Raw genomic sequence first — 922746 nt, forward strand, 5'->3', positions numbered from 1 at the left:
TTAATGAACTGAATCGTGACGGGGTGAACTTAACATGCAGGCAGGTTGTGCAGGAGCTGGAGAGTTATGGAGCACCAAGTCAACCTATGCTGGGCAGGCTGGTACAGGAGTTGCTTTCCCTGCTGAAAGAGCTGTCAGCGGATAACGGGCTGGATACTTCTACGGCAAAGGAACGATTTCCGCTTTCGCAGGCTGCCCTATCCTCTGTAGAACATGCGCTGGAATTCGTATCGTCATGCTATGTTCAGGAATTGGATCAGCTGATTCGGCAACGGAAATACAAAAATAAGCTGAATTTGGAGGAGGTACGGCGGTATATCGACAGTCACTTTGCTGGGCCGATTACACTGGAGCAGTTGGCGAAAAACTTTTTTGTAAGCAAGGAATATATGAGCAAGGTATTCAAGCAGGAGTATGGTCAGAATGTAACGGACTACATTGTAGAACGGAGAATGGAAAAGGCGCGGGAATGGCTGTCCAATAAACAGATTTCAATTAAAGCCGTTGCAGAGATGGCTGGGTATGAAGATGTGTCTTATTTTTATCGGGTATTTAAAAAGCATTTTGGCATGGCCCCCGGTGAAATGAGAAAGGAAGTTTAAAAAAATCCAATCCAATAAGTTAAGGGTGTCCAATGGCAGAAGTGACCTCCCATCCTATAATGAAAGCGTATACAAAATGAGATTTTCAACTTAGGGGAGGTCATTTTGCATGAAAATGTGGAAAGGTGTATTGAGTACAATGCTGGTTGGCACGTTGTTGGCCGGATGTGGAGCGAATTCTTCAGGCAGTGACAGCAGCAGTTCCAGTGGAGACGGAAAAACTGTAAATCTCAAAATGTTTATTGCTCAGCCCCGCTTAAAGGAGCACTACGATAAATACATTAATGCGTTTGTAGCCAAAGAGAAGAAAGATAAAAATATCGACGTCACCGTTCAACTAGAGATGCCGCCTGCTGACAATGCCGCACAAATTCTGAAGACAAGACTCGCTTCCAACGATGCACCGGATGTATTCGCACTGCATGCGGTGAATGAAATTCCACCGTTTTACAAAGCGGGATACTTGGAGGATTTGTCTGGTCAGCCATTCGTCAGTAAATTGATGGATAGTGTAAAGCCTTCGGTGACGACGAAAGACGGCAAAGTCGTAGCGGTTCCTTTGGAAACGATCTCCTGGGGCTATTTGTACAACAAAAAGATATTTAAGGATTTGGATTTGAAGCCGCCAGGAACGTTGACCGAAATGAAGGCTGTCGTCGAGAAGCTGAAAGCGAACAATGTGAAACCGTTCCTGTTGTCTTACAAGGAATCCTGGATTCCACAGCTGTTTGTGCCGCTCACAGCAGGTGCGATGATGAACACACAGAATAAAGATTTTATCGAACGGATGAATCAGGACAAAGGTTCTTTTTCCGAAATGAAGAGCATGTTCGATATTATTGATCTGGTGAACAGCAATGGTACAGACAAGGCGCTGGAAATTGGCGGGGATGATGGATCGGCGGCATTTGCTTCGGGTAAAGCGGCAATGTGGATTCAGGGACCGTGGTTTGCGGAAACGATTTTAAAATCTGATCCGAAGATGGACTTTGGAGTAGCACCTCTGCCGATTAATGACGATCCTAATGCGACCCTGATCAATCTGTCCACTTCGACTTCGTTGGCTGTATCCTCTACCAGCAAGAATAAGGAGGTTGCGCTCGATTTTGTTAACTATGTGTTGGACGACAAGGATTCCAGCGCGTTCTATGAAGCATTGAAATTTAACCCCATCTCCAAAGTGCATACGTTTAAGAGCTATCCTTGGGTTAATGATGCTACCGAATATGTGAAAGCAGGCAAGTCGTACCAAGATCCATCAATTCCGCAGGCGGTCAAGGATGAGGCAGGCAAATCGCTACAATCTTATTATGCTGGCCAGCTCTCGCAGGATGACGTCATTAAGGCGCTGGGTAAGGCATGGAAATCGTATAACAAAGTGAACAAGTAGCGGTAACCTACAGAATGACATCGGGAGGGAGAGACTCCATGCCTTTTAAAATCTACAAAAAATACGTCATGCTGCTGGCGTTTACTGCTCCGGCACTAATCTTTTACGCCATCTTCCTGCTTATTCCAACGATCAGCGGTATGTACTACAGTTTTACAGACTGGAACGGATTGAATTCCAATTACAACTTTATCGGCTTGGGGAACTTTGTGGAATCCTTGAAGGAAGACCCCGATTTTCTCAATTCCCTTTGGTTTACACTTAAATACGTATTGGTCATGATCGTGCTGCAAAATGTACTTGCGCTAGTACTGGCAGTGTTGATTGAGTCACGCACACGTAGCAAAGGTTTTTTTCGGACGCTATTTTTTATGCCTAATATGATCAGTACCATTATTAGCGCATTTATGTGGACATTCGTTTTTTCCTCCGTGCTACCGCAAATCGCTGAAAAGACGGCCATCGCCTTTTTAGGTCAATCATGGCTGGGCGATCCGAAAGTATCCTTCTTTTCCATCATTATTGTCTCGCTCTGGAATGGTGTGGGATATATGATGATCATCTATCTGGCTGCGCTTCAGGGTGTACCACAAAGTTTGAAGGAGGCTGCTATTATTGACGGGGCGAATGCATTTCAGACATTGAGAAGTGTGACGCTGCCGATGATTACCCACGCGATTACGATCTGTTTCTTCCTGACACTTAACGGTGCTTTCAAGGTGTATGAGGTCGTGTATGGACTGACTGGAGGGGGACCGGGACGCAGTACACAGGTGATTACGATGAACATTTATGAGGAAGCGTTCTCCAACAACTTCCGCTATGGTTATGCGAGCGCTAAATCCGTTATTTTGTTCGCCATTGTGCTAATCTTTACTCTGATCCAACTGCGTGTCATGAAGAAGAGGGAGGTGGAGGCATGAGGCTGAAAAAAGCCAATTCCTTGCTGATCACGCTGATGCTGTGCGTGGGCGCAGTCGTGTCCTTCTTCCCGATCTACATGGCAGTCATTAATTCGTTTAAAACACAGGGCGAGATGTTTGCATCCTTTACGGCGTTGCCGACGAAGCTTCACTTTGAAAATTACAGTCAGGCTTTTCATCAGACCCATTTGCTGAACAGCGCTCTGAATTCCACGATTATTTCTTTTATCGGCATTGGCGGAATCGTGGTCTGTTCGGCACTGGCAGGCTACAAGCTGTCTCGTACAAGTGGAAAACTGAGCAGTGCAATTTTCTTCCTGTTTGTTGCCTCCATGCTGGTGCCGTTTCACTCTATAATGATACCGCTTACACGAACGGCAAAGGATTTGTCTGTTCAAGGCAGTACGTACGGCTTGGCTTTGATCTATATCGGCTTGGGTGTGAACATGGCAATCTTTTTGTATCACGGATTCGTCAAATCCATCCCGCGTGAGCTGGAAGAATCTGCGCAAATGGACGGGTGCAATGAGTTCCAAACGTTCTTTCGCATTATATTTCCTTTGCTGCTGCCGATCACCGTCACGATTGCTATTTTGGATTTCCTGTGGATTTGGAATGACTTTTTGCTTCCACTTTTGATGTTGACGGATGTGAACCATTACACCCTGATTCTCTCGACCAATATGCTGTTTGGAGAGTACAACAAGGATTGGTCGCTTATTCTGGCCGCGCTCGTGCTGACCTCTATCCCGGTGATCCTGATCTATGCCTTTTTTCAGAAATTCATTATGGAAGGCATTGCGGAGGGAGCGGTTAAGGGATAAGCTATGCTTCTCATCGTTAAAAAAAGCCTTCCTTGATTATAGGAAGGCTTTTTATTTTGGAACGACGCAGATCCAACTTTCACTTCGACAAACAGCTTATTATAAAAAATAAAAGCGAAATGATGATCAAAAATAGATAAATACTAGAAACTCGTCTTCCGATAAGAGCTCCAAAATCTTCAGGATTTTTATACCCAATGATTATACCGGGAATGAAAAAAATGCTGGATAGTAGAAGGCTATAGTGAAATCCAGTATTGTCAACACGATTAGACCATGCGGGCAAGCCTAAAAAGGAAAACAATTGATCCCCAAACGTGTAATTGTCGAGTTCGTAAGAAGCAGCTAGGCCAAGAAGTAATAAAAGCAGTGAAAGTGATCCACGGCCTATTTTTTTTCTGTTTTTTCTCACTAATGTAAAGATAATCAGTAAAATTACAATTGCTTGTATGCTGTAGGTCAATATCGTTAAGAACATGAAGTACCTCCTTGAACATCAGAATCGAATGAGCGAATGTCAATCTCGGGAGTGATTATACCATATTTTGTAATAACTTCATATACATTTCAATACGGAGTTCGATAGCGCAGCGGTCCATTTGGATCAAGTGAAGCAACAGTGATCGTAAGATCAAATGGAACGCGGAGCGGCCTTAGCCATACAATATTTCATCTGAATGTAAAAGGAGATGATTATGTTGGCTACCTTCTCGGCCGCGCTTCAAGTAAAAAAGCGGATGGCCAAGCGTGTCTTGAAAATGTCTGGTGTCCACGGCATTGGCGTAGGATACAGGGACCCTGCTCATCCCAAAAGGGGAGCCGCTGTCATTGTGTACACGGATCGTCTAGCGTCGGCCTCTACTGGACTCTTGTCGGCCACTGCCTTAGGAAAGAAATCGAACGTTCCTATCCGAATTGTAAAGACTGGAAAGATCAGAGCTAATGCCACGGACTACAGAGTGCGCATCCGCCCGGTCATCGCCGGCTACAGTGTCGGGACGATTGAAGGTTCCGGTACAACCGGACTCATCGTTTCCCCAACTGGAGAGCCGGCTACACGTTATCTTTTTAGCAATAACCATGTCCTCAATCCCTCCAATACAGACAATCGGGAAGCTACAATTCAACCAGGCGGAGCCGATGGGGGGACGGTTGCCCAGAATCGTATAGGACGACTGTATCGTTACGTGCGCTTAAATCCCACCGGAACGAACCTGATTGATGCAGCGCTTTCGCTTCCGACCCGCAATAACCTGCTCAATCCGCGTTATGCTACAGTGGGAGCCATTCCGGGTCATGTTACCGCTTATCGCGTAGGAGAAAAATTGAAGAAGGTAGGGCGTACAACCGGGCGGGTTAATGGCACGGTAGAGTCCGTCTATACGGACCTGCAAATCAATTATGGGGGAGAGTTGGGCTTACTGACCTTCGAAGATCAGACGGTTATTAGAGGTACGACTCCTGTATCACTACCCGGGGATTCCGGCTCTGTATGGCTCAGACAGTCCGATAATTATGCAGCCGCGGTCAACTATGCAGGCACGGCAGATGGTCGCTTATCCATAGCCTTTCCGGTACAGTGGTTCATGCAGGTATTCAACACACGAGTAGCCCGCCCCAGCGGGGCAGGCAGGGTGCTCAGAGTAGATACAGGATCTTCCCCTCGCTCCTATACTAGACAACTCACCAGTGAGGAGCTTGTTCGCTTAAGACCAAGAACGACACGCATTAGACGGAGCTAATTCCTCTGCTGATGGAAAAGCTGCCGCTGATTGTTTCGGTAAAGTGGTCGCTTTAAGAGGTTTCCATAGGAAGGCTCGCTTCGGAAGCATCATCTCCCCGGATTTCTCCCCTGATTACAGAATTAATATAAGAAATCCGGGGCGGAGGCGATGGGAAGCATCAGCAAAAGTAATTCACGATACCAATCATTTACGACGCAAATGTTTCACGGTATAAATCATTCATAATACCAATTATTCACAATCTAAAACGTTAATGGCATGAAATGAATGCATAGGTGTATTTTAATCTGCCCCCTCAGCATATGCTTGGACTCCCACATCATGGGCTGTAATGGTGCTGCTTGCCGAGGCCAAACCCCTAATTTCCTGAGCGGTCAGAGCCCTGTTGTAAATGATCAGCTCATCTACCGCACCATTCAGATAAGGATCATCAAACTGGGATTTCCCAATGTAGTTCCAATCTGTCAGTCCAAGGCTGGAAGGCTTCAGCGTCATATTCGTGTTGCGGGTCGCCTCTATACCGTCCACATACATAATTCCTGTAGTGCCTGACAGAGTCACGGCAACATGCTTCCAGACCCCTGTCGCCAGTTCCGGGGCGTTCAGCTGCTGTTCCTCTCCGTTCCCCAAGACAGTGATGGCAAAACGCATACCTGTCCCTTCGGCCTTCGGGGTCAAAAACATATACCGATCTGTTCCTGCTCCAAAATCAAACAGACGAGCCCAGCCGTTATGCGTGTTCACTTGTACCCACGCGGCAATGGTAAAGTCATTGAGGCTGCTAACTATTCCACTGGGCAGGCTGGCATAGGCGTCTGTACCGTTAAGGCGCAGAGCATTGCCATTCCGTCCCGCGCCCCACGAGCCGCCATGTACACTGGCCTGCTGCCCATAACCTGACGAATCGGCTGCGGTTGATCCGGCCGTTTCGTTAAATTCATAATGGGCTATAATGTCCCCAGCGGGAGCCGGATTGCCTGTACTGGACTGAATACGGATATCGTAGTTGGCTGCCGTACCGATATTCAGTCTGACAGTAGTCGCAGCATTGTTAACAGCTGTGACTGAGCCGGTTTTTGTGCCGTCTATCAGTACGTCATACGTACCTGCCGCGAGTCCAGTTATCGTCACAGCAGTCGTATGAGCTGTGCCAGGTGTCGTATTTTTCAACATCAAGCGGATATTGTTCTTGGACTTGGATACGATGGCCAAGCTATATTGATCCCGGTTCAGCTCCAGACTCAGCTTCTGGGTGATCAGATGCAGACGTTGGAATACACCGTCTTTTGGAGTAATCGTATAGCTGTTATTGCTTTCAGTAACGTCACAGCCATAGCCGAATAAGCCGAATATCGGATCGACAGCAACATCCGAGCTTAGGATTTTAATGGCTCCAAACAGCCCCAGATCAGCTTCCCCGGACATGCCGCGCCATCCGTTAAACAGAGGGCCGCCGTCCAGACCAAGGGCTCCGTAATTGCCCTTGCCTGCCTGATATGTCCACGATACTGCCCCGATATTGGCAGGATCAGAGCTGATCTGTCCCGAATTAATCGCCCCGATGTTCGCCAGCTTGGCGGCATAGGATAGACGCTGGTCCACTTCGGGATTGGACGAATAACGACGTGTCCAGTCGTCCATCGCATAGCCCGCCAGCGAGGTGGTGTACTGGAAGTTCCACCAATTTTCTCCGGTGATTGTGACCGGATCGGCGTAATAGTACCAGACAGGCATATGACCGCGTGCGGCGCGTGTTTTGGCATTGATTTTGCTCATCATCGTCGTATTGCCGTTCATTTTGGCAAGTGTATATACGGCCTCTTCGCCTGTATTGTCATAGTTGTACTCAGAGCCATAAGGATAGGTGGTGTTTTTGAAATTGTTGTACTTGGTAGCCATTTTGGCAATCAGGTCGTTAGCCTCAGTAGTCAATCCTTCTTCCTGAAGCGCCTTAATTATATCCGGTGTGGTCAGCTCACCCATAAGTCCTGTGTTCCAGTTATAAGCAACAGGGCCTTCATACAACGCTTTAAAAATACGGTAAGCACGTAGCAAATATGTGTTTTTGCTATTGCGATAGCTGATCAGGTTGGGATACAGCTTGGCAAGTTTATACATGCTGAAAAACGTATTATAAATGTGCGGATAGGCATAGCCCCGGTACGTTGGTGTCGTATTAGGCTGCGGCATCAGGAAATCGGGGACCAGATAATCGGTATGATGGCCTTCCATCAGATTCGTCCAGATAGCCACCTCCAGATAATCATCGACTGCCTTGATCTCAGAGGCCACGGGCTTCAGGACATTTTTCTCCGCCAGAAACTGGCCGTGAGTTAATCCCCAATCATCGCCCCAGCCCCAGTAGCCGGCAAAGCTGTTGCGTTTGGCCTTATATTGCATCATCCAATCGTCAAACACCTTGTCCCTCAGATCGCCAGGCACATTCCATTGCGTGCTGTTGACCATGAAAGTGGAGTGACGCTGAAGTGCAGTGTCAACTGGCTCAATGGCATAGAACTGGAGAACGGTTTTTTCGCCGTTACCGTAGTTCACCGTAATATTGTTGTGACCCAATCGTCCTAGTGTAAGTTCATATATTTTGTGGTTTGTAGGGGCATTTTCCAAATAGTTGATGGTCGTTTCGGAGGGATACTGCGCTGTGACAGAGGTAATGGATTTACGGGTATGCAGATCGAATTTAGCCTTGAGATTGGTCGGGACAATCATACCCGGAACCACCGTCACATCCACATGTCCCTCGCTGTATAGCCTGTCCTTTACAGCCTGCTCGTCTGCTACCTTGTAGAATTTAAAGGCATACGTTTTGCTTTCACCAGGGGCCAGCGACAGACTGGTGCTCCCGAGATAACCACGGTTGGTGCTTTTGATGACATTGGAGTGGATATAGAACACATTCAGTCCCTCAGACCAGCCACCTTGCTCCATAGCCCATGTACTGCCTGGATGCTCCTCGACTCTCCAGTGATCCTGATATTCGAGACCAGCACCCGTTGAGGCATCGGGCATCAGCAGGATATACGGTCCGATGCCGCTAGGCCGTCCAGCGGTAATAAAGGAGCTGTGGTGACCTACAAAGGAGTGAGAGAGTACCCTGGTTTCATAGATTTGTTCGTTATTACCGCCGGACCAGTATTCGTTAAAAGGTAGCGGCAGCCCCCAATCTCCAATTTCCAGTGTTTGATTAGAGGTATTCGTTACTTTCATTTGCCAATGTAAATAGTCGTTAACCAACGAATAGGTTTCATGTAAAGTGAAGTTGCGTATTCCCTGATGGTTTGAGGAATTTTGATAGGACACCTGGACACTGTTACCAGAAGAGGTGATCTGGCGCGCATCTGCAGAATTGCTTGTCCACGCCCGAGTCCAGGCCCCGTTACCGAGACGATAGGTGAACATAAGTTCACCCAGCCACTGATGATCTGACGTATTTTGCTTAGGTGCGTTGGAGCCGTTCATGACATAATTCGTATTGAAGGTGTCTCCTGTCAGACGTAAGGAAGAGATATCCCCATAATTCCCGATCGAGATGGAGAATATTTGATTAGATAGCTGTACTGCCATGCTATCAACCTCCTAACAAAGGTTCGTGAGTGTACTTCACATGTTAATATATGTGTCAAAAATACTTTTGCTACCTTATGCGTGAGAATTAATAGAAAATAGATTCATATAGATGTCCTAGAAGTCTATTCATAGTGGAGGTAGAGGTATCATGAAAAATAAAATGGAGTCACCGAAGATTCCTGCGGACTTACCCATATTAAATGAAGAAATACGCTCCATACGATCCAAAGACGAACTTAGTGTGGGGGCAGTAGAGGAAATCATGTTGGACAATATCGAAGCAGTTAAAGTTTCATTAGAGAAGATGACTTTTAAAAATGTAACCATCACAGAATCGTCATTGCCAGAAAGTGAATGGACAGACGTCATTTTTGATAAATGTGATCTGTCTAATGTTAATTTTTCCGGTTCCTTTATCCATCGCGCAGAGTTCAGAAATTGTAAATTGCTTGGAACGGATTTTTCGAGAAGCAGATTCCAAAACGTTCGTTTTCTGGATTGCTTAGGGGATTATTCAATGTTCCGTTTTGCGAATTTCAAGCAAGTTGGTTTTGAGGATTGTTCTTTGATAAGTACAGATTTTTATCATTTAACGCTACAAAAAACCTCTTTTGCCCGTTGCAATCTGGATCAAGCCATCCTGTCGGGGTCCAAGCTCAAGGGGGTAGATCTCAGTGATTGCGAATTTGATGGAATACAAGTGGAGATAGAAGATTTGAATGGCTGCATCATCTCACCGCATCAGGCTTCATCATTTGTGGGCCTTTTGGGGCTAGTGATCAAATAAGGGGTTCCTCACTGATTTTTAATACGGTCTCATGTCTAGCGCATGCTGTTTCCACCAATAACAAAAGAAGATCCGCCTAAGCGGATCTCTGGCATTTATTAATAGCTTATTTTTTTTGAATAACCGGCCGTACAGGCTTCGTTGTCAAGACATTAAGGGCGTCACGCACTTCTGTGGCGAAAACAAGCGGCTTTTCTACTTTTTCAAAGTGGATGTACCAAAGGTTGGGGTTATCGAATAGCCAGTGATTGTGCAGTGCCGTCACTTTGATATCATGTTTACGAAGTCGAGAAATAAACGGATTAATTTCTGCGGTTAAAATCACGGTTTCGCCAAGACATAATCCTTTTCCGTTACGGCCAATACTTTCGAAAGAAAAAGCTTGGGGTATTGCAAGAAAGGATCGGGTCCTTTTCCCCAAAATGATTGGCTTGATGTTGTTTCTGACTGCAGATGCAGTACAAACTCCGTTAATGATTTGAGGTGTTGCTTTTAATATATCGGCAAACCGTTTACAAAGTGGACTAACTGCCATTTCTCTCACTCCAATTCTTTTAAGTTACTAGCATCATATGAAAAAGTAAGGGAATGGAAAGGGCAAGTCTTCTTTATCGTTAGTCTAATTTGCTATATATAAAGTGCGAATGGAGCACCCTTTTAAAGCTTCAGCTTTGCTCCGTGATACTTATGTTTGATACGATCCCAGGCCTGGCACAGACGCGTAACACCTTCGATAATTTGCTGCTCCGTTAAGTGGGCAAAGTTAAAGCAGGCTGAAGGAGGTCCTGGTGTCAGTTGGTAATCTGCGGCATCACGCCATGTGACTCCATAAAATCGTGCCATCTGCATCAAATGATGATACGGGGCAGGTCCATGCTTCCAGATGGCATAGGCGTGTAGACCACAATCGTTCTGATGCCAGTGAAACAGCTCACTCAACGGCTGTATTTCATGCTGGAACACGTCGTAGCGTGATCTGTATATTCGAGTCATCCGCCGCAAATGACGAATGTAGTCTCCGCGCATCATAAAACGTGCCAGTGCACGCTGTTCCAAGCGTGCAGGCGGCAGGGGATCGTATAGTCGTTTGGCAGCAGTAAGCGCTTGGGCCAACTCCACAGGCAGGATGGCAAAACCGAGTCGAAGGCTGCTGAACATACTTTTGGAAAAGGAACCGACATAGATGACACAATCCGCGTGGTCTAATGCTTTTAACGGTTCAATAGGGCGTCCCGCCCAGCGGAATTCACTGTCATAATCATCCTCAATAATCCACGCCCCCTTGGACGCTGCCCATTGCAAAATATGTTGACGGCGTGTTAATGGCAATACAGCACCGGTTGGAAACTGCCGTCCAGGCGTAACAAACAGGAGCTTGGCATCCCAATCCTGTGGAATAATTCCATGCTGATCCAGTTCAGCAGCGTGTATCTGTCCGCCTGAGGCAGTTACTGCACGATAGATGCCGGAATAACAGGGATTTTCCAGTACAATGTTATCTTGTTCATGAATAAGCAGCTGACTTAGTAACGTGATCACTTCCATGGAACCGCTGCATAATACGACTTGTTCGGGGGTGGCCGTAATTCCGCGTGTTCTGCCAACATGATGACAAATTGCTTCACGCAGCCAGTTATCACCGTTCACTAGTGCAGGCATCGAGCCATCCGAGGGCTTTTGCAGATCTTTGCCGGCGGCAGCCAATGCACTTTTCCATGCGATCTGTGAGCTACCCTCCAATATAACTTCTTCTGCTTGAAAAGAAATCAAAGGCTGGTGTGCACCATCTCTATCTGTAGCATACACAGGAGTCGAGTATAAGGCTCGTTCCCTTTCGATCTGCATTATTCGTTGTCCCCATGCTGACAGAGCAGGGGCTTTTTGTTTTGTATTAGGTGAGTTTTGGTTTTGCTGGTCGATTAGAGATTCGTCTGGCAGCATTGCGGTCTGTTCCATAACAAACGTTCCTCTGCCTACTACCGAATTCACATATCCTTCTGCCAACAGCATATCGTATGCTTCTTTAACACTCCCGCGCGAAATTCCATACATCACAGCCAGATCGCGACTGGAAGGCAGGCGCGTACCGCTGGCAAGGGAGCCAGTGAGAATCCCCTCTCGAAGAGCGTGATACAATGCCAAGTATTTAAAATGATATTTTTGAATCGCACGTTGATAAGCAATCGTAATGTCCATACTTTTCTCCTTATATTGGACCAGTCATTTTCGTTTATATTGGGTCTTTTTAATAATCCATTTTCAACATAATCTGAAATGTATTGTTGGTCAATAGATGGAAGGAGAGATCCCTATGAGAAGAAAAGAATTTACAGTGGCAGAACTAGAGGAAATAGAGCAGTTTCTAAGCGAGGTCAGTTTCGGATTTTTAGGCATGAACAGCGAGGATGGTTTTCCGCGTGTGGTTCCCTTGAATTTCGCTTATGGGAATGGCGTTTTTTATATTCATGGCAGCCGTGCTGGAGAAAAGATGGAACGAATGAAAGAGGATAACCGGGTCACTTTTTCAGCTGCCAAAGAGTATGCGCTCATTCCATCTTATTTTACAGATGAACATATGGCATGTCCTGCGACTTCATTTTTTAAAAGTATTACCGTGCGTGGTCATGCGGAGCATGTAGTGGATTTGGAAGAAAAAGCATCAGCATTTTCCATTTTTATGAGTAAGCTGCAAACGGAAGGCGGGTATGACACGATTGATGCCAACGATTCTCGGTATGCCTCACGTTTGAAAGGGGTCGCTCTGATCAAAATTGTACCCGAGGAATGGACCGCCAAGTTTAAATTTGGCCAAAATGTTAAAGATCAGGAGCGCCAGCAAATTATCGACGGCTTGCAACAACGGGGGCTGGATGATGATCTGATAACAATCTCAATGATGCGTAAATATTGTCCTCATCATTGATATATGTATAACGCCAACATAAAAATTTGATTTCGATATACTCACTCCTGCTCGCTCATCCATCTAATTGGTTAATTATACCTCGTAGGGAGATGCCCTTGATTTTCCAAAACCTTCAGTTCTTCTGTATTAGGACTTTTGAAGGACAGGTATATATCATCCTCAAGCCCGTTGTTCTTACTGCAAAGGAATTTTATAATACGATAGATTTGTGGCGTAAGGGGGCAAGACCGTGATGAGAGCGGGAGTCAGAAGTCGGGAAAGTCGACGGTTGTTACTGGAAGCGGGGGCTGAAGAGTTCGCTCAGACGGGGTTTTATCAGACAAAGGTAAGTTCGATCGCGGCGCGTGCAGGATTGACGCAGCCGGATTTTTATATTCATTTTGAAAGCAAGGAACAGATGTATGAGGAGCTTGTGGAGAGCTTTCGTAATTTGGTGAATGAGACAGTACAGAGCATGAAGGTAGACCCGGATCAGAGCGAGACTGAAATTTTGAGACGGGGACAAGTGTTTCTGGAGGCTATTTTTCGCGTGTTGTCTAATAATCCGGCGATCACTCGTGTCGGATTTTACCAGGCAGCAGACTCGGTGCGCATTAAGGCGGAAATGGCAGAGCACATCAAAAAACATCTGATGGCAGCACAACGATGGGGTTCCTGCCGTGAGGAACTGGACCCTGAACTGACAGCAGAATGCGTGATCGGTTTGATAGAACGGCTGACGTTAACGAAATTGCTGCCTGGGCGCGAAAGTCCGTCTGTTCTTGCCATGCAGGCACGAAACCTACTGTATCGTGGTATGCTGGCTTCCGAAGGATACGGAACCGTAGAATCTTAACCCACATTTGGGCGTCAGGCGCGGCATTTGTCCCTATCATGGACGGTAACATAAGCATAAGATGCTCTTGTAAACCATGAAGGGAGGAATCACCATGTCTGGAGTAGGCGCTGGTTATGGAGCTTTTACATCTACAGGAGCGATTCTAGTACTTTTCATTCTGCTCGTTATTATTTCCAAAGCATTCGTTATCTAATTCTCAGCTCAAAAATTTGATTTCGGGCGATTTGTTGTAATCGACAGAGGGAGGAGGAATTCTGAGATGGGTGAAGTAGAAAGAGGTTGTGGTTGTGGCGGTGGCGGTTATGGCATGTTTACTTCCACTGGTGTTATTCTGGTACTCTTCATTTTGCTGGTTATCATCACACGTACTATTTTCATCTAAAGCGATATTCATGGGCTTGAGCGCCGATGTTTCGGGTCTATGACCATGCAATCCCAAATAGGAATCGCCTCTAACAGAGGCGGTTTCTTTTTATTTTAAAGTTTACGTTGACGTTAACGTTATATAGGCGTAGTATTTATATATAATCTTTTTCATAAGGTGGGTGTCATGGTTACGTATAAAATTGATGAGGTCGCGAAACAAAGCGGTTTGACCAAGCGAACTATTCGTTATTATGAGGAAATCGGCTTATTGCCCTCCCCGCAGCGCAGTGAAGGAAATATGCGGCTGTATACGCAGGAGGATGTGGATTTACTAAAAAAAATAGTGAGTGCCAAGGAAGTGCTTGGTTTTTCTTTGCAAGAGCTTCAGCGTTACATGTCCGCAGCGGAAATGCTCAAGGGGCAGCGGGAGGAATATCGCGAGCGAACGGAGCACTTGCAACCAATCGAGCGACGGGCCATGTTGGAGGATATGGAACGTACGCTGAACGAACAGTTGGAATTAATGGAGGGGAAAATCAACAGCATCCGTATGCTCCAGACTGAATTGGAAGAGCTGCGGATCAGGGTTCGTGAACGCAAAATCCTTTTGGATGAGGAACTTGAACACGACCCATCATAACAAGAATATTTACATTCAGATGTGGAGGTAACATCATAATATGAGTTCACAACATGCATTACCTGAAGAGTTAAAAGAACGCTCAGGCTTCCTGTCTCAACCTAAAGCCGTATGGGCGGTCGCCTTTGCTTGTGTTATTTCATTTATGGGTCTGGGATTAGTCGATCCGATTCTTCCGGCCATTGCCGATCAGCTTCATGCTACGAAAAGCCAAGTGTCATTGCTGTTTACCAGCTATAATCTGGTGACAGGCGTTGCGATGCTGATTACGGGCGTCGTATCAAGTCGATTGGGTGTCAAATGGACGCTACTAACCGGGATTTTATTTATTATTGTGTTTGCCGGATTGGGCGGTACGGCCAATACAGTTGGCGGAATTGTAGGCTACCGAGCAGGCTGGGGTTTGGGGAATGCTTTGTTTATCGCAACAGCGTTATCTGCGATTGTTGGTCTGTCCACTTCTGGAACAGCTAAAGCGATTATTTTGTATGAAGCGGCTTTGGGCCTCGGGATTTCAGTCGGCCCGCTGCTAGGTGGTGAGTTAGGTTCCATTTCCTGGCGTGGTCCGTTTTTCGGTGTAGCCGGACTGATGGTAGTGGGATTTTTGTTCATTACGTTTATGTTGCCTTCGATTCCAAAGCCCAAAAAACGTGGCTCCATTGCCGATCCGTTCAAAGCGCTTAGTTATCCAGCTTTACTCACGCTCGGCATTGTGGCGTTGTTATATAACTTTGGATTTTTTACGTTGATGGCGTATTCTCCATATGTAATGCATTTAGACGAGCATGGTTTGGGTTACGTGTTTTTTGGTTGGGGAATTATGCTGGCCTTTACCTCGGTGTTTGTAGCACCAAAGATTCAAGCACGCTTGAGCGTGGTATCTTCCATTAGTATCATGCTGACGCTATTTGCCATTGATTTAGGTGTTATGGCGATTGGGACGGTAGCTGGTTCGCCAACGACTGTCATTGTCGCCGTCATTGTAGCTGGTATTTTTCTGGGGATTAATAATACATTGATTACCACTGCTGTTATGCAGGCTGCTCCAGTGGAGCGCTCGACAGCATCTGCGGCCTACAGCTTTATGCGTTTTTTGGGCGGGGCCATTTCGCCGTGGCTTGCAGGGAAGCTGTCAGAGTGGTACTCAGCAGAAACCCCGTTTTATTTTGGAGCATTGATGGTACTGATTGGTGTAGCTGTGCTGATCGTACGTCGTCGACATATGCAGGATATTCAGGTAGATGCACACTAACATTGAACTTCTGGGGAGGAAAAGAATATGAGCGAATTCAAACAGATTCTGGTCGCGATTGATGGTTCGGAACACGCTATGAAGGCATTGGAGACAGCCAAAACGTTGTCTAAGCAGCTTCAGGGAAACCTGCATCTGACCGTATTGCATGTAAATCCGACTTTATCCATGAATGAGCCCCCGGTTGGGATTGATGTGGATGAGCGGATCGAAGAGGAAGGCCGTCATATTCTGGAGCCTGCAGCCGACTATTTGAAGGACGAGGGCATTTCGTACCGTATGCTGGCGGGTCATGGTGATCCGGCGAGTGTTATTTGCGAGAGTGCAAAGCAGGAAAAGGCGGATATGATCATTATGGGAACACGGGGACAGGGACTTGTTTCAGAGCTGATCCTGGGTAGTGTGAGTCATCATGTGATTCAGCATGCACCTTGTCCGGTACTGACGGTAAAATAGATGTTAAAAGGAACATTGATATAGAGAAAAGGAGGAAAAAAGCATGCAGCAGCATTTATTTATTGGTGGTGAATGGCAAGTAGCTTCATCATATACGACACTGAAATCACCGTATTCTGGGGAAGTCATTGCTGAGGTAGCAGAGGCCACTGCTGAGGATGCCAAGACCGCTATTCAGGCCGCATCTGATGCACGTGCAGTGATGCGGGCCATGCCAGCGCACCAGCGGTCAGCTATTTTGGAGAAGCTGGCTGACCTGCTGGAAGAGCGGCGTGAGGATGCAGCACGTATCATTGCACGCGAAGCGTCCAAGCCATGGAAGGCTGCGCTCGCGGAAGTTGATCGGACCGTGCAAACCTACAAGTTCGCAGCCGAAGAAGCCAAGCGCATTCACGGGGAAACCATTCCGCTGGATGCAGCACCGGGCGGCGAGGGCCGAATGGCCTACACGCTTAAAGAACCTGTCGGGGTAGTAGGAGCTATTACACCATTTAACTTCCCGATGAACCTGGTCGCTCATAAAGTGGGCCCTGCGCTGGCAGCAGGCAATACGGTTGTATTGAAGCCTGCGGAGCAGACACCGCTATCGGCTTACTTGATCGCGGAACTGCTGGAGCAGGCTGGGTTGCCTGCGGGCGCTCTTAACGTGATCAGCGGCGATGGTAAAACCATTGGCGACGTACTTGTCACTGATCCGCGCGTTAGCTATATCACTTTTACCGGTAGTCCGGCGGTCGGTACAGAAATTCGCTCCAAGGCTGGCTTGAAGCGGGTCACGCTGGAGCTGGGTTCCAACGCGGCTGTTATTATTGACCGTGATACGGATGTGGACGCGGTCATCGACCGTTGTGTAAGTGGAGCCTTTGCCAATCAGGGGCAGGTATGTATCTCGGTTCAACGTATTTACGTTGTCGATGAGCTGTATGATACATTTGTATCCCGATTTGTAGAGGCGACTCAACGTTTAAAAATTGGAGATCCGCTAGACCCGGACACGGACGTATCGGCGCTCATCTCAGCCAAGGATGTCGAGCGTGTTCGTGAGTGGCTGGAGGAAGCAGTCCAGGCAGGCGCGAGGATCGCTCTGGGTGGGCATACCGAAGGAGGGATTCTGGAGCCAACCGTATTGCTCGATGTGGACCCGACTTCCAAGGTATCCTGCCGCGAAGTGTTTGCCCCACTTGTGCTGATTCATTCCGTTAGCTCTGTAGATGAGGCTGTGAATCATGTGAATAATTCAATTTATGGCTTACAGGCGGGAATTTACACACGTAATATCACGACCGCGCTGGATGCAGCGGACAAGCTTGAGGTGGGAGGCGTGATGATCAATGACATACCAAGCTTCCGTGTTGACCATATGCCGTATGGCGGTGTGAAGCAAAGTGGCACCGGACGCGAAGGTGTAAAGTACGCTATGGAAGAAATGCTGGAAACCAAGCTGATCGTTATTAAACGGTAAATAGCTATATAGAAGCCTATCTGAAGGACATCGAAAATGCTTTGCGTATGTCTGCTCATTAGATAGGCTTTTTTTCTCATTATTTGCGCGAATGTCAGATGAAAATAAAGTGTTAGACTGAAAAATATTTGGATAAAGCGTATTTAGCTTGAGTTTTAAACCGTTGGAACTGTTCCACCGTCAATATTATATTCACTTCCTGTAATAGAAGCGGCCCGGTCGGATACCAGAAAAGCAACAAGCTCAGCGACTTCTTCTGGTAGTCCTGGACGACCAATTGGAATTCCTCCCAACGAGTCCATTAGTTGCTTTAATGCACTTTCTCGGTCGCCTGTCGTCTCAGCAATCCGATCAATCAAACTTTGTGCTGCCTTCGTTTCGATAAAGCCTGGCGCAACTGTATTAATACGAATGCCTTGAGGCGAAAACTGCTTGGATAATCCTTTGCTGTAAGTAGTTAAAGCTGCTTTGGCCGCGGCATAAGCCAATGTTGCATCATATAGAGGCAAGCGACGTTGAATAGATGAAATATGAATAATAACACCTGAACCCTTTTCCACCATAGCTGGCAGCAGTCCACGGTCTAAACGAACGGCAGCAAACAGATTGGCGTTAAAAGTTTGCTGCCAATGCTCGTCCGTCAAGACAAGAGCTCCCCCGGATGGGGCTGACGAGCCTCCAACATTGTTGACAAGAATATCTACATCGCCTAGGCGCTCAAGAACGCTGGTTACCACTTTATCTACACCTTCAGGCGTACTAATATCGGCTGGAATAAATAGATCCGGATTTTCTAAATTAACTGGAGTAGTTCGAGCCGTAGTAATTACAGTAGCACCTGCAGCCGTAAGTCTCTTAGCAATAGCCTCTCCCATTCCTTGGGTACCGCCTGTGACCAAGGCCCTTTTGCCTTTAAACTCACTTAAAATGCTTTCTAATTGAAAACTCATGTGAATAATTCCTCCTAATTTTGACAATGTGGTTGAGAACTACCTCTAGGTATCTTCACTCCGAGTTCACTTGTTTTGCGAACCTTACACACTATCGACAATGATACCCCGGTACCGCCCTCCGCGCAGTCGATGCTTTAGGGCTTTTTGATAGGCTGGACTAAAGTACCAAGCTTGTGCTTCCTCAAAAGTGGGGAATTCCAAGATGGCCAGCCCTTCAATATCGGGTCCTTCGAGGACCTGGTATGCGCCATACATTGCTAGGGGGGTGACGGAATGTCCCGCCAAACCTGCCGGTGCCAACTGAGAATAGAGTTGGAGTTCAGTTTGATCGGTACTCTGTTCACGTATAAAAACAACATAAGCGGGCATATACGTTTTCCCTTTCTTATTTTTTAATTTCTTTATGGAAGTGTAATAATCAGTTCTTTAATTTTATTGTTGTTTACTAGAAATTGATGTTTAAGTAGGAGTGGGTCGGGAAGATTCGATTTATCAAAGTCTCCGTCTACTTTCGCAATTACGACGATGGTATTATTAATGTCATCCATATCCACGATCTCGAAGCTGACATTGGGATTTGTTCGCTGATGTAAAGTAAGTTTCTACTGCTGGTGGCAGGGATCTATGTGGATTCATTGATTCTTCAACCTCCTATGGTGAGTATGTGGTGAGCGATAACTTCAAACTCATCATAGCAGTAATAATATGACTACATGATGTCATATTATAGAGGATCATTTAAATTTCTTTTCATCGTTTCTAAATGAGACAATATTCTTGTACGTACTTGTTCGGGGCTAACCTCTATAAGGAGGGGACCAAAGGATAGCTGATAACTGTCCAACCAATTGCCTACAGGAAATTGTGCCGTGACGATATAAGAGCCGTCTTCCCTCTGAGTAATTGTTTTCTCGGCAAATTCATCATATACGCGGTAAGCTCCTTGAGCAGAAATGTGAAGAGTTACTTCAATGGTATGAAGCAAGTCGTTCATCTTTGTATCTGTAGATGCCACGACTGTTCTTGGCTCATAACTAATTTCCGTAACTACAATCTCTTTCATTCGGCTAATCTTAAATACACGATAACTTTCGGTATTTAAACAGTAACCCTCCACATACCAGGATTTATCTTTAAACAAGAGCTTGGCAGGTTCGACGCTACGATAACTCTGTTCCCCGGCGACGTTATAATAGCGGAACTTTATAACACGGTTTGTGATTATTGCGTTGCGTATAAGAGTGAATAGCTGTCTCTGGCTGTTTTGGCTTCCCCATGGCGAAAAATCTACTTCGATCCAGTTTCCCATTTCTTTTTTAAAAAGCCTACTCAACTTGCTTAGCACTTCTTCTACCTGTGGGATGGTAGCTGTAGCCACACTCTGAAGGGCCATTAAGATATCATCTTGTTCCTGCTCGGACAGTAAAGAGGTGTTAAAGACATAACCCTCCATCAATGATATTCCGCCACCCTTGCCTCTACTGCTGTAGATGGGAATCCCAGCTGCACTTAAGGCATCTATGTCCCGATAAATCGTTCGTGTGGAAACCTCAAAATGCTCTGCCAATTCGTCAGCAGTCACCTTTTTCTTATGGAGTAACATATAAACGATTTCAAAATGTCTGCTTAATGGCATAAGCTTCACCTCACTCGGTAGCATACACCTTATAACATGACATTATAAAGTCATATTAAGTGATTGCTCTACATCACACCCTAATGGGCATCAACAGGGGGACTTTTATTTTCTTTGGACAGCGATAATAACACTGCCTTGGATCAGATCTTTTTACAATCTTTTATATAAAGTTGAACCAAAAGCACTTGCAAAATAAAAAGGAATAAACTATACTGAGGCCAGTTAGTTAGTGATTGATCAATTACTAATTGATTAACAAGCAACGAGGTAACATTCATGAGCAAGAGACTGCTTCAAGTTTACTAAACGTATCTTTATTGGAACTATAGATTGATAAAGATTCAGTTAGATGAAGAAGTATGAAGTTATGTAATTGATCAATCACTCATTTTATTTGTAAATGGAGGAGAAAAAGATGAAACATCTTATTATTTACGCGCATCCATCTGAGGGAAGCTTTAATCATGCAATTTTGACCACTGCAGTGGAGGGGCTAAAGCAAAAAGGACATGATGTGGTGGTTCGTGATCTGTATGATATCAGCTTTCAACCTGTAGTCAGCAGTAGCGAGATTATTGGAGGAATCGGAGAAGATATTGTGCGGGAACAGCAGTTTTTGCAATGGGCAGAGGTGATCACCTTTATTTATCCGATTTGGTGGACGGGGATGCCAGCCATAATGAAAGGGTATATTGACCGCGTATTCTCTTACGGATTTGCTTACAAATATGTAAACGGGGTGCAGATGGGACTGCTCAAGGGGAAGAAGGTCATCATCCTCAACACACAAGGGAAATCACATGCGGAATATGCCAGCAATGGCATGGATCAAGCACTTCGCTTGACGTCCGACAAAGGCATATTTGAATATTGTGGGCTTGACGTCATGTATCATCTATTCTTCGAGTCCGTACCACAATCCGATGAGGATACGCGCAAGACGTGGCTTCGCCAGATTGCAGACATGGCCAGCAAAGCCTAATAAAAATAGGTTAAGGAGAAGAAGGCTTGTGATATTAAGCCTTCTTCTTTTGGAATGTGACAATAAATATGTTTGATAGTGCAGTAAAACTGAATTGGTAATTTAACAGGGCCTATATAGTGATATCTATGCCTTGAGTATGAATGCTTACCGAAGATTTAGATAGCTTGATGGTCTGAGCAAACAATTGATCGAAGGATTTACGGTCCACAAGCCCTTTGTACGAGACAACGTTATCCATCGCGTCCAGCTCCTTGCTTTTCACCTTGCTGGTGACGGCCTCAAGGATGTGTTGATCCAAGTTGTTTGCTTTTTGGAATTCACTTCTGACTTGGGACAGAGTGGAGCCATAACTTTCGAGCTTCGCCAATACGTTAGCAAATAGGCTTCGGATATCGTCGCTTTCAGTAATATGGTCAAGTCCTAATGTTTGGGGACTCACATCCAAGAGATTGAAACCCGTCTGCTGCGTTGTACTATCTTTAGGCTGGATAACCTCTTGGAATGCTCCATCGGTGGCTTTGTTATACATTTTGGCAGTTCCTTTTAAGAATCCCCCATATAAACCTGTAATTGTATCCGTCATTTCTTGAAGATGTTCCTTGATTTCAGACTTCGCTTGCTCCTTATATTCTAAAGATGCGTTACTTTGGTCAATCTTATCCAATTCATCCAGCCAAGGATCTACCGAGTTTTTCAGGCTTTGATGCAATGCAGTATATATTCCTTGTACGACCCCTAATCCCCGATCAATGAGAGCGCTTTGAGTCAATCCATCATCTAGCGCACTTTTGTTATTCATTTGCTTCAAATCCAGCATTTTCTCTGTACGTTCACTTTTTTCCGCCTGGGCATTCTGCTGCATACGGGAAGCAATCTGCTGGTTGAGCTGTTGAACCGTCGAGTTATTGATTGAATTCCCTTGTTTGCTGATGCGATTGAAAGCTACTGGCAGAGATGCATTGTTTAACCTCATTAAATTCGTACCTCCTATGTATATTGAATATGGATACGCATACTCTATCAATATCGGCAGAGATCGAGAAAAATTAAAGGAAAGTGCACGCGCATTCGTATACCCTCCCTGTTAAACAAGCATTCTAATTAGTGATAGGCTGGTCTGACCTGTATTCCTCATTTTTTCCAAAATAATACGCTTGGCCGCTGCTATAGCTTTTGGTCGAGGGTGGTTTACCGTAGAAAAATGAATAAATAAATGAAATGACCTTCTCTAATTAAAGAAGGTCATTTTTTAATTCAGGAACCATTATTAAATGTAGCACAGCCTTCTGCTTATAGGCGTTCTCGCTTGCAATTCATCCAGTAGTTCTTTATACCTAGTATAGATTTTTCGCATATGCGTTTTGTCGGTTAGCTATGATGCTGCGTATCACGGTTCAAAATTAGCTGTACATGATGAAATCTCTGGTGTATACCTATGTAGGATAGCAAGCTGTAGTTATAGCAATTTTTTGAGCTGGGATATACGGGCTTGGGAAACCTCAAGCATTTTGGCATATTCGTGCTGTGCTGCATTGGGCTGCTTTTGCATTAATTCTTTGAGACTTTCAATCATCTGCTGTGTTGATCGCCGTAGACGTTTGGGCTCTTTATTCGACCGTTGTCCGTTGGCTAAAGCTGATTTGGCTGGTCTCAGGACAGGACTGAAATTTAACCCCTTCTTTAAACTTTCAATACATTCTTTACAAATAAAACTGTCTCTAAAATAAGTCAATTGTTCTGCTGAACCACACATTTTACACGTCACCCCGGTATATTTTCGAAAGGCGAGAATACCAGTTTCCTCATCTGCGAAAATCTCAACAGGATCACCCACATTAAAATCCATAGAAATTCGCATTTCTTTGGGAATGACGATACGGCCTAACGCATCTAGGGGACGTGTCATACCTGTACTTTTCAAATGATAACCTCCTTTTTTATATCCTTATAATACTAAATAATTATGATAAAAAAGAATAGGCTTAGAGAAGCAATCGCATATATTAAGTAAACTGTTGAAAAGTATACAAGTAATTCCCATAATATGTTTGTTTAATGGTGGAAAACGTGTTGAGGAATTATAGGGGATTGCCGATATATATTCAGAATCAATATTCTAGTTGGCAAAGAAATTTTTAGTAATATACGTTAAGGGGCTGTGAATTACATATGAGAATATTTCAGTTTTGGAAGAAAAATAAAAAAACTGTGGTGGCAATCAATTTGGACACTGCTATTCCTGCAGCCATTATAAAGGTTGGCGGATTAGTAGATCAGCCAGAGCAATTCACCGCCGAGGCGAAAAATTCGGCGGCTATGCTGGGAGAAGAGGCATTGCCTCTATTCCCGCGTTATTTTTTCGGGACTGAGCTGCAGAAGCCAGAGAGTTTGGCGGGAAAGTACGAAGGTTTGGGTGACTGGCTGCATATTCAACAGGATGCTATTTTTGAGATTATCTACAATTACAGGGAAAAGGCGATTCCCATGCTGTATGAGGTGGCGTTCGGGGTATACGATTGGACGCAGTATAAGGCGGTGCGGATACTAACTCGGTTAGCCCGTGAAGGCCTTCATACCGACCAGATTGTGGACGATATTATCAGCCATGTCGACGATTTTCGTTATGAGGCACAAATGCCTACATTCTATTTTCTGTCCGGACTGACGGGCAATAAGAAAGTTGCCGCGTTGCTGCAAAGGCATTTCCTTGAGAATCTGGAATACGATCCGATTGATGCCTTTGATATTTTCGAGAATTTGCACCGTTGTTCGCCTGATGTTGCCATGAGACATGCCGATTTTCTCAAAGCCATTGCCCGTGGTGAAGGCCTAGAAGGCCGCTCTCCGTTACTGGACGGAGCGATAGGGACTACCGATGAGAACGGCAAGCAAGAGTACCACTGGCCTGATGATGAACCTGTCGAAGAGCACCACCAATTACGAGCGGCCATATTTTATTACCAGTTGAATTCTCACGATGAAGAGGTCAATCGGCTGTTGGATCAATGGGAAGTGAGCCATCCGGAGGAGAATGTAAGGCGTTATATTGGGAAATTGCGAGGGGAAGGACAGGGAGAGAGCTAACTGTTCAGTTTGTGAATAGGGAAATCCTAATTTTGCACTCTTTTCTATGAAAACTTATACTTATCGTTACAGCTGACTTGAAGCGAAAATACAAGAACGAGGAGGGGATCAACCATGTACTCCATTAAAGAAGTTGAAATCAGGAGCGGATTGCCCGCATCTACCCTTCGTTATTATGAAAAAGAGGGCATTCTACCTGATGTCGGTCGGGATGAAGGTGGGAGAAGGGTATATACCGAGAAACAAATGGATTGGATCAGGTTCCTTATGGCTATGAAAGACACAGGAATGACCATTGAAGAAATTAAGGCATACCTTGAGCTAAATATAAAAGGAGAAGCCACGATCCAAGAGCGAAGAGATTTCCTGGTTGCTCACAAAAAGAAAGTGGAAGAACATATGGCACAAACGCAACACAATTTGGAGAAAATTATTCAAAAGATCGCTTACTACGATCATGTGGTCATGGGAAAAAGCTTCTCTTAGTAGCCAGATCGAATTGAATATATGAAGCCCCCAGCCTATTTGAAATACGCTGTAGGGCTTTTTTTTGCATAGATATCTAAAGATACCTGCTGTAGGTCGCAAGTATGAAAAGTCGTTGGCAATTAGGCGGTTCACAATGTGCTTACAGGGTAAAAGTGTAGTACCAAGGTGGGGAAGTGGGGGTATTGACTCTCACGCCACGTGAGGCTGTAGACTGTGAAAGCAAGGGAGGTGAAGCGGAATGGCTTATACGGTTAAGGAAGTATCTAATCTGTCGGGAATCAGCGTTCGAACTTTGCATTATTATGATGAAATTGGATTGCTGAAACCACATCATATCGGAAATAATGGATATCGCTATTACGAACAGGAACAACTATTGAGGCTTCAGCAAATCATGGTGTACAGGGAACTGGATTTGCCTTTATCCGAAATTGGCAATGTGCTGGAGCAAACCAAGGAACAAAAGGCTGAGGTTTTGCAGGTGCATCGAGCCAATATTGAGGCCAAGGTCTTCCGCTTGCATACTCTCCTTCAGACCATCGACGTAACGGTGGCTCATTTGAAAGGAGAACAAACGATGGAACCAGAGCAAATGTACCAAGGGTTTAACCCGGAAAAACAAGAAATGTATGAACGTGATCTGACGGAACGTTATGGTTCACAGGTCGAAGAGAAGGTTCAGGAGAGTAAGACTGCGACGACGAACTGGAGCAAAGAGGATTATTTGGATTCGCAGGCAGAGGCAGATCAGATTCATCGGGAGTTGGCTGAAGCCATGAATAAGGGATTGAAGCATAACAGTGTAGAAGTACAGGCGCTGATCCGCCGTCATCTTCAATGGGTAAGCCGATTTTATACCCCTACAGCAGAAATTTATAGCGGGCTGGGAGACTTGTATGTAGAACATGAGGATTTCAGTAAAATGTATGAAGGCTATCACCCTGGGCTGGCTGAGTATTTGCGAGACGGAATGAAGGAGCTGGCCAAGCGGGAATTAACCTAGCAATAGCTGATGAAAGGGCTATAAGTAATATGAAAAAAGGGTGAACAACAAACCAATCGACGGCCTGCTGTTCACCCTTTTTTGTGTAAAGCAGCTTACATGCCGCTTGGTGCTGTTCTCATGCCTTGTTGACTGCTGTTTCCGAACTGCTGCATGTTACTACTGCCTGCAAAATGTTGTCCGGTCGTCCCCATATGTTGCGGAAAGTTGTGATTCATGTGGCTTCCTGTACTAAAGGCGGATGGTTGCATACTACGGGAAGCATAGTTATCGCCAAATCCAGGTTGAGTCATTTGGTTGCTCGAGCGGATGGTGTTTTCCAGCTGACTACACAGTTGAATAACTTGTTGGTATTGCTGCATAGCTTTTTGGTGGTCCTGGATTGCGGTTTGGATCATTTGAGCCGCATTACGTTCACGTTGCATCAGGCTTTCAAGGCTGGATGCATTTTGTTGCTCTTGTTGCAGCAACTGTTGATACATAGCGGTTCCTTGCTGTGTTTGTTGTACCAATTGCTGAATAATTTGTTCACATTGATGAATTTGTTGTTGCGGAGCCATGTTATTGAACATTGATCATCAATCTCCTTCGCCGGATAGTTTAGGTTTTAGGACCCTCATATATTGTGGCGAAGGAAGAGCATATATATGCACAATTTTTGGTTACAGGCTGGATACCAGAATAGCCGTAAATTCCTCTAGGAATACACGATCTTCGTGATCAAATCGGCTTTTTAGCGGGCTGTCAATGTCCAGCACCCCAATCAGCTCATCGTTCTTGATTAGAGGGATAACGATTTCGCTATTGGAAGCAGCGTCACAGGCGATATGTCCTGGAAATGCATGTACATCGTCAATGACAAGTGTTCGCCGTTCAGCTGCTGCGGTACCGCAAACGCCGCGCCCCAGTGGAATCCGTATACATGCGGGTAAACCCTGGAAGGGACCTAGTACAAGCTCAGTCCCATCATAAAGATAGAAGCCACTCCAGTTCACATCTGGAAGAAAGTGACCCAGTAACGCTGAAGCGTTCGCTAAATTGGCAATCCTATTGGATTCATCGTGAACAAGTGCCCGGAGTTGTCCGAGAACGGATTCGAATTGTTCCTGACGTGTTCCTTCGTAAGGGATAGTTTGAAACATGTAGAGTCCACGCTCCTAACATTAAATTTTCATATTAACTGTTGTATATATCACCAAAAATAGGTAATTGTGCAAATCGCTTTTACCATTGGTTAATTAATTTAAGATATAACGATTGTACATATTCAGTCAAGTAGAAAATAGCACTACCGTCTTGGAATAATCACCTTACTCTAACAGCAGCACAATTCCCTATCTGTACAAGCAGCGCTGACGGCAAAGCTTTACGTTTTAGCGGGACATATAATATAGAAAGTAATTCAGCGAGGGTTGCCCTCATCTGTTTCCAGCTTCTCCCCTATGGGTAAAAACAATGTAACATGTTGGCTTAGGCCAGAGAGGAGTTACAATTATGCATGCAGATGTTCAGAACTTGTTTATCCGTATACAGATGCTTTCTTATGCACATCAGGACGATTTGACGGTGAGAGATATACAACCTGTACTCGAAGAACGCGGATACCGCGTAGGAGAACGTGAAGTCAAGCAGGAGCTGGAAAACCTGACACAGGAAAACTTTCTGACGCCGCATGATGATATGTTCAGCCTTACCGGCGCAGGGATCGAAGAATTGCAGGAGATTCAGTCAATGCTAGGCGTATTGTACGAAGATGTTGTGAAAAATCCAGCGCAAGTCGCTGCCCGTGCCTCTTCTTAAAAGAATAGGGACACAAAAAAATCATATAAAAATAAAAGGTAGCCCTCTTCATTCCTGATTCCAGGAAGCGGAGGGCTAATTTGATTTTATAGGGTCTGTCCACTTTAATAAGGTTGTGTTTGTTGGAGGTGTATGCTTAAATGTAGCGTATATTTGTTGTATTTTGATGCTGGAAGGATGATGGAACATGTGTGCATATGCAAGTAAGGGGCATATACCACTGCTGGAAAGCCCGCGTCTTCGGCTGCGAAGGATGGAAAGTCGGGATGCGGCTACGATGTTCGCTTGCTGGTCTGACCCGGAGGTTCACCGTTATATGAATCTTTCCGGTATGTCAGGACGTGAGGATGCTGAGGATATGATTGGGCTGTTGAATGAGCTGGCGAAGACGGAGGATGCGCTGCGCTGGGGGATCGAGCTGAAGGACAACGGGAAGCTGATTGGAAGTTGCGGCTTTAATTATTGGCAGACAGAGGGAGCTTATAAAGCCGAGATTGGCTATGAGTTGGCCAAGCCTTATTGGCGACAGGGCTATATGACAGAGGCGCTTCGCTTGGTGCTTTCATTCGGATATGGCACGATCCGATTAAATCGGATTGAAGCGCTGGTGGACCCGCGCAATACAGGCTCGCAAGCCCTGCTGTCCTCGATGGGCTGGACCCAGGAAGGGCTGTTACGGCAGGTACAGCATACATCTACAGGTTTTAAGGATATGCTGATGTACTCATTACTGCATGAAGAATGGCTCAGACTGGAGGTACAACGAAATGCTGTTTCAGTATAACGGCGGTTCGTCGCCGCTGCACAGGCTTGGACCGTTAAGTAAGCTTATATGGGTGGGATGCTTTAGTCTTCTGTCGATGTCATGGGATTCGACGCTACGGGAAGCGGCACTCTTGGCGGTACTGATCGCTGTGGCTGGCTTGGGTGCACGGTTGACCCTGGCACGACAACTTCGCGCTATGTCGTTCCTGATTGGTTTAGGGATTCCATATTTTATACTGTCTATCCTAGCGATTCGAGAAGGACATGAAGTGGCTTCATGGGGACCCATTGTGGTTACAGCTGAGGGACTGGATATCGCGGGGGCATTAACGCTGCGGATTTTTGTATTGTTTTTGGCATCCTATATCTATCTCTCGACGACCGATCCCCGAGATTTTGTGCAGGCTTTGAATCTGCGCTTGCGTGTGCCTTATCGGTTTGCGTTCGGTATTTCAGTGGCGTTGACGTTTCTACCCTTATTGGAAGAAGAAGGGCGAACAATTATGGCTGCACGACGTGTCCGTGGACAGGAGCCACCACGAGGATGGAGCAATCGGTTATCATGGTGGAGCGGGTATGCGGCTGCTGTGTTGGTGAATGCTGTGAGACGGGTTCAGCAGACAGCACTGGCTATGGAGGGCAAAGGTTTTGGCGCATATGCAGAACGGACGTATCTTCGAACACTGAAGAATGGGCGTTTAGGCTACGTATATGCTGTGATTGCTGTATTCGCTACGGCTGTTTTATGGTGGGTATGATAAAGAAGCAGCCCCTTTTTTTTGTTCTTATTGTCAACTTGTTAAATAAAATTAGGTTGACAATGAGACAGCGGATGAATACATTTATACAGTAACAGTTTGTACAAGGGCCAGAGTCTATGACCTTGTATACTAGATTGTAGAGAGGAGTCAAGAAATATATATGAAAGAATCTCGTATTTTTGCCAAGTTTACAACGTTGGATATCGTGTTAATGGCCATGCTGGCTACGTTGAACGGCGTCATGACTGTGTATTTGTCGATGATTAACAAAACGTTAAACAGTCTGGGAGGGCCTATTGCAACTTCCACTATCGTCGGGCTGTACATGATATATGGTTTGCTGGCCTATTATATTATTCGTAAGCCAGGTACGGCGGTAATTGCTTATGCCTTTGGCGCAGTAGTGCAGTCTTTTATGGGCTCTGCCTATGGAATTGCGTCTATCATCGCGGCGGCTGTCTGCTATATGGTTGTGGCGGAACTGGTATTTGCTCTTTTGCGATATCGCCGCTGGAACACAGTTTCACTGATGCTGGCGGGCGGAGCCATGGTTCCGCTGTGGTTTATCGTGGCAGCCAATATGTTTGGCTATATGCATTGGGGATGGAAGGTGCTGACGATTGCACTGGTCGTTCGTATCCTGAGCGGCATTGTCCTGTGTGGTCTGCTGACGAAAGTACTGGGCGATGCCTTAAATGGAACGGGGCTGTTAAAACGCTTTGAACTGGGACGCGCTTCACGTGCATAACCAAGGCTATGCATGGCTATAGCTTGAACAATAGGGATCGAGGGTATTTCGGTTATGAATGAACGTAGTGATCATGCTTTTGAGAATAGAGTGGCTGTTTCCTTAAGGAATTTTGGCTATCGGTATGATGACCAGGTGGAGCCAGCGTTACATGGTCTGACGCTGGACATTGCGGTGGGCGAGCATGTAGCCATTGTTGGAGCTAGCGGAAGTGGAAAGTCTACGCTGTGCCAGCTGCTTCATGGCGGGTTGTCCCGTTCTGGCGAGGGTGAACGGACGGGAGAGCTGACCGTGTACGGGATGGACCCCGACACCGCTGAATTGGCTACGGTCGCCACCACTGTCGGCGTCGTGCTTCAGGACCCGGATGCCCAGCTAGTGCAGGGAATCGTCGAAGACGAAATTGCTTTTGGACCGGAGAATCTGCGCGTGCCTCCGGCAGAAATAGAACAGCGCCTTGCCGCTGCACTGGAGGCCGTCGGCCTGGCATCCGAGCGCGGCTCCTTCGTGCGGCGCCTCTCGGGAGGCCAGCGCCAACGCACCGCCATTGCTGCGGTGCTGGCGCTGGAAGCGCCGCTGGTCGTGTTCGACGACGCAGCTGCGCAGTTGGACCCGCCGGCTGTACGGGACTTCGTCCTGCTATGTCGGCGGCTCCATGCCGCAGGCCGGACGGTGATCACTGCGTCCGGCCGTATAGATGATGGCGCGCGTGCAGCACAGCGCGTCATCGTGCTGAAGGGCGGGACTATGCTGCTGCAAGGCCCGCCCGAAGAGCTGCTGCGCGAGCATGGGGCGCAGCTGGCAGCCTGGGGGCTGCTCCCCTCTTCCGCAGGGAGGGAAGACATGCCGCATGAGCCGGGGGTGAATTCCGGCTCGGCGGCTAACTGCGCTGGGCAGCCGTTGCTGGAGGTGAAGGGATTGCCCTTCACCTACCCCGGCAGCCAGCGCCCGGCGCTCAAGGGTGTGAGTCTTGCCCTTGCGCCTGGCGAACGAGCCGTAATGCTGGGCGAGAACGGCTCTGGCAAAACCACGCTGGGCAAGCTGCTTATGGGTCTACTCCCCGCACCGAAGGGATGCATGTGGTGGGAGGGGCAGGATATGTCGAAACTGCCCATTCACCAACTGGCTGCGGGGATTGGCTATGTGTTCCAGCAACCAGAGCATCAATTTGCAGCTGCAACGGTGTGGGAAGAGTGCTTGTATAGTGTACGGGCCAAGCTTGGTTTACGGCTCGGAGATCCGGTTCCCGCCGCCTATGAGGAACGGGCGCATCGCTTACTGGCCTCCGCCAGGCTGGATCACAGGCTGGAGGCCTCTCCGTACCTGCTAAGTGGAGGCGAAAAAAGGCTTTTGAGCGTTGCGGCACAGTTCATCTTACCCAAAAAGCTTTACATTTTGGATGAGCCAACTGCGGGAACGGATTACGAAGGGGCGAATAGCCTGCTCCGTATGTGCACAGAGCAGGCTGCTGAAGGCGCGGCTTTTCTAATCATTACCCATGATATACAGATAGCTGAGCGCTTTGCCAGCCATGTTCTTCGTATGGAAGAGGGGTATCTCTATAAAACGGAAGATAGCGGGAGTTATCATACGATTACAGTTGACAAAAATTAAGGATATGTAGACAATAATATATATACATCGTACACAACAGGCGGCCTATATAGGCCGCCTGTTTACGATTATGCAGTGCGGGTAATCATCCAAGCTGGGAAGGAAAACCGTACAGATACAACACAGTTTTTACAAGGAAAGGATTTGTGATTTGCTTGGGAAACGATAAACCTATGAAGCGCGGGCTCGTGCTGACAGGTGTTCTATTGGCCACTTTTCTGGCCGCGATTGAAGGAACGGTTATCGGTCCAGCAGGACCGACAATTGTTAGTGAACTGGGCAGTGTGAATTTGCTCAGCTGGATTTTTACGGCATATTTGCTGACGATGGCTGTAACCACGCCTATTTTCGGCAAACTTAGCGATTTGTTTGGCCGAAAACCCATTTTTCTAATTGGGTGCACGTTATTTGTGGTTGGCTCTTTGCTTTGTATGCTGGCTGGTAGTATGGAGCAGCTTATTTTATACCGGGCTATTCAAGGGATTGGAGCAGGCGGTGTCATTCCTGTTACCTTTACCATTATCGGTGATATATACAAAATGGAGGAACGTGGTAAAGTCCAAGGCATGATCAGCTCGGTATGGGGGATTTCTTCCCTTGTCGGGCCTCTCTTGGGCGGTTACGTGGTCACCTATTTTGGCTGGGAATGGATTTTTGGCTTTAACGTTCCCTTTGGATTTCTGGCTATGTTCTTCATCGCCCGTTACCTGCGGGAACAGGTAAGCAAGCGTACCGCACGTATCGACGTGGCGGGAGCAGTTACCTTTACCATCGGGATGACGGCACTCTTGCTCGTATTGGCCCTTGGGGGACAGTATATCGACTGGGCTTCTCCTGAATTGCTGGCCTTGGCTGCGGTGGCGATTTTGTTCCTGGTTTTGTTTTTGGTTATCGAAAAGCGCGCTCAGGAACCGATGGTGCCTCTGAAGCTGTTTCGGATACGGGATATCGCTTTTTCCTGTGCCACTGCACTACTCGTCAGTACCCTGCTAATCGGGCTGACTAGCTATCTTCCACTATGGATTCAGGGCGTACACGGTGGAGATGCCGCTTCATCTGGTCTTGCACTGGCACCAATGTCCGTAGGCTGGCTGTTTGGCTCCATGATCGGTGGACGCATTTTGCTGACGCTGGGCTCGCGTCGAACCTCTTTGATCGGGCTGACCCTGATTGTATTGGGAGCTTTCGTCATGACCTTGATGGACCTAACGGCTCCGATCTGGCTGCTGTTCTTGTCTACATTATTGTATGGACTGGGATTCGGCTTCTCGATGACCGTGTTCACGATTATTGCTCAGTCCTCGGTCGGATTCCAGCTGCGTGGCGCATCTACAGCCTTGAATACGTTCCTGCGCACGTTGGGACAAACAATTGGGGTTGCAGCCTTCGGTTCATGGCTGAATTATCGCATTGCTGCCCAGACAGCGGACGGACAGCTCACTCAGCAAGGGGTTACGCAGGAGGATATCAATGGTCTGCTGGCCCCGCATGCTTCACAGAGTCTAAGTGACAAGGTTGCCGGATTACTCCGGTCTGTACTGGAAAACAGTCTGCATTCCCTGTTCGTGATCATGGTCGTTATTGCAGTGATTAGCTGGTTTGTTGTCCTCGGCTTGCGGAACCGCCCACCGGGTACGGAAGAAGAGGCAGATCAGCGTATAAAGGCACCACAAAGAGAACACGCATAAAAAATAATATACTTCTTTCATTATAAGAGACAGTCCGGTACACCAATAAGGGGCCGGGCTGTTTCTTTATGCTAAGGTCTCTTCTCCTACTGATTTAGCAAAATAGCCACCTCGTATAGGACCGATAAATTCCCCAGTATATAAAAAAGAAAATAAAACCCCCTAGAGATTGCGATATATTCATATCGAATAGGTAACGAAATGGTAAAAAAGTCTTAAAAAATTGTAACTAAAAATTTGTTTCTGTATTGAGCCGTACAGTACTAAGGAACCATTTTTTTGAACCCGCTTCCAAATCGGGCTTTGTATGATTTATTTAAGAACGATTTTGCATGTGAATGAAGCAACCAACCAAGCAAAATGGGATACGAAAAAAAATCAAGTAACAAATTTTTCTGAATGTAATAAGAATGAAAAAACAGGGATTTTCAGAAAATTACTAGGAAAATATGAGGATGAAATTTATAGAGGAATCTGTTTTCTTCCCTCGCATAATAGGGATTTTCAGTCTATATCAATCGTTTGACATACCATATAAAATGGCCCTACCAACCAAAAAGTTGGGTTTCAAATCTAGAAATCATAATCAGATTAAGGGAGATGGAGTACTTGAAGTTTAACAAATGGTTTAGTAAAGCAGCCACTGCAACAGTAGCAACTACCTTACTGTTAGGAGGCGGCGTTCAGGCTTTTGCAAAGGGAAATGACGAGGCAGATTCCAAAGCAGACAGTGCATTTACCCAAATTACGCGTAGTGACATGCTGAATATTTTCAAACAGCAAGGTAAAGAGAAATATGAGGTTCCGTCCTTCGATGCCTCTACAATTAAAAATATTCCTTCTGCTATTGGTCACGATAGCTCAGGCAAGCAGATTGATCTGGATGTCTGGGACAGCTGGCCGTTACAAAATGCCGATGGCACAGTGGCTAATTACAAGGGATATAATATCGTTTTTGGATTGGCAGGCGATCCTAAAAGAGGTGAGGATACATTTATATATCTGTTCTATCAAAAAGCGGGTGATACTTCACTGAGCGGCTGGAAAAATGCTGGTAGAGTATTTAAAGACAATGATAAACTGCTCTCCAACGATCCGATTCTCAAAAATCAGTCAGAAGAATGGTCCGGCTCAGCTACCTTAACCTCTGATGGACAAGTACGTTTATTCTATACCAGCAGACAGCCGTATGACCCGAATAACAAATTATACGGCAAGCAAACCTTGAGCACGGCTCAAATTAATGTCTCTCAGCCTGATGATAAGACACTGAAAGTAGATGGAGTCGAGGATTTGAAATCGATCTATGACGGTGGAGATGGGAAAACCTATCAAAATGTACAGCAAAGCGTCGGAATAGATATGGATAATCATACTCTTCGAGACCCTCACTATGTCGAGGATCAAGGCCACAAATATATTATATTTGAAGCCAACACAGGAACAGAAACAGGCTATCAGGGTGAAGATTCGATTCAAAACCCAGCTTATTATGGCGGCAATAAGAATTTCTTCAAGGAAGAGCAACAAAACCTGCTGCAAAGTCCTAAGAAAAAGGGAGCTGAGCTGGCGAACGGCGCACTGGGCATCGTTGAATTGAATGATGATTATACGTTGAAAAATGTAATGCCTCCTTTGATCGCATCCAATCTGGTAACAGATGAAATTGAACGGGCGAATGTGTTCAAAATGAACGGTTTGTGGTATTTATTTACGAGTACAAGAGGTTCTAAGGTGACTGTAGATGCGATCGGTGACGATGATATTTACATGCTGGGTTATGTTTCTACTTCCTTGACAGGGCCTTATAAACCGTTGAATGGAACCGGTCTCGTTCTTCATCAGGATCTGGATCGTGATGATATTACCTGGACGTATGCCCATTTTGCTATCCCGCAAGGCAAAGGCAATAACGTAGTCGTTTCGAGTTATATGACCAATCGTGGGCTTTTCCCGGATCACAAATCTACTTTTGCACCAAGCTTCCTGCTGAATATTAAAGGTTCGAAAACTTCTGTTGTGAAAAACGGTATTCTGGAACAAGGGCAAATCACGATTGATCCAGCGAATGACAAAAAAGAACACCAAAATGAGTACGGAAAGAAATAAGTAGGTATTTAAGCAGTATGTCCGAAGGCGGCAGTCGGTAGCAACCCGATCTGTCGTCCGTCGGACGATACATAACGATGCAATGAAGTAAGGAGGATCGTCATAATGAGAAAAAAAGCTCCCAAGAACATTTGGATACGATCCGTAGTAGTCATCACAGGCTTAACGATATTCATAGCTATGGGATGGAATATGTACCAACAGGATGCTGTCAAACCCTCTAAACCTGCTGCAACTCCAAAAAATCAAGCAAATCAAAGTAAGCATTCAACACCGACCTACCGGGCAGCCTACCATTTTACCGTTCCGGATAAGTGGAAAAATGATCCGCAGCGGCCGATTTATATGGATGGAAAATATCATTATTATTATTTATATAATCGTGATTACCCTCATAAGAACGGTACAGAATGGCGCCATGCAACATCGACCGATCTGGTTCATTGGAAAGATGAAGGGGTGGCGATTCCCAAATATACAAACCCGAATGGAGATCCTTGGTCCGGTTCGGTCGTGATCGACGATCATGGCACCGCTGGTTTTGGAAAAGGCGCACTTGTAGCCATTGTCACACAGCCCTCCGCAGATGGAGGAAAGCAGGAACAATTTCTGTGGTACAGTAAGGATAAAGGCAAGACGTTTACTTCTTACCGCAACAAGCCTGTGATGTCCAACCCTGGTACGAAGGATTTCAGAGATCCCAAAATCGTCCGGGATACTGGGCGTAATCAATGGGTGATGGTCATGGCAGAGGGAACGAAGATTGGCTTTTATAAGTCTAAAAATTTAAAGGATTGGCAGTTTACGAGTGGCTTTCAAACGGAAAATATCGGGCTTGTGGAATGTCCTGACCTTTACCAGATGCGCGCGGATGATGGGACCTATCAATGGATTCTGGGCGCGAGCGCCAATAGTAAACCAACCGGCGGGCCTAACACGTATGCCTATTGGATAGGAGATTTTAATGGAGAAGCATTTCTCCCTGATCGCAATGATCCTGATTGGCTGGATTATGGCTTTGACTGGTATGGTGCGGTTACGTTCGAGGATGGCAAAGCCAAAGACCAATACAGTCACCGTTATGCGCTGGCCTGGATGAACAATTGGGATTATGCCAATAACACGCCTACCCTGAAAGAAGGCTTTAATGGAATGGATTCGGTTGTTCGCCAAATTCGGTTGAAGCGTACATCTGATGTCGGCTATCGCTTGGTTTCACAGCCTGTACCAGCTTTGGAGCAATTCCCAGTTGCAACGGAATCATTGGGGAAGATCCAAGTAGCGGGGACTCACACGCTTCCGGTAGCAGGTGATGCCTATCAGTTAGAGGCGGATGTATCTTGGTCAACGATCAAAAATACAGGATTGAGGCTTCGAGAGTCTGCGGATGGCAAGCGTCATGTAGATGTGGGTGTTTCGGTGGAGGGTCAATACTCTTATGTAAACAGAGCGAACACCGGGCAGCCGGATCAGAGTGGAAAATATGTAGAGAGTAAGGCGCCTTTTGATACCAACAAGAAAAATGTCCACTTGAAGATTCTCGTCGATAAAACCAGCATCGAAGTCTTTGTAGATGATGGAGAAGTAGCTTATTCCTCCTTAATATTCCCACGCTTAGAGGATCGGGGAATTACTCTTTTTTCAGAGGGCGGTAAGGCTATTTTTAATAATGTAGTGATCAAACATTTTAGTCATTAAAAAAGTCCACCCATGAATATAAGGGTGGACTTTTCTGTGTAAATCTAAATTTTCGTTTAGCACAGCTATAAGATTGTTCGTTTATTCACAAACGATCAGTTGCTAAAATTACTATTCGTTCTATTTGTGATAAGGTGACAGATTATCAGCGCTACGGCCCAATTTTTTGAGCAAGCCGATGAGTTGATCTCTTTCGGTTTCGCTGATTCCGCTAAAGGCACGTTCAATCTGACGTGTATAATCAGGATAAATTTCATCCATGACGCGTTGTCCTTCGTCCGTCAACTCTGCATATATAATACGACGATCTTGGTCGCACGGGTGACGGTGCAAATAACCGCGGCTCTCCAGCTTGTCGATCACATAAGTGACATTTCCGCTTTGTAGAAGCAGCTTGGCACCAATTTGTTGAATTGGCTGTGCTCCCTTGTGATATAAAACTTCCATCACGGCGAAGGCCGTTGGGTTGAAGCCCACCGTTTTGATGCCAGCAACCGCATGTTCGTTTACACTTTTGAATGACTTGGCAAACACGCTATACAAATGCATGGATTGCTGTGTCACCAATGTTCGGTAATCTATCATCTTCATTCCGCCTTTATGTATGGATTTGGGCATCCTTTGACCGCTCGGTTCGGATGACCGGGCAACCATACCCTTACTACTAGCATAAAGGGATTTACGTAGGGAAAACATGCGATTTGTCACAGTAGCTGCTTTTTTAATTATTTAATTTCAAAGCTTTAAGGTAAATTTTTGAAAAATAAAGGTTTCGAATGTAAAAATAGCGTTCCGATTGGTTATATTAACAAATAACATACCTAATGAACCCAAATAACAAAATAAGATAAATTCAGAGGAGATGAAGCACATGGATACGGGTTCTTTCCGTTTTCAATTTCGTGATCCGCAGCAAGCCGCCCAAGCCTGTGAAACATTAAAGGAAATTGGATACTCTGCCAGCACGAACGGTGATACAGGCCTCAGTGTTCACGTTGAGAACCAGGATGTGCTATCTGCATTAGAGATTTGCCAAGCTTATGAAGGAAGTATAATTGAGACAGGAGTTCTCACTTATCGTCCAGGTAAACAAAGTAATATTGGTATGCAAAATCCAGGTTATAGCCCGGAGGATTGGATTATTCCAGCGCACATCATCAATGAAGACTGGAGCGAGGCGTATAAAAACGGCTCTTCCCAAACGTTTACTAACACAACACAGGAACACAACGTCAGCTCTGACCAACAACCGGAGGACGATGTGGACGGTTTTTCAGGAAGCGTACATACCTGAAAATTGTGTCCGCCCTGGCTGCCACTTTGGAACAAAAAGGTTCCTTCAAAACCATGACTAATGGTTTGAAGGAACCTTTTTTCATCATGAGAAACAGCTGAAAAGGACATTGTGAAAACTAAGATTCTTGGATCGTGCATAAGGGCAGCAATCGTAGGAAATACCAAAAGAAGTTCAGAAAGGAGGTTTTGATCTTGCAAAAACTTGGAGTTCACGAAAAGTTGGAATTGCATGAGCTGCTTACGTTTAAAACAACTTGTATTACAAAAACTCAAACCATGCTCCCTTTAGTCTCAGATTCAAATTTAAAAAATATTTTACAGCAGGACATCAGCAGCGGTACACAAGATATTCAACAGCTTAGAAATCTGCTTGTATAATCTAAGGAGGAATAACGTGAATTCTTTTATTGGGAATATGACCGGTACAACCCCCATGACCGATCAGGTGATTGCTTCCGATCTGTTAATCGCAGCTAAAAGTGGGATCAAAAACTACGCCGCGGCCTTAACAGAGTCGACCAGCTCAGAAGTTCGAAATGTCCTTTGTGACCAATTGAGCAAAGCTGTTAACCTTCATGAGCAAATTTTTAATTATATGAAGAATAATGGTTACTACAACGCCTATGATCCGGATCAGCAAATTCAAATGGATATTCAAAATGCAGACAAGGCACTTTCTTTGTCCAAAATGTAAAACGTTTAATTAAAAAGAAGCATCAGCAAACCTTTAATCGAGTTTGCTGGTGCTTCTTTATTACAAATTGAATTGACTTTCACATGAAATATGGAGAAGAAGGCAATCATAAAAAAACAAAAAATAGGTCTCAAATTCAGAATAGGGTGATTTTCGTATGGGCAAGTCTTCAGCGGGCAAACAAAAAGAGCAAAAACTAAAATGGTGGCAGCTGAGCTTGTTAGGAGTTGCAGGCACCATCGGTACAGGGTATTTCCTCGGGTCTAGTTTAGCAATTTCCATTGGTGGTCCAGCCGTGCTGATTGCTTACTTCTTGGCAGCAGTTGGAACGTATGTGGTGTTTGACGCCCTTTCGCGCATGACAGCAGATCATCCAGAACAGGGCTCTTTCCGTTCCTATGCTCAAAAAGCATTTGGCAATTGGGCAGGCTTCGGCAGTGGCTGGGTGTATTGGTTCTCGGAATTGCTTATTAATGGGAGTCAACTAACTGCGCTGTCTATATTTTCACGCTTTTGGTTTCCTCAGGTACCGATGTGGATTTTTGCGGCAGGCTTCGGGCTCTTAGGGCTTGTGATTGTTTTTTTTGGCAATAAGGGTTTTGATCGTGTAGAAAATGTACTCGCGATCATTAAGATAGCGGCTCTTTTGATGTTTTTGGTCCTAGCGGTAGCGCTTCTGGCAGGCTGGATCGGAGGAGGTAAATATAATCCGAAGTTCCCTCTCAGCTCCAAAGACTTTTTTCCAACCGGTGGCATAGGGTTATGGTCATCTTTTATTTTTGCCTTTTATGCATACGGAGGTATTGAAGTGCTCGGAATTATGTCTAACCGACTTCAAAACCCGGAGGAAGCACCGAAAGCAGGAAAGGTCATGTTGATGACGCTGGTTGCAGTGTATGTGCTTTCGATTGGGCTGGCTGTGTCTATGGTACCATTAAGTGCCTTTAATCCGAAGGAAAGTCCTTTTGTACTTGCGCTCAGTAGCGATCAACTGGCCTTTGTGCCTCATTTGTTTAACGGAGTCCTTATTATTGCAGGGTTCTCCACGATGACAGCATCGCTATATGCAGAGACTTCGATGATGATTACCCTTGCCCAGGAAGGAGATGCGCCCACACTGTTCTCACGAAAGTGGAAGGGCAAATATCCTCTTTATGCACTCAGTTTGATCTCTGTTGGATTAATCTCAGCAATCGTATTATCGTTGCTGCTACCGGGAAAAGTGTATGAATATATCACAACAGCTGCGGGCTTAATGCTGTTATATAACTGGTGCTTTATTTTGCTGTCTTCAGGTAAGTTACTGGAATCAAGCACATCAAGCAATATCAAACGCTGGATTGGATTATTGCTGATAGCTATGGCTGTAGTCGGGGCCTTTTTTCATAAGCTTAGCCGCCCTGGGGTTTACATCAGTTTACTGCTGGTCTTGTTAATTGCAATATGTGACCTCATTGTTCAATGGGTGCGTCGAAAGCACGGCAAGGAATCTCGTTAACTTTATCAAGAAGACAAGCGTTAGCGTAAAAAAAGTAATTGAAATGCCTGTACACCAAAATAAAAGCCAAAGCCTACAAGAGATAGACCTGACATCCAAGAGATGGTTTTAAGCAATCCGGGTTTGAGAAATCTACGGAAAACACTTGAAGCAGCTGCCATCGTCACATCCCACGCCAACACGCCCAGTACAATCGCTCCGCTGTAAATCAATAGCTGTTGTACTGGATATGTATTAGCAACATTGGCCAGTATGGAACCGTAAATACCAAGCCAGAAAAGGATGGAGAGAGGATTAAACAACGACATCAGGAAGCCCGCAACAAAGGAGTTAGTCAGGGTATTGCCATTTCCCCTTAATTCGGATTCTGAAATCACACCAGCATTTTTGATGCTTTCAAGACCTGTATACACAAGCACGAAAAAACCAAATAGCCATAAAAAAGCTTTGACAAATGGGGAATTAAGAAGGTGGATCATTCCCAAATAGACAAGCATCATATAGATAATATCTGCTGTGATTGCACCTAGCCCAATAAACCAGGCGTGCCAAAATCCATTTTTAATACCTCGATCTAACTGTGCGGCATTGATGGGTCCAATGGGAGCGGAAAGTGACAGACCCAGAAAAACATACCCGATAAATGTATTAATGGTGTTTTCCTCCTTGATTATTTATTGGACGTTATGTATTTGTCTCATTTAGTTTATTCGGACAAACCCATGTGTAAGACCATATTTTTTGCGCGTATATTATAGGCATAGCTTCCTTATCGCTAACCCAATCAATGAATATAAATTAAATCCCAAAAGGAGCTCTAAACCTCATACAAAAGGGTTAGAGCTTTTTTTAATGAAGGGGCTTGACACTTTTAATGAAAGCGCTTATATTTATCTCGTAAACAATACGTTATATAACGTTATATAAAAAGGAGAGATAAACACATGAATGTACAACAGACGATTCAGACGATTAATGAACAAGCGAATGGGAAGATTTCTGAGGTTTATTTAGTAGCCTGCGGGGGCTCACTAGTTGATATGTATCCTTCAAAATATTTTCTGGATAGTGAAGCAAAGAAACTGGTAGCAGGGATGTATACAGCGAATGAGTTTGTACATGCGTTGCCAAAACGATTGGGGGCACACTCAGTGGTCATCGTTTGTTCCCACGGTGGAAATACTCCAGAATCGGTCGCAGCTGCTAAATCTGCCAAAGAGAAAGGTGCTTATACCATTGGCTTAACCCACAATAGTGAAGCGAGCCTGCTTAATTATTCGGATTATTCCTTCCTTTACGAGTGGGGGGATGAGAGCGATGTTAAAAACAACCCGATGGCCATTATTCTAGAACTTACGGTTGAACTGCTTCAAATCACTGAGGGCTATGCGCATTACCCAGCTTTCCAGAATGGATTGGGAGCAATCAATGGGATTATTAACCGGGCCAAAGTCCAAGTTGAACCGCGCGCTCAAGTATTCGCTGACAGATACCGCAATGAGGAACTCTTTTATATCCTGACCAGCGGAGCATCTTATGGACATGCTTATGGCTTTGCCATCTGCTCGCTGATGGAAATGCAATGGCTTCATGCAGCTTCTATCCATTCCGGTGAATTCTTCCATGGCCCATTTGAAGTAACGGATAAGGAAACTCCATTTATTCTGATGATCAACGAAGGACGTACACGGGCGCTGGATGAGCGGGCACAGACTTTCCTGAATCAGTATGCCGAGAAAGTGGAAGTGATTGATGCAAAGGAGCTTGGCATCGGAACGATTGCAGACGAAGTGGTAGAGTTTTTTAACCCGGTTTTATTTTACAGCATTGTATGTGTGTATCGTGAAGCACTAGCAAATGTACGCAACCACCCATTGGAAACTCGCCGTTATATGGGCAAAGTAGCTTACTAAGCGCACCTACCAACAGGAGGAAACCATCATGAAGGTTCTAGGCATTGGCGATAATGTGGTAGATAAATATGTTCATCTGCGCATGATGTACCCTGGCGGCAATGCGCTTAATTTCAGTGTGTTTGCCAAAAAAGCGGGAGTGGATGCAGCCTTTATAGGCGTGTTTGGGGACGATCACGAAGCACGGCATGTAGAACATACCCTCCGTGAGCTTGACATCGATATTTCACGGTGCAGATATCACAGCGGTGAGAACGGCTGTGCACGTGTAACCCTGGAAGACGGAGACAGAGTATTTCTGGGCAGTAATGAGGGGGGAGTGACACGTCTCCATCCATTGGAACTGAGCGAAGATGACAAGGATTATCTTGGCGGATTCGACCTGATTCATACTGGCTTGTACAGCCATACAGGCCACTTGCTGCCCGAGTTGGAGACACTGGGAATTCCTATTTCCTTTGATTTTTCAGATGATTTTACAGATACACAGGTAGAACAATATATCATGCATGCCGATTTTGCATTCTTCTCTTGCAGCCATATGACGGATGAAGAGACACAGAATTTTATCCGTTCCAATCGAAAAAAAGAGGGGCAAATTCTGATCGCCACTCGTGGCGGTGACCGATCTATCGCCTATGATGGTACGAAGTTCTATTTTCAAATGCCCGATTCCGTTGACGCTGTGGATACCATGGGAGCAGGCGATTCTTATATAACTGCTTTTTTACTGAGCTTTTTGGAAAAAGGCAACATTCAGGCTGCTATGGCAGAAGGCTCAAGGCTTGCCGCCCAGAGCTGCCTGGTAGAAGGTTCCTTCGGATACGGCGTTCATTATTGACGATCCTTTTCGAATATCTTCACTTGTAAGAATATGTAACCTTTGATACTCTAAGTGAGAGTGATATAACGTTATATGACAAGTGAGGGTACATTATGTTAAATTCAGACCAAGCGGAGCCATTATATATTCAATTACAAAAAGCGGTTAAAACCGCTATTCATAATGGAACATTTACGCAGGGAAGTCGTATACCGACCGAAACAGAATTAAGCGAAATGTATAATGTAAGTCGAATTACTGTAAGGAAAGCAATTGCCGAATTAGTTCATGAAGGATATCTGACCAAACGTCAGGGAAAAGGCACCTTTGTCAATATCCCCAAAATTGGACGGAAGATTGAACATGTCATCAGCTTTACGGCGGCATGCAAATCCAACGGGCTTTCTTCACACAGTGAGGTTACAAAACGTGAAATCATAGCAGCAGATGAAGAAATTGCACATCAGTTGCAGCTATCGCCAGGAGAAAAAGTGTTATTTATCCAGCGTAAAAGATATGCGGATGATCGCCCCCTGATGCTGGAAAACAATTTTTATCCTTATGAACGCTTTGCATTTCTAATGCACGAGCAGTTGGAGGGGTCTGTATACGAACTGCTGCGGCAAAAATACAGCATCGACCCTAACCAGCCAGGAGAGACGATATTACAAATTGCCTTGGCGGATGAAAATCAGGCCAAATTGCTGGAGACGGCGATCGGGCAGGCGTTGTTTTACATGCATACCATTATCTATGACCAGCATGGAAGCCCGGTTCATGTAGGAAAACAGTACATCATCGGAGACCGCTACCAATTCTCCATATAATCCGTTACCTGTTATGCAAGGTAGTTCAGGTACGTCTGGCTTCTGCTTCCATCCAATAGGGAGAAGCAGAAGCATTGACATAACGTTATATTACGTCATGTTGTTAGGTGAATCAATCATGAGGTGGTGAAACTATGCAAGGGATGAAAGATACATTAGCAGACAAAGTATTACTCTCCAATGCTATTTTTAATGGATTGGAAAATGAAGCTTCGCCCGGTTTTATTGCAGTGCGAGGAGAACGTATTGCAGCAGTGGGGCATCCGGAAGAGGCACAAGCCTGGATAGGATCGGAAACGGTTGTCTATGATCTGGGCGATGCCTTTATCATGCCGGGAATTCATGACAACCATGTATTTTTCACCGGATATATGTCAATGCATCGGGGCGTGGATCTGACGCATACAGCCTCAAGTGAAGAAGCAGTGCAACTACTGCTTCAAGAGGCAAACCACCTTCCATCAGGAAAAGATGTAACCGCTTACGGTTGGAGCGAGGAAAAATGGGGTGGGCTGCCTGAGCCAAGCTTGTTGGATGGATTGTTTCCCGATCGGGCGGTCATCGCCATCAACCAAAATAAAAGTTACTGCTGGATGAATCGATTGGCTGAGGAGAGATATCAATTTTCGCCAGATCAATGCAGTGCCGAAGCACGCGCTTTACTGCTCCAAGCTATGATGCAGGATCGCAGCCTTGTCCAACAAGAGTTTATGGAATTTTGCCGCCTGCTGGCTGCAAGAGGAGTTACTTCTATAAAAGATATTGGCTTTGACCGGCATAGCGAGCTGCTTCCGATTCTAGAGGAATTGAAAGAAACAGGTGAATTGCCACTCCGGTTTCATTTCTCGCTGGAACCGGTTGTTGAACCGTTTGATATAAGTATTGGTATCAAGTATAAGGCACTTTATCATGGAGACCTTATTCGTTTCCAAGGCTACAAGCTGATGCTTGACGGCGTCGTAGCCGATCATACAGGGGATATGTTGGAGCCTTACGCAGATATGCCTGGAGTCACGAATTTGAGGGCGGTTGATTACGAAAAAATTGAAGCCTCAGTTCTGGAAGCGGACAGCCAGGGGATCAAATGCTGTCTAACTGCAGAAGGCGATGCTGCGATTCGCCAAGCAGTATCCATGATTGAAAAATGCCGCGCGCAGCAAGGCAATCACCTTATCAGACATTCGATCAGTGATCTGGAGTATCCTCATCCAGATGACCTGACCAGAATGGGAGAAAACGAAATTTTTGCCGAGGTCTATGCTCAGATTTTGCTGCTGAATCCCTCTTACGAAGAGGCTTATATGTCTGCTGTGGCAGGCAAAGAGAATGAAAACCGTTTTTATAATTATAAGTCCATGCTGGAAGCTAACGTGCCGATCACTATAGGTACTGATTTGCCTTTATTTATCACCAGTGTCCCCGATTCGCTGTATGCGGCCTCTCACCGATTATTCCCGGATGGCTCGCCTGCTGGAGGCTGGTATCCTGACCAAGGAATGCCGGCATCCGAAGTTTTAAAGGCATGGACGATTAATGGAGCCAAACATTGTTATATGGAAGAGGTTACAGGTACGCTGGAGGCTGGAAAATATGCTGACATCGCCGTTTTTGATCGCGACCTCCTTAATGCATCCGCTGGTGACATCAGGGATGCCCAAGTGATATTGACCATTATGGGAGGGAAGGTTACGTATAACCATTCTTGGAATGAGGGATAAACATGAACATCACGAATAAGAAATGGAAATTATCCTTGCCCCATAGTTATACCTTAATATTCTTGATTATTATTACAGTCGCCGCGTTGACATGGGTTGTACCCAGCGGTCAATTTGAGCGTCATGAAGTGACAGTGAACGGTGTGACCAAAACGGCAATCGTTTCAGGAACCTATCACTCTGTACCCAAAACAGGGGAGAACGGCGATTTAAGACAGGGAATCCCTCAGATCCTTAGCGCTCCTATTGAGGGGATTATCAATGCCGCCGATGTCGTCTCTTTTGTTCTTATCGTAGGCGGCTCCTTCGGTATTATTCTGCAGACAGGCGCCATTGATCGTGCGCTGACAGCTCTTGCCAGGCGGTTGAAGAATAAAGGGATTTTGCTTATTCCCATTGCTATGGTTATCTTCAGTCTCGGAGGTTCTACCTTTGGGATGAGTGAAGAAATTATTCCACTTTATGCGATTTTCATTCCGTTGATGTTTGCCTTGGGTTTCGACTCTATGACAGCGATTCTTATTTTATTTCTGGGAACGCAAATTGGCTATGTTGGTTCGACTGTCAATCCATTTTCAGTGTTGATTGCCCAGGGAATCGCAGGAGTGGAGGGGAATCCTCAGCTCTGGCTGAGATTTATCGAATGGCTTGTATTTACGACGATTTCTATTGCTTTTACGATGTGGTATGCGCACCGGGTGAAGCGAAATCCGGAGAAATCCCTCGTGTTTCAAAGTGATATTATAAACCGCGAGCAATTTATTAAGGAAAGCACAGGCGAGGACGTCGTCTTCACATTCCGGGACAAATTAATTATAGGTGGATTTATTGTAACGCTTGGAGCGATTGTCTGGGGAATTTTGGTCAAAGGCTGGTATATGACTGAGATCGGCGCCCTTTTCTTTGCCCTTGGTATTTTTGTTGGGGTTGTCACCAAAATGAGTCAGAAGGAGATAGCTGAAAATTTTGTAAAAGGATGCGGAGAATTTATCTACGCCGCGGTGATCATAGGCCTCGCCCGCGGAATTCTGATTATCGCAGAACAGGGTATGATTATTGATACCGTATTGAATGCACTTGCAAGCGTCCTGGAAGGTTTGCCAAGTTATTTATTCACGACTATTATGTTGCTTGCGCATAATATCATTACTTTCCTCGTTCCCTCTTCTTCGGGGGAAGCTGCACTAACCATGCCTGTACTTGCACCGCTTGGCGATCTTGTAGGCATTAATCGTGAAGCCGTAGTCACAGCGTACCAATTTGGTAACGGGTTAACCAATCTCATTTCACCGACAGGTGGAGTGCTGCTGGCAGGATTGGCCATTGCCCGGATCAGCTTTGGACAGTGGCTGAAGGTAATCTTCAAACTATTCCCGATTCTATGGCTGATAGCTGCTATTTTTGCCGCGATATCGGCTGCGGTGGGTATGTAATCAATCAAATGAGGGCCCCTGTCTGTTAGAGACAAGGGTTTCTTTTTGTGTTTGTGAAACAAGTCCTCTTATTTAGGAAGGCTACTCATTTCTTTCCCAATATGGTGTATAAGTTTACGCGGAAAATAAATAATATGGATAGCATTTTCCTAAGGAGGAAATAAACTGATGCTTGCTGATAACAGATTACTCATTGCTGCTCTAGGCGGTGTTAATGAAATTGGAAAAAATATGTATTTCATCCAATACGATCAGGATATTGTCGTCATTGATTGTGGCTCCAAGTTTCCCAATGAAAATTTGCCTGGTATTGACCTCATTGTACCGGATGTCACCTATCTGCTGGAGAATCAGGATAAAGTTAGAGCGCTCATTGTAACCCATGGACATGAGGATCACATCGGGGGCATTCCTTATTTACTGAAGCAGATCAACATTCCGGTATTCGGGACAAAGCTCACCATCGAATTAATTAAGATTAAGCTAAAGGAACATAATCTTTTACGTGATGCCGAGCTTCATCTTATAGATGCGGATTCTACCATTGATGTGGGGAAGATTCAGACATCCTTTTTCACTACTGTCCACAGTATCCCAGATTGTCTGGGTGTTTTTTTTCAGACACCGGAAGGAAATGTGGTCCATACCGGGGATTTCAAATTTGATATGTCTCCTGTCAGCGGACCTTTTCCGGATCTTCATCGCATGGCTGAAATCGGAAAGAAAGGGGTTAAGGTGCTTCTCTCCGAAAGTACGAATGCGGAAAGACCAGGATTTACGCCTTCAGAACGCTTGGTTGGCGGGCACATTCTGGATGCATTCGCTCGAGCCAAGCAGCAGGTATTTATCTCCACGTTCGCTTCCAATGTGAATCGTGTCCAGCAGGTCATTGACGCTGCTGTGGAAACAGGCCGCAAACTGGTCTTACTCGGACGCAGCATGGTAAATGTGGTAACGGTGGCTAAAGAGTTGGGCTTCTTGCACATGCCCGAGGATTTGTTGATTGAGGCTGGAGAAACGGAGCGGTATCCTGCAGAAAAAATTGCAGTTTTATGTACAGGAAGTCAGGGTGAACCGATGGCTGCATTGTCCCGTTTAGCTAATTCCCTGCATCCCAAAATCGAAATATTGCCTGGGGATACCGTCATCATTGCTGCGGGAGCGATACCGGGAAATGAGCGAAATCTTTCCCAAGTTATCGATAACCTGTACGTACTGGGCGCTAACGTTATTTATGGATCAGGCAGCGCTACGGGGATGCACGTATCCGGTCATGGCAGCCAAGAAGAGTTAAAGTTAATGATGACCCTGATGAAACCCCAGTATTTAATTCCTATACATGGTGAATTCAGAATGCTGCATCAGCATCGTCAGCTAGCAGAATCAGTCGGTATTCCTATGGAAAACGTATTTATTGTCCAAAACGGAGAGACAATTCAAATCGCAGAGGGAAGGGCATCCCTGGGTCCCAAAGTACCATCCGGCAATAGCCTGGTAGACGGGCTGGTAACTGGTGATGTGGGTAATATTGTACTGCGGGACCGTAAAAAACTTGCCTCAGACGGAATGCTGATTATTGTGATGACTTTGAGCAAAAACGAAAAGCAAATGCTTGCAACGCCAGAAGTCATATCAAGAGGCTTTGTATTTGTTAAGGATTCCGAAGAGCTGATGAATCAGATTCGAGACACGATTATGGCCACAGTGAACGAGTTAACAGAAATCGAAATGAGTCAGTGGGGCTTGATTAAGCAGATGTTAAAGGATAATGTGGGTCAGTTTATTTACAGCCAAACCAAGAGAAGACCTATGATTTTACCTATCATTATTGAGGTTTAGGAATAGCGGTAAACGTTAAAACAAGATGGAGTTTGTTCAATACGCGATTACTCAAAAAAAGACTTAAATCAGCAATACAACTGATTTAAGTCTTTTTAATTCCTATTTTTCTTGAAAATTGCGGTTGTAATGGCGGTTTGTAGCGAAGCGGAGGATTTGAATCTGGAGAAGGGCCAGCGATCGTAAGATCAAAGCCTACGCGTAGTGCCTCCCACTCCTACATCTCGTTTAAAGCCGCTTGCGTCCCTGCTGTATGCCCTGTCGTAAACGCCGCTGTAATATTATAGCCTCCAGTGTAGCCGTGAATATCCAGAATCTCACCGCAGAAAAACAAGCCAGGCATCAGCTTGGACTCCATCGTTTTCGGATTAATTTCCTTCAAATTCACACCACCCCCGGTAACAAATGCTTCCTTCAGGGAGAGCGTCCCATTCACACGAATGGGAAACGCCTTGATTCGATGGGCGAGTTCTTGCCATTGCTGCTTGGGAATATGATCATAGGTCAAATCTTCACGCAGTTCAGCTTGCTGAAGCAACAATGGAATCATGCGTTCCGGTAAATAAGGTTTAAGCACGTTTTTGATCGCCTTTTTAGCATCGACCGATGCCAGTTCCAGTGTCTCACGGTAGACTTCATCAGCATGTTTGTGAGGCTGTAAATCGAGAGTTAACAATACTGTGTTTACCTTATCCTTTTTCATTCCCTTGACGACAAACTGACTGCAACGCAAAGCGGTTGGACCAGACAAACCAAAATGCGTGAAAATCATATCTCCTTCATGAACGACAACCTTCTTTTGTTTCGCATTCCATACGGTCAGGCTGATGTTTCGTAAGGAGAGTCCCTGAAGCTCTTTTGTCTGGATAAACGTCTCGCCTGACGTTAGCGGGACCTCTGTTGGATATAGTTCTGTAATGGTATGCCCAGCTTGCTCTGCCCATGCATAGCCGTCACCTTCCGAGCCTGTGTGCGGGACGGATTTGCCACCGACTGCGACAATGACGTTACGGCTACGCAGCATTTCACCGGAACGCAGCCGCACACCAGCTGTATGACCTTCTTTGTAAATCACCTCTTGAACAGGGCAGCTTGTCCGAATCTCGACTCCTTGAGAGCGTACCTTATTAATCAAAGCATCGACGACCGTTTTGGCTTTGTCCGTTACTGGAAACATACGCCCGTTGTCTTCTTCCTTTAAGGCTATACCTAGTTGTTCAAAGAAGGCGATGATATCCCGATTGCCGAAAGCAGCCAGGGCACTGTGCAGAAAACGGCCATTGCCGGGAATGTGGCGAATAAGTTCATCCAGCTCTTTTGCATTGGTGACATTGCAGCGACCTCCGCCGGAGATCCCCAGCTTTCGTCCAAGTTTATTTCCCTTTTCCACTAAAAGCACCTTGGCGCCCTCGCCACTGGCAGCAGCCGCTGCCATTAAGCCGGCTGAGCCGCCTCCGATCACAATAACGTCGTAAGTCATAGGCCTCTTCCTTTTCGTCGACAAATTTTCAAAAAAATTCAGAATAGCGTAACAGATTTTCCATCATATCGTAATACCGTCTCTTTAGATAGACTTTGAGCACAGTAGCTGCGTATATCTCTTATTTTACAGGAGTATAAAAACCGTAAAAACGATCCTCTAATATATATCCGGTATTTAGCAGAATTTGTCGTTCTACACCGGGATTTTAACACATATATTGTAATATATTGTAGCCTGTGCTTTAATTCAACTAACGGCGTCAAGGAAAGATGATGAGGGGGAGAAGTCCTTGTTAATTGCGTTGAAGGAAAGTGTGCTCCAAGTTCTCCTTGCCGTTATATCGGCGGGTTTTTTCTCTATATTAACGGATTATGGGGACAAGAAAAAGGTTTGGGCAGGCAATCTGCTTCCCGGACCTCATCAAGGAATACTTTATCTGTGTTGCTTGCCAGCTATATTGCTATGTTCGCTCTTTCAATACCAGCCTCCATATGGCCTACCTTCCAATCTCGGTATTATTCCCCTTGCTGTAGGCGTCATGTATGGTACACGTCGCACTTCCTTTGTTCTCGCTGCTTCTGCATTGACGGGTGTTCTAATTATAGCGCAGTCGATAGAAATGTCCCCAATGTATGTGGGCACTGCTTTTATCCTTTTTCCTTTTATGCTACTGCATGTCAAGTTTTTTCAAAGAGGAACATTGTTGGACAAAAAGCTCGTAATTTTCACATATGTTGTGGCTGATATGCTGCTTAAGGCATTATTACCGCTATTGTGGGGCAAACAGAACATTTCAGTATACATTCCTGATCTGCTTACAACGTTTTGGAATGTTGCTGTAGGTGTGTTGGCAAGTTTTACGGTCGTAAGTCTGATGCATAATTCCTTTGAGAAACTGACGTTGCGGCGAGATGTAACTGAGTTTACGAGCAAATATTTAATCGAAGTGGATAAGCTGCGTCAAGTCATGGATTTGATGCCGTTATCTCTTGTTACTTTGGACAGCGAAGAACGAGTTATACATATGAACAAAACGATGCTGGAGCTCTACCGGGACTTCGATCCCTATATTACGCTGCCTGAGGTTGTAGGCCGTCCTTTAAACTCGTTGTACGTTTTTAGCGCTTCGCCTGTAGTCAACGAACGAGTTGCGAAAGCCTTGGAAGGAGAAGCAGGCGCTGATTTTATAAATGTATCTCCCAAAGTATTCTTCTCCAGTTTCCTTCCTATTCGAGATAAACATATCAATCAAACGACAGGTGTCATTATCGCCTTGCAGGACATCACAGAGCTGGAGACGCTGCGCAGTGAGTTGGGCAATTTCGAGAGGCTCAGTCTGGTCGGACAAATGGCAGCGGGCATTACTCATGAAATACGTAATCCGATGGCGGTTGTGCGCGGGTTTTTACAGCTTATGCGCGAGAAGAGTCCTGATTCTCTAAGTCATTATTACCGCATCGTGATGGAGGAGCTGGATCGGGCGAACGGGATTATTAATGATTTTCTTTCCCTGGCCCAGAATCGGATTGTCGAGAAGGAGCAGTGTCATCTGCATGATATCATTCGTGAACTAACACCTCTTTTGTGGGCAGATGCGAACCTGAGGGGACAGACGATTGAGTTAAAACTGGAGGATCATGTAACGATGCTGCATCTGAATCCTAAGGAAATCAAGCAATTGCTGCTTAACTTATCGCGTAATGCGATGGAAGCTATGGGGGAAAAGGGTGTGCTGACCATTTCTACTCATGAAGAAGAGGATTTTGTCGAACTGGAAGTGAGGGATACAGGTCCGGGAATTCCGCCAAAACAGCTTGAAAAGCTGTTCCAGCCTTTTTACACAACCAAAACGAAAGGTACAGGTTTGGGTCTGGCCTTATGTCAAAGTATAGTGGAGCGTCATCACGGTACGATTGCCGTAGATTCGGTGGAGGGAATGGGCACACAGTTTAAAGTCCGTTTGCGCAGAACCATTCCGACTTATCGGGAGCATTCTGAGACTCCTGTCATAAATTCGATACAGAAATAATTGTGCAAAGATGTAACCGGATTTTTTGCAAATTACGTGAAAAAGATTGTATAATGGGCTTTAGATGTCCATGCCTTTACTACGGCAAAGGGTGAAATTAGAAATGTAGTATACATGATTTAGTGAAAAGGAGTGAAAGAATATGTCTATGTCTTTCGATCAATATATGAGAGATTCAGTTCAGCCTATGCGCGATGAACTGACGAATCTTGGGATTCAGGAACTGCGTACTTCTGAAGATGTGGAGGCTAAGCTGCCTGATGCTAAAGGTACAGTGCTGGTGGTTGTGAACTCGGTATGCGGTTGTGCCGCAGGCCAATGCCGCCCGGGTATAGCTGAAGCGCTGAAGCATGATATAACGCCGGATCATCTGTATACGGTTTTTGCGGGACAGGATAAGGAAGCAACGGCGAAGGCTCGCGAATTTTTCGCGCCGTATCCGCCATCTTCCCCTTCGATCGCGTTACTGAAAGACGGCGAACTGGTTCACTTTATCGAGCGTCATCAGATCGAAGATCGTTCGGCAGATCAGATTGCTGCTGATTTGACCAGTGCATTTGACCGTTTTTGCCGGTAAGACTGCTCAAGCTATGCCCCCGCATTTTTCGCCTGCGAAACTTGCCGGGGCTTTTGCGTGTTGGCTTGTGAAGGAAATTCCTAAAAAAGAGGTGCTTATCTGATGAGTTTGCAGGAACAGATTATTGCTGAATTGGGAGTACAGCCTACGATCAACGTAGAGGCGGAGGTCCGCAAGCGTGTGGATTTCCTCAAGTCGTACGTAACAAAAACAGGAAGCAAAGGGCTGTTGATCGCCATCAGTGGCGGGATTGACAGTGCCGTAGCAGCCGCCTTGTGCAAGCAGGCTACAGATGAGTTGACACAGGAGCAAGGGCAAGAATACAAAACACTGGGTGTATTCCAGCCCTATGGTCAACAGGAAGATATCGAGCATAGCTACGCGGTGGCTAAAGCGTTCAACCTGAAATATGCCGGGGAAACGAACATTAAGGAAGCCGTGGATACGATTGCCGTGGAAGTAGAGCACACATTAAAGGATATCGGTCTGGAACGTTCCATTACTCCGCAAGTGAGAGGAAATGTAAAGGCAAGAACACGTATGGTGGTTCAGTACGCACTTGCGAATGAACTGAACCTGCTCGTCGTGGGTACAGATCACGCTTCAGAAGCCATTACAGGCTTTTATACCAAATGGGGTGATGGTGCGGTCGATATTACACCGCTCAGCACTCTCAACAAACGTCAGGTGCGTTTGCTGGCCAGCTATCTTGGAGTTCCGCAGGCTATTTTGGACAAAGCGCCTACAGCAGGATTGTGGGAAGGCCAGACGGATGAAAAGGAACTGGGAATCTCCTACGAAGCAAACAGCGACTACCTGGAGGGCAAAGAAATTGACCCGGCGGCCCGCGAAAAGCTGGAAAGCTATTTTACACGTACAGCACATAAGCGGACAAGCATTCCGGGAGTGTAAGCATTAATCATTTTGGAATTGTAAAATGCTAAGCTAAATAAATGCGGCGATCCGCCCGGCGGATCGCCGTTTGTATTGAGGGGGCTACTGCCTAATTAGTGATCCGGTCAATGAAGCGGCGGGTTTCGGTAATTGCCTGATCCAGTTGAAGACTGCCTCCCTGGAATGGATGAACGGTGTTAAAGGTATGATTGCCGCCTTGAATTTGTACCCACTCGATGTCGGGACGAACGGAGGTGAGCTGGGCAGAGCCTTCCCGTAGACGTTTGGAGTCTTCGGTTCCCTGGATAAGTACAGCTGGGAGCTGGCTATTGGCAAGCCTGTCTACAATGGAAAAACGCTCGCGATTGTGCTCCAGGTCGTCCAGAATGATAGCATCAAGCGGAAGCTGTTGCCCGGTTCTGGCGTTCTGCACATAGCTGCGTCCCTTGGCACGCATTTCTTCTTTTTGTGGTAAAGTAAACAGATCAAGATTGGTTACGCCATTCCATGAAATGACGCCCGCAATCTCGCCGGGATGATCTAGTGCATATACAAAGCAGCTTCCCGCACCTCGGCTATGTCCTAACAGAAACAACGGCAATTCTCTGAATTCATGGCGTGCTCTCAGATCGGACAGCAATAGTTCCAAATCCTCTTGTTCGCGGCTATAAGTGTTGCGTGCGAACTTTTCCAGCTCGGTAAAATTCTCCAGATCCTCACCTATGCCATTATGTGAAAAATTGAAGGTTACTACGTGGTTATCCATACTTAATGCTTCTGCAATAAAGGGGAACATACCCCAATCCTTAAATCCTTTGTAGCCATGAGCGATGATGAGCAGGCTCTTGGCCGTATTTTTAGCGGGAAACCATGAGGCCCGGATCACCGCATCTGTTCCTGCATCAGTACCAGCTTCAACCACAATCGTTTCTGACATCCTATCCTTCCTTTCTACGGGAGTTTTTTAACCGGCATATCCGCGAATTTAAAGCATTCACTGATTGCCTCTCTCATTTTAACATATTTTGGTGACGCTTTTACGCCTTTGCGACTCGCCAGGGTGTGGACGCACTGTTACAATAGATCCAGTAAAGTAAAAAAGGGCGGGGAATACCCAAATGATCTACGGAATTGGACATGATGTGCTGGAAATAAGCCGTATGGCTCATATTTTGGCAGGTAAATATGCAGATGCATTTTTGAATCGGGTGTTGACCCCGGCAGAACGCGAGCTTGCAGTGGAACGCAAGGGAAGGCTAGCGGAGTTCGTAGCAGGGCGCTTTGCTGCCAAGGAAGCCATAACGAAAGCCTTTGGCTGTGGAATTGGACAAATCATCGGGTTCAGCGATATGGAAATTTTACCTGAACCGGGGGGGAAGCCCGTAGTTTATTTGTCTTCGTCTGCGTGGGATCGACTGAGATTACCGAATACGGGTGACTCGAATTACAGCATTCACTTGAGTATTACACATCAGCCTAACATTGCCTCTGCTTTTGTGATTGTCGAATATAAGGAGACGTGATGTGATGACTACAAATACATTGGAACAAAAGCGTTACTTCAGTTTTGAACTGTTGAATTGGTATACACGTAACAAACGCGACTTGCCGTGGCGCCGCCATCGCAATCCTTTTTATATCTGGATTTCGGAAATTATGCTTCAGCAGACACGTGTCGATACGGTCATTCCGTATTTTAATCGCTTTATTGCACGTTTTCCGACGATTGAAGCGCTGGCGGAAGCGCCCGAGGAGGATGTTCTCAAGCTGTGGGAAGGGCTGGGGTATTATTCGCGGGCCCGGAATTTGCAAACGGCGGCGAAACAGGTAGTTGAGCTTCACGGTGGGCAGGTGCCAGATGATACGCAGGCTGTTGCTGCACTGAAAGGAGTAGGTCCGTATACGACGGGGGCGATTATGAGCATTGCCTTTAATCGGCCAGAGCCTGCTGTAGACGGGAATGTGATGCGTGTGCTGTCGCGTTATTTTCTCATTGAAGAGGATATCATGAAGGGCAGCACGCGAGCGCATATGGAAAGTCTGGTCAGGGAGCTGATTCCCGAAGGAAGAGCCTCCGATTTTAATCAGGCGCTGATGGAGCTGGGGGCGCTGGTCTGCACGCCAAAGTCGCCTCATTGTCTGACCTGTCCGGTCATGGAGCATTGCTCGGGCAGGCTGGCAGGCCGCGAGGAGACGCTGCCAGTCAAAACAAAAGCGAAGCCGCCGCGGCTGGAGCCTCGCTCCGTCGCCCTTATCGAGGGTAGCGGTGCCAACGCAGGCCGCCTGCTTGTGCGCCAGCGCCCGGCCAAGGGCCTGTTGGCCCGTATGTGGGAGCTGCCGCACGAGCTTGCCGGGCCGGAGGGCTACAACGGTCCGGTGCCGGATGAGCCAGCCATGGATCACCTGGCAGCTCATTTGTTGGCAGAGGGCGTGCATGCTCGCCCGGTGCGGTTCGTACGTGAGGCAGAGCACACGTTCAGCCACATTCACTGGAACCTGCGTGTGTTCCAGTATGAAGAGGTCGCCGTCCCTGCCGGGGAGGCGGGCGAACAGCCGCTGGCTGCCGAGCAGCGGGCCAGCTACAGCGCCGCGGCGAAGCCAGGTGCGTTGATTGCGCTGGCTGAGCAGGTGGAGCACGCACATAATGCGCTGCCGGCGGGGTACCGCTGGATCAGCGAAGCAGATATGTCCACCTTGGCGTTTCCCAAGGTGTTCCTGGATCTGATCAACGAATATTATGCAAAGCAAAAAGAGAACTGATGTTAATAATATAACTGTCAGCAAAAAATAAAGGATCGTCTAATAGGTCGAGTATCAAATTCCATTTATTTGACTCCCACTCAAAAAAGCAGTGACCCGCAAGTCGAAAGACTAGGCTTCACTGCTTCTATTGTGCTATCGCTTGGCTTGGAGATTCGTCTATTTCTCTGCCCATTTCAAAACCAGTATATATAAGTAAACTAGTACAAATGCAATACCGTAAGAAATGAAAGTCCATAAATAATTCCAGCCAATGCTATAAGTAACCCAGCCCAGCCAAACAGCGCATAGTTCAGCAACTGTTGTCACAGTGGTAAAAATAATAATCGTAAGAAATGGACTCTTCTTCCATTTTTTGATCAAGTACACCATGAGTGAAACTAGTACAGGATATACTCCTATGTTGAAAGGCAAGGTTGAAAAGGATGCATCTTTTGTGATTGTGTTACTCGCCAAAAATCAAAATGTTTGCCAATTGCATTAAACAGAAATCCTACTGTTGAACCAAACGGAACGACAGAACAATTCGGGAATTTAATGAGCAACTAAAAGGGATTAGCTTCACGGAATCGCTCGACGAGAGTACCCTCGCCTCCATAACAACGGACACCATCTGGTGTTCGTTTTTTTGCTTACTGATACTCAAAGAGAGTCCCTCTGGTTCTAGTATCCACTCATCGCCGAACACGATAGACCCCTGTTCTTCCCCATGAATATTTATCACTATTTTACACATATTACATGTATATCATGATTTAAGTTTTTTGAAGGGGGACCGTCATCGTTATGGCAAGATTACTCGAGGCGAAATTAGATCATCTAAAAAAGATCCTGGATCATCTTCCTGATGTCGTCTTCAAAAAAATGGATGTGGGACAAACGGGAATCCGTGAAGGCCGCTCTCAGGTTAATCTGGAACAACTGAAGGAAGAATTGGTACAGCAGGCGGCTTTTACATCAATGCGAAAGAAGGAACAGATCTTGAGGCGTGTGTGATAAAAGTGTTATCAGGATGAAGTTGAGGATACCCATAGCAAACTTATCCCTCACGTCAAAGGGGAGGCTCTCTCATTCACGGTTCGTATCAAAACAGCTGTCAAACTAAACGAAAACTCGGTTATTTCTTCGGAGTTCTTGAAGGAACTGTTCATCCGAACCGCTAAAGAAACGGTGCAAGATGAAATCAAAAAGATCGTGCTCCAATCATTAAGCAAGCTCCAGAAAGAAATGAAAGCAGACGTAGCCGGCTTCGGTTCAAAGGTAAAAGTGAACTATCCCGCCTACTGGGATCGTGTAAAAGACAATTGGCAGGATACATTCAGTGAAATACCGATCGACGTTCGGGTTGAAGTACAGATTGAACGAACAGGTGCTTATACAAAAGGAGAGGGAGCGTAATGCCCAACACACCTTCCATGAAACAGGATGAAATTTCTACTATACAAGCTCTATTAACAGTAACTTCGACCGTGTACGCTGTGGGAATTGTCAGTTTACCACGAACCATCACGGAACAGACGCAAACTCCTGACGTGTGGCAGGGGCTTTTGCTGGCAAGTCTGTTTGGTGTCGGCGTCGTTTTTATCAACGTGAAATTGTGTCGGCGATTTCCAGGGAAGACGTTCTATGAGCTCAATTCTGTGATCGCAGGTAAATTTATCAGCCTTTTCATCAATATTGCGTTCATGGTATATTGCGTAATGATCTGCTCTCTTGTATCCAGAATGATGGCAGAATTCCTCAAAGCCCTTGCATTGGAGAGAACTCCGGTAAGCATGATTCTCTTGCCGTTTCTTCTGCTCATTGGTTATTTGACCTCGGGCGGTCTTCATGCGATGGTTCGCTTGGTCGAGCTTTTCTTTCCCTTAACCTTTATTGTTTATTTATTGCTGATCATTCTCAATATCAATCATTTTGACATTGATCATTTGCGCCCTGTTTTCCATCAAGGGTGGGGGCCGATCCTCAAATCTCTTAAAGTTGTACCTTTTTCGACGCTGGGTTTTGAATCCATGCTCATATTAACTAATTTCATGGTCAATCCACAAAAAGCATGGAAAGCGGGGGGGATCGGCTACTCGATTGCAATGGCTTTGTATGTCATGATGGTAACGATGGTCGTTGGCTGTATGTCGGTAGAAGAAGTTTCCCAATTGCAATGGCCGGTCGTTTCTTTTGCGCAGCAAATTGAATTCCCCGGTGCGTTCCTGGAACGGTTTGAAATATTTTTTATCATTTTGTGGACAATCAAAATTTTCATGACCGCCTCAAATTATTATTTCTATCTTGTAGCCGGGATCAGCCAGCTCACCCAAAAGTGGAACGGATACATTTTTTATCTTCCGTTAATTATCATATTTGCCGTCAGCATCTATCCTCAAAATTTTATTCAAATAGATAACTTTGGTACAGTAACGGGGTATTTTGGAATGATCATATGCGCGGCAGTACCATTGGTGCTTCTTCTCATTTCCATGATCTTCTGCATAAGGGGAAACCTAGATGGGAAACGTTCATAATGTAATTGGTCATTCACCCCTAAAATGATAATAAATAGGGGTAGTGAAAATATGAACATAGATGATGTTCGAGGCTGCATGGAATCTGCTTTTGGTCAACCGTCTGGCGTTTTCAGGCATTTATCGTGCGAATCCTCTTGGAGGCATGCGTGGTGATCCAAAGATCTTACTCTCACGCTGGAATCCGGATGATCTATGTAAGCGTATCAACACGATTCATTCTATGAGTGACCGGTTTACTGTCCAAAACCGGGATGCTTTAGAATTTATAGAGGACCAGTTTTGGTATAAGGGGTAGCGCCAACATTTTGACCGTTTTTATGTTTAGCTTTATCGGACATGCATTTTCGTCGTTCCTGATGACCTTAGCGGACGTAACGAACCGTTTTTCGGCATACTGATGACCGCTAATGATGTATAGTGGACAACGACTTAGAGTAAGAAAAGCCCGTTTTTTATGCTCCCTTAGCGTATATTTTCGTTAAAATATTGGTTGGACCCCATTTAGAGGCATGACTAAGAAACCCTCTGCTCCTACAGAAATTTATGGATTAATATGGTAATATGGTAATTTTACAGACAATAGGGCTCGTTTTTACTAAGTATGGCGTATATGTATGTATAAGCTGATTTACGGAAATTTCCTCCATTTGTGTCTCTAATATTTCGAGTTGAGACTGAAAAGCAAGTAATAAGGTAATCATTCCTTCTAAAACGTAATGTTGAGAGATGCTTCGGTTGACCTTGGCTTTTTGCTTCAGCGCTATGTCTAGCAGCTCTGCTCTATCGTTAATCCACTTCCTAGAGTGAGAGAGCCTGGCATGTTCAAACAAAGATTGAGAGGCATTTTTGACCTTACCCTGAAGGCAAGCTTGTATGAGCTTCATCCCATGCCCGGTGCGGCTTTAAATCGCCGCGGTAGAACATTTCAGCTAAGTGCCAAGCGTCTGCTGCATCTGTTTTAACTTTGCGTAACGTAGTCCCGCGTGCTCGCTTAGATTGCAAGGGATTCACAATGAGATGTTCAATTTCTTCTCGTGTGAGAAATGAAACGAGCCCACGATGATTCCAACCTCATAGCTTCGCTTGTTATACGGGATCGCATGCCCCAACCAGCTCAAACATGGTCGTTGGTGATAGTGGGAGAACAGTTTTCTTGACGGGGTTATTTATTTCCCTAAAACCACCTAGTTCTTCCCGGCTATCGTCATCTTAAAACACCTATTAAAATAGGCCAACCAAATTTTTGGTTGACCTAATAATACGAAATAAAGTCCTAGACTGTCGCTGTTCCATTGAACTAACGTATCCTGTTAGTTCAGTCATATCACTCTTTCCCTATGGTTTCTTCATAAACGCTACTTACATACTGTTGTCAGTAGTGTTTTTGTATATGTTCGGCAGTGGCGGCCGACAATCACACTGTCATCATCGAGTTCCACGTCCACGATGTCGATGCCGAATATTACGAGCGCTTAAAGCCGTTTGTCGATGAGTGGGTAAAGGAACCTACCACAATGCCATGGGGGGAACCGTGTCGTTCTGTTTTGCGATCCCGACGGCAATCTTGTTAACCTCTTCGCCTCTCCACCATTGCTTTTCTTTCCCTAGAATCGTTGCTACAACCTTATCCACGATACGCTTAATTTATTTCATTATATCGTTCGACTGCCTTGCTTAGCTTATAATTGAAATTCTCAGGTGTGCCATCCGTAGTGTTCAGGAACTGGCCGTTCAGATCAGAATCAGATACAGGTTCCTTCTTATTGATGCGTTCAATGATTTTCGAAGCGGCCGCTTTTGCCTCAGTGGCTGAATCAACATAGCTCTCGATACTGAAGCTGTTAATCCCTTCTTTTTGAACTCGTTTCTTGTCTTTTGAGATTGTCATGAGCGTACTCAGATCTGCGGTCATAATGTCGTATTTGGCTTTAAACTTCGTCATATCAAGTTGCAGCACATTGTCGGCGGTGATTCCCTGCTCATCCATTTCAATGGCCGTAGCCTCGGCATCTATCATGAACTTCAAGGCATTATACCTGATCTGCTGGTCTGAATCCTTGAGTTTTTGCAGTTCGGCCAGACGCTGCTCGTTACCCAATTTTTGCAAAGCCGTGAAGTATTGTTTGGCGACAGTCTCGTAAGCGAGATTGGCACTTACAAGCTTGGTATGCAGCTGTTTTCCTTTTGCGAAATCATCATCCACGTAGCCTTTTGTATCGTAGTAGGCTTTCATTTCGTCCAGGACGGACAACAGATCATTGATGACTGGTGTCAGTTTGATCACTACGGGGTCTACGTTCGCAAAAGCAGGTTGGCTTGCGGTATAGCCGTTCGCTTTATCAACAATTTCCCGCTCAGTTTCAGCAACGCCGAGCATGATGAAGCTGAAGTTCTTGTCGATTACAGGCTGTGTATCACCTCCGAACTTCTCGAAATAATGAACCAGAACCTCATTGATTCTGCCTGTCATCAAGTTATTCAGCCTCACATACGCATTGTATTTTTCGATTTCTTTGCTCTCGCCGGACGTAACGCCTGCAGGCGCTTGATCCACGGTGGATGTAATGGCAGAACAAGCGGACAACATTGTACCTAACATGATAATGGCAATAAAAAATGATAGCTTTCTCAAAATAGTGATTCCTCCGACTGAGTAATTTAACGTGCTTTTCTTTTGTAAGGTGTCTGAATAGGAGAGAGAACAACTGCCCTCTTCTGGTCGATTAAATTCCCTCTTCGCCGCATATTAATGTTGATTGTGAAATAATCTAATCAATTTTAAAATTATTTGGTGAATGGGTCTTGAGACTTGAGTAGCATAATTTTATAAATTTCTTTGTCGTCACTTTAAAGAAGATATAACATGAGTAATGATAAGGCCGGCCTAATGATAAATCGTAATCGATCAGCTTGAGACGTGCGGTGGAGATCCAGTTGCCGTTGCGGCTGCTCTGGCTGTCCGGAATTAAAGGAGTTATTATTTTCTCGAACAACCAAGCTATCCTGTCCGTTCGTATTATGAGGTCAGCCAGTTTTTACTGGTTGACCTCTTTGTTCATAAGAGGTTTATTATGGGCAGCCGAGGTAGAACGTCAAAGCGTTTTATTTTTGGTGATTTTTTCGGTATTCGGATGGGGTCAATTTGTTGACCGTTTTGAACATCTTAGAGAATAGGAGTACATCTTTATACCCTACAGACCGAGCAATATCTCCGATTTTCAGGGAAGTATTTTTTAAGAGGGAGCAAGATTTTTCAATCCTCAAATGCAATAAAAATTCCTGTGGTGACTTATTGAGTTGCTGTTTAAATAAACGATGCAAATACGAACGGTCAATTGAAATGTACTTGGCAATGTCACTTACGGTAATGAAGTGTGAATAGTTTTGTTGAATAAAGAGAAGCGCTTCTTTGATATACCGCTGCTGTCTTACCTCATTGTTGACTTCCTGATTAGGGTAAAGTTCAAACATCAGATACAGGAATTCATACAGCTTGGATGTAAGCAACAGGTCTTTGTTGGATTTCAGCGTAGAGGAAACGACGATACTTTCCATACAGCGAGCAAGATTGCCCTCCGCTTCAAACCGGAAAATGGGATTGTCCCTATGGATACAGGTCCGGCTTAGATATTCTTTTGCCTGCACCCCATTAAAACCGATCCAGGCATATTCCCATGGGTCGACTTCATCCGCTTCGTAGTAAATTAAAACCTTCGGCTCAATAAAGAAAGCATCGTTTTTCTCCAAATGATAGATTTTATCGTTGACTTTAAAGATCCCTTTTCCTTTTAAAATAAAATGCACCATATACCCGCTTCGAATGGCTGGACCATAAGAGTGTTTGCTGGTACAGCTTTCTTTGCCACATGTGTATAGATTAAGATCCAAGTTGTTATAGGAATGATTGGAAAAATGCGAACTCATTTGTTTTCACCTCTTAATTCATCTCTGCATATTATCACACCGTTTCATATAGAGTCTACATTATTCCATATAATTATTAAAACTATTCCATTATGATTAGGGTGTAAGAAACAAGGAAACAACATAATTTATACTTTTTGAAAATATTACTATTGGCGCTATAAGGGGGTCACTATGGCTATAATCATCGATAAAGAGAAGCTTTTATTCCATTTACAAGGCAATAATACCAGTTATGTCATGCAGGTTATACGAGATGGTTATTTAGCCCATCTGTATTGGGGAAAGAAAATTCAGAACTATCGGGGAAGCAATAAAATCATCTTTATGGATAGAGGATTTTCACCCAATCCGGATGGGGCGGATCGAGCTTTTTCACTGGATACCATCCCGCAAGAATATCCGTCATTTGGAAATAGTGATTTCAGGATTCCTGCGTATCAGCTTCAATTGGAGAATGGTTCTACAGTGACAGATTTTCGGTATAAAGAACATCGGGTTTACCAAGGCAAAGCAAAATTGAAAGGGCTTCCTTCTACGTATGCGGAGGATGATGGCGAAGTAGAAACACTGGAAATCATCCTTGAAGATCCATTAATTGATGTAAAGATTGTACTATCCTATAGCCTATATCCAAAGCGGGATGTCATTACCCGTTATGTCCGTTTTGATAATGAAGGTCAGCAGCAGCTAAAACTGCTTAGAGCGTTAAGTGCCAGTGTGGATTTTCGAGATGATGAATATGAACTCATTACCTTGTACGGTGCGCATAACAATGAAAAAAATATAGCAAGGAGAAAAATTTTACCCGGAATTCAAATGGTAGACAGCTGCCGTGGCGCTAGCAGCCCTCATCAGGCACCCTTTATGGCACTTGTAAGAGAAGGGACAGATGAAGATCAGGGCGAAGTATACGCCTTTAATCTGGTGTACAGCGGGAACTTTACGGCCCAGACGCAGGTAGATTCCTATCGGAACACTAGAGTCACGATGGGGATTAATCCTTTTGATTTCACATGGCTGCTTGGACCGGAGGAGTCGTTCCAAACGCCAGAAGTGGTTATGGTATACACCGAAAATGGCTTGGGCGGCATGTCGAGAATTTATCATGATCTATACAGGAACAGATTATGTCGTGGACCATTTCGTGACAAGGAACGACCGATCCTGATTAATAACTGGGAAGCCACCTACTTTAACTTTGATGCCGACAAGATTGAGCAGTTGGCGAAGGAAGCTCAAAGTGTAGGAGTGGAGCTGTTTGTATTGGATGATGGGTGGTTTGGGAAACGAGATGATGACAATACTTCATTAGGCGATTGGGTGGTGGACCGTCGCAAACTTCCAGATGGATTGCCGAATCTTGCCAATCGCATTCGAAATCTGGGTATGGAGTTTGGTTTGTGGTTTGAACCTGAGATGGTATCCATAGACAGTGATTTATACAGAAGGCATCCCGATTGGTGTATCCATGTCCCTGATCGTCCGTATACGCTGGGAAGAAATCAGCTTATGTTGGATTTATCAAGGAAGGAAGTGTGTGAGTACATCGTTAAGTCGGTTTCCGATATTTTATCGAACGTTCCAATTACTTATGTAAAATGGGACATGAATCGTCACATGACAGATGTGGGTTCGGCCGCCTTGCCACCTGAGAGACAAAGGGAGACGGCGCATCGTTATATCCTGGGACTCTACAGTATTATGGAAGAGCTTACATCGCAGTTTCCTCATGTCTTATTCGAAAGCTGTTCTAGTGGAGGAGGCCGTTTTGATGCCGGTATGCTCTATTACATGCCTCAGACCTGGACGAGTGACAATACAGATGCCATTTGCCGACTGAAAATTCAATGGGGGACAAGTCTTGTCTATCCTCCGATTACGATGGGCGCACACGTCTCCACCGTACCCAACCATCAAGTGGGCAGAATAACACCATTGGAGACCAGAGGTTATGTCGCTATGGCCGGGAATTTAGGTTATGAGCTGGATTTGACGACATTAACTGTTGAAGAAAAAGAAGTTGTGAAAAAGCAGATAGCTCTATATAAGGAAATGAGATCGCTCATTCAGTTTGGAAACTTTTACAGAATCATTAATCCGTTTGATGAAAATGAAGCCGCATGGAGCTTTGTGTCAGAGGATCAAACGGAAATGGCGGCGAGCTATTTCAAGGTTTTATCCCAACCCGCTGCCGCGATTAAAACGTTAAAATTCAAAGGTCTGAATCCAGACTACATTTACAGAAATATAGAAACTGGTGAGCTGTTTGGCGGTGATGAATTAATGCATGTAGGCATAACGCTGACCAGGGTGAAGCAGGACTTTTTAGGTCTGTTCTGGAGATTTGTTAAAGAAGACATCATCTGATTCAGCTAGAGGAGGTTTTACTAGATGGAAGCAAAAGAAAAGCAGTATAAGCACATTTCTCAAGAAATTTTAAAATATATCGGCGGTGAAGAGAACATTATCGGTGTGGCCCATTGTGCCACAAGATTAAGAATTGTACTTGAGGACAATGAAAAAGCAGAATTAAAAAAGATTGAAGAAGTTGATCTGGTTAAAGGTGTGTTCATAGCGGGGGATCAACTGCAGATCATTTTTGGAGCTGGGTTGGTCAATAATATCTATGCCGTGTTCTCCAAACTGACCGGAACAGAAGATATGTCATTAAGTGATGTCAAATCGAAGTCCGCACAAAAGCAAAATCCTTTTCAAAAAGCCATTAAATCGCTGTCAGATGTCTTCATTGAGATCATGCCTGGAATTCTTGCCGCCGCATTGTTAATGGGGATCACAGGTCTATTAGGCCAGAAGGGGCTATTCGGCCCTAAATCGATTGTGGAGATGTATCCAATTTTCCAAGGGATCAATCGCTTTGTTCAAATCGTTTCCACAGGTATTTTCACCATCCTGCCGCTGCTTGTTGTTTATTCTGCAACCAAGAGATATGGCGGCCGTCCGATTCTGGGGCTTGTGCTGGGTGCGATTATGCTTCATCCAGCCTTGGCGGACGCCTTTGAGGTAGCTAAAGGGAGCCAAAATCCAGAATCGATCAGTCTTTTCGGCCTTCCCGTACAGTTGGTAGGCTTTCAGGGCGGTATTATTATTGCTCTAATGATGGGATATGTGGTAGCCAAGTTGGATCAGTTTTTTAACAAAAAGGTTCCAGACATGATTAAACTATTTTTGGCTCCTTTGCTGACGGTCTTTGTTTCTTCTCTGCTATTGTTTACGATTATCGGCCCTCTTGGGCGGGAGCTAGCCAGTCTGGTGACTGTTTCGTTGCTTTGGATGACGCAAAACCTGGGGATATTTGGCTTTGTGTTTTTTGCAGGTATTCAGCAGATCATCGTTATTACAGGTTTGCACCATGTTATGGGCGCGGTAGAAGCACAGCTGTTAACTGACACAGGCAGAAATTTTATCAATCCATTGGCATCGGTAGCTTTGATGGCTCAAGGGGGCGCCGTATTGGGGTATATTCTTTTGAATCGCAAAGACACCAAGGTTAAAGAACTGGGTTACTCTGCATTCGGGTCTGTACTTTTTGGAATCTCTGAACCCGCGATCTTCGGGGTCACTTTGAAGTATAAGTTCCCTCTGGTTGCTGGATGTCTCGGAGGAATGGTTGCCGGAGCATATGTATATTTAAGCAAGCTGACAGCCATTGGATTCGGAACCACGGCTCTTCCCGGCTTTGCAATTGCAGCGTCAGATAACCACGGTCATATCAATTATCTTGTCGCTCATCTTATTGCCCTGATATGTGGAGCATTATTTACATTGGCTTATGGTGTTATCAAGAGCAAGAGGTCAAAAGCAATACTTTAAGAAATGACCTATATGGATGGATCGCTCTCAATCAGCCCTTTGCCGATTACATTGGCTGAAACCGGGGCCTTGCCGAGCTCACGCGACCATACGGACAACTGTCCGATATGATGAATTTGGTGGGCAATGACATGGCGCATCACCTCGCCCCAGGCATCGATCGCAATTCTGCCGTCCGGGAGGTGATCTTCAAACCTTTTTCGTTCCAGACCTTCATGCCAGGCGAGGACGAACGGCTCCACATCGAGTCGAAACTTCGCGTCCAGCTCGCGGACTTTAGCCAGCGTATTATACTGAGAGAAGTCCTCCTGGAAATCAGGTTTGCCTTGAATGATTTGAACCCAGCTCCATTCTACATCAACGATATGAAAGAGCGTTTTTAGAATGCCGCCAGCCCCGCCAATACGTTCTTTCAGCAGTTCCTCCTGCGGCACCTCTTCACACCAGCGATACCATTGTTCTCGAACCATCCAGTTATAACGAAAAAAAGTCTGCATCCATTACCCTCCTGGGACTGTAATAAAGAATGATTTCCACCAGTTTACCACAGAATGCCAAAAGGGCTGTCTCATTCGTAGAAAATCTACTTTTGAGACAACCCTTCATGATTTAGGATAAGAATGTTGCTACTGGCTTATTTCTTTGCAGTCGCGTAACGTTTGTTAACTTCATCCCAGTTGATTACATTGTAGAAAGCTGCAATGTAATCTGGGCGTTTGTTTTGATATTTCAGGTAGTAAGCATGCTCCCAAACGTCCAGTCCAAGTACCGGAGTCAGACCTTCGAACAGCGGGCTATCTTGGTTTGGAGTGCTAGTGATTGCCAGTTTGCCGTCTTTACCGACAACCAGCCAAGCCCAGCCGCTACCAAAACGAGTTGTAGCTGCTTTAGTGAAGTCTTCTTTAAATTTGTCATAGCCACCCAGTTCGTTGTTGATTGCTTCAGCAATTGCACCTGTTGGCTGTCCACCGCCGTTAGGACCGATAACTTCCCAGAACAAACTGTGGTTGTGGTGTCCACCACCGTTATTGCGAACCGCAGTGCGGATGCTTTCAGGAACGCTGTCCAGATTGGAGATCAGATCCTCCAAGCTTTTGCTTTGCAGTTCAGGAGCGCTCTCCAGAGCTGCATTTAAGTTCGTAACATATGTGTTATGGTGACGATCATGGTGAATTTCCATTGTCAGTGCATCAAAGTGTGGTTCCAGTGCGTCTTTTGCGTAAGGAAGTTCTGGTAATTGAAATGCCATAATAAAATCCCTCCTGGTTATATGGTTGGGTAAGTGTTCCTATGTAATAATACCCTCGATAGTTATATTAAACCGCATCCAGCCTATTTTTTCAACATTTTTGTTTGTAAAATACCAAACTGAGTAATAGGGCCTGGTAGATAGCATGTCCAAAAACCCGATTGGAATACGTAATACATAGGTAAAAAGAGGTAAATTTGACCTTCAAAAATGTAAACGCTTTATATATAGCGCTTACATGAGAAAAAGGGATGTATTCCGTCAAAAAGTATGGTTTAATGGTCAAGGAAGCAGAATTTTCGGCTTTTTTGTCGTCTGCTATAAGCTGTCATGTCTATGACATGACGAACTTGAGGGCATACACCCTTTTCCTGTTCTTCATTTCATATATAGCAGATCGTATGCATTTTTATCATAATGCCTTGTGATTAACACCATGATAAGCGCTTTATGGATTTATGTAAAAATGACGGTGCTGTCTCAATTTTTTTATTATGCTTACGAAAAGGGAGATATTACTTATGCACGTTCGTTCCTTTCAATTAAGTGATGTGAATTCAGTTACGGAACTCATGCAAATTGCCTTGTCAGAGGAGTGCTACAAAGAGACGGTGGGTGCTTTTGCCCGTCAGCTTTCGTGGGATTCCGGTTTGATCGTCGTTGCCGAAGAAGAGGGAGAGATCGTTGGTGCCCTGATTGGCACGATTGATCAGAATCATGGTTGTTACTATCGTATTGCTATTCACCCGGATCATCGTCGGATGGGAATTGGGAAATCGCTTGTGGAGTCCATGGAGCAACGTTTTCAGCAACGTAAGGTTAGCCGTATTTGGGTAGCCGGGGACAAGCATAACAGTGCGGCCATGCCGTTGTACGAAGCTATGGGCTACGGAGCAAGCCAGATTTTACAGGCGTTTCAGAAGCTGAGTATTTTGGCACCTCATTAATCGACAATCGATATACAGAAATGAAGTATAATATTTACATTTAGAGCATATCTGAGTAACCGTTGCAATCGGGTACGGGATATGCTTTTCTATTTATAACAGGGTTGAGGAGGTTAATTATGGATGCTTTGACTCCTTCGTCAGACCTGCTACCTTCACCGGAAACGTCCAAACAGGCAGGTCGCTCTGGTTACATACGCGATTGGTTAGTTACTCTGCTGATTGCAATGGTCGTCTTGTTGCTTCTGAACCTGTTTGTATTTAACTTGTCCACGGTCAGAGGACATTCGATGCAACCGACGCTAACGGAAAGCCAGCATTTGTTCGTTAATAAGCTGGTTTATAATTTTCATGATCCGGGAAGAGGGGACATTGTGATTTTAAAAGATCCTGATTCCAAACTGTCCAGCCCAAGATTTTTAGTGAAAAGAGTCATAGGTATTCCCGGAGATGTCATTCGGATTGAGCATAATCATTTGTATGTAAACGGCGAGCTGCTAAATGAGCCGTACACCAACTCGGACGTGGAGGATGGTGATTACGGTCCTTTTACAGTGGAGCCGGAACACTTTTTTGTCATGGGCGATAATCGCCATATGGCTGCAAGCAAGGATAGCCGGTATTTTGGCAGCGTTAAGTCTGAAGATTTACTGGGACGTGCAGAGTTTATATTTTGGCCGATCTCGGAGTGGAAGTGGCTATGAGCAACGATAGTCTGAAATCAATGCGGAATACGTGCGAACCGATCAGAGTTATAACGGTCAGCGGTTCCCAATCAGGAAAGGAAGAGAACGATGAAAGAAGTGATGGTTTATACCGACGGTGCTTGTTCGGGGAACCCGGGCCCAGGGGGCTGGGGGATCGTTTTGCTGTATGGAGAGCATCGTAAGGAGCTGTCGGGTGCCGAAAAGATGACGACAAACAACCGTATGGAGATCAAGTCGGTGATTGAAGCGCTGAAGCTGCTCAAGGAGCCGTGCCGTGTAAAAGTACACAGTGACTCTGCCTATGTCGTCAATTGCTTCAAACAAGGCTGGATTAAAAATTGGCTCCGTAATGGCTGGCGTAACAGTAAAAATCAGCCGGTGGAGAACAAGGAACTATGGGAAGAACTGTGGGAACTAATGGGTAAGCATGAGGTTGAATATGTGAAGGTGAAAGGCCACAGTGACAACGAACTCAATAATCGTTGTGATTTTCTGGCGACAAGTGCTGTTAAAAATTTACGGTAGCATCTGTTGCTGTTTTCTGTTGAAATTTGAGATATGAGAATGTTGCAACATTCTCATAGCCGTAATGATAAAAGTAGAAGAGAGGTGAGTATCGGATGCAACGCGAATTAACTCGGACGGCTACCGGGACGGCTTCGACTTGGGCTTCGCTCAAGCAGGAAATTATTGAGGCAGCTCCAGGGCTGGGTATCGACTCCATCGGGTTCGCATCCGCCGATCCCTTTCTGTCTCTGAAAGCTATATTGGAAGAGCATCGTGCTAAAGGCTATGAGTCCGGCTTTGAAGAGCCCGATATTGATAAGCGCATCTATCCGGAGCTGTATGGCTCGCAGCCTGCATCCCTGATTGCCATTGCGGTGGCGTATCCTTCCAAAATGAAGGACCCGCCGAAGTCGGACAAGGGCAAGTACCGTGGTATTTTGGCGCGTTCAGCCTGGGGTAAAGATTATCATCTGGTATTGCGTGAAGCGATGGAAAAGCTTGAGGCTTTTATAAGTGAGCGGGTACCTGATGCAGTGTTAAAAAACATGGTGGATACCGGAGAACTGTCGGATCGAGCTGTTGCGGAACGCGCAGGGATTGGCTTTAGCGGCAAAAATACGATGATGATTTCACCGACACTGGGATCATGGATTTATCTGGGGGAGCTGTTGACGAACATTCCTTTCCAGCCAGATGAACCGGTTACGGATGGTTGCGGAGAGTGCACCAAATGTTTGGATGCATGTCCTACCGGCGCGCTTGTAGGTCCGGGACAGCTGAATGCCCAGCGGTGTGTGTCCTTTTTGACTCAAACCAAGGGCTTTTTGGACGAGGAGTTTATGCTGAAAATAGGGAATCGGCTGTATGGATGTGATACGTGCCAAATCGTATGTCCCAAAAATCGAGGCCTTAACTGGGATCATCATCCCGAGCTTACACCCGATCCTGAAATTGTGAAGCCGTTGCTGTTACCGTTACTGGATTTGAGCAATCGTGAATTCAAAGACCGATTTGGTCAAAGTGCGGCGGCCTGGCGGGGGAAGAAGCCGATTCAACGCAATGCAGTCATTGGTCTTGGCAATTTTAAGGATGTTAGCGCGGTGCCCAAATTGACGGAGGTTTTATTGGATGATCCGCGTCCCGAGCTGAGAGGCACGGCGGCGTGGGCTTTGAGTCGAATAGGAGGGGAAAACGCTATGACAGCGATCAAGCAAGCATCAGAGAAGGAACAACATGAGCAAGTACGCGAAATGATCGCACAGGCGCATTCCAAGCTAGAGGAACAAGAGCAGGCAGAACAGCAAACTTCTGCTGAATTAAAGACGGAGGATTCAAAGGGTCCAACTACGATTTATTATGATGAAATGGAGACGCCTGTGGGCACTCTGACGCTGTGTGCTACGGATCGTGGGCTATGTCGAATTGACTATGGCTCTTTTTATGCGAAGGAAGCATTGCTTCAGCAATGGGCCCGGACATGGGTCGGGGAATATGTCTATGTACAGGAGCCGGAAAAGCTGCGCGAAGCTGCAGAACAACTGCGTGAATATTTTGCGGGAGAACGACGGGAATTCAGTATAGCCTATGATTTGAGAGGCACTCCTTTTCAAGAGCAGGTATGGCGCGCACTGCAAAATATTCCGTACGGACAAAGTATGTCCTATCAAGATATTGCAGAATCAATCGGACGAGCCAAGGCGGTACGTGCTGTCGGCGGAGCCAATAACAAAAATCCATTGCCTATCCTGTTTCCATGCCACCGTGTATCGGGTGCAAACGGTAGTTTGGTTGGCTATGCCGGAGGCTTGCCAGTCAAAATGAAGCTGCTGGATTTGGAGAAGGAATAAGGACATATGTTTGCAAAAAGTAATTTGCTAGCTGTCCCATGTTTTGCTATGATAGGTTCGTGTAATTCAAGATGTCTCATATAAATATACAGAGGTGACGACTTCGTGGTGTGGAATATTGTCATTCCGATTATTACCCTGATTGTTGGCTTGGTCGGGGGATTTTTCATCGGTGCTTATTATCTTCGCAAACAGCTTGAAAAGATGCAGAACGACCCTGAAACGCTGCAAAAAATGGCCAAACAGATGGGCTACAACCTGAATGGGAAACAGATGCAAAAAGCCCAGCAGATGATGAAGAACCAACAGTTCTCCAAAAATCAGCCTGGTGCGCGTAAAAATCAGGGCCGTCGGAAATAATGAGCAACGTGAGCACGGATGCCGCATGAGGTTGCTGCATAGAGGAGGATTACTGTGGCTGGCGTAAAAGATTATATTAACCGCAAAGCTGCGGATAACCGGGATAAAATCGAGTACCATGTGGAGCAGATTTTAAAACTGATCGGTGAGGACCCCAAGCGTGAAGGTTTGTTGGAAACACCGGCACGCGTTGCGCGCATGTATGAGGAAATATTTGCGGGTTATGAGGTTGATCCACGAGATGCGCTGGGTGTGACATTTGACGAGAATCACGAGGAGCTTGTAATCGTGAAGGATATTGTCTACTACAGTCAGTGTGAACACCATATGGCTCCTTTCTTCGGAAAAGTGCATATCGGCTATGTACCCAGCGGTAAAATTGTAGGACTAAGCAAGCTAGCCCGTTTGGTGGAGGCGGTGACCCGCCGATTGCAGGTACAGGAGCGTATTACATCGCAGATCGCTGATATTTTAAATGAAGCGGTCTCCGCTCACGGAGTTATGGTGGTCGTGGAAGGCGAACACTTGTGCATGTGTGCTAGAGGTGTCAAAAAGCCTGGCAGCAAAACGGTAACGTCTGCCGTACGCGGTACGTTCCGTGATAATGCAGCACAACGCGCAGAGTTCTTGTCCCTGATCAAGGAATAATTGAACAGAATGCAATGGTTAGTGATAAAAAAAGGGCGGTTTACGCATAGGCGTAGCCGCCTTTTTTTGTTAACATCGGTAATAGTGACAATGGGATAGCTACTGTGAAGAAGATGAAATAAAAAAATAGCAGCATGCTGCCTTGAAAATTACGATTAGCCTATGGATAACAGTTATTTTTAAGATAGGGGATAACGTATGGACCATATACATAGCTCAACAGAAATAACAACAGCATTGCCTGAGTTGCAATGGTTGGAAGCGCCACTGATGACTACTCAGGAAGACGTATTGTTTCCGCTGGCTTGGGAGGAGCTGGCTTGTCGGCAAGTTGGGAAAGGAGCTGCGCCTATTTTGCATTTATGGCGGCATCCGGGGGCGCTTGTGATTGGTCACCGGGACCGCAGGCTTCCCAACGCCCCACAGGCGATGGAGCGGGTGCGCAGCTCAGGAACGTCGGTATGCGTGCGTCCTTCAGGCGGAGCAGCCGTCATGCTGGACAGGGGGGTACTGAACCTGTCCTTGATCCTGCCGAATCCGCAGCGGGCCATCAGCCTGCATGAGGATTTTCGGCTCATGGCAGGGCTGATTGCCGATGCGCTGGCCCCGTGGTCTGTAGAGGCGCAGACCGGAGAAATCATCGGGTCCTTCTGTCCCGGGGACTACGATGTGAGCGTTGGGGGACACAAGTTTTGCGGCATTGCGCAGCGGCGTCAAGCCAAGGCGTATATCATCACAGCATTTGTGATGATTGAGGGCCGCGGAGCAGAGCGTGCACAGGCGGTGCAGCAGTTTTATCGAGAGGCGGCCGGGGGGACGCCTGAAGGCGTGCAGGAGCCGGATTATCCCCGAGTGAATCCGGCAACGATGGGCAGCCTGGCAGAGCTAGCTGGTGTGCCGTCTGTCGAGGCGTACACAGCATCGCTGCGCCGTGTGGTCGAGAGCCGGTCTGCCATTTTGCCTGCCGATGGCTCGCTGGTGCAACCGGAAGGATTGGCAGAACAGATGGCAGCGCTGAGAGAGCGGTACGATTTGCAGGTGTAGTTTGTTTTAGCTTAGAATGGTTGCCATCTTAGCTTGGAGGCTTGAGCATAGCGCGCCTCCACCTCAGGCCAGTTGACGACATGCCACCAATCTTCGATGTATTTATTACGTTCGGCCTGATGCTTTAAGTAATATGCGTGTTCCCACACATCGATCGCCAGCAGCGGAATAGACTCCCATTGAGTCAGGTTCTGGTGCTTTTCGGCCTGCAAAATTTCAAGCCGCCCGGCGCGCGGGCTCCATACCAGGATAGCCCAGCCGCCGCCCTCGACCTTTTCGGCTGCCGAACTAAATTGCTTTTTGAAGGCATCGTAGCTGCCAAAATCCTTTTTAATCTGTTCAGCCAGCGGTCCGCTTGGGTTTCCACCGCCTTGAGGGCTCATGATCGTCCAAAAAAGAGTATGCAGATAATGACCTGCCCCGTTAAATGCCAGTTCACGTTCCCAATGCTTTACGAGGTCAAAATCACCTGTTTTTCGGGCTTCTTCCAGTTTCTTTTCCGCTTTATTCAGATCATTCACATAGCTCAAATGATGCTTGTTATGGTGAATACGCATCGTTTTTTCATCAATGTACGGTTCAAGCGCATTATAAGGGTAAGGAAGCGGAGGGAGCCGATGTCCCCCAATAGGGACCGGGCGACCGACTAAGGATTTTTCCGCTGCTGAAGGTTGCGTCTGACCGGACTGGACGCCTTTAGTAGCCCCAGAACCTTCTCCTCTCATACTGGCATGCCTCCCTCGAAACGCTTGCTCCGGGTAATCCTCACCCTCTGCCGCTACATGATACAACCCAGCGGCTCGTGCGATGGAGCCGGGCTCTTGAAAGGGAGTTGTCGAAATCAGGAAATATTGACTTTCATGTGCTGCGTGTATTACAACTCCGGCGGATTTTGGCTGTTGACGCAATGCATGACTGTGCTCGGTCAGCAAACCTAGCTGCCGTACATATTCTTGTGATTGACGGTTCGCAGTTTGCAGCAAATCGTCCAGTCGACGATTTAATTCTTGAGAGGCAGACTGTGAATTCAAGCCTGATTCGGACAACGGTTTCTCTCCAGTTGCTGATGCGTCTGATCCCCTTGAATGTGCTGATGGTTTATCCAGCTGGTGTGTATGAGCTTGGGGGGCAGACGACGCTTTTTTCTCCTGATGTTGCCATGCCTGTTCTACCGGATCAAGCGCGCTCCGTTGCTCTTCAAGCAACTCTATGGCGGCCCGTTCCGTTTGTTCAAATACGGTTCGCCAATCATCCAGCAGCCGCACATAAGCAGGTTCTAGCCCTTCAGTAGCGGATTTAATCACTTCCACATGCCAACTTTCCTGCTGCTTCCAATGACGAATTTCCTCCAGCACACGTAAGGGCAGGAAAGACCCATAAGTACTCAGCATCGTTTTTACCTCCCGTATCCCACTATGGCTATCCGGCAGATCTAGCAGATCTGTCCTGGATGCATATGTACCCAGTATATTCGCCGTCTCATCGGGAATATGTCTATGAACTTCCTTCATCAGGTTATACCTGTTGTGCAGAACAATAATTAATCGTGGAAAATAAAAAAAGAAGCCTGTCTACGGCACGGGTTAAGTGTCCATAGGCAGACTTCTTCAAGGCGATGAATGCTTATTTCGAAAATAATTCTTTACTTCGTAGTCGTTTGTTTATGGGCAGCAGCCGTGGTTTTCTTGTCCTCCAGCTCCTGCACATTGCTTAAAAACGTCGATACCCGCCGCAAATATTCACGAGGGTGCTCTCTGAAAATAAGCTCATGTATCCCGTTTTTGACAATCCATACACTGGAAAGCGGGTTGGTCTGATTGGCAGCGAGCTTTTCCGCAATGGGGTAAGGGGCCTTTTCATCCTGTGTACCATGCACAAACATGATTGGAAACGGATAGTCCTCTTTTTTAACCTCCTGATATGGAATCTGATGCAAACTGGTGCCGTTCAAGACTGGAAACAGCAACTCCAGTATTTCCAAAGATGGATGTCTCGGCAAATTAATTTGATTGTGAATGTTATGGTAGAGCGTATCCGGTTCCAGTAGGAAGGTGCTGTCCAAAATCATCGCGTCCACATCTTTGGTTTGCAAACCCGCCTGAAGAGCGGTTCCTGCTCCCATAGAGAAGCCCCATACAATAATTTCCGACGAGCCGCGTTGTTTTGCAAGCTGGATGGCCCCAAGAAGCTGTTGGGATTCTGCCTTGCCTCCGGTTGCGACGGCCTTGCTGTTTTGTGACGCAAATCCGTAATCGAACATGACCACATTAAAGTTCAAGCTATGGGCATAATGCGCCAGATCATACATGGGAATCCAGCTTTCTTCGCGGTTAGCTCCATAGCCATGACTAAAAATTATGGTTTTCCGCGATTGATCTGCCGGGATATACCAGCCTTGTACCATGCGGCTACCATCCTTGGCTGGGAAGCTGACTTCCTCATAAGGCATACCTTTGGCCTGCATCGGATTAGAGTATAATGGCGCGACGGTGGGATTCGTAAGCACCCAGGCGATGTAAGCATGCAAGGCAATAAAACAAAACAATAGAAAAAATACGACCGACAGCAGCAGAGCAATCACAACGTGCTTGAACCGCAGCATACGGGGATTAAAGAGTGGGGTGGACGGCTCCTGAACAGCGGTCTGTAGCTGAGCGTTGCGCTGGGATGTCGAAATCATGTAAGAGCCTCCTTATATAGAATTGATCTTCGAATCATAAAATTTAGGTATAATTCCACTTGAAAATAGTAGGGTATGTCCGTATAGATACCTATTATCGTATGATGGGTATTATCCAAAGTCAACGTCTGAACCGGAAAAGTAAAAATGATGCAAAGAATTGTCGATGTTTGTTCTTGTTCTGTAATATGGTTGTCACAAAAACATCGGTTTACAGTAGCCGCGACTATTCTATATAATTTATGTAACCATGTTTCATAGTGTGAAACGAATATGGATACAAGAGGAGCGGTTCACGATGGAAGACCGTAAATTAACCGTCCGCGCTGTAGAGCGTGCACTTGATATACTGCTGTGTTTTACCGCAGAATCTGATCTTGGTCTAACGGAGATTGCCTCCCAAATTGGTCTACATAAAAGCACTGTTCATCGTCTTTTGACTACGCTAGAGGATCGGGGATTTGTCGTTCGGAATGCCGAAACGGAAAAATATCGGCTTGGTTTTCGCATATGGGAGCTGTCGACGCATCTGTCCCAAAGCGATGAGCCGGCGGTGTTGTTACAGCCTGCAATGGAAGGACTGCGTGATCGCTTAGGGGAGACGGTCAGCTTGTACCTGCGGGATGGAAGCATGCGTATTCGCATACAAGCCGTGCAGAGCAATCAGGCGATCCGCAGGGTTGCTCCCGTGGGAGCGCGTATGCCGCTGGCTGTGGGAGCCTCCAGCAAGGTGCTGGCGGCCTTTATGCCGCCACAGGAGCTGGAGGTACTGCTAAGCAGTGAAGAATGGCCTCCCTCAGTAGATACTGAGGTATATAAAGCCCAGCTGCAGGACATTCGCGAGAAGGGGTATGCGACTAGCTATGAAGAACGTGAGCCAGGAGCTGCGGCTGTGGCCGCGCCTATTGTGAACCGAAAGGGGCAGGTCGCGGCGGCTTTATCTGTATCCGGCCCGGTCAGTCGACTTGCGCCTGAGACGCTGCATGATTTTGCTCCGGTTTTGATCGAAGCAGCTAAGGAAATGGGGCTTATGCTCCCGTAACAGTAATCAATACAAAAGGAAATCATACAAGGGTTGCCAAAGCTATAAATTTAAAGTAGTCTGATAGAGATGGCGGATGTCTGTTATAGCCGCCAATTCATGTGAATAGAAAGTATCACAGTTACTGGGGGAGCCTGTAATGCAGGCTGAGATGGAATCGGGCAAGATTCCGGACCCTTTGCACCTGATCTGGATCATACCAGCGTAGGGAAGTAATCGGCCATTGAAATGTATACGCAGCTGCTGTCTGCGGTGACGCATAGGGTTTTATTCCATGTGCGTGCTGTCTGGATAGCTGCCTCGTTTGATTAGCCGGTTCCCTAGGGAACCGGCTTTTTTGCATAGATCAGCGCCACCCTCGGAATGGTTCCGGATCGGTGTGTCATTTCAACGATACGGGAGGAATGGATCATGAAATCGATGGAAACCGAAGGAACAAAAGAAACAGGAATGAAATCAACAGCAGTAGAGAAGACAAGTGCGGAGCAATCCAGTAGGGTTAATTCTTTCCCGGGGAGCCGCAAGGTGTATATTCAAGGTTCTCGGCCGGACATTGCCGTGCCAGAGCGTGAAATCGCGCTGCATCCCACACATACGCCGCAGGGGATAGAGTATCATGAGCCACTGCGTGTGTACGATACCAGCGGTCCGATGACAGATGAAGCCTATCAGGTAGATATTCGTCAGGGCTTGCCACCATTACGGCGAGCTTGGGCACTGGAACGGGGGGATGTGGAGGCTTACGCGGGCCGCGCCGTCAAGCCGGAGGATAATGGACTGAAACCCGGCTCCAAACGGGAAACAGTGGAATTTCCCGGCGTGACTAACCGTCCGCTTCGGGCTTCACAAGGGCGCACTGTGACGCAAATGCATTATGCGCGGCAAGGGATCATTACGCCTGAAATGGAATTTGCGGCGATCCGTGAAGGAGTGGAGCCCGAGTTTGTGCGGCAGGAGTTGGCGGCTGGACGAGCCATTTTACCTTCAAATATCAATCACCCGGAAAGCGAGCCCATGGTCATAGGGCGCCATTTTCACGTGAAGATCAATGCAAACATTGGAAATTCCGCGGTTACGTCCTCCATCGAGGAGGAAGTGGAGAAGATGACCTGGGCGGTACGCTGGGGCTCAGACACCGTCATGGACCTGTCCACAGGTCGTAATATCCACACAACGCGTGAATGGATTATTAGGAATTCACCCGTACCGATTGGGACGGTGCCGCTATATCAGGCACTGGAAAAGGTGAACGGCGAAGCAGAGAAGCTGACGTGGGAGCTGTATCGAGACACACTGATTGAGCAGGCGGAGCAAGGAGTGGACTATTTTACAATTCATGCGGGAGTATTGCTGCGATATATACCGATGACGGCGAATAGAATGACGGGAATTGTATCCCGGGGCGGGTCGATTATGGCAGCTTGGTGCCTTGCGCACCATCAGGAGAACTTTTTGTATACGCATTTTGAAGAAATCTGTGAAATTATGAAAACCTACGATGTGGCCTTTTCTCTCGGGGATGGTCTGCGTCCGGGTAGTATCTATGATGCGAATGATGAAGCACAATTTGCAGAGCTGAAGACGTTGGGCGAGCTAACGCAAATCGCATGGAAGCATGATGTCCAGGTCATGATTGAAGGGCCGGGACATGTCCCTATGCACAAAATCAAGGAGAATGTGGATTTACAAATGGAAATTTGTAAGGAGGCTCCCTTTTATACTTTAGGACCGCTGACGACGGATATCGCACCAGGATATGATCATATTACCTCAGCTATCGGGGCGGCCATGATCGGTTGGTTCGGGACGTCCATGCTGTGCTATGTTACGCCGAAGGAGCACTTGGGTCTGCCGAACAAGGATGATGTCCGCGAGGGAGTTATTACCTACAAAATTGCCGCACATGCTGCCGATCTGGCGAAGGGCCATCCACGTGCACAGCAGCGGGACGATGCTTTGTCCAAGGCGCGTTTTGAATTCCGCTGGCACGATCAGTTCAATCTTTCGCTTGACCCTGAGCGGGCCTTGTCCTACCATGATGAAACACTACCGGCAGAGGGGGCCAAGGAAGCACACTTTTGCTCGATGTGCGGTCCTAAGTTTTGCAGTATGCGTATCACACAGGACATTCGTGCCTATGCGGCAGATAAGAAACTGAATACCGAGGAAGCCGTCGTCGCCGGGATGCGTGAGAAGGCAGAGCAGTATCGGGATGGCGAGCGATAAATCGGTAGCGATACGAAAGTCAATCAACTGGGAAGCCTCAACAAATAGTACAGTTAAGCTCGTCAGAGGTTTATTTCCATGAATGTATGAGTTTAGGTTTAGAAACGCGTGAGATAGCAAAAAGCCGTGGTTCTCTACAGTCGATGTAGAAAACTACGGCTTTTCAGCTTATGTAAAGCGAGATATGCACCGGATTAACGGAGCTTTATTTTTTACCCATTTTTTCATTCAAAATGTCCTGAAAGCTGAGCTTCTTCTCCGAGCTATCTTCTTTCTTCTGCATACTCACCGCGTTGGCACGTTGGTATTGGTGGTGAAAGGGCATCAGGGTGTGGACAGTTAAGTTCATTGTATTCATGTGGGTCATTCCTCCAATTCCATATTGTCAAATTCAGATTGAGTTGCTTAGGACGTCTGTATAGGACTATTTATATGTACTTGATGTCGTAATGCCATGTAGGTTGCTTGGTAAGGTTTCAATCATTATACCCGCATTTATCCAAAGTAAAACGCTTTTGCCATAAAACAGGAAGATGGTCGTATGTGTCCAAAATGTGTATTAGGAGGATGGTCATTTTAGGGGAAAATGTGCCTAGGGCCTAAACAAGGGCTAGAGGCCCGTTTTCTTAGTTTAGTAGTCGGGATTGTGTTTTTTTGTCGAATAACCTTGTATTAGCGGAATTTTGCGGAATTCTAAGCTTGGACTAAGGCAGTCTGGTGGCGAATTAAAGTGTCAAAGTTGTATTGACTTTATGTTGGGTAGTAGATACCATGAACTGGTTGTCAGCGTATTTTGGCAAGAAGAGTCAGCCAATCCATCTGGCAATTCATCCGTTGAAATGTTAGAGAGAGGATTAGAGCATATATGAAAAAAAGTATTGCAGATATCGTATTTATTATTCTGGGTGCGTTTTTTTTCGCGCTGGCTGTTAATCTGTATGTGATCCCGAATGAGTTTGGCGAGGGGGGCGTTACAGGGGTCACGATCATCTTGTACTACCTGTTTCAGTGGTCTCCCTCGATCGTCAATCTGGTGATTAATGGCTTGCTGCTGATTGTTGGATATAAATTTTTGGACAAGAGAACGACTGTGTACACTATAATTGCGGTCGCATTTAACTCATTGTTTTTGCATTTAACGGTCAACTGGCGGATTGATTCGCATGAGCCGACGATTAATGCTGTATTTGCCGGAGTTTTGGTAGGGGTTGGAATTGGCTTAATTGTACGGGTCGGTGGTACAACGGCAGGAACCGTCATTTTAGCCCGGATCGCCAACAAATATCTGGATTGGAATATCAGCTATGCCTTGTTGTTTTTTGATCTGATTGTTGCATTCTCTTCCTATTTTATTATTGGCCCGGAAAAATTGATGCTGACTATCGTTATTTTGTACGTTGGTACGAAGGTGATGGACTTCATGATTGAAGGATTGAATCCGAAAAAAGCGGTCATGATCATTTCGGAGCACCAAGATAAAATTGCCGAGATGGTCATCACGCAAATGGACCGTGGAGTTACCGTCCTGTCAGGACACGGATATTACACCAAAAATCCAAAAGAAGTCCTATATATCGTCATTAGTAAACAAGAGGTGTCCGCGCTTAAAAAGATTGTGAAAGCTATCGATACAGCAGCGTTTATTACCATTCATGACGTACGGGATGTGTTCGGAGAGGGCTTTTTGGATATTTCGAAGTAATTGGCAAGCGAAGGTAAGAGAATAAGAGAACATGGTTGGAAGCCGGTCCTGAGTGGGTCGGCTTTTTTGCCCACGATCATTTGTTGATTATTTCTCTTTTTCTAAGCCATAGGTATAAAAATATAGATTGCTGATATGTGTGTAATATGAATTGAATTAGCTCTATGGGGCAGTACCAGCGTCGCTGTCACCAGTGGTAAAGTGGATGGGGATAAATTACAGTCTAAAATCGGAGAGAGCAGCCATATTTCGGATGCTCGGGCTTCAGCTCATAACCGTGCGGTGGCGCTCCTGGCGTGCGCCTGACTGCTATTATTAGGGGGAAAACCAGCGAAGAACTTATTTGTGAGTCTGGAAGACAAGGCAAAACAAGCGTTTTGTTAACCTATTAAGGTTTTATAACGGCAATTTATAGGGATGCTATTGTGAAAAACAAATAAAGTATTTTCTTAGCCTAAGCACTAAGAAAATACTTTATTCAATGTCTGTTTAAATTATCAGGTTTCAAAAAAACTTTATAGGTTACATCATGAGCTAACGAGCTTTGAATACTAGGGTTAGCGTTATAATTATAGTCGTACTCATTTGTTTCAAAACTATACATAACATCTAGCACACGATAAAGTTTATTATTCCATAAAATCATTTCTCCTTTTCTTGGGACAAAAGGCAAGGCAACAAGGTCAAATTTTTCAGTGTAGTAGCCCTCTTTGTCATTTAATACAATTGCTAATTCGATAACTTTCAATTCCTCACCTCTCAAATGTAGAAATACTCTCTAATTAATAACTACTACTCTTGGAGGCGAAAAGCAAGATACAGGTCTATACAAACCTCTTCTATATGTTTTATATGGTTGTTATGTGGACTTAGCCTCATATCCTTTATAGTTATGCTTTTGCTCCAGCCTGTTCTCAGACGTCAATTTAAGAGCGAAGAAGGCTCTGAAATGTTGAAAAGCCTGCCTGATCTCATTACAGTTCTTATAACTGCTGTATTTTCGACCATAGGCATATGTTTTCTCCTGAATGCTTCGAGCATGTAAAAAATCCCCTCTCAGTTGCAGTTTACACCGCATTTGGGAGGGGATTTTCATGATTCAATCGGTCATTACGCTTGAATCATTTGACGCAATACGGTTTGCAAAATACCACCGTTGTGGTAGTAGTCGATGTCGACGGTGCTGTCCAGACGGGCAGTGACCGGGAATTCGAACTTGGTGCCATCCTCGCGTTTGGCTACAACCGTAAGTTCTTGACCTGGTTTCACGTCATTGTCAATGCCGAGAATATCGAAGGTTTCGCGACCATTGAGACCCAAGCTGGACCAGCCATAGCCTTCCTGGAATTGCAGCGGCAGTACACCCATGCCGACCAGGTTGCTGCGGTGAATCCGCTCGAAGCTTTCAGCAATGACGGCTTTAACACCTAACAACAGTGTACCTTTTGCCGCCCAGTCACGTGAGCTACCTGTGCCGTATTCCTTGCCGGCAATGACGATCAGGTTCTGATCGGCTGCCTGATATTTCATGGACGCATCATAGATGGACATTTCCTCATCTGTTGGCAAGTACTTGGTTACACCGCCCTCGGTGCCTGGAGCTACATTATTGCGGATACGGATGTTGGCGAATGTACCGCGCATCATGACTTCATGGTTACCGCGACGAGAGCCGTAGGAGTTGAAGTCCTTGCGTTCAACACCATGCTCCTTCAAGTACAGTCCTGCCGGGCTGGAAGGGGCGATGTTGCCTGCTGGCGAGATGTGGTCAGTCGTGACCGAATCATTCAGCAGGGCAAGTACACGGGCATTACGGATTTCCTTGATATCCTGCACACCATCTTGAAGTCCTTCAAAGAACGGCGGATTTTGAATATAAGTTGAGTTTTCATCCCACTCATACAATTCGCCTTCAGGAACCGGAATGGAATTCCATTTCTCGTTGGCTGTAAATACATTTTCGTATTTGCGGCGGAACATATCCGGGCTGAGAGACAGGCTGATCGCTTCTTTGATTTCTTCGGAAGAAGGCCAGATATCTTTCAGGTAGACAGGCTGATTGTCCTGATCGTAACCGAGTGGATCGTTCACCAAATCAATATTTACCGTGCCGGCGAGAGCATAAGCGACTACCAGTGGCGGCGAACCAAGATAGTTGGCTTTGACCTGCGCATGCACACGGCCTTCAAAGTTCCGGTTGCCGGAAATGACTGCACCAACGGTCAGATCATGGTCTGTAATGGCCTGGCTCACTTCGTCAGGAAGTGGACCGGAGTTACCGATACAGGTCGCACAGCCGTAGCCTGCCACATGGAAGCCGAGGGCTTCGAGTGGTTCGATCAGCCCGGCTTTTTGCAGGTATTCCGTTACAACAAGGGAACCTGGTGTCAAGCTTGTTTTAACATAGCCTGGCTTTTTGAGCCCGCGTTGTACTGCCTTTTTGGCGAGCAAGCCCGCGCCTAGCATAACGCTTGGGTTGGAGGTGTTCGTGCAGCTTGTAATCGCTGCAATCACGACTGAGCCAGTACCCAGTTCACTGGTGGAGCCGTCCGGATGGGTCAGTGGAACCTTCTGTGCAATCTTTTCATCGCTCAATCCATAGCCGCCTTTGTCTACCGGGGTACGGATAATGCCTTCGAAGGTTTCTTTCATGCGGCTGAGCTCAACACGGTCCTGCGGACGTTTGGGTCCGGCGAGACTCGGTACAACCGAAGCCAGATCCAGCTCAATCGTATCGCTGAACACAGGGTCTGGGGTATCGGCTGTGCGGAACATGCCTTGAGCTTTGTAATATTCCTCTACGAGGCTGACTTGCTCATCGGAACGTCCGGTGCTGCGCAGGTAAGCCAGCGTTTCGGCATCAACCGGGAAAAAGCCGATCGTTGCGCCGTATTCCGGTGCCATGTTGGCCACAGTCGCACGGTCAGCCAAGCTGATGTTGGCCAGACCTGGGCCGTAAAATTCTACGAATTTCCCGACCACGCCTTTTTTACGCAGCATTTGCGTAACTGTTAGCGCCAGGTCCGTAGCGGTAGCACCTTCTGACAGACTGCCTGTCAGTTTGAAGCCGATCACATCGGGAGTGACAAAATACAACGGCTGCCCCAGCATACCGGCCTCTGCCTCAATCCCGCCGACACCCCAGCCCACAACACCCAGCCCGTTAATCATCGTCGTATGGGAGTCCGTTCCCACGAGGGAATCTGGGAAGACCACGGTTTCGCCGTCGATGGTTTTGGTCGCGGCTACGGAGGCGAGATACTCTAGATTAACCTGATGAACGATACCAGTGGACGGCGGCACCGCACGGAAGTTATTGAATGCCGTTTGCGCCCATCGCAGAAAACGATACCGCTCTTCGTTGCGTTCAAACTCTACATTAATATTGTAGTCCAGCGCGTCACTAGTACCGAAAGCATCAACCATAACCGAGTGGTCGATTACGAGATCGACGGGAACGAGCGGGTTGATTTGTTTCGGATCGCCGCCCGCTTTTTTCACCGTATCACGCATGGCCGCCAAATCGACAACCACAGGGACGCCTGTAAAATCCTGAAGCACGATACGTGCAGGAATGAACGGGATTTCCTTGTTGGTGTCACGATCCTCAGCCCAGCCTGTCAGCTGCTGCACATGTTCCTCAGTAATGGCGCGTCCGTCAAACTGGCGAACCGCAGCTTCCAGCAACACTTTAATGGAGAAAGGCAGCTTGGCAACACCGCTTTTTCCTTGTTCCTCCAGTGCCTTAAGACTGTAGTAGCGATAAGGCTTCCCGTTAACTTCCAAGCTACGGGCAATGGAGAATTGATCTTTTCCTGACATAAGTATTACCTCCTTGAAGTGGATGCTTGCGGGAAAATAGGGATGTCTTTTTTCGACGTCTTGCACATTTGGTTTTAATTGGTTGCGTTCTCAATTTCATCTTGAGTGGTTCATCGTAAGTTAAGAGGTTGAGATGAATGTAATTCGTTTCATTAGATGAAACATGATTTCAAAATGATTGCTTTTGGATTAAGTATACCGTTTTCAGACGGTTCCGTAAAGTTTTTTTGACCTAAATTATGCGTGTCAGACTGGAAAATAAAACGTTCCGTTCCCCCGCGTTTTTCGATGTTCATACCAAGCTTTAGAGATTCATACTTATAGATAGAGAGCATATCAGACCAGAGAGGAAAGAAAGGAAGTTATATATCGGCGTGGTTATCCCCGAATAAGGATAGCGAGACGAAAAATGGAGGGATAGGGATGGGGGAGCGGGAATGGAAACAGGCCCTTTTTGCTTACGTGAATCAGTACAATCGCAGTGAGGTAAATGGTGTACCACAGCCGGATGAGTACCTGGAGGTGGGCCAGCGAATGGAGCGGGCAGCACGTGCGGCCAGATTGGAGCAGTGGTACAGCGAACGGGACGCTGTACCCCTACGCAGCGAGACACGAGCCAAGCCGATACGAATAGTGCAGGATACCCCGGATGAGGCAGTGGTCGATGTACAACTGCATGTGCGGCTCTTTTATGAGAAGGGCGGGATGACTCACCGGGAGGATCGGATTGAACGGGAGCGCCTAACGTTTACACGCGAGGGTGAAGCCTGGCAGGTGACGAGGATTGAGCGTGATCCGGCAGAAAGAAAGCCAGCGGGAGGAGAGGTTCCTTTCGAACAAGCGTCGTTTAATCAGGGAGGAAGTCTGCCGCTGCTAAATCGTGGTGTGCTGGGCTTCGGTTCATCAGCACGCCCCAGTCGATATCGCCGTGAAGAAGCAGCAGCCTATGCAGATCAGTGGTGGGATAGTTTTAACCCGGAGTTTGAGGCTTTTGATGTGGATTGCACCAACTATATCTCGCAGTGCCTCTTTGCAGGTGGTGCACCGATCCACTATACTGGTAAAAGAGAATCGGGCTGGTGGTATAAAGGACGGGTCGCCGGACGTGAGCTGTGGAGTTATAGCTGGGCGGTTTCCAACAGTCTGGAACGGTATTTGGGTTCCAGTTCCTGGGGTTTGACCGCAGAGCAGGTGAGTCGACCGGAGCAGCTCATGCTGGGGGACGTCATTTTTTATGATTGGGATGGTGACGGAACTTTCCAGCACAGCACGGTGGTAACGGCCTTTGATGCTGGCGGCATGCCGCTAGTCAATGCACATACGGTAAGCTCCAGACATCGTTATTGGGACTATAAAAATTCGTATGCGTGGACGGACAATACGGTATATCGCTTTTATCACATCGCCGACTATTTTTAAATGAGATGATGGATAACAGGTACAGTGAAGCAAATCAGGCACAATGACGAAAGCAAGAAAGCGGAGGATAGGCATGGCAAATCAAAAATTGACCGTAGGGCTGGTGTACGGTGGTAAATCGGGCGAACATGAGGTATCGCTGCAAACGGCGTATGCGGTAATGAACGCTTTTAACTATGAGAAATACGAGATTATTCCTTTTTATATTACGAAGGCTGGCGATTGGCGTAGAGGGACGCTGTTAAATGCGCCTCTGACTACTGTAGAGCAATTGAAGCTGGAGCATGCTGAGGGCGGCACCAAGGCGGCATTAGATACGTTGTTCGGCAAGCTGTATGGAGAGCAGACACTGGATGTACTGTTTCCGCTGCTGCACGGCACCTTTGGCGAGGACGGAACGATTCAGGGTCTGTTCGAAATGGCGGATATGCCCTATGTCGGGGCAGGAGTGCTGGCTTCGGCAGCAGGTATGGATAAAGGCGTCATGAAGAAGCTGTTTGAGCATGCAGGATTGCCGCAAGTGAAATACTGCTATTTTAATAGTACACAGTGGGCACAAACCGGTCATGACTTGGTTCGTAACATAGAAACTGAATTAGGTTATCCTTGCTTTGTCAAACCAGCTAATCTGGGATCAAGTGTCGGTATTTCCAAAGCGAGTAACCGAGAAGAACTTGAAAAGGCTGTAGATCTGGCTTTGCAATTTGATCTGAAGGTGATCGTGGAAGAGTACGTCGATGCCCGTGAGATTGAGGTCAGCGTACTTGGCAATGATGAGCCGATTGCCTCGGTACCGGGTGAAATTGTGTCGTCGAGTGATTACTACGACTATGCTGCCAAATATACCGATGGCCAATCGGAAATGCTCATTCCGGCACCACTGGACGAGGAAGTGGCAGATCGTATCCGTGAATCCGCATTGCAAGCTTTCCGCGCTCTGGAAGGTTGCGGGATTTCCCGTGCAGATTTCTTCGTCAGACGCTCAGATGGACATATCCTTATTAATGAAGTGAATACGATGCCTGGCTTTACACCGTTCAGCATGTATCCATTGTTGTGGAGAGAAACCGGCGTATCCTATGTAAGTCTACTGGATCGCATGATTGCTCTTGCACTGGAGCGTTATGAGCGCCGGTCGGCACTGCACTATGAGAACTCATAAACGAAAAAAATGAAGGGGAGCTGATCACTCTCCTTTTTGTTCATATATATTGATGTACTTGAGCATTTTACCAAACCCTTAATTATGAAAGGTGGCGGCTAGACATGGGCTTTCAAACTGAATTTAACTCGGTGTGCAAATTCAAGAGCGAACAAGAACTTTATGAACTGCTGGAATATGGACGTGGCAAAATGGTTAAATCCGGACTGCGTGTTTTTCCGACAGGACAGAAGGTCATCGCATACAGCGTGGACAACGTGGCAGTAGCCATCGTTCAGATTGTGGGCTGTATCGCCGAAATCAATTTCCAAGGTGACGAAGTGACCGAGGTAGAAATGACTCTCATTCGTAAGCTGAATGAAGAGGAATCAAGAATTCAGACCGCATTGGCGGATGAAATGTTTTTTGGAGTACAGCAGCAATCCTAGCTGTTTGTTTCTTACAGTTTTGTGCAATACACCGAATCAGCAGGTGCTTTTCCGGGTATGATCAGTAGAAAAGGGGTTTAGGTCACAGAATGAAAGCGGCCTTGCCATCTACTGCGAACTGCTGAAAGGAAGGACATCTATGATCGTAAGGTTCGGATATGTTGCCATGTCAGTCACCGTGCAAAATGCATCCCCTTCTAAAACTATGACCATGGCCAGCTTTAACAAGATCGGAGACCGAGAAGCGGCGATCCGCAAGCTAGAACGGATTGCAGCCGAAAATCTCCATAATACATTGAGGCTGCTGCGTCATAATCGTGCGAGTGATATTCAGGTCTATCGTTTCTCATCCAAGCTGATTCCGCTTGCGACCCATCAGGATCTGCGGGACTGGGACCCGTTTGAGGCGCTTGCCGCTGATTTTGCAGAGGTGGGGGACTATGTCAAGGCGAATAAGATGAGGGTATCGTTTCACCCCGATCATTTTACAGTGCTCAGCACTCCCCGTCCTGAAGTGTTACAGAGCTCCATTAATGATCTGAAGTACCACGTGGCGATGCTGGAGGCCATGGGACTTGGTGCCGAAGCCAAGAACAACATTCATATTGGTGGTGCCTACGGAGATAAGGTGACCTCAGGTCAGCGTTTTGTAGAGCAAGTGAATGCCCTGGATCTTTCATTAAGACAACGGTTAACATTGGAAAATGATGATAAAACGTTCAATGCGGTGGAAACACTGGAAGCTTGCAAAATAACGGGCTTGCCGATGGTTCTCGATATTCATCATCAATGGGTCAATAACGAGGGGGAAAAGCCGTGGGAGCTATGGCCGGAAATATTGGAGACCTGGAAAGGGGAATTGGCTCAAGCCGGATCTTCTACTGATCATCCATTGCCGCCCAAAATTCATGCCTCCAGTCCTAAAAGTGAAAAAGACCCTCGTGGTCATGCAGACGGTGTTCTGGTGGAGCCGTTGCTGACCTTTCTGCGTAATATTGCTGGATATACGGATCGGATTGATGTCATGCTTGAAGCCAAACTTAAGGATGAAGCATTGTTCGGATTAATGAATGAACTGCGTCTTCAGGAAGATAACGGGGTCAAAGTGTTGGATGGGGCTTCCATAGAAATTACGCCTTAAAAAGTAGTATTTTGCGGATAAAGCTTCCATATGGAGAAACTTTATGAAGCTTATTGTGTATACTAGAATGTGTAAACTAGCAAACTTGTACTGAAACAGAGATGGTTAAGAGACTGTCTGCAGGGCAGATTCGTAAACCACGTAACAATGATATAGAAAGTAGAGTGAACACGTTGAACGAACATGAAAACGAAAAGGTTCCCTATATCGTATCAGGAAAAAGCTATACGGCCGTGGCTATTAATGCGGCATCCAAAGCCGGGGAATGGATTAAGAGCAGACTGGGCACTGTTGAACAATTGAATACCAAGCAATCTTCGACCGATCTAGTAACCGAGGTAGATAAAGGTGCAGAACAGATGATTCGCAGACTCATCCTCACCCATTTTCCCGATCATGCCATTTTGGGTGAAGAAGGGGTAGAGCCGGGAGCTGAAGCTTCAGCCCGAGCATTAGAGGCTGCCCGTGAAGAGGAATATTTATGGATCATTGATCCGGTAGACGGCACTACCAATTTCGTGCACAGTCTGCCGTACTACAGTGTGTCTATTGCCTTGGCTCATCGTGGAGAGGTAATTGTCGGTGTAATTTATGATCCGTCCCGCGATGAAATGTTTGTAGCGGAAAAGGGAAAAGGCGCATACGTCCACGGAAATCGTATGCAAGCATCGAAAGAAGAAACGCTGGGAGATAGTCTGGTGTGCATCGGCTTCCCGCCGGATCGTACGTATGCACAACCGTTGAATATGAAAATTACGCAGGTTCTTACACCTCAAGTACGGGGCATTCGGGCGCTCGGCTCGGCAGCCTTGCATTTGGCTTATGTGGCGTCGGGACGTTTGTCCGCTTATTGCGAAATCGGTTTGAATGCCTGGGATGTGGCCGCGGGTGCTTTGTTGGTACAGGAATCAGGAGGCACCATTACGAACACATTAGGCCAACCTTATGACCTGAGTGTACGGCATGTTGTAGCTACGAATACAGCTATTCATTCTCAACTTATTCAAGTGCTGAAAGAAGCGGACGCAACCGGGTTATAATACTACGTAACCATCATCCTGAAGGAGGAAATCGCGATGAGCCAATCCGAAGAATTGGAACGCCAGCTCAGTGAACTGCTGACGGAAGGCGAAATTCGTGAGAATGAGGCCAAAAAACGGGAACGACTCAGCCCCAAATATGAGGTGCGGGTTCAGACTCAAATGGACCCTATTGTCGAAGAGACGCGAAAATACCGGAGTATGGCACGTGAACTTGATGACCGATATGACGAATATATGAGCAAGGCGGACAAATCGAAAGCAAACGATCAACGCTAAGCAAACCCAAATACCTCTTGCCGAATGACCAAGGCATGGGGTATTTTGTATAATATATAGAGTTTTCTCCATTTTGAGCTGGACCGTGCAGGATGAGCGAAGGAGGCGACATGTACTGATTACCTATTTTAAGAGCGCTTACAAAAATGCTGGAATCCATCATAAGATGGTACTGCTGATTACGGTGCTCATGCTGGTTAATTTTGCGGTTGTTGCAGTCATACTTAAATACGTATTTCATATTTATGATAATCAAATGTACAAAAAGACATCCGAGGTACTCAATATTTCTTCAATTGGCATTGAAAATGAACTGAAGGATGTTGAAAAGGTTACTTTTAAGGTAATAACGGACGAGCAGCTTCAGCGTTATTTGCTCCAGTTGGAAAAGGAAACGTCACCTTATGTCAAAATGGTACTGCGCAAAAAAATAACGAATAGGCTTATTGCCTTTGCCGGCTCTGAAACCTATGTCTATTCTATGATGGTAATCGACAAAGAGGGACAGGTGATGAGTGCGGGCAACCGCGAAGGTATCCCCCAAGAGCTTCGATCCACCCTGTCGGAGTTGGCAGACGAATATGACGGCTCCCATGCATGGTATGCGGCAGGCCATTCCTCCTTGCTGGCAGCACGGCAATTCAAATCTTTTACCGATTCCAATTTTACGCTGAACGGGCTTGGAACGCTTGCGATTCGTGTGCGAATTGACCGGATTGTAGCGGATCGTGTGCAGACCTCCGGCCGTGACGGACAGTTAATGATTACAGACGGAAGACGGATGATCTATCCCGAAACACCGCTTTTGAGTGAGAGCGATATTCAGGCAGAGCTTGGGCGGAAGCAGCCTTACGGGATCGCGACCTATACAGGCGGGACCTTTTTTGCTGCTCAAATCAAATCCTCTTATACGGGCTGGACGTATTTACATATGACTCCCTTTGATGATATGTTTCGCAGTATTACGATAATCAAAGAAATTGTAAGCGCTATTTTTGTCATTATGCTCCTTATTGCATTGGCGCTAGGAGCTAGGCTGTCGGGCAGCATTACGCAACCGATCGTTCAGTTGATCCAGAACATGCGTAAAATAGAAAAAGGCGATCTCGACCGTCTGGAAGAGGAAGCGCTTGGAGCGGTCCCCCTTTCCACACAGGATGAGGTAGGCTTACTACATCGGACGTATAAGAAGATGATCCGCCGTATCCGTGAGCTTATTAATGAGAATGTTGCCAAGCAGCTACTGCTGCGGGAAACAGAGCTAAAGGCGCTTCAGGCACAGATAAATCCACATTTTTTATACAATACATTAGAGTCTGTGAACTGGCTCGCCAAGGCCAATAAACAGGATCGGATTTCAGAAATGGTGGAAGCCCTTGCTTTTTTATTACGCAGCGCGGTCAGTTTTGAAGAACAGCTGATTCCGCTTCAAAAAGAGCTGGATATCGTGAGAAGCTACGTAACGATCCAAAAAACACGTTTTGATGAACGTCTCGTTTTCCATCTCGATGTCCCGGAAGAATTGATGGACGCGCAAATTCCGAAGCTAACACTTCAGCCCTTGGTGGAGAATGCAATCCATTATGCGCTGGAGCCGCGTATTGAACCGTGTCGGATCACGATTGTGGTCAGAGAAAGCGAAGGGGCGCTGTTCCTGCGGGTTGAAGATGACGGACCTGGAATGACCCCGGATTTCTTGGAAAAGCTGCGGAGCGGACAGATCACCACCCGTGGGCGGGGGATTGGACTTGCGAATATTCAAGAACGGATTAGCCTGACATTTGGTACACCTTGGGGGATAGAGCTGCATAGCGAGTCAGGAGCAGGAACGTCAATTCATGTCTGTATTCCATATGTGAAAGGGGATCAGGGTCGTGTACAAGGTGCTACTGGTTGATGATGAGCGTATGATTTTGGAAGGCATATCACAGGTGGTCGATTGGGGCAAGGCAGGAACAAGGCTGGTAGGTACGGCGCGTAATGGAATTGAGGCATACGATCAGATCCAGGCGAGTCCGCCTGATTTTGTGATCAGCGATATTTCTATGCCAGGACTGGACGGTATCGGACTCGTTGCCAAAACGACGGAGCATTTTCCAGACGTTCGGTTTATTCTGTTGTCAGGTTACAAAGATTTTGACTATGCCTGTCGGGCTATGCAATACGGGGTGAAGCACTACTTGCTGAAGCCCTGCAACGAGCGGCAAATTCATGACGCTCTGACAGAGTTGGGACAGGAGCGAGAGGAACAGGAAGAACGCAAGCAGTTTGTGAACCGGATGAAGCTTGATTTTCAGCGTATGTTGCCGCATGTGAAGGAGCATTTTTTGAAGGAGTTTATTTCCTATAAAACTTACGGCAGCCGTGATATCGCTTTTTATGAGCGTTTGTTCGGTCTGGAGTTGCAAGATAAGCAGGTTCGAATGCTGCTGCTGCGGGTGGAGGAGTCCCACGAGCCGGAGCATTTGTTTGCTTTGCAAAATATAGCAGGGGATTTAATGGATCATGTCTTGCTCAGTACGACTATGCAAGGGCAGCTGCTAATTGTGCTGGAGAGTGAGGATGACACATCTCGATTTATGAAACAGATTGAAGCGGTACGTACGACATTTCACCGCTTTTATAAGCTGGAGGTGACCGTCGCAGTTAGCGAGTCGGATAGCATGCAGCATTCGCGGGGGATGTACCGGGAGACTTTGCATTGTATGAATCACCGCTTTTACACCGGAGAGGGGAGTCTCATTACGAAGGAGGATTTGGCGGCTGAGGACACCCGGGAGATGGCAGATTTGGAGCTGGACGAGGAGAAGTTCGGTCTGCTGATCAAGGCTGGAAATAGGGAGGAGGTTGCGCAGGAAGTGGATCGGCTGTTCGGCATCCTGTCCCGTATGAAGCTGGAAATCTCCGTAACCCGTTCCTATGTGCTACAGCTCTATGCTGCCATGATCCGTATATGTCCTGAAGAAGAGCGTGCGGCGTTCACGAGCCGAATGGTCGTGCTGGCAGAGCAAAAAACACTGGCATGTCTCAAATCTTTTGTACAGGAAGCTGCCGAACGAATGACCGCAATTTATTATAAAAGCAATGTATACCGCCAATCTTCCACGGTGGATAAAATGATCACAATTATTGAGCAAAATTATAGAAAATCCGATCTTTCACTGAACGGAGTGGCGGGGCAAATGCTCTATATGAATTCCGACTACTTAGGGAAAATTTTCAAAAAAGTGACGGGCGAAAACTTTTCGCACTACGTCAATCGTTACCGGATCGAACGTGCGGCTGAGCATATTCGGGAGACGGGGGACGTAAAGGTGTTTGAGCTGGCCGAATGGTTCGGCTTCGGCGGGAATGCGCAATATTTTAGCCAGGTGTTCAAAAAATGGGCAGGTATGACACCGTCCGAGTACATTAAATCATACGAACGGGGATGAGCTGCTGAGTCCCTCTGTTTTTTGAACCTTTGAAATCGGATTTGTGTATTCCAATGTTTCTCTGCATTTGGGAAAATAACTACAGGAGCAAATGTAAACGCTATCAAAATTGCGTAAGTACATTGTTACTTGTAATAAGGCTCCTTTCTAGAACAGCGAAAAGGGGAGAGATAGGTGGGCAAAAAGGGATGGTTTCTGATCATAGCGATGCTGCTCGTTTTGACGACGGCATGTAGTGGAGCAGACGGTGGAGGCAATTCGGGCACAAGTGCAGACGGGAAAGTAAAGTTGCGGATCGCTTGGTGGGGATCGGATACGCGCCACGAATATACGCAGAAGGTTATCGATTTGTATAAGCAAAAAAATCCGAATGTGACGATTGATGTGGAATATGCCTCTTTTGATGACTACTGGAAGAAGCTCGCCCCGCAGGCGGCAGCAAACCAACTGCCGGATATCGTACAGATGGACATTTCGTATATTAGCCAATATGCGAAGAACGGCCAACTGGAGGATATGGCGCCTTACTTGAATCAGAAAATCCAAGTCGCTGATGTGAACGAAAATGTACTCAAAACCGGGATCATTGCCGGAAAGCAATATGGTATTCCAACAGGTGTCAATGTGCTAGGCTTCCAATATGATCCGGCATTGCTCAAAAAAGCGGGCATAGACAAAATTCCTGACGACTGGACATGGGATCAATACAAAGAGCTGGCTTTGAAGGCAGCCTCTAATAAAGTTTACTTTGACAGCTCAATGGCTGCGGATATTTTCTTCCACTACTATTTGCGGACACATGGAAAGTCTCTCTACAATACGGAAGGAACAGGATTGGGGTATGACGACGATAAGCTGCTTGTTGATTTCTTCGGCGGTTTAGCTGAGCTAATTAAGAAGGGGGCGACACCAACTCCTGAAGTCATGAACCAAACCAAGGGAATTCTTGAGGAATCGGATATCGTTAAAGGAACAGGCATCGGCATTTGGCAGTGGTCCAATCAATATGTAGGCTTACAACAGGTCGTTAATCGGCCAATGGCGCTTGCTCCGATGTTTGGACCGAATATGGAAAAAGGTGTGTATATGCAGCCTACAATGTACTGGGCAGTGGCTTCCCGTTCACAGGTGAAGGATGAGGCCGCCAAGTTTATTGATTTCTGGATGAATGATGTAGAAGCGAATAAATTAATCAAAGGCGAACGCGGCGTACCGATTTCTGCCAAAATCAAAGAAGCTGTAGCGCCGGAGTTGAGCGAGGCAACGAAGCAGGTGTTTGAATTTGTGGCTTCCATGGAGCCTAAGGCTTCTCCAATGAGCCCGCCGCCGCCGGTTGGATCGCCGGAAGTGATTGCTACTCTGACCGATTATATTGAGCAAGTCAATTTCGGACAGATGACGCCTGAAGACGCAGCGGTCAAATTCCGGGCTGATGCGAATACCATCCTTGCGAATAACAAGCAGTAATAATGCAGGGTTGAAGGAACGTTTCGTTAGGTTAACCGTGCGTAGGGCCAAGCATGATTGCGCACGGTTGATCCGACGAACCCATCGTAGAGGCAACCTTTGTAGATATCACAACAAAATTCATATAACAACGATTGATATATATTTAAATTTGCTAATTTTTAAAATGCAACAGAAGGGAGGCTTGATGAGCTTGCGAAATCATCAGAGCTTGAAAGCCAATATGACCGGATATGCGTTTATCAGCCCGTTTATTGTGGGCTTTCTGGCATTTACATTAATTCCAATGTTTATTTCGCTGTATCTATCCTTTACCAGCTACAATCTGTTCACCCCGCCCAAATGGATTGGTCTGGGTAACTTCGAAAAAATGTTCACAGGCGATCCTAAATACTGGAATTCGATCCGAGTCACGTTTACGTATGTATTGGTCGGTGTACCATTGCGACTGATTTTCGCGTTGTTTGTGGCGATGATTTTGAATACCAAGTCACGCATGGTGGGCACCTATCGGACGATGTACTATCTGCCTTCTATTATCGGGGGGAGCGTTGCAGTATCCATCATGTGGCGCAATATTTTCAGTAATGAGGGCATTGTTAACAGCTTGCTTTCGGCCTTGGGGGCAACCCCGGTGAAATGGTTTGGTGATCCGAATGCTTCGCTAATGATGCTAATCACCTTGTCTGTATGGCAATTTGGTTCATCCATGCTTATTTTTCTGGCAGGACTGAAAAACATTCCGCATGAAATGTACGAGGCATCCAGTGTAGATGGCGCTACGCCAGTACGGAAATTTTTCAGTATTACGCTGCCGCTGCTAAGTCCGATCATTTTATTTAACTTGATTATGCAGACGATCAGCGCGTTTATGACCTTCGTTCCGGCCTATGTTATCTCCAAGGGTGAGGGTGGTCCAATGGATGGAACGATGCTGCATTCACTGTATCTGTTCCGGCAGGCGTTTATGTTCAGCAATATGGGATATGCGGCGGCTATGGCTTGGGTCATGCTCATTATGATAGCGATACTGACAGCGATTTTATTTATGACATCCAAATTCTGGGTGTTCTATGAAACGGAAAAGGGGCGCTGATACCAATGGCATGGAAAACGTTCAAATGGCCAATTTATCACATTCTGGTTGCTGCACTGGCGCTCCTGATGCTGTATCCCGTGTTCTGGATGCTGTTCAGCTCATTTAAAGAAAGTCGGACGATATTCGTCACAGCCTCCTCGCTTTTCCCTACAGAATGGATTTGGCAAAACTATGTAACAGGCTGGAAAGGCACGACGGGTTATAACTTCGGCACATATATTCTAAATTCGCTCACGATCGTAGTGATTTCCACGATTGGCGCTGTGCTTTCCTCCTCATTGATCGCATTTGGCTTCGCACGCTTGAAATTCAAAGGGCGTAACTTGTGGTTTGCTCTGATGATGGTGACGCTGATGCTGCCAGGGGATGTAGTGCTGGTACCGCAATATATCATTTTCACCAAGCTTGGATGGATCAATACAATCTTACCGTTGGTAGTACCATCCTTTTTCGGGATGCCGTTCTTCATCTTTCTGATGGTGCAGTTTATACGCACGATTCCAGCAGAGTTGGATGAAGCGGCGACGATTGATGGATGCGGCAAGTTCCGATTGTATTTTCGAATTATTTTACCCTTGCTCAAATCCTCGCTGGCTACGGCGGCCATCTTCTCTTTCTACTGGAAGTGGGAGGATCTATTAGGTCCGGTATTGTATCTGAACTCTCCAGAGAAATATACCGTATCGATTGCACTCAAAATGTTTCTCGATAGCGAGTCAGCCTCTAACTGGGGAGGAATGTTCGCGATGTCTATCTTAAGCCTGCTACCTGTTATCGCTGTATTCTTCGCTTTCCAAAAGCAAATTGTTGAAGGAATGAGCACGAGTGGCCTGAAGGGTTAAGACGGAGGAGTGAGTAAAATGTGGAAATTTGACTTTGGTCCGGGAGAGCCTGCGGATGGCTACAAGGCAGTGTCCCCGGATTGCATATATACAGCTGAACAGGGCTATGGCTTCGAGACTACAGAGCATGTGTACGAGCGACAAAGGCAGAATCCAGCCAAAGATGCACGCACACGGCTGCGAAACAGCTTTTGTATTCCACTGAACGCTTCGTTTATTGCAGATGTGCCAGACGGGCTGTATCTCGTCACTATACTGGTCGGCGATCCACTGGCGGAAACGCTCACGCGATTCCAGGCTGGCGAGGGCAAGCATATGCTGCCCCCGGTACACACGCTGCCGGGCCAGTTCACGGAAGCGATGTTTACGGTGCCTGTCCGAGGCGGCAGACTGCGCCTCACCGTATCTGGCACTGCGCCACGGCTCAATGCTCTGGAAATTGCACCCGCACTGCAGAGTCTTCGGCTATTCCTAGCCGGAGACTCTACGGTTACGGATCAAGGGCTGTCCGGCTATCCTTATACAGGCTGGGGTCAGGCTTTGCCAGCCCTGTTCAAGCATGATGTCTGCGTGGATAATCACGCTGTATCGGGACGAAGCTCCAAAAGCTTCGTGGACGAGGGACGTCTGGACGCTATTTTGGGAGAAATGAAGACAGGAGACTTCCTGTTCATCCAGTTCGGTCATAATGATCAGAAGCCTGATCCGAAGCGGGCCACGGAGCCTTTTACGACCTACAAGGAGCATTTGCGCCTATATACCGACGGAGCGAGAAGCAAGGGCGGAACCCCGTTGCTGATTACGCCTGTACATCGTCGCTATTTTAACGAGGATGGTACGCTGTCCGATACACATGGCGACTATATAACGGCGGTTCGCGAGTTGGCGGAAGAAGCGAACGTGCCGTTCATTGATTTGTCTGCCCGCACGCAGGAGTTATATGAAGAGCTGGGCCCTGAAGAAAGCAAGGAGCTTTTTATGTGGCTGCTGCCTGGGGAATACATGAACTTTTCCGGCGGCCTGGAGGATAATACGCATTTTCATGAGAATGGTGCGATCCGGATTGCAAATATGGTGACGGCGGCTGTGAAGGAACTGGATTTGCAACCGCTGCGCATGTACTTACGTTGACGGATGACCTTTTTTGGAACAGGTGGCAAGGAGGGCAACTAACGTGAAGCTTACCAAAGGAGGAGACGTAGCAATGCCCGCATTGAGTTTTGATGAGGAACAGATTAAACAGGTGATTGGCCGGGTAGTGGAACGCACGTTTCAAATGCACTATAGCTGGGATTGGCCGGGTGGAGTAGCCTTTTATGGAGTATGCGAGGCCTATGAAGCAACAGGCAATGAAAAGTATTTGACCAAGCTGAAAGAATGGGTTGACGAGAATATCGAGGATGGACTTCCGCCTCTGTCGGTAAACGGCGTTTCTGTTGGACATTGTTTGTTGACACTACATCAGGCTACAGGTGAGCAAAAATACCTGGATATCGCCATCGAGATGGCAGAATTTTTGGTCAAAAAGGCTGAGCGGTTTGCCGACGGCATTTTCCAGCATACCGTGAATTCACTACATGATGTATTTCCGCAGCAAGCATGGGTGGATACGATGTTTATGGCCGGTTATTATTTACTGCGGATCGGGCATTTGCTGGGCATCAAGACATATTGGGAGGATGGAATCCGGCAATATCACGGGCATGAAGAATTTTTGCAGGACCCGGATACAAATTTGTATTATCACGGCTGGGATCATGCGAACCAAAGCCGCATGTCGGGAATATACTGGGCGCGCGGCAATTCATGGGCAGCCCTCACGATGGCCAAGGCGCTGAAATGTGTGGAGGTCCAGCATCCATCTTATATGATCATCGACGGCTCGCTGCGTGACCAGCTCAATGCACTAGTGCAGCTGCAATCCCCAGAAGGACTATGGCATACAGTGCTGAATGATGATACCTCTTATCTGGAAACCTCCGGCTCGGCAGGGATTGCGACTGCTTTGCTTATGCAGGGCCGATTGTTTAACAAATATACGCAAAAGGCGATCGACGGTATCCTTTCCCGCATTAAAGAGGATGGCACAGTGACTGGCGTATCCGCTGGAACTGCTGTAATGAACGATATAGATGGCTATCGCAACGTACCCTACAAACGCATTCAGGGATGGGGCCAGGGATTGACGCTTGCTTTTCTGGCTCAACTGCTGCGTACCAAAGAGAACCCATACGGGTAAAAAAGGCTTTAGAGGTGTGAAGGTATTCATAGCTGAAAGGAGGCCATTGGCATGGGAAAACCTGAACAGTCTCAGGAAAAGGCGGCTAACCAGCCGCGAGGAAGTTTATTCTGGGTCATCCCCGATGGATATATTCCACCGGAAAGCCGGGGAGAGCTGCTCAGTCATGAGAGTATATGTGTGCTGAACTGTGGAAACCGTGCGGCAAAGCTGAGCATAGACATTTATTTTGAAGACCGTGAGCCGTTGGAGGGAATGATTGAGGTGGTGGAAGGAAGACGAACCCGCCATATCCGAACAGCCTCGCTGGAAAAGTCCGGCGAACGGATTCCGCCAGGTATTCCTTACGCAATTACGGTCACTAGCGACGTGCCTATCATTGTACAATATAGCAGACTGGACACGACACAGCCGGAGCTGGCGTTAATGAGTGTCATGGCGTATCCGGTCTAGTCCACGAAAACGATGAAGTTAAACAAGAAAACTCCAGGCTGGAATGACCCAGCTTGGAGTTTTCTTTTTTGAAGGCAAATTAACACCTGTCTGCTTTTAGCCCATTATTGTGATTTAGCCGAAGTTGTTTTGATCGGCGTGAAGCTTTTTCTTCCTCCGAAATTGGTGCCCACCACACCGATAATGATCACCACAGCACCAATAATGTGATAGTAGGCAAGCTGCTCCTTCAAAATATAAGCACCCGCTATCATGGAAATAAGGGTGGATAAATTACCGATCACACTCATTTTGGAGGCTTCGATCCACTTCAAGGCAAAGCTGGACAACAGCGAGGTGACGAGGGTAGATAGTATGCCTAGATAAGCCAGTGCCATCCAATAATCAGGCTTTACCAGCGGCGCAGTATAAGCCTTCATGGAACCGTCTATGGCATGATACCCCAAGGCCGCCAAGTTAAAAACGATACATCCCAAAATGGAGGTAACGTAGGTCAGTTCCATCGGACTGTACTTTTGTGTTAATGGACGAGCCAGTACGTTATAGCCTGATAGGCATATAGCAGAGAGCACGAGCAGAAAAATACCGCCAAAGCTATTGGAAGCTAACGGTGCTCCGCTCTTCATCACAAATATAAAAACGACACCAAAGACAGATAGCAGTAAGGATATCTTTTGAAGCACTGTTGTGCGCTCTTTAAGAAAATAGGAGGCTAGCAGAAGCGTAAAGATCGGAACGGTAGCTTGAATAATTCCGCCCTCCGATGAAGAAGTACTCATCAGCCCGAACGCTTGCAAGGGGAAAAACAGTAAAGGTGAAAGCAGTGCCAATGGTAAAATGCGCAGCATATCACGCAACTTGATATTGATTTTGATCCAACCAAGCAGTACTGGAATGGTCAGAGCGATCAATGACAACGCAAAGCGGTGGGCGATCACATCCAGCGGGCTTGCCTCTGTCACCGTCAATTTTACAAATAAAAATGAAAAGCCAAGTATAGCTGCATAGCTGAGAGCTGCCAGATAGGCGCCCCCATTTTTGGAACGACTGTGCATAATAACCTCCGTAATCATGATCTCAACTTGTGGTTCTCTCAATATAACCGGATGGAGTAACCAGACACAATTCATAAAATCTGCAACTGTACGGGTACAGTTATGAAATGAAAAAGAGCCAGAACGCAGTCCCAGAGGTCGGATACCCGTCCCTAAGATTACTTCCAGCTCTCATCCTATTCATATTTTATCGCTTACTGCTCTGCTTATTTACCTTGTGACATCGCACGGAACGAATCGTCCGCCGCTTCCAGCGTGGCATCCACATCTTCGTCCGTATGCGCTGTTGTGAGGAACCAGGCTTCGAACTTGGATGGAGCCAGATGAATACCGCGATCCAGCATGTGACGGAAGAAGGATGCGAACGCTTCGCTATCCGTATCCTGCGCCTGCGCGTAATTCGTGATCGGATGATCACAGAAATGCGTCGAGAACGCTCCACGAATGCGGTTGATCGTCAATGGCACGCCGTAACGATCAGCGGAAGACTGAATACCGTCCGTCAGTCTCACAGCCAGACGTTCCATCTCTTCATACACGCCTTCCCCTTGAAGAACTTCAAGGCAGGCGATGCCTGACGAGATCGAAGCCGGGTTGCCCGCCATTGTACCTGCCTGATAGGCTGGGCCGAGTGGGGCAACCTGCTCCATGATCTGCTTGCTACCGCCGTATGCACCAATCGGCAGACCGCCGCCCATGATTTTGCCCAGTGCGGTCAAATCCGGCTGAATCGCATCATGGTTGTCCAAACCTGCATACGTTTGGGTTGAGCCGTAGTGGAAACGGAAGGCGGTAATGACCTCGTCATAAATGACGAGGGAGCCATTCGCCCGCGCCATCGAGCACAGCCCTTCCAGATAACCCGGCTGCGGCATCACCATGCCGAAATTACCGACAATCGGCTCTACCATGACTGCCGCAACATCGTCGCTCCAGCGCTCCAAAGCTTGGCGCAACGCGTCAAGGTCATTGAATGGCACAGTAATGACCTCGCTCGCAATGTTGGTTGTAATGCCTGCGCTGTCAGGTATGCCCAGTGTAGAAGGGCCGGAGCCTGCGGCTACAAGTACCAGATCCGAGTGACCGTGGTAGCAGCCGGCAAATTTGATGATCTTGTTCCGCCCAGTATAGGCCCGTGCCACACGAATCGTCGTCATGACCGCTTCTGTGCCGGAATTCACAAACCGAACTTTATCCATAGAAGGAATGGCCTCTTTTAGCATCTTGGCCAGTTTGATTTCCAAGGCCGTCGAGGTTCCATACAATACGCCATTCGCCGCCGCTTCGCTGATGGCCTTGGTAATATGGGGGTGAGCATGTCCGGTAATAATAGGGCCGTAGGCCGCCAAATAGTCGATATACTTATTGCCATCCTCGTCCCAGAAATGAGCGCCTTGGGCGCGTTTCATGAATACTGGAGCGCCGCCGCCTACAGCTTTAAAGGAGCGTGAAGGGCTGTTAACGCCCCCGACAATATGCTCCAGGGCTTCTTTATATAGTGCTTCGGAGTTATCCCGTTTCATCATCAAAACTTCCTTTCCGTTCATTAAAATAGGGTATACACACGCCAAAGGGCAGCGTTCACGGCTGCCCCTGCATACATCATTATAGCTCTTTTTGTCCTGTCTTTGTTGCTGATTGTGTGGAAGCATCCTCATTACTGGTTTTACTGCCCCCTGTAAAGGAGGCTTTATCCGTCTTGGAAGACGATGCACTATCTGGCTGTTTCGTTTCGTTCTGATCCTTATTTTGTTCCTGTGTTTGTGTGGGAGGATTATTAAATATATCCTGCACATATGATTTCAGTTCTTCGGGATCGCGGACGGTAAGAACTGCCGCGCCGCCCACATTTTCTTCTCCAAGCAGCTTCATCGGTGGAACCTGTTCGCTGCCTGCAAAGCTGCTTTGGTACCCTACATTCGCCAGCTTCCACATATCGTTAACACTGAGATTCGTATCAATGTAGGGGTTAACCTGCTCTAAAATGCTTGGCAGATTAGCAATGGAAGTTGTGGTCTGCATTTTCTGGGCTACGGCCTCCAAAAACGCCCGTTGCCGTCCGGAACGGGAGAAGTCGGACATGGCATCATGGCGGAACCGCACATATTGAAGCGCCGTGTTGCCGTCCAGATGCTGCATACCCTTTTTCAAATCAATATCGTATTCATGCTTATCCGCATTACTTGTATAATGCATATCCTTTTCCACTTCAAAATCAATGCCGCCTACAGCGTCCACCAGTTTGATAAAGCCTTGGAAATCCGTATACACATAATATTGCACTGGGATGCCCAATAGATCGCCAGCCGTCTTCATGGCTGTATTGGGGCCATGAGTAATGGCAGTATTGATTCGATTTTTTCCGTAGCCGGGAATATCGACGTACGTATCACGCAAAATAGAGAATAGGTGGATTTTTTTCTTCACGGGGTCCAGTGATACGACCATCATGCTATCCGATCGGGGGACTTCCCCTTTCTGGATGCCACGGCCATCGACACCCATCAGCAAAATGTTGACCATATCGGTACCTTCCCACTTGGGCGGTTCTGGTGTACGAACCTGATCGACCTGCTTTACATTTTTGAAGGGGGAGTTAGCACCCTCTTTATGCAGATTATCCAGCTGATTATAAATGGATGTAAAATAGTACACGGCAAAGCCGACAATCGCGACGATTACCACGGCTAGAACCGACCATATCGTCCTTTTGGTTCTGCTTGTCATGGATGCTCTCCCTTTCGCTTTTCAGTTCATTACATTATAATTTCTTTTTGGAGCACAATCAATTTAACTATGGATTTTACAAATCCTGATTGAGAGGTATAGTATGCTAGCAATTGATGTGCAGGATCTGCGCAAAACATTTAAGGTTCAAAAAAACCGCGAGGGCTTAAAAGGTGCCTTCCTTGATTTATTCGCCCGCGAATACAACGAGGTAGCCGCGGTCAAAGATATATCCTTCCGTATTCCGCAAGGGGAAATATGCGGTTATATTGGTGAGAACGGTGCCGGAAAGTCCACCACGATTAAGATGTTGACAGGTATTCTAGTGCCGACATCGGGACATCTCAAGGTGGGAGGATATGTCCCTTATGAGGATCGCGAGAAATTTGTAGGTAACATTGGCGTTGTTTTCGGTCAGCGCAGCCAGCTTTGGTGGGACATCGGTGTGATCGAGTCTTTTCAACTGCTGCGCAAAGTATATCAGGTTCCGGCCACAGACTTCAAACGTAGGCTGGATGAGCTGGTAGAGAGGCTGCAATTGCAGGATCTGCTAAGTCGCCCGGTACGCAAGCTTAGCCTTGGACAACGGATGCGTTGTGAGTTGGTAGCTGCTTTGCTGCACAATCCGTCCATTGTTTTTCTGGACGAGCCGACCATTGGACTTGATATTATGGTGAAGTCCGAAATTCGCGAGTTTTTGAAGGACATGAACCGTGAACACGGGACCACTATTTTGCTGACAACCCATGATTTGCAGGATATTGAAGCGCTGTGCTCGCGCGTCATTATGTTGGATGATGGGAATATCATTTATGATGGTGGACTGGATGATCTCAAGGATCGTTGGGGGACAGGAAGGGAAGTACGGTTTCAATTTGGTACGACGACACAGCTGGAGCAATTGCAGGCATGGACAGCCGATATGCCGCTGACGTGGACCATGGATAACGATTTGGCTGCCAAGGTGTGGATTCCTCTTCATATTAATGTATCGGATGTACTAGCTAACGTAGTTGGTCGCACGGACATTACGGATATCAAAATCATTGAAACCAACACGGATGATATCGTCCGCAGTATCTATCAGTCTGGCTCGGCAGAACGCCAGGGCAATCCGATAGTGGAGGCCAAAGTTCATGCTTAGCGTATATACCGATTTTATTCGTATTCGATTCCTCACCATGCTTGCTTATCGTGTGAACTATTATTCAGGCATACTTATTTATTCCATGAATATTGGCGTGTATTATTTCACATACAAAGCGATATATGGTGATGCGGGTAGTATTGGAGGCTTTACTGCTGCTCAGATGACAACCTATGTAGCCGTATCGTGGATGGCGAGAGCCTTTTATTTTAACAATCTAGATCGCGAAATATCGACGGATATTCGGGATGGAAGCATTGCTATTCAGATGATCCGACCTTATAACTATGTACTTGTTAAGTTTATGCAGGGGCTCGGCGAGGGGATGTTTCGCTTCCTCTTGTTTATGATTCCGGGCATGGCGATTGCGATGCTGTTGTTTCCCGTAAAGCTTCCTAGTGACCCGGTAGCCTGGATTGGTTTTCTGGTCATGCTGTTTTTCAGCTTTCTGATCAATACTCAGATTAATATCATTACAGGATTGACGGCCTTTTTTATTGAAAATAACGAGGGCATGATGCGCATGAAGCGCGTAGTCGTAGACCTGTTCTCGGGGTTGATCTTGCCAATCAGTTTGTTTCCGGGCTGGCTGGCGACAGTTTCCCAATGGATGCCGTTTCAGGCAATTACTTATTTGCCGGGCTCTGTATTTACGGGACGTGTAAAAGGCGTTGGCATATGGAATGTGCTGGGTATCCAAATCATTTGGCTAGTCGTTCTGCTCGTGCCCATGATCATCATTTGGCGGCTGGCGCGCAGACGTCTGTTCGTGCAGGGAGGGTAAGCCGATGATGTACTATTTGGGTCTCATTAGCGAATATTTGAAGAATTACATGAAGTCACGGCTCACCTATCGTGCTGATTTTTGGGTAGAAGTCATTTCGGATCTACTCTTTCAGGCCACGAATCTTATTTTTATTTTAGTTATTTTTATGCATACGGACAGCTTGGGTGGCTGGAGTGAAAGTGAAGTTGTGTTCGTTTATGGATTTTTTATGGTTCCTTACGGGCTTTTTAGTTGTTTCGTTAACCTCTGGAACTTTAGCGAGCGTTATATTGTAAAAGGTGAACTCGATCGGGTAATGACCCGTCCTGCGTATAATCTGTTCCAGATTTTCCTTGAAAATGTGGACCCGCCCGCGCTGGTTGGCTCAGTGATCGGTCTGATTATTATGGGGATCAGCGGCGCACAGATGGATTTGGCTATGGAGTGGTGGTTCGTACCGGCGCTGATCGTTTTGAGTCTAAGTGCCGTGGCGATCTATACGGGCATATACACCATATTGACTTCTCTTTCATTCTTTTCGGATGCGCCCACAGGAATTATTCCGCTTATGTACAATATTCAGGGCTACGGACGTTATCCGGTAACGATCTATAACCGTGCCATTCAGGTTGTGCTGACTTGGATACTCCCTTTTGCTTTTGTCGGTGTATACCCGGCTTCCCTGTTCCTTCAACGAGAGGACATGCGCCATATGGCGCTCTTAACTCCTGTGATGGGAATTGTTTTTCTGACATTGGGCTTACTGGCTTGGAACTGGGGGATTCGGCGTTACCGGGGGGCTGGCTCATAGGGTGGATGATATAAGAACCCCTACAAGATAGGAGATGATAAGATGTCCACGACATTGACCGTTATTGGACAAGCTGCACCAGACTTTGAATTGCCTGGTAGTGAGGGCAAGAGTGTCAAGCTGTCGGATTATCGCGGCAGTAGAGTATTGTTGTATTTTTATCCCAAGGACTTAACCTCTAGCTGCTCGACCCAGGCTTGTGATTTTCGGGATAAACATGCGGAGTTTGAAGGTTTGAACACCGTGATTCTGGGCATAAGCCCCGATCCACTTAAGCAGCATGACAAGTTTATTGCCAAGTACGGTCTACCTTTTCAGTTGTTATCTGATGAAGAGCATCAGGTGGCTGAAACATATGGTGTATGGCAGCAAAAACAGATGTACGGCAAGCAGTACATGGGCATTGTTCGCTCTACGTTCCTTATTGATGAGAATGGCATTTTAGTTCATGAATGGCGCGGTTTAAGAGTAAAAGGGCATATTGATGCAGCACTGGCATACATTCAGGACATGGCATAAGTTATGAAAAAAACCTTTTGGAATCGGGCTATGCTTTTTTAAGCATCGGTTTCAAAAGGTTTTTGTTAGTTTCTCGGCCCGTTTTGTCGATGCTTCCACTTTTGCCGACAGAGGTAAACAACCCACAAAAGAAGCGGGATGAACAAGCCGTTCGTATAATGCCAGGTAGCCATCGGATAAACAAGAGTTCTTACATAATAAAACACATTTGGGGTTATCAAAATGGTCATACCAAACACAATCGCTCCTGCGGGTATGACGAATGGACGACTATTAGAAATTCGGAACAACTGGGGGGTTCCAAAAGTGAAGGCATAGAAGAAAAGAACTCCCTTGAAATAGGCAGCCAGTGCCCAGATTAAAGCAACAAGCGATTCAACGCGTGTAATATAGTTCAGTTCATTAATTTTTGTCGTGAGTACAGAAGAAATGTATGGACTGTAGTGGGTCACAAAGGGCCCAATCACAAGAAGGGAGAGCAGCAGAAACAGGCTAATCACGATTCCTCCTATAAGGGAAGCGAACAATATGTCCTTTTTAAAATGGTCTTTTTTGTTTACATAAGGAAAAACCATGAGCATAATAGACATTCCGGCAAAAGGCATTGCCGCGCCTGGTACCATTCCTTTAGCAACAGGAGCCAGCCCATTTTCCAAAACAGGCCGTATATTAGAAAGCTGAACTTGTGGCAGGAGTGCAAGGATCAGACCAGAGAAAATTAATATATATGCTGGTAATAGCATCTCGCTAACCCGACCGAAAGCTTCAATTCCCATTAGCGCAGTAAGCACCATTAAGAATATTCCCATAGCGAGTAGAACACGCAGAGGGGTGTGTACTAATAACTGTGTAGTCAGAAAATCGCCTACCTCTCTCGCAATAAGAGCGGTGTTCATTAAAAAATAAAACAGATACCAGCAGGAGACAACGGTTCCTAAGATGGGTCCCAAAATTTTGCGAATCGCTTCAATAAGTGTAAGGTTAGGGTAGAGCTCATGAACGCGAATAAGCACGTAAATAATGATTAAGCCCAGCGGGATGGACAGCATGGAGCTGATCCAGGCGTCCTGAAGAGCAATATGTGTAATCATAGTCGGATAGATTAAGAGCATATCCCCGATTAAACTCATAAACATCAGGACAGTCACTTGCCGAACGCTAATACGTGCTTTTTTTGACATGTGGCTGTCTCCTTTCTAAAAACCAAATACCTGTGATACAAAAGCGTTAACAGGGTTGTAGATGATTTCAATCAAAATCAGCGGGCTTGGCGTAACCTCTGATTTGGCAGCAAGAATACTAAGCCATGTGCCTATTCCGAGCATAATGATATACACGAACATATCTTTAAAGCGATGCTTTTGATACAAACCTGGCAAATCCTTGGCAGCAATGGCTAAACCGATACAGATAATAACAGTGGTGATTAGCACGGTGAATGCTCCTTCCGTTAAAGGGTGTGGATCAACTGGGTTCCAGGCTGTGGCGGCCTTTCGATCTTAACTTGTATACGATAAGCAGCAGCGAAGGAAAGACAACAGAATCCGTCAAATCCCAATAAATCCAGGCGTTGACGATCGTATCCAGATAGTAAGTAATATTAGGCGCCGACACGATAATCAGACCAAACAGGATCATGAAGCTAGGACCAAGAAAGGTCCGAACATTATTTAATCGCAGTAGTTGAGTCATTCCTAAGGTAAAGGCATAGAAGTGTAAAATGGTTTTAACAAAAGTAGTGATAATCCAGGCAGTACTCATCATGGATTCAATTCTCTGCAGGAAATTTCCTATGTTGATTTTTTTAGATAACGTATAAGAGGTATACACACTATGTTCGGTTACAAAAGGGCCCAGCACCATGAGAGAAACCAGGAGTAGTACGCTTAACAGAATGCTGGCCGTAAGTCCTGAGAGTAAAACTGATTTTTTTAGACCCGGTTGTTTGCTCACATAGGGAAAAATCATGAGTAAAAAAGCTAGTTCACCGAATGGGTAGGAGAGCGCAAATAGGCTGCCCTCCATAATTTTAGGAATACCTTGCTCCATCATAGGCTTAAGCTGCTGACTGTCACATTGGGGAAGCAAGCATAGGATTAAAAACAAAGCGAAAGCCAAGCATAATGGAAATAAGATTTGAGCCGTACGCGCAATTGGTTCCAATCCCATATACATCCCCCACACCAGCACAAGGATTAAAAGTAAATTGATAACGGGAAGAGGTGTCATCACATAGGTCTGGTTGTTCATAAAATCTCCGACTTCTCTTAAATAAATCGCTGAATTCATCATTAAATGGAACAAATACCATATGGAGATGAGGGCGCCTAGCCACGGACCCAAAATGCGCTGGCAGAGCTGAACAAAGGTGAGATCAGGATACAGCTGATGTACCCGCAGGAATAGCAGTAGTACAGCCAGTCCTGCAGGGATGCTAAGTAATGAGCTGATCCAGGCATCCTGCTTGGATATGCTAGTAATGAGGGAGGGATACACCAATACACAGTCTCCGATAATACTCAAAAATACGAGTACGGCTATATTTGTAATGCTGATACGCCCTTTCTCCTCCACCAAGCTCACTCCTTCATTTCTTTTTGGAACGATTCAAACAAGGAACCAATTTTTTTGATCGTAGTTTTTGCCTTATATTCAATTTGTAAGTCCAAAAATGGATTTTCTTTTTCTTCTTTTAGTCGTTTCCAAAGCTCAGGTTTGGACTGGTGGATCAGCTGACCAAAGCCGAAAATGTCTGACTTAAACTCCCGTCGAACAGTCTCGACGGAATGCTTCAAAATTTCAACGATTTTTTCATTGCTTGCGGCCTCAATTTCTTTAATATCAGCCATACTGCTTAACTTCATATGCTTACAGTTGACCTCTCGTACTGTGCTGTCGTTGGTAACGGATATGGAGATAACAGGTTCTCCATCGCGAATGATCACTTTTTTTTGGGTGTTGCTGCTTAAGGTCAATAAGGCAATGTTACCCCCTCCCTGACAGTCGGCGTGTCCTGTAGTTGATTCCACTGTATTCCGAATGTAATTGAACCCTTTGCTGTCTTGTCCGTTGATCCAGCCCAATAAGCGGTCTTTTTTTAATACACCGATGCCAGAGAATCTTAATATGGTTTCAGGAGATATGCTTTTATTGTCATCTTCACCTTTCTCAACGGACGAATCTACATTACCGACAGCTTCCAATGCGGGCAGAGTGGACTGGATGTCAGGATTAGCCAAGTCACTAATCAGTTGATCCATGGTTACTTTGGTGGCAGGAGCCCAAGTTTTAGTTAACGTATCCAACGAAGCAAACATTTTATTGGCCGGCAACTTTTCCAGTGAGGTGGGGATATTTAACATCGTTGAGGCCTTGTTGTTTTTGGCTATCGCAATATAAAAGTCGCTTCTGGTAAAAGGTTCTCGCATCAAGGCTTCAATCGCATCAGATATTCCTTTTCTCGCATAATCCTCGCCTAAAATCAGCATACGAATATGGGATAAATAGATGGATCGCGGGCTTGTATCCGTCATTTTTTGAATAGCCTCTTGTATCGTGGGAGCAGTGGCCTGATAAGTAACCACCGGAGAGCCTCCACTTGTTGCAGATTTGGAAGCTACTGCCGAAGGAATAACCACCTGAGCTGTCACCTGATACTGGTCACCTTCCATATCCACTCCGATCCCAATAGCGATGCCCAGCTCGTTTAATTCTTTGCGATCCCAGCAACCACCTAATAGTAATACAATCAGTCCCCAGACGAAGAACAAATGTATGGTCTGCTTCATGGCTGATCCCTTCTGGTTTTCGATTTATTGCCAATCCGTCTTCTTTTCGTTTTTTGGCGAATCGTATTTTGGATAGAGATGGATTGAGGCCGTGTCTTCATGCGAGGCCAAGGTAGGCGAAACAGCGTATCTTTTATATCGCTTTCCACATAGGGACCGAACGGGCTCATATAAGATACTCCGAAGGATCGCAGACTGGTCAAATGCAGTAAAAGTACGATTACCCCCATCAATATTCCAAGAAGCCCGAAGGCTGCAGCTAGCATCATTAAGGCAAAGCGGGCAATACGAACCGCAATGGAAAGACCGTTTTCCGGAATAACATAGCTGGAGATCGCTGTAATGGACACAACAATAACCATAGCCGCCGAGACCACTCCTGCATCCACGGCTGCTTGTCCAATGACCAGTGTACCTACGATGGATACGGCCTGTCCGACAGTCTTGGGAATTCGAACTCCTGCTTCACGCAAAATTTCATAAGTTATTTCCATGAGCATCGCCTCGACAAAAGCCGGAAACGGTACGCCTTCCCTTTGTGCAGCGAGACTGACCAATAAGTTTGTAGGTATCATCTCTTGATGAAAGGTAGTTACCGCAATATAAACTGCTGGCGCAAGCATAGCGATAAAAAAGGAAAAGAAACGCAGCAAACGCAACAACGTGCTGATATCAGCACGCTGGTAATAATCCTCCGGTGACTGGAAAAATTGCACAAATAGTGCGGGAATCAACAGAACAAAGGGTGTCCCGTCCACCAAGATAGCAATTCGGCCTTCCAGCAGGCTGGCAGCGACTGAATCCGGACGCTCGCTGTTATAAATGGTGGGGAACAGGGTGAAGGTTTCATCCTGAATTTCCTCCTCGATGTAACCCCCTTCCAGAATTCCGTCAATATCAATTCGGTCCAAACGTTCTCTCAGTTCCTGAATAACTCCTTCGTCAGCGATGCCTTTGACATACATTACAGCCACGTTGGTGTGGGTGACTTGCCCGATCTGTCTTGTTTCCATCCACAGGCGCGGATCGCGGATTCGTCTGCGAATCAGAGCAGTATTAGTACGCAAATTTTCGGTAAAAGCCTCCATTGGACCCCGTACGACACTTTGGGATTGGGGCTCGCTAACACTGCGATCCTCCCAACCGACAGCATCAATCCATATGCCCTTTGCGTATCCGTCCAGCAAAATGATAATACCGCCGGATAGCATCTGGTTGAATAAGGCATCCATTTCATCCACACTACCCGAGTTACCTGCAATCAAAATTTGATCCTTCAAATAGTCGAATGGTTCTGTGCCCTCCGGTACATGATGTTCGTTTACGCGCATTAATGAACGCAGGACGGAATCATGAAGTAATTGAGTGTTGACCAGACCATCGATATAAAACAGAGCCGCTGGCCATTTCTGCATCCATAGTAGCTCTTTAATGATTACATCTCCGCTGTTTCCAAAGGAGCTCTCGATATGATTTACATTATCTTTCAAGTTAGAGGATACATGAGTAAGTGGACAACTTTTATTCGGATTCGGCATACGTAAAATCCTCCGATATTGGAGTTTGTTGGCTTAGTATGCTCTGAAAATATGAATTTATGCTTGACCCCATTGTATTTACAGGGTCGATTGTTGGGTATGCTGACGACGTAGAGCCAAGGTATTATCGGATTGTCTATGTTTGGAGTAAGGGGAGCGCCCGAAATGATGGAGCCGTGAATGGTGGGCTCGGCTGGAAGAGCGGGGGATGTAGTAATACCTTTCGTGATTTCGATATATTATGCAAGGGCCTGTAGTCATAAGGCGGCAGGAGTGTGACTATTCCGTGTCATCCTTGTTGCTGGTTTTTACCGATTTTTTGGATTTGTATAGCGATCCAAACAGGAAGCTTCTCCACCGATATATAAAATACAGCAGGATGATGAACCCAACGACAGCTGCGATTCGTAGTGCGTATAGCTCAACCAAATGGAAAATGGCATCCCATTGCGGACCAAACAGCTTGCCAATGCTTAGAAAGAGGACGACCCAGAATAAAGCACCGCTGTAAGCATACAAGACAAATTTACGAAAAGAAAGAGCTATAATTCCAGCAAAATAGCCTGTAAAATGCCGGACACCTGGAATGAAATATCCAAGGAAAATAAGCCAGTATCCATAACGTTGAAACCACTTTTGTGTTTTCTGAAGCTTGTCCGGCGATAACAAAACCCATTTGCCGTACTTCTGAATAAAGGGGAGTCCAGCCCATTTTCCGATAAAGTAGGTAATGGTCATACCGATGGTTGTGCCCAAAAACGCTAGCAGCACCAACTTGCTGAAATCCAGGGTACCGGCATAGGAAAGATATCCCGCATAAGCCATCGTGGTTTCCCCGGGAAAAGGCAAGGCAATAAATTCCAGCAGCAAGCCGAAAAAAAGGACGCCGTATCCATATTCTTCGAACAATTGCGCGATCCACTTCAGCACATCCATTGTGTACACTCCTACGGACAGATTAAGTAATTTAGAATCAATTTATTTTATCAATCTTTTCATGACCACTCAACTATGGTTGATTTCTTGACGTGTTGTTTTATCGTTGCGTATAATGAAACGAACAATTGAGGGAGGCACGGTAATGAATAAGCCTAATGAAATCGTTGTAGTTCTCGATTTTGGAGGACAATACAACCAGTTAATTGCAAGAAGAATTCGGGATCTCGGCGTATATAGCGAGCTCCTTCCATACAATACGCCTGCGGAGAAGCTGAGAGAGCTGGCGCCGAAAGGGATTGTTTTCTCAGGCGGACCTTCCAGCGTATATACAGACAATGCTCCTCAGGTGGATCGGGCAATTTATGATCTTGGCATCCCTATCTTTGGTATTTGTTATGGCATGCAACTGATGGCTCATCAACTGGACGGTAAGGTAGAACGTGCGGGCAAGCGTGAATATGGCAAAGCAGACGTGCAATTCAATGAGGGCGCTCGGTTGACTAAAGGACTGGATTCCCGTCAAACCGTGTGGATGAGCCATGGCGATCACGTTACAGATCTGCCAACCGGCTTTACACTGGATGCGGGAACAGAGAGTGCGCCGATTGCTGCGATGAGTAATCTGGAACGGAATCTGTATGCAGTACAATTCCATCCAGAGGTACGTCATTCTGTTCAAGGTAATGAGATGATTAGCAACTTCCTGTATGAAGTGTGCGGCTGTGAAGGCAACTGGACCATGGAATCGTTCATTGAAGAGCAAATCCGTGAAATCCGTCAGCAAGTAGGCGACAAGAAAGTACTGTGCGCTTTAAGTGGCGGCGTAGATTCTTCCGTTGTAGCCATGCTTATTCACAGAGCGATCGGAGACCAACTGACATGTATGTTCATTGATCACGGACTGCTGCGCAAGGGTGAAGCCGAAAGTGTAATGGAGACGTTCGTTGGTAAATTTGATATGAAAGTTGTCAAAATTGATGCACGTGAACGTTTCCTGTCCAAACTGGCAGGAGTGGATGATCCGGAACAAAAACGTAAAATCATCGGTAACGAGTTTATTTACGTCTTTGAAGAAGAATCAGCTAAATTCGATGATTTTGACTTCCTGGCACAAGGCACGTTGTACACAGATATTGTAGAGAGCGGAACAGCAACGGCGCAAACCATCAAGTCGCACCATAACGTAGGCGGTTTACCGGAAGACATGAAATTCAAACTGATCGAGCCACTGAATGCTTTGTTCAAGGATGAAGTGCGTAAAGTCGGCGAAGAATGCGGACTTCCGGCCGAAATTGTATGGCGTCAGCCATTCCCAGGTCCGGGTCTTGCCATCCGTGTATTGGGCGAAGTAACAGAGGACAAGCTCAAGATTGTACGTGATTCTGACTTTATTTTGCGCGAGGAGATTGCCAAAGCGGGTCTGGATCGGGAAATTTGGCAATACTTCACCGCTCTGCCGAATATGAAGAGCGTTGGCGTTATGGGCGATGCCCGTACGTATTCCTACACTGTAGGTATTCGCGCAGTAACCTCGATCGACGGCATGACCGCGGACTGGGCACGTATCCCTTGGGACGTATTGGAGAAAATCTCCGTTCGTATCGTCAATGAAGTGGACAACGTCAATCGTATCGTGTACGACGTAACGTCCAAACCACCAGCAACAATCGAGTGGGAATAAGCGTGGAGACTCCCGCATCTTAACCACGAACCCTTTGAGATTCACCAATACAACATCAGGCTCCTCCGCATCGGCGAACTATCGCTATGCGGTTGGAGTCTTTTTTACGGGGGCAAGGTTGAACCTTTGCTCGGGAAAGTTTACTACACGGCAACCTCAATTGGGTTTTAGCTAAAGGCGAATAGTATTGCCTCATGCTACGAAGATATAAATTCATTTGTTGTTACAAAACGGAATATGAAGACTGAAAAAAGGAGATATTATTCAATGGTAATGTCTCCTTTTTTTATATGATTTTATTTGCTTTAAGCTATAGATAGCTTAAAGCAAATATGGAATTAAACGTTTTTTTTTCATGTCATCCTCTAATGGTGTCATGTTTTGATACTAATATATTTTATAATTTATCTAGATTAGAGTGTTACATATCCCATTTCATTAAACGCTATTCTAAGGAGAATAAAGACATGAGAAAATTATTTTTGTCGTCCTCATTTAAGGATGTCGCACCATGCTTAGTCCATTTCGCCGATGAAAACTTGGAAGGAAAAACAGTCACTTTCATCCCCACCGCAAGTATTCCAGAGAAAGTTAAGTTTTATGTGAATACAGGGAAAAAAGCATTAGAGAATTTAGGATTAGTCGTGGATGAAATCGAAATCAGCACAGCAACATTGAATGAAATAGAAAGTAAAATTAGAGAAAATGACTATATTTATATTACCGGAGGCAACACATTTTATTTACTTCAAGAGTTAAGAAGAAGCGGGGCTGACAAAATCATTGCTGAAGAAGTTAATGCAGGGAAGTTGTATATAGGCGAATCGGCAGGTTCGATGATTTTATCATCGAATATCGAGTATGTCCGACTTATGGACAATGTGCAGGAGGCGCCTGCTTTGGATTCTTTTGCTGCGCTCGGAATAATTGAATTCTATCCAGTCCCCCACCATACGAACATCCCGTTTAAAAAAGCGGTGGAGAACATCATTGAGGAATATGGCAGCCAACTAAATTTATATCCAATCAGCAACGCGGAATTTATTTTGGTTGAAGGTGATAGTATAAAAGTCGAGAATGCATGACTTTATTAAATAAAGGAGAATTTCAACTGATTAATATTATAAAAAACCTTCAATTCCACATCTATCTTGATATTGAAGGTTCTTTTTTTATAAATCTACCTTACCATATAATCTTTTTGCCGGTTGCAGCCGATTCCTCAATGCAATCCAGTAGCTGATGCAGCTTTAGTGCATGGTTGAAATCGGGGGCGAGACGGGTGCCCGTCAAAATATCCTCGGCAAATACATGATGGGCCTTGGCTACATTCAGGGTTACTCCTTCTTTGGGAAAGTCTAAGCAGCCATCAGGTTCAGCAGCTATGCGTATGGGTTCAAAAAAGCCATTAGGAATATAACTTTGATGACTTCCCTGATCATATACAAGTTTTTCAAGCGTCAGATTCCCAAATTGAACATGTCCAAGCGAAGGATTCTGGCTCAAACGCAAACTGCCCTTTTTCCCCTGAATCTCTAGCTCAAACTTAGAATTCACCCCGCCCTGAATGTGAACCGATACCGGAGTTCCTTTTTCCAACAGCCCGTGAATCAGAATTTGATCGGCTGTATCCTTGGCAATGATTTCACCCGTTTCCTGAATAATGGCTTCGTTATAACGGGATGATGTGATGGCCGATAGCTCGCGGAATTCACCAACGATGTATTGCAGTGCATCCAAAGAATGTCCCCCGTTAATGGTTAGTAGGTTGGCACCACTGGCTCTATTCAGCAAGTATGCCGTATCCTGATCTGTTCGTCCTCCTTTGCCAGAAGTAGCTACTTGCATATGACAGGATACAATTTCACCAATTGTCCCGTCTTCCACCAGTTTTTTCATCATTTGAACCTCAAAATCCTGCCGTGCCTGCAAGCCGACGGTATGATGAATGCCCGCCAGTTCCGCCGCCTTAGCCATTTCAGCAGCTTCCGCAGTGTTGGCTCCTAGAGGCCACTCACAAAAAATATGCTTCCCCTCTTGAATAGCCGCCATTACGGCCTCGTTATGATGGGGAACTTTTACGCTCACCACGACCATGTCCACTTCCTTGGAAGCTGCGAGCTTTTTCGCATCGTCAAAAGCTAATGACGCCCCCACGCCTTTTGCACTTTTTCGTGCACTCTCCATACGGGAAGTGCCGATGGCTGTAATATCCAAGTTCGGGTGCTTGAGCAAAGCCGGAATATGAGTTTGGCTGGCCCATTTGTTATTCATTGAACCACCTACGATACCTGCGCGAATCTTCTGTTGAACCATGCGCCATCCCTCCTGTTTTTAAAATGTGGGTAGTAAATACCGCTCAAGCCCAATATAATACACTTAACTCATAAAGAATAATGTTTGTTAATGATATAGATATCATTTTATTTAATGGGAGGGAAAGAGGTGGATATTCAAAATATGCAGGCATTCGTTTCAGTGGCGGAACTTAGAAGTCTAACAGAAGCTGCCCAGAAGCTGAATCATCTGCAATCGAATATGACAGCAAAAATAAAGAAGCTGGAGGCCTATTACGGCACAGCGTTATTTTACCGAAAGCCTCGTGGTATGGAACTGACACCCGCAGGCGAAATTCTATATGCTCAGTACAAGCAAATTTTACTGCTATGGCAAGACACGGAGATGAAAATGAGACCCCAGGAGGAAAAATTGCGTGTCGGCACAATGCAGTCCATTGTAGCAGGTGAAACAACAAGGGCGCTAACGAAGGTATATGAGATGTACCCGCAGGCTTCGGTGACATTAAAAACCGGAACTACCACGGAAATGGAGCAATTCATCCTCGACGGCGAGCTTGATATTGCTTTTGTTACAGGATATCCTACCAACCCATATATTCATTATCAAAAAATATGCCGTGAAGAGCTTGTGCTGGTGGGGAAAGGTATACACGAGGGCTCGGATCTCCAACAGGTATTGCAAGGAGCTTCTATTATCATATTGTCGGATAGCTGCCTGTACCTCACGCATTTAGAGAAGATGTATCAGGGCATGCAATTGACCCATGGGGAGGTTGTCGAGGTTGGAATATTTGATACGATGGTAGAATTCGCTCTGATGGGAATGGGGATTACCCTTATGTCCAAAAAGCTGGCGCGACAATTTAAAGTAACGTCTTATTTACCGGTTCCTTCAATTTTTGGCTACATGGATACATATTTAATATCCCGTCCCAATCACGAAATGACAGCAATTGAACATAAATTTATCGAAATCAATAATACGATCTAATAGAGTAGGAAAGACATCGAATGACCTTAACTACAAATTCTGGAATGCTCAATCTATTCGTTTAGCTTGAGCATTTTTTTGTGAATGTAGGATTTGTATATAGACTTGTCTCAGGACTTGTTTATTTTTAGTGAGGGTGTATAATGCTTGATGAATCAATTGATGGGTCAAGTATTAGAAGGAGGATTTGTCATCAAACATTGTTCTGAAAAAAGCCAGCTATTTTATCGAATGCATCTTTTGTGTAAAGAAATGAATAACGCTTTTGAAGCACAGCTAAAAACCAGCTTCACCAAGGTCGAAATTTTGTATCATATTAATCATCGTCAGGAATTAAGTCAGCTGGAGCTTCAACATCTGCTCGTTCTGGATGGTGCAGCAGTGACCCGGCATCTGAAAAGGCTGGAGGAGGAAGGTCTGATTTTACGAAGTAAAAAAGAGCAGGATAAGCGTGTAACCTATATACGTTTAACCGAATTAGGAATTCAAGAGCTGCAAGTTTTGACAGAGCAAAGACAAGCCTTTCAAGAAAAGTTCCTTTATAAGTTTGCAGATGAGGAAATTGTGGCTTTAACAGATGCACTACAGCGTATGTCTAGCAATGTGAAGAATATGTGAAATGTGCGAGGACAAAATGATTTTGGAGGCCACTCGATGAAGATTTTAGAAGAAACGATTTAGCAAAAGATGATCAAGTAAGTAGAGAACGATTAATCAGCTGAAGAAGCTGATACCTATCAAACCAGATGGGCAGTGTGCGGTAAAAAGGCAACAGGCGAAGTTTATACACTTACTGGAGTGGACAAAGCCCGACTGAATGCAGAAGGGAAGATCGTTTATCTGGAAAATATACCGGATACAGCTGATGCTTTTGATAAGTACAAAAATATCTGATTATTCTAAATGATAACCCGCCAGCTGTATAATAGCTCGCGGGTTATCTGTTTTCCGAACAATACATATGTGTTTAATTTGTAACATTCGTTTTTTCTGTTGACAAGCCGTAGGCGAGAGCCTAAAATAACGGATGTAATATAGCGTATATAAAGGCGAATATTACAGCAAGTGAACGACAACAATACGAGTATGCTTTGCGTAGGAGGAATTACGACTCATGGAGCGTTTCTTTAAATTAAAGGAACATGGCACAAACGTCCGCACCGAGATTATTGCGGGGATTACTACTTTTATGACCATGGCTTATATCCTAGTGGTCAACAATACCTTTTTGGGACCAACTGGAGCGGGGATGCCTAGTGAAGCTGTTTTCTTTGCAACAGCAGTAGGTGCAGGTTTAGTTACCATTCTGATGGGCTTGTTTGTAAATGTGCCAATCGGTATGGCGCCAGGGATGGGCTTGAATGCTTACTTTATGACTGTAGTCTTGAGTTCTAATGGGATGATTACTTGGCAAGCGGCACTTGGCGCTGTATTTATATCCGGTATCGTCTTTCTGATTTTAACCGTTACCCGGGTAAGACAGATGCTGCTTGTTGCAGTTCCGGAAAATTTAAAAACTGCTATTACAGTTGGTATTGGCTTGTTTATCACAATTGTTGGTTTCAAGCTTTGTAATCTGGTTATGGTGAGTATTGTTCCAGGGACAGATGTTGGTCAACCGGTTCCGGGTCATGCTTTTAATTTGGTTCTGGGTAGTCTGGTACATCAAAAGGATGCGTTGCTGGCGCTAATCGGGTTACTCATTATCGCAGCGTTGATGGTCGTTCGGGTCAAAGGCGCATTGCTGATTGGAATCGTAGCTACTACATTAATCGGTATTCCGATGGGTGTAACGGATCTGAGTAGCTTGACAACAGGGCACTGGATTCCAAATTTCAGCAATTTGGCAGTAGGTCAGTTAGATCTGAAGGCAGCTTTGCATATTGGTCTGTTTGATATTATTTTCATCTTCACATTTGTAGAGTTGTTTGATACCTTCGGTACGCTGGTAGGTACAGCTACACGTGCAGGCATAATGAAAGATAAGAAAAAAGGCGAGAAAATTATCGGTAAAGCGATGCTGGTAGATGCTGTTGGCGTAAGTACTGGTGCAGTATTGGGTACAAGTACAATTACAGCATTTGTAGAAAGCTCCGCAGGGGTAGAAGAAGGTGGACGTACAGGTCTCACTGCTGTAACGACAGGCGTTCTGTTCTTGTTGGCCCTCTTTATTGCGCCGCTGGCTCTGGTTGTGCCTTCTGCGGCTACTGCTCCGGCTTTGATTATCGTTGGGGTGTTGATGATGAGTCAGGTTCGTAATATTGACTGGGATAACTTCCTGTTGGCATTCCCAGCGTTTCTGACCATCGTTTTGATGCCTTTTACAGGTGGAATTGCGAATGGTATTTCTGCTGGTATTCTGTCTTACGTTGTGCTGGCAGTGTTCAGTAATCTGTTTACCAGCAATAAAGTTAAAATTCACTGGCTTATGTGGGTGCTTGCTATTATTGTAGTAATCCGCTTTGCCTTTATGGGCTCCGAATAATTCAGTAGATATCAAATACAGAACCTCTTTCCTGTTGTTTAAAAGGGAGGAGGTTCTTTTTTTTAGTTTACCACGAGTAAAAACAAAACAAGTAATATATGAAAGAAAACGATTGATAAATAAGTGTTGTGAAATTTTATATAAATAATACTTGCAAACTAAAAATACATATGGTATATTCTAATTCCGGCCAAGAAACACAAGGTTGTGAGCGAATGTTTCAAAAAAGACTTTGAAAAAAAGCTTGCAAGGTTGGTTCGGAAATGATATGATATAAGAGTTGATGAAGCGACGAGCTGATTCGAAAAAGAAGTGTTTGATCTTTGAAAACTGAACAACGAGTGAGTAAACTGATTTTGTTCGCAAAATCAAACAATGAGATATTTTATCTCGTCAGTTTCAACATGAGCTAATCGCTCTTTCTATAACCAACTTCGGTTGGTCTTTAATGGAGAGTTTGATCCTGGCTCAGGACGAACGCTGGCGGCGTGCCTAATACATGCAAGTCGAGCGGGGTTATGTAGAAGCTTGCTTCTACATAACCTAGCGGCGGACGGGTGAGTAACACGTAGGCAACCTGCCCACAAGACAGGGATAACTACCGGAAACGGTAGCTAATACCCGATACATCCTTTTCCTGCATGGGAGAAGGAGGAAAGACGGAGCAATCTGTCACTTGTGGATGGGCCTGCGGCGCATTAGCTTGTTGGTGGGGTAAAGGCCTACCAAGGCGACGATGCGTAGCCGACCTGAGAGGGTGATCGGCCACACTGGGACTGAGACACGGCCCAGACTCCTACGGGAGGCAGCAGTAGGGAATCTTCCGCAATGGGCGAAAGCCTGACGGAGCAACGCCGCGTGAGTGATGAAGGTTTTCGGATCGTAAAGCTCTGTTGCCAGGGAAGAACGTCTTGTAGAGTAACTGCTACAAGAGTGACGGTACCTGAGAAGAAAGCCCCGGCTAACTACGTGCCAGCAGCCGCGGTAATACGTAGGGGGCAAGCGTTGTCCGGAATTATTGGGCGTAAAGCGCGCGCAGGCGGCTCTTTAAGTCTGGTGTTTAATCCCGAGGCTCAACTTCGGGTCGCACTGGAAACTGGAGAGCTTGAGTGCAGAAGAGGAGAGTGGAATTCCACGTGTAGCGGTGAAATGCGTAGAGATGTGGAGGAACACCAGTGGCGAAGGCGACTCTCTGGGCTGTAACTGACGCTGAGGCGCGAAAGCGTGGGGAGCAAACAGGATTAGATACCCTGGTAGTCCACGCCGTAAACGATGAATGCTAGGTGTTAGGGGTTTCGATACCCTTGGTGCCGAAGTTAACACATTAAGCATTCCGCCTGGGGAGTACGGTCGCAAGACTGAAACTCAAAGGAATTGACGGGGACCCGCACAAGCAGTGGAGTATGTGGTTTAATTCGAAGCAACGCGAAGAACCTTACCAGGTCTTGACATCCCTCTGACCGGTCTAGAGATAGACCTTTCCTTCGGGACAGAGGAGACAGGTGGTGCATGGTTGTCGTCAGCTCGTGTCGTGAGATGTTGGGTTAAGTCCCGCAACGAGCGCAACCCTTATGCTTAGTTGCCAGCAGGTCAAGCTGGGCACTCTAAGCAGACTGCCGGTGACAAACCGGAGGAAGGTGGGGATGACGTCAAATCATCATGCCCCTTATGACCTGGGCTACACACGTACTACAATGGCCGGTACAACGGGAAGCGAAGCCGCGAGGTGGAGCCAATCCTAGAAAAGCCGGTCTCAGTTCGGATTGTAGGCTGCAACTCGCCTACATGAAGTCGGAATTGCTAGTAATCGCGGATCAGCATGCCGCGGTGAATACGTTCCCGGGTCTTGTACACACCGCCCGTCACACCACGAGAGTTTACAACACCCGAAGTCGGTGAGGTAACCGCAAGGAGCCAGCCGCCGAAGGTGGGGTAGATGATTGGGGTGAAGTCGTAACAAGGTAGCCGTATCGGAAGGTGCGGCTGGATCACCTCCTTTCTATGGAGAATCGTTTCCTGCAATGGAAACATTCAAATATGAAGCATAAGCTTTAAAAACTACTCACTCGTTGCTCAGTTTTGAGAGTTCAAACTCTCAAATTGCACCTTGAAAACTGGATACCGAAACGAAATTGCGTTTTAGAATATTCCTTTAAGCTGATCTTGTGTAAACAAGAAAACTTAAAGTAGCGAATCGTATTTACATTGTAGATACTAGGTTAAGCTACAAAGAGCACACGGAGGATGCCTAGGCGCCAGGAGCCGACGAAGGACGTGGCGAACAACGATAAAGCCTCGGGGAGCTGTAAGCAAGCTTTGATCCGGGGATGTCCGAATGGGGAAACCCGGCTGTCTTCATCGACAGTCACTACTCACTGAATTCATAGGTGAGTGAGAGGCAGACCAGGGGAACTGAAACATCTAAGTACCCTGAGGAAGAGAAAACAATAGTGATTCCGTCAGTAGCGGCGAGCGAACGCGGATTAGCCCAAACCAAGGAGCTTGCTCCTTGGGGTTGTGGGACGTCTCACATGGAGTTACAAAGGAACCGGTTAGATGAAGAGGTCTGGAAAGGCCCGCCAGAGAAGGTAAAAGCCCTGTAGTTCAAAACCTGTTCCCTCCGAGACGGATCCCGAGTAGTGCGGGGCACGTGAAACCCCGTATGAATCCGGCAGGACCATCTGTCAAGGCTAAATACTCCCTGGCGACCGATAGTGAAGCAGTACCGTGAGGGAAAGGTGAAAAGCACCCCGGAAGGGGAGTGAAATAGATCCTGAAACCGTGTGCTTACAAGAAGTCAGAGCCCAATTTAGGGGTGATGGCGTGCCTTTTGTAGAATGAACCGGCGAGTTACGTTCCCGTGCAAGGTTAAGGTGAAGAGCTGAAGCCGCAGCGAAAGCGAGTCTGAATAGGGCGAATGAGTACGTGGACGTAGACCCGAAACCGGGTGATCTACCCCTGTCCAGGGTGAAGGTGCGGTAACACGCACTGGAGGCCCGAACCCACGCATGTTGAAAAATGCGGGGATGAGGTGGGGGTAGCGGAGAAATTCCAATCGAACCCGGAGATAGCTGGTTCTCCCCGAAATAGCTTTAGGGCTAGCCTCGGAAAAAAGAATCGTGGAGGTAGAGCACTGATTGGGTGCGGGGCCCGCAAGGGTTACCAAGCTCAGTCAAACTCCGAATGCCATAGATTTAGTTCCGGGAGTCAGACAGTGAGTGCTAAGATCCATTGTCGAAAGGGAAACAGCCCAGACCATCAGCTAAGGTCCCCAAGTGTGTGTTAAGTGGGAAAGGATGTGGAGTTGCACAGACAACCAGGATGTTGGCTTAGAAGCAGCCACCATTGAAAGAGTGCGTAATAGCTCACTGGTCGAGTGACTCTGCGCCGAAAATGTAACGGGGCTAAACACACCACCGAAGCTATGGCTTGATGCTTTGCATCAGGGGTAGGGGAGCGTTGAATGCGGGTTGAAGGTGTACCGGAAGGAGCGCTGGACTGCATTCAAGTGAGAATGCCGGTATGAGTAACGAAAAGATCTGTGAGAATCAGATCCGCCGAAAGCCTAAGGGTTCCTGAGGAAGGTTCGTCCGCTCAGGGTAAGTCGGGACCTAAGGCGAGGCCGATAGGCGTAGTCGAAGGACAACAGGTAGAAATTCCTGTACCACCGTAATCCGTTATGAGCAATGGGGTGACGCAGTAGGGTAGTGACGCGGACTGATGGATGTCCGTCTAAGCAGTGAGGCTGATGTGTAGGCAAATCCGCACATCGTGAAGGCTGGGCTGTGATGGGGAGCGAAAATTATAGTAGCGAAGGTCATGATCTCAGACTGCCAAGAAAAGCCTCTAGCCAGGAGAAGGTGCCCGTACCGCAAACCGACACAGGTAGGCGAGAAGAGAATTCTAAGGCGCGCGGAAGAACTCTCGTTAAGGAACTCGGCAAAATGACCCCGTAACTTCGGGAGAAGGGGTGCCTCGGTAGGGTGAATAGCCCGAGGGGGCCGCAGTGAAAAGGCCCAAGCGACTGTTTAGCAAAAACACAGGTCTGTGCGAAGCCGCAAGGCGAAGTATACGGGCTGACGCCTGCCCGGTGCTGGAAGGTTAAGGGGAGTGGTAAGCCTTCGGGCGAAGCTATGAACCGAAGCCCCAGTAAACGGCGGCCGTAACTATAACGGTCCTAAGGTAGCGAAATTCCTTGTCAGGTAAATTCTGACCCGCACGAATGGCGTAACGACTTGGGCGCTGTCTCAACGAGAGATCCGGTGAAATTTTAATACCTGTGAAGATGCAGGTTACCCGCGACAAGACGGAAAGACCCCATGGAGCTTTACTGCAGCTTGATATTGAATTTGGGTACGATCTGTACAGGATAGGTGGGAGCCGTTGAACCTTGAGCGCCAGCTTGAAGGGAGGCATCCTTGGGATACCACCCTGATCGTATCTAGGTTCTAACTTGGTACCGTGATCCGGTACGAGGACAGTGTCAGGTGGGCAGTTTGACTGGGGCGGTCGCCTCCTAAAGAGTAACGGAGGCGCCCCAAGGTTCCCTCAGAATGGTTGGAAATCATTCGAAGAGTGCAAAGGCAGAAGGGAGCTTGACTGCGAGACCTACAAGTCGAGCAGGGACGAAAGTCGGGCTTAGTGATCCGGTGGTACCGCATGGAAGGGCCATCGCTCAACGGATAAAAGCTACCCTGGGGATAACAGGCTTATCTCCCCCAAGAGTCCACATCGACGGGGAGGTTTGGCACCTCGATGTCGGCTCATCGCATCCTGGGGCTGAAGTAGGTCCCAAGGGTTGGGCTGTTCGCCCATTAAAGCGGTACGCGAGCTGGGTTCAGAACGTCGTGAGACAGTTCGGTCCCTATCTGTCGTGGGCGTAGGAAATTTGAGAGGAGCTGTCCTTAGTACGAGAGGACCGGGATGGACGTACCGCTGGTGTACCAGTTGTTCCGCCAGGAGCACCGCTGGGTAGCTATGTACGGAAGGGATAAGCGCTGAAAGCATCTAAGCGTGAAGCCCCCCTCAAGATGAGATTTCCCAATGAGTAAGACCCCTTGAAGACGACGAGGTAGATAGGTTGGGGGTGGAAGTGCAGTAATGCATGGAGCTGACCAATACTAATCGGTCGAGGGCTTATCCTAAAGATAAAGCGCAAGGAAGTTTCGGATCCAGTTTTCAGGGTGTAACCTTGAAGTTAGAATTTGCGAGGCAAATTCATGTTTGGTGGCGATAGCGGAGGGGTTCCACACGTACCCATCCCGAACACGACCGTTAAGCCCTCCAGCGCCGATGGTACTTGGACCGCAGGGTCCTGGGAGAGTAGGACGTTGCCAAGCAACAAGTAAAAAAGATCATGATCTCACTGAGATCATGATCTTTTTTTTGTGTTAAATTTCAGTAGTATTTTTTATTAGAGTAAGTTAGTTATAAGTTCGACTGAATCTGTGGATATTAGCTAGTACATAGATAGACATTTTTTAAAGAAAATTAGTACCAGGTATTAGTATCTGGTGTTATAATATGAATAAGAATTATAAAGGAGAGTGATCAGAATGTTGAATTCAAAAGCAAAGTTAACGGCCCTTGGCACTTATGTACCTGAACGGATTTTAACAAACGCCGACTTGGAGAAACTTGTGGAAACTAGTGACGAGTGGATTGTACAACGAACGGGTATGCGGGAACGACGAATCGCGGCTGAAGATCAGTACGTATCTGATTTATGTATACAAGCTATTAAACGTATGGTTAACCTTTATAACGTAAATGTGGACGATGTTGACATGATCATTGTAGCGACAAGTACACCTGATTACTATTTTCCAAGTACGGCTTCCCGTATTCAGGCTTATTTTAATATTCCAAATACAGGATCAATGGATGTTAGTGCTGCATGCGCAGGCTTTGCCTATGGACTTCATTTGGCGAATGGTCTTATTACGGGTGGTCTACATCGTAAGGTTCTAGTGATTGGAGCAGAGACATTATCCAAAATTACAGATTATACCGACCGGACGACATGTGTTCTTTTTGGAGATGGAGCAGGAGTCGCACTTGTTGAATATGAAGAGGATGAAGGATCATTTTTGACCGCAGATATAGGAACCTTTGGGCAAGGTGGAGCACATCTTTACCGCGCAGGATTATCTAACTATTTGGATGGAGAGAAGCTGCAAGATAATGGCTTTATTGCTCAAAATGGACGTGAGGTTTATAAATGGGCTGTACGCTCTGTTCCAGCTGGCATCGAAAGATTAATGGATAAGGCAAATATGGAGAAAGAAGACCTTGACTGGTTTGTACCTCATAGCGCTAATCTGAGAATGATTGAGTCCATATGTGAAAAAAGTACAGTACCTTTAGAAAAAACGCTGACGAGTGTAGAGTTTTATGGCAATACCTCGGCGGCGTCCATTCCGTTGGCTTTACAGTGTGGATTGGATGATGGGCGTTTAAGATATGGACAACATGTGGTGTTATATGGATTCGGGGGAGGCCTGACCTATGCGGGTCTGCTATTAAAATGGAGTGTGCCTGATTTGTAAGCTGTCTAATGCATAAGCAATAGTAATAGTGTGTAAAGATGATGTTGATAAAGAGACGTTGGTTGGCATTAGATTTATCGTAAGATGGCAGGATGGTATAATTAACATTATGAGAGAAAGGAGCGTAACATGAAGGTATTGGTATTGGCAGAAAAACCATCCGTGGCCAGAGAGATTGCACGTGTGATGGGCAGCCGAGAGAAGCATAAAAGTTATATAGAAGGACCTAAGTATGTAGTGACATGGGCTTTGGGTCATTTGGTCGGATTAGCAGAGCCTGAGGATTACGATTCTAAGTATGCGACTTGGAACTTGGAGGACTTGCCCATTCTTCCGAAGAACTCCAAGTTAAAGGTATTGCGGGAAAGTAATCATCAGTTCAAAGCTGTACAGCAGCTTATGAAACGACAGGACATTGGAGAACTTATCGTGGCAACAGATGCTGCTCGTGAAGGAGAACTGCTGGCACGATGGATTATACAAATGGCAAACTGGAAAAAGCCTTTCCGACGCTTATGGATTTCCTCGCAGACGGATAAGGCAATTAAGGCAGGTTTCGCGAAATTATTGCCTGGCCAGCAGTTTGATCGTTTATATGAATCGGCTCGCTGTAGGGCTGAAGCAGACTGGATGATTGGTCTCAATGTAACCCGCGCGTTAACGGTTCGTTATAACGCTCAGCTTTCGGCTGGAAGGGTACAGACACCAACACTGGGAATGATCATGGAACGTGAGAAGGAGATCACCCAGTTTCGTTCTCAGGAATATGATACTTTGACGGCGGATTTTGGCCATTTTCAAGCAACTTGGCGGGCAGAAAACGGGGATTCGCGCATGTTTGACCGTACTCAAGTAGAGACTTTACGCCGCAGGCTCGAAGGGGCCAAAGGTACAGTGGTGAGTGTGAAAAAGAGTGAAAAGAACGAGCCTCATCCGCTGGCGTATGATTTAACTGAGCTGCAAAGAGATGCTAACCAGCGCTACGGTTTCTCGGCCAAACAGACGTCCAATGTTCTTCAACGTCTGTATGAGCAGCATAAGCTGGTGACTTATCCACGTACAGATAGCCGTTATCTTACATCCGATATGGTGGATTCACTTAAGGAAAGACTCAGTAGCGTAGCAGTGGGTCCGTATGCTTCTTTAGCACGTCCGCTATTGCGTAACAAATTGCCAATCACAAAGCGGGTTGTGGATGACAGTAAAGTCACAGACCACCATGCGATTATACCTACTGAGCAGACATTATTACTTAATCAGTTAAGCCCAGAGGAACGTAAGCTGTATGATCTGATTGCACGCCGTTTTATCAGTTTGTTCTACCCACCTGCACGTTATGATGCTGTAGCTGTATCGGTCATGGTGGGGCAAGAAACATTTCAGGTAAAAGGTACAACCATAAAAGATAGCGGTTGGCGTGCTGTATATGACGAAAGTCATTATGAATTGGACGATGAAGAGATAGATGATCGTGAAAATAATGGACGGGGCGTTATTTTGCCTGAGCTGAAAAAAGGAGATTCCGTCCAATTGCAGCGTTGTATTGTACGAGCTGGACGAACGATGCCGCCGAAGCGTTATACAGAAGCAGCCCTGCTCGCTCAGATGGAAAAGCACGGCCTGGGTACACCAGCTACTCGTGCAGATCTGATCGAGAAACTCGTCAGCTCGGATACGATAGAGCGCCAGGGGAACGTGATGCATCCAACTGGCAAAGGCAAGCAACTGATCGAACTGGCGGCTCCACAGCTACGAACGCCCGAATTGACGGCACGTTGGGAAGCGGAGTTGGAACGGATTGCCCGTGGTCAAGGACAACCTGAGCCATTTTTGAATTCTATCCGTGCTATGGCGAAAGAATTGGTTTCTACTGTGAAAAATAGCAGCGCGGAGTACAAGCCCCATAACGTAACGAATAGCCATTGTCCGGATTGTGGTACAAAGTTGTTGGAGAAAAAAGGGAAGAAAGGCAAGTTCCTTGTATGTCCAAGTGCGGATTGTGGTTACCGTCGTTCAGGGGAAAAACGCTTGTCCAATCGACGTTGTCCACAGTGTCATAAAAAAATGGAAATGAAAGAGGGCAAAGCAGGTCTGTATGTAAGATGCTTACCCTGCGGCATTACGGAGACGCTGGATAAGGACAAGCAACGGGTAAACAAACGGGAACAGCAAAAGCTAGTAAAACAGTTTGAAAAGAAGGATTCTTTTGGCTCCAGTTTGGGGGATTTGTTAAAAGCAGCAATGGAGCAAAAGCAGGGCGAATAAAGATTGGCCAGAACGTGCTATAAGCTACACAATTAGCAGGCGTATGTCGGTATAAAAAAGCTTACTCCTTGGCATGGTAATCCGAGGAGGTGAGTATTTATGCCCAAACATAAGCCGCTTAAAATCAATAATCAGCAAAATAAATCAAGTATACTGGAGGAAGAAATCGCTGCTCATCCAGAGAAGCAAGCTAAATATCCTCCAAGCTTGAATGGGATTCCCAAACAGCAGTCTTGATGCTGCCTGTAAGGGAAAACGAATGGCTGTATAAGACCAGAACGATTGGAAACCAGATAAATTAGTTATCGGTCCCAGACTCTATTTTCTTGCATAAAAGAAGCAGCAGTACGGCGGTCAACCGTAACTGCTGCTTCTTTTTCATAATAAGGAAGTTGTATTTATTTGACTTGGAATGACTGCTCTTAGTATTCATTAAAGAAAGATTGAATTTGGTTCACATCGTGCGTTTGGGTCAAAGCGAGCATGAGCAAAATCCGTGCTTTTTGCGGATTGAGCGAATCAGTGGACACAAAGTTCGAAGCTGCGTCTTTTGTCGACGGGGACACAACTCCACTTCCTACGCGGGTAGAGCGGGCAATAATAACTCCTTTTTTACCTGCAGCCTCTGCGCCTTCTGAGGAGGTCTTGGACAAGGAACCATTACCGGAACCAGCGACCACTATACCCTTGGCACCAGCTGCTACGGCTGCATCATACAAATAACGACCGTTGTTTTGATATTCATATAAAATATCTACTTGTGGTAGCTGGGTGAGATTAGAGATATCGAATACAGAAGAGGTCGTATGCTTATGAGTGGATTTGTTGTAGTAGTATACCTGATCGCCTACAACAGCTCCAAGGTATCCCTGCTCTACAGACTTGAACGTATCGACTGCTGTTGTGTTGGTTTTTGTAATGTATCTTGCTGCACCGATGCGATCGTTCAGCAATACGAGTACACCTTGGCCTTTAGAGGCCGAAGCACCGGCAACTTTTACAGCATTATAAAGGTTGAATGGACCATCGGCACTGATGGCAGTGGCTGGGCGCATAGAGCCAACAACAACTACAGGCTTATCGCTCTTAACGACAAGATTGAGGAAGTATGCCGTTTCTTCCAATGTATCTGTACCATGGGTAATGACAATACCATCTACATCATCTCTGGCAAGCAGTTCGTTGGTGCGTTTGGCAAGTTTTAAGAGGATTTCATTATTAACATCGGGGCTACCTACGTTAACCACTTGCTCACCACTGACATTTGCAATACTTTTCATCTCAGGAACGGCATTGATCAAGGTTTCAACACCTAATGCACCTGCTTTGTAACCAGTTGTATCTGTGTTGACGGAGGATGACCCTGCAATGGTTCCTCCTGTGGCCAGTATTTTAATATTGGGCAAGTGATTAGTTTGTGGATTTTCAGATTTGTCCAAAGTTGTAGTGCTAGAAGTAGATGCCGTTGTGCTGGTTGTAGCTGCGGTCGCAGCGCTAGCAGTAAATCCACCACTCCATAAGGTACTTCCGAGAATAAAGCTGGCCAACAGGGGAATCATTGTCATTTTTTTCATGTTAGTCATATAAAGCTCCTCTCCAATCTGAAACCTCAAAATATTAATGATAGATTAACTGACGAATATTTTGTCGAATAACGTTAATATCACGCATTATAGGGTGATAAATCGCCTTTAGTCAATATATATGTTAGATAATATGACTTTAAAACTTATCTTTATTATATGTAATCGCTTTAATTATACCTGAATGGAAAAGATTTGAAAACAAAAGCAACAAGCAGAAATCTCATAAGGAGTCTGCTTGTTGCTTTTGATAAAAGGTGAACACTGAGTTTACCTACCTTTAATTTCATTGAATGAGAGTGACAAGATGAAGTTGATGTCTTACGGTATTTACATGGTTCTACAGTTGAATACAGTCCCCATGATCAGGGGTTTTTGCTGTGCTGTTTTGTTGGCAAGCTGGCGCTGGGAGTTCCTTTTCCTTGTTTACGGTTACGTTCTGCCTTTTTTGCATTTTCTCGTAGCTTTTCAACGTACTCATGGGTGCTTTCCATCGTAGTTCCTCCTTTAAGATAAAATAGATGCACTCGGGAATTGCCCTCATACACCGTTACTATTTCCGCAAAAACGTTTTCCCAGTCAGAGAAGGCGTTGTTTCTATAAAAGGGGTGAGGTTATAATGAAGGAGAGAGCTCTATATAAGTCCTAATACCTGAAACTGGTACGGTGTGCAAAAGGAGGGGAGACATTGCAGACAGGCTTGTTGGTATGGCTGCTGTTCATCAATGCAGTAGGCTATCTGGTAATGTCGGAAGATAAAAAGAGAGCACGTAAACACCGTGATCGTGTACCTGAACGGACGTTGTTTTTGCTGGCCCTGATCGGGGGCGCATTGGGTGTACTCATTGCGATGTACCGCAAGCGCCATAAAACACGGCATATGACCTTCAGATTAGGTATTCCTGCGTTGCTATTCATTAACGCATTGCTCTATGGGTATTTTTTACGGTAAGGCTGGAAGTTTAGCTTCCCATAGGGAAGTTTAATGATGATTGAGAAGACTATTCTCAGCCATTACATGGTGTAATGAAAGTGAACAACTACAGGAATACATAATTTCAGGCTTTGATTTAACAAACTGAATTCGGAAGAGGTGCGTATTATGCTATTTTCAAAAGTATTGCTTGCTTATGACGGTTCGGATGCATCCAACAAAGCTTTATTGAAGGCGGCTGAATTGGTGAAGGCATCACCCTCCTCGAAGCTTGAGGTCGTAACAGCATTCGATTTCCCGCGGATTTTTATGGGCGAAGGCTTGGCTCCAATTCCAGCTTCGGTGAATAAAGAGTATTATGATTTGGCTGAGCAAACTACGGATGAAGTTAAAAAGCGGCTTGCTGAGCAAGGTGTAGATGCCAAGGTGGAACTGATTCAAGGTTCGCCGGCCGAAGTCATTTTGGATTATGCCAATGAGAATGGCTTCGATGTGATTGTGATCGGCAGTCGCGGTTTGGGTGGTATTCGTGAATTTGTCTTAGGTAGCGTAAGTCACAATGTGGTGCAGCATGCACGTATCCCCGTGCTGGTCGTAAAATAACGAAATAAAAAAAGTAAAAGTCGGATCACTACCTGTACAGGTAGTGCCGGCTTTTTATTTTTGTTGGTAAGATGTATTGCTGGCCGTTATCAGTGTAGGTAGAGAGATAGCTAAATGTAATACAATAGTCCCGAGGTGTGCATATAAAGGGCTTGGTTTTTGTTAAACACGAACATTAAATTGTATCATTATGACAATGTTCGTTTTCAAGTTGACACAGGGTGTAGGGAATTGTTAAACTATGAAGTGTATTGTCGATAAAAAATGAACTTTAGGTACAATTTAATTAGGTACACATGTTGGAGCCGAAACTCACCACGATTACGCTAGGAAAGTATATCGTTGGGTATGGAGTAAGCACAATCCTGACTCGTATAATGCCGGGGATACGGCCCGGAAGTTTCTACCTGGAAACCTTAAATTTCCGGACTACGGGAGACATACGGCTGAAGCCGCATTGGATGCGGTGGAACAGGCTTGCTTTTGGCATGCCTTTAAGAGGCTCTGTCGTTTGTTTTTTCGTAGTCCGGTGTCTTGAAAATAACGTTATTTTCGAGTGCCGGATTTTTGGCGCTTATTGATAAACAGGGAGTGAAGGACATGTCAGTGCAGGTCGCTGTCATTATGGGCAGCACATCAGACTGGGACACCATGCAACATGCATGTGCTGTGCTGGACGAGCTTGAAATCGGATATGAGAAAAAAGTAGTTTCAGCCCATCGTACACCGGATTTAATGTTTCGTTTTGCAGAAGAGGCCGCCGGGCGCGGATTAAAAGTCATTATTGCTGGAGCGGGCGGGGCTGCACATCTGCCGGGAATGGTGGCTGCGAAGACATCCTTGCCAGTAATTGGCGTGCCTGTCCAGTCGAAGGCTCTGAATGGTCTGGACTCCCTGCTCTCCATTGTGCAGATGCCGGGTGGTATTCCAGTCGCCACTGTGGCGATCGGTAAGGCGGGCTCTACCAACGCAGGGCTGCTGGCTGCACAAATATTAGGTGCTTTTGACGAAAAGATAAGTCAGCGGGTTGTGGCAAGACGCGACCGTATCCGTGACGAGGTACTGGAAGGTAGTGACTCACTATGAATGAAGCATGTGAACCCGCAGGCCGAATCCGTCCTCCTGGCACAGTGATTGGGCTTTTGGGAGGCGGACAACTAGGAAGAATGCTTGTACTGGCAGGAACAAACTTAGGCTATCGCTTCGTAACACTGGACCCTGCACCGGATAGTCCGTGTGGACAGGTGTCCGAACAAATCCGTGCTGCCTATGATGATGAACACGCGGCCAGAGAACTGGCTGCACGGTGTGATGTGATCACGTATGAGTTCGAAAATGTGGATGCAGGTGTAGCCGCGCTTTTGGAACAGGAATCCAGTGTGCCACAGGGCAGTAGTCTTTTGTACACGACACAGCATCGTCTGCGTGAAAAACGTTCTATTGAAGCAGCTGGTGTTCCTGTCGCTCCATATCGTGAAATTAGCAGTTCTGCCGATATGGTTCAAGCGGTAGCCGAACTGGGTGTACCGTGTGTGCTCAAAACAGCAGTCGGCGGTTATGATGGCAAGGGCCAAGTGGTCGTTCGCCAATCGGAGGAAGCCACGAATGCCTACGAGCAACTGGCTGGAAGCGGTTCGGAACTGGTGTTGGAACAGTTCATCCGTTTTCGCTGCGAAATCTCGGTGATTGTAGCTCGCAGCACGAACGGTGAAGCCAAAGCCTTTCCACCTGCGGAAAACATTCACGTAAACAACATTTTGCACACGTCGATTGTACCCGCACGCGTACCTGAACCTGTCCAGGAAGAAGCACGCAAATTGGCGCTGGCTGTGGCGGAGTCATTGGATGCGGTGGGGCTGCTCGCTGTGGAGATGTTTGTCACCGAAGATGGACAATTGTACGTTAATGAGTTGGCACCACGTCCCCATAACTCCGGCCACTACACGATGGAGGGATGCGCCACATCGCAATTTGAGCAGCATATACGTGCGATTTGTGGTTTGCCACTAGGCAACACGAAGCTTCTGACTCCGGTCGTGATGGTCAATGTACTAGGTGAGCATTTGGAGAACGTAATTCGGCGGTTCGGACAAACAGATGCTGAAGCTGAAAGATTGAGTGTTGTACCGAAGCTGCATTTGTATGGAAAAAGTGAAGCCAAGCCAGGCCGGAAGATGGGACATATTAATCTGTTGTGCCAGGATACGGAACAAGCGCTGGAATGGATTGATCAAACCAATATTTGGGGGGATAAATAGTCATGATCGAACGCTATAGCAGACCGGAAATGAGAGCGATTTGGACGGAAGAAAATAAATTCAAAGCTTGGCTGGAAGTAGAACTGTGTGCCTGTGAAGCATGGGCTGAGTTAGGTGTTATCCCAAAAGAAGATACCGTGGCTCTGCGCAAAAATGCAAGCTTTGATATTGAACGGATCTATGAAATTGAGCAGGAAACAAGACACGATGTCATTGCTTTTACCCGCACGGTATCCGAAAGTCTTGGCGACGAGCGCAAATGGGTGCATTACGGTCTAACCTCCACAGACGTGGTTGATACAGCACTGGGCTATTTGTTAAAACAGGCGAATGAAATTCTGGAACGAGATATTCTGAATTTTATTGATATTTTGAAGGAAAAAGCATTGGCTTACAAGCACACACCGATGATGGGACGTACACATGGAGTGCACGCTGAGCCGACCACATTCGGACTGAAAATGGGCCTGTGGTACGAGGAAATGAAGCGCAATCTGGAACGTTTCCGCTATGCTGCTGACCAGGTACAATACGGTAAAATGTCCGGTGCAGTCGGAACATATGCCAACATTGACCCAGCTGTGGAAGAATTCGTATGCCGCAAGCTGGGCACCAAGCCTGCTCCGATTTCTACACAAACGCTTCAGCGTGATCGTCATGCTGAATATATGGCCACGTTGGCGTTGATCGCCACATCGTTGGACAAGTTTGCTACAGAAGTCCGTGCATTGCAAAAGAGTGAATTCCGCGAGGTGGAAGAAGCTTTTGCCAAGGGTCAAAAAGGATCTTCCGCAATGCCGCATAAACGCAATCCGATCGGAAGTGAAAACATTTCCGGCCTGGCACGTGTGATTCGCGGGCATATGGTATCGGCGTATGAGAACGTTACGCTGTGGCATGAGCGCGACATTTCGCATTCTTCTGTAGAACGCATCATTCTGCCAGATGCAACAATGCTGTTGAACTACATGCTGAACCGTTTTGGCAATATCGTGAAAAATCTGACGGTCTTCCCTGAAAATATGAAGCGCAATATGGCGCGTACGTATGGTGTACCATTCTCTGGCCGTATTATGACGAAGCTGATCGACAAGGGCTTTAGTCGTGAAAAAGCTTACGATACCGTGCAGCCGCGTGCTATGCAGGCATGGGAAGAACAACGCCAGTTCCGCGAAATCGTCGAGGCGACTCCTGAAATTACTGACGTGCTCAGTCCGGATGAAATCGAGGATGCGTTCAACCCAGCTTGGCATTTGAAAAACGTGGATACGATCTTTAAAAAGCTGGGATTAGGGGAGTAAGAGGGAAGGTTGGCGCTTGGGAGAGGATCAGGAGCGTGATGAGACCGCTGCACGAACGGATCGTTCTTCCGATTGCTGTTGCCCCTGGATTCCTGTGATTGTATAAGACCAGATATGGTCGGAATCCAGGGGCAAAGGCAAACGCTAACGCTTCTCCAGAACGATTCCGTCCGCTCCGCTGCTTCCAGCACCAACCCTCATGTGGGAGCAGAGCTAGGGAAGGTGCGGCACATAAGATGCCGCACCTTCCCAAGAGCGATGGAAAAGCAGTGGAACACGCTTTTCTATCACAAGCAACGTTTCTGGAAGGACTGCCGAATTTGCACAGCAAACAGCCCGTAGTCCTTCCAGAAACGCGCAAGGCTCAAGAAGCGAAGCCTTGAGCCAGCCGTTCGCGCCGACGTAAAAGCGTTGCTGGATGAGGCTTGTGCCAACAAGCTTCATCCAGCGGAGCGCGCTCACCCGACCGTAGCTACAAAATAGACGCCCTCACCCGGCTCACCAGCCAACTCTTGCGGGAGTCCCGAGGGCAGCAGCCCTGGGGGTCCTCCCCGAGGGGAGGATTTAGGAGGGGCAACTTCTATGAAAGAGGTGTAATGAAATGTCATTGTCTACCGCCGAAGGTCTGATTCATGCGCCGCTCTTGTACAAAGGCAAAGTGCGTGAGTTGTATGATCTCGGAGAACATTTTCTGATTGTCGTGACGGACCGGATTTCGGCTTTTGATTATGTGTTGGAGCCGCCCGTACCGGAAAAAGGAAATGTATTGAACAAGCTCAGTGCTTTCTGGTTTGAACAGACGAAAGACCTGCTGGAAAACCATGTCGTGCATACCGATGTAGATAAGCTCGGACATGTTATCGACGAACAGCATAAAGAGCTGCTAAAGGACCGGATCATGGTTACGCTGAAGGCTGAACGCATCGACATCGAGTGTGTGGTGCGCGGATATATTACCGGAGGCGGCTGGCGTCAGTATGAGCAGACCGGCGAGGTAAACGGTATTCCATTGCCCAAGGGGCTACGTAAGAATGAACGCTTTCCCAAGCCTCTATTTACACCGGCTGCAAAAAATGATGTCGGTCACGACGAGGACATTTCCCTTCACCAAATGAAAGAGCTGGTCGGGGCCCAGCTAACCGGTGAGCTTGAGGAAAAAAGCTTGGCATTGTACGAATTTGCGCGTGCTTTCTGCGAAAAGCGAGGAATCATTTTAGCGGATTGCAAGTTTGAGTTTGGTCTTGTTGATGGCAAGGTGATTTTGATTGATGAAATTTTCACCCCGGACTCATCCCGTTTTTGGGCGCAGGAAAAGTATGAGCTGGATGTGGAGATTGACAGCATGGACAAGGAGCCGGTACGAAGCTATTTGGCATCATCCGGTTGGGACAAGAACAGCAAGCCCGATCCGTTGCCTGCTGAGGTCGTAGAAGAAACAACTGCAAGATATACGGATATTTGGCGGCGTCTGACGGCACAGTAAATAGTAATCATAATTCAACCAATAGGATTCACTCATTCGGAGGAGGAACTGAAGGAACATGATGAAAGCAACAGTCTATGTCACGATTAAGCAAAGCGTTTTGGACCCGCAGGGGGTTGCGGTGCAGGGCGCACTGCATTCTATGGGTTTCGGAGAAGTGGATAGCGTCAGAATTGGTAAGTATATGGAACTGAATCTGGATACAACAGACCGCGAGAGTGCAGAGAAACGCGTCATCGAGATGTGTGAAAAGCTGTTGGCCAACACGGTCATTGAAGACTACCGCTACGAACTGGAGGGCTGATTCCATGAAATTTGCAGTTCTGGTTTTTCCGGGCTCCAACTGTGATATTGACTGCTATAAGGCGATAGAGGACACGGTCGGTGAACCTGTCGATTATGTGTGGCATACTGCAACGGATCTGTCACCTTACGATTGTATTCTTGTTCCGGGAGGCTTCTCCTACGGGGATTATCTGCGGTGCGGTGCGATTTCCCGGTTTGCCCCGGTGATGAAGGAAGTAGCCAAAGCGGCTGCTGAAGGCAAATATATTTTGGGGATTTGCAACGGTTTTCAAATTTTGACCGAAGCCGGGCTGTTGCCAGGAGCTTTGCGCCGTAATCTGTCGATGAAATTCCTTTGCCGTGATACGGTGTTGCAGGTTGCGAATAACGATACGCCTTTTACAAGAGATTATGCTGCTGGTGAAGAAATCATTATTCCGATCGCACATGGTGAAGGCAACTATTACTGTGATGATGAGACGCTGGCTCGTTTGCAGGCGAACAATCAGATCGTATTTACGTATAAAGATAATCCCAATGGTTCCATGACGGATATTGCGGGGATTTGTAATGAACAAGGTAACGTACTGGGCATGATGCCCCATCCGGAACGTGCGGTGGATGCATTGCTTGGCACGGATGACGGCAAACGTATGTTTACATCTATTTTGAATGCTTGGAGGGATCGACATGGCGCAGCAAGTGTCCGCTAAGGAACCGACGGCAGAGCAGGTTGCCGAACATAAACTGTATCAGCAGATGGGTGTGTCGGACAGTGAATATGCGCTGATCTGTGATTTCATGGGGCGTCAGCCGAATTATACGGAAATTGGCGTGTTCAGTGTTATGTGGTCAGAGCATTGTGCTTACAAAAACTCCAAGCCGTTGCTGAGACGTTTCCCGACGAGCGGTCCGCGAGTGCTGATGGGACCGGGTGAAGGAGCAGGGATTGTAGATATTGGAGACAACCAAGCGGTTGTATTTAAAATCGAAAGTCATAACCATCCATCCGCTGTAGAACCTTTTCAAGGGGCAGCGACTGGGGTAGGCGGCATCATCCGTGATATTTTCTCCATGGGCGCAAGACCTGTAGCTGTGTTGAACTCTTTGCGTTTTGGCAAGCTGGAGAGCGACCGTGTGAAATATTTGTTCGAGCATGTGGTATCCGGTATTGCGGGCTATGGAAACTGTATCGGTATTCCAACCGTAGGCGGCGAGGTTGTATTTGATGAAAGCTATGAGGGCAATCCGCTCGTCAATGCAATGTGTGTCGGACTGATTGACCATGATAAAATTCAGCGCGGTGTGGCAAAAGGCGTCGGCAACCCGGTGTTTTATGTGGGACCTCCGACAGGTCGTGACGGGATTCATGGAGCTACCTTCGCATCGGTTGAGCTGACAGAGGAATCCGAAGCGAATCGGACTGCGGTTCAAGTAGGCGATCCATTTATGGAGAAGCTGGTTATGGAATCATGTCTGGAACTGATCGACAGCGGTATTGTACTGGGTATTCAGGATATGGGCGCAGCGGGACTTACCTGCTCCAGTGCCGAAATGGCAAGTAAGGCGGGCAACGGTCTTGAGCTGTATCTGGATCAGGTACCGCAACGTGAAGAGGGCATGACACCTTATGAAATGATGCTGTCCGAATCACAGGAGCGTATGCTGTTCGTGGTTGAACCAAAGGATGAAGCACAGGCGCTTGAAATTTTCGAGCGTTGGGGCGTCATTTGTGCCAAGGTCGGCAAGGTGACGGATGACGGGCGTTTGCGTTTGTTCCATCACGGTGAAGTGGTGGGGGATATGCCAGTGACGGCGCTAGTAGACGAGTGTCCGATCTATGACAAGCCTTCCGAAGTTCCTGCTTATTATGAGCAAAATGCTGCTGTTGACACATTGCGTTACCCAGAAGTGACTGATTTGAACGGTGCGCTGAAAAAGGTGCTTTCATCCCCAAGTGTAGCCAGCAAGAAATGGGTATACGAGCAATATGATTACATGGTTCGCACCAGTACGGCCGTTCGTCCGGGCTCGGATGCGGCTGTAGTGACTGTACGCGGCACCCGCAAGGGACTTGCGATGACTACAGATTGTAACGGACGTTATGTATACCTGGATCCAGAGGTAGGCGGACGAATTGCAGTCAGCGAAGCAGCTCGTAACATTGTATGCTCCGGCGGAGAGCCTTTGGCTATTACGGACAACCTCAACTTCGGTAACCCTGAAAAGCCGGATATTTTCTGGCAAATGGAAAAAGCCGTGGACGGTATGGCAGAAGCTTGTCGTGTACTGGATACACCTGTTATCGGGGGTAACGTTAGCTTGTACAACGAAAATGCCAAAGGTGCGATCTATCCGACGCCTGTAGTCGGTATGGTCGGTCTGGTACATGATACAGATCATATTACGACACAAGGCTTCAAAGCTGAAGGCGACGTTATTTTCCTAGTGGGGGAGACGAAGGCTGAGCTAGGAGGCAGTGAGTTCCAGGCTGTCGTGCACGGTGTATCCGAAGGACGTCCGCCTGAGCTAGATTTGAACGTAGAGAAAAAACTGCTGACCGCAGTACTGGGAGCGATACAAGCTGGATTGGTACAATCCGCGCATGATCTCGCAGAGGGCGGATTGGCTATGGCGCTTGCCGAATCCGGAATTAGCGGCGGATTGGGAGCACAGGTCAACGTAGAAACGTCTTTGCGTCCTGACCATGCTTTATTCAGCGAAAGTCAATCCCGCATTTTGTTGTCCGCATCGCCGGATAAAGCGTCTGCGTTGGAAGCGCATCTGCGTGGATTGGAAGTGCCAGTTACCGTATTGGGAAAAGTTGAAGGGTCACAATTGACAGTTGAGGTGAACGGACAACCCGCTTTGAACGAGGCAGTCGCCAGTTTGAAGCAAATCTGGGAGGATGTCATTCCATGTCTGATGAAATAACAGCACGGACGTTGTGGACTGGAGATTATTATAATGAAGGCTCGGGTAAAGAGGGGCTGTTTGATAAATTAAAAGAGGAATGCGGCGTATTCGGGGTATACAGACACTCCGATGCCGCTTCCCTAGCCTATTACGGCTTACACGCGCTTCAGCATCGTGGTGAGGAAAGCGCAGGGATCTGTGTGAGCAGTGGCGACGAGTTCCATTATCATCGTGGAATGGGGCTTGTCAAAGAAGTATTTAATAAAGACTTAATGGCTTCGTTGACAGGCGATATTGCCATAGGACATGTGCGCTACTCAACAAGTGGAGATAGTAAGCTGACGAATGCACAGCCTTTGGTATTCAAGTATCGTGATGGTGATCTGGCAGTAGCGACAAACGGAAATATCGTAAATGCTTTGCAAATTCGGCATGAGCTGGAGCAGGGTGGGTCTATTTTTCAAACGACCAGCGATACCGAAGTAGTAGCTCATTTGATCGCCCGATCGTCCAAGGATTTGGTGGAGGCTGCCAAGGATGCATTGAAGCGTATTGTCGGTGGGTTTGCTTTCCTTATTATGACCAATGACAAGCTGCTTGTGGCTTCTGACCCCAACGGCTTGCGTCCATTGACGATGGGCAGATTGGGAGATGCTTATTTGTTTGCATCCGAATCCTGTGCTCTGGAAACGATTGGTGCAGAACTGTTGCGCGATATCGAGCCAGGTGAGCTGTTGATACTGGATAAAAATGGACTGCACGAAGACCGCTATACGGAAGATAAGCAGCGTAAAGCGCTGTGTGCGATGGAGTATATTTATTTTGCTCGTCCTGACAGTGATTTGAACGGAGCTAATCTTCATGCTGCACGCAAACGGATGGGCAGCCAACTGGCGCTGGAGGCTTTTGTCGATGCTGATTTGGTGACCGGTGTACCGGATTCCAGTATTTCGGCTGCAATTGGTTATGCAGAGCAAACAGGTATTCCTTATGAGCTGGGCATGATTAAAAATAAATATACCGGTCGTACCTTCATTCAACCGAGTCAGGAGCTGCGCGAGCAGGGTGTGAAAATGAAGCTGAGCGCCGTACGCCGTGTGGTTGAAGGTAAACGGGTCATTATGATCGACGACTCTATCGTTCGTGGCACCACGTCTCGTCGAATCGTAAATATGCTGCGGGATGCAGGCGCGTTGGAAGTACATGTACGTATTACCTCGCCGCCTTTCAAAAACCCGTGCTTCTACGGTATCGACACGCCGGACCGTCGGGAACTGATCGCTTCGTCCAAAACCGTAGAGGAAATTCGGCAAGAGATTAACGCTGATTCGCTCTTCTTTATGAGCGCCGAAGGGTTGATTGCCGCAGTGGGCGGACATAACGAACAGGATTACAAGGGCGGTTTGTGCCTGGCTTGTTTCGATAACGATTATCCGACACAGGTAGATTTCAAAGGCGAAGAAAAGTTCGGGTGTAGTTGTTAATATAGGAACAAAAGAGGTACAGAGGTGCATGGAGGCATGGGATGGCGGTTCTGAGGGGACCACTCCGCGTGTGGAAGGTTCTTACGATCGCTGTTGCCGCTGGATTCTTGGAGTGGAATAACCCCTTACAGGGTAGGAATCCAGCGGCAAAGGCGAACGCTTCGCTTCTCCAGAATCCTTTCCCCGCTGCGTTCCTCAGGTGTGCAGCATTTTGCAGCAGTGCCTGTACCTCTTCTGTTCCCACAGGGAAGAGGATAGGTAAGGCCGTTAAAAACTCATGGCATAACTATTTCATGCCATGAGTTTTTAACAGGCAGGGCGCAGCTGCCTGACTCAAGGGTCAAAGAAGTAAGCCGCCCGTTGGCGCTGCTCACTTCTTTGGCCGGGCACGTCCCCGCCTTTGCGAAGCAAACAGTCCGGGACGTGCCCCTGCCGCCGTCACTACCAAAGGCGGCCACGCATCAAAGCGTGTCCTTGTGAATTGCGGGAAGACCCGCAACTCACAAAGGAAAACACGCGACTCACAGCACGAACCATCACCAAGCAGCACCCAATCCTACGCATCTGACCGACTCTTGAGGGGTCCAGGGGGAGCAGCCCCTTGGAATCCTCCCTGCTAGGGAGGACTTAGGAGGGTCAATCATTTGAAGGAGTGTTCATGAATGTCCGAAGCATACAAAAACGCAGGGGTAGATATCGCTGCTGGTAATGAAGCAGTAGAACGGATGAAAAAGCACGTTAAACGTACCTTCCGTCCAGAAGTGCTCACGGACTTGGGCGGATTCGGTGCATTGTTCGGTCTGAATAAAGATAAGTACGAGGAGCCTGTACTTGTGTCCGGTACTGACGGTGTCGGCACGAAGCTGAAGCTTGCCTTCGCAATGGATCGTCATGACACCATCGGCATTGATGCAGTTGCGATGTGCGTAAACGACATTGTTGTAGGGGGCGCGGAGCCACTCTTTTTTCTCGATTATCTCGCCTGTGACAAGGTTATACCTGAGAAAATCGAAGCGATTGTCGCCGGTATTGCCGAGGGCTGTCACCAGTCAGGTTGTGCGTTGGTCGGCGGTGAAACCGCAGAAATGCCGGGGATGTACAGCGAGGGCGAATATGATATTGCCGGATTCACGGTAGGGATTGTAGATAAAAGCAAAATCATTAACGGCAGTTCCATTGCTCCTGGAGATACCGTAATCGGACTAGCTTCCAGTGGCGTTCACAGTAATGGTTTCTCACTGGTTCGCAAACTGTTATTGGAACAGCAAGGTTATGATTTGCATGATGAAATCGAAGGCTTGAATGGCAAACTGGGCGATGTACTGCTGGAGCCTACGAAAATTTATGTGAAATCTGTGTTGGCATTGCTGGATAAGGTAAAAGTAAAAGGCATGGCGCATATCACTGGTGGCGGTTTTATTGAAAATATCCCTAGAGTGTTACCGGATCACGTCAATGTGGATATACAATACGGCACTTGGCCGATTCTGCCGATCTTCCAGCTCATGCAGGAAAAAGGCGAAATCTCCAACAAAGACATGTTCACGACTTTCAATATGGGGATTGGAATGGTGATCGTTGTCGGTGCAGAGCACGCACAGACCGCACTGGAAGTTCTGAAGGAACAGGGTGAAGCTGCGTATGTGATCGGAAAAGTAACGGAAGGCAGCTCTATCGTGACCTTTACAGGAGCCGAGGTGTAATGAACGAGTACCGGATTGCTGTTTTTGCATCAGGCGAAGGGACGAACTTTCAGTCTTTGGTGGATGCGACCGCGCGGGGTGAACTGGGCGGCGCCTCGGTAGAACTGCTCATCTGTGACAAGCCTGCGGCTCCTGCTGTAGCTAGAGCACAGAAAGCTGGAATTGCCTGTCATACTTTTCGTCCTAAAGATTATCCTGCCCGAGAAGACTATGAGCGTGAATTAGTGGCTTTGCTGGAGCAGAAATCGATTGATCTCATCGTGTTAGCAGGCTATATGCGTTTGCTATCTAGTGTCATGGTTGATGCGTACGCTGGGAAAATCATTAATATTCATCCGTCGCTGCTTCCGGCATTTCCAGGGAAAGATGCTATTGGACAGGCATTAGCCTATGGGGTCAAGGTAAGTGGGGTCACCGTCCATTTTGTGGACGGGGGGATGGATACTGGGGCGATTATTGCCCAACGTGTCGTGGAGGTTCACGATCATGATACAGCGGAATCCTTATCCGTAGCCATTCAATCCGTGGAACGTCAGCTATATCCTGAGGTAGTTGGCAGACTGGCCCAAGGCAAAATCCAATTGAATGGCCGCAAGGTGAACTCACTTCTCTAAAGATAACTGTAATTTGTCATATCATTGTCCTAACAAGGATACTGTACAGGCATTTTCCGATATTTCTCGGGAAATAAATTGATAGAAGAGAAATTTGCAAAATTCTGAAAGAGCTAAAGGAGGAGACAGGGTGAGTATTAAAAGAGCGCTCGTCAGCGTATCAGATAAACGGGGAATCGTAGAGTTTTGCCGTGAGTTGTCCAAATTGGGTGTGGAGATCGTTTCGACAGGGGGAACGAGCAGCTTGCTGTCGAAGGAGGGTATTCCTGTCATCGGTATTTCAGAGGTAACGGGATTTCCAGAAATTATGGATGGACGTGTTAAAACACTCCACCCTGCGGTACACAGCGGTTTGCTGGCTGTTCGGGATAATGAAGAGCATCAGCGTCAAATGAAGGAGCTTGGATTGGATTATATCGATCTGGTCGTTGTGAACCTGTATCCTTTTGCGGAAACGATCGCCAAACCCGGTGTAACCTATGAGGACGCGATTGAAAATATCGACATCGGCGGTCCAACGATGCTTCGTTCTGCGGCAAAAAACCATGCTTTTGTCAGTGTAGTGGTTGATGCTGATGACTATAGCACTGTACTGGAGGAAATACGTAAGGATGGCGACACGGAGCTGAATACTCGTAAGCGTTTGGCTGCAAAAGTGTTCCGTCATACGGCGTCATACGACGCTTTGATTTCCGATTATTTGTCGAATGTGACAGGTGATCCGCTGCCTGAGCGTTACACTGTAACCTATGAAAAAATTCAGGATTTGCGTTATGGCGAAAATCCTCATCAACAGGCTGCGTTTTACCGTGAGCCATTGGCGGTCAAGGGTACACTGACAACAGCAAAGCAACTTCACGGTAAAGAGTTGTCTTACAATAATATCAATGATGCTAATGCAGCCCTGCAAATCGTCAAAGAATTCAGCGAGCCTACAGTAGTTGCAGTTAAGCATATGAATCCTTGCGGTGTGGGAATTGGCGGCAGTATTTATGAAGCGTACAGCAAAGCTTACGCAGCAGATCCAACTTCGATTTTTGGCGGCATCGTCGCGGCTAACCGGATTATTGATGGTGATACAGCGAACAAGCTGAGTGAAATCTTTCTGGAAATTATATTGGCACCGGGCTTCACGAAAGAAGCATTGGAGATTTTAACGAAAAAGAAAAATATCCGTTTGCTTGATCTGGGTGAGCTTTCCCCGTCTGAGGCGAAGAGCCGTTTCGTCGTGACTTCCATTGAAGGTGGCATGGTTGTTCAGCAAAATGACGTTCATGCTGTAGACCCGGATGCACTTACGGTTGTAACAGAGCGTGCGCCATCCGAGGAGGAACTGAAACAACTTTTGTTTAGCTGGAAAGTGGTTAAGCATGTGAAATCCAACGCCATTGTATTGGCGGCAGATAATATGACCGTTGGCGTAGGCGCAGGACAAATGAACCGTGTCGGAGCAGCCAAGATTGCAATCGAGCAGGCCGGTGACAAAGCAAAAGGTACCGTACTGGCATCGGATGCATATTTCCCGATGGGCGATACGCTGGAGTTGGCAGCTAAAGCAGGTATCACGGCAGTCATTCAGCCGGGTGGCTCTATCAAAGACGAAGAATCCATCAAGGTTGCTAACGAATATGGCATTGCTATGGTCTTTACGGGCGTACGTCATTTCAAGCACTAAGTTGCGTGAGTTGTGGATGCAGCACACCTGAACGATCATACTGGGAGCGGGAGGAATCACCTGAATGGATATTTTGGTTATCGGAGGGGGCGGTCGCGAACATGCAATTGTGTGGGCGCTGAAGAAAAGCCCCAAGGCCGGACAAATCTATTGTGCGCCAGGTAATGCTGGTATTGGACAATTAGCGGAGTGTGTGCCGATTCCGGTGAGTGAGTTTGACGCGCTGACAGAACTGGCGGAATCCAAAAAAGTCGGACTGGTCGTGGTAGGCCCCGATGATCCGCTGGCAGACGGCATTGTGGATGCCTTTGAAGCCAAAGGCATCCCAGTATTCGGACCGCGTAAAAATGCAGCGGAAATTGAAGGTAGCAAAATCTTTATGAAAGATTTGCTGCATAAATATCAAATTCCGACAGCAACCTATCGCAAATTTTATACCTATGAGGAAGCACATGCCTACTTAAAGGAACAGCCTATTCCGGTGGTCATTAAGGCCGACGGACTGGCAGCAGGCAAAGGCGTGACAGTCGCTTACTCGATGGAGGAAGCGGAAAAGGCGCTGTCCGATATTATGGTGGCAAAGGTATTTGGAGAAGCGGGCGCACAGGTCGTGATCGAGGAGTTCCTCGCTGGACAGGAAATGTCGATTCTTTCCTTTGTTGACGGTGAAACGGTACGGCCGATGGCAGCGGCGCAAGATCACAAGCCGGTTTTTGATGGTGACAAAGGACCGAACACAGGTGGCATGGGAACATATTCCCCGCTGCCTCACATAGCCAATTCCATTATTGAGGAAGCCATTGAGACGATTATTAAGCCGACGGCCAAGGCTATGGTTGCTGAAGGACGCCCGTTCCGTGGTGTTTTATTTGCTGGACTGATGATTTCGCCGGACGGCAAGCCGAAGACCATTGAGTTTAATGCACGTTTTGGTGATCCAGAAACACAAGTCGTATTGCCTCGACTACAATCCGATTTGCTCGATATTTTTCTCGCTGCTGTGAACGGCACGCTGGATCAGGTAGAGATCGAGTGGAAGGATGAAGCTGCGGTGTGTGTGGTACTGGCATCCGGAGGTTATCCTGCAGCTTACGCCAAAGGAGTACCTATCCACGGACTGGACCAGGCAAACGAAGCTATCGTCTTCCATGCCGGAACAGGCATCAACGAACAGGGTGAGTGGGTAACGAACGGCGGACGCGTGTTAGGCGTGGTTGGTTTGGGACGTGACATTGCCGAGGCACGGGACAAAGCTTACGAACAGGCTGCTCATATTACCTTTGAAGGCAAGCAAAACCGTACAGACATTGCGGCAAAAGCATTGCTATAACAGCAATATATAGGAAAAAGAGGACCTCTTCGGAGGTCCTCTTTTTCGTTTGACAAATGTATACTTATCCTATAGGATTAAAAATACAAAACTGACTGACTGATCAATCGGGAGGAGGAAACCCATGCAGCCACGCAAGGCGAAGCAGCCCAAAACCCTTTCGAATGACTCACCTGTTGACCATGGGGGAGAAGAAACAGACCGCAGAACACAGCTTCTTCACATTGCGTTAAAGCGGTTTGCTGAGCAGGGTTATCACCAAACGAAGATTTCAGATATCGTGGTGGAGGCAGGAGTAGCTCAAGGCACATTTTATTGGCATTTTAAAAGTAAAGAGGCCTTGGCGCTGGAGATTATCGCTACAGGTCGTGAACAGCTTTTGTCAGCGATCGGGCAGGGGTATCGCCGTGATGCGGGAACGCTGGCTGATATGGTTAAGGCATCGGAAGCGCTGTTTGTTCGGCTATTTCATTTTGCATTGGAGAACCGTTATCTGATGGGTTTGCTGCTGATCGGCAGCGGTGTCGATGAACCAGTGAGGCAGAGCATCCGTGAAACAAGGACTGCGATGGAGCTTGCATTCCGGCGCAATATGGAGCGAGCGATCGAGCTGAACATGTTGCCTGCCGAATTAGATGTCGAATTGAGGGCAGCATTACTCATGAGCATGATCGAAGGTGTCATTATACGCTGGCTATTCGGTTCAGAGGGAACACATGACCATATCAAACAGGTATCCGCTACAAGATTGGCAGAAGAGGCTGCTAATTTTGAATTTTACGGACTATTAGGCCAAAGCTAGACGGTCAACATCATGAATGAGTAGTGGGCAACAATTAATATAGCCCAATTACACTTACAAACTTAAACATTTACATCTACACAGGAGAGAACGATACATGAAAACACGTAAAAAAGGATTCTTGGTGACCACACTCATGGCTCTGGCATTGTTCAGTCTTGTGCTGAGCGCTTGCGGTACAAAGCCAGAAGCTTCGAATACTAGCAATGGAGCAGGCAGCAGTAACGAGGCAGCCGCCAATCAGCTCGAAGCCATCAAGAAGGCTGGTGTAATGAAGGTAGGCATGATGGGTACTTACCCGCCGTACAATTTCTTGAACGACAACAAGGAGTTGGACGGGTTTGATGTGGATATTGCCAAAGAATTGGCGAAACGGATTGGAGTAAAAGCGGAGTTCACGGCACAAGAATTTTCGGGACTGATTCCAAGTTTGCAAAAGAAAAAATTCGATGCAGTGGTTAGCCAGGTGGCGATTACAGAGGATCGTAAGAAGGCCATTGACTTCACAGATCCCTATATCACCAATAATGTGAATATTATCGTGAACAGTAAAACCAATGACATTACGACGTTGGAAGACTTTAAAGGCAAAACCATTGGTGTCGGCTTGGGAACAAATGATGAGTCTTATCTGCGCAACGAAGTGCTGCCAAAGATAGGCGATTTTGAGATCAAAACATATGATGATGTCATTACTTCATTGAAGGATCTAAACTCTGGTCGTATTGATGCAACCATTAACAATCTGTATGCACTTAAGCCCATTATCGACAAAAATGGATTTCAAATTAAAGCTGTAGGCGAGCCGATTAAATCGGATCAGGCGGCTGTAGCTATTAACCAGAAAACTCCTGAGCTGAAGGAAGCCTTGAACAAGGCTCTGAAGGAAATGAAGGAAGACGGCACTTACAAAACAATTTTCAAAAAATGGTTTGGCGAGGAGCCAAAAGAATAACGTAAGCCTGTTACAGGCGTTTGGCTCCAGTCTTGGCTTTTATGCTGACATGGGGCCACTCGTCTGAAAGAAGGGAATATAACCGATGCTTGAATTAATGTGGGAGAACGTGCCTTTTTTATTGAAGGGTGCTTATTATACGCTGTATATAACGATTGTTTCTATGCTGTTTGGTCTAATCATTGGTTTGATTGTTGCAGTAGCGCGCTTGAAGGGGAATCGACCTGTTCGGTGGCTGGCTCGCATGTATGTATCAATCATCCGGGGAACGCCGGTTTTGGTGCAGATTGCGGTCATTTATTATGGTCTGGATGATTACGGAATATCATTTGGATCGTTAACGGCTGCTTGTCTCGCGCTCAGTATTAATACAGGGGCGTACTTATCGGAGACGTTCCGTGGAGCTATTTTAGCCGTACCGCAGGGACAGACCGAGGCCGCTTATGCTACGGGAATGTCGCCTGGTCAAACGCTGTGGCGTATCATTCTTCCGCAGGCGGTACGCATTGCAATTGCACCGATGGGGAATACGTTCGTGGGTATGCTTAAAGAAACGTCGCTGGTGTCAGTTATCGGGGTCAGTGAATTGATGCGGCAGGCACAGCTTTTACAGGCGCAGTATTTGCTCTACATGCCGTTTCTGCTCGAAATTGCCCTGATGTACTGGATTATGAGTATTGGATTCTCCGCTATACTGGAGCGGGTGGAAAAGCGTCTGGCTCGAGCTTATTAAGGTGGAGATGATAGATGATGATAACAACAAACGGATTAGGTAAACGATTCGGACAGGTAGAGGTTCTGAAAAGCATAGATTTTCAGGTTGCCGCTCGTGAAATCGTCGTATTGCTCGGTCCCAGCGGCTCTGGTAAAAGTACCTTGCTGCGCTGTCTGAACGGTCTGGAAGAGCTGTCTTCCGGCAAGTTTGAGGTGAACGGGATTGAGGTTGATGCTACATCTCCTGTTCGTGCCCGCCAAGCGGCCATTCGTGATATTCGCAAGCAGACGGGGATGGTGTTCCAGCAATTCAATTTGTATCCGCATAAAACAGCAATCGGCAATGTCATTGAAGGACTGCTGACAGTAAAGAAAATGCCGCGCGATAAGGCTATGTCTATCGGACAACAGCTACTGAAGCGGGTGGGATTACTGGATAAGCAGGATGTACACCCATCTCGTCTGTCGGGTGGACAGCAGCAACGGGTAGCTATTGCACGTGCACTGGCGATGGACCCGGCGATTATGCTGTTCGACGAGCCGACATCGGCGCTTGATCCCGAACTGGTGGGTGAAGTGTTAGGGGTTATGCGAGAGTTGGCTCAAGACGGAATGACAATGGTCGTCGTGACTCATGAGATGAAATTTGCCCGCGAGGTGGCGGACAAGGTTGTATTTATGGCAGACGGAATCATTGTGGAGGAGGCTGCGCCACAGGCATTTTTTGATGCTCCCCAGCATGAGAGGACACAAAAATTTTTGCGTCAAATCAGCGAATTTTAAGTTAGATCGAGAATAAATCATAGATTACTAAGATGGAAAGAAGGCAATTGAACATGAAAGTATCTACAACTTGGCACGGCAAACGCGCGTTTACATCGGAAGGACCATCCGGTTATTCCGTAGGGATGGATGCTACGGCGGCTTATGGCGGTGATGGTAAAGGGATGACACCGATGGAACTGCTGCTTGCGGGTCTGGCGGGATGTATCGGTATTGATATTACGATGATTTTGGATCGTTTTTTGTCGGACATTCAGCGAATTGATATTGATGCAGAAGGTACGCGCAAGGAACAAATGCCAACGGGATTTACAGCGATTGATCTGACATTCCACGTGGACGGAGATATTCCAGACTACCGTGTATGGAAAGCGATTCAGATGGGTAAGGAAAAATATTGTGCAGTATCCGACTCCTTAAAAGCGGAAATTCGGATGCACCTCATTTTGAATGGAACAGAAGTACCCTATCCAGCGTAAGTGTTGAGGGGTGAGGAGAGTCAGCCTGTGTTATATACAGGAGGGCTCTCCTTTTTTATGTTATCTGAGATCAGTGTACAGGTGGGGAGGTAATGCAGCTAAACGCTACGTTATCGTGCAGCGTTTAGCTGTAATGGAGAACATGTCCTTTATCCGCTGCTTTTTTGCTTGCGTTCCCGTAGCAAGAGATACAGGAAATAGGGCGCGCCAATCACGGCTGTCACGATGCCAGCGGGAATTTCGAGCGGCGGCTTCAGCCCCCGTCCGAGCGCATCGGCAAGGACGAGAATCAGGGCACCGATCATGGCTGCGCCGGGCAATAGATAACGGTGGCGATTACCAAACAACCGCCGTGCCAGATGTGGTGCCAGCAGTCCTATAAAGCCGATGGAGCCGATGGCAGCGACACAGGAAGCAGCTAAGGCCACGGATACGGCCAGCAGTCCTGTGCGCATACGCTTCACGCTAAGTCCCAAGCCAGCGGAGCTTTCTTCATCCAGACTCATAATATCCAGTTTGCGCTGTAGCGTATAGGCGAGAGGCAGCAATACAATTAACCATGGCAAAAGTCCATATACTTCATCCCAGCCTTTGCCCCACAGACTTCCAGCTAGCCAAGTCAGCGTATCGCTGGCTTCAAGTGGATATTTGACCAGAATATAATCGGTTGCAGCCTGAAAAATAGCACCTACCGCCAGCCCGGTTAAGGCTAGCATGTTAGGACGCATGCCTCCCTTCATCGAAAGCTGTACGAGCAGTAGTGCAGCTAATCCGGCACCGACAAAGGCAGCTACAGGCAGTAGCGCCACGGGGGAGGAGGGGAGCAGCACGATGACGAGAACCGCAGCAAAGCCGGCTCCCTTGGATACACCCACCACATCCGGCGAAGCCAGTGGGTTGCGGATCATGCCTTGCAGCAGCACGCCAGCTACTGCAAGGCCAGCACCGGCCATGATGGCCAGCAGGCCACGAGGCAGTCGGTAATGGTGAACGATGAACCAGGAAGAGGCATTTCGGTCAGTCAGAGCGGCGATCAGCTCAGCGGGTGTAATGTAGGTGCTGCCCACGCCGATAGCTACAAAGGAAACACACAGCATTAACACGAGTAAAATCCACAGCTTTTTCATCGTGAAGCCCTCCCGTTCTTGTGCGCCAGATATAAAAAGAAGGGCGCGCCCACCAGCGCGGTTACGATACCAACGGGCGATTCATAAGGAAAGGCAATAAATCGTCCAAGCACGTCTGCATATGTCAGCAGCAGAGCTCCGCAGATTGCAGACAGGGGGATGACCCGTTTGTAATTATCGCCTGTAAACACCTTGATGATATTCGGCACCATCAGGCCCACAAAGCCAATAGACCCGGCTACTGCTACAGCAGAGCCTGCCAGCATAATAACTGAGGCTGAGGCCAGTAAGCGGACAAGACGTACATTTTGCCCCAGTCCCTGTGCGACCTCTGTACCGAGGCTAAGCACAGATAGCGAGGGGGCCAGTGCCAGTGCAAGGATCATACCGACGGCGAACCAGGGCAGCACCAGACGCGTATCAGCCCAAGTGGACCCGTCGATGGCTCCGGCGAGCCAATACAGTACATCGGATATTTGCTCGTTAAACACGAGCAGTCCCTGAGTGACAGAGGCTAGCAGCAGATGCACTGCCATCCCGGCAAGGGCCAACTTGACTGGCGTCATGCCCGCCGTTCCGGCCAATGCGTATACGAAGGAACCGCCTGCGATCGCTCCGGCAAAAGCAAAATAAATGCTGCCGGACGATCCGATATTCGGCAGTAGCACGACCGACAGGACGACAGCCAGCGAAGCGCCAGAGCTGACTCCAAAAACCTGCGGCGAAGCCAGCGGATTGCGTGTGATAGCCTGCATCAGCGCTCCGGCCACGGCAAGCCCGGCGCCGACGATCAGGCCAATGACGGCACGTGGTAGGCGTATCGTCAAGATAATGAGCTGATCCTTGGACGGATGCTCGGTGAACAGCGCAGTCAGCATGGTGGGGATATCCATCCTGACTGGGCCAATTGCCACGCTCAGCAGCAGTCCAGCCAGCAGCGCGAATAGAAGTGCAAAGACGACCGGCTTATTTAGCCGGTCGCGTAAGGCTTGTCCGATCAACGGGAGCCGTCTCCTTTATTTTGCGCGGGATACAGAAGCGAAATCGCTTGCTCCAGTATTTTCTCGGCAGAGCCGAGTCCACGGTACCGGGTCCACAGTGCCCGGTTTACTTCGTAAACTTCCCCTTTTTTCACGGCCGTAATGTTTTGCCATAACGGATTTTGCTTCCATTCCGCAAGCAGCTTCTCATCGGCTTCCACCAAGAAGATCACATCTGGATCAGCTTGTGCAATCTGCTCCAGTGTCAGCTTGACTGTAGGCTCGCTTGTATTTTGAAGCGCATTGTGGATGCCTGCTTGCTCCAGCAGTTGTCCATCAAAAGATGAAGCGCCGTGAGCCGATAGTGAATCCGAACGGAATACCCCAAGCAATACGCTGCGTGACTCACCAGCTTGGATGCCTTCTTTCAGCTTTGCCATGGTAGCTTTATGTGCTGCGAGAATTTGCTCACCCTTTTCCTTCTCACCCAACGCGTCAGCGATAACGCCGAAGGATGCCAGGTTTTGTTCATAAGAGGAATTGCGGCTCTTAAGAACAATGGTAGGAGCAATCTCACTTAGTTCTTCGTATATGCTCTTATGACGGTTTAGATCAGCAATAATCAAATCGGGTTTCAAGGAGCTGATCGTTTCCAGGTTCGGCTGTTTGCGTGTGCCGACAGGTGTAAAGTCGATTTTTTTACCAAGCAGACCATCGATATCATCCTCATTTTCCTGAGCTATGCCGACAGGCATCACACCCAGTTGGGTAGCGGCATCGACAAAAGAGAATTCCAACGTTACGATTCTTTTAGGTTTGCCTGTAACTTTGGTTTCTCCCATCTCATGTTTGATCGTTCGAGTGTCGCCTGTGGTTTGAGGTGCTGCTGCATTATTATTTTGTGATTGGCCTCCACATCCCGCCATAACGGCTGTCAGTAGTACCAGAATCGCTGCAAGCAGCATGCCTGTGCGTAGTGGTAGTGGCTGTTTTGGTGTTGCCATGTATTGTCCCCCGTTCCAAATATGCTTACCAGAGAAACTGATAATCATTATCAATTAACTAACTGTTGATCATTCTAGCAACCGGGAAGGGGGACGTAAATAATGTGATCATTTAAACCATTTTAGCCTATTAAGCGAATTAAGTTTATTAAAATCACAACCGAGGAGAGAGGAAGGAAGGACCGAACGGCAGAATTGGTGGTTTATGCATTTTCCTGCCGTCTGCGATAGATACGCTCCGGTCTGCCGACGGTTCCGTATACCTGATCATGGTGCGCATCGCCACTTTCAACTAAATATTCCAGATACCTTCTGGCGGTAGATCGGCTCATACCTAGCTCAATTCCCACTGTACCCGTAGTAACCTCACCTTGTCGATTCAGGAGATCAAGCACCTTTTCGCAAGTGACTTTATCAATGCCTTTGGCCCATAGCTCTCCGACTCCGTTACCCGTCATCCGACCCGTGCCCGCGCTTTGTAGCAGACGGTCAATTTCCGATTGCTCCACCGTAGATTGTTCCTCTTGCCATGTTGTGACCTGGCGCCGAAAACGGGCATATTCCTCTAAGGTCGCTCGCAATCTTTCGAATACGAGCGGCTTTACGATAAAATCAAATACGCCTGCGCGAACCGCTTGTACCACAGTTTCAGCTTCTTTGGCGGCAGTCAGCATAATGACATCTGTACCCGGATAGTGTTGCTTGATGAACGATAGCAGGGTTAGACCATTCGTATCGGGAAAATAAACATCCAGCACGGCTAAAGACGGACGCAGAACATCTAGTTGGAGCTTTGCCTCAAATTCGTTCGTTGCTATTGCACATACAGTGAACCCGTCCACCTTTTCAATAAATCGTCGGTTAATCTCCGCAATTCGCGGATCATCTTCAATAATAAGAACCTCAATGTCCGATAAAACCCGCTCATTCATGGACGTAACCTCCTTTTGCATTATTGATCCTCGTGTCCGTCCTATTTAAAGGAATGTATACTTCAAAAATGCTACCACCACCAGGCCGTTCATGTGCTTTTATGGAGCCACTCATTCGTTCGGTGTACTCCTGCACGAGAGCGAGGCCATATCCGTGTCCTGCCTCTGCTTTGGTTGATGCTCCCTTAACGAACAGTTTTTCCTGGATATCCTCTGAAATACCCGATCCATTATCTGCAACTTCGACGATGATGGCTTCAGTCATTTCTTCCAGCCGGAACCAGACCTGTCTGTCAGGTATAGAGCCTATCGCAACTGCTTCCATAGCATTGTCCAGCAGGTTTCCGGCAATGGCAGCAAGAAGCGACCACTCCAACGTAGGAGACGGAGTTGAAAATGCTCCTTTAATATATGAATGGAGTACAATCCCTTTTTCCAACGCCTGTTTTTTCTTGCTGATCAGCAGGCTGGCGATGATTGAATCAGGTGAAAGAGAAGAGGAAACAGAACGATGTACACGATACTCCTCCGATTCCTGAGTAATAAAGTCCACTGCTTCGTCATAACACTCCAACTGAATCAGACCGGATATGAGATATAGCCGATTGGTATATTCATGTGTTTGTGATCGCAGCACATCCGCATAATCCTTGACCTCCGTCAACTGCCGCGTCATGCGAAGCAGCTCTGTTTTGTCGCGCAGACTGGCAACCGTGCCCAGTATTCGTCCAAATCGATCCTTGATCGGCACACGGCTGACGACTACGACTCGTTGTTGGATCTCAATTTCTTCATTGAATACGTTCTGTTCCTGATCGGGCTTCATGCTTGGATTCTTCTCGATAAAATCTGTAGCAAGTACATCTGCTAGTTGATCTGCAGCGTCCGCCAAGTGACGAAGCTCGCATCCATAGAGGCTAGTTTCCGGGGGAAGGCCCAGCAAACGGACGGCTTGTGGATTGGCAAGTGTGACTTGTCCACTGCTATTAACCGCGATAATCCCTTCGCCTATGGATTCGAGAATGGCTTGCTTTTCCTGATACAACCGTCCAATCTCTACTGGCTCCAGCCCATGCAGTTCGCGCCGTACCCGTCGTGCTATAACTAAACTTCCTAATATGCCGATCATCAGCGCGCCTATCATGAACCATAGCCATGTATATGTGTATGTACGAATATTTTGCGCCACATCTGTCATCAGAAAACCTACAGAAACGAGTCCGATAGCTTGGCCTTGTTCATTATAGACTGCGGTTTTGGCTCGCAGTGACGGTCCGAGAGAGCCGGTGGATTCCGTAATAAAGGACTGCCCTTGCAGCACCTTAGTATTCAGCGGGTCCATCATAGGCTGTCCGATGCGTTCCGGGTTAACATGCCATTGACGAATGAGATGACGATCTGCAATTGTAATAAAATCAGCCCCGCTGCTGGCTTGAACGGGCTTCACTGCCTCGTTGATCCGCGCACGTAGTTGCGTTGTATCGGTCTGTTCTAGAGCATCCCTGACCTGTGCATCTACCGCAAGCGTATTGGCTACGGTCAGCGCCCTTTTCCCAATCTCTTCATACAAGGCGGAGGTAATCATATAGCGCAAGGATAATCCCAACAGTCCGGTAACGACTAGCACTAGAAGGGATATGAATACCATTAATTTTGTCTGAAAACGCACATGCCTTCACCGCCACTAAACAAAATATAGGAGCAGTTGATCAGTCGATCAACTCCCCAATACGATTCATTTTACTGTATTTCAGAAACGGCCGCACTTTTAATCTATCGAAAGAATGGTCTATAATAGAAATAGTTACATAATGCGAGGAGGAAAATATTATGATTATTATTCATGCCGATATGAAAGTTTTACCAGAAAAAAGAGAAACATTTCTGCAACAAACCCAAGGGTTGATCAGCGCATCACAAGCTGAAGAGGGCAATGTCCGCTATACGTTAATGCAGGATCTGAATGATCCCAACGCATTTACGATGGTGGAAGTGTGGAAGGATGCTGCTGCTGTAGATTTCCATAACAATTCTGCCCATTTCCAGGCATTTGTTGCTGCAGCGAAAGAACTGTTGGCTGCTCCGCTTGAAGTGAATGCTTTTCAGGATGCGACTAAACTGTAATTATCCTGTTGGATAATATATAACTAAGAATAGGAGGAGATAGACATGGGGAACATTGCGGATACAGCTTTACTAAATAACGGAGTTCAGATGCCTTGGCTTGGTTTTGGTACGTACAAGGCGGAAGGTAATGAGGTTTACGAAGCAGTCAAAACAGCGATTGAGGTCGGTTACCGTCACATTGATACCGCGGCGATCTACGGCAATGAGGAACTGGTCGGACAAGCCATTCGTGACAGTGGAGCGGCTAGAGAAAATCTGTTTGTGACCACTAAACTATGGAATCAAGATCAAGGCTACGATTCAACACTGCGTGCCTTCGAGGAAAGCCGCAAACGGTTGGGCCTGGATATCATTGATCTGTACCTTATCCATTGGCCTGGCAAGGACAAGTACAAGGAAACTTGGAAGGCGTTCGAACGGCTGTATGAAGAAGGAAGCGTACGCGCAATTGGAGTAAGCAACTTCCAAATTCACCATCTCGAAGACCTCCTAAAAGACAGCAATATTGTGCCTGTTATTAATCAGGTAGAGCTTCACCCGCGTCTGACACAGCAAGAGCTGCATCAATACTGCCGGGAGCACCAGATCCAGCTTGAATCATGGAGTCCTCTGATGAAGGGGAAACTGACGGAGCAGGCAGACATTGTTGAGATTGCTGCTAAATACGGCAAAACGACTTCTCAGGTTATTTTGCGTTGGCATCTGGATCGGGGGATTGTGACGATTCCCAAATCGGTTACCGCGCATCGTATCCGCGAAAATGCCGATTTGTTCGATTTTGAACTGACGACTGAGGATATTGACCGAATCAATGGTCTTCATCTGGATGAGCGTGTAGGCACCCATCCCGATAAGCTGTTGTTTTAATTGAATATGTAGATGTATAAAGAACCTCCCATTCTGCTTTTATCGCGGTTTGGGAGGTTCCTTTATTAGGTTCAGGTGTGGCTTTGTCTATTTACTTGTTTAGCTTACGATACAACAAGTAAGAATAGAGTACAGGAGAGATAACGGATATGATCAGTACGGTTAGGAAAATGACTACTCCCGCCATTCCACCGACCCATGCCGCCACCAACGCTGAAGCACCGCCAAGCATCATCATAGGCCCCCCGAAACGGTGCGTTTTACGCCATACCTCGGGATTAGACAGAGTCCACGGCGTGCGGATACCGAACGTATAGTTCGGCTGTACCTGAGTCATATAATTCCCCATCACCATCAGCATCAGGCCTATTAACCCTAAAATTATAGCATTCATTTGCAGTCGTATATTCAGGTTATACAGCAGCATTCCCCATCCAGCTACAGCGAGAACTACAGAAACACCTGCACGCGTAACTTCATAGGCTTTTGAAAATTTCTCATAATTAGCTCTGTTGGGGTCCATGTGGCGTGCCAATCGAATGACCAGCGGGACTAGGCCCAACAACACGAGCATGATAATAGAACCACTTTTGCTCGTATACCCGTCTGCTGTATTGTTAAAGTTAATATGCGAGGCTAGAACATTGGGAAGTCGGTCGTACAGCAGTATAGCGCCTATGGCGGGTGATAAGGCAATCAAAGTTGTCAAAACATCCGTCAAGCTCCAAGGTGTTCGAAATTTCATTCAGATTCCTCCTCATCCTTAATATGATTCCTATTTTTTTTCGCAGGGGTATCGGAGTGGGCGATACTGAACATCCAACCGATCACATCCGCCACAACCGTTGTATGCAGGGTGTAGATAATGTTTTGCCCCTGTCGTTCATCCAGCACCAGCCCAGCCTGCTTCAGGATATTGAGATGGTGGGAGATGCTGGGTTTGCTAATTTGAAAATGTTCAGCTACTTCGCCTGCGCTCATGCTTTTTTCCTTTAAAAGCTGCAAGATTGTACGCCGGGTCGGATCAGCCAAAGCTTTGAAGGCATCATTCAAAATACATTTCCTCCTTTAGATATTTAGATAATATTCTAAATATCTAACACCATAGTAAAATACAGCTATACTACATGTCAATGGAACAAGACATCATTTTAGAAAAAATGAACGAGGTCAATTATGTTTGTATAAAGCAGTGAAATGGGCTATAATCAATTTATACAAAAAATAAGATTCTTAATTTAAAGTTAATTAGAGGAGGGAATAGATATGAAACACGTCTTTCGTAAAGGAAATGATCCGCAAGCCCCGGTTATTTTGCTGTTGCATGGTACCGGCGGGAATGAACAAGATTTGCTACCCTTGGCTGATATGGTAGCACCGGGAGCGTCTGTGCTGGGCGTGAGAGGTAATGTATTGGAAAATGGGATGCCGCGCTTCTTTCGCCGTTTGGCTGAGGGGGTATTCGATATTGAGGATCTCGTATTTCGTACCAAAGAACTAAGCGAATTTGTAGATTCAGCTGCAGAGCAATATGATTTTGACCGTAACAACGTGGTGGCTCTGGGCTATTCCAATGGAGCCAACATAGCGGCCAGTATGCTCTTTCATGATGCAAAAGCGCTACGTGGTGCCATTCTCCATCATGCCATGGTGCCATTGCGAGGGCTGCAACTGCCGGACTTGAACGGTGTCCCTGTATTTCTGTCTTCTGGTGAAAATGACCCGATTGTTCCAGCGGCGGAATCTCAGGAGCTGCAAGCCCTGCTGGAGGGGGCCGGAGCGCAGGTGGAAGCTTACTTGGAACGCAATGGTCATCAATTGACTCGCACTGAAGCCGAAGCAGCAGGCCAATGGTTTGGAAAGCATTTTAATGTATAAAATAACTCGATAACGATCAAGCTACGGTTTAGCGCTCTAGTGAGCGATTCTATGATTAGGAGGCGTTAAACCGATGGCAAAACCGGATAATCGAGCAGATAATGTGGAGCATTTGCAACAAAATATTCAGAATACATTGCAGAATCTTCATGAGGCTGAAGGATACCTAAACGAATTTTCCTCTGAAATCAGCAATGAGGAGCGTAAGCAGATCGAAGAAAAAAATAATCGTCGTAAACAAAGTATTAGATCATTTCGAGAAGAAGTGAAAGACGAAGCAGCACATTCGCAAGAGTAGTTAACATAGCGCGACCCAACTCCGAGTTTCAATTGAAGTTGGGTCGTTTTTTTATGCAGAAATCATCATATTCCCATCCAATTCATTTTCCCCCTATAATGCAATGAGATCTGTTTTACACAAAAACGAATTTTTTTTGAATAATGTTGTTGTAAACTAATTTGTATTGATGTTAAATAATAAAAGAAAGCGCAATCATTTACGAATTAGGATTTCATCATGCGAAGGGGGAAGGATATGCTGCTGCGAAGAAAAAGCATGGCTTTGATGCTTATGGCGGTGGTTTTGATGGCTGGACTGCTGCAAGGTTGTTCTTTCAAGAGCGATGAAAAGGATGGGCCGGGAACAGAACTTGTATTGTGGACTTTCAATGAACTGCATGAGAAGTTTTTTCTGCAAATGGCTGACCAATGGAACCAACAGCACCCTGATGAATTGATTAATTTGAAAGCGAATACATTTCCTTATGACAACCACCACAGCAAGCTCTCGATTGCGTTGCAATCAGGGGTGGGAGCGCCGGATATCGCGGATATTGAGGTGAACAAGATTGGTAATTTCCTCAAAGGAATACCGCAACTGGTCCCGCTCAATCCGGTGATTGACCCTGAGATCAATAACATTGTGCCTTCCAGAGTACAGATTTACGGCAAAGACGGTAAGTATTACGGCATTGACTTCCACGTTGGAGCCGAAGTGATGTATTACAATAAAGAGATTATGGATCAGGCGGGGGTAGACCCGGATTCCATCGTTACCTGGACAGACTATGCTACTGCTGGCAAGCAAGTGCTGGCAAAAACGGGCAAGCCGATGGCAACCTTGGAGACCAATGACCTGTGGAGCTACTGGCCGATGATCTCACAGCAAAATTCAGATTTTTTGGATGATAAGGGCGAGTTGACGCTGGATAACGAAACCAATATTAAAACACTTGAGTTTCTCCAACAGATGATAAAAGACAAGATCGCTATTCCCGCACCGGGCGGTGGGCATCATATGGAGGAATATTACGGGTTTATGAACAAAGGCGGGGCCGCTTCGGTGTGGATGCCGATGTGGTATATGGGACGTTTTACGGATTACATGCCTGACTTGAAAGGAAAAATCATCATTAGACCGATGCCGGCGTGGGAAAAAGGCGGCTATCGCTCAGCAGGTATGGGCGGGACCGGAACGGTAGTCACGAACCAGTCAAAGCACCAGGATTTGGCGATGCGTTTTCTAGCCTTTGCCAAGCTGTCCAAGCAAGGGAATGTGGAGATTTGGAAGCAGCTAGGGTTTGATCCCATCCGCAGTGAAGTGTGGACCATGCCGGAAGCCAAAGCCAAAAATAAATTTACGGAGTATTTCGGAACGAATATTTTTGACACGCTGATCGAAGTCAAAGATGAGATCAATGCGGTGCATATCGGACCGAAAACGCCTGACATCGCCAGTGCTGTACGCAATAAAATACTTTATCGGACACTACAGAGTGGCGAAGATCCAGCCACGGTGCTGCATGAGCTAGCAGATGAACTAAGATAGACCCCAACAGGAAAGGGAGTGAGATTCATGGCAACGCCCGTTCATACGAACGCTAATGTACCGACAGGTCAGCCGCCAAAAACTCAGCGTCCGACCAGAAGTCAATGGAGCCGATTTATTCATTCCAGTCGTACGGCACCGTATGTATTTGTCCTTCCATTTTTACTGTCCTTTGCACTGTTTTTTGCGTATCCGGTCATCTCGACGGTCATTATGAGCTTTCAGGAAGTTCTGCCGGGGATAACAACTTACGTTGGCCTGGAAAATTATAAGGATTTAATGAATCCTACATTTGGAAAAGCGATATTGAACAGCGTCCTGTACACGCTGCTTACACTGGTCGTGCTGATTCCTCTGCCACTGGTACTGGCGGTATTGCTGAATTCGCCTAAAATGCCGGGCAGAGGGCTGTTTCGCTCCGTGATGTTTATACCCGCACTAACCTCAGTGGTGGTAGCAGGAACAATCTTCCGACTCATGTTCGGGGAATTGGACGGCTCGCTGATGAACTCTCTGTTGGGGTTATTCGGTCTTGAGCCTTACAAATGGCTAATGAACGCGAACACCGGCTTTTTAGCGTTGATCGTGCTGGCCTTATGGAGATGGCTAGGCGTAAATATGCTGTACTACATGTCGGGACTCCAGAACATTCCTCCCGAGTTGTATGAAGCTGCACAGATTGATGGAGCCAGTCGTTTCGATTCATTTTGGCGGATTACGATTCCTATGCTGAAACCCGTGACGATCTACGTATTTACGATTAGTATTTATGCCGGGTTATCCATGTTCACCGAGAGCTATATGTTGTGGAACGGAAATAACTCCCCGAATGATATTGGGTTAACGATTGTTGGCTATCTCTATCGCCAAGGTCTGGAACAGAATAGTATGGGCTTTGGAGCGGCAGTGGGTATTGTATTGCTCGTATTCACATTAGTACTGAACCTGATCCAGCTCAAATTTTTTGGCATGTTTCGGAAGGAGGATTAAGCGATGGCTCAGAAACAAAAAGGCCCGTTATCCGCATTTCTCGTTGTCCTGTTCATTCTGTTTGCCGGGTTCGCCCTGTTTCCGCTATTTGCCGTGACGCTTGCCTCATTCAAGCCATCAACGGAGCTGCTGCGCTACGGTTTGAATCTCAAGCTGGAGTGGGCCATCATGTCCTTGAAAAACTATGCGTTCATCTTTCAGGGGACGACGGATTATTTTCAATGGTACTGGAATAGTCTTGTCATTACCGTCTTGTTTACGGTGTTATGTCTGATATTGTCCGCGATGGTCGGGTATGGCCTGGAGATGTATCGTTTTAGACTGAAAAATGTGATTTTTACATTGGTGCTGGTCGTGATGATGATCCCGGTAGAAATTATCATGCTGCCACTTTACAAACTCATGATCGGTATGAAGCTGATCAATACGGTATGGGGTGTAATTTTGCCGTTTGTCGTCGCACCGATTCCGATCTTTTTCTTCCGTCAATATTTGAGCGGAGTACCCAAGGATTTTATGGATGCTGCACGAGTTGACGGTTGTTCAGAGTATGGTATTTTTGTGCGGATTATGATGCCTCTGATGGCACCTGCCTTTGCGGCAATGGCTATTTTACAGGCTATGAACAGTTGGAATAACTTCCTGTGGCCGATGATCGTATTGCGTACTAACGACATGCTGACACTGCCAATCGGTCTGTCCAGTCTGCTGACGCCATATGGCAACAATTATGATGTGTTGATTGCCGGATCAGTCCTGGCTATTCTGCCGATTCTCGTTGTGTTTCTGTTCTTCCAGCGTTACTTTATTGAAGGGATGACTGCAGGCGGGGTAAAAGGGTAATCATTACGGTGCTGAATGAGTCGATTGATTACAAGAAATGTATAGAGTCAGGAAAGGCGGGTCGGGCATTGTCTCGACCTGCTTTTTTTATGGATTCAATGATTTTCATTCTCATTTTCATGGCTATCAACTGCACAAGCTATAGGTAAACGTGGTATGATGTTTGAAAGATTTCAAATACAGAAATATTCAGGCGGAGCGTGGAGAACCTATGGAACCAACAGAAACCCAGAAAACTGAACCGGCCACGGCGTCAACCGTTGGCATGGAGGATATTGTACGGGCGCATCATATGCTGCGTGAGGTGATTGTTCGTACACCTTTACAGAGGGATGCCGTCCTATCGGCCAAATATAACTGTAATGTGTATCTGAAGCGAGAGGATCTCCAAGTTGTGCGGTCCTTTAAAATCCGTGGAGCTTACAACATGATCCGCAGCTTGACTCCTGAGCAGATGGAGAAAGGGATCGTGTGTGCGAGTGCGGGTAATCATGCACAAGGCGTGGCTTTTTCATGTAACGCGCTCGGCATCCACGGTAAAATATTTATGCCGAGCACAACGCCTAATCAGAAGGTGAAGCAGGTACGTCGCTTTGGCGGAGACAGTGTAGAGGTTATTTTGACCGGAGATACATTTGACGATGCTTATGACGAGGCTATGAAGGTGTGTAGCGAGCAGGGAATGACCTTCATCCATCCGTTCGATCAGCCGAAAATTATCGCGGGTAATGGTACGATTGCGATGGAAGTGATGGAGAGTCTGGATACACCTGCGGACTATATGTTCGTGACGATTGGTGGCGGCGGTTTGGCGGCAGGCGTAAGCACATATGTTAAAACTGTGAGTCCGACCACCAAAGTAATCGGCGTAGAGCCCTTGGGCGCAGCATCAATGACGGAAGCGATGCGTTTGAACAAGGTCGTTACACTGGAGCAAATAGACAAGTTTGTTGACGGTGCTGCGGTGAAGCGAGTGGGTCAGTTAACGTATGACATTTGTAAACATACCTTGGATGATATTGTGAAGGTACCGGAGGGCAAGGCATGTACAGCGATTCTGGCGCTGTATAATGAAAATGCGATTGTTGTGGAGCCTGCGGGCTCGCTGCCTGTAGCAGCACTTGATCTGTATCGTGAGCAGATTCAAGGCAAAACAGTAGTCTGTATCGTCAGTGGTGGCAATAACGATATTGATCGTATGCAGGAGATTAAGGAACGCTCCCTGATATACGAAGGGCTAAAACATTATTTCATGGTGAATTTCCCGCAAAGAGCAGGGGCACTGCGTGAGTTTCTTCAGGAAGTGCTTGGACCGGACGATGACATTACTAGGTTTGAGTATACGAAAAAGAATGATAAAGAAAATGGCCCGGCGCTGGTCGGTATTGAATTGTTACACAAGGAAGACTATCTTCCTTTAATTGAACGAATGAATCGCAAGGGGCTTAACTATACGGAATTGAACAAAAATGAGAATTTGTTTAATATGCTTATCTGACAAGGAGCCTACGGGCTCTTTTTTTTTGTATATGCAATGTTATGCGTAGTTTATAAATTTCTTTTTATTTGAAATAAAGCGTTTACAAAACTGAAGTTGATAGGTTAATATATGGGTAACTTCATAAGTATAAACACTAATGTAATAAGCGTATCACCTGATTTTCATCATAAAATATTAATTCGGAGGTGCGAAAGAATGTTGAAAGCATGGAAAAAATCAGTACAGGGTAAATTCGCCCGAACAGCATTTGCTGCCGTAACTTCGGCTGCTTTGTTGCTGTCCGTGGTGCCGTCCACATCGGCCGAGCATTGGGCGTTAACAGGCGATGTGGCAGTACATGATCCGTCCATCACCAAGGAAGGAAATGCATGGTATATTTTCTCCACAGGGCAGGGGATACAGGTTCAAAGATCGGATGACGGACGCAATTTTTACAGATTGCCGCAAATCTTCTTGTCGCCACCATCTTGGTGGAAATCGTATGTACCTAAGCAAAAGACTAATGATGTATGGGCACCGGATGCTCAAAAGTACAATGGACGTGTCTGGGTTTACTATTCCATTTCTACGTTTGGATCGCGCACTTCGGCCATTGGCTTAACTTCAGCAACGAGCATCGGCGCGGGAAGCTGGAGAGATGATGGACTAGTGCTGCGTACGACGGATTCTGACGATTATAATGCTATTGACCCGAATCTGGTTATTGATGCTTCCGGTAACCCATGGCTTTCCTTCGGTTCATGGAATTCGGGCTTGAAAGTGACTCGACTGGATAAGAATACGATGAAGCCTACAGGCCAGATTTATTCTATTGCTAGACGTACGGCTGGTGGTTTGGAAGCACCGCATGTTACATACCGCAACGGCTATTATTATCTGTTTGCTTCCATCGATAACTGCTGCAAAGGCGTAGACAGTAATTACAAAATCATTTATGGTCGCTCCACCAGTATTACCGGGCCGTATGTGGATAAGAGCGGAAAAAGTCTGATGGACGGCGGTGGAACAATACTGGATGCGGGGAATGACCGCTGGAGGGGACCAGGTGGACAATCTGTCTATAACAACAGTGTGATTGCGCGTCATGCCTATGATGCCACTGATGGCGGAAATCCAAAGCTTCTGATTAGTGATTTGAAATGGGATTCGGCAGGTTGGCCTACGTATTAAAGAGAGGGTTAATTGAAACTATACCTGTAACGATCTCACATAGATATATCCAAAAACTGTTCCTCCCACGGGGGAACAGTTTTTGGCTTGCAATGTCATAGAAACATGCTATTATGAATCAAGTTGATAATCATTATCATTGGCGTTTATTGTAATGAAAGTCGTAATGGCTTTCAGGTATGGAGGGAGTGACCTCACCGAATGCAGTCTAAAGACAGCATGGACAAACATACAGCTTCGACAGAGAGGAACGCTCCTAAAGTAGCCTTTATAGCCCGACCGGTGCTCCGAGCGGGCAGGATTCGGCAGGCGTTGTTGTTCACAGCTTCGGCTGTATTATTGGCTTTGGCCATGTTCGCTGCCATTTCCTTAGGAGCCAAGGATCTGACCATAAGCACGGTGTGGTCAGCAGTGTTTCACTATGATCGTTCGCTGACGACCCATCAGATCATTCATGAACTTCGATTGCCGCGTGTGCTCGGTGCAGCTGTCATTGGGGCTGCGCTGGCGGTTGCAGGCTCTCTGATTCAAGGAATCACGCGCAACCCGCTAGGGGATACAGGTGTGCTGGGCATTAACGCAGGAGCGATGTTTGTAGTTGCAGTGAGCTTTGCTTTTTTCCCTGATCTACCTTATGGGACGTTAATTGTTTTGTCGTTCCTGGGGGCACTGATGAGTACCTTACTGGTATTTGGACTAGGAGCTTCCGCGCCGGGAGGATTGACACCCATGAGACTAACGGTGTCTGGAGCTGTGACAGCAGCCTTGTTAGGTTCCATGACTTCGGGAATTGCGATTTATTTTGATCTAAGTCAGGATCTAGCCTACTGGTATGCGGGTGGTGTTGCCGGAATCAAATGGTCGCAGCTCGAGATTCTTGCACCGATTTTGCTTATTGTGATCGCTTGGTCTATGGGGCTCGCACGCTCCATTTCATTGATTTCAATGGGCGATGAGGTAGCGCTGAATCTGGGATTAAATCTCCGGCGTATCCGGCTGCTGGGGCTACTGACTGTGGTGGTCCTAGCTGGACTTTCTGTATCGGCTGCCGGGGCCATCGGCTTTGTAGGTTTGGTCGTGCCACATATTGCTCGCAAGCTGATCGGTGTGGATTATCGCCAGATCGTACCATTGTCTGCATTATTGGGAGCCGTGCTACTAGTGCTGGCTGATTTGGGAGCGAGAATGGCGAATCCGCCAGAGGAGCTAGCTATTGGAATTATGGTGTCTTTTATCGGAGTACCTTTTTTCCTCTTTCTCGCCCGTAAGGAAAGGAGGGAATTATAGTGAGACGCTCTCTAGGGGCAGGGGATACAAGAACGACCAAGGCTTGGCTCGTTTGCTTCGCATTGGCTGGAATCAGTTTTGCTGTCCTTGTTCTGGGTTTGAATACCGGAACGATTCGTATTCCACCGCTACGCGTGCTGGATACACTTTTTGGCGGAGGCAGCGGACGTGACCATATGGTCCTGTTTGAATACCGGCTGCCGCGGATTGTTGTAACGGTCCTGGCTGGAGCGGGACTGGGTGCAGCCGGGGCGGTCATGCAGGGCTTATCGCGAAACGCACTCGCAGATCCGGGAGTGCTGGGCCTTCATGCGGGGGCTGCGTTGGGCCTGGTGATGTATGTCAGCTTTTTTCGCGATCTGGAAGGATCAGCAGCCTTGTTCATCCCCTTATTTACCTTTGCAGGAGGTGTCGTCGCAGCGGTGCTGATAGTTATGCTGTCCTATAGTGGCAGCAGAGGAATCGTGCCTGTGCGGCTAATCCTGTCCGGTATCGGTGTAGCCTCAGGGCTCAGCGCCATAACGCTGTATTGGTCGTTGCGGCTGGATGAGGATACGTACGCATTTACCGCACGTTGGTTGGCTGGCAGCGTATGGGGACGGGACTGGATACATGCAGTGGCTTTACTGCCATGGATTGTCATTGTATTGCCCTACGTTCTATCGCAGACACGTAGCCTAAATAATCTGTCGCTGGGTGATGAGACCGCAGCTGGAATCGGTACAAGTGTAAAACGCCAGCGCTTGATACTGCTGGGCGCAGCAGTGGCTCTATCGAGCGCCAGCGTATCCATGGCCGGAGGCATCGGTTTTATTGGGCTGATTGCGCCTCATCTGGCTCGCCGTTTGGTTGGACCGATGTATCAGCATTTGTTGCCAGTAGCCGCTTTGGTTGGAGTCGTCATTCTGGTCACGGCAGATACGATTGGTCGTTCGGTATTTCAGCCGAATGCGATTCCAGCAGGTGTAGTGGTTGCTGTGGTAGGAGCTCCGTATTTTTTATTCTTGTTGTCCCGAACCAAATGACAATAGGATTAGGTTACATATGAAACCCAAAGCTGCACATGATGCAGCATGCTAAACAACAACGAAATAGAAGCGTTGAGGATCGAACATTAAAAATAGAGCTTCTATAGTATAGGAGAGAATATTCATGAGAAAAAATAGATTTGAGGGTTCAGGGTTTAAACGTTCGTGGATAGCCCTGTTTCTTGTTGCATGCATGATCATGCTGTCTGCTTGTGGGCAAACAGCAGACAAACAAGCTAGTAGTACGAAAGCAGCCGATAGTGCCCAAACCACCATGAGTGCGGATTCGCGTATTGCTTCCATGTCTATTCATTTGACGAACAATCTGCTAGCATTGGGCATTACTCCAGCGGGTTCGGTTATTGGTGGAGATGTGAAGGATTTTTTGCCCCATGTAAAAGATCGTCTTCAAAATACTCGTAAGCTGGGGGTTGTCACAGACCCCGATATGGAAGCGGTACTGGAGCTTCAACCTGATCATATTTTCCTCGACAAAAAATATTCGGGAACCGATGTGGCCAAGTTTGAAAAAATTGCACCGACCGAGGTTTTTGATTTGGATGAAGGTACATGGAAAGATCAATTGAAAAAAATAGCTGCTATGGTTAAACATGAAGCACAGGCAGACACTTTTCTGAAAGATTATGATACACAGAGGGAACGGGTCAAAAAGCTCATTCATTCCAAAATCGGAGACGGGACTGTCATGGCTGTACGTGTCACAGCGAAAGAAGTTCGTGTCATGGGGATGAAGCGTCCAGTAGGACCGCTATTGTATCAGGATTTGGGCTTGAAGCCAGCTAAAGGTGTGGAAAAGATTAATAAGGCCTACCAGGTTGTGTCTCAAGAGGTTTTGCCAGATTACGATGCTGATGCCATCCTGGTAATTATCAGTAAAGGTGCGGATGCCCAAAAGGTATATAAGCAGCTGGAGGGAAATACAGTATGGCAAGGACTCAAAGCTGTGAAGCAAGGTCATGTCTACATGTTGAACGGACAGCCTTGGCTGGACTATTCCGCGATGGGGCACAAAATTGCATTGGATAATGCAGAACAACTATTTTCCAAATAAATGCGAAAGTACATCAAGCCGTATTCCCCATGCATCTTCTTGCAGGTGGGGATACGGCTTTTCTGACGATTCCCAAGCTTCGAGTCAGATGGCTGATTGCAAATAAAAAAGGAGCTGCTACGATTCCGTAATGAGGCGGCTCCAGCACTGTGAGAATTGCGAGGTTATGAACGTTTTTTACGCAGAAAAATCGGTTTGAGTCCAATAAAGCCAATAGCCGCAAGCACTAAATTCATCCAAGGTGAGATTTTGAATACCGGCAGCACACTGCGTAGCGCAAGTCCGGCGACAAGAATGACAACAACCAGTACTACATACATCAAGATGGATTTGAAATTCATTTGGGGCTTCGCGGGAGCATGGTCTGGCTGTTGAGTCTCCTCGCCTTCTTCCGGACGATCCATGAAATTCATCAGTGCTTCAACCAGCAGAATGGCACCTGCGGCGATGATGATGAGGGTGGAAAGGCTAATTTTTTCAAAAGGTTTGATATCCCCGCCTGTAAATGTGATAAACCAACCAATAATCGCCTGTGTCAAGAAAAACATGGACAAGGCAACCCAGGCAATAAGTGTATAATTTTTTGCTTTATTCATTGCTTCCTCCTGCTTTATGATCGTATCCCAAGCTGCTGGAATCGCCATTTTGTAACAAAGACAGTATACGTGAGGAAACGCCGGATGGCAAAAGGCTTTATCCATTATGTATATTACCGCTGCATTCTCCTCAAACTGGATAAAGGGTGAGCACATGGAGCAACCTGAATATAAAACGTTGAGAGGATGTGGCATCATGGAACTGGAGAACCAGGCAGATTATTCGGTCCAAAAACGACTGACAGGTGCTCCGAACGGGAACAGCGGGGAAGCCTTGCTTGCAAACGTGAGTCACCGAAGCGTTCAAGGGACATCTCCAACGTACCGTATATTGGACGATACTGAATTGGCTGAGGACACAGAATTTGCAGGTGAACTGGGTGAACAGAGCTACCGCAGCCTGTGGCATGAGGATCAAAATAACGGCGCCTCTTGTAAACTGGAGTGGGAGGGACGAGTCGAAACCCACCAAATGTTCAGGCACAGCTACGAGTAGCAAGTCGTCTACTCTAATGTAGCGGATGCACTCTAATAAGCGAGTAGTATGGCGTTCTCCGGCATCACATCGGGGAGCGCCATTTGTTTACTTCCATCCCGGTATGAACTGACAGGTTGACAAGGAAGCAGGGCGATGATAGACTGACTTTACTATAAAACTTATTAAACTTATCGGAATTAAAGTGAATGAATATTCTGGATGGATATTCCACGTTACTATATGAGCTTGAATGATGAAATGCTGTAGTGAAGCTTGAAACAGGGGGAATCAGGATGGAACGGCAAATTGGAATTCGTTTTGAACATGAGGAGCTGGCCGCAACAATTCATTATCCAAACCGTACGAATGAGGGAGGACGTCAGAGACGAGTTCCGCTCGTTGTCATTTGTCACGGTTTTGTGGGCAATCGTATCGGAGTCGATCGATTGTTCGTCAAGACTGCGCGTGAATTGGCCGAAGGTGGATATTTTGTACTGCGCTTTGACTTTGCCGGTTGTGGGGAAAGTACGGGTGAATACGGCAAGCAGGGGCTTGAGTCCATGATTAATCAGACACGCACCGTGTTGGATTACGCCGTGAATTGCGCGGACATTGACCCGACCAAGGTGACGCTGATCGGTCACAGTTTGGGGGGCGCGGTTGCTCTGCTCACAGCCGTTCGGGACAAAAGAGTACAAAACCTGGTCCTTTGGTCAGCTGTCGGCTATCCGTTCAACGACATTGTCAAAATTACGGAGCGAAGCGTGTACGACGAGTCTGTTAAAACCGGTCATGCAGACTACTTGGGCTATAAGTTCACACCAGCTTATTTTGAGTCATTAGCTCAATTCCAACCGTTCCAAGAGGCCGTTAAATTTAACGGTGATGTGCTTGTTATTCATGGCACCTCGGATGATATCATTCCTGTGGATTATGCATTTCTGTTTCAAAAGGTATTCTGGATGCGTCCAGAGGGACGCTGTGATAAGGAGATTATTTTCCAGGGAGATCACACTTTCTCGTCAGGTAAAGAGCGGCAACAGCTGATTGACCGCACACTGGAATGGCTGGATGAACAGGAAAATATTCAACGGGATTGGCAGCACTGGATGATCTGATTTCAGGGTGTAACGGATTGTATTGGAAATTGCGCCTCCGCCGGAGTAAAATGAAAGAGTAACACTATACTGGCGTGTGGAGGTTGGCAGCGATGACATTACCCTCAATTTTTGTTGCGCATGGTTCACCGACACTGGCTGTAGAAAATAACGCATATACCAGCTTTCTTGCAAAGCTGGGCGCGAGCCTGCCCCGACCCAAAGGAATCATCATTTTTTCCGCGCATTGGGATAGCCCCGATCAATGTATCGGCGCGGATGATCAGCATGCAGCGTTGCACGATTTCTACGGCTTTCCCGAAGAAATGTACTCACTTGATTACCCTGCACCAGGCGATCCAAAGCTGTATGAGGAGATAGGGCATCTGTTCAGTCAGCATAACCTGTTCCACCAGCCGGTTCGGAACCGGGGACTGGATCATGGAGCATGGGTGGTTTTGCGGCATATATATCCTGATGCGGACATACCGGTCGTACCCTTATCCATTGATTCACGGCGCGATCCTCAGGAGCAATATGAGATTGGACGGATGCTGGCGCCACTGCGTGAACAAGGGATTTTGATCCTCGGTAGTGGAGGCTTGGTCCACAACTTGCGGACACTCAAGCAGACGAGTGAGCCAGCCGATTGGGCCGTTCAATATGATGACTGGATCGCACAGCAGCTTCAAGACTGGAATTTGCGTCATCTGTTCCAATATGACAAGAAGGCTCCATATGCCAAGCAGGCGGTTCCTTCGTATGGAATAGAGCACTTTTCGCCTTTGTTTTACGTGATGGGGGCTGCCGATCATGATCGCTCCGCGCGTAAGCTTTTTCAGTCGTATGTCCTTGGCTCATTGAGCCTCAATTGTTGGGCTTTTGGTCAAGAAAATGATCTGTAAATGTAAGAAAAAGAACTTCCGAAACCACATGGTGTGTGGGGTTGGAAGTTCTTTTGGTGTGTTCTTCTGTGATTAATTAGCAGGCACGTTCTTTTTTAGCCAGGCGGATACCTGCGGAGTTCGCTTATCTCCATTTTGATCCAATAGTGTCATAAATGCCTTCAGCTTTTGAATGTAGGTACTCTTCGAATCCCTGTTGCGTTGAACGACGAGCTGATATCCTTTTTTGGCATTGGGGCGAATCTTCCCGGTGTCATCATCGAATAGTGGTGTATTGTTCGTACCATAAAAAGTATAGAAGAAATAGAGATCATGTAATGATTTCACTGCCTGTGTACGATTGGAATGTGGATATTGGGTTATAAATGACTCTTGCGCCAGCACCCTTCCGGCTAACTGTTGATAACCGATGTGTAATGCCGCATCCTTGGTAGCCGGCTGTCCAGATTCCGTTGCCATGATGTCAATATAGCTGCGGATATCTGCGGTAATGTCATTTCCGAATACTTTATATTTTTCATAGTTGATGACTGGGTAAAACATGCCTTCTGCGGTTTCAAGTTTGTAGCCGGCATCTCTGGATTGAGTGAGTAATTTTTTCAGTTTTGCATCGTTTGTCCGACTGATTACATTAGTGAACGAATCACCGGGTTTATAGACTTGATTAATCTTAGTTTGAACAGAGGTCGGATATAAGGTCTGTGCATATGAATCCAATTGCTGTTTCTGTGCATTTTCCAAATGTAGCACTAGGATGGTAGCTTGAGAGGCAGGAATGGATTGGATATGTTTTTGCAAATAAGTGAATGCCTGAGGTAGCTTACCTGGTTGGCGAAGTAGCTGCTCGAAGGTTTTGGAAATATGTTGTACAACTTCTGCTTGAGATATTGTAGTAGATGTCGCTGCTTTGGCTGATGTCGTAGATCCCAATCCGATCGTCTGTACTGTGAAAGTTACTGCTGCGAGCATGAGATAGGCTTTGGTGATTTTTTTCATGATATAACCCTCCATTAGGTTCTTTGATGTAACTGTAGTGTACAGGGTAAATGTATCGTGAACATTCCATGTTGTATCCAACTTGTAAACGTTCGGGGGAAAGATGAACCCGAAAAAGGAGTCTCCAAGTCAGGATGGACTTGAGGACTCCTTTGTTCATTTAAATAGAGGAGGGTGCAGCATAGCCACACATTAAAGAGAAGCAGCATGGCTGAACAAAAAAACAACCATTTCCAGAGGATAACGGTTGTTTTTTGGGTAGTTAAGCTATTTTTCGATTGGGGTCCGTTTGATAAGTGTCTTTATTTTTACCAAACAGTCCACGCAGGAAGGGCAGTACCCAACGGTCAAAGCCGATTCTTCCGGCATTTGCACCAGCAACGATAAGGAAGATTTCAACCAGCAGGTAGATTGCATTGGTGCTTACTGTTCCCGAGAACAGGAACGAGAAGTTCATAACCATAGCCATCAAAGTAGCCAGTGTAGTCAATGTACCAAGCAGCAGGCCAACCCCGACCAAGAACTCACCCAATGGGATCAGGACGTTGAACAAACCGACATTCGGCAGGGCAAAGGCTTCAAGGAACGATCCCCACCAGCCTTGTACAGCGGGGTGATCTCCGCCTGTTTTAGCAATGGCCCCCGAAATAAATCCACCTGCATCGAATCCGCCAGTCAGCTTCTCAAGTCCGTGGGTCATCCATTCATAACCTAGATAAACCCGTACTACAGTCAGCAGCCACATTGCTACTTTGTTCTCACGTAACCAGTTGTTAAACATTCAAATCACTCCTCTTTCTTAATCTATAATGATGGGTTGTATTTCATTTTGTTTGGGATGATCATCTTTGCTACACCTTTATTGTATTAGGTTCAGTTACAGTTATTTGTGATAAAAATCACAAACTCTAAATATTTTTTAAATTTTAATGTCTTTAGATAAGTATTCTATAGAGAGGTAATGCCTCAATCAAGACAAAAACAGGAAATAAAGCTTATAATGAGAAAAATAACGATGTGGAGGGATGAACTTGTCCGGGCCCATGTTTCAACGAAATCATTGGTTGCGTGTGATGGCCTCAGCTCTGTTATGCATGACAATGATATCTTGTTCTGCTTTGTCCAATACGGGTGAATCTGAATCCGTTCCCCAACCGAACCAGCAAGAAACAGAGAAGAAGGTGCTTGAACCGCCTAAGGAGCCATCTGTTCCGGCATTTACAGCTCCGCTTACCGGGCTTCCGGTGGAGCAGCCTGTTATAGAGCGGCCACTGGCTGTCATGATTAACAATGCCCCGGCTGCGCGTCCACAGGCAGGGCTTAGCGAGGCAGACATGGTATATGAGGTTCTTGCAGAAGGCGGAATTACCCGTTTGGTAGCTTTTTTCCAAAGTCATGGTGGAGATGTGAAGATCGGTCCGGTCCGCAGTATTCGGCCGTATTTGATTGAACTAGGCGAAACCTATGGTGCGTTGCCGATACATGCAGGGGGAAGTACAGATGCCTATGCGATTTTACAGCAGCAGCGGAAGGAGCATCTGGATGAGATTTCAAATGGAGGGGCTTATTTTTGGCGAAGTAAAGATCGTCGTCCACCACATAATTTATACACAGATGTGAGCAGGCTACGTAAAGGAAGCGAAAGCAAAGGATATACCAAGCAGACGGAAGTTCCAGTGTATCCTTATCTCAAAACCGGCGAAACTCCAGTTATGGTGGACGAGAGTGCCGCATCTGTGCACATCCGGTTTTTGCTAAAAAGCTATCGCGTATCTTATACCTATGATCGAGCCGATCAACGATATAAGCGTTTTGTGAACGAAAAGTCACATCTGGATCAAAATAATAACCAACAGCTCTCAGCGGCTAATGTTATTGTGATGAGCACGAGGCATCGAACGCTGGATGATGTAGGCAGACTAAGCGTTGAACTGGACGGTAGCGGAGAGGCCATGGTGTTTCAACAAGGACAGTTAATACGTGCTGAATGGCAGCATACATCTGGCGATGCGATTCGGTTTATGAAAAATGGGGTTGAAATCCCGTTAACACCAGGTACATCCTATATACATGTAGTACCTGCAGATACTTCACTAACGGAACATGTAACGTTTGAAGCGAATTAGAAAACGTAATACACCTATTTAGGAAAAAATTGTCGGATAATGACCCTCTATGTCGGGCATTGTATACGTATATCTAGAAATTTGCTTTTACAAACATTACAAAAACATTGATGAGTGTGATAAGATAGCAAAGGTTGTCTATTGCAGTCGAAACAGGTTGCGGATATTTTCGTAAAGGGGTAATCGTTATGAGATTGAAGAAAAAGGATATATTCTTCGAGACGTTGGAAAATATGGCAGATACGATCGTGCAAGCAGCCGATTATTTTGCCCAACATACTTCAAATTTTCAAGATGTGACTTTGTTTACCAATGAGATGAAGAAGTATGAAAATAAGTGTGATGATTACACACACACGATTATTACTGAGTTGAACAAGACCTTCATTACGCCGCTGGAACGCGACGACATCATGGAACTGACAACGACCATGGATGATGTGCTGGATGGTCTTGAAGCGACAGCCTCTCGTTTTTATATGTACAACATTACAGAGCCGGACGAGTATATTGTGCAGTTCGCTGATATTTTGCGTCAATCAGCTTACGAAATTCAGAAGGCTGTACATTTGCTTTCACAGAAAAAATTGTTGGCTATTCGTGAATACACCATTCGCCTGAATGATTTGGAAAATCAGGGGGATGAATTATTGCGTATTTGCATTAAAAACCTGTTTGCAACTGTAACTGATCCTATTGAACTGATTAAACGTAAAGAATTGTACGAACGCCTTGAAACGACAACGGATTCATGCGAGGATGTTGCAAATATGCTGGAATCCATCATTATGCGTAACTCGTAAGGGAGTCCTTTTACATGGATACAAGTTTACTGGTACTAGGTATTGTTATTTTTCTTGCTCTGGCATTTGATTTTATTAATGGATTTCATGATACGGCGAACGCGATTGCTACTTCGGTCTCGACCCGTGCATTGACGCCGCGACGTGCGATTATTATGGCTGCGGTTATGAACTTTCTCGGAGCTATCTTGTTTACCGGAGTTGCCAAGACCATTGGTGGAAGTGTCGCTGACCCTACCAAGCTTACAAACGGTATTGATATCGTTATTGCGACGCTGATCGCTGCGATTATCTGGAATCTTCTAACCTGGTGGTTTGGTATTCCTTCATCCTCCTCTCATGCATTGATTGGTGCGTTGGCAGGGGCGGTGTATGTAGGTGCGGGACAGGATAAATTAAATTGGAGCGGCTTCATCGGGATTGTTGAGGGGCTTATTTTCTCCCCGTTGATTGCTTTTGTTGTCGGTTACATTGTGATGATGATTTTGAAATACATCTTTGCTTATCGTAGTCCGCATACAGTGAACAAAGGTTTCCGCACCATGCAGGTCATTACGGCAGCTATCCAGTCGTTTACGCATGGTACGAATGATGCTCAGAAGGCGATGGGGATTATCACATTCGCACTCGTCTCCGCAGGTTATCAAGACCATTTGGAAGTACCCATGTGGGTGAAAATTTCAGCTGCAACCGCTATGGCACTGGGTACGTCTATTGGTGGTTGGAAGATCATCAAAACGATGGGAACCAAGATTTTTAAAATTGAGCCAATCAATGGATTCGCAGCCGACGTTTCGGGAGCTTCTGTTATTTTTACAGCTACCATGCTTCATTTACCAGTAAGTACCACTCATGCCATTACTTCGGCGATTCTGGGTGTTGGTTCTGCGAAGCGCTTTAGCGCAGTTCGCTGGTCATTAGCTGGTCGTATTGTAATAACCTGGGTAATAACGATTCCAATTTCTGCGCTGTTGTCAGGTTTAATTTTCAAAATTCTTTTCTAGTTTTCTTCATGAATCCCTGAAAAAAAACATACAATATAGGATACACAATAAGCTTCCGTCCGTTTTTTGCGGCAGGGGCTTATTGGCATTCTGGGGCAAAAATACATCTTGAGAGTTCACACATCCAGATAGTTCCATGAGATGTTTTTTAAAAAATACCTGACATCAAAGTAGTCAATTTTTAATAACTCCTGTAGAATAAACAGAAAACTTTGAACCGTTCAACTGACTGGAGGATCTTATGCAAAAACCAAGAAAACTAATAGCACTCATGATTTGTTTGTTTTCTGTGGTTGCCCTGGCCGGTAATTTCGGTGTAGTGGCTCACGCAGAAAATAAAACAAAGTATGATATCGGCACGGATACAACGTTCGCGCCTTTTGAGTTTGAAGATGTAAATGGGAAATTTGTCGGAATCGACATGGATTTACTGGCAGCTATTGCTAAGGATCAGAATTTTGAGTATACCATTAAGCCACTTGGCTTTAACGCGGCAGTGCAGGCACTTGAAACGAATCAAGTAGATGGTGTCATTGCCGGGATGAGTATTACCGATGAACGCAAGCAAAAATTTGATTTTTCTGAACCCTATTTTGACTCAGGTGTTGTCATGGCGGTCCGTAAGGATAATGATACGATTAAACGCTATGAGGACTTGAAAGGACAGCGTGTCGCTGTCAAAACAGGAACAGAAGGCTACACGTTCGCGGAATCCATTAAGGCGAAATATGGCTTTACTACAGTTCCGTTCGACGATTCTTCTCAGATGTATGATGAAGTTAAAACAGGTAACTCGGTTGCCTGCTTTGATGATTATCCGGTACTGGCATACGGTGTGACTCAGAATAATGGTCTTAAGCTGGTGACTGATAAGGAAAAAGGCGGTTCTTACGGTTTTGCTGTCAACCAAGGCAAAAATGCGGAGCTGCTGGAGAAATTTAATGCAGGGCTTGTGAATCTTCGCAACAGCGGGGAATATGACAAGATCATGTCGAAATACCTTGGTGAATCCGGCAAAGGTGTGGCCCCTGTAGAACGTAGCCGCTGGGAGCTCATTTCCGCTTCGCTGCCTGCTTTGATTAAAGGGATGGGAAATACGCTGTTGTACACCCTGGTATCCTTGCTCGTAGCCTTTGTGCTGGGACTAGTGTTCGGCTTTATGAAAGTTAGCCATAACAAGGTGTTCCGCGGTATTGCAACTGTTTTCGTTGATGTATTCCGTGGTATTCCACTGATCGTACTTGCATTCTTTATTTACTTCGGTATCCCACAGGCACTCGATTTTAAAATGCCGCTTTTTGTCGCGGCGGTGTTGACGTTATCTCTAAACGCTGGTGCTTATGTGACCGAAATTATCCGCGGGGGTATTCAGTCCATTGATCCAGGACAAATGGAAGCAGCTCGTTCGCTTGGTTTGCCATACCGGACAGCCATGCTGAAGATCATTTTGCCACAAGCTGTGAAAATCATGATCCCGTCGTTTATCAATCAGTTGGTTATTACGTTGAAGGATACGTCAATTTTGTCAGTTATCGGTTTGGTTGAATTGACCCAATCGGGCAAAATCATTATTGCGCGGACGTTCCAATCCTTTGATATTTGGCTGGTCGTTGCGGTGATGTATCTTATCGTCATTACAATCCTGACCAAAATTTCCAACCGTCTTGAAGGGAGAGTTCGCCGTGGGTAAAATTATCGTTAAAAACCTGAAAAAAAGCTATGGCAGTAACCAGGTGCTAAAAGGCATTGACATGCAAGTACGGGAAGGCGAAGTTGTATGCGTCATTGGCCCTTCTGGTTCAGGGAAAAGTACGTTTTTGCGTTGTATGAATATGCTGGAGGAAATTACAGCTGGTGAGGTCATCGTCGATGACTACAAATTGGGTGACAAAAACGTGGACATTAACAAGGTCCGTGAAAATATAGGTATGGTGTTTCAGCATTTCAATCTGTTCCCGCATATGACGGTGCTCAAGAACATTATGTTCGCACCGACTGAACTGGGCAAACAGACGAAGGCGCAGGCCCGCGAGACGGCTATGAAGCTGCTGGATCGTGTAGGTTTGGCTGATAAGGCAGATGTGTTGCCAGGACAGCTTTCCGGCGGTCAGAAGCAACGTGTGGCGATTGCACGTGCTCTGGCAATGAACCCAGACATTATGCTGTTCGACGAGCCAACCTCGGCGCTTGATCCTGAAATGGTGGGCGAAGTGCTCGGCGTAATGAAAGATCTGGCTCGCGAAGGCATGACGATGATGATCGTAACGCATGAGATGGGCTTTGCGCGAGAAGTAAGCGACCGTGTCGTATTTATGGACGGTGGCTACATCGTGGAAGAAGGAACACCGCAAGAGGTATTTGGTAATCCAAAAAACGAGCGGACTATAAGTTTCTTAGAAAAAGTACTATAAATGGGGCAGGATTTGCCGGGAGTGCAGGTGAAGACATAGGAGACCGCTCCGCGTTCCATTTGATCTTTCGATCGCTGTTGCCCTTGAATTTTTTGATTATATAAGACCTTATATGGTGAAATTTCAAGGACAAAGGCGAACGCTGGCGCTTCTACAGATTCAAATGGACCGCTACGCTACGACTTGCTGAACCTACTCCTTTCTTCGCAAAAGCCTGCCCCACTTTTAAATGAGTGGGTGCAGGCAGCGGAATTGGCGCAGCGCTTTGCTTGCTGCGCCGAGGGAAATAGCGATACAAGCAACATATGACTATCGGGGTGAACGACTGAATGCACATCATTTATATCGCCGATTAGGGTATGAAGCGACAAGCATAGTTTTTTTGAAAAATATAATGCGTTGATTAGTGTATAAGGATATCTTCGGGAGCGTGCTGGCCCGGAGATATCCTTTTCTTATTTAGTGTATGGGAATGTAGAGCGTGAGATTTGTATAATGTGGAATGGCTTATATACAATATAAATAACATATAAGACGGCAGTATAAGCGAGGGGGACGTACGGTGATACGTACATTGGCTATAAGTCATGATCATCAGGTGACGGTGGGACAACCATTGGAGCAGATTGTCATGGAAGATTACATATGGATCTGGGCTGACTTTAACGAGCCTACAGATCGAGAGTCGGAGCTGCTGACGAGTTATTTTCATTTTCACCCGCTGGCTGTAGAGGATTGTATGCATGTACTGCAACGTCCCAAACTGGATTATTACGAGGATGTACAGTTTCTGGTAGTGCATGCGCTTGATGCGGATACATTAGAGGCGGAAGAGGTAGATATGTTTATTGGCAGCCGTTTTTTGGTTACCTATCACCATCGTGAGCAAGAGGAGCTGGATCAGGCCTGGGAGCGGATTGTTGAGCATGCGAATGAACGCAAAATATGGTCTCGCGGACCGCTGGCTGCGGCTTATACGGTGATGGACAAGCTGGTAGACAACTATTTTCCGAGCCTTTTCATCATTGAGGATGAATTAGCCGAGCTGGAAGGTTTGGGCGCACACGAATCGGTAGAGGAATTAATGAAGCAGGTGTTTGACCTGCGTGGCAGGTTGCTCAAGCTGCGCCGTACGATCGTCCCGATGCGTGATCTGATGTACCGTGTTTTAAATTCGCAGCATGTGCAGGGTCAGGGGGATCATAAGGCTTATTTTACTGACATTTATGATCATTTATTGAAGCTGACAGACATGCTGGAGGCCGACCGCGAGATGACAGCCGACCTGAGAGACAGTTACATATCGCTTAATTCCAATCGCATGAACTCAATTATGAAGACGCTGACTGTAATTACGACTATTTTTATGCCCTTGACGCTGATTGCAGGAATCTATGGTATGAATTTTTCGTATATGCCCGAGCTGGGCTGGAAATATGGATATTTTGGCGTATTGTTCTTTATGTTTTTATTGAGTGTTGCAATGGTGGTGTGGTTTATGCGCCGAGGTTGGTTTAAATAAAATAGCCTACTTTCTTGTGCGTTTGCGCGGACGTCTGCGCGGGGTAGTGGTACTTTTGCGCTGTGTCTTTTTCCGGCGTCGGCGTGGTGGTGTATATTCATCCAGTTCCTCAGTAATTGGTGTTGTCGTTTTTTTGCTTGCGTTTTTGTTGAATGCTGGGAGCGAGCCCATAATCAGTTTTGCCATCGGAGCAAATTGCTGCACGCTAGACATGATCTTTTGTACCTTGCCGACCGTAGCAACAATCCCGTCAATACCGCCCATACGGTCAATAATACCTTTAATATCGTTGAGATTACCAAGACCGCCAAGCAGCCCTCCTTTGGCTGGGGCGGGGTCTGGCGTGACCACGGCGGAATCTGTTATACTCGCTGGTGCCTCATAGGGCACCACGGCGGAGGAATCGACTTGCGGAACCTCGCTGTATGGATCGAGTCCAGGATAAGGAGTTGAACTATACGGATCGGAAATGGAACGCGTTTGCGCCCTCCGATGATAGTAATGTCCAGGCATGAGATCACATTCCTTTGCAGATTGATACTCTACTGTATGTTACAAACGCACAGTGGGTTTAGGCGCGTGTCCCGAAATTAGGTATAAAAGCGGATTTGGGCATTCGCACAGTATGTTTCTGTAGTCATGTAATGTTGTTCTGTAATGCGTGAAACCGTTAATGCTTGAAAAACTGACTATTTGTCGAGTACAATGAGGAGAGATTGTAACCTTTGGGAGATGATAATCTATGCAGCTTAAAAAGCTTAATGATAAAAGTATTGATCAATTGTTTGAAGCTATTTTAACTCTTAAAAATTTGGAAGAGTGTTATGTATTTTTTGATGATCTGTGCACAATTAATGAAATTCAATCCCTCTCCCAACGTCTGGAAGTTGCCCGTATGCTTGGCAAAGGCAGCACGTATAATCAGATTGAAGCTGAGACAGGCGCCAGTACAGCCACCATTTCACGTGTTAAGCGTTGTCTGAACTATGGGAATGACGGGTATAAAATGACTCTGGAACGTCTGGGTCGCTAATGCGGAACCCTGGGATACTGGTCATCAGCCATGGCTCTAGGGAGCCATATTGGGTGGAACAGGTGGATCAGGCAGTTGCAAAGCTTCAATTGCTGGAAGAAATGCCGGTAGAGGTTTCATTTTTGGAAACGGTTAAAGGAAGATTGATTCAAAATGGGATTGACCGTCTGGAAGCCTTGGGGGTAACAGATTTACTGGTTATTCCTTTGTTCGTGTCGTCAGGTAGTACGCATGTAGATGAAATTAGCTATGCGCTGGGAGTCAAAGCTGCGCCAGACAAAGAAACAGATTTGGAGCCGTTTCGATTGAAGGCACGTGTGCATTTTGGCAGTCCATTGGATGACGGCGAAGATGTTGCCCGCATGGTGTGGGACAAGGTTCGCCCGTTGTCGGTCGATCCTGCGCGAGAGGTCATTTTACTCGTAGGACACGGCAGCGCGCACAACGGCTTTCTTCAGCGCTGGGAGCAAGGGATTTCCTCGTTGGCCCGTACGGTGCAAAACGTGAGTGGCATCATTACGGACCACGCTTTGCTAAATCCTGAGGGTGTGCATGACAAGGCGGCGTACTGGAATCAGGAGCGGGGTCATGATGTTATTGTGGCACCGCTGTTTTTGAGTTCGGGATATTTTACAAGTCATATGATTCCTAAACGCTTACAGGGGCTGGATTACCGTTATTCAGGAGACCCTATATTGCCGCATCCTTTGCTCACAAGCTGGATGGACAGACAAATTCGTGAGCTGTTACAGAGCATGAAGACGCAAGCAAGGACCGATAATAATTAACCTGAATTTGGCGATAGTGTTCCGAACCTGAAATTCCCTTATTTGGATAGTGAATGGCTTCTTTTATTGTAAAAGAGGTCTTTTTCCAGTATGATGATATTTTGTACAGACTGAATGTGATGAACTGCGATGTGAATATAAATATCATTAAATATACGGGTGGCGTAACGGAATGAAAAGAGCTAGATTAATCTATAACCCGACCTCTGGGCGTGAGGAAATGAAGCGTCGCCTTGCGGATGTCTTGCAGCGCCTGGATGAAGGTGGTATTGAGGCCTCTTGCCATGCAACTACAGGGGAAGGGGACGCAACGCGTGCCGCAACAGAGGCCGTTGAGCGTGGCTATGATATGATTATTGCCGCTGGTGGCGATGGTACATTGTATGAGGTCATTAACGGGATGGCTGAAAGGGAAAACCGCCCGCCTCTGGGTGTGTTTCCTCTAGGAACGACGAATGATTTTGCCAGAGCACTGGGCATTCCCAGGCATTGGGAGGATTATTGTGACCTCGTTATTCGTCAAAATCCGAAGCCGTTGGATATCGGAAAAGCCAATGACCGCTACTTTATCAACATCGCAGGCGGCGGAACTTTAACCGAGCTTACATATGAAGTTCCAAGCAAGCTCAAAACGATGATTGGCCAATTGGCCTATTATTTTAAAGGTATGGAGAAGATGGTCAGCCTTGCTCCACAGGAGCTGATCATCAAGGCATCGGGTCAGGAAGTGATCCACGACGAATTTATGCTTTTCCTGATCGCAAATACAAATTCGGTCGGCGGGTTTGAAAAGCTTGCTCCTGGGGCGACAATAGATGATGGACTGCTCGATGTCATCGCTGTGCGCAAATGCAATCTGGCGGAAATGATCCGCTTGGTTACACTTGCGCTGCGCGGGGAGCATTTGCAGGACAAGAAAATCGTTTATTTCAGAACAGATTATATGGAAGTGACCTCACCTGGCTATGTCCAGCTTAACCTGGATGGCGAATTAGGAGGCACCTTGCCAGCGACCTTCCGGAATCTGCCGCATCATTTGAATGTGTTTCGGTAAAGAAATGAGCGGTAGTGATTTTATTTCCGGTTGGTTGAGCAGTGTGATATACGGAACGCAGAGTAGATAGTTGTTTTTTGTAGGGAACATATCGGTCCTTGCCGTTCTCCGTGGGGAGTAACGGCATTTTCGGGTTGAGGTTTAAACATCGTCTAGATGACGATTTGAATGATATGGCTGAATGAAGATAAGCATGAAAAGAAGAACAGAAAGAAGTGACAACCATGACAAATAACCGTAGCGGACGTGGAAAAAGCCGCCGGAATACAGCAACAGCAACTCCAGTTCCAGGAAAGCAGCACAACAAGACCATGCAGGCGAAAAAAGACAGAGAACTGGAACAGTCACCAGTTGGAGCTGGGAATAGAATGCTTCGGGCTGGAACCGAAAATAAAAATGGAAATATGGACGATTTTCCTCGGAAAAAAGGGGAGAATGAACGAAAACCTCGTCGTTTTTCCAAAAATGAACGGAGTAACGACGGACGGAGTCAGGAAGCTTCCAATCGTAAACGGTCTAGTGCAGAGCGTAGCGATCTGCCTGTGCAAAAGAACGATGAGGCCGTGATAGACATCATCGGCATGAACCATGATGGCGAGGGCGTAGGGCGTGTCGAGGGTTTTACGCTGTTCGTTCCGGGTGCGTTACCGGGTGAAAAGGTACGGGTCAAGGTGCTAAAAACGAAAAAGCAATATGGCTATGCCAAATTGCTGGATATTGTGCAGGCTAGCCCTGACCGGATTGCAGCTCCGTGTGCCATCTACGATCAATGCGGCGGTTGTCAGCTCCAGCATATGAGCTACGAAGCGCAGCTGGGCTGGAAGCGGCAACATGTGGTGGATGTGCTGGAGCGTATTGGAAAGCTGAGTGTGGCTACGGAGTCCAGTGAGGATACTGCAGAGGTTTTGGCTGCATCTGCGGATGGAAATGCAGATCACATGTCGCGTGTACAAGGTGTAGTGGTGCATCCTACGCTTGGTATGAGTGAGCCGTGGCGGTACCGCAACAAAGCCCAGGTCCCGATTGGTGTCACCGAGGGCGGGCTTGTCGGTGGCTTCTACGCACGCGGTAGCCATCGCATCGTGGATATGAACACATGTCTCATTCAAGACGAGCGCAATGACGAAGTGGTCGCACGTGTCAAAGAGATTGGCCGAATGCTGGGCATCAGTGCATATAATGAAGAAACCGGGCGCGGGCTGTTGCGCCATGTCGTTGTGAAGACCGCTTTTCGCACAGGTGAAATGATGCTGGTCCTCGTCACAAATGGGCGAGATATTCCGCACGCAGATGCGTGGATCGGTAGTATTCGTGAGCATATCCCACACGTGGCAAGCATATGCCAGAACGTGAACACGAAGCGAACGAACGTTATTTTTGGCGACGAGACTCGTGTACTGTGGGGACGTGACGTGATCTACGACTACATTGGAAACGTCCAGTTTGCGATTTCCGCGCGATCCTTTTATCAGGTGAATCCCGTACAAACGGAAGTACTGTATGGCAAAACCGTCGAATATGCCGGTCTCACGGGCAAAGAAACGGTAATTGATGCGTATTGCGGCATCGGCACGATTTCTTTGTTTCTCGCCCAGCATGCGGACCAGGTGTATGGGGTGGAGATCGTCAAAGAAGCCATCGACGATGCACGGAGTAATGCGCTATTGAATAAAATGCGCAATGTGAAATTTGAGGTAGGCGCGTCCGAGGACGTCATTCCTGCGTGGAAAGAGCAAGGCATCACCGCCGACGTTATCGTCGTCGATCCACCCCGCAAGGGCTGCGATCCACGCCTGCTCGACACCATTCTGGAGATGAAGCCAGAGCGCGTGGTGTACGTATCCTGTAACCCAAGCACACTGGCGCGGGATTTAAGGATATTGGAGGATGGCGGGTATAATACGGTGGAAGTACAGCCTGTGGATATGTTTCCGCATACGGTGCATGTGGAGAGTGTTGCGCTGTTGGTCAGAAAAGACTAATAGTTAAGGTGTATTGGCGTTTGAAAAAGGTAAAAATCAAAACAAACTTACTGATAAAAACATCAATAAGATTATCGAAACGTACCGAAATCGTGTAGATGTTGATAAATATGCTCACGTGGCATCACTTGAAGAAATAGAGCAAGATAAACAAGAAATCGCTGAACTTGAAGCCAAAATCAATGAACAGCTGAAAATTTTGGGTATTCATGTGTAGAATTTGATGAAAAGGGTCAAGGATATTATTCCTCGGCTCTTTTTTAAGCCAATCTCTTGGGAACGGCGTAGGCTGGGGAAGTTATGCCGTGCAGTATTTCTATGAACTGCGGCGCAGTACGTTATAGAAGATGGCAAGGAGGGGCGGTGCTCTTCCTTTTTTTGTGATTCTTTTGGGGAGGATGCTCCTCTATTGGGTATGGTATACTCATTTAGATGTCTATGCTTAACATATACTGCCGTTTGAACTACGTTGCTTAAACATATTATATGTGAAGAAGAAGCAAGGACATGAACAGGTTAGCTTTACCATTTTGGGACCAAAGATTTGTCCTGGTATTTATAGAGGAGTTTTTGATATGACGAATAATTTTTGGCGTGATTTGCCACGACCTTTTTTTATACTGGCACCGATGGAAGATGTGACGGATGTTGTGTTTCGCCATGTCGTAAGTGAAGCAGCCAGACCGGATGTGTTTTTTACGGAGTTTGCAAATACAGAGAGTTATTGTCACCCGGAGGGGAACAAAAGTGTACGCGGGCGTTTGACTTTTACAGAGGATGAACAGCCCATGGTGGCCCATATCTGGGGAGATAAGCCGGAATATTTCCGTGAAATGAGCATCGGTATGGCGAACGAAGGCTTCAAAGGCATCGATATTAATATGGGATGTCCTGTAGCGAATGTAGCCGAGAATGGGAAGGGAAGCGGCCTGATCTGCCGTCCCGAAATCGCAGCGGATATTATCCAAGCCGCGAAAGCCGGGGGATTGCCCGTGAGTGTAAAAACAAGGCTCGGTTTCACTGCCGTAGACGAATGGCGCGACTGGTTAACCCATATTTTGAAACAAGACATTGTGAATTTGTCCATTCATCTGCGGACAAGAGAGGAAATGAGCAAAGTAGACGCTCACTGGGAACTGATTCCGGAGATTAAGAAACTTCGTGATGAGGTGGCACCAGATACACTGCTGACCATTAACGGAGATATTCCGGACCGTCAGACCGGCTTGAAGCTCGCTGAGCAATATGGAGTGGATGGCATTATGATTGGGCGTGGTATTTTCCAGAATCCATTTGCGTTTGAGAAGGAGCCGAAGGAACACAGCAGTGAGGAATTGCTTGAACTGCTGCGGCTTCATCTAGATCTCCATGATCATTATTCAGCACAGGAGCCACGTTCGTTCAGCCCTCTCGCCCGCTTCTTCAAAATATATGTCCGTGGATTCCGAGGGGCAAGTGAACTCAGAAGCAGCTTAATGAATGCCAAATCAACAAGTGAAGTGCGTACATTGCTTGATGAGTTTGGAAGCAAGATCATGATGAGGTAGAGGAACGAGGAAATTAAATTGCCAAGTTAGGGACGGGCTGTTAGCAGGCATTGAAAACATAGGAGGATATATGTCCTGGAGTAAATTGAAGCAACAACTGGAGAGCTTCCTCTCTCCTGCGTTAGACGGAAGGGTCGAATACCGATCTACCAGTTACCGTTATTTTCCTGATAAATCTGGAACTTGTTATATAACTGTAGATAAGAAGAACATACTCAATATGAATGATATATCTAGTTCAATCAAATGGTATCAGACGGAGTTGGAAATCAAGAATGGTCCAGAGATCCAAGTTCCTATCAGCAATGAAGACATTGAAGCGATCAGAAAAGATACTAATGGGAATGTTCCGGAGGATCGTCTACAAGTAATAGCAAGAGGTAGAAAAATATCAGAGCATGCAAAGGAGCTTTTGTCAGTACAGGCCTTATTAAGCAAGTCTAATTTTAATGTTGTAGCTAATAAATTTTTAACTACTTCTATAGAGGACAGCTTAGAGAGTAATGATATCTTATTGAATATTCTAGCTTTAGTGGACAGACGAGTAGGAAAAAAGCGAATTTTAAACATGTCTGAGAAGATGAAGTTAAAGCATCCGATTGTGCAGTGTTTTTATGAGTTACGGCGCAGTATGTTATGAAAAAAATAACTTTCAATAATGGGGACACTTCGTGTCAGGGTTGTTCTCACTGAAAACATGAATGAAGACTTGAAAGAAATCGGGGAAAAGTGGAGTGGAAAACAGGGCGAACCGGCTTCCATTATCATGTCTTTTCCCTGTTTTTTATATCGGGCTATACTGCATTGATTCCTACTTGCAGGCTGGGTATCCCATTGCGAAATTGGATACGAGCCTAACGAAGGTGAATGAAACGGTTAAGGGAAATTCGCGGCTTGTGTACGACTCCATGCTGAAGGGGCTGCGTCAGGCTGTAGAACATGAGATCAAAATTGGAATTGGAACGGATGCCGCCATGTCTTACGTCACTCACTATGATATGTGGCGGGAACTAGACCACTATATGAGACAAACGAAATTGAATGCGGGTCAGGTCATCGAACGGGTAACAAAGTCTAATGAGGAAATCCTAGGCATTGATCATCTTACAGGGAGCATTGATATCGGAAAACAGGCAGATTTAATCGTGCTGGAGCACAACCCTTTGGACAATATAAAAGCTTTGTCGAATGTAGCTATGGTTATGGTGAAAGGAAATCTTATACCAACACCATCGGTAACCCGAATTCAGGAAGTGGACGAGCTGCTGAATTCAGTTTGGCAAAATTAAACCCATCCGGTAAACTCCAGTATAGACGCTTTGGCCGATTGTGCTTCGGATTGCGCTCCTTTACGCCATTCTTTAGGCGGCTCTCCCATAAGCTTGGAGAAGCATCGATTGAAGCTGGAAATGGAACGATAACCGACTTGCTCAGAGATGGAAAGAATGGAGTCATCTGTGCTTTTTAACTGCTTGCAGGCTTCTTCGATTCGGGTGCTGTTTAGGAAATCAAGAGGCGACGTTCCCATAATCTCATGAAATTTTCGGCGAAAATGAGTTGTACTTAAATGGCATAGGTCAGCCAAAAAATCAATGTTAACAGGTGTCATATAATTTTTAGTGATGTATTCCAAAGCCGGAGAAATGGCAAAATCGCTTTTCCGGCTATGTACTGTTTCTGCATCTTTCAATGATTCATTCCTGGAGTGAATTCTGAGAAGTTCTATATAAAGGGATAGCAATAAGCCGTAGGCGCTTTCCTGATAGTAAGGATTCTGTTGTTGTAATTCCTCTACGATCGAAGTCGCAAGTGTATACACCTTGGGATGCTGCTCCTTGTTCAATATGCAGTTTATTCCCTTTACGACCCACAAATTGGGCTCAAAGTTGCTGTAAGCGCTTTTAAAAGTATGTTGAAAAAGATCCTCTGGCGAAAAAAAGATATAAGACCAAAGGCTGGCTGTATTTGGCGAACTGTACGTGGTATGAGGAAGATACCTGGGAATGAAAGTTACATCCCCGGCTTTGAAGGGGACAGTTTCTCCTTTGATCTCCATGAAACCGCCATCCGAATAGCAAATACCAATCTCCAAATGGTTATGAAAATGGAGATGCTCACTTTTAATATCTGAAATCTTCCAACGTTCACCGCTTAACAGCAAGACAGGGAAGTTTATAGGCAAGCTGTAATGTCGGTATTCTATAATGGGCTTCTTTTTTCTGGGCATATTCGATACTCCCACACTTGGATTTGAGTTGATTCTAGGTGAACGCTATGTCAAGTTTAGCCAGCAGGTATACATATAAATGATTGGAATTGCGCAGTTTTGTTGCGAATGTGCTTAGATTGAGACTATTTTACTGCGTACAATGGAATAAGTAAAGCGTTTCCAAAATAGTGACGAACAGCTCTCAAGCGCCTTTGGGGGCGTGTGCGCTAATGAGAGGGGAATAATGATGCTTCAATTAACTTATGACAAGGAAGAAATATTAAAAGTTATCGACAAAGTCGTCAGAAAAACCATAGCGATGGATTTAACGTGGGATTGGCCCTGCGGTGTGGCTTATTATGGTGTATCCAGAGCCTATACGAAAACAGGGAATAAAGAGTATCTAAATATGCTTGCCCAGTGGGCAGATGAATACATCGAGCTGGGTCTGCCGCACTGGACGGTAAACACATGTGCCATGGGCCATATGCTGATCACATTGTATGAAGAAACAGGGGACCAGAAATATTGGGATATTGTGATGAGCAAGGTGGATTACATCCAAAACCATGCTCTCAGGTTCGGAGACCATGTTCTGCAGCATACGGTATCCGTTGCTAATGATTTTCCAGAACAGGCATGGGCAGACACGTTGTTTATGGCGGCATTCTTTCTGCTTCGTGTAGGAACCAAATTAAAGGACGAGAAAATGATCCAGGATGCCTTAAATCAATATTACTGGCATATCAAATACCTGCAAGACCCTAGTAGCGGCTTCTGGTACCATGGCTACAATAATGTCAAACAGGATCACATGTCCGGCTTTTTCTGGGGAAGAGCGAATGCTTGGGGAGCATATACCATGTCGCAAGTCAAAATTCATTTGAAAGACTGGTATTTGTATCCGCCCTGTATGGACGTGGAGTGTTCCCTTCGGGATCAACTGGCTGCATTGAAGGGTGTTCAAACAGAGAATGGCTTGTGGCGGACGGTACTGGATGACGAGGAGTCCTATGAAGAAGTATCTGCATCTTGCGGTATTGCGGCGGCCATGATCAATAACGGCAATCCACTGCATACCAAATACGTGCAAAAGGCATTGGAGGGCATCTTGAACCATATTAGCGAAGACGGACGGGTATTGGGTGTATCGGGCGGCACGGCGGTTATGAAAGATCGTGAAGGGTATCGCAATATTCCAAAAGACTGGATTCAGGGCTGGGGACAAGGCTTAGCGTTGGCTTTTCTATCCGATATGTTGAATTAGGAGGGATCGAAGTTGTCTAAACAAACAACGGGGGCCTTTACGCTACCAGGAGAATCTGGTTATGAGGCGCTGACCCTGAAATTAGCTGAACGATGGGGCGCTGATGTCATCCGTGACAGTGACGGCACGCAGTTATCCGATGAGATTATAAACGCTGGGTACGGCATTTATTCTACAATCTGTATCATCAGAGATCATAACGAGTGGGCGTCCCGCAACCTGGATAAGCTGCAACAGTGTTTTTTAATTACGAATCCGAAGGTAGCTGTACAGGATTATGTATCCATCTATCTGATGGAGGATTTTTTTGCAGAACAATTCAAAGTGAATGATTCTAAAGAGGCGCTTAACTACTGGCAGGTTTTTGACAGAACGACCGGGGAAGAAGTTCCAAGAGAACAATGGAATTATGAAAGGGAATCCGGAAATGTGGTCATTACCGGAATTGCTCCTTGGCATAAATACACGGTAAGCTTCATGGTCTACCGGATCTGGGAAGAGATTTCCATGTACAATCACACCACGAATCATTGGGACAAAGAGCATTTAATGCAGATTGATCCCATGTATACAGAAACGCAACAGTATCTGCTGGATTGGATGGAGGATTGGTGTCTTCATCATAAGGAAACCACGGTTGTCCGGTTTACCTCCTTATTTTATAACTTCGCCTGGATTTGGGGCAGCAATGAGCGCAATCGCCATCTGTTCTCTGATTGGGGGTCATACGATTTTACGGTAAGCTCAAGAGCGCTTGATCTATTTGCCAAGAGATATGGGTATTCGATGACTGCCGAGGATTTTGTGAATGGCGGAAAGTATCGCGTCACACATATCCCGGCTGAGCAACGCAAGCTGGACTGGATGACATTTATCAATGATTTTGTAATCGAATTTGGCAAGAAATTAATTGATATTGTGCATCAGCACGATAAGCTGGCCTACGTGTTTTATGATGACAGTTGGGTTGGGATGGAGCCTTATAATGACCGTTTTCAAGAGTTTGGATTTGACGGGTTGATTAAATGTGTGTTCTCAGGTTATGAGGCGAGGCTGTGTTCAGGTGTAAAAGTGAATACGCATGAGATTCGGCTGCATCCATACTTATTTCCGGTTGGCTTAGGCGGGCTTCCTACCTTTATGGAGGGGGGCGACCCCACGCTGGATGCCAAAAAGTATTGGATTAATATCCGGCGCGCCCTGTTGAGGGAGCCTATTGACCGGATTGGACTGGGTGGATATTTGCATCTTGTAGAGCCTTACCCGGATTTTTGTGATTACATCGAAAAGATTGCCAATGAGTTCAGAGAAATCAAAGAACTGCATCATGAAGGCAAACCCTATCATATGAAGACGAAGGTAGCTATTCTGCACAGCTGGGGAAAATTGAGATCGTGGACCTTGTCCGGCCATTTCCACGAAACGTATATGCATGATTTGATTCATATCAATGAGGCTTTATCCGGATTGCCGGTTGAAGTTCAGTTCATTGATTTTGAAGATATCCGTCAGGGTATACTACAGGATTGTGATGTAGTCATCAATGCAGGCTCTGCCGGTACAGCATGGAGTGGTGGACAGCATTGGAATGACAACCAGTGTGTGGACTTACTGACCCAATGGGTTTATGAAGGTGGTACCTTTATTGGCATCAATCAGCCTTCGGCGGTAGAAGGTCACGACAGCTTTTTTAGAATGGCACATGTTCTCGGTTTGGATGAGGATACAGGCTCCAGGGTAGGTCATGGAAGATGGACATATGAGGTTAGGGATGAGCATGGTTTGGTGCCTGAAGGGGCAAGTATAACGCCAAAGAATAGGATTTATCTTACGGATGGGTCAGCTGCAATAGCGGGTGAAACGAATGGAATGATAACACTATCCACTCATGCCTTCGGTAAAGGAAAGGGAATTTACCTTCCTTCATTCGAATTCAGCTGGGAAAACACAAGACTGCTGCTGAATATAATCCGTTTTGCGGACAATGAGTTAAATGAAACGAAGTACATTACGGATAACCTATACACGGAGTGTGCTTATTATCCAGAAAGTAAAATGTTGGTTGTTATTAACAATAGTGATCAACTGCAAAGAACAACGATTGAAACGGACTATGGCAAACAAACCATGGAATTAGAGCCATATGACACCATGATAACCCATATCGGCTTAACAAAATCGGTATAGGAAATAAGAAGTAGCGGTATCAAGCCCTCCTTTTTTTAAGGAAGGGCTTTTTGTTTCAACATCTCCAAAAAATCCAGCCAATTTACCGGGGATTTTGTCCATTCAAAAGCATTTAGTCCTTCATTAACTATAAGTATAACAATGAAGGAGATGATTTTTTTGCGAAAGGCAACTTTAGTGAAAATTAGAAAAGCGGAAGCAAAATTGGGGAAAAAACTGAAAAAAAGAAGCCATGTGGTTATGAATGTTAGAAAAGCCATTCGTGTAACTCAACTTGGAGATGGATTCGCACGTTTCACTTTCGCTCCGGTCACTCTTTCTCCCAATAGCTTTAGAAGCACTACGATTAACGGTAACGACTACAACCTGATTAGCGGCTCATGGACTTTCTCTGGAAATGAACAAGGTTTTCTTCTCAATAATTATTCCGCAGCCGAAGACAGATGGGTATTTACTGCATGGAATCCAAGTGGATTCACAAGAACGGTATCCTATGCTGTTATCGCCAAACGGAAGCCATAATTTCAATGTCATTGTTGGCAGGGAAAAGGAGCTTGAGGCTTCTTTTTCTTGCTAAAATGTAGAGAATCTTTGGAACAAACCTTCGATGATTTTATAATTTTTGATAGTGGTTTAAGAGGTGCTCAACTCTCTCCTTAATAATCTGTTTTAAAGATTCAGGCTTTACTGATCGTACATAATGACCATATCTCATAAAATAATGAGCGATAAACTCCTCCTCTCCAGGATTATAGAATCCTTTAATGACTGTTTTATGACCCTGCTGTATTTTCATAGAGGGATAATGTTCTTTATAAAAAATATCCTTGGCTTGTTCTACAATCTCTACTTCAAAGTCAATGCTCTTCTCAGATTGATACATTTCTAATGAACGACTAAGGAGTTCATCTATCGAAAAGTGAGAATGGATGTCCTCTTCTTCTACAAAGGTGATTCGATCACATCTGAAAACCCTATACTTATTCGTATTTAACTCTATTCCAGTAGCGTACCATTGGCCAAACTTAGCGGAAATCTTGAAAAATTGAACATGGTAACTTTTATTCTGGTTATTTTTTGAATATTGAACCTTACAGTACGTCTCATTAAGAATACTGGTTAGTATTTTGTCCAAATAGAGACTAACATGATTATGTTGATATATTTCAAATTGTAGAACCTTTTTCATTTTATGAATCTGGTTTATTTGTATTTTAGAAAGACAGTGTTCAAACTTTTCATTGAGTTTATTAACACTTAAATGAAATGGTGTAGATTGATAAGCTTCTAACGTCAACATTGCAAAGTACAGAGCATATACTTCATCCATCGTAAAAATAATAGGGGATAACAATCTATTTTTTAAGATACCATATCGTCCATGTCGGCCATGTTCCGAATAAATAGGCATACCTAATTGTTCTAATGAACTAATATCACGTAAGGCTGTACTTTTTGAAATATGGTATTTATCCATGAGATCATTTAAATTAAAGTACTCTCGACTGTTTAAGTACCTAATCATGTCATTTAATCTTTCGGATTTCTTCATACATAAATCTCCTTATAAAAGGTGTCATGTTTTGAACCCTTTACATATGATAATAGGTTCAAGGTGATATATCAAATCTATAAGATATCTACCTACAAGCATGATATAAAAGGAGATTGAACCCATGAGTACAACACTGGAAATAGCTATTTTCTTATCCATGAACGGAAAAGCAAAGGAAGCTATAGCTTTTTACAAAAAACATTTTAACGCCGAGGAACGATTTCTCGTTACTTATCAAGATATGGCCAAACGTGACAGCTCAATACAGCTTACTGCTGAAAATAAAGATTATATTTCTCATTCTGTCTTATCGATCGGAAGAACAAAGGTTATGATAGCAGAAGAACCCATGAATCCCAATGAGGAATATACCGCAGGGAATAACACTTCATTATGTATTCAAAGTGCTGACATAGAAGAAATTGAACATTTTTATCATAGTCTAATAACAGATGATCGAGTGAAAATCATTGTACCTTTATCAAGTAACGTGTTTAGCCAAGCCTATGGTATTATTGAAGACCCATTCGGTATTCAAATACAATTCATGTTTGATCATCGGTTACAATAAAAAAGTAGGCTGAAAGGTACAACAGCATGGTGAAATGTGGATAATAAATGGATAGAAGTAAAAACTAAAATGGAAAAATCCAAGATACCACAGCAGAAAAGGAGACACTATGACGGAGAAAAAAGAAATAGCAGACAAAATAGGATGGAACTTCGACAACAGTTATTCTCGTCTGCCGGAATCCATGTTTACGAAGCTCAATCCAAATCCTGTTCGCTCACCAAAGCTGATCATTTTAAATCATCCGTTGGCAGTCTCACTGGGTTTGAACGAAAATGCGCTGCAAAGAGATGACGCCGTAGCAATGTTGGCCGGCAATCAGGTTCCCGAAGGTGCTACGCCTCTTGCTCAAGCTTACGCAGGACATCAATTCGGGCACTTTAACATGCTAGGAGACGGTCGGGCTCTACTGCTCGGCGAGCAGATCACTCCCTTGGGTAAACGGGTTGATATTCAGCTTAAGGGCTCAGGCAGAACGCCGTACTCTCGTCGTGGTGATGGCCGAGCGGCACTTGGGCCGATGCTCCGCGAATACATCATCAGCGAAGCGATGCATGCGCTAGGTATCGCTACCACCCGCAGCTTGGCGGTGGTAACCACGGGTGAGGCGATCGTCCGGGAAACAGAGCAACCCGGTGCCATTCTGACTCGTGTGGCTGCCAGTCATCTTCGTGTCGGCACCTTTCAATATGTCTCAGCATGGGGCACGTCCCAAGATCTGCGTACTCTGGCTGATTACACATTGGAACGGCACTATCCTGAAGTTGCCAATGACGAAAACCGTTACCTTTCACTGCTTCAGGAAGTGATTAAGCGTCAGGCGAAGCTGATCGCCCAATGGCAGCTAGTGGGTTTTATTCATGGAGTGATGAACACCGACAATATGACCCTTAGCGGAGAAACCATTGATTATGGTCCTTGCGCCTTTATGGATACCTATAATCCTGAGACGGTGTTCAGTTCCATCGACATGCAGGGCCGCTATGCTTATGTCAATCAGCCGCATATCGCTGCGTGGAATCTCGCGAGATTTGCGGAGACCCTCTTGCCGCTACTGCATGACAACAGAGAGCAGGCTGTCCAACTGGCCGAGGATGCAATTTCAGATTTTGCAAACATGTTTCGCCATCATTGGCTTACGGGAATGCGGGCCAAATTGGGGATCTTTAACGAAGAGCCGCAAGATGAATCCCTTATTGAGGATCTTCTTAAAATCATGCAGAAGCATCGCGCGGACTACACCAATACCTTCCGTGCTCTAACTTTAAACAAGCTGGAGGATGCGGATTTGTTCAGCACTGCGGATTTTACCCAGTGGAACAAGGAGTGGCAGGCGAGGCTGGACAGACAACAGGAATCCCAAGCCTCCTCGCATCAGCTGATGCGCAGCAGCAATCCTGCAATCATCCCGCGCAACCATCGGGTAGAAGAAGCACTGGAAGCTGCGGTGGAACGAGAAGATTACCGTGTGATGGAGCAGCTTCTTGAAGTTCTTTCGGACCCTTATGCTTATTCTACTGAACAGGAGGTTTACTCTACATTGCCTGAGGAATCCACTTGTCCTTACCGAACCTTCTGTGGTACCTGATCTGTAGTAGTCATGTTGAACAACTGGCTGATAATCTATTTCATGCGTTGGTGGAGAAGAACGACTTTCTCTCACCAACGCATTTTGCTTTTATTTTGAACCTGTTCATTTACAGATGAGATCCACCACTTGCATCAATCAATTGACCAGTGATCCAACGGCTATCCGATGAGGCAAGAAAGGCAGCTATATCTGCAACATCCTCAGGCTCGCCCCAGCGTTTAAAAGTTGATAGGCCGGCGGCAAATTTCTGCCCGTTGGGATCTTGTAATGTTCCGCTATTCATCTCTGTATTGATAATGCCAGGTTGGATGGCGTTGACTGTAATATGACGGCTCCCAAGTTGATGAGCCAAAACGCGTGTCAGTGTGTCGATTGCCCCCTTTGACATGCTATATGCGAAAACACTAGGGGAGGCCACGCGTGTAACAAACGATGAGAGATTGATAATGCGGCCTCCATTTTTTAGACGCGGCAAAGCTTGCTGGGTAACAAAAAGAGGTGCTTTGACATTCATGTTCATGACTTCGTCAAAAGATTCTTCTGTTGTCTCTTCTAGGGGGACAATTTGACCCATTCCAGCGTTATTGACGAGAATATTAAACCGATTATCGCCTGTACGTTCCCGAAGCGCTTTATCCAATTTCGCATATAAATCATAAACGCCGTTCAGGGCACTGAAGTCAGCACTGATCGTAAATGCAGCCCCTCCAAGTTGCTCAATTTGATGAACCACCTCATCTGCTTCTTTATGCCTTCTTCCGTAATGCACTGCGACAATGGCCCCCTCCCGAGCCAGACGTAATGCAATGCCACGACCGATTCCTCGACTTGCACCAGTTACTAAAGCGATTTGACCTTTTAACTTACTCATGTCTTCATCTCCTTGTTTGGAATTCATGCATAGTTATAGCACAAGGTAATGTTTGAAATGTTGCTCTTTCATTCGGAGTTCATGTTTTGCACTGTAGGGATACAGGTTTTAAATAAGCTTAATATCGTGATATTTATCATTGAAAAAATACGCATGTTTAACGCTCTAATGCATTACATTGAATTGACCAATGTTCAGAAAAATGAATCTCCTTCCTTTCCATTTCATGTCTAAAAATGTCTGCTAATTAGCAGTTGTATTTAGACGTTTTTTGTCATACAATGCATCTAATGCTACGGACTCGGTCTTAGAAACAGTAAGGTTTGGACGGCAAATAGGACGTGGTTGACTTTGTATATTTACGAATCGTGGAACTACTGTGTAGTCGTTCGGTCAACCACGTCAGTCTGAAAATTAATAATGTTTGGGGGCAGTTTTCCGGATCATTAGCATTTGATGACGAACATATACGAAGGGGAGCGTTCTTTTGGAATCGAAACAATTAACAAGAGGGCTGAAGCCACGGCACGTTGAGTTGATTGCGCTTGGAGGCACGATTGGCGTCGGCTTGTTTATGGGATCGGCAAGTACGATAAAATGGGCAGGTCCTTCGGTGCTGTTGGCTTATCTCTTAGCTGGGATTATTATGTTTTTTGTCATGCGGATCATGGGGGAAATGCTGATTCTTGAACCGGTGACGGGCTCATTTGCTACCTTTGCTCATAAATACATCAGCCCTTTGGCCGGTTTCTTGACCGCTTGGAGCTATTGGTTCTTATGGGTTACTGTAGGGATGGCGGAGGTCACTGCGATTGGGGTATATGTGGGCTACTGGTTCCCGGATATCCCGCAATGGTTGCCGGCTTTGGTAGGTGTAATTATTATTGCGCTGGCCAATTTGGCGGCTGTGAAATTTTATGGAGAATTTGAATTCTGGTTTGCGATGATTAAGATTATCGCTATTATCTTCATGTTAGTGGTTGGTACGGGGATTATCTTTTTTGGCCTCGGTAACGGCGGACAGCCGATAGGTCTATCCAATCTAGTCAGCCATGGTGGTTTTTTTGCAGGAGGGCTAAAAGGATTCCTATTTGCACTCTGTATTGTAACGGCGGCTTACCAGGGGATTGAGATGGTGGGCATTACAGCGGGTGAAGCAGAAAATCCTAAAATGACCCTGCGAAAAGCCATTAAAAACATCATCTGGCGTATTCTGATTTTTTACGTAGGGGCAATCTTTGTCATTGTTACGATTTATCCTTGGAACCAAATTGGCGAGATTGGCAGCCCGTTTGTTCTGACTTTTGCCAAGGTAGGAATTGTGGCTGCTGCGGGTATCATTAACTTTGTTGTACTCACAGCTGCGATGTCAGGTTGCAACAGTGGTATTTATAGTGCGGGCAGAATGTTATATACATTGGCTAAGAATGGACAAGCTCCTAAGTTCTTTGGGAAAGTTTCGGCAAGCGGCGTCCCTAGAAATAGTATAATAACGACCATTTCCTTGCTGCTGGTAGGGGTGTTATTTAACTACTTAATGCCTGATTCCAAACTATTTCTGTATATTTACAGCGCCAGCGTTCTCCCAGGTATGGTACCGTGGTTTGCATTAGCCATCAGTCAATTTAAATTCCGGAAAAAGTGGAAAAACGAAATGGAAGGTCATAACTTTAAGTCTCGTTTTTTCCCGATCAGTAATTACATTACGATTATTTTTCTGTTGCTCGTAATTGTTGGAATGTGGTTTAACCCGGACACACGCTTATCGTTGATTGTCGGGGCAACATTCATGGCGATCGTCGTTGTTGGATATTTTATCTTTGGTATAGGAAAGCGGCAGAGAATTGAAGAGTTAGAAAAAAACGAATAGGCTGCTCAAGATGTAGTATTTGCCGAGCGTAATTCAGATTACCTGAGTTGCGCTCGGCTTTTCTTTTTATATGAAGAGGAATAGAGCAATGAAAAGGCTGTAAGTGAGGTGAAAAAGTGTGTGGTTAACCTGTTGGCGCTACAAGTGCAAATATAGATACCAAAAAAGTGAGAAGAGAAACGGAGAAGTTGATTATTGCTATAACCTTACGTTGAGCCTTAAACTCCGTGATTCCAGAAAATAGAAACATAAACCCTAGGAAAAATTGTGAGACTTTGTATAAGTCTCCGTAGGTGTCTGGGTATGTGAGTGATAAAAAGGACGAGATCAAAGCAACTACGGCAAATATTAAAGTGAGAATTCGGTAGATATCCATTTTCTTGAACATAGATAAGTGCCCCCTTCCTTAAATAACGCCAAGTGTATTATCTATTCTAAAGGTCAGACCGTGGGACTTCAAATAAATAGAAAAAAAGGAGTAGGCGGAATGTTGCAAGATAAAACAAGGACCATTCGGATGTGTGTGAAGTTCCTAGGTCATGAGCTTCGTTTTTCGTATTCGGGTTAGAAATTATAAGCGTGCAGGAGTAGTACCGAGGATTGCCGTATTCTAAAAGTCAACAGGAAATTTGCCCATTTTCAGCGTGATAATCACGTCTTTAGTTCAGAAAACAACGTATTACTATAAAACAAACTGAGCTTAATCAGGAGGATGGTCCAGTATTCCCTCATTTTTATTTCTGATAAGATGAATTCCATATTATTGAAGATACCATTGGCCTGCGAGGATACATGTGAAGCTTAGTCTATGGTAGGTATGGATGGCAGAATGATACACCAAGAAATGAGGAAAACATCAGATGAAGGTAAAGAAGTATATTATTTTGATGACTGCTGTCATGAGTTTATCTGCTATGCTGGCAGCATGCGGTGACTCCAAGAAACAAAATGAAGGTGAGGCTACGACTGGAGCGACTACGTCTACAGTTGCCACAGCTACACAGACGCCCAAAGTGGATCGTGATGTTGCGGGACAAGCAAATGTGGAAGCTACTGCGAGCAGTACAGTGGACAAAGCGGCAAAAGCTGAGACCAACACAAAAACGTATGCAGACATGGCTAAAGAAGCAACGAAACCAGACCAGCAAGCAGGCCAAATAGGACTAAATACAACACAAGAGCAGCTCCTTTCCTTTGCGGATCGTTATGGGCTGGTACGGGTGCCAAACCATCCCATTCGGCGGGTTTCCGATCCAACCGGAAAACATATCAACATCGCAAATTACAGCGACTCTGTTGTAAATTTATATACAGAAAAGCCAATTCACCCGAATACGGATGAGTTTATTCATGAGGCTTATACTTATTTTACAGAGGGAGTTGCTCCGGGAGAGACCTACAAGAAATGGGAGGAAACTTCTAATACAGAAAGAGGGCTCATCAAAATGCTCTACCTGTCACGCGAGGGACTTCTTATTTTAGAAGAAGCGATGAAGACGCATGATTACTCTACTCCATCAGTCCAAAATACGCTGGGCTTCTTTAAGGTTGCTTCGAAATTTGAGTCTATGATACCTGTTGCACAGACGCCCACAGACATTAGTTTGTACAATATGTATGATCAACAAGTTAAACCAGAGTGGAAGAAACTGAGTGATATTAAAAACCCTGCGGCGAATGAAAAGGCCTTTGCTGCCGCCTATCAAAAAGCAAGAAACGAGACCAATAATCTCATGGGGTTGTTGAACATTATGGTGTCTACGGAAATGGAAAAACGTCTCAAAGCAGCAACTGATCCGCAGAAGACAGAAAAATAGAAAAGACATAATTTATCCACAATTCCTTCTAATATTTAACTGTTAGTAGAATTATTGAAAAGCTATAATTCTAATGATGATTTGATTGTACTTGAAGAAAAGAGGTTGTGGGTATGATGTTGAAAAAATGGCCAGTAGTATTCATGATAGGTATTATCATGCTGGTATCCGTAGGGTGGAACAGTGGAATATCTTATGCAAAATATTATTACGAATACTCTTGGGATCAGTACAAGGGGACTGAAATCAAGACCTACAGGCTGACACCGGTAGCTGGTAGAGCTGGATTTATGGATCAGGAAAAGGCCTTTGCTGCGATTAGCAAAACCCCGAATGTGTATGGAAAGTTCAGTGGCTATCGAACAGAGAAAACAACTGAATTTGCAACCAAGAGTGTAACGGATGAGGTTTATAAATATGCAGTTGTTGATTTTAATACCGACAAGGAGCCAGAAACTGTAGACTACGTTAATCCAAAAGACGGAATTCCTCATACATGGAACGGAAACGATGAGATTCGAATTTTTATGAGAGGATCTGAGGCAGCTTCGTTGGCTGAGCTGTTTTATGAGGGAACTCCAAGTGAAGAACGCTATCATTTTAATGCTGACGATGTATACTTAGTTACATTCTGGTCCAGCGCAGCAAAACCAGTCACTGGAATGTCTGCTGAAGCACTAGTTGAGGAAGGCCCCTCTACGCTTATAAACCGAGAGTGGGTAGCTCAAATAAAAGACAAAGATCCTGCTGCTTATCCACAAAACGGATCTTTAAAGGGCTACTTTTATATTTATAAGGGCTCTGAGTTGAAAAAGGATTAGAAAGAGAAGACAGAATTTAAAAAGTGCATCTTACACAAATAAATGAGATAACATTTTGTATTCAGACGAATGCGGATACAGGTGTCATCTCTTTTTTTGTTTGTATACATGAATAAAATGATAACCCAAAGGTGATAAATATTTAATTACCAATGAAAACCATTGTTTAGTGATAGGGAATGACGGCTTAAAAAAACATGCTGAATGAGCAGGACAGCAGATTGCTCAAACCACTTTTTTTGCTGGCTTTATTCAATCCTAGGGAGATTATTCCGATAAACCAAGTATATACAGTTTGGTGTTAACAGTAATGAAAAATCGTTTGAAAACAAAAGAGATTTATTTTCAAAGTTGATATGAAGGTACAGGTGAAAGTGGCCCAGTGCCATCTCGTAAAGGAGGTGTAATGATCTCAAATAATGAACTGTGAAAAAAGGTTGAAACAAATTAGGCATTACATGGCTGGTTTACTGGCTGTCTGGTTGTTCTGTATACATAGTGCGCCTGTTTTTGCGAACAGAGCCTTTAACGATATCGAACATTCCTATGCAGCTGATGCGATTGAGGCCATGGCTGCTCAAGGTTATGTTACAGGTTATCAGGATGGGAGCTTTCGACCTTTACATTTTATCTCGCGTCAGGAATGGGCAAGCATTTTTGCTAAAACCTTAAAGCGAACATCGAATAACAGAGGCGTAACTTCTTTTCGGGATGTGTCACCATGGGCCTTACCTTATGTACAGGCCTTGCAGGAAGAGAGCATTACGAAAGGGATTAGCGATCAATTATTTGGTGCCAAGCACAATATGACCCGTCAGGATATGGCCGTTTGGTATGCCCGGTATTTTGGTGTTACTGATGATACCCGATCTGCTGGAATATCCAGTTTTGTGGATCAATCAGATATATCAGACTATGCACAAACGAGTGTATGGCTAATGGAACGGTTGGAGCTGATTGAGGGTGATACGAATCACTATTTCCATCCTAAAGAGTCTGTGAGACGGCAGGATGCCACGCTGGTTGCTTATCGGATATGGCTAGGCGGTGACGGTCTGAGAGAACGTGCCAAACGTTTGTTGGATTCATTAGGAAATGGAGCTGCAACGATGCCTCAGGCGACCAGCCAACAAGAATCGCAGAAGATTGCGGTCGATTTGACACCGGAAATTAGGCAACAACCTGTGAATTCGGAAATTGAGGAGCCTAAAAGGCATCGCCCAAGACCTGATTCACCAGTCTCCCCGGTGACACCAATAGAGCCGAAACCGGAACCGCCGGTGATACCACCGAAACCGAGACCGGACTCGCCAGTCACACCACCGGTGCCTAATCCCAAACCACCAGTAATTCCAGTAGATCCATCGGATCCTTCTTCGGATTTTCTGGTAGATGAAGTCGTAATCAAGGCGGAGGAGCTGGTAAATCAGCCGGAAACGTACCCTTCGTATCAGCTATCCTTTCAGCTCTACCATGAAGGGCGTCCAGTAAGCATTCCTGCTGCCAGCGTCACAAGTGTTACGTACACATTTAGTGATGAGTTAGGCGTGTTTGATATACAAGGGAAAATCGCACATCCTGAAAATATTCCGGCTGCGGACAGCTTCATTCCTGTAGAGATGAAGGTCACTATTGCCAAACCTTATCAGGTCCTTACAGCTCAGACCAAGCTGATCGTGAAAGGGAAGACTCCGCCGGCAGAGCCACCGAACGTAATCAGGTCCGTATACTTGTCTACGTATACTATTTCAGAGGCGGCTGCTTTAGATCCCGCTACTTGGAAAATGTCCTACGTATTTCATAATGCTAAAGGAGAGGTTATAGCTCCTGAAATGCTGCCGTCCGACTTGATACTTCGGGTAGAGGATTCCAGAGGAATATTTGACGAGGATGGAAAGATTGCCAATCTGCATTTGATTCCAGCAGTGAACTCAGCCATTCCATTAAAAATTGTGGTTGAGTCACCATCCCAGGGGATTCACTTCACATCTGATGCGGAATTAAGGGTAGAACCCGGAGAACGCAAGAAGCAATATTTTGCTGTCTCCATCATGCTGCAGGGAAGCGTGACTACCGTAGACCAAATCAAGCAATCTCGTCAATTGCTGATGGATCACTTTGGTCCCAACATCAAAGTGACGTGGGCGATGGAAAACGGATTTGTTTTTGTGGAATCGAACCGACCGCAGCTTAAACAGGTTCTGGATTACGTCGATCAGTATGGAGATGAAGTCGGGATACTGGCCGGGTATCCGAACCAGCAGAAGTTTCCTGTTTGGGAAGTAAAGATGGATGAGTGGCTGTACATGTACCGTTACAATGCATTCAATGAGCTACACCAATCTGGTTCGATGGGATCACCATCCGTGTTTGAAAGCATGGATACAGACCAATATCGGAAGTATCTGCCGAAATCATTGACCAGCTTTACGGTGAATCCTGAACAGACTCAATGGTTAAAAGATCACTATCGAATTACATCCGCGATGGGATGGTCGGCTACACAATATAATGTCAACGGCATGTATGGTGAGGGCTCACCTTTGATGCCTTACTGGTCTAATAAAGACAATCCGATTGTTCCCGCACAAGGAATTGCTGATAATAGCGGTACCGTATTCATGAACTCGGTTACGATTGATCCGATTGGATCACGCTATACCAAAGATTCCTCACGCTGGACTCTTCATCCGGGTGACCCCTATGTGACGGAGATGGATGCGGCACCACAACTGTATATAGTACAGCAATATTTGGATAACCCTTATCAACGTATAAATACGGTAAACTACTTGTCCATTATTTTGGACATTAACGCACTTGCCAACACCCACAAAATGGGTCCAATATGGGAGAACTTTGTGAATCATTTCCCGCTTGATCGCAAGGTCGAGATTGTGGGTGTGGACGGGCTGAAACAGGTTTATGAATCGGTAGCAGGATCCAATAATGATCATACCGAGTTTACGCTCATGTTTAGAGGTTCAGGTATTAAGACGGCTATGGATTCCAATAATTCACCAGCAAATCTGCGCTATTTGTGGACTGAAAATGCCTCACAGCGGATTATTTTATCCAAAGAGGATGGAGATGCGGAATGGTCTATTATTGACTTTACCGATTATACCCAAAAACCGGTTCCGAAGATGGATTACAACCTGGATGGTCACACGGACGTAAGCTATGTCACCGGAAGGAACTTCAAACTATGTCCAACGGCTCCTTTAACAGCAGATGAAATTCAGCGCGTGAAAGCTCGTTTGAAGGACATCTATTTCGTGGAAGAAGTGAACTATCAGTAAGCGTATGAAGTGATAAAACTTGTAGGACCTGAGTTTTATGAAAAGAGGGCGCCCCATAGCCATGGAAATGGCTGTGGAGCGCCCTTTGCTTTAAAGAAGGATATTCCGCGTTTTACACCCACTCTACAATCTGATCTACAGGTCGACGAGTTTTGTCGCGCGGCTCGTTCAGGCGGTAGCCAAAAGCCACCATGCAAGAAATACCGAAATGCTCGGCATCCATAATGCCTTCTTCGGAAAGGATACGTTCAATTTCTTGTTTATTAAAACCCTCGATCGGGCAGGAATCAATGCCGATTTGAGCTGCGGCAGTCATCATATTGCCCAGAGCGATATAGGTTTGTCGGCATGCCCACTCGAACATAGCTCTTTCATTTTCCTCAAGCGCAAAATCTGATTTTAGGAAGGCATCATATACCTTCTCTTTGCCTTGCATCACTTCAGCAGGTAATTGCTGCACGTTTTCCATCATATTCTTGATATAATCGGATGAAGCTACCATATCTTTAGGCAATCTGGAGAGAATAAGTACGAAATGGCTTGCTGTTGGTAGCTGTTTTGTGGCCCCCCAAGAATAGGGCAGCAGTTTCTCACGCATCTCTTTACTTTGGACGACAACAAATTTCCAGGGTTCAAAGCCAAACGAGCTTGGGGATAAACGACCGGTTTCAAGAATAAACTCAAAATCGGAGTCGCTAATTTTCTTATGACTATCAAATTCCTTTGTAGCATGTCTGAACTTGTATGCAGCTAAAATTTGATCTTTAGTGGTTGTTAGGGTTTTCATCGTGATTCCACTCCTTATGGATGTGATTGAAATTGACGCTTATCAAGTGCATGACTAATATTAGAATATATATAATCGTTTTGGAAGTACGCACATTAATGTGCTGTAGTATATAAAATGATACCAAGGAGGAGAAGGGCCAATGCGCAATCGGAAAGGCGGCTTTGGTGAGTGTACCGCTGGGAATGATCAGGCGTGTCCTGTTGAGTACACGTTGGATGTGATTGGGGGCAAGTGGAAAGGGATTATTTTATACCATCTCATGTATGGGACTAAGCGATTTAGTGATTTTCGGCGGATCTGTCCGGGAATTACCCAGCGTATGCTGACACTTCAATTGCGCGAGCTGGAAGAGGATGGTGTCGTTCACCGTGAAGTCTACCAGCAGGTTCCGCCTAAGGTCGAATACTCTCTCACCGAATTTGGAGAAACACTGATCCCGATTATTAACTTGATGAAGGATTGGGGAGAAGAATATAAAACAAAACAGCGATCACCAGCAAGCAGCCTCCAGCAACCTAGCCCCAATGTGTAGGTTTTTGAGACGGCTTCACGAAAAGACCTGGCCAATATTTTGGCAGGTCTTTTTATTTTAGTAGTGAAATAATACAAAGTTCGCTTTTTAGTTGACAGCAAGGATGGCACTTGATATATTTCTTACGATATTGATAATCATTATCATGTTGGGATAAGGCTATTCCATATTACATAGGGGGCTAATAGGTTGAGGAACAAATCGATTTTTATGCTGGCTACTTTGATGCTTGTATTGGCTGTATTTATCAGCGCATGCGGCGGAAATAACACTGGAAATAATCCCGCTTCAACTTCAGGAGATAAGCAAGAGTCGGCTTCTACTGGAGAAACAAGAAGCTTTAAAACGGTTAAAGGGGATATTCAAATTCCCGCTAAGCCGCAGCGTATTGTAACGGATTTTTACGGCGGAGAGTTGCTGTCCGTGGGTGCTAACGTGGTGGGTGTAGAGCCGACTGCGTTTCAAAATCCTTTTTTGACCGATTTGCTAAAGGAAAAAGGAACCAAAGAGGTGGGGGATCCGACCAATTTAGAAAAGACACTGGAACTCAAACCCGATCTGATCGTGGTTATGAAGGATACCAATTATGAGGCTTTGTCTAAAATTGCACCTACCCTGTACATTCCGTACGGTACGACGACTAATATCTATGATACGGTCAAGCTGTTCGGCGATATCACTGGGGAAAAGGAGAAGGCTGAGCAATTTATTGCTGCATTTGATAAAAAGGCTGCTGAAGGCCGTGCTCGTCTGAAGGGTGTTATTGACGAAAAGGCAACTTTCGGTTTGTATGAGCTGACGGACAAGAACGCACTTTGGATCTTTGGCGACAATGCGGGACGAGGCGGACAAGCCGTATACAATGCGCTCAAACTGAACATGCCGAAAAAGACAGCTAATTCCAAGGAACAATCCATACAGCTTTCAATGGAGGTACTGCCGCAGTATGACGCAGATTACATGTTCCTGACTACGTATGATCCAGACAAAAAGGGAACCGCGCTTAAGCAACTGAAATCGTCCGCTGTGTGGGGGAATCTGCCTGCGGTGAAGAATAATAAAGTGTTCTTTAATGATTTTGATACGTACTATCGCTACGATCCGATCGCTATTACCGGACAGATTGATATGGTTGTGGATATGCTGGTTGAAAGAGAGAAAGAGAATAAAGCTAAAAAATAGGTGTGAGATTCACCTGGAATAAGCACTTCACTACACGGACAACAGACCGCGGTGAGGTGCTTTTTTTGTTGATTTGTTGAGCAGATACAAAGGTTGTACCAAGGAATCATGAGATGAAATTTGACAATTATATTGTTAACCGATAAATTATTTTTATTAACCGGTTAATAAAAAACATGGAGGATTTATGAGTCAATCCAAACACGAACGGACATTTGAGGCTATCCAACATTTTATACTGGAAAGAGAAAAAAGTGCACAGAGACGTCAAGCTTTACTAGAGACTCTAACAGAAGAAGTGGTGAGGGAGAAGCGGAGATGGACGATTACCCAGCTTCATATTCTCTCTCTGGTTAGCAACAGTCAGGGAAGTATGAATAACACATCATTGGCTGCTGAACTGAATATATCCAAGCCAGCGGTCACCAAAGCCGTGAATATTCTTATAGAACACCATTTGTTACTGACGTCAAAAAAGTCGGATAATCATAAGGAATTATATTATAACGTAACGGATGAAGGCAGGCAGTTAGCTGCTGTACATGATCGGATGCACCGGCAATTAAAGGAACAATACGAGCAATTATTTGATGCTTTTTCGGAAGATGAATTAGACGTAGTCATCCGATTTCTGCATGCATGGTCCCGACTACTATAAAGATGTGGAGAGAACAGAATGAACAGAGCAGAGGCAAAAGCATTTCTAACTTGTATGTATAATGACATAGTCGTGGGTTTAAAGGTAGAGAAGATTCCTGATTATTTTGTACCTGAATATATTCAAGTTACAGATGGAGTCACCACAAATTTGGAGGAATTTACTCAGCATATTACCACGTTAAAAAGCCTGATCGACAACATCACCATTTCACCATTTAATGATTTTTTGTATGATGATGAGCTGCAAAGTGTCACTTTACGCTATACCGTAGACATTACGAAGAAAAATGGAATGAAGGGACAGGTGGAGTTGATTGCTATTTTTGAATTTAAAGATGGCAAGATCCGACGTTGTAACGAATTGTCATGCCCTCTGACAAGTGACGAGAGCTTTAAGGAAATTGCGAGCATCAACCAAAAGTAAAGATAGTATCTTTTTTTGGGAGCAATAAAATAACCTCCAAACCCAACGATTAAAGATGGGTTTGGAGGTTATTTGTAATCACCAAATAGGCAGAATATTTTGGTTATTACAACTTGCGCACAGTTATAAGCTGATTAATTAGCAATTCGACTGCGCACAGTCAATAAGGTTTGCTCTTTAATTTGTCCGATTTCACGGAGGAGTACGGCTGTTTTGGCTTCGTAGGATTGTTTGACATCCAAGTCCTTGAGCGAGGCAAGGTTAATATCAATGGTAAGCAGGGCCGATTGAGCGGCTGCTTCAAACAAAATCGCGCCGATGCCCAGATCAGAGATCACATTTTTATTGGATATTTCAACAATGTTGTAAGCTTGTGATAGTCCGTCCCGGCATACTTCGAGCAGGCGCATAGGGACCTCAATGGCAGCAATCACCGCTGTTTGTAAGGAATGGGTACGATAGCGCTTTTCTTCGTCTGTTTCTTTGGGCAAACGCAACGCGGTCATGTACTGTTCAAAGGATTGGATGTCTGCGGCCATCAGTTCCTCACAATGTGTAGACAATCTCTCCATGCTGCTAATGACTTGCGCGAATTGTTCACGGAAGTGCGCGTATTTTTCTCCTTTTGAAAGGTTGGCGGTCATGGAGGTCATAGCTGCGCCTAGTGCCGCAGTCAGCGCGGATACACTTCCTCCGCCGGGGGTAGGCGCTGCACTTGCAGCTTCTTTCAGAAAATGTGCGATGGACTGATTCCACGACAGTTTACTCATGAATAAACCACCTCTCTGGAGTAATGTTGCAGACGTATCGCTTTGAGCAAGTTTTTGTACAAAATTGCAGTCGTTAAGGTACCCACACCGCCGGGAACGGGAGAAATAGCATGTACCTTTTCTACAACGTCCGGAGCAGCGTCACCCACGATTTTTCCCTCCAGCGTCTCATTAATCCCTGCATCCACGAGAATTAGACCTGGATGCACCATATCCTGCGTAATCACATCAGGGCATCCAACTGCGACGAAGGCAATGTCTGCATGGTTCAGATGCTCTGCAATATCACGTGTACCTGCATGACAGGCGGTGACGGTGGCATTTTCTCTTTGCAGCATGTGGAAAAGGGGAAGTCCCACCGTCTGCCCAATGCCCACGAGCGTGACATTTTTGCCTGCCAAGGAGTGGCCGTAATGCTTCAACAGTTCAATACAGGCTTGAGGTGTAGCGGGGTACAGCCCTGCGTCACCCGTAACGGTAGCCAGCTTGTTATCAGGTGTAATTCCATCAATATCCTTGTAGGGGGCGATGGATTGTTTAATAACGGAGGCGGAAAGATGTTGAGGAAGCGGGAGTTCCAGCATAATGCCATGTACATGGGATGCATCATTTAGGGTGCCGATCAGGTGCAGAAGCTCGGCTTCGCTTACATGACGATTAAAAGTATGGAGATGAAATGAGATGCCCAGCTTCTCTGCTATTTTTTGCTTGGTCCGTGCATAGTATGCAGATGCCGGATCACCTTCTACCAACAGGGTTGCCAGATGGGGACGGTGTCCTTGCTGTTTCATTTGCTCTACTTGGGAACGGATCGTTGCATACACTTGCTCAGCTGCTTCTTTGGATTTCATGATAATAGCCATAGTCCGAGCCTCCTCTGAATTTATCGCATAATAGAATCAACAGGGTGTCATGGTCTTAAAAAACGAAAAAAAGTATTTGCACAAGGTCGTCAAGACAGACGAATCCTCTGCAAATACTTCTCCCAGGCGAACGGTACGCTTTGTTTGTATGCTCCCTCGTGGTTGATTCCACTGACTTCGCCAGTCACATACAGCGTTATATATCTTACATTTTAACAAAAAAACAGCAGAAAGGAAACCCGCGAACATTTGGCAAACAGGTTTGGTTAGTTGTCTATATGACAAATGTCATATGCCCGAACTGACGTTTATGACTACAGCAGATCCAGCGGTCTCCTTATACTGAGCTTAGACCAACATGTACGCCTGACAGGATCAAGGTATGGGCTGCATTTTAAAGGAGGATCATAATGGGTATGACACAACTCCCGTTAGCTCAATTGAAAAAAAATATGGCTCCCTACGAGAAAATAAACACGAAATCCAGCGTTCTGCAACTTATCAATACCTTGGGACCGCTAATCCTATTGTGGTATGCCGCTTATCTTAGCCTGGCGGTTTCTTACTGGATTACGCTTCCAATTACCATTATTGCGGCAGGGTTTGTGGTACGGACGTTTATTATCTTTCATGATTGTGGTCATCAATCTTTTTTCAAAAGTCGCAAGCTGAACGATATTGTGGGAACGATTACAGGGATTATTACGCTCTGCCCTTATCACCAATGGAAAAATAGTCACGCGATCCACCATGCAACCAGCAGTAATCTGGATAAAAGAGGCACAGGTGATATGTGGGTGCTCACGGTAGAAGAGTACACAGCGGCTTCCACATGGACACGGATGGCCTATCGTATATATCGAAATCCTTGGGTTATGTTCGGGCTAGGTCCGATCTATACTTTTTTGATTTCCTATCGGTTTAATGTCAAGACAGCCAAACGTAAGGAAAAAATAAACACTTATGTGACGAATATATCCATCGTTGCATTGTATGCACTGTTGTGCTGGGCTATTGGCTGGCAGGCATTCCTTCTGGTACAGACGCCTATCTTTTTTGTCTCTGGTATGTTGGGAATCTGGCTGTTCTATGTGCAACACCAGTTTGAGGATTCGTATTTTGAGCATGATGAAGAGTGGAGTTATATTAATGCGGCTGTAGAAGGCAGCTCTTACTACAAGCTCCCTAAAGTATTGCAATGGATTACGGGCAATATTGGTTTTCATCACGTTCATCACCTGAGCCCGAAAGTGCCAAATTACAATTTGGAGAAAGCGCATGAAGCCACACCGTTGCTGCAAAAGGCGACCACGATCACAGTGAGTAGCAGTCTGCAATCTTTGAAATTCCGACTGTGGGATGAAAGTACCAAAACCTTTCTGACCTTTAAACAAGTAAAGCCGCTGCTTAGCAAACGTGTTGGCGCTTCAAAACCCATCCCCACACCTGTTGTAGGCACGGATAGAAAATAGACGTTGTACGGAAATTGGTATGTTAAGATAGGGATATCTAAAGTTAGAAAAGGGTGGCAGGATGCAAAAGTGGTATCAGATTTTCCAAAGAAATACGGGACTTAGCCCTTATGTGTGGGTCGTCTTTTACATCCTGCCCTTTTACTATTTTAGCTCTTCATCTACAAGTCATATTATTCTGGGCACCGCGATTATTTTGGTATTTTTTGCTTGTTATGTACTGGCTTTTGTCTCCCAGGGCTGGCTCATATATTTTTGGACCAGTGTGCAGATTGCTATATCGATTACGATGACGCTGCTATTTAGCTATATGTATTTTTCCATATTTATCGCTTATCTGATCGGTAATATTAAAAGTAAGGCTGCATTTACGACCCTGTATATTATTTTAATGGTTATTACGATTGGATTAATCAATTATGGGTTTGTTTCTCAGAATCCTGTTTTTATTAAGCAGATTCCTTTTATCTTGCTCAATCTGATCGGTGTGATCCTCCTTCCGATTACAAATTTTAATCGCAACAAGAGTGATCGGCTTCAGGTTCAATTAGAGGATGCCAATAAGAAAATATCGGAATTGATCAAGCTGGAGGAACGGCAAAGAATCGCGCGTGACCTGCACGATACCTTGGGTCAGAAGCTGTCACTCATTGGGCTGAAGAGTGATTTGGCGGGCAAGCTACTGGACCAGTACCCGGAACGGGCTCATGTCGAAATTAACGATGTTCGTCTCACGGCAAGAAGTGCGTTAAAAGAAGTACGGGAAATGGTTACTCAAATGCGCGGCATGAGACTAGAGGATGAACTGCTACGTATTCGGCAAATTTTAAAGGCTGCTCACATCGAACTGACCTTGGAGGGCGACCCGAAGCTGGAGCATACGTCATTAATGAATGAAAATGTGCTGAGCATGTGTATGAAGGAAGCCGTAACCAATGTAGTGAAGCACAGTGGAGCTACCGCTTGCTCCATCACCATTGAGCCGTCTCGTAAGGAATTGACCCTGCGGATTCAGGATAATGGAGTTGGTATTATGGGAGAAAATGCAGTCTTTCGGGGACATGGTCTGCAAGGCATGAAGGAAAGGCTCGAATTCGTGAACGGATGTATGGAACTGCGTTCCGATCAGGGAACGACCCTGGTCATTAAGGTGCCCAACATCACTGAAAAGCCGAATGAGGAGGTGGGGCCATGATTCGAATCGTTATCGCAGAAGACCAGCGTATGTTGCTGGGTGCTCTAGCCTCCCTGTTGGACTTGGAAGAAGACATGAAAGTAGTCGGAAAAGCAAGCAACGGGGAAGAAGCTATAGAGCTGGTGAAGCAACATCAGCCAGACATATGCATTATGGACATCGAAATGCCGATAAAAAGCGGATTGGATGCGGCAGAGGAACTCAGAGGCTTGAATTGCAAGGTGCTTATTTTAACAACGTTTGCTCGCCCGGGGTATTTTGAACGAGCGATTAAGGCAGGCACACACGGTTATTTACTCAAGGACAGTCCCAGTGAAGAACTGGCTTCCTCCATTCGCAGTATTATGGCAGGTCGACGTATTTACGCTCCAGAACTGGTTGATGATGCTTATGCCGAGGTCAACCCGCTAACGGAGCGTGAAAAGACCGTGTTGGCGCTTATTGCTGACGGAAAGAACACCAAAGAGATTGCTGGTGAACTGTTTTTAACAACAGGGACGGTGCGAAATTATATTTCAGTCATTCTCGATAAGCTGGGTGTCAGCAACCGAATTGAGGCGATTACACGTTTTAATGAAAAAGGTTGGTTCAAATGAGAGACAGGCAAAAAATATTAAGCAGAACAGGGACGCTATGAAGCCAAGCGTAGCTGCTCTGTTTTTTTGTTTTATCCATAGATTTGCTATGCCTCTAGCATACTTCCTTGTGATACAATAGGATAGTTGTCCATAGGATGGACCTGGAGTACAAGGAGGAGCAGAACCGCATGAAACAAGCCCCATTTATAGCCGTTGAAGGGCCGATTGGAGCAGGTAAGACAACGTTGGCTTCGATGCTTTCAACCGAGCTACAATTGCCGATGATCAAAGAGATTGTCGAGGAAAACCCGTTTCTCGATAAATTCTATCAAAATATAGATGAGTGGAACTTTCAGTTGGAAATGTTCTTTCTCTGCAATCGGTATAAGCAGCTAGAGGATACTGGTCTGCAATACATCGAGAAAGCCCAGCCTGTAATTTCAGATTACCATATCTATAAAAATCTGATTTTTGCTGAACGTACGCTTAAGGGTGTGAAGCTCGAAAAATATCGCCAAATCTATCATTTGCTCACAGATGACATGCCCAAGCCTGACATTATCGTTTATATTAGAGCAGATTTGGATACCTTGCTGGGCAGAATTCGTAAGCGCGGACGCTCCTTTGAACAGGAGATGGACCCTGCCTATCTGGAGCAATTGATTACGGATTATGATAAAGGCATTCAGTTTCTCGCCGAACAGTCACCTGCCCCTCGTATATTGACCGTAAACGGGAATGAAATTGATTTTGTAGAAAACCAGGCACAATTTGAACAAATTGTTTCCGATGTAAAGGAGCTTATATAGTGAATAATTACAACATTCCTGCAAATGCCCTGATTACGGTAGCGGGTACGGTGGGTGTAGGTAAGTCCACGTTAACGGGCGCTTTGGCCAGTCGTCTTGGTTTTAAAACCTCGTTAGAGCAAGTCGATCATAATCCGTATCTGGAGAAGTTTTATCACGATTTTGAAAGATGGAGCTTTCATCTGCAGATCTATTTTCTCGCGGAACGCTTCAAGGAGCAAAAGAACATTTTCTTGTCTGGTGGAGGTTTTGTGCAGGATCGTTCCATTTATGAGGACACAGGCATTTTTGCGAAAATGCATGCCGATCAGGGAACAATGAACCCTACCGATTATGAAACATATACTAGCCTATTTGAGGCGATGGTCATGACCCCGTTCTTTCCACACCCTGATGTGCTGATCTATCTGGAAGGCAGCCTGCCCTCCATACTGAATCGGATCGAAGAACGCGGCCGCGAAATGGAGATTCAGACCGAGCGATCCTACTGGGAGCAAATGCATCGCAGATATTCCGATTGGATCAACGATTTTGATGCCTGTCCTGTACTGCGTCTCAACATTGATGAGTACGATGTACACGACCCTGCTTCCATGGATGCCATTTTGGTAGAAGTGGGCAAGGTGATCTCCAAAAAGTAGAGATATAACCTCAAAAAGCATACAAGGACTGTGGTACAATCAGTATAAATTAAGCTGATAGACCGCAGTCCTTTTTAATATGTGGAAGCATGGGAGATGACAAGCGGTATAGTGGACAAGTCTTGGCTGGAATGCGAGAATAGGAACATATATTAATTGTAATGACTCACGGGAAAGGATGGGATACTGTGATGCGTTTTGGTATCGTTGGAACGAATTGGATAACGGAAAGATTTATTCAAGCTGCGATAGAGACAGACGAATTTTCCCTGACCGCGGTGTACTCACGAACAGAGGAGAAAGGCCAAGCCTTTGCTGCCAAATATAACAGCCAGCCGGAGGTTTTTACAGATCTGGCACAAATGGCTGCAAGTGAACAGGTGGATGCCGTATATATTGCCAGTCCCAATTCTTTACATGCGGAGCAAGCGATCTTATGTATGAACCATGGAAAGCATGTGCTGTGTGAGAAGCCTTTTGCTTCTAATGCAGCAGAGGTGCAGAGCATGATCGAAGCCGCGCGCAACAATGATGTTCTGTTGATGGAGGCCGTTAAATCCACGCTCATGCCCAACTTTAAAATTATAAGGGATCATATGTATAAAATAGGCCGGGTTCGGCGTTATTTTGCAAGCTACTGTCAATACTCCTCACGCTTTGATGCTTTTAAGCAGGGCAAGGTGCTGAATGCCTTTAATCCGGCTTTTTCGAATGGTTCCTTGATGGATCTGGGAGTGTATTGTTTGTATCCAATGGTGGCATTGTTCGGCAAACCGGATGAGATCCGGGCGGTGGGTGTACTGTTATCCTCTGGTGTCGACGGCGAGGGCAGTATCGTGATGAAGTATCCGGATATGGATGCTATCGTCATGCATTCCAAAATTACAGATTCCTATTTGCCTGCCGAAATTCAGGGTGAGTATGGAACGATGGTGATCGACAAAATCAGCCAGCCCTATGAGGTGAAAATTCATTATCGGGACGGCACGATTGAGGATTTGACCAAGGCTCAGACGCGTGAGCCCATGTATTATGAAATTCAGGAATTTATTGATCTGATCAAGAGTGGGGAACGCAACAGTTCCATTAACTCTTTGGAGTGTTCGCTGACAGTCGCTGAAGTGATGGAGGAGGCAAGACAACAATTTGGTCTTCGTTATGAAGCGGATTTGAAAAATACCTCTGCACATTAGTTGGCTAGTGATTTAACAAAACCCTTACTAGCTTTCCAAGACTCCGCGACTGCTTCTTATATGGGGGCAGTCTAGTTTTATGTGTCAAGAGTACCTAGAACATGAATAAGGCCTACCGGTTTCGAAAATTTTGCAAACATGCGGTAGGCCTTTTTTGGTTTATATACCTAACCTCATTTTTACAAAGCACTACATCTCAGCAAATAACGTATTAACAATTGATTGTTATGATCATATTTATAACTTTTACATATTAACTGCACAGAGGAGTGTACACATGTTTAAGAAGTTTCAAAAGTGGTCAGCAACATCTATGTCTGTTGCTCTTGCGCTAGGTTTGATTACGGGCCTGTCAGCCTCACCTGTTCATGCTGAGTCACCAGTGAACACAGATCAAGGTATTAGTAAAGTTACAGCTACATTTTATGGAGACACCAAAGCCTCCAAAGGATTTACCTGGTATACTTCAAAACTTTTCACGAAGAGCACTGTTCAAGTAACCAAGAAAACGGCTTCTGAAGCTGATTTTACGAATGCTCTTACATTTGAAGGCACTTCCTCTCCATCGACCAATTCTCCAGAAGAGCTTGTCCATAAAGCTGTAGCTACAGGTCTTCAAGCGGACACAGCTTATTATTATCGTGTGGGTGATGCAGCGCGCGGGATATGGAGCGAAACAGGTACGTTTCAAACGGCTTCTAAGACCGGTGAATTTACCTTCATTGATTTAGCTGATACACAAGCGAAAAGCGAAGATGAAGCCATATTGTCTTCACAGACGCTCGAAAAAGCACTTCAAACCGTAAATAATGCTCAGTTTGTAGTTCACAACGGAGATATCGTAGATACCGGTACCAAAGAAGAGCAGTGGAACTGGTTGTTGGGACATTCACAAAAAAGTCTTTTGAATACAACCATTGTTCCTTCAGCAGGTAATCACGAGGATGAGAACTACGCTTTTTATGATCACTTTAATATTAATCAACCAGCGGGTTCTGCTACTAAAACAGGAGCGTACTACTCCTTTGATTACAGCAATGCTCACTTTATTGTACTGAACTCCAATGAGGACTCAGAGAAATATGCCAATTTTTCTGAAGATCAAGTTGAATGGTTAAAGAAAGATGCTGCGGCAGCCAAAAAGGCAGGTGCAAAGTGGATCATTGTTAATATTCACAAAGGTCCCTACACTACCTCTAACCATGCAACAGATGCTGACATCATGGATAACAATGGAGTTCGTAACCAAATCGCTCCACTCATGGACAAACTTGATATCGACTTTGTCGTACAGGGGCATGATCATATTTATGCTCGGACGAAACCAATCAACCAAGAGGGTAAAGCAACAACGCCAACCAAATTAAAAGATAGATTAAATGAAAAGACGATTGAATATAGTGTGAATCCGGATGGAAGTATCTATGTCATCCCAGCAACTGCTGGCCCTAAAGTTTACTACAAGAACCCGAGTGAAAAGCTTGGAGATAAGTACTATAACCTCTTTGAATTAGCTGAAGAGAATCATGCGGCAGTATATGGCCCAGATCCGAGTGACAATCGTAGACCTGTACGAGGACAGGTACAGAATTTTGTTGGCATCACTGTAGACGAAAATAAACTTACAGCCGTAACGTACGAAATTGATCAAAACAAAAATGATGCCAAACCTTTTATTGTGGATCAATTCGGAATCATCAAAAAATATCAGTAAAATTGATTAATGGTTTCTAAATGATCATAAAAGGATATCCTACAGTCTGTTTGGCTGCATGGATATCCTTTTTCATTTTCTTAGGGACTTTCTTATAGAGACGATGTTGTGCTTGTAATACTTACGCCCTGTTCGGAAGCGGGTAAACCGTACATAATGCTATTAAGAGATCCAAAGTTTAAAAATAGAATGCTCACTTTTACATATAGAAATTTTCTTGCAAAATATGGAGGGATAAAACGATGGCTTATCAAGAAATCAATGGAGTACGCGTATGGGGAGCACCTGATCCGGGGGCATTATCTCAAGCCCGCACATGTGCCGAAAATGGTAATGTGATTCAGGCGCTACTGATGGCAGATCATCATAAAGGCTACAGTCAGCCCATTGGCGGTGTGATGGTGTATGACGGACAAATTTCACCTTCAGGTGTAGGGTATGATATCGGCTGCGGAAATAAGGCGGTAAGAACCAAGCTGTTTGCCGCAGACATTATGCCGCGTATTTCAACCGTGATGGATGAGATTGCACGTCAGATTTCATTTGGCGTAGGTCGTGTGAATGAGATTCAGGTGGACCATGAGCTGTTTGATGACCCGGATTGGGCGGTATATGCAGCGATTGGGAAGCAAGAGCATGACAAACTGAAGTCCTTGGCGAGAGAACAGCTGGGTACAGTAGGAAGTGGCAATCATTTTGTTGATGTATTTGTAGAGGAAGCGACAGGACAGGTCTGGATTGCCAATCATTTCGGCAGCCGGGGCTTTGGGCATAAAACAGCAAGCGGGTTTCTAAATTTGGCCGCAGGACAGGAGTTTCTCGGAAAGGCGCCGGGAGAACATATGGATCAGCCGCCTGTACTACTGGATATGAACAGTGAGCTGGGGGATATGTACTATCGTGCAAGGCGCCTTGCCGGACGTTATGCTTATGCAGGACGTGACCATGTGATAGAACAAGTGCTTGGTATTATGGGGACCGAAGCGGACTTTACGGTGCATAATCACCATAATTACGCGTGGAAAGAACAGCATGATGGACGCGACACCATTGTGGTCCGCAAAGGCGCAACCCCCTCGGCCCCTGGTCAAGTGGGCTTTATTGGAGGAAGCATGGGGGATATCTCGGTGATTGTGCGTGGGAAAGATTCGGTAGAAAATCGGGATTCCTACTATAGTACAGTCCATGGCGCAGGTCGTATTATGAGTCGTACCCAGGCAGCCGGTAAAATGAATTGGAAAACCCGTACGCGTAGCGGTGGTCAGATTACGGACCTACAGATGAAAGAGGCTGTTCGAAACTACGGTGTCGAGCTGCGCGGAGCAGGTACAGACGAAAGCCCGTTCGTCTACCGCAAACTGCGTGAGGTACTGGACGCTCATTCCGAGACCGTTGAAGTTATGCATGTGCTGAAGCCAATCGGGGTATGCATGGCTGGGGCCAATGAGTTTGACCCATATAAGGATTAATGAAAAGAGAAGGAAGAATGGTGTGTACCCATAAAAAAGACGATGCCCGGCAGAAGTTTCATTCGCCGAGCATCGTCTTTAAAGTACATATATGCATATATAATAGAAGGAACTCATGGCTTGATGTGTTTGTTAGTATCTCTAAGTCTTACAGTTGATCAGCAAAAAGCTGTTCTTTAATATAAGCGACAGGCATTTCTTGCCCTGTCCATAATTCGAAGGCAAGTGCGCCCTGCCACAGCATCATGCCCAGACCGTTAATGGCGGTTGCACCTACGGACTCAGCTTGTTCCATCAGCTTGGATTTAGCTGGGCTGTACACTACATCGGTCACGATCAGGTCGGAACGAAGCATGGACACATCCTCAATGACACTTTTGCCTTCCAGCGGTTTCATACCCACACCTGTACCATTAGCGAAAATATGACTTGTAAGAATCTCTTCACGCAGCTTCTCTTGATCCTCTAGTGCATAGATATTCGCCTTGACTTGGGCATGTTTCATCTCTTCATTAATAATACGAACATTCTCTTCCGCCCGGGCAAAGAACTGGTCATTACGAGCGAAAATTGAAATTTCAGCGAGGCCAGCTCGAGCGGCTTCAATAGCAATCGGTGTTGCAGCACCGCCTGAGCCGACGAGTGTCATTTTCTTACCTTTCAGATCAATGCCGTGCTCCTGCAAGTTACGAACATAACCAGATCCATCTGTACTGTAGCCTTTCAGCTTACCATCCGTATTCACGACAGTGTTGACGGCACCTGTAAATTTAGCGCTGTCGTCCAGCTCGTCAAGGTACTGTAAGATGGCTGTTTTGTTGGGCATGGACACGTTGTAGCCGCGTATGTTTAGAGCGCGCATCCCACGTACTACTTCTTCAAGTTGTTCATTGCCTACTTCAAAGGCCATATATGCGTTGTTTAGCCCCAGTTTCTCAAACGCAAGATTATGCATAGCCGGGGACAAAGAGTGTCCGATCGGTGTAGCTAGCAGTCCGATTAATTGTGTTCTTCCGTCAATACGTCCAGCGTTTTTCATAATAAGCCTCCAAGTTATCTGTGTAGTTTAATGAAACACTTTTTTATATCGATAAGCAACAAACACGGCCAGCAAAATACTGACTACGGCAATCGCAATATCTAGAATGAATACCGAGGTAATTCCCAGACTTTTGGACATGCTCCCGGTAGCCAAAGGCATCAGGATGAACGATAGGCTGGCTGCTATGTTTACGAGAGAAGTCGTAGTTCCTTTGTTCTTGCGGAAAAATTCCGTCATGACCGTAAGGGCAATTTGGAAGATACCCGCAGTAGACAAGCCGATTAAGAATGAACTGATCAAGGTAGCGACAGGATTGTGCCATACAATTAAAGCCAGCAAAGAAAGCAGGGCAATAAGCGGATACACAATCATGACGGTAATAGGCTTAATGAATCTACCAAGTACCACAGCCAACAAAATAACGGAAACTAGTGAACCTATACTATAGTAGCTAAGCAGCTTAATGGCGCTGGCTTTGTCCATGCCAAGAGCATCTTGTCCAAAGGTAGGAAGCCATAACTGAACGATCATGAACAATACAGTTGAAGTAAAACCGATAATAATCAGAGACAAGCCTTCTTGCCAAAACTTAGGCTCGCTGTGGAACGAATCCGTTGATTGACCAGCCTCGGCTGGAGCCTTTTGTTCCTCTGCTTTGTGGTTGGGGAAAGCGGTCATCGATAAGAAAATCCCGTTCAGCAGATAAATTCCTGCTGGAATAAAGAAGGAATATCCATAGAACATATCGTGATTAATAAAAAATGCAATCATGAACGGAATAACAATGGCACCGATCGAGATGGATGCTTTGACCAGGACGGTTGCAGACCCGGCTTTTTTTCCGAACCCTTCAATGAGTGCGGGATAAGTCCCCGCATCCATCATTGAGTTGCAGAGCCCTGCGATAATGGCAAACACGAATGCCAACGTGTAGTTAGGTGCAAGCGGAATACCGATTAGGAAGATTAAATAAGCAAATGATGCAATAACAATGAGTGGTTTCCTTCCGTATTTATCTGACATTTTTCCGGCTACTCCGAGAGCGAGCAGTTTACCAATTCCAATCGCTGACACCAGATAGCCGATGGCTGCTTTATCCGTGTTCAATTGCACGGTCAGAAAGCTCATATTCGACGAGAGAATAACATTAATCATACCCAGAAGAAAATAGTTGATATAAAGCCCTGTTGCCATTCTGATATAAGGATTTTTCATAAGTGTAACTCCCAACTTAAATTTTAGATCAATGGCCTAGATAGGCATCGTCCAGGTCTATTAAAGTACGCCCACAAACAAGTGAAAATATTCACATAATGTCTATGTTTTAATTATATAAGGGGTGTTATTATAAATCCAATGCATATTTTTATCGTTTTTCATAGTTTGAATCTATAATTTAAAATATGAATTAAAGAGGGAGCGTACATTCTTATGAATCTGAAGCACTTACAATATTTTCGTGTACTTGCAGAGATGGAGCATTTTACCCAGGCAGCTGCGCGGCTATGTATCACTCAACCCAGTTTAAGTCATGCGATTTCAGAATTAGAAAAGGATTTGGGCGTTCATCTGTTTGAAAAGCAGGGGAGAAATATTCGACTAAACAAATACGGGCGATTTTTTCTGAAATATGTGGAGCACGCGATGGATGAATTGGAAAAGGGGGAGCATAACTTACGGGAATTAGTGAGTCCAAGCCATGGGAATATAGATTTGGCGTTCATTTACACGTTAGGTTCACACTTCATTCCAGCGATAATCCAAGCTTTTTCAGCTCAAGATGCCCGTAAAGACATTTCCTTTTCGTTTCACCAAGGGAATACGAACGATATTATTCAAGGTCTGAAGCAGGAACACTATGACGTGGCGTTCTGCTCTCACGTGGAAAATGAACCAGAAGTGGAGTTTATTCCGCTGGCTCAGCAGGAACTGGTGGTCATTGTTTCACCTGATCATCCGCTGGCTTCTCTGGACCAAATTGATCTTAAGGATACAGCGGATTACCCGGTGATCTTCTTCAACAAAAAGAGTGGGATTCGGCCCATTATTGAAAATTTGTTCGCCAAGGCAGGCGTTACGCCACAGATTATTTGCGAGATTGAAGAAGATACGGCAATGGCAGGACTGGTGTCTATCAATTACGGGATCGGAGTTATGCCCCGCATTTCATCGTTAGATTATTTTAACGTCAAAACATTGCCTATTGTAAATCCAGAATACGAGCGTTTTATCTACCTAGCCAGCATTAAAAATAGATACTTATCCCCGGCAGTAGTAGAGTTTCGGAACTTTGCCCTAAGTTATGGCAAGGAGTTTTATCTGAAAACGCATCAGCGTGTCTAAGCCGGATTCTCGCAATTTTAAACTTGATAAATTTTAAATTGTGTTCTATACTTCATCATCGACACAAGCAATGTGAAATGATTCACGTTTTGATACTACAAGACTTACTTACAAAAGCAGGTGAATTCATGATGAAACGTTCTTCTATTCCAGTGGCGACAGGTCTTTATGTGAACTATCTTTTGTTCGGCATGTTTAATATTATGCTGGCGTCACACATGTCCTTTTTAACAGAGCATTTGCATACAGATCAGGCAGGCATCAGTCTCTTGGTTTCCGCGATGGGGTTTGGCAGACTGTTTACGCTGTACATATCCGGAGTGCTCTCCGACCGCTATGGTCGCAAACCGTTTATTGTGGCCGCAGGGCTGCTGATGGCCGTATTCTTGGTCGGTATACCGCTGAGTCCCACCTTTGAGATGGCGATGGTACTGGCTGTGCTGGCAGGTGTAGCGAATTCTTTTCTTGATTCAGGTACTTATCCAGCTCTGATCGAGGCTTTTCCCCAATCCTCTGGTTCGGCTACAGTGTTGGTGAGAGGTTTTATATCCATTGGGGCGGCATTTTTACCGCTAATGATTATCTTTTTTATGAATCACGATATTTTTTACGGGTTCTCTTTCTTTATACCAGCACTGATATTTGCATTGAATGCGATCTACTTGTTCAGAATGAAGTTTCCAGACATGCGCGTACAGCCCGCCAAGGGGCAAAGTGGCGGTACTTCTGTATCTAGCGCCAAGCAGACGGGGAATTTAAAGGCAAATGATCCGAGTAAACCGCGGTTTTGGCAGGAAGGTGTGTGTCTTATCTTGCTTGGATTTACAGGACCTACCTTGCTGTATATTGTGCAGTTATGGCTGCCTACTTTTGGGCAACAGTTTATCGGCATGACGGAATCAGAGTCTCTGAGGCTATTAGTTTATTACAATATGGGTTCGCTGGTTTCCGTGTTTGTATTGGTCATTGTATTGAGAAAATGGGTTAAACCTGTTCATATCATCCTTATTTATCCTTGCATTTCCTTGTTGGCTTTTGGAGCGCTTCTTCTTTTCAAATCTGGGGCTGCCGCCATTATCTGTGCGAGTGTCATCGGGTTTTCAATATCGGGTGTACTTCAGCTGACGTTAACCGTAATGAGTGAATTTTTTAGTCAACGAAAAGGACAGATTACCGGGTTTATTTATACCGCAACTTCGCTGTCCTATACGCTCATTCCCGTGTTTACAGGCTTTCTTTTGAAGCATTCTCAGATTTCCAGTGTGTTTATGCTGGCTATTATCGTGAATGTACTTGGAATCGCACTGGCGGTATTTGTTAATTTTCGCTACAGTGCCGTTTTTCCTGCAAAACGAGAATTGTCTCCTCAAATCGTACTGGATACGAAATAACTAGCGACTGAACCTAATCGTCTGCATGCTTATTCATAATGCGTTATACTATGAATTATTGTGAATGTTCGACTTAAAACTGTAATTGGGGAGTGAGATAGATATGGGAAAAATCGTAAAGATAAAAGATGTACGGATCGGTGAAGGAGCGCCTAAAATATGTGTTCCCATGGTGGGAGAAACGTTGGAGCAGTTGAAGGAAGAGGCTGCCCATTTACGAACACTCGACCTGGATATCGTAGAGTGGAGAGTCGATTTTTTCGAGCATGTGGAGGATCTGGAAAAGGTAAAGGCTGCCTTACATGAAATTCGGTCTATTTTAGCCAATATTCCACTCGTATTTACGTTCCGTAGCGCCCGAGAAGGTGGAGAAAAGGAAATCAGTGCTGCAAGTTATGTGGAATTGAATCGCACTGTGGCCGAGACGGGACAAGTAGATATCATTGATGTAGAGCTTTTTAATGAGGAAGCTGATGTGAAGACACTGGTAGAAGCAGCACATAAGCATAACGTGTATGTGATTATTTCTAACCATGATTTCCAAAAGACGCCGCCGAAGGAGGAAATTGTGTCCCGGTTGCGTAAGGCACAGGAATTGGGCGGCGATCTGCCTAAAATAGCGGTGATGCCAACCAATACAGCCGATGTACTGACCTTACTGGACGCCACACGCACTATGGCAGAAGAGTATGCGGATCGACCGATTATCACAATGTCGATGGCGGGAAAAGGTGTCGTGAGCCGTCTGACCGGAGAACTGTTTGGTTCAGCTTTGACTTTTGGTGCTGCCAAGAAAGCTTCCGCGCCGGGACAGATTCCTGTCACTGAACTGAGAGAAATATTGCAGGTGCTGCATAGCCATTCTTAAAAGACCAGGTATTGCTCGCTAGTGAGCAAGTTATCCGCAATGAACACAAAAGGAGGACCTCAAGCGATAAGCATGCTGGGGCCCTCCTTTTTGTAACGCTTAATTCAATCCCCGAGTAGGTTCATACAATTCCCAACCCAGATTCAGCGTTTGAATAATATAGTCTGCGACTTCTTCCGCATCCAACTGATCGGTATCGATCTTGGAGTGATTCACCGCGTAAATGTCCTGTCTGGAACGGAAAAGATTTTCAATTTCCTCCAGCGTCTTGTTTTGCAGATTAGGGCGGGTGTCAATCAGCATCTTGAGCCGATCTTTCCAGGAATCCCAATTTAAATCCAAGAAGAACACAATGGAGGAAGCCAAACAAGCCTGCTTCACCTCTTCCTGTAAAAACGCACCACCGCCAACAGAAATGATTTTGAGGCGTGTATTGCTGCACAACTTCAAAATATGTTCTTTTTCAATCTCGCGGAAACGCTTCTCTCCGTAAGTTTTGAAAATTTCTGTTGTAGGCATGTTGTACTCTTGTTCAATCTCCTGATCAATATCGACAAAATCGCGATACAGTTTGCGCGCTAGATGGGAACCGATCGTTGTTTTGCCTACGCCCATAAAGCCGATGAGCACAATATTTTGTTCTTTTAATGGAATCTCACTATTGTTTTGCACGATAACCACTCTTTTCTCACCAGTAATGTTGAGATGTAACGCTTCAAAGCACTAAATACATTATACGTTCATCAACCGTGTCATTCAATAGTATAGAGCACATCAGCAATGAGGTATACGATAAAAGAGGCAAACGAAACTAGGTATTCAAGTATTATTTAATGCGTAAATTGAAGAATAACAAACTTGTACAAGTATAAAAGAGGCAATTTTGTGTACTTAATTGAAAAAAAGGACATATTTTGCCGAAAAACGTATTGAAATTATTGGAAGCAGGAATATAATAGAATTATGCAAATTGTAAATGTAATCGCTCTATTTACAATTTGTGATTGATTGAATTTATAATAATGAAGCTACTTTGAACCAAAAACCAAGTATACATATGCAAATAGTTAAATATCACTTTACGGACATGTGTCGGTCAATGGGTTCATTGTACGAAGGTGGTGATACGGTCTACGCGCTTGCGCTCTAGTCAACGGAGAATTGGAGATAAGAATAAAAAACAATCTACGAGAGGGATGAATTGAAATGAAAACAAACACAGCTAAAGTATTGAAAAAGGGAATGAGTATTGCTTTATCCGGTATGTTGATCGCATTATTTGTCGGCAATTATTCTGCTCATGCAGCTCCAGAGGTCGTTCATAAGACCATACTTGTAAAAGCCGGAGAAGTATACGATGGTAAAGGCAAGACCGTAGTGGCTGACCCCGATACCTTGGGAGATGGAAGCCAAAAAGAGGCTCAAAAGCCTATCTTCAAGCTTGAAAATAATGCAACGCTGAAAAATGTGATCATCGCCGCGCCTGCTGCGGATGGTGTGCATGTATATGGCAATGGCACCATTTCCAACGTAACGTGGGAGGATGTCGGTGAAGATGCATTGACGCTTAAAGAACCAGGCACAGTGAATATTACAGGCGGTGGAGCATACCATGCATATGATAAAGTGTTCCAAATCAATGCCGAAGGCACAATTAACATTAAAAACTTTAGAGCCGATGATATCGGTAAGCTGGTTCGCCAACTTGGGGGCTCTACTTTTAGAGTGAATATGACTTTGGATAACTCGGATATTTCCAACGTGAAGGATTCGATCCTGAGATCCGACGGTCCTAACAGCAAAGCTAAAATTACGAATACTCGTTATCATAATGTAAAACAATTGTTCAAAGGCTTTAAATCTAGCAACACGAGCGAGTCCGGCAATACTAAATACTAATCGTTAGCGTAGGATAGGAGTACGGATAGGAAAAGGGGCTGTCCAACGGGTCGTATGATCTGATAGGACAAGCCCCTTTTTGGTACGTTGAGTTACCCAAAAGATGATCTGGGCTTCGTTCAGAACAAGGACTATGTTATGATCGTGCTATTACATTTTATACAAAAGAAGTTGGGTGGCTATGAATCTATTTCATCAATATGTGAATGTAGACGGTACTTTGAATGATACGCTGGTGCGCGATCGTGAAATTTTATATACAGGTACGAATGGCCGGCATGTGGAACGTTTTTACGTGTCCTCCTCTGAAAGTTATATATTTAAACCACTAACCAATGACGATCAAAAGGGGCGTGAGAGATGGGTGTACGAGCAAGTGCTTCCCGCATTACCACCCATCTATCCCCAATTGCTAGCTTGGTCTGATGCAGACGCAGATGACGGAGGAGAATGGATGGTATTTGAGGACCTTGGTCCGTTACATTATGTTCACGCAGATGGAACCCTATTGGAAGCTGTAGGACTTGTTGCAAGGTGGCATGCTTTGCCACTGGACTATTTTGCAGGAATGCCATTGCGGGGACCGAAGCCGCTCATTCAGGAGATGGTTTCTGAACTGCACATACGCAAGCCAGATATATTAGAGCTTTGCAGCTCACTCGGTTTTTCCAAGCAACACATGCAGCGTATTTATGTACAACTGGAGCATCTATCTTTTTCACACCAGCTTGTACTGTCCCATGGTGATCTTCATCCGGGGAACTATGCGCTGAGTGGGGAGCAGTTAAAGGTATTGGATTGGGAGCATGCTCATCTAAACACACCGCTGTGGGATGTATATCACCTGATCGACATGTCCCATCCGTTATTCCCCCGACACATGACGTCTGAATTGCGTATTCATATGCTAGACACCTATCTGGAACAGCTGGAGCTGTTAGGGATACAGGTAGATCGAACGGCATTTGTACAGGAATATGGTATGTTTGCTGTGGTATTTTCGCTTTGGATGCTATTGCTAATCACAAGTGATTTGCAAAGGATTGAAACGGAGCTGCATAGAAATAGCAACAAATGGTCAAAAGAGCAATTAGAATCCCAGTTGGATGAAACGTTAGCTTGTATAAACCAATGTACAGCGATGATGGATTGGGAACAGGCCCAACCATGTAAGCAGTGGCTTTAGTGGGCTTAAGGCATAGATTCTATATAGTTAGCCAAAGAAGGTAGGGAAATAAATCCATGAAAAAAGTCGGTTTGGTTATGAGAAAAATACAATTTGCTGAAGCACAGGGTCCTCGTATTTTTGCAGAACGTCTGAAGCAGATCGGTTTGGAACTGGGAGTAGATATCGTATTTGTATCGCCGGAGCGCCACGTAAGTAGCCATGACTGGCTTCCAGGCTATGAGCATGAAAAGAGTGACCTGGTCAATTATGACATCGTACTGGATCAACTGCATGAGCAGCAGATTGAGCACGTTATTTATACGGTATCTGGCTTTACTTATTTGAACATGTTTTTTAAAAACAGCGTGCTCTTTCCGCATAGTTTTCCAGATCCGGCACTGACAGGCTATGAGATGATGAAGCCTTTTTATCAGATTGTGGACAAGGCTATCGTACAGACTGCCTTTCTCAAGCAGGAGATGGCCTCGAAGTTTGGCGTAACCGATGTGACAGTCATCCCGATCGGATTTAATGAGCGGCTGGTGGAAAAGCATTTTGATCCCTCACAAGTGGTGGAGAACCGGGTGATGTGGATTGGTAGAGATGAAGAAAATCGGCGTCCGGATCTGGTGCTGGAGTATGCGCGGCATAATCCTGACAAGGATGTCTATATGGTGTTTGGTGGTGAACGCTACAAGGAGAGCATGAAGAAGTACGACATCCCGGACAATGTAAAACTTCAATTTGCATTGACGCAAGACGAGGTGTTTGCACTGATGAACACAGCGAAGGTGTATTGGAGCTGCTCCAAATTCGATACGTTCGCAATGCCGCTGACCGAAGCGCTCGCGATGGGGAAAATCGTGGTGAAACCCGAGCACCCTTGCTATGGGCACATCAGCTCTACGCATTCTTTTTCAGGAAATGAGAAAAACTGGTTCGAGCTGGTCAATATGGCTGCGGCTTCACCTCGCCGGGTTTCTGCAGACAATCAAGCATACGCCATGGAACAGTTTTCGAGTCAGGTGATGAAGCAGGGATACCGAGACTTTTTTGATGGTTGGTTAAGCTGAACGACGAGGCAGGATGCGTGGATGTAGACCATAAAAAAAGGGACTTTCGCTCTAATGAACGAAAGTCCTTTTTCTTATGACTGTATCTCTGCTATCGCTTCAGTATGAGCCGTCTTGCGATCCATCATGTAGCTGACCAGCATCAGCAGCAGACCGCCGACAGTAATGAGTGATGCAACCCATGGAATGGCGGGTAGCCCCATTTGGTTAATCACGACTCCTCCGATAAAAGCACCGCCTGCGTTGCCCAGATTCAATGCGGAATGGCTGGAGGTAGAGGCTAGCAAAGGAGCCTCATAGGCCAGATTCATGATACGAACCTGAATCCCCGGCATGATGCCGAATGCGGCAATCCCCCAGATAAAGACAGTGATCACGGCCAGTACCTTGTTTTGAAGCGTAAACGTCAGAATGGCCAGAATAATGGCCAGTACAGCATAGTTTGCAACCAAGGACGGAAGCAGCTTCCAATCTGCGAGCTTGCCGCCAACGATGTTGCCAATCGTGACACCTAGGCCGAACAGGACGAGAATCCAGGTAATGCTGTGTTCGGCAAAGCCACTAATATCCGTAAGCATGGGCGTAATGTACGTAAAGACAGTGAACAAGCTACCACAGCCAACTGCACCTGTCAGCAGCATCAGCAGCACTTTTGGATTAAATAAGCTCTTGACTTCTTGCTTGAGACTGGAAGGCTTGTCCTGCTGAATCACCGGAATGTAACGAATAATACCGAAGAGAGAAATCAAGCCGATCACAACAATGGCTCCAAAGGAAGCGCGCCAGCCGAGCTGTTGTCCGATAAAGGTGCCGAAGGGCACGCCAATAATGTTCGCTACCGTCAATCCGGTTAGCACCATCGAGATGGCCCCTGCCCGCTTATCAGGACGGACCAGCCGGGCAGCGATCAGGGAACCGGCACCCAGGAAGGTTCCGTGCGATAACGCAGTAGCCATACGGGCCGCAATCAGCAGTTCGTAGTTAGGAGCAATGACGGAAAAAAGATTGCCTAAAATGAATATAGACATCAGCAGACACAACAGCTTTTTTTGCGGAACCTTATGGGTTAATACAGTAAGCACAGGTGCGCCAATGGCCACACCAAGCGCGTAACTGGTGATTAATTGTCCGGCTTGCGGAATCGTAACATGAAGATCATGGGCTACATTGGGCAGAAGTCCCATAATGACGAATTCGGTCATGCCGATGGCGAAGGCACCAAGGGTTAACCATAGCAAGGAGGGGGGGAAGCGATTAGCTGTCATATTTTCTTGAGTACTCATAAGTTTCTTGTATCCTCCTGAAAAAATAGTAATGCGAGTATATCATTCCAGGCAACATCTGGCGACCCATTTTGCAAGAATTTTACATACTAAGTTGATAAGGTTTGTGTAATTTACAAAAGCGACAGGTTGGAAGGAGCCACTTATGTTATTTTGGTAGTATGATATGAAGATAGGAAATGACGTTGTAAGGAATGATCCGGGGAGGATATAACAATGACACTTAAAGTGGTACATAGTATTACGGACTTAATCGGAGATACGCCTTGTGTGCGGCTGCAACGGCTCACAGGACCGCAGGATGCGGAAGTGTATGTGAAGCTGGAGTATTTTAATCCAAGCGGCAGTGTTAAAGATCGGGCGGCGGGCAATCTGATTGCCGAGGCGGAAAAGGCGGGACATCTCAAGCCGGGAGGCACCATTATTGAGCCAACCAGTGGCAACACGGGGATTGGTCTTGCGATGAATGCGGCAGCTCGAGGTTACCGTGCGATTTTGGTAATGCCTTCGAATATGACGAAGGAACGGATCAATATTTTAAAAGCCTATGGGGCTGAGGTCGTACTGACACCAGCGGAAGAACGGATGCCAGGAGCGATTCGTAAAGCTCTCGAACTGGGGGCAGAAATTGAAGGGAGTTTTATCCCGCATCAGTTTGAAAATGAAGCAAATCCCGATATCCATCGTACAACCACGGCACTTGAAATTTTGGAGCAGACGGAGGGGCGGTTGGATGTGTTCGTCGCTTCTTCGGGAACGGGCGGTACCATTACGGGTACAGGTGAAGTGCTGCGCCAGCATTTGCCGGATCTGCGGATTGTTGTGGTCGAGCCCAAAGGTTCGCCCGTACTGTCTGGGGGAAAACCCGGTCCGCATAAGCTGGTGGGAACGAGTCCGGGCTTTGTTCCCACCGTGCTGAATACGGAAGTGTATGACGAAATCGTACAGGTTTCCGATGAGGATGCGATTGCGATGACACGGGCGATTGCTGCACAGGAGGGAATTCTCGTCGGGCCCTCCAGCGGGGCTACAATATGGACGGCCCTTCAGGAAGCCCGGCGTTTGGGAGCAGGTAAACGGGTGCTTTGCATTGCCCCGGATACCGGAGAGCGTTATCTGAGCATGGGGATATTCGGATAAAAAGATGGGGATCGGGTCAAAGAGATTCGACTCATTTATATGTAAGATCCAGCCTCATTAATCGAAGTTACAAAAGTGAATTGGCGATATGGTAGACATAAACATTGAATACATCTTTGCCATAATTCATAGGTTAATTTCACTCCTGACAAATCAATAAGCCACAATTCATAAGGTTATGGCTAATTAATTGTCGATTATAGCTTATATTCGTGAGAATTTTAAAAGTCTCACGGTTCATGTTCCGTTCTTCGACCTTATTTGTTTCTTCAGGATCCTCTTGAAAAATCCAAGTAATCAGAGAAGGAAACACCAAGCCTATTCTCCATTTCAGCAAGAGCTGCCTCAAACGGGTCAACTTATGAGATGCCGTGTACACGTAGTGCGTCGGTCAATTCCTTTACAGTCATGTCCTGTTTGAAAAAAATCGCAGTTCGTCCACAAGATCCAGCGTATCGTAAACATAGGGCGAGCGCTTTTTGCTAAGCATCTCTTCTTCAGCCGACTTATACGAGACACCTGTATAGGAACATACCGTATTCTTGCAAGCATACGTCATGCTCTAAGCGTCAATCGTTCCGCTCTGTGTCGGTATTTTTTTTGTCATGCCGCATGGGAAGCAAAATGACTGCAATTTAGGAGGTTTGGAATACCTTTTAGGAATAAAGTTTAAAAAACGGGAGAATTAGATATATTCTTTATTCATCGACAGCAAGATATGACATACAGTCACTCACAATAAACATGATTAAGGGGTACCACTGAAATCATGTTTATTAGAATTTAATTCAGAGAGGAAGAGGAAAATGAAAGTAGATCAAATGTTTGACCTTGATTTAAGAAAGAGCTATGAGGCCAGTGAGCTTAGCCCACAAGCTTCAATCATCAAGACAACCATTAAGGTATCCAAAGCAGTATGTAAAACTCTTACCTGTATCTGTACCGGTTCTTGTTCCAATTGTAAATAATTCATAAGCGATTCGTAAGTCAGGGGTAGTGAAATGGGCTACCCCTACTTACATTATGGAGATTGCATGATAAAACCTAATATATACAATTGGCATGTAGCCCGGCTGACCGATCATTTTAGTTGTGGTGCAACTGTTGGTCAGCCGCTTACTATCCTGTTTATTGATACAGGCGTCGATAAATCCCACTCAGAGATCCAAGGTAATCTAGTTGAGGCAGAATGCAAGTCATTTGTACCTTATGAGCCTTGTCTAAGCGATTACGTCGGGCATGGTACAAAAATGGTTAGCTCTGTTACCGGCAAATATATATTGAAGGGGATATGCCCTTTCGCTCGGGTTGTTGTCTACAAAATTACGGACAAAAAAGGAATAAGCAAGCTTGAATGGTTGTATAGAGCGCTGGAAGAGGGTATTGCTAAAGGATATCCAATTATCAACATCAGCTATCGTACAGAATATGAGGTCGACTTATTCGAGTTCAATCGGTTTCAGGCTTTGGTTGACTGCGCTAATGCGCAAGGCATCTGGGTAGTCTGTTCCGCAGGAAACGATGGACGCGATATTACGCAGGAGTACAGAGTGCCTGCGAATTTAAAGGGAGTATACCCAATTGGATCAACTAATAAGAACGGGGATATCTCCGGGTTCAGTAATACGCTCAGCGGCCAATTTTTTGCGCCGAGTGGTGATGAGTATGAAATCAATTACAACAATGATTGGGTAATGGTTGCCAAATCAAGCTTCGACACAGAGGATTATTTATACGAAGTGCTGGGATTTGACAAAGCATACACAGTAGGTATCGGTACGAGTATTGCCAGCGCCTTATTCAGCGGAGTTGTTGCCTCTCTTAGCGGAGAGCTTATCGCGCAGGGGATGAATGCCGGGCGCACAGAAATGGAGTGTCTGCTCCGTCAAGGCGCGAGACCGATTGATGTTCAGCGGAATTATTATGAAGTAAGCCTTGCCGGTTCAATTCGTGCTTTAAGACAGATGAGAGGTTGATTGCATGTTGGAAAACTTTGAAATCTCGGAAAATTACATGTACCGGAAGACGTTGCTTGGCATGGAGTATTATACGCGGATATTTGATCATGAACAACTAGACGATGATGAATATCTTGACAGACTTGTACGGTTCGTTCAGAAGCAGGGGTTGATGGATTCCATTTATGTCTCCAGCCCCTCGACCTACGCTGCACTGCAAAGCCTGGAACAAGGCAGAACATTGAAGTCCAAAAAAAAGCGGAATCTTATCCTTAGTCTAAGCAAGTTCATTTCGCGGGCAATTTGTAGACCAACACCGTTTGGACTGTTCGCGGGAGTAGGCATTTCCCGATTTGGAAACACGGGAGGCGCCGGAGAACATGTCGTCTGGGCAACTCCGGATTATAGCCTAATTTACCGCTTAATAGGGCTTTTCCATGGGGATGCGGATGTCCGCAATGAATTGAGACTGAGTGTAAATAACACCTCTTACATTGACCATCACAGGCTCGTCATCTCTTATCAGACTCTGTTTGCAGCAGATCAGGAGGAACGAAGCACTGAAAATATATCTATTCTCAAAACCCCGGTCATAGATTTCATCATGAAGATCCTTGATAAAGAGCAGCAGACTTTTCTGCAGCTTATGCAAGCTATAAAAGATGCCTTCGGCGTGGATGACACGATCAGCACAGATTTTTTGCAGCAATTGATAGAACAAGGCTTTTTGGTAAGTGAGATGATTCCCAATCCTCGGGATAGCGCTCCTTTGGAGCATCTGATCCGTACACTAAAGATGCTCGCTGCTCCCAAGGCAGCATATTACGCAGATATTTTGGAGAGAGTTGGACATGCCATTCAGGACATCACAGTTGCTGCGGTCAAACGCGAAGGCATTGAGGCTGTCCGAAAACTAGTCCAGCTTATCCTTCCCGATTATCAGGGCGACTTGGTCAAAATAGACGTAAGGCTGAATCAAGCAAATGAAATTCACTTATCGGACAGCGATAGGCAAGCGTTGGCCCAAGTAGCTTCAATATTGAGCATGCTTTCTACGTACAGGAAAGAGGATACACTTTCCGACTATCGTCAGCAATTTACTGAGAAGTACGGAGTATATGAAGAAGTGCCTTTATTGCAGTTGTTCAGTAAGACGTTGGGGCTCGGCAAACCTGAAGAGTACAAGAGCCACTACCAGAACGGAGATAAGTACAGGCATAAGGATGAAGGCAGGTTCCGACAGCTCAAGGCGCTAATTGCGGAGTGGCAGACTGAAGCGCTTGCCAATCATTCGGATATCGTGCTTGACGAGGCCAAAATCCAACAGCTGTCTGAATTGAGTCTGGAGAATGTCCATGTCTCGTTCGATTTGTATTATTCCTGCATGGAGAATGAACAAGGTGAAGTTACGTTTTATTTAAACAACAGAGCCGGATCATTGGAAGCGTGTCAGAGCTTCGGAAGATTTGCCTACATGTTTGACAAAGATAGCCGTGATGAAATCTTCCGTTTTGTCAGGAACCCGAAGGATCAGAAAGCAGGGGAGAGCGCCGCTGAAATCTCATTTTACCCATTCAGCCCCAAAATAACTAATATTATGACGGCAGGCCCAACACCGGATCAATCCATGGATATGGCCACGTTCCCCGAGAATCGGAATTTGGATATTTCCCAATTATTGGTATGTGTGGAGGATTCGGGATACTTTTATCTAAAGCACAGGGAAACAGGCGAACTGGTATTTCCCAAACTCAGTAGCATGTACAATACAGAGCTGGCGCCTTATCTGATCCGGTTTCTGAATGATATTAATCTGCAGTATCAGACCGGATGGTCCCATCTGGAGGAGTATCTCTATGATTCTTCTTTTACACCGAGAGTAACCTATAAAAATATCATCATCTGCCCTAAAAAATGGACATTATATGCGGATAAACGGCTCCAGAGCGAAGAACAGTTTTTGGCCTTTTTGGAGGATTGGATCATAAAGTATAACATTCCGCGATATGTATATTTGGTGGAGCTGGACAATAAGCTATTGCTGGATTTGGATCGCCATCATCATCGAAAGCTTTTGCACAAAGAATATACGCGGAATCCGGAAGGCAAGGCGGCTGTTATTATGGAGACGGAGAAAGAATTGTTCGCTTCCGTTAACCGGTATATGGAGGAGTGCGTATTTTTTTGCAAAAGCCCGATGTTTCAGTACTTGCCGATAGACAGATTGTCTGCACAGGCTACCGATAAAAGCTTAAATAAAGTGCTGAGTTCTTCGGTGAATGCTGTTTATTATCCAGGTTCGGATTGGATATCCCTGCAGGTATATTACAATCAGGAACTGCTAACCGATTTGCTGGGCAGTGCATTTAAGACATTCATGGACAATAGCGCCGAGTACTTCATTGACCAGGTTTTTTTTGTCCAGTATGCAGATAAGGAGCCGCATATCAGGCTAAGGTGCAAAATGTCGGGAAGCGTAGAGCATCAGCGTTTCACGGCCTTGAACTATGTTTTTGATTTCCTGAATACTGTAACCTCGTCCGGATTGGTTAGTTCCTATTCGGTTGTTCCTTACCGGCCTGAAATTTTGCGGTATGGCGGCACAGCCTTCATTGATCAAGCGGAGAGGTTATTTGCTATCGATTCTTATCTAGTTTCAGGCTATTATGCAGGCAAGAGGTCAATTAATGCAACCGATCAGATGTTATTTTGCTGCACCGGACTTTTTGAGGTTGTGAACTGCGCGTATCCGCTGGCAGAAGATCAATTGAAGGCTATGGCTGCGATTATTGATCCAAAGAAATTCAGACAGGAGTACCGGGAACACAAAGAAGCGCTATTCCAAAGGATTCAACAGACCCGTTCCATATCCTTGCCAGCAAGCGATAAAGACGACAGGTTGCGGCAATACGCTGCATATTTCACGGCTATCCGGGAAGCTGACGACAGAACCAATTACTACGATGATATTATGTTCAGCATCATGCACATGTTCTGCAACAGAGTGTTCGGCCTGGACCGGGAAAAAGAAGAGCTTGCCCTACACCTATGCTACTTCAGTTTGGAAGATTATTTACAGGTAAGCAAATATCATGTTGCCTATTGAGGAGGAGCTTATGGCGGTCAAACAAGTCCCGGGAAATTTATCTGAAATAGTCAGGCAAAGCGCAGAAATTTACAAAGATATAGATACTGTAACCCTGCTAATCAAGAAGCACGCCATGCATGATTACCCTGAAATGGAGCTGATATCGCTGGCTTCAGGATACCCCGGGATCAGCCTTCTTCTGGATAAGCTAGATGAAGTTTACCCGGGGGAAGGGTGGGCTGCGCTTGCTTTCAAGTACAATCAGGAGATTGTGCGTTTAATCGGTAATATACCGTTCCATTCATTGTCACTGTATACCGGACTAGCAGGCGTTATTTATCTGTTCAACGAGTGTTCAAGAGGTTCAATAAGATATACAAATGTGCTCTCGCAGACGCTGGATATGTTTCTTAGCAGCTACGGGGAGTTCTATGAGGAGACAAGGGGGAAATTGGAAGACTCTTTGATTGAGGATAGCGACTTGGATTTGATTTCAGGCTGGACGGGGATTGCAGCTACATTAATGGAGGTTAAGGAACGCCAGGACAGATACGTTGGGAAGCTGGATGCAGTGCTCCTTAAGATACTTCAACTGATTACGGATGCTGTAGGCAAGCTGAGACATTTCGAGGAACTTCCCGAACAGACCATTTATTATAATCTTGGCATGGCGCACGGAATTACAGGAGCCATTAATCTGCTGGCCGTTGCACATCTCCGCCGCTACCCGTTAACTGGATTGAGAGAAGTACTGGAAGTTGCCAAGACTTTTCTACACGGAAGTATCAGGGAGTGGAACGGCACCCTTGTCATACCTAATATGTTCACACCGGATGAATCCGCAGAGACTAGTCGGAATCCAGGTTATCACAGAGATGCATGGTGTTACGGCACACCGGGAGCTTCTGTGGCTATGTTCCGGCTGGGATTGGCCCTGGAGGACAAAGCGCTGCAGCAGCAGGCTCTGCAATTGTTCAATACCGTCTACTCCAGACCAGATTCGCTAAGAAAGGTAATTTCACCGACGATCTGTCACGGCTATGCAGGCTTGGTCCTGATTCAGCACCATTTCAGCCGTGCGGCAGCCATGCCGTTTAAGGATGAATTTTTGCATCGTTTGTTATCATATCGAAATACTGGTGAGGGAGTACCTTTTATAGACCTTGAGGGAAGCGTCGATGATCCGTTATCTCTCGATAAAGTTGGGCTGCTCGATGGATGTGCAGGTGTATTGCTGACACTGCTGACCTGTGATAATGAGAACTTGAGTACATGGAAGCAGATGCTGGTATTTAGCTAACAGGAGGAGACGGTAATGTTCATTTTATTAAAAGAAATTATTACAGTCATGGTGGGACTGATTACCGATTTTCTCTCTTTTCAACTGGATGCATATTTTTATATTTGGTTTCTGATCCTGTTTATTTCAAGCTTGGCAGCGACCCTGGTTCAACGAAGCGAAGGGACTATTACCTACAGCACAGCCGAATGTGTCGGAATAAATGTGCTAGTTGTCGTATTATACCTAGTAATCGGTACAATTTTGGCCAGATACTTTGCAAGTTTTGAGGATCAGCAGATTGTTGCTGAAGATAAGATTATGCTGTATAAAATTTCTTTTATGCTTACATCCGCTGTAATTATAGTGGATATTATACTAGATAGGTTGAAGAGAGTGCGGAAATTCTCCTACTCTTTGGAGTTTCTTGCCGGAAGCGCCGTGTGCTTCTTACTGTTCCAGTTAAGCAATCAAACGGACTGGATAGGAACCAAGCTGTCGCTCTCCTATATTGTCATGGTAGCGATAGCCGCAGGTGTCTATACAATGGCAATGAAGTTTTTGCTAGAATACGAAAATCACAAAGAGAAATAGGTGATTAAGCCATAATGGAATTGAATATGGAGAGCACGGCATATAAAAAGATCGGTGAAGAAAAACAAACGGCCCATTCCTTGCTGAAGTTAATCAAAATTGCGAGATGGCCCAAGCTTGCGCTTGCTTGGAGCATCGTATTTACACTGATTTCCGCCGCTTTTTCATTAGTATTGCCGATCATGACAGGCAAGCTTGTCGATAAGATCTCAGCTATGGAGCTGACGATCCAGACCGCAGCTGTGCTTATTTCGCTGTTTCTGGCCGGAGGGATTTTAAACGCTGTGTCTTCTCTGCTCCTCAGATATGTGGGGAGCAAGTTTTTTCAGGAACTGCGACTGAAAATTTGGGAAAAAATTATCCATTTGCCGGTTAATTATTTTGATAACAATGAGAACGGCAAAATCATCAGCAGAATGACGAACGACCTTGCTATTGTAAGTAATTTTCTGGCTATTACTCTGCCTTCTATTCTGGCTGATGTCCTGATGGTCACTGGTTGCATCATCATGTTATTTGTGTTGGATTGGAGATTAATGAGTGTACTCGTTGCTCTGATTCCTATAACGGCGCTACTAATCTATCCCATTGGAAGAAGGATGAATAGGGTAGCGGTTGAGGCACAGGATGCAGCCGCAGACTTTTCCGGTGAGTTATCCAAAATTCTCTATAACATCAGATTCATTAAAGCGACGACGTCGGAAAAGCTTGAAATGAAATATACTCGGGAGATACTTGGACGTATCTTTCGCTTGAACATCAAAGAGGGAATATTGTCAGCTGTCATTGAGCCGATTGTCACAATTATCATCATGCTAGCTTTGGTAGGAATGTTTTGGTATGGAAGCGCCGGCATTGCCGCTGGACATATTACTACAGGTACTCTGGTATCTATGATCTTTTATTTGTTTACAATGGTTTCGCCTCTGACCCAGCTCAGCAGTTTTTTCTCGCAGTATCAGAAGGCCAAGGGAGCAAGTAAGGAAATTTATACCATATATAACCAGCAAGATGAGAAGCAAGAAAAGTTAGGCAGTGTGCCGGACATGAAAAGTCATGATCAGAATTCTGATATCCTGCATTTTGCCAATGTTTCTTTCTCGTACAACCAGGGCCAACCGGTATTATCCAACGTGGAGTTAACCTTCAGAGGCTGTACCACTACAGCGATCGTAGGGCCTTCCGGCTCGGGAAAAACAACAATATTTTCTTTAATAGAGAAATTTTACTCAGAATATAATGGAGAAATCTATTACAATAATGTATATTTGGATAAGATTAGGACGGAAGAATGGCGTCGCAAAATATCCTATGTTATGCAGGATAGTGACTTACTGGTAGGATCAGTGAGAGACAATCTGGTATATGGCCTAAACAGAGACGCGGATGACCATGAGATTTATGCGGCTCTTGATACAGTAGGCTTGAAGGAGGTAATTTATCAATTACCGGATGGTTTGGATACCTTTGTTGGAGAAAGGGGAGTCAAATTATCGGGGGGACAGAAGCAGCGAATCCAGATTGCCAGATGCTTGCTTTCAGACCATGAGATTCTGCTGTTTGATGAAGCTACCGCCAACCTGGATAGCGAGTCAGAGCAGCTCGTCCATGATGTAATCAAGCTTCTCTCCAAGAATAAAATGACCATTGTTATCGCTCATCGTTTGTCAACCATCTACAAAGCGGACCAGATAATCTTTTTGGATAAAGGAGAAGTAACGGGGGTAGGCACGCATCACGAATTAATGAGTTGGCATGATAAATATCGTGATTATGTTCAATTCCAGCTTCCCGCACAATTAAGTTAGGGAGGGGCGGTGGCGTTGTATCATCAATTGTCAACGTGGATCGTTGATAAATACTTTCAAGACGAAGAATTGGAAGCGGAGAAGCGTGCTTATGTGCTTTATTATCTGGAGAACATACTGGCTGGCACAGAAAAAATATTTCTTGTATTGATCAGTGCCTGTTTGCTCGGTGTATTAGCCGAAACGGCTGCGATGCTGCTTTCCTATACAGTGGTCCGGCGAAAGTCCTTTGGCTGGCATGCTCGCAAGTCGCATCATTGCACCTGGGTCAGTCTACTGACCTTTGTGTTTGTTCCCTGGCTCTTAAAGGAAGTAGAATGGAACCGCTTTTTTTTGGCGACGCTCTGTCTGCTTTCTATCATTCTGATTGTCAGATACGCTCCGGCCGATACGGAGTGCAATCCATTGGTAGATCCGAAGTTCAGAAGAGCATGCAGATTACAAGCTATCTTTTTAAGTATAGTGTTTGTTTTCATGGCCATCGCACTAGATTTTTATCCTTGGTTAATATTTGGGCTGTTTCTTGAAGCAGTTGTCATCACACCAGTATTCTATTCCATAATGAGAAGGAGTTATGCCAATTATGAACAATATCAAGAATATTAAAGAATACAGAAACAACCATACTCAGAGACTCAAGGCTAAGCTACTGGAGCATATGAGTAAAAGAGGTGAAGGAGGAGGAATTTGTTTCGGGTTGTTCTATGAACCAGTCAACCCAAAAGTTTGGAAATTGAACAAAAAATGATTACATCCGGCATTTATTTTTTGCAATACACCAGCTATCTTGTAATATATCATATGGTCAGCGGCAATGGTCTAAGCGTTTTCCGTATGAATTATAAGCTGCTGCTGTTTTTAGTCATGTATTATTTTATCGGAATAACAGCTCTGAATAACTTCGGACTGATTGTTTACCTATTTCTATTTGTGCTACTGGCATTATACGGGTGGTTGACCGACAAATATGAATCCTTGTGGGTCATAGGCTTCTACGCCATCCTTACCATCTTCATTACGACACTGCTGGGTTATTTCATAACGGTAATCAGCTATGCGGTTCCTTATGAATATAAAAACAAATGGACGGCGCCCTTCCTAACCGCTTGTTCACCTCCGCTGATCTACTTGGCGCTCCGAAAGCTTGTGTCTTATTTGTTTCCTACTCCGGCGGTCAGGCTTTTGAAGATATATCGGATTAAGCTTATCGTCGGAGCTTCTTTAATCTTAGTCTTGGGGATCATCGGACTAGGACTGATTATCTATTCGGAGTGTGAAAGCAACAATCCGTATCCAAGCAGATTAAAGATTGTGTTGATGCTGATCGGCTTGACCTCCATCTTCCTGATGACGATCAATTGGCTGTATCGCTTCCTGCGTGAACGTGAGCTAGAGAAGAACAAGACGGAACAATACCTGCAGCTGGAGGCTTATATTATGGAGATTGAAAAAATGTACGAAGACATCCGCGGCTTCAGACATGACTATACCAATATCCTGTTAATGCTGGACGAGGGGATCAGAACTGGGGATTTGGCGATGATCAAGCGGATATATGAGAGTTCTATCCAACCTACTGCCTCACAGTTGAACGGATATTCCTATAGTCTGGATAACCTGATTAATCTGGACGTGAGTGAGCTCAAGAGTATTATTACATCCAAGGTGCTGGTGGCAAAGAAGCGTGGAGTTGACGTAAAACTGGAAATTGATAGCGGTATCAGTGAAATGTATATGGATATTATAGACCTTTGCAGAGTAATCTCTTGTTTCCTGGACAATGCAATCGATGCGGCACTAGAGACCTGCAATCCGTCCATAAATATTGTGCTGATCCATGAAGACGATATTCAGACGGTGACGATACGAAACTCTTATAATCATTCTGCACTTGACGGGATTAAGGTGAATGATCTCTACAAACGGAACTTTTCAACGAAAGCGGACAATCGAGGTCTTGGCTTGTACAATATAGCAAAGGTGCTGCGCAGCAACAAGTATGTAACTTTGGATACCAAAAAGGAACCGGATTTTTTCACGCAAACATTAATTATAAAGAGAGCGACATCATGAATATTTTTATTCTGGAAGATCAGTTTATCCAGCAGCGCATAATGGAAAAGATGGTCCGTAAAAGCTGCGAGGAACTTGGCATCTGCTGCAGCAATCTCATTGCCACCAGTAAGCCGGATCTCCTGCTTTTTGAATCTAAAGCTTGTGCGAATAACTTGTATTTCCTTGATATTGAAATCTCTGGTTGTCAGATGAAGGGACTGGAAGTTGCCCAGGAAATCAGAAAATATGATATGTATGGGCATATTGTCTTTGTAACTACCCACGGTCATCTGTCTCCGCTTACCTTCCAATATAAGGTAGCAGCTCTTGATTTCATTATCAAGGATGCTACTCAGGATGAAATGGAAAAAAAGGTCAGAGAAGTTCTTGTTGTTGCCCATCAAAGAAAGCCTGTGTTGGATGTCAATGATTGGTTTATACTCGACAATAAATTTACGAAATTTCAAATTTCCTTCTCCAGCATTTATTACTTTGAAACAACCGGTGTTCCCCACAAAATCCGTCTGGTTTCCGAAAACAGAACTCTTGAGTTTTACGGCGATCTGAAAGATATTGAGGCTAAGGACCCAAGGTTGTTCCGGTGTCATCGGGCATTTATCGTAAACCTGATGAAGGTGGAATCTATAGATAAGAGCAAGAAGGAGATCATTTTTCAAACCAATCAGAATTCCGGAGAAGCAAGGCGCATTATTCCCGTTTCCCGCCAATTGTTGAAGCACCTCTTAGATAAGATGGGAGACCGGAGCCTCCTGAACAGACCTGTTTACGAATAGAATAGATACGGAGGGCATAGTCCTTCGGGAAGAAAAGGGGAGGAATATGGAACAAAGATTATCCGTTCAAGCAGAGGTGAAAGGCATTGATGCCACCAGTTTAAAATTAATTGCAGTATTGGCAATGCTAATTGATCATATTGGAGGGCTATTTTTTGCCGATTTTTTGGGCTTTCAGGTGGTAGGCAGAATTACATTGCCTATCATGGCTTTTTTTGTAGCCGAAGGATATATCCATACCAGAAGCTTCAAAAAATATACAATGCGCCTTGCTCTAACCGGGCTAGCCAGTGTGGTGCCTTACGGATTGGTATTTAAAGATTGGTATACTTCGGGAAACATCATGCTAACGTTGTTGATGGGCCTACTGGCAATATGGTTCTATGACAACACGACCAATCCTGTGCTTAAATACTTGGCGATTTCGGCTCTTTGCGTAGTCTCTTTTTTGGGAGACTGGAGTGTGATTGGAGTGTTCATGGTTCTGGCTTTCTATGTGGCTCGCAAACAACAGAAGATTTACAACGGATGGATTATTGCAATAATTGCGCTTATGTTCATTTTCGGAGTCATCATTATATGGGCTGTTCCCGATTCGCTCAGCATCATGGGCATCAACGCCAGCACAATGAACGAATATCTTTATCCGTTTGCGATCGGCGGGGCCTGTATTTTTGCACTCCCTTTGCTATCCCGATATAACGGAGAGAGGGGAAAAGGCCCACGAACCTTCTTCTATTTGTTTTATCCGCTGCATTTGCTCGCGCTTTATCTGCTGAAGTTGGCTATTGATTATTACATATAAGAAGGGCTGTCTAATAAGTAACTAAAATAAAAAATCAGACGGGAAACGACATGTTTTCCGTCTGATTTTTGCAGTTTGACGAACTATTCGAATGTTGATGAAGCAAGGAATACTTTGAGGGTTCAAGGAGGAGCAGCATGAAAATTATGCCTTTACAGAAACGTGGAATCTCCGATAGTCGGCTGGTACTTGGCTGCATGCCTTTTGGTGGAGAATGGAGCCATGCACCGTATACACAGGAGCATGTCGTTGAAGCGGAGAGAGCTGTAGAAGCTGCACAATCTATCGGGATTACGATGTTTGATCATGCGGATATCTATCGTATGGGAAAAGCGGAAGAAATTTTCGGTCGGATTTTAAAGGGACAGCCCGGATTGCGTGAACAAATCGTAATTCAGTCCAAATGCGGTATTTTTTTGCCGGATGGCACGCTCCCAGGCCGTTTTGATTTCTCATATGATCATATTATGGAGTCCGTAGATGGTATCTTGAAGCGTCTGGGTACTGAGTATTTAGACATCCTGCTGCTGCACCGTCCCGATCCGCTGGTAGAGCCGGAAGAAGTAGCGAAGGCGTTCAGCGAGCTTAGGACATCCGGCAAAGTACGGCATTTTGGCGTTTCCAATATGAATGTAAGCCAAATTTGTTTTCTGGAGCGTAGCCTAACGGAGCCGCTGATTGTTAATCAGCTGGAGATGAGCCTGGCACATCTGCATTTTATAGATCAGACCGTACACGTGAACCAGCAGGCAGGGACGAATGTACATTTTGGCGAAGGATTGCTGGAATATTGCCAAACTGAGGATATTCAGCTCCAGGCTTGGGGACCGCTGGCGCAGGGACGTTTTAGCGGAGGTTCTCTGGAAGGAGAGCCTGAGCATATCCGTAAGACGGCAGAGCTGGTGCAAAAGCTGGCTTCTAAAAAGGGGACGACACGTGAAGCGATCGTCCTGGGCTGGCTGATGAAGCATCCGGCACGGATTCAGCCTGTCATTGGCAGCGCCAATCCTGAACGAATCAAAGCATGTCAGGATGCAGAACGCCAGAGCGAGCTGATGACCCGTGAGGAATGGTATCAATTGTATGTCAGTGCACGCGGACAAGCCTTGCCATAACTCGTTTAACAGGCCCTCCTTTCGTCTCATTAGCAGACGGAGGGAGGGCCTTTACGTGGATTCATCCTATATTTCTTCAGCAGCTATTCCTCTTCGTATCGTGCGAGGGCCTTGGCTGTTGTTTCCTTCATTCGCGAAATTAATCGAGAGCCTTGAACGACCTTGACACGTTTGCCGAGGAAGCGGATTTTGGATAACACATATTCACATTCGTCTGCCTGGAAAGTGAGCGTAATACGATAGGTATCTGCTTCCTGATCATATTCGACCTCCTTTTCAAAACAGGAAAAAGCATATAAAATACGAGACATTTCACCGTTATATACAGGAATAATTTCGATGATGCCCTGTTCTTTGCGTGACTCCAGTATACCGAGTATTCGTTGGGTAAACATCTCGGCTTCTTCAGGTAGGATCTCATCCTCCGTAACGGTTACGATGTTGGACAGTTTAGTGGACATAAATGCGCGGTGGCGACGATTATACCACAGCAGACTCCATTCTTTTTTGACCATGGAAAACTCCAGCTTGTATGGGAATCCGGACATTCGCTCATGCAGGCGTCCGTTGCGCAGTTTGTAGGTCATACAGATGCCTGAACGGGATCGCAGAATGGAACGCAATTCACGCAGGAGTGGATGATAAACCGAAGCAGCAGGAACCCCTGCTTTTTCGCGCAGGCTGCCATCAGCCTCCAGAGGCTCGTCGTCTGCAAGTAATTGCCGAAGCTTATCAAGTGTAGAGGGGGTAAAAGCCTCTGTCGCTGCCGAGTCTGCAAGCATGGATTTAAGCCAGACTCTTTCCTGCGATGTGGTAGCAAAAGCGCCCGATTCATCCAGTCGTGAGACGATCTGATAGTTAAATATTTTCTCGAACAGGCTCATAATAGGCTTGCAGCTCCTTCCATTCCTGTCTGAATTCCTTACGCAGCCGCTGGGGTTCCAATACCTCACAGCTTGATCCGAAGCTGCGAATCCACGGTTTAATCTCAGTGATTCCATTCACTGTGATTTCATAGATAAAGGATTCACTTTCTTCCTCCGTAATTGCACCCCATTGTCCCTGTGACAGTACACGTTCCCGGATAAAGTTGCGCTTTGCACCCTCAGGATTAAAAAAACGTACCCGTACCTTCACGGGACGACCCGTATCAACAAGCCAGCTGTACCGCATTTTTTCTTCCAACACGGCTAACAGGTCGGCATAAAGCTGCTCTGGGACAGGCTTGCCCTCCACCAATTGAGTCATGCCCTCCATTCGAAACTTCATGATTCCTTTGCCGCCTACATGACCAAGCACATACCAACGTCCGTATTGATGATCATAGATGACTTGCAGGGGCAGAATGGTATGTTCACGGCCTTCGGTCTCTTTTTCAAACCGTGGGTTTGTGTTCTGTGACCCGTACATGCTTCGTTTGGACGCCGAAAAATATAAAAAGCTTACGCAGCGACGTTGCCGAATGGCATGCAGAAGCGGATGAATATGGGCTTCGTCCAGAATGCGTGAATAATAATGGTATTTATATAAAAAAGGCTCTGCCATCTCACGATCTCCGAGCTGACGGCGCATAGCTTTTTTAAGATGATCTCGTAACAGATATCCCTGCACAGAGGGGAGCTGGGTGTTGGCCATAATGTCCACAAAATCATATAAGTCCAGTAATTCCTCGTCCGTCAGTTCTGTCACCAGATCATTGCGGACAGCATAGCGATAAGGTCTGCCGCCAGGCTCCTTACGAACCACGCCGACTTCGACCAGATATTTCAGATCAGAACGGATTGTTTTCTCATCTGGCAGTGAACTGTCGGAAGGCAGGCCATTGCAGCAAGCATCCAACAGTTCCATGGTGGTCATTGGCTGTGACTGTAGCGCTGTCAGCAGAAGGGATAAGCGGACGCTTTCCGATTCCTTGAGCGATTTGGCCCGAAACAGAAATAACAGCAATGGATCAGCGGATTCGTAATAATTAAAGCGCAGCATCTCATTAAAATCATGTCCCTGTTCCGCAGGCAACTGCTGTTGTACGGATTGGACGATCTCCTTGAGGCGCCGGATCGTTTTATCAAAGGTATGTACCGAAATGCCAAGTCTGTCTGCAAATTGCTGCCGATTATAAGCGCCGCTTGTTAGTGTGAGCATACGCAGGAATTGAATTTCTTTATCAAAACTCTCTCTCGCCATGATGCATTCCCCGTTTCTGTAGCCGTTCTCCGAAAATAAGTATCCCTTTATTCTAACAGGGAAGGGATGCAGGAAAAAGGTAATTTATTCATCTTTGTAATACTTTCACCATGTTCATGACTTCCAAAATAAAGGATTATAGGGATATAAGGTAGCACGATAAGTAAGAAGCATACATAACAGAAGGGTGATACAACATGTTTGGACGATTCAAAAATGAAGTGTTATATCCATGGGTAGGTAAGCTTTCGATTTATGAAACGATTAAGCAGGGACTGGACCCTCAGGGTAGGCTTACGGATGATCATTTGCCAGATGATGAAGAATACTGGGCAGGTCACAAGATGCGTTGGGTGGCAGGAGGGCTGGATGGAGCGTTTGGGCATCATGGCGCTGGCGGAGATGGAGAGACTGACAAAATTAAGGATCTGGCGCAGTTGTTGTCCAGACAATGCCGGAAGCCAGGGATGAAGACGAGACGTGAGACGTATGTACGCTTGATGGAGGAAAATGCACTCAGCCTGATTGATCCGCTGCTAGATGCGGTGCGGGAGCATCCAGCAATTCAGCCGGATCGATTGTATGAGGAAGCACGTTGGCTGGCTGAACACGGAGCACATCGTAATGTGGTGAAGTTTGGTATTGCATTGCTTGGATTGCTGGAGACGGATCAGCACCACGAGCTTATTTTAACACTAGCCAAGCATGATGAATTCACGCTATATGCGGCTGTAGCTATCCGTAATATTTCGGAGCAGGCCAACGTGCAGTTGTATAGGTTAGCGTCACAGGTACATGGCTGGGGACGTATTCACGTAGTAGAACGGCTGGAGCCGACACGGCAGGAAATACGTGATTGGTTATTACGGGAAGGATTCCGCAACAATGTCATGTATGAGTATCTTGCTTATGAGTGCGCTCATAAAGGCGAACTGCATACAGCCATCGCTGTACCGCACATTGATCAGGAGTTGTTTGACGGGGCGGGTGATATTCTATCAGCTTTGCTGGCAGCAGGCGGACCTGCGGAAAGTATAGATGATTATGAGCATGCCGCTATGGTCATAGGCAACTACCTTCGCCATGCTAAGGCCATGTGTACGACTGTGAAGCATTTTACGATCATCATGGATATTGCAGATTTTCTGGGTGAAGAAGACGATTCATGGGAGGCACGTTATGAGCATGAATGGACGCCGGAATTGCGTAAACGTTACGCGTCGATATGCCAGCAGATGATGGACGATCCACAGTGGGTAAAGCCGGTAGAACAGGAGCTACAGCATGCAGATTCACCGCATCTCCACTACGCCATTCGTGTAGCTCGAATGCTAGCACTAGATGTATGGCCCGTGCTATTTGATCAATTAAGCCAATACCCAGTCAAGCCTAATCTGTACTTTGAACTCATCAGGACAGAGGATGAACAACGGGCTCGTAAGCTGGTGGCTTTTGCAGAAAATCGCTTGCCTCTGGAAGAGATTGCTTCTGGTCCTGCTGATGTGCCAGGCTTTGGACCGGAGTATGAAGCGCATCAGTGTCTGGGTATTTTGCTTCAGCAATTGTCTTCTTACGAAGGAATGGGGCAAGAGCTAGTTGCTGCCGGACTCTGGAGTCCGGTGACCTCCAATCGTCATGCAGCGCTTCATGTACTCAAGGAATGGCCTTCTGAGATGTGGGGTGAGGAAACGACAGAGCGTCTTCGCCGCTTATCGGTAGCTGAAACGGAGGAGTCGATTAGAGAACAGATTCGGGAATTACTTTAATGATAAGGGAGGGAACAACATGACAGATGTGAAGCATGGGCAGGGTTTTATTCAACCGGAAATGCGCGAAACGATTTTGCGTGAGCTGCGGGCGTTGGAGCAGGAGGAACAGGTGCGCATTGTATACGCCTGTGAATCAGGCAGTCGGGCATGGGGGTTTCCTTCACAGGACAGTGACTATGATGTACGATTTATCTATGTAAGACCCATAGAATGGTATTTATCTATTTTTGATAAGCGGGATGTGATTGAACGGCCAATCAGCGATTTGCTGGATATAAACGGCTGGGATTTGAAAAAAGCGCTCAATTTGTTTCGCAAATCCAATCCGCCTTTGCTGGAATGGCTGCAATCTCCGATTCCCTATCTGGAGCAGTATTCAGTGGCTGATCAGATTCGTGCGATCTCGCCGTTAACCTTCTCTCCGAAGTCCTGTATGTACCATTATCTGAATATGGCACGAGGAAATTATCGGGATTATTTGCAAGGTGAACAGGTGAAGATTAAAAAGTATTTTTACGTGCTGCGCCCGCTGCTGGCCTGTGGCTGGATTGAACGATACAACAGCATGCCTCCGATGGAATTCGTAGACTTGCTGGAGGAATTCATTCCGGCTGATACCGAACTTTATCAGGTGATCGAACATTTGCTGGAACGTAAAAAAGCGGGCGAGGAGCTGGATGTGGAGCCACAGCTTTCGGTGGTGAATGATTTTATCGAGCAGCAAATTGCTTACTTTGAACAGAAGGCGCCTTTGCTTCAGCATATGGAGGGCGGACGAGATCAGCAGTTGGATGATATGTTCCGCGCTGCGGTGAATGAAGTATGGAAAACATAAGTTGGGAGGGAGAAGTAGAGTATGCATATCACGCTAAAAGCAACCGGAAATAATGCCGGGATGATTTCGCATTTGCTTGCCAAAAATCCCTATAATACGTATGATCGCACGGAAAAGGGTGCGCGTGTACGCATGGTGTACACCGTGTTTACCGAGGAAGAGGCAGAAATCGTCATTCAGGCTTCGCCAGATTCGATAGATTTGGTCAAAAACAGTCCAGATAGCTATGATATTACACAGTATATTAATGACCGGGAGTTTGTAACCAGTAGCTTGTTCTGTACCTATATTCGCGGCGCGCTTGGCACGGCCCTGAACGGCAAACCCAAGGAAGACTATGCAGCATGGGTGAAGCATCCTTTTGCATTGGAGTTATCGTTTGGGCCTGTTGCGTCGGATTTGCCAGATGCTGTGGTGGAGGGACTATTTGCGCCGCTGGGCTATCAAGTGACCATAGAACGAGGGGAAGCGGATTATTCTTTTCAGCTGAAAAATCGAAGCACCGTCAGATATGTCACGCTAAGTGGTCATCAGACGGTGCAATATGCGCTGCGTCAGTTATTGCTGTTGATTCCAGTGTTGGATAATTATAAGCACTACTATATTAGCGAAGAAGAGTTTGATAAGCTGAGACGTTACGGTGAAGGCTGGTTGTCAGCGCATCCGCTACGCGAGCTCATCATTCGACGCACACTTCATTTTACCAATCTGATTGAGCAATTTGAGCAATCTGATTCTGCTGCTACACGGACTGAAAAACATGCGATCCAAGAACAAAAGCATAATCACGAACAGGATCAGCAGCAAGAACAGTCACTGGAGGAAGGGACGCAACAGCCTACTGTACGGCTCAATGAGCTGCGGTATCAAGCCATTATGGATGTGATTCGCAAGCTGCCCCGAAGACAGAAAATCGTAGATTTTGGTTCAGGGGAAGGGAAGCTTTCGGCTCGGATGGCTCGAATGAAGGGCATTGAAGAGATTTGGGCGGTGGAGCCGTCTGCATATGCACAGGTGAGGGCGGTGGAGCGTTTTGCCAAGCTGGAAAGGCATGCTGATGCAATTCGCCCTACACCTATGATGGGCTCTCTCTTTTATTATGATGAGCAATTGCGGGGAAAAGATGTGATGATCCTGTGTGAGGTCATTGAGCATGTGGATGAGCATCGTCTGAACCGGGTGATGGATACGATTGTGACAGAATATCAGCCGGGTGTGCTGATCGTGACGACTCCCAATCGAGAATATAATGAGGTGTATCGTATGGATCAGCAAGAGCTGCGGCATGGCGATCACCGTTTTGAATGGAGCAGAAGCGAGTTTCGTGAACGATGCGAGCAATGGATTGAGGAAGCTCCCTATTCATTAGCGCTGGAAGGGATCGGAGAAGAGGTCGAAGGCTTTGGACAACCGACCCAAATGGCTGTATTTACGCGCAGAAAGGAGCCGAAGAATTCATGAGCATTTCATCCGAACGATTAATCTACCGCATGCTGGACTGGTTGTGTTGGTAGGGGCCTCGAATAGTGGCAAAACCACTTTACTGGACATGTTGGTGAGCGAAGGGATTCTATTGAAAACGGAAGTGGTATCCTCAGATCATTTTCGCCAGCTGGTCGGAGATACGGAATTTATAGACTGGAGCGGACTTCCAAGGCTGGAATCGGACGTGCTGTTTTATGAGTACCAGCAGATGTCAGCCAAGGCGTTTGAAGCGATGGATACCATTCTGGCTATGCGCTGTCGTCTGAATAAGCTGACGGTTGTGGATGCCACCCATCTGTATGCTGAGGATCGCCAGAAATATGTACAGCTGGCAGCCAAGGCACATGTACCTGTGATGGCTTTGGTGCTGGATGTACCCGAATCTGTGCTACTGGAACGTGATTCAGGCCGGGCGCATCCGCGTGGCCGCCAACGGGTCAAGCAGCAGACGCAGCTGTTAAAGCGGAACCTGCGCGGTATCCGGGAAGAAGGCTTTGACGCTTGCTATGTCCTCAAGGATGTAGAAAAGGTTAACTTTGCCCGTTGTGCTCAGCCGCTGTTTCATGATATGGGTGCAGGCATTGATATCATTGGTGACATTCACGGGTGCTACCGTGAGATGCTGGAAGTGATAGAGCGGCTCGGATATATGGAAGATACGGAAGGACTATACCATCATCCAGAAGGCAGAAGACTGGTGTCTGTCGGAGATGTGATGAGCCGTGGCCCAGAATCGTTATTAGCAGTGCAGTTCTGGAAAAAGCACGTGGACGCTGGACTCGCCTACATGATTGACAGCAATCATGGCTGGAAAATCGGTCGTTACCTTGATGGAAGAAAGGTAACTCTCAATCATGGAGATGAACGATTCGCAGAGGAAATGGTTCAATATGAACAAAAAGCGGGCAAGGTTGCAGCGGAACAACTTAGAGGCGAGCTGAGGGATTTTCTACTACATGCACCCTCTCATCTTATTTTCGGCAGAAACGGGTTGCGGCACGTAGTTGTGACTCATGCGGGGATCAAGGATCATTTTATTGGCAAACAGTCGGCGCGTATTTCTGATTACTGTCGTTATGGAGATACGGAAGGTCAGGATGCAGACGGAAAACCAATCCGCAAAGATTGGTTCGTAGACCATGAATCGGGAGAAATAGTAGTATGGGGGCATGATCCGAGACCGCAGCCTACCCTTGTCAATCAGACGGTGAATATTGATCAAGGTGTGGTATTTGGTGGTATGCTGACCGCTTATCGTTATCCGGAAAAGGAATTTGTCAGCGTTCCGGCTCATGAGAATTATGCGAATGATCCCGATAGCCCACTTGTCCGGTGGCAGAGAAAACGGTTTTCCCCGCCGAATTTACGTAAGCTCATCGCTGGTTACAGTGTGCTGACGGAATCGTATGGCGAAGTGCGCGTTCAAGGAGAATCGGTCAAAACCGCTATAGATACCGTGTCACATGTGACGGTACCGATGGAGGAACTGGTGTACATTCCGCCCACGATGAGTCCTGCCCCCAAGGTTTCCGAAGAGGAAGGTTATCTGGAGCATCCGCGTGAAGCGCTAGCTTATTATCGCAGTCAAGGCGTACAAACGATGGTAGCGGAGAAAAAGCATATGGGTAGCCGGGCGATTTTGCTATTATTCAAAAACGAGCAGGCTGCTGTTGAATATGTAGGCTACCCGACATTGGGCACGATCTACACCCGAAGCGGACGACCCTTCTTTGAGTCAGGCTTTGGGAAGCAGGTGCTGGAGAAACTGAATGCGGATCTAGTGGATGCCGGATATTTTGAACAGCACCAGACGGATTTTGTGTTGCTGGATGCAGAAATTGTACCGTGGAATCTCAAGGCTCGGGAACTGATTGCTGCACAGTATGCGCATGTGGGTGAAGCAGCTCTGCTGGATCGCAGTAAGCTGGTAGACAAGCTGAAGCAGGCGAAGGTTGCAGGCCGAGAGGTTGGAGACTGGCTGGAAGAAATGGAACGGAAATATGGCAATGCCGTAACGTTCCAAGAGGCTTTTCAAAAATATTGCTGGGATGTGGACGGTCTGGATGAAATTCGTATTGCACCGTTTCATACACTGGCCCACAGCGGACAGACGTTTTTTGACCAATCTCATATTTGGCATATGGAGCACAACCGGGAGCTGGCAGGACTGTCCTCTATATTTATGGAGACAGAGTATCGTGTCATCACGGATGAAACAAGCGAGGAAGAGGTCATTCGCTGGTGGAATGAGATGACAGAGGATGGTCATGAGGGCATTGTGATCAAGCCGGAACGCTTTTTGATGAAAAATCGGGACAAGATGATTCAGCCTGCAATCAAGGTGAGAGGCCGGAAGTACTTGCACATCATTTACGGTATGGATTATCTTGCCCCTGAGAATTTAAAACGTCTGAAGCAGCGTCGAACGAACAAAAAGGAGCGTCATGCCCTGATGGAAGGAGCGCTTGGCATGGAGGGCGTGGAACGTTTTGTCCGCAAAGATACGGTGGAGCGTATTCATGAATGCGTCCTTGCCGCGTTATCTCTGGAATCGGAGCCGATTGATCCGAGATTGTAGTTTGCGAAGGAGGGATTGAGATGGATAGGAGTACACCGTTGATTGATATTGGTGTGAACTTAATGCACCGTTCGTTTCATGCAGATCGGGAACAGGTGGTCGAGAGAGCAGCGGCTGTAGGGATTACACCGTTGATTATTACTGGAACCAGTGTTCGCAGTAGTCGAGAGGCTGCTCAGTATGCAGCGCGTTATCCTGGTCAGCTGTATGCTACAGCTGGCGTGCATCCCCATGATGCCAAAAATTGCAGCACAGATACGATTCAACAGCTCCGCCAACTCGCGGTTCAGCCGCAGGTCGTATCCATAGGAGAATGCGGGTTGGACTATAACCGTGATTTTTCTCCGCGTGATGTACAGCGCCGATGGTTTGGAGAGCAGATTCAACTGGCGGGTGAGCTACATATGCCTTTATTTCTGCATGAACGAGATGCGCATGAGGATTTTGTCGCTATGTTACGAGAGCATCAAGAGCTTGTAGATAAAGCGGTGGTGCATTGTTTTACTGGCACTGCTCAGGAATTGCATACGTATGTGGAAATGGGACTGTATATCGGTATCACAGGCTGGATCTGTGATGAGCGGCGCGGCAAGCATCTGCGTGAGTTGGTGAGGGATATTCCGCTCGACCGGTTGATGATTGAAACGGATGCTCCGTTTCTGACCCCGCGTAATCTGCCTGTGAAGCCCAAAGAAGGGCGTAATGAGCCGATGTATCTCGCTCACATCGCCGCTACGATTGCTGAGTGCACAGGCCGCAGCATGATGGAGATCGAAATCGCGACGACGGAAACAGGCAAACGTTTCTTCGGATTATAGGATTGTCAAAGCCATAGATGTGGTATATATTATAGTGAATTAAAAAGCATTGTCGGGAGCTTGAGACAGTCAGGCTGAGAGGGTGGCCCTTGCCGCCGACCGTGAAATCTGATCTGGGTAATGCCAGCGTAGAGAAACCTAGAACACTATACAAGAAACAGGATTACCGCCTATTGGTGGCGACTAGTCGATGGATTCGTTTCATATCATATATCAAGTTAACGAGCTGCGGGTCTGTAAAAAGTTGCAGACGGACAAACGTTTCTTGTTTTGTACCTGACTTTGGCTTGGTTTCAGTGCAGTAGACTACTGTGCTATATGAGATATGTCGACAACTGATAATGTATGGTGATCATTTTATGACTGCGCATAAAGCTTGCCTGGAGATTCAGCTCCGGACAGGCTTTTTTTTATGGCCAGAAGGCCTATTTTAACGAAAAAGGGGAGCGTATCAACAATGAACACGAATGTAAGAGCGTCGAAAGGGCTGAAGCTGACTGATATTTTGGTCACGATTGTAATCTCCGTGGTGTTCGGGCTGGTCTACAAAATATGGGGACCTGCCTATGATTTAATGAAACCATTCGGTCTACACGCTGAGCAACTGATGTATGGCATGTGGTTTATGGCTGGCACGTTCGCTTATCTCATCATTCGCAAGCCGGGAGTTGCGATTTTGGCAGAAGTGGCCGCGGCAACAGTCAGTGCTTTTTTGGGAAGCGAATGGGGCATGTCCACTTTGTACTATGGTCTGCTGCAAGGCTTGGGAGCGGAGCTGTTCTTTGCGGCTTTTCTGTATCGGAACGCAAACCTGTGGGTCGCTTCACTAGCTGCGGCAGGGGCGGCTGTCACTTCTTTGATTTTAGACTTCAGCTATGGGTATATTGATCAGCTATCGACCTGGAACTATGTTTTGTATATTGGATTTCGGATGATTGGCAGTATTGTGATTGCTGGAGTATTCGCTTTCTATCTGGCTAAGGCGCTGGAGGTAACCGGAGTTACGCGAAGTTTGAGACCGGCAACGGAACAAGATTATAAGGGGCTGGATTGATGAGCGCGGCCAACGAAGATGTGGTGGCTTCGATCTCCCGTCTTCGTTTGAAATTTCCCGGTGAGCAAGAGTTGCTTTTCCACAATATGTCCTTATCTGTCCGCAAAGGAGAAAAGCTGCTGTTGCTGGGGCCAAGCGGATGCGGCAAATCAACGCTGCTTCAGGTGCTGAGCGGACTGATTCCACGCACGATAGAAGTGCCTATGAAATACGATGCTGCCGTGATCCCGAGTCTCTCTGGTATTGTATTTCAAGATCCTGACACGCAGTTTTGTATGTCGTATGCAGACGAGGAATTGGCTTTTGTGTTGGAAAATAAACAGGTTCCAAGGGAGCAGATGCCATCCCGTATTCGCGAGCTGCTAATGCAGGTTGGTCTATCGACGGATGATATACACTTGCCCATTGCCAGCATGTCACAGGGAATGAAACAGCGGCTGGCGATTGCATCTGTGCTGGCTATGGAGCCGGAAGTGCTTTTTCTGGATGAGCCGACAGCTTTGTTGGACGAGGAGGGCACGACACAGGTGTGGGATACCATTCGCAACATTTCGGCAGACCAGACGCTGGTGATCGTAGAGCATAAAATCAATGAAATTGTCCAGGATGTGGATCGGATTGTGGTGCTTTCTGATCAAGGAGAAATGATTGCGGACGGAAGGGCGGAAGACGTATTTCATGTGCATCGGCAGGCATTATCCGAGTATGGCGTGTGGTATCCGGGGATATGGGATGAATCGTCTTCGCCGCGTTGGAGAGAGTCTGTGACGCAGCAGAAAGATGGAGGGCATGCGGATAGTCCGTCCACCTCAGCACCTACAACGGATTTGCTGGACCTAGAACATTTTAGCGGACTCCGGGGTTTGAGCTCAGTCATTTATGTGGAGCAAGCACAGGTGAAGCCTGGCGACTGGATTGGCGTGGTCGGTGAAAACGGGGCTGGCAAAAGCTCGCTTCTGCTCTCTATGATGCGTTTACTTCACACGCAGGGTCGTTATTGCGTGTGCGGAGCTGAGGCAGGCAATACGGAGCAACTGGCTGAGCGTATTGGGTTCGCATTTCAAAATCCCGAGCTGCAATTTGTAGCGAACACCGTACGAAGGGAACTGGAATATTCGTTGCCCAAGAGCCTGTTTACAGCTGAACAGTGTAGGGAACGAGTGGATCGAATGCTTATACAGTTCGGACTGGAACGGCTGGATGAACGCCATCCGTATCAGCTTTCGTTGGGCCAAAAAAGGCGGTTGAGTATTGCTACGGCTATGATCCGTGAGCCGGAAGTGCTGCTGCTGGACGAACCGACTTTTGGGCAGGATGCGCGTAATACCTTTGTCATGCTGGATATGTTGGAGCAGCTGAGAGCGGCAGGCACGGCCATTGTGATGGTTACGCATGACCCGGAAATTGTCCGTCGATATTGTACCGATGTATGGCGGATTCAGAAAGGGGAACTACAGTATGAGCCTGTCCTTTCCTCATCATGAAACATGGCTGCATCGTGTAAACCCGGGCCTAAAGCTCGTGATGTTTTCCCTGCTGTTTGTGATCGTTATAGTCATCCATGATCCGAACGTTATGTTTAATGTTGCATGTGCTATGCTGCTGTTGCTTGTCTGGTCAGGCCATCCATGGAAGCGGCTGCTCCTGTACGGATCCCCCTTTATATTGGTGTTTATTTCAACCTCAACAGGCATGATGATGTTTGGCAAAGGAGTGACGACCTGGTGGACATGGGGCCTGATCCATATTACGCAGGAAAGCTTTTTCCGAGGCATGCATCTGGGCTTTCGTGCACTGAGTATGGCCGCGGCAGGGTTGCTGTTTGGTTTAACGACTCGTCCGGTGAGCCTTTTTTATTCACTGATGCAGCAATGGAAGCTCCCTCCCAAGTATGCATACAGCTTTTTGGCAGCTATGCGGTTGATGCCGATGATGCTGGAGGAATTTCAGGCTTTGAGACATGCCCACCGTATTCGAGGTTTACACCAGCATGTGTCCAAATGGAATATGTACGCCACGCTCCGCAGGTACGCAATTCCGCTACTCGCTCAAAGTATCCGGCGTGCACAGCGCATTGCTATTGCCATGGAAGCCAAGGGTTTTGCTAATGAAACCAAGCGCACGTATTATTATGCGATCGGCTATTCGGCTGTAGATTTTATATTTATTTTTTATTTTGTGGTGCTGCTGATGTTGGCTTGGGGACTTGGTACCTGCTTTCCTTATGTAGGGGTATGGGATGTACGTTAATTGTTGCAAAAGGCTTTGCCCGATTTCTGCTCTGTGGTATATTAATGCAATGGGAATTGACGGCTCGTACAGACCCGCCTGGGCTGGCGGGCTTATTACATTTTCCCGCAGTAATGGATCATCAGGAGGCCAAGTTACATGATTACGCTGCATCAGGTAAACAAGCATTATACCACCTCAAGCGGCCCATTTCATGCGGTTCAATCCGTGTCCCTTCAAGTGGAGGAGGGGGAAATTCACGGTATCATAGGTGCCAGCGGTGCCGGCAAATCTACGTTGCTACGGTTGATGAATGTATTGGAAAGACCGGATGAGGGAAACGTGGTTGTGAACGGGGAAGATCTGACTCGCATGCCGGAAAAACGTCTCCGTGAAGCTCGGCGATCCATAGGGATGATTTTTCAGCATTATCATCTTATTCACAATCGGACGGTAAGTGGAAATGTAGCAATGCCGTTGGAACTGGCAGGTGTCGCGAAAAAAGAGAGAGCAGAACGCGTGCGCGAATGCCTGCAATTCGTCGGTTTAGCGGATAAGGCAGAACAGTATCCGGCACAACTGAGCGGAGGCCAAAAGCAACGTGTTGCGATTGCCAGAGCACTGGCGAATCGACCTGCGGTGCTGCTTTGTGATGAGCCGACCTCAGCCCTTGATCCGCAGACGACTGCGGATATTCTAGGCGTGTTACGGGAGATCAACCGTGAACTGGGAGTTACCATTGTAATCGTCACGCATGATATGGACGTGGTACGCAACATTTGTACCCATGTATCAGAAATGCGGGATGGACAGCTGCTTTCAACGCAACGTGTAGCTGACGCTGCGGTAGGTTCAACAGCGAAAGCAGGTGAAGCTGATGAATGAAATGCTAAGCATCATTGCGCAATATCAGTCTGAGATATGGAAAGCCATCGGAGAGACGTTTATCATGGTGGGGATTTCCATCGCAGCAGCTGTACTGTTAGGGCTTCCGGCAGGAACGATTTTATATTTGTGCGGCAAAGGGCAAAAATATGAAAACCGACTGCTCTTCACCATTCTGAACAGTGTGGTCAATGTCATCCGCTCATTCCCGTTTTTGCTGCTCGTCGTGTTTATGATTCCATTTACACGTCTGGTCGTAGGGACGGCGCTGGGCACGATGGCTGCTACGGTTCCCTTGTCAGTGGTGGCCATCGCCTATTATTCGAGGCTGGTGGAGCAGTCATTGCTTGAGGTGCCCAAGGGTGTGATTGAAGCCGCTACGTCTATGGGAGCATCCACCCTCCAGCTTATTTTTAAATTTCTGTACGTGGAAGCCCGTTCCGGGCTAGTACTGGGTTTGACCACGTCCACCATTAGCTTCATCTCCTACTCCACGGTGATGGGCATTGTGGGCGGTGGCGGGGTAGGCGATTTTGCCATTCGCTACGGTTACCAGCGGTTTGAAACAGGCTTGATGGCGTTCACCATCGTCGTTATGATTATTTTCGTACAAACGATCCAGTTCACCGGAAGCACCATATCCCGCCGGATCGACAAGCGGTAAACGGCAGATTGTATGGCAATTCACTTGCAACACCCACTATGGGAAATAAAAATAACTTTACAGTACCTCAAAAGCGGAGAGAAGGATTTGAATCTGGAGAAGCGTTAGCGTTCGCCTTTGAAATGGGATTCAAACCTATAAATTACTTTAGAAATCAGAGAGAATCCCATTTCAACAGCGATCGTAAGATCAAATCATTCGCGAAGCGGCTACGGCTCCTACTGTAACTCATATTTTATCTTCCCAATCACAACTAATTTGGAGGTTCATCATCGAATGAGTCGGAAAAACAACATGAAAACGAACTTGAAATTACTTACACTATTTGCAGTCGTTATGCTGCTGGTTGCCGGATGCGGTGGTCAAAAGCAGGCTACACAAGAAACAACAACTAAAGAAGCAGCTTCCCAAAAAGAAGTAACCTTGAAAGTAGCAACGCTAATCCCACCGATGACAGATGTGCTGGATATCGTGAAGCCACTGCTTAAACAGGACGGAGTCAATCTGGAAATTGTTGTGCTTTCAGACAATATCCAACCGAACAACGCATTGGCAAGCCGTGAAGTGGATGCTAACTTCTTTCAGCATGCACCGTTTATGCAACAATATAATGAAAGCAACAAATCTGATTTGGTAGCAGTAAAACCAATTTATAACGCCATTTATGGCGCGTACTCCAAAAAATACAAGAACGTTAAAGACCTGCCCGAAGGTGCGACGATTGCCATTGCCAATGATCCGGCCAATACGGGACGTTCTTTGGTAATGATGGAGCAAAACGGTTTGATCAAGCTTAAAGAAGGCGTAGGCTATAATGCTACACAGGCTGATATTATTGAGAATAAGAAAAAGTTTGTGTTTAGAGAAGTGGATTTGTTGATGCTGGCGCGGTCGCTGGATGATGTGGACATGGCTGCCATGTATCCCGCATATGCCAAGCCGCTCGGTCTGACACCGAAGAAGGACGCACTGATTACCGAAAAAGATGATACGCACTTTGCCATTAATTTGGTAGCGCGTAAGGATAATGCAGATACTGATGCCATTCAAAAGCTGGCAAAACGAATGACCGGACCGGAAGTACGTAAATTTTTTGAGGACAATTACAAGGATAGCGTTGTTCCAGCATTTTAAATAAATAAGTATTGAAACATTATTTTTGATGATATTTGACCTGTATAATGGAGTGAAGTCTGTAAAGAGCAGATGGTCTCCCTTGTGCAGGTCTTTTTCTTTTCCATCCTTAATATGGATAAATTTCATCGAAAACAGGGTACAAAGTCTTATTTTTTAAGATTTGGGGTGTTACAACGTTGTGAATTTTGGTCATTAAGGGCGATAGAGTAATGATAAGGAACATATTAAAATAATTATACGAACAAACATTCGTCTTTCGTTTTATTAATGATGTTTGTATGAGGGTCGAGAAATTCAGCTGACAACGGGTCAAAAGTGTGAATAAACAAGGAAGGGAAACGATAATGAAGCTGTTTGTAACTGTAAAAAGTTTGGGAAAGCGCAAGCCCGCACTCGCACGACACGAAATAGAGCTGAACCCTACTCCAGAAACATTGCGAGATTTGATTACTGCAACCGTTGCCCTGAATGTTCAGAAACTACGGGAAAAGCAGGAGAGTGTCGCGCTGATTCCGTTCCTCACGGGAGAGGAAATTCAGGCACAAGGCGAGATAGGCAAAGTAGGATTTGGTTCCATATATAATGACGGTGTTCCTGATATTGAGGATGCCGTGAACACGGCGATGCAGGCCTTTGAAGATGGATTATACAGAGTTTTTGTATGTGATGAGGAAGCGATTGAACTGGATGCTCCTTTGTCACTTCATGCAGGGGATGAGATTGTATTTATACGCTTCACAATGTTGGCTGGAGGCCTATGGTAGAGGAGGAGACGAAATATGCATCAGGAGAACAATGAGCAAGAATATTTCGCCACACTGAAAGAGCGCGCAGCGCAACTGGGTGAACAGCAACAGGAGTTGGCTCAGTATGTTGTGGAACTGGGTAAGCTTCATTACATACAAGAGGTCGAGGAGTCATTTATCGAATGTCAGCGAATATTGAAAGAACGGGCGGTAGAAAGCGGAGAACGGCTGTTCAAGCCACTGGCAGAGGTACTGCGTGCTCTAATTGGACAAACAGCTGGCAATGTGTTCGCACATCTAACAGAACATGTGACTGAATATCCATACAGCACCGGATATGAGCGCAGACCGTTTCGCACTTCGGATATTACCGCTCATACTTCCCGAATTTATAAAAAAATGGTGCAGTTGATCCGAATGGACTGTATCGGATTCTCTATAATGGATTATTTAACGAAAAAAGACTATGAACCAGGCAGGGATTACCGAATTCAGGAGACGATTGGTGATTGTATTGCTTACGAGCTAGACAATGGCAATTCACAGGTGCTTGAGGCGCTAAAAGCTATTATTTATGGGGATAATCAGGCGGCGCTACTCACGCGCAATATGATTAAAGGCATGCTGCTGAGCCATCAAGAAGAGAATTATCACATGATTGGCGAGCTGCTGGCAGCGGCCAAGCTTCAGGAGGGATTGCGCCAAAGCATTGTGGAGCAAATGGATGAAGGAACTCCAGAGGCTCTCATTTATCTGTTAAAGGTGATCATCGACCAAGGCTTCATTCGTTACAGTTCGGTGGTGCGGGCGCTTGCAGTCTGGACGGGCATGGGCTTGGAATCCGCCAATCAGCGGGTCGTTCGCCAACTGATCGAGCAGGCATATGAAGCATTGACTCGCAGTGAATTGCGCCAGGAATGGCTGACCAGCTCAAATGCTAATGAACTGTATATGAGTTTGTGGGCTACAGCAGTACATGAGGAACGTGACTTGTATGGACAGGTTCGCCAACTTATGGAGCAGGGAGCAGCTTACCAGAAGATCGTAGCACAATATGTACTGTCTAATACTAAAAACAAGGATCTGCGCCTCGGAATTGCTAGAGAATATCTGGATGAGACGGATCCGGAGCTTCGCTATTGGATACTCACGAACTATACAACTGATTATTTTTATGAATGGGTAGAAGGCGGGACGGTCGCGGATCGAATCGTTAAAGTGGCGCGCACTCCTTTGTTGGAGAGCAAAGAGGAGCGTCGTAAGGATTTTGAACGACTTCATAACCTGTTTGTACATATGAAAAAGGGAGAGTCTACCGAGCCCTCCAAGGTACTGGATTATGTAAATCTGTATCACCGCTCGGATGCAGCTATTCAAAAAATGCTGTATCTCGCTGGTTATGATATGGACGCTTCCTGGATTGGGGAAATTATAGCCTTAAAGGATCAGATTAGCCCTAATCTGCGCGGCGAGATATTGAATCATTTTGTGCAGAATCCTGAGGATGCGGTACAGCGTGACTTTATTTTTTCCAGCTTGTCTGACAAAAGTATGAGTATCCGTGAGTTCGCTGTGGCTAAGGCGCGTAAGCTGACGCTGTCGGAACCAGAAATGCAGCAAATGGAAGCCTTATTAAAGCTCAAGACAGGCTCGTTGCGACAAAGTGTCATCGGTGTGTTGCTTTCACAATCGGAAGAGCCGCTAGCTGGCTCTTTGGAACGCTTGCTTCGTGCTAAGGCGGAACTGCAACGATTGGGTGGCCTGGAAATTTTGACGAAGATATATGCAGATCCTGATCGTGCCGAGCAGTATGAAAGCCTGCGGTCTTTGGCGGATATCATTCAGCAACCCACCGCCAAAGAGGAGCAACTGCTGTCCAAGTTGGGACAGGAGGATGCTTATACAGGGACAAACGGGTTTGGCCTGTACGATCCGAATGTCAAGGAAGCTTGGTTGGAAGAGAAAGTTGATCTGGGTGATTTCCGAATGGCCGATGTTTTTGTTAGCCCATTGGAGAAGCTCAAGCAGTTCTTGAATGGACTGGATGAACTGGTTCATCATCATCGTGATGTGGAATATACTGCGGAGTATTATTCAGGCTACAAAGATACATTGCTTATTGGGACGAACCTTCGCCCTCTACGGATGATTCAGGTCGATGAAGAAGTAGATTCTAGGCTGTCTTTATATCCTCTTTACGAGGAATGGGACCGTTATTTGCAGGAAAGCGGCATAGAAGCGCGTGATCTGCTGGAGCTTGTTTTTTATGATCGATTGGAGCCTATGGACCGAACGTTGGATCGTTACTATCGATATTTCTCATTTAACTTTGGCTATTCAGAACAAAGCAAGCACAAGCTGTTGGAAGGATGGCGTAAAGACTTCGCCGAGCAAATGTATCCTTTAGAGCGGATTAACGAGGTTCAAAAGTGGATGGCAGAGCTGACCTATACCGATCAGGTAAGCACATTAATTAATGCCTATTTTATGGACACAGCCGGAGCCGAGACATTTGACGTAATCGACCTTGCCTTAAATTCACTGATGCAGAGTATGCCTAAGGATAGACCTGCAGAGGATATGGGAATGTTTCATCTATTGTCCAGTCCGTGGGTGGCATTGGAGAAGGGACGAATTCATGATAGTGAGTCCTTTAAGCGCTTTTTCCATACCTTTGTGAACTACGCAGAATGGCCAGGAATGGAAAATCGTTTTTATTCTCCGCTGGATCTGGAGGATTACTTCAAAGCCTATGAAAAAGGGCTGATTGGTGTAGGTGAAGTGTATCGGGAGCTGTTGGCCAGTAGTGATAGCAGAAGCCATATGAGCACCTTAACCAATGCCCGTAATACATGGATTTCCAGCAAACCAGAATTTTTGGAGATACGTCGTACGGTTATTGATCGACTGCTGGAGGTTGAATTGGTTCGAGGCGACTTGCCTACCGAGGCCACACCAAAGGTGATGGGTCTGAGCCGGATTGAAGGCATGGATTATTTTATCCGTATTCTGGAGGGTCTCGACAAGGAAACGTTCGTGCGTGGTTATGTGTACGGCTACGGTGATCGTATTACCAAAAAGGAATCGTTCAGCCACTTACTCAAGGCGTGTTATCCAAGTGATGGCGAGGATGCTGCATTGCTCAAGGAAAAGCTGAAACACACTAAAATTACAGATAAACGCCTGCTGGAGGCGGCAATGTATGCCCGGCAATGGATTGAGATTGTAGCAGGTTATCTCGGATGGGAAGGACTTCGCAGCGCGGCATGGTACTTCCATGCGCATATCAATGAAGGCTTTTCGGCTGAGAAAGAAACGATTGTAGCTCATTACTCACCGATAGCTCCGCAGGATTTTAATGACGGTGCCTTCGATATTCACTGGTTTCATGAGGCCTATGAGACGCTGGGCGAGGAACGATTTGATCTGCTGTACGATTGTGCCAAGTATATTTCGGCTGGAGCCAATCATCGTCGCTCCCAGTTGTTTGCGGATGCAACGCTGGGTAAGCTGAAACGGAGTGAAATGGAAAAATCAGTGGAAGACAAGCGAAATAAAGACCATTTGTTGACCTACAGTCTGATTCCACTTGCAGAGCCGCCTGAATCAGATGTCCGCGAACGTTATGATTTTATCCAGAAGTTTCTGGAACAAAGCAAAAAATTCGGGGCACAGCGTAAGGCTAGTGAGGCACTGGTTTCACGGATTGCGCTCGGGAATTTGGCACGTAACGCAGGTTATGATGACGTAACCCGTCTCGTCTGGGACATGGAAGCTCGCAAGCTGGATGATCTCCGCTCTTATTTTGAGCCTCAGGCCTTGGATGAGGCTACAACGATACAACTCGTTATTGATGATGAAGGAGCAGCAGATATTGAAATTGTCAGCAAAGGGAAGACGCTGAAATCCATTCCGGCTCGTTTCAAGAAGGATGAGTATGTTACGTCGTTGAAAGAGCTTAAAGGAGATCTGGTAGACCAATATCGCAGAGCTCGCAAAGAATTGGAGCGCTCTATGGAGTATGGTACGACCTTTATGGTAAAGGAATTGAGAGGACTGCTAGGCAATCCTGTGCTTGCTCCGCTGGTGCGGACACTGGTTTTCAAGGCTGGCGATCACCTTGGATATTTTAACGGGGATACGTTAGCGTTGACTGCTCCTTCTGCTGAACAGCATACTATTGGAGAAGAAGATAAGCTGATTATCGCACATCCACTTCATTTGTACGAAAGTGGTCGTTGGAGTGAATTCCAGAAGGACCTATTCGACCGTCAGATACGCCAGCCATTTAAACAGGTGTTCCGTGAGCTGTATCTGCTGAATGCTGATGAACGTGCTAACGCGACAGTTTCCCGTCGGTATGCGGGACACCAGGTACAGCCGAATAAAACGGTATCTCTACTAAAAGGTCGCCAATGGACGGTCAGCTATGAGGACGGACTCCAAAAGGTGTTCTATGCCGATAATCTGATTGCGAACCTGTATGCCATGGCCGACTGGTTCTCACCAGCGGACACTGAGGCTCCTACACTGGAGACCGTGCAGTTCTTTGATCGGACAACATATAAGAGCGTGCCTTTGGAGGAGGTCCCCCCTGTTCTGTTCTCTGAAGTTATGCGGGACGTGGATTTGGTTGTCAGTGTTGCTCATGTAGGCGGCGTTGATCCAGAGGCTAGTCTGACGACCGTTGAAATGCGTAAGGTCATTGTACAGGAATCTCTTCGTCTGCTGAAAATTAGCAATGTACGCTTAGATGGGAATTATGCACGTATAGATGGGAATCTTGGCGAGTATGCGGTCCACCTCGGAAGCGGTGGGGTCTACAAGCAAGCGAAGGGAGCACTGCACATTATTCCGGTGCATTCGCAGCATCGTGGGCGCATCTTCTTACCATTTCTGGATGAGGATCCAAGAACAGCCGAGATTCTATCCAAAATAGCGTTGCTGGCTGAGGATCAGAAGATCAAGGATCCGCAAATTCTTGCACAGCTTCAAGCGTAGGATAGAAATTGTAATATAGAGAAAATCATAATGAACTCAACGTTCGCACTTAGACATGGGTTTCAATCGACTAAACAGGTGGAAGCTCAGTTTAGCTGCGGAGGTTGAGTTATTTAATACAAGGTACGAATCAAGCACGAATAAGGAGATATACATAAAAGGTTGTCTCTGTATTTTGGCGGGAAGCTTATGACATCACAATTGACGATAATAGGAGAATACAGCGATGGTAAATAGCATCCTTTTAAAAGAGTACGCAACTGAGTATCAATCGCAAGTTGTCGATTTAATTTTACATATTCAACAAAACGAATATCATATCGCCATCACTAAAGAAGATCAGCCTGATCTGCTTGATATTGGAAACTTCTATCAGCATGGCAACGGAAACTTCTGGGTGGCTCTTCGTGAAGGAATTGTAGTAGGGACGGTTGCCTTGCTAGATATCGGAAACCATAAGACGGCGCTCAGAAAAATGTTTGTCAAACAAAACTATAGAGGCAAAGCCTTTAATGTTTCGAATCAATTACTACAGCATGCCATAGAATGGGCCAAGAAACGGTCTGTTGAAGGAATCTATCTTGGAACAACACCGCAATTCGTTGCAGCTCATCGATTTTATGAGAAGAATGGATTTGTTAGTATTGCTCCTGATGAATTGCCAATGGGCTTTCCAATTATGAAAGTGGATACAAAGTTTTACAAATACACCATTCAATAAATGGCCTAACCAAGACGATCCTGAAGAAATTCCTGCTCAAACTTGACTTCGTGTTCGCCTCGCCGTCTTTCTGCGAAGCCGTAACACAAACTGTTGCCGAACAGGAATTTCTTTTGTTTAGGGCAGGGGTTTGCTAGAATGAAGAAGATCGTGTAAGTCTACGTTAACTATACAACTGGGAGGGATACAAGTATGAGCAAAAAGATAAAATGGGGAATTGTCGGTACGGGATGGATCTCAGATCAGTTTGTTGCTGATTTGCAGCATGTTACGAATGGAGAAGGATACGCCGTTGGATCACGCAATATTGAAAGCGCTACCGAATTTGCAACCAAGCATCACATAGCACAGGCATACGGTAGCTATGAGGAATTAGTGCAAGATTCCGAAGTCGATGCGATTTACATTGGAACCCCTCATCCTTTTCATAAAGAGAACGTTCTAGCGGCTCTTCGAGCGGGCAAAGCCGTCTTGTGTGAGAAACCCTTCACCGTCAACAGCAAAGAGCTGGAGGAACTAATCAGCTATGCGCGTGATCATAAGCTATTCCTGATGGAAGCAATGTGGACACGTTTTTTGCCACCGATTCGCCAAGTGCGGGAGTGGATACATGAGGGACGTATTGGTGAAGTAAAGTTGGTGAAGGCGGAATTCGGTTTTCGTATAGACTGGAACCCAGAGGGAAGATTATTGAATCCCGAGCTGGGCGGAGGGGCATTATTAGATGCAGGAATTTACCCCGTTTCTTTTGCTTCGATGGTGTTTGGCCCTGAGCCAGAGCATGTATGGAGTACTGCTCATATCGGGGAAACGGGCGTTGATGAGACATTTTCGATCATGCTGGATTATGGAAAAGGACGCACGGCTATGCTTAACGGGGCGGTTCGTCTCGGGCTGACGAATGAGGCTTATATCCATGGAACCCAGGGCTATATCCACATTCCATCTTTCCTAAATAGTACATCGGCTACTTTAGTTGTGGACGGTGAAGAGGCACAGAACTTTCAGGATGACCGCTCCTCTACAGGCTATGCTTTTGAGGCAGAAGAAGTCGGGCGCTGCTTGAACGAAGGTTTGCTCGAAAGTTCTACTATTTCTTTGGATGAATCATTAGGAATTATGAAATTGATGGACCAGATTCGTTCACAGTGGGGACTTCGGTATCCATTTGAATAATCACATTGAATCCACATTGCCTCCAGGGACCTTTCAGGTCTCTGTTTTTTTATTATCCTTTCTTTTTTATACATAAGTATTTCCAATTCCCTAAAATAGAGGCTTTGGTCGCACGCTAAAAAAGATCATAGATGCATTTCAAAGCGTGGGACATATGAATCATTTTTTAGGATTATAAATAGTTAAAAAACAGTCATTAAAAAGTTACAAAAGTGTAATCTTATAATCAGTTAACTGAATTGTTAGCGCTCTCTTTATATGAAAAAGAATGAAGGTCCTAGTATTCTTCTTCCAAAAACTTTCAATGAAATTTCCGAAAATGTGCGGTAGGGTGGTAAACGTGTCACTTGAGCCATTGCGGCTTTTGCTGACTTGCTTGCTTACCCCGTGGCTCTGGATTCTTGTTGGAGCTCGCAGGGTCGAGAGCCTTTGCAAGCCTGTGAGCGTTGAATAGGCATTCACCTCATGACCAAACATCAAGGAGGAATTACAAACGTGAAAGTAAAATCAACATGGTTGTTCCGTATGGTGATGATGACAGTCATTGCGGCTGTTGTGATCGGACCTATGCATATTGCAGGAGCGGCAGGAAGCCGGACAGATCGACCTTGGATGAACACATCCCTGTCGGCTGAGAAACGGACAGCATTGCTGTTACAAGAAATGACGCTGGAAGAAAAAATAGATCTGGTGACTGGTAAGGTCAACAATTATTATGGATTTTATAATAATTCGATGGAACGGTTGGGTATTCCGGCGTTAAAGATGGCAGATGGACCTGCGGGTGTTCGGATCGCCAATCCGGATGTGCAGGACAAGCAATCAACTGCGTTGCCGGCCCCTATTGCATTGGCTGCAACGTGGGATACCCAGGCTGCCAAACAGTATGGAGATTTGATTGGAGACGAGGCTTTTAATACGACTCATAATGTGGTGCTTGGACCGGGGATGGATATTGCCCGTATTCCATGGGGATCGAGGAACTTTGAATCTATGGGCGAGGACCCGCTACTGCAATCGCAAATGGCGACCGCTTATGTCAAAGGTGTGCAAAGCCACCCTGTCTTGGCGACTGCGAAACATTACCTTATGAATAATCAGGAGACGGAGCGTTTCACGACAAATGTCAAAGTCAGTGACCGTGCGCTACATGAAATTTACATACGCCCGTTTCAGGAGGCTATTGCCAAGGCAGACTTGGGCGGAGCTATGTGCTCCTTTAACAAGGTCAACGGCGAATCGGCATGTGAGAACAAGACCATCCTGACAGACCTTTTGAAAAAGGAAATGCAATTCAAAGGCTTCGTGATGAGTGATTATGGCGCAAATCTGAGTACAGTCGAATCGGCAAATAGCGGCTTGGACCTGGAAACACCTGGAACACCTTATGGTAAATGGGGAGATCAGCTGCTGGATGCTGTCAAGAATGGCAAGGTAAGTGAACAAACGATTGATGATAAGGCTAAGCGCATTCTGGTGCAAATGTTCAGTAAAGGTTTGTTTGATCACCCGGCTCAAAATAATCAAATTGATGCCCGTGACCATGGTAAAACAGCCCGTCAATTGGCTGAGGAAAGTATGGTACTGCTTCAGAATAAAAACAACGTATTACCGTTATCTCAAGATAAACTCAAATCCATTGCTGTGATTGGTCCAGATGCAGATAGCGGCACAGTGGCAGGCGGAGGCAGTTCGTTGGTAAACCCGACATACACGGTGAGTCCGCTGGAAGGCATCCGTAATCGTGTAGGCAAAGGAGTTACCGTCAAGTATGCACCGGGCACGGACCCTATTTCTGCGGGAGACATTATGCCAGGTCCATCAGCTGTTCCGTCTTCGTTGCTGACCACATCCGATCAGAAAGAGAATGTCAGTGTTGGATATGCGACTTATGGCGATGCTGAGCAGGGACTGCGAGGCGAATACTGGACGAATAACAAGATGGAAGGCAATCCGATTCTTGTGCGCAATGATGATCAAGTCAATATGAATCTTGGCTTTTATAATTATCAGGGCTTCAATGCGAAGTCCCCTAAAGTTCCTAATACCCCAACAACACTAAATGGTTTGATATCTGCACGCTGGACAGGGGCCATTGCAGCTCCCAAGGATGGTGACTATGCATTGTCATTAACCAGTTTGGGGTCAAGCAAGCTGTATCTTGATGACAAGCTATTTGTAGATAATCAAGGTACGAAGCTGGGAACAACGAAGAAAAACATCTCGCTCAAAGCGGGGGAAAAGCATAAGATACGAATTGAATATCGTGCCGATTATCCAACGAATGGTCGCGATTCTGGTGGTATGGTTCGTCTGGGCTGGGAGCCTCCGGCAGATACGACAGACAAGCTGATTGACAATGCTGTAAAGCTGGCTAAAAAATCGGATGTTGCGATTGTGGTCACACGTACGTATGAGAGTGAAGGCTATGTGGAGCGTTCCGATATGGAGCTGCCGAATAATCAGGATCGGCTGATCCGTGCGGTTGCCGCTGCCAACCCGAAAACCATTGTGGTACAAATGAGCGGCAGAGCTGTGCAAATGGACACCTGGCAGGACAAAGTTCCAGCGATCGTACAGGCATGGTTTGCTGGTCAAGAGCAAGGGAATGCCATTGCGCGCGTCTTGTTTGGGGATGTGAATCCTTCTGGCAAGCTGCCAGTAACCTTCCCGGTTAACGAGCAGTCTACACCTGTATCCTCACCGGAGAAATTTCCGGGTGTCAATGGAGTCGGTGACTATTCAGACGGTATTTTTGTAGGCTACCGTGGATATGAGAAATCGGGTATTCAACCTGCATTTTCCTTTGGACACGGTTTATCCTATACAACTTTCGGGTACAGTGATTTGAAGGTAAAACAGCATGCGAGTGGAAAGAAATCCGATCGTACAAGTTCTGTCGAGGTTTCGCTTAAATTAAAAAACACTGGCAAAACAGCCGGAGCTGAGGTTGTGCAGGTATACAGCGGTAAGCTTCCGACCAATGTAGAGACTCCATCACGTCAATTGGCAGGTTGGGCCAAGGTAGAGTTAAAGCGGGGCCAAGAGAAGAAGGTTCGCATTGAGCTCGACCCGAAAGCTCTCTCTTATTGGGATGAAAAATCCAAAGCATGGGTTATGCCATCTGGTGAAGTTCCGATTTATGTAGGCAGCTCCTCTCAGGATACAAGACTGACAGGAAGTGTTACGATTCCGGCAACCTCTACAGAAAAGGCAAAAAAGTAATCCCGTTATATTCCTTTTAAAGTGGTTAAATTTCAAGAGAGCACGGGCACTAGCACCGGCTCTCTTTTTGCTATAGATATGTAACATTCAGTAGGTATGCAAAGGGAAACCCAAGTGAAAGCTGAAATAGAAGGAAATATAGGGGACAGTCTGATTATGGAGAGAGGAGGACATTAGATGAAGAAACTCCCAAAACAGCGACGTTCTGACTTCTTCCTGCTTATAGTTGCAGCTATCATCTTGATTGGTGCTATTCTGATCAGTCTGGCTATGCAGAATGGTGTGAACACGGCAGGCGAAAGGAATGTCAGTATGTGGCTAACCACACCAGACCCGGCGAATCGTCTGACACAGCAAGCCCCAATCCCATGGAGAAAAGACAACAGTAACGAAGTTGCAGCGAATGCGGATACACTGACGGTTGAGATTAGACCAGATATTCGTTACCAGACGATGGAAGGGTTTGGCGCAGCAGTTTCCGGTTCGTCCGCATATCTGATGAATCATGGCATGTCTGCCAATCAGCGTGATCAGTTGCTCAATGACTTGTTTACAGCCGGCGGTATTCAATTAAGCTATATTCGCCATACCATTGGAGCATCAGATTATTCAGTGGATGAACAGGGACAGCCTAGCAGCTATACCTACGATGATGTGGCAACAGGCAAGGACTATGAGCTAAATCATTTCTCCATTGCCAAGGATCGGGATGTGATCGATGTGCTGAAGCAAATTCTGAGAAGAAACCAGGATTTACGGATTATGGGGACTCCATGGACGGCCCCGCCCTGGATGAAATATGGTGAGCAGATATATAACGGTTGGTATTTGGACTATACCGATGCGCGTGTCTATCAGGCGTATGCTGACTATTTTGTTCGTTATATACAGGCCTATGCGAATGAGGGGATTCCCATTCAGGCGATTTCCATTCAAAATGAGCCGGAATTCACCACGTCCAAGTATCCCAGCATGAGTATGGGAGCAGTGGAGCAGGCGAAATTTATTAAGCAATATTTAGGCCCTGCTTTAAGTCGAAACGATTTGTCTACCCATATCATTGCCTTTGACCATAACTGGGATACTGGGAGTGAATATGCCAAGACCGTGCTGGGAGACGAACAGGCTCGAAGCTATACGCACGGAACGGCCTTTCATTGCTACAAAGGAGAGCCGACAGCGATGTCAGACGTGCACAATGCTTTTCCGGATAAGCCTGTTTATATGACAGAATGCAGCGGAGGAGCATGGAGTCCGGGCTTTGGAGATGATTTAAGCTGGGATATGTCCAAGCTGATTATTGGCGCACCCCGAAACTGGTCGCAAAATGTCCTCTTTTGGAATATTGCCCTTGACCCGTCCGGCGGTCCGACCAATGGTGGATGTACCAACTGTAGAGGTGTAGTGACCATCGACCCGTTAAGCGGTGCCGTTACGAAAAATGTAGAATATTATGCGATTGGACATGCCAGCAAATTTGTCCGTCCTGGTGCGGTACGTATTGATTCTACTCATTATAGTGGAAGTATTGAAACGGTCGCTTATCGTAACCCCGACGGTACGCTGGTCCTGATTGCCGCCAATACGGGAGAGAACACAAAAACATTTAAGGTTCGGCAGGGGAATCAAGTTTTCAAATCAACCCTTCCATCTAAGTCAGCAGCTACCTTTCAATGGAAGCCTACAACTTCCTGAGAGGGCCTGTACATCCATGTTTATAAAAATTTTAGAGTGCTTAGCCCTATCTGGCTAAGTGCTCTTTTTTTCTCTACCAAGTTCCAACTATGAATAAATAAAATTTTAAGATTGTTCAGAATCGGTTCAGAAGTGGATGATAAAATCTTTTCACTAACAAAAGAATGAACCATGTACGGGGAGAAACTGGTGAATTAAGAACAAATAAAGAATGGTAGAAAGCGCTAATCGAGACGTTGCTGGCAGGTATAGCATGGGGACCACAGTTTTGTTCATGTGGAAAAGAAAGGGGACACATCAGCAATTGTGACTAAAGCGAATACAGTATCTTTTACCGATCAATCCAAAAATATGTCGTCAGAGGCGTTACAGGCAGTACAGGAGGCTGTGAAGCAAGGGGGGATCACTGATTATCCGGATGGCTCATTTCGCCCAGATGAACCACTGACGCATTGCGGCGGTGGCAGTTCTACAACGAATCCAACACCAACGTCCACACCCACACCTAACCATGTACCTGTCACAGCCACAGTTCCTCCCGATCAATATGGCATTGTAGGTTCTGGAGATACACTAGTGGATTTAAAAAATGTATTTTTTAGTGCTGATCAGGATGAGCTATCGTATCATGTGATCACTTCAGATGTATACGTAGTAGAAGCAGAAGTAGCAAGTCAACAGCTTACGTTAAAGCCCAAATCAGCAGGAAGCACACAGGTGTTTGTGACAGCAGAGGATGGAAAAGGTGGTAGAGCGAGCGTGTTTTTCACCTATACAGTCACTGGCTCTACTTATAGCTCAACTTTGACGTAATTAAGATGTTACAAAGTTGGACATTCACGTTGTATTTAGTGGTACCGCCTGGCAGAGCGACTATATTCCAGGTTTATCAGGAACCACAGGAGGCATTTCTTTTGTTCTTTTCACAATATGTCGATGGTGGAGACGGTCGCATCGTGCTGCAATTGTTTTACAACCGAGAATGTGACCTCTCTCATAAAATAGAAGGATATGAGCTGGAGGTTCACCAATTCATGAAAAATACGAACCGCATGAACGTGTCCAGCATAGCGCTATATCCGGTTAATCCATTAATACCGTATCTGATCATAAACAGCATCTTTTACGATTTTATGGATGTTACAAATGTTTCCTATTTTAATCAAGAGGGTCATTTCTATAACCCAAGCGAATTTAATACGGTCGCATATGTACTAAAATATCATGGAACTGTGGTAGATGTGCTTGGAGAGCCTCATTCGCAGGATCAATTGTTTCCTCAAGGCGGGACATTTGTTCGTAAACAAGGTATAACATGCGGCTCGCCCGTTTTTAATCAGCAGAATGAGTGGATTGCTTACCCGAAAGGTACTTATCAATATGTTGGCAGGCATACACCTTAGTTGTGTATATTGGTCTGAGACCTCTACTCTTTGTAGTGAAAGCCAGTTGGGAGACAAATTCCTCATCTCCGACTGTGTTCCCAGAAACAATTCTTTCATCAAGCTTGCCTTCGAGCATTCCCGGACAAAGGCTCATTTCCTCTGCAGGAGATGTTCCGTCTTACAGCTCTCACGCCACGTATATCATTTAAAATCCCCTCACTAAATCTTTTCTTGTTGTTTCGCGTCACCAATTATAAACACTATAGTTAAGTATAGAGTCAATTTTATCTTCCATCGGTGAATGTACATATAGTTTCCCTTGATCAGTCCTCGGTTAAATACCAGAATACCCCATAGTAGATTGGACAAGGTAACTTCAATTTCGTTACTCTAGAGCGAGCTCTTTGAAGCGTTCCAGGTGCTGCTGCGAAACGCCGCATTCGTTTTTCAAGTATCCTTCAATGTTCACATGCCGGCTCATAATTCCCTGTAGCACGTCCTCCAGATAATCACGCTTCACCTCCAGCATGGGCCTGATTCGCTCTGCAGGCACTCGGTAAAAGCTCATCAGTCGGATCATTTTCTCGGCTTTTTTCATACGTGGCCCGATGCATATATTGGAATGCAAGTAGTCCTCAAGCACGCTTTCGTAGGGAATTCCCAGAAACAGCTGAATAATCGCCACGATGAATCCAGTTCGATCCTTGCCCCCAGTGCAATGAATCAGGACAGGAAACTTCTCTTTTTCGGACAACAGAGTGAAAAGTTTCTGTAACGTAGACTTAGAGCCAGTCCCCATATGATCATACATGTCTTTCATCGTTTGCTCAAAATCGATATCCTTGCCATGTCTAATTAAATACCTTATAAATTCGAGACGGGTAAATTCCTGACTTTTATCCTGCATGGCCAAATTCTTTACTTCGACTCCCTGATTCAGCATGCGGCTCTTGTTCGATTTCTGCTCCGTTTCCGTTCTTAAGTCGCAAATCAGCTTAAGGCCGATTTGATTCATTCGTGCCATGTCGGCTCTCGATAACTTTGACAATTCGTCGGAGCGGAACAGGATTCCCTTTCTTACTCTCTTCCCATCCGTGGTGGCATAGCCTCCGAAATCCCTGAAGTTGGTCAAGCCATCAAAATAGAGTGCAGCGGTATGCTCATGATTGTTTTTTTGCATATTCTTTTCCTTCCGTTCATTTATAAATCCCTGTTTTTTCATGACTAAATCAATGCTGTATATTTCGACCCTGACATTTATCTTATTTTGACTATTTAGTTTTGTAAAGAACTAATAGTTCATAATCCGAATAAATCTGTTTATATCGAGGATTGACACACCTGGCTCTCAAGGATATGATGAGTTGAAAACCTAAAAGTTTTTAATAAAACTAATTGGTCAAATAGGGTCTTGACGGGCTAGACTGAAGCAGGCTTAGTCCTCAACCTTCGTTCATTTCTAGAAAAAGCAGGTATTTGTATATGTCTCATCATGCAGTTATTGACGAATCTTCTAAGGAAGGGTCATTTATATTCCGTCTATATTTTTTGCCAACGCTTGCGATCGTCATAGGGACGTTTATGGTGATTTTGAACAGCACAGCTCTTAACCTGGCCCTCGCGACCTGGGATCAGGAATTTGGCGTTTCGCTCCAGACCACTCAATGGTCGGTAAACGCCTATACACTTTCACTTTCTGCGGTCATTCCGTTGGCAGGATGGCTTTCGGACAAATGCGGTGCTAGGAAGGTGTTTCTTTGTTCTATTGGATTATTCATGTTAGGTTCCATATTATCTTCATTCGCGCAAAATTCTGGACAACTGATTTTTTTTCGGATCATTCAAGGTTTAGGGGGAGACATGGTTTCCCCGATTGGAATGGCCATGCTATATCGCCTTGCTCCACCTGACAAGCGAGGGGCGATCATCAGTTTACTTGGGATTCCAATGCTTCTCGCTCCCGCGCTAAGTATGGTACTATCCGGCCGGTTGGGTGAATTCGTAGACTGGCACTGGACTTTCTGGCTTACTACTCCCAAATAAGATAGAACAAAAGGAGGCAACGCATTGATTAAGATTCTCTTTCATCCTAAAACGCCCGTTTTTGTCACAGTGCTTGCGTGGCTTGCCGCCATGATAGTGGTCTGGTCTGCTCCTCTGGAGATCCCTGTTCATTTCATGAATGGACAAGCCGACAGGTTCGTCAGTCGATGGGGCGGTCTTTTTGGTTTTCCAGCCTTGATGACCGTGTTGCTCATAATCCGAAATTGGCTTGACACTGTTGTGAGGCTTATTTATGTACTGGTCTTACTCCATATTTGTATGCTATGTATCGCTCTAATGTAAGGGAGAACGCTTTTACTGAGTACCATGGAGTGGATCGGACGCCTCATTTTGGCACGACGCCTTCTTTTTTGCTCGCTGGATATTGGCTATACTTGATCAAGGAACTTTGAAAAAATCACATCTGTCCGTAACAAGTGATAAGGAGACATAAGCATGAGTTTAATAAAGGAAAAAATCGTCCAATCTGCTATCCGCCTTTTTATGGAGAAAGGCTATAGAGCAACCTCAATTCAGGATATCGCCGACGATTGCAGTATCGCCAAAGGTTCCTTGTATAAATTTTTTGAGTCCAAGGAAGAGTTGTTCGTCAGTATATTGAAGCAACGCCAGCAGTATATGATGGATGAGGTGGAGCGAATTCGGGAAATGGCATTACCGCGTCGGGAAACGTATCTAGCCGAAATTATGGGTTTATTCCAATTTTTTGGCCGTCACGGCTACTATATTTCCCGAGATTACAATGAATTTCCCTCGGCGAGCAACGACAACATCTCTACCCTCATTCATCAGATTCAGATTCAGATGTTCAGCTATTACCAAAACCTGCTGATGCGCCAATACGGCTCTGCCATATTGGATTGGAAATGGGACGTAACTGCCATGTTTAGCGGCATGATCCGGGAGTATACTTTTCATCTGTTATTTGCCTACAAACCAATCACCGTCGAAAAACTAGCAGGATTTATCGCGGAACGTATGGATGATTTGGTTCAAGGTTTGAGTAAATGTTCACCTCAGCCTCTGCTAACCTATGAGTTCATGAAAGAGTATGAGGAAGTGGATTTAGAGTCACTTGTCCCGACAAGCTCAGCGAGGATTTCCGTTTTGTTTCAAGCGATCTTGTCAATCATTCCTGATCTATATATCCCAAATGCTAGAAAGAAGGAACTTCAGCAAGTGACCGTGTTGCTTGAGGAAGAGTTGGAAAATAAGGCACCTAGAGCGTTTTTGATCCAGGCATTGCTGCGGGATTTAGCCGCTGAAGCAGAACTATCGTTCTATGCCCACCAGTTGCAACAGCGGCTAGGCGAGCTTCTTATTAAAGATTGATTTCGATATGAGTAAAAGGCGGTTTTCTCTCAAGTATGATTTCGTATTATTAGGTCAACCCAAAATTTGGGCGGCCTATTTTAATAGGTATTTTAAGATGATGATAGCCGGGGGAGAACTAGGTGGTTTTAGGGGAATAAATAACCCGTCAAGAAAACTGTCCCACTCCGCCTCTACTTTACGGGAAATGGTTGATTCCGAACTAACAAGATAGGCGTTCATTTTCTGGTGTTCCATCAAAAATCGTAAGACAACAGGTGGGAGTTCCGTTTTCTCGTTAGCAGAACTGGAAGTCCTTCATGCATGGCATAGTTTGGTACAAACATGTTTTCGGAGAAGATTTCTCCCGACAATAAAAATAGATTGTTTCTCCCTTGTTCTTACATAGGAGGATACGTCAGCCGATAGTTCGATACGGCTACCGTCGTTCGTGGAAATCCGGGATAGGCCATCTGCACTAAGTTGATCATGACAGCAAGATCATGATCAACTCAAATTCGTGTAGTGTCTATCGTATTTGAGCTAAACAATTTTTGATGAACTGTACCAAATGGATGCTCAGGCGGTGCGTAGATAACATATATTTTAAGAGGTATATTTCCTTTTCAGTTATATTATTCCATTTACCAACAGGTATCATCATTGCATGGTCACAAAAAATATACCATATTAAACGATCATACCGTTCAGTTTTTAGAAAAACACGACCATGTCCTTGGCGTGTTTTTCTGTTAGTATGTTAGTTGTGTTGAAAGAAAATAAAGTGTTTTCTTTGGATACGTGCCCTATTTGTCGCTTTTGGCCGCCAGCAAAAACGCTTTGAATTTAAGGTCGAAGCCGTAGCACTTGATTCGGGTTATTTAACAACGTCAATTTGCAAAGGACTTTAAAGCTGGAAGACCTTGCGGTGATTGCTCACCGGAGATTTCATCCCAAGCAAGGATTGTTTCCAAAGTGGAAATTCACCTTTGACGCCGAGCGAAATATGTTCGTTTGTCCGGCGAATCACGAACTGAAATACTGAACCACAGACCGAAAGGACTACCGGCAGTATGCTCCCGAATTTTAGATTTAATTGAAGGAGATCGTATATGGTTATTCGAGAAATGAAAAAAGAAGACAATGCAAAAGTAAAAGAAATTATACAAGATTCATTAAAATCACTTGGATTAGCGATTCCTGGAACAGCTTATTTTGACCCTCAACTTAATGACCTACACCAATACTATAATAATTTAAAACATGCGAACTATTGGGTAGTAGAAATGGAGGGAGAAGTTGTTGGTGGAATTGGTATAGCGCCGTTTAACGAACATGATAAAGTTTGCGAATTACAAAAGCTATACTTAAGTCCAAAAGCTCAAGGTTTAGGGCTTTCCAAGAAACTTATGGAAACAGCTTCGTCTTTTGCTTCTAAACATTATGAAAAATGCTATTTAGAAACAATGCATGAATTAAAAACTGCATGTTTATTATATGAAAAGTTTGGATTCACACTTTTACATGAACCTCTACCAGGTTCTGAACACTCTGCTATGGACGCTTGGTATATAAAAGCTTTTCAAAGTTAGGTGTGCCAGTCTAATGTTTTATTTTCCCTGTACAAGTGGACCCTCATGACAAACACTAGCTGGTTTTCTTGTGTACGCTTCTTGCTGCAGAACTTGTTCAAATAAATTTTAAAGGAGAGAAGACGTTCTGATTTTATCAGTACGTCTTCTCTTCGATTCGAATGATTAATCAGTCAATGGAAACAATTGTCCATCCATTATCTTTATCCTTTTCAAAATAGAAGGTATACCATATTATCGGGTGAAAAACCTAATACACATAGTACTCGCAGAAAATATAAGAATAGAAATAAATTTAGCTGTTTTGTTCATGTTTAGATCAACGCATCCTTTCTCTTTCTATAATGAATCCTAAGAACAATAAACCTACTACAAAAGGAGCAATTAAAATGAAAAGTCTAACATTAAAATACGCTATTGCTTTCCTGTCGGGTATAGTGATGGTGGGAAGTGTAAGTGGCTTTTCTATTGTCAATGCTAATCGTACGTTGCATTCTAATCCCTATGTTCAAAGTTCGGTTCATGCTGTAAATCCATCTGTGTATCAGTCCATAACTAAGTTTAAAAAGAACGAGACTCCAGATCAAGTGATGTGGAAGGAAAAAACCATTACGTTATTGGCAAAAAAAGTCGAGCTGGAAAATGTTCCGAGTTCTGAGAAAAGTGTCATTACATCCATAACGATCAAAAAAGGAGAAAAGAGTTACACCCTTAAAACAGATGGATATAATGATAAACTGCGTGATATATCGAGTGCAGTATTATCTCCTTCTAATACATGGTTGGCTATACAGGCACAGCGTAGTGCAGGCGATACGTTATTACTAATCAATCTTACAACCGGAAAATCTACCATTGTAAATGATCTATTAAAGGCTAAAGGCAAAAAAAATGTAGAATCCATTACTGCTTATAATTGGTCACCAAAAGAAGATCAAATTGCCTTTTCGTTCGGTGATACATCAAGCAGCTCCCTAGCCATTTATAATACGAAGAAGGATGGCTTTATATATCTTCCTAGAGAAACGGATTATATTAGCACCGGCCTGATTTTATGGCATAAAGATGGAAAAAGTTTAGACTATATAAGTGAGTATCCATCTGATCAAAAGAAATTATACAGATACTCCATGGACAGCAAAAAGGTGAAATCTGTTAAAAAAATTAGCCAGAGTGAATTTCAAAAATGGTTCAAACTTGATAAATACCAAACAAATTAATACAAATGTAAGGGTGGATTTGAATCGTTGGCACAAAGGAACAAGTTAGAGATGTGCATTCAGCAGAATCTCCGCGAAGAAACAAACGGTTTCTTTTATAAATGCCATCATTAATGATCTCCTTGTACTTAAAGTTTTGAGATGATTATAATGAAAATATAGTTTATATTTAGACTTTTTGAAGTTGTTGAGTCCAAATATGTCCAAACATCTCAATTACAAAGGAGAGAGTTCATTTCATGAGTATACATTTAGAGTTGGATTCCTTGTCGGTTGAAAGGCTAGCGATGGTCCTTTCAGGACGGCCAGGCATGTTCAAGTTGTTTTATGATACAGAAGATTGTGGATGCAACGGCGTACTTGTTATCTTGGTGATCGATGCACCGAATGCAACCGATATAGCAGTTCAGTCCGATTCTTATTCTTTTTGGGTAGATCGGCAGCAGGAGCAGCAGTTCGATAGCAAAATGCGGCTAGAGGCAGATCCTAGTTACCCGTCGTTCAAAATAAGTAGCGATGCTGGTGTGTTGAGTAGCAATGTTAGAATTCAAGATCGGCGTGTAAACTCCAAGGGGTGATATGCGGGCTTGATAGGAATTCATTAAGCATCATAAAGTAATTTTGATTGAATACTAAATTCCCAAAAGACGAACCTTCTTTAGCCCATAGGGCAGAGGTTCGTTTTTACAATAATCTTTATGATAATTTCAGAAGGACGATGAGATGATGAAAAACTTGCTCGTTTCTGGCTATCGTGCCCATGAGCTGAATATTTTCAGTCAAAAGCACGAAGGCATTCCATACATTAAAAAGGCGATTACAAGCAGGCTGATTCCCCTGATCGAAGATGGGCTGGAATGGGTGATTACCCCCGGCCAATACGGGGTGGACTTGTGGGCTTGCGAGGTCGTCATTGCATTAAAACAGCAATACCCCGACCTAAAATGCTCTATTATGATGGCTTATCAAAATATGGAGGAAAAATGGAAGGAGGATAAAAAGGAATACTTTCAGCAGATTTGTGCCGAAGTTGACTATGTGGGAGTAGTTAGCCGCCAGCCGTATCAGGGAATATGGCAACTCAAGGCACGGGATGAACTCCTTTTCCGCAAAACAGACGGTTTATTGCTTGTGTATGACGAGGATGCCGGAGAGGGTAGCCCACGTTTTATGAAGGAACTGGCATTGAAAAAACAACAGGCAGAAGGCTATCAATATATCAGTATTAGCTCAGAGGATATCCAAAGCATAGCTGACGAGGAACGATTATTCATGGACCTCTGATTTTTAAAGTATTAGCCCGGATTTTTGAACAAAAAGGACGAATTCGTCCCTTTACATTTATGTAAGCGCTATCATAAGATTTAAACAACAATAACTTATCAGTCAGATAAAATAAATTTATTGAAAATACAAACCATGAAAGGAGCTAATGATCAGATGAACAAAAGGTTTCGGCATGCTGTATTGCTCTGTCTCGGTGTCATGTTGTGTGGAGTGGTCACTCCGATGGATAGCCCAATCTCAGCTGCCTCTACAAGGCAAATGGAGAAGCTGAACAGGGGAACTGTCGCAGTGAAGGTACCAGAGGGTGTACTGGTGAGCTGGCGTTTATTGGGTACGGAAGCGGATTCGGTTGGCTTCAATCTGTACAGAGGGGCAAGCAAGGTGAACGATGCGCCGATTACATCGAGAACCAACTTCCTGGACAAGGCAGGTACGACATCATCTTCGTATACCGTTCGTGCCGTGGTTAACGGAGCAGAGCAGGCCGCTTCTCCAGCGGTAAAGGCATGGAACAGCAACTATCTGGACGTTCCCATACAGCAGCCTGCGGGAGGTACAACTCCGGATCATGTGAACTACACGTATAATGCCAATGATGCCAGTGTGGGGGATCTTGATGGGGATGGCGAGTATGAGATTGTGCTGAAATGGGACCCTTCCAATTCTAAGGATAATTCGCAATCCGGGTATACGGGAAATGTATTTTTGGACGGATATGAGCTTGATGGAACACGCAAATGGCGAATCGATCTGGGACGGAACATTCGGGCTGGTGCACACTATACGCAATTTCTCATCTATGATTTTGATGGAGATGGTAAAGCAGAGGTTATATGCAAGACAGCAGACGGCACGGTAGATGGTACAGGTGTAAAGATTGGCGAGGCTTCGGCTGATCATCGCAACACGAGTGGATATATTTTGAAAGGCCCCGAGTTTCTAACTGTGTTCTCAGGTGATACAGGCAAGGCTCTTAGTACGATTGACTATGTGCCACCGCGCGGAACGGTGTCCAGTTGGGGAGATAACTATGGTAACCGTGTGGATCGTTTTCTCGCCGGGGTTGCTTATCTGGATGGCGTGAGACCCAGCATAGTGATGGCACGTGGTTACTACACGCGTACTGTTCTAGTCGCATATGATTGGCGGAACGGCAATCTAAGCCGCCGCTGGACCTTTGACAGCAACAGCTCCACCAATGCCGGGACGGCTGGACAGGGGAATCACAGTTTGAGTGTGGCAGATGTGGATGGAGATGATAAGGATGAGATCGTGTATGGCTCACTGGTTGTAGACGATAACGGAGCGAAGCTGGCTAACACGGGAATGGGACATGGAGATGCGCTTCATGTCGGGGATTTGGACCCGGACCGTTCAGGATATGAAGTATTTAAGGTAAACGAGGATAAAAATGCCGCCTACGGAGCAGCCATGTACGATCCGCGCAATGGCAACATTTTATGGGGCGTAAAAACAGGCAAGGATACCGGACGAGGCATGTCGGCAGACATTGATCCGCGTACGAAGGGGAATGAGCAATGGGCACCAGGCATCGGATTACGTTCAGCCCAGGGGCAGCTCATTACCAACACGACGCCGTCTTCTATTAATTTTGGTATCTGGTGGGATGGGGATCTGCTGCGTGAACTGCTGGATCATACCTCCTCAAGCGCTGGTAAAATTGACAAGTGGAACTATACGAACTCGACGACTTCCAACTTGCTTACGGCCACAGGGACGAGTTCCAATAACGGAACCAAAGGAACACCGTCGTTGCAGGCTGATCTGTTCGGTGACTGGCGGGAGGAAGTCATTTGGCGCAAAAGTGATAATTCGGCGCTGCGTATCTACACAACACCTTACGAGTCAGAACACCGATTCTACACGCTTATGCATGATCCGGTGTATCGCCTGAGTGTGGCCTGGCAAAACGTAGCCTATAATCAGCCCCCGCACACCGGATTTTATCTGGGAGAAGGGATGTCCAAGCCCCAGCAGCCGAACATATACACTCCTTGATATGCAGCTCGGTAGTGGGTTGAATACTAGTTAAATGAATATAATCAGAAAGGGCTCCATGCTAATCGGGGCTCTTTTTGTTATGGGTGCAGAGGGGAACGTATGTTTTCCATATAAATGGGAACGCTAGTTCTTACAAAGGTAATACATGTGTATGATAAAGGAGGCGGAATCTGTGAGTTCTTTAACGACTGAAAGCATGTTCGAGCTCGTAACTAATGTCGGATTCCCTGCAGCATTAAGCCTGATTCTGTTAAAATACATTCTCGTCACCCTTAACCGTAGATTGGAGCAGCTGGACCGTTCTGTGAAGCAAATGTCACGATCCTTGGAAGAGATCGAGGCAAAGCAGAAGAAACGGTCAGAACCTACGCTCCCGGCAAATACGGACAAACTTCGTGCAGAATGAACAAAAAAAGGCAAATAGAAACAATTTAGCAACCTAATCGAGCACCGAAATTCTTATAATAGAAACGTGTGCAGTTTATGCAGACATATGATTATGGAGGTGTATTTGAGTATGAAAATAAATACGAAACTATCCGCACTATGTGTTGCGGCCACACTTTTGAGCGCGGCACAGGTCGCCGCTGCTGCACCCGCTGTGACCAGTCCCGCGAATGCGGCGCAACCGAGTGTTGCCGTCCCGTCAGCAACTGTACCGACCCAGGTGCCTGCACCAGCAGCATCAGCGTCTGTTGCGACGCCAGCCCCTGCACAAGCGCCGTCAGTTCCAGCAACAACTGCCCCAGCCGCAGGTTCCGTCCAAGCGGCCACACCGGCAGCTCCGTCTGTACCATCACCGCGCCCATCCGCGTCGGTAGCACCAGCGGCAGCTCCGTCTGTACCATCGACTGCCAAGCCGTCCAAGCCGCAGCAGCCATCTACTTCGGCGCCAGCCGCAGCTACAGCTACTAGCGTGAATCCAACCCAGCTGGACAAGCTGAACCATGAGAGTGCGATTCCGCTTGTGCTGGAGGCGCAGTCTCGTTATCAGTATGCCATCAGCGGTGGCAAATCGTTGGGCCAAGCGTTCCAGTTGAACGGTAAAAGCTACCGCTATTTGTCCGAGGACATCGGTACGAAGACCAAATTGATCAACTATCTAACGCAGGCTTATACGAAACAGGCCAGTGAGCAATTTGTCGGCAAATTTTTCGTTGAAGTCAACGGCAGACTAGCTCAGTTGAACGCAGATGGCGGCAATTTGCTAGAGTTCAGCCGGGCTACGGCGAAAATGGTAACCATGACTCCGGTGAAGCGCAGCTACCTGCTGACCGTGCCTTATCCGGCAGAAACCAAGCAGGCGAACGAGAAAATCACCGTGAATTTTGAAAAGGTCGGTAGCTACTGGAAGGTCAGCTCCGCGCCGCATGTCATTTTCTAAATAAGTTTGTGCAACGTTCTTTATAAATAGGGTATAGTGATGTTAAGGCTTGTTTCGTAAGCCCCAATTCAACGCAGGGGAGTGCTGTGCAATGATGACACCCATCAAGGTAAAAAACGTTAAGGATATTGAGAAGATCAATCAAATCGTATCCAATTATACGTATGACATCTGGATTCATGGCAAAAGCGGCATGGCAGATGCCAAATCCATTTTAGGCATGTATGTGCTCAAGCTGGATGAGCCGCTAACTCTGGTTGTACCTGACAACGTCAATCCCAAAAAGCTGTTCAAGGAGTTGGAGGAATTTATTCATTTTCCTGCTCAAGCAGAATAAACAGCAAAGAAGCATCTGCAGACACTGCATACGCAATTTTTCGAAATTAATGCAAAGAAGCCATGGAACTTAGGTTCCACGGCTTCTTTTTTAGTGTTCCTCCTCGTCCAAAAACGGGAGATTGACCGAATAGTACATAACCCCCATAAGCAGCACGCCACCCACCAGATTCCCAAGCGTAACCGGAACGAGATTATGGATGACGCCAGCGACAGAGACCGTACCCGGATGATCCAGCACTAGCGCAATGGCGAAAGTACACATATTAGCTATACTATGCTCATATCCCGAAATGAAAAAGCAGAATACAAACAGCATCATAGCGAACATCTTTGCACCATTTTCCTTCATAAACATCGGTACAAAAAAGGCGAGGCAGACCAGCCAATTACACAAAATAGCGCGGAAGAATAGCTGCATTGCAGGCGCTTCCATTTTATGCTCAACCACGCTCAGCAGAAAGCTGTTCACGCTGGAGGAGTCAAACAGCCCTGTCAGGTATATAAGGAGTGCGAAAACCCCAGCACCTAACAAGTTACCTCCATAGCTGGCAGTCCATAGCCGCAGCACCTGACCCCAGCGCAGCTTTTTACGGAGTGCAGCATAGGTATAATAGAAGGTGTTGCCAGTAAACAAATCCCCGCCGCCGTACGCGATCAGAATGATGGCTGCCCCGAACGTGAGCGCCGCCATGGGATAAGTGAATGGAGAATGCTCCATGTAAAAAAAGTTGCCCGTCTTGAAGGCGACAATGACGCCGAATCCGATAAACATACTCGCCAGCATGGAACGCGCCAAATACCGGAGCAGGCTTTGCTTGTAAATTTTGTATTTCTTCAGGGCTAGCTGTTCGACATTGCGTAAGCCTTCCGTTTCCATACCAACGACAACCTCCTATTTTCTCATATCTAAGTCATTAAACCGACTTAATTTTTCCTGAAACATGCCCAGTCCGTCAGCAATCCAGTTAGCTTAACAAACCAAGCTTTTGCAGTCCGTATAAAATTCCGTCTTCATCTGCGCGTTTTGTGACCATTTTAGCAGCGGCTTTGGCTTCATCACAACCGTTCCCCATCGCGACACTGTTATGTATAGTTGTTAGCATCTCCACATCGTTTAATCCATCGCCAAAAGCGTATTGATTCTCATCGGCAATGCCCAGTCTGGACGTAATTTCGCGGATTCCCTTTGCTTTAGAGCCAGCGTGAGGGACAACGTCCACTGAACTTGGATGCCAGCGTACAAAGTCAAATGCTTTGAACACCGCTTCATAGTAAGGCTCTTCTTCTGCCGTACACATCAACAGCGTCTGATAAATATCTCTCCCATGGAAATAGAGTGGATCGTACCCAACCGAAATCTTGGCCTTAAGTGTTTGGACCGATTTCTCCACAAGTTCATCGTTAGGAATATTGGCTTTCATGTCCAGATGATCCATATATACGAGAGCGTGATTATGGGTGAGTGCCAGATCGGTCATTGCTTGCAAGGCTTCACGATTCAGCGGATTGGTAGCGACGACTTCCCCGCGAAGCACGACATATTGCCCATTAAAGCTAACGTAGGAATCAATTTCTAGCTGCTCACGGATATCCTTGAACATAAAAGGTGCACGTCCTGTTGCGATGGCTACCTCATGTCCATGCTCTTTCAAAGCAAAGACAGCTTTTTCGGCGGTTAACGGCATTTTCTTGTCATCGTCCAGTAATGTACCGTCGATATCGAAAAAAATAATTTTTTTGTCTGACATGTCCTTACACCTGACTTTCAATAATATATTGTCGAAATAAACTCATATGGATTCATTATATCAAAGGAACTGCTTCTGAATACACAAATACGTATAAATCCTCATGAATGTCCGACCTCTATAGCTTACAATATGAAATAAGGATTACTGTAAACTATAATGTCTATCTCCTATTTTCGAAGATGGGATGTGATCACCATGACAAAAATCCAAGTCACACCGGAGCAGCTGGATAACGTGGCCTCCCAATTTGCCAATGCCCACGGCATACTGTATAACCAGCTAAACGGTCTGGATAGCACAATGAACCACCTTCACAGCCAGTGGGATGGTATGGAGAGAAATCGTTTTTATAATGACTATCGTACAGCTAAATATACGCTTTCTTCTATATTAAATAAGGTTCAATCCATTGAAATTGAGCTAAAAAGCATTGCTTTGAAGTTTAGAAATGCGGATGGTGGGAGCACACGTGGCTTCTGGTCAGCCTTGGCAGCAGCGATGAACGCCAGTGCAGCGCTGGCGGGCAGCGGAGAGGGTGGAAATCATACTGGAGATATCGTGGATTCACCCCAAAATATAGACGAGTGGGAGCAGGCAGACGCGGATAAATATCATCAATATGAGGAACTATTGAAAAACGCAGAGACCATCGGCGACAAGCAGGTCATGCAGAAGATCCACGACCAGATGAATGTCCTGCGGCTGCAATACGAGGACTCGGTTATCCGTACAGATTATAATACAGGAGCGATCTCCAAGATCACATCCGATTCTCTTGTTGCCGTCACTGAACTGACAGGTAAAGATGGAAGCAAAACGGATATATCTATAGATAAAAAAGGAAATATTATAAGTTATGAGCAAAATACGGATAAATACGATTACTGGGTCCAAAAGCATACTCAATCAGCTGGAGAGCACGCTCTAGGTAAAACGGCCCAGACCGTTACCGGTTATGGAATGGGTCTTATTTTGTCGCGCGGGACTGGCGTCAGTGGAGCAGGTTCGGGCGCAGCCTCCGGCTGGGGAGAACACGTTGTCGGCATTGGTGGCGGCATGATCAGTGACAAGGTGCTGTTCTCTGTCCCCGGTGAGGGAGAAACCCGTACCATGATCTACCGAACAAATAAAGAAACTGGGCATGTGGAGAACATGATCATCGTCACCAAAGGTGAAAATGAAATGAAGTATCGCTATTGGGAGGATTATAACTAGAACTTGAGTGGGAAATGATTTTAGTAAAGCGAATAGCAATATCTATCACATCTACAGACTTTTTCAAGACTAAGCGAGCGGCAGTGGAAGACTGCAAAACTCATCAGTTGGTAAAATCTGTAGATTTTTTTCGTGCGCATATTTCTAAAATTATATTCGAGTTATTTAATTGTTACATCGTATTTATGATTTAAGCAGCAACTTTATGGAATAAAGGACATCTGACTCATGTCGTGTCTTTAATTTATTTTTTCAAATGTAGAGTAATCTGAGCTTAAGAGCAAGGTTCAAAAAAAGATTGTATTATCATAATTTGGATAAATGTGAAAATACAATAAGAATGTATTTATATCAATCTTTTAAAAATATTTAACAATTGCATAAATTAATTTTATTTATTTTTATGTAGTGAAAATAATGAAAAAAGCTATTCTTTCAAGAAAACGACTTTATGTAATGACAATCAACAAAATCCTACATTTTACGACCTTTTATTTACAAAAATGTAACATTTGGAGGTTGACTTATTCATTGACTTTGTTGAAATAAATCGTTATTTTAATTCGTAAAAGGAGTAGAACATGGGTTGGAATAACGATTTATAAATTATTAATACAAGCTGATTAAATGCTAGTACACGGTGATTACATATGATTTAATTTATTTTTAAATGATTCCTTTTTTCATTAATTATGTCGGTCATAAATTTCTGCTTTAATACTACAAAGGTTATAACTTGCAACAGAAGTTAAATTTTAAAAGTACACATATTCAGGAAGCTCACTGGAGAAGAGGTTTTCAGATGAATAAAGTATCTTTTATTTTTCCTGGGCAGGGTTCGCAATATGTAGGAATGAGTAAAGAACTATGGGATAATTTTAATGTGGTAAAGCGTTTATTCGAAGAAGCGGATGATACTTTAGGTGTAAAACTCTCAAAACTTTGTTTTGAGGGAGATCCCCAAGAGCTTCTTCAGACCATGAATGCCCAACCAGCCTTACTTACTGCCAGCCTTGCTGCATATTATGCTAGCAGAGAAATACTGGAACTGGAACCTCAACTGTTAGCCGGGCATAGTTTAGGAGAATATTCAGCATTGGTGTGCAGCGGTTTTTTCTCTTTTCAAGATGGACTTCAAATCGTGAGAAAACGAGGAATGCTCATGCAGCAGGCTACAGCTAACGGGGTAGGGACTATGGCTGCTGTTGCGAATGTTTCTGCTTCTATTCTGGAGAGCTTATGTCAAGAGATATCTACGGATCGTGATGTTATATCTATTGCATGTCACAATTCGGACAATCAGTACGTGCTATCGGGACATACAGAACCTATGGCTCGAATAGTGGAGCAAATCAAGCGTCTAGAACATAGTAAGGTTAACTATTTAACAGTAAGCGGGCCTTTTCACAGTACTCTGATGAAGCCTGCAGCAGATAAACTTGCAGTAGAACTAAAGAAATTCCCACTACGTAAGGGAAGATGGCCGGTTGTTTCCAATGTAACAGCCTTACCACATGATGAATTCTCGATTTATGACTTGCTGTACAAGCAAATGATAAGCCCCGTACGCTGGACAGATACGATGGATTTTTTATATCAGAACGGTATTACCGTTGCGTTAGAATTAGGTCCGAGAAAAGTACTTGGACAGCTGATGAAAGAAAGATATCCGACTATCTCCACTTTTTCTGTTAATACCAGTTCTTCTTTAACAGAAGCGGACAAGTGGCTAAGTAAGCAGCAAACTACACGCAAAGTTACACTTGAGCGTCTGGAGGAAGGTTTTGCAGCAGCGCTTATTGCACAAAATCGAAATGGGGATTACAAACAACATATGGAGGGGGTTGTTTACCCTAGTCAGCAGATTCGAAATCGGATCAATCAACTTCAAAGTCATAAAAATGACACCGTTTATAATGCGGTTAATACAGAGGTGTTAGAGCTAATTCGTACTATTCTCACTACCAAGCAAGTGCCCGATCAAGAACAACAGACGATTCTTAATATGTTCTGAATAAGATCCATCAATGATGTTGGAGATTGTAAATTTATTAACTGGAAGCTAATAAATCTTACGATATACGGGGGAATAGCATGTATACAAATAGGTTCAAAACACTGCTTGATGTTATTACAGAACGGGGAAAGTGTGATCATAAATTTATTACTTTTATTGAATCGGATCAAAATGAAACAACACTTACTTATAAAGATTTATATTGGGAAGCTCTAGCATTTCTGGGGAATCTTCAGGATGCAGGAGTTAAGCAGGGACAAGAAATTGTATTTCAAATAGAAAATAATCGCCATTTTGTAAAAGCGTTTTGGGCTTGCATTCTTGGTGGCATGATTCCGGTACCTGTCAGCATCGGTAACAATGATGAGCATAGAATGAAACTTTTTAAAATTTGGGATGTTCTTAACGATCCTTTTTTACTCATCGAGCCCAAAATATTAAAAGACCTTGAGAAATATACATTGAAAAGCAACCAAGATGACCTATTCGAAAACATTCGCCATCGTCATCAATTACTTCTTCAAGACCATGAACAACCCAAGCAATCCTTTGCAAAGATACACACCCCCCAATTGGAGGATATAGCATTTATTCAGTTCTCCTCCGGTTCCACAGGTGATCCTAAGGGAGTCATCCTTACACATCATAATCTCATTCATAACACAAGTGGAATTATAAATAGGACAGTCGTCACAGAGCAAGATTCGTTCTTGCAGTGGATGCCTCTAACCCATGATATGGGTTTAATTTACAATCATATTACCCCATTAGTTGCTGGAGTGAATCAGTACATTATGCCGACTTCGTTATTCATTCGTCAGCCAGTACTTTGGATAAAAAAAGCTAGTGAACATCAAGTAAGCATTATTTCATCGCCAAACTTCGGATATAAGTATTTCATGCAATTTTTCAAACCTGAAAAAGTGAAGAACTGGAACCTGTCCAAGATCCGTGCCATCATCAATGGTGCTGAACCTATCTCTCCTGAATTGTGTGACACCTTTCTTGATAAATTAGCTCCTTTTGGATTAAAAAGAACGAGCATGCGAACATCATATGGTTTAGCAGAAGCATCGGTTGCAGTTGCTATCCCGCCCATCAATACTGAATATATAACCGTTTATGTTGATCGTAAGCACTTAAACATTGGAGAGTCCGTCTTGGAGGTAGACAAGACTTTTCATAATGCTCTGCCATTTGTTGTGGTCGGTCAGTCGTTAGATTATTGTGAAATCAGAATATGCGATGACGAGGATGCAGAAGTCGCGGATCGCGTTATTGGGCACATACAAATCAAAGGTGAAAATGTTACAAAAGGATACTATAACAACGAAGATTCGACATCCAAACTTTTGACGTTAGATGGATGGGTGAGAACTGGCGATCTGGGGTTCTTCCGTGAAGGTCAATTAGTCGTCACAGGGAGAGCAAAGGATATCATATTTGTAAATGGACAGAACGTTTACCCTCATGACATCGAGCGTATCGCTGAGGAAGTAGAAGGAGTCGAACTTAATCGTGTGGCGGCGTGTGGAGTTCGTGTAAATGGGATGGAATCAGAGGAAATTGTGGTATTTGTCGTATCCAAAAAGACGATAGAAAAATTTTCTCCAATTGCATCTCAATTAAAAAAACATTTGTATCGTCATGGAGGATGGGCGGTTCACGATATTATACCTATTAAGCAAATGCCCAAAACGACCAGTGGGAAGTTACAGAGGTATAAGCTTGCGGCTCAGTATGAAGCGGGACATTATCAGGAGACTTCGATAGTTTTAAAAGGGATCATGGAGCAAGAAAACAAAAATCAAAAATTGCCTACACTTTCGTTTGAGATCGAAAAAGTACTTCACGATATTTGCTGCGAGGTATTACTTAGGGAAGAGGTTGATACGAGAGATAGCTATTTTGATTTAGGAGCCAATTCCCTACAACTGGTTCAGATTACAGACAAAATTGAAAATCAGCTGGGGATTAAGCTTGCAGTTACCGATTTGTTTGATCACCCCTCAATAGCTCACTTGGCAGAATTTTTGGCGAGCCCTGCCGATTCTGAACAACAGCATATTCCTACAGATGATACGGATCACAATCATAGCAAGGACGTGGCTATTATTGGGCTTTCTTTGGACTTACCTGGTTCTTCATCTGTGTCACAGTATTGGGATCATATTGTTCAGGGCGATGACTGTATCGGGAACTTAAGCTCTCAACGTAAGCAAGACGCCATCGATTATTTATCAGTTGTGGATCAAAGGAAGGGAGAAGAAGAGTTTATAGAAGGTGGCTTCCTAGAAGAAATTGACAAATTTGATTATGCGTTCTTCAAGCTGAGTCCTGTGGAAGCAAGCTATATGGACCCAAATCAGAGATTATTCCTTCAGACCGCATGGCATGCACTTGAGGATGGGGGCTATGCAGGGGATCGGATTCATGGACAAAAGGTAGGAGTTTACGTCGGATTCTCAAAAGTGGGCTACGATTATGAGCGGATGCTCTCTAAAGGAGAACCGGACAAATTTCACCAGTATATTGTTGGGAATTTACCGTCAGTGCTGGCAAGTCGAATTTCTTACTTTCTTAATTTGAAAGGTCCAGCAGTAACAGTGGATACGGCGTGCTCCTCTTCACTTGTCGCGATTCATATGGCTTGTAAGGCGTTAGCGACGGGGGATTGCAAGATGGCGATCGCTGGAGGAATCCGAACGATGCTATTGCCAGTGAAGCTGGGACTAGATATGGAATCGCCAAATTACAGAGCTCGTACCTTTGATGCAGAGGCGGATGGAACAGGTGTGGGAGAAGGGGTTGCAGCGGTTCTGTTGAAGTCTCTCAATCAAGCATTGCAAGACGGAGATCGTATTTATGCTGTGATTAAAGGAAGTGCGGTGAATCAGGATGGTACAACGGTAGGTATTACTGCACCTAGTCCTTCCGCACAGGCAGAAGTGGTAGAGGCCGCTTGGAATGATGCGGCTATTCACCCGGAAACTCTATCATTTATCGAAGCTCATGGAACGGGAACTAAACTGGGGGACCCTATTGAGATCGCGGGATTGACACAAGCCTTTGAAAAATATACGGATAAAAAACAATTTTGTGCAATCGGTTCTGTCAAACCCAATATTGGTCACTTATTTGAAGCAGCAGGAATATCCAGTCTTATTAAAGCAGTTCTGATGCTGCAAACGAGGAAGAATCCTCCGTTGGTTCATTTTAAGAGGCCTAGTTCCCGTATTAATTTTGAATTGTCGCCGTTTTATTTGACGACAGAAGTAGCGGATTTAAGTTCAAATGATGCCCCACTTCGCTGCGGAGTAAGTTCTTTTGGTTTCAGTGGAACAAATGCTCATGTTGTTATGGAAGAGTTTATAGAAACGCGAACAGATGATGATTCTGTAAACACGCCGGATGGCGTTCATCTTTTTACGGTTTCTGCAAAAAATGAGCGAAGCCTGCATCATTTGGTTGAGGAATATGTGGACTATTTACGCCAAAATCCAGCGGTTTCCTTGGAGCAGATGTGCTATACCACACATATCGGTAGAGCTCATATGGAACATAAATTAGCAGTTATTACTTCCAGTCCAGAGGATTTATTACACAAGTTGAAGCGATGGACTTCCGGGAACAAACAAGAAAATGCACCTGATATGTATATAGGTTCTCATAAACAGAGCGTTGATCATAAACGGGAAAAAGATGATACGGTAGGTCGATTGATTACAGCCATTAGAGCAAGTGCACATACAGATGTTCACGCTCTACGCCAATTGGGTGAACTGTACGTCAAAGGTATGGCTATTCCGTGGCAAGCGCTTTATGCGGATGATATCAAAATAATCCAGTCGCTGCCTTTGTACCCTTTTGAACGAAATCGTTGTTGGTTTACTCCAAAAGTAGTGCAGATAAGTAACGTAGGCAGGGAGGAGAAAAGTATGGAGTCCGCGTATCCAAAAGAACTGCAAGCCACAGATCAGCTAGACTACACAGCGAAGATTTCCAAAGTATTAAAAGATGTAATCAGTAAAGTTTCCGGTTTTACGGTGGAACAACTGGATGAGCAGATGCATTTTCTCGAAATGGGCTTGGATTCAATTATGCTAGTTCAAGTTCAAAAAGAAATTAGAGAACAATTTAATGTGGATGTTCCCATGAACCACTTCTTTGAAAGTGTTACAAACCTGGATCGTCTAACAACGTTTATTTCAGATTTGACATATACCACCCAATCGGTAGCGGCTGCTGATGCTCTAAGTACGGTCGATGATCGGACAGAAGTCAATCCAGAAAATACGGTTGCTGCAAAGTCTTCGTCCGAGTTTGGTGGCCTGGAAAAGTTACTCTCTCAACAAATTGAATTACTGAACAACCAACAGCTTGGACTTACTCAAGTGTTGACCAAACAACTAGAGATGCTTAGTGGCGGTCAAGGGGGAACTATTCAGGCTGCACCGTTAACAACAAACAAAGACACAGCCAGTGTTCAGCCTACAACTCTGCATGCTGTGGCAACTGACGTGCCTATCACTTCTACAATTAAAGTGAATACAACTACTGAATCCAAACCCTTTGTACCCTATCAACCTCTACTGATCGGTGAGGAAAGTGGATACAGTGCGCGGCAAAATGATTTCTTACAGCGTTTTATTAAACGATATACTCAACGAACCCTCGGGTCCAAGAAATACACACAGGAAAGTCGATTGGTTCATGCTAATAATCGTCATGTGTCTGGGTTCCGATCCTATTGGAAAGAAATCGTATATCCTATCATTTCAGAGAGCGCTTCGGGTTCAAGGATATGGGATGTAGATGGGAATGAGTACATTGATCTAACTATGGGCTTCGGGGTTCATTTACTGGGTCATAACCCAGCTTGGCTAACCGATACTTTGCGGAGCAATGTGCACGACCGTACGCCTTCGATCGGCCCTATGTCAAATACAGCAGGTGAGGTTGCTGCCTTGATTAGCGAGCTGACAGGTGTGGAGCGGGTTGCCTTTTATAATTCGGGGTCAGAAGCTGTTATGGTCGCTTTACGTTTGGCTAGAGCGGCTACAGGACGCTCCAAAATAGTGCTGTTTGCTGGTTCTTACCATGGAACGTTCGATGGTGTACTGGCTGTGTCCGATCCGAACTCAAGCGGGGGAGAGGCGTTACCCATGGCACCGGGAATTCCTTCGAGCATGATGGAGGATGTTATTGTACTCCCTTATAATCACCCGGATTCTATAAAAGCTATCAAACATTATGCACATGAACTTGCTGCCGTATTGGTGGAGCCTGTACAGAGTCGCAGACCGGATTTGCAACCAAAGGAGTTCTTGAAGCAAATTCGCGAGATCACAGCAAATTCGGGAACGGCACTTATTTTTGATGAAGTAATTACAGGATTTAGAATTCATCCAGGAGGTGCTCAGGCCTGGTTTGGAATTAAAGCTGATCTAGTTACTTACGGAAAAGTGGCGGGTGGAGGTATGCCTGTTGGCATTGTCGCCGGAAGCCCAGAGTTTATGGACACTGTAGATGGAGGTGTGTGGTCGTTCGGAGACGACTCCTATCCGGAAAATACGAATATTAAAACATTCGTAGGCGGTACTTTCTGCACATATCCGCTGACCATGCACACGGCTCTAGCGACTTTGAAATATTTGAAGTCTGAAGGGCCGAATCTTCAGGAACAACTGAACCGAAGAACCAACGAATGGGTAGCAGAGCTGAATACTTATTTTAAACAAAATAGTGTACCTATCCACATGGTGAACTATGGCTCACTATTCCGGTTTGTTTCGTTTGGCGACATTGAGCTCTTTTTCCATCTGCTGATTGACAAGGGAATTTACATTTGGGAAGGTCGCAATTGCTTTTTATCGACTGCTCATACAGATGGAGACCTTCAACTAATTACACAGGCTGTAAAGGAAAGCGTGGAGGAATTGAGAAAAGGGGGATTCTTACCTGACAATACGCCATCACCGGATGGAAATGGAAACCGAAAAAATAATGTGGTTCCCATCGAATCCTCATCGTTCCCTTTAACAAAGGAGCAGCAGCAAATTTGGTTTGCTACGCAATCCAGAAGTGATTCATCCACTGCATTCAATGAAATAGCAGCCTTGCGGATGCAGGGTCAACTGCAGCTTGATACTGTAAAACGTTCAGTTCAAGCAATTGTGAACCGGCATGATTCGCTACGGACGGTTATTGACCTCGATGGCGAAGAACAGCATGTTCTTGACAACGTGAATGTGGTCATCTCACTGAGTGATTTCTCAGGATCTCCTCTATCAGAGCACGAAGAAAAGGTCAAGCAATGGTTTGAGGAAGAGGGAAAAAGGGCGTTTGATTTGACGTCCAAAGATCCGCTGTTCCGAACTCACATTTTACGTTTACAACCGGAAGAACATATTGTGGTGTTCACATTTCATCATATTGTTGCTGATGGTTGGTCGATGGCAGTGTTTATCCGTGAATGGGAGCAAGCCTACACTTCTTTCTGCAAAGGTGAAAATATAGTCACGTTGCCTGTACCGCCAAAATTCAGAGAATTTCAGGCTTGGCAACAGTTGGAGCTAGAACATGCAGGAGTGAGTGAGGCAGTTTCTTACTGGGCACGGACATTGGATTCCGTCCCTGTCGCCATGGACATTCCGTCTGAGGACGGTGGCATGAAGAAACCATCGTATAGAGGAAGAAGAATAAATATTCGGGCAGACAGTACGCTGGCGAGAAAGTTGAAAAAGCTTAGCATTAAAGCGGGTAACAGCCTGTTTGTTACACTGCTGAGTGCATATAAGGTGTTTCTGCACCGCTTAACTGGAAACACAACGATAGTAGTAGGTATTCCTACCTCTGGACAGTCTAGAATGGAACAAATTAATTTGATCGGTAACTGTGTTAACATGCTGCCGATTGTGAGCCATATTGCCAGTAAAGATTCTTTATTTAAGTATATGGCACAAGTTAAGCAAGTCATGCAGGAGGTCGAACCGCTTCAAAGCTACTCTTTTGCTGATCTGATTGAGCGTATTGAGAACATACGGATACCTGAGATGAATGTCATCTTCAATATGGATCGACCAATGCAGAATTTCCATTTTCATGGACTGGACGTCGAATTGATACAGACGCCGATCCTGTACTCCAAATATGACATGTTTCTCAATGTGATGGAGGTCGAGGGAGAGCTTTGGTTTGATTTTGATATTAAAGCCAGCTTGGCCGCACCGGAAACAATGCAGATTTGGGCAGAGTATTTTTTACACATCCTAAATACGATTGCTGATGGGCAGGAACGGGATTTTGTAGATATCTCCCTCTTAAATCAGGATGAACTGAAATATGGGGTTAAAAACTACAGGGACTATGTGGAACTCGAATCCAGCGGCATCACGGACAACGATTCACCAAGAGCCATCTATTTACTGGATCATTATCTGCAACCTGCGCCTGTGGGGACGATCGGGGAACTGCATGTAGTACAGGAAAACGAATCTCCTTCCGAAAATTCAGTGTATTTACCGACAGGAATCCTGGCTTTGCGAACCGCAAACGGTGAATTGCGACTGTTGGGACCTGTTCAGAAGCGAGCCTATATAAAAGGACATGCCATATATACTGAACAGCTTGAACGATTTATTACCTCTATTCCACAAATTAGCGAGTGCCAAGTGATAGTTCAGAGTACAGAGGACAGAGCAGACACCCATCTGGTTGCATATGTTACGAGTCTTAATGATGGAATAGAGGAAATCCTACGCAAGCAATTGCGAAATCATTTGCAAGACCAATGGGTACCTCAACAGATCATTCAGCTTGAAAACATGCCCTTAAATTCACAGGGATATGTAGATTTGTCGCAACTTTCTACTATGAAACAAGCTGTTAGCAAAGAACCTGTTGAGGCAGTTAGTAGCACGGAGAGAAAAGTAGAGGAAATTTGGGGAACGGTGCTGGGATTGAATCGTATTAGATCTGATGACAATTTCTTTGATCTAGGAGGAGATTCGTTGAAGGCGACTCTCTTGCTTGCCCGAGTTCATCAAGAGTTTGGCAAACGAATCCCCTTGAATGTACTTTTTCATTCACCGACAGTTTCGGCCTTGACCAAGGTGATCGAAGGAGCCAAACAAGGTACAGACGTTTCTATTAAAAAGCTCGAAGAATGTACGCATTATGCAGTATCTGATGCCCAAAGACGTATGTTTGTCTTGCAGGATATGGGGATAGGTACAGCTTACAATATTACGGGCCAGGTGCGTATTGATGGGGATCTAGACATCCCCCGTCTTCAGAAGGCTTGCCTGGATTTGATTCGGCGTCATGAATCATTTCGTACTTCTTTTAATATCGTGGATGGCGAAATTGTACAAGTCATTCATGATGAGCCGGCTTTTGAAATCAAAGTCACAGAAATATTGGAGAAAGATGCAGACGAGATGAGTCGATTGTTTGTCCGTCCGTTTGACTTGCGCCAATGGCCACTCTTCAGAGCAGAATTGTTTCGCTTTGAAGCTAATAAACATATGTTGGTCATGGATATGCATCACAGTATTGCAGATGGGCTTTCGTTATCCATTTTCCTTAATGAACTCGTACAGCTGTATCGGAGTGAAATGTTAGCTCCGATCCAAATTCAATATAAAGATTTTGTTGCATGGCAAAAGGAACAATATACCAGCAACCGTTTGTTTGAACAGGAACATTATTGGAAAAATGTTTTGAACGGAGAATTACCTGTACTGGCAATGCCTACGGACTTCCCTAGACCATTACATCAAAGCTACGAAGGGGCTGTATTGTCGTATAACATCACTTCAGCAATGACAGAGGAATTAAAGAAACTTGCCAAAAATACGGGGACTACGGCCTTTATGATCCTGCTTGCGGCTTACAATATACTGCTCGCAAAGTATACGGGTCAGGAAGATATTATTGTAGGAACAGCGGTGGCAGGACGCCAGCATCCGGACACGGAAACGATGATAGGAATGTTTGTTAACACGTTAGCTTTGCGGAACCGTCCGTCTCCTCAGCGGAGTTTTCATTCGTTTTTGCAAGAGGTCAAGGAAACGACTCTGCGAGCTATGGATTATCAAGACTATCCTTTTGAAGCATTGATTGAGAGACTGGATATCCGCCGTGACCAAGGACGCAATCCTTTGTTTGATACGATGTTTGTCATGCAGAATTTTGAAATGAGTTCTCTTGAAGCCAATGGAGTAAAATTTCATCCAAGTGAATTCAATCCAGGGATTTCCCAGTTCGATTTGGTACTAAGTGCTGACGAATGGCAGGAGGGTCTAGCCTTACGCTTCAATTATTGTACCCAATTGTTCCGATCAGAAACGATTGATCGCCTTGCTAGCCTCTATATACAAATATTACGCTCCATTTTAGAACAACCTTGGAGCGAGATTGGGAAGTTGGAATGGTTACCTGAGGAAGAGAAGTTGCAGCTAATACACGGCTTTAACACTTTTGATCTGCCCTCTTCATCGATAGTGGAGAAACAAGAAACGTTGCACTTGCAATTCGAAGAGCAAGCTCTCAAAAGTCCGGATCATGTAGCTGTAGTTCATCAGGGACATGTGATTACTTATAAAGAGCTGAACGAGAAATCAAATCAGCTGGCGAGGGCATTAATGAAGCGGGGAGTAGGGGCAGAAACTGTAGTCGGCTTAATGGCGGGCCGTTCATTAGATTTGGCCGTTGGTATGTTGGCTATTTTAAAAGCCGGTGGCGCCTATCTTCCAATCGACAGTTCTTATCCAGAAGAACGAATTCACTTTATGCTTGAGGATAGCGGGGCTGCTCTCCTGTTGTTGAATGACTCATCTAATTACAATGCTACTACTTATGAAGGTTTAGTCCTAAATATGGACGATGATGAGTGGTATAAAACAGAAAGCAAGTTGTCTTCAAAGTGGGAATCGGATTCAAGTCATTTGGCATATGTGATCTATACATCGGGCTCAACGGGTACTCCTAAAGGAGTTTGTATTGAGCATCGAGCGATATTAAATACGTTATCTTGGAGAATAAATGAATATGCACTAGAAGCAGCAGACCGTATCCTGCCAATGCTGTCTAGCTCATTTGATGCTTTTGTGGGTGCCTTTTTTACTCCGCTGCTGTCTGGAAGTACGGTAGTGCTGCCTACGAATGAGGAACTGAGTGAATTATCGGCTCTGAAGACCTTAATTTTATCAAATCATATTACACATCTCGTGTGCACTCCTTCTATGTACATGTCTATTATAGAGGGTCTGACTCCAGATGAAGCCAAGTCTCTCAAGGTTGTAACGTTAGGCGGTGAGAAAGCAACGAAACGGTTGATAGAAGCCAGCCAAGCCAAACATCCTGGCATTCAATTGTTCAATGAGTATGGTCCAACAGAAAATAGTGTAGTTACAACGATGTTACGAGATATGAGGCCTGAAGAAGTGGGGTGTATTGGAAAGCCGATTCCTAATACGGGCGTTCTCATTCTGGATCAATACTTGCAGTTGCGGCCAATAGGGCTTTCAGGAGAATTATGCGTTTGGGGTAAAGGAATTGCGCGAGAATATCGTAATCGTCCTGAGCTTACGGCGCAGAAATTTATCCCACACCCTTATTTGGACAATATGAAGCTCTACAGAACAGGAGATTTAGCGAGATGGTTACCTGACGGAACGCTAGAGTATCTTGGCCGCGCAGATCAACAAGTTAAAATCAGGGGCTACCGGATTGAGCCAGGTGAAATTGAAAGCACATTGTTGGCTCATAGAGCGGTAAAAGAGGCAGCAGTAGTGATTAAAGGAACAGATGACAATCCGTATTTATGCGCTTATGCCGTTTTGCGGGAATCGGTTACAGTAGATGTTTTGAAAGACTATCTGTCGTCAAGCCTGCCTCATTATATGGTACCAGCCCATGTATTCTTGTTGGATGCGATGCCGCTGACAGCAAACGGCAAAGTTAGTAAAAGTGCATTACCTGAACCAGGGGAGCATTCTAGCAAAGAATTACAGCACGTTGGGCCCAATAATGAAACGGAGCAGCTATTGATCGAAATGTGGCAGGATCTGCTGGAGATTTCTCCGATTGGTATACACGATCATTTTTTTGAAATAGGTGGGCACTCGATGAAAGCGACCCTGTTGACTGCGAAAATCAACGAGGTCTTTCATATCGAAATTTCAACTCAAGATATATTTGGGGCACCAACAATCGAAGCGCTCTCCAAGAAGATTCTTGCTGCCAAACCCACAGATTACCAACGAATTGAGGCAGTGACTGAGGGAGCTTATTATGAGGTTTCTCCAGCACAATCCAGATTGTTGGCCGTGCTACCGCTAGATGAGACGGGTGTGGCTTACAACATGTCGGCAGCATTGATGATCGAAGGTCATGTAGATCGAAGAAGAGTGGAGCGTACCTTTGAACAATTATTAGCCCGGCATGAAGCATTTCGGACCTCGTTCGGATACGTGGATGATAGAGCGGTGCAATTTGTACAACCAGAGGTAAGCTTTGAACTTGGCTTTGCCCGGGCTGCTGGTGATATTACGCCAAAGGGCATAGATACATTGATCCATAATTTCATCCGTCCTTTTGATGTTGGTAAAGCCCCACTATTTCGGGCAGAGCTTCTTCAAATGAATCGTGATAAATTTATGCTTCTTATTGATATGCACCATTTGATAGCTGACGGTACTTCTATCGACACTATTATTAACGAATGGAACAAGCTGTACAAGGGAGAAGAACTTCCCGCTTTACCGCTTCAATACAAAGATTACTCTGCTTGGCTCAGATCGAATACAGAAATTCATGCAAAGCAAGAACAGTATTGGCTTGATCAATATAAAGGAGAACTTCCCGTACTAGATCTTCCTACAGACTATCAGCGGCCACAATTGCAGAGTTTTGTTGGAGATATGGTGAAAGTCGAACTGTCCGAAAAGCTTATAGAACAGTTGAATCTCACGTGTATTCAAACAGATAGCACACTCTTTATGCTTCTATTTGCTGCCTATAATGTGCTGCTGGGGAAATATGCGGGACAGGAAGATATCGTAATCGGCATTCCAACATCTGGACGAACGCATGCAGATACCAATGGGATCGTAGGGTTATTCGTCAATACCCTGGCTATTCGAAACCATCCGGCTAGTCATAAGAGCTTCAAAACCTTTTTGAACGAAGTAAAAGAAAACACGCTGCAAGCTCTGCAAAATCAATCGTATTCATTTGCCGAACTGGTTGATAAGCTGTCCATCAAGAGAGACCTGAGTCGAAATCCGTTGTTTGACACGATGTTCTCCTTTATGAATACGGATGCACAGCAGTGGCAAGCCGATAACCTTAATTTTGAGCTATATCCGTTCAAAACGGGTATTTCCAAATTCGATCTTGTACTGAATGCCGAACAAAAGGCTGGGAGAGTTCATCTGGAATTTGAGTACAGTACAAAACTGTATAAAAAAGAAACAATTGAGCTTCTCGTCGAGCATTACCTGAATGTATTGGAGGAAGTAGTCCAAAACGCTGATATGGCATTGACTGATATTAATCTTCTAAGCGCAACAGAAGCGGCTGCTATGGAGGAACGGTATAACAGCACTCATACAGCTTATCCACAGCCAAGACCCATACATCATTATATTGAGGAGCAGGCTGATAGAAGACCGGATGCTAAAGCTGTTATCTATCAAGATCAGGTGCTGACCTACAAGGAGTTAAATGATCAGGCGAACGCGATAGCAAGCAATTTGTTGGCTAGAGGAATTGGACTTGGAAGTTATGTGCCTATACTCATGGAACGGAGCTTGGAACTGGTAGTATCCATACTGGCTGTTATGAAAACAGGTGCTGCTTTTTCGCCTCTTGATACAGAGTGGCCTATTGACCGCTTACAGAGCGCCCTGGAGGATTTGGGAAGTTCTACCCTATTGGTCAATCCAAGTACACCTATCAGTTCAGAAATAAAGGCTGAAGAGTATCTAGTTATAGACTGCTCTGTAGTCGAAAAGAGGAGTAACGCTATCAGTAACCCGGCAGTAGATGTAGATATGGAATCACCAATCTATGTAATCTTTACTTCGGGTTCAACTGGCAAACCAAAAGGGGTTATTGCTGCCCATAAAGGAATCACCAATCGTTTTCTATGGATGAACGACTATTTTGGAACATCGGCTGCACAAAGTGTTCTCCAGACGACTCATCATGTATACGACAGCGCGGTATGGCAATTGTTTTGGCCATTAATGAACGGCGGAACGACCGTGTTGCCGGAAACAGGCATGACCGTGGATGCTACGTACATGACGAATATCATTGAACAGGAGCGTATTTCTTTTACAGACTTCGTTCCATCCGTATTTAATGCTATTGTCAACCAGTTGGACCAAAATTCAACTCGAACCAAGCAATTGGATTCTCTTCAACAAGTTATTCTTGGTGGTGAAGAAATTACGCCATCGACGGTTCATACGTTTTTAACCATTTTTCCTCATGTTCAAATCACGAACCTGTATGGTCCAACGGAGGCAAGTATAGGCTGTGTTGCTTATCGAGTGACAGGAGATGAAGACAGAATTCCTATCGGAAAGCCAATTGCCAATACCAAGATTTATATATTGGACCCTGGACTAAAAAGGGTTCCCGTAGGAATCACAGGAGAAATGTATATTGCAGGTACACCACTTGGGATTGGATATTTGAATGATCCGACTAAAACGAAGGCTAGCTTTATAGATAATCCTTATTCAATGCCTGGCTATGAAAAGCTCTATAAAACAGGAGATTTAGCTAAATACTTGCCTGACGGTAACATTGCTTTCCTGGGTAGATCCGATTTTCAGGTCAAAATTCGCGGCTATAGGATTGAGCTTAGTGAAATTGAATATCATCTTTTAGGCATAGCTGATATTCAGGAAACTGTCGTAATGGTCAAAGAGAATAAGGGAAGTTCTTATTTATGCGCGTATGTGGTTTCAGCTAATCGATTAGATACGGATCATATCAAAATGCAGTTGGCTAAGGAGCTTCCTGATTACATGATACCTTCGGTGTATGTTCCGCTTGACGTGATCCCCATTACACCTGGCGGAAAGATTAACCGTAAAGCATTACCTGAACCTGACTGGAGCGGTGCCTTAGAAGTGGAGTATGTGGAACCAACAGGTGAGACTGAAGTATTGCTGGCCCAAATATGGGAGGAAGTGCTTGCCGTAACAGGCGTGAGTGCAACTCACAACTTCTTTGATTTGGGCGGAGACTCTATTAAGGGTCTGCAAATCGTCTCGCGTTTGAACACACATGGCTACAAGCTAAGCATTAAAGAATTATTTTTGTACCCTCAGATTAGACAATTGAGCCCATTCGTTAAGGTAATCCGTCGGAAAATTAGTCAGGAAGCTATTGAGGGGGAGCTGCCTTTAACGCCAATACAGCAGCGATTCTTCCATCTACAGAAGATAAGTCCTCAGCATTTTAATCAGTCCGTCATGCTATTTTCTGAAGACGGTTTTGATGAGCAAGGGATTGTGGCTGCATTTGACTGCATCATTAAACAGCATGATGCCTTAAGAATGACATTCTGTCAGAGAGAAGATCGCGTCGTTCAATACAATGAAGGGCTAAACAATCAACCACTATCCTTGATGATAAAATCACTGCCTGAAAGTCTACCAGCAGAAGCATGGATTGAGCAAGAAGCAACGGCTATTCAAAGTAGCTTCAATCTCACAACCGGCCCTTTAATGAAGCTGGGATTATTCCGGACTGCTGAGGGAGATCACCTGCTCATTGCAGTTCATCACCTGGTAGTTGACGGGGTTTCGTGGAGAATTATTTTACAAGATTTTACGTCCCTTTATCAGCAATATCAGCAGGGGGCAGCACTACTCTTGCCAGACAAAACAGATTCGTACCGCTCTTGGGCACAAGAAATAAGCCAATATGCAACAAGCGAGGAGCTGGCACAAGAACTGGAATACTGGACACAGCTGGAGCAAACTGAGTCTGGAACGTTACCTAAAGATAGTTCCTATGAAACCAATATGTTGCGTGATAGCGAAAATGTAAGTGTCTCACTTGATAATGAGAACACTAGTAAATTATTAAGACAGGTGCACCAGGCCTACAATACTGAAATTAATGACATTTTGCTCACTGCTCTTGGATTAAGTATCAAAGAATGGACTCAGCAGTCTCGTGTGTTGATCTATCTTGAAGGGCATGGGCGAGAAGAAGTGTTTCAGGAAATGAACATTTCCAGAACCGTTGGTTGGTTCACAACAATGTATCCATTTTTACTGGAAGTGGACAATGCGCATGATCTTTCATATCAGATTAAGAACATCAAAGATAGCCTTAGAAGGATACCGAACAAGGGCTTTGGGTATGGGGTATTAAACTATGCTCAAGTGAATGAGTCTGGTGTGACTGCCTTTCAAGTCGCTCCTGAAATTGCCTTTAATTATATGGGGCGTTTTGATACGGAACTAGATACAGATGTATTTACACTTTCTAAATTTTCCTCAGGAGAAGAGGCTAGTCCCTTTACGGAAAGATCCGTAGCGTTAGATGTCAACTGCATTATTAATGAGAATGAACAGTTAATTATTACATGCAACTATAACAAGCAAGAATACCAGCAACAAACCATTGAACGAATATTGTTTTTATTCCAAAAACATTTGACGAATCTAATCGACCATTGCTGCAGCAAACAAGTAACGGAACAAAGTCCAACTGATTTTCTCTATGACAAATTGTCAATCGATGAGTTTCAGAACCTGTCCCAACTTTTAAGTAACAAACTAAACTTGTAGCAAAGTGGTGAGCCGTATGAGAAACGCACTCATTCAAAACATTTATCCATTGACACCCATGCAGGAGGGGCTTCTATATCACTCCATTTTAGACGAGCACTCAGAAGCATATTTTGATCAAACGGTCATTACCTTAAATGAACGGTTGAATGCAGAGACGCTGAATGAAAGCTTCCAAACCCTAATTGACCGTTATGATGTGTTACGGACTGTGTTTGTTTATAAAGAAACAGACCAACCGTTACAAGTCGTGCTAGCTAATAAAGAGGCAACGATTGATTATAGAGACATTACGGAATTAAGTGAAGCAGAACAACGTTTATATGTTGATAATTTTACGATTAATGATCGAAAAATGCGTTTTGATCTGGAAAAGGATATCCTTATTCGGATAAGTGTTCTTGCATTAAGTGATACAAGCTGCAAAATGGTTCTAAGCTTTCATCACATCATTATGGATGGCTGGTGTATTGGTACAATTGCGAAGGATCTGTTCCAAATTTACAGGGCTTATTCCCTCGGGAAGAAGCCAGAATTGGACGCAGTATTTCCATATAGCCGGTATATCAGTTGGTTAGGGCAGCAAAATAAGAAGACAGCTCTTGCTTATTGGGAACAACAATTATCAGGTGTGGAAGAGCAAAGTGGCTTACCTCTTAGCAGCAAGTCAACTGAGGATGGAAGCTACAAGCTGAACAACCATATTTTCACCTTGGACGGGCAGTTAACCCGTGGTTTGGAAATGATAGCACAACAAAATCAGGTAACCTTAAGTTCTGTATTTCATGGGATATGGGGTCTGTTGCTGCAAAGATACAATAACACCAAAGATGTGGTATTTGGTTCCGTTGTTTCCGGCCGTCCAGCTGAGCTGGAAGGGTCGGAGAAAATGGTTGGCTTATTTATTAATACGATTCCTGTACGTATTTGTCATAAAGAAGCACAAACATTTTCCCAGATAATCAAGCAATTTCAGCAGAATATGATGGAATCGGGGAAGTACCATTTTCTATCCTTGGCTGATATTCAGATGCTAACCCCACTGGGCAAGAGCTTAATCCACCATATCATAGCATTCGAGAACTACCCAATTACTGAAGAGCTTGCTGGTGGTGAAGGAGAACAGCTTGTTTCAATTGTGGAAACCGAGGGCTTTGAGCAAACGAATTATGATTTTAATATTGGAGTCATTCCTGGTAAAGAATTGAAAGTTAAGTTTGGCTATAACAGTATTGCTTATCAAGCTTCAGATATTGAAAGAATTGAACTGCACCTAAAACAAATAGCTGAACAGGTAGTTTCTAATCCGCATATGAATGTGGATGATATTGATTTGCTTTCTGGCGAGGAAAAATACAGAATCCTGCGAGATTTTAATGATACAGATGCCTTATATCCTCAAAGTCAAACGATTCAACAGCTATTCGAAGAGCAGGTGGCACTGACGCCGAATCGTTTGGCAGCAGCATTCGCTGATGGGCGGTTAACTTATCTGGAATTGAACGAACGGGCTAATCGATTGGCTCGCGTCTTGAGGATGAAAGGGGTGCAAACTGGCCAGATTGTTGGGATTGCAGCCTATCGCTCACCGGAGATGCTAGTCGGGATCATGGCTATTCTTAAGGCAGGGGGGGCTTACTTGCCAATCAATCCAGAGGATCCTCTGGAACGAATTCAATATATAGCGGGTAACAGCGGAGCTTCCATCCTGCTGGTGCAACAGGAAATCCAAACTACATTGAAGGATATTTCAGCGAATATCAGCGTGCTTGCGATCGGAGCAGACTGGCCAACTGAAAAAACTAATCTTGAACCTTACAGTGGGCCGGAAGATTTAGCTTACGTAATTTATACATCCGGTTCTACAGGTAAGCCTAAAGGAGTTATGATTCGTCACACCTCTATAGTGAATCGACTTCATTGGATGCAAAAAAAGTATCCGATTGGTGTGGACGATATCATTTTACAGAAAACGCCTTACACCTTTGATGTTTCTGTATGGGAACTATTTTGGTGGGCTATAGCCGGAGCTTCAGTCTACTTTCTTCCGCCTGATGGGGAGAAGGATCCCAAGCTACTGGTGGACACGGTGGCAGAACAGAAAATTACAACCCTTCATTTTGTGCCTTCCATGTTGTCTGTTTTTTTGGAGTATGTTGAGCAGCACCAAGCAGAGGGGAAACTCAGCAGTATTAAACGAGTTTTCGCTAGCGGGGAGGCACTAACAGTAAAGCAAGCCAGACGGTTTAATACTTTGCTTCGAAAGCCGAATGGCACAACTCTGCATAATTTATACGGACCAACGGAGGCAACAGTGGATGCAACATGGTTTGATTGCCCGGATGGAGATGATTTGCAGAGTATTCCAATTGGTAAGCCTATTGACAATACCCGGTTGTACATTTTGGATCAGGAGGGGAGATTGCTTCCTGTTGGTATTCCGGGCGAACTTTATATTGCTGGTACAGGAGTAGCCCTAGGCTACATTAATCAACCCGATCTAACGGACGAAAGATTCACGGATAGTCCCTTCGTTTTCGGAGAGCGTATGTATAAGACAGGGGACTTGGCGAAGTGGCTCCCCGACGGCAATGTGGAGTATCTCGGAAGAACAGACCACCAGGTGAAAATCCGTGGATATCGTATTGAGACTGGAGAAATCGAGAAGGTCCTGCTCTCTCATCATGACATCAGAGAAGCCGTTGTTCTATCTAGAAAAGACCAAGAGGACGAAACGTATTTATGCGCTTATATTGTTTCGGACCATGAACTCTTAACACAGGAAATACGATCCTATTTGAAAGCGTCTCTGCCCTTGTATATGGTACCTGCTCATCTGATACAGATGGCTACGATACCTCTTACGCCTAATGGAAAGGTGAACCGAGGAGCGCTTCCTGAGCCCCGTCATGTGATTCGGGAGCAGGGGTTTGTAGCTCCTCGAACAGATACAGAAACTCGTCTAGTACGTTTGTGGGAGGATATTCTGCATGTGAGCCCCATAGGTGTACACAGCCATTTTTTTGAACTGGGTGGACATTCGCTGAAGGCTACAATACTGATTGGGAAAATTATTCGAGAATTCCAGGTCGAGTTGCCTATGCGTGAAATATTTGAGTACCCAACTGTGGAAAGCATGAGCAAACTCATTGAACGTACCATCGGGAGAGGGGCAGGTACATTTACCGAAATTGCTCTACTTTCTGATCAAACCTATTATCCAGTTTCCTCCTCGCAAAGACGTCAGATGATATTGCATCAACTTGAAGGAGCGGAACTGGTTTACAATATGCCTTCTGTCATGCTCGTTCAAGGACATCTGGATCAGGAACGGTTGAAAATGGCTTTCAACACTCTGATTCACAGGCATGAAGCATTGCGCACTTCTTTCTCATGGATCAACGGAGAGCCGGTTCAAAGCGTACATGACGAAGTAGAATTTGAGTTGAAAATTCATAGTCTGACCAGCAAAGAGGATTCAGAGGAACAGCATATAGAAACGGTGCTAAGTGAATTCGTCCAACCGTTTGACCTGAGCCGTGCCCCTTTATTAAGAGGCGAGCTGATCCCGTTGACAGAGAACAAAAATATGCTGCTGGTTGATTTACACCATATTATTTCGGACGGCGTTTCTATGTCTATTATTATGGATGAATTTGTAAAAGCATATGATGGACAGGCGCTTCCGCCTCTATCCGTTCAGTACAAAGATTATGCTAACTGGCATAATGAGCAAATAAATCATGGATTTATTAAAGAGCAGGAATCCTACTGGCTGGATCTCTTTAAACATGATCCGCCTGTACTGGAGCTACCAACGGATTTCCCAAGACCGTCTATTCAAAGCTATGAAGGTAACACGGTATCCCGAATCCTGGGCGATGATATAACAGAGCCGCTTCACAAACTTGCAGCTGAAACTCAAAGTACATTGTTCATGATTTTACTGGCTGTATATAACGTTGTTTTGTCCAAGCATGCACGACAAGATGACATTGTCATCGGTACACCGGTTGCTGGGAGAAGACATCCAGATACAGAAAAGATCGTCGGCATGTTTGTTAATACGTTGGCACTACGTACTAGCCCTTCAGCGGAGAAGAGTCTTTCAGCTTTTCTGGACGAAGTTAAGGAAACGGTTTTATCTGCTTTTGAGCATCAGGAATATCCCTTTGAGCAATTGGTCGAAAAGCTTGCGCTGCGGAGAGATGTGAGCCGAAGCCCGATCTTCGACACCATGTTTGTCATGCAAAATACAAAAGGACAGCCGCTACAATCTAGTGGGTTGGAATTCAAACCGTTTCCGTTCAATCCAGGTGTTTCCCGATTTGATTTAACCTTGAGTGCGGAAGAAACAGGTAGCTACCTTCATTTAAATTTGGAGTATAACAGTGCTTTGTTCCAAAAGGACACTGTCGAACGCTTCTTGGATCATATGGTGGTGGTGCTAAGGTCGTTTGTAGCTAATAGCACACAAACCATAGGTGATACCGATTTGTTAACTGTGGTAGAAAAAGAATTGATTTTGAAGAAATTCAACGGGACGGCTGCGCCTTATCCAAGGGAGAAGACGATTCATCAATTGTTTGAGGAGCAGGTGGAGCGAACACCGGAACATCCGGCAGCCCTATACAAAGATCGGCAATTGACGTACCGGGAGCTGAATGCCCAAGCGAATCGGGTGGCTCACGTCCTACGGAAGAAAGGGATCGGGCCCGACCAAATGGTGGGCATCGCAGTTCATCGATCGCTGGAGATGATCGTCGGCCTGCTGGGGATTTTGAAGGCAGGCGGGGCGTATCTGCCGCTACATCCAGAGGACCCGGAAGAACGGCTGGGATTCATGCTGGAGGATAGCGAGGCATCTATCCTGCTGACCCAGCGGGATCAGTTGGACCGCCTTCGTCCGCACGGAGCCAATCGCGAGCTGATCGCTATCGAAGATCTGCTGATGGAGGGGATGGAGCTTACAGGAGAAGAATGCGAGAAGAACCCGGAATCTGTTAACCGCTCAACCGATTTGGTGTACGTGATCTATACGTCAGGCTCCACCGGCAAGCCGAAGGGTGTCATGATTGAGCACGCATCGCTGATCAACCGTCTGCACTGGATGGAAAAACGAATTCCGTTTGGAGCAGAGGATGTGATCCTGCAAAAAACGCCATACACCTTTGACGTATCGTTGTGGGAGCTGTTCTCATGGGCGATTCAGGGATCGACAGTATGCTTTTTGGAGCCGGGAGGCGAGAAAGACCCGGCAACGATAGCTGAAACGGTGGAAGCCAACGGGGTAACAGCGATCCATTTTGTGCCATCCATGCTGGGAGCATTCCTGGAGTATATCGAGCATAGCGGAGCCGCCGGAAAAATGCGTAGTGTCCGGCGAGTATTTGCCAGCGGGGAAGCGCTGATGACAGAACATGTCCGCCGGTTTAACCGTTTGCTGGGAGCCGAAGGAGCCACGCTACACAACCTGTATGGACCGACAGAGGCAACGGTAGAGGTGGCGTATTACGACTGTCCTGCCGAGAAGGAACCAGAGAGCATTCCGATCGGGAAGCCGATTGATAACGTAAAATTGTATATTTTGGACCATAAAGACCGATTGCAGCCGATAGGTGTACCGGGCGAGCTGCACATTGGAGGGGACTGCGTAGCCCGGGGATATGTGAATCGGAAAGAACTGACGGAGGAGAAGTTCGTAGCGGACCCCTATGCGGCGGGGGGACGGATGTACCGAACGGGAGACTTGGCGAGATGGCTGCCGGATGGAAACATTGAATATATGGGTCGGATCGACCATCAGGTGAAAATTCGGGGCTACCGGATCGAACTGGGTGAGATTGAAGCGGCAATACTGGCCTACGAAGGGGTACGGACGGCAGTAGTGCTTGCTCGTGATGACCGTTCTGGGGGAAGTTATTTATGCGCCTATGTTGAACATGCCCAGGAATTCAATGTACAAGCATTAAAGGCTCGTATTAAAGAAGTCCTTCCCGAGTATATGGTGCCTGCTTATATCGTATCTATGGAAGCTATGCCTTATCTATCGAGCGGCAAGATCGACAGAAAAGCATTGCCTGAGCCTGATCACAGTCTGTCGATTGAGGTAGATTATATTCCTCCATCCAATAAGGTTGAAACGTTGATGGCGGAAATCTGGCAAGAGGTTCTTGGCTATGCTCCTATCGGAACGAATCATAACTTTTTTGAATTGGGCGGGGATTCGATTAAAGCTATTCAAATTTCCACACGTCTAAGCAAGCACGGATATCGCATGGAAATTAAGGACCTTTTCCGTCATCAAACGATAGGTAGCCTGACTCCAGATCTAAGAGCAGTCAGTGTTCAAGCCGAGCAAGGGATTATTGAAGGAGAGGCTGAGCTATCCCCTATCCAACGATGGTTTTTTGAGCAACAGTTCACGGAATCCAACTATTGGAACCAGGCCGTTATGTTGTATAGCCAAAATGGGTGGGAGGAAGAACTGGTCGATCAGGTGTTGTGTAAGCTGACTGAGCATCATGATGCCTTACGAATGACATATACAGCGAATCAGGACAAAATTATTCCCATCATTCATGGTACGAATCGAAAGGCATATGCTCTTACTGCTCTGGATGTAAGCCATGAGTCATCCATTGAAGAAGCAATCCAGACCCTCAGCGAAGCGATTCAGCGGCGCATGAATTTAGAAAACGGTCCGCTTGTGCAAGCGGGGTTGTTTCACACCGCTCAAGGTGATCACTTACTACTCGCGATTCATCATTTGGTGGTAGATGGAGTTTCTTGGAGAATTCTATTGGAAGATTTGGAGCAGGGGTATATGCAGGCACTTAATAATGAAGAAATCCTCTTTCAGGCGAAGACCCATTCATGGAAGGATTGGACCCATCGCCTTGGTGATGATGCAAAGGGTGGGCGTCCAGCTCGTTACAAACGTTATTGGGAGAATGTAATCCGTCATGCCAGTAAACCGCTTCATAAAGACTATCCGGCCGCTGACAGAAGAGGGAAAGACCTGGAAATCTGCAACGTAAGGCTTTCCAAGCAACAAACAGATCGTCTACAGAAGGATGTACACAAGGCTTATAGTACGAATGTAAACGATCTACTGTTGACAGCCTTTGGGCTGGCATTGAGAGACTGGACTGATAATGACGAATTTACCATTTTGTTGGAAGGGCACGGACGGGAACAGATTTTTGATGATATAGATATAACCAGAACGGTCGGCTGGTTTACTACGATGTATCCTATTCATCTGGATATGAAGCATAATACCGATTTAGCTTACCAAATTAAGCTGACCAAGGAAACGTTGCGACGTGTTCCTAATAAGGGCATTGACTTCGGAATTCTGGAATATATGACCCTACACGATTTGAAAAGTACTAATCAGGGAAATTTTGCACCTGAAATCCGTTTTAATTATCACGGCCAGATTGATTCAGGCTCCGTTGCGCCTTTATTTGTCGAATCAAAGTATTCTCCGGGCCGGACGGTAAGTCAGGAGACCGAGACACCATTTGTGCTTGATATTAATGGCAGTATCGAACAGGGGATATTAACCCTCGGGATTGAGTATAGCAGTCGTGAATATGCTGAATCGAGTATTCAAAAATTGGGAAATTTCTTGCAAAGTCGTTTGCTAGAAATTATTGAGCATTGCTCTGAAAAGAAGGAGAAGGAATGGACTCCCGCAGATGTGAGCGATGAGAATCTTTCAATTAACGATTTGGATGAGATTATGGCCTACTATAAAAATAATACATCTTCCTAGGCGGTGGCTTATGAGTAAAGATCTGCAAATTCAAAGTATATTCCGATTAACTCCGATGCAACAAGGAATCTTGTTCCATAGCCTGCTAGATCAAACTTCGTACGCCTATTTTGAACAAGTGAGTCTTACCCTGAACGGCTTACTCGAGGTAGAGCTTCTGGACCGAAGTCTTTCTGTTCTATTTGAGCGCCATGAGATATTGCGCAGCAATGTTTTTCACGTCAATATTGAAGAGCCTAAATTGATCGTATTCCGGCAGAAGCATCCATCCATTCACTTTGAAGACATTTCTTCACTAACGCAATCTGACCAGGTGGCCTATATAGAACAGTTTGTTCAACGTGATAAGGCCAACGGATTTGATATCACCCGGGATGAGTTATTCCGGGTCTCCATATTGCAGTGTGCGTCTGATGTATACAAGCTGATCGTTAGCTTCCATCACATCATTATGGATGGATGGTGCTTAGAAATCGTTCTGAAAGAATGGTTCCAGATCTACACATCATTGAAAAAAAATGAGCCAGTTCAGCTAGGTGAAGCTCCTTCTTATGAAAAATACCTCAAATGGCTGGACAAGCAGGATACAGATACAGCGCTTATGTTTTGGGAGCGATATTTGGATGGTTTTGAACAGCAAAGCATCTTGCCTACGAGTGGTAAAGGGAGCCACGTTGATTACGATCCACAGCAGCAAATCTTTAGCTTTGATTCGCAATTAACAGGTCAGTTGGAATCACTGGCCAAAGAACTCAAGGTTACTTTGAGTACATTGTTTCACTCCATCTGGGGTCTGCTATTGATGAAATACAACAACACCCGCGACGTGGTATTTGGCTCTGTCGTTTCCGGTCGTCCGTCAGATATTCCGGGAGCAGAAAATATGGTGGGCCTATTTATCAATACTATTCCAGTGCGTATATCAAGTGAAGAGGATCATCTTGCTTTTTCGGAATTCGTCCAGCATGTACAACATTCGGTTATGGAGGCGGGAGAGCACCATTATGTGCCTCTTGCTGATATTCAGGCGGGGAGTTTGTTGAAGAGTAATCTGATACACCATATTTTGGCTTTTGAAAACTTCCCGGGTATGGAGGAAGCCTCCGATCACGCGGACGAAAACAGTTTAGCGGTTTCGGAGATGGCTGGCTTTGAACAAACTAATTATTCCTTCAATCTTAACGTTGTCCCCGGTGAGAAACTGCGGATGAAATTCAGCTATAACGGTCTATTATACGAACCAGCATATATAGATCGATTAGGTCGACATGTTGAAGAAATCGCCCGCACTGTGGTTTCATCTGCTGATGTAGTTTTGAACGAAATAGATATTATTCTGCCAGAAGAAAAAGAATTGATTTTGAAGAAATTCAACGGGACGGCTGCGCCTTATCCAAGGGAGAAGACGATTCATCAATTGTTTGAGGAGCAGGTGGAGCGAACACCGGAACATCCGGCAGCCCTATACAAAGATCGGCAATTGACGTACCGGGAGCTGAATGCCCAAGCGAATCGGGTGGCTCACGTCCTGCGGAAGAAAGGGATCGGGCCCGACCAAATGGTGGGCATCGCAGTTCATCGATCGCTGGAGATGATCGTCGGCCTGCTGGGGATTTTGAAGGCAGGCGGGGCGTATTTGCCGCTACATCCAGAGGACCCGGAAGAACGGCTGGGATTCATGCTGGAGGATAGCGAGGCATCTATCCTGCTGACCCAGCGGGATCAGTTGGACCGCCTTCATCCGCACGGAGCCAATCGCGAGCTGATCGCTATAGAAGATCTGCTGATGGAGGGGATGGAGCTTACAGGAGAAGAGTGCGAGAAGAACCCGAAACCCGTTAACCGCTCAACCGATTTGGTGTACGTGATTTATACGTCAGGCTCCACCGGCAAGCCGAAGGGGGTCATGATTGAGCACGCATCGCTGATCAACCGTCTGCACTGGATGGAAAAACGAATTCCGTTTGGAGCGGAGGATGTGATCCTGCAAAAAACGCCATACACCTTTGACGTATCGTTGTGGGAGCTGTTTTCGTGGGCGATTCAGGGAGCGACGGTATGCTTTCTGGAGCCGGGAGGCGAGAAAGACCCGGCAACGATAGCCGAAACGGTGGAGGCCAACGGGGTAACAGCGATCCATTTTGTACCATCCATGCTGGGAGCATTCCTGGAGTACATCGAGCACAGCGGAGCCGCTAGGAAAATGCGCAGTGTCCGGCGTGTATTTGCCAGCGGGGAAGCGCTGATGACAGAACATGTCCGCCGGTTTAACCGTTTGCTGGGAGCCGAAGGAGCCACGCTACACAACCTGTATGGACCGACAGAGGCAACGGTAGAGGTGGCGTATTACGACTGTCCTGCCGAGCAGGAACCAGAGAGCATTCCGATCGGGAAGCCGATTGATAATGTGAAATTGTATATTTTGGACCGTAAAGACCGATTGCAGCCGATAGGTGTACCGGGCGAGCTGCACATTGGAGGGGACTGCGTAGCCCGGGGATATGTGAATCGGAAAGAACTGACGGAGGAGAAATTCGTAGCGGACCCTTATGCAGCAGGGGGACGGATGTACCGGACGGGAGACTTGGCGAGATGGCTGCCGGATGGAAACATTGAATATATGGGTCGGATCGACCATCAGGTGAAAATTCGGGGCTACCGGATCGAACTGGGTGAGATTGAAGCGGCCTTACTCGCGTACGAAGGTGTCAAGGCGGCTACAGTACTTGCCCTTGATGATCGAGATGGGGGCAAATATTTATGCGCATATGTTGAAAGCGGAGAGGGTTTGAACACATCTATTTTAAGGGCACACTTGAAGGCGCTCATACCGGATTACATGGTGCCGAGTCATTTCGTTCGGCTAGATGTTATGCCGCACCTGTCCAGTGGCAAGGTTAACCGTAAAGCGCTACCCGAACCAGATCATGGGATGCGAGCCACCAGCTATGTTGCACCAAGAAACGAAACGGAAAGAAAACTAGCCGAGATTTGGGAGAAGTTGCTGGACATATCCTCCATCGGTATACATGACAACTTTTTTGAACTGGGTGGACATTCACTAACGGCGACTCGACTTATGTCTCGAATCAATAAGTTGCTGCAAGTTGAAATTCCACTCCGTGATATTTTTGCACATCCGACCATCGAAGAAATGAGTGTTTTGATCTGCGGACCAGAGGTTGCAGCTGGGACGATGATGGATATTGCTCCTGCCGAGCTACGCGATTCTTATCCAGTGACATCCGTTCAAAAGAGACAAATGATTTTACATCAGTTTGAAGGAGCAGAAACAGCATACAATATGCCCTTTGCCTTACTGATGGAGGGAGAACTGGACATCCAGCGGCTGGAGCGAGTGTTCAGGGATCTAATAGATAGGCATGAGGCATTGCGGACATCATTTGAGTGGGGCACAGAGGAGCCAGTACAAAAAATTCATAGTGAGGTTCCATTTCAACTAAGTTTCCAACAGGCTGATGATATCGAAATAGAAGCACAGGACAAACAGATTCAAGCGATATTCAAATCGTTCGTAAGACCGTTTAACTTAGGTCAGGCTCCATTATTGCGGGCGAAGCTGGTGCGTATTTCGGACAATAGGCATATTTTGATGGTAGATATGCACCATATTGTTGCAGATGGCGTTTCCATGAGCGTTTTGGCTAATGATTTCACGACATTGTATCACGGGAACTCGCTGCCACCATTGCGTATTCAATATAAAGACTACGCCGTTTGGAACAGTGAGTGGATCAAAGAAGGACACTTGATGAAGCAGGAACAGTACTGGTTAGACTTGTTTTCGGATGAGCTTCCTGTCCTTAATCTACCAACTGATTTCACGAGGCCTCAAGTACAAAGCTTTGAAGGTGACCGGTATTCTTTTCAAGCTGACAAGACACTTCGTGAAAGTCTACAGCAATTTGTTGCAGAAAATCGGACCACTTTATTTATGGTACTGCTATCGGCTTACAACGTGTTGCTGCATAAGTATTCAGGCCAGGAAGATATCGTGGTAGGGTCTCCAATAGCAGGTCGTAATCATACAGATTTAGAAAATATTATGGGGATGTTCGTTAACACACTAGTGCTGCGCAACCGTCCAGCTGCTGACAAAACGCTCAAGCAATTTTTACTGGAGGTGCAAAGAAGCAGCCTGGAAGCTTTCGAACATCAGGATTATCCAATAGAAGATCTTGTAGATAAGCTCGAACTTCACAGGGATTTAAGCCGAAATCCTCTGTTTGATACGATGTTCTCTCTAGAAAATACCGATTCGGTAAGCCTGCAAGCTGACGGGATATCCATATCACCGTATTCTGTTGAAGCTGGCATAGCCAAAGTTGATTTAACGTTAACAGCAGAAGCGGATCAAGAGGGACTCTTTTTTCGAATTGATTATTGTAACAAGCTGTTTCACAAAGAAAGTATTGAGAGAATGTCGAAGCATTATTTGCAGATTTTGCAGACTATTGTGGACTCTGCGGATCTCCGGATTAGCGACGTAAACATGGTAACTGCATCCGAAGAAGAGATCCTGTTAACGAAATTTAATACGGTACCCGCTTCTAACGAGAAAGAGAACCGAAAATTGCTGCATCAGCTCTTTGAAGAGCAGGTAGCGAAGACGCCGGAGCGTGTCGCAGTATCGTTCGAGGAACAACAATGGACTTACAGCGAGTTAAACGATAAAGCGAATCAGCTTGCCAGAGTGCTTAGAGAAAAAGGAGTACAGGCCAATACGCTTGTTGGCATTATGGTAGAGCGATCTTTTGAAATGATAGTCGGAATCCTAGGGATTTTAAAGGCTGGGGGTGCATATGTTCCTCTGGCACCAGATTATCCTGCGGAGCGAATTAGTCTGATGCTATACGATTGCAAGATAACACTATTATTGGCTTCCCATCATGTTCTGACTGAATCAACTTTCATAAAAGAGGCAGGAGCAGATGGATTTGCAGGGGAAATCCTTGATTTGGATCAGCTCGATATGATCGTTAAGGATTCAGATTCTAGTAACTTACCTTATGTGAATGAACCGGATGATTTGGCATATGTGCTATATACCTCTGGCTCAACAGGTAAACCAAAAGGGAATCTGACCATGCATTATAACGTGGGAAGATTGATTAAAAACTCCAATTATATCGATCTTACAGAACAGGATATTCTCTTGCAGTTATCTAACTATGCCTTTGATGGGTCAGTCTTCGATATATTCGGCGCTCTGGTCAATGGTTCTAAGCTGGTTCTCTTACGTAAAGAGAATATGCTGAATCCAGAAAAACTGTCTTTCTTAATTCGAAATGAAAATGTCTCGGTATTTTTTATTACTACCGCCTTGTTTAACACGTTGATAGAAACCAATATTGAATGTTTTACTACAATTCGCAAAGTACTTTTTGGTGGAGAGCGGGTTTCACTTCCGCATGTGAGTAAGTTGTTTGAACATATCGGACCCCATAAAATGCTGCATATGTACGGTCCTACCGAAAGCACGGTCTTTGCTACCTGTTATGGTGTAGATCAGATTCATGAACGGAAAGGTACAATTCCGATTGGAGCCCCGATTACAGGTACTACTGTGTATATTCTGGATAAAAATCTTAAATTGCAGCCTATTGGTATTCCGGGAGAGCTTTGTATAGCAGGCGATGCACTTTCCCGGGGCTATTTGAACCTACCTGATTTTACAAAAGAAAAGTTTATAGACAATCCATTTAATCCAGGCGAGAAAATGTACAAAACAGGTGACATTGCAAAATGGCTTCCAAATGGAAATATTGAATTTGTAGGCCGCCAAGATCATCTGGTGAAAATTAGGGGGTTCCGTATAGAGCTTGGAGAAATTGAAAATCAACTACTATCCCATGAACGCATTAAAGAGGCAATAGTTGTAGCTAAACCGGATCAATCCGGCCAAAATCGTATTTCTGCATATATGGTGACAGACGGGGAATTAAATACTTCAGCTATTCGCCGTTACTTGGCGAAGTATTTACCAGATTACATGTTGCCATCCAGCTTAATACTGCTAGACAGTTTGCCGCTGAACGCTAATGGCAAGGTGGATCAGAAGAAATTGCCAGAGCCTCATATCAACTTAGACTTAAGCACGCTGTATGAACCACCGACAAGCCCTACGGAAGAGAAGTTGATCAAAATTTGGGAAGGCGTACTGGGACAAGAGGGAATTGGAATTAGTCACAGTTTTTTTGACCTTGGAGGAGACTCTATTAAGGCCATTCAAGTTATCGCAAGGTTGAGTCAAGAGGGATTAAAGCTGGATATGAAGGACATATTTCGGCACCCTACTGTTCAGCAAGTAGCACCATATGTCCAACGTCGTTCCAGAATCATTGACCAGAAGGCGGTAACAGGTGAGGTACAGCTAACTCCAATCCAAAAATGGTTCTTCGAAAATGTACAGGATGATCGGAACCATTTTAATCAAGCGGTTATGTTGTTTACTAGTGGTGTATTTGATGAAGAAGCCCTAAAAACTGCTTTGGAGGATATTATTATTCACCATGATGCCCTACGAATGGTGTATGAGATCGGTCAGAGTTCTGTTAGCCAATACCATATGGAAACGCAGTTAAAGCCTCTTCATTTAAATATTTATAATCTACAAGGAAATAACGATGCTGAAAGCAAGATTGAGGAAGAGGCTAGTCGGCTACAGGCTACCATGGACTTAAGAGCAGGCGAGATTATCCGGGTTGGCTTGTTCCAAACAGATCAAGGTCAGCATTTGCTGATTGCTATTCACCATTTAGTTATTGATGGAGTCTCCTGGCGAATCTTATTAGAGGATTTGGAGAGCGCATATACCCAGGCATTACAAGGTGAGACTATCACTTTGCCGGATAAAACGGACTCTTTTCAGTATTGGTCTGACCGGCTTGCAGAGTATTCGAATAGTCGGGCTTTACTAAAGGAGAAGGCATATTGGCAGCAAATTGAAGGTGTTCAATGTGAGTCTCCATTTCCTCAGAAGAGAGCAGTTACTGAAGAGGGTGGAGTGAAAAAAGAAAGAACGAGTATAGCTGTCCGGTTGGACAAGCAAGATACACAGCTACTGCTTGGAACTGCTCATCAGGCCTATAATACCGAAATTAATGACTTATTGTTATCAGCACTTGGATTGGCTATTAAGCAATGGGCGGGTAGTAAAATCTTCGCTATTAATCTTGAAGGACATGGCAGGGAAGAGATTATGGAGGAGATTGATGTTACTCGAACCATAGGCTGGTTTACTTCGATGTTTCCTGTTGTGCTGGATATGAGGGATAGTGAAGATATTTCATCTGTTATTCGGCGAACTAAGGAAATGATTCGGCATATCCCTAATCGAGGGATTGGATACGGAGTTCTGAAGTATTTGACCGATGTGGAGCATATTCAAGATTTAGATTTTAACATACAGCCACAAATCAGTTTTAATTATCTGGGACAATTTATGGATGGTACGCAAGAGGGAAGCTTTGAATCGTCACCGTTATCTCCGGGACGTTCTGTTGGTGAAGGGGCAGAAAGCCATTTTACACTGGACATCAACAGTATTGTTTCCCAAGACCAACTGTTACTTGAATTTGGATATATTCGCGGCGAGCATGAAGACCATGCTATTGAACAATTATCCCTTATGTATATTGAGCATTTAAAAATGTTAATTAATCACTGTACAAGCATTTCACAGAAGGTTCTCACACCATCTGATTACCAAGACCATACTCTCTCTATTCCTGAATTAGATCAGATTCTCACACAGTTTGGTGGGACTGAACAGGTAGAGCATATCTACCCGTTAACACCTATGCAGCAGGGAATGCTGTTCCATTACATGATGGAGCCGGAAACTACAGCTTATGTGGAACAAGTCGCGATTGAAATGGAAGGTGAACTACAGCAGGAGCTTCTGGAACAGAGTTTTCAAGAATTGTTGGCAAAATATGAAGTATTGCGTACGAATTTTGTGTTTACCGGTATACATGAACCTCGGCAAATTGTGCGTAAACATCAACATACAGAGTTTCAGTTTTATGACCTTACCAGGATGAATGAGCAAGAAATTACCGTGTATCTTGAGGATTGCAAAAAACAAGATCTTCTGCATGGATTTGATTTATCCAATGAGGCACTAATACGTATAAATGTATTAAAAACAACTCCTGATAAGTTCCTTATGATGTGGACTTTCCATCATATGATTATGGATGGATGGTGCGTAGGAATTGTCTACCACGATTTTATGAGCATGTATCTAGAATTGAAAGATGGTAGACCGCTTAAGTCTGAAACAGCCCCTGCTTATTCAACTTATATTCGTTGGCTGGAAAAGCAGGACAAAGAGGAGTCCATGCAATATTGGAAACAGGCTTTGGATGGATATACGCAATGTGCAGTTATACCAAAGACGTCGAAATTGCAGGCTAAAGAAAGTGGTTACCAGACGAGTCAGCTGGAATTTTCGTTAGACCAAACACTGACACGACGATTAACAGAGATTGCATCTCATAATCGGATTACGGTCAACACATTGTTCCAATCCATATGGGGGGCATTGCTTCAAAGATATAACAATACCAACGATGTAGTATTTGGAGCAGTCGTTTCAGGGCGACCGCCAGTAATCCCGGACATTGAGAGCATGGTAGGTATTTTCATTAATACGATTCCCGTGCGAATTTATGGCGAGGAGAATGAAAGCTTCATTGAAATGGCCAAGAGAGCTCAACAAAGCTCCATTGAATCGGTTAAGTATGAGTACACATCGTTAGCAGACATTCAATCCATATCTACACTGAAACAAAGCCTGTTAGATCATATTATTGTGTTTGAAAATTACCCTGAGTATGGCGAAGAAGAGGCGCTGCAGAAGCACAATCTGAAAATTCACGTGCGAGATATGGCCTTTTATGAACAGACAAACTATGACTTTAATCTTATTGTTTCCCTAAAAGAAGAACTGAACATTAAGTTTCTGTACAACGCTGATACCTTAAGTAGAGAATTTGTGGAACGTATAAAAAATCATTTAAATGGCGTGGTCCGACAAATCGTGGATAATCCGGAGATGAGTATATCCTCAATTGAAGTAACTTCTTTACCAGAGAAAGAAGTGATTTTGAATGAATTTAACAATACGACGGCGATCTATCCGCGAGAGAAGACAATCCATCAATTGTTTGAGGAGCAGGTGGAGCGAACACCGGAACATCCGGCAGCCCTTTATAAAGGACGGCAACTAACGTATCAGGAGCTAAATGCCCAAGCGAATCGGTTGGCTCATGTGCTGCGGGAAAAAGGAGTAGGACCTGATCGTGTGGTGGGGATCGCGGTTCACCGGTCGTTGGAGATGATTATCGGACTACTAGGAATCTTGAAAGCAGGTGGAGCCTATCTGCCGCTGAATCCAGAGGACCCTGAAGAACGACTGGCGTTCATGCTGGAGGACAGTGGAGCATCCATTTTATTGACCCAGCAAGAGTTAGCGGAGCAGCTTCGTTGTCATGGAACAACCCGGGAACTGATCGCTATCGAAGATTTGCTGGTACAGGAAAAGGAGCAAACAGGAAGAGAAAAGAATCCGAAATCGATCAATCGCTCGACGGATTTGGTGTATGTGATTTACACCTCGGGATCTACGGGTAAGCCCAAAGGAGTCATGATTGAGCACGCCTCGCTGATCAATCGTCTGCACTGGATGCAAAAGCGGATTCCGTTTGGAGCGGAGGATGTGATCCTGCAAAAGACACCGTATACCTTTGATGTATCGTTGTGGGAATTATTCTCGTGGGCCATCCAAGGGGCAACGGTATGCTTTTTGGAGCCAGGAGGAGAGAAGGACCCGGCAACAATAGCTGAAACGGTTGAGGCTAACCGGGTAACGGCATTGCATTTTGTGCCGTCGATGCTGGGAGCGTTTCTGGAATACATGGAACACAGCGGAGCTGCGGGGAAAATGCACAGTGTAAGACGTGTATTTGCCAGCGGAGAAGCGCTGATGACAGAGCATGTTCGTCGGTTTAACCGCCTGATAGGAGGCGGCGGTGCCACGCTGCATAATCTGTATGGCCCAACGGAAGCGACCGTGGAGGTGGCGTATTATGACTGTCCTGCCGAGCATGAACCGGAGAGCATTCCGATCGGGAAGCCGATTGATAACGTAAAATTGTACGTTTTGGACAAGAAGGACCGTTTGCAACCGATAGGGATACCGGGGGAACTGCATATTGGGGGCGACTGTGTAGCACGAGGATATGTCAACCGGGAGGAATTGACGGAAGAGAAATTCGTAGAAGATCCATACGAGCCGGGAGGACGGATGTACCGAACAGGAGATCTGGCCAGATGGTTGCCGGATGGAAATATCGAATATATGGGCAGAATCGATCATCAGGTGAAAATCCGCGGGTATCGGATCGAACTGGGTGAGATTGAGGCGACTTTGCTTGCACATGATGGAGTTCGGGCAGCGGCAGTGCTTGCCCGTGCTGATGACCGAACGGGGACGCCTAGTTTGGGTGCATATCTTGTTGCCGAACCCCATGTGACAACGGCAATGTTGCGACAAAATCTATCTGTCTCAGTTCCAGAGTATATGATTCCAGCTTATTTTGTATTCTTGGATCAGATGCCGCTCACGTCGAGTGGTAAGATTAATCGTCGTATGCTATTAGAAATTGAGCTGGAGTTTGGTACCGGAACAGAATATGTAGAGCCCAGCAGCGAGCTGGAAAAGGAATTAGTCGAGATCTGGATGAGTGTACTCGGTGTTGAACATGTGGGTATCGACGACAATTTCTTTGAACTGGGAGGACATTCTTTAACGGCTATTCAGCTTGCATCTCGGTTACAGGGGATTTTGAGTAGTGAATTACGGTTGAGCAGTATCTATCAATACCCTACGGTTAGAGAGTTGGCACTACATGTGGAAAGAATGGAAGAGAACCATTCTGCACTTGCCCAACAATTTGATCAGATTATAGCGTTGCTGCATCAAAAGCTGAACGTTAAGGGATGGATACAACAAGAGCAATTCAATGGAAAATCTTATATTGTTCTGCATTTAGAAGAGGGAGCCATTTCTTTCGAAAAAGAGATTATGGAACTGTTGGACATGAATTGCGATGAATCGATCCAGCCTCATTACATCACTTGGCATGGAGAAGAAACCCTGAAACTAGAAAATGTCAATCTTGAAGACATTAAGAGCATATGGACAGAAAGAATTGACAATGATTTGGACATTTTCTCCAAAGCTATTCTAAGCCCAGGAGTGATCGAGAAACTGCCAGTTTCTCCAACACAACGCTACCATCTCCAACACAGTGATATTTCTGGCACGATTATTCCGCTAGAAAAACATATGAACATGGAGTATGTGGGAGAAGCGATTCTGCAGATTATTCGAGATCAAGATTTGATGAGAAGTACGCTGTGTGAAGAAAACGGAGAATTGCAATGGCAAGTAAGGGAAGCACCGGATCATCTTCCTGTACCACTGGTGGATATCTCTATGTATGACGAAGATACACAGCAAGTGATTCTGAATAATATCATCTGGCCTTATTTTTACAAAAAGCATGAATTGAGCAATTCACTTTTATATCGGATATTGATTGTGAAAAAGAATCTGAAAGACTACCTGCTTATATTACCTTTTTCGCACTCGATCTTTGACTTTATGAGCAGTGAGATTATTAAGCACCAGTTCAACACTTATTATGAATGTGTTCGAGTTGGAAAGGAAACGCCTGAAGGGAGCAAAAATCGTTACTCTGATTTTACAGCTCATATTATGGAAGGACCTCAGGGTGTTGACGATCTGGAACTAGTAACTACCTATAGTCTAGATAAGTTTGATCGTGCAATGGGTCGTATAACCAATTTTGTCGATCAAAAAGCAGTACTTGAAGGGCATACAACCGTTATGTGGGATTTAAAATCTTCCGAGAGAGCAGTTCCCTTGGACAACACTAGTCATTGGGAGATCGCATTCTTTACGTTTACTGCTTTTTGTAAAATGTATTTCGAGCTTAGTCAGGTACCCATTTGGGTAACGCAGTATGGCCGAAGCTTTGGAGAGAAGCGTTACTATGATGTTATTGGTGAATTTGTGGATCATATCCCGATACTAACAAATTTAGACCAAAACCTGGTATCTCTAGAACAGCAGGTTCGCCAAAGTGTTCAATGGGCAGCTGAACATAATATCAGCTTTGCTAATTTAATGTATAACCCGGATGTACAGAACGATTATCCTTTATCTGGAGGACACTTGCAGCAGGCTTTGGATAGAATGCCAATTGTATTTAATTTCCTTGGTGAGCTGAGAAGTGAGCATCAACTCCTACAAACGGTGGATATGGGTAATGTCAATGTTGAAGGAAGATCACGAATCTTATGCGAAGTTTGGCATGATAGCGAGTCTAATCTGTTTATGGCACTAACTCTACCTTTTTCAGAAGACGAAAGTATAGTACGGAATCATTTACAAAGTGCCTTGGAGCAATTGGAAAGACGCTGGGCAACCGTTCTGTAACTCTTGCCCTAACCGAATAGGGGGATCTCATGAATCAGCCAAAGGAATTCTCGTTTTATGCTCGCCGGAATCTATTTATTTTTTCTGTGACCAGGCTTATATCCGAGCTAGGAAGTTCGATTTTTAAGTTTGCTTTAAGTCTATATATTTTGGACATCACCGGATCGGCCACTGTATTTTCAATGGTGTTAGGCTTGTCCATTCTGCCCGGAGTATTTGTCAATATTTTTGCAGGTGTAGTTATAGACCGGAGTAATAAGAAAAAAGTGCTTGTCATAACCGAAATATTAAGCGGCATAGCGCTACTAATCTTTTTACCCATTTTCTTGTTGGACTCAACCAATGTTATGTTGCTTGCTGTGTTTTCCGTTATATTAAGCTTAATTCAATCATTTACGTTCCTAACGCTGAATGCGTCAATTCCTAACTTAGTGGAAAGAGAAAAAGTTCATAGCGCAAACTCTTCTTATCAAAGCATAGGAGCAATCATAAATGTACTTGGCCCGATCCTGGGTGCAATTACTTATCGAGCTTGGGGCTTGGAAACGATTGTGATGATTAACGGAATAACATTTATTTCGGCTGGATTAATGCAACTATGGTTACAATTCAGAAAATCTGATGAACAAACGGTATCATCAAGTTATTTAGACAGCGTAAAAGACGTGTTTGCGTATATAAACAAGCAAAAAGCCATCATGTATTTACTGGTCATCTTTGTTGGCATCAATTTTATGCTCGCTCCGTTAATCCAGGTTGTACTGCCGTATGTGACTTATCAGGAACTTCAACTTTCAGCTCAGCAACTGTCTGTTATTCAAGGAGCCTGGTTCGTAGGAGTCATTGCAGGAGCCATTGTGGTTTCACGTCGGAAAGTACATCAATTTGTTATTACCAAAATATTTATCCTGTTTCAGCTTCAAGCCATCTTATTCTTGACATGGTGTTTCCCATTGTTGTTTCCCTCAACAGCAGGAAGCCTGATACAGATGACGTTCATCTTCATTATGATTTTGGCAGTCACCGGATTTTTTAATTCGATGAGCAATGTCCCCATGATATCTTATGTGCAACTATATACTCCAGAACATATCAGAGCCGGGGTGTTTGGTGTAATCAGCTCGATCACTATGCTAGCAACTCCGCTCGGAATCGGGTTGTACGGAATACTATTGGATAGAATCCATTGGGTATACCTTCCTCTAGCTTCAGGAATAGTTGCTCTGGTGATGGGTATCATGGCTCATAAGAACAAAGAATTACGTAACTTTTTCAGTCAAAATGCCGAACCAGTCCTTAATAGCGTAGGTGAAAAAGAACGGGTATCAGCATTATAAACTGAATTTCTGCTTATGATGTGATTGAAGGACCTGATGTTAATGGAAAGGCCAACTTAAGTTGGCCTTTTGGTCTTTCAGTTATTTTTTGCTTTGAGTTACTTTCCCCTTCACATCACCGATGCTTACTTTTCCATTGCCGCTCTGAATAATGACAACATCTTTTGCAACTTGATCAATATCCAGAGAGCCGTCACCTAACTCAATATATGCAGTACCCCCTATTTTATCTGCTTGAATATGTCCGTTTACATTCTCAATATTGACATCGGATGAGCTATTTTGAATAGTAATTCCCCCATCTCTGTTGGTTAAATCAATGGCTCCACCGATTTCTTTAAGCGTGATATTACCATTCACATTTTCAATGCTTACATCCGAGGCTAAATTCGTTACTTGAATATCTCCATCTCTATGCGGATGTTTAATTTCTAGTTTCATTTGTTCCGGAATGGTGAGCTTGACATCAACTGTTTGGGGACCTGTGGACATGAATTGGCCTTCGAAAAAAGTATTAAGCGTAGCTACACCATCTTTTCCCTCCAGACTTAATTTTAGCTTATCCATGTTGCTGCCATTAGCAACGACACTGGCTTGTATTTTATCTGTATTGTTTTTTCCGACAACTTCAATTTGACCGTTGCTATTATCTAAAACTAAGCTGGAAATACCGGCAGATGATAGTTCAAGTTCCTTGTTTAAAGATGTTGCAGGTTTGGATGAACAGGCCGCAGTTAACAGTAACATTGAGATCATCACTAAAGTAGTGAACCATTTCATTTCAATCACTCCATTTCAGAATAGTTAGTATAGATTTAGATTACATCCCGTTTTGTAAAAATAGGATATGAAACGAGATGCATAGCGACCAGATGAAGTAGAAGAAGGAACAGTGAGAAGCCCAGGGTCATGCCTTCCACTGGTGTTGTTCCAAAAAAATAAGGATTGAGATCTGTGCTGGAAAACACAAAATATTTTGTCCAAGGCCATCCATTCATGGTGATACTCAAGACGAATCCTGCTATAGCTGCCAGCATAGAGAATACAATAGAAAATGTAACACTGCGAAATGCTGCAGAAATCATAAATGCAAATGTCAACACGATAACCATAAAAGGTATATTAAATAAAAACCCACCTAACAAGGCTTGAATCATATCTGCCTGCTGAATGGTTTGATCCTTGACGAATAAGTAGGGATCGCCGATCCCCTTAAAGCCAAACATTAAACCACCGAAAAATATGGCAGCCAGAAAAGTGAGCAGAACCAAAAATATCCCAAACAAGAGAGTTGCAATATATTTAGAAAAATAAATTTTCGAGCGTGTAGCTGAACGTGTCAGTAAAAATTTGATTGTACCGGCAGAAAACTCAGAGGCTACAATATCGCCAGCCACGATAAGAGCTAAAAGAGAGATACCTACAATTAAATTTCTGGATTGACTCACTGTAAAACTCCAAGCATTGGATTGAGGAGCGATGTTATGGTCCAAATAATACTGATTCATCAAAATTTTTTCTGCTGCCATTTTTTTCTCAATGGGTAGAGCGTCTGACTTTGCTGCATCTCTCGTTAGCTTCGAATTTTCATGCTGTAAAAGTGTTTTCCAGCCTTCATTGTACTCAGTCATACCAGAACTTTTTAAATTGGCCATCTGGATTAATACATACAAAATAAGCAGTATGATGATAAACCAGGTACGTTTACGCTTATAAATCTTCATGTTTTCATTGCGAATTAACTGAATCACTTTTCAATTCCCCCTGTGATTTCAATAAATTTATCCTCTAGTGTCTGTTTCGTGATCTGAACGCTGTATATGTTCACCCCCGTATCCATAAGTTTTTTTGTAATACCCGGAATTTGATCCTTTGTAATGTCAACTTGTAGAGTTTGTTGATCTGCAATAATTTCTTTCCCCGCCAGCATGGACTGGAATACCGGAAGAGCCAATTCGGGTCTGTCTACTTCAAACCGAACAGGAGCAAGCCGATTATCCATCATCTCAGCTACATTATGGATACCAATCAGTTTTCCCTTATTTAAAATCGCCACCTGATCACACATCAGTTCCATTTCAGCCATAAGATGGCTAGAAATAAGAACACCAACGCCTTCTTTTTGAGACAGATTGATTAAATGTTCCCGAAGCTCTCTTATTCCTGCTGGGTCTAAACCATTGGTAGGCTCGTCAAGCACAAGTAAGGAAGGTTTATGGGCCAGTACAACGGCTAATCCCAGTCGCTGCTTCATGCCAAGAGAATAAGTTCCCACTTTCTTATCAATGCTGTCCTCAAGTCCAACGAGCGAGATTACTTCCTGGATACGTTCGGAAGAAACCCCTGGAGACATTCTTGAGAAATGAATCAGATTGTCATAGCCGGATAGATATTTGTACAGATCAGGATTTTCGACGATAACCCCTACATGTCTCATTGCCTTTTCGAAGGAGCGATCGATATCTTGGCCGTGGATAAATACCTGGCCTCCTGATTTTGAACTTAAACCTACGATCATCCGAATAGTGGTCGTCTTGCCCGCTCCATTTGGGCCAACAAGACCCATGATTTCTCCCGCCTTCACATCCAAGGACAATCCTTCAACAATGGTTCTCTTCCCAATCTTTTTACTTAAATTACGAATCTGTAATAGTGACAACAACGATTCCCTCCCCGCCAGCAGTTTGATTGTCTATAAAGTATCAGGAGTGCAGTCATACTCCCTAGTGACAAAATGTCATGACCTTGTTATGATGTGAAAAGATTGAAAAAATTACCTTAATTTAAGAAGAATGGGGTACTTACATGTTTGGATGCAATATGCGCTGGTCTTGGCAGGAATGGATTGTTGCTGTATTCCGAATCTTGTGGTTGATTTGCTTTGTTTTGCTATCGTATCAAGACCGCCCATCTTTCCCTTTCACTGTTGTATTTATCACTGTTCTCGTTTGCTATTCACTACCTTTGTTCATTGATCGAAGCCATTATCTCTGGTATTTGTTGGCTGAAGTATTTCTAGTGGGTGGAATTTCTTCGCTATTTGCTCATCAATATGAGCTTGTCCGGCTATTTTTGCCAGCTGTTTTTACGATTGCGTTTTATAGCCGCGGCCGTTCACATGCGGTAACTTTTCCTCTTGCGTTGGTGATGTTTTGTCTGGGAGGAAGAGGGGCGTTTCATTGGACGATAGAGGACGTATTCCAGAACTTAGTGGATGCTTCATTTGTATACGGTATTGGTTTCGGATTACAAATGGCATTTCGTTCTATAGATCGGATCAAACAAAAACTAGAATTAATAAAAAAGCAGTATCAAACCCTTGAGCAGTATTCAACTCAGGTTGAACAAATGACACTATTGGAAGAAAGATATCGCATGTCACGCGAGCTTCATGACTCGATTGGTCATACATTCACTTCCATTATCTTAAGTATGGAAACATTACGTCCTTATATCTCTTCTGAAGAGGGGATAGAAAGATTGCAATCTGTTCTTCAACTTGGTCGAACAGGGCTCGAAGATATCCGAAAGCAAGTTCATCAGATGGACCCTATGGAGGAAGATCCCTCTTTGGATTTATCCTTGCTCAATATAATTAATGAATTCAAAAAAAATACTGCCATTCGTGTTGTGTTCAGAACGATGGGGGAGCCGCTTCCTGTACTAAAACAGTCAAAACTGACCTTGTACCGCTGTTTACAAGAATTATTGACTAATGCCAGCCGACATGGGCATGCCAGTTCTATTCAGGTGCTTCTTCACTATGACCATAACCAGATCATTTTGCAGGTGCAGGACAATGGGAAGGGAAGTGACGAAATTAAGTTCGGGTTTGGTCTTTCAGGAATGAAAGAGCGGCTTTCGTCCCTTCAAGGCAAGCTATACCTTCATTCCAAAGAAGGCGAAGGAACGATTGTGACCTGTTCTATACCATTACTTCAGGATACAGATGTTAGTAATCCAGAGATCAAGGTATTGTTGGTGGATGATCAATTACTCATTCGGGACAGTTTAGGCCTGTTGCTCAAAAACGAACCTGATTTTCGAATTCAAACGGCAGAAGACGGGAACGTTGCTGTAGATCGATGTGCCAGCGATCCGCCAGACGTTGTATTAATGGATGTACATATGCCCCAGATGGACGGTATTACTGCGACGAAGTTAATTAAAGAAAGCTGGCCTAACATACGTGTAATTATGATCACAACCTTTGATGACATTTCGTATGCTACGAAATCACTTGCTTTGGGTGCTGAAGGTTATGTACTAAAAACAATTGATCCAAGAGAGCTGGCTAATACGATACGGCTAGTGCATCACGGAGGAACGATGATTACCCAAGAAGTAGCAGGTACACTGTTTCAGCAAATGACGGGGACGATGAAGAATCCTTATGGACTGACAGAGCGGGAGTTGGAAATTCTACATTGTTTAACTGAAGGACACCGTTATAAAGCAATTGCAAGCAAGGTTCACTTGTCTGAAGGAACTGTTCGAAACTACATTTCGACCATATACTCAAAAATGCAAGTGCAGAGTCGTGACGAAGCAATTGAAAAAGCTAAAACAGAGTTGCTTACAGACTCTTAATAAAAGCAAGATATGTAGACACCAGCATATGTAACTTGTTTAAACAACGTGAAAGAGATATCCTGCATTAGACAGAGTTTTTCAGCTTCGGAATTAAAAGAGTAGCTATAGTACCACCGAACCTAATAGATTGAAGTGAAAATAGCGTCGTCCTAAATTTGGTCGACGCTATTTTTGTATGCTGTTGATCCGCAAGTATGCGCAACGTTTACCTTAGCAAAACCGTATATGTAGAACAGCAATTGTATTTTGTTGCATATCCATAGAAGTCTACCATTCTACAAACTTGCAATTGCACTATCTAATGGGGGATAATGGAAGGGATACTTTCGACAGAAAATAGGGCTAAAGATAGAGAGGATACCTATAAAAGGTAGATCAGATTTACCGCATTTTTGTATATTATTGTAGAATAAGATCGTAATTCAGGTTATAGTAAAGGAAGAAATTAACTAGTATAGATTATACCCAAATACGTAATTGTGGAGGGAAATATGAGTACATTTAAAAATTGGTTGAATACAACTAAAAAAGGACTTGGAGACCAGGTTAAGAAATTTAAGAATAAAGATTTTATGGAAGCTGTTGTTGCAGGTTGTGCATTAGTAGCATTTGCCGACGGTACTATTAGTCCGGAAGAGAAAACAAAAATGGCCGGATACATAAATATTAGTGAAGAATTGAAAGTGTTTGATATGGGTGAGGTCATCAACCGTTTCAATCACTATGTAGCGAACTTTGAATTTTCACCTGAAATCGGCAAACAGGAAGCATTGAAAGCGATTGGTAAATTGAAAGGCAAGCCTGAAGTAGGTCGACTTGTCGTCGGCGTATGCAGTGCGATTGGTGCAGCTGACGGTGACTTTGATGCCAATGAGCAACGGATTGTTGCTGAGATTTGTGGCGCTCTTGGTTTGAATCCGTCTGAATTTAGTCTGTAAATTTTACGGAAGGGAGGTGTGTTAATCAGTGGCTGTAATTAATCTGGTCAAGGGCCAGAAAATTGATTTAACCAAGGGAAACACAGGACTAACCAAGGTTATAGCCGGATTGGGATGGGACCCAGTGCAGTCCAAAGGATTTTTTGGCTTCAAGAAGCAACCCAATATTGATTGTGATGCTTCTGCCATTTTGCTGGATGCTAACGGGAAACTAACTCAGTCTGACAATGTAGTATGCTTCCATAATAAAAAAAGCCCGTGCGGCTCAGTCGTGCATTCCGGTGATAATCTGACCGGACAAGGTGACGGCGATGATGAACAAATTATGATTGACCTGGCACGGATTCCGGCCAATGTCGATAAAGTGCTTGTTGTTGTGAATATATATGATTGCGTAAACCGGAAACAGGATTTCGGCATGATCGAGAAAGCGTATATCCGCATTCTGGACGGTGCCAACTCCAAGGAACTGGTGACGTTTAATTTATCTGATAATTTTGAGGGAATGACTGCGCTGATCTGCGGGGAGCTCTATCGCCACAATGACGAATGGAAGTTTGCTGCAATCGGTGCAGGCACCCATGCCGTACATATTGATGTGCTGGCTGAGCGTTACATGTAATTTTAGGTTGCTCATACAAAACTAATGAGAAACGGGGTACTTACTCATGGCAATTAACTTATCTAAAGGTCAAAAAATTGATTTGACGAAAACAAACCCAGGTTTGTCCAAAATTATGGTTGGTCTCGGCTGGGACACCAATAAGTACGATGGTGGTAAGGATTTTGACTTGGACGTATCCGTATTTCTGGCGAATGCGGACGGCAAAGTAGAAACGGAAAAGAACTTTGTTTTCTTTAATAATCCACAAAACGAGAACGGTTCTGTCGTTCATACCGGAGATAACCGCACAGGTGAAGGTGACGGAGATGACGAGCAAATTAAAGTTGATCTGAGCAATGTACCTGCTAACGTAGAAAAGATCGCTTTTACGATTACGATCTATGATGCACAAGAACGCAGCCAAAACTTTGGACAAGTGTCCCGTGCTTATGCGCGTATTGTAAATGAGGCAAACAACGAAGAATTGGTTCGCTTTGATCTGGGAGAAGATTTCTCGATCGAAACAGGCGTCGTGGTAGGCGAGCTGTACCGCCATAGCGGTGAGTGGAAGTTTAATGCCATTGGTAGCGGCTACCAGGATGGTCTTGCAGGGTTGACACGTGATTACGGCTTAGCTTAAAAAAATCTACACGAAGAAGGCAGGTATGCAGTATGACGATTAGTCTTTCTAAGGGACAACGGATTGATCTGACCAAAACGAATCCAGGCTTGACTCGTGTGGTCGTAGGTCTTGGCTGGGATACCAATAAATACAGTGGTGGCGCTGAATTTGACTTGGATGCTTCGGCTTTCCTGCTATATGAGGATGGTAAAGCGAAGGCAGCTGACGATTTTGTATTCTACAATAACCCGACAGGTGGTGCGGGTGCTGTTACTCATACAGGCGATAATCGCACAGGTGAGGGCGACGGGGATGACGAGCAAATTATTATTGATTTTGCAAAGATTCCTGCAAACATCCATCGTATCGGTATTACAGTTACGATTTATGACTATGAGGCCCGTGCGCAAAACTTTGGACAAGTGTCCAATGCTTTTGTACGGGTGGTAGATGCGGCAACGGATCGTGAAGTGTTGCGCTACGATTTGGGAGAAGATTTCTCCACCGAAACAGCTGTGGTATTCTGTGAATTTTACCGTCACAATGCGGACTGGAAATTCCAGGCTATCGGTAGTGGCTTTGCTGGTGGATTGGGTGCGCTTGCTAAAAACTATGGCTTGGACGCTCAATAATATCCACTTGGGGTGGTGTCCAAAGGGCGCTACCCCTTTCTTTTTAAGCCATTGAAGAACGTACGCTGAACACGACAAACGGACAGAAAGGTGACACAATCATGGCTGTTATCGTAGTAAAAGGACAGAAGGTGGATTTGACCAAAACGAATCCGGGCCTGAGCCATGTCAACATAGGGATCGGTTGGGAGTCCTCAGCGGCTCTGGAACTCGATACTTCTGCATTTTTGTTAGGCCCTGGAGGGAAGGTATCGGGCGATGAGGATCTGATCTTCTACAATAATCCGACCACACCCTTTATCACCTATTCAGATGGACAACAGTTTGGTGACAAGAAACAGTTTTCGCTGGAGCTAACCAGAATACCTTCCCATATCGAGAAGATTGCGTTTACGCTGACCATTTATGATGCGGATCAGAAACGGCAAAATTTTGGACAGGTTCAAGGCGGATTTATACGTTTTGTTCATCCGGTTAATGGAGAGGTTTTACGATTTAATTTGGATAGTGGCTTTACAGTCGAGACGGCCATTGTGATAGGCGAGCTGTACCGCCATAACGGTGAATGGAAGTTTAACGCGATAGGCGCAGGCTTTTCCGGTGGATTGGATGCGTTGTGTGAAAATTTCGGCATTGAAGTGGAAAATAATCAGGCTCCTCCGGCGCCAGGGCCTACACCACCTCCAGCGCCTCGGCCAGCACCAACACCGCCACCTGCACCTCCTGTTCCAAAGCCAGAGCCATCTGCAACTCCGGTGAATCTGAATCTGCGGAAAATTGAGCTGAAGAAAAAGGGCGACACCATTAACCTGAAAAAAGGCTCAGGCGGATTAGGTGAAATCCTAATCAATCTGAACTGGAATCAGGTACAGCAGAGTAAGGGCTTTTTCAGTCGTGGCTCCAAGGGTGTCGATCTGGACCTGGGCTGCTTGTATGAGATGAAGAACGGGGATAAAGGTGTCGTTCAGGCGCTTGGGGAAGTTTTCGGTTCTCTGAATCGCTTCCCGTACATTGCTCTGGATGGTGACGACCGTACAGGCTCTGTGAAAACAGGGGAAAATCTCCGTATTAATGGGGCTAAAATTTCTGAAATTAAGCGAATTTTGGTGTTTACCTTCATTTATGAAGGAGTCACGAACTGGTCACAAGCAGACGGGGTAGTCACGCTGTACCAGAAGGACGGGCCAGACATTATCGTTCATATGAATGAACATGACAATCGCAAAGGGATGTGTGCGATTGCAATGATCCAAAATGTGAACGATGAAACGTTTAGTATTGAGAGACTCGTACAGTTTTATGGCGGTCATCGTGAAATGGATCAGGCATATAACTGGGGCATGCGCTGGACGCAGGGGAGTAAATAAATTGAATTATCGGAGGCACTCTTTTCATGTTGAATGATTTATTTAAAAATATCAGCGAGAACTACGGCCATTTCTTTTCATGGAGTGATGTGGTAGGTACGCTTACTGACCCGGTGAGTTGGGGGATTATTGGAACTCTCATTTTGCTGGAAGGTCTTTTATCGGCGGATAACGCCTTGGTTCTCGCAGTTATGGTTAAGCATTTACCGAAGGAGCAGCAAAAGAGAGCCTTATTTTACGGGATTTTAGGTGCGTATATATTCAGATTCCTGGCCATCGGCTTGGGTACATTCCTGATTAAGTTCACGCTGATTAAGGTACTGGGTGCGGCTTATCTGCTCTACATCGCTTATAAGGGCTTATTCAAGTCCGAGGGTGATGGAGAAGTGAAGAACAAACCTACTTCTTTCTGGAAAACCGTATTAATGGTCGAACTGATGGATATTGCCTTCAGTATTGACAGCGTTATTGCCGCTTTTGGTGTGAGCGAGAAAGTATGGGTTCTGTTCCTGGGTGGTATACTCGGCGTTCTGATGATGCGTGGTGTTGCACAGGTGTTCCTCAAGCTCATTGATAAATTTCCGGAACTGGAACAGACAGCCTTTATTATGATCGCCATTATCGGGGGTAAAATGCTGGCTGCTGCTTTTGGCTTTCACATGTCGCAAGTATTATTCTTCGGCATTTTGATTGCCGTCTTTGTAGGCACAATGATTCTTAGCTCGGCGAAAAGAAAGAAAAAGGCCGACAAAGAGGCTTAATGTACAAAGTATAGCGAAATCCCTCCTGAAACTAAGGGGGGATTTCTTTTATACCCGAGGCACAGGGCTTCAATCAGGCAAGAAAGAGCAAGAGGAGGGGAAGGGCCCTGAAATATTTTAATGATTTAACCTCTGAGGAAGTAGAAGCGATCTTTTGTACTCCACCGATGGAGTTTCATAACCGTTCACCCAAAAGTATATTGGCTTATGCCATAGGAGCGGCTTTGTACATGCCGGCGACTCGCTTGGAAGTAGCGGAAGAGATCAAGAATGGAAAGCATGAAGGACTAACAACGGTCATTCTGGATTTGGAGGATGCTATAGGGGATCAGCAGGTCGGACAGGCTGAAGAATCGCTGGCACAGCAACTGTTTCAACTATTGTCCTATGTACGGACAGGGATGATGAGTGAACAGCAATTACCTTTGCTGTTTGTACGTGTGCGATCTGTGGAACAGCTGGAACGACTGCTGAACAGTTTGGGAGAAGCCCTGGAGCTGCTTACGGGCTTTGTCCTCCCCAAGTTCTCCTCTGATAATGGACGGGCGTATTTTGCACTCATTGCTGAGTATAACCGGACTATGCATACAGGGGCAGGAGACGCAAGCCGCACGCCTGTGTTGTATGGATTGCCGATTCTTGAAAGCTCTAAAATTATTTATCGGGAAACCCGTTGGAAAGAGCTGCTGGCGATTAAAGAAATTTTGGACGAGGTTCAGGAATATGTGCTGAATGTACGAATTGGGGCTACTGATTTCTCCAGTCTGTATGGGCTGAGACGCAGCCCGGATATTACGATTTATGAGATTGCCGTCATTCGGGACTGCATCGCAGATATTATTAACTTGTTCGGACGCGTGGACTCGGACTATGTCATTTCCGGTCCTGTATGGGAATATTTCTCTCACCGGGAACGTATCTTTAAACCTCAATTAAGAGTGTCGCCTTTTGAAGACGCATTTGGGAAGCCGGGGCGCTACTTGCGAATGGACTTCATCTCAGATGCAGTGGATGGGCTGATTCGCGAAGTTATGATGGATAAAGAGAATGGGATTATTGGCAAAACGATTATTCATCCGTCCCACATTAAACCGGTACAGGCCATGTATGCGGTGACCCATGAAGAGTATATGGATGCACTTGAGATTGTTGAACGTAACGACGGTAGTCTGGGTGTATTCAAGAGCACCTATGCCAACAAAATGAATGAAATTAAGCCTCATTTGAATTGGGCTTATCGTATTATAAATAGATCTAAAGTATACGGGGTGTTACATGAACAACAACATTTTGTCAGTCTCTTACCCAACCACGAAAACACATCTGCTGCCAATTCTGGAGCAGTTCAGCGTTAAAATTACGGAAACTCATAATCCATTCTGTCTTCCTGTGGACAAGCTGTTTGCGATGGCGGCACGGGTCAACAAAAAGCGTTCGTTTTTGTTTGTCAGCAAGGTGCTGGGCAAGCATATTCCGGTAAATCCATACACCTCTCTGTTAAGTGGGGCAGCACTGGCAATCCTGCTATATAAAGAGCTTGTCCCACAGTCAGGACAACAGATGGATAAACTGATTAGAGAGGCCGTTAGAGGACTTCTTGATTCGAATTATGCGAAAGAGGCCTATGAAAAGCTGATGGATGAACGTTTGTCTTTTGCTTTTCCAGAGCCAATCAAGTTTGTAGGTTTTGCCGAGACGGCTACAGCACTTGGGCACAGCATGTATCGGTTGTTTGATGACGGTGCTACATATATTCATACGACACGCGAGGATATTCCGGGCCTTCGGCCTATTATTCGGTTTGAAGAAGAGCATTCGCACGCTGTTGATCATCGTTGTTATGCACTGAATGAGGATGCTTTTGCTGGAGATGGACCCATTGTGCTGGTAGATGATGAGATTACGACAGGAAAAACAACGCTTAATATTATACGGGATATTCAGGAGCATTTTCCGCGCAAACAATATGTGATAGCTTCGTTATTGGACTGGCGGACAGACAGCGATGAGCAGGCTTTTGCCGATCTGGAAGCAGAGCTAGGTATTAGGATTACGCCTCTAAGTTTACTCAAAGGAAAGATAGAAATACAGGGAGCACCGATACTGGACCACACAGAATATGCCGGACAGACTGGAAACGCTGAGCATGCAGCCACTAGCACCGTAGAGATTAACAAAGATTTTTCAGTAGTTGACCACTGTTTTGAAAAGGATGCTTCCGCTTTTGAGCGAGTATCACATAGCTCCCTATCAACCGACGGGTATGCCAATACAACTCCTTATCTTAAATATACAGGTCGTTTTGGTCTACAATCCGCTGATAACTCAGCGCTGGATGCAGAAATCACGCGTACAGCTGAACGACTGAACCAACTTCGTTCAGGGCAACGCACACTGATAATGGGTACGGGTGAATTCATGTACATTCCTATGCGCATTGCTGCGGAGTTAGGCCCGGATGTTTATTATCAATCGACGACACGCAGCCCGGTGTATCCCCACCGGGAAGAAGAGTATGGCGTCGCTTGTGGTGTGACCTATCCCTCGCCTGAGGACAGTACGGTACGCAATTTTATTTATAATGTAGAGCCCGGTCAGTATGACGAAATATTCGTTTTGCTGGAAAGAGAGTCGGATCCAGAGCGAATGAAGCCCATGCTGGATGCATTAAGCGGTCTGGGCTGTGATAAAGTGCATGTCGTTTATTTTAACAGTTTAACTAAGCAGGAGAGTAAAGGAGCGCGGATATGAAGCAAGCACTCATGGAGCAAATACAGCAGAAGAACATTCATCCGCCCGTACCGCTAGGCAGTTATCCTGCCTCGGATGTCACTTTTTTATTGAAGGATTTGAGCCGGGTTGCGTTGGAAAAAGGGACAGAGGATCGGGAAGAGGCGATACAGTCTGGAGTCCATTATTCAGAAATGCTGCCTGTGGAATACCAGCCCACAGCAGAGTATATTGGATTGTTTCACGAAACGCTTGCCCAATCTGCCCAAAAGGTTGCATTAGCGGCAGCTTCTGTGGCTGAGATGATTGTGAGAAAAAGAGGTCTGAACACGGCGATTGTTTCTCTTGCCAGAGCGGGAACGCCCATTGGCATCCTGATCAAGCGTTATATTGACTGGAAGTATGGCGTATCCTTGCCGCATTACAGTATTTCTATTATTCGTGGCAAAGGTATTGACCGGAATGCTATTTTGTACATTCTACAGCAGCATGGACTGGGGATTGAACTTCAGTTTGTCGATGGCTGGACGGGGAAAGGCGCCATTCGTCAGGTGTTGATCGAGGCCTGCCGTGAAATGAATGCAGATTACGGGCTGCGCCTAAATGATGATCTGGCGGTGCTAGCCGATCCGGGCAGCTGTTCGGAGACCTTTGGTACACGAGAAGATTATTTGATCCCGAGCGCTTGTCTGAATTCAACGGTATCAGGACTGATGAGCCGGACGGTACTTCGGGACGATCTGATAGGTGCGGACGATTTTCATGGGGCTAAATTTTATGAATCCTGGCGTTCAGTGGATCAATCCAATACGTTTGTGGATACAGTATCCGGTTACTTTCAATCCGTGGCTGAAACGGCGGTTGCACATGCGGAACAGATGACATTGAATCCGCCTGTCGTGACGTGGCAGGGCTTACGGGATATTGAGGCGATTCAGCAAGCATTTGGTATTCGGGATATCAATCTGGTCAAGCCGGGAGTAGGAGAGACGACTCGCGTATTGCTCCGCAGGGTGCCGTGGAAAATTCTGATTGACCGTGAAGATAATCCGAATCTTCAGCATATTATGCTGCTGGCCAAGGATCGTGGAGTGCCTGTAGAGGTATTTAAAGGATTGACCTATTCCTGTTGCGGGATCATCAAGCCGCTTAAAGGGGGACAAGAATGATCTACGCAAGTGATCTGGATCAGACACTGATTTATTCCAAACGTTCGCTTGGCGTGCCACTGGAGTCCTCTGGTCTGCTGCCTGCGGAACAGATCGAAGGGGCGACGTCGGCCTTTATTTCTGCACAAGCTTTGCAATGGCTCAAGACACTACCGGCAGATGTCATGTTTATGCCTGTGACGACTCGGACCATGGAACAGTATAGACGAATCACCGTGTTTCAGACGGAGCTGGTTCCCGCATATGCCGTGACGAGTAACGGCGGAAACATCATCGTCGGAGGCGAGGTGGACCGAGAGTGGAATCGGCGTATTCACGAACAAGTACGCCGCGATGGTGCTCATGCGGAAGAAGCACGTCAGGTGTTCGGACAGGTGCTGCATGAGGACTGGGTCGTAAGCGAACGTTTTTGCGATGAACTATTTTATGCTTTCGTGATTGAAAGGGACCGTATGCCGCTGGAACAGGTGCTGGAGAAGGCGCGGATGATGCATGAAATGGGCTGGGAGGTATCCATTCAAGGCCGTAAAGTATATCTGGTGCCTGCGGCCGTGAATAAACAGACAGCTGTGGAGCATATCCGTAACCTTACCAATGGGGGAGCTGTGGTTGCATCCGGTGACTCTTTACTGGACCGTTGTCTGCTGGATTATGCCGACTATGCGATTGCCCCGCGTCATGGTGAATTGTATCGGGAACAGCTGCGGGATAAGCTAGAGGTCAACTACCGATTTACGGAAGTGTCGGGGGTTTATGCAGCAGATGAAATTATGGAATATGTCTATGAAGTGCACGGGAGCATATCAGCGGCTCGTACTTCATGATTAAAATAGTAGGGGACGTGGCGCTGTGAAGAAGGTCAAAGTGTATTTTAACCGCTGGTTTTCGGTGGTGTATCATTATATGAACGCTATTCGTAGCAATGAGGACGGTATTCCGTTCGAGATCTATGCCACACATTCGGACCCGCAGCACATGGCACTACAGGCCAGTGATGTAGCTGAAGTAGAGCCGCGCACGAGCGGTGTCGAGTATGCACAGTTTTGTGCTGATTTTTGCAGGCGACATGAAATTGATGTCTTTATTCCACGGTGGAATATGCTCGATATTAGCAAGCATATTTATTTGTTCGACGATATTGGTACAGAAGTAATGGTGTGCCGGGATACCGAACTGCTGGAGCAATTGATGGAGAAGGACCTATTTTATGAATCCATTCGTCAAAAAGATATTGTTACCATTCCCGATTATGCCATTGCCAGTAATGCCGAGCAGTTTAGACAGGCGTATGAGTCATTAATAGCGCTTGGGCACAAGGTATGCTTCAAGCCATGTAATGCAGAAGGCGGAATGGGCTTTCGTATCATCGATAATGAACGCAATCCACTGGAGGAACTGTTCGGTCATGCGCTGAATCATATTTCGTTCGAGGAGGCCTATCGCGTATTGTCTTCCACAGAGACGTTTCCCAATTTGATGGTGATGGAACTGCTGGAGGGATACGAATACAGTATCGACTGCTTAGCTGACCGAAACGGAAAATTGTTAGCAGCAGTTCCGCGTAGGAAGGCAGGAGGGCGATTACGGCTACTGGAGCAGCATTCTGAACTGTTGAAGGTGGCAGAGAAGGTCGCTGAGGCGTATCACATTCCGTACAATTATAACATTCAAGTGAAATATAACGGCGAGCGGGCTAAGCTGTTAGAGATCAATCCACGGATGTCGGGAGGTCTTCATGTATCATGCTTGTCAGGCATTAATTTTCCTTACCTGGCGGTGAAATCGGCTTTGGGTCATGAAATCGGTTCACTGCACCCGCAATACGACATTCTAGCCAGTCATATCGAGCAGCCGATCACGATACGCCAATCCTTACATTGACATAGGCAAATATTGTTTTCTACAATATGGTAAGGGTTTACGTCAGGAGGTACAAGCTATGACTTCTAAAATGTGGGGTGCCACGATTGCTGTGGTCAGCTACCTGATTGCGCTTTTACTAAGTTCTTGGTTGCCGTTGTTTGTGTGTTTGGCGATTCCGATCATTGGTCTGGGAGGATACAGCCTTATCATGGCTGTTCGCCATCCTCGACCTAATCTGACTGGTTCCGTGATTCCGGTGGTGCAGGAGCAGGTCGGTGAGACACAGCAGCATGAAAAGGAAGATGCCGTTCGACCGGAGTCTATAACAGGACAAGTACGTCAACCAGATCAGGTGAGCAGTGAATTTGCTCAGGTGATGGAGTATTTGGAGGTACTGGAGGATATGGTGATCTCCGAGGGACAGAAAGATGCGCTAGATAACGAGATTGTCGAGAAGGCGCTGGCTCTATTTGCACGTTTGCAGCGGGTCATCCCGCTTTTGCATGAATTGAACAACAGTGAAGTGAATCACACGGTTCGGAGATTGATTTTGAAGGACTTGAACGGACTGATTAACCCGTTTCTTCGGCTTAGTGGCGATGCGAAACGGACCAACCGGAGGACGCTACTAAACGGATTGCGAGATGTGGATAGCAAAATATCTGTGATTGTATCCACGGTGGAGCATAAGGATCTGATGGAATTACAGAGCAAAGCAGAGCTTATTCACCAGCGATACAGCAGTTCCGAACTGTAGGTTACTTTAAAGAATAAAAATCAGCAGCATAGCTGCTCTGAACAATAACTATTAGCTCTCAGCAACAGTTGTTTTCAGAATAGGAGGTTAGCATGATGGCGACCCCATGGGCTGAATTGAGAAAAGAAGATGAACAAAAGGTGACTGAGGAGGCTTCGCAGCTGATTCAAAAGGTATCGCAAAGCGATGTTATGAGTCTGGATACCTTAATGGATGACATTGGTAAGCTGGGGGTTAAAACGCAGGAACGGGCGGGACAAACCCTTAAAATGTTGGATCGTCCGGTAAACGACCTCATGTCCGGTGATCGGGCTGAGGTCTCGAATATGATCTTAAAACTCCGAGATGAATGCGAAACGCTTCAGCAGAGTAAAGATGTAGGTTTTTTTGGCAAGCTCCTGCGTAAAAGCCCGTTGAAAAACTACATTTATAAGTATCAGTCGGTGAAGACCAACATCGAAAAAATCATTACTGCCTTGAGAGATGGCAAGGATAATTTGGAAGAAAACATCGTCAGCATGAGACAGTTGAAGAAGGCTTCCATTGAAGAAATCTACAATTTGCAGACGAAGATTGCCTTTGGTAATCGCTTGAAAGAGCTGTTCGAAGCCGAGATTGCCAAGCCGGAAAATGAAAATCGCAAGCCTCACCTGGAACGGGGATTGCGCAAAGTAGTTACTCGTACACAGTCGATGACTGAAATGATCCTGTTATACAATCAGGCCATTGCAGCAACGGATATTATTAATGATAACAATGATAAACTGATTGATTCTGTCAATAATGCGATTGATAAAACATCGAATCTAATCACCGTATCGGCTATGATCGCGATGGCACTGGCCGATCAAGATAAAATTATTTCAGCCGTTGATGCGACTAACCGTACGATTGAGGATCAATTCAAGGAAAATGCAAAGCTTCTCAAAACGACGACCGAAAGAACGACAGATCTGCTTAGCAAGCCATCGATGTCATTGGAAGCTGTGAATCAGGCGATTGGCGATTTGGTATCTGCTTTGGATCTGTCTGAAAAATCAAACCGTCGGATTATTGAAAGCTGCCATGATTATACAAGTAAAATGACAGCAATCAATGCCAACCTTAGCCAACGTTTGGGCATCGAAGGGAAAGAACAATCCAAACCACTGAAGGATAACCATTCTTCTGAGGGTCTAAGTTCGTTTTTGAACTAGCTATTATACAATAATATATAATCTATGAAAAAAGACGCCAGGGCGAGTCCCAAGGGCGTCTTTCTTTGGTTTGGCAGTGGACAATAAAGGACATGATGAACATATATAGCATTCTCGTGCATAAACTCTTAAAAAGTGAAATGACAAAGGAGAGAATGAGCGTATGATGTCCTTTATTTTAGGGTGTGTGATTGTCTTTTTAATCGTGGCTGCCAGTAGCGAAAAAGCAGACTCTATTGTGGAGTTAAATGAAACTGTGAAATAAAATTTTTTTATTGAAAATCATGCATTTTCTGATAGGATAGAGTTAAATATTGGAATCCCAAAGGAGAATGCATGCTGGAATTTTCATTTGAAATCATCGATGAATCGAAAATCAACATTGTATATCGGTATGGGAGCAGTAGCTTCAATTTTAATTTATTTTTTAATTACGGTGTGTGGACGCTGCATCCCTTTGATGGGATTCTGTTGCAGAACAAGGAAATGTGCCGTCTGATCGTTACAGATCTGTTTAAGAACAAAGATTTTCATGTCATGCTGGCACGCGAAAATATTTTATTGTCAACCCTGCGTACCTCTATTGACCTCAATCCCGAAACTCGGGGAGAGCGATATCAGGAACAGGAATTTGATGAGCTGTCTGAATTTGCTGAGACACACAGCTTTGAAGATGTGCTGCAAATCGAGCAGGATTCTGTCCGCGAACGTATCGATTTTTTCCAAAACATCATCCAAAGGATGTATATGGAAGGATTCGGACCGGAAGACAATGATTTTAACAAAGTGCAAGCTATCCTCCGCATTTATAAGGCTGCACATGACCAACTCGGAGAATTGAGCGACTTTCCCCTAAGTGGCGACGAGCGACGACGCAGATGGTAGATTAAATGGACTAGTGAAAACATCATAGAGGAGCGTGGGGAACATGAGCGGTATTTCTTTACTTAAAAAGAATGCGCAATTGGTACTGACTAAAAAGAATCTAACGAATGTGACCGCGAGAGTTGGATTAGTGCTCGATATTTCAGGATCTATGAGAAGTTTGTACAAAAATGGTACCGTTCAAAAAGTGTTGGAGCGAATTGTTGCGGTAGCAAGTTCTTTGGATGATGATGGTGTACTGGATGTATGGGTGTATGATCACCGTTTTTCACGGTTGCCATCCGTTACCGAAAATGACGTTGACAACTATGTTGAAAAACATATTTTGTCCAATGATTATTTGCCCAAGTTTGGTCGAAATGATGAGCCTCCAGTGATGCGTGATGTCATCGCCAAGTACACCAAGGAAGAACCCTCTTCAGATCCGGCTTTTGTTATTTTTATTAATGATGGCGGTGTGAAGCGTGGAAAAGGGGACAATATTGACAACGCAGTCATTGATTCATCAGGAGAGCCAATTTTCTGGCAATTTATCGGTGTGGGTGAATCCGATTTTGGCGTATTAAAGAAGCTCGACAACATAGAAGGTCGTGTGGTAGATAACGCCAATTTCTTTCAAATACAAGATATCGAATCTATGGAAGACAATCAACTGTACGAACTATTACTTAACGAGTTCCCGTCATGGCTGCAAGAAGCGAAGGAAAAGCATATTTATTAAGGCTAATAAGTCTTGTACTATGAGAAACTTTTCAAAGTTTAATATAAAAAATGAAAAAAGAGAGAGCTCTGCTAGCAAACGCTTTGCGGAACTCTCTCTTTTCATTTTACCAATCACTAAAACATGTAGAAGCTCTATTGGCGGTTGCTAGCGGAGCGGGCAGAATTGTTCTGGAGAAGCGAAGCGTTCGGAAGAACAATCTGCACGCGCAGCGTCCACCAACCGCAAGAAAGCTTCTCATTTCCTTAACTCATCCCCATTAATACTATCGAGCAAAGTAAAAGTCCCGTCCCGCACCCCGAAGTATATACCTTGAGGTGGCGGAACATGGATGTTTTCCAGGCAGACAGAGATTCATCGGAACGCAAACGTTCATTTTCCTCCTGTAATGCCTTGGATTGACGAATGAACAACTGCCCCATGTCGGCAAATCCCCGCAGAAAGAGGGTGAGAAAGCCACTTTGCAGAACATGGAAGATCGCACCAATCACCAAGCCCAGCAATCCTAACAGAAATAGCAGATTTGCGGTAGCCAGGTTTTCACGACCATACATGAGATGGGGTGCGGCGTATAAAAATCCTAAGGTACCGACAATCAGGGCAGTGATCCCGAAACGTAAAATCATTATTTTTCGACCCGTTTTGCAAAACGTAGATCTGGGTTCGAACGAGCATCAAATACGATGCCTTGAATTTTAGGGCTGATTAATGCGGTATCCGCAGAGAACTGGATCGGAATAATCGGCAGATCTTCCATCAATACGTCTTCTGCCTGATGAAGCTGTTCAAAGCGTTTTGCCGGATCAAGCTCAAAGGTTGAAGATTCGATCAGCTTGTCATACTCCGAGTTGCTCCAGTTGGTAAAGTTGTTCGAATTTTTGGAAGTATAGTGTCCCAATACGCCAAGCGGATCAAGGAAGTTTCCTTCCCAGCCCATACGGGCGATCTGGAAGTTCTTTTGTTTAAAGGTATCAATGTATGTTTTCCATTCCTGATTCTCCAGCGTCACTTCAACGCCCAGGTTCGTTTTTAGCATTTCTTGAATGGCTTCAGCTACTTTTTTATGCTTGTCCGACGTGTTGTACTTGAAGGTGATCGGTGGCAGCTTGGTCAAACCTTCTTCTTTCAGTCCTTCAGCCAGCAATTGTTTTGCTTTTGCTGCATCAAACTCATAGTATTTTTTCGGCGCTTCATCACGGAAGTCTTTGCCAGACGGTGTTGTCGTTCCGTATGGAACATAGCCGTATGCAGGAGTTTCGCCACCTTTGGTTACGTTGGTAGCCAGTGCTTCACGGTCAATGGCGTAGGCAATGGCCTGTCTGATTTTTTTATTGTCAAACGGCTTTTGTTTTACGTTAAAAGAATACGTGTACACACTGAAGGATGGGTGCGACAGGAATTCCTTGTTGCTCTTTTCCTGATCCAGTGTATCCACGGGAAGGCTCAAGATCAGATCCAGATCGCCTGTTTTGTACATTTGATAATAGGTTGTGGAGTCTTGAACCATTTTAAAGTTAATCGTTGCCATTGTAATGGCATCTTTGTTCCAGTATTGATCGTTTTTCGTCAGCGTAATTTGCTCGTTATGTTTCCATTCCTTGGCTACATACGCGCCGTTGCCGACAATCGTGTTAGCTTCTGCTGCCCATTTGTCGCTTTTCTCCACAATTGCTTGGTTCACGGGTAAATAGGCGTGACCGACAGCAATCGTTGGGAAGAAGCTCAGCGGTGATTTTAGCTCAACGACAAGCGTTTTATCATCTTTAGCTGTAACACCTACATCTTCAATTTTACCTTTGCCTGTGTTGTACGCTTCGGCACCTTTGATGTAGTAGAGGGCAGAAGGATCGTAGGCAGCCGTTTTCGGATTCAGGACCCGTTTCCAGGAGTATTCAAAATCCTTAGCTGTCAGCGGGTCACCATTCGACCATTTTGCGCCGTCACGAATGGTAAAGGTGTATGTTTTGCCGTCAGGAGACACGTCTACTTTGCTGGCAGCACCTTCTACGATTTTACCGGCTTTGTCGTATGTATACAGCCCTTCATACAGGTTATCAATGACAAAATAGGACGTTGTATCTGATGCGAAGGCAGGGTCCAGTGTATAAGGCTCGCCACCTGCCAGATTGGCTGTAATTTCTTGCGGGACATCTGCTTGAGACGCAGCGGACGAGTCGTTGCTTGCTGCCTTGTCTGCAGTGCCAGAGCATCCTGCCAAAGCCGTTACGGCTAAAAGTAAGATGATCGTCATCCAATGCATTTTTTTCATCGTGGTTTTCCTCCATTATTATGGTTAGTTAAACGATCAGCCGGGATTTATTCAACCTCCTTTCCGGCAGGTATGCCGCGTGTGCGCACTTCCATAAAGGAACTGCCGTTTTTTCTGCGGTTAGGCGAGAAGCTGCGGATCATGGTGACACCCCTCCTTGTCCAATTTGGATATCTGTGTTGTTAATGCTGTGAACGCGGGTCAAGTGCATCCTGAAGCCCGTCTCCAAGTGTGTTGAACGCCAGCATGGTGAGCGATATCATCAGACCGGGGAAGAATAAGCGCCACCATTGACCGCTTAAAATAACGCCTAGCGAGTCGTTGGCCATTGTTCCCCAGCTTGCTGAAGGTGACTGAATCCCCAGACCGAGAAAACTCAGAAACGATTCGGCAAAGATAGCCGACGGGATAGTGAACGTCAGGTTCACGATTATGATGGCCGCTGCATTCGGCAGCAGATGCCTGAAAATAATGCGTGAATGAGATGTCCCCAAGCTGCGGGCGGCCAGCACATATTCCTGCTGCTTGAGCTGTAGGATTTGCCCACGTACCACCCGAGCCATGCCGACCCATCCGGTAATAGATAGAGCAATAATCATCGTGAGCAGGCCGGGCTTCATAATGACGAGCAACAGAATGATGACCAGCAGATAAGGAATGCTGTACAAAATTTCAATAATACGCATCAGGACATTGTCGATTCGGTCGCCCGTTTTACCATGTCCCGCACAATAACCAGCTACACAGCCGACGAGAATGCCAAGCAACAAATCAATGGCAGCAGCAGCAAAACCAATCATAAGTGAAATTCTAGCTCCGGCCCATGTCCGTGCCCATACGTCCCTCCCCAGATCATCCGTGCCAAACCAATGCTCTTTCGAAGGAGAGAGGTTCGTTTTCAAAAGGGATTGATCACTGGGTGCATAAGGAACCATGGAAGGTCCGACAATCGCTAGCACAATAATAATGATAAGTAGAGAAAACCCCAACAGAGCAAGCTTGTTGTTAAAAAGTCTGCGAAGCCGATCCCGCCATGGTGACTCTTGGGGTCTGGTCAACGTGGGGGTGGGTATCTGGCTGCGGTCTACAAGACTAAACAGACTGTCCTTTTCGACAGTAGGTGCTGCTTTCATGTTAATCTCCTTTGCTGACTAATTTGATTCGCGGATCGACAAGGCGATAGGATATATCAATTAGAAATAAGGTAACGACCAGAATGGCACTGTAGAAAATGGTCGTACCCATAATGACTGGATAATCCCGGTTAAAGATACTGTCTACGAAATATTTACCGATGCCGGGAATGGCGAATATTTTTTCGACGACAAAGGTACCTGTAATCACAGAAGCGAATAGCGGTCCGATAAAGGACAGCACCGGAATTAATGCATTGCGTAGTCCGTGACGAATGACTATTGCCCAAGAGGACAACCCTTTCGCTTTGGCGGTGCGTATGTATTCCTCATGCATGACTTCCAGCATACTTGTCCGCATAAAACGGGCGATAACAGCAAGAGGTGAAACAGCGAGAGCTAGCGATGGAAGCACCGTGTGCTGCCAGGTTCCCCATGAGGCGACCGGAAGCAGATGCCATTTGACGGCAACATACTTGATTAACAATGGCGCTAATATGAAGCTGGGGACGGAAATACCCACAATGGCGATAAACATTGAAATATAATCCAGTGGTCGATTATGGTGTAAAGCAGCCAATGTTCCGAGTGAAATACCGGCTATAATCGCAACCACGATGGATTGAATACCCAGCAGTGCAGAAGGTGGAAAGCCTCTGGCGATAAGCATATTTACGTCGGTTGTTTTCGATTGAATAGACGGACCCATATCCAGCACGAGCAGATTTTTGAGATACAATACATACTGCACAGCGAGCGGCTTGTCCAGATTGTACCTGGCACGCATGTTTTGTAATACAGCCTCCGGAATGGTCTTGGAATCGTTCGAGAACGGATCACCCGGAATGATGTGCATGATAATAAACGTTAAAGTGACGATAATCCATAACGTAATGAGCATCGTGAAAAGACGGTTTAAAATGTACATGGGACTATATTTCTCCTGTCTATCAAGCTGATTTTCATTCTATTGTTGTTGAATTTTTAAAATAAATAAAAGTATATAAGAATACTAGGAAATGATAAAACGGATAAGGTATCATGTCAAGGTAAGGTTTTACATTATAGAACACAGGTCAAATTTTCGTCACAAGTTTTCCATTTTTATAAGGCTAAGAATCCGCTGATTCCTCTCGACGAGTATCCTGCGGTATGTTATGATGATACTCTGATAACGTGTTAACGAACTAAAGCGTTTGCCACCTGTTCTTGAATACGGGGGTCACCATTGTTGGAGGGGAATAAGATGAGAAAAGCAGCCATGTTTACGATGATGATTGGTTTGATTATGATCGTGTTGGCCGGATGTTCCGGCGGTAAGGATAACAGCAAGTTGATTATTGGAATTGATGATAAATTCGCGCCGATGGGCTTTAGAGATGAAAATAATGAGCTGACCGGTTTTGATATTGATTATGCAAAGGCGGCCGGGGAACAAATGGGCAAGCAAGTGGAATTCCAGCCGATTGACTGGTCTGCCAAAGAATCCGAGCTGAACAGTGGACGTATTGATCTCATTTGGAATGGATACACCATTACAGATGAGCGTAAGGAAAAGGTGCTGTTCACAAAACCATATCTGAAAAACAGTCAGGTCATTGTCGTTCCGGCTACCTCCAGTCTTTCCAAGCTGGCTGATCTGGCGGGCAAAACGGTGGGCCTCCAAACGTTGTCCTCAGCAGCCGATGCACTGGATGCGAATCCGATCAAAAGTAAATTGAAGTCAGTGTCGGAGTACCCGGATAACGTTCTTGCTTTGACAGATCTGAAAACGGGTCGCCTGGATGCAGTTGTCATTGATGAAGTTGTTGCCAAGTATTATATGTCCAAGGAACAAGGGACGTATAAGCTGCTTGATGAATCACTGGCTCCTGAGGAATATGGCATCGGCGTGAAAAAGGGGAATGAAGAGCTGTTGACGCAACTGCAATCTGCTTTGGATGAGCTGCACAAGAACGGAAAAGCGGCTGAGATTTCAAAAAAATGGTTCGGTGAAGATAAAGTATTAAATTAATACGTAATGTAATGAACTAAGGGTTTAGGAGTCGAAGGTTATGAGTATGGAATATATTTTACGAATTATGAAGCCTATGCTTGAAGGGGCACAGATGACGGTTATTTTATTTTTCATTACGCTCATCTTGTCTATTCCGCTCGGGTTTATCGTTACGCTGCTGGCCAAAAGTCGGTTTAAGCCTATTGCCTGGCTGATGCACACGTACATTTATGTTATAAGAGGCACGCCGCTTTTGCTGCAATTATTGTTCTTTTGTTTTGGTCTGCCGATGTTGCCTGTCATTGGGGAATATCTGGTACTGGACCGGACAACGGCTGCGGTACTGGCATTTGTACTGAATTATGCAGCTTATTTTGCAGAAATTTTTAGAGGCGGGATGTTGTCGATTGATAAAGGGCAATACGAGGCTTCGCAAGTGCTGGGCTTAAGCAAGTCGCAGACGTTGATTAGAGTCATCGTGCCGCAAATGGTACGGATTGCTTTGCCTGCGGTAACCAATGAGGCGACGACCCTGGTGAAAGATACGGCTTTGCTGTATGCGGTAGCAGTACCGGAACTTTTGCATTTTGCCAATACGGCTGTAAACCGTGATTTCTCGATTGTGCCTTATGTTGTAGCGGCAGTTATTTATTTATTGATGGCTTTGGTGCTTACAATATTCTTCAGAGCACTGGAAAAACGTTTTAAATTCGAGTAAAAGGAATGTCGGGATATGAACACTAACGCAATAGAAGTAACCGATTTGAAAAAATCATTCGGCCAGCTCGACGTTCTGAAAAGAGTGAGCTTTAACGTGAAGTCGGGCGAGGTTGTAGCTGTCATCGGCCCTTCAGGTTCAGGGAAAAGTACCATGCTTCGCAGCTTGGTGCATCTGGAGGATGTGACAGGCGGGACGATTCGCATCCATGATAAAGCCCTGGTGGAAAACGGTCACTATGCTCCAGCAGGCGACATTAAGAGCATTACTACCGGAATGGGCATGGTGTTTCAACATTTTAATCTCTTCCCTCATTTGACGGTGCAGGATAATCTGGAACTGGCTCCAAAGCTGGTGAAAAAGGTGAGCAAGGCTGAGTTGCGACGCCAGAGCGCCGAGTTGCTGGCTAAAGTCGGCTTGGCGGACAAAGCGGATGCGTATCCGTCCCGATTGTCGGGGGGACAGAAGCAGCGGGTGGCGATTGCCCGGGCAATGATGATGAACCCTGATATTTTACTGTTTGACGAGCCAACCTCGGCCCTTGACCCCGAGCTGACAGGTGAGGTACTGCGAGTGATCAAAAAGTTGGCTGAGGAGCATATGACGATGGTCATCGTGACCCACGAAATGAATTTCGCGAGAGACGTGGCAGATCGCGTCATTTTTATGGACAATGGAGAAATTGCGGAATCCGGTACACCGGAGCAGATTTTTGGCAATCCGCAGTTGGAGCGGACGAAGGTGTTTTTGAATCGGGTGGGGGATTAAAAACATAGTTGTTTGTTTGGGAGTATGTCGGGGAGGCGCTACGCGTGCAGATTATTCTTCCGATCGCTGTTGCAACGGGATTTTTTCATTTATATGACACCTGGTAAGGTTAAAATCCCGTTGCAAAGGCGAACGCTCCGCTTCTTCAGAACAATTCTGCCCGCTCCGCTCACCGACCACCTGTGTAGGTACTATGTTTTTAAGCAGGAAGTGTAAGTAGGAAGAGCAAGGGAGATGGCGAGCGCTATCTCCTTTTTTGCAGTTCAAAATACTGGCTACTTCATTCCTTAATCATAAAATCATTTCTGAATTTCTGGAATTCTTTGGGTGTTTTTTTATAGTGTTTTTTAAAAGACTGAATGAAGTGATTTACATGATTGAAGCCCACTTTGTGGGCTATTTCAGTTATGGTATATTGTGTGGAGGTTAATAACTCGCTGCTTTTCTTGATGCGATATTTGATCAAATAATCATAAGGTGTCATATGAATGGTTCGCTTAAAACTACGAGTGCATTCTGAAACACTTAAATGTGCTATAGCGGCAATTTCTTGTAGTGTTATGTTGTTTGTGTAGTTTTGATGGATAAAGCTAAGCATCAATTGAAGTCTTTCCTGTTGTATTTTCACGTATTTAGGTGCTTCCTCAGAAGAAAGAGAAATATTAGATATTAAGATTAACCATAATTGTGCCGTTTTGATGGATACCTCATATTCCCAACCCCACTTTTTTTTCATATCAAACTTCTGTTTCATTTCCCAAAGCATTTGCAGTATTTGAATTTGCCATTCAACATCTCCCTTAATTACTAGTGACACTAAGGAAGAGTTTGTATAAGGCAGTACATAATTTTTTTCCATCGCGCTATCTGCATAAAAGGCCAGCAGCTTCTCCGGGAAATTAAAGCTGACATATTGACCGTTGTGTGAAAGTTGTGTAGTAACGTGAAGAACACCTTTATTAATTAAAATGGCCTGGCCTGTGTCTAATTCATGATCAATTCCGTTCACTTGTATAACTAGTTTTCCTTTAGTAACCAAAGTGATCTGTAGTTCTTCATGCCAATGTAAATCGTTAAATCCTCTACCTTTAGGAAAACTTTCATGAATTGTATGGGTGTACATGATGTATGGAAATGAAACATCGGGATAGAGAATGGTCTCGTGCAATTGTTTTTCCATTGAAATGAAAGTCCTTTCTTATGACGATATTCCTATATAAATAAAAGATATAATTACACAAAATAAATAAAAGCGGTGATATTATTATACTCAGTTCAGTTTATTATTCAAATTTTCTGTGCACAGAGAATTGCTCAAAAACAACTGAGAGGATCATTATGAAAATAAATAAAACGTCTCTACCCTTGCATCCATACTTTTTGCTGTTCATCAGTATTTTGTCGGTTTCCATCTCTTCCATCATGATAAAATCCTCAGACACTCCAACCTCCGTGGCTGGAATGTATAGATTGTATATGTCAGTCATACTAATGCTTCCTTTTGTACCCTGGAAAATGTTCCGTTCCATAAAAATGACCAAAAAAGATTGGGGTACCGTTTTCATGGCTGGTCTTTTTCTCGGGTTACATTTCTTATTCTGGATGGAATCTTTGGTGTATACCTCAGTTGCGAGCTCCATGGTCATCTTATCCTTACAGCCTTTATTTGTAATGATTGGTTCCTACTTTATGTTTAGAGAACGAGCAAGCCTATTCACTATTTTTTGTTTGATCGCTGCTCTTATCGGTTCAATCATTATAGCTTGGGGAGACATTGGGACTTCGAAAGAGGCATTAATCGGAGATGGGTTGTCTTTATTAGGAACAATCTTGATTTCAGCTTATATGCTGGCAGGACAGAAGGTAAGTCACAAAATAAATGCAAATTTTTATAGTGTGATTGTTTTTTTTCTTGGCGGCAGTGTCCTGCTAGTCTACAATTTGGTGAATCATTATTCCTTGACCGAATATGACTCGTCGGATTGGACGTATTTTTTATTACTTGCAGTAATTCCAACTATTTTTGGTCAATATATTTTTAATCTGCTGCTGAAGTCAATGGGGGCAACTACTGTGTCAGTGGGTATTATTGGAGAGCCGGTTCTCGCCATACTTCTCGCCTACTTATTTTTAGGAGAAATCATGTCTGCATTTCAATTCATAGGTGGAATCATGACTTTATTCGGTATGGGGATGTATTTTTGGGCAAAATCCTTAAAGTATACAGTTGCAAAATATTAAAATTGTTTACTGATTATCGCGAAATTTTTAAGAATACAATCGATGAGGAGAATGTTTACATGGCAACGATTGATGATTTTTTGAAACTCGATATTCGGGTTGGAACTATAATTAAAGCTGAGTTTTTTGCAGAAGCCAAAGTTCCTGCTATTAAACTTGAAATCGATTTTGGACAAGATATTGGAATAAAAACATCGAGTGCACAAATTACAAAAAGATATGTGGCTGAAGAGATTATAGGGGAACAAATCATAGCTGTAGTCAATTTTCCTCCTCGACGGATAGCAGGCTTTAATTCAGAAGTATTAGTCCTTGGAGGAATCCCCGAGAAGGGGGACGTGGTTCTATTGAAACCAGATATTAAACTGCCTGATGGAACACCTATTGGGTGATAAATCGTTCCTGTTTAATTCATCAAGCTGGGTTGAATTACAGCTGAATGGAAAAATATGATTACAGTTCAAGAGCGTCCTGGCAAATTATGCAGTACGCTCTTGTTATAAACTATAGACTTCTCTCTAACAAAACCCCGATTTGTTTGGCCATAACTTGCGGCGGATATGGCATTCCATTCCGAATCCACCACTCAATTATTCCTACATAGGCGTTTCCAGCATATTGCAACATAACATCTTCACTTAATTCAGTATTCCTGCTGCTTTCTCTGTCGATCTCACCTTTAAATCCTTCAATAAAAGAGGCAAAAAGCCGAGTTCTAAAAGATGATGGTGTCCCTTTACTTGCTAACATGGTCGAAAAAAATAAATAATTTTCCTTAAAATATTCAAAGTAAGGTACAAGAGCATCGGTCCAATCCAACTCACATGCCCACTTATCCATCTCCCCTAATTCGTTAAGGTGTGTCTCTATGAGTTTATCCAATAAATCATATTTGTCCTGATAATGAAGATAAATGGTTCCGCGGTTTACATTTGCCCGGTCCGCAATATCCTGAATGGTAATCTCATCAAAGTTTTTTTCAGTCATCAGTTCAATAACAGCTTTTTTCAAGGATTCTTGAGTTTTAAGAATTCTCCGATCCACTTTGGTCATCGAAAATGTCACCTAGCCTTCTGCGATAATTAACACTTTTGATTCATGTGTTGATATATCAACACATCGCGGATTTTTAATCATTGTTTTTACGCTTCTTAATCATATAATAATAGACATGAGTTGATTAAACAATGTGCTTTGCTTATCAACTTCGTGTTGTATAGGTAATTTCAAAAGTGAAGAGAGGAACCTTGATTTTGGTTAATCAGAAAAATTTACTTGTATTTATATTAACCATAGGAGTCTTCGGCATTTTAAATACCGAAATGGGGGTGATCGGCTTATTGCCCTCCATTGCCGAACACTATCATGTGAGTGCATCAACAGCAGGATGGTTGGTAAGTTCTTTTGCACTTGCGGTTGCAGTGTCTGGGCCCATCTTACCTTTATTGTTTTCGGGTATAAATCGGAAAAAGGTCATGTTACTTGTGCTTGGTGTTTTCGTTTTAGGGAATGTCGTCTCAATTTTTACGACTAATTTTACGATTGCACTTGTTGCTCGTGTAGTACCTGCACTTTTTCATCCTGTATATTGTTCATTGGCATTTACTGTAGCTGCGGCCTCGGTTAGTCAGGAAGAAGCTCCAAAAGCTGTTTCGAAAGTTTTTATTGGAGTATCTGCCGGTATGGTAATCGGTGTACCAATCGCAAGTTTGATTGCAGGTGCTGCTTCTTTACAGATGTCGATGGTATTCTTTGCTGCCGTAAACATTATGGTATTTATCGCTACATTACTATTTGTACCATCGATGCCTGTTGAGGAAAGACTTTCTTACGGAGCACAATTATCTGTATTAAAAAAACCAGCTACTTGGCTTTCCATTGTGACTGTTATTTTAATGAACTCAGCAATATTCGGTGTTTACAGTTATTTTGCTGAATATTTGAAAACTGTTACGAATATGTCTTCGAATACAATTAGCTTAGTGTTGTTTATATACGGTGGAGCCAACATTATTGGAAATGTAGTCGCAGGAAAGCTACTTATTAATAGTGCGATCAAATCTGTCGTATCTTTCCCTTTTGTACTGGGAGCTGTTTACATCATTATGTTCTTCACAGGACAGCTTAGCGTACCCATGGCGATCATAACATTAATTTGGGGAATATTAGCCGGTTTCGGGGGGAATATGAATCAATATCTGATGACGTCTTCTACTCCTGAAGCGCCTGATTTCGCTAATGGATTATTTTTAACATCTGCTAACTTGGGAGTAACATTTGGTGCCACAGTCGGTGGATTCTTTATAGCAGAAATGGATACACAATACGTCATATTTGTGGGACTACTATCATTGGTTTTAGGTTTTGTAGCCATTTTACTAAGAAACTACATGTTTACTCTCACTCGATCACTTTCAAGATAAGGAATTGTCTCCATGTTTAAATAGGCTAAGTAACACGATTAAAATAACCAATAATTCATGAATTGCAGGAGGTTATACGATAATGATAACTACTAATGCACGCGCTACATTCAGTCCAGAAGGTCCATTCAAACTGACCACGATAGAACGCAGGGATCTCCAACCGCATGATGTTCTCATTGAGATTAAGTACGCTGGTATTTGCCACTCTGATATTCATACAGCTCGCGGCGAGTGGGGACCGGTGAACTATCCGCTCGTTCCAGGGCACGAGATTGCCGGAATTGTCACCCAGGTTGGTTCGGAGGTCAGAAAGTTTGCCGTTGGCGACCGAGTAGGGGTAGGCTGTATGGTTGACTCCTGCGGAGAGTGCGTTAACTGTCATCAGGGAGAAGAGCAGTATTGTCTAAATGGTAATACGGGCACCTATGGAGCCTACGACAGATACGGGCAATATACGCAAGGTGGTTACTCCTCTCACATCGTCGTAACTGAAGACTTCGTAGTTAGCATTCCTGATGGTATAGAGCTTGATGTCGCTGCTCCTTTGCTGTGTGCCGGCATCACAACGTATTCGCCGCTGCGCCATTGGGGAGCCGCTCCTGGCAAAAAGATAGCTGTTGTTGGACTTGGCGGGCTTGGACACATGGCTGTAAAGCTTGCTCATGCCATGGGGGCAGAGGTTACGGTTTTATCACAAACATTGAATAAGAAAGAAGACGGTTTGCGGCTTGGTGCGGATCATTATTATGCCACGAACGATCCGGAAACGTTTAAGAAACTGGCCGGTTCGTTCGACCTGATTGTGAATACGGTCAGCGCGAAAATCGACATTAACGCCTACCTTTCATTGCTGGCACTGGACGGTACATTGGTCAATGTTGGTGCGCCAGCGGAGCCATTGCCTGTTCAAGTCTTATCTCTTATCGGTCATCGTCGGTCGTTTGCTGGATCGATGATTGGCGGTATCCGCGAAACGCAGGAAATGCTTAACTTTTGCGCTGAACACTCTATCACTCCAGAGATCGAGGTTATTTCGGCTAACCAGATTGATGAAGCCTGGGAGCGAGTACTAGCTTCAGACATACGGTATCGATTTGTGATCGACATCAGCACGATGGAGAATGAATAACGAATGATTCTAGGCAAAATGAGAGAGGCACATCTACACTGATGTGCCTCTTTTACTTAATGGGAGAAACCATATTCAAGATTGAGGCTAGTAGTCTTGATTCAGCCTGAGGTACCGGTGCATAACGTACACATGAAGGCAGGATTTATGAAGAAGACTTTTTATTGAATGCCAGTAACAATATCAGTCCGATGATACATAATACACCAATCCATTGGAAAAAACCAAAGGGTTCTTTTAACCAAAATACAGTTGTTAAAACAGCAGCTAGTGGTTCCAAACTACTTAGAAAGCTTGTTTCTTTAGGTGAAAGGCTTTGTAAACTTTCTATATAGAACCAAAATGCTATCATTGTGCCGAATATAATAACGAATGCTAGATATAAATAGGTTTCTAGGGTCAAGCTTTTAAAATCGATCTGCCAGGGTGGATGAATCAAGCTTAGTCCAAAACCGCCGATGACCATCGCCCAACCCACAATAACCAGGGAATCGTATTGCTTCAAAAGAGGAATTGCGTATAAGGTATAAAAAGCCAGGGCTATTGCTGATAAAAGGCCCCACACGATTGCGATCTTCGGAACGGATAGTTGAGAAATAGAGCCGTTTGTTAACAAGAAAAAACAACCCACTAAAGCCAGGAAAATAGCTGATAGATCCTTTCGTGTGAAGACCAGGTGCTTTCGCAGAACTAAATAGATGATAATCATTACAGGTGCTAAATACTGTAATAATGTCGCAACAGCGGCATTACCACTTTGAATGGATGCCATATACGTATATTGAACCGCTAGCATACCAACCAAACCGTAAACAATGAGTTGGAAAGCGATCTTTCTATTTTTCCATACACCCCATATTTGTGTACGGTCTTTTATTATAAATTGAAGGGCCAAGAGTAAAACACCAGCTATGAGCAAGCGTGTTGTTACAAGCCAATTTACATCGATTTGTAGAAAAAGTTTTTTTGCAACAGTCCCACTGATCCCCCAGAATATAGCTCCTGTGATAACAAGAAATAATCCTGTTCTTCTAGTTGATTTATCCATGAATATTCTCCACCTTGAAATATAATAATAGTGTTATAATAGGTGAAAAATATTTTAAATTATACTTGAATTTGATGATAAAATATAAATATATTGAGGTTGTGGTGATTTGCAAATAAAAAATTTTATGATTGACCAAAACCTAAAAGAACTAACTGAGCATCGGACGGTCGTACTACCGGTGGCATGTTATGAAACAACAATTAACCAAAATATACATGGATATGTACCCCTTCATTGGCATGATGAAATTCAATTTGTTCTGGTTGAAAAAGGAGAAGCGATCTTTCAAATAAATGAGGATAAACGAATCGTACGACAAGGTGATGGGTTGTTTATAAATAGTGGCTGCCTACATATGGCGGAAGATAAGAATGAATCGGGTTGCGTCTATATCTGTCTAAATGTTTCTCCTCATTTCGTTTTATCGCAAGAGCTTTACACACCCTACGTAGCTCCTTATATTCAAGCGACTAATTTACCTTATGTATACATAGATTCGGACGAGCTTTGGGGTAAAAACATTTTAGATGCCATTTTGAAAATGAATCAATATATTCAACAAAAATCACCATACTTTGAGATGGATATCACCATGCATTTAACACTGATTTGGAAAAACTTAGTCATTAATGGCTTTCAATTAGAATACGACCAGATGGAAATGGTAAAGAGTCAACGGATCAAGCAAATGTTAAATTGGATCTATTTGCATTATGCTGAAAAAGTCACATTAGATGATATTGCAAAAGCGGGTCAATTGAGCCGTTCGGAGTGCTGCCGATATTTCAAACGAATTTTAAAGGTAACTCCGTTGAATTATGTAATGGATTATCGGATTCAAAAAAGTTTAGTCTTACTGCAACAAGCAGAATCCAACGTTACAGAAGTTGCCTATAAGGTCGGATTTAACAGTACGAGCTATTTTATAGAAAGATTCAGAAAAGCGATGAATATGACACCACTAGCCTACAAAAGATCAAAAATGGATGATTGATAAGTAGGGCTTTGATACCCATGGATGAACGCTGCTGCGGAGTGTAGGGAAGTTGACTCGCTTATTCTTCAGCACCTCCATATACTCACTGATTTTTTGATTCACTTTTTGAGACTCAGGGTCGGTTGACTTTATTTGTTCGCTGGGACGCCAATTCCCATCGCTATCGCTTGTACAACACTATTCAGACCACTTCGTTCTTGTTCCACTTGGTGCCGACTTTTTACAAATCTCACAAACAACCTTATCCTAAACGTTACAGGTAAGTCTGTAACTTCATTGGCAAATCTGTATGGCGTGTGATAAGTATTTAAAAGTTTGAAGTCGCTAAACTAACGAGATACACTAGGTTCAAGTAATCGATGAAAGAAGAGGGGGAGACCGAAATGAAGACAATCAAGTGCATGATGGACCACCTATACTGGGCGGACGGACGCATCTTGGACGCGCTCGAGGAGAGTAAGACGAAGAACAAGGACCTTCTGAAGCTGGTTCGGCACGTTGCGGTCGCGGAACGAGTCTGGCTGGACCGATTGCAGGGCAAGGGTAGCGCGCAATATTCGTTGTGGGAGGAAACGGAAGACCTGACGGCGATTCGGACGATGTTCGAAGAAAACGTTGAGCAATATCGCGTCTATATCGATGGGCTCAAGGAATTCGAGCTGGATGAGATGATTGACTATGAGAATCAGAGTGGGGTTCCGTTCCGAACGTCCGCCCGGGACATCCTGTTGCAGGTCCTCTTACATGGGCAATATCACCGGGGACAGATCAACCGGACACTTCGGATCGAATCGGCAGAGCCTGCCCAAGTCGATTACATCACGTTCACGAGACTCTAACGGGGCCTAATAATCACCATAAAATCAAAAGTCACAGGATAAATCATCCTGGACGCTATCCTTATGCCGGAGTGGGAATACCGATATTATTCGTACAACGCTCATTGGGATGAGAATGAACAAATGGCATCGATGAGGGACGGCGAAGGGGATCACTATTTTGCGCTGTTTCAGCCAACCGGACTGATCATCAAAGGGTTTGACCAGCGGTTTAATCGGGTGCATGGGCCACATGATGTGCTGCAAGGCGTGCCTAACGAGTTTGAGGGATTTCTAAAGGAACCAGCGTTTATTATGGATGTGGCTACATTTTGCACATGGAAGTTGCAAGGCAACCAGGCATGGTCCGCAAGTAAGGAACTGGATGCCGAGGCCTACCACCTGTTGCATATTTTAAACGGCAAAGCGGATCATTATTATGCTTGGGCAACGGAGTATTACGAGATTTCACTGGACCGGTCGCTCGTACAGCGAATATTCGATATAGAGCCTTTGGATTGGGAAATGCTTAAAGGTCTAGATAAAGAATTAGAACTCGCTGATCTTGAAGAGGATATCCAGGAAATAGGCTATCCGGTAAAAAGGGAAGATTGAAAATAGTATTTACATAGACATTTCCTATTGAAAGTCGCTATTTAAGCGGCTTTTTTTATTATATCGGTGTCAGAAGAAAATAAAATTCTAGACTGATGACGAATCATTAAGCTAACGGGCAGGATAGTTCAAATACGTGGTATCATGTGGTGAGTAATTAATGGAGCCCTCTTTTACAATGTTGAGAATGGGGGAAATCGTGGTCGGCTTGGAATGGGAAGGTTTGTATAGAGAATTGTTGGGAGATGGAAACCAGTTGCTTATGGAAGGCGCAATGGATGTCTGTCATCGCTTATCAAAGACCCATCGAATGTTCGTAATCACGAATGGTATCACTTACACGCAAATCAAACGCTTGAAGCAGTCTGGGCTATATAAGTTTTTCGAGGATATCTTTGATTCGCAAAGCATTGGTTATCAAAAACCGAAGGAAGAATTTTTCAATTACGTCATAAGTCATATTTCAGAATTTAATAGAAAGGATGCGCTTGTCATTGGAAATTCATTAAATACGGATATCAAAGGTGCTCTTCAGTCGGGCATTGACACCTGTTGGGTCAACAGAACCGGACAAATAAGTCCGGCAGAAATTAAAAGCACATATACAATCTCAAACTTAATGGAGCTCACTTCCATCTGTTAGGCTGTAAAAACAAACACTTGTGCCGCCTCAATTATCACTTTTTGGTGACTATATCACAAAAAAGTGGGTACTGTTTTTCTTGTAACTTTTCCCCCATACTATCGTTCATAGGAGGTTCATGAAGCAGACAGAGCATCCTATACCATATAAATCATTATAAAAGGAGTGTAATAGAATGGGGAAATTTGACGGGAAGGTAGCAGTTGTAACCGGAGGTACAAGCGGCATCGGTCTCGCGTCGGCACAACAGTTCGTAAAAGAAGGGGCTTACGTTTTTATCACGGGACGCAGACAACGTGAACTGGATGAAGCAGTAAAGCAGATCGGAAAGAATGTTACAGGTGTCCGAGGTGACATATCTAAATCGGAAGATCTAGATATATTATTCGAAACAGTTAAGCGAGAAAAGGGACACTTGGACATTCTCTTTGCAAATGCCGGACTAGGGTCATTTCTTCCATTAGGAGAAATTACAGAAGCACAATACTACAAGACTTTCGATGTCAACGTGAAAGGAACCATCTTTACAGTACAAAAGGCATTAGCTTTGTTTCCAAATAAAAGAGGTTCGATTATTCTAACGGGATCCACTGCTGGCTCGATGGGGATGCCAGCGTTTAGTATCTATGGTGCATCCAAGGCAGCGATCAGACAGCTCGTCCGCAGCTGGATTCTTGATATGAGAGGGACCGAAATTCGTATAAACATCCTTAGTCCGGGAACAATCGTAACGCCGGCGTACGATGAGTTATTTGGCTCTGAACTAGATCATTTACTTGAACAGGCAAAAAATGATATTCCGCTCGGCAGAGTGGGGCAGGTTGAAGAGATCTCCAATGCTGTCATGTTCCTAGCCTCTAATGAAAGCAGCTATATGAACGGCGTTGAATTATTCGTAGATGGCGGAGTAGCTCAAGTTTAACCAGGACATAATAATTTTCAAACGACAAAGATTTTTAAATCAACTTAAATGCGATTGTATTATCCCCTCCATGTAACGTTCAATTTTTCCTTCAGTGATCCTTGAAGGATCAAGCGATACATGAAGGGGATATTCTTAGATCGGGAGATGGTGCATTATATGAAAACATTTTTCTGTGAACTGGAAGTTACACTAGAGGTTATCGGAGGAAAGTGGAAGGGGCTTGTTCTGTACTATTTAATAAAAGGACCTAAACGGACGGGAGAGCTTAAGCGACTCGTTCATAATATATCGCAAAAGATGCTGATTCAAACTCTTCGGGAACTGGAAACAGACGGATTAATTCGCAGAAAGATGTACAATCAGGTACCGCCTAAGGTGGAATATTCAACGACGGAACTGGGTCAATCACTTGAACCCATTTTGAGATCGCTTTGTGATTGGGGGGGGAATTACGCAGAGCAATCCTTCGCTCCGGGCGAGATTGAGATTTTGTATCTGGATTAACTGTCGGGGGACAAGAGCATAGTCCCATTTGAAGTCGCTATTTTAGCGGCTTTTTTGTTTTATCGTTTTACGTTGATGTTTTCGAGTGATGAGCAATATTCTAGTACAGGTTACTTCGTAATTAACAAGGTGCACTACAAAACTAAGGACACAAAACTTGTCTCAGAGATTAATAAGTACGTCTTGGATTATGGCAAAAGCATCATGCCCCAGCTATTGCCAAGAGTCTGAGCAAACAGGTAAGCGGTTGAGGCTAATGACAATGAACCCATTACGCTAACGGGATACGATAGTTCAATACAAACAAGAAGGCAGCCGATCAAAGTGATTGGCTGCCTTTGTTTAACTAATGGGCAGGATGGAGTGACTTTTGTGTAGAAAATTAAAAACGAACGAATCAAGTTCGTGCGCAAGATCTAGCGATGCTCTTTGAGTGCCGGTTCGCACGATTTACCGGGACTTAGATCGGCTAAATATAGCTGGGCAAACGCCATAATATGAATTACTCCCCAAAGAAATTTCTGCATACATGCAAAATTCCCTCGGCGTAAGGATAAGGGGCAACGTTGTTGTGGAATGACTTTGCCTCTGCTGTTGCATTCTGGAGAAGATAGCCATGGGCAACCATCTGAAGCATCTCGATGTCATTTCCACTGTCACCGAAAGCCAATGTTTTGGACAGGGGTACCTGACTATAATCCATCAGGAATTGCACAGCCGCTTTCTTTCCAGTTCCTGCGGGGATAAAATCGACATCATATGCGTGCTCCGGATCACCCGCCTTGGGATTGCAAATATTGATATTAATTCCGATCCCATGATTTGCAGCCAGATGCCTGATGATACTTATATCATATTGGGTTTTGACTGCTGATACCGGATAATAATAGTAGTTCATTTTGTATCGCGATTGACCCAATTGAGTCTGCTCGTGAAGAACAATGTTGAATGTTGATTTTAATTCGCTAATTAAATCTTCTACATCTCTTCGAGAGAATCCGGTGGCCCTTATGATCTTTGCCCATGATGGAACAGCGACCAGTTGTCCGTCAGGCTCGACTTCCCACAACTCTGTGCCCAGATTGCTCGCTATAAAATGGGGGAGCTGCGTCATACCGGCTATATTCATTTTTGCTTGTATTTGCTGAACACTACTTCCGGTGACCCAAGCTATCTTTACCTGATGATTTCTGGCAAGCTGCTGGAGGTATTGTTCCAGTTCGTACACCATTTTGAGTTGTTCAGGCAAACATTCATGCGGATAATAAGTTTCGTCAAAATCAAACAATATCAGATATTCGGTTACAGCGGGGGTATATATGACTTTCATGAGTATAGCTCCTCCTATAGTTTGTTAACGATATCATAGTTGCAGGGAACGTTCCCAGGTCAATACTTTAGATGAGGTGTTAATTTTGCCCACCATAATTGATATTTCACGTGTAAGCGGTCTCTCCAAGTCGACGGTGTCACGTGTGTTAAATGACCATCCTCATGTATCTATTGAAAGCAGACAAAAAGTACAGAAAGCCATTACGGAGCTGGGATATGTCCGCAATACGCAGGGGGTTCAGTTGCGTCTACAGGCCAGTAATCATATCGGTGTGCTTGTCCCGGATGTGGAACATCCTTATTTCAGTCAGCTTGTCAGTACATTAAGTCGATCTTTAGGCTCAATGGGGTATCAACTTGTCATCTATCAGACCGAATTATCCCGGGAGTATGAACGTGAAGTGTATGCCCGATTGGCACGTCGAGAAATGGATGCCGTGGTTATTGCTCATTCCCATTTCTCGGAGAGAGAAATTAAAGAATATATAGGTTCTCACATAGGAATCATATGCAACGAAGCGATGGATGGAGAGTTTCTTGATGTCTTTCGATTGGATGAAGAAGATGCGGTCTTTCAAGCGACAGCATATTTGCTGTCCAAGGGGCGCCGTCATCTGTTTTTCTGTATGGATCACCTGACACAATTGCAAGAGAAAAGATGGAATGGGTTTCAAATGGCTCACCAACAATTCGGTCTTGCCTGTACAAAATCACAATGTTATACGGGTCTGATGACTATGGAAGATGGTTATGCCTTGGGAGAACAATTATTTACTTCTGACCAATTGCCGGATGGAATGATAACAGGTAGTGACTTTGTAGCTACTGGTTTATTGAAAGCAGCAAAGCAAAGGGGGATATCCGTGCCTCAAGAAATGTCCGTCATCGGATTTGATAACCATCCTGTAGGATTAATGACTAATCCGGAACTGACCACATTAACCAATTGTATTCCTGATATGGTAAAGGATGTTACGGAATGTCTTACCCGGCGATTGAAGGGGATGCGATCTGCTCCTATAACGAAAATCTACAAGACTTCGTTGATTATACGTAATTCTACTTAAAAAAAGTGAAGTGAAAGACAAAGAAAAAGAAGGATAGTGAAATCCTTCTATCGGTCAGGAAGGATACATGTCTGAAGAGGAATTGAAGCGTTACTGGATCTCTTCGTTGTGGTACTTGAATTTCAGACAAAATGGAAGCATTTCTAAACAAGAAGATATTCAGTGGTTCTTTTACACTGTAGGAGAAAGAATAGAAAGCAGGTTCCAGATGAATTTACCGTCCTTCATGTTCCTAGCCAAATCTATGCGGTATTCGATATAGTCGTGAGACGATTTTTGTTGTATTTATCACAGAAATGATTCAACTAACGGGAAACGATACACTGTCACGGCAAATGTTCCCTCTTTCATTGAAGTAAGGGGCGATCACTTCCCAAGACCGACAGGACCGGAAATTGTGGAATGAGCAAGGAATCAGGCACATCCGTCCGTCCGCCATATGCACCAGACGGAAAGACAGGAGATAGGGGGTGTTTCTCCAGATTTCCGTGATGGGGACATCCCTTTTTTGATAGATGCATAAAAACTAACGGACCGTTTAGTTCAATAAAAAAGCAGCAGGCCCAGACTAATAAAAATAAAGTCCGTGCCTGCCACTTTTTGTATTGGAGCCAGTCTCATAGTTATTATCCGAAGCCTGACGGTAAACGTTACCCAGCCATCCAGCATCCCACAGACGTTTCTTGCGAGCTGTTATTCTGAAAATAAAGCATCCGTTGCAACCGGCTGAAGGATAGGCAGTGGCTGAAGGGCGGTGGTCCGATCGAGATGAACAAACGCATTATAACGATCTGCCATGCTGGAAGGCACGTAATTGCCGAACCGCTCATGAGCAGGCTCGTACACCACACCGATGGCACGGTGGCCAATGGTCGTATGCAGCATGGAAGATGCATCGGAGAGCATTATCATGCCATCTCGGCCGCCTCCCGCCTGGTGCATGTAATACTCCCAGCTTTCTGGCTGTCCGGGCGGGACGGTCATTTTCTCAACCGGAGATCCCCAAGCTCTTCCAGCCAGTACCTCGCCCTGATAGGTCCCGAAGCCAATGGCAAACACCCGATGTTCTGGATCCTCCCGCAGCAGCTGACCCACATTAACCATGCCATCCGCCATCATATCCGTTGCCCGCGCATCACCGATATGCGTATTATGCTCCCAGACAATGGCTTTTGCCGAGGCCCCGTAATAGGACATGATTCGCTTCAGGGATTCAACCATATGTTTGTCCCGTATATTCCAGGACTGTGGGCCGCCCCGGACCATCGTACGATAGTAGGCCTCCGAGCTGGAGGTGACGAGCATGTTCACCTCTGCATTCAGCTCTTTCTCACTTCCCGGATACGCCATGCGCCGGCTCTGCATCTGCTGTAGCAGCTCAACCACTTCTTTCTCACAGCTCTCCGAGAGCAGTCCTGCCGCAATGCCATAAGACTGATGGTCCCTGCTATATGGGTCGAAACAGGCGTATGTCTTGCGGGCCTGTTTCAGTTGGGGAGAATTGGTCTCCTCCAAATAACCGATAATCTCTTCCATAGATTCCCATAACGAGTACATATCAATGCCATAAAATCCAACCTTCGCACGGACACTGCCGCCGCCGTGATTCGCCTCATTGTACTCCTTGAGCCACTCCGTGAAATCACGAATGTCCGTATTTGCCCACATCCATGTCGGCCAGCGGGTAAAATCACCCAGTGCATCGGCTGCCGAGGAATCGGCCCCCTCCATCCCTTTAACATACCGGTTCACCCGATAAGCAGAGGGCCAGTCTCCTTCCACACCGATAATGTTAAAACCCTTGCTTGTAATTAGCTTCTTCGAAAGCTCGGCCCGAACTCGGTAGAAATCAGAAGTCCCATGGCTCGCCTCACCGAGCAGCACAATATCTGCATCTCCGATGGCCTTAACCATGCGGTCCAGATTCTCCATTCCATCCAATGGGATAAATAATGCATTCAGCTCTTTCAAATAAGCGTTTTGCTCTGGTGGATTATCATTCGAATTCATGAAGTTGTTCCCTCCTACAGACGGTATGAGTGAATTATTTCCGATTTGTCCATTCATTAATCCAAAACATGGTGTCTGTTGGTATGAATGATTTATCCCCCGATTAGGTTGAAATCCTATATAAATCGGTTGAAAATGTTGATTTTACCAATGGACAAGGCTTTGTACAATAGAGTTGTAGCGCTTACATTTCCAAGGAGGTTGCGGCGAAATGAAGAGACTTCAGCTGATTGACAAGCAAATCAGGACCCCGAGATCGAAAAGGAGGCCGTGTTGATGAAATTTAAGGGAATATTGGCGGCGTTTTTGTTTTTAACCACAGCGTCTGTGTTGTTTGGGACGCATACAGCAGAAGCCCATGAACTATCTAATGACAAGCTGACGATTCAGACAGGCGAGCATGGCGAGATTTCATCTATCCGTATCAAGGGAGATGCTTTTCCGACCGAATATGTCATGAACGCAACGGTGACACCTGAGCAGAACACGGCAGATCATCAGTGGCTAGGGGAGCTGATGTTCACGTATCGACTGGATGGAGGTAGCTGGACGAAGGCATGGACGAATAAGTCGGCAGACGCGCGTAAGATCACGACCAGCGGCAACCGCGTTACGGTCACGTACGAGAACTCAAGTAACGCAGAAGGCATACGCAATTTTAAAGTTATTGAAACCTATTCGGCGGAGTCGAATGGTTCGGTACTGTGGAATATACAGGTACAGAATACCAGCGGCAAAAAATTGGAGATTGGCGATTTTGGATTGCCCCTACCTTTTAATGAACAGTGGACTTATGGTGATGCAATTTACGAAACGAGAGTCGTGACGCATTCCTTTGTCGGCAATAACAGCTCCTATATTACAGCTGGGCGTCCCAGCGGCATCGGGTCTTCCCTGCTATTGATCCCTGATTCCACAACAGGCGCTGGGTTTGAGTATCAGGACCATTGGCGGGATGAAGAGCATCCGGGTAGCAAGTGGGCCTGGAACCCGGCCAACGAAGGCAAGTGGTTGGAGGGATTGAATGTATTTTATATTCATTCCAATGTCATCAAGTCTACCAACCGTGGGTATTTGCCCAATACAAGCCTGATCCTGAATCCAGGACAAAGCAAAAACTATGGCTTCAAGTTCCTGGCCGTAAAGGACGAGCATGATGTAAAAGATACGTTGTATCAAGAAAACTTGGTGGATACTACAGTTGTACCAGGCATGATTGTGCCTACGAATCAAAAGGCGAAGGTGGATCTGCGTACCAAGCAAACGATCAACAAGGTGACCTATCCAGACGGAACCGTTATTCCGCAGACGGATAGCAAGGCTGGAGGACATCAGATTTATGAACTGAAATTTACTAAGCTGGGCCCGAACTTCATAACGGTAGAATACGGCAATGGCAACAAAACGGTTTTACAATTCTATGCCATTGAGCCGATTGATCAGGCGCTGCAACGGCACGCTACTTTTATGGTAGACAAAACCCAGTGGAACGTGCCAGGTGATCTGCGTGATAAGGTATTTGACGATTGGATGATGCATACCAAATCCAAACGCAACATTTTCAATGGCTATTGGGGCTGGGGGGACGATTGGGGTCTGACCCACGGACAGTTCCTGGCTGAAAAAAACACGCTCTCTCCAGTCGCCAAAGAGGTGCGGGCTGTAGACGATTATTTGGAGACGGCGATTTGGACGAATCTGATGAATGGACATCATGAGGATTATTTAATTCATGATTTCCTGATGCCGGAACCGAATGATACACCGACCTATCGGGGATATGCATACCCGCATGTATACAATACGTATTTCAGCATGTATAAGATTGCCAAGGAATACCCGGACCTCGTCACTTACAAGCATCCGAAGGAAACCTATTTGCTGCGGGCTTATAACATTTTCAAAGCTTTGTATGAAGGGCCCGTTGCGTACAACTGGGAAACAGGTCTGATGGGCGAGCTGACCACGCCGGATATTATTCAGGCCCTTCATGATGAAGGCTACGATGATGAAGCGAACGATCTCAAGGAAAAAATGGATCGCAAATATAACAATTTTAAAAATACAAAGTATCCTTACGGTTCCGAATATAGCTACGACAATACAGGGGAAGAGGCTGTATATACGTTAGCCAAGCAGAATATAGATACAGAAGGCGAACAAAGTAAAGCCCTGGAGATGATGGGTAAAATCAATGCCAAAACTCGTGCATCACGCGGCCATATGCCTGTATGGTACTACTATACCGATCCGGTGACGATTACCGGGGAGAACTGGTTTAACTTCCAGTACACGACTTCACTTGCGGGATATGCGATGGATGACTGGATTCGTCATCATGAGGACAATCATCGCGAGGAGCAACAACGGCTGTCCTATGCTGCCAAAATTGCCAATGTCGGAGCGATTAACTCCGGGCAAATCAGCTCGGACCCTGAGAACATCGGGGCGGTTGCATGGACGTATCAAGCAGAAAAAGGCAATAACGGAACAAACGGTACTGGCGGCGGTAAAAATGTTCCGCTCTTTAACGGCTGGCGCGGCATGAGCGGTGAGGCTGACCTCGGATTGTTTGGTGCACTTAAAACCTTAAGCGCGGATATCGCGATTGATCCAATTTTTGGATTGACGGGCTACGGTGCAGAGGTGAGTAAAAGCGGTAACGTGTATACGATCAAGCCGCTAGACGGTTTGTTCAAACGAGTCAACCTGGTTACGGAAAAGCTGTATATCGAGCTGGAAAAGGACCAGTATACAGAAGCCAAGCTGGCAACATCCAAGGATTATGTATGGCTCCAATTGAAAAATCAAACGCCGGGCCAAGCCCATTCTACGTACGTTACATTTGACGGTTTAAAGAAAGGAACGTACCTGGTTAAAGTGGGTGGTCAATCACAGGGCAAGTTTAATGCGTATGCACCAACTAATAAGCTTAAGCTGGAAATGGGTACAGCATCATCCTATACGGTAGAGCTGACACCAACCACACCTGATCCCAACAAAGCACCTGTCGTTGATGCAGGCAAAAATTCCAAGGTGAAGCTGCCGGATCAGATTATCTTGAAGGGTGCGGCTACAGATGATGGGCTTCCGCAAGGAAAGGTGACTAGCGAGTGGAGTCTGGTTGAAGGACCACAGAACGCGAAGGTCACATTCAGCAGCAAAACATCAATACGTACGAAAGTGGATGTTTCCGAGCCAGGAACGTATATATTCAAGCTGACAGCCAGCGACTCCCAGTTATCAGGAGAGGCTAAAGTAACTGTGATAGCTGAACCGGCGGCACCGTTACCTGAACAGCTTGCCGTTTACAAGTTCGACGAAACCAGCGGTACTGTTGCTGCGGATTCATCGGAAAGCGGCAATGATGCTACCGTTAAGGGAACTGCGGCATGGGCTGCGGGGAAAAGAGGCAACGCTGTCAGCCTGAACGGCAAGGACAGCTATGTGCAGCTTCCGGCGGGGATTGTCAGCCGGGCACAGCAATTGACCGTATCCGGCTGGGTCAAAGCGAACAGCCTGAGCGACTATGTGCGGATTTTTGACTTTGGCTCCGGGACCAATGAATATATGTTCCTGACTCCTAAAGCCGGGAACCGGATGCTATTTGCCATTACGAATCAAGGTAACGGGCAAGGACAGGAGCAGACGATTGATGCCCCTGTATTGCCGACAGGCGTATGGAAGCATGTTGCAGTCACGCTTTCGGGCTCCACAGGTATTTTGTACGTGGATGGGAAAGAAGTGGGACGCAATACCAACCTGACCTTGAATCCAACCAGTCTGGGACAGACGAAAAATAATTTTATCGGTAAGTCCCAGTACCCTGATCCGTATTTCAATGGTCTGGTGGATGAATTCCGGATCTATAGCCGTGCTTTGAATGCAAACGAGGTGGCAGGTCTGGCCTCCGGTACAGCACAGAGTCTGACGGCAACTGAGAACATCACTGCGTTAAAAGAGGTGAATGTAACAACTCATGTCGGTGAAAAACCTGGACTGCCAAGCGTAGTGGAAGCTACGTATGGAGAAGGCTCCACCAAATGGGTGGCTGTGGAATGGGAGGATATAGACCCTGCACAATATGCTGCTCCAGGTTCGTTTGAATTGAAGGGCAAAGTGGAAGGGACAGAGTTAAAGGCAATGGCCAAGGTAACTGTGATTGAGGCAGGGGCAGTGACTTCACCGGTAACTCCGATTAGCCCGGAGACTTCAGTAACCCCGCCAACTACGACATCCCCGGCAACATCTGTCTTACCGTCTCGGCTTATCAGCCCAGCTAAATCAGTGGGAGTATCCTGAATGAGAGGCAACAACGCATAGTCATGGCTAATCTTTCCCATCGTCACTTTCTTCCTGCAAAGGGGGAGAGGGGCGATGGGTATCCTTGCATTTGAGGTGCAAAGCTGCGAACAAAATGTGAATGGGGGACAAAGTATGAGCAAGATTACATTTCTGGGTGCAGGCAGTACGGTGTTTGCTAAAAATGTGCTTGGCGATTGTATGTTGACACCTGCTTTGCAGGGCTTTGAACTGGCGTTGTTCGATATTGACCCTGTTAGGCTGAAAGATTCGGAAAATATTTTATCCAATTTGAAAAAAACAACGGGGAGTACCTGTGTGATCCGCTCCTACACTGACCGCAAGGAAGCACTGCGTGGAGCGGCCTATGTAGTAAATGCCATCCAGGTGGGCGGTTATGATCCGTGTACGATTACAGATTTTGAGATTCCCAAAAAATACGGACTGCGCCAAACGATTGCTGATACGGTTGGTATTGGCGGTATTTTCCGCAATTTAAGAACGATTCCGGTGATGCTCGATTTTGCGGCAGACGTGCGCGAGGTGTGCCCGGATGCACTGTTTCTCAACTATACCAATCCGATGGCTGTGTTGACGAACGTGATGAACGTACACGGTGGTGTCCGTACAGTAGGGCTGTGTCATAGCGTACAGGCGTGTATACCCGAGTTGTTCAAAAGCCTCGGCTTGGAGCAGGAAGGTGTAAAGGCAAAGATCGCAGGCATCAATCATATGGCGTGGCTGCTCGAAGTGAGCAAGGATGGGGTGGATTTGTATCCTGAGATTAAAAAACGGGCTACCGCCAAGCAGCGGGAAAAGCATCATGATATGGTACGCTTTGAAATGATGCTGAAATTCGGCTATTACATTACGGAATCGTCCGAGCATAATGCAGAGTATCATCCGTATTTTATCAAACGGGCATATCCTGAGCTAATTGAACGCTTCAATATTCCCTTGGATGAATACCCGCGCCGCTGCGTGAGCCAGATTGAACGCTGGGAGACGATGCGTGAGGAACTTTTGGGCGATCAGGATCTGCGCCATGAACGGTCGAATGAATATGCTTCTTATATATTTGAGGCAATCGAAACCAATCAGCCCTTTGCCATTGGCGGGAATGTGATGAATACAGGCTTGATTACCAATCTGCCGAAGGAAGCCTGTGTAGAGGTACCTTGTCTAGTCAATCGTAATGGGGTTACACCGACCTTTGTCGGGGATTTGCCGCCTCAATGTGCTGCACTGAACCGGACGAATATTAATACCCAGCTGTTAACGATTGAAGCTGCAATGACGGGGAAAAAAGAACACATTTACCACGCCGCTATGCTGGACCCGCACACCTCGGCCGAGTTATCCATGGATGATATCGTTTCTCTGTGCGACGACCTGATTGCAGCGCACGGGACGTGGCTTCCAGCTTATGTGTAGGGGAGGCAGATGAATGGGGGGCAGGGGGCGTCAAAAGTTCGCCGGGATTCCTACGATCCGTGGGAAATTTATCGTATTGACGCTGGTGCTGACTGTCATTCCGATGGTAGTGCTGACCTTTACCTTTTACCGGATCGCGGCCCATTCTCTTGGTGAGAAGTCGGAAGCGCTAGCAATGCAGTCCCGGCAAATGAGCGAGAATTATGTTAATGCGACACTCTCCGATCTGAATGATCTAACCAATGCTATTCTCAGCAATCCTGATGTGCAGTCCACACTGGAGACCAAGCCGGAAGATGATTATGAATACTTACGGAACGACGAAACACTCAGCATGGTCGTCCGTACGCAAACCCAGACCAAGCCGTATATCACGTCCTCCCTCATCTATGCCGCCAATGGCGGACTCAAGCATTCTCTCTATCAAGGGAATGTTTCGGTCCGTTTTGGCGGCCTTCCTACATTAGAGGAAGCACGTGTGTACTACCGCCGTCTGCTCGCTGAGCGACCTATGATGTGGATGGCTCATCCGCCGTTTAAATCAGGACGCGGGATGGCGGAGGATCGTATATACGTCGGGAAGCTGCTGCGAAAAACGAATGGAGACTATGAACCGCTTGGATTTTTGCTGTTAGAAATCGATAAGGCCAGTCTGTTTCGGGGGCTTGCTTTTCATGAAACAGATAGCAATACCCAGATGTGGGTGCTGGATCAGGAGGGCGAGCCTGTATACCGATTGCCGGAACAGAGTGCTGCGGACCCATCGCTATTGCGACAAATCGCCCAATCTGCTGTAGATAGACCCGTGCTTACGAAGGACTGGAGAACATGGAACGGCCGCCAGACGATGATTTCCTATGGCCCGTTAAATGAGGGACAATGGACGCTCCTGCAAAAAGTCGATCAGTCCGTGTTATTCGAGGATGCGCGGCAAATCGGGGCCTGGACCATCTGGACCTTTTTGATTGCACTGGTGTTGGGCTGGATGCTGTCTTATCGGCTGAGTGATACGATTCGTCGCCCCCTGCTTCAATTGAGCCGATTAATGGCGGTGGATGGGAGTGTGACCACCACAGCCTCAGCCCAAACTTTTGAAGCTCCTGCTTCCGTTGTTTTTAACCCTAAGGATGAGGTGGGGCAGATCGGGGAGCGATTTCTTCATATGATGCAAAAAAATCATGAGCTGTACGGGCAGGTTTACGAAGCGTTGCTGTCGCGTAAGCAGGCCGAGTTCCGCGCGCTTCAGGCGCAGATTAATCCGCACTTTTTGTATAACACGCTGGAGTCGCTCAAAGGAATGGCATTGGCTAATGGGCAGCGGGATATGGCAGAGGTGATCGGCGCCTTCGGTAAATGCTTTCGCATTTCGCTAAGTTATGGTCGAGAGCAAATCAGTTTGGGACAGGAAGTCGAGCATGTAAGCGCCTATGTGAAGGTACAGCAGTTCAGGTTTCGAGATTCGTTCGAATGGATTTGCGAAGTCGAGGAGGATATTTGCGGGTTTTACGTACCCAAGCTGATTCTCCAGCCACTCGTTGAAAATGCGATTTACCACGGCTTAAAAGGTCGTACCGACCGCGGCTATATTATGTTATCCGGTGCTAGGGAAGGCGATGCTTTGCGTTTAACGGTCAGTGATGATGGGGGCGGTATTGGAGCCGAGCGTCTGGACGATATTCGGAAGTCGCTAGATACCGAGCGGGGGAGTGCGATTGGCTTTGGACTGCGTAATGTGCATGAACGTCTTCGACATTATGGTCCCCAATATGGTCTGTCTGTGACAACCGAGCTGGGTCAGTACACCTCGGTTACCTTACTGGCACCCATTCGAACCGAATAAGAAAGGGGAGGATGGCATGTACCGGCTGCTGATTGTGGACGATGAATATCATATTCGGGAAGGACTGAGGCTGATGGTGGCGGAAAGTGGCCTGTCAGTGGAAGTCAGTGATGTGGCGGGGGACGGCGCAACGGCATTACGTTTGTATATGGAGCGGCGACCGGACATCATTTTACTGGATATTAATTTACCGGATATGAGTGGGCTGGACATAGCAAAAACCATTCGGGAAAAGGATCAACACACCCCATTATTATTCCTGACAGGGTACGAATCTATGACGTATATACGTCAGGCGGTTTCGCTTCAAGCGGTTGATTATTTGCTCAAGCCGGTGACAAGCGAGGATTTTGAAGCGGCTCTGAGACGAGCTGAGGATCGCATTGCGCAATGGCGAAGAAGCGAGGAGGAAGCTATTCACCGTCACCGTTCATTGGAGCCATTGTACAGGGAGCATTTGCTGCTGGATCTGCTCCAGCAGCGACGCCCAGCAGCCGAGGTCATTCAGGAGATGGACGGGCTAGGATTTTTCGCCGAGGCGAGTGGGCCGCCTTATACTGTGCTGTGTTGCGAGCTAGAGGAGGCGCCACAGCAGGAGACAGCCGCCACTAGCAATACACCACACGGTTCCATGTATGGAAGCAGCCATGTATTCGCCGGACTGGCGGAAGAGGCTGCGGTAGCAGCCGGGGCGAAGGCGCACAGTGCAGCGGTTTCCCGCGATCGGCGTGTTGTGCTGCTGGCGACAGCATCTTGCAGAGCGGCGGAGTGGACGGCACAGCAGATTCGTCAGGCGGTGCAGGAACGATTGAGCCAGGGGATGTCCATCGGGATTAGCCGCCCCGTACAACGGATGGAGCAACTTTGCGAAGCTTATGAGCAAGCTGTGCAAGCGGCAGAGCATCGGGGGTGGGTGGGCTATAGCCAGATCATCCCCTATGAGAGTATTCAGACGGCCGAGCCGAACAGTAGTCATTTGCTAGAGAAGGAACTGCTCATGATTACGGAAATTCGAGCAGGCAATGATGCTGCCGTACATGCGATTTTGCAGGAATGGTCTGGACAATTAGCGGGCTTGCCTGTCAATCAGGTGAAAATGATCGTCACCCAGCTCGTCCTGTTCGTTATGCGCATTGTTCAGAGCGATGCATTCGAAGGGCAAACATCCATACAGGAGCAGGACCCATTATTGGAACTGTCCCGATTGCGGCACGGGCCTGAGATGATTGATTACGTGTCGCGCTATTTTGTCCGGGTGGGGCGCCAAGTCCGGGAATCGCGCGAGAAGGGGATTCCGCGCAAATTCCAACGCGCCAAGGAATGGATTCGTGAGCACCTTCAAGAGGATGGCGGATTGAACCGTCTTGCAGAGTACATGAATATGAGTCCCAAATATTTGAGTGCCCGTTTTAAGCAGGTTACAGGTGAAAGCTTCGCTGACTACCAGACGCGTGTGCGCTTTGAGCGAGCCCGAGAACTGCTGTTGGACCCGAATCGCAAGGTAGCGGAGGTAGCGGAAGCTGTGGGCTTCGCAGATACGAACTATTTTAGCATTGCCTTTAAAAAGCATACCGGATTAACGCCAACAGAATTCCGAAAAACATTTTTGTAAACGCGCTGTTAAAAAAATCATACCAAAACAAAGAGAGTCTGGAGTCGTTAGGTGGTCGGCTACGGGCTCTCGGCGCATAATAGGCTTGTAAGGAGAAACCAGTTCAGGAAGGGGCCGGTTGATTTGCGGAAACGAAGGTTACGGACATGGATGGCTCTGGTGATGACGGCGATGCTGACAGGGCTGACGGCTTGCAGTGGTAACGCTGGCGAACCGGCTAATCCCAATGCGGTCGAACTCAAGTTTATGTACTGGGGGAGCAATGACGAGAAGCAAGCGATGGAAAAGATGATTCAAAGCTTTAATGCATCCCATCCGAACATTCGGGTGAAGGGCGAGCATGTCCCTGGTGACTACACTACGAAAATTAACACGTTAATGGCTGCCAATCAGCTTCCTGATATCGCCTACCTGGGCGATTCGCTCACGATGAAATGGGCAAGTGAAGGCAGACTCCTAGATTTATCCTCCTATTATGACGAATATCCCGAATTAAAAAACAAGCTCAAATCCTCCTATCTTTACAGCGAACCTGGCAAGTCTATCGGTAATTACACTGCACTGGAAGTGATGCAGCTATTTTACAACAAGGAGTTGTTTACAGAAGCAGGGGTACCCGTTCCTCCGGCTGATCCTGAAAAAGCGTGGACATGGGATGAATTTCTGGAGATTGCCAAAAAGCTGACCAAGGATCAGAACGGCAAGCATCCGGGAGACAGCGGATTTGATCCAAAAAATATTGTGCAATACGGCTTTGCCTTCGGCAACGACCGCAGTTCATGGGGGCCACTTTTAGCGAGCAATGGCGGAGGTTTAACCGACAAAACAGGCAAGAAGTACACCCTGAACCGTCCTGAGTCGGTGGAGGTATTCCAGAAACTGCAGGATTTAGTTTTCAAGGAGCATGTTTCTCCTGATTTGATCCAGCAGCAGGACATGCCGTCCAATACGATTCGGCTCCAGACGAGAAAGGTTGCAATGGTGGTAGATGGAACATGGTCTCTGCTCGATTTTTCAAACAACAAGCAGCTGCAATGGAGTATTGGCGTTTTACCAAAGCTTAAAGAGCCTAAAACGATGATCGTTGCGGGGGCCACAGTCATTTTCCAGAGCACCAAGCACCCGAAAGAAGCGCTCGAATTTTATTTGTACCATAACAATCCCGAAAAGGTGGATCTGTTCAAGTCCGGTCTGTGGATGCCTATCGAAGAGAAATATTATACCGACGAGCAGGCTATCCAGTCGTGGACGAATAATGCCGCACATCCACCGGAATTTCAGCAGGCTGGCATCAAGTATGCCAGAGATTATGCAATCAAGCCGTCAACTTCTACCCTGCGTAACTGGCCTGATATTGGTTCCAAGCTGACCCCAGGGCTGGATCTGATCTGGACGAACAAGAAGACGCCGCAGCAGGCGCTGGATGAACTGGAACCCATTATTCAGCCACTGCTTCAAGGAGTATACCCGGATGAATAATGCGGCAGGACAGCTGCGAAAGGAGAACGGCCCATGAAGCGACCAAAATCAGGAATGATGCGCATGGAGCGAAACTGGGGTCTGCTATTCGCGCTGCCTGCCATCCTGGGATTAATGATATTTACGATTGGACCGATCGTGGCCTCGTTCGTATTCAGCTTAACCGATTGGACAATTGGCGGACAGATGACCTTTATTGGATTGGATAATTACCGAACCATTTTGACCAAGGATACTACCTTTTCTCAATCCATGTTCGTGACCACGTATTATGCACTGGGCAGCGTACCTCTGGGCTTGGCGGCAGCTTTTATCATTGCGTTGTTATTAAATCAAAAGGTAAAAGGTTTATCGGTGTTTCGCACGATTTATTATTTACCTACCATTGTGCCGAGTATTGCCAACACGATGCTGTGGCTGTGGATGTTCAATCCGGATTTTGGTCTGTTGAATTCACTGCTGGAGAGTGTTGGACTACCGGGGAGCAAATGGATTTATGACGAGAAGACTGCGATCCCCTCGCTGATTATGATGAGCACTTGGGGAATCGGGAACACGGTCATTATCTTTTTGGCAGGACTTCAGTCGGTGCCCACCCATCTATATGAAGCAGCTGAGGTAGACGGCGGCAATAGGCTGCATAAATTTTTTCATATTACGATTCCTTCGATGACACCAACCATCTTCTTCAATCTTGTCATGTCTTTAATCAGCACCTTTCAGGCATTCAATCAGGCGTATGTCATGACCAACGGGGGACCTAACAATTCAACGCTGTTCTATGTATTCTACTTGTGGCGAACAGCCTTTACGGAGACTAAAATCGGTTACGCCTCAGCGCTGGCCTGGATTTTATTTTTCGTCATTATGGTTCTAACTGTTCTGATTTTCTCCACGTCCAAAAAGTGGGTTCACTATGAAGGGGGGGAACGTTCATGAATCAGGTCACTTCTTCTGTCAAACCTTCAGATACACCGCAACATCCACTTCCACAGCCTGAACGCTCCCGAAGTCCTGCTACCGCCACCCGTTCCAAACCATTCCAAATCAGCCGTATCGTGCTGTATATCGTTTTAATTATGGGCAGTGTTTTAATGCTGTTGCCATTCGTATGGCTCATTCGCAGCTCTTTGATGGGGACATCGCAAATTTTCGTGTTCCCTCCAGAGTGGGTACCCTCTCCTTTTCAATGGAGCAATTACCCGGAAGCGCTGACGTCGGTACCGTTCGGCAGATATTTTCTTAATACGTTCCTCATTGAGGTGTGTGTACTGGCAGGAGTGATGCTGACCTCGATTGTATCGGCCTTTACTTTTGCCCGTCTGCGCTGGCCTGGCCGCAATCTGATTTTTTCCCTGCTGATCGGGTCGATGATGTTGCCTTATGCGGTGACGCTCATACCTACTTTCGTTATGTGGCGTGAGCTGGGTGGGCTGAATACATTTCTGCCGCTGATTGTTCCTGCATGGTTTGGTGGAGGGGCATTTAACATCTTTCTGATGCGGCAATTTATGCTGACGATTCCGCGCGATCTGGACGAAGCAGCTTATATGGATGGAGGTACACCGCTAACTGTATTATGGCGCGTCGTTGTTCCTTTATCTTCGCCTGCATTGATCGTGATCGGGATATTTACATTTATTGATGTGTGGAACGATTTTTTGGGCCCGATTATTTATTTGAGTGACGAAAAGCATTTTACACTGGCGCTGGGGCTGGCGACTTTTCGGGGATTGAACAATACCAATTGGCCTTACTTGATGGCAGCATCCAGCACGATTTTGGCTCCGATCGTCCTGATATTTTTTATCGGACAACGCTATTTTATTGAAGGCATCACACTGACAGGAATTAAAGGCTAAAAGGAGGCTGATGTAGCTTTGGATAAACCCAACGGTTCAGCAAAACGGTTACAGGGTGTTCCGGGCAGACTGGCTCAGTTACGCTCGGAATTCCCGGCTCTAGGGATAGATGCACTGCTGATTACACATGGTCCCAACCGACGATATATGACCGGATTTACAGGCTCAGCCGGAATTGCGCTCGTTACGCAGGAAGAGGCTTTTTTGGTGACGGATTTCCGCTATATGTTGCAGGCAACAGATCAAGCAGCAGAATATTCAGTTATTCGGCATGAGGCACAAATCTTCCAGACCATCGCTGATCTCACAAGTAAATTGGGTGTTCGTAGACTGGGGTTGGAGAGCCGGCATGTCTCACTTCAACAGTCGGGACAGCTTCAAGCCGCAATAGGCTCGTTGGAGTACGTGCAAACGGAGGATGTAATTGAACGGCTGCGTGATGTGAAGGACGAAGAAGAGATTCGCACCATCCGTGAAGCTGCGCGTATTACCGATGCTGCCTTTACGGAGGTGCTGAATTATATTCAGCCTGGAGTTACAGAGCGGCGAATTGCGGCGGAACTGGAATATCAGCTCCGGCTCGCAGGCGCGGAATCAGGCGGTTTTGCGTTCATTGTCGCTTCAGGTGAACGCTCGGCACTGCCCCATGGATTGGCCAGCGACAAGGAAATTGGTCAGAACGAGTTTGTCACGATGGATTTTGGTGCCAATGTGCGCGGTTACCTATCTGATATTACGCGTACCGTATTTGTCGGCAATCCGTCAGAACGTCATGAGGAATTGTATGCTATTGTGCTGGAAGCAAATATGACGACGATTGCAGGACTTCGGCCTGGCATGAGCGGTCGGGAGGGAGACCGTCTGGGACGGAATGTGATTGCCTCCTATGGCTATGGAGAGCAGTTTGGTCACGGATTGGGCCACGGCTTTGGCTTGGAGATTCATGAGCAGGTGCGGCTGTCCCCTGAGAGCCAATCTGCACTTGTACCAGGACATGTCATTACCGTGGAACCGGGCATTTATATTCCGGGTTTCGGCGGAGTTCGGATTGAGGACGATGTGCTGATCACAGATGACGGTGCCCAGGTGCTGACTTCCTCGCCCAAGGAGCTGCTTTTGTTATAAAACTATCGATAGTTTGCAAGTCAACCCAAAACGATATGGAGGGATCAAATGAACACGCATAAAAGGAAAACCAAAGTATGGCTGACCACACTGGCATCTTCTCTCATTGTGGCTTTGACACCAGCTCTTCCGGGGCAACAGGCTTATGCCGAGGCAGAGTCGGATGTAAAAGTCATCGACATCTTTAGCCGGACGGTGAACGATTATGGTATAGATCTGGTCGATTGGCAAGGGTATCTGGCAAACCCCTATGTGAAGCTAAAAGTGAAGCCGCCTGCAAATGCCGCTTTTCCGTTAACTGTTACGTTAAAAGCGCAAGGCACGTCCCGGCTGATGATGGATTTGCCAAGTACGTTGTCGGCCCAAGGAGCAAGCAAAACGCTGACCTTTGCCAATGCGCAGGAGGAAAAGGATTTCCGGCTGGCCATCCATCCTGATCGGATTGGAGGAAACGGTGAAACAGAGAACTATACACTGTCCATGTCCGTTGCTGGAAATGATGGTCACACGACCACTCAGTCCATTCCGATTCGTGTGCTGGATCAGGACGATAATGAAGAACCCACAATCCCCCTCCATTTTGACTACAGATTCGATACGATCAGGCCTTATTTCAATGATGCAGCTACCAAAAAAGCCGCAGAGCTGGCAGTGAAGGACTGGTTCTATTTCTTTGATCTGGAGCCGTTTGATGAGGTTCCTGCCAACGCGGAAGTAAACCATCTGCCAGGAGATGATTGGCAAAATGAAATACAGGTGACGAATAACAAACCCTACAAAGGCATGTGGGTATTTATGAGGGGGCTAAACGGGCCGTATTCTACGGGCTTTCCGGCAGCTAACGGTCATTACCATACACGTAACGGTGTGATCGTTCCGGGGAACTTAAACCGTTCCTATAGTCTGATTCTGGATTTCTATGATGATGCCATTCCATTTACATCGGTGGACGATGAAGAATGGTATCAATCCGATCTGTCCAAGGTGACGGATGTGCATGGGCTGATCATGCACGAATTCGGTCATGCAATTGTGTTCAGTGACACGTTCCCAGGCGTCAAGGCGCTGAAGGAAGCCGCTGGCAATGACCCGGATATTATGGCTTATCAGCACAGACCGGCTGCATTGGACGACAGCTATCATCTCTCTGGAGAGCTTGCAGAAGTCGATAGATTGAGCGGACAAAATGGAGGTTGGCGCCATCTGTTCCCGACCCGGCGCTGGATGAACACGAAGCTTTCGCTGCTCGTAGCTGAAAAGGCAGGCTGGCCGCTGCGCAAGGACCTCACTCCTTTCCTCGCGCCAGAAATCTTGACGAAGCAACTGCCAGCACCCGTCAAAGGGAAAACGTACACAGCCAAGCTGGAAGCCAAGGGAGGCGTACCTTTTTACGATTGGACGGTGACAGGCGGTCAACTGCCCGCAGGCTTCACACTGGACCGCTTTACAGGAACGATTAGCGGAAAAGCAGACAGCGGAGCAGCCAACAAGACGTATACGTTCACCATACAGCTGCGGGATTATGACGAGCTGAGCAAGCCTGTGACACAAAGTTTTACGCTCAAGCTGTAATGAGTGCCCCTAGACGCGGCTGACATTAGGCAAGCCATCTGACTGTTTTTGCATTCTGATTGAAATGGTTGAAGGGAGGGGAAACGAATGAAACACGATGCGGCGGATCTGGTCATTGTAGGCGGCGGAATCATCGGTACAGCCATCGCTTATTATGCGGCTAAATCTGGTATGAAAGTCGTGCTGGCTGAACGAGGGGAAATTGCTGGAGGCACTTCTTCCCGTTGTGACGGAAATATACTGGCAATCGACAAAGAGCCTGGGTTTGACAGTCGGATGTCACTGCTATCGCAGAAGCTGGTGGCAGAGTTGGCTATGGAACTGGAAGATGAATTCGAGTATCGTGCGCCTGGAAGTATTCTGGTCTGTGAAAATGACCAGGAGATGCAGGCCGCAGAGCAATGGGTCACCCGCCAGCAGCAGGAAGGGCTTCCGTTTCGCATGCTGGATCAGCAGGATTTGCGAGAGGAATGGCCGCATTTGGCCAAAGATTTACCGGGTGGGCTGGAGTGTGCGACAGATTCTACCGTGAATCCGGTGCAGATGACGTATGCACTGGCCAGGGCCGCGCGTCGGAGGGGAGCCAGATTATTACCGCGCATGCCGATACGGTCGGTTCTCAAGGACGAAAGGGGGAACGCCTGCGGAGTGGAGACGCCAAATGGTGTAATCCATGCTGATGCAGTAGTGTTGGCCGCAGGTGTATGGACACGCAGCATCGGTCATTCGCTAGGTTTAGACCTTCCGATTATACCGCGCAAAGGACATATACTGGTGTCTGCCCGAATGCCTTCAATCGGAAACCGCAAGATGATGGAGTTCGGTTATCTGATGAGCAAGTTCGGAGGTCAGCGGAGTGTAGATGAGGTTTATGAAAAATACGGTGTAGCGCTGGTATTCGAGCCCACCGCATCACAGAACGTTCTGATTGGCAGCAGCCGTCAGTTTGTCGGTATGGATACAGGTGTCGATCAACAGGTGATTCGCTTAATCGCTCGCAGAGCCATTCGCTTTTTTCCTGCTTTGGCCAATGTACCGCTGATGAGGGCGTATACCGGTTTGCGTCCATGGACCCCTGATCATTTGCCCATCGTATCCGCAGTGGATGAAGTGCCGGGGCTATTCATCGCTTCAGGCCATGAAGGAGATGGTATTAGTCTTGCGGCGGTTACGGGGAAGCTGGCGACCGAGATGGTACGCGGCGAACCCACTTGTATTCCGGTAGAGCCGCTGCGTTATGACCGATTTGGAGAGGCTTTTACCAGCCACGAGGTTCATGGGGAGGTAACAGGATGAGCGTAGCGGGCAGAATTACTACGATTGATACTCATACGGGAGGCAATCCGACGCGGACAGTCATCCACGGTGCGCCTAAACTGGTAGGTCATACGATGCTGGAAAAGATGACTTATATGGCAACGCATCATGATGATTTTCGCCGTCTGCTGATGTTCGAGCCGCGTGGTCATGAGGTGATGTCAGGCTGCATTTTAACAGAACCTTGTCATCCAGATGCAGATATTGGTGTGGTCTTTATAGAAACAGGCGGCTATTTGCCAATGTGTGGTCACGATACGATTGGCGTATGCACGGCACTAGTGGAAGGCGGACTAATTGCTGCGGATAAAAAATCTATATTGCTGGACACTCCGGCAGGCCCGGTTCAAGCACGGCTGGATGTAGATGGGGGTAAGGTGAGACAAGTAACGTTCACAAACATCCCTTCCTTTGTGTACCGCCGTGAGGTGAAGGTTCAGGTAGAGGGCATCGGTCGAGTTACCCTTGATATTGCCTATGGAGGCAACTTTTACGGCATTATAGAGGCGGCTTCTATCGGTCTTGTACTGAATCAGAGCAATGGAGCAAAAATTGTACGAACAGCGGTACAGATTCGGGAGGCAGTGAATGCAGTTGTTGAGGCAGTACATCCTGAAAATCCGGTTATTCAAGGATTGACACATATTGAATTTTACGGGGAACCCGTCGCCTCGCAGGCTGATTGTCGCAATGTTGTCGTCATTCCGCCAGGGGGTATCGACCGCTCTCCTTGTGGTACAGGAACCTCGGCCAAGGTAGCGGTGCTGCATGCCAAGGGAAAGCTAGGCTTGCATGAGGTGTTTGTGCATGAAAGCATCACAGGCTCCATGTTTCGGGCTGAAATTATGGGCGAGACGCAGGTAGGTCCTTACCCGGCAGTGATTCCGCAAATTACAGGTTCGGCATGGGTGACGGGACATCATCAATTTGTGCTGGACCCTGAGGACCCGCTGAGAGAAGGATTTTTGCTGATATGAGCATTTTGCAATTAAATAAGAAAATAAAAATGGGAAAGGGTAGGTGAGCATATGGCACGTTTTGAAGGTGTGTATGTGGCCTTGGTTACACCGTTCACGGCAGAGCTGGAGGTCGACTACAAGCGTCTGACCGAGCTGTGCGATTATCTGATTGCAAGCGGCATTAGCGGCCTGGTACCTACAGGCTCGCTGGGAGAGTATGCTGCTTTATCGCCAGAGGAACGGTCGCAGGTGGTGCATACGGTCATTGACGCTGCGGCGGGACGTGTTCCTGTTGTAGTCGGCTCGGCTGCTCCATCCACTAAACAGGCGGTGCATTGGGTACAGCATGCCAAGGATGCCGGAGCAGCGGGTGTCATGGCGCTGCCGCCCATTAATTACAATCCACTGCCCCATGAGGTAACGGCTCATTATGAAGCATTGTCGAAGGTGGGGTTGCCGATCATTGCGTATAACAACCCCCATGATTACAAGGTTGACTTGACTCCAGATATTCTTGCAGACTTGTCGCGAATTGAAAATATCGTAGCAGTCAAGGAATTTTCCGGTGATGTACGGCGTATTCACGCTATTTTGGACCAGACAGAGCTGGAGGTCATGGTCGGAGTAGATAATCTGGCGATGGAGGGAGCATTGTTCGGCGCGACAGGCTGGATTTCGGGGGTACCTAATGCGTTACCGAAAGAAGGAGTAGAGCTGTTCCGGCTTGCGCAGGCGGGAAATGTGGCGGAAGCGTCCGCGTTGTACCGCAGGCTATTGCCGCTGTTCCACTATGATGCCAGTCCGCAATTGGTGCAGTCCATCAAATATATGATGGAGCTGGCTGGATTTCCGGTCGGCCCGACACGTCCACCCAGACTTGCGTTGCCACAGGCGGATTATGACCGTATTCGCGAGGCTTTTGAGGTGACGGTCCGTCCGAGCGGGGTTTCATCTTGAATGGGGGTGAAGACGATGGAGAGCCGAAATTGGATTGGCGGTGAGTGGCTAAGTCCTTCCGGCGACGCAATGGTGGTTCGTAATCCTTCGGCTTTAAAGGAAGAGGTGGGAGTTGTCCACTTTTCCGGTAAGGACGATATTACACAGGCCGGGGAAGCGGCACGACTGGCGCAAGCAGGATGGGCAGCATTAAGTCCGGCAGCACGGGGAGCTTATTTGTTCAAAGCAGCCGGATTACTGGAGACAGCCGTACCTGAACTGGCTGAGCTGGCCAGCCGGGAAATGGGCAAGCCAATTACCGAGATGCGCGGAGAGGTGATGCGAGGTGTCCACCTGCTCCGATACTATGCGGCAGAGGGTGTACGTTCCATCGGTACAGTTATTCCTTCGAATGAGTCGGGAGTGCTCCAATACACAAAGCGCATTCCGCTGGGCGTAACGGCTGTCATAACGCCGTGGAATTTCCCGGTAGCGATTCCGCTGTGGAAAATGGCCCCTGCACTCTTGTGCGGCAATACGGTCATTTGGAAGCCAGCTGAACATGCTTCATTAACCGCAGTACGGATTGCTGAGCTATTCGAGGCGGTGCAGCTTCCGCCTGGCGTATTGAATCTCGCCATTGGGCAGGGGAACCGTATAGGCGATGCCTTGCTGGAGCATCCAGCGCTGGAGGCGGTCAGCTTCACGGGTTCTACCGCTACAGGTTTGGGCATTGCCGAACGGTGCGCACGTCGGAATATTAAATACCAGACCGAGATGGGCGGTAAAAATGCCGCTGTGGTGCTGAAGGACGCAGATGTGTCGCAGGCGGTGGCGATGATTGTCAGCGGTGCCTTTCGATCAGCTGGGCAAAAATGCACAGCCACCAGCCGGGTGATTGTAGAACGGTCTGTCTATGAGACGTTCACGGAAGCGTTATGTCAAGCGGTAGAAAAAATCCAGGTCGCCCCAGCGCTCGACCCCGGTGCTTATCTTGGACCTGTGGGATCGAAGAGTCAGTACGAGAAGGTCATGTCCTATGTATCGCTGGCCCGCCGAGAAGCTGTTATTTTAGCGGAAGGTGGAGCCGCCACCGGGACAGATAACGGTTATTATGTGCGTCCATTGTTGACGACTGGACTAGATTCGTCCCACCCTTTGATTCAAGAGGAGGTTTTTGGCCCAGTCACCAGTGTCATGCAGGCGGACGACTTCGAGGATGCGATTCGGCTGTGCAATGATTCTATTTACGGGTTAAGCGCTTCCCTGTTCACCCGCGATTTACGGCTTGCTCATCGATTTTTGGATGAAGCGGATGCGGGAATGGTACGAGTCAATCAGGAGACGGCAGGTGTTGAATATCAGGCTCCGTTTGGTGGTCTGAAGCAGTCAAGCTCACATGCCCGGGAACAGGGTCAGGCGGCGCTGGATTTTTATTCAGCGATTAAAACCTGTGCTATCAGCTATGCGTAAACGCACGACGGGACAAAGTGAAACGGTTGGGACGGAAGTGCAGGGGGAAGAGACCCAGTATGCAGAAAATCAATACGCAGAAAATCAGTATGCTGAATCTCCGGATGTGCAATCAAAAACGTTTGGCGCGTCAGGTCATGTGCTTATGTGTCGATGTGAAGAAGTGAGTATTGCACAGATGGAGCAGGCCTGCCGCATGGGCGTGGACACCGTGCGTCAGCTTAAAATGGCTACACGGGTGACCATGGGGGCATGCCAGGGCAGGGTATGCCGACAATTGGTGGAGTCATGGTTTTACAATCAGGTTCCTGCCGCCCGCCGGGAGGCAGAGCTGTTATCACAAAGGCCTCCGGTGCGTCCCGTAACGTTCGGTCAGCTGGCAGAAGGAGGTTCCCCATGAGCCGTGCACGTATCGTAAATCATCCGATTTTGGGACCCAAGCCAGAGCGGAGGCAGGTATCTTTCATGTTTGACGGTCGTCCCATGCAGGGATTGGCTGGAGAGCCATTGGCAGCAGCGCTGCTCGCCAGCGGTGTCCGTTTGCTGAGAAGGCATGAGGAATCCGGTACAGCCAGGGGCGTATACTGCGCCATTGGGCATTGTAACGAATGCCGTCTGACGGTTCATCCGTTCGGTACGGTTCGTTCCTGCCTGACCAAGTTGGAAGAAGGTATGGTGGTGGAAACCGGACGGCAGCTTTCGAATGAAATCACAGGGAGAATTGTGACATGAATAAAATGGCACATCTCATCGTCATTGGCGCAGGTCCGGCAGGACTATCCGCAGCGGCATCGGCTGCTGAACAAGGATTGCCCGTCACGGTATTGGATGAGTTTACTGAGCCGGGTGGACGTATGCCCGGGCAATATCATGAGGAAGGCAGTCAAGGCTGGTGGATCGGAAAGCATGTTTCAGATGAGCTGATTACCCGTTGCGAGGAGCTTGGGGTGGACATTCGCTGTGGCGTGTCCGTACATGGTATGGAATATACGACTACGTGGGAAATATCCACTTCCTATGGATTGTTCACTGCTGAGTACGTATTGCTGGCGACCGGAGCTGCTGAGATTCCTGTTCCGCTGGATGGCTGGACGTTGCCGGGTGTAATGTCCATCGGGGCTGCGCAGGTGCTGACTAACGTTCATTACGTCAAACCGGGAGAGCGCGGCATCATCGTAGGCATGAACGTATTGTCTATGGCGATTGCCCGCGAGCTGTCCGTCGCCGGGGTGAAGGTGGCGGCGATTACACTGCCGTGCGCGGGTCCGCTGGCTGGTGCAGCGGCAGATCCGACAGCCTCCGTAAAGCTGCTGCTTCAGCTGTCGGGGCTGGCCCCGGCCGCCTGGATGCGCGCCGGCGGCAAGCTGGCAGCGACGATGCGGATGGAGAAGCTCATCGCGCGCTGCTATCCCCACAGAGGCTTCCGTCTGTGGGATATCCCGATCCGTTTGCGGACAGCAGTGAAGTCCGTCAACGGGCAAGACCGGGTCGAATCCGTGACCCTGGTCCACGTTAAACCAGACGGCTCGCCGATTGCCGGCAGCGAGCGCGTCGAACCCGCCGACTTTGTGGCGCTGAGCGGCGGTTTGTATCCGCTCGCCGAGCTGGCGGCGGTAGCCGGATGCAAATTCGTATACAGCCCTGAACTGGGCGGGCATGTTCCACTACATGGTGAGCGAATGGAAACCTCGCTCAAAGGGCTGTACGTTGCCGGCAATGTTACCGGCATTGAAAGCGGACTGGTCGCCATGGCTCAAGGGCGATTAGCAGCCGCTTCTATGATCCATGCTGCTGGACTTGGCGGAGCAGGCGGGGAACAACGGGTACAGGAAGCGATCCGTGGGGTTCATTTTGCACGGAAACATGCGCTGATTCAGTTTCATCCCGGCATAACAGAAGCGAGAACACAGCTGTACCAGCAGTGGGAGCACTTCTCTTCTGGCAGCGGTGCGTAACGGCTCGTGAGGTTGGATATACGTTTTTTATCCCAAATTTGCCTTAAAGGGAGGAACGGAAGATGACTCTTAAAGCAAAGGCCCATATGAAAGCGAGGCCGTTCGCATTGAACGAGGTGGTATTGGCTGAAGGTCCATTCAAACAGGCGATGGAGCTCAACCGATCTTATCTGTTGGAGCTTCAGCCTGATCGTCTGCTGGCGCGGTTTCGGGAATATGCCGGGCTTGCGCCCAAAGCGCCTCAATATGAAGGCTGGGAAGCGATGACTATTTCTGGGCATACGCTGGGACATTATTTGTCCGCTTGCTCTATGATGTTTGCTTCAACGGGCGATGAGCGTTTTAAGGAGATCGCACATTACATTACGGATGAACTGGATGTTTGCCAGGCGGCGCATGGTGACGGATATGTATCCGGTATTCCCGGGGGAAAGGAACTTTTTGAAGAGGTGTCTGCCGGAAATATTCGTTCGAAGGGATTTGACCTGAACGGTGCCTGGGCTCCTTTGTATACATTACACAAGTTATTCGCTGGTCTGCGTGACGCATATCATTTGACAGGCTGTGACAAGGCATTAGATGTAGAGTGCAAATTGGCGGACTGGCTCGAAGAAATTTTGAAGCCGATGAACGATGAGCAGCTGCAGCAGATGATGTTTTGCGAATATGGAGGCATGAATGAGGTATTGGCGGATTTGTATGCGGATACCGGGGAAGGGCGCTACTTGCAGTTGGCTGAGTGCTTCTGGCACAAGCTGGTGCTGGACCCGCTTAGCTCACAGGAGGATTGTTTACAGGGCATTCACGCCAATACACAGATTCCGAAGCTAATCGGACTTGCCAAGGAATATGAGCTCACGAATGACACGAAGCGCCGGAAGACAGTGGAGTTTTTTTGGGAGCGGGTGGTGGATCATCATTCGTATGTCATTGGGGGCAATAGCTTTGGAGAATATTTTGGCGCGCCAGATGGCTTGAATGATCGCATCGGACCGCATACAACGGAGACGTGTAACACCTATAACATGCTAAAGCTGACTAATCATCTGTTCCAGTGGAATGTTTCCGCCAAGGAAGCGGACTTTTATGAGCGGGGTCTATTCAATCATATTTTAGCCTCGCAGGACCCGGTCCACGGGGGCGTTACTTATTTTCTGTCGCTCGCTATGGGCGGACACAAGCATTTTGAAAGTAAATTCGATGATTTTACGTGCTGTGTCGGCACAGGAATGGAAAACCATGCGAGCTACGGCAGTGGCATATATTTTCACGATCACGATAAGCTGTATGTCAATCAGTTCATTGCTTCCACGCTGGCATGGAAGGATACAGGTGTCACTCTAAAACAAACTACGTCCTATCCAGACACGGATCATACTACGCTGAAAATTCAATGCGATCAACCTGCATCATTTATGCTGCTCATCCGCTATCCTTATTGGGCCGAAAAAGGGATCACTATCTGTGTAAACGGCAAGGAACAGTCGGTTGCATCGGAACCGGGCAGTTTTGTCTCAATCGCTAGAACCTGGCTTGATGGGGATGTTGTAGAGGTGACAATTCCGATGTCGCTCAGACTGGAGCAGATGCCGGATAACCCGGATCGGTCGGCTGTCATGTATGGACCGCTGGTGCTGGCAGGCGATCTAGGCCCCTTAGAAGATCCTAAAGCCAAAGAGTTCCTGTACACCCCGGTATTCATTCCTCCAACAGAAGAACTGGATCATTGGATACAGCCTATGGAGGGCAAAACGAATACATTCCGTACCTGGAATACAGGGCATCCCCGAGATGTGGAACTGTCTCCGCTGTATAAAATGCATGACCGTACGTATTCTGTCTATTGGGACATTTTTACGAAAGAAGCGTGGCAGGAGGCGGAAAAGGAATACACAGCAGCACGCGAAAAGCTGGCGATTCTAGAGCAGTGCACGATTGACTTTGCCCAACCCGGTGAAATGCAGCCGGAGCGGGATCATAACTTTCAAGGAGATGCTTCGACTCGCACCGGATATGTGAATAACCGACCTTACCGGAATGCGGGAATTGACGGCTGGTTCTCTTTCGATTTGAAGACAAATCCGGTTGCTCCGCTGCTGCTGGTTATCACCTACACGGCTACGCTGGAAATGCCAAACTGTGATTTTGACATTTTGATTAATGGTCATCTGCTTGAGCATTTTAGTGAAGGTTTTGATGAGGCTGATAAGTTTTACAACGTGAATGCCGCTATTCCGGCTGCATATCTGGAGGGTAGGGATATAGCCACAGTGACCTTCAAAGCCAAGCCGGGACAGCGTATCCGCAGATTGTTTGGGCTGAGGATGGTCAACAAGGACGTGTATGAGCAGCTATATCAAGCTGGGAGTCCAGGTATACATGAATGATTTTTTGAGCTGTTTCGTGAGAAAATTAACGTTTGATTTTTAACCAGTAATGATTTATGATGTAAGAAATATTGGATGATGCTAGAACAATCCATAGGATATGAACTGATATTTTCATAGTTTTTGCGCGTGAAGCACACGGGCTGTTTCTTCCTTCATAGGGGAGAGGCAGCCCTTTTTTGTTGAGATTTTGCGGAAAATATAAGTTAAATAAGGAGGAATTTCTATGATTTAGAGGGAGAGGTTTCTCATAGGAAATGATTTTTAGAGTAGTTATATTAGTTATTTTTCTTATAGATTTTGTAATTGGGAAACCCTATAATATATAAGTTGTATCCAGTATTTTCCGAAAGTGGGGATGCGATAAGTTTATGAGATTAGAGATGATATACATAGTTTGAAAGTTTAAGCAGACAAAGGGGATCGAGAGATGAGTATGAAAAAATGGGTGTTGAGTTTGACCGCAGTCGCGTTGCTATGGGGCGGGACAAGTACGATTCCAACGACGGAGGCGGCAAGTAGCACCAAACCAATTGAAGTCTTATTAAATGCGAAAAAAATACAGTTCCCGGATGCCAAACCTTTTCAGGATGGGAACGATTATGTAATGGTTCCAATCCGATTTGTATCCGAGGCATTGGGTGCTAAGGTGGGCTGGGAGAAAACTGGCGGCCAATTAGCCGTGTCGATAAAAAATGATGCACATGCCGTTAATATGACAGTGGGGCAAAACACTGCTACCGTGGATGGACTGACCAAAACGTATGAAACGAAGATTATTTTGAAGCAAAACCGTACTTTTGTGCCGCTGCGGTTAGTGAGTGAGGGTTTGGGACAGACGGTAGAGTGGGATAAGGTCAGCCGCTGGGTCTGGATTGGGAAGAAGGAAATCGCCGCATTGGAGGATACAGGGCATCAGGCGGTGAGTATTGAGCCGTATAAGAAATTATTTGCTAAAGACCAAAACTTGCTTAAAAATCGAAAAGGTCAGGAATACACCAAAGCTATGATTTTTAAGTATACTGATCTTCCCATTAAATTACTGCGTAATGTTTATTCAGTTGAGCCTTCATCCTTACAAGGGGTACCATATTTGAAAATCAGAATTAAAACTGCATCTACAGCAAGTCCATTGTTCTATATTACTAAGAACAATGATACAAGATATCGTTATCCTATGGACCAACTAACCCAAGATAACGGGGATGGAACGAAGATGATTTTCTATAAAATTTATTCTTCGGCTGACGAAATATACTATGGAATTAAGGACTATAAATCATTCAAACTTCAAGACGTTCAATACATTGGGTTCTATGGCGGATCCATGGATTACATACCGTTAATGATTAATCCGTGGAAGGAAAATTAACGATATGAAGAATACGAAATGTATTCTGACCGTATTGCTGGTGGGGGCAATGCTCTTGTTGCAGCTCCCACCTTTTTCTTTTTCCACCGAAAAGGCGGCGGTGGCAGCCGATACAGAAATCACACCGCTGTCTTACTATGCAGACAAGAATGATCGCTACTTTGTCGGGATGATGTACTTCGACATGTGGAAGAACACCGGGGGGACTTGGGTTACTGATGGCGGCAAAGAACCCAATAAGAACATGCAGGGTATGGCAAAATTCACTTATAAATTTAGGTTTCCCGGTCGAAAAATCAAAAAAGTTGAGGCTAGACTGTACACACAAACTGACAACGTTGAATATTTCGAAAATTCCCGGTCAGATAAATATGAGGACTACCAGGATTCAATTAGTGGTGGGCCTAAAGGGGGGACTAAGGAGTCAGATATTCAGCCTCCTCAATACAAGGGGTTGGGAACTGATACTGCTGTTATCCCAATTTCAGTAAATATACGGCTAAATGCTTATAATCCTAGAGATATAAAGCTGGATAGTTGTGCGAATTGTGCCAAAGAAGTTGAAGCATACCGCATCTACCAACCGATCCTGTTCAAGATCGAACTAGAGAGCGCACTCATCGTCAAGCATTTTACAACTGATGGAAAATCACTTAACAACGTATTTACACCAATAGAAGATGAGCTAAAACCTAATCAACCATATGATTTCATCCCGCCAACCAACCCGAAATATGAGTATGTGGGCTACAAGAAGAGCACGACAGGTAAACCGCCAAGCGGAGATATTTTGCCTGGGATTGTACCCGGGTTTACCTATGACGGTTCTTTTGAGCAGTTTACCGCTTATTTGTATTACAAAGAAGCTCAGGGCTGTCCGAAGCCTGGAGAAAGCCAAGAGGGAGCGCCCTCAAATTGCCAAGATAATGAACAGCCAACGAAAGGTGTTGTCTGCTCCCGTCCCGTTCCAGGTCTGCGCTTGGAAACTGCCGAACTGGACCCAGTAGTATCTGCCGTGATCAAAGCGGACCAGCGTGGTCGGGAACGATTTGACGTATCCAAAGGTATTCCTACCTCTGAAAGCCTGTACGGTCATGTGCAAGCCAAGAGATATCTTTTTCAACATAAGTTTGTGAACATGACGGGTCAGTGTACGTATACGGTGAACGTAAAACGGGAATATCGGTTGACCTGGCGGCCTAAGAAAAAATCTCGGCGGAATGAGACGGTGAAGCGAACTTATACTTACCAAATCGTCCGTCCGTACTCCTATTGGAAGATAGACAATTTGGAGGTATATGGCATTAAAGAGGCTTCACTCCGAAACTATGCGTTACCCAATGAAGCAATCACCCTGCGTCCGCAATCCTATACTCCCCCTTCTTATATTGCGGCGACCCAGGGCAACTTTTATCCGCCCCCTGCACCAGGCACAGTGGATGGAGGTAGTCGTAGCAAAAACGGCGGTAGCAGCAAGCCCAGTGTGCCTGATGATCGCAGTGTACTAAAATCTAAGGCAGAGGAGGCAGTTAAGGAAATTGAAGTGGAGAACGATACTTTGACCTTTGAAAACAAGATCATTATGAATCCAGAGCGCGTCAAGGTAAATGGCCCTAAACCAGGTGTGATTCCCTCTTCTGGAGCGATTGGGGCCGATGTGCTGTACAGTCCGAATCATATGATTGATAAGCATAAGATGAATAAGCCCAACACGCCCAGCAGTGGTGACATCACTTACGCTATTCTTAAAGGAAATATCAATGGAGGTGCGGATAAAACGTTGCCGATACAGGGGATCAATACAGTGACTGTCCACACTCCCGTAGTGAATCTGTCTACAGTGTCGGATGATGCTGCTCATAATCAGAAAACCCAACCTACGAAGGGACGATCCGCACTTATATTGGAGCGTCCTTTCCGGGTGACGATTTCGACAGCAGGTCCGCATTTGAATATTCCCGGCTATGGTGATCGGGAGTATGCCAAATATGTACGAACCAAGCAGGTGCGCTTTCCATTCGATGTGTACGACAAAGGAAAGACGCATTTTTATCCGCGAGGTACCTGGATTGAGATTCCGGTACTACAGCTGGACACAGACTTTTATTTGCCCGTATGGGTCGATGAAGGCAATTATACAGTCGAGTTCCGCACCATTGCCGAAAATGCACCGGATGGATTCACCGAGCAGCGCCATGCCAACACGGATCTCGCCCATCATGTTGCCAATGATGTGGTGAATATTGAGGTCATCGGACGGATGTATGATTTTCATATCACGGATATTGCAGATTACCATTGGGAGCGTGTATTTCGACTGCAAAAAGGAAGCCCACTGCATAGTGGCCTGTCCTATTGGACAGGACTTGGCAATATTGACGGGTTGCCTAGAGGGAACCCGGAGCCCTTCACATTGCCTGTTCGTCCCGGCAGTCATCCATTTGAAGGGTACGCAAATGTGGCGGTCAAGACAGGCTATCATTTCAAGTTTGACCTCAAAACCAAAGGCAATATGTTCAGCGCCCAGGATGGGATCCGTATTACCCCTTCATTTTATTGGGTGAGCAAAGATGGGCGACAGCGAGAAGAGGTAGATCTGTATACACATGCAGGCAGCCGAAAGTTTATCCGTGTAGGATCGGCGGAGGACCGGGAGAAGCGATATGTTATTTTGAACGAACGGCTACGCAATGTCCCTATGGAGGAAATGCAGGATACAGCAGCCTACCAATATCAACATGGACTGAGTGAAGCAGAGCGGAGTCAGTTAACGCTGGAACGTTATGTGGCGCTGTATGCCCAGCGCATTGCACGCAGCAAGACATGGATTGGGCGCTACGACTGGCTGGTGCTGCCTGCGGCTGTACGTACCTTGATCGGTCCAAAGACAGACCTGCCGGAGGGGGTTGATGCCGATCGTGCGAATGCGGCGATTCAGCGCTGGTATGGCGAGTATAGTCTGCCTGCCGATGTGTACGCGGTCACCAAAGGGACGGATTTACGTAATGTAAGCCGAGAAAGGGAGCTAAACGAACATACAGATCTATTCAAGAAGACAGGCTTTATAGTGGTTCGTTTTAATTTGGAATCGCTCCGTCAGGGGGACACCGAGCATCCACATTTGCAATATATCAATGGCCCGCTTTTGAACCAATGGCAACTGGAAGGATATCGCAGAGAGATAAAGGACCCATACGGACACACCTTTCATCTACAGGATGGGGATGTCGTATTTTATCATGCAGACCAGTCTAGTCGGGACGACTTTAATTCCTTTGTCCCCCACTAACTAGGAGATATACCAATTAAGGATAAACTAAACCTATCCTTGACGATGAATGAACAAGCTTGCAAGCCCCTGTCAGAGCGTTTGGTCGGTTTCCAGCTTTTCTACCGATTCTTCCTTACTGGTGTAGGTCAGTGGGAGCGAGTGATTGAGGCCGCTCTGTGCTTCTATAAATCGTAGACTCCAGTAAAGTAAGCAGGGGAAGGAATGGCTTAACGTAAAGTAAACAAGACGAGCAAGCCTTCATTCACATTCAGGCTTGCTCGTTTTGTAGGGATGTTATTGAGCTGGTACGGGAATGGTCATTTCGAGTTCTTTGATGTATGTTTTATCTCCGTTTTTAAATTTGCCGTCCGCTCCTTTACCTTGACCTATAATACTCCAATTAGTGGGATTGACTGTAAATGTATATGGCTTGATCGTCACATATTGGGGTCTGCTGCCTATAGCATTGTATAGTTCATCAATATGGTACTTCGTTCTAGGCTTGCTGTTTGAAAAGCCGACTTTCCGTTGCTGAAGCATTTTCCCCTGATCATCTACGATGTCATAATACATCATGGATGGAGTGTATTTTCCTGTCTGCTTGGAAGATGCAGGGACTTGACCTTCGCTATCCAGCACCAGCCGGGTTGTACGGGAGGTAAGATCGAGTTGTTTGACTGTATAACTGAATTTCCCACTCTTTTGGGTTTTATTCGGCTTGATACTCACCATATTACCGTCCTTTTTAACAGGGACTTTAAACTCAAAAGGCTTGCTAATTCTGGTAACCCCTACCTGGATAGTCATTTCAAACTCGTCTGGAAGTGCATCCAACTGATTGTATTCAGCTTCTACGGCGTTCTTTTGAGATACTTTGTCTCCGAACATGGAATGGCTGCTTTTCAGTTTGTTCCCGTCTACCAGAACCTCGGGGGTCTTGAGATATCCCTTCTTCTGATCTTTCTCAGGAACCATGCGTTTTTTGAATTTTTCATTGGTTTCTTTGGGGTTTATTGGCATATACGGGCTGATGACTTGCTCAGGCAAATTTTTGCCTTCCCGTTCGATCGAAAAGGACAGCCGCGTGCCATCGTAGAACACATCGCCAAGCTTCAGTGTGATCCCGTCCTGCGTCAGGCTGAGATTAGTAGAAGCGGCTTGCACGGATTTCGCGTCACTAGTGGCTGCTGCAATGGGGGATATGTTTTTTGGTATGGCTGCTCCTGTTCCTATTATCGCGAAAGCCGAAGTTGTAAGTAATACCCTTTTTAGGAATGTTAATTTTAAGTTTGTTTGTTTCATTAGATATGTGCTCCTCTCATGAAATGAAATTCATGTATTGAAAAATTGGTGATTAGTTATTCAGGGGAATCTTCATTTCGAGTTCCTTGATGTACGTTTTATCTCCTCTTTTATGCTTGCCGTCAGATCCCATGCCTTCACCGACAATACTCCAATCAGTCGGCTTGACGGTCAAGGTGAAGGGCTTAATCGTTACGTATTTCGTATTCGGCTTAAGAGCATCATACAGCTCATCCACATGGTATTCTGTCTTAGGCTTGCTGTTAAAATAACCGAATTGGCGCTGCTCAAGAATGTCACCCTGATCATCTACAATGTCGTAATACATCATTGTTGGCGCATACTCTCCCGTTTGCTCCAGAGAAGCAGGTACTTCACCTTTACTGTCCAACACCAGACGAGTCGTTGCTGAGGTGGATTTCAGCTCCTTCACGGTATAGCTGAAGCTGCCGCTGTTTTTTGTTTCATTCGGCTTGACAGTAATCATGGTGTTGTCTATTTTCACCGGAACCTTGAATTCATAGGGTTCATCAACACCCGTCATCGAAGTTCTGATTGTCAACTCAAACTCGTCCGGCAGGGAGTCCAACTTCGTGAACTCCCCTATGACTGAATTCATTTTTTTCGGATCATCACCATACAATTTTAGGTGAGAGTCTATATTTTTTCCATTAATCAAGACTTCGGGGAAGTATTTAAAGTATCCCTTAAGCTGATCCTTCTCAGGCACTTTATGCTTCTTTAACCATTCCTTATCGCTACTTTCAGTTTTGACATCTGTAGGCAGATAGGGACTCACAGAGCCTTCCGGCATATTCTCGCCTTGACGTTCAATAGAGAAGGACAGGCGTGTACCGTCGTACAGCACATCACTCAAGGTCAGTGTAATCCCGTCATGAGTTACAGTTTCATTAGGATGACTGAGAATGCCCTTATCTACAGCAGTCTGAATTTCATCTGCACTCAAACCATAAAAAATACCGCCGATTCCGGGAATTTGCTTGAGTGTGGCCGCCATTGTGGGTGATACAAACCCGGCGCCTACCACTCCTGCCCCTAATATGCCAACTACGGATGCCGCCAGAACAGCCCGTTTTGCAAATTTCGATTTCGTCGTCTTTCTTTGCATAGCTCTTGTTTCAATCTGCTTCATAATTTGATCACTCATACTGCCTCTGGGCATGACTGATTCATTGATCCAATCCTCCAACTGGTCCATTTCGCGTTCATAAGGTGGTGTTGGGCGTTTGTCCATTAACAAGTCCTCCTTTGCTTCTGTGGTCCAGCAGCTTGCGCCGAAGCCGCTCATATTTTTTGCGGATGGTTGCCGACTTCAAACCCATGATGTTGCTAATCTCCTCAAAGCTGTATTGCTCAACAGCCTTCAGTAGCAGAATATGACGCTCTTCCGGTGTAAGATAAGTCAGGAGTTCTTCAATTACGCTTTTATAAGGTGATACTTGGACGATTGGATCTTGTTCCTTGACTTGTTGAACCAGTCTGAGCCAGCGGCTGTGCTTCTTTTTGATGTTCATTAAGTGATGGTAGGCCATTTTGTATAGCCATGCCGAGAAGCTGGTTTGTCTGCTGTATTGATGAAGATTCTCATAGGCTCTGATGAAAATGTCCTGAACAGCGTCCTCTGTGGCTTCATGATTCTTCAAAATATAGAAGCAGTAGGTGTACATCTGCCGCTCGAATTGTCGAATAATGATTTCGTAAGCCTGCTGTTCACCAGCCTTGACGCGCTCTACGGCCAGCTCAATCTGGCTGTGTTTATCCTGTTGATCCCCGGGGATGGTTGCCTGCAAGAGCTCACCTCCTTGTATTTATGTCTATATAACAATCGCAACGGGGCGTTTTGTGACATCATTTTTGTGAAACCTTGATAGGTATGTATGTTTTGATCACAGCTCGTCCATTTTATCATCTTATGATATTCGGATATGCCCACTTCAACTAACATGGTTGTTTCACGAAATGGACTGTTAGTAGTGGTTAATGGGGACATTTTAATTGAAACGAACAACAACACGGATTTGTGTAGAGAAATGCACGGATATTTAAACGCGTTTGGAGGAACGGCAAAACTATAATAATAAGGAATTTAAATTATGTAAGCGCAATCATTTTGGGTGTTTGCTTGTCATCACAATACAATTGAGGAGGACGAATTGGATGGCTCAAAGGAAAGGCGCATGGCGAAAGGGAACCTTGACCGCCGCGTTGGCAGCAATGCTGGCGATGACGGGTACGACTGGGGGAGTGGCTGCGGAAGACTTGTCCGAACCCACGCTGCAGGCAGAATCATCAATCGCAGTAGAACAGAATCGTAGCGGCAGCATTCAGTTGGAAAAGCTAGATCGCGGACTGGTGGCTGCGGCGACGCAAGAGGGTATATTTTTAAGCTGGCGGTTATTGGCCCAAGAAGTGAACGGCTACAGTTCAACAGGGCTGACAGGAGCGGACTTTAACGTATACCGTGATGGCAAGAAAATCGCAACGGTGACGGACAGCACCAATTATCTGGATAAGGAAGGAACCGGAAATGCGGTGTACAGGGTCGCTTCAGTCGTTAAAGGGAAAGAGAAGGATCGCAGTGCCAAAGTGAAGCCATGGCAGCAAGGTTATTATGAGCTTCCTCTGCAAAAGCCTGCTGATGGCGTAACACCCGCAGGTGAGTCCTATACGTATTCGGCCAACGATATGAGTGTGGGGGATGTAGACGGAGACGGCCAATATGAATTTTTTGTAAAATGGGACCCATCTAACTCCAAAGATGTATCTCAGAAGGGGTATACCGGAAATACGTATGTCGATGCGTATACGTTCGAGGGCAAGCTACTGTATCGAATTGACCTCGGTGTGAATATTCGCTCAGGTGCGCACTATACACAGATGATGGTGTATGATTTTGACGGCGATGGCAAAGCCGAGCTGATGTTCAAGACGGCTCCAGGGACCAAAACGATTACTTTTGATAAAAAGGGCAAACCCAAGAAAGAAAAATATATTACCCTGCCCCGTGAGGATCGCAAAGCTGGAATTACACATAAGGATGATTATCGTTTGAGCCGCACGGATTATTATGAGCATGTGGTGAACATGTTTATGAACTGGACGAAGCATGAAGAAGTGGTCAAGGGGCAGTGGCCTGCTACGCTGGAGGAGTGTTTTGGTATTGCTCCAAAATACAGCTACCCGTTATCCCGAAAGGATGCGGAAAGCCTGACGGATTACTTTATGGATGTGTATGCTCCTGCGCGGAGCGACAAAAACAAGCTGAGAGAATTTGAAGGCTTCATTGTGGATGGGCCGGAGTATTTGACCATTTTCAAAGGAAAAACGGGGACTGAGCTGGAGACGATTCGCTATGAGCCAGAGCGCCATGACGACGGTCTTATGTGGGGAGACTATGCTATGGCCCGGATTGAACCTGCTAACCGCGTGGATCGTTTTCTGGCAGGGGTAGCATATCTGGACGGACGTAAACCATATGCCGTATTTGCACGTGGCTATTATACGCGTTCCACCTTGGTCACTTACACGTGGGATGGTCGTCATCTCCAAAAACATTGGATGGTGGACAGTGGTTGGGCGCCAATGACCAATCCGTTTAATGATAGCCCACACGGACGGGATGGAACGGACCCGAAATTCGGCACTTTGACTACACAAGGAGCACATTCGCTGAGTGCGGCAGACGTGGATGGAGATGGCAAAGACGAAATTGTATATGGCTCCGCCACGATTGACCATGATGGTAGCCTACTGTACAGCTCATTTGATGTTATGCCTCCTGAAAGCGCAATTCCGGGCCAAACCGCCAGATTGGGACACGGCGACGCGCTGCATGTGACCGATATTGACCCTGATCGGCCAGGAAAAGAAATCTTTATGGTGCATGAAGGCGGCACCTATGCCCCTTATGGTTATTCGCTGCGGGATGCCAAAACGGGTGAAGTCATCTACGGTGGATATTCCGGGAAGGATACAGGCCGGGGGATGGTCGGTGACGTAGACCCTGAACAGCGAGGACTGGAGACTTGGGCCATAGGCTTGTGGACCGCTGCGGGCAAACAATTGGATACGAAGATGCCGGGTACCAATATGAGTATCAAATGGGCGGCTGATATGACCACACAAATCGTGAACGGGGCGATCGACGTAACCCCAACCATTGAAGATTGGAAACGAGGCACATTACTAACCGCATCAGGCACCAAAACGAACAATTATACCAAAGGAACGCCATCGTTGGTCGCTGACATTTTCGGAGATTGGCGCGAGGAAATGCTTGTCCGTACAGCGGATAGCTCAGCGATTCGTATCTATTTGAGTACCGAGCCCACAACGCATAAATTGTACATGTTGATGCATGACCCGCAGTATCGTGCGGATGTGGCGCGTCAAAATACCGGCTATAACCAGCCGTCCTACACAAGCTTTTACTTTGCATCCGATATGGATTGGGCGAACGTGCCCATTCCCAAGCTCTACACACCAAGAGCCTTGATGAATGAAGAGAGCAGTGACGAAGCGGATGAGGTAGAGGCAACGGAGGTAGATGAAAAAGAAGTCGATGAAATGAAAGTTGAAGAAACGAGCATCGATGAAACGAAAGTTGATGAAACGGAAATAGGAGAGAAGAAAATAGAGGGAGAGTCAGCAACTCCAGTAGTTCCTGTAGTTCCAGCAGAGGGTCTATAAACGACTAGCTGAAGACTAAGACTCTATCTCCGCATCCATCAGTTTAATAGACTTAGAAAAATGGCAAGTCTCTGATGATTTAGAGGCTTGCCATTTTGTATTATTAAAGTTGAAGAGTATAGACGGTTTATCTAAGGTCTGCATGGATGGTTTTTAGAACATCTTTAAAATAGCAATCTGCTGAAAGCAGCGGAGAGGACGGAACGATTGCGAAAAAGCGTCAGGGTCGCCTTTGTATCCAGATTTTTACCACTAAGCTATTCAATAAAATCCAGATACAACAGCGATTGGAGCAACGTTCCGTTCGCGGAGCCCCGCAAGAGTACCTCTTTTACACTCACCATCTACTGCAATGTCGGAGTCGATTCTCTAAATATCGGCTTTGTTCTGATATGCGTAATCTGATAAGGTCTGGAAGGATCTTTGACCCGTGCCAATAGCATCTCAGCCGCCGTAATCCCCATTTCGTTGTTGTAGATATGCACAGTGGATAAATGAGGCTCCACAATCCGGGATTCAGGAGCGTTATCAAACCCAAACACAGCAATATCTTCAGGAATTTTCAAGTTTTTATTTTTGAGCGCTTTCATGACACTGACGGCGATAAAATCATTGGCGCATACGAACGCGGACGGAAGCGCGCTCATACCTTCCAATTGTTTATCCATCCAATCCGATTCGGAGAAAAAATTTCGGTCCTGATCAACGATGCAGCAAGATAAATCCACACTTAGGCCTGCTTCGATTAAAGCACGGTTATATCCAACCCACCGCTCGTTGAAGCTTTTGCAATGTTTATAATCCCCAGCAAAACCGATCCGCGCAAATCCACGATCAATCAGGCTTTTGGTAACAGAATAAACGCTATGTTCATTTTCCATCAACAATAAATCCGCTTTCAAATCAGGACAAAAAATGTCCACCGAGCAATCAATGAAGATTGTGGGCAGTCCCAAACTCGTAACGAGCTCACTATACTGTGGATCGAACATTTCAATGCAAATGATTCCGTCAACCTTGGAGGCTTCAAAATTATTAGGAAGTGTTCCCGCTTGGATTTCGTTTTCCCGCACAATATGAATCGACAAATTATACCCTTCTGCACTTATTCTTTTTTCCAGCCCACTGATCAGAAAGGAGCCAAAATGCGAGCTGTTCGGCAGATTGCATGTAAACAGGGCAATGTTACCTTGGTTCTTAGGGATGATGCTGTCTGTTTCCACATAGGCAAATTGCTTATATTTGAGCTCGATCGCTTTTTTTATGACCTTGTTCCGAGTATCAACCGGGATGCTGTCACTACCGTTAATCGCTTTGGATGCGGTGTTTCGGGAGATTCCCAAAGCATCAGCAATGTCTTGAATGGTGACTTTTTCTTTCTTCATAGACTGGTTCCACCTTCACTTAATAAATGGATTGCCTGAGAGGTACAGTTGCCTCTGCCAGCTCTCCGTTCAGACCTAAAATGTATCCTAAATGTATAATAGTTCGCATAAAATAGCAATGTTAACATTGCAAATGAATAAATTATTTTTACATTTGTGAAGTTTGCTTAATAGCCTATATTTATCTTCACCGGATCAACAAATGAACTGAAATTCAAATTTATATAAGCTGGATAAAAAAATGCTCATTGAAACAGAGAGGGGAGATTAGTGCCATATAAGTGAAGCGGTCATTGTGAATGGGGAAATTTCATATTTGGATTATAGGGTGTGATTATTTTGTTTTTTTGTTACAAAGGTTCAAATTGACAATATTATTTTGGTCAAATGTAAATAAATTATTTTACAAAAGTTGTTGACGAATGATAATTCGATTTGGTAAATTGAAGATGAAAATTGTAAGCCTTTTCAAATGTGTTATACAGACGGCTATTACAGATGGGGGGAAGGCAAATGGCCAACTTGGCTAAGGCAGCTCAGAGAAATGTCGCACTGGGGGAGCAAAGGACCATTCGCAGTAAATTAGACTATATTCGCAAGAACTATTTTCTTTACGTACTGCTGGCGCCTGCGCTGATTCTTACGATTCTTTTCAAGTATGTTCCGATGTACGGGGCGATTATTGCTTTCAAGGATTTTAGCCCGCTCAAGGGGATTTGGGGAAGTGACTGGGTTGGACTGAAATACTTCACTAAATTTTTAGACTCGCCTAATTTTACAGATATTTTCTTTAATACGCTGAAACTGAGCTTCTATGGACTTGTACTCGGATTTCCTGTACCGATCCTGTTGGCGGTCATGCTGAATCAAATCCGCAAGGCGGGATTGAAAAAGAATATCCAGCTTGTTTTGTACGCTCCTAATTTTATTTCGGTCGTTGTCATTGTGGGTATGCTGTTTATTTTCTTGTCTCCGACAGGGCCCCTGAATCAAATCATTGCGTCGGTGACCGGCAATCCTGTGATCTTTATGACAGAGCCTGAATATTTTCGCTGGATTTATATCCTGTCTGGAATTTGGCAGGGGGCGGGGTGGTCTTCAATCATTTATGTAGCTGCGCTAGCTAATGTTGATCCCGAGCTACATAATGCAGCAAGTCTGGACGGAGCCAACCTGCTTCAGCGCATATGGCATATTGATTTGCCGACGATTAAACCCATTATGGCGATTGTTTTTATCTTGGCAGCAGGAGGAATCATGTCGATCGGGTTTGAGAAGGCGTATCTCATGCAGACATCCATGAACTTGCCTACTTCTGAAATCATTCCTACCTATGTGTATAAAGTCGGCTTGCAATCCGGCAATTACGCCTATTCTGCAGCGGTCGGGCTGTTCAATTCGGTGATTAATGTGGTTTTGCTGCTGACTGTTAACTTTATCGTCAAGAAGCTCAATGAGGGAGAAGGGCTTTATTAGGAAAGGAGCCTCTTTATGCATGTCAAACATTCTAATCTGGACCGCTTCATCCTAGGTGTGAATTATATTGTGCTCACTCTAGCTGTATTGATTATCGTAGTTCCCTTAGGTTATATCGTCATAGCATCGTTTATGGACCCGACCGTTTTGTTAAGCAAAGGGCTATCCTTCCGTATTTCGGATTGGAGTGTGGAGGGTTATCGGAAAATTTTGTCCAACCCGGCGATGCTCCGTGGATTTGCCAATTCGGTGTTCTATTCTTCATGCTTCGCCTTGATCTCTGTGACGGTTTCGATTTGTGCTGGCTATGCCTTATCGGTGAACAGCTTGGTAGGGCGGAATTTCTTTATGACATTGTTTATCATCACCATGTTTTTCAGTGGAGGGCTGATTCCAACTTACCTGCTGGTCAAAAATTTAGGGATGCTGGATACCGTATGGGCCATTCTTCTTCCCGGTGCAATCAATGTGTGGGATCTGATTTTGGCCCGAACGTTCTTTAAAGGTGTACCCAATGAATTAAAAGAAGCTGCCAACGTGGACGGAGCCTCGGACTGGACCATATTTTTCAGAATCGTGCTCCCGCTGTCCAAACCCATTATTTTTGTCATTGCGCTATATGCCTTTGTCGGTCAGTGGAATTCTTATTTTGATGCCATGATTTATCTGGATAATGCACAGCTGCATCCACTTCAATTGGTGCTGAGATCGATCCTGATCCAAAATCAGACGATGCCTGGCATGATTAGTGATCAATTGGCAATGGCAGAACTGAAACGTCTTTCGGAAATGATCAAATATTCATCAATTGTCATCTCCAGTCTTCCGCTACTTGTGATGTATCCCTTTTTCCAAAAGTATTTTGAAAAGGGCGTTATGGTCGGCTCCTTAAAATAAAAGATGCCGGGAACTTCATTTGCTACACGTGCATTTTACCTTTATCCGATGGAGGTCATCCAGATGAAAATAGTCAAAACTGCCTCATTTGCCGCACTGGCGGCGATCTTAGTTCTTTCCGGCTGCGGTAGCAGCAATTCCTCTAATGAAAGCGATGCAACAGATGTGAATGGAAAAGTGACACTCAACTTTATAACTCAAAGCTCACCACTTGCTCCGGCAGATCCGAACGACAAGCTGATTAACAAACGGCTGGAAGAAAAAACGGGCATTCATATTCGTTGGAAGAACTTTACCAGTGACCAGTTTGTAGAAAAAAGGAATCTGGCCATTGCCAGCGGCGATTTGCCGGATGCAGTGTTCGACGCGGGCTACTCGGATTATGACTTGCTCAAGCTAGCCAAAGACGGTGTCATTATTCCGGTGGAGGATTTGATTGAACAGCATATGCCGAATTTTAAAAAGGTATTGGAGCAATCCCCAGAATATAAAGCGATGTTGACTGCGCCGGATGGACATATTTATTCCTTTCCGTGGATTGAAGAATTGGGGACAGGAAAAGAAGCGATCCAGTCCGTGGATGATTTGCCGTGGATTAATGTGGAGTGGCTGAACAAGCTGGGCTTGTCCATGCCAACAACGACCGAAGAGCTGAAGCAGGTCCTAATTGCCTTTAAAACAAAGGACCCCAACGGCAACGGGCAGGCGGATGAGATTCCATTATCGTTTATAGATAAGCCTGGCGGCGAGGATTTGGCCTTTTTATACGGGGCGTTTGGGCTTGGAGAGAACTGGGATCATACAGTAGTGACGAACGATGGGAAAGTCGTTTTTACGGCAGCGGATGACGGATATAAGGAAGCCATCAAATATATTCATGATTTATACAAGGAAGGGCTGGTGGACATAGAGTCTTCCCAGCAGGATTGGAACACTTATCTCGCCAAAGGGAAGGATCACCGCTATGGTCTGTACTTTACATGGGATAAGGCTAATATTACAGGCCCGAATAAAAAATACGATCTCATGCCGCCGCTGGCTGGACCGGATGGACATGTGAATGTTACACGGACGAATGGCATCGGCTTCGATCGCGGGCGCATGGTGATCACCAGTGCCAATAAGAAGCTGGAAGCGACCGCCAAGTGGATTGACCAGCTGTATGATCCGATCCAGTCCATACAGAACAACTGGGGAACTTATGGGGATACGAAGCAGAAAAATATCTTTGAGTATGATGAGGCAAAGGGAATGTTGAAGCATCTGCCGCTGGAAGGCTCGGCTCCGGTGGAAATCAGACAAAAGACGAACATTGGCGGACCGTTAGCTGTATTGGATGAATACTACGGAAAATACACAACCCAGCCAGAAGATGCGACATGGCGATTGGGTTTGCTCAAAAAGGTGATGGTTCCCCATATGCAAGCAGATCATAATTACCCTAAGGTGTTTTTCTCTATAGATGAGCTGGACCGCTTATCGACCATTGAAACCGATCTATTCGCCTACGTTCTCCGCAAACGTACGGAATGGTACCAGAATGGCAAGGTCGAAGAGGAGTGGCCGGAATATTTGCAGGAACTGAACAGTCTGGGATTACAGGAATGGTTGCAAATCAAACAGGCGGGCTATGACAGAAACGCAAGTAAATAATTCTTTTTTCGAGGGAGATGGAATATATGAACGTTGTTAGGCAAGAGAAATACCGCCCATCCTATCACTTTTCACCGAAAAACGGATGGATGAATGATCCGAACGGAATGGTTTATTTTGAAGGACGTTATCATTTGTTTTATCAGCATCATCCATTCGGCACAACGTGGGGTCCTATGCATTGGGGGCATGCGGTCAGTACTGATTTGGTGAACTGGGAGGAGCGGCCGATTGCTTTGGAGCCGGATGGGCTAGGAACGATTTTTTCCGGGAGCGCCGTGGTGGATGAGCGGGATACGTCCGGTTTTTTTGAAGGCAAGCCGGGTTTGGTAGCTATTTTCACTCATCATTATTCGCTTCCAAACACGGATCAGATACGCCAATACCAGAGCCTCGCCTATAGTACAGATTCAGGTGAAAGCTGGATTAAATATGCGGGCAACCCGGTACTGGAGGATGAGCATTGCATTGATTTTCGTGACCCCAAAGTGTTCTGGCATGAGCCTACAGAGCAGTGGGTGATGGTGCTGGCCTGCGGTCAGACGGTTCGAATCTATCATTCTCCGAATCTGAAGGAATGGGTGTTTGCCAGTGAATTTGGACACGGCATCGGTAGCCATGACGGGGTGTGGGAATGTCCGGATTTATTTCCGTTATGGGTTGATGGGGAGAGGTCACAGGTAAAGTGGGTTATGCTCGTAAGTATCGGTGATCATCCGGAGATTCGGGAAGGGTCGAGAACACAGTATTTTACGGGTGAATTTGATGGGACGACATTTGTGGCAGATGTGGAAAGTGAAAAAGTCCGCTGGCTCGATTATGGCAGAGATAACTACGCAGGTGTGTGCTGGTCGGATATCCCGGCAGAGGACGGACGACGCCTGTTTATGGGCTGGATGAGCAACTGGAGATATGCCAATCAGACCCCGACGGAACGCTGGAGAGGTGCCATGTCCATTCCGCGTGAACTCGCACTGGAAACGAGAAAGGGCACAGTGGCACTTATTCAGCGCCCTGTTCGGGAACTGGAGGGATTAAGAACTCCTGTCCTGTCACTCACAGAGCCATCTTGGGAGGAAGTGCGGAACGCATTGTCTGCCCTGCAACTGGATTGCTACGAACTTGTGGCTGAATTTGCAACTACCGGAGACTTTGGCTTTAAGGTGCGGGTATCGGATGAACAAGAGACACTCGTCGGTTATACTTCCGCCACGCAGGAAGTATACGTCGACCGGACACGGTCAGGCTGTTCGGATTTTCATGAAGACTTTGCAGTCAGACATGGGACCTCACTAGGAATCTTACCAGATCGAATGGACATCCGCCTCTATGTGGATCGCTCGTCTATTGAAGTGTTTTTCGATCGCGGACAGGTAGCCATTACCGATTTAATATTTCCTGACGCAGAAGCTAAGGGGCTTGAAATATTCCCATCGGAAGAGCAGGTAACTTTATTTTCGCTGGAGCTTTATGCGCTGAAATGAGATTTTCTTCATAATCCATACTGGAAGGTAGGAAATTGGCGATGAGGATAAAGCTCACAAACACGCGAACGAACCTGACGGACTGGCAGATTAAAGGACAGGGACATATTGAAGATAACGTTCAGGGACTTTTACTAAGATCGGAGCCACAGGAAAATGTGATGGCTATGTCTGCAACCATGTCTGAGGATTTTACTTTTGAAGCAGATGTAATGGTCACAGACCTACAGGCGGATGCTGCCCTAGTATTTCGTTCCAGTAGGGATGGATGGTTTTCCTATATGCTTCAAATTGTGCCGTCCGCCGGGTTGGTGCGGCTACGGGATGCTGCTGGAGATATCGAAAGGCTCAAAGAGGAACGGCCAATAGAATTACAAAAAGGAGATATTTATCATCTCAAGGTGAAGGTGGAAGGTCCTCATCTTAAAGTGTACTGGGATGAAGGATATCACCCGATTATAGATGTGGTCGATACGACGTATACATCAGGATATTTGGGACTGAATGTCTGGAATGGGGCGGCATTATTTCAGAACATTCAAGTCAGTGATATGGATACGAATGTAGGTGAACTGCTTTTAATCCGTGGGAAATGGCAACCGGACCTAAAAGGGCAGAGAGCCGAGGAAACAAGTATGGAAGGTGCGCTCAAAATATACGGTACCGCAACTGCCGACCTGGTCATGGAAGGCAGTGTGACGCTGAATCCTTCTCAACCAGGAATGGAAGCGGGACTATTTTTCAGAGGGAATCAGAAGGGAACAAAGGGTTATGTTGTTTCTGTGCAAGGTGAGGATCATCAGGTTCGGGTACATCTGAAAAAGGCGAACGGAACGTTGGTTGCAAGCTCGGCGATGACGTATCTGGATACATCGGGCAGTAAACACAGTTTGGAAATCATCGCACATGGAGAGCGGATTCGCGTGTTTGTAGATGGCTACACGCCTGCGGCGATTGACATCGTGGATAACAGTTATTCCAGTGGTTTTATAGGTATAAAGGCAACTGGGGGAACGGCTTGTTTTCAGGATCTCTACCTTACCCCTGTCTCGAATTACTATACAGAAAAATATCGTCCGCAGTATCATTATTCTCCTGCCAGAGGTTCAGCCAGTGATCCGAACGGATTGGTTTATTTTGAGGGGGAATATCACCTGTTCCATCAGGATGGTGGACAGTGGGCACATGCGGTCAGTCTGGATTTGCTGGATTGGAAAAGGCTTCCCTTGGCATTAAAGTGGAATGATTTGGGCCATATCTGGTCCGGCTCGGCTGTAGCTGATCTCACCAATACTTCCGGCTTGTTCAGCGACTATGGCGGGAAAGGGCTGGTTGCTTATTACACCTCCTATAATCCCGATCAGCCCAGGGGAAACCAGAGAATTGGCCTTGCTTACAGCACAGACCGGGGACGGACATGGCAATACTCAGAAGACCGTTCGATTGTAATAGAGAATCCGGGCCAAAGTGAAAACGATCCTGGCAACTGGGATTTTCGTGATCCGAAAGTAGTATGGGATGAAGCGCATCAGCGCTGGATCATGGTGGTGTCCGGAGGAGATCATATTCGTTTTTTTACTTCCACGAACCTGATAGATTGGAATTGGACGGATAACTTTGGCTACGGTGATTATATACGGGGTGGGGTATGGGAGTGCCCTGATTTATTCCCGCTTCCGGTAGACAAAGGCAACACCTCTAAATGGGTGCTGATGATTAGCACTGGAGCCAGCACGAACACTCAAGGCTCGGATGCGGAATATTTTATCGGTGAACTGACGTCTGATGGAAAATTTCAAAATGATCTTCCGCCGGGGAAGGTGCTGAAAACCGATTGGGGCAAGGAATTCTATGCCTCGATGTCCTTCACCAATGTACCTGGCGGGCGGCGTATCATGCTGGCATGGATGACGAATTGGGACTACCCGTTCAGCTTTCCGACTTCGCCCTGGAAGGGGCAGTTCAGCATCGCGAGAGAGTTATCGCTAAAAACGACCCGTGAAGGTATCCGCTTGATACAGCATCCGATATCCGAACTGACTTCGCTGCGTTCCCATTTATTTTCACTAGACCATGAGAGTATCACGGAATCTTCTCCGAATATACTGGAAGGCTTGAATGCGGGGGCCTATGAGATTGAAGCAGAGTTCGAATTCCCTTCCGTTGGGATGGCATCGACTTTTGGATTTTACGTACGGGAAGGCGGTGAGCAAAGAACGGCAGTCGGCTATAAAACAGATGTACAACACATGTTTGTAAACCGTGCTGATTCAGGGCTTGCCGATTTCTCTCCCCTGTTTTCAACGTTTCATGAAGCATCGCTGGCACCCGTCGGGAATCGGATTCAAATGCGTATATTTGTGGACGAATCCTCAGTTGAGGTGTTTGGTAATCATGGGGAAGTCGTATTTTCTGATCTCATTTTTCCAGATTCGGCGCGTAGAGGGATGAGCTTCTATACCCAAGGTGGTGAAGTAAAAGTTGTTTCTCTTCGAGTGTATGCGCTACGCAATAGCTGGAGGGTTACAGAGGCTTCACCCATCAGACTGATGATGGATTACACTCAGCTGGAGCTTGCGGAAGGACAGTCCAAACGTCTGTATGCGAGTGTGGAGGACCATTCCGGGAGAAAAGGACATTTGCTGAATTGGGAATCCAGCAATCCCGCAGTCGTCAAGGTGATCGTGTCAAATGAGGGCTTTGCGACCGTGGAGGCACTTTTCCCTGGAGAAGCTGTTGTTACAGCCTCCATCCCGGGAGATACGGTAAGAGCAAGTACCTCTGTTACCGTACACGGCGGGATATTTTATACCAACCTTTCAGGTTGGAAGCCGGATGTCTCTGCATCCCGCTGGATGGTGACGGCAGATGGTATGCGCGGAAGCTATATCAGCGATGCGAATTATATGGCTTCTGAACAGGCGAAAGATTTTACGTATGAGGCTGATATGAAGCTGGATGGGAATGGGAGTGCTGGTTCCATGATTTTCCGTGCCAACGCGGACGGGTCGAGTGGCTATTATTTGAATTTGGATCCGAACATGAAATCCATTCGCCTTTTTTATAAAAAAGAAGGGCGATTCGAGGAACAACAGGTGCTGACCAAGGTTCCAAGATTTGTACTTCCGGGAGTAACCTATCATATCAAAATCCAAGCAAAAGGATTACGCCTTCGTATAGAGATAGACGATGAACAGGTAATTGACTTGGAAGATGGTACGTTTGCCGCAGGGCATTTTGGCATTAATGTATTTGGAGGGCAAGCTTTTTACCAAAATGTAAGGGTCGAAAAAGTCTGATTTGAATTTCGTATTTTTGAAAGAGAGCTGTATTTTACGAGCTCTCTTTTTTGCGTCTTTTTTAGCCGGAGCCTGCAAATTGCTGGTTAAACGAAGACCTGCAGGAGGGTATAATAAAATATAGTGCTATATAAAGTGCGTATATATGGTGTTACAGCAGGTTTTGATTGATATAACCATTAGACGCTGATCTGGAAGGACGGCTAAGGCAATTGGAGGAATGCTTGTGGGGATGATGTTCTCTTTTCTAAAAAAATATCGGGTTCCAGCCATCGCGGCGCTCGTGATGATGTTGCTGGAATTGACGGTAGAGTTATCGCAGCCGTATTTGATCTCCAAAATCATAGATGAGGGCATTCGGCAGCAGAATTTGCCTGTCGTCTGGTTATGGGGCGGTGTACTGGTGGGCAGTGCCATTATCGCTTTTATGGCAGGGATATCGAGCTCCTTTTTTGCTTCGCATGCAAGTCAGGGTTTTGGCTATGATGTGCGGGAAAAGCTGTATCAAAAGGTGCAGTCCTTTTCTTATCCGGTATTCAAACGGTTTGCTACTTCGTCGCTGATTACGCGCCTGACGGGAGATGTCACGCAAGTACAAGATACGGTGTTTATGAGCTTGCGATTTATGACACGGGTTCCGCTGGTGGTCATCGGCAGTATTGTGATGGCCTTGGTTGTACATTTTAGGCTTGGGCTGCTACTGGCGGTTATGGCCCCGGTGCTGTTCGTATTTGTGCTGGTGACGATGCGGAGGACTGTCACTTTGTTTAAGGGTGTCCAGCGGCGCTTGGATGATGTTAATGGAGTAATTCAGGAGAATCTGACAGGCATTCGGCTTATCCGGGTTTTTGTACGGATGCGGCATGAAATTGAACGCTTTGCCCATTATGGAAGCGAATTGATGAAAGGGACGGTGTCCGCTTTACGGTGGACAGAAACGACGATGCCGTTCATTTTGTTTACGATGAATGCAGGGATCATTGCAGTACTTTGGTTTGGGCGCGGTCAAATTTCCACTGGAGATGCCAGTGTTGGACAGGTGGTGGCAGTCGTCAATTATTCCCTGCGGACGATTGGAGCTTTGTCTGCCTTGTCCGGTATCGTTGTGGTATTTTCCCGGGCTACTGCATCCACAGGACGGATTCGAGAGGTTCTGGAAACACCTAATGTAGAGGGGCGAGGGCTGGAGGCTGTTCCAACACAGAACACACGAATGGAGGGACAGGTGGAAATGGATCGGGTGAGCTTTCATTATCCGGGCAGTGATTTGGCTGTATTAAAGGATATATCCTTTAAGGCACGACCGGGTGAGCGAATCGCTATTATGGGAGCTACTGGTTCGGGCAAATCCTCACTTGTACAGTTGATTACACGTCTGTATGAAGAAGATGAAGGTCATGTCCGCTTTGACGGAAAGGACGCTCGTGAACTGGATGGAGCCATACTACGTGAGGCGATTGGCTATGTCCCTCAAGAGGTACTGCTATTCACCGGCTCGATTCGGGATAATATTGCCTGGGGGCTGGAGCATGCGAGTCTGGAGCAGATTCAGGAAGCCGCACGCATGGCGCAAATCCATCATATGATTGAACGCTTGCCACAAGGCTATGACACCATGCTCGGACAGCGTGGCGTTAATCTGTCTGGCGGACAGAAGCAGCGGCTTTCGATTGCCCGCGCACTGGTGCGCCAGCCGGCAGTGCTGATTCTGGACGATAGCACAAGTGCGCTGGATGTGGGGACGGAAACAGCATTGCTGAATGCACTTGATGGCCTGTCCTGCACGACATTTCTCATTACGCAAAAGATCAGCTCAACTGCATCCGCAGATCAGATTTTACTGCTGGATGAGGGGCGTCTGATCGCAAGTGGAAGTCATAAGCATCTCATGGATAGCTCGGATCTGTACCGGCGTATCTATGAATCACAATACGGAAAGGAGGAGTCGCATGTTCAAGGAACTCATTGAACCGTTCCGTCAGTCTACGCCAGAATCCGGTGTGCTGCGAAACCCGGCAGGTGCTGAGGGACGAAGCAAGGCCAAAGCGAAGAACTGGTCTGGCACGTTAGGGCGAATATGGGCTTATCTGGCCCGTCGCAAGGCCAAGCTAATGCTGGTACTGTTCATGGTGTTGCTCAGCTCCGGGCTGTCGCTGCTGGGACCATATTTGGTTGGCGTAGCGGTGGATGATTTTCTCGAAGGTCCGGGTGGACGCACATGGATTTATTTTCTCATAGGTTTAGGGGCTGTATATTTACTGAACTCGCTGACCTCCTGGCTGCAAAATATCTGGATGATTGAGATTGCCCAAGAGACGGTATACCGCATGCGTTTCGATCTGTTTTCACATTTGCATCGACTCCCCATTCCTTTCTACGGCAAACGTCAGCAGGGAGAAATTATGAGTCGTCTGACCAATGATATCGAAAATGTCAGTTCTACGCTGAACAGCTCGGCCATTCAGATTTTCTCAAGCATATTGACGCTCATCGGTACACTCACAGTGATGCTGTGGTTAAGCCCGCTAATGACTCTGCTAACCTTTATCGTGGTGCCGTTAATGGCAGCCGGGATGCGCTGGATTACACGCCGCACCGGGCCTTTATATAAGGAACGACAGAAGAACTTGGGCGAACTGAACGGATACATCGAAGAAACGCTGTCCGGTCAGCAGATTATTAAGGCATTTTCACAGGAGAAGAGGGTTATTCGTGATTTTCGTGAGCGTAATGACCGTATTCGGCTGTCAGGTTTCTGGGCACAAACGATTTCAGGCTTTATCCCCAAGTTGATGAACGGACTGAATAATCTCAGCTTTGCTATTGTAGCAGGGATCGGTGGTATTTTGGCCATTCGCGGCTCGATTACGATAGGGACGATTATCGTCTTTGTAGAATATGCTCGCCAGTTCACTAGACCGCTGAACGATTTGGCTAACCAGTGGAATACACTGTTGTCCGCCATTGCCGGAGCTGAGCGCGTATTTGAAATATTGGACGAAGATGAAGAGTCCAAGGATGAACGTGGCGCAGTAAAGCTGAAGCATGTAGAGGGAGCTGTGCGGTTTACGGATGTTTCCTTTGGTTATGATGAGGGAAGCGCTACGCTAGAAGCGATCTCTTTTGAAGCTAAACCTGGTGAGATGATCGCGCTGGTCGGTCCGACCGGGGCTGGAAAAACGACACTGATCCAGCTCCTTTCCAGGTTCTATAGCCCAGACAAGGGAACGATTACACTGGACGGGCGTGACATTACGACCATAGAGCGTGAAAGCTTGCGCTCCCGTATGGCGTTTGTGCTACAGGACACCTTCCTGTTTCAGGGAACCATTCGTGAAAATATCCGCTTCGGCAGGCTGGATGCCACCGATGAGGAGGTTGAACAAGCATCGAAGCTGGCCAACGCCCACTCTTTTATCATGCGGATGAAGGACGGGTACGACAAGGTGCTGGAAGCAAACGGCAGCGGCATCAGTCAAGGTCAAAAGCAGCTGCTGGCAATTGCCCGTGCGATTTTGGCCAACCCTTCCATCCTGGTACTCGACGAGGCGACCAGCAGTATCGACACCATTACCGAGATGAAAATCCAGGAAGGACTGGAACGGCTCATGCAGGGCCGAACAAGTTTCGTTATTGCGCATCGGTTGAATACCACTCGTCAGGCTGACCGGATTTTGGTCTTAAAGGACGGCCGTCTGGACGAGCAAGGCTCCCATGAGGAGTTGCTGGCTCACAAAGGCTTTTATAGTGATTTATATTATGGTCAGTTGAGAAAACAAAGCTCATAAGCTGGCTTGATCAACAGATTTACAGGCATATTTAGAAAGGACTACGCTGGAACTCCTTTTCTAAGTATGCCTTTTTTAAAGCTACGTAACGTTAAATATACCCATACCCTGTAGATGTATGACGGGTTCACCCAAGAAAAGCATCTGCTATATTAGTAGAACAAATAAGAGGTATATTACAAGAGTTCGCAAAAAGGGAGCCTCATGTGTAAGTCCTGCATAAAAAGGTCTCTTTCCGTATTAGCTTGGCTCAATTAGGTTTGTATTTTTATTTACAATGGCTCCTATTTCAACTAAGATGATTTACACATAGTAAAGGGTTACATAGTGTAAATAGTTGAAGGGGGTTACAAATATGAGCAGCTTACCTAAGTCTGCTAAATTTCCACTTTTCATTTTGATGCTGAATCTGTTTATTGCTTTATTGGGTCAAGGCATGGTAATTCCCATTTTGCCTGAATATCTGAAACAATTTAATGCGGCAGGAGCTGCTGCGGGGTATCTTATTGCCGCTTTTGGAGCAGCACAGTTTATTTTTTCACCTCTAGGTGGTCAGCTTTCGGATAGATACGGGCGAAAATTGATGATTATTATTGGTCTGTTTTTAACCGTCATTTCGGATTTGATGTTTGCGGTATCTACGACATTGCCCCTTCTATATATTGCCAGGTTTATTGGGGGGATAGGTATTGGATTAATGGTACCTTCCAATATGGCCTATGTCGCTGATATTACCACTCCTGAAACCCGCGCTAAAGGAATGGGGTACTTGGGTGCTTCCATGAATTTGGGGATGGTGCTTGGTCCGGGGTTAGGCGGTATGATCGCTGAGTTTGGTATAAGGGTGCCCTATTTTTTTGCTGGTGGACTTGGACTTGTAGCAACGCTGCTTAGCTTATATATGCCAGAGACACTGCCTAAGGAACAACGAAAATCCGTTGACCAATGGGTCCGACGGGAGCCCATTCGAAAGCAAATTCTAAATTCATTTCGGACGTCCTATTTTCGTTATCTTCTCCTCATATTGATCATGACATTAGGTTTGATGAATTACGAAACGGTGTATGCTCTTTTTGTGGAACGAAAATACGGTTTTGATGCCACTAAAATCTCAATGATCATTACGGTTGGTGCCATAATAGGCATCGTGGTGCAAGTATGGCTACTTGATTATCTCATCAAGAGACTTGGCGAGATGAAGCTCATACGCCTCTCTTTGATTATGACAGCCATTGCTTTACTGTTCATGCTCATTAAGATCAATTTAGGTTATCTGCTGGTGGTATCGGCTCTGTTTTTTGCCTTTAATGCTTTCTTAAGGCCAACAGTAAGTACAATGATCGCTAACTCGGCTGGAGATCGTCAAGGATATGCCGCCGGACTGAATACGACGTATACCAGCCTAGGCAATATATTGGGACCCATTTTAGCAGGTTTATTGTTTGACAAACACATTCAAATTCCTTATATTTTTGGTGCACTAATCCTTGCATCTGCCCTTTTCTTAACCTTTCAAAAATCAAAAAATGAGAAACGGATGGTTGCTAATGACTGAGAACTGGCACCAGAATTTGAAAAACAAAAATCGGGAAGAACTCATTGCGGCTGCGAAGGAACTTTTTATGAAGCAGAGCTTTCTCAAAGTTAATATTAAGGATGTATGCCATGTGGCCGGTGTAAGTCGGGTTACATTTTATAAGCACTTTCAGTCCATGAACGAACTGATTTTTGAGGTCCAAATGGAAATCCTTGAGAGTATGACCGAATTTGTTAGAAGAGCACCTTCAGCCGAAATGAATGGTAAGCAGATGCTTACTTCGATGCTTGATGCATGGATTGATTATGCTTGGCAACATCCAGATTACATCAAGTTTATTCTATTATTCGATCTACATTACGAAGCTTATGATTCAAATCAAGAACTCAAAGAACAGTACAAAAATTTTGTTAGCCGTGAAAAGGAACAACATTTCCTGATAGATGCTCTGGAAGCTGGAATCCAGGATGGATCATTAAAGTCGGATGCTGAACCCTTAAAGACTGCGCATTTTATCTTCACGTCTATGATGGGTTTACTCCAGAAAATGAGCCTAGCTTCCAAGGAAGATTGGAATAGTGAATTTCAGGATGTACAAATTGCAAACCGATTTGTAGGGATGCTGATTCAGTATTTAAGTCCAGAAAGTGATTAGGTAGGAGTCGCTCACCGTATTCCAAGGGATTTCAGTGTCCGATAAAGCGAAATAGAATAACACGGTTCAGTCTGTTAAACTGTGAAAATAGAACGGGTACATGTACGTTGCCATATTAGCTTGATCTATTTCGCGGAGGTGCGGGGATGAACGGAAGTCTGTTTGAGCCAAGACTGCGGGACGGGGATTATATTCCCCGTTTTTTTGCTTACTATTACAAGCAATGGCGTGACTATACGATGTCTTACCACGATCATTATTCCACTGAAATTATGTATATGATTTCTGGTTTGTGCAGGGTAGATGTACAAACTGGAGAAGATACGGAAGAAAGCATTACGCTGCGCAAAGGCGAGTTTATTATGCTGGATGCAGGCATCCCACATCGATTGGTGGTGGAAGGTGAACAACCGTGCCGGATGCTGAATGTAGAGTTTGGATTTAAGGAAGGGGTGAGGGTAGGACCGTCTATCCAACAAATAGCAGCGGAGGAACAGGAGGTCACGGCCTTTATGTCGCGTCCATTCCCTTATCTGGTGCTATCGGACCCGGAAGAGGTATATTATGCGCTGAAAAGTCTCGTGCTGGAGCTGGATCAAAGAAAAGAACAGCCGGGTGCCATGGCAGAAATGCTTTTTATGCAATTGCTAGTACGAATTGCACGTCTGCGGGAAGAGGCAGAGCGCAGCAATACGCAGCAAACAGATGTGTACATCAAGCGATGCATTGAATTTCTCCATCTGAACTATGACCGGGATATTGCAGTCAAGGACATGGCCGCAGCCGTCAATCTGCATCCGGGGTATTTGCATCGAATTTTCAAAAAACATACGGGGCTAACGCTTACCGCGTATTTAACGATGTTGCGAATGGACAAGGCCCGTATGCTGCTTCAGCAAACGGACATTCCCATTCAAGAAATTGCCGATTATGTTGGCGTGGCCAGCAGACAGTATTTTCATATGTTGTTCAAAAAGCACACTGGTCAAACCCCTGTTGAATACCGCTCTGCTGTGGAGCACGATGTGAGGAATTACGCGGAGGAGGGCGGGAGCTGAACATAAAAAACCTCTGAACCATTGCCGATTTAGGTCGCTATGGCTTCAGAGGTCGTATATTTTGAAGCATTATAACAGGTGCTGGGCTTCTTGAGAGCTAAAGTTGGATTATTTTCCGAGCCACATATTTTCCATCTGTTCAAGTGATCTCCCCTTGGTTTCGGGAACCTTGCGCCATATAAAGACTACGACGAACAACGAGATGGCTCCGAATATCCAGAAGGTATTGGACGGACCAGCTGAACTCAGCAGAGGAGGGAATGCTTGGGAGACCAGATAATCGCCGGCCCATAATGCCATCGAAGCAATGGCGACAGCTTTACCGCGAATGCGGTTCGGAAAGATCTCAGAGATCATGACCCATACGATTGGCCCAAGCGATATAGCGTAGGAGGCCACGTAGATCAATATCATGATCAGCACGAGCGGTCCGGTAGTTAAACCCATTTTGAATGCGGCTCCAATAATGACCAAGCAGAGGGTCATCAACGAGGTACCGATCATCAGCAGAACTTTTCGTCCCGCTTTGTCGATCAGCCATACGGATACGATGGTAAACAACACATTGATCAACCCGATCCAGATGGTCTGGGTCAAAGAAGCGTCCGTACCGAGCCCCATTCCTTTAAAGATAACCGGCGCATAATACAAAATGGCATTGATGCCGGTAATATGCTGCATAATGGCGAGCATAATACCGATAAAGAGAGCGACCCGAATACCGGGAGCGAACAATTGTTTTAATGAGTCGTTCTCATTTTTGAACGATTCCTTGATATCAAGTACTTCCTGTTTAGCGGCTTCTTCACCGTGAATTTTCAGCAGAATTGGCAGCGCTTCATAAGGCCGATTCTTTTTGATAAGCCATCTCGGGCTTTCGGGTATGAAGAGCATCAGGAGCATAAAGATCAGTCCCGGAACAGCTCCCACACCGAACATCCAGCGCCAGGCTGTTGAGACACCCCAAGCTTCATCTCCCAGGCTGACGATCCACGAATTTTGAAAATAAACCAGGAAAATACCTGTTACGATCGCCAGCTGATTTAAAGCAACCAAACGGCCTCGGTATTTGGCAGGAGCGATCTCCGCGTTATATACCGGACAAATGGTGGAAGTGATTCCTATGCCGACGCCGCCGATCATGCGAAAGATAACATACCCGGTGAACGTATCTTGAATTGCAGAGCAGATCGAGCCGACGACGAATAAAAATCCGGCAGCCAGCAATACCTTTTTTCTGCCGATCCTTTCACTCATGTAGCCGGAGAGAGCTGCTCCCGTGATACTCCCTACAATCAGACTCGACACCGCCCAACCAACCTGAAATTCGCTCAGCGAAAAACGCTGCTGTAGGAATTCAACTGCTCCCGAAACTACCGCGATATCAAAACCGAACAGTATGCCTCCAAGCGCGGCTACGATGGATACCAGCGTCACAAACAGCATACTGGGTTTTTCTGATTGAAGCGCTTTCTGTTGAGCGCTTTCATTATGGATGATTACTCCCATATGATCATCTCCCCTCCAGATTCCTAGAACCTCATTCCGTTCTTCGAGGAGAAGTATAACACGCGCTTATAAAAGAAAGGCCGGTGATCGTCTTCAATAAACGGACCTTTTCATGCACGATTTTGACTTCGATTCCCGAATTGAAGATGAAGGGGCTAAACCTAGCATTACCTTGTCATTCGAGCTTAAAAAAATCCATGTCGATGGTCGACATGGATGAATCTCTGCTATTTTTGGCCTTTGAACTCTGTGGGAGGAACGCCCGTGATCTTCTTAAAGACGCGGCTAAAATAGTTCGGGTCCTTATAACCCACTTCAAAGCTGATTTCCTTCAGAGCAAGGTTGCCCTCCTTAATCAGAGAAATAGCTTTATTAATCCTTAGCCGGGTTACGAAGTCGATGAACGTTTCTCCGTATTCCTGTTTGAAGATTTTGCTGAAGTAGTGGGGATTCAAATGGACGAAATCAGCCACCTCTTCCAACGAAAGTTCATCGTTGAAGCGTTCCTCGATATACATTTTTGCTCTGCCTAGCATAGTCAGTGTTTGAACCTCCCGCTGTTCGCGTATCCGTTGCAGTGCTGACATGACGTACGTCTGCTGAAGCATTCCATTCTCCGCTTTGACGGCAAGCTCAGAGGCGTTTCCAGCCTCTGACGACTTCAGTTCGTCAAAGTGGCAGTAACCTCCATCACGCTTGCGTAGGGTGGAGGCAAAAACGGCTTCAAAATAGGACTTGCGAAGTCCTTCCTCGCCGCTATGCAGTGAGCCGATTCCAATAGCCGTCTTCATGCCAAATTGCTGCTGGGACAGCTCGGAGAGCTGCTGAACAAGGTGTTTAATCAGTTGGCGCCAGTCGTTTTCGCTGGTGGCAGCTGGCTTTTGTAAAAAAGTAGCCATGTGATGGTCGATCAGGGAGCTCACAATGGAATTGGGACCATGTGTTTTTACATAGCTTCGGAAATGATCGTAAATTTTCTTTTTGTCCTGCTCGTCTGCATATCCTTCAAAGGCAGCAATGATGGCGCTTCCCTGATCAAGAGGAAAGTCCAGCCATTCCGACAGTTGGGAAGCGCTCGAATCCACCGTCTGGTCGACCATAAGCATTAAAGCCAGCTCATTTTCTGCGAGCGGCATCAGCTGTGAGATTTTGTGCCTAAGCTCCAATTCTTCCGTGCGTGCCCGCTTCTCGCATTCAATTTCTTCAATCAGTCGTTTCAGTGTACCGATGATGAGTTCCCGCTTCGCCGGCTTCAGAATATATTCTTTTACACCCAAAGAGAGCGCCTCACGTGCATAAGCAAAATAATCATATGCGGTGACAAGCACAAAGCGGGTATCGGGAAGACGCTCCTTTAATTCACGAAGCGCTTCAAGTCCATCGATTCCGGGCATATTGATATCCAGAATGGCAATATGGGGACGGTGCTCTTCTGCGCATTCGATCGCCATGCGGCCGTTGTCAGCATGAATAAACCGAAATACCCCCGGCATCGCCCGTTCCACTATCAATTCCAGTCCTTCCCTCTCCAAAGCTTCGTCATCCGCGATCAACAACCGATACATTCGTCTGCTCACTCTCCTTCTTGACTGGGATTCGTATTGTTATGGTAGTACCTAGTCCGGTATGGCTACGGATTTCAACCATTCCTTCCTTTTCGTAGAACAACTGCAGCCGCCTAAACACGTTTTGCATTCCAAGTCCCGTTGAACTGCTGCTTTCAGCTCCGCCTTCAAGACGGAGCACGGACAGTCGGGTTTCTTCTGTCATGCCCTTTCCGTTGTCCGAAATTTCAATTTGCACATCCTCGCCCGCTCTCGACAGCGTCAATGTGATAATGGCCCCGTTTTCCATATCTGCTACACCATGAAGAAAGGCGTTTTCAATAAACGGCTGGATCGTCAAGGCCGGAATTTGCTGCTGAAGTACGGAAGCGTCAAAGTGAAGATCAAAGCGAATTCTGTCCCGAAAGCGCGCCTGCTGGATGGTCACGTATTCGTTTATATGATCCAGTTCCTCCTGGAGAGTTACGGGTTTGTCCAGCTTTTGCAGACTGTACCGTAGTAGATTGGACAGCGAAACGATCAGGTCGCTGGTCTTCTCCGCTCCTTCCAAGATCGCCAGTTTGGAGAGCACATTTAAGGTATTGAATAAAAAGTGCGGGTTAATTTGATTTTGCAGAGCCAAAAGCTCTAGCTCCTTCACAAGCCGCTGCATTTCCAGACTCTGTTTATCTTTTTCGATAAGGATGCTCAAATCAGCAGACATTTGCGAAATGGCGTCCGCCAATACGCCTAGCTCGTCATCCCGTCGCGGTTGGGGTTGGGGCTCGATATTCAGATCACCTGTGGCGATTCGCTTCGCCAGTCTGACAAGTCTGCCGACAGGGCCAGTAATGCTGCGCGAGATCCAGATGGCGAGCAAAACACCCATCAGCGCGTTCATGCCGAACAACGCCACTCCCAATCCGTTCATTTGCTCATTTTTGTTCCGGATGTTCTCGATGATCGGTCGGTAATAAGCCAGTTCAGCATCGATCAGTCGCTGGCCCTCCTCATGAATATAGCTGACGGTTTTCTCCGCTTCAATATAATGTTCAAAAGCCGATTGAGGATCTTGTGCCTTTGCATCCAGAACTGCGGCTTGTTTCTGTTCAAGAAAAGTGGCCAACAGATTCATGTAGTCCTCCTCGGCAAAAGAAGGATCGGTTGAGTCGGAGACTTCCTGAATCCTGTCTTTTAGCTGTTTCAATTGGTATTCTGTCAGGCCCTGCACATCCTTATCGGCTCTTGGATTGAGCAGATAGGCATATAGGAGATTTAAGTTGCCCTCCGCCGATTCGGAGGTTTGCTCGATGAGAAGAATGCGGCCAAGCATTTCATCGTAGCTCTGTTGTACAACCTTTCCACTTTGGAATACGAAATAAGCGATGATATTGGCAAACACAACTAGAAGAGGGATGAACAGAAGCAGCTTCTTTCTGATCGTCATCGCCTGTCATCTCCAGACATGTCATCGGGAGTGTCTGCATGCACTTCATAAACTCTGGTATATGTTAATTCCTGAGGATGACTCCCCTTGTGATAATCATTCAGCAATTTTATGGCCTTGGCCCCCATTTCCTCTGGCTGTTGCACAATGGTCAGTTCGATTTTGCGATCTTTAATAGCTCTCAACGTCTCGGCCATATCGTCAAAAGCGAAAATTTGCAAGTTTTGCGCTCCACGCCGTTCTGAAGCCTCCAGAATTCCAAGGCCGTCCAGCGCACTGAATCCGACCATGTAGCGAATCTGCGGATAATGGGTGAGCATGTTCTGAGCTTGCTGGGCTGCCTGAAGCCGTGAAATATTTGAGGAGCGAATCTCCACAATGCGGAGCTTGGGATAGCGGCTGATCACGGAACGAAATCCGGCAAGCCTGAGCCGCTGATTCTCGACGCGCTCGCTGCTGATCATCACTCCAATATCGCCACGCTCCCCAGAGGCCTTCGCCAACAGCATGCCCATCTGTTTTCCTGCTCCTTCGTTATCTGTTCCAACGTAAGCCAGTCTTCGGGAGTCCGGCTCATCCGTATCGATCGTGATGACAGGTATGCCAAGGCCGGCCGCTTTGTCGATTAATCGGCGATACTCCGGATCATTTATCCCTTGAACCAGAATCGCATCCGCCTTGGCGGCGATCGCTTTATCCAGCAGTTTGATCTGCTCGGACGGATTAATGCGGTCCGGTCCGATATAATCGAGCCGTATACCGTACTGCTCCGCTTCCTTTCGAGCTCCTTGTTCGATTGACCGCCAGTAATAATTGTCCAGCTCTTGCGATATCAATACCACTTTTGTATCGGAACCCCTGTCGTTTGGTGAAACCGTCTTCAATTGTTCTGTAAATTGGTGAATTTGAAGAGAAGACAGAGTGAATTGAAAGAGCAGCCAGGCAAATAGCAGGAAGACAGGAATAAGGATAAATGTCCATTTACGGTTTGACATGTCTTGCTCCTTTGGGAATATTTAGAGACACAACTCATTAAAAAATAACATCGCTAAATCAGACTATGCTTTTTAAAGCTGTGAAACAGTCCATCTTCATCCACAGCATCCGTAATGTCATCTGCAATGGCTTTGAGGCCCGGTTTGGCATTTCCCATGGCAATTCCTAGCGCACAATATTCAATCATTTCAGCATCGTTCATTCCATCTCCGATAGCAATGGTGTCTTCTTGGGATCTTCCCAAATGTTCAATAAGCTTTTCAATAGCTACGGCTTTATGAATACCGGGAACCATTAGCTCACCACTGTCTTGCCCGAAGGCAGATACAGTACATTGAATAACCTCAAATTTCCCTGCGAATTCCTTTTTGATTTGTTCAAAAGGAACATTTTTGTTTTCCAAAAAACATGCTTTGTTCACGTCACTACGGTATAGGTTGGCCTCGCCTATAGTTAGGCCGGTGATAAAAGGATGCGGGCGTTGTTCTTTTTTTTCTCTGGCTACGGGATCATTGTCCACATCTCCATAGATAAGCCGTTCTACATGGGGCAAAAAGTTTTTACTCGCAAACAACCCCCCGTTCGATTCCAAATAAAAGTCCAAATCATGCTCATCAAAGTAATCGACCATATGTCTAACATCTTCATCCGATACTTTGTGGTGATATAACATCTCACCTTCAATTTCTACAAAGCCACCGCCAGCTCCGATGATCCCGTCAAAACCGATCTCCATGATAAAATCATAAATCTCCGCTTTGGATCGGCCAGTGCATAAATAAATCAGATGTCCGTTTTTTCTCGCTTCGATACATGCTGTTTTTGCAGATTCGGGAATCATACCGTCATCATCCACTAGCGTTCCATCTATATCTAAAAAGATAATCTTTTTGTTCATCTTAGGGCTACTCCTTGCTCTCCAATATTTTCTTTTATGTTACTACATTTATCGCACTTAAAGTACATATTGAACTGAAGAAACATTACACAGAAAGAGAGAGACGGGATGGAACGAAGTGGAAAAGGGCAACCCTCTGCTAACGCGAAAGTTAGGATTTTAGACACTTAAGTGCGAAACTGGTCATGATTTTGATAACGCTTTCCGCAGGCATATTGCTACAATGGCGGTATATTACAATTCTAATTACCGGAGGTTGAATGCCGTGTCATTTAAAGTAGCTTTTATTGGAGCAGGAAGCATCGGTTTTACCCGTGGAATTTTGCGGGATCTGTTATCGGTACCGGAGTTTAACAATATTGAAGTGGCTTTTACGGACATCAGTCAGCACAATCTGGATATGGTTACTGAACTGTGTCAACGGGATATTCGTGAGAATGGTTTGTCCATACAAATACAGTCCTCTACGGATCGAAAGGTAGCTCTAAAGGATGCCAAATACGTCATTTGTACAATCCGTGTCGGCGGTCTGGAAGCTTTTGCGACCGATGTGGATATTCCGCTAAAATACGGTGTGGATCAATGCGTGGGCGATACATTATGTGCAGGAGGCATCATGTATGGTCAGCGTGGTATCGCTGAAATGCTGGAGATTTGCAAAGATATCCGCGAGTTAAGTGCACCGGATGTACTGCTGTTGAACTACTCGAACCCCATGGCAATGATGACCTGGGCGTGCAACAAGTACGGCGGCGTGCGTACGGTTGGTCTATGTCATGGCGTTCAGAATGGGCATCACCAAATTGCCGAGGCGTACGGTCTGGAGAAGCAGGATGTGGACATTGTATGCGCCGGAATCAATCACCAAACATGGTATATTCAGGCCTCACATAAGGGCAAGGATCTGACAGCCGGACTGCTGGAGGCATTTGAACAACATCCTGAATTTAGCCGCACCGAAAAGGTACGCATCGATATGCTTCGTCGTTTTGGCTATTACAGCACAGAGTCGAATGGTCATCTCAGTGAATATGTGCCTTGGTATCGGAAGCGTCCGAATGAAATTCTGGACTGGATTGACCTGGGCAACTGGATCAACGGAGAAACAGGCGGCTATCTGCGTGTATGTACGGAAGGACGCAACTGGTTTGAAACAGATTTCCCCAACTGGATGAAGGAAGAGCCACTGGAGTACAAGGCAGAGAGTCGCGGTGAAGAGCACGGCTCATACATTATCGAAGGTCTGGAAACAGGACGTGTATACCGGGGACATTTTAATGTTATTAATCATGGGGTAATTTCCAACCTGCCGGACGATGCGATTATTGAAGCCCCTGGATATGTGGATCGGAATGGCATTTCCATGCCGCATGTTGGAGAACTGCCGCTCGGTCCTGCTGCCGTGTGCAATGTTAGTATTTCCGTTCAGCGTTTGGCTGTCGAAGCGGCTGTACATGGAGACGATAAGCTGCTGCGCCAAGCGTTTATGATGGACCCGTTAGTGGGCGCGGTGTGTAATCCAAAAGAAATTTGGCAGATGGTCGATGAGATGCTGGTGGCACAGGAGGCATGGTTGCCGCAATATGGAGCAGCGATTGCCGAGGCGCGCCAACGTTTGGCTGCAGGCGATCTGATTCCGACCCGACCTTATGAGGGAGCAGCGCGGCTTAAGGTGAAGACGGTTGAAGAAATGCAGCTGGACCGGGATGCTGCCAATAAAAATGCAGGACAATCCGACAAAGGCAAGGATCGCGAAAAAGTGCAGAACAGCAAGGCGTAACAGCTACTTGGTACAATTGAAGTAACGCTCATTCTATGGCCTGTTAATAAACAGAGACGGATGGAACAGCAATAAAAGGGTGTTTTCATGACCATAGGTCTGGAACACCCTTTTTGCTGTCGATAGATTTAACGATTTGGCGTAGCTGGTAACCTGAGGTTTATCATTGTCGATTTGGGCTGGCGGAAATTAAAGAATACAGTCTTGTTTTTTATGAATCCACTCTTTTACTGTCGACTCTGAATCTCCTGAGAGCTTGTCATAGCAGGGAAGTTCAACAAGTGATAGAACCGATCTTAGAAAAAGAGGCACCCTGCCGGACCGTCGTTGTGGCAATTCAAATACCTAATTAATAATTGTAGTCCTTAATTTATTCAATTTACAGCAGATTTCCAGCTCACTATAATCTAACATAGGAGGTGACAAGAAGGGGAAAATGTGAGCGCATGAACAAATGGAAAGCGCTTACCTTTCACAACTATGAACGCTACTTTTTCTAGGGAGAGAGTAGGCGTAACACACATTTAATCATATAACAATCAGGTGCCGACATAGGAAGATTCAATAAAATCTACGGAAAGATAGGTGAAGCAATTGAAAACAAAGCAAGTGCTTCGTAAAGGAATGAAGTATGCTTTTGCGCTATCACTCGTCGCAAGCAGCTTTCTACCAGGTGCAGGATTTACGGATAAAATACATGCAGAATCCCATGTCGATAATCCTTACCAAGGAGCGACAAAATACGTTAACCCTGATTATGCGGCTAGTGTCGACACATCGATTGCCAAGGTTACGGATGCGAACCTGAAGGCAAAAATGCAAACGGTCAAAACGTTCCCGACAGCCGTATGGCTTGATCGTATTGCTGCTATTAACGGCGGTGGGGGCAAGCTTGGCTTGGAAGCGCATTTGGACCAAGTATTGGCGCAAAAGAAAGGCAACACACCGATTACGGCGGAATTCATTGTGTATGATCTGCCCGGACGAGATTGTCATGCCTTGGCTTCCAATGGTGAATTGCCGTTGACCCAGGCAGGTCTGGAAACGTACAAAAAGGATTATATTGACAAAATCGCTTCTATTTTTGCGAATCCCAAATATAAGGATATTCGCATCGTAGCGATCATTGAACCGGACAGTTTGCCAAATCTGGTAACCAATCTGGATACCCCCCAATGTGGACAAGCCAAATCTACAGGAATTTATGAGGCTGGCGTTAAATACACAATGAATAAGCTGAACGAGATTCCGAATGTGTACAAATACGTGGATATCGGTCACTCTGGCTGGTTAGGTTGGGATAACAACCGTGCAGCAACGGTATCTCTGTTTACAACTATCTTCAAAGATACTAGCAAAGGTCTGGCCAGTGTGGATGGCTTTATCACGAATACAGCCAATACTTCACCGTTGACAGAACCGAATCTGCCTGATCCCAACCTGAATATTGGCGGGCAGCCGATCAAATCGTCCAAATTCTACGAATGGAATCCTAATTTCGATGAATCGGATTTCGCTGAGTCCTTGCATAGAGATTTTGTCAATGCAGGCTGGCCAAGCTCGCTCGGCATGTTAATTGATACCGGCCGTAATGGATGGGGAGGACCTAACCGTCCGACTTCCGCAGTCGGCAATGATATTAACTCCTATGTAAACTCAGGTCGTGTGGACAAACGTTCGCACCGTGGTAACTGGTGTAATAGCAGCGGAGCAGGGATGGGAACACCGCCACAAACGGCTCCAGCTGGCCATATCGATGCCTATGTCTGGGCGAAACCTCCGGGTGATTCCGATGGTTCCAGCTCACTCATTCCGAACGATGAGGGTAAAGGCTTTGACCGTATGTGTGATCCTACCTATACAACCAAGGATGGCACATTAACAGATGCTTTGCCGAATGCACCTATTTCAGGAGCATGGTTCCATGATCAGTTTGTGATGCTGGTACAAAATGCGTACCCTGCAATCGTGCCTTCCAGTGGTGGTGTGGACCCAGCGCCTACAGCTCCAGCTGTACCTTCAGGCTTAAAGGCTACTGTGGGTAATGCACAAGTAACGCTGACTTGGGATGCGTCTACGGGTGCCGACAGCTACACCGTAAAACGCGCGACTAGCGAAGCAGGCCCTTTTACAGCCGTGGCGCCTCTTGTAACGACAAGAGAGTACACGGATAAGGGACTGACGAACGGAACAACGTACTTCTATGTTGTAAGTGCTACGAATGCGAAAGGAACAAGTAAGGATTCAGCAACGGTAAGCGCTGAACCAAAAGGTACACCGACAGATCCAACCGACCCTACAGATCCAGCGGGTGATTTGGTTGTAATGTATCGTGCTGGGGACACGGATCCAGCGAATAACGCTGCCAAGCCTTTCTTTAACGTGAAAAATAAAGGAACGACACCCGTGAAGCTGAGTGAGCTGAAAATCCGCTATTACTTCACAAAAGATGGCAGCCAAGAGCTGCAATCTGCGGTAGACTGGGCGCAAGTAGGTAATGATAATGTGCTGCGCACCATTAAAGACAACTATATTGAAATTGGATTCAGTGCGGCAGCCGGCACGCTTGCTGCTGGAGCGCAAACAGGTGATATTCAGATCCGCATGAACAATAGCGACTGGTCTAATCTGAACGAATCCAATGACTATTCCTTCGATCCAACCAAAACCTCTTATGCTGAATGGAACAAAGTAACGTTGTTCCACAACGATAAGCTGGTATGGGGAATCGAGCCTTAGGATTTGGCCAGAACATGTGCCCATGAGTGATTAAAAAGTGGTAAAAGAAGGCTACGGCATAACTGTCGTAGCCTTTTTTTAACGTCTTCAAATAAAGAATTCGATGACCAAGGGAATAAGCATTCAAATTGTGTATAATGAAAAAAAGAATGCTGTTCTACTGTGGAGGTCATCATGAGCAAAAAGTTAATCTTAGATGTAGATACGGGCATTGACGACGCGCTTGCTATTGCGTACGCGGTCCATTCGCCGGAATTGGAACTACTCGGTATTACAACCACCTTTGGCAATATCTCGGTGGAGGAGGCAACACGTAACTCACTGATTCTGCTGGAAAAACTGGGGGTAGAGGCTCCGGTCGTGTCTGGGGCTTACAAGCCGTATGCTCGGGAGCTGTTCAAACCTTATTCTCGGCATATTCACGGTGAAGACGGTATTGGCAATCAGTTGAAAGGAGCGCCCTCCCGTCAGGCTGCGTCTGGGGATGCCGCTGATTTTATAATCGGACAGGCTCGTCGCTATGAGGGCAAACTGACCCTAGTAGCTGTGGGACCGCTGACCAATCTTGCGATTGCATTGGATCGCTGTCCCGAATTGCCCCAATTGCTTGAGCGCCTGATCATCATGGGCGGCGCGGTCACAGTGAAAGGGAATGTAACTCCAACGGCTGAAGCGAATATTTACGCCGATCCAGAAGCCGCAGCCTATGTGCTGGGAGCGAGCTTTTCGCTTACGCTCGTCGGGCTGGACGTCACGATGCAAACCCTGCTTCCCCAGCAGGATGTGGATAAATGGCGTGAGCAAGGGACCGAGCTGGGCGCGTTTATGGCAGATATGACAGACTTCTATATGGAAGCTTATCGCAATTTTAGACCTGGTATTGCAGGCTGTGCTTTGCATGATCCACTAGCCGTAGGGTTGGCTATTGACTCCAGTTTTGTGGAGACGCGTCCAATGCACATTGCCGTTGAGGTAGGGGATTCCACCGAGGTTGGTCGCACCCGAGAGGTACAAAATGAGACTGAAGCTCAAACGCTGACTACGATTGATGTGGCACTTAAAGTAGACGCTGAGCGATTTTTGCGTCATTTTCTTAGCCGGGTGGTATAAAAAAATAATCTAAAGATTGCCGATGAACCTGCATCGGCAATCTTTTGTGCATACATGTTTTAATGGCTTTCATCTAGAGGAGGGCTCTCCTCAATAAAAATCCCATATCATGTTAGAATAGGTATAGTTAGAAAAACTGCCGGACCACAGAGGAGGAGATTCATTGTGTTTTCTGCTGCTCAACGACTGCCTTTGCTGGAACATATGTATAATCATGCCCCGACAGGAATCGTGATTTTGTCGAGGGAGGGGAAGTGTCTGTATGTCAATCCCGCCTTTTGCAAAATGGTCGGATATGAGCAGGAGGAATTACTGGATATCCGATATTACCATCTCTTGTATAATGAGGCTCAGGATCAGCAAGGGCTGAGGGAGGCCTATGCAGGTTGGCTAAAGGCTACGGATCAAGTCTACAAGACAGAGCTGCGTTTAAAGCATAAACGGGGAACAACTGTCTGGCTATCGCTGGAATTAACCATATTTGATGATGAGGCTACCGAACAATCTTATTTGATTGCGTATGCAATGGATGTCACGGAGAAAAAGGACATGGAGCAGGTGCTTTCGGACAATGAGGATTTGTACATGTTGATTACCGAAAATACGCCGGATGTCATCTCTTACAGCACGGCAGATGGCATACTTCAATATATTTCTCCTTCGGTGGAAAAACTCCTTGGCTATACGAAGCAGGAAATGCTCGGCAAAAAACGGCTTCAATTTTACCATATCGAAGATGCCGATTACATGCGTGTACATGGAATGTTCAAGGAAACAGGCATCATGAAGCGGCGTGTACGTCATAAGGACGGGCATTATTTGTGGCTGGAAGTATCGTACCGTATTATTCGGGATGAACAGGGCAAGATCAAGCGAGTTCTATCCATCGGACGAAATATCACAGAACGCCAGAAGAGCGAGGAGAACCTGGCAAAAGCTCAACAGTTGGCGATGTTCGGCTCATGGGACTGGGATCTGGTCAACAATGTTATGCATTTTTCCAAGGAATTTCGCAGCATATTTGGCTATCGTGTCAAGCCGGTTGAAACAAGTATTGACGCTTTCATGAAAGCAGTTCATCCCGAAGATACTGAACGGATGAAGCAGATTATCAACAACGTCATCCTAAAGGGAATTCACGAAGAAACCTTTTACCGGATTGTATTGCCCAATGGGGAACAGAAGGTACTGCGTTCGATCTGGGAAGCTGAGATGGACGAGCATGCAGGCAAGCCTGTTCAAGTAGTCGGGATGATACAGGATGTTACAGAGCACCGGGAAATCGAGCAGCGTCTTCGTGAAAGTGAAAACCGTTATAAGTCACTATTTCAGCATAATCCACTCGGGATATGCGCCATGAATATGGAAGGTCATATTTTGAGCGTGAATCCGAGTTTGGAGAAGCTTACGGGTTATACGAGGGATGAGCTGCTTGGAACTGAAATACTTGTAATGGCTTCCTCTGAGGAACAGGACAAAATCAAACGACATATCGAAATGGCCAAACAGGGGGAGACACAAACCTATGAATCGGAATTCATACATAAGGAGGGGGAGCGTCTATTCATCAAGATGACTAATATCCCGATTTTCGTGCAAGAAGAAATTGTAGGCTGCTACGGGATTATAGAGAATGTTACCCCTCTTAAAAACTACATTGCTCAGATTGAAAAGCTCAGTAACGAGCATTCGCTTATTTTGAATGCAGTATCCGAAGGAATTGTGGGTTTGAATACCGAAGGACATGTCCGCTTTATGAACCCGGCAGCCGTTGAGATGTTCGGCATAGGATCAGCCAACCCGCTGAACGGTTCATGTATAGACGTGATTCGCCATGCTGACGAAATAGGCAGCCATTTTCCGGACGAGCAGGCTTCTATTCTCCAAGCGATTCGCAGCGGAGCTTCTTATCAGGCAGAGGAAGCTGTATTTTGGAAAAAAGACGGGTCCAGTTTTCTGGCTTCTTATCGAATCAGCCCTTTGATGGATAACGGCGAGCGAAAAGGAGCTGTGATGGTTTTTGTAGACAGGACGAATGAAAAGGAGATTATTCGGGCCAAGGAGTCTGCGGAACGCGCCGACCGGGCCAAGTCAGAATTCCTGTCTGTGATGAGTCATGAGCTCCGTACACCAATGAACGGCATTATAGGCATGGCCGGGTTACTGGCAGACACGGAATTAGATGAGGAGCAACGTAGCTATATCGATATTATTACCAGCAGTAGCAACGCTTTAATGCAGATATTGAATGAGATACTGGATTTGAGCAAAATCGAAGCTGGCAAAATGTCGTTGCTGCATGAGTCTTTTGTACTGGAGGATGTGGTTGGCAGTGTAGCTGACCTATTTATGACACAGGCTATGGAAAAAGGCATCCAGCTAGAATGGCATGTAGATCAGGAAATGCCAGGGATGCTGGTCGGTGATCATGTGCGTATCCGACAGATATTGGTGAACTTGGTGAGCAATGCGATCAAATTTACGGAGCGAGGGCATGTAAATATTTTTGTGGAGAGAAAGGCTTACAGCCGCCGTAAAAAGAAATGCCTAATTGAGTTTAGTGTAACTGATACTGGAATCGGCATCCCGGCAGACCGTCAGCATTTGTTGTTTCAGCCTTTTTCCCAGCTTCATCCGGCATTGAACCGGAAATATGGAGGGACAGGCCTCGGCTTGTCCATCTGCAAAAACCTGGTCAAGCTAATGGGAGGTTCCATTGGTGTGGATAGCGACGAGGCCAAAGGAGCAACATTCCGGTTCCAGCTGGATCTTAAACTGCCGGAAGGGCAAACGCTTGCCAATATAAGCCGTGATCAGCCTTATGATTCAAAGGAAGGCTAAAAAGACATAGCCGTGATGCATCCTGCATCACGGCTATTTTTGTAAGAAATGTTCAAAGAAAAGATTGACAATCTGTTCTAACTGTACTATTAATGATAGTACAGTTAGAACAGTTGAATATGCATAAATGAATTTGAGCCAGTGTTGAAAGGAGGAAGTCCATGTGTTCGAGCTGGATATCCGCAGCCGTAAGCCGATCTACGAACAGCTTATGGAGAAGGTCAAGGAAATGATCATGTACGGATCGCTTCAGCCGGATGAGCAATTGCCTTCTGTACGGGCATTGTCCGCTCAACTTACGGTGAATCCGAATACGATTCAGAAGGCGTATCGCGAGCTGGAACGCGAAGGATATATCTATTCCGTTCAGGGTAAAGGTAGCTTTGTCACGCCTACCCAGCAGCAACCGCAACAAATGAAACGGGATGAGATTCGGGCGGCATTGTTAAAACAGATGATCGAAGCTGTCCATTTCGGTTTTACACAGCAGGAAGTGGACGACATATACGTGGAAGCTATGCAAACAAAGGAAAGGGGGATGTCCCTTGATTGAATTAAGGGAAGTCACAAAGACATTTACAGAAGAAAAGGCTGTCGATCAGCTTGCCCTTACGGTAAAGAAGGGCTCCATTTTTGGACTGCTGGGCTCGAACGGGGCAGGGAAAACGACCTTGCTCAAAATCATTGCCGGGATTTACCGACCGGATACTGGCAAGGTGCTAATCGGTGGTCAGCCAGTGTATGAGCAGCCTGAAGTCAAGCAGCACATTCTGTTTTTACCGGATACCCCTTATTTTTTCCCGCAAGCGACAATTCGTCAGATGGCCCGGTTTTACCGCTCCATTTATCCAAGTTGGAGTGAGGAACGCTACACACAGCTTACGGATATTTTCAAGCTGGACCCGAAGCGCAAACTCCACCGATTTTCCAAAGGGATGAAGCGCCAAGCCGCTTTTTTGCTTGCCTTGAGCTGCATGCCTGAGCTGCTGGTTTTGGATGAACCCATTGATGGTCTGGACCCGGTGATGCGTAGAATGATCAAAAATCTCTTGTTCCAAGAAACCGCTGCACGTGAGATGACCGTCGTGATCTCATCGCATAATTTGCGTGAGATTGAAGACATGTGTGATCATGTCGGCATTATGCACCAAGGTCGGATGCTATTGGAAAAAGAGGTCGATGACCTCAAATCCGATACGCATAAGGTGCAGGTTGCTTTTCGAGACAGCATGCATGAGGAAGCTGTCTGTAGCCAACTTTCGGTCGTACATAAGGAGCGGAGGGGCAGTGTTCTGCTGCTTATTATCCGGGGTGAGCGAGAGCGGATTGCGGAGACGATTGAAGTGTATGAGCCACATGTATTCGATTTGCTACCGCTGACGCTTGAAGAAATTTTCATTTATGAAATGGAGGACGCAGGTTATGACATCCAACCGATTCTTCTGTAGCGGCGGCGTAATTCGCCAATGCCTGAGACAGCATGGCTGGATCGGTCTATTGTACTTGGTAGGATTGCTGTTTACAGTACTGCTGCCATTGTTTATGAGCATTGGTGATGAACAACCGCGAGTGGTTTTAAAAAGCTTGTTTGATAGCACAAGCTCAGGTAATGAATTGCAAAAATTAATCTTAACGACCGTACCCGTGCTGGCAGGTGTGATGCTGCTTCGTTTTGTTCAGCGACAGGGGCCATCCGATTTGTATCACAGCCTACCTTTGCGTAGGGAGCATTTATTAACATCACATGTAATTAGCGGTCTTATTCTTTTACTTGTACCTGTATGGCTGACTGCGGGAGTAACTGCTTGGGTTAACACGTCAGTCGAACTGCCTTATATTTTTCATATTAATGATATTGGATCATGGGCACTGGTCGTATCTGTCCTTACGATTTTCCTGTTTACTTTTACTGTGTTTGTAGGGATTTGTGTGGGACAATCGTTGCTACAGACCGTAGTAGTGTATGTTTTGCTGCTATTGCCTCAGTTTCTATCCATGATGATGGGGCGTTTTCTGGAACGTAATTTATACGGTTATGTGCAAGTGCGAGAAACCGTTGTTCAATATATTAATGGTGGAGAGTTTCGCAGCAGTAATAATGTTTGGGATAACTTATCGCCGTTTGTACGCATTATGGACAATTTGCCGCAGAGCGCCTTTTCCTACATGGAGCTACTTGCCTATTTAGGTGTCTCTCTGTTATTTGTTGCCTTGAGTTATGGTTTGTATCGTAAACGCTTGGTCGAGAAGGCGACTCAGGCCATAGCATTTCCTTTCTTACAGCCTTTGTTCAAGGCAGGAGTCACATTATGCGCCATGCTTGTAATAGGCGATTATTTTTATAATGCAGGTACAAGAGGAGCAAATTGGTCGATTTTTGGGTATGCACTTGGAGCTGTTCTAGGCTATATCGTTGTAGAGATGGTCGTCCGCAAGACGTGGCAAATTGTGCGTGTTCGTGCTTTGGTGGAAATGGTCGTGTACGGTGTGATCATGGGGCTAGTACTATATATCCCAATTTCAGGTTGGTTAGGTTATGAGGGACGGATTCCAACAGCACACTCCGTAGAAAAAGTTTATGTGGGGCAAGAGGAGCCTCTAGGGGGAGATGCAGAAAAAGAAGCTTATTACTCCCAAGACAGGGCCTATATCGCTTCTGTGCTGAATTTACATCGTGAACTCGTACGTGCACATGCAGCTGGCGAGAAATCGTTGTCCAAAAACCTGGCCGTTGAAAGGGCAGTCATAGTCTACCGTTTGGATGATGGTTCCACTATGACTAGGCGTTATACATTCCCGGAGAAGCCTTTCCGGACAGAACTGACTAAGGTGATGGAAGCAGAGCCTTATAAAACGGTAAGATACGAGCTGGATAAGCTGCAAGGAAAAGCAGAGACGATTAATATCCAATCCATAGATGATAATGAAAGACGAGTGGTTTTGACCAATCCCAAAGAAACTCGTGAATTTGAAGATATACTCAGAGAAGAAGTATTAAGTATGAGTTATAGTGAAATGCAATCACATCGATATCCTCTGGGGAATGTTTCTATTACAAATAAAGAGTCATCCTTTACCAATAACGAACCGAGCTGGAAGCGTGAAATTTCATTTAGTTGGCCGGCCTCATATCACAAGCTTACAGGTTGGCTAGAGCAAAAAGGTTATGCGGATAAGGTCATCATTGATTCCAAGGATATTTTTTCGATACGGGCTGTTCCTATTATTACTGAAGAGCTTGAACCTTATCAACCCAATCAGTATATTGAAGACTATAAGCTATTTAGAAGAATCCAACAGAAGCACAAAGCAATAACGATTGAAGATCCGAAGCTGTGGAGCACTGTACTGGAAAAGCGTAGATCCTATAACTTTACTCCTAATATGGCGAAGGGTACTTACCTGCTTCAGGTCAAGATCAAACCTTTATTTAGCTCAGATCCCCACACAGGCTATTACTATTTAACTCCAAGCGACATGACACCGGAGCTTGCAAAGGCTTTACCGGCAATTCCTTAAGCTCTAACGAGGGAGAGCGTCTGGTTTAGATGGCAAATGGACGGAGGTAGATGAACATGGGATGGTTGGGACACGACATATAACAACCTGATCGACGGGCAAGAGCTCCTCCACATTAGAACTGATATAAATAGAGACCAAAGCGTGTACAGTTCAATAGTGGAGGAGCAAAAAATATGAAGTATACAGAAGATCGTGAATTTCTACAGTTGTTGGAGCATCATAAACAGTCGTTTTCCGGATGGGATTTTTCATTCATCTCGGATACGGGACGAGTGGCGAGCGAGCCTTTGGACTGGTCTTATGCCAGCAAGGCTTTGGCGTTGATCCATTCCACCAAGGCGATGCTGGATATGGGAACAGGCGGGGGAGAGCTCTTGTCGCAGTTTCGCCCTTTTCCAGAGATCATATGTGCGACAGAGGCATATGCACCGAACATACCTATTGCCAAGCAAAGATTGGAGCCGCTGGGTGTGCACGTGATGGCTATACATGATGACGATTCCCTTCCGTTTGGCGATGCCGGGTTCGATCTTGTGCTGAACAAGCATGAGTCATTTTCGCCAGCGGAAGTGCGCCGTATTTTGCGTCCTGGAGGTACGTTTTTGACTCAACAGGCGGGAGGCCTGGATTGTGCAGGCCTTAACGCTCGCTTGGGAGCACCTGAATACGAGTATGCGGACTGGACCCTTTCTCAAGCACTTGCAGGTTTGAAAAGCAATGGCTTCGAAATTTTAGAGCAGCAGGAACAGTTTCCGATACAGCGATTTTACGATATTGGAGCGATTGTCTATTACTTAAAAGTCATTGAATGGCAGATTGCAGACTTCCAGCCAGAGAAATATATAGAACAGCTGTATGGTCTGTATTTGGACATTAAACGTGATGGGTATTGGGACGTGAAGCAGCATCGTTTTTTGATCCATGCCAGAGCGATATAGAGAAGATTCGATACCAAAGAGGCCTTTCCTGTAGGGGAGGCCTTTTTGCCATGTTTACCATCCTTTCGTATACTAATCTTTACCATAATTGTACAATGAAGAAGCAATGGCTTACAGTCTCATTTCATTCATTAGTTATAGGGGGATGTACATGTCTGATCCAAAGGGAGTTATAACCAAGCCGGAAAAGGATGAGTCTGTTCGGACAGCATGGTTTTGGCCATGGTTGGGCGGTACGTTTATGTTTGGATTGTTTTCAGTCATGTTTAATATTATTTGGAGTATGGTTGTAGCACCTCAAGTGCAGTATTTGCTGAGGCATGAAGGTGTGACGGATACAACCGTGATTGTAATATTGCTTCTATATGCATGGATTATCGGTCTCATCTTTGCAGCTTATGGTGCCTTGAGTGCGCGTATGTCCAACATGGGCAAGCTTCCGTTGATGCTGACAGGGCTATTATCATTATTATGTGGGCTGTGGTTGTGGATTGTAGGACTACGAGGATCTGGCGGCCAACTTGCCGAAGTGTCTGGAGGAGCGTGGGAGCTTTTTTCACTCTATCACGCTTGGGCGGAACCTGTACTGGAGGTATTGGGGTTATATACACAGCTCAGTGGAATCTGTTTTCTGCTGACCGCACTGCTGCCCATAATTGGCATGGTAGTCGGTGTTGGGGTAGATCGTTATCCAGCGGTGACAGACCAGAACGGAAAGGTGGACCATAGATGGCAATGGGTTGTAGCCGCGATATCTGCTGCGCTCATCATTGTACTGACGATTACGCTCATGCTTCCTCAACGTCCGTACATTGCGGAAAGGGATTTCCCGGTAGTAGATGGAGCTACAGCGGCCATTCCATTCGCGCAGGATATGCTGCATGAATTGACCGGAATGAGCAAGGTTCGTGCGGCTCACGAACTGAGATTCAACACAACACATCAGGCTTATGTCAATCTGATTGAGAAGAAGGCGGATCTGATACTGGTGGCGGGTCCATCCGATGAGGAATTGCGCCTGGCAAAAAGTCGGGGAATTCAAATGAAGCTTACACCCATTGGGTGGGATGCTTTTATTTTTCTCGTTCATAAAGGCAATCCGGTTAACGGACTTTCTTCGGAGCAGGTACGCAGCATATATGAAGGATCTATTCGTAACTGGAGTGAAGTAGGGGGAAAGAATCAGCCGATCGTTGCTTATCAGCGGGAGGAAAATTCAGGAAGTCAAACCTATATGCAGAAGAAAGTGATGAAAGGTCATGACATGGCTGAACCACCTCGGGAACTCCGAATTGGTATAATGGGTGAAATGATTAATGCAGTTGCTGATTTTAACAAGGATCACAATGCGCTCGGTTATTCATTTTATTATTTCGCAAATGTGATGCATAATCGTCAAGAGGTCAAATTTTTATCTATTGATGGAGTGGAGCCCGACAAAGAGCACATTCGTTCGAAACAATATCCATTCACAGCCCAACTGTTTGTAGTTACACGCGAAGGTGAGAAACCACGTGCTTCGATGCAACGATTACTTGAATGGCTGCAAAGCGAAGTAGGAACTCGGGCTATTGAAAAAGGCGGCTTTGTTCCTGTAAACTCGTAATTCTATAACGATTCGCATACAGGATTCGCATGCAGTCAGTATCGTATATTCACCGCAAGAGTAAAACCAATACAGCAGAGTAATACATAGAATATGCTTTGCTGTGAGTACCATACCCGCGCAGCAAGTATATCAACAACATAAGGGGATGAACAAAATGAAGAAAAAAACATCGGTTTGGGTGCTTTTGCTCGCCGTAGCCCTAGTAGCAGCGGGGTGTGAATCAAATTCACAAACAGGACAAACGGCTCAGAACAAACCAAAGGATTCTGCAGCGTCACAAGTCAATGGTTCGGGAGCCACTGTGGATACACCGGAACAGCAGACTACTTCTGACGGTAAAAATAGCACATCTCCGTCCAGCACTGGCAAAGCAGTGGAGACAGGAGGGCAAGCAACGACAGATGCTAGTATAGCGAAGGTCCGCATGGACAATATTACCGCGCTGCGATTAATCGACGGCCAATCCGGCTGGATCGGCGGTAATGGATGGATTGCCCGAACAGATGCGGCTCCATCCGGTTCAGTCGGTTCAGCTTGGAATGTGCAGTATCAAGGCAAAGGTACGGTTCAACAGATTTTTGCCTTGAATGGACAGCAGGCCTGGGCTGTTATGGAAGATAGCGGTTCACTGCTGGCAACTCTCGATGGCGGCAAGCGTTGGGAAGCTGTCGGGACTGTGCCTGAGCAAGGACAAGCGGGCTTTTTACACTTTGTATCATCCAAGGAAGGATTCAGTGGCAATCAATATACCAAAGATGGTGGACAAAGCTGGTCTCCGCTCCCCGTACCTAGCCACATAGTAGGACAGCCATATTATCATGATCGGCAAAACGGCTGGGCGGTAACTCAGAGCACAGAACGCTCATTCCAGATTTTACACACCATTAACGGGGGCCAAAATTGGACCCCTGTCATGTCACGGACAACCGAGGGGCCTCTGAACGGAGTAACTATTCGTTCGGTAGAACGGGGCAACGCATGGATTGAGCTGGTTGGAGACACGGGGATGAATCAGACGTCGTATTCGCTTTGGCATACGGCTGATAGTGGACAAAGCTGGCGCACTGTACTGGCAAATTCCACCGCTGGTGGCGGTCCGGCACCGGGTATTGGCCAGCAAGACAATCAGGTTCCCAAAAATGAAGGGACGGCACCAGGCATGCTCTATGCAGTTAACAGCAGTACCGCATTGATGGGAGGCTATTGTGCACCGTGCGACAAGCCTAATACGATTGGTTGGACAACTGACGGTGGCAAGACGTGGAACAATGGCAAGCAAGGCTTTGAGGGGTATGGCAATCAGCAAATCGGGATGGCCAATGCCAAGGAAGGCTGGGCTATTTTCTCGGATTCAGAGCAGGCCCCGATCCTATATACCACCTCGGATGGCGGTCAGCACTGGACGCAGAGTCATGTATTTGACAAGCCTGTGACACCTGGCTCCTAAGGGGGGAATGTAGTTGAGTCAACATAAGAAAAGTGCGATTACATGGACGGACGGTCGTGAAGTACCACTCATCGGGCAGGGGACGTGGAATATGGGCGAAAAAGCCTCACTTCGGCAGGAGGAGGTGCGTGCGCTTCAACTTGGCTTCGAGCTGGGTATGACGCTGGTGGACACGGCTGAAATGTATGCGGAGGGCGGCGCAGAAGAGATCGTCGGGGAAGCCATTCGGGGCCGCCGGGATAATGTGTATCTCGTCAGCAAAGCCTACCCTCATCATGCGGACCGTCAAGGATTGGCTCAAGCCTGCGAAGCGAGCCTAACCCGAATGGGAACCGAATACGTGGATATGTATCTGCTGCATTGGCGCGGAAATATTCCACTGCAAGAAACAATACAAGGCATGGAAAAACTGCGTGAGCAAGGCAAAATCCGTAGCTGGGGCGTGTCCAATCTGGACAAGTCCGATATGGAGGAGCTATGGAGCCTGAGTAATGGCGAAGCCTGTGCTGTCAACCAAGTGCTGTATCACGCGGCTTCACGAGGTATCGAATATGATCTGCTTCCTTGGAGCCGTACGCATGGTGTACCTGTAATGGTCTATTGCCCGATTGCTCAAGGGGGACGCCTGCGTCGAGGACTGCTGGACCATCCTGTTATGGTAGACATTGCTGCCAGCCACGGAGTAACTCCATCGCAAATCGCACTCGCATGGGTCATACGGGACGGTGATGTATGGGCAATTCCCAAGGCGGTACAAGAATCGCATGTACGAGAAAATGCAGCGGCGGCGAGCATTCAGCTCACCCCTGAACAACTTCAACAAATAGACGAAGCTTTTCCTCCACCAACGAGGAAGCAGCCGCTGGATATGGTTTGAGGAAGGAGGGGCCCGATGACAGAACCAGAGACAGAACTACACGAGGTAGATGATCATCTCGACTATGGATTATCCGTTGTATTTATCGGCTTTAATCCCAGCTTGAAATCAGGCGAGGTAGGACATCATTACGCTAATCCGCGCAACCGCTTTTGGCGCATACTGGAGGGGGCCGGCTTGACGCCTCGCTTATACGATCCATCGGAAGATCGAGAGCTGCTAAAGCTAGGCTACGGTTTTACCAACATTGTCTCTCGTCCCACTAGGGGAGTGGAGGACATCACACGAGAGGAGTACGCCGAAGGACGTCTGAAGCTGCATGCGAAGCTAATGGAGTACCGCCCGAAGGTCGCTTGCTTTGTCGGCAAAGGCGTGTACACCGAATATAGTAAAAAATCCAAAGCAGATTGGGGATTCCAGCCTGAACCGCTAATCCCCGAAATGCATGAATTTGTGGCACCTTCGTCTAGTGGACTGGTGCGCATGTCGTTGGAAGAAATCACGGATATTTATCGCCGTCTCCAAATGTTCCTTTCGTCAGAAGCCGTCTAAATGCGGTTAAATATGTTAGATGTAGTTAGCATACAAAGAACCATACACTTCAATCCCTACTGGGAAAAGTGTATGGTTCTTTGTGCTGCTTTTTTCTATTGTAAGGTTTTGGTCTGCCATGCCTGTTCCACAGGAACATAAGGATACCCCAGATCACGGGCGACTGCTTCGTAGGTGATATGTCCATTCAGGACATTGGCACCGCTAAGCAGCGGCTTGCTTCTGCGAAGCGCCTCTTGCACACCAAGATCTGCAAGTTGGAGAGCAAAGGGGAGCGTTGCGTTGGTCAGAGCGAGCGTAGAGGTTTGCGGTACCGCGCCTGGCATGTTCGCCACTGCATAGTGAATGACGCCATGCTTTACATAGGTTGGCTGATCATGTGTCGTGATGTGGTCAATCGTCTCAACAATGCCACCTTGGTCAATGGCGACATCGACGATGACTGAACCGGGTTGCATCGTCTGCACCATGGCCTCTGTGACAAGCCGCGGGGCTTTGGCACCGGTAATCAGGACAGCACCGATCAGCAAATCACTTTGCGCCACGGCTTCAGCAATGTTGGAGGGGGTGGACACCAGCGTATGGAGCTGATTGCCAAAAATATCGTCCAGTTGGCGCAATCTTGGCAGGCTCAGATCGATTAGTGTCACATCTGCCCCGAGACCGATAGCGACCTTGGCAGCATTGGTGCCGACCACCCCTCCCCCAATAATAGTCACTTTACCGCGTTTGACCCCCGGCACACCTGCCAGTAGGATGCCTTTACCGCCTTTTGGTTTTTCCAACAGCTGTGCTCCGATTTGTACAGCCATTCGGCCTGCAACCTCGCTCATGGGGGTAAGTAGCGGTAAGCTTCCTTCCACATCTAGCGTCTCATAGGAAATGGCGGCTACGCCGTTGTCTGTTAAAGCCCGGGCCAGTGCGGGCTCGGCAGCCAGATGCAGATAGGTGAACAAAATCAAACCTGGCCGAAAATACCCGTATTCAGAGGGGAGCGGCTCTTTTACTTTGATAATCAGATCCGCCTGGGACCACACATCTGCGGCTTGCTGCACCAGGGTAGCACCCGCAGTGGCATAATCTCCGTCTGTAAAGCCGCTTTCAACCCCTGCATGGCTTTCTACAAACACTTGATGTCCGTGTTGAATCATTTGAGCAGCACCCGCAGGTGTCAGAGCGACACGATTTTCATTGTTTTTAATCTCTTTCGGAACCCCAATTCTCATTCGTCTCACCTCTCCTAAAAATAATTGTTATCCAACGGCAAATGATTGTTTTTAGGGCAGCTACGCTGCAGAATCAATGTTTGTTGATCGTGTTATCCAACAGCCAAGCATTGTTCTAGGGCAGCTATGTCTGCTATGTTTTAGTGTTGGATACGACCAAACGAGTGCAGAAAATGGCACTATCATTTGTGCAGTCTGCTGATTAGTTACATGGACTCAAGCCGATAAATGCAATTCGTGTTAGATTAGGTACAGTTTACAAGGGGAGCGACTCCTTCGCATCATACATTTTGTCGGATTATCTGACTTAAAGGCTCGACTTTTTGATGAATATATGTCATATAAAATGACATAGAAACATACACATAAGGAGAATGCCGATGAAAGGTAAAAAAACATTTACCATTGCGGATGTGCTGGAACGTCCTGTTTTCCGGCGGGCGAAGCTGGCAGCGGGGGAACAGGGCGTAAATCGCCGTGTGGGTTGGGTTCATGTGCTAGAAATCACAAATGTATCCCCCTTTGTGAGCCGTCATGACCTGATTTTGACGACCGGCCTGTGGTTAATCCGGAAGGGGGAAGAGCGCGCCGAGTATATGGAGCAGCTGATCCGCTCGGAAGCCGCGGGATTGTGTGTGGAGCTGGGCACGAGCATCTATGAGATCCCCCCTGAAATACTGGAGTTGGCGGAACAGCATCACTTCCCGGTCATCGTATTTGAGCAGCCGGTGCGTTTTGTTGAAATTACACAAGATATTCACTCTCTACTTATTAACCGACATCATGAACTATTAAAAGATCTGGAGCGATTTTCACGTCAGCTTCAGCAGGAAACCCTACGCAGCACCGATATGAACGCCCTCTTGCGTGTGCTTCATGACTATGCTGCCCGGCAGGTCATCTACATGTCCTCCATTGATACCAATCGATTTGTACCCTCCGTCCAGCCGGATGTGGCAGACCATATTGCAGATTTTTATGCCCATGAAGTGGAAACAAGTATGACTGCCGATCGTGAAGGGCACCTGCTGTTTCACCTGAATGAATCCACTGCTGTCTTGTTTCAGCCTGTTGTATGCTTCGGTCAGGTGTTTTCCGCTGTAGGTGTAGTACTGCATAATGAAATGCCGACGGAAGAAATGTCGCTGCTCATTGATTACACAGCCAAGGCAGCTGCTACATTGGTACTGAGAACACAGTTTCTTGAAGACCGATTGCTACGTAATCAAAATGAACTGATTCAGGATGTATTGAACGGCCAGCTTCCCAATGAAGAACAGGCCCAGACCCGGATGGGACTGCGATTGTTAACGAAGGGGCGGTATTTATTTTGGGCAGGAGTCATCGAGGTAGAGCATCAGGACAAGGACGCAAGTCAGGTGCGCAAGGAATCCATCAATCAGGATGTATTAGTGCTGCTTCGTTCTCTGTTGAAAAAAGAAGCGTTGCACAATCTGTTGATGATGAAGGGAAGTCAATGCTACATCCTTTGTGCAAAGGAGGAATTAACGCTGCGTTCCATAGCGCAGATGAAAAAAGTGCTGGCCCATACGGTTCAATATATTCAGAACTATGCCGCAGGACAGCTTGATAAAGTGCGCATTCATGCAGGCTTTGGTAAGGTAAGGCACCGCATGACAGGGACGGACCGCAGTTTTGAAGAGGCATATCAGGTCATTGAAGTCGCGCGAAGCGTCCCGGTCATGAAGGATCGGCTATTTTACGACAGCATCGGAATCTATCAATTGTTGAAGGCGGTGCCTCGAATTCCTTTTCTACAAGAATTTGTACAGGACCATTTGGGTGAGTTGATTGCGCATGATCGTGAGCATCATATGCAGCTTCTGGATACCCTGGATGCCTACTTTCAATGCCATGGCTCCAAGCGTGATACCGCCGGAATTTTGTATATTCATAGGCAGACTCTTTATAATCGGCTGGATAAAATTAATGAAATCGTAGAAGGGAATTTGGCAGACTCTGACAAACGTCGCTGTCTGGAAATGGCACTTCTGGCTTACCGGATGCTTCAGGCTGAAAATTGATCCTAAATAACTAGCTCTATTTTCCATTCTACTCATTTACAATGCGTATCAACACTGAGATAATAGAAGAGATAACGGAAATATCTTGAAAGGGGATTAATATGAATATAAAAAAATGGATTGCCGTCCCTCTTATTCTGTTAATGGTAGCTTTGACAGGTTGCCAGGCAGTAGGCGGATTTGATGTAAGTAAAAATTTATTGGGAACACTTGATGTGAAATCCCAGCAGTCAACGGAGAAAATTTCTCTTAAGTTGACTCCAAAAGAAGGTATCACGCAAGGAGATCAACAAATCATAGATTTGATTAATTCGATTTCGGTGACTGTAGATGAAGCCAAGGTACAATCGGAGGAAGTTGCTTCCGCCAAGGGTACTTTGCATATTGATAAGTATAATTTGCCATTTGAGCTTGCTTTGGATCGCCAAGGTATGGCTATTCATCTGGAAGGTGCCAAAAAACCTTATTACATATCTTTGAACTCGCAAGAGAGTTTGAGTGGTCTGCCTGCCGGGTTTGATCCGTATGTATATTCCAAAGACGTGAGAGATCTGACCAAAACAGCCGCTGCACTTATGCTCAAGCATGCCCCTAACCCTTCGACCATTTCTGCAACGTCTGTAACCGAAGAAGTATACGGTGAAAAAGACAAGGTGAAACTGACTCGTCTCCATACAGAACTGCGCGGTGATGAACTGGTTGCATTGGTAAAACCATTCCTGGCGAATCTGGCCAAGGATGAAGCTGGCTTAAAAGAATTGATCGGTCAAGCTATTGATATGACTAAAACTATCGCTTCCAGCATAGCAATTGAGGGTAGTGATAAAGTAACAACAGAACTGAATGAAAACAAAGAAAAGCTGGTCAACGAGGCTTACACTGAGGTTAAAAAGTATTTGGACTTGGCTGTGGCACAGTATGATGTAGGAGTCAGCACTATGTATGCAGAGGCACCTGAAATCAAAACAGTTCTGAGTGCAAACACTGTGCTGAAAAGCGACATGTATTTTGATGAAAAAGGAAATGTTCGCAAAGCGCTGACAGACCTGACAGTTGCATTGCCAGATGTAGACGATCTTCCGGTGAAGTCCTTTACCGTTCTGACCGAGACCCAATCATGGAACGTCAATGGTAGTGTAACGGCCGATAAAGTAGATCTTTCTAACGGCGTTATTGACTTGAATGCACAAGCTGAATTAACACCAGGAGCGACACTGCGCAATTTTGAAGCGAATTCTCCGATCTACAACATTTTAAAAAATGATTTGGAAATTACAAAAGTAGAAACAATTTTCGATCCTAAAGACGATTACTACGTATTGGAGAATCGTGGAGGTACGGCTTTCATCCCATTGCGTGAACTGACAGGCGAATTGAGCTCAGAATTAAAATGGGATGCGGCTGCCAAACAAACAACTGTAATTGATGATATTACTGGTAAGACGATTAAGCTAAAAAGTGGCTCCAAGCAGGCTGTACTGGAAGGAAGCACATTGACGTTGCCGCAAGCTCCATATACGGATGAATATGGCACATTGTATGTTCCTTTCAAATCTGTTGCAGAGGCACTTGGCGCTACTGTAACTCGTAACAATGCTGGAGAATATGTGCTGAAACGCGATTAAAAAAGAAATCCAGAACACCATTCTTCTTCTTAACGGTTAGTGTATGGAATGAATCAGGTGTAAATACAGGAACCAGCCCGGATTAGGGGCTGGTTCTTTTTTAGTTATATTGGTAAAATGCTCATAAAAGCGATTAAAATAAGCGCTTACAGATTAAAATTGTGCCATACTTTTACACACGGAAAATTGAGATAATTAAAGCATCATTCTGCGTGGAAACAGACATACAAGTAGGGGGATATACGATGAAAGATATGGAGCTATTGAATTCTAGCGAGGGACAGATTGTTCTCGCACGGATGTACGGCCAACAACAAATTTCCGAGCAAACCTCTCGATATCAATCACTTATACAGGCGTATCAGGAGCATTTTGGTGTAGGGGATATTGAATTGTTTAGTGCTCCGGGGCGCTGCGAAATTGGAGGGAATCATACAGACCACAACCACGGGAAGGTGCTGGCAGGCAGTATTACACTTGATACGATCGCTGTAGCTGCTAAAGTAGAGGAATCCGTTATAACATTCTTTTCTGAAGGCTACAAAACGAAATACGTCATTGATTTAAACGACTTGGCGCCAAAACCGGAGGATGACGGTACGATGTTGCTGATCCGTGGTATTGCAGCTGGTTTGCTTGAATTCGGGTATCGTATCGGAGGCTTCCAAGCTTATATATCAAGTAATGTATTCTCTGCTTCAGGATTAAGCTCTTCCGCTTCGTTTGAAATGTTGATATGCACGATATTAAATCATTTTTATAACGAGGGAGCGTTAGATACTGTTGCTAAATCCAAAATTGGTCAGTATGCGGAAAACGTCTATTGGAACAAGCCTTCAGGGCTGCTCGATCAGATGGCTTGCGCATATGGCGGTTTGATTTCCATTGATTTTGAAAATCCCAAGGAACCGATCATCAATCCAGTCCATTGGAATTTTGAACAAAATGGCTACTCCCTGGTTATTGTAAATACAGGTGGAAATCATGCTGATTTAACCGATGATTACGCAGCGGTGCCGAACGAAATGCGTGCAGTGGCTCAGTCTTTGGGCGCTTCGGTTTGCCGTGACTTATCGCCTGAGAATCTGTATGACAATCTCAAGATGGTCAGGGAAAAAGCTGGGGATCGGGCAGTGCTTCGTGCTTTGCATTTTTTTGAAGAAAATAAGCGTGTGGATGAGCAGGTGAAATCGCTGGAGGAAGGGCGCTTTTCTGATTTCTTAAAGCTCATCACCGAATCCGGTAATTCTTCATGGAAATGGCTACAGAATGTATATAGAAGTGGGATTGATCGGGAACAAGACGTATCGGTTGCCCTGGCTTTAACGGAAATGTATTTAAAATCAATTGATAATAGCGCATGCAGGGTACATGGTGGTGGCTTTGCTGGTGTGATTTTGACGATTCTTCCCAATGATCATGTGGATGATTACAAGGAGTGGATTAGCGGAATGCTGGGAACTCCAGTACTCGTAGTCAACGTCCGTGAGGATGGTGCTGTTAATGTAAGTGAATTGATCAATGCTGAACGGACTCGTAGCGAGAATACTAACTAGTCAGTCAAAGACTTTAACCTATGGGTTAAAGTCTTTTGTCGTTTTTATGACCGATACAGCTTAGGCATGCGTTATAATAAAGAGATGGAAGTTCTAATGAAGGAGGGCCTGTCATGGCAATATATCCGTCCTGGTCCTATTCACAATCGAGGGCCCAAACGTTCGACGAATGCTTACGCAAATACTATTATCATTATTACGGCTCGCATAATGGCTGGAATTCGGCACAGGGCACTGAAGAACAAGTTACGTTGTATCGGCTTAAGCAACTGAGCAACTTATATATTTTATTCGGGAATATTACACACCAAATGTGTGAATCGGTCATACGCGGGTGGATGGAAAAAGGGGCTGTCCCGCGTACAGCATTTCTGGAGACCGCTATGAAGAACATGTTGAATGACAGCTACAAGGAATCGTTGCACCGTGAGCTATGGCTGCAAGATCCCAAAAATCGGGTCATGCTGGCAGAGATTTATTATGATGATGAAGTGCTTCCGGAACGGATTGCCCGGATTAAGGAGCGGCAGCACGCGGTGGTACACAATTTGTACCGTACCGCGGTTTGGCGTGAGCTGCAACAGGGCCAAGCCCGAATTGTTGAGGTGGAAAAATGGGATACGATGCTCCTACATGAGACAAAAGTATATGTCAAAATGGATTTGCTCTATCGTAGAGACAACGGAGACATGGTTATTGTAGATTGGAAAACAGGTAAGGAAGGCGACTTCTCCGACCAGTTATTTTTGTATGCTTCCTATGTGCAGGAGCATTATCAGCTTCCTTTGGAGAAGATTGAGGTACGGGTAGAGTATTTGATGACAGGAGAGCATGAAGTATATCGCCCCACACCAGAGGATATCGAAAAGGTAGTTGGCAATGTAGGACGTTACATCGAGGAAATGAAGTCCTGCCTTGATGACGATTACTATAATCGACCCAAGCCCGAGTCTTTCTTCACACCGATGCCTTCTCGCAGAGTATGCGGGGGCTGCAATTTTCGCGAGGTGTGTAAGTACCGAGCGGTCTGAAATCGAAAAATCAACATAAAAACGGAGTAGGTGGAATGGTGCTGTACAAGCAATGGAAAGCACCATTCCACCTGAGTAGTAGCTATAACTCTCCCAATTCCTGAAACCGCTTTCCAATTCGGAAAATACGAGGTATGATAAGGGTATTATTGGAAATTACGAGGAGGACAATCGAAAATGTCGAGTACAGGACACACACGTATTCTTTTTCAAGGAGATTCCATTACAGACGGAGGAAGGGGACGGAATGAGGACGCGAACCATTGGCTGGGTCAGAGCTATGTGTATCTGATCGCTGGGGCACTTGGGAGTCGACTGGCTGATACACAGCCGGAATTTGTCAACCGGGGAGTTTCGGGGGATCGGGTTTCGGATTTGTATGCACGTTGGAATGAAGACACGTTTAGTCTACAGCCGAACTTGCTGAGTATTCTAATCGGAGTGAACGATGCCTGGCGGATTGTGGAGCAGGAGCCGTCCGGGGTGACGGACCGATTTGAACGAGCCTATTGCCACCTGCTGGAGGAGACACGTGAAGTGATGCCTGATACCGGGCTGGTGCTGTGTGAGCCGTTTATTTTGAAAACGGGAGCTACCGAGGCGCGCTGGGACATTTGGCAAGAAAAAATAACGGGCTACCAGCGTATTGTACGTCAACTTGCCGACAAATATGGGGCCGTATTTGTGCCGCTCCAGAGCATGTTGAACGAAGCTGCTACCAAAGCGGACGCCTCCTATTGGCTGCATGACGGGGTTCATCCGACAGCGGTTGGGCATCAGTTGATAGCTGATCAATGGATAGATATTGTGCAAAAGAGTCCACTGGCGATTCGTTAACCAAGTCGTACATAGTCTACATCCTTGTCATTTTTGGGTAATACACGATTATGGACATCATTACTCTTGTTATGATTCCATCCAAAAATGAATGTCAAAGGGGGTGCTTCTTGCTTCGTCATCAACGGAGTAAGAGAGGGCTATGGAAACGATAAATATCATTCTAGTTATTTTACTTATCACCTTAACTGCTTTTTTTGTGGCCTCAGAGTATTCCATTATTCGTGTGCGGGTATCTCGTATCAATCAATTGGCCTCAGAGGGTAATAAAAACGCGAAAGCCGTTAAAAATATTCTGTCTCGGCTTGATGAGTACTTATCCGCTTGTCAGCTTGGTACAACACTAACTTCAATGGCGCTAGGCTGGTTAGGGGAATCTACAGTTGAGAAGCTGCTACATCCCCTGTTTGTGTTGGCGCATATTCCGGCTGGACTAACGGGAGTACTCTCCTTTTTGCTGGCTTTTCTGATTTTGACCTATTTCGAGGTGGTCGTCGGGGAACTGGTACCCAAAACCTTTGCCATACAAATTGCCGAACCGATGGCATTGTTTTTTGCCCGTCCGATTACGGTATTCTATAAAATAACGTATCCCCTGAACTGGGTGCTCAGTCGTTCTTCACGTGTCATTACGGGGCTTTTTGGGCTGAAAAAGGTATCTGAAGAAGATGCAGCACTCAGTGAAGCTGAGCTTCGACTAGCGTTATCTGAAGGCTTTCGTAGTGGTGAAATTACACCGACAGAATATCGATACCTGAATAATGTATTTGATTTTGATGACCGTGCGGCGCAGGAAATTATGGTACCACGCATCCACATCCGTTCCATCTCTCATCAGGCAACAGTAGCCGAGTTTATGGAGCTGATCGAGGACAAGGTCTACAATTTTCTGCCTGTAGCTGAACATGGGGACCGGGATCGTATTATCGGGATGATTCGCGTTAAGGAAGCTCTGCATGATTTGGCCCGTGGGCATAGCACAGGAAATACAACGATGGCTTCTTACATTCATCCGGTACTTCAGGTGATTGAGACGGTGCAGGCTCGGGATCTGCTGATTCAGATGCAAAAACGACGTATTCCAGTAGCGGTGCTGGTGGATGAATATGGTGGAACGTCGGGGCTTGTCACCCTAGAGGACATTATGGAAGAGATTGTTGGAGACATTCCTTCCTATACGGATACCGAAACCCCCGCAGCGCTAACACCACTCATTACAAAAACAGATGATCATCGTTACATACTCAAATCACAGGCGCTTATCCATGAGGTCAATCGGCGCTTGGAGACAGATATTGAGGCCGGGGACGTATATACGATTGGCGGTTGGATGCTTTCAGAACGTTTTGATATCCAGCAAGGAGACAAGCTGACCAGCGGATCATGGGAGTTTACTGTACTGGAAAAAAACAGTCACCAAATAGACACAATTGAAGCGGTTAAAAAGGCAGTTGTTAAACAAAAGGATGACAGTTATTCTCAATGATGGAAAATGAGATTACAAAGAAATAGATCGATTTAGATGTGACGAATGGCCTGAACGTAAGCGGCAGCGCGATTCGTCCACTTTTTTTGACGCAGTTTGCTGCCTGAATAGCATGTTGTTTTTGTAGTTAGGTCAGGGGACTTAAGGCTCTGCATCTTTATGCTTATAAATATAGGTGTCTGTGAAAAATACTACTAGAAATGTAGCAATTTTATGGTAAAATGGAATCAAATTTGAGTTTTTTGGGGTGGGCTACAGTACATGAAGATGTCACTAGGTACGAAAATGGTTACTGCATTTGTCTCAATTTCAGCAATAACCTATGGAACAAGCGCTTTTTTTATTTTTGTACTCAAGGACTGGCTTGCTCATGGTACACAGGAATGGGTATACACCTCGATCATTTTGTTATTGGGTGTCCTGTGGAGTGGCATTTTGGGCTGGTTGATCTCAAAATTACTTACACGGCCAATTGTTAGATTGGCCAAGGCGGCAGAGGAAGCTTCGTCGGGCAACCTGTCTGTCGTAATTCCAGAGCGCCGTTCAGATGATGAAATCAAAGTGTTGTACGATGCATTTCGGCATCTGATGCTGAACATTAAAGATATGTTCAATGAGATCTCGTATAGCACCAGAACAACTTCGCAAAGTGCAGAAAATCTGAGCTTGGCTATTGTACAAGCTACGGCGCAAATCGAGTCCATGTCTACGGTGGTAGAAGATATTTTGGATGGCGTGGAGCAGCAAAAGCAAGCATCTGCCCAATCAATTAAAACAGCGGATCGAATGCTGGGCGATTTTAAAATGATGCGTAGCAAATCGGGACATATGCTGGAATTGTCAGGCCATATGGAGCATTCAGTGGATTCGACGCAGACTGTATTTTCATCCCTGATGGATGGAATGGGAGAGCTGACAGCTTCACATAGTCGTTCCCAGCAGGTGATTGCACGACTGGAAAAAGAAGCTTCACAAATTGAAGCGATTACAAGCACCGTGAAGGATATTGCCGAACAGACCCATCTGTTGGCGCTGAATGCTTCCATAGAAGCGGCACGTGCGGGAGAAGAAGGGAACGGCTTTGCTGTAGTAGCACACCAAATTCGCGCACTTGCCGCCCAAAGTACGGAGTCTGTACAGCAAATTAATGCTATCGTTAGCCGTGTACAGTCACAAATCGTAGAGACTGTGGAGTTGATGCATCAGCAAACGTCTTTGGTCAGTGCTGAGGCGGAACGGACAAGCTCTGTCGATCAGACGCTGAACCGTTTGAACGCTATTGTACGTGAATTTGTCGAAAGCATTCGTACTATGGAAGAAGCTGTAACAGAGCAGACGAATCGGGTGGATCAAACCTTTGAGCAGATTCATCGTATTCAGCAAATGTCAGGGGCGTTCTCTGAAGGTGCTCACAAAATTTATACGGCTGCTCATGAGGAGACGGCTATTATGCAGGAAATTTCATCCTCTTCCGAGGACTTGAAAGTGCTTACGAATAAACTCATGATGAAAACACGTGGAATCAACTATAACTAAAACCGTCATGTGAGACATGATGCATACCCATAAAACTTAGCCGCTACACACCGGAAAACGAAGCAAACGGGTTCTCCGGTGCGTGGTGGCTATTTTCTAATTTCAAAAAACTCACATTGTTTTCTGGGATGGTAAGCCAGATCACTGACGCTAGACTGCACAACGATGGTTTGATCGTCAAAACGGATTATAGTCCCGCCTGAGCCAATCAATTGGTCATCTTGAAATACCCGGATACGAAGATGACGTTCCAGTGCCTCGCTGAAATCCTGATCTGTAATTAGTCGGCGATTAATCGGCATGAGTGTTCTCCTTTGAATATAATATCTTTTATCATAAAGGTTAAGGTATTGAACAAGCAAGAAAGATGGCTAGAACATATTCGACTATTTGGTATAAAATAGAAGGTGCGAAAAAAGAAAGAGATCGAAGGGGGCATTCTATGGACTGGCTATGGTCAGGGTCTTGGTTCGATGCGTACGCGCCGGAAGGGTTCGAGGCTTTTACTCCGTCACATGGTTTGGCTATACTGGGACTCATTGTATGCGCTGTGTTGCTGTGGCTAACGCGGGGCTGGATTCGGTCGAATAAGCCTGTAAGTAAGGGAATTCGCTGGCTATTAATTACGGTCCTCGTTCTCTCAGAGGTGACTTTGAATATATGGTATGTGGCACAGCATATTTGGGATGTCCAGACATCATTGCCCTTAGAGCTGTGCAGTGTGACACTGCTGTTGTCCATCCTCATGCTTATTTTCCGCAGCCGCTGGTTATACCCGGTGGTCCTTTTTGCCGGAATTGGAGGAGCGCTTCAAGCCGTACTCACGCCTAATTTGGCTTATGCCTTTCCTCACTATCGTTTTATCCATTTTTTCGTAGCTCATAGTGCTATTATTTTGGCTGCCCTATATATGACCTGGATCGCAGGGCTCCGACCGACGTGGAAGGGTGTAAGGAAAGTTATGCTATTTCTCAATGGCTTGGCGTTGATGGTGTGGATTGTAGACCGTGCTCTCGGTGCCAACTACATGTTTCTGACCGGAAAGCCGTCGACACCATCGATACTGGATGTTTTGGGACCATACCCTGTTTATATTTTGGCAGAAGAGGCCATTGCACTGCTGTTCTTTTCTCTTCTGATGTTGTTGTTTGAGGTGCTGCCAGGAGGGAGATTGTATGTCCGCCTTCGCAAAGGAGCTGTGCATGGTGCTGACAGGGCGCTATAGAATTGTTGTGAAACGATGCACAAGTCATGCAAAAGCAGCCTTTTCCACTAGTAATGACTTGGGATAAGGCTGCTAGGAATGCCTAAACAGTAGTTTATATGGGGACAACGATCCCCTTTATGCTTAGCGCAGCAGCGATTCTGCTCCGTCTACATAGATCTCCGTACCCGATACATGAGATGATTCATCTGAGGCGAGAAACAGAACCAGATTGGCGACTTGCTCTGGCTCACCGGGAGCATCCTCCAGCGGATGCTCTCCGCCCTTCGGAAATTCGACTGGAATTTGTACCTTCTTCAAGTCTTCGGTAGGGTACGTGTTATCATCAATTTTCGTGTCGATGGCTCCTGGGCATATCGCGTTAACCCGAATTTTGTAACGTGCCAGCTCCAGCGCTGCCATTTTCATAAAAGCAACCTGAGCCGCTTTGGTGGAAGCGTAAGCTGAGAACCCAATACCCGAAAAGGTTCGGTTACCGTTGATGGAGCTGGTGATGATAATGCTGCCGCCGCGTTCCTTCAGGTATGGAACGGCATATTTAACGGTAGCGAAGGTGCCGCGTAGATTAATGTTCATCGTGTGGTCCCATTCTTCCAGCTCCATGGTCTCAATAGGGGCCATGGTGCCATTAATGCCTGCGTTGGCGAATACGATATCCAGCTTCCCGTATGTCTCCGCGACTTTAGCGAACCCCTGCTGAATCATGTCTGGCTTGGAAATATCACATTCCAGCACAAGTGCTTCACCGCCAACCTGTTCAATGATTGCTTTGGTTTCCTCTGCATGCTCGGGTGTCCGATCCAGCAAGACCACCTTGGCGCCTTGTTCTGCAAAACGAATTGCGGTTGCTTTACCGATTCCTGAACCTCCACCGCTGACCACTGCTATCTTTCCTTGCAATCTCTGCTCTGCCATTGACTATTCCTCCCATTCCGTTCATAAGCTAAACCTGACTCGTTATTCCAATACCTCTGAACGCTAATGATGAAACAGTAGCTGCTGCATTTCACCCCATTTGCGAAATATGGTAACATAGGCGAACCATTAGGAACATATAGCCCAAACCTGTAGATTCTGAGCAAGTATCGGAAAAACGTGAGTGACGGAGGTGGATCGAATTGGACAATAAGAGAGATGAGCGATCCGAATCGACAGACTCTATAGCACAAATCGGAAAAATGAAACCCTGGGCTCTGAACGGTCCCAGTATTCAAATTGATCCGTTGTTTCCCTATTACGCCAATCGGTCGCGGGATAGCATAGCGGATGAGATCGCCCTTGCGGGCTACCAGACCGTGCATTATTTTGTTGTACGTGAAAATGAAGTGGATGGAGCGCTTGTTGCTGCTTTTCAGCGCAGAGGCATCGCGGTGTGGGCGATGGTGCTGGGCAACGGTTCTTTTGGCGTGTCCCAGCTGCCGCCAGCGTGGAAGGAATGGCGTATGGAGTTGCTGCGCGAGCCCAACGACGGCTTTCAGCGGCTTTCGCATTTTGCCCACGAATATGTGGAATGGAAAAAGAAAGCCGCTGCCCGGCTCGTCACCGATATTCCGTTTGACGGCTTTGAGGTGGCGGAGCCTTATTTCCCCGAATGGAACGGGCTGCGCAGTGGAGTGTACGGGGATATTGGGCCACATGCACAGCGTGCCTTCCGTGCACGCTGCGGTGAGAACATTCCAAATTTCCGCGATAAGCATGCGCGGAATTACTACCGGAAGGTCCCCAATCTGTACGCGCAGTGGGTCGATCTGCGCGTTAACGCCGTGAATGGGCTCATCCATGAGCTGGTGAACGGCGCAGGCGGTGTGCGTGATGTCCGGCCGGACATCTGCGTGGCGACATGGTCGCTCGCTGTGAGTGGGCGTGGCGATATTCCCGGTCAGCTGCGGGAATGGCAGGGCCTGGATGCGGTAGCCATGATCGGGAGCGTAGCTCCGGATATGCACGTACTCCAGACCCATTGGCCGGACTGGATGCGCCGCCGTCTGCCGCCACAGTATATTCACGGCTATGCTCGTATCGCGCAGTCCATACGCGCCGCTTATCCGGACCTGTCCCTCGGAGTGCAGGCAGATATCGGTTCACTTGCGCGGATGGTTCGAGACCGCAAGTGGACGCGACAGTTCGGGGCTACCGCCCTGGAGGGCGACTACAACGCCTGGACTGCCTATGAATATCATCTGGGAGGCTACATGTACGATGAGCCTCCAATACCTCTTAGGGCGGAACGTTCAGCCGAAGATGAGGTGGTTATTTCTTTCAGCAAGCGAATTACTACGCCGTCTTTAGATGAGCTGCGTATTTGGAGCCGTGAGGACAACGCAGATTCAACTCCCGCTTTGAACCGCAAGCTAACAAATGATTCACTAACACTGCTAGAGCTTGTGGATGCAGCAGCAGACGGAAACCGTCTATTGCTCCGTATACGCAATTTACCATCGAGGGCATTTAGTATGCGAGTAGATGGTGTACAGGATACACCAGAGTTGTGGCTACTCAAGGGGAGAAAGGCACATCGCAATCTTCCCGAACATGAAGTGAAGGTTCCTTAAAATTTGGGTAATAACAAAATAACAGCTGTATAACGGCTCATTTGCCGGTGCATCATGAATTATATATATTAAGGCAACATCTTTTCATAACTTAAACAATAGTGGAGTGAAAAAGGTATGTGGGATTGGGATTACCTGATTCGGGTCATGTTTGCCGGATTGTGCGGCGCGTTAATCGGCTATGAACGCAAAAGTCGGATGAAGGAGGCCGGCATTCGCACACATTTCATTGTCGGGATCGGGGCGTCACTTATGATGGTGGTATCCAAATACGGTTTTCAGGATCAGACTGTATGGTCCAACCTGTCGCTGGACCCTTCCAGAATAGCAGCACAGGTTATAAGTGGAGTCGGTTTTATCGGCGCAGGAATGATTTTTACACAAAAAAATAGAATCAAAGGGCTTACCACCGCTGCGGGCATCTGGACTACCGCCGGGATTGGTATTGCTGTCGGTGCAGGAATGTATGGGCTTGGCGCGGGTGTAACGCTGTTTATTTTGGCGGCTCAGTCCTTGCTCCATAGTCGTTTTTATCAGATGGCTACCCCGTCCACACGGCAAGTAGTTGTTCAGGTTGAAAATGAGCCGGGCGTACTGAATCAAATTAAAGAACTGCTGGAGAACAGAAAGCTGACCATTCACAGCTTTCACGCCGAGCGTATCAATAACGGTGAGCAGTTGATGGTTCATATGCTTCTAAAGCTGTCCCGGTCAGAGGGAGTGGAGGAATTGTTGTCACTGCTGCAAGAGATGGAAGGTATCCGTTCAGTCGAGACCAAATCCAATTAGACGACTTTACGGCTCATTTAGTATCTTTTTGTCGAACGCTGACAGACTCATTTAACAGTAAAATACTTTAAAAATAATGATTGAAAACGCTTCCTTTTGTGTATATACTCTTACTACATCACAGAGTCAGCAGCTTAGAAAGCATCAGGGGATAAGCAACAACGACCTCATGCGTATGCACAAGGTCGTTGCTGTTATCCCGTTTTGAAAGACAGGTTATTTTACTTTGACGGGTTCTGGATATTTTTTACCTAGCGTATCTACAGTAACTTTTTTCATTGTAGCTGGTTTGGTAGGTTTGTCATTGCTATCCCGTTTGGAGTTGACGATAGCGTCGACCACGTCCATTCCGGACGTTACTTTACCGAAAGCGGCATATTGACCGTCGAGGTAGTCCGCATCGGCAACCATGATAAAAAATTGCGATCCGGCCGAATCCAGATCCGCCGAGCGGGCCATGGATAATACGCCACGTGTATGTTTGAGTGTATTGTTAACGCCGTTGCTCTTGAATTCCCCTTTGATACTGTAGCCGGGGCCGCCTGTACCGTTACCTTGCGGATCACCACCCTGAATCATAAAGCCTGGGATGACGCGGTGGAAAATGGTACCGTTATAAGCTCCCTTTTGCACCAAGGAGATGAAATTGTTAACCGTGTTCGGTGCTACTTCCGGATACAGCTCAAGCTTGATTTTCTTGCCATCATTCATGACAATCGTGACAACTGGATGTGAAACAGTCTTGCTTTTGTCTTTAGTTGCAGCGGGCGTTGTAGTGCTTGTCCGGCTTGCGGCTTCCACATCGGCCGCTTTTGTGCCACATCCGGCAACCAGCACGAGCATGATGGCCAGCAGGCACAATGTGTACCATGGGCGTATCGATTTTCGGTTCATTAATATTCCTCCTGAAAGGTTGGATGGTGTAACATCCTAATTTATAGTTTGGGGACAGCGCAGAACACTTTTCCATTTACTATCATACCTTTTTTGTTGGGGATAAGGAAATACGGGTTTGAAAGCCGTATTCTTGACCCATACTGCTGCTATTCCCAAGGAAAGGGGCAGGATCATGATGGAGGTAGACAAAAAACTGGCTAAAGGTCTCATATGGGGTATGGCGTTCAGTCTGCCGGTTTGGGTAGGGGTGCTGTATTCAGTACAACATATTCGTGACTGGCTATAACATAAAGTGTAAAGATAGGCCAAAACCGCAATGGTTTTGGCTTATTTATATTTGTGCCAGTCCAAATCGCTGTTATTCAACAGGTGTTCAAAGTTGTTGTCCAGCTTCTTTTGTTCAGCTTTTTTTGCTTCGAGGGCACGTTGCCGTTCGTCTTCTTTACGCTTGTCCTGTTCTGCTTGCGCTTCATTGGCTTGAGCCTTAAGCTTGTTCAGCACGTCCTGACTCAACAGATCCTTTAACGTAGCAGGTTTGTCCTGAGCCGCAGGAGCAGCGAAAGACGAATTTCTCTTTTTAGCCATGTCATCATCTCCATTCCATTCGATTATATCAGCTTCTTCGTGGTTGTTCCACGATGAAAGGCTAAGGTCTACGGTAGACTTTTCTAATTTAGAGGGTAATAATGGAATGAACAGAAGGGACGTGTGGCAGCATGCATCTATATTGGAAGCGAAACCTGATTGTTTTGTGGATCGGAGTATTGTTTTGCAGCATGGCCTATTCCGTGTCGATTCCGTTTTTACCTATTTTTCTGAATACGGAATTGGGTGTTAACGATCACCTGGAACTATGGTCGGGGATTGCCTTTGGAGTTACTTTTTTAGCGAGCGCGTTGATTGCTCCGTTTTGGGGTTCGCTGGCAGATAAGTATGGGCGTAAGCCGATGTTGATTCGATCAGGCTTCAGCCTGGCTGTATTGTATCTGGTATGTGCTTTGGTGACAGACCCATATGTATTTGTAGGAGTTCGCTTGTTTCAAGGACTCCTCTCCGGATTTATTCCTGCGGCGATTGCGCTGGTCGGGACGGGCTCGCCTGAAGAAAAAACGGGCTACGCCCTTGGCATTATGGCGACTGCTGGAGCGACGGGCAGCATTATAGGGCCGCTGATTGGCGGTGTGGTGAGCCATTATTATGGCAATCGGAATGCCTTTTATTTCTCTGCGGCACTTGTATTGGTATCTGCGTTCATCGCGACGTTTGGCGCTAGAGAGGATAGCTTCAAGGGCACCAGTACCCGCTCGCATGTTCGTGATGATATCAAAGAGGCTATTGCTAATCGTCCGTTGTACTTTTTGCTTATTCTGGCTGGATTAAGTACCTTTTCCGTCATGATCTTGGAACCGTTAATTACGGTGTATGTGCTTGAAATGGGCGTGGATCGCAGCCATGCGTCTTTAAGTTCCGGGATTGTATTCTCAGCTGTAGGCATTGCGGCGGTGCTGATGGCTCCCCGATGGGGCCGGATTGGAGGGAAAATCGGCTTCGCCCAAGTGCTGCTGATTGGACTGATCGGTTCGGGAATCGGGAACATCTTGCAGTTTTTTGTAACCAACTTTGTTGGTTTTGGTGCGCTTCGGTTTGGATATGGATTGTTTTATGCGTCTGTCATGCCGGCGATCAATGCAATGACTGTGGAAGTCACCAAGCCGGAGTTTCGCGGACGAGCCTTTAGCCTGAATCAATCAGCTACCCAGCTCGCGACGATGGCGGGACCGCTGATTGGCGGCATGCTTGGTAGCTGGATGCCCATTCGCTGGATCTTCGTATTAAACGGTGGCATCTTGCTGGTTGCAGCGTTGTTGCTATGGGCGAAGGGAAAAAACGTTTTCCCGATTTCAGCCAAAAATAACGCTACGGAGCAGAATATTCATTCTGCCGGTTAGGCCAATTAGATAATTATCCCAAACCCTTATTTTTAGTATATTATTCATAACCCTTTACACTGATCATATGACAGGGAGGGATATATTATGATAAGAGACGACATTTTGTGTCAACAGCTTGAGAATGCTCGTCAAAAGCTGTATATTTTGCAAGCAAAACATGGTTTTAATCATGCTAGTGTGCTCAAACAGTCTGTAATTATGGATAACCTCATCAATCAATATAACCACCTTTTTTATATAAAAGAAAAAAAGCCGACTGCCTAGATATAGCCGACTGGGCGAGAACTTTTAGAAAGGCCACTCGCCCTAGTATTGTAGGACTGCAATATCTTTAGGTACGGCTTGTTTGGTGTGCACTCATCAAGACCCCTAGAATAACGACCAAACCGCCAATGATTTGGCGCCATGTAATCGTTTCGTGCAATAGTAAGACAGAGAACAACACCCCAAATATCGGAACCAAATTCATTAAAGAAACGGAACTGCTCGGTGACAGCTTGATTAATCCGTAATTATAAAGCAAAAATGCGATAACAGAGCAGAACACACCCAGATACATGAGCAACATAAACGATCCCGTTGTCGGAGCCTGCCAACTATCCTTTTCCAATAAGGCTAACGGTATGAAAAAGATACTACCTGCAACGGTTTGATAAAAAGATAACGTCACCGGCGGATATTTGTCCACAACCTTGCGCGTCATGAAAGTGTAAAACGCCCACGCAAATCCGGTTCCAATCAAGATTAAATTTCCGATGAGTTGATTCTTACCATCCGAGCTTTCGCCAACTGAGGTTAAGAAATATACCCCGATCATGGCCAGTGCTATGCCGCAGATTTTATATTTGGATAATTTAACTTTATACAAAATAAATTCAAGCAGCGATGTAATTGCCGGATACGATGCGACAATTAATGCTGCGTTGGAAGCGGTTGTCAGGCTAACTCCTATATTCTCCATTGCAAAATAAAGAGTGATTCCAAGAACCCCACTAAACGAAATCGTAGCCAAATCCTTTGGCTTTACTTTGACATGTTCTTTTTTGATTAGCAAAACGATACCTAGTACGATGGAAGCTATGATAAATCTGGATAGACCCAAGGTAAGAGGAGGGAACGTCGTATAGGCTGCTTTGGTGGCAATAAACGATGTGCTCCAGATCAATAGCGCTAGAATCGTAGAAGTATAGTAAATCCGGTTGCTTTCGCTGTGATGAGCTATGACTTTGTTCAAGTTGTATCCTCCTGAGTTCATCCCCTATGAAAGTATCATAGTAGCTACTATGGTTACTACTATGAAAATGCTACTAAAAAGATAATTTGTATATCAGTTTTTGTCAAGGGGAAGTGATATAGTAAGGAAGAACATGAATTGAGGAGAAGACGTCATGAAATCAAAACCAAACATATTAGAAATTCTACGTGATTTGAATTTTAGTGAATATGAAGCCAAGGCTTATGTGACTTTATTGGAAAGCTCTCCACTTTCGGGATATGCCGTTTCATTGAACTCTGGAGTACCGAGATCCAAAATTTATGAGGTTTTGTCGGGGATGGTCAACCGTGGGGACATCATGGTAAGTCAAGAAAATACACCTCTGTATGTGCCGCTTCCTCCACATGAATTGATTGCCCAGAGAAAACGCAAAGCAGAACAGATTTTTAATGTGGCGCAAGAGAGTTTGGAGCAGTACACAGCATCGTTTCAAAATAGAGAGAATATTTGGAATATTTCGGGTTATGAAGCCATTATCAATCGCATCAACGAAGGTGTGAAGGGAGCAAAACACCGAATTTTACTGGAAATTTGGAAAGAGGATGCCGAAGTGTTCCGGGATGCCTTAGAGCAAGCTGCTCAACAAGGAATTGAGGTGATCCTTGTAGCATATGGTGATCTTAACTTTGATTTTGCTACTGTTTACCGCCATGATATGAGTGAGGAGATTACGTCCGAAATCGGTGGTCGGTGGATTGTTCTTAGCGTGGATGACCGGGAGGTTGTAGCTGGCATACTTTCACTTGGTGATGACAGCCGCGCTGCATGGACGCTACACCCAGGCCTTGTAATGCCGATTACGGAAGTGATTATTCATGATATTTATATCATGGAAATCCTATATGAGTTCCGTGAAGAATTGGAGGCAAAATTCGGCCCTAATCTAATCCATCTTCGCAATAAATTTGCTATGGGTCCGAATGGAAAAGGATATTATGTTCCTTTGACTGAAAAGAGCATTAAACGTGTATAGAGATTGTTCGAGGTCCGATATGCAAAAATAAAAAGGCCCATGGAGTATTTTCCATGAGCCTAATTTATTGAATGCTGTGTTTAGGATGATAACCACTATGGCATTCTTTTTATTGAAGGTTTAGGCATAAAATTAGTTTTACGCTTTGAATAATCCGGATTCTTTGACTTCAGACAGGAAGTTGTGGAACTCAGGTATGTTCAGCTGTTGCTGAGCATCGGACAAAGCGACTGCCGGGTTCGGGTGAACTTCTACCATGATGCCGTCGGCACCAGCTGCCAGGGCAGCCTTGGCGCAAGGAGCCAGGATGTCCTTACGTCCTGTAGAGTGAGTTACGTCCACCAGTACAGGCAGATGGCTTTCCTTTTTCAAAATCGGAACAGCGGAAATATCCAGCGTGTTACGTGTCCATTTTTCATACGTACGAATACCGCGTTCAATCAGCATGACTTGTGTATTGCCACGGGAAACGATGTATTCAGCAGCATGAAGGAACTCTTCCATTGTGGCAGCCAATCCGCGTTTGAGCAGAACCGGAGTTCTGGTTTCACCCGCAGCTTTAAGCAATTCAAAGTTGTGCATGTTGCGCGCGCCAATTTGAATGATATCGATGTACGGGATGGCTTCCTCCAAATGTCTTGGATCGACGATCTCACTGATTGTAGCCAGCCCGAACTCGTCGCCAACGCGTTTAAGAATTTGTAGGCCTTCAATACCCAGCCCTTGGAAATCATACGGAGATGTACGCGGCTTGAACGCGCCACCACGCAGAATCGGCACACCAGCTTCCTTGAGAGCCGCACCTACCTCGCGAGTTTGTTGGTAGCTTTCCACCGAGCAAGGACCTGCAACCATGATGGAGGCTTTGCCGCCCACCAGTGTATCTTTAACCTTGATAACCGTGCTATCCGGCTGATTTTTGCGGCTGACAATCAGATGTTTTTTGTGTTCTTCTTTTTGATAGTTCAGAGAAGCCTTGAAAATATTTTTGAACAGCTGGCGAATCGTAGCATCGTCGAAAGGTCCGCGATTAGCTGCGATCAGCTTGTCCAGCATTTGTTGCTCACGCACTGGATCAAAGTCAGGTACTCCTTGAGCTTCTTTCAATTTTCCTAGCTGTCCTGCCAGTTCAGCGCGTTGGGACAGCAGCTCCAGCAATTGCAAGTTTGTAGCATCGAGCTGTTCCCGCAACAGCTCCAAAGAATTTTCATTGGTTGACATACAGTACACCCTTCCCGATTTAAAAATTGTTTTTCTTTCAGCCCATAGACTTTTGCAGAAAATAACACAAAAAGGCACTCGTCGCAAGGGACGAATGCCGTGGTACCACCCTAATTACAGAAGTATACATGCAAGTCGCCAACGTCATTCAATCGACGGCAGTAACCTCTGAGCTTGATGCCCGTAACGGGGGCTTCCGGAAACCTCTACTGCGGTCAAAGGAATGAATCCTTCTGTCGTCGGTTCAAGGCTCGACTCGGGAGTGAATTTCAACGCGGGATTGCGGTACGCTCTCAGCAATACGTACCTTTCTGTGGGAATCCGATGACGCTTACTTGTCTCCGTCTATGTCTTTCTTCATGGTATTCAAAAGATTTGACCTTATTTTAAACAAAGTGGATGCAGAAGGCAAGCCCTGATTTCCGATTCTAGTTTTTGCATTCCCTATCTGTGCTATCATCTTGCTTGATCTCTGGGTTCGGGCTTCGCTGATGCGACTCCTCGTGGGTTATCTTCGGCTATGCCATCGTCCGTATGGATCTTGTCCGCAGTCCTGCGGTCATCCTCTTCTACAGGATTCAAGGTTTTATAGCGTTTGTACTCCATATCAGCTTGAGACATCGGATCTTTATACATAGGAGATTAGTCAACTCCTTTCGGTATATACACTTCATTACCCGCATAGCAAGATGAGAAACCGCTTTCTTATCTCCTATAACATGCAGTAATTAATCCAGAATATCGTCACTGTCCAGTTGCTCTTCTTCATCCCCATCGGTACCATTCAGCAAATCTGTACCATGCAGGAATTCAGCAGGCGCAGAGGGATCAACAGGACTGTTCGGTGTCAGTTCATCGGCATCAGGTACGTCCTCCAGAGGAGTATCAGGCCCCTTGATCAGATTCTCCCAGTTTGTTTCTGCATTTTGCAGGGAAGGCTCAAAATCATGATCCTGTAGCTCAGTCTTTTGATTGTCGCGATTTGCCATCTAACTCAGCTCCTTTGCTTTTTGTTGCTTATTTCGACCTTACCCAAACCGCAGAACGGCTAAACTTAGAGTTAGTGTGTCTGTAAAAAGTTAAAATCATGCGAATAGGGATATGCTCTTTCCCAATAAGCGTTTTTTTGGTAACTGCTGTGATATGATAAAGAGGAGTTGGAGGGATATGAATTGGAATGGTACATGTTTGGTCCGATGATTAGTCGAATCCGAGTAGGTCAAAAGGCATCTACCCCAGGCTATTCGCGTACCGTTATTCGGCGTCCGGATGGTTTATACTGGACAGACGGCGGACAGGCCGGAAAAATAGTAGAAATACGCGATTATTTATTCTCCGATATTTGGACGATCTATGAGGATGAAGAATGTGAACCTTGGATAGGGCTTAGAGAGCAGATGGAGCAACGCGAACAGGAAATGATCATTAACCAATATGAAGATTTTACAAATAATGATTAAAAAGAACATGATACCCTTATTTTGAAGAAGGTATGAACATCATCGTATAGAATAATATAGTTTCAGGAAGATAAAAATGTTAAAACATATACAAATTTGTAAATCCTACTACGTAACTTTGAGGTGCTTAATATGAGGCATGTGCCCAAAGCTGTCGCCGCTCTGCTAGCGGTCATTGTGATACTATTGTCGCTGGACCACATCGGCTATGCGGCCAAAATGACCCCGGAAAGGGAGTATAAGATACCCTCCTGGGATATGAGATGGGGAGCAGAAGACGAGGATGGCTCTTTAGATGAGGTAACTGATCACAGTAAGGTCTGGATGCATATTGAAGATGATACACAGCTGCTCAAGCAGCCGGGCAATAGAGGCACCGCCTGGATTCGTATTAAGCTACCTTCGTTAAATGATGAAACACCAGCGGTGCTTTTTGAAAATATTTATGGCAGGCACATTACACTGTATAAGGATGGCACCAATTTTTATGAATCGTACCGTGGCTATAATTATGAGAATAATCGTATTCTGATTCCGCTGAAGCCAGAAGACAGTGGTAAAACATTATACATATGGACGGAAAGCAGTAAAAATAGACTGGGCATTATCGGAAATGTGATGACTGGTGATTATCGTGACTTGTTGGGAAACTTGGTCAGAATGGATGTCTTGGATATTGTACTGGGCAGTACATTTATCTTTATCGCCCTGGTGCTATTGATCTGCTCGTTTTTCCTGTTCCGTCCAAGTATGGCCATGTGGCTGTCCCTAAGCGCGATTGTATTGTCGATCGGTCTGATGATTGTAACGTATTCACCGTTTTTATATACGTTCTATCGCGGCTATGGCAAGCTGTATTTACAACTTTTTGATGTGGCGCTATTTATTCTGTTGCCTTCATTAGCCTTCTTTTTTGAGCAAAATATCAATTCAATTTTACTGATTCGGAAATTCAGAAAATTGTTAACCGCCTACTCTTTGTTCTGCTTCATCATCATGATTGTGAATTTAGGAGCACAGGAGCGACTCAACGATGTATATTATTTTTTCAGTGTAATCGTCCTCGGTATATTGCTCGTAGCTTTGATGGTACTTTTGGTATTTGCTTCGATTCGCATGGCGCTTAAGGGAGACCACGAAGCGATCATTTTATCGACAGGCTTTGCATTTTTTGCAGTCATCACGATCGCAGAACTCAGCTGGTTCTTTATCCGGGACGGACACTACAATATGTTTTTATGGAAATGGGGCGTGTTCGGTTTTGTCCTGGCATTGATTGCGATCTTGGGCAGAAGGCTGGCGGAAAAGCACAAGCAAGTGGTTCGGTATTCCAGAGAACTGGAGATGTTCAATAATGAGCTTCAACGTTCAGAGAAAATGGAGATTATTAGCGATTTGGCTGCATCTGTAGCTCATGAAGTGCGCAATCCGCTTCAGGTTACACGTGGATTTCTTCAGTTGATGAGCAAGCAGGAGGATGGTAAGAACAAAGACTATCTGCATATCGCTCTGGAGGAGTTGGATCGAGCGTCCGCGATTATTACTGATTTTCTGACTTTTGCCAAGCCGGAGTTTGACCATACCAAAACGTTGACCATATTGGATGAGTTCAAACATATAGAAGGAATTATCAGTCCAATGGCAAATCTGCAAGGTGGTAAAATTTCGCTGGATATTCCCCAGGAAATCAAAGTGCGCGGGAATTCCTCCAAATTCAAGCAGGCATTTATCAATATTATCAAAAACAGTATTGAAGCGCTGCGAGAACAGGGACATATTCATATATGGGCTTATGTGGATAATGGAGAAGCAGTCATTCATATTCGGGATAATGGTGAAGGGATGGATGCTCAGACCTTATCCAGACTAGGTGAGCCTTATTTTTCGAATAAGACTAAAGGCACGGGTTTGGGGATGATGGTGACCTTTCGGATTATTGAAACGATGAATGGTAAAATATCTTTTACAAGTGCAAAAGGGGTGGGAACAGAAGCGACCATCCGCTTCCCCGTAGCCGGATAACATCCGGCTTTTTTGCGTTCGGAGAAAACGGAGGGAAGCTTGCTGAGCCCACCCGCTTGAGATTAAAAAGTATAGATTAAATGAGCTACAAGAACCAATCTACCACATCGCGCGAGGTTTCTGGGATGCAGCGAGCACGCCTGAAGGGTTTGGAGGGATAACCAGATAAAATTGATCAGACGTTTCCTCTACCGTTTTGATTTGGATATGATCGGGGATCACGACTCCTAACACATCACGAATTGCAGATTTGGGATCTGCCATCAGTTTCTCTCTGAAACTGGCATCCTCCCAAGCTTTTTGAATGACTTGTGTTTGAAGAACTTCAGTAGCCATCAAAAATCACCCTCTCATTCAATTGGTTATAATTACCTAGTCAGTATACCACGTAAGACTCAGAAAAATCTAGCATTATTTCATATTTTTGGAGAGCCAATAATCAAGCCCGCCTCTTCGCAAATGTGAGCGTCCGCCTTCAATTTCTGCTGCCTCTTCGCTGAGCTCTGTTGCGATGGAATGTGCGAACCTATGCAGACCGTGGATGGAAGGCTCCATCGTCTCTAGCTCCTGGACTGCTTGATTCGCAATGTCCACATAGCTGGCGAGCGCCCCGCGTACATAAATCGCTTCCTGAATTTGTTGTGGTCCTAGTCCTTCACAGTACGCCGTCTTTTGTTCGGCGCTGATATGGGACAATAGGCAGTTATAGCTATGTTCCACCAAGTCTTCTGACCAATCTGCCCAATCATCCGACATTTGGAGCACGAGCAAGCTCAAATCTGTCATATGGGTAACAGTCTGAATCAGATCGGCATGACCTGCGAGCAATAAGGCACCCGTCCCGGCCATTTTTAATGGGCTGGCTTTTAGTGCGACCTTATTTCTTTCACCTTGAAAATAGTCCTCTGTTCCTTCGGATATCACACTAACGGCCCATTCGTCCACATACGTCCGGGCATATGACCAAAAAGGAGAGGTTGCCGGAAAAAGCTCCTGATAAATGTTTAGACACTCGGTATAGAAAAGCTGGCTTAAGGCAAGTTGCGTTTTACGGTTGTCTGCTGCTGTGTCCATCACGTCGTCTTGAATTAAATAATGAGCCATGACGAACACGTTGCCGAGTGACAGCTTGCGACATGTTTCGGGAGACAGTCCGGTCAGTTCCTGCAGCCAAAATGGAAGCAAATAGCATATGTAATTACGCGTACTGTCTTCCCGCAACGGATTAAACCGCGCCAGGTAGTCTAACCCCTCTTGCTGAAAAGGAACCGGAAATGTAGCCGTCCGTTCCTCCGCTTGGCGGAATACCTTTTCCAATTCTTCTTTGTATGCAAAATACCATTCCATGGCTACCACCCGCATCTCTTATGAATGTTTTTGTAGCGACTTCTAGGTGTTACCCGCCATTATATAAGAGATTGCGATATTGCAATATTATGTTATTTTTACATTGAGAATTATGTGAAAAAGATACCAACAAAAATCCCGGTCGGGAAGATCCCGCCGGGATTTTGTTTTTTTAAAATTAGATGATCTCCAAATAGTCAAGATAAGCATCCCATGTCCCATCATCGGCTGTTACAACAAGCTCAATCTTTTGATTTCCGGTGCCATGGTTGACATTTTTTAAAGTATAGACCGCAGGACTGCTCCCGCCGAAGTAGAAGGTACCCTTCGTTTGTCCACCTATTTTCAAGTCAACTTTGGCCATGTTGGAATTATTTGAAGCACCCCGGAGTGAAAAACTATGGGTACCGCTGGTGAAATTCTGTGTGAATTTCACCGAATCATTGTTCGTGTATAAAGCCACTCCGTTGAACGGCGAGCTGATATTTGAAGTGTACTGACCGCTCTTCGTCATATTTACTGCTTCGATTTTTGTGCTCGTGTTTGGCGGTGTTTCGTTGTTTTTGCCGTCAGGCGCTACCGCCCGGCCATTGCTTGGAGAGATCATACCAGAGCAAAGGTTGCGGTTTTTGAGATTCTGTGCGATTTGTGGGATCGCTTGGAGTGTAGTCTGATACTGATCATGCATAAGGATCACATCGCCGTTTTTAAGTCTGCTTGCGGCAGCTACGATCTGTGCGGTGGAGGCGCCGTTCCAGTCTTGGGAGTCAACGTTCCATAAAACTTCGGTAAGACCGTTTTGGTTCTCAATGGATTTGAGGGTTCCATTGGTCTCGCCATACGGAGGACGGAATAACTTTGGTGCCGTGCCAGTAATAGACTGTATTGTTTGCTGTGTGCGTGTAATTTCCGATGACATCTGTGATGCGCTCAGTTGCGTCATATGCGGATGTGACCATGAATGGTTACCGATCCACATGCCTGCTGCTTGTTGTTCACGTACGAGCGAAGAATTATTCTGCGCGTTTTGTCCAAGATTAAAGAGCGTTGCGCGTAATCCGTTTTGCTTCAGGGCACTAAGCAGTGATCTGGTATTAGAGGGATTGGGGCCATCGTCAAAGGTTAACGCTACATAACCGTTCGAGCAATCAGCCGCATGCGCCTGATTGTTGGAGATTACCAGCGACCCTGTGAATAAAGACACGGTGATTGACATAATCGCCGTCCATTTTCCTAATTTAGCTATAGACAAGGTTCTTCCTCCTAACAATTTTAATAAACAGTAAGGTTAGTTGATTTTAGAGTCGTTCCGCCCTTAGGATTATCTGTCGTTAATCGTAATGGTATTATTAGTTACATTGGCACTGCCGCTGTTTTGGTATCCCTCTACAGTAAGTGAAGTTTCATACATCATGCCCATTTTCATGCCCATGCTTTCCCACTTTTTGAAGTGCTCGCTGACGCTGGTTAACCCGAGTGGTTTCATAAATATCATATGTTCCCCCGTCAACGGTAAAGGTGCCCTTTGGTGTTGCATCAGGTGGACGCCAGCTTCCCCAGCTATCGACGATGTAATATTCTACGAGCGGGTCAACTGCCCATCCATAGACGCATAAATAAGAATTACCATTTGGTTGGTAGTTGGCGCTGTAGTTTACAGAAATATTTCCGATTTGCTGGTGTGTCTTGGTTTCGTCGAATTTCTTGCCTTTACGGAATAATGCATTTCCAATGTTACTCCACTGAGCACTGAACGCACCCCCACTATTAAGAGTCATACTTGTGTTCCCGAAATCTTTCCACAACTCAAAGTAGTAGTTGTCTTGGGTACCGGTTTGGTTAGAGGTAATCGTTGTTGCCGCCTGTGCATGCGGGTAAGATAAGCGAAAAACAAATCAAAATGGATAAAAATAACCGTATTCTTTTTGTTTCATTGGACTTTCCTCCTTATGTGTAAATGCGTGTAGTCTGACGGTGATGCAATGCATTCTGTAGTAGCTTGATACAACATTTATTCCAAAAATATAATTGTAATCGATTACAAATTAATATTATCATGTTACCCTTCATATTTAACCTGAAAAACTTCAAGTTATATTGTAGAAAGTTTAGTTGTTTATTTTTGCTCACTCTACACGATAGGGCTCTCAAGGAGCGCGTGAAGATCGAAGGTTGGGTGTAATTGTGATAGCAATGCTCATGAGCTCTTTTTCCCGTCTTAAGGTTACTTAACAGGCGAAATACGAATAAAAAAAGCTGAAAGAGAAAATATAGATAAAAAAGGGTGAAAGGAGGGTCCACAACATGAAAAAACAATGGAAATTGACCGCTGCTATCCTATATGGAGGAGTAATGATGTTTGGTGCTACAAGTGCCGCAGGAGCATACAGTATGGAATCAGAGCATTCGTTGCAAGCTCTCACTCCCAATAATTCAGTCCAAGGGGAAACCCAACAGTGGAATGTTGAACCACAGGACGATCACGGGCACGGACATGTGCACAGACATAGACATAGACATGGCAAAAGGCCTGGCGGCTTGAATCACCATCTCAACGAGAAAGTAGCTAGGCTGCTGGGCATCACTCCTGTCCAGTTAGAGAAAGAGCTGGGACAGGGGAAATCGTTGGCCGAGGTTGCTAAAAGCAAAGGAATTCAAGAGGATCAGCTCATTGATAAATTGAAGAACGAAATGACCGTGGATTTGAAACGGCTTGTGAACCGTAAAGGCCCGATTACATTTGACCGTAAATCTGGAACTTCGAATGAAGCTCAATTGAAGCGATAGATGGGGAGTAAAATTGTTTACAATAAAAAAGGATGGGGAGAACCCATCCTTATATTTCAACTTCCTTATCATTTACGATGTCATATTTAGTTACTTTACCAGTGTATTTGTCTACGTAATAGAATCCATAAGTTGCAATGTGATCAGGGAAATCTTCGAAAGCTCTTAAAGAGTATTTTGTTCCTTCGATCCCTTCAACCATTACGTGTAAATTATATTTAGCGGCTTCATTTTTTATTTTATCCAAAAGAATATCGAGTGCTTGATTTTCTGTAATAATATTTTGTTGTCTACCTAAATACAGTTTGTTACCAACGAGGCTGATTTGTCTGCTTTCTGCAACTCCAATATCCTTAACAGAGATGTATGTGTTTCCGTTGTAAATCAAGCCATCGGCAGTGTTCTTTTTTGTACCCTCTAAAAATACATCAAACTTTTTCACAACAGCATTTACACTTGTTCCAGATGCAGCCATTGCGGTTGCACCCGTAATCATCGTACCCATGGTTAAGCCCACGAATAACCCCTTTAATTTGTCCTTCAATTTAATAACCCCTTTATGTATGCTAATTTCCTTGTTAATAATATCCCAAATATCACCATACATAAAGTGATTGTTGTGAGGAGAGTCAGCTATCTTTAAAAAGCTTAAAAAAGTCTATCGTTTCATTAAAATCTTCATCATCCGTATAAATGTTCATGACCCTGCCTATTTCGATTGCAAAATCTACATACTTATTGGGTTTAGCAGATATGATATTCTTGTGTATCTCCAGGCCCGATGGATGACTCACATGACTTTTAGGAGAAACACCTGCTAGCTCCAATAGTTCAGTGGCAGAACAAATGGTCGCGATCACTTTATGATCATTATTTAGTGCACAATATCCCCTTTGGTTTTCATAAAATAGGTTGCTAGCATAATTTCAAAACTAACATACCCATCATAAATTAGAACATGTGACTTCATTTATACACCCACTAACCATTTTTTTGTTTTAAGTCCGTTAAAAGCGTTTTTAGGAAGTTTACATATAGTCAGAATATATCATCTTGAAGAGTTTAAATCCATATTTTACAGCAATATCATTTGGAAGTTTTGGAATCTAATTTGTTAAATTCTGGTCATTATGGTTTCGAAGTTAAAAAATAACCAGTCGCCTTGAGATAAACAGCGACTGGTTATTGGAGTTTACTGGGATCAAGTTAATCAACACCTATAATAGCTTTTTAAGCTGAGATATACGACTTTGTGACACGCCAAGCCATTCAGCATATTCGCCTTGCTGGGCTGTTGGATACTCACGCATAAGTCTTCTTAGATGTTCAACCAAATGTTGTGAAGACGATCGGTTCAGACTATTTTCCTTGCCCACAGCTTCGTTGACAGCAGGAACAGGTACTGAACATACCTCGATGTTTCCTTTCAATTCGTGTATACATTCTTTACATAAAAATGAATGTCTGAAATAGCTTAAATCCTGGACCGAATGGCATAAGTGGCAACAGACTCCAATATACTTCCGCATACTTAACAATCCGGTTTCAACATCCAAATAAAATTCTAAAGACTCGCCAGCTTGAATACCCATAGAGGTTCGCAATTCCTTTGGAATAACAATCCGGCCTAACGTGTCCAAGGGACGTGTCATACCTGTATTTTTCAAGTGACCTTCTCCTATCATAATAATCTATCATCCAATGATCTCCTAATAAAAATATAAAAATCTATAAAGTAAAAGTATTTATTGATGTTCCAAAAGATGGTATTATCATGAATGAAAAACAATAATTATACTATTTGTTTCAAAACTATATGAATTATTGAAAATGGGAATCTATGAAGATGCTGAAAGGGTGGTTTATCCATGGAAATCACACCTACGATACAGGCAGAAGTTCAAACCTATCTGAAACGAAAAGGCTTAACCATGACCGAGTTTGGTCACACGATTGATTTGAATGTAGGTACAGTTAGTGGTATTGTGACGGGCAACCGGTCTATGTCTGTTCACCAACTGGATAGTATTACTGCGGGAATGAATTTACCACCGGATTATTTTTACGAACGTTACATTGAAGAATGCATTGAAGAATGTCCACTCAACTGGAAAAAAATCAGCCCGTTCCTGTACCGATGCATTGAGCTGGGGCGATTGGACTGCTTGCAACGAGTTGTCATTCTGTTATTGGATAACCCTAATTATCTGCCATCGCTCTTTGAAGTCGCCGAAAATGTATACCAAGACGGTTACAACGAAGCAGCCGCTTACCTATACAAAAAGGTAGCTGAAAGTGAGAAGCAGCAGCATTCAGAGCGATTGGCAATCTGCCAGTATCGCTTGTTCCAAATCAAAGTTGGACAGGATCGGGCTGTAAATCTTCAAGCTGCCATTGAATTTGCCCCCTTTGTGGATCGCTTAGACGAGATAGAGCAATTAGATGCTCTAAAAGATTTAGCGAATGTCTATAGGTCATTAAGCATGTGGGACAAGGTGTATGAATTTGCACATCGGATGGGTCAGTTAGGACAGCTTCAATATCATTTGGTTCACAATTCCAAGCGAAAAGGAACAGAGCCACGAAAAAAGCTAAGCAGACCATTGTTTGTATACAGCCTACGCCGAATTGATGTGTGCTAATGCTTGTGATGCAAAAGGCGATCATGCACAAGCATTAGCACATCTTCGTGGTTATTCCGATCTAAGCTGGGTGAAGGAAAATGATCCAGATACACTCCATTGGCTAGAAAAATTTGAGCATTGGGCAAAAATTAATACCTGTGTTAATAAGCTTATGTCTGGAGATATTAGTGTGCTGCCAGATTACGTTGAACATATATCTGGAGAGCAACATATATTTGCAGAACTTTTAAATGTCATAGAAGTAGCTAATCGTTACAACATCGATATTGATCATATTCTTCAGCAGTTTGAACCCCAAATTACAGTTTATCGTGATCAAGAATATACGAGTACATTAACAGAGCAGCAAGTCATACTCGAAGAAACTGTACGATTCTGGTATAAGTTAGCTAAATACAACCTATATAAAGGGAGATACCTTTATGGGTTTAAATGCTTAATAGAAGCTTTGAAAAAAGCTGGTATAATTAACCACGCACTACTTATTTCCAATTGTGCAGGCTTATTTTTCTGTTTCAGTGAGCTTGCTACTCCTGAAATGCAGGCACAATTTTATTCTGCTTATAAGGAGGTGTGGGAAAAAAATGATCAAGAAGACAGTTTTAATTTTGGCAACAATTAGCTTTTTACTGGTAGTTGGATTACCAGTTCCAACTGAAATCCCAAGCGCTAACACAGTCCAAGTTCAAGGACATATTGGCACAGCTTAGTCGATTTTTTTGTTTTTTTCATTGGCCAGCTTATTGCTGGTCTCTTTTTGTATTATTTTGTAATTTTTTGCTTCAAAATTGATCCTGACGTATTTGTACATCCCTTCTTAAAATGAGATTCAGTAGGAGGTATGTAGGATGAACAAAGATGAAACGGTAACGTTAACTCAACAAATCGAACATGCCAGACAACACTTGCTTGATCTTTACGCAGAGTATGGCTTAGGACATGCTTGTGTACTGGAGCAGTCTATGCTTTTGGATGAACTAATTAATCAGTTCAACCGTATGTTTCAGACCAGGAAGCAGCCTCACCCGGTTTTGGACCAGATCCTTAACAACGACGATGGTATGTTCAGTTTATCCCCCCATTCTTTTTATGCAAAACTGTGACTTCTCCCACGTAATGCTTATAATTATTCTATATAATGACTTATTTTAAAACAAAATACATATCCATGTCATAAAATGTTAATCAGTTACGGACATGATTCAGCATGCTTAGACAACAAAAAAAGCAGAGCTCAATACGTGAGCCCTGCGAAAGTCCTTGAGGGTGTTCGAATCCCCCATATTGAACTCTGAAGCAGAAGATTAGCCAAGCTCCTGTGTGCTTTTGGAAGCACGTTTGGAGGAGAGGAACTGAAAATTAAGTCGCCAGTTCAAGCGCTGTCTACCTTTGGAACCAACAATCCAGTTGCCGCCAGGCAGATGGGCAAAGAGCCAACTGATGCCCAGAGAAACACTTGCCACGACGACAAACGTAATGAGCGTAGCTGTAAAATGATGATCACCCAGTGCAAGCGGACGAGTGTAATAGGATATGAAGGCCAGCACGAGTGCATGGACCAGATACCCTCCGAAGGAGTAGCGTCCAATCCAGTTCAGCATACGGCGAAACGGCTCGGTACGCGGGTCTTTTTGCAAATGAAGCAGCAGTCCGTACAACAAAAGCAACTGCGAGACAATCAGCACGAAGGTGCTTGGCTTCAGATAAGTAGAAATATTGAGATTGATCGTATCGCCAGACTGGATCAGCATCGTGTGACCCATGAGCATGAATAGACCAATAAAGATAAATACATTCCACGGCAACGTCTGTTGGGCCAATCCCCGCCAGGTGTCCGTCATATAGGCGCATACTGCGCCCAGCATAAAATAGAAAAAGTACATAACAAAGTTATAAGTGCGGTAATCTAACAGGGTCTGTCCAAAGGATGGCAACCAAGCGCTCCATGCAGACATGTCATAGTAGGACCATTGTAACAGCAACGCATAAGCCGCAGCAGCAATCAGCATCACAGCCAAAACAAGCTGCTTGCGCCTTTTGGTGCTAAAACGACGTAGAAACGTCCGAATCCGTTCGGTTGCTTTTGCAAATAAAGGAAACCAAATATAAAACTGAAAGATCATGACCACAAACCATAGATGATATCCGCTGACGGGGATGATCATTTCTTCAAACATGCCTTTGTAAAAGGATATATTTCCCCACTGCGCTGTTGACCAGTTCTGAGTACATACCCAATAAACAATGGTCCAGCAGAGAAAAGGAACATAAATATCTAGAAACCGTCTGCCAATATAACGGGAATAGCCAATCGGTTTGTTACCATTATAAAATAGCAGCGCCGCAGACAGGAAGACGAACGTGGGTGTGCCAAAACGTGTCAAATGGTACAGCATTGCGAGCATAACGGAATCCGGCTGTTGGATGTCGCTGCGATAAATATATTCGCCAATGCAATGCTGAAGCACGACAGCGAGGTAGGCAAGACCCCGTAGTTCTGTCCATTCCGCAATACGTGGCTTGCTCATCCATATCACTCCTTTTCCTCAAGATTCGCACATGTTTTCCCTAGCACAATTGTAGGTATTGTAACGTAGAAACATTAGTGCAGGATTAACGCCACCTGAAAGTAAGAAGAGTGAAGTAGTTCCAATTTAATATGATTGCGTTTACAATCTAAGTGAAACCAGAATAAATTAAAGTGAATTTATAACTTAAGGATACGCACAGGAAGAGGAGAGGAAGGATGAAGAAAACGCTGCTGGTGTACATGCTGCTGATTGCAGCCTTTGCTCTCTATGTGTTCAGATATGAACAAACCGGGCGGTTGAATGGAGCTTGGGAGGAAAAAGGGCTACGAGGCAGTATCGGAGAAACGTATATGATGATTACGTTCCAGTCCGGTTTGGAGTATTGGAAAAGCGGGCTCAAGGGCTTCGAGGATGCTGGGGATGCCTTGGGGGTGACAGTGGAGTATCGGGGGGCTACCCGGTATGATGCACAGGAGCAGACGACGGTCATTGAGCAGGCGATTGCCCGTAAACCCGCAGGCATTGCCATATCAGCGATTGATCCCCACTCCCTGATCCCGGTCATTAATAAGGCACTGGATGCCGACATCCCTGTAGTGCTGTTTGACGCCGGAGCGCCGGGGAGCCGGGCATATACTTTTTTGGGCACAGATAATTATAAGGCAGGCGTGACCGCTGCGGAAAAAATGGCAGAGCTGTTGGGACGTGAAGGCCAAGTCGCTGTTCTCACACTGCCTGGGCAGCAAAATCATGAGGAACGCTCGCGCGGCTTTCGCGATACCATTCAGCGGCAGTATCCTGCCATGAAGGTGGTGGAAGTGGTAGATGGTCGTGCTGACGTGATGGTGTCTAGGGATGAATCGCAAAGGCTAATGAAAGCTTATCCGAAACTGGCGGGTATTTTTGTGACCGAAGCCACCGGAGGAACAGGTGTGGGTGAGGCAGCACTGAGCCAAAAAAGCAGTCATCCGCTGAAGATTATTTCTTTTGATACGAATAAAGCGACACTGGATATGATTCGTGATGGGACGATCTCGGCCACAATTGCCCAAGGGACATGGAATATGGGCTATTGGTCACTTCAATATCTGTTCCATCTGCATCATCATTTGACGATTCCTGCACCTTCTTCCTCTGGAGACAATACTCCGCTGCCCGTGCGGGTAGATACTGGGATTTCCGTCGTCACCCGAGCGAATGTAGATGATTATTATGCAAAATAAATTTTGGAAGCGTTTCTACTTAGGATTGCACCAAATGATGCCACGGCTTCGCTTGCGTAATATGCCTTTACGTTATCAGCTCATGGTGCTGTTCTTGTTGTTTGGCATCGTGCCTTCTCTGGGACTAGGCCTGCTGGTGAATTGGACGGTGGAACGGATTATTGAGCGGCAGGTGGAAAATCATACGATGCAGTTGATTGGCAAGGTGAACGAAGCACTGGATACCAAAATGGAAAATTTGCAGAACATGACGTATCTGATTGCCTTTAATCCTGATATTGGCGAGTTTTGGAAAGGGCGGACGCTGGCCGATGGCCACGCGGTTCATACGAGTAGTGTAATGCCAGAAAATCAGGGGGAGCGAGCCCAGAAGCCTCTGCAAAACCAGGCTCCCGGCTCCAAGCAGGCAGTAAGTTCCGTACAGGAGCAGGATACGCTGTATAAAATGAAGCAATTTTTGCAGGGGTTTACCACCTTATATCCTGAAATTGCCGGGATTCTGATCGTGAACGAAAAAGGCGATTATATTAGCAATGAAATGTATGCTCGAAGCACGCGCAGCCTGACGGAAGAAGACTGGTACACACAGGCGGCGCAGCATGCAGGTATATTCACGGTGCTGGGACAGCCAAGTCACCGTAATGTGACCACTCATGTCCGGTATAAGGATAGTGAAATTGTCTCTGTCGTTCGCTCGGTCACGGACCCAGAGACAGGACATGTACTGGGTGTGATTATGATCGATCTCAAGCTGCGGGCTGTGTCACAAGCCGCCAGAGATGTAACCTTGGGCAAAAGCGGGTATGTCATGGTGACAGATGCTGAGGGACGCAGTGTATATATGCCAGATATGCCTTTGATTGAGCGCATTCCGCCGCAATGGTTCGGGACAGAGGATAGCGGAATGTTTACCAGTGAAGCCGGAGGTAGGGAATTGCTCTTCATGTATCAGGCTTCCGAGTTCACGGGCTGGAGAACAGTGGGAGTATTCCCGGCACGCGAATCTACACTGGAAGTGCGGCAAATTCAGTTCTACGTCGTCTGTTTTGTTTTCATTGTATGTCTGTTTGGTTTAACGGCATCCTTGCGATTGTCCAGTTCCATCGCGCAGCCGATTTTCCGGCTTATGTCTTATATGCGTAAGGCAGAGACAGGGGATCTTACGGTTCGCCAGTGGAGTGAGCGCGGGGATGAAATCGGAATGCTGGGCCGTAGCTTTAACCGGATGCTGGAGCAGATCCGCCGTCTCATGTCGCTTAGTGAACTGAGGGAACGGCAAAAACGGGATGCCGAACTGCGCAGTCTCCAAGAGCATATTAAGCCGCATTTTCTATACAATACGCTAGATACAATTCATTGGATGGCTCGGAAAAATGGAGCAGACGACGTATCTGACATGGTGGGGGCGTTATCGAAATTGTTCCGCCTTGGACTGAGCAAAGGGGATGACTTTATTCCGCTGCGCTCTGAGGTTGAGCATATCACGAACTATATGCAAATCCAGCAAACCCGTTATCGTGATCGACTTCGCTGGGAATTGAATGTTCCCGACGAGCTGAAGGATCTGTTTGTATTGAAGCTGATGCTTCAGCCTGTAGTGGAAAATGCGATTTACCATGGTATTAAGGCCAGACGCGGTCCAGGCACAATTTGGGTAGAAGCTAAAGCCGAGGACGGCAAGCTGCTGCTGACGGTACGTGACGACGGTGCAGGGATGACGGCGGAACGTCTGTGTGAGCTGCGTGAATGGCTGGAAAGACCACTGGAGGCGATGGAAGGAAGACAGAAACAAAAGGGAGTTCGTACAAATGGTAGAAGTTACGGCATGCTGAATGTGCAAGCGCGTATCCGATTGTCTTTTGGCGAGGAATATGGAATTACATTGGACAGTAAAGAAGGGACAGGTACCTGCGTTACAATCACTCATCCGTTGCTGCTGGATATGGCGCAACTGAAGAAGCCTTATGACAGAGGAGAGGGTCAGGATGACGAAATTCAAGGGAACAGACAACGCGACAACGGCGAGTCTGATTGACCAGGCCATACCAGAAGTAAGCATAGCCACGGCCAAATGTTATCAAGTATTGATCGCAGATGATGAGCCGATCATTCGTGAGGGGATTCGGGATTGCCTGGACTGGGCAGCTCTGGGCATGGAGGTTGTAGCCGAGGCCGAGGACGGTGAAGAAGCGCTGGAGCTGGTTGATCAGCTTAGCATCGACATCTTGCTGGTCGATATGAATATGCCGTTCATGGATGGGATTGAACTGATTCGGCGGCTGCGGGAAGAACGTCCGGAATGCCGTTGCCTGATCATTTCCGGGCATGATGAGTTTGCTTATGCGCAGGAGGCTGTCCGACTTGGCGTAGAGGATTATATTCTGAAGCCGGTAAATGCAAATCAGCTTCACGCTGCGTTGTCGCGCCTTCGTCAGCGACTGGACGAGGAGTACAAACGTGCCGCCTATGTAGAACAAGCCGCCGGGCAGATTGAACGGAATATTCCGCTGCTGCGCCAGCGATTTTGCCTGGAATGGCTGGAAGGACAGCACACGGGAAAGGACGTTATGGAGCAATTGACGTTTTTACGTCTTCCATCCCGGCCACCTGCTCAGATCGGTGTGGTACGGTGGCCAGCGGCAGAGGCGCGGCAGACGATTATGCGCGAGAATGATCGCCAGTTGTTTCTTTTCGCCGCAGAAAATATTATTGGCGAATTGCTGGAGAACCTATCGCATGTGTTGTTCCGCGATGCAAACGGGCTGATCGGCATATGCCTGTGGCAGGAGGCACCCGAGACGATCGGCGCTTCCATAGAGCAGGCCATTGGCCGCTATCTGAATATAGCGGTTCACACACATGTGGAGCCCAACACGGGTGGGCTGGAAGGCGCAATCGATGCGTATCGGATCAGCCGGGATCGGGTGTACGGTGAATCGCAGCTATCTCCCATCGTGCGCCGGGCCCGGCAGCTTATTCAGGAAGGTTATGCCGATCGCGAGCTGACGCTGGAAGCTCTTGCCTCGCGGCTACAGGTATCGGCTGTATATCTCAGCCGTGTGCTCAAAAAGGAGCTCAACGACAGCTTCGTGACCCTCGTCACGCGTGCCCGTATCCGCAAAGCAGTGCAGCTACTGGACTCTACGACGTTATCTGTGCTTGAAATAGCAGAACGTACGGGATACGACAGTCAGCATTATTTTAGCACTGCTTTTAAAAAGACCATGGGCGTGTCCCCTGTGCAGTACCGTAAGGGCGGGGGAATTCAGGAAAATTCGTCGGAATAGGAATGATTGGATTGCGAAGTGCCTGCACCGTCTCAGTATAATCTGTACTAAAAAGTGTGTGTGTAATCACACCCGCACGTTTAGCGGTTTGTTACGCTGTAGATAACGAACAAATATCTATCAATATTTGGAGGAAAACGATATGTTTTGTTATCAGTGTGAACAGACGCCGAGTGGCGGGTGTAAAGTCATCGGAGTATGCGGGAAAAATGAGACGGTAGCGAGCTTGCAAGATACAATGATTTTTGCATTAAAAGGGATTGCTGCCTATGCCACACATGCACGTCAGTTGGGATATAGCGATCCAGAGGTGGATCGGATTACGCATGAAGCGTTATATATGACCTTAACCAATTCTAACTTTAATGTACAAGAGCATTTGGAGATGGCGATGAAGGTCGGAAATGCAGCTGTACGGATCATGGATGTGCTGGATCGTGCGCATACGGATCGTTTTGGCATTCCACAGCCGATTACCGTCAGCCAAAATAAAATCGAAGGCCAATGCATCGTCGTGACCGGACATAATTTGTACGCGCTGGAAGAATTACTGCGTCAGACCGAAGGAAAGGGCATCAATATCTACACTCACTCGGAGATGCTGCCTGCCCACGGTTATCCGGCGTTGAAGAAATATGCACATCTCAAGGGCAATATCGGCAAGGCCTGGTACGATCAACGCAGATTGTTCGAAGAATTCCCAGGTGCGATTCTTGCCACGACGAACTGTGTTATGCCGATTAAAGGCACATATGCAGACCGCTTCTTCTCGTATGAAGTAGCAGGGCTGGAGGGTGTTGCCAAAATTGTGAACGACGATTTCTCTCCACTGATTGAACGCGCGTTGGCTCTGCCAGCCGCAGATGTAGACTCTGAGCAGGTGCTTACGACAGGATACCATCATGAGACAGTTATCGGGCTGGCACCTGAGATCATTCAGGCAGTCAAAGATGGACATATCCGCCGTTTCTTCGTCATCGCAGGCTGCGACGCACCAGGCAAAGGCGGTAACTATTACCGCGAGCTGGCTACATCCTTGCCGAACGACACGGTCATTTTGACCACGTCTTGTGGTAAGTTCCGCTTTAATGATGTGGACTACGGCACCGTTGGAGATACTGGCATTCCGCGTTATATTGATTTGGGACAATGCAACAATTCAGGTTCTACTGTGAAAATCGCTCTGGCATTAGCAGATGCTTTCGGCTGTACAGTGAACGAGCTGCCTGTCAGCATCGTGCTGTCCTGGTTTGAGCAAAAAGCGGTTGCCATCCTGCTAGGCTTGTTCAGCCTCGGCATTCAGGATATTCGCATTGGGCCGAAGCCGCCTGAGTTTATTTCTTCTGGTGTACTGGATGTACTGGTGGAGATGTTTGGCTTGAAGCTCATTACGACTGCAGAAGAAGATATGAAAGCGATGCTGGCGTTATCGTAAGGAATAGAGATGGTGGGGAACTGCAAAGCGCAGTTCCTTTTTTTTTGCTTCATCGTTCATCGATTCTCATAAAGATGTCCGTAAGAATCTTTAAGGCCAGTTCAGTATCTTTGGATTCACGAGTTCTTAGGAGAGACAAAATGGCTTTTATACTCGAATCTTCTTCGGTAAGCTCATCATTTTCCTTCACATATGTAAGTAACTGATAGACGCTCACGTTCAATGCCTTTGCTATTTTCTCCAGATTTTTCAAAGATATATTTCTCTCCGCGCGCTCAATGAAACCAATGTAACTCGAATTGAATCCTGCTTGTTCGGCTAAAGCTTCTTGGGAAAGCCCTTTAGACTTTCGAATATCTCGAATACGTGTACCGACTAATTCTAAAAGTTCTGACATGTTTACACCTCTCTATAGTTAGAAGTGTAGAGAAAGAGTTACATCTAATTAATATGCGTTAGTAAGTAAATTGAATTAAAAACTACTATATAGTAATATTCAATATGAAGCTTGTCCGATAGCTAGAAAATTATACATTTTAGTGGTCCAATGATATGCTACGTTGCTCACACTGTTTGTGAAATTTTAATTCAGGAGTTGATTCCCCCATGAAACATTACTCCTTAAGCAACCAACTACATAGTGAAGCTGATTTCAAATTGCCTAAGTATAGCGATACCCACATATTGAATTGCATGCTGGATTTTCAAAAGCTTGCCCAATACCAAATGCAGCTTGCCCAGATGATGCGTGACCATAATCAATGGCTAAACTGCCTCATTCTTTGTGATCGTGCCATGTTTTCTATGGCGAAGGCCATATATGTACATCGAAATCAAATCATACCTTTATCCATCAGCCTATCCATGAACGATCTGCTCAGGCTAATTCGCTCGGATGCGGAGCCGTGTTTAGATATAGTGCTGTTTATGGGTACTGTGCATTATCTGGTTTCCGGAGAGGAGGAAGCATCCAAGGAGACGATGAGGCAGGAGGAAGTTGACATGTTGCTTTATAAGACAGACTCTATTCTAGAGCGTCTATCACGGCGTATTATAACGAATCCATCGAAGCGGTATCCGTCTATTTTTAAAGAAACTCCGTTACATTAAATTGTTAAATTTTTTAACCTCCACATCAGAAAGGGTGTTATTTGATATGCCTACATACAACAAGCTGGTGCGAGACCGGATTCCGCATATCATTATATCTCAGGGGAAGGAATGTCGGACACGCATTTTAAACCTAGAGGAGTATAAGCAGGAGCTGCGAACGAAACTTCGTGAAGAGACTGAGGAATATTTTGCAACGGACAAAGATCAGGATGCGCTGGAAGAACTGGCGGACATGCTGGAAGTCATCCGAGCGCTGGCAGAAGTACATGGAGCGAATGTACCCGAGCTGGACAAGCTGCGGGCGGACAAAGCCGAGGCCCGAGGCGGATTCCAGGAGCGGGTATTCTTAATTGATGTCGATGAAGTTTAACGTCAAGCTCATTCGGATAACTTAGCGGATGAGCTTATAGCTGGAATACAACATGCCTTCGGGGTAAAGCTGTTAGCTCCGCATCTAAAATAGCTTTTCAATCAATTGCAACTACCCTCCATTGCCCCTCATTGTTTTTTATTAAAGTAATACCTTCCCCCACACAAAGGTTAAAATTTTATAAAAAAAGTTCAAAACCTGCAAAGACCTTTCCCGGCCTGGAATGATACCATGTGTTTGCACATAAAAAAGGAGAGGTGCTCATTGCCTCACTTATGTAAGCGCTATCTAACTTCTAGTCTAATTAGCACTGACCTGAGGATTTTACAAAATCCTTACCTTCAAATGACCTGCATCACATGAGGAAAGGGGAACTTCATATGAAAAAAGGAGCTGTTGTCGTTTGGCTTCTGATTTTGGCCCTGATGCTTTCGGCCTGCAATCTGGCGGAGAGTGGAACGGGCAGCAAGGAAAAAGGCTATGTGGGTATTTCCATGCCGACCAAATCGTCCGAGCGTTGGGTAGGGGACGGGGAGAATATGGTTCGGTTGTTTCAGGAGCAAGGCTATAAAACGGATTTACAGTATGCCGAGGACGTGGTGGAAAATCAAATTTCCCAAATCGAAAATATGATCACCAAGGGCGTCAATGTTATGGTCATCGCTTCGGTCGATGGGAACACGCTGACGGATGTAATTCAGAAGGCACACGACCAAGGGATTCAAGTCATTTCTTACGACCGTCTGATTCGCAACACACCGTATCTGACGTATTATGCGACTTTTGATAACTTCAAGGTGGGCGTGTTACAGGCGGCATATATTGAGAAGAAGCTGGGCCTCAAAGAAGGCAAGGGCCCTTTCAATATCGAGCTGTTCGGCGGATCACCGGATGATAATAACGCATACTTCTTCTTTAATGGTGCGATGTCCGTACTTAAACCATACATTGATTCCGGCAAGCTGGTTGTGCGCAGCAAGCAGATGACGATGGCACAGATCGCTACGCTGCGATGGGACGGAGCTTTAGCACAGTCGCGGATGGATAATCTGCTGAGTGCCTACTATTCAGGGGCCAATCTGGACGCGGTGCTCTCCCCGTATGACGGCATTAGCATCGGTATCATTTCATCCCTCAAAGGGGTCGGATATGGATCTGCGAATAAGCCACTGCCGATCATCACGGGACAGGATGCAGAACTGGCTTCAATTAAATCTATTGTAGCTGGTGAGCAGACCCAAACCATATTTAAGGACACCCGCAAGCTGGCTGAGCAAACGGTCGTGATGGCCAACAGCATTTTACAGGGCAAGCAAGCGGAAGTGAATGACGTTAAATCCTATAACAACGGTAAAAAGGTAATTCCTGCGTACTTGCTTGATCCGATCTCGGTGGATCGGACGAATGTGGAGAAGGATATTGTCGGCAGTCACTATTACACCAAAGAGCAAATTGGTCTCAAATAAGAGTAAGAATCCAACCGAAAGGAGCGTATCCCATGACTGGAATCATTTTGGAAATGAAGGGAATTACCAAAACCTTTCCTGGCGTAAAGGCATTGGAAAATGTAAATCTCAAGGTCAAGGAAGGCGAGATTCACTCGCTGTGCGGCGAGAACGGTGCGGGCAAGTCGACGCTAATGAAGGTACTGAGCGGTGTATATCCGCATGGAACCTACGAAGGGGATATTATTTTCCAAGGCAAAACGTGTGAGTTCAAGGATATCAAGCAGAGTGAGGAATTGGGCATCGTCATTATCCATCAGGAGCTGGCATTGATCCCGTATCTCTCGATTGCGGAAAATATTTATCTGGGCAACGAGCGCGCTAGCGGCGGCGTGATTGATTGGAAAGAGACTTTTGTGGGGACACGCGATCTGCTGTCTAAGGTCGGTTTGAGTGAAAATCCCAATACATTGGTTACGAACATCGGGGTCGGCAAGCAACAGCTGGTCGAAATTGCGAAAGCGCTCTCTAAAAAGGTAAAGCTGCTTATTCTGGATGAACCAACAGCGGCATTGAATGAGGATGATAGTGAAAATCTGCTTAATTTGATGCTGGAGTTTAAAAAACAGGGCATTTCCTGCATTCTCATCTCCCACAAGCTGAATGAGGTCGCAAAGGTGTCGGATTCGATTACGATTTTGCGGGATGGGAAGACGATTGAGACGCTGGATATGAAAAAGGATGAGGTCACAGAGGATCGGATCATTAGCGGGATGGTTGGACGCGATTTGACCAGCCGTTATCCAGAGCGTCATGCCAAGATTGGCAAAGTTGTGTTGGAAGTGAAGGACTGGACGGTGTATCACGAGCATCATGCAGACCGCAAGGTGCTGGATCAGGTGAATCTGAATATTCGCAGCGGTGAAATTGTCGGTATTGCCGGGCTGATGGGAGCAGGACGGACCGAGCTGGCGATGAGTATCTTTGGCAAGTCATACGGACGCAATATCTCGGGTCAACTGATTAAGGACGGTAAGCCGATCCAGAACAACACGGTTACGGACGCGATTAACAACGGTTTTGCCTATGTGACGGAGGATCGCAAGGAGTATGGCCTCATTTTAATGGATGATATCAAGCGCAATATTTCGTTGACCGGTCTGAGCAAGCTGACGAAAGGCGCTGTGGTCAATGAGCAGGAGGAAGTCGTCGTTGCAGAGGAAATGAAAAAAAGCATGAACATCAAAGCGCCGAGCATTTTACAGAAAACCGGTAATCTGAGTGGCGGTAATCAGCAGAAGGTAGTACTGAGCAAATGGATTTTTGCCGGACCGGATATTCTGATTCTAGATGAACCGACGCGCGGCATAGATGTGGGTGCTAAATATGAAATCTACACGATCATTCATCGACTTGCCGCTGAGGGTAAGGGTGTGCTGGTCATTTCGTCTGAGCTGCCAGAGGTACTAGGCTTGTGTGACCGGATTTATGTCATGAATGCCGGGCGGATCACCGGAGAGGTTAGCCGTGAGGACGCATCGCAGGAAACGTTGATGAGATATATGACCAAGTCAGGAGGCGTGAAGCATGGAAACCATAACTAAACTATTTAAAAATAACATCCGCCAATATGGAATGATGATTGCGCTGGTCGTCATTATGATCTTGTTCGAGGTGCTGACAGGCGGCTTGCTGTTGAAGCCGATTAATATTACCAATCTGATTCTGCAAAACAGCTACATTCTCGTGCTGGCCATCGGGATGGTGCTGGTTATCATCACTGGGCATATTGACTTGTCCGTCGGCTCCATAGCCGCTTTTGTCGGTGCGGTTGCCGCCATTATGATGGTCGATTGGCAGCTTCCAGCGTGGATCGCTGTAATTGCAGCTTTGCTGGTCGGAGCGTTAATTGGGGCATGGCAAGGGTTCTGGGTCGCTTATGTACGGATTCCGGCATTTATCGTGACCTTGGCGGGGATGCTGCTCTTCCGCGGATTAACAATGATCGTGTTGGAAGGCCAGTCGATCTCTCCTTTCCCGGGAGGATTTCAGAAAATCAGTTCAGGTTTCCTGCCGGATTTTTCAGCTACCGGTTATAACCTAGTATCCATCATTGTCGGCATTGCTCTTACGGTATGGTTTATTGTGAATGAACTTCGTGAACGCCGTTCTCAGCTTAAATATGGATTTGAGGTTCCACCACAGGCGTTATTTGTACTCAAATTGATCGTAGTGGCTGCTGTGATTAATCTGTTCACCTTCATGCTCGCGAGCTATGCGGGGATACCGAACATTCTTGTCCTGCTGTTCATCCTGATCGTGGTATACTCCTTTGTCATGAACCGTACGATTATGGGTCGTCATGTGTATGCATTGGGTGGAAATGAAAAGGCAGCGGGCCTGTCCGGTGTTAAAACGAAAAAAGTAACATTCTGGGTATTTGTCAACATGGGTGTACTGGCTGCCATTTCCGGTCTCATCTTTGCTGCACGTCTGAACGCGGCTACGCCGAGAGCGGGTACGAACTTTGAGCTGGATGCCATCGCAGCTTGCTTTATTGGTGGAGCTTCGGCGTCAGGCGGGATCGGCACGGTTTTTGGAGCCATTATCGGTGGTTTGGTTATGGGCGTACTGAATAACGGTATGTCTCTGATCGGCCTCGGTATTGACTGGCAGCAAGGCATCAAGGGCTTGGTACTGCTGCTGGCGGTTGCCTTCGATATTTACAACAAAAACAAAAGATCAGTCTAAGATCATATTCAATATTGTAAAATAAACAAACCTCCAGTCCCACTTAACTTGTGGATGCTGGAGGTTTGCTTGTATGTTAGGCCTTATGGCTATCAGCCAACCCAACTAAGTCGTCACCATTTGTCCGCCATTCACATGCAGCGTTTGGCCCGTAATGTAGGAGCCGTCATCCGAAGCCAGCAGCACATAGGCAGGAGCCAATTCATAAGGCTGCCCGGCACGCTTCATTGGTGTATTGCTGCCAAAGGTACGAATGACTTCAGGCGACTGTGTGGCCGGATTCAGCGGAGTCCAGATCGGACCGGGAGCAATGGCATTCACGCGAATACCTTGATCGACCAGATTATTAGCCAAAGCACGCGTGAAGCTGACAATGGCTCCTTTGGTAGCTGAATAGTCAATCAGGTTCTTTTGTCCAACATAGGCTGTAACCGATGCCGTATTGACGATGCTGGCCCCAGCCCGCATATACGGCAATGCTTCTGTAGTCATATGGAAGAACGAAATAATATTCGTGTCAAACGTATCACGAAGCTGCTGTTCACTGATATCCAGATACGATTCGCGCACAAACTGAACACCCATATTGTTAATGAGGATATCAATACGACCGAAGGTTTCCATCGTTTTTTGAACAACCAGACAGCAGTTGCTTCTTAGCCTTAGATCACCCGGAATTAACAAACAACGTCGGCCAAGCCTGTGAATGACATCACGGGTTTCCATAGCATCTCGATGCTCATCGAGATAGGCAATGACCACATCGGCTCCTTCCTTGGCAAAAGCCACTGCAACCGCGCGACCAATGCCGCTGTCCCCGCCGCTAATAATAGCCACCCGATCCTGAAGCTTTCCCGTGCCGATATACTTTGGATTATCAAATATAGGGCGTGGAACCACCAGGTATTCCAACCCCGGCTGTCTATATTGATGCTGGGGAGGAAAAGCAATCGGAACTTCTTTACATTGGGTTTCTGTACCATAATAAGGATGTTGATATTGCCAATTCATTTAATAATCCCTTCTTTTAGGCGTTTTGAAATCCAATATATTCGAAATGGGCGCAAACGGTGAATCGGGAGTTATCACCTTATGCCGAAATCGTTGCTCCATCTGCCGGAATATGGACACGCTTCTCCAGACCTTCACGATTGATATGTTCCGTAAGCTCGGAGCGAGTCAGTACACAATGGTTGATTGCTTCCATATGGACAGCAACGACTTGTGTGTAAGGGGCATGCTGTGCAACAGCCGTTACATCTTGGGCAGTCATAATAATGGGATCACCCACCGTAAACCGCGCTCCTCCAGCGTTCACGATCGTCCAGTCAGGGCGGAATTTATCCAGTGCCTCCGCAACTTCACTGCACCAAATGGTATCCCCGGCCACATAGACGACAGGCTCACCTGGAGCCTGAAATACAAAGCCAGATACGGGTCCCATCTGTTCCCCGATTTCTCCGGTACCGTGATGCCCGGTTGTACGGGTAATCTCGATTTTCCCGACTGAGCCAGCCACCGAAATCGGAGTAACCTGTGTAAAACCGTCAGCCATGATTTGTTCTTCATTTCCGGGCTGGCAGAAGACAGGAATTTGTTTGTCCAGCCAGCGTACTGCCGCCGGGTCCCAATGGTCTGGATGCAAATGCGTGACGATGACCACGTCAGGCTGTCCAAGCGTCTGCCATTGTGGTGGCAAGGGAACCAGCGGATTGCGGAGAGTGTTTTCCGTATTGGGAACTGGTGGATTTAGGCCAGCATCACTCAGCATCGGATCAATCAGAAATTTTACTCCAGCGTATTCGATCCATAAGGTTGCGTTGCGGATTAGTGTGATTTTCATATATAGAAGCTCCTTTGATCGTAAATGTTTTTTGACCGAATGTATTTTCGGCCGTTCTTTGTTTCTGCTACAATCATATCTGACGCAAGAACATGCAGGCTACGGCCTGCTGAAAGGAAAACCAGCATTCTCGTTTCATCATGAAAGGAAAAATAACTATGGAACTATTCGTACCTGATGAGACCGACCTGCGCATTCTTCATCATTTAATTGAAGACAGCTCTTTAACGCACAAGGAGATTGGTCAGCTTGTTCATTTGACAGGCCAAGCAGTAGGGGCACGTGTTCGAAAAATGCAGGATGCAGGTATTATTGAAGGCTATACACTGCGTTGGAACCCTGAGAAAATTGGGCAGACGATTCATGCCTTTATTACGGTTTTTCTGAATTCAGGAACGACTCACAGTGCTTTTCAGACTTTTGCACGGGAGCATCCCTCTATTGTCGAAATCCATCGGGTAAGTGGGGAGGGCTGTTATTGGATGCGGGTTCGCATGTCATCACAGTCAGAGTTAAATACCATGCTGGATGAACTTACGAAGTTTGGTAACTACAAATTGAGCTTTTCCATTGGCGTAATTTAATAATAAAAGCTTTCGGCGTTTGTGCCGAAAGCTTTTGTTTACGAGGGCAATTGAAGTCAGCGTTATACGCTCATTTTAAAAATATGCTGTAAGCCGTGTTGTCCCATTTTAGTGTTACCTTCATTGATAAAGCCGCATTTGAGATACAGATTTTGGGCAGCATGATTACGGGCATTGACGCCCAGTACAATCTCGCAAATATGTGGAAAGTGTCTAGAGATAAACTGTGGTAGCAGAAGCAGTCCTTGTTTAGCGAACCCTTGTCCTTGATCTGCATAATGAATAGAAAACGCACGTAGCAACAGTGCCTCAGAAGTATTCGTATAGTCTGCTAATTCATCTCCATCGTATAAAATGAAAAATCCAACCGGCCTTCCAGTAGCCGTAATGACAACAGGATGGCGGTGTGGGTCTTCCTTGGCTAGTGCCAGCATTTCAGCTGGCATTCCAGTAAATTGCTTCTGCTCCTCAGGCAAATAAAAGGTATGTAAAATAGCATCATGCTCACAATGGTAAGGGACAAGCTCTATATTATTCATCATTACACTCCGATCTGGACAAATTTTAATCTACTATATCAATCTCGTTTACTAAAAAAAGAAACCTGAACTCGTCTTACTTACGTATTATCCATACATAAACTAGCATAGTCAAAAGGAGACATCTACGCTTATGAAGCCGCTTATAGAATATCGGGAAAGTCAGGATGTATTGCACCAAGAGCTGAAGCATATTGAGAAGTGGGAGAAGGAGCAGAAGGATATTTTTTTCTGGGAAAAAATCGGTAGATGGCCCTTTATGCTACTGGATCGGCTGACGCCCAAAATCATTAAAGACAAGCTGGAGCAACTGCTTAATGAGATGGGCAGCTTCATTCAGAATGGCGGCAAATATTTGGTGAAAGAAGAAATAGTTCTGAGCAAGCTGAACAAGAAGGCCCGTGAATATATGATTCAGCAAAATGGTGCAGATTTCGTCTCGGATCCGGAGGATCAGCTCCGTGCCGGGGAAAATGCAGATGCGGAGCATAGTGAGGAATCCACGTGGGATTTGAAGCAGGCGACAGAGCTCCCACTAACGATCATGGATCAGACTGCGGACGATATGACGTCGGGACGCATTACCTTTGCCACCGCTCAAGGAGCAACCACGGGAATTGGCGGAGTGTTTACGATTGCGGCGGATATCCCTATTTTGCTCGGCTTGTCACTCAAGGTGCTTCAGGAAATCGCTTTGTGCTATGGCTTTAACCCCCATGATAAGCAGGAACGCATTTTTATTATTAAATGTATGCAATTTGCTTCATCCGATATTGTGGGTAAAAAGGCTGTATTAGAGGAACTGGCCTTGTTCGATGATCCTTCACGTCAGGCACAGGTTTTTTCCCAGATGCAGGGATGGAAAGAGGTCATTAACACCTATCGCGATCAGTTTGGATGGAAAAAGCTGCTGCAAATGGTCCCAATTGCAGGCATTTTGTTTGGCTCCATTGCCAATCGAAGTGCGATTAGTGACGTAGCTGAAGCGGGGAAAATGCTGTATCGGAAGCGTCGTATTTTAAAGCGTTTAGCAGAAGTAGAGAATGGGTTGGAGTAGAAGTAAGGAATAGAGGAGAGATGAAGAGTGGGGTAGAAATGAGGAATGGAGCTTGAGTTAGTTGTTTATGAAGGTGTGCAGCGGCCAATGATGGCCGCCACACGGTTGCCTGTTACACTTCGGCTCCATTTTCTTCCGCCCAGCGATTCAGGGTTTTGTCTGTAGGAAGTAAGAAGGTTAAAATGCCGAGCAGTGGCAAAAAGCCACACAGGAACATGATGTTGGTGATGCCTACTTTGTCGATCCAATTGCCGAGCACGAGTGCGCCCACACCGCCCAGACCAAAAGCCAGGCCTGTAATGAGACCGGACACCGTCCCGATTTTGCCAGGCACGAGCATCTGTGCATATACGACTGTGACCGAAAAGCTGGACAACATAATAAATCCGATAATCGCCAGCAGGATCGCCGTCCAGAATTGGTTGGCATAAGGCAATAGCAGCGCCAGCGGTGCAGCTAATACCATGGACAGAAAAATCATATTGCGTTTACCAAAACGGTCTGCCAGCGGGCCGCCAAAAAAGGTGCCCAGCGCTCCAGCTCCGAGGAACAGGAAAATGTACAGCTGTGCGTCAGCCAATGGCATTTTAAATACTTCCATCAGGTAAAACGAATAGTAACTGCCGACCGAGGTCGAATACCACGAACGAACAAATACCAGCAGAATGAGGACAATCATGGCAAACATAATACGGCTGCGCACTTCGGGTTTCATGCGGCGTGTCGCCGTTTTTTTGCGTGCAATGCCTTCTGTACGCAGGACGTTACCGTACCAGCGGGCAATGAACGATTGCACTACAATTCCGGCTGCCGCAATGCCTGTGAACCAGATGGCGCCAAACTGCCCCAACGGGATAAAAATCCAGCTTGTGAGCATCGGTGCCAGCGATTGACCTGCATTGCCGCCGACCTGGAAAATGGATTGTGCCAATCCACGGCGTGATCCTGCCGCCATATGGGATACGCGCGAGCCTTCCGGGTGAAAGGCAGCTGATCCTAGACCCACGAAGATGACTGCGATTAGCACCGCTTTATAATCGGCAGCATAGGCGAGCAGCAGCATGCCAGTCAGCGTAAAGCCCATACCGATAGGAAGGATAGCGGGCGTAGGCCGTTTGTCCGAAAACAAGCCAATTACAGGCTGCATAATTGAAGCTGTAAAGTTGATGGCGAATGAAATCCAGCCGATCTGCGTGTAGCTCAGGCTCATAGATTCCTTCAAGATCGGAAAGATCGCTGGAATGACCGATTGAATCGAGTCATTGAACAGATGGACGAAACTGATTGCAATCAAAATCGCAAAAACGGTGCCTTTCGCTTGCGGCCCGGGGAGGGGGAGCGATTGGCCCGTTTCTTTTTTTGTAGCAGATTTAGTAGTCATGGCAACCTCCGGATATGTATGTATATTTTAAGATATAGGAAGCAATCCGTTTGCAGCAAATGGCTGAAAGTGGGATAAAGTCCCCCTTTACTCATCGCTGCTTGCCCATTCTGCTGGATACTCTTTATTACTCGATCCTCTAATTCACAATAGATTATCTTGCTCTGAGTGCATTGTATCTGTATAAGATATCCTTTACTTATCATTTTACTCTCTAACATGCATGAATGGGTTCAACTCGTCTTCAGGGATTATTACATTTCCACAGTAGACTATATTGGAATGAAATTCCCATTCGCCATATGCCACCAAATGGTTATCATCCTTAACTCTTTTGATTAATGCCCAAATCCCAAGATTACTTTGTGCGTTTGCATCAAGAAGAATCCAATCCTTGTATTGCAATAGCTGAGGCTCTCCAAACATATGAAATGAATCCAGATAGCCTGTTCCATCACGGGGTGGCATTTCATTACATACATTTTTCAAAAAAAGGACTTGCTCCACTCTGACATGGATCCAAGCTCTTTTTTCATTTTTGGATATGATGTCTTCAAATCTACATTTAATAAACGCAGAGAAGTTGATCTCATCAGGTTGTTCTTCCCAACCATTAAAATGTGAATAAGCAGGTCTGAATAAAGTCCAAAAAGTTTCTCCAACGGACATATGAAAAGGAAAATATACTTGTACTTTTTTTAAGTCACCTTCTGCCGGGGGGTTCAATGCTCTTTCCCATATCTCACTATTTAGATCTGGAATATCATGTTTGAAATCTGCCCAGTCCATAGCATCTTCGATGGCTACAATCTCAAAATCTTTGTTTTCTAATAGGGGTTTATCTGGTACCTGTTGACACGCTCCACACTTGAAAGCAATAGTTTCCTCGTTCATAAGACAACCTACCTTAATTAAATTTTATGCTCTACTGCTCCAACTATATTGATCATAAGGACATATCAACATGGTGGAAGTATTACAAACACCATAAAACTATTTCTATGTTGAATGTTGCTGATATTCCTTTTACATATAAATAAGCAAGAAGAATTTAACAAAACTAAGCTCTTTATTTAACAAACTTAAGATATGATTTTTTATGTCATACAACTTGTTGTATAGACAATAGCTCCGTAGAAATAGTATGAAGAGCACAAGAGAAGAGAGGATCTGATTTGAGAATGAAATTGCTAAGGAAACCACTATCAGTTGCATTATTATCTTTACCTTTACTTCTAGGTTCTCTAGGTGGAAGTTATGCGAGTGCGGCCACGCTGCCAACGACAGTAACTCCAACAGAAGCGTCATGGGGATATTTTGTAGATCATTATAAAAATAATAGTGCTGCTAATAAGACGGAAAGCTCCAATCCGACTCTCTGGCTGCTCTCTGAATTTAATAAGCTTTGGACTCCCGGTGCTACCTGGGACACGGGCACCAAATTAAACAGCAGTGTACTGGATGCTAATATTCAAAAGGTAATTGATATCGCTGCCCGTCGCACTTCCAGTGAGGCCGATGCGGCTTATTTGGATGATCGTCGAAATCAGAGCTACAGTGTAATCGACGGTCTGGGTTCGCTCACTGATGTATATCGAAAGAAGGCAGGCGCCACGACAACAATCAACGACGTCCCGGCCGATGCTACAACTAAAAAATATGAAGATGAGGGAACAAACGCAGGGGATACAAGCTCCAGTCTCGGCAACGTCGTGAATTTGGTCAATACCTTGCGCGGGGAATACTCTACGACGAACCCGGCTAAGTCTTACTTTAGTTATCCTCGTCCGTTTCGCTGGAGCGATAATTCAGTGGTTGTCCCGAGCCTGGTCCCTGCGCTCAAATCTGATGCTACTAATGATGGCGGCTTTCCAAGCGGTCATACCAATGCTGCGTATCTCAGTTCTATTGCTATGGCCTATGCCATGCCGGAGCGTTATCAGGAATTGCTGACACGAGCTTCGGAGCTGGGCAATAATCGTGTTGTTGCTGGTATGCATTCCCCGCTTGATGTTATGGGAGGGCGTGTCATGGCAACAGCGCTGGCTGCTGCCATCCTGTCTGATCCAGCCAATAGCAGCTTGAAGAAAGCAGCTTATCAGGATGCTCATAAACAATTGCTGTCCCAAAAAGGTACAGCCCCAGATCGTTTCAGCAACTATGCTACAAACAAGAAAAATTATAATCAACGATTAACGTACGGATTCAGCCCGATTAATCCAACGACGAAGCCAATGACAGTGCCTAAGGGAGCGGAGGTATTATTAGAAACACGCCTACCTTACCTTGACAGCACACAACGCCGTTGGGTATTGGCTACCACGGGGATTCCTTCCGGCTATCCTGTGCTGGATGATGCTGAGGGATGGGGACGATTAAACCTGTTTTCCGCTGCGGATGGCTACGGTGCTTTTGTCAATCATGTTACGGTGAATATGGATGCTTCCAAAGGCGGTTTCAATGCATTGGATCGCTGGCGCAACAATATTTCCGGTGTTGGAATGCTGACTAAAAAGGGAACAGGTACGTTGAAGCTTATGGGCGGCAATACGTATTCCGGCGGTACACAGATCGATCAAGGCATACTCGAAGGTAATTCGGAGGCAGCTTTCGGAAGTGGTGCAGTTACGAATAACGGGGGAACTCTTCTTAAAAACAATTCTGGAAAGCTGATTGTTGGCGGGAATTACAAACAAACTGCCAAGGGAAAACTTGAACTCAACCTAGGCAGTAAAAATGACGTACTTAAAATTAAGGGAACAGCCCAACTTAACGGGAAATTACGCCTGAATTTTTCTAACAAATATGTACCAGCTAGTGGTGCCACCATTTTAACCTACGGTAAACGCAATGGGGCATTCTCTTCCATTGAAGCAGCAGGTCTACCAAGCAATTATAAAGTGAAGGTTGTCTATACAGCCAATAGTGTTCAGTTAAAAGTCACGAAGTAACCAAATAGGACAATTTAAGGTGCACCTTTGGAATACACCGGATAAACCATGAAGTTATCCAGTGCCCATTCTTAAGGTGCATTTTTTGTTCCCGTAAAAAGCCCATTTCTCAGAGTTATTTATAGCCAAGGGTATAAAAAGGTCAAAATTTGACCTTAATGTAGTAAAATAATCGCGCTGTTTGAAAGCGCAGTCATGTTATTCTTAAGAAGCATATTAGTCCAAGTTTTAAAGGTACAGACTAACTAAGAGGAACAGAGGAAAGGAAGAAGACTGATGAGTCTTGAGAAAGAATACGTTAAAATAGCCCAGGATGTCATTAAAGGGCTTGGCGGAGAAGACAATATTATTTCTATGGCACATTGTGCTACACGGTTGAGATTGATTGTAAAAGACAGGGACATTATTGATGATGAATTTATTGAGAATATTGATAAGGCAAAAGGGGTGTTTTTTACCTCCGGACAATATCAAATTATTTTTGGAACCGGTACCGTGAACAAGGTTTACGAAGCAATGGTCGGCCAGAACGTATCTGCTACATCAAAGGCAGAGCTGAAAGAGAAGGCCTCAACACAAGATGACAACTTTTTCAAAAGAATGATTCGGGTTTTCGGAGATGTATTTGTTCCCATTATCCCAGCATTGGTAGCTACCGGATTGTTTATGGGAGTTAGGGGCTTGGTAACTCAGCCTGCACTGCTTCAGTTATTTGGACTTACACCGGATGATATTTCTGCGAATTTCATATTATTTACACAAATACTGACCGATACCGCGTTTGCCTTTTTGCCTGTGCTGGTATGCTGGTCAGCGTTCAGAGTATTTGGCGGGTCGCCAATCTTGGGGATATTGCTCGGACTCATGCTGGTAAGTCCTTCTTTACCTACATCCTGGGATGTCGCTCAACATGTGAAGGAACCTCTTTTATTTTTGGGCTTCATCAAAATCGCAGGCTATCAGGGTTCAGTTCTGCCGGCGTTCATTATAGGGATCGTGGGAGCGATGATGGAGAAGAGAATCAGGAAATCCGTTCCCGAAGCACTGGACTTGATTTTGACACCGTTTCTGACATTATTGCTCACACTGGTACTGGGCTTGTTCGTGATTGGTCCCATCTTCCATGAAGTAGAGGTTTTAATATTATCGGCAGTTACAGCTATTTTGAAGTTGCCGTTTGGCATTGGCGGATTTATTTATGGAGGCATTAATCAGATTATTGTCGTTACCGGACTGCACCATGCGTTGAACCTGATCGAAATACAGATGCTGGTGGATGGCGGCTGGAATATGGTTAACCCGATCAGTTCGGCATCTATTTGTGCACAAGCGGGTGCGGCGTTAGCTGTCGGCTTGAAATCCAAAAGATTAAAAACCAAATCTATTGCCTACCCGTCTGCCGTGTCTGCACTGCTCGGCATTACAGAACCCGCTATTTTTGGGGTGAACATTCGATATGGCAAACCATTCGTGATGGGCTTGATTGGGGGAGCGGTTGGAGGATTCTTCGCACGTATCTTTAATGTTCAAGCAACAGGCATGTCGATTACAGCTATACCTGGTTTGTTATTGTATCTGAATAATCAGATTTTTCTGTATGCTTTAGTTTGTGTAATCGGTTTTGGTGTAGCATTTGCATTGACGTGGGTCTTTGGATTTAAAGAAAAAATAGAGAACAAATAAAATTTAGTGGAGAAAATCATGGACAACAAAACATTGCTTGAAAAATTGAACAGCCTTTCAATAGAAGAGAAAATCGGCCAGCTCATCCAACTAACCGGTGATTTTTTTGAAGGTGACATGGATACGGTTGTGACGGGCCCTTTGAAAAAACTAGGGCTAAATACGGACTATAATATTTATAATACGGGCTCCATATTAAACATTACCAACCCGGAAAAAATAATCCGGTTGCAAACCGATTATTTGGAAAAATCGGTTCATAAAATTCCGCTGTTATTCATGGCAGATATTATCTATGGATACCGAACCATCTTCCCGATTCCGATTGCTCAAGCATGTAGTTGGAACTATGAGGAGATAGAGAATGCGGCTTCGATTGCTGCTCAGGAATGCTACGATGAAGGCATTCATGTAACCTTTTCTCCTATGGTAGATATGGTTAGAGATCCTCGCTGGGGGCGGGTGATGGAATCGCCTGGAGAAGATACCTTGCTGGCGCAGAAATATGCGCAAAGCGTAGTGCTGGGAATCCAGGGCAGCAACTTGGAAGATGGAGCCGTACCAGCTAATAAAATTGCTGCTTGTGTCAAGCATTTTGCCGCTTATGGAGCACCTGTCGCCGGACGTGAATACAATGCCGTGGATCTATCGGAGCATGCATTGCGAGAATATTATTTGCCTGGATATCAAGCTGCAATAGAAGCGGGTGCCAAGCTTGTTATGACGGCTTTTAATACGTTGAATGGTATCCCTGCGACTGGAAACGAGTGGCTTAACCGTAGTGTATTAAGACAGGAAATGAATTTTGACGGTGTATTGATCTCGGATTACGCCGCTATTGAAGAGTTAATCATGCATGGTTATGCCGAAGACGAGGCTTCCGCCGCTAGGCTGGCACTGTTGGCAGGTGTAGATGTGGATATGAAGACGGCAGTGTACGCTAATCAATTGAAAGATGTAATTTCTGATAATGACTATATGTTGGAGCTTCTGAATGAAGCTGTATATCGTGTCTTAAAGCTGAAAAATGATTTGGGGCTGTTCGAGGACCCATACCGCGGAATACAGGAAATCGTTAAACGTTCAACAAGCAGTATTCTGTCAGACGAACATAAACAAGCGGCACTGTCCTTGGCAGAAGAATCCGTTGTGCTGCTAAAAAATGAAAATAATGTATTGCCGTTGTCAAAGGAAACGAAGGTAGCTTTAATGGGTCCCTATGCAGAAGAAAATTCTACCTTGGGCATGTGGGCGATTAAGGGAGAGCAGACAGACACTATAAATTTGAAAACAGGGTTGTTACAGCTTGTTGGCTCCGACAATCTCTCGGTATGCAGAGGAAGTTATCTGCTACCTCCTGATGCAAGGGAAACGTTCGATAAATATGCGGACAAGCTGGCTGTTGAAACAGGTTCCGAGGAAGTTCTACTGCAAGAAGCCATTAGGAATGCAAATGAAGCAGAAGTCATAGTCCTTGCCTTGGGAGAAAGTATTTATCAGAGCGGAGAAGGTGGATCACGAACGAATCCGACGCTTCCAGAGCCGCAATTGAGACTACTTCATGAATTAAGCTTATTGGGCAAAAGGATTGTTCTGATCGTATATAGTGGAAGACCTTTGATCCTTACCGATGTTGCTGGAAAAGTGGACGCCATTGTTCAGGCCTGGTATCCGGGAACGATGGGCGGAGAAGCGCTGGCCAATATACTGTATGGGAAAGTAAATCCGTCTGGGAAATTAGCGATGACCTTTCCACGTAGCGTTGGACAAATTCCGGTATACTACAATGAGCTGAATACAGGAAGACCGAATTTAAAGGAAAATGGCTCTTATCGCTTTGCGTCCCGATATATAGATGAAGTGAACGAACCCTTGTATCCGTTTGGCTATGGCCTATCCTATACCTCATTTGAATACAGTCTATTAACCGTCAGCCAAAAGGAAATGAAAACAAATGAGTCAGTGGATATCCGTATTTCTGTATCCAATACTGGAACGTATGCTGGGAAAGAAACGATTCAATTATATATTCGTGATAAATTTGCAAGTGTTGCAAGACCCGTTAAAGAATTAAAAGACTTTAAAAAAGTATTTTTACAAAGCGGCGAGACTACGATTGTAGAATTTTCAGTGAATGAGGACATGCTTAAATTTTATGGACGTGAAATGGAGTATAAGAGTGAGCCAGGCGAATTTGAGGTTTATATCGGTTCAAGCTCACAAGACATTTTGCTAAGCTTTAGTTTTACTTTGTTACCGGAGGATAAACATGAATAAAAGCGACGCTTATCATCTTAAATATCATATTACTCCTCCTTACGGGCTATTAAATGATCCTAATGGACTTGCCTTTTTCAATCAACAATATCATGTCTTCTATCAGTGGAACCCCCAAGGAACCGAACATCGAAATAAATGCTGGGGCCATGTTGTTTCGAGCGATCTGGTGCATTGGCAAAGAAAAGGTGTAGCACTGGAGCCTTCGGAATGGTATGACAAGGATGGCATTTATTCTGGAGGAGCTATAGTTCATGATGAAAAGCTGTATCTGTTTTACACAGGAAATGTAATCAGAAATGATGGAGTCAAGGAAAGCTATCAATGCGCAGCCATTTCGGAGGATGGGGAGCATTTTCAGAAAATGGGCCCTTTGTTCGAACATCCCAAAGGCTATACCAGACATGTCCGAGATCCGAAAGTATGGAGAGATCGGAACGGGAGCTGGTGGCTGATCGTGGGCGCTCAAAGAGAGGATCTGACTGGAGAAACGCTTATCTACAAATCTGCAGATTTGTCTGATTGGGAATACCAAGGATCATTTTTGGATCATGATCATAAGTTCGGATATATGTGGGAATGTCCTGATCTACTTCAATTTGCGGAAAATGATATTTTTGTCTTCTCTCCTCAGGGTTTACCGGAAGCAGGCGAATATTATAGAAACCCTAACCAATCGGGATATATTGTTGGGAAATTCATGGATACAGGAAAATTTAGCGGGAATCTTGCCCATTTCAAAGAGCTTGATCGGGGGTTTGATTTCTACGCGCCACAATCATTTAAGGTGAATGATAGAACCATTATGTTCGGATGGATGAGTGCCATGAATGAAGAAGCAGAGAGGGCTGTTCCAACCATTCAGGAAGGCTGGATTCATGCGCTGACCCTTCCTAGAGAAATAGTGTTGTCTAACGGTGTGCTATACCAGAAACCATTATCGGAATTACAGTTGTTAAGATTGGATGGTGTGCATTCTAAGGAGAACATTCACAAAAATGGGGTTTGGATGCTGCCTTCCTTGCAGGTGGAATGTATTGTTCATTTTTCGAAGCTTACAGAGAACTTCAAAATGATAGTAAGAAATGCTGTGGAAATTGACTATGATTCAGAAGAAAACAGTTTAACCGTATGGAGAACCAACTGGTTGACGAACCAGAGGGAGTACAGAAAAGCAACATTAGCCAATCAACTTGTAGACATGCAAATATTTATAGAAAGCTCAAGTCTGGAGATTTTTGTGAACGAAGGCGAGGAAGTATTTTCTCTGCGTTATTTCTTGGAAGATACGGAACAGCGCAGTGTGATGCTTGATGCAGGAGATAATGAAGGAGAAATTAAGATTTATCAGCTGCAGGAATGTGGAGCCATAATCAATCATTAAAACGATATTCTTTATCTTTTACCTGCAGAGCTACAAACAGGCAAGGAAAGGCTGTTCATTCTCCGTTTGCGAGAAGAACTGCCTTTTTTTGTTTTAGTCGGCTGAAGAGATTTCAGCTTGTGTAGGCATTTTACTATCGGTATAGTATGAGTATTAGAGTATATGACTGAATATAAATTACTGTTGATTACTCATAGCTGGTTGATGAGGTGTCGTATGAAAAAAATTTATGAACATATTGAAATAGACAGAAGAAAAATGATTAACCTCTTTATGTTTCAATCGACAGATACAGAAAGAGTCATCCCCATGCATTTTCACAGCAATATGGAATTAATCTATTGTACAAGTGGAAGCCTCAAAGTGTGGCATGAAGGAAAGATAACCATTTTGAAGGAAAAGGATGCACTTTTTATTAATAGCAATGTACCGCACTCCACACAAAGTATTACGGAAAACCAAGTTGTTGTATTGCAATTTCCAGCTACCTTTTTTGCCAATGAACAAGTATTCATCCAATTAAACACGCAAGAGAAACAAGTTGAACATACTATACTTTCTAAATTAAGAGAGTTATTTATGGATATATATAACCTGCATATTTCCAAAGGGAAATATGACTATATTTTAGAGCAAAGCCGAATTATTGAGCTTAAGTATTTGCTCGTTAACCATTTTAGTCAGGCAGCAGACTTACAGCCAGAGGTATTTAGTGAAAAGCAGCAAAAGATAAAGACGATTATGGATTTTATTAAAGACCATTATGCTGAAAATATCAGCCTGGCGAAAACAGCCCGAATTTGCGGCTATTCGGAGGCGTATTTGTCGAGAATGTTTCATGAATATACAGGTCAGACGTTTACGGAGTACAAGCAAATTCTTTGTCTGGAAAAAGCAATCGATTTATTGGAAACAACGAATAAGTCACTTACAGAAATCTCTTACGAGGCAGGCTTTCCAAATGAAAAATCGTTTAGAAAAGCTTTTAAGGAAGTTATGGGGAAAACCCCTTATGAATATAAAAAATCAAAATTTGATCTGAGTGTGTAAACGTCACAAGCGTAATCCTTTTATGGATTATTCAATAAACTAGAAAACAAGGGGCTGTCCCTGCGTCATTTTTTGACCTGTGGGACAGCCCTTTGTTTATTTGTATGCAAGTGCACAGAGAGGATCAGCCTATCGATTATCCACCGTCTCTGGATACATATCATGGTTCATCATACGATGCTCTGCGATTTGCTCATATTTCGTTCCCGGCTTGCCGTAGTTGGTGTACGGGTCGATCGAGATGCCGCCGCGTGGCGTGAATTTGCCCCATACTTCAATGTAGCGAGGGTCCATCAGCTTAATCAAGTCATTCATGATGATATTGACACAGTCTTCATGGAAATCACCGTGGTTGCGGAAGCTGAACAGGTACAGCTTAAGGGACTTGCTTTCAACCATTTTAATATCAGGAATGTAGCTGATGTAGATGGTTGCAAAATCAGGTTGTCCTGTGATCGGGCACAGGCTGGTGAACTCTGGACAATTGAATTTTACAAAATAATCGCGGTACGGGTGTTTATTATCAAAGCTTTCGAGAATGGCAGGATCATAGGCAAAAGTGTATTGTGTGCCTTGATTGCCAAGTAGGGTAACGTCGGTCATTTCTTCAGGTTTTCTTCCGGTCATGTTGAGTGAGGCTCCTTAAAGTTGGTTTAGTTTGGTAAAAGGGAGAGGGAGTTATGGTGGGGAGGTTCGGTTAGGCGACGCTTCGCGAAGGATTTGAGCTTCCAATCGCTGTTGAAATGGGATTCTTTCTGATAAAAGATCTATAGGTTAGAATCCCATTTCAAAGGCGAACGCTAACGCTTCTCCAGCTTCAAATCCTCCGCTCCGCTGCTGACCGCCGTCAACACCATAAAGTCCCTACCCGTTTACATGTGGGTTGGGCAGAAATGGAATTTCGCTCCTTATATTTAAGGAGCGATATTTTATTGTGAAACCCCGTCCTCGCGGACGAGCGTTTCTCTCTTTTTATATGGCTTTGGGTGTCGAGGGTGTACTTCGACTAATTTGGTGTATCTTGTGTATCATATACAGCTCGCATGGAATATATTGTATATACGTGTTATACGCCGCGTTTGTTGCCCCATACGAGGGTGTGGAGCTGCGGGAGTACTCTTACATCGTTTAGTCTGGAATCGTCCATGACGCGGTCGATAAGCCATTCATAACGATGGAGCAGAGACTCCGCAATCTGTCCGGTGTTCTCCGTGTTCACATCTGGATTACCCGTCTGGAGGAACAACGGTATATGTGGATAGCGCTCGTGAATGGTGCGGGCATAGGCGAGATCGGTGTCATCGAAGATGACGACCTTCAGGCTGCATGCTCCAGCATATAGTCTGACCGATTCATCCTCTGATTTCTTTGCGGACGTTGTGATGGAGACGTTTGTTGTAGACTTGGACTCTCCAGCCATCTTCCGGTTGGTCAGACGGGCCACGATATCATCCAGTACGTCCCAGTTGGTCGTCATGCCAGAGCTGGGCGGCTTCGGGGATAAGGTCACATCATCGATATCGTACAGCCATTCCTGCCAACGGGAGCCTTGTGTTTCGACAGCGGTGGCAATGCCTTGACTGCGTAGCAGGGTAATCAGCGCCCCAAGCTGTGGCAGCAGGGCAGGATTGCCTCCGGAAAGGGTCACATGCGAGAACCGTTCGCCGCCGATGGACTTTAGTTCCTGCCAAATATCTGTGGCACTGAGACGTCGAATTTGATCCTTGGCGCTGCCGTCCCAGGTAAAGGCGGAGTCGCACCATGAGCAATGGTAGTCGCAGCCTGCGGTACGAACAAACATCGTTTTACGACCAATGACCATACCTTCGCCCTGAACGGTGGGACCAAACACCTCAAGTACAGGAATAGGGGCTGCTTTAGCCCTATCGAGAGTTGTCGTAGGTTGGTGAGTAGTTACGGTATTAGCATTTACGGTATTACTCATCGAACATCCACTCCCGTCGGAACTCGGCGTAGCTGGTAGGTGTCTCGAACAACCTTACAAATTCGGTACGTCCACCTTCAACACGATTGCAGTATGCATCCGAGGTCAAGGCAGACTCCATTTGTTCAAAGATCCAGACGACCATATTTTCCGCCGTTGTATTCATTGGAGGAAGCGTCTCATTCAAGTAACGGTGATCCAGAAAAGGCTCAATTCGCTCTTTCCAGATCGTTTTGATATCACCAAAATCCAGCGTTAGACCTGTTTCTCCCGGTATTCCGCTTATGCCAAATACGACGATATAAGTATGTCCGTGCAGATTTTTGCATTTGCCTTCGTAACAGTGCAAATGGTGTGCTGCATCGAACGTAAATTGTTTGCTAACAAGTACACGCTTGCGGTGATAGCGCAGCTGAGAGCGCTCAATGTCTGTCCCGAACTGCTGGAGCTTGTCGACAATGCGAAAGGTACCTGGCTCACGCATGACCTTCAACTCCTTGGGAGGAAGCTCCGCGCACCGCGAGATACTGCTCTAGTCCGGCACGACGGAGATTACAAGCAGGACATTCGCCACAGCCATCGCCAATGATGCCGTTATAGCACGTTAGTGTACGGGTTCTTACAAATTCAAAAGCTTTCAGCTCATCGGCCATTTGCCAGGTTTCGGCCTTGTTCAACCACATGAGCGGGGTATGAATCACAAAGGGATAGTCCATCGAAAGGTTCAGTGTGACGTTCAGCGATTTAATAAAGGAATCCCGGCAATCGGGATAGCCGCTGAAATCTGTCTCGCAAACGCCTGTAATGATATGGCGCGCTCCTTTTTGCTTGGCGAGAACTGCTGCGAAGCTCAGGAACAATAGATTACGACCGTCTACAAATGTGCTAGGCAGTTCGCCTTCCTCTTGAGTAATGTCAATGTCGGTGCGTGTGAGGGCATTCGGGGCAAGTTGGTTGAGCAGGCTCATATCCAGTACCGTTTGCGGAACACCCAGCTCGCTGGCGATTCCGGCGGCAACTTCAATTTCCTGCTTGTGGCGCTGACCGTAATCGAACGTCACAGTTTCTACTTCGGCAAAATGTTTTTTTGCCCAAAATAAACAGGTTGTACTGTCTTGGCCGCCGCTGAATACGACGACTGCTTTTTCGTTTGTGAACATAAAAAAACCTCTCGATCTTCTTGGAATGGTGTAAGACACAGCGTCTTGTCACGTGGAAGAAAGAGAGTTCTTGAACCGGCTTCAACAAAAAACAGGCCTTGCCCCGCAAGTTCATTTTCATATGCGGAGGACAAAGCATCGTTAGTTTTTTATAGAGGGAGTTCGCGAACCTCTCCCATGCGTTATGCATGGATTTTCTTCATTAGCATCTGCCACGAGGACAGACAGCTTCATTAATAGCATTGCCATTATAGCATGGCAGGACTATTTGATAAACACTCCACCAAACGGAATGATTTCCCTTAAAAGTCGTTTGATTACGCCATCGTCGTTCATATCCTGCTGAAGCCGCCGATGATGCTCACCGGCATGAAATAATACAGTACCATGTCCAGTCATTTTAAAATGATAGTTCATATGCTGGCTGGCCAGATGGTTACCGTATACGGTTAACTCCAGCTTGGCATTTTCTGGATAGGCTATGACGCTGCTCGCATCGACATAGATCGGCTCTGACGGATGAAGTTGTTCTTGACATACCAATCCCTGTGTCAAAATACCAATGTGACCTATACCGTCAAATTTCATTTTAATGACATCACGGCTAAACAACATGTTTTTCATGCTTAGTAGCTTGGTACGCATTTGGATGCCGGCGCTGTACCAGAACAGGTTGCGAAAATCGTATAACAGATCATCGCTTCCTTCAAGCTTGATCATCTTCAGACTAAAGCCAGGAGGAAGTGCGGCAATTAGTCGGCAAGCCCCTGTGAAATCGGCCTGAATCAGTTTGTGCTTGCGGTACATGCCTTTAATATTCATCAGCTTATCACTACGGCCTGCACTGGGGCCGCGATACGCGATAATTTGCTGCGGATGCAGAACGTGCAGCTTTTCCCCTTCAGTCAGGTCGAGCGTTACGACTGAACCGACGCTTTCATCATGGTGTTGTCCTGCTTGTATGTCCATTCAGACCTTTCATCCTTTCAGGCAGTTAGTATCTTCCCGAACGTCGACGCATCCCGTAACGCAACAGTCGGATACCGATAAAATAACCGGCCAGCAGAATGATAGCCGTGATGATGAGCATTTTATTTCGGTGTGAAGCCTGATCGCGCTGGGTTTGAAGATTTTTTAATTCTGTAACAGTGTCGTTCAGTTTGCGGTTTTGCTCCAGCAGTTGGGCGTTCTGCTTCTGATAGGTTTCAATGCTGGTGCGGGCCTTTTCCAGATCTTCCTGTGTTTGTCGGTAGCTTTCCTTGAGTTGGTACACATCGCCGGGCAACCGCGAAAACTGCTCAAAGCCTTGATATACATCATCCCAATAAGCAGCATGAACTTCGGGTACACGAGTTACCCCAAAAATAAACAAAAGTGCTATAGCAGCGCAGACAATGCGGCGGTACAAAGCCAAGCGACAAGTTGCTCGTGCCAAGAGATGTCCCCCTTTTGATAAACCAAGATGTTAGATGTTACAGATCATTACCCATAACACATGGTTACGTACAATATAATGATTTGGATGCAGGTTTTAGAATATACAGACGACAAATACGGGAAAAGATGATCAAAAAAACTCGATATATTAGTTTAAGTGTACCTTAAAACGGGTATATCAAGGAAGCGGCAACATTCCGGCAGTTTTCCCAACAAACGAGTAAAGAACAACCCGCACCTGATCAGGGCTTGAAGAGGAATATATGAGCTGAAATATATTAAAAATAGATATAGAAGGAGATTTTGAAAGATGAACGACAGAGAGCAAAACTATACCATTTTAAAAATTACTGTTAATGGAAAGCCATTATCAAAGGAGCTCATCGTGGACAGCACTACTTTTGCTCCTATATCCGATGTTTGCACAAAGACGAATGTTTCTTTAACGGAAACTTCAATTTCATAAGTTTAAATATATGAAGTAGACTATCATGTAGCCCGGCATACGCCGGGCTATTTTTGCGTATTTATGCAATTGGAAAGGATTAAAATGTTATTTCGCGAATTAGGTCCCCTTTCATAAAGATTACCATGTATAATTTTCACAATCAAACATATGTTCCCTGACAATATAGTGTCAGATAACACTGTTAATTTAGAGTTACATGTTCTTTTAGGGGGAATTTACCAGTGGTGAAGTCAATGCTCAATGTAACGTACACATGGGACAGAGAGTCTATATCGGCGAATGGGTCCAAACAAGTAAATCTACTGATAGAATGGGGCTATGGAGCTATACGTAAAAGAAAAGGGAACCTAATACCGAAGGCAGCGGGATGTGACCTTCAACTTCAGTTCAATCCAGAAAACGGGGTAAATCTATTAAAAGTTGAAGGGGTGAGACTCGGGTTTAAAGAATCAGAAAACGGTGATTGCATGTTTGTTCACTGTGGTGATGTATGGCGGGGCAAATATAGACAAGCTATTTTGACGTTTTCTATCCCTGCTCACGCGTCCGGAAGACATACGATTGGAATGATCGAGTGGAGCTGGCGCAAGCCATCGCAGGAAAAGCGAACGCTGATCCGGACGGACCAGCTCTATATCCATTACACGCATCATCTTGGTTTGCTGAGCATGCCATCCAACCCGAAGGTGGAAAAATACATAAAGCTGAATGAGACGTCCCCAATTGTGAAAAAGGCATTGCGTATGTACGAGAAAGGGGAGCCTGAGCGAGGAGCGTTCATCCTTACGAGACAAGCAGATGAATTGCTTATATGTGCAGCCAGAAGCGAAGACATGGACTATCTGGAGGAAGCCGAGTTACTTTTGTCCCTACGCAATAAATGGAGTGGGCCTTTTGTATCGTTTAAAGCGTATAGCTCTAAGGTCTTTTTTAATAAGGAAATATCGATAGGAGATGTTCATTTTACGGAGAATGATAGGCTGAGATAGATAATTATGCTAGTTTATTTGAGCAAATTAGTGAGTCTAATTTACTATCTTTTTGTAAAGGAGAGACTTCCTTGACTGATCGGTTGATACGTTTAATGCGGATTATTACTATTGTTCAGGCAAATCCGGGGATATTGGCAAGAGAGCTTGCCGAACGTTGTGAAACATCAGAACGTACCATATACCGAGATATGGAGGCGCTAAGCGCTATGCATATTCCGATCGCGAATATGGGGCATGGCAAGGGGTACATTTTTATTAGCAATTTTGCTTTGTATCCTCTGAATTGGACAGAAGAAGAGGCAGAGGCTTTTACCAAGCTGGGAGAGATGATGGAAACGATAAAGCCTCTTTTACCGCCAGCTTTTGAAAGTGCTTATGAGAAAGTGATGGCCTCTAGTCAGAAAAAAAAGATGGACCAGACGAGCTTCGCGCAGGAAATGAAAAATATCATCCGGCTCGGCTCGACACTTGATCGGGAAAACCAGCCCTATCTGCTCAGGCTGATTGTTTTGGCGAGTCTTACGCAGCAGACAATTGAAGCGGAATACAGCTCGCCTCAAAATGAAGATGTATCATTGGTGCAAGTAGATCCTTATTGTTTGGTTCCTCAAGACCGGCGGTTCTATATGCTTGGTTTTTGTCATAAGCAATCCGCCATGAGAACCTTTCGGATCAGCCGCTTTCGGAATATGAGGATTTTGCCGTATACGTTTCAAAAAAATACATCTGAAATGGAAATGTTTTTTAAAGGTACCTGGTCGGTGACCAAAGGAAATCAAAATATTCGGTTTGTGGTACGTTTTTCTGCCGATTCTGTATATCGGGTCAAAGAAGAGGAACTGTTCATCAAGCCTCTTCTCAAGGATTTGCCGGATGGAAGTTTGTTGTTTGAGGTGACGGTCAATCATGACCGTGAATTTCTGGATTGGCTCACATCCTATGGAGCTGAAGCCGAGATTCTGGAACCTTTACGGTACCGCAAACGTATGCAAGAAATGCTGCGAACCTGGGGGGCGTTTTACTTCGATAAGAAGGCTGGAAATCAAGAATAACAGGGGGGAAGATCCCCCGGGACGGGCCGGGGAGCTATCTGCTTAACGGTCCTTAAACAGGTTGGCGAGATTGCCGAAGGGACTGTACTGCTCCTGTTCTTCTTCTGGCGAAGAGTAGACGAGCTTTGAGCCGCGACTTTCTTCATCATCGGCAGCATTATGAACTAATGTAAGACGATCAAAATGGTGCATGAAAACCTGAGCAGTATTCACGGCATCATCCAGTGCTCGATGCTGTTGACCGTCAAACTCAATGTTGCACAATTCCAACGCCTGAGACAGGCTCAACTGACGATACTTTCCATTGGAACTAAACAGACGGGAAATTTGCTTCTGTATATCATTTGTATTATGAATCCAACCGAGATCTACATGATGAGTACGACAATGGGATACCAGCTTCTGACGGTCATCCGGGCCCCATGCGCATAAATAATAGGTCGAATCCGTGCCTAGCCAGGCAATAAATTGCTTCACAGCTTCAGGAAAGAGTGGAGCGGCATCAATGTCTCGTTGAGTAATACCCGTAAATTGAACAGTATCTGTAGAGATTACAGGCCGATTTGATGGTCTCACAAAACTGTGAAACGTATCCGCCACGAATAGACCATCTTCTCCATGAATAACTTTGACGGCACCGATATCAATGATTTCGGAGGAATATCTGGCGTTACGGCTAACGGTAAATTCAAGATCATAAATAATGTATTGCATTTAAAGGACTCCTTCCACACACATAACTGATCCCGATGGATACCGGGACAAATGTTCTCTGCCCGAATAACTCTTCTCCATCATACCTCTCGGTTCACAACTTGTCAGCGGTTAAAAGGCTTGCTTTCAAAAAAAATATGCGATGTCCAAATGGGCTTGGACTATCGCATATCTAAAAACTCCTAACATATAGCAGTATCCGAAAACACCTGGATTCCGAACGCTGCTGTTGCTAGCTATTGAATTAGGCCGGGAGGTCTAACTTTTGCCCCGGATAAATGCGGTGAGGATTCTTCAACTTATTCAACTGCTGAAGCTGTTGCCAGGTAGTGCCGTGTTTGCGGGAAATGTCATACAGTGTATCCCCAGATTTCACAACATACACATGGCTATTTGCAGCTTGTGCAGTGGTCGATGCCTGCTGTGGTTTGCTAGTTTGAGACTTTGCAGGTGCTGGTTTCGCAGCCGCTATGGAATCGGATTGCGGTATCTCCTGCAGAGGTGCTGGCGTCGTGGTCGGAGCAGACGGCACAGCTTGTGTGGCAGGGACAGAAGCTTTTCCGTCTGCCTTGGCTTCTTGAATACGGCCGGCCGCTTGTACTTGCAGGCTAGCAGAGCCCACTTTTTGCATATAGCGGATTAACGCTTCATCCAGCGATCCGAACATACCTGCCTGTGGGTATTTAGCGAACATCGTATATTGGTCACCGCCTACAGCAGTAAAATCATTGGTAGCCAGTGTGTATGTTGCCTCAGGATCAAGGGCCTTTCCACCAATCAGGATGGAGTGAACACGGCTGCCTTTGGCTGCTGAGGTGTCTATTTTGAACGAGATGCCGGATACTTGTGGGAAGCCCCCGCTCGGTTCCGGGTAGGAGGCTGCGCCATTTTCCAGTGCGGCCTGAAGGTCAGAGCCTTTCACTTTCAGGATAACGATTTGGTTACCGAAAGGCAGTACGGTGATGACGTCTCCCTTGGTAACCGTGCCTGCTTTGATGGAAGCCCGGATGCCGCCACCGTTTGTTAAAGCCACGTCTGCTCCCGTAACGTCACGCATAGCATCGGTGAGCAGGTCGCCGAGATTGGTTTCACCCGCACGTACCTTTTCGCGCGCCCCTTCCAGATCTACACTTGTTTGTGCTACAACCTCTTTAAGAATAGGTTCTTGTTCTTTCTGAATGGAGGCGATTAATGCAGCAATTTCAGCGTTAGGCTGAACGTCAGCAGCTTGAGTCGAATCGATCAGCTTCGCTTGCTTTTGGACAACCTTACCACCGTCTACCCATAGATCCACTACACCCAGATACTTGGTGTATTCACCTGCACTAGCGATCAACGTGCCATTGTCACCGATCAAGCCTTTTTCCAGCACGGTATGGCTGTGTCCGTCGATGAAAATATCAATGCCAGGCACTTCCTTCACGACCTTGAGGCTGGTGTCTTTACTGGACGCATCTTGCCCCAGGTGACCCAGAGCAACAACAACATCCACTTTGCTGCGGATTTCGTCTACGGCCGCTTTGGCTTCAGCCGCAGGGTCGGTGAATTGAATGCCTTCCACATTTTTAGGATTGGTTTTATATGCCGTTTCAGGCGTAGTTAGGCCGATAATACCGATTTTAACGCCATCCACTTCTTTAATAGTATACGGTTGGAACAAACGTGTTCCGTCCGTTTGCTTAATGTTGGCGCTCAGTACAGGGAACTGAATCTCTTTACTCAGCTCAACCAGATGCTTCCAGCCGTAATTAAACTCATGGTTACCGGGAACCATTGCATCATAGCGCAGCTTGTTAATTACTTTTACGATACTTTCACCATTGACCAAAGTAGCGAAGGTCGTTCCATGAACGGTATCCCCATCATCCAGCAGTAATGTATTAGGATTGGCGGCGCGATATTGATCGATAATGCCCGCCAGCTTGGCGAAGCCCATTTCCTTGTCGTTGGCGACCACGTGGGCATGGGTATCATTCGTATGTAGGATGGTGATGTGTTTACCGCTGACTGGAGACGGTGTTGTTCCCGTTCCTGCTGTTCCCGCATTAGCAACTGGGTCCGCTGCTGCTGTGCCGAGACAACCAAGTAGAAGCGCGGCGGTCGTCAAGATCGACGAGAGTTTTTTCCATGAGTTCATGTTGTTCCTTCAACCTCCCATAAAATGAATGAATTAGAGAAACCGCTTACGTCCACATTTTATCAGATGATTGTAAAAATAACTCTTATTTTATATCAAAGCACTACATTTTTTTGAGATATCGGTTGTTAAATCCACCATCTAGTTACCTATATTATAGAGGCAGTAATAGACAATCAACTCATAGAATAGGAACTATTGTTCTGTTTTGTGATCAAAAAAAAGGGCAGTCTCTTTGGGCAGCCCGATCCGGGGTAAATAGTGATCCAATGTTTCGTCAGCCAACGGTGGATTCCCTTCACTCAGCAACAGCACAGCAAAGCGATTAGCCTGTTGTTCAAATTTTCCTGGAGAAAAGTAGGAATGTTCCTCCATAAAAAAGCGGCTAATGCCTTTATGCAGTCGGTCATGTCCCAATTCATGCGCACAGACGAACCGTTCCCATTCTGGTGTAAGGCCGTTGTGAATGACGATAAATCTTCTGCGCAGCTTGTGATAATACAACCCTTTGGTTGTGGAACCCAGATCGCAATATCGGATATGGATGCCTAGGGCTTTCGCAATATCGAAGGGGCAATTGGTACGGTATTTTCGGACAAGTTTGTGAATGAGTTCGTTCATGCGTTCACCTGCTATCCCTGATCTTTGCTCGCCCCGGGATCTGCGGGCTTTTTATGTTTGTTCATTTGCTTGGCTTCCCAGAACAGGCCTGTCAGTACGTCCTTGATCCGTTGACGGTCTTTTTCATCGAGCGGAATGCCATCAAACATTAATTCGTCGTCTTCCTCCAGCATTTTTTTAAAATCCCGGCGGTCTTTGGAGTTTGCCCATTCTGGTACAGTAGAACGATAAAGCTCATGCGGATTTTGCTCTATAGAATCATCATCTGCCCAATATCCGGCGGCCTTCATCATTTCGGTATAGGATACGCTGAGCGCGTCCGCTATTTTGCGGAGGGTGGAGGGTTTGGGAACTCCACGCAGTCCATTTTCGATGCGGGAAATTTGTGAATTACTAATACCTGCGGCATCTGCCAATTGGTTGATGCTCAATTGCTTGTGCTCACGCTGCTGTTTTAGGTAGGTTCCGAATGCTGGCTGTTCCACAATGGAGCTCCTTTCTGCAATAGAATCATAGATTCAGCTCTATTATACCATTAGGTAAATAGTAAAAACACGTAATATGCCAAAAGGCATAGAAAAGTAGAGCGAATATCCTGTTTTTGGGGCTATATTGCCTTTTTTCACGATGGATACCTATCCTAAATAATGTTATGTTATACTCAAGATACGAACAAAAGGGGAACAAAATGTAAACAAGTGCGTTTTTTATTTAAAAATACATCATTGTCAAAAGGCATAATATAAGGAGTGTTGCTTTTCATGAGAAATAACTTACCCGAATTAGACCGTCGCAAAACGCAGAATGCATTGGAGGGTGTATTTGAGAAATACCGGATTTATAAAACAATAACCTTTATGGATCGGGAAAGCTTTATTACTGCTGGCTATACGGACCGCCCGAACGGACCCACGAATGTGACAAGCGATCCAACAGCCCGGACTGCTGTATATAATGTAGATGCTCCTGCAGCCCGCTTGGCCTATTGCCAAATGGTGGATGCTGTAGTGAGCCGCTTGAATGAACGTGAACAGCTACTCATCCGTGAACGTTATTTAAAAGATGACGATGTGTTCGATTACAAGGTTTATAATTATGTGTTGGACCCACCAGTCAGCAAGGATACGTATACGAAGCTTCGCACGCGTGCTTTTTATAAAATGGCGCTAGCGCTGGCAGACCAAGGCGTTTTGAATCTGGCAAGCTTGCAGAAGGGCGCGGATCGAAGACTGGGTTCGGTAAATGCATAGGGGTCACAGTCTGTGGCTCTATTAACTTAGACAGCAAGGAGTATGAACCATAAAGGTGAATAAGAAGCATAGGTCTCAATTAAAATGGGAACGGAGGACGGATGTAGTGAGAAGTGAACCAGAAATGATGAATATGCTTGTAAAGTTTGCTATGAACGATAAAAGAATACGATTGGTCACGATGGAAGGATCACGTACAAACTTCAATGTTCCTCCTGATTCATTTCAAGATTATGATATTTCTTACTTTGTAACAAATATGGATTCTTTCAAGGAAAGTGATCAATGGCTGAACGTGTTTGGGGATAGGCTTATGATGCAAAAACCCGAGGATATGGAGCTTTTTCCATCAGAACTAGGTAACTGGTTTTCATATATCATTCTTTTTGAGGATGGAAACAAATTAGATCTGACACTGATCCCTATAAACGAGGTAGAGGATTATTTTACGAATAGCGATGGTTTAGTTGAGGTTCTGCTCGACAAGGATGTGCTGATCCAAGAGGAAGTGATCGCAAACGATCATCAATATTGGATTAAAAAGCCCACTACAAGGGAATTTGATGATTGCTGTAATGAATTTTGGATGGTTTCAACTTATATCGTAAAAGGATTGGCGAGAAAAGAAATCCTGTTTGCTATTGACCATTTGAACGAGATTGCACGACCTAATTTGTTGCGAATGATGGCTTGGAAGATTGGATCAGAGCAAGGGTACACCTTTAGTGTAGGAAAAAACTATAAATTTATAAATCAGTATCTTCCTAATGAAGATTGGGAAAGCCTACTATCTACTTACTCTGAGAACGGCTATCGAGAAATGTGGCAGTCTTTACTTACTTGTTATTCATTGTTTAGAACATACGCTAAGGCTGTGGCAAGCAGTTTGAAATATGAGTATCCGGAATACGATGAAGCCATTACTAGGTACACTGTAAATATTTATAATTCATTGAATTAAACGATATAATAACCGCCTTTTTAAAGGGCGGTTATTTTTTGTGTACAGCATCAACAAGGAGATTAAACGCATTTTTAAACATAGGAACAAACGTTCGCAAAATGCCGCCTAACTTCATCCCTAGTCTCTACTTTTATCGTCCATTTCTCCGGCAACGCATTCGTTATAAGGGTGTAAGATTATATCATCGGGAATCAAGACAAGAGGACATACCGAAGACACACACAGTCAAACGTTAGCCGGCCAATAGGGCCGGTTTTTTCATGCGGTGATCGTCTCTGTCACTTCCCGGGAATTCGTTGATAGAAAGGAGGAGTCGTGTTGCCTAAGCAAGGGATGCTGCAATGTATGAGTACAAGACTGCGCCGGATGAGAACATGGAAGTGGAAAAAAGCCTGGCTAAACAGTCACAACATGCGAGCGCAGGATACGCAAGGGTGGCATGCCACAGGATGAGACAAGCCTTTAAGCAAAAGCTCATTGACATTATTCCAGCACTGCAAGGGCGTGTATACGATGTTCAGCCCCCATCACAGACGGCAGAGGAGCCGTATGCAGTTATGGCGCTAGGCGAGGAAATCTGGAAGTCTTCCTGGGCCGGTTACCGGCAGGTTGTCCGCATCAAGCTGTACGCAGGACAAGCGGGGCTGGCGCAGGCCGATGTATGGGCGAATGCCTTGATTGCCGGACTGCACCGGGCATCGGTGACAGGCAAAGGTGAGGACACGTCGGCTTTTACCGCACACTATTTGGGCGTGCGGGATGCAGAAAAGCTGGACACGGTTACGGGCAAGGCCTATAGAACGCTGCGTTTTGGCGTGTATGTGCCTGAAACGGAAGGCGGTTCGGCTACTCCAGCACCTGGTGCAGCACAGCCAGAAGAATGGCTGGCAGCGCTGGTCCGCTGGACGCAGAAGCAACTGGGCGAATCGTGGTCGGTATACGCCGACGCATGGCCTGCACAGCCGGGAAGCCACGCGGTATTATGGCGGCTGAGCGGCTGCGAAACCCGGATGGCGGGAGCTTCCATGTATGAGCTCCGCAAACGGTTCATCGGGCATATCACCGCCCCGGATACAACCGAAGAGAATCGCGCAGCTTCCGCGCTGGTCGAAGGCTTTGCCGCTCAAATCCAGCTTCCTCTGGAGCAGGACAAGGGCCGTTATATGTCTACGGCTGAAGCATCAGCCGATTTGCAGGCAGATGCCATTTTAGACGGTCAGCTTCGGCTGACGCTGGTACAGCGGCGTATGCGTCCGGCTGAGGAAGCGGCATTGATTCGCAGAGTGGAAATTCATCCTATTTTGAAATGAGGTGGTCCGAGTGACCTTGGAAAACCAAGAAAAGGCCCCGGTACATGACGGGCAGGAAGCGAGTGGCCCACGCTACACGCTGGAGGAACTAAAGGAGCACGCAGAATCATTGTTTTCTGTGAAAGAAGAAGTGCTGGCAGGCGCCTTTTTTGGCGCACAAGACAAGCTGTTTACGGTAGCAGAAGCACACACTAAAATCGAACAATTTATGAAAGCGAAGGTGGATTAATTATGGCAGGCGGAACATGGGAAAACACGAATAAACCGGTATTGCCGGGTTTGTATATGAATTTTCAGGCAGCAGCAGCTTCAGCGATTCAAGGTGGATCACGTGGTACGGTCGTTGTACCCGTCAAGGCAAATTGGGGCCCTGTACGTGAGTTTGTAGAGGTTGACAGTGAAACGGCTATTAGTCAAATCTTCTCCGGCGACAGTGAGAACGGTGCGACAGCATATTCCACATTGTATCTGGCTTTGCTGGGAGGTCCGAAAAAACTGCTCGCTTACCGGTTGGCAGATGACACGGCTGCTGAAGCGTCTGTAACGCTGAAAAGCGGTGGCGAGACCCCGACCGACGTGCTGCGTTTGAAGGCTTTGTACACAGGAAGCCGCGGTAATGGTTTTGCCGTAACGGTACAGCCGACTTTGGGTGACGAGCAAGCTCGTGAGGTGCGCCTTTATGAAGGAACCAAGCTGCTGGGTACGTACAAAGGCAGTGACGGTACGGCTGCTTCGATTGCCAAGGCGCTGAACGAAAATAGCGAAAACGTATGGGTGAAGGCCGAGGTTGTCGGCGAAGGTGGCATTCCAGCGGATGTTAGCGGCGTGCATCTGACAGGCGGCAATAGCGGCAATAGCAAGCTGGTTAATGCCGATTACATCGCCATGCAGGAAGCACTTGAAGGACAGGAGTTTAATGTGCTGGCCCTCGATTATGCAGCCGATCTGGCATTGCTGCAAAGCTTTGCTGCCTGGATCAAACGTGTGCGGAGCGAAGGCAAAGGCGTCATCGCTGTATTCGGCGGTTCTGCGGCAGACGATGTGTCCAAAACAGCTGTCAGCTTGGCCTCTGCACGTTCCCTGGCGCTGAACCATGAAGGCATCGTGAATGTGGGTACAGGTGTACGCCTGGCAGGTACGGACTACAGCTCCGCCCAAACGGCTGCCTATGTAGCCGGGCTGATTGCAGGCCAACGTTTGAACCAATCCGCAACGTACGCGGTTACGCCTTTTGAGGATGTAACCCGCCGCTGGACACGTTCCGAGCAGGAACAGGCTGTCCGTAACGGGGTGTTCCTCCTGTTCTTCGACGGCCGTCAGGTCAAAGCGCTGCGTGGAATCAACAGCTTGGTGAACCCGTCTGCCGGACAAAACAACGCATGGAAGAAAATCCGTTCCATCCGTGTTATGGATGCCATTAACGCTGACTTGCAGCGTGCAGCCGAAGAGACTTACATTGGCAAAATCAACAACACGGTGGAAGGCCGTCTGGCACTCATCGGTGCGATCAAAGAATACCTGGCACAGCTGTCGCTGAGCAACGTGATCGAGGCAGATGGCTACGATGTCATTCTCGACCCAGCCTACTACGGTGATGCGCCAGTCATCAAACCGGAGCCGGATCAAGTGTTCCTGCAATGGAACGTGAAGCTCACCGACGTGATGGAGCAGCTGTTCGGCACATTTTACGTGCAATAAATCAGCATTTTACGCGCATAAGCATTTCGCAGGTGATCAGTAGGATTGCAGTAGCATTTTAACAACGAGGATTTTGTGAAATCTCGAACTATATTATGAATTATTTTGAGGAGGAAAAAGAAATGTTGGATGCTTCAAGAGTTATTTTAGGTACGTTTGGTCAGGCATATATTGATGGGGTATGGCAGACACATATTAACAAGCTGGAAGCTAGCGTGGAAATTGATAAAAGAGAACTGAATTTGGTAGGTAATACGTGGAAAGTCCATAAAAATGGAGCTAAAAAAGGTACTGGAACGATGAGTGGTTACAAAGTGACTTCTGATATGATTCGTCGTGGTTTTGAGAAATTCGATATTATTTCCAAGCTGGACGATCCCGAATCTTTTGGGCATGAACGTGTTCGTTTGATTCGCTGCATGCCGGATAAAATTCAATTGGCTAACTGGACTGCAGGGGAAGAAGTGCCAGAAGAAACGACTTTTACCTTCGAAGGCTATGAGCTGCTTGATCCGATTGTAGCAAACTAAATTGGTGAACGGGGAATGAGATACTATCAGGTGTCTCGTTCCCCAAATGCATATAAGAATTTGTGAAATTCTGAAATAAACAATAAGGGAGAATGACTTATGAGCTTGAATGAGAATATGACAGAAGAACAAATTTTGGACAGTTTGTTTGAAGCCGCTGAAAAACTACCGGAAGAAACGGTTCGTATCAAGCGCCTCGATATGAAAATTGTGCTGCACGGCCTGACCTCCAGTAAGGTGGACAGCATTCGTGAGCGTTGCACGATTCGTCGAACCGTGAAGGGTGCCGTAGATGAAAAAGTAGATACCGAAACGTTCAACGCCTTGTTGATTTCGGAAGCTACCGGAAAGCTGGAAGTGAAGGGCCTGTCCCTTAACGGTTGGGGCGATCCTCGGATTACAAGCCGCTTGAAGCTGTCCGGTGGTGAGCAGTCTGTCCGTCGTATGCTGCTGGCGGGTGAACTGGACGCAGTAGGGGATAAAGTGCTGGAACTGTCCGGTTTTGGCGTTGAGATTGCAGATCTAAAAAACTAATCAGCTCCGGGGGAATGACGACGATGCTGTACCACTTGTGGGTCCGGCACCACCTTCGTCCCGGAGACTTTTGGCGGCTTCCTCGCGGTGAGCGCATGCTGCTGCTGGCGTTTGCTGAAGAAGAACTAGATGCTCTAGCAGATAATATGTAGTAGTAAAAGGAGGTGTAGGTGTGGATGATATTTTGGATATAAGAAGTTTAAGTAGAGTTAATAAAGAATTAAAAGCTATGGATCGATACTTTGAGAGTATCCAGAAGAGGGCAAGAAATTTTGGGCTTAGTAGTTTCCAAAGACAAAAGATAGTTATTGACCAAACTACGGAGTCAGTTAAGCGACTTTCTAATGCGTTGAGTAATTTAACTTCACGTTTATATAAAATAAATCGCCTGACCCGAAATTTATCTGGAATTAAGATTGCTGTTAAATGTTCCTGTTCCAAGGACTGCTCAAAATGTAAGATGACAACTTGCGCTAAGAATGGCGGTTCCTATTGGTTTAATCATTCCTTGATCGAACAGCAAAACAAAATTAGTATCCAACAAAAAAATCAGAAAAATGGAAAAAATAATAATGTTGCAATCCCTAACATACCTTTAGGGTCTAAAATATCCAGCAATCTTGGTAAGTCTCAAATTTCTCAAAGTTCAGCGAGTAAAAATAATGAAAAACAGAAGATTGTTATAAAAAAACCTGTTATGGATCTTATGAACTTCTTTAAGTTTTTTAATAAGCCGAAAGACTTTGTAGAATCACTAAATAAAACTGTTAAAGCCTACAGGGCCATTACTCTGTCACAAGTTGCTGCAATGCCTACATGGTTAAAGAATACTAAAACTTGGATCGACGATGTAGCAAATCAAATTAAAACATCTACTGTATACACGCAAGCAGCTTCTATATTTTCCAGTACTCCTTCTTGGCTGAAAACAGGATTAAAAGGTGCAGCGAAATATGGAGGAAAAGCTATTGGGTTTGCTGATTTAGGCTTTGATATAAGTGAGATTCTAAATGCTAAGGGAGAAGAAAAATATAAACTGATTGGGAAATTGGTTGCAGGAAAAACCGGAAATATTTTAGGGAAATCCTTTGGTATGCAAGTCGGTTCAAAAGTTCCCTATGCTGGAGTTGTGTTAGCTCCTGTCCTTGGTTATATATTTGGAGAAATAGGTGAAAAATTGTTTGAGCCGTTAGGGGAGAAAGGAATGGAGAAAGTTTGGTATGCCAAAACGCATCTTAAAGGCTGGACAAAATCTTTAAAGGAAAGTATCGATCAGACTACACAAGACTTCAAACAAGGTATGATTGGTTTTAATAATGAAGTAGCTATAAAAGTGAACAACATAAAGGCTGCTACTCCTACTACAATTGATCATTGGAGTAAACAACTCGAAAGTTTCATCGGTAATCAGACGGGGAATCTGATGGGGGGAGTTGACAACTTGACCGAGAAAATATCAAGAAAAGTACCTGCTTCTAATAAAATACTGAATAACGTGAGAGAGCCTCTTAAAAATAAGATTAATGTTACAGGGAATTATCTGAAAAATAGTATTCCAGGTCTCAGTGAAGGGGTCAAGGAGAAAATCAACAATATTAGTGAAGGGACTAAAAATTTCTCTAATAAATTGAATAACTTTGTTCAGAAAAATGCTGACCCTTTTAAAGAAAAAGTTAAAAAAGCAACATCAAAAACAAGCGATTTTCTTCAAATGATCTTGGATTCTCCAGAGAAATTGAACTGGGAGCTTATTCAGAGCACAGAGAAAACTGCTGCTAAAAAAAGTACTCCGAATAAATATTCTCGGACTTTAGTTGCAAGTTCTAGAACATATCGTGCAAATGATAGACACAGAACAGCAGCAGTTCATTCAGTAAAGAATACAAATAGAAATAAAGCAAACATGCAAGTGAATATGCCAACAGGAGCAATTCAGGTGGCTGTTGGTGAACGTGTTAATTTTGATGCTTTGGCTTCAGAAGTAGGCAAACGCTTCGTAGCAGGATTCCGTCAAGCTATGGATAATAACAAGACAGCGAGAGCCCTAGTGTGAGTAGGAGGTGAATAGTATGGAGTTTAGTTTGACGGATGGTAAGGGGAAAAAGTTTCAGTTTCCAGTAAATCCTGAGGAAGTAACGATTTCACGACAAAAAGGATTTGATACAACGACGATCTTGTCCTACGGGGAGTTTGATTTTCCGCAAGGAGAGAAGGTGAAGGAAATCTCCTTCTCTTCTTTTTTTCCGAAAGAATACAATCCAGCGTATTGCACATATGAAGATATCCCTGATCCGCAGGAGGCCATGAACACGTTGAATGGCTTTTTGTTATCCAAGAGCCCGCTACGCTTTATCATTACAGAGACAGCCGTGAATGTACCTGTAATTGTGACTTCGCATAATTCAACCTTTCGGGGCGGGGAATATGGGGATGTGAATTTTGATTTGTCACTGCGAACCTGGAGTGAAATGAAAGTGGCCAAAAAAGCCGGCAGTGGAGCGAAGTCTGCTACAGTGAACAAAAAGCCTCGCACGGATATGAAAGAAAAAAAGAAGACTTACACGGTTAAATCGGGAGATTCCTTGTCCAAAATTGCCAAGCTGGAGTTGGGGGACAGCTCGCAATGGAGTCGCATTTATCAGCTTAACAAAAAGGTCATTGGACAAAATCCAAATTCTATTAAACCGGGTCAAAAGCTGGTGTTATCATGAGCTACAAAGTCATTTTACAGGATAAATATGATTTATCACCTCTCGTAGAGAACATTAATTTGAGGGATTCGCTGGAGCAAATCGCTTATCAGGGCACGGTCAATTTGGTGGTTACGCCGGATATGCCGCCCATTTCTCCAGGGATGTCGATTCGGGTAAGAGGGATTCCTTATGGTAAAAAGGATTATGTCCCGTTGCTGTCTCCAGGCGTTATTTGGGAAGTAGAAACTTCGAACAATGGGCTCAAACGTATGACACTGACGATATATGATCGCACCGTATATTTGGACAAGTCCGAGGATGAATATTTGCTCCCTGCCAAGCAGACAGCTACCCAGCGTTTTCAGAAGTATGCGAGGGATTGGAAACTAAAAATGGCTTCATTGCCAGACACAAAAAAGCAGCTCGGGCGCGCTGTATACCGAACACAGTCCATTTACTCCATGATGCTGGGAGATCTGCGGGAAACGGCAAAAGCGGGAGGCAAGCTGTATCATCCACGGATGGTTACTTCCGGTTTGGAGCTTTATGAACTGGGCACGAACAAAGATGTGTACATTTTGGAAAGAGTGACCGATACGACACAATCCCGTACGCTGGAAGGTGCGGCCACGAGAGTGAAGGTGCTGGCTACAGCGGCAAGCGAGACGGGCAAAGAGGTTCCTTCCAAAGTGATGGCACTTGAAGAAAAGGACATTGCCAAATATGGAACCCTTCAGGTAATCGTGCAGGATGACGAGGTGAAGTCGGGTGCAGCGGCACGCGAGTTGGCCAAAAGTAAGCTGAGAGGCATACAACAAACGATATCGGTAAATGCGCCAGATATGAACACGATTCGAGCAGGAGACGCGGTAATGTTAGGGGCCATGAAGCTGCTGGTGATTTCAGTGAGCAGGGAATTGGGCAACCCGGGCAGTATGTCGCTGGAGCTCGGAACGTATGACGATGTAAAAAGGAGGTTTTACCTTGAATAAGGACCCCTACGGGCATTTAGCCACTGCGCTGCAATCCTCATTTCATAAACATACCAAGCAAGCGCTGAGTGGAGTAGGTGCAGTATTAGGTACTATCACCTCCACAGGACTCAAGCTGGACGATTTTAAACATGAGCTCCAGGATTATCTGGTCGCCGAGCTGCCGGGGCTGCTATCTGTACCGCGCCATATGTACAAAGGCACCTCAACCTCGGTGGAATCAGAAAATTGGGAAGGCAAAGAGCTAAAAACTTCCTTTTATATCGGGGAAGATGAGCTGGAGGATGTAAATCTGAGTCTGAACAAAGGACTTAAGCCCGGGGATCGGGTACTGGCGGTGCGGGTGAATAGTGGTAACGATGTGGTGGTCGTGTGCAAGGTGGTGAATGGACGTGGCTAATTTATTTCCCGAAACAGATGATATGATCTGGACAGACACAGACGTGACCGATCCAGATATGCTGGAGGATAACCGTGCAGTATTTGGACGAAGCTGGAGGTTTGATTTTGAAGCCGGCGAGTTTGTTATGAGCCCTAGTCGTAAAATCGTGACTACAGGCGAGAAAGAAGCCTGGGTACAGTGGTGTGAAAAAGCGATTCGCACTCCTCGTTATCGGCATGTGATCTATTCGCCTGACTATGGAAGTGAGCTCGAGGAGCTGATTGGCAGCAGCTATGGGCACGGTGTGCAGGAAAGTGAAATTAAACGCATGGTCACAGAGGCGTTGCTAGCAGATGCACGTACGGCTAGTGTGGATCAGTTTACGTTTCGCTGGGAAGGTGAGGCATGCTATTTTAGCTGCCAGATTACGAACGTGCGAGATGAAACGGAAATTGTGGAAAGTGTGGTGATCTAATGGCAGACTTGCCGGAATATTTGGTAGACCAGACGGAAGAGGAAATTTTAAATCGAATGCTGGAAAAAGTGCCTTCGGACATTGATAAGTCCGAGGGCTCTTTTATTTGGGATGCACAGGCGCCGGTGGCGTTTATGCTTTCTGAAGCCGCAATCTGGGCGCAGGAACTGCTGCGTCGAGGCTTTGCCAGCACAGCAGCCAGCGATAACCCGGATTTCCGCTCGCCAGAGCTGGATTTGCGGACAGCAGAACATGGAGTGACTCGGCGGGAAGCCGTTGCGGCCTCAGGGAAGGTCAAGTTCACAGGCACAGCGGGGACAACTATCCCAGCGGGAACGTTGGTGGCGACTCCGGCAGATGATGTGTCCGGAGAAGCCTCCATTGAGTATGCGACCACGGCCTCGGTCACGCTGGATGAGCAGGGCACAGGAGAAGCGATCATTCGGGCGGTCAATCATGGACGCCGCGGCAATGTTCCAGCAGGCGTCATCCAGGTGATGGCTACTCCGATTAGCGGGGTTTCCTCTGTGATCAATACGGAGGAAACCAAAAGCGGCACAGACGTTGAGAGCGACCAACTGTTGCTGGAGCGTTTTTATGCCAAGGTGCGGAACCAGGGCACAAGTGGCAACAAGGCGCAGTATACCCAGTGGGCGAGCGAGATAGCTGGCGTTGGTGGCGTGGAGGTTGTTCCGCTCTGGAAAGGGCCAGGAACAGTGGGGTTATATGTGCTGGATACGGATAAACGAGCAGCCAGCCCGGATATCGTGGCTGCAGTGCAGAAGTATATTGATCCGACCCAGGATGGGCAAGGCGAAGGGCTAGCACCAGCGGGCCCCGTGGTGACGATCATGCCAGCGGCAGAAGTGGAGATTAACATTTCGGTCAAGGTACAGCGTACCAAAGAAAAGCCGTCGACACTGGATGAAATCAAAAAGCTGATCGAAAACGGTGTGCGGACGTATTTGAAGCAGCTTGCTTTTTACAAGGCAGACCCGTTGGTACGATATACCCGGATTTCTGCTGTGCTGCTGGACATTCCGATTATTATTGATTTCTCTGAACTGAAAATTAATGGACAGAGCAATCAGAATATTGAGATTGGATCAGGTCAGGTGGCCGTGCTGGGGACGGTGAGCGTCAGTGAGTAACGATGAGACAAACAGTTTTGAAGATTTATTGAATAACACAGACCAGGGAAAACGCGCAAACCGTAGTGGCACTTTTGTTAACAGGGTAGCAATAGCGGGAGATACAGTGGATCAAATGAGCAGCGAGCGGGGACGCGAGCTGCTTTCCTATTTGCCCGCCTATTATGAAACCTCACGTGTGATGCGTTCCAATATGGATGCTAAAGGAAGCGAATTGGACGCCTTGTATCTTGCAATGGATGCAACGGTGGGACAGTTTTTCGTACGTACTGCCACCTGGGGGTTGGAACGCTGGGAAATGGAGCTGGGGATCGAAACCGACCTGGCGAAGCCATTGGATCAACGGCGTGCCGTGGTGGAATCGAAGCTGCGAGGGGCAGGAACTTTTTCCGGCCGGCTTGTCAAAAATGTAGCTGAAGCGTATGACGGAGGCACGGTAGAGGTTACTTTTCATCCTGCCGAATGGGGATTTACGGTCAAATTTATAGATACCATCGGGATTCCTCCCAACGTGGAGGACCTGAAAGCAGCCATTGAGGAGATCAAGCCTGCTCACATGGCAGTGGAGTATAAATTACGTTACCTGACCATTGCCGAAGTGGAGTCTATGACCCTCTATGAAAATGAACATACAACACAGGATAGATATTTAGGAGGTGGCGCATAACATGGCAAGCGAAAAAACACCGAATCTTGGTTTAAATCAAATTGACCGCACATCGCCCAAAACGACGTATTTTGATTTGGAAAAGTATTTGGATCAAAACTGGCGATCAGTTGATGAATTTGCAGGTGAGGTGAATGACGGTGTAAATGAGATTAAGAAGCGCCTGGATACGACGGAACGTAAGGCGGTAACTTTGGAACCCGGTGTACAGATTGTTCATGCGGAAAAGGCCGCGCCATTTTCGTTGACGGGGCTGAGCGGGCGTACGTTGGTGAATTTGTTGGGAAGATGGGGAAATTTGAGTAGCTTAATGGGGGTAACACCGTATCAAGCCGATATAGCACTAGATAATTTGAATAAAGGAACAATGCCCAATTCGTTAAAGGTAACAATCAAGCCTGGATATACCGTTGGAGTGGGATTTTATAGTAATTTTAAATTTTTATCTGGGAAATATTATGTTGCAATTGTAAGAGCGAAAGTGGGTAACGCTACAGATGCAGGAATCTCGGCTCCGAATGCTCTAGTAGAATCGAAAGTTATAGTTAAGGATAAAACTAAATTTGCTACGGCTTGGTTTAGGCTGGCTCCTACCAGCGATATTATTACTAATATAGATTTGGTGACACAGGGTACTGTAGGACAGTATTCTTATTTTGAGGCTGCACGTATCTATGAGATTTCTGCAGCAGAATACACAGCGTTGGCAACAATGACCGACGAACAAATTGACACCAAATATCCTTATGTGGATAGTGTAATGCCTGTACGCAATCCATATGCCATACGGTACGGAGAAAATTTGATTCCCCCGTTTTACGAGTGGACGCTAGGCGAGAGAGCTAAGGTGATAAATCCATATAAGTTGGAAACAGTGGCTACCGTATCTGTGGATCAATCTAATGTGTATGTGCCTGTGGTTCCGGGAACAACTTACACCCTGACTGTTAAAGTTAACGGGCGTGTAACTGTGGTTGAGACAGACGATACAGGTCTTGAAACCACTGTATACAGCACAACAGATAATGAAAATAGAATTGTCACAGTAACGTTTACGACCAAGACGACAACTAAAAGGGTACGAATTTACGCTACAAACACAGGGGCAGGTACGTACACACTCGAAAACCCTATGCTCAATATCGGTAGCATGGCCAAACCATTCAAACCGTGCGAGCATTCCATGCTGGCATTGCAAACAGACCTGTACGCCGATCCAGTTACAGGAGGTAATGCGGACACGGTATTTGAGCAAGATGGGCAATACTTCAAGGCTAAGAAATGGAAAGGGATAACGTTGGATGGTAGTAGAGCATGGGTACTTGGAGACGCTGCCGCTACTGCTGGAGTCAGACAGGTTAAAGTGGTAGCGTTGGCGGCTGGTGCTGTGGCTGCAAGCGGCACCGGCACGAAGTTTGATGGTAAGGTATTACCACAAGGGAGTACAGGCAACACAGCCGACACAAACGCCGTCACCGCAGCGGGTGACATTTACATCGGTGTTAGCATGGCAGACAGTGGATGGGCCGACAGCTACAGTCCAGCACAAGACGACATCAAAGCTTATTTTTACGGGTGGAAGGTGTATGACGCTGGCACATTCACGCCAACACAAGCCCAAGCCGCTACAACGGCGACATGGAACGGAACGGGTGCTAAATATTATGTTCCGCGTGTTGGTTCTGCAAACCCTGTAGCGTCGGTACCTGTGACATCATACGCAGGGTACACACCGTACCAACTTGTATACCAACTTGCAACGCCTACAGTAGAGCCTGTCGCATCTGAGGGCCAACTTTCCTTTGTGGAGGGTGATAATCAGGTTGAAGTAGGTACAGGAATTGTATTGCGCGAGGTTGTTAAACTGGATGATAGGGATCCCGTAAGTGTGTATATAAATTCAATTAATTCAGGCACGAGGTTTCAATACCCTTCGGGTAAAATACTTAGTATATATAAAAACGGTGCGGAGGATTTTTCGTGGTATAAAGGGACTTACGTCTATAGTGGTGAGTTCTATGCTTATGGGCAAATAGCAAGATCAAACTTTGACCAAACATCCACTTACAGTGCCACATACTTGATGCTGGACAAGCCTCCTGTAGTATCTTTTATAGGCAGCTATGCTGCAAACGAAAAAACATTGCTTCTGGACTTGATAGACAACATACGGCAAAATACGGCGCGTGTGTCGGTGTTGGAGAGTAAGAAAGCGGATAAGGACAGTCCAGCGTGGATTACGCCGACGCTACTTAGCGGTGCTACTCCAGAAACAGATGCTAATAAACCGCAGTACACAAAAATGTCAGACGGCATGGTACTTTTTAGGGGAGCGATAAAGGTTCCGATTAGCGGAGACGTTCTTCTCTTTAATCTACCACCGGAGTTTAGGCCGTCGGCTCCGTATACTGTAATCTCGTGTTGGGTTAGTAGTTCCACGCATGGGCAAGAGGCAGAGGGGATTGTCATAAGGTCAGATGGTAGTGTAAGAGGTAATCTGAAGTATGTTTACGATAACTGGATTAGGCTAGACAGCATTCGGTTTCCAACGAATTAAGGAGGTCTGACAAATGAGAGCAGTACCTAAAGTAAATGCAAACGGTCTCTATCTAGAGGACGAGCTGGTGGACGATACCTTTTCAGGTATCGTCCCTTTTTATTCTCTATCTTCGCCTACGCTATCTGATACAAACCAGCAACTAGACACCCATCGGCTTGCTGACAGTAGATCTAGTACCACAGATGGAACAAATTCAGAAAGCATCCTTGCTGGTTATACAGTAGGGATTCCAGTGCCATCTGGTCTATATCAGCCCCGTTTTGACATCCAAGGTTGGCTGACCTATGAAGCGGAATATAATCAAAAGCTGATAGAAGCACAAAAAGCCCTTGATCAGTTGAACAACGAATCCCAAGCTTTATTTCAGAAGCAGCATGATGAGTGGCGAAATAAGCCGGAAAACGAGCGTGGAGCCGAACCTATATATCCTGCTCCCACTTTTAAGACTCCAGAACGAAGAGACCCGGCGACGTTCTGGAGTGAAGGGCTGAGTGATGAAGCAATTAAGGAACTGACACAAAAAGCGGAGCAACAGCCAAGTGAGACAGATCAACTGAAGCAGCGGATTGCAGATCTCGAAGTGACGTTGACCCAGCTCATGTTTGGTGGCACAGGAAAATAACGTGTGCTAACGATTATTTGTAACAGCAATCTTTATAAAAAGAGGTGAAGTCATAATCATGGCAGCTTTAACAGAGGCTCAAATGCGTATTTGTGCTAATGCATGCATCACTCGCTATGAGCGCGGAGAAGGCGATATAGCAACGATCATGGGAGGCTACGCTTTAAATGAAGAAGAGCGTGAACAAGTAATGAAGATTATTTTATCCAAGCGTTCTGATCTAGTAGCGGGCAATGTAGATAACTCGTTATCAACCGATGCTCCGAATGAACAGGAAGAAACGGTTAAATGGTATAACTCTATTTTCCGTAAGAAAACAGTATAGAGAACAAAATAAAATTCATTGTTTTTATGCCCTTGGATCAACCAAGAGCATTTACTTTACACCTAGGTTCAAAAGGGGGAACAAACATGCATGAAAAGATCGATCAGATTTGGCTGGGGTTTTCCACGGGGACCTTGATCGGTTATTTTTTCGGGGGGTGGACTACAATGTTGACGTTGCTGTGGTGGATGGTCGTGATCGACTTTTTCACCGGATGGGCAGCGGCCTGGATTAATGGGGAGCTGAAAAGCCGCCAAGGGTATTACGGTATTTTTCGCAAGGTTACCGTGTTTTTGCTCATTACGGTAGCCCATCTAATCGATGGTATTCTCGGGGATGCACATTACTTCCGGGATGCCGTCGTTTTCTTTTATTTGGCGAACGAGCTGTTGTCCATTATAGAAAATGTGGGCAGAATGGGAGTGCCGATGCCGGATATTTTGCGGAATGCGGTAGCCATTTTTGAGTCCAAATCGAGTGAAAAAAAAATAAAGCCAACCGACCCTTCCGACAAAGAAAATAAAGCTTCATAAAGTGCTGACCGTCGCCATTACAAAAAAGGAAGACTACCTTTCGCCTTTTTTCGGCGTAAAAGTGGAAAAGCCCAGACCGTTTCCATGGTCCAAGCATATACAACAGAGACAGAGTGCTACAACATTATGAATGACAAGGAGGGAGCGCCTTATGCAAAATCGCAGCCCTAATGCTGCCGAAGGCATTGACGTATCCCGATATCAGGGAACGATTGATTGGAAACGTGTGCGAGCCGATGGTAAATCGTTTGCATTTATTAAAGCAAGTCAAGGACAGCGTTACGTTGATCCGACATTTATGACAAATGCAAAAGGGATCAGGGCTGCCGGGCTTCTGCTGGGAGCTTATCATTTTGTAGATGCGACCAGTGTAAACGCAGCCAAAGCGGAAGCCAGACATTTCGCCGAGGTGCTGGATCAGGTGGGTGGTGCGAAAGCGCTGGACTTGCCAGCGGTGATGGATTATGAAAATAATCCGGGAAAGCTTAATTCGGCCGCGATTCATGAGGTAGCGCTGGCATTTTTGACGGAATTTGAACGAGTAAGCGGCCGCAAGCCGATGGTATATACGGGCAATGCTTTTGCTGCCCATTTTAAAGCCCTACTGAGTAGTTATAAACTGTGGATTGCACGTTATAGTACACGAGTGCCCAGTGATACCACAGCATGGAAGCGCTGGGACTTCTGGCAATACAGCGACAGTGGACGGGTTGATGGCATTCAAGGGCCTGTTGATCTGAATGTATATGCTGGAACAGAGGCTGAGCTACGTCAAGCATTTGCAGGAGAAGAGGGGGAAGAGCCAATGACAGCAGAGGAAAAAGCGGCATTTAAGGCCTTGCAGCAGCAGGTCACCGCCCTTGAAGATAGTAGAGATGTGCTCAAGCAAACATTAAATGAACAGAGTGCTTACATTAAAAAGGTGGATCAGCGAGTAGCTGAACTGGAGACGCGTCAGGCTATGCCTGTACCGGCCTGGGCCAAGGAAGCGATGGTTGCTGCCGTTGCAGTTAATCCGGCAAGCCCGATTGTGGATGCGAAGCTGCCAAGCAGTTATGATTTTTATCGCTTACTGGTCGTGCTGAACCGTCTGGGTGCGTTTAAAACAACCAAGTAATCTTCGAAGGACCTCATCACTGCCCATCCCACTTTTAAATAAAATGAGTAAAACAGCTACGTTCGAAGCCTAAATAAACAGGCGGTTAAATGCGGCCGCCTGCCCTTATGGCTAAGTGATGTTCTTCATGACCTCCAAATATGCTGAATCCCGAAAAAGGGTAAATGCAAAATGTACCTTTATTCGAAAAGCAACTCAATATCCTCCTGACTAATCTGAGCAGTTTCAAAGTCCGAAGGTGTGAAATGAACATTCTGCTGACGAACCGTAAAATCAATGATTTGAATTATAGCTTGGACATACATATTCGGAATGAGGACGATTGCTTTTGAAATGACCTGCCAATTGGAAGAGCAAGAAGAACGCGTTGAGCTTTTGGCAATTCTGAGACGCTGTCACTGCAGCATGTTTACCAGCCAGATCGAGCTGTAACGGCCCCTGTATGTTTGTTTATTTCAGAACATACCTGGGAATTAGGATATAAAGGATGGGAATTGTATTGTAAAGGGGAAATGTATACCCATAAAGTGCCTGGCGATCATTTTTCCATCGTAAAAGGTCCTCAAGCCGTATCTGTAGGTTTGGTGCTGAATACATTTTTGAGGTAATAACATGCTCCTGCTTGGAGGTTGAGGACCACAAGCAGGAGCTTTTATTTGATATGAACGTGTGAATTGATTTGTAACATTAATTAACATGATGTATAAAAACATATGGTAATGTATGAAAAACCCCCTTGTCTGCTTCCAGATTTTATAGTAAAGTATCCAATAATCAACTTTGTATGAAACTAATATTCACTAGCTGTGAGTATTTATCACACATTCTCCATGACCTAACACAATCCTCTTCCCTTTTATGACATTACGTCTATTCCATTACCCTACTGCACCTCTAACACCACTAGATTATGAATGCTGTCTGTGCCTGTATTCTTCAATAAAAGCCTGTCCAGAACCTTCATACCTTCCCTACTACTACACCTATTTGATGAACTCGGAACTTGGGGCTACAGCTTGAGGACAAGCTTGTCATGCCAATCCAAAGAATTGGTATTTATCCGGTATCAACGAATTAACAATATATAAGGTGTGAAAGGGGTTCGCTGCATGAGCAAAAAGTACGTAAAACACAAAATCTGGACCGTATTGCTGGTACTTGCGCTAGGAACTGTTTTGGTACTTTCCGGTTGTGGGGGATCAGGTGAAGGAGCAAAACCAGAAGCAGGACAACCTTCAGGTGGAGCGGGAGAAGGCGCGCAGGACACGTTGATTTATGGGCGTGGCGGGGATTCCGTGGCGCTAGATCCTGCCATTGTGACTGAAAGTGAGTCGTTAAAAATCGGAATGCAGGTGTTTGATACACTACTGGAATACAAGGAAAGTACCACGGAGATTCAGCCGGGGCTCGCAGAGAGCTGGGAAGTATCACCGGACGGACTTGTCTATACGTTCAAGCTGCGTCAGGGCGTAAAATTCCATGACGGAAGTGACTTTAACGCAGAAGCGGTTGTGTTTAACTTTGACCGCTGGGTTGATCCGAAAAGTCCATACAAATTTGAGGGTGACTCGTTTGACTATTATGATTCTATGTTCGGGCCCGATGGAAGTAGAGTGATTAAGGAGGTTAAAGCGGTGGATGCGAATACCGTTCAGTTTACACTGAACAAGCCGCAGGCTCCTTTTTTACAAAATATCGCTATGCCATCCTTTAGTATTGCAAGTCCCAAGGCTATTAAGGAGAAAAAGGCTGATTTTAAGAGTAATCCGGTCGGCACAGGGCCGTTTGTATTTAAGGAATGGAAACGAAACGATACGATCACATTAGAAAAGAATCCAACTTATTGGAAAGAAGGACAGCCAAAGCTGGCTAAGGTCATCGTTCGTTCTATCCCAGACAACACTGCGCGATTTAATGCTCTGCAAAACGGAGAAATTGACCTGATGGAAGATTTGAATCCAGATGATGCGAAGCAGTTGGAAGGTAACAGCGAGTTGGTAAAAATCGAACGTCCCTCCTTTAATGTGGCATATATTGGATTTAATTTAAAGAAAAAGACATTTAATAATCCCAAGGTGCGGCAGGCGCTGAATCACGCAGTGAACAAACAGGCCATTATTGATGCATTGTTTGCGGGGGAGGCCAAGCCTGCGGTCAATCCGATGCCACCTACGTTATGGGGATACGACGAAAGCATTGAGGACTACACTTATGATCTGAATAAGGCTAAATCTTTGCTAGCGGAAGCGGGTTTCCCTAACGGACTTCCAGAGCCGTTAACCTTCTATGCAATGCCGGTATCGCGTCCATACATGCCTGACGGCAAAAAGGTAGCAGAGGCCATTCAAGCTGATTTTGAAAAAATAGGAGTCAAAGTCAACATCCAATCTCCAGAATGGGCTACGTATCTGGATGATCTTAAAGCTGGAGAGAAGGATGATCTGTACATGTTGGGATGGAATGGGGACAATGGCGACCCGGATAATTTCCTTTACACATTGCTGGACAAGGATACGATCCCAGGCAATAACCGCAGTTTTTATGTGAATGAGGAACTTCACAAAATACTGGTGAAGGCGCAGGTTGAGGTTGATCAAGATAAGCGTGCGGAATTGTATAAACAAGCACAAGTCATTATTAAACAGGATGCACCTTGGATTCCCTTGGTTCACAGCACACCGTTGATGGCAGGCAAAGCCAATCTTAAGGGTTTTGTACCTTCTCCGGCAGGTATTGAAGCGTATAGTAATATTTATTTTGAATAGCCTAAACGCAAGCAGGCGGTGAATAGCATATGAATTCATATATTGTAAAAAGGCTGGCCATATTGATTCCCGTATTGCTGGGGATGACGCTTATCGTGTTTTCGATTATTCATGCTATTCCCGGTGATCCGGCAGAAACGATACTCGGGGACAAGGCCACGGAACAGTCCAAACAGGCGCTGCGTGAGCAATTAGGGCTGGATAAGCCGTGGTTACAGCAATATGGGACCTATCTAAGTGAACTGGCACGAGGGGACTTGGGCGATTCCATTCGCACCCGGCAGCCGATTGCCCGGGAAATGGTCCCTTATCTGGCGGCTACGCTGGAGTTGACGGTAGCAAGCATGTTTTTTGCCGTTGTCGTGGGTATGAATGCAGGCATCGTGAGTGCCTGGAAGCGAAATTCCTGGTTTGACTATGTCAGCATGGTCATTGCCCTGGTCGGAGTATCGATGCCGATTTTTTGGTTAGGCTTGATGGAGCAATGGATCTTTGCTAATAAGCTGCATTGGCTCCCTTCCATCGGACGCATGAATTCCCGTGATCCGATGGAAGCTGTGACACATCTAGCCGTGATTGATGCGTTCATAGGTGGACGTATGGATCAGGTGTGGACCGTCATCAAGCATTTGATCCTGCCCAGTATCGCACTGGGGACGATTCCAATGGCGGTCATAGCGCGTATTACCCGTTCCAGCATGCTGGAAGTTATGGATGCGGACTATATCCGCACGGCTCGGGCGAAGGGGCTGGCATCTTTTCAAGTCGTGTACAAACATGCGCTTAAAAATGCTGCGATCCCTGTGCTTACTGTCATCGGTCTTCAGACTGGATCGTTATTGGGAGGCGCCGTACTGACAGAGACCATATTTGCCTGGCCTGGCATCGGACGGTACATTTTTGAAGCGATCAGCTCGCGTGACTATCCGGTTATCCAAAGCGGAATTTTAATCATTGCGTTCCTGTTCGTCATCATTAATCTGATTGTCGATTTGCTGTACGCTGTTCTCGACCGGCGTATTCGTTATCAGTAATCAAGTCGTCAATTGGTCAGAGGGGAGGTTGTCCGATGTCACAATTTTCAATCGAACCCAATAACATACCGACGACACGTAGTACATTGGCGCATTTGCCTGTGGTGTCAGGCCCTTGGAGAGATGCGTGGAGAGCTTTCCGTCACAATAAAATGGCATTCGTCGGTCTGAGCATTATTATCTTCTTTGTCATCATTGCTTTGATCGCGCCCTGGATCGCTCCTTTTGACTATAAAGAGCAAAATTTGGTGAGCCGCTTGCAGTCTCCTTCCGCAGAGCATTGGTTCGGTACCGATGATCTTGGTCGTGATTTGCTGACTCGTACGCTGTATGGCGCCAGAATCTCGTTGTGGGTCGGTTTCTTGTCCGTTATTGGTTCAATGATTGTAGGAACGGCTTTAGGATTAATTGCCGGATTTTATGGAAAATGGGCTGATATGATCATTTCGCGCCTATTCGACATCTTGCTGGCATTTCCAGGTATTTTGCTGGCAATTGCTATTGTGGCGATTCTGGGGCCTTCGTTGGAAAATGCGTTATACGCTATTGCCATTGTCAATGTACCAACGTATGGGCGATTGGTTCGCTCCAAGGTGCTGAGTGTTAAAACGGAGGAGTATATTACTTCTGCCAGAGCGCTTGGAGCTAATAATAGACGAATCATACTCCGTTATATTTTGCCTAATAGCCTGACGCCGATCATCGTACAGGGGACGTTGGGGATCGGAACGGCCATTATTGAAGCGGCAGCGCTCGGATTTCTGGGCTTGGGTGCACAACCTCCTGAACCCGAGTGGGGCAAAATGTTGTCCGATTCGCGGCAATATATCCAAAATGCGCCGTGGACAGTTATTTTCCCAGGCATATCTATCATGCTGACCGTATTGGGCTTTAATTTGATGGGGGATGGCCTGCGGGATGTTTTGGACCCAAGAGCGAAGCGTTAGGGCAAAAGTGGTGAGGTATATAAAGTTGAGTAAAGAGGTGTTCTCTGGCCTGAATCAAATGGCTGGGGGACACCTTTTTACATGAGCATTTTGCATAATTTCGTTTTTGAAAATTAGGCATCAGTATATTAAGCCTGAGCGAACAGCATTTTAGCTCAGTTTCTCCTTGAATTCCAAAAATGGACAGACCTGCAGAATTTCTGTTGAATCAAAAATTTAAGCGGTAGCTTTCTTTAATGGACGGGCCATGGCTAACGCAGAAGCAAGCAACACAATGGCATTTAGGTATTGGTGAGTGGTCACCTTTTGAATCCCCCAGATGTGCATGGCATCTGCGGTCAAATAGGTTTTCATCCGAGAATTACAACGTTCCACGCTCGTTCTTTCGTTGTATAGTTCTTTCAAACGTTGCGTATCTCGGTGCGGACTTGAATAGCGGCGTACATCCCTTTTTATATCTACCTTGACGACCATCCCATAGTGGGAGGATGAAGGACTTACCTAAAAGTCCACCATCGCTTACTCAATCCGCCTGCGGAATCGCTGGTAGAGGAGAGCCGTACCCGACTGGAGACGCTACTAACCTTCTCCCCGCTGCTTCGCAGCGTATGGGAATGGAAGGAAGCAATGATCCTATAGTCTAATCTTCAGTTAAACGACCATTATGCCAAAGTTGTTGATAATACGGATGTGTTTTTTGTAATGCTTCATGTGTGCCTTGACCTGACAGGCGTCCTTCTTCAAAGACAAGGATTTGGTCTGCACTTGTAATCGTGGATAATCGATGGGCGATGATGATCGTCATCCGGTTTTTCGTTAACGCTTGAAGGGCAAGCTGCACTTCACGCTCTGATTCGTTATCTAAGTTCGATGTCGCCTCATCAAGTAATAAGATTCTCGGATTTCGTAAAATCGCACGAGCAATCGCAATACGCTGTTTTTGACCACCTGAAAGCTTAATACCTCCTTCACCAACCTCTGTATCGAGGCGTTTGTCCAGCTGCATGACAAAATCATAGGCATAGGCTGCTTTTAATGCGGCAAGTACCTCTTGTTCGCTTGCTCCATTCGTCCCGTACATGACGTTGTCACGAATCGTTCCATTTAATAACGGTGCATTTTGACTTACATAGCCAAACAGCCCACGCCACTCTGTTAAGTTAAATTGCTCAATGTTTTCGTTACCATACAGTATCGCACCTGATGTCACGTCATAAAATCGTTCAATAAGGGAGAACATCGTCGTTTTCCCACCACCACTTCTGCTGACAAAGGCGGTCGTTTCATTCGGTTCTAACGTAAATGTCATGTCATTTAATACATACTTTTCATTATATTTAAACGATACGTTTTGGAAGTGGATAGGTAGTGGTGTAGCAGATACTGGTTTCCCGTCTTGTACTTCACGCTTCACATTGAGTGCTTCAACAATACGCTCTGTCGCACCAAGTGTTTTTTGTAAATTGGTAAAGAACGTCGCCATTTGTGTAAATGGCATAATAATTTGCACTAAATAAATCATAATGGCAACAAGCTCGCCTGAAGTGATTGCTCCTGTTGCTACCTGTGAGCCACCATAGCCGAAAATCGCAATCAATACGACCATCATGAGTAGCGTCATCAGTGGCGAAAGAATCGCAACAATCTTCGCTTCCTTTAAACCGTACTTGTACAGCTGCTGAATTTGCTTTTTACCGCCTGCTAGCTCCTGCTGCTCCGTTTGCGACGCTTTCACAAGACGAATATTCGATAAAATACGTTCTAATCGTCCGCCAAAGCCTGCTAGCTCATCCTGATTTTCTACTGAGATGGCATACATTTTTTCGCCTAATGGATACGTCACAAAAATTGTCAGTGGCACAGCAATCAGGAGTAGCAATGTCATTTTCCAGTCAATCCATAGTAAAACAACAACGGCACCGAGGATCGCAAATAGTCCTGACACAAAGGACACGAGCTGCTCGGTCACAAACTCCTTCACGACATTTGTATCCTGCGTAATGCGGCTCATCGTTTCGCCTGATTCATGCGCATCATAATACGATAAACGTAAATGTAGCATATGTTCCCATACTTCTGTTCTTAAATTCGCGACAACCTTTTCACCTAAACGGCGCATCAGATAAAATGCAATGGCACTTAACATCGCTTGCACAATTAAAATCGCAATGACTGGCAAGAGTGATGTTACGGCAAAACCCGCATCTGAAATTTGATTAATGAGCTTCATCGTTAACAGGGGGACAGCAAGCCCGGTTGCAACCTCAACTAAACTAATGAAAAATAAAAAGACTAATTGCCCCTTCGCCATTTGACTGCGATTCATCAATGCCCAAAGCTGTGAGACCTTTCCTTGCATTACGCTTCACTGCTTTCTTTTGTCATGACCTTTTCAAAACGGAAAAACTCATAATCTGCATCAGATTCAGGCTCTTCTCCTTCAATACTCGGTCCTGGATTGCCTCGGTGATAAAACTCCACAATTTTAAAGCCACATTTATTCACATAAAAATGGATGTTCCGCTTTTCAAAATACGGTGTATGTAGCTCCCAAACCTTCGTCTTTGGGAACGCTGCTTCTATCGCTTCCCATGCCTTTGTACCAAGACCTTTGCCGTGTGCATTAGCCTTTGTATACAAGAAGTCCACTTCGTTTCGCTGTGTGTCGGGATTAATTTTTAATACGATGCCACCGATTCTTTCGCCATTTAGTACAATTTGACGCACAACCGAATCTTTTGCAGTAAGTGAATGCTCGAAATCCTCATCGGATGGGATTGGTCCCATTTCTGTTGGATCCTCTGCTTCTTGAAAACTATCTTGTAACCCTTTCATAAATGCCTCTTGTAATTCTTCCTTAAATATTGCTAGCTCTTCCTGCGGTACAGGGGCTATCGTAATTTGTTCATTTTGTTTTGTCATCTCTAAAACACCTTTCTCTTAAACTGATTAAAATATTCGTCCGATTGTTAAAAATAGTAGACTCCAAAGTAAAGCACTCACCCCAGCATATAGCATGTACGATTTTAGAGGCATATGCGAAATGCCACAAAAGTACCCCGTAACATGGCGCATGCCAGGAACAAAATAGCTGACGATAATGGCCGGGGATCCGTATTTTTGAATCCAGCGTTCTGCCTTATTACGCCATTTCAGTGAGAAACCAAACCATTTACCAGGCCAAATTAGTAGTGGACTACCGATTCTTTTGCCTATTTCATAACTAACAAGCATGCCTATCAGTGACCCACTAAAAACACCTAAGAAAGAAAAACTATAATGTAACAGCCCGATTTTCGTAAAATAGCCAACAAATAGTACCATCACTTCATTGGGAATCGGCAGGCTAAATAACCCGAGGGCCAGCACAATAAAAACCGCTGCGAACCCGTAGTTTTCAATTAATTGATCAATATACCCCAGGGCACTCTTCCTCATCAACCTAAGTGCGTTCAACACCTTAGTAATTGCTTGTCTCATTTATGTTTTCGTGTTATGTTCGCAAGGAATAGTGTAAGGTATGGAGTAACTCCAGAGTAAAGAAAGAAGTGAAAAGAGATGAAAAATACATTCGAAAAAACATATTTGACAGGCGAATTTGCCAAGTTACTTGAAATCAATAAAGATACATTACTTTATTACGATAAAATCGATTTATTTAAGCCTGCAGGCACCTTTGATAATGGCTATCGCTACTACACATTTGAGCAGTTCGATCAATTTGTAGCGATTCAATCGCTTCGTGCAGTTGAGGTACCGATTAAAGAACTCAAAACGTATTTTGACGCGCCTAACGTACAAGCGTTACAACAATTAGCAATGGAACAGCAAGAAAAAGTGGCAATGGAAATTCAGAAGTTACAAGATATTCAGTTTTTCCTAGAACGAACGGTTGCCCTGACAAAAGAGATGGAAGAAGTATCATTTGAAGAAGTATTGATGAAGCAATTACCAGCCGAACCTGTTGTGTATAGCGACGAGAAAATAGATTGGTCGTCGTTATCAATGGAGGAACTTTACGAGCAAACTACGCCATTTTTAAAAAAGCTTGGGATTAAAAGCACAGCCGCATACGGTACTGTGTATACAAAAGAAGATTTTTTAAATAAGAAGTTTGAAGGCGTAAGCTACCTATTTTGTCGCCTAGATGACCCGTTAGCAAGAATGAAACCAGCTGGACACTACGCGGTCATTTATCATCAAGGACCTTATGATGAAATCTCACAGACTGAGACTTATAATACGCTACTCGCTTATTTAGAACAGGAGCAGTTGGCGTTAGATGGTGATATTTATGAGGAATATTTACTGCACTCGATTGCAGCAAAAGAGGAAAAAGATTATATTACAAAAATTAGTGTGAAAGTAAAAACGCGTGAGGCGAGTTATCAACCTCTTTAAAGCTTGTTATACTTTACGTCTATCTTGATAGATAGGCGTTTTTAATTTTTCAAAATCTCTCTCAACAGCAAGCCTGATAATTAGGTACATAGTTAAAATGATAGCATTAGGGGGCAATTCAACAGGTCTTAGTTAATAAATAATCTTCAACAATCGGGTGCGTTTATGAAGTAACGTTGTAGAAAATAATCAAACTCAAAACCATTAAATATAAAGTCTAGTTTTATTTTATTATGCTATTTACCCTATATTAAGTTTTTTTGGACTTGCTTTTTTATTACTCATCGTCTGAACACTGGCTTGGCTTGATAGGCGATAATGCGCTAGTTTGACGCTTACATATAAATGAAACTCATGTGAGCTTTCCTGAGGCGTGAAAAAAATGTATAATCACTCCAATTGAGTACGTAGGGAGTGAGCTTTATGACATGGCAGGACAAGAGAGAGCATCGGCAATTCGCGGAACAGACACGAAGCGACGCTTCACGGGCAGCATATGAACGGGATTACTCCCGATTGATCCATTCACCGACTTTCCGTCGATTGCAAGGGAAATCACAAGTATTTGGCGCAGGCACAGGAGATTATTATCGCACACGGCTGACACATTCTTTGGAGGTAGCGCAAATTGCGCGTGAGGCAGCACGAAGCTTGCTGCGCCGTCATCCAGAGGTAGAGTTGGAACAGGCGGATAACGCAGGACTGATCATTGACCCTGAGGTGGTGGAGTGTGCATCGATAGCACATGACTTTGGCCATCCACCGTTCGGACATAAGGGAGAAGAGGTGCTGGAGGGGATCTTGGATCAACTGATTGAGACGAAGGTAGAAAAGATATCATCCGCCGGAGGCTTCACGCCAGAGTCCAAGCGTGGACAGGAGGCCTATGCGCGTGAGCGACGAATTTATGAGCATTTTGAAGGGAACGCACACAATTTCCGGCTGATTATGTTTTTGGAGAAGCGTGAGAATGTGGATGGCTTGAATTTGTCTGACGCTGTGCTGCTCGGGATCAACAAATACCCGTACCCAGGAATTTTGAACAAAAAAGGGTTGTACCTGCATGAGTGGGAATATATACGTTCTATTCGCGAGGATTGGGGCATCCCTGACGGAAAAAAAACGCTGGAGGCCCAGCTCATGGATCTCTGCGACGATATTGCTTATTCCGCGCATGATCTGGAGGATGGGATTAAGGCAGGGAAAATTGAGGTACACGAGCATTTCTTATATGATCCATATTTGATTCGTCTGATTACGGAGAAAATTACCACGTTGGAGGATAGCTTCTGGCAAGGCTGGCAACTGGCTGAGATTGAGCAGAAGGTAGCGGCAGTGCTGAGCGAATTTTTGAAGGTGTGGAATGGCAAGATGCCGATGTGTGAACACGATTATTCTCGCACCCGCCGTGAAGTGAAGGCATACTGGGTTAGCCTGTTTGTCAGCAGCTTAGGTGTAATTGATGATGGAAACTGGAAAAAGGTAACCTTCGTACGGGATGGAAGCGAAGATTTGGATATGCTGCGCACGGTGAGTGTATTGAAAAGCTTTGCTTGGGTCACCATGATCCGCGATCTGCGCGTACAGCGTCTGCAAAAACGCAGTGAATGGATGCTCAGACGGTTATGGTTGGCTTTTCTGGACCCTGAGACATCCAAGTCCATTATTCCAAGCGACTGGCTCCAGCGCTATGAGCGCGACCAGGCCAAGGCGAAACCGATCTGGACATGGGAGCATATGGTCATTGACTATATTGCAGGCATGACCGATGCTTTTGCTGAAAAAATTTATAATGAGTTATATGGCCTGAAGGTAGGTTCTATCTATGACCTGGACTAACGTTTTAATTTAACCCTATATAGTAGAAGAAACTTGTTTAGAACGGATAGAAGGGAGAGAAAAAGGCGCATATGCAACCTCAGTCTTTAGCTACTAACTCGTTGAATCTCGGTGTGCTTGATATGGTACCGCTGCTGTCCGGCAATCGCCCGGAGCAAGCAGTTCAATGGGCGGTAAAGCTGGCGAAACAGGCGGAAGCATGGGGATATACACGCTACTGGACCTCCGAGCATCATGACATGGAGGGGCTGGCTTCTTCCAGTCCAGAAGTGCTGTTGTCTCATATCGGGGCGGTGACGACGACCATCCAACTGGGTGCGGGTGCTATTTTGCTCCCGCATTATAGTCCAGTCAAGGTCGCCGAATGGTTCCATCTGCTGGCAGCTCTCTATCCGGGCAGAGTCGAATTGGGCCTGGGGAGGGCCCCTGGTGGGGGACCTCATGCTTCGATGGCACTAAGCGGCAATTTTCTTCAACATGTGACCGAGCTGCCACAGAAGATGGAAGCTCTATTGGCTTTGTTGGAAGGCTCATATGAATATGAACAGACCCCCGTGTTTGCCCGTCCAATGCCAGAACAGCCGCCAGCGCTGTGGATGCTGGGTACCAATCGAAAAAGTGCCGAATATGCTGCGCAGTATTCAACGGGCTATGTATTCGGCCAATTTATGAGTGAACAACATACGGAAGAAATGCTAAGTATTTACCGCTCCAGCTTTCAGCCATCCACACGGATGGACAAACCACGTACTATGGTTGCTGTAGGAGCAGTATGTGCCTCGACAGATGAGTTGGCGCAGCAATGGGCTGCTCAGATTTCATTAGGCGATCCGGCGATACGGGCCAGTTGGCTGGTGGGAACACCATCGCTTATTGCCGAACGGTTGCGTAGCTTGCAGGTCAAATATGATAATGATGAGTTTCTGTTGGTCACGCCCATTCCCGATTATGAGCAGCGGCTTCATTCCTATCGACTGATAGCGGAGGCTGTGAATTGTAGTCTTGATTCCAAATGAAAAGATGAAAAGAGATCTGACATGAATAAACACAAAATTAATATAGATGAAATGAAACCAAGCTACATATATACCTATGCGTATCATGAAACCGAGCGTGAGTTGTGTCTATTGGAACTAAAATGCTTGTTCGGTCAGCAGCCTGTGCATAGTTCCATGCTGTTGTCCCATCTTCGGCTGGAGCCGGGGACCAGTCCGTTTATCCATCTTCGTCTGGATATCGTCACCGATGCGGACACGCTGGAAGAGCTATGCGAAGCGGCTTCCAGGTTACAGCTTGAGGAAGGAAAGACCTTTAAGGTGCTGTGCCTTAAAGAAGGGGACAATGAGGCTGACTATGACGAGCGGCGCGGGATAGAACGCCGGATTGGCGCACGTATTCAGGGGCAGGCGCAAATGAAGACACCGGATGTAATCCTAGGAGTCATACGAGTAGGAGAGCGATGGCTAATGGGCATATGCGAGTATAGCGACAGATCGTGGCAGGAACGTCGTCAGAAACCGCAAAACTATTCTACTGGCCTACCCGTTCTGGTAGCTAGAGCACTTGTGAATTTGGCAGCAAATGATCGATCTGCATCTAAGGGAAAGTCAGACTCCTTGAAACTGCTGGACCCGTGTTGTGGTATGGGCAATGTGATGATTGAGGCATTGAGTATGGACAAGAATATTCGCGGCTGTGATATCAATCCGTTGGCGGTACGTGGGGCACGAGTAAATTTACGTCATTATGGGTATGAAGAAGATCTGGTGAAACTGGGGGATATGAATATGCTCGCAGGCACATACGATGCGGCTATCTTGGACATGCCCTATAACCTGTGCTCCGTGCTCCCTGCTGAAGAACAAAAAAAGATGCTGCGCAGTCTGAGACGCCTGGCCGCGCGGGCAGTGATCGTGAGCACGGAGCCGATGGCAACATTGCTATCCGAGTCAGGTTGGACCATTACGGAGCAATGCCGTATCTATAAGACAGGTATGAGTCGGGAAATCTGGATCTGTAAGTAGCTTGTTAATACTGGGTTTTGTAGTTAACCAAATTCAGCGGCAGCTCCTGACCAGTAGCATAGGCTTTCAAATTAGTAAGAAAAATATCTACCGCTCGTTCAGCATATCGGTCTGTATCCCCTGCAATATGCGGAGTAATAAGGACATGATCCAAGCCCCATAGTGGATGTGACGCAGGTAGCGGTTCTTCTTCGAATACATCCAGTCCGGCAAAGGCAATATGTTTTTGTTCCAACGAGCGTACCAGCGCATCTGTATGAACAGTCTTGCCGCGACCGACATTAATGAAGAAGGCTCCTTTACGCATCGCTGCAAATGCTTTTTCGTCAAAAAAGTGATGGGTCTCTTCAGTGAATGGTAAAATATTAACTACAATATCCGCAACGCCCAATGCTTCATGTAATTGTTCGTTTGTGTACATGTGTTCTACATGGGGAGCTTCCTTGCCGGAACGGCGAACCCCGATCACCCGCATGCCAAAGGCTTCTGCAATTCGAGCGGTTTCACGGCCAATTTCGCCAACACCTGTAATCAATAACGTTTTGCCACGTAATTCCGTCAGTTGACCTTCCGGTGGCTGCCATGTTTTCTGACGCTGTAAGAGAGCCGCTTGCTGTAAATAACGGGTATGCGATAGCAGCATTCCAAAGATCTGCTCTGTGATTGGAATTGCATGAACACCACTCGTATTCGTGAGTGCTATGTTGCGCTTTTCCAGTTCGGTAAGCGGGAGCTTATCAATCCCAGCCGACCAGGTTTGTATCCACTTCAGCTTGCTGTCTGGATGTAATGCCTCCTCGGCAATATGCTTGGACCAGCCTAGAATAACCTCGGCCTCACGGATTTGTTCAGACTCCAATTCCTGGGCTTTGCCAATAATCAACTCGTAGCCCGGAGCCGCTGCACGAACCTGTTTTTTTTGATCTTCCGTCAGTTGATGTAAACTTAAAATGCTTCCCATGATTCATAGCCTCCTCGATGTTTGATTCCTTGGAGTTTCCAATATATTCTGGCGAACCATCCCTTCAAGGATAACAGATTGCCGGAAAATTTGCATAATAAGGGTAGAAACAAGCTCGCGGTGTCATTATATATAACAACAAGTGGCTTTACCCTGATCAGGGACCAACCAAACAGCTACTTTTTGGGATAGGTACAGGATATTTATAAGAAAGGAGAAGAGGTTGATGAAAGATGAATCGCAAAGGCTCTTTACAGCGATCGCTCTCCCGGACGAGCACAAGAAGAAGTTACGTCATTGGGTGGAGCAGGATTTGAATCATTTGTCTTTTCGCAAATGGAGTGACTTCAGAGATTATCACGTGACACTTCAGTTTCTGGGTGATGTGGAGACCTCGGTTATTCCAAAACTTGAGCAGGCTTTAGTTCATGCTGCAGCTGAGCATCGCCCGTTCACGCTTGGCATGGGTGAAGCGGGCTTTTTTGGACGTGAAGACTTTCCGCGTGTACTGTGGAGGGGGGTGACCGGACAGCGAGAGTCGCTGGATCAGTTGCACCAGTCGATACTTCGAGCTACCGAGCCGCTGGGTTTTAAACCCGAGGAAAGACCTTATCGACCCCATATCACCGTAGCACGTTCGTATACAGGAGGGGAGCCTGTTTCAGCATCTATGTGGCAGTCAAATGACCGAAGCGGCGAGCCTTGGGAAGTGGGGGAATTTGTGTTATATGCAACACGAATGGGGCAAAAACCAATGTACCAAATAATTCAAACATTCCCATTAATGAGGTGAAACCCTTGATCTATCAGCAAATTTAGTGATATAGTGTTTCAGCGTTATTCAAAAAGCGCATTTTGGGTTACATATCTGAGGAATGTGCTTAAAGTTAACGGGAGGAACATTATGGAAATCGTTAAAGAACATCGTTGGTTTGCACCTCTTTTGAGTGTGCTGCTTGTTTGTATATTGGGGATAGGCCTCTACGCTGAGGTTCAGCAAACACAGAATAATCATAAAAATGCACCTATGCAATCTCTGAGCTGGTCAGGGAACACTTCGATTCCTACATATGGCGACAGGATGGGGACCCATAACGGGTCAAATAGGACAAGCCCCATCTTTGTCGCTGCTCATGGGCAGCCAAGCTGGAAAGAAATCATGCCGACTCCGTTACCCGCTTCCCAGATGAAGCAGGTGGAACAAGCTCGGAATAACGCTGTTACAGGCAAGAAAAAGCCTGAGGTCCAGCATAGCAAGTCCGCAATCCTAACCCCTCCTACAACCATCTACTTTACGAAGACAAAAATGCTCACTCAGGATGACAAGGCGTTGTCTACCTGGAGCTATCCTGTCTCCGCTAAAGAACTGCTCCTGCTGCAAAAAATAGTGATGGCAGAAGCAGAAGGCGAACCGTACGAAGGCAAAGTGGCAGTTGCCAACGTTGTCTTAAACCGGCTGCGGTCAGCCTCATTTCCCGATACGATTCAGGCAGTGATTTATCAAAAAGCGCAATTTAGTCCGGTTGCGAACGGGCGTCTTCGTCGTGTTCAGCCTAACCAGGACTGCATCCGTGCAGTTACGGCTGCTTTGAATGGTCATAAAGCCGTGCCTGATAACACCTGTTTTTTCCTTTCGCTTACGTTGGCCCAGGACCTTACGGTTCATCATTCGCGTACCAAGGTGAAGACAATCGGTCATCATACCTTTTATAAATGAGCATTTTGTATAAATCCCAAAAGCGACAAATAACAGCCCTTTCTAAACAACAGGGTTCAGCTTTGTGAGCGTATTTTGTGTGCGCAGGTGAAGCCAGTATGCAAAAGAGGTATAATTGGTAAAGGAAAGTAACCTAAATAATGAAAGTGATAAAGGAGGCGTAAATGTTATGAAAATCACATATTATGGACATTCAGTTGTGTTGGTGGAGGCAGAGGGGAAACGGATTATTATCGATCCTTTTTTGACGGGGAATCCTAAAGCAACCATACAGGCCGAAGATATTCAGGTGGATGCAGTGCTGTTGACACACGGTCACGCCGATCATTTTGGGGATGCAGTTGAAATTGCCAAGCGCAATGATTGCCCCGTGATCGCGGTGGCGGAACTGGCTGAATATTGTTCATCCTTGGGGACCAAAGCACACGGTATGAACCTGGGTGGTGGTCACCAATTTGACGGTTTTCATGTGAAGTTTACGCTGGCGTTCCACAGCTCCTCTTTGACAGTGAACGGACAAGCCATCTACATGGGAGAGCCAGCGGGGATTTTATTGACCATGGGAGGCAAAACATTTTTCCATGCAGGGGATACTGGCTTGTTTGGCGATATGCGTCTCATTGGAGAAACCAACTCCATCGATGCCGCAGTATTGCCGATCGGAGATGGTTATACAATGGGACCGGAGGATGCCTTGCTGGCAGCGAAATGGCTGCGGGCAAGCCGCGTGATACCGGTGCATTACAATACTTTTCCCGGTATAGAGCAGGACGGAGATGGCTTCTGTGACCGTCTTCATAAAGAAGGTATTGAAGGGAAAGCATTGAAGCCCGGCGAAAGTCTCGAATTTTAATACGGTTTATCGCTTTGTGGGAATATACATGATGGTCCGTATGTACATCAGAATTCCTTTGTCAGCCTTTTCTATTCTTTAAGGGATAGAAAAGGCTGACTTTTTTAATGAATATTTATACATAAAAATGATATATTCTTGCATTGTTACGTTGAAGCTGTAATGTAAAAGATTTATTATCACAATCATAAAAACTTTGAATTGCTAACACAATAGGTCAATGATAAAATGATAGAACTAATTAGATTCATCAGTGGAATCGACGTGTTTTTCAAGTCAAGCCATTGCATAATTATTGAAAAACATACGCATTCGGCGGACCGTACCGCCTTGAATACGTTTTATGTTTTTGTCCCCCATTCCTCGTAGTTGTTCTTTGATTTACCTCTTGTTGCCACTGTCTTCTATTCGGCCGCCTGTATTTCAGGCCAGCATGACTTTATAACAGAAAGGTTGCGTTCCATGAGACAGACAGGTTTACCACCCAAACAGGGACTATATGATCCCCAATTCGAAAAAGACGCCTGCGGCATGGGCTTTGTTGCCCACATCAAGGGAAAACCATCGCACGATATTGTAAGTCAGGCTTTGACCATGCTCGTAAACATGGAGCATCGGGGCGGTCAGGGAAGTGAACCAAACTCCGGTGACGGAGCAGGGATCATGATTCAGGTTCCTCATTTGTTTTTTCAAGAGGAAGCAGAGCGATTGGGCTTCAAATTGCCAAAGGCCGGACATTATGGCGTAGGCATGCTTTTTGTATCCAATGATTCAAAAGTTCGTGAGATGCATGAGCAGAAACTCAGAGAAATCATTATGGACGAAGGTCAAAACTGTTTGGGCTTTCGCGATGTTCCAACTTATGACGAAATGCTGGGTAAATCGGCAAAAGCAGCTAAACCAGGTGTGCGTCAGGTGTTCATCGGCCGCAGTAGCGATTTGAAGGAAGAACTAGACTTTGAACGGAAACTGTATGTCATTCGTAAACGTGCAGAGCTTGCTATTCGCTATAACCAAGAGGATATGAATGGTGAGTCGTTCTATATTCCAAGTTTGTCATGTCGCAAGGTTGTATACAAAGGAATGTTGACAACCGAGCAGGTAGGCAAATTTTATCTGGATTTGCAGGATGAGCGAGTGACATCGGCGATTGCGCTGGTCCATTCCCGTTTTAGCACAAATACGTTCCCGAGCTGGGATCGTGCGCATCCTTATCGTTTTATGATTCACAATGGTGAAATTAATACCATGCGTGGCAACGTAAACTGGATGCATGCGCGTCAGACACAGTTTGAAAGTGAAGCGTTTGGTAACGATATCAAGAAGGTAAAACCTGTCATCAACCCAGATGGCTCGGATACAGCCATGTTTGATAATACGCTGGAGTTTCTGTATCTGAGTGGCCGTTCGCTTCCTCATGTAGCTATGATGATGGTGCCTGAGCCTTGGAACAAGCATGAAACCATGGATCCGAAGAAGCGGGCATTTTATGAATATCACAGCACCATGATGGAACCGTGGGACGGACCTGCTGCGATGGCGTTTACAGACGGTATCCAAATCGGGGCGATTCTTGACCGCAACGGCCTGCGTCCTGCACGTTATTATGTGACCAAGGACGATCTGATCGCACTGTCATCTGAGGCGGGTGTATTGGATATTGCTCCTGAAAATGTGCTTTATAAGGATCGTCTCCGTCCAGGGCGTATGCTACTGGTGGATACCCAAGAAGGCCGCATCGTTTCTGATGAAGAGTTAAAGGAGCGTATCGCATCCGAAGAACCCTATCAGCAGTGGCTGGATGAGCATTTGATTGATCTGGATGATCTACCTGAAGCACTGGAGCAGCCAGAGCCGAAGCATGAAAATGTAAATCAGTTGCAGCTCGCTTTTGGGTATACGTTTGAAGAACTGCGCAAACTTTTGGAGCCGATGGCACTTACAGGTGCGGAACCGATTGGCTCAATGGGGTATGATGCTCCACTGGCGGTATTGTCTGACCGTCCGCAACGTTTGTACAATTACTTTAAACAAATGTTTGCTCAGGTTACCAACCCGCCAATTGACGCCATTCGCGAAGAGATAGTGACGTCAACTGCAACGACGATTGGACCAGAGCGCAATTTACTGCACCCAGAACCGGAAAGCTGTCGTCAGATTCGGTTGGATTCACCGGTGTTGTCTAATGAAGAATTTGCCAAAATTCGTCACGTACACCGTCCAGGCTTCAAATCCATGACCATTCCGATCTTCTTTGAAGCAAAAGAAGGTGCTGAGGGCTTATACAAGGCGCTGGAAGGACTGTTTGAGGCAGCTGACCGTGTCATTGACAAAGGTCATAATATTCTGATTCTGTCTGACCGTGGAGTGGATGCGGAAAATGCAGCCATTCCGGCGTTGCTAGCTGTATCCAGCTTGCATCACCATCTGATTAAGCAGGGTACACGCACACGTGTGAGCATTTTGCTGGAATCCGGAGAGCCAAGAGATATTCACCATTATGCGGTGCTTCTGGGCTACGGTGTGAGTGCGGTTAATCCGTATCTGGCGTTTGAAACGCTGGATGTTATGATTCAACAGGGCTTGCTGCGCGGCATCTCGCACGAAAAGGCAGTTAAAAATTATATTAAAGCGGCCACCAAGGGTGTCGTTAAAATATTGTCCAAAATGGGAATTTCCACGATTCAATCCTACCGTGGAGCGCAAATTTTCGAGGCTGTAGGTCTGAAACAGGAGTTTGTTGACCGTTATTTCACCTGGACCCCTTCCCGTATCGGCGGTATTGGTCTGGAGGAAGTGACAATGGAAGCATTGGCCCACCATAACCGTGCTTTCACGGATAAGGACGGCAACGACAAGGTGCTTGATTCGGGCGGCGAATACCAATGGCGTAACGATGGAGAAGAGCATTTGTTTAACCCGCAAACAGTGCATTTGCTCCAGCAGGCGGTACGCTCAGGAGACTACGAGCTTTACAAGAAGTACGCCAAGCTGGTACAGGGTGAATCTGAACAGTATTTGACGATTCGCTCCATGCTTCAATTGAAGCCTGCTGGTGAGCCTGTGCCGCTGGATGAAGTGGAATCTGCTGCATCGATTATGCGTCGCTTTAAAACAGGGGCTATGTCTTTCGGCTCCATTAGCCAGGAAGCGCATGAAGATTTGGCGATTGCAATGAATCGAATCGGTGGCAAAAGCAACACGGGTGAGGGCGGGGAGAACCCTGCGCGTTTTATCCCGGATGCTAATGGCGATTCACGTCGCAGTTCGATCAAGCAGGTGGCATCTGGTCGATTTGGTGTAACGTCGAACTACTTGGTGAATGCCGACGAAATTCAGATCAAAATGGCGCAAGGTGCGAAGCCGGGCGAAGGTGGACAACTGCCAGGACGCAAGGTGTATCCTTGGGTCGCCGAGGTACGCGGTTCCACGCCAGGAGTAGGCCTGATTTCGCCACCACCGCATCACGATATTTATTCTATCGAGGATTTGGCAGAGCTCATCTACGATCTCAAAAACGCCAATCCACGTGCTGACATTAACGTAAAGCTGGTATCAGAGGTAGGCGTGGGCACGATTGCTACAGGGGTAGCCAAAGGCCGTGCTGACATTATTCTGGTCAGCGGTTATGACGGTGGTACAGGCGCTTCCCCGCAAGGCTCCATCCGCCATGCGGGTATGCCTTGGGAGCTAGGGCTGGCTGAGACGCATCAGACGCTCATGCTGAACAACCTGCGCGACCGCGTGGTGCTGGAGACAGACGGCAAAATGCTGTCTGGACGTGATTTGGTAGTAGCTGCCCTGTTGGGTGCGGAAGAATACGGCTTCTCAACAGCGCCGCTCGTAGCGTTGGGCTGTATTATGATGCGGGTATGCCAAATGGACACCTGTCCGGTTGGTGTGGCTACGCAGAATCCGGAGCTGCGCAAAAATTATATGGGTGATCCTGCCCATGTGGTGAATTTTATGCGTTTCATCGCAGAAGATGTCCGTGAAATTATGGCGGAGCTGGGATTCCGCACGATTCAGGAAATGATTGGCCGTACGGATTGTCTGGATACAGTGAACGCCGATTCGCATTGGAAGAAGAAGGGTGTAGACCTGAGCTTGCTGCTGCATGTTCCTGAGTTGGAAGACGGAAGTGTACGTTACCGCGTACAACGTCAAAACCACGGACTGGAAGAAACACTCGATATACTGAAGCTTGTACCGATGGCTGCGGAGGCACTGGAGAGCGGAACGCCTGTAGAGGGTACCTTGCCTATTACAAACGTGAATCGGGCAGTAGGTACGATTCTGGGCAGCGAGGTCACACGTAAGTATGGGGCGGCAGGTCTGCCTGAGGATACGATTCGCTTTAACTTCATTGGATCGGCAGGTCAGAGCTTTGGAGCGTTTATTCCGAAAGGCATCACGCTGAGCGTGGAAGGCGATAGCAATGATTATGTCGGTAAAGGGCTATCTGGTGGTAAAGTTATTGTAAAGAAATCTCACAAAGCGACCTTTAAGGCAGAAGAGAACATTATCATCGGAAATACAGCCTTGTATGGAGCGACCAGCGGTGAAGCTTATATTAACGGAATCGCAGGCGAGCGCTTTGCTGTTCGGAACTCCGGCGCACGTATTGTTGTTGAGGGTGTTGGTGATCATGGCTGCGAATACATGACGGGCGGACGTGTAGCTGTATTGGGTGGAACCGGACGGAACTTTGGAGCCGGGATGTCCGGAGGTATTGCATACGTCTATGATCCTGAGGGGACGTTCCTGAGCCGTTGTAATCTGGAAATGGTGTTGCTGGAAGATGTGGAAGATCCTGGAGAAGCGGCGGATTTGCGCGGCTTGATCCAGCGCCATGTCACTTACACGGGTAGTGAAGCGGGACAACGTATTTTGGATGAATGGCAGACTGCGATTCAGCAATTTGTACGGGTGATTCCAAAGGATTACAAGCGTATGGTTGAACAGATTCAAAAAGAAGAGGCGACCGGTTTGAGCGGGGATGAAGCTCTACTGGCAGCATTTGAAGCCAATATGCGTGAATTGGCGCGTACCGGGGGCTAAAAAGCAGATCGCCAAATTCACTAAAAGGACTTGCTGAATACCGCTGTTATAGTCACGGCGGTACCAGCAAGTCCTTTTTTCAGGCTAACAAAAATGTGATTTATCACCTTGACAAACGTCATAAATTCTGACATTACCCCCAAAATGTTTTCCTGAAACGGTAAATATGTTATAAAAAGTACCAAATTTTTTGGAATGTAACCGTTTACGTAAGAGTTTATGTCTTGTTATTTATTTTTGGATTGGTTATGATTTTTTTAGAGTACGCAAACAAGCCTAATATGCCCATCGTCCCTTCAAAACACAGAATAGGGTGACAGGATGAAGTTGAAGAAGTCAGCAGAAGACAAAATGATTTTTTTATACCGTTATGTATCATTATCTTTAACATCACTTGTTTTTCTGTTCGAAACATCTAGATTAATGGTATGGCAGAAGCTATTACTGATTGTTTTTCTATTTTTATCCGTTACAGCATTTACTTGGATTTACCGTAAATACAGACTTCATGATATGGTATTGAAATGCAGTATTGCACTAGAAACCGCAGGGATCATTTTGCTGTTATTCCCAACCGGAGGGATCAATAGCCCGTTCAAATGGTATGTGATTACTCCCATGCTGGTAGCTTGTGCTCATCTATCCATGAGGTACAGCTGGACGCTCCTACTTTCTTATATCGGTTTGGTGCTCACATTTTGTTATATCTTTTTTACACCAGGTCAATATTTTTTGTGGGATCTTATATTGCAGAACATTAATCTGTTTCTGGTATTGATCGTAACCACAATGGCAATGCAGGTTATTCGCGTCATGAAGGACGAACTGAAGGTGGCTAAAGAACAAGCCAATGAGACGATGGATCATATCAAGTCGATTTATCACATCATGGAGACGACCAGCCATAATGAGGCATTAAATCTGGGTCAGGTCATCTCGGATTACACTGTCAAGCTAACCAAGCAGAGCCGTGCATTTTTCTGGCTGGATAGTCAGGAGGAAGATGCACCGGCAAGCAGCCAGACAGGCTGGACGGTAGAGGAAGAGGAGCAGCTATTCGAGGAACTGGAGAATTACCGGGAGGAGTTCAGGGAAGAGCGCGAACCATTTTTCAGACATCTACCGGAATGGGGCGACTTTCTCATGATCACCGTACCGATGACGACCCGCTTTGTAGCGACGATTGGCCTCAAGCTGGGACCGGATCAGAGTTTGACAGGAAGACGCTGGCTTGTGCAACAACTGATATTCTTAGCTGAGCTGAGTGCTGTGTTTTTGGAACGCTATGAGCTGGAGCGTATTGAGAATCAGTTGATTGTGACGAATGAGCAGAACCGGATTGCAAATGAAATGCATGACAATGTTTCACAAAGTCTTTTTGGTATTGTGTACGCAACCCATTCTCTCCGACAGACTTGGTGCCATCAGCCTAAGGAGCAGGTGGAGGAGCAAATTGATTTAATTCAGCAATCGGCCAATCAAGCGGTTAGAGAGCTGAAGGGGGCAATTCATAGCCTAAGCTCGAAAAAAAGCGGAGGCTCAACTTGGTTGGGTACGGTGAAAAGCCATCTGCATACACTCTCCAAGCTGAACCATGTACAAATTGATTTTGATATCCATGGTGATCATTATTCACTTCCGTATTTGTACCAAAAGGCTTTGTTCCGCATCATTTCCGAAGCGGCGGGGAACGCAATCCGTCATGGATTGGCCAAGCGAATTGATGTGAAGTTAAAATTGACGCCCCAAGTGATTAGACTGTCTATTCATGACGACGGAGTAGGGTTTGAGACGGCGAGAATGGTAGCAGGAGGTGAGGCGGTCAGTGCAGGCGGGGGCCTGGGCATGATGAATATGGAATATTTAGCTCAATCGATGGGAGGCGAATTTGATATTTCAAGTCGAATCGGAGAGGGAACACAGATTCGATTGTCCATTCCGGTAAATGCTTATGAATGAGGATTTTATAAAATCCTTGAATACAATGTGTGAACATTCTGCAATACAAAATCTGCGGTAACAATCGGATACATAGGGATTATGCAAATCCTGAACTGTAGACAGGAGGCCGAATCATGAAAATTGTCATTGTCGATGATCATCCTTTAGTACGGAAAGGACTCGCTGCGGTTATATCCATGCAGCCTAATGTTCAGTTCGCGGGAGAGGCCCAGAATCAACAGGAAGCACTTGCAGTGATCGAGGAAACGGATCCGGATTTGGTGCTGCTGGATTTGAAATTAGCTGATGAATCAGGTCTGGATATTATCAAGATAGCGCGCGGACGCGGGTTCAGAAGCAAATTTATTTTGCTGACCTCTTCTGCAACACGTGAAGATTTTCTGAAAGCGGAGGAAGCCTCTGTGGATGGTTATGTGCTTAAGGAGGCTTTGCCTGAGGAATTAATTTACGCGATTCATCTTGTCAACAAAGGACGCAAATATTATGATCCGGCTATTCTCGAAAATAAGCTACGTGAAGATGCGGGCAATCTCACGGACGACCTAACACCAAAGGAAAAAGAAGTGCTGGTCGAACTGGGGCAAGGGGCTTGCAATCGTGAAATAGCATCCCGTTTATTTATCAGTGAGTTCACCGTCAAAAAGCATGTCAGTCAGATCTTGGCCAAGCTGCGACTGGCAGATCGTACGCAGGCAGCATTATATGCCAATGCGATTGGTCTAGCAAAGTACGAGCCAACCAATATGATGATGCGCTAACCCCATAAGCTACGCAGTAGTTTCATATGCAAGTGGCATAGAGAAATCCTCAAAATCACCAAATTTGGTGGTTTTGAGGATTTTTTCATTTCTATTTACCATAATCGACAAAGTATGGTACAAAAGTATACCATGCCGTGTCCAAAAGTATACATCCCCCTTCCTCTGTAGTGAGGGAGAAAGTGCCGTTCGGTTCCATGTCGTCTATACAACGGATTGTTACAATTAGATCATACTTAAAATAAGAAGAGAAATTGTGTGGGAGGGAGGATTTTTGTGGAGAAAACCATTTTGGATTATCTAGTCCTAATCAAAAAAAGATTGTGGCTGATTGCGATTTTTGTCATTCTCTCATGCGTAACGACTTACATTGTGAGCGACAATGTCGTAAAGCCAGTCTACTCCGCTTCAAGCCAACTGCTGGTTAATCATATTTCCGCCAAGCAGGGGAGTAACAATCTGAATGACGTCAACACAAGTCTTAATTTGGTGGAAAGCTACAAGCAAATTCTCACTTCGCCTAAAATTATGGACGCTGTGGTAGCGACTCATCCTGAGTTCAATTTGACGTCGCAAAAGTTGGCAGAGAAGCTGCAGATTAAATCCTCGGATAAAAGTCAGGTGATTGGCTTGACGTTTGAGGCAGGGAATTATCCTCAGGCCGCAGCGGTTGTAAACGCAGTAACCCAGAAATTCGTGCAGACGGTTCCTGGATTGATGGAATTAAATAATGTGAAAATTTTAAATGAAGCGGACCCGCAGGCCAATCCTGACCCGATTAATGGGAATCCGCTCATGAATATTGCGATTAGTTTTCTCGTATCGCTGATGATTGCGCTGGGCACGATTGTGTTCCTGGAAAGCATTAACGGCACGCTACGTACGGAAAAAGAAGCGGATGCAGACATCGGCATTCCTGTAATTGCATTGATTCCCGTCATTCGCAAGAAGGACATCGATGGAGTGGCCGGAAATTCCAAAGAACGGGTAGGGGAGCGTAAATATGCTGCGATTGAATGACATGTTGATTACAGAAAGTAATCCATCATCGTATATCTCGGAATCATTTCGATCCCTCCGTACATACATCCGGCAGCAGGTGATCGGGCAAAAGGACCGTGGGACGGTTCTTTTGTTAACCTCGCCGGAAAGCGGAGCGGGAAAAACAACAATGATCGCCAACATCGGAGTTTCCTTTGCTCAAGAAGGCAAGAAGGTGGCTCTGGTGGATTGCAATCTGCATAGACCAGCGCTGCACGAGATATTCGGTATGGAGAATACCGGAGGTCTATCGGCTTATTTGCGCGGTGGGGCATCTTCCAAATCTATCGTTAGGCATGGTGGACTGGAGCTATCGGTTGTTCCTGGTGGGGACAGTCTGTATAACGCAGCAGATCTGCTCGGTAGCGAACGTATGGCAGAGCTGATGGAAGAGCTTAAACGTGAATATGACATCATCTTACTTGATTCGGCGCCAGCGCTGAATTATACGGATGCTCGCCTGATTGCAGGCTTGACGGATGGTGTGATTCTCGTTGCCAAGCATGGCCGGACCAAACGGGAAGATCTACGCAAAACAAAGCAACTCATGGAGCAGGCTAGCGCGACGCTGGTTGGAATTGTGATGAATCAGGTGAAGTAAGCAACACCAAAATTCGATGAAGCAAGGAGAATGAGTGCGATGATGAAAAAAGTGAAGAAGGCCATTATTCCAGCAGCAGGATTGGGAACGCGCTTCCTCCCTGCTACCAAAGCAATGCCTAAGGAAATGCTTCCGATTATCAATAAGCCTACGATTCAATATATCGTGGAAGAAGCGATTGCTTCTGGTATCGAGGACATTATTATCGTTACGGGTAAAGGTAAACGTGCCATTGAGGACCACTTTGACAACGCATTTGAGTTGGAATCAAAGCTGCTCGAGGACGGTAAGCTGAAGCTTCTGGAGGAAGTACAGCGTTCTTCGGGAGTGGAAATCCATTACATTCGCCAGAAAGAACCGAAAGGTCTGGGACATGCGGTGTGGTGCGCAAGACGCTTTATCGGGGACGAGCCATTTGGTGTGCTGTTGGGCGACGATATCGTAACAGGTCAAAAACCTTGCCTGCGCCAGCTGATGGATCAATATGAGGAAACACAAAATTCTGTGATCGGCGTGCAGCGGGTACCACAGGAATTCACGAACCGGTATGGCATCATTGAACCGGACCAACAGGACGGACGATTGTACCGAGTGAATAATTTTATTGAAAAACCGGCTCCAGGCACAGCCCCATCCGATCTGGCTATTATGGGTCGTTATGTGTTCTCACCGAAAATTTTCAAATATCTTGATCTTCAGGAAAAAGGAGCTGGCGGCGAAATTCAGTTGACGGATGCGATCCAAAAGCTGAATCAGAGTGAACGTGTATACGCCTATGACTTTGAAGGCACGCGTTATGACGTAGGTGAACGTCTTGGATATATTTTAACCACTCTTGAATTTGCACTTGCCAGCGATGATTTGAAGTATCCGGTTATGGAGGCCATGAATGAATGGCTGAAAAAGACCGAGAAAGCAACCACAGCGGGTTGAGAGGAGGTACGTCAGCATGAGCATGGAAAATTTACCGGAGGATGGCGAGGCTGTCATGTCAGGTAAAGCGTTTTACATGCCATACGGAAATACACAAATTCAGGATAAAACGTCCTACCTGGTCACAAAACGCCTCCTTGATATGCTGCTGTCTTTCGTGGGCTTAATCGTCTTGCTCCCGCTGTTTGCAGTGGTGGCCATTCTGATTAAGCTCGAAGATCCAAAGGGAAGTGTGTTTTTCAAGCAAACTCGGGTGGGCAAGAATGAGAAGTTATTCGATATGTATAAATTCCGTTCAATGGTGTCCAATGCCGAGGAACTGAAAAAGGACTTGATGGAGCTGAATGAAGTGAGCGGCGCCATGTTCAAAATTAAAAACGATCCTCGGATCACGAAAATTGGCAGTTTTCTACGCAAGACGAGTATTGATGAGATTCCGCAGCTGTGGAATGTGTTGGTTGGAGACATGACTTTAGTCGGTCCGCGCCCGCCGTTGCCCAGCGAGGTTGAGCAATACTCCGATTATGACAAGCAGCGCCTGATTGTAACGCCGGGATGTACGGGTTACTGGCAGGTGAGCGCACGTAACAGTGTAGGCTTCGAAGAAATGGTGCAAATGGATTTGAAGTATATTCATGTTCGCAATACGTGGCTCGATCTGAAAATTATCATGAAAACAGGCGTTAAGATGCTGTTCTCCAAGGATGCTTACTGATGGATGCATTTAAGCGATGTCCCGCAGTGTCCGTCGTTATTTGCACCTATAACCGGGCGGACCTGCTGGAGAAAACGTTAATGTCTCTGCTGAAGCTGGAAGACCTTGCACTGGCTGAGATCATTGTGGTCGATAACCGATCCACCGATCACACTGCAGCGACGATCAAAAGATTCACCGTTGCGCACGGTCAGCATATTCATCTTCGGTATCATTATGAGCGCGAACAAGGACTGTCTGCCGCTCGTAATGCCGGCATTACGTTATCAAAAGCAGACGTCATTGCTTTTCTGGATGATGATGCAATTCCGTGTGTTACATGGCTGCAAACGATTATGTCGGCCTTTGGGAACAATCCCGAGCTGACGGCTATGGGTGGGAAAATTGATCCTAAGTTTGAGACGGAACGGCCGAACTGGTTGACAGGGCCGCTTGAACTGCCTTACACGATTATTGATCTGGGGAAATCCGTTCGTGAATATCCGGCGGGACTGAATCCATTTGGAGCGAATATGGCTATGCGCAAAACGGCTTTCGCCGCCGTCATGTTCCCGCTTCACTTGGGCAGAAAGGGAGATATCCTACTATCTGGTGAAGAATCGTGGGTATTCGAGCAAATCCGTAAAAATGGTGGAACGATTATGTATCATCCACACATGGCTGTAGAACATTTTGTTCCGGCTTCACGCTTAACGAGAGAATGGATTATGAATCGCTACTATTGTCAGGGTATGTCTAATGCTGCTCAGGCTGCAGGTCTGCGCGGCAACGCGATGCTGATGGCAAAAGTGGCAGCCAAAGTGTTATACATCACGGTGGATTCCCTGCTGGCACGTACTGAGGGCAGGAAGCTGTTGAACCGGTGCAGGCTTGAAAATATCCGCGGAACGCTGGATACACTGCGCAACCGGAAAAGCGAGTCAGCTGCGGGGTGAAAGATTGAACATGAGTAACTATCCTTGGACTTCCAGAATAAACACCATACAGCATGTTTTTATTTTTCTACTAGGCGCTCTTGCTGTAGGAATTGCAGCTACCTATCAACCTGTGGTCAGTATTGCAGCGGTATGCTTACTGCTTTTGTTGGCTGTCTCTATCCATCATCCAGAGCGCATCAGCTATGCAGTTTTGCTAAGCACAGCGGTCTCGGTCGATTCTCTGTATCAGGGTGGCGTGTTCGGCATTGAGATATTGTCATTGTACAAATTGGGCATCTTGGCTCTGCTAGTGCCTTGCATGCTCGTATATGGCATTCGTCTCAAGTTCAGCTATCCAGTCTGGGCATTGGTGATCATGCTGGGGATTACATTTGGATTTTCAGCATGGCTGCCTTTGTTAACGACCTCGATTGCCGTCAAGGCGTTCGTGGGACTATCACTGCCCTTCTTTTTTTTACTGATCCAGTGGAAAAAGGATGTGGCGGAAAAGCATATTCGGTTGATCAGCCTGTTGCCGATTATTAGTGTGGTCATTGGATTAGGCTTGCAGGTTTTAGGGTTGCATTCATTTACGGATGTGGAATTTACGGGCGCAGTCAGAGTACAAGGAGCGAATATACCGCCGCATTTGGCAATGCTCTCCTTTCTCGGAATTGCCGTCTCGCTGATTGAGGTCAAGCGCAAACCTAGGCAAGCTGCCTTTTATTACACGGTGTTGGCACTGAACTTTTTAATCCTGATCGCCACCGGTACACGTGGGCCGATTCTGGCATTGTTATTAATGTTTGCTGTGTATCTGTTTGATATTGCCCGTCAATACCTCAAGGGAAAAGTCAATTATTTGCTACCGCTGGCCGGATCGTTTTTGGTTGCTCTGGGGGCGGTGGCCCTGCAATGGAACAATTTAAAAAAACGCTCCTTCGAACGGGAGACCGACACAGGCATTGACCTATCGGGACGCTCGGAGGCATGGGAATATTTTTTGAACAGAGTACATGATTACCCTTGGTCAGGCAGAGGACTTGGCGCGGTAACGGTTGCGAACGACGGGACGTTATTTAATGGTTTTGTTGTACCGCATAACGAGTATATACGCTTTTATTTTGATACCGGATATATCGGTTGCGGGCTCTTAATGCTTTCATTACTGATCGTGTTCGCTCTTATTTACCGGTCACTTGCCAAGTCTATTAAACCTTATTTTGCCACTTTAATTGCAGGTTTTTTGATCTACTCGTTTTCAGATAATACGTTGTCGACGGTTCAGATGATTATTCCGTTTTGCTGGTATTTGAATGCATTATACCAAACATCTACTCAAACCGATTTTCGCAAAGAGAAGTGATACGATGAGCAGAGTGAACATGTTCGATGTCAACTTTGATAATTACGATTTTAATGATCTACTCGAATTTATAGATACTTCTATTGAGCATCAGCGTCATTCCTACATTTTGACCTGTAATGTCGATCATGTGATCAAGCTTCGCAAGGATGATGAATTCCGCAAGGTATATTCGGATGCCGGAGCTGTAGTGGCCGATGGAATGCCTATCATTTGGGCGTCTAAGTTACTGAAAAAGCCCCTCAAACAAAAGGTGTCAGGCTCCGATTTGTTCACCCGGCTGGGAGAGGCATTTGAGGATCGAGGCTATCGTTTGTTTTTTCTGGGTGCAGCTGACGGTATTCCTGAGAAGGCTATGCTTAATCTCCAGGAATCCTATCCAAACATGAATGTGGTGGGCTGCTATTCTCCTTCTTATGGCTTTGAGAAAAACGAAGAGGAGAACAGATACATTATCCAGTTGCTTCAAGAGGCTCGCCCAGACATCGTTTTTGTAGGTGTAGGAGCACCGAAGCAGGAAAAATGGATTTACAGATATTATGAGACTTACCGCGCTCCAGTTTCGATTGGGGTGGGAGCGACCTTTGATTTCCTGTCGGGGAATGTAAAGAGAGCACCGGAGCTGATGCAGAAGACAGGATTTGAATGGTTTTGGAGGTTGTCTCAGGAGCCTAAACGATTGTGGAAAAGATATTTGATTGAGGATTCCCAGTTCCTCGTTCTGCTGTTTAAAGAGATGTTCAAGCGGAAGCGGATGAAGGGAGGCCAGGGGTGAGAAACATGAGTCGGTTGGCAGATCAGCAGATTTCCTTCTGGCTAGGAAGTCGGCGTGGAATCGGCATGATTGGTATGGGGGTGCTGGCTTGTATGCTGCCACTCGCCATCGGATTTGTCAGCGCCAAGATGAATCCCACCACGAGCCAGCAGGGAGCCATATTGCTGGCGATCGTTTTTCCGGCCTTCCTGCTGGCGATCTTGCAATCACGGCTACTGATTTCTTACACACTGGTGGTGTGGGCAGTAGGCCCGGAAATCCGCCGCATTGCAGATTGGTTGGAGGGAACGTATCACTCGGTTTCCTTGTTGAGCGTGGCGCCGCTGCTGGTAAGCAGCATGCTGATCATTCCTGTGCTGCGGGGTATTCATCTGGCGGAAAAGCCATTAACCCGAATTGCTGTATTATTCGGCATAGAATTGGCCTACGGAAGTGTGGTCGGGTTATTCAAAAATGGTATTGTTTTTGCTTATGATTTGGCCAATTATGTGGTTCCATTGCTTCTATTGCCTTATCTTGCGATTAAGCCAATGAAAGCAAAGGAGCTGGACCGACTGCTGTATTCATACGCCAACATTGCTGTTCTTGTAGCGATATACGGCATTATTCAGTACTTGACGGTGCCTCCTTGGGATGCATTTTGGATGAATCATGTGGAAATGAATTCCATTGGGGTGCCAGAACCGCTTCAAATCAGAGTGTTTTCTTCCATGAACTCGCCCGGCCCATGCGCTATCTTCCTGGCAATGGCACTTGTACCGATGCTGATGGAGAAACGGTGGCGAGGCACTTTGGGATGGATTGGAGTCCTGCTAACAGTTGTTTGTCTTTTGGTCACGCTCGTACGTTCAGCTTGGCTGATTGCATTCGTCATGTTGCTGGCTTACATTCTCAGCTCATCCTCCAAAGGAAAGTGGAAGACTCTGTTTCAACTTGCTATCGTCGGCCTTCTTCTCTACTTCATCGTTCCAAAACTTCCGGGGGCAGAAGGTTTGGTGGCTCGCATGCAGACGTTGACAGATATTCAACAGGATCATTCGTACAATGAACGTTTGGATCTACTGCATACAATGCTTCCGGCGATTACTAGCAATCCGGTCGGGCAGGGGATCGGGAGTGTAGGAATCGGAACCAAGCTTGATAACGGCGGCGATCTCGGTGAACTTGGGATTATGGATAATGGATATATTGCCATTTTCCTCACCTTCGGTATTTGCGGAGCATTCTTTTTCTTCGGTGGTCTGATCGTTATCATCAAGCGCCTTCTCGTCCGTATTGCCGAACGGAATTCCAGTCAGCCTTATATCAGACTGGCGTTGGCTACATGGGCCGGAGCTGTAGCCAGTCTCATATCGGATAATGGTTTCCCCGGTATGCGCGGCTATTTGATCTGGATGATGATCGGAATAGGACTATGGGCAAAAGATGTCATCGCGGAAAGAAGGTAAAGGCTGTGCAAAACTTACAAGCATTATCCGCACCTGTCCGGACACTATGGTCCACGGTGATTCGGTTTGCCAAAAGCAAGGATAACAGCTCTGCAGCAGTAAAAACGATGATATTCAGTATGCTGATTCTCGTTGTGAATATGCTGACTGGTGTGCTGACGGCACGATTCTTGGGTCCTACTGGACGCGGAGAACAGACAGCGATGGTGAACTGGTCCCAATTTCTTGCCTTCTGCATGAGCTTCGGTGTTCCGTCTGCATTGATTTACAATGCCAAAAGGAAACCTGAGGAAACGGGTAAGCTGTATGGTCTGGCCTTGCTGCTGGCTACGGTGTTCGGGGGGATGGCGACACTCATCGGAGTATTTCTAATTCCTTATTGGCTGCGCTCTTTTTCTTCATCTGTCATACTTTTCGCGCAGTGCTCCATGATGATGTGTCCACTCATAGCGATTTCACAGATCAATAATGCATTGCTTCAAGTTCGCTCGGAATATAAACAGTACAATTTATTTCGGTATCTGGTACCACTAAGTACGCTGCTTGGACTGGCGATTCTGATCCTGACGGGGACGATGAATCCGTACACCTCAGCATTGGCCTACTTACTGCCAGGCTTGCCGATCTATATCGGTGTCACGATACGAATGATTCGGCTGTACAAACCAAAGGTGAAGAACAGCTGGACGCAATTTAAAAATCTCTTTACCTACGGTATGGGTTCATACGGGAATGATCTCATGGGGCAGGTTTCCACTTACATTGACCAGATTTTGATTGCGGGTCTGCTCAGACCCGCTGATCTCGGTTTATATGCGGTAGCGGTCAGCCTGGCCCGGATGGTAAATGTATTTTCAACCTCGATCATTGTTGTGCTGTTTCCCAAAGCCTCCGGGCTGGATAAGGAAGAGGCGGTGGCCATAACATTTCGGGCATTTCGAGTGACTTCAACGGCAACCTTTTTGGCTGCAGTGATGTTAATGCTGGTTGCTCCGTTCGTATTCACATTGTTATATGGTCAAGAGTTTAAACAAGCGCTTACGGTATTCCGGTTTCTGGTGCTTGAGGTTGCTATCAGTGGAGGTACCATGGTGCTGGCACAACAATTTATGGCGTTGGGTAAGCCCAAACTGGTTACCATTCTACAGGGTGTCGGATTGGCGCTCGTCATTCCATTGCTGTCCATACTCGTGCCGAGATATGGATTGACGGGTGCAGGGATAGCAATGCTGTCTTCGGGGATTTTACGGTTCGTTTTCATTTTATGTAATGTTAAGTTCGTTCTGAAAATGAAAATTCCAAGACTGGTTATTTCCAAACAAGATTTTCAATGGCTCCGATCAACGATGTCACACTACATCCGGAAAAAGCCAGTTAACGGTTAGATAAAGAAGGAGGCACCCGCTAATGAACCACATGTCTAGCGTTCCCGCGGACAACCGGATATCCGTAGTTATTATCGCTCAGGATGATGGCATTCGAATTACTGCTGCCATTAAATCCTGCCAGCCCTTTGCGGACGATATCGTCGTCATTGACGGAGGGAGCAAGGACAATACGATTCAGGTAGCTGAATCATTGGGCTGTCGGGTGTTTTCCAACCCATGGCCCGGTTATGCCAAACAGCGCATGTTTGGTGTTGATAAAGCGGAATTTGATTGGATTTTCCTGATTGATACAGACGAAGTAGTGGATGCAGAGTTGCTTGGTGACTTATTGAAAGTAAAGGAAACGCTCCACGATCCGGCCAAAGCCTATTCCGTATTTCGCATTGGCGATTTTCTCGGCAAATGGATGAACAAAGGCGAGTATTTGGTTCGTTTGTACAATCGGCGAATTTATGGCATTACGAATAGTCTTGTTCATGAAATGCCAGATGTAGCCTCTTCCCAGATCATCAATCTGGAGGGCGTGTTATGGCACTATGGATTCCGCAGCATCAGTGATCATATGACCCGTTTTAACAAATATACAGATCTGGAAGCAGAGACGGCATTTAACAAAGGAAGATCCTTTCGGATTACCAGACTGTTGTGGAGACCTCCCGCCCGCTTTGTACAGAAGTATTTTGTTCAAGGCTTATACCGTAAGGGGTTGGCGGGTTTTGCCGTAGCTGTTTTCTGGGTGATGTATGAGTTTCTCGTCTGTTTCAAGCATTATGAGTTAACCAAGCGGCGAAAAAAGATAGAAGTCGTGGATGGCGGACAGACCGAGCAGAAAGGAGAAACCAGCTATGTCGTACAATAACGGATTTCGTATCGCGGCAACGGGATTGAGCTGGCCGTCCTTACAGCCAGGAGGTCTCAACACATATTTCAAATCCATCTGTGAGCAGCTTACGCTAGAGCGCAATACGCTGGATGCTCTAATTTGTAGTGATGAGCAGCCTCAGGCGCCTGAACGTATTCGTATTCATTCGATTGGCAGCAAGCAGCAATCCATCTGGAAGCGCCGAGAGCTGATGCAAAAATATGCAGCAGAACTGTTCGACAAGCAACCGATCGATGTGCTGTATTCCCATTTTGCTCCCTATAGTGTCGGACCGGCACTGGAGGCGAAAAAAAGAGGAATCCCTGTCGTTACCACCTTCCACGGACCGTGGACGGAGGAAATGAAGATTGAAGGACAGGGAATTAAGCATTTTCTTAAAACGACGTTGGCCAAATCCATTGAAATGAAAGCTTATGGTCTGGCGGATAAATTTATAGTGCTAAGCGAGACTTTTCGGGATATTTTGCACGAGCACTATAAAGTACCACTTAGCAAAATTCATATTATTCCTGGTGCGGCGAATGTAGAAAGGTTTCATCCGGCAGAGGATCAGGAGGCCGTACGTAAGCGGCTGAATTTGCCGCAAAATGCGACGATTGTGCTAACCGTTCGGCGTCTTGTTAATCGCATGGGTCTGCTACAGCTACTCGAAGCATGGCGACGAGTAACCGAGCGACACCCTGATCATCTGCTGCTGATTGGTGGAAAGGGTCCCTTGATGGAGGAATTGGCTTCCAAGGTGGCGGAATACAATCTTCATAACCATGTAAGGTTGCTTGGTTATGTGTCGGATGAGGAGCTGCCCCTGTACCATCAAGCCTCGAACTTGTTTGTTGTGCCAACACAGGCACTAGAGGGTTTCGGTCTGATCACAGTTGAGGCGATGGCCTCGGGCCTACCGGTGCTGGCCACTCCTGTAGGCGGCAACAAGGAAATCTTAAGAGGATTCCGTCCTGAGCTATTGTTCCAGGGGACGGACAGTGAAGCTATTGCTGCAGGGTTGCTGCGTGTGCTGGATCATCGTGAACTTCTACCGAATGCACGGGAATGCCGGGACCATGTCCTGAGCAGATATACATGGGGACATGTAGCGGAACAGGTAGAAGAGGTGTTCCGACAGGTCCTTGACAGAAAGGCGGCGGCGAAATGATGAGAGTAGCTTATATTGACCATACGGCAAGATGGAGCGGCGGCGAAGTTGCTTTGTATAACATACTGACGAATATCGGGGAACATATCGACCCGCTCGTTATTTTGGCGGAGGAGGGCGATTTGGCGGATCGGCTTCGGCAGCGTGATATTGATGTGCGCATTGTTCCACTAGATGATTCGATTCGTAATCGGGGACGAAATGCCGTCAATCTGGGTGCGCCTGCAGCAGCCTTTCGTTTGCTAGCTTACGGCAGGAAACTCGCGCCATTGTTGCGCGAGGAAAAAGTCGTGTGTGTGCACACGAACTCACTCAAATCTGCACTGTATGGTGCAGTAGCCGCCAAATCGGCGAAGCTGCCGTTGATATGGCATATCCGTGACCACATCGGTCCGCCGTATCTGAAGCCGATTGTAGCCAAAGGGATTCGACTCATGTCCCGCTTTTTGCCTAACGGTGTGATTGCCAATTCCAAATCCACGCTGAGTGCATTGGAATTACCCCCGGACAAAAAGACGCTCGTCGTCTACTCCGCTTTTGCCAAAGCGATTACGGCTCGTGATTCGGCTGCGCAATTGCGTGGCGATGACTCGTTTAACGTCGTGTTGGTCGGCAGATTGGCGGAATGGAAAGGACAACATATTTTACTGGAAGCGGCACGTTCTTTTTTACCAGATCAGCGTGTGAAATTCTGGCTGGCTGGAGATGCGTTGTTCGGAGAAGAGGAATATAAACAACGATTGGAATCCACGATGCGCGAATATGGGTTGACCAACGTCAATCTGATGGGACACGTCGACGACATTCAGGGTCTGATGCAGCGCTGTGATCTGCTAATTCATACTTCCATTACACCGGAACCATTCGGTCAGGTCATTATTGAGGGCATGGCTGCAGGTTTGCCAGTGATCGCTTCAAACGAAGGTGGTCCCAAGGAAACGGTGGTACCCAATGAAACCGGGCTGCTCATTGAACCGGGAGACCCTGCCAAGCTGGAAGAAGCCATCCGCTGGATGCTGGAGCATCCACAGGAACGTCAGCAGATGGGTGAGAGAGGGATGGAACGGGTCAAGAAGCATTTTGTCATCGAGAACACTGTTAAGGATATAGTTCATTACTATAAGGGTTTGTTGGCAGGAGTCTGACCGACATTCGCGTTAAAGGATGATTCAGATGAAAATAGCGATAGCACATGATTACTTAATCCAAATGGGCGGAGCGGAAAGGGTAGTAGAGGTATTCCATGATATGTATCCGGAGGCTCCCATCTTCACAACGGTGTTCAGCGACGAGCGTCTGTCGCGCAACTTGAAGGATGCGGATATTAGAGCCACTTGGCTACAAAACATCCCAGGAGTGAAGGCCAACTTCAAAGGAGTGCTGCCGCTGTATCCCATCGCTATCCGTGATTTTGATTTTAGGGATTTCGACATTGTTTTAAGCTCTAGCAGCGCATTTATGAAAAGCATCCAGGTACCCAAACATACGTTTCACATTTGTTACTGTCACACACCGATGCGGTTTGCCTGGGATTACGATACATATATGGCCCGGCAGTCCAAATCCAACCTGCTCAAAAATATGCTAAAGCTGTACATGAACAGGCTGAAAACATGGGATGCCAAAACTTCTCGCAACGTAGACCAGTTTGTCGCCAATTCTTCCGTCGTCAAGCGGAGAATTCTGCACTATTACCAACGGGAGGCAGATGTTATTTTTCCTCCTATCAATACATCCCGTTTTAAACGTGCTACAAGCATCGGTGACTATTATCTGATCGTATCTCGTTTGGTGTCCTACAAGCGCATTGATCTCGCGATTGAGGCATTCAAACGTAACGGTCTTAAGTTACGCATCGTTGGCGAAGGACCGGATCGTAAACGACTCGAAGCCATGGCTGCCCCGAACATTGAGTTCCTCGGCAGGCTTGAAGACGAAGAGGTTAACAAGCTGATGGCCGAATGCCGGGCACTTGTCTTTCCGGGGGAAGAGGACTTTGGTATTACGCCTTTGGAGGCGAATGCGGCCGGACGGCCCGTTATCGCTTTTCAGGGTGGGGGAGCGCTGGATACGATTGTTCCTCATGTGAACGGCGTATTTTTCCGCAAGCATCAAGTAGACGATGTGCTAGAGGCCGTCGCAAAGGTTGAGCAACATGCATGGAATGTGGACGATATCATTACCCATGCCCGCAAATTTGATGAAGATAACTTCAAGGATCAATTGAAAAAGTATGTAGAACAAGCCTATGTGAACTTTCTAAAAGGAGGATGAACGGAATGAAACTGGCTGTAATCGGTACTGGATACGTTGGACTCGTCTCGGGTGTATGTTTTGCGCAAAAAGGTAATGAGGTAATTTGTGTCGATCTGGAACAGTACAAAATCGATATGTTGAACCGTGCGGAATCTCCGATTTATGAACCAGGTATTGAGGAATTGATCGCGTTGAATCTGGAAGCTGGCCGTTTAGAGTTCACCTCGGATTTGGCCGATGCGGTACGTCGCTCGGATATCGTCATTTTAGCGGTAGGTACGCCTTCACTGGCTAACGGCGAGGCGAATTTGTCCTACATTGAACAGGCGGCCGCCGATGTCGGGAAAGCCATGAACGGGTACAAGATTATTATGACTAAGAGTACCGTACCTGTCGGAACGAACGAAAAGATTAAGGACGTAGTGGCTCGTCATACGAGTTTGTCTTTTGATATTGTATCCGCGCCGGAGTTCCTGAGAGAAGGCTCAGCCATCAATGATACGCTTCATCCAGATCGCGTCATTATTGGTTTGGACAATACAGGTTTGCGTGAAACAATGGTCACTCTGCATCAGGTATTCACGGATAAAATCTATGTGACGGATATCCGCAGTGCTGAAATGATCAAATATGCCTCCAATGCGTTCCTGGCAACTAAAATTTCGTTTATTAACGAGATTGCTAATATTTGTGAAAAGGTTGGCGCGGACGTTACCTGTGTGGCTGAAGGTATGGGCATGGACAAACGGATTGGTTCCTCTTTCCTGCAAGCAGGGATCGGATACGGGGGCTCTTGCTTCCCGAAAGATACGAATGCGCTCATCCAAATTGCGGGTAATGTAGACTATGAATTTAAGTTGTTAAAATCGGTGGTCGAGGTGAATACCGACCAGCGCTTTATGATTGTATCCAAGCTGCGTGAATCGCTGGGTCAGCTAAACGGCGTATCGATTGGCATTTGGGGCCTCGCCTTCAAGCCCAATACAGATGATATCCGCGAAGCTCCAGCACTGGAAATCGTAGAAACGCTCATTCAGGCAGGTGCTATTGTCAAGCTGTATGATCCCATTGCGATGGATAAATTCAAGGAGCGCGTAGATCACCCGAATATTATATGGTGCTCCTCCCCGCAGCAAGCCGCCGAAAGAAGCGATGCTGTGTGCCTGCTGACGGATTGGGAAGAGTTCGAAGAAGTTGATCTCGTGCAATTGGGCTCCATTCTACACAAGCCAGTTCTGATTGACGGTCGCAACGTATTCACCGAGGAACAGATCCAAGGCTCTGGGCTGGAATACTACTCCGTGGGTCGTCCGCGGATGAGTGGGTGGAACAGAGATAAAGTGGAAGTTTAAAAGTGACAGATTAAAAAGTGACTGTGGTGATGTGGGAGGCGCTGAAGGCGCTGCGCGTGCAGATTGTTCTTCCGATTGCTGTTACCCCCGGATTTTCTGGATTGTATTAAACATTCAAAGGTTAAAATCCGGGGATAAAGGCAAACGCTGACGCTTCTTCAGAACAATTCTGCCCGCTCCGCTGCTTTTGCCGCACCAAGTCACGATGTTTAATCTCCCACCTTATGGGATGGGAGTAGAAGGGCGTATCAGAAGGAGCGGCATAGTTGAGCCGCTCCTTCCGATTAAGGCGCTATACGCTGTACCGCGGCGCTCCCTGCGGAGCAAGCCTCATGCGGATACGCTATGCTGCTCCTGTAGAGCAAAAACGCCATTGCGGTAGTCGACGAAGGCAATCTTGGCAAGGCGTTACGAAACCTCGATTACTAGAAGCTTGTAAGCACAGCGGGCAAGGCCCGAAAGCGTGAGATTTTTACAGGCTGACCGGACTTAATAATGTCCGGTCGTGCCTTTTGCACCACAAGGTATGATCGATATGATGCATTTTTTGAGTAGCGCAGGAATGGATTTGAATCTGGAGAAGCGATAGCGTTCGCCTTTGGACCGGGATTCAAACCTTGATACGATTTTATACAATCGAATGAATCCCGGTCCAACAGCGATCGTAAGATCAAATCGAGCCCGTAGCGGGTCACTCAACCTTGCCCCATTCGATCACCAACCAATATAGAGAGGAAGTGGAGATTTATGAAGCTCGTACTTTTGTCTGGTGGTTCCGGTAAAAGATTATGGCCGTTATCCAACGATTCCCGTTCCAAACAATTTTTGAAGGTCCTGGAGAGCCCGGAAGGGATTTCGGAATCCATGGTACAGCGGGTATGGAGACAATTGGGAGACAACGGATTATCCGAATCCTCGTTTATTGCGACAGGGAGAGCGCAGGTCGAAATGATCCAGAGTCAGATCGGTTCGAATACGCGCATCATTGTTGAGCCGGAACGCAGAGATACCTTTCCTGCGATTGCGCTGACAGCGACTTATCTATATTCCATTGCGGGTGTTTCGCCTGATGAAATTATAGCTATATTGCCTGTAGATCCTTATGTAGAGGATGCTTTCTTTGCTTCCGTAGCCCAACTCGAACATACACTTCAGGAGAGTGAAGGAAAGCTTGCACTAATCGGGGTTGTCCCTTCCTATCCTTCAGAGAAATACGGTTATATTATTCCGAAAAACGATGCCACTCAAGGTAGCACAGGCTACCGCGAAGTGAGCCATTTTCAAGAGAAACCCGACCGGGAGCAGGCGGAGCGTCTAATGGAACGCAATGCTCTATGGAACTGCGGGGTTTTTGCATTCAAATTAAGCTATTTGCTGGATATTTTGGCATCCAAGGGCCTGCCGCTGAATTATGAAGAAATGCAAAAACAATATGCGTCTCTGGAAAAAATCAGCTTTGACTACGAAGTAGTCGAGAAGGAAAAAGACATCGTGGTGCTTCCGTACGATGGTTTTTGGAAGGATCTAGGAACCTGGAATACACTCACAGAAGAGATGTCTCATCAGCAAGTGGGTAGAGGGGTAGTAACGGAAGATTGCGTCAATACGAGTCTTATTAATGAGTTGGACATTCCTGTGGCGATCATTGGAACGAATGATCTGATTGTAGCCGCTAGCCCAGATGGCATTCTTGTGACCAATAAGGCAGAAAGTCCACGCATCAAGGAAGTGCTCAAGGCTCATGATCAGCGTCCAATGTATGAAGAACGTCGTTGGGGACAGTATCGGGTTGTAGACTATGTAAAGTATGACGAGGGTAATGAGGTACTGACCAAACGAATCCGCGTACACAAAGGTAAAAATATCAGCTACCAGCTTCACTTCAAACGAAGTGAAATCTGGACCATTATTAGCGGCGAAGCGGAAATTATTTTGAATGAGAAGCTGCATAAAGTAAAGGCCGGTGACGTAGTTCGCATCCCTGAAGGGACGAAGCATAGCATTTTGGCTGTAACCGATGTGGATTTGATTGAAGTTCAGACTGGCTCTGAGTTGGTTGAAGAGGATATTGTACGCTTTTGTATGGATTGGAATGAAATTTCTCGTCATCAATTTATCTCGTAATTATTTGCGTAAAAACGTAAAAAAGAAGATTTGATGAAAAATAATGGCCCAAACTGTCGAAATTGGGCGAAAACCTGTAAATTCATGAACATGACCTATTAAATTTTGGTAAAAAAAAGTCGATACTTAGGGTAAGAAGGAATCCAAACTCCTTCCAACGATAAACGCAGCCCTGTCGAAAGACTGGTACGCAAAGCTAAAGGGCCTTCCCGTAAGGATGGCAGCCTGGCTACCGAAAGGAAGAGCTAAAGTGAGATTCAATTTTATTCCTCTGTATCGACTGATACGTCATGTACTCCCCGTTGTTATACTTTTTTCTTTGTTTCCCGTCGGCTTTGGTGATTCTCTGTCTGTGGTGAATGCCGCTTCATTACAACCTGTTAATTCGGACGCTTCTACTCAGGCCCGTGAACTATACAATTATTTACTCAGCATCTCTGGAAAGAAAACAGTCACTGGTCAGCATGATTATTTGGAAAGTCCAGATGAATTAAGCAACAAGGTCCAAAAAATCAGCCAGGCGTATGTGGGTTTGCACGGCTATGAGATGGGAGCCATCTCTGGTCAATCCGACACTACAGAAGCAGCACAACGTAAAAATGTCGTCGATAGCGCTATTCGTTGGAGCAGAGCTGGTGGCATTGTGACGATGACTTTTCATGAAGCGTTGCCGGGTAGACCGCTGACTTGGGCCAATGTGCAGGCGAAAGTAAGTCAGGCGGAGTTCAATAAATACGTGACACCAGGCACTACGCAGTATAACCTCTTCATTGCCGATCTGGATAAGGTCGCTGTATCGTTAAAGCAGCTTCGTGATGCAGGTGTTCCAGTATTGTGGAGACCTTATCATGAAATGAATGGTGACTGGTTCTGGTGGGGAAACAAAAACAATTTCAATCAGCTATGGAATATCATGTACGACCGTTTTGTAAACACGCATCAGTTGAACAATCTGCTGTGGGTGTGGAGTCCCAATGCTCCCAATTCCTACACTGTCCCGTATACCCCGAAATATCCGGGGGATGACAAAGTGGATATTTTGGCAGTAGACATCTACAACAATGATTTTAAGCAAAGTCATTATGAAGGACTGCTCGGGTTGGCACGGAATAAGCCGATTGCCATTGGCGAGCATGGTGAGATGCCTAGCTCTGAGGTGTTGCAGGCACAGCCCAAATGGGTGTATTCCATGACTTGGGGCAAGATGCTGACTGAGAATAACACAACCAATCAAATACAGGATTATATGAACGATTCGAGGAGTTTGACACGGGATGATGTGAAAAATGGGCTGGCAGCAATCCAACAACCTGGGGCAGATGTGCCGACTTTACCGGATGAGGGACAAAGTGAGCCTATCCCGGTTCCGCCAGTAGTAATCGTACCCCCAGCTCCGACTCCTCCTTCTGTTCCTGATGTAGTATATGTGAACGGGCTGCGGGGCGAATATTTTAACAATATGAATGTGAACGGCAGTCCTGTTTTGATCCGTACAGACAGCAAGCTGGATTATAACTGGCGCGCCGTTGCTGCTGATCCTAAGGTAAATGCCGACCAGTTCTCGGTTCGCTGGACAGGTAAAATCAAACCACAATACAGCGAGACCTATACATTTACAACTATATCCGATGATGGTATTCGCGTATGGGTAGACGGCAAGCTGGTGATTGACAGTTGGTTCAAACAAAGCTGGACAGAGCGTAAAGGCAGTATTGCTTTGGAAGCAGGTAAAATGGTAGATCTAAAAGTGGAATACTATGATGAAAAAGGCGATGCGATGGCTCGTCTGATGTGGGAAAGTCAGCATGAAGCGAAAGCGGTGGTTCCCGGAAACGCTTTGTTTCTTCCTTGATAGATACTCTTTCCCGGTCATAAATTTTGAGGAGAGAGGGTGTATCATATGATGAAAAAATGGTTGACCCATAGGTATACGGTCGTATTATCCGGATTACTAGGTGTCGCAGCTCTAGCCATGATCGCTTGGTTTATATACACGCCTTCAAAAAGTGCAGAATTGCAGACGGATAAGGTAGCGGCGGCCAGTCCAGTATGGAAGCTGGGCCAGAGGGATGACTCTTCAGCGGAATTTAAAGGAGTGGTCGGTAGGGATAATATCGAAATTTCTGGAGCAGCAGCTTCTACTGAATCCTCTGCTAAAGGAACATTCTCGGCGTTGTCGGAAGCAGAGAGTACAACAGTTCCGGTATTGCTCAGCAGTGGTGATATTCCTCCAGGTTTGAATGCATCCACGAATCCAGAACTGTCACTTCAGTATAAACTGAATCAGGTTCCTCCCAATGGTATGATATTCCGTGTTCGGATTTTGGATGCGGGCAAAGCGGTGCCGCAGATGGCTGTCTTTTCAAATCACCAGCTGTCTGGAATTATTCAGATTGCCGGGGTATCCGGTACTGGGAGTACCTATAACTTCAAAAATAACTACGAGCTGTATATCCCCAAAGAACAATTGCAAAGCGGTGTTAACGTACTCAAGCTAAAGACAGCGCGCTGCCTATACTGCTCCTCTGCAGAAGATAAAAATGTGTGGTGGACTTGGGATGACTTGAGCTTGGAGACGTTAGCTTCCCCTGCGGCCGAACCAGTACATGGGAAATATATACTGACCGGTACGAATGTGAATAATAAAGAATTTTATTATGATCAGGGTGCAGTTAAGCATCTACCTTTCGTTCTCAAATGGCTGGGAATTGCTTATAGTGGCAACGTCATGAGGGTAACTTGTGCCAGTAATGTAGGCAAGGCATGCACAGATGTGGATGATTACTATCAAACGTTAAAGCAGTATAATATGCAATCGTCTGCTTTGTATCTATACACAGGTGATATCAAGCTGCAAAAAGATGGTACTCTGCCAGAGACGGCCAAGCAAAAGTTGCGTGATTATGTAAAAAAATACGGTTCATACCTTCAATATTATGAAGTAGATAACGAACCTGGATTGTTTAACCGTTCTAAGGCGGTAGACCTGGCTGTGGCTAAGTGGTTGAATACGGAAGGCAAGCAATTGGCACCGCATCTCAAAACCGTAGCGCCGGGTTGGGCTTACTGGCCGACATACTCTACCAAGGCGTGCAAAAATCAAACCGGAGGTACGCAAAAATGCGGTGATCCGGATGGATGGGAACGGGACCCGGCGCAGCGTAAACAGCTGGAAGAAGTCACCGACCTGACCAACGGACATGCCTACGGTGAATCGTATAATGAAGAGGGCGGGGGCAGCTTCGTTCAGAATTTGAAAACCTTCGGTGGTTCGAGCAACGGACTGGCGAAAAAGATGCTAAACACGGAGTTTGGTACTAACGATACGCATCGAGACAATCCTGATTACGGGGCTAGTCAGCCACAAGCAGCTGCATTCGATCGGATTATGCGATCGCAAATCGGGTTTGCCGATATGTTTATCCAGCACGCTGCTTTTTATAAGGATTATACGCTGTTTAAAACGGGCTTTGATCTGCAAAGTCACAACCCGGCTAACACGGAAATTTATCCGTTTGGGCAAGGACAGGACACTCGCGTTAAGATCATGAGACGCTTGAGTCTAGCGTATGCTACGCATGGTAAACCGCTGACTTATACCATACTGAATCCAGAGGAGACGAAGGATAAGATGGTCTATGTTCGCGCGGTGGATACATCCAAGCTTAAACCACTGGCAGGTAGCGGCGCTACCTCGAACAAATTGCTGGTGAACCTAGTGAATTTTGAATCCACAACGCAGACCGTTCGTGTGCGGGTGACGATGCCGAAAGCTGGTTTGTACACGGGGGAACGGTTTGGAGCGGGTTCCACCTACACTCAGGCGCAGCGTTCCATATCAGGGCTCAAGGCTTCTCCTGCCCTTGATTTTGAAGAAAAGCTGGGTCCTGGCGAATCGGTACAATATATTTTGGAACTAAAAAGTACAGATCAAACCACGGCCTCTGCCCCAACAGAGGTAAAAGCAGCCTCAATTCAGGATGGGGCGGTAAAGATTAATTGGCTTCAAGCAGAAGGCATATCATCCTATGATGTGCTGCGTGCTGACCGTACAGACGGTGCCTATCAGGTGATTGCCTCGCAAGTAGAAGGAAGCACGTATACGGACCGCACCGTAAAAGCTGGAAGTCATTACGTCTACAAAGTCCGAGCGACCGGAGGTACTCAGGTTTCTCAGGCAGCCGAGGTTGCTTAGTTACACCGGAATGCATATAGGACCTTACCTCATGAATATCTAACATCATTCCGAAAGAAAGCAAAAAAGAACCTATCAGGAGAAAATAGGACCTGACAGGTTCTTTTTTATTTGTAAATCGTTCTGAATTGATAATACTTTACGTATAATGGAGAAAAAAATAAGAAAATCCTTTTATATTCTCGTCATAAGACGACAACATTGTAGGTATGTATTCATATATAATAGTTTTGTTCATGACTATACATACATGGTTTGTAGGGAATTTCTTTCCGGTGACCAAGACTAATAAAGTGAGGTTAGTGCTGAATGAACAAGGAAACAGAATTAGGGGGGAATGGCCCTCTTCTTCGAGACAACGCACGGAAAGCAGGCAAAGCAGCCATCCACTTGGACATCCGGAACATTTTGCTCCAATGTGGGATCACGACACCAGAATGGCTGGAGGGCGATGCTGATAGAACGAAGTACCGGAAAGACAAGCGCGTGTAATTTTCAGTTGCTGGTCCTACTTGAGCAAAACATCAAGCAGCGGCGCGTTCCTTATTCCATCATTCGTTCCATTCGAACAAACGCGATAAAACGTTTGGCTTCTTCCTCAGACAAGGTGCGTCCGTCAATCGTCAGGTTAAAACGTTGCAGGATACCCTCGTCGGACAGTTCAAGCTGATCCACAAATTCCCTCACATCTGAATCTAATATTGCTGTCGGGTGGCTCGTACGTCCCACCAAATAATCGATGGTTACCTCGAAAATATCAGCGAGCTTAGTCAGGGTCTCAAAGTCTGGCTTGCGTCTATTTTTTTCATAGTGAGAAAGAGCCGCCCGCGTAATTCCGAGGGATTGCGCTAATTCCTCTTGTTTTAGTCCCTTATGTTCTCGTAATTCAGCGATGCGGGTTCCATAATTCATCTGTTTTTCCTCCTGAAGGCAAGGTTAAGAGAGGTAAGAAAAGTAATTTTGCGCTTGACAAGATACAATTTGTATCATAAATTAATTATGTAAGTTACATAACGTATCTGTATTTCATAGTTTTCACTGATATCTTCATTTATATACCCTTAAGAGGCCAACGATGATTGAGCATTTTGTGCTTATTCGCTGGCTAGACCTTCTATGCGCTATTATACAACATTTTACTATAGATTAGAGGGTCATGCATCGTTCTTTTCCCCGTCATGCAGAGGATCAGTACAAGCGTTATTCATCGAAAACAAGTCAAGCAGGGAGGACTGGTCTTGTGCAGTTGAAAGAGTACATCCGTTTGATCCGCAAAAGAATGTGGTTGATTGGTAGCATTGTACTGCTGGTGTGTACTGTAGTAGGCATAAAAAATGTATATTTTACCCCGCAGGTTTATGAAGCTACTGCCAAGCTCATTATTAACCAGACACCACGACCGGATCGTGCAGGTGTCGTCGATTACAGTGTGGTGCAAACCAACATAGCCTTAACGAACTCCTATAAACAAATTATGATCTCCTCGGCGATTATGGATCAGGTGGTCGCCAGCTTCCCCGATCTTAAGGTTACTCCGTCAGCTTTGGCGCAAAAATTGAGAGTGAACACCGCAGGTGATTCACAGGTCATGGATGTAACAGTCCGCGACTTGTCGTATACAAAGGCTGTGAAAACCGTCAATGCGGTAGCCAAAGTATTCAAACGGCAAATCCCCTCTATCATGAAAATGGACAATGTCACCATCCTAAGCGAAGCCAGTTTGAATGATCCAGCAGTTCCTGTGAACAATAATCCCGCTATACAGGTTATTATTGCATTTGCCATTTCTTTATTGCTGGGGATAGGCTTGGCGTTTTTGCTGGAGGTATTGGATGATACATTTAAAAATGAGGAAGATGTTGAAAAAGAGCTCGGCCTGCCTACCTTATCCCTGATTTCAAAAATGAAAAAAGAGGATAGACGCTCTGACAGCTCTACTACAACTCCTAAACAGGTAGGTGAGGGACAATATGCCGCGATTAATCAATAATCAGCTCGTTACATCCTTACATGCTCAGTCTTCCGTTTCGGAGGAGTACCGCATGCTTCGCACTAACATCCAGTTTTCTTCTATAGACGAGCCGATTGAGGTGATGATGGTGGCGTCCGCTCAGGCGGGTGAAGGCAGAACAGTCACGATTAGCAATTTGGCTGTAACCTATGCGCAAGAAGGAAAAAAGGTGCTGGTTATGGACATGGATTTGCGCCGGTCCTCCTTGCATCATATGTTTGGTTTGCGCAATCATACAGGGCTGACACGGGTACTTGCCAATCAACAGACATGGCAGGATGTGGTTCAGGAAACCGGGATTGATCATTTGCATGCGATCACGGCTGGACCGAATCCACCCAATCCGTCCGAGATGCTCAGTTCCCGTAGAATGAAGGCTCTACTAGTTGAGCTCAAAGAACATTATGATGTGATTCTGATGGATACGCCACCCCTGCTGTCTTTTCCGGATGGCCTCATTGTAAGTGCCATGTGTGATGGTGTCATTTTGGTAGTGCAGGCAGGGAAGGTCAAAAAGGATGTCGTTAAGAAGGCGAAGGCAAATTTGGAAAGAGTAAAGGCGCGCATTTTGGGTGTAGTGCTCAATAACGTGAAGCGCCGCGCCGAGCGTGGTATGGAGGAACGCAATCTGACATGAATAAATCGGGGGAAATAAGAGTATATAAGATTCTTTTAACAATGGATAAATAATATTTATCAATAAAGAGTGAGGTGATGAGACGTGTCTTCTTCCCGCTCGAACGAGGCCAAAGTGCTGAGCGCGTCAGTGGATGTATATTCGGTCGCTCATGGGCTTGAACGACGACAAGGATGGAGCGTATATCCGTTCGTGAAGCGAAGTATGGACATTATACTGTCTTTTATTGGAATCATCGTACTGTGCCCGGTATTTCTGCTCGTCATTTTGTTGATCAAGCTGGAGGACCCCAAAGGAAGTGCATTATTTTATCAAATCCGTATTGGTAAACATGAGCGACCGTTTCGCATGATCAAATTTCGTTCCATGGTGTCTGATGCCGAGGCCAGATTGTCTGCATTGCTGGTGGAAAATGAAATTGAGGGTGCGATGTTCAAAATGCGGGACGATCCCCGAATTACCCGTGTGGGCCGCTTTCTTCGCAGAACGAGCATCGACGAACTACCGCAACTCTTCAATGTACTGCGTGGGCATATGAGCCTTGTAGGACCCAGACCCCCATTGCCAAGAGAAGTTCATGATTACACCATGAGGGATAAGCTGCGTCTGACGGTCACACCGGGCTGCACCGGACTATGGCAGATCAGCGGTCGTAATCATCTAAGCTTTGACCAGATGGTAGAACTGGATTTGGAGTACATATCTAGACGCAGCTTCCGCACGGATATGATCATCATGCTGAAAACATTCCGTGTGCTGCTGGGCTCCAAGGATGCATATTAAAGTCATTTTAACAAAGAGGGGTAGGAGAGAAGGATGGAGCTTCATTCCAACATTTATGTAGCAGGGCACAATGGACTGGTAGGTTCCGCTATTGTCCGAGCGCTTCAGAAAGCGGGATATCGTCATATTATTACTCGCACAAGCCGTGAACTGGATCTGCGCAATAAAGAGGCCGTAGATCATTTTTTTGATACAGAGCCCGTGGATTATGTATTTCTGGCAGCAGCCAAGGTGGGCGGGATTTTGGCGAATAACGAATATCCGGCTGATTTTATCCGTGACAATCTGCTTATACAAACCAATGTGATTGATGCGGCATACCGGAAGAATGTAAGCAAGCTGTTATTCCTAGGCTCTACATGTATCTATCCCAAATTTGCTCCACAGCCGTTGCGAGAAGAATATCTGCTTACAGGTGAGCTTGAGCCTACCAACGAGGCCTATGCGGTTGCTAAAATTGCCGGGATTACAATGTGTCAGTCCTACAACCGTCAGTATGGAACCCGTTTTATTTCGGTGATGCCTACGAATTTATATGGTCCGGGCGACAATTTTGATCTCCAAACCTCTCATGTGCTACCTGCGCTGATCCGCAAGTTTCATGAGGCTAAGCTGAATCAATCTCCGACTGTAGAAGTATGGGGCTCCGGTACGCCTCGGCGAGAATTTCTTCATTCGGATGATTTGGCTGATGCCTGTCTATTCCTGATGAATAACTATGAGGGAAATGAGATTGTAAATATTGGTGTGGGTGAGGATATTTCCATCCGTGAGCTAGCTGAACGAGTCAAAAATGTAGTCGGCTATGAGGGCGAAATTACTTTTAATACTTCCGTTCCTGACGGAACGCCGCGCAAGTTGGTAGATGTATCTCGGATTTCCGGGCTGGGCTGGTCGGCGCGTATTTCACTAGAAGAAGGATTAAGGTCTGTATACCAGGCATTTCAAAGTCTGAATCTGGTTGAACAATAAATAACGGTGGGGGAATTGGAATGAAAAAAGCGCTGATCACTGGGATTACCGGACAAGATGGGTCTTATCTGGCTGAGTTGCTGCTGTCCAAGGATTATGAGGTGTACGGGGTGCGCAGACGAACCAGCACACCGAACTTTGAAAATGTAGCGCATATCCAGAATGACATTCACTGGCTTTCTGGTGATATGACCGATCTGGCTTCGCTGATCGAAGCCGTCCGTCAGTCCAACCCGGATGAAGTCTACAACTTGGCTGCTCAATCCTTTGTAGCGGCCTCATGGCCGCAGCCCTTGGCTACAGGGCAAATTACAGCATTATCTGTCACCAATATGCTGGAGGCCGTTCGACTTGCCAAGCCGGAGGCGCGCTTTTATCAGGCTTCAAGCAGCGAGATGTTCGGTAAGGTACTGGAGACGCCGCAGACAGAAATGACCCCGTTTTACCCACGTAGTCCTTATGGTGTCGCCAAGGTGTACGGCCATTGGATTACAGTCAACTACCGCGAAAGCTTTGATATGTTTGCTTGCTCCGGTATTTTGTTCAATCACGAATCGCCCCGCCGAGGGTTGGAGTTTGTAACACGCAAAGTGTCGGATGCAGTAGCTCGTATCAAGCTGGGATTGCAGCAGGAGCTGCGTATGGGGAATTTGGATTCCCTGCGAGACTGGGGTTTTGCAGGGGATTATGTAAAGGCGATGTGGCTGATGCTTCAGCAGGATCGACCAGATGATTACGTGATTTCCACGGGAGAAATGCATTCTGTGCGTGAACTGCTGCAAATTGCTTTTTCTCATGTAGGTTTAAATTACGAGGATTACGTCGTGATTGATCCGCAATTTGTTCGACCGGCAGAGGTAGATCTATTGCTTGGCGATTGTGCCAAGGCGAAGGAAAAGCTGGGCTGGCGATTGGAAGTCGGCTTCGAGCAGCTTGTTCGTATGATGGTGGATGCAGACTTGGAGCGTGTAAAAAGGCAGGCTGCAGTCGAAGCTTCTGTCGTCGTGTAAGAGGTGGAGAGGCCACCCGCCTGGCCGGGGGGTCTCTTCGTTGTACATGATTTCAGCTGTATGACAGCTCAACAGATCATAAAGCAATGCTTAAGGTCATTTTTCAAGATGGAGTAGAACATATGACATTAGTCAAGAAACGTGCCAAACCGCGCAGAAGTTTGCTGGTGAATACATCCTGGCTGTTCGGTGACAAAATGATTCGCATGGTATTCGGGCTGGCGGTTAGCATCATCATGGCGAGAGTGTTGGGACCAGAGGAACTGGGAAAATGGAATTATGCGGAATCCTTTTTCGGGATGTTCCTGATTTTCACGACCCTTGGCTTTGATTCTATATTAGTACGCGATCTTGTCAAACACCCTAAGGATGAGCACGAGCTATTGGGTACGGCGGTTCTGATGAAGTTGTTAGGTACTTTGGTAGCCATTGTACTGTCCTATTCCTTTATTTCACTGCTCAGACCGGAAGACAGTTCAGTACGGTTAATTAATCTGATTCTGGCTACGGCCTCGGTATTTCAGTTGTTTGATATTATCGACTACTGGTTTCGTGCACAGATGTTGTCCAAATATACGGTTGTTGCCAAGAATACCGCCTTTGTCCTCGGTTCCACCGTCAAAATCATTCTATTGTTGTCCGGTATTCCAATATGGGCAGTGGCGTTGTGTGCTCATGGAGAGTTTCTGCTGGGAAGCCTGCTGCTGCTGTATTTCTTCCATAAGGAAGGACGGCGTGTGAACAAGTGGACGTTCCGCTTCACAACTGCTCGGCGAATCATGAATCACAGCTGGCCGCTTATTTTGTCCTCCTCCGCTGTATATGTACAGGCACGGATTGATCAGGTCATTATCGGTGAATTGTTGGGAAACGAAGCAGTCGGGCAATACTCCGTTGCACTCCGACTCATCGAGGTGCTGGGCTTTATCCCGGTGGTGCTAACGACAGCCTATGCCCCGGTGGTGACGCGTTCCAAGCAGAAAGGAAGCGACGAATACAGACGGACGTTGTCTAACGTGTATCGGCTGATGTTTATATGCTTTCTTGTGACATCAGTCCCCTTATTTTTTCTATCCCAATGGGTAGTAGTTGTGCTGTATGGGAGAGAGTTTGCTGAAGCAGGCTCGCTGTTGTCATTGTTTGCGATTCGTCTATTTTTCACCAACTTTAGTGTCGCCAAAAGCTTGTTTATCACCAATGAAAATTTGTTCAAATACACGTTGCTGACCTCGGTAATAGGTGCGGTTACGAATATCGCCTTCAATTACGCGCTGATCCCATGGCTTGGGGTTCGAGGGTCCTTAGTGGCGACGATATTGTCCTTTACGATATCTGTATTTCTAATGGATTTGTTGTTTAAGGAAGTCAAAGCCAATTTGGGTTGGATGATGAAGTCAATCCTGACCTTCTGGCATGTTCATATTACAGTACCGAAAGTTGGAGAGAACAATCATGATACCGATTAAACCATTTGTTCGGCATGAGGAACAGTGCCCGCATTGTGGAGACACGTTACGTGGGGGAGAGGTACTGTGGCAGGGAATCCACGTATGTGTCAGTACTAAGTGTGAGGGTTGCGGACGTGAATATCTTGAGGATATGAGGGTCGGTCATGCGACGTATTCACCTTATCGTGTAGAAATGCCTGACTATATCCTGACCGGTGATGCGAAGTCAAGAAAATGGCTCGGAGAGCCTTTGCGGCAATCCTTGATGAATCCTTCCTATGATTTAGCAGTCGGTATGACCGTGCATAAAAAGAAAGCTTCTTCGCGTGTGATCATTGTCAACACCATAGATTATTTGTATGGTCATGCGTTGCTTAAGCTGCTGAATGTTCAGCGCGAATACGAGCAATCACCGGAAATGGGGATCATCGTTATTGTGCAAAAGTCGCTGGAGTGGATGGTGCCGGCATATGTGTCTGAAATTTGGACGGTCGATGTGCCGTTCAGCAAGGCACGAAACTTTTATCCTCTGCTACATCATCGGATGATTGAGGAATTGATACGTTTTGATGAGGTGTATGTCAGCCCGGCATATTCACATCCCAGCCAGTTTGAAATTGAGCAATTTACAGGGGTCTCCCGTTATGACGAGGAAGTTGAGTCGGATCCACGCATCACCTTTGTATGGAGGGAAGACCGTTTGTGGAGCGGTAGCTATCATATTGCCAGAGCGGTGCAAAAATTCCCACAGCTCAAACGTGGCCTGAAACCGCTAATTTATCACCAACGCAGCAAAATCATTGGACTGTTCCGCAGACTGAGAGAAAGCTTTCCTGATCATCGTTTTACAGTTGCGGGACTTGGACGCACGGGAAGCTTCCCGGCATGGATTTCTGACGAGCGCGTCTCACGCTTCGATCGGGATAGTGAAATGCGGGTATGTGAGGTGTACGCAGCCAGCCGATTAGTCATTGGCATTCACGGCTCCAATATGCTGCTGCCTTCTGCACATGCAGGTATGACGATTGATTTGATGCCTAAGGACCGATGGGGCAATTATGCCCAGGACATTTTATTTCACGAAACGGATCATCGGCTTACAGCCTACAAATATCGCTTTGTACCGATGGAATCGAGCGTGACTTTGGTAGCGGATATGGCAGCCGCCCAGCTTAAAGGGGCAGACCATTTTAATATGCAAATGATGGAGGAAATACAGCGGCAGGGGGAACATTCAAGTTGGAGGGGAAAGGCCGCTACGGGACGGGTTTGATCTTCCGATCGCTGTTGACGTGGGATTCCTTGGTTTGAATAAGCCCTATAGAGGGCGGAATCCCACGTCAAAGGCGAACGCTGACGCTTCTTCAGATTCAATTTCTTACCCTCCGCTACGTTTCACCGCCGCCAAAAAGAATTTCTCCCTGCCTATAAGGTGGGGGAGGTAAGAGCCGCCTGGCGATAGCTACGCCCTATCGCCGCGAACTTCACACCGAGCATGCAACCGATGTAATTAATTCTCTGTATAGCTCTCTCAAGGCGAAAGAGCTTGATGAATAGTACTCACGGCAAGCGACAGTCAAGCCTAGTTAAAGCATCTTGCTCAGCTTAGCGGTAGTATAGCCATGCTTGCTTGTGAGCGTGCCATAACGTGCCAAGCTTACAAGTTGTTTGACGAAACAACGCCCTGTATGTATTCGCACGCGTACATCGCGCAGCGATGGCACTTCATGCCCAGCATTCCCTTTTTTAAGATGGGGTGACTTTATGGAAACGGGGCTCAGCAGCGGAGTGGATGGAATCGTTCTGAAGAAGCGATAGCGTTCGCCTTTATCCCCGGATTTTAACCTTTAAAGGGGTATATAAATCAGATGAAATCCGGGGGTAACAGCGATCGGAAGAATGATCCATCCACGCAGCGGGCTCTAAACCCCGCATGCCATAACTCACCCAATATGAAATGGCAGGAGTACTGATGATGATTCCAAAAATATTATATCTTCGCAACTTTGCCAGCAAGGTGAATGGAGCCTCATACAATTTGCAGGAAGTCGGCTTGGGTAAAGCGCTCGTCCGTAAAGGCTACGATTGCGATATTGTTTACTACAATGATCGTAAGGAGACCCATCTGGAACAGGTCTACCGCCACGCAGGCTGTACCTTGCGCATTATCTGGCTGCACGGGTTCAAGTTCTTAAGCAACAGCATCTACAGAGATGTTCTCAAAGATTCTTTTCTGGCAGCTTATGATCTGGTCATTACTACAGAATACAACCAGATCATGACCTACCTGCTTTCCCGCAAATGTCCCGAAAAGCTGGCGCTGTATCACGGTCCATACCGAGATAATACGCATGCGCTGATCCGCAAACTGTACGATGTTATGCTGCTGCCTAAGGTGACAAAGTCTCTACGCCGAACCTATGTCAAATCCGATCTTGCCAAGCGCTATCTGGAGAATAAAGGCTTTGACAACGTGATAACGATTGGGGTCGGACTGGATCGCAGCAATGTAGAGAGAGGATTCAACAGTGACGACAACAGTGGAGCGCGCGAGGAAAACCGTGAGGTTGCGAATGAGCTGCGTCGGATCGGAGATCGCCCGGTGCTGCTGTATGTCGGTGTGCTGGAGGAACGGAGAAATATACGTTTTATGCTGAGTACGTTCAAAAGAGTACTCCAAAAGCATCCTGGCTGCCTTTTGTTAATGGTTGGGAATGGACGGAAGATAGATACGGATCGTTATTGGGCATATGCCCAGCAACTGGGGTTGACGGATAGAATTATACATTTTCCAAGAGTGGAGCAACGTCATCTGTGGCAGATTTACGGAGCAGCGGATGTGATGCTGTTTCCGACCCAATACGATATTTTTGGCATGGTACTGCTGGAAAGCATGTTGTTCCGCGTCCCGATTATTTCTTCGGTGAACGGTGGCTCGGTTACCTTGATTGAGGACGGAGTAAGCGGAGTGATGCTGAGAAGCTTTTCGGAAGAGGAATGGGCTGGCCGTATAGGCACGTTGCTGAAGGATGCTGAGCTTAGACAAAGCCTAGCCGAGAAAGCATTTCTTACGATCGAGCGTATGTCGTGGGATCGGATTGCAGATGAAATCGTAAGCCAGCAACGGATCAAACCCATGAGCTCCAATCACGCTATGCAATCAACACAGGAAAGTGGGGCGGCCACGTGAGTCAACAGGTTAGCAGACGAATGACCCCGCCTGTAAGCAAAGTACTGATCATCCATAACTTTTATCAGCAAAGTGGGGGAGAAGACAAGGTTGTCGAGCAGGAATCGGCTATGCTGCGTTCCAGAGGAATAGAGACGGAGCATTACTATGTGCATAACGACAGCATTCAAAGCAAAGGATTGGCCAACATGGCAAAGCTGGCGGTAGAGGCAACCTGGTCCTTCCCAGAATTCAAAAGGATCAAAGGGCTGCTTTTGCGAGTGAAACCGGATGTGGTACATGTGCACAATTTTTTCCCGGTCATATCCCCTTCGGTCTATCATGCCTGTGAACGGCTGGGGATTCCGGTTGTCCAGACCCTGCATAATTACAGGCTGATCTGTCCGGCGGCAACCTTTATGCGAGGGAATGAAGTTTGTGAAAAATGCCTGCACGGCACGCTGCTGCACTCCATCCGTCATGGATGTTACCGAGGCTCGCAGCTGCAGACGATTCCGGTGGCGGCGATGATTAAGTTCAACGAGCTGATCGGCACATGGCAGCACAAGGTAAGTCGCTATATTGCGCTGACGGAGTTTGCACGGGACAAATTTGCCGAAAGCGGCATTCCGCTGGACCGCATCGCAGTAAAACCGAATTTTGTCCATCATCAAACGGTGAAAGCCAAGTATGATCTCAATGATCGTTATTTGTTGTTCGTGGGGCGGATTTCAGCTGAAAAAGGGGTTCGCAATCTATTGCAAGCCTGGTCACAGCTGGAAGATCGGGGCGGATTGAGACTGGTCATCATTGGAGATGGTCCAGAAAAGGCTGAACTGGCGGCTGCTCATCCGCAGGAAGATATTCGGTTTCTCGGCAAGCAAGATGGAGACACGGTGCTGGACTGCATGAGCCGGGCCATGTATGTGATGGTGCCTTCTATTTGGTATGAAGGTTTTCCGATGACGATTGTAGAGTCCTATTCCGTGGGAACGCCGGTATTGTGCAGCCGAATCGGCGCATTGGAGGAAGTTGTGGAGGACGGGGTGACGGGTTTCCATTTTCAACATGATGATCTGGAAAATATAAAGACCGTGATTCGCCGTGCAGTAGCCTATGAGAACTATGCTGCTATGAGACAGAAGGTGGCGCAAAACTATGCTGCACACTATACGGAAGAAGTGAATGTGAAGCAACTGCTAGCGATATATAGCGAGGCTATGGAGGAATGCGATGATGAAGCAGCTGCCCCAGTATAGAGTCGGAAGGATTGCGAGCACAGATGTTGCAGCGCTGACGTTTCAGGAGACGGTACATACGCTGGAACAATGGGCAGTCGGACGAAAGGACAGCTATGTATGTATTTGCAACACTCATTCCATTGTCACGGCCGGGGATCTTCCCGAATTCCACGAAGCGCTCACTCAGGCTGATTTGTGTACTCCAGACGGTATGCCACTGGTTTGGGCACTCAAGCTGTACGGATTCGAGCGTCAGGATCGAGTAGATGGCCCCAGTTTGATGCTCAAGTTGTGTGAACGTGCGCCACAGACGGAGGTGAGCGTATATTTTTACGGCAGTACGCCGGATACGCTGGATAGCTTAAAAGACAGGATAGGACAGGATTACCCTGGAATTCGTATCGCGGGCAGCTTTTCACCGCCATTTCGTGAACTTCAGCCAGATGAGGAGAAACGGATCATTGAGGAAATCAATGCTTCAGGTGCGCATATCATATTCGTCAGTCTGGGCTGTCCGAAGCAGGAAATCTGGATGCATCGCAACAAGGATCGTATCCGTGGCGTGATGATTGGAGTAGGGGCTGCCTTTGACTATATTACAGGCAAGGTTCGCAGGCCACCGCTAATGATACAAAGATTGGGACTGGAATGGCTGTACCGTCTGATCTGTGAGCCAAAGCGTTTGTGGAAGAGGTATGCCTATAACAATCCAATGTATATCTATCGTTTTCTCAAATCCTATCGACATAATAAAAGGCTCACCCTCTATCATAATCGGCATACAGGGAGAGGCATAGAGAAGTAAAGCGGGGCAAAAGTACAGTGAAATAAGACAGCATGTAAAAAGGGGGAATTGCTTTGAAGCTATGTGTAATAGGTGCCGGGTATGTCGGACTGGTGTCAGGGGTCTGTTTTGCCGCGCTTGGCAATACCGTCGTCTGTATCGATCAGAATGAAGATAAAATTCGGCAGTTGCGTGCAGGAGGGGTACCGATTTATGAACCAGGCTTAAAGGCTCTAATTAAAGATAATGTGGAGCAGGGACGGTTGAGCTTTACAACAGATACCGCAGCTTCGGTGCAGGCAGCTGATATTGTTATTTTGGCGGTAGGTACACCTTCATTGCCGAGCGGGGAAGCCAACTTGTCCTATATTGAAGAAGCAGCGTGCGAGGTGGCAGATGCCATGAATGGCTACAAGATCATTGTTACCAAAAGCACGGTGCCTGTCGGAACGAACGAGCGTATTCAAAATTGGATTGCTAGTCGCACGAACTATCCTTTTGGTATCGCTTCAGTTCCTGAATTTTTACGAGAAGGATCGGCGGTTATAGACACCCTACAGCCAGATCGAATCGTCATTGGAGCTTCCGATCCGCATGTATCCGCAGTACTAACAACTCTGCATGAGCCGCTGACCACGAATATCTTAACCACGGATATCCATTCGGCCGAGATGATCAAGTACGCGTCGAATGCCTTTTTGGCGACCAAAATTTCGTTTATTAATGAGATCGCAAATATTTGTGAAAAGGTGGGTGCAGACGTTACACGCGTGGCACACGGTATGGGGCTGGATCAGCGGATCGGTTCCTCCTTTTTGTCTGCTGGCATCGGCTATGGGGGTTCGTGTTTTCCCAAGGATACGCAGGCTTTAATTCAAATTGCAGGCAACGTGGACTATGAATTTAAGCTGCTGAAATCCGTGGTGGAGGTGAATCAGGGACAACGTTTTAACGTGATTCGCAAGCTGAAAGAGGCACTGGGTGAGCTGGAAGGAGCTACGATTGGCATATGGGGGCTGGCATTTAAACCGAACACAGATGATGTAAGAGATGCCCCGGCACTGGATATTATGCAGTCGCTGTTGGAGGCAGGGGCGCATATTCGTGCATATGACCCGATTGCTACTGCTAACTTCCGCCGATTGCTGGACAGCCCGGAAATAAAGTGGGCCGATAGCGCGCGGGAAGCAGCAGAAGGATGCGATGCATTGTGTCTTTTGACGGAATGGGAGGAGTTTGGTGAGGTCGGACTGGGTGAACTGAATGAGCTGATGAAGTATCCCATTATGATTGACGGGCGCAATGTGTATAGGGAAGAACAAATTAGACAATCTGCCTTTGCATACTATTCTGTTGGCAGACCACAGATGAACAATCTGGATATAGATCGTCATCAGTCTGTAGTGAATCCGTAAAGGGAGGCTGACTATGAAACGATGGCTGAAGATGACATTGGGGACTGTGGCGTTATTGGTTGTAGGAGGTGCTGCCTATACCGTCTATGTGTATCATTCCTTTAAAACAGCGGCTGATGCGATGTATCATCCGCGCAGCATCGTGCAGCCCGGAGTGGTCTCTACCCTTGCGACAGGCGGAGCAGGGCGCTCCGCAGGAACAAACACTGGAACAAGTACACCCAATCCGGCAGCCATCTCTCAGTTTAAGCCGTTCACCGTGCTGGTGCTGGGTGTAGATCGGCGACCGCACGATCCAGGACGATCCGATACGATGATCGTTCTATCTATGAATCCCGCCAAGGGTTCGATGTTAATGTTCAACATTCCGCGTGATACACGAACAGAGTTGATCGGTAGAGGGCGTGAGGACAAAATCAATCACGCGTTTGCTTTTGGGGGCGTGGATATGTCGATCCGTACGGTAGAGCATTTTTTGAACCATCCGATAGATTACTATGTACAAATGAATATGGAAGGGTTTGCGAAAATGGTGGATCTTGTGGGGGGAGTGGAGGTCTACAATCCACTTGATTTTCAGTATGAGGGGCATCATTTTGCGCAGGGGAATTTGAACTTGAACGGAGCAGAAGCATTGGCCTATGCCCGTATGCGATTTGATGATCCGCGTGGAGATCTCGGGAGAAATGCTCGCCAGCGAGAGCTGCTCAAGCAAATTCTTGCCCAGTCCATCAGCAAGGAAGGGCTGTTGCGAGTAAAACCGCTACTGGAGGCAGCGGGGGAGCAGATTCGCACAGACATTACCTTTGATGATATGACGACCTTTCTGACCCGGATCGGCCCGTCCCTTAAGCAGATGGATACCGTTGAGGTGAAGGGACATGGGAGCAAAATCAACGGCGTGTATTATTACATCGTAGATGAGCAGGAACGCCAACGTATCCATGGAGTGCTGGAGAAACATTTGGTCACCACTTCTGCATCGCCTTAGACATCCCTTATGCAGGCAAATGTCCTATAGGGAGGACCCGCTATTCTCTTCTAAACTCACCTTGTCCTACATACATCTGTAGAGTATTCGGTATAGTCCAACAGAGGGAGGGACATATGTGCTGCTTAGAAGGAGAGCGGCTTCGGCGTTCGTCCGTAAGCTACTGTACTTTGCAATCCTATGTGGATTGCTATGGCTGCTGTGGATGGGTCTGCGTGGGGTGATGTCTACGGGGGAAGGGGATCAAGCCGTAGAAGCGCTGAACGAGTTCTACACAATGGAGCAATCGGGGAATTTTGGCGGCTCCTGGGAGCTTTTTCATTCACAAATGAAGAAGAAATTCGAGAAGTCCACGTATGTACAGCAGCGTGCGCACGTTTTTATGCAGGATATGGGGACGGATACGTTTACGTTTGAACTGGGGGAGCCGCAGGTAGAATATGACATTCGTACCGATCCAAATGGGGAAGATTTAGGGAAGGTCTACCGTATTACGGTCACTCAGCATTACAAGACCCGATTCGGTAATTTTGATATCGTACAGCCTTGTTATGTGACGCAGGAAGATGAGGAGTGGAGGGTGCTTTGGATATACAAGGAAAAGGAACAAACGTGATATGGTGTTCTCAAAGGTGTTTCTGAAAGGATAAATATGGTACAATACTTCCAAAACCGGAAATGTACAGTAAAATGGATGACAGCTTCACTCCGGATGGAAGGAGTTTCATAGCATGCAGCAAGCGACAGGGCAGGTTCCCGTCATACGTATGGAGGGTGTGAGTAAAATCATTTCCTCAAAAGCGATCCTGGACAATCTGACACTGGAGGTTCCGGCCGGACAGGTATTTGGTTTTCTCGGACCCAACGGTGCGGGAAAAACGACCACCATTCGTATGATGGTTGGCCTGATTTCGATCAGCAAGGGTGATATTCATATTTGCGGAGACAGCATCAATACCGATTTTGAAAAGGCTGTTTCCCATGTCGGTGCGATTGTTGAGAACCCGGAGATGTACAAGTTTCTGACAGGCTATCAAAATTTGCAGCATTTTGCGCGCATGTCTCCAGGGGTGACCCAAGAGCGTATAGATGAAGCGATTCGTCTGGTGGGACTCGGAAACCGAATTCACGATAAAGTCAAAACCTACTCGCTCGGGATGCGACAGCGACTCGGAGTAGCTCAGGCGATTTTGCATCGTCCGAAGCTGCTCGTGCTGGATGAGCCGACCAATGGCTTGGACCCACAGGGTATTCGTGAACTGCGGGATTATTTGCGTCAATTAACCCGTACGGAAGGAATTACGGTGTTTGTATCGAGTCATTTATTGTCCGAGATGGAGCTGATGTGCGACCGCGTGGCTATTATTCAGAGCGGACGGTTGGTCGATATCAAGCAGCTGAAGAATACAGAGGGAGAAGTGCAGACGGCGGAAATTGCTTTTGAAGTCAATGATGCCGAGCAAGCTTATACGCTTGCTGGAGCAGGGCAAGTCGAAGGCAATCAACTACTGCTTCACCTGGAGCGGGAACAGATTGCAGAGATGAACAGTCTGCTGGCTGCAAATGGAGTCAAGGTGTATGCCATTCGCCCGGTTGCCCGTACGTTGGAAGATCAATTTTTGGAAGTGACGGGAGGCGGGTCCATTGGCTGATTTCTTCAAGCTGGTACATAATGAAAATCTCAAAATCTACTTGCGTGTGCGCACATGGATCATGCTGGGGCTGCTGGCAGTCATCACCGCTGTGATTCCGATGCTGATTTCTCTGGTTTCCGATCAGGTCAGTGTGTGGGATGGCATCGCATTGACAACATTATTTACATTTTTCCTCAATACGACGTTTACGGTCATTGTAGCTGCTGATTCGGTGGCTGGTGAATTTACATGGGGAACGATTAAGCTACTGCTCATTCGCCCTTGGACTCGCAGCAAAATTCTGTTGTCCAAGTATATATCGGTGATTTTGTTCAGCTTGCTCGGAACGATCGTTTTGGTTTTGATGGTTACGCTGTCCTCCTGGCTGATGTTATCGAAGGATGCACCAGCGGGCTCTGTTCCGCTGTTCAGTGATCCGGTATCTTACGTAACGCTGAACTTTTTGTATAGCTATATCGCCCTATTCGTGACCATGGCTTTTGCATTTATGTTATCTGCGGTGTTTCGTTCGAGCGCTTTGGCGATTGGTTTGTCTTTGTTTATGATGTTCACCAAAACAGTGTATAACTCGATTGGTTTGTTCAGCACAGATCGTTTTGAATGGACCCAATACGTACTCTTTACGCATATGGATCTGAAAAAATATCTAGATATGCCACCGGGTACAGTAACTTCCGATCTAACCTTTTCGCTCACCGTGCTGGCTGCTTATTATGTGTTTTTTATCGCAATTGCCTGGGTGGTTTTCGTAAAACGCGATGTTTCAACCTAAACACGTATCTCTTAGAATGTGTGATTTAATCATACGAGGATTTTGGCAAAATGCTAAGATCACAAAAAGGAAGTCCAATGCCTAGCCATTTGGACTTCCTTTTTTGCTACATATTCTGTAAGTGTGGGTATATTGTAATCTATTTTCAGCAAGAATCAATCAATAGGGTCGGTTTGCGTTTAAAGAAGTAGAGAGAAACAGAACAGGGGGCGCATGATATGCTGCAAAATAATCGTTTTTTTCGTCTGACTTCAGGAATCGTCATGCTATTGCTCATCATTTACTTGGGCACCAAAGTAAGCTTTATATTCAGTCCTCTCGTATCCTTGGTCAGCCTGCTGATAGTACCGCTGATGCTATCTTTTTTCCTCTATTATTTATTGAGACCGATCGTAGATGTCATGGAACGAAGAAAAATCAAACGATCGATTTCCATATTACTGATTTATTTGGTCATTGGCGTGTTACTGTTCCTCTTCTCATGGGGAGTATGGCCTACGCTCCGTGATCAGGTGACCAATTTATTTGAGAATGCGCCGAAGCTCATTAAAAGTCTGGTTGATCAATTAAGCCAATGGCGGCATAATCAATCCTTGAGACAAGTGCTGCCTCCGGGTGAAGACCCGCTGTCACAACTGTCAGATACGTTAAACGAAGCTTTTTCAACGCTGTCAGATTATTCGGTAAAGCTGGTATCGTTCGTATCCTACTTTTTTATCGTATTGGCTACCTTTCCCATATTGCTCTACTACATGCTGAAGGAAGGAAGCAAGTTTGGTCCTAAAATGCTCAACTTCTTTCCTAAAAAATATCATAAGGACGCGCTGGAAGTGATGGAGGATATTGATAGTGCACTCAGCAGCTTTATCGTCAGTCGAGTGCTGATCAATGTCGCGTTGGGCTTGATGATGTTCCTTGGATTTTTGATTATTGGTTTGCCTTATGCTTTGCTACTTGCCGTTATTTCGATTTTCCTTAATTTTATTCCCTATGTGGGGGCAGTAGCTGCTTCTATACCTGTGGTTATCATTGGATTTCTCGAATCGCCTTCCATGGCGCTCTGGTCGCTGGTGGTGGTGATCGTTGCACAGCAAATTCAGGATAATTGGCTGTCACCGATTGTCTTTGGCAAGCAACTGGACATTCATCCGTTGACTGTCGTCATTTTATTGCTAGTTGGTGGCGATCTACTTGGGATCTTGGGTATCATTTTGGTTATTCCATTGTATATGTGTGGCAAAATCGTCATACGCAAGGTATACCATTTATTTTTGGAACGCAGAGTGGAGGATATTATGGAGTAAATGGAGGCTTTGCTAGAAATATAAGGAGTGTAAGCCGCCCTATCCCGCTTCGGGTTGTAGGGAGGCTTGGCTGTCCTCATTGTCTTGGCTGAAACTGGATTGATTTTCATCATCTGATTTCTCTATAGCAGTTGGCGACTCTGCCTCCATAGTTTGGTTCATTTGACTCGTGCCGTTCAGTATGCCGCCTTCAGAAATGACCAATGTAGGGGTCGCCGTATTTCCATATAGTTCGCCTGTCGGTGTAATGGTCAGCCGTCCTTCCGCGGTGATGCTGCCGAATACCTTGCCGGCAAGAATGACGTCCCGTGCAATGATGTCCGAACGTACAACTGCTGATTCTCCAATGACGACAGTACGAGTGCTGTAGATATCGCCCTGGAAATGACCGTCAATGCGAATGTTGGCCTCTGCCTCAATCGTACCTTCAAAGCTAGTGCCGTTAGCGAGCAGTGTATCCGTCGCCGGGGTGGAGAGCTTTTTTTTGGATTCCTTGAACATGAACGTTTTCCTCCAATCCTTTATGGTAAGTATTTTGCAAAATCCTTATTGTACATACAGCAATGGATCGACAGGTTGGTTATGCTTGACGATCTGAAAATGAAGATGAGGTCCCGTGCTTCTCCCTGTACTTCCCAGCAGGCCAATGGTCTGTCCTTTGTGAACACGGTCCCCGGGAGCTACCTGCATCCCGCTTAGGTGCATATACCAGCTTTGGAGTCCGTCAGGATGCTGAATGATGATGCAATTGCCACGGGCTCCGCTGGAAGCGGCCTCCAGCACAGTGCCTGCCCCTGCCGCATAGACAGGATCACCGGATTGACCGGCAATGTCCACGCCGGAGTGAAAAGCGGATCTACCTGTAAATGGGTCGCTGCGATAACCGAAACTGGAGGTCATGCGCCGCGAACCAACAGGCCAAATGGAGGGTCTCCCTTGTTCAGCAAGTGCCAGTCTGCGGGTCTGGAGCAGCTGTGCGGCTTGTTGGCGCTCCAGGTTCTGCTGGACGGCATTTGCCTGTTGAATAGAGCGCGGAACCGTACGCTCCACAGTGTCTAGCAGAGCTTCGATTTCCTGAAAATCATCCATGACCTGGCGGGCTAGAAGAGCTGTATTTTCATGCACTGCGATCAATTCGCCCCCAGTATGGCCGGAAGCATCCCAGGAGAGCGGGGTTATGGTTGATTTATTGCTGCTTGCGCTGGAGGAATTTCCGTGTTTACGAATGAATTGCTGCATTTGTTGCTCCAGCTCTGTTACACGCTGGAGACGTTCGCGAATACTGGTGGCTTGATTCGTCAGCTCCATGACTTCCTGCCGCAGTCGCCCAATGGCTGCGTCTTTGTCTGCTACTGTGACCTCCATCTGCAAACTCTGGACAGCAAGATTGGTTTCCATTTGGGAAATAATATGGGAAGAACGGATTTGCAGCCCGATCACGAGCGTAGAGATTGATGCGATCACAAGGGTCGGGACGAGAATGACAGCGGCTGCGGAGCATTGTAGCTGCTTGGGCGGTTGCTGTGCATCCCGAATGACAAGCAGGGTCATCCGGCGATTTAGGCTTCCTTTTTTCATAATCGCTCCTTTCCGGACATCGCTCCTATAGTGCTTGGTTACTATCTATTCAGCTTAAGAGGCAAACATGTCAAGAAAATTGGAGCTTTGTATAAAACGTAGATATATAAGGAGGCTTAGACATGCTGTGGTTGCTGTTGGTTTTAATTATTTTTATTTTTCAGACCGGGACGATTCTGCTCTTTGAATTTCGCAAGCCGTCCAAAGCGGTAGCCTGGCTCTTTATTTTGTTTTGCTTCCCGCTTATTGGTTTTGTGGTGTACTATTTTGTTGCACAGGATTACCAGAAGCGCAAAGTGGTTCGTAAAGCAGGATCGCAGCTATTTCGTGAATTCCGTGAACGTCTGTGGGCGCAAACCAAGGTGATTGAAAATGTAGAGCAAATGCACAATCCTCATTTTAAGCATCAGGAGCGTCTGTTTAACCAGTTAATTCGTATGTCGGAAAACCCGTTGACAGGCTGCAACCGTACACGTGTGCTGACGAACGGGGAAGAAACCTTTGAGGCTATGCTAACAGCGATGGAACAGGCACAACATCATATCCATGTGGAGTTTTACATATTTCGGGCAGACGAAATCGGAAAAAAATTTCAGAAGGTCATGATCCGTAAGGCACGCGAGGGAGTTAAGGTACGATTCATTGTGGACGGCGTAGGGAGCTACAATTTACCCTATTCATTTATTCGCACCTGTAATGAGGCTGGGGTCGAATTTCATTATTTTCTACCGCCGTTTTTCGCCACGCTAGACCGCCGGATTAACTATCGTAATCACCGGAAAATCGTAGTGGTGGACGGCACGATCGGATTTGTGGGGGGAATCAATGTAGGCGACGATTATCTCGGAAAGTACCCCAAAGTGGGGTTTTGGAGGGATACGCATTTGCAGATTGAAGGAGATGGCGTCTATTTTCTGCAAAATGTGTTTCTTAGCGATTGGAAGCTGGCTTCGGGAGAGAGGCTGATGGACGTGAATTTATTTCCTCCACATACCTGCACAGGGGATGAGGAAGTACAGATTTTGAGCAGTGGTCCCGATCAGGTATGGGACACGATTCAGGAATTGTGCTTTGGAGCGCTCACGGTTGCCAAAAAGCGGATTTGGATAACGACGCCGTATTTTATTCCCGATCCGGGGATTTATGAGGCGCTGAAGCTGGCGGCCGTCAGTGGCATAGATGTGAAAATTATTATTCCCTACCAATCAGATTCAAAACTGGTTCACCTGGCGTCACTGTCCTATGTACAAGATTTGCTTGAGGCGGGAGTGGAGTTCTACCAATATCGAAAAGGATTTATCCACGCCAAAGTGGTAATTGTGGACGATTTGCTCGGCTCGGTTGGGACCGCCAATATGGACATGCGAAGCTTTTTCTATAATTTTGAGTTGACCGCTGTACTTTTTGCGACTTCGGCGTTAAAACGGCTTTCGGCAGATTTTGTAGAGGACATTTCCAACTCTTCAAAAATAGATTTGAACGTGTTCCGCAGACGTCCTCGATCTCAAAAAATAGCTGAAATTCTAACTCGCATGCTCTCTCCCCTCCTTTAGAGGCGGTTTTCGCCGTTTTTATCAATATAATCCCGCTTTATTGTGATTTATGTGCTCTTTGCTAACTTTTTTGCGCAAAATCACAGTTTTATGATATACTAATCATATAACTAAGCGCCGTAAAGGAGAGGGGACTGCGGAGAGCAGCCCCTTTTTCGGTCTAATATACCATACTGTAACGGGGGGATTTATATATGAGTGTAGTGAGCAAGGAAGTCCAAAATCTGTCTGAGATCACAGATGTAACCGGAGAGTTGACCAAGATCAGCAAAATTCCAGCTAATCCAAAGAACAAAGTAAAACGCTTATTACAGCGTGCAGCCATGATCGTGGTTGGTGCAGCGCTGATGGCAGTGGGATTGGAAATATTCCTGGTTCCTAACGGCGTTATTGACGGAGGCGTTACAGGTATCTCCATTATGGCCTCCAAGATTACTGGTTATCCGCTCGGTATTTTCCTGACCCTGTTGAACCTTCCATTTTTACTTATCGGTTACAAACAAATCGGTAAAACCTTCGCTTTATCCACATTATTCGGCATCGTCGTTATGTCCATCGGAACTGCGTTACTTCACAATGTAAGTGCATTGACTCCTGGGGAACCGCTGCTTGGTGCTATCTTTGGGGGTGTCATTCTCGGCGTTGGGGTAGGTCTTGTGATTCGGTCCGGAGGCTCGCTGGATGGGACAGAGATCGTAGCTATTCTCGTCAGTGAAAAAACTCCTTTTTCGGTCGGTGAGATCGTACTGTTTGTTAATATTTTCATTCTGGGAAGTGCGGGTTTTGTGTTCGGTTGGCCGAATGCCCTGTATTCCATGATTGCTTATTATATTGCTATGAAAATGATTGATATTACGATTGAGGGTCTGGATCAGTCCAAATCGGTCTGGATTATTAGTGATAAATATCGTGATATCGGAGATGCCCTGACGGACCGTCTTGGACGGGGTGTAACTTACCTGGAAGGTGAAGGCGGCTTTACAGGCGAGAGCAAGAAAGTGATTTTTGTCGTCATTACCCGACTGGAGGAAGCGAAGCTCAAGAGCATCGTTGAGGATTGGGACCCGCACGCCTTCATTGCGATTGGTAATATTCACGATGTGAAGGGCGGACGTTTTAAGAAAAAAGGAATACACTAGCGCAAGGGGACAATTTCTCAGCCTATGGCTGCGGGGTTCGTCCCCTTTTTTGTGCTTCAAAGCATGGATTAGGTTGGGTGTGTTTTGGAACGCATATGCTTGAGGAGGTCCTCTACAGGCTGGGGAGGAACCTTGTCGATCAAGTCGCCTATCTGGTTTAACCGTTCCTCAATATTCAGCAAATGGTAATTCAGTGGTGACACATCCTGCCGTACCTCTTCCCAGGTTAGTGGAGTGGAGACCGTAGCGCCGGGACGTGCCCGTGGAGTATAAGGAGCGGCTAAGGTTTTTCCCTGATAATGCTGCAAATAATCAAAATAAATGGCTGTTCCGCGATCCTTCTTTAATCGTTCCAGTGTGAATAGATGCGGGTGTTTTTCCGTTACAAATTGTCCAACCAACAGTCCGATGCTGCGAAGCTCGTCAAAGGTTATGCCTGGACGGATTGGGACGATAATTTGTACACCCGTGGCCCCGGAGGTTTTGGGGACAGAGTCCAACCCAAGCGAAGCTAATACTTCGCCTACAATGGAGGCAGCCTCCATAATGCGTGGCTCGACCTCTCTGGATGGATCAAGATCAATCATCCATTCACAGGGCAATTGGCTTCCTGCTAGGTGCAGAGAGGGATGAAATTCCAACGCAGCTTGATTACCGAGCCAGAGTAGTTGGGGCAGCTTGCCAAGCACGATATACTCAATGCCATCATGCAGAGCGGTTTCAATGTAGTCTGGCCGAGGATGTGGGGCATTTTTCTGATAAAAAAAGTCCCCATGAATCCCATGTGGCCAACGGATGACAGTCAGTAGACGCTGATGGCAATATTTGAGCAGGAAGGGGGCCAATACCGCAAGCTTGCGAAGATATAGCGCCTTAGTTACACCTGCTTCGGGCCACAGCGGTTTATCCGGGTTTGTGATCGCAATTTCGTGACCTTCAATCGTAATCGTACCTTTAACAGCTCGTCCCATAGTGCTATGCTCCTTTGGTTAACATGCAGCAAGATCATTATTTACAGACAACTGGCTGCACTTCTACATCTACATAAGGTTTAACATGAGCGTGCAGCACAGAATTTATCCATCAAGGGGATTGACAAGATACATTATGTATCATAAATTATAATAAAAATACGATATGTATCTATTAAAACGTCTTGAGCAGAGGTAGAGGAGGAGTGTGCTTGATTGAAAAGCAGGGCGGAAAGCTAGTATTTCTGTTGAGTGTCCCTCGAAGTGGAAGCTCGCTGCTAACCGCCATTTTGCAAAACCATTCCCGTCTGTTTGCCACGCAGGAAATGTGGTTTCTGCTCAGTTTATATGATCTTCCTCAGTCACATGCACGGCCATATGGAGGAACAGGAATACTCCGGCAATTTTTTAAAGGTATGGTCCCTCCACATGTATTGGAGCAGGCCGCTCGTTCGTATGCACTTGAAATATATAATGGCCTGCTTCAAGGGACGACCGCTGATATGCTTATCGACAAATCACCGCGTTACTATACAGTGCTTGAATTTGTAGACCGTTTGTTCCCGGCTGCCCGTCGAGTGTGGCTTATCCGCAATCCTTTGTCCATCGTGGCCTCGTTTAAAAAGGTCAATCAGCTCCGAAATGGGAAATTTCACCTGCTGAAGGAACTGGGAAGTCCGCATTTTAATATGAAAATGACAGATATTACGGTTGGTTTGTTCCGGTACGCTCATTATTTTGCCACACCTCATCCACTTGCATACCCACTGATGTATGAACAGCTCGTAGCCAATCCAAGGATGGAGATTGAGAAGCTGTGTCATTTTCTAAAGATCCATTATGAGCCGGGGATGGAAAGGTACGGGAACTTTGCGGATACGCCCCAATCCAATCTTTTTTATAGCATGGGAGCGGGTGATCCGTTTGTCATGGAGCATGAACAGGCGCATCAGAATTCGGTACATAGTTGGCAACATCTGTTGAGTACAATGGAAATTGAACTGTATTGCAGAAGTATTGGAGCTCGCTTGTTTAGGCAGCTTGGTTACGGGGAAGCGCTGGAACAGGCTGAGCAGTTGACGGGAGTCCGCTTTGAGGATGACCCGGATGTAGAGCTGTTGAGTCGACGTACACACCAGTTCCTCCAACAAAGTGGCTTTGAATGGAAGGCAGCTTATCGGATGCTGGAAGATCGGGATGCAGATAACAAAGAATTCATGACAAATGCAACCTGTCGTGCTGCACCTCACAACCCGGCAAGGATGGATATGGCACAGATCGTGAGTGATCGACGAATTCAATCACTGGAAAACAGACTAGCACATAGCTTTGAGGAACGGAACCGGCTGATCGCGCAGCTCCAAAGCTATCAGCGCCCAAGCCAAGGATTCCGGTCCCATTTATTGGCCCGTAAGTTCGGGCGCTGGGCGTCTGAAGTATTATCAAGTATCGGAAAAGAAAAGGGGGGAGAACGTGAGTGCAATTGCCGGAATCTATAGATTTGGGCATGAGTCTGTATATGCTGAAGAAGGCGAAAAAATGATGCAAACTCTGCAAAAATATCCCGCTGACCGCGTGTGCGCTTGGTGTGAAGGTTCGATTTTTTTGGGATGTCATGCCCAGCATGTGACCCCAGAATCTGTTCATGAGCGTCTTCCCTTTTATGATGAGCTAAGAGATTTGGCCATCACGGCCGATGCGATCATTGACAATCGTTCTGAGCTGTTTGAACGGCTGGCAATTGAGCAGGGGCAGCGGCAAGGTATCACGGACAGCGAGCTGATTTTGCTGGCATATGACAAATGGGGTGTAAATGCAGCAAGCTATCTGATAGGTGATTTTGCCTTTGTCATTTGGGATGCTAAGAAACATCGGTTATATGGTGCTAGAGATATGACAGGCAATCGTACGCTGTACACCTACCAACATGACGGAGGATTTGCGTTTAGCACGGTAGTCGCTCCGCTATTGGTTCTGTCCTCTCTGCGAAAAGAACTGCATGAACCATGGCTGGCCGAATTCTTATCGATCCGTGCAATGCAGGAATCCGTCGATATCGGGACAACCGCCTACAAGCATATCAACCAGCTACCTCCTGCACATTGGTTCACTATGGAAGAGGGAAAGCAATCGCTCTGTAAATATGCATGTCTGGATGAGGTAGAGCCGTTGCGGCTCAAAACAGGTGGCGAATACATAGAAGCTTTCCGCGAGGTATTCTCCCAGGCGGTAACTGCCCGATTACGGACGCATCGCGCTGTAGGGGCTGCCCTGAGTGGGGGATTGGATTCCGGAGCGGTTGCCAGCTTTGCCGCACCAGCGCTGCACTTACAACACAAGCCGCTACATGCCTACAGCTATGTACCTGTTCAAGATTTTACAGATTGGACACCGCCTACATTGCTGGCGAACGAACGCAGCTATATTCAGTCCACGGCTCGCTATGTGGGCAACATTCGTGAAAATTATATGGATTTTGAGGGGAAAAGTCCGTTTTCTGAAATTGATATTTGGCTGGAGTTGATGGAGGCTCCCTACAAATATTTTGAAAACTCCTTCTGGATTAGAGGTTTTTATGAGAAAGCACAGGAACATAATGTCGGAGTTCTGTTGACTGGGGCACGGGGCAATTTTACCGTATCGTGGGGGCCTGCACTGGACTATTATGCCCGTCAGTTTCGCCGTTTGCATTGGCTGCAATCTTGGCAGGGAGTTAGGCGGTATAGCAAGCTTACAGGCAGTCGTATGTCTCATTTACTGCCCGTGATGTTGAAAAAAGCCACCTCACTTGACGCTCGCACATGGTGGGGACGTGGCAAGCAAAGTCCGATTCCTTCACTGATTCACCCGGAGTTTGCCAAGCGGATGAATGTAGAAGATATTCCCGTATTGAGTGGAACTGGCTGGAGGAAAAATGCCGATCAGACAAGAAAAGAGAAGTTTTCAAATTTGGCGATTGCCAACAAAAATGGTGTCATGGCGACCAAACTTTCACTTCGTTATGGCCTGTGGGAACGTGATCCGACCGGGGACAGCCGTGTCATTCGCTTTTGCTTATCGGTACCTTTTGAACAATATGTACAAAATGGCCGGGACCGTGCCCTCATTCGTAAAGCTATGCGTGATCATCTCCCTGATGATGTTCGGTTGAACCAGCGAGTACGCGGCGTACAGCCTGCGGATTGGCTACATCGTATGCTGCCTTGCTGGGACACATTTATGGGAGAGCTGCAAGTGATGTGTCATGATTTACGAGCTGCCGAATATCTCAATATGGACTACATTAAGACGGCTATGGCGAAATACCGACATCCCCGTCCGGACCAGGCATCCGATCCGAATATACGACTATTCATGCACAGCCTGATCGTGTACCGTTTTCTCTGTGGTTTGAACTGATTTGGATCTAACCGATCAGACGGCGTGCCATTCGTGGGAGGGGAGGTGATGAGATGAGTAAAAAAGAATGGCAGGAACCGACGATTGAGGTGCTGGATATTAACCAGACTATGGCGGGTAAAGGCTGGAAACAGATTGATTGGGTGTCAGACCATGATGCCGATCTGTATAATCCGAGCTAACGGAAGATAATTATACATGAGCCGATGTTGGGCTGAGATCCAGATAGCTTACTGATCACGAGCCGTCTTTATTTCATTCGGGTTAGGTTGGACCGGAAGAAATAAAGACGGGATTTTAAGAACAGGGGAGTGAGTCCTATCGCGCATGACAGGAGTGCCCAAATCAGTTGGGTGAAATATACAGCCTTTGGACTCAGGATTGCCAGTGAGCTGACTCTGCCTGAGCTGATCCCGGCAGAACCGGGATTGGTAGAGGATGTGGTCATTCGACAGGTTGATTTGTCAGCATGGAGGGACCAACTGGAGCAGACCAATTTTGTAATGCAGGGTGAACGCTTTATGTTCCTAATACCGGGCACGGCCATTTATGCCATCAGGGGAGGCCAGGAAATCGAGGTAAGTATGTTACCTGGGGCTGATCCTGACACCGTGCGGCTGTTTGTACTGGGCACATGCATGGGTGTTCTACTGTTGCAAAAACGGATTTTGCCTATTCACGGAAGTGCGGTTGCCATCGGAGGTCGGGCCTACGCATTTGTAGGTGAATCCGGCACGGGAAAATCGACGCTGGCTGCTGCCTTTAGACAGGCTGGCTATCAGATGATCAGTGATGACGTGATTGCTATAAATATTACAGCTTCCGCAGCCATCGTATATCCGGCATATCCGCAGCAGAAGCTGGGGCTGGAAAGCTTGCTTCAACTGGAGGCACTACGGGAGAGCAGGCATGTACGACAAAGAAAGCACGTTCTTTCCCTAACTGACGACAATCCTGTAAGGGCACAATACCGAGATTTGCGTAGGATCGCAGGTGAGTTCAATAAATATGCCGTGCCTGCTGTGGACGAATTTTATAACGATCCGCTTCCCCTGGGCGGCGTATTCGAGCTTGTGAGCGATTCTCCCAACCGTGAGTTGATGCGGGAAGGGGAGCCAGTGGCCGTTACGGAACAGCCCTTGAACAAACTGGAGTGCTTGCATACTTTACTACAGCATACATATCGTAGGGTGATCATTCCGCGAATGGGTTTGGGTGAATGGTATTTTGATACAGCGGCCCGGATGGCTCGGAAAGTGGAAGGCTGGCGACTGCTGAGGGATAGCTCCTTTTTTACGGCGTCCGAGGTTGTACAACGGGTACTTGAACTCATTCATAAGGAGGAAAAGAGTTATGGCAGCCACTAATCTAGCTAAGGATCATTATCGCGTCACGTATGGTGAAGAGGTCTATGTAAGTGATATGGACGGAGAAAAAGTGATGATGAGTATTCATACTGGAAAGTATTATAATTTGGGCTTCACCGGAGGACGGATCTGGGAACTGGCAGAATCCAGTCCTTCACTTGGAGATATTGTAACTGTCCTGATGAATGAATATGAAGTGGACGAGGAACAGTGCAGACAGCAGGTACATACCTTTGTAGCTGAATTGGAGCGGGAAGGATTGCTGAGACTCCTGCGGGAGTTGGACTAACATGCGGATACAACGGCTTCTTCTCTTGCCTCCAGAGGTCAGGAGATTGTTCCCGGAAGCCTGGCTGGAGCTGGGATGCGCGAGATTTCGCCAGCGTCGTTCTTTTGGAGATTACTCGGGGGCTTGGGGAAAATGCATGGAAGAAACTCCCTGGCAGTGTGAGATCGGGCAGGAGAAGTCTATCCGTCACATTTCACAAGCTGTGGATTTGGCCAGCCGTTATACTCCTTGGCGCAGTAGCTGTCTTGTACAAGCCGCTGCCGCTATGACGTTGCTGGTACGCAGAAAACTGGACTGCACACTGTATCTGGGCACAGCCAAAAATGCTGCGGGACAACTGGCCGCACATGCATGGGTACGCAGTGGGCCGATCTATGTTACGGGAGAACGGGAGATGGGGGCGTTTACCGTAGTGGGAATATTCGGGAGACGTGCTGGGACAGCTACAAATACGAAGACAGCGGATAAAGGCAGTTCTTTGTTTTAGTGTGAGAAAAAAAGAGTGTTCAAAGAATCGAAGGAGAAGAATCCATGACTACCAAGTCTATTTTGGAACTTGCGAATTGGAATGAGGATCAAGAATTCACGTTATTACTCTCTCTACTTCGTAAAGACGTCAATCTATGGCAGGATACGACGACTGCTTTCCAGCTGCAGGAGATGGATTGGTCCCGCTTGCTGCGTCTGATAGAACACCATCGTGTGGTACCTACAGTGTATCTCCAGCTGAAAACGTTGAATCACCCGTTCATCCCCGCAGAATTGATGCGAAACCTTCAGGCACAATATCAACGAAACACGCTACGCATGCTCCAGCTTCAAGCAGAAGCCGAGCGTCTGACCAGGCTGCTCACAGCTCATGGAATCCGTGTGCTGATGCTGAAGGGTCCTGCTCTGGCGCAGCAATTATACGGGGATGTTTCCCTGCGTACCTCTAAAGACATTGATTTACTTATTGCCCCGGATGACATGGATGAAGCGGAGCATTGGATGGAGGAAGCCGGATATGCGTCCAAAAGCGGAGAAGTACGCGTCCTTGGTAGCTGGAAGTGGAAGGATCATCATGCCTCCTTCCTACATCTGCAAAAGAGGGTAGAAATCGAGTTGCACTGGCGGCTTCATCCGGATGGAGGGCGGGAGCCCTCCTTTGACGAGCTTTGGGACTGTCGGCAAATGGGGAAGGCCGCAGGAGTTCGAGCCAGTCAGATGGCACCGGCGACTTCTGCCGACAACAGGAATGTGATGACATCCTGTATGTATACGCTTGGCAGCGAGCATCAATTTCTATACTTGAGCGCACACGGAGCGCGTCACGGCTGGTTCAGGCTGCGCTGGTTAGTGGACATCGACAGGCTTGCGGTACGCGCTGTCAATTGGGGGGCGCTACTGCCGCTAATGCGCCGTTACGGGGGCCTGCCTGCGGGCGGGCAGGCTTGGGCGCTGGCCGCTGCGCTGTTGGGTACGCCGATCCCGGAGCCGATGCGTCCGATATCGGCTACCCGGCAGGCGCACAGGCTTGCGCTGAGCGCGCTGGCCTTTATGCAGGCCAGCGTCCCCGCGCCGTACCCGGTTGCCAATCGGGCGGGTACAGGCAGACTCGTTCGGTCAGAGCTGTTGCCTAGCGTAGCTTTGACCGAGTCGATGAATACCGCCCCTTTGAGTGGCGGTATTTCAGCCAGTGGAGCCGCAGGCGAAGCTGTTCTGTACGCCGTCAAGGATGCTGCTGACATACCGAAAGATGCCACCAGTATCCTTGGTGACCCGGGGAATACAGTGAACACTGCTGTAAGCAGCCTTTCCAAGCCTGTAGGTGCTACTACAGTCGCCCCCAGTCCAGCCATTGCTGGAGCTACAACAACAGCGTTTACCCCTCAGCCGGTTAGTCGCGCTTACTTGCTTTCCTTAAAGGAGCCAAGACACAGACTATGGTATCTCATCAGCCGTTTGTTTCCTTCTACGAGGGATTCAGTCGTTTTTCCACTGCCTCGCCAGCTGCATTTTTTGTATATTCCTTTACGTCCATTTCTTTGGCTGAAGCGGCGATTTACAAAGCACTGACCCGATAAGGAGTGTACATTATGACTCACCTGCGAATATATATGACCAAGCTGTATGCTGTGAACGGCGGGGCGTTAATTCTTAATATTGGATGTATGATCATCGTCAGCTTACTGGAAGGTGTTGGCATTTATATGCTTATTCCTATGCTGGCGGCCATCGGTGTATTTGGTGGTCATTCAGAAATGCCATTTCTGTCGGATGGATTTGATTATTTTTTGCCGTACATTCCTAAAAGCTGGCTGTTGCCGGGGATGTTAATGCTTTTCGTAGTGCTGCTTACAGGGCAGGCTTGGCTTCAGCGTTACCAGTCCATTCTCAGCTCGCGGATTCAGCAGCGTTTTATGCGTTGCCTTCGCATAGACGTATACACTTCCTTTATGAAGGCGCAGTGGGCTTTTTATTTGCGTCAGCGTAAATCTGATTTTAGCCACGTGATGACGACCGAGCTGGCGCGTGTCAGTCAGGGAACGAATTTGCTCCTTCAACTGACCACAGCCGTCATGTTTACGCTAATCCAGATTGCGCTGGCTTTTTGGTTGTCCCCTTCTTTAACCGGGCTGGTGTTTTTGAGTGGACTGGTGTTGTTTGTCGTGTTCCGTCGCTCCATCCGAAATGCCAAACAATTAGGTGATCGTACCACTGAACTGTCACAGGCTTATTTTGCCGGAATTACGGATCATATGAACGGGATGAAAGATATTAAAAGCAATCTGCTGGAAGCGGCGAATATCCATTGGTTTCGATCTCTGACACAGCGTATGGAGGATAATACGACTCAGTTTGTTCGACAAAATGCGACCACGCAGTTTTTTCATCGCATAGCGGCAGCTGTTTTTGTCGTTAGTGTCCTATTTGTGTCGCTCCAGTGGCTGCATGTTACACCTGAAAGATTGATTGTGCTCATCCTTATATTTTCCCGCTTATGGCCAAGGTTTGCCCTTATTCAAGCGAGCCTGGAATACATCATGTCTATGATCTCTGCTTTTGAGAGTGTAACCAAAGTGCAACGAGAATGCGAGGCTTTCTCAGACCCCTCGTTGATCGGGCTTACATCTTCTAAGGCTCTTGTCCCATTCGATTCATCGGTATATCATCTACCATCTATATCTGCACGGCAACCCCTATCCCTTCGTAATGGAATAGAATGCAGCCATTTGGATTATTGTTACGAGGGTGCGGCAGAACCTGCACTACGTCATATTAATTTGTTCATACCCGCCCGGGGAATGACCGCCATTGTAGGCAAATCAGGAGCAGGTAAAAGCACCATGGTTGATGTGCTGATGGGGTTTTTACGTCCAACGAGTGGGCAGATTCAGATCGATGGGCATGTTTTGGACGACGAATTGCTGCCACTGTGGCGACAGTCCTTTGGCTATGTATCACAAGACCCATTTCTGTTCCATGCGACCGTCCGCGAAAATTTAAAGCTGGCTGATAAGAATGCCAGTGAACAGCAGCTATGGGAGGCGCTACATTTTGCAGCCGCAGACAACTTTGTATCCAGACTGCCTGAAGGGCTGGACACGGTCATTGGTGATCGCGGGATCCGTCTGTCCGGGGGAGAGCGTCAACGGCTGGTATTAGCGCGGGCCATTTTGCATCATCCTCCTGTACTTATTTTGGATGAAGCGACAAGTGCGCTGGATGGTGAGCATGAGGCTGCAATTCAGGCAGCATTGGAACGGATGAAAGGTCAAATGACGTTGATCGTGATCGCTCACCGTCTGTCAACGATCAGACATGCGGATCAAATTGTTGTAATGGATCAAGGTAAGGTCATACAGCAGGGAAACTACCGCCAATTGGAAGAAGAGGAGCGGGGGGCGTTTAGTCAGCTACTATCGTATCAAAGCAGTATCAGCGCCGCCCCTTAATCAGACTTTTCTGTAAAGCTTAAGTTTCTTTACGTTTGGTGGTGCTTCTTCTCTTTTTGACTGGAGTCGGAGAGAGGGCGTCGCCTGCCACAGCCTGCTGTGCTGTCACGGCTGCTGGTTTACGCGTAGGACGTTTTTTCGCAGCAGGACCAGGATCGGTAACGACAGGCTTCACTGCCTCAATACTGGCTTGAAGGGCAGCCATTAAGTCAACCACATTGGTCTGAGGCTGTGTTGGGGCAATTCGCACCTCTTCACCAGCCACTTTATGCTGGATAAGATCCAGCAGACGTTCGCGATACTGATCCGTATACTTTGCTGCATCAAAAGGGGTAGATAGCTGCTCAATCAGCATTTTTGCCATGGTCAGCTCTTTCTCTTTAACCTCCTCCTGTCCAGGTAAGTTGGGAACTTGAGCAATGGGACGGATTTCGTCCGGATAAAACATGGTCTCCACCGCCAAGCATTCATCCAGCACGCGAATGGCTGCCAGACTACTTTTTGAGCGGATGGAGATTTGGGCAATCCCGATTTTCCCGGTATCTTTCATTGCATTCATGAGTAGCTTATACGCATTCGAGCCAGCCTGATCCGGGGACAAATAATACGTTTTTTGAAAGTAGATCGGATCAATTTCCTGTAAATCCACAAAGTCCAAAATTACGATATTTTTATCGGCTTGTCCGCTAACTTGCTCCAGTTCTTCCTTGTCGAACATGACAAATTTTCCTTTTTCATATTCGTACCCTTTTCCAATTTCCTCCCATTCAACCTCCTTATCACAAACAGGGCACTTCCGTACATAGCTTAGTGGACTCCCACACTCCTTGTGAATATAACGCATGGAAATGTCCTTGTCCTCAGTTGCTGAGAACATTTTAACTGGCACATGAACCAGCCCGAAGCTGATCGCGCCTTTCCAGACCGTATGCATACCGCCAGTCCTCCTTTTTTTAATCCTCATATTTCATATTTCGATTCCGGGCACCCGGGCTGTGAGCATTTCATTTTTCACTTAGTATGCTTCGTACAAAAGATTGTATGAGATGCAAATGAAGGCTCGAATTGCTTTCACTTGCGCATGGTTTCGGTTTTTTTGGTGAATGTTAAGCCATATCCGATTCAAAAGGAGGTATACAACTGATGCCTAGAAAACCCTATCCTCAGCAGATCAGTCATCGTGTGGGGCAAAGTCACATTGCCTTTCGAGGGCCTGCTGGAGGCGAACAGGATGCATTGCCGCCCGAGTTTGCTCTTTCACATGGAACGCCGCAGCCTTTTCCCGTAGCTGTTGCTCATGTGGATATGGAGGCGGTAGTTTCAACATCGCCTTCTCATAGCTTTCCTTCATTGGATGTGGAACGGATTATAGACGAAGACTAGGTGACCTATATTTTGAATTTTGCACAAAAAAAGAGTAGGAGGAGAACAGCATGAACGTGGAACGAGCAAAAGCCATTTATGATTCATCCGAAACGATTGCCGTCCAATTGGATGGCAAACCGATTTGGATTGAGCATGTAGATGAAGCGAATGGTATGGCAACGGTACAGATCGGCAGCAGACCTGGTGATACACAAACCGTTCGTGTAGATCGACTGGAAGAACAATAGGAGAGAGGAATCCAACCTAAAAAGGCTCGCAATTGCTCAATGAGCAATTAGCGAACCTTATTTTATATAATGAATGCGATTGTGAGGACAAGTTAAACGCCAGACAAGTTAATTTGAAGGTGGAACGGTTTTTTTACACTGCAATGGTCTTTAAATGTGTAGAAACCATCAACTCAGCCTCTGTCGCCATTTGAACATCTTCCACCGACAAACCTGGAGCAATTTCCTTGAGCATCAGCCCTTTACCCGGTATAACATCAATGACACCTTTTTCGGTTACAATGGTCTTTACCACATTTACAGCGGTTAGGGGCAGTTTGCATTGTTTCAGTATTTTCGGCGCCCCATTTTTGTTCACATGCTCCATGGCTACAATCACTCTCTTGGCTCCAACCACCAAATCCATGGCCCCACCCATGCCTGGCACCTTTTTCCCGGGGATCATCCAGTTTGCAAGGTTGCCTTTTTCATCGACCTCCAGGGCACCCAAAACGGTGACGTCCACATGCCCTCCACGTATGATGGAAAATGAAAGCGCACTGTCAATAAAGCAGGCTCCTTTCACGGTTGTAACGTAGTTTCCGCCTGAATCGATACAATCGAGTCTTTCTTTTCCCGGAGCTGCTTTGGGGCCAACGCCGACGATTCCGTTCTCCGCCTGCAGCATAATATTAACGTTTTCGGGGATGTAGTCCACCGCCATTGTAGGCAATCCAATACCAAGATTAACCACTTCACCATCTTTGAATTCTTGGGCTATTCTTCTAATAATCAATTCTCTATTATTCATTATCTCCACCCACCTTTACAATCGCGTCGACAAATATTCCGGGAACGTTGATATGATTGGGGTCGATTTCCCCCGCTTTCACGTATTCGTCTGTCTGAGCAACTACATACTCGGCTGCGGTAGCCATCACCAAATTGAAGTTGCGTGAAGAGCCGTTGATGACAAGGTTCCCTGCTTCATCAGCTTTATGGGCTCTGATAAGCGCCACATCGGCTTTGAGCGGTAGTTCGAGCAGATATTCTCTTTCGTCAATTTTGATTTTCTTTTTTCCTTCCTCTACAATGGTGCCTACACCTACGGGGGTTAAAATACCACCCAAACCAGCTCCGCCTGCGCGTATTTTTTCAGCGAGCGTCCCTTGCGGGAAGAGTTGAACATCCGCTTCTTTCGTCATCAGGAGTCTTCCCGTTTCCGGATTGGAGCCGATATAGGATGCAAAAATCCGCTTGACTCTGCCACTTTTCACAAGTCTATAAATAGATAATTCCGGTGTGCCTGTGTCATTGGAAATGATCGTAAGATTATCAGCGGAATTTGAGTCGACAAGCGCACGCACCAGCTCCTCCGGAATGCCTCCTTGCATAAAACCCCCAACCATCACCGTGTCTCCGTCTTTAATTTTCTTAATTGCTTCTTCAGCGGAGTTTACTTTTTTATTCATGGTTCCGTCTCCTTATCTATTTTTAGGAAAGCAAACTTTATTGGAGATAATCGTATAGGACTCTTCCATATGGAAGCGTTAAATCGGCAATAAAATGTTTTCCGCCAACATAAGTTTTAACCGGCAAATCTGCCACAGGAGCATTGACATGGGGGATCAAGCTTAATCTAGCAGGCCCTGACCAGGCTCCTTTTACAGTAATATTTTCAAGATTATATGCCACTAGCTGAGCAATTTTAGGAGTGCCGTCCACATCAGGAATTAATTTTAAATTAACTTGCGTTTTTGCGATGGCTTTAGCCGTTTCCTTTTCATCAAGCACGTTATATTTGAAAGGGGTGGTTCCCATAGCTACCAGGACGTTATTGTAATGCAATGTACCCGTCAGCGTCTCTGTATCCTCAACGACCAGGCGAGGCTTCGCCCATTTTTTCGGAAATCCCCAGATTTCACGTCCCCCCAGAATAGCAGGTGCATTATCCAAATACATTTGGGCAACAAAATTACACGGTTCTCCCTGAAAAGTACACGGAATGACAATACCGCTTTCCTCATAGCTTCCCAAACCGGATGAATCGGGCATTTTGATCCATTCATAGGAGACCGTATTACTTCCATCTGGCTGAAGTGGTTCCGGGACCGCCTGTCTTATCGCAGCGGGATCGGATTCATAGGTAATAATGAAGAATTCCCGGTTGATGAAGCGGCATGGCGGGCGTCCATAACTGCCGCTGGCCGCAGGCATGGATTGAAGTGAAAGTACATCTTTTTGATTCATAGCGATCTCCCTTCCTTTTTAAGAGGTATTTCAACAATCATTGAAAACGAACTTTAAATGAGTGCATTTTCAACCAGCATTGCTATTCCCATTCCCGTTCCGATGCATAACGAGACTACGCCGTAACGTGAAGATCTGCGCACCATTTCATGAACTAACGTAACCAATACCCTAGCACCGCTTGCACCAACAGGATGACCGATTGCGATCGCGCCGCCATTGACATTGACCTTTTCCGGACTGACTCCCAGCTCTTTTTGCACCGCTAGTGCTTGTGCAGCGAACGCTTCATTAATTTCAAAGAGATCAATGTCATCAATCGACATTCCCTGTTTCTTCAGCAGTGACGAAATGGCTTTTACCGGTCCCATTCCCATATATGCAGGGTCAACACCAACAAGCGAATAACCCTTGATATATGCCAACGGCTTTAACGCATGTTCCTTACATTTATCTTCCGACACGACTAACATAGCTGCCGCACCATCATTGATTCCCGAAGCATTTCCGGCAGTAACCGTTCCGTCCTCTTTAAACGCAGGCTTCAAGTTTGAAAGTTTTTCTTTCGTCGTATTTCCTCTTATGTGTTCGTCTTCTGTGAAATAAGTAGTTTCTTTTTTGTTTTTGATCATGACCGGAACAATTTGCTCTTCAAAAAACTTGTTGTTTTTTGCTTCGAAAGCCTTTATCTGGCTTTCATAGGCGAATGAATCTTGCTCCAGTCTTGAGATTCCATATTTTTCGGCAACATTTTCGGCAGTAATTCCCATATGGTAATGGTTGATTGGGCATGTTAGGCCGTCAGCCACCAGGGAGTCTACCAATTCACCGTTGCCAAGCTTATAGCCGTTTCTTGCATTTTTTAGCAGATAAGGGGCGTTCGACATGCTCTCCATGCCTCCAGCCAAGACGATGTTTCCTTGCTCCGCCAATATTGAATCGTAAGCTAACGCGACGGCATGAAGTCCTGAACCGCAAACCGTGTTTATCGTTGATTCGGGTACATCAATGGGGATACCCGCTTTTAGTGCCGCCTGTCTGGCAGGATTTTGACCATTGCCCGCTTGAAGAACATTTCCCATAAAAATTTGATCAATCAAAGAAGGCTCCAATTTACTTTGCTGCAGGCATGCTGTCATCACGGTTGCTCCCAATTCAGGAGCGCTTAGAGGCGCAAGGGTTTTGTTAAAAGAACCGACCGCTGTTCTCAACGGGCTTACTATAGCTACTTTTTTCATAAAAACTCACATTCCTTTCGCTGTGTTCGAGACACAATACATCCATGACTGCACTTCAATTCATACTTTCCGGTCCTAACCTACGAAACGTAGAAACTGCAAGATACATTTACATGCGGGCATATCATGGTGCCTAAGACAGTGAGTGTGACGGTCCGATCGCCTTCTTTCGTTGCTGGAAATTAAAACCAGAATTATCATAGTTCTAATACAGATTTTGCTCAATGTTCAAATCTTTACATATATCCAAATATAGAGCCATATCTTCCACAATAAATAGGCCATCCTAATGTTTTCTGTTAATTTCTTGATCTTTCTGAAAATTGTGATCAAAAATTGAATTTTATGTTAAATATGAAATTTCAAATCAACCTGTGAAAATAATTTCTTAGCAAATCATTTAGATCATCGCAGGGGAGGAAATCCCTTTATATGTAAATTTGTAACCTGACTTATAGCATCTAAAAAAGCTAGGCAAGTTGCCAATCAAAATGAATACATTTGGAATTCGGATAAACATAAATCCATATAAGACTGAGCCACCTATAGCATTGACGTTATAACGTCAGTGTTTTTTATTTGCTCGCGTGAACAAAAAAAGAAGCCGACCTGCTTGAAAGCAATCGGCTTGGAACGTAAAAAATTCACTTCTACATTTCACGAAAAATGTACATCTGCCGTTGTGAGCAAACGTGCAAAACGATTACCTAGCACGGCATTGTGATGAGCTACGATTTGTTCGCCGCTTAGTACCTTGCTATCAAATGTACTATGCGCATCCGATACGAGCACGTTGTTCTGGTATCCCAGACTATAGGCGCTTCGGCAAGTCGTGTCGAGACAAAATTCAGTCTGCATCCCGGCAATAATCAGCTGTTCCGCCCCCAATTCCTGGAGCACATCACGCAATTCAGTTTGGTAGAAGCTGTCCCAGGATGATTTTCGGACAATTCGTTCATGAGGAAGAGGACGCACCACGTCGGCGATGGCCCAGCCTACACTGTTTTCCCGGAAATCCTCATCCGCTTCATCGGTATGCTGCACGAAAATTACTGGTGTGCCGATAGTTCTGGCTTCGGTCAAAAGCTGCTGTAAATGCGCTACAACTTCCTGCTCACGATACAGCTTCTCATCATACATGAACATTGCCTGCTGAACATCAATCAAGAGTAAAACGGTTTGTCCCATCAGTTTGATTCCCTCCTTGTGTGTAACACTTAACTTACAATAGCATGTCTTCATGCCTTGCGGCGACATAAGGTGAACTATATAATAAAGAACAAGTTGGAACGGTCCGATTCGGACGAAAGGTGATTAAAAGATATGACAATTTCGCAGGAACAGTTTGTATTCCGTTCTGTCTCAGAGGCACAGACTGGGACATTAGCAGGCTTTTTGGCAGCCCAAGCGGTTCCCGGAACCGTGATTGTGCTGGACGGAGATCTGGGAGCGGGCAAGACTGCTTTTTCCAAGGCTTTTGCCAGCCATTTAGGTGTACCGGGTATCGTAAATAGTCCAACCTTTACTCTCATTAAGGAGTACGAGGGCCGATTGCCTTTGTATCATATGGATGTATACCGGATTTCCCAAGACGAGGCGGAGGATCTTGGACTGGACGAATATTTTTATGGGACAGGAGTATGTCTGGTGGAATGGGGTAGTATTATACCGGATATGTTGCCGGATCAGCGGCTTCACATGTATATAGAAACAACGGATGTAGGGGAGCGCTTGATTCACCTGACCGGGTACGGCGAGCCTTATGAACAATGGTGCCGCATTTTGCGGGAGAATGGAGTTTGAACCATGCAAAGAGAGCATACAGATGTAAATGAAAAGCCGCGTGAGCGGTTTTTGACGTTAGATACAGCGACGACCGTAATGGCGGCCGCCCTAATGAACGGAAAAGAGCTGCTGGGAGAAAGTAACGTTTTTGGCGAACGCAATCACTCGGTGCATGTCATTACCGAGCTGGAACGGCTCTTGAGCGAAGCAGGACTGACACGCGATGATGTGGACGGTCTTGCAGTAGGGGTTGGACCGGGATCTTACACCGGTATCCGAATCGCGGTGACCGCAGCCAAAACACTAGCTTGGGCCTGGGGCGTTCCGGTGACATCCATTTCCACTTTGCACGCTTTGGCGTGGGGTGGTTGGAACCGTGGTATCGAGCTGAAGGGGCAAGAAGGTAAACAGGAGTCTGTGAATAACGACTTGCCCGGGGCGCAGGCAGCAGATTGGATTGTACCTGTGCTGGATGCGCGCCGCGGTCAGGTGTACACGGGGCTGTTCGCCACAAATACAGTTAAAGACATCGGTAGCCCGCAGCGGTTAGAGCCGGATGCCATCCGGTTGATGACTGCGTGGACCGATGATTTGCTGCAACGTTTGGAGGTTTTGCCTGCCGAGGAGCGTCCTGCGGTGATTTGGCTCGTCGGTGAAACGGCGGTTCACGCCGAAACAGCCGAGTGCTTGCGTGCATGGAGCGAGCTTCGTATCGTGCCTTATGAACTGGAAGGAAAATGGGTTGGCCGCCTTGGGGCGGATAAGCTGCTTCGTCAGGAATATGACGAGCTACATACGCTGGTTCCGAATTATACCCAGCTGGCGGAGGCGGAAGCCAATCTGCTTCGTCAGCGCTGAAGAGGCGGTGAGCAACATGGCAAAGAACATACAGCGGGAAGAGAAACTTGAGTTTCGCTTAATGCAACTGGATGACATCCCCGATGTGCTGGAGATTGAGCATGAAGCGTTCACGCTGCCGTGGACGGAGGAAGCCTTCCGCAATGAGCTGACAATGAATCATTTTGCTAAATATATGATTATGGAGCTTAATGGACGAGCCATTGGTTACGCAGGCATGTGGACGATTATGGATGAGGCTCATATTACGAATATTGCGGTTCGTGAGGCTTATCGTGGACGCAAGCTTGGAGACAAGCTGTTGGGTGAGCTGATGCAGACCGCATCTTATTTAGGGATGGAGCGTATGACCCTAGAGGTACGGGTAACGAACCGGATCGCTCAGGGCTTGTATGAGAAAAAGGGCTTTAAGCCCGCGGGTGTGCGCAAGGGCTATTATTCGGATAATAACGAGGATGCCGTGATCATGTGGGCGGATCTTCCCGCACACGGGGCATCCGGTGAACAGGAAGGAAGCGTGCAGGAGCAATGACGCAAGCGGAAAAAGCAGGTACAGGCTCTGCCTCTGGCGAGCCTTGCTATATACTGGCAGTGGAAACGAGTTGTGATGAAACGGCAGTTTCTGTCGTGAAAAATGGCACAGAGGTGCTTTCGAATCTGATTTCCAGTCAGATTGAAACACACAAAGCCTTTGGCGGTGTTGTGCCAGAGGTAGCATCACGCAAACATGTGGAAAGCATTACCTATATGCTGGATGAGGCTATGCAAACATCGGGAATCAGCCCCCGCGAGATTTCAGCGGTTGCCGTGACACAAGGACCAGGACTGGTTGGCGCATTGCTGGTTGGTATTGTCGCCGCCAAGAGCGCTGCTATGGCGTTCGGCAAACCGCTAATCGGAACGCATCATATTGCGGGACATATTTATGCCAATCAGTTGGAGCATGATATTGTATATCCGTGCATTGCTCTTGTGGTGTCAGGGGGGCATACCGAGCTGGTGCTGATGGAATCCGAAGGGCAATTTCAGCTTATTGGTCGTACGAGGGATGATGCGGTTGGAGAAGCCTACGACAAAGTAGCGCGAGCCATCGGATTTCCGTATCCCGGCGGTCCGCATGTGGATCGTGTAGCCCATGAATCGGAGGAAGTGGTTACTTTGCCGCGTGCATGGCTGGAGCCGGATTCTTATGATTTTAGCTTTAGCGGCTTGAAATCGGCGGTGCTGAATGTAATTAACCAGACGAAAATGCGCGGAGAAACCGTTCATGCGGGAGCGATTGCAAGAGGCTTTCAAGAGTCGGTCGTAGAGGTGCTGGTAGAAAAAGCGATTCGCGCTATGCGTGAATACGGTGCGAAGCAGCTGCTGCTTTGCGGCGGAGTTGCTGCCAATCGTGGACTACGTACAGCATTGCGGGAACGCTGTGAGCGTGAAGGCATCAAACTGCTTGTACCATCCATGAAATACTGTACAGATAATGCAGCGATGATCGGTGCCGCAGCATACGCCAAGTGGAAGCGCGGAGAATTCACCTCATTGGACATGAAAGCTGATCCAGGGCTGTCTCTGGAAGAGTGGTCTGTTCAAACTTAATTGAACGAATAGGAAGGACACGACACATCTTTGGGGTCGTGTCTTTTCTGTTTCGCGCTATACATATATATAAATAGAATTTCAAGAGGATAAAATACAGGAGTTTGAGCGTATGAATGCCGGTATCTTATTTCCTCGCATGATTCGTCACAATGGTTCACGATTTTTCATGTTCCACCAAAAAAATTATCAAAATTTTATACTGCCCGAATAATGATGTGATTTGTCAAGTTGTGAACAAAGTTATCCACATATACCGTTCAAAATGTGGATAAATAGGCTCAAAGCAAGCGGGCTAAGACTTTTAGCGGATAGCTGAATGGGGGATATATCATAGCTATAGTGATTGTGAAATTTGTGGATAATGTGGATAAAATGGTGGATAAATTTGGTTTTCATTTGAAGTTGGCGGTTTATCAATAAAAAAATGGCCTAAAAGGCCATTTTCCAATATCGTCCATGCACAAAATCTGTGGATATTCTTGTGTACAAAAAATAGAAGAGGGAAATGTGAAATTTTTATGGCTAAGATTTTATGCAGCAGCTTTTATGCCTCAAGCAGTTCCTCCCAGGATGCATAGGTTTCAGTCAATTCCTGTTTATGGGTGTCGAGTTGTGCCTGAATATTTTGAAGTGCTGTGTAATCCTGATAAATCTCAGGCAGGGTCATTTGTTCTTCCAACCCTACAATTTGTTCTTCCAGCGTTTTGATCTTGTTTTCCAATGCCTCCAGCTTGCGTTGACGGCTGCGTTCCTCGCTTTTGGCTTGTTTGTCTGCCGCATAGGTGGCTGCGCGTGATTTGGGAGTGGTCTCGTCTGTTACAGATGCAGAGGTAGACGATGTTTTGCCACGAGTGGACTGACTTGCCTCGAGAGCTTCCTGTGCGATTTCCTCCAACTCTTGTTTTTTAGCTACATAGTCATCATAATTCCCCAGGAAATGTTCTATCCCTTCAGGATGAAGCTCGATGACACGTTCAGCCATTTTGTTAAGGAAATAACGGTCATGGGAGATGAACAACAGTGTACCGTCATAGTCCATCAGAGCCGCTTCCAGCACTTCCTTGCTAAACAGATCCAGATGGTTGGTAGGCTCATCGAGAATTAATACGTTGGCTTCACGCAGCATTAGCTTGGCCAGTGATACGCGGGCTTTTTCTCCTCCGCTTAATGAAGCTACCTTTTTCAGTACATCGTCACCGCTAAATAGGAAATTACCCAGCACTGTCCGAATCCGTGCTTCTTCCATATGAGGGTACTCGCTCCATAACTCCTCCAGTACGGTATTGGCGGGGTTCAGGTTTGTCTGCTCCTGGTCATACAGACCGATTTTGATCTTCGTACCCCAGTGGATGGACCCAGCAGCAGGTTTAAGTGAGCCGGTCAAGCATTTGAGTAAAGTCGATTTTCCGATCCCGTTCGGACCAATCAGTGCCACCGTATCTCCTCGTTTTAAGTCAAAGGAGGCATGCTGAAATAAAGGCTTTTTCCCCTCATACGCTACGGAAAGGTCGCGCACCTCTAATACTTCCTTACCCGACATATAGGCGGTTTCAAAAGAAAAGTGGGCTTTTTTCAAATCGCCCATAGGTCGATCCATACGATCCATTTTATCTAGCTGCTTGCGGCGGCTTTGGGCACGTTTGGTTGTAGAGGCTCGCACGATGTTGCGTTGTATAAATGCCTCCATCCGTGCGATCTCCTCTTGCTGCTTTTCGTAATGCTTGAGGTTTGTTTCGTACTCGGCAGCCTTTAGTTCCATATAGCGGCTGTAATTGCCTGTATAGCGAGTGGAGCGATGGCGTTCGATTTCAACAATCGTGGTCACCAGTCGATCCAGAAAATATCGGTCATGTGATACGACCAGCAGGGAGCCGGAGTAGCCACGCAAATAGTCTTCCAGCCAGGTCAATGTCTGAATATCCAGATAGTTGGTAGGCTCATCGAGCATAAGGACATCTGGAGCGAGCAGTAGGATGCGTGCTAGCGCAAGCCTGGTTTTTTGACCTCCGCTCAGGGTGACTACAGGCGTCTTGGGTGCAAATGAACCAAAGCCCATGCCGTGTAGCACGCTGCGAACACGGGTCTCCATTTCATAACCGCCGTGATCCTTGAACCAGTCTGAGCGTCGTGCATAGCGTTCAAGCAGATCGGCATAACGCTTTTCGTTCTGCGCATTGGCCGGATCAGCGATTTCCTGCTCCATCTGCCGAAGTTCCCTTTCTGCTGCAATCAGCGGTTCGAACACCAGCATCATCTCATCCCAGATCGAACGATCAGAATCCAAACCGCTGTTTTGCGCCAAATAACCGATGCTGGTTTCCTTTGCTTTAAAGATTTGTCCACTGTCATAGGATATTTCACCAGCAATGATTTTGAGCAGGGTCGATTTGCCTGCACCGTTCACACCTACCAGTCCAATACGTTCACGTTCCAATATTTGAAGGTTAATCCCGTCCAGAACGGGCTCAATTCCATAGGATTTAGTAATTCCGGTTACTTGCAATAGCATAGCGTATCGTTCCTCCATTACATTTTGCACAGTTCTTCCTGCCTTTTTCGCAGGTACCTTCCTTCCAGTTTACATGAAATTACCCACTATTGCACTGCTTTCACCCCCTAAACCCTTGAGCCGCGTGTAGTCAATTTGTATAAACAATGATAAACTTAAACGAGAAGTGAAAAAGAATGAAAAAAACTTGCAACGTACAGCACTTACTGACAAATGGGACAATTGTAACGTTTTGATGATTATCGACGATTGTGCGGGAGGGCGGATGTGTGGATGTCTGTAATGTGAAGAACGCGCTGCGTGTACAGCAACGGGAAGCGCGTGACTCCATGGACCCGCTGACAAGGCAGAAGGCATCGGCTGTGGCCTGTCGGCATGCAATCGAGGCATGGGAGCAGCTTAGAATAGACAGAAACGGGGATAAGCTAACCTTATTTAGTTATCTCTCTTTTGGCAGCGAGATTTCTACGACTCCCCTCATTGAGCATTGTTGGTCACAGGGAGATCGTGTCCTGGCCCCGAGAGTGGATTCGGTAACCCGAACCATGGAGCTGAGGGAGATGGATCAGTATGGAAATATGGTACCCGGCGTATGGAACATTCCTGAGCCTGCATTGACATGCAAGGAATGGTTGCCTGAAATGTGGACGGGAATCGACTGGGTTGTTGTGCCCGGCTTGGCCTTTGATCGTCGTGGAGGCAGGATCGGCTATGGCGGAGGCTACTATGATCGCTTTACCGCACAGGTAGAGGCAGTGAAGCGTAATAATGGTTCCGTAGGTCCGCTTTATGTCTCGCTTCTGTTGCCGGGACAATTGTTGGCACAAGTACCCATGGAGCCGGGAGATTTGCGAGTGGACGTGCTGTTTACACCGGAAGGACGCTTAGATTGTAATCATGCAAAATCCACAAAAGATGAATGAAGTAAAGTTGGGTATGTGAAAGGAGCTGTGAGGGAGTCATGGATTCCTTTACTCATTTTAACGAACAGGGACGGGCTCGTATGGTAGATATTTCGTGCAAAACGTCTACGGTTCGTACAGCAGTCGCCGTGACTCAGATTACGATGAACCCGGCTACATTGACGGCTGTAAAAGAAGGAAGAATCGGCAAAGGTGATGTACTTGCTGTAGCTCAGGTCGCAGGGATTCAAGGTGCGAAAAAAACGTCAGACTGGATACCGATGTGTCATCCGCTGGCGCTGACAGGCGTGAACATTACTTTTTCCGATAATGGACATGATGTGCTTCATATTGAAGTTGAAGTGAAGACCGAGGGTAAGACAGGTGTAGAAATGGAAGCTTTGACAGCGGCTTCAGCCGCAGCGTTAACCGTGTATGATATGTGCAAGGCGCTGCAAAAAGATATGATCATCGGCCCTACCATGCTGCAATCCAAAACGGGTGGCAAGCATGGTGATTTTCAAAGGGAGGACCACCAGAAACCTTGACATAGACAACATTGTCGCCGAGAGGGTACTGTGATGTGATGGAGGATGCAGCGTGGCTGTTTCTGATTTTCAGAAGAGAAAGTATTCTTTCATGATAGGAGAAGGGTGATCTTATGGTGTGGAAAACGGCGATCCTAACAGCCAGTGATAAAGGGGCAAGGGGAGAGCGTGAGGATACAAGCGCACAGGTCATCCGGGAACTCGTCGAAGAAGAACTGGGCGGAGAGATTGTGGAATACCGGATCGTTCCCGATGAACCGGATGAGATTATTGCGGCTTTAATCGAAATGACCGATTATTTTCATGCAGACTTGGTGCTTACTACAGGCGGAACCGAACTGGCGATCCGTGATGTGACACCTGAGGCGACCAGACGGGTCGTGGAACGGGAAGTGCCAGGTATGGCGGAAGCCATGAGAATGATCGTGATGCAGAAAAATCCGGCGGCCATGCTTTTTCGTGGAATCGTGGGGATACGTGGACGTACGTTGATTGTCAATTTACCAGGAACGCCCAAAGGCGTGCATGAAAATTTGGCAGCGATTATGGATCAACTCCCGGAAGCGTTGCTTATGGTGACAGGTCAGTTTCGGTAGAAGGCAGTCCGTGTGTGTGGTATGATACCTGTAAGAATTTATAAGGCCGTATACGGACAGAGGTTCTCATTTTGTCCGTCAACATAAGGAGGATTACTACACATGCCCAATATTGGAGCACCGGGTTATATTTTGTTAATTATTCTGGCGCTGCTGCTATTTGGTCCGAACAAGCTGCCTGAGCTGGGCCGAGCTGTAGGGCGTACATTCCGTGAATTTAAAAACGGGGCACGCGATATTTTATCTGAAGATGAACGGACTGGGCGTAAAGAAAGCAAAGATAGTGTGGTCCAAGCATCACAGACAACGCCTTCAGAAGTTCAAACTCAGCCTGAGGATAAACGCTTGTCATAGATTTAGTTATTTATTTTTGCTGCTTGTATAATGAACATGAGCCTCTTCTTTAGTGAAGGGCTTTATTTTTTAGGAGGCGCTGCTGCGTTCCGTTCAGAAAGGAGGAAAGGACTTGACCCCATCAGAGCATGAAATGCCGCTAATGGAACATCTGGGTGAGCTCCGCCGACGAATAATTTATGTGCTGATTGTATTTGTATTGGCACTGGCTGGTGGATTGTTCGCGGCGGGTTCTGTCTATAACTGGCTTATTCGCTCCGGTTCGGCGAAAGCTTTTCAGTTAAATGCATTTTCCTTTTGGGACGGAATCGGCATCTACATGAAAATCGCCATGATCATTGGGATTGCAGTGGCGTTACCGTTTGCATGCTACCAATTGTGGAAGTTTGTCAGCCCGGGATTAAGGCCGCAAGAACGGAGCGCAACCTTGCGATATGTGCCTTATGTGCTGCTTTTGTTTATGATTGGCGCAGCTTTTGCTTATTTCATTATTTTCCCGATGGCGATTCAGTTTACATCGTCCGTCACTAAAAGTATGGGATTGCAGGAAACGTACGGTATTGCGCAATATTTCACCTTTATGTTTAATATTGTGTTGCCTGTAGCGTTGCTGTTTGAACTCCCCCTGCTGATCATGTTTCTGACAGGGATTCGTGTATTAACCCCGATGAGGCTTCGCAAATGGCGGAAGATTTCTTATTTCCTGCTTGTTTTTGTTGCCGTTGTTATCACTCCGCCGGATTTTATATCCGATTTTTTGGTGGCGATTCCGTTGCTGGTGCTGTATGAAGCGAGTGTATATTTGTCATCAGTCGTGTATCGCAAGCAATTGCGTGCACAGGAGGAACGGGAGGCCCAATTGCGTGTAGCTGCGGAATAATTAGACAGGACCTGAATGGCTCAACAACTAATTTCTCTAAAATTGATCAGTATAGCTATCTTAAAAATAACCATTAGCCTTGAGTTAACGGTTATTTTTAAGATAGGTGGATATAATCGAGAATGGTTGCCCATAAAAATTCCCATAAAAAATACATTAGGGACTTGAAATTCAATCTCAAGTTGAGTATCATAAAGTTGGTTGTTAGCACTGACCACTGTTGAGTGCTAATACATACAACATAACAACCAAATTACAGGATAAAACACTTAATAAGGAGGCTATTTTTTCATGATCAAACCTTTGGGTGAACGCGTATTGGTGGAAGCAATTGAGCAAGAAACAACGACTTCCTTCGGAATCGTACTTCCTGACTCTGCCAAGGAAAAGCCGCAAGAAGGCAAAATTATCGCGGTTGGCGCAGGCGCATTGAAAGACGGTGCCCGTATTCCTCTGGAAGTAAAAGAAGGCGACCGTGTCATTTTCTCCAAATACGCTGGAACGGAAATCAAATATGAAGGTAAAGAATATTTGATTATGAAAGAAAGCGATATCCACGCGATCATCGGTTAACCGGAACCCGGACAAGACCTAAATATAGGAATTGAAACAAATCATTCATAATCCATAGGGAGGTTTATCACAAATGGCTAAAGACATTAAATTCAGTGAAGACGCTCGCCGCTCCATGCTGCGCGGGGTAGATGCATTGGCTAACGCTGTTAAAGTAACACTCGGACCGAAAGGCCGTAACGTTGTACTGGAGAAAAAATTCGGTAGCCCGCTCATCACTAATGACGGTGTAACGATTGCAAAAGAAATCGAGCTGGAAGACGCGTTCGAAAACATGGGCGCTCAACTGGTTAAAGAAGTAGCAACCAAAACGAACGATGTAGCTGGTGACGGTACTACTACGGCTACTGTTTTGGCTCAAGCCCTCATCACTGAAGGTTTGAAAAACGTAACTGCTGGCGCAAGCCCAATCGGTATCCGTAAAGGGATCGACAAAGCAGTTAAAGCAGCTGTTGCTGAACTGCAAGCTATCTCCAAACCAATCGAAAGCAAACAATCCATTGCTCAAGTAGCTGGTATTTCCGCTGCTGATGATGAAGTAGGCGAATTGATCGCTGAAGCTATGGAAAAAGTGGGCAAAGACGGTGTAATCACAGTTGAAGAATCCCGCGGTTTTGCAACAGAACTGGAAGTAGTTGAAGGTATGCAGTTTGACCGTGGCTACATTTCTCCGTACATGATTACAGATACGGACAAAATGGAAGCTGTTCTGGACAATCCGTATATCTTGATCACTGACAAAAAAATCACAAACACACAAGAAATCTTGCCATTGCTTGAAAAAATCGTACAACAAGGCAAGCCACTAGTTCTGATCGCTGAAGACATCGAAGGCGAAGCGCTGGCTATGCTCGTTGTCAACAAACTGCGTGGTACATTCAACGCTGTAGCTGTTAAAGCTCCAGGCTTTGGTGACCGTCGTAAAGCAATGCTGCAAGATATCGCTGCCCTGACAGGCGGTCAAGTAATCACAGAAGAACTGGGTCTGGACCTGAAAACAGCTTCCGTGGACCAACTGGGTACAGCACGTCAAGTGCGTATTACAAAAGAAAACACGATTGTGGTTGACGGTGCTGGAAACAAAGCCGACATCGACGCTCGTGTTAGCCAAATCCGTACGCAACTGGAAGAAACTACTTCCGAGTTCGACAAAGAGAAACTGCAAGAGCGTCTGGCTAAATTGTCTGGCGGCGTAGCAGTAATCAAAGTCGGTGCGGCTACTGAAACAGAATTGAAAGAACGCAAACTGCGCATCGAAGATGCCCTGAACGCAACCCGTGCTGCGGTTGAAGAAGGTATCGTATCCGGTGGTGGTGTAGCGCTCCTGAACGTATACAAAGCAGTTGCAGCTGTTGAACTGCAAGGCGACGAGCAAACAGGCGTAAACATTGTGTTGCGTGCTCTGGAAGCTCCAATCCGTACCATCGCTGCTAACGCAGGTGAAGAAGGCTCTGTTATTGTTGAGCGTCTGAAACGCGAAGAAGTTGGCGTAGGCTTTAACGCAGCTACTGGCGACTGGGTAAATATGATTGAAGCTGGTATCGTAGACCCTGCGAAAGTAACTCGTTATGCATTGCAAAACGCAGCTTCCGTAGCGGCTATGTTCCTGACTACTGAAGCAGTGATCGCTGACAAGCCAGAACCAGAAAAGGCTGCAATGCCTGACATGGGCGGCATGGGCGGAATGGGCGGCATGATGTAATAAATCCAAAATCCCTTGCTGTAACAAGGGTTTAGGTGATCGATATATTGATTTGTTAACGATTTGTTAACAATCAGTCCGTTTTTATAGAGGCTCTCATTAGTTCTCCGAACTTTTGAGAAGCCTCTTTTCTTTTTCTGGCCAAAAAAAGATATTGACAACTGGTTAATTGCTGGACAAAAATAGTAAATGATTATAAAATACTGGAATTTTTATGCGAGGGGTGGCTATGACATGAAGCATACACCTACGATTCGAGCAGAATTAGACAGATATCTACAGCAAGAGGGTTTGAACATAGCGCAATTTGGACAAATTGCAGGCATGAATAGGGGAATAATAAGTGCTATTGTAACAGGGAATAAGTCTATGTCTGTTAACCAGCTTGACCTCATTACTGAGGCTATGGGTTTGCCGGAAGGTCACTTTTACGACTTGTTCATGGAAAACTACATCATCGATCACCCTCCGAATATGAGGCGAATCGAGCCATTTTTGTATCGTTGTGCAGAGTTAGACAAGCTGGGTGTGATACGTCGAGTGGTGGGGGCCATCATGGACAATCTACTCTATTCGCCCAAACTATTTGACATTGCAGAGCAATTATTGGCACAGGGACGACACGCGGCGGCATTACTGCTCTATGAGGGGGTGGCTGAAGCGGAGAAATATCAACACTCTGAGCGTTTGGCAGTCTGTCAATATCGTATATTTACGATTCAAGTTGGAGACGATCAAAGCCGTAATCTTAGTGCAGCTACGATTTTTGAAGTTTTTGTTGAGCGCCTTGATGAAATAGACCAACTTGACGCATTGAAGGATTTGGCTAATGTGTACAGGTCTTTGCGTAAATGGGACAAGGTTGACGAAATGGCGAAGAAAATGAGAGCTAAAGCCGAAATCCACTATACACTGAAACATCAACAGAACAGTCGAAGCCACACTGAATCTACTGATAAGCTAAGCCGTCCATTGTTTGTATACATTTGCTATGCTGATCTGTTGTGTGCAAGCGTCTGTGAAGCTCAAGGCGATTATCAACGAGCCCTAGACTATACATACACCTACGCTAATTTAGATTGGGTAATGGAGACTGACGAAGATACCCGGCACTGGATTAGCTTGTTCAAAAGTTGGGCAGAAGGTAATACTTACGTATATAAACTTTTATCAGGAGATATAAATGTGCTGCATGATTATATTGAATATATTGTAGCAACATCAGTGACTAACGAAAACGAGAAGATATCAAAACTACTTAATGTTATAATTGCCGCAAACCAATATAGCATAGATGTAGACGATATACTTCAACGGTTTGAACCAGAGATTAATTCATTTTCTGAACAGCCACTATCCGATGATATGTATACCCAACAGGTGATACCGGACTATATCGCGTGGTTTGGTTACGAGTTGGCTCATTATTATTTACATCGAAGTTTTTATGATGATGGTTTTAAACATTTGATGTATTCAATGGTAAGTTATCATACACTAAATAATGAGACTTATTTCATTAATTGTATGGGGCTGTTTTCACATTTTCGGGAACATGCGTCTCATGAAACCAAAGCTAGTTTTTTAAATCTTATTGAAAAGGTGTGGATGACTAATGTTGAAAAAAACGGTACTGCTGATTATCGCGGCTAGCTTTTTGTTGTTTATTATAACTGTGCCAGATCAAGCCTTTAACCACCATAGTATCCAGCCTCAGGTTACTATTGGAGGAGCTTAAACGTAAGTAAAGCAAATCCTCGTTGCCCTTAACTGGTCGGCGGGGATTTGTTACATTGAAGGAATTACAACACCACTCACCGAATGAATTACTGAGGTAATCAGCATGAACCATACATATAATTTGTTAAAGTCGGTTATAGAACTATTTACAGCTGTATTAAGCCAGGTAAAGGTGTATGTTGTTGAGTCGTTAGGAGAAGACTTAATATCGGTTGTAGACTATGGAGGATCTATAGAAAAGTTTTCACCTGATTCGGTTAAGATTTGCCGGAGCGTATTACATGCAGAATCAATTTGAATTTAGAGTAGATGTCAAGAAGGGCTCGACTGGTATTTGACCGGTATGAGCTTTTTTAATACCCAATAAAAAATAAATATGAAAATATTTAGAATGTATTTATAGATTAGCAAGTTTATGTTTAGACACAATTCCTTAATTAAATTATTCTTAGTTCTATTAAACCTATTGGAGGATTATTTAATGAAGAAAGCATGTATAACGATTTTATTTTTAGTTCTATTATCTTTACCCTTATCGAATGTCTTTGCAGCTGAAGCAGAGTATTCAGAAAATTTAATTCCTAAAATGACATCTAACAATTTGCCATCTGGAGTGGCAAGTGCGAGCAACGAATTTTCATACGCATATAGATCTTTTGACGGGGATTTTGCAACTATCTCTAGTGCTTGGGGATCTAATGAAAATCCTGCCTGGTTAAGATATGACTTTCCTAAACCTGAAGTTATTGAACAATACGTTATATATCCACAGACAACGGCAACCGACCGCGCCCCTAAAGATTGGACTTTTGAAGGCTCAAATGATGGGGTTACTTGGAACGTGCTAGACACTCAGTCAAATATCACTGAATGGGTAGATAGCACTCCAAAAAAATTCACTTTTTCTAATTCTAACTCATACAAGGATTATAGAATTAATATTACAGCAAACAATGGAAGTCAGTATATACATCTTGGCGAATTAGAGATGATGTCTAAATTATCAAGTTCCACTCCTAACCCAGGAACAGAGGAACCGACTCCGAACGGGGATCGTGCAATTCTAGTAGTCACCATGACAACTGGCTTAGAGAAGGAATTTGATTTGAGTATGAAAGAGGTCAATGACTTTATTGCGTGGTATGAGGCTAAACAAGCAGGTTCTGGATCGGCTTCATATGCCATTAATAAGCACGATAACAATAAAGGCCCGTTTAGCAGCCGTAAAGATTATATGCTATATGATCGTATCCTGACGTTTGAAGTAAGTGAATACTCTAAATAAATTAAAAAGCTCTGCTAACCTTACGGTCGGCAGAGCTTTTTAGTTGAAAAATTGCTTACAGACGGACATTTAAGGCGGAACTGATATGAATCAACTTTAAATGTATGTTGAATAACTATAATAAAAGAAACAACGGTAGAATAGGACGGGAAAATAAAGCCCTAGACTATCGCTATTTCATTGAACTAACGTTTCCCGTTAGTTCAATCAATTCTATTGCCATCGTATATGCTGGTGGTGAACCAGGTCTTCTACATTACTATATCGTCTTCGTAAGTTTTTGGTACAGGGCTATCTTCTCGTTAGCAAGGGAAATCATGCACTCAAGTTCCTGCCGCTTGGATTCCAGTTCCACCAGATGCTTTTCAAGAATTTCTATCCGTATGTGTAAGGCAGGAGTAAAATTAGCAACTTCTTCCCCTTTTTGAATTTTATCCAGTACACATCCGTCACGGGTAAATTCCGTAATCTCCTCAAGCGACAATCCCAATTTTTTTAATCTAATTAAACATTGTATATATGAAACCTCACTTTCGGTATAAATGCGTGTCCTTCCATTTCTTCGATTTGGTTCCTGTAGCACTCCAATTTTTTCATAATAGCGAATCGTATAAGGAGTTAGCCCCGTTCTTTCTGATACTTGACTTATAGTAAGCATTGTTTTTTTATGACACTCCTTTTTTCTAAACCAAAATTTAAAACTATTATACATCTTTAAGTCAACTCGAAGTCGATATTTGCACCTCTAACTTCATTTCAGAAATTTGTGCTTGATTTCTAGTTGACTCTAACTTGTAAGCTAAAGTTGCTAATTGATATACATGAAACATAAAAAAACTAAAGATAAAAGGAAATGGTGTCAAACTTATTTTGATGGAGGCATAAACAATGAACAACAAATATTTCACGATTCAACAAGCAGCGGAAGGTATCTGGGGTGCTATTTCGGTACCTGGTAGTGGTTCGCTGGGGAATGCGGCAATTATTGACATTGGGGATTTGACCGTTGTTGTGGACACAACCAACCTACCGCATTCTGGTGCTTTGTTACGTCAAACCGCAGAACAATTAACGAATAAACCAATTAAATATGTGATCAATACTCATTTCCATGGAGATCATGTCAACGGCAATCAGGAATTCATGGAAAGTGATTTTATATCTACCGTTTGGACAAGAGATTTGCTATCTGAAATGGGTAAAGTGAATATTGATCTAATGCAACAAAACATTCAGAAGTTAATAAATAGCCTACATCAAGTACGTTCACAAGAAAAAAATCCGCACATGTTAACCGAAATCGGCTATGATCTTTCCGTGCAGAGAGCCCTGTATGATGCTATCCCTTCCCTTCGTAGGGTGATACCCACGATAACTTTTGACGATAAACTAGTTATAAAAGGAGCAAAACGCACTGTCGAAGTTTTATCCTACGGAGGCGGCCATTCTTTAAGCGATGCCGTTATTTACGTGCCTGAAGAACGAACCTTGATTGCTGGTGATTTAATAACCAACAAGACGATTCCGGTCATGCCATACGGTAATCCATACGCTTGGATACGCATCCTTAGACGCATTCAAAGAGATCTGAAGGTAGATACTGTCATTCCCGGGCATGGAGATGTGTCCACTCCAGATAAAATCCTAGATGTCATTCGCTTTTTAGAAAAAACGATCGCTTATGTGTCTGAAGCTGCGACGAGCGGAAAACCAGAGTCTTACTGGTTAAATGAAGGTGTATTAAATGGCTATGAAGATTGGCATCTAGCTCAGTATTTCAGATGGAATTTTCGCTGGCTCTTCAATACAATGCTTGTTCAAAAAAATAGATGAGACACAACTAGCACTCCCTTTAACTCCACCAGATTCACAAGACCAGTTCTGAATGTCAACCCGGCAGCACGTTTGGGTATTTTCAAACGTAATTGGCAGTCTGCTTGTTAGGTTAACCTGCCACGTTAGCTTAACATCGCCGTTCAGTCTACAACTTTTCAGCAGGCTGCCGTAACTATGCTAGATCTGGAGATAAGACGCGGAGGTGTACAGAAAGCATAAAAAGTTAGTTGCTTGCTTTAGAGCAAAATAACCATATTCTGGGGCCGGATAAGTCTACACTACGAGATATCGTCATTCTGGAGAGTTGGGAGCGGGATAGAACATACCTATGCCGCCAAGAGAAGGGGAGATATTTTAGAATATTAAAATTCAGAAAGATCATTGCTACTTCCTATGCCTCAATATACAATAGAAGGAAATTGTTGATGAAACCGAATGGTGTGTGGCAACATGGCTGCTTGGATCTCAAAAAAATCACATGAAAAATACCAATTCTGGCGAATGAGGGCAGATGTAGACGAATAAAACTTTCTGAAGATAAGCCCAAACAAGCTATACAATAGAAGATAAGTTTTATGGCGTTCCTCTGCGCGAGTAAATCAAAGATGGGCGGCATGATGTAATAAGGGTCTCAAAACCCTGTAATACCGCTATTTAAAGGGCTCCCGAGAGGGGGCCCTTTTCTATACCATTGCTACACCATGGTTGCTCAAGCAGCTTGCAGCAGAGTTTATGTAATTCGGCAGTTTACGTTAGATCATTTGCTCTAATAGTTTCTAACATACTGGTTGATTGATAACTCGCACAGGTGAAAATTAAAAAGAAAATAGGTTTTCTGGTATGCAGAGGTTGACCAATGTGTCGGCCTTTTTGATTTTCTTTAATATTTGAATAGGAACAAATTCATGAAGAAAAGCCCAGGGCACGAATATGTATGCTTTGTAATGACCCCAATCCGAATCCAGAGAATACAACAATGGGCGCGTCCTTTTGCGATCAACTCAATTGTCAGATCCCTTTATTGTGGTGTAGTATATATTCAAATTATCCAAAGGGGGAAGTTTTGTGGAGCTTCAAACTATATTAGCTTTTTTGGGAGCAGCAATTGTTCTCACCATTATGCCGGGTCCCGACAACGTGTTCACACTGACACAGAGCATAGCAAAGGGTAGGAATGCAGGGATATTTACTACTTTAGGCCTTTGCACGGGATTGTTGGTTCATATTTTTGCAGCAACCTTCGGCCTTGCGGCAATAATTTATCAATCTTCCTTGGCGTTTGCAGTAATCAAATACGCTGGAGCAGCTTATCTATTATTTTTGGCGTATAAGTCATTTAGAGCAAAAGATACGAGTTTTGAACTTAAGAGTGGAGATACCTTAAATTACAAGTCATTGTATAAAAAAGGTGTTATCATGAATGTATTGAATCCAAAAATATCACTTTTTTTCTTGGCTTTTCTCCCTCAGTTCGTAAACCAAGAAAGCGGTAATGTTTCTACTCAAATGCTAGTTCTTGGAGTAGTATTTTTAGTGCAAACTTTAGTGCTTTTTATTTTGATAAGTATTTTTGCTGGAAAAGTAGGCTCCTTTCTACGGAGAAATCCATCCTTTTCTAAAAAAATCAATTATATTCAAGGCTCGTTATTTACACTTATCGGATTAAAAATCGCATTTACCCAAAAATAATAGAAGGTAGTATTTTTCAAACCAATCATTAAGGACTAGCTGTTGAGCTAGTTCTTTATTTGTTGAAAAAGCATACAACCCACGGGTTGACCTTTAGCCGGGCGATGTTGAATAAGAGAAGCTAAAGCAGTCCATTGTGCGGTTGGGTTACATCGACCCGATCATTTGGAACGAACGCACCGGGAACCTAGTGGACGGTCACCAACGGTACAAGATCATGGTCAACGAGTTGGAGCATACGGGCAGGCCTATGCCTATCTTTTCCTAGATGAAGTCAACAGCCCAATCTTTTTGGTTAATTGCACAATAAGCTAATTTGACTAGACTTTGGAGGTGACTATTAATTATGTTTCGACATTATTGTTGGCAAAAGAGAATGCATCGGAGAAAATTTAGAAGATGTGCAGTTAAAAAGGTCAAAGTTTCGCCGAAGGTCATTGTTAAAGGGATTAGAGGACCTCAAGGACCGCAGGGACCCCAAGGACTGCCAGGTCCACAGGGAGTTCCAGGTGCTCAAGGTCAGCAAGGACTACAAGGTTTTCAAGGAATTCCCGGTCCTGCAGGGCCAGTAGGAGTAACGGGACCGGCAGGAGCAGTAGGACCAGCAGGACCGGCAGGAGCAATAGGACCAGCAGGACCAGCGGGAGCAACGGGGCCAGCAGGACCAGTAGGGCCTGCTGGCTTCGGGATATCAGATTTCTTAAGTGTTTTCCGAGCAGATCCTGGCACGGGGACTGACACAGTTCCGGGTAACACACCAATTACCTTTACTGGGGTTTTAGCGAATGTTGGAGGTGCATTTACTTTCACTCCTCCATCCCCAACGATAACAATTAACGAAACGGGGAGCTACTTCATCTCATTTTCTATTCATAACCAAGGTGATGCTGACTTCAATCTCACTGTTAACGGAACTCCTATAACACCTTTACCTTTCTCAGGTAATGGTGGGGGGCCTACCGCAGCTGAAGTTATTGTAACCGTTACAACAGTTCCAACTACAATACAACTGGTAAATGCCAACGCAACTCCTGCTCAGTTGCACAATAATATTAATACAACTATGACAATATTAAAGTTGACGCCTTAATATTGTTACTTAGTAGTAGCTTATTCAGCAAAAGGCTTAAGGTTTATGTCTTTTATCCAGTCAGTTTGTCTAATTATTCAGAGACCTAAGCTATGGAGGCAGTGAAATGCAGAATGTCTAGAGAGAGAAGTCCTGAACGGGACAAAGTCAGACACATGTAGTTGGAGAGCAGCGGGACGATGCGATTTAAGGATATCGCCGCTGCTCTTTCTGTTCCTGAAAGTCGGGTCCGTAAATGGAAGTACATTACCATGGCATCCGCGCCAGTTTTATTGGGAGCTTCCTTTTGAGTCGGATACAACAGTGATCGAATTGCACATTAGCTTCAAAAGGATGAATGTTAGGTATTGAAATATGGCTGATGGCTTTCTTTCATATTAATAAAGTCAGCCGTAGCATTTGAAGTAGTCAAATATGCGGGTGTAATACCAGGTTATAATCCCAGTTTGCAGTTTTTACTGATGGGTTCTCTTTACGCTCTACTTTCGATTTTATGGTTTACTACAATCGTATTATTGTTAAATTACATAAAATGGTTAATTTCACCCAAAGTTCAGAATATTATCGATAAGCCCACGGGACTCGTGCTGATTGGATTTGGTTTAAATATGATCTTCAAAGTTCAAAAAACAGGATCATAAATAAAGGGACGGGCTATAGAAGCTCGTTCTTTTTTGTTGGGCGGTTGAACGCCTTGCATGAAAGCGTTGACATGAATTTCAACCCTCTATATACTTAGCTTAGTTAAATGAGAATGAATAGCACTAGGATTGTTACTGTTACGCAGGCAAAACCTAAGGAACAAAATGTTAAGATCCAAGGATCTTATGTATTTTGTTATCTTAGGTTTTTTTGTTTATGGAGAGAGGGAGGTATTATGTTCACATCTGAGAGGAGCGACAAACTTGGAATACAAATATGAGCTGGTTCAGGCAGACAATCATTTTCCATTAAAAATTATAGTTCATTCCTCCAATGAACCAGCATACATACCTAGGCATTGGCACGACAGCATCGAAATATCTTATGTAATCTCAGGAAAAATCGACAATATCTATATAGATGGCATGAATTATAGCTCCCAAGAAGGAGATATCGTGCTCATTAATTCGAATGCTATTCATTCCTTTTCTGTGGCTAAGGGCAAAGGTAGAGAGGCTATAACCGTTTTGATTCCTTCTGGATTTATTCGAGAAAATACTAAGGACAGTAATCCCATTTCATTCGATTGTATATCCATTTTCGAAACCAATCAGCAGAGATTACAGCATTTTAAGGAGCTGCGTGATCTGTTAAACACATTATTTGTAGCTTACCTCAACCAGCACAATGACCCTTTGGTACATATCCATCTAACGTCGCTATCTTATAAACTGGTGTACCTTTTATTAATGCATTTTAAAATTGACAACGAATCGATCCCTGGCTTTAACACTCATAAATATTTGGAGCGACTGACGTTGATAACCGATTATATCATAGAAAATTACGATCAGAGTCTATCCCTGGATTCCATAGCTCAGGTTTTTGGATTGTCTCCCGAATATTTGTCCCGTTTTTTTGTAAAGCATGTAGGTATGACGCTATTTCAATATATCAATGCCATCCGTCTGGAGAAATCTTTCCGTGTTCTTATGAATACGGACCATTCTATTATACAAATTGCGCTGGAACACGGATTTCCAAACGAGAAGTCTTTTGCCAGGGTATTTAAAAAGGTTTATCAAGCGACACCGCATCAATATCGTAAAAAGCACAAGAGGCGTTCTGAAGCAAGGAGTCAGTAATTGACCTGAATTAGGCTAATAAAAGGCAGGATGAAAATAAAAAAATCATTAAAATTAATAATGTAAGCGTTTTATCAATGGATCTGGGAGGTAAGACATCATGTTTAAACAGTTTAAAAAGGTTGCTAAAACAACTATGTTATTCACTTTAGCTGTCAGTACGACCCTTGTATTCAGCAACGGTGCATGGGCTGCCAAGGATGCCAAGATGCAGCCTACTTCATACCGGACGGTTGCGGAGGTGAAGGATTGGGGAGCAACCATTACGAAGATCATTGTTAATCTGGGTAAGCCGGTACCCAAAGATGCGATAACCAAGGATACATTTAAGGTATATGTGGAAAGAAGCGACAATAGGTTGGTAAATTCCTTTGTTGAGAAAGGCAACCGGAAGGTCACCAAGGCCTATGTATCGGACAAAAGTGGCAACCCTGTAAGTAAAACAGGAAGCTACGTTGTGTTGGAAATGGAAATCGGCCCAGCGGTAACTCTAAGCTCTGCCATTCATTATGATGCGGCGGGTTCGGGGTTTAACGCATGGAATGATAACAAATATACGATCACGCAGCAAAAAGCTATAAAAACCAAATCAGGCACGATTTCCGGCTTGAAGATTGATACCTCTGCAGGAGAGATACGGCAGCTGGTTGATCAATTTACAACTGGTAAAGCTACTTCTGATGGGGTTACTTTAACCTACGCGAGCTATGCACCGGCAAAAGACAAGGTGAAAAACCCTTTGGTGATTTGGCTGCACGGTATGGGAGAGGGAGGTACAGATCCGACGATTCCGATTTCGGGTAATAAAGCAGCGAATTTTGCTTCTAAGGATATTCAATCGTATTTTGGCGGGGCTTATGTGCTGGCACCTCAGACTCCAACCTACTGGATGGATGGTTTTACAGGCTTTGGAGACGGAACCTCGAAGTATGAGCAAGCATTGATGTCCTTAATTAAGGAATACGTGGCCAAAAACAAAGACATTGATACAGATCGAATCTACATTGGTGGAGACTCCAACGGCGGATATATGACTATGTTGCTGATCCGTGATTATAAAGACTATTTTGCAGCAGCCGTGGTGGCGTGTGAAGCCTTAAAGGATAGCCTAATCACCGACGAACAAATTAACGATATGAAGGACCTGCCGATCTGGTTTGTGGCTGCCCAAACCGATACTGTGGTTCCACCCAACGATTATATGATTCCGACCTACAACCGTTTAGTGAATGCCGGAGCAAAGGATGTCCATATGTCCTTATTTGATAACGTAGTGGATACTTCTGGTTTGTACAAGAAGAGTGATACAACACCGTATGAATACAATGGCCACTGGTCCTGGATTTACGTGTATAACAACGAAGTATCGAAGGTGATTAACGGAAAGAAAACAACGATGATGCAATGGCTGGCCTCCAAAACATTGAACTGAACGGTATAGCTGTAAAATAAGATGCGGTGCTCACTATTGAGGTTGGGATTTATCCTCTCACGAGTTAAATAAACTTGTGAGAGGTCTCTTCTATTACCTAATTCCCATTTCGTTCCTGCATACTTTTTGCATAGTCAACGGCGAGCCCACTTTCCTTGCTCTTTCACTTATTCACCTCAATCAGCCCATCCGGCTTTTCTCGATTAGAGAGTAATTCAGATACAGTGACGAAGGAATAACCTCTTTTCTTGAGCTCAGGAAGAATAATCTTCAAGGCTTCAACGGTTTGTGTACTTTGATGTACATAATCATGCATGAGGACAATGTCGCCGTTACGGGCGTTGCGAAGCACCTTATCTGCGATACGGTGTACACCAGGCTTTCGCCAATCTAGGATATCCTGATGCCAGGACCATAAAATAATTTTTAGCCCCTTCTCCTTGGATAACTTGACGAGTGAATCGTTATAGGAGCCGCCTGGTGGTCTAAATAGATGGGTCCCCGCACCAGTTGCCTGAACGATGCTCGTCTGACCTTGGTCCAATTCGGACAGAGCTTTGTTGCGGGAGATATATTGAAAGGATGAATGAAGGAAGGTATGATTGCCAACTTCATGTCCTTCCTCTCGTTCCCGTTTTACAAGGTGTGGCAGCTTTTCTACACGACTGCCAACGACAAAAAAGGTCGCTTTCGCATCATATTTTTGAAGTAAATCGAGAATGGCAGGCGTATTGCTTTCGTCCGGTCCGTCATCGAATGTGAGAGCGATAAGCTTACGATGGGTAGGAACTTCCCATACAATGTCGCCCCGTTCTTCGTAATAGGCTCTTCCCTTTGTAGGAGCGGGGGAGGCATATGATGTGTTTTGTGCATTCGTGTATGGAGTGGGACAAGAACTGATACACAGCAAAGAAACAGCGATTCCAGCGCATAGCAAACGGTTATATTTCATCAGGCTTCTTCTCCGTTCTGACGTATTCTCACATTAGCTTGCCAAGAAGAAGCGTATACCATTCCTCATTTCTGAAAATTAGCATATTAGACCTGATGAAGAGAAGTGTGGTACTGGAGGATATAAGCCCTAGAACAGGTCATAAGGTTAAATACGGTAATTAATGAGACTAAGTCCAAGAGTGTAGCATAATGTAACAAGGAAACTTCTGCTCTCCCTCTGAAGTATATCAAGACCTCTCATGAGTTAATTGAACTTATGAGAGGTCTTGTTGGCGATTTTGTTTGAAAAAGATTACACATCCCTCAAGATAGCTAAGTTAAACTTTTCGAGGTAGCTGAATAGCATCTAATATTAGTACCTCGTCTTGCAAATTAATATTTTTTTTTAAGCTCTTCTCTTAATATTTCTAAATGCTTACTGAGCAGCTCTATTTTTCTTTGAAATAATTTATTTGTTTTTCTTGTTTTAAAGAGGTAGATCAACGCACATGAACATATAAAAATATGAATAAAGCAGAACCAGTAGATTATGGTTACAGATATAGTCCAGGTCCCTATCAGAATCCTCTCCTTTATTTCGATTTTATTAGGTGTGTTGTTTCTGCCAAAATCTCATCCAATTGATGTAATGCTTTGTTATTTTTAAAAGTGCAAATAATAAAAATAAGAGCAAAAATGAAGAGAAGTAACTCACTTCCTAAGAGAAAAACTAAAGACATTTCATGAAGAAATAATTCATCGAACATAGAATATACCTCCAATTTTAATGTTATTTGACATATAAATCTATAATATGTTAATTTTCAGTAGCATCATACCATATTAAAGGAGGAAGAAGATGAAAAAAGTTGTAGCATCTGCAATATTGTCCGCTTCTCTTTTACTTTCAGTTGCACCTGTTAGCTTTGCAAGTGAGGTCCCTTCTGTTTCATTTTCAAGTCAGGATCTAGATAAGATATCTGAACATTTAAATGACTTGGGTCTTTCTAAAGAAGTACAGCAAAGTCTAATAGAAAAAATGAAGGCTGGTGAACTTCCTGATTCTGATAATCCAGAAAAAAGAGGTACTGGTATTACAAGTGAAGTAGAGTCACCAGATGGTTTGAAAATACAACGAACTACATTTCCTGATGGTTCCGTAATTCAGTCAACAATAGATCTTACAAATGCGAAAATAAAAGAAGAACATGTTATCACTCCAAATGACGTATCAGGGGGCTATGCCTCAGGAGGAAGTGGTTATAGAACATTTACAAATGCAACAGTAAGAGAAGAAACCTCTTACGTTAAAGCAAGATTTTTTGCTGATTACACACTAGTTCAAGGTGGCTATAGCTATATATCAGACGCTTATGATCCTTATATTGATATAATGGCAGGGTACTCAAGTGGCGAAAACTTAGTTGTGGATCAACCTAAACAGACTGACTCAAGACCTGCTCGTGCAACCTTGTCATTTACTTGGGTTAAAGTAAATGGTTACTTTAGTTCTACATACAAATTATTTTTATATGTTAACAACAGCTCAGCAACCTCACAATTACAAACATATTAATTAAATAATTTGTTGGTGTTTTTCCGTAAACATTCCATTTACAAGATAGATAAAAAGGCTTCCTCCTAGTTAAATAAACTAGAGGAAGCCTTTTTATATTTGACAAGTGAGTTTAGTATAGGAAGCGTCAGAGGAACAATAGGTGAGTTTTCATACCTGTTTTATACGATTATGGTCTTCTATTAATATAGTGTCTGAGGCAAAAGATAGTACATAGCAAGATATGATTGCTGAATTATAACAGGCTGGCTTGCTTGTTGATAACATCCTGTGCCCATGTTAAGTTATACATATCCATCCTTGGTTTTAATGTGCAGTGAAGATCGGTCATTGTCCAGTTCTTAATCTGACGAAAAATGGAAGAGGTCGACGGAAAAAGCCGCAAAAGCTGATTTGAAGTCATGGAGCTGCGACTCGTTCCTGAGCTTCGAACAGGAGATGAGACGGGATGAGAACAGATGAAAAAGAGTTGCGAGCCATTAGTCTGACATTGGAAGCTGGCGAACACATCCGATCCTGTATTAGGTGTACGTATGATTTGCAGCAAAGCTCTGAGAAGATTCCGCTTTGTGGAATGCTGGCCGTAACGTCCCAACGAATCATCTTTTATTCCTGTACTATGGGTATTCCTTGGGTCAAGTTCATTAATTATCACCATATTTCGCAGGCTAAGCTGGAAAAGGATTTGTCAGGTACTAAGGGGAGCATCCTGTTGATCAATCAGGGTGTAAATGAGGTGTTCTGCCACCTGCCGAATGAAGATCGTATAGAGCGTTTTGTAGCTGTACTAGAGCAGGAAGCAGGCATCTCCTGTGAGAACTAATGATTATAAGGATACAAATAACTAAAACCTCCAACTTCGTAATGTGCCAAGGGTAGGCTCCTTACGGATTTGGAGGTTTTTTGTCTTTTAGTTAGACAGATTGCATGGATTAAGCGCTAGCTCAACAGGACTATAACCAACAAATTAAATAGCACCAGCGGCAGAATGACATTGTTGTAGGCATAGGAACGATCAGGGGCTGGGGTGCCTGAGGAGGGTGAGTGATACTGCTGAGGGACTCTCAGATACAAATGATCCGCATCCATGTGCACAATCGTTCCTTCATACACATGATGATCCATCGTTTGTACCCTAACCGTGTGATTCATGTAGGGGCTCAATTGATAATGCAATTGATCGCGGACTTTTTTAAGTTCTTGTTGGAATTCCGGTCTAGCTTGATATAAAGTTTGCGGACTGACGGTGTTGTACGGCATTCGCCTCTGACCTCCATACTCATAATAATGATATATCGTATGCAGGAGCCTGTGCCCTTGTGCGAGTACCCAATTAGGATTGGTTTTACAAAGAGTAAAAACATTAACATTTTACTCCAGTCCACTTGATGTTCCCTTTACATCAAAACGATACACTTACTGAGGTTGGTTTAAAAGAAAGGGGCGTTCCGTTTTGGGTGAACTTAACAAATCTTTGGGACTGGGGACGAGGAGCCAGCAACGGACATCGTCTAAAGCTCGCATACGCACGGGTTCGCTAAAAATTCAAAGACTGCGCGAAAACGCGCTGGCGTATACCTTTTTGGCTCCATCGCTTATTTTGTTTGCTGTATTTATGTTTTATCCGATGATAAAGTCCGTTTATCTCAGCTTACATTCTACAGATCCCGCAGGAAACGTTGCAGATTATGTGGGGTTCGATAACTTTGCTATGCTTTTCAGCTCAGGTCAGTTTCTACAGGGGATTAAGGTCACGCTGCTTTTTGCGGTATTGACGGTACCTGTGGGTATTTTACTGGCGCTGGTACTCGCTGCCCTTACACACAGTAAGTTACGTGGGATGCGTATCTTCCAATTTGCCTTCTCGCTACCGATGGTGTTGTCGGTGGGTTCATCTGCGGTCATTTGGAAATTTCTTTTCCATCCCACACTGGGAATGTTCAACTATGTGCTTTCCCTGTTACATATCAATCCAGTTCCGTGGTTGACCAGCCCGGATTGGGCGCTGTTCTCCGTAGCCATAATGACCATCTGGATGAATCTTGGCTTCAATTACATTATCTTATCGAGCGGACTTCAAGGGATTCCAGACGACATGTACGAAAGTGCCAAAATGGACGGAGCCGGACCGTTGGTCACGTTCTGGCGTATCTCTATGCCGCTGCTATCACCGACGATCTTTTTTGTGACTGTAGTTTCTATCATTGGTGCCTTCCAGTCTTTTGCCCAAATTAATATCTTGACCAAAGGCGGTCCGGTGAACAGTACAAATGTATTTGTATATTCCATTTATCAGGAAGCTTTCGTTAATTTCCGGTTCGGAACAGGGAGTGCGCAGGCGATTGTCTTGTTCGCCGTCATTTTGGTGCTTACGATGATTCAGTTTAAATGGGTGGAAAGAAAGGTGCATTACCAATGAAACAACACCTGAATTCAACATTACTGTATGTGCTGCTTACGATTGCAGCCGCTCTGATTTTGTATCCGGTGATTTATACATTTTTTATGGCGGTCATGTCACCGGAGGAAGCGAGCGCTTACCCACCAAGCTTTTTCCCGCATTCCTTTCATATGGCCAATTTCACTGAAGTGTTTGAAATCGTTCCGATTGCAGCCTTTATCGGCAACACCTTTCTCATTTCGGGTCTGACGATGATCGGACAACTGATTACAGCCAGCTTGGCGGCCTATGCCTTTGCCAAAATGGAATTCAAGGGAAAAAACTTCATTTTTAGCATGTTTGTCGCGACAATGATGATCCCTTGGGAAGTTACCATTATTCCTAACTATCTGACGGTGCGAAGCTGGAACTGGCTTGATACATATCAAGGATTGACGGTTCCATTTCTGGCGACGGCATTTGGAACATTCCTGTTAAGACAATTTTTCCTCCAGCTTCCCAAGGAACTGTTCGAGGCTGCTCGTATGGATGGGTGCGGACATATCCGATATTTCCTGTTCCATGTGCTTCCGTTATCGCGCCCTGCACTCGGAACACTGGCTGTGTATTCGTTCCTGAACATGTACAATTCCTATCTTTGGCCTTTGCTGGTCACAAATAGCGAGAATATGCGTACCGTACAGATCGGCATATCCATGCTGGAGTTTCAGGAATCGACTTCATGGAATCTGGTGTTTGCGGGTACGGCACTTGTCATTTTACCGTCTCTGCTCCTGCTGATCTTTGGACTCAAACAGCTGGTACGTGGAATGGCAGCGGGTGCGCTTAAAGGCTAATCATAGATGCAAAAGACAGCAACACCTGCGCAAGCAGCCTATATACAAAGCTTTAAGCACAAGAGTACGAACATTTCATTCAAGAATCATTTAATCAAAGGGAGAGAAGAGAGATTATGAGATTTTTTCGTTTGAAAAGTGCTTTGACCCTGCTTATTCTGACTGCTATGGTAGTTGCAGCAGGTTGTAGCAACAATACAGCGGCGGAGAAGCCGAGTAATGGTAATGATGGGACTGCAGCGGCTTCACCTATAAAACTGACTTGGTGGCATTCAATGTCCGGCAACGGTGAAAAAGCGATCAAGCAGATCGCTGCTGACTTTAACGCTAGTCATAAGGACATTCAGGTAGAGCCAGTATATCAAGGTAAATATGATGACAGCTTGAACAAGCTGAAAGCGTCGCTGGGTTCTAATAGCGGACCGGACATCATTCAAGTATACGAAATCGGCAGTAAATTCATGATCGACTCTAAAATGATCACGCCTGTACAACAATTTATTGATGCAGATAAGTTCGATTTGTCGCAGCTTGAACCGAATATTACACGATACTACACGATTGATGGTAAATTGAACGCGATGCCGTTCAATACGTCAAACCCGATTTTATATTACAACAAGGATGCTTTCAAAGCCGCAGGACTTGACCCAGCTAATCCTCCGAAAACGTATGATGAATTCGAGAAAGCTGCCAAAGCCTTGAGTAAGGATGGTAAATCCGGTGCATCCATTGCTATCTACGGCTGGTTTATGGAGCAACTGTTTGCCAATCAGAACGCGGACTATGTGAATAATGGCAATGGACGCGAGCAAGCAGCTACAGAATCCTTGCTGAATTCGGATGCCGGTGTAAAAACACTGACATGGTGGAAGAAAATGATTGATGAAAAGGTCGTATCCAATTTAGGACGTAACTCGGACGATACGGCGAAAGCTTTTTCCGCAGGACAAATTGCAATGACGCTGGATTCTACCGCTTCGCTGCGTAATATTGTGGAGCAGGTTGGCGATAAATTCGAAGTAGGCACAGGATTCCTGCCAAGAGCCAATGAAGCAAAAGAAGGCGGCGTGGTTGTAGGTGGCGCGAGCTTATACATCATGAACAACAAGCCCGAAGCCCAGCAAAAGGCAGCATGGGAGTTCATTAAATTCGTCGCTTCTCCAGCAGTACAGGCACAATGGAGTGTGAATACCGGGTACTTCCCGATCACGAAAGCAGCTTATGACGAGAAGGTACTCAAAGATAACATGGTAAAATATCCGCAATTCCAGACAGCCGTTGACCAATTGCACGCATCGGCACAATCCACTGCTACACAAGGCGCAGTAATGGGCGTATTCCCAGAAGCGCGTCAAATCGTCGAAGGTGCGATCGAAGCTGTTCTGAGTGGCCAGCAGCAACCAAAACAGGCGCTGGACCAAGCTGCACAAGAAATTACAGGCAAAATTGCGCAATACAATCAAACGGTGAAGAAATAGTCGGCCCTCCCTTAAAATCGGCTGATAATCCATAGGATGTGCCCCCTTATTAGCCGATTTTATGAAATAACGGATCGAATGAGTGACCCCCTCACTTATTCGATCCGTTTTTGCATTTCCATTTTAGAATGGTCGTTTAGACGAAGTGTCTAAAATAGTCATTTTTACACATTTCCTATTGCTGGATAACTGAAAATGGGCTTATAATAAATACATAATTTTTGTACTGGACGGTCAGTTCAAAAAAGGAGGAAGCATGAAACAGCAAACGAAGGAAATTATTTTTAACGGTGCACTCAAGGCTTTTTCCGAACGAGGTTTTAATGAAACAAATATGGAGGAAATTGCCAAGGTATGTGGCATAGCCAAAGGAACCCTGTACTACAATTTTAAAAACAAGCAAGAATTGTACATTTACATTTTGAAGATGGGGATGGAGCGTTTTGTCCAGGATATCCATGAAGCGATGGCTCAGATTCCTATGGATCAGGTAGAAGTGAGGGTTCACAAGCTGATCCAAGTACATATTGAGTTCATTGGGAGAGAGCCGGATTTTTGCCGTCTATTAGTCAGTAAGGGATGGGTCTCGCAGGAACAGCATTTTAATATTAGGCAGGTGCTGGCAGACTATTTTGATTTTATGGAGGCAGAGATTGATTCCGGCAAGTTCTATGGGAAAATTTCGAGTAAGTTGGATGCAAAAACGACTGCAAATTGTTTATTTGGCATTTACATTTTTACTCCGATGCGGTCGATGGTATGGGGCGAAACGATGAATCCGCAGGAAGTTCGCGAAAGTATCGAAGTATTTGTATGTAACGCGCTGGGTATGCAACATTAAATAAATAGATAAGTGGAGTGATGAGAACATGAAAGCTAAAAAATATGCGATTTATATCGTACTCATTATTTTAATCGCTGTAGGAATCTATGCTTTGACTGCCTTACCACGAGGGAGCAGTAGCTTGTCCGCAGATGAGTCTTCTTCTATCCCTACGGCTTATGTAGAATCAGATACGCTCAATGCCAGCTTTAAGATGGCAGGACGTATTGATCAGATGCTGGTGAATGAGGGCGACAAGGTAAAAAAAGGGCAAGTGCTAGCCCATTTGGAAAGCCGTGAGCTGGAAGATAAGGTGAAGCAAGCACAGGCTGCATTGCTGGCAGCCAAGAGCAATGTGTCCAAAGCGAAAGCCAGCGTATTGCAGGCTCAAGCAGGAGTAGGTCAGGCGCAGGCTACCGTGAGCGCCGCTCAGGCCAAGAAGAGCCAAGGCACGACAGCGGTCAGTGTGACCGCTGAGGCTTCCTCCAGCCAGATTGAACAGGCCAAAGCAGCTTCTAACGCCGCCAAAGCAAAACTGGATGCCCTCAAGAGCGGGGCAAGACCACAGGAGCTTGAGCAATTGCAAGCATCTGTGAAGGTAGCTAAGGAAACGCTGGATCTGACCGTTAAAAATCTGGAGCGTGCCAAAAAGCTTCAAGAAGCCGGTGCAGCAACTCAGGCCTCGTTGGATCAAGCGACATTGGAACATCAACAGGCAGTGGCCAAGTATAATGCAGAGTCGCAAAAATTGGATATGGCACGGGAGGGAAGCCGTAAGGAGGAAATTACGGCAGCTGAAGCTCAATACCGTCAAGCCTTGGCTGCAGTGAAGGAAGCACAGGCAGGAGCAGGCAAAGTTGCTGTGCAACAGGAAGATGTCAAAGCTGCTCAGGCTTCAGTAGAGCAAGCGCAATCCGCTGTGAAGGCGGCGCAATCGACGGTAGAGCAGGCACAATCTGCGGTTGAAGGTGCCAATGCACAGGTAGCCCAAGCGGAAGCTGCACTTCAGGAGGCTCAGACCTATTTGAGCTATACTACGCTGCGCGCGTCTGAGGATGGGATCATAAAATCCAAGTCGCTTAGCTTGGGTGAGATGGCTAGCGCAGGATTCCCGGTGTATACCATTGAAACATCCACACAGCGTTGGGCTAAATTCTATGTACCGGAAACGTCTCTGAACGGTCTTCAAGCAGGGGATACAGTTCAAATTAAATTACTGTCAGGTGGCAAGGAGCTGAAGGGTAAAGTCATTCTGTTAGAATCGGCTGCAGACTTTGCTATTCAAAAACCGAGCCAAAGTTCTGGTGATAAGGATGTCCGTTCCTTTGGTGTGAAGGTAGCATTACCGGATCTTGCGGCTTCGGTTCCAACAGGCTCCACGGTTCTGTTTACAGGCAAAGGGGCGCAATAATATGCAGGATTCACAGGAAAGACTTCGTATCCGCGATGTGTTTCGCGAGGAATGGCTGAGTATCTTCCGGGACCGCCGTTTTATGGCTATTCTGTTGATTACGCCAATTGTGTATACGATACTGTTCGGCTTCCTGTATTCGCATCAGCGGATTACCGAGATGCCTGTCACAGTATATGACGGAGATAATTCACAGCTTAGTCGCCAGATTATTCAGGCGTTCGATGCGACTGATTCATTTGCCGTTACACGGCAAGTGACCAATCAGGATGATGTAGTCCGCCAGGTGGAGACTGGGGAAGCTAAGGTCGGAATTGTCATTCCAGATAACTTTACCACTCGGCTTAAGCATGGGGAAAATCCACCTGTGCTTACGCTGATTGACGGCAGTAATATGATGTATTCCAATAGTGCCAGTCGGATTGCCAATCAGGTCATTAGTAGCGTGAGCGCCGGAGTATCGCTCAATTCCATGAAGCAAAAGGGAATGAATGCTGATCAGGCCGCCTCGACGCTGACTACCATCCCGTTCCGATCCAGAGTGCTATTTAACCCGATATATGATTATAAGCTTTTCATGCCGTTGGGGGTTATTTCTGCGGCTCTCCAGCAGTGTTTGCTGCTAGGTATTGCGTTGTCTTGCACGCGGGATAAGGAAGCAGGAACTTGGGGAAGGTTTGGCGCTTGGAAAAATACCCCGTGGCGCTTGACTATTGCCAAGCTGGCACCCTATTATGCGGCGGGAGCTTTCAATGTGCTGACTGTATTCAGTATTAGCGCTCTATGCTTCGATATTCCGTTTAGGGGACAGGTACTGCCATTGATTTTGGTATCGTTGGTCTTTAACTTTGCTTTGTGTGGGTTAGGTTTCCTGTTCAGTCTCTTTTCCAAGACCAGAGTAGACGCGACACAAACCCTGATGCTCATTGCTGTTCCTTCCTTTATGCTGTCAGGCTATACGTGGCCATTGGAAGCAATGCCCGGCTTCTTGCGAGGGCTTGCTGAAATATTGCCATTAACGTATTATTTGGACGCTGTACGGAACATTACTCTCAAGGGACTGGATATCACCTACATCTTTAAGGATTTGATTGCTCTGGGCGTCATTGGTTGTGTGAGTCTGCTGGTGGCCTTCGTGATCTATCCGTTATTCTTTAGGCAGCATCAGACGACAGCACAGCATGCCGATATGCCCGTACAAGAAGAATTTACACTTAAAGGCTGAGAGCAATTTTAATCAAAAAGGCAGATCAGGAGTAACCCTGATCTGCCTTTTATTTATTAGTATAATTTAAAAGTGGAAGAAGTATTATTGCGTTTTAAGATCCTCAATAGAATCAATCGGTACATAGGATGGAACGACAAGTCCGGACATAACGCCAGTCATGCTGGTTCCGATGTCATCTACTTTATCCTTATATTGAGCCCAATAATCAGCATGCGTCAATGGAAGCCAGGCGGCTGCGGTAGCATCTACACTTCCGCCAGCCACGCCTGTCCACATAGGACCGATTTCCACTTGCAGCGCTGTTACTTTATAGCCCAATTTTTGTTCTAATACATATTTCAATACGTTCGTACTGGCAATTTCAGAATCCCAAGCAGCGTAGCTCAGCTTCAGGGGATCGCCGTTGACGGGCTGCAAGCCCTTGATCCATTCCTGTACCTTATCAGGATACTTATCAGCCCAGTTCTTGGCAGCCTGCTGTGGGGGAGTACCATCTTGAATTGCGATCATCACTTCACCCATATCATCAGCAGTCCACTTGAAACGGCTTAGAAATTCATAAGCCACAGGAGCATCCTGTTTCAACCCTTTGCGGGCAATGGTATGAATTTCTTCTTTATCACCGTATGCTTTTTTAGGGTCTTTTAAGTATTTCAAATCATACTTGTTAAACATCCAGTGAGGAGTCCAACCAGTTACAACGATAGGCTGCTTGGCTTTGATAGCTTTATCCAATGTAGCGGTCATAGCAGCTCCAGAGCTTTCAAGCAGTTTCCAGTCAGACAATCCATAGTCACTGATAGCTTTAGCAGTCAGCTTCATCAGTCCGGCGCCAGGGTCGGTACCGACAATACGGTAGCCGACCTCCTTGCCAAAGTCCCCAGTAGCGGCGGAAGCCGGAGCCGCTTCGGCTCCGTTCCCCTGCAATTCAGTAATTGATTTAACATTCATGTAAGCTGGAACGACCAACCCGGTTTTAACACCAGTCATATTCGCACCTAGGTCGTCGAGCTTATCTTTGTATTTAGTCCAGTAATCCGCATGCGTTAACGGCAGCCATGCAGCCGGTGAAGCATCTACATCACCACTAGCGACACCCGTCCACATAGGACCTGCTTCAACTTGCAGTGCGGTTACTTTATAACCCAATTTGTTTTCCATTATATATTTCAGCAAATTCGTACTCGCAATTTCCGAATCCCAAGCTACATAGCTTAGCTTAAAGGTATCGCCATTGACAGTTTGCAGTCCTTGAGTCCATTCCTGAACCTTGTCGGCATGTTTCTCTGCCCAATCCTTGGCAGCTTGCTCTGGACTGGTTCCGCCTTGGATAGCAACCATCATTTCACCCATATCTTCCGCTGTCCATTTGAAACGTTTTAGAAACTCATAAGCAGTAGGAGCATCCTGCTGCAAACCTTTACGGGCAATCGTATGAATACCCTCAGCTTCACCATAAGACTTTTTAGGGTCTTCCAAATATTTGAGATCATACTTGTTGAACATCCAGTGAGGAGTCCAACCGGTAATAATGATCGGTTTTTTCGCTTTGATGGCTTTGTCCAGTGTGGCTGTCATGGCCGCACCAGAACCCTCGACTAGCTTCCAATCAGACAAATTGTAGTCTTGAATTGCTTTAGCCGTCGACTTCATAATGCCTGCCCCGGCATCAATACCGATAATTCTATAATCAACCTCTGCACCAATCGGATTGGCAGCAGCACTACCTTTACCAGCAGCGGAATGATCAGTTCCAACAAAATATTGAGATGCGCCAGCGATCAGAATAACTGCTGTAACTGCTGAGGTGATCCATACCTTTTGCTTGCTGGATACACGACTTTTGCTTTTTTTCGTCGGTTTAAACAGGTTTTGTGTAAAGCGGTCAAGCACAATAGCCAGAACGACCACAGCCAAGCCGGCTTCAAAACCTTTACCAATTTGCAGCTGGGTCACAGCACGATACACCACTGCACCGATACCTTCCGCACCGATCATGGAAGCAATAACAACCATGGACAGTGACAGCATAATCGTCTGATTAATACCAGCCATTAAGGTAGGCAATGCCAGTGGCAGCTGTACTTTAAACAGCTTTTGCGCCGATGTTGAACCAAATGCATCAGAGGCTTCAACCAGCTCATCCGATACTTGCATAATCCCCAAGTTGGTCATGCGAATGGTTGGGGGGATCGCAAAGATAACTGATGCGATAACACCTGGTACAACACCCAAGCTGAAAAAGGTAACCGCCGGGAGTAAGTACACGAACGCAGGCATCGTCTGCATAAAATCAAGTAAAGGCGTGATAATACGTGATGCTGATTTACTGTATGCACACCAGATTCCGATCGGAATCCCGATAACAATGGATACAAGCGCAGACGTGATGACTAGTCCGAGCGTATTCATCGTTTCACTCCAATAGCCGAGATTATCAATCAGCAGGAAGCCGATGACAGTAAACAGTGTAAGCTGCACCCGGCCAATCATAAAGGCAATAATTCCGATGATCACGATGAACACCAGAGGGTGCGGAAGCATAAACAAGCCAGAGAAAAAGCCTACTACGGCTTCAATAACCGAAGAAATAACATTAAACAATCCAGCCAGATGAATACCCATCCAGTCTACAATGGATTGAATCCACTCAGCGATTGGCAGTTTCGGTATCATGGGCATTCACCTCCTTTGTAGTAGGTACATCTCCACTTAGTGCACCCAGTAAAGCTCCACGGACGATAACGCCCAGCAACTTCTGCTTGTCATCGACGACAGCCAGTGGCACCTTGGACGAGCTTGTAATTTCAAACAAATCATTAATGACAGTTTCAGCAGTCACCTGCGGTCCGTCAGTGATTAAAATATCTTCAATCTTCAGATTGTTGCGCAGAGCATGAACAGCATCCTCGGCATTAATAACACCCAGTAGCTTTTTGGTGCGATCAATGACGAATAGATTGGAAATCCCACGCTCCCGCATCAATTCCAGAGCTACACGCGGACCGCGGTCCATAGTGATGGTTTCTGGACGAAGCATGACATGAGCAGCCGTCAATACTTTGGACAGATCCACATCCTCGACGAAGCGAGCTACATAAGAGTTAGCTGGTTGGATCATAATTTCTTCCGGTGTACCAATTTGTACGACCACTCCGTCCCGCATCAATGCAATCCGGTCACCAATCCGCAGCGCTTCATCCAGATCATGGGTGATAAAGACAATTGTTTTCTTCATTTTATCTTGAAGCTCCAGCAGCTCATCTTGCATGTCACGGCGAATGAGAGGATCCAATGCGCTGAATGCTTCATCCATCAGGAGAACTTCAGGGTCATTCGCGAGTGCCCGTGCCAGACCGACACGCTGCTGCATACCGCCACTTAACTCATCGGGCATCTTATCGCCCCAGTTTTTAAGACCAACCAGTTCCAGCGCTTGTTGTGCCTTTTCCTGGCGTTGTGCTTTATCTACCTTTTGAATTTCAAGACCGTATTCTACATTTTCCAATACAGTCCGATGTGGGAACAGGGCGAACTTTTGAAAAACCATACTGATGGTTTTACGACGAACTTCGCGGAGTTGTTCTTTGTTCATCTTACGGAGATCTTTGCCGTGGACCAGAATTTCACCGGAGGTAGGCTCAATCAAGCGATTTAGCATTCGCACCAAAGTGGACTTGCCGCTACCTGATAACCCCATAATTACGAAAATTTCACCTTGCTTAATTTCCATGTTGGCCTTATTAACACCAACAGTAATCTGTTTTTCTTTGGCCAGCTTTTCTTTGCCCCAGCCTTGCTCCAGGAGCGGAACACCTTGCTCTGCGTGAGGACCAAAGAGTTTGCTGACATTTTTGACTTCCAAAATCGTCATACATACACCTCTTCTTTCTATACTTTGCTTGGTATTAACCCCATGTTGCATGATGGATTGAGTATAAAAATCATAATTCTGTACATCCTGAACGGTTAATGACAAAATTAATTGTAACAGAAGCATTGCTTACATTTCAAACAAAAAAACTGTTCGTAAAGTACGTACAGAAAAAACTGTACAAACTTTTCTTCGATATGCTCCTTCGTTCTTTAGAATGCTCAAACATTCGGAACTTTACAACCGATAGTGCTTTTTTTAAAATAGACAATGAAATATGACCATAAGAAAAAGATTTATGTATATCCATAATTTTAAAAGTTTACTATCATTAGCAATTTTGCGAATTATGATTTTGAACGATCATGCTGTTGTAATATAGACAGAAGCTTTGCTTTTGAAACATTTCATTCAGTATTTGAAAGATTTCATATATTGCGTCAAAGCTAATCCTTTACGGGTAAGTCGTTCATACTAGGTTGTGCAAAATGCTCTAAAATTAGGAGGTTGCAAGCATGAGCTTGTACCAGTTAGGTGATGAGCAGCAGGCGTCGCTGCAAAAAATTCGCAAACGTGTCATAGAAGCTATAGGTAAAAACATGGACCTATATGGAATCACTCTGTCCGCGGGGCATTTGTACGGTTTGCTTTTTTTTGCGGATAAACCGATGACACTGGATGAGATGGGCCGTGAAATGGAAATGAGCAAAACGAGCATGAGTACAGGAGTTCGAACGTTGTTGGATCTGAAAATGGTGAACAAGGTATGGAGCAAGGGCTCACGCAAGGACTTGTATGAAGTCGAGTATGATTGGTATCAAACATTTACTGACTTCTTCGCTATTAAGTGGAGAAAAGCAGTAGAAACAAATTTACTCGTCCTGCGCAAAGCCATCGATGAACTGGACAAATTGATGGCGCAGGGTGAAGAATACGAGGAATTTAAGGCGATTCTTCAGCAAGACCGTATGAAAATGAAGCAGGCTGTGGCTTATTACAAGTGGCTAGACCGATTGATTGATTCAATGGAAAGCGAAGAAATTTACAAGCTGATTCCGAAAGAAGAGGTTCGGGACTAATCACGATCCGCCCATCCTGTTTACAAAATGCCGGAGCGCAAAAGCGCTTCCGGTATTTTTTGGTTTGGTCCTGCACAAAGGGTATAATAGAGATATGTAAAGATTGATATTATACCGTTATGTTGAACATACGAGATAAAGGAGGGTTCATTATGGAAAGTAATACAGTACATACTCGTCTAGGTCAATTACGTGGAGAAACAGAGAATGGATATCATGTGTGGAAAGGTGTTCCATATGCACAGCCTCCTGTTGGAAAACTACGTTTTCATGGGCCACAGCCTTTGGAGCCGTGGGAGGGTGTACGGACTGCGACGAGTTTCGGACCCATCTGTCCGCAACCCATGCCCTCCGCTGAAAGTATGACTGGAAATCTGGTGGAACCGCCAGAGCAGTCCGAGGATTGCTTGTACCTGAACATTTGGACACCAGCTTCGAAGGCTCCTGAGAAGGGACGTCCGGTGATGGTGTGGATTCATGGTGGTGCCTTTGTCACTGGATCTGGGATTATACCTTTATATGACGGGGAACGCATGGCGAAGAATGGCGATGTTGTTGTAGTTACGATCAATTATCGGTTAGGGCCGTTGGGATTTTTGCATTTGACTCCAAAGGGAAATGGGCTGACCTCAAATGCCGGACTGTTGGATCAAATCGCTGCGCTGAAATGGGTTAGGGATCATATTTCTGCCTTTGGCGGCAACCCGGATGAAGTAACGGTGTTCGGTGAATCGGCAGGCGCGATGAGTATTGCCGCTTTATTGGCGATGCCAGCCGCTGAGGGGCTGTTCCAGCGTGCAATTTTGCAGAGCGGGGCATCGCAGGTGTTGCCAACTGCACAGGCCGAGCAAGTGGCGGATGTGTATTTACAGCAACTGGGTGTAGACACTCAGCATCCTGAGCGATTGTTTACGTTGCCGACAGATGCGTTGATGCTCGCTATGGCAAAAACACATGAAGTCATCGGACCAGGGATGGCGATGATTTATCAACCCGTTGTAGACGGGGTTACCTTGCCGGATGTACCCCTGTCTGCAATCGCCCAAGGCTCAGCCAAACAGGTATCTGTTATGATTGGAACGAACTTGCATGAGGGGAACTATTTCATTCGCAAAGAATCCCATCTAATGAATAAGCCAAAAGCACGTCAGGCATTGGAAATGATGACAGGCATGTCCGACATTGGCGACCTGATAGAGCCTTTTCCAGTTACCATTGAGGGACAGGCGCAAATGTTGACCGATCTCATTTTTTGGCGTCCCGCGTTGGCTCTTGCCGCTGCACAGTCGGCGTATGCATCGGTATGGATGTATCGTTTTGATTGGACCCTGCCGGGACATCCTACCTTTGAACAAGCGGTGCACGGTGCAGAAATTGCTTTTGTTTTCGATAATCTGAAGCTGCTGGGCAAGCTGGGATTAGAGATTCAGCCTTCGATGCAGAAGCTTGCTCATGATATGCAGCAAGCATGGATTGCTTTTGCACGTGAAGGGAAGCCTATGCTGCCTGAGACGGCATGGCCGATGTACGACAAGCAACAGCGAGCTACAGCCATTTTTCATCAGAATATTATGGTGGAACATGATCCAGAAGGGGATAGACGCCGCCAACTAGCGGGGCAGATGAGCATATAGGTAAATATGAGACATTGTTTCAAGGATTCAACGAAAAAGCCTTCGCCCGTATTTTGTATGCGGACGAAGGCTTTGTTAGTCAGGATTTTGTAAAATCCTCTAGTAATTAGATGTACTGCTGCCCATCTTACTAGCATGAAACTGCAACGATGCAATGTGTAGGTTAAATCTTAAATCGCTTAACCAGCTCTTGCAGATCCTGTGCCATGTTGGACAACTCTTGTGAGGAAGATGCGATTTCCTCCATGGCTGCCATCTGCTCTTGAGCGGCAGCGGAGGTTGTCTGCGAACTGTCCGCCGAATTGCGGGATAGGCTTGCCAAATGGGTAACAGTGGCGGAAACCTCCTCTGTACTTGCTGAGATTTGTTCAGCAGCAGCGGACACACTTTGAATTTGTTCCACGATATGAGAAGTAGAGCGCTCAATATTTGTAAATGCACCTTCTGCATCTTGGCTAATTCGTAATCCTTCACCCACCTGATTACGAACATTGCCATTCATCGTGGCGGTAGAGCGTTGAATCAAATCGAGCATCTGCGTAATGATCTGACTGATGGAATCAGCGCTTTCCTTGGACTGTTCAGACAGTTTGCGTACCTCTATAGCGACTACGGCAAATCCACGCCCAGCTTCGCCTGCTCTGGAGGCTTCAATAGATGCGTTCAGGGACAACAAATTAGTTTGCTTGGCAATGGCAGCTATAGCCGCATTCATTTGCTTCGCATCGTCCGAGAGTTGGGATAGCTCATCCATCAGACTAGCCGTTTGGCTTACAGCTTCCAGAATGCGGTCCATCTGTGTCCGCACATGGCTAATCATTTGACTGCCTTGAGCTACGTCCTGCTCGGTTTGTCCTGCTGAATCCACGATGGAGCTTGCCGATTCGGCAATCGTGCTGACACCCTTCGCCATTTCTTCAACGGCATTGGCAGTTTGCTCGGATGCCTCGGCGCTGGTTGCTGCATTTTCTGCGGATTCCATAACCGTTTCCGCTACGTGTTGTACGGACTCCGTCGTTTGTTCTGTGCTTTCCTTGATTACCAGAGAAGAGGAAGCAAGCCGTGAGGACGTTTGGTTGACCTCGGAGACCATCGTATGCAAGGAATGCGTCATCTGGTCAAAATTCTGTGCCAGCTCGCCGAACTCGTCCTTTCTAGATATATTAACACGTTCGGTCAGATTTCCATCACGGACGATCCGTGTTCCTGCTTGCAGCTTCTTGAGAGGGATCAGGAATGAGCGGATCATTAGCACTATGATGATCGCAGCGGCCAGTATGGAAATAACAATTACAATCAGGCTTTGCCTCAGAATCGGTTGGGCTGCATCACTGTAATCCTCCAGATCCGATAATGCAACAATATTCCATCCAGTGAGAGGGTCCTTAAGTGTAAAGGCCAGCACATCCCGATTCATAAATTTAATTTGCGACACGGAAGGAGTATCATTTTCTCCGGTTGCCGCCACTTTGGGAAGTCCCTCCATAGTGTCAGCCGGTTTTTTGCCAGTCTTGTCAAAGGCTGTTCCAGCTCCAGATACAACCTTATGATCAGAATCAACAATGATGAGTCCTCCGCGTTCGCCTATCTTAACAGACTGCAGACTGTCCCCCATCTTGTCCAGATTCAAAGCCAATGCAACAGCCCCTTCACCGTTCTTCAGCGTTGCCGATACATTAACTACTAGGTTCCCTGTCGTAACGCTGGCAACTGGAACACCGACAAATATGTTACCCTTATGTAGCATCGCATTTTTGTACCATTTTCTCTCCCTAGGATCATAATCAGCCTCCTTTTTTAGCGGAGAACGGATATATTCTCCTTTCGCATTGCCAAGGAGCGCGGCATCTAACTCAGGATGAGCTTTGACGATGTCATCCAATTTTTTCTGAAGGGCTTCTTGATCGGAACCAATTGAATCAGCTTGGATTTCACTGGTAAGGACGTCCACGTCCTTCATGATCGGGGATACATACTGATTGACATTGCTTTGGATCAGATACAGATTCGTGTATACGGAATTAGCCATTTGCTGACTGAGCTGTGTCGTAGCCCCCTGATAAGAAAAGTATCCAATAAGTAAGCTCGGAATCAATAACACAGCCAAAAAAGAAATGATTAATTTTGTCCTCATTAAATAAAACTGCTTGAGAAACCTGTTCCACCACGGAACTGTTTGTTTTTCTTTAGTCATGTTTTTTCTCCTCTGTGTCTGATGGTCACTACATTGTTTTATTCGACAGAAATCGACTAATTTTATAGATGTAATCTTAAAAAATGATGAATCAAGGCATGTTTTAGGTACATTTTTTAAAAAATAGTTCTTAAGGGCTAATCACGGTATGAATATGCATACATAAAAAGCCAAATCAGAGATGCAAAAGCACCTTCATGATTTGGCTTGAGGTGAGTATAAAGCAAATGGATCTGTTAATTTTTTTGCTGACGAGAAATTATAAAGAGTGTAACCCAGATAAGCATAAAACCAGTTAATTGCGCTACGGTAACGATTTGTTGGAAAGCGATCCAGTTAATCACAACACCTACCATAGGAAAGCTCAATTCTGCCATCGTAGCATAAGAAGCTTTGGTTGTACTTAAGCCTTTGTAATACAGTAATAAGCTGAGAAGACCCGGAAGCAATGCCTGCAGCAGCAAGTTGATAATTACAGCTGCGCCCGCCCATGTACCTGTAGGCATATTCCACGGAGCATGCTCCACAGAGGTGAGAACAATGAGCAGAGGGAGCGCCACCATGAAGCGAAGGGAGGTTACCGTTTCATATTTCATCGAACGGAGCAAGTAGCTGCCCATAACGGTCGAACCGCCCCACAGAATCGCTGCACCCAGTGCAAGCAGACTACCAACTTGAACAAAATCATGAACATGTCCAAAGGGAAGCGACCAACCGAAGGTCAGAAGATACGTCCCGAACAGAGCGATGATAATTAATATTCCAAAATGACGCGGTAACATTTCCTTCAATATCACGCGGGCCAGAATAATAGCAACCAAAGGTTGAAGCTTCTGAAGTAAAAGTACGGCATTCAGATCACCGTTGCTGAGTGCCATGGTGAAAATCACACTGGCCAGTGCCGAGCCACCCCATGAGACAAACAAAATAGCGAAAACCTGACGAAATCGTATCGTTTTAAGCTCCTCGCGATGCTTCCACAGCATCGGCGTCAGAGCGATAAAGAGTAGCGCATGCTCCATCAGTACGATTTGTGCTGAGGTAAATGATTTTAACAAAATAATACGAAACAGCGGGTCTGCGCCCCACAAGGCCGCTCCAATCGCGACTAGCCAAAAACCGCTTTTCATGTGGGAGCTACGATCAAAATCCTTGGATGTTAGTACAGTTGATGATTGACTCATACTTATTTAGCTCCTTGCGAATACAGGACCGGTGGCACAAAAACCCCCGTCCATGGCGAAGGCCATGCAAGACGGGGGTTGATCAAATAAACTTGCCGTTTGATGCAAGTTAAATGAAGTCACTGCACAACCATAATGCAGTATTCATCGACTTTGCGGCATGTTCATATTTCGATCTTCTTCCATCCGGACTTTACCGTCGGCTTTGGCATCTCACCAAATCAGTCCGTATCTTGTTGCCAGATACAGAGTCGCGGGCTTAGCTCCATGAGCCATACCGCCGGTTGGGAATCTCACCCTACCCCGAAGATCCTTATTCCGTTTTTTAATTTCTCCTATAGGATATACCTGTTTTGGAATGAAGTCCAGTGAAAAATGTGTGTATATCAAGCAAGGATTTTCACCTTTTTATGAAAGCGTTCTATGTTTAATCCTTATTACTAGGCAATATCCTTATACTCAATGCGCCGAATTGCCGCATAAGCCACAAGCATTCCCAGCACAGAGAAGCTGATTTGCACGGGGGCAATGGAGCTAAGGGTAGCACCGTTATTATTGGAGAAAAGCAATGCTACAATCAGAATCGAGGTCACAATGGTCGTGGGTACAGAGTATCTTCGCATTCCCATATACAGCGGAACCAATCCCATAAAACTGGCGGCAACGGCATTGATTAGCGTGCGCGCTGATTGCTCGGCTAGTATGGAAAGAGTGAGCTTATCCGGTACAATTATGACAAACTGGTTGAGCAAATGGATCGCAGCCGTAATGATGATTTCCGAGATTACAATAGACAAGAATGTAAACAGCAGCACAATCAAGAGCTTGGCGATCATTAGCTTTTGACGATGAATCGGATACATGAACAAGATTGTAATCGATTTGGATTTAAATTCTCCTACGATAAAACGGCACAGTAGAACGGAGGCAAATACAATAAACGTTGCCCTCACCATATTGTCCATAAGATCGAGAAGCTGAGCGTACTGTGTAAATTCGGGTACTCCTTCATTTTGGCTGTCCAGTGCAATAGTACTGAGCAACCCTAGAATGCAAGCGTTGGCGATCAGCACTGAACGGATATAACCCACCAGATGAAGCTTTTTCATCTCCAACTGTATCAATTTAAGCATGGTGATCCCCTCCATGTAACAGACGTAAAAAGTAGTCTTCCAGCGTACTGCTCTTCTGATGAATGGAATCGACCTCTACATCATTTAAAATGAGCGTTTTCGTAATTTGCTTCTGCGGTACACTAGTATCGTAAATACGTATACTCTGTTCATTAAGCACCCTTATATTATTCAGACTCAGATGGTGGGAGAGGATGTAGGCTGCTTTTTTGCAATCGTTGGTCGTAAATTCGATATATTCCGTATTGGTATCCCGTACCTGTTCCATCGAAACTTCCTCAATCAGCCGTCCGTGATTAATCACGCCTATTGTATCCGCAATCTGCTCAATTTCCGCTAATAAATGACTGGACACGAGCAGCGTCATCCCATATTCCTTGCATAGCATATGGAATAACTGCCGAATTTCCTTGATTCCCACTGGGTCCAGACCGTTAATCGGTTCATCTAAAATGAGTAGCTCCGGCTTGGTCGCAATGGCTCGGGCAATCCCGAGACGCTGCTTCATTCCTAGTGAAAAGTCTTTTACCGGCTTGTCATCTGCATTCCGCAAGTTCACTAATTCCAGTGCATCCCGGACAGCCTGCTTATTATAATAGCCCATGTATTCACAATGAAGTTCGAGATTTTGCTGAGCAGTCAGCCTGTCATAAAAAATCGGATATTCAATAATCGAACCCATCCGTCCGAGCAGATGATAAGACTGTGGCGTTAGCTTTTCACCGAACAGTTCAATCTCGCCCGATGTTGGCTTGAGCAGGTTGGTAATCATTTTCATCACCGTCGTCTTGCCCGCTCCATTGGGACCGAGAAAGCCATAGGTTTCCCCCTTGCGCACATTCATACTGACCCCTGCTACAATTTCATTGCCCTTCATGGCTTTGGTCAGCTGATGTGTACGTAATATGTAAGTCATGGGTGTTCTCCCTTCGTGTGCTGTTGATAATTCAAGAATAAAGGGCGAAATGTTCATTTTTCTTTCGTAATCCTTACAAATTTATTAAGTTGAGCAGCTCGCTTAATAGTTGATCTTCTTCAAGGTAAAAGAGAAGACGGTCTGCTCATAAGGCTTGCTGGTCAATTGCATCTCTCCATTCATGCATTCAACCAGGCGCTTGGCAATCGTAAGACCCAGTCCACTGCCCTGTACCGCCTTATTACGGGAATCCTCAAGTGTGTACATGCGTTCAAAAACCTTATCCTGCTCCGGCTCCTGTATGCCTTTTCCACGATCCCACACCTCTATACGCACCGTATCCTGCTGTTCTGACAGCGTCAGGCCTAGCGTTCGACCCTCTGCCCCGTAGCGAATGGCATTCGAAATCAGATTGCTCAGCACCCGCCCAATGGCTCCTTCGTTCCCCAAGGTATGTATAGGATGCTCCGGGATATCAATATGTACCGTAAAACCCTGAGCCGTCAGCAGATCATAAAACTCCAAAATGCTGCGTCTGCATAGTTCTCCTATCTCCAGTCGGGTCAGTTGAATGTCAGTATCGTTAGCTTCCAGCTTCGCCAAACTAAAAAAACTTCCGATCATCTCAATTGCTTCGCTTGTCTTTTGATGAATTCTGGATAGCAGCTTTATACGTTCTTCTGGCGAAATATCTGGATCGTCATCCAGCATCTCGGCATATCCAAGCACAACGGTAAGCGGGGTCTTGAGATCGTGAGAAATATTTGAAATCATTTTTCGCATAGCGATTTGGCTTCGGTTGTAATCGGCTGATACCCTCAAATTTAAGTCTAGTAGCCGGTTGATTTCCGTCATGAGTCGCTGCAGTTCCACGTCACCTGTAACATATAGCAGCTTTTCCGCATGATTCACGGTCACGATCCGCTCAAGTAGGGTTCGGACATTCTTGATTTTACGCTTATGGGCTACACGTTCCCGCCAAAGCCATAGGATAACGACGGACATTATGAGGATGACAATCCATTCAAAAATAGTTTCGATGATCATATCAGCCATTCTCCCATTTGTAGCCGATGCCCCACAGCGTTTTAATATGGACAGGGTGAGAGGGATCTTCTTCAATTTTTTCACGTAGGCGGCGAATATGGACGTTAATCACATTCTCATCACCCATATAATCGTCTTTCCAAATAAACCCGTATAATTGAGCTTTCGTAAATACCCGGTTCGGATTGGATGCAAACAGCTTCAGAATATCGGATTCTTTGGCTGTTAGCTGAATTTCATTTCCATCGCGTATGACTGTAAAATGATCAAAATCAATGCGTAGATTTCCATAGGTCAAAACTTGTGCTTGCGGCTGTTCCTCCTGCTGTTGCAGACGGGCATATGTAGTCGATCTGCGGATTGCGGACTGAATACGAGCTGTCATCTCAAGCATTGAAAAAGGTTTGGCAACATAATCGTCTGCCCCGAAGCCTAGTCCAAGCGCTTTATCCACATCGCTGTCCTTAGCCGACATAATCAGAATCGGCACGGCGCTGCGGGTACGAATTTGCCGGATTACCTCCATACCGTCAACCTTCGGCATCATCAAATCCACGAGGATCAGATCGTAAGTATGACGTTCAAAGGCATTAAGCCCTTCTTCCCCGTCAGAGGCGGTGGTTAAATTGTAGCCCTCCTTGGTGAGTGCTTTAAGCAGCATTTCAGCAATAGATAGATCGTCTTCAATAAGTAAAATATGCTGTGGCATAGGTGTGGAACACCCCTAATTTTTAGATTAGCTCGTGTGGCGAACTGTATCTGAATTATATAGAGTGGTGGAGGGGATTTCCATAAAAAATATCCAACGAATTTGAATAGGGGAATTTTTGGAGGAGCGTTAAAGGCTGTTTGTTTCCAAGCTCTCCAACATGATGAAAAGTTGAAAAACCTAAAATAGTTATCCTGTGTCCATCATCTTGTTTGGAGGCTAGCTATATTTCTTGAAAAATCAGCTGTACCATGGTAAGCGTCCTACTTTTGTAACAATTTTATAAGAGATTGTTTTCTGCTTTGGATTGCTGATAGCTAAAGAGATTCTGAATAGCTTTACTTCTATTGAAACATTGGATCAAACCAATGCTTAATTGATGGTATTTAGCTAAGTCAATTATATGTAAACAGTTTCTTCCTGATACTTGGGATAGGGTTCGTAACACAATCTGCGTGGATCGCAGATAGCCTCTTTTATTAGGGCGTGTATGCAAAACCTATTTCATCCAAATCCTTATTTGAAATGAACGCCCACAAAAGGCATTTATTCCATTTGAGCAAGGTGTTATACTTGTTTCAGGAGGACCGTGCTGGTAACACGGCTCTCGGGCAGTCGCTTTAAATAAAGGCGGCGGCTTACAAGGTGGGCTTTATGGGGCAGACCGCATCCTTTGACCTGGGGCGGTCTGTTTCTCAAATTATAAACATTTACTTATACATATACGATTACATTTACGTATACGTAAATGTAACTTTTAAGCAAGCAAATAGACGGACGACTAAGACCGTTACCTTTTGAACGAGTATTGGAATTATTACTTATTATGAGACAGTCACCACGTCCAGTTAAGTCACCGTTAAATTTTCTTCGAAGAGCTATCCAAGAAGGTTGGAGTCCTGAAACAATGCCAGAAAAGGTTGATCGACACATGGAGTATGTGGAAGAGAATTATTATATTCGTAAGGGTTACACGATTGACCAAGCTCGGGAAATAGTCCAAAGGAATAGACGATAGCTTAGAATAGGAGAGTGTTAGGAATGGATATGAAGGATCAAATGAAAACGGAAAAAGAACAAAATGGACAAGCTACAAAAAAGGGCATGACGTTGGAAAACGTTTGGTTTGCTTCTAAGGAACACGGATTATACCCATATCATATCAATCACGATTTAAGACAGAGTGATTATTTTTATAATAAAAATTATACTCAATTTCACGAGCATGATTTTCAATCTATTGTGTTAAGAGTTTCAGAGGAACCAGAAGCATTTTACTTAACAGAAGATGATAAGAAATATTATTCCACGCAAGAACTTGAAGTGATAGAGAAAATCAGTAAAAAGGAACACGAATTATACCCATATCATATCAATCACGATTTAAGACAGAGTGATTATTTTTATAATAAAAATTATACTCAATTTCACGAGCATGATTTTCGATCTATTGTGTTAAGAGTTTCAGAGGAACCAAAAGCATTTTACTTAACAGAAGATGATAAGAAATATTATTCCACGCAAGAACTTGAAGTGATAGAGAAAATCAGTAAATAAAATGCTGTTTTTGTAAGGAGAAAAAACGTTAGGTTAAAATCGTATCCACCGCCCCCTTTTATACAATCTGCCGATCCGGCAGGGTACGAGAGGGCCTATGAAGACCTTCCTATGTAGGAAGGTCTTTCGGTTTTTTGCATGGTCCTATGCTTCTGCTAACTCGCAGCCCAATTCAATCAAGTTCTTGTTTTCAGAATCTTTCTGCTCAGTCCAATAATGTTAGTTGTTATTCTTCTCAGAAGCACAATCAGTAGCTGCTCATAAGCTAGGACATGTCTTAGGACTAGATGAAGACTTTAGTAAATGCTTGATGTATCCAACTACACCACAATGCTATGATAATTGGGGAATTTACACTCCACAGCCTAGCGAAGATGTGTTTGGTATTAATGAACTTTATTAATAAGGAACAGAATCAGAAGAAAATATTGTTATTACCCAATTAGGAATAAAAACAGACAATCCCTACCTTAAGCAAGGCGATGAACTCGTTTTATTTTTGAAAAAGGGACAAGATCCTAAAATTAATCCAATTTACTTTGTGGCTGGTGAATATCAAGGTAAATTTGACATTAAAAACGGAAACGTTTATGCGGTCAATCAGGCGTTAAAAGAACAAGCTAGTCTTAATAGTATTGACGCAGAAAACAATCCATATATTGATGGGCAAAAACTAAGTACATTTAAAGAAAATATTAAAAGTATAGTTAGTAGGCAAGAATAAAAAACTCTATTTAAACCGCAATACATTTGTGAATAATTAGAAAAGGCTTTGGCCTAAATTGTAAAAAGCTGACTTCTTACCCCGTGAAGTCAGCTTTTTAATACAGATTTTCTTATGATTTTGGCTTGAAGCAGTTAATCTGCTGACATGTGACCTAACTCTACTACATTCTTTTCTCAGTTAGAATTAACTATTCTTTTTTAGATAAAAGTGGAAACCTTGTAGAGGCAAGGCTTTCTCCAAAGTTACTATTAATATTCTCAACCTGAAGGCACTCAAGTAGATTTTTTTCTCCATCCCCAGCGTAAGATGTAATTAAGCTACTGGAAATTCACCGCCTTCCTATATCATACTGAAATAGTCTATAATCCGATGTTTGGAATACGGAGTTATAATATCCAGGGTATGCCTGATGTGAGAGACTAGGTATGCCAGATCACGAGCTACGGTACAGGACCGTCAATAAAGGAGAGCAATGATGTTTGTTATACGGGGAACAGAAAAACTGCTGAAGGAATGGGAGACTGAACCACTTCAAGTTGATATTTATCCGCCTTTGAATAGTTGGCATGCCAGATTGTTCTTACTAAATCGCAGAAAAAATATTGTGTTTATGCATGATATTTCCCGCTTAAGCGTCACGCTGTTTGGAATTAAAAAATCGCAGTACAAAAATCTGCCAGCTCTTTTTGTACAAACCTTGAAGGAATTAATGATCAGCGAAGGGTTTGATGAACAGATCGTTAAGGCATACATACAGGAAGGCGAGCAGATGCTGGCGACTACGACGAACAGACATAGTGTGATGGTAACCTTAGATGAGATTATATTTATTATGAAGGAACTGGATATGGAGCATGGATGCGAGCTGGAAAAGAATCAATGGAATAACCGAATTGTGTTCAAAACGGATCAATACAAGTACCCGATTGATGTTTTTAAGGAACTGCTAGAAAAGCATTATAAAGTAGAGAGTAGTTGAGCGTTTACATATGGATGGTTTGTAGTCCCAAGCTGTCCTGACTTTTAGAGGATTTATGCTGATTAGGACATGCCAAAAGAGTATCCTCAAAGTTCATGCGGGCAGGGGATGCCTTTTTTTATAACTCACAGGATAGCAATGCTTGCGATGAAATGAATCATAGCGCAATAAACGGTACACTTTGGTAGAATGAAATGATAAAGGGTTTGACACCATTGTTCAGACTTATAAAACGGGGGGTACATAACGAAGGATGAAGAGGATTATTGATGTTGCCAAAGAAGCAGGAATTGAAGAAGAGCATCTGGAGACGTATGGCAAATATAAAGCGAAGCTGAATCCATCTCTATGGGAGCAGTTAAAGGATCGCCCGAATGGAAAGCTGGTGCTGGTTACGGCGATGAATCCCACTCCGGCTGGAGAAGGAAAAACACTGACAACCATCGGGCTGGCACAGGCCCTAAATACGATGGGGCATAAAACCGTTGCTGCACTGCGTGAGCCGTCTCTTGGGCCTTGCTTTGGGATGAAAGGGGGAGCAACCGGGGGAGGACAGGCCCAGATTGTTCCGGCGGAAGACATTAATCTGCATTTTACAGGGGATATCCATGCCATTTCAGCTGCGCATAATTTGCTGTCAGCGATGATTGATAACCATTTGTTCCATGGAAATGCTTTGCGGCTGAAGCCAGACCGAATTGTGTGGAAACGGACTGTCGATATGAATGACCGGAGCTTGCGAAGTATTGTGACTGGATTGGGAACGGGGAATGGAGCGGTAAGAGAAAGCGGCTTTCTGATCACCTCGGCCTCCGAAGTCATGGCGGTACTATGCTTAAGTGAAAATATGGACGATCTTAAAGTACGGTTGGGTCGGATGGTAATTGGCTATAACGAAGCCGGTGAGGCGGTAACAGCAGAGGAGCTGCACGCGGTGGAAGCTATGGCTGTGCTGCTTCGGGAAGCATTAAAGCCTAATCTGGTGCAGACGTTGGAGGGCACTCCGGTTATTGTGCATGGTGGACCTTTTGCTAATATTGCCCATGGATGTAGCAGTCTGATGGGGACAAAGCTGGCGTTGAAGCTGGGAGAGGTCGTCGTCACAGAGGCGGGATTTGGGGCTGAGCTGGGAGCAGAAAAGTTCTTTGACATCAAGTGCCGCCAGTCCGGCTTGCAGCCGGATGCGGCTGTGCTGGTTGTAACCGCCAAAGCGCTGAAATATAACGGCGGTGTAGCTAAACATGAGCTGGATGCGGAAAATCTGGAGCAATTGCAACTCGGATTAGCCAATATGAGCCGACATGTACGGAATTTGCAAAAGTTTGGTGTGCCTGTACTGGTGGCGATTAACCATTTTGTAACAGACAGCGAAGCCGAGTTGGATTTGATTTTCTCGGAATGCCGCAAGCTGGGTGTACCCGCAGAGCTTTCACAAGTATGGGCGCACGGAAGCCAAGGGGGAGAAAAATTGGCCCAAAGCCTGCTGAACTTACTCCAGGAGGACAAAGCCCATTTTGCACCGCTATATGATCATACGCTTGATTTACAAGCGAAAATTAGTGTCATTGCCAAGGAGCTTTACGGTGCGGCAGAGGTGGCTTACACGCCTGCGGCCAAACGGGCGTTGGCGGGTATGGAGCAGCTTGGTTTTGGACAACTGCCTGTATGCATGGCCAAAACGCCGTATTCTTTCTCAGATCAACCTTCCTTGCTAGGTGCGCCAGAGGGGTTCACCATTCACGTGTCCAGCGTATCATTGTCTGCAGGCGCAGGCTTTGTAGTCGTGGAAACAGGTAATACCATGACGATGCCAGGACTGCCCAAATCTCCAGCAGCTGAGCATATGTCGCTGGAGGCAGATGGGAGTATTCAAGGACTCATGTAGCATTTTTTAGAAAAAATAGCAGCATTTCAGTATCAATGAACGAGCAGTTTGGGCAGTGCAGTGAGCAGCTTTTGCCGAGTCATGGCATCGCTCCAGTTCCAGCGGTCTGCTTCTACGAAATATACCCGGCCTTGACGTACAGCAGGGAGGCTGAGCCAGAGAGGGCTGTTGAGCATGCATTCCAGCGTATGCTTGGAGTCTGGTGCTGTAGGGACGAGCATAAAAATGCGGTCTCCGGCGTAAACAGGCAATTCATTCGGATCAATTTCTGCGAAGCCTAGTCCCTCGTCGAGCACCTTACGGATTGGCTCTGCGGGTTGGAAGCCGTGCGGGTGGTAGAGGGCTGATGAGAATCCGGACATGCCCATGACAAAGAGCCGATCGCCATGATCGAAAATAAAGACAGAGGCGGTTTCTCCGGCTGTGATATGCGCACTGAGTTGGTTCCACATTGCCAGATTACGAGCGGCAAAGGTAGCTAACCAGCGTTCGGCCTCTCGTTCCTTACCGAGCCAGGCGCCAAGTGTACGCAGCCGTTCCTCCAGGGCGGCAAAGGAGTTAAAGGTGACGGTGGGCGCGATGCTTGCAACGCGCTCATATTCCTGTTCATCCGAGTTGGCAATGATAATCAGATCAGGATCAAGAGCGCTGGTCAAGTGGGTATCTAGCGGAAGTCCTACATCAGTCACGTTCCCAAGACGATGTTTATAGACGCTGTATTCACTAAGCCGCAGACTTCCGCCGATGGCTTTGGCTCCTAACGCGAGCAGATCGCCCATCGTTTCTCCATGATAGATGATACGGCTCGCTTGGCGCGGGATATGAATTTGGTGGCCTGTCCAATCCTTAACGCACACAGAACCGGGAGCGGAAAGCGCATATTGACCAGGGGGAACCCCGGTCATTTGCCTAAAACGACGATTAAAATAATATTCGTCAGAGAAACCCACCTGACGGGCAATTTCACGTAAAGGCCGTTTGCATTCCAGCAGCAGCCGCTTGGCATGAGTCAAGCGTAGCTCAGTGAGGTAATGCAGCGGCTTTTTGCCCGTTATTTTGCGAAACAACTGGGAGTATTGCCATATGGAAACGTTCGCCTGTTCGGCAAGCTGCTTGACGGTAATGGGCTTTTCGTAGTGCTTTTCCATATATGTAAGGGTGCTTTCCACCGATGCAGGCAATGTCGGATTAAAGCCCTCGTTATGCTTAATAGGGACGTGGGCTTCCTGCCACAGCAAGAGCAGCTCTTGAAACATGATTTGCTGACGCAATGCAGAGGTTTGGCTATGCGGCTGTATTGTTTGTTGGGTGCTATAAAATAACTCTTCAGCCAACTGAATAGGCTTGGAGGAAGAGGAAACGACGTATTCACGCGGTTCTGGCAGGACGGAGCCAAGATATATGGATGGCATGCCCGTTGCGTTTTCAGCCAAGGTCATGTCTGATTGTGTCTCCAACGACATAGCAATGACCTTGAACGTGATTTTGTAGTATTCAGGTACAGTTCCCTCCAAGGGAGCGATGCGATAGGATTCCCCAGGAGTTAACCAATACCCATGACCTGAATGGAATACATATTGTTCTTGGCCAATATCCACCCTTCCAGCCCCGCCGATGAACATAAGCAGACAGTGATCTGAACTTGGACGAGATGTTAGTCCATCACTGGACTCACTAGCCAACACAATTTCCTTAAAATGAAAAAGCAGTGAGTTGGGCGGGGGTGCATTTACAGACGAAGAAGGCTGATTCACGGTGTAATACTCCTTTTATTGAGAATGGTTATCATATATGCATAATAAGTATACCTCCTTTAGGTTCAACAAAAAAGAAGCCTATCAACAAGGGCGATAGGCTTCTCCAATCTTATTTTATGAGCTTGGGCAATTCCTCCAGCAGCCATTCTCGAGTAGAAGCATCACTTTCGGTTTTGCCAATGTCCTGCATGTACACATGTCCCTGCTTGACAGCAGGGAGCTGAAGCCACAGCTTGCTTTTCATTAATTGTTCGGTGGATTGCTGGGCTTCTGAACTTGGAGTGCTTAGTATGAAAATCCGATCTCCAGCGTATTGTCCGATTACTTCCTGTGATAATTGCACGAATCCTTTGTCCTCATCCAGTGCTTTCTGAATAAGGGGAGTAGGCTTGAGACCATTTTTTTCATACAGTATTTGCGACAAGCCTGTCCGTGCCATGACGAACAAACGGTCACCGGGATAGTAGGTAAAGACCGAAGCTGTTTCACCCGGTTTTACACCTTTCGCCTGAAGTTTGCTCCACATCTCTGCCTCCTTGATTTTATATTGGACAAGCCAGTCTTCCGCAGTCTTTTTCTTGTTCACAATGTCTCCGAGATGTACCAAACGCTCATTCAGCGGAGCGAAGGTATCGAACATAATTGTAGGTGCAATTTTTGATAACGCTGCGTATTGTTTTTCGTCTGTATCGGCGGTGATGATTAGGTCTGGTTGTAGAGCCAATGTTTTTTCTAAATCAATGGGAAATCCTAGGTCCGATACATTCTGAACTTTTTTTTCATATATCTTTCCCTCGATCATAGAAGTCGATGTACCAACAGCCTGTACGCCTAAAACCAATAGATCCCCATAGTTTTCTCCGAAGTAAGCAATGCGCCCAGGAGTCGTGGGAATGTCTACTGTATGTCCCTTATAGTCTGTGTAGGCGCGAGTTGTGGCTGCTTCCGATGTTTTTGTTGATGCTGCTGTGTTGCTGTTTGCAGTCTGATTGTTGTCTGATGCGCCGCACCCCAGCAGCAATGCCCCCATAAGAGAGAATAGATAGATCAGAGAAGTGTATTGTCGAGTAGGTTTTTTGTTAATCGTAGAATTCTTGTTGATCATAGCAACCTCCGTATAATAGAATGATTCATAATATTGCAAATGAGAATTATTATCACAAAAGCAATGATAAGCGCTGAACCTTCAATACTCAATGGACAAACTTGGTCAATGCATCCGATTTTGTACAAAATAAGTCTCATGTGTTACTAGCTCATTTTATTCTTCAAATTTTATTGATTTGTCATTTTTTATGGTATAGAATAACGCTTTTATACATTTGAAAGGGGTTTTGAAATGGCATTGTTTATTACATATGTTTTACTAGGTTTCTCAATAGCATTACCTGTAGGTACCATCACGGTTGAAATGACGAAGCAAGGGCTAAAGAATGGATTCATGCATGGATGGATTGTTGGGCTTGGGGGGATGACCATCGATTTGTTATTAATCATTGGTTTATATTTTGGTCTGGCCTCTGTTCTGTCCTTACCTGTTGTACAGGTGATCATGTGGCTGGTTGGAGCCATATTTTTGTGCTACGTAGGGTACGACAGCATTAAAAATGCGGATCATGATATTGCGCTAGAAGGAGAGAAAAAGACAAAGTCATTATTTTCTTCCTATAAAAATGGGCTGCTTGTAGCTGTTTCACCAGGGAATTTAGTGTTCTGGGTAAGTGTTTTTGGGACTGTGCTGGCAAGTTCGTTTGATCGGTCAAATACAAGTCAATTTTTGATTGTTGGTTTAGGTATTTTGTTTGGTATTCTTGTCCATGATTTAGGCTTAATGACCCTCGTAGCAACAACACGAAAAGCCATGAACCGAACTGCCATCAAGTGGGTTACGATCTGTGCCGGCGTAGTTTTGATTGGTTTTTCGGTTTATTTCCTATATGAATTTATGGTTAGTCTCCAAAAGATTTTATAGCATTACACAAGGATACGCTCAAGCTTGTCATGCCAGTCTGCATAAATCGAACAAGTCCTTCATAGACATGTACTAATTCATTTAAAACATGTGCTGAAGGGGTTGATGACATGCGCCGGATTTCATGGATGCTTGCCATGGTCATGTGTGTAACGTTGCTGCTGGCCGGGTGCGGCAAGAAGAGCGCAGACGATGTGGTTAAAGATTTGAGTGACGTGGTGAGCGACCTGAACAGCTACCACGGTACAGCTTTGATGACGCTGCATACCGGCGACACGCCGCAGGAATACAAGGTCGATATTTCCTACCGCAAGCCGTCCTATTACCGCATTGCCATGACGAACGAGAAAAAGGATGTTACACAAATTGTGCTTCGTAATGATGAGGGTGTATTTGTACTGACCCCTAGCCTGAACAAGAGTTTCCGTTTCAAAAGCGACTGGCCAAACAATCAGGGTCAGGTATATTTATATGAAACGCTGGTTCGCAGCATTATCGGTGATGCCTCCCGTCAGCTGGCTACCGATGATAAATCCTATGTGTTTGATGTGGCCGCGAACTACAACAGCCATGCGCTGGTAAGGCAAAAGATTTGGCTATCCAAAAATAACTATGCCCCTACTCAGGTACAGGTATCTGATGCGAATGCCAAGGTGGTTGTCGATCTGAAATTCGATCAATTCGCTTTTGATACGAAGTTTGACAAAGATTCCTTTGATATGGAACGGAATATGGCTTCCGGAAAAACGAGTGCTGGTAGCGAGGGACCGCCATCTTCAGGGGCAGTCGATTCCAGCGGTCTGCCCGATTCTTCCGGTACGTTAGAAGGGACGACTGGCGTGACATCCAGTGGATCTGGACAAGAGCAGGGAACCGTAGGAAACGATGTTCAGCAACCGTCTGGTGAAGCGAAGAGCGACGGAGCTGTCACAGGCGATACGTCCAAGCCGGAAGCAGCAGCTAACGCAGAGGCGCAGCAACAAACACCGAGCACAGCGGATGGTGCAACCGGAACCTCAGCAGGAACGGATGCCGCAGAAGCTGTATTGGGTGAATTCGGCTTGATTGAACCGTCCTACACGCCAGCCGGAGTACAGATTAAGGATACGCCGGAGCTGGAGGATAATGGTACACATGCAGTGATGTTGCGGTATAGCGGAACGTATAACTATACCATTGTGGAGGCGCGTCCAAAAGATCGGGCGGTCGCACTTTCCGCAGGCGAACTGGTTGATATTGGAGGGAGCTTTGCCGTTCTGACAGGAAGCGAACAACAGACGATGACCTGGATGAATGATGGAATAGAATTCAGAATCACCAGTGCTGACCTGCCTGTGAGCGAAATGATACAAATTGCCGCTTCTATACAGGATCAATCGGGTAAATAAAATTTTATAGACGGATGCAGACGGTCTAGAGTGTAAAAAGCTCTGCTGCCGCCCGTATCCGTCTTTTGTTCATTCGCAGTCTAAGATGTGCATCGCTTGTATATCCTGTTCTATTGTAAAGATGGTAGAGGAGGCTGGCAAAGTCCCCCTGCCATTGACAGCCACGTCTCTGAACATTACCATTAACCTTTGGAAGCAAGGATTTTGCTACACTCCAAATGGTAAAAGGTTACGTTACAGGCTAACAATTGAAGAAGGTGACTGGATTTTGCAAGCACAATACAGATCGACCCGGGCCGAAATCAACCTGGATCACCTTGGCGCCAACTATGAAGCCTTTCGCAAGGCATTGCCTGCGGATAAGCTGATGCTGGTCTGTGTCAAGGCTAATGCCTACGGACATGGCGCCGTAGAAATTTCAAAGGAAATGGAACGCCTTGGTGCAGATTATTTGAGCGTCGCTTTTCTGGATGAGGCTCTTGAGCTTCGTCATGCGGGGGTTGGACTGCCGATCCTAGTACTCGGCTATACCCCACCTGAAGCTGTCCAAACGGCTTGGGAGCATGATATCTCATTGACTGTGTTTAGTGAGGAAGTGCTGGAGGGTATCCGCAGACTGGATCGCCAAGGAAGCGAACGCAAGTTGAAGGTGCACATCAAAATAGACAGCGGCATGGGAAGACTCGGTTTGCTGCCTGGAGAAGCGGCTTTGGCTTTTGTCCAGCAGGCTCACAAATTAGAGCAAGTGCTGCTGGAAGGCATGTACACCCATTTTGCCCGCGCGGATGAAGAAGATAAAAGCTATACACTGCTACAATATGATCGGTTTCGGGGCGTGGCGGATGCGCTAAGGGAACAAGGTATTACTATTCCCATTATACATACGGGCAACAGCGCGGCCACCATTGATACCCCTTCCCTTTCCCCCAATATGGTGCGGATTGGCATCAGTATATACGGTTTGTATCCGTCTGATGAGGTTAACCGGCAAGTCATTGAACTGTTGCCTGTATTGTCATTAAAGACGGCGGTGGTTTATACCAAGACGCTTCCTCCTGGATGGGGAGTTAGTTATGGTACCCGGTATGTGACCTCTAGTGAAGAGCGGATCGGCACACTGCCAATCGGTTATGCGGATGGATATTCTCGCATGCTAAGTGGGAAAGTTGAAGTGTTGATACGCGGTCGTCGCGTCCCTGTACTCGGTACGATCTGCATGGACCAGTGTATGGTATCCTTACAATCTTTCGCAGAGGATGCGGAAGAAATCCAAACCGGCGAAGAGGTTGTTCTCATCGGCCAGCAGTCCGGCGAAATCATTGCGGCGGATGAGCTGGCATCCAAGCTTGGTACGATCCACTATGAGGTGATCTGCATGATCGCAGACAGGGTACCGCGTGTTTACATGCGAGATCATGTTCCTGTCGTTCGGGTGAACTCGCTTCTTCCAACCCACTGGAATTAATTTCATAACGCAAATTACCGGATAAAAGCAGGAGTTTTCGTAGAACGTCCCGAAATATGTACAAAGGAAAGAAAAGAGCGCTATAACTGTCAAAAGACGCATTAGGCTCCGCTGACACTTGTATTTCGGGGATCAAACGCCTGTACGAAAACGAACTGCGTAGTTTATAATGGAATGCAGCATAGATGATATACGAATATCATATACATTCTCTTATATTCCGTTTGAATAAATTACCGGGAATAACGTTATAATGGTACAATGGCGACAAGGTTTTGGGGGTGGAAGAGAAGTTGGCCAATTTGCAGAACACCAAAAGAATAATGATCAGTTTGCCAGATCATCTCTTGAAGGAAGTGGACGGGATCGTAGCTATGGAAAATTCCAACCGCAGTGAATTTATCAGGCAGGCAATGAAGCTTTATGTAGGTGAACGTAAAAAACGTTACATTCGTGAAGCTATGCAGCGTGGATACATGGAAATGGCTAAAATTAACCTGACCATGGCATCCGAAGCCTTTCACGCGGAGGAAGATGCAAACAGCACCTTGGGCCGTACAGTTAGCGGGGTGTAATCCATATTGATCGTAAAGCGCGGCGACGTTTTTTTTGCAGACCTTTCACCCGTAGTCGGTTCCGAGCAAGGTGGCGTCAGACCTGTGCTGATCATTCAAAATGATATCGGCAACCGGTTTAGCCCTACCGTGATCGTAGCAGCCATCACTGCACAGATTCAGAAGGCAAAGCTGCCTACACACGTGGAAATCGACGCGGCGACGCATGGCTTTGATCGTGATTCTGTTGTTCTTCTGGAGCAAATCCGGACAATCGACAAGCAAAGGCTTACCGACAAAATCACCCATTTGGATGAAGAAACCATGCGCAAAGTGAGCGACTCGCTACAGATCAGTCTCGGTTTGATTGATTTTTAGTATGATGGAACGACGAGTGAAACGGGAAAGGACAGCGCTCTAGCGCTGTCCTTTTGCATGTCCGAAGAACAATACAGGTAGGGCTTGCTTTTACGTCACCTGCTGGCGCTTTGAATCATTTTTTGTGATAATAAAAGACATGATGTATGACAAGAGCTGTGAGGAAGAAGGGATAGGTTTGTCTAACGAGGAAATGAAGACGGAAATTGGGCAGGAGCCGAACGAAGCAGAACGCCAAGAACGGATTGTCAAACAAGTGGCGAGAGAGCTGTCGCTGGCACTCAAGCAAATCCGGACAACGATCAGTTTATTGGATGAAGGAAATACCATTCCTTTTATCGCGCGTTATCGTAAGGAAATGACAGGGGAGCTGGATGAAAATCAGCTGCGTGAAATTGAAGATCGTGTGCTGTATTTACGTAATCTGGAGGATCGTAAGGTAGAGGTCATCCGCATTATTGATGAACAGGGCAAGCTGACTGAAGAGCTGCAGGCTGCTATCACTTCTGCGGCTAAGCTTCAGGAAGTGGAGGATCTGTACCGTCCATATCGGCAAAAGCGCAAGACTCGCGCCAGTGTGGCAAAGGAACGGGGGTTGGAGCCGCTGTCCATCTGGATTTGGGGTCAGCCGAAGCAGGGTGATGCTTTGAAAGAAGCTGAATCCTATGTGAATGCTGAGCTGGGAGTCGAAACCCCTGAGTCTGCCATCCAAGGAGCCATGGATATTTTGGCCGAAAATATAGCTGATGATGCGGCTATTCGCCAATGGGTGCGCCGATATACACTGGATCATGGAATGTTGACCTCTGAAGCAAAGGACACCGAGCAAGAGTCTGTGTATGAAAATTACTACAGCTATCGTGAGCTGGCTAAGAAAATGCCACCTCACCGTATTCTGGCGATTAATCGCGGGGAGCGGGAAGGCATTCTTAAGGTTGGCTTGGAGGTAGCGCCAGATTCCATTTACAATTATGTGGCAGGTCAAGTGATTAAAGGATCGTCTGTGGTGGAAGACCTGCTGCGCAGTGTCATTGAGGATGCATACAAAAGGCTTATCGCGCCATCTATCGAACGTGAAGTGCGTGCTGAAATGACAGAGAAGGGCGAGCAGCAGGCCATCTCTATCTTTGCAGGCAATTTGCGCAGCCTGTTGCTACAGGCTCCGATTAAGGGGCGTCGTGTGCTTGGAGTCGATCCAGCCTATCGGACAGGCTGCAAGCTGGCTGTTGTCGATGACACAGGCAAGCTGCTGGAAGTGGCTGTGACGTATCCGACACCGCCAAACAACAAGAAACGTGAGGCTGCAGAAACGTTCAAGCAGCTGATTGCCAAATACGATATCGAGTTGATTGTCATTGGTAACGGAACTGCATCACGTGAGACAGAGCAATTCGTAGCCGAAGTTATCGCGGATATTGGTGACAGCAGCCTCGCGTATCTGATCGTCAATGAGGCAGGTGCGAGCGTATACTCTGCCTCCAAGTTGGCACAGGAAGAATTCCCTGATTTGGACGTAGCTGAGCGAAGTGCGGCGTCTATTGCGCGTCGTGTGCAGGACCCGCTGGCTGAGCTTGTCAAAATTGAGCCGAAAGCCATTGGTGTAGGCCAATACCAGCATGATGTGTCGCAGAAACATCTGGATGAAAGTTTGAAGGACGTTGTAGAATCGGCTGTTAACCACGTTGGTGTGGATGTGAACACAGCTTCCTCGGCGCTGCTGTCCTACGTAGCAGGGATCAACGCGACCATTGCTAAAAACATCGTTAAGTACCGTGAGGAAAACGGTAAATTCAGCAACCGTCGTCAGTTGCAGAAGGTGCCGCGTCTTGGTGCAAAAACCTACGAGCAATCCATTGGTTTTATCCGTATACCAGGTGGCGAAAATCCACTGGATCGCACGCCGATCCACCCTGAATCGTATGCTGTCGTAGACCGCCTGCTGGCGGAACTGGGCATCAGTGCCCATGATCTGGGTTCGAAAGCTGCGACAGAAGCGCTGAATGTGTCTAATATTGAGCAGTTGGCAGCGAAGCTGGAAGTTGGTGTGCCAACATTGCGGGATATTTTGGACAGCCTCCAGCGGCCGGGGCGTGACCCGCGTGACGAGCTGCCATTGCCTGTATTCCGCAAGGACGTGTTGAAGATCGAGGATCTGGCACCGGGTATGGAACTTCAAGGAACTGTCCGCAATGTCATTGATTTTGGTGCGTTTGTTGATATCGGTATTAAAAGTGACGGTCTGGTTCATATTTCACAGCTGCGCAGTGGTTTTGTTAAGCATCCGATGGATGTTGTATCTGTTGGTGATAACGTAACGGTGTGGGTGTTGAATGTTGATTTGAAAAAAGGCAGGGTAGGTCTGACCATGAAACCTCCCGCAGATGCACAGGCATAGTGCTATAAATAAAGCTATATGACATTTTGTGAGGGTATAAAAAAAGCCGGAATCTCCGAATCATATCGGAGACTCCGGTTTTCCATTTCTGGATGTTTCTGATTCTATCCGTTGTTGGCATCAAATTCTATACCAGGTGCTTTATGATAAAAAAACCAACAATCATTCAACAGTCTAATTTGGCGTCGGTCCTTCTTGTAAAAGGCCCGCATGAGCTGGTTACTAAGCCATTGAGGCAAGCCGATCTCCTCCTCTGCGTTACATCTGTATGTTTAGCATATGGGGTGGATACCTAAAGTGTGCTTAATGAACCAGGGTTAGACTTCGGCCGTTATTTTATAATATGCTTGTCAGTATGGAGCAAAGGAGGGAAACCATAAAGATGGAGTCCGAGTCTCTGAGCAATTCAATGAACCCTTCCATGAGTAATAAAGAACTTCAAGAATGGGTAGAGCGCATCTCGCTGGAGAGCTTTGGCGTGCCGTTTCAGCATCAAGCCACCTTTAACTCGCGCCTGTCTTCTACAGGCGGTCGATATTTTATGAAAAGTCATCATATTGAAATTAATCCACATCAACTCGCCGCTTATGGACGCTCTGAAGTGGAAAAAATAATAAAGCATGAGCTGTGCCATTATCATCTACATCTGCGCGGAATGGGCTATCAGCATCGTGATGCTGATTTCAAAGCATGGCTGGCCCGTGTAGGAGGGAGCAGGCATTGTCAGACTCTGCCGGGAAGAGTGGGAAGAAAACCTCAGCCTTATCGTTACAAGCTGGTGTGTGTTTCCTGTCAACAGGAGTATATGCGCAAGCGTAAAATGAACCCACAGCGATATCGCTGTGGAAAATGTGGAGGTAAACTTCGCTTGTTGACACTTGACGTAACCCCCTGATTCATGGTAAATTAACCATACTGTATGATAATTTACAGTAATGTTCCCTGATAGCTCAGTTGGTAGAGCACTCGACTGTTAATCGAGTTGTCACAGGTTCGAGTCCTGTTCGGGGAGCCATGGAGAGATACCCAAGTGGCTATAAGGGGACCCTCTGCTAAGGGGTTAGACTGCGTAAGCGGTGCGAGGGTTCGAATCCCTCTCTCTCCGTTGGTATTTTAAGTAGAATAAGGACGCTCGTATGCATGGTAACAATGCATGCGAGCGTCCTTTTCGTTTAGATCTGCTTTTGTATAGATCTGCTTTTTAAGTAACGTAGCAGCCAATCCCTTCTATTTCACAGTGTCAGCCTTGATGGTTTTGAGTAAGTTCAACAGAGCATGAGCAACGCCGTCTTCCACATTGGTCAGGGTAACGTCGGAGCAGACTGCCTTTATATCGTCTTTTGCATTGCCCATGGCGATACCTCTCCCAGCCATCGTCAGCATGGAAATATCGTTATAGTTGTCTCCGATCGCTACCGCTTCCTGCATGGGGATGCTCAGATGATTCGCGAGATAGCGCAATGCATTACCCTTAGACGCATCCTTATGCTCGACTTCAAAGTTACGATCTGAGGAAATGACCATGTTCAGACCTTGAAAATCTCGGTAACGTTCACGCCCCCATTCCAATTTGGCTTGATCAAAGGAGAAACAGAGCACATTATATATCTCTACATCCAGTGGAATCTGCTCATATGAAGCGATGCGGGTATGCCCGGTCTGTTCATATTGCTTTTCAGCTGCATGTAATAAAGTATCCAGTGAAATATCTGGATTGGCGCTCAGCAAGCGGTCCATTTCAACAGCAAGTAGCTGATGTCCCTTTTGTGGAGAATAAATGGCCCGGTCTGTCATGACCTCATAGTAGAAGTCGTTACCCTCGAGCCAGCTCAGCACTTCAAATGTTTCGCTCCGGCCCATAGGAGTAGAGGTTAACTGGCGACGATGCGCATCGTGTACAGTGGCGCCGTTTGCTCCAATGACGGGAGTAACCAGCTCTGCTTCCTCTAACTTTGTCCAGGCGTCATAAGCGGCTCTGCCAGTGGCAATCGTCACTTGAACACCTTGCTGCTGTGCCTTGCGGATTGCCTCTGCGTTGGCTTTGCTTATTTTTCCTTCCTCGTTCAGTAGCGTTCCATCCATATCAATCGCAAACAGTTTCATTTCTCTCCAGCTCCTGTCTTTTGATCTCTCTGTTATACAAATATCGCGTCTAGTTAGAGCAATTGGCTTCAAATTTATGAGGGGACAACCACTTCGATATCATGGTGTTGCAAAATTTCCAGCATCGCTGATTCTGGCAAGCGATCGGTGATCACGATATTAACCTCAGACAAATCAGCAAAACGATATGGGAAATTGATTCCGAATTTCGAATGGTCCGCAAGGATGATCACCTGATCCGCCTGTTTCATCATCTGATGCTTCAGCATACCGTCTTCTTCATGAATCAGGCTTAGTCCGTGAGCTGATATACCTCCAATCCCGATAAAAGCTTTGTCTACAAAATAGTGAGACAAAGTGGCGATTACGGACGAGCCGTATACATATCGGTGCTCTTTTTGCAGGCGGCCTCCCAACAGATGAATGGAGACACCGTCTTTTCCAGATAGTACGTCAGCCTGATTAATTGAATTGGTGATAACCGAACATTCCTGCACATTCAGTCTTTCTGCGCACGCCTGTACGGTGGTCGAGGAATCCAATATAATACGATCCCTATTTCGTACCATGCTGGCAGCCAGTTGTCCGATCACTTGTTTCTCCTCTGATACAGTAAGTAGTCTTTCGTTATAATTTCCAATTGGATCGTGATGCAGTTTAGGGAGTAGGGCGCCGCCGCGGGTGCGAATAATTTTTTGATGCTCTTCAAGTTTTACCAGGTCTCGACGAGCCGTATCCCGTGAAACATTAAAAATTTCACAAATATCATCCACCGAAATACGCTTGTGAAGCTGTAAGTAATCAACGATTTTTAACATTCGTTCTTCCTGATACATAGAAAGCTCCTCTGATATATAATCATTTCGGTATCTCGTAAGTGATTATAAGTAAATGTAAGTGATATTGCAATCATTTATCATGATTTTTCAGGGGTTAGATGATTATAGATAAGTTAATGTAAGTGAACATGCATTTTATAATTATATAAAATAACTTTTTTAAAATTTTTAAAAATAAGTATTGCCATTTACTATTCTATTTGATATACTCTTTCTTGTCGCCAAGTTGGTGTACATTAATAAGGCCCGTTGGTCAAGGGGTTAAGACACCTCCCTTTCACGGAGGTAACAGGGGTTCGAATCCCCTACGGGTCATTGTTGTCTTTATAGACTACATGTTGCATGCTTAAGGGGAATTCCTGAGGTCTGGTCTAATGGCGGACAGCTTGGATGAATAGCATGAGCCATTAGCTCAGTTGGTAGAGCACCTGACTTTTAATCAGGGTGTCGAAGGTTCGAGTCCTTCATGGCTCACCATATATATTTTGTTATGCGGTCGTGGTGGAATGGCAGACACGCTATCTTGAGGGGGTAGTGAGCGTACGCTCGTGGAGGTTCGAGTCCTCTCGACCGCATCAATGGAATAAACGGAAAAGTCTCTCGCGTTAGAGGCTTTTTTTATTTGTGCATTGATGCAATTAAACAATGATTATGATGAAATAATGATTCCATAGTATAATATGACGCCATAATGTTATAGAATAATAAATATATAAACTTATGAAGTGACGGTGAAAAATATGGACACTCAACTGTTAGGAAATATATCAGAAAATATTTTGGGCTTGTTTCCGATTGTGAAGAAGAAATTTTTCACCTACGGTCCGCTTGATTTTCCATTGCATTTGTCGCCTAATAACTTTCAGGTGCTCATGCTTCTGCGTGAAGTACGTTCGTCTACAGTATCCGATTTGTCCAAACAACTTAATGTCTCACGCCCGAATATGACTCCTCTTCTGGATAAGCTGGTGGAGCATGGGTTGGCTGACCGCCAATCGTGTGACTCGGATCGTAGAGTCGTGAACGTAGCCATTACAGAAGAAGGCGACGCTTTTTGTGAACAGGTATTTCATACCTTCTCTAATAAAATTCAAGAGAGACTGGTGTATCTGCCGGAAGAAGAATTATTGCACTTGAGTGAAACGTTGAACGAATTGAAGCAGATTTTACTTAAAATCGACAACTCTGCTACGTGATTGATTGGCGTAAGCGAACTGACTTAAAGACCGCCCTTTCTTCGGAAAACAGGCGGTTTTTGTTGCATATTGTGGTATAATGAAAACCAACATACATAATTCGGTAATTTTAGCATACGTGATCTTTGAAATGGGAACAGGGTACATGATATCGTTATTTGGAGAGCCTGCTAGGGAGGAAGGAACTTCTATGCAATCTATTTACCAACGCATTGAGGAGCTCATTAAGGAACGAGGTATGACGAAAAAGGCGTTTTGCCAGCAGTTGGGCATTAGTACAGGAAACTTTGGAGATTGGAAAAGAGGAAAAACGACACCGGGCACGAATAAACTCATTGAAATCGCTTCGTTTTTTAATGCTAGTCTGGATTGGATTATGCTGGGTCGAGATGTGCAGAGTAAAGTACTAAAGGAGTCGCAGGACCCTTATTTTTTTGGAGCTTCAGGGCAACTGAATTGCCAGGGGGAATCGCTAAGTGAGGCGGAAAGAGATTTTATACTTGAGTATATTGAATTTACCCGTTTTCGTAAAGAGAAAAACCAGCATAATTCAACTACTGATTAATGTTTGCTGTGAGGTTTGATAAGGATGTTCTAATGTGTACAATTGAAAAATAATTAGAAAAAAGCTACAGTGTCGGAGGGGAAACGTTTTGGGAGATCAAACTATTTATCAGCGAATTGAAGCTTTAATTAAGGATCGGGGAATGACCAAGAAGGCATTTTGTGAAAAGCTTAAAATCAGCTCAGGGAATCTCGGTGATTGGAGAAGAGGAAAAACAACGCCAGGTACCGCCCATTTGATTCAGATTTCGGACTTTTTTAATGTATCGCTCGACTGGTTGATGAAAGGAATTAAGCCGGGGGAAGGCGTGCTTCAGGAGCAGAAGGCTGCTTATTTTTTTGGGGTGATGGGGCCGTTGAATTGCCAGGCTGAAGATCTTGAGACAGAAGAACAGAACTTTATTTTAGAATATGTTGAATTTGCGAAATACCGTAAGCAAAAAAGGGAGAAGGACAAAGCGAAACTTGAATAATCTATGGCTAAACGCCTGGGTGGATAACCCGTAAAACGGACTAAGGGGTTCGGTTTACGGGTTTATTTGATTTCCTGATAATATGGCGGCGCGTCGGATGCTGGAATGCTTGTTGGGTTTAGTGTGGTGTCGCCTCCTTATAATCGTTATCGTCGATATTCAGAATTGCAGCAACTTGTTTTCTGTACCTTTGTGCTTTACGGGTGCCGTGAATCAGATTGGACAAGCGTGAAGGCGGGATATTGTGTGTCTCGCAAAATGTTTTCTGATCCAGTCGAAGCTCGACAAGCCTTTGTTTGATGGCCCACCCGAAGGAGGTGACAGGCATTTTGTTGTTCAAGAGAAATCGCCCCTTACGGATTCTTGCAGAATAATTGGTGTGATATAATAATCATCAGTAAACATGTTAGAATTAACCATCTAAAACTATGATACACTTTTATACGTGTTTATACAATCTTAAATGCGTTATTTTATTAAAATAATTACTTAATTAAGTGCAAAAAGTGAAAATAATCCGACTATAGTCTGTGAGTGGTATGAATTTGGATACATGAATTAAAAATACTCTGCCGCTTGAGAAAAGGGCAGAGTATTTTTATTGTGACTGCTAGACTGGTAAAACGACGCATCAGAGGGAGGCTGGAAGGCGTTTGAATAGGATGGAGGAGGAAAAGGGCCTGGATGCATTCAATTGGCTACTATGGCTCATATAGGGTGGCTGAGTGATGTAGGAACTGGTCTGATGGCTATGGAAAAGGTGAGGCTGAAATAAGCTTGGCGTAGGTTCGTTAAATTTCTTCCAGGTGGTGAGCAACTCGCTGGTCATGTGATCGATAAGAGGATTCTTTTCCTCGTAAGGAGGATTGAGCAGTCTGAAGGCATCTTCGATACAGAAGGATACCGCTGTGGCAAAATAGCCGTGAATGGTCTGTTCTATATCGGTTCCGAGAAGGAAGTTAATCCAAGTGTGGACAGTAGCGAGTGTGCCAATTGCATTGTATTGAGTGAGTGTGTCTTCCAGTTGGTCAAATGCAAGCCAAGGATAAAGAGCCTTGGTGAGCTTGAGCAGACGCTGGCCAGAAAGTCGCGATTTTTTCACATACTGCGAGGAAGGATGTTGGGTGTACAGCATTTTATCAATAAGGGCGATCCGCCAACCGTCATTCTGCTGGATGGCTGCATACAGACTTTTGATGGCCATGCCGTCAAGGGTTGTAATTTGAGGATACCAATCGTCTCGCATAAAATGTTTCAGATCCTGTAGACTGTTCAAGTTTCCGTTACGGAAACGTTCATCCAGTCCGTAGAAACGGGTAAAACCACCAATGGGTAGGGAAGGGTCCAACAACAATGCGTAGTTTAGCAATCGGTTACCTTTATGCAGGATGGTTCGCCTCCTTGAGGTGAATATTTGTGTCAGTTTATTTGACTCTAATCTTATTTATATAATAATAGTTCAATTATTTATGTAATATATATTTACACTTTGAGCTCTTTCATGTCAAATTAAATAATTTTATTGCTTATATACGTTATATAAAGTTACACTAAAATAATTATAATATTATTGTTTACAAATTGTTGCTGAGAGAGTATAATAAATCTGTTGCCTCAATACATTATGACATGCGGTCGTGGTGGAATGGCAGACACGCTATCTTGAGGGGGTAGTGGGCGTACGCCCGTGGAGGTTCGAGTCCTCTCGACCGCATTATGTGTAATACCCAGTTGAAAAAGCATCCTGACACGTTTTACGTGAAGGGGTGCTTTTTTCGTTAAATATTTTTCGTTATATCATTCTGTTACAGAAGCGGTCATATGGACAGCGGACCGCTCGTTAACTGTAATGAAGAAAGATGTCAGTTTTTCCGCAAAAGCTTCTCTATATCTCCTATAAGCTTATCTGGAGTGGTTTGCGGCGCATAACGCTTAAATACGTTACCTTCTCGTGTAATTAAGAATTTAGTGAAATTCCATTTGATCGCTTTGGAGCCTAATACTCCCGGAGCAGTGTGGGTCAGGTAGCGAAATAGAGGATGTGCCTGATCACCGTTGACATCTGTCTTGGCGAACATGGGGAAGGTCACACCGTAATTGATTTGGCAAAACTCAGAGATCTCCTCGCTGGAGCCCGGCTCTTGTTTGGCGAACTGGTTGCTGGGAAATCCCAAAATTTCGAGCCCCTGTTCATGATACTGGTCATATAGCTCTTGTAGCGCCTTGTACTGGGGGGTTAACCCACATTTGCTGGCAGTATTCACGATAAGTAGAACTTTCCCTTCGTATGTGGATAACGGAATTTGTACCCCTTGTAGGGTCTGTGCATCATATTTATATACGCTCATGATATCCCTCCTCATTCAATATTCTGCAATTAAATTGTAAGCAACTCAACAAGGGGTTGCAAGTCCGGAAGAGTATACGGGCATTGGACCATTGTAAAATCGTCTTTTGTTCAAAACGGTAAATCGCACTTCAAATGGAGCTAATTGAGGTGTTTCTTCTCATAAAAACGGGTTCAATCGGTAATTATCTGGCACGTATAGCGTATTTTCTTTCCTTTTTGCAAATAAGGAGTAACTAAGCCATACCCTACGCCAATATTGACATGCCTTTCATTTTCAAAAAGGGGTGAAATACAGAGTTTTAAAGAGATACGAGAAGCATAGATGCCTTGTAAGCGTTATTCTTAATCTCCTATGCTCTAAAGGGTGGTTTATAGCCCCGCCGTTGAGCTTTACAGTCTTCCTTGCACGGGTGTATGATTCAAGACGTAATTTCAAATTAACACCAATGAAGCAACAACGAATTGTCTAAAGCGCTGAATTTTGCAGTTGCAAAAACGGGGGAACCAACGAGTATGTACGGCTTTGAAAGCCGTGTGTCTCATGGGGTGAATTTTCCGGTCAAGTGCCGTAAATAGGGCGACTCTCACGTCCGAATCCGACAGCTAACCTCGTAAGCGTACAGGGAGAGGCAACAAACCGCCGTGTGCAGCCATGGTTTATTTTATCATGGAATGTATGAAGCCGGAGGAAGCCTTTTTCCTTCGGCTTCTTTTTGTTGTCTTTTTATACCGGGAGAGGAGCTACTGATGGAAGGTCGGTTAATTATTGTCACTGCACCGAATGAAGCGGGCAGAAGTTTTGTGAAATTGCTTATGTTCAAAAAATTGGCGTTTGCAGTTCTCACAAATAGCACTCAGGAGGAACGACAGCTCAAAAAAATGGGTGTGGAGCACATTGTGCGCATCAATACGATGCAAGCGGGAAAATGGAATTTTCCTAGTAAAGAAATTGGGAGTGTGTATTTGTTCGAAAACAGCTTGAATTTGACTTGCCGTTTCCTGCAAATATGTCGGCCACTAACATCAGAATCGATCTATGTTATAACGCACGGCTGTAATCCGCAAGGAATTTATCGGGGATTGGGAGCGGACCATGTGATCTACACATTGAACGGAGAGGTGGGTTTCCTGCTGAACGGATAAGCACTTATAACATAGCTGGTTTATGATTTTATGATGGAATCAAAAGGACAATCTGAGGAGCGATACGGAGGATAGGAACATGATGGATTTATACATGCTGCTCGTAATGGCTGTGAGTTATGGAGTGATATTACTGTTTATACGCTGGTGTGATGCGCAGACCTCAAAAGGAGGGCGAAGAGGATGATCGTTGTGCTAGGGCTCACGGTTATTGTGTTCGTGTATTTAATCTACGCACTCCTGAATCCTGAAAAGTTCTAGTCAACTATAGGATCGAGCAGGCGGGAACAGCAGATCAAGAATGAAGCATCAGAGGGGCAGATTTTCGCAAACGTGTGCACTCAATGGATGGTCTGAAGCAGGTCTGTTGTTCCAAATGCAGGAGCATTTTAAGGAGGAATAGAGGATGGAGCTACTGCAAATTGGAATTGTGATCGTCATATTGCTGCTCTTGGTTAAGCCAGTGGGTACCTATATGTATCACGTATTTTCGAATGAACCGAATCGGACGGATCGGATTTTTGGTGGGACGGAAAAGCTGATTTATAAGGCTGTAGGCTTGAAGAAACAGGACAGCATGCGTTGGACCACGTATGCTATGAGTTTCATTGCAACCAATGTGGTGCTTGTGGGGATCAGCTACCTGCTATTGCGCTTGCAGGCTATACTCCCGGGCAATCCGGTTGGAAACAGTAATATGGAAGCATCACTGGCCTTTAATACGGTAATCAGCTTTATGACCAATACGAATCTCCAACATTATAGCGGTGAGAGCGGGCTTACGTATCTGACACAGATGGCGTTCGTCACGATGATGATGTTTACTTCGGCTGCTTCGGGGTTTTCGGTTGCTGCGGCTTTTATGAGGGGATTGACGCGGCGCGGTGAAGGGCTGGGTAATTTTTTTCAAGATTTTATTAAAGCCAACATACGGATTTTCCTGCCGCTTGCCTTTATACTTACGCTGGTGCTGGTGGGACTAAAAGTACCACAGACGCTACAGCCTACAGCGGATATTACGACTTTAAGCGGTACACAGCAGCAGATTGCTATGGGACCTATTGCCTCATTGGAATCCATCAAGCATTTGGGCACGAACGGGGGCGGTTTTGCGGGAGCTAATTCTGCTCATCCTTTTGAGAATCCAAGTCCTTGGACGAACGTACTGGAAATATTAGCAATGTGGGTAATGCCGGCTTCGTTGCCGTATACTTTTGGATTGTTTGCCCGTAATCGCAAGCAGGGCTGGATTATTTTTAGCTCGATGATGGTCTTGTTCCTTATTTTTCTATCCATAACGTATGTGTCGGAGAAGACAGGTAATCCGTTAATCCAGGCACTGGGTATGGATGCATCTCAGGGAAGCATGGAAGGGAAAGAGGTTCGTTTCGGCATTGGACAATCGGCATTATTCACTGCGGTCACAACGGCGGCGACGACAGGTTCGGTCAATAATATGCATGATACACTGACCCCGCTAGGTGGTATGGCTGCTTTGGGAGAAATGATGCTAAACGTCATTTTTGGCGGCAAGGGCGTCGGGCTGATGAATATGCTGATGTATGCGATTCTGGGGGTGTTTATATGCGGTTTGATGGTCGGAAGAACCCCGGAATTTATGGGTAGGAAAATTGAAGGCAAGGAAATGAAGCTGATTGCGATTGCCATTTTGGTACATCCGTTTCTTATTCTTGCTCCAACTGCGCTTGCGTTTATGAGTCATTGGGGATACGATGCGGTCTCTAACCCCGGATATCACGGGTTGACTCAGGTGCTCTATGAATATGCATCATCTGCGGCAAATAACGGTTCAGGATTTGAAGGCCTTTCAGATAACAACGTGTTCTGGAATGTTACAACAGGAGCAGTTATGTTTTTTGGACGATATGTATCCATGATTGCATTGCTGGCTGTGGCAGCTTCGTTGAATGCCAAAGCCCCGACCCCGGTGACGATAGGCACACTGCGCACGGACAACAAGCTGTTTGGAGCCATCCTCATCGGAGTTGTTCTGTTGATTGGTGCGTTAACCTTTTTGCCGGTGATCGTATTGGGTCCTGTAGCTGAATTTTTGACCATGTGATGAAAAATGAGCATGAAGAAGAAAAATGAGAATGGATGAACGGGGTGCTTGATCATGAAGGAAGAACGCAAACGCATGCTGGATAGAAGCATCTTGAAGCAGGCGATCAAGGATAGCTTTATCAAATTAAATCCAATGATCATGATGAAAAATCCTGTCATGTTCGTCGTGGAGATCGGTACATTGGTCGTACTGCTCATGCTACTGCTTCCCGGTTATTTTGGAGCCGGCAAGGAAATGGGCTTTAACTTGGCTGTATTTATTATTCTGTTGTTCACGCTGCTTTTTGCTAACTTTGCCGAAGCGCTCGCGGAGGGACGGGGGAAGGCACAAGCTGCTTCCTTGAAAAAATCCAAGCAGGACTCGCAAGCTAATAAGCTTGTCGGAAATGAGATTCAAGTAGTCAGCTCGACAGCATTGCGTAAAGGTGACGTGGTAATCGTCTCTCAGGGCGAAATGATTCCAAGTGATGGTGAGGTCATTGAAGGCCTGGCTTCGGTGGATGAATCTGCGATTACGGGAGAATCAGCTCCGGTCATTAAGGAATCGGGCGGTGATTTTTGCTCGGTAACCGGTGGGACGCGGGTGGTCAGTGACCGTATTAAGGTGCGGATTACAACTGAGCCGGGTGAGACGTTTATTGATAAAATGATTTCGCTCGTGGAAGGTGCACAGCGGCAAAAAACGCCAAATGAAATTGCGCTGAATACATTGCTGATTAGTTTAACGATTATTTTTCTAATTGTGGTGGTGACACTGGCTCCGATAGCCCGTCATTTTAAGATTGATTTGCCTGTTCCCGTGCTGATTTCGTTGCTAGTCTGTCTGATTCCGACCACGATTGGCGGGCTTTTGTCGGCTATTGGGATTGCCGGTATGGACCGGGTTACCCAGTTTAACGTGCTGGCCATGTCAGGCAAGGCGGTAGAAGCATCCGGGGACATCAACACGATGATTCTCGATAAAACGGGTACCATCACCTTCGGAAACCGGATGGCGAGTGAATTCGTGGTGGTAGATGGTGTAGAAAAGGCAGAGTTAGCGAAATGGGCGGCGATGAGTTCACTAAAGGATGAGACACCTGAGGGGCGCTCGGTGCTGGAATTGATGCGCAAGCAGGAGTACACGCTGGATGAATCCTTGGCAGCAGGTGGGACCTTTATCGAGTTCAAGGCAGAAACCCGGATGAGTGGTCTGGATCTCGCCGATGGACGAAGAGTACGCAAAGGCGCCGTGGACTCTGTCCGGCAGTGGATTGTATCGCAAAAAGGCAGTGTTCCGGCCGATCTGGAGGAAAAAGCAAATCAGGTAGCCGCAGAAGGAGGTACACCGTTAGCGGTGGCGCTGGATGATCGGATATACGGCATTATTTATTTGAAGGATACGGTGAAGCCGGGCATGAAGGAGCGCTTCGATCAGCTTCGGGAAATGGGCATCCGCACGATTATGTGTACCGGTGATAATCCGCTGACCGCTGCTACAATTGCACGTGAAGCAGGTGTGGACGATTTTGTAGCAGAAAGCAAGCCTGAGGACAAAATTGCGGTTATCCGCCGTGAGCAGGAGCAGGGCAAGCTGGTTGCCATGACTGGAGATGGTACCAATGATGCGCCTGCGCTGGCCCAGGCAGATGTCGGTCTTGCCATGAATAGCGGTACGGTCGCGGCCAAGGAAGCTGCTAATATGGTGGACCTGGATTCTGATCCGTCCAAAATTATTGAGGTGGTCGCCATCGGTAAGCAGCTGCTTATGACACGCGGGGCATTGACAACGTTCAGTATTGCGAACGATGTTGCTAAATATTTTGCTATCATTCCGGCGATGTTCATGCTGGCTATTCCACAAATGAGTGCACTGAATGTCATGGGACTGGGTTCCCCGCTCTCGGCTATTTTATCGGCACTCATTTTTAATGCGGTCATTATTCCACTTCTGATTCCGCTGGCTATGAAGGGCGTGAAGTATAAGCCTATGAGCTCGGATCGCTTGCTGGGACGGAATTTACTGATTTATGGCCTGGGCGGTATGGTGGTACCGTTTGTCGGCATTAAGGCCATTGATTTGCTGGTACATTTGTGGATTTAGCGCAGAAAGGGTGAGCGACATGAGTGGTTTTTATCGGATGTTGTCTGGACGCAGGTTTGCTGCACATGAGAAAGCCGGATCTGGCGGACAAGGTCATAACAAGCGTACGGGGACGGAGGCAGTGTCAGAAAATCAACCGGAGAGACAAGAGATGCGAGGAAGCGCGGTTATTGGAGTGGCTTTGCGAACTTCTGTGCTAATGATCCTATTGTGCGGATTGGCATATCCGCTAGTCAGCACAGGAGTGGCGCAAGTTCTGTTTCCGCAGCAAGCAAACGGCAGTATGCTTCGTGACACGGAGGGGCGGGTAATCGGTTCTGAGCTGATTGGGCAGTCCTTTACCAATCCGGCGTTTTTCCAAGGCCGGGTATCAAGTATCGATTACAATGGGGCTGGTTCAGGCTCAAGTAATTACGCACCCTCGAACCCGGCATTGGTGCAGCGGATCAAGGATTCTATTGCGGATTGGCAGAAGCATAACCCGGATGTACCCGTCAGTCAGGTTCCATTGGACCTGATTACGAACTCCGGCTCCGGTCTAGATCCGCACATCTCGCCACAGGCGGCACAGGCTCAAATTCCGCGTATTAGCGGCTTGACGGGGATTGGTCAGGACCAGCTGAAGGCGCTGGTGCAGGAGCAGACAGAAGGCCGCAGCGCAGGGGTATTCGGCGAGCCGCGTGTGAACGTGCTCAAGCTGAATCTCGCGCTTGAAGCTCAAGTGCAGACGAAGGCTGGCAAGCGTTGAGAATATAATATTATTGATTTGTCTGATGATTAAGTTAAAATTATACTCACATATGCTCAAGGAGGCGGTCCGAATGGTAACGATGAATAAGCGGACAGACTATAGAAGGACAGCGCCTAATCGTCCATAAACTGCGTGTTTTCTTCTTGATGTGGGCAACAAATAATATGCAGGAATATAAAATTTTAAAAATGAATGATTTTTCAAATCATCAGATTTCTCGGGTACGAATGTTAGAACAACTATGCAAGGATTTTGATGGTTCAAGTTTGAGAGTGGGCATAGAAAGCCTAAAAGAAAACGGTGGGGATAAAGCATTCCTTTGTCAAATGGGCAACCAGCTCATTGGCTATCTCAGTTGGTATACATCAGATGAAATCGAAGCTAATATTAACGCTATGGTTCATCCGGATTATCGGCGTCAGGGTGTGTTCCGCTCCTTAATGAACAAAGCTGCAGCAGAGATGCAAATACAAGGCATCAAAACATGTCGTATCAGAATCCCGTCCAATTCAAAACCTGGAATAGATTGTGTGAAGCACTTGGGGGCGAACTTTAATACGTCTGAATTTACTATGCATTTAGTTCAGTTCCGCTCTGATATGTTACATCATTCCGGCTTAGTTTTGCGACTAGAAGAAGCTCAAGATTTTGATTTTATGGTTAAATGTTCGTCACAAGCTTTTGGGGATTCAGAGTCTTGGACAAGGAACTATTTTAAACATACGAGAGAACCAGAACGTGTTACCTACCTCGCTGTAGATAGACTGACACCGGTTGGAATGGTCCGAGTCAATCATGTTCATACGGATACAGCAGTTATTCATGACTTCTGTGTACATCCATTATACCAAGGCAGAGGGTATGGCCGGGAAATTCTTGCTCGTGTAGTTAACATCTTGCTTGCCAAGCAGTACACTCAGATTCGACTAGGAGTGGTTACTCAAAATAAACGAGCCTTGAATCTCTACAGGTCAATAGGGTTTGAGATTTCTGCTGAGTCTCATTATTATGTGAGTGCAATACACCATTTTAACGATTAGACCAACACTTATTTATAGAGGTCCAATAAAATAGGGTGAGTAAAAAAAAGGTATCTCGCTGCCATGGAGGCAAGTGAGATACCTTTTTATGATTTTGCTACCGATTAACCTGTAATCGTCTGAATAATAAGCACTACATTCAAGATAATGATGATAGCGGTCACGATCCAGGTTAGTACTTTTTGCCACATTTTATTCGCAAATTCACCCATAATCTTTTTGTCACTGGTAAAGAGCAGTAATGGAATGATGGCAAAAGGGAGTTGGATGGATAAAATAACCTGACTCAGCACTAGCAACTCTTCCGCACCTTTTTCACCTGCAATCGCAGTGACGATGACCGCTGGAATGATCGCGATAAGACGGGTCACCAGACGACGCAACCAAGGTGAGAGACGAAGATTCAAGAAGCCCTCCATCACGATTTGTCCGGCTAAAGTGCCTGTTACGGTCGAGTTTTGACCTGATGCGAGTAACGCCACTCCAAACAGTATGCTCGCAAGTGTGGTTCCCAGCAATGGCGAAAGCAGATAATAGGCATCACTAATCTCTGCTACATCTGTTCTTCCTGCTGTATGGAATACGGCAGCTGCTACGATCAAGATGGCCGCATTAATGAATAGAGCGAACATGAGCGCTATACTGGAATCCCAAGTTGCAAATGTAATAGCTTCCCGTTTACCTGCTGATGTCTGCTCATATTTGCGGGTTTGTACAATAGAAGAATGCAGATACAGGTTATGTGGCATTACGGTAGCTCCCATAATACCGATGGCAATATACAGCATGCTTGGATTCGTCAAAATTTGTGAGTCCGGTACAAAGCCACCCAATACGCCGCCCCATTCCGGTTGTGCCAAAATGAGATTGATGCCAAAACAGCCGGCAATCGTGGCCATTAATACAATGACGAGGGTTTCCAATGCCCGGAAACCTTTATTTTGCAGCAGCAAAATGAGCATAACATCAAATGCGGTAATGATGACTCCGTATAGTAACGGGAGACCGAACAGCAGCTTCAGCGCAATGGCTGAACCGATGACCTCGGCCAAATCCATGGCTGCAATGGCAATTTCACATAAAAGCCATAAGCCGATCGCGACAGGGCGACTGTAAGCATCCCGGCACATTTGAGCCAAATCTTTACCTGTAGCAATACCGAGCTTGCCAGATAAGGCTTGCAGCAGAATGGCCATCAGGTTGGAGATTAGAATGACACTAAGTAGTGTGTAGCCGAATTTTGATCCGCCAGCGATGTCTGTAGCCCAGTTGCCAGGGTCCATATAGCCGACAGCAACCATATAGCCTGGTCCAGCAAAGGCAAGAAACTTCCGAAACCAGGTCCCATCCTTCGGGATGCTCAAAGAACGATTCACTTCTGATAGTGAAGCGATTTCCGCGAAGTTGCCCTTTGAATTTTTCATACGCTTCACCTTCTTTGTTCATATTGAAATATATTATTAGTGACATAGCGATTGCGTTATCCCTATTGTACACCCACAATAGTTTTTGTCTAGTGCAACTTTTATGTGGTCAAGCAAAATCATCGTATTTTTGAAGCAATTGACCATCTTAATTAAAACTAAACAATGAAAAAAACCAAGCTATATTGCTCTCAAGGGGCAGCTTGGTTGCTTTGGATTTTCTAAATGCAGGCGGCCCATCAAGTTAGGGGTTAGGGGCTTATAACATATAGTGTAAACACAAAAGAGGTGGAACTAAACGGTAAATAATACGGTAAATAAACGGGTTATCATCCCTTTTTAAATGATTCATTTTGCGTGGCTCGTTTAAAGTACATACGAGAAGGAAATCATGTATTAACATGACGAGGATTCCTGCGGAATGCCAATAAGATGGAAGAAGGAGAGATGAAATCATGGAAGCGTTATACACAGCATCAGCAACGGTACAAGGTGGAAGAGACGGTTCAGTGACTTCTTCAGACGGGGTATTGAAGCATAAGCTGAGCACACCAAAGGAACTGGGTGGCGCAGGTGGAGACGCTACGAATCCGGAGCAACTGTTTGCGGCAGGCTATGGCGCATGCTATGAAAGTGCGTTGGCAAATGTGGCCCGTAAAGCCAAGGTAAAGGTGGACAATGTAGAGGTCACCAGCCACGTATCGATTGGCAAGGACCCAAGCGACGGGGGTTTCCAGTTAGCTGTGCGTCTGGATGTAAAAATACCGGGGATTGAGCGTTCCCAGGCTGAAGACTTGGCACGCCAAGCACATGATTTTTGTCCGTACTCCAAAGCCACTCGCGGTAACATTGATGTTGAACTCAACGTCATTTGACCGCATTTTTAAAAATTTCACACACGGCCGCCGATTGATCGGCGGCTTTTGCACCTAAATCTTGATTCGCTGAGAATGGCGTCCATTTGACATCATCGCCAAAATTCATTAAGATGTCATAGGTGATTCTGGTCATCAGGTACGAAACAAATTTGAAAAATACGGGTGATATGATGTCTTACAGACCGAATATTGTTAATTTCACGCTGGCTGGTAGCAACGAAAAGGAAGGGCTTTATGAGTTTAAAATGAGTTTGGCCGATGGAACGGAGTGCCGCGTTTTTTCTCAACGTAATCCGGAGTGGACTTTGACGAATATTAGTCGACTGCTAACGACGCCTTGCCCGGTATGCCATAAGGATTTTATCTGCAAGTGTATGGATCAGTTCCATGATGAGTTTTTAGAGCAAATTAATGCAAAACAGCTGTTTGAGAAAGCATTGAGCTAGTTTTTCGAAACAGGCAAGGATTATACATTTCTAGACAAGCGTCGGATACTTTCGGCGTTTTTTTGTTTATAATCGAACCGTTGCGTTTCATGCCGTTGATTTCTCTGTGGAGGTGAAATACGTTGATGACCCAGTCTGATCATGTCCATACCGAACATTCCATTGTATTGGTGGATGGGGTATGCCACTTTTGTCAGGGAGCAACCCGCTTCATTATCAAGCGTGATCCTAAGGGAATATTCCATTTTGGTTCCCTGCAATCTGAGGTAGGGCAAGAACTTTTACGTGCAGGTGGACTGTCTACAGATCAACGGGATACATTCGTGCTGATTGAAGACGGTACGTATTATACAAGGTCAACTGCAGCTTTACGGATTGCCAAACGCCTTCGTTTTCCATACCCGCTGGCCTATATATTCATCTTGATTCCCCGCTTTGTGCGCAACGCAGCCTATAACTGGGTAGCGCGTAACCGATATCGTTGGTTTGGCAAGGATGAAGAGGATCAATGTCAGATCCCCCCACCAGAAATTAGGAAACGTTTTTTTTAGTTGCTTTATTTATGTTTATTTTTACGACGATAATTACGAATCAGTAATATCACAGCTACCGCGATCAGTATGAGACCCGTAGCCGATACATACACGATATGGCGTACATTGGGTACGTTGACCGACAATTTTAGCTCGTTTGACTCTAATGGAGCAATGTCCCAATAGAGTGTTTTTCCATCATCCGACACACGGTCCGCATTGCTGGAAGCAGGCTGGATGGGCAGGGATAGGCTGAAGTTAAGATCCAGTTGCCGTTCTAGTAATTTGCGTGCGAACACATTCATTTGTTCTAATTTATCACTCAGGCCACGAGCTTCTTGAGGAAGCATCCGAGGCAAATCGAGCTTAAGCGTAAGATCCATATTGGTTGTGAAAAAATGCTGGCTCACTGCGCGATTTATTTCTAATCCCTCAGGCAGGTTTAAACCCTGATCGGGATTTTTTTGGTTTGTACCCCAATCCCCTTGATAATGCCCCTTTATTTGATATCCCTTTCTCCCTTGTTCCGATAGCGGCTGTACGTCTACATTATTGCTTTGCATACGTTGAACTAATCGATCGAGCAGCCCCGGATTGTCCAACATCATCAGTGTCTGGTTGTTTACACTGAACGTTGCATCCATATCTACACTTTGATCCAGATGAACATCTACATGAATGTCACCCCGAGCACAGGAAGTTAGGGCAAACAGACAACACACCAGCATAAAAATGAGCAGTATTTTTCGTAACTGTATTTGCCGACGCTTGTTCCAATTAGGGCTGTATCCTGTTGGGTCCATGACTTGCACCTTCTTTGTATGGTTTCTTTGGTATAACGACCGGATATCTTCTATATATTACACATTCGGCGAGCCAAAATCGAACGATATAAAAGAATAGTTAAGATTTATATTTCAAAAATGTTTCCCTAGGTAAAAACTTTAGTGTATACTCTAAAATATAGTATGGGTAAAAAATAATTGTCTCAAGGAAATAGTTTGTCCCAAAACAAATATTAAGAGGAGGATTTTAAAACATGAACAAGCAGTTTAAGAAGGCTTTGCCACAATGGGTAGCGACGGTTGGAGTGTTGTCTCTAGTTCTGGTCTTAGCGACTGCATGTACAGATGCCAAGAAGACAGAACAGGGAGCTACGAAAGAGGCGGGACAGAAAATAAAGGCTACGACTACCATCGGTATGATCTCTGACATTGTCGGGAAGGTCGGGGGTGCTCATGTGGAGGTCACTGGAATTATGAAGTCAGGCGTTGACCCACATTTGTACAAGGCGTCTCAGGGAGATATGCGTAAGCTGGATAAAGCCGACATCATTTTTTATAACGGGTTGCATCTGGAAGGGAAAATGCAGGACATCCTGGAGAAAATTAGCAAGAAAAAGCCTGTTATACCCGTGTCCAAAAACATTGCCCAAAATCAATTGCGTGCAGCTAGCCCAGAAATGGGATCTGAGTATGATCCACATATCTGGTTTGATGTACAAAACTGGATGTCTGCGGTAGAAACCGTCAGAGATGAATTGTCGGCACTTGATGCTGCTCATGCGGAGGATTATAAGGCCAATGCCGAAGCTTATCTCGCTGAGCTACGAGAACTGGACGATTACACGAGAGAGCAGATTGCCAGTATACCGAAGGCACAGCGCGTACTTGTCACGGCACATGATGCATTTGGCTATTTCGGAGACGCTTACCAGATTCAAGTAAGAGGCCTTCAAGGCATGAGTACAGAATCAGAGGCGGGCTCACAAGATGTGACCAAGCTGAGAGATTATCTGGTAGAGCATAAAATTAAAGCCATATTTGTAGAATCAAGTGTTCCGAGAAAGGCCATAGATGCGGTTATTCAGGGTGCAGCTCAGCAAAGTCATACCATACAGGTTGGCGGCGAGCTGTATTCGGATGCTATGGGTGAAGAGGGGACAGAAGATGGAACGTATATTGGAATGGTCAAGCATAACGTGAATACGATCGTTAGAGCTCTTAAATAAGGAGGCGTAGACACATGGGACATTCACCACTTGTTGTTCGTGATTTATCGGTAGCCTATCAAAAAAAGCCCGTTTTGTTCGATGTCTCCTTTGAGGTGCCGGAAGGTAAGCTGATTGGTATTATCGGCCCCAACGGGGCTGGCAAATCTACACTGATCAAGGCCGTGCTTGGGCTGATTCCAAAGCTCAGGGGCGAGGTGCTGGTCTACGGCAAGCCCTATAAGCAACAGCTGCTCAAGGTTGGATATGTACCGCAGCGGGAGTCGGTGGATTGGGATTTTCCGACGAATGCTCTAGATGTGGTTATGATGGGACGTTACGGCAGACTGGGCTGGTTTAAACGTCCGGGAGCAGCAGATCGTCAGGCTGCGATGGAGAGTTTGGACAAGGTTGGAATGAGCAAATTTGCAGACAGGCAGATTAGTCAATTATCTGGCGGGCAGCAGCAACGCGTTTTTTTGGCGAGAGCGCTTGCGCAGGACGCTCAGCTTTATTTTATGGATGAACCGTTTGTTGGTGTGGACGCTGCAACAGAAAAAGCTATCATTTCATTGCTTAACGATCTGAAACAGCAGGGGAAAACCGTGCTTGTCGTTCATCATGATTTATCTACGGTCACGGATTATTTTGACCAGGTTATGCTGTTGAACGGGCATCTGATGGCATTTGGAGAGACCGCAGATATTTTTACCGGGGGAAATCTGCAACGTACGTATGGCGGGCGTCTGAGTATACTCAAAACAGGTTCGGAATCCGGCACGATACTCGGAGTGAGGTGAGCAGTATGACAAGCTTGGCAGCGCTTTTGGCAGACCCGAACATGCAATGGATTTTGCTTGGATGTATTTTACTCGGTTTAAGCAGCGGGGTGATTGGCAGTTTTATGTATTTGCGTAAGCAATCGCTTATGGGAGATGCTTTGGCACATGCGGCTTTGCCGGGGGTATGTGTGGCTTTTATGATCACAGGTACAAAATCCATGTTTGGATTTATGATTGGAGCAGCCATTGCAGGGATTGTTGCTACCTTTGCCATCAGTGCGTTAACCCGGTATTCGCGAATTAAAAGTGATTCAGCGATTGCAGCGGTGCTGTCCGTATTTTTTGGCTTCGGCATTATGTTGTTGACCGAAATTCAGCATAGTGGCGCAGGCAACCAAAGTGGGTTGGATAAATTTTTATTTGGCCAGGCTGCGGCAATGGTGTTGTCTGATGTCTATACGATGGCGGTAATTTCGGTGGTGCTCATTGGAATATGTTTATTATTTTTCAAGGAATTTAAGCTGCTCAGCTTTGATCCCGGCTTTGCTCGTGGACTTGGTTTTCCGGCAGGCTTACTGGATAAGTTGTTAATGCTGTTGATTGTCATTGCGGTGGTGGCTGGCATTCAAGCTGTGGGCGTCATTATGATGGCTGCCCTGCTGATTACCCCGGCCGTGTCGGCAAGATACTGGACAGAGAAGCTGGGTGTTATGGTATGCCTGTCAGGCTTGTTTGGTGCTATAGCGGGTCTTGGTGGGACTGTTATTAGCTCTCTGGGACAAAATTTGCCTACAGGACCATTGTGCGTGTTGTGTGCGACTGTGGTATTTGGTGTAAGTCTGATCTTTGCGCCGCAGCGTGGAATGATTTCCAAGGCTATCGTTCAGTTAAACGCCAGAAAAAGTCTGGAGCAGGGAGTTGGAACACAGCCCAGGGAGGAGCGTGCCCTATGAGTTCATTTTATGTGATCCTGACGGGAATGTTAGTGGCAGGAGGATGTAGTATCGTCGGATGCTTTCTCGTGCTTCGGAAAATGGCTATGATCGGTGATGCCATCAGTCATGCGGTACTGCCTGGTATTGTCATTGCCTTTCTCATCAGCGGATCGAGGGATTCGGTGTGGATGATGTTTGGTGCGGCCGTGCTAGGGCTTCTAACGGTCTATCTGATTCAGCTATTCCAACAAAGCGGTCTGCAAAGTGATGCTGCCATTGGCGTGGTGTTTACAACATTGTTTGCTATCGGTGTTTTACTGATCAGTGTGTTTGCTTCCAATGCTCATCTGGATATGGACCACGTTTTGTATGGGGAAATTGCTTATGTCCCGTGGAATACGATAGAGATTGCTGGATTCGATATAGGTCCGAGGGCTGTGTGGATTACGGGCGCAATGTTTTTGATCAATTTGCTCGTGGTAGGGGGCTTTTTCAAGCAATTTAAAGTCACTTCCTTTGATCCCGCATTGGCAGCTTCATTGGGTATTCCGGTTGTTTTTTTTCATTATCTGCTAATGAGTCTCGTATCATTAACGACAGTGACGTCATTTGAGAGTGTGGGTGCAATTCTAGTGGTTGGCATGCTTGTTGTACCGCCTCTTACCGCTTATTTGCTGACGGAGAAGCTGTCCCGTATGATTGCATACAGCGTGGGAGTTGGAGCCATTAGCTCGATCGTAGGCTTTTATACAGCAACTGTATTAGATGCTTCTATTGCGGCATGTATGCTGTGTGTATCGGGTGTGTTGCTGCTTTTGGCTTTTCTATTTTCCCCGTCTCATGGTGTGGTATGGCGAAAGTTATTTCAACAACGGGGAATTGTTGGCGAAAATAGCAAGTGAGTCGCGTAGGAAGTGATCCTATATGAATTACTCAAAATAGCGTGCAGACGGGCATAAAGTGCCTGAATGCACGCTTTTTTACGCTTATGCTAATCTGTGCGGCTTTTTTTGAGGCAAGCTTGTTGGGTCATCTTGAATTAACCGGGACACGGGAGTACATTCTTTACAATCACACAGAAGGATTCGGAACGAGCTGTTACGCTGCGGGGAGGAACGAAATTGGAGAGCTTCAAACGTAAATCACCAGAGGAGATACTGGATTCCATTAACAAATTGCATCGAGGCAGACTCAAAATATACATTGGTGCGGTCAGTGGCTCTGGCAAAACGTATCATATGCTGCAGGAGGGAAAATCGCTGCAGCATGAAGGGATTGATGTTGTAATTTGTGCGGTATCGACTCTGCAACGGCGTGAGACCGTGGAACAGGTCGGCTCGCTAGAGCGAGTACCCAGTATTCATTGGATGAAGGATGGCGAGGAGCAAAAGGATCTGAATGTAGAAGCTTTAGTGGCACGAAATCCTGAGGTGGTGCTGGTGGATCATTTGGCACATCATAACCGAAAAGACGCCTCGTTTCCAACAAGGCTCGAGGATATTCGGTATTTGCTGGAGATGGGAATTAGCGTCATTACGACGGTCAATGTTTATGAACTCGAAGGGATCACGGAGTGGGTATATCAGCTGACAGGCTTTGAAGCGCAATATACGGTTCCGGTTGATACATTGGAGCTGGCGGATGAAATTCGTCTAATTGATGCTACCCCGGAGATGATTCTGGAACGGTTGGCGAAAGGTTACATGCATACGCCCAATCCAGAGATGTTTCACCGGGGAAATCTGGGTAAATTGCGTGAGCTCGCTCTGCGATTGGTGGCAGAGGATGTGAATGATTCGCTGGAACGGCACCGGGAGGAGCTAGGCTTGCACGGGGCGTCAGGAGCAGCAGAGCGTATTTTGGTGCCTGTCCAATATCATTGGAATGGGTCCATTTATGTACGTAGGGGAGAACAGGTGGCCAAGCGGTTGGGTGGAGATATGCTGGTGGTCTCTTTTGTCAGCTCGAAGCGCAAGCTGTCCAAGGAATCAGCAGCCTTCAAACGTTCCATTGAGCAGTTGGCCGATAAGATCGGATCGACATTTGAAGAAATCCCGCTCTTTTCCCGCAGAAGGCTGCCACGTCAACTTATCCATTATGCGGTGACTCACAATGTTACCCGAATTGTTATGGGGCATTCTCGGCAGACTCCGTGGCAGGAGCTGGTTAAAGGATCACTGGTGAACGGAATTTTAAAACGAATGAAAAATATGGATCTGCTGTTGATTGCAGACCGAGCCGAGCAGGAGGGCGAACGGATTTTGCCAACGATGAGACAGGAGGAAGGAGATACTGATCCGTATCATCGTTTGAGCGTTGAGGAAGTACAGGCTGAGGAAGCCAAAATTCTGCGGGGCAAGCTCAAAGTATATATTGGGGCTGCTCCGGGGGTCGGCAAAACATACACCATGCTGAGAGAGGGAAATGATCTGCTGGAAAGCGGGATTGATGTGGTTATCGGATTGCTGGAAACGCACGGAAGAGCAGAAACACTAGCCCAGGTAGGATCTCTGGAGATGATTCCCCGTCAGTCTATCGAGCGTCATGGTGCACATTTGGAAGAGATGAATACTGAAGCCATTCTCAGGCGTAATCCTGAGGTAGTGCTAATTGACGAGCTGGCGCATACCAACGTTCCGGGAAGTCTGAGATCTAAGCGTTATGAGGATGTACTGGCCATTTTGGAACAAGGTATTTCTGTTATATCCACAATGAATGTGCAGCATCTGGAGAGCTTGAATGACGCAGTAGAACAAATTACTGACATTCGGGTGAGAGAGACTGTCCCCGACCATATGATGCGTCTGGCCGATGAAGTCCAGCTTGTTGATGTGGCTCCCAAATCGTTACAGCAACGTATGCGTGAGGGCAAAATTTACGCTCCTGCGAAGGTGGAGCAGGCACTTAGCCACTTTTTTAAGCTGGGTAATCTAATTGCGCTACGTGAACTTGCTTTGCGGGAATTGGCAGATGATGTAGATGAGCGGCTGGAATCCTGGGATCGGCACGAGTCACTTCGGGGACCGTGGCGCAGGGAGGAAGTGATTTTTGTAGGCGTGACGCTAAGTGAAAATGCTGAAAGGTTGATTCGCCGCGGTTTTCGTATCGCATTTCGTTTGAAGGCTGTGTGGATTGTGACTTATGTCCATATCGGTGAGCGTATACCGGAGAGATTGAACCCTCGTCTGGAACAACTAAAGCTGCTGACCCACCGACTGGGGGGAACCTTTGAAATTCGGCTTGTTTCCAGCAGACGCGAGATTGCCGACATTTTGATTGCTCCAGTAGAAGGATATTCAGGTACGCAGCTCATCGTGGGACAGTCTTCCCGAAGTAGCTGTTGGGGGAAGACTGCGGTTGTGCCGAGGATTCTCCGTCAAGCACGTCATATGGATGTTCTTATCGTGGCGGATTATGATCCGGATATTAAGCTGGAGACAGATTATTAAAATGCCCAATCCATTCATAAATAGTCATATGCTGGTTACCGGTTATTCACTGCTTCCATAGTATATTCTATCTCAAAGAAATGGAGGCGAGTTTGAATGTATAAACATCGTAAGCATGATTGTCATTTTCCAAAGCCAAAAAAACGTGTTTTTAAGAAAATCATTAAGGTGACTGTCATTAAGTTTAAACCAAAATTTAAACGTGATCACTGGAAACATGAAGACTTTGATAAGAAATGTCATTGCCGGAAACGTCGTCATCATCGCCATCATGACTGTCATCGTCGTCACCACAAATTCTACTAAGTTGAAGATCGTAGGAGGCGGGGCTAGACTGCCCGCCTTCTCCTAGTACCAGGATTCTAAGAAAATACTTGCGCAAAAAATACTTGCTCTAACACAGGTGCTATGCTATTCTACCAATAAATAGATTGCACGTGACGGAAGCACCGTTCACCAACCGTATGTACTTACGGATGGATGAACGGTGCTTTTTTGCGTTGTTGTGTTGGGAAAGGGGATGAGCATATTGGTTCCGGTAAAAGTGGTATTGGCCGTAGAAGGCCGGGATTATATTGAGCCTCTGCTGAATTATGTTCACGGAAGCGAGTACGCCAGAAGGCTCAGAATAACGGCTTTTTCGCAGCCGGAGGCATTTCATCAATACATGATGGAAACTAGCGGAATGAAAAGACCAGATGTGGTAGTAGGTGAAATGCCCTTTCTGAATCTATGGACAGCTCGGGAAGATGCGGATATTCCTTGTTTGGTATTGCATGAGGGAGAACAAGTAAGCGAATATGGGCAGCCTGTATTAAAATATAAGCCTTTATCTGAACTGGTCGGTATTATTTTGGAAACGGCGAGACAGAGGTCGAATGGTCGGAAAAGCGTAAACAGTCGGGAAGGTGGAATGATTATCGGCATGGTGGCAGCTTCAGGTGGATTGGGCAAGACAACGGCCGCGCTCAATATGTCCAAGCAGCTGGGGAATGAGGGATATTCGGTATTCTATTTGAATCTGGAAACGGTGGATTCAAGCTCGTTGTTCACTGGTTCAGACAGTTCTAGCGGAGTACAAGGAGAAGGAGAAGGAGAAGGAGAAGGAGAAGGACTGTCCAGACTGCTGTATGATCTCAAGTCGGAGGGAAATGAGGGCACTTCGTTATCTTTGGCTTCGTATTGTGTGCGTCGTCCTGAAATTCAGGCTGATACGTTTCAACCTGTCTATAATCGCAAGGAATTGACAGACATGACTTGTGATGAAGCGAAAGAGCTCATTCGAACGATTGCTGAAAGCGGGCAGTATGATGTAGTGATCGTAGATTGCGATTCTGAACATGGTGAGCGGGCTCAAGCCGTGCTTGAAGCTAGTCATAAGCTGATCTGGTTGCTGGCTGACGATTTAATGAGTATGCACAAGTGCGGATTATGGCTGGATGTTTTAGAAACTACACAGCCTGAAGGGCTTGAAGCCATGATATGCAAAACCAGCTTTGTGGTGAATCGCTACATGGGAACTATGATCAACTCGTTACCTCGTGACTTCATGGAACTGAACGGAGCGTTACCCTATATACCTTCATGGAAACAAATGCAGCATCGTGAGCTGCTGCTTAGTTCACCGATTTATCAGCGGGAAATTCGTCATTTGTGCCGCGAGCTGCTGGATATGGAGAGCACAGCACAGTCGACGGTTGCTTGGTCTTAAGGGGATGATGAACATGAATGAGGAACAATTTAAGGTATTGCGCGCGGATATTCGTAACGGGCTGGACGTAACGTCCTCGGTAAAGGATACAGATCTAGTACGGCATATCGAAAAGCGAATTTTACACGACGTAGAGCTGGCGAGCTTAACTTCCCGAGAAAAGCATGCACTTGTCCGCAAAATTTTCAACTCTTTCCGTGGGCTGGATGTGCTCCAGCCGTTGATTGACGACCCGACCGTAACGGAAATTATGATCAATAGTCATCGGGAAATCTTCGTGGAGCGGGCAGGTGAGGTGATTCAGGTGCCCGATCAATTCGAATCCCGCGAACGACTGGAGGATTTGATCCAGACGATTGTAGCCGGGGTGAACCGAATTGTGAATGAGGCTTCTCCCATTGTGGATGCCCGACTAAAGGACGGATCACGTGTAAATATCGTGCTGCCGCCAGTTGCTCTCAAGGGGCCGACGATGACCATACGGAAGTTTCCCGAGCGTCCCATGACGATGGATGATTTGATACGAATGGGTGCACTCAATATAGAAGCCGCCGCTATGCTCAAAGACTTGGTACGTAGCAAGTACAACATTTTTATAAGCGGCGGAACGGGCTCTGGTAAAACAACTTTTCTGAATGCATTATCCCAGTTCATCCCTTCGTCTGAACGGATTATTACGATTGAAGATTCGGCAGAGCTGCAAATTGTGACTGTCCCCAACCTGGTTTCCATGGAAACACGGAACGCGAACACCGAGGGGAAGGGAGAAATCACGATTCGTGATCTGATTCGTTCCTCCTTACGTATGCGGCCTAACCGCATTGTGGTGGGTGAGGTCAGAGGGAGTGAGGCGTTGGATATGCTGCAAGCGATGAACACGGGACATGATGGAAGCTTATCAACTGGGCATGCGAATAATATCCGCGATATGGTCAGCCGGCTGGAAACGATGGTGCTCGGTGGGGCAGAGCTTCCGCTTGGAGTAGTACGGCAGCAGATCAGCTCGGCCATTGATATATTCGTTCATCTGTCACGGCTACGCGACAAATCCAGAAGGGTGCTGGAAATTAGCGAAGTGATTGGTTTTGAAAATGGTGAGGTGACGCTGAATCCCCTTTATCGCTTCCAGGAACACGGAGAAAGTAAAGGACAAATTGTAGGGGAACTGGAACGTTGTGGTGGGGGGCTACAACATACATTGAAGCTGCAAATGGCCGGGATCAAGCCGGAAATTTGGCACAAGGGAGGAGTATCGGCATGAGAACAGGAAAGGCGACTGCCAAGCAAGTGTCACGTGAGGTCCCTTCTCTGCCAGATTATACGGTGTATACATTATCGACTGTACAAAAAAGTATGTGCATTCTCTCTAGTGGAGTGTTGTTCGCGACGATCGGATATTTATTTTATCACCAATGGATATTATCGTTGCTGTGTGCTGCTGGAGCTGTGGTGATGCCTCGTTATTTTAGAAAGTTTTTACTGCAACGACGTAGGTCTGCTTTAAGCATTCAATTTAAGCAGGCTTTATACTCGCTTTCGTCTTCTCTTTCAGCGGGAAGATCGGTGGAGAATGGGTTTCGTGAGGCTGTAGAGGATTTGAGGTTGCTTAGTCCAGATGGAGATCACGATCTAATTTTTGAATTTAACATTATTACAGCCTGCCTCGAAATCGGACAGCCTGTAGAGGCTGCTTTGCAGGATTTGGCTCGTCGGGCTCAGATGGAGGATATTACGAATTTTGCGGACGTATTTGCGGCCTGCAAACGAACCGGAGGTGATCTGGTGGAAGTCGTACGACGGGCTTCAAGTGTCATTGGTGAGAAGCTGGAAATTCAGCAGGAGATCGGTGTAATGATTGCGCAGAAACGTTTTGAATCGAGGGTTATGTTTGCAGCGCCTTTTTTGTTTGTTTTGTTTATGACAGTGACCGCAGGAGACTACATGATGCCCTTATACAGCGGTACAGGTATGATTCTATCAACCTTTTGCCTACTGGTGCTTGGTGGCTGTCTTGTGTGGATCAACCACATTATGAAGATTGAAGTGTAAGGAGTGATGGGTGTGGTGACGTTGGTTTGTCTGGTTATGCTGGTTCTGCAAGTGGGAGGTTGGGTGGTGCTGAACCAAATGTACACTGCTAAGTATGCACATTTTCGCCATTTGAAGCTGGAAGGACTGCGGCTGCAAAAACTTTCGGTGCCTTTTGTACACATGCTTCATGTTTCACGTGCCACTCATAGGTTGCCTTTGCTAATGTTCAAGCTACAGCGTTCCATACAGAAACTGTATGGTATGCGCAACAGCGGAGAAAAAACGATGCTTTTTCTGGCAGAAATGTTGGGGTACGGATATATGGTGGCTGCTGGTGGAGCTTTAATATCCATTATGATGGGCGGGGAAGCGACCGGACTGGTGCTTGGCTTGGGGCTCGGTGTTCTGGTGCCAGTAGCGCTGGTCAAGGATTTGCATGGAAAAGTACAGAAGCGGGATCAGCAAATCTTAATGGAATTGCCTGAATTATTGAGTAAAATGATGCTTTTGGTTGGTGCGGGAGAGACAGTACAACGGGCTTTGCTTCATTGCGTGGAGCGTAAAGGGGCGGATACGGTACACCCATTGTATCGGGAATTGCTGCAGACAGTGGGGGAATGGGAAAGTGGCTATTCCTTTCAACAGGCATTTGAACATCTGAGCAAACGTTGTGGTATTCAAGAAGTGACGATATTTACAACAACAGTTTTATTGAATATGAGGCGTGGCGGGAGCGATTTTGTAATGGCTTTACGTGAGTTATCTCAGACGTTATGGAGCAAGCGGACTTCGATTAGCCGCACAAGAGGGGAACAGGCTTCTTCAAAGTTAGTCTTCCCGATGGCACTAATTTTGCTAACGGTCATTGTGCTGGTGGGCGCTCCGGCTTTAATGATGATGAATATGTAGGAGGAATAAAATGATGATGACAATTGTAGCAGGTAGTATTCGTAAATTGCACAAGGATGAGGATGGTTTGGGGACGTTAGAAATGATCCTGATCATTGCGATTCTGATTGCGGTGGCCATTATTTTTAAAGATCAGATCAAGAAAATTGTAGAAGGGCTGTTGAAAAAGGCGGATAAAAAAAGTAACGATTTTATGGATTCATAATGCTGTGCAAATTGGTACAAAAAGAGGACGGAAGCTTCTCCTTGGAGGCTTCCCTCGTCTTTCCCATTTTGCTGCTGGTTATTTTTATAATGTTATTCTTTTGCCTGTATATATATCAAAAATCTATATTGGTGCAGGTTGCCTCTACTGCTTCGGAAAGAGCCGCTTACAGTTGGGATAACAGCTTTAAGGAGCCACGTACTGGAGCATTTGCGCAAGGGCAACGGGATTCTCTCTATTGGCGCTTGAAGGATGACGTTATGTTAGGCGCCCTGTTTGGCTGGGCCGGAGCCAATAATCAGGAAAGTGTACAGGTACCGGGCGGCAATGAAGGAGGCTCGTTACCTGCTCAGAAGCTGTCCAATGCAGAAAATAGAATGCCTGCGGGTATGCATGGGCAGATGACATATGAGAACAGTATGATTCACCGTAAGGTGACCACAGAGCTAAATAAGATCGTGGAGGTACCTTTGTTGAATCAGTTTTTAGATCAGACAGATTTACAAGGAAAAATGAGCTCGGGTGTGGTGGAACCTGTGGAATGGATTCGTACAGTCGAGTTGGTCCGTTATTATGGTGCGAAGTTTATGGGTAGAGGCTCAGGTGAAAAGGTAGATCCGGCAATTGTAGGGAAAGTATTGATGCAATATGGGCAAAACGGTCAGTAAGGAGTAGTTAACGGGAATATAACTGGAAAGGAGGAAGCGGGTGTTTGGTAAGGGACGAAATACAAAGGACGGAGAATCAGGTGCTGTCACGGTATTCCTCATTCTGATTTTGGCGGTCATGTTCGGTTTTATTGCTGTATTTATTGATTACGCGAGAATTGCTGCGCTGCATGTGCAGACCGAACGGCTGACCCATGCAGCGGTACGGTCAGTGATGTCTGCTTATGATCCGGCATTACAACAGGAGTACGGTTTGTTTGCTTATGGTGAAGGCGGCGGAGAACAAATTATGGTCAAAGTGCTGAATGACAGTGCGCGGCGTACGGCGCGCGCGGAAACGCTACCGCTAATGAATATGAAGCTGGATTCCAGTTCACTGCAAATGGAAAGGGAGCTTGGTAAATATGCCATATTTAACGAGCAGATCCGTGAAGAGATGAAGTATAAAGCGCCTGTCGATTTTACGATGGAAGTGCTAGAAAAGCTAAAGCCGCTCTCTCAAAATATGAAGGAGGCTTCACACACGGTAGATTTGCTGAAACGGCTGCAAAAGCTGTATGACAGACGTGAGGCCAAACTGGATGACATGCTGGAGAAACAGCATAAGGCAGGAGCTTATATGGAAGAGGTTCGCAAACGGATTATTAAACAGAGGGGGACATATATGCCTAATCAGTATATATGGGACCCACTTGAAGTTGTAGCCGACATTGCTGCTCAATATAAGCATTACGTACATGTATATGAGGACAACAAGAAGAGTGTGGATGACGTTAAAATCATGCAGATGGAGAAATATGCAAGAAGGGCAAGGAAAGCACTGGATCGCCTGCGACAGGTCATGGTTCAGACTGGAGAGGAGCATGATAAGCTGCTTCTGCAAGCCAAGGAACCGTTAAATGAAGCCCGGCAGATTAATGAAGAAATGCGCAAAGTCATTGTTCAATATAAGCAGAGGGCGGCCAATGCAGGCTATGACGAGGTTTCTGCAGCCCCCACCCCAAGCGGAGCAGGCTCCAACGCTGATCCGTCTGTAGGAAGTGCCCGGCAAAGGGCAGAGGATTTGTTGGTTCCGAGCAATGAATTTGAGCAATGGGAAGCAGAAATCGAAAAACAAAGGATCGTAATAAATACTGCTAACAATAGAATAACGAGCATGATGCGTACACTGTCTTTCTATACAGATCCATTTTTGAATGCAGACATGCTCAAGCAAGAAGTTGCTTCAACGCTCAAGGAGATAGATAAATACTTAAATGCATATGCTTGGGCGGGACCCGCCAATGTACTCGACGGTGAGGCCAGAACGATGGATACGCGACGCGGCCCTGACAAAGAGCGCAAAAAAATGGAAAGAGAGGCAAAAAACAAGCTCAAGCAAGCTTATCGGATCATTGAGGTTCTTTCTAAAGGTAAACAAAGTGCTGAGCAATTCCGAGTAGTGGAGCAGTATTACAATGAAAGTATTTCGTTCAATCAGTCTTCATCCAGTCCATCTGTATCCGCTGATTTGTCCTATGACACCTATGATGCAACGGGGGCTTCCATGGATAGTATGGATGGTCTGTATGAGGCGGCATCTAACTTACTGATTCAACTGGGAGACGAGTTTTACCAGAATGAGTACGCGCTTTCTTACTTCCATCATGTGGATTTCAGCCGTTTTGGCAGTTTGGCCGGATCAGGTGGAAATGTGGGTAATGCTGCACAGATTTTAGGGGACCAGCTGGAGGTGAATAATCAAGAAGTTGAGTACATCTTGTATGGGTTTCATAATCCGACGGGTAATCTGGAAGCTGCCTATGGGGAGATTTTTGCTATGAGGCTTGCCATTCGAACGATGGAGGGACTGGTCAAAAACAGTTCAAAGGGTAACCCGTTGGTCGTTTTGGCGGCAGCTTTGTTATATGGAGTAGAGAAGGCGATTGAAGATATGATCATGCTGGCGCAAAAAGGGGATGTGCCTTTGTCTGATTTTCTGAAATTTCGAATGACTTACAAGGATCATTTGCGATTGTTCCTGATGCTCCATAGCAATAATGAACGAAAAATGTCCCGTATGCTTGCTCTGATCCGCCTGAATACAGATGTCAATCCAGCTGAGCGACGGACCTATGCGAAGGGTGAGGTCAAGAATGGGATGAGGCTGTGGTTTCTACCTGGAGTAATGAAAATGCTCGGAACCGCCTCCAAAGAAGGCGAGAGTATTAAGGGAAGTGTGTACTATGTCACGAAAACAGCGCATTTTTCCTATTAATCAGTATCTACGGCAGGCTTGTGGACTGAAGCAGCGTGAACAAGGAAGTATTGTTTTAGAAGCGTCACTGGTGTTGCCATTGTTTTTGTTTTTTATTATTTTTCTCATTTATATGGTCCAAATGACACTGGTCTCCACAGCCTTGCAGACTACCGCTTCAGAAACGGTTAAGCAGGTTTCGGCTAAAATCTACCCGGTGTCTCTAGCCGTGGAGACGGCGTCCGCTAAAATAGATGCAGTCCGCAAACCGCTAGATGAACTTCCTAAGTTATCTGTGAGTGAATATGCAAGCCAATTCGCTGCCCAACTGCCACCTCCAATCGGCGACTGGGTAGAAAACGCTGTTCAAGGCGGTCAAAAGCCGCTGGAGGAGCTGCGGGGACGCTTGACGGAGGCTGCACTTGATCCTGTTCTGAAGCCGATGCTAAAGCCTTTTATGGAGAAAAGTATTCTGGAGTATGACCGTATTCATACAACGAGCGTACATGTACCCTCTCTTACAGAAACTAAGGACCCTTATTTTAGAGTAGAGCTATCGTATGAACTACCGATGAAAGTCCCCTTTTTGTATCGCAACATTGTGCTCCAAGCGGCGGCTGAGGAACGTCTTTGGATTGGTGATACAGGAGAGGGAGCAGGTACAGGTGATGAAACAGGGGATAAGGATGCGCAGCATTCCATACAGTTGCTTGTCAAGCCTGAGCCTGCTGTGAAGGGTGTATACAATTTGATCAAGGCCAAGGTTGAACCTGGGACGAATGCTACCCTTTCTGTACTTTATAAGTCAGGTGAAAGCACAGCTCAGCACTTGGGCTGGACCTCAGCCAATGCAGATGGGATTGTTGAATGGAACTGGTTTGTAGGAACAAACACAACACCAGGTCAATGGAGCTTTGTAATTGAAACGGAGGATGGCCAACGTATTGAGGTTCCGTTTTCTGTGCAGAAGACAACTGATGGATAGGCTAGATATAGACTTATAGAGTTAACTACACTGAAAAATGATTTGGCAGGCCTGCTAATTTTCATTGTTATGAAGGGGGAAGACCGCATTGACATGGATGTATATTGTGTGTGGAGTTCTGCTGGCGATCGCGCTAGTGACAGATTTACGAAGCATGAAAATCCCTAATAAGCTTACATTGCCCGGCATAGCGGTGGGTTTGCTGTTCAATACTCTGTTCGGAGGCTGGCACGGTTTTTTATTTGCTATTGCTGGTCTTGGCACCGGCTTTGGATTCATGCTGATTTTGTACTGGATGGGAGCAATTGGTGCAGGAGATGTAAAGCTGTTTGGCTTAATTGGAGCATGGACAGGTGCAGCTTTTGCGTGGCAATCGGCTCTATATTCGATTTTTTTTGCAGGCATTATTGGTATAGGGATTTTGCTATGGAGGAGGGAAACCATCATGAGATTACGACGCGTGGCGTTTAATTTAGGAGGATTTTTCCTATTTCGCAGCGGCAAAGCGCTGACTAGTGGGAGAGAAGCGCACCTCAGGTTTCCCTTTATGACGGCAGTCATTCCAGGAGCGGTCAGCGCTTATCTTTACTTCTTGTCATGACGTGTCCGCTTGGGGAGATCATGCTACCTCAGGGAATAAGAATTGTTAAGGAGGTCATGAATTGTTTGGTTTAAGCAGGGATTTTGCTCGCAATGGCGGGACGTTTATGATTCTAAACAAGGAAGGCGGGCTCAAGACCGATGATTTAAATTCTGTACAGACCCGAATGATGACTGGTAATCGGATTCCCGGTCTGCTGGAACTTAGAATAAAAGAAGTCGATTTTCAGATCGAGTTACATTACGATATTTCGGGGCAACGTATGCTTTCCCAAGTATGGAAAGGTGGGAATGTGTCGACTTCTGATTTCTACCGGATTCTTTTTGAAGTAGTAGATGCTCTTCATCGTAGCCCACAATATATGTTAAATATCCGCCAGTTTATTTTGCACGAAGATTACATTTTTATAAGCGGTTCAGGCACAAGGAAGAACGTTAGTTTAACCTATGTTCCTTTGTGCAGTGTACAGTATACGCAACAAACAGGTAGCTATTTTAAGCAGATGGTTATTCGTTTGATGACTCGTGTGGCTCACCTTCAGGGAGAATCTATACAGCGCATACTTGATCTATGCGATAGAAATGAATTTGAGTTGAGCGCGTTGAAGGAACTACTATTACAAGGGATGGCGACTGGTGAACAGAGCATCAGCGGTCAGGCTGAAGGTAGATCATCTGTTCATTCCTCTCATACCATACAGGATAACGATACAGATCGTGGCGGAAGAACGTACGGCCAAGAACATCGGGAGACTCTGCAGGAAATTCAGGGGCTTAAGCGAGTCAATCGACTCAAGCAGTCCGCAAAATCAGAGGAGAATGTCGAGGTAGGAGCCGACAACGAAATGGAAAATGAAGAGGTGGAGCCTAAATTACAAAAATATAAAACATACATTTCTCTCGGATGTTTGCTCGCCTCGGCCATTGTTTGGCGTTATATTTATTTGGATCATCCAGAGACGGTTCCCTTGCTTATTTCGATTGTGCTGACTTTAGTGCTTGTCGCTGTTGCTTATATAAGCTGGACGGGGAAATTAGAGCGCAATCGAGCTTTATCTCCTTTTTATAGCGAGGCAGTACCTGTATTGGATTCGGAATGGTTAGGAGGTGCTTCTCCAGCACAGCGAAAAAATGACCGTTATCAGGTAGATAAGCTAACTGGGTTTGTAGCGGGACGCCATCATCATGACAAGCAATCATCCGATTCAAGTGATCAAGGACAGGAAAGCTGGCGTTGGACTTTTCCAGACTCAGAATCTAAAAGCATGGGAAGCCGAACGACGGAGGATGGAGGGAAAGTAAGTACAAATTATGACTTGCACGAGCCTTCGAGGAAAGGTGCCATGCGGGGAAATGAATTGGACGACAGCGATACTAGCGAGGCTTATTATAAGTCCTTGTCCGGGGTAACGGAGCTACTCAATACTATATCCAAGCAGGAAACCGTGCTGCTTCGTCCGGATCAAGAGATACCGAGTCCAACTGTTCAGCACTCGCCGATTGCTTGTTTGGATCGTAAGTTATCTGGGAGTGGAGAAACCGAGCGCATACGGTTGCAGCCAGACCAATTCGTTGGAGGTAGCTTTATCATCGGAAGAGATCCGCAATTGGTCCAGTTTGTAGAGCATACCGATGGAGTTTCCCGTTCTCATATTGAGCTTTGTATAGTTACAGGAGGACAAAGCCATATCATTAAAGATTTATCCTCGACGAACGGAACAGTGCTGAATGGAGAGCCTATGGTGCCTTATAAGGAGTATACTATGAAGGATGGAGATACTTTTAAAATCGCTGGAGTCTCTTATATTTATCGATTGGACTCTTTTAAATCCTCTAATGCATCTTGAGTAAACGTTAAATGGATATATGTTAAGAAGAGGCCTGTTATATTCTGGGCTTCTTTTTTATAACTAGAAGACCATTCATAGGCCTAAAACAAGACAACTCAAAGATCTCAAGTTTAATTGATAGATTATGTCTAAATCAAAAATGAACCCTAAGCTGGTAGAGATACAAAGATATTATCTATCATCCATAGAGTTCATTTTTTAATTCAACGCTACTTGTGAGAAGAATGGAGTTCCTCTAGCGCTTCCTTCAGTGAAGAATACTTAAACTTAAATCCGTGCTCCAGCGCTTTACGCGGTATTACCTTTTGACCGTCTAATACAAGCGTGCTCATCTCACCCAATAGCTTTTGGACTAGAAAGCCAGGAACGGGAAACCAGTGCGGACGACGATATACCTTAGCTACTGTTTTCCCAAATTGGTCGTTCGTCATGGGGTGTGGTGATGAAGCGTTCACTGCCCCGGAAATCTCTGGTGTATGAATGCAGTACGAGATCAGACGAACGATATCGGCAATATGAATCCAACTTATCCATTGATGGCCGCTACCTATTTTTCCACCGAATCCGAAGACGTAAGGCATCTTCATGAGTGGAAATGCTCCTTTTTTTCTATCCAGCACTAGGCTGATGCGTAAATTAATTAAACGGGCATCGGTAGGGTAGGCGTTGGCTGCTTCCTCCCACTGCTCAACTACCTGAGACAGATAATCCTCCGAACGACGCGGACTTTTTTCGTCAAATGTTTCGGTCAGGGAAGTACCATAGGCGGCAACAGCCGAAGCCTGAATGATAACTTTCGGTTTTTTTTGCAGAGCATTCAACGCTTGAGCCAACCGGGCAACGGACAGCAGTCGTGATTGAAGAATTCTTTGTTTGGACTTGTCCGTCCAGCGCTGATTCAGCGTCTCACCTGCTAAATTAACGACCGCATCTGTACCTTCTAGTAATTCAGGCTTTTGTTTTAATTCGTTCCAGCTCATATATTGCAAGCGGGGGCTCGCTTCGTGTCCAACCAGCGGCTTGCGGGTAATGACTTTCACCGTATATCCGTCATCTAGCAAGCTTTTGACCAGCGCACTCCCCACCAATCCAGTTCCTCCGCATACGATGATGTTCATGGAGTCAGTTCTCCTTCCAATTCGAAAAAATAGTTCTGTTATAAAATATAACCCTTTTTGATACAAAAGCTTCATATTGAACATATCTGTGTACGCTAAGAAGATCCATTCACGCTTTATTCTACCTACATTTCAATAACATCTACTCTGATGTGTGCTATGTCTGTATGTTCCATAAAGGGAGTCATTTAAAAAAGTTGCCATAAACGCTATGTTGTTTGATTTCAATAATCACGTTAAAATGATTAAATTAAAATAAGACAAGCATAACAGGATAGGGGGATGAATCAAAATCATGCTGAAAATTGGTTCTCATGTGTCCTTCTCGGACAAGGGTCTGCTCAGCGCTACAAAAGAAGCGTCTTCTTACGGGTCCAGCTCGTTTATGATATACACGGGGGCACCTCAAAACACGCGCCGTAAGCCGATGGAGTCCATGTATTTAGAGGAAGGCAAGCAGCTAATGGCGGAAAAGGGAATGGAAGATATCGTGGTGCATGCTCCATATATCATCAATCTCGGTTCCTACAAAGAAAATACCTATGAGCTTGCAGTCAGTTTTCTACAGGAGGAAATTCGGCGCACACATGCGATTGGTGTGAAAAATATCGTGCTGCATCCGGGGGCTTTTACAGATAAAGATGCAGAGTACGGAATTGGACGCATTGCTGATGGTTTGAACGAGGTACTGAACGGTGTGAAGGAGACAGATGTCAATATTGCACTTGAAACGATGGCAGGCAAGGGCACAGAAATGGGTCGTAGCTTTGAGGAAATTGCCTCCATTATAGATAAAGTAGAGCGCAACGAGCGTCTAACGGTTTGTATGGATACCTGTCACATTCATGATGCGGGTTATGACATTGTCAATGATTTGGACGGTGTACTGGAGCAGTTCGACCGTATTGTCGGCTTGAATCGCATCCAAGTTGTTCACATAAATGACAGCAAAAACCCGGTTGGCGCTCATAAAGACCGCCATACTCCGATTGGATCAGGTTGGATTGGTTATCAGACTATTCATAATGTGGTACATCATGAAGCACTTCAAGGACGTCCGTTTATTTTGGAGACGCCGTGGATTGGAAAAGAAGCCAAAACTCAACGACCAATGTATGAAGTTGAGATTGCTTTGCTTCGTGGTAATGTAAAGGAACGCTTTGGGGATGAGTTTTTGGGTCAGGTGGAGCAGCTGCATTCGTTTTTCAAAAAACAGGATGTGGATGTCCGTAAATTTGTACTGGACACCTGGACTCTGCTGAAAAATGATGCCAAAGCAAGAAAAGCAGACCCACGTGAGCCGCTGGAGCGTCTGTATGACATGATAACGGAAGCAGGACTGTTTCCAGAGATGAGCGAAGAACACATTAATCAACGGTTGATTGCCTGGTTTGCCGGTAGTCATCTGCCAGTGACGGTATAAGATAAGGGGGACTAATAGCCACATGGAACTTCACGTAAAACATCAGTCAAACAGCACTGTATCTACACATGAAAACCGTGCGCGCATGCTTGTATCTTGTCCAGATGGGCCAGGTATTGTAGCGACTGTGTCCCGCTTTTTGTACGAGCATGGGGCCAATATCGTTCAATCTGACCAATATACAATGGACCCGTCCGGCGGTATGTTTTTTATGCGGATTGAATTTGATCTGCCAAATTTGAGTGCAGCTCAGTCGCAATTGGAGCAGGACTTTGTCGCTGTTGCTGAGCAATTCCGTATGGAGTGGACGATTTCTGCGGTCAGCCGTAAGAAAAAATTGGCTATTTTTGTTTCCAAAGAAGACCACTGTCTGGTAGAACTGCTGTGGCAATGGCAGGCAGGCGATCTGGATGCGGATATTGCATTGGTGGTTAGTAATCATCCGGATATGAAGGAGTATGTGGAATCCTTTGGCATTCCATATCACCATATCCCGGTGACAGCCGATACGAAGCCAGAGGCAGAGCGCCGTCAGCTAGAGGTCATTGGCGAAGAGATTGATGTGATCATTTTGGCCAGGTATATGCAGATTATTTCGCCTAAGTTTATTGAGCATTATCGCAACCGGATTATCAATATCCATCATTCCTTTCTACCTGCATTCGTGGGTGGTAAGCCGTATGCCCAAGCTTATAATCGTGGTGTGAAAATTATTGGTGCTACTGCGCATTATGTAACCGAGGAATTGGACGGTGGTCCGATCATTGAGCAGGACGTACAGCGGGTAAGCCACGGAGATGATGTAAATGAGCTAAAGCGGATCGGTCGCACTATTGAACGGGTCGTGTTGGCAAGAGCCGTGAAGTGGCATACTGAGGATCGTATACTGGTTCATGAGAACAAAACGGTCGTTTTTAATTGAACTTAAAAATTTCAAATTGATGAAAACTTGCGAGTATACCTTTCGGATTAAACAAAGCCCAGTGCATAATGGGCTTTGTTTTTTTGTGTGGGGTATTTGTATTATATCTGGGCCCTATATAAATTTTTTTGCGATTTCATTATTTTTTAAATGATGTTAATACATAACGGGTATATTGATATGAGGGCTGTACTATATTTCGACCATTTCGACAATCATCTTTATAAACGATCTGGCAAACTTTCACGGCAAATGGTACAATACTTATGAGTGTATAAGTCATATTGAAACATTCAAGCAGATTCACTCACTTCAATAGTCTCTGTTTCTATATGAGACGGTGATTTTGAAGAGTATGACCGAATGCAATTGACATACTTCATACAATATGAGGAGGCAAACCATGACTGACCAGAATCAAGCGATTCAAAAGGATGAAAACTCCACTATCGACAATTTGTCCATCACAACAATTCGTACGTTGGCAATTGATGCCATCGAGAAAGCAAATTCAGGACACCCTGGTATGCCGATGGGCTCCGCGCCAATGGGCTACCAACTTTTTGCTAAAACAATGAACCATAACCCAGATCGCCCAACATGGGTGAACCGTGACCGTTTTGTACTGTCTGCAGGACACGGTTCCATGTTGCTATACAGCCTTCTGCACCTGAGCGGATATGATCTGCCTATGGAAGAGCTGAAGCAATTCCGTCAATGGGGCAGCCTTACACCGGGTCACCCTGAGTTTGGACACACTGCCGGTGTAGATGCTACAACTGGACCTCTGGGACAAGGTTTAGCAATGTCCGTAGGTATGGCTATGGCAGAAGCACAACTGGGTGCAACATATAATAAAGACGAATTTAAAGTTGTGGATCACTTCACATATGCTATTTGTGGCGATGGCGATCTAATGGAAGGTATTTCCCACGAAGCTGCTTCGCTGGCTGGTCGCCTTCAACTGGGTAAGCTGATCGTATTGTTTGATTCCAATGATATTACACTGGATGGCAAGCTTAATCTGTCTTCTTCCGAGAGTGTTGCCAAACGCTTTGAAGCTTACAACTGGCAAGTGCTGCGCGTAGAAGATGGTAATGATCTTCCAGCGATCCAAAAAGCAATTGAAGAAGCACAAGCCGACTCGACTCGTCCTACGTTGATTGAAGTAAAAACAGTCATCGGTTACGGAAGCCCGAACAAACAAGGTAAAGGCGGACACGGTGGTACTCATGGTTCCCCGCTGGGAGCAGAAGAAGCTAAACTGACTAAAGAATTCTACAAATGGGTATACGAAGAGGATTTCCACGTACCACAAGAGGTTCGCGAGCACTTTGCTAAAGTAAAAGAGCGTGGTATCGCTGCTAATAAAGCATGGGATGAACAATTTGCGAAATACAAAGCGGCTCACCCTGATTTGGCAGCTCAGTTCGAAACAGCTGTAAACGGCGATCTTCCAGAAGGTTGGGATCGTGATCTTCCGAAATACTCCACAGAAGACAAAGCAGTTTCAACTCGTGTAGCTTCTGGTAATGCATTGAACGGATTGGCTCCAAACGTTCCTTTCCTGACAGGCGGATCTGCTGACCTGGAAAGCTCCACAATGACACACTTGAACAACCTGACGAACTTTACGCCAGAAGACTACGCTGGCCGTAATATTTACTTCGGTATTCGCGAGTTCGGTATGGCTGCTGCGATGAACGGTATGGCGTTGCACCAAGGTGTAAAAGTATTTGGCGGTACATTCTTCGTATTTACAGATTATCTGCGTCCGGCCGTTCGTCTGGCAGCTCTGATGGGATTGCCTGTAACCTACGTTCTGACTCACGACAGTATTGCTGTTGGTGAAGATGGTCCAACTCATGAGCCGATTGAACAATTGGCTTCTCTGCGTATTATTCCGAACCTGACGGTCATTCGTCCGGCTGACGGTAATGAAACTTCTGCTGCTTGGGCTTACACGCTGGAAAACAAGAAAAACCCGGTTGCACTGGTATTGACTCGTCAAAACCTGCCAATCCTGGCTGCTACTGCTGAGCATGCACGCGAAGGTATCAAACGCGGTGCTTATGTGGTTGCAGATGCAGCAGACGGCAAACCGGTTGCTCAAATTCTGGCTACAGGCTCTGAAGTACAATTGGCTGTTAAAGCACAGGAAGCACTGGCAGAACAAGGTATTCAAGTACGCGTTATCAGCTTCCCAAGCTGGGATCTGTTCGAAAAACAAGACAAAGCTTACAAAGATTCCGTTCTGCTGCCTGAAGTTAAAGCTCGTTTGGCTGTAGAAATGGCGTATCCACTGGGATGGGAAAAATATGTTGGCGACCAAGGCGACATTCTCGGTATCAGCACATTTGGCGCATCCGCTCCTGGTGACCGCGTAATTAAGGAATACGGCTTTACAGTAGAGAACGTTGTAAGCCGTGTAAAAGCTTTGTTGAAATAAAACACTGGAGCATCAGCAATTAGGAAGAGTTTGTCCATAAAGCAATGATCGTGTATTGCTGACAAACGACCTACCTGATCGTGGCAATCCATGTATTACAAACAGTCGTAACCTGAGTAAGGCTTACGGCTGTTTGTTTCATACATTTGTATTTTCGAAAAAATGACTTTTGGATTATCAGTCTATAGAGTACGCAGATACAGTGTGTATTTTCATACTGAAACTGGAATCCAAATTATGTTATGATGCACCATATTCATTCACCATTGAGAGCAGATGAGGGGATAACGAATGACACAGTTCGATGGAGTAAGCGTAATTAAAAAAGCAAATGTTTATTATGATGGTCAGGTTACAAGTCGTACAGTTATCTTGGGTGACGGCAGTAAGGTAACACTGGGGATTATGTTGCCGGGAACGTACGAGTTCGGGACGGATTCCCGTGAGATCATGGAGATTTTGGCAGGGGACCTGAGAGTGTTGCTTCCAGGTACCGAGGAATGGCTGGAAATACAAGGTACATCAACCTTTCATGTGCCTGCAAAGTCTTCCTTCAAGCTGGAAGTACGAAGTGTAACGGATTATTGCTGTTCTTATCCGGAATAATTAACTGAAAAGGGTAAGAGCACTCAAGCTACAAGCCAAGTGTTCTTACCCTAAAGCTGTGTCATAAGTACAAATGCACAGCAGCATGGTTACAAAGAAAAGTCCAGCTTACTCAAGAGGCTGACCACCAATGGTGCGGCCAATCCATGCTTCGTATGTCTTTACGACGGCAGATAGATCCTCATCGCCGTAGCCTTGTGTTTGTCCGGCTTGAAACAAGCTTTTGGCAATGGACAACATAGGCGTAGGGATGGACAGGCTGTCTGTTAGTGAGGCAGCGAGCTTCAAATCCTTGAGCATCAGAGCAAGTGAGAACTGGTTGCTAAAATCATGCTCGATGATTTTGCGCCCTTTCAGGTCAGCGGCCTTGCTACCTGCCGATCCGAGCTGTACCAATTCTAGGAAGCTGTCTGCTGGAATGCCGGATTTAGCCGCAATAGCAAAGCCTTCGGCCAGAGCGAGGTTATTTATACCGACCATCGTATTGTGAGCAAGCTTGGCTACGGCCCCGCTGCCGTTTGGTCCCATATGGAGCACTTTTTTGCCCAAGGTATCAAAAACATCTGATTGTGCCGCAATCGCTTCTGCGTGACCGCCGACCATGAACACGAGTGTTCCATCAACAGCGGCAGGCTTGCTGCCTGTTACAGGTGCGTCAATGAAGGAACAGCCCAGCTTGTCCGCCTCAGCGGCCAGTTGTTTAACTAACTCAGGTGAAATCGTGCTGTTGTCCATCACGGTCATGCCAGCCGTAAGACCAGCAAACACACCGTCCTGACCGTAATAGACGTCACGTATTGATTGATCATCGCTGACCATGGTAATGACCAGGTGCTGCCCTTCGGCCGCTTCGCGAGGGGTTGAAGCTGTACGTGCGCCTTGCTCTATCAAGGGTTCGCAGCGCGAAGCGGTACGATTATAAACTGTGACTCCGAATCCCTGCTTTAGCAGATTGGATGCCATCGGGGCGCCCATGGTGCCCAGTCCGATAAATCCGATGTTTTTCATTGCTAATCACCTTTCTTGTTGGAAGTTGCCGTCCGATGCAGATGCGAGTTCGGCTTGAATTGAATATTGGAACAGATTGATCTCAGTTCATTGTAGCATGGGCATGCTACCCTATCTACAGCAGGGTCTGTCAAGGCACAGGACATACAGGTAACACAAGCTTGTCAGGCTCAGCAAATTAAAGTATCCTATTCCTAAGTCCTTATGTTCGTATTCATGGTCTTAGTAATACCAAACAGGAGGTTCCAAACATGTCTAAAAAAGTTATTTTTGATTACACAAAAGCGCTCTCCTTTGTGGGTCAGCACGAAATTGATTATTTTGCAGAGCCCATCAAGTTGGCTCATGAGCAACTGCACAACCAAACAGGTGTAGGTTCCGATTTCTTGGGTTGGATTGACCTGCCTACCAATTATGATAAAGAAGAATTTGCACGCATCCAAAAGGCTGCTGCTAAAATTCAAAGCGATTCCGAGGTATTGATTGTAATCGGTATTGGTGGTTCTTACCTTGGAGCACGTGCTGCGATCGAAATGCTGTCGCATTCTTTCTACAATGCGCTGCCTAAAGATCAACGCAAGGGTCCAGCTATCTATTTTGCAGGCAACAACATCAGCTCTACATATGTGAATCATCTGTTGGAACTGATTGAAGGAAAAGACTTCTCTGTGAATGTCATCTCCAAATCAGGTACGACAACAGAGCCAGCTATCGCTTTCCGCGTATTCCGTGCGGCTCTGGAGAAAAAATACGGTAAAGAAGAAGCGCGCAAACGTATTTACGCGACAACGGACAAAGAACGTGGCGCTTTGAAAAAGCTCGCTAACGAGGAAGGCTATGAATCCTTCATTATTCCTGATGATGTGGGTGGCCGTTACTCCGTGCTGACAGCAGTAGGCTTGTTGCCGATTGCTACAGCAGGCATCAACATCGAAGAAATGATGCAAGGTGCGGCGGACGCTTCCAAAGAATACAGCAACCCGAATGTAGCTGAGAACGAGGCATACCAATATGCAGCCGTTCGTAACGCTTTGTACCGTAAAGGTAAAGCAATTGAAATTCTCGTAAACTATGAGCCGTCTTTGCATTTCGTATCTGAGTGGTGGAAACAGCTGTACGGAGAAAGCGAAGGTAAGGATTATAAAGGCATTTATCCTGCTTCTGTTGACTTCTCGACAGACCTGCACTCTATGGGACAATTCATTCAGGAAGGTAGCCGTAACATTTTCGAAACGGTAATCCAAGTAGAAAATGTACCTAGTCACATCACCATCGAAGCAGATGAGGATGATCTGGATGGACTGAATTTCCTGGCAGGCAAAACGGTGGATTTTGTAAACAAAAAAGCATTCCAAGGTACATTGCTGGCTCACACAGACGGACAAGTACCGAACCTGATTGTAAATATTCCTGACTTGAGCCCTTACTCCTTTGGCTACCTTGCTTATTTCTTCGAAAAGGCTTGCGGCATCAGCGGCTACCTGTTGGGCGTAAATCCGTTCGATCAACCCGGCGTAGAAGCTTACAAAAAGAACATGTTTGCGCTGCTTGGCAAACCGGGCTTCGAAAAAGAAAAAGCTGAGCTTGAAGCAAGATTGTCTGAATAAGGGAGCTATAATCTCTGATTCGAAACAGGGTTTTCGGTCAGAAGCGTTATAGTGTATAGCATGAATTAAGTACAGGAAAGCAGTTCACCAGCTGCCAGAAGCGGGGAACTGCTTTCTTGTAAAATGAAGTAAGGAAGGTTATACGTGTATGTTGGAACAATACCGAACCGTACGCGGTGCCGGCAACAAGGAAATTGTAATCCGAAAATCCCGTTTTATCGGCCATATTCAGCCTGTTCAAACTGAGGAAGAAGCAGTTGCTTTCATAGAACGCATCAAAAAAGAGCATTGGAACGCTACCCATAATTGTTCGGCTTATATGATTGGGGAAAGAGATGAAATCCAAAAGCAATCCGATGACGGAGAACCGAGTGGGACGGCTGGTAAGCCTATTTTGGAGGTAATCCGTAATCAGAAGCTGAAAAATGTCGCTATTGTGGTTACTCGATACTTTGGCGGAATTTTGCTGGGAGCAGGCGGACTGATTCGTGCATACTCAGATGGTGCTGTTGCAGCTATTGAAGCAGGGGATGCGATTACGCGTGTGCTGCATCGTGAAGTTTTTGTGGAGTTGGATTATACTTGGTTGGGCAAAGTGGAAAATGAATTACGTAATCGCAGTATCCGTACTGGAGAAACGATGTTTACGGATAAAGTTACCTTAACCTGTCTGCCGCTGGCTGGTGATGCGGAATCCTTCTGCAACTGGATAACCGACTTGACACAAGGACAATCGCTTGTGTCGGAGGGAGAGCAGCTTTACTTTATTGAAGGGGAATAAATAATATGGCTAGAAGAGCAGTAGAACAGGAGTTGTCAAGAGGGCGGATTCTGGAAGCGGCCAGGCACTTGTTTATCACCAAGGGCTACCGTGCGATTTCAATGCGCAGCATTGGCCAGCATCTGGGTTACAGTCATGGTTCGTTATACTATCATTTTAAAGAGAAGGCTGAACTGTTCTATGCCATTGTGATTGAAGATTTCAATACATTGCGTGGGATTCTACTGCAAGCAGCAACAGGCACGCCTGATGATGGCTTGAGCAGATTGGAGTACCTGATGTTGGAATATATCCGTTTTGGCTTGGAAAATCCATATCAGTACGAAATTATGTTCATGATGCATGATGAAGAACTATTTGCATACTGTCGTACAGAGCAAAACCGTTGTGTGGAATTATTTGCGTCTATGATTCGCCAGGAATTAAGTGGTCAGGGACATTCGGAGGAAGAATGCTCAAGAGTACCGAAAAGTCTGTTTTTATCCATGCATGGCTTCGTGTCATTTTATATTCAGGACGGTTTAACATTTGAAGAGATCAGGCCCGCTGCTTTAGCACATGTAAAGCTGCTGTGCAGACAACTATGAGCGTACCTGCATTCACACGCTTCAGCTATGAACATGTAGGGCGCTTTTTTGGGTGTTTGCACTTCATGACGGTGACTTATCATTACGGTACTTTGCGAAAGCGACTAAGAATTTAACAGACGATGGTGTATCCAGCGGGGGAACATCATCGTCTGTTTTTTTTGCATGCCTCCGTCAGCCCTTCATAATTTTTACATGGTATTGACGTCTGCGTGGGCCGTCGAATTCACAAAAATAAAGTCCCTGCCATCGTCCAAGCAACAGCTTTCCATCATGAATGATAACCGTTTGTGAGGGGCCTGTTGTTATGGATTTAAGGTGGGACGCCGTATTTCCCTCCATATGGCGATATTGGGGATGTTCCCAGGGATAAACCTCATCCAGCCTTAAAATGACATCATGTTTGACGTCTGGGTCGGCATTTTCATTAATGGCGATGCCGGCAGTCGTGTGTGGACAATAAATCAGAGCTGTTCCTTGCTGCACCCCGCTTTTTTCAATGAGTGCCGCAACTTCGCGTGTAATATCACGCATTTCATCTCGCCGTGTAGTGGATAATTCAAAAGTATGCAACATAAATCCATCTCCCTTCTATGTATTACTTTACCCTTTTCATTCTCAAGATAATATATAGAGTTGACGAAAATTACTTTCCTTTGATAAAGTATCACATAAGAAAAACAAAGTAAGTTTATTGGAATAATTGAATGCTTTCGAATGAGGTGCGTGCTTTGCGGTAAGCAAGGCTGCTGCTGTTCCTGAACTGGTCCAGAAGCGGAAAGGAAGTGTACGGATATGCATGTGGAAGTAAGAGGGTTAAACAAGCATTTCGGTAATTTTCATGCGGTAAAGGACGTATCTTTTGATATTCAGACGGGCCATCTTATTGGTTTGCTCGGTCCAAGCGGCGGGGGAAAAACCTCCATTCTTCGTATTTTGGCAGGGCTGGAGCAACCGGATGCAGGAGAGATTCACTTTCATGGAAAAAGGGTAAACGAGCTGGCACCACAGGAGCGTGGAATCGGATTTGTATTTCAAAACTATGCTTTGTTCAAGCATATGAGCGTGTACGACAATATTGCCTTTGGTTTGAAAGTGAAAAAAAGCTCCAAAGCCCGCATCAAGGAAAGGGTCACTGAGCTGGTCGAACTCACGGGGCTCAAAGGCTTTGAGCATCGTTATCCGCATCAATTGTCAGGTGGACAGCGACAACGGGTTGCTTTCGCGCGTGCTTTGGCACCGGAGCCTCAACTACTGCTGCTGGATGAACCATTTGCGGCTATTGACGCCAAGATTCGTCAGGAGTTGCGTACCTGGTTGCGAGAGTTGATTGAGAGGGTGGGTATTACCTCCATTTTCGTCACCCATGATCAGGATGAGGCGATTGAAGTAGCCGATGAAATTATGGTGATTAATCAAGGTCGGCTGGAGCAGAAGGGAACGCCTTGGGATATCTATAAAAAACCGGGGACCCCGTTCGTGGCTTCTTTTATTGGGGAATCCACGGTGATTGAACAGGCGGGTAGTCTCAGGGGCTTTGAGGAAGCTGCCGGAGTGGGAACACGTGCCTTGATTCGTCCGGAGTACATTGATGTCGGACCTAGTGAGGAATTTGCGTTGCTGTCGGCGACCGAGGAAGGCATTGTGAAGCATTTACATTTTCGCGGGAGTGAATGGATGGTTGAAGTACAGGTCGGGGACCAGCGTCTCATGACATACCGTTCGTTGGAGAAGTCTACGCTGGAACCTGGTCAGCAGGTGCGAGTGTTGGTGCATCGGGCCTATCTATATAATGAGGAGTCCAGCTGGATGGTGGAAAATCGCCTGAAGGAAGACCCGATGTCTATCATCATTTGAAAATAAAACGATCACATACAAGGGGGGTGTCTGGCCTGTTTTACGGCTTTGGACATGCTCCTTTTGTCGTTGGTCGCTGGGGTGATTTACGCAGACTTGATATGTTCGTTATAATAGTAGTAAAAACACCCAGATAGATAGGAGTTAAATCATGAATCGGCTTATTTTTCTTGGCACGGGGGATGCAATGGGGGTTCCGCGTGTGTATTGTGATTGTCTCGTGTGCACAGAGGCCCGCACGACAGGAACGAATGTAAGGTTGAGATCGTCTGTGCTGATCGAAAGCGAGACAGAGGATTTTATGATTGATTGTGGCCCCGACTGGCGTAGACAGTTAGAATTGCGCAGCCTGCGTTTTATCCCTACGATCCTCGTGACACATGCACATTTTGATCATATTGGAGGATTGCCAGAATGGGCGGATGCCTGTCGCTGGACGGGGAACAGAGGGCGCCTGTACGCTCCGCAGGAAGTGATTGATACGATCCTGCGTCAATTTTCCTGGCTCCCTGGAAACCTGGATCTTATTCCAGTAGATCAGGGAGTCCAGCTTGGCGGATGGAACATCCGGGGATGGCGCGTGAATCACGGAAAGAACGGATATGCTTACGCTTATCGGTTGGAAAAAGACGGCTTCTCATGGGCCTACTGTTCAGATTCGATTGGACTGAATGAGGCGGAAATTTTGCCTTTACATAATCTGAATTTACTCGTGCTGGGGACGAGTTTTTACCATGAGGAAGCGGAGTATGCCACCCGCTCGGTATATGACATGCTGGAGGCTCAGGAGCTTGTAGGAAGACTGAAGCCTGGAAGCACGGTGTTTACACATATGTCCCATGATGTGGATATCACATACAACTACGGGCTGTTGGAAGGGATCAGTTTGGCACACACAGGCATGAGTTTGCCGTTAGAATAACGATTTACATCGTTCGACTAATGCGTAAAAGTGTGGAGAGCCCTTCTTTGATTTGCAGCTCATTGGCGTATGAATAGGACAGCCGTATATGCGTTTTACCCTCTGCACCGATAGGATCAAATACATTGCCTGGGACAAAGGAAACGGACTCTTGTATACTTTTGGCAAGCAGCTCATTAGGTTTCATTGTAGAAGGTAGCTGGAGCCACAGGTTGAGTCCTCCCGCCGGGCTGGTCCATGTCCAGCCGGAATCGCGGAGACTGGCTTCCATCGTTTCCTTACGAATCTGGAGTGCGATACATAGCTTTTTAATATGCTGCTGCATACGTGGGGATTGAAAATATTGTAAAAACAGCTTTTGATTCAGCAGTGGTGATCCATTGTCCACTAGCGCTTTGACGCTCAGCAGACTGTCCATGAGCTGAGGCCGACAAGTCACGGCTGCGATTCGCAGGCCGGGTGCGACATACTTGCTATAGCTGCGAATATAGACGACGCTTCCCGAGATATCATAGGAGAAAATCGGAGAAGGCGGCTTTTGCCCAAAGCTGATATCATAGGTGCTGTCATCCTCGACAATAAGACAGCCGTAGCGCTCGGCCAGTTCAGGCAGACGTTTGCGCTGCTCATCGGGGATGGTAAAGCCGGTCGGATTGTGAAATGTCGGATTTATATAGAAGAGACGTGGTTTTTCCGTTTTCAGGCACCATTCAATCTGATCCATATCATAACCTTCCGGCTGTATATCCGTTACAGTCAGACGGGCGCCTTGTCTGCGGAATATTTCCATGGCTGGGCCATAGGCTGGACGTTCGATTAATACACGATCTCCTGTACGAATCAGAGAACGGGAAACCAAGTCAATGGCTTGCTGTGCGCCGGAGGTAATCAGTACTTCGTCCGTTGATACTGCGAAATGCTTATCTGTGCTAAAATGCTGTGCCATGGCATCACGAAGCTCAGCATCTCCTTGTACAGCAGAATAGGTAGCCGCGATTTTCGGATGCTTTTCAAACACCTGCATCATTAATTCTCTCCAATATCGGTTGGGTAGGAGAGAGGGATCAATCAGGGCCTTGGAAAATTGGAAGTCCGCGTTCATGGCATGAACCTGGGTGAGTCCATCCATCCCCCTCCAGACAGAAACAGACGGATCGTCTGCCGCGTAAGTGGATTCCGACTGGAAAAGCCGCTTTGTGGATGAACGATCCGAATAGGCGGTATATGTTCTCAATCTTGCTGCATGGGAAGCATGAGCGTAATATCCCGATTTATCCTTTACATAGATACGCCCTTGTTGCTTTAACTCCTGATATGCCCGGAATACGGTTAACCGGTGCACACCCAATTCCTGAGCCAGACTTCGCACCGATGGCAATTTAGCGTCTGTTGGCCAGTCCCCGCGATCAATCCGCACATTTATGTAATGGACGACCTGCTCATACAGCTTTAAGCTCGGATCTGTCGAGATATGTTCTGTTGAAAACAATAATTCGCTGTTATCCTTGCCCATGCTGTCCACGCTCCTTTGTGTGTATTGTACTATACAGCACTTCCAAAACGTATACAACTGTTCTGTGGTTGCCCATCTGTTCTGTCTGTCTCCTTGTATGCTTGTGAGTAACAGAAGGGAGAGAGAAGTGTCATGATTGGTATCGCCTTTACAGTTATGTGTCTTATTTTTGGTACTACATTTTTGGCTATCAAAGTGGGAGTGGAGGCCGGACTTCCGCCGTTCTTATCGGCAGGCGTACGTTTTATGACAGCAGGGGCAATCTTGTTTATTGCGATGAGGCTGTCAGGAAAGGTTCGATGGTCGTTATTATGGCGAAAGGAAATGCTGCTAATTGGGACGGGAACGACCTTCGGCACATTCTCAACACTGTATTGGGCGGAGCAATATGTCAGTTCGGGAATCGGTGCTATTTTGTCGGCCACCGGACCGATGATGATTGTGCTAATGCAGTCTGCAATATTGCGGCAAAAAACGACGAGAATTACGCTCATGGGTTGCATGATCAGCTTTCTCGGGGTCGTGCTGGTGGTATTGCCCGGCTTGGCGGTTCAAATCAGCGGTCTGTGGCTGGCTGGTTGTATGGCCATTTTGCTGGGTGAGCTGTGCTATTCGGGAGGAGCTTTGTATTCCAAGCGAGTCATGGACGCGTTTCGTGATACGAACCCGATTGCCTTGAATGCAGCACAAATGTTTCATGGTGGTTGGATGCTGCTAGTACTGTCGGCTTTTACAGAGTCTTGGAATTCTGGGGGATGGAATCTGCTGCCTGCCATAGGCTCTCTATTTTATTTGATCGTGTTTGGTTCCATGATTGCGCAGACACTATTTTACTGGCTTATGGCGCGTACGAATCCATTGTTTCCGACCACATGGCTCTACATTTCACCACCGATTGCTGTAGGCCTGGGTGCTTTTTTGTATGGAGAACATGTAAGCTGGTGGATGCTGGCAGGAGTGCTGCTCATTGTGACCGGGTTGATGTGCATGAATAACGGAATTATCCGTCTGGTGAACAGACGTAAATTTCGCTCTGCTGCCTGATACTTTGAAGCGGTCAGTTATGATATGATCTGACAAAAAGAGCCTCCAAACTGCCGTATGTTAATGAACATGCGACGTTTGGAGGCTTTGTTGTTGAAATACTTTATATAAGTATTACGGAAATAGTCACTTTTTGCTTATTCAACATTGAGTACGAATTTGTCGATGGCGTGCTTAACACCGTCTTCATTATTGCTGCGAGTAATGTAATCAGCCAGCTTTTTCAAATCAGGAATCGCATTCTCCATCGCTATGCCGAGACCAGCACATTCCAGCATTTCATGGTCATTCCACGAGTCGCCGATCGCAATGGTCTCCGACAGATCACAGCCAAAATGGTTTGCAAGGAAGGCAAGGGCGTGGCCTTTAGTGCCTTCATGATGCATAATTTCCAGGAAATGAGGTTTGGATTTTGTAATATGCACCTCGTTGCCAAGCAGTTCGCGCAGTTCGGGAATTAATTCATCCAACACTTCTGGCTCGTCGATAATTAGCAATTTAGGAGCCGGTTGCTCTATAACTTTACTGAACACAGGCTCTACAAAATATTCCGTGTTGTTCAGCTCGGTGTAATCTTTAATTTTCTGATTATCTTCACGTGTGTACAATTTGTCATCTATATATGTTTGCAGATGCAGATTGCGTTCCACGCAAAATTCGTACAGACGACGTGCAGCCACGAGTGGAACATAACGCTCATACAGCACGTTTTCGTCGAGCAGGTTTTTAACCAAAGCTCCTTGGTACGTAATAATCGGTACATTCAACCCCGTCTGGCGTGCAATTTTGTGCGCGGAGGCATAAGCTCGTCCAGTAGCGAGAGTAACCACCACACCTTTAGCTACAGCAGCTTCCAATGCCTGTTGTGTCGCTGGAGTAACTTCTTTCTGGTCATTAATGAGAGTATCATCAATATCAATGGCAATTAATTTATACATATCGGTATCTCTCCTTTATCTCTATCATGGGGCAATATTAAAATTGTATCTTATAATATTCAAAATGACAATATTGCATTGAAAAAGGGACGACGCCCATAAGAGCCTGTCCCCTTATAACCACTGAAGTATTGGCTTGAAACCATGGAAAAAAGTAACGCTTAGTCTTCCAAAAATACAAGTCCAACAAAGTCGTCCAGCTCAATATTACCAAAGTAATGCTTCAAATCGAGAGATGATAAGGCTTGACGGACCTCACCTTCATCATAACGCTTGCCGCGCAGGATATTTTCAATATCAGCGACATCACCTACACCGAAGAAATCCCCGTAGATTTTAATATCACGGATGTAGCCTTCCTTCAGATCCATGCGGATATCTATAATACCGACCGGGAATTTACGTGTGTGCTTGATATTGCTCTCAGGGGATAGACCGTAGTTCCAATCCCACGACTGATAGCGTTCTTTGGAAATTTCATGGATTTTAGCCCAATCCTCATCGGTGAGCTTATATTGAGGCACCTGATCCAATTCTGAGCCAAAGATGGACCGCAGCAGTTCCTCGCGAAATTGTTCTATGGTCATTTCACGGTCCATCAGTTCGCTGATGTTAGCCACGCGACTACGGACGGATTTTGTGCTTTTGGATTTGAATTTCTCGGGATTGGCGTGCAGCGATGCAGCCACATTGTCTAGATTCAAATTGAACATCAATGTACCATGGCTGAACATACGTCCACGTGTGGCAAATTGAGCGTTTCCTGAAATTTTACGTTCTCCGACTTGCAGATCGTTGCGTCCAGTCATTTCGGCTTCTACTCCCATTTGGCGGAGGGCGTCAATCACAGGTTGCGTAAATTTGAGGAAATTATGAAAGGACTCCCCGTTATCCTTGGTAATGAAACTGAAATTTAAATTACCGAGATCATGATATACAGCCCCGCCGCCGGACAGGCGACGAACGACTTGAATATTGTTGTCTCTCACAAACTCAGCGTTGATTTCTTCAACGGTGTTTTGATGCTTGCCTATAATAATAGAAGGCTGATTAATGTAAAACAGCAGATAGCTGTCGTCCAGCGGTAGATGCTTGAGCGCGTATTCCTCAATAGCAAGATTAATAGCTGGATCGTGTATGCCCTGGTTGTCGATGAACAGCATGTCCATTCCTCCGTATATAACTGTGTAATTTATGTGTGCCTCCCTCTATTGTAACCCAAGTGAGCCATGTACAAAAGCTCATTTGCATTGACGGGACGCAAAAAGCAGCCTCATAATGGATCTAAATGATTGGAAACGGCCGGAAAGGATGAGAGGCAATGATAGAGGTTTACGGTCATGGCGGGGACAGGGAGACGGCTGCCGCGACATTTGGTGGAGCTGCTACGGATTTTGTGGATTTTAGTGCAAATATTAATCCGCTCGGTCCGCCACCGGAGGTGCTTGAGGCACTGCAAAGCTCATTGGACACGGTGATTCGCTATCCAGACCCTGGACACCGCCATTTTAAAAATATGCTGGCACGGCGGCTGCAGGTTCCACCGGAGTCGCTAAGCATCGGTAACGGCGCGGCTGAAAGCATGGCACTCTTGCTATTAGGGCTGGCTCCCAAGCGTGTGGGTACAGTGGAGCCGTGTTTTTCGGAATATGCCGAGCTGGCTGGCAAATTCGGAGCCGAGATCCATCGGGTATACGGGAAGGCTTCGCTTCAATGGAAGGCAGACGTGGAGGACATCCTTCAGCTCATAGAGCAGGTAGATGTATTGTTCCTTGGGCAGCCGAATAATCCAAACGGTGTGCAATATGGTGAGCAGGAGCTATATGAACTGGCAGAGGCGGCTGGCAGAACGGGTACCGTGTTAGTGGTGGATGAAGCCTTTATTGATTTTATCCCACTGGAACGGCAAATCTCATTATTGTCTGTGCTGGAACGCTATCCTCATGTGATTTTGATCCGATCGATGACCAAATTTTATGCCATTCCTGGCTTACGATTGGGCTATGCGATTGCTCATCCGGACTATATCCGGCAAATGACGGCCAAACAGGTGACCTGGAGCGTTAATGGACTGGCGTTGCTGGCTGGAGAGGCGTGTCTGAGAAGTGGGCAAGCTTATGAACGCCGCACACAGGAACTGATTGCTACGGAGCGCAGTCGCTTACTGACTGCCTTGGCGGAATGGGGCTGTGGTGTCGTTCCCGGCGAAGCCAATTACGTGCTAGCAAGGGCGCCGGGAACGTGGAGTGCATCGGCTATTCAGCAGGCGCTTGGACAACGTGGGATTCTTATACGTAGCTGTGCCATGTATCCTGGCCTGTCAGCGAGCCATTTTCGAATTGCGGTTAAGGACGCCGAAGCCAACAATATGCTGCTGTCTGCACTGAGTGAAGTGCTGGAGGAGGAGCGGCGTGATCGTTAGCTTGGTTATCATGGCAGCTTATCTGCTGGACAGGCTAATCGGTGATCCGAGATGGTTGCCGCATCCAGTCATCGGGATGGGACATGCCATTTCAGCATTGGAAAAAGCGATTCGCCGTAAGGTCCTCAGTGACCGAGGACTGAAACGTGCGGGCATACTGCTTCCATTTATTGTGGCTGGGGGTTCCTTTGTGCTTGCCTGGGGGCTGTTGCGTGTGCTTGCCTGGATTCACCCGTGGTTGTCTGTCGTTGTAGAAATTGTTCTGATTGCAACTACGATTGCTTCCAAAGGTCTAAAGGACGCAGGGATGGCAGTATACCGAGCGTTGCAGGCGAATGACCTGACTGCGGCACGTCGGGAGCTAGGCATGATTGTCGGAAGGGATACGCAGCAGCTTGACGAGCCCGAAATTGTGCGCGGTACCGTCGAAACGGTCGCTGAAAATATCGTGGACGCCATTATTTCCCCGCTTTTTTATGCCCTGATCGGGGGAGCACCCTTGGCACTGGCATATCGTGCCGTAAACACGCTCGATTCAATGGTTGGCTACAAAAATGAAAAGTACCTGCATTTAGGCTGGGCCTCGGCACGGCTGGATGATGTAGCTAACTACATTCCGGCTCGCATGACAGCAGTTATGCTAGTGATAGCGTCGTGGTTGTATCGGCTGGATGCTGCAAGAAGCTGGCGGACAATCAAGCGGGATGCCCGTCTGCATCCAAGCCCAAATAGCGGATTTCCCGAATCAGCGGTGGCAGGTGCCCTAGGGATTCGTCTCGGTGGCTATAATGTGTATCACGGCATACGCTCCTTTCGGGCATATATGGGCGAAGGGATACGACCGCTGGAGTCGAAGGATATCCGGCATACGATCCGGCTGATGTTCGCCGTATCCACTATGTTTGTAGGGTTATGTTTGATGGGAGCTGCAGGGTGTTTTGCCTTGGGATGGATGCAGTGAGGAGTGACACGATTTTGAAACAAGATACAGAAGGAAAAAGAGTGCGAGAAAGTGCACCAAGTCCGAACTCACAACAGGTTAGTAAGCCGAATGATGCTAAAGAAGATCTGCAGTGGGACATGGAGCTCGTGCTAGTTCGTCATGGCACGACCTTATGGAATAAGGAACGTCGATATCTGGGACATGCCGACTTGGGTTTACTGTCGGGAGCAGAGCAGGAGTTAAAGACTTTACAGAAAAAATTGCAGGGACATTCCTTTGCTCGAATCTATTGCAGCGACTTGATGCGATGTCGCCAGACCTTGCAGATCATTTTGCCGGAGTCTGCATTGACGTCTGAATGTTCCCTCTCTGCTATGCCTCCTATCATGGAACCACGTCTGCGAGAACTTCACTTTGGTGAGTGGGATGGAAAAACGTATGACATGCTTAAGGATGTGGCGTTGTATCGCGCTTGGATTGATGAGCCGCAACAATTCACCCCACCTGGAGGAGAGCCTTGGATTCATTTTGTGAATCGTCTGCGTGAATTCCTAGACTCTCTGTTTGCCTGGCGCATTGCTTTGGAGGTTCAGCCAATGGAGTCGAATGCTGCGCCGTCCTCTGTTTTGATTGTCACGCATGGTGGTGTAATTCGTCAGTTGGCTTGTATGCTTATGCCTGGCCATGATTTTTGGAGTCTGAATCCGAAGCCGGGAGAAGCATTTAGGATTCAGTTAAGGTTGACAGGACCGCACAATTGTATAGCAAGATTGCTTTCTCATTAGGTTAAACAAGGCGAATAAAGCGACTGTTTGGGTTGTAAGCTAACTCTTTTTAACCTATAATCATCAAGTAAAAGAACGGCTTGACTACCACTACATCAAATATCCAGCAGACGAGGTCGGCGCTATGTGAGGAACTTGCTTTCCTTTATTGCGCTGTTAAAAGGGAAGTCGGTGTGAGTCCGACGCGGTCCCGCCACTGTAAATGGAAACATGCTCATTAGCCCTGTTTTATGTGCCGCCAAGCATATGAAAGAATATCAGGACATGCATTTTCCATAAGTCAGGATACCTGCCCGTCCGCCTGTCACCATAATCCTTCGAGGAAAGGATGACGTGTTCGCAGTGACTGTCCATGCGGAAAGAAGCTGCCCGCCTGCGCACGATCTGTGCTAACGTGACCCCTGTGTCCTGATATGAGGATGCGGGGGTTTTTGATAGGAAAAGAAGGCTGGAATGAGAAAATATCGGATGAAGTTCAAGTAACGCTCTTAACGATTTATGTATGAAGGGGTGCAAATCATGGCAGGAAAAAAAATAAAGGTATGGACTACAGGTCTATTGGCGCTGATATTGGCAGTTGGGCTGAGTGCATGTGGCGCAAATGGAAAAAATGCAGAAAATAAAGAGGGCCAAGCTTCTTCACAGCAGCCGGGACAGACCGTAACCGCACAAGTGCCTCCGGGCAAAACGGTTTACCCGCTAACGCTTAAGGATGCAACAGGACAGGAATTTACATTTAAAAAAGCACCGGATAAGATCGTTTCCGTCTCCCCGGCAGAAACCGAGGCGCTGTTCGCTATCGGACTGGATAAGGAAATTGTTGGTGTATCCGACTACTCTGATTACCCGGAGGCAGCTACGAAAAAGCCTAAAATGGGCGGTATTATGAAACCGAACGAAGAGGCGATCATTGCTGCGAACCCGGAAGTTGTTTTTGCAGGGATTTCACTTAGTGAACAGGCTACGACTAAGCTGCGTGACATGGGAATTATGATTTTTAAAACAGAACCGAAAACAGTTGAAGATGTCATAGCTAACATCGAATTGTATGGGAAAATCACCGATCATCAGAAAGAAGCGAGAGCGGTGACTGACAAGATGAGAGCAGATGTAGCAGAAGTGAAAGAAGGAGTTAAAAATATCGGCAAAGGGCAGAAGCTGCGGGTATACGTCGAGTTTTCACCAGGCTGGACAGTGGGTAAAGGCGAGTTTATGGACGAGCTGATTACATTAGCAGGTGGTGAAAATGTAGGTGCTACGCAGAAGGGGTGGTACCAAATCAGTGAGGAAAATATTATAGCTGCAAACCCTGACGTGATTTTGTACAGCAAAAGTGTGAAGGACGACAAAACAGGCCAGACCCTCGGCGATATCATTAAAGCTCGTAGTGGATGGGATCAAATATCGGCTGTTCGTAACCATCGTGTATTTGCCGTGGATGATAATTTGATCAGTCGTCCGGGGCCACGCGTAACGGAAGGGCTCAAGGAAGTGGCTAAGGGCGTGTACCCTGAAATTTTCAAATGAACCGTAGACTGATCGGTTTTGGGGTGACAGGTCTTGTCTTGCTGCTGCTGACGCTGCTACTCTGTCTTGGCATCGGCTCGGTCAGTCTTCCGGTCAGCCAAATCACAGGTATTTTGATCAACCACCTACCGTGGTTAGGTGATACGTTTACACCGGATTGGAATACATCCTCAGAGCAGATCATTTTGAAGGTCAGATTGCCACGGGTGTTACTGGGAATGTTGGTTGGAGCAGCGCTGGCGCTGGCGGGAGCCGGATTTCAGGGTGTGTTGCGTAATCCCTTGGCTGATCCGTATACCCTTGGGGTATCCTCGGGAGCTTCGGTCGGAGCAGCAGTACTGATTTATTGGGGGCTTCAATTTTCATTTGTGGGTATATGGACGCTTCCGCTAGTTGCATTTATAACCGGCATGCTGACGCTGTGGATGGTGTTGACGTTGGCGCGTGAAGGTGGGAAAATTCCGACCCAAAGCCTCATTTTATCAGGTGTGGTGATGCAATTTTTTGGGGGAGCCATTGTTTCTTTTCTGGCAGCCATGTCGAAGGAAACAGTCAATGAAATATTGTACTGGACGATGGGAAGTCTCAGTCTGCGAGGTTGGTCATATACGGGAATTCTTTTACCTTACGTGATCGTTGGGCTGGTGTTTCTATGGAACCGGGCACGGGTGCTGAATATTCTGGCTTTGGGAGAACGTCAAGCGGCTCATATGGGGGTTCATGTAGATGCGACGAAGCTATCTGTCCTGATCATATCTACCTTGCTGACAGCTGCCGCTGTCTCGGTATGTGGAGTCATTGGCTTTGTTGGACTTGTTGTGCCTCATATCATTCGTCTGATGGCAGGTCCCGATTACCGGATGATTGTTCCGTTATCTGCACTGGGTGGAGCTATTTTTATGGCTTGGGCAGATACGGCGGCTCGCACGTTGTTGGCCCCAATGGAAATTCCTCTGGGCGTTATGACGGCCTTTGTTGGGGCACCATTCTTCGCGTATCTCCTGTACCGGAACAAGAAGCTACGCAGGGGGGATCTGTTGTGACCAAACAAAGTGAATTACAGAAGGTGTATGATCGGGCGCTAGAGGTAGCAGGCCTGACCCGTGCTTATGGAAAGTTCCATGTGTTGAAGAATATTAGCTGGAACGTAGACGAAGGAGCTTGGTGGGGGATCATTGGTCCGAATGGGAGTGGAAAATCGACGTTGCTGCATCTGCTTTCTGGCGTAGATCAGCCGACTTCTGGAAGTGTTCATATCTATGGTAAAAAGGTCGGTAGCTACAGCAGAAAAGAGCTTTCCCAACTTGTAGCCGTACTCCAGCAGGAGGGAATTCCTCCAGTGGGATACACCGTCAGGGAAGTTATAGAAATGGGACGGTTTCCTCATCAGGACTGGCTAGGCAGGGAAAAGGGAGTTGATGTGGAGGCGATTACGGATCGGGTCCTAGCGCGATTGAGTCTAACTTCACTGGCCGACAGAACATTGGACCGCTTGAGTGGGGGACAGCGACAGCGTGTAGCATTAGCAAAGGTGATGGTACAGGAGCCACAGGTATTGCTGCTGGACGAACCTACGACTTATCTGGATTTGCGCTATCAGCTTGAATTTATGGAGTTGCTGGCAGAATGGCGCCAAGAAACGGGCGTGACAATCATTGCTGTCCTGCATGATCTTAATTTGGCGGCACAGTTTTGCGATAATTTGCTTGTACTTAAGGATGGAATGGTTGAAGGATTGGGTACTTCATCGGATTTGCTAACAGAGGACCGGATTCGTCGTGTATATGGTGTTGAGCCTGTGATGCTTCCGCATCCCGATAGCGGTGTGCCGCAGCTCTTGCTGCGCAGAAGCGCTGCGTCTACAGCAGACCAATAGGAGATTGGGAACATACTAAAAAAAGAGCAGGGAGTGGAAGATATGAACGACAAGCTGCGTCAGCTGATCGATAGCATTGCCCAGCCGGATGGAGTGGCGGCTTCGGCAGCTTCAGCACATTTGGACCAATTAACGAAGCCACCTGGAAGTCTTGGAAAGCTGGAGAGTTTGGCCATCCAGTTAGCAGGAATTACTGGCGTGGATAAGCCTGAATTTGATCGTAAAACGGTGATGGTCATGGCTGCGGATCATGGTGTGTGTGAAGAGGGAGTTAGCGCCTTTCCAGCTGAGGTTACGCAGCAAATGCTGTATAACATGCTGTCAGGCGGCGCAGCAATTAATGTGCTGGCACGTCATGCGGGCGCTGATGTCCAGGTAGTAGATGTTGGCGTGAATGCGGATGTCTCTCACCCGAGTTTGGTGAATCGTAAGGTGCGCATGGGCACTTCGAATATGGCTAAAGGGCCAGCCATGCTGCGTACGGAAGCGGAACAAGCAGTTTTGGCCGGAGCTGAAGCTGTAGCAGAAGCGGTTAAAGGTGGCACACGGCTATTCGTTACCGGAGAGCTGGGCATCGGGAATACGACAGCCAGCGCTGCGGTCGTGTGTGCGCTCACCGGGCTTGAGCCGGAAGTTATCGTAGGCCGGGGGACAGGTGTAGATTCGGCGGGACTTACCCGTAAAATAGCCGTTGTCTGCCGCGCATTGGAGGTGAATCAGCCGGATGCCAATGACGCGCTTGACGTGCTGACCAAGGTCGGCGGTCTGGAGATTGCCGCCCTGGCAGGCGTCATCCTCGGCGCAGCCGCACATCGCTGTCCAGTGGTGCTGGACGGCTTTATTTCCGGCGCGGCTGCTCTCGCTGCACGCGCGCTTGCGCCTGCAAGCGCGGCGTACATGCTTGCTTCGCACGCCTCGGACGAGCGCGGACATGCGGCGGTGCTCCGCCAGCTCAAGCTGGAGCCCATGCTCCATCTGGACATGCGGCTCGGTGAGGGCACGGGCGGTGCGCTGAGCTTGCACCTGATTGATGCGGCGTGCCGGATTATGCGCGAAATGGCGACCTTTGCCGATGCAGGCGTATCGGACGGTCAGGGAGCCGCGCAGCGATGAAGGCGCTCGTGACCGGCGGGGCACGCAGCGGAAAAAGCGGCTTTGCCGAGCGATTATGCATGGCGCGCGCACCGCGTGCCTGCTACATTGCAACGGCGCAAGCCTGTGATGTGGAGATGAAGGAGCGCATCGCCCTTCATCGGCTCCAGCGCGATTCTGCCGGGTATGACTGGCAGACGCTGGAGGAAGCGCAGGCGCTGCCGGAGCTGCTGCGACAACTTGGCAACGCTCAAGCGTCGCAGCCTGCGTCTATGGTGTTGGTCGACTGCCTGACCCTGTGGCTGTCGAACGTACTGCTGGCCGCAGGCGAGGACGGTGAAACTGCCGCCAGAGCCGCCATGGATGAACTGGCGGCAGCTGTGGAGCAGTATCCGGGATCGCTCGTCATCGTAACCAATGAGGTCGGTGACGGTATTGTACCAGAATATCCGCTTGGAAGGCTGTATCGGGATTTGAGCGGAGTTATGAATCAGCGGATTGCCCGTCTTTGTGATGAAGTTTTTTTAGTAACGGCGGGTATCCCCGTAGAACTTAAACAGTTGGAATATAAGCTATGAGTAGTGAACGTCAGGCTGTTGCTGCGGCTTTTCAATTTTTATCCCGTCTACCGGTCAAGGCGGAGCTCGATTTTTCCCCGGAGTTGCTGAAACGCAGTACAAGCTATTATCCGCTGGTTGGATTGGTTATTGCCATTATCGTTTGGAGCTTTGCGGCGCTTACGGCTATGGTGCTGCCACCAGTGCCATGTGCGATTCTTACCCTTGCTGTCTGGGTGTGGTTGACGGGCGGACTGCATCTGGACGGGTGGATGGATGCGGCTGATGCCTTGTTTAGCTACAGGTCCCGTGAACGGATGCTGGAAATTATGAAGGATAGCCGTGTAGGAGCGATGGGTGTTATTGCTTGTGTACTGCTACTCATGCTCAAGGCTTCTTTGTTGTATACCGTGCTGGTTGAGCGAAATGCGTCCGGCTTGCTGATACTTCCGATGGTTTGGAGCCGTTGGTTTATGGTACATGCGATGAGGCGCTGGCCTAAAGCCCGTAACGATGATGGGCTGGCAGCGCGTTTTGCTGATATGAACGGTAAACGTGTCGGACTGGCCGTATTCTGGGCAGTATTAGTGACGCTATGCGCTGCTGTAGGGCAATATATCTTTGCAGGTTTAGCTACAGTAACAGAGGAAGCAGGGGGCCTATCGTTAGCAGGGGCATACTTACAGATGCATCTTTCGAATTCTGGGTCTTTTCCAATCTGGCTAGGATTTGCATTGCTTCCGCTTTTGGCCTACGGAGCTGGAACCTTTGTTGCAAACCGTATTAACCGCCGCCTTGGGGGACTTACGGGGGATATATACGGAGCTTTGAACGAATTGCTGGAGACGGTTTTGTTGCTGTTTATTGTCATTTTGTACGGGTTGTGACCCAATTTGAAATGAATTCGTTAAAGGGGAAGAGGCAATTGTCAACTTTCGAACCGTCCCGCACGAACCCGGCAGCTATATTGATGCTTCAAGGAACAGCGTCGGATGTGGGCAAAAGCGTAGTAACGACTGCACTGTGCCGGATCTTTCTGCAGGACGGCTATCGTCCCGCACCGTTTAAGTCACAAAATATGGCGTTAAACTCTTATGTTACTGAGGACGGCAAGGAAATTGGACGTGCTCAGGGTGTGCAGGCCGAAGCCTGTGGTATTGAGGCGACGACCGATATGAATCCAATTCTGATTAAGCCGGTCAAGGACATGCACTCACAAATTGTTGTACACGGTGTACCTTATGCCTATATGAGCGCCTCTGATTACCGAAAGGATTTTTTGCCACAAGCCAAGCATACCGTTATGGATGCGCTGAATCGGCTGCGTGATACCTATGATATTGTGCTTATGGAAGGGGCGGGCAGCCCAGCAGAGATTAATTTAAAGGACCGCGATATTGTAAATATGAACCTTGCAGGCTGGGCGGATGCTCCAGTATTGCTGGTTTCGGATATTGACCGGGGCGGTGTCTTTGCCTCTCTGGTAGGGACTATCGAATTGCTGGAACCCCATGAAGTACAGCGTATCCGTGGATTTATCATTAACAAATTCAGAGGCGATTTGTCCCTGCTTCAACCGGGATTAGACTGGCTGGAAGAACGGACAGGTATTCCTGTACTCGGTGTACTGCCCTATTTACCGGACATTCGCATTGAAGCAGAGGATTCGGTCGTACTGGACAAGAAGCCTAAGCAGTCAACAAAAGATAAAGAATTAGATATAGCGGTGATACGCTATCCGCGTATTTCCAACTTTACGGACACGGATGCTTTGGCTGCAGAGCCTGACGTGAGTGTACGTTATGTCACAGAGGCCGGACAATTGGGCGTACCGGACGCTATTATCTTACCGGGAACCAAAGACACCATCGGAGACCTGCTGGAATTGCGTGAAAGAGGGCTGGAGGAAGACATTCGAGAGGCCATGAAGACGGGACGCACACAACTGGTTGGTATTTGTGGGGGCTATCAGATGCTGGGCACAGCGCTATTTGACCCCGATGCCGTCGAATCTGGGTTGCCGCAGCAGGCAGATGGATTAGGATGGCTAGCTCTATCCACGACCTTCTTAAAGGAAAAGCAAACCGTGCGTGTTCAAGGAACCCTGTCTAATCATTGCCCGCTTTTGCTAAGCGCTGCACCTGATTCAGATTCTGCCGCCAAGCCAATCATTGAAGGTTATGAAATACATATGGGTGTTACGGAGTATGTCACGGAACCACATGTATCTATAGACAGGACTCCAGACTCAACGAATATGAAAACATTATTCCAGATTAAGCGTGGGGAAGGGGCCGCCTTTGAGGAAGGTTGGGGCACGATTGACGGTAAGGTATGGGGAACCTACTTGCATGGTGTGTTTGATAATGACCGTTTTCGCCGGTCCTGGTTGGATGGATTGCGACAAGCCAAGGGCTTGGCAGCTTTAGATAGCACTTTTACTGTACGTGAAGCCAAGGAACAAGAGTTTGACCGTGTCGCAGAGGTGGTACGCGCTCATTTAGATATGGAGCAAGTTTATCGCATTCTGGGGATGGATTCATAAACTTCTTCATGGAAGATCCTTTAAATCGCTTTTAAAAAATAAAGAGGTATCTCTACAGTCATTTTTGTGACTGAGAGATACCTTTTTTAGCAGCTCAGCTTACTTAATTTTAAATTTTTGGACCGCCTTTTGCAGCTCAGTTGCTTGTTGGCTTAATTGACGAACAACCTCACTGTGGCTTTCCATTTCATTCAGTTGCTCGTCGGCATTTAAACCGATCTCCTGAATCATATGCTGTGCATTGGCAGCAATGAGAGCTGTTTCTTCCACGGAAGCAGATACTTCCTCCGAGCTGGCGGATACTTGCTCTGTTGCTGCGGATACGGTTTGAATCGTAGCGTTGATCTTTTGCATGAGCTCACTTAGTTGGTTAAAAGCGAAACTCGCCTGCTGAACCATTTCTGTTCCCGAGTGAATCTCACGGCTAACCTGGGTCACAGAGTCCACAGATTGCTGCGATACTTCCTGAATGGTAACCAAGTAGTCCGAAATTTCCTGTGTTGCTTCTTTGGATTGCTCTGCGAGCTTGCGAACTTCCCCGGCAACTACAGCGAATCCCCGTCCATGCTCGCCCGCACGGGCAGCCTCAATGGAGGCATTCAGGGACAACATTTGAATCTGCTTTGTAATATCGAAAATTGCAGAAACGATGCTACCAATAGCTTCTGAGCGTTCATTCATACTATGTATGTATCGAAGCGACTCATCAGCAGCATGTCCTACCTGTGACATTTGAGCTACAGCTTTTTGAGCAAGCGTATTACCGTTAACCGTTTCTTTCGTCGCTTCACTGATTTGATCAGATACATCATTGGCAGAGGAAGCGATATGCTGAACACCTTGAGCAATCTCCTCCATAGCCTGTGCATTTTCAGCAGCAGCAGAAGCGATGCTGTTGCTGCCCTTGGCTACTTCTTCAGCGGCCGCTGTAGAGTCCTGCACTTTTACACTCATAGCCTCAGTCCGACGAAGCAGCTCGTCCGACCCTTTAACAACTGCACCTGATGTAGTAAGCACATGGCCAATCATTTCTTTCAAGTTATGAGACATAGATTGGAAGCTGCGGGCAAGTTGAGCGATTTCATTAACTCCATGAACCTTCGTGTCTTGTGAAAGATCACCTTGGGCAATTTTTTCGCTATGACGAACCAATTCGGCAATGGGCTGTACAACTTTACGTATGACAAGGGTAGAAATAACTCCGCCCAGTATAAGTGTTGTCAGTGTAATACCTATGCAAATCCATAGAATTTGTTGGGATTTTTCCTGTACGAATCCAACATCTTCGTTCACGCCAAGAATCAGATTACTGCCTGATATGGCAAAGAAGGCGGTTTTGTGTACTCCGTGCGAGTCGCTGTAAATGCCACTGATATTCATCTCGCCTTGTTTTGCTTCTTTAATATCCTCGACAGGAACGAGAGTATCCTTGACCTTATATGCTGATTTTACGTTTCGTGCGACAACTTCGGCCTTACCATCATCCTTCAGCACCGCAATATATGCTGATTCTAATTTGAGGGTGTCGACCTTGTCCTGAAGATAAGATTCCATCTGTATAGCAGAGCTGGAGCCAGAACCGCTTCCTTGCTGAGCTTGAACGGCTAAGGAAATATTGAGATCCTGATACACATTTTTAGCTCCAGTTTCTAGCAATTGGTCTACTTGAGGCATGACACTGCTATTAATGATACTCATAGAAACTGCATAAAAACTAATGCTGAACAGAAGGGACGCAAAGAGTTGAATCAGCAAAAACATAATCCGCAATTTTGCGCCTAGGGAACGATTAAAAAGCTTCATGAAAATTCTCCTCTCACATGATGGTAATAAAACAGACGGATTGCCCTGCTTGATGTAGGCCGCTTGTCCAATGAGATACTAGACAGCCATGATCTACTTGTTTCCTTTCTTTGCTTGAAGAAAAGACTGAAAATGTTCGGATTCTATGTATATTTCAGCTGTATTCAAGGGACAAGAATGAGAAAGGGAAGTAATCCATGATTTACTAAAAAGTAGGTTAGACCTATTTTACATAATTAACAGACGGTTGAATAGTCATATTTGCCCAAAAACAAACAAAAAATATATAACTATGGTCTTAGGTGTTTAGATGTAAGTTTGATGTAAATTATCAGGAGTAAGAAATTAAAAGGCTTTACCTGTGCTTTTATAACTATTGTAAAAAAGAAGGAATATAAGTAGTATAAGGAATGCTGCTTTTTACAAGCTTCTTCTAAGCTAGCTTTAGTACGTTCGAATGTGGTCTTCAATATACATATAAAAGGGGTAAAGGCAGTTATGGATCGTGAATTACTTTCTAAGGAAATAAACTCGGAGGTAGAAGGAGGAGATAAACAGGAACTGACTAGAAACAAAGATAAAGCGAATAGAGGAGGGAATCCGTTCAGCCGTCTGTTTGATTTTATCTCAGGTGTATTCACTCCGTGCTTGCCATTGCTAATTGGTGGAGGAATCATTCAGGTGATTGCGCCTGTTTTATTGTTCTTAGATTTTTTTTCTGATACTCAAGTTTCCACTGTTTTAGGGTACATTGGTGGGGTCGTATATTATTTTTTGCCAGTTATGATAGCGGTAAATGCGGCAAGAAAGCTTGGTAGCAATTTATTTATTGCGGCGGCAATTGCGGCCTGCTCATTTCATCCTGGCATTATAGAACTGCTGCAATCCAGCCTAAAAATGAACTCAGACGATTTACCCGTGGTGGAGCCACAGTATGTTGCTTCTTTTATACTGATCCTTATTGTTGTCTGGCTTGCATCAAAGATTGAAAAGGGGTTGAGTAGGTTCGACCGCTATTCTATTCAACTATTGGTCGTTCCGACATTGACGCTTATCATTATTGTGCCTTTATTACTGTTTGTTTTTGGTCCGCTGTGGACGACCCTGGCTCATAACTTGTCAGATGGTCTTGCTTCACTGTTTGACGATGCGGAAGTATTTGCGGGTCTGCTGTTTGGCGGGACGATACCTGTGCTCCATTTTGCGGGCATGCAATATATGATGTCGATGAACATAATAGAATCCATAGCTACGAATGGCTATGATTCTATTACTCCTGTTGTTGGGGCAGCAGTTATGGCTCAGGCAGGCGCGGCCTTTGGTGTATGTGTTAAATCCAAAAATGCCAAAGTCAAAACACTAGCTGCTTCCACAGGCATATTGGCTATGTTTGGAATCATTGAACCGGCATTATACGGCGTTAATGTGCGCTTCAAAAAACCGCTTATCGCGGGACTGGTCGGCGGGGCTGTTGGCGGGGCGTGTATGTGTCTGTTTGAAGTGAAATTGACTGCTTTTACAGCCTTATCTGGCTTGCTTAGCTTACCACTGTTTTCCGACGCTACATTTGTTTACGCCATTTTGAGTATGCTGATTTCGTTCGTTATGGCTGGCGTAATTACGTATTTTATGGGCTTTGTGGACGAAAAAGAGGAGCAATCCAAAATTGCATCCGCATCCCGCATCAGTGCTTCCTCCGATTTAAATGTGGAAAAGAGCTCTAACAATTAAGATGCAGCGACAGCACATAATTACATCATGAAAGTGTTTACAAAAAAATCTTGTCAGCTCAGTTGTTTATATGATACTATGATGACAGTTATTCAAAACTGCACAATCATGGATTGTTACTGAGCATATCGGGCAAAACCATAAACAGGCACTTTGTGTCAGTTTTGGTGTTGCCTTTTTTTACTACTCCAAGCGGCTTAAGGTGATGGAATGAAGATAGCAAAGGTGCTGAATAATAACGTCGTAACGGTCATTGATGAACAGCAGAAAGAATTAGTCATTATGGGAAGAGGAATTGCTTTTAAAAAAAACACAGGCGATGAGATTGAAGAGGAGAAAATCGAGAAAATTTTCAAGCTTGAAAGTACCGAGGTTTCCCGTAAATTGATGACCCTGATGTCTGATATCCCTATTGAGTATGTTGAAATTTCTGATGAAATCATCCAATATGCCAAAACGATACTTGGTGTAGAGTTGCATGACAGCATCTATATTTCGCTGACAGATCATATCCATTTTGCCATAGAGCGTTATCGTTTGGGTATGGACATCAAGAATGCACTTTACTGGGAAATCAAACGAATGTACCGCAAAGAATTCGCGATTGGAACCAAAGCATTACACATGATTCAGGACAAGCTGGGGGTTACACTTCCAGATGATGAAGGGGCGTTTATTGCCTTACATTTGGTGAATGCACAGCTTAACAGTGAAATGCGTGAAACGATAACCCTGACTAATATCGTCAAGGATATCATAAACATTGTAAGTCGCTTTTTTGTAATGGAGCTGGATGAAGAGTCATTAAGCTATTACCGCTTTATTACACATCTCAAATTTTTTGCCCAACGGGTTATGAATGGAACTCCTGTACAAAATACAGATAATTCCCTTCATGATATGGTTAAGGTACAATATAAGGACGCTTATGCTTGTACGGAAAAAATAAGAGATTATACGACTAAGATCTATGGTCGAAGCTTGTCCCAGGATGAGATGCTGTATCTCACCATTCATATCGAACGCATCATTAAAAATCAATGATTTTATAGATGATCAGGGATTTAGGATTGCTACTTCTAAACTAGAAGGCAAAACCTGAATGCTGAAAGAAGATTGGCTTTTATAAAGCTGTCTGCTTTCTGTATTCAGGTTTTTTTTATTCCTAATTTTCACACTTTATACCTTAAAAAGAAAAGAGGAACACCCCATGGATCGAAATCAATTATCCAAAGAGATACTTACATTGGTCGGTGGAGAAGAAAATGTAGAGCAGGTCATTCACTGTATGACGCGCTTGCGTTTCAATCTTCATGATGATAAGAAAGCTCAAAAAGAGCAGTTGCAAAAAACGGATGGTGTCATGGGAGTCATGGAGAGTGGCGGCCAGTTTCAGGTGATTATCGGTAATGATGTAGCTAATGTATATAAATCGTTGGTGAGCAACATGTCCAAGGCACCGCAAAGTGAAACAGGCGCAAGCACTGCATCCAAGAAAAAACAAAACCCGATCAGCCAACTGTTCGACTTTATTGCGGGTATGTTTACACCTATTTTGCCGGCGATCACCGGTGCAGGTATGATCAAAGGGATCATTGCCCTATTGGTAGCTATGCACTGGATGTCTGACAAGAGTCAAACCTATACGATTTTAGCGGCAATAGGTGATGGTGCGTTCTACTTCCTGCCTATTATTCTGGCTGTCAGTGCTGCTAGAAAACTCGGCAGTAATATGTTTATTGGTGCGGCGATTGGTGCTTCTATTTTACATCCAGACATTACAGCATTACTGGCTTCGAATGTGAAGGTTAGCTTTATTGGCCTTCCAGTGACAGCGGCCACGTATTCCTCGACCGTTATTCCAATTGTTATCGCGATCTGGCTGGCGTCCTATGTTGAAAAATTCATTGATAAGTATACTCATGCATCACTGAAGTTGCTTGTTGTCCCAACACTGACTTTATTGATTATTGTACCTTTGACTTTGGTTGCTGTAGGGCCGCTCGGCTCTATTATTGGTAACGGCCTGTCTGGTGGTATCTCTTGGTTGTTTGAAAATACAGGTGCACTTGCAGGTCTGCTGCTCGGCGGTACCTTCTCCCTGATCATTATGACTGGTATGCACTACGCGTTGGTTCCGATTATGATCGGATCGATTGCAACGCTGGGTTATGACTACATGATTCCAATTATGGGAGCAGCTAACTTGGCTCAGGCTGGTGCTACACTCGGTGTATTCTTGAAATCCAAAAATGCCAAAGTCAAAACAGTGGCCTTCTCCACGAGCTTGACAGCTATTATGGGTGTAACCGAGCCTGCAATGTATGGTGTTAATATGCGTTTTAAAAAACCGTTTACGGCAGCGTTGATTGGCGGAGCTGTCGGCGGGGGCTTCATGAGTTTGTTTGGCACAAAAGCGTACGTCGTTGGGGGACTCGTTGGTTTGCCTGGTCTGGCTATGTTTATTGGACCGACTTTCTTGTATGCAATTCTTGGTCTCATTATTGCATTTGTGGTTGCTACGATTGTTACCTATGTGATCGGTTTTACAGATGAAAAGAACGAAGAGGCACCAGCCGGTAGCATTTCTACTAAGGGAGTAGCACAATCTGCGGTGAGCTCACTTCCGAAAGGTGAGACAATCCCGGTATTCAGCCCAATTATGGGTGAAGTTAAACCGCTCAGTGAAGTTAATGATCTTGCATTTTCTCAAGAAATTATGGGTAGAGGATGGGCTATTGAACCCTCCGAAGGTCGGGTTGTTTCCCCAGTTGACGGCACAGTGTTCTCTATTTCCAAAAGCGGACATGCTGTAGGCTTGGTGAGTGATTCAGGACTTGAAATGCTCATTCACGTAGGGATGGACACCGTTAAACTAAAAGGACTTCATTTTACGCCTCATCTTAAAGCAGGAGATCGCGTGAAGGTAGGCGATCTTATACTGGAGTTTGACCTGGTGGAAATCCGCAAGGCGGGTTACGAAACGATAACGCCTGTTATTGTTACGAATGTAGATCAGTTTAGCGAGTTGGAGCCTGCCGGGAATCAGCATAAAGTGGTTAAGGAACAGGAACTGTTATATACAGTGATCGTCTAACAGCTAAAAAAATCTACGAATGAATTGAATACAAATCGTTGTGTTCAGGATAACAAACAGCAAGCCTTCATTTTAAGAAGGCTTGCTGTTTGGCGTTTACATAAAGTCTAAAGCTGAAGCATCTTTATTATTTTTATTTCAATAAAACCTACAAAAATAGTTGGCTTTGTGATATAGTAATCTTCGGATTGAAGGGTCGCTTTTTTATAAAACATCTTACGTTTAAGTTTGGAGGAAATGATATATGGATACCTTCTTTATTATTTTGAATGTCATCGTGCTGCTTGCACTGCTCGGCGTATTGGTCTGGATGCAGAAAAAGCGCATCTCTTTTACAAAAAGAGTATTTACCGGACTCGGCTTCGGACTGATCTACGGGGCTATTCTTCAGTACGCTTATGGGGCCGGCTCAGAGGTCATTACCAAATCGGTCGATTGGTTCAACCTTGCAGGTAATGGTTATGTCCGTTTGCTGCAAATGGTCGTGATTCCACTGATCATGGTGTCGATTATTTCGGCTATTATGAATTTGAAGGGAAGACAGAACCTTGGCAAAATAAGCGTGTCCATTATTGCAGTACTACTGATTACAACGGCGATTGCTGCTTCTGTAAGTATTGTAACCAGCCTGTCTTTTGATCTAAAAGCAATCGAGATTCAAAGTGGTGAAAAGGAGCAAGCGCAAGGCCTGAAGATGGAAGAACGACTGGGAACAGTCCAGGATATGACTATTCCGCAGCAGGTGCTGGAATTTATTCCTTCGAATCCTTTTGAAGATATGACAGGGGCACGCCGTACATCGACGTTGGCGGTGGTTATTTTCTCAGCCTTTATCGGGGTGGCAGTACTCGGATTGGATCGTAAAAAACCAGAGCAGGCGCAAACTTTCCGCAAAGTGATCGACGCAGTGTACGCTGTAGTGATGCGGATTGTAACGCTGGTGCTGAGATTGACGCCTTACGGTATTTTAGCACTGATCACGAAAGTTGTAGCTACGACAAATCCGGATGAAATCTTGAAGCTGATCAAGTTTGTACTCGCTTCTTATGTGGCTTTATTGGTCATGTTCGTTATTCATCTTATTTTGCTGGCCTTGTTCGGCTATAATCCAGTGACATATGTGAAAAAGGTATTGCCTACACTGGTTTTTGCTTTTACGTCTCGTTCCAGTGCAGCGACTATTCCATTAAATGTTGAAACACAAACGAAAAAGCTTGGTGTTTCCGACGGCATCGCGAATCTGTCCGCGACCTTGGGAGCAACCATTGGGCAAAACGGCTGTGCGGGTATTTATCCGGCCATGCTGGCGGTCATGATTGCTCCAACGGTGGGCATAGATCCTACAAGCTGGGATTTTATCCTCACTCTTATTCTGGTTGTTACGGTCAGCTCGTTCGGCGTGGCAGGTGTAGGCGGGGGTGCTACTTTCGCTTCCCTGATCGTGCTCTCTACCCTGAACCTTCCCGTGGCCTTGGCAGGATTGCTCATTTCGGTTGAACCGTTGATTGATATGGGACGCACTGCGTTAAATGTTAATGATTCTATTACCGCAGGTCTTATCTCAGGTAAAGTACTCAAGGAGAACGATCAAGACGTGTTCAACAACCATGGCACGGATCTGGATGTAGCAGCACACTCTTAAGTAAAAGATAGACGAATGGTGTACACTGCAGTCTCATATCGCATTTATAGCATAAGTATACGTGCCATAAGCCCAATATAAAGAGCCGACCTTAAGGTCGGCTCTTTATATTGGGCTTATGGCAGTGTAAATTATAGCTGTTCACAAATCCTAATCTATGATACATTAAAATAATGTTTTTCCGGCTTGTTCGGATGAACCGCGGTTCGCAACCATCCCGCGCTATCAAAACTAGGAGGATTTCATGTTTAATCTGTTATGGGGGGCAGCATTTGTCCTCGTCAATTTTATGTTCTTTTTGTTATGTTATCGGTTGTTTGGTAAAAAAGGGCTGTACGCCTGGATTGGCGTTGCTACTGTATTGGCCAACATTCAGGTAACCAAAACCATTGATCTGCTTGGCATTACCACGACATTGGGAAATACAATGTATGTTTCTATGTATATGGCCAGCGACTTACTAAATGAAAAATATGGGCCTAAAGAGGCGCGAAAAGCTGTGTGGTTCGGCTTTTTCACTCTGATTATGACGACGATCACGATGCAGATGGTGCTGTTATTTGAGCCTACTGCAACGGATTTTGCCCAGACACCGATGCAACAGCTCTTCGGATTGTTGCCAAGGCTTGCGCTTGCCAGCTTGACAGCCTATGCGGTCAGTCAATTGCTGGACGTGCGTCTATATGCCTGGATTCGCAAGTTTTTCCCGGAGCGTCATCAGCTCTGGATTCGCGGCAATGGCAGCACGATGATCAGCTCGTTTATAGACACCCTCATTTTCTGTAGTATTGCCTTTTACGGCTATGCGTGGGGGATATGGATCGAATTGCTGTTCACCACTTACATCTTAAAATTTGTACTGACTGCGGCGGGTACACCGATTTTGTACATCGCCCGTAATTTCCGCTTGATAGAAGAGGAGGGGCAAACCCTCAAGCCATGATTGGCTTGGGGTTGCCCCTCTTTTTTTACCCCAGCACGGTCAGTTCCTTCGGAAATGAGGTCAGCACTTCAACACCCTCAGAGGTGACCAGAACGTCATCTTCAATCCGCACGCCCCCAAGACCTGGAACGTAGATGCCGGGTTCGATCGTGAACACAAACCCTTCATGAAGCAGATCGTTATTGCCTCCGTGTACAGATGGATATTCATGAACACTCATGCCAAGACCATGCCCAACCCGATGGTTAAAAGCAGGCCCATATCCAGCGGCTTCAACAACGGCTCGAGCTGCCTGGTCTACGGATGCGCAGGAAACTCCCGGGCGAATGGCGGCAATTCCGGCTTCGTTTGAGCGGAGAACCGTATTATATATCGTTTCCAGCTCAGTCGACAGCTTGCCAAAGGCAAAAGTGCGTGTAATATCCGAAGCATAACCGTCGGAATATACGCCCATATCAAACATGAGTAGATCGCCGTGTTGCAGCTTGCGGGTCCCCGGAACACCATGAGGCAAGGCCGTTTTGGGTCCAGACAACACTGTCGTGTCAAAGGATGGGCCATCTGCACCGAGTTTTTTCATCTGGTATTCGATTTCGGCTACCAGCTCGACTTCTGTCACCCCTTCGCGAACATGGGTTAGGCCGTGACGAAGAGCATCTTCCACCAAACGAGCTGCATGTTTCAAACGTTGTACTTCCTCAGGAGTTTTTCTCACACGCATTTCTTGAAGCACCGGACCCAGGTCCACATATTGAGCAGCGCCAATGGCAGTATGTAGTTGTTCGTAACGGAGGACGGAGACGTGTTCCTTTTCTAGTGCAAATGTTTTCACTCCGGTACCTGTGCGTTGGCGTAACAGATCATATGGATTGTCCGTATCGGTGTGGGTGGATATACGCGTCACCGAAGAAGCAGCTTGAGCGGCTTCTGCATCCAGAGCTGGTACAATCAGTTCTGGTTCTTGGTCACGAAGCAGCACGAGCCCTAGAAAACGCTCATGTGGATCACTGGCAAAGCCTGTCAGGTAGTAAATATGTTTGGGATCGGTCACAAGCAGACCATCCCAAGCTTGTGACTTTAGTTCATCATACAATTTGGCAATTTTCTCATTCATAGAGTCTCAATCCTTTCTGTCCATTTATTCATTATAGCTCTTGTTACACCCTAATTTATATCTTTAAATGGTTTTCTCTCTTGACTGACTTAATGCTTGCAGACGTGCCTGTACGTTGTGATCGTAGTAACCACCATGGTAGCAGAGTACCTTATCAGCATCTAATACAGTCAGCTTATCAAGGCTCTTTAGAGCCAACGGCATATCCGGCGTAGCTGACTCAGCGGGACCGACCGGCTCACCTTCGACTACACGCAGTTCATCTGCTGCCAACAGCAGCTTCTGTGCAGGCACATACAAGCTGATATGTCCGGGCGTGTGACCGGGTGTATGAATAATCTGTATGCCTCCACCATAAGGCAGATGTTCACCGTCCTCAAGAATATGAGCAAAGCGCAAATCTGGCAGGTTGCGAATCATATCCTCTGCTTGTTGCTTGAGTGCAGGCTCCATCAGATTGATGCGTTCCGGCGTCAGCTTTATAAATGGTCGTTCTCCTGTCATATATGGAATGTCATCCTTATGGGCCAGCAGGGCAGTGTTCGGTAGCAAGTCCAGCAGTGCTTGAACATTTCCGATATGGTCAATATCCTGATGCGTTATAATAATTCTTTTCAGACGGCTTATATCCTCACCCACATCTGAAATAGCCTTGCGCAGAGGCTCCAATTGGCCGAGCATGCCCGAGTCTATCAATGTAAGTCCATCCTCGTCCTTGAGCAGTACAGGATGAATGATCGAATTACCAAAAAAAGGTCCCATAGACACTTCCAAAATCAAAATTTGAGTTCCAATATTCATATTAAGCTGCTTCGGATTCCTTTGACTCCGAAGCATACCTCCCGTCTTATGTCGTTAAATCGGTTAATGTAGCGTTGGCTTATGTTCAAGCTCTATTATAAGACCCTTTGGGGTTAATCCGCAAAACAACTCGATATAGCTGTTCGTGCGCTTGTCCTGTACAATAAATAAATCACCACAATAGGGGGGCAGCTACGATAATGAACAAGGACCAATCTTTTTCCATTGAAATTGCATGCAGGGAGGATCTTCCCGATATTGTGGATATTTATAATTCTACGATTGCAGGACGAATGGTCACAGCAGATCTGGAGCCGGTGACAGTAGAGAGCCGTATTCCATGGTTTGAGGCTCATGAGGAAAACCACCGCCCTTTGTGGGTACTAAGACAAAAGGGGACAATTGCTGGATGGGCCAGTCTTCAGTCCTTTTATGGCCGACCAGCTTATAACGGTACAGCAGAAATTAGCATTTATGTCCATGAGGATTCTCGTGGAACCGGCACTGGAAGCCGTCTGGTACAGCACTTGCTAAATGAATGTCCTAGACTAGGAATTACAACATTGTTGGGGTTTGTGTTTGGTCATAATGAACCGAGTATTGCGCTGCTGCGGAAGTTTGGCTTTGAGCAGTGGGGGTATTATCCACGTGTTGCCGTGCTGGACAGCATAGAGCGCGATCTGGCTATATTGGGTAAGCGAGTAGATTAATATTGAGCTACAGAAAAAGGCTGCCTCCAACATCGTCTCATACACTGTCAGTGTAGCGATTTTAGAGGCAGCTTTTTTTACTTTGTTATTTCTCCGTTTTTAACGCTGAGGTTTAAAACGTATGTTGTGAAAGATTTGGTTAAGCACCTCAGAGATTACCAAACCGACTGCTATCGCTCCTGCGATCATCAGTGTGCTCATGGCCAGCTCCAGTGCCTGAGGATAATGTTGTTGTACGAACTGGCGCATGGCATTATAAGCCATTCCTCCTGGCACCAGGGGAATCATGCCTGCCACGCTGAAAATAATCACAGGCATTTTGTACAGTCTAGCAAAACCTTGACTGACGATGCCGATGAGGATCGTGGCTAAAAGGCTGGCGCTCACAGGTCCCATGCTATCCGTGGTTGAATAATAGACAAGCCAGCCCAGCATACCGACAAAACCACATTGCAGCAGCGAGCGTCGGGGGGCATGGAACAGTATGCCGAAAGCAGCGGTGGCAATAAAGCTTGTGAATAATTGTGCAAGCATAAGCTTGAATCTCCTCCAAATTACATATAAGAAATGATAACTGCAACACCAGCTCCAATGGCAAAAGACGTCAAGCAAGCATCTGCACCTTTGGAAAGCCCTGAGACAAGGTGCCCGGACATTAAATCCCGAAGGGCATTTGTAATTAACAACCCTGGCACCAATGGCATGACGGAGCCAATGATAATTTTATCCATCATCTGTCCCCCGCCGACGATCACTAACAGAGCCGCCAGCAAGCCGATTAGAAAAGATGCAGAAAATTCTGAGAAAAACTTAACCTTAACGAGCCTGTGAAAATATTGTAAGGCTGCAAATCCGATACCGCCGCAAAACACAGCTCCGGGGAAATCTCGCCACACTCCACCAAACATGATCATAAAGCAACCGCTGGCCAACGCTGCAGCGATCAGCTGTACACGATTGGAATAGCGGAGGGGACCACGTTCAATTTCCGAAAGCTCTTTTACGGCTGCGCTGGGTGACAAAGTGCCTGCGCTGATTTTACGTGAAATGGAGTTCACCTCGGTCACCTTGTGCAAATCTGTAGTCCGCTCTACGATCCGGATAAGCTTGGCAGGTTCCGAATCATTAATAGCAAAAAAAATTCCAGTGGGTGTTACATAGCTATGGGACTGGGATATGCCATAGGCCGAAGCAATGCGGGACATCGTGTCTTCAACACGATAGGTCTCGGCTCCATTTTGCATCATCAGTTTGCCTGCTAGCAGACAAACCTCAATGATTTCAGGAGTAGGATAGGAATGATTATTCATGCTCGCTCTCTTTCATGCGCCCCAGGTCGTTCGACCCTGTTGTTTTCATTTATTGTAGCACAAAAAGCCGCCTTTTCAGAGGCGGTTAAATTGGGGGAATCTATGGAGTTTATCGAGATTCCATCGTATCCGGAATAACGGTATAGTAGGACTCTTCTAGGTATGTTGCGGCCTCAGACAAGCCCATCAACTTAAGCTGCCCTGTTACAAAAGCACGAAGGGCTGAATGGGTGAACAGATGCCGTGTCTGAGCATCCCGAATAAAGGCCAGTCTGGCTTCACGCGAACCGCTGCGGAACAACTCACGTACAGCTTCACCTTGTTGTTCCCAGAGGAACGGCTCCGTTACGTTCAAGAAGTCGCTCTCAATAGAAGAGCTACGCTTCATAGAAGAAGATGTCTGAATACCCAAGCCATTCAGTGTAGGAGCAACTTCATTTTGCTTACGCTCTGTTCGCAAGCTGTCGATGTAGGCGGCCATATCTTGAATCGGCAGAATGCCAAAGCGCTCCCGAAAGCATTCGCGTACAAATGCGGTACGTTCATCCACAGCTTGCAGAGGACGCTGACCGGCATGTCCAGAATAGTCAGCTCCACTGGCATAGTATCGTTTTAATGAACTGTTTTCTGTATAAACAACGCTTAGAAAATCCTGCAAATGGCGGGCAACCACCCATACCCCCGTCCAATCGACGGGAGAAACGCATACAATCGGAGCCTGTGAAAGGTCCTTTTCAAGACCAAAATCGGTTAAAAAGCCATAATGTATCCCGTCCACTCCAGCGTGGGCAAAAGGAATAACATCAGGCGGTGTAGCCATATATCGCGGAGCGCGGCCCTGTTCCATAATCAAGCCCAAATCAAAACTCAGAGAATGCCGGTTCGCTTCAAGCTCCTGTTCAAACTCTATAAGTGCCTCAATCAAAGGTGTGGCTGATCCGTAGGCTAGGTTAGAACCGGAATCCATTGTGTATACCTCCCTTATCCAAGTACATCTGTAAAGCGTTCATCCCTAAAAGGTACGTGATTTTACACGAAATGTAAACCTGTATGACGAATTTTTTCAAAAATGTGACCTTTTACCCGTGTGCTGTCAAAATAAAACGCTTTCGTTCAAACCAGGACAAGATACCTATGTTAGCGCAGTAGTGAAGTAAAGTGAGTTTGCGAAAATGCAGTCTTTTCAGTGTATGTTATCACCTGAGAAGGGTGAATGAGAGATACGGGTTGGGAAGGTCAGGGTGCAACGTAATAGGTCAACGGGTATAATATCAGGACAAGGTATAGAGAGTGTCATCCAAAGATTTAACAGAAAGAAGTGGGCATATGAACTTGCAAAAGAAGGCTGTTTTTTTTGATGTAGATGATACGATGTACGATCATTTGCACCCTACACGTGATGCATTGCGTACAGTATTAGGATTAAGTGAGCGTTTTCCATATGAGGAAGTCTACCACCGTATTCGCTATTACAGCGATTTACTATCGGCTAAAGGAGGACTATTGGAGGGGAAAGTAGGGCAGGATGAACTGGATGATATGAGGGAAGGTCGTTTTATTCTGGCTCTACAAGAATTCGGGGTAGATATTACCCGTGAGCAGGCAGTGCATGTCCAACAAGAATACTTGGATCGTCAGTACCGAATTGAGTCTTTTGAGGGGGCTACCTCATTAATCGATGAATTGAGCTCGGCTGGTTATTTGGTCGGTTTGATTACGAATGGTCTTGAAGAACATCAGATGAGCAAAATTAAAGCTATGACACTGGAAAATCATGTTGCGGCAGAGCATATTTTTGTGTCTGGGACTGTTGGTTATGCCAAGCCTGATCCGCGCATTTTCGAAATAGTCAACGAACGGACAGGTACTTTAGCAGAGCATTGCTGCTACATTGGGGATTCCTGGCGTAATGATGTGGCGGGAGCTATAGCTGCAAATTGGCGGGTAATTTGGTTCAATCACAGGAACGCTATTCCGGAATCTGATGTGTCGGGAGCCTATGAAACTGCGGCAAGCTATGCAGGGCTAAGAAAGCTGCTCCTGCCCGACGCACGTTAGACGCGGTACATATCGTGTCACCCAAAAGAATCCAACCTATTTTGAAGCTATTTCAAAAGCTGGTCCGTAATACTATTTATCTGTTATAGATCTAACTTCATTTGAAATGGGTAGAACAGAGAAGGAGGGATCGCGCATGGTAGAACAATGGAGGCAGGCAGACGACATCATAAGTCAAGTGACCGTATATAGTACGGAGGATAATGACCCAGTTACCATTAAAACAGCCACCCAAGGCGTCCGCTGTATCGGCATTGGGACAGATGCGGCCGTATTTACGCTCGATACTTTGCCAGGCTACGCGTTTAAGGTGTATTCAGACATGGCGATCGAAAAAAAAGATGCAGAGGCCGATGTATATGAGCGTTTGCAAGGTTCTGATTTTTTTCCTCATTATTACGGAAAAGGCGATAAGTATATTGTCATTAGTTACGAATCTGGTATTACGCTGCTGGATTGCCTGCTGCAAGGAATTCCGGTGCCGGAGCAGGTCATTGAGGACGTGGAAAAGGCGAGGGAATTTGTTCGGTCCAGGGGGCTGAATCCTCGTGATATTCATCTCAAAAATGTACTCATGCAAGATGGACGCGCCAAGGTGCTAGATGTATCTGAATATGTAAAAGAAGGCGATGACAAGCGTTGGGAGCATTTGGTGTGGGCGTATCATACGTTCTATTCCGGTTTCTCCGAGGTTAAGATTCCTTCATGGATTTTGGAGACGATCAAAAAATGGTATTACAAGCTGGACAACTCCAGTATCAACCTGGAGGAGTTTGCCCAGCGTGCCAGTCAATTGTTTTCTAAATGGAAACCATAATCACTGTGAAGGATACCGAAATACAGCCCTATCCTTCTATACAAAAGGATTGCACCCGCTTTACGGAAGCAATCCTTTTCTTTTATCTGAAATCTCTAGGCACTCTTCTGGCCGTACCGCTCGCAATAGCGGCTTGAATCACCTTTTTACGCACCTGTTGTACGGCGCCCTCGTTAAATACACCCGGGATAATATACAGTTTGTTTAATTCATCGGGACGGATTGTGCTTGCGATAGCTTCTGCGGCTGCCAGCTTCATCTCTTCGTTAATTTCACGTGCGCGACAGTCCAGTGCTGCTCGGAATATGCCGGGGAAGCAAAGTACATTGTTAATCTGGTTAGGATAGTCTGAACGTCCGGTAGCGATGACCCCTGCAATGTCCTCGACATCCTCTGGGTTAATTTCGGGGACCGGGTTTGCCATGGTGAACAGGACAGGAGCTTCTTTCATGCGCTTCACGTCTTCTCGTTGCAATATTCCGCCTGCCGACAGACCGATAAACACGTCCGCGTCCTTCAGAACCTCAGATAGCGTGCCGGACAGCCGTTCGGGGTTGGTATGCTGCGCATACCAGTTCCACATCGGATGCTCATAGGTTTCATCAGCTGTAAGCGCACCGTTCCGGTCTACACCAATAATGTTCACTGCCCCTGCAGATAGCAAAATTTTGGTACAGGCCACACCTGCAGCCCCGATACCGCAGACGACAATTTTGACGTCAGACAGAGCTTTGCCGACCACCTTGAGCGCATTAATCAGCCCTGCGTACAACACGACAGCTGTGCCATGCTGATCATCATGAAAAACAGGTATGTCCAGCTCGTCACGTAACCGCTGTTCAATTTCAAAGCATCGCGGCGATGAAATATCCTCTAGATTAATACCGCCAAAGGCTGGGGCCAGTTGCTTAATGGCTTTAATGATTTCTTCCGTGTCCTGCGTATCCAGGCAGATCGGGAAGGCATCGACGGACCCAAGCTGCTTGAACAGCATGGCTTTGCCTTCCATTACCGGCATGGCTGCATATGGACCGATGTTGCCGAGTCCGAGGACAGCGCTTCCGTCAGAGACGACAGCGACAGTATTGCGCTTGATCGTTAACCGGAAAGCTTTGTCCTGCTCCTCATGAATGGCCATACATACGCGCGCCACATCAGGAGTGTATACCCGGGATAAGTCGTCACGGTTTTGAATCGGGACCTTGGGCTGCATTTCAATCTTGCCCCCGAGATGTAAGAGGAAGGTGCGATCAGAGATGGACAGTACCTTTACACCTTGTGCTTTTTTAATCCGGGCGATCATTCGGTCAATTTCTGCTGGATCAGCAATGGTGACTGTAATATCTCTCACAGTGGCCTTCTCAGAGGTGCGGATGACGTCAATGGCAATGACATCTCCGCCATGTTCGTTTACCAACGTAATCAATTGACCAAACTGGATGTGCTCGGTGGAAATTTCCAGTCGTAAAATAATATTTTTACCGCCAATACCGCCTTGCATACAAATTCCTCCTTTGTCTTTCATAACAAAATAGTGAGATCAATTGATTGCGCTTACAATCGAGAGCAAGTCTAACATCTGGGCTGATAGTTTAAATTAGTGGTTTCTTTCCCTATCATAGTGAACATTCTTCCACTTGTACAGATCAAGCTGAGTAATATCCGTGATTTTGTATCCAAAAAGGACGAAAGCCCGGCTGAATTCCAGTCCAAGCAATCGTCCTTTGTACAACGAAATGATCCATTTTTTGTTTACGTCATATTTTTGCCGTAGTAAATTTCATCCATTTCGATTTTGAGTCGTGTTGATATATTCTGTTGTTCTTTTTCACTCAAACTTTCCTTCGTGTAGCCGAACAGATAGTTGTCCAAATCAAATTGTTTTAGCTTGCACTTGGTATGGAAAATATTTTCCTGATACACATTCACGTCGATCATGTCATACTGATTGCGCACTTCGTCGGGAATATAGTTTTGAATCGAGGCAATGTCATGGTCGATAAAAAGCTTATGACCATTCGTATCACGTGTGAAGCCGCGTACCCGGTAATCAATCGTCATAATGTCAGTATCAAAAGAATGAGTCAGATAGTGAAGTGCCTTGAGCGGAGAGATTTCCCCACAGGTAGAAACATCAATATCTGCACGAAACGTGCTAATCCCCTCGTCTGGATGATATTCAGGGTAGGTGTGAACCGTAATATGGCTTTTATCCAGTTGCATCACGACAGACTCAGGTAAGGGGCCTGGTGACTCTGCATACGATTCATTCGGTACCTCCACAATCGGCCCTTCTGATATAAGCACTGTCACGCTTGCTCCTTGAGGGACATAATCCTGCTGAGCAACATTGAGTACATGGGCGCCGATAATATCGGATACATTTTTTAAAATAGCTGTCAGTCGATCCGAGTTATATTGTTCATCAATATATTCAATATACGCCTCGCGTTCCTCTTTCGTTTTGGTGTAACAAATATCGTACATATTAAAGCTCAATGATTTGGTCAAATTGTTAAATCCGTGCAGGGTAATCCGCTGTTCCGGTGTTATGGTCATAGGCTATTTCCCCTTATAGTCGCAGTATTCATACGTAATATTCCCAACATGCCTCTTCATATACCGATTCATACAATCCGTTCTGTAACGGACCAAAATAAAGACTTGAATATGTATGTCTTACCCGTTTGGCATCATTAAAAACAGGCAGCGTCACTTAAGACACTCTCCATTTTACATGTATGGGAATTTAACGTTAATATACTTTATTTCTTACTCAGCAATTTTTAAGTAACAGGGCTTATAATGTGGACTATGTATACAGGAAAGGAACGAAATTGACAGTGGATTCGTAATGTAATAGAAAATTTTAGGTTCGTAATTCCTGAATTTAATGTATCTTATCTTCATAATGCCCAAATCTTAACCGAATATGATTATAGACCCTCAAAAATAGTGACTTTGTACATTGCATAAAATGAGAAAAGCAACTTCAGCTACTGATATGCGTATAATGAAATAAACGTAACAAGCTAAGAATTATGATGTTAAATGAATTTTTGATAGCAAACTCATTTTATAAATCTATCTCATGTTACTGTAAGAAAACGGTGAAAGGAGTATCAAGATGCTGGCTTTGTCCGATCCGGTCTGGACTCTGCTCCAAGGCCCCTACGGTTCTTCTCAATACGTCCCAGAAATGTTAAAACAGCTCCAAGCCGGATATGATGGCGAAATAGCTGACACCTTGTATTGGGAGGAATTGTATCACCAAAATACGTTGTATACTTGTACATTTGCGGCTGTACCTTACCTAGTAGACATTGCGCTAAAGAGTTCTGATATAGGAATTCGGGCAGATATATATAACATTTGTGGAATATTTGAAGCGAAGAATAATAATCCCTTACATACCAAAATCCCATTGGAATTTGCAAGGGATCAGGTGGAAGTGGATTCTAGCCTGGCAGAATATATCTACGCGCAATATCGAAGTGCCATCGTTCGCCTTGCAGAATTGACGGAAGAAATGGTGCTCTATGCGAAAGAACATGAAGAAGATGTCGGCAAGCGCTATGTCCTTGCTGCGGCTGCCGCCTTTGAGGGGTATCATTGCGTAGCCTATATGCTGCAAACCTATGATACAGGTGACGAATATATGCTGGATTGTCCCCATTGCGGTACCCCGCTCTATATTTGGCCTGATGAACAGGGTGACACTCTGGTTGTCTATGATAAAGACCCTGTCAGTTCAGGCGATCTAATCCCCTATCCGATTCGCCCCCGTTCATTGGACCATAGAGGTGCAAATATACAGTGGCTACACGAATATGCTCAAAAAATAGATGAGAAATTACTTCTTGCCCAGCTACCCTACTTAAACGGTTGGGTAGAATGTCCAGTGTGTAATTCACCCATATATATATGGGATGAATTGATGAAAATGGCTGATGGTGTTCGGAGGTATACCGCTTAACCAACAAAAAAAGGGGGCTGTTTTTACAACCCCCTAATTTCCTTTTGTATTATTACACTCTTCTTCGTGTGCTTTACTGCAGTCTACTCTCTAAACGGATTCATAAAGGTTTTAGGAATGTCGGATTCAAAACGCAGCAATACTCCGGTGACGGGATGTATAAACGACAATACCTTTGCATGCAGACCAAGGCGGCCAATCGACTTGGACTTAGAGCCGTATTTTTTATCCCCAACAATCGGATGACCGATATCCTCCATATGCACGCGAATTTGATTTTTGCGTCCGGTCTCCAAACGTACTTCCAGCAAAGAAAAATGCCGATTGGCCTGAAGCCGCTTGTAATGAGTGACTGCGTGCTGTCCGTCATTCGGATAAGGACTGGAGTACATTTTTAGCGTCTTGCTTTCTTTCAGCCATGAGGTGATTGTGCCCGCTTCTTTTTTTACCTGTCCTTCTACGAGAGCAATGTATGTTCGTTCATACACAACTTCCTTCCACGCTTGTTGCATTTCCTGCTGTATGGCTTCGCTTTTCGCAAACATCATCACTCCTGATGTATCACGATCCAAACGATGCAGTACAAAAATACGGTTGTACGGATGCTCGCGTCGTACGTGGGCTGTAAGCTGGCGATATGCTGTGACTTCCTGCTCCTGCGCAGAAGCGACAGAAAGCAACCCGGCATCTTTATGGATAACGATAATAGCTTCGTCCTCATGCAAAATACGCAGCCCGGTTAGCGGCACCACAGGAGCTACCTTTTCCTTGGAGAGCGCGACAGTCTGTCCTTGCTCCAGCGGAAAATTATGCACAGTACGAGGAATACCATTGACGGAAACTTGTCCACGCGCCAATGCTGATTTAATGGAATTACGGCCCATACCAGTCACATGCTCAACTAAAAAGCTCAATAGCTCGGCAGGCTCCTGAACGATGTATGTTTTGGCAGGTGCTTTATCCAAAGTATGGGTTTTCCGTTGAGCTTCCGGTCTATAGGAGCCAGATTTTCCGGCGGATTTGTGGTTGCGTTTGGAATGGCTTGAGTTTGAGGTTGATTTTGTATGATTTTTCCTTTGTGGTTTCCGATTATTCATGGGTTCTTTCTCCTTTTTGGAGCCGTATCTCTTCATAGTTATGGACCATTTGCGGCACCGTGTCCACTATATCATGAGAAAACAGCGAATGCCATAAGAGACTAAAACCCGATTGACAGACTTCCAGCGGTTGAACATTACCCTTAACCCCGGTAAACTAAAGGTAACGAAAGAAAAGCCGATATGCGTCGAGGACGCTAGAAATATGAGGAGTTTTGAAACTATGAGTGTACAAGCACCAACATTGGAACGGGCGCAGGACTTGCTGCAAAAATTTTATGGCTATCCCGATTTCCGGGAGGGACAAAAGAAAATTGTGGCCAGTATGCTGGAAGGCAACGACACTTTGGGCATCATGCCAACAGGTGGCGGAAAATCGATATGCTACCAGATTCCCGCGTTGTTGCATGAGGGGCTGACCATTGTTGTGTCACCACTGATCTCGTTAATGAAAGACCAGGTGGATGCGCTGACCACGATGGGGATTGCAGCTGCCTACATTAATAGCACGTTGAGCGGTCGAGAAGTCAACGACCGTATACGCGCCGCACGGAACGGAGATTTGAAGTTGCTGTATGTCGCCCCTGAACGGCTGGAATTGGATTGGTTCCGTGATGAGATGGCTCAGTTACCGATTTCCTGCGTTGCGGTAGATGAGGCTCACTGTGTATCCCAGTGGGGTCATGATTTTCGTACCAGCTATCTGGCGGTGGCTCCATTCGTGGACGGGCTGTATGAACGTCCAATCGTAGCTGCGTTTACGGCAACGGCTACACCGCAGGTTATGGATGATATCGTACGCCTGCTTCGTCTGCGTTCACCGGAAACGTTCGTTACAGGTCTTGGAAGGCCGAATTTGGCATTCAGTGTGCTGCGTGGGGAGGACAAACGTAGCTTTTTGCTAAATTATGCCCGTGAACATGAGGGTGAATCGGGCATTATTTATGCGGCGACACGTAAGGACGTGGATGATTTATATCAACGCCTGCGCGACGCTGGCATGGCAGCAGGACGTTATCATGCAGGAATGACTGATCAGGAACGTGCAGACAGCCAGGAAGGGTTTCTTTACGACGATATCCGTGTTATTGTCGCAACCAATGCCTTCGGTATGGGGATAGATAAATCAAACGTACGTTATGTCATTCATTACAATATGCCTAAAAATATGGAGGCGTATGTACAAGAAGCAGGACGCGCAGGACGTGATGGTGACCCAAGTCAATGTATTTTGCTGTTCGGACCGCAAGATATTGTGACCCAGAAGTTCCTGATTGAGCAAAATCCACAGGATGAAGACCGCAAGCGCAACGACTACCGTAAGCTCCAACAGATGGTTGACTATTGCTACACGACTCGCTGCCTACGTTCAGCACAGCTGGAGTATTTCGGAGAAGCGCAGGAGCATGAAGCCTGCGGCATATGCAGTTCATGTACAGATGAGCGGGAACTGGTGGATATGACCATAGATGCGCAAAAGATTTTTTCGTGCATACATCGTATGCGGGAACGGTATGGGGTTTCAATGGTAGCCTCGGTGTTGAAAGGCTCGCGCAACAAAAAGGTGCTGCAGTATGGTTTTGACAGCCTGCCAACCTATGGTGTGATGGGCAACCGAACGGAAAAAGAAATTGCTGAAATTATCAATGTTCTTGTTTCGGAAGGCTATCTGATGCTATCCGAGGGGCAATATCCGGTCGTACGCTTGCAGCAGCTTGCTGCTGAAGTGCTGAGAGGCCAGCGCGAAGTTATGCAGCGTGTGGTCCGGCATGCCACTGCTTTTGCAGGTGGAGCGGGATCACGTGGACGAAAGGGGCGCGATACCTATCCTGCCGCAGTCAACGAAACTGTGTTCGAGCAATTGCGCCTGATCCGCCGTGATCTGGCCGCTCAGGAGCATGTACCGTCTTATATCATCTTCAATGATGCCACGCTGCGAGAGATGAGCGTAGCGAGTCCGCAATCCGAGGCAGACATGTTGCGGATCAAGGGTGTTGGTGAAGTGAAGTTCCGCAAGTATGGCAAGCCGTTTCTTGATTTCTTTCAAAATCAGGGGAATACCGGCGGAATGGTGAGCGAGGATGAGATCTTTGAAGATGATGTGTACGAGGATTTTGAATAGCTATACTAAGGATGTAAGAGTCCATGCAAACTTATAGAAGGTTGTGACCTATGAAAGTCATTTTATCAACGTTAAACGCAAAATATATTCATACCTCGCTGGCCATCCGATGCCTCAAAGCCTACAGTGAAAAGGATTTTGATATCGAGCTGGCGGAGTATACGATTAAGGACCCGGTGATGAACATCGTATCCGATCTGTTTCAACGAGGGGCAGATGTCATCGGTTTTTCCTGTTATATTTGGAACATTGAAGAGACGATTAAAGTCATTGATGTGTTGAAAAAGATTATGCCCGAGGTCAAGATTGTTTTGGGTGGCCCGGAGGTATCTTACGATACAGAGCACTGGATGAAGCGCTTGACGAATGTGGATTTTATCGTTGTTGGTGAGGGAGAGGAAACTTTCCATCAACTGCTGCAGGAGCTGGAAGGGGATCGCAAGTTCCATTTTGTATATGGACTGGCTTACCGTAAGGGAGAAGAGGTCATTATCATGCCGGGTCGTCCAAAAGCGGACTTGAACGAGCTGCCGTCACCATATCGTTTTGCAGAGGATATCCCAGAACTCGGGAAACGGGTTGTCTATTTTGAAACGAGCCGGGGCTGTCCGTTCAGTTGCCAATTTTGTCTGTCCAGCATTGAGGTCGGGGTGCGTTATTACGATATCGAGCGCACCAAGTCGGATATTCTGTATCTGATTGACAATGGGGCTAAATTGATTAAATTTGTGGACCGAACCTTTAATATTAAACGCGATTATGCGCTGGAAATGTTCAAGTTTTTGATTGAAAATCACCGTGGCTGTGTCTTCCAGTTTGAGATTACGGCAGATATTATGCGTCCCGAGGTATTGGATTATTTGGCGGAGAACGCGCCACCGGGGGTATTTCGCTTTGAGATCGGTGTCCAGTCAACGAATGATCCCACCAATGAACTGGTTAAGCGCCGCCAGAACTTCACCAAGCTTTCCCGGACTGTTACAAAGGTCAAGCAAAGCGGGAAAATCGACCAGCATCTGGATCTGATCGCCGGATTGCCATTGGAGGACTACAACACATTCCGTAAAACGTTTAATGACGTTTTTGCGCTTGGACCGGAAGAGCTTCAACTGGGCTTTCTCAAAATGCTGCGTGGTACTGGTCTGCGCATTGATGCCGATAAGTATAACTATACGTATATGGATGTTGCGCCGTATGAAATGTTGAGCAATGACGTCCTTTCCTTTGCCGATATCGTACGGCTCAAACGCTTGGAAGATGTATTGGAAAAATACTGGAACTCTCATCGTATGGACCATACGGTGAACTACCTGATCGAACGTGAATTCTCGTCCGCCTTTGATTTCTTTCAGGAATTCGGAGACTACTGGGAAGGACAGGGATGGCAAAAAATTGGACATCAGCTCGAAGACTTGTTTACGCGTCTCCAGTCCTTTTTGGAATCGCGGGGAACCAAGCGAATGGATATGGTGCTTGGGCTGATGAAGCTTGATTATTTCCTCAACCATAAATATAAGCCGCGCAAAATCTGGTGGGAGCATACTTTGGAGAAGGACGATTGGTCCAGCTATATGAAAATGGCCCTTCAGCACCCGGATGCGCTGCTGTCCCCTGCGGCGGCAGATGTGAGCAAGGAGAATACGGGTGAGACGGATTTGGCTAGTCAACAGCCGCAGCCATACCGCGAGATGATCCCAGCCTTTGCTTCTTTGAAGCTGGGTGAAAAGGAACTGCAAAAGCACGCTGTGCTGGATGTGCTGCCGTTCAGTCTGGATCATATCCTGAGTGGTGGTAGCCCATTAACAGCCGAAGGCCGCACATTGCTGCTTGTAGTCTATCAGCAAAACGGACAGCAAAAACCGCTGTACTACACCATGCCCATCGGCAAAAATATCGCCGCGATGTAGTATAAACAACAGAAGGCATCAACTCTTGGTATACCATGAGTCGATGTCTTCTTTTTTTATTATAAAAACATAGCTGACCACTTCAATTTTTTACATTCGGGAAACCTAGTGCTTTACGATTTTTTACAAAACCAATATATGATGAAATTATCATATATGAATATTAAATTTATTGGAGTGTGACCTTGTGAAAAAGCCTTCCATGAAAAAGAGTATCCTTGCGTTAAGTGCTGTGACCGTTTTGACTGTACCCTTATTATCTGCTGATATCCCTACAGCTTTTGCAGCCGCGACTTCTCCGAAGTCCACTGTTGCAGAGTCCAAGGCACAGAAGGCTGTATCAGCTAAAGCGGATACTCCTAAAAACGTCATTCTTTTTATCGGTGATGGTATGGGGGAAGCCAGTCGCAACGCGATTCGCTTAGCAACGGTTGGAAAATCGGGATTGCTTGAAATGGACAAGATGCCTATAACGGGTCTGGTTAGTACGAGTTCAGGGGACAACCTAGTTACAGACTCTGCCGCTGCTGCGACTGCCATTGCAACAGGTGTGAAAACGTATAACGGCGCGATCGGAATGGATTTGAATAAAAAACCAGTGACAACCATTATGGAGCTGGCTAAAAAAGCAGGCATGTCTACAGGAGTGGTGACGACAAGCCAAGTGACAGATGCGACGGGCGCTGCCTTTGGTGCGCATGTTGAGAAGCGCTCCGCGCAAAGCGAGATTGCCAAGCAGTATCTTGAGAAAAGCAAGCTGGATGTGATTCTGGGCGGGGGTGAGGATTTCTGGTACCCTGCAGGAACACCAGGCAAACATCCAGATGCACCGGCAGAAGATCCTGAGGAAGCTAGTAAGGGAACTCAAGGAAATTTGGTGGAACAAGCGAAGAAGTTGGGCTATAGCTATGTGACAGATCAGGCTGAAATGAAAGCAGCCAAAGGCTCTAAACTGCTAGGTCTATTCGCTAATGAAGAAATGTTCCAAGCTCACAACAAACTAGGCAATTCTTACAACCCAACGGTTTCTTTACCGGATATGACAGCGAAAGCGATTGATGTTCTATCCAAAAACAAAAAAGGCTTTTTCCTGATGGTAGAGGAAGAAGGAACTGATGAGATGGCGCATGACAATGAAGGTGAATTAACCATTAAAGCCGGGCAGCAGCTGGATAAGGCTGTAAAAGTAGCTAAGGACTATGCCAAAGCGCATCCAGATACTTTGGTGTTAGTGACGGCAGACCATGAAACAGGCGGTTTGGCCATTGAAGGCGAAGATGCGGAAGATGAATCCGGTGAAGGTGTCTCCAAAGAGGACGGCCCTTTTACCGTAAAAGGTTCTGATGAGAAGTTTTATATCGACTGGACCACAGGAGGACATACATCCGTTGATGTAGCGCTAACTGCAATGGGTCCGGGTTCCTCCCAATTTAGTGGAAATTACCCGAATACGGCTATTCATGACAAGCTGGTTAAGCTGCTTCAATTAAAAAAATAGCTCAGGGTGAAAGCTGCCCATAAAAGGTTTTCCATATTGTCAATATGGTTTTTCTTGTGATAAACTATAGACAATAGGTATATACTTAAAAAAGAGTAAGGATGCTCTAACATCCTCACTCTTTTACAACAGCCGCTTATAAGGGCGGTGGCTGTAGGGTTGGATTAGTAAAATAGACCGCTAACCTTTTCCAGAGGGCGGTCTATTTCTTTTTGTTGAAGGAAATAATCAAGATCACCAACGTTGCAAATTGAATCATCAACATCAGCGTATCTTTAACCTCCACAGGCATCACCTCCTTTGCAGGAGACTAGCCGACCGCCCATCTAAGCCATTCTGTTGTTAGTTTATAGTATATCATATGGATACTATTGCTAAAAAGGACAAAAATGAAAACGCCTGTTCTAGGCGCTTTTTTGTTTTTTCATAAGATATATTTTAAAAGTTGAAAATCATTATGAGTTCTTAACCAGTATAGGTGTTACGTAACTCATTTAAAAATTGCACAGCATCTTTGAATCCCTATAAATATATTTGGTATGTTCGAATTGTATTTTGTCGATTTCAGAAATCCGGGGGCGGTGGCGATGGGAAGCACCATTCGTCTGCGTAGTGGCACGACAGGTAACTTTTAAATTTATGAACATGCCGAATAGACTCAACCTTTACTCCTCCGTTGTTTTCTTCCCCCACACAAATTTCATTATAAAAAATATAATTGTCAGCATGATGAGAAGCAATGCCACCTGCAAGCCATAACGATGAATCAATTCTCCTGCTGTTTGTACATGGTCACCAAAGAGACGTCCGAGCAGGAAGAAGATCAGCGTCCAAATCAAGCCCGTTGAATAAGAGAAGAGGGCATAGCGTTTGAAGCTCATTTTATTGATCCCCACAATATAAGGGACAATGTGGCGAACGATTGGCAGCAAGTAGCTGATGCATATCGTGAAGTTTCCATACTTATGTACTAAATTTTCTGAAAAAGTAATATACTTGTCCATTTTTTTCTTTCGGCGCAAACGATCCAAAATGGGTGTACCCAAGCTTCTGCCCAACACATAACCTAAGGATAGGCCTGATACAACCCCAAGATATACAATTAAAAAAGCAGGTAACGGATGAAGTATCCCCATGCTTGTTACGGCCCCGCCAGTCATCACTATAACTTCGTCTGGAATGGGCAGTCCCACAATTCCGAGCCATAGAGAGAAGAATAATGCTGCATAGCCATATTGTTCGATAATGGAAATTAAATATTCAACATCCATTCCCATACTCCTTTCTTAAGCTTTCTTTCGGCATACATAGACGAATGCGGGTGGAACATTCATAGGTACAAACTTGATTTCTTCAATATCAAACCATTCACCTAACTGCTGCTTCATCTGTTTAGAGTATTGAAAGGCAACAAACATTCCTCCATCCCTAAGTGATAGATGAATTTGTTCTACGATTTGATCTCGCATCGCTTGTGGAAAGTTGAAGAATGGCAGCCCGCTGATTATACAGTCGAGCTGTTCAATTTGGGCATTTTTCATAGCAAGCTGAAGCTCACGCGAGTCGGAATAGCACAGATAATTCGGGAATCTTCTTTTTAAACTCTGCTGCATGGTCGGGTCCTTCTCAAAGAGCAGAACTTTGGGATGAATTTTTGTCGTAGACGGAATGTATTGGGTAATTGCGCCTGTTCCAGCCCCGAGCTCAGCCACGGCATGAACTTCACTCCATGGAATGGATTCTATCATATTTTTAGCTAAAAATCTGGAACTGGGTGTTACGCTACCTACATATGCAGGTGAGTACAAAAATTTGAATAGGAACATAAGTCTTTCATGAACCAAATGACTAATACGGATCATACACCTTTCCCTACCTTCAATTTTCAATATACGTTCATTTATTCTCTGCTAAGAGTAACAAATTATCCCTTTACTTGCTCCTGTCTGGAGTAGGGTTCAGTTCCCCGTCCTGCGGAGGGGTCTTTCCTTGACTATGGTCTAGGAAAAAAGAAAAAGAGTACGTATGGGTCAGTCCGTATTCATTCAGTTATCATTCAGCATTCCCTCAGGCTGCCTTCAGTTTTGCTACCGATGAAAGAGAGGTGGGCAGCTAAAAACACTATGTACATTGAGAGGGGATCTACTTTGTCACTATCCATTAACAGGCATCTCATCAAGACTTCGACTTCCTACGATAATTCGAATACGCTGAAGTCAAATGAGAATGGACTAAATAACACGGGGCATACCACACACAAGAAATCTAACGATTCACTCGAATTAAGTGCGGAATTTATGGAATATGCCGGGGGTATGCAGGCTCCACTTCCTACGGAAAACTACAGTTATGACTACAAGTACGACCAGGATACTGTGGCGCTGACTACGGATGAACAGAAAGCGTTGTTGTCAGATTTACAAAATTACTTAACGTCTTCAAGTGCTTTATCTGAAACGAATGAAATCAACAACAGTACGAAAAATCCTTTGGCTGCAGTCAGTGACTTGTTATTCGGGGTGGATCTTTCGACAGCAACAGATGCGGAAGTATCCAATTTATTCGATAAGATAGCAGAATCCATCCAAAATAATCGCCCTGCGCCGCCTGAAGATGACTCATTCCGACCTGAAGTTGATGGCAGTGGTCTGCCTCCAATGATGCAGGCGATGGGTGGAATTATGCCCCCATTTGCATGGAATATTCAGGCGACTACCAATCAAGAGGATGACACCACTACATCTGAAAAAGAGCTTACGGTAGATGAAAAAAGATCCTTACTGAGTGATTTGCAAAACGTCCTGAGTTCCGAGCTTCTATCCGGCTCCGTATCTGCAGAAACAGATGAGCAAACAGATCTGATTTCTGCATTGAAAAACGCATGGGGAAACACAGAAGAATCGAATGCAACAGATGAGGAAATATCGGCTTTATTCGATAAAATCGCCAAGATTTTCGAACAATCTCTATCATCTTCGTCATAATCTTTAGGGTGCAATAGCGTACCTTAGAACCGGTTAGCCCACATCTGTAACTCAAACTTAACTTTTAAAAAGGGGGATTTTTCTATGAATATTTCAGCGACTTCCAGCAATTCTATATCTATTGCAAGTACTTCATCTTCATCCAGTGCCAACAATACAGCCAGTCTGGAAAAGCAAAAAGCTCAGCTTGAAGCAGAGTACAACAAGGTACAACAAAGCAAAGATAATAAAGATACAAAAGAAACAAAAATGAAGCAGCTTCAGCAGCAAATTAAACAAATTGAAGCCCAGATTGCACAGCAAAGTTCTCAATCCAGCAGCACGTCAACACCAAAAATGGAAAAGTCCGCTCCAAGCAATATGGAAATGACTCGCGCCAGCAGCTCGAATGGCAGTGATATTACTGGGGTTGGAAAATCACTGGATATTTCTATCTGATCATCCCATCTCTTCTTCTGTAAGCCTGACGATGATACAAAAGACAGCAGGCTCTCTGTTTCATAGGGAGCCTGCTTTTTTGCGTTTACGTCGGGTTAAAATGAATCATGTGACTAAACTTAGAAAAGTATATACAATAAATAACAGTAGGAAGATGAAAGGTTTCTAACTTTAGTATTTTATAGATTGAATCAGTAGTGTTAGTATACATTCTAAATTGGAGGATTTAAGCCATGACGCTGGAACCTCAAATGAGTCGAAGTAGTAAGGATGAAGCTCGTTTCGTCAGAAACAAGTTGATTGAGTTTAATGCAAAACACGTCCCAGCAGATATTCAAACCCAATATGAAGAGATTAATCTTACGCTCAAAAATGGAGAAGGTCAGGTCATCGGCGGTCTTCTAAGTGTACTATGTTGGAACTGGGTGGAGGTTGATATTTTGTGGGTAGATCAGGTCCATAGAGGAAAGGGCTACGGTTCGCAATTGCTTGATGAAATCGAACAAATGGCTAGAGATAAAGGATGTAATTTTATACAACTAAATACCTTTTCTTTTCAAGCGCCTGAATTCTATGAGAAACATGGGTATGAAGTAGTCGGTGTCATTGAGGAGGCTCCTAGAGGCTTTAAACACTATTATTATAAGAAAAATATCTACTGAGGACTCCGAATATGCGCGTACAGATCAAGGAAGTAAATAAAGATGAAAAGGTCATCATTCGTAGTATTGGCGAGGAAAAGGTATACGGCTACTGGACATCTTTTTGGTGTGAACTGACCTCGGGATATGCGTATGTTGTTCCGTATAAACAAAGCTTGGACAAGTTAATTCCTGGCTGTGTCATTTCGGTTGAAATTTCTCAATCCAGTATAGAAGGGTTCAGAAGACTGAGGCCTACTGAAAAGACAGGCGTTGTTCGCCCACAACCAAAGCTAGGCGACTATTGGATTCAAGGAATGATACAACAAGTGATGCAAGGCGAAGCAGGCGGGATAGAATGTCTGGAGATTGTTGTAGGAGATGCTACGTTTGTTTTAGATTCGGAAGAAATGAATGGTGATATCCACGTTAAAGCAGGCGATGGTGTCTCCTTTGAAATTATAGGTATGCAGTTGTTTGAAGAGGGACTGTGATTGTTCTGATTGGAATACTATATTTAACCAATTACAATATGTCGGTGAGAAAGTTAAAAGCTAGATCATAGAGAATCGTGAATAAAGAAAGGTATGATTGGATTGGCTACAGAAGTGACACACAAAATATATACTATGTGCATGATTCAAGACGGAACCAAGGTATTGCTTATGAATAGACCCAATCGAAAGGGGTTTCCAGGTTATATTGCTCCAGGAGGAAAAGTAGAGTTCCCAGAGAGCATTGTGAACGGAGCCATTCGCGAAGTAAAGGAGGAAACGGGCTTAACGGTTACGGAAATTGTATTTAAAGGAATCGACGAATATTGTGATCCAAATCAAGGGCTGAGATACATGGTCTTTAACTATTTGGCTACAGCAACGGAAGGTGAACTATTAAAGAATCCCCCTGAGGGAGATCTGCTGTGGGTGGATATGAAGGAAGCACTAAATTTGCCGATGCAGGATTGGTTTAAGCGGAGATTCCCATTGTTTTTCGAGCCGGGGACGTTTGAGGTTAGTTCTGTGTGGCTGGCGGAGACAGATGAAACCCTGGAAGCAACGACTAAGAACTATGGGGTGTAAAGATGACGACCATTAGTAGATATATGGAGCGCTTAAAGAGGAGGTCGTGAGTGGGATGCAGACCGTAAGATTGGTTGAGCCGGATCGGCGCTGGAAGGATACTTATCTTTCATTTTATGAGGAATGGAAAAAAAGCCAGGAGCAAATGGTGCCTTGGGTGATTTCTATAGAACCGTATGATTTTGAAGGTATGCTGACGTTTTTAAATCAACAGAAAAATGGAATTGGCTTGTCTGAAGGCTGGGTTAAAAGTTCGACATACTGGCTGATGGATGCAGATGACCAGGTCGTCGGAGCAGTGAATATCCGTCATGATCTTAATGAGCATCTGTTAAATGCTGGCGGTCATATCGGTTATGGTATCCGTCCTTCTGCACGAGGGAACAGGTACGCTGTGACTATGCTGAGTCTGGCATTGGGCAAAGCAAAAGAGTTGGGTGTTTCCAGAGCCCTCGTCGTATGCGACTCCGATAATATCAGTTCCAAAAGAACGATTCTGCGAAACGGCGGAACACCAGACAAGGATTACATAGAGGAAGATGGAAACCGTGTAAACCGGTTTTGGATCGAGCTGTAAGTGAGGGAGGGGAACACAGAAGCTCATGAAAATATGGCCTGAATATGCACAAAATATTATTGTCGGTGTCATTTTTCATGGACAATGGAATTGGTATGTGACGGAAAGAGAGTATTGGTTTTTGAATACCGAGATGGAGGAACGGTTTGGTATCGCTATTTTGAATGAGACTACCGCGGGAGCATTTTTGGAACACATCTGTGAATATAAGGTGGCTGTGGGAGAACTCACTACAATGCTCCAGATGCTAGATGATGCAATCCAGCATAAGGATGAAGTGTTGGAATTCTGTCCTGCTTTATATGTTGATTTTGACCAGAAAATTCTCTACTCACTATTTCCAGAGCCAGCTTCTTTCGAACATTATGTCCCGGTGGGGTGGAAAGGGGAATATCAGAACTTTTTGGAAGAGGTCCCTCCTGCTGAACGATATTGGATAATCCACGGAAGTGACTTTTTCAAAAAATACAGCTGAAAAGATGAAGGAGGAAATGAACATATGAATTCTTCCATGCATGAATTTACGATCATATCCAAGCACAGAATGTACGATCAATACTTGGTGAGCAACTTATGGATGAAGTTGAAGATGCTTTTTCTGCCTTCTGTGCAGCATTGGATAATACAGGCTATATAAATATGTATGATGTTTACCATGTGGTTGAGCATACGGCTTATCATCTCGGGCAGATCATAGATCGAGTTCAGAGACTGGCAGGCCACCGTTTTCAATTTGTACAGACTGGGTTGAATGAAAAAGCATTGCATGCAATAGTGAATCAATCCCTGCCTAACACACAAGATTAACAAAAGCAATAGCCAGATAACTGTATAAAATGTAGTTCCAAAATCACAAAAACCTCTGTCACAGATATGTTTTTATTTCTTAATTGATATTGATAATTATTATCACTTATAATAGAAGCAGACATATTACGTTATGATAGGGAGAGTTGCAGAGTGACAGAGTCCTTGGAATTATATGATGTAACGATCATCGGCGGCGGTCCTGCCGGTATGTATACCGCGTTTTACAGTGGAATGAGAGATATGAAAACCAAGCTGATCGAAGCCAAGCATGAGCTAGGCGGACGGATGCGCATATACCCTGAGAAGATGATATGGGATGTTGGAGGCGTTACCCCGATTTTATGTGAAAAGCTGATCGACCAGCTGGAGCAGCAGGCACGGACGTTCGAGCCTACCATTGTATTGGGGCAACAGATTACGGGTTTGGATCGGCAAGAAGATGGTACGTTCCTGCTGACTTCTGCCACAGGGGAACAGCATTGGACGCGTACGATCGTTCTGGCCGTAGGCTATGGTATTCTCAAAATGGCTAAACTAGAGATTGAAGGCGCTGACCGTTACGAGGTTACAAATCTGCATTATACCGTACAAGAGCTGGAGCCGTTCCGGGACAAACATGTTCTGATTTCCGGTGGAGGCAACTCGGCGGTAGATTGGGCGAATGAGCTGGAATCTATTGCGGCGAGTGTGACAGTTGTACATCGTCGGGATCATTTTGGCGGACATGAGAAAAATGTAGCCCGTATGAAATCCTCTTCGGTTCGTGTTCTCACACCTTACGCGGTAGGTCAGTTACATAGCAACAACGGAGAGACGATTGAGCAGGTGACGATCAATCATGTAGATACGGGCGAAACAGAGATACTGAATGTTGATGCAGTTATCGTAAATCATGGTCTAAAATCCGATTTCGGTCCTCTGCGAGATTGGGGACTGGATATGGGAGAGTGGCATGCCCGCGTGAGCGACAAGCTGGAAACGAATCTACCGGGGATTTTTGCTGCAGGCGATTTTGTCGAGTACGGAAGCAAGCTGTATCTGATTGCAGGTACGTTCACAGACGCCGCCCTTGCCCTCAACAGCGCCAAGCTGTACATTGATCCGACAGCTGACAAAGCGGCATATGTATCTTCTCATAACAGCCGATTCAAGGAAAAAAACCGCGAGCTTGGTGTCTTGGAGTAAGATAAGGGAATCAGTGTTTAATAAAGAACTTCCGTTAACTACAGCTGATGTGGTTGAGGAGGTTCTTTTTTTGCATAGTTAAGGACTTCTCGACCTAAGGTTGGATGCCACACACATATAGAATAAAATGAAGAAAGCCTGTCTTTTTCGGGACTTAAATAGTAGATTTGGAGTAGAAAAGATTAGGAGTGTGAAAAAATGAGCTTACGAGAGGTGTTTGAGCGTCTAGCGATTTATCTGCCTGACGATACGCTGGAAGCTTTACTGATCCATAGTAAGAAGCAGAAAGGGCAGAAGGTTCAGCTACGATTACTGAGTGAACAGGAGCTTGCTGAGAGTACTGAGTGGATGGCGCAGATCGAGGTGTTCAAACATATCGTCCCTCTATGGACGGATGATCATTCTAATTATGTAGGCCTGTATGTAGAAGGACCGTTGGCATATAAATTATGTTATATAAATCATGAGGAAACAGATTTGTCACCGATATACCGAAGTGCGGCTTCGTTGATTGCAGAGTTGGAGCAAAACCCGGAGCTCGATTGGGAACAGATGCATAAGGATTACCCGTCTGACGAGAACATAAGCACCGAACAACTAGCAGAAGATATTCGCTGTATGCATGAATTACAGGCTATACTGGAAAAGGATTCATCTATGGAGGATGACGTGAGGTGTCAGCTTCTTTACAGCTTAATGGCGATTACACCTGTCAGTGAGGTGGATTCATTGCTTTCCTATGTGGACGATGAAGATATGTATGTACAGGAACGTGCATGTATTCTTTTGGGATATCATGGGTATGAACCAGCGACCGAAATATTAAAAGAAGTAGTGAAGCATGGAAGCACAAATGGGAAGCTGGCAGCCCGTAAGGCGCTCTCGATGATTCGCGCTAAGCAAATGGACAAGCATATAAAAAAATAAACTAACCTCTCACATAACAAATATGGACGGGATTGAAAGGTGACTTATGAACAGACGAACAGAGCAACAGGAAGCGATAAGGGTAGATATCATTCAAAAGGCAGAGCCGTATGTACAGCAACAGTTGGAGCATGACCACAGTGGTCACGATTGGTGGCATATTGACCGGGTGAGGAAGCTGTCCATTGAACTCGCTGCAAAAGAAGGTGCAGATCCGTTCGTGTGTGAACTGGCAGCACTGCTGCATGATGTAGCGGATGAAAAATTGAATGATTCCAAACAAGCGGGGCTGGATAAAGTTGAGCAGTGGCTTCATCTGCATGTAAACGATCCTGACGTGATCACACACGTAATGACCATTATTGCTACAATGTCCTACAATGGTGGACAAAACCCGCCTATGGAAACGCTGGAAGGTCAGGTTGTACAGGATGCAGATCGGTTGGATGCCCTGGGAGCGATTGGGATTGCAAGAACCTTTATGTATGCAGGCTCAAAGGGCAGTATCATGCATGAACCAGGTCAGGACTATTCACAGTATGAATATCGCGCCGCAGGTAAAAGTGCTATTTACCATTTTTACGAAAAGCTGCTCAAGCTCAAGGATTTAATGAACACCACTTATGCCCGAGAGCTAGCGGAGGTCCGGCATCAATGGATGGAGATGTATTTGGAGCAGTTCTATAAAGAATGGAATGTGAATGATATCCAACAGAACAGGGGAGGCTGATGCTTCCTAATTGCAATGATTTCAGGAGAAGTCAGCTCTCTTTTTAATAAATATTAGAAAAAATATTGCAATACACCGATTTCTCTCCTACTATTGATAATAGTTATCAATGATAATGATAATTATTATCTGTAAATTCAAGTAGGTAGAGGGGAGTCTTTTAGATCATGAAGAAATTTGCAGTATGGATGTGTACCTTGTTATCGGCAAGTTTGCTGTTGACGGCATGTGGTGAAAAGGTACAGGAGATGGATAGCTCAGCCCAAAAGAATACCAATGCATCGACACAAACGTCTGTTTCTGACGGAGAAAGTGCCAAGACGATTACATATCTAGATAAGACTTATAAGCTGGCCAAAACGGATCATATTATTATAGCTAGTCTGGAAGCGATGGAAGATGCGGCTGTCCTGGGAGTGAAACCAACTGGGGCGGTTACCTCGGGCGGGAAATTCCCTGAGTTCATGGAGAAAGCAATGGAAGGAGCTACAGACGTTGGTGACCGAATGCAGCCTAGCGCTGAAACGATTCTCAAATTGAAAGCGGATGTAATTCTGGGAAGTTCTAAATTTCGGCCTGCGGTGGCAGATCAGCTAGGTAAGGTCGCTCCAATGATTCCAGTATCCCATATTTCAACGAACTGGGAAGCGAATCTATTAATGTTGGGAGAGCTTACGGGCAAAGAGGCGAAAGCGAAAGAGATCCTGAATAAGTACAAGCAAGATGCGGAGGCGGCCCAACAGAAGCTCAAACCAATATGGGAAAATAAAAAGGTACTCATGGTAAGGATTCGTACAGGCAATCTGTATGCATATCCTGCAGATGTATATTTCAATCCTTCGCTGTATGCTGATCTAGGAGCAAAGGTACCGGAAGAGTTAAATACGGTTAAAGCACAAGAGGCGGTTTCTCTGGAGAAATTGGCTGATATGAACCCGGATTATCTGTTCGTGCAATTCTCTGAAGGAGAGAACAAGGATCAACCGCAGGCGTTGGCAGATTTGGAGAAGAATCCGATTTGGAGCAGCATCAATGCCGTTAAGAATGGGAAAACCTTCGTCAATATTGTAGATCCCAATGCTCAAGGTGGTACTTCATGGAGCAAACTTGCCTTTTTGGAAGCGGTTATGAACCGACTTTCGCAGTAAAGGTAGGAACATGGGAAAAAAGTTGATCTCTCCTTATGTTGTAATCTTCGTCTCTCCCTTATTTATCGTATTAACGCTACTGCTGTCTGTGATGTATGGAGCCAAAACGATAGAATGGGAGACGGTAACTGCTAGCTTTTTTCATTTTGATGCTGGGAATGTGGATCATCAGGTCGTTTTAAACTCGCGTCTGCCCAGAGCGGTCGGCTCTATATTAATCGGTGCTTTTCTCGCGATTTCAGGAGCCATTATGCAAGGAATGACGCGGAACTTCTTGGCTTCACCCTCAATTATGGGCGTGTCGGATGGGGCGGCATTTGTGATCACCTTAATGATGATTCTTGCGCCAAACTCCACTTCGATGGGCCTGATCGGAAGTTCTTTTGTGGGGTCTGCTTTGGGAGTGGCTATTGTGTTTGGTTTAGCCTGGATGATTCCCGGCGGTCTTGCTCCGGTTCGTATGGCCATTTTGGGAACGATCATCGGCACGTTTTTAAGCAGCCTGTCGGCCGTTCTTTCCATTTATTTTAATGTATCGCAAAATGTAAGCTTCTGGTTTAACGCTCGTCTGCATCAGATGGATCCCGATATGATTCAATTGGCAATTCCCTTTGCTCTTGTGGCAATTGTGGGAGCGATGCTGCTGGCCAAGCCAATAACACTATTGTCGCTGGGCGACGACGTGGCCACAGGGCTGGGACAGCGGGCATTACCGGTCAAGCTGGGGGCCATGCTCTGTGTAGCATTGCTGACAGGTGTTTCTGTTGCGCTGGCAGGAAAAATTGCCATCGTTGGCTTGTTGATTCCGCACATTACCCGATATTTAATCGGTGTAGATTACCGTTGGGTCATTCCATGCTCTGGATTGATCGGTGGTGTTTTTTTGGGCATGTCTGATGTGTTGAGCCGTTTTCTTAATTATCCGTTTGAAACGCCTATTGGTGTGGTTACCTCGGTCATTGGCATCCCTTTCTTTCTGTACTTAATACGTAGAAAAGGAGGGGGAGAGCATGCGTAAAATCAGTGCGAAACGTCTGTGGTTCGTACTTTCAGGCGGGGTTGCGCTCATTTTAGCAGCTTCCTATGTCAGTCTGACCCATGGAGAGTTCGACATGACCCTACAGGAAGTAATTCAGACCTTGCTCCGTATTCACCCTACTCCGCAGTTGGATTTGGTGATTTTTGATTTTCGGCTACCGCGTATTGTGATTGCGGCCTTGGTCGGCTTAGGTCTGGGGATTGCTGGGGCGGCAGTACAGGGAGTTACACGGAATGGTTTGGCCGATCCCGGCATTTTAGGCATTAACGCAGGGGCGGGGGCAGCAATCGTCATATTTATGTTCTTTTACCAGGGACAAATGGAAACGACCGGCTGGACTGCAGCGCTGGCTATGCCCTTTTTCGGCTTGATTGGAGGTTTGATGGCAGCGCTGCTGATCTATTTATTTGCTTGGAAAGCAGGTCGTCTGGATCCGCAGCGGCTGCTTCTCGTAGGTATCGCGATTGGCTCTGGCTTCGGTTCCTTAAGCTTATATCTGTCGCTGAAAATGAAAGCCTCGGATTTCGAGATGGCGACAGTATGGATGTCGGGCAGTATTTGGAGTGCTGATTGGAAGCTGGTTGCTGCCGTAATTCCATGGCTCGTCATTTTAATTCCCGTTATTTGGCTGAAGTCATATGTTCTGGATCTATTTCAATTGCATGAACATACAGCTAAAAGTCTCGGGGTTGCGACCGAAAAGGAAAAGTCTATTCTTCTGTTGTCCAGCATTGGACTGGTGAGTGCCTGTGTGTCTGTTTCGGGAGGAATAGGCTTTGTAGGATTATTGTCTCCTCATATCGCCAGAAGGCTTGTTGGCCTTCATCATCGTTTTGTGATTCCTGTATGCGGTATGGTCGGTATGGTACTGGTGCTATTATCTGATTTTATTGCCAAAACGGTGGTTGCGCCTGCGGAAATTCCCGTTGGACTGATTATTGCGGTGATCGGGGTCCCTTATTTTGTAGTCTTGCTTATGAAAAAAACGGCCTGATTTCATTAGAATTCAGGTTCTACAGGAGGTTATTCTCATTAAAAGCGTATTTACGCAAGCTAATCATTCTAGTGATGCTCACGGAGCCGTATGCGTTCCTCGTAGTCAGCATCGAGTGATGCACTCGCAGGCTGAAAACCGTGAGTATCATATTTATATTGCCATCCCTGCCGAGGAACCTCCTGTATCTGGTTATCCTATTATTTATGTGCTGGATGCCAATTCTGTTTTTGGAACCATGGTGGAAGCAGTGCGCGTTCAGGGTAGACGGCCCGACAAAACAGGGGTTGTTCCAGCTATCATTGTAGGAATAGGCTATCCAACAGAGGCTCCATTTCATCCTTCACGATATTACGATCTTACACTGCCGGGGACGGCTGTGGAGCTTCCAATAAAGCCAAACGAAGATGCAGCTATAGAAAGCGGGGGCGCCGAGCATTTCTTATCATTTATTGAAGATGAGCTTAAGCCTATGATTGAGCGTGATTTCCCTATCGACCGCAACCGACAGACGATCTTCGGGCATTCGCTTGGAGGACTGTTCGTATTACATACCCTGTTTACAAGACCAGACTCTTTTCAGGTGTATGTGGCGGGAAGTCCGTCTATACACTGGGGTGGACAAGCTATTAAGGATGAAGAGAAACAGTTTGTAGCTTCTATAGCTCAGAAGCATTGGACTAAAAAGCTGTTGATTGCTGTAGGGGAGTTAGAGGCTGGGCATTTTAGTGGCATGCAGGAAAAAGCCAGGGACTTAGCTGCACGTCTAACGACTAGGGACAATCTAGGACTACACGTAGAGTACCGGGAATTTGCAGACGAAGGTCATATATCCGTGCTGCCGGTCTTGGTTAGCAGAGCGGTTCGTTTTGCTAGTGATTCTATTTAAATATGTAGATAGGTATACATTTTTGAAAGTGTTTTTATTAAAAAAATGCAAGAAATCTGAGGCTGTTTCCCCAACCGAGCACATCGGAGAGGGAGCAGCCTTTATTTTTTTGTAAATGTCATATTGATATTATTGTTCAGTTGTGTTATTTTATTGTTAATAACAAATTGATAATAACAATTAATAATTAACAAGATGATGGATACGATAAAGAAAGCGAGGAAGCGACGATGTTTGGATTTAATTTTATTAAATTTCAACCCAGTGAATATGTCATGAAGGTGAAGAACGGGAAGGTGGTTCGAGAGGGTGTCGGGTTATCCTTTTATTACTACGCCCCGACCACCTCGGTCGTCGTCGTGCCGGTCTCTTCCATTGATGTACCGTTCATGTTTGAAGATATGACGAATGATTTCCAGGCAGTGACAGTGCAGGGACAACTAACTTATCGGATTGTGGATTACTGCAGAACGACGCAGATTTTAAACTACACGTATGATTTGAAGGAACGGCGCTACATTTCGGACGATCCAAGCAAGCTGGCCCAACGGGTGATTAACATTGCCAAGGTGCTTACCAAAAAGTATTTGGAACGTGTCCCACTCAAAGAAGCGGTTCAGTCCAGTGAACGTCTGGCCCAAAGCATGACGAAGGATATTGCTCAGCATACAGAAATGGAGAAACTGGGCATTGAGGTCATGGGGCTGTCCATTTTGGCAATTTTACCCAATAAGGAGACGATGAGAGCACTGGAAGCGCAGGCGAGAGAGGAAATTCTTCGTAGTGCGGATCATGCTTTGTATGAGCGTCGTAACGCATCCATTGAGCAGGAGCGCCGTGTAAAGGAAAATGAGCTGAATACGGAAATTGCAGTGGAGACGAAAAAAAGACAGATCCGCGAAACTCAACTGGATGCCGAGCGTTCCGTAAAGCAAAAGCAAAGTGAGATGAAGGAGGAGCAGCTGCGGTTCGACACGGCCTTGGAAGAGAAAAAACGCGAACTGATTGAGCTGACCGTAACGAATAAAAAGGCGGAAGCCGATGCCAAGGCCTATGAGCTGACAGCGGTGATGAAATCATTGCAGGATGTCGAGCCCAACGTACTTCAAGCTATGGCCAATATGGATATGAGCCCGGATAAGCTGATCGCGATCGCATTCCAGGAGCTCGCAGAAAATGCAGGGAAAATCGGCCAGTTGAATATTACCCCTGATCTGCTACAAGGTCTTATGTCAGATACGGGAACAAACGGATCAGCAGGATCGAGAGGGTCTGGAGGAAGAGCACGATGAACAGCCGAATGACAGAGCAGAAGATTATTTTGGTGAAGCGTAAAACGCGACTGGAGGAACTGATTGTCCGATACAATACGGTGCAGCAAGCTCGCTTCTTTATGGAACGGCTGGGTGCGGATTTCAGTGATTATGTGCTGGAGGATGAAAATTACCGCAGGGCGGTGGCAACGGCAACGTCCGAGTTATCGGCCTTGGGCCGTGTGCAGATTGTGGAACGGGAGCATGTACCGAACTTTATTTTTGGAGAGCAGGATACGGTGGTGGTACTGGGGCAGGATGGGCTGGTAGCCAACACGTTAAAATATTTGACCGAGCAGCCGCTAATCGGCGTGAATCCAGATCCATTGCGCTGGGACGGGGTATTGCTGCCGTTTACTGTATCTGATCTGCGCTGGGTGGTGCCGGATGTGTTCGTGCACAGACGGCCGATTAAAGAGGTTACGTTGGCTAAGGCCCAACTGAATGATGGCCAATCCTTATATGCCGTGAACGATTTGTTCATCGGGCGCAAAACTCATGTTTCTGCGAGATATGAGTTGAGATTGGAGGATCAGGTAGAGCAGCAATCGTCCAGCGGTATTATCGTTTCCACGGGACTGGGGGCGACAGGCTGGCTGACCAGTGTGCTGGCTGGAGCGGCCGGGATTGTCGGCAGTGCTACACGGCATCCGGTCTCGCTCACTCCAGATCACCTGGTGTCAGGTGCTGCTTTTAGTCAGGAGGGGACAGTAGAAGGAATGAGGCAGGATCATCGTGCAACCTGGAGCTCGCCATCGCTTTATTTTACGGTGAGAGAACCGTTTCCCAGTCGGACGACTGCTGCGGAGCTGGTGTTTGGACAGGTGGCTGTTGAAAGACCGCTGCGCATTGCTTCGCAGATGCCGGAGAATGGAGTTATTTTTAGTGATGGAGTGGAAAGCGACTTTCTGGAGTTTAATGCTGGCATTGAGGCGACCATTGGACCGGCGGAGAAAAAAGGGCATCTGGTCGTGTAGAGGTTTGTACAGGACAGCAATGGGTAATTATGAGTAAGGTACAACCATCAGATGAAATTAAAAAGGAGGAATCAACATGAGCGACCACACTCAAGACGAAGCGAAAATCCGCAACAAGAAGAACGAGGACGGAGATTCCTTGATGGAGAAAACGAAGCTGGACAACGGCGTGGATATTGAGCCTGAGGCTGATGAATGGATTGCGAAGCCCTCACCAGTATCATACGATGATACGAAATCCTCTTCGCAGAAATAAGACTCTTGTGCTTCAATAGAGCAGTAATGCAAAGACAGATGATCCTTAACCGGGTCATCTGTCTTTTTTACATATATTAATTGAATCTGGAATATACCTTCCATACTAGTTCACGACGGCTGCTTACCTCTGTTTTCAAGAAAATCGCTTTCAGATGATCCTGCACCGTGTAGGCCGTAATATGAAGTGCACTTGCCAGTTCCTTAGTAGAAAAGCCTTGGACAATGAGCCGTACAAGCTGTCGCTCTCGTTCAGTCCATGAGTAGATTTCAGCCATAAGCGGCAACATGTCAGTTGCTTTAGCAGGCTCAAACCATACGGCCAACTGCTTCTCGCCCATATACTCGCGTCCGCCTTGCAGGAGAGTGGCTCTGATCGTGACCCAAGGGGTTCCAGCATCAGCGGAAGGGATACATAGTCTGGCTGGTGCAGTAGAAGTGGATAACGCTCGCAAGCTTACCGCCCGGACAGGGGCTGGCAGCTCGCCATCGTGGCTTCCCTCTTGCTGCCGAAGCAGCTTTAGCCACTGCTCTGCTAGTATATTGGACGAGAGGGGGTTTAGTTGAGTGGAAAGCGTCAGAACCCCTGGCTCCAGTTCATGTTCCATAATCATTGCGGGGACTGGAGATACACTGACACTAGTTTGACGCAGATGGTAGGCTATGGACGGCGCTAATGCTTCAAGCAGTTGTTGCTCTTCCGTGCTGAATACAGGCTTTCCATGGTGGCGGAACAACGTAAGAAATCCCCAGCAGCTTCCTTTGTACATAAATGGAACACGCAGCTCATCTCCGAATCCGGCGGGTTGCAAAACATTTCTAAAACGTGTGCTGCGATCCGGTTGGCCTTGTGTAGACCCATGAAGCGTCGCGATGGACTGCCCCTCTCGCACTAATTGATCGTATTTCATGATATCGTCGTGCAGATATTCGTATTCTAGTAGTTTGCTGTGAATGCCCTCTACACCCGACTCCGTAAATGCCCCCGTGGAAAGCAGCGTTCGCGGATCTACTGAGGTACAGCATGCCGCATCAAAAGAAATCTGAGTACGCAAGCGGTCGATTAGCGTGTGCTTGTATGTAGGAGATGAGGGTGATTTACTTCCCATTTCCATGATTGGTTGTCGATCCTTCTTAAGCTGTGCAAATGGTGTATTATGTGCGTTCATCCTTTACTCCTATCGTGAAAGCTGGAGATTCTCCAATCGCATCTTCTTAAATCCCACATTTGTGGGATGGTGGTTATTCGTATTGTCTATATAATTGAGAATGATTCTTAATTAAATCTACAATAAACGAATGGCCGTTGAAGATCAAGGCTAAATGTTTGGAGGAGAGCACATATGAAGCAACCCCATATTGGAAATACGGACTCAAATCAACCTATGAGCTGGAATCATCCGAATGTGCATAAATACGCGGATACGATTGCTTTAAAAATACCTGGATATACCCATCTGTATGAGATGACAGATTGTTTGATAACCGCACAGCTTGAAGCGCAGGCTCATAACAAAAATATTGATCCGAATGTGCTGATTGTCGGAGCTGGGGGCGGTCAGGAACTGATTACGCTCGGAGGGCGGCATGAGGCATGGTCCTTTAGGGCAGTTGATCCCTCTGCGCACATGCTGAATTTGGCACGTCAACGTGTGACACAAGCGGGCATCGGTTCAAAAATATCATTTGTTACAGGTACGTTGGAAGAGTTGTCTGGAAAATCACCTAAAGAACAGTACGAAAAGCGCAGCGAAGAGTCATGCAGAGAACCGGTCTATGACGCTGCTACCTGCCTGCTGGTGCTTCATTTTCTTCAGAGCTTGGAAAATAAACAGGCATTGCTGCGCCAGATATCCGGTCGACTCAAGCCGGGTGCGCCTTTTTGCATAGCTTCTATTAATGGGAATCCGCAGGATCCTTCTTTTTCCATCCAAATGCAGGCGTGGAAAGGCCATATGCTGAGTCAGGGCATTTCACTGGAGGATTGGGAACGATTCGCTGCTTCTATCGGTCGTGAGTCAAACCCGGTGTCCAATGCGGCAATTCAGGAACTGTTGATAGATGCAGGCTTTACTCGCATTACCCGGTATTATGGTGCTTTTTTAGTGAATGCATGGTTTGCGGTTAAAGAGGGAGAGACGGCTTATGACAAAGGATAATATCATCATCATTGGCGGGTATGGGCATGTTGGGAAAATTGTATGCACAGAGTTAAGTGAAATGTTCCCTGGCAAGGTATTTGCCGCAGGCCGTAGTCTGGAACGTGCCACTGCATTCAGCCAACAATCGAATGGCAAGATACGACCTTTGCAGCTTAATATTCATGAACCGATGAACCCGTCGATATTAGAGCAAGCTAAAATGATTATTATGTGTCTGGATCAGGACAATACAACCTTGATACGCACCTGTCTTCAGCATGGCGTGCATTACATGGATATTACTGCGAATGCGGCCTTTTTGAGTCAGGTGGAGCAGTGTCATCAGGAGGCCCGAGCTTATCAGGTCACTTCATTGTTAAGTGTAGGATTAGCTCCAGGGCTAACCAATCTATTGGCTCTGCAAGCGACACAGCTCATGGATCAGACGGATGAATTGAACATATCTTTGATGCTGGGCTTGGGTGATCGACACGGTCAGGCCGCGATTGAGTGGACTGTAGATCAGATTCATACCGACTTGGAGGTGATAGAACAGGGACGTCCAGTGACTCGAAGAAGCTTTACCGACGGCATAGTAGCAGACTTTGGTGTAGGAGTGGGTCGTCATCGGGTGTATCGGTTTCCCTTTTCGGATCAGCAGACACTTCCACGTACGCTCAATATTCCTACAGTCAGCACACGCCTGTGCTTCGATTCGCGCTTGACCACCCGTCTTCTGGCAGGGCTCCGGACGATAGGAATATTAGGTCTGCTCCGACAGCCAACTGTTCGTGATGCAGTAGTTCGCAGCTTTGGCAAAGTGCATCTAGGAGGAAATGCTGTAGCGGTCAAGGTAGACGCCCAAGGAACTCGCAATGGCAAGGAGACGAGGGTTGAATGCAGGCTAAGGGGACATCATCAGTCTGATTTGACTGCTAAAGCCGCCGTTTTTGCGGCGCTTGCCCTGTATCGTTCAGAACTTCCATATGGTGTTTTTCACATGGAGCAGGTTTTTTCGTGGAATCGCATGCGGGCTTGGCTGGGACAGCAGGTAGACGTAGATATTCAGGTGAACGGACAGCAAGTATAAAAGTCATATATCTGAAAAAAAGACTCTCATATCATCCAAGCTTATTCGGCAATGCCTTGCGGATAGGTCTTGGATTTCTTTTCTTATTGGATTACACTAGAAGGAAGTACATATTTCTGGGAAAGACCAGAGGGGATGATATGAAAATGTGGAATCCCTATGAACATAGTAGGCAGCATCCGCACGATTTTATAGTAAAATATCGATTTTACACACCGGAAGAAGGAGGCAGGAAACAACTGCCTATTCAGGGTTATCGCTGCGATTTTTCCTATGAGGGCGACGATATTACAACAACGGGAATTTATGCAATACATCCTGAGTTTGAAGATGAAGAGGGTCAATTGATCATGGATACCAGGCACCCGGTTCACCGGGAAGGTCAGGCAAGAATGTGGATTTTGTTTGGAGAAATGAGGGGAAAGGTACACCGACACCGGATACATGTAGGAACCAGGGGATATTTTATGGAAGGCCCACGCCGAGTCGGTGAAGTTGAAGTTACAAGTCTGGTAGGCCTCTTGACCAATCCGCTCGACTAAGCTGCTAGAATTCAATCAGAAGGTGCAATCAGACAGCGAATAGAGGTGTTCAATCGAAGATGGATGTCGCTTATATTATCGATCTATTACGTAAAGACGATGTAACCTTAACCCCAGGCTTATCCACCCGGGAGATTACTGAAGTCGAAGACAGGTATGATATTCACTTTCCGCCCGACTTAAGAGAGCTGCTGATGAACGTTCTTCCAATCGGTAGAAGCTTTATTCCTTGGAGAGATACGTCACCACAGCGGATGGGTGTCATTTGGGAAAGGCTGAATTGGCCGCTCGAAGGTATGATTTTCGATGTGGAACAGAATATGTTCTGGCATTCTGAATGGGGGAATAGACCAACAGATTTGCAGGAAGCCGTGGACATATGTAAACGTGAGTTTTTGCGCGTGCCCAAGCTGATCCCCATCTATGGTCACCGATATATCCCAGAGCAGCCTTGTGAAGAAGGAAATCCGGTATTTTCAGTGTATCAAACGGATATTATCGTGTATGGAGAAAGTTTGCAGGAATATTTCAAGCAGGAATTTGGAGAGAAGACTTACGAACAGATTGATTTTGAGGCCGTAAAAACAGTTCGCTTCTGGAGTGATTTATGTAGTTGAAGCGTCGAATCGCTAGGAAGTTAAATAAGCGGAGGCAAAGGAAGGAAAGCATAAAATGAAGGTGGAACAGGATTTGGAAGAAATCAAGGAAAGGCTAACCCAAATCGAGACAAAACTCGAACAAAAGTCGACTTCTAGCAAAATCCTGAAGTATATGGTCATCATTTTCTTGTCTATTTTTTTCTTGCTTCTTGTGATCGGAGTTCTTCAATTCGTCTCAAGCTGATCGTTATAAATTTACGGACAGAAAGGAGCTCGTTATGTCTATAGAAGCCATTATTTTTGATCTGGATAATACACTGATTCATCGCAAACAGGCATTTGCTGCATATACGGAGCGTTTTATAGAACGATTTATTGTGGCAGAAGAACCAGCCAGCCACGCGGCTGTCGTTGAGCGAATACGTCTGGCGGATCAAGACGGGTATCGAGATAAGAGGGAGCTGTATACCGAGCTGCATGCAGACCTGAAACTGAAAAATCCCGATACGACAGTACAGGAGATGCTGGGCTTTTGGTACGGTGAATTTCATAAGTTTACGGTCCTGATGGACGGAGCCAAGGAAGTGTTGTCCGAACTACGGTCTCGGGGCTTGAAGCTTGGTATGATTACCAACGGCTCACTTCGTACGCAGCAGGCTAAGATTGACCGGGTTATGCTGAGAGATTATGTGGATTCCATTATCGTATCGGGTGGCGTCAACGTCGAGAAGCCTAATCCTCGTATTTTCGAGTTGGCACTGAAAGAGCTGGACATTGCCGAGCCTGGTCATGCCTGTTACGTAGGCGATCATCCGACGAATGATATTCGTGGTGCGCAAAGTGCAGGGCTGCATACCATCTGGCTGGAAGGCTTTATGACGTGGAATGAAATGGACATTGTACCTGATCATCAGATTCAGAGCCTACGTGAAATCACTGGCTGGCTGGATCGTCTTAGCTATCCATCGAATATGGAGGAGGGAGCATCATGAGTAGGGAGCAGCAACCGAATCCCATTCTGTTATCGTTCCCGGAACAATTCCAGACGGAGCGATTGACCATACGCGCTCCACAGTGGGGCGATGGAGTGGCAGTTAATGAAGCGATACGAGAAAGTGTAAATGAGCTGCGACCTTGGCTTCCTTTTGCGAGAAATCTCCCTACGGAGGAGGAATCTGAAATCCGTTCACGCCAAGCCAGACTTAAATTTCTGGATCGGTCTGACATGGTGCTGTATATATTTGATACGGCTTCGGGACAATTTGTAGCCAGTAGCGGTCTGCACCGAATGAATTGGGATGCACGAAGATTCGAAATTGGATATTGGCTCAGAACCTCATGGATCGGAAAGGGGATTGTAACAGAGGCCGTACACGGTATTACGGATTTTGCCATACAGCATTTACATGCTAATCGGTTGGAGATTCTTTGTGATTCCAGAAATACGCGCAGCGCCAAGGTAGCGGAACGGGCAGGTTTTACATTAGAGGGGATTTTAAGGAATGTCGAGTGTAATGAAGAGGGGAATATGGTACACCATATGGTTTTTGCGAAAGTACGTGGTATTGAATTTTAGCAAGCGATTGTACGATATTGCGGGAGCTTATATGATTCATAATATGACGAAAAATACAGACAAGTTGGTGTGCATACAATGTGACATCAGCTTAAGGTTCAGCAATCTTGCAAGCGCTATCCCAAGAGGATGCTTTACGAAGTTTTATTAGAAGCTTGGCAGGTATTTTCCGGTGTTAGGAAAGGTAATTTAGTATGAGAAAATTTAGTAAGAGCAGCAGTAGGGGAATTAATCAGGAAATAAAGGAAAAGTTCCACTGGAAGGCTCGCGCTGCGTATCTGGTTGCCGTGCTGGTCATGATCTTGTTGGGCTTGGGAAGCAGGGCTTTCTCCACCCAGTTACCTGCATTCGTTGCCAATCACTTTGGGGATGCCTTGTGGGCGTGCATGATTTATTTTGGGCTGAGAATGTTGTGGGTGAACCGTCAGTTGTCTATAGCCCTTTGGGGCAGTGTGCTGTTTTGCTTCGCTATTGAATTCAGTCAGATGTACCAGGCTCCTTGGATTAACCACATTCGGACGACCACCCTGGGCGGCCTAGTGCTTGGCAAAGGGTTTCTGACCGTGGATCTGATCAGGTACACGGTTGGTATTGTGGTATCCTGGGTACTGGACCAAGGCTGCCAAAGGCTGGTGGGGATCAATAGACGTATGGACGATGACAAACCACTCAAATAATCTGAGAAGCGAGGGTTGCGCTTGAAACAAAAGGGAAAGCATCACAGGTCGTTCGGTAAGATGATTAGGTTATGCGTAGGGTTCAGCTTGTTGTTTGCAACCATACTTATTCCAGGGCAGGCATTAGCGGAAAAGCAGCTTGCGGCGCCTCTTCGTTTTGATTTTGGTCCTGGGGATGTGGCTGACGGCTACACTCAGGTCACTGCTAAGGATGCTTACACGCCTGAGCGTGGCTATGGATTTACCGATCTTTCCAAGGTAAATGAAGAGAATCGTGGTGGAAGTGATGCTATCCGCTCAGATTTTGTTCGTGTTCAAGGCTCATCATTTGTCGTCAATTTACCACCTGCGGATTACACGCTTTCTCTGATTGCCGGAGATATTGCCGGAAACACGGACATTATGGTTAAAGCCGAATCCATTGTTAAAGTAGAGCCTACTGCCAAAACAGCAGGACAATTTGTCGAGGCTGGGTTTGAGCTTGCACTCATCGACGGTCAGCTCGAATTGTATTTCTCAGGAAATGAAGCGAAGATCAACGCTTTGGTTATCACTCCCAAGGAGGCTCGAACAGCTGGAGAGCATCCTTCCGTATACCTTGCAGGAGATTCTACGGTTCAAACTTACAAAGCCTCGATGAAGCCTCAGGCAGGCTGGGGGCAAATGATTGCGCCGTTCTTTACAGATGAGACTATTTTTGTGAACCGTTCTATTGGTGGACGTAGCACGAAGACTTTTTTGGTTCAAGGGCGGTTAGATGACATTTTACGGAATATCCGTCCAGGAGATTATCTGTTCATACAGTTTGGGCATAATGATGCCGCGATCAATAATCAGGAGCGTTATGTTTCACCTGCCGACTATAAAGTATACTTGAAAACGTACATCCAAGGAGCCACTCAACGCGGTGCGGTACCTGTGCTAATTACTCCTGTAGGCCGCCGCGATTATGATGCAGCAAGTGCTTCGTTTCGGATTAGTTTCCCGGAATATGTGCAGGCCATGAAGGAAACAGCATCAGAGACGGGGGTTGCACTGGTCGATCTTAGTCAATTGAGTGTAGCCTACTATGATACATTAGGCCTGGAAGGAACACTTCCACTATTTTTACATTTGGAGCCAGGTGTGTATTCTGCATTTCCTGATGGCGTGAAGGATGATACACATTTTCAGGAGTATGGTGCGGAGCAAATAGCCCGCTTGGTAGCCCAAGGGGTTCGTGATTTGAATATTCCTCTATCCTCTTATGTAAAGGCAGAAAAGTTGCAATAGCACTGAGTTTCCATAACCATGTATACTCAGAAAATAAGCTGGCCCTACCCAAACCCAGCATGATTTAGGCTTGGGTGGGGCTTTAATGTTCTGGACTTTAAGGAGGAAGTAGTATGACAGTCGCTCAACTTCATAATCTTATTAACGGTCAACTCCTGCATAATCAGCATCGGAGTTTATTTTATATGCGCGAGGGTTCTGTTCTGTTAGGACCTTCAACGGAAATGACGTACTGGCTGACGCAGCGAAGCTCGGAACTGATCCTCATGCTTCAAAGCTTGAAGCGCCAGCATACGTATCATGTTTTTGTGAAGGATGTAGCGGCCAAAATACTGTCCCAGTTTGTAAATACCAATCAGTATCTACATTTTCACACAAATCATGCGAGGGAGCTTACGGAGCTGTATGATCGATTCTTCACCCGGATTGAAAAGCTGTTCCAAAAGAAATCTATAGCAGGGGCAACTCTGGACTTACTGCTCCAGCAGCATTATGGGCATTTGAGAGATTTTTTAACTCGTACCAATGGACGTGAAGTGTTCGCTAAGTATGCAGAGAATGAATATACTTTTTGGGTACCTTGTGAGGAATATACACCGGAGTTGCAAGCGAATCTGCTAGGATTGGACATTGCTCGTTTGCAAGAGCCTGTTCTAGATGTTGGTTGCGGATCAGAGGCACGGTTGGTTACTTATTTACGTGCCTACGGAATTGAGGCATACGGAACAGATCGGCTGGCTGAAACAGACGGTTGTATCACCCGAGGAGATTGGTTAGCGACTACTTATGAAGAAAGTACATGGGGAACGATCGTTTCACATATGGCATTCTCCAATCATTTTATGCATCATCATCTGAAGGCAGATGGTAATATCCATGAGTACGCTCGTAAATATATGGAATTGCTTAAAGCCATTCGGCCAGGAGGGAGCTTTATCTACAGCCCGTGCCTCCCGTTTATGGAAGAGCTTTTGGATGCCCAAATGGGTTATCAAGTAGAGTATATCCAGTCATATGAAGGTTATAGAGCTACGAAGATAACGCGTATACATTCATAAGTGCTAGTATCAGCCATTTGTCAGATTCACTCTTTGAATGGTAGTATAAGGATAGATATTACTCTATTTGGGATTCTGTTAATGATCAGGATTCTCATGTCGTTGATTTGATAGCATAGTTGCCCTGAGTAATAAATTATTGTATAGATAACGGAATTTTTCAGGGAAGATTAAACCATATTTTCCTAAAAGCCGATATATGGAAATGAGGCGAAAACACACTGTTATTATGCCCGCCGCAAAATGGATGTAATAATTGGGTTAGGAGAGTAGAAGAAGTGTCCGATCTGTATACAAAAAAAGAAGTAGAAGATTATGTAACGAACGTGGCTTTCGAACGACCTTTAGGTGTAAGCATTTCAGCTATTTTACTGATTTTTAATGGAGCACTCCTGTTGGTGACACAGCTATTGACGCTTAATGCATTAAATGAGGCTTCTACGTTGTTAGGCATGTGCAGGGGCATGTTTCAAGGATTTATCGCGTTGCTCGGTCTGGCAGGAACGGCTGCCGGTATTGGTATGTTATTCGGTAAGAAGTGGGCTTGGTGGCTGGCATTATTTTATTTTACATATGAGACCATGCGTTATGCGTGTGCAATTCTGTTTATTCCCGATATCTCTCCAGCGTTAGGTGGTGTGCAGCTAAGTCCTGCTTTTTACTACATTAAATATGGTATGCGTATTATTTGGAATTTATTTTTTTCGTTGTTTATGTGTCGTAGTACCGTGACTGGCTTTTTTCAAACAAGTGAAATCAACAAGTGGAGAGCATGCACCGCATTATTCTTCATCAATGGAGTAATGGTGGGGATCGGCTGGTGGTTGACAAGATAGGTTCTTCGATGTGAAGGAGAGATGAATAATGACAATGGAAACGTTTCCGACTTTGGTGACCGATCGGCTTTATTTAAGGCAGCTTACATTAGCAGACGCGGAGGACATATTCAACTATTTTTCCAGAGATGAGGTCACAAAATATTATGATTTGGAAAGCTTTACGAAGGTAGAGCAAGCTGAGAAATTTATTCGTTCCATGCTAACCAGATATGAGAAGCAAGAGGGCTTTCGCTGGGGGATTACGCTAAAAGAAGCTCCTGAGCGGATCGTGGGCACAATTGGATTTCATAACTGGCAGAAGGAACACTCCCGTATCGAAATCGGCTATGAGCTGGCACCGGAATACTGGCGGCAAGGCCTGATGACAGAAGCGATGAAGGTGGTGGTGGATTACGGCTTTCAATTGCCGCAGGTTCACCGTATAGAAGCCTTCATTGATCCAGATAACGAAGGCTCCAGACGGCTGCTGCTCAAAAGTGGCTTTACTAAAGAGGGGCACTTGAGAGATTACTTTTATGAAAAAGGTCAGTTTGTTGACGCTGTTGTTTTTGGCTATCTTCGCAAGGAGTTTTCTGCGGAGCAGTAAGTTTACAAATATCCTTTGTCCCCGTAAGGCTGGAGTCGATCAAGCCAGGTCTGCTCCAGCTTTGCCAGCGCATCTTTGACATCAAAGAACTCCGAATCCTTTTTTTTCAAAACATCCAGCACCTCAAATTCAAACGAATCTTCGCCATACTCATTCCATTCTTGTTGTAGCGGTTTATTCTTAAACATACCCATTTGCAACTCAAAACGGCGTCCATTCAGCGATTTTAAATTCGGCGTGGAAGCAATGAAAATTTTTCCATTATGTGTATTGCGAATGCAATAGATTCCTGCCTCTGTCTTCATCTCCATGTATTGCTGCACTAGTTCTTTTCTTCGATCCATTGTCGAATCCTCCTATTTTATAAGCGCCTAGCTTCAAGATTCCTTCAACCAATATTCACTGCCATCCGGTTTGCGATCCAATAGACCGTATTCAATCATATATCTTCGCACCGTGACATAATCGTCATATACTTCCTGTAAAATCGCATTGATATCTTTCTCATGATATATTTGTCCCTTCACAAAACGACCCGTAATTTCACGCAGCACAATCAGCTTGTGTTTTTCTTGCATTTTAAAGGTCTTTAGGCGCCCGTCTGTCCCATTCGGAAAATACTTCGTGAGTACCTTTTGCCTTTCGTCTTCTGTAATGTTGTAACGTTCGTCTACCATCCGTGCTTGTACGGGTACTTCTACCATGGCGGGAGCGTGGCGATCTTTCTCCTTTAACAGTTCCATTAATGTGAGAAATACCTTGGCCTGCCGTTCTTTTTCCTTGAGACCAAAGCGATGATTGCGTATGGTGGATGCACTGCCGATTCCGGTTTCCTTTTGAATATCCGCATCGCCCATCCCTTGATAAAATAACTGAAGCAACCGATTTTGATGATCCGTCAGTCCAGTCAGCTTTTTATCCAGACCGATCAAATAGTCAAAGACGGAACCGTACATCCGCTCAATATGAAGACGCATATACCGCTCCGCGTCATAAAATACCCCTTGATCCTGATATATGATGCCTTGCTCGTATCGTTGTCCGTCCAAGAGGCAAACTACCTGCTCTCCTTGGCGAATATATCCACGCTTCAGTTCTTCAATATCAGCATTCCAGAATAGTTCGGAATGATCCATTTAGCAAACACCTCAATCAAATGATGATTATTTTATAGACAATATAACATTTTGTTTATTTTAAATCAATGAGTGGATATTTTTTAGATCTCGACAATGTTCGCTATATACAAAAGAGAAATAGGCTTGTTATTATATGTAAACTATTGAATTGTATTAAGACTGGATAGTTTCTATATATTGTAATAAGATGGGTTGGTAAACAATGGATAAATTCCGATTAGAAGAAGTCATAGAGAGTGGAGATTTAAAGGAAGCGATAAGGATTATAGAGGATGTGGGTGAAAAGCTGGATCATACATTCACTCCAATATTATTGAGTTATTTGGCAACAACGGATAGTGCATTGCTCAGAAATGTAATCGCCATTACGTTAGCTGATCTAGGAGACAGTGAAGCGGTGCTGCCACTTATTGACTTGTTAAGAAGTCCTAAGACGAAAGGGAATAGAGGAACACTGTTATATGCTCTAGAATTTTTTGACGTATCTACTCATGTTGTGGTGCTGGTAGATTTACTGGATGATACCTTTGAAGCGAGTAGACAATCCTATCAACTGATAAGTACAGTGCAAGATAAAATCTCTGAGGCTCAAAAGGGGCTATGTAGACAAATGATAAGAAGAAAGCTGGGCGATCATAAAAATAAATATAAGCGTGACTTTTTGCTAGAATCTTTAGAGCTTTTTACATGAGGCCTTTAAACCTTATTGGCTTCAAATTAATTGATTATTGCTCTATCCTGAAATGCTATATTCCTTAAAATTATTGTTGGGAGGTATGATATAAATTGAGACAGAGATTTGCTGTTATGGACGATGAAAGTGGGCTCACAGTTGGTTATTGTCGAGATGTGGTTGGGTTAACGGGTGATATTATGGTTGGAACGAATGAAAAGGTCATTTTTGAGCAATTTGAATTTAACGAAGAATTCATAGAAAACATAGCAAAGACAAAACAATCTGTATCCAACTTGTACATTGCTATTTTAGATGATGAAGAAAAAGGGATTGGAAGCTATCATTATCACCTACCTGAATCCTATATAATCCATAAACTAAATTACAATAAAGGAAACTTCAATCTGGAGTTAACAGGCATACTTGAAACGAAGCCCTCCTCTGTGGAATTAAGATTATGGGAGTTATTAAAGTGCGCTCAGTCGCTTGAAAATAATATATGGCAAGGCTTTTCTAACGAAGAACGGTCTGGATGGCTAAACGTGACTAGAATACATTCTGCATCTAATCATTTTGCCAGACCGGATAAACGAGGAGAAGTCTACACCTTAGACGGGGAATACATGTTTGATTTTACAACATTTTTTATAGCACTTGGTGAAGCAATTAATGGGCCTGGAGGGTACTATGGATTTAGCTTGGACAGTATATCGGACTGTCTCTGTGGAGGTTTTGGGGCAGTAGGACCGTTCACGATCCATTGGAAAAACGCACATTATTTCTTGGAAAGATTCGAGGAAGAATGGGATCAAGAAGAAAGAAGTTATGGATTTTCACCACAGCAATATTTTATGGATCTTTTAACGATCTTAGTATCAGGCGGTGTCACCGTGAATTTTTCTTCGAATTAAGATAGCAAAGCAAAAAGGGAATTTTGAAATTGAATATAAATTAATGCATCCATCTTATACAGGGAGGAATATATTTAAAGTTTGCGTATGACTATTTTAGCGAACGTAACAGTTGCTGACTAATAAATATGAGCGGATTTCGAATTAATATGGTGAATTCCACCACAACAGCACCAGCAGGAGAACTAAAACCCCAATCAGCTCCCAATAATATGTTTTGCTTCTGCTTAGATGTAGGTGGCTGAGGTTCTTCCAAGCCATATTGCTCTGCTAGTCTCTCTTTCGTTTTTTGATCTATGACAAGGTCATTCTGTGCAAAGGTGAAGCACATAGGAATGCTTAGCTGTACTAAAAAAAGTAATACTACTGCTCCGATAATTATTTTTTTGCTCTGCATGGATAGCTCCTGTGATCTCCAATTTTGGCCTATACTTTTTGCGTCACTCAGACTAAATAATTCCTTTACAGGTTTTTGTGACCAGATTATAATGGTAAATAACAGCAACGATTGACATACACTGGTTTATCGGGGTATAGCGCAGCTAGGTAGCGCGCGCCCTTGGGGTGGGCGAGGTCGTGGGTTCGAATCCCGCTACTCCGATTATAATCCAAATGTCCTGCTGGTGCAGATAATGCGCCTGCCGGGCATTTTTTTGTATATTACATATATCCTATCGCTCTTTGTCGCTACTGGGTTTTGACGAGCTAGCCGTATGTAACGAATGTATGTACTTGTGAGGGCATTGAGGGGAGATAGGATGAAGCCACTTCTGCACGGGATTGGGAGGCAGAAGTGGCAAATCAACAATCGCTGGCGGAACGGTCGGATGTACGCTTTTTCTATTTGTCTATAAAGATTCCTGAAGGGCCTTAGAAGAAGTGCTGTAATCAGCATAACGGGGAAGCACAATAGTGTAGTATATGCCTACCATAACGGTACAGACCCCAACTAATAAAAACAAGAGCTCAATTGAAATAAATGAAGGAAAGCTTACAGCAATGAAACCTAATGTAAGAGACTGAGACAGCATCATTAACGGATTAATCAAACCTTGCACACGCCCCATCATTTGAGGATCTACAATACGAGGCAGCCATCCTCCTATACCAATGTTAATGAACGGAAGGATCAGTGCAATGACAAAATTGATAATCATAAAAGCATAGAGGTGGTTAACAAAACCAAGTATGCACATGCCTATTCCAGCTACCAGAACTCCGGCTGCAATCATTTGGTGTAGCTTTAGCTTGGCGGAGATGAGCGAAGCGATTAGTGTACCAAGCAACACACCAGCTCCAAAAATAATACCTGTCCAAACCATATACTGCTCATAGTTGCCTGGAGCTAGCTTATATTTAAGGATAAACATCGGTAAAACGCTAAAACCACCATTTAAAATACCGAACATAAAAAAGCCTGAAACCAACCAAAGCAATAGTCTGTTGCGTAATATGTAAAGAAACCCTTGTTTAAAATCGATCATGACAAGTTTGAATTTTAATTGTTTAAATTGATGTGCACCGTTCGGAAGGCGTACTTCCTTGGGAATTTTGCAAGAACGAATGAGCAGTGCAGACACAATAAAAGAAATAGCATCAATGAGGATGGCTCCAGTAATTCCAAAGTGCCAGTAAACGACGGCCCCCAGAGTTCCTCCAAATAACATGAAAAGACTCCCCATCATTTGATTGAGGCCTGCGGCAATGGTGTAATCATCTTCGCTTAATATCCCCTGTATAATGGCACTTTCGGCTGGAAAGAAAAACTTGGAGGCAGCACTACGGATGAAGAGGAGGGCAAATACCAAAGGAATCGAATCGATCCAAATAAAAACAAGCAAGCATAAGGATAAAAAGGCGCTAATCCAGTCACAATTAACAGCAATTTTTTGTCTGTCCATCCGATCTGCCAGCACTCCAACCACGAGAAATACTACCAGCATCGGGAGCGAATACATTAACTCGGCAAGTGTTGCATAGTAAGGCTGATTTGTAAACCGTTTCAACAAATAAAACATGAATGCAGTAACTCCGATAATTCCTCCCATTTGTGAGGCGAAGGTTGCCAGAAAAAATCTGACATAATTCTTGTTTCTGAGTATTTGTTTTAGTCCAGTCACAGTTCCATCCCTTTCGCTTTCAAAGCGGTTTTTAGATGCCTAAGTAAAATAATAGTGAAAAGTAGGAAAATTGTACAGAAAAGTGACTTTAATGTCACTTTAAGTTTGAATTTGCATCGTATCGGCAACTTAAATAACCAGCCATCGGTTGATATCCGACAGCTGGTTATTTAAGTTGCCATGTGCTTGATTTCTGAATCACAAAAGGGTGTCAATCTCCAATCTTAATTAAGCTAAATCCTCGCCATTTATAGCGATTACTTTTATATACCAGTCACAGATTTAAGTTCGTGATTAGGATATCCGTTTATATCACATCCTAGATCTTTAAATGATAAAGACTACAGAATTACAGAATAGCCCGATTCATCTCATTTACGCATGGATATGTTGAGAAAAAGGAAATGCTCATAGCTAGAAAACTTTATACAATGAAAGAGAAATAAGCACTGTGAAATTCGACTTTTGATCATGGATTTCATATAATGTGAACATAATGTGAATTGCTTAAATTAGAGATTTAACAAAACGACAAAATGGAAATGATTTCCGTCCAGCTATGAATTTCAAAATTTGACGGAGGGAACGAGATGACAATGGAAGAGAGCAGCAGACAGGTACCTTGGCAGACGTATTACGGACCTAATCTAGGTTATGTGCAGGACCAGTATGAAAAGTATGTAGCGGATCCCGGAACGGTTGATCCGGCTTACCGCGAGCTGTTTGATCAATGGGGCGAGCCGCCACAATCCGAATATTCGGCTGCTTCCATGATAGACAACAAATTACAAGGCCCCCCCGTAAATGCTTTGGGGCACCTTGATTCGAACACATTACAGAAAGCGGTTACAGCGGGCAAAATGGTGTGGAATATCCGTGAATACGGACATTTGGCCGCCCAAATCGATCCACTGGGACTGGATGCAGAGCAGGATACACGTCTGCTTGATCCAGCATCTTACGGTTTAACTGAACAAGACCTAAAGGCTTTTCCAGCCTCTTTAATATGGGATAACGCTCCAGCGGGAACACTGAACGGGTGGGAAGCCATTCAACGGCTACGTGTAGCATACACAGGACCGATTGCCTATGAATTTAGTCATATTCATAACGAGGAGGAACGCCGCTGGCTGAACAGCTATGCAGAATCCGGCTGGTCCTCCAAGCCACTTACAACACAGGAACGCAAGTCGTTGCTGGGCAGATTGGTAGAAGTAGAACAGTTCGAAGAGTTCTTGCATAAAACATTCGTCGGGCAGAAGCGTTTTTCCATTGAGGGTAATGATGTGCTTGTCCCTGTACTCGACGAGGTTATTCGTCTAACCACCAATGCAGGAGCAAGTCATGTCCTGATGGGAATGGCGCATCGTGGTCGTCTGAATGTATTGGCACATGTGCTGGGCAAGCCTTATAGCAAAATTTTCTCTGAATTTCATCATTCCCCGAATAAGGATCTGATTCCGTCGGAAGGTTCCACTGGAATTAACTACGGCTGGACTGGGGATGTAAAATATCATCTGGGTGCGGATCGTTTTGTGAAAGATGGGGAAGCCGTCCAGGCCCGTCTGACATTGGCGAACAACCCAAGTCACCTGGAATATGTGAATCCGGTGGTGCAGGGATTTTCGCGTGCGGCACAGGAAGATCGCAGTGAGGCTGGTTATCCGAAGCTAGACGTTAGCAAGGCAGCTACCATTATTATGCACGGTGATGCAGCGTTCCCGGGTGAAGGTATCGTAGCCGAATCACTCAATTTCACCAATTTGCGCGGCTTCCGTAATGGCGGCACAGTGCATATCATTGTGAACAATCGTCTGGGCTTTACGACAGAGAGTGTTGATTCACGTTCGACCCGTTATGCCAGCGATCTGGCCAAGGGCTACGAAATTCCAATTGTACACGTGAATGCGGATAATCCTGAGGCTTGTATTGCAGCGGCTCGTATGGCTGGTGAGTACCGTAATCGCTTCAAGAAGGATTTTCTGATTGATCTGATTGGTTACCGTCGTTATGGTCACAATGAATCCGATGATCCGGAAACAACTCAACCGCTGGTGTATCGCAAGGTAAAGAATCATCCAACGGTGAGCAAATTATATGCTCAAAAGCTGATGAAGCAGGGCATAGTGGATGAAGCATTTAGTGCTGGCCTCATTGAGAAGGTCCAAAACCGACTGAAGGAAGCACATGAGCATGTGAAGAATCAACCGGAGGAGGAGCCTGAATTTACTGCTATGAAGGCGAAAAAGAATCAGAGCACACCGGTCCGTACTGCGGTTGAAATGAAAAAACTGCGTCAAATTAATGAAAATTTACTCAAATGGCCACAGGCTTTTCATGTATATCCGAAGCTGGAACGAATTTTACAGCGTAGAAAAACCGCTCTGAACGAGGGTGAAAAGGTAGATTGGAGCTTGGCGGAGACACTCGCTTTAGCTACCATTCTAGCAGACGGCAAGCCTATTCGTATGACAGGTCAGGATGCGGAGCGAGCTACTTTTGCTCACCGTAACCTTGTGCTGCATGAGCCTGAAACCGGGCGTACCCATTGCCCGCTGCATACATTGCCGGAAGCACGTGCTTCGTTCAGTATTCATAACAGTCCATTGTCTGAGGCATCAGTCCTCGGCTTCGAGTATGGCTATAACGTGTTTTCTCCTGAGACGTTGGTCATTTGGGAAGCGCAATTCGGTGATTTTGCCAACTGTGCGCAGGTTATTTTCGACCAATTCATTTCCGCTGGCCGTGCTAAATGGAGACAGAAGTCCAGTCTGGTGATGCTGTTACCGCATGGTAGTGAAGGACAAGGACCTGAGCATACGAGTGCACGTCTGGAGCGTTTCCTCCAGTTGTCTGCACAAAATAACTGGACTGTCGCCAATTTGAGCAGCGCCTCACAGTATTTCCATCTGCTGCGCCGTCAGGCTGCATTAAGCGAAAGTGAGGAAGCTCGCCCGCTTGTGATGATGTCGCCGAAGAGCCTGATTCGCAACAATCGTGTCGCTTCGCCTGCTTCTGAATTCAGTGAGGGAACATTCCGTCCTGTGTTGGAGCAATCTGGTCTGGGATCACGTCCGGATCGGGTAGAGCGCATTGTACTGTGCAGTGGCAAGATTGCCATTGATCTGGAGGAAGCGTTGGAGAAGGATAAAAACGGGAATGAAGCAGAGGAGCGTTTGCACATTATTCGTGTGGAGCAGCTATATCCTTTCCCGGCAGAGGAAATTCGGAATATTTTTAGTCGCTTCCCACGTGTTAAGGAGTTCGTATGGGCTCAGGAAGAACCTAAAAATATGGGGGCCTGGAGTTATATGGAGCCTCGTCTGCGGGAGGTTGTGCCACAGGGAGCAGAAATTCGCTACGCAGGCAGACCAGATCGTTCCAGCCCGGCGAGCGGTTATCAGCAAGTACACAGCCTAGAACAACAGCGAATTATTCAATCGGCGTTGAAGCAGGATTCCAAAAACAATATTACACTGGGGAGGTAGCGGCTGTGAGTGATATTATAGTGCCAGCAATGGGAGAATCCATCACGGAAGGAACAATCTCCAAATGGCTTGTAAAGGAAGGAGATTCCGTAGGACAGGGAGATGTTCTACTGGAGCTGGAAACGGATAAGGTTAATCTGGAAATTAGCGCCGAAGAAGCAGGTGTAGTCCAGAAAATCCTTCGTCAAGAGGGGGATACTGTAATTATCGGTGAAGCTGTTGGCTTGATCGGAAGCGGCAGTGGTGCGGAAGCAACTGGTGCTGGAGAAGCCGCAGCGACTCAAGCGCCTGAAGCGCCGTCCGTAGCAACTTCACCGACTTCCGTAGAAAGCGGCAGTAAAGCAGTAGAAAAGTCTGCGCCGCCCATCCCCTCCAATAGTGACGGGAATGGTCAGACGGCATCACCATCCGCCCGGAAGCTGGCGCGTGAGCGCGGGATTGACCTTGAGCAGGTACAGGGAAAGGACCCGCTTGGACGTGTGTTTCAGGAGGACGTAAAAACGCATAACAGCGCTGAAGTATCACGTGCAGCATCTGTACCTGCGTCTCCCGCTGCTGGCAAGTCTGTGTCACCGTCTCCAGCTCAAACAGAGTACAGCAAGCCTGTGGAACGGCAGCGGATGTCCCGTCGGAGAGCGACGATTGCCAAGCGTCTTGTTGAAGCACAGCAAACAGCCGCCATGCTTACCACTTTTAATGAAGTGGATATGACCGCTATTCTTGATGTGCGCAAACGCCGTAAAGATAAGTTTAAGGAGAAACACGATGTAGGGCTGGGTTTTATGTCCTTCTTTACAAAGGCAGTGGTTGGCGCGCTCAAGCGCTTCCCTACTGTGAATGCAGAAATCAATGGCGATGATATCGTACTGAAAAAATACTATGATATCGGGATTGCTGTATCTGCCAAGGAAGGTTTGGTCGTTCCCGTTGTCCGGGATGCTGATCGGCTTGGTTTTGCTGAAATTGAAAAGAGCATTGCCGATTTGGCTAGCAAAGCTCGTTCCAATTCACTTTCTTTGGCGGACTTGCAAGGAGGAACCTTTACCATAACCAATGGAGGTATTTTCGGTTCCCTGCTGTCTACGCCAATTCTGAATACGCCGCAAGTGGGTATTTTGGGAATGCATAAAATCCAACTTCGCCCGATTGCCATCGACGAGGAACGTATGGAAAATCGTCCAATGATGTATATCGCGTTGTCCTATGACCACCGCATTATTGATGGTAGCGAGGCGGTCCGTTTCCTGGTAACGGTCAAAGAATTGCTGGAAGATCCCGAATCATTGTTGCTGGAAGGATAAAATATATCATTCGAGTGTATCTCCCTTGTACGTGCATGACAAAAGCAGACTCTTGCGGGTCTGCTTTTTTTCCTGCATAGTTATAACATAAGGCTATAGACAATTGCAGACATTCAGATACAGAGAAGGGCGGGAACTGTTTTGGACAAAGACTTGCGCTACCCGATTGGACCGTTCGTGGTTCCAGAACCCATTACAGAAGAACAGTTGACCACATGGATCGACGACATTGCTGAATTGCCTGGACAATTGCGTCAGGCGGTCAAAGGACTAAATGAGCAGCAGTTAAATACGCCTTATCGTGAAGGAGGATGGACGATAAGGCAGGTTGTTCATCATTTGGCAGACAGCCATATGAACAGCTATATCCGTTTTAAGCTAGCGCTGACAGAAGATACACCGACAATCAAACCCTATGATGAGGGGCGCTGGGCCGAAATACCAGATGCCAGAGAGCTTCCCCTAGAACCTTCGTTGCAATTGCTGGAAGGACTGCATGAACGATGGGTGACCATGTTGCGTTCATTGGGGGAAGATCAGCTACACCGAACGTTTATTCATCCTGAATCGGGCCAGACGATCCGTCTGGAACGAAACATTGGCATCTATGCCTGGCATGGCAAGCATCACACAGCTCATATTACTTCCCTGAAAGAACGAAATGCATGGTAATTAATTCAAAAATGATGCCCTGATGAAATATAAAGGAATACAAAAGAAGCCTTTAAAGCCACTTCTATCATGCTTTAAAGGCTTCTTTTGCTAATTTCTCACTAGGAAGATGACTTGGGCGAAGCTGATAAAGCGGATGCTTCGGAGGCTCCAGACCCAACGGAAACAGAGGTTGCCCCTGTATTAATATGACGGTCGAGCCAGTCCACGATGTCACTCATTACCTCGTCGCGATTTGTTTCATGCAACATCTCATGGCGACCATCAGGATAAAGGCGATACTCCAAGTCTTGAAGCTCCAGGTTTCGATACATATCCACTAGCGACAACACACCTTTTCCGAACAAGCCCACCGGATCACGATCCCCGGCAAAAATATAAACGGGCAGTTTGGGATTAATGTTTTTCAACGAGGAAGGCCAGTGAATTTCTTGCAAAAGTCTAAAGAAATCGAGGAAAAAGCCTGTCGTGCAAATGGCTCCACATAGTGGGTCGTGCACGAACTGATCTACTTCCTCAGGATCACGGGACAGCCAGTCGAACGCTGTGCGCACAGGACGAAAAGCACGGTTAAAGCCGCCAAAGACCATAGCGTTGAGCAGCATGCTACGATGATCCATTCCTTGCAGTTTGGCTTGCAGCAGAGCAACCTGTTCTCCGAGTTTCAGCAGACTACGTCGTCCGTTGGTTCCCGATAAAATAAACCCGTGATACGCCTGTTGATCATCATACATAATTTTCTGGGTTAAAAAGGAGCCCATGCTGTGACCCAGTAAAAAACGAGACTGATCAGGGAATTCCTTGGCCGCAATTTCGCCTAGCTCCAGCATGCCTTTTGCCATTCGGTTGAATGCATTGGCTCCCGGCATACCGAGCTTATCAGGATCACCAGCTGTGCGCCCGTGGCCGATATGATCGTTGGCATACACACCGTAGCCAGAAGCGGTAAGCTTTTCGGCCAGCCGAATGTAGCGGTAGGACGTCTCACACATGCCATGCGAAACTTGAACGATTCCCTTGATGGGAATGTTCGGCTCGGGCAGCCATCGATAAGCAAATAGCTCTGTTCCGTCATCTTCAGCGATGGTGAAGGTGTATTCCCGCATGATTAGACATCACATCCTTTAAGCTTTAAGGAAGATAAGATCTAAGTACGGTCATTCCGTCATTTAGCGTGTAACCGCCCAAATTAGCAGGGAGCAGGAAGCAATCTCCAGCTTTACAGGAAAGAGACTCCGTATTATTGTCCCATGTTATGGTCCCACTGCCTTCGCAAATTACAAGAATAGTGAAGCTGTCTTCCGTTGTAGAAAGTGCCCAACTTCCATCTACGATACCCTTTTCCACAACAAAATACTCACAGGATGCCAGTTGGAGCCATTCTCCAGGCTGCAGGCCGTCCGTTTTCATCGTTGTTGCGCCTGCACCTTCGTAGGAAGTTACATTAAGGGAGTCCTCGATGTGCAACTCACGAGGTTTGCCGTCCAGACCGGGGCGATTATAGTCATATAAACGATAGGTTGTATCCGAATTTTGCTGAATTTCAGCAACCACTACACCCGCACACAGTGCATGCACGGTTCCAGCGGGGATGAAGAATGTATCGCCAGCTTCAACTGGAACTTGGCGCAAACTGCCCATGATATCTCCGCTTTCAAGAGCTGTACGCAGACTTTCACGAGTTACACCTTCGGTCAGACCATAAATGATTTTGGCATCAGGCTTGGCATCAAGCACGTACCACATTTCGGTTTTTCCTAATTCTCCAGCTGGAAGTCCGGCGTAATCATCCGTCGGATGCACCTGAACAGATAAATCATCATTGCAATCCAGCAGCTTGATCAAAAGTGGAAAACGTCCGCCTTTTTTCGATACGCCCTTTGCCCCAAGCCAATCCTGTCCGTAAGTCTGGCGGATTTCATCCAGCCCTTTTCCAGCCAGCTCGCCATTGATGACCGTTGTTGTTCCGTTCGGATGATCGGCAATCATCCATCCTTCACCAATATGTCCTTCTGGTGGGGTTAGACCAAATTGTTCTAAGGCCCGTCCTCCCCAAACTCTCTCTTTGAACTCAGGTTGGAATTGCAGCGGGTATGGCTTTAGCATGATTTCTCTCCTCCATAATGAGTAATGAGTACGATCTAACAGAATCAGGCAATTAAAACGTGCCGCTGGGCAATAAACCGGAAGAATAGACCCATATGGCGCTATAAAATATATGTAAGGCGGCTAAAAAGCCGCTCATTACCTAAATATGCGAGAATATGCGAGTTTAACAACTCGACATTATTTCTTTTCAACCGCCACTACGTAAGGTGAAGCGTCTCGTTGTAGTTGACGGTAAATAATGCTTTGACCGCTGGAGACTGGGAGGGTAGAAGCCCAATGAAGAACAGCTTCCGCTTCTTCCCTGCCTCCAGCATGCCCTGGATATAATACGGCAGTCAAAATACCACGCGGTCGCAGCAATTGCAAGGCAGCTTCAAGTGCGACGAGCGTGCTGTCTGTATGCGTGATGACCGTAGGATCGGCGCCTTCGGACGGTAAGTAGCCAAGGTTAAACATGACCGCAGCCACTTTACCATGCAGCAGGTCTGGGACGACCTCCCGCATGTGCTCATGGCCTTGCAGCAATAGTGATACTTCCGCTAATGAAGGGGAGGTGTCTTCTTCCAGTCGACGACGAGCGTAATCCAAAGCTGCTTGCTGGATATCGAAGCCATAGACGCGGCCCCGTTTGCCAGCAGCTTTAGCCAGAAACAACGTATCTGCTCCTGTGCCGACGGTGGCGTCTACGGCAGTATCGCCTGGCTGCACCCGCGCAGCTACTAATTGATGAGCATAGCTCAGAACAGACAGGAATCCCATTTAAGACTTCCTCCAGTATTTTCCCTGCCACGTTTCACGTGATTTCAGTTCATTATCAATGCCGTTGAGCACTTCCCATTTTTTAAGCGACCACATGGGGCCCATCAGTAAATCGCGTGGTGCATCTCCAGTCAACCGATGAACGATCATTTCAGGGGGTAAAAACTCCAACGTATCTACAATAAGCTTAATGTACTCGTCCTTTTCCAGAAAGCGTAGCAATCCTGCTTCGTACTGCTTGACCATTGGCGTTTTACGCATGAGATGCAGCAGATGGATTTTGATGCCCTGCACATCCATAGCGGCTACTGCACGTCCTGTATCGAGCATCATTTCATGCGTCTCCTGCGGTAGGCCATAAATGATGTGGGCGCACACACGGATATTCCGCTTGCGCAGTTTTTCCACTGCATCCAGATAGCACTGAGTATCATGAGCACGATTAATCAGCTCGGAGGTCGATTCATGAACGGTTTGCAGACCCATTTCGACCCACAGATACGTGCGTTCGTTCAGCTCGGCTAGATAATCGACTACATCATCAGGCAGGCAATCGGGACGTGTAGCGATGGACAAACCGACAACACCGGGCTGCTCCAAAATAACCTCGAAATATTCTCGCAGTTCCTCAACCGGGGCATACGTATTGGTGTAGGCTTGAAAATAGCCAATATATTTAGCGTTGGGCCATTTTAAATGCTGACGATCCCGAATCGTATTGAACTGGGTGACCAAATCATCACGGCGACGTCCGGCAAAATCACCTGATCCGCGTGCACTACAAAAGGTACAGCCCCCTTTGGCAATGGAACCATCGCGGTTTGGGCAAGTAAAACCCGCATCCAGCATGACTTTAAACACTTTATTTTGAAATTGCTCGCGCATTTCGTAATTCCATGTATGGAACCGTTTATCTCCCCAGAGGAGAGGAGCAGGCAACAAATCTGTTTTCATGGGAGGACTCCTTTTTTTACGATCACCCTATTGTAACAAAATTCAATCTTAAATGGGAATCACTTGCCCGAGAAAGTCATTAAAAAGTGCTGATTTTATAGCTTTGCGGATTGAAAAAGGTTACACAATATGTTATATTGTAAGCGGTACCAGACATATGATAAAAGGACTGTTTTTGATCCTGAAGATAAAAAGTTATCAGTTGCTAATGACTATTCTTCAGGGAGGCAGCTATGCTGTTTCTATCGCCTGCTTTAGGGGAAGTGCACGTCGGTTCCATCACAAATAACCCGTGAGGTGATCTTTTATGAATACGCAGGATAAGACGCGTATGGATAAAGTTACTGTTGAGTTAACCTTTGATGAGGCGTTAGCATTGACTGGTGTCCGTTTTGGGCAGGATCGTCAGATTGGAACGGCCGCACGTCAAAAAATCAGAGCCGCTTGCCAAAAGACAATTGATTTTTCACCTGCTGATGGGGTAGACTATGAACAATTAAATTAGTTGGACCCCAATCCAAATATATTGAAAAAGGAATTTCATTTCCGTATCTTCAAGCGGGGGTGAAATTCCTTTTTCCTTGATAACAGAGTATATGGAGGAGTAACATGCGTTTACGCGGAAGAAAAGGAATACGTGAAAGTCTGGAAGAACAGCAAGATCTGGTCATTTTGGAACCATCACAGTATAAGGGGAAATGGCAGCAGTTATTTGGTAATGATCGTCCCATTCATGTGGAATTTGGTATGGGTAAAGGGCAATTTATAAGCCAAATGAGCTACCGTAATCCAGAGGTTAACTATATCGGCTTTGATATGTATGACGAGCTGGTTCGCCGTGCTACAGAAAAGTCTCGTCTGGCCTGGAGTGAATCAGAAGTTGTTACACCACCCAACATCAAATTGGCACTGGCAAACATCGAACAGATCGACAATGTTTTCGAACCAGGAGAAGTAGAGCGCATTTATCTGAATTTTAGCGATCCTTGGCCTAAAGCCAAGCATGCACGCCGTCGTTTGACGCATCCGCGTTTTTTGGACAAGTATCGTCAGCTTCTGAACAGCAAAGGACAAATTCATTTTAAGACGGACTCGGAGACATTGTTTGAGTTTTCTCTGAATTCATTCGCTGATAGTGGTCTACAAATGACGAATATTTCGTTAAACCTTCATCGTGATGGAATCAATGAGGAGCATGTCATGACAGAGTATGAACAAAAGTTCATGGGTAAAGGTATGAATATTCATCGTGTCGAGGTGCTGATTGGTAAAGAAGCTTTGGAAGAGTACGAAAAAATACGCCTTGAAAAATATGGAAATTAAAAGCGGGCAAAATAAATAAAGTAAACAAGACAGGGTGCTTCCTTTTAGGAAAGCACCCTGTTTGGTTCCAGTATATCCAAAATACTCTGTGCGCTCTGAAGAGGATAATATCGCGCTACATTATGGATGTGCTCCTGTCGCTTGCGAACGATTTCTGGAAAATCGTATAGCAGTCGGTTCATCCATTTAACGACAACATCCAGCGAAGTAATCGGTTCTCCGAAGCCTTGAGCCGTAAAGTACTGACAATTTTCCTCTTCCTGTCCAGGGAGAGGCTTGTGAAACAGCATCGGAATCCCTTTGGCCAGCCCCTCGGTGCATGTCATTCCACCGGGTTTGGTAATGAGCAGATTCGACACTTCCATTAATTTGTCGATTTCCCGTGTAAATCCGAAAATATGAATATTTGGATGATTAAACCGAGGATCCAGCTCCATTTTACGACGAATTTTATCATTATGCCCCAAACAAAAAATAAATTGAATCTTTTCTCTCCAATCGGTAAGCGAACGATGTATGACTTCGTCGTTCATCAGGCCCCAGCCGCCGCCCATAACAAGTACTGTCGGGATGGGTTTAAGTCCAAATTGTTCTCTAATTTCATCGTGCCCTGGATGTTCCCAAAAATTAGGATGAACCGGAATGCCGGTCACTTGGATTTTTGATACAGGTACTCCGCGCGCGCGCAGCTTACGCATGACTTCAGGCGTAGATACAAAGTACCGGTCAACCTCAGGAGTAATCCATGTTCCATGTGCATCGTAGTCTGTTATGACGGTACACAGCGGGACATGTAAGCCTAAGCGCTTCAAACGTGAAATGACCGCGCTTGGGATGGGGTGAGTACATACCACCAAATCGGGACGAAGCTGCCGAAGAATATTCCGGGTCTGTGTGTAGAACAGACGGTGCAAAGCGAGCGTTGTAAGACGGTTTAATGATTTTTTGTATTGATGACGGTAAACCAATCCGACTAGGCGAGGCTGCGATACAACAGTCTTTTTGTATGCTGTAATAATAAGCGGGGCCATTCTCGGATTCAAAAAGCTCCCCAGCTCCAGCACTCTTGTCTGCACATCCGGAGAAAGCTTCCGCAAGCTGCTTGAGAGCGCGTAGGCAGCTTGAGTATGTCCGGCACCGAAACCTTCCGATAATAATAACACTCGTTTTTTAGCCACTCTCATTTCACCTGTTCCTGCTGGGATGTTCTCAATCATACCATATCGGCTTTAAGGCCAGAATGCAACCGTTCCTATTGCTGCAGACGTTCCGATGACTGCTCCTGCAAGTACATCCGTGGGATAGTGAAGCCCCAGGTAAATTCGAGAAAAACCTACAATTATCGCTACAGGCAACAGCAACAGTGCTAGCATGGGTGACTGCAGCATAAAAGGAACGGTAGCCGAAAAAATAGCGGTTGTATGCCCTGAGGGAAAAGAATGATCCGACAAGGGATTGCGGAATGTATTCGTACCTGGTAGCGCCAAGTACGGGCGTATCCGTGGATACAGTTTTTTGACGATAGCCACGGGAATGTGACTGACCGCAAGAGCGATAGCTCCCTTCATGCCGGAATCTTTCCATGGATACGGAGCGAGCCACCAAATCAGAAGCGTAGAGGCTATTGTAAAGGTAGCCCCGCCTAAATGTGTGAGATAATACAGCCAAAAGTTCAAAAAACGGTTGTGTAAGCGCCCGTTGATCCATTTGAACAATCGCTGCTCCAGATTTACAAGTTTTACGACTAGACGTTGCATTTGGTTTCCTCCGGTTGCCGGTTCAGGTCTGTCGGCAAATATTTTGAATCCATTTGACAGAATTAGATCTAAGTAATTATTCTCTTGCTCTCATCATATTTTTAAACGCTGTTCATTTCAAGAATCACCACTTACCTGGTTCAATTCTACACAAAAATGTTAATGGAATATAAGCCGTTTTGTATAACTTTCTTTGCGTTCATCCGTCTAATAAGATAGAGTGATTAGAAGTGGTTGCTAATTGGCCCACAAAAAGGAGGGACCAAAGAAATAAAAAGTTAGCAAATGGATGAAAATAAGACCTAAGCGTCATGAATGAGAGGTCCAGCGCCGCATTCTCGGTTCAAACGGGAATTTGTCGTGTTTTTTTGCTGCTGAGACCCGTTTAGGGGCTTTGACAAAAGATTGAAAACCAACGAAAATCGTAATGGCATTCCTGTGTCAGCCAAAAGGGGGCTGCGCAGAGCCAAAGAAGAAAGCAAGGGTCGGGTCAAAACTACAGAAAAGGCGCACAAAGCGCCGCAACTTGCGCTACACAGATAGAAAACAGACAAACGCAAGATTTTTAAAGGGGTATAAAAAGGGGGTAACAAGAGATCATGTTAGACGCTATTTTCGTGACGCTCCAGATCATACTGGCGTTGATCGCAGTCTATCAGTTTGCATTCTCCTTGTTCGGATTGGTTCGTAAGAAAAGGAAAGAGCAGGCGGCTCCAGAAAAATCATTTGCTATTTTAGTCGCTGCCCACAATGAAGAACAAGTTGTCGGAGCACTGATGGAAAATTTAAAGCAGCTTGACTATCCAAAGGAACTGTACGATGTATTCGTAATCTGTGATAACTGCACAGATAAGACAGCGGACATCGTTCGCGCTCACGGCATGAATGCTTGTGAACGTACGAATCCGAATTTGCGTGGTAAAGGCTATGCTATTGAGTGGATGCTCAAAGAGCTATGGGCTATGCCGCGTCAATATGATGCCATTGTCATGTTTGATGCCGACAATTTGGCGCATACCAATTTCCTGAGCGAAATGAATAATGATTTGTGCTCAGGTGCTCGTGTTATCCAGGGATACATTGATACTAAGAACCCTGAGGACTCTTGGATCACAGCAGCATACGGGGTATCTTATTGGTACATCAACCGTCTGTGGCAGTTGTCACGTCACAACCTGAATATGGCTAATTTCCTCGGTGGTACAGGCATGTGCTTTGAAACAAATCTGCTCAAGGAAATGGGCTGGGGTGCAACAAGTCTGGTAGAGGATTTGGAATTCACTATGCGTTGTACACAACGCAACGTATATCCAAGATTTAATTATGATGCCAAGGTGTATGATGAGAAGCCGTTGACGTTCAAAGCTTCTTCCAGACAGCGTCTGCGCTGGATGCAAGGTCACTTCACGGTTGCTCGTCGTTATTTCTTCCCGTTGCTGTGGCAGAGTATCAAGCATAGAAGCCTGATTAAATTCGATATGGCTCTTTATGGTCTGAACGTGTACATCGTACTGTTTACCTTTTTGATGACAGTAGCGATGTGGGTAGATATTGTATTATTTGGTGGTCCCAATATTGAAAATATCTACGTACAATTCCCTGCTTGGACCGGTTTTGTGGCTGTGAGTCTGAATATTATCACCTTTTTAATCGCGATGATCTTGGAAAAGGTCACGTTCAAAAAAGTATATCTGTACTTGCTGCTATTCCCAGTCTATCTGATTTCGTGGTATCCGATTACGTTCTATGCGTTCTTTACACAGAACAACAAGCAATGGAGCCACACCCAGCATACGCGTGTCGTTCGTCTGGAAGAGGTTCAGAGCAAGCAAGGCTAATTAACAATGAAGTAAGACTATGCAACCTACAGCGGATGTGTACACCTAATTTTTTATAAAAGTGTTGACGCCTCTGTAGTAGCATGATATGATATTTGAGTATGTTAATTGAAAAGTATGGATTAACAAGCAGAAGGTCCGACTTCTCACCTGTCCGGTATTGCCGGCTGGTCATGATCCAATGATTTGTGAATTGAACTTTCATGATGAATTGAGTATCAGACAGGGATGTCGGCTGCATAGTCGTCATCCCTTTTTTGTGCTTAAACACAATACAACAATAACAGGTTCTGGAGGTGGAGGGTTATTAGTAAGGAACATATGATCAATGATGAGATTCGAGTGAGAGAAGTACGTCTAGTTGGTGCAAACGGGGAACAAATCGGTATTAAACCGACTCGTGAAGCTCTGCAAATGGCTATTGATGCAAACTTGGATCTCGTGAACGTGGCGCCTCAAGCGAAGCCGCCCGTGTGTCGGATTATGGATTACGGTAAATTCCGCTATGAGCAACAGAAGAAAGAAAAGGAAGCCCGTAAAAACCAGAAGATCGTTGACATCAAAGAGGTATGGTTCCGTTCCAACATCGAGGAACATGACTACCAGACCAAGTTTCGCAATGTGGTGAAGTTCCTGAATGAAGGGGACAAGGTGAAATGCTCTGTTCGTTTCCGTGGTCGCGAAATTACCCATGCTAATGTGGGACAAAAAATTCTCGAACGTGTAAAAACGGAAGTTGCTGATCTTTGTACCGTGGAGCGCCAACCCAAGCTCGAAGGACGCAGCATGATTATGATATTGGCTCCAAAGAGTCAATGACAAATTAAGGAGGAAGTTCAATGCCAAAAATGAAAACACATAGCAGCCTTAAAGGCCGCTTCAAAATTACCGGTACTGGTAAAGTAACGCGTTACAAAGCTTACAGAAATCACTTGCTTTCCCACAAATCCAAACGTGCAAAACGCGTTCTGGGTACTAACCCTGAGATGGCACCTGGGGACGTTAGACGTCTGAAACAAGGTCTTGCTAACCTGAAATAGCATTAAGCACGGAAATAAATAAAGTATAAACATTATTTGGGAGGTCTTTTGATATGGCAAGAGTAAAGGGCGGATTCGTCGTTCGTCGTCGTCATAAAAAAGTATTGAAGCTTGCTAAAGGTTATTTTGGTTCCAAACACCGCATTTTTAAAACAGCTAACGAGCAGGTAATGAAATCGCTTGTTTACGCATACCGTGACCGTCGTCAGACGAAACGTAACTTCCGCAGACTGTGGATCGTGCGTATCAACGCAGCAGCTCGTTTGAATGGTTTGTCTTACAGCAAATTGATGCACGGTCTGAAATTGGCTGGTGTAGACATTAACCGTAAAATCTTGGCTGATCTTGCAGTCAATGATATTAATGCATTCAACTCTTTGGCAACTGTTGCTAAAGGTAAAATCAATGCTTAATTAAGGCGTGAAAACCGCGAAAGTGGTAACAAAGGTGTCCCGAGCAGTACGCTGTGTAGGGACGCCTTTTTTTGTACATACTTAACACTAAAAAGGACTTCGTTTTCTTCAAAATACGAATAAATATGACGTGTGATGATAGAATGTATGGATTTTTCGATTTTGTAACGCTTACATTTTTGGAATTCTAAAAAAAATTGACCCAAGGTTATTAATTGTCTAGATTTTAGCCGATCATAATTGTATAATCTCTAAAGTAAGTCTTCTGTACGATCTGTCTCGTCAGTAAATGACATGAAAATGATGTGCATTTTCTAAAGAAAAGAGACAATCCAGGGATCTAACACTAAGGGGGAACAGTATCAGCATGAAGAAATTGTTTAGTATGTCTTTGGTTATGCTGCTGGCGATCTCGGTCATTCTCGCAGGCTGCGGTAACAAAAATCAAGGTGCGTCCAACGCAAATGGTGGAGAAGCAGGCGGTTCTGCCAAAACATCAAATGTCCAACTTGGCATGGTTACAGATGTGGGTGGAGTAAACGACAAATCGTTTAACCAATCTGCTTGGGAGGCACTTCAAGCTATTGAGAAAGAATCAGGCGTTAAAGTTAAATACCTGCAAAGTAAATCCGACCAGGATTATATTCCTAACCTGAACCAATTCGTTAAGGGTGATTTCAACCTGACTTGGGGAATTGGTTTTAATCTGGCTAATGCGATTGGACAAGTAGCAAAAGACAATCCGAACAAAAACTTGGCAATCATTGACAGTGTTGTAGATGCGCCTAACGTTAAATCGGTTGTATTTGCTGAAAATGAAGGTTCCTTCCTGGTGGGGGTTGTAGCTGGTAAACTTACTAAAACAAACAAAATTGGTTTTGTGGGTGGACAAGACAGCCCGCTGATCAAACGTTTTGAAAAAGGATTTGAAGCAGGGATTAAGGCTGTTAATCCAAAAGCACAACTGATTGTGAACTATACGGGTGCGTTTGATAAGCCGGATCTCGGCAAGGCTGCTGCTGCAACGATCTACAACGACGGCGCTGATATTATTTTCCATGCAGCTGGTGGATCAGGAACAGGCGTATTTAACGAAGCACTCGCACGTAAGCAGCAAGGTCAGCAAGTATGGGTTATCGGCGTAGATAAAGACCAATCACTTGAGTTTGGTGACGAAGTAACACTAACGTCGATGGTAAAACGTGTAGATGAAGCGGTAAAACGCGTATCCCAAGAAGTAATTGACGGTAAGTTTAAGGGCGGTGTCGAAACACTGGCTCTGAAGGATAACGGAATTGGTTTGGCAGATACATCTACGAAAAACGTTCCTAAAGATGTGCTTGATCTTGTAGAACAATACAAGCAAAAAATCATTAAAGGCGAAATTACAGTTCCTTCGAAATAAGTTAGACTGAAGAACATAGAGGTGGCGACAAGGCTGGTTCATAAGACTAGCCTTGTTCTTACGTCTGGAGTTATAAGATTATAACGGTCAAAATCAGCTCATTGGAGCACATACTATAAAGTGTATAAGGGTGATCTCATGGATGCAGCGACCCCCGTCGTTGAGTTAAAGCAAATTACAAAACGATTCCCCGGCATCGTTGCCAACGACTCCATCAGCATCAAGCTGCATAAGGGAGAAATTCATGCCCTTTTGGGTGAGAATGGTGCGGGTAAATCTACGCTTATGAATATTCTTTTCGGACTATATCAGCCGGATGAAGGGACCATTGAAATGGGAGGAAACCCCGTACAGATTGATAGTCCTAATAAGGCGATTGATCTGGGGATCGGCATGGTACATCAGCATTTTAAGCTCGTACAGCCGTTTACCGTAACCGAAAATATTGTCCTTGGGTCGGAGCCACGTAAAGGTCTGAAAATCAATTATAAAAAGGCTGCCGCAGAAGTACAGCGGTTGTCTGAACAATACGGACTTCAGGTAAATCCGAATGCCAAAATTGAGGATATATCTGTTGGTATGCAGCAGCGTGTGGAAATTATCAAAACGCTCTATCGCGGTGCAGATATTCTGATTTTCGATGAGCCAACCGCGGTGCTGACACCGCAGGAAATCTCTGAGTTGCTGGAAATTATGAAGCGCTTAGTAGCTGAAGGCAAATCAATCATTCTTATCACTCATAAACTCAAAGAAATTATGCAAATTGCAGATACGGTTACGATCATTCGCCGAGGTAAAGTTATTGACACGGTCAAAACATCTGAAACAACACCAAATGAGCTGGCGGAGAAAATGGTGGGCCGTCGTGTGTCCTTTAAAGTGGATAAGAAGCTTGCCCAACCAGGACAAACTGTACTGGAAATGAACAAAGTAATTTCTAAAAACAAGGATGGCATTCATGTTCTGAATGAATTGAACCTGCAGGTTAAGGCGGGCGAGATATTGGGGATTGCTGGAGTAGACGGCAATGGACAGAGTGAGCTGATAGAAGCTTTGACAGGATTACGCAAGGTGGATAGCGGAAGTATCCGTTTGCTCGAAAAAGAACTGGCAAATCAGCCACCGCGCAAAATTTCAGAGGCAGGCGTTTCACATATACCGGAGGACCGCCATAAGCATGGATTGGTGCTCGATTTTTCCATGAGTGAAAATATGGTGCTGGAGACGTATTATCAGGCTCCTTACAGTAAAAATGGCTTCTTGAACAAGGATGCTATAGAAAAGCAGGCAAAAAGTCTTATCGAGAAGTTTGATGTTAGAACACCAGATATTCATACCAAGGCAAGATCGCTATCTGGTGGGAATCAGCAAAAGGCAATCATAGCGCGTGAAATTGATAAAAACCCAGACCTTCTCATTGCCGCGCAGCCTACACGCGGGCTGGATGTCGGGGCTATTGAATTTGTCCAGAAACAATTGATTGCCCAGCGGGATCAAGGTAAAGCAGTACTGCTCATTTCTTTTGAGCTGGACGAGATTATGAATGTATCCGATCGAATTGCTGTTATCTATGAAGGCAAGATTGTCGGGGAAGTGCTGCCTGAAGAAACGAATGACCAGGAACTGGGACTGATGATGGCAGGAAGTGCAGTGAAGAAAGGAGCAGAGAATGGCTAACTTATTAAAAATATTCACAAAAGACTCCTTTGTTCTGGCTCTAGTCTCTATTATTTTTGGCCTCATTCTGGGTGCTATCGTGATGATGATTGGCGGGTATGACCCTATTGTGGCTTATTCCGCTTTATTTAGCCGTGTGTATGGAGATTCCTACAACTTTGGCGAAGCGATCCGTGAGATGACTCCTTTGATTCTAACAGGATTGGCATTTGCTTTTGCGGCTCGTGCCGGGTTGTTTAATATCGGTGGCGAAGGGCAGTTTTTGGTCGGTATGACAGCTGCTTCGATTGTGGGCATCAAACTTCATGGGCTGCCTGCTATCATTCATGCACCGCTGGCTGTGATCGCAGGAGCAGTTTTCGGAGGCTTGTGGGCAGCGATTGCTGGCTATTTGAAGGCCAAGCGAGGCGTGAACGAAGTTATTACCTGTATTATGATGAACTGGATCGGCCTGTATTTGGCTAATTTGGTGATTAATCAGTTTGCACTTATGGAAGGCGAAAATCGCTCTGTGGATATCCAACCTTCCGCTTCCATTTCCATTGATTGGCTGTCCCAGATGATGGGGAATGCTCGGGTTCATTGGGGCACAGTTATTGCTGTGCTGGCGGCAGTGTTTTTCTATATTTTTATGTGGAAAACAAAGCAGGGCTATGAGCTTCGGGCTGTCGGATTTAATCAGGATGCATCCCGTTATGCAGGCATGAATGTAAATCGCAATATTATAAAAGCGATGTTTATTAGTGGTGTTTTTGCCGGATTGGCTGGTGCTTTTGAGGTGCTGGGGGTTTTCCATTATCAATCTGTCATGGCAGGGTCACCGGGAACGGGCTTTGACGGTATCGCTGTGTCTTTGATCGGGATGAATAATCCGTTCGGTGTACTGCTCGGTTCTGTTTTGTTCGGAACACTTACGTATGGTTCTGCGGGGATGAGCTTTAGCGCGGATGTACCGCCAGAAATTATCCGAGTAGTCATTGGCTCGATTATTTTCTTCATTGCGGCCCAAGGTATTGTGCGTTGGGTTGTAAAGCCGCTCTACTCCAAGCGGAAGAAAGAGAAGGTGTTGTAAAATGAGTTGGTTAACACTTGGTGAATTAATCCATACAACGCTCGTTTTTGCGACGGCGATTATTTTTGCGTCTCTTGGCGGAGTTTTTTCGGAAAAATCCGGTGTAACGAATCTGGGATTGGAAGGACTTATGGTATTTGGGGCGTTTGCGGCAGGTGTGGGCGGATTTTATGCCGAGCAAGCGGGACTAGGAGGCACCTCTGCGGCCTGGGTAGGTGTGCTGTCAGCTGCGGTGTTCGGTATTCTGGTTTCGCTCATTCATGCTGTTGCCTCTATTACGTTTAAAGCCGATCAGGTAATCAGCGGGATTGTCATTAACTTCTTGGCAGCAGGTAGTACCCTGTACATGGTTAAGCTGTTATTCGAGGGTGATGGTGACACTGGTCGAATTCAAGGCTTTAACGAGATATCCATCCCTTATCTTGTGGATATTCCGATTGCAGGAAAAGCATTTTTCCAAGCCTACCCAACGACATATCTAGCTATTCTATTAGTTATTATTGGCTACTTTACTTTGTATAAAACTCCGTTTGGCTTGCGTTTGCGTTCAGTAGGGGAGCATCCGGGTGCAGCCGATACCGTGGGGATCAAGGTCAATCGCCTTCGTTATATCGGTGTTATGATTAGTGGTGCGTTGGCTGGGATTGGTGGAGCAACAATCACTTTGACTACAACCAATATGTTCTCACATAATACCGTTTCGGGGCAGGGCTATATTGCTATTGCGGCTATGATTTTCGGTAAATGGAATCCGCTCGGTGCTTTTGGCGCGGCAGTGTTTTTCGGTTTTTCACAAGCCATTCGCAACTATGTGCAGTTGTTTGCATGGTCGCAAAGTATTCCCCAGGAAATTATTTTTATGTTGCCGTATCTCCTGACGATTATTGTGCTGGTGGCGGCAGTTGGACGTTCACGCGCTCCGGCTGCTTTGGGTCAACTGTATGATCCAAGCAAGCGTTAATAACTCATAGACAGCTGAATGTTTTTAAATATACGCGTTAGTGTATATGAAAATCTGGTATCTGCATGTGCAGGTACCAGATTTTTTTACATTGTGCAGGCATTTAAACATACGCTTCTGGCTTGAATGGAATAGACTGTGCTATGCAGATTGGACGGACGCTCGGCCCCTGTCAGCTCCAGTCTATTTTGTGGTGGTGGTAAGCTATCAAGGAGCCGTTCAATCTGTCCATCCGTTGAGAAAGAAGGAGGAAATACGATGAAACAGGCAGTAACCAGAAAGCAGGTGGAGAAGCTTGTCGGCAAAGTCATCTTCGCTACACGTAAGGATGGCTCCCGGGTCAGTGGCAAGCTGATTCGCATTTCGGGTAACCGACTGATTCTCCAACCAAACCGTAAGAAAAAAGTAAACACGAAGGCGATTATTCCACTGGTGCTTTTTGATTTGCTTGCCATTGGGACAGCTCCATACGTGGGTGCCTACGCTGGCTACGGTCCAGGATATGGAGGACCAGGCTATGGAGGGCAGGGATATGGTCCACAGTATGGACCGTACACAGACGGGGGCTACCCTGGGGTAGGCAATCCTTTTTACCCTAACTTTTTTTAGTTTTACAAAATCACGACCCTGAAAACCATACTTTTCACAGTGACTTTTCGAGTTCGTGACATCGGCTTAGAGCCACATATCGTAGCATGTGGTATTGATGGCGTAGATAAAAATGGATCCCTCGCACATTGTCTTCGTCCACCATCACTTTAGCCCGCTTGCAACGTCGCAGTCGGCCGTATTGCTCGGCATACTCCAGCAACTTTTTTCCGTATCTTTTACCTTGATGAGCCGAAGAAATTGCGATCAAATCAATGTATAATAGTTCTCCATGCAGCATAACATGAATGAAGCCAACAACCTGTGCATTATCCGGTCTGCAAGCTACAAAAGTGATGCCCCGGTTTAAGCGCCGGGGTAATTCTTTACGTATTTGATCCATTTCTTGGGCACTTAAATGCGATAGAGGGACAAGTTCTTGCTCGATTAGACGAAATATCATGTTGTCATCTTGGGCGCATCGTTTGCGAATCATAAACGGGCCTCCTTTTTACCCTTTTAACAAGATATGACTTGGTCTTTGAAGGAGTACAAAATCTCACTGTGCGGTCTTTTTTATAATATGCGGGTACCTCTTACAAGCGTGCGACCCAGAGGTGTTTAAGCGGAGAAACATAAATTTTTATGAAATATGGGTATTGACTATCCCAGATGGGGGACATATAATGTGTCTAAACATTTGAAAGAATGACATGAACACAACGGCAATGAAGAGGACGAAGTGATTAGGGCTCTTTTGTTCAGAGAGTGAGGCATTAGCTGCAAGCTTCACCAAAATCCCTTTTTAACGAGCTCACCTTGGAGCTGTTTTCCTGAAAAGTATTTGGGCCCCATGATATTAACGGTGCGCCGAATCGCCTATTAGGGAAAATCGTACGGTCTACGTTACAGACGCCAGATATGGAGATCCTTTGTGATTTCTGTACCTGCCAAGGTTCGGTATTGCGAAATATCGGGCAAACACGGGTGGTACCACGGAAGCTACAGCCTTTCGTCCCTCAGTAACAGCAAGTCTGTTCTAGGGATGAAAGGTTTTTTTGTTTTTACAAATGTCAGCTGTATGTAAATTTTGTAAAGGAGGATGACCAATGAGTGCACAAATTCCTGAAGTTAGGTCAACCGATGAATTACGTCAAAAGTGGATGAAGCCTGAGGTGATTACAGGTTCGGAAATTTTACTCCGTAGCCTTTTGCTGGAGGGAGTAGAGTGTGTCTTTGGATATCCAGGTGGTGCAGTGCTTTATATCTATGATGCCATGTACGGCTTCAAGGATTTCAAGCATGTCCTCACTCGTCATGAGCAGGGAGCTATTCATGCGGCAGATGGTTATGCACGGGCAAGCGGTAAAGTTGGTGTCTGTATCGCGACTTCCGGACCTGGAGCGACAAACCTGGTAACTGGCATAGCGACAGCTTATATGGATTCGGTGCCGTTGGTGGTCATCACGGGTAATGTTGTATCTTCCCTGATCGGTACAGATGCTTTCCAGGAAGCTGATATCACGGGAATTACAATGCCGATTACGAAACACAGCTATCTGGTGAGAGATGTAGAGGATCTGCCGCGAATCATCCATGAGGCATTTCATATTGCCAATACAGGTAGAAAAGGACCAGTACTGATTGATATTCCGAAGGATGTCTCCGCAGCCCAGACGTTGTTTGTTCCACAGACGGAACCTGTGACCATGCGGGGTTACAACCCGAATGTGTTGCCCAACAAAATTCAACTAGACAAGCTGACTCAAGCTATCGCCGAAGCAGAACGTCCATTCATTCTGGCAGGTGGAGGAGTTGTATACTCCGGTGGACATGAAGCACTTTACGAGTTTGTTCGTAAAACGGAAATTCCGATTGCAACAACATTGCTTGGTTTGGGAGGATTCCCAAGTGGACATGAACTCTGGACAGGGATGCCGGGAATGCACGGAACATACACTTCCAATCAGGCGATTCAACAGTCGGATTTGCTGATCTGTATCGGTGCCCGCTTTGATGATCGGGTGACAGGCAAGTTGGATGGATTTGCTCCTCAAGCCAAAATCGTACACATTGATATCGATCCTGCTGAAATCGGAAAAAATGTTGCCACGGATATTCCAATCGTAGGCGACGTGAAGGCAGTATTGGAATTGCTGAATCAGGATGTGAAACGCGCGGATCTGGCAGATGCATGGAGAGCGCAAATTCAGCAATGGAAAGCTGCGAAACCTTTTTCTTATAAGGATTCTGAAACAGTGCTTAAACCACAATGGGTTATTGAATTGTTGGATAAAACGACCAAGGGCGGAGCAATCGTTACGACGGACGTAGGACAGCATCAAATGTGGGCAGCACAGTATTACAAATTTAATCAGCCACGTTCATGGGTCACCTCTGGTGGACTGGGTACGATGGGATTTGGTTTCCCTTCTGCCATCGGCGCTCAGATGGCCAATCCCGACAGATTGGTAATATCGATTAACGGAGACGGTGGCATGCAGATGTGTTCGCAGGAATTAGCCATCTGTGCAATCAATAACATTCCGGTCAAAATCGTAATCATCAACAACCAGGTACTTGGAATGGTTCGCCAATGGCAGGAATTGATCTATAACAATCGGTACAGTCACATTGACCTGGCTGGAAGCCCGGATTTTGTGAAACTGGCCGAAGCATACGGTGTCAAAGGACTGCGTGCTACGAATAAGGAAGAAGCACGTCGGGCTTGGCAGGAGGCGCTTGATACACCCGGACCGGTCGTTGTCGAGTTTGTAGTCAGCAAGGAAGAGAATGTATATCCGATGGTGACGCAAGGTTCGACAATTGATCAAATGCTGATGGGGGACGAGTAAAATGACGACAAAAAATACCATTGCTGTACTGGTAAATGATCATCCCGGCGTTTTGCAACGTGTGTCCGGACTGTTTGGTCGCCGTGGCTTCAACATTGAGAGCATAACTGTGGGTCAATCGGAAGAAGTTGGATTATCCCGTATGGTCATTGTGACTGTAGGAGATGAGAACAACCTGGAGCAGATTGAAAAGCAGCTTTACAAGCTGGTTGATGTGATCAAGGTCATCGATCTCAGTTCCAAGCCGATGGTTGCTCGGGAATTGGCAATGATTAAGGTAAAGGCTGAACCGCCTCAGCGACCAGAAATTATGGGCGTGGTAGAAACGTTCAGAGCAGCTGTAATTGATGTTGGAACGACAAGCTTGATTGTTCAGGTCATTGGCGATACTGAAAAAATCGATGCGATGATCGAGTTGTTGAAGCCTTACGGTATTCGCGAGTTGACCCGAACCGGGGTTACAGCTATGATACGTGGAAATGCATAATATAAAGCTTTAACGATTTACCGCTTATAGCGCATTACATCATTAAAGAACCGCCCGCATAAGAGCGGGTGCTCGAAGAGATTTTTAGATACCAATCATGAGGCGAAGTCTCTTGGAGTACCCGCTCATTATGAAGGGTCCAATTAAAAGGAGGAAATTAACCATGGCAGTTACAACGTACTACGAAAAAGATGCAGAACTCAGCGTATTGAAAGGAAAAACAGTGGCCGTAATTGGTTACGGTAGCCAAGGACATGCTCAAGCACAAAACTTGCGTGACAGTGGTGTAAATGTTGTTATTGGTTTGCGTGAAGGCAAATCAGCTGATGTCGCAAGAAACGACGGTTTTGAAGTTCTGAACGTAGCTGATGCAACAAGCCGTGCAGATGTGGTTCAAATTTTGTTGCCTGATGAAACTCAAGCTTCTGTCTACAAAAACGAAATCGAACCTAACCTGAAAAAAGGCGCAGCACTTTTGTTCTCCCATGGTTTCAATGTTCATTTTGGACAAATCGTAGCTCCTAAAGATAGCGATGTATTGCTGGTTGCTCCAAAATCCCCAGGACATATGGTACGTCGTACCTATGTGGAAGGGTTTGGTGTACCAGGATTGATCGCAATTGAACAGGACGCAACAGGCCAAGCCAAAGAAATCGGTCTTGCTTACGCAAAAGGCATTGGCTGTACACGTGCGGGCGTAATTGAAACCTCCTTCCGTGAAGAAACGGAGACGGACCTGTTCGGTGAGCAGGCGGTATTGTGTGGCGGTGTGAGCGCACTCGTAAAAGCGGGCTTTGAAACATTGACTGAAGCCGGATATGCTCCTGAGATGGCATACTTCGAATGTTTGCATGAGCTTAAGCTGATCGTTGACCTGATGTATGAAGGTGGATTGGCAACAATGCGTGATTCCATCAGTAATACAGCAGAATATGGCGATTATGTAACTGGACCACGTGTGGTAACAGAAGATACGAAGAAAGCCATGAAGGATGTATTGACTGACATTCAACAAGGCAAATTTGCTCGTGACTTCATCCTTGAAAATCAATCTGGACGTGCATTCCTGACGGCTACTCGTCGTAATGAAGCTAACCATCCGATTGAAGTGGTGGGCGGACAATTGCGTGAAATGATGCATTGGATCAAAAAGTAACAACCTTTTGTACTATAAGCTCGACAACATGAATTATTTATAAATATTAATTACAATGCGGCCCTGCTTATTGCGTGAGCCGCATTGTAATTTAAGGGTCCAAATCCTGAGGAGGTGCGTTAGGTTGCGCAAAATATATATATTTGACACAACGTTGAGAGACGGAGAACAGTCACCTGGCGTGAACTTGAATACTCGTGAGAAAGTAGAGATCGCTCATCAGTTGGAAAAGCTGGGAATCGATCGTATGGAGGCTGGGTTCCCGGCTGCTTCTCCGGGTGATCTGGCGGCTGTTAATGCAGTGGCAAAAGCTGTAAAAAATTCGACCGTTATTGGCCTTTCGCGTGCAAGGGAACAAGATATTGATGCGGTTCGCGAGGCGCTTAAGGGAGCACAGGACCCGTGTATCCATATCTTTTTGGCAACCTCTCCAATTCATCGTCAGCATAAGCTACGGATGGAGAAGGCACAGGTATTGGAAACTGCCCGTGCAGCCATTCGTTATGGATTGAAGTATTTGCCAAAAGTGGAGTTTTCATTGGAGGATGCAGGACGTACGGAGCTTGATTTTGTGGTTGAAATGGTCACCATGGCTGTACAGGAAGGGGCTTCTGTCGTCAATATTCCAGACACGGTAGGTTACTTAACACCCTACGAATATGGAAATATATTCAAACATATCAAGCGAAATGTGGTCGATGTGGAGAAGATTCAGTTGAGTGCACATTGCCACAATGACTTGGGAATGGCTACTGCTAATACGCTTGCTGCGATCCTGAACGGTGCAGATCAGATCGAGGGGACTATTAACGGTATCGGTGAACGTGCTGGAAACACGGCCATTGAGGAAATCGCCATGGCACTGGAGACGAGACAGGAATTTTTCCAAGCCAAAACGTCTCTGCAACTGTCTGAAATTGCACGCACGAGCCGATTGGTTAGCCGTTTGACGGGGATGGTAGTGCCGGGCAACAAGGCGATCGTGGGTGCTAACGCTTTTGCGCACGAATCAGGTATTCACCAAGACGGCATGCTGAAGGAAAAGACGACCTATGAAATTATGACACCGGAAAGTATCGGTCTGAAAGAAAGCAAGCTGGTACTGGGCAAGCATTCAGGGCGCCATGCTTTCAGGGAGCGTTTGGTTGAGTTGGGCTACGAATTGAACGAAGAAGATTTGAATCGCGCTTTTGGGCAGTTTAAGGATTTGGCTGATAAGAAGAAGGAAGTATCGGACGATGATATCCTGGCATTGCTGGAAGAAAAATTGGCCGATGCACCTGAAGTCTTCAAGCTGGAAACCATTTTCGTAACTTATGGGAACAAGGCTACGCCTTCCGCACAAATACGCCTGGTTAACGATGAAGGTCAGGTGATCGAGACAGAAGCTGAAGGAAATGGTTCAGTTGATGCGATCTATAATGCGATTGATCAAGCCAGCAGCGAGAGTGTTGTACTTTCTGATTATTCCATCAAATCTGTTACCCATGGCAAGGACGCTCTAGGTGAAGTACATGTGGTGCTGACTCAAAACGGAATATCTGTACAGGGACGCGGGGTAAGCACTGATATTTTGGAAGCAAGTGCACGAGCTTATGTCGATGCACTGAATGGTTTGATCGACAAGCGTAAAAATTACAGCAATCGCGTAGATTATAAATCCTAATTTTATACAGGCCCAAGGAATGAGTATAGACAGGATCGGTATCGGTCCTGTTTTCTTATTCTCTGATGAAAAAATCAGCTTATAGGCTGAGCCTATTGAATTGATAGATTCTATATCTTGGTCAAAGCCCTCCCAAATATGTTACAAAGAAGGTATGAGAAATACGGCTGTATGGCTGTATAACAAGAGGAGTGTACGTGATGGCAGACGTTAAAAAGATTGCAGTAATAGCGGGAGACGGAATCGGACCTGAAGTGGTCGCAGAGGCAGAGAAAATTTTGAAACGTACGGAAGAAGTGTTTGGCCTCTCATTTGAAACAGAGCATGCGCTGTTCGGCGGGATTGCCATTGATAAGAAGGGGACTCCATTGCCGCAAGAAACACTGGCCGTATGTCAATCTGCAGATGCCGTGCTGTTGGGAGCGGTAGGTGGACCACAATGGGACAACAATCCTAAGGAGCTTCGTCCTGAAACCGGATTGCTCGGTATTCGCAAAGAGCTCGGTCTATTTTCAAATCTTCGTCCTGCTGTCGTTTTCGATTGTCTCAAGGACGCGTCTACATTGAAACCAGAGGTATTGGAAGGAACGGACTTGATCGTGGTGCGCGAACTAACGGGTGGTATTTATTTCGGTGAGAAGTACAGACGAGAGAGTGCTCAGGGGGAAGAAGCGGTCGATACTTGTGCATATAATGTAACAGAAGTAGAGCGTATTGTTCGCCAATCTTTCGAAATTGCACAAAAACGTCGCAAAAAGCTCGCATCGGTGGATAAGGCTAATGTACTGGAAACTTCCCGTTTATGGCGTGAAGTCGTTAACCGGGTCGCTGTAGATTACCCAGATGTCGAGCTTGAGCATGTATTGGTCGATAACTGTGCCATGCAATTGCTGCGTCGTCCATCCAGTTTTGACGTCATTGTAACGGAAAATATGTTTGGTGACATTCTTAGTGACGAAGCAGCTATGCTGACTGGGTCCATCGGTATGCTCTCCTCTGCATCACTGGGAGAAGGCAGCTTCGGTCTGTACGAGCCGGTGCACGGCTCAGCACCTGATATTGCTGGTCAGGGACTGGCGAACCCCATTGCAACGATTTTGTCCGTTGCTTTGATGTTCCGCCTCACCTTCGGGTACGAGAAAGCAGCTGACGCTATCGAGAAGGCGGTAGCTGAGGTACTGGATGCAGGACACCGTACGGCAGATATCGCGGTGGATAAATCACAAGCGATCTCGACAACTGAAATGGGCGATTTGATCGCAGCAGCTATTCGCTAAAGTCCCCGGAAACGCACCTGTTCTGAAAAAAAGCTTCCTATTATATAGTGAGGTTATACAGTATAATTTTATAGCAAATGTTTGACACAGTAGCTCCTGAGTAATCAGGAGCTACTTGCATATCAGAAAGCTCTTGAAATGTGAATAAATTGTGAATTTTTAAGCTAGTTTAAAATAATTATAAAAAAGTAATGGTTACAATATTGACTTTGATTTCAGCGAATGATAACATTTATCAAGTAGGTGGTTTATTACAATACAGATGATTGAGGAAAACACAATTGGTGTTTTTCTTACATATTTTAAAGGAGGATTTCACATTATGGCAGAAAGATTGGTAGGAAGACCCGCACCTGATTTTGCATTGGAAACAGTATCTGGAGACGGTCAAGAATTTGGCTCGGTGAAACTTTCCGATTACCGTGGCAAGTGGCTCGTATTTTTCTTCTATCCACTGGATTTCACTTTTGTATGCCCAACAGAAATTACAGCATTGAGCGATGCAGCTGACCAATTCAAAGAGCTGGATACTGAAATTTTGGGTATCAGTGTAGACTCCGTGCACAGCCACAAAGCATGGATCAACACAGCTAAAGAAAACAACGGTCTGGGCAAACTGAACTTCCCGTTGGCTTCTGACATCACGAAAAAAACAGCAAGCGACTATGGTGTTCTGATCGAAGAAGAAGGCGTTGCATTGCGCGGCTTGTTCATCATTGATCCAGAAGGCGAACTGAAATATCAAGTGGTTAACCACAATGATGTAGGTCGCAGTGTAGAAGAAACATTGCGTGTACTGCAAGCTTTGCAATCCGGTGGCTTGTGCCCAATGAACTGGAAACCAGGCGATAAAAATCTGTAATATTAGCTTTACAAGTTGAATTTAAACAAGCAAGCCCCCAACAAGCGGTTACTTTACCGTTGTTGGGGGCTTGCTTGCCTGCGCTATGCAGCGGAGATATAGGAATAGCCTGTCTGAATCATGTAATACAGAGTGAAGTAACAAATAATTATGGAAATGTTGTTGTGTTCTGGAGGAATTTTGCCTGATGAAAGCGAATAAGGTATTGTAGAAGATAAACAAGGCAGAACAGGTTTTGTTCAGAGGAGGCTGAGCCCGGATGAGTTATTGCTGTGGAGCAAGCATGGTAGGAACCAAGGGAACGCTGAAGCATTACCGCACCCAAGTCCATAATGTTCCTTTGCTGTTTTGCCCGGTATGTCGTCGCATTGAAGTTCATTATAAAGTTGAAAATGAGTATGAAATTTTGGCTGAGTATGCACATGGAGATGGGGCATCCGAGATTGATTTTCAGGATTATGTCATGGAAGACGATGATACGATATTTGAAAACTGTGTAAATCGTGAGAGTGAAGATGCATTTGAAATTGTGAAGCGCCAAATTGACATGTCGTTGGATTTATTGACGGTAGCGAAACAGATGAATGATGAGAAATGGCAGGGAGAGCTTAAGAGAAGACTGGCTGTTATGAGTCAAAGACGATCCCGGCTTCAACATAATAAGAGCGGCAGTTGACATCCTACACACCAAAGAAGCTCTCAAATCTGGAGAGCTTCTTTGGTGTGTAGGGCGCTTATTTTTAACTTATTTTTTTATTTTGTAATGTTGCGCAGATATTATGACGAAAGAAAATAGGATAAAAATGTGGATTCGACACTTTTTCCGATTGACTGTGATCCTTAATCTTGTCTATCATAAAATAAGACTCGAATCGAAAAAAATGGTCGGAGTTGATTGAAACTGTTTTTTACACCATTTGAAGGGTGATCGATAGATGCCTTTCTCTTCTTCAAGAATATTACACGTCCGATACGGCCAGTTTATCATTCCGATACAAGGGGGAAGCCTGGCATGATCAGTGAATTCCAAGAAGCCTTGCTTGATACCGTGGGAGCTTGCCCTTCCACACAGATCGCCAATAATAAGTATGAAAATGTACTGGAGAACCTGGATAGTGGTATCATGCTGTTTGACAGTGACGGGGTACTGACCTTTATTAACGTGCAAATGGCGAGATTACTGGAGCTACCACGTAGTTCGCTCGCGGGTCGCAACCTGATGCAAATTTTGCATCATCCTGAGTTAAGTCGGTTTAAGAAGAAGAAAATCATGCGGATTTATAAAGAAACTATCTTTCATAGAAAGCGCTATCATGAGTTGATTGATGAGTATGGTCGGCATTGGTTGATAACAGTGACCTACGGTGATCAGATGGATGGCGATTTTTTGTTTAGTGTAAAGGATGTGTCGGATTATAAGCAGATTGAGCAGACGGCGTATCAAAACGACAAGCTGGCAATGCTGGGACGTATTTCGGCCTCTATCGCCCATGAAATCCGTAACCCGCTTACTGCAATCCGGGGTTTTATTCAATTGCTTCGGCCGCACTTGGTGGAGTTGGGCAGGGATGAGTATGCCCGCATTATTTTAACCGAAATTGATCGTGCGAACGACATTATTTACGAGTTTTTAAATTCGTCCAAGCCTTCGGCTCCGCAAAAAACGGCAGTATCTGTGATGGGACTGTTGAAAGAAGTAGTGATGCTGACAGAAAGCGAGGCGTTGATGAAGGGCTGCCAGATCGCACTGGATGAAAATGATGAGCTCATGAAGGTTTCCATTGACGTGAAGCAGATTAAGCAGGTTATCCTCAATATGATTAAAAATGCGATGGATGCCATTGAAAGCATCGGCGGGGAACGAGAGGGATGCATTGATATCCATACCGTGCTTGAGGGCTCTTATGTCCACATTTGTATTGAAGATAACGGATTAGGGATGGATCACAATACATTGGCGCGTTTATTTGATCCTTTTTTTACAACAAAAGAAAGTGGAACCGGCTTGGGATTGGCTGTGAGCTATCGTATTATCAAAAATCATGGAGGCTTCATTCATGTAGACAGTAAGCATGGAAGCGGTACACAATTTAAAATCACACTTCCTGTAGTCTAATATGATGAGATTTTCGCAGAGGGGTCCTGTACATACTATTTCTGTTGTGGTGTGCAGCGTTGGGGTATAGGTATCACCTAATTGAAAAATGTCGTCTGAAGCGCATGATCTGAAAAGATGATGCGCTTTTTTGGTACTGTAAGCTCGTGCATTTGCGCAAATGCGAAAATAAATTCATGAATATAGAACAAAAAAATGATTCACCTTTCACAGATTAAATGCTATTATATACCAGAATACAACATTTTTTTTGATACTATAGACTTAAACAACGGCTTCCAAAGCTGTCAAACGTCTTAGATGATCGGAATCTCCGATATGCAGGGGGCTGAAGAGGCTGAATGAATATACGGCTGGAAGTAAAAAAAACGATAGGCATTGGTATTGCCGCCATAGTTTTGTTTGTCTTAGTTCAGTTATTTCACGTAACTTTGAATAAAATATACTCCTATAATGTATTTTTGTTGTTATATCCGATTATAGGGTTTGCCTGTGCTGCGATTTGTTTTTCTATTTTTTATCAATCCTGGTCCGTTTTGCTGGAACAGTTGACCTGGCAGAGACTTCTTATTGCCCCAACATTTCTGGTGGCTGGTCTGCTTTACCTTGTTCATATTGTTTCGTTTAGTTTCGTAAGCCTGACGGACTTTGCTTTGTCTCCGGGCATTTCGTTGTGGCTACTATTTGTAAATCGTGCCTTTACCTCTATTATGCTCCTATTCGTTTGTTCTCTCCCATTTAGAAGGACAAAGTCTGAATACAAAACAGTGGCTTTGTGGGCAGGGATAGGTTGTACGTTGCTGATTCTAGGAGTTATCAAGGCATATGATGCAGGCTTATCAGATCTACGTATACGGTACGAATTAGGTAACCTGGGCTGGACGTTGAATCTGGTTGTTATGTTACTGCTGGTGCTTACATTTATTTTTGGAGTACGAAAATACCGAAAAGTCCGCCCTGCGGAGTTGGGCATGTTGCTTATCGTTCGTGGGATTGGGCTGTGTGTTGTGAGCCAGTTATTCTATTTATTTGCTAAGCAAATGAGTGATATCAATCATCTTATAGGACTTTTGACGAACGTGATTGCATTTTATAATCTGTTGAGCGGTCTAGTCCGGCTTATGGTTCTGGTTCCTTATCGGGAAAAACAGGCGGCAGAATCTGAGTTTAATCATATTGCTTATAACGATGATATAACAGGCCTTCCCAATCGCCGTCGTCTTTCCCAGCGCCTGGATAAAATATTGCGCAATTCATTGAAATCTGATGAGACAGTAGCGCTTTTAGTGCTAAATATTGATCGTTTTAAAGCGATTAATGATTCGCTTGGGCATACGGCAGGCAATTATTTGCTGTATGCGGTAGGCGAACGCTTGGGGCATTTTTGCCGTGAGGGGGAAGCTGTCTTTAGCATGGGTGGAGATGAATTTGCCTTTCTTCTAATGGGCTACGAAGATTCAGATGCCATGAGAAATCGTATTGATGATATGGTGAAGCTGTTCGATCAGCCTTTTGATATTAATGGGGAGTCTTATCATGTGATGGTGAGCGTTGGCATAGCTTTGTACCCGTCGGATGCGAATCAGAGCGAACAACTTATTCAGCAGGCGGATACAGCCGTTCATAGTGCCAAGGAGCAAGGAGTGAATTTTCAGCGGTATGCTAGTGCGATGCAGATGCGAGCGCATGAAAGGCTCCAGCTGGAGAATGATTTGCGGCGAGCGCTTGAAAATGAAGAATTTTCATTGGTGTATCAGCCACGCGTCCATCTGCAAAGTGGCGAGCTAACGAGTTTGGAAGCGCTGGTGCGTTGGAATCATCCTCATCGCGGGATGGTGATGCCGGGTGATTTTATTCCAGTAGCTGAAGAAAGTGGCCTGATCGTGCCCTTGGGGGAATGGGTGTTGCGTGAGGCGTGTCTCCAAAATAAGCAGTGGCAGGAGCTAGGGTATCCATCGATCCCGATTTCGGTCAATTTATCCATGCGCCAATTCCAGCAAAAAAAACTGGTGGATGTAATTCGGGGCATTTTGGCCTATACGGGACTGGAGCCACGCTATTTAGAACTGGAGATTACTGAGAGTATGACTTTTGATAAGGACCGGGCTTTTGAACAGTTGAAAAAAATAAAGGCTATTGGTGTTGCAATCAGTATTGATGATTTTGGAACGGGTTATAGCTCATTGCATTATTTGAAGAATCTTCCGATTGATCGTCTTAAAATTGACCGTTCCTTTGTAAATGAGGTGCTGGTTGACAGCAAAAATGCGGCCATTGTATCTACCATTGCCTCTATGGCTCACCATCTGAAGTTGAAGGTTACGGCTGAAGGGGTGGAAAATGAGGAGCAGCTTCAATTTTTGCAGGCGCAGGATTGCCATGAAGGGCAGGGGTATTATTTTAGCCGCCCCATTCCGGCAGAAGTTTTTGAAAAATTGTTTTTACGTAAACCTGTCAATTGGCTGGTTCAGGATGGTATGTAGTATGCTTGCATTTTGTGGAAAGATAAGTTATACTGAATAACATCCTGATTCAGTTAGTTGACGAGAGCTTAAGTGTGTCATACATATGGATCAAGATGTTATATAATGCGGGTGTAGTTCAATGGTAGAACTTCAGCCTTCCAAGCTGATAGCGTGGGTTCGATTCCCATCACCCGCTTACGACTTTAAAATTCCGAAACCCTTGTAAATTCAAGGGTTTTTATTTTGTTTTTAATAAGAATATATTTTAGCCGGGCTACCAATGGGGAATCCCGGCTTTTTTGCGTTCCTACGAACTATTTTCACGCTGTTAAATAATATAATTTAAATATTTCTCTTATATGCTATAAATAAACAGATAAAAAGAACTATTTACCATTTTGCAAAAAAAGTATAGTCTCGTAATTGGAATTTAATATAAAAAAAGGATGGTGTAGCTGCGATGAGAAAAATCTCTTTTCTTTTAGCTTTGGCCTTTGTGCTTTTTACCTTTTCAGCAAGTGCTACGTTCGCTGCGACTGATTTCCCAAATACGTCGACGAATGGCATGATTGGTTTTGCTGGACAGGCTAAAAGCGAAACAGGAGCTTCAAAGCCTGCTACAACAGGGGGCAAAAATGGTCAGGTCATCTATATCAATAATCTAAACGAATTGAAAAATCAGCTAGGGGATTCAACTCCCAAAATTCTGGTCATCGAAAAGAATATTTCTGCTTCTTCTAAAACCGTGGTCAATATCGGTTCTAACAAATCTCTAATCGGCTCTTATGCGCAAAATAAGCTAGTCAATATTCATTTGAAAACAACAGCTAACTCGGGAAATGTGATCTTTCAAAATTTAACTTTTGAGCACAGTGCCAGTATTAATGGTAACGATGATATCCAGCTATATCTTACTGCAGGTACAAATTATTGGATTGATCATGTTACTTTTGCAGGTCATAATTATAATGCAAATGGCTCGGATTTGGACAAACTTTTGTACATAGGACAATCGGCTGATTATGTAACCATTAGCAACTCCAAATTTGCGAATCATAAATATGGCCTTATTCTGGGTTATCCAGATGACAGCAATAAAAATTATGACGGCATGCCCCATATTACGATTGCCAATAATTATTTTGAAAACTTACTTGTACGCGGTCCAGGTCTGATGAGATATGGATATTTCCATGTAAAAAATAATTATATTAATAATTTTCAGTTGGCTTACACAATAGCAACCAATGCACGAATTTATTCCGAGAATAATTATTTTGGAAAAGGTAGTGAAAAGGGCGGCATTCTGGATGATAAAGCCAATGGTGAATTTAAAGATGTAGGTAGTTTTCCAGCCATCACTAACCAAAAATCGCCTGTGACCCGATGGAATCCGAGCAAGAACTACAGCTATCAAGTTCAAACTCCTGAATATACTAAAGAATTCGTAACTAAGTATGCAGGTTCGTCCAATACAACTTTGGTCTTTGGAAAATAAAGCGGGTATTGGAAAATATGCTGTGATCTGCTATACTGGCTGCAAGTAAGTATCCCATGAAAAGGAAGGTAACCATACGTCCGATGAAGTAAGCACACTGATTTTCCCACTCAACTGCACGTTACTGGCAGGTGGCTGCAAGCTGCAACGGGAGAAGTGTGTCTGAAATGAAAGTAGGGACGTATGCGTATATTTCCGGAACGGGAAATGTTTTTTTCGTTCGCGGTGTTATTTTTCATAAGCATATGTTCTGAAACCATTCATAACAGTCATTCTATATTCCTGTATGCAAGCCGCAGCCTTCTGCGGCTTTTTTTATTGCTTCCGGTTTGAAAACCGGACTGGGAAAGGATGATCGTGGTATGAAAACCATTTTGCGAGTTCGTAATATAGTTAAGGAATGGAACGGGACATCTTTATTTGAGAATGTGTCGTTGGACGTGACGGAAGGAGAACGGCTCGCGTTGTTTGGAAGAAATGGGGCCGGTAAAACGACGCTATTGCGAATATTGCTGGGAGATGAAGCGCCAACCTCGGGTCAAGTAGAGTATGATTTGCCGCTGGAAGAGCACGGCTGGCTGAAGCAACAGGATACGGTGGATGGGTCTCGAACCGCACTAGAGGTCGCACAGCAGGCCAGCCCTAAGCACTGGGATCTCAAGCAAGAGTTGGGACAGCTGGAAGCTGATCTAGCCGATCCTGAAAAGGACATGGAGCATCATCTGGAGCGTTACGGCGAGCTGATGGATGAATATGAGCGTCTGCAAGGCTTTGCCTGGGAGTCTGAGGTGGAAAAGGCACTCACCCGAATGGGGATGCCTGCACAGACGTGGTCCATTGCTTATAGTGATCTAAGTGGTGGACAGAAGACAAGAGTACGACTGGCTGGACTGATGGTCAGGCAGCCGAAGTTGCTGGTGCTGGATGAGCCAACCAACCATTTGGATGCCGAAAGCTTGCTCTGGCTGGAGCAGTGGCTATCCACGTATCCTGGAACACTGTTGTTTGTATCGCATGACAGAGCCTTTTTGGATCAGGTGGCCACGAGTATAGTCGAGCTTACATCCACAGGTATTGGGCGCTATAAAGGCGGTTATAAGGAATATAAAGCACAAAAGGAGCGGGAACAACGAGAGCAGGAGGCGAGCTATCGGAAGCAGGAACTGGCGAAACAGGCGCTGGAGGAAACGATTCGAAATTACAGGGAATGGTTTCACCAGGCACATCGTAGCGCATCCAAAGTCGAAGTGGCTATTACACAGAGCTTCTATAAGGCCAAGGCTAAAAAAAATATCTCCCGTTATCATGCGAAAGAGAAGGAACTGGAGCGACTGGAGGCTAACAGGGTAGAACAACCACGTGAAGCTCCGTCTTTGCACATGAAATTAAGTGATAGCGGTTTTCAGGCTAAATATTTGCTGCGTACTGAACAGGTTGACTTTAGCTACGACGACCATGTCATTGTGAAAAATCTAAATCTGAACGTTGCACGTGGGGAACGTTTGGCTGTTCGGGGACCCAATGGAATTGGAAAAACCACGCTGCTTCGGTTATTAACAGGTCAGCTCGAACCGCAGATGGGGACAATTACAGCCAACCCACAGTTGAACATCGGATATTTTTCACAGGAGCTGGAGCAGCTTCCAGAGGATCAGACGTTGCTCGACAGTCTGCTTGCGCTCCCTACAATGACCCAAACAGAAGCGAGAACGGTGCTGGGCTGTTTTCTATTTGCCAAAGAGGACGTATTCAAAAGGATCGGAACGCTCAGTATGGGAGAAAAATGCAGGGTAGCTTTTCTGCGTCTGTACTTTAGTGGAGCCAATCTGCTGGTGCTGGATGAACCGACGAATTACTTTGACATTGAAACCCGTGAAATTGTAGAGGATTCTTTACGCCGATATGATGGGGCGTTGGTACTCGTCTCGCATGACCGGGAGCTGGTGCGTTGTACGGCAACTCGGTTACTCGATATGAAGCCGGGCGGCGGATATGAAATCTATGAAGGGACGGCCGACGAAAAACAAGAAGATGAACGGAGCCGTATCCGAGAGCCTAAGGATCAGGAGGAGCGGGAGGAACGTCTTCGATTACAGTTGCGTCTTACCGAACTGATGGGAATGACGGGGACGAGTGAAGAAAATGAGGAGTTCTTGAGCGACATCAGGCGCATTCGTGCCAAGCTAGATCAGTTGAATGATCCCGATATCTGAAGGAATGAAATATAGGCGCTGCTTGCCAAAGTGCAGTAGTTTGCATATAATAATGAGCAATAGTTCGTATTTTGAAAATGTCTTGATGGAGAAGAGTAGGCAGTGTCCGATTGAACAGGGAGGAAGCGCCGTAGGATTGAGAGCGTTTCTACAAATATTGGGCTGTTGAAGTTCGCTCCGGAGCAGTTCCTTGAACCTCAAGCGTCATGTAAATGGCGGTTGTGCAAGTAGGGGATACCGGTTCACGACCGTTACAACGTGTAGAGCGAGATGATGATGCATAGCATGAATGAACACCCGTACTGATTGCCATAAGGCAACGCATCGGGTTGCTAAACTTCATTGTCTAACGAGGGTGGTACCACGGTCTTTTCGTCCCTTTTCGGGAGAAAAGACCTTTTTTTGTTGTCTGAAAAGCTGGATATGAAGAAAGGGGACTGAACAGGCGATGAGCGAAACCATCCAAATGAAGGAACATTTGCTGGCCTTGAAGGAAGAAGCACTGGAAGTATTGGAGAAGGTGGCAACACCTAAGGAGCTGGCTGATCTACGAGTTAAATATTCGGGTAAAAAGGGTGCGTTGACCGAAATTTTGCGCGGTATGGGCAAGCTGAGCGCGGAAGAGCGTCCAGTTGTTGGGCAGGTAGCCAATGAGGTGCGTGAGGCGATTGAAGAGGTCGTTAACCGTAAGCAGGACGAGTTCACGAAAGCAGAAACGAATGAGCGTTTGCAAGCAGAAAAAATCGACGTTACGTTGCCTGGACGCGCAATGCCGCAAGGCGGGCTCCACCCACTTAACAAAGTGATCGAGCAAATCGAGGATATTTTTACAGGTATGGGATATCGAGTGGCTGAGGGTCCGCAGGCAGAGACCGATTATTATAACTTCGAAGCATTGAATCTGCCTAAAAATCACCCGGCACGCGATATGCAGGATTCATTTTACCTGACCGAGGATCTGTTGATGCGTACTCATACGTCACCAGTTCAGATTCGCGCGATGGAGGCGATGAAGGGTGAAACGCCTATTAAGGTGATTTGTCCGGGTACGGTATTCCGACGTGATGATGACGATGCAACGCATTCCTTCCAATTTCACCAAATTGAAGGTCTTGTGATTGGAAAAGACATTCGTATGAGTGATTTGAAAGGAACTTTGCTGCAATTTGCACGCGAAATGTTCGGGGAATCGACCGAAATCCGCTTGCGTCCAAGCTTCTTTCCGTTCACCGAGCCAAGTGCTGAAGTAGACGTGACTTTTGTGAAGAAAAACGGCGAGCGCGTGTGGATTGAAATTTTAGGCTGTGGTATGGTGCATCCGAAAGTGCTGGAAATGGGTGGTTTTGATCCCGAGGTATACAGTGGCTTTGCATTCGGTATGGGTGTAGAACGGATTGCCATTTTGAAATACGGCATTGATGATATTCGCCATTTTTATAACAGTGATCTGTCGTTCTTGAAGCAGTTTGCGCGTCAATAAACAACTATATCAAGGGAAGTGAACCCATATGAAAGTATCATTCGATTGGCTGTCCGAGTATGTATCACTGGATCAAGTGAGTGCGGAGGAGCTAGCAGAAAAAATCACCCGTTCGGGCATTGAAATTGATGAAGTCGAACATCGTAACCAAGGAATTACTGGCGTCGTTGTAGGCTATGTCAAAAGCAAAGAAAAGCACCCAGATGCGGATAAGCTGAATGTGTGTATTGTCGATGCGGGTCAGGGAGAAGACTTGCAAATTGTGTGTGGTGCCAAGAATGTGGATGCAGGTCAAAAGGTTCCTGTTGCAGTTGTAGGTGCCAAGCTGCCAGGAGATTTTCATATTAAAAAGGCCAAGCTGCGTGGTGTTGTGTCCATGGGCATGATCTGCTCGGCCAAAGAACTGGGCATGAATGATAAGCTATTGCCAAAAGAATTGCAGGAAGGCATTTTGGTGCTGCCAGAAGATGCTGAAATTGGTACGCCAATTACGAAGCTGCTTGCCCTGGATGACCAGGTGCTGGATTTTGATTTGACACCCAACCGTTCGGATTGCCTGAGCATGCATGGAGCCGCTTATGAAGTGAGTGCCATTCTAGGACGTGACATTTCGCTGGCTGACCCCGCTAAGGATCTGGTGGAAATTAGCGATGCAGCGGCAGATCATCTGTCCGTAAAGGTAGATACTCCTGAACTGTGTACGCACTATGCAGCACGTTATATCACAGGTGTAAAAGTGGGGCCTTCCCCGTTATGGATTCAAAATCGTCTGATGGCGGCAGGTGTTCGTCCGATTAACAATATCGTAGATATTACGAACTACGTTATGCTGGAATACGGCCAGCCGTTGCATGCTTTTGATGCGGATAAGCTGGAAAATGGAAATATTGAGGTTCGGCTTGCTCGTACAGGCGAAACTTTGATTACACTTGACGATCAGGAACGTAAGCTGGAACCGCATATGCTGCTGATTACGGACGGCGTGAAGCCAATTGCATTAGCAGGCGTAATGGGCGGAGCCAACTCTGAGGTTACGGATGCAACGGTTAGCATTGCGTTGGAATCTGCGAAGTTTGACGGGGGAACAGTTCGCAAAACATCCCGTCAACTTGGACTGCGTTCGGAAGCAAGCCTGCGTTTTGAAAAAGAGGTTGATCCAGGTGCTGTTATACCTGCTGTGAATCGTGCAGCTGCGCTGATCCAGCGTTATGCAGGGGGCACTGTACACCAGGGTATTGTAGAGTCTGCTTCCGCAAAAGCTGAAAATCATATTATCAAGCTGTCGCTAGATAAAATAAATCGATATTTGGGAACCGAACTGTCACTGCTTGAGGTGAAGACGATTTTTGGTAGACTTCATTTCGGATGCGGCGACACAGAGCCAGGGGTGCTGGAAGTTGAAGTACCTACACGCCGTGGAGATATTACCATTGATGTGGACTTAATCGAAGAAGTAGCACGTTTGTATGGTTACGATAATATCCCAACCACGCCGATTGAAGGTCCAACAACTCCAGGAGCTTTGACGGCATCGCAATCTCTGCGTCGCTCCTTGCGTAGATTGCTGGCTCATGGTGGCTGGCAGGAGACGATCAGTTACTCTTTTGTACATCCGCAAAGCACGGCTTTGTTTAACGCTCTAACAGAAGGCAGCCATCCGGTACGTTTGGCTATGCCTATGAGTGAAGATCGTAGTGTGTTGCGTACAAGTATCATTCCGCAGATGCTGGATACAGCGGTGTACAACATGAATCGCAAGCAAGATAACCTAGCGATTTTTGAGATGGGAACTGTATTTTACACAGAAGAACAAACCTTAACTCGCCAGCCGCAGGAAATTCAAGTGCTGAGTCTGCTGCTGACTGGGGTACGTCGTGAAAAACAATGGAACATCGGTGCCGAAAAGGTTGATTTCTTTGATATTAAAGGTGCGCTTGAAACGGTGTTTGACTATTTCGGACTAAGTGCCAGCATTCGTTATGTGGCTGACCAGCCGCAAAGCTACCATCCAGGACGTTCCGCTTCAGTATGGCTGGATGTGAACGGAAGCTCCCAACGGATCGGTACGGTTGGACAGATCCATCCTGAACTGCAACAGTCCTATGGACTGAACGATACGTATGTAGCTGAAATTGCGTTGCAACAGCTTGTTGAGCATGCAAACTCCCATATTCAGTTCAGAGAGCTGGCTCGCTTCCCATCCGTGGAACGTGACATTGCCCTCGTGGTGAATAAAGACGTTGAGGCAGGTGAACTGCTTCGTGTTATTCACGCTGCAGGCGGAGAACTGTTGCAGGATGCACGGGTGTTTGATGTATTTACAGGCAGCAAGCTTGGTGAAGACAAGAAGAGCGTGGCTATTTCCCTGACCTATCGTCATTGGGAGCATACGTTGACGGATGAAGAGATCAATGCGGCGCATTCTCCTGTCGTTACGTCTCTGGAACAAACTTTTGGAGCGGAATTGAGAAAGTAGCAGGAAATGCGGGAAGCCGTATCGAATCTTAGTGACAGAGGTTCGATACGGCTTTTTGGCCTATTATCATAGAAGCTCTCTACTCTGATATTCACCCGCTGCGGGGAAGCCGGACTAATAAGGTTGAACGCTTCACGGAAGGCGGGTTACCCTAGTACCGGACACACCTTAGAATCAACATACAGTAGTATTGAAGGAGGGCATAATTGTGACTACACCAGATCGTACTCGCGTCACTGTAGAGATCTACGGTACTTCTTATAAACTTGTCGGCAGTAATAGTGATTACATGAAGCAGGTTGCCAATTACGTAGATGAACGTATGCACAGCATTTCTCAAGCTCATTCGCGTCTGGATATGCCCCGAATTGCCGTGCTGGCTGCGGTTCATATGGCTGAAGAAGCTGTACAAATTCAGGAGATCCAGAGCCATATGAACCGCTTGGCAGCGGAACGGGCGGAGCTCCGGGGAGATCTGGCCCAACTCCAGACGGCTCTAGGGGAACAACAGCAGAAAAATACAGATATGCATCAAGCCCTTGTTCAATTGAGGGAAGAAAAAGAAACGACGCAGAAGAAGCTGGTGGAGACTGAATCTGCGTCAGCCAAGGAAATTGCCGAACTAAGGACAAAGCTTGAACAGCAGGAGAAAAAAGCGGTTGAACTTGAAAATGCACAAAAACAAGCTAAGCGTGAATTGGAAGAATCTCGCCAAGAAGCTTCTCGTAAGCTGAAAGAGCAGCAAGAGGCTGCGAATGCGCGTGTCCGGCAGACAGAAGAGCAGTTGAAGAGGGAAATAGCTGAAGCGGCTAAACAAGCTGAAGCTAAACTTTCCGCTGCGGAAAAGGCTCATCAGGAGCGAAATCGCGCTGAGCTAGACAAGCTGCGATCTGCTTTGCAGCAAGAGCATAGCCAGAAGATAAGCGAATGGCAGATCAAGTGCTCTGGGCTGAAAGAACAGCTGGAGCAGGAACGTAAACAGGCTGAATTGGCTCTAAATGAGCAAAACCTCCAGCATGAGGAAGCACAGAAACGTGCCGAGGAAGCTGCACTGGAGCAGGAGATTCGGATGGAGGAGCTTCAGGAGCAATTAGAACAAGTACAGGCAGGTAGTGCAGAGCTTTCTTCTCGTTTGAAGGAGGCTCAAGAACAAGCTGCAGCATTGGAGCAACAACAGTTCGTGCTGGAGGCTGAGCTGCAAGCACAGCAACAGGCGGCAACAGAGCGGGAGCAGGCAGATACACTTGCGCGTGAAGAACTGCAAAGCAGATATGATCAATTGATGGATGAAGCCAAGGCTACGCAGCAGCAGGCGGCTAAGCTGGAGGAAGAGCAGCGCCGGATGCAGAAGCTGCTGGAGCAAGCTCATGTATCTTCTCGCAAGCTGCAAAGCGAGCTGGCTACGCTCGCTGAAAGTGAGAAGTCATGGAAGAAGCTTGCAGAAGAACGTCAATTGGCAGCCGACGAGTTGGAGCTTTCCTTGCTGGAAGCGCGTGAACAGAAGGAAGCAATAGAGCAACAACTACAGCAGACTGTGACTGAGGTTGAAGCTGCTAATGATAAATATGCTTCACAGCAGCAACGTCTAATTCAACTTGAAGCGAAGATCAAGGAGCTATCGCCTGAGCTGATTCGCGTTCAGGACGAGCTTGAGAAGGCCAAAGTCCGAGAGCAAGAGGGCGCGAAGGCGTATCAATCGCTTCAGGAGCAATATGGAAGCATGAAGAGCCGAGCTGGACAGCTGGAGCAACATATTAAGCAACTCCAGCAGGAAAATCATGATCGGCAAAGTAAACTGGAACGTGCTGAGAAGGCATCTATGGAGTGGCAGCTGAAATATGATCAGTTGAAGGATGAAGCGGAACGTCTGGAAGCTGAAGATGCTGCCCGTAAGGAAGAATTTGCTTCTTGGGAACGGGAGATAGCGGTAACGATTGAACAAAAGGAACAACTTCAGGAAGAGATTCGTTCTGCAGTTGAAGCTGCCAACACCGCAAAGGCAGAACAGCAGTCCATAGAGCAGGAACGGATGGCCTTGCAGTCTGAATTAGACGAAGTGGGTCAAAAATATGAAATGGCAGCTCATCAGCTTCGTTTATTACAAGTACAACAGGATGTAGACCGAGAAAATGCAGAGAAGATCTCGACTGAATTACGTCAATTAAAGGAAGAATACACCAAGCTTCAAACCGAGTATAATGAATGGATTGAACTTATCGAACAGGATCAGTAGATACGGATTATAATTGTAAGGCAATCCCCGGCTGCTCATGGGCCGGGGATTGTTTGTTTATGGATCGCTAAGAAGTGTAAGTGACAAAAAGCTGTCCTTTGGCAGACGAATCTGCTTCGGGACAGCTATGCTGGAAGTGTCCGCTGAAATTATTTCCCTTCCTTACGCCCGGCTTCAAATGGTGTCGATACCGGAATGAACAAATCGATAATCCCGATAACCAATGCAGCGAGCAATGCGCCCAAAATAGAAACACTAACATTGGCCACGACATATTGAGCGACCCAGATAACCAGAGCGCTCACTAGAAAACCGACAATACCGCGTCCAAATGGAGAAACGCGTCGACCAAACACTGCCTCAACGATGTAGCCAATCAAGGCAATGACAATGGCAAGGATCAGCGCGCTCCAAAAGCCGCCTACACTAAATCCGGGAACGATCCAGCTTACGACCATCAAAACCAGAGCGGCAACGATGAAACGTACAATGTGCCCAAGAATGCTCACGGAATAACCTCCTTTGTTTTTTTGAATTAACAGGGTTAGACAAAGGTTAGTGTGTGGCATGAAGAGCTTTCTTATGTGTAAAGCATAGTTGGCAAATAGCGTAAGTTTGCTGCTTTCGGTATAATATAGATATAAGTGAAAGGAGCAGTGAAGTTGGACTCTAAAATTTTCAAAACCCTTGAATATCAAAAAATTCTAAATAAACTAAGTCACTATGCCCAAACGGCAACGGGACAACAGACAGCCCTTCGATTACAGCCCAGCGATGATTTGGAGCATATCAAGAAATTGCTGAAAGGTACGGACGAGGCCTATGCTGCTGATCGACTAAAAGGAGTACCTTCATTTAACGGAGTAGTGGATATCACTCCGGCGGTGAAGCGTGCCCGTATTGGGGGAACGTTAAGTCCGCAGGAGTTGCTTGGTATTCGGACAACGGTTCAAGCTGCACGCCGTATACAGGTATATGTAACAAGTTTGCATGAGGAAAATCCTGTTGAAACTTTGCTGTATTGGAGTGAGCAGCTTTCGGAACAAAGAAGTTTGGAAAACTCCATTAAAGGCTGTATTGACGAAAATGCAGAAGTGCTGGATTCTGCCAGTACAGAGCTTTCACAAATTCGCCGGGAGCTGCGCTCCGGTGAAGTGCGTATTCGTGAGAAGCTGGATTCCATGATTCGCTCCTCAACTGTGTCCAAAATGCTTCAGGATCAGTTGATTACGATTCGTGGAGATCGGTTTGTCATCCCGGTCAAGGCCGAATACCGTTCTTATTTTGGCGGAATTGTGCATGATCAATCCGGGTCTGGCGCAACATTGTTTATCGAGCCTGAATCCATCGTGGCCATGAACAACAAGCTGAGGGAAACCAGGCTGAGAGAAGAGCGTGAAATTGAAGTCATTTTACAAAAGCTGACCGCACTTGTCGCAGAACAAGCGGATATGTTGCTGTATGATGTGGATATTTTGGGCAATCTTGATTTTATTTTTGCGAAAGCGCGTCTCGCTCGTGAAATGAAGGCAACGCTGCCCTTAATGAATGATCGTGGGTACTTGAAGCTGAAAAAGGGTAGACATCCTCTAATTCCGTTGGAACAGGTCGTTCCCATAGATGTGGAACTGGGTAATTCGTACACCTCCATTATCGTTACCGGACCGAACACAGGGGGGAAAACCGTTACCCTCAAAACAATAGGTCTGCTAAGTTTGATGGCGATGTCTGGACTGTTTGTGCCTGTTGAGGATGAAAGCCAGCTATGCGTATTTGATGCAATCTATGCCGATATTGGTGACGAGCAGAGCATTGAGCAGAACTTGAGTACATTTTCCAGTCACATGACCAATATTATTAGCATTTTGAAAAATATGACACCCAAAAGTCTTGTATTGCTTGACGAGGTGGGGGCAGGAACGGATCCGGCAGAAGGTTCGGCTCTGGCTGTGTCTATTTTGGAGCATATACATGCTCTGGGTTGCCGTATGGTGGCGACGACTCACTATAGTGAATTGAAGGCGTATGCCTATGAGCGCAAAGGAATTATTAATGCAAGTATGGAGTTTGATGTCGCTACATTAAGCCCGACTTACCGTCTTCTGGTTGGTGTACCTGGGCGAAGTAACGCTTTTGCCATTGCCGAGCGATTGGGATTACCAGGGCGGATATTAGATTATGCCCGTGGCGAGGTAACGGAAGAAGATCAGCGCGTCGAGCACATGATTGCATCACTGGAGCAGAACCGTTTGACCGCTGAGCAAGAACGGGAAAAAGCAGAGCAGCTGCGTAAGGAAATGGAAGCATTGCGTACCCGTCATCAGACCGAGCTGGATAAGCTGGAGTCACAACGGGACCGTATGTTGGAAAAGGCCGAAGACGAAGCAAGAGTTCTCGTGGATAAGGCTCGTAGTGAAGCAGAAAAAATTATTACTGATTTGCGCAGATTGGCTCAGGAAGAGGGAGCCTCGGTTAAGGAGCACAAGCTGATTGCAGCTCGTAAAGAACTGGATGAAGCTGAACCGAAGCAACGCAAGAAAAGTACAGCCAAACGTTCAATCACTACGCGTACTCGTTCCATCATGGCTGGCGATGAAGTATCCGTTCACAGTCTGAATAAAAAAGGCCATGTGGTTGAACTGACTGGCAGCAAGGAAGCTATCGTTCAACTGGGCATCATGAAAATGAAGGTCAGTCTGGATGATCTGGAGCTGCTGCAACCTGCCCAAACGACGGCTCCAAGGGTCCAAAAGCCAGTGACTGGCGTTAAGCGGACACGGGATGATAATGTGCGAAGTGAACTTGACCTTCGGGGGGCAAACGTGGAGGAAGCGCTGATGGAAGTGGACCGCTTCATGGATGAAGCGTTTTTGGCCAATCTGGGACAGGTATACATTATTCACGGCAAAGGTACGGGGGTCCTGAGAACCGGTATTCAGGAGTACCTGCGCAAGCATAAGCATGTGAAAAGCTACCGTATCGGTAACTACAATGAAGGCGGCACGGGTGTAACGGTTGCTGAATTGGAATAGATATGGGCTGCTGACCGAGAACGCTTGGTAGAACGGGAGGGACGAGGTGAAGATGGCGATTGATGAATTGCTATCACATCCGTTGGGGATGATGTTGGGTTATTTCTCCGTGGCGGTGCTGGAGTTAATTGTATTTTTGTCCTGCTTTGAGCTGGTAACCCGTTATAAATGCTGGGAAGAGATCAAGCGAGGCAATGTTTCGGTAGCCATGGCAACGGGTGGGAAAATGTTCGGTATTTGCAACGTGCTCCGCTTTGCGATGGAGGCAAAATCCAGCGTGTATGATACGATGATCTGGTCATTCGTTGGTTTTTTACTGCTACTTGCGGCATACTTCCTTTTTGAATTTCTGACACCGGTATTTTCTATCGATCAAGAGATTAAAGAGGATAACCGTGCGGTCGGCTTGTTCTCCATGATTATTTCAATATCGTTATCTTATGTGATTGGTGCGAGTGTAACTTGACACATCCTGTATACTAGAGCTTGGTATACGCTTTGGAACGGAAGGATGATAAAGCTTGGAAATGACTATTTGTCCATGGTGTAACATGGAAATTATTTGGGATGAAGAATTAGGGCCTGAAGAAGAGTGTCCTTATTGCCATAATGATCTGAAAGGATACTCAGACATAACAGATGATGAAGAGGAGTCTGAGTCTGTTTCTCCATCTGTTCACAGACATACGGATGGGCATGAAGATGCGACACATGATCATGCGGTTTCTGTAACCCCGGCGCTCCATGCTCATGAAAAAGAAGACCTAAAGGGTTATCGTACATTGAGTATTCAGCTTGGCGATGATGACGAGCAGGATATTTTATACGAGGCAGAGGATGAAGTCGTATCTGAAAAGCCAGCTGATGCACCGTTATTGCAGGATAATGAGCTTCATAAGCTGCCTGTGCTGCATACTTTACAAAAATTCGAAGAAAGCGGTGCGGATCTTATGGCTTATGAACAAGGGGCTGAACAATTACTCGACAGGCAAGATGAGGTTCTTGAATGTTCCCAATGCGGAGAGTACATGCTGCATGCGGGTTCGCAAACCGTAACCAGAGAAGGCTTCGAACCATCGATATCTCCAGTGCTCGGTAAGCCTGTTCTGGATTTGCCGTTCGTCTTGAATGTTTATGTGTGTCCTAGCTGCTTCCATGTTCAGCAGACTTTGTCAGAGAATGACCGACTGCGAATGCTGGAGAAGCTCAGCGGTATTTCCAATATTTAAATAGCGATTCCCCGGATAGGTCCAAGCTCAATACGGGCATGTTAAATCAAAGAAATCTTTGAACAAGCTGACTCGTAATAAGCTGATTGGTGATCTTTCCGTTAGGGGGAACTGCATTGAAATCAAACCTGAACGGACAATCCATTCTGCTATTAAGCTTGAATGGATTGTTTGTGTTTGCAGCAGCATTGTCCGGCACATTTCTTAATGTGTATTTGTGGAAAAGCAGGCAGGATTACGCGATGATCGGATGGTTTAATGTCAGTCAACAAATTGCGCTGGGAATTATGGTCTGGGTAGCTGGAAAGTGGGTCAAGGAACATAACAAAATGAATGCCCTGCGCGTGGGAACCGCATTGTCCGGCCTATTCTATCTAATCGTGTTGTATACGGGACCGCAGGCTGTAAACTACATATGGCCGCTCGGAATGTTGTTGGGTGCAGCGTTAGGTTTATTTTGGCTGGCGTTTAATGTCATTTTTTTCGAAGTCACGGATCAGGCAAGTCGTGATCATTTTAACGGATGGGTGGGCCTGCTGGGCTCATTTTCCGGTATAGTGGGTCCTTGGCTCTCTGGTTGGATTATTGCGCGTATGGAGGATGACGCGGGTTATCGTGTGATATTCAGTATTTCCTTGGCCTTTTATGTCGTAGGAGTGGTGCTAAGTTTCTTTCTTCGCAAGCGTAAACCGACAGGAAATTACAATTGGAAAGAGCCTAAGCAGCGATTGTCACAAAAAGGAAGTATGTGGCGTCCGTTGTCGTTATCGCTTGTTACGCAGGGCATTCGTGAAGGTGTGTTTGCTTTCCTGATTACGCTGCTTGTGTATGTAGTTACTCAACAGGAATGGAAGCTAGCACAGTTTTCACTTATTACATCGGGGGTTTCATTTTTCAGCTTTTGGGCTGTCGGAAAATGGCTCAAGCCACACTATCGCTCGGCTGGTATGTTGTTGGGTGCCGTGCTGTTGGTGATCGCGCTTTTACCGCTATTGTGGCGTATGGAGTATAGCACGCTGCTGATTATGGGGATTGGCACCGCTTTATTCATGCCCTTGTATTTAATTCCTATGATCTCTGCGAGCTTTGATCTAATGGGTACGAGTGAAGGAGACGCTAATCAGAGAGTGGAACTGGTTGTACTGCGCGAACTATGCTTAATGATAGGTCGGTTGACGGGGACACTCATTTTCTTGGGCGTCCTAAGTATCAGCAAGGCTCCTACGGCGATGATCTGGCTGTTGATTGGACTGGCATTGATGCCAGTGATTGGATGGCTCTTTATGCGAAGTGTGCTGAAAATGGAACAAAAAACGAAGCAATGCAAGTCCGATTCCCATGCACGACGCTGGCACAAGCAAACCGAATAATTGGAATTTCCATACAAATGACCTCCAAATCCATTTATATAGGAAAAGGAGGTTTTGTTATATCCCAATTAAATCATCGGTTCCGTTGTTTCGGGCGAGGGTTTGGTAGAACGAGTCAGAGAATAAAGCTCCATTTCAGGTCGGTGTATGCCCGTCAGTTCATCAGCCAATAGCTGTGCTGCCATCATACTCGTGACTGCTCCATTCCCTCCGTAACCCTCCAAAAAGTAGCAATTTGGAAAACGCGGATGTGGACCAATATACGGCAAGCCGTCATGAGAGGAACCAAATACAGCTGCCCAAGCATAGTCGATTTGAAATGGGACACCGGGAAAAAATTCCTTTAGCGATTGTAGCAGCTTTTGCTGTTGATGTAAGAGCCTGATTTCACGCTGGCTGGCGTCCAATATAGGTTCATCCAAACCACCAATAATGATCCGTCCCTCCGGTGTGGAGCGCATATATAGATAAGGACGAGCAGTTTCCCAGATCAGACACTGCTCATGCCATAAGGGAGCATCTTCGATTGGATTGGTGACGATAGCATAAGAGCTCTCTAGAACGGCTCCGCGATCGGCTTTAATCTCTTGTGTTTCATAACCTGTTGCAAAAACAACTTTTTTTGCTCGGATCATTCCACCGCTGGTATGACAAACGACCTCATTATCGTTGAAATCAAAATGCTTGGCTTCCGTATGCTCATATAAGCGAACACCAAGACGGTTGGCAGATTGCAGCAGCCCCTGGGCAAAACAAAATGGATTCACTTCAGCATCTTCATGTGTGTACAACGCCGCTGGTTTTCGAAAAGGAAATCGGGCAGCAACTTGTTGCTCATCCCAGAACTCCACTGGAAATCCAAACCGGGTTAGCTGTTCGTACTCTTCCTGAAGCATCAATACATCCTCCCACGTACTTGCATAGTACAGGCTGCTGCGCCGAATAAAGGTAGGGTCTGTATCCAGTGTGGTGGACAGCTTTTCTAACTGATCCAGAGCATCTTTGCACATGCGGTAAAACAGTACGCCGTTCGTTTCACCAAACGTGTGGATGCAAGAGGTTAAGGTCTTGTCATTGCTATATTGCAGCAGTCCTGTATTGGCCAAAGAGCTTCCGTGTACCAGCTTGCGCTTGTCAATAACCACGGTGTCTACCTGTTGTTCTCCCAATAACCTGGAGCAAATGGATCCGCTCATCCCTCCCCCGATAATCAATACATCACAATTTAAATCCTCTGCCAAAGGCGGAAAATCAAGCGTCTGCTCCAAGGTATTAGGCCAATATGTTTTCCCGATTATCAACTCCATATAAAATAGCACTCCTCATAGGTAATATGTAGTATCTCTTATGCGTACATAGTATTTCGCCAAAGGGACAAGATAACCAGCGTGCAACAAAACATTTAAGGAGGCACAGAGATTATGCAATCTACGAACATGCAACCCTTGTCAGGCAAAGAGCTGGAGTACATCGTGGACTCCATTTCCAATGAAGAACTACTACTCAAACAATGTGCGGCCACAGCGGCGTCTATTCAGCATCCAGCCATCCAACAAGCCTGTTTGCAACTGGCAAGAACTCATGAGCACCACTTGAATCTGCTTTCTAATGCTCTTCAACAGCATCAGCAGCTTGCTCCAATGCAGCCGCAGCAGTAATTTGGACTAACTAATAAAGGAGGTTTGACAGAATGTATTCACAAAACAATATGTCATTTATGCCCGAAGAGGATTTGCTCTATACCATTCTTGCTGATATGAAACGTACAGTGCGCGAGTACACAACAGCGACGACAGAATCCAATTGTCCGTCTGTGCGTCAGATGTTCACCGACCTTACGAATGATACATTGCGTCTGCAAGGTGATTTGTATCATCTAATGAGCCAGAATAATATGTACTCCGCTCCGACTAAAGCGCTGCGCATCGATTTGGACAAACAGATTCAAGAAGCTCGCAAGACCCAACAGGAATGCCAACAGTTCATTCAGCAGAAGTCGTCATCCGCGGGAGTATATGGTCAACCTATGCATCAGCAAGGCCAATCTACTCATCAAAGCAACCCTTATTATATGTAAACGGGATTTTCCGTTTTTGAAGCAATTTCCCATAACAGCCGTCCGTCTGCCGGGTTTACCGGGGCGGACGGTTTTTCTTTGCAGGTTTAAAGTGCGTATTGTATGATGTATAGTAATCTCTTTCGATGGAGGCCTTATGTAGAATGACAGAGCTGAATGAATTGAAACTAAAAGTGCTGGAATTGTTAAAAGAAGATGCAAGAAGAACACCGACTCTATTGGCTACTATGCTGGGGGTAGACGAGCAAGACGTACGCACCTCAATTAAAGAGCTTGAAGACCAACATGTGATCGTCAAATACGCCGCTGTAGTCAATTGGGACAAAGTCGACGACGAAAAGGTTACCGCTTTGATCGAAGTGCAGATTACACCTGAGCGTGGAAGAGGATTTGAAGGGATTGCAGAACGGATTTATTTGTATCCGCAAGTTAAATCTGTTTATCTCATGTCCGGAGCATATGACTTGCTGGTAGAGGTGGAAGGCCGCAATCTCCGTGAGGTCGCTAATTTTGTGTCGGAGAAACTGTCGCCTATTGACTCGGTATTGTCTACCAAGACTAATTTTACGCTTAAAAAATACAAGCAGGACGGAATTATCTTTGAGGACCATCAGGAAGATAATCGTCTGATGATTTCGCCGTAAAGGAAGATCATGATGAATCTCAAAACAGAAGCATTTACCGACAGTAACAAGGCCATGAGTTCTTATTTATCCCCATTGGTACGCGAGATTCCATCATCGGGTATCCGTAAGTTTTTTGACCTGGTGGGTGGTAACAAGGACATTATTACCCTGGGGGTAGGCGAACCGGATTTTACAACCCCTTGGCATATGCGGGAAGCCTGTGTCTATTCATTGGAGCGAGGCTTCACCAGCTATACGTCTAATGCGGGAACGCCAGAACTGCGTGAAGCGATTAGTGAGTATCTGAATGAGCAATTTGACGTCCGCTATGATCCTAAAAATGAGATTATCGTAACAGTTGGAGGTAGCGAGGCGATTGATCTTGCGTTGCGCGCCTTAATTGTACCTGGTGATGAAATTCTCGTGCCTGAGCCGTGCTACATTTCCTATTCTCCAATCACTTCGATTGGCGGCGGGATTCCGGTTGGCATTGAAACGTTTGCCAAGGATGAGTTTAAGCTGACGGCTGAGGCGCTGGAGGCAAAAATTACACCAAAATCCAAGGTGTTGATTTTATGCTATCCGAGCAACCCGACCGGGGCTACGATGACTTATGAAGATTGGCTTCCGATTGCGGAAATCGTGGAAAAGCATGATTTGATCGTCATCTCAGATGAAATCTATGCCGAATTGAATTATGGCGACAAGCATGTCAGCTTTGCTTCGGTACCGGGTATGATGGATCGTACGATTCTCGTCAGTGGTTTCTCCAAAGCCTTCGCTATGACTGGCTGGCGTATTGGATATACTTGCGGGCATCCTGATTTGATTGCTGCTATGCTCAAAATCCATCAGTACACTGTTATGTGTGCGCCTTCTATGGGCCAAGTTGCAGCACTGGAAGGCTTGCGAAATGGTATGGGTGAGAAAGATCGAATGGTAGAAGCCTATAATCAGCGTCGTCGTCTGATGGTTGAGGGATTCCGCGACATTGGTCTGGAATGCCACGAGCCAAGAGGGGCTTTTTACGTTTTCCCGAGTATTCAAAGCACAGGACTCAGTTCGGATGAATTTGCGCAGCGCCTATTGGCAGAGGCCAAAGTTGCAGCTGTACCGGGCAATGTGTTTGGTTTGGGAGGCGAGGGTTACCTTCGGTGCTCATATGCGACTTCTGTCACTCAGCTGACGGAAGCTCTGGATCGGATTGGTCATTTTGTAGAAAAAGTTAAAAAAGAAGGTTAAAATTATTTTTTTATGGGTAATTCATAGAAAATAGTCTTTTATTTCTAAATTTCTATGCTATAATTTGAAATCGGAAGCAGGAAGTTCAATTTTTCAATTACAGGAGGAGTGCTCATGTCATATGTTGGATATAAGTCGCCGAGTTCAATAGGATACGACATTTCCCTGGAAGATGAAATTTTGTTCCTGCGCAATGAGATGATGCGGACGTTTCAGGAAGAGCAGTCCTTCACCTCTGCTCTTGTCATCGAGATCAGCTGCAAGCTTGATTTGAAAATCAATGAATACATGAAGCTGTACGGTATGGAATGCAGAGTGTAACTGTGTGAAGTCACCGTAGCTACGAAGAAGGCCGCAGGGCCTTCTTTTTTTGCGTTCACAACTTATGATATATTAGTGGCATGGAAGAGGGGGCATACATATGAGAGCAGGGCTAAAAAGGCTATCGCCATGGATTATCGGAATCATAGCACTTGTACTATTGGCTGGATGTGGGGGACGGGACAAGGACAGCTTTTCCATATTTATTATGGATAAAGGGGATGCTTCAGTTATTCGTGATGAGCTGGCACAAAAGCTTAAGGATAAGCTGGGCGAACAGGCTCCGACGATCGAGATATCAGTCAGCCCACTGTACAACCAGCAGAAACTGGTCGTAGAATATGCGGCCGGAGAGCATGATTTGTTTCTTTTGCCGGAAGAGGATATGAAGTTGTATGGACAGAATGGCTCGAATCTACCGTTAGATGATGCCTTTGACAAAAAGACGTATGCCCGGGGTGTGTTCGAGGGCGGCGTATTTAAGAAAAAGGAGCAAGGGGAAGAAGGAACGGATGTAATCAAGGAAACCCATTTGTACGGAATTCCGGTGGAGCAGATGAAGATGTTTAAGGACCTAAAATATAACTCAAACACATTATTTGCTACCATACCGCCACGCACAAGCAATAAGGAAGAAGCCATCAAGGTACTGAAAGCACTCACAGAATGATAAAGGGGATGGAATGATATGGGTATTTATACCAGAACAGGCGATGAAGGGCAAACTTCTGTGATCGGCGGCCGAGTGTCCAAAGATGACGACCGTGTGGAGGCGTACGGTACCATTGACGAGCTGAACAGCTTTGTAGGACAAGCAATCAGCTTTGCCGAAGGGGAGAAGTTTGCGGACATTCGGACTCAATTGGAAGAAATACAGCAGGAGCTGTTCGATTGTGGTTCGGATTTGGCGTTTGTTAAAATCAATGAAAGTAAATATAAGGTAAAAGACGAGCTGGCAGAGCGGCTGGAAGGCTGGATTGATGCATGCCAGGAGGAAAATCCAAAGGTGGAGCGCTTTATTATCCCGGGAGGAAGCACATTATCTTCGACGCTTCATGTTTGCCGCACGGTTTGCCGACGCGCGGAACGCCGTGCGGTTACACTAGGTAAGCACACAGATATCAATCCCGCGGTACGTCGGTATTTGAACCGCCTGTCCGATTACTTCTTTGTTGTGGCTCGCACAGCGAATGTGCGTCAGGGTGTGCCCGATGTCGAATATGTGCGCAGCAAAAAGGTGTTCCGCAAATAAGGAGGCAATCGGGAATTTGTGATGAGCTTGTACTATGAACCTATCGTATATATGATCCCTCCTGAGGAGGAGGGCATGTTGTTGAAGACCATTCTCCAAAAACGTATGAACATTTCTCGTAAGCTCATATCCAAACTCAAGCTGACCGAACAGGGGATTATGCTGAACGGGATACGTGTGTATATCAGCGTAAAGGTAAAGTCCGGGGATCGAGTAGAGATTCGCATGGAACGCGAGCGTTCCGACGATATTTTACCCGAACCCATTCCTTTTGAGATTTTGTTTGAGGATGAACATCTGTTAGTAGTGAACAAGGCGGCGGGCATGATTGTCCACCCGACTCATGGTCACTACACAGGGACGCTGGCTAACGGGGTTGTGCATTATTGGCAGACCAAGGGGGAGCTGTTTCGGTTTCGTCCTGTTCATCGTCTTGATCAGGAGACGACGGGCGTGCTAGTTGTAGCTAAAAATCCGTATGTTCACCAGCATATTTCCGAACAGATGATTGCGGGAACGGTGGACAAGCGCTATACAGCTTTGGTGCATGGACGCCCTCAGCAGCAGGAAGGCAGGGTGGACGGACCGATTGACCGCAACCCGGATAATCCGCATTTGCGCATGGTGACCCCGGATGGTTATCCTGCTCTTACGCTATATAAGCTGGAGGAAGTGTGGAGCGGAGGAAGCCGCATCGGTTTAAAATTGGAATCTGGACGTACGCACCAAATTCGGGTGCACATGACATATATCGGATGCCCGTTGATCGGAGATAAAATGTACCGGATTACACCTAATGACGCTGTGCAACGTGAGCGCTATGATCAGCTTGATGCGAGGATGCCTCGACAAGCCCTGCATGCTTCGGAATTGTCCTTGGTACATCCTGTGACCGGGGAGTGGATGACGTTTTACGCTCCTCTGCCGGACGATATGATCAGAATGCAAGAGCTGTTAAGAGCTCAATATCATCCAGAATAAAATATTCAATAATAGATTGAAACTAAATGGAGGTTAATCTAGCGATGAGCCAACTGAAAGTATATCAATATTCTAAATGCAGCACCTGTCGTAATGCAGTGAAATGGCTGCAAAACAAGGGGCATGAGACGGAACTGATTCCTATTTTTGAACAACCGCCCGGCCCGGAGGAACTGGAAGACTTGATTAATAAAAGCGGGCTGGAGTTGAAAAAGTTTTTCAATACAAGTGGTGAAGTATACAAAGAGTTAAAGCTGAAAGATAAGCTTGGAAACATGAGCCGTGAAGAGCAAATTTCACTTTTGTCCTCGAATGGAAGATTAATCAAACGTCCAATTGTAACTGACGGGAGTAAAGTAACGGTAGGATTCAAAGAGGAAACATTTGAGGGGACATGGGGAGCTCAGTAACGCCCAATTTACCACCATGATATGTTATACTGTGGGGGTTAAATAATATGATGAATGGGAGCAATACAATCTGTGACACAACGCAATGAACAATCCGTAATGCTGGTTGACGGCATGGCCCTGCTTTTTCGTGCTTATTATGCAACCGCTGCAAACGGTTATATCCGTCGTACAAAAGCTGGAGTACCAACGAACGCCATATATGGTTTTATTCGATATTTTTGGGATGCAGTCCAAACCTTTAATCCTACACATGTCATTTGCTGCTGGGATATGGGCGGAACGACATTCCGTGGGGAACATTTTGCTGCGTATAAGGGAAACCGAGCCGACGCGCCAGATGATTTGATTCCTCAATTTACTTTGATCCGTGAAGTGACGGACAGCCTCGGCATTCCCAACATTGGGGCGGAAGGCTTTGAAGCGGATGATTGCATCGGTACGCTCGCACGCCATTATTCGCAAAATGAGGACATGGATGTCATGATTCTATCGGGAGATCATGATTTACTTCAATTGGTAGATGAGCGGACACAAGTCATTATTATGAAAAAAGGACATGGCAATTACATGGTATATACCCCGGAGACGCTGTTGTCTGAAAAAGGGCTTAAGCCGCGCCAAGTGGTGGACCTCAAAGGTCTGATGGGTGATGCAAGTGACAATTACCCGGGAGTACGCGGAATTGGTGAAAAAACGGCCCTCAAGCTGGTGCAGGAATACGACTCCATTGAAGGCATTCTGGAAAATCTAGATCAATTGACACCGTCGGTCCGTAAAAAGATCGAGAGTGATTTGGATATGCTGCATCTTTCACGCAAACTTGCTAAAATTCACTGTGATGTGCCTGTTGCATGTGCTTTAGACAGCTGTCTGTTGACACTGGATCACGTGCAAATTGTCGACAAATTTGAGCAACTTGAAATGAAAAGCTTGTGTACGTTGATGGGTGTCGCAACCGGATCATAATGAAGAGCTGTTAGGCTGGGGATGTACATTTCAGATAGACTAAGTTATATAGGGATGCTGACGCTTGGTGCGTGAGTGTCCTTATTTATATGCCATTATGTCAGCGAAGATATATAGCCATGTGAAGGATTTTATACAATTGTGATAAGGGGATTGACCTTAGGCTCGTTTCAGGTGAATATAGTGAAGAGAGATCATGGAGAGGGGATTACAACAGCTATGACAGTATTGGGAGCAATTGAGGCAGGCGGCACCAAATTCGTATGTGGAATCGGAAATGAACGTGGGGAGGTCTTGGAAAGAGCAAGCTTTCCAACAACAACTCCAGCAGAAACCATGGAGAATGTCATCGCATTTTTTGAAGGCAAAGGGATTGAAGCGCTGGGTGTAGGCTCATTCGGACCAATTGATCCTATCGAAGGCAGTGATACATATGGTTATATTACAACAACGCCAAAGCCGCATTGGGGAAATTATAATCTGATTGGCAAACTGAAGGAGCATTTCGATGTACCTATGGGGTTTGACACGGATGTAAATGGAGCAGCACTGGGTGAATCCATTTGGGGTGCGGCTAAAGGATTGGACAACTGTCTGTATATTACAATAGGTACAGGCATCGGAGCGGGTGCTTTGGTTGGCGGAAAGCTGGTACATGGATTGTCCCACCCGGAAATGGGACACATTCTGGTACGTCGCCATCCAGAGGATAACTATGAGGGCACATGTCCATATCATGGAGATTGTCTGGAAGGACTGGCAGCCGGTCCGGCGCTCGAAAAAAGATGGAAGGTTAAAGGACACGAGCTTTCTGTGGATCACCCTGCCTGGGAAATGGAGGCGCATTATCTGGCACAGGCTCTAATGAGCTATATTTTAATCCTCTCACCGCAAAAAATTATTATGGGCGGCGGAGTAATGAAGCAGGATCAGCTGTTCCCGCTCATTCGTACCAAGCTTCAACAACTTTTAAACGGGTATGTACAGCATTCAAGTCTGACTACAGAAATTGAGCAATATATCGTATCTCCAGGATTGGGTGACAATGCTGGATTGTGCGGAGCTCTGGCTTTGGCCAAGGAAAAGCTGAATTCTTAGAATTTATGGTTGACGGTACTCCAAGGTCCGGTTATCATATAGGCAACAGCATAGTACGGATCAAAAAGGGAAGCACCTTTCTTGCGAATACGCGGGATAGGTGCTTTTTTTGCGTTTTTGTATTGTGCGGGTCAGTAATCTAATTATATGAGGGAGGAAGAATCATGGAGATTGTATTTTTAAATCGCTTGTCCAAACGGAATGAACAGGGCTGTGAGGACTTTGCGCAGGTATGGATTGGACAACATGAAGGGGGATGGAGTGCAGGCTGGAGCACACACCATGTCCCAGATGAAAGTATAGACGACCTTTGGTATGAGGGCAGTTTGTGGCAGGAATTACTGCATGTATACCGTCATGAGCTGGCGCTCAAGATGGCTGAGGGATACAGGCCTCTAATTCATGGCGTTTTTCATGAACAAGCAGGATCATCAGGACGTGGACAAACGCTACAAAAGCTGTATTGCTATAGTGATTTGTTTCCGCGTGATGAGGTGTATGAACAATTGACAATGTGGAGACGGCAAAAGGCAGCAACTGAGCGAAAAGCACCTTATTTTATCGCTACGAATCGACTACTTCGACTCATCAGTGTCTTTCTTCCTCATACCGAAGAAGAATTGTTAGAACTGCCTGGTATGGGCCTGGGTAAGGTGTCGCAATATGGGACGGAGCTATTGGCTATTACGAAGCAAAATGATCGGACTACGCCATTTCCGCTGAACTGGGTAACAGAGGCACTTGAAGAAGAAGTTTTTTTGTCATGGCTGTACAAGCAAAAAGAAAACCAGTACAGACAGGAACTAAACAAGTTTAGCCTGACTAGAGCGATTGTCGAAGGCATTTCGGACGGTCTTTTACTGGAGCATATCGGAATGAAGGCAGGCTTGCACCGCCGAGAAATGATTGAAGCTGTGGAACATTTGGATAGGGATGGAATGGATATGGAGAAGCTGATCTGCAAGGAATTGGTACATGTATCTGAGGAGGAGCAAGCAGCCATCTGGTCTGCTTATGCAGAGTTGGGAGATACGCTGCTCAAGCCCATTATGCTAAAAGTGTATGGAGAAGAAAAAGCGACGGAAGCAGGACTGGATCAAATTTATGAGCGATTGCGACTGATTCGTATACGGTTCCGCCATCAGGAGGTACCTGACCAACATGTTGGATAATATAGAGACGATTGGAAGTGTCCTAAAGTACAAATAAGGTGCAACATAAAAAAGCAGCAGCGAGTTCCTCATAGGAATCGGCTGCTGCTTTTGATGACCAAGCTTGAAAAATCGGAATAAGCACCCAGCTTGGTAGTTTTGGTTTACTCTCTTCTTTTCAAACCCAGTCCTTCTTGCGGAAAATACAGAACATACTGACACCTAGTGCCACCATAATCCCAATGACGACAAAATAACCATAACGTGTATGAAGCTCAGGCATATTATCAAAGTTCATCCCATATATTCCGGTAATGACCGTCAACGGCATAAATACGGTTGTAATGGCGGTAAACACACGCATGATTTCATTAGCACGGTTGGCGATACTTGACTGATAAGCTTCTCTAAGGTTCCCCATCAAGTCGCGATAAGTTTCGAAAGTCTCCGAAATTTTCACAGCATTTTCATAAATGTCGCTAAAATATTTTTGTAGTTGATCGTCGATAAGTCGCAAATCCCGTTTGTTCAGGGTATTGATGACTTCCTTTTGCGGGCCAAGCACTTTTTTTAGCCATAGAATCTCACTGCGCAAGCCGATGATTTCGTTCAAGTGCGACTTTTTCGTATGCATTAGAATGTCTTCTTCCAGCTTTTCAATACGAACCTCAATCCGGTCACCAACCAGAAAATAGTTGTCAACGATCAAGTCGACCAACAGATACATAAAACGGTCAGGCTGGCTGACTTCCTGCTCCCACAGCATAGGCTTGAGAGTACGAAGCTCATTGATTTTCTGCTTGGTCACCGTAATGATAAAATGGCGGCCGAGAAAAATGTTCAAAGCACGCAAAAATATTTCTTCATCATCAAAACGAATACTATTTACAACGATAAAATAATGGCTTTCATAAATTTCAATCTTTGGACGCTGTTCTTCTTCACTTAAACAGTCCTCTACTGCAAGATCATGCATAGAAAATAAGGGCTGGAGCACTGTCAGATCCTCGACATCGGCATCAATCCAATAAAAGCCTTCTGCCGGTGCAGTGAGCGCCATTTCAATTTCTTCGACAGGGGTAAAAACCCCGTTGTTAACCAAACGGATTTTCATATATGTCACTCCTTATGCTCCGTCGTAACGGAAATACGTTTACCTTAAGCATAAGGAATGGACTCAGTTAGCCAGTTAGCCGGTTCGGGTAAGCGTGCATATCATCAAAAGCAGAAGGCTTTTGGAGCATGCGGAGCCTGGCGTCCCGTCTTTCGGCAAGCTGAAGTCATTCCTATGCTGTTGTTCAGGGATCGCCGCCTATTCGGACTCGGGTCGCCTTCCATTCCGGATTCACCTCACAAATGGTCTTTTTTAGATTGCCACAGTATCGCAGAAAACACTCTAATCTACACTGCTGCACCATATTTTTGCCTATTAGCACTTGTATAGTATAACGCTCGGCCTACGGCCTTTCAAGCGCAAAATCATGGGCAAAATCAACAGCAGTCATATGAGCTTCTGCGACAGCGAGGATATGATTTAACCTATGGAAAAGGTAGACAAAATGTGAATGCAGGGCACAAATTTATAAGTCCATCTTGACGAAGCCCAGCCGATGCATTAAAGTGAACAACAAGAACTTTGTGAACCCAAAATGAATATAGCGAAATCTTATCAAGAGCAGGTGGAGGGACTAGCCCGATGATACCCGGCAACCGGCGATTTTTATCGCACGGTGCTAATTCTTGCAGGACTCGCGCTTTGTACAAAAAAGCGTAGCCCTGACAGATGAGAGAGGCGCATATGGATACAAATATGACCTTTCTCTAACTGAGAAAGGTCTTTTTATTATATGCTGGCATCTCTACCAGACGATTTTCGCACAACTTACCGATCAAGGAGTGAGTTTACATGCCGATTAAAATCCCAGACACGCTGCCTGCCAAGGAAGTGCTGGAGGGCGAAAATATTTTCGTAATGGATGAAAGCTTGGCTTATCATCAGGATATTCGTCCGTTGCGTATCGCCATTTTGAATTTAATGCCTACCAAGGAAACGACGGAAACCCAACTGTTACGCTTGGTCGGCAATACGCCGTTGCAAGTGGACGTTACGCTGGTGCATATGAAGTCTCATGTATCCAAAAATACATCGCAAGAATATTTGAACATGTTCTATAAAACGTTTGATGAGATCAAGAACAGTCGTTTTGACGGCATGGTCATTACAGGAGCACCGGTTGAACAGCTTGAGTTTGAGGATGTGAACTACTGGGAGGAGATCCGGCAAATCTTTGAATGGACGAAAACGAATGTAACTTCGACCATGCATATCTGTTGGGCCTCACAGGCAGGCTTATACCATCATTTCGATGTCCCTAAATACGGGCTCGACACCAAATGCTTTGGCGTATTTCCACACACCGTGATTAAACCTAAAGTGAAATTGCTACGCGGCTTTGATGAACTGTTTTATGCTCCTCACTCCAGACATACAGAAGTTCGGCGGGAAGATATTGATCATATTGCCGAATTAGAAGTCTTATCCGAATCCGAGGAAGCTGGAGTATACCTGGTAGCCACACTTGACGGTAAACAAATTTTTGTAACAGGGCATTCTGAATATGACCCGCTTTCACTTAAATGGGAATACGACCGCGATGTGGCCAAAGGACTGGATATTGACGTCCCCAAAAATTATTTTCCTAACGATGATCCTGAACGCATACCACCCTCTATCTGGCGAGCTCATGCTAATTTATTGTTTTCAAATTGGCTTAACTATTATGTATACCAAGAAACACCTTATGATATCGGACCTCAGATTTAAAAAGGGGCTTGTCGTTTACCCTTATACAGTAACACCTTGCAGTAGCGCAGCAGTATAGTCTTGGACATCCATTTTTGCAGCATATGTTATAGCACCTACTATGGAAGTGAACAGGAGGATTCATATGAGTGAGAAACAGTGGAAAATCGAAAGCAGATTGGCACAAATTGGTTCAATTGAGGAGCCAGTAACTGGGGCTGTTAATTACCCGATTTACCAATCTACGGCGTTCCGCCATCCCCGTCTGGGCCAAAGCACTGGGTTTGATTACATTCGGACGATTAATCCCACGCGAAAGGTACTGGAAGAGGCTGCTGCTGCACTTGAATCTGGTGATGCAGGCTTTGCTTGCAGCTCAGGTATGGCAGCGCTGCAAACTGTATTTGCATTGTTTGGACAGGGAGACCACCTCATTGTATCGCTGGATCTTTATGGCGGGACCTATCGTTTGCTAGAGCGTATTTTATCCAAATTTGGTGTGACCGCAAGCTATGTGGATACAAACGATCTTGAAGCACTCCAACAGTCATGTCGACCGAATACCAAAGCTGTATTCATAGAAACGCCTACAAACCCGTTAATGATGATAACTGATATTCAAGCGGTGGCTTCATGGGCATCACAACATGAGTTGCTTACTATTGTAGATAATACGCTGCTAACACCATATTTCCAGCGGCCATTGGAACTGGGTGCGGATATTGTGGTACATAGCGCAACCAAATATTTGGGCGGGCACAACGATGTGCTGGCAGGGTTGATTGTAACCAAAGGAAAAGAGCTGTCAGCTGAAATTTCCTTCCTGCACAATTCCATAGGGGCCGTGCTTTCCCCGAGCGACTGTTATCAGTTGATGAAGGGGATGAAGACGTTAGCGCTGCGCATGGATCGACATGAGTATAATGCAACGGTGTTGTCTAATTATTTACTGACGCATCCGGCAGTGGCGGAAGTATTTTACCCGGCGCTTGAAGGTCATCCGGGTCGTGAGATACAAAATAAACAATCCAGCGGAAACACAGGGATTTTCTCCTTTAAAGTAAAGGATGCTCGTTATGTGGAGCCTTTGCTTCGTCATATTAAGCTTATTGCGTTTGCCGAAAGTCTGGGCGGTGTGGAATCGCTAATGACTTATCCTGCTGTGCAGACACATGCGGACATACCGGCAGAAATTCGGGATGCAGTCGGGGTAGATGACAGGTTGCTTCGTTTCTCCGTAGGTATCGAGCATACAGATGACCTGATTGAAGATTTGCGTTCGGCACTGGAAGCGGCACGTCAAGAAGTAGAAGGAGGGGAGCAGCAATGATAGAGGATGCGAGGAAGATCGGAGAGGATCAGGACAAAGGGCGGAAATTCGCAACCAAGCTGCTGCATTTTGGCTCTGAAATTGACAGTGTTACAGGGGCATCGAGTGTCCCGATCTATCAAGCTTCGACCTTTCACCATCATGATATTTTTAATCCTCCACAGCATGATTATAGCCGCTCAGGTAATCCGACACGACAAGCTTTAGAAGATTATATCGCATTATTAGAAGGCGGAGCTTGCGGTTTTGCCTTTGCCTCTGGTATGGCTGCTATCTCCACTACATTTATGCTCTTATCGGCTGGTGATCATGTCATTGTTTCGGAGGACGTATATGGAGGAACATATCGACTGCTGACCTCCATCTTGAAACGGATGAATATCGAAACGACCTTCGTTGATATGACGGATCTCAACCTTGTGAAAGAGGCGTTGCAGGAAAATACAAGGGCTGTGTATATGGAAACCCCCTCTAATCCGACACTCAAAATTACCGATGTGGCAGGAATAACCTCTTGGGCAAGAGATAATGGGCTGTTGACGTTATTGGATAATACTTTTATGACACCTTATTATCAACGTCCGATTGAGCAGGGAGTCGATATTGTATTGCACAGTGCGACCAAGTTTTTAGGTGGACACAGTGATGTACTGGCAGGACTTGCGGTAGCTCGTACTGAATCATTGGGGAGACAAATCAAGCAGCTGCAGAATGGATTGGGTACCGTGCTGGCTCCGCAAGAGTCTTGGTTGCTTATGCGTGGGATGAAGACACTAGAGGCGCGTATGGCTCACAGCGAAAAAAGTGCAGCTAAGCTTGCAAACTGGCTAAACGAGCGCAATGACATTGAAGCGGTATACTATCCGGGTTTGGAGAACCATCCAGGGCGTGCAGTTCATGAGAGTCAATCGAGCGGTTATGGTGCAGTGATATCGTTCGATGTGGGTTCTGGTGAGCGTGCAAAAGAGGTCCTCAGTCGTGTACGTATTCCCATTGTGGCGGTGAGTCTGGGAGCTGTGGAAAGTATCTTGTCGTACCCAGCAATGATGTCACATGCGGCTATGCCGCAAAGTGTCCGGTTGGAGCGCGGGATTACGGACGGTCTACTCCGTTTTTCCGTAGGTCTGGAGGACATTGATGACCTGATCCGTGATCTGGATGAGGCGTTGCGCTAGAGAGTTAGCACAACCGTAGCAGCTTAACGTTATACGAGGGAAACAAATAGGTACAGCCTTAAGCAGCAGGTTTCCGGTATTCAGGAGACTTGCTGTTTTCTATATGAATGACATGAAAGACAGTGTGAAAAAAGGCACTTTTCAGTCTAAGTATGGTTCCTTACCTAAAGATATGTTAGTATTATCATTAGGTTTTACTATGCTAAATAGCACAGACAACATACAAGGCTAGTCATGAACATACATTACGGCAGGGTTCGAACGCAGGTTTGTGAAAGCATTCTCGTTCATAAGTCCTGTCTTTCATTTCGTCGCCCTGTGACAGCGAAGGAGGATACACCATGAGTGTAATCGACCATATTTTAGATAAAGCCCTACGCGGCGAACGCCTGAATTTAGAGGATACCGTTGCTTTGTTCGAATCAGACGAGGTTGAAAAAATAGGTCATGCGGCAAATAAAGTCATGAATCGCATGCATCCCGATCCCATAAAAACCTTTGTCATCGGACGAAATATTAACTATACGAACGTGTGTGACGTATACTGCCGCTTTTGCGCTTTTTACCGTAGACCGGGTTCCGATGAAGGTTATGTTTTGCCGGATGAGGTAATTTTTCAAAAAATTAAGGAAACGCAGGAAGTAGGTGGCACCGAAATCCTAATGCAAGGCGGTGTAAATCCAAATCTGCCGTTCAGCTATTATACCGATTTGCTAAAAGCTATTAAGGAACGTTTTCCCGATATCACGATGCACTCCTTCTCACCAGCTGAAATTCACAAAATGAAGGAAAAATCCGGTCTATCCATGGAGGAAACGATTCGGGCCATTCATGAAGCTGGGTTGGATTCGCTGCCAGGCGGAGGCGGAGAAATTTTGGACGACCGCACACGCCGCAAAATTAGCCGTCTCAAAGGCTCCTGGCGTGATTGGATGGATGTTATGCAAACAGCTCACAAGGTTGGGATGAACACGACAGCTACGATGGTTATCGGCTTTGGCGAGTTGATGGAGGAGCGTGCACTGCATTTGTTGCGTGTCCGTGATGCTCAGGACGAATGCATTGAAAACAAGTATAACTCTGAAGGATTTTTGGCCTTTATTCCATGGACCTTCCAACCAGACAACACCAACCTGAAGAAGGAACGCCAGACGCCAGAGGAGTATTTGAAAACTGTAGCGATCAGTCGTCTTGTTTTGGATAACATCAAGCATATCCAGTCTTCATGGGTAACCATGGGACCGGAAATCGGTAAAAAATCGCTGTACTACGGTTGCGATGATTTTGGCAGCACCATGATTGAGGAGAACGTAGTTTCCGCTGCAGGTGCAACGTATAAGGTCAACATTGAATCCATTTTACAGTTGATCCGTGAGACGGGTCACATTCCGGCACAGCGCAATACCCGTTATGATATTATTCGTACTTTTGACAGTGCCAGCAGTATTGAGCATGACTTTATTATGCAAAATTAAGACCTGTTATTAGGCGCTATAACCAGAACGCTTATCTATCACTAATCCAAATGGAGGGATTGATGTAGAAAAGCGTTCTTTGTCGTCTGTTAGAAACAACAGAATGGCTTAGATGGGCGGTCGGCTAGTCTCCTGCAAAGGACCGCCCTCTCCAAAGGTATACGGCCTATTTCGGTGAACAAATCTTTGAACTGCCACCGCCCTTGTAAGCGGCTGTTGCTAAAGAGTAGGGATGCTACAACATCCTTACTCTTTTTTAGTGTCTACATATTAGCTATATTTTATCATTATTGCCAATACGCATGACAATGGAGTAAAAGCGTATTTTGGTTAATATATTGGGCTTTGCTACGTTTCCCAGCACTTCATATGCATAATCTCAGCCTGTGGGTCTGCCATTTGGATGACTGCCTTAAAGCGCTGCAAATCTAGAAGATGAACGCTGTAAACGATGACCATTTGTTCTTTTTTATCTGATTCACTTTTCAACATACCCTTTATCTGGGCAGAGCCTTCAATAGGTGTGCCGTGTAAACGCAACCTGCGATATATGGCATCTTCGACAGTTTGCTGTTTTTTGCTGACAATACAGACCGTGCGTCTCAGACCAGTAAACATCAGCCGGGTCGTTTCGTAAGCAGCGAGACAGGATAAGGCGGAATAGAGGGCTGGCTCCCATCCTAACACAAAGCCAGCCGTAATGAGCAGCAGGCCATTACACAACATTACAATCTGTATTAACGGAATTTTTCGATGGGTTAGTACCAAAGTGGATGGACGGCCATCGTCAGATTCGCTAAGTCCTAGTGAATCAAGCAGCCCCCCGTGACGAGCTGTCAGCGCTGCGCCAAGCCCAATACAGATTCCGCCTCCCAAAGCGCATACGACCGGATGGCCGCTCACTGCCGGAAAAGGCGAGAGAATGATGGCTGAGCCTGAAAAGGCAAACAAGCCGGGGAGTGCGCGAAGCAGCATGGGCTTGTGAGTAGACAAAGAATACAGCAGCATTAGTGGCAAGTTTAATACGAATAGCAGTAATCCAAAATGCTCCTGTGTGTAAAGCGACATGAGTCTGGAGATTCCTGTAACGCCTCCAGCGATCATATCGTGCGGATGTAAAAACAATTCCAGACCGACGGATGCCGTAATTCCGCCAATCACCGTATAAAAGACAGGGAACCTGCTCGCATCTCCTGAAGCGGGCTTCACAAGCCGCCTCATAGAGTTTTGGCATGTTTTACAGCGTGCGGCATAGCCTTCCCTCCTATGGATTGTCGTATCCAGCTTTTACAGTTACGCCGATTTGCTTTCTTCCTTTCGTAAGCGAGGGTCCTTAAATTTGAATACTTTGTTTAGAATATTAAAGATAGGCTTTGACTGCTTTGTCAGAAGTGGTCCAAGAATTGCCAGTATGAGTACATAGATGGCTGCAAAAGGTTGAACAATATCAAGCAAACCGCCTTCTTTACCCAAGTTGGCCATGATGATCGAAAATTCGCCTCGCGCCACAATAGTTAAACCGATATTTGCGGATGCTTTGGGAGATAAGGACGCCGTACGACCAGCCAGCATACCCGCCCAAATATTTCCAAATAGTGTGAGAAGGACTGCTGCCAGCGCAAGCCATATGGCGTTACCTCCTAAGGACAGCGGATCAATGGACAGTCCGAAGCTGAAGAAGAACAGGGCACCGAAGAAATCACGGAAAGGAACAATTAAATGCTCAATCCGTTTGGCGTGTTCCGTTTCGGCCAGTACTAGACCAACCAGCAGGGCTCCAATAGCTTCCGCTACATGAATCGTTTCCGAAAAGCCAGCCACCAGAAACAGTGAGCCAAAAACAACAAGTCCGAATACCTCATTGGAGCGGATACGGAGAATCCGATTTAGCAGAGGGACGGCCTTTCGACCGATAATAATAACTGCAAGCATAAAGCCAAGCGCGATGAGTGCCGATAGCAGTACACCCCCGAGCGAGGAAGAATCGCTAAGAACCAATCCGGAGAGGATGGAGATGTAGACGGCGAGGAAAACATCCTCAAACATAATAATACCTAAAATCATTTCTGTTTCAGCATTAGCGGTACGCTTGAGATCGACCAGCACCTTGGCTGCAATAGCACTGGATGATATTGTCGTAATTCCGGCAATAACCAGTGTCTCTGCTACAGGAAAGCCGCTCAGGAAGCCCAGAGCCAGCCCCAGTGTAAAATTGATGCCAATATAAATGGTACCGCCTACAGCAATGGAACGACCTGATTTAATCAACCGACCTACTGAGAACTCCAACCCTAAGTAGAAGAGAAGAAACAGCACTCCGATTCTCCCCATAAAATCAATAAACGGGGCGCTTTCGATAAACCGAAAATCAAAATGCCATAGCTCCATCGCATGCGGTCCAACTGCCATTCCGATCAGAATATAAAAAGGGATGACCGAGAAGCGCAGTTTGGAGGATATCAGCCCGACTGCAGCGATTAGAGTAATAGCCAATCCAACCTCAAATACCAGATGATCCATCCAATCACCCGCTTCCGTTCATAAGGATTTGTTTAAAGCGTTTCTGCTGGTCACGTTCTCCAACAACAACTACAGTGGCATCATCGCTAATAATCACTTCAGGGCCAGGATTTACATACTTTTTTCCCTTTTTCTCCACAATGGCAATAACCGTGGCACCCGAATTTTGCCTTACATCCAGTTCCCCGATGGATTTGCCAACACTTGCATAGTGGGATTCCACTCTATACCATTCGATAATAAAATCGTCAAAAGTCATTTCTACACTTTCAAGCTGCTTGGGCTTATAAGTCATACCACCGATGATAGAGGCTACCAATCGTGCTTCCTGATCATTCAGGGTTGTCATAGAAATGCTTTGTTCCAGATCCTCGTAATCAAAGTGATATAGTTCACGTCTGCCATCATCATGAATAATAATGACAATTCGGTCACCACTCTCCGCATCTATTCGATACTTAATTCCGATTCCTGGCAAAATAGACTCTCGAATATCCATTTATAAAGCCTCCTGTATAATACGTTTATTTAAGTGAATGATATGGGAAATAAATCACATACTTTGGGAATGACATGATAAAATTAGAATTCATCAAATTTTAAATAAAAAATATAAAATTAAATTTTACGCATTAGATGAATAGGAAAATTTAGCAAAGAGACATGCAATTGTGGTGATATGCATGCTAAAAGGAGGTTAAGCCACATAACTAGAGGTGAATTTGATGGGGAATAAGAATAATTGCTTCTTTAGCTTACAGATGACAGGAATAAAAGGTAGACGTAGCTTAGGAATGCTCATGAGCAGCACAAGCGCTATCAAAATGACAAAGGGAAGTGATTTAGCCACAGCAATCACCAGATGAAGTAACGGGGAGGATTTGCGTACCGCTGGTTTGGAATGATGCTCCAGACCGTGAGAGTCCGTTTCTAACGAAGTAACCTCAGCCTGAGGCATAAGTGAAGAACCTGAAGTAAATTGAAGGGATTGAGTGGTATCTTCCGCGTGAAACGTCACAGGAAGGGACAAAATCTGAACGAGGCTCAATATGACGATCATGAATGTACGCAGCATGTTCAGCATCGTTGACATCTTATCTCCTCCCTCTTGTGAAAAATTCATATCACTATAACCTTAACATACCCCACCCTAAATATTCAAACGGCTTTCGTTTTTTACCTAATCACGGTAATTGTTTATAACACGCTTCACGTCTCTTTGAAACCTGATCAGCCTCTTTTGCATATGTCTTTCTGTTTCCAGTCGTTCACTTCGTATAACCCTTCGGAGGCCGCCATATACTGAAAGCAGTGATCGAAAGGAGTGAGCCAATGGAACTGTTTACAGTGTGGACCAATACAGACGGAGATCAAGAAACCGACCGTTTTTACGAAGTGGTCAAAAGTAGAACCAAGGGACTACATATGTCACGGCGCGGATTTCGATTCACTTTCAGACAGCTGGACAACAAAGTGGCATGGACCTGCAAGGGCACTGAGAGCAATTCGGCGTTTGAAAGCTTTCTTCCCTGTGTATACAGCATCATGTCTTCGGCAATAGCGGATTATATTATCGAAGTCAGGGAGTGGAGGATACTCAATCATATTCTCAACAAAGCCTGCTCGTTGCTGGAGAAAGAGGACGTCGAACAAATTCGTAGCATGATTCGCTCACTGTTAAATGATGATGGTCCCCGAGGACGTTTAAAGCGTCATGGTAAGCTGACCACTCTCCTGGAAAAGGATTTCAAGGAGCTTCGTGTGATCAATTTGGAAGGGCTTATTCAATTCAGACTGCATGCGTATAAAAAAGAGCTTGAAGAAATCGTTGACTATGCCATGGAAGAATTCTGGGCAGATCGGCAATACGAAGAATTTATGGGGCTGCTTAAATATTTTGTGTTTTTTCAGGAAAGCAAAGTTCCACTCGTGCATGTACTTCACCAAGGGGGGCATGATTTTACCATTCTCGATAGTGCCATGGTGCCCATACCGACTCCTGATGCAGATGATATTATTGTGGAAATGCCCGGTATTGAACTGGAGATGGAGGTTGAAGATCGAATCGTCAGTACCCTTATTTCGATATCTCCTGCTTCCATTATATTGCACACAGACGATGAGCACACCCCTATTGTGCGGACGCTCCTGCATATTTTTGAAGATAAAGTGAAGCTAAGCAGACTTTATCCGGGGCAGGATGTTCAAAAATAATCAATAGTTCGTATAAACCTATGGATTTCTGGAAAGCCTTTGCCTCAAGGGGAGGTTTTTTATGAGATCCATGTTGGTATGGAAACGGGTTTTGGGAACCATGTTAATCGCAATTTGTCTGGTATTGCCCGGCAATGAGGTTTACGGTCACAAAGAACCGGTCCAGCATAAGAAATGGCAGTCTGCACCTGTTTTGGCTCCACGCGAAGAGCAGGTTATTACGACCATGACGGTCACGGCAACAGGATATACAGCAGGCTATGAATCCACTGGCAAACGGCCGAATCATCCCGGTTACGGTATTACGTATTCCGGTGTAAAAGTGCGTCGTGACAAAAATACACTGTCCACGATTGCGGCTGATCCGAAGATGTTTCCTTTGGGCAGCATATTGTACATTCCAGGTTACGGCTACGGGATTGTAGCAGATACAGGTTCAGCGATTAAAGGCAATAAAATTGACTTGTATTTTAAAACAATCCGGCAGGTGTATTCTGAATGGGGCAAGAAAGATGTGGATGTTCAAATCATAAAAAAAGGAAACGGAAAGTGTACAGAAAAAATGATAAAATCGCTGCAAAAGGCGATAGAAACGCATAAGACCATTCCGCCCGAGACACTGGATGCTTCCATATAATCCTTGAATATTGTTTTTCCTGACTTCACATACTATGTTTCGGGATGAGCTTATCCCGCAAAACCATACTGGGAGGTTGAGGAAATATGCCAAATCAAGGCGGAAGTTCTTTCACGAACAAAGGCTTCAAGGCAAACACAGGAAATCAGTTCAAAGCGGAATTTGCACAAGACGATACAGTAGGCGTTGTTTCTCAAAAGGTAAAGCAGTCTGAACAAAATAAAATTCAAGACAACTTCCAAACACCAAATGAGAAGTATGACGAAGAATTTGCGACAGATCAAGGCGGTACAAGTGCAGTAGCGCAAAAAGTTCAAAACTCCAGTCGCAGCAAAATTCAAAGCAATGCACAAACACCGAACGAAAAGTTCGACGAGAACTTTAACACAAAATAAAAAAGCATACTCAACGCGAAATGCTCCGGATTGATTCCGGAGCATTTCGCGTTGAGTAAAAGTGGCTAGAAACAATAGGTCTGAGGTTTTATCTCCTTTTTAATTTTTTTTAAGGTGGAATTAAGGTTTAAAGTGCAAAATAAAGTCAGTTAAACAACACCACCTTGAAGCATAGGGTTTGGGAGGAGATATACAATGGACGAATTTAAAAATAATAATTCCGGGCGCCGGAACGACAATGATCAGGTTGATAACGATAAAGCAACTCGGCAAAACGATTCAAACGGTTCCTCATATTATTATTCCTATGGCCCTTTTTCCTCAGTGCAGTCGGACGGACAACGCAGGGAAGGGCAGTCGGTGGAGGACGTTGAGATTACGCCACCGCAGGCAGTGAGACCGCTTCCTTCCTCTTATCAACGTGCTATGCCTGAGCAACAGGATGGTTCTGGTCGGAATAGTGGAAACTGGCAATTTAAACCCAATAAACCCAAGTCGCAGGTAAAAACGATCTTATTATCTTTTTTAGCCGGAATGCTGGTCATTACGGTATTGATGTATACAGCTGACCGAACCAATATGTTCACACCGGAGACAGCGTTGACTTCGGCGGTAGCTGAAAGCGGAGAAACGACGAATTCGGGAACCACTAACTCGTCTCCAAGCGCAGTTCCAGCTGTGATGCCTTCAGGTACGGCTGATGTTCAATCTGTTGTGGCCAAGGCTGGTCCGGCAGTCGTCAAAATTGAAACGCTTGCCAAGCAATCGAGTGCTGGCAGCGGCAGACAAAGTAGCCCTTATTACAATGACCCGCTGTATCAATACTTTTTCGGTAATCAGTATGGCGATAGTGGCAGCAGCGGCAATAGTAACGAAAATGAAGGTAGCAACAGTGGACAGCTGACTCCGCTGGGTATTGGTTCCGGTTTTATTTTTGATAAATCGGGTTACGTCCTGACCAACAACCATGTTGTGGAAGGCGCGAGTGTGGTTCAGGTTACAGTAGAAGGAACCAACAAGCCTTACGAAGCCAAGGTCTTGGGCAAAAATGCAGATCTAGATTTGGCAGTTCTTAAAATTGAAGGAAAAAATAACTTCCCTACCGTAACCTTGGGAGACTCCGATAATGCTAAAGTCGGCGAGTGGATGGTTGCAATCGGTAACCCAGAAGGCTTTGAACATTCAGTAACAGCCGGTGTGCTAAGTGCGAAAGAGCGTACTATCACCATTAACAGTGAATCAACTGGAAAACCGACGCAATACAAGCATCTCATCCAGACGGATGCCTCCATTAATCCTGGTAACTCTGGCGGACCGTTGTTAAATCTTCAAGGGCAGGTTATCGGTATGAACGTAGCTGTTAGTGCAGATGCACAAGGGATCGGGTTTGCGATTCCGTCCAATACGATTTTGGAAGTCGTCGATAAGCTGAAAAATAACCAACCTATTCCGAAAGAACCTGTACCTTTCATTGGTGCAAGTCTGCTAAACTTGAGCCCTGAAGTAGCCAAGGAATTGGGTACATCTCTGACCGAAGGTTCGGTTGTTCGGGATATTATATACAAATCACCAGCTTATCAGGCCGATCTGCGTCCTTACGATGTAATTATCGGAGCCAATGGCACGCCTTATAGCACATCACAGGAGTTAATTCAATTTATCCAAAAACAAAAAGTGGGTACAGCACTTACGCTTAACATCGAACGAGCCGGGCAGAAAAAAGATATTCAGCTGAAAATAGGCAACAAAAATGATTTTAGCTCGACTCTTCAGCAGTAGGAGAATAACTCTAAAAATTGAACATGAACGTAAGAAACGGAAGGAAGACGCCCCTTCCGTTTCTTGCTGTATGCGGTGGCAAGATGCTACACGCGTCTACTCCTGCTACAATAGAGGGAAAAGAAGAAGAGATAAAGGAGTTTGATCGTGTATGCGTTCTACTATTCTGATCATTGATGACGATGAAAAAATCGTATCCATGCTGCGCAGAGGGCTGGCTTTTGAAGGATATGAAGTGCTGACAGCCACCAATGGAGCAGAGGGATTAAATAAAATGCTAACAGCTGAGCCTGATTTGGTCGTACTGGATGTAATGATGCCGCAGGTCGATGGTTTTGAGGTTTGCCGGCGTATGCGAGAAGGAGGAAGCACGGTACCTGTCCTAATGCTTACAGCCAAGGATGAGGTGGAGAACCGGGTGAAGGGTCTGGATCTGGGGGCTGATGATTATCTCGTGAAGCCGTTTGCTCTGGAGGAGTTGCTGGCACGAGTGCGAGCGCTTTTGCGGCGTAAAACTGAACAGCAGGACAATAATGGGAATCGGCTTACCTTCGAGGATTTACAACTGGATAATGAATCGCGTGAAGTGGTTCGTGGTGGCAAACGCTTGGAACTGACGGCCAAAGAATTTGAACTGCTCCATTTGTTCATGCAAAACCCGAAACGCGTTCTGTCGCGTGATCTGATTATGGATAAAATTTGGGGCTATGACTATAGCGGGGAATCGAATGTGCTGGAAGTATATATTGCCATGTTGCGACAAAAAACCGAGCAGGATGGTGGCAAACGGCTTATTCGTACAATTCGGGGAGCTGGCTATATTTTAAGAGGTGATGTGTAATATGTCTATTCGGTGGCGGCTGACAGCTTGGTATTCGAGCATCTTGGCTATAGTGCTTGTCATTTTTGGTCTGGCTATTTACGGACTAGTATATTACTACACATATAATGAAGTGAAAAGTCAGCTTATGACTCAGGCGCCACAGATTAACAAGCAATTACGCCTTATTATAAAAGGGGGATTGTTTGAGGTCCCTAACCTGGATCTTGGATTGGAGCAGGGGCGTGGAATAGATGACTCACAGCTATATGTTCAAATTTATAATTATACGTCCGGTGTAACTAAAACGACCCAAAATATGAAAGACCTTAGTATCACCTTCCCTGTTCCGTCTACAGCGGCAGGAGCAGTTCAAAATGAGGGAGTTCGGCGTGTGAACGTAAATGGTGATTCCTTTATGATTTATCAACAGTCGATCAAATCCGAGGAATTGGGCTTGGTGGTCGGGCTGCTACAGGTAGGGCAATTCACGGGCTCTCAGGACCGACTCATGAACAGGTTACAAAATGTGCTTGTGTACGGTTCGTTATTTGCCTTACTGGCTGCTGCGACCTCTGGTCTCTTCCTGGCTCGTAAATCTATGAAGCCGCTGGTTAAGGTCATTGAGGGGGCCAATCAGATTCAATCGAGTAATGATTTGAGTGTTCGGATTGAATATGACGGTCCGCCAGATGAAATTGGACAATTGATCGGGACGGTTAACAACATGCTGGGGCGTACAGAAGTGTTCTACAAGGAACTTGAAGATGCATATGGTGCGCAGCGTCGCTTTGTGGCCGATGCTTCCCATGAACTGCGCACACCCTTGACGACGATTCGTGGCAACGTTGATTTTCTGCTCAAAATGTGGACTACTGAACCGGGCGAGCGACCGAATATGGATGAAGCCATGATTCGCGAGCTTTCCATGGAGGCGCTGAATGACATGGCGGATGAAGGCAAACGAATGAGTCGGTTGGTGAGCGATATGTTGTCACTCGCAAGAGCGGACACAGGGAAAACGTTCGATAAGATGCCTGTTGCGCTGGAGCCGCTCGTAAACGAGGTTGCCCGTCGTGCTCAGTTTTTGGAGCGAACAGCCGAATGGAATGTGGGTGACTTTTCGTTGTTGAATGGTATTTATATGGACGGAAGCAAAGATTATTTGCAGCAAATGCTATTCATTTTCATTGATAATGCTTTTAAATATACACCTGAAGGCACAGTCCGATTTGATGCAATTGTATATCAGGGACAGGTGGGGCTACGGATCAGTGATACAGGCATTGGTATGGACAAAAGTGAGGTTCCCTTTATTTTTGACCGGTTTTACCGGGCAGATGAGTCACGCGGCGTGACAGAGGGAATTGGCTTGGGATTATCGATTGCCAAGTGGATTATTGATGAACATCAGGGGTCTGTGGAAGTGGTTACGCGCCAAGGAGAAGGAACGACCTTTGTCATTTGGCTTCCAGTCAGCTTTTCCGCGCCATTGGAATAGGCTATAATAGGAGGGGAACTACATCATAGAATTGGCCGGTAGAGGCATAAAAGCCCACAGCTGTCCAGTTATTGGAGCTGTATACTGTGTCGAAGAAAGTGGGGGCTATTTTTGGAGGTACTCAGAATTTCGCCCCGGGGTTACTGCTACGGCGTAGTCGATGCCATGGTATTGGCTCGTCAGGCAGCCAGAAATTTGGATTTACCCCGGCCTATTTATATACTAGGCATGATTGTTCATAACAGTCATGTTACCAATTCCTTTGAAGACGAAGGGATTATTACATTGGACGGACCGAACCGCATGGAGATTTTAAGCCAGGTAGAGAGTGGTACTGTCATCTTCACTGCTCATGGCGTGTCACCAGAGGTTCGCAAGCTGGCACGGGATAAGGGATTGACTACGGTTGACGCAACCTGTCCTGACGTGACGAAGACACATGATCTGATTCGGGAGAAGTCAGCCGAAGGCTATCAGATTGTTTATATTGGCAAAAAGAATCATCCAGAGCCAGAGGGAGCTATCGGTATTGCTCCTGACCATGTTCATCTGATTGAAAGGGAAGAAGAGATTGACGGTCTTACACTGTCAGCAGACAAAATCCTGATTACTAACCAGACAACCATGAGTCAATGGGACATCAAGCACATTATGAAGAAGCTGCTGGAGAAGTACCCAGGTGCCGAGATACACAATGAAATCTGTTTGGCAACGCAGGTACGTCAGGAAGCGGTAGCTGAGCAGGCAGGACAGGCGGATCTGGTAATCGTGGTCGGTGACCCGCGAAGCAACAATTCCAATCGATTGGCTCAGGTGTCGGAAGAAATAGCTGGTACCACGGCTTATCGTATTTCTGATATAACCGAGCTGAAGAGGGAGTGGCTTGAGGGCGTAGCCAAAGTAGCTGTGACCTCCGGGGCTTCAACACCTACGCTGATTACCAAAGAGGTCATTACGTATTTGGAACAGTATGATGCGGATAACCCGGAAACATGGGAGATTCGGCGAACCATTGATATGAAAAAACTGTTGCCTCCTGTACGAGAAAAGTCAAAAACGACGAAATAGTATGTGATTGATTACAGCCGTTATTCGGATACAAAGTCCGGGTAGCGGCTTTTTTTAAACTGTTTAAGTGCCGATATTATCCAATTAGACCAGCTACACTAATTCAAAAAAATAGAACAATTCGGGATAATTAAGCCTTGACGAGTCAAGTTAAAACAGGTATAGTTGCTTTAATGAATAAAAGCTTAAAAGCGAACAAGCGTCTAAGTGTCATAATATCATCCTATGTGATTGTAAAATATGGTTTATAGAGAGGAAGAAAAAAATGATCGTTATCGCTGGTGTTCAAACACCTGAAGAACATATTCAAGCTATTGTTGAAGTTATTGAAAAAGAAGGATTGCAGGCTCATGTATCGCGAGGATCGGATCGTACGATTATCGGGCTGATTGGAAGCGTAGAGCCGAAGCTGGCAGAACATCTACGCCAAATGAAGGGTGTAGAAAATGTGGTTAAAATTTCGAAGTCCTACAAATTGGCCAGCCGTGATTTTCATCCGGAAAATACGGTGATCTCAATCAAAGGTGTAAATATAGGCGGGGGCGAGCTTGTCGTTATGGGGGGACCATGTGCTGTTGAGTCTGCTGCACAGATCGATGAAATTGCCGGATTGGTCAAAGCTGCAGGAGCGCAAGTCCTTCGTGGAGGTGCTTTTAAGCCGCGTACAGGGCCATACAGCTTCCAAGGAACGGGTGTAGAAGGTTTAATCATGATGGCTGAGGCGGGTCAGAAGCACGATCTCTTGACCATCACAGAGGTCATGACACCTGAATACGTAGACATCTGCGCGGAATACGCCGATATTCTGCAAGTAGGTACACGTAATATGCAAAACTTTGATCTTCTGCGCAAGCTGGGTACTTGCGGCAAGCCAGTATTGCTCAAGCGCGGTTTCAGCTCGACTTATGACGAGTTCTTGAATGCTGCTGAGTACATCTTGGCAGGCGGCAATCCAAATGTTATGTTGTGTGAGCGCGGTATCCGTACATTCGAAACTTACACGAGAAATACGCTCGACTTGTCCGCGATCCCTGTTTTGCAACAGTTGAGCCATTTGCCGGTCATTTCCGATCCTAGCCATGGCACAGGTAGACGTGAACTGGTTGTTCCTATGACGAAGGCTTCGGTAGCTGCCGGAGCGGATGGTTTAATTATTGAAATGCATACAGACCCTGACAACTCGATGACGGGGGATGGTGTACAGTCCCTATTCCCGGATCAATTTGCAGATTTACTAAAAGATTTGGAACTGTTAGCTCCTGCAATTGGGAAAACATTCCACACACCTAGTGCCGTATCTTAAAACTAATTATTAACATTAATGCATAAAAGTTTTGCCGCAATGCAGTAAATGAGAGTAAAATCACCTAAAAGCCCGATGTTTCGGGCTTTTTGTATTGTTCAAATGTTATCAAGGGCGTAAGCATATCTAACATTAGTTTAAAAAATACCTTACATAGCTATTGACCCGTGTCATGTTTGAGATTTATAATGACGACAGAAAAAAACATTCGATCATGAACATTTCAGGGTTGTATAAGACTTAATGTTCGGAAAAATTGGGAGGAAGAAGACATGTCCGTTGAAAACGTATTGAAAACAATTCAAGAAAATAATATTGAGTGGGTAGATTTTCGTTTTGTAGATTTGTCTGGTCGTGCTCACCATATTTCGTTGCCAGCTTCCGAAGTAGATGAAGAAACATTTGTTAACGGTGTTGCTTTCGACGGTTCTTCCATTCCCGGCTATCGTGGCATTGAGGAATCCGACATGGTTATGCTGCCCGATCCAGAAGCGGTTTTTATCGACCCTTTCACTCAGCATCCTACACTGAATATCCTGTGTGACATTGCTACGCCAGACGGCGAAAAATATGACCGTGATCCTCGTGGCATTGCTAAAAAAGCTGAGGAATTTCTGCAATCCGCAGGAGTGGGCACAGCGGCATTCTTTGCACCTGAATCTGAATTTTTCATCTTTGATGATGTTCGCTACGAAAGTGGCATGAACAGCTCCTCCTTCTTCGTAGATTCTGAGGAAGCAGCTTGGAACACGAACCGCAAGGAAGAAGGCGGCAACCTGGGCTTTAAAGTGGGAGTGAAGGGCGGCTATGTACCTGTAGCACCAGTAGACACCCAACAAGACATTCGTAGTGAAATGTGCCGTTTGCTTGAAGAAGCAGGTCTGAGAATTGAGCGCCATCACCATGAGGTGGCTACAGCAGGCCAAGCGGAAATCAACTTCCGTTTTGATACACTCAAGAAAACAGCAGATAACCTGCTCGTTTATAAATACATTGTACACAACACAGCTCGTCAATATGGTAAAGTGGCAACATTCATGCCGAAACCAATTTTCGGGGACAACGGAAGTGGTATGCACGTTCACCAATCTATTTTTGACGGCGATACTCCTTTGTTCTACGAAAAAGGTGGTTATGCTAATCTGAGCGAAATGGCTCTTCATTACATTGGTGGTATTCTGTACCACGCACCTGCGTTGATCGCTTTGACCAACCCAAGTACCAACTCGTTCAAACGTCTCGTTCCTGGTTACGAAGCGCCGGTTAACCTGGTATTCTCCAAAGGTAACCGTTCTGCGGCTGTACGTATTCCAGTAGCGGCTGTTACTCCTAAAGGCTGTCGGATCGAGTTCCGTACACCGGACTCCACAGCTAACCCTTACCTTGCCTTCTCAGCAATGCTGATGGCGGGTCTGGATGGCATCAAGCGCAAACTGAACCCAATCGAATTGGGCTATGGTCCACTCGACACTAACATCTATGAGCTGTCTGATGCTGAAAAAGGCAAAATCCGCAGTGTGCCTGGTACACTTGATGAAGCTCTGGACGCTCTGGAAGCCGATTATGAATTCCTGACTGAGGGCGGCGTATTTACAAAGGACTTTATTGATAACTATGTAGAGTTCAAACGTTCTGAAGCTAAATCGGTGAATATCCGTGTTCATCCACATGAATACAGCTTGTATTTTGACTGCTAATACTACATCGATAGCATAGCTGCTTTTGAATAACGCTCATTAGCCTGCGGGGAATAGTTGTTGTTCAAGATAGGTCTCCGGTCTCACGCCGGAGACCTTTTACCATTAAGAAGAATATTACAAAATGAAGATGTTAAATATATTAACATTCACAGCTTTGTCACATCGTAAAGGAAATCAGAAACATTTTTATACAAGTCTTGAACGCATTTATGAATACTGCTATCATAGCGATAATATCCACACCAGAGTAGAGAAGGGATGGGAAATTGTTGAGTAAGAGAGCCTACAATTTTAATGCAGGACCGGCGGCATTGCCGCTTAAAGTACTGGAACGTGTACAAGCTGAATTCGTAGATTTCCAGGGAACAGGGATGTCCATCATGGAAATGTCTCACCGTGGAGCCGTGTATGAATCTGTTCATAATGAGGCGCAGGAACGTTTGTTATCTCTGCTGGGCAACCCACAAGGCTACAAGGTGTTGTTCCTCCAAGGGGGCGCAAGTACGCAGTTTGCCATGCTGCCTTTAAATTTCTTGAGTGAAGAGCAGATCGGAAGCTATGTAATGACAGGTAGCTGGTCGGACAAGGCATATAAAGAAGCTAAGCTATTGGGCAAGGCTCATATTGCCGCCTCCTCCGCTGATGAGAAATACATGCGTCTTCCGAATGTGGATTCCTTGGACTTGCCTGAGAATACTGCATATGTGCATATGACATCCAATGAGACGATTGAAGGTACACAATTTAAGCAATTCCCGGATACGGGTTCCGTACCGCTGATTGTGGACATGTCCAGTGATATTTTTTGCAAACCTTTTGATGTTACTCAATTTGGATTGATTTATGCTGGTGCGCAAAAAAATCTGGGACCTTCTGGTGTAACGGTCGTGGTTGCCCGTGAAGAGCTACTGGCTTCCTCACCAGGTAATATTCCTACAATGCTGCGTTACAGTACTTATCAAAAGAATAACTCTCTCTACAATACTCCCCCATCCTTTGCCATATACATGGTGAATGAAGTGCTCAAATGGATCCAGGAGGAAGGCGGTTTAGAAGGCATCGAGCGTGTGAATCAGCAGAAAGCTGCTCTGCTATACGATCGTATTGACAGAAGCGAAGGCTTCTATCGTGGCTGTGTGGACAGCGCTGATCGTTCTATTATGAACGTAACCTTCCGCCTTGCAAATGAGGATCTGGAAAAACAATTTATTAAAGAATCCGAACAAGCGGGTTTCATCGGATTGAAGGGGCATCGCAGTGTAGGAGGGCTTCGCGCCTCGATCTACAATGCGGTTCCACTGGAGAACTGTCAAGCATTAGCCGAGTTTATGGATGGATTTAAGCAACGTAACAGTTGATTACACAGACATATATTTCGATACACGATATTTGAAATCGAAAAGTAAAAATAAAGCCTTCCCTGAATGTGTATAGGGGAAGGCTTTTAGTGGTGTAGGGAAAATGATATTTTTTTGTCGTTTGCTGTCTATATCCCTCTGATTTTGTTAAAATGAAGAGAGTGCATGCTTTCAGCGTACACATTTTGGTTAGACTTTAGGTGATTTGTCTGATGAATTTAATGATGAAAGGGATGAAAAACTGATGCCATTACATATTGTGCTTGTCGAGCCGGAAATTCCAGCTAACACAGGGAATATTGCCAGAACATGTGCTGCAACCGGAACTCATCTGCATCTGGTTAAGCCACTGGGTTTTCGTACCGATGATGCTACGTTAAAACGGGCTGGGCTTGATTATTGGTATGCTGTCCACATTGAGTATCACGAGTCTTTTGCTGAAGTACAAGAGAAATATCAAGCAGGTCGCTTTTTTTATGCGACGACAAAGGCGAAACAGCAGTATAGTGATATTGAATTTCAGGATGGAGACTTTTTGGTATTTGGTAAAGAAACGAAAGGTTTGCCTCCTGAGCTGCTAGCTGCTAATCCTGATACATGTATCAAGATGCCAATGTCAGATAAAGTAAGATCTCTAAACTTGTCGAATTCCGCTGCGATTATTGTATATGAAGCGCTGAGACAATTGGATTTTCCAGGTTTATCGTAATAAACATCAATCGATCAAGTATAAATGCGAATAAAGAACCAGGACCTTAGTTGCTGAAAAAAGTTGCACTATTATTGCTCGAAAGTACATGACAGTAGAGCTTGAATAAAGGATATATGGTCATAAATTTGCGGAAATTCTCTGTGAAAGCTAATGATAATTAGCTTTCCGGTCGATAAAAATATTATAGACATTCTGTACCATACTTTGATATGGTTCATGATTTTATGAAAAAATGTAATAAAATTTCCTGCGATCAGCAGGATTCGACAAAAAGACAGCGAATACTACATAAAGAATAGTGTCTTTGTACCTAGTTTTTCGCCTGGAAAGAAAATTGAAAGCTAATACTCAATAGGAGAGGTGTACGATCACGATGAAACCTGCCGGTGTGGTACGTAAAGTTGATCAGTTGGGGAGAATAGTTCTGCCTAAGTCACTACGTAAAAGATATCAAATGAATGAGGGAGATCCTGTCGAAATTTTGGTTCAGGGCGACCATATTATTTTGGAGCGTTATCGTCCAAAATGTGTATTCTGTGGCTCAATAGAACAAGTGAACGATTTCAAAGAACGTTATATTTGTGCTCAATGCCTGACAGAAATGACACAGTACTCCTCCTAAATGAGGCAAAAGCATCACGACATTCGTTCGTGATGCTTTTTTTCGGATAGAGCTATGCCTGAACAGCATATATTTAATTGGATAGTAAACTACACCTAACTATTTATAGAACAAAAAATGAGTAGGGACTGGACGCAAATTACCATCTGACGGTTTGTTTACGATTCGGCCGTTTAGTATAAGGGACGAGGAACCGCCGCCGTCCAAATTATAAGCATCTTGAACACCCAGATTGAACATCTTCCCTTGGAGTTCTTCGAGCGTTGCACCTGAACCCCCGCTTTCATTGTAGCCGTCTACGACAATAATGAGCAACTGATCATCTTTATAGTTGCCAATGACTGTACGTGGAGCCCGCTTGGGAGAGACTTTCCATTTATCAGGAATAGGCACTTTTTGTCCCCTTTGTAACAGAACGGGAACGAAGGTAGCTCCAAAGGCAGGTTTTAAGCTGTCAAGAGCACCTTGATTGTAAAATTTGCCCCCAATAAGCTTGCCGTCGTTACTCAATCCAACGAATGACAAGTCCTTGAAACTCGACTGAAAGCCAGTAAGGTAGTGGCCGTTCAAGACAGTAGTGCTTAATGGATAGCGTTTGCCATCTCCATCGGCAAAGCCGCCTGCGTTGATGCCAGCAATAGCTCCGTGTCTCAAGACTGCACGCATGGTCGTTTCTGAGCCACCCAACTTGTCATTTCCCAAAGACATTTTCATTGCCGTAGGATCTTTAAGTTTGACTTTCATAGCGTATCCGTGATAAATTCCCGGGTTTACTTTAAACAATTCAATGGTAATCCGGTTGCTATCTACCTGGTAATAGGGAACACCCAGTTTGGCAGTGATGCGCCGATTATAGATAACCGCGGGTCGCTTGGACTGCGCAGAGGCAGTCACGACAAGCTGATTCATCGTTTGGGTCGTTTGTTTGTAGAGCTCAGACGTCCGGCGAATCGTAGATAAGGTATACGTTGCTGTTTGCTTGGCTTCATCAAGCTGTTTGCCTACTGATTGCGCTTGTAGAGTGATTTCGGCTTTTTGCAGACTCGGAGATGTAGATTCAGGAAAGCTCAAAGGGGGATGCACTAACAAAATACACCCTAACAAACCGATAAAAGGAGCAAGGGCCAACATAAAGAACCGGTTTACTAGCTTTGTATCTACATTCATTTTAGCAAGTCCATTTTTTTCTGAAGTGTATTGAGTTGCTGTTTGACTTCATTTAATTGAGTATACAGTTTATTGCTATTATCGGTCTTGTTATTGGCATTATCCTTTGTAAAGGTCAGTAGTTCGTTGAAGGACTGAACTTTGCCCTGCAATCCGCTAACTTCCTTGGAAAGTGCAGTCAGTTGCTTTTCATAGTCGGATTTGAGTGCCTGAATCTGTTGGTCTGTATGGGTTTGCATTTCGTTTAGCATTTGCTGCTTCAAGTGATTGCTATACAGATAGGTTGCGAGAGCACCTAGTATAATAAGAATAAACCAAAATAGCAGAAAAGTCTTTACGGGCAACCCCTTTCTTGAATTGCTCCGCCGGGCTTCGGCAGGAGGACGTTCAGGTGAAGCTTGCATGCGATTTTCAACTCCCGTGTAAATTCAAATTTCCAGTCTTTATTTGCAGTACCAATTCTATCATGGGCCTATCTATTTCGCAAAAGCGAAATAGTCATATAAAAATATTGGAAAAAGAGATTGCATCGGAAGGAAGTCCTAGGATACAATTTCCTTAAATCGTTTTCGCTTCCTATACGTTCACATTTACGCAATTTCTACATAAGCATTCTTTAGTTTTATGATTATTTTCGTTAAATATGTATTTTTTTGTAAATCAGGAGGTTTAGATATGAGAAAAGTATGGCAGGTGGTCATCATAGATATTCATCCTACAAGTATGCTGGGAACAAAGCTTATTTTGGAAGACCAGCAGGATTTGCTTGTTAGAGGGATGTCTTCCTCCGGCACAGAAGGCCTGGAGCTGGTTTGCTCCATTCGCCCGGAAATTATTTTAATGGACTATAGGTTGCCTGAGGGAACGGCGGAACCGTTTTTGACACAAATGCGGGTCTTGTCTCCGGACAGCCATATTGTTATTATGACGGATGAGGACAATATTACGTTGTTCCAGCAGTTAATCTCGCTTGGTGCAAATGGAATGCTATCCAAGCAGGCATCACCGAGCCAGTTAATTCACCTGATCAACGGTTTGCGCGAAGGATTTGCTTCATTACCAATGGATTGGATTCGTTGTGGAAACTGGCCATTTATGCCGTTAATGGCTTCGGAGCCTTTTGACGAATTGACGCAAACCGAAGTTTTTATTATGGAACGTATTGTACAGGGAATTACATATGACAAAATTGCTGTCGAGATCGAAGTTAGTCGGCGCTCCATTGATAATTATTTACGTAAAATTTATGCGAAATTAGGTGTGTCCAGCCGGGCGCAGGCGATTGAACGTTATGCCTTATATGCGCGTCAGATGAAGCAGTTATATGCTTGACGCGTCAGCCCGGAGATCATGACTATTTTCAGGAGAAGGAGGATGTTCATGCAATATTCCTTTGCTTCACGAACGGCTGCGATGTTGGCTTCTCCAGTGCGTCATATCCGGGAAAATGCGAGAAAACATTCCTTTATATCTTTGGCTGAAGAATTGCCCGCACAAGAGCTGTTTCCGGTGAAACTATTGGAAGAAGCGGCTCATGATGTGTTTGGCTCCGGCCCTGACGCCCTCCAGTATGGTGAACCGGAGGGTTATTTTCCGTTGCGGGCATGGCTTGCGGGAGAGTGGGAACAGCGTAAAGGAGTAAGAGTACCGCCAGGTCAAATCCTTCTCACCACAGGTAGCCAGCAGGCTATTGACTTGATCGTAAGGCTGATGGTGGATGAGCGTGATCCGGTATTGGTCGAGAACCCGACATCCCCTGGATGTTTGCAGGTGTTATCTATGCAAGGGGCGCAGGTCGTTCCTGTAGAATCAGATGGAGAGGGCGTTATTCCTGAAAAGCTTGAAGCTTTAATGATCCGTTATCGCCCCAAGCTTTTTTTTGCTACGCCAACGTTTACGAATCCGACAGGCTCCTTATGGAGCGCGGCTAGACGGCAGGAAATTTTGGATCTGTGTAGACGTCATGAGGTGTTAGTCGTTGAGGACGATTCTTACGGTGAATTGCATTTTAAGACAAAGCACGAAACTCATGATAAGAGTCCGCATGCGCAGAGCCGAAAGTTTGCAGAGGCTTACCCCTCACTATTCGCGCTGGATCATGCGGGTCAGGGTGGTCAAGTGCTATATATCGGTTCATTTAATAAAACAGTTGCCCCTGCACTGCGAACTGGCTGGGCGGCTGGTCCTGCGCCGCTGATTGAAGGGATGTACGCCTTGAAGCAGCTGGCTGACGTGCAATCCAGTACGATGAACCAACGGCTGCTGTTCCAATTGCTGACCAACTCGCGTTTTCAATGGCACGAGCACTTAGCAATGTTGAACAAGGAATATTCAACTCGGCTCCAATTACTCTTGGAGCTGCTCAAGCGTCCGTTTTGGAAAGATGTGACGTATCATATTCCATCTGGTGGGATGTATGTGTGGGTGAAATTGCCCGCTGGGCTGGACAGCGCCTTGCTGCTCAAAGCGGCGCTACCCAAGGGTGTAGCCTTTATGCCAGGTGCGTTGTGTGCGGTTGGCGATGAAGGTGCGTCCCATATTCGCCTTAACTTTAGCCACCCAGGCCGAGAACAGCTGCTTATGGGCATGAATCTAATCGGTGAGACGATCGGAGAATTTACTGCGCGAAGCTAGTCAAAATAAATATCCGAGGGTCAGTCATCCTCTGCTTCCGCTACAATGGTGGAGTAACCGACGGATGCGTCCGCAATCTGCAATTGCTCGCTACTCTCGTTAAACTCTGCCGCCATTCCAGCGGCAGTTTCAATCCCCTGCTGCTGCAGCACTTCCGCATACTCGCTCAGGGCGGCTTCACCGAACGGAGTCAGCCGATAGCGACCGCGGGCTACACGTTCAAACCAGCCGTAGTAGTTACGCTGGAGTACCGCAGCAGCATCGCTGACGGCTGCTGTACGGGCAAGCTGCGCCGGGGCGGCTTCTCCCAAGCCCTGCAAAGCAGCGGCTACGCGCAGTGCTTTTTCCCGGTAGGCAGTGACCAGCTTGCGCCGGGTGCTACCGCCGACATTGTGGTCACCGCTGCGTGCGTGGAATTCCCGCAGCAGCTTTTCCTTGCGCGAGCCGCGACGAATGGCAGTCGTTTTGTAAACATCATCACTAGATGCCACGGGCTTACACAGCACCTCAACGAGTGGAGGCTTTGTTTTAAAATGCGTGACGGTGAGCAAGCCAAGCCCCAACTGGCGGCACAGTCCGATCAGTTCATTCCAGCGTTGATTCACCGCCCCTTTTTTGGCACGATTCCGTTCTACGGCTACATATACATTGCTGCTTAGCTTCAAGCGCTGCATACCTTGCAGCACTAACGCCAGGTTAAACGTCTTTTTTATCTCCACAATCAGTGGCGTTTGCTGCCCTGGCTTGATTCCCACCAAATCGCAGTTACGCACTTCTCCTTTGACTTCATATCCCAAATTTTCAAAAAAGGCTTTGACTGGAGCGTACAGCTCCGTCTCATGCCGAACCGCCATGGATTCTCCCGCTCCTTTATCCCATTATTCCGAGCTTATATTGTACCATAATGCGTCAGGTCCGCGTCGTTGTTGTCTATTTTAACATAGTGAATTCCTTTGTTTTTGGAAAAAGCGTAGAGACCTGTCACAAAAAATAGGTCAATTCTGAAATCAATCTGCATAGGTATGTATTACACTTTTTTTTAGAGGATCGCATCATATCCTGAAAGGCGTGACGAGTGTAGCCATAATCATCAAGAGTGGAGGATAGTCATTACGCAGTCATGGGAGGAACCGAGCATGAATATTTTTGACCGCCTTGCGGAGTACCGAGCGGAGAACAACCGCTTGGCCTGGAACGGCACTTTTAGAGAGTATATCGAGATACTCAAGAAAGACCCGACACCGGCGATGACCGCTCATGCACGGGTTTACAAAATGATTGAATCTTTTGGTGTAGAAGAGGTTGGGGGACATAAGCGATATAAATTTTTTGAGCAGGAGATTTTTGGGCTGGATCGTGCACTGGAGAAGCTGGTGGAGGAGTACTTCCATTCCTCAGCCAGGCGGCTCGATGTCCGCAAGCGTATCCTTCTTTTGATGGGACCTGTTAGCGGAGGGAAATCGACACTGGTCACCTTGCTAAAGCGTGGGCTGGAGAAGTTTTCAAGAACAGATCAGGGAGCTGTGTATGCTATAGAGGGCTGCCCTATGCATGAAGATCCCCTTCATCTTATTCCTCATGAGTTGCGTCCCGAATTCGAAAAGGAACTGGGTGTACGCATTGAAGGTAATCTGTGCCCATCCTGCCAGATGAGATTGCGTACGGAATTTGATGGCGACATCGAAAAGGTGCGTGTGGAGCGGGTCTTTATATCGGAAGAAAACCGGATCGGCATAGGTACGTTCAGTCCTTCTGATCCAAAGTCACAGGATATTGCCGATTTGACAGGCAGCATCGACTTTTCCACCATTACGGAGTATGGTTCGGAATCTGATCCGCGCGCCTATCGATTTGACGGAGAACTGAATAAAGCGAATCGCGGACTGATGGAATTTCAGGAAATGCTGAAATGCGATGAGAAATTTTTATGGAATTTATTGTCTCTGACCCAGGAGGGAAATTTCAAGGCCGGACGGTTTGCGCTCATCAGTGCAGATGAATTGATCGTAGCTCACACGAATGAATCGGAGTATAAAAGCTTTATTGCGAATAAAAAGAACGAGGCGTTGCAATCGCGGATGATTGTAATGCCCATTCCCTATAATCTGAAAGTGTCCGAGGAAGAAAAGATTTATGCCAAACTCATTGAGCAAAGTGACATGCGTCATATTCACATCGCTCCTCATGCGCTGCGAACGGCTGCCATTTTCTCTGTGCTCACCCGGTTGAAAGAAACCAAGAAGCAGGGTATGGATCTGGTTAAAAAGATGCGCATGTATGACGGTGAGGAGGTCGAAGGCTATAAGGAGGCCGATCTGAAGGAGATGCAACATGAGTTTCTGGAAGAAGGCATGTCCGGCGTAGACCCAAGGTACGTCATTAATCGTATTTCCAGTGCGCTGATTAAGCAAAATGTGGAGTCCATCAATGCTCTGGATATTTTACGAGCCATTAAGGATGGTTTAGACCAACACGCTTCCATCACCAAGGAAGAGCGGGAGCGTTATCTGAATTTCATTTCCGTGGCTCGTAAGGAATATGATGAATTAGCGAAAAAAGAAGTACAAAAGGCCTTTGTGTACTCTTTCGAAGAATCAGCCAAGACGCTGTTTGATAACTATTTAGATAACATCGAAGCTTTTTGCAATTGGGCGAAAATCCGCGATCCGCTCACAGATGAGGAGCTCGACCCGGATGAGAGGCTTATGCGTTCCATCGAGGAGCAGATCGGGGTGTCGGAAAATGCGAAAAAGGCATTCCGTGAGGAAATATTAATCCGTATTTCCGCCTATTCCCGCAAGGGGCGAAAGTTTGAGTATCATCATCATGATCGGCTGCGAGAAGCCATTGAAAAGAAGCTGTTCGCCGATTTGAAGGATATTGTGAAGATCACAACTTCGACCAAAACGCCTGATGCTAATCAGCTCAAACGGATGAATGAGGTGATTAAGCGACTGATTGAGGAGCATGGCTACACTGGAGCCAGCGCCAACGATTTATTGAGGTATGTAGGCAGCCTCCTGAATCGGTAAGGGGAAATAAACAATTGTGTAATGAAGCTATGGATTGAAATGGATGGTGAAGAGAATCCGGCAGGCACAGAGCGTTTGAGGTGCTGGCGGGTTCTTTTTTTGTATTATTAGGGAGTTGAATTTATATACTTTTCTGAAATTAATATGTAAACAATCACAATCAATCCTCTGCTTTTTTAACATTTTCTAAAAAGTTGCCGATAAATATGGTAATGTAAAATCTATGTAAACTATTATTTGGAGGAACTTATGATTCATGTCGCTGAGAGTAGATTAAAACAGATACAATATATTGGTATTACTGATGGTGATTTGGCTTTATTGCACCACTATCAGGGGCTATTCCAATCTATTGTAAATGAGGTAGTGGATCGTTTTTATGAGCATGTAGAAAAGGTTCCGCATCTCGTGTCGATTATCTCTAAATGGTCGAATATTGAGCGACTAAAGCAAACACAACGTGAATACTGGCTTTCTCTTGCAGATGGGAAAATAGATGATCAGTTTATCGAACACCGCCTTTTTGTGGGGCAGGTACATTCCCGGATCGGATTGTCTTCCGATTATTATTTGGGTACGTACATTGCTTATCTGGATATTGCAGTAGACATTTTAAAGCGTTCGGGGATTGAGGACTGGTATTCTATTGTGCACGCTCTTTCCAAAATGTTCAATCTGGATTCTCAGCTTGTGCTGGAAGCTTATCAGGAAAAGGAAAAGGAGCAAGTTAACGAGCTCGCCGATGAACAAACGCAGATGCTGACTGTGGTGTCCCGAATTGCACAAAATTTGACGGGGATGATTGCCGAACTTAGGGAAAATACCGATAATATCGCGGAGAGTGCCTGCAATACTGCTTCTTCGCAGGAACATACAGAGGAACTGGTATTGCAATTGAGTGACGAGATTAAGCATATTGAACAGATGAGCAGTACCATTCGAGAATTGTCCGATCAGACTCATCTGCTGGGACTGAATGCGGCGATTGAGGCAGCCCATGCGCAAGAAGCAGGGCGTGGATTTCAAGTGGTGGCGCAGGAAGTGCGAAAGCTGGCATCTAATTCAAAGCAAGCACAGGAGCAAATTCAGCGCAAGGTGCTGGATATTGCCCGTATGCTTGACAGTGTGCAGTCCGAAACCGCTACCACAACAGCCAGTGCCCGGCAACAGGCCTCCAGCTCGGAAGAATTGGCTTCATTCACAAAGCTGATTGAAAACATGGTGAAGGAATTGGAAATGTTGCAGCACTCCCCGGAAATGCTGGAGGTGTGAGATGTAGTTTGAGCGGTATATCGTGGGAACTGGAAGTTTTGGGCGTTAGCTGGCTGGATACTGGCAAAGCGATGCTCTTCCTGTGTGGCAGTCCAAATCAACGCAACAGAGGCAACAGAGGAAGTGCATATTCCTATGAAAGAATACCGAATCTTTGAAACAAGGAATTAGAGGAAGCTTCTCTATTGTAACGCTTCAGTCAAAGATTTTTTTCCATTCCATATGAGCCGCAAGTACTCTTTTCCATAACTCGTCCCGTTCCTGGTGACTGTAGTTAACGAGCGGCTCACCAAATACATCTGCCAATACTTCCAGCCACTGCGACTTCTTATCCAGCTCTATTTTTTCCAAACCGTTTAGCCCACGTTTTTTCCAAATACATCCTCTGAGTTCATTCGCTTCTAATGCTTGCCTTTGCCGAATTAGAAACAGGTTAAACCATGGAGATTCCACGGAGCGGCTATAGAAATGATGTTTCGGCCTGAATTCTTCCAAATCCTGAACAACCGTAGGGGCAAAATCAACGCCAACAAATGAAGCAAGCGGGTCATGTTCTAAACGCCAACCATTAGTAACAACTTCAGATTCCATAACTTTATAACGAAGTGGGGTTTGTTCATAAGTCCCCATCAGGAGTGGAAGAGGCTCATATGGCATATCGCCTAGTCCGACATCTACAATCCATACTTCATCTTCTTGCTGCTCATTTAGCAAGTTCACTGTTAATCCAAGATGAAATGAATTAATGCGTGGCTCAGCTCCTAAAGGTTGTACCCCAGCATGATGCAGAGAAACTTTGTACCCTAGTGAATGTAGTAGCGCACTAAAGGCACCATTCAGATGAAAACAATAACCACTTCTTCCATGTAGAATAAGTTGAACGGATTCTTGAAAACCAATGGCAGCCGGCTTTCTTGCAAAAATGTCCAACGTTTGCCATGAAAGATGTTTTACATGTGCCTTATGCAACTCGACTAAATAGGATAGGGTAGGAGGCTGAACTTCGGGAATTCCGATTCTGTTCAAATAAGCTTTTATTTCTTCTTTTGTCATGGTGTACATGTGCAGTCACCTCTATTGTTAGTTTGCCAAATTCTCTTCTCGAACCAAATGAGCATTGAGTCTTAGCATCATTGTAAAAGGGGGGCGTGCTGTGTACAATGCTATAAATTTTTGGTTGTACCGGTACAATCAAAAAATCGATTCGTTTAGTAACATGCCGATTTTCCTTAGCTAGTTGTCAAAACACAAAAAAACAGACCTTATCACCGGGTCTGTTTTTTTGCTTAGTTCCATGCCAACTGATTATAGCAGTGATCTAAGTTCACGTCGGTATTTGTTCAGATGCACAAACGATGGAATGACTCGCTTCGCAGAACGGAAGCCGCCTATTCTAAGGTTGCGGACCACATGATAGGGAGAGATCAATAGCATATGAAGCAGATGCAAATCCTGAGTGCTCAACGGTCGATATCGTTGATAAAATTCTATCGCGCGCAGCATCTTTGTTGCGTTCCAAAGACAATTCCGATGAAGAAGATGGGAGAGATCCTTCATCCTTACATGTAGGGAACAATTTTCGAAGTCAATCAAATGGATTTTGAGCTGCCTGTCTTTGACCAGATTGGGATAGTTATAGTCACCGTGTATTAATGCAGCTGCTCTTTGCTCCTGCTGGATTGCTGCTCGAACTTTGGGTTGCTGTAGACGATATAACACTTCTTCACAAAGAGCTAGGAGATGTGCTGTGCCTTTGTAAGGACTGAGGCGTTTTTTATATTCAGCTATTTCATCGCTCAAGCCTTCATAACGGATTCTGGAAGGCGGCGCTTCCGTGACAGGAAAGCCTACGGCACTGGTGTGGAATTTGGCTAAAGTAGAAATTCCTTTTTTGAAGTCTATTCTTTTTGTAAATTCCGGCCTGGGTCCATGAACCCAATTGGTTAATGTATACGAAACGCCTTCATAGGTCATATAGGCTGTTTGCTGTACGGTTGGATAGACCTTTTGGCTACGTGTAAACCCGCGTTCATCCAGGTAGGACAAGACACGTGTAATAAAACGAATCTCTTCTTCCGGGAATTTATAGGGTTTTAAGCAGTAAGTTGTATTGGCAGTTTCAATCTTGTGAATGTCCTTCATTTGACGGCTACGCTGAATTTTGATTCCGTACATTTGCTCAACATTCGATAAAATCGACATTTTGCTCCTCACTTTCTTTTATACACGGGCCCACTCCTGCAAAATATGGATGATTTGTAATCGAAGAGGCCACGACTGATCCCAGTTGTCTAGGATTTCGCGGTCTCTTGAACGATTTGGATGTCGGGAAGCATGCCAAGCTTCTCGTGGCAGTTTATATAAAGCTGTAACAATCTTCCGCTCAGTTCGGCTGAGTGGTTTGCGTTTTTGGTATCCCCTCAACAAGGATTGCACAAATTCAGGATTGAATTGAGTTGTATTCATAAGAGCCTTTGCCAAATCAGCATAGACTGAGCCAATCTTAGCCCGATCCCAATCAATGATTTTAAGATGACCGTCATCTGAAATAATGACATTCGGGGTGGTGATATCACTGTGTATCAAGGAGGGGTGCCGACGTTCCGTCCGAAGCAGTCTTATAATGGATGCGTCCTGCAAATCCTTCCATGCACGTCTGGATAAACGTTTACAGTCCTTGCCATGAGTGTTGTACCAGTTGCGGTACTCTTTATTCTGGCGACTGATTTTTATCATTTTTTTTTGGAAAAGACGGTCTTGGTTTTTCCATATCCGCAATTGTTGAATAGTCGGAGGGGACTTTCCTTTCTCCATCCGATGCAAGCCGGTGGATGTAGCGTGAAGTGTGGCAAGAGCCAACCCCAGTTTTTCGAAATCTTCAGCGGTTTCCAATCCCCGTCCTTTGATCCACTGACTTACATAAAATGGCGTCTCTTGATACAAAGTCCATAGCTTACCGGAATGAGTGGGGAGCCATGTGGGCATGTAGGTATATTTTCTCTTTTTCAAAAGCCTTATATAGCTCGCAGCTCGTTCCATCTGTTGAATCGTATTTGAACGAGCCATCTTTGAACGACTAAAGGGCTTTAATGCATAAGTTCCCTTTTTCGTTTTTACTTGGATCACAGCATTTTTTCGGTACAGCGATGAGACTAAGCTTGATTTTAAGGGAATCAGGCCGAAACGACGAGTGATTTCGCGAATCTGTGCTTTTGTATAGGATTTCGCCATAAGAACCTCACTTGATTTTTAATTGAAGAAAAAGGTAATCCTCTGTTAGTTATCAGTCTATTCATGAGGAAATAATAGGTGCAGTTTTATGGGCTATTCTCGTTCTTTTCCTGTTCACGTTGGTCAAAAAAAACGGAGCAGCGAAAGTTCGCTGCTCCGTTTTAATTAGCACTGTATTATGCAAGTCTGGTCATGAATGGTGGGTGATTAGTTATCGTTGTTGTCATCATCTTCGTCTGTATCCACGATCGCTCCAGATGATGCATGGATTTCAAGCTCAACAGTTCCTTCGTTGGTGAGTACCTTGACCTCATAGATGAACTGTCCATCTTCCTTATCTAATTTAGAAGACAGAAGGGTACTCCCAGGCACATGCTTAAGTGCAATTTGTCCAGCCTGCTTTTCAGTTAGAGTGACGTGGTTGGGTTTGTAAAGGGAAGACTCGTCATTCGAGTCATGATCAAGCTCGGAATGGGAACGGATGGTTTTCCCAGTATAAGCATCAACCTCTATATCCCAATCTCTATCTCCTTGCTGAAGATCCACTTCATAGTAGACTTTTCCGTTCTTGCGCTCCAGTTCGACATCCTCAACTTGCGCATGATTTCCCACAGCTTTTTTGGCAATATTGGCAGCAGTAGTCGCTCCAATTAGTCCTGTAGGCTTAGCAGCCCATACGGCATTTGCCGAGACACCTGTAGCCGTAACTCCAAGCAGAACCGTGGCTGCTATTATTCCTAATGTATAGTTTTTTTTCATTACATAATTCCTCCTTGAGCTGTATGCTTGAATACAGCTTAACCCTTGAACATGAGAGGAACATAATAGAATCATGAGAAAACAATGAGAAGACATAAGCATGATCATCAGGGCGTCATGATTCGTCGTGATCCTGTTTTTCTTTTTCCCAAGTGATAGAGTCGATTGAGCCTGATACTGCATTGATCTGCACCACTGCCTCACGCCCATCTTGTACCTCAACCTCAACAAGATAATAGAGGCCTTTGTCATTGCGGTGCAGTTCAATGTCATCGGATGTTCCATTCACTGCTTTTGCAGCAAGCTTGGCTGCTTCATTCTCTGTAATGACAAGAGAAACCGGGTCAGTTTTATGGACTGGATTTGATTGGTCACTGGGCTCTGAGGAACCGGGCGTGTGATCTTGGGGTTCCTGCTTTGCATCTGTATACATCTGTGTCCGCTTTATGGATTGGATGACACCATCATAGGCGTTGACTTTTATTTCGTACTTCCCTTTGGCGCGTTCTAGCTTGATCACATAAAAATTATCCAAACGTTGGGATTCGAGCACCTCGCCAGGATACTGATGCAATACAGATTGGACCACGGCTTTTTCTTCCAAAGGCGAAGCTGCTAACGATCGTGCCCAGGGCCACTGTAAAAGGCAAATGGTGATCAATACAGCCGCTACCGTACCTCCAATCATCCAGGCATAGATCGTTTTCATCGGTTTTCACTCCTTTGGCTTATTATTTTGGAACAGCAGGGAGGATGATCGTTGCAGTTGTTCCGCTTCCCTCTATGCTTTCTAGACCAATTTGTGCTTGAATAGCTTGAGCAATTCCTGTAGCTAATGATAAGCCTAGCCCGGCCCCACCTTCCTCGCGGCTTCTGGCTTCGTCCACACGATAAAAGCGGTCGAAAACTTTAGATAACTTTTCCTCAGGAATTCCAATTCCTTGATCTGTGATTCTTATGCAAGGTTGAGCCGTACCGCCCACAATATCAATCATCAGGTGTATCGGCTCGTCACTGTATTTGCGTGCATTATCCAAAAATATAAATAGAAGTTGTTTTAGTTTATTCTCGTCCGTATAGGCAGTGCAGTCTGTCTGTACATCCAGTTGAATTTGTCGGGCGAAAGCATTTTCAAATGTAGCTTTTAGTTCTGTCCCTACTTTGGTCAAGCGCACAGGTCCTAACACGACATTCCATTGTTCTTCGTTTCTGGCCAACAGAAGAAGCTGTTCTGCCATATCCTTCATTCGGATCGCCTCAGAATGGATTGCTTCAACGGATTCGGCAAAAATATTGGGATTCTGCAATCCCCGTCGTTTAAGCAAACTAGCATAACTTTCAATAATGGTTAGAGGTGTTTTCAATTCATGGGACGCATTCGAAACGAATTGTTCTTGGCGAACGAAATTCCGCTCCAGCAATTCAATCATGTCATTAAACGTTTCTCCCATCTCGACTAACTCGTCGCGTGATGACGAATTGAGCGGAAGACGTTTGAATTTCCCGCTACGTTGAATCTCTTTCATCGTGCTAATCATGGATGTAATTGGATGTGTAATCAGTCTGCCCAGCAGTCTTCCCGATATGACGACAGGAATAAGAGCAATTCCTGTGACTGCAATAAGTACGATTTTGAGTACCTGGAGCGTCTGCATCGTCGGTTGCAGACTTTCGGTCACCTGAAGATTGACAACCTCTCCATTCGACCAAATCATGGGGACCGAAACGAGAATATAACGGTTGCTTTCATGGGTAATGATGCGAACCTGCCGTGTTTCATTAAAAACGCCCTTCATCAAGCTGAGAGACTGCTCTGATGAAGAGGTGATAGGAGCAAGAAAATCGCCTTCCGGTCTCATCAGACGAAGCATGCCGTCCAGAGGCACATAGGCTCGTAGCAGATCCTCAGCGGCTATGGATACTGGAGCACGTTGAATGCCATGAATCATGTTCTCTGCTGCGGCCTCTACCTGGTTTTTTCGACTGTCTATTGAAAGTTGGCTGAATAGAAAATAGACTGAGAAATTAATAGCCACAAGTAAAATCCCGAATAATAACGAGGTGTACGTATGGATTTTGTTCTGCAGCTTCATAACGATTCCTTCAGAACATAACCAATACCGCGCACTGTATGAATCAGCTCAGGGAGCTGGCGCGTGGGGTCAATTTTATTGCGTACGTAGCGAATATACACATCGACGACATTGGTATCACCGATATAATCAATGCCCCATACATTTTCCAGTAATTGTTCACGACTAAGGACCTGCCGCTGATGTCGGAGTAAATGAACGAGCAAGTCAAACTCTCGCGGCGTAAGCTCAATGTTGTGCTCTCCCCGAAGCACTTCACGTGTACCCTCATGAAGACGTAAATCTCCGGCACTAAGCCATTGATCTGCCACTTGTAAAGCCATGTCTTTCGTTGCACCTACCCTGAGCGCGGCCCTTACACGTGCAAGCAGCTCTTCGATCACAAAAGGTTTGGTAACATAGTCATTGGCTCCCAAATCGAGTCCCTCGACCTTATCCGCAATGGAACTTTTAGCCGTCAGTAAAATGACAGGAACGTTCGCATCATGTTTACGAATCCTCCGAAGGAGTTCGATGCCATTGATACCGGGAATCATAATATCCAGCAAAACTAGATCCCAACTACCTTTGCAATAGGTCTCCAGCCCATCAATTCCGTTCTTTTCTTTACTTACTTGATAGCCTTCAAATTCAAGTTCGATCTCTAGAAGTCGGGCAATCTTCTCTTCGTCTTCTACGATCAAAATGGATTGGTTCATAATCATGCCCTCCTGTAGGCGAATAGCCGATACGGAAGTATTTTAGCATATACGGACAGGTAAGACACTTCAAAACACAGGGCTGGGAGAGAAAGAGATTAGTATGGTGTGTTATATTTATCGACATTAAAAAATGATAATAGCGCTATAAGTTTGTTTTTTTATCCTGTGAGCACAAGAAAAAGATCCATGTTTTGGCCGAAATGAACATTGTTATGCTAGAAAAGTTGCATTAACATAAACTAAAATTCATCAATTGGTGAAATCTGCGATTTCTTCAGCTACTTTCGGAACGCCAATAGCCTGCTCATTCCAATTTAAGCTCCTATCTTATGGAAACACCTGATAAGGGCAGGCGGCAGGCTTGCCCTTTGTCATCAGGAGCGTAAAATAAAATGAAGCGAAAGCAGAGATTCAAGATGTATAAGCTTGGAATGATTACGATTGGACAATCCCTTCTTCGGTCAGATGTAGCCCCTATCGTAGAAAGGGCATTAGAAGGACGGGCCAAGCTGGTGCAGGCACTTGGGGCAGCGGCTGGAGCTCGCCTGGCAACTATGCCTGGCATGACCGATGATATGTTCATGAACGTTTTTTGAGGTAGGGAGGGAAGGACATGGATAAAAGAATACTGATAGCGGACGATGAGGCGAGTATTCGGAATGCACTGGCCTATGCGTTAAAGCGGGAAGGTTTTTTGGTGGAAACTGCTGTGGATGGAGAGGATGCATTGGAAAAAGTGCGTTTGTTCCACCCGGATGTGCTCATACTGGATGTGATGATGCCCAAACTGGGCGGATATGAGGTGTGTCGCCGTTTGGAAAGCCGGAAGGGCGTTGGTATTCTACTGCTAACCGCCAAAAATGATATCGTCGATAAGGTGCTTGGACTGGAGCTGGGAGCAGACGATTTTATGAGCAAGCCGTTTGACCTGAGAGAACTGCTCGCACGTATTAAGGCATTAGTACGGAGACTGGAACGAGAAGGAGCACCTGCGCCGGAAGGAACGGAGGTAATACTGGGTCCATTACGAGTGCGTCCATCTAGCCGAACGGCCGAACTCGGAGTAAAAGCATTGGATCTGACCCCCAAGGAGTTTGATGTACTGGCTCTGCTGGTGTCCCATACTGGGAGGGTGTATACACGGGACGATCTGTTGGAACAAGTATGGGGCATTGATTATGTGGGAGGAACGCGGACGGTGGATATTCATATTCAGCGCTTGCGCAAAAAATTGGAACCGCATCAGTCGATGCTGCAGACCGTATATGGAATCGGCTATAAGGCGGAGAAAATGACGTGAACGAACATCATTCACTCCATTCACAAGAAAGCTTGCAGTCCACTGACCCGCAGAAGCGCAAACGTAAGCGTACAGGCTTGAGCCTGCGCTGGAAATTTCCGCTGGTCCTGGCGGCTTTACTGCTGTTTACTGTCGGTGTGCTGAGCTGGCTCGTGCTTACTGGTATTCGTGCCAATCAGACAGACCAAATGGAACGCGGCTTAAAGCGTCAGGCGGAAATCGTGGAGATGCGCGTCAAACAGTCTTACCTGTTGGGAGCTGGCCAATCACCCGAAGACTTCATGAAAAAGCAAGCGCCACAACTTGCCGTGGAACTCGGTGTGTCCAGTAATATGCGCGTTATTTTATATGATGGCCGGGGACATGAGGTCGGGAATTCTCTACCACTGGCTTATAGAACAGATATCAGTCAGGCGCTTTCTTATGCCCTCCAAGGGAAAATTGCATATATTACGGAAGGTAGCTCAGTGACCTATCTAGCTCCGCTTCAAGGTCCAGACGGCTTGCTGGGAGTGGTACAGCTTCATAGCTCAATAGAAGCACAGCAGCAGTTTTACCAGGACATTGCCCGCTTGTTTTTATGGACAGGAGGTGCGGTGCTGGTCTTAAGCTTTATTCTTGGCTTAGGCTATGTCAGCCGCCAGACGAGGGACATCGGACGACTGACTCGCGCTTCTGAGCAGATCTCGGCAGGGCACTATCCAGAAGCCAGATTGCTGCGACGGCAGGACGAGCTGGGAAGGCTGGATGAAGGGATGCTCCAGATGAGTCATGTGATCCGGGCAAGTATTACCGCGCTCGAAAATGAAAAGCTTCGGCTGGAAGAAGCGGTTCGGCGTTTGAGAGAGCTAGAGCAGCAGCAAAAGACCTTTATTGGCAATATCAGCCATGAACTGAAGACTCCGTTGACCTCTATTCAGGCTTACGCTGATTTGCTGGATATGTATGGGGATGATCCCGAATTGGTGCGTGAAGCCAGAGAAAGTATCGGTAAGGAAACCAAACGGTTGTATGAGCTTGTCGAGGATTCACTGAGACTATCTGTGCTGGACAAATATGATTTTGAATTACATACGGAGGAAGTGGAGCTGCATTTGCTGCTCGAAGATGCAGGTAGCCGAATCTGGGGGAAAGCTGCGGCGCGTGGACTGAATTTTTCGATGGATACCATTCCAGCCAAGGTGTGTGGAGACCCTAAGCATCTGATGCATATTGTGCTGAATTTGCTGGATAATGCAGTAAAATACAATCAGGACGAAGGCTGGATTACGTTATCTAATCGAGTGGAAAAGGACACCGTGATAGTGTATATACGCAATTCCGGTCCATGGATTCCTCGGGAAAAATGGGACATGATTTTTGAGCCGTTTGCTACCTTAAGTCGTGATCGTTCTCGTCAAGACAGTGGCACGGGACTTGGCCTGCCTCTGGCACGCAGACTGGCGGAGCGCATGGGTGGAGAGTTGCAGCTCACAGCTTCAGACGAAACCGGGTTGGAAAATGGCAATGGTCATTCAGGTGCAAGTGGCAATGAATTTTCGCTCAGGCTACCCCTGTTGGTTCACGATGGCTTCCAGTAGTTGGACCGCTCGATAGCTATAGAACTGGAAATGTTGTCTTATTTACAATTTGGAAACAATTCGATGTATTCACGAGATGTTCAGGCATTAAGCTGGGGGTAACGTTAACAAGGAGGCCGTTGTACATGATGAAGAAAAACCTAGACAGCCACGGGCAAAAGAACGGCTTTCCTCGTCTCAAACATCCCTATGCACGCTTTTTCAGACACAAAGTCACAGGATTGCTCATGACTGGCTTGATCGCTGGAGGATTGCTCGGCGGCTGCGGCATAAAAAGCGCAGGAGAGACAATTCCAACATCCGGTATGAAACCGGGGCAAAAGCTTACTGTGATTGACATGGAGGCAGCTCGGCAGCAAGTATCGGACGAACTGGTGGTACAGTCCATTGACAGGCTGGGGGATGTCTACGCGAGGTCATGGCTGAGTGATGAAGAGCTGATTGTGGAACGTCAGAATCAGTTATGGATTCATAATGTAAAGACCAATAAGGAACGAGTTTTAACACCAGGTCGTAAGGCTCTACAGTTACTTGCTGTGGTTTCTCCGGATCAGCGCCATGTCTTTTTTACGGAGGGCAGCACCAGCAGCAAGTATGATATTCAGGGCTATATCTTAGAGCTAAGCAGCGGCAAGGTTACATCGGTTGGCCAGCTGGACATGACTAACGAAGTGAGCTGGGGCGATAGGGATCATCTCATTACAGGTACACCAGACGGTAAGATACATCTGATTGGACTGGACGGCAAAGCTGAAGAATTGAGTTTTCAAGATCCAAATCACTCAGAATTAATTGCTCATGTCGAAAAAGTGGGTAACGCCATATTTTATACAGGCAATGATAAACAAGGGTATCCGGTGCTGAATCGGTTCACTCTCAATCATCCTCAAGCTGTGACCATTGCAGAGGGGGCCATGTCTTTTGCCGTGTCGCTTGATGGTAAATCTATTGCCATTGAAAAGCGGAAATGGAATACATCCGAACCTGCTCGTATGATCATTTTGGATGAACAAGGCAAAGAGAAAGGGATCGTGGGTCAAGGGACTTTAATGAGTCGTGGAAGCTGGTCCAGCGACGGGTCCAAGCTTGCTTTTTCCATTTATGATGAGGATCAGCAAGGTATGAGAGGGTTGTATGTGTTTGACCAATCCACGGGTAAAACCACTCCCGTTACGACCGATATCCAGTCCTATGACAGTCCAACAGTGTGGAGCCCTTCCGCCCGGTTTTTATCCATGTACCAGAACATTTCGGAAGGTGGAAAACAACTGAATCAGAGCTACATCGTCGAATTTAAGAAAAAGCAGTAAAAAAAGGCGCATTTCCTTCTTCGGAATGCACCTTTTTTAATTAGGCTGGTTATTCGATTGTGTATCACTATACAAATTTGCGATGATGTTTCTTACCGTCATATGAAAATAAGGCGAGCTTACCTTCAATCATTGTTTCCAAATGAACGGTGCGCCCCCATAGCTGATATACATACGGAAGCGTACGCTCCATATATTTTAAATCCAGTTCAATGCCTTCATACTGGTGCTTGAGCTTTAACTCGCCTGTATGCAGATAATCTCCGTCTTCAACAACGATATAAGGGGAGCCTCCATTTACACGTGAGAACACAAGCTGGTCCCGTATGTTTTCCCAGGATTTATCGGTAATTTTCCAATCCGGTCCCCGTTTTTCAAACACGTACAGATCCAAATCCTCCGTTAGTTGCTTGGTCATGTAATTGCGTATAAAGGAGGTATCCGAATCAAACTCTCGCACCTCGAACATTTTAGCTCGACCTTCGCCCGGTTTGCGTCCTTGGCGCTCTTGCTCCTCGCGGGTCGGGTTATCCCATCGCTTTTCAATATCTTCAAATATTTTCAATCCCAAATAATATGGATTCAAGCTTTGCTTGGAAGGCTGCACAACGGAGGCGTTCAGCATGGCAAATTCAACGGTTTCATCCCCAGTCAAATCCAGTTCTCTGACAATCCGTTGATGCCAATAGGAGGCCCAGCCTTCATTCATGATTTTGGTCTCCATTTGGGGCCAGAAATACAGCATTTCGTCCCGCAGCATCGTCATGATGTCCCGCTGCCAGTCCTCCAATACCTCGGAAAATTCCTGAATAAACCAGACAATATCTTTTTCAGGTTCCGGTGGGAACTGGCGTACCTTAATACCCTCGGCCTCGGCTGAATCATGCTGCTTTACTGTGTCCAGTGACCACAGATCATCGTAAGGTCCGATGGGACGCTGGTGTTTTTTAGGTTCTTTTTGCTCCTTGATTTTGAGTTCCATGTAGCGTTGTTTATCCAGATGCCTTGGTTTGATGAGCTGTGGGTCTACATGTTCCTGAATCGCCAGTACAGAGTCAATGAAGGATTCCACGGCCTTTGAGCCGTACTCCATTTCATAGCTGCTGATCCGTTCTGCGGTGGCAGACATGCTCTCTACCATATTGCGGTTGGAGGCCGAGAAGCGGGCGTTGTGTTTAAAAAAATCGCAGTGTGCCAGTACATGGGCGACAATCAGTTTATTTTGCACCAAAGAATTTCCATCTAGCAGGAAAGCGTAGCAGGGATTGGAGTTAATGACCAGCTCATAGATTTTACTCAATCCAAAATCGTACTGCATTTTCATCTTGTGAAATGTTTTTCCGAAACTCCAGTGGCTGAAGCGCGTGGGCATACCATACGCCCCGAATGTGTATACAATATCCGCCGGACAAATCTCATACCGCATCGGGTAGTAGTCGAGCCCGAATCCATCTGCAATCTCCATAATTTCTGATATCGCGTACTCAAGCTCTTTCTGATCGGTGCTCATCCTACCGTCCCCCCTTCCCGTTTGCGAAAAAAGGTACGTAAGGCTTGGTATACCTCACCTTTTTCCTTGATGACATAGTACATAAACTGATCCGTTTTAATATTCTTGTAGGCTGACATCAGCGTACTGCTGCGATTATATTGGTTCACTTCTCCATAGCCGAACATATTGCTGCGCTTCATAAGCTCCTCGATTAGTTTCACACACCGTTCATTGTCTGAGCTTAGGTTATCGCCATCGGAGAAATGGAAGGGATAAATATTATAAGTCGAAGGAGGATAGCGCTTGTCGATAATCTCCAATGCTTTCAAATAGGCAGAAGAGCAGATTGTGCCGCCACTTTCACCGCGAGTAAAAAATTCTTCCTCCGTAACCTCCTTGGCTTCGGTATGATGCGCAAGAAAAACAATTTCCACCTTTTCATATTGGCGACGCAAAAAGCGGGTCATCCAGAAAAAGAAGCTGCGGGCGCAATATTTTTCAAAAGATCCCATACTGCCTGAGGTGTCCATCATAGCGATAATTACCGCATTGGATTGGGGAATGGTCTTCTCTTCCCATGTTTTGTAGCGAAGATCGTCCGGACTAATATGATGAATGCCCGGATTCCCCTCACGCGCGTTACGGCGCAGATTTTCGAGAATCGTTCGTTTCTTGTCAATGTTCGCTTGCATGCCTTTTTTGCGTATATCATTGAATACGATAGATTCAACCTCAATTTGATCCTTATCTTTTTGCTGCAAATGCGGTAATTCCATTTCCTCAAACAGCATATCTTCGAGTTCTTCTATGCTGACTTCTGTTTCCATAATATCGTGTCCCGGTTGGTCGCCTGCTTTCTCACCTTTACCTGGCTTTTGGGAAGCAGGATCACGTCCGATGACATCTCCCACCTGACTGTCGCCATCCCCTTGGCCTACATGCTTTTGCTTTTGGTAGTTATAAATGAAGCGATATTCATCCAGACTGCGAATGGGCACTTTGATAATCTGTTGACCGTCCGACATTATAATATTTTCTTCCGTAATCAGATCGGGTAGATTTTGCTTAATGACATCTTTGACCTTCTGCTGATGGCGTTGCTGGTCCTGGTACCCTTTGCGATGCAGCGACCAATCTTCGCGGGATACGACGAATGAATATGGCTGGCGTGGTTCCGTCATTGTTAGGCACCCCCCAAGTGGATACACGGCACAGTTTGGCCTTGTTGGTTATTAAGTATATTCACGGGGATGTACGATATGTGATGGAACTCGATTTAAATTCTGCCCGTTTGCTTTTATAATGAAAGTAAAAAATGTAAAAAAAGAATGGAGAACCTTGGTTAAGGATGGAGTGTACTCTGAAAGATTAGGCTACCAGTTTCATCTTACCTTTCATAACGTGAAAGTGACTTTAGGGAGGAAAATATGTTGTCTCCATTAGGAAGAACGACGGGGAATAATAAAAAGAACAGAGGTAGGGGGCCACAAAGCAGCAATTCTCTCGGTATTGTAGAATCGCTGCTTTGTGTTTGATGGCTGCATTGACCACATAATCAATAATGACTTCTCCTTTTTTTAGGAGAAGGTAGAATCTCATCTGGCTTAAAGCAGCGGAGAGGATAGAGCAATGGTGGGAAAGCCAAAGTGGTCGCCTTTGTGCACCAATTTCTACCCCATCCACAAAAGTCGAACTACAGCCATACTCACAATACCGACAAGCACAGTAGCCAGCAAATTTTTACTCCACAAAGCGGTCACCAGCGTAGGAAGGACCGCTATAAGCACTTGCCCATTAAGAGTGACCGAGATTTCGGTTCGTACGAGCAGATTTTCCATGACCAGTGCCGTGAAAATGCAAATGGGGATGTAGGACAGCCACTGCAACACGGGCTTGGGTAGCGTCAGTTTTTGCAGCACGACAAAGGGAATGATCCTTGGGATGGCTGTGACAATCATCGCACCGATAATGATATATAGCACATTGGGATTAATATTCATTGTCGGTTAACACTCCAATCGTTGCGGTGATCATGGTCGCTACAATGACGGCGATATGTGATGGCACCCACCAGGATAAAAGGTACATTAGAACGGCCATACATAGCACAAGCAGCAGGCGATGCTTGAGTTTGGAGGTCTGGACACTTTGGAGCTGGGAAATGAGTAGGGCCAGAAACATTGCAGGTAAGGCAAAGTCCAGACCAAAAGCTTCCGGCTGGGAAATCCAATCCCCGAGCACTCCACCAGCCACACAGGAAGCAATCCAAGCGAGATAAGCTGTAATATTAAGTCCGTTCATCCAGCGGTCACTGACCTGCCCGCCTTTAGCCAATTTATCCGACGCTACCCCAAAGGATTCATCCGTTAAAAGGATACCGATGCCTATGTTTTTCCGCAGTGAATATTTAGAAAAGTAAGGAGCCAATGACGCACTTAACAGCAGGTGGCGGGCATTCACAATAAATGTCGTTAAAATAATGACAGATGGAGGACTGGCTGCAGCCAGCATCGAGCACATAATAAACTGGGAGGCGCCTGCGTATACAAGCGCTGACATCAGACCAATTTCCATGGTGCTAACCCCTGATGAAGCGCCCACAATGCCTGCCGCGAATCCAATACATACATAACCAAGCAGTGTAGGAATACAATCTTTAACCCCTTGTAAAAAGCTGAGTGAATCGCGCTTTGTTCCACTCAACTCCGAAGCTATGGACATTTCAACCTTACCCCCAGTGTATAAATTTTATAATAGTATATAACGGAAGTTGCAAAGCATCAATATATTATACGTTTGTATGTTATATTGAATATCTCCTATAGCGAACACGTAGTCTTATTGTACACTTTCGGCCACACTCTTCTAATCAGAAACAGTCTAATAAAGTAGACTACAGGAGAATTGCCTTGAGCCCTTCAAAATGGCAAACGGACAAAAGCTGATGAGTAGTCAAAGCAGCTCGGATGTGTTCATACAAGGACTGTTTTGACTGAGCGGGGAGTTCGTAAAAAAAGGGCGCCCCAGTCAGTTCATGACTTATGGGACAACCCTAAAGTGGTGGCTTATATAAGCTCCTGCCGTTTTTTCAGATATCCGTAGAGAATAATTCCCGAGACCGCGCAGATGGCTGCGCATAGGCCAATAACTCCATATCCCGCCTGAAGCCCGCGCAGTATGCCAAGCTCAGTGGTTGCACCGTAGACTATCTTGACCCCTTCGATTACCCAGCCGATCACATAGTTGCCAATGACACTACCTATGCCCATCAGCGTGACGACGAACGTAATAGCTGTATCACTGTCCTTAGGATATCTCCGTGCAATGAACGCCATCACGGTCGGATAGATCATTGCAATGCCTGCACCCGATGCGGCAAAGAGAAACGCCAGTCTCTCCCCACCTGCGATTGCTGCGAACGTACATATCGCTGAGAAGGCGGAGAATAAAATCGTCGAAAGCACAAACCCCATTCGGTCTGTGAGCGGACCAAGCAACAGGCGCCCCAACGAGAAGGTAAGAAAGAACGCGGAGAGCATGCTGGACGCCTTTACTGTACTCCATGAATACGCTTTCTCTAAAAAGTTAACTAGCCAGCCTCCAACTGCGAGCTCGGAGACTACTCCAAACGACAGGATCATTACCATCATCCAGAGTGCCGGATCGCGGGTTAGGGTCTTGAGTGAGGTCCGTTCCTCATGCTGCAGATCGTCTCCCGGGAAGGTGCTGAGCAGCGCGGCCACAATCGGCAGCAGACAGAGCGACAACATAGCCAGATACATCCCTCGCCAGTCCAGCGTATGTCCAAATACCGTCAGTGACATGACTCCCGTCGCCAGCAAAGGGGCGACTGTTGAGCTAAGCCCATAGAAAAAGTGGGACAAATTCATCATCGTGCCGGTATTTTTTACAAAAATCCTCGCCCCCAAAATTGCGAGTGCAATCTCCAGCATGCCGTTCCCGATATACATCAAGAAGTAGGACGAGGCGAAGAATGGATACGTCTGCGACAGATAAATGAACACTCCCGAGATGATCATGGAAGCAAAGGAAATAATGCTGACCGCCTTGATTCCCCACTTACGGACAAGGACGGCGGTGAACGAGCAGGCAATCAAATACCCAAGTGCGTTTAGAGACAACAATGTTCCGAGCTGCTGTTCATCCAGATTGAAGTCGAATTGAATGCGTGGAATGGCAGGGCCTTTAATATTTTCCGAGATACCAAATACAATAAAGCCAATAAAAATTGTCGCCAGCTGCATCGTGTACATGTGGCGGGACTTGCGGGTTTGCGGATTCAAATTTAGTCCCTCCTAGATAGTTAACGTTGATTTTCTCACCTGTTGGGTGTTCAGGGACGGAAAAGACATAGGATAGCAACCCCTTTCAAGATATTACAATAGTTTTGAAAAACATTTTAATAAGTGAAGTTTAAGGACATTTATATTCAATGTCAATGTTTTAATTGACATGTTGAAGTAAACGAGGAACCTGACCATAATAGAGTAAATTGTAGCTACAGCGGGTACTTTTGTGTATTCTTCATATATAGACTTTTGGATATGAGGAGGTATAATTCGGTGGATTCAATGCAATATATTATTGGTTCTAATTTGGCTCAAATCAGGAAGACTAGAGGACTTAGTTTGGATAAGGTGGCTGAACTGACAGGGGTTAGCAAAGGGATGTTGGCTCAAATTGAGAAGGGGAGATCCAATCCTACGGTAACCACGCTTTGGAAGATTGCGAACGGCTTGCACGTATCCTTCTCGACCTTTCTTAAAGAAGACCCGCCGCAAATCACGAAGATTCGGAGAGCAGATTTGCATCCAGTTATTGATGAGGGCGGTAACTATTTTGTTTACCCTGTCTTCCCGTATCACTCGGAAAAGAAGTTCGAGGTATTCACGGTAAGTCTGAAGCCAGGCTTTACACACAAGGCAGAAGAGCATCTGGGAGAGGAAACGATTCTCATGATCCGTGGGGAAATGTACTTTGAAATGCAGGGGCAACAGCTCAAACTGAGTGCAGGGGACGCCGTACAATTTCAAGGATCTGATTTTCATACCTATCGTAATGATTCGGATGAGGATGCCGATTTTTATGTATTGATTTATTATGCGGATTAGTGGGATGATTAACATAGTCTACAACAGACTTCGACACAGGATTCTACAAAATCCTGAGATATAAAAAGAGAGCAACGAGGAAAAGAGAGGAAAGAACCCATGGAAAGCAAGTACATCCGAGAAACCTACTGCTTTAAGACGTCCCGAGTATTTCCCAATGATATCAACAATCATAACACGCTCTTCGGAGGCCGATTGATGTCGTATATCGACGATATCGCATCTATTGCTGCCGCCAAGCTGTGCCGTACGAACACAGTTACAGCCTCTACAGATTCGGTGGATTTTTTGCTGCCTATCCACCCGAGCGATTCTGTCACGCTGGAAGCGTTCGTAACTTGGACAGGCCGCAGCTCGATGGAGGTATTCGTAAAAGTGATTCGCGAAGGATTAATGACAGGCGACCGCAAAATTGCAGCCACCGCCTTCCTGACCTTTGTGGCATTGGACGAGAACAATCGTAAAGTGACCGTCCCACAGGTGATTCCGGAAACAGAGGAGCAAATACAATTACACCAGACAGCTCCATCGCGCGCAGCCATACGGCGTCAGCGGAGGGAAGAAAGCAAGCAACTGGCCAGTTTTCTGACGACAGATTTTCCGTGGGAAGTGTAGTGTACTAGACATCACCCATCTTACGTTTTTGCGTAAAAAGGAGCCGTTTTTCCGTTACGATCACTAAGATCTGTTCGGATGACGGCTCCTTTTGGTAAGGATTTGAGCTATTCCACTTTAACTACACGGAAATGCTGATTCGTCCCGCCATTATCGCCCCATTGAATGGCTTTGGCTCCATCGCCAGTGGCGCCTTCGGAAATGTCGATCAGCTTGCCAGTTGCCCGATTTTTCAGCTTGTAATAGCCCCCGGTTACGGATACGAGCTGCCAATGCTGGCTGGACCAGCCTCCATCATTCCACTGTTCGATCACTGCGCCGTCCGCTGTAGCACCGCTTTCAACACCAATCAGCTTCCCGCTGTTCCGATTCACAATTTTATAGTATCCGCCGCCTGCATCCTTAAGCTGCCATTGCTGGCTTGGTGCTCCGGAATTCGCACGCTGCTCTAGATCTGCTCCGTCTATCGTCGCATTGCCAATGATGCCTAGCGGCTTGTTGCTCTTGCGACTTACCAGCTGATAATAAGCATCCGGGTCGATGACCATCGGCGTAGTTATGCCCTCAACCACACCACTGGCGGTATCAACGTTAATGCTGTCGAACCAATCCATGGCCAATGAAGTTGCAGTTGGAAAACGCAGTGGCAACCACACATATTGCGAATCCTGCACAGGACCGCTCCACGCCCCAGCCCAACGGTCGCCCAAATACAGATATGAGGTCGTCTGCGTACCTTCAACAGGAATGACGTAGGCCGACTGTGAACCGTAAGTCGTCCCGTCCCCGAAGTTCATCGTATTGCTCCAGGTTCCTTCAATGCTGGACGCAGTAGCATACTTGGCCTGATTGGGATTCCAGCCAGTTGCCCCGGATGTAATCAGGAAGTAGACGTCTCCTTTTTTGAACATCGCCGGCGCTTCACGATATTGTCCTGGCCAGAGTGTAGTTACCAGCGATTCAACTTGAAGAAAATCCGGTGTTAGACGATAAATGTTCAGATCCGCGTTTACACGGGTAGCCGATATCAGGTATGCAGTACCGTTATCGTTGTATACAGTCATATCACGTGAATCATAATCCAGCGGACGGAAGCTGCCCTGATACGTATAATCGCCGTCTACGGTATCAGATGAGGCAACTGCCACTCGGGCTTCGTTGTAATTAATCCCGTTTTCCTTGTGCATCCATAATACGTATTTGCGTGTTTTTTCATTATAAATTACTTTCGGACGTTCAATATTCGATACATTCAGCTCTACGGCCGAGCTGCTGGTCAGCACGTTTTTACGAAACTCCCAGTTTTTTAAATCCGAGGAACGATAAGCGGATACCGCCTTGAACGTTCCATTCGGATTACGGTTTTCACCAAACCAATAATAATAACCGTCCACTTTGATCATTCCGCCCCCATGGGCATGGACCACGTTTCCATCTGTATCTTTAAACTGAATTCCATTTACTACATTCGCTGAAGTAGCTGAAGCAATCTTAGGTGAGAACATCTGAAAAATGCTTAACGAAAGCAAAATAGTGAGCATAATACACAGCAAGCGGGCAAAATCATATTTCATCGTTTCGTCCTCCTCTGTATGTGTTATTTTAAAGCGCTTTCATTAGTAAATTCTATAGAAGTAGCTTTGAAGAGCTGCCTATCCCAATTGTATCCATATTGAATTGAAAGTGCTAGAGTAGTATATTGACCATGTATATGGCAAGCGCCATCCAAATTTGACAGACTTCAATCGAATAGTGAGTGTACAAACGTATTATATTCATTAGGATATACGGGAGGCGACCATGGAAATATACGCGATTGATACGAGCAAGCCAGAGGCTGAGAATCATTACGAATTACTGGTAAATCGGGTTTCGCTGGCAAAACAGCACAAGTTGGATCGTTTTTTACATCGGGAAGACGCTTTGAGGGGGTTATACGCTGATGTGTTGTTAAGATGGTTGGCTTGTCGACAATTAAAAATACCGAATGCCAGCCTTCAGTTTACATACAATGCTTTTGGCAAGCCCTCCTTGTTGAATGCGCCGGCATTTCATTTTAATGTTTCCCATTCGGGAAAATGGGTAGTATGCGCTATCGATGATCATCCGCTTGGTATTGACATTGAACAGCTCCGTCCTATTGATTTTGAAGTAGGCAGGGTGTGCTTCTCGGACACAGAGTATGATGCATTAATGCATCAGGATGCAGAGAGTCGTTTATCCTATTTTTACGATCTTTGGACGCTTAAGGAAAGTTTTGTGAAGGCCGAAGGACAGGGGCTAACGCTTCCGTTAAAGTCTTTTTCATTCGAGTTGGAAACACAACCGTCTATAGGTTTCACGACAGAGGGCTTTACTACGGTGTATTGTCATTTTAAGCAGTATGAGCTAGACCCAGATTATAAAATGGCTGTCTGTGCAGCTCATGATGACTTTGCACAGGTGGTACAGCAGGTAGATATAAATACACTACGTTTGGAAGTAGCAACCCTGGCGTAATATGCAGCAGATCAAGCGTATAGTTGGAAAAAAGGAGATGAGTGGCGTTGACATTCGTTTTGTTCAAGCACGGCAGGTTATATGGGGACTGGGCTACCAAAGGAGACTCCATCGTTGTACAGCATGGCCGCATACAGGCCATTGGAAATGCTCGGGAGCTTGAATTGCAGTTATCTGGTAAGGAGTATGAAACCGTGGATTGGGAGGGAGCCAATGTATTGCCGGGCTTAACCGATGCCCATATGCATTTGTCTATGCATGGTATGAAGCTAGCTATGCTGGATTTAACATCAGCTACTTCCAAGGACGAGATGCTGGCTATGCTGCGCAAGCGGGTCGCTGTAACACCGCCGGGAGAGTGGATTTTAGGACTTAATTGGAACGAAAATGCATTTAATCCTGTTGAAATTCCGAATATAGCTGAGCTAGATGCCATTACAGATCAGCACCCGGTATATCTGACTCGTACGTGTTTTCATACGTTTTTAGCCAATTCAGAGGCATTTCGGCGTGCAGGTATTAATGAGAACACCCCTGATCCGGCTTCAGGAGCCTATGGACGGGACGCAGAGGGTCGATTAAATGGATTAATTTATGAGGAAGCATCCTTTGCCTTTACAAGCGTGCAGCCAGAGCCGGATTATTCGGTGAAGAAGGATACGATCCGGCGAGCTTGTCTGGATGCGCTACGGCTGGGGCTGACTGCTGCGCATACGGAGGATTTACGTTTTTTGGGCAGCGTGGAGACAATGCAGCGAATTTACAGAGAGCTGAGAGAAGAAGGTCTTGCATTTCGCACACACCAGCTCATCTATCATCCATTTATGGAAGAAGTGAAAGTACAGGAGCTGCGTGCAGGTACCGGAAATGAGTGGTTCAAAATCGGTGCGATTAAAATGTTTGCTGATGGCGCTATTGGTGGAAGAACGGCTTTATTATCCGAACCTTATAGTGATGCTCCACATACGTGTGGAATGGCCATCCAACCACAGCCAGAGCTAAATCAGATGGTGGCAGCAGCCAGAGCCGCAGGCTTTCCAGTGGCTGTACATGCCATCGGAGATGAAGCGGCGCATATGATTTTGACAGCGATGGAGGCCCATGGACCAACGGAGGAAAGCGGGTTGCCGGATCGTCTGATTCATGGGCAAGTGCTAAGGGCTGATTTGGTCAAAAGAATGGCGAAGTTGCCGCTGATTGCGGACATCCAGCCTCGTTTTGTCGCCAGTGACTTTCCCTGGGTGCTGGATCGGGTAGGGAAAGAACGGACCGAGCATTTATATGCCTGGAAAAAGCTGCTGCAAGCAGGCATTCCGTGCGCTGGAGGCAGTGATGCGCCGATTGAGCCATTAAACCCATTTCTGGGTATACATGCGGCAGTGACTCGCGCCAAGCCGGAAGAAACGCATGAAGGCTATCTTCCCGCTGAGAAGCTGGATGTTCACGAAGCCCTTCATCTGTTTACTATGGGAAGCGCAGTAGCCGCTGGGGAAGCTAATGAAAGAGGGACAATCGCTGAAGGCAAAGCTGCTGACTTTACCGTTATTGACCGCGATGTATCGGAAAGTCACCAGAATTTACTGGATGTTAAGGTGCGGATGACCGTTGTGAACGGGCAAGTTGCATATCGGTCGTAGGCTGATAATACGTATGTATGGCAAAAGCCTTCAACTTCACTTTTTACGTGAGGTTGAAGGCTTTTGACTTTTACAAGCCACGCTGTATAAAGCGGTCCGCATTCTTCACACTGGACCACAGATCAGAGCTTGCGCCGCCTGAATACCAATAGGCGAAGCCGGCAAATCCTTCATCCTGGCCCAAGCGGTACTTACGAGTAAAGGATCGCCCTTCTTCCAGCCATAGCTTATGAAGCTGAGTATCTTTGTATGATACGGTATACTGCTGAATATCCTCGTTCCAGATCGGTTTGGAAGAGATACGGGATACTAGCTGATTTTGCTGGTCTAATGAAATATCAGAGGAAGCGATTGACTGTCCGCTAGTGTTAAGTGTCCAATTCCGTGTAAATAAGGGCAATGCCAAAATCGCTTTCTCCGGATCGGTGGTTTGTACAAAGCGCCGCACGCTTTCACGTAGCCATGGCAGTGAGGACACGGAGCCGGGGATCGAGCTCCCTCCCCAATGCTCGTCATATCCCATCAGGATTAGATAGTCTGCCGCAGCGCCAAGCTTTTGATAATCAAAAGCGGCAGTCCAGTCCGTTCCGTAATCAGGAGATACACAAAGCGCCAGTACCGCATTTTGACTTTTCAACTTAGCCTTTAATTGTTGGACGAACAATGTAAGGTAGGCACGATCCTGACCATCTACATTTTCAAAATCAATGACAAGCCCGTCCAAACCATGTACAGACACAGCATTGGCAAGTTGAGTTATGGTTGTAGCCCGTAGAACCTCACTGGACAGAATTTGGTGCGTTAGCGCCAGATTGGAGCGGTTGCCTACCATAGCCCAGATTTTTTTTTGATGCTGTTTGGACCAGGTAAGCAGCGAAGAATTGGTGTAATCGCTGATACTGCCTGTTTCGTTCAGAAAAAACCAGCGTGGTGAGAGGGTGTTGATGTTGGATTGAAGCACCGTATTTTCAAACTGCTGAACGGTTTGGTCATATTGCCAGCCTAATCGAATGGAAGAAGCAATGGAAGCAGCTTGGCGAGCATGCTGTGCTGAATACGTCAGCAGACGCTCCAATAATGCCGCTGTTTCTTCACGAGTGAGAGAAGATGCCGGGCGAAAATAGTTGTTTTCACCTTTCATAAAGCCGTAACGATTCACGGTGGTTACCCCTTCAAGAGCCCAATCAGCAATTTCGTCACGATCTATGAAAGAGGAAATAGCGTTACCTGATCCGCCCGAAGAGCGGATGAGACGTGCAATCATTAAGGCTGCTTCTTGCCGGGTTATAGGACTATTGGGTTGAAATGTAGCGGAAGAACCTCCCTGTACGATATCAAGCTGCGAAGCCGCCTCAATCCAACCGTAGTACCACGCCTGTTTGGGAACATCCCGATAGGAGGAAACAACTGCTTGTACAGGTTCTAGACCGAGTGTACGGTCCAATGCGGTAACCCATTCAGCTCTGGTAACGGCCTGTTTAGGAGAAAAGTAACCAGGTTGTGTACCATTCAAAATTCCTTTAGCATGCAGGGAAATAATAGACTGATAGGCGTAGCTGTGTGCAATATCCCGAAAAGCTACGCCGGATGCTGCTGCCGGGGCAGCTAAGTATGAAGTGAATGTTGTGAATATTGTAATGGCTGTAGTTGCCGATAGAGTAAACCTGGTTAGCCAACGCGATCGTTTGGAACTCATCCCCAATAACCTTCTTTTTATGATAGATTGTAAGTGTATATATTGTTACTCGACGAATAATACTATCAAAAAGAGGAAAGTTATTCATTGCTAAATTGCTGGAAAAATACCAAAAAACCCGCTACCAATGGGTAACAGGTTTGATATTGGATAAACTATGCTTTTTTGCTATACATAATACCGATCGTTTGTGGACCACAATGACTGGATATAACACAGCCTGCTGTTGTTAGCAGTACCTCTTGTGCGTTTGTTTCCTCTTTCAGACGTGCTTGCAGCATCAGCGCATCTTCCTCAGCCAAAGCGTGCACGACAATAATCATATCGTTATCCATCAAATCCCGATGGTTCAGGGCATTTTGCAGCATTTGCTCCAGTGCTTTTTCACGTTTGCCGCGAACCTTGTAGGCGGGCGTCATTTTTCCATCAATCACTTTGATTACCGGACGAATTTTGAGCAGACTGCCGATCAGGTTTTGCATGCCTGAGCATCTTCCGCCTTTATATAGATATTCGAGTGTATCAATCACAAATTCCGTGTCGATTAGCGGTCTGGTTGCCGTCAACATATCTACAATCTGCTCTATCGTACTACCGTTTGCTGCCGCGCGAGCAGCTTTCATCACAAGCAGGCCAAAGCCGCACGACAAATTTAGGGAATCAAAAACCGTAATGCGACCTTCTGGAAATTCGGAGGCAGCGAGCAGCGCATTCTGGTATGTCGATGATAGCTCGGAGGACAGACTGATATATAAAATGTCATCTCCTTGTTCTATGTAGGGCGTAAAGGCTTGAATAAAATCTGCCGGAGAAGGTGCGGCGGTACGAGGTAAGCGTCCCTCGCGGCTGACACGCTGAAATAATTGTTCCGGGTGAATGTTCACCCCATCTTGCAATGCTTCATCACCAAATACTGTATACAATGGTACAATGCTAATCTCGTACTGTTGACGCCAGTGGACAGGAACATCACTGGTACTGTCTGCAAAAACTTTAATTTTGTTCATACATTAAATCCTCTCTGTGAGATGCAGAAAAATCATAAAGACTGCACAGAGGAAGGATAAATATCCGCTGTGCTATTCGGAATCGAAAGACCGAT

The 922746-nt window shown here is 45.8% G+C and carries 803 protein-coding genes, 8 tRNA genes, 3 rRNA genes, 10 pseudogenes, 9 riboswitches and 1 other annotated feature (2 of these 834 cut by a window edge); of the genes and pseudogenes, 615 read left to right on the forward strand and 209 right to left on the reverse strand.

Annotated elements, in window-relative coordinates; genetic code table 11:
- The 4 genes from EGM68_RS03820 to EGM68_RS03835 all read left to right on the forward strand — a co-directional run.
- A protein-coding gene (locus EGM68_RS03820; RefSeq protein ID WP_013369331.1) for a response regulator transcription factor crosses the window boundary here: on the forward strand, window positions 1–602 show its 3' portion. Its footprint begins 466 nt before the window's first position; the window shows 602 of its 1068 coding nt (coding positions 467–1068); the start codon falls outside the window, past its left edge; the stop codon is at window positions 600–602.
- Window positions 603–711: 109 nt separating this feature from the next.
- Window positions 712–1992: an ABC transporter substrate-binding protein gene (locus tag EGM68_RS03825; protein ID WP_013369332.1), complete on the forward strand. Its 1281-nt coding sequence runs from the start codon at window positions 712–714 to the stop codon at window positions 1990–1992.
- Between the two features lie 38 nt (window positions 1993–2030).
- The gene (locus EGM68_RS03830) at window positions 2031–2915 is read left to right on the forward strand and encodes a carbohydrate ABC transporter permease (protein ID WP_013369333.1); all 885 of its coding nucleotides are present in this window, start codon (window positions 2031–2033) and stop codon (window positions 2913–2915) included.
- The gene (locus tag EGM68_RS03835; RefSeq protein ID WP_013369334.1) at window positions 2912–3739 is read left to right on the forward strand and encodes a carbohydrate ABC transporter permease; all 828 of its coding nucleotides are present in this window, start codon (window positions 2912–2914) and stop codon (window positions 3737–3739) included. The genes EGM68_RS03830 and EGM68_RS03835 overlap by 4 nt, the downstream gene beginning before the upstream one ends.
- 79 nt (window positions 3740–3818) lie before the next feature.
- On the opposite strand, the gene EGM68_RS03840 is transcribed toward EGM68_RS03835, so the two are convergent.
- Window positions 3819–4217 carry a hypothetical protein gene (locus EGM68_RS03840; RefSeq protein WP_040102168.1) on the reverse strand — a complete coding sequence of 133 codons (399 nt, stop codon included), beginning with the start codon at window positions 4215–4217 and terminating at the stop codon, window positions 3819–3821.
- 217 nt (window positions 4218–4434) lie between these two features.
- Here EGM68_RS03840 and EGM68_RS03845 point away from each other — a divergent pair, with 217 nt between their 5' ends.
- Window positions 4435–5481, forward strand: a complete 1047-nt coding sequence (locus EGM68_RS03845; RefSeq protein WP_013369336.1) for a hypothetical protein — start codon at window positions 4435–4437, stop codon at window positions 5479–5481.
- Window positions 5482–5766: 285 nt separating this feature from the next.
- Here the strand turns inward: EGM68_RS03845 and EGM68_RS03850 are convergent, their stop codons facing one another.
- Window positions 5767–9066: a DUF5695 domain-containing protein gene (locus EGM68_RS03850; protein ID WP_013369337.1), complete on the reverse strand. Its 3300-nt coding sequence runs from the start codon at window positions 9064–9066 to the stop codon at window positions 5767–5769.
- A gap of 151 nt (window positions 9067–9217) precedes the next feature.
- Here EGM68_RS03850 and EGM68_RS03855 point away from each other — a divergent pair, with 151 nt between their 5' ends.
- Window positions 9218–9856, forward strand: coding sequence for a pentapeptide repeat-containing protein (locus EGM68_RS03855; RefSeq protein WP_013369338.1), 639 nt, complete (start codon window positions 9218–9220; stop codon window positions 9854–9856).
- Between the two features lie 106 nt (window positions 9857–9962).
- Here EGM68_RS03855 and EGM68_RS03860 read toward each other — a convergent pair whose 3' ends face one another.
- Both EGM68_RS03860 and pdxR read right to left on the reverse strand, forming a co-directional pair.
- Window positions 9963–10391: a DUF1259 domain-containing protein gene (locus EGM68_RS03860; RefSeq protein ID WP_043885870.1), complete on the reverse strand. Its 429-nt coding sequence runs from the start codon at window positions 10389–10391 to the stop codon at window positions 9963–9965.
- A 122-nt stretch (window positions 10392–10513) separates the two neighbouring features.
- Complete coding sequence (pdxR, locus tag EGM68_RS03865) at window positions 10514–12052, reverse strand: MocR-like pyridoxine biosynthesis transcription factor PdxR (protein ID WP_013369340.1); 1539 nt, start codon at window positions 12050–12052, stop codon at window positions 10514–10516.
- A 115-nt stretch (window positions 12053–12167) separates the two neighbouring features.
- Here pdxR and EGM68_RS03870 point away from each other — a divergent pair, with 115 nt between their 5' ends.
- The 8 genes from EGM68_RS03870 (at window position 12168) to EGM68_RS03895 (ending at window position 17796) form a co-directional block, all read left to right on the forward strand.
- Complete coding sequence (locus EGM68_RS03870; RefSeq protein WP_013369341.1) at window positions 12168–12779, forward strand: pyridoxamine 5'-phosphate oxidase family protein; 612 nt, start codon at window positions 12168–12170, stop codon at window positions 12777–12779.
- Between the two features lie 235 nt (window positions 12780–13014).
- A complete protein-coding gene (locus EGM68_RS03875; RefSeq protein WP_013369343.1) occupies window positions 13015–13617 on the forward strand; it encodes a TetR/AcrR family transcriptional regulator in 603 nt (200 codons plus the stop codon).
- 94 nt (window positions 13618–13711) lie between these two features.
- Window positions 13712–13813, forward strand: a complete 102-nt coding sequence (locus EGM68_RS25975) for a hypothetical protein (protein WP_014599460.1) — start codon at window positions 13712–13714, stop codon at window positions 13811–13813.
- A gap of 66 nt (window positions 13814–13879) precedes the next feature.
- Window positions 13880–14002, forward strand: a complete 123-nt coding sequence (locus EGM68_RS26360) for a hypothetical protein (protein ID WP_013369345.1) — start codon at window positions 13880–13882, stop codon at window positions 14000–14002.
- 168 nt (window positions 14003–14170) lie between these two features.
- Complete coding sequence (locus EGM68_RS03880; protein ID WP_013369346.1) at window positions 14171–14626, forward strand: MerR family transcriptional regulator; 456 nt, start codon at window positions 14171–14173, stop codon at window positions 14624–14626.
- 40 nt (window positions 14627–14666) lie between these two features.
- The gene (locus EGM68_RS03885) at window positions 14667–15878 is read left to right on the forward strand and encodes an MFS transporter (protein WP_013369347.1); all 1212 of its coding nucleotides are present in this window, start codon (window positions 14667–14669) and stop codon (window positions 15876–15878) included.
- Window positions 15879–15905: 27 nt separating this feature from the next.
- Entirely contained in the window at window positions 15906–16334 is a 429-nt protein-coding gene (locus tag EGM68_RS03890) for a universal stress protein (RefSeq protein WP_013369348.1), read from the forward strand.
- A 43-nt stretch (window positions 16335–16377) separates the two neighbouring features.
- Window positions 16378–17796, forward strand: coding sequence for an aldehyde dehydrogenase family protein (locus EGM68_RS03895; RefSeq protein ID WP_013369349.1), 1419 nt, complete (start codon window positions 16378–16380; stop codon window positions 17794–17796).
- 155 nt (window positions 17797–17951) lie between these two features.
- On the opposite strand, the gene EGM68_RS03900 is transcribed toward EGM68_RS03895, so the two are convergent.
- The 3 genes from EGM68_RS03900 to EGM68_RS03915 form a co-directional block, all read right to left on the reverse strand.
- On the reverse strand, window positions 17952–18746 hold the full coding sequence (locus tag EGM68_RS03900; protein WP_013369350.1) for an SDR family oxidoreductase: 795 nt from the start codon (window positions 18744–18746) through the stop codon (window positions 17952–17954).
- A gap of 84 nt (window positions 18747–18830) precedes the next feature.
- The gene (locus EGM68_RS03905; protein ID WP_025678031.1) at window positions 18831–19118 is read right to left on the reverse strand and encodes a DUF1330 domain-containing protein; all 288 of its coding nucleotides are present in this window, start codon (window positions 19116–19118) and stop codon (window positions 18831–18833) included.
- 355 nt (window positions 19119–19473) lie between these two features.
- Window positions 19474–20385 carry a helix-turn-helix transcriptional regulator gene (locus EGM68_RS03915; protein WP_129548685.1) on the reverse strand — a complete coding sequence of 304 codons (912 nt, stop codon included), beginning with the start codon at window positions 20383–20385 and terminating at the stop codon, window positions 19474–19476.
- Window positions 20386–20803: 418 nt separating this feature from the next.
- Here EGM68_RS03915 and EGM68_RS03920 point away from each other — a divergent pair, with 418 nt between their 5' ends.
- Window positions 20804–21370, forward strand: a complete 567-nt coding sequence (locus EGM68_RS03920) for an NAD(P)H-dependent oxidoreductase (RefSeq protein WP_129548686.1) — start codon at window positions 20804–20806, stop codon at window positions 21368–21370.
- Between the two features lie 112 nt (window positions 21371–21482).
- Here EGM68_RS03920 and EGM68_RS03925 read toward each other — a convergent pair whose 3' ends face one another.
- Together EGM68_RS03925 and EGM68_RS03930 are read right to left on the reverse strand one after the other, a co-directional pair.
- A complete protein-coding gene (locus EGM68_RS03925) occupies window positions 21483–22346 on the reverse strand; it encodes a hypothetical protein (protein WP_013369355.1) in 864 nt (287 codons plus the stop codon).
- Between the two features lie 483 nt (window positions 22347–22829).
- On the reverse strand, window positions 22830–23294 hold the full coding sequence (locus EGM68_RS03930) for an AbrB/MazE/SpoVT family DNA-binding domain-containing protein (protein ID WP_013369356.1): 465 nt from the start codon (window positions 23292–23294) through the stop codon (window positions 22830–22832).
- A 248-nt stretch (window positions 23295–23542) separates the two neighbouring features.
- On the opposite strand from EGM68_RS03930, the gene EGM68_RS03935 reads away from it, so the two are divergent.
- The 3 genes from EGM68_RS03935 (at window position 23543) to EGM68_RS03945 (ending at window position 25949) form a co-directional block, all read left to right on the forward strand.
- Window positions 23543–24457 (forward strand): hypothetical protein, encoded by a 915-nt coding sequence (locus EGM68_RS03935; protein WP_013369357.1) that lies wholly within the window; start codon window positions 23543–23545, stop codon window positions 24455–24457.
- Between the two features lie 114 nt (window positions 24458–24571).
- Window positions 24572–24943, forward strand: coding sequence for a MerR family transcriptional regulator (locus EGM68_RS03940; protein ID WP_090736949.1), 372 nt, complete (start codon window positions 24572–24574; stop codon window positions 24941–24943).
- Between the two features lie 241 nt (window positions 24944–25184).
- A complete protein-coding gene (locus tag EGM68_RS03945) occupies window positions 25185–25949 on the forward strand; it encodes a MerR family transcriptional regulator (RefSeq protein ID WP_129548687.1) in 765 nt (254 codons plus the stop codon).
- Window positions 25950–26044: 95 nt separating this feature from the next.
- Here EGM68_RS03945 and EGM68_RS03950 read toward each other — a convergent pair whose 3' ends face one another.
- Both EGM68_RS03950 and EGM68_RS03955 read right to left on the reverse strand, forming a co-directional pair.
- The gene (locus tag EGM68_RS03950; protein WP_013369360.1) at window positions 26045–26521 is read right to left on the reverse strand and encodes a hypothetical protein; all 477 of its coding nucleotides are present in this window, start codon (window positions 26519–26521) and stop codon (window positions 26045–26047) included.
- Window positions 26522–26611: 90 nt separating this feature from the next.
- Window positions 26612–27091, reverse strand: a complete 480-nt coding sequence (locus tag EGM68_RS03955) for a GAF domain-containing protein (RefSeq protein WP_013369361.1) — start codon at window positions 27089–27091, stop codon at window positions 26612–26614.
- A gap of 352 nt (window positions 27092–27443) precedes the next feature.
- Between EGM68_RS03955 and EGM68_RS03960 the strand changes: the two genes are divergently transcribed.
- The 8 genes from EGM68_RS03960 to EGM68_RS04000 all read left to right on the forward strand — a co-directional run bounded on the left by EGM68_RS03960 (window position 27444) and on the right by EGM68_RS04000 (window position 37132).
- On the forward strand, window positions 27444–27749 hold the full coding sequence (locus EGM68_RS03960) for a toll/interleukin-1 receptor domain-containing protein (protein WP_013369362.1): 306 nt from the start codon (window positions 27444–27446) through the stop codon (window positions 27747–27749).
- Window positions 27750–27936: 187 nt separating this feature from the next.
- On the forward strand, window positions 27937–28533 hold the full coding sequence (locus EGM68_RS03965; RefSeq protein WP_013369363.1) for a GNAT family N-acetyltransferase: 597 nt from the start codon (window positions 27937–27939) through the stop codon (window positions 28531–28533).
- Window positions 28517–29272, forward strand: coding sequence for an energy-coupling factor transporter transmembrane component T family protein (locus EGM68_RS03970; protein WP_025678046.1), 756 nt, complete (start codon window positions 28517–28519; stop codon window positions 29270–29272). Before EGM68_RS03965 ends, EGM68_RS03970 begins: the two co-directional genes overlap by 17 nt.
- Window positions 29273–29435: 163 nt before the next feature.
- Window positions 29436–30023, forward strand: a complete 588-nt coding sequence (locus tag EGM68_RS03975) for an ECF transporter S component (protein ID WP_025678048.1) — start codon at window positions 29436–29438, stop codon at window positions 30021–30023.
- Window positions 30024–30077: 54 nt separating this feature from the next.
- Window positions 30078–31637: an ABC transporter ATP-binding protein gene (locus EGM68_RS03980; RefSeq protein WP_129548688.1), complete on the forward strand. Its 1560-nt coding sequence runs from the start codon at window positions 30078–30080 to the stop codon at window positions 31635–31637.
- 173 nt (window positions 31638–31810) lie between these two features.
- The gene (locus tag EGM68_RS03985; protein WP_129548689.1) at window positions 31811–33325 is read left to right on the forward strand and encodes an MDR family MFS transporter; all 1515 of its coding nucleotides are present in this window, start codon (window positions 31811–31813) and stop codon (window positions 33323–33325) included.
- Window positions 33326–33934: 609 nt separating this feature from the next.
- Window positions 33935–35434, forward strand: coding sequence for a glycoside hydrolase family 68 protein (locus EGM68_RS03995; RefSeq protein ID WP_058831248.1), 1500 nt, complete (start codon window positions 33935–33937; stop codon window positions 35432–35434).
- 105 nt (window positions 35435–35539) lie between these two features.
- A complete protein-coding gene (locus EGM68_RS04000) occupies window positions 35540–37132 on the forward strand; it encodes a glycoside hydrolase family 32 protein (RefSeq protein ID WP_129548690.1) in 1593 nt (530 codons plus the stop codon).
- Window positions 37133–37252: 120 nt separating this feature from the next.
- On the opposite strand, the gene EGM68_RS04005 is transcribed toward EGM68_RS04000, so the two are convergent.
- Window positions 37253–37717 (reverse strand): MarR family winged helix-turn-helix transcriptional regulator, encoded by a 465-nt coding sequence (locus tag EGM68_RS04005; protein WP_013369372.1) that lies wholly within the window; start codon window positions 37715–37717, stop codon window positions 37253–37255.
- 286 nt (window positions 37718–38003) lie between these two features.
- Between EGM68_RS04005 and EGM68_RS04010 the strand changes: the two genes are divergently transcribed.
- From EGM68_RS04010 to EGM68_RS04025, 4 genes are all read left to right on the forward strand, one after another.
- Window positions 38004–38426 (forward strand): hypothetical protein, encoded by a 423-nt coding sequence (locus EGM68_RS04010; protein WP_013369374.1) that lies wholly within the window; start codon window positions 38004–38006, stop codon window positions 38424–38426.
- Window positions 38427–38620: 194 nt separating this feature from the next.
- On the forward strand, window positions 38621–38806 hold the full coding sequence (locus EGM68_RS04015; protein WP_058710680.1) for a hypothetical protein: 186 nt from the start codon (window positions 38621–38623) through the stop codon (window positions 38804–38806).
- 16 nt (window positions 38807–38822) lie between these two features.
- The gene (locus EGM68_RS04020; RefSeq protein ID WP_058710681.1) at window positions 38823–39122 is read left to right on the forward strand and encodes a spore coat protein; all 300 of its coding nucleotides are present in this window, start codon (window positions 38823–38825) and stop codon (window positions 39120–39122) included.
- Between the two features lie 157 nt (window positions 39123–39279).
- Window positions 39280–40620: an amino acid permease gene (locus EGM68_RS04025; protein WP_090736934.1), complete on the forward strand. Its 1341-nt coding sequence runs from the start codon at window positions 39280–39282 to the stop codon at window positions 40618–40620.
- Window positions 40621–40640: 20 nt separating this feature from the next.
- Here the strand turns inward: EGM68_RS04025 and EGM68_RS04030 are convergent, their stop codons facing one another.
- The gene (locus EGM68_RS04030; RefSeq protein WP_025676060.1) at window positions 40641–41273 is read right to left on the reverse strand and encodes a LysE family transporter; all 633 of its coding nucleotides are present in this window, start codon (window positions 41271–41273) and stop codon (window positions 40641–40643) included.
- A gap of 291 nt (window positions 41274–41564) precedes the next feature.
- On the opposite strand from EGM68_RS04030, the gene EGM68_RS04035 reads away from it, so the two are divergent.
- From EGM68_RS04035 to EGM68_RS04060, 6 genes are all read left to right on the forward strand, one after another.
- A complete protein-coding gene (locus EGM68_RS04035) occupies window positions 41565–42533 on the forward strand; it encodes an SIS domain-containing protein (protein ID WP_013369380.1) in 969 nt (322 codons plus the stop codon).
- Between the two features lie 28 nt (window positions 42534–42561).
- Window positions 42562–43374 (forward strand): fructoselysine 6-kinase, encoded by an 813-nt coding sequence (locus tag EGM68_RS04040; protein WP_129548691.1) that lies wholly within the window; start codon window positions 42562–42564, stop codon window positions 43372–43374.
- 95 nt (window positions 43375–43469) lie between these two features.
- A complete protein-coding gene (locus EGM68_RS04045) occupies window positions 43470–44183 on the forward strand; it encodes a GntR family transcriptional regulator (RefSeq protein WP_013369382.1) in 714 nt (237 codons plus the stop codon).
- Between the two features lie 134 nt (window positions 44184–44317).
- A complete protein-coding gene (locus EGM68_RS04050) occupies window positions 44318–45901 on the forward strand; it encodes an amidohydrolase (RefSeq protein ID WP_058831244.1) in 1584 nt (527 codons plus the stop codon).
- A 2-nt stretch (window positions 45902–45903) separates the two neighbouring features.
- Entirely contained in the window at window positions 45904–47334 is a 1431-nt protein-coding gene (locus EGM68_RS04055) for a YfcC family protein (RefSeq protein WP_025676064.1), read from the forward strand.
- Window positions 47335–47502: 168 nt separating this feature from the next.
- On the forward strand, window positions 47503–49173 hold the full coding sequence (locus tag EGM68_RS04060; protein WP_013369385.1) for a ribonuclease J: 1671 nt from the start codon (window positions 47503–47505) through the stop codon (window positions 49171–49173).
- Window positions 49174–49390: 217 nt separating this feature from the next.
- Here EGM68_RS04060 and EGM68_RS04065 read toward each other — a convergent pair whose 3' ends face one another.
- Window positions 49391–50653: a BaiN/RdsA family NAD(P)/FAD-dependent oxidoreductase gene (locus EGM68_RS04065; RefSeq protein WP_013369386.1), complete on the reverse strand. Its 1263-nt coding sequence runs from the start codon at window positions 50651–50653 to the stop codon at window positions 49391–49393.
- Between the two features lie 292 nt (window positions 50654–50945).
- On the opposite strand from EGM68_RS04065, the gene EGM68_RS04070 reads away from it, so the two are divergent.
- The 3 genes from EGM68_RS04070 to nadE all read left to right on the forward strand — a co-directional run bounded on the left by EGM68_RS04070 (window position 50946) and on the right by nadE (window position 54174).
- The gene (locus EGM68_RS04070) at window positions 50946–52685 is read left to right on the forward strand and encodes a two-component system sensor histidine kinase NtrB (protein ID WP_013369387.1); all 1740 of its coding nucleotides are present in this window, start codon (window positions 50946–50948) and stop codon (window positions 52683–52685) included.
- A 142-nt stretch (window positions 52686–52827) separates the two neighbouring features.
- A complete protein-coding gene (locus EGM68_RS04075; RefSeq protein ID WP_013369388.1) occupies window positions 52828–53262 on the forward strand; it encodes a BrxA/BrxB family bacilliredoxin in 435 nt (144 codons plus the stop codon).
- Window positions 53263–53364: 102 nt separating this feature from the next.
- Window positions 53365–54174, forward strand: coding sequence for an NAD(+) synthase (gene nadE / locus EGM68_RS04080; RefSeq protein ID WP_013369390.1), 810 nt, complete (start codon window positions 53365–53367; stop codon window positions 54172–54174).
- Between the two features lie 91 nt (window positions 54175–54265).
- Here the strand turns inward: nadE and EGM68_RS04085 are convergent, their stop codons facing one another.
- Window positions 54266–55093, reverse strand: coding sequence for an alpha/beta hydrolase family protein (locus EGM68_RS04085; protein WP_013369391.1), 828 nt, complete (start codon window positions 55091–55093; stop codon window positions 54266–54268).
- A 181-nt stretch (window positions 55094–55274) separates the two neighbouring features.
- Between EGM68_RS04085 and acpS the strand changes: the two genes are divergently transcribed.
- The 6 genes and pseudogenes from acpS to EGM68_RS26480 all read left to right on the forward strand — a co-directional run bounded on the left by acpS (window position 55275) and on the right by EGM68_RS26480 (window position 60400).
- Window positions 55275–55679: a holo-ACP synthase gene (gene acpS, locus EGM68_RS04090; RefSeq protein ID WP_013369392.1), complete on the forward strand. Its 405-nt coding sequence runs from the start codon at window positions 55275–55277 to the stop codon at window positions 55677–55679.
- Between the two features lie 4 nt (window positions 55680–55683).
- Window positions 55684–56916 (forward strand): A/G-specific adenine glycosylase, encoded by a 1233-nt coding sequence (gene mutY, locus EGM68_RS04095; protein ID WP_013369393.1) that lies wholly within the window; start codon window positions 55684–55686, stop codon window positions 56914–56916.
- Between the two features lie 786 nt (window positions 56917–57702).
- Complete coding sequence (locus EGM68_RS04100) at window positions 57703–57912, forward strand: hypothetical protein (RefSeq protein WP_013369396.1); 210 nt, start codon at window positions 57703–57705, stop codon at window positions 57910–57912.
- Window positions 57913–57945: 33 nt separating this feature from the next.
- Window positions 57946–58314, forward strand: a pseudogene (locus EGM68_RS04105) (Ger(x)C family spore germination C-terminal domain-containing protein); the annotation flags it as partial.
- Window positions 58314–59435, forward strand: coding sequence for a GerAB/ArcD/ProY family transporter (locus tag EGM68_RS04110; RefSeq protein WP_129548692.1), 1122 nt, complete (start codon window positions 58314–58316; stop codon window positions 59433–59435). The pseudogene EGM68_RS04105 and the gene EGM68_RS04110, both read left to right, overlap by 1 nt.
- An 821-nt stretch (window positions 59436–60256) precedes the next feature.
- Window positions 60257–60400, forward strand: a complete 144-nt coding sequence (locus EGM68_RS26480; RefSeq protein ID WP_013369400.1) for a hypothetical protein — start codon at window positions 60257–60259, stop codon at window positions 60398–60400.
- Here EGM68_RS26480 and EGM68_RS26485 read toward each other — a convergent pair.
- A pseudogene (locus tag EGM68_RS26485) lies at window positions 60363–60449 on the reverse strand (hypothetical protein); the annotation flags it as partial. The gene EGM68_RS26480 and the pseudogene EGM68_RS26485 overlap by 38 nt on opposite strands.
- A gap of 383 nt (window positions 60450–60832) precedes the next feature.
- On the opposite strand from EGM68_RS26485, the pseudogene EGM68_RS25980 reads away from it, so the two are divergent.
- Window positions 60833–61046 (forward strand): annotated as a pseudogene (locus EGM68_RS25980) (VOC family protein); the annotation flags it as partial.
- Between the two features lie 31 nt (window positions 61047–61077).
- Here EGM68_RS25980 and EGM68_RS04130 read toward each other — a convergent pair.
- Both EGM68_RS04130 and EGM68_RS04135 read right to left on the reverse strand, forming a co-directional pair.
- Entirely contained in the window at window positions 61078–62070 is a 993-nt protein-coding gene (locus EGM68_RS04130; protein ID WP_090736920.1) for a YiiG family protein, read from the reverse strand.
- Window positions 62071–62540: 470 nt separating this feature from the next.
- Window positions 62541–63362 (reverse strand): AraC family transcriptional regulator, encoded by an 822-nt coding sequence (locus EGM68_RS04135; RefSeq protein ID WP_090736916.1) that lies wholly within the window; start codon window positions 63360–63362, stop codon window positions 62541–62543.
- Window positions 63363–63536: 174 nt separating this feature from the next.
- On the opposite strand from EGM68_RS04135, the gene EGM68_RS04140 reads away from it, so the two are divergent.
- The gene (locus EGM68_RS04140) at window positions 63537–65732 is read left to right on the forward strand and encodes an alpha-galactosidase (RefSeq protein ID WP_129548693.1); all 2196 of its coding nucleotides are present in this window, start codon (window positions 63537–63539) and stop codon (window positions 65730–65732) included.
- Window positions 65733–65756: 24 nt separating this feature from the next.
- Window positions 65757–67196 carry a PTS transporter subunit EIIC gene (locus tag EGM68_RS04145; RefSeq protein ID WP_129548694.1) on the forward strand — a complete coding sequence of 480 codons (1440 nt, stop codon included), beginning with the start codon at window positions 65757–65759 and terminating at the stop codon, window positions 67194–67196.
- Window positions 67197–67204: 8 nt separating this feature from the next.
- Here EGM68_RS04145 and EGM68_RS04150 read toward each other — a convergent pair whose 3' ends face one another.
- Together EGM68_RS04150 and EGM68_RS04155 are read right to left on the reverse strand one after the other, a co-directional pair.
- Entirely contained in the window at window positions 67205–67693 is a 489-nt protein-coding gene (locus EGM68_RS04150) for a DinB family protein (RefSeq protein WP_058710694.1), read from the reverse strand.
- A 137-nt stretch (window positions 67694–67830) separates the two neighbouring features.
- A complete protein-coding gene (locus EGM68_RS04155) occupies window positions 67831–68445 on the reverse strand; it encodes a superoxide dismutase (protein WP_129548695.1) in 615 nt (204 codons plus the stop codon).
- Window positions 68446–68966: 521 nt separating this feature from the next.
- On the opposite strand from EGM68_RS04155, the gene EGM68_RS04160 reads away from it, so the two are divergent.
- From EGM68_RS04160 to EGM68_RS04190, 7 genes are all read left to right on the forward strand, one after another.
- Window positions 68967–69392, forward strand: a complete 426-nt coding sequence (locus EGM68_RS04160) for a GNAT family N-acetyltransferase (protein ID WP_013369410.1) — start codon at window positions 68967–68969, stop codon at window positions 69390–69392.
- Window positions 69393–69511: 119 nt separating this feature from the next.
- Window positions 69512–70096: a signal peptidase I gene (lepB, locus tag EGM68_RS04165; RefSeq protein ID WP_058710695.1), complete on the forward strand. Its 585-nt coding sequence runs from the start codon at window positions 69512–69514 to the stop codon at window positions 70094–70096.
- A 90-nt stretch (window positions 70097–70186) separates the two neighbouring features.
- Complete coding sequence (gene rnhA / locus EGM68_RS04170) at window positions 70187–70624, forward strand: ribonuclease HI (RefSeq protein ID WP_019686138.1); 438 nt, start codon at window positions 70187–70189, stop codon at window positions 70622–70624.
- Window positions 70625–70719: 95 nt separating this feature from the next.
- Window positions 70720–72453 (forward strand): tRNA epoxyqueuosine(34) reductase QueG, encoded by a 1734-nt coding sequence (gene queG / locus EGM68_RS04175; RefSeq protein ID WP_129548696.1) that lies wholly within the window; start codon window positions 70720–70722, stop codon window positions 72451–72453.
- Between the two features lie 105 nt (window positions 72454–72558).
- Window positions 72559–72813 carry a YneF family protein gene (locus EGM68_RS04180; protein WP_013369414.1) on the forward strand — a complete coding sequence of 85 codons (255 nt, stop codon included), beginning with the start codon at window positions 72559–72561 and terminating at the stop codon, window positions 72811–72813.
- 54 nt (window positions 72814–72867) lie between these two features.
- Entirely contained in the window at window positions 72868–73461 is a 594-nt protein-coding gene (gene folE, locus EGM68_RS04185; RefSeq protein ID WP_013369415.1) for a GTP cyclohydrolase I FolE, read from the forward strand.
- Between the two features lie 198 nt (window positions 73462–73659).
- Window positions 73660–74505, forward strand: coding sequence for a lipoate--protein ligase family protein (locus EGM68_RS04190; RefSeq protein WP_129548697.1), 846 nt, complete (start codon window positions 73660–73662; stop codon window positions 74503–74505).
- A gap of 11 nt (window positions 74506–74516) precedes the next feature.
- Here the strand turns inward: EGM68_RS04190 and EGM68_RS04195 are convergent, their stop codons facing one another.
- Window positions 74517–75896 carry a Fe-Mn family superoxide dismutase gene (locus tag EGM68_RS04195; RefSeq protein WP_129550287.1) on the reverse strand — a complete coding sequence of 460 codons (1380 nt, stop codon included), beginning with the start codon at window positions 75894–75896 and terminating at the stop codon, window positions 74517–74519.
- Window positions 75897–76147: 251 nt separating this feature from the next.
- Entirely contained in the window at window positions 76148–77185 is a 1038-nt protein-coding gene (locus EGM68_RS04200; RefSeq protein ID WP_040102139.1) for an alpha/beta hydrolase, read from the reverse strand.
- Window positions 77186–77483: 298 nt separating this feature from the next.
- Between EGM68_RS04200 and EGM68_RS04205 the strand changes: the two genes are divergently transcribed.
- Together EGM68_RS04205 and thiC are read left to right on the forward strand one after the other, a co-directional pair.
- Window positions 77484–78227 (forward strand): IclR family transcriptional regulator, encoded by a 744-nt coding sequence (locus EGM68_RS04205; RefSeq protein ID WP_025677464.1) that lies wholly within the window; start codon window positions 77484–77486, stop codon window positions 78225–78227.
- Window positions 78228–78343: 116 nt separating this feature from the next.
- Window positions 78344–78455, forward strand: a riboswitch (TPP riboswitch).
- A 222-nt stretch (window positions 78456–78677) separates the two neighbouring features.
- Window positions 78678–80453 carry a phosphomethylpyrimidine synthase ThiC gene (gene thiC, locus EGM68_RS04210; protein ID WP_129550288.1) on the forward strand — a complete coding sequence of 592 codons (1776 nt, stop codon included), beginning with the start codon at window positions 78678–78680 and terminating at the stop codon, window positions 80451–80453.
- Between the two features lie 205 nt (window positions 80454–80658).
- On the opposite strand, the gene EGM68_RS25630 is transcribed toward thiC, so the two are convergent.
- Entirely contained in the window at window positions 80659–80811 is a 153-nt protein-coding gene (locus EGM68_RS25630; RefSeq protein WP_010348453.1) for a hypothetical protein, read from the reverse strand.
- A gap of 507 nt (window positions 80812–81318) precedes the next feature.
- On the opposite strand from EGM68_RS25630, the gene EGM68_RS04215 reads away from it, so the two are divergent.
- Complete coding sequence (locus EGM68_RS04215; protein ID WP_025677468.1) at window positions 81319–82155, forward strand: YitT family protein; 837 nt, start codon at window positions 81319–81321, stop codon at window positions 82153–82155.
- A gap of 478 nt (window positions 82156–82633) precedes the next feature.
- Here EGM68_RS04215 and EGM68_RS04220 read toward each other — a convergent pair whose 3' ends face one another.
- Together EGM68_RS04220 and acnA are read right to left on the reverse strand one after the other, a co-directional pair.
- Complete coding sequence (locus tag EGM68_RS04220) at window positions 82634–82903, reverse strand: hypothetical protein (protein ID WP_129548698.1); 270 nt, start codon at window positions 82901–82903, stop codon at window positions 82634–82636.
- 362 nt (window positions 82904–83265) lie between these two features.
- Complete coding sequence (acnA, locus tag EGM68_RS04230) at window positions 83266–85977, reverse strand: aconitate hydratase AcnA (protein WP_013369423.1); 2712 nt, start codon at window positions 85975–85977, stop codon at window positions 83266–83268.
- 423 nt (window positions 85978–86400) lie between these two features.
- Here acnA and EGM68_RS04235 point away from each other — a divergent pair, with 423 nt between their 5' ends.
- From EGM68_RS04235 to EGM68_RS04300, 14 genes are all read left to right on the forward strand, one after another.
- Window positions 86401–87396 (forward strand): amidase domain-containing protein, encoded by a 996-nt coding sequence (locus tag EGM68_RS04235; RefSeq protein WP_013369425.1) that lies wholly within the window; start codon window positions 86401–86403, stop codon window positions 87394–87396.
- A 73-nt stretch (window positions 87397–87469) separates the two neighbouring features.
- A complete protein-coding gene (locus EGM68_RS04240; RefSeq protein WP_025677475.1) occupies window positions 87470–88558 on the forward strand; it encodes a D-alanine--D-alanine ligase in 1089 nt (362 codons plus the stop codon).
- 104 nt (window positions 88559–88662) lie between these two features.
- A complete protein-coding gene (locus EGM68_RS04245) occupies window positions 88663–88986 on the forward strand; it encodes a hypothetical protein (RefSeq protein ID WP_025677477.1) in 324 nt (107 codons plus the stop codon).
- A gap of 139 nt (window positions 88987–89125) precedes the next feature.
- Window positions 89126–90127, forward strand: a complete 1002-nt coding sequence (uvsE, locus tag EGM68_RS04250) for a UV DNA damage repair endonuclease UvsE (protein ID WP_058710703.1) — start codon at window positions 89126–89128, stop codon at window positions 90125–90127.
- Window positions 90128–90300: 173 nt separating this feature from the next.
- Window positions 90301–91167 (forward strand): inositol monophosphatase family protein, encoded by an 867-nt coding sequence (locus EGM68_RS04255; protein WP_017428433.1) that lies wholly within the window; start codon window positions 90301–90303, stop codon window positions 91165–91167.
- 36 nt (window positions 91168–91203) lie between these two features.
- Window positions 91204–91446 carry a hypothetical protein gene (locus tag EGM68_RS04260; RefSeq protein WP_013369430.1) on the forward strand — a complete coding sequence of 81 codons (243 nt, stop codon included), beginning with the start codon at window positions 91204–91206 and terminating at the stop codon, window positions 91444–91446.
- Window positions 91447–91612: 166 nt separating this feature from the next.
- On the forward strand, window positions 91613–93343 hold the full coding sequence (locus EGM68_RS04265) for a sensor histidine kinase (protein WP_225683772.1): 1731 nt from the start codon (window positions 91613–91615) through the stop codon (window positions 93341–93343).
- The gene (locus tag EGM68_RS04270) at window positions 93321–94880 is read left to right on the forward strand and encodes a response regulator transcription factor (RefSeq protein WP_013369432.1); all 1560 of its coding nucleotides are present in this window, start codon (window positions 93321–93323) and stop codon (window positions 94878–94880) included. Before EGM68_RS04265 ends, EGM68_RS04270 begins: the two co-directional genes overlap by 23 nt.
- Window positions 94881–95054: 174 nt before the next feature.
- Window positions 95055–96347, forward strand: coding sequence for an ABC transporter substrate-binding protein (locus EGM68_RS04275; protein WP_129548699.1), 1293 nt, complete (start codon window positions 95055–95057; stop codon window positions 96345–96347).
- A gap of 187 nt (window positions 96348–96534) precedes the next feature.
- Window positions 96535–97443: a carbohydrate ABC transporter permease gene (locus EGM68_RS04280; protein ID WP_013369434.1), complete on the forward strand. Its 909-nt coding sequence runs from the start codon at window positions 96535–96537 to the stop codon at window positions 97441–97443.
- A gap of 5 nt (window positions 97444–97448) precedes the next feature.
- Complete coding sequence (locus tag EGM68_RS04285) at window positions 97449–98288, forward strand: carbohydrate ABC transporter permease (protein WP_013369435.1); 840 nt, start codon at window positions 97449–97451, stop codon at window positions 98286–98288.
- 18 nt (window positions 98289–98306) lie between these two features.
- Window positions 98307–99419: a rhamnogalacturonan acetylesterase gene (locus EGM68_RS04290; protein ID WP_129548700.1), complete on the forward strand. Its 1113-nt coding sequence runs from the start codon at window positions 98307–98309 to the stop codon at window positions 99417–99419.
- Between the two features lie 73 nt (window positions 99420–99492).
- Complete coding sequence (locus tag EGM68_RS04295) at window positions 99493–100527, forward strand: glycoside hydrolase family 88/105 protein (RefSeq protein ID WP_129550289.1); 1035 nt, start codon at window positions 99493–99495, stop codon at window positions 100525–100527.
- A gap of 51 nt (window positions 100528–100578) precedes the next feature.
- The gene (locus EGM68_RS04300; protein ID WP_013369438.1) at window positions 100579–100980 is read left to right on the forward strand and encodes a sensory rhodopsin transducer; all 402 of its coding nucleotides are present in this window, start codon (window positions 100579–100581) and stop codon (window positions 100978–100980) included.
- Window positions 100981–101084: 104 nt separating this feature from the next.
- Here the strand turns inward: EGM68_RS04300 and EGM68_RS04305 are convergent, their stop codons facing one another.
- The 3 genes from EGM68_RS04305 to EGM68_RS04315 all read right to left on the reverse strand — a co-directional run bounded on the left by EGM68_RS04305 (window position 101085) and on the right by EGM68_RS04315 (window position 104762).
- Window positions 101085–102035 (reverse strand): DMT family transporter, encoded by a 951-nt coding sequence (locus EGM68_RS04305; RefSeq protein ID WP_129548701.1) that lies wholly within the window; start codon window positions 102033–102035, stop codon window positions 101085–101087.
- A 206-nt stretch (window positions 102036–102241) separates the two neighbouring features.
- Window positions 102242–103558 carry a glutamate-1-semialdehyde 2,1-aminomutase gene (locus tag EGM68_RS04310; RefSeq protein ID WP_017428424.1) on the reverse strand — a complete coding sequence of 439 codons (1317 nt, stop codon included), beginning with the start codon at window positions 103556–103558 and terminating at the stop codon, window positions 102242–102244.
- 82 nt (window positions 103559–103640) lie between these two features.
- On the reverse strand, window positions 103641–104762 hold the full coding sequence (locus tag EGM68_RS04315; RefSeq protein WP_025677493.1) for an LCP family protein: 1122 nt from the start codon (window positions 104760–104762) through the stop codon (window positions 103641–103643).
- A 103-nt stretch (window positions 104763–104865) separates the two neighbouring features.
- Between EGM68_RS04315 and EGM68_RS04320 the strand changes: the two genes are divergently transcribed.
- The 4 genes from EGM68_RS04320 to bcp are packed head-to-tail and all read left to right on the forward strand — an operon-like array spanning window position 104866 to window position 108005.
- The gene (locus EGM68_RS04320; RefSeq protein WP_013369442.1) at window positions 104866–105906 is read left to right on the forward strand and encodes an ABC transporter ATP-binding protein; all 1041 of its coding nucleotides are present in this window, start codon (window positions 104866–104868) and stop codon (window positions 105904–105906) included.
- On the forward strand, window positions 105899–106693 hold the full coding sequence (locus EGM68_RS04325; RefSeq protein WP_013369443.1) for an ABC transporter permease: 795 nt from the start codon (window positions 105899–105901) through the stop codon (window positions 106691–106693). The genes EGM68_RS04320 and EGM68_RS04325 overlap by 8 nt, the downstream gene beginning before the upstream one ends.
- A 4-nt stretch (window positions 106694–106697) precedes the next feature.
- Window positions 106698–107486 carry an ABC transporter permease gene (locus EGM68_RS04330; protein ID WP_129548702.1) on the forward strand — a complete coding sequence of 263 codons (789 nt, stop codon included), beginning with the start codon at window positions 106698–106700 and terminating at the stop codon, window positions 107484–107486.
- Between the two features lie 42 nt (window positions 107487–107528).
- Entirely contained in the window at window positions 107529–108005 is a 477-nt protein-coding gene (gene bcp, locus EGM68_RS04335) for a thioredoxin-dependent thiol peroxidase (RefSeq protein WP_013369445.1), read from the forward strand.
- A 65-nt stretch (window positions 108006–108070) separates the two neighbouring features.
- Here the strand turns inward: bcp and EGM68_RS04340 are convergent, their stop codons facing one another.
- The 6 genes from EGM68_RS04340 to EGM68_RS04365 form a co-directional block, all read right to left on the reverse strand.
- Entirely contained in the window at window positions 108071–109186 is a 1116-nt protein-coding gene (locus EGM68_RS04340) for a GerAB/ArcD/ProY family transporter (RefSeq protein ID WP_129548703.1), read from the reverse strand.
- 15 nt (window positions 109187–109201) lie between these two features.
- Entirely contained in the window at window positions 109202–109438 is a 237-nt protein-coding gene (locus EGM68_RS04345; RefSeq protein WP_058831212.1) for a hypothetical protein, read from the reverse strand.
- Window positions 109439–109469: 31 nt separating this feature from the next.
- Window positions 109470–110579, reverse strand: coding sequence for a GerAB/ArcD/ProY family transporter (locus tag EGM68_RS04350; RefSeq protein ID WP_058831211.1), 1110 nt, complete (start codon window positions 110577–110579; stop codon window positions 109470–109472).
- Between the two features lie 5 nt (window positions 110580–110584).
- Window positions 110585–111793 (reverse strand): Ger(x)C family spore germination protein, encoded by a 1209-nt coding sequence (locus EGM68_RS04355; RefSeq protein WP_058831210.1) that lies wholly within the window; start codon window positions 111791–111793, stop codon window positions 110585–110587.
- Entirely contained in the window at window positions 111790–113331 is a 1542-nt protein-coding gene (locus tag EGM68_RS04360) for a spore germination protein (protein ID WP_129548704.1), read from the reverse strand. Before EGM68_RS04360 ends, EGM68_RS04355 begins: the two co-directional genes overlap by 4 nt.
- A gap of 279 nt (window positions 113332–113610) precedes the next feature.
- Complete coding sequence (locus EGM68_RS04365; protein ID WP_025677511.1) at window positions 113611–114267, reverse strand: DedA family protein; 657 nt, start codon at window positions 114265–114267, stop codon at window positions 113611–113613.
- A gap of 145 nt (window positions 114268–114412) precedes the next feature.
- Between EGM68_RS04365 and guaA the strand changes: the two genes are divergently transcribed.
- Together guaA and EGM68_RS04375 are read left to right on the forward strand one after the other, a co-directional pair.
- On the forward strand, window positions 114413–115951 hold the full coding sequence (guaA, locus tag EGM68_RS04370) for a glutamine-hydrolyzing GMP synthase (RefSeq protein WP_013369453.1): 1539 nt from the start codon (window positions 114413–114415) through the stop codon (window positions 115949–115951).
- Window positions 115952–116418: 467 nt separating this feature from the next.
- Window positions 116419–117036, forward strand: coding sequence for a Type 1 glutamine amidotransferase-like domain-containing protein (locus tag EGM68_RS04375; protein WP_129548705.1), 618 nt, complete (start codon window positions 116419–116421; stop codon window positions 117034–117036).
- A 100-nt stretch (window positions 117037–117136) separates the two neighbouring features.
- Here the strand turns inward: EGM68_RS04375 and EGM68_RS04380 are convergent, their stop codons facing one another.
- Window positions 117137–118267 carry a Gfo/Idh/MocA family protein gene (locus tag EGM68_RS04380; protein ID WP_129548706.1) on the reverse strand — a complete coding sequence of 377 codons (1131 nt, stop codon included), beginning with the start codon at window positions 118265–118267 and terminating at the stop codon, window positions 117137–117139.
- A gap of 129 nt (window positions 118268–118396) precedes the next feature.
- Here EGM68_RS04380 and EGM68_RS04385 point away from each other — a divergent pair, with 129 nt between their 5' ends.
- The 9 genes from EGM68_RS04385 to EGM68_RS25635 all read left to right on the forward strand — a co-directional run bounded on the left by EGM68_RS04385 (window position 118397) and on the right by EGM68_RS25635 (window position 130777).
- Entirely contained in the window at window positions 118397–119242 is an 846-nt protein-coding gene (locus EGM68_RS04385) for a LysR family transcriptional regulator (protein ID WP_129548707.1), read from the forward strand.
- Between the two features lie 147 nt (window positions 119243–119389).
- Window positions 119390–119860 carry a MarR family winged helix-turn-helix transcriptional regulator gene (locus EGM68_RS04390; RefSeq protein ID WP_129548708.1) on the forward strand — a complete coding sequence of 157 codons (471 nt, stop codon included), beginning with the start codon at window positions 119390–119392 and terminating at the stop codon, window positions 119858–119860.
- A 496-nt stretch (window positions 119861–120356) separates the two neighbouring features.
- Window positions 120357–121727 (forward strand): NCS2 family permease, encoded by a 1371-nt coding sequence (locus tag EGM68_RS04400; RefSeq protein WP_013369458.1) that lies wholly within the window; start codon window positions 120357–120359, stop codon window positions 121725–121727.
- A 445-nt stretch (window positions 121728–122172) separates the two neighbouring features.
- Window positions 122173–123726 (forward strand): 16S ribosomal RNA (locus EGM68_RS04405).
- A gap of 218 nt (window positions 123727–123944) precedes the next feature.
- Window positions 123945–126871: ribosomal RNA gene (locus tag EGM68_RS04410) — 23S ribosomal RNA — on the forward strand.
- 78 nt (window positions 126872–126949) lie between these two features.
- Window positions 126950–127066 (forward strand): 5S ribosomal RNA (rrf, locus tag EGM68_RS04415).
- The 16S, 23S and 5S rRNA genes sit together here, the layout of an rRNA operon.
- A gap of 216 nt (window positions 127067–127282) precedes the next feature.
- Window positions 127283–128275, forward strand: a complete 993-nt coding sequence (locus EGM68_RS04420; RefSeq protein ID WP_129548709.1) for a ketoacyl-ACP synthase III — start codon at window positions 127283–127285, stop codon at window positions 128273–128275.
- Window positions 128276–128404: 129 nt separating this feature from the next.
- A complete protein-coding gene (locus EGM68_RS04425; protein ID WP_129548710.1) occupies window positions 128405–130540 on the forward strand; it encodes a DNA topoisomerase III in 2136 nt (711 codons plus the stop codon).
- 99 nt (window positions 130541–130639) lie between these two features.
- Entirely contained in the window at window positions 130640–130777 is a 138-nt protein-coding gene (locus tag EGM68_RS25635) for a hypothetical protein (protein ID WP_016819760.1), read from the forward strand.
- Between the two features lie 185 nt (window positions 130778–130962).
- Here EGM68_RS25635 and EGM68_RS04430 read toward each other — a convergent pair whose 3' ends face one another.
- Both EGM68_RS04430 and EGM68_RS04435 read right to left on the reverse strand, forming a co-directional pair.
- On the reverse strand, window positions 130963–132123 hold the full coding sequence (locus tag EGM68_RS04430) for a type II asparaginase (protein ID WP_129548711.1): 1161 nt from the start codon (window positions 132121–132123) through the stop codon (window positions 130963–130965).
- A gap of 365 nt (window positions 132124–132488) precedes the next feature.
- The gene (locus EGM68_RS04435) at window positions 132489–132617 is read right to left on the reverse strand and encodes a DUF4023 family protein (RefSeq protein ID WP_013369463.1); all 129 of its coding nucleotides are present in this window, start codon (window positions 132615–132617) and stop codon (window positions 132489–132491) included.
- A 194-nt stretch (window positions 132618–132811) separates the two neighbouring features.
- Between EGM68_RS04435 and EGM68_RS04440 the strand changes: the two genes are divergently transcribed.
- The 19 genes from EGM68_RS04440 to EGM68_RS04535 all read left to right on the forward strand — a co-directional run bounded on the left by EGM68_RS04440 (window position 132812) and on the right by EGM68_RS04535 (window position 152442).
- Complete coding sequence (locus EGM68_RS04440) at window positions 132812–133075, forward strand: DUF1294 domain-containing protein (protein WP_013369464.1); 264 nt, start codon at window positions 132812–132814, stop codon at window positions 133073–133075.
- Between the two features lie 150 nt (window positions 133076–133225).
- Complete coding sequence (locus tag EGM68_RS04445) at window positions 133226–133660, forward strand: universal stress protein (protein ID WP_013369465.1); 435 nt, start codon at window positions 133226–133228, stop codon at window positions 133658–133660.
- Window positions 133661–134010: 350 nt separating this feature from the next.
- Window positions 134011–134112: riboswitch (purine riboswitch) on the forward strand.
- Window positions 134113–134260: 148 nt separating this feature from the next.
- A complete protein-coding gene (gene purE, locus EGM68_RS04450; protein ID WP_013369467.1) occupies window positions 134261–134746 on the forward strand; it encodes a 5-(carboxyamino)imidazole ribonucleotide mutase in 486 nt (161 codons plus the stop codon).
- Window positions 134743–135918, forward strand: a complete 1176-nt coding sequence (gene purK / locus EGM68_RS04455) for a 5-(carboxyamino)imidazole ribonucleotide synthase (protein ID WP_090736865.1) — start codon at window positions 134743–134745, stop codon at window positions 135916–135918. The genes purE and purK overlap by 4 nt, the downstream gene beginning before the upstream one ends.
- A gap of 2 nt (window positions 135919–135920) precedes the next feature.
- Complete coding sequence (gene purB / locus EGM68_RS04460) at window positions 135921–137219, forward strand: adenylosuccinate lyase (protein ID WP_064962598.1); 1299 nt, start codon at window positions 135921–135923, stop codon at window positions 137217–137219.
- Between the two features lie 601 nt (window positions 137220–137820).
- A complete protein-coding gene (locus EGM68_RS04470; protein ID WP_040102117.1) occupies window positions 137821–138702 on the forward strand; it encodes a phosphoribosylaminoimidazolesuccinocarboxamide synthase in 882 nt (293 codons plus the stop codon).
- Window positions 138703–138760: 58 nt separating this feature from the next.
- Entirely contained in the window at window positions 138761–139006 is a 246-nt protein-coding gene (gene purS, locus EGM68_RS04475; protein WP_007428837.1) for a phosphoribosylformylglycinamidine synthase subunit PurS, read from the forward strand.
- A gap of 4 nt (window positions 139007–139010) precedes the next feature.
- A complete protein-coding gene (gene purQ / locus EGM68_RS04480; RefSeq protein WP_013369473.1) occupies window positions 139011–139700 on the forward strand; it encodes a phosphoribosylformylglycinamidine synthase subunit PurQ in 690 nt (229 codons plus the stop codon).
- Window positions 139678–141921 (forward strand): phosphoribosylformylglycinamidine synthase subunit PurL, encoded by a 2244-nt coding sequence (gene purL / locus EGM68_RS04485; protein WP_129548712.1) that lies wholly within the window; start codon window positions 139678–139680, stop codon window positions 141919–141921. Before purQ ends, purL begins: the two co-directional genes overlap by 23 nt.
- Complete coding sequence (gene purF, locus EGM68_RS04490; protein WP_013369475.1) at window positions 141906–143387, forward strand: amidophosphoribosyltransferase; 1482 nt, start codon at window positions 141906–141908, stop codon at window positions 143385–143387. Before purL ends, purF begins: the two co-directional genes overlap by 16 nt.
- A gap of 662 nt (window positions 143388–144049) precedes the next feature.
- Window positions 144050–145090: a phosphoribosylformylglycinamidine cyclo-ligase gene (gene purM / locus EGM68_RS04495; protein WP_025675375.1), complete on the forward strand. Its 1041-nt coding sequence runs from the start codon at window positions 144050–144052 to the stop codon at window positions 145088–145090.
- Window positions 145090–145704, forward strand: a complete 615-nt coding sequence (purN, locus tag EGM68_RS04500; RefSeq protein ID WP_129548713.1) for a phosphoribosylglycinamide formyltransferase — start codon at window positions 145090–145092, stop codon at window positions 145702–145704. The genes purM and purN overlap by 1 nt, the downstream gene beginning before the upstream one ends.
- Before the next feature lie 130 nt (window positions 145705–145834).
- Window positions 145835–147379 carry a bifunctional phosphoribosylaminoimidazolecarboxamide formyltransferase/IMP cyclohydrolase gene (gene purH / locus EGM68_RS04505; RefSeq protein WP_129548714.1) on the forward strand — a complete coding sequence of 515 codons (1545 nt, stop codon included), beginning with the start codon at window positions 145835–145837 and terminating at the stop codon, window positions 147377–147379.
- A 64-nt stretch (window positions 147380–147443) separates the two neighbouring features.
- On the forward strand, window positions 147444–148709 hold the full coding sequence (purD, locus tag EGM68_RS04510) for a phosphoribosylamine--glycine ligase (protein ID WP_013369481.1): 1266 nt from the start codon (window positions 147444–147446) through the stop codon (window positions 148707–148709).
- A 124-nt stretch (window positions 148710–148833) separates the two neighbouring features.
- Window positions 148834–149511 (forward strand): TetR/AcrR family transcriptional regulator, encoded by a 678-nt coding sequence (locus tag EGM68_RS04515; protein ID WP_013369482.1) that lies wholly within the window; start codon window positions 148834–148836, stop codon window positions 149509–149511.
- Between the two features lie 97 nt (window positions 149512–149608).
- Entirely contained in the window at window positions 149609–150466 is an 858-nt protein-coding gene (locus EGM68_RS04520; RefSeq protein ID WP_129548715.1) for a transporter substrate-binding domain-containing protein, read from the forward strand.
- Window positions 150467–150551: 85 nt separating this feature from the next.
- On the forward strand, window positions 150552–151199 hold the full coding sequence (locus tag EGM68_RS04525) for an amino acid ABC transporter permease (protein ID WP_129548716.1): 648 nt from the start codon (window positions 150552–150554) through the stop codon (window positions 151197–151199).
- 14 nt (window positions 151200–151213) lie between these two features.
- Window positions 151214–151963, forward strand: coding sequence for an amino acid ABC transporter ATP-binding protein (locus tag EGM68_RS04530; protein ID WP_013369485.1), 750 nt, complete (start codon window positions 151214–151216; stop codon window positions 151961–151963).
- Window positions 151964–152016: 53 nt separating this feature from the next.
- The gene (locus EGM68_RS04535) at window positions 152017–152442 is read left to right on the forward strand and encodes an OsmC family protein (RefSeq protein ID WP_013369486.1); all 426 of its coding nucleotides are present in this window, start codon (window positions 152017–152019) and stop codon (window positions 152440–152442) included.
- Window positions 152443–152591: 149 nt separating this feature from the next.
- Here the strand turns inward: EGM68_RS04535 and EGM68_RS04540 are convergent, their stop codons facing one another.
- From EGM68_RS04540 to EGM68_RS04560, 5 genes are all read right to left on the reverse strand, one after another.
- Complete coding sequence (locus EGM68_RS04540; protein ID WP_129548717.1) at window positions 152592–153569, reverse strand: FecCD family ABC transporter permease; 978 nt, start codon at window positions 153567–153569, stop codon at window positions 152592–152594.
- Window positions 153566–154570 carry a FecCD family ABC transporter permease gene (locus EGM68_RS04545; RefSeq protein WP_013369488.1) on the reverse strand — a complete coding sequence of 335 codons (1005 nt, stop codon included), beginning with the start codon at window positions 154568–154570 and terminating at the stop codon, window positions 153566–153568. The genes EGM68_RS04540 and EGM68_RS04545 overlap by 4 nt, the downstream gene beginning before the upstream one ends.
- On the reverse strand, window positions 154567–155553 hold the full coding sequence (locus tag EGM68_RS04550) for an ABC transporter substrate-binding protein (RefSeq protein WP_013369489.1): 987 nt from the start codon (window positions 155551–155553) through the stop codon (window positions 154567–154569). Before EGM68_RS04550 ends, EGM68_RS04545 begins: the two co-directional genes overlap by 4 nt.
- Before the next feature lie 203 nt (window positions 155554–155756).
- Window positions 155757–156485: a response regulator gene (locus tag EGM68_RS04555; RefSeq protein WP_013369490.1), complete on the reverse strand. Its 729-nt coding sequence runs from the start codon at window positions 156483–156485 to the stop codon at window positions 155757–155759.
- The gene (locus EGM68_RS04560; RefSeq protein ID WP_014599490.1) at window positions 156478–158154 is read right to left on the reverse strand and encodes an ATP-binding protein; all 1677 of its coding nucleotides are present in this window, start codon (window positions 158152–158154) and stop codon (window positions 156478–156480) included. Before EGM68_RS04560 ends, EGM68_RS04555 begins: the two co-directional genes overlap by 8 nt.
- Window positions 158155–158315: 161 nt before the next feature.
- On the opposite strand from EGM68_RS04560, the gene EGM68_RS04565 reads away from it, so the two are divergent.
- Together EGM68_RS04565 and EGM68_RS04570 are read left to right on the forward strand one after the other, a co-directional pair.
- On the forward strand, window positions 158316–158609 hold the full coding sequence (locus tag EGM68_RS04565; protein WP_013369492.1) for a putative quinol monooxygenase: 294 nt from the start codon (window positions 158316–158318) through the stop codon (window positions 158607–158609).
- 45 nt (window positions 158610–158654) lie between these two features.
- Window positions 158655–159479, forward strand: a complete 825-nt coding sequence (locus EGM68_RS04570; protein ID WP_013369493.1) for an aldo/keto reductase — start codon at window positions 158655–158657, stop codon at window positions 159477–159479.
- 91 nt (window positions 159480–159570) lie between these two features.
- Here EGM68_RS04570 and EGM68_RS04575 read toward each other — a convergent pair whose 3' ends face one another.
- Window positions 159571–160224 carry an SdpI family protein gene (locus EGM68_RS04575; protein ID WP_013369494.1) on the reverse strand — a complete coding sequence of 218 codons (654 nt, stop codon included), beginning with the start codon at window positions 160222–160224 and terminating at the stop codon, window positions 159571–159573.
- Entirely contained in the window at window positions 160221–160532 is a 312-nt protein-coding gene (locus tag EGM68_RS04580; RefSeq protein ID WP_058710746.1) for an autorepressor SdpR family transcription factor, read from the reverse strand. Before EGM68_RS04580 ends, EGM68_RS04575 begins: the two co-directional genes overlap by 4 nt.
- 213 nt (window positions 160533–160745) lie before the next feature.
- Between EGM68_RS04580 and EGM68_RS04585 the strand changes: the two genes are divergently transcribed.
- From EGM68_RS04585 to EGM68_RS04630, 10 genes are all read left to right on the forward strand, one after another.
- The gene (locus tag EGM68_RS04585) at window positions 160746–161357 is read left to right on the forward strand and encodes an alpha/beta hydrolase (protein WP_013369496.1); all 612 of its coding nucleotides are present in this window, start codon (window positions 160746–160748) and stop codon (window positions 161355–161357) included.
- A gap of 73 nt (window positions 161358–161430) precedes the next feature.
- Entirely contained in the window at window positions 161431–161655 is a 225-nt protein-coding gene (tlp, locus tag EGM68_RS04590) for a small acid-soluble spore protein Tlp (protein ID WP_013369497.1), read from the forward strand.
- A gap of 237 nt (window positions 161656–161892) precedes the next feature.
- Complete coding sequence (locus tag EGM68_RS04595) at window positions 161893–163185, forward strand: ABC transporter substrate-binding protein (protein WP_040102103.1); 1293 nt, start codon at window positions 161893–161895, stop codon at window positions 163183–163185.
- Between the two features lie 27 nt (window positions 163186–163212).
- The gene (locus tag EGM68_RS04600; protein ID WP_013369499.1) at window positions 163213–164175 is read left to right on the forward strand and encodes a carbohydrate ABC transporter permease; all 963 of its coding nucleotides are present in this window, start codon (window positions 163213–163215) and stop codon (window positions 164173–164175) included.
- Window positions 164176–164178: 3 nt separating this feature from the next.
- Window positions 164179–165018 carry a carbohydrate ABC transporter permease gene (locus tag EGM68_RS04605; RefSeq protein ID WP_013369500.1) on the forward strand — a complete coding sequence of 280 codons (840 nt, stop codon included), beginning with the start codon at window positions 164179–164181 and terminating at the stop codon, window positions 165016–165018.
- A 211-nt stretch (window positions 165019–165229) separates the two neighbouring features.
- Window positions 165230–166516 carry a threonine ammonia-lyase IlvA gene (gene ilvA / locus EGM68_RS04610; protein WP_025676833.1) on the forward strand — a complete coding sequence of 429 codons (1287 nt, stop codon included), beginning with the start codon at window positions 165230–165232 and terminating at the stop codon, window positions 166514–166516.
- Between the two features lie 198 nt (window positions 166517–166714).
- Complete coding sequence (gene abnA, locus EGM68_RS04615; protein WP_040102102.1) at window positions 166715–167689, forward strand: arabinan endo-1,5-alpha-L-arabinosidase AbnA; 975 nt, start codon at window positions 166715–166717, stop codon at window positions 167687–167689.
- A 201-nt stretch (window positions 167690–167890) separates the two neighbouring features.
- Window positions 167891–168976, forward strand: a complete 1086-nt coding sequence (locus tag EGM68_RS04620) for a FecCD family ABC transporter permease (protein ID WP_013369504.1) — start codon at window positions 167891–167893, stop codon at window positions 168974–168976.
- A complete protein-coding gene (locus EGM68_RS04625; RefSeq protein ID WP_040102101.1) occupies window positions 168976–170001 on the forward strand; it encodes a FecCD family ABC transporter permease in 1026 nt (341 codons plus the stop codon). The genes EGM68_RS04620 and EGM68_RS04625 overlap by 1 nt, the downstream gene beginning before the upstream one ends.
- A gap of 127 nt (window positions 170002–170128) precedes the next feature.
- Entirely contained in the window at window positions 170129–171076 is a 948-nt protein-coding gene (locus tag EGM68_RS04630; protein ID WP_013369506.1) for an ABC transporter substrate-binding protein, read from the forward strand.
- A 164-nt stretch (window positions 171077–171240) separates the two neighbouring features.
- Here the strand turns inward: EGM68_RS04630 and EGM68_RS04635 are convergent, their stop codons facing one another.
- Window positions 171241–171672 carry a hypothetical protein gene (locus EGM68_RS04635; RefSeq protein WP_025677306.1) on the reverse strand — a complete coding sequence of 144 codons (432 nt, stop codon included), beginning with the start codon at window positions 171670–171672 and terminating at the stop codon, window positions 171241–171243.
- Between the two features lie 196 nt (window positions 171673–171868).
- Here EGM68_RS04635 and EGM68_RS04640 point away from each other — a divergent pair, with 196 nt between their 5' ends.
- From EGM68_RS04640 to EGM68_RS04650, 3 genes are all read left to right on the forward strand, one after another.
- Window positions 171869–172168 (forward strand): hypothetical protein, encoded by a 300-nt coding sequence (locus EGM68_RS04640; RefSeq protein ID WP_013369509.1) that lies wholly within the window; start codon window positions 171869–171871, stop codon window positions 172166–172168.
- Window positions 172169–172443: 275 nt separating this feature from the next.
- Window positions 172444–173268, forward strand: a complete 825-nt coding sequence (locus EGM68_RS04645) for an alpha/beta hydrolase (RefSeq protein WP_040102100.1) — start codon at window positions 172444–172446, stop codon at window positions 173266–173268.
- 92 nt (window positions 173269–173360) lie between these two features.
- Window positions 173361–174152 (forward strand): dioxygenase family protein, encoded by a 792-nt coding sequence (locus EGM68_RS04650; RefSeq protein ID WP_013369511.1) that lies wholly within the window; start codon window positions 173361–173363, stop codon window positions 174150–174152.
- 72 nt (window positions 174153–174224) lie between these two features.
- On the opposite strand, the gene EGM68_RS04655 is transcribed toward EGM68_RS04650, so the two are convergent.
- Together EGM68_RS04655 and EGM68_RS04665 are read right to left on the reverse strand one after the other, a co-directional pair.
- Window positions 174225–175148 (reverse strand): hypothetical protein, encoded by a 924-nt coding sequence (locus EGM68_RS04655; RefSeq protein ID WP_129548718.1) that lies wholly within the window; start codon window positions 175146–175148, stop codon window positions 174225–174227.
- Between the two features lie 262 nt (window positions 175149–175410).
- Window positions 175411–175929, reverse strand: a complete 519-nt coding sequence (locus EGM68_RS04665; RefSeq protein ID WP_013369513.1) for a DoxX family membrane protein — start codon at window positions 175927–175929, stop codon at window positions 175411–175413.
- Window positions 175930–176179: 250 nt separating this feature from the next.
- Here EGM68_RS04665 and EGM68_RS04670 point away from each other — a divergent pair, with 250 nt between their 5' ends.
- The 6 genes from EGM68_RS04670 to corA (EGM68_RS04695) all read left to right on the forward strand — a co-directional run bounded on the left by EGM68_RS04670 (window position 176180) and on the right by corA (EGM68_RS04695) (window position 183014).
- On the forward strand, window positions 176180–177274 hold the full coding sequence (locus tag EGM68_RS04670; RefSeq protein WP_013369514.1) for a DUF3048 domain-containing protein: 1095 nt from the start codon (window positions 176180–176182) through the stop codon (window positions 177272–177274).
- A gap of 188 nt (window positions 177275–177462) precedes the next feature.
- Window positions 177463–178077 (forward strand): DUF47 domain-containing protein, encoded by a 615-nt coding sequence (locus tag EGM68_RS04675; RefSeq protein WP_013369515.1) that lies wholly within the window; start codon window positions 177463–177465, stop codon window positions 178075–178077.
- A 14-nt stretch (window positions 178078–178091) separates the two neighbouring features.
- Window positions 178092–179081: an inorganic phosphate transporter gene (locus EGM68_RS04680; protein ID WP_013369516.1), complete on the forward strand. Its 990-nt coding sequence runs from the start codon at window positions 178092–178094 to the stop codon at window positions 179079–179081.
- A 241-nt stretch (window positions 179082–179322) separates the two neighbouring features.
- Window positions 179323–180771 carry an amino acid ABC transporter substrate-binding protein/permease gene (locus EGM68_RS04685; protein ID WP_129548720.1) on the forward strand — a complete coding sequence of 483 codons (1449 nt, stop codon included), beginning with the start codon at window positions 179323–179325 and terminating at the stop codon, window positions 180769–180771.
- The gene (locus EGM68_RS04690; protein ID WP_058710740.1) at window positions 180764–181492 is read left to right on the forward strand and encodes an amino acid ABC transporter ATP-binding protein; all 729 of its coding nucleotides are present in this window, start codon (window positions 180764–180766) and stop codon (window positions 181490–181492) included. Before EGM68_RS04685 ends, EGM68_RS04690 begins: the two co-directional genes overlap by 8 nt.
- 562 nt (window positions 181493–182054) lie before the next feature.
- On the forward strand, window positions 182055–183014 hold the full coding sequence (gene corA / locus EGM68_RS04695) for a magnesium/cobalt transporter CorA (protein ID WP_129548721.1): 960 nt from the start codon (window positions 182055–182057) through the stop codon (window positions 183012–183014).
- A 6-nt stretch (window positions 183015–183020) separates the two neighbouring features.
- On the opposite strand, the gene EGM68_RS04700 is transcribed toward corA (EGM68_RS04695), so the two are convergent.
- Complete coding sequence (locus EGM68_RS04700) at window positions 183021–183527, reverse strand: hypothetical protein (RefSeq protein ID WP_013369521.1); 507 nt, start codon at window positions 183525–183527, stop codon at window positions 183021–183023.
- Between the two features lie 229 nt (window positions 183528–183756).
- Between EGM68_RS04700 and EGM68_RS04705 the strand changes: the two genes are divergently transcribed.
- The 8 genes from EGM68_RS04705 (at window position 183757) to EGM68_RS04740 (ending at window position 190707) form a co-directional block, all read left to right on the forward strand.
- Window positions 183757–184047, forward strand: coding sequence for a YerC/YecD family TrpR-related protein (locus EGM68_RS04705; RefSeq protein WP_007428885.1), 291 nt, complete (start codon window positions 183757–183759; stop codon window positions 184045–184047).
- Window positions 184047–184835, forward strand: a complete 789-nt coding sequence (locus EGM68_RS04710) for a sirohydrochlorin chelatase (protein ID WP_129548722.1) — start codon at window positions 184047–184049, stop codon at window positions 184833–184835. The genes EGM68_RS04705 and EGM68_RS04710 overlap by 1 nt, the downstream gene beginning before the upstream one ends.
- A 172-nt stretch (window positions 184836–185007) precedes the next feature.
- Window positions 185008–185889, forward strand: a complete 882-nt coding sequence (locus EGM68_RS04715) for a diacylglycerol kinase (RefSeq protein WP_025677329.1) — start codon at window positions 185008–185010, stop codon at window positions 185887–185889.
- A gap of 224 nt (window positions 185890–186113) precedes the next feature.
- The gene (gene rlmD, locus EGM68_RS04720; protein WP_129548723.1) at window positions 186114–187871 is read left to right on the forward strand and encodes a 23S rRNA (uracil(1939)-C(5))-methyltransferase RlmD; all 1758 of its coding nucleotides are present in this window, start codon (window positions 186114–186116) and stop codon (window positions 187869–187871) included.
- A 13-nt stretch (window positions 187872–187884) separates the two neighbouring features.
- On the forward strand, window positions 187885–188088 hold the full coding sequence (locus EGM68_RS04725; RefSeq protein WP_040102093.1) for an N-6 DNA methylase: 204 nt from the start codon (window positions 187885–187887) through the stop codon (window positions 188086–188088).
- A gap of 358 nt (window positions 188089–188446) precedes the next feature.
- Window positions 188447–189418 (forward strand): tRNA dihydrouridine synthase, encoded by a 972-nt coding sequence (locus EGM68_RS04730; protein WP_129548724.1) that lies wholly within the window; start codon window positions 188447–188449, stop codon window positions 189416–189418.
- Between the two features lie 70 nt (window positions 189419–189488).
- Window positions 189489–190058: an SF0329 family protein gene (locus EGM68_RS04735; RefSeq protein WP_129548725.1), complete on the forward strand. Its 570-nt coding sequence runs from the start codon at window positions 189489–189491 to the stop codon at window positions 190056–190058.
- Window positions 190059–190152: 94 nt separating this feature from the next.
- Window positions 190153–190707 carry an amidohydrolase family protein gene (locus EGM68_RS04740; protein WP_240664122.1) on the forward strand — a complete coding sequence of 185 codons (555 nt, stop codon included), beginning with the start codon at window positions 190153–190155 and terminating at the stop codon, window positions 190705–190707.
- On the opposite strand, the gene EGM68_RS04745 is transcribed toward EGM68_RS04740, so the two are convergent.
- Complete coding sequence (locus tag EGM68_RS04745) at window positions 190704–191645, reverse strand: AraC family transcriptional regulator (RefSeq protein WP_025677357.1); 942 nt, start codon at window positions 191643–191645, stop codon at window positions 190704–190706. The genes EGM68_RS04740 and EGM68_RS04745 overlap by 4 nt on opposite strands.
- Before the next feature lie 229 nt (window positions 191646–191874).
- Here EGM68_RS04745 and EGM68_RS04750 point away from each other — a divergent pair, with 229 nt between their 5' ends.
- The 3 genes from EGM68_RS04750 to EGM68_RS04760 all read left to right on the forward strand — a co-directional run bounded on the left by EGM68_RS04750 (window position 191875) and on the right by EGM68_RS04760 (window position 195603).
- Window positions 191875–192894, forward strand: coding sequence for a glycoside hydrolase family 88/105 protein (locus tag EGM68_RS04750; RefSeq protein ID WP_129550290.1), 1020 nt, complete (start codon window positions 191875–191877; stop codon window positions 192892–192894).
- Window positions 192895–192906: 12 nt separating this feature from the next.
- Window positions 192907–195081, forward strand: a complete 2175-nt coding sequence (gene gnpA, locus EGM68_RS04755) for a 1,3-beta-galactosyl-N-acetylhexosamine phosphorylase (protein WP_040102085.1) — start codon at window positions 192907–192909, stop codon at window positions 195079–195081.
- Window positions 195082–195231: 150 nt separating this feature from the next.
- Entirely contained in the window at window positions 195232–195603 is a 372-nt protein-coding gene (locus EGM68_RS04760) for a hypothetical protein (protein WP_225683773.1), read from the forward strand.
- A gap of 91 nt (window positions 195604–195694) precedes the next feature.
- On the opposite strand, the gene EGM68_RS04765 is transcribed toward EGM68_RS04760, so the two are convergent.
- Window positions 195695–196633, reverse strand: a complete 939-nt coding sequence (locus EGM68_RS04765) for a helix-turn-helix transcriptional regulator (protein ID WP_040102084.1) — start codon at window positions 196631–196633, stop codon at window positions 195695–195697.
- 124 nt (window positions 196634–196757) lie between these two features.
- Between EGM68_RS04765 and EGM68_RS04770 the strand changes: the two genes are divergently transcribed.
- Both EGM68_RS04770 and EGM68_RS04775 read left to right on the forward strand, forming a co-directional pair.
- Complete coding sequence (locus EGM68_RS04770) at window positions 196758–197207, forward strand: VOC family protein (RefSeq protein ID WP_129548726.1); 450 nt, start codon at window positions 196758–196760, stop codon at window positions 197205–197207.
- A gap of 109 nt (window positions 197208–197316) precedes the next feature.
- Window positions 197317–198795 carry a protein adenylyltransferase SelO gene (locus tag EGM68_RS04775; RefSeq protein WP_129548727.1) on the forward strand — a complete coding sequence of 493 codons (1479 nt, stop codon included), beginning with the start codon at window positions 197317–197319 and terminating at the stop codon, window positions 198793–198795.
- Between the two features lie 109 nt (window positions 198796–198904).
- On the opposite strand, the gene EGM68_RS04780 is transcribed toward EGM68_RS04775, so the two are convergent.
- A complete protein-coding gene (locus tag EGM68_RS04780; protein WP_058710726.1) occupies window positions 198905–199669 on the reverse strand; it encodes an SDR family oxidoreductase in 765 nt (254 codons plus the stop codon).
- Between the two features lie 487 nt (window positions 199670–200156).
- On the opposite strand from EGM68_RS04780, the gene EGM68_RS04785 reads away from it, so the two are divergent.
- The 4 genes from EGM68_RS04785 (at window position 200157) to EGM68_RS04805 (ending at window position 207479) form a co-directional block, all read left to right on the forward strand.
- Window positions 200157–201539, forward strand: a complete 1383-nt coding sequence (locus tag EGM68_RS04785; RefSeq protein WP_058710725.1) for an amino acid permease — start codon at window positions 200157–200159, stop codon at window positions 201537–201539.
- An 860-nt stretch (window positions 201540–202399) separates the two neighbouring features.
- A complete protein-coding gene (locus tag EGM68_RS04795; protein ID WP_129548728.1) occupies window positions 202400–203356 on the forward strand; it encodes a hypothetical protein in 957 nt (318 codons plus the stop codon).
- Between the two features lie 113 nt (window positions 203357–203469).
- Window positions 203470–204177 (forward strand): hypothetical protein, encoded by a 708-nt coding sequence (locus tag EGM68_RS04800; protein WP_058710722.1) that lies wholly within the window; start codon window positions 203470–203472, stop codon window positions 204175–204177.
- Between the two features lie 419 nt (window positions 204178–204596).
- Window positions 204597–207479, forward strand: a complete 2883-nt coding sequence (locus EGM68_RS04805) for a DUF3863 domain-containing protein (protein ID WP_129548729.1) — start codon at window positions 204597–204599, stop codon at window positions 207477–207479.
- Window positions 207480–207591: 112 nt separating this feature from the next.
- On the opposite strand, the gene EGM68_RS04810 is transcribed toward EGM68_RS04805, so the two are convergent.
- On the reverse strand, window positions 207592–208266 hold the full coding sequence (locus EGM68_RS04810) for an NAD(P)H-dependent oxidoreductase (protein WP_129548730.1): 675 nt from the start codon (window positions 208264–208266) through the stop codon (window positions 207592–207594).
- Window positions 208267–208408: 142 nt separating this feature from the next.
- Here EGM68_RS04810 and EGM68_RS04815 point away from each other — a divergent pair, with 142 nt between their 5' ends.
- The 4 genes from EGM68_RS04815 (at window position 208409) to EGM68_RS04830 (ending at window position 211067) form a co-directional block, all read left to right on the forward strand.
- A complete protein-coding gene (locus tag EGM68_RS04815; RefSeq protein ID WP_013369546.1) occupies window positions 208409–208801 on the forward strand; it encodes a winged helix-turn-helix transcriptional regulator in 393 nt (130 codons plus the stop codon).
- Window positions 208802–208990: 189 nt separating this feature from the next.
- A complete protein-coding gene (locus tag EGM68_RS04820) occupies window positions 208991–209983 on the forward strand; it encodes an ABC transporter substrate-binding protein (protein WP_129548731.1) in 993 nt (330 codons plus the stop codon).
- Between the two features lie 187 nt (window positions 209984–210170).
- Window positions 210171–210641, forward strand: a complete 471-nt coding sequence (locus EGM68_RS04825; RefSeq protein ID WP_058710720.1) for a MarR family transcriptional regulator — start codon at window positions 210171–210173, stop codon at window positions 210639–210641.
- An 18-nt stretch (window positions 210642–210659) separates the two neighbouring features.
- Entirely contained in the window at window positions 210660–211067 is a 408-nt protein-coding gene (locus EGM68_RS04830; RefSeq protein ID WP_129548732.1) for a nuclear transport factor 2 family protein, read from the forward strand.
- A gap of 134 nt (window positions 211068–211201) precedes the next feature.
- Here EGM68_RS04830 and EGM68_RS04835 read toward each other — a convergent pair whose 3' ends face one another.
- Both EGM68_RS04835 and EGM68_RS04840 read right to left on the reverse strand, forming a co-directional pair.
- Complete coding sequence (locus tag EGM68_RS04835; protein WP_129548733.1) at window positions 211202–211837, reverse strand: cyclodeaminase/cyclohydrolase family protein; 636 nt, start codon at window positions 211835–211837, stop codon at window positions 211202–211204.
- The gene (locus EGM68_RS04840) at window positions 211834–212700 is read right to left on the reverse strand and encodes a bifunctional 5,10-methylenetetrahydrofolate dehydrogenase/5,10-methenyltetrahydrofolate cyclohydrolase (RefSeq protein ID WP_013369551.1); all 867 of its coding nucleotides are present in this window, start codon (window positions 212698–212700) and stop codon (window positions 211834–211836) included. The genes EGM68_RS04835 and EGM68_RS04840 overlap by 4 nt, the downstream gene beginning before the upstream one ends.
- A 113-nt stretch (window positions 212701–212813) precedes the next feature.
- A riboswitch (ZMP/ZTP riboswitch) is annotated at window positions 212814–212898 on the reverse strand.
- Window positions 212899–213110: 212 nt separating this feature from the next.
- Here EGM68_RS04840 and desA point away from each other — a divergent pair.
- From desA to EGM68_RS04880, 8 genes are all read left to right on the forward strand, one after another.
- The gene (gene desA / locus EGM68_RS04845; protein ID WP_058828974.1) at window positions 213111–214172 is read left to right on the forward strand and encodes a Delta(5) desaturase DesA; all 1062 of its coding nucleotides are present in this window, start codon (window positions 213111–213113) and stop codon (window positions 214170–214172) included.
- A 61-nt stretch (window positions 214173–214233) separates the two neighbouring features.
- Window positions 214234–215367 carry a sensor histidine kinase gene (locus EGM68_RS04850; protein ID WP_040102072.1) on the forward strand — a complete coding sequence of 378 codons (1134 nt, stop codon included), beginning with the start codon at window positions 214234–214236 and terminating at the stop codon, window positions 215365–215367.
- Window positions 215364–215963 (forward strand): response regulator transcription factor, encoded by a 600-nt coding sequence (locus EGM68_RS04855; protein WP_013369555.1) that lies wholly within the window; start codon window positions 215364–215366, stop codon window positions 215961–215963. The genes EGM68_RS04850 and EGM68_RS04855 overlap by 4 nt, the downstream gene beginning before the upstream one ends.
- A 170-nt stretch (window positions 215964–216133) precedes the next feature.
- On the forward strand, window positions 216134–216754 hold the full coding sequence (locus EGM68_RS04860) for a deoxynucleoside kinase (RefSeq protein WP_129548734.1): 621 nt from the start codon (window positions 216134–216136) through the stop codon (window positions 216752–216754).
- A complete protein-coding gene (locus EGM68_RS04865; protein ID WP_129548735.1) occupies window positions 216754–217395 on the forward strand; it encodes a deoxynucleoside kinase in 642 nt (213 codons plus the stop codon). Before EGM68_RS04860 ends, EGM68_RS04865 begins: the two co-directional genes overlap by 1 nt.
- A gap of 191 nt (window positions 217396–217586) precedes the next feature.
- Window positions 217587–218588 (forward strand): Gfo/Idh/MocA family protein, encoded by a 1002-nt coding sequence (locus EGM68_RS04870; protein WP_129550291.1) that lies wholly within the window; start codon window positions 217587–217589, stop codon window positions 218586–218588.
- Window positions 218589–218865: 277 nt separating this feature from the next.
- Window positions 218866–220302, forward strand: coding sequence for a purple acid phosphatase family protein (locus EGM68_RS04875; RefSeq protein WP_129548736.1), 1437 nt, complete (start codon window positions 218866–218868; stop codon window positions 220300–220302).
- A gap of 242 nt (window positions 220303–220544) precedes the next feature.
- On the forward strand, window positions 220545–221771 hold the full coding sequence (locus tag EGM68_RS04880; protein WP_129548737.1) for an RtcB family protein: 1227 nt from the start codon (window positions 220545–220547) through the stop codon (window positions 221769–221771).
- A gap of 148 nt (window positions 221772–221919) precedes the next feature.
- Here EGM68_RS04880 and EGM68_RS04885 read toward each other — a convergent pair whose 3' ends face one another.
- Together EGM68_RS04885 and EGM68_RS04890 are read right to left on the reverse strand one after the other, a co-directional pair.
- Window positions 221920–222810, reverse strand: coding sequence for a shikimate dehydrogenase (locus tag EGM68_RS04885; protein WP_013369561.1), 891 nt, complete (start codon window positions 222808–222810; stop codon window positions 221920–221922).
- 27 nt (window positions 222811–222837) lie between these two features.
- Window positions 222838–224028 carry an MFS transporter gene (locus EGM68_RS04890; RefSeq protein ID WP_129548738.1) on the reverse strand — a complete coding sequence of 397 codons (1191 nt, stop codon included), beginning with the start codon at window positions 224026–224028 and terminating at the stop codon, window positions 222838–222840.
- A gap of 216 nt (window positions 224029–224244) precedes the next feature.
- On the opposite strand from EGM68_RS04890, the gene EGM68_RS04895 reads away from it, so the two are divergent.
- The 3 genes from EGM68_RS04895 (at window position 224245) to aroD (ending at window position 227415) form a co-directional block, all read left to right on the forward strand.
- A complete protein-coding gene (locus EGM68_RS04895; RefSeq protein ID WP_064962547.1) occupies window positions 224245–225156 on the forward strand; it encodes a LysR family transcriptional regulator in 912 nt (303 codons plus the stop codon).
- 131 nt (window positions 225157–225287) lie between these two features.
- Entirely contained in the window at window positions 225288–226547 is a 1260-nt protein-coding gene (locus EGM68_RS04900) for an MFS transporter (protein WP_432648648.1), read from the forward strand.
- A 103-nt stretch (window positions 226548–226650) separates the two neighbouring features.
- Window positions 226651–227415, forward strand: coding sequence for a type I 3-dehydroquinate dehydratase (aroD, locus tag EGM68_RS04905; protein ID WP_129548739.1), 765 nt, complete (start codon window positions 226651–226653; stop codon window positions 227413–227415).
- Window positions 227416–227514: 99 nt separating this feature from the next.
- On the opposite strand, the gene EGM68_RS04910 is transcribed toward aroD, so the two are convergent.
- Window positions 227515–228087: a shikimate kinase gene (locus tag EGM68_RS04910; protein ID WP_025677396.1), complete on the reverse strand. Its 573-nt coding sequence runs from the start codon at window positions 228085–228087 to the stop codon at window positions 227515–227517.
- Window positions 228088–228621: 534 nt separating this feature from the next.
- Here EGM68_RS04910 and EGM68_RS04915 point away from each other — a divergent pair.
- The 3 genes from EGM68_RS04915 to EGM68_RS04925 all read left to right on the forward strand — a co-directional run bounded on the left by EGM68_RS04915 (window position 228622) and on the right by EGM68_RS04925 (window position 231555).
- Window positions 228622–229314 carry a pectate lyase gene (locus EGM68_RS04915; RefSeq protein ID WP_013369567.1) on the forward strand — a complete coding sequence of 231 codons (693 nt, stop codon included), beginning with the start codon at window positions 228622–228624 and terminating at the stop codon, window positions 229312–229314.
- Window positions 229315–229495: 181 nt separating this feature from the next.
- On the forward strand, window positions 229496–230500 hold the full coding sequence (locus EGM68_RS04920; protein WP_129548740.1) for an aminoglycoside phosphotransferase family protein: 1005 nt from the start codon (window positions 229496–229498) through the stop codon (window positions 230498–230500).
- Window positions 230501–230556: 56 nt separating this feature from the next.
- Window positions 230557–231555, forward strand: a complete 999-nt coding sequence (locus EGM68_RS04925) for a glycosyltransferase (RefSeq protein WP_025364104.1) — start codon at window positions 230557–230559, stop codon at window positions 231553–231555.
- 74 nt (window positions 231556–231629) lie between these two features.
- On the opposite strand, the gene EGM68_RS04930 is transcribed toward EGM68_RS04925, so the two are convergent.
- Window positions 231630–232838 (reverse strand): MFS transporter, encoded by a 1209-nt coding sequence (locus EGM68_RS04930; RefSeq protein ID WP_016819870.1) that lies wholly within the window; start codon window positions 232836–232838, stop codon window positions 231630–231632.
- A 216-nt stretch (window positions 232839–233054) separates the two neighbouring features.
- Between EGM68_RS04930 and cysK the strand changes: the two genes are divergently transcribed.
- The 12 genes from cysK to EGM68_RS04995 all read left to right on the forward strand — a co-directional run bounded on the left by cysK (window position 233055) and on the right by EGM68_RS04995 (window position 247474).
- Window positions 233055–233978 carry a cysteine synthase A gene (gene cysK, locus EGM68_RS04935; protein ID WP_013369571.1) on the forward strand — a complete coding sequence of 308 codons (924 nt, stop codon included), beginning with the start codon at window positions 233055–233057 and terminating at the stop codon, window positions 233976–233978.
- 806 nt (window positions 233979–234784) lie between these two features.
- A complete protein-coding gene (locus EGM68_RS25880) occupies window positions 234785–234946 on the forward strand; it encodes an epilancin family lantibiotic (protein WP_080561132.1) in 162 nt (53 codons plus the stop codon).
- Between the two features lie 66 nt (window positions 234947–235012).
- A complete protein-coding gene (locus tag EGM68_RS04950; protein ID WP_240664123.1) occupies window positions 235013–235954 on the forward strand; it encodes a S8 family peptidase in 942 nt (313 codons plus the stop codon).
- A 4-nt stretch (window positions 235955–235958) separates the two neighbouring features.
- Window positions 235959–239042 carry a lantibiotic dehydratase gene (locus tag EGM68_RS04955; RefSeq protein ID WP_129548741.1) on the forward strand — a complete coding sequence of 1028 codons (3084 nt, stop codon included), beginning with the start codon at window positions 235959–235961 and terminating at the stop codon, window positions 239040–239042.
- 10 nt (window positions 239043–239052) lie between these two features.
- A complete protein-coding gene (locus tag EGM68_RS04960; RefSeq protein ID WP_129548742.1) occupies window positions 239053–240324 on the forward strand; it encodes a lanthionine synthetase C family protein in 1272 nt (423 codons plus the stop codon).
- A gap of 15 nt (window positions 240325–240339) precedes the next feature.
- Complete coding sequence (locus tag EGM68_RS04965) at window positions 240340–240897, forward strand: DUF5823 family protein (protein WP_129548743.1); 558 nt, start codon at window positions 240340–240342, stop codon at window positions 240895–240897.
- A gap of 14 nt (window positions 240898–240911) precedes the next feature.
- Window positions 240912–242705, forward strand: coding sequence for an ABC transporter ATP-binding protein (locus tag EGM68_RS04970; protein WP_129548744.1), 1794 nt, complete (start codon window positions 240912–240914; stop codon window positions 242703–242705).
- A 9-nt stretch (window positions 242706–242714) separates the two neighbouring features.
- Window positions 242715–243311 carry an accessory gene regulator AgrB gene (locus EGM68_RS04975; RefSeq protein ID WP_240664124.1) on the forward strand — a complete coding sequence of 199 codons (597 nt, stop codon included), beginning with the start codon at window positions 242715–242717 and terminating at the stop codon, window positions 243309–243311.
- A 228-nt stretch (window positions 243312–243539) separates the two neighbouring features.
- Window positions 243540–244778 carry a sensor histidine kinase gene (locus EGM68_RS04980; protein WP_230877401.1) on the forward strand — a complete coding sequence of 413 codons (1239 nt, stop codon included), beginning with the start codon at window positions 243540–243542 and terminating at the stop codon, window positions 244776–244778.
- Entirely contained in the window at window positions 244775–245554 is a 780-nt protein-coding gene (locus EGM68_RS04985; protein WP_017426267.1) for a LytR/AlgR family response regulator transcription factor, read from the forward strand. The genes EGM68_RS04980 and EGM68_RS04985 overlap by 4 nt, the downstream gene beginning before the upstream one ends.
- A 46-nt stretch (window positions 245555–245600) precedes the next feature.
- Window positions 245601–246359 carry a TraX family protein gene (locus EGM68_RS04990; protein WP_129548746.1) on the forward strand — a complete coding sequence of 253 codons (759 nt, stop codon included), beginning with the start codon at window positions 245601–245603 and terminating at the stop codon, window positions 246357–246359.
- A gap of 137 nt (window positions 246360–246496) precedes the next feature.
- A complete protein-coding gene (locus EGM68_RS04995) occupies window positions 246497–247474 on the forward strand; it encodes an aldo/keto reductase (protein WP_129548747.1) in 978 nt (325 codons plus the stop codon).
- A gap of 83 nt (window positions 247475–247557) precedes the next feature.
- Here EGM68_RS04995 and EGM68_RS05000 read toward each other — a convergent pair whose 3' ends face one another.
- Window positions 247558–248358 (reverse strand): WYL domain-containing protein, encoded by an 801-nt coding sequence (locus EGM68_RS05000; RefSeq protein WP_058710811.1) that lies wholly within the window; start codon window positions 248356–248358, stop codon window positions 247558–247560.
- Window positions 248333–249658 carry a helix-turn-helix transcriptional regulator gene (locus tag EGM68_RS05005; protein ID WP_025677403.1) on the reverse strand — a complete coding sequence of 442 codons (1326 nt, stop codon included), beginning with the start codon at window positions 249656–249658 and terminating at the stop codon, window positions 248333–248335. Before EGM68_RS05005 ends, EGM68_RS05000 begins: the two co-directional genes overlap by 26 nt.
- Before the next feature lie 197 nt (window positions 249659–249855).
- Here EGM68_RS05005 and EGM68_RS05010 point away from each other — a divergent pair, with 197 nt between their 5' ends.
- From EGM68_RS05010 to EGM68_RS05100, 19 genes are all read left to right on the forward strand, one after another.
- Window positions 249856–251424 carry a limonene hydroxylase gene (locus tag EGM68_RS05010; protein WP_129548748.1) on the forward strand — a complete coding sequence of 523 codons (1569 nt, stop codon included), beginning with the start codon at window positions 249856–249858 and terminating at the stop codon, window positions 251422–251424.
- A gap of 19 nt (window positions 251425–251443) precedes the next feature.
- Window positions 251444–252262, forward strand: coding sequence for a nucleotidyltransferase domain-containing protein (locus tag EGM68_RS05015; protein WP_013369576.1), 819 nt, complete (start codon window positions 251444–251446; stop codon window positions 252260–252262).
- A gap of 21 nt (window positions 252263–252283) precedes the next feature.
- Window positions 252284–253723, forward strand: a complete 1440-nt coding sequence (locus tag EGM68_RS05020; protein ID WP_013369577.1) for a 3' terminal RNA ribose 2'-O-methyltransferase Hen1 — start codon at window positions 252284–252286, stop codon at window positions 253721–253723.
- A complete protein-coding gene (locus tag EGM68_RS05025; protein WP_129550292.1) occupies window positions 253716–256325 on the forward strand; it encodes a polynucleotide kinase-phosphatase in 2610 nt (869 codons plus the stop codon). Before EGM68_RS05020 ends, EGM68_RS05025 begins: the two co-directional genes overlap by 8 nt.
- Before the next feature lie 20 nt (window positions 256326–256345).
- A complete protein-coding gene (locus tag EGM68_RS05030; protein WP_129548749.1) occupies window positions 256346–257143 on the forward strand; it encodes a TatD family hydrolase in 798 nt (265 codons plus the stop codon).
- 457 nt (window positions 257144–257600) lie between these two features.
- Window positions 257601–258197 carry an ECF transporter S component gene (locus tag EGM68_RS05035; protein ID WP_102163348.1) on the forward strand — a complete coding sequence of 199 codons (597 nt, stop codon included), beginning with the start codon at window positions 257601–257603 and terminating at the stop codon, window positions 258195–258197.
- A complete protein-coding gene (locus EGM68_RS05040; RefSeq protein ID WP_129548750.1) occupies window positions 258197–259681 on the forward strand; it encodes an ABC transporter ATP-binding protein in 1485 nt (494 codons plus the stop codon). The genes EGM68_RS05035 and EGM68_RS05040 overlap by 1 nt, the downstream gene beginning before the upstream one ends.
- Complete coding sequence (locus EGM68_RS05045) at window positions 259656–260447, forward strand: energy-coupling factor transporter transmembrane component T family protein (protein WP_129548751.1); 792 nt, start codon at window positions 259656–259658, stop codon at window positions 260445–260447. The genes EGM68_RS05040 and EGM68_RS05045 overlap by 26 nt, the downstream gene beginning before the upstream one ends.
- A 138-nt stretch (window positions 260448–260585) precedes the next feature.
- Window positions 260586–261311 carry a methionine ABC transporter ATP-binding protein gene (locus tag EGM68_RS05050; RefSeq protein ID WP_025677416.1) on the forward strand — a complete coding sequence of 242 codons (726 nt, stop codon included), beginning with the start codon at window positions 260586–260588 and terminating at the stop codon, window positions 261309–261311.
- Window positions 261304–261975 (forward strand): methionine ABC transporter permease, encoded by a 672-nt coding sequence (locus tag EGM68_RS05055; RefSeq protein ID WP_013369584.1) that lies wholly within the window; start codon window positions 261304–261306, stop codon window positions 261973–261975. Before EGM68_RS05050 ends, EGM68_RS05055 begins: the two co-directional genes overlap by 8 nt.
- Window positions 261976–262251: 276 nt before the next feature.
- Window positions 262252–263109, forward strand: a complete 858-nt coding sequence (locus tag EGM68_RS05060; RefSeq protein WP_025677417.1) for a MetQ/NlpA family ABC transporter substrate-binding protein — start codon at window positions 262252–262254, stop codon at window positions 263107–263109.
- 347 nt (window positions 263110–263456) lie between these two features.
- On the forward strand, window positions 263457–263876 hold the full coding sequence (locus tag EGM68_RS05065) for a hypothetical protein (protein ID WP_025677418.1): 420 nt from the start codon (window positions 263457–263459) through the stop codon (window positions 263874–263876).
- Between the two features lie 15 nt (window positions 263877–263891).
- Window positions 263892–268859 (forward strand): DUF4132 domain-containing protein, encoded by a 4968-nt coding sequence (locus EGM68_RS05070; RefSeq protein ID WP_129548752.1) that lies wholly within the window; start codon window positions 263892–263894, stop codon window positions 268857–268859.
- 226 nt (window positions 268860–269085) lie between these two features.
- Window positions 269086–269580, forward strand: coding sequence for a GNAT family N-acetyltransferase (locus EGM68_RS05075; RefSeq protein ID WP_129548753.1), 495 nt, complete (start codon window positions 269086–269088; stop codon window positions 269578–269580).
- Window positions 269581–269772: 192 nt separating this feature from the next.
- The gene (locus EGM68_RS05080; RefSeq protein WP_129548754.1) at window positions 269773–270756 is read left to right on the forward strand and encodes a Gfo/Idh/MocA family protein; all 984 of its coding nucleotides are present in this window, start codon (window positions 269773–269775) and stop codon (window positions 270754–270756) included.
- 495 nt (window positions 270757–271251) lie between these two features.
- Window positions 271252–273981 carry a beta-glucosidase gene (locus tag EGM68_RS05085; RefSeq protein ID WP_129548755.1) on the forward strand — a complete coding sequence of 910 codons (2730 nt, stop codon included), beginning with the start codon at window positions 271252–271254 and terminating at the stop codon, window positions 273979–273981.
- Window positions 273982–274158: 177 nt separating this feature from the next.
- Window positions 274159–275676: a glycoside hydrolase family 30 protein gene (locus EGM68_RS05090; protein ID WP_129548756.1), complete on the forward strand. Its 1518-nt coding sequence runs from the start codon at window positions 274159–274161 to the stop codon at window positions 275674–275676.
- 306 nt (window positions 275677–275982) lie between these two features.
- Window positions 275983–276489, forward strand: a complete 507-nt coding sequence (locus tag EGM68_RS05095; RefSeq protein ID WP_052452873.1) for an S-layer homology domain-containing protein — start codon at window positions 275983–275985, stop codon at window positions 276487–276489.
- A 101-nt stretch (window positions 276490–276590) separates the two neighbouring features.
- The gene (locus EGM68_RS05100) at window positions 276591–277079 is read left to right on the forward strand and encodes a hypothetical protein (RefSeq protein WP_013369594.1); all 489 of its coding nucleotides are present in this window, start codon (window positions 276591–276593) and stop codon (window positions 277077–277079) included.
- Window positions 277080–277446: 367 nt separating this feature from the next.
- On the opposite strand, the gene EGM68_RS05105 is transcribed toward EGM68_RS05100, so the two are convergent.
- Window positions 277447–278241 (reverse strand): tyrosine-protein phosphatase, encoded by a 795-nt coding sequence (locus EGM68_RS05105; RefSeq protein WP_129548757.1) that lies wholly within the window; start codon window positions 278239–278241, stop codon window positions 277447–277449.
- Between the two features lie 302 nt (window positions 278242–278543).
- Between EGM68_RS05105 and EGM68_RS05110 the strand changes: the two genes are divergently transcribed.
- The 12 genes and pseudogenes from EGM68_RS05110 (at window position 278544) to EGM68_RS05165 (ending at window position 288278) form a co-directional block, all read left to right on the forward strand.
- Window positions 278544–279104 (forward strand): MFS transporter, encoded by a 561-nt coding sequence (locus EGM68_RS05110; RefSeq protein WP_129548758.1) that lies wholly within the window; start codon window positions 278544–278546, stop codon window positions 279102–279104.
- A gap of 24 nt (window positions 279105–279128) precedes the next feature.
- On the forward strand, window positions 279129–279407 hold the full coding sequence (locus EGM68_RS05115) for a DUF1648 domain-containing protein (RefSeq protein ID WP_040102041.1): 279 nt from the start codon (window positions 279129–279131) through the stop codon (window positions 279405–279407).
- A 153-nt stretch (window positions 279408–279560) separates the two neighbouring features.
- The gene (locus tag EGM68_RS05120; protein WP_129548759.1) at window positions 279561–280457 is read left to right on the forward strand and encodes a TetR/AcrR family transcriptional regulator; all 897 of its coding nucleotides are present in this window, start codon (window positions 279561–279563) and stop codon (window positions 280455–280457) included.
- Between the two features lie 780 nt (window positions 280458–281237).
- A pseudogene (locus tag EGM68_RS25985) lies at window positions 281238–281478 on the forward strand (IS5/IS1182 family transposase); the annotation flags it as partial.
- A gap of 70 nt (window positions 281479–281548) precedes the next feature.
- Window positions 281549–282028: a GNAT family N-acetyltransferase gene (locus EGM68_RS05130; RefSeq protein ID WP_025679703.1), complete on the forward strand. Its 480-nt coding sequence runs from the start codon at window positions 281549–281551 to the stop codon at window positions 282026–282028.
- Window positions 282029–282417: 389 nt separating this feature from the next.
- Window positions 282418–283248, forward strand: coding sequence for a hypothetical protein (locus EGM68_RS05135; RefSeq protein WP_025679705.1), 831 nt, complete (start codon window positions 282418–282420; stop codon window positions 283246–283248).
- Between the two features lie 239 nt (window positions 283249–283487).
- Window positions 283488–283826: an iron-sulfur cluster biosynthesis family protein gene (locus tag EGM68_RS05140; protein WP_107734970.1), complete on the forward strand. Its 339-nt coding sequence runs from the start codon at window positions 283488–283490 to the stop codon at window positions 283824–283826.
- Between the two features lie 145 nt (window positions 283827–283971).
- Complete coding sequence (locus EGM68_RS05145) at window positions 283972–284532, forward strand: SLOG family protein (RefSeq protein ID WP_025679708.1); 561 nt, start codon at window positions 283972–283974, stop codon at window positions 284530–284532.
- 156 nt (window positions 284533–284688) lie between these two features.
- Complete coding sequence (locus tag EGM68_RS05150) at window positions 284689–286554, forward strand: rhamnogalacturonan lyase (protein WP_481855222.1); 1866 nt, start codon at window positions 284689–284691, stop codon at window positions 286552–286554.
- Between the two features lie 175 nt (window positions 286555–286729).
- Entirely contained in the window at window positions 286730–286963 is a 234-nt protein-coding gene (locus tag EGM68_RS05155) for a hypothetical protein (RefSeq protein WP_129548760.1), read from the forward strand.
- Between the two features lie 111 nt (window positions 286964–287074).
- Window positions 287075–287941, forward strand: coding sequence for a DL-endopeptidase inhibitor IseA family protein (locus tag EGM68_RS05160; RefSeq protein WP_129548761.1), 867 nt, complete (start codon window positions 287075–287077; stop codon window positions 287939–287941).
- A 91-nt stretch (window positions 287942–288032) separates the two neighbouring features.
- Window positions 288033–288278 (forward strand): HPr family phosphocarrier protein, encoded by a 246-nt coding sequence (locus EGM68_RS05165; RefSeq protein WP_016819915.1) that lies wholly within the window; start codon window positions 288033–288035, stop codon window positions 288276–288278.
- Window positions 288279–288368: 90 nt separating this feature from the next.
- On the opposite strand, the gene EGM68_RS05170 is transcribed toward EGM68_RS05165, so the two are convergent.
- Window positions 288369–289157, reverse strand: coding sequence for a formate/nitrite transporter family protein (locus EGM68_RS05170; RefSeq protein WP_013369604.1), 789 nt, complete (start codon window positions 289155–289157; stop codon window positions 288369–288371).
- Between the two features lie 88 nt (window positions 289158–289245).
- The gene (locus tag EGM68_RS05175; protein WP_129548762.1) at window positions 289246–290028 is read right to left on the reverse strand and encodes a Cof-type HAD-IIB family hydrolase; all 783 of its coding nucleotides are present in this window, start codon (window positions 290026–290028) and stop codon (window positions 289246–289248) included.
- 198 nt (window positions 290029–290226) lie between these two features.
- On the opposite strand from EGM68_RS05175, the gene EGM68_RS05180 reads away from it, so the two are divergent.
- The 6 genes from EGM68_RS05180 (at window position 290227) to EGM68_RS05205 (ending at window position 330763) form a co-directional block, all read left to right on the forward strand.
- Window positions 290227–291246: a WXG100 family type VII secretion target gene (locus EGM68_RS05180; protein WP_129548763.1), complete on the forward strand. Its 1020-nt coding sequence runs from the start codon at window positions 290227–290229 to the stop codon at window positions 291244–291246.
- A gap of 802 nt (window positions 291247–292048) precedes the next feature.
- Window positions 292049–293260 carry an ACP S-malonyltransferase gene (gene fabD / locus EGM68_RS05185; RefSeq protein WP_129548764.1) on the forward strand — a complete coding sequence of 404 codons (1212 nt, stop codon included), beginning with the start codon at window positions 292049–292051 and terminating at the stop codon, window positions 293258–293260.
- An 80-nt stretch (window positions 293261–293340) separates the two neighbouring features.
- Complete coding sequence (locus EGM68_RS05190; protein WP_129548765.1) at window positions 293341–309090, forward strand: non-ribosomal peptide synthetase; 15750 nt, start codon at window positions 293341–293343, stop codon at window positions 309088–309090.
- Window positions 309091–309106: 16 nt separating this feature from the next.
- Window positions 309107–316873, forward strand: coding sequence for a non-ribosomal peptide synthetase (locus EGM68_RS05195; RefSeq protein ID WP_129548766.1), 7767 nt, complete (start codon window positions 309107–309109; stop codon window positions 316871–316873).
- A 10-nt stretch (window positions 316874–316883) separates the two neighbouring features.
- Window positions 316884–329426: a non-ribosomal peptide synthetase gene (locus EGM68_RS05200; protein ID WP_129548767.1), complete on the forward strand. Its 12543-nt coding sequence runs from the start codon at window positions 316884–316886 to the stop codon at window positions 329424–329426.
- 29 nt (window positions 329427–329455) lie between these two features.
- Window positions 329456–330763, forward strand: a complete 1308-nt coding sequence (locus tag EGM68_RS05205; RefSeq protein WP_058711019.1) for an MFS transporter — start codon at window positions 329456–329458, stop codon at window positions 330761–330763.
- 81 nt (window positions 330764–330844) lie between these two features.
- Here the strand turns inward: EGM68_RS05205 and EGM68_RS05210 are convergent, their stop codons facing one another.
- The 3 genes from EGM68_RS05210 to EGM68_RS05220 are packed head-to-tail and all read right to left on the reverse strand — an operon-like array spanning window position 330845 to window position 333422.
- Window positions 330845–331543, reverse strand: coding sequence for a DUF4097 family beta strand repeat-containing protein (locus EGM68_RS05210; protein ID WP_016821477.1), 699 nt, complete (start codon window positions 331541–331543; stop codon window positions 330845–330847).
- A 35-nt stretch (window positions 331544–331578) separates the two neighbouring features.
- On the reverse strand, window positions 331579–332514 hold the full coding sequence (locus EGM68_RS05215; protein WP_016821476.1) for an ABC transporter permease: 936 nt from the start codon (window positions 332512–332514) through the stop codon (window positions 331579–331581).
- A complete protein-coding gene (locus EGM68_RS05220; RefSeq protein ID WP_025679827.1) occupies window positions 332511–333422 on the reverse strand; it encodes an ABC transporter ATP-binding protein in 912 nt (303 codons plus the stop codon). Before EGM68_RS05220 ends, EGM68_RS05215 begins: the two co-directional genes overlap by 4 nt.
- A gap of 146 nt (window positions 333423–333568) precedes the next feature.
- Between EGM68_RS05220 and EGM68_RS05225 the strand changes: the two genes are divergently transcribed.
- The 16 genes from EGM68_RS05225 to EGM68_RS05300 all read left to right on the forward strand — a co-directional run bounded on the left by EGM68_RS05225 (window position 333569) and on the right by EGM68_RS05300 (window position 349601).
- Window positions 333569–335353 (forward strand): hybrid sensor histidine kinase/response regulator transcription factor, encoded by a 1785-nt coding sequence (locus EGM68_RS05225; protein WP_129548768.1) that lies wholly within the window; start codon window positions 333569–333571, stop codon window positions 335351–335353.
- A gap of 494 nt (window positions 335354–335847) precedes the next feature.
- Window positions 335848–336294, forward strand: a complete 447-nt coding sequence (locus tag EGM68_RS05230; protein WP_013369616.1) for a tellurite resistance TerB family protein — start codon at window positions 335848–335850, stop codon at window positions 336292–336294.
- Between the two features lie 28 nt (window positions 336295–336322).
- Window positions 336323–336916, forward strand: coding sequence for a TerD family protein (locus EGM68_RS05235; RefSeq protein WP_013369617.1), 594 nt, complete (start codon window positions 336323–336325; stop codon window positions 336914–336916).
- A gap of 46 nt (window positions 336917–336962) precedes the next feature.
- Window positions 336963–337538, forward strand: coding sequence for a TerD family protein (locus EGM68_RS05240; RefSeq protein WP_013369618.1), 576 nt, complete (start codon window positions 336963–336965; stop codon window positions 337536–337538).
- A gap of 32 nt (window positions 337539–337570) precedes the next feature.
- Window positions 337571–338152, forward strand: coding sequence for a TerD family protein (locus tag EGM68_RS05245; RefSeq protein WP_013369619.1), 582 nt, complete (start codon window positions 337571–337573; stop codon window positions 338150–338152).
- A 101-nt stretch (window positions 338153–338253) separates the two neighbouring features.
- Window positions 338254–339519, forward strand: coding sequence for a TerD family protein (locus EGM68_RS05250; protein ID WP_016821470.1), 1266 nt, complete (start codon window positions 338254–338256; stop codon window positions 339517–339519).
- Window positions 339520–339545: 26 nt separating this feature from the next.
- Complete coding sequence (locus EGM68_RS05255; protein WP_013369621.1) at window positions 339546–340280, forward strand: TerC family protein; 735 nt, start codon at window positions 339546–339548, stop codon at window positions 340278–340280.
- Window positions 340281–340447: 167 nt separating this feature from the next.
- Window positions 340448–341635, forward strand: a complete 1188-nt coding sequence (locus EGM68_RS05260; RefSeq protein ID WP_013369622.1) for an HpcH/HpaI aldolase/citrate lyase family protein — start codon at window positions 340448–340450, stop codon at window positions 341633–341635.
- Window positions 341636–341687: 52 nt separating this feature from the next.
- Window positions 341688–343031: a phosphoribosyltransferase family protein gene (locus tag EGM68_RS05265; RefSeq protein WP_129550294.1), complete on the forward strand. Its 1344-nt coding sequence runs from the start codon at window positions 341688–341690 to the stop codon at window positions 343029–343031.
- Window positions 343028–344179, forward strand: coding sequence for a cysteine protease StiP family protein (locus EGM68_RS05270; RefSeq protein ID WP_058711023.1), 1152 nt, complete (start codon window positions 343028–343030; stop codon window positions 344177–344179). Before EGM68_RS05265 ends, EGM68_RS05270 begins: the two co-directional genes overlap by 4 nt.
- A complete protein-coding gene (locus EGM68_RS05275; RefSeq protein WP_025676159.1) occupies window positions 344176–345003 on the forward strand; it encodes an HAD family hydrolase in 828 nt (275 codons plus the stop codon). Before EGM68_RS05270 ends, EGM68_RS05275 begins: the two co-directional genes overlap by 4 nt.
- A 25-nt stretch (window positions 345004–345028) precedes the next feature.
- On the forward strand, window positions 345029–346060 hold the full coding sequence (locus tag EGM68_RS05280) for an ATP-grasp domain-containing protein (protein ID WP_129548769.1): 1032 nt from the start codon (window positions 345029–345031) through the stop codon (window positions 346058–346060).
- A 58-nt stretch (window positions 346061–346118) separates the two neighbouring features.
- Complete coding sequence (locus EGM68_RS05285) at window positions 346119–346799, forward strand: hypothetical protein (protein WP_058829016.1); 681 nt, start codon at window positions 346119–346121, stop codon at window positions 346797–346799.
- A 95-nt stretch (window positions 346800–346894) separates the two neighbouring features.
- On the forward strand, window positions 346895–347995 hold the full coding sequence (locus EGM68_RS05290; RefSeq protein ID WP_058711024.1) for a toxic anion resistance protein: 1101 nt from the start codon (window positions 346895–346897) through the stop codon (window positions 347993–347995).
- 336 nt (window positions 347996–348331) lie between these two features.
- A complete protein-coding gene (locus tag EGM68_RS05295) occupies window positions 348332–348880 on the forward strand; it encodes a hypothetical protein (protein WP_090736596.1) in 549 nt (182 codons plus the stop codon).
- Window positions 348881–348923: 43 nt separating this feature from the next.
- A complete protein-coding gene (locus EGM68_RS05300) occupies window positions 348924–349601 on the forward strand; it encodes a vWA domain-containing protein (protein WP_025676162.1) in 678 nt (225 codons plus the stop codon).
- Between the two features lie 245 nt (window positions 349602–349846).
- Here EGM68_RS05300 and EGM68_RS05305 read toward each other — a convergent pair whose 3' ends face one another.
- The 4 genes from EGM68_RS05305 to EGM68_RS05320 all read right to left on the reverse strand — a co-directional run bounded on the left by EGM68_RS05305 (window position 349847) and on the right by EGM68_RS05320 (window position 353931).
- Complete coding sequence (locus EGM68_RS05305; protein ID WP_013369631.1) at window positions 349847–350227, reverse strand: DUF3899 domain-containing protein; 381 nt, start codon at window positions 350225–350227, stop codon at window positions 349847–349849.
- Window positions 350227–351870: a peptide ABC transporter substrate-binding protein gene (locus EGM68_RS05310; protein WP_129548770.1), complete on the reverse strand. Its 1644-nt coding sequence runs from the start codon at window positions 351868–351870 to the stop codon at window positions 350227–350229. Before EGM68_RS05310 ends, EGM68_RS05305 begins: the two co-directional genes overlap by 1 nt.
- A gap of 182 nt (window positions 351871–352052) precedes the next feature.
- Window positions 352053–353003 (reverse strand): ABC transporter permease, encoded by a 951-nt coding sequence (locus tag EGM68_RS05315; RefSeq protein ID WP_025676164.1) that lies wholly within the window; start codon window positions 353001–353003, stop codon window positions 352053–352055.
- A gap of 1 nt (window position 353004) precedes the next feature.
- Complete coding sequence (locus EGM68_RS05320; RefSeq protein WP_025676165.1) at window positions 353005–353931, reverse strand: ABC transporter permease; 927 nt, start codon at window positions 353929–353931, stop codon at window positions 353005–353007.
- Between the two features lie 318 nt (window positions 353932–354249).
- Between EGM68_RS05320 and EGM68_RS05325 the strand changes: the two genes are divergently transcribed.
- Genes EGM68_RS05325 through EGM68_RS05335 form a run of 3 tightly spaced genes read left to right on the forward strand, consistent with a single transcriptional unit; the run spans window position 354250 to window position 356485 of the window.
- Window positions 354250–355017, forward strand: coding sequence for an amino acid ABC transporter substrate-binding protein (locus tag EGM68_RS05325; RefSeq protein ID WP_013369635.1), 768 nt, complete (start codon window positions 354250–354252; stop codon window positions 355015–355017).
- Between the two features lie 40 nt (window positions 355018–355057).
- Complete coding sequence (locus EGM68_RS05330; RefSeq protein WP_025676166.1) at window positions 355058–355717, forward strand: amino acid ABC transporter permease; 660 nt, start codon at window positions 355058–355060, stop codon at window positions 355715–355717.
- Between the two features lie 15 nt (window positions 355718–355732).
- A complete protein-coding gene (locus EGM68_RS05335; protein WP_013369637.1) occupies window positions 355733–356485 on the forward strand; it encodes an amino acid ABC transporter ATP-binding protein in 753 nt (250 codons plus the stop codon).
- A gap of 280 nt (window positions 356486–356765) precedes the next feature.
- Here the strand turns inward: EGM68_RS05335 and EGM68_RS05340 are convergent, their stop codons facing one another.
- Window positions 356766–357665: an AraC family transcriptional regulator gene (locus EGM68_RS05340; protein WP_013369638.1), complete on the reverse strand. Its 900-nt coding sequence runs from the start codon at window positions 357663–357665 to the stop codon at window positions 356766–356768.
- Window positions 357666–357823: 158 nt separating this feature from the next.
- Between EGM68_RS05340 and EGM68_RS05345 the strand changes: the two genes are divergently transcribed.
- Both EGM68_RS05345 and csaA read left to right on the forward strand, forming a co-directional pair.
- Complete coding sequence (locus EGM68_RS05345) at window positions 357824–358726, forward strand: DMT family transporter (RefSeq protein ID WP_129548771.1); 903 nt, start codon at window positions 357824–357826, stop codon at window positions 358724–358726.
- Window positions 358727–358785: 59 nt separating this feature from the next.
- Entirely contained in the window at window positions 358786–359118 is a 333-nt protein-coding gene (gene csaA / locus EGM68_RS05350; RefSeq protein ID WP_013369641.1) for a chaperone CsaA, read from the forward strand.
- Between the two features lie 112 nt (window positions 359119–359230).
- On the opposite strand, the gene EGM68_RS05355 is transcribed toward csaA, so the two are convergent.
- Complete coding sequence (locus EGM68_RS05355; RefSeq protein WP_025676170.1) at window positions 359231–359779, reverse strand: TetR/AcrR family transcriptional regulator; 549 nt, start codon at window positions 359777–359779, stop codon at window positions 359231–359233.
- Window positions 359780–359979: 200 nt separating this feature from the next.
- On the opposite strand from EGM68_RS05355, the gene EGM68_RS05360 reads away from it, so the two are divergent.
- Window positions 359980–361149, forward strand: a complete 1170-nt coding sequence (locus EGM68_RS05360) for an MFS transporter (RefSeq protein ID WP_129548772.1) — start codon at window positions 359980–359982, stop codon at window positions 361147–361149.
- 82 nt (window positions 361150–361231) lie between these two features.
- Window positions 361232–362281: an NAD(P)-dependent alcohol dehydrogenase gene (locus EGM68_RS05365; protein WP_129548773.1), complete on the forward strand. Its 1050-nt coding sequence runs from the start codon at window positions 361232–361234 to the stop codon at window positions 362279–362281.
- Window positions 362282–362426: 145 nt separating this feature from the next.
- On the opposite strand, the gene EGM68_RS05370 is transcribed toward EGM68_RS05365, so the two are convergent.
- Window positions 362427–363329 (reverse strand): DMT family transporter, encoded by a 903-nt coding sequence (locus EGM68_RS05370; RefSeq protein ID WP_129548774.1) that lies wholly within the window; start codon window positions 363327–363329, stop codon window positions 362427–362429.
- Window positions 363330–363438: 109 nt separating this feature from the next.
- Between EGM68_RS05370 and EGM68_RS05375 the strand changes: the two genes are divergently transcribed.
- From EGM68_RS05375 to EGM68_RS05400, 6 genes are all read left to right on the forward strand, one after another.
- Window positions 363439–364326: an AraC family transcriptional regulator gene (locus EGM68_RS05375; protein ID WP_025676174.1), complete on the forward strand. Its 888-nt coding sequence runs from the start codon at window positions 363439–363441 to the stop codon at window positions 364324–364326.
- A gap of 386 nt (window positions 364327–364712) precedes the next feature.
- Complete coding sequence (locus EGM68_RS05380; protein WP_129548775.1) at window positions 364713–365168, forward strand: DinB family protein; 456 nt, start codon at window positions 364713–364715, stop codon at window positions 365166–365168.
- A gap of 63 nt (window positions 365169–365231) precedes the next feature.
- Window positions 365232–365762, forward strand: a complete 531-nt coding sequence (locus tag EGM68_RS05385) for a hypothetical protein (RefSeq protein ID WP_240664125.1) — start codon at window positions 365232–365234, stop codon at window positions 365760–365762.
- A gap of 178 nt (window positions 365763–365940) precedes the next feature.
- Window positions 365941–366405, forward strand: a complete 465-nt coding sequence (locus EGM68_RS05390) for an HAD-IA family hydrolase (RefSeq protein WP_240664126.1) — start codon at window positions 365941–365943, stop codon at window positions 366403–366405.
- A 175-nt stretch (window positions 366406–366580) separates the two neighbouring features.
- On the forward strand, window positions 366581–367327 hold the full coding sequence (locus tag EGM68_RS05395; RefSeq protein WP_025676179.1) for an SDR family NAD(P)-dependent oxidoreductase: 747 nt from the start codon (window positions 366581–366583) through the stop codon (window positions 367325–367327).
- 159 nt (window positions 367328–367486) lie between these two features.
- A complete protein-coding gene (locus EGM68_RS05400; protein WP_019685981.1) occupies window positions 367487–367834 on the forward strand; it encodes a winged helix-turn-helix transcriptional regulator in 348 nt (115 codons plus the stop codon).
- Between the two features lie 502 nt (window positions 367835–368336).
- Here EGM68_RS05400 and EGM68_RS05405 read toward each other — a convergent pair.
- Window positions 368337–369164: an HAD-IIB family hydrolase gene (locus EGM68_RS05405; protein ID WP_129548777.1), complete on the reverse strand. Its 828-nt coding sequence runs from the start codon at window positions 369162–369164 to the stop codon at window positions 368337–368339.
- Between the two features lie 76 nt (window positions 369165–369240).
- Here EGM68_RS05405 and EGM68_RS05410 point away from each other — a divergent pair, with 76 nt between their 5' ends.
- Window positions 369241–370233: a LacI family DNA-binding transcriptional regulator gene (locus EGM68_RS05410; protein WP_240664127.1), complete on the forward strand. Its 993-nt coding sequence runs from the start codon at window positions 369241–369243 to the stop codon at window positions 370231–370233.
- A 693-nt stretch (window positions 370234–370926) separates the two neighbouring features.
- Here the strand turns inward: EGM68_RS05410 and EGM68_RS05415 are convergent.
- The gene (locus tag EGM68_RS05415; RefSeq protein ID WP_129548779.1) at window positions 370927–372243 is read right to left on the reverse strand and encodes an erythromycin esterase family protein; all 1317 of its coding nucleotides are present in this window, start codon (window positions 372241–372243) and stop codon (window positions 370927–370929) included.
- A 276-nt stretch (window positions 372244–372519) separates the two neighbouring features.
- Here EGM68_RS05415 and EGM68_RS05420 point away from each other — a divergent pair, with 276 nt between their 5' ends.
- From EGM68_RS05420 to EGM68_RS05510, 19 genes are all read left to right on the forward strand, one after another.
- Window positions 372520–376545 (forward strand): DUF5695 domain-containing protein, encoded by a 4026-nt coding sequence (locus tag EGM68_RS05420; RefSeq protein ID WP_129548780.1) that lies wholly within the window; start codon window positions 372520–372522, stop codon window positions 376543–376545.
- A 135-nt stretch (window positions 376546–376680) separates the two neighbouring features.
- Entirely contained in the window at window positions 376681–377979 is a 1299-nt protein-coding gene (melA, locus tag EGM68_RS05425) for an alpha-glucosidase/alpha-galactosidase (RefSeq protein ID WP_129550295.1), read from the forward strand.
- Between the two features lie 13 nt (window positions 377980–377992).
- Window positions 377993–379819, forward strand: a complete 1827-nt coding sequence (locus tag EGM68_RS05430) for a cache domain-containing sensor histidine kinase (protein WP_129548781.1) — start codon at window positions 377993–377995, stop codon at window positions 379817–379819.
- Between the two features lie 16 nt (window positions 379820–379835).
- Entirely contained in the window at window positions 379836–381431 is a 1596-nt protein-coding gene (locus EGM68_RS05435) for a response regulator (protein WP_129548782.1), read from the forward strand.
- 123 nt (window positions 381432–381554) lie between these two features.
- Window positions 381555–382910, forward strand: coding sequence for an ABC transporter substrate-binding protein (locus EGM68_RS05440; RefSeq protein ID WP_240664128.1), 1356 nt, complete (start codon window positions 381555–381557; stop codon window positions 382908–382910).
- 33 nt (window positions 382911–382943) lie between these two features.
- Window positions 382944–383849, forward strand: a complete 906-nt coding sequence (locus EGM68_RS05445; protein WP_129548783.1) for a carbohydrate ABC transporter permease — start codon at window positions 382944–382946, stop codon at window positions 383847–383849.
- Window positions 383846–384772, forward strand: coding sequence for a carbohydrate ABC transporter permease (locus EGM68_RS05450; RefSeq protein WP_129548784.1), 927 nt, complete (start codon window positions 383846–383848; stop codon window positions 384770–384772). Before EGM68_RS05445 ends, EGM68_RS05450 begins: the two co-directional genes overlap by 4 nt.
- Window positions 384773–384790: 18 nt before the next feature.
- Window positions 384791–385897, forward strand: coding sequence for a M24 family metallopeptidase (locus tag EGM68_RS05455; protein ID WP_129548785.1), 1107 nt, complete (start codon window positions 384791–384793; stop codon window positions 385895–385897).
- 48 nt (window positions 385898–385945) lie between these two features.
- On the forward strand, window positions 385946–387469 hold the full coding sequence (locus EGM68_RS05460) for an Ig domain-containing protein (protein ID WP_129548786.1): 1524 nt from the start codon (window positions 385946–385948) through the stop codon (window positions 387467–387469).
- 87 nt (window positions 387470–387556) lie between these two features.
- Window positions 387557–388765 (forward strand): NAD(P)/FAD-dependent oxidoreductase, encoded by a 1209-nt coding sequence (locus EGM68_RS05465; protein WP_129548787.1) that lies wholly within the window; start codon window positions 387557–387559, stop codon window positions 388763–388765.
- On the forward strand, window positions 388762–389763 hold the full coding sequence (locus EGM68_RS05470; protein ID WP_129548788.1) for a proline racemase family protein: 1002 nt from the start codon (window positions 388762–388764) through the stop codon (window positions 389761–389763). The genes EGM68_RS05465 and EGM68_RS05470 overlap by 4 nt, the downstream gene beginning before the upstream one ends.
- 51 nt (window positions 389764–389814) lie before the next feature.
- Window positions 389815–390702: a dihydrodipicolinate synthase family protein gene (locus tag EGM68_RS05475; RefSeq protein ID WP_129548789.1), complete on the forward strand. Its 888-nt coding sequence runs from the start codon at window positions 389815–389817 to the stop codon at window positions 390700–390702.
- Window positions 390703–390717: 15 nt separating this feature from the next.
- A complete protein-coding gene (locus EGM68_RS05480; RefSeq protein WP_129548790.1) occupies window positions 390718–392154 on the forward strand; it encodes an aldehyde dehydrogenase family protein in 1437 nt (478 codons plus the stop codon).
- Complete coding sequence (locus EGM68_RS05485; protein WP_129548791.1) at window positions 392147–392554, forward strand: (2Fe-2S)-binding protein; 408 nt, start codon at window positions 392147–392149, stop codon at window positions 392552–392554. Before EGM68_RS05480 ends, EGM68_RS05485 begins: the two co-directional genes overlap by 8 nt.
- Window positions 392551–392886: a (2Fe-2S)-binding protein gene (locus EGM68_RS05490; protein ID WP_017426336.1), complete on the forward strand. Its 336-nt coding sequence runs from the start codon at window positions 392551–392553 to the stop codon at window positions 392884–392886. Before EGM68_RS05485 ends, EGM68_RS05490 begins: the two co-directional genes overlap by 4 nt.
- Window positions 392883–394109, forward strand: a complete 1227-nt coding sequence (locus EGM68_RS05495) for an NAD(P)/FAD-dependent oxidoreductase (protein WP_129548792.1) — start codon at window positions 392883–392885, stop codon at window positions 394107–394109. Before EGM68_RS05490 ends, EGM68_RS05495 begins: the two co-directional genes overlap by 4 nt.
- Window positions 394110–394171: 62 nt before the next feature.
- A complete protein-coding gene (locus tag EGM68_RS05500) occupies window positions 394172–396496 on the forward strand; it encodes a glycoside hydrolase family 127 protein (RefSeq protein ID WP_129548793.1) in 2325 nt (774 codons plus the stop codon).
- Between the two features lie 430 nt (window positions 396497–396926).
- Window positions 396927–397868 carry a copper amine oxidase N-terminal domain-containing protein gene (locus EGM68_RS05505; RefSeq protein ID WP_129548794.1) on the forward strand — a complete coding sequence of 314 codons (942 nt, stop codon included), beginning with the start codon at window positions 396927–396929 and terminating at the stop codon, window positions 397866–397868.
- Between the two features lie 4 nt (window positions 397869–397872).
- On the forward strand, window positions 397873–401157 hold the full coding sequence (locus EGM68_RS05510) for a DUF5704 domain-containing protein (RefSeq protein WP_129548795.1): 3285 nt from the start codon (window positions 397873–397875) through the stop codon (window positions 401155–401157).
- Window positions 401158–401433: 276 nt separating this feature from the next.
- Here EGM68_RS05510 and EGM68_RS05515 read toward each other — a convergent pair whose 3' ends face one another.
- The 3 genes from EGM68_RS05515 to EGM68_RS05525 are packed head-to-tail and all read right to left on the reverse strand — an operon-like array spanning window position 401434 to window position 404252.
- On the reverse strand, window positions 401434–402441 hold the full coding sequence (locus tag EGM68_RS05515; RefSeq protein WP_040102008.1) for a DUF5643 domain-containing protein: 1008 nt from the start codon (window positions 402439–402441) through the stop codon (window positions 401434–401436).
- Window positions 402442–402493: 52 nt separating this feature from the next.
- Complete coding sequence (locus tag EGM68_RS05520; protein ID WP_040102007.1) at window positions 402494–403696, reverse strand: DUF4179 domain-containing protein; 1203 nt, start codon at window positions 403694–403696, stop codon at window positions 402494–402496.
- On the reverse strand, window positions 403668–404252 hold the full coding sequence (locus EGM68_RS05525) for an RNA polymerase sigma factor (protein WP_013369662.1): 585 nt from the start codon (window positions 404250–404252) through the stop codon (window positions 403668–403670). The genes EGM68_RS05520 and EGM68_RS05525 overlap by 29 nt, the downstream gene beginning before the upstream one ends.
- A gap of 367 nt (window positions 404253–404619) precedes the next feature.
- Between EGM68_RS05525 and EGM68_RS05530 the strand changes: the two genes are divergently transcribed.
- The gene (locus EGM68_RS05530) at window positions 404620–407151 is read left to right on the forward strand and encodes a rhamnogalacturonan lyase (protein WP_129548796.1); all 2532 of its coding nucleotides are present in this window, start codon (window positions 404620–404622) and stop codon (window positions 407149–407151) included.
- Between the two features lie 344 nt (window positions 407152–407495).
- Here the strand turns inward: EGM68_RS05530 and EGM68_RS05535 are convergent, their stop codons facing one another.
- Window positions 407496–408536, reverse strand: coding sequence for a substrate-binding domain-containing protein (locus EGM68_RS05535; protein WP_129548797.1), 1041 nt, complete (start codon window positions 408534–408536; stop codon window positions 407496–407498).
- Window positions 408537–409049: 513 nt separating this feature from the next.
- Here EGM68_RS05535 and EGM68_RS05540 point away from each other — a divergent pair.
- The 10 genes from EGM68_RS05540 to EGM68_RS05585 all read left to right on the forward strand — a co-directional run bounded on the left by EGM68_RS05540 (window position 409050) and on the right by EGM68_RS05585 (window position 424383).
- The gene (locus EGM68_RS05540; protein ID WP_013369665.1) at window positions 409050–410012 is read left to right on the forward strand and encodes an ABC transporter permease; all 963 of its coding nucleotides are present in this window, start codon (window positions 409050–409052) and stop codon (window positions 410010–410012) included.
- Between the two features lie 15 nt (window positions 410013–410027).
- The gene (locus tag EGM68_RS05545) at window positions 410028–410909 is read left to right on the forward strand and encodes a carbohydrate ABC transporter permease (protein WP_013369666.1); all 882 of its coding nucleotides are present in this window, start codon (window positions 410028–410030) and stop codon (window positions 410907–410909) included.
- 63 nt (window positions 410910–410972) lie between these two features.
- A complete protein-coding gene (locus tag EGM68_RS05550; RefSeq protein WP_129548798.1) occupies window positions 410973–412562 on the forward strand; it encodes an ABC transporter substrate-binding protein in 1590 nt (529 codons plus the stop codon).
- A gap of 26 nt (window positions 412563–412588) precedes the next feature.
- Window positions 412589–414046: a glycoside hydrolase family 32 protein gene (locus tag EGM68_RS05555; protein WP_058829038.1), complete on the forward strand. Its 1458-nt coding sequence runs from the start codon at window positions 412589–412591 to the stop codon at window positions 414044–414046.
- Window positions 414047–414087: 41 nt separating this feature from the next.
- Window positions 414088–417345 (forward strand): glycoside hydrolase family 32 protein, encoded by a 3258-nt coding sequence (locus tag EGM68_RS05560; protein ID WP_129548799.1) that lies wholly within the window; start codon window positions 414088–414090, stop codon window positions 417343–417345.
- A 232-nt stretch (window positions 417346–417577) separates the two neighbouring features.
- Window positions 417578–419314 (forward strand): ABC transporter ATP-binding protein, encoded by a 1737-nt coding sequence (locus tag EGM68_RS05565; protein ID WP_129550297.1) that lies wholly within the window; start codon window positions 417578–417580, stop codon window positions 419312–419314.
- Complete coding sequence (locus EGM68_RS05570; RefSeq protein WP_129548800.1) at window positions 419295–421133, forward strand: ABC transporter ATP-binding protein; 1839 nt, start codon at window positions 419295–419297, stop codon at window positions 421131–421133. Before EGM68_RS05565 ends, EGM68_RS05570 begins: the two co-directional genes overlap by 20 nt.
- Before the next feature lie 355 nt (window positions 421134–421488).
- The gene (locus EGM68_RS05575) at window positions 421489–422688 is read left to right on the forward strand and encodes an MFS transporter (RefSeq protein WP_129548801.1); all 1200 of its coding nucleotides are present in this window, start codon (window positions 421489–421491) and stop codon (window positions 422686–422688) included.
- A complete protein-coding gene (locus EGM68_RS05580) occupies window positions 422681–423325 on the forward strand; it encodes a TetR/AcrR family transcriptional regulator (RefSeq protein WP_058711148.1) in 645 nt (214 codons plus the stop codon). Before EGM68_RS05575 ends, EGM68_RS05580 begins: the two co-directional genes overlap by 8 nt.
- Before the next feature lie 146 nt (window positions 423326–423471).
- On the forward strand, window positions 423472–424383 hold the full coding sequence (locus EGM68_RS05585) for a helix-turn-helix domain-containing protein (protein WP_129548802.1): 912 nt from the start codon (window positions 423472–423474) through the stop codon (window positions 424381–424383).
- Window positions 424384–424491: 108 nt separating this feature from the next.
- Here EGM68_RS05585 and EGM68_RS05590 read toward each other — a convergent pair whose 3' ends face one another.
- From EGM68_RS05590 to EGM68_RS05610, 5 genes are all read right to left on the reverse strand, one after another.
- Complete coding sequence (locus EGM68_RS05590) at window positions 424492–425892, reverse strand: sugar porter family MFS transporter (RefSeq protein ID WP_025675784.1); 1401 nt, start codon at window positions 425890–425892, stop codon at window positions 424492–424494.
- 227 nt (window positions 425893–426119) lie between these two features.
- Entirely contained in the window at window positions 426120–427457 is a 1338-nt protein-coding gene (locus EGM68_RS05595; RefSeq protein WP_129548803.1) for a response regulator, read from the reverse strand.
- On the reverse strand, window positions 427432–428883 hold the full coding sequence (locus EGM68_RS05600) for a sensor histidine kinase (RefSeq protein ID WP_129548804.1): 1452 nt from the start codon (window positions 428881–428883) through the stop codon (window positions 427432–427434). The genes EGM68_RS05595 and EGM68_RS05600 overlap by 26 nt, the downstream gene beginning before the upstream one ends.
- Window positions 428880–429878 carry a substrate-binding domain-containing protein gene (locus EGM68_RS05605; protein ID WP_129548805.1) on the reverse strand — a complete coding sequence of 333 codons (999 nt, stop codon included), beginning with the start codon at window positions 429876–429878 and terminating at the stop codon, window positions 428880–428882. The genes EGM68_RS05600 and EGM68_RS05605 overlap by 4 nt, the downstream gene beginning before the upstream one ends.
- Window positions 429879–429931: 53 nt before the next feature.
- Entirely contained in the window at window positions 429932–430777 is an 846-nt protein-coding gene (locus tag EGM68_RS05610; protein WP_129548806.1) for a Cof-type HAD-IIB family hydrolase, read from the reverse strand.
- A gap of 265 nt (window positions 430778–431042) precedes the next feature.
- Here EGM68_RS05610 and melA (EGM68_RS05615) point away from each other — a divergent pair, with 265 nt between their 5' ends.
- From melA (EGM68_RS05615) to EGM68_RS05670, 12 genes are all read left to right on the forward strand, one after another.
- Window positions 431043–432557 carry an alpha-glucosidase/alpha-galactosidase gene (melA, locus tag EGM68_RS05615; RefSeq protein WP_013369680.1) on the forward strand — a complete coding sequence of 505 codons (1515 nt, stop codon included), beginning with the start codon at window positions 431043–431045 and terminating at the stop codon, window positions 432555–432557.
- 585 nt (window positions 432558–433142) lie between these two features.
- On the forward strand, window positions 433143–435296 hold the full coding sequence (locus EGM68_RS05620) for a glycoside hydrolase family 6 protein (protein ID WP_129548807.1): 2154 nt from the start codon (window positions 433143–433145) through the stop codon (window positions 435294–435296).
- A gap of 174 nt (window positions 435297–435470) precedes the next feature.
- Complete coding sequence (locus EGM68_RS05625; RefSeq protein ID WP_129548808.1) at window positions 435471–436406, forward strand: nucleoside hydrolase; 936 nt, start codon at window positions 435471–435473, stop codon at window positions 436404–436406.
- A gap of 165 nt (window positions 436407–436571) precedes the next feature.
- Window positions 436572–439247, forward strand: coding sequence for a PAS domain S-box protein (locus EGM68_RS05630; protein ID WP_040101988.1), 2676 nt, complete (start codon window positions 436572–436574; stop codon window positions 439245–439247).
- A gap of 163 nt (window positions 439248–439410) precedes the next feature.
- Window positions 439411–439800, forward strand: a complete 390-nt coding sequence (locus EGM68_RS05635) for a GntR family transcriptional regulator (protein ID WP_013369685.1) — start codon at window positions 439411–439413, stop codon at window positions 439798–439800.
- On the forward strand, window positions 439793–440695 hold the full coding sequence (locus EGM68_RS05640; protein WP_013369686.1) for an ABC transporter ATP-binding protein: 903 nt from the start codon (window positions 439793–439795) through the stop codon (window positions 440693–440695). Before EGM68_RS05635 ends, EGM68_RS05640 begins: the two co-directional genes overlap by 8 nt.
- Entirely contained in the window at window positions 440670–442766 is a 2097-nt protein-coding gene (locus EGM68_RS05645; RefSeq protein WP_129548809.1) for a multidrug ABC transporter permease, read from the forward strand. The genes EGM68_RS05640 and EGM68_RS05645 overlap by 26 nt, the downstream gene beginning before the upstream one ends.
- 176 nt (window positions 442767–442942) lie before the next feature.
- Window positions 442943–443707 carry a class I SAM-dependent methyltransferase gene (locus tag EGM68_RS05650; protein WP_013369688.1) on the forward strand — a complete coding sequence of 255 codons (765 nt, stop codon included), beginning with the start codon at window positions 442943–442945 and terminating at the stop codon, window positions 443705–443707.
- Between the two features lie 151 nt (window positions 443708–443858).
- The gene (locus tag EGM68_RS05655) at window positions 443859–445313 is read left to right on the forward strand and encodes a PstS family phosphate ABC transporter substrate-binding protein (protein ID WP_013369689.1); all 1455 of its coding nucleotides are present in this window, start codon (window positions 443859–443861) and stop codon (window positions 445311–445313) included.
- Window positions 445314–445470: 157 nt separating this feature from the next.
- Window positions 445471–446763 (forward strand): WD40/YVTN/BNR-like repeat-containing protein, encoded by a 1293-nt coding sequence (locus EGM68_RS05660; RefSeq protein WP_013369690.1) that lies wholly within the window; start codon window positions 445471–445473, stop codon window positions 446761–446763.
- 13 nt (window positions 446764–446776) lie between these two features.
- Window positions 446777–447640: an aldo/keto reductase gene (locus EGM68_RS05665; RefSeq protein WP_013369691.1), complete on the forward strand. Its 864-nt coding sequence runs from the start codon at window positions 446777–446779 to the stop codon at window positions 447638–447640.
- Between the two features lie 15 nt (window positions 447641–447655).
- Window positions 447656–448192: a mismatch-specific DNA-glycosylase gene (locus EGM68_RS05670; RefSeq protein ID WP_013369692.1), complete on the forward strand. Its 537-nt coding sequence runs from the start codon at window positions 447656–447658 to the stop codon at window positions 448190–448192.
- Between the two features lie 95 nt (window positions 448193–448287).
- On the opposite strand, the gene ald is transcribed toward EGM68_RS05670, so the two are convergent.
- Window positions 448288–449418 (reverse strand): alanine dehydrogenase, encoded by a 1131-nt coding sequence (ald, locus tag EGM68_RS05675; protein WP_013369693.1) that lies wholly within the window; start codon window positions 449416–449418, stop codon window positions 448288–448290.
- A 380-nt stretch (window positions 449419–449798) separates the two neighbouring features.
- Here ald and EGM68_RS05680 point away from each other — a divergent pair, with 380 nt between their 5' ends.
- The 7 genes from EGM68_RS05680 to EGM68_RS05710 all read left to right on the forward strand — a co-directional run bounded on the left by EGM68_RS05680 (window position 449799) and on the right by EGM68_RS05710 (window position 459534).
- A complete protein-coding gene (locus EGM68_RS05680; RefSeq protein ID WP_013369694.1) occupies window positions 449799–451463 on the forward strand; it encodes a PucR family transcriptional regulator in 1665 nt (554 codons plus the stop codon).
- Between the two features lie 101 nt (window positions 451464–451564).
- The gene (locus EGM68_RS05685) at window positions 451565–453088 is read left to right on the forward strand and encodes a copper amine oxidase N-terminal domain-containing protein (RefSeq protein WP_013369695.1); all 1524 of its coding nucleotides are present in this window, start codon (window positions 451565–451567) and stop codon (window positions 453086–453088) included.
- Between the two features lie 245 nt (window positions 453089–453333).
- Window positions 453334–454644 carry a galactokinase gene (locus tag EGM68_RS05690; protein WP_013369696.1) on the forward strand — a complete coding sequence of 437 codons (1311 nt, stop codon included), beginning with the start codon at window positions 453334–453336 and terminating at the stop codon, window positions 454642–454644.
- Between the two features lie 113 nt (window positions 454645–454757).
- Window positions 454758–455675, forward strand: a complete 918-nt coding sequence (locus EGM68_RS05695; protein WP_013369697.1) for a PD-(D/E)XK nuclease family protein — start codon at window positions 454758–454760, stop codon at window positions 455673–455675.
- 177 nt (window positions 455676–455852) lie between these two features.
- Window positions 455853–456512 (forward strand): SGNH/GDSL hydrolase family protein, encoded by a 660-nt coding sequence (locus EGM68_RS05700; protein WP_040101980.1) that lies wholly within the window; start codon window positions 455853–455855, stop codon window positions 456510–456512.
- A gap of 142 nt (window positions 456513–456654) precedes the next feature.
- The gene (locus EGM68_RS05705) at window positions 456655–457998 is read left to right on the forward strand and encodes a hemolysin family protein (protein WP_013369700.1); all 1344 of its coding nucleotides are present in this window, start codon (window positions 456655–456657) and stop codon (window positions 457996–457998) included.
- Window positions 457999–458259: 261 nt separating this feature from the next.
- Window positions 458260–459534 (forward strand): methyl-accepting chemotaxis protein, encoded by a 1275-nt coding sequence (locus tag EGM68_RS05710; protein WP_013369701.1) that lies wholly within the window; start codon window positions 458260–458262, stop codon window positions 459532–459534.
- Between the two features lie 89 nt (window positions 459535–459623).
- On the opposite strand, the gene EGM68_RS05715 is transcribed toward EGM68_RS05710, so the two are convergent.
- Complete coding sequence (locus tag EGM68_RS05715; RefSeq protein WP_013369702.1) at window positions 459624–459836, reverse strand: hypothetical protein; 213 nt, start codon at window positions 459834–459836, stop codon at window positions 459624–459626.
- A gap of 140 nt (window positions 459837–459976) precedes the next feature.
- Here EGM68_RS05715 and EGM68_RS05720 point away from each other — a divergent pair, with 140 nt between their 5' ends.
- Window positions 459977–460759 (forward strand): YwaF family protein, encoded by a 783-nt coding sequence (locus tag EGM68_RS05720; protein WP_013369703.1) that lies wholly within the window; start codon window positions 459977–459979, stop codon window positions 460757–460759.
- A 123-nt stretch (window positions 460760–460882) separates the two neighbouring features.
- Here EGM68_RS05720 and EGM68_RS05725 read toward each other — a convergent pair whose 3' ends face one another.
- Window positions 460883–461674: an SDR family oxidoreductase gene (locus EGM68_RS05725; protein ID WP_013369705.1), complete on the reverse strand. Its 792-nt coding sequence runs from the start codon at window positions 461672–461674 to the stop codon at window positions 460883–460885.
- 203 nt (window positions 461675–461877) lie between these two features.
- Here EGM68_RS05725 and EGM68_RS05730 point away from each other — a divergent pair, with 203 nt between their 5' ends.
- Together EGM68_RS05730 and EGM68_RS05735 are read left to right on the forward strand one after the other, a co-directional pair.
- Window positions 461878–463311, forward strand: coding sequence for a hypothetical protein (locus EGM68_RS05730; protein WP_014599522.1), 1434 nt, complete (start codon window positions 461878–461880; stop codon window positions 463309–463311).
- A 117-nt stretch (window positions 463312–463428) separates the two neighbouring features.
- Entirely contained in the window at window positions 463429–464100 is a 672-nt protein-coding gene (locus tag EGM68_RS05735) for an MgtC/SapB family protein (protein WP_013369708.1), read from the forward strand.
- 216 nt (window positions 464101–464316) lie between these two features.
- On the opposite strand, the gene EGM68_RS05740 is transcribed toward EGM68_RS05735, so the two are convergent.
- Together EGM68_RS05740 and EGM68_RS05745 are read right to left on the reverse strand one after the other, a co-directional pair.
- Window positions 464317–464994: a peptidylprolyl isomerase gene (locus EGM68_RS05740; protein WP_013369710.1), complete on the reverse strand. Its 678-nt coding sequence runs from the start codon at window positions 464992–464994 to the stop codon at window positions 464317–464319.
- Window positions 464995–465324: 330 nt separating this feature from the next.
- Window positions 465325–465582 (reverse strand): YqkE family protein, encoded by a 258-nt coding sequence (locus tag EGM68_RS05745; RefSeq protein WP_013369713.1) that lies wholly within the window; start codon window positions 465580–465582, stop codon window positions 465325–465327.
- 131 nt (window positions 465583–465713) lie between these two features.
- On the opposite strand from EGM68_RS05745, the gene EGM68_RS05750 reads away from it, so the two are divergent.
- Window positions 465714–466946, forward strand: coding sequence for an MFS transporter (locus EGM68_RS05750; RefSeq protein WP_064962446.1), 1233 nt, complete (start codon window positions 465714–465716; stop codon window positions 466944–466946).
- A gap of 87 nt (window positions 466947–467033) precedes the next feature.
- Window positions 467034–467213, forward strand: a complete 180-nt coding sequence (locus tag EGM68_RS05755; RefSeq protein ID WP_129548810.1) for an aspartyl-phosphate phosphatase Spo0E family protein — start codon at window positions 467034–467036, stop codon at window positions 467211–467213.
- Window positions 467214–467280: 67 nt separating this feature from the next.
- Here the strand turns inward: EGM68_RS05755 and EGM68_RS05760 are convergent, their stop codons facing one another.
- Window positions 467281–468183 (reverse strand): DMT family transporter, encoded by a 903-nt coding sequence (locus tag EGM68_RS05760; RefSeq protein ID WP_040101971.1) that lies wholly within the window; start codon window positions 468181–468183, stop codon window positions 467281–467283.
- A 154-nt stretch (window positions 468184–468337) separates the two neighbouring features.
- On the opposite strand from EGM68_RS05760, the gene EGM68_RS05765 reads away from it, so the two are divergent.
- Window positions 468338–469198, forward strand: coding sequence for a TrmB family transcriptional regulator (locus EGM68_RS05765; protein ID WP_013369717.1), 861 nt, complete (start codon window positions 468338–468340; stop codon window positions 469196–469198).
- Between the two features lie 138 nt (window positions 469199–469336).
- Here the strand turns inward: EGM68_RS05765 and EGM68_RS05770 are convergent, their stop codons facing one another.
- The gene (locus EGM68_RS05770) at window positions 469337–470419 is read right to left on the reverse strand and encodes a bifunctional 3-deoxy-7-phosphoheptulonate synthase/chorismate mutase (protein WP_013369718.1); all 1083 of its coding nucleotides are present in this window, start codon (window positions 470417–470419) and stop codon (window positions 469337–469339) included.
- An 83-nt stretch (window positions 470420–470502) separates the two neighbouring features.
- Window positions 470503–470776: a binding site (T-box leader), on the reverse strand.
- Between the two features lie 371 nt (window positions 470777–471147).
- A complete protein-coding gene (locus EGM68_RS05780) occupies window positions 471148–471408 on the reverse strand; it encodes a hypothetical protein (RefSeq protein WP_058829067.1) in 261 nt (86 codons plus the stop codon).
- Between the two features lie 183 nt (window positions 471409–471591).
- Between EGM68_RS05780 and EGM68_RS05785 the strand changes: the two genes are divergently transcribed.
- Together EGM68_RS05785 and EGM68_RS05790 are read left to right on the forward strand one after the other, a co-directional pair.
- Window positions 471592–471879 (forward strand): hypothetical protein, encoded by a 288-nt coding sequence (locus EGM68_RS05785; protein ID WP_013369721.1) that lies wholly within the window; start codon window positions 471592–471594, stop codon window positions 471877–471879.
- Window positions 471880–472011: 132 nt separating this feature from the next.
- Window positions 472012–473901 (forward strand): ATP-binding protein, encoded by a 1890-nt coding sequence (locus EGM68_RS05790; RefSeq protein ID WP_013369722.1) that lies wholly within the window; start codon window positions 472012–472014, stop codon window positions 473899–473901.
- Between the two features lie 99 nt (window positions 473902–474000).
- Here EGM68_RS05790 and EGM68_RS05795 read toward each other — a convergent pair whose 3' ends face one another.
- From EGM68_RS05795 to EGM68_RS05810, 4 genes and pseudogenes are all read right to left on the reverse strand, one after another.
- On the reverse strand, window positions 474001–474237 hold the full coding sequence (locus EGM68_RS05795; RefSeq protein ID WP_025678851.1) for an NHLP leader peptide family RiPP precursor: 237 nt from the start codon (window positions 474235–474237) through the stop codon (window positions 474001–474003).
- A gap of 75 nt (window positions 474238–474312) precedes the next feature.
- A complete protein-coding gene (locus EGM68_RS05800) occupies window positions 474313–475248 on the reverse strand; it encodes a hypothetical protein (protein WP_058829068.1) in 936 nt (311 codons plus the stop codon).
- Window positions 475249–475426: 178 nt separating this feature from the next.
- Entirely contained in the window at window positions 475427–476500 is a 1074-nt protein-coding gene (locus EGM68_RS05805) for a polysaccharide deacetylase family protein (protein ID WP_129548811.1), read from the reverse strand.
- 69 nt (window positions 476501–476569) lie between these two features.
- Window positions 476570–477168: pseudogene (locus EGM68_RS05810) on the reverse strand (glycoside hydrolase family 11 protein).
- Window positions 477169–477552: 384 nt separating this feature from the next.
- On the opposite strand from EGM68_RS05810, the gene EGM68_RS05815 reads away from it, so the two are divergent.
- A complete protein-coding gene (locus EGM68_RS05815) occupies window positions 477553–478035 on the forward strand; it encodes a hypothetical protein (protein ID WP_129548812.1) in 483 nt (160 codons plus the stop codon).
- Window positions 478036–478084: 49 nt separating this feature from the next.
- On the opposite strand, the gene EGM68_RS05820 is transcribed toward EGM68_RS05815, so the two are convergent.
- Both EGM68_RS05820 and EGM68_RS05830 read right to left on the reverse strand, forming a co-directional pair.
- Window positions 478085–478579 (reverse strand): hypothetical protein, encoded by a 495-nt coding sequence (locus EGM68_RS05820; RefSeq protein ID WP_129548813.1) that lies wholly within the window; start codon window positions 478577–478579, stop codon window positions 478085–478087.
- 673 nt (window positions 478580–479252) lie between these two features.
- Window positions 479253–479720 (reverse strand): AbrB/MazE/SpoVT family DNA-binding domain-containing protein, encoded by a 468-nt coding sequence (locus tag EGM68_RS05830; RefSeq protein ID WP_129548814.1) that lies wholly within the window; start codon window positions 479718–479720, stop codon window positions 479253–479255.
- A gap of 183 nt (window positions 479721–479903) precedes the next feature.
- On the opposite strand from EGM68_RS05830, the pseudogene EGM68_RS05835 reads away from it, so the two are divergent.
- Together EGM68_RS05835 and EGM68_RS05840 are read left to right on the forward strand one after the other, a co-directional pair.
- A pseudogene (locus EGM68_RS05835) lies at window positions 479904–481302 on the forward strand (helix-turn-helix domain-containing protein).
- A gap of 226 nt (window positions 481303–481528) precedes the next feature.
- Window positions 481529–481783: an aspartyl-phosphate phosphatase Spo0E family protein gene (locus EGM68_RS05840; protein WP_013369731.1), complete on the forward strand. Its 255-nt coding sequence runs from the start codon at window positions 481529–481531 to the stop codon at window positions 481781–481783.
- A 201-nt stretch (window positions 481784–481984) separates the two neighbouring features.
- On the opposite strand, the gene EGM68_RS05845 is transcribed toward EGM68_RS05840, so the two are convergent.
- A complete protein-coding gene (locus EGM68_RS05845; RefSeq protein ID WP_129548815.1) occupies window positions 481985–483208 on the reverse strand; it encodes an acyltransferase in 1224 nt (407 codons plus the stop codon).
- Between the two features lie 218 nt (window positions 483209–483426).
- On the opposite strand from EGM68_RS05845, the gene EGM68_RS05850 reads away from it, so the two are divergent.
- The 4 genes from EGM68_RS05850 to hcp all read left to right on the forward strand — a co-directional run bounded on the left by EGM68_RS05850 (window position 483427) and on the right by hcp (window position 489156).
- Window positions 483427–484434, forward strand: coding sequence for a substrate-binding domain-containing protein (locus tag EGM68_RS05850; protein WP_013369733.1), 1008 nt, complete (start codon window positions 483427–483429; stop codon window positions 484432–484434).
- 34 nt (window positions 484435–484468) lie between these two features.
- Complete coding sequence (locus EGM68_RS05855) at window positions 484469–486469, forward strand: cache domain-containing sensor histidine kinase (RefSeq protein WP_129548816.1); 2001 nt, start codon at window positions 484469–484471, stop codon at window positions 486467–486469.
- On the forward strand, window positions 486420–487721 hold the full coding sequence (locus tag EGM68_RS05860; protein WP_129548817.1) for a response regulator: 1302 nt from the start codon (window positions 486420–486422) through the stop codon (window positions 487719–487721). Before EGM68_RS05855 ends, EGM68_RS05860 begins: the two co-directional genes overlap by 50 nt.
- A 142-nt stretch (window positions 487722–487863) precedes the next feature.
- Window positions 487864–489156, forward strand: a complete 1293-nt coding sequence (gene hcp / locus EGM68_RS05865; protein ID WP_063212429.1) for a hydroxylamine reductase — start codon at window positions 487864–487866, stop codon at window positions 489154–489156.
- Between the two features lie 49 nt (window positions 489157–489205).
- Here hcp and EGM68_RS05870 read toward each other — a convergent pair whose 3' ends face one another.
- Entirely contained in the window at window positions 489206–489553 is a 348-nt protein-coding gene (locus EGM68_RS05870) for a helix-turn-helix domain-containing protein (RefSeq protein WP_040101959.1), read from the reverse strand.
- A gap of 209 nt (window positions 489554–489762) precedes the next feature.
- Between EGM68_RS05870 and EGM68_RS05875 the strand changes: the two genes are divergently transcribed.
- The 5 genes from EGM68_RS05875 (at window position 489763) to mmsB (ending at window position 494835) form a co-directional block, all read left to right on the forward strand.
- Entirely contained in the window at window positions 489763–490266 is a 504-nt protein-coding gene (locus EGM68_RS05875; protein ID WP_040101958.1) for a hypothetical protein, read from the forward strand.
- A gap of 46 nt (window positions 490267–490312) precedes the next feature.
- Window positions 490313–490639 (forward strand): nucleoside triphosphate pyrophosphohydrolase, encoded by a 327-nt coding sequence (locus tag EGM68_RS05880; protein WP_129548818.1) that lies wholly within the window; start codon window positions 490313–490315, stop codon window positions 490637–490639.
- 380 nt (window positions 490640–491019) lie between these two features.
- Window positions 491020–492105: a multiple monosaccharide ABC transporter substrate-binding protein gene (chvE, locus tag EGM68_RS05885; RefSeq protein WP_025678893.1), complete on the forward strand. Its 1086-nt coding sequence runs from the start codon at window positions 491020–491022 to the stop codon at window positions 492103–492105.
- A 32-nt stretch (window positions 492106–492137) separates the two neighbouring features.
- Window positions 492138–493688, forward strand: a complete 1551-nt coding sequence (gene mmsA / locus EGM68_RS05890) for a multiple monosaccharide ABC transporter ATP-binding protein (RefSeq protein WP_025678894.1) — start codon at window positions 492138–492140, stop codon at window positions 493686–493688.
- Complete coding sequence (gene mmsB, locus EGM68_RS05895) at window positions 493672–494835, forward strand: multiple monosaccharide ABC transporter permease (RefSeq protein ID WP_013369743.1); 1164 nt, start codon at window positions 493672–493674, stop codon at window positions 494833–494835. Before mmsA ends, mmsB begins: the two co-directional genes overlap by 17 nt.
- Window positions 494836–494940: 105 nt before the next feature.
- Here the strand turns inward: mmsB and EGM68_RS05900 are convergent, their stop codons facing one another.
- Together EGM68_RS05900 and EGM68_RS05905 are read right to left on the reverse strand one after the other, a co-directional pair.
- A complete protein-coding gene (locus tag EGM68_RS05900; RefSeq protein ID WP_064962428.1) occupies window positions 494941–495846 on the reverse strand; it encodes a glucose 1-dehydrogenase in 906 nt (301 codons plus the stop codon).
- Window positions 495847–495925: 79 nt separating this feature from the next.
- A complete protein-coding gene (locus EGM68_RS05905) occupies window positions 495926–496678 on the reverse strand; it encodes an MBL fold metallo-hydrolase (RefSeq protein WP_040101953.1) in 753 nt (250 codons plus the stop codon).
- 158 nt (window positions 496679–496836) lie between these two features.
- Between EGM68_RS05905 and EGM68_RS05910 the strand changes: the two genes are divergently transcribed.
- Window positions 496837–497262, forward strand: a complete 426-nt coding sequence (locus EGM68_RS05910) for an Lrp/AsnC family transcriptional regulator (protein WP_025679449.1) — start codon at window positions 496837–496839, stop codon at window positions 497260–497262.
- A 62-nt stretch (window positions 497263–497324) separates the two neighbouring features.
- Here EGM68_RS05910 and EGM68_RS05915 read toward each other — a convergent pair whose 3' ends face one another.
- Complete coding sequence (locus tag EGM68_RS05915) at window positions 497325–497801, reverse strand: GNAT family N-acetyltransferase (RefSeq protein ID WP_090736460.1); 477 nt, start codon at window positions 497799–497801, stop codon at window positions 497325–497327.
- Between the two features lie 133 nt (window positions 497802–497934).
- Between EGM68_RS05915 and EGM68_RS05920 the strand changes: the two genes are divergently transcribed.
- On the forward strand, window positions 497935–498858 hold the full coding sequence (locus EGM68_RS05920) for an EcsC family protein (RefSeq protein ID WP_129548819.1): 924 nt from the start codon (window positions 497935–497937) through the stop codon (window positions 498856–498858).
- A 112-nt stretch (window positions 498859–498970) separates the two neighbouring features.
- Here the strand turns inward: EGM68_RS05920 and EGM68_RS05925 are convergent, their stop codons facing one another.
- Entirely contained in the window at window positions 498971–500239 is a 1269-nt protein-coding gene (locus EGM68_RS05925; RefSeq protein WP_040101949.1) for an MFS transporter, read from the reverse strand.
- Between the two features lie 207 nt (window positions 500240–500446).
- Window positions 500447–501133, reverse strand: a complete 687-nt coding sequence (locus EGM68_RS25640; protein WP_165263991.1) for a hypothetical protein — start codon at window positions 501131–501133, stop codon at window positions 500447–500449.
- A 287-nt stretch (window positions 501134–501420) separates the two neighbouring features.
- Between EGM68_RS25640 and EGM68_RS05940 the strand changes: the two genes are divergently transcribed.
- The 5 genes from EGM68_RS05940 (at window position 501421) to EGM68_RS05960 (ending at window position 509584) form a co-directional block, all read left to right on the forward strand.
- Complete coding sequence (locus EGM68_RS05940; RefSeq protein ID WP_129548820.1) at window positions 501421–503190, forward strand: acid phosphatase; 1770 nt, start codon at window positions 501421–501423, stop codon at window positions 503188–503190.
- A gap of 276 nt (window positions 503191–503466) precedes the next feature.
- Window positions 503467–504873: a sucrose-specific PTS transporter subunit IIBC gene (locus EGM68_RS05945; protein ID WP_064962421.1), complete on the forward strand. Its 1407-nt coding sequence runs from the start codon at window positions 503467–503469 to the stop codon at window positions 504871–504873.
- An 18-nt stretch (window positions 504874–504891) separates the two neighbouring features.
- Window positions 504892–507150: a beta-glucosidase BglX gene (bglX, locus tag EGM68_RS05950; RefSeq protein ID WP_129548821.1), complete on the forward strand. Its 2259-nt coding sequence runs from the start codon at window positions 504892–504894 to the stop codon at window positions 507148–507150.
- Window positions 507143–508534 (forward strand): glycoside hydrolase family 32 protein, encoded by a 1392-nt coding sequence (locus EGM68_RS05955; protein ID WP_129548822.1) that lies wholly within the window; start codon window positions 507143–507145, stop codon window positions 508532–508534. The genes bglX and EGM68_RS05955 overlap by 8 nt, the downstream gene beginning before the upstream one ends.
- 216 nt (window positions 508535–508750) lie before the next feature.
- Complete coding sequence (locus EGM68_RS05960; protein WP_129548823.1) at window positions 508751–509584, forward strand: AraC family transcriptional regulator; 834 nt, start codon at window positions 508751–508753, stop codon at window positions 509582–509584.
- A gap of 129 nt (window positions 509585–509713) precedes the next feature.
- Here EGM68_RS05960 and queF read toward each other — a convergent pair whose 3' ends face one another.
- The 6 genes from queF to EGM68_RS05990 all read right to left on the reverse strand — a co-directional run bounded on the left by queF (window position 509714) and on the right by EGM68_RS05990 (window position 514124).
- Entirely contained in the window at window positions 509714–510211 is a 498-nt protein-coding gene (gene queF / locus EGM68_RS05965; protein WP_017426398.1) for a preQ(1) synthase, read from the reverse strand.
- 439 nt (window positions 510212–510650) lie between these two features.
- A complete protein-coding gene (gene queE / locus EGM68_RS05970) occupies window positions 510651–511529 on the reverse strand; it encodes a 7-carboxy-7-deazaguanine synthase QueE (RefSeq protein WP_129548824.1) in 879 nt (292 codons plus the stop codon).
- Window positions 511522–512013 carry a 6-carboxytetrahydropterin synthase QueD gene (queD, locus tag EGM68_RS05975; protein ID WP_013369759.1) on the reverse strand — a complete coding sequence of 164 codons (492 nt, stop codon included), beginning with the start codon at window positions 512011–512013 and terminating at the stop codon, window positions 511522–511524. The genes queE and queD overlap by 8 nt, the downstream gene beginning before the upstream one ends.
- Complete coding sequence (gene queC, locus EGM68_RS05980; RefSeq protein WP_013369760.1) at window positions 512006–512689, reverse strand: 7-cyano-7-deazaguanine synthase QueC; 684 nt, start codon at window positions 512687–512689, stop codon at window positions 512006–512008. The genes queD and queC overlap by 8 nt, the downstream gene beginning before the upstream one ends.
- Window positions 512690–512824: 135 nt before the next feature.
- Window positions 512825–512868, reverse strand: a riboswitch (PreQ1 riboswitch).
- Between the two features lie 85 nt (window positions 512869–512953).
- On the reverse strand, window positions 512954–513658 hold the full coding sequence (locus tag EGM68_RS05985) for an AIM24 family protein (RefSeq protein WP_025679469.1): 705 nt from the start codon (window positions 513656–513658) through the stop codon (window positions 512954–512956).
- 25 nt (window positions 513659–513683) lie between these two features.
- Entirely contained in the window at window positions 513684–514124 is a 441-nt protein-coding gene (locus EGM68_RS05990) for an SH3 domain-containing protein (RefSeq protein WP_013369762.1), read from the reverse strand.
- A gap of 312 nt (window positions 514125–514436) precedes the next feature.
- Between EGM68_RS05990 and EGM68_RS25645 the strand changes: the two genes are divergently transcribed.
- The 3 genes from EGM68_RS25645 to EGM68_RS06000 all read left to right on the forward strand — a co-directional run bounded on the left by EGM68_RS25645 (window position 514437) and on the right by EGM68_RS06000 (window position 516639).
- Entirely contained in the window at window positions 514437–514592 is a 156-nt protein-coding gene (locus tag EGM68_RS25645) for a hypothetical protein (protein ID WP_013369763.1), read from the forward strand.
- A 224-nt stretch (window positions 514593–514816) separates the two neighbouring features.
- Window positions 514817–515584 carry a hypothetical protein gene (locus tag EGM68_RS05995; protein ID WP_013369764.1) on the forward strand — a complete coding sequence of 256 codons (768 nt, stop codon included), beginning with the start codon at window positions 514817–514819 and terminating at the stop codon, window positions 515582–515584.
- Window positions 515585–515655: 71 nt separating this feature from the next.
- A complete protein-coding gene (locus tag EGM68_RS06000) occupies window positions 515656–516639 on the forward strand; it encodes a helix-turn-helix transcriptional regulator (RefSeq protein WP_013369765.1) in 984 nt (327 codons plus the stop codon).
- A 42-nt stretch (window positions 516640–516681) separates the two neighbouring features.
- Here EGM68_RS06000 and EGM68_RS06005 read toward each other — a convergent pair whose 3' ends face one another.
- From EGM68_RS06005 to EGM68_RS06020, 4 genes are all read right to left on the reverse strand, one after another.
- Complete coding sequence (locus EGM68_RS06005) at window positions 516682–517353, reverse strand: 3'-5' exonuclease (protein WP_013369766.1); 672 nt, start codon at window positions 517351–517353, stop codon at window positions 516682–516684.
- A 244-nt stretch (window positions 517354–517597) separates the two neighbouring features.
- Entirely contained in the window at window positions 517598–519490 is a 1893-nt protein-coding gene (locus tag EGM68_RS06010) for a 5'-nucleotidase C-terminal domain-containing protein (protein ID WP_129548825.1), read from the reverse strand.
- Window positions 519491–519685: 195 nt separating this feature from the next.
- Window positions 519686–520111 (reverse strand): ImmA/IrrE family metallo-endopeptidase, encoded by a 426-nt coding sequence (locus EGM68_RS06015; RefSeq protein ID WP_013369768.1) that lies wholly within the window; start codon window positions 520109–520111, stop codon window positions 519686–519688.
- An 11-nt stretch (window positions 520112–520122) separates the two neighbouring features.
- Entirely contained in the window at window positions 520123–520596 is a 474-nt protein-coding gene (locus EGM68_RS06020) for a helix-turn-helix domain-containing protein (RefSeq protein WP_013369769.1), read from the reverse strand.
- 276 nt (window positions 520597–520872) lie between these two features.
- Here EGM68_RS06020 and EGM68_RS06025 point away from each other — a divergent pair, with 276 nt between their 5' ends.
- The 24 genes from EGM68_RS06025 to nikC all read left to right on the forward strand — a co-directional run bounded on the left by EGM68_RS06025 (window position 520873) and on the right by nikC (window position 542660).
- On the forward strand, window positions 520873–521361 hold the full coding sequence (locus EGM68_RS06025; protein ID WP_013369770.1) for an ArpU family phage packaging/lysis transcriptional regulator: 489 nt from the start codon (window positions 520873–520875) through the stop codon (window positions 521359–521361).
- A gap of 106 nt (window positions 521362–521467) precedes the next feature.
- A complete protein-coding gene (ant(6), locus tag EGM68_RS06030; protein ID WP_129548826.1) occupies window positions 521468–522322 on the forward strand; it encodes an aminoglycoside 6-adenylyltransferase in 855 nt (284 codons plus the stop codon).
- A gap of 321 nt (window positions 522323–522643) precedes the next feature.
- On the forward strand, window positions 522644–522778 hold the full coding sequence (locus tag EGM68_RS26365; RefSeq protein WP_267127955.1) for a hypothetical protein: 135 nt from the start codon (window positions 522644–522646) through the stop codon (window positions 522776–522778).
- A complete protein-coding gene (locus EGM68_RS06035) occupies window positions 522775–523635 on the forward strand; it encodes a hypothetical protein (RefSeq protein ID WP_013369773.1) in 861 nt (286 codons plus the stop codon). Before EGM68_RS26365 ends, EGM68_RS06035 begins: the two co-directional genes overlap by 4 nt.
- A gap of 10 nt (window positions 523636–523645) precedes the next feature.
- A complete protein-coding gene (locus EGM68_RS06040; protein ID WP_013369774.1) occupies window positions 523646–523864 on the forward strand; it encodes a YqzN/YkzM domain-containing protein in 219 nt (72 codons plus the stop codon).
- 2 nt (window positions 523865–523866) lie between these two features.
- The gene (locus EGM68_RS06045) at window positions 523867–525333 is read left to right on the forward strand and encodes a phage tail sheath family protein (protein WP_129548827.1); all 1467 of its coding nucleotides are present in this window, start codon (window positions 523867–523869) and stop codon (window positions 525331–525333) included.
- A 122-nt stretch (window positions 525334–525455) separates the two neighbouring features.
- Window positions 525456–525863: a phage tail tube protein gene (locus EGM68_RS06050; protein WP_013369776.1), complete on the forward strand. Its 408-nt coding sequence runs from the start codon at window positions 525456–525458 to the stop codon at window positions 525861–525863.
- A 99-nt stretch (window positions 525864–525962) separates the two neighbouring features.
- A complete protein-coding gene (locus EGM68_RS06055) occupies window positions 525963–526397 on the forward strand; it encodes a phage tail assembly chaperone (protein ID WP_007429164.1) in 435 nt (144 codons plus the stop codon).
- Window positions 526398–526420: 23 nt separating this feature from the next.
- Window positions 526421–526549: a hypothetical protein gene (locus EGM68_RS26370; protein WP_013369777.1), complete on the forward strand. Its 129-nt coding sequence runs from the start codon at window positions 526421–526423 to the stop codon at window positions 526547–526549.
- A 20-nt stretch (window positions 526550–526569) separates the two neighbouring features.
- Entirely contained in the window at window positions 526570–528450 is a 1881-nt protein-coding gene (locus tag EGM68_RS06060) for a transcriptional regulator (protein WP_129548828.1), read from the forward strand.
- A gap of 16 nt (window positions 528451–528466) precedes the next feature.
- Window positions 528467–529108 carry a LysM peptidoglycan-binding domain-containing protein gene (locus tag EGM68_RS06065; RefSeq protein WP_129548829.1) on the forward strand — a complete coding sequence of 214 codons (642 nt, stop codon included), beginning with the start codon at window positions 528467–528469 and terminating at the stop codon, window positions 529106–529108.
- On the forward strand, window positions 529105–530082 hold the full coding sequence (locus tag EGM68_RS06070; protein WP_129548830.1) for an XkdQ/YqbQ family protein: 978 nt from the start codon (window positions 529105–529107) through the stop codon (window positions 530080–530082). The genes EGM68_RS06065 and EGM68_RS06070 overlap by 4 nt, the downstream gene beginning before the upstream one ends.
- A complete protein-coding gene (locus EGM68_RS06075; RefSeq protein ID WP_013369781.1) occupies window positions 530075–530482 on the forward strand; it encodes a hypothetical protein in 408 nt (135 codons plus the stop codon). Before EGM68_RS06070 ends, EGM68_RS06075 begins: the two co-directional genes overlap by 8 nt.
- Window positions 530469–530939, forward strand: coding sequence for a DUF2634 domain-containing protein (locus EGM68_RS06080; protein WP_129548831.1), 471 nt, complete (start codon window positions 530469–530471; stop codon window positions 530937–530939). Before EGM68_RS06075 ends, EGM68_RS06080 begins: the two co-directional genes overlap by 14 nt.
- On the forward strand, window positions 530939–532090 hold the full coding sequence (locus tag EGM68_RS06085; protein WP_129548832.1) for a baseplate J/gp47 family protein: 1152 nt from the start codon (window positions 530939–530941) through the stop codon (window positions 532088–532090). The genes EGM68_RS06080 and EGM68_RS06085 overlap by 1 nt, the downstream gene beginning before the upstream one ends.
- Window positions 532091–532205: 115 nt before the next feature.
- On the forward strand, window positions 532206–532757 hold the full coding sequence (locus tag EGM68_RS06090; protein WP_254207735.1) for a YmfQ family protein: 552 nt from the start codon (window positions 532206–532208) through the stop codon (window positions 532755–532757).
- 1 nt (window position 532758) lies between these two features.
- Window positions 532759–535314: a hypothetical protein gene (locus EGM68_RS06095; protein WP_013369785.1), complete on the forward strand. Its 2556-nt coding sequence runs from the start codon at window positions 532759–532761 to the stop codon at window positions 535312–535314.
- Window positions 535315–535327: 13 nt separating this feature from the next.
- Complete coding sequence (locus EGM68_RS06100; RefSeq protein ID WP_129548833.1) at window positions 535328–535939, forward strand: hypothetical protein; 612 nt, start codon at window positions 535328–535330, stop codon at window positions 535937–535939.
- A 58-nt stretch (window positions 535940–535997) separates the two neighbouring features.
- Window positions 535998–536264, forward strand: a complete 267-nt coding sequence (locus EGM68_RS06105; RefSeq protein WP_129548834.1) for a hypothetical protein — start codon at window positions 535998–536000, stop codon at window positions 536262–536264.
- 86 nt (window positions 536265–536350) lie between these two features.
- Window positions 536351–536797 carry a phage holin family protein gene (locus EGM68_RS06110; RefSeq protein ID WP_129548835.1) on the forward strand — a complete coding sequence of 149 codons (447 nt, stop codon included), beginning with the start codon at window positions 536351–536353 and terminating at the stop codon, window positions 536795–536797.
- Between the two features lie 151 nt (window positions 536798–536948).
- Complete coding sequence (locus EGM68_RS06115; RefSeq protein WP_129548836.1) at window positions 536949–537914, forward strand: glycoside hydrolase family 25 protein; 966 nt, start codon at window positions 536949–536951, stop codon at window positions 537912–537914.
- A gap of 1109 nt (window positions 537915–539023) precedes the next feature.
- Window positions 539024–540679, forward strand: a complete 1656-nt coding sequence (locus tag EGM68_RS06120) for an ABC transporter substrate-binding protein (protein ID WP_129548837.1) — start codon at window positions 539024–539026, stop codon at window positions 540677–540679.
- A gap of 29 nt (window positions 540680–540708) precedes the next feature.
- The gene (locus EGM68_RS06125) at window positions 540709–541713 is read left to right on the forward strand and encodes an ABC transporter permease (RefSeq protein WP_129548838.1); all 1005 of its coding nucleotides are present in this window, start codon (window positions 540709–540711) and stop codon (window positions 541711–541713) included.
- A 35-nt stretch (window positions 541714–541748) separates the two neighbouring features.
- Window positions 541749–542660, forward strand: coding sequence for a nickel transporter permease (gene nikC / locus EGM68_RS06130; RefSeq protein WP_064962398.1), 912 nt, complete (start codon window positions 541749–541751; stop codon window positions 542658–542660).
- Between the two features lie 216 nt (window positions 542661–542876).
- Here nikC and EGM68_RS06135 read toward each other — a convergent pair.
- Window positions 542877–543152, reverse strand: a pseudogene (locus EGM68_RS06135) (transposase); the annotation flags it as partial.
- Window positions 543153–543161: 9 nt separating this feature from the next.
- Between EGM68_RS06135 and EGM68_RS26490 the strand changes: the two are divergent.
- Window positions 543162–543287: pseudogene (locus tag EGM68_RS26490) on the forward strand (ISL3 family transposase); the annotation flags it as partial.
- Window positions 543288–543300: 13 nt separating this feature from the next.
- Here the strand turns inward: EGM68_RS26490 and EGM68_RS06145 are convergent.
- From EGM68_RS06145 to EGM68_RS06155, 3 genes are read right to left on the reverse strand one after another with little or no spacing between them, the layout of a single operon-like run.
- A complete protein-coding gene (locus tag EGM68_RS06145; RefSeq protein ID WP_129548839.1) occupies window positions 543301–545019 on the reverse strand; it encodes an ABC transporter ATP-binding protein in 1719 nt (572 codons plus the stop codon).
- Entirely contained in the window at window positions 545019–545582 is a 564-nt protein-coding gene (locus EGM68_RS06150; protein WP_029516178.1) for a GNAT family N-acetyltransferase, read from the reverse strand. Before EGM68_RS06150 ends, EGM68_RS06145 begins: the two co-directional genes overlap by 1 nt.
- Before the next feature lie 27 nt (window positions 545583–545609).
- A complete protein-coding gene (locus EGM68_RS06155) occupies window positions 545610–546140 on the reverse strand; it encodes a DedA family protein (protein ID WP_240664129.1) in 531 nt (176 codons plus the stop codon).
- 78 nt (window positions 546141–546218) lie between these two features.
- On the opposite strand from EGM68_RS06155, the gene EGM68_RS06160 reads away from it, so the two are divergent.
- The 4 genes from EGM68_RS06160 to EGM68_RS06175 all read left to right on the forward strand — a co-directional run bounded on the left by EGM68_RS06160 (window position 546219) and on the right by EGM68_RS06175 (window position 550924).
- Entirely contained in the window at window positions 546219–547061 is an 843-nt protein-coding gene (locus EGM68_RS06160) for a MerR family transcriptional regulator (protein WP_090736387.1), read from the forward strand.
- A gap of 423 nt (window positions 547062–547484) precedes the next feature.
- Window positions 547485–548900 carry a deoxyguanosinetriphosphate triphosphohydrolase family protein gene (locus EGM68_RS06165; RefSeq protein WP_129548840.1) on the forward strand — a complete coding sequence of 472 codons (1416 nt, stop codon included), beginning with the start codon at window positions 547485–547487 and terminating at the stop codon, window positions 548898–548900.
- A 71-nt stretch (window positions 548901–548971) separates the two neighbouring features.
- On the forward strand, window positions 548972–549916 hold the full coding sequence (locus EGM68_RS06170; protein WP_129548841.1) for an MsnO8 family LLM class oxidoreductase: 945 nt from the start codon (window positions 548972–548974) through the stop codon (window positions 549914–549916).
- Window positions 549917–549937: 21 nt separating this feature from the next.
- Entirely contained in the window at window positions 549938–550924 is a 987-nt protein-coding gene (locus EGM68_RS06175; RefSeq protein WP_025678633.1) for a methyltransferase domain-containing protein, read from the forward strand.
- Between the two features lie 4 nt (window positions 550925–550928).
- Here the strand turns inward: EGM68_RS06175 and EGM68_RS06180 are convergent, their stop codons facing one another.
- Window positions 550929–551885 (reverse strand): D-2-hydroxyacid dehydrogenase, encoded by a 957-nt coding sequence (locus EGM68_RS06180; RefSeq protein ID WP_025678635.1) that lies wholly within the window; start codon window positions 551883–551885, stop codon window positions 550929–550931.
- 226 nt (window positions 551886–552111) lie between these two features.
- Between EGM68_RS06180 and thpR the strand changes: the two genes are divergently transcribed.
- From thpR to EGM68_RS06300, 24 genes are all read left to right on the forward strand, one after another.
- Window positions 552112–552678: an RNA 2',3'-cyclic phosphodiesterase gene (gene thpR / locus EGM68_RS06185; RefSeq protein WP_025678637.1), complete on the forward strand. Its 567-nt coding sequence runs from the start codon at window positions 552112–552114 to the stop codon at window positions 552676–552678.
- A 111-nt stretch (window positions 552679–552789) separates the two neighbouring features.
- A complete protein-coding gene (locus EGM68_RS06190; protein WP_025678639.1) occupies window positions 552790–553602 on the forward strand; it encodes a cell wall hydrolase in 813 nt (270 codons plus the stop codon).
- A gap of 169 nt (window positions 553603–553771) precedes the next feature.
- Window positions 553772–554455, forward strand: a complete 684-nt coding sequence (locus EGM68_RS06195; RefSeq protein ID WP_013369807.1) for a metal-dependent hydrolase — start codon at window positions 553772–553774, stop codon at window positions 554453–554455.
- 462 nt (window positions 554456–554917) lie between these two features.
- Window positions 554918–559516 carry a glutamate synthase large subunit gene (gene gltB, locus EGM68_RS06200; protein ID WP_129548842.1) on the forward strand — a complete coding sequence of 1533 codons (4599 nt, stop codon included), beginning with the start codon at window positions 554918–554920 and terminating at the stop codon, window positions 559514–559516.
- Window positions 559517–559837: 321 nt separating this feature from the next.
- Window positions 559838–561475 carry a sensor histidine kinase gene (locus tag EGM68_RS06205; RefSeq protein ID WP_013369810.1) on the forward strand — a complete coding sequence of 546 codons (1638 nt, stop codon included), beginning with the start codon at window positions 559838–559840 and terminating at the stop codon, window positions 561473–561475.
- A gap of 116 nt (window positions 561476–561591) precedes the next feature.
- Window positions 561592–562236, forward strand: a complete 645-nt coding sequence (locus tag EGM68_RS06210) for a response regulator (protein WP_013369811.1) — start codon at window positions 561592–561594, stop codon at window positions 562234–562236.
- Window positions 562237–562512: 276 nt separating this feature from the next.
- The gene (locus EGM68_RS06215) at window positions 562513–563256 is read left to right on the forward strand and encodes a YveK family protein (protein ID WP_129548843.1); all 744 of its coding nucleotides are present in this window, start codon (window positions 562513–562515) and stop codon (window positions 563254–563256) included.
- Window positions 563240–563878 carry a CpsD/CapB family tyrosine-protein kinase gene (locus EGM68_RS06220; protein WP_013369813.1) on the forward strand — a complete coding sequence of 213 codons (639 nt, stop codon included), beginning with the start codon at window positions 563240–563242 and terminating at the stop codon, window positions 563876–563878. Before EGM68_RS06215 ends, EGM68_RS06220 begins: the two co-directional genes overlap by 17 nt.
- A gap of 42 nt (window positions 563879–563920) precedes the next feature.
- A complete protein-coding gene (galU, locus tag EGM68_RS06225) occupies window positions 563921–564811 on the forward strand; it encodes a UTP--glucose-1-phosphate uridylyltransferase GalU (RefSeq protein WP_025364257.1) in 891 nt (296 codons plus the stop codon).
- A 16-nt stretch (window positions 564812–564827) separates the two neighbouring features.
- Window positions 564828–565526 carry a sugar transferase gene (locus EGM68_RS06230; protein WP_013369815.1) on the forward strand — a complete coding sequence of 233 codons (699 nt, stop codon included), beginning with the start codon at window positions 564828–564830 and terminating at the stop codon, window positions 565524–565526.
- Window positions 565526–566461: a glycosyltransferase gene (locus EGM68_RS06235; RefSeq protein ID WP_025678646.1), complete on the forward strand. Its 936-nt coding sequence runs from the start codon at window positions 565526–565528 to the stop codon at window positions 566459–566461. The genes EGM68_RS06230 and EGM68_RS06235 overlap by 1 nt, the downstream gene beginning before the upstream one ends.
- Before the next feature lie 10 nt (window positions 566462–566471).
- Window positions 566472–567809, forward strand: coding sequence for an O-antigen ligase family protein (locus EGM68_RS06240; RefSeq protein WP_013369817.1), 1338 nt, complete (start codon window positions 566472–566474; stop codon window positions 567807–567809).
- Window positions 567810–567813: 4 nt separating this feature from the next.
- Window positions 567814–568584, forward strand: coding sequence for a WecB/TagA/CpsF family glycosyltransferase (locus EGM68_RS06245; RefSeq protein ID WP_014599532.1), 771 nt, complete (start codon window positions 567814–567816; stop codon window positions 568582–568584).
- 5 nt (window positions 568585–568589) lie between these two features.
- A complete protein-coding gene (locus EGM68_RS06250; protein ID WP_129548844.1) occupies window positions 568590–570032 on the forward strand; it encodes an O-antigen ligase family protein in 1443 nt (480 codons plus the stop codon).
- A 5-nt stretch (window positions 570033–570037) separates the two neighbouring features.
- Window positions 570038–571417, forward strand: a complete 1380-nt coding sequence (locus EGM68_RS06255; RefSeq protein WP_014599533.1) for a lipopolysaccharide biosynthesis protein — start codon at window positions 570038–570040, stop codon at window positions 571415–571417.
- A gap of 22 nt (window positions 571418–571439) precedes the next feature.
- The gene (locus tag EGM68_RS06260) at window positions 571440–572279 is read left to right on the forward strand and encodes a glycosyltransferase family 2 protein (RefSeq protein ID WP_013369821.1); all 840 of its coding nucleotides are present in this window, start codon (window positions 571440–571442) and stop codon (window positions 572277–572279) included.
- Window positions 572266–573453, forward strand: coding sequence for a glycosyltransferase family 4 protein (locus tag EGM68_RS06265; RefSeq protein WP_013369822.1), 1188 nt, complete (start codon window positions 572266–572268; stop codon window positions 573451–573453). The genes EGM68_RS06260 and EGM68_RS06265 overlap by 14 nt, the downstream gene beginning before the upstream one ends.
- Window positions 573450–574598: a glycosyltransferase family 4 protein gene (locus tag EGM68_RS06270; protein ID WP_013369823.1), complete on the forward strand. Its 1149-nt coding sequence runs from the start codon at window positions 573450–573452 to the stop codon at window positions 574596–574598. Before EGM68_RS06265 ends, EGM68_RS06270 begins: the two co-directional genes overlap by 4 nt.
- Window positions 574599–574626: 28 nt before the next feature.
- Entirely contained in the window at window positions 574627–575727 is a 1101-nt protein-coding gene (locus tag EGM68_RS06275) for a glycosyltransferase (protein ID WP_013369824.1), read from the forward strand.
- 5 nt (window positions 575728–575732) lie between these two features.
- Window positions 575733–577061 carry a UDP-glucose dehydrogenase family protein gene (locus tag EGM68_RS06280; protein WP_129548845.1) on the forward strand — a complete coding sequence of 443 codons (1329 nt, stop codon included), beginning with the start codon at window positions 575733–575735 and terminating at the stop codon, window positions 577059–577061.
- A gap of 747 nt (window positions 577062–577808) precedes the next feature.
- The gene (locus tag EGM68_RS06285) at window positions 577809–579185 is read left to right on the forward strand and encodes a sugar phosphate nucleotidyltransferase (RefSeq protein WP_013369826.1); all 1377 of its coding nucleotides are present in this window, start codon (window positions 577809–577811) and stop codon (window positions 579183–579185) included.
- Window positions 579186–579340: 155 nt separating this feature from the next.
- A riboswitch (cyclic di-GMP riboswitch) is annotated at window positions 579341–579422 on the forward strand.
- A gap of 13 nt (window positions 579423–579435) precedes the next feature.
- Window positions 579436–581037 carry a glycosyl hydrolase gene (locus tag EGM68_RS06290; protein WP_013369827.1) on the forward strand — a complete coding sequence of 534 codons (1602 nt, stop codon included), beginning with the start codon at window positions 579436–579438 and terminating at the stop codon, window positions 581035–581037.
- Between the two features lie 48 nt (window positions 581038–581085).
- Window positions 581086–583380: a hypothetical protein gene (locus tag EGM68_RS06295; protein WP_129548846.1), complete on the forward strand. Its 2295-nt coding sequence runs from the start codon at window positions 581086–581088 to the stop codon at window positions 583378–583380.
- 309 nt (window positions 583381–583689) lie between these two features.
- The gene (locus tag EGM68_RS06300) at window positions 583690–583872 is read left to right on the forward strand and encodes a hypothetical protein (protein WP_013369830.1); all 183 of its coding nucleotides are present in this window, start codon (window positions 583690–583692) and stop codon (window positions 583870–583872) included.
- A gap of 51 nt (window positions 583873–583923) precedes the next feature.
- On the opposite strand, the gene EGM68_RS06305 is transcribed toward EGM68_RS06300, so the two are convergent.
- On the reverse strand, window positions 583924–584292 hold the full coding sequence (locus tag EGM68_RS06305) for a helix-turn-helix domain-containing protein (RefSeq protein WP_129548847.1): 369 nt from the start codon (window positions 584290–584292) through the stop codon (window positions 583924–583926).
- A 328-nt stretch (window positions 584293–584620) separates the two neighbouring features.
- Here EGM68_RS06305 and EGM68_RS06310 point away from each other — a divergent pair, with 328 nt between their 5' ends.
- From EGM68_RS06310 to EGM68_RS06385, 16 genes are all read left to right on the forward strand, one after another.
- Window positions 584621–585370 carry a YveK family protein gene (locus tag EGM68_RS06310; RefSeq protein ID WP_129548848.1) on the forward strand — a complete coding sequence of 250 codons (750 nt, stop codon included), beginning with the start codon at window positions 584621–584623 and terminating at the stop codon, window positions 585368–585370.
- Window positions 585351–586028, forward strand: a complete 678-nt coding sequence (locus EGM68_RS06315; protein WP_025678062.1) for a CpsD/CapB family tyrosine-protein kinase — start codon at window positions 585351–585353, stop codon at window positions 586026–586028. Before EGM68_RS06310 ends, EGM68_RS06315 begins: the two co-directional genes overlap by 20 nt.
- Before the next feature lie 84 nt (window positions 586029–586112).
- Window positions 586113–586811 carry a sugar transferase gene (locus EGM68_RS06320; RefSeq protein ID WP_129548849.1) on the forward strand — a complete coding sequence of 233 codons (699 nt, stop codon included), beginning with the start codon at window positions 586113–586115 and terminating at the stop codon, window positions 586809–586811.
- A gap of 33 nt (window positions 586812–586844) precedes the next feature.
- A complete protein-coding gene (locus tag EGM68_RS06325; protein WP_129548850.1) occupies window positions 586845–587783 on the forward strand; it encodes a GDP-L-fucose synthase family protein in 939 nt (312 codons plus the stop codon).
- Between the two features lie 20 nt (window positions 587784–587803).
- The gene (gene gmd / locus EGM68_RS06330) at window positions 587804–588793 is read left to right on the forward strand and encodes a GDP-mannose 4,6-dehydratase (protein WP_064962382.1); all 990 of its coding nucleotides are present in this window, start codon (window positions 587804–587806) and stop codon (window positions 588791–588793) included.
- A 122-nt stretch (window positions 588794–588915) separates the two neighbouring features.
- Window positions 588916–590259: a flippase gene (locus EGM68_RS06335; RefSeq protein WP_129548851.1), complete on the forward strand. Its 1344-nt coding sequence runs from the start codon at window positions 588916–588918 to the stop codon at window positions 590257–590259.
- Window positions 590246–591514: a hypothetical protein gene (locus EGM68_RS06340; protein WP_129548852.1), complete on the forward strand. Its 1269-nt coding sequence runs from the start codon at window positions 590246–590248 to the stop codon at window positions 591512–591514. The genes EGM68_RS06335 and EGM68_RS06340 overlap by 14 nt, the downstream gene beginning before the upstream one ends.
- A gap of 702 nt (window positions 591515–592216) precedes the next feature.
- A complete protein-coding gene (locus EGM68_RS06345) occupies window positions 592217–593431 on the forward strand; it encodes a glycosyltransferase family 4 protein (RefSeq protein WP_129550299.1) in 1215 nt (404 codons plus the stop codon).
- The gene (locus EGM68_RS06350) at window positions 593428–594669 is read left to right on the forward strand and encodes a glycosyltransferase family 4 protein (protein ID WP_129548853.1); all 1242 of its coding nucleotides are present in this window, start codon (window positions 593428–593430) and stop codon (window positions 594667–594669) included. The genes EGM68_RS06345 and EGM68_RS06350 overlap by 4 nt, the downstream gene beginning before the upstream one ends.
- Window positions 594644–595456 carry a WecB/TagA/CpsF family glycosyltransferase gene (locus EGM68_RS06355; RefSeq protein ID WP_090736348.1) on the forward strand — a complete coding sequence of 271 codons (813 nt, stop codon included), beginning with the start codon at window positions 594644–594646 and terminating at the stop codon, window positions 595454–595456. The genes EGM68_RS06350 and EGM68_RS06355 overlap by 26 nt, the downstream gene beginning before the upstream one ends.
- A gap of 53 nt (window positions 595457–595509) precedes the next feature.
- The gene (locus EGM68_RS06360) at window positions 595510–596850 is read left to right on the forward strand and encodes a UDP-glucose dehydrogenase family protein (RefSeq protein ID WP_129548854.1); all 1341 of its coding nucleotides are present in this window, start codon (window positions 595510–595512) and stop codon (window positions 596848–596850) included.
- Window positions 596851–596863: 13 nt separating this feature from the next.
- Window positions 596864–597841 carry an LCP family glycopolymer transferase gene (locus EGM68_RS06365; protein WP_013369843.1) on the forward strand — a complete coding sequence of 326 codons (978 nt, stop codon included), beginning with the start codon at window positions 596864–596866 and terminating at the stop codon, window positions 597839–597841.
- Between the two features lie 118 nt (window positions 597842–597959).
- Window positions 597960–598457 (forward strand): hypothetical protein, encoded by a 498-nt coding sequence (locus tag EGM68_RS06370; RefSeq protein WP_025678077.1) that lies wholly within the window; start codon window positions 597960–597962, stop codon window positions 598455–598457.
- A 115-nt stretch (window positions 598458–598572) separates the two neighbouring features.
- Window positions 598573–599493 (forward strand): ABC transporter ATP-binding protein, encoded by a 921-nt coding sequence (locus tag EGM68_RS06375; RefSeq protein ID WP_129548855.1) that lies wholly within the window; start codon window positions 598573–598575, stop codon window positions 599491–599493.
- On the forward strand, window positions 599486–600268 hold the full coding sequence (locus EGM68_RS06380; RefSeq protein ID WP_129548856.1) for an ABC transporter permease: 783 nt from the start codon (window positions 599486–599488) through the stop codon (window positions 600266–600268). Before EGM68_RS06375 ends, EGM68_RS06380 begins: the two co-directional genes overlap by 8 nt.
- A gap of 218 nt (window positions 600269–600486) precedes the next feature.
- On the forward strand, window positions 600487–601572 hold the full coding sequence (locus EGM68_RS06385) for an AI-2E family transporter (RefSeq protein ID WP_013369847.1): 1086 nt from the start codon (window positions 600487–600489) through the stop codon (window positions 601570–601572).
- A gap of 39 nt (window positions 601573–601611) precedes the next feature.
- Here the strand turns inward: EGM68_RS06385 and EGM68_RS06390 are convergent, their stop codons facing one another.
- Window positions 601612–602073, reverse strand: coding sequence for a bactofilin family protein (locus tag EGM68_RS06390; RefSeq protein ID WP_025678079.1), 462 nt, complete (start codon window positions 602071–602073; stop codon window positions 601612–601614).
- 45 nt (window positions 602074–602118) lie between these two features.
- A complete protein-coding gene (locus EGM68_RS06395) occupies window positions 602119–603150 on the reverse strand; it encodes a M23 family metallopeptidase (protein ID WP_025678082.1) in 1032 nt (343 codons plus the stop codon).
- 122 nt (window positions 603151–603272) lie between these two features.
- Here EGM68_RS06395 and cls point away from each other — a divergent pair, with 122 nt between their 5' ends.
- Window positions 603273–604703, forward strand: a complete 1431-nt coding sequence (gene cls, locus EGM68_RS06400) for a cardiolipin synthase (protein WP_025678084.1) — start codon at window positions 603273–603275, stop codon at window positions 604701–604703.
- Between the two features lie 194 nt (window positions 604704–604897).
- Window positions 604898–605842, forward strand: a complete 945-nt coding sequence (locus EGM68_RS06405) for a YitT family protein (RefSeq protein ID WP_013369852.1) — start codon at window positions 604898–604900, stop codon at window positions 605840–605842.
- A gap of 68 nt (window positions 605843–605910) precedes the next feature.
- Here the strand turns inward: EGM68_RS06405 and ligD are convergent, their stop codons facing one another.
- The gene (gene ligD / locus EGM68_RS06410) at window positions 605911–606813 is read right to left on the reverse strand and encodes a non-homologous end-joining DNA ligase (RefSeq protein ID WP_064962373.1); all 903 of its coding nucleotides are present in this window, start codon (window positions 606811–606813) and stop codon (window positions 605911–605913) included.
- 212 nt (window positions 606814–607025) lie between these two features.
- Between ligD and EGM68_RS06415 the strand changes: the two genes are divergently transcribed.
- The 8 genes from EGM68_RS06415 to EGM68_RS06450 all read left to right on the forward strand — a co-directional run bounded on the left by EGM68_RS06415 (window position 607026) and on the right by EGM68_RS06450 (window position 615806).
- Window positions 607026–608312 carry a sulfotransferase family protein gene (locus EGM68_RS06415; RefSeq protein ID WP_129548857.1) on the forward strand — a complete coding sequence of 429 codons (1287 nt, stop codon included), beginning with the start codon at window positions 607026–607028 and terminating at the stop codon, window positions 608310–608312.
- The gene (locus tag EGM68_RS06420) at window positions 608287–610212 is read left to right on the forward strand and encodes an asparagine synthase-related protein (RefSeq protein WP_129548858.1); all 1926 of its coding nucleotides are present in this window, start codon (window positions 608287–608289) and stop codon (window positions 610210–610212) included. The genes EGM68_RS06415 and EGM68_RS06420 overlap by 26 nt, the downstream gene beginning before the upstream one ends.
- 53 nt (window positions 610213–610265) lie before the next feature.
- Entirely contained in the window at window positions 610266–610394 is a 129-nt protein-coding gene (locus tag EGM68_RS06425) for a paeninodin family lasso peptide (protein WP_013369856.1), read from the forward strand.
- A gap of 129 nt (window positions 610395–610523) precedes the next feature.
- Window positions 610524–611579 (forward strand): serine kinase, encoded by a 1056-nt coding sequence (locus tag EGM68_RS06430; RefSeq protein ID WP_129548859.1) that lies wholly within the window; start codon window positions 610524–610526, stop codon window positions 611577–611579.
- Window positions 611566–611868 carry a lasso peptide biosynthesis PqqD family chaperone gene (locus EGM68_RS06435; protein ID WP_129548860.1) on the forward strand — a complete coding sequence of 101 codons (303 nt, stop codon included), beginning with the start codon at window positions 611566–611568 and terminating at the stop codon, window positions 611866–611868. Before EGM68_RS06430 ends, EGM68_RS06435 begins: the two co-directional genes overlap by 14 nt.
- Window position 611869: 1 nt before the next feature.
- A complete protein-coding gene (locus tag EGM68_RS06440) occupies window positions 611870–612355 on the forward strand; it encodes a lasso peptide biosynthesis B2 protein (protein ID WP_013369859.1) in 486 nt (161 codons plus the stop codon).
- Window positions 612356–612399: 44 nt separating this feature from the next.
- Window positions 612400–613926, forward strand: a complete 1527-nt coding sequence (locus EGM68_RS06445; RefSeq protein WP_129548861.1) for a nucleotidyltransferase domain-containing protein — start codon at window positions 612400–612402, stop codon at window positions 613924–613926.
- 20 nt (window positions 613927–613946) lie between these two features.
- Window positions 613947–615806, forward strand: coding sequence for an ABC transporter ATP-binding protein (locus EGM68_RS06450; protein WP_129548862.1), 1860 nt, complete (start codon window positions 613947–613949; stop codon window positions 615804–615806).
- 19 nt (window positions 615807–615825) lie between these two features.
- On the opposite strand, the gene ku is transcribed toward EGM68_RS06450, so the two are convergent.
- Window positions 615826–616740, reverse strand: coding sequence for a non-homologous end joining protein Ku (gene ku / locus EGM68_RS06455; protein WP_013369862.1), 915 nt, complete (start codon window positions 616738–616740; stop codon window positions 615826–615828).
- Window positions 616741–616949: 209 nt separating this feature from the next.
- Between ku and EGM68_RS06460 the strand changes: the two genes are divergently transcribed.
- Window positions 616950–617189 (forward strand): hypothetical protein, encoded by a 240-nt coding sequence (locus EGM68_RS06460; protein WP_058829132.1) that lies wholly within the window; start codon window positions 616950–616952, stop codon window positions 617187–617189.
- Window positions 617190–617239: 50 nt separating this feature from the next.
- A complete protein-coding gene (locus EGM68_RS06465) occupies window positions 617240–617419 on the forward strand; it encodes an H-type small acid-soluble spore protein (RefSeq protein ID WP_013369864.1) in 180 nt (59 codons plus the stop codon).
- A 133-nt stretch (window positions 617420–617552) separates the two neighbouring features.
- On the opposite strand, the gene EGM68_RS06470 is transcribed toward EGM68_RS06465, so the two are convergent.
- The 5 genes from EGM68_RS06470 to EGM68_RS06490 all read right to left on the reverse strand — a co-directional run bounded on the left by EGM68_RS06470 (window position 617553) and on the right by EGM68_RS06490 (window position 622074).
- Entirely contained in the window at window positions 617553–618209 is a 657-nt protein-coding gene (locus EGM68_RS06470; RefSeq protein WP_129548863.1) for a 3-oxoacid CoA-transferase subunit B, read from the reverse strand.
- Window positions 618202–618870, reverse strand: a complete 669-nt coding sequence (locus tag EGM68_RS06475) for a CoA transferase subunit A (protein ID WP_013369866.1) — start codon at window positions 618868–618870, stop codon at window positions 618202–618204. The genes EGM68_RS06470 and EGM68_RS06475 overlap by 8 nt, the downstream gene beginning before the upstream one ends.
- A gap of 37 nt (window positions 618871–618907) precedes the next feature.
- On the reverse strand, window positions 618908–619648 hold the full coding sequence (locus tag EGM68_RS06480; protein ID WP_013369867.1) for an acetoacetate decarboxylase: 741 nt from the start codon (window positions 619646–619648) through the stop codon (window positions 618908–618910).
- Between the two features lie 53 nt (window positions 619649–619701).
- Complete coding sequence (locus EGM68_RS06485) at window positions 619702–620886, reverse strand: acetyl-CoA C-acetyltransferase (protein ID WP_013369868.1); 1185 nt, start codon at window positions 620884–620886, stop codon at window positions 619702–619704.
- Window positions 620887–621543: 657 nt separating this feature from the next.
- Window positions 621544–622074, reverse strand: a complete 531-nt coding sequence (locus EGM68_RS06490) for a cysteine hydrolase family protein (RefSeq protein ID WP_013369869.1) — start codon at window positions 622072–622074, stop codon at window positions 621544–621546.
- 135 nt (window positions 622075–622209) lie between these two features.
- On the opposite strand from EGM68_RS06490, the gene tsaE reads away from it, so the two are divergent.
- Genes tsaE through tsaD form a run of 4 tightly spaced genes read left to right on the forward strand, consistent with a single transcriptional unit; the run spans window position 622210 to window position 625122 of the window.
- Window positions 622210–622689: a tRNA (adenosine(37)-N6)-threonylcarbamoyltransferase complex ATPase subunit type 1 TsaE gene (gene tsaE, locus EGM68_RS06495; RefSeq protein ID WP_013369870.1), complete on the forward strand. Its 480-nt coding sequence runs from the start codon at window positions 622210–622212 to the stop codon at window positions 622687–622689.
- 3 nt (window positions 622690–622692) lie between these two features.
- Complete coding sequence (gene tsaB, locus EGM68_RS06500) at window positions 622693–623529, forward strand: tRNA (adenosine(37)-N6)-threonylcarbamoyltransferase complex dimerization subunit type 1 TsaB (RefSeq protein ID WP_129548864.1); 837 nt, start codon at window positions 622693–622695, stop codon at window positions 623527–623529.
- Window positions 623530–623545: 16 nt separating this feature from the next.
- Window positions 623546–624061, forward strand: a complete 516-nt coding sequence (gene rimI / locus EGM68_RS06505) for a ribosomal protein S18-alanine N-acetyltransferase (RefSeq protein WP_129548865.1) — start codon at window positions 623546–623548, stop codon at window positions 624059–624061.
- Window positions 624058–625122 (forward strand): tRNA (adenosine(37)-N6)-threonylcarbamoyltransferase complex transferase subunit TsaD, encoded by a 1065-nt coding sequence (gene tsaD, locus EGM68_RS06510; protein WP_013369873.1) that lies wholly within the window; start codon window positions 624058–624060, stop codon window positions 625120–625122. Before rimI ends, tsaD begins: the two co-directional genes overlap by 4 nt.
- Before the next feature lie 547 nt (window positions 625123–625669).
- On the opposite strand, the gene EGM68_RS06515 is transcribed toward tsaD, so the two are convergent.
- Window positions 625670–627634 (reverse strand): ABC-F family ATP-binding cassette domain-containing protein, encoded by a 1965-nt coding sequence (locus EGM68_RS06515; protein ID WP_129550300.1) that lies wholly within the window; start codon window positions 627632–627634, stop codon window positions 625670–625672.
- 269 nt (window positions 627635–627903) lie between these two features.
- Between EGM68_RS06515 and EGM68_RS06520 the strand changes: the two genes are divergently transcribed.
- From EGM68_RS06520 to EGM68_RS06565, 10 genes and pseudogenes are all read left to right on the forward strand, one after another.
- Window positions 627904–628557 carry a 5-formyltetrahydrofolate cyclo-ligase gene (locus EGM68_RS06520; protein WP_013369875.1) on the forward strand — a complete coding sequence of 218 codons (654 nt, stop codon included), beginning with the start codon at window positions 627904–627906 and terminating at the stop codon, window positions 628555–628557.
- Between the two features lie 38 nt (window positions 628558–628595).
- On the forward strand, window positions 628596–629084 hold the full coding sequence (gene moaC, locus EGM68_RS06525; RefSeq protein WP_129548866.1) for a cyclic pyranopterin monophosphate synthase MoaC: 489 nt from the start codon (window positions 628596–628598) through the stop codon (window positions 629082–629084).
- Window positions 629085–629197: 113 nt separating this feature from the next.
- Entirely contained in the window at window positions 629198–629680 is a 483-nt protein-coding gene (locus EGM68_RS06530) for a MogA/MoaB family molybdenum cofactor biosynthesis protein (RefSeq protein WP_013369877.1), read from the forward strand.
- A 102-nt stretch (window positions 629681–629782) separates the two neighbouring features.
- Window positions 629783–630034 carry a twin-arginine translocase TatA/TatE family subunit gene (locus tag EGM68_RS06535; protein WP_025674943.1) on the forward strand — a complete coding sequence of 84 codons (252 nt, stop codon included), beginning with the start codon at window positions 629783–629785 and terminating at the stop codon, window positions 630032–630034.
- A gap of 112 nt (window positions 630035–630146) precedes the next feature.
- Window positions 630147–630914 carry a twin-arginine translocase subunit TatC gene (tatC, locus tag EGM68_RS06540; RefSeq protein ID WP_013369879.1) on the forward strand — a complete coding sequence of 256 codons (768 nt, stop codon included), beginning with the start codon at window positions 630147–630149 and terminating at the stop codon, window positions 630912–630914.
- A 291-nt stretch (window positions 630915–631205) separates the two neighbouring features.
- On the forward strand, window positions 631206–631487 hold the full coding sequence (gene groES / locus EGM68_RS06545; RefSeq protein WP_007429271.1) for a co-chaperone GroES: 282 nt from the start codon (window positions 631206–631208) through the stop codon (window positions 631485–631487).
- A 73-nt stretch (window positions 631488–631560) separates the two neighbouring features.
- Window positions 631561–633189: a chaperonin GroEL gene (groL, locus tag EGM68_RS06550; protein WP_013369880.1), complete on the forward strand. Its 1629-nt coding sequence runs from the start codon at window positions 631561–631563 to the stop codon at window positions 633187–633189.
- Between the two features lie 234 nt (window positions 633190–633423).
- Complete coding sequence (locus tag EGM68_RS06555; protein ID WP_129548867.1) at window positions 633424–634842, forward strand: helix-turn-helix transcriptional regulator; 1419 nt, start codon at window positions 633424–633426, stop codon at window positions 634840–634842.
- A 190-nt stretch (window positions 634843–635032) separates the two neighbouring features.
- Window positions 635033–635267, forward strand: a pseudogene (locus EGM68_RS25990) (hypothetical protein).
- A 143-nt stretch (window positions 635268–635410) separates the two neighbouring features.
- Window positions 635411–636214: a discoidin domain-containing protein gene (locus EGM68_RS06565; RefSeq protein ID WP_025677648.1), complete on the forward strand. Its 804-nt coding sequence runs from the start codon at window positions 635411–635413 to the stop codon at window positions 636212–636214.
- Between the two features lie 259 nt (window positions 636215–636473).
- On the opposite strand, the gene EGM68_RS06570 is transcribed toward EGM68_RS06565, so the two are convergent.
- Complete coding sequence (locus EGM68_RS06570) at window positions 636474–636926, reverse strand: MerR family transcriptional regulator (RefSeq protein WP_240664131.1); 453 nt, start codon at window positions 636924–636926, stop codon at window positions 636474–636476.
- A 176-nt stretch (window positions 636927–637102) separates the two neighbouring features.
- On the opposite strand from EGM68_RS06570, the gene EGM68_RS06575 reads away from it, so the two are divergent.
- From EGM68_RS06575 to EGM68_RS06610, 6 genes are all read left to right on the forward strand, one after another.
- Window positions 637103–638047, forward strand: a complete 945-nt coding sequence (locus tag EGM68_RS06575) for an MBL fold metallo-hydrolase (protein WP_129548868.1) — start codon at window positions 637103–637105, stop codon at window positions 638045–638047.
- A gap of 1068 nt (window positions 638048–639115) precedes the next feature.
- Window positions 639116–639739 (forward strand): LysE family translocator, encoded by a 624-nt coding sequence (locus tag EGM68_RS06580; RefSeq protein ID WP_129548869.1) that lies wholly within the window; start codon window positions 639116–639118, stop codon window positions 639737–639739.
- A 346-nt stretch (window positions 639740–640085) separates the two neighbouring features.
- Window positions 640086–640829 carry a collagen-like protein gene (locus EGM68_RS06590; RefSeq protein WP_129548870.1) on the forward strand — a complete coding sequence of 248 codons (744 nt, stop codon included), beginning with the start codon at window positions 640086–640088 and terminating at the stop codon, window positions 640827–640829.
- A gap of 161 nt (window positions 640830–640990) precedes the next feature.
- Window positions 640991–641119 (forward strand): phage terminase small subunit-related protein, encoded by a 129-nt coding sequence (locus EGM68_RS25995; protein WP_481855299.1) that lies wholly within the window; start codon window positions 640991–640993, stop codon window positions 641117–641119.
- 615 nt (window positions 641120–641734) lie between these two features.
- Window positions 641735–642616 carry an AraC family transcriptional regulator gene (locus EGM68_RS06605; RefSeq protein ID WP_206099043.1) on the forward strand — a complete coding sequence of 294 codons (882 nt, stop codon included), beginning with the start codon at window positions 641735–641737 and terminating at the stop codon, window positions 642614–642616.
- Window positions 642617–642716: 100 nt separating this feature from the next.
- The gene (locus EGM68_RS06610; protein WP_129548872.1) at window positions 642717–644048 is read left to right on the forward strand and encodes a prolyl oligopeptidase family serine peptidase; all 1332 of its coding nucleotides are present in this window, start codon (window positions 642717–642719) and stop codon (window positions 644046–644048) included.
- 163 nt (window positions 644049–644211) lie between these two features.
- Here EGM68_RS06610 and EGM68_RS06615 read toward each other — a convergent pair whose 3' ends face one another.
- Complete coding sequence (locus tag EGM68_RS06615; protein ID WP_129548873.1) at window positions 644212–645000, reverse strand: polysaccharide deacetylase family protein; 789 nt, start codon at window positions 644998–645000, stop codon at window positions 644212–644214.
- Between the two features lie 574 nt (window positions 645001–645574).
- Complete coding sequence (locus tag EGM68_RS25650) at window positions 645575–645748, reverse strand: hypothetical protein (protein ID WP_013369893.1); 174 nt, start codon at window positions 645746–645748, stop codon at window positions 645575–645577.
- 92 nt (window positions 645749–645840) lie between these two features.
- Here EGM68_RS25650 and EGM68_RS06620 point away from each other — a divergent pair, with 92 nt between their 5' ends.
- The gene (locus EGM68_RS06620) at window positions 645841–646557 is read left to right on the forward strand and encodes a hypothetical protein (RefSeq protein ID WP_129548874.1); all 717 of its coding nucleotides are present in this window, start codon (window positions 645841–645843) and stop codon (window positions 646555–646557) included.
- A gap of 448 nt (window positions 646558–647005) precedes the next feature.
- Complete coding sequence (locus EGM68_RS06625) at window positions 647006–647380, forward strand: PH domain-containing protein (protein ID WP_129548875.1); 375 nt, start codon at window positions 647006–647008, stop codon at window positions 647378–647380.
- A 116-nt stretch (window positions 647381–647496) separates the two neighbouring features.
- Here EGM68_RS06625 and EGM68_RS06630 read toward each other — a convergent pair whose 3' ends face one another.
- A complete protein-coding gene (locus EGM68_RS06630) occupies window positions 647497–647817 on the reverse strand; it encodes a hypothetical protein (protein WP_129548876.1) in 321 nt (106 codons plus the stop codon).
- A gap of 193 nt (window positions 647818–648010) precedes the next feature.
- Here EGM68_RS06630 and EGM68_RS06635 point away from each other — a divergent pair, with 193 nt between their 5' ends.
- From EGM68_RS06635 to EGM68_RS06660, 6 genes are all read left to right on the forward strand, one after another.
- The gene (locus EGM68_RS06635; protein WP_040101879.1) at window positions 648011–648976 is read left to right on the forward strand and encodes a carbohydrate ABC transporter permease; all 966 of its coding nucleotides are present in this window, start codon (window positions 648011–648013) and stop codon (window positions 648974–648976) included.
- Window positions 648973–649794: a carbohydrate ABC transporter permease gene (locus EGM68_RS06640; protein ID WP_013369899.1), complete on the forward strand. Its 822-nt coding sequence runs from the start codon at window positions 648973–648975 to the stop codon at window positions 649792–649794. Before EGM68_RS06635 ends, EGM68_RS06640 begins: the two co-directional genes overlap by 4 nt.
- Before the next feature lie 116 nt (window positions 649795–649910).
- Entirely contained in the window at window positions 649911–651275 is a 1365-nt protein-coding gene (locus tag EGM68_RS06645) for an ABC transporter substrate-binding protein (RefSeq protein WP_129548877.1), read from the forward strand.
- Between the two features lie 256 nt (window positions 651276–651531).
- Complete coding sequence (locus EGM68_RS06650) at window positions 651532–652116, forward strand: TetR/AcrR family transcriptional regulator (RefSeq protein ID WP_013369901.1); 585 nt, start codon at window positions 651532–651534, stop codon at window positions 652114–652116.
- Window positions 652117–652144: 28 nt separating this feature from the next.
- Window positions 652145–653509, forward strand: a complete 1365-nt coding sequence (locus tag EGM68_RS06655; protein WP_013369902.1) for an HlyD family secretion protein — start codon at window positions 652145–652147, stop codon at window positions 653507–653509.
- A gap of 1 nt (window position 653510) precedes the next feature.
- Complete coding sequence (locus tag EGM68_RS06660; RefSeq protein ID WP_129548878.1) at window positions 653511–654734, forward strand: ABC transporter permease; 1224 nt, start codon at window positions 653511–653513, stop codon at window positions 654732–654734.
- Between the two features lie 84 nt (window positions 654735–654818).
- Here EGM68_RS06660 and EGM68_RS06665 read toward each other — a convergent pair whose 3' ends face one another.
- Both EGM68_RS06665 and EGM68_RS06670 read right to left on the reverse strand, forming a co-directional pair.
- Window positions 654819–657413 (reverse strand): glycine betaine ABC transporter substrate-binding protein, encoded by a 2595-nt coding sequence (locus EGM68_RS06665; RefSeq protein ID WP_129548879.1) that lies wholly within the window; start codon window positions 657411–657413, stop codon window positions 654819–654821.
- A complete protein-coding gene (locus EGM68_RS06670) occupies window positions 657388–658611 on the reverse strand; it encodes a quaternary amine ABC transporter ATP-binding protein (protein WP_014599546.1) in 1224 nt (407 codons plus the stop codon). The genes EGM68_RS06665 and EGM68_RS06670 overlap by 26 nt, the downstream gene beginning before the upstream one ends.
- Window positions 658612–659126: 515 nt before the next feature.
- On the opposite strand from EGM68_RS06670, the gene EGM68_RS06675 reads away from it, so the two are divergent.
- A complete protein-coding gene (locus EGM68_RS06675) occupies window positions 659127–659690 on the forward strand; it encodes a GbsR/MarR family transcriptional regulator (protein WP_013369906.1) in 564 nt (187 codons plus the stop codon).
- Between the two features lie 152 nt (window positions 659691–659842).
- A complete protein-coding gene (locus tag EGM68_RS06680; RefSeq protein WP_129548880.1) occupies window positions 659843–661324 on the forward strand; it encodes a carboxylesterase/lipase family protein in 1482 nt (493 codons plus the stop codon).
- A gap of 163 nt (window positions 661325–661487) precedes the next feature.
- On the opposite strand, the gene EGM68_RS06685 is transcribed toward EGM68_RS06680, so the two are convergent.
- The 6 genes from EGM68_RS06685 to EGM68_RS06710 all read right to left on the reverse strand — a co-directional run bounded on the left by EGM68_RS06685 (window position 661488) and on the right by EGM68_RS06710 (window position 668507).
- Entirely contained in the window at window positions 661488–663518 is a 2031-nt protein-coding gene (locus EGM68_RS06685) for a methyl-accepting chemotaxis protein (RefSeq protein ID WP_129548881.1), read from the reverse strand.
- Window positions 663519–663754: 236 nt separating this feature from the next.
- Window positions 663755–664702 (reverse strand): DMT family transporter, encoded by a 948-nt coding sequence (locus EGM68_RS06690; RefSeq protein ID WP_129548882.1) that lies wholly within the window; start codon window positions 664700–664702, stop codon window positions 663755–663757.
- Window positions 664703–664872: 170 nt separating this feature from the next.
- Window positions 664873–665017, reverse strand: a riboswitch (FMN riboswitch).
- 125 nt (window positions 665018–665142) lie between these two features.
- Window positions 665143–665835 (reverse strand): ABC transporter permease, encoded by a 693-nt coding sequence (locus tag EGM68_RS06695; protein WP_025679849.1) that lies wholly within the window; start codon window positions 665833–665835, stop codon window positions 665143–665145.
- Window positions 665828–666751: an ABC transporter ATP-binding protein gene (locus EGM68_RS06700; RefSeq protein WP_129548883.1), complete on the reverse strand. Its 924-nt coding sequence runs from the start codon at window positions 666749–666751 to the stop codon at window positions 665828–665830. Before EGM68_RS06700 ends, EGM68_RS06695 begins: the two co-directional genes overlap by 8 nt.
- 102 nt (window positions 666752–666853) lie before the next feature.
- On the reverse strand, window positions 666854–667798 hold the full coding sequence (locus EGM68_RS06705; RefSeq protein WP_129548884.1) for a sensor histidine kinase: 945 nt from the start codon (window positions 667796–667798) through the stop codon (window positions 666854–666856).
- 1 nt (window position 667799) lies between these two features.
- The gene (locus EGM68_RS06710; RefSeq protein ID WP_058829151.1) at window positions 667800–668507 is read right to left on the reverse strand and encodes a response regulator transcription factor; all 708 of its coding nucleotides are present in this window, start codon (window positions 668505–668507) and stop codon (window positions 667800–667802) included.
- Window positions 668508–669548: 1041 nt separating this feature from the next.
- On the opposite strand from EGM68_RS06710, the gene EGM68_RS26000 reads away from it, so the two are divergent.
- From EGM68_RS26000 to EGM68_RS06740, 5 genes are all read left to right on the forward strand, one after another.
- A complete protein-coding gene (locus tag EGM68_RS26000) occupies window positions 669549–670064 on the forward strand; it encodes a hypothetical protein (RefSeq protein ID WP_240664133.1) in 516 nt (171 codons plus the stop codon).
- Window positions 670065–670287: 223 nt separating this feature from the next.
- Window positions 670288–670467 carry a matrixin family metalloprotease gene (locus EGM68_RS26495; protein WP_129548885.1) on the forward strand — a complete coding sequence of 60 codons (180 nt, stop codon included), beginning with the start codon at window positions 670288–670290 and terminating at the stop codon, window positions 670465–670467.
- 96 nt (window positions 670468–670563) lie between these two features.
- Window positions 670564–670788, forward strand: coding sequence for a hypothetical protein (locus tag EGM68_RS06730; protein WP_013369915.1), 225 nt, complete (start codon window positions 670564–670566; stop codon window positions 670786–670788).
- Window positions 670789–671266: 478 nt separating this feature from the next.
- The gene (locus EGM68_RS06735; protein WP_013369916.1) at window positions 671267–671770 is read left to right on the forward strand and encodes a DUF6933 domain-containing protein; all 504 of its coding nucleotides are present in this window, start codon (window positions 671267–671269) and stop codon (window positions 671768–671770) included.
- 253 nt (window positions 671771–672023) lie between these two features.
- Window positions 672024–673655, forward strand: a complete 1632-nt coding sequence (locus EGM68_RS06740; protein WP_129548886.1) for a formate--tetrahydrofolate ligase — start codon at window positions 672024–672026, stop codon at window positions 673653–673655.
- 32 nt (window positions 673656–673687) lie between these two features.
- On the opposite strand, the gene EGM68_RS06745 is transcribed toward EGM68_RS06740, so the two are convergent.
- Together EGM68_RS06745 and EGM68_RS06750 are read right to left on the reverse strand one after the other, a co-directional pair.
- Window positions 673688–675409, reverse strand: coding sequence for a helix-turn-helix domain-containing protein (locus tag EGM68_RS06745; protein WP_129548887.1), 1722 nt, complete (start codon window positions 675407–675409; stop codon window positions 673688–673690).
- A 112-nt stretch (window positions 675410–675521) separates the two neighbouring features.
- Window positions 675522–676517, reverse strand: coding sequence for an ABC transporter substrate-binding protein (locus EGM68_RS06750; RefSeq protein WP_129548888.1), 996 nt, complete (start codon window positions 676515–676517; stop codon window positions 675522–675524).
- Between the two features lie 234 nt (window positions 676518–676751).
- On the opposite strand from EGM68_RS06750, the gene EGM68_RS06755 reads away from it, so the two are divergent.
- From EGM68_RS06755 to EGM68_RS06780, 6 genes are all read left to right on the forward strand, one after another.
- A complete protein-coding gene (locus EGM68_RS06755; protein WP_058712320.1) occupies window positions 676752–677384 on the forward strand; it encodes a LysE family translocator in 633 nt (210 codons plus the stop codon).
- A gap of 110 nt (window positions 677385–677494) precedes the next feature.
- A complete protein-coding gene (locus EGM68_RS06760) occupies window positions 677495–678772 on the forward strand; it encodes an outer membrane lipoprotein-sorting protein (protein WP_019686558.1) in 1278 nt (425 codons plus the stop codon).
- A 268-nt stretch (window positions 678773–679040) separates the two neighbouring features.
- The gene (gene alr, locus EGM68_RS06765) at window positions 679041–680237 is read left to right on the forward strand and encodes an alanine racemase (RefSeq protein ID WP_129548889.1); all 1197 of its coding nucleotides are present in this window, start codon (window positions 679041–679043) and stop codon (window positions 680235–680237) included.
- Window positions 680238–680530: 293 nt separating this feature from the next.
- Window positions 680531–680812: a CopG family ribbon-helix-helix protein gene (locus tag EGM68_RS06770; protein WP_129548890.1), complete on the forward strand. Its 282-nt coding sequence runs from the start codon at window positions 680531–680533 to the stop codon at window positions 680810–680812.
- Between the two features lie 6 nt (window positions 680813–680818).
- Window positions 680819–681169, forward strand: a complete 351-nt coding sequence (locus EGM68_RS06775) for a type II toxin-antitoxin system PemK/MazF family toxin (protein WP_007429335.1) — start codon at window positions 680819–680821, stop codon at window positions 681167–681169.
- Between the two features lie 178 nt (window positions 681170–681347).
- Window positions 681348–683564: a Tex family protein gene (locus EGM68_RS06780; protein WP_206099045.1), complete on the forward strand. Its 2217-nt coding sequence runs from the start codon at window positions 681348–681350 to the stop codon at window positions 683562–683564.
- A gap of 104 nt (window positions 683565–683668) precedes the next feature.
- Here EGM68_RS06780 and cmpA read toward each other — a convergent pair whose 3' ends face one another.
- Window positions 683669–683803 (reverse strand): cortex morphogenetic protein CmpA, encoded by a 135-nt coding sequence (cmpA, locus tag EGM68_RS06785; protein WP_013369928.1) that lies wholly within the window; start codon window positions 683801–683803, stop codon window positions 683669–683671.
- 143 nt (window positions 683804–683946) lie between these two features.
- On the opposite strand from cmpA, the gene EGM68_RS06790 reads away from it, so the two are divergent.
- The 3 genes from EGM68_RS06790 (at window position 683947) to EGM68_RS06800 (ending at window position 684669) form a co-directional block, all read left to right on the forward strand.
- The gene (locus EGM68_RS06790; protein WP_013369929.1) at window positions 683947–684459 is read left to right on the forward strand and encodes a SprT family protein; all 513 of its coding nucleotides are present in this window, start codon (window positions 683947–683949) and stop codon (window positions 684457–684459) included.
- A gap of 44 nt (window positions 684460–684503) precedes the next feature.
- Window positions 684504–684579, forward strand: a tRNA-Asn gene (locus EGM68_RS06795).
- Between the two features lies 1 nt (window position 684580).
- A tRNA-Ser gene (locus tag EGM68_RS06800) sits at window positions 684581–684669 on the forward strand.
- A 122-nt stretch (window positions 684670–684791) separates the two neighbouring features.
- On the opposite strand, the gene EGM68_RS06805 is transcribed toward EGM68_RS06800, so the two are convergent.
- Together EGM68_RS06805 and EGM68_RS06810 are read right to left on the reverse strand one after the other, a co-directional pair.
- The gene (locus EGM68_RS06805) at window positions 684792–685667 is read right to left on the reverse strand and encodes a Cof-type HAD-IIB family hydrolase (protein WP_129548892.1); all 876 of its coding nucleotides are present in this window, start codon (window positions 685665–685667) and stop codon (window positions 684792–684794) included.
- A gap of 74 nt (window positions 685668–685741) precedes the next feature.
- Window positions 685742–686503 (reverse strand): DeoR/GlpR family DNA-binding transcription regulator, encoded by a 762-nt coding sequence (locus EGM68_RS06810; RefSeq protein ID WP_040101868.1) that lies wholly within the window; start codon window positions 686501–686503, stop codon window positions 685742–685744.
- 246 nt (window positions 686504–686749) lie between these two features.
- Here EGM68_RS06810 and EGM68_RS06815 point away from each other — a divergent pair.
- The 6 genes from EGM68_RS06815 to EGM68_RS06840 all read left to right on the forward strand — a co-directional run bounded on the left by EGM68_RS06815 (window position 686750) and on the right by EGM68_RS06840 (window position 688739).
- Window positions 686750–686821, forward strand: a tRNA-Glu gene (locus tag EGM68_RS06815).
- A gap of 86 nt (window positions 686822–686907) precedes the next feature.
- Window positions 686908–686983: transfer RNA gene (locus EGM68_RS06820), tRNA-Lys, on the forward strand.
- Between the two features lie 15 nt (window positions 686984–686998).
- Window positions 686999–687081: transfer RNA gene (locus tag EGM68_RS06825), tRNA-Leu, on the forward strand.
- 165 nt (window positions 687082–687246) lie between these two features.
- The gene (locus EGM68_RS06830) at window positions 687247–687702 is read left to right on the forward strand and encodes a MarR family winged helix-turn-helix transcriptional regulator (protein WP_014599548.1); all 456 of its coding nucleotides are present in this window, start codon (window positions 687247–687249) and stop codon (window positions 687700–687702) included.
- A gap of 190 nt (window positions 687703–687892) precedes the next feature.
- A complete protein-coding gene (locus EGM68_RS06835) occupies window positions 687893–688267 on the forward strand; it encodes a helix-turn-helix domain-containing protein (protein WP_013369933.1) in 375 nt (124 codons plus the stop codon).
- Between the two features lie 88 nt (window positions 688268–688355).
- The gene (locus tag EGM68_RS06840) at window positions 688356–688739 is read left to right on the forward strand and encodes a helix-turn-helix domain-containing protein (RefSeq protein ID WP_013369934.1); all 384 of its coding nucleotides are present in this window, start codon (window positions 688356–688358) and stop codon (window positions 688737–688739) included.
- Window positions 688740–688857: 118 nt separating this feature from the next.
- Here EGM68_RS06840 and EGM68_RS06845 read toward each other — a convergent pair whose 3' ends face one another.
- Both EGM68_RS06845 and EGM68_RS06850 read right to left on the reverse strand, forming a co-directional pair.
- Window positions 688858–689079 carry a Rha family transcriptional regulator gene (locus EGM68_RS06845; protein WP_013369935.1) on the reverse strand — a complete coding sequence of 74 codons (222 nt, stop codon included), beginning with the start codon at window positions 689077–689079 and terminating at the stop codon, window positions 688858–688860.
- Window positions 689080–689370: 291 nt separating this feature from the next.
- Complete coding sequence (locus EGM68_RS06850; RefSeq protein ID WP_013369936.1) at window positions 689371–690108, reverse strand: urease accessory protein UreF; 738 nt, start codon at window positions 690106–690108, stop codon at window positions 689371–689373.
- Window positions 690109–690370: 262 nt separating this feature from the next.
- Here EGM68_RS06850 and EGM68_RS06855 point away from each other — a divergent pair.
- Window positions 690371–690453 (forward strand) — tRNA-Leu (locus EGM68_RS06855).
- Window positions 690454–690601: 148 nt separating this feature from the next.
- On the opposite strand, the gene EGM68_RS06860 is transcribed toward EGM68_RS06855, so the two are convergent.
- Complete coding sequence (locus EGM68_RS06860) at window positions 690602–691087, reverse strand: glutathione peroxidase (protein ID WP_025679876.1); 486 nt, start codon at window positions 691085–691087, stop codon at window positions 690602–690604.
- A 464-nt stretch (window positions 691088–691551) separates the two neighbouring features.
- A riboswitch (cyclic di-AMP (ydaO/yuaA leader) is annotated at window positions 691552–691723 on the forward strand.
- A gap of 113 nt (window positions 691724–691836) precedes the next feature.
- Between EGM68_RS06860 and EGM68_RS06865 the strand changes: the two genes are divergently transcribed.
- From EGM68_RS06865 to EGM68_RS06890, 6 genes are all read left to right on the forward strand, one after another.
- Window positions 691837–692232, forward strand: coding sequence for a hypothetical protein (locus EGM68_RS06865; RefSeq protein WP_025679877.1), 396 nt, complete (start codon window positions 691837–691839; stop codon window positions 692230–692232).
- 183 nt (window positions 692233–692415) lie between these two features.
- Window positions 692416–692493, forward strand: a complete 78-nt coding sequence (gene kdpF, locus EGM68_RS26500; RefSeq protein ID WP_080567893.1) for a K(+)-transporting ATPase subunit F — start codon at window positions 692416–692418, stop codon at window positions 692491–692493.
- Window positions 692494–692638: 145 nt separating this feature from the next.
- Window positions 692639–694315, forward strand: a complete 1677-nt coding sequence (kdpA, locus tag EGM68_RS06875; protein ID WP_064962336.1) for a potassium-transporting ATPase subunit KdpA — start codon at window positions 692639–692641, stop codon at window positions 694313–694315.
- Between the two features lie 54 nt (window positions 694316–694369).
- Window positions 694370–696400: a potassium-transporting ATPase subunit KdpB gene (gene kdpB, locus EGM68_RS06880; protein ID WP_129548893.1), complete on the forward strand. Its 2031-nt coding sequence runs from the start codon at window positions 694370–694372 to the stop codon at window positions 696398–696400.
- 19 nt (window positions 696401–696419) lie between these two features.
- Window positions 696420–697148, forward strand: coding sequence for a potassium-transporting ATPase subunit KdpC (gene kdpC, locus EGM68_RS06885; protein WP_058711853.1), 729 nt, complete (start codon window positions 696420–696422; stop codon window positions 697146–697148).
- A gap of 167 nt (window positions 697149–697315) precedes the next feature.
- Window positions 697316–698191, forward strand: coding sequence for a GNAT family N-acetyltransferase (locus EGM68_RS06890; protein ID WP_058711852.1), 876 nt, complete (start codon window positions 697316–697318; stop codon window positions 698189–698191).
- 104 nt (window positions 698192–698295) lie between these two features.
- Here the strand turns inward: EGM68_RS06890 and EGM68_RS06895 are convergent, their stop codons facing one another.
- Entirely contained in the window at window positions 698296–699615 is a 1320-nt protein-coding gene (locus tag EGM68_RS06895) for an Nramp family divalent metal transporter (RefSeq protein WP_013369945.1), read from the reverse strand.
- Between the two features lie 455 nt (window positions 699616–700070).
- On the opposite strand from EGM68_RS06895, the gene EGM68_RS06900 reads away from it, so the two are divergent.
- From EGM68_RS06900 to EGM68_RS06910, 3 genes are all read left to right on the forward strand, one after another.
- Window positions 700071–700490: an organic hydroperoxide resistance protein gene (locus EGM68_RS06900; protein WP_040101864.1), complete on the forward strand. Its 420-nt coding sequence runs from the start codon at window positions 700071–700073 to the stop codon at window positions 700488–700490.
- A 122-nt stretch (window positions 700491–700612) separates the two neighbouring features.
- Window positions 700613–700939 (forward strand): hypothetical protein, encoded by a 327-nt coding sequence (locus tag EGM68_RS06905; protein WP_013369949.1) that lies wholly within the window; start codon window positions 700613–700615, stop codon window positions 700937–700939.
- Between the two features lie 125 nt (window positions 700940–701064).
- Window positions 701065–701490, forward strand: a complete 426-nt coding sequence (locus EGM68_RS06910) for a thiol-disulfide oxidoreductase DCC family protein (protein ID WP_129550302.1) — start codon at window positions 701065–701067, stop codon at window positions 701488–701490.
- A 5-nt stretch (window positions 701491–701495) separates the two neighbouring features.
- Here EGM68_RS06910 and EGM68_RS06915 read toward each other — a convergent pair whose 3' ends face one another.
- Window positions 701496–702275 carry a DUF3153 domain-containing protein gene (locus EGM68_RS06915; protein WP_129548895.1) on the reverse strand — a complete coding sequence of 260 codons (780 nt, stop codon included), beginning with the start codon at window positions 702273–702275 and terminating at the stop codon, window positions 701496–701498.
- Window positions 702276–702511: 236 nt separating this feature from the next.
- On the opposite strand from EGM68_RS06915, the gene EGM68_RS06920 reads away from it, so the two are divergent.
- The 15 genes from EGM68_RS06920 to EGM68_RS06995 all read left to right on the forward strand — a co-directional run bounded on the left by EGM68_RS06920 (window position 702512) and on the right by EGM68_RS06995 (window position 719820).
- Window positions 702512–703483 (forward strand): metal ABC transporter solute-binding protein, Zn/Mn family, encoded by a 972-nt coding sequence (locus EGM68_RS06920; RefSeq protein WP_090736224.1) that lies wholly within the window; start codon window positions 702512–702514, stop codon window positions 703481–703483.
- 14 nt (window positions 703484–703497) lie between these two features.
- Complete coding sequence (locus EGM68_RS06925; RefSeq protein WP_025677759.1) at window positions 703498–704262, forward strand: metal ABC transporter ATP-binding protein; 765 nt, start codon at window positions 703498–703500, stop codon at window positions 704260–704262.
- A gap of 5 nt (window positions 704263–704267) precedes the next feature.
- A complete protein-coding gene (locus tag EGM68_RS06930; protein WP_025677760.1) occupies window positions 704268–705197 on the forward strand; it encodes a metal ABC transporter permease in 930 nt (309 codons plus the stop codon).
- The gene (locus tag EGM68_RS06935; protein ID WP_129548896.1) at window positions 705194–706081 is read left to right on the forward strand and encodes a metal ABC transporter permease; all 888 of its coding nucleotides are present in this window, start codon (window positions 705194–705196) and stop codon (window positions 706079–706081) included. The genes EGM68_RS06930 and EGM68_RS06935 overlap by 4 nt, the downstream gene beginning before the upstream one ends.
- Window positions 706082–706300: 219 nt before the next feature.
- Entirely contained in the window at window positions 706301–708628 is a 2328-nt protein-coding gene (locus EGM68_RS06940; protein ID WP_129548897.1) for a histidine kinase, read from the forward strand.
- A 520-nt stretch (window positions 708629–709148) separates the two neighbouring features.
- Window positions 709149–710339 (forward strand): AAA family ATPase, encoded by a 1191-nt coding sequence (locus EGM68_RS06950; RefSeq protein WP_129548898.1) that lies wholly within the window; start codon window positions 709149–709151, stop codon window positions 710337–710339.
- Between the two features lie 13 nt (window positions 710340–710352).
- Entirely contained in the window at window positions 710353–711600 is a 1248-nt protein-coding gene (locus EGM68_RS06955) for a TadA family conjugal transfer-associated ATPase (RefSeq protein WP_040101858.1), read from the forward strand.
- Entirely contained in the window at window positions 711597–712388 is a 792-nt protein-coding gene (locus EGM68_RS06960; RefSeq protein ID WP_040101857.1) for a type II secretion system F family protein, read from the forward strand. The genes EGM68_RS06955 and EGM68_RS06960 overlap by 4 nt, the downstream gene beginning before the upstream one ends.
- A gap of 6 nt (window positions 712389–712394) precedes the next feature.
- A complete protein-coding gene (locus EGM68_RS06965; RefSeq protein WP_080771856.1) occupies window positions 712395–713279 on the forward strand; it encodes a type II secretion system F family protein in 885 nt (294 codons plus the stop codon).
- 10 nt (window positions 713280–713289) lie between these two features.
- A complete protein-coding gene (locus EGM68_RS06970) occupies window positions 713290–713484 on the forward strand; it encodes a Flp1 family type IVb pilin (protein WP_013369963.1) in 195 nt (64 codons plus the stop codon).
- Window positions 713484–714152, forward strand: coding sequence for a TadE family protein (locus tag EGM68_RS06975; protein ID WP_040101855.1), 669 nt, complete (start codon window positions 713484–713486; stop codon window positions 714150–714152). The genes EGM68_RS06970 and EGM68_RS06975 overlap by 1 nt, the downstream gene beginning before the upstream one ends.
- Window positions 714153–714192: 40 nt before the next feature.
- Complete coding sequence (locus EGM68_RS06980) at window positions 714193–716409, forward strand: DUF5702 domain-containing protein (protein WP_129548899.1); 2217 nt, start codon at window positions 714193–714195, stop codon at window positions 716407–716409.
- Complete coding sequence (locus tag EGM68_RS06985; RefSeq protein ID WP_040101853.1) at window positions 716378–717373, forward strand: pilus assembly protein; 996 nt, start codon at window positions 716378–716380, stop codon at window positions 717371–717373. The genes EGM68_RS06980 and EGM68_RS06985 overlap by 32 nt, the downstream gene beginning before the upstream one ends.
- Window positions 717374–717461: 88 nt before the next feature.
- Window positions 717462–717974, forward strand: coding sequence for an A24 family peptidase (locus tag EGM68_RS06990; protein ID WP_013369967.1), 513 nt, complete (start codon window positions 717462–717464; stop codon window positions 717972–717974).
- 61 nt (window positions 717975–718035) lie between these two features.
- Entirely contained in the window at window positions 718036–719820 is a 1785-nt protein-coding gene (locus EGM68_RS06995; RefSeq protein WP_040101852.1) for a DUF6382 domain-containing protein, read from the forward strand.
- A 212-nt stretch (window positions 719821–720032) separates the two neighbouring features.
- On the opposite strand, the gene EGM68_RS07000 is transcribed toward EGM68_RS06995, so the two are convergent.
- Window positions 720033–720941 (reverse strand): TIGR01777 family oxidoreductase, encoded by a 909-nt coding sequence (locus EGM68_RS07000; protein WP_129548900.1) that lies wholly within the window; start codon window positions 720939–720941, stop codon window positions 720033–720035.
- A 295-nt stretch (window positions 720942–721236) separates the two neighbouring features.
- Between EGM68_RS07000 and EGM68_RS07005 the strand changes: the two genes are divergently transcribed.
- The 4 genes from EGM68_RS07005 to ppnP all read left to right on the forward strand — a co-directional run bounded on the left by EGM68_RS07005 (window position 721237) and on the right by ppnP (window position 726341).
- Window positions 721237–722364 carry a deoxyribonuclease IV gene (locus tag EGM68_RS07005; RefSeq protein WP_129548901.1) on the forward strand — a complete coding sequence of 376 codons (1128 nt, stop codon included), beginning with the start codon at window positions 721237–721239 and terminating at the stop codon, window positions 722362–722364.
- 22 nt (window positions 722365–722386) lie between these two features.
- Window positions 722387–723286 carry a formyltetrahydrofolate deformylase gene (gene purU / locus EGM68_RS07010; RefSeq protein ID WP_129548902.1) on the forward strand — a complete coding sequence of 300 codons (900 nt, stop codon included), beginning with the start codon at window positions 722387–722389 and terminating at the stop codon, window positions 723284–723286.
- Between the two features lie 403 nt (window positions 723287–723689).
- Window positions 723690–725735: a transketolase gene (tkt, locus tag EGM68_RS07015; protein WP_013369972.1), complete on the forward strand. Its 2046-nt coding sequence runs from the start codon at window positions 723690–723692 to the stop codon at window positions 725733–725735.
- A gap of 291 nt (window positions 725736–726026) precedes the next feature.
- The gene (gene ppnP / locus EGM68_RS07020; protein ID WP_013369973.1) at window positions 726027–726341 is read left to right on the forward strand and encodes a pyrimidine/purine nucleoside phosphorylase; all 315 of its coding nucleotides are present in this window, start codon (window positions 726027–726029) and stop codon (window positions 726339–726341) included.
- Window positions 726342–726449: 108 nt separating this feature from the next.
- On the opposite strand, the gene EGM68_RS07025 is transcribed toward ppnP, so the two are convergent.
- A complete protein-coding gene (locus EGM68_RS07025; protein ID WP_013369974.1) occupies window positions 726450–727349 on the reverse strand; it encodes an NAD(P)-dependent oxidoreductase in 900 nt (299 codons plus the stop codon).
- Between the two features lie 251 nt (window positions 727350–727600).
- Here EGM68_RS07025 and EGM68_RS07030 point away from each other — a divergent pair, with 251 nt between their 5' ends.
- From EGM68_RS07030 to EGM68_RS07040, 3 genes are all read left to right on the forward strand, one after another.
- Window positions 727601–728956 (forward strand): glucose-6-phosphate isomerase, encoded by a 1356-nt coding sequence (locus EGM68_RS07030; RefSeq protein WP_013369975.1) that lies wholly within the window; start codon window positions 727601–727603, stop codon window positions 728954–728956.
- A 148-nt stretch (window positions 728957–729104) separates the two neighbouring features.
- On the forward strand, window positions 729105–729737 hold the full coding sequence (locus tag EGM68_RS07035; RefSeq protein WP_013369976.1) for a YigZ family protein: 633 nt from the start codon (window positions 729105–729107) through the stop codon (window positions 729735–729737).
- 5 nt (window positions 729738–729742) lie between these two features.
- Window positions 729743–730324: a TetR/AcrR family transcriptional regulator gene (locus tag EGM68_RS07040; RefSeq protein WP_013369977.1), complete on the forward strand. Its 582-nt coding sequence runs from the start codon at window positions 729743–729745 to the stop codon at window positions 730322–730324.
- A 174-nt stretch (window positions 730325–730498) separates the two neighbouring features.
- Here the strand turns inward: EGM68_RS07040 and EGM68_RS07045 are convergent, their stop codons facing one another.
- The gene (locus EGM68_RS07045; protein ID WP_013369978.1) at window positions 730499–730900 is read right to left on the reverse strand and encodes a secondary thiamine-phosphate synthase enzyme YjbQ; all 402 of its coding nucleotides are present in this window, start codon (window positions 730898–730900) and stop codon (window positions 730499–730501) included.
- Window positions 730901–731119: 219 nt separating this feature from the next.
- On the opposite strand from EGM68_RS07045, the gene EGM68_RS07050 reads away from it, so the two are divergent.
- Together EGM68_RS07050 and EGM68_RS07055 are read left to right on the forward strand one after the other, a co-directional pair.
- The gene (locus EGM68_RS07050) at window positions 731120–732181 is read left to right on the forward strand and encodes a sulfate/molybdate ABC transporter ATP-binding protein (RefSeq protein WP_040101849.1); all 1062 of its coding nucleotides are present in this window, start codon (window positions 731120–731122) and stop codon (window positions 732179–732181) included.
- A gap of 151 nt (window positions 732182–732332) precedes the next feature.
- On the forward strand, window positions 732333–733103 hold the full coding sequence (locus tag EGM68_RS07055; protein ID WP_040101848.1) for an MBL fold metallo-hydrolase: 771 nt from the start codon (window positions 732333–732335) through the stop codon (window positions 733101–733103).
- Between the two features lie 4 nt (window positions 733104–733107).
- Here the strand turns inward: EGM68_RS07055 and EGM68_RS07060 are convergent, their stop codons facing one another.
- Window positions 733108–734616 carry an aminotransferase-like domain-containing protein gene (locus EGM68_RS07060; protein ID WP_040101847.1) on the reverse strand — a complete coding sequence of 503 codons (1509 nt, stop codon included), beginning with the start codon at window positions 734614–734616 and terminating at the stop codon, window positions 733108–733110.
- 132 nt (window positions 734617–734748) lie between these two features.
- On the opposite strand from EGM68_RS07060, the gene EGM68_RS07065 reads away from it, so the two are divergent.
- Window positions 734749–735660, forward strand: coding sequence for a DMT family transporter (locus tag EGM68_RS07065; RefSeq protein ID WP_040101846.1), 912 nt, complete (start codon window positions 734749–734751; stop codon window positions 735658–735660).
- A gap of 137 nt (window positions 735661–735797) precedes the next feature.
- On the opposite strand, the gene EGM68_RS07070 is transcribed toward EGM68_RS07065, so the two are convergent.
- Window positions 735798–736598, reverse strand: coding sequence for a Cof-type HAD-IIB family hydrolase (locus EGM68_RS07070; protein WP_013369983.1), 801 nt, complete (start codon window positions 736596–736598; stop codon window positions 735798–735800).
- 161 nt (window positions 736599–736759) lie between these two features.
- Entirely contained in the window at window positions 736760–737761 is a 1002-nt protein-coding gene (gene lplA, locus EGM68_RS07075) for a lipoate--protein ligase (RefSeq protein WP_025677798.1), read from the reverse strand.
- A gap of 158 nt (window positions 737762–737919) precedes the next feature.
- Between lplA and cobD the strand changes: the two genes are divergently transcribed.
- From cobD to EGM68_RS07125, 10 genes are all read left to right on the forward strand, one after another.
- Window positions 737920–739020 carry a threonine-phosphate decarboxylase CobD gene (gene cobD / locus EGM68_RS07080; protein WP_025677799.1) on the forward strand — a complete coding sequence of 367 codons (1101 nt, stop codon included), beginning with the start codon at window positions 737920–737922 and terminating at the stop codon, window positions 739018–739020.
- Window positions 739010–739981 (forward strand): adenosylcobinamide-phosphate synthase CbiB, encoded by a 972-nt coding sequence (cbiB, locus tag EGM68_RS07085; protein ID WP_025677801.1) that lies wholly within the window; start codon window positions 739010–739012, stop codon window positions 739979–739981. The genes cobD and cbiB overlap by 11 nt, the downstream gene beginning before the upstream one ends.
- Window positions 739982–739995: 14 nt before the next feature.
- Window positions 739996–740748, forward strand: coding sequence for a histidine phosphatase family protein (locus tag EGM68_RS07090; protein WP_129548903.1), 753 nt, complete (start codon window positions 739996–739998; stop codon window positions 740746–740748).
- A gap of 96 nt (window positions 740749–740844) precedes the next feature.
- A riboswitch (cobalamin riboswitch) is annotated at window positions 740845–741059 on the forward strand.
- Between the two features lie 208 nt (window positions 741060–741267).
- The gene (locus EGM68_RS07095; protein ID WP_040101844.1) at window positions 741268–742275 is read left to right on the forward strand and encodes an ABC transporter substrate-binding protein; all 1008 of its coding nucleotides are present in this window, start codon (window positions 741268–741270) and stop codon (window positions 742273–742275) included.
- Window positions 742272–743318, forward strand: coding sequence for a FecCD family ABC transporter permease (locus EGM68_RS07100; protein ID WP_025677807.1), 1047 nt, complete (start codon window positions 742272–742274; stop codon window positions 743316–743318). Before EGM68_RS07095 ends, EGM68_RS07100 begins: the two co-directional genes overlap by 4 nt.
- Window positions 743315–744151, forward strand: coding sequence for an ABC transporter ATP-binding protein (locus EGM68_RS07105; RefSeq protein WP_013369991.1), 837 nt, complete (start codon window positions 743315–743317; stop codon window positions 744149–744151). Before EGM68_RS07100 ends, EGM68_RS07105 begins: the two co-directional genes overlap by 4 nt.
- Window positions 744152–744193: 42 nt before the next feature.
- Window positions 744194–745264 carry a nicotinate-nucleotide--dimethylbenzimidazole phosphoribosyltransferase gene (gene cobT / locus EGM68_RS07110; protein ID WP_129548904.1) on the forward strand — a complete coding sequence of 357 codons (1071 nt, stop codon included), beginning with the start codon at window positions 744194–744196 and terminating at the stop codon, window positions 745262–745264.
- Window positions 745261–745821 carry a bifunctional adenosylcobinamide kinase/adenosylcobinamide-phosphate guanylyltransferase gene (gene cobU, locus EGM68_RS07115; protein ID WP_129548905.1) on the forward strand — a complete coding sequence of 187 codons (561 nt, stop codon included), beginning with the start codon at window positions 745261–745263 and terminating at the stop codon, window positions 745819–745821. The genes cobT and cobU overlap by 4 nt, the downstream gene beginning before the upstream one ends.
- Window positions 745818–746687: an adenosylcobinamide-GDP ribazoletransferase gene (gene cobS, locus EGM68_RS07120; RefSeq protein WP_129548906.1), complete on the forward strand. Its 870-nt coding sequence runs from the start codon at window positions 745818–745820 to the stop codon at window positions 746685–746687. Before cobU ends, cobS begins: the two co-directional genes overlap by 4 nt.
- A 38-nt stretch (window positions 746688–746725) precedes the next feature.
- The gene (locus EGM68_RS07125; RefSeq protein ID WP_019686602.1) at window positions 746726–748345 is read left to right on the forward strand and encodes a cobyric acid synthase; all 1620 of its coding nucleotides are present in this window, start codon (window positions 746726–746728) and stop codon (window positions 748343–748345) included.
- A 99-nt stretch (window positions 748346–748444) separates the two neighbouring features.
- On the opposite strand, the gene EGM68_RS07130 is transcribed toward EGM68_RS07125, so the two are convergent.
- Window positions 748445–750148 carry a methyl-accepting chemotaxis protein gene (locus EGM68_RS07130; protein ID WP_058829198.1) on the reverse strand — a complete coding sequence of 568 codons (1704 nt, stop codon included), beginning with the start codon at window positions 750146–750148 and terminating at the stop codon, window positions 748445–748447.
- A gap of 498 nt (window positions 750149–750646) precedes the next feature.
- On the opposite strand from EGM68_RS07130, the gene EGM68_RS07135 reads away from it, so the two are divergent.
- From EGM68_RS07135 to EGM68_RS07155, 5 genes are all read left to right on the forward strand, one after another.
- The gene (locus tag EGM68_RS07135; protein ID WP_129548907.1) at window positions 750647–751879 is read left to right on the forward strand and encodes a PTS transporter subunit EIIC; all 1233 of its coding nucleotides are present in this window, start codon (window positions 750647–750649) and stop codon (window positions 751877–751879) included.
- A gap of 210 nt (window positions 751880–752089) precedes the next feature.
- Window positions 752090–752923: a BglG family transcription antiterminator LicT gene (gene licT, locus EGM68_RS07140; RefSeq protein WP_129548908.1), complete on the forward strand. Its 834-nt coding sequence runs from the start codon at window positions 752090–752092 to the stop codon at window positions 752921–752923.
- A 166-nt stretch (window positions 752924–753089) separates the two neighbouring features.
- Window positions 753090–754976: a beta-glucoside-specific PTS transporter subunit IIABC gene (locus tag EGM68_RS07145; RefSeq protein WP_129548909.1), complete on the forward strand. Its 1887-nt coding sequence runs from the start codon at window positions 753090–753092 to the stop codon at window positions 754974–754976.
- Between the two features lie 244 nt (window positions 754977–755220).
- Entirely contained in the window at window positions 755221–756618 is a 1398-nt protein-coding gene (locus tag EGM68_RS07150) for an L-cystine transporter (protein WP_013370000.1), read from the forward strand.
- Between the two features lie 244 nt (window positions 756619–756862).
- Window positions 756863–757561: a queuosine precursor transporter gene (locus tag EGM68_RS07155; protein WP_016820648.1), complete on the forward strand. Its 699-nt coding sequence runs from the start codon at window positions 756863–756865 to the stop codon at window positions 757559–757561.
- Window positions 757562–757586: 25 nt separating this feature from the next.
- On the opposite strand, the gene EGM68_RS07160 is transcribed toward EGM68_RS07155, so the two are convergent.
- Window positions 757587–758675, reverse strand: coding sequence for a M24 family metallopeptidase (locus EGM68_RS07160; RefSeq protein ID WP_129548910.1), 1089 nt, complete (start codon window positions 758673–758675; stop codon window positions 757587–757589).
- Between the two features lie 63 nt (window positions 758676–758738).
- Entirely contained in the window at window positions 758739–759476 is a 738-nt protein-coding gene (locus tag EGM68_RS07165; protein ID WP_481855331.1) for an MBL fold metallo-hydrolase, read from the reverse strand.
- Window positions 759477–759676: 200 nt separating this feature from the next.
- Here EGM68_RS07165 and EGM68_RS07170 point away from each other — a divergent pair, with 200 nt between their 5' ends.
- Window positions 759677–760186, forward strand: a complete 510-nt coding sequence (locus EGM68_RS07170; protein ID WP_040101836.1) for a GNAT family N-acetyltransferase — start codon at window positions 759677–759679, stop codon at window positions 760184–760186.
- A gap of 99 nt (window positions 760187–760285) precedes the next feature.
- Here EGM68_RS07170 and EGM68_RS07175 read toward each other — a convergent pair whose 3' ends face one another.
- From EGM68_RS07175 to EGM68_RS07185, 3 genes are all read right to left on the reverse strand, one after another.
- The gene (locus EGM68_RS07175; protein WP_013370005.1) at window positions 760286–760720 is read right to left on the reverse strand and encodes a threonine/serine exporter family protein; all 435 of its coding nucleotides are present in this window, start codon (window positions 760718–760720) and stop codon (window positions 760286–760288) included.
- A 20-nt stretch (window positions 760721–760740) separates the two neighbouring features.
- Window positions 760741–761496, reverse strand: a complete 756-nt coding sequence (locus tag EGM68_RS07180; RefSeq protein ID WP_025676311.1) for a threonine/serine exporter family protein — start codon at window positions 761494–761496, stop codon at window positions 760741–760743.
- 109 nt (window positions 761497–761605) lie between these two features.
- On the reverse strand, window positions 761606–762463 hold the full coding sequence (locus EGM68_RS07185; protein ID WP_040101834.1) for a hypothetical protein: 858 nt from the start codon (window positions 762461–762463) through the stop codon (window positions 761606–761608).
- A 359-nt stretch (window positions 762464–762822) separates the two neighbouring features.
- On the opposite strand from EGM68_RS07185, the gene EGM68_RS07190 reads away from it, so the two are divergent.
- Window positions 762823–763554, forward strand: a complete 732-nt coding sequence (locus EGM68_RS07190) for an HAD family hydrolase (RefSeq protein WP_129548912.1) — start codon at window positions 762823–762825, stop codon at window positions 763552–763554.
- 136 nt (window positions 763555–763690) lie between these two features.
- Window positions 763691–764371 carry a protein kinase family protein gene (locus EGM68_RS07195; RefSeq protein WP_129548913.1) on the forward strand — a complete coding sequence of 227 codons (681 nt, stop codon included), beginning with the start codon at window positions 763691–763693 and terminating at the stop codon, window positions 764369–764371.
- An 82-nt stretch (window positions 764372–764453) separates the two neighbouring features.
- Here the strand turns inward: EGM68_RS07195 and EGM68_RS07200 are convergent, their stop codons facing one another.
- Window positions 764454–765872, reverse strand: coding sequence for an NAD-dependent malic enzyme (locus EGM68_RS07200; RefSeq protein WP_013370011.1), 1419 nt, complete (start codon window positions 765870–765872; stop codon window positions 764454–764456).
- Between the two features lie 251 nt (window positions 765873–766123).
- A complete protein-coding gene (gene speD, locus EGM68_RS07205) occupies window positions 766124–766930 on the reverse strand; it encodes an adenosylmethionine decarboxylase (protein ID WP_025676315.1) in 807 nt (268 codons plus the stop codon).
- A gap of 568 nt (window positions 766931–767498) precedes the next feature.
- Between speD and EGM68_RS07210 the strand changes: the two genes are divergently transcribed.
- Window positions 767499–768347: an RING finger protein gene (locus EGM68_RS07210; protein ID WP_040101831.1), complete on the forward strand. Its 849-nt coding sequence runs from the start codon at window positions 767499–767501 to the stop codon at window positions 768345–768347.
- 83 nt (window positions 768348–768430) lie between these two features.
- Here the strand turns inward: EGM68_RS07210 and EGM68_RS07215 are convergent, their stop codons facing one another.
- A complete protein-coding gene (locus tag EGM68_RS07215; protein ID WP_025676317.1) occupies window positions 768431–769444 on the reverse strand; it encodes an RluA family pseudouridine synthase in 1014 nt (337 codons plus the stop codon).
- Window positions 769445–769667: 223 nt separating this feature from the next.
- Between EGM68_RS07215 and recQ the strand changes: the two genes are divergently transcribed.
- From recQ to EGM68_RS07230, 3 genes are all read left to right on the forward strand, one after another.
- Window positions 769668–771566, forward strand: a complete 1899-nt coding sequence (recQ, locus tag EGM68_RS07220; protein ID WP_129548914.1) for a DNA helicase RecQ — start codon at window positions 769668–769670, stop codon at window positions 771564–771566.
- 50 nt (window positions 771567–771616) lie between these two features.
- Complete coding sequence (locus tag EGM68_RS07225; protein ID WP_025676319.1) at window positions 771617–773473, forward strand: B12-binding domain-containing radical SAM protein; 1857 nt, start codon at window positions 771617–771619, stop codon at window positions 773471–773473.
- Window positions 773474–773660: 187 nt separating this feature from the next.
- The gene (locus tag EGM68_RS07230; RefSeq protein ID WP_025676320.1) at window positions 773661–774971 is read left to right on the forward strand and encodes an alkaline phosphatase; all 1311 of its coding nucleotides are present in this window, start codon (window positions 773661–773663) and stop codon (window positions 774969–774971) included.
- A gap of 202 nt (window positions 774972–775173) precedes the next feature.
- Here the strand turns inward: EGM68_RS07230 and EGM68_RS26505 are convergent, their stop codons facing one another.
- The 3 genes from EGM68_RS26505 to EGM68_RS07240 all read right to left on the reverse strand — a co-directional run bounded on the left by EGM68_RS26505 (window position 775174) and on the right by EGM68_RS07240 (window position 776833).
- The gene (locus tag EGM68_RS26505) at window positions 775174–775263 is read right to left on the reverse strand and encodes a putative holin-like toxin (protein ID WP_007429455.1); all 90 of its coding nucleotides are present in this window, start codon (window positions 775261–775263) and stop codon (window positions 775174–775176) included.
- A gap of 373 nt (window positions 775264–775636) precedes the next feature.
- Window positions 775637–776242 (reverse strand): DedA family protein, encoded by a 606-nt coding sequence (locus EGM68_RS07235; protein ID WP_025676321.1) that lies wholly within the window; start codon window positions 776240–776242, stop codon window positions 775637–775639.
- A gap of 15 nt (window positions 776243–776257) precedes the next feature.
- Entirely contained in the window at window positions 776258–776833 is a 576-nt protein-coding gene (locus tag EGM68_RS07240) for a class I SAM-dependent methyltransferase (protein ID WP_013370020.1), read from the reverse strand.
- Between the two features lie 285 nt (window positions 776834–777118).
- Here EGM68_RS07240 and EGM68_RS07245 point away from each other — a divergent pair, with 285 nt between their 5' ends.
- From EGM68_RS07245 to EGM68_RS07330, 18 genes are all read left to right on the forward strand, one after another.
- A complete protein-coding gene (locus EGM68_RS07245) occupies window positions 777119–777955 on the forward strand; it encodes a hypothetical protein (protein ID WP_129548915.1) in 837 nt (278 codons plus the stop codon).
- Between the two features lie 84 nt (window positions 777956–778039).
- The gene (locus EGM68_RS07250) at window positions 778040–778393 is read left to right on the forward strand and encodes a FlxA-like family protein (protein ID WP_013370022.1); all 354 of its coding nucleotides are present in this window, start codon (window positions 778040–778042) and stop codon (window positions 778391–778393) included.
- A 233-nt stretch (window positions 778394–778626) separates the two neighbouring features.
- Window positions 778627–779055: a GNAT family N-acetyltransferase gene (locus EGM68_RS07255; protein WP_058829214.1), complete on the forward strand. Its 429-nt coding sequence runs from the start codon at window positions 778627–778629 to the stop codon at window positions 779053–779055.
- Between the two features lie 11 nt (window positions 779056–779066).
- Window positions 779067–779528, forward strand: coding sequence for a hypothetical protein (locus tag EGM68_RS07260; RefSeq protein ID WP_129548916.1), 462 nt, complete (start codon window positions 779067–779069; stop codon window positions 779526–779528).
- Between the two features lie 93 nt (window positions 779529–779621).
- Complete coding sequence (locus EGM68_RS07265) at window positions 779622–780113, forward strand: 8-oxo-dGTP diphosphatase (RefSeq protein WP_013370025.1); 492 nt, start codon at window positions 779622–779624, stop codon at window positions 780111–780113.
- 55 nt (window positions 780114–780168) lie between these two features.
- Window positions 780169–780690 carry a GNAT family N-acetyltransferase gene (locus tag EGM68_RS07270; RefSeq protein ID WP_013370026.1) on the forward strand — a complete coding sequence of 174 codons (522 nt, stop codon included), beginning with the start codon at window positions 780169–780171 and terminating at the stop codon, window positions 780688–780690.
- 25 nt (window positions 780691–780715) lie between these two features.
- On the forward strand, window positions 780716–781165 hold the full coding sequence (locus EGM68_RS07275; protein ID WP_129548917.1) for a hypothetical protein: 450 nt from the start codon (window positions 780716–780718) through the stop codon (window positions 781163–781165).
- Between the two features lie 98 nt (window positions 781166–781263).
- Complete coding sequence (locus tag EGM68_RS07280) at window positions 781264–781497, forward strand: hypothetical protein (RefSeq protein WP_025676329.1); 234 nt, start codon at window positions 781264–781266, stop codon at window positions 781495–781497.
- A gap of 153 nt (window positions 781498–781650) precedes the next feature.
- Window positions 781651–782685: an NAD(P)/FAD-dependent oxidoreductase gene (locus tag EGM68_RS07285; RefSeq protein WP_129548918.1), complete on the forward strand. Its 1035-nt coding sequence runs from the start codon at window positions 781651–781653 to the stop codon at window positions 782683–782685.
- A 198-nt stretch (window positions 782686–782883) separates the two neighbouring features.
- Window positions 782884–783612, forward strand: a complete 729-nt coding sequence (locus EGM68_RS07290) for a HEAT repeat domain-containing protein (RefSeq protein WP_129548919.1) — start codon at window positions 782884–782886, stop codon at window positions 783610–783612.
- 46 nt (window positions 783613–783658) lie between these two features.
- Window positions 783659–784342 (forward strand): HD domain-containing protein, encoded by a 684-nt coding sequence (locus EGM68_RS07295; RefSeq protein ID WP_025676331.1) that lies wholly within the window; start codon window positions 783659–783661, stop codon window positions 784340–784342.
- Between the two features lie 167 nt (window positions 784343–784509).
- On the forward strand, window positions 784510–785490 hold the full coding sequence (locus tag EGM68_RS07300) for an ABC transporter substrate-binding protein (protein WP_129548920.1): 981 nt from the start codon (window positions 784510–784512) through the stop codon (window positions 785488–785490).
- 10 nt (window positions 785491–785500) lie between these two features.
- Window positions 785501–786508, forward strand: coding sequence for a FecCD family ABC transporter permease (locus tag EGM68_RS07305; protein WP_129548921.1), 1008 nt, complete (start codon window positions 785501–785503; stop codon window positions 786506–786508).
- Complete coding sequence (locus EGM68_RS07310; RefSeq protein ID WP_129548922.1) at window positions 786501–787523, forward strand: FecCD family ABC transporter permease; 1023 nt, start codon at window positions 786501–786503, stop codon at window positions 787521–787523. The genes EGM68_RS07305 and EGM68_RS07310 overlap by 8 nt, the downstream gene beginning before the upstream one ends.
- A 118-nt stretch (window positions 787524–787641) precedes the next feature.
- The gene (locus tag EGM68_RS07315; protein WP_129550303.1) at window positions 787642–788412 is read left to right on the forward strand and encodes an alpha/beta hydrolase; all 771 of its coding nucleotides are present in this window, start codon (window positions 787642–787644) and stop codon (window positions 788410–788412) included.
- A gap of 230 nt (window positions 788413–788642) precedes the next feature.
- On the forward strand, window positions 788643–789704 hold the full coding sequence (locus tag EGM68_RS07320; RefSeq protein ID WP_129548923.1) for an SPFH domain-containing protein: 1062 nt from the start codon (window positions 788643–788645) through the stop codon (window positions 789702–789704).
- Window positions 789701–790702, forward strand: coding sequence for an NAD(+)/NADH kinase (locus EGM68_RS07325; RefSeq protein ID WP_129548924.1), 1002 nt, complete (start codon window positions 789701–789703; stop codon window positions 790700–790702). The genes EGM68_RS07320 and EGM68_RS07325 overlap by 4 nt, the downstream gene beginning before the upstream one ends.
- 76 nt (window positions 790703–790778) lie before the next feature.
- Window positions 790779–790958: a hypothetical protein gene (locus tag EGM68_RS07330; RefSeq protein ID WP_013370039.1), complete on the forward strand. Its 180-nt coding sequence runs from the start codon at window positions 790779–790781 to the stop codon at window positions 790956–790958.
- A 76-nt stretch (window positions 790959–791034) separates the two neighbouring features.
- Here EGM68_RS07330 and EGM68_RS07335 read toward each other — a convergent pair whose 3' ends face one another.
- Window positions 791035–792126: a LuxR C-terminal-related transcriptional regulator gene (locus EGM68_RS07335; protein WP_129548925.1), complete on the reverse strand. Its 1092-nt coding sequence runs from the start codon at window positions 792124–792126 to the stop codon at window positions 791035–791037.
- A 174-nt stretch (window positions 792127–792300) separates the two neighbouring features.
- On the opposite strand from EGM68_RS07335, the gene EGM68_RS07340 reads away from it, so the two are divergent.
- The 12 genes from EGM68_RS07340 (at window position 792301) to EGM68_RS07390 (ending at window position 801337) form a co-directional block, all read left to right on the forward strand.
- Entirely contained in the window at window positions 792301–793116 is an 816-nt protein-coding gene (locus EGM68_RS07340) for a class I SAM-dependent methyltransferase (RefSeq protein WP_129548926.1), read from the forward strand.
- Window positions 793103–794188: a saccharopine dehydrogenase family protein gene (locus EGM68_RS07345; RefSeq protein ID WP_129548927.1), complete on the forward strand. Its 1086-nt coding sequence runs from the start codon at window positions 793103–793105 to the stop codon at window positions 794186–794188. Before EGM68_RS07340 ends, EGM68_RS07345 begins: the two co-directional genes overlap by 14 nt.
- 140 nt (window positions 794189–794328) lie before the next feature.
- Entirely contained in the window at window positions 794329–794730 is a 402-nt protein-coding gene (locus tag EGM68_RS07350) for a hypothetical protein (protein ID WP_240664134.1), read from the forward strand.
- Window positions 794731–794789: 59 nt separating this feature from the next.
- On the forward strand, window positions 794790–795347 hold the full coding sequence (locus tag EGM68_RS07355; protein ID WP_063209971.1) for an SMI1/KNR4 family protein: 558 nt from the start codon (window positions 794790–794792) through the stop codon (window positions 795345–795347).
- A 55-nt stretch (window positions 795348–795402) separates the two neighbouring features.
- Window positions 795403–795573, forward strand: coding sequence for a hypothetical protein (locus EGM68_RS25655; protein WP_165081407.1), 171 nt, complete (start codon window positions 795403–795405; stop codon window positions 795571–795573).
- Window positions 795574–795607: 34 nt separating this feature from the next.
- Window positions 795608–796321, forward strand: coding sequence for an HAD family hydrolase (locus tag EGM68_RS07360; protein ID WP_129548928.1), 714 nt, complete (start codon window positions 795608–795610; stop codon window positions 796319–796321).
- Window positions 796318–796905, forward strand: coding sequence for a GNAT family N-acetyltransferase (locus tag EGM68_RS07365; RefSeq protein ID WP_129548929.1), 588 nt, complete (start codon window positions 796318–796320; stop codon window positions 796903–796905). Before EGM68_RS07360 ends, EGM68_RS07365 begins: the two co-directional genes overlap by 4 nt.
- A 194-nt stretch (window positions 796906–797099) precedes the next feature.
- Window positions 797100–797582, forward strand: coding sequence for a ribosomal maturation YjgA family protein (locus EGM68_RS07370; RefSeq protein WP_129548930.1), 483 nt, complete (start codon window positions 797100–797102; stop codon window positions 797580–797582).
- A gap of 60 nt (window positions 797583–797642) precedes the next feature.
- Window positions 797643–798854, forward strand: a complete 1212-nt coding sequence (locus tag EGM68_RS07375) for a rhamnogalacturonan acetylesterase (protein WP_129548931.1) — start codon at window positions 797643–797645, stop codon at window positions 798852–798854.
- Between the two features lie 113 nt (window positions 798855–798967).
- Window positions 798968–799912 (forward strand): class I SAM-dependent methyltransferase, encoded by a 945-nt coding sequence (locus EGM68_RS07380; RefSeq protein ID WP_129548932.1) that lies wholly within the window; start codon window positions 798968–798970, stop codon window positions 799910–799912.
- A 278-nt stretch (window positions 799913–800190) separates the two neighbouring features.
- A complete protein-coding gene (locus EGM68_RS07385; protein WP_129548933.1) occupies window positions 800191–800748 on the forward strand; it encodes a hypothetical protein in 558 nt (185 codons plus the stop codon).
- A 28-nt stretch (window positions 800749–800776) separates the two neighbouring features.
- Window positions 800777–801337, forward strand: coding sequence for a GNAT family N-acetyltransferase (locus EGM68_RS07390; RefSeq protein WP_040101811.1), 561 nt, complete (start codon window positions 800777–800779; stop codon window positions 801335–801337).
- Between the two features lie 2 nt (window positions 801338–801339).
- Here EGM68_RS07390 and EGM68_RS07395 read toward each other — a convergent pair whose 3' ends face one another.
- Window positions 801340–801681 carry a GIY-YIG nuclease family protein gene (locus tag EGM68_RS07395; RefSeq protein ID WP_058712465.1) on the reverse strand — a complete coding sequence of 114 codons (342 nt, stop codon included), beginning with the start codon at window positions 801679–801681 and terminating at the stop codon, window positions 801340–801342.
- A 33-nt stretch (window positions 801682–801714) separates the two neighbouring features.
- Window positions 801715–802473 carry a DUF2087 domain-containing protein gene (locus EGM68_RS07400; protein WP_058829232.1) on the reverse strand — a complete coding sequence of 253 codons (759 nt, stop codon included), beginning with the start codon at window positions 802471–802473 and terminating at the stop codon, window positions 801715–801717.
- Window positions 802474–802678: 205 nt separating this feature from the next.
- On the opposite strand from EGM68_RS07400, the gene EGM68_RS07405 reads away from it, so the two are divergent.
- The gene (locus tag EGM68_RS07405) at window positions 802679–803167 is read left to right on the forward strand and encodes a HEAT repeat domain-containing protein (protein WP_058829233.1); all 489 of its coding nucleotides are present in this window, start codon (window positions 802679–802681) and stop codon (window positions 803165–803167) included.
- A gap of 95 nt (window positions 803168–803262) precedes the next feature.
- The gene (locus tag EGM68_RS07410) at window positions 803263–804063 is read left to right on the forward strand and encodes a barstar family protein (protein ID WP_129548934.1); all 801 of its coding nucleotides are present in this window, start codon (window positions 803263–803265) and stop codon (window positions 804061–804063) included.
- A gap of 91 nt (window positions 804064–804154) precedes the next feature.
- On the opposite strand, the gene EGM68_RS07415 is transcribed toward EGM68_RS07410, so the two are convergent.
- The gene (locus EGM68_RS07415; protein WP_040101806.1) at window positions 804155–804460 is read right to left on the reverse strand and encodes a hypothetical protein; all 306 of its coding nucleotides are present in this window, start codon (window positions 804458–804460) and stop codon (window positions 804155–804157) included.
- Window positions 804461–804590: 130 nt separating this feature from the next.
- Between EGM68_RS07415 and EGM68_RS07420 the strand changes: the two genes are divergently transcribed.
- Window positions 804591–804664 (forward strand) — tRNA-Pro (locus EGM68_RS07420).
- Window positions 804665–804911: 247 nt separating this feature from the next.
- Here EGM68_RS07420 and EGM68_RS07425 read toward each other — a convergent pair.
- Window positions 804912–806183 carry an MFS transporter gene (locus EGM68_RS07425; protein ID WP_040101805.1) on the reverse strand — a complete coding sequence of 424 codons (1272 nt, stop codon included), beginning with the start codon at window positions 806181–806183 and terminating at the stop codon, window positions 804912–804914.
- 590 nt (window positions 806184–806773) lie between these two features.
- On the opposite strand from EGM68_RS07425, the gene EGM68_RS07430 reads away from it, so the two are divergent.
- The 3 genes from EGM68_RS07430 to EGM68_RS07440 all read left to right on the forward strand — a co-directional run bounded on the left by EGM68_RS07430 (window position 806774) and on the right by EGM68_RS07440 (window position 811644).
- Window positions 806774–809671 (forward strand): 2-oxoglutarate dehydrogenase E1 component, encoded by a 2898-nt coding sequence (locus tag EGM68_RS07430; protein WP_040101804.1) that lies wholly within the window; start codon window positions 806774–806776, stop codon window positions 809669–809671.
- 5 nt (window positions 809672–809676) lie between these two features.
- Entirely contained in the window at window positions 809677–810972 is a 1296-nt protein-coding gene (gene odhB, locus EGM68_RS07435) for a 2-oxoglutarate dehydrogenase complex dihydrolipoyllysine-residue succinyltransferase (protein ID WP_129548935.1), read from the forward strand.
- Between the two features lie 141 nt (window positions 810973–811113).
- Window positions 811114–811644, forward strand: coding sequence for a YfiT family bacillithiol transferase (locus EGM68_RS07440; protein WP_129548936.1), 531 nt, complete (start codon window positions 811114–811116; stop codon window positions 811642–811644).
- Window positions 811645–811745: 101 nt separating this feature from the next.
- Here the strand turns inward: EGM68_RS07440 and EGM68_RS07445 are convergent, their stop codons facing one another.
- From EGM68_RS07445 to mnmL, 4 genes are all read right to left on the reverse strand, one after another.
- Entirely contained in the window at window positions 811746–812750 is a 1005-nt protein-coding gene (locus tag EGM68_RS07445; RefSeq protein ID WP_129548937.1) for an alpha/beta fold hydrolase, read from the reverse strand.
- Window positions 812751–812775: 25 nt separating this feature from the next.
- The gene (locus tag EGM68_RS07450) at window positions 812776–813750 is read right to left on the reverse strand and encodes a type I phosphomannose isomerase catalytic subunit (protein WP_013370063.1); all 975 of its coding nucleotides are present in this window, start codon (window positions 813748–813750) and stop codon (window positions 812776–812778) included.
- Window positions 813751–813930: 180 nt separating this feature from the next.
- Entirely contained in the window at window positions 813931–814512 is a 582-nt protein-coding gene (gene mnmM, locus EGM68_RS07455) for a tRNA 5-(aminomethyl)-2-thiouridylate-methyltransferase MnmM (protein WP_013370064.1), read from the reverse strand.
- Window positions 814513–815466 (reverse strand): tRNA modification radical SAM protein MnmL/YtqA, encoded by a 954-nt coding sequence (gene mnmL, locus EGM68_RS07460; RefSeq protein WP_013370065.1) that lies wholly within the window; start codon window positions 815464–815466, stop codon window positions 814513–814515.
- 307 nt (window positions 815467–815773) lie between these two features.
- On the opposite strand from mnmL, the gene EGM68_RS07465 reads away from it, so the two are divergent.
- Window positions 815774–815971, forward strand: a complete 198-nt coding sequence (locus EGM68_RS07465; RefSeq protein ID WP_013370066.1) for a hypothetical protein — start codon at window positions 815774–815776, stop codon at window positions 815969–815971.
- 104 nt (window positions 815972–816075) lie between these two features.
- Window positions 816076–816789 (forward strand): tRNA (guanosine(46)-N7)-methyltransferase TrmB, encoded by a 714-nt coding sequence (trmB, locus tag EGM68_RS07470; protein WP_129548938.1) that lies wholly within the window; start codon window positions 816076–816078, stop codon window positions 816787–816789.
- Between the two features lie 44 nt (window positions 816790–816833).
- Here trmB and EGM68_RS07475 read toward each other — a convergent pair whose 3' ends face one another.
- Window positions 816834–817967 (reverse strand): MGDG synthase family glycosyltransferase, encoded by a 1134-nt coding sequence (locus EGM68_RS07475; RefSeq protein WP_481855351.1) that lies wholly within the window; start codon window positions 817965–817967, stop codon window positions 816834–816836.
- Between the two features lie 51 nt (window positions 817968–818018).
- Entirely contained in the window at window positions 818019–818546 is a 528-nt protein-coding gene (locus EGM68_RS07480) for a phosphatase PAP2 family protein (RefSeq protein ID WP_013370069.1), read from the reverse strand.
- 405 nt (window positions 818547–818951) lie between these two features.
- Here EGM68_RS07480 and EGM68_RS25660 point away from each other — a divergent pair, with 405 nt between their 5' ends.
- From EGM68_RS25660 to EGM68_RS07525, 10 genes are all read left to right on the forward strand, one after another.
- Window positions 818952–819089 carry a hypothetical protein gene (locus tag EGM68_RS25660; RefSeq protein WP_013370070.1) on the forward strand — a complete coding sequence of 46 codons (138 nt, stop codon included), beginning with the start codon at window positions 818952–818954 and terminating at the stop codon, window positions 819087–819089.
- Window positions 819090–819145: 56 nt separating this feature from the next.
- A complete protein-coding gene (locus tag EGM68_RS07485) occupies window positions 819146–820384 on the forward strand; it encodes a glycosyltransferase family 2 protein (protein WP_040101802.1) in 1239 nt (412 codons plus the stop codon).
- 321 nt (window positions 820385–820705) lie between these two features.
- Window positions 820706–821203, forward strand: coding sequence for a translation initiation factor IF-3 (gene infC, locus EGM68_RS07490; RefSeq protein WP_007429515.1), 498 nt, complete (start codon window positions 820706–820708; stop codon window positions 821201–821203).
- 20 nt (window positions 821204–821223) lie between these two features.
- Window positions 821224–821424, forward strand: coding sequence for a 50S ribosomal protein L35 (gene rpmI / locus EGM68_RS07495; protein WP_007429516.1), 201 nt, complete (start codon window positions 821224–821226; stop codon window positions 821422–821424).
- Window positions 821425–821477: 53 nt separating this feature from the next.
- Window positions 821478–821837 carry a 50S ribosomal protein L20 gene (gene rplT, locus EGM68_RS07500; RefSeq protein WP_007429517.1) on the forward strand — a complete coding sequence of 120 codons (360 nt, stop codon included), beginning with the start codon at window positions 821478–821480 and terminating at the stop codon, window positions 821835–821837.
- A gap of 367 nt (window positions 821838–822204) precedes the next feature.
- Complete coding sequence (locus tag EGM68_RS07505; RefSeq protein WP_016820568.1) at window positions 822205–823242, forward strand: BMP family lipoprotein; 1038 nt, start codon at window positions 822205–822207, stop codon at window positions 823240–823242.
- A 138-nt stretch (window positions 823243–823380) separates the two neighbouring features.
- Complete coding sequence (locus EGM68_RS07510; RefSeq protein WP_129548940.1) at window positions 823381–824919, forward strand: ABC transporter ATP-binding protein; 1539 nt, start codon at window positions 823381–823383, stop codon at window positions 824917–824919.
- A complete protein-coding gene (locus tag EGM68_RS07515) occupies window positions 824912–825991 on the forward strand; it encodes an ABC transporter permease (protein ID WP_058829242.1) in 1080 nt (359 codons plus the stop codon). The genes EGM68_RS07510 and EGM68_RS07515 overlap by 8 nt, the downstream gene beginning before the upstream one ends.
- 1 nt (window position 825992) lies before the next feature.
- Window positions 825993–826952: an ABC transporter permease gene (locus tag EGM68_RS07520; protein ID WP_010349245.1), complete on the forward strand. Its 960-nt coding sequence runs from the start codon at window positions 825993–825995 to the stop codon at window positions 826950–826952.
- Window positions 826953–827210: 258 nt separating this feature from the next.
- On the forward strand, window positions 827211–827561 hold the full coding sequence (locus EGM68_RS07525; RefSeq protein ID WP_064963923.1) for a hypothetical protein: 351 nt from the start codon (window positions 827211–827213) through the stop codon (window positions 827559–827561).
- Window positions 827562–827595: 34 nt separating this feature from the next.
- On the opposite strand, the gene EGM68_RS07530 is transcribed toward EGM68_RS07525, so the two are convergent.
- On the reverse strand, window positions 827596–828036 hold the full coding sequence (locus tag EGM68_RS07530) for a GNAT family N-acetyltransferase (protein WP_013370078.1): 441 nt from the start codon (window positions 828034–828036) through the stop codon (window positions 827596–827598).
- A gap of 613 nt (window positions 828037–828649) precedes the next feature.
- Between EGM68_RS07530 and ilvB the strand changes: the two genes are divergently transcribed.
- The 15 genes from ilvB to EGM68_RS07605 all read left to right on the forward strand — a co-directional run bounded on the left by ilvB (window position 828650) and on the right by EGM68_RS07605 (window position 850324).
- Entirely contained in the window at window positions 828650–830395 is a 1746-nt protein-coding gene (ilvB, locus tag EGM68_RS07535; RefSeq protein WP_129548941.1) for a biosynthetic-type acetolactate synthase large subunit, read from the forward strand.
- 1 nt (window position 830396) lies between these two features.
- A complete protein-coding gene (gene ilvN, locus EGM68_RS07540) occupies window positions 830397–830882 on the forward strand; it encodes an acetolactate synthase small subunit (protein ID WP_013370080.1) in 486 nt (161 codons plus the stop codon).
- A 163-nt stretch (window positions 830883–831045) separates the two neighbouring features.
- The gene (gene ilvC, locus EGM68_RS07545) at window positions 831046–832038 is read left to right on the forward strand and encodes a ketol-acid reductoisomerase (protein ID WP_013309387.1); all 993 of its coding nucleotides are present in this window, start codon (window positions 831046–831048) and stop codon (window positions 832036–832038) included.
- 124 nt (window positions 832039–832162) lie between these two features.
- The gene (locus EGM68_RS07550; RefSeq protein WP_129548942.1) at window positions 832163–833704 is read left to right on the forward strand and encodes a 2-isopropylmalate synthase; all 1542 of its coding nucleotides are present in this window, start codon (window positions 832163–832165) and stop codon (window positions 833702–833704) included.
- A gap of 200 nt (window positions 833705–833904) precedes the next feature.
- Window positions 833905–834981: a 3-isopropylmalate dehydrogenase gene (gene leuB / locus EGM68_RS07555; RefSeq protein ID WP_013370082.1), complete on the forward strand. Its 1077-nt coding sequence runs from the start codon at window positions 833905–833907 to the stop codon at window positions 834979–834981.
- Window positions 834982–835303: 322 nt separating this feature from the next.
- On the forward strand, window positions 835304–835843 hold the full coding sequence (locus tag EGM68_RS07560; protein ID WP_013370083.1) for a peroxiredoxin: 540 nt from the start codon (window positions 835304–835306) through the stop codon (window positions 835841–835843).
- A 259-nt stretch (window positions 835844–836102) separates the two neighbouring features.
- Window positions 836103–836519 carry a hypothetical protein gene (locus tag EGM68_RS07565; RefSeq protein WP_064963921.1) on the forward strand — a complete coding sequence of 139 codons (417 nt, stop codon included), beginning with the start codon at window positions 836103–836105 and terminating at the stop codon, window positions 836517–836519.
- A gap of 336 nt (window positions 836520–836855) precedes the next feature.
- Window positions 836856–837959 (forward strand): ATP-binding protein, encoded by a 1104-nt coding sequence (locus EGM68_RS07570; RefSeq protein WP_013370087.1) that lies wholly within the window; start codon window positions 836856–836858, stop codon window positions 837957–837959.
- A gap of 341 nt (window positions 837960–838300) precedes the next feature.
- Window positions 838301–840442 carry a putative bifunctional diguanylate cyclase/phosphodiesterase gene (locus tag EGM68_RS07575; protein ID WP_129548943.1) on the forward strand — a complete coding sequence of 714 codons (2142 nt, stop codon included), beginning with the start codon at window positions 838301–838303 and terminating at the stop codon, window positions 840440–840442.
- A 107-nt stretch (window positions 840443–840549) separates the two neighbouring features.
- Window positions 840550–840620 (forward strand) — tRNA-Gly (locus EGM68_RS07580).
- 264 nt (window positions 840621–840884) lie between these two features.
- Window positions 840885–841922: a pectate lyase family protein gene (locus EGM68_RS07585; RefSeq protein ID WP_025676367.1), complete on the forward strand. Its 1038-nt coding sequence runs from the start codon at window positions 840885–840887 to the stop codon at window positions 841920–841922.
- Window positions 841923–842284: 362 nt separating this feature from the next.
- Entirely contained in the window at window positions 842285–844135 is a 1851-nt protein-coding gene (abc-f, locus tag EGM68_RS07590; protein ID WP_129548944.1) for a ribosomal protection-like ABC-F family protein, read from the forward strand.
- Window positions 844136–844583: 448 nt separating this feature from the next.
- Entirely contained in the window at window positions 844584–845615 is a 1032-nt protein-coding gene (gene pheS / locus EGM68_RS07595) for a phenylalanine--tRNA ligase subunit alpha (protein ID WP_013370093.1), read from the forward strand.
- Window positions 845616–845643: 28 nt separating this feature from the next.
- The gene (pheT, locus tag EGM68_RS07600) at window positions 845644–848091 is read left to right on the forward strand and encodes a phenylalanine--tRNA ligase subunit beta (protein WP_040101796.1); all 2448 of its coding nucleotides are present in this window, start codon (window positions 845644–845646) and stop codon (window positions 848089–848091) included.
- A gap of 208 nt (window positions 848092–848299) precedes the next feature.
- Window positions 848300–850324, forward strand: a complete 2025-nt coding sequence (locus tag EGM68_RS07605) for a DNA repair protein (RefSeq protein ID WP_129548945.1) — start codon at window positions 848300–848302, stop codon at window positions 850322–850324.
- Between the two features lie 149 nt (window positions 850325–850473).
- Here the strand turns inward: EGM68_RS07605 and EGM68_RS07610 are convergent, their stop codons facing one another.
- Window positions 850474–850833 carry a phage holin family protein gene (locus tag EGM68_RS07610; RefSeq protein ID WP_013370097.1) on the reverse strand — a complete coding sequence of 120 codons (360 nt, stop codon included), beginning with the start codon at window positions 850831–850833 and terminating at the stop codon, window positions 850474–850476.
- 153 nt (window positions 850834–850986) lie between these two features.
- Here EGM68_RS07610 and EGM68_RS07615 point away from each other — a divergent pair, with 153 nt between their 5' ends.
- The 4 genes from EGM68_RS07615 to EGM68_RS07630 all read left to right on the forward strand — a co-directional run bounded on the left by EGM68_RS07615 (window position 850987) and on the right by EGM68_RS07630 (window position 855955).
- Window positions 850987–853356: an endonuclease MutS2 gene (locus EGM68_RS07615; protein ID WP_014599568.1), complete on the forward strand. Its 2370-nt coding sequence runs from the start codon at window positions 850987–850989 to the stop codon at window positions 853354–853356.
- A 52-nt stretch (window positions 853357–853408) separates the two neighbouring features.
- The gene (locus EGM68_RS07620; protein WP_014599569.1) at window positions 853409–853822 is read left to right on the forward strand and encodes a DUF350 domain-containing protein; all 414 of its coding nucleotides are present in this window, start codon (window positions 853409–853411) and stop codon (window positions 853820–853822) included.
- A gap of 55 nt (window positions 853823–853877) precedes the next feature.
- A complete protein-coding gene (locus EGM68_RS07625) occupies window positions 853878–854585 on the forward strand; it encodes a hypothetical protein (protein WP_013370100.1) in 708 nt (235 codons plus the stop codon).
- A gap of 116 nt (window positions 854586–854701) precedes the next feature.
- The gene (locus tag EGM68_RS07630; protein WP_013370101.1) at window positions 854702–855955 is read left to right on the forward strand and encodes an MFS transporter; all 1254 of its coding nucleotides are present in this window, start codon (window positions 854702–854704) and stop codon (window positions 855953–855955) included.
- A 68-nt stretch (window positions 855956–856023) separates the two neighbouring features.
- Here EGM68_RS07630 and EGM68_RS07635 read toward each other — a convergent pair whose 3' ends face one another.
- Window positions 856024–857262, reverse strand: a complete 1239-nt coding sequence (locus EGM68_RS07635; RefSeq protein WP_013370102.1) for an NAD(P)/FAD-dependent oxidoreductase — start codon at window positions 857260–857262, stop codon at window positions 856024–856026.
- Window positions 857263–857376: 114 nt separating this feature from the next.
- On the opposite strand from EGM68_RS07635, the gene EGM68_RS07640 reads away from it, so the two are divergent.
- The 12 genes from EGM68_RS07640 (at window position 857377) to EGM68_RS07695 (ending at window position 866103) form a co-directional block, all read left to right on the forward strand.
- Entirely contained in the window at window positions 857377–857613 is a 237-nt protein-coding gene (locus tag EGM68_RS07640) for a hypothetical protein (protein WP_013370103.1), read from the forward strand.
- A 32-nt stretch (window positions 857614–857645) separates the two neighbouring features.
- On the forward strand, window positions 857646–858032 hold the full coding sequence (locus EGM68_RS07645; RefSeq protein ID WP_013370104.1) for a spore coat protein: 387 nt from the start codon (window positions 857646–857648) through the stop codon (window positions 858030–858032).
- 143 nt (window positions 858033–858175) lie between these two features.
- The gene (locus EGM68_RS07650) at window positions 858176–858676 is read left to right on the forward strand and encodes an Lrp/AsnC family transcriptional regulator (RefSeq protein ID WP_013370105.1); all 501 of its coding nucleotides are present in this window, start codon (window positions 858176–858178) and stop codon (window positions 858674–858676) included.
- Between the two features lie 12 nt (window positions 858677–858688).
- Entirely contained in the window at window positions 858689–859900 is a 1212-nt protein-coding gene (locus EGM68_RS07655) for an aminotransferase class I/II-fold pyridoxal phosphate-dependent enzyme (protein WP_016820529.1), read from the forward strand.
- Between the two features lie 114 nt (window positions 859901–860014).
- Window positions 860015–860221: an aspartyl-phosphate phosphatase Spo0E family protein gene (locus tag EGM68_RS07660; protein WP_129548946.1), complete on the forward strand. Its 207-nt coding sequence runs from the start codon at window positions 860015–860017 to the stop codon at window positions 860219–860221.
- Between the two features lie 100 nt (window positions 860222–860321).
- A complete protein-coding gene (locus EGM68_RS07665; protein ID WP_129548947.1) occupies window positions 860322–860891 on the forward strand; it encodes a type 2 periplasmic-binding domain-containing protein in 570 nt (189 codons plus the stop codon).
- A gap of 18 nt (window positions 860892–860909) precedes the next feature.
- Window positions 860910–861473 (forward strand): cob(I)yrinic acid a,c-diamide adenosyltransferase, encoded by a 564-nt coding sequence (locus EGM68_RS07670; protein ID WP_013370109.1) that lies wholly within the window; start codon window positions 860910–860912, stop codon window positions 861471–861473.
- A 21-nt stretch (window positions 861474–861494) separates the two neighbouring features.
- Entirely contained in the window at window positions 861495–862454 is a 960-nt protein-coding gene (locus EGM68_RS07675; RefSeq protein WP_040101790.1) for an RluA family pseudouridine synthase, read from the forward strand.
- A 44-nt stretch (window positions 862455–862498) separates the two neighbouring features.
- Window positions 862499–862864: an arsenate reductase family protein gene (locus tag EGM68_RS07680; RefSeq protein ID WP_040101789.1), complete on the forward strand. Its 366-nt coding sequence runs from the start codon at window positions 862499–862501 to the stop codon at window positions 862862–862864.
- A gap of 72 nt (window positions 862865–862936) precedes the next feature.
- On the forward strand, window positions 862937–863833 hold the full coding sequence (locus tag EGM68_RS07685; protein WP_013370112.1) for a 5'-3' exonuclease: 897 nt from the start codon (window positions 862937–862939) through the stop codon (window positions 863831–863833).
- A gap of 219 nt (window positions 863834–864052) precedes the next feature.
- Window positions 864053–864931, forward strand: coding sequence for an ROK family protein (locus EGM68_RS07690; protein WP_172800007.1), 879 nt, complete (start codon window positions 864053–864055; stop codon window positions 864929–864931).
- 164 nt (window positions 864932–865095) lie between these two features.
- On the forward strand, window positions 865096–866103 hold the full coding sequence (locus EGM68_RS07695) for an HRDC domain-containing protein (protein WP_129548948.1): 1008 nt from the start codon (window positions 865096–865098) through the stop codon (window positions 866101–866103).
- Between the two features lie 157 nt (window positions 866104–866260).
- Here EGM68_RS07695 and corA (EGM68_RS07700) read toward each other — a convergent pair whose 3' ends face one another.
- Window positions 866261–867196: a magnesium/cobalt transporter CorA gene (gene corA, locus EGM68_RS07700; protein WP_013370115.1), complete on the reverse strand. Its 936-nt coding sequence runs from the start codon at window positions 867194–867196 to the stop codon at window positions 866261–866263.
- Window positions 867197–867745: 549 nt separating this feature from the next.
- A riboswitch (SAM riboswitch) is annotated at window positions 867746–867872 on the forward strand.
- A 116-nt stretch (window positions 867873–867988) separates the two neighbouring features.
- Here corA (EGM68_RS07700) and metA point away from each other — a divergent pair.
- From metA to mqnC, 4 genes are all read left to right on the forward strand, one after another.
- The gene (gene metA / locus EGM68_RS07705) at window positions 867989–868906 is read left to right on the forward strand and encodes a homoserine O-acetyltransferase MetA (protein ID WP_013370117.1); all 918 of its coding nucleotides are present in this window, start codon (window positions 867989–867991) and stop codon (window positions 868904–868906) included.
- A gap of 124 nt (window positions 868907–869030) precedes the next feature.
- Window positions 869031–870215: a PLP-dependent transferase gene (locus EGM68_RS07710; RefSeq protein WP_129548949.1), complete on the forward strand. Its 1185-nt coding sequence runs from the start codon at window positions 869031–869033 to the stop codon at window positions 870213–870215.
- The gene (locus tag EGM68_RS07715; protein ID WP_040101784.1) at window positions 870212–871390 is read left to right on the forward strand and encodes an aminotransferase class I/II-fold pyridoxal phosphate-dependent enzyme; all 1179 of its coding nucleotides are present in this window, start codon (window positions 870212–870214) and stop codon (window positions 871388–871390) included. The genes EGM68_RS07710 and EGM68_RS07715 overlap by 4 nt, the downstream gene beginning before the upstream one ends.
- A 341-nt stretch (window positions 871391–871731) precedes the next feature.
- The gene (mqnC, locus tag EGM68_RS07720) at window positions 871732–872865 is read left to right on the forward strand and encodes a cyclic dehypoxanthinyl futalosine synthase (RefSeq protein WP_013370120.1); all 1134 of its coding nucleotides are present in this window, start codon (window positions 871732–871734) and stop codon (window positions 872863–872865) included.
- Between the two features lie 348 nt (window positions 872866–873213).
- Here the strand turns inward: mqnC and EGM68_RS07725 are convergent, their stop codons facing one another.
- The 4 genes from EGM68_RS07725 to EGM68_RS07740 form a co-directional block, all read right to left on the reverse strand.
- Window positions 873214–874074 (reverse strand): YitT family protein, encoded by an 861-nt coding sequence (locus EGM68_RS07725; RefSeq protein WP_058711778.1) that lies wholly within the window; start codon window positions 874072–874074, stop codon window positions 873214–873216.
- Between the two features lie 84 nt (window positions 874075–874158).
- Window positions 874159–875385, reverse strand: a complete 1227-nt coding sequence (locus tag EGM68_RS07730) for a cation:proton antiporter (protein ID WP_129548950.1) — start codon at window positions 875383–875385, stop codon at window positions 874159–874161.
- A 4-nt stretch (window positions 875386–875389) separates the two neighbouring features.
- Window positions 875390–875884, reverse strand: coding sequence for a cation:proton antiporter regulatory subunit (locus tag EGM68_RS07735; RefSeq protein WP_017426654.1), 495 nt, complete (start codon window positions 875882–875884; stop codon window positions 875390–875392).
- Window positions 875885–876082: 198 nt separating this feature from the next.
- Window positions 876083–876478: a hypothetical protein gene (locus EGM68_RS07740; protein WP_040101780.1), complete on the reverse strand. Its 396-nt coding sequence runs from the start codon at window positions 876476–876478 to the stop codon at window positions 876083–876085.
- 239 nt (window positions 876479–876717) lie between these two features.
- Here EGM68_RS07740 and EGM68_RS07745 point away from each other — a divergent pair, with 239 nt between their 5' ends.
- The 12 genes from EGM68_RS07745 (at window position 876718) to EGM68_RS07800 (ending at window position 889494) form a co-directional block, all read left to right on the forward strand.
- Window positions 876718–877599 carry a putative sporulation protein YtxC gene (locus tag EGM68_RS07745; protein ID WP_040101779.1) on the forward strand — a complete coding sequence of 294 codons (882 nt, stop codon included), beginning with the start codon at window positions 876718–876720 and terminating at the stop codon, window positions 877597–877599.
- 61 nt (window positions 877600–877660) lie between these two features.
- Entirely contained in the window at window positions 877661–878236 is a 576-nt protein-coding gene (locus tag EGM68_RS07750; protein WP_064963904.1) for a 3D domain-containing protein, read from the forward strand.
- A gap of 86 nt (window positions 878237–878322) precedes the next feature.
- Complete coding sequence (locus tag EGM68_RS07755; RefSeq protein WP_013370127.1) at window positions 878323–878631, forward strand: hypothetical protein; 309 nt, start codon at window positions 878323–878325, stop codon at window positions 878629–878631.
- Between the two features lie 195 nt (window positions 878632–878826).
- A complete protein-coding gene (locus EGM68_RS07760; protein ID WP_058829261.1) occupies window positions 878827–880410 on the forward strand; it encodes a S1C family serine protease in 1584 nt (527 codons plus the stop codon).
- A gap of 151 nt (window positions 880411–880561) precedes the next feature.
- On the forward strand, window positions 880562–881251 hold the full coding sequence (locus tag EGM68_RS07765; protein WP_013370129.1) for a response regulator transcription factor: 690 nt from the start codon (window positions 880562–880564) through the stop codon (window positions 881249–881251).
- 1 nt (window position 881252) lies between these two features.
- Window positions 881253–882731, forward strand: coding sequence for a sensor histidine kinase (locus EGM68_RS07770; protein WP_013370130.1), 1479 nt, complete (start codon window positions 881253–881255; stop codon window positions 882729–882731).
- A gap of 111 nt (window positions 882732–882842) precedes the next feature.
- Window positions 882843–883799, forward strand: a complete 957-nt coding sequence (locus EGM68_RS07775) for a 4-hydroxy-3-methylbut-2-enyl diphosphate reductase (RefSeq protein WP_129548951.1) — start codon at window positions 882843–882845, stop codon at window positions 883797–883799.
- Between the two features lie 265 nt (window positions 883800–884064).
- Entirely contained in the window at window positions 884065–885102 is a 1038-nt protein-coding gene (aroF, locus tag EGM68_RS07780; protein ID WP_017426658.1) for a 3-deoxy-7-phosphoheptulonate synthase, read from the forward strand.
- Window positions 885103–885374: 272 nt separating this feature from the next.
- Window positions 885375–886799, forward strand: coding sequence for a type I glutamate--ammonia ligase (gene glnA / locus EGM68_RS07785; RefSeq protein WP_013370134.1), 1425 nt, complete (start codon window positions 885375–885377; stop codon window positions 886797–886799).
- A gap of 269 nt (window positions 886800–887068) precedes the next feature.
- Complete coding sequence (serC, locus tag EGM68_RS07790; protein WP_013370136.1) at window positions 887069–888160, forward strand: 3-phosphoserine/phosphohydroxythreonine transaminase; 1092 nt, start codon at window positions 887069–887071, stop codon at window positions 888158–888160.
- A 244-nt stretch (window positions 888161–888404) separates the two neighbouring features.
- On the forward strand, window positions 888405–888869 hold the full coding sequence (trmL, locus tag EGM68_RS07795) for a tRNA (uridine(34)/cytosine(34)/5-carboxymethylaminomethyluridine(34)-2'-O)-methyltransferase TrmL (RefSeq protein WP_025676392.1): 465 nt from the start codon (window positions 888405–888407) through the stop codon (window positions 888867–888869).
- A gap of 376 nt (window positions 888870–889245) precedes the next feature.
- Window positions 889246–889494 carry an AbrB/MazE/SpoVT family DNA-binding domain-containing protein gene (locus EGM68_RS07800; protein WP_014599574.1) on the forward strand — a complete coding sequence of 83 codons (249 nt, stop codon included), beginning with the start codon at window positions 889246–889248 and terminating at the stop codon, window positions 889492–889494.
- Window positions 889495–889593: 99 nt separating this feature from the next.
- Here the strand turns inward: EGM68_RS07800 and EGM68_RS07805 are convergent, their stop codons facing one another.
- The gene (locus EGM68_RS07805; protein ID WP_040101776.1) at window positions 889594–890661 is read right to left on the reverse strand and encodes a phosphodiester glycosidase family protein; all 1068 of its coding nucleotides are present in this window, start codon (window positions 890659–890661) and stop codon (window positions 889594–889596) included.
- Complete coding sequence (locus tag EGM68_RS07810; RefSeq protein ID WP_013370140.1) at window positions 890658–891065, reverse strand: hypothetical protein; 408 nt, start codon at window positions 891063–891065, stop codon at window positions 890658–890660. The genes EGM68_RS07805 and EGM68_RS07810 overlap by 4 nt, the downstream gene beginning before the upstream one ends.
- A 271-nt stretch (window positions 891066–891336) precedes the next feature.
- On the opposite strand from EGM68_RS07810, the gene EGM68_RS07815 reads away from it, so the two are divergent.
- A complete protein-coding gene (locus EGM68_RS07815) occupies window positions 891337–891993 on the forward strand; it encodes a response regulator transcription factor (RefSeq protein ID WP_013370141.1) in 657 nt (218 codons plus the stop codon).
- A gap of 48 nt (window positions 891994–892041) precedes the next feature.
- Complete coding sequence (locus tag EGM68_RS07820) at window positions 892042–893295, forward strand: aminotransferase-like domain-containing protein (protein WP_129548952.1); 1254 nt, start codon at window positions 892042–892044, stop codon at window positions 893293–893295.
- Window positions 893296–893315: 20 nt separating this feature from the next.
- On the opposite strand, the gene EGM68_RS07825 is transcribed toward EGM68_RS07820, so the two are convergent.
- Window positions 893316–894149, reverse strand: a complete 834-nt coding sequence (locus EGM68_RS07825) for a DUF2161 domain-containing phosphodiesterase (protein WP_013370143.1) — start codon at window positions 894147–894149, stop codon at window positions 893316–893318.
- Window positions 894150–894431: 282 nt separating this feature from the next.
- Between EGM68_RS07825 and EGM68_RS07830 the strand changes: the two genes are divergently transcribed.
- Entirely contained in the window at window positions 894432–896327 is a 1896-nt protein-coding gene (locus tag EGM68_RS07830; protein WP_013370145.1) for a PrkA family serine protein kinase, read from the forward strand.
- Between the two features lie 249 nt (window positions 896328–896576).
- The gene (locus EGM68_RS07835; protein ID WP_090736055.1) at window positions 896577–897599 is read left to right on the forward strand and encodes a globin-coupled sensor protein; all 1023 of its coding nucleotides are present in this window, start codon (window positions 896577–896579) and stop codon (window positions 897597–897599) included.
- A 195-nt stretch (window positions 897600–897794) separates the two neighbouring features.
- Here EGM68_RS07835 and EGM68_RS07840 read toward each other — a convergent pair whose 3' ends face one another.
- From EGM68_RS07840 to EGM68_RS07870, 7 genes are all read right to left on the reverse strand, one after another.
- Window positions 897795–898661 carry an arylamine N-acetyltransferase family protein gene (locus tag EGM68_RS07840; RefSeq protein WP_025676396.1) on the reverse strand — a complete coding sequence of 289 codons (867 nt, stop codon included), beginning with the start codon at window positions 898659–898661 and terminating at the stop codon, window positions 897795–897797.
- Window positions 898662–898904: 243 nt separating this feature from the next.
- Window positions 898905–899801 carry a phosphotransferase gene (locus tag EGM68_RS07845; RefSeq protein WP_129548953.1) on the reverse strand — a complete coding sequence of 299 codons (897 nt, stop codon included), beginning with the start codon at window positions 899799–899801 and terminating at the stop codon, window positions 898905–898907.
- Window positions 899802–899819: 18 nt separating this feature from the next.
- Window positions 899820–900830: an aminoglycoside phosphotransferase family protein gene (locus EGM68_RS07850; RefSeq protein ID WP_013370149.1), complete on the reverse strand. Its 1011-nt coding sequence runs from the start codon at window positions 900828–900830 to the stop codon at window positions 899820–899822.
- 207 nt (window positions 900831–901037) lie between these two features.
- Window positions 901038–901589 (reverse strand): PepSY domain-containing protein, encoded by a 552-nt coding sequence (locus EGM68_RS07855; RefSeq protein ID WP_058711787.1) that lies wholly within the window; start codon window positions 901587–901589, stop codon window positions 901038–901040.
- 115 nt (window positions 901590–901704) lie between these two features.
- On the reverse strand, window positions 901705–902298 hold the full coding sequence (locus EGM68_RS07860) for a PepSY domain-containing protein (RefSeq protein WP_013370151.1): 594 nt from the start codon (window positions 902296–902298) through the stop codon (window positions 901705–901707).
- Window positions 902299–902320: 22 nt separating this feature from the next.
- Window positions 902321–903682 carry a sensor histidine kinase gene (locus EGM68_RS07865; protein ID WP_129548954.1) on the reverse strand — a complete coding sequence of 454 codons (1362 nt, stop codon included), beginning with the start codon at window positions 903680–903682 and terminating at the stop codon, window positions 902321–902323.
- Window positions 903679–904380: a response regulator transcription factor gene (locus tag EGM68_RS07870; protein WP_013370153.1), complete on the reverse strand. Its 702-nt coding sequence runs from the start codon at window positions 904378–904380 to the stop codon at window positions 903679–903681. Before EGM68_RS07870 ends, EGM68_RS07865 begins: the two co-directional genes overlap by 4 nt.
- A 395-nt stretch (window positions 904381–904775) precedes the next feature.
- Between EGM68_RS07870 and EGM68_RS07875 the strand changes: the two are divergent.
- From EGM68_RS07875 to EGM68_RS07890, 4 genes and pseudogenes are all read left to right on the forward strand, one after another.
- Window positions 904776–904922 (forward strand): annotated as a pseudogene (locus tag EGM68_RS07875) (protein aroM); the annotation flags it as partial.
- Window positions 904923–904996: 74 nt separating this feature from the next.
- Window positions 904997–905683, forward strand: a complete 687-nt coding sequence (locus EGM68_RS07880) for a response regulator transcription factor (protein WP_013370155.1) — start codon at window positions 904997–904999, stop codon at window positions 905681–905683.
- A complete protein-coding gene (locus EGM68_RS07885) occupies window positions 905680–907263 on the forward strand; it encodes a sensor histidine kinase (protein ID WP_129548955.1) in 1584 nt (527 codons plus the stop codon). Before EGM68_RS07880 ends, EGM68_RS07885 begins: the two co-directional genes overlap by 4 nt.
- Before the next feature lie 125 nt (window positions 907264–907388).
- The gene (locus EGM68_RS07890; protein WP_058829272.1) at window positions 907389–908573 is read left to right on the forward strand and encodes a hypothetical protein; all 1185 of its coding nucleotides are present in this window, start codon (window positions 907389–907391) and stop codon (window positions 908571–908573) included.
- 67 nt (window positions 908574–908640) lie between these two features.
- Here EGM68_RS07890 and EGM68_RS07895 read toward each other — a convergent pair whose 3' ends face one another.
- The 5 genes from EGM68_RS07895 to EGM68_RS07915 all read right to left on the reverse strand — a co-directional run bounded on the left by EGM68_RS07895 (window position 908641) and on the right by EGM68_RS07915 (window position 914369).
- Window positions 908641–910083, reverse strand: a complete 1443-nt coding sequence (locus tag EGM68_RS07895; RefSeq protein WP_025676405.1) for a SpoVR family protein — start codon at window positions 910081–910083, stop codon at window positions 908641–908643.
- Entirely contained in the window at window positions 910080–911246 is a 1167-nt protein-coding gene (gene yhbH / locus EGM68_RS07900; RefSeq protein ID WP_013370159.1) for a sporulation protein YhbH, read from the reverse strand. Before yhbH ends, EGM68_RS07895 begins: the two co-directional genes overlap by 4 nt.
- A gap of 489 nt (window positions 911247–911735) precedes the next feature.
- Window positions 911736–912065 (reverse strand): AzlD domain-containing protein, encoded by a 330-nt coding sequence (locus EGM68_RS07905; RefSeq protein WP_058711792.1) that lies wholly within the window; start codon window positions 912063–912065, stop codon window positions 911736–911738.
- Window positions 912055–912786, reverse strand: coding sequence for an AzlC family ABC transporter permease (locus EGM68_RS07910; protein ID WP_025676410.1), 732 nt, complete (start codon window positions 912784–912786; stop codon window positions 912055–912057). Before EGM68_RS07910 ends, EGM68_RS07905 begins: the two co-directional genes overlap by 11 nt.
- A gap of 344 nt (window positions 912787–913130) precedes the next feature.
- A complete protein-coding gene (locus EGM68_RS07915) occupies window positions 913131–914369 on the reverse strand; it encodes an MFS transporter (RefSeq protein WP_025676411.1) in 1239 nt (412 codons plus the stop codon).
- Window positions 914370–914648: 279 nt separating this feature from the next.
- Between EGM68_RS07915 and EGM68_RS07920 the strand changes: the two genes are divergently transcribed.
- Together EGM68_RS07920 and EGM68_RS07925 are read left to right on the forward strand one after the other, a co-directional pair.
- The gene (locus EGM68_RS07920) at window positions 914649–915197 is read left to right on the forward strand and encodes a helix-turn-helix domain-containing protein (RefSeq protein ID WP_013370176.1); all 549 of its coding nucleotides are present in this window, start codon (window positions 914649–914651) and stop codon (window positions 915195–915197) included.
- 99 nt (window positions 915198–915296) lie between these two features.
- Window positions 915297–915812, forward strand: a complete 516-nt coding sequence (locus EGM68_RS07925; protein WP_014599583.1) for an acyl-CoA thioesterase — start codon at window positions 915297–915299, stop codon at window positions 915810–915812.
- A 107-nt stretch (window positions 915813–915919) separates the two neighbouring features.
- Here EGM68_RS07925 and EGM68_RS07930 read toward each other — a convergent pair whose 3' ends face one another.
- Window positions 915920–917386, reverse strand: coding sequence for an RICIN domain-containing protein (locus EGM68_RS07930; protein ID WP_013370178.1), 1467 nt, complete (start codon window positions 917384–917386; stop codon window positions 915920–915922).
- A gap of 226 nt (window positions 917387–917612) precedes the next feature.
- On the opposite strand from EGM68_RS07930, the gene EGM68_RS07935 reads away from it, so the two are divergent.
- Window positions 917613–918311: a 4'-phosphopantetheinyl transferase family protein gene (locus tag EGM68_RS07935; RefSeq protein ID WP_013370179.1), complete on the forward strand. Its 699-nt coding sequence runs from the start codon at window positions 917613–917615 to the stop codon at window positions 918309–918311.
- A gap of 47 nt (window positions 918312–918358) precedes the next feature.
- On the forward strand, window positions 918359–919948 hold the full coding sequence (locus tag EGM68_RS07940) for an amidohydrolase (protein ID WP_129548956.1): 1590 nt from the start codon (window positions 918359–918361) through the stop codon (window positions 919946–919948).
- A gap of 70 nt (window positions 919949–920018) precedes the next feature.
- Here the strand turns inward: EGM68_RS07940 and EGM68_RS07945 are convergent, their stop codons facing one another.
- The 3 genes from EGM68_RS07945 to EGM68_RS07955 all read right to left on the reverse strand — a co-directional run.
- Window positions 920019–921644, reverse strand: a complete 1626-nt coding sequence (locus EGM68_RS07945) for an S-layer homology domain-containing protein (RefSeq protein ID WP_129548957.1) — start codon at window positions 921642–921644, stop codon at window positions 920019–920021.
- 155 nt (window positions 921645–921799) lie between these two features.
- Window positions 921800–922651, reverse strand: coding sequence for a DegV family protein (locus EGM68_RS07950; RefSeq protein ID WP_129548958.1), 852 nt, complete (start codon window positions 922649–922651; stop codon window positions 921800–921802).
- A 32-nt stretch (window positions 922652–922683) separates the two neighbouring features.
- Window positions 922684–922746, reverse strand: the end of a protein-coding gene (locus tag EGM68_RS07955; RefSeq protein ID WP_129548959.1) for a hypothetical protein. The gene runs 411 nt beyond the window's last position; the window shows 63 of its 474 coding nt (coding positions 412–474); its start codon lies off the right edge, out of view — the gene reads right to left on this strand; its stop codon occupies window positions 922684–922686.

The sequence above is a fragment of the Paenibacillus sp. M-152 genome (genome assembly GCF_003856555.1).
Classification (GTDB): domain Bacteria; phylum Bacillota; class Bacilli; order Paenibacillales; family Paenibacillaceae; genus Paenibacillus; species Paenibacillus polymyxa_C.

Excerpts from the sequence above, each read along its gene's own strand:
- EGM68_RS03825 (WP_013369332.1), top strand. The coding sequence starts at position 712 with ATGAAAATGTGGAAAGGTGTATTGAGTACAATGCTGGTTGGCACGTTG.
- EGM68_RS03830 (WP_013369333.1), top strand. The coding sequence starts at position 2,031 with ATGCCTTTTAAAATCTACAAAAAATACGTCATGCTGCTGGCGTTTACT.
- EGM68_RS03835 (WP_013369334.1), top strand. The coding sequence starts at position 2,912 with ATGAGGCTGAAAAAAGCCAATTCCTTGCTGATCACGCTGATGCTGTGC.
- EGM68_RS03840 (WP_040102168.1), bottom strand. The coding sequence starts at position 4,217 with ATGTTCTTAACGATATTGACCTACAGCATACAAGCAATTGTAATTTTA.
- EGM68_RS03845 (WP_013369336.1), top strand. The coding sequence starts at position 4,435 with ATGTTGGCTACCTTCTCGGCCGCGCTTCAAGTAAAAAAGCGGATGGCC.
- EGM68_RS03850 (WP_013369337.1), bottom strand. The coding sequence starts at position 9,066 with ATGGCAGTACAGCTATCTAATCAAATATTCTCCATCTCGATCGGGAAT.
- EGM68_RS03855 (WP_013369338.1), top strand. The coding sequence starts at position 9,218 with ATGAAAAATAAAATGGAGTCACCGAAGATTCCTGCGGACTTACCCATA.
- EGM68_RS03860 (WP_043885870.1), bottom strand. The coding sequence starts at position 10,391 with ATGGCAGTTAGTCCACTTTGTAAACGGTTTGCCGATATATTAAAAGCA.
- pdxR (WP_013369340.1), bottom strand. The coding sequence starts at position 12,052 with ATGGACATTACGATTGCTTATCAACGTGCGATTCAAAAATATCATTTT.
- EGM68_RS03870 (WP_013369341.1), top strand. The coding sequence starts at position 12,168 with ATGAGAAGAAAAGAATTTACAGTGGCAGAACTAGAGGAAATAGAGCAG.
- EGM68_RS03875 (WP_013369343.1), top strand. The coding sequence starts at position 13,015 with ATGAGAGCGGGAGTCAGAAGTCGGGAAAGTCGACGGTTGTTACTGGAA.
- EGM68_RS25975 (WP_014599460.1), top strand. The coding sequence starts at position 13,712 with ATGTCTGGAGTAGGCGCTGGTTATGGAGCTTTTACATCTACAGGAGCG.
- EGM68_RS26360 (WP_013369345.1), top strand. The coding sequence starts at position 13,880 with ATGGGTGAAGTAGAAAGAGGTTGTGGTTGTGGCGGTGGCGGTTATGGC.
- EGM68_RS03880 (WP_013369346.1), top strand. The coding sequence starts at position 14,171 with ATGGTTACGTATAAAATTGATGAGGTCGCGAAACAAAGCGGTTTGACC.
- EGM68_RS03885 (WP_013369347.1), top strand. The coding sequence starts at position 14,667 with ATGAGTTCACAACATGCATTACCTGAAGAGTTAAAAGAACGCTCAGGC.
- EGM68_RS03890 (WP_013369348.1), top strand. The coding sequence starts at position 15,906 with ATGAGCGAATTCAAACAGATTCTGGTCGCGATTGATGGTTCGGAACAC.
- EGM68_RS03895 (WP_013369349.1), top strand. The coding sequence starts at position 16,378 with ATGCAGCAGCATTTATTTATTGGTGGTGAATGGCAAGTAGCTTCATCA.
- EGM68_RS03900 (WP_013369350.1), bottom strand. The coding sequence starts at position 18,746 with ATGAGTTTTCAATTAGAAAGCATTTTAAGTGAGTTTAAAGGCAAAAGG.
- EGM68_RS03905 (WP_025678031.1), bottom strand. The coding sequence starts at position 19,118 with ATGCCCGCTTATGTTGTTTTTATACGTGAACAGAGTACCGATCAAACT.
- EGM68_RS03915 (WP_129548685.1), bottom strand. The coding sequence starts at position 20,385 with ATGCCATTAAGCAGACATTTTGAAATCGTTTATATGTTACTCCATAAG.
- EGM68_RS03920 (WP_129548686.1), top strand. The coding sequence starts at position 20,804 with ATGAAACATCTTATTATTTACGCGCATCCATCTGAGGGAAGCTTTAAT.
- EGM68_RS03925 (WP_013369355.1), bottom strand. The coding sequence starts at position 22,346 with ATGAGGTTAAACAATGCATCTCTGCCAGTAGCTTTCAATCGCATCAGC.
- EGM68_RS03935 (WP_013369357.1), top strand. The coding sequence starts at position 23,543 with ATGAGAATATTTCAGTTTTGGAAGAAAAATAAAAAAACTGTGGTGGCA.
- EGM68_RS03940 (WP_090736949.1), top strand. The coding sequence starts at position 24,572 with ATGTACTCCATTAAAGAAGTTGAAATCAGGAGCGGATTGCCCGCATCT.
- EGM68_RS03945 (WP_129548687.1), top strand. The coding sequence starts at position 25,185 with ATGGCTTATACGGTTAAGGAAGTATCTAATCTGTCGGGAATCAGCGTT.
- EGM68_RS03950 (WP_013369360.1), bottom strand. The coding sequence starts at position 26,521 with ATGTTCAATAACATGGCTCCGCAACAACAAATTCATCAATGTGAACAA.
- EGM68_RS03955 (WP_013369361.1), bottom strand. The coding sequence starts at position 27,091 with ATGTTTCAAACTATCCCTTACGAAGGAACACGTCAGGAACAATTCGAA.
- EGM68_RS03960 (WP_013369362.1), top strand. The coding sequence starts at position 27,444 with ATGCATGCAGATGTTCAGAACTTGTTTATCCGTATACAGATGCTTTCT.
- EGM68_RS03965 (WP_013369363.1), top strand. The coding sequence starts at position 27,937 with ATGTGTGCATATGCAAGTAAGGGGCATATACCACTGCTGGAAAGCCCG.
- EGM68_RS03970 (WP_025678046.1), top strand. The coding sequence starts at position 28,517 with ATGCTGTTTCAGTATAACGGCGGTTCGTCGCCGCTGCACAGGCTTGGA.
- EGM68_RS03975 (WP_025678048.1), top strand. The coding sequence starts at position 29,436 with ATGAAAGAATCTCGTATTTTTGCCAAGTTTACAACGTTGGATATCGTG.
- EGM68_RS03980 (WP_129548688.1), top strand. The coding sequence starts at position 30,078 with ATGAATGAACGTAGTGATCATGCTTTTGAGAATAGAGTGGCTGTTTCC.
- EGM68_RS03985 (WP_129548689.1), top strand. The coding sequence starts at position 31,811 with ATGAAGCGCGGGCTCGTGCTGACAGGTGTTCTATTGGCCACTTTTCTG.
- EGM68_RS04000 (WP_129548690.1), top strand. The coding sequence starts at position 35,540 with ATGAGAAAAAAAGCTCCCAAGAACATTTGGATACGATCCGTAGTAGTC.
- EGM68_RS04005 (WP_013369372.1), bottom strand. The coding sequence starts at position 37,717 with ATGATAGATTACCGAACATTGGTGACACAGCAATCCATGCATTTGTAT.
- EGM68_RS04010 (WP_013369374.1), top strand. The coding sequence starts at position 38,004 with ATGGATACGGGTTCTTTCCGTTTTCAATTTCGTGATCCGCAGCAAGCC.
- EGM68_RS04025 (WP_090736934.1), top strand. The coding sequence starts at position 39,280 with ATGGGCAAGTCTTCAGCGGGCAAACAAAAAGAGCAAAAACTAAAATGG.
- EGM68_RS04035 (WP_013369380.1), top strand. The coding sequence starts at position 41,565 with ATGAATGTACAACAGACGATTCAGACGATTAATGAACAAGCGAATGGG.
- EGM68_RS04040 (WP_129548691.1), top strand. The coding sequence starts at position 42,562 with ATGAAGGTTCTAGGCATTGGCGATAATGTGGTAGATAAATATGTTCAT.
- EGM68_RS04045 (WP_013369382.1), top strand. The coding sequence starts at position 43,470 with ATGTTAAATTCAGACCAAGCGGAGCCATTATATATTCAATTACAAAAA.
- EGM68_RS04050 (WP_058831244.1), top strand. The coding sequence starts at position 44,318 with ATGCAAGGGATGAAAGATACATTAGCAGACAAAGTATTACTCTCCAAT.
- EGM68_RS04055 (WP_025676064.1), top strand. The coding sequence starts at position 45,904 with ATGAACATCACGAATAAGAAATGGAAATTATCCTTGCCCCATAGTTAT.
- EGM68_RS04060 (WP_013369385.1), top strand. The coding sequence starts at position 47,503 with ATGCTTGCTGATAACAGATTACTCATTGCTGCTCTAGGCGGTGTTAAT.
- EGM68_RS04065 (WP_013369386.1), bottom strand. The coding sequence starts at position 50,653 with ATGACTTACGACGTTATTGTGATCGGAGGCGGCTCAGCCGGCTTAATG.
- EGM68_RS04075 (WP_013369388.1), top strand. The coding sequence starts at position 52,828 with ATGTCTATGTCTTTCGATCAATATATGAGAGATTCAGTTCAGCCTATG.
- nadE (WP_013369390.1), top strand. The coding sequence starts at position 53,365 with ATGAGTTTGCAGGAACAGATTATTGCTGAATTGGGAGTACAGCCTACG.
- EGM68_RS04085 (WP_013369391.1), bottom strand. The coding sequence starts at position 55,093 with ATGTCAGAAACGATTGTGGTTGAAGCTGGTACTGATGCAGGAACAGAT.
- acpS (WP_013369392.1), top strand. The coding sequence starts at position 55,275 with ATGATCTACGGAATTGGACATGATGTGCTGGAAATAAGCCGTATGGCT.
- mutY (WP_013369393.1), top strand. The coding sequence starts at position 55,684 with ATGACTACAAATACATTGGAACAAAAGCGTTACTTCAGTTTTGAACTG.
- EGM68_RS04100 (WP_013369396.1), top strand. The coding sequence starts at position 57,703 with ATGGCAAGATTACTCGAGGCGAAATTAGATCATCTAAAAAAGATCCTG.
- EGM68_RS04110 (WP_129548692.1), top strand. The coding sequence starts at position 58,314 with ATGCCCAACACACCTTCCATGAAACAGGATGAAATTTCTACTATACAA.
- EGM68_RS26480 (WP_013369400.1), top strand. The coding sequence starts at position 60,257 with ATGTTCAAACAAAGATTGAGAGGCATTTTTGACCTTACCCTGAAGGCA.
- EGM68_RS04135 (WP_090736916.1), bottom strand. The coding sequence starts at position 63,362 with ATGAGTTCGCATTTTTCCAATCATTCCTATAACAACTTGGATCTTAAT.
- EGM68_RS04140 (WP_129548693.1), top strand. The coding sequence starts at position 63,537 with ATGGCTATAATCATCGATAAAGAGAAGCTTTTATTCCATTTACAAGGC.
- EGM68_RS04145 (WP_129548694.1), top strand. The coding sequence starts at position 65,757 with ATGGAAGCAAAAGAAAAGCAGTATAAGCACATTTCTCAAGAAATTTTA.
- EGM68_RS04150 (WP_058710694.1), bottom strand. The coding sequence starts at position 67,693 with ATGCAGACTTTTTTTCGTTATAACTGGATGGTTCGAGAACAATGGTAT.
- EGM68_RS04155 (WP_129548695.1), bottom strand. The coding sequence starts at position 68,445 with ATGGCATTTCAATTACCAGAACTTCCTTACGCAAAAGACGCACTGGAA.
- EGM68_RS04160 (WP_013369410.1), top strand. The coding sequence starts at position 68,967 with ATGCACGTTCGTTCCTTTCAATTAAGTGATGTGAATTCAGTTACGGAA.
- lepB (WP_058710695.1), top strand. The coding sequence starts at position 69,512 with ATGGATGCTTTGACTCCTTCGTCAGACCTGCTACCTTCACCGGAAACG.
- rnhA (WP_019686138.1), top strand. The coding sequence starts at position 70,187 with ATGAAAGAAGTGATGGTTTATACCGACGGTGCTTGTTCGGGGAACCCG.
- queG (WP_129548696.1), top strand. The coding sequence starts at position 70,720 with ATGCAACGCGAATTAACTCGGACGGCTACCGGGACGGCTTCGACTTGG.
- EGM68_RS04190 (WP_129548697.1), top strand. The coding sequence starts at position 73,660 with ATGGACCATATACATAGCTCAACAGAAATAACAACAGCATTGCCTGAG.
- EGM68_RS04195 (WP_129550287.1), bottom strand. The coding sequence starts at position 75,896 with ATGCTGAGTACTTATGGGTCTTTCCTGCCCTTACGTGTGCTGGAGGAA.
- EGM68_RS04200 (WP_040102139.1), bottom strand. The coding sequence starts at position 77,185 with ATGATTTCGACATCCCAGCGCAACGCTCAGCTACAGACCGCTGTTCAG.
- EGM68_RS04205 (WP_025677464.1), top strand. The coding sequence starts at position 77,484 with ATGGAAGACCGTAAATTAACCGTCCGCGCTGTAGAGCGTGCACTTGAT.
- thiC (WP_129550288.1), top strand. The coding sequence starts at position 78,678 with ATGAAATCAACAGCAGTAGAGAAGACAAGTGCGGAGCAATCCAGTAGG.
- EGM68_RS25630 (WP_010348453.1), bottom strand. The coding sequence starts at position 80,811 with ATGAATACAATGAACTTAACTGTCCACACCCTGATGCCCTTTCACCAC.
- EGM68_RS04215 (WP_025677468.1), top strand. The coding sequence starts at position 81,319 with ATGAAAAAAAGTATTGCAGATATCGTATTTATTATTCTGGGTGCGTTT.
- acnA (WP_013369423.1), bottom strand. The coding sequence starts at position 85,977 with ATGTCAGGAAAAGATCAATTCTCCATTGCCCGTAGCTTGGAAGTTAAC.
- EGM68_RS04235 (WP_013369425.1), top strand. The coding sequence starts at position 86,401 with ATGGGGGAGCGGGAATGGAAACAGGCCCTTTTTGCTTACGTGAATCAG.
- EGM68_RS04240 (WP_025677475.1), top strand. The coding sequence starts at position 87,470 with ATGGCAAATCAAAAATTGACCGTAGGGCTGGTGTACGGTGGTAAATCG.
- EGM68_RS04245 (WP_025677477.1), top strand. The coding sequence starts at position 88,663 with ATGGGCTTTCAAACTGAATTTAACTCGGTGTGCAAATTCAAGAGCGAA.
- uvsE (WP_058710703.1), top strand. The coding sequence starts at position 89,126 with ATGATCGTAAGGTTCGGATATGTTGCCATGTCAGTCACCGTGCAAAAT.
- EGM68_RS04260 (WP_013369430.1), top strand. The coding sequence starts at position 91,204 with ATGAGCCAATCCGAAGAATTGGAACGCCAGCTCAGTGAACTGCTGACG.
- EGM68_RS04265 (WP_225683772.1), top strand. The coding sequence starts at position 91,613 with ATGGTACTGCTGATTACGGTGCTCATGCTGGTTAATTTTGCGGTTGTT.
- EGM68_RS04280 (WP_013369434.1), top strand. The coding sequence starts at position 96,535 with ATGAGCTTGCGAAATCATCAGAGCTTGAAAGCCAATATGACCGGATAT.
- EGM68_RS04285 (WP_013369435.1), top strand. The coding sequence starts at position 97,449 with ATGGCATGGAAAACGTTCAAATGGCCAATTTATCACATTCTGGTTGCT.
- EGM68_RS04290 (WP_129548700.1), top strand. The coding sequence starts at position 98,307 with ATGTGGAAATTTGACTTTGGTCCGGGAGAGCCTGCGGATGGCTACAAG.
- EGM68_RS04295 (WP_129550289.1), top strand. The coding sequence starts at position 99,493 with ATGCCCGCATTGAGTTTTGATGAGGAACAGATTAAACAGGTGATTGGC.
- EGM68_RS04300 (WP_013369438.1), top strand. The coding sequence starts at position 100,579 with ATGGGAAAACCTGAACAGTCTCAGGAAAAGGCGGCTAACCAGCCGCGA.
- EGM68_RS04305 (WP_129548701.1), bottom strand. The coding sequence starts at position 102,035 with ATGCACAGTCGTTCCAAAAATGGGGGCGCCTATCTGGCAGCTCTCAGC.
- EGM68_RS04310 (WP_017428424.1), bottom strand. The coding sequence starts at position 103,558 with ATGAAACGGGATAACTCCGAAGCACTATATAAAGAAGCCCTGGAGCAT.
- EGM68_RS04315 (WP_025677493.1), bottom strand. The coding sequence starts at position 104,762 with ATGACAAGCAGAACCAAAAGGACGATATGGTCGGTTCTAGCCGTGGTA.
- EGM68_RS04320 (WP_013369442.1), top strand. The coding sequence starts at position 104,866 with ATGCTAGCAATTGATGTGCAGGATCTGCGCAAAACATTTAAGGTTCAA.
- EGM68_RS04325 (WP_013369443.1), top strand. The coding sequence starts at position 105,899 with ATGCTTAGCGTATATACCGATTTTATTCGTATTCGATTCCTCACCATG.
- EGM68_RS04330 (WP_129548702.1), top strand. The coding sequence starts at position 106,698 with ATGATGTACTATTTGGGTCTCATTAGCGAATATTTGAAGAATTACATG.
- bcp (WP_013369445.1), top strand. The coding sequence starts at position 107,529 with ATGTCCACGACATTGACCGTTATTGGACAAGCTGCACCAGACTTTGAA.
- EGM68_RS04340 (WP_129548703.1), bottom strand. The coding sequence starts at position 109,186 with ATGTCAAAAAAAGCACGTATTAGCGTTCGGCAAGTGACTGTCCTGATG.
- EGM68_RS04355 (WP_058831210.1), bottom strand. The coding sequence starts at position 111,793 with ATGAAGCAGACCATACATTTGTTCTTCGTCTGGGGACTGATTGTATTA.
- EGM68_RS04360 (WP_129548704.1), bottom strand. The coding sequence starts at position 113,331 with ATGCCGAATCCGAATAAAAGTTGTCCACTTACTCATGTATCCTCTAAC.
- EGM68_RS04365 (WP_025677511.1), bottom strand. The coding sequence starts at position 114,267 with ATGGATGTGCTGAAGTGGATCGCGCAATTGTTCGAAGAATATGGATAC.
- guaA (WP_013369453.1), top strand. The coding sequence starts at position 114,413 with ATGAATAAGCCTAATGAAATCGTTGTAGTTCTCGATTTTGGAGGACAA.
- EGM68_RS04375 (WP_129548705.1), top strand. The coding sequence starts at position 116,419 with ATGAGAAAATTATTTTTGTCGTCCTCATTTAAGGATGTCGCACCATGC.
- EGM68_RS04380 (WP_129548706.1), bottom strand. The coding sequence starts at position 118,267 with ATGGTTCAACAGAAGATTCGCGCAGGTATCGTAGGTGGTTCAATGAAT.
- EGM68_RS04400 (WP_013369458.1), top strand. The coding sequence starts at position 120,357 with ATGGAGCGTTTCTTTAAATTAAAGGAACATGGCACAAACGTCCGCACC.
- EGM68_RS04420 (WP_129548709.1), top strand. The coding sequence starts at position 127,283 with ATGTTGAATTCAAAAGCAAAGTTAACGGCCCTTGGCACTTATGTACCT.
- EGM68_RS04425 (WP_129548710.1), top strand. The coding sequence starts at position 128,405 with ATGAAGGTATTGGTATTGGCAGAAAAACCATCCGTGGCCAGAGAGATT.
- EGM68_RS25635 (WP_016819760.1), top strand. The coding sequence starts at position 130,640 with ATGCCCAAACATAAGCCGCTTAAAATCAATAATCAGCAAAATAAATCA.
- EGM68_RS04430 (WP_129548711.1), bottom strand. The coding sequence starts at position 132,123 with ATGACTAACATGAAAAAAATGACAATGATTCCCCTGTTGGCCAGCTTT.
- EGM68_RS04435 (WP_013369463.1), bottom strand. The coding sequence starts at position 132,617 with ATGGAAAGCACCCATGAGTACGTTGAAAAGCTACGAGAAAATGCAAAA.
- EGM68_RS04445 (WP_013369465.1), top strand. The coding sequence starts at position 133,226 with ATGCTATTTTCAAAAGTATTGCTTGCTTATGACGGTTCGGATGCATCC.
- purE (WP_013369467.1), top strand. The coding sequence starts at position 134,261 with ATGTCAGTGCAGGTCGCTGTCATTATGGGCAGCACATCAGACTGGGAC.
- purK (WP_090736865.1), top strand. The coding sequence starts at position 134,743 with ATGAATGAAGCATGTGAACCCGCAGGCCGAATCCGTCCTCCTGGCACA.
- purB (WP_064962598.1), top strand. The coding sequence starts at position 135,921 with ATGATCGAACGCTATAGCAGACCGGAAATGAGAGCGATTTGGACGGAA.
- EGM68_RS04470 (WP_040102117.1), top strand. The coding sequence starts at position 137,821 with ATGTCATTGTCTACCGCCGAAGGTCTGATTCATGCGCCGCTCTTGTAC.
- purS (WP_007428837.1), top strand. The coding sequence starts at position 138,761 with ATGATGAAAGCAACAGTCTATGTCACGATTAAGCAAAGCGTTTTGGAC.
- purQ (WP_013369473.1), top strand. The coding sequence starts at position 139,011 with ATGAAATTTGCAGTTCTGGTTTTTCCGGGCTCCAACTGTGATATTGAC.
- purL (WP_129548712.1), top strand. The coding sequence starts at position 139,678 with ATGGCGCAGCAAGTGTCCGCTAAGGAACCGACGGCAGAGCAGGTTGCC.
- purF (WP_013369475.1), top strand. The coding sequence starts at position 141,906 with ATGTCTGATGAAATAACAGCACGGACGTTGTGGACTGGAGATTATTAT.
- purM (WP_025675375.1), top strand. The coding sequence starts at position 144,050 with ATGTCCGAAGCATACAAAAACGCAGGGGTAGATATCGCTGCTGGTAAT.
- purN (WP_129548713.1), top strand. The coding sequence starts at position 145,090 with ATGAACGAGTACCGGATTGCTGTTTTTGCATCAGGCGAAGGGACGAAC.
- purD (WP_013369481.1), top strand. The coding sequence starts at position 147,444 with ATGGATATTTTGGTTATCGGAGGGGGCGGTCGCGAACATGCAATTGTG.
- EGM68_RS04515 (WP_013369482.1), top strand. The coding sequence starts at position 148,834 with ATGCAGCCACGCAAGGCGAAGCAGCCCAAAACCCTTTCGAATGACTCA.
- EGM68_RS04520 (WP_129548715.1), top strand. The coding sequence starts at position 149,609 with ATGAAAACACGTAAAAAAGGATTCTTGGTGACCACACTCATGGCTCTG.
- EGM68_RS04525 (WP_129548716.1), top strand. The coding sequence starts at position 150,552 with ATGCTTGAATTAATGTGGGAGAACGTGCCTTTTTTATTGAAGGGTGCT.
- EGM68_RS04530 (WP_013369485.1), top strand. The coding sequence starts at position 151,214 with ATGATGATAACAACAAACGGATTAGGTAAACGATTCGGACAGGTAGAG.
- EGM68_RS04535 (WP_013369486.1), top strand. The coding sequence starts at position 152,017 with ATGAAAGTATCTACAACTTGGCACGGCAAACGCGCGTTTACATCGGAA.
- EGM68_RS04540 (WP_129548717.1), bottom strand. The coding sequence starts at position 153,569 with ATGAAAAAGCTGTGGATTTTACTCGTGTTAATGCTGTGTGTTTCCTTT.
- EGM68_RS04550 (WP_013369489.1), bottom strand. The coding sequence starts at position 155,553 with ATGGCAACACCAAAACAGCCACTACCACTACGCACAGGCATGCTGCTT.
- EGM68_RS04555 (WP_013369490.1), bottom strand. The coding sequence starts at position 156,485 with ATGAATGAGCGGGTTTTATCGGACATTGAGGTTCTTATTATTGAAGAT.
- EGM68_RS04565 (WP_013369492.1), top strand. The coding sequence starts at position 158,316 with ATGATTATTATTCATGCCGATATGAAAGTTTTACCAGAAAAAAGAGAA.
- EGM68_RS04570 (WP_013369493.1), top strand. The coding sequence starts at position 158,655 with ATGGGGAACATTGCGGATACAGCTTTACTAAATAACGGAGTTCAGATG.
- EGM68_RS04575 (WP_013369494.1), bottom strand. The coding sequence starts at position 160,224 with ATGAAATTTCGAACACCTTGGAGCTTGACGGATGTTTTGACAACTTTG.
- EGM68_RS04585 (WP_013369496.1), top strand. The coding sequence starts at position 160,746 with ATGAAACACGTCTTTCGTAAAGGAAATGATCCGCAAGCCCCGGTTATT.
- tlp (WP_013369497.1), top strand. The coding sequence starts at position 161,431 with ATGGCAAAACCGGATAATCGAGCAGATAATGTGGAGCATTTGCAACAA.
- EGM68_RS04595 (WP_040102103.1), top strand. The coding sequence starts at position 161,893 with ATGCTGCTGCGAAGAAAAAGCATGGCTTTGATGCTTATGGCGGTGGTT.
- EGM68_RS04600 (WP_013369499.1), top strand. The coding sequence starts at position 163,213 with ATGGCAACGCCCGTTCATACGAACGCTAATGTACCGACAGGTCAGCCG.
- EGM68_RS04605 (WP_013369500.1), top strand. The coding sequence starts at position 164,179 with ATGGCTCAGAAACAAAAAGGCCCGTTATCCGCATTTCTCGTTGTCCTG.
- ilvA (WP_025676833.1), top strand. The coding sequence starts at position 165,230 with ATGGAACCAACAGAAACCCAGAAAACTGAACCGGCCACGGCGTCAACC.
- abnA (WP_040102102.1), top strand. The coding sequence starts at position 166,715 with ATGTTGAAAGCATGGAAAAAATCAGTACAGGGTAAATTCGCCCGAACA.
- EGM68_RS04620 (WP_013369504.1), top strand. The coding sequence starts at position 167,891 with ATGCAGTCTAAAGACAGCATGGACAAACATACAGCTTCGACAGAGAGG.
- EGM68_RS04630 (WP_013369506.1), top strand. The coding sequence starts at position 170,129 with ATGAGAAAAAATAGATTTGAGGGTTCAGGGTTTAAACGTTCGTGGATA.
- EGM68_RS04635 (WP_025677306.1), bottom strand. The coding sequence starts at position 171,672 with ATGAATAAAGCAAAAAATTATACACTTATTGCCTGGGTTGCCTTGTCC.
- EGM68_RS04640 (WP_013369509.1), top strand. The coding sequence starts at position 171,869 with ATGGAACTGGAGAACCAGGCAGATTATTCGGTCCAAAAACGACTGACA.
- EGM68_RS04645 (WP_040102100.1), top strand. The coding sequence starts at position 172,444 with ATGGAACGGCAAATTGGAATTCGTTTTGAACATGAGGAGCTGGCCGCA.
- EGM68_RS04650 (WP_013369511.1), top strand. The coding sequence starts at position 173,361 with ATGACATTACCCTCAATTTTTGTTGCGCATGGTTCACCGACACTGGCT.
- EGM68_RS04655 (WP_129548718.1), bottom strand. The coding sequence starts at position 175,148 with ATGAAAAAAATCACCAAAGCCTATCTCATGCTCGCAGCAGTAACTTTC.
- EGM68_RS04665 (WP_013369513.1), bottom strand. The coding sequence starts at position 175,929 with ATGTTTAACAACTGGTTACGTGAGAACAAAGTAGCAATGTGGCTGCTG.
- EGM68_RS04675 (WP_013369515.1), top strand. The coding sequence starts at position 177,463 with ATGAGATTGAAGAAAAAGGATATATTCTTCGAGACGTTGGAAAATATG.
- EGM68_RS04680 (WP_013369516.1), top strand. The coding sequence starts at position 178,092 with ATGGATACAAGTTTACTGGTACTAGGTATTGTTATTTTTCTTGCTCTG.
- EGM68_RS04685 (WP_129548720.1), top strand. The coding sequence starts at position 179,323 with ATGCAAAAACCAAGAAAACTAATAGCACTCATGATTTGTTTGTTTTCT.
- EGM68_RS04700 (WP_013369521.1), bottom strand. The coding sequence starts at position 183,527 with ATGCCTGGACATTACTATCATCGGAGGGCGCAAACGCGTTCCATTTCC.
- EGM68_RS04705 (WP_007428885.1), top strand. The coding sequence starts at position 183,757 with ATGCAGCTTAAAAAGCTTAATGATAAAAGTATTGATCAATTGTTTGAA.
- EGM68_RS04710 (WP_129548722.1), top strand. The coding sequence starts at position 184,047 with ATGCGGAACCCTGGGATACTGGTCATCAGCCATGGCTCTAGGGAGCCA.
- EGM68_RS04715 (WP_025677329.1), top strand. The coding sequence starts at position 185,008 with ATGAAAAGAGCTAGATTAATCTATAACCCGACCTCTGGGCGTGAGGAA.
- rlmD (WP_129548723.1), top strand. The coding sequence starts at position 186,114 with ATGACAAATAACCGTAGCGGACGTGGAAAAAGCCGCCGGAATACAGCA.
- EGM68_RS04730 (WP_129548724.1), top strand. The coding sequence starts at position 188,447 with ATGACGAATAATTTTTGGCGTGATTTGCCACGACCTTTTTTTATACTG.
- EGM68_RS04735 (WP_129548725.1), top strand. The coding sequence starts at position 189,489 with ATGTCCTGGAGTAAATTGAAGCAACAACTGGAGAGCTTCCTCTCTCCT.
- EGM68_RS04745 (WP_025677357.1), bottom strand. The coding sequence starts at position 191,645 with ATGCCCAGAAAAAAGAAGCCCATTATAGAATACCGACATTACAGCTTG.
- EGM68_RS04750 (WP_129550290.1), top strand. The coding sequence starts at position 191,875 with ATGCTTCAATTAACTTATGACAAGGAAGAAATATTAAAAGTTATCGAC.
- EGM68_RS04760 (WP_225683773.1), top strand. The coding sequence starts at position 195,232 with ATGATTTTTTTGCGAAAGGCAACTTTAGTGAAAATTAGAAAAGCGGAA.
- EGM68_RS04765 (WP_040102084.1), bottom strand. The coding sequence starts at position 196,633 with ATGAAGAAATCCGAAAGATTAAATGACATGATTAGGTACTTAAACAGT.
- EGM68_RS04770 (WP_129548726.1), top strand. The coding sequence starts at position 196,758 with ATGAGTACAACACTGGAAATAGCTATTTTCTTATCCATGAACGGAAAA.
- EGM68_RS04775 (WP_129548727.1), top strand. The coding sequence starts at position 197,317 with ATGACGGAGAAAAAAGAAATAGCAGACAAAATAGGATGGAACTTCGAC.
- EGM68_RS04780 (WP_058710726.1), bottom strand. The coding sequence starts at position 199,669 with ATGAGTAAGTTAAAAGGTCAAATCGCTTTAGTAACTGGTGCAAGTCGA.
- EGM68_RS04795 (WP_129548728.1), top strand. The coding sequence starts at position 202,400 with ATGAAGGTAAAGAAGTATATTATTTTGATGACTGCTGTCATGAGTTTA.
- EGM68_RS04800 (WP_058710722.1), top strand. The coding sequence starts at position 203,470 with ATGATGTTGAAAAAATGGCCAGTAGTATTCATGATAGGTATTATCATG.
- EGM68_RS04805 (WP_129548729.1), top strand. The coding sequence starts at position 204,597 with ATGAACTGTGAAAAAAGGTTGAAACAAATTAGGCATTACATGGCTGGT.
- EGM68_RS04810 (WP_129548730.1), bottom strand. The coding sequence starts at position 208,266 with ATGAAAACCCTAACAACCACTAAAGATCAAATTTTAGCTGCATACAAG.
- EGM68_RS04815 (WP_013369546.1), top strand. The coding sequence starts at position 208,409 with ATGCGCAATCGGAAAGGCGGCTTTGGTGAGTGTACCGCTGGGAATGAT.
- EGM68_RS04825 (WP_058710720.1), top strand. The coding sequence starts at position 210,171 with ATGAGTCAATCCAAACACGAACGGACATTTGAGGCTATCCAACATTTT.
- EGM68_RS04830 (WP_129548732.1), top strand. The coding sequence starts at position 210,660 with ATGAACAGAGCAGAGGCAAAAGCATTTCTAACTTGTATGTATAATGAC.
- EGM68_RS04835 (WP_129548733.1), bottom strand. The coding sequence starts at position 211,837 with ATGAGTAAACTGTCGTGGAATCAGTCCATCGCACATTTTCTGAAAGAA.
- EGM68_RS04840 (WP_013369551.1), bottom strand. The coding sequence starts at position 212,700 with ATGGCTATTATCATGAAATCCAAAGAAGCAGCTGAGCAAGTGTATGCA.
- desA (WP_058828974.1), top strand. The coding sequence starts at position 213,111 with ATGGGTATGACACAACTCCCGTTAGCTCAATTGAAAAAAAATATGGCT.
- EGM68_RS04850 (WP_040102072.1), top strand. The coding sequence starts at position 214,234 with ATGCAAAAGTGGTATCAGATTTTCCAAAGAAATACGGGACTTAGCCCT.
- EGM68_RS04855 (WP_013369555.1), top strand. The coding sequence starts at position 215,364 with ATGATTCGAATCGTTATCGCAGAAGACCAGCGTATGTTGCTGGGTGCT.
- EGM68_RS04860 (WP_129548734.1), top strand. The coding sequence starts at position 216,134 with ATGAAACAAGCCCCATTTATAGCCGTTGAAGGGCCGATTGGAGCAGGT.
- EGM68_RS04870 (WP_129550291.1), top strand. The coding sequence starts at position 217,587 with ATGCGTTTTGGTATCGTTGGAACGAATTGGATAACGGAAAGATTTATT.
- EGM68_RS04875 (WP_129548736.1), top strand. The coding sequence starts at position 218,866 with ATGTTTAAGAAGTTTCAAAAGTGGTCAGCAACATCTATGTCTGTTGCT.
- EGM68_RS04880 (WP_129548737.1), top strand. The coding sequence starts at position 220,545 with ATGGCTTATCAAGAAATCAATGGAGTACGCGTATGGGGAGCACCTGAT.
- EGM68_RS04885 (WP_013369561.1), bottom strand. The coding sequence starts at position 222,810 with ATGAAAAACGCTGGACGTATTGACGGAAGAACACAATTAATCGGACTG.
- EGM68_RS04890 (WP_129548738.1), bottom strand. The coding sequence starts at position 224,028 with ATGAAAAATCCTTATATCAGAATGGCAACAGGGCTTTATATCAACTAT.
- EGM68_RS04895 (WP_064962547.1), top strand. The coding sequence starts at position 224,245 with ATGAATCTGAAGCACTTACAATATTTTCGTGTACTTGCAGAGATGGAG.
- EGM68_RS04900 (WP_432648648.1), top strand. The coding sequence starts at position 225,288 with ATGAAACGTTCTTCTATTCCAGTGGCGACAGGTCTTTATGTGAACTAT.
- aroD (WP_129548739.1), top strand. The coding sequence starts at position 226,651 with ATGGGAAAAATCGTAAAGATAAAAGATGTACGGATCGGTGAAGGAGCG.
- EGM68_RS04915 (WP_013369567.1), top strand. The coding sequence starts at position 228,622 with ATGAAAACAAACACAGCTAAAGTATTGAAAAAGGGAATGAGTATTGCT.
- EGM68_RS04920 (WP_129548740.1), top strand. The coding sequence starts at position 229,496 with ATGAATCTATTTCATCAATATGTGAATGTAGACGGTACTTTGAATGAT.
- EGM68_RS04925 (WP_025364104.1), top strand. The coding sequence starts at position 230,557 with ATGAAAAAAGTCGGTTTGGTTATGAGAAAAATACAATTTGCTGAAGCA.
- EGM68_RS04930 (WP_016819870.1), bottom strand. The coding sequence starts at position 232,838 with ATGAGTACTCAAGAAAATATGACAGCTAATCGCTTCCCCCCCTCCTTG.
- cysK (WP_013369571.1), top strand. The coding sequence starts at position 233,055 with ATGACACTTAAAGTGGTACATAGTATTACGGACTTAATCGGAGATACG.
- EGM68_RS25880 (WP_080561132.1), top strand. The coding sequence starts at position 234,785 with ATGAAAGTAGATCAAATGTTTGACCTTGATTTAAGAAAGAGCTATGAG.
- EGM68_RS04950 (WP_240664123.1), top strand. The coding sequence starts at position 235,013 with ATGATAAAACCTAATATATACAATTGGCATGTAGCCCGGCTGACCGAT.
- EGM68_RS04955 (WP_129548741.1), top strand. The coding sequence starts at position 235,959 with ATGTTGGAAAACTTTGAAATCTCGGAAAATTACATGTACCGGAAGACG.
- EGM68_RS04960 (WP_129548742.1), top strand. The coding sequence starts at position 239,053 with ATGGCGGTCAAACAAGTCCCGGGAAATTTATCTGAAATAGTCAGGCAA.
- EGM68_RS04965 (WP_129548743.1), top strand. The coding sequence starts at position 240,340 with ATGTTCATTTTATTAAAAGAAATTATTACAGTCATGGTGGGACTGATT.
- EGM68_RS04970 (WP_129548744.1), top strand. The coding sequence starts at position 240,912 with ATGGAATTGAATATGGAGAGCACGGCATATAAAAAGATCGGTGAAGAA.
- EGM68_RS04980 (WP_230877401.1), top strand. The coding sequence starts at position 243,540 with ATGAATTATAAGCTGCTGCTGTTTTTAGTCATGTATTATTTTATCGGA.
- EGM68_RS04985 (WP_017426267.1), top strand. The coding sequence starts at position 244,775 with ATGAATATTTTTATTCTGGAAGATCAGTTTATCCAGCAGCGCATAATG.
- EGM68_RS04990 (WP_129548746.1), top strand. The coding sequence starts at position 245,601 with ATGGAACAAAGATTATCCGTTCAAGCAGAGGTGAAAGGCATTGATGCC.
- EGM68_RS04995 (WP_129548747.1), top strand. The coding sequence starts at position 246,497 with ATGAAAATTATGCCTTTACAGAAACGTGGAATCTCCGATAGTCGGCTG.
- EGM68_RS05000 (WP_058710811.1), bottom strand. The coding sequence starts at position 248,358 with ATGAGCCTGTTCGAGAAAATATTTAACTATCAGATCGTCTCACGACTG.
- EGM68_RS05005 (WP_025677403.1), bottom strand. The coding sequence starts at position 249,658 with ATGGCGAGAGAGAGTTTTGATAAAGAAATTCAATTCCTGCGTATGCTC.
- EGM68_RS05010 (WP_129548748.1), top strand. The coding sequence starts at position 249,856 with ATGTTTGGACGATTCAAAAATGAAGTGTTATATCCATGGGTAGGTAAG.
- EGM68_RS05015 (WP_013369576.1), top strand. The coding sequence starts at position 251,444 with ATGACAGATGTGAAGCATGGGCAGGGTTTTATTCAACCGGAAATGCGC.
- EGM68_RS05020 (WP_013369577.1), top strand. The coding sequence starts at position 252,284 with ATGCATATCACGCTAAAAGCAACCGGAAATAATGCCGGGATGATTTCG.
- EGM68_RS05030 (WP_129548749.1), top strand. The coding sequence starts at position 256,346 with ATGGATAGGAGTACACCGTTGATTGATATTGGTGTGAACTTAATGCAC.
- EGM68_RS05035 (WP_102163348.1), top strand. The coding sequence starts at position 257,601 with ATGAACACGAATGTAAGAGCGTCGAAAGGGCTGAAGCTGACTGATATT.
- EGM68_RS05040 (WP_129548750.1), top strand. The coding sequence starts at position 258,197 with ATGAGCGCGGCCAACGAAGATGTGGTGGCTTCGATCTCCCGTCTTCGT.
- EGM68_RS05045 (WP_129548751.1), top strand. The coding sequence starts at position 259,656 with ATGAGCCTGTCCTTTCCTCATCATGAAACATGGCTGCATCGTGTAAAC.
- EGM68_RS05050 (WP_025677416.1), top strand. The coding sequence starts at position 260,586 with ATGATTACGCTGCATCAGGTAAACAAGCATTATACCACCTCAAGCGGC.
- EGM68_RS05055 (WP_013369584.1), top strand. The coding sequence starts at position 261,304 with ATGAATGAAATGCTAAGCATCATTGCGCAATATCAGTCTGAGATATGG.
- EGM68_RS05060 (WP_025677417.1), top strand. The coding sequence starts at position 262,252 with ATGAGTCGGAAAAACAACATGAAAACGAACTTGAAATTACTTACACTA.
- EGM68_RS05065 (WP_025677418.1), top strand. The coding sequence starts at position 263,457 with ATGAAGCTGTTTGTAACTGTAAAAAGTTTGGGAAAGCGCAAGCCCGCA.
- EGM68_RS05070 (WP_129548752.1), top strand. The coding sequence starts at position 263,892 with ATGCATCAGGAGAACAATGAGCAAGAATATTTCGCCACACTGAAAGAG.
- EGM68_RS05075 (WP_129548753.1), top strand. The coding sequence starts at position 269,086 with ATGGTAAATAGCATCCTTTTAAAAGAGTACGCAACTGAGTATCAATCG.
- EGM68_RS05080 (WP_129548754.1), top strand. The coding sequence starts at position 269,773 with ATGAGCAAAAAGATAAAATGGGGAATTGTCGGTACGGGATGGATCTCA.
- EGM68_RS05090 (WP_129548756.1), top strand. The coding sequence starts at position 274,159 with ATGAAGAAACTCCCAAAACAGCGACGTTCTGACTTCTTCCTGCTTATA.
- EGM68_RS05105 (WP_129548757.1), bottom strand. The coding sequence starts at position 278,241 with ATGCAAAAAAACAATCATGAGCATACCGCTGCACTCTATTTTGATGGC.
- EGM68_RS05110 (WP_129548758.1), top strand. The coding sequence starts at position 278,544 with ATGTCTCATCATGCAGTTATTGACGAATCTTCTAAGGAAGGGTCATTT.
- EGM68_RS05120 (WP_129548759.1), top strand. The coding sequence starts at position 279,561 with ATGAGTTTAATAAAGGAAAAAATCGTCCAATCTGCTATCCGCCTTTTT.
- EGM68_RS05130 (WP_025679703.1), top strand. The coding sequence starts at position 281,549 with ATGGTTATTCGAGAAATGAAAAAAGAAGACAATGCAAAAGTAAAAGAA.
- EGM68_RS05135 (WP_025679705.1), top strand. The coding sequence starts at position 282,418 with ATGAAAAGTCTAACATTAAAATACGCTATTGCTTTCCTGTCGGGTATA.
- EGM68_RS05140 (WP_107734970.1), top strand. The coding sequence starts at position 283,488 with ATGAGTATACATTTAGAGTTGGATTCCTTGTCGGTTGAAAGGCTAGCG.
- EGM68_RS05145 (WP_025679708.1), top strand. The coding sequence starts at position 283,972 with ATGATGAAAAACTTGCTCGTTTCTGGCTATCGTGCCCATGAGCTGAAT.
- EGM68_RS05150 (WP_481855222.1), top strand. The coding sequence starts at position 284,689 with ATGAACAAAAGGTTTCGGCATGCTGTATTGCTCTGTCTCGGTGTCATG.
- EGM68_RS05160 (WP_129548761.1), top strand. The coding sequence starts at position 287,075 with ATGAAAATAAATACGAAACTATCCGCACTATGTGTTGCGGCCACACTT.
- EGM68_RS05165 (WP_016819915.1), top strand. The coding sequence starts at position 288,033 with ATGATGACACCCATCAAGGTAAAAAACGTTAAGGATATTGAGAAGATC.
- EGM68_RS05170 (WP_013369604.1), bottom strand. The coding sequence starts at position 289,157 with ATGGAAACGGAAGGCTTACGCAATGTCGAACAGCTAGCCCTGAAGAAA.
- EGM68_RS05175 (WP_129548762.1), bottom strand. The coding sequence starts at position 290,028 with ATGTCAGACAAAAAAATTATTTTTTTCGATATCGACGGTACATTACTG.
- EGM68_RS05180 (WP_129548763.1), top strand. The coding sequence starts at position 290,227 with ATGACAAAAATCCAAGTCACACCGGAGCAGCTGGATAACGTGGCCTCC.
- fabD (WP_129548764.1), top strand. The coding sequence starts at position 292,049 with ATGAATAAAGTATCTTTTATTTTTCCTGGGCAGGGTTCGCAATATGTA.
- EGM68_RS05190 (WP_129548765.1), top strand. The coding sequence starts at position 293,341 with ATGTATACAAATAGGTTCAAAACACTGCTTGATGTTATTACAGAACGG.
- EGM68_RS05195 (WP_129548766.1), top strand. The coding sequence starts at position 309,107 with ATGAGAAACGCACTCATTCAAAACATTTATCCATTGACACCCATGCAG.
- EGM68_RS05200 (WP_129548767.1), top strand. The coding sequence starts at position 316,884 with ATGAGTAAAGATCTGCAAATTCAAAGTATATTCCGATTAACTCCGATG.
- EGM68_RS05205 (WP_058711019.1), top strand. The coding sequence starts at position 329,456 with ATGAATCAGCCAAAGGAATTCTCGTTTTATGCTCGCCGGAATCTATTT.
- EGM68_RS05210 (WP_016821477.1), bottom strand. The coding sequence starts at position 331,543 with ATGAAATGGTTCACTACTTTAGTGATGATCTCAATGTTACTGTTAACT.
- EGM68_RS05225 (WP_129548768.1), top strand. The coding sequence starts at position 333,569 with ATGTTTGGATGCAATATGCGCTGGTCTTGGCAGGAATGGATTGTTGCT.
- EGM68_RS05230 (WP_013369616.1), top strand. The coding sequence starts at position 335,848 with ATGAGTACATTTAAAAATTGGTTGAATACAACTAAAAAAGGACTTGGA.
- EGM68_RS05240 (WP_013369618.1), top strand. The coding sequence starts at position 336,963 with ATGGCAATTAACTTATCTAAAGGTCAAAAAATTGATTTGACGAAAACA.
- EGM68_RS05245 (WP_013369619.1), top strand. The coding sequence starts at position 337,571 with ATGACGATTAGTCTTTCTAAGGGACAACGGATTGATCTGACCAAAACG.
- EGM68_RS05250 (WP_016821470.1), top strand. The coding sequence starts at position 338,254 with ATGGCTGTTATCGTAGTAAAAGGACAGAAGGTGGATTTGACCAAAACG.
- EGM68_RS05255 (WP_013369621.1), top strand. The coding sequence starts at position 339,546 with ATGTTGAATGATTTATTTAAAAATATCAGCGAGAACTACGGCCATTTC.
- EGM68_RS05260 (WP_013369622.1), top strand. The coding sequence starts at position 340,448 with ATGGAGTTTCATAACCGTTCACCCAAAAGTATATTGGCTTATGCCATA.
- EGM68_RS05265 (WP_129550294.1), top strand. The coding sequence starts at position 341,688 with ATGGCGGCACGGGTCAACAAAAAGCGTTCGTTTTTGTTTGTCAGCAAG.
- EGM68_RS05270 (WP_058711023.1), top strand. The coding sequence starts at position 343,028 with ATGAAGCAAGCACTCATGGAGCAAATACAGCAGAAGAACATTCATCCG.
- EGM68_RS05275 (WP_025676159.1), top strand. The coding sequence starts at position 344,176 with ATGATCTACGCAAGTGATCTGGATCAGACACTGATTTATTCCAAACGT.
- EGM68_RS05285 (WP_058829016.1), top strand. The coding sequence starts at position 346,119 with ATGACTTCTAAAATGTGGGGTGCCACGATTGCTGTGGTCAGCTACCTG.
- EGM68_RS05290 (WP_058711024.1), top strand. The coding sequence starts at position 346,895 with ATGGCGACCCCATGGGCTGAATTGAGAAAAGAAGATGAACAAAAGGTG.
- EGM68_RS05295 (WP_090736596.1), top strand. The coding sequence starts at position 348,332 with ATGCTGGAATTTTCATTTGAAATCATCGATGAATCGAAAATCAACATT.
- EGM68_RS05300 (WP_025676162.1), top strand. The coding sequence starts at position 348,924 with ATGAGCGGTATTTCTTTACTTAAAAAGAATGCGCAATTGGTACTGACT.
- EGM68_RS05305 (WP_013369631.1), bottom strand. The coding sequence starts at position 350,227 with ATGATTTTACGTTTCGGGATCACTGCCCTGATTGTCGGTACCTTAGGA.
- EGM68_RS05310 (WP_129548770.1), bottom strand. The coding sequence starts at position 351,870 with ATGAAAAAAATGCATTGGATGACGATCATCTTACTTTTAGCCGTAACG.
- EGM68_RS05315 (WP_025676164.1), bottom strand. The coding sequence starts at position 353,003 with ATGAAAGCAGCACCTACTGTCGAAAAGGACAGTCTGTTTAGTCTTGTA.
- EGM68_RS05320 (WP_025676165.1), bottom strand. The coding sequence starts at position 353,931 with ATGTACATTTTAAACCGTCTTTTCACGATGCTCATTACGTTATGGATT.
- EGM68_RS05325 (WP_013369635.1), top strand. The coding sequence starts at position 354,250 with ATGAGAAAAGCAGCCATGTTTACGATGATGATTGGTTTGATTATGATC.
- EGM68_RS05330 (WP_025676166.1), top strand. The coding sequence starts at position 355,058 with ATGAGTATGGAATATATTTTACGAATTATGAAGCCTATGCTTGAAGGG.
- EGM68_RS05335 (WP_013369637.1), top strand. The coding sequence starts at position 355,733 with ATGAACACTAACGCAATAGAAGTAACCGATTTGAAAAAATCATTCGGC.
- EGM68_RS05340 (WP_013369638.1), bottom strand. The coding sequence starts at position 357,665 with ATGGAAAAACAATTGCACGAGACCATTCTCTATCCCGATGTTTCATTT.
- EGM68_RS05345 (WP_129548771.1), top strand. The coding sequence starts at position 357,824 with ATGAAAATAAATAAAACGTCTCTACCCTTGCATCCATACTTTTTGCTG.
- csaA (WP_013369641.1), top strand. The coding sequence starts at position 358,786 with ATGGCAACGATTGATGATTTTTTGAAACTCGATATTCGGGTTGGAACT.
- EGM68_RS05355 (WP_025676170.1), bottom strand. The coding sequence starts at position 359,779 with ATGACCAAAGTGGATCGGAGAATTCTTAAAACTCAAGAATCCTTGAAA.
- EGM68_RS05365 (WP_129548773.1), top strand. The coding sequence starts at position 361,232 with ATGATAACTACTAATGCACGCGCTACATTCAGTCCAGAAGGTCCATTC.
- EGM68_RS05370 (WP_129548774.1), bottom strand. The coding sequence starts at position 363,329 with ATGGATAAATCAACTAGAAGAACAGGATTATTTCTTGTTATCACAGGA.
- EGM68_RS05380 (WP_129548775.1), top strand. The coding sequence starts at position 364,713 with ATGAAGACAATCAAGTGCATGATGGACCACCTATACTGGGCGGACGGA.
- EGM68_RS05385 (WP_240664125.1), top strand. The coding sequence starts at position 365,232 with ATGCCGGAGTGGGAATACCGATATTATTCGTACAACGCTCATTGGGAT.
- EGM68_RS05390 (WP_240664126.1), top strand. The coding sequence starts at position 365,941 with ATGTTGAGAATGGGGGAAATCGTGGTCGGCTTGGAATGGGAAGGTTTG.
- EGM68_RS05395 (WP_025676179.1), top strand. The coding sequence starts at position 366,581 with ATGGGGAAATTTGACGGGAAGGTAGCAGTTGTAACCGGAGGTACAAGC.
- EGM68_RS05400 (WP_019685981.1), top strand. The coding sequence starts at position 367,487 with ATGAAAACATTTTTCTGTGAACTGGAAGTTACACTAGAGGTTATCGGA.
- EGM68_RS05405 (WP_129548777.1), bottom strand. The coding sequence starts at position 369,164 with ATGAAAGTCATATATACCCCCGCTGTAACCGAATATCTGATATTGTTT.
- EGM68_RS05415 (WP_129548779.1), bottom strand. The coding sequence starts at position 372,243 with ATGAATTCGAATGATAATCCACCAGAGCAAAACGCTTATTTGAAAGAG.
- EGM68_RS05420 (WP_129548780.1), top strand. The coding sequence starts at position 372,520 with ATGAAATTTAAGGGAATATTGGCGGCGTTTTTGTTTTTAACCACAGCG.
- melA (WP_129550295.1), top strand. The coding sequence starts at position 376,681 with ATGAGCAAGATTACATTTCTGGGTGCAGGCAGTACGGTGTTTGCTAAA.
- EGM68_RS05430 (WP_129548781.1), top strand. The coding sequence starts at position 377,993 with ATGGGGGGCAGGGGGCGTCAAAAGTTCGCCGGGATTCCTACGATCCGT.
- EGM68_RS05435 (WP_129548782.1), top strand. The coding sequence starts at position 379,836 with ATGTACCGGCTGCTGATTGTGGACGATGAATATCATATTCGGGAAGGA.
- EGM68_RS05445 (WP_129548783.1), top strand. The coding sequence starts at position 382,944 with ATGAAGCGACCAAAATCAGGAATGATGCGCATGGAGCGAAACTGGGGT.
- EGM68_RS05450 (WP_129548784.1), top strand. The coding sequence starts at position 383,846 with ATGAATCAGGTCACTTCTTCTGTCAAACCTTCAGATACACCGCAACAT.
- EGM68_RS05460 (WP_129548786.1), top strand. The coding sequence starts at position 385,946 with ATGAACACGCATAAAAGGAAAACCAAAGTATGGCTGACCACACTGGCA.
- EGM68_RS05465 (WP_129548787.1), top strand. The coding sequence starts at position 387,557 with ATGAAACACGATGCGGCGGATCTGGTCATTGTAGGCGGCGGAATCATC.
- EGM68_RS05470 (WP_129548788.1), top strand. The coding sequence starts at position 388,762 with ATGAGCGTAGCGGGCAGAATTACTACGATTGATACTCATACGGGAGGC.
- EGM68_RS05475 (WP_129548789.1), top strand. The coding sequence starts at position 389,815 with ATGGCACGTTTTGAAGGTGTGTATGTGGCCTTGGTTACACCGTTCACG.
- EGM68_RS05480 (WP_129548790.1), top strand. The coding sequence starts at position 390,718 with ATGGAGAGCCGAAATTGGATTGGCGGTGAGTGGCTAAGTCCTTCCGGC.
- EGM68_RS05485 (WP_129548791.1), top strand. The coding sequence starts at position 392,147 with ATGCGTAAACGCACGACGGGACAAAGTGAAACGGTTGGGACGGAAGTG.
- EGM68_RS05490 (WP_017426336.1), top strand. The coding sequence starts at position 392,551 with ATGAGCCGTGCACGTATCGTAAATCATCCGATTTTGGGACCCAAGCCA.
- EGM68_RS05495 (WP_129548792.1), top strand. The coding sequence starts at position 392,883 with ATGAATAAAATGGCACATCTCATCGTCATTGGCGCAGGTCCGGCAGGA.
- EGM68_RS05500 (WP_129548793.1), top strand. The coding sequence starts at position 394,172 with ATGACTCTTAAAGCAAAGGCCCATATGAAAGCGAGGCCGTTCGCATTG.
- EGM68_RS05505 (WP_129548794.1), top strand. The coding sequence starts at position 396,927 with ATGAGTATGAAAAAATGGGTGTTGAGTTTGACCGCAGTCGCGTTGCTA.
- EGM68_RS05510 (WP_129548795.1), top strand. The coding sequence starts at position 397,873 with ATGAAGAATACGAAATGTATTCTGACCGTATTGCTGGTGGGGGCAATG.
- EGM68_RS05515 (WP_040102008.1), bottom strand. The coding sequence starts at position 402,441 with ATGAAACAAACAAACTTAAAATTAACATTCCTAAAAAGGGTATTACTT.
- EGM68_RS05520 (WP_040102007.1), bottom strand. The coding sequence starts at position 403,696 with ATGGACAAACGCCCAACACCACCTTATGAACGCGAAATGGACCAGTTG.
- EGM68_RS05530 (WP_129548796.1), top strand. The coding sequence starts at position 404,620 with ATGGCTCAAAGGAAAGGCGCATGGCGAAAGGGAACCTTGACCGCCGCG.
- EGM68_RS05535 (WP_129548797.1), bottom strand. The coding sequence starts at position 408,536 with ATGAAGAAAGAAAAAGTCACCATTCAAGACATTGCTGATGCTTTGGGA.
- EGM68_RS05540 (WP_013369665.1), top strand. The coding sequence starts at position 409,050 with ATGGCCAACTTGGCTAAGGCAGCTCAGAGAAATGTCGCACTGGGGGAG.
- EGM68_RS05545 (WP_013369666.1), top strand. The coding sequence starts at position 410,028 with ATGCATGTCAAACATTCTAATCTGGACCGCTTCATCCTAGGTGTGAAT.
- EGM68_RS05550 (WP_129548798.1), top strand. The coding sequence starts at position 410,973 with ATGAAAATAGTCAAAACTGCCTCATTTGCCGCACTGGCGGCGATCTTA.
- EGM68_RS05555 (WP_058829038.1), top strand. The coding sequence starts at position 412,589 with ATGAACGTTGTTAGGCAAGAGAAATACCGCCCATCCTATCACTTTTCA.
- EGM68_RS05560 (WP_129548799.1), top strand. The coding sequence starts at position 414,088 with ATGAGGATAAAGCTCACAAACACGCGAACGAACCTGACGGACTGGCAG.
- EGM68_RS05565 (WP_129550297.1), top strand. The coding sequence starts at position 417,578 with ATGATGTTCTCTTTTCTAAAAAAATATCGGGTTCCAGCCATCGCGGCG.
- EGM68_RS05570 (WP_129548800.1), top strand. The coding sequence starts at position 419,295 with ATGTTCAAGGAACTCATTGAACCGTTCCGTCAGTCTACGCCAGAATCC.
- EGM68_RS05575 (WP_129548801.1), top strand. The coding sequence starts at position 421,489 with ATGAGCAGCTTACCTAAGTCTGCTAAATTTCCACTTTTCATTTTGATG.
- EGM68_RS05580 (WP_058711148.1), top strand. The coding sequence starts at position 422,681 with ATGACTGAGAACTGGCACCAGAATTTGAAAAACAAAAATCGGGAAGAA.
- EGM68_RS05585 (WP_129548802.1), top strand. The coding sequence starts at position 423,472 with ATGAACGGAAGTCTGTTTGAGCCAAGACTGCGGGACGGGGATTATATT.
- EGM68_RS05590 (WP_025675784.1), bottom strand. The coding sequence starts at position 425,892 with ATGGGAGTAATCATCCATAATGAAAGCGCTCAACAGAAAGCGCTTCAA.
- EGM68_RS05595 (WP_129548803.1), bottom strand. The coding sequence starts at position 427,457 with ATGTATCGGTTGTTGATCGCGGATGACGAAGCTTTGGAGAGGGAAGGA.
- EGM68_RS05600 (WP_129548804.1), bottom strand. The coding sequence starts at position 428,883 with ATGACGATCAGAAAGAAGCTGCTTCTGTTCATCCCTCTTCTAGTTGTG.
- EGM68_RS05605 (WP_129548805.1), bottom strand. The coding sequence starts at position 429,878 with ATGTCAAACCGTAAATGGACATTTATCCTTATTCCTGTCTTCCTGCTA.
- EGM68_RS05610 (WP_129548806.1), bottom strand. The coding sequence starts at position 430,777 with ATGAACAAAAAGATTATCTTTTTAGATATAGATGGAACGCTAGTGGAT.
- EGM68_RS05625 (WP_129548808.1), top strand. The coding sequence starts at position 435,471 with ATGAGCAAAAAGTTAATCTTAGATGTAGATACGGGCATTGACGACGCG.
- EGM68_RS05645 (WP_129548809.1), top strand. The coding sequence starts at position 440,670 with ATGACATCCAACCGATTCTTCTGTAGCGGCGGCGTAATTCGCCAATGC.
- EGM68_RS05650 (WP_013369688.1), top strand. The coding sequence starts at position 442,943 with ATGAAGTATACAGAAGATCGTGAATTTCTACAGTTGTTGGAGCATCAT.
- EGM68_RS05655 (WP_013369689.1), top strand. The coding sequence starts at position 443,859 with ATGTCTGATCCAAAGGGAGTTATAACCAAGCCGGAAAAGGATGAGTCT.
- EGM68_RS05660 (WP_013369690.1), top strand. The coding sequence starts at position 445,471 with ATGAAGAAAAAAACATCGGTTTGGGTGCTTTTGCTCGCCGTAGCCCTA.
- EGM68_RS05670 (WP_013369692.1), top strand. The coding sequence starts at position 447,656 with ATGACAGAACCAGAGACAGAACTACACGAGGTAGATGATCATCTCGAC.
- ald (WP_013369693.1), bottom strand. The coding sequence starts at position 449,418 with ATGAGAATTGGGGTTCCGAAAGAGATTAAAAACAATGAAAATCGTGTC.
- EGM68_RS05680 (WP_013369694.1), top strand. The coding sequence starts at position 449,799 with ATGAAAGGTAAAAAAACATTTACCATTGCGGATGTGCTGGAACGTCCT.
- EGM68_RS05685 (WP_013369695.1), top strand. The coding sequence starts at position 451,565 with ATGAATATAAAAAAATGGATTGCCGTCCCTCTTATTCTGTTAATGGTA.
- EGM68_RS05690 (WP_013369696.1), top strand. The coding sequence starts at position 453,334 with ATGAAAGATATGGAGCTATTGAATTCTAGCGAGGGACAGATTGTTCTC.
- EGM68_RS05695 (WP_013369697.1), top strand. The coding sequence starts at position 454,758 with ATGGCAATATATCCGTCCTGGTCCTATTCACAATCGAGGGCCCAAACG.
- EGM68_RS05700 (WP_040101980.1), top strand. The coding sequence starts at position 455,853 with ATGTCGAGTACAGGACACACACGTATTCTTTTTCAAGGAGATTCCATT.
- EGM68_RS05705 (WP_013369700.1), top strand. The coding sequence starts at position 456,655 with ATGGAAACGATAAATATCATTCTAGTTATTTTACTTATCACCTTAACT.
- EGM68_RS05710 (WP_013369701.1), top strand. The coding sequence starts at position 458,260 with ATGAAGATGTCACTAGGTACGAAAATGGTTACTGCATTTGTCTCAATT.
- EGM68_RS05715 (WP_013369702.1), bottom strand. The coding sequence starts at position 459,836 with ATGCCGATTAATCGCCGACTAATTACAGATCAGGATTTCAGCGAGGCA.
- EGM68_RS05720 (WP_013369703.1), top strand. The coding sequence starts at position 459,977 with ATGGACTGGCTATGGTCAGGGTCTTGGTTCGATGCGTACGCGCCGGAA.
- EGM68_RS05725 (WP_013369705.1), bottom strand. The coding sequence starts at position 461,674 with ATGGCAGAGCAGAGATTGCAAGGAAAGATAGCAGTGGTCAGCGGTGGA.
- EGM68_RS05735 (WP_013369708.1), top strand. The coding sequence starts at position 463,429 with ATGTGGGATTGGGATTACCTGATTCGGGTCATGTTTGCCGGATTGTGC.
- EGM68_RS05740 (WP_013369710.1), bottom strand. The coding sequence starts at position 464,994 with ATGAACCGAAAATCGATACGCCCATGGTACACATTGTGCCTGCTGGCC.
- EGM68_RS05745 (WP_013369713.1), bottom strand. The coding sequence starts at position 465,582 with ATGGCTAAAAAGAGAAATTCGTCTTTCGCTGCTCCTGCGGCTCAGGAC.
- EGM68_RS05750 (WP_064962446.1), top strand. The coding sequence starts at position 465,714 with ATGCATCTATATTGGAAGCGAAACCTGATTGTTTTGTGGATCGGAGTA.
- EGM68_RS05755 (WP_129548810.1), top strand. The coding sequence starts at position 467,034 with ATGATAAGAGACGACATTTTGTGTCAACAGCTTGAGAATGCTCGTCAA.
- EGM68_RS05765 (WP_013369717.1), top strand. The coding sequence starts at position 468,338 with ATGAAATCAAAACCAAACATATTAGAAATTCTACGTGATTTGAATTTT.
- EGM68_RS05770 (WP_013369718.1), bottom strand. The coding sequence starts at position 470,419 with ATGTCAACCAATGAAAATTCTTTGGAGCTGTTGCGGGAACAGCTCGAT.
- EGM68_RS05780 (WP_058829067.1), bottom strand. The coding sequence starts at position 471,408 with ATGGCAAATCGCGACAATCAAAAGACTGAGCTACAGGATCATGATTTT.
- EGM68_RS05790 (WP_013369722.1), top strand. The coding sequence starts at position 472,012 with ATGAGGCATGTGCCCAAAGCTGTCGCCGCTCTGCTAGCGGTCATTGTG.
- EGM68_RS05795 (WP_025678851.1), bottom strand. The coding sequence starts at position 474,237 with ATGGCTACTGAAGTTCTTCAAACACAAGTCATTCAAAAAGCTTGGGAG.
- EGM68_RS05800 (WP_058829068.1), bottom strand. The coding sequence starts at position 475,248 with ATGGAATGGTATTTTGCATACAAAGAAGAATTGGAAAAGGTATTCCGC.
- EGM68_RS05815 (WP_129548812.1), top strand. The coding sequence starts at position 477,553 with ATGAAAAAACAATGGAAATTGACCGCTGCTATCCTATATGGAGGAGTA.
- EGM68_RS05830 (WP_129548814.1), bottom strand. The coding sequence starts at position 479,720 with ATGATAGGAGAAGGTCACTTGAAAAATACAGGTATGACACGTCCCTTG.
- EGM68_RS05840 (WP_013369731.1), top strand. The coding sequence starts at position 481,529 with ATGAACAAAGATGAAACGGTAACGTTAACTCAACAAATCGAACATGCC.
- EGM68_RS05845 (WP_129548815.1), bottom strand. The coding sequence starts at position 483,208 with ATGAGCAAGCCACGTATTGCGGAATGGACAGAACTACGGGGTCTTGCC.
- EGM68_RS05850 (WP_013369733.1), top strand. The coding sequence starts at position 483,427 with ATGAAGAAAACGCTGCTGGTGTACATGCTGCTGATTGCAGCCTTTGCT.
- EGM68_RS05855 (WP_129548816.1), top strand. The coding sequence starts at position 484,469 with ATGATGCCACGGCTTCGCTTGCGTAATATGCCTTTACGTTATCAGCTC.
- EGM68_RS05860 (WP_129548817.1), top strand. The coding sequence starts at position 486,420 with ATGACGAAATTCAAGGGAACAGACAACGCGACAACGGCGAGTCTGATT.
- hcp (WP_063212429.1), top strand. The coding sequence starts at position 487,864 with ATGTTTTGTTATCAGTGTGAACAGACGCCGAGTGGCGGGTGTAAAGTC.
- EGM68_RS05870 (WP_040101959.1), bottom strand. The coding sequence starts at position 489,553 with ATGTCAGAACTTTTAGAATTAGTCGGTACACGTATTCGAGATATTCGA.
- EGM68_RS05875 (WP_040101958.1), top strand. The coding sequence starts at position 489,763 with ATGAAACATTACTCCTTAAGCAACCAACTACATAGTGAAGCTGATTTC.
- EGM68_RS05880 (WP_129548818.1), top strand. The coding sequence starts at position 490,313 with ATGCCTACATACAACAAGCTGGTGCGAGACCGGATTCCGCATATCATT.
- chvE (WP_025678893.1), top strand. The coding sequence starts at position 491,020 with ATGAAAAAAGGAGCTGTTGTCGTTTGGCTTCTGATTTTGGCCCTGATG.
- mmsA (WP_025678894.1), top strand. The coding sequence starts at position 492,138 with ATGACTGGAATCATTTTGGAAATGAAGGGAATTACCAAAACCTTTCCT.
- mmsB (WP_013369743.1), top strand. The coding sequence starts at position 493,672 with ATGGAAACCATAACTAAACTATTTAAAAATAACATCCGCCAATATGGA.
- EGM68_RS05900 (WP_064962428.1), bottom strand. The coding sequence starts at position 495,846 with ATGAATTGGCAATATCAACATCCTTATTATGGTACAGAAACCCAATGT.
- EGM68_RS05905 (WP_040101953.1), bottom strand. The coding sequence starts at position 496,678 with ATGAAAATCACACTAATCCGCAACGCAACCTTATGGATCGAATACGCT.
- EGM68_RS05910 (WP_025679449.1), top strand. The coding sequence starts at position 496,837 with ATGGAACTATTCGTACCTGATGAGACCGACCTGCGCATTCTTCATCAT.
- EGM68_RS05915 (WP_090736460.1), bottom strand. The coding sequence starts at position 497,801 with ATGAATAATATAGAGCTTGTCCCTTACCATTGTGAGCATGATGCTATT.
- EGM68_RS05920 (WP_129548819.1), top strand. The coding sequence starts at position 497,935 with ATGAAGCCGCTTATAGAATATCGGGAAAGTCAGGATGTATTGCACCAA.
- EGM68_RS05925 (WP_040101949.1), bottom strand. The coding sequence starts at position 500,239 with ATGACTACTAAATCTGCTACAAAAAAAGAAACGGGCCAATCGCTCCCC.
- EGM68_RS25640 (WP_165263991.1), bottom strand. The coding sequence starts at position 501,133 with ATGAACGAGGAAACTATTGCTTTCAAGTGTGGAGCGTGTCAACAGGTA.
- EGM68_RS05940 (WP_129548820.1), top strand. The coding sequence starts at position 501,421 with ATGAAATTGCTAAGGAAACCACTATCAGTTGCATTATTATCTTTACCT.
- EGM68_RS05945 (WP_064962421.1), top strand. The coding sequence starts at position 503,467 with ATGAGTCTTGAGAAAGAATACGTTAAAATAGCCCAGGATGTCATTAAA.
- bglX (WP_129548821.1), top strand. The coding sequence starts at position 504,892 with ATGGACAACAAAACATTGCTTGAAAAATTGAACAGCCTTTCAATAGAA.
- EGM68_RS05955 (WP_129548822.1), top strand. The coding sequence starts at position 507,143 with ATGAATAAAAGCGACGCTTATCATCTTAAATATCATATTACTCCTCCT.
- EGM68_RS05960 (WP_129548823.1), top strand. The coding sequence starts at position 508,751 with ATGAAAAAAATTTATGAACATATTGAAATAGACAGAAGAAAAATGATT.
- queF (WP_017426398.1), bottom strand. The coding sequence starts at position 510,211 with ATGACCGGAAGAAAACCTGAAGAAATGACCGACGTTACCCTACTTGGC.
- queE (WP_129548824.1), bottom strand. The coding sequence starts at position 511,529 with ATGAGTAATACCGTAAATGCTAATACCGTAACTACTCACCAACCTACG.
- queD (WP_013369759.1), bottom strand. The coding sequence starts at position 512,013 with ATGCGTGAGCCAGGTACCTTTCGCATTGTCGACAAGCTCCAGCAGTTC.
- queC (WP_013369760.1), bottom strand. The coding sequence starts at position 512,689 with ATGTTCACAAACGAAAAAGCAGTCGTCGTATTCAGCGGCGGCCAAGAC.
- EGM68_RS05985 (WP_025679469.1), bottom strand. The coding sequence starts at position 513,658 with ATGGACATACAAGCAGGACAACACCATGATGAAAGCGTCGGTTCAGTC.
- EGM68_RS25645 (WP_013369763.1), top strand. The coding sequence starts at position 514,437 with ATGAACGACAGAGAGCAAAACTATACCATTTTAAAAATTACTGTTAAT.
- EGM68_RS06005 (WP_013369766.1), bottom strand. The coding sequence starts at position 517,353 with ATGCAATACATTATTTATGATCTTGAATTTACCGTTAGCCGTAACGCC.
- EGM68_RS06010 (WP_129548825.1), bottom strand. The coding sequence starts at position 519,490 with ATGAACTCATGGAAAAAACTCTCGTCGATCTTGACGACCGCCGCGCTT.
- EGM68_RS06015 (WP_013369768.1), bottom strand. The coding sequence starts at position 520,111 with ATGAACGAACTCATTCACAAACTTGTCCGAAAATACCGTACCAATTGC.
- EGM68_RS06025 (WP_013369770.1), top strand. The coding sequence starts at position 520,873 with ATGAGAAATAACTTACCCGAATTAGACCGTCGCAAAACGCAGAATGCA.
- EGM68_RS06035 (WP_013369773.1), top strand. The coding sequence starts at position 522,775 with ATGAGACAAGCCTTTAAGCAAAAGCTCATTGACATTATTCCAGCACTG.
- EGM68_RS06045 (WP_129548827.1), top strand. The coding sequence starts at position 523,867 with ATGGCAGGCGGAACATGGGAAAACACGAATAAACCGGTATTGCCGGGT.
- EGM68_RS06050 (WP_013369776.1), top strand. The coding sequence starts at position 525,456 with ATGTTGGATGCTTCAAGAGTTATTTTAGGTACGTTTGGTCAGGCATAT.
- EGM68_RS06055 (WP_007429164.1), top strand. The coding sequence starts at position 525,963 with ATGAGCTTGAATGAGAATATGACAGAAGAACAAATTTTGGACAGTTTG.
- EGM68_RS26370 (WP_013369777.1), top strand. The coding sequence starts at position 526,421 with ATGCTGTACCACTTGTGGGTCCGGCACCACCTTCGTCCCGGAGACTTT.
- EGM68_RS06065 (WP_129548829.1), top strand. The coding sequence starts at position 528,467 with ATGGAGTTTAGTTTGACGGATGGTAAGGGGAAAAAGTTTCAGTTTCCA.
- EGM68_RS06070 (WP_129548830.1), top strand. The coding sequence starts at position 529,105 with ATGAGCTACAAAGTCATTTTACAGGATAAATATGATTTATCACCTCTC.
- EGM68_RS06080 (WP_129548831.1), top strand. The coding sequence starts at position 530,469 with ATGGACGTGGCTAATTTATTTCCCGAAACAGATGATATGATCTGGACA.
- EGM68_RS06085 (WP_129548832.1), top strand. The coding sequence starts at position 530,939 with ATGGCAGACTTGCCGGAATATTTGGTAGACCAGACGGAAGAGGAAATT.
- EGM68_RS06090 (WP_254207735.1), top strand. The coding sequence starts at position 532,206 with ATGAGCAGCGAGCGGGGACGCGAGCTGCTTTCCTATTTGCCCGCCTAT.
- EGM68_RS06095 (WP_013369785.1), top strand. The coding sequence starts at position 532,759 with ATGGCAAGCGAAAAAACACCGAATCTTGGTTTAAATCAAATTGACCGC.
- EGM68_RS06100 (WP_129548833.1), top strand. The coding sequence starts at position 535,328 with ATGAGAGCAGTACCTAAAGTAAATGCAAACGGTCTCTATCTAGAGGAC.
- EGM68_RS06105 (WP_129548834.1), top strand. The coding sequence starts at position 535,998 with ATGGCAGCTTTAACAGAGGCTCAAATGCGTATTTGTGCTAATGCATGC.
- EGM68_RS06110 (WP_129548835.1), top strand. The coding sequence starts at position 536,351 with ATGCATGAAAAGATCGATCAGATTTGGCTGGGGTTTTCCACGGGGACC.
- EGM68_RS06115 (WP_129548836.1), top strand. The coding sequence starts at position 536,949 with ATGCAAAATCGCAGCCCTAATGCTGCCGAAGGCATTGACGTATCCCGA.
- EGM68_RS06120 (WP_129548837.1), top strand. The coding sequence starts at position 539,024 with ATGAGCAAAAAGTACGTAAAACACAAAATCTGGACCGTATTGCTGGTA.
- EGM68_RS06125 (WP_129548838.1), top strand. The coding sequence starts at position 540,709 with ATGAATTCATATATTGTAAAAAGGCTGGCCATATTGATTCCCGTATTG.
- nikC (WP_064962398.1), top strand. The coding sequence starts at position 541,749 with ATGTCACAATTTTCAATCGAACCCAATAACATACCGACGACACGTAGT.
- EGM68_RS06145 (WP_129548839.1), bottom strand. The coding sequence starts at position 545,019 with ATGCAAGGAAAGGTCTCACAGCTTTGGGCATTGATGAATCGCAGTCAA.
- EGM68_RS06150 (WP_029516178.1), bottom strand. The coding sequence starts at position 545,582 with ATGACAAAACAAAATGAACAAATTACGATAGCCCCTGTACCGCAGGAA.
- EGM68_RS06155 (WP_240664129.1), bottom strand. The coding sequence starts at position 546,140 with ATGAGACAAGCAATTACTAAGGTGTTGAACGCACTTAGGTTGATGAGG.
- EGM68_RS06160 (WP_090736387.1), top strand. The coding sequence starts at position 546,219 with ATGAAAAATACATTCGAAAAAACATATTTGACAGGCGAATTTGCCAAG.
- EGM68_RS06165 (WP_129548840.1), top strand. The coding sequence starts at position 547,485 with ATGACATGGCAGGACAAGAGAGAGCATCGGCAATTCGCGGAACAGACA.
- EGM68_RS06170 (WP_129548841.1), top strand. The coding sequence starts at position 548,972 with ATGCAACCTCAGTCTTTAGCTACTAACTCGTTGAATCTCGGTGTGCTT.
- EGM68_RS06175 (WP_025678633.1), top strand. The coding sequence starts at position 549,938 with ATGAATAAACACAAAATTAATATAGATGAAATGAAACCAAGCTACATA.
- EGM68_RS06180 (WP_025678635.1), bottom strand. The coding sequence starts at position 551,885 with ATGGGAAGCATTTTAAGTTTACATCAACTGACGGAAGATCAAAAAAAA.
- thpR (WP_025678637.1), top strand. The coding sequence starts at position 552,112 with ATGAAAGATGAATCGCAAAGGCTCTTTACAGCGATCGCTCTCCCGGAC.
- EGM68_RS06190 (WP_025678639.1), top strand. The coding sequence starts at position 552,790 with ATGGAAATCGTTAAAGAACATCGTTGGTTTGCACCTCTTTTGAGTGTG.
- EGM68_RS06195 (WP_013369807.1), top strand. The coding sequence starts at position 553,772 with ATGAAAATCACATATTATGGACATTCAGTTGTGTTGGTGGAGGCAGAG.
- gltB (WP_129548842.1), top strand. The coding sequence starts at position 554,918 with ATGAGACAGACAGGTTTACCACCCAAACAGGGACTATATGATCCCCAA.
- EGM68_RS06205 (WP_013369810.1), top strand. The coding sequence starts at position 559,838 with ATGAAGTTGAAGAAGTCAGCAGAAGACAAAATGATTTTTTTATACCGT.
- EGM68_RS06210 (WP_013369811.1), top strand. The coding sequence starts at position 561,592 with ATGAAAATTGTCATTGTCGATGATCATCCTTTAGTACGGAAAGGACTC.
- EGM68_RS06220 (WP_013369813.1), top strand. The coding sequence starts at position 563,240 with ATGCTGCGATTGAATGACATGTTGATTACAGAAAGTAATCCATCATCG.
- galU (WP_025364257.1), top strand. The coding sequence starts at position 563,921 with ATGAAAAAAGTGAAGAAGGCCATTATTCCAGCAGCAGGATTGGGAACG.
- EGM68_RS06230 (WP_013369815.1), top strand. The coding sequence starts at position 564,828 with ATGAGCATGGAAAATTTACCGGAGGATGGCGAGGCTGTCATGTCAGGT.
- EGM68_RS06235 (WP_025678646.1), top strand. The coding sequence starts at position 565,526 with ATGGATGCATTTAAGCGATGTCCCGCAGTGTCCGTCGTTATTTGCACC.
- EGM68_RS06240 (WP_013369817.1), top strand. The coding sequence starts at position 566,472 with ATGAGTAACTATCCTTGGACTTCCAGAATAAACACCATACAGCATGTT.
- EGM68_RS06245 (WP_014599532.1), top strand. The coding sequence starts at position 567,814 with ATGAGCAGAGTGAACATGTTCGATGTCAACTTTGATAATTACGATTTT.
- EGM68_RS06250 (WP_129548844.1), top strand. The coding sequence starts at position 568,590 with ATGAGTCGGTTGGCAGATCAGCAGATTTCCTTCTGGCTAGGAAGTCGG.
- EGM68_RS06260 (WP_013369821.1), top strand. The coding sequence starts at position 571,440 with ATGAACCACATGTCTAGCGTTCCCGCGGACAACCGGATATCCGTAGTT.
- EGM68_RS06265 (WP_013369822.1), top strand. The coding sequence starts at position 572,266 with ATGTCGTACAATAACGGATTTCGTATCGCGGCAACGGGATTGAGCTGG.
- EGM68_RS06270 (WP_013369823.1), top strand. The coding sequence starts at position 573,450 with ATGATGAGAGTAGCTTATATTGACCATACGGCAAGATGGAGCGGCGGC.
- EGM68_RS06275 (WP_013369824.1), top strand. The coding sequence starts at position 574,627 with ATGAAAATAGCGATAGCACATGATTACTTAATCCAAATGGGCGGAGCG.
- EGM68_RS06280 (WP_129548845.1), top strand. The coding sequence starts at position 575,733 with ATGAAACTGGCTGTAATCGGTACTGGATACGTTGGACTCGTCTCGGGT.
- EGM68_RS06285 (WP_013369826.1), top strand. The coding sequence starts at position 577,809 with ATGAAGCTCGTACTTTTGTCTGGTGGTTCCGGTAAAAGATTATGGCCG.
- EGM68_RS06295 (WP_129548846.1), top strand. The coding sequence starts at position 581,086 with ATGATGAAAAAATGGTTGACCCATAGGTATACGGTCGTATTATCCGGA.
- EGM68_RS06300 (WP_013369830.1), top strand. The coding sequence starts at position 583,690 with ATGAACAAGGAAACAGAATTAGGGGGGAATGGCCCTCTTCTTCGAGAC.
- EGM68_RS06305 (WP_129548847.1), bottom strand. The coding sequence starts at position 584,292 with ATGAATTATGGAACCCGCATCGCTGAATTACGAGAACATAAGGGACTA.
- EGM68_RS06315 (WP_025678062.1), top strand. The coding sequence starts at position 585,351 with ATGCCGCGATTAATCAATAATCAGCTCGTTACATCCTTACATGCTCAG.
- EGM68_RS06325 (WP_129548850.1), top strand. The coding sequence starts at position 586,845 with ATGGAGCTTCATTCCAACATTTATGTAGCAGGGCACAATGGACTGGTA.
- gmd (WP_064962382.1), top strand. The coding sequence starts at position 587,804 with ATGAAAAAAGCGCTGATCACTGGGATTACCGGACAAGATGGGTCTTAT.
- EGM68_RS06335 (WP_129548851.1), top strand. The coding sequence starts at position 588,916 with ATGACATTAGTCAAGAAACGTGCCAAACCGCGCAGAAGTTTGCTGGTG.
- EGM68_RS06340 (WP_129548852.1), top strand. The coding sequence starts at position 590,246 with ATGATACCGATTAAACCATTTGTTCGGCATGAGGAACAGTGCCCGCAT.
- EGM68_RS06345 (WP_129550299.1), top strand. The coding sequence starts at position 592,217 with ATGATTCCAAAAATATTATATCTTCGCAACTTTGCCAGCAAGGTGAAT.
- EGM68_RS06355 (WP_090736348.1), top strand. The coding sequence starts at position 594,644 with ATGATGAAGCAGCTGCCCCAGTATAGAGTCGGAAGGATTGCGAGCACA.
- EGM68_RS06365 (WP_013369843.1), top strand. The coding sequence starts at position 596,864 with ATGAAACGATGGCTGAAGATGACATTGGGGACTGTGGCGTTATTGGTT.
- EGM68_RS06375 (WP_129548855.1), top strand. The coding sequence starts at position 598,573 with ATGCAGCAAGCGACAGGGCAGGTTCCCGTCATACGTATGGAGGGTGTG.
- EGM68_RS06385 (WP_013369847.1), top strand. The coding sequence starts at position 600,487 with ATGCTGCAAAATAATCGTTTTTTTCGTCTGACTTCAGGAATCGTCATG.
- EGM68_RS06390 (WP_025678079.1), bottom strand. The coding sequence starts at position 602,073 with ATGTTCAAGGAATCCAAAAAAAAGCTCTCCACCCCGGCGACGGATACA.
- EGM68_RS06395 (WP_025678082.1), bottom strand. The coding sequence starts at position 603,150 with ATGAAAAAAGGAAGCCTAAATCGCCGGATGACCCTGCTTGTCATTCGG.
- cls (WP_025678084.1), top strand. The coding sequence starts at position 603,273 with ATGCTGTGGTTGCTGTTGGTTTTAATTATTTTTATTTTTCAGACCGGG.
- EGM68_RS06405 (WP_013369852.1), top strand. The coding sequence starts at position 604,898 with ATGAGTGTAGTGAGCAAGGAAGTCCAAAATCTGTCTGAGATCACAGAT.
- ligD (WP_064962373.1), bottom strand. The coding sequence starts at position 606,813 with ATGGGACGAGCTGTTAAAGGTACGATTACGATTGAAGGTCACGAAATT.
- EGM68_RS06425 (WP_013369856.1), top strand. The coding sequence starts at position 610,266 with ATGAGTAAAAAAGAATGGCAGGAACCGACGATTGAGGTGCTGGATATT.
- EGM68_RS06435 (WP_129548860.1), top strand. The coding sequence starts at position 611,566 with ATGGCAGCCACTAATCTAGCTAAGGATCATTATCGCGTCACGTATGGT.
- EGM68_RS06440 (WP_013369859.1), top strand. The coding sequence starts at position 611,870 with ATGCGGATACAACGGCTTCTTCTCTTGCCTCCAGAGGTCAGGAGATTG.
- EGM68_RS06445 (WP_129548861.1), top strand. The coding sequence starts at position 612,400 with ATGACTACCAAGTCTATTTTGGAACTTGCGAATTGGAATGAGGATCAA.
- EGM68_RS06450 (WP_129548862.1), top strand. The coding sequence starts at position 613,947 with ATGACTCACCTGCGAATATATATGACCAAGCTGTATGCTGTGAACGGC.
- ku (WP_013369862.1), bottom strand. The coding sequence starts at position 616,740 with ATGCATACGGTCTGGAAAGGCGCGATCAGCTTCGGGCTGGTTCATGTG.
- EGM68_RS06460 (WP_058829132.1), top strand. The coding sequence starts at position 616,950 with ATGCCTAGAAAACCCTATCCTCAGCAGATCAGTCATCGTGTGGGGCAA.
- EGM68_RS06465 (WP_013369864.1), top strand. The coding sequence starts at position 617,240 with ATGAACGTGGAACGAGCAAAAGCCATTTATGATTCATCCGAAACGATT.
- EGM68_RS06470 (WP_129548863.1), bottom strand. The coding sequence starts at position 618,209 with ATGAATAATAGAGAATTGATTATTAGAAGAATAGCCCAAGAATTCAAA.
- EGM68_RS06475 (WP_013369866.1), bottom strand. The coding sequence starts at position 618,870 with ATGAATAAAAAAGTAAACTCCGCTGAAGAAGCAATTAAGAAAATTAAA.
- EGM68_RS06480 (WP_013369867.1), bottom strand. The coding sequence starts at position 619,648 with ATGAATCAAAAAGATGTACTTTCACTTCAATCCATGCCTGCGGCCAGC.
- EGM68_RS06485 (WP_013369868.1), bottom strand. The coding sequence starts at position 620,886 with ATGAAAAAAGTAGCTATAGTAAGCCCGTTGAGAACAGCGGTCGGTTCT.
- EGM68_RS06490 (WP_013369869.1), bottom strand. The coding sequence starts at position 622,074 with ATGGGACAAACCGTTTTACTCTTGATTGATGTTCAGCAGGCAATGTTC.
- tsaE (WP_013369870.1), top strand. The coding sequence starts at position 622,210 with ATGACAATTTCGCAGGAACAGTTTGTATTCCGTTCTGTCTCAGAGGCA.
- tsaB (WP_129548864.1), top strand. The coding sequence starts at position 622,693 with ATGCAAAGAGAGCATACAGATGTAAATGAAAAGCCGCGTGAGCGGTTT.
- rimI (WP_129548865.1), top strand. The coding sequence starts at position 623,546 with ATGGCAAAGAACATACAGCGGGAAGAGAAACTTGAGTTTCGCTTAATG.
- tsaD (WP_013369873.1), top strand. The coding sequence starts at position 624,058 with ATGACGCAAGCGGAAAAAGCAGGTACAGGCTCTGCCTCTGGCGAGCCT.
- EGM68_RS06515 (WP_129550300.1), bottom strand. The coding sequence starts at position 627,634 with ATGCTATTGCAAGTAACCGGAATTACTAAATCCTATGGAATTGAGCCC.
- moaC (WP_129548866.1), top strand. The coding sequence starts at position 628,596 with ATGGATTCCTTTACTCATTTTAACGAACAGGGACGGGCTCGTATGGTA.
- EGM68_RS06530 (WP_013369877.1), top strand. The coding sequence starts at position 629,198 with ATGGTGTGGAAAACGGCGATCCTAACAGCCAGTGATAAAGGGGCAAGG.
- EGM68_RS06535 (WP_025674943.1), top strand. The coding sequence starts at position 629,783 with ATGCCCAATATTGGAGCACCGGGTTATATTTTGTTAATTATTCTGGCG.
- groES (WP_007429271.1), top strand. The coding sequence starts at position 631,206 with ATGATCAAACCTTTGGGTGAACGCGTATTGGTGGAAGCAATTGAGCAA.
- groL (WP_013369880.1), top strand. The coding sequence starts at position 631,561 with ATGGCTAAAGACATTAAATTCAGTGAAGACGCTCGCCGCTCCATGCTG.
- EGM68_RS06555 (WP_129548867.1), top strand. The coding sequence starts at position 633,424 with ATGAAGCATACACCTACGATTCGAGCAGAATTAGACAGATATCTACAG.
- EGM68_RS06565 (WP_025677648.1), top strand. The coding sequence starts at position 635,411 with ATGAAGAAAGCATGTATAACGATTTTATTTTTAGTTCTATTATCTTTA.
- EGM68_RS06570 (WP_240664131.1), bottom strand. The coding sequence starts at position 636,926 with ATGTATAATAGTTTTAAATTTTGGTTTAGAAAAAAGGAGTGTCATAAA.
- EGM68_RS06575 (WP_129548868.1), top strand. The coding sequence starts at position 637,103 with ATGAACAACAAATATTTCACGATTCAACAAGCAGCGGAAGGTATCTGG.
- EGM68_RS06590 (WP_129548870.1), top strand. The coding sequence starts at position 640,086 with ATGTTTCGACATTATTGTTGGCAAAAGAGAATGCATCGGAGAAAATTT.
- EGM68_RS06610 (WP_129548872.1), top strand. The coding sequence starts at position 642,717 with ATGTTTAAACAGTTTAAAAAGGTTGCTAAAACAACTATGTTATTCACT.
- EGM68_RS06615 (WP_129548873.1), bottom strand. The coding sequence starts at position 645,000 with ATGAAATATAACCGTTTGCTATGCGCTGGAATCGCTGTTTCTTTGCTG.
- EGM68_RS25650 (WP_013369893.1), bottom strand. The coding sequence starts at position 645,748 with ATGTTCGATGAATTATTTCTTCATGAAATGTCTTTAGTTTTTCTCTTA.
- EGM68_RS06620 (WP_129548874.1), top strand. The coding sequence starts at position 645,841 with ATGAAAAAAGTTGTAGCATCTGCAATATTGTCCGCTTCTCTTTTACTT.
- EGM68_RS06625 (WP_129548875.1), top strand. The coding sequence starts at position 647,006 with ATGAGAACAGATGAAAAAGAGTTGCGAGCCATTAGTCTGACATTGGAA.
- EGM68_RS06630 (WP_129548876.1), bottom strand. The coding sequence starts at position 647,817 with ATGCCGTACAACACCGTCAGTCCGCAAACTTTATATCAAGCTAGACCG.
- EGM68_RS06640 (WP_013369899.1), top strand. The coding sequence starts at position 648,973 with ATGAAACAACACCTGAATTCAACATTACTGTATGTGCTGCTTACGATT.
- EGM68_RS06645 (WP_129548877.1), top strand. The coding sequence starts at position 649,911 with ATGAGATTTTTTCGTTTGAAAAGTGCTTTGACCCTGCTTATTCTGACT.
- EGM68_RS06650 (WP_013369901.1), top strand. The coding sequence starts at position 651,532 with ATGAAACAGCAAACGAAGGAAATTATTTTTAACGGTGCACTCAAGGCT.
- EGM68_RS06655 (WP_013369902.1), top strand. The coding sequence starts at position 652,145 with ATGAAAGCTAAAAAATATGCGATTTATATCGTACTCATTATTTTAATC.
- EGM68_RS06660 (WP_129548878.1), top strand. The coding sequence starts at position 653,511 with ATGCAGGATTCACAGGAAAGACTTCGTATCCGCGATGTGTTTCGCGAG.
- EGM68_RS06665 (WP_129548879.1), bottom strand. The coding sequence starts at position 657,413 with ATGATACCGAAACTGCCAATCGCTGAGTGGATTCAATCCATTGTAGAC.
- EGM68_RS06670 (WP_014599546.1), bottom strand. The coding sequence starts at position 658,611 with ATGACGATTTTGGAAGTCAAAAATGTCAGCAAACTCTTTGGTCCTCAC.
- EGM68_RS06675 (WP_013369906.1), top strand. The coding sequence starts at position 659,127 with ATGAGCTTGTACCAGTTAGGTGATGAGCAGCAGGCGTCGCTGCAAAAA.
- EGM68_RS06680 (WP_129548880.1), top strand. The coding sequence starts at position 659,843 with ATGGAAAGTAATACAGTACATACTCGTCTAGGTCAATTACGTGGAGAA.
- EGM68_RS06685 (WP_129548881.1), bottom strand. The coding sequence starts at position 663,518 with ATGACTAAAGAAAAACAAACAGTTCCGTGGTGGAACAGGTTTCTCAAG.
- EGM68_RS06690 (WP_129548882.1), bottom strand. The coding sequence starts at position 664,702 with ATGAGTCAATCATCAACTGTACTAACATCCAAGGATTTTGATCGTAGC.
- EGM68_RS06695 (WP_025679849.1), bottom strand. The coding sequence starts at position 665,835 with ATGCTTAAATTGATACAGTTGGAGATGAAAAAGCTTCATCTGGTGGGT.
- EGM68_RS06700 (WP_129548883.1), bottom strand. The coding sequence starts at position 666,751 with ATGACTTACATATTACGTACACATCAGCTGACCAAAGCCATGAAGGGC.
- EGM68_RS06705 (WP_129548884.1), bottom strand. The coding sequence starts at position 667,798 with ATGATCATCGAAACTATTTTTGAATGGATTGTCATCCTCATAATGTCC.
- EGM68_RS06710 (WP_058829151.1), bottom strand. The coding sequence starts at position 668,507 with ATGCCACAGCATATTTTACTTATTGAAGACGATCTATCTATTGCTGAA.
- EGM68_RS26000 (WP_240664133.1), top strand. The coding sequence starts at position 669,549 with ATGGATATGAAGGATCAAATGAAAACGGAAAAAGAACAAAATGGACAA.
- EGM68_RS06735 (WP_013369916.1), top strand. The coding sequence starts at position 671,267 with ATGTTTGTTATACGGGGAACAGAAAAACTGCTGAAGGAATGGGAGACT.
- EGM68_RS06740 (WP_129548886.1), top strand. The coding sequence starts at position 672,024 with ATGAAGAGGATTATTGATGTTGCCAAAGAAGCAGGAATTGAAGAAGAG.
- EGM68_RS06750 (WP_129548888.1), bottom strand. The coding sequence starts at position 676,517 with ATGATCAACAAGAATTCTACGATTAACAAAAAACCTACTCGACAATAC.
- EGM68_RS06755 (WP_058712320.1), top strand. The coding sequence starts at position 676,752 with ATGGCATTGTTTATTACATATGTTTTACTAGGTTTCTCAATAGCATTA.
- EGM68_RS06760 (WP_019686558.1), top strand. The coding sequence starts at position 677,495 with ATGCGCCGGATTTCATGGATGCTTGCCATGGTCATGTGTGTAACGTTG.
- EGM68_RS06790 (WP_013369929.1), top strand. The coding sequence starts at position 683,947 with ATGGAGTCCGAGTCTCTGAGCAATTCAATGAACCCTTCCATGAGTAAT.
- EGM68_RS06805 (WP_129548892.1), bottom strand. The coding sequence starts at position 685,667 with ATGAAACTGTTTGCGATTGATATGGATGGAACGCTACTGAACGAGGAA.
- EGM68_RS06810 (WP_040101868.1), bottom strand. The coding sequence starts at position 686,503 with ATGTATCAGGAAGAACGAATGTTAAAAATCGTTGATTACTTACAGCTT.
- EGM68_RS06830 (WP_014599548.1), top strand. The coding sequence starts at position 687,247 with ATGGACACTCAACTGTTAGGAAATATATCAGAAAATATTTTGGGCTTG.
- EGM68_RS06835 (WP_013369933.1), top strand. The coding sequence starts at position 687,893 with ATGCAATCTATTTACCAACGCATTGAGGAGCTCATTAAGGAACGAGGT.
- EGM68_RS06860 (WP_025679876.1), bottom strand. The coding sequence starts at position 691,087 with ATGAGCGTATATAAATATGATGCACAGACCCTACAAGGGGTACAAATT.
- EGM68_RS06865 (WP_025679877.1), top strand. The coding sequence starts at position 691,837 with ATGGAAGGTCGGTTAATTATTGTCACTGCACCGAATGAAGCGGGCAGA.
- kdpF (WP_080567893.1), top strand. The coding sequence starts at position 692,416 with ATGATCGTTGTGCTAGGGCTCACGGTTATTGTGTTCGTGTATTTAATC.
- kdpA (WP_064962336.1), top strand. The coding sequence starts at position 692,639 with ATGGAGCTACTGCAAATTGGAATTGTGATCGTCATATTGCTGCTCTTG.
- kdpB (WP_129548893.1), top strand. The coding sequence starts at position 694,370 with ATGAAGGAAGAACGCAAACGCATGCTGGATAGAAGCATCTTGAAGCAG.
- kdpC (WP_058711853.1), top strand. The coding sequence starts at position 696,420 with ATGAGTGGTTTTTATCGGATGTTGTCTGGACGCAGGTTTGCTGCACAT.
- EGM68_RS06890 (WP_058711852.1), top strand. The coding sequence starts at position 697,316 with ATGCAGGAATATAAAATTTTAAAAATGAATGATTTTTCAAATCATCAG.
- EGM68_RS06895 (WP_013369945.1), bottom strand. The coding sequence starts at position 699,615 with ATGAAAAATTCAAAGGGCAACTTCGCGGAAATCGCTTCACTATCAGAA.
- EGM68_RS06900 (WP_040101864.1), top strand. The coding sequence starts at position 700,071 with ATGGAAGCGTTATACACAGCATCAGCAACGGTACAAGGTGGAAGAGAC.
- EGM68_RS06910 (WP_129550302.1), top strand. The coding sequence starts at position 701,065 with ATGACCCAGTCTGATCATGTCCATACCGAACATTCCATTGTATTGGTG.
- EGM68_RS06915 (WP_129548895.1), bottom strand. The coding sequence starts at position 702,275 with ATGGACCCAACAGGATACAGCCCTAATTGGAACAAGCGTCGGCAAATA.
- EGM68_RS06920 (WP_090736224.1), top strand. The coding sequence starts at position 702,512 with ATGAACAAGCAGTTTAAGAAGGCTTTGCCACAATGGGTAGCGACGGTT.
- EGM68_RS06925 (WP_025677759.1), top strand. The coding sequence starts at position 703,498 with ATGGGACATTCACCACTTGTTGTTCGTGATTTATCGGTAGCCTATCAA.
- EGM68_RS06930 (WP_025677760.1), top strand. The coding sequence starts at position 704,268 with ATGACAAGCTTGGCAGCGCTTTTGGCAGACCCGAACATGCAATGGATT.
- EGM68_RS06935 (WP_129548896.1), top strand. The coding sequence starts at position 705,194 with ATGAGTTCATTTTATGTGATCCTGACGGGAATGTTAGTGGCAGGAGGA.
- EGM68_RS06950 (WP_129548898.1), top strand. The coding sequence starts at position 709,149 with ATGAGCATATTGGTTCCGGTAAAAGTGGTATTGGCCGTAGAAGGCCGG.
- EGM68_RS06955 (WP_040101858.1), top strand. The coding sequence starts at position 710,353 with ATGAATGAGGAACAATTTAAGGTATTGCGCGCGGATATTCGTAACGGG.
- EGM68_RS06960 (WP_040101857.1), top strand. The coding sequence starts at position 711,597 with ATGAGAACAGGAAAGGCGACTGCCAAGCAAGTGTCACGTGAGGTCCCT.
- EGM68_RS06965 (WP_080771856.1), top strand. The coding sequence starts at position 712,395 with ATGGGTGTGGTGACGTTGGTTTGTCTGGTTATGCTGGTTCTGCAAGTG.
- EGM68_RS06970 (WP_013369963.1), top strand. The coding sequence starts at position 713,290 with ATGATGATGACAATTGTAGCAGGTAGTATTCGTAAATTGCACAAGGAT.
- EGM68_RS06975 (WP_040101855.1), top strand. The coding sequence starts at position 713,484 with ATGCTGTGCAAATTGGTACAAAAAGAGGACGGAAGCTTCTCCTTGGAG.
- EGM68_RS06985 (WP_040101853.1), top strand. The coding sequence starts at position 716,378 with ATGTCACGAAAACAGCGCATTTTTCCTATTAATCAGTATCTACGGCAG.
- EGM68_RS07000 (WP_129548900.1), bottom strand. The coding sequence starts at position 720,941 with ATGAACATCATCGTATGCGGAGGAACTGGATTGGTGGGGAGTGCGCTG.
- EGM68_RS07005 (WP_129548901.1), top strand. The coding sequence starts at position 721,237 with ATGCTGAAAATTGGTTCTCATGTGTCCTTCTCGGACAAGGGTCTGCTC.
- purU (WP_129548902.1), top strand. The coding sequence starts at position 722,387 with ATGGAACTTCACGTAAAACATCAGTCAAACAGCACTGTATCTACACAT.
- tkt (WP_013369972.1), top strand. The coding sequence starts at position 723,690 with ATGACTGACCAGAATCAAGCGATTCAAAAGGATGAAAACTCCACTATC.
- ppnP (WP_013369973.1), top strand. The coding sequence starts at position 726,027 with ATGACACAGTTCGATGGAGTAAGCGTAATTAAAAAAGCAAATGTTTAT.
- EGM68_RS07025 (WP_013369974.1), bottom strand. The coding sequence starts at position 727,349 with ATGAAAAACATCGGATTTATCGGACTGGGCACCATGGGCGCCCCGATG.
- EGM68_RS07030 (WP_013369975.1), top strand. The coding sequence starts at position 727,601 with ATGTCTAAAAAAGTTATTTTTGATTACACAAAAGCGCTCTCCTTTGTG.
- EGM68_RS07035 (WP_013369976.1), top strand. The coding sequence starts at position 729,105 with ATGTTGGAACAATACCGAACCGTACGCGGTGCCGGCAACAAGGAAATT.
- EGM68_RS07040 (WP_013369977.1), top strand. The coding sequence starts at position 729,743 with ATGGCTAGAAGAGCAGTAGAACAGGAGTTGTCAAGAGGGCGGATTCTG.
- EGM68_RS07045 (WP_013369978.1), bottom strand. The coding sequence starts at position 730,900 with ATGTTGCATACTTTTGAATTATCCACTACACGGCGAGATGAAATGCGT.
- EGM68_RS07050 (WP_040101849.1), top strand. The coding sequence starts at position 731,120 with ATGCATGTGGAAGTAAGAGGGTTAAACAAGCATTTCGGTAATTTTCAT.
- EGM68_RS07055 (WP_040101848.1), top strand. The coding sequence starts at position 732,333 with ATGAATCGGCTTATTTTTCTTGGCACGGGGGATGCAATGGGGGTTCCG.
- EGM68_RS07060 (WP_040101847.1), bottom strand. The coding sequence starts at position 734,616 with ATGGGCAAGGATAACAGCGAATTATTGTTTTCAACAGAACATATCTCG.
- EGM68_RS07065 (WP_040101846.1), top strand. The coding sequence starts at position 734,749 with ATGATTGGTATCGCCTTTACAGTTATGTGTCTTATTTTTGGTACTACA.
- EGM68_RS07070 (WP_013369983.1), bottom strand. The coding sequence starts at position 736,598 with ATGTATAAATTAATTGCCATTGATATTGATGATACTCTCATTAATGAC.
- lplA (WP_025677798.1), bottom strand. The coding sequence starts at position 737,761 with ATGCTGTTCATCGACAACCAGGGCATACACGATCCAGCTATTAATCTT.
- cobD (WP_025677799.1), top strand. The coding sequence starts at position 737,920 with ATGATAGAGGTTTACGGTCATGGCGGGGACAGGGAGACGGCTGCCGCG.
- EGM68_RS07095 (WP_040101844.1), top strand. The coding sequence starts at position 741,268 with ATGGCAGGAAAAAAAATAAAGGTATGGACTACAGGTCTATTGGCGCTG.
- EGM68_RS07100 (WP_025677807.1), top strand. The coding sequence starts at position 742,272 with ATGAACCGTAGACTGATCGGTTTTGGGGTGACAGGTCTTGTCTTGCTG.
- cobT (WP_129548904.1), top strand. The coding sequence starts at position 744,194 with ATGAACGACAAGCTGCGTCAGCTGATCGATAGCATTGCCCAGCCGGAT.
- cobU (WP_129548905.1), top strand. The coding sequence starts at position 745,261 with ATGAAGGCGCTCGTGACCGGCGGGGCACGCAGCGGAAAAAGCGGCTTT.
- cobS (WP_129548906.1), top strand. The coding sequence starts at position 745,818 with ATGAGTAGTGAACGTCAGGCTGTTGCTGCGGCTTTTCAATTTTTATCC.
- EGM68_RS07130 (WP_058829198.1), bottom strand. The coding sequence starts at position 750,148 with ATGAAGCTTTTTAATCGTTCCCTAGGCGCAAAATTGCGGATTATGTTT.
- EGM68_RS07135 (WP_129548907.1), top strand. The coding sequence starts at position 750,647 with ATGGATCGTGAATTACTTTCTAAGGAAATAAACTCGGAGGTAGAAGGA.
- licT (WP_129548908.1), top strand. The coding sequence starts at position 752,090 with ATGAAGATAGCAAAGGTGCTGAATAATAACGTCGTAACGGTCATTGAT.
- EGM68_RS07145 (WP_129548909.1), top strand. The coding sequence starts at position 753,090 with ATGGATCGAAATCAATTATCCAAAGAGATACTTACATTGGTCGGTGGA.
- EGM68_RS07150 (WP_013370000.1), top strand. The coding sequence starts at position 755,221 with ATGGATACCTTCTTTATTATTTTGAATGTCATCGTGCTGCTTGCACTG.
- EGM68_RS07155 (WP_016820648.1), top strand. The coding sequence starts at position 756,863 with ATGTTTAATCTGTTATGGGGGGCAGCATTTGTCCTCGTCAATTTTATG.
- EGM68_RS07160 (WP_129548910.1), bottom strand. The coding sequence starts at position 758,675 with ATGAATGAGAAAATTGCCAAATTGTATGATGAACTAAAGTCACAAGCT.
- EGM68_RS07165 (WP_481855331.1), bottom strand. The coding sequence starts at position 759,476 with ATGAATATTGGAACTCAAATTTTGATTTTGGAAGTGTCTATGGGACCT.
- EGM68_RS07170 (WP_040101836.1), top strand. The coding sequence starts at position 759,677 with ATGAACAAGGACCAATCTTTTTCCATTGAAATTGCATGCAGGGAGGAT.
- EGM68_RS07175 (WP_013370005.1), bottom strand. The coding sequence starts at position 760,720 with ATGCTTGCACAATTATTCACAAGCTTTATTGCCACCGCTGCTTTCGGC.
- EGM68_RS07180 (WP_025676311.1), bottom strand. The coding sequence starts at position 761,496 with ATGAATAATCATTCCTATCCTACTCCTGAAATCATTGAGGTTTGTCTG.
- EGM68_RS07185 (WP_040101834.1), bottom strand. The coding sequence starts at position 762,463 with ATGGATTCCGGTTCTAACCTAGCCTACGGATCAGCCACACCTTTGATT.
- EGM68_RS07190 (WP_129548912.1), top strand. The coding sequence starts at position 762,823 with ATGAACTTGCAAAAGAAGGCTGTTTTTTTTGATGTAGATGATACGATG.
- EGM68_RS07195 (WP_129548913.1), top strand. The coding sequence starts at position 763,691 with ATGGTAGAACAATGGAGGCAGGCAGACGACATCATAAGTCAAGTGACC.
- EGM68_RS07200 (WP_013370011.1), bottom strand. The coding sequence starts at position 765,872 with ATGCAAGGCGGTATTGGCGGTAAAAATATTATTTTACGACTGGAAATT.
- speD (WP_025676315.1), bottom strand. The coding sequence starts at position 766,930 with ATGACCATAACACCGGAACAGCGGATTACCCTGCACGGATTTAACAAT.
- EGM68_RS07210 (WP_040101831.1), top strand. The coding sequence starts at position 767,499 with ATGCTGGCTTTGTCCGATCCGGTCTGGACTCTGCTCCAAGGCCCCTAC.
- EGM68_RS07215 (WP_025676317.1), bottom strand. The coding sequence starts at position 769,444 with ATGAATAATCGGAAACCACAAAGGAAAAATCATACAAAATCAACCTCA.
- recQ (WP_129548914.1), top strand. The coding sequence starts at position 769,668 with ATGAGTGTACAAGCACCAACATTGGAACGGGCGCAGGACTTGCTGCAA.
- EGM68_RS07225 (WP_025676319.1), top strand. The coding sequence starts at position 771,617 with ATGAAAGTCATTTTATCAACGTTAAACGCAAAATATATTCATACCTCG.
- EGM68_RS26505 (WP_007429455.1), bottom strand. The coding sequence starts at position 775,263 with ATGCCTGTGGAGGTTAAAGATACGCTGATGTTGATGATTCAATTTGCA.
- EGM68_RS07235 (WP_025676321.1), bottom strand. The coding sequence starts at position 776,242 with ATGGATGTTGAATATTTAATTTCCATTATCGAACAATATGGCTATGCA.
- EGM68_RS07240 (WP_013370020.1), bottom strand. The coding sequence starts at position 776,833 with ATGATCCGTATTAGTCATTTGGTTCATGAAAGACTTATGTTCCTATTC.
- EGM68_RS07250 (WP_013370022.1), top strand. The coding sequence starts at position 778,040 with ATGAATATTTCAGCGACTTCCAGCAATTCTATATCTATTGCAAGTACT.
- EGM68_RS07255 (WP_058829214.1), top strand. The coding sequence starts at position 778,627 with ATGACGCTGGAACCTCAAATGAGTCGAAGTAGTAAGGATGAAGCTCGT.
- EGM68_RS07260 (WP_129548916.1), top strand. The coding sequence starts at position 779,067 with ATGCGCGTACAGATCAAGGAAGTAAATAAAGATGAAAAGGTCATCATT.
- EGM68_RS07265 (WP_013370025.1), top strand. The coding sequence starts at position 779,622 with ATGATTGGATTGGCTACAGAAGTGACACACAAAATATATACTATGTGC.
- EGM68_RS07270 (WP_013370026.1), top strand. The coding sequence starts at position 780,169 with ATGCAGACCGTAAGATTGGTTGAGCCGGATCGGCGCTGGAAGGATACT.
- EGM68_RS07275 (WP_129548917.1), top strand. The coding sequence starts at position 780,716 with ATGAAAATATGGCCTGAATATGCACAAAATATTATTGTCGGTGTCATT.
- EGM68_RS07280 (WP_025676329.1), top strand. The coding sequence starts at position 781,264 with ATGGATGAAGTTGAAGATGCTTTTTCTGCCTTCTGTGCAGCATTGGAT.
- EGM68_RS07290 (WP_129548919.1), top strand. The coding sequence starts at position 782,884 with ATGAGCTTACGAGAGGTGTTTGAGCGTCTAGCGATTTATCTGCCTGAC.
- EGM68_RS07295 (WP_025676331.1), top strand. The coding sequence starts at position 783,659 with ATGAACAGACGAACAGAGCAACAGGAAGCGATAAGGGTAGATATCATT.
- EGM68_RS07300 (WP_129548920.1), top strand. The coding sequence starts at position 784,510 with ATGAAGAAATTTGCAGTATGGATGTGTACCTTGTTATCGGCAAGTTTG.
- EGM68_RS07305 (WP_129548921.1), top strand. The coding sequence starts at position 785,501 with ATGGGAAAAAAGTTGATCTCTCCTTATGTTGTAATCTTCGTCTCTCCC.
- EGM68_RS07310 (WP_129548922.1), top strand. The coding sequence starts at position 786,501 with ATGCGTAAAATCAGTGCGAAACGTCTGTGGTTCGTACTTTCAGGCGGG.
- EGM68_RS07315 (WP_129550303.1), top strand. The coding sequence starts at position 787,642 with ATGCACTCGCAGGCTGAAAACCGTGAGTATCATATTTATATTGCCATC.
- EGM68_RS07320 (WP_129548923.1), top strand. The coding sequence starts at position 788,643 with ATGTTTGGATTTAATTTTATTAAATTTCAACCCAGTGAATATGTCATG.
- EGM68_RS07325 (WP_129548924.1), top strand. The coding sequence starts at position 789,701 with ATGAACAGCCGAATGACAGAGCAGAAGATTATTTTGGTGAAGCGTAAA.
- EGM68_RS07330 (WP_013370039.1), top strand. The coding sequence starts at position 790,779 with ATGAGCGACCACACTCAAGACGAAGCGAAAATCCGCAACAAGAAGAAC.
- EGM68_RS07335 (WP_129548925.1), bottom strand. The coding sequence starts at position 792,126 with ATGAACGCACATAATACACCATTTGCACAGCTTAAGAAGGATCGACAA.
- EGM68_RS07340 (WP_129548926.1), top strand. The coding sequence starts at position 792,301 with ATGAAGCAACCCCATATTGGAAATACGGACTCAAATCAACCTATGAGC.
- EGM68_RS07345 (WP_129548927.1), top strand. The coding sequence starts at position 793,103 with ATGACAAAGGATAATATCATCATCATTGGCGGGTATGGGCATGTTGGG.
- EGM68_RS07350 (WP_240664134.1), top strand. The coding sequence starts at position 794,329 with ATGAAAATGTGGAATCCCTATGAACATAGTAGGCAGCATCCGCACGAT.
- EGM68_RS07355 (WP_063209971.1), top strand. The coding sequence starts at position 794,790 with ATGGATGTCGCTTATATTATCGATCTATTACGTAAAGACGATGTAACC.
- EGM68_RS25655 (WP_165081407.1), top strand. The coding sequence starts at position 795,403 with ATGAAGGTGGAACAGGATTTGGAAGAAATCAAGGAAAGGCTAACCCAA.
- EGM68_RS07360 (WP_129548928.1), top strand. The coding sequence starts at position 795,608 with ATGTCTATAGAAGCCATTATTTTTGATCTGGATAATACACTGATTCAT.
- EGM68_RS07365 (WP_129548929.1), top strand. The coding sequence starts at position 796,318 with ATGAGTAGGGAGCAGCAACCGAATCCCATTCTGTTATCGTTCCCGGAA.
- EGM68_RS07370 (WP_129548930.1), top strand. The coding sequence starts at position 797,100 with ATGAGAAAATTTAGTAAGAGCAGCAGTAGGGGAATTAATCAGGAAATA.
- EGM68_RS07375 (WP_129548931.1), top strand. The coding sequence starts at position 797,643 with ATGATTAGGTTATGCGTAGGGTTCAGCTTGTTGTTTGCAACCATACTT.
- EGM68_RS07380 (WP_129548932.1), top strand. The coding sequence starts at position 798,968 with ATGACAGTCGCTCAACTTCATAATCTTATTAACGGTCAACTCCTGCAT.
- EGM68_RS07390 (WP_040101811.1), top strand. The coding sequence starts at position 800,777 with ATGACAATGGAAACGTTTCCGACTTTGGTGACCGATCGGCTTTATTTA.
- EGM68_RS07395 (WP_058712465.1), bottom strand. The coding sequence starts at position 801,681 with ATGGATCGAAGAAAAGAACTAGTGCAGCAATACATGGAGATGAAGACA.
- EGM68_RS07400 (WP_058829232.1), bottom strand. The coding sequence starts at position 802,473 with ATGGATCATTCCGAACTATTCTGGAATGCTGATATTGAAGAACTGAAG.
- EGM68_RS07405 (WP_058829233.1), top strand. The coding sequence starts at position 802,679 with ATGGATAAATTCCGATTAGAAGAAGTCATAGAGAGTGGAGATTTAAAG.
- EGM68_RS07415 (WP_040101806.1), bottom strand. The coding sequence starts at position 804,460 with ATGCAGAGCAAAAAAATAATTATCGGAGCAGTAGTATTACTTTTTTTA.
- EGM68_RS07430 (WP_040101804.1), top strand. The coding sequence starts at position 806,774 with ATGACAATGGAAGAGAGCAGCAGACAGGTACCTTGGCAGACGTATTAC.
- EGM68_RS07445 (WP_129548937.1), bottom strand. The coding sequence starts at position 812,750 with ATGCGGGAATACACCTTCACCATCGCTGAAGATGACGGAACAGAGCTA.
- EGM68_RS07450 (WP_013370063.1), bottom strand. The coding sequence starts at position 813,750 with ATGCTAAAGCCATACCCGCTGCAATTCCAACCTGAGTTCAAAGAGAGA.
- mnmM (WP_013370064.1), bottom strand. The coding sequence starts at position 814,512 with ATGGGATTCCTGTCTGTTCTGAGCTATGCTCATCAATTAGTAGCTGCG.
- mnmL (WP_013370065.1), bottom strand. The coding sequence starts at position 815,466 with ATGAAAACAGATTTGTTGCCTGCTCCTCTCCTCTGGGGAGATAAACGG.
- EGM68_RS07465 (WP_013370066.1), top strand. The coding sequence starts at position 815,774 with ATGAATACGCAGGATAAGACGCGTATGGATAAAGTTACTGTTGAGTTA.
- trmB (WP_129548938.1), top strand. The coding sequence starts at position 816,076 with ATGCGTTTACGCGGAAGAAAAGGAATACGTGAAAGTCTGGAAGAACAG.
- EGM68_RS07480 (WP_013370069.1), bottom strand. The coding sequence starts at position 818,546 with ATGCAACGTCTAGTCGTAAAACTTGTAAATCTGGAGCAGCGATTGTTC.
- EGM68_RS07485 (WP_040101802.1), top strand. The coding sequence starts at position 819,146 with ATGTTAGACGCTATTTTCGTGACGCTCCAGATCATACTGGCGTTGATC.
- infC (WP_007429515.1), top strand. The coding sequence starts at position 820,706 with ATGATCAATGATGAGATTCGAGTGAGAGAAGTACGTCTAGTTGGTGCA.
- rpmI (WP_007429516.1), top strand. The coding sequence starts at position 821,224 with ATGCCAAAAATGAAAACACATAGCAGCCTTAAAGGCCGCTTCAAAATT.
- rplT (WP_007429517.1), top strand. The coding sequence starts at position 821,478 with ATGGCAAGAGTAAAGGGCGGATTCGTCGTTCGTCGTCGTCATAAAAAA.
- EGM68_RS07505 (WP_016820568.1), top strand. The coding sequence starts at position 822,205 with ATGAAGAAATTGTTTAGTATGTCTTTGGTTATGCTGCTGGCGATCTCG.
- EGM68_RS07510 (WP_129548940.1), top strand. The coding sequence starts at position 823,381 with ATGGATGCAGCGACCCCCGTCGTTGAGTTAAAGCAAATTACAAAACGA.
- EGM68_RS07515 (WP_058829242.1), top strand. The coding sequence starts at position 824,912 with ATGGCTAACTTATTAAAAATATTCACAAAAGACTCCTTTGTTCTGGCT.
- EGM68_RS07520 (WP_010349245.1), top strand. The coding sequence starts at position 825,993 with ATGAGTTGGTTAACACTTGGTGAATTAATCCATACAACGCTCGTTTTT.
- EGM68_RS07525 (WP_064963923.1), top strand. The coding sequence starts at position 827,211 with ATGAAACAGGCAGTAACCAGAAAGCAGGTGGAGAAGCTTGTCGGCAAA.
- EGM68_RS07530 (WP_013370078.1), bottom strand. The coding sequence starts at position 828,036 with ATGATTCGCAAACGATGCGCCCAAGATGACAACATGATATTTCGTCTA.
- ilvB (WP_129548941.1), top strand. The coding sequence starts at position 828,650 with ATGAGTGCACAAATTCCTGAAGTTAGGTCAACCGATGAATTACGTCAA.
- ilvN (WP_013370080.1), top strand. The coding sequence starts at position 830,397 with ATGACGACAAAAAATACCATTGCTGTACTGGTAAATGATCATCCCGGC.
- ilvC (WP_013309387.1), top strand. The coding sequence starts at position 831,046 with ATGGCAGTTACAACGTACTACGAAAAAGATGCAGAACTCAGCGTATTG.
- leuB (WP_013370082.1), top strand. The coding sequence starts at position 833,905 with ATGGCAGACGTTAAAAAGATTGCAGTAATAGCGGGAGACGGAATCGGA.
- EGM68_RS07560 (WP_013370083.1), top strand. The coding sequence starts at position 835,304 with ATGGCAGAAAGATTGGTAGGAAGACCCGCACCTGATTTTGCATTGGAA.
- EGM68_RS07565 (WP_064963921.1), top strand. The coding sequence starts at position 836,103 with ATGAGTTATTGCTGTGGAGCAAGCATGGTAGGAACCAAGGGAACGCTG.
- EGM68_RS07570 (WP_013370087.1), top strand. The coding sequence starts at position 836,856 with ATGATCAGTGAATTCCAAGAAGCCTTGCTTGATACCGTGGGAGCTTGC.
- EGM68_RS07575 (WP_129548943.1), top strand. The coding sequence starts at position 838,301 with ATGAATATACGGCTGGAAGTAAAAAAAACGATAGGCATTGGTATTGCC.
- EGM68_RS07585 (WP_025676367.1), top strand. The coding sequence starts at position 840,885 with ATGAGAAAAATCTCTTTTCTTTTAGCTTTGGCCTTTGTGCTTTTTACC.
- abc-f (WP_129548944.1), top strand. The coding sequence starts at position 842,285 with ATGAAAACCATTTTGCGAGTTCGTAATATAGTTAAGGAATGGAACGGG.
- pheS (WP_013370093.1), top strand. The coding sequence starts at position 844,584 with ATGAGCGAAACCATCCAAATGAAGGAACATTTGCTGGCCTTGAAGGAA.
- pheT (WP_040101796.1), top strand. The coding sequence starts at position 845,644 with ATGAAAGTATCATTCGATTGGCTGTCCGAGTATGTATCACTGGATCAA.
- EGM68_RS07620 (WP_014599569.1), top strand. The coding sequence starts at position 853,409 with ATGGCGATTGATGAATTGCTATCACATCCGTTGGGGATGATGTTGGGT.
- EGM68_RS07635 (WP_013370102.1), bottom strand. The coding sequence starts at position 857,262 with ATGGAGTTGATAATCGGGAAAACATATTGGCCTAATACCTTGGAGCAG.
- EGM68_RS07640 (WP_013370103.1), top strand. The coding sequence starts at position 857,377 with ATGCAATCTACGAACATGCAACCCTTGTCAGGCAAAGAGCTGGAGTAC.
- EGM68_RS07645 (WP_013370104.1), top strand. The coding sequence starts at position 857,646 with ATGTATTCACAAAACAATATGTCATTTATGCCCGAAGAGGATTTGCTC.
- EGM68_RS07650 (WP_013370105.1), top strand. The coding sequence starts at position 858,176 with ATGACAGAGCTGAATGAATTGAAACTAAAAGTGCTGGAATTGTTAAAA.
- EGM68_RS07655 (WP_016820529.1), top strand. The coding sequence starts at position 858,689 with ATGAATCTCAAAACAGAAGCATTTACCGACAGTAACAAGGCCATGAGT.
- EGM68_RS07660 (WP_129548946.1), top strand. The coding sequence starts at position 860,015 with ATGTCATATGTTGGATATAAGTCGCCGAGTTCAATAGGATACGACATT.
- EGM68_RS07665 (WP_129548947.1), top strand. The coding sequence starts at position 860,322 with ATGAGAGCAGGGCTAAAAAGGCTATCGCCATGGATTATCGGAATCATA.
- EGM68_RS07670 (WP_013370109.1), top strand. The coding sequence starts at position 860,910 with ATGGGTATTTATACCAGAACAGGCGATGAAGGGCAAACTTCTGTGATC.
- EGM68_RS07675 (WP_040101790.1), top strand. The coding sequence starts at position 861,495 with ATGAGCTTGTACTATGAACCTATCGTATATATGATCCCTCCTGAGGAG.
- EGM68_RS07680 (WP_040101789.1), top strand. The coding sequence starts at position 862,499 with ATGAGCCAACTGAAAGTATATCAATATTCTAAATGCAGCACCTGTCGT.
- EGM68_RS07690 (WP_172800007.1), top strand. The coding sequence starts at position 864,053 with ATGACAGTATTGGGAGCAATTGAGGCAGGCGGCACCAAATTCGTATGT.
- EGM68_RS07695 (WP_129548948.1), top strand. The coding sequence starts at position 865,096 with ATGGAGATTGTATTTTTAAATCGCTTGTCCAAACGGAATGAACAGGGC.
- corA (WP_013370115.1), bottom strand. The coding sequence starts at position 867,196 with ATGAAAATCCGTTTGGTTAACAACGGGGTTTTTACCCCTGTCGAAGAA.
- metA (WP_013370117.1), top strand. The coding sequence starts at position 867,989 with ATGCCGATTAAAATCCCAGACACGCTGCCTGCCAAGGAAGTGCTGGAG.
- EGM68_RS07710 (WP_129548949.1), top strand. The coding sequence starts at position 869,031 with ATGAGTGAGAAACAGTGGAAAATCGAAAGCAGATTGGCACAAATTGGT.
- EGM68_RS07715 (WP_040101784.1), top strand. The coding sequence starts at position 870,212 with ATGATAGAGGATGCGAGGAAGATCGGAGAGGATCAGGACAAAGGGCGG.
- mqnC (WP_013370120.1), top strand. The coding sequence starts at position 871,732 with ATGAGTGTAATCGACCATATTTTAGATAAAGCCCTACGCGGCGAACGC.
- EGM68_RS07730 (WP_129548950.1), bottom strand. The coding sequence starts at position 875,385 with ATGGATCATCTGGTATTTGAGGTTGGATTGGCTATTACTCTAATCGCT.
- EGM68_RS07735 (WP_017426654.1), bottom strand. The coding sequence starts at position 875,884 with ATGGATATTCGAGAGTCTATTTTGCCAGGAATCGGAATTAAGTATCGA.
- EGM68_RS07740 (WP_040101780.1), bottom strand. The coding sequence starts at position 876,478 with ATGTCAACGATGCTGAACATGCTGCGTACATTCATGATCGTCATATTG.
- EGM68_RS07745 (WP_040101779.1), top strand. The coding sequence starts at position 876,718 with ATGGAACTGTTTACAGTGTGGACCAATACAGACGGAGATCAAGAAACC.
- EGM68_RS07750 (WP_064963904.1), top strand. The coding sequence starts at position 877,661 with ATGAGATCCATGTTGGTATGGAAACGGGTTTTGGGAACCATGTTAATC.
- EGM68_RS07755 (WP_013370127.1), top strand. The coding sequence starts at position 878,323 with ATGCCAAATCAAGGCGGAAGTTCTTTCACGAACAAAGGCTTCAAGGCA.
- EGM68_RS07760 (WP_058829261.1), top strand. The coding sequence starts at position 878,827 with ATGGACGAATTTAAAAATAATAATTCCGGGCGCCGGAACGACAATGAT.
- EGM68_RS07765 (WP_013370129.1), top strand. The coding sequence starts at position 880,562 with ATGCGTTCTACTATTCTGATCATTGATGACGATGAAAAAATCGTATCC.
- EGM68_RS07770 (WP_013370130.1), top strand. The coding sequence starts at position 881,253 with ATGTCTATTCGGTGGCGGCTGACAGCTTGGTATTCGAGCATCTTGGCT.
- aroF (WP_017426658.1), top strand. The coding sequence starts at position 884,065 with ATGATCGTTATCGCTGGTGTTCAAACACCTGAAGAACATATTCAAGCT.
- glnA (WP_013370134.1), top strand. The coding sequence starts at position 885,375 with ATGTCCGTTGAAAACGTATTGAAAACAATTCAAGAAAATAATATTGAG.
- trmL (WP_025676392.1), top strand. The coding sequence starts at position 888,405 with ATGCCATTACATATTGTGCTTGTCGAGCCGGAAATTCCAGCTAACACA.
- EGM68_RS07800 (WP_014599574.1), top strand. The coding sequence starts at position 889,246 with ATGAAACCTGCCGGTGTGGTACGTAAAGTTGATCAGTTGGGGAGAATA.
- EGM68_RS07805 (WP_040101776.1), bottom strand. The coding sequence starts at position 890,661 with ATGAATGTAGATACAAAGCTAGTAAACCGGTTCTTTATGTTGGCCCTT.
- EGM68_RS07810 (WP_013370140.1), bottom strand. The coding sequence starts at position 891,065 with ATGCAAGCTTCACCTGAACGTCCTCCTGCCGAAGCCCGGCGGAGCAAT.
- EGM68_RS07815 (WP_013370141.1), top strand. The coding sequence starts at position 891,337 with ATGAGAAAAGTATGGCAGGTGGTCATCATAGATATTCATCCTACAAGT.
- EGM68_RS07820 (WP_129548952.1), top strand. The coding sequence starts at position 892,042 with ATGCAATATTCCTTTGCTTCACGAACGGCTGCGATGTTGGCTTCTCCA.
- EGM68_RS07825 (WP_013370143.1), bottom strand. The coding sequence starts at position 894,149 with ATGGCGGTTCGGCATGAGACGGAGCTGTACGCTCCAGTCAAAGCCTTT.
- EGM68_RS07830 (WP_013370145.1), top strand. The coding sequence starts at position 894,432 with ATGAATATTTTTGACCGCCTTGCGGAGTACCGAGCGGAGAACAACCGC.
- EGM68_RS07835 (WP_090736055.1), top strand. The coding sequence starts at position 896,577 with ATGATTCATGTCGCTGAGAGTAGATTAAAACAGATACAATATATTGGT.
- EGM68_RS07840 (WP_025676396.1), bottom strand. The coding sequence starts at position 898,661 with ATGTACACCATGACAAAAGAAGAAATAAAAGCTTATTTGAACAGAATC.
- EGM68_RS07845 (WP_129548953.1), bottom strand. The coding sequence starts at position 899,801 with ATGTCGATTTTATCGAATGTTGAGCAAATGTACGGAATCAAAATTCAG.
- EGM68_RS07850 (WP_013370149.1), bottom strand. The coding sequence starts at position 900,830 with ATGGCGAAATCCTATACAAAAGCACAGATTCGCGAAATCACTCGTCGT.
- EGM68_RS07855 (WP_058711787.1), bottom strand. The coding sequence starts at position 901,589 with ATGAAAAAAAACTATACATTAGGAATAATAGCAGCCACGGTTCTGCTT.
- EGM68_RS07860 (WP_013370151.1), bottom strand. The coding sequence starts at position 902,298 with ATGAAAACGATCTATGCCTGGATGATTGGAGGTACGGTAGCGGCTGTA.
- EGM68_RS07865 (WP_129548954.1), bottom strand. The coding sequence starts at position 903,682 with ATGAAGCTGCAGAACAAAATCCATACGTACACCTCGTTATTATTCGGG.
- EGM68_RS07870 (WP_013370153.1), bottom strand. The coding sequence starts at position 904,380 with ATGAACCAATCCATTTTGATCGTAGAAGACGAAGAGAAGATTGCCCGA.
- EGM68_RS07880 (WP_013370155.1), top strand. The coding sequence starts at position 904,997 with ATGGATAAAAGAATACTGATAGCGGACGATGAGGCGAGTATTCGGAAT.
- EGM68_RS07890 (WP_058829272.1), top strand. The coding sequence starts at position 907,389 with ATGATGAAGAAAAACCTAGACAGCCACGGGCAAAAGAACGGCTTTCCT.
- EGM68_RS07895 (WP_025676405.1), bottom strand. The coding sequence starts at position 910,083 with ATGAGCACCGATCAGAAAGAGCTTGAGTACGCGATATCAGAAATTATG.
- yhbH (WP_013370159.1), bottom strand. The coding sequence starts at position 911,246 with ATGACGGAACCACGCCAGCCATATTCATTCGTCGTATCCCGCGAAGAT.
- EGM68_RS07905 (WP_058711792.1), bottom strand. The coding sequence starts at position 912,065 with ATGAATATTAATCCCAATGTGCTATATATCATTATCGGTGCGATGATT.
- EGM68_RS07910 (WP_025676410.1), bottom strand. The coding sequence starts at position 912,786 with ATGTCCATAGCTTCGGAGTTGAGTGGAACAAAGCGCGATTCACTCAGC.
- EGM68_RS07925 (WP_014599583.1), top strand. The coding sequence starts at position 915,297 with ATGGAAAGCAAGTACATCCGAGAAACCTACTGCTTTAAGACGTCCCGA.
- EGM68_RS07930 (WP_013370178.1), bottom strand. The coding sequence starts at position 917,386 with ATGAAATATGATTTTGCCCGCTTGCTGTGTATTATGCTCACTATTTTG.
- EGM68_RS07935 (WP_013370179.1), top strand. The coding sequence starts at position 917,613 with ATGGAAATATACGCGATTGATACGAGCAAGCCAGAGGCTGAGAATCAT.
- EGM68_RS07945 (WP_129548957.1), bottom strand. The coding sequence starts at position 921,644 with ATGAGTTCCAAACGATCGCGTTGGCTAACCAGGTTTACTCTATCGGCA.
- EGM68_RS07950 (WP_129548958.1), bottom strand. The coding sequence starts at position 922,651 with ATGAACAAAATTAAAGTTTTTGCAGACAGTACCAGTGATGTTCCTGTC.